Source organism: Seonamhaeicola sp. S2-3, assembly GCF_001971785.1.
In the GTDB taxonomy this organism is placed as follows: Bacteria; Bacteroidota; Bacteroidia; order Flavobacteriales; family Flavobacteriaceae; genus Seonamhaeicola.
This window is the reverse complement of sequence record NZ_CP019389.1, coordinates 2,153,505-3,076,250: the sequence shown is the minus strand read 5'-3', so window position 1 is coordinate 3,076,250 and position 922,746 is coordinate 2,153,505. Positions and strand designations below refer to the sequence as shown.

Sequence of the window (922,746 nt, the reverse complement as noted above, 5' to 3'; positions counted from 1 at the left end):
ATTAAAGCAACCAAGAATGAAAGATAAAGAAAGTAAAATTAAGCATTTAAGTAAAGTTGAACATAAACTATCTTTTTTAAGTGATAATGATTCCGACATATTTGAATTAGGACAACTACTTCAAAACGAAATACTGAATGAAAGCAAATCGGACGACCCTTATAATTTTTATATAAGTGGACTAAAAATAGTCAAAACTAAAACCTATAAAAAACTAAATTCGAGTAAAAAGAAAAACAGAAAAAATGAACTGAAAGCATGTGTTGAAGATTTTAAGAAATATATTAAGCGATATAACAATCATATAAATCAACACAATAACTCTTCATTGAATAATGGAGAACCTATTGAGTGAGTAAGGATGAGTTTAAGAGCATCTAAACTCGTTACGTGAAAATCCTTTATATGTGTGATTTTAAATTCATCTTTTCCATGTATATATTCTAAATCTAATACTACGTGCTTAATTTCTGGAAGAGTAAGAATTTCAACATTATAAGTTTTTAAACGGTTGTGAGTATAAACTAAAAGACAATCAGACGAATAGTCAGTGTCGACCAAAGAAAAGTCATTTTCTAAAAGGTATTGTTCTATTTCGGATTTTAATTTAGACAATGAAAAAAAATAAATAACTGGGTACAACAACGGTAACCGTTGCACAAGCCCATAATGTATCCTAAAATTATAATTAGAAACCGTCTTTTAAAGGCGGTTTCTGTTTTTATAGACTTAAAAATTCTGGTGTTTTAAAAGGCTTTAAAAGCATGTTTATAAGGTTGTAAAAGGTATTTTTGAGACTAAAATAAAGCGTCTGTGCCCCTGCTCCGCTTTTAGTACGTTTTTCTATGAATTTCATATATTTTTTAAGGTTGTAGGCTATGGCAGAAAGTTGCATGCATTTATTGGCCTGCTCAATTCCAATGGTATTCACTTTTCTTAGGCCCATAAATTGTGTGAGCGTACCAAATACAGGTTCTACGGTGCTCTGCCTTTTTCCTTTCATATAACGCCCTTGGTTGCTTTCTACCCGGGCTATGTTACGCTCATATTCCGAGCGGTAATAGGTAACGGTAAACTTCTTTTCCTGTGCCGTTTTCCCTAGGCATGCAGTGCGTACTGGACAGTCCAAACACAACGGTTTTGAGCCGCGGTATTCCTTCTTCTTGGTGTTGTTCTTTTTTTCTATAAACACTTTTTTAAAGGGGATGATTTGGCCTTGAGGACATGTATAATAATCTTCCTTTTCGTGATAGGTAAATCCATCCGGACCGCCCTTATAAGTGCCGTGGGCGGGTATAAAACTTTTTAGGCCTATTGCCTCTAGAAAGGCATAATTCTCGCCGCTGCTATAGCCCGTGTCGGCCACACAATTTTCCCAAACCAGTGCCGCTTTCCAAAGCCGTTGTTTTACCCGCTTAACGATATCTGGTAAATGCTGACTGTCTTTGCCATCGGCATGGTACGCTCTTATATCACTTATCACATGGTTTGCCGTATCTACTGTAAGTTGACTAAGGTAATTGAGTTTTCTTGCCTTTCCCGGTTTTACACTGATGCGCGCATCCGGATCGGTGGGACTGTAATGGGTCTTGTTACTGGTATAGCGACTGCCTTTAGCACCAGCTCCTGGACGTGCATCTTGATCCTTTGCCCATTTGGCATTACGCCTTTTTATGGCCTGTAATTCTTTCGTAGAAGCCGATAAGGTTTGTTGGTCTTTATCGGCCTTGTTTGCTTTAGATTGCCTTAAGGGCTTCTGTTTATCTCGATGGCTGATGTTACGAATTTCCCGAAGATGCCCTTCTAAATCCTCTTCTGGCACTTTCAGTTCTAAAGTATCCATAGAAGCATTGGCCTTTACAGGGGCGGAATCTATGGTCTGGGTATGGCCGGCAACCATACCTGCCGAGACACATAGCCCAAATATTTTTGTGAAAACAGATTCAAATACCGCTTCTGGAAATAGTTGGCGTGTACGGCTTATAGTAGAATGCCACGGTAATTCTTCGTCGATATCATAGCCTAAAAAATACAAGATATCCAAGCGCATGCTACAATGTGATATAAGCTTACGGTCGCTTGTTATATTTTCTAAATAACCAACCAAACATAGCTTAAAGAATACAACAGGGTCGATGCTTTTTTGTCCGCTTGATCCATAGAATTTCTGAGTCCTTTTGTAAAGGAAATTAAGGTCGATAGCTCCACGAAGACGTCGGTAGAAATTCTCTTCTGGTACGCGGTCGCTTAGCCTAAATTGATTGAATAGCTTTTCTTGAAATATTTTTGTGCCTTGCATTATTAAATATACGAAATTTCTGTATATTTAGCAAGTCTTGTGCAACAGGCACAACGGCTATAATTCATTGCTTTTTACAGCGTACTTGGAAAATTACAGTTTGTCATTGTTTTTCGTTGACCAAATTTTAACGGCTAGACCACGCAACGAAATCATAGCCAAAACCGTTGGCATCCATTTGAACGCCAGTAACAAAGATACAAAAAATATAAATATGAAAACAGAGGAATATTATAATCAATCTGACTTTAAAAGGTTGTCCGATTTACAAAAAGCATCTGAAAAATCTATGGATAATGAATATGTTAAACTATTTAAAGGAAAGGAGCATCAATTCTTATCTATATTAATAAAAAACATACTTGAATTAAAAGATTTTAATAGTATTAACAGAGCAATAAATGAGTATAAGGTTTCTGTAAGAGAAAGAGATTTAGATATGTTAAGAGTTTTATACAGTGGAAAACAAAAAGATTACGAAGATTTAAATGATTATTGGAAGAACGAGGTTAGTCACATGGGAAAGGCTGTATTAAAAGAAATACCTTTTAAAATAGTAATAGAGTATTCTGAAAATAATATTATTCATAAGGATTACGAATTTCATTTAAAATTGTTTCAAGAGCTTGGAATCCGATATTAATATAACCTATTGGGGCGTGTAAACTTTCATTTTCTAACAACTCTTTATTTTCTAAAATGAAATCGATATTACTTTTAATTGTTTCAATGTTTTTTTTAATTCCCGAACACCCTCTTTTCGCTATTTCGTAATCTGTTTCCTCTTTAATTGAATTTGACATATAATTTGAATAAATAACGACTGACAAAAAAACGTATGCCAACACCGTATAAAATTAATTGCTTAAACTTTTTTTACTTTGGAAAAGATTATCCTTTCTCAAAGTAGTTGCTAATTTGTTTTATTCGTGATTGCACACGCAACTAATCTTATACAATCACGTTGTGTTTCATACTGAACCAGCCACATATTTTAGCACTTTCGGTTTTTCCAACACACTATTCCAACGCTCTAAAAACCAAAAGAGCTAAAATTTCCCAACGCTGAATTCGAATGCTAACTATAGTCTGTTGCTTAAGATGAATACTAAAGTTAGCTTTGCATACTTTAGTTAGCAATGGATTCAAAACAAAAAATACTGATAAAATTTGGAGAAAGAGTTCGTGAAATTCGAAAGGAAAAAGAACTATCGCAAGAGGAATTAGCACATAAAGCTGATTTACATCGAACATATATTGGTATGATTGAAAGAGCAGAAAAAAATATTACTCTTGTCAATATAGAAAAGATTGCTAATGCTTTAGAAGTAGAAATAGCAAATCTTATAAAATAATATTATGCCAAGAAAACCATTATCAACATTTGACAATCTTAATAAAGAAGAGTTACTGGAAATAGTCCGAAATGAAGCTGGTGATAGAGTTAGTGATTCGTTAATTGTTGTTGCTAATAGAATAATTGAAATACCCGAATATTCTTGCACTATAAATATAAGAACTGGTGAAGATGTTTCTGATTTTATGAAAAAATGGACTAACAAGTTTATAAATGGTTATAACAATAGACCATCTCAAAGAACGAGTAATCCAATCGGAACACAACACGACCCAATTTTAGATGAAATTATATCAGCTCGTATACATCACACAACAGATGACCTTGAAAGTATTAAATACGGTCATCGTTTATCAATGTCAGCAGAAAATATTGCAGGTGCTTTTCTTGAAGAATATATTGCAGAAGAATTAATATCTCAAGGTTGGCATTGCTGTTGGGGAGAAACTATGAAAAGCATTGACTTTTGTAATGTTGATGGTCAATTACTTCAAGTGAAAAATAGTGATAATAGCGAAAATAGTTCTAGTAAAACAGTAAGAGATGGTACACCTATCAAACATTGGTTTAGACGGTTTTCAAGAACTGGAGGAACAAATTGGAATGCACTAAACGAATTAGTAGGGATTGACAACGAAGAAGATAATTTGAATGAAGAATCTTTCAAAGCATTTGTTAGAGAATCAGTAAGTAACAATCCTGGTTCAATATTTTTAGAAGAAGAAAGCCCTTTTTATGGTAATGAAGAAGATTCAAATAATGAGAGTTGATTTCTCTCATTCTCCTCTATTAATTTTTTAGCTCTTTTTTCGAAATCTAAAATAAAAGATTCATTTGATGTATTCAAGTAACGAGAATATTTGAAATTTGGAATATTTTCTACTTTTTCATTTTTCGATAAAGAAATTATAAGTTGACCAATTGCCTTACCAACACTTACTGGAACTGCATTACCAATTTGCTTATACTTATTAATCAAACTGCCTTTGATTTCCCATTTGTCTGGAAATTCTTGAATTCTCTTGTACTCTAATACACTCAATGGTCTATCTTCTTCTGGATGACCTAAATCAGTTGCAGGCATTGCAGGATGCGTAACAAGTGTTGGCGATGGCTTATCCCAAGAAAGTCTTCTAAAGAAACCTGTTTTTCCACCACCTAAATAGTAAGATTTTCCAAGTGCTTCTTTTTGTAACTCTTCTGTTAGATTACGCCAATTTTGACCAGCTTTTAATAAGCGATAATATTTTAAGCGTTTTTCTGGAAATTTGATGAATTCATTATTATTACCATTCAAACCTTTCAAAGCAGTCTTTAAAACTTTCCATTTTTTTAAACCAAATTCACCATCTTTTGAATGAGTTGGCTTTAAATAAGGCACATAATCGTTCACTCTTGAACAGACTATAATAACTCTTTCTCTACTTTGTGGAGTTCCATAATTGGCAGAGTTGTATAAATTAAAAGACAGTTCATATCCTGCTTCACGTAATCTATTATAGATATAATACATTGTCGCACCTTTAAGCTCTTTCAACTCAGGTGGTAAGAAAATCTCTTCTTCTTCTTTCAAATCAATGGAGTAAGTTGCAGACAACAAACCTCTTACATTTTCTATTACAGCAAATTTTGGTTTAATGTTTTCTATTACCTCAATAAATTTTAGAAATACATTTCCTCTCTCATCAGCTAATCCCATTCTTTTTCCTGCCGAACTAAAAGCTTGGCAAGGTGGTCCACCAACTATTAAATCAACTTCTTCTCTACTTTCTAATCCTGCATATTCTAAAATCTCATCGGTAGAATAATTTCGAATATCGCCAATAAGTCCAATTTTAGGATTGTTTGCTACAATGGTTTCACGACTTGATTTATCAATCTCACAAGCTAATAAAGTTTTAAAGCCAACTTTGTGTAATCCAATATCCAAACCCATTGCACCACTAAAGAAACTTAATAGTTTTAGGTCTTTTTTATTCGAGTTTTTAACTTGTGATTTTCTGTCGTCCATTACGCTAATTATAGTATGCAAATATATGTATATAAATTGGAATTGCCAAACGCATAAAGCCATACACATTTACAATTCGCTACAGCCACCACACAACCCAAAAATAGTAAAAGAGTATGTCTTTGCCAACGCTATCAGCAGAACGAAAAAAGTACGAAAACACAACAACGTGTATAAAACATAGCTATTACAGGCTTTCCGAAAGGTTTTTGTATATTTACAAAGTACGCTAAATTTTTTATTTGGTTATATTTATAAAAGAAAATTAAACATAAAAATAAAAAATTCGGCTCGTGCTAAATCCGAAAAGTTAGCGTTTATTTATACGCTACGTTTCATACACAAGACCGTTGTACGCAAGCTATGCCAACGCTAACAGGCACATTTGTTTTTTTGATGAAAGTCAATATAATAACAAGAAAAATTGAAGCAAAAAAAACAAAAGAGCCTGTTCCAACCGCCAAAAAGAGAGTTATGAATAAAAAACTTAGAACATTACGACTGCAAAAAGGCTTATCACAAGAAAATATTGCATTTGAATTAGGTATTTCTCAAAAAGCCTATTCTAAAATAGAAAACGGTGAATCTTCATTAAGCCATGACAAAATGATTAAAATTGCTGAAATATTAGGAACTACCCCAAAAGAAATCTGCCCTATTAATAAAGAATGTTCTCAAAATAATTCGAATTATCATAAGCTTTTAAATTATCTAAAAGAAAAGGGTATAAAAATACCAGACTTAAAATAATAATAATAATCTTAGTACTAAAAGGTATATTTTAGTACCTAAAGTTCTTGACTACCAGCGCTTTCATCCTTTATCTTAGCGCAAATAAAGAAATATCTCACCTAAGAGTAGTAATAAATGGCGGAAATCGAAAAGCCAGCAATGAGTAGGTATAACTTAAATCTTGTATGATGCAAAAACTTGAATTATTTGAACTAATGAAAGTTCGAGGAGGAGTAAAAGAACTAGAAATAGCAGATGGTGGTTGTAAAAAGAAATGCTGTAAAAGAAAATGCTGTAAAACAAATGCTTAACTATTTTTAGAAATGTTTACTATATCATTGACTGATTAAAAAAAATCGGTCAATGATATTTTTAACTTATTATTATAAAAAATACCACCGAAATGAATTTTAATTTAGATAAAACATATTCAATAAACCCTGATTACTTATTAAGACATGATATTCATAGGACATTTATTGTTTCAAGGGAGAGAGCTAAACATGAAAGCTCGTTTAGCTGGAAATCAATGATACATCCCATTCAAGCACAAATATTTTCATTTTTTACACACGGAGAAACTCTAGAAAAATCAATAAAAAACTTGAGTAAACATTTAGGTATAAGTATTGAAAACTCGCTAAACTTAATAAGCTCGTATATAGAAAATGAGGATGAATTTAAAACAGAACTTGAAGATGTAGAATTTTATATCCCTAAAAACTTCATTATAGAAGGAAAAGAAACATACAAGCCATATAATGTTAATGACTTTTCATACGAATCCTTAGATTTTTATGGAAAAAGGATGTATTCTGGTCCAATGGATGTAACATTAATGGTTACTAATGATTGTGCAACCGATTGTATTTATTGCTATGCTGATGTTAAACATAAAGTAGTTAATCATTTGTCGCTTGAAAACATAAGAAAAATTATAAAAAACGCATACGATTTAAACGTAAATGACTTTGGTTTGCTTGGTGGAGAAATCTTCTTTTACCGAAACTGGAAAGAAATATATATAGAGTTAAAGAAACATGATTTTTTCCCTGAAATTCTATCAACAAAATACCCTTTAAATGAAGAACAAATTCTCTTTTTTAAAGATTATGGTGTAAATAAAATTCAAATTTCTTTAGACAGTATCAATAAGCAAACTTTATTAAAGTTATTAAACACTAGAAAGTCATACATACCAAAAATTTTCAACACTATAGCACTTCTTGACAAACATAATTTCGATATTCAAATAGCTATAACATTAACAAAGCATAATGGTTCAATTTATCAAATTACCGAAGTTTTAGACTTTCTTTCAACTTATAAAAATATCGACCAAATAGATATTGGTCCTGCATTTTATTCTTTATACCTCGAAAATAATTTTGACGAATGGGGTATCTCCAAAGATAATTTTGATTCGCTCGTAAATCATTTTATGAATGAAAATCAGAAGGAATACAATTTTGACATCAATTTTGATACATCATATACTGAAAGAGGGTTTTACAGTTGCTATAAAGGAAGTAGTCATTTCCCTGGTGGTGCTTGTACTGCTAATAGAACTCATTTGTTTATTTTACCAGACGGAAAGGTAACGATTTGTGAGCAATTGTATTGGAATGAAGATTTTATTATAGGAGATCTAACAAAGCAAAGTCTGGAAGAAGTATGGAATTCTCCTAAACCCTTAAAATTAGCTAATTTAGAAAAAGGTGATTTTTCAGATTTGAGTCCATGTAAAACATGTAATAATTTTACTTCATGTCACACAGATGTTAACAAATGTTGGGTTGATATCATTAAAGCTTTTGGAAAAGAAAATTGGGATTATCCAGATCCTAGATGTGCGTATGCCCCTAAAATGGTTAATAACATTCAATTTTAGTAATTGACCTATAGATAATATATATGAGGAATCATTTGCAAACTTCTTGTTTAGCCTTCTCTATAAAAAAAACAATTACATACATTTTCTTATTATCAATAAATTGTTTTAGTTATGGACAAACTTACACAGGAATTGTTTTAGACTCAGAAAAGCAACCTATAGCTTTTGCTAATGTCATTGTACAGAATAATGAAGGAACTTTAATTACAGGGACTACAACGGATGAAAAAGGTAAATTTGAGGTTTTAATTAAAGAAGTGAATTACCCACTTACTTTAGAAATCAGTTTCATTGGGTATCAAAACTGGAAGAAGGAATTTATTTCAACAGCAAATTATGACCTAGGTATAATTACACTTTTAGAAGATATAAATGAATTAGAAACTGTTACGCTTTCAGTAAAAAAGCCAACGATTAAGCGAAAAGTAGACCGATTAATTTTTAATGTAAAAAATAGCACCATTTCGTCTGGAGGTGATGCATTTGATATCCTAAAAAAAACTCCAGGGATAAGAGTCAATAATGATGAAATAAAATTGATAGGAAAAAGTAATTTAAGAGTTCTTATTAACGGTAGACTATCTCCTCTAACAGGCAATGATTTAAACAATTTCTTACATTCAATCAGTTCTGATGAGATATCAACAATTGAGGTAATTACTAATCCTCCTGCCAAATATGAAGCCGCTGGTAATAGTGGTTTAATCAATATTGTTTTGAAAAAAGCTAAGAGTAATTATTTCGGTGGAAACATTAGGACTACATACCAACAAGCCACATTTCCAACTGGATTTATCAATGGTAGCATGACATATCAAAAAGATAAATGGTCAGTTTTTGTAAACACTAACATGGGTAATGGCTCAGTGGAGGTAGATGAAGATAACAATATTTTCTATCCAACCCAAACATGGGACACAGACTCTAAAATCAGATACTACTCTGATTTTTTAACAGTGAGAACAGGAGTTGACTATGATTTTAACAACAAAACATCTATTGGTGTACAATATTTAGGAACAGATAGCAATCCTAATAATACAGAAAGGACATTAACAGCATTATTTGATAACTCCAATACTATAGATTCCCTATTAATTACAAACGCCAACACAAAAGCAAATACAGTATTTCACTCTTTTAATACACATTTTAAAACTGAGTTAGACACTTTAGGAAAATCAATGGCTATTGATTTAGACTATTTTACTTATGATAATTATTCTGATAGATTGAATGATACTGATTCGTTTCTATCAAATGGAGATTTAATAGCAAACTCTAATGAATTATTTAATAACACTTCCAATCAAGATATTACAACTTTTAGTTCTCGCATAGACTTTGAATGGCCTACAAATTTTGCGGAAATTGAATTTGGAGGAAAACTTTCATTTATAAAAAATTATAGTGATGTAACAGCCTTTATTTTTGATGGACAAGATTTTATTTATGATGAAAGCCAATCAAATGAATTTGAGTATAATGAAAACATACAAGCAATATATACTAGTGCGAATAAAACTATAGGCAAATGGGATTTTAAGTTAGGGTTTCGGCTAGAACTCACACAAACAGAAGGAAATTCACTAACGCTAAATCAAGTAAATAAAAATAAATACAACAATATTTTTCCAACTGCATACATTTCATACAGTCCTAACGACAACCATTTCTGGTCGTTGAATTATGGAAGGCGGATAAATCGCCCTACTTACTCACATCTAAATCCGTTTCGATGGTACTCAAATCCTTTTTCTTATACAGAAGGGAATCCATTTTTACAGCCTTCATTTATAAATAATTTTGAATTTTCAAACCTTTATAAAGATAACTTTAATACTTCTGTTTATTTAACAACCATAACAAATGGTTCTGATCAAATTACTTTAGTTGAGCCTGATTCCAACATCCAAGCAACAATCCGTAAAAATTTTTTAGATCAAATTAGTTTTGGTTTAACCCAATCTTATACATTTGATAAAATAAATTGGCTTGAAAGTTATCTTCAATATGACTTAAATTTTTCAAAAATTAAATCAAGTAGCATAAATACAATTAAAGAGCAAGATGGTTTTAATTTCTATTGCTCAGTAGATAATTCTATCATTTTTAACTCTAAAAAAACATTTTTTGGAGAGGTTAATTTTTGGTATGCTGCACCAGGTATTGATGGTGTAGACTATTTGGCTACAACTTATAATTTTGATGTAGGATTAAAAAGTTTGCTTCTAGAAAAGAAACTTGAAGTTAGTGTTACTCTAAATGATATTTTTAGAACACAAGTAGATAGAATAACAAGCATAACAAATAATATTACACAAGAATATAGAAATTACTATGATAATAAACGCTTACGCGTTTCTTTAAAATATCAGTTTGGGAACAAAAAATTAAGAAGTAAGAGAAGAAAATTTAGTAATGAAGAAGAAAGAAAAAGATTAAACTAAATTATAATCAGATCCTAAAAAATGAAAAAAATAACTTTGTCAATTCAATACGACACTATGGATTGTGGTCCTACTTGTATAAAAATGATTGCAAGTTATTTTGGCAGAAACTATTCGCTACAGTTTTTACGCAATCTTAGTTATATTTCTCGTGAGGGTGTTTCTTTATTGGGTATTAGTCAGGCTTTAGAAAAAATAGGTTTTGAAGTTACAGGAAGTAAATTAAATTTAAAAGAGCTAACAGATGAATTTAAGCTTCCTTGCATACTACATTGGAACCAAAACCACTTTGTTGTATTACAAAAAATATCAACTTCTCTTTTTTCAAGCAAACACTATTACCATATTGCAGATCCTGCTCACGGTTTTATTAAACTTAATGAAGAAAGTTTTAAAAAATCATGGCTTCAAGAAAATGATAGTGGAATTTCTCTTTTTATAAACCCTACCGAAGAATTTTATAAACAAACACCCGAAAATGAAAACACATTAAATATAAAATACCTTTTTAAGTATCTCAAACCTTATAAAAAACAGTTGGCTTTTATGTTCCTGTTTTTATTAATAGGCAGTGGACTAACACTCATATTTCCATTTCTTACCGAAGCACTAATAGATAAAGGTGTAAACCAAAAAAACCTAAGTGTTATCTCTATAGTTCTAATGGCACAATTAGCCGTTTTTTTTGGCACGATTGTTATTGATATTGTTAGAAATTGGCTAACACTCTACGTAGGAACTCATATAAGTATTACTATTATTTCAGATTTTTTAAAAAAAACACTGCAACTGCCTATTAAGTTTTTCGATACAAAATTAATGGGAGATTTTAGGCAACGGATTCAAGACAATGACAGAATAGAGGAATTTTTAACCTCTCAAAGTTTAATTACGTTCTTTTCTATTATTACGTTTTCAGTGTTTTTTTGTGTACTATGGTACTATGACTTTAAAATTCTATTGATTTATGTAGCTCTTACCACATTAGCGATTTTATGGTCACTCTTTTGGTTGAAAAAAAGAAAGATTCTCGATTATTACCGTTTCCAACAACGAAGTGAAAACCAAGAATCAATTTACGAAATGCTAAATGGAGTCACAGAAATAAAACTCAATCAATTTGAAAATTTTAAACGTAATCAGTGGGAACATATCCAACAAAAACTCTTCAAACTTAATACAAGAATCTTAAAGTTAGATCAAATACAACTTTCAGGCTTTGAGTTTTTTAACCAACTAAAAAACATTATCGTTACTTTTTTGGCAGCGACTTATGTAGTGCAAGGTAGTATGACTTTAGGGATGCTACTTGCCATTTCCTACATCATAGGACAAATGAATTCTCCAGTTAATCAATTAGTAAGTTTCTTTCGTTCCTTACAAGATGCCAAGCTTAGTTTAGAGAGATTAAATGAAGTTCAAAATCACCCTATTGAAGAGATAAACACCGTAACAAATAAAAATATCAAGCCATTATCTGTAAATAAATTGAATACGGCTCAAGATGGAATTAATATTCAAAATCTTAGCTTTCAATACGAGGGTCCAAAATCTCCTTTTGTCTTAAAAGATATTAATTTTTTAATTCCGCAAGGAAAAATTACAGCAATAGTTGGTGCAAGTGGAAGCGGAAAAACTACCTTAATAAAATTATTACTACGCTTTTACAATCCAACGGCAGGAAATATATATTTCAACAGCGAAAATATAATTGAGCTATCTCCCAAAAGTATTCGTGAAAACTGCGGTATTGTAATGCAAGATGGATATATCTTTTCTGAAACTATAGAAAGAAATATAGTCATAGGGGACGAAAACATTAATCAAGAAAAATTAAAAAAAGCCTTAAGAATAGCTAATATAGAAGATTTTATAGAGTCCTTACCTCTAAAGTTACAAACAAAAATTGGTGTAGCAGGGAATGGTATTTCTGGTGGTCAAAAACAAAGAATTTTAATCGCTCGCGCTGTTTATAAAAATCCACAGTATATCATATTTGATGAAGCAACAAGTGCTTTGGATGCTGAAAATGAGAAAATAATTCATGATAACTTACAAGGTTTTTTCAAGGGTAAAACTGTTGTTGTTGTAGCTCACAGGTTATCAACAGTAAAAAACGCCAATAAAATTATTGTATTGAACAAAGGAAAAGTTGTTGAGCAAGGAAATCACATTACTTTAGTAAAAAACAAATCATACTATTTCAATTTAATTAAAAATCAGCTAGAATTAGGTAATTAAAATTTTAAATTCTTTAAAAAACATCATTATGAAAAACTTAATTTCTTTTTTAGTAATCGCTTCTATATTATTAATGACTTGTTACGGTTGCAAAAACTCTAATGATCAATCAGTCATTGGAGTTTGGAAATATTCAAGAAGTTTTGAAAATGGGATTGAATATGAATTAGACAGTTGTGAAAAACAAGATCAGTTTGAATTTCTAGTAGACGGTACGTTTACAGAGAAATATTATTATCTTGACGAATCTAACAAGTGTGCTTTGGACGGAAAAAACACTGGTTCTTGGCGTAAAAAAGAAAAAGACACCTTTTTGATTGATTATGATGGAGAGGTCTTTAAAATTGTTTTACAAAAGAAAACCTTTTACTTAAAATATGAAGATGAAGTTATTAAGAAAGAAATTTACACAAAACAATAAGTAATTTATCTCATGTAATAATTACCAACATTTCTCGTTATTATTTATAATAAAAAATTAAATCATGAGCAAACAATATGAAACCGGACACGCCAAAAACGTAGCCAATCTACAGAAGCTAATTGAGCAAGTAACCGTCTATAACAACTACAACCCACCTGTAGAAAACCTAACAATAGCTAATTTACAAACTTTATACACTACCTAACTGGCAAAATTAGACGAAGTAGAAGAAAAACGAACTGCAAACAAATCTGCTATTCACAATCGTCAAGTAGCTTTCGAAAATTTAAAACCTCTTTGCACACGTATTGTAAACCACTTAGAAATTCTTGGTCTTTCAGAAGGAACACTTGACCAAGCAAAATCTCTAAACAGACTAATACAAGGAGGTAAGAAAAGTACAACAACCTCACCTGAAGAAAACGAAGAAGATAATAATACGGTTTCCACCTCTCGACAATCATATACCCAACAAGCTGATAACTTTGGAATTTTGTTACAGTTATTATCTACCATTACTAATTACAATCCCAATTTGGAAGAACTAAAACTAACAAACCTAACTACCTATCACGCATCCTTAATGACTGCCACCCAAGCCGTAGACCAAACCGAAGCTGAACTAAACGCAAAACTCATAGAACGAAACAATATGCTATATGCCGAAGGAACAGGCTTATACTCTATTGCCCAAAACGTTAAAAAATACGTAAAGAGTATTTACGGAGCCACCTCAGAAGAATATTCTAAAGTATCAAAGATTAAATTCAACAGCCGTAAAGTATAATATTCTATTGTAGAAAAATATTTGAGCACTATAAATGAATATTTTGCTAATGTTGAATTATAATCTGTCAATGCAAAACTATATTCTCTAAATGTTGAACTATATTTTAATAATGTAAAGAATAATTATAGTGATGTAAAGAATAATTATAATGATGTAAAATATATATCTACTGAGTTAAATTATAAATGAAGTAAGTTAAAAGATAAATATAATGAGTCGAGAAATAAATCCCACGCTTGCACAGCACATTGCAATCCTCGTACCTGCGGTTGCAAAGAGCTGTACCCCCAAACTGACAAACTGAACGGAAAAATAGCCTGCGTACAACATTGGTAACCGTTGCACAAGCCCATAATGTATCCTAAAATTATAATTAGAAACCGTCTTTTAAAGGCGGTTTCTGTTTTTATACACTTAAAAACTCTGGTGTTTTAAAAGGCTTTAAAAGCATGTTTATAACCTTGTAAAAGGTGTTTTTGGCACTAAAATAAAGCGTCTGTGCCCCTGCTCCGCTTTTAGTACGTTTTTCTATAAATTTCATATATTTTTTAAGGTTGTAGGCTATGGCAGAAAGTTGCATGCATTTATTGGCCTGCTCAATTCCAATGGTATTCACTTTTCTTAGGCCCATAAATTGTGTGAGCGTACCAAATACAGGTTCTACGGTGCTCTGCCTTTTTCCTTTCATATAACGCCCTTGGTTGCTTTCTACCCGGGCTATGTTACGCTCATATTCCGAGCGGTAATAGGTAACGGTAAACTTCTTTTCCTGTGCCGTTTTCCCTAGGCATGCAGTGCGTACTGGACAGTCCAAACACAACGGTTTTGAGCCGCGGTATTCCTTCTTCTTGGTGTTGTTCTTTTTTTCTATAAACACTTTTTTAAAGGGGATGATTTTGCCTTGAGAACATGTATAATAATCTTCCTTTTCGTGATAGGTAAATCCTTCTGGACCGCCCTTATAAGTGCCGTGAGCGGGTATAAAACTTTTTAGGCCTATTGCCTCTAGAAAGGCATAATTCTCGCCGCTGCTATAGCCCGTGTCGGCCACACAATTTTCCCAAACCAGTGCCGCTTTCCAAAGCCGTTGTTTTACCCGCTTAACGATATCTGGTAAATGCTGACTGTCTTTGCCATCGGCATGGTACGCTCTTATATCACTTATCACATGGTTTGCCGTATCTACTGTAAGTTGACTAAGGTAATTGAGTTTTCTTGCCTTTCCCGGTTTTACACTGATGCGCGCATCCGGATCGGTGGGACTGTAATGGGTCTTGTTACTGGTATAGCGACTGCCTTTAGCACCAGCTCCTGGACGTGCATCTTGATCCTTTGCCCATTTGGCATTACGCCTTTTTATGGCCTGTAATTCTTTCGTAGAAGCCGATAAGGTTTGTTGGTCTTTATCGGCCTTGTTTGCTTTAGATTGCCTTAAGGGCTTCTGTTTATCTCGATGGCTGATGTTACGAATTTCCCGAAGATGCCCTTCTAAATCCTCTTCTGGCACTTTCAGTTCTAAAGTATCCATAGAAGCATTGGCCTTTACAGGGGCGGAATCTATGGTCTGGGTATGGCCGGCAACCATACCTGCCGAGACACATAGCCCAAATATTTTTGTGAAAACAGATTCAAATACCGCTTCTGGAAATAGTTGGCGTGTACGGCTTATAGTAGAATGCCACGGTAATTCTTCGTCGATATCATAGCCTAAAAAATACAAGATATCCAAGCGCATGCTACAATGTGATATAAGCTTACGGTCGCTTGTTATATTTTCTAAATAACCAACCAAACATAGCTTAAAGAATACAACAGGGTCGATGCTTTTTTGTCCGCTTGATCCATAGAATTTCTGAGTCCTTTTGTAAAGGAAATTAAGGTCGATAGCTCCACGAAGACGTCGGTAGAAATTCTCTTCTGGTACGCGGTCGCTTAGCCTAAATTGATTGAATAGCTTTTCTTGAAATATTTTTGTGCCTTGCATTATTAAATATACGAAATTTCTGTATATTTAGCAAGTCTTGTGCAACAGGCACACCGTACAAAATTAATTGCTTGCTTCTAGCCTACTTACGAAAATCCTCTCGGATTTTCTTTGTCAGTAATTATTTAGTAAATTTAGTGCTTAAACCACGCAACTAACCTTGTACAAACACGTTGTGCGTCATGCGAAAAAACCAATGAAGAAAGAATGGATTGACATAATGAAACAAACAAAACGACTGAAACTAAGTCGTTGGCAGACTCTTGACCACTTTTTCATTGTGTTGTTCATTCTGTTTATTCCAGGCCTGACTCTTTTCAGTTTATTTGAAATCTATGTAACTGAGACTTATGACGGAGTGAGAACTGCAAACGAACTCATTTCGACAACTTGGCCATGGATAATTCCTGCAATTGCGTTTTACTTCATTCAGAAAAGACGACTAAGATTTAGAGAAGTAAAAGTTGAGTACACTGACCATGAATTTCAAGAAGCAATCGAAAGGACAGCAAAAGAGTATGAATGGCAAATCGAATTTAACAACGACCAAATATTCCGAGCATATCGACCTTGGAATTGGACAGGTAGTTGGGGTGAGATGATTACAATCATAAAAGACAAAGACCGACTTCTATTGAACAGTATTTGCGACCCGAACAAATGGAGTTCAGTAGCTTCATTTGGTTGGAACAGGAGAAATATTGACACTTTTCTCAAAAACCTTGTTGACGTAAAGAAAGGTATTCCTATTCAAGAAAAAATCGAGAAACCTGAAAAAGAGTGGACTTTTAAAAAGGTCATAATTCGACTTTTTGCTTATCCATTTTGTTTGTTTCTAATTGGTATTGGGTTTTATGCAATTTTCAATCCGGTCAATTGGAAAACACCATTGGCAGGAATTGGAGCAATGACTATAGCTGCAATTTACTTGTACACGGACTTAAAAATGATAATAAAAAATAAAAGCACGAACGCACAACATCGGCTATAGCAAATGCGGGCTGAATGCTCAAATATGAAGACATTACAAATAAATAAATTTACGGTAGGCGGACAAGTAAACGGTTTCAAAATCCCGCACTTGCCATAGCCAGGGCCGTTGCCACCAATTTGAATGAACATCAGAAATCCAATATATTCGTTTAGTATTATAGTCTTTCTTTTCGGAATTTTCATATTCTTTATTATGGGATTTTGGGGAATTGGAGCTATACTTTGGTTGTTTGGAATTTATTCAATTTTAGTATTAACAAGTTTTTTACTTAAAAAATTAAAAGTCAAATACCGACAAATTATTGAATGGACTTTAATATTTGTTTATGTTCTATCCCATACTTTGTACCATTTAAATTGGGACGTTGGAAGTGAAATTTATTTCACGAATGAAAATGAACCTTTTGTTGGAAAAAATCAGAGTTTTATAATAGTTTTCGGAATAGAAAACCAACCAAAACTTGAAAGTAATTATTTTACAAATAATAAAATCCTCATTCCCGAAAATGGAATTTTATTAACTTCTTCAAAAAAGGAAACATTTAAGCATAGATATAGTTTTCCTGTAGTTGGTAGTGGAGAAAAGTTTTCAGCCACTTACTTTGAGCAATATAATTGTTACGGAGAAAAAAATTACAAATTTAATTACGTTGTTGGAACAATAAGCGACTTGGGAGAAGTTGATTATAGATACAGAGATTCAATCGGAGATTTAATTTGCGAAAAACTCAAAAATGAAGAATTTAAAAACAATCTAAAAGTAGGTTATGAAAACGGAAATTATCTTGACCAAAAAGAGGTTTTAATAAATTATCAGAATTTGACTAAACTTCCAAACGGACTTTTAAAGTTGAGAAATCTTGAGTATTTAAATGTGCATTCTAATAAACTGAAAGTATTCCCTAAAAGTGTTTTAGAGTTTCCGAAACTTAAAAGACTGACAATTGGATATAATGAAATCAAAACAATTCCTGAATGGATTGGCGGAATTAAAAATTTAGAAAGTCTTGCAGTAAATGGAAATGATTTGACGTCAATTCCTGATACATTATTGACTTTGCCTAAACTGAATTATTTGTTAATAAGAGAAAATGATTTTAACGAATTGGAAATAAAAGAAACAATTAAAAAATTTGAACAAAAAGGAGTGAAAGTTCAATATGAATAAAAAAAACTGGTGGCAACACCGGTAACCGTTGCACAAGCCCATAATGAATCCTAAAATTATAATTAGAAACCGTCTTTAAAGGCGGTTTCTGTTTTTATAGACTTAAAAATCCTGGTGTTTTAAAAGGCTTTAAAAGCATGTTTATAAGGTTGTAAAAGGTATTTTTGAGACTAAAATAAAGCGCCTGTGCCCCTGCTCCGCTTTTAGTACGTTTTTCTATAAATTTCATATATTTTTTAAGGTTGTAGGCTATGGCAGAAAGTTGCATGCATTTATTGGCCTGCTCAATTCCAATGGTATTCACTTTTCTTAGGCCCATAAATTGTGTGAGCGTACCAAATACAGGTTCTACGGTGCTCTGCCGTTTTCCTTTCATATAACGCCCTTGGCTGCTTTCTACCCGGGCTATGTTACGCTCATATTCCGAGCGGTAATAGGTAACGGTAAACTTCTTTTCCTGTGCCGTTTTCCCTAGGCATGCAGTGCGTACTGGACAGTCCAAACACAACGGTTTTGAGCCGCGGTATTCCTTCTTCTTGGTGTTGTTCTTTTTTTCTATAAACACTTTTTTAAAGGGGATGATTTGGCCTTGAGGACATGTATAATAATCTTCCTTTTCGTGATAGGTAAATCCATCCGGACCGCCCTTATAAGTGCCGTGGGCGGGTATAAAACTTTTTAGGCCTATTGCCTCTAGAAAGGCATAATTCTCGCCGCTGCTATAGCCCGTGTCAGCCACACAATTTTCCCAAACCAGTGCCGTTTTCCAAAGCCGTTGTTTTACCCGCTTAACGATATCTGGTAAATGCTGACTGTCTTTGCCATCGGCATGGTACGCTTTTATATCGCTTATCACATGGTTTGCCGTATCTACTGTAAGCTGGCTAAGGTAATTGAGTTTTCTTGCCTTTCCCGGTTTTACACTGATGCGCGCATCCGGATCGGTGGGACTGTAATGGGTCTTGTTACTGGTATAGCGACTGCCTTTGGCACCAGCTCCTGGACGGGCATCTTGATCCTTTGCCCATTTGGCATTACGGCTTTTTATGGCTTGTAATTCTTTCGTAGAAGCCGATAAGGTTTGCTGTGCTTTATCGGCCTTGTTTGCTTTAGATTGCCTTAAGGGCTTCTGTTTATCTCGATGGCTGATGTTACGAATTTCCCGAAGATGCCCTTCTAAATCCTCTTCTGGTACTTTCAGTTCTAAAGTATCCATAGAAGCATTGGCCTTTACAGGTGCGGAATCTATGGTCTGGGTATGGCCGGCAACCATACCTGCCGAGACACATAGCTCAAATATTTTTGTGAAAACAGATTCAAATACCGCTTCTGGAAATAGTTGGCGTGTACGGCTTATAGTAGAATGCCACGGTAGTTCTTCGTCGATATCATAGCCTAAAAAATACAGGATATCCAAGCGCATGCTACAATGTGGTATGAGCTTGCGGTCGCTTGTTATATTTTCTAAATAACCAACTAGGCACAGCTTAAAGAATACAACAGGGTCGATGCTTTTTTGTCCGCTATCCCCATAATATGGGCGCGTGAGCTTATATAGAAATTCTAGGTCTAGAACCTCTTTTAATCGTCTGTAGAAATTGTGCTCTGGTACGCGTTCGCTTAGCCTAAATTGATTGAATAGCTTTTCTTGAAATATTTTTGTGCCTTGCATTATTAAATATACGAAATTTCTGTATATTTAGCAAGTCTTGTGCAACAGGCACACCGTATATAATTTATTGCTAGTTCTAGCCTATTTACGAAAATCCTCGCGGATTTTCTATTCGGTTTTTATTTGCTAAATTAGGTGCTTAAAACACGCAACAAACCATATACAAACACGTTATGGGCAAGTTAAAGAAACGACACAACGGGATGACACAGACAAGAGAATCACCACTTATTGGGTTTTTAAAAAATCGGAGATAAAAAAAATGTGGAGACAGTGACCACACGAAAAAACGGGACTAAAACGAAAAGTCTGAATATCAAAAATTTAAATTTAAACAAAATGAAAAAATTACTACTAGTACTATTATCTTTCTTAGCGTTTAATTTAAGCTATGGACAAACTGACTCAAAGGAAAAAGAACTGAGCAATGCGGAAAAATTTTCTTCAAAATCAGGAACATTAATTGAAAAAGAATTTCTTGATGTTGGGACTTTGAAAAAAGCCGAAATTAAAGTAATTCATTACACTGACCTAATTTCAAATGAATCCGTTAGTGCCTTACGGTTTGAATACGAAGTAGCAAGTAGCTACTCGTCTGACACTAAAGTTGCTTCTCTAGATGCGGATGAAATTGATGGATTGATAAAGTCAATTAAAATGATGCAAGAAAAGGTTTTCACATCTTCACCGACAAATTATACTGAAGTTACGTATAAAAGTCGTGGTGGATTTGAAGCAGGATGCTATTGGAGCAAAGGCGATTGGGGAACATATTTGAAGCTAGAAAAATATGACGGTAAATCTTATGTTTTTCTGAAAAAGGATGATTTTCCAGAACTTTTGACTCTTTTAGAAAAAGCAAAAACGTTGATGAAATAAAACCAGCCCATAACAGCACCTAAGAAAACATGGGGCGGACAGTAGTTTCCGCAAGGTTCGTTCTTCTTGGCAAGCTTTATCACGAGCGGACAGGAAAGTGCTTCGAAAGCCCCACGTTTCTTAGCTGCAAACCGTTAGCGGTCATTGTAGGATGACGTTTCAAATAGACAAAAAACAATTAAAATGAAAACATTCACAGAAACAGTAAAAGAGTTTAACTCTCTTGTTCAGCAGTATAAATTTATTGAAGCTGTTGATAAGTTCTATGACCAAGACATTATTTCAACAGACAACAGTAATGAACCAACCAAAGGAATGGAAAATTTCCGAAAGGCGGTTGAAAATTTTGTTTTGAATTCAGAAATAGAAAAACTCGAATTACTTTCGTCAATTGTCGAAGAAAATTTATCAGTTGCTCATTGGCACTACATTTTTACACATAAAAAGTTTGGTAGACTTGACTACAAACAAATATCGGTTCAGCAATGGAAGAATAGCAAAATTATTCAAGAAAATCACTTTTATAATTTAGGATAATGAAAGTTCACACTACAAATTATTTTGACACTTTTATTGAAGTGGCAGAAGACACCAAAGCAGATTGTGGGACGAAACCACCAGCAAAAGCAAAGAAGAGTATTGCCGAAATGCAATATGAACTGATTATGAGAAATCCATACAAATATACTTCTGACGATATATTATTTCAGGTATTTGCAGACAAAAATGATTTGACCAAAGCAGAATACAAACAAGCAAGAGAGCAATTTTTCTCAAAGGGACAACCTTGTTTAAGGGCATCGGCTTTAACAAAAACATACGGCTTTGGTGTTCATTGTGACAGTAACGGAAAAATTGCAATCTATGGAGTGGAAACGCCAGAATACGAAGAGTTTATTAACGATAGAAATTTGAAAAAAGTGAAAGCAATGCGTTCGAAAAGGTAATATGAAAACAACGAACCGCCAACAACGGCTATACGTAATGCAGGTTTTGGTACTAAATTGAAAGTGAATGAATATTAACAAACATAACGGCAGACTGAAAGGAAAGTGCTTATTAATCCCGCACTACGCATAGCCAAACCGTTGGGCACAATTAAAAAAAACAGGATTCAATGAAAAATAGAATAATATTAATAAGTATTTTAATCGGACTTATCTCATTTGTAAAAGTTTATTCTCAAGATGAAAATCTGACAAAAACTGAATATAAAACTATCGCAGAAGGAACTGACTCGCCAATTCCTGACTTACAAATTGTTTGTTTTAATAAGTATTTTAACAAAGACTATTTACCCGCTGATTTTAGAAAAAAATATAATCTCGACGACAAAACCCTTTATAAAAAGAAAATGTTGGTCGAGATTTTCCAATCTGACAAAAACAAAAAGGGATTTGACAAAATTGAACTCATCGGAATTAAGGAAAATGACAAAAAACTTGTTGTCGAATATAATCTTGTGAATTCAAATACAGAAAATGACAATAAGGAATTATCACCTTTTTTAATTGTTCAAGTTCCGAAATCAAAAAAGGAAATAAAGTTTATAGTCAACGGTACTGAATTAGGAAAAGCAACTGAACTTTATGTAGATTAAAATAACTGTGCCCAACACAGGTAACCGTTGCACAAGCCCATAATGAATCCTAAAATTATAATTAGAAACCGTCTTTAAAGGCGGTTTCTGTTTTTATAGACTTAAAAATCCTGGTGTTTTAAAAGGCTTTAAAAGCATGTTTATAAGGTTGTAAAAGGTATTTTTGAGACTAAAATAAAGCGCCTGTGCCCCTGCTCCGCTTTTAGTACGTTTTTCTATAAATTTCATATATTTTTTAAGGTTGTAGGCTATGGCAGAAAGTTGCATGCATTTATTGGCCTGCTCAATTCCAATGGTATTCACTTTTCTTAGGCCCATAAATTGTGTGAGCGTACCAAATACAGGTTCTACGGTGCTCTGCCGTTTTCCTTTCATATAACGCCCTTGGCTGCTTTCTACCCGGGCTATGTTACGCTCATATTCCGAGCGGTAATAGGTAACGGTAAACTTCTTTTCCTGTGCCGTTTTCCCTAGGCATGCAGTGCGTACTGGACAGTCCAAACACAACGGTTTTGAGCCGCGGTATTCCTTCTTCTTGGTGTTGTTCTTTTTTTCTATAAACACTTTTTTAAAGGGGATGATTTGGCCTTGAGGACATGTATAATAATCTTCCTTTTCGTGATAGGTAAATCCATCCGGACCGCCCTTATAAGTGCCGTGGGCGGGTATAAAACTTTTTAGGCCTATTGCCTCTAGAAAGGCATAATTCTCGCCGCTGCTATAGCCCGTGTCAGCCACACAATTTTCCCAAACCAGTGCCGTTTTCCAAAGCCGTTGTTTTACCCGCTTAACGATATCTGGTAAATGCTGACTGTCTTTGCCATCGGCATGGTACGCTTTTATATCGCTTATCACATGGTTTGCCGTATCTACTGTAAGCTGGCTAAGGTAATTGAGTTTTCTTGCCTTTCCCGGTTTTACACTGATGCGCGCATCCGGATCGGTGGGACTGTAATGGGTCTTGTTACTGGTATAGCGACTGCCTTTGGCACCAGCTCCTGGACGGGCATCTTGATCCTTTGCCCATTTGGCATTACGGCTTTTTATGGCTTGTAATTCTTTCGTAGAAGCCGATAAGGTTTGCTGTGCTTTATCGGCCTTGTTTGCTTTAGATTGCCTTAAGGGCTTCTGTTTATCTCGATGGCTGATGTTACGAATTTCCCGAAGATGCCCTTCTAAATCCTCTTCTGGTACTTTCAGTTCTAAAGTATCCATAGAAGCATTGGCCTTTACAGGTGCGGAATCTATGGTCTGGGTATGGCCGGCAACCATACCTGCCGAGACACATAGCTCAAATATTTTTGTGAAAACAGATTCAAATACCGCTTCTGGAAATAGTTGGCGTGTACGGCTTATAGTAGAATGCCACGGTAGTTCTTCGTCGATATCATAGCCTAAAAAATACAGGATATCCAAGCGCATGCTACAATGTGGTATGAGCTTGCGGTCGCTTGTTATATTTTCTAAATAACCAACTAGGCACAGCTTAAAGAATACAACAGGGTCGATGCTTTTTTGTCCGCTATCCCCATAATATGGGCGCGTGAGCTTATATAGAAATTCTAGGTCTAGAACCTCTTTTAATCGTCTGTAGAAATTGTGCTCTGGTACGCGTTCGCTTAGCCTAAATTGATTGAATAGCTTTTCTTGAAATATTTTTGTGCCTTGCATTATTAAATATACGAAATTTCTGTATATTTAGCAAGTCTTGTGCAACAGGCACAATGGCTATAAGTAATTGCTTGTTCTCGCCTACTTCTGAAAATCCTTGCGGATTTTCAGTTTGGTGTGTACTTACAAAGTTTCGTGCTAATCCACGCAACTACTCATAGCCGAGACCGTTAGGTGCAAGCAGAACAAAAAACCGTCAAAAATGGGACACATAAGAGAATACTATGAAAGAATCGTAAAGCTACAAGAATCGGAATGGGAATTTATAGCTTCACATTTTGACAGAAAAGTGTTTGCCAAAAACCAAATCATCACACGGCAGGGCGAAACGGAAAATTACCTTTCATTCGTTGAAACGGGCATCGTTCGGTTCTACATTCCCGATGATGAAAACGAACTGACTTTTAATTTCAGTTTCGACAAAGAATTTACCTGTGCTTACGACTCTTTTCTCACGCAAACACCGTCCGAATACGAATTACAGGCATTGACGGAAACCGTTGTTTGGCAAATTTCCTTTGACGATTTGCAAAAAGTGTATGCCCAGACCAAAGTTGGGAATTATTTAGGACGCTTCGCTTCCGAAAAATTGTTTTTGGCTAAAAGCAAACGTGAATTGTCCTTGCTTAAATACAATGCGAAAGAGCGTTATTTAAGACTGTTCAGCGAACAGCCCGACATTTTAAAATTCATTCCGCTAAAATACGTGGCTTCCTACATCGGAATAACGCCACAGGGCTTGAGCCGTATTCGCAGACAGATTACTTAACATAGGTTCATTGCCAACCTTGTTCATTCTTTGGAACTTTGCGATAAAAAGCAAAGGAATGAAACGACCTATTTTAGCATACGGACACAGCATTTTAAAACAAAAGTGCAACGACATCGAAAAGAATTATCCCGAGTTGAACAAGCTAATAGCCGATATGTGGGAAACAATGAAAAACGCCAATGGTTGCGGATTGGCTTCGCCACAAATCGGACTTCCGATAAGACTTTTTGTAGTGGACAGTAAAACAACTTTTGAAAATCTTGACGAAGCGGACAGGGAAATCTATTTTGACAAAGACGACAAAGGAATAATGGAAACTTTTATCAACGCAAAAATCATTGAACGTTCCGCAGAGCTTTGGGAAGACGAAGAAGGCTGTTTAAGTATCCCAAATTTATCGCAAAAAGTAAAAAGACCTTGGACGATTAGCATAGAATATTACAACAAAGATTTTGACTTTCAAACAAAGACATTTAGCGGAACGACCGCAAGAATGATACAGCACGAATACGACCACACAGAAGGAATTTTGTATCTTGACTATCTAAAACCATTGACCAGAAGGCTGATGGAATCCAAACTTAAAAAGATTGCAAAAGGACAGATAAAGACGAAATATCCAATGAAATTCGTGTAAAAATGCCAGCACCTAACAATGGTAACCGTTGCACAAGCCCATAATGTATCCTAAAATTATAATTAGAAACCGTCTTTTAAAGGCGGTTTCTGTTTTTATACACTTAAAAACTCTGGTGTTTTAAAAGGCTTTAAAAGCATGTTTATAACCTTGTAAAAGGTGTTTTTGGCACTAAAATAAAGCGTCTGTGCCCCTGCTCCGCTTTTAGTACGTTTTTCTATAAATTTCATATATTTTTTAAGGTTGTAGGCTATGGCAGAAAGTTGCATGCATTTATTGGCCTGCTCAATTCCAATGGTATTCACTTTTCTTAGGCCCATAAATTGTGTGAGCGTACCAAATACAGGTTCTACGGTGCTCTGCCTTTTTCCTTTCATATAACGCCCTTGGTTGCTTTCTACCCGGGCTATGTTACGCTCATATTCCGAGCGGTAATAGGTAACGGTAAACTTCTTTTCCTGTGCCGTTTTCCCTAGGCATGCAGTGCGTACTGGACAGTCCAAACACAACGGTTTTGAGCCGCGGTATTCCTTCTTCTTGGTGTTGTTCTTTTTTTCTATAAACACTTTTTTAAAGGGGATGATTTTGCCTTGAGAACATGTATAATAATCTTCCTTTTCGTGATAGGTAAATCCTTCTGGACCGCCCTTATAAGTGCCGTGAGCGGGTATAAAACTTTTTAGGCCTATTGCCTCTAGAAAGGCATAATTCTCGCCGCTGCTATAGCCCGTGTCGGCCACACAATTTTCCCAAACCAGTGCCGCTTTCCAAAGCCGTTGTTTTACCCGCTTAACGATATCTGGTAAATGCTGACTGTCTTTGCCATCGGCATGGTACGCTCTTATATCACTTATCACATGGTTTGCCGTATCTACTGTAAGTTGACTAAGGTAATTGAGTTTTCTTGCCTTTCCCGGTTTTACACTGATGCGCGCATCCGGATCGGTGGGACTGTAATGGGTCTTGTTACTGGTATAGCGACTGCCTTTAGCACCAGCTCCTGGACGTGCATCTTGATCCTTTGCCCATTTGGCATTACGCCTTTTTATGGCCTGTAATTCTTTCGTAGAAGCCGATAAGGTTTGTTGGTCTTTATCGGCCTTGTTTGCTTTAGATTGCCTTAAGGGCTTCTGTTTATCTCGATGGCTGATGTTACGAATTTCCCGAAGATGCCCTTCTAAATCCTCTTCTGGCACTTTCAGTTCTAAAGTATCCATAGAAGCATTGGCCTTTACAGGGGCGGAATCTATGGTCTGGGTATGGCCGGCAACCATACCTGCCGAGACACATAGCCCAAATATTTTTGTGAAAACAGATTCAAATACCGCTTCTGGAAATAGTTGGCGTGTACGGCTTATAGTAGAATGCCACGGTAATTCTTCGTCGATATCATAGCCTAAAAAATACAAGATATCCAAGCGCATGCTACAATGTGATATAAGCTTACGGTCGCTTGTTATATTTTCTAAATAACCAACCAAACATAGCTTAAAGAATACAACAGGGTCGATGCTTTTTTGTCCGCTTGATCCATAGAATTTCTGAGTCCTTTTGTAAAGGAAATTAAGGTCGATAGCTCCACGAAGACGTCGGTAGAAATTCTCTTCTGGTACGCGGTCGCTTAGCCTAAATTGATTGAATAGCTTTTCTTGAAATATTTTTGTGCCTTGCATTATTAAATATACGAAATTTCTGTATATTTAGCAAGTCTTGTGCAACAGGCACAATGTGTATAAGCAATAGCGGGGAAAGTGCCAAAACCAAAGTTTCTGCTTTTTAGCTATCTTTGTGCTAAACCGAACAGTTAGTGCATAAAACCCGCCACTGCTCATACACTTGACCGTTGGCGTGCATTTAAAGAGAATAGTTTAACAGTAAACGATCAGAGACCATTTCAGACTCTAAAGTTTGACCTTCCATTTGGAATCTTCTCAACATAGAACGACCGACAGAAACGAACATTTCTTCCTCAAAAAGACCTTTGGGAATTGGCAAATCACACAAATAATTTCCTGACTTTTTGTTTCCGTCAATGCTAAGAGCGACACGAACACCTTTTGATTTAGCATAATCTATTGATTCCAAAAGTTCTTCAAGTTTGAATGCTTGTGCTCCGTACAAAATACTCTGACTATGACTATATGGTGGGTCACAATAAATCAAATCTCCGGGTTGAGCCATTTCAAAAATCTCCTTGTAGTCAACATTCAAGAAATTAACGTTTTTCATTCTTATAGACCAATCTTTTACTCTTTTCCGAAATGTTTCAACGGGAATTGGTGTGTGTGCCCCACAAGGCGTACTCATATATCCGTCTGCTTTTCTAAACCGTACAATTCCACCATAGCACGAACGGGTTAAGTAAAGAAAATCTGCCCCATTGTGTTTAGAATTAAAAGATGCCAAAACACTATTATAAACGACTTTTTTGTCCTCGGTATCAAGTCTATTGCGTCTTTCAGCATACCAATCTACTAATTCATTCGGGTCGTCTTTTAACTTCTGCCAAATCTCGACTAAGGGAGCAAAAATATCAGAACCAACCCCTGATGTTGGTGCAACAGTTGCCATTACTGCCCCACTTCCTAAGAATGGTTCATAGAAAGTACCAAAGTCAGCAGGAAAACACTTAGTGATTTCACCAGCGAATTTCTGCTTATTCCCAACCCATTTTAGCAATTGTGATTTGGGTGGTGTGTATGTAGCGAACTTGGAATCAAGAGACAGTTGCATAGAGTTTAATTTTTGTCAAATCTAAGAAGAATTGTGCTAATATCCTATTTTGGGTTATCCTAAAATAGGATATAATTTGGCGGTGTGAAAAAGACTATTCATAGCAAAGAATACAGAGTTTTACTTGAAACCCTCTACAGTCTTAGGGTTGGCAATAATTTACTTCAATCTCAACTAGCTCAGAAGTTAGAAGTGCCCCAGTCATTTATTAGCAAAATAGAAAGTGGCGAAAGACGAATTGACCTAGTTGAGTTAAAGGAAATAGTAGAAGCTATGAATTCCACTTTGCTTGACTTCATTAAAGAATACTTAAAAAGATTAGATGCTACCGAATAACAAATACAAAGACCTTGACCTAGAGTTTTGGGCAAATATCAAGTTGCTTAATCAAAGATTGGGTTATGCAGAAAGAAAATCAAAAAAGAATCCTAATCCAGGCTTTGTTGTTCCTACTGTTGAACAAATTCTCAAAGTATTCAAAGACGAAGGATTGAACCCTGAAAGACTTGTAAAGGATAATAAACTGACCGAGTTTGGCCTACTTCTCCAAGAGTATATGCAATACAGGGGTAATGTTTTGACCAACGAGATTGAACCGAACCTGATGAATAAGGATCAAGCCAAAACTCTATTTGAGACCAAGAGAACAGAATTGAAACCAACGTGTCCACTCCCAATGAATAAGCAAAAGGGTGAAAAGCGGGATCACGCTTTTTTGACAGGTTTAGTGAATATGTTGGTTGAAGCAAACAAAGGAAAATTTGATTGTGACTATGACCCAAGGGAATTAACCGCATTGACAATTGACAAATTTCCTGTTAGAACTCTATCCAGACGAGTTGACGGAGCATTCCCAAATATTGTGGATCCAAAAGCAATATGGGAAATAAAGGAATACTACTATACAACAACATTCGGAAGCAGGGTTGCAGACGGAGTTTATGAAACACAATTGGACGGATGGGAACTTTGGGAAGCAAAGACAAATCTTGGAAGAGAAGTCAAACACTATTTAATAGTTGACGATTATTACACTTGGTGGACTTGTGGTCGCTCTTATCTCTGTCGACTTATAGATTCAATGCACATGGGATTAGTCACAGAAGTGATTTTCGGAAAAGAAGTAATAGATAGAATTCCTGCTCTAGTTAAAGAATGGACAGAATATGAAAATGGTCAAACTGAATTACCATTAGCTGCTGAACCATAAAAAAGAAAAAAACGACACGCCAACAAGGTATATAGTGCATAGCCGCCCTGCGGGACGGCAACGCACCATATACAGACCGTTGTAAAACATTTGAGAGAAACATTGGGTAACGAAAATCAACATAGAGAATTAAATGGAATTGAAGGAGAAATTTATCTTTCTTCTTGGAATGAATTTGAAAACAAAAAAAGTGATTTTCTTTTTGAATATTCAATAGGTGGAGATTCTATTTTAGAAACTGAAGAAATAAAAACCTATCAACACAAAGCGAATGAATATCTTATAAAAAACGAAGAGGGAATCAAAAACGAAATTCTCAATGCTTTAGTAATTAAATATCCTGAAATTCAAGACATATACGATTTTGAACCTGATGAAAAAAAAGAACTAATGCCTGATGTTATTGACCCAAATGATTTCAAAAAACTTATTGAATTAATCCGAATACACTTTTTGAATATTAAAAAAGATGATATTGGATATATTGGTTTTGAATTCGATTGCAAATGGGATATTGAACACGGATTAGGAATAATGATACATAAAAACAGAATTATTAAAATTGGTGGAGCTGACACGTCTTTTATGGAATGGATTGCTGAAGAAGACTTATTAAACGAGGAATGAAACAAAAAACGTTTTACAACAACGGTAACCGTTGCACAAGCCCATAATGTATCCTAAAATTATAATTAGAAACCGTCTTTTAAAGGCGGTTTCTGTTTTTATACACTTAAAAACTCTGGTGTTTTAAAAGGCTTTAAAAGCATGTTTATAACCTTGTAAAAGGTGTTTTTGGCACTAAAATAAAGCGTCTGTGCCCCTGCTCCGCTTTTAGTACGTTTTTCTATAAATTTCATATATTTTTTAAGGTTGTAGGCTATGGCAGAAAGTTGCATGCATTTATTGGCCTGCTCAATTCCAATGGTATTCACTTTTCTTAGGCCCATAAATTGTGTGAGCGTACCAAATACAGGTTCTACGGTGCTCTGCCTTTTTCCTTTCATATAACGCCCTTGGTTGCTTTCTACCCGGGCTATGTTACGCTCATATTCCGAGCGGTAATAGGTAACGGTAAACTTCTTTTCCTGTGCCGTTTTCCCTAGGCATGCAGTGCGTACTGGACAGTCCAAACACAACGGTTTTGAGCCGCGGTATTCCTTCTTCTTGGTGTTGTTCTTTTTTTCTATAAACACTTTTTTAAAGGGGATGATTTTGCCTTGAGAACATGTATAATAATCTTCCTTTTCGTGATAGGTAAATCCTTCTGGACCGCCCTTATAAGTGCCGTGAGCGGGTATAAAACTTTTTAGGCCTATTGCCTCTAGAAAGGCATAATTCTCGCCGCTGCTATAGCCCGTGTCGGCCACACAATTTTCCCAAACCAGTGCCGCTTTCCAAAGCCGTTGTTTTACCCGCTTAACGATATCTGGTAAATGCTGACTGTCTTTGCCATCGGCATGGTACGCTCTTATATCACTTATCACATGGTTTGCCGTATCTACTGTAAGTTGACTAAGGTAATTGAGTTTTCTTGCCTTTCCCGGTTTTACACTGATGCGCGCATCCGGATCGGTGGGACTGTAATGGGTCTTGTTACTGGTATAGCGACTGCCTTTAGCACCAGCTCCTGGACGTGCATCTTGATCCTTTGCCCATTTGGCATTACGCCTTTTTATGGCCTGTAATTCTTTCGTAGAAGCCGATAAGGTTTGTTGGTCTTTATCGGCCTTGTTTGCTTTAGATTGCCTTAAGGGCTTCTGTTTATCTCGATGGCTGATGTTACGAATTTCCCGAAGATGCCCTTCTAAATCCTCTTCTGGCACTTTCAGTTCTAAAGTATCCATAGAAGCATTGGCCTTTACAGGGGCGGAATCTATGGTCTGGGTATGGCCGGCAACCATACCTGCCGAGACACATAGCCCAAATATTTTTGTGAAAACAGATTCAAATACCGCTTCTGGAAATAGTTGGCGTGTACGGCTTATAGTAGAATGCCACGGTAATTCTTCGTCGATATCATAGCCTAAAAAATACAAGATATCCAAGCGCATGCTACAATGTGATATAAGCTTACGGTCGCTTGTTATATTTTCTAAATAACCAACCAAACATAGCTTAAAGAATACAACAGGGTCGATGCTTTTTTGTCCGCTTGATCCATAGAATTTCTGAGTCCTTTTGTAAAGGAAATTAAGGTCGATAGCTCCACGAAGACGTCGGTAGAAATTCTCTTCTGGTACGCGGTCGCTTAGCCTAAATTGATTGAATAGCTTTTCTTGAAATATTTTTGTGCCTTGCATTATTAAATATACGAAATTTCTGTATATTTAGCAAGTCTTGTGCAACAGGCACACCGTGTATAATTAATTGCTTTGGCAAGTGCTTATTTGGAAAATTCCTTCGGAATTTTCTCGCGTTCGTTTTTGTTTACTAAATTAGTTGCTTAAACACGCAACTAACCATACACAAAACCGTTGCCAACAATACAACTGAACCAAGTATTTACTATACTGACTTACTGAAATCTCTTTATTTTTTCCGACGCTTTTTTTAGCTTGTTTGCTTATATAAATATACGATTTTATTAGGTTAATTCGTTATATATCTGTAACTTAAAGAATAATTAAACGACTAATTTGTCATAGTTAAAAACTATAATTAGTAAATACATTATAAATACATAGTATATACAGTATATACTTATTTTGGAATACTTATTGTAGTTTTGTATTAAATAAAAACGATTTTTAATTAAATCATGGGAACAGTAAACAAATATAAAGAACATTTCAAGAATACCTTTAAGTCTTACAAATCTAAAAATGTAAGAAGTAAAGGAGAGCGTCTTGGTTGGTTATCTTTCGAGGATTCTGAATCAGTTGATTTAAGAAAAGTTTTAACTAACGGAGAAGTTGTTAAATTAAGTAAAGACAACAGACCTATGTTAGTTCCTTAAATGAAGTTAACTTCTTCAGGTTATCCTTTAAAATTTATTCAAACCCACCCTTCTTGCAGTTGGCACGAAAAACGATATGTATATAAGTTTTTTTCAATAAAAACAAAATTGCATTACATCGTTTATGCGGATTATCATGAACATGATTTTATTGCGGTTAAATTTTACGCAAAAAAGGATAGAAAGAGTAATAGAAAATACTCTAATGTTATTAACAAAGGCGATGTAGCTAATATTTTAATCACTTGTGCAAAGTGCATACCTGAATTATTAAAAATCCACCCTACAGCGTCTTTTGGGTTTATTGGAGCGAGAACAATCGATGTTAAATCTGATAAAGTTGAAGGATATAAAACAAACCAGCGTTTCAGGTTGTATAAATATCATATACCTCAATTAATTGGAGGTAAAACTTTTTTACATAAATCTTTTCCAAACGCTAGTTCTTATATCTTACTTAATCGAAAAAATATTGATTTAACAAAAACCGAAAAGCAAATAAAAACCATGGTTTGCAATACATATCCTGATTTATTAAATATTCAATTTTAATTTTTTTTGCTTCCAACTGTCAGCAATCTGCCTACCCTCGAAAAAAAATAAAGCATTCAGTATGTCAATGAACGTATGAACTAATTTAAAAGTACAGTTGGCAACAACGTATATAAAAAATAACTAGGTAAGTTCACAGCCTAAAATTTGTGAGCACTAAAAAACACAACGTAAACCCGAAAAATAACGTATTTTTACACGTTACTTTTCATATACACAAACGTTGTAAGTAATTTTGACCCGTCCTGAATAAAGGCTACATAATTTTAAACATTATGTACAAAAATGACAAAGTAATCAGACGGTATTCAGAACCCTTTAAACTAAAAATTCTAGATGAACTTAGTAAAGGTAAACACACAAAGAGCGAACTTTGTAAACTCTACTCTATTGCTCCTACAACAGTCAATGAGTGGATTAAAAAGTATAATCGTAAAGATTTAATGAACACCAGAGTAAAAGTGGAAACCAAAGACGAAATATCACGAATTAAAGCACTCCAAAAAGAAATAGAACAGCTTAAAAAACTGTTGCTTAAAAAAGATCTCGATGCCTTGGTATTAGATTCTTACCTAGAAGTAGCAGCTGAGGATCTAGGCTATAAATCTGTGGCTGAACTAAAAAAAAAGTTAAGCATAAAGCCTTAATCATAGCTAAAGAAAAATCTAAGGGATTTGCCTCTTTAACAACTATAAGCCATTGTTTTGGTCTTAAACGTGATGCGTATTATAAATACAAATCTAGAGCTGATAAGCGTTTAAAACTAGAACAACAGATTATTAACATAGTCAGTAAAAAACGTAAATCCCTTCCTAGAGAAGGTGTACGGAAACTCATAAAATCTTTAGATGATGAGTTTACTAAAGCCAATCTTAAAGTCGGGAGAGACACCTTATTTAACGTCCTTAGAAAACACAATATGCTTACTCTTAGAAAGAAAACTAGTGCCAGAACAACCAATTCTTATCATCGCTTTTATAAATATAACAACCTGATAAAGAACATAGATGTTACCAGACCAAACCAAGTTTGGGTTAGTGACATAACTTATATTAGAACCATAAAAGGTTTTTGCTACTTGGCTTTAATAACAGATATGTACTCTCGCAAAATTGTTGGATATGATCTTAGTGATAGTCTGGAATTAAAAGGTTGTGTAAGAGCGTTAAATAAAGCTATTTATCAAGCTAAAGACATTAAACAACTTATTCATCATTCAGATAGAGGAATACAGTATTGTAGCAATGTTTACACGCAAATACTTAAGAGAAAAAAGATAGATATTAGTATGACAGAAGAAAATCATTGTTATGAAAATGCCATGGCAGAACGTGTAAACGGTATCTTAAAAGATGAATTTTATCTAGACCAAACCTTTGATAATGTGGCTCATGCTAAGAGAGCTGCAAAAAATGCAATTAATTTATACAACGAAGTAAGATTACACTTATCTTTAGACTGCAAAACACCGAATATGGTATATCAATTATCAGCGTAAATTCTATTTTAACCTGTAGCCATATTTCAGGACAAGACATATTGACCCGTGAACTTTCCTGAAATAGGTTGACTAAAAATTAAACCATTAATTATAGTCACTTATGAAAACACAAAATGAGCACTGGCGAAAAAAAAGTTACCAAAAAGCCACTTTAGAAACCAAACTTTTAGTCGTTGACCAAATCCTAAACGGTCAACTATCCAACAACCAAGCTTCTAAAAAATACGACGTCCCCAGAACAACCATTTCCTATTGGTTAAGAAAATACAGTACCTTAGTACAACAAAATACAGGTATGAGTAAAAACGATGAAATTAAAAAGTTAAAGGAAAAGATTGAAGAACTTGAGTTTCAAAAAGACTTCCAACAAGACATTATCGCGGATATGGAACTTATTACAGGCGTTGATATGTCAAAAAAGTCATTGCCCAAAACATTAGCAAAAGAGATAGAGCTAAAGAAAAAACAGCGTATAAAAGAAAATGGCTCTATGGATGTTTTGGGATATCTAAACAAGCCTTTTACAAAAGACTCAAAACCCAACAAAAACAAGAAGTAGACCATCAGAAGCTAATGAAAATGGTCAAGGACTACCGTAAAAAAGTAGGCTCTAAAACTGGTGGAATTAAGCTACATAAAGAACTAAAACAGGACTTTATAAACGCTGATATTAAAATTGGTAGAGACAAGTTCTATCGCTTCCTTAGGCTAAATAATCTTTTGATTCCTAAAACTAAAAATTACATCACAACTACAAACTCAAACCATATGTACAAAAAATATAAGAACCTGGTAAAAGACCACGTTCCTACTCGACCAGAACAACTTTGGGTTAGCGATATAACATACATTAAAACAGAAAATGGGCACAACTATCTAGCTTTAGTCACAGACGCCTATTCTAAGCAAATTATGGGCTATAAACTCGATAATCATATGAGAACATCGCTTTGTACAGAGGCGCTTGCTATGGCTATTAAAAATAGAAAATATCCTAAACAAAAGCTTATTCATCACTCAGATAGAGGGTTTCAATACTGCAATCCTAAATATACCGAGTTTGCCGAAAGCAACGGAATAACAATGAGTATGGCTGAACAATACGACCCTTATGAAAACGCTGTTGCTGAACGTATTAATAGAACACTTAAATACGAATACGGCTTAAAACAAACTATTAAAAACACCGATTTAGCTCAAAAAATGACGGAGCAAGCTGTATATATTTATAACAATTTGAGAACCCATTTTAGTCTGGACCTAAGAAAACCTGCTGAAGTACATTTAAATCCAAACATCAAATACAAATCCTATAGAAAAAATAATGTAAATTTACCTGAACTTACAATTTAAGAACAAACCTAGTTCAAACTATTTTTTTGCCTTCTAAACGGCTAAAAAAAATCTTTTGAACAGCTAAATATGAACCAAAAAAAGTCAACCTATTTCAGTATAATACACTTCCTACAAAAAAGTAGGTTTCGATTTAAAACTTTTGATAATCGATCAGATCCAAAATGGACAGATATCCGTGAACCATGTTTCAGAAAAATATCAAATCTCTAGATCTTCTATTGATTACTGGTTAAAAAAATATAGTACCTTAGAACAAAAGAAACTTGGTATGAGCAAGAAAGACGAAATCAAAAAACTCAAGGAACGTATCGAAGAACTAGAATTCGTAAAGGACTTCCAACAAGACATCATCGCTGATATGGAACTAATTACAGGTGTCGATATGTCAAAAAAGTCATTGCCCAAAACATTAGCAGACGAGATCGAAAAAAAGAAACAAGACCGTTTAAAAGAAAATGGTTGATCCAATGTTTTGGGATTAGTAAACAAGCTTTCTACAAACGCTTGAAATCACATAAAACTAAAGTAAACAATGACCAAATCGTGATTCAAATGATTAAAGATTATAGAAATGAAGTCGGTCAAAGAACTGGTGGCATTAAGCTCCATGACAACCTCAAATCTAAAATGGAATCTAGTGGTATAAAAATGGGAAGAGACAAATTCTATGCGCTCTTAAGAGCTTATAATCTCTTAGTTCCAAAAACTAAAAGATATTTTATAACAACCAATTCTAAACATCATTTTTATAAATATGAAAACCTGGTAAAGGACAAAGCTCCTACTCGAGCTGAACAACTTTGGGTTAGTGATATTACCTATATTAAAACACAAAACAAGCACTGCTATCTCGCGCTTGTTACAGATGCTTATTCTAAGAAGATTATGGGTTATAAATTCGCCTCACATATGAAAACATCGCTTTGCATAGATGCGCTCGCTATGGCCATTAAAAATCGTAAATATCCTAATGAAAAACTTATACATCATTCAGACCGTGGAATTCAATACTGTAACCCAGCATATACCCGATTTGCTGAACAAAATAACATCACGCTATCAATGACACAACAGTACGACCCTTATGAAAATGCAGTAGCAGAACGTATCAACAGAACATTAAAATACGAGTACGGACTTAAACAAACTATAAAAAATAGTACCTTAGCTAACAAGATGATTAAAAAAGCTGTCGATATTTATAACAATAAAAGATCACATTTTAGCTTGAAATTAAAGACTCCTGCTTTTGTTCATCTTAACCAAAATGTAGAATATCATTCCTACAAAAAGAACAAACAAAATTTAGAATTATTGACCTTTTAATTAACGAATAATGAACCCGAAAAAGGTCAACCTATTTCAGTATAATACAAAAATGAAAAAAGTATTTTTAGTAATAGTTTCCTTCATCATTTTCATGATATTTTGCTTGACTTTGAATTCTTTAAAATTAAAAAAAACGTACTCTGATTTTAAAGAAGATATTAGTTTTGAAAAAAACTCTAAGTTTAACTTAAATGGAATTTTAAAATTAGACTCTACTACTGTCAATCCTAAAATTCTTTCAAATAAAACAACACTTATCCAATTTTCGTTCAAGGGTTGTGGCCCTTGCCAAAAAGCGAAAAAACGTTTCCCAAAACTTCTAAATCAAACAGATGAAAACTTTCAGATAATTACTATTTCAATCGATAAATTTGATTTTTGGAAATCTCTTGAAGAGAATATAAGTGAAAGAAGATGGACAAAGCTGAATATAGGAGGTTCGAATTTGATTAATTCTTTAAAAGTAATTGGGTATCCAACTTATTTTATTGTTAATAAAAAGGGAAATATTGTATCCAGACCTTCTCATTTTGACGGAATAAAAGCAATTAGAAGTTATTATAAAATTAAACCGAACATACTGGATTTACTGAATGAACATAGTAGTAATTTACTTGATACTAATAGATTTTCAAATTTTATTTATGTATATTCAATTTTATATCTATTTCTGTTTGGAATTGTAATCTTAATCAGATTTTTGATAAAAAAAACATTGGGTAACACTGGTTGCACAAGCCCATAATGTATCCAAAATTATAATTAGAAACCGTCTTTTAAAGGCGGTTTCTGTTTTTATACACTTAAAAACTCTGGTGTTTTAAAAGGCTTTAAAAGCATGTTTATAACCTTGTAAAAGGTGTTTTTGGCACTAAAATAAAGCGTATGTGCCCCTGCTCCGCTTTTAGTACGTTTTTCTATAAATTTCATATATTTTTTAAGGTTGTAGGCTATGGCAGAAAGTTGCATGCATTTATTGGCCTGCTTGATTCCAATGGTATTCACTTTTCTTAGGCCCATAAATTGTGTAAGCGTACCAAATACAGGTTCTACGGTGCTCTGCCGTTTTCCTTTCATATAACGCCCTTGGTTGCTTTCTACCCGGGCTATGTTACGCTCATATTCCGAGCGGTAATAGGTAACGGTAAACTTCTTTTCCTGTGCCGTTTTCCCTAGGCATGCAGTGCGTACTGGACAGTCCAAACACAACGGTTTTGAGCCGCGGTATTCCTTCTTCTTGGTGTTGTTCTTTTTTTCTATAAACACTTTTTTAAAGGGGATGATTTGGCCTTGAGGACATGTATAATAATCTTCCTTTTCGTGATAGGTAAATCCATCCGGACCGCCCTTATAAGTGCCGTGGGCGGGTATAAAACTTTTTAGGCCTATTGCCTCTAGAAAGGCATAATTCTCGCCGCTGCTATAGCCCGTGTCGGCCACACAATTTTCCCAAACCAGTGCCGCTTTCCAAAGCCGTTGTTTTACCCGCTTAACGATATCTGGTAAATGCTGGCTGTCTTTGCCATCGGCATGGTACGCTTTTATATCACTTATCACATGGTTTGCCGTATCTACTGTAAGTTGACTAAGGTAATTGAGTTTTCTTGCCTTTCCCGGTTTTACACTGATGCGCGCATCCGGATCGGTGGGACTGTAATGGGTCTTGTTACTGGTATAGCGACTGCCTTTAGCACCAGCTCCTGGACGTGCATCTTGATCCTTTGCCCATTTGGCATTACGCCTTTTTATGGCCTGTAATTCTTTCGTAGAAGCCGATAAGGTCTGTTGGTCTTTATCGGCCTTGTTTGCTTTAGATTGCCTTAAGGGCTTCTGTTTATCTCGATGGCTGATGTTACGAATTTCCCGAAGATGCCCTTCTAAATCCTCTTCTGGCACTTTCAGTTCTAAAGTATCCATAGAAGCATTGGCCTTTACAGGGGCGGAATCTATGGTCTGGGTATGGCCGGCAACCATACCTGCCGAGACACATAGCTCAAATATTTTTGTAAAAACAGATTCAAATACCGCTTCTGGAAATAGTTGGCGTGTACGGCTTATAGTAGAATGCCACGGTAATTCTTCGTCGATATCATAGCCTAAAAAATACAAGATATCCAAGCGCATGCTACAATGTGATATAAGCTTACGGTCGCTCGTTATATTTTCTAAATAACCAACTAGACACAGCTTAAAGAATACAACAGGGTCGATGCTTTTTTGTCCGCTATCCCCATAATATGGGCACGTGAGCTTATATAGAAATTCTAGGTCTAGAACCTCTTTCAATCGTCTGTAGAAATTGTGCTCTGGTACGCGTTCGCTTAACTGAAACTGTAAAAACAGCTTTTCTTGAAATATTTTTGTGCCTTGCATTATTAAATATACGAAATTTCTGTATATTTAGCAAGTCTTGTGCAACAGGCACACCGTATAAAAAAAATTGCTAGTTTTACCTAAACTAATGTTAGTTGCTCGTTTGCTAGCTTCTGATTTTCCTTCGGAAAATCCTCGCACACAAACACGCAACTTTCCTTATACAACAACGTTATGCGGCAGCTTAAAAAACGACACTAACAACAATAAATGAAACGAGTATATGGACTTTTAACATTGGTGATTTTGACATTTTCAGCTTGTAATAACAATACTGACAAATCGGATAACCAACAAAATCAGGAAAATAAAATGGAACAAAGAATTAGCGTATTGACAATTGGGGCGGATGACTTGAACGCAATGAAAAACTTCTATGGACAAGTTTTAGGTTGGACAACAGTTGCCGAGAATAAAGACATAGCCTTTTATAAACTCAATGGATTTTTATTGAGCATTTGCGATAGAAAAATGCTTGCAGACTTTATCGGTGTTGACCATAAAGGACAAGGTTTTCGTTCTGTGACAATTGGCTACAATGTTGACAGCAAAGAAGAAGTGTTAGAACTTTATGACCAACTGAAAGACAAAGTGAAAATTTTGAAAGAGCCGACAGAACCACCATTTGGCGGACTTTTCTTTTATTTCACAGATATTGAAGGAAACATAATTGAAGTTGCACAAAACTCATTTATAACGCTTGACAAAGACAAAAATGCAATCAACCACAAACCAATTGACCATTTGTAAAATGACACAAAGAATAAACGAAAAAAAAGAAAGCCGACCGCATAACATGCGGTATAAAACATTGGGGTTTATGAGGTTAGTTTAGCGTTCTGTCACGCATCAGCTTTTGTGTTGGTGGACAGGAATGATCCCCGCAATCCCCAACGTTTCATACCGCCACCGTTACCTGCAAGCTGAAAACAACGAACAATGGAGAATAAAATGGAACATATAAATCCAGATGGACTAATAAAAAATTCTGCGTTTTCTCAAATCATAACGACTGAAGGAAATGGAAAGACAATTTATATCGGTGGACAAAATGCAGTAAATGGAATCGGAAAAATTGTTGGAAAAAATGATATTTTAAAGCAAACTGAGCAAGTAATGAAAAACCTAGAAATTGCTCTTAAATCTTGTGGAGTAAATTTTGAAAGTTTAGTGAAATTAGGCATTCATATTGTCCAAGGGCAGAATGCTTATGGTGCATTTCAAGTTTCGCAGAAATTTTTAGGTCAGAACCCAAACCCACCGATTATTACAGTTTTGTACGTTACAGGACTAATAAATCCAGAATTTTTAATAGAAATTGACGCGATAGCATTTAAACCTGAAAAATAAGAAAATGGAAAATCAAGTCGGAAAAACCAAAGATGTAGGATTTCAATTTGGAATAAGGAAAACCTTTTCTGTTTCGAGTGAAAAGGTTTGGGACTTTTTATTTTCCGAGAATGGACTAAAGATTTGGTTAGGCAATTTGAAAAATGAACTTGAAATTAAAAAAGAATACGAAACTGAAAATGGCATAACAGGACTTGTCCGTGTTTTTAAAGCAAATTCTCATATTCGACTGAATTGGAAACCGAAAAATTGGGAAAATATGTCAACAATTCAAATTAGAGTAATTGGAAATCAGACTAAGGCAACCATAGCCATCCATCAAGAGAAATTATTGAATACCGAACAGCGAAATGAAATGAAAGCATATTGGACTGAGATAATAAAGAAAATTGGTGATGAACTATTGACATAGTGTCATTTACAAATTATTTATGGCCCAATTCTGAATTTCTTTGATGACCGGCTGATAAGAATTTGAAAAAAGTAAAAGCTGTACGTTCAAAAAGATAAAACGAATAAAGCCAAAACTGAAAACAACGAACTCTCAACCAATAACAATCATAAAATGATAAGAAGAAAGATCGAATATTATTTTTTTTTAATATGCAAGCACAAGACAAAATAATAGTGTGGAAAAGCACTTATGTAAACACAACCGAATTTACCACCATTAATTTTAAAGACACGATTGAAGTTAAGGGACACATCACAGGTCAAGGATTGGGGAAATTATTGAATGTTAACTACCTGCTTGAAATCAATGAAAAATGGGAAATTCAGTCAGTAAACATCAATTTTCAATCAGACAGTTCGTTTAGCATATATCTTCATAAGAATAAGGATAAAAAATGGGTAAACGAAAATGGGGAAATCATTTCTAAACTAAACAATTGTACAGATATAGATATAACCTTGACCCCATTTACAAATACTTTACCAATAAACAGACTTAACTTGGCTATTGGTGAATCAAAAGAAATTGAAGTTGTTTATTTCGATTTACCGACTCGTAATTTTAATCCTTCTAAACAGCGATATACGAATTTAGGAAATGGAGTTTACAAGTATGAAAATCTTGCTTCCGGATTTACTGCAAACTTAAAAGTTGACAGAGAAGGGTTTGTTTTAGATTACCCAGGTATTTGGCATAGAGTGTTTTCAGAGCAAGAAGCTACTGCAAGACAGAAAGAAGGTTTTGCTTCTTCCCTGATTTCAGATAATGCAAGTGACGAAATTGCTAGAAATAATATTTACGATTGGCTTATAGGAAGTTGGAATGTAGAAGCTGTTGATTATTTAGAAAATAATGAAATAATAAAATCACAAGGTGAATGGCATTTTGCCTATGTACTTGAAGGCAGAGCTGTACAGGATGTTTGGATTGCCCCAAAGCGTTCATTAAGGACGCCAAATCTAAAACAGCCAAGAATTCGTTATGGTTCAAGCATACGTTATTTTGACGCAGAATCAAAAAAATGGTGTGTTTATTGGTTCAATCCCGTTAGTAGTACAGTAAGTAAACTTTATGGTTGGGAAGACACAGGTAATATTGTACAGGAAGGAACCGATGAAGATGGAAATATAATGCGGTGGACATTTCAGAACATAACCAACAAGTCATTTCATTGGAAAGGAGAAATTAGTACCGATAACGGAGAGACTTTTACTTTACAAGCAGAGTTCTTTGGAACACGAAAATATTAAACACTAAAACGAAAGTATTTTCTACAACCATAGAGGTACTTCGATCCATTGGACAACCTGACCCCGACAACCGTATATTTTGGATTGGATCAAAGGAAATTCAAAAACATCAACTAATAAAGTAAAAATGTAGCTCAAAAGAATGAAAGAGCACCAAATTCAAGAGTTATAACTATTAACATATAAAACAACGAAGAATCCATTGCTCATTTTTATGGCTATATATTGTGCTGACCTCTATTCACAGGTCTTGTTTTTAAAGCAAATTCACACATTCGCTTGAATTGGAAACCGAAAAATTGGGAAAATATGTCAACAATTCAAATTAGAGTCATTGGAAATCAAGAAAAATCAACAGTTGCAATTCACCAAGAGAAATTATTGAACGCTGAACAGAGAGCAGAAATGAAAGAACATTGGAACGAAATAATGAACAAAATAGGAACTGAAATAAAAAAAGCCAGCAGGTAACAATGTATATAAAAAATAGGTAATTTAGTGCTGAATTCGAGGAGTTTAGCTCGTATCAAAGTTTGTGCTTAGCCGAAAGTTTAGTGCTTCGTATCCGCCTACTTTTCATATACTAACCGTTAGCGGCAAGCTGAAAAAAGGGTCTTCTCAACCAAATTGTTAATAACTCCAGAAAAATATTTTTAATAATTTTATTAACTATCAGGAATATTTTACTATATTTGCATCATAGTTCTTTGAAAAAGTGTTTTTGATGTTTAACTATTCCGAATGGAGTTCATTTGATAGCCATAATAGGCAACCCGTTTGGGTTCAATAACGGCACAATTCATCTCCCTTGTTGTCCTTATGATAACATTGATTTTGATGTATTACTTCTGTTATAATGTGTCTTAGCTTATATAAGTATGACGCAGGAATTTTTTAAGCGAGTGCAATGAGAACATTGTTTACGCATTCGGAATTTTAAGCTTTAATATACCATTTGATAAACTCACTATTGGAGTGACGCAGGACAATAGTGTCTGTTTAATTTTTAAATTTTTATCATATGAGTAGATTAAAACAAAGTCGAAACATTGATAGTTTGATTAACAATGTACAAGCTATCATCAAGAGCCAGTGTTCTCTTTCGGAACAGGATGTGAAAATCCTAAATGAAGCATTGAGTAAACTTCAAAATCTGAAAAAGAAAAAAGGTAGAACGAACGAGCAAGTTCTTATGGAAATTGTTAAAGTCGTTGAGTTACTAACCAAATTTTTCTTGTAAAATTCAGAATTATGAAAACAAAATGTGAAATTAAAATCCGAACACTCCTTAAAATATTTTCAAAAAATTAAAAAAATGGATTTAGGTAGCATTATTAAAAATATTAGAAAGCAAAAAGGACAAACTCAAAATGAGTTTGCTTCTCTTTGTGGAATAACTCAAACTTATCTTTCACAAATTGAGAGTAATTCAAAAGAGCCTAATCTTTCGACATTGAAAACGATTAGCAATAACTTGAACATTCCTTTACCTATACTTTTCTTTTTATCAATGACTGAAGAAGATGTTCAGCCTAACAAGAGAGAAGCATTTGGTATAGTTAGTCCTTCTGTAAAATCTCTCGTCAATGAATTCTTTGCAGTTTAAAAAATATCAGTTTAAACTGTTTTGTTCTGAAATTGGTTTTTCTCCCGAACGAGTTCAATTCATAGTTGATAATATAGACCACTATTATAATGAATGGTTTGAGAAAAAACCAGATAAGAAAAATGGTGGATTTAAAAAATATCAAGATGGCACATTAAAACAACGTGCAATCAGACCATCACTAAAAGAGTTGAAAGTAATTCACAAAAGAATTAAAGAAAGAATTTTAACTCCAATTTCCTTGCCTTCACATATTCACGGTGGAGTTAAGAAGCGTAGTAATGTTTCGAATGCTAAACCACATCAAGGGAAAAAATATCAATTTACAACAGATTTGATGGAGTTTTATCCAAGTGTAAAACATACCAAAGTGTATGATACATTTCTCAAGCTTGGATTTTCAAACCATTATAGCCATTGGTTGACAAAAATAACGACTTGGAAATATGAACTTCCACAAGGCACTCCTACAAGTACACATATTTCAAACCTTGTGTTCTTGGAAACCGACTATAAATTAATCGAATTATGTAATGAGAATAATATTACTTATACGAGATATGTTGATGACTTGACCTTTTCTTCACCTATTTGCTTTAAACATCATTTAAATACAATTTTAGAAATAATAACAGAAAGTGGTTTTAAAATAAGTTATCGAAAAACTAAATATCAAGGAAATCAAAACATAACAGGAATAGAAGTTAGAAATAATTTCATTGATGCACCAGAAAAAATTCTAATAAAATCAAAAGACGAAATAGAAAGCAAAAAGGAGTTTAAACCATACACAAACTATTTGAAAAATATAAGAAAGACTAATAAAAGAAAGCCAGCCGCTAACAATGGTAACCGTTGCACAAGCCCATAATGTATCCAAAATTATAATAAGAAACCGTTTTTTAAAGGCGGTTTCTGTTTTTATACACTTAAAAACTCTGGTGTTTTAAAAGGCTTTAAAAGCATGTTTATAACCTTGTAAAAGGTGTTTTTGGCACTAAAATAAAGCGTATGTGCCCCTGCTCCGCTTTTAGTACGTTTTTCTATAAATTTCATATATTTTTTAAGGTTGTAGGCTATGGCTGAAAGCTGCATGCATTTATTGGCCTGCTCAATTCCAATGGTATTCACTTTTCTTAGGCCCATAAATTGTGTGAGCGTACCAAATACAGGTTCTACGGTGCTCTGCCTTTTTCCTTTCATATAACGCCCTTGGTTGCTTTCTACCCGGGCTATGTTACGCTCATATTCCGAGCGGTAATAGGTAACGGTAAACTTCTTTTCCTGTGCCGTTTTCCCTAGGCATGCAGTGCGTACTGGACAGTCCAAACACAACGGTTTTGAGCCGCGGTATTCCTTCTTCTTGGTGTTGTTCTTTTTTTCTATAAACACTTTTTTAAAGGGGATGATTTGGCCTTGAGGACATGTATAATAATCTTCCTTTTCGTGATAGGTAAATCCATCCGGACTGCCCTTATAAGTGCCGTGGGCGGGTATAAAACTTTTTAGGCCTATTGCCTCTAGAAAGGCATAATTCTCGCCGCTGCTATAGCCCGTGTCGGCCACACAATTTTCCCAAACCAGTGCCGCTTTCCAAAGCCGTTGTTTTACCCGCTTAACGATATCTGGTAAATGCTGACTGTCTTTGCCATCGGCATGGTACGCTCTTATATCACTTATCACATGGTTTGCCGTATCTACTGTAAGTTGACTAAGGTAATTGAGTTTTCTTGCCTTTCCCGGTTTTACACTGATGCGCGCATCCGGATCGGTGGGACTGTAATGGGTCTTGTTACTGGTATAGCGACTGCCTTTAGCACCAGCTCCTGGACGTGCATCTTGATCCTTTGCCCATTTGGCATTACGCCTTTTTATGGCCTGTAATTCTTTCGTAGAAGCCGATAAGGTTTGTTGGTCTTTATCGGCCTTGTTTGCTTTAGATTGCCTTAAGGGCTTCTGTTTATCTCGATGGCTGATGTTACGAATTTCCCGAAGATGCCCTTCTAAATCCTCTTCTGGCACTTTCAGTTCTAAAGTATCCATAGAAGCATTGGCCTTTACAGGGGCGGAATCTATGGTCTGGGTATGGCCGGCAACCATACCTGCCGAGACACATAGCTCAAATATTTTTGTGAAAACAGATTCAAATACCGCTTCTGGAAATAGTTGGCGTGTACGGCTCATAGTAGAATGCCACGGTAGTTCTTCGTCGATATCATAGCCTAAAAAATACAGGATATCCAAGCGCATGCTACAATGTGGTATGAGCTTGCGGTCGCTTGTTATATTTTCTAAATAACCAACTAGGCACAGCTTAAAGAATACAACAGGGTCGATGCTTTTTTGTCCGCTATCCCCATAATATGGGCGCATGAGCTTATATAGAAATTCTAGGTCTAGAACCTCTTTTAATCGTCTGTAGAAATTGTGCTCTGGTACGCGTTCGCTTAACTGAAACTGTGGGAACAGTTTTTCTTGAAATATTTTTGTGCCTTGCATTATTAAATATACGAAATTTCTGTATATTTAGCAAGTCTTGTGCAACAGGCACACCATATAAAAAAAATTGCTCGTTACGTTTTTACTTAAAAAAACCGCTTTCCAAACGTAATTTTGTAACTGTTAAAGTACGTTCTTAACCAACGCAACTAACTTTATACGAACCGTTGCAAACAATTTTAACAAAACATGGTCTAATTTTAAACAACGGTAAATTATGAGAACGAAAATTTTACTTTTAACAATTTTAATTGGAATTATTTCAATTAACAAACTCAACGCACAACAATGTGGTACACCACAGACTACAAACTATCCTGAAAGTGAAAGGACAGTTACAAATTCATCATATAATGATAGTTTCGAACCAATTTGTTTCAATGTATATTTTCACATTGTACGAGAAAGTAACAGTTCAGGTGGATTTAATAGCTCTTTATTAAATGAAGTCACAGAGAAACTAAATGATGCCTTTAATCCTCATTTATTGTATGTAAATAATTTAGGGTTTGATTATATTAATAATTCAACTTATTACAATATTGATGATACAGGAAATAATAATTCAGAATTTAATGCTCTGGTTCAAATAAATAACAGACCAGATGCTATTAATATTTACATAGTTAATAATGCAGTAAGTTATGCAGGTAGGGCAAACGGGATTTTAAGTCAAGCACTAGTTATTGAATCTTCTTGGGTTAATACACAGGTGGTTTCTCACGAGGTAGGTCATTGTCTTGATTTATGGCATACTTTTCAAGGAACTGCTACAAACACAAGTGGATGTGCTGAAGCTATTAATGGTTCAAATTGTACTACTTGTGGTGATTATGTTTGTGACACTCCAGCAGATGCAAATATAGGGAATTCTGGTGGCTACACCCCTGACATGGATAATATAATGTCCTATTATTATCCTTTTAATCACTTCTCCGATGGACAAATAGTAAGGTCAAGAAATGCTTTTGCATCATCTTCTCTCCTACAGCAAGTGATTGGAACAACATGTCTCGTGCCTGAAATAAGTGGGTCTGAAACAATCTGCAACAATTCGGCAACAACTTATGTATTATCAAATGGTGGTAATTCTGTAAGTTGGCATGTTTCCTCGAATTTGACCGTCCAATCTCAAAACTCAAATTCAATTACAGTAAAACCAACATCTACTTCAACCAATGGGACAGGATTTGTAGAAGCTGTATTGCCAACTCAAACTATAAGAAAAGATATTTGGATTGGTAAACCTTTAATAACAGTAGAATTAGAGCCTATGGGAACAAATTATGTTGCCGTTCATATGGTTGGATTAAACAATACGAATATTAATGACCAAAGTATTACTTCAACTACATGGCAAAAAATTTCAAGTAGTGGTGGCTGTTATGCTAGTTTTGGAGGCAGTGGTTTTGAAGGTTTAGGTCATGGAAATTGTAATAGTTGGAGCGTGTATGCTAAAATAACGGCAACTAATCCCTGTGGCACAACAACCATATATAGAACAATCACTCCTCCAGCACCAGACCCATGTGATGATTATTACAGGATTTCAAACACTTCTAAAAACACTTATGAAGTTATGAGAATTATAGACCCTTGTGCTAGAACTTCAGGAAATCAAAAATTGACATCACTTTCTATAAAAGACAAAACTCTAATTCAAGTTTTTGACTTATACGGAAACTCGATGATAGAGACCAATCAAAAAAATATTAACATTAATAATCTAAAAAATGGTTTATATATCATACGAGCAAGTATCAATGACAAAATATTAACATCTAAAATAATAAAACAATGAAACCAATAATTTTAATTTTAAGTATGTTATTATCATTTACAAGTTGTAGTGATGATGATACAAAATCACAAGAGGAAAGTTTTTTAGGCACTTGGAAATTAATCGAAACATACGGAAGCGATGGGGGAAGTAACCCGCAATGGACAATTGTAGATAACGGTTATACATACACTTTTAGTAATGATGGAACATTCTCATCAACAAGATTTACCGAGTGCACGACAGGTACCTATGATGTATCAAATAATACAATTACTTTAGATTACAGTTGTGTCGGTTTTGACACAGGCGTAGAAAATCCTCCTGGAACATTTGTTGAAAATTATAATTTTGAAAATGGGAATATTATTCTCACTCCTACATATATGAATTGTATAGAGGGTTGTGGCTATAAATTTGAAAAAATAGAATAATAAACTGTTTGCAACACGGGTAAGCGTTGCACAACTCGTCATCAGGAATAAATTGATAGTTTTTGAATTATTAGAAATAATTAAAAGCCCCATATATCAATTAGTTATGTTTTACAAAAAATAGCATAACAATTACGTATAGATGGAATTCATGGTTGTGCAACAGGCACAACGTATATAAAAAATAGCGGTTTAAGTGCTTAAACAAAAGAAAATTAATAAATTAGAGGTCTATTATAATTCGAAAAGTTAGTGCTTAAAATCCGCTACTTTTTATATACAAGACCGTTGTACACAATGTAAATGAATGAACTTTCCTGAAATAGGTTGACTAAAAATTAAACCATTAATTATAGTTACTTATGAAAACACAAAATGAGCACTGGCGAAAAAAAAGTTACCAAAAAGCCACTTTAGAAACCAAACTTTTAGTCGTTGACCAAATCCTAAACGGTCAACTATCCAACAACCAAGCTTCTAAAAAATACGACGTCCCCAGAACAACCATTTCCTATTGGTTAAGAAAATACAGTACCTTAGTACAACAAAATACTGGTATGAGTAAAAACGATGAAATTAAAAAGTTAAAGGAAAAGATTGAAGAACTTGAGTTTCAAAAAGACTTTCAACAAGACATTATCGCGGATATGGAACTTATTACAGGCGTTGATATGTCAAAAAAGTCATTACCCAAAACATTAGCAAAAGAGATAGAGCTAAAGAAAAAACAGCGTATAAAAGAAAATGGCTCTATGGATGTTTTACTCACTTAATTTCTATTGTTTTTATTAGTGTTCGTGCATCCGCTTCGCTCAAGTGGGATATCTAAACAAGCCTTTTACAAAAGACTCAAAACCCAACAAAAACAAGAAGTAGACCATCAAAAATTAATCAAAATGGTTAAGGACTACCGTAAAAAAGTAGGCTCTAAAACGGGTGGAATTAAGCTACATAAAGAACTAAAACAGGACTTTATAAACGCTGATATTAAAATTGGTAGAGACAAGTTCTATCGATTCCTCAGACTTAATAATCTTTTGATTCCTAAAACTAAAAATTACATCACAACTACAAACTCAAACCATATGTACAAAAAATATAAGAACCTTGTAAAAGACCACGTTCCTACTCGACCAGAACAACTTTGGGTTAGCGATATCACTTATATTAAAACAGAAAATGGGCACAACTATCTAGCTTTAGTCACAGACGCCTATTCTAAGCAAATTATGGGCTATAAACTCGATAATCATATGAGAACATCGCTTTGTACAGAGGCGCTTGCTATGGCTATTAAAAATAGAAAATATCCTAAACAAAAGCTTATTCATCACTCAGATAGAGGGTTTCAATACTGCAATCCTAAATATACCGAGTTTGCCGAAAGCAACGGAATAACAATGAGTATGACTGAACAATACGACCCTTATGAAAACGCTGTTGCTGAACGTATTAATAGAACACTTAAATACGAATACGGCTTAAAACAAACTATTAAAAACACCGATTTAGCTCAAAAAATGACGGAGCAAGCTGTATATATTTATAACAATTTGAGAACCCATTTTAGTCTGGACCTAAGAAAACCTGCTGAAGTACATTTAAATCCAAACATCAAATACAAATCCTATAGAAAAAATAATGTAAATTTACCTGAACTAACGATTTAAAAATGAACCTAGTTCAAACTATTTTTTTGCCTCCTAAACGGCTGAAAAAAATCTTTTGAACGTCTAAATTTGAACCAAAAAGAGTCAACCTATTTCAGTATAATACAAAAAAAATAATTATGAAAAAAAATCTACTGATTTTATTGATATTTCAGATTTCTTATTCACAATCAAATTTAAATTTACCGATTTCAGATTATGAAATAAACTTTAAATCTTTAACTCCTATTTCAAACATATATGTCTATAAAAATGGAGATGTTTATTTAGAAAAAGAGAAGACTAGAATTTCAGATTTAGGAATGACACTATTTGAAACTAAAAATGAATTTCCAATTCAAAATCAAAGGTTTATTCAAGTTCATCTTTTAGCAGATAAATCTACAGATTTTGAGATTATTGATTCTATAAAGACTCAAATAAGTAGTGCAAGACTTCATTTATATTATAGAACAAATCATATGGAGGATGTAACAAAAGGAATTAATTGGAGAAATCATAGTTCTTTAGAGTATTTTGAAATTAAAGAAAAAGAATCTGAAAGTAGCAGTGAATCAGACTTAATCGAAATAGTGGCAATTAAAAATCCTATTCAACTTCAAATCAATGAAGAGTTATACAATCTAAATTTGAATAAAGCTAAAGAATTGATTAATAAAATAAAATATGCGAATATTAGATTTATTAATAAAAATAAGATTAAAATTAATAACACTAAAGTTAAACTTAACGATTCACGAGAAATATTTGATATAATTTCAAATTATGATATTCTTTTTATTCGATTTAAAAATAAGATGACTTATAACGATTATATCACACTAATTACATCAATTAAGGATGTATATAAAATCTTAAGAAAAGAATCTAAAGAAATTCCAATTTTTGAAATATCATTTGAGCTAGAAAATGAATTAAAGAAAAATGATTTTAAATTATAAAAATATAAACTACAACACGGGTAAGCGTTGCACAACTCGTCATCAGGAATAAATTGATAGTTTTTGAATTATTAGAAATAATTAAAAGCCCCATATATCAATTAGTTATGTTTTACAAAAAATAGCATAACAATTACGTATAGATGGAATTCATGGTTGTGCAACAGGCACAATGTATAACCAAAATTGTTGTATTTAGTAAAACAGAATGTTTCTTAACTCTAATTTTATTAGTTTTATAAAACGAAAAATTGCAAAACCAATACACAACTTTGGTTATACTAGACCGTCAGACTGTCTCAAAACTTAATAAGTTTGTGAATAACCTATCCCTTAATTGAGAAGTAGTACCTTGATATTCTTTATCTTGTATTATGGAATACTTACAAGGTAAAGATCGTACCCAGCTAACTTTATACAGCACATGTTTGGACGACATGGTACCGTCAAACAATACTGTCCGTTTAATCGATTTATTTGTAAACTCATTGAATTTTGAACAATTGGGGTTTGAGTCACTATCACCCCAAGGTAGACCGCCCTACAACTCTTCCGATTTATTGAAATTATGCATTTATGGATATATGAACCGTATGCGCTCCTCTAGACAGTTAGAAAAGGAATGCCAACGCAATCTCGAAGTAATATGGTTGTTGAAAAGCCTAAAACCAGACCATAACACGATAGCTAGATTTAGAAAAGCCAACTATAGTGCTATTAAAAAAGTATTCAGATATAGTGTAGAAATAGCCAGAAATTTCAATCTTATTGGAGGTGAACTTATAGCAGGTGACTCCACTAAGCTTAGAGCTCAGAATAGCAAAAAGAACAATTACAATCGCAAAAAGATACAACGTCACTTAGACTATATCGACAAAAAACTAGAAGAACACAATCAAGCATTAGTTCAAGCAGATGGCGATGAAAAAGTTCTGCTAGAAGAAAATATCAACCAACGCAAAAAACAACGCAAAAGATACAAATGCATAGCCAAGGAACTAGACAAAAACACAGCTACCGAAAACCCGCAACTATCTACTTCCGATTCCGATAGCAGACACCAGATTGTAAGAGGGACGATTACTGAAGTATGCTATACTGCACAAACAACAGTAGATGCCAAACATAAACTGCTAATCGACTATAAGCTCACCAACAAAAACGACAAAAAGGCCATGGGTATGATGCTCAGGCGCGCTAAGTCTATATTGAGGACCAACCGATTTACAGCTCTTTACGATAAAGGATACCATACGGGAAGCGAATTGCATATTGCCGATCAATTAGGTATTGAAACCCTAGTGGCCATACCTGGCATTGGACGATCAAGCCAGGCTCCAAACACTGCCTATAATGCAGAGTACTTCGCTTACGATAAAAAAACCGATAGCTACAAGTGTCCGCAAGGACATAGCCTAAGGTCAAACCAAACCAGATATAAAGCTAGAAATTATACCTTCAAGCAATACAAGACCAAAGCCTGTAAGGGCTGTCCCGTCAGGAATGAATGCACTACGGCTAAAGTGAACGGAAAAGTCATTCAACGAAGTGAGTTTACAGAGAGCACAACATAATACCAAACGGGTCCATGCCAATCAGCCTCTATATAAGAAACGACAAGCTTTGGTAGAGCATCCCTTTGGAACCATAAAACGCCAATGGAGATTTGACCACATCATGACCAAGAAAGGCATGCAAGCGGTTTCGGCTGACTTAGGCTTGATTGCTATTGCTTATAACCTGAGAAGGCTGTTCAACTTAAAAATAGACCTGAAACCTATATCCAAAAGGCTCAAAGGGTATATCACTGCATTAAAAATGCATATATTGACATGGTTGGACATCTTTTAAGCACAAATTAAAACTATACGATAATTCTTTGACAATATTCACTTTTTAATCTATTTTTAAACTTTAATTGGTAGTTTTGAGACAGACTGACGTTAGGCAATATTAAAATAACAAAATGAAATTAGACGAATTTATCTTTGAATCGATAAAACAAGTTATTGACGGGGTTGAAAAAGCCCAAGACTATGCCAAATCAAAGGGTGCAAAAGTAACTGGAGAAAACCTCGGCTTTGTTGGGGCTAAAAATGGTACAGAAATTGTTTACTATGATAATTCTTCTGGAGAGGTTGTTGAAAAAATGGACTTTGATGTTGCTATAACTACAAAAGAAGGAGATAAAACAAAAGCTGGAGCTGGACTATTTGTAGGTCCATTTAACTTCGGAGCTAGTGGAGAAACTGGTAACGAGAATGGGTCAATAAGTATTTTCAGTACCTCTTCATTTACCTAAACAGAAATAGATGACAGCAGCAGGAAGTAATGAAGCTGAATTCAAGGAAATTATTGAATCAAAATTTGGAGAGATTTTAAATGGAAAAAGAATTTGGAGAGACAATGAAAGTCAAGTAGAAATTTCAGTAGACCAAACAATCGAAACAGACGATTATAATCTGCTAATTGAAATTGACTCAGGAAACTATGCTAAACTAATTGTTGGACAGTACACACTTTTGAATGAACTTCACGATTGCCCAGACAAAAAGCCGGTCTTTATTGTTGTTCATTTTTATAATAGATACACAGACACACCATATAACCCTGAACGGACGATTAGAAATTTGAATTTTATTAATCAAAAAGTGCTTTCTGAAAACGGAATACCATTTCTAGTATTTAATCTAAATACGTTTAATGATTTCCTGACCCAAATCAATTCGTTGAAAGAATTGAACGAAAAAATAAAAGAAAACATTGCCCAACAAAGTACTGTGGTAAAAAACAAGTAAAAATCTATTAATTTTTCGCTAAAGTACTTTTATAAGTATCATCATATATCAATCCTGATTTTGCTATTGCAAAAGCCTGTTTTAATAGCTTATTAGCTTATTTCAATTCTATTTTTCTTAATTTATTTCGAGTTAAAAATTATTAGCAACTGATCTTGATGAAACGCTTCCATCTTATGGATATTTAATAATTAATATAGGTTTTATAAAGGTTTAATATAGAGTAAATACGCTATACATACACTATACCTATTGCTAATTATGCTAATATGTAGTATTTTAGATTTGTTATGGCAAGACAAAAGGGACTGTTTAAAATTAGAGGTACCTTAGGAGAGGTTAATTATTATGTTATTAACGGGGTAGGTTATGCTCGTAAAGCTGGTGGTGGTTTTAATAGTAAGGCCATACGTAGCCAACCCAATATGCAGCGTGTACGTGAGAATGCTAGTGAATTTGGACATTGTAGCCGGGTAAAAAAAGCATTACGTTTAGCATTCGTCCCTTTTTTGCAAGGATATAAAGATACTAGTTTACATGGTAGGATGATGACTTTGCTTACGAGTATTAAGGCACTTGATAAGGTTTCGGAGCGTGGGCAACGTTGTGTTGGTGAAGGTCTTAAGACTGCTAAAGGTAGGCATTTGTTAACTCATTTTGCTTTTACACCTCAGCACAAGTCTCTAGAGGCTCTTGTGGCACATACTCTTTATGATTGGCATACACAACTTTTAACCGTAACCTCGTTTAGCCCAAAAACGTATAAAGCACCAAAAGAAGCAACACATATTGGGATTAGTTTAGGTGTATTGGACTTTGATTTTGATAGTTTAAATTATAATTTGGTGGTTTCTCCTACTCATTTTATGGAGGTTGAAGCTAGTGCTGCGTCTTTTACCTTGACACCAGATACCGTGGTTACACCCAAACATACTGGGATTGCAGTACTAGGACTACGATATTATGAGGTTATTGAGCAGGAGGTTTATAGGTTAGACCAAAATACTGGATTTAGGATTATAAGTATTTACATTTGAATTAGATAATTAGGTTTTTAAGAGCTTATTACTAATAGTTTAGTCATCTATTAACCGACGACATTCGCTTCATAGTATCAAAAAATGCTCTATAAAATGCATCGTCTTTTGCATACAACTTATAGAGTTCTAATTCTTGTTTGCGTTGTTTGCGCATCACCTCATCTAGTATTTTCTTAAAGGCTAAATCACTGTTTTGTTGATCGGTATTGTTCACCACTTTTTCTTCAAAATCGGGATGGGCTTGTACAGACTTGGTTAAACTGATGAATTTAACACGTTGGTCTTCTGGAGTGACTTCCCTTTCTTGAAATCTGATTAACAAGTTTGAGTAATCCCTACTTTTTGAGATTTATATTTAGATAGCTTAAAAAATTGTATTATCATCTAATTTCCCAGACAAAGAGTTTTCACTTCTCCCAAATAATTCACAAAGAGTTTCCATATCAAACTTATCCTTGCATTTGTCTAACAATTCATATTCTCTTTCACTCCATGGTTCGTAAGCTCTTGGGTTTTCTTGTCTAGCTCTATAGATATGATGATCTAAATAACCTGTATACTCTAATGGAATTGCCTGAATCTCTTTTTTTATCTCATTAAACAAATTAGAATTGTTAAAAACTTCTTCATTCCCAATCTTTTTACCACATTCAGGGCAATACTTAAAATGCTCTTCTATTTTAGATTCACATTTTGAACAGATAGATATTTTATTCTCTATTAATGTTTCCTGAAATTCTTCTGAAAGGATTAATTCTTTTGGAATATCTTTGACAAATTCTGAAATACTACCTTTTTGAGACATTAAATATAAATGACTTTTCGCACGTGTTAATGCCACATAAAACAATCTCCTTTCTTCTTCTAAAAGCGTATCGTATTCTGTCTTTTTTATAACATGATAAATTTTATCTTGCATCCATGGATCTGGAAATCCTCCGGCCTCCTTATTCAATCCTAAAACAAATACAACTTTAGCCTCTAAACCTTTTGCACCGTGAATAGTTTTAAACTGAACTTTGATACCGCTATTTTTTAATGCTTGTTCAACATTTTCTTTCATTGCAGACCTACGGTAAAGTATTAAAATTTCTTCTGGATGTACGCCATTTTGTATATGCTGTTGTACCTTTTTCCAAATAAAACTTTCGGTTTCACCTTCTACTTCAGCTAAATGCACTTCAATTTTAGCTCCTCCTTTTTTAACTGCCTTAATATTCTTTTCAACTTGAAACTTATTCTTTTTAATTATTTGATTTGATGCCTTTACAATTTGATCTGTGCTTCTATAATTCAGGTTAAGTGTTATTATTTCAGGGTTTTCAAAATGCTCTTTAAAGTTTACTATATAATCTATTTCAGAGCCTCTAAATCCATAAATACTTTGCCAATCATCTCCAACACAAAACAATTGAGATTCGTGGCTAATTAAATGTTTTAAAAATTCCACCTGTTTGTTATTAACATCTTGAAATTCATCTACCATTACGTATTTAAACAAGTATTGATACCTTTCTTTAATTTTTGGATACTCTTTAAAAAGTTTTAATGCATACTCGATTAAACCGTCAAAATCCAGATAGGATTCATTAATACAATACGCATCGTATGCTTTTATTATTGGTATTGCAACTTCATAGAATGAACGTACACGCTTATGCTTGCTTTTGGCTGCTGATTTAGCAATTACATCAATGCTTTTATTTGTGTTTTTTATTTGAGCTCTAACATCTAATACCAATCGGTAAAACTTTTTAAGTTCGGTTCTAAATTTTGCGAATTCTTCATTGTAGTGTAAAACCGTTCCTGAAGACATATCGGAAGAGATTCTACCTCTTATCACTCTATCTAAAACATGATTAAAAACCGCAGAATTATGTGTTGCTTTATCAAAAGTTTTTACACATGAAATTCCTGCCTTTTTATATTCCATTTCTTTATAAAATGTTCCGCAGCTTAAATTACTTACATGCTCTAAATATAAGTTTGCTTGAGGAATAAAAAAATCGGGATGGAAATCTTTATTCTTAATTCTAACAACATGCTCGTACTTATATTCTATACTATTTCTAAATAACCAGTCTGCAATAAACTGTTCTGATTTAGAGCGTACTTTATCCCCTTTTAAAGTGGTAAAAAATTTACCTTTTGGCCTAAATTCATCCTTTTCTTCATCTTCTCCTATGTAGTCAACAAAATAATCTAAAACATATCGTTTTAATTTTATTAAAAACGCTTTATTTTTTGATAATTTAATGGTGACTTTTTGAATTATTTCAGACTCCGTTTCTGGTGCGCTATTACCTATAACCTCTCCTGAATTGTTTTTGGATTTATTAATAATTTTAAACTGGTTATCAAATACATTTACACCATCAGTACGCATAATTTGATAGCACAAACCATGAAATGTCTTCATTGTTATTTGGTTTAACCATGGATACTTTTGAAGCATTTTCTTTCGTTCTTCACTAATTTCTTTTTGTGTGACACCTTTTGATTCTAAAAACTCCTTGTAAAACCCTGATTTATCTACCGATAAGATCATACGATCTATCATCTCATTAGCCGCATTTTTTGTAAATGTAATAGCAAGAATACTATTAGAATCTGCTTGTTCATCATTTATTAAATAATTTATTTTTTGAAGTAGTGTGTTGGTTTTACCAGAACCAGCTCCTGCTAAAACTAAAACTCGTTTTTCTTTTGAAAGTACTGCTTTTCTTTGTTGGTCATTTAATGCGCTTAAATTAGTACGTGTGGTTAATTGGTTCATTTGTTTTGTTTAGGTTAATTATGTTTTGGGGTGAGGTTATATAAAATTAAACAAGTTTTATAAAATAAATTATAAATTTTTGGTGTACTTTACCATAAACTTAGCCTTATAATTTGTACGGTAGAAATTATACTCAAAATAATAATTTTTACTGGATTTTATATTTCTTTTCTTTAGATTCTTTATTACTGATTTGGTCGTAGGTTAAACCATCTGGCGCTAAGGCCTTGTTGGCGTGTAAAGTCATTTTTTAAATTAGATGTTTGTAAAAAATAAAGCCTAGTATATTGTCTCTAAAATCATTGTCATCCATAGTACCACGTAGGTCATTGGCAATGTTCCAGAGTGTTTGATGTAGTTGTAGTTGGTTTTCGGACATTGATTTAAGTTTATTTTACAAAGAAAGCGCCTTGGTATGAGCCGCTATTTATTATAAAGAACTTTAAAAGTAAAAAAAATGAGGAAAACACCTACTTTGTTTTCCTCATTTTTAAATTAGTGATTAATCTCCCTCAAAAAAGAACTCGTGTATATCGATAATATCACCACGACCTATTTGTACTAAATCCATTGTTTCTTTTAAATATATGCCTAACGAGCGTTCATTATACAATAGTTTAAGCCTAGGCGAATAATCGGTCACTACATACATATCGCCTGTTAGTTTAAAAAATGGCACTATTAATTTGCTTTTTATTTTAACGCCTTTGTTTACAACTTTTCCTTTTGCTAAGGTTTCTTTTAAACTGGCTTCATTTTTTTCATTGGATGATACTTTAACGTAGGCAACCATCATGTTCATCCACTCGGTTTCATCTACTAAAAACCACTGTACTTTTTCAAAATCAATACCATATTCTGAAATCCAACCATGACTTGTAAAGCCAAAAAGCACTTGTTTTTTCCCATCTAATACGGGGTCGTTAGTAGGTGTAAACTCTTGAATTTTATAGGTAATTACAGATGCTGCTGATATGTCTTTTAACTTTTTACCATTAAAAGCTAGTGTTTTAAGTGAAAAGCTAGTTAATTCTGGATGGTTAGATAAAATCCATTGAGTAGCTGTTAATTCTGCCTGTTCTTCCATTTGTTTAACTGCTGCTATTCCTGCCCCAATAGCTACTAACCCACCTGCTACTGCAGCTACTGCTGCCCCATCATTTTGAGTTTGGGCTTGTTTGGGCAATAATGTAAGACCGATAATAATGAATAGTAATAATTTTTTCATGTTTGTTTGTGTTAAAATGTTGAAATAATATAGATAGAAAATATACCTTTTAATAAAAAACACGCCCCGGTTAAAGGGCGTGGAAATCCTAATCATTATTATGATAGAGAATTATTAATAGCATGACAATATTATGGTTTAAATTAGATAAAACTTTACGGCTTTCCGTATTTAGGATGGTTTTTTAGAGAAGTCCTAAATCTTTTACAATACTTACCAAATGTATGGTGTTATTGGCCTTAAAAATATCTTTTAGTTTATTAATGCGTTTTTCTATAGAACTTAAACTAGATGGTGCTATATTTTGAGTTTTAAATAGGGTACTAATTTCGGCTTGAGAGAGGCCTAAGGAGAGGTTTTTAATTAATTCTATATCATAGTCATCAATTTCTAAATCGTTTTTTTTGTTTAATGCATTTTGAACTTGTGGAGAGAGGTATAATTTATTTTTAGCTACCTGAGCAAGGGCTATAGAAAGTTCAAAAGTACCTTTTCTGCCTTTACACACATAAGCGTTTACACCGTATGTATTAATTAAAGTACGTACTTTTTGCAAGCGTTCTTCCATAGAATATATGATTACTTTAAGGGCAGGATATTCTGGTTTAATAGCAGCAACCAAGTCTTCGCCGCTTTTTAATTTATTTTCTTTGTAGTCTTCTTTAAAAGACAAATCGGAAATCAACAAATCAAACGGTTGGTTATTTAATGATGCCTTTTTTATTTTTAAAAAAGCTTCATCACAGTATTGTGCTTTTACAACGTTATTTATGTTGTTAGATTTAAGCACCTTTAACACGCCTTCGTTCACAACGTCGTGGTCATCAACCACTAATACTTTTTTAAACATAGCTAAATGGTTATTTTTGACTTAAAGCCTTTATTGGTTTCTGATTCAAAAATAATGGTTCCGTTAATTGAATTTATACGGTTTTCCATATTGCGCAATCCAGATCCTTTTTTAATAACACATCCTTTTCCGTTATCGGCATATGAAATACTGATTTTTTTGTTGATTTTCTTAAAAGATATAACAGCACTTGTGCAAAAGCTATGTTTTTTCATATTTACCAAAAGCTCTTGTAAAACCCTATAAAGGGTAATTTTTTTAATATCGTCTAAAGTGCTCCAATCAATGGTACTTAGACCTTTTGTGATAACGTTTACAGATTGGGTATTGTAACTTGCAAATAGGTCTTTAAGTAGATCATCAAAATTATAATTGACATTAATAGGGCTATTGGCTTTTGAAATATCTCTGGTTTTAGAATAGATAAGCTCTAAATCATCTAGCATATCTTCCCTTATGTTAGAGTTGCTTTGAAGTTTGGTCATTACCTGATAAATATCATTAGCTAACTCATCATGTACTTTTTTAGATATGCGAGCCTCTGTATTATAGGCTATTTTAATTTTGTCTTTTTTATGTCTTGCTTGTATAATTAAAAAAGTAAACATTGACGATATAAAAATCAAGCCTCCTAATGCTTGGTACATTATTTTATCTGCACGTTCTTGCTCTTGTTTTAGTTTGTTTTCATTAGCAATTTTCTCTTGCTTACTATAATTAAATTTTATTAGAGCGTATTTGTTTTCTGCAATTTGTTTTGCTTTATCTAAACTATCTTTTAGTTTTTGATACTCTAAAACCATTGGGTCTGGGCTTAAGGAAATTAAAGAGGCAAGCGCATTCTCTAAAAACGAAGGACTATTTAAGGTTTTAGCTATTTCATAAGCCTTTTTGGCGTACAATCTAGCTTTTTTAATAGCTCCATTTTCATTATAAAATATTGAAAGGTTTTTATAGCTTGAATAAAGCCCTATGGCATCTTTAATTTCTAATCTTAATTCTAATGCTTTTTTTAAGTTGTTTAAGGCCTCTGGTTTTTTAAGTTTTAATTGTGTAAAGCCTAAATTGTTTAATGCTCTTGCTGTTTGGTATTTATCGTTAAGTGGTAGGCTATTTTGGTAAATATTTAAAAACGCTGCTTCTGCTTTTTGATACTCTAACTTATCTATATAAATGAGTCCTATATTGTTTTTTATAATATTAATATAGTTTTGATTTTTGGTGTACTTTAATGCCTTTTTATAATATTTTATGGCTTCATCATATTCTAACAAATTATAGTAAACCCTACCTAATTGATTGTATATACCTACTTTACTTTCGGATGAAAAGTTTTTATCATTAATTTTTTCTAAGAATTCTAGTGCATGTACGTTATTGGTTTCGCTACCGTAATAATCGCCCAAACTAAATTGAATGATAGCTAATTGCCTAAGATTATTTATTGCTGATATGGTATCTTTTAAGCCTATATTTTTTATGAACTCCTTTTTAAAAAAGACGTAAGACCTTACTAAACTTTCATTGTTTTTAGGGTTATTAGCTAAATTTGAATAGTAACTTACACTATCAACTTGTTGTTTAACCTCTTTATTTTTGGCGTAAACACCTAAATTTAAAACACAAAAAAAGAGGCATGATATTGATAATTGTTTCATTCCTCTAAAATAATAACTAATGATGAATTATACACCCATATTTAGTTTTGATTGGCTCAACCGTATTAAGGGAAACTAAATATTTTTTTGACAGCCTCCATTTACACTATTACAGTAAAGTTTTAATTAAACAATCTTGGAGTATCTAAAAGCAGTTCTATTTTTTTAATTATTATGGTAACCTGATCCATTTGAGATTCAATATTTCTAAAATAAATACTTATATCTCTATTCACCCAACTTTCTGATATAACTCTAGCTCCTAAACTAATTCTTAAAACAGCACTTTGATTATTATGATATTTTGCATTAACTGCTTGACCAATATGACATTTTTGAGCTGCAAGTCTAACCGTTTCTATGGGCGCTCCTTCAAATTCATTTGATAAATCTGAATTTAGCAATACATACAATTTTTTTACCTGCTCTAAAGAAAGTACTTCATTGTTTTTTAAGATGAAAAATGGGAAAATGGTTCTTATATTTCTAAGTCCGAACTCTTCCTTATTATACATGTTAATTTTAGCTTCATTTCCAAAAAGCGGCTGTAAAAAAGGCGCATCATTAATAGAAGCTTTCACGAAATTACAGAACATTTCTATACCTAAATTTCTGTATAAAATAGGTGTTTTATAATACCTATCCATTTCAACAATAGCGGCATTCCAACGCATGTATGAACCGTAGTTAAACCCATCTGATAAATCTTTAGAGCAAAACCAAGGTTGTGGCCAATCAATACTATTGTAATAATTATTAAGTCCTTCTGGTAATTTCTTTTCTACAGACTCTACAACTTCACTAACACTTTTAGGAATAATAAGTGCCCCTGCATACGGAGGACCTGTAAAAAACTTACTACCTGTTATTGTTACAATGTATCCTTTATTCAAGTAATTTTGAACATCTTTAGGATCTAATCTAAGCTGAGAGCCATCAACGATAACTTGAAGCGATACATTATCTATGGTTTTTAAATTTTCAAGCAACGTAGTAGTTGGTGATTGACATCCTAATTTTGATTGATCCATAACATGCAATACAGCATGCCTACCTAATGCATTGGTTTTAGTAACCGCATTAAAAACTTCATTATCTAATTGATTATCTGATTTGAGGTCTCCATGTTCATCTTTAAGAGGAATTTTAATGACATCAACTTCTCTAAATCCTTCAATGGTATCGCCTTTTTTAACTGGATAATTTAAAGCGGTAGTATTTTCAAAATGACATCCTTTTAAAGCCGCAGGTACGCCACTACCCGTTTCATCTGAAGCTACTAAAATATGTGTGATATCTTGTTTTGTAACAATTTGCGTTATTGCTGCTATTTGAAGTGCAGAATCTGTTCCTGAAGGTGAGAAAATTATCTGTGTTTCTTCATTAATTTTAAGAGCTTTTCTAAGGTTGCTTTTTAGAAGTTCTGTAAATTCAATAGAAGACTTTTCAAATCCGTTTTTTAAACTTTTTTGTATTAAAATGGTTCTTGCTTTATCTGTTCTATCATAAGCAAAATTTGAAATACTTGTGGCTGTAGATGAAGCAAAAGTGAATGCTTCGGGTCTAGGAAATGGACGGCAACCGTATTTATTTAAAAGTTCTTTTTCATCTACATTTAATCTAAGATCACCACCAGACATTAAAAGATACTCTGTTGGAACTGCTAAATTTTCTAGAATAGATTGCCAATCATCTTTTACCGTTTTATTTTTAGTGGCTATTCCATGAAAAAATTGAAATTCACTGTATTTTGATAAAAATTCTACATTAAAATCTGTATTGTGCTTTATTATGTTTATTAAAAAGTAATTGCAATTTTTTAATTTTTCTTTATCTCTTTTTTGCAATAAATTATAGAATATTTGGGTAACTTTTAATGCCGCTAAATCACACAGAATGCTGTTGTTTTTATCTTTACCTAAAGCTTTGTACCATATTTGCCATTCTATACCATACCTTAAATAAATTAATGCTAAAACGGGTTGCTCTAAAAACAACTCGCCTATTTTTATAGCTTTTCCTGGTATAATTTTAAACAAACTAGGCTCTTTGCTTGATGCTATAATATTTATACTATTTATTTTAGGTACTGTATTAAATCGTTTTAAAACTCTTACCAAATAGTTTACATTCTCTTTTTCAAATAAACTTGTTCTTTTATATTGATCTTCAATAAGTACGTTTTTACTCATAATTAAAATAATACGTTTTCTTAATATTTAAGTTAGCGCAAAAGTTTTACTTTTAACTTTCTCTCGCAAGGGCTTTTAAAATAGTTTTTAAGTTTGTTTTCAACAAAATCTGGAATGTTAATAGGTAAACGCGTTTTACTGTTAACAAACACTACCGTTGATTTAGCTGTTGATAATACTATGTTTTGTTCGTTTTTAATTTCAAACTCAAAATTAAAACGAACTTTAGGTAACTCTTTTATGGTGGTTTTTATACTAATAAGTTCATCATAATATGCTGGTTTTTTGTAAAATATCTCAAAAGAAATTACGGGTAGCATAATATTTTTAGTCTCTAACTCATAATCATTTACACCTAACTTTCTCATTAATTCTGTACGTGCTTGGTGGCAATACGTAACATAATTGGCATGATATACATAACCCATTTGATCTACTTCTCCGTATCTGGGTCTTATTTTATAAGTATCGGTTATCATTTTAATTTACTATAAATCTGTTTAATTATCATTGTCTTGTTTAGACTCAGAGCAATTACACTTATGCAATTTTTTATGGTCACAGCAGTAATTTTCATTTAATGCTATTGTGTCTTTTCTACATTTTCCTTGTTTTCTTTCTGTATTTGAATATAAATTTGCTACTGTTTTGTTGTTTAAATTATCTAAGCCATCTTCTCTGTAATCTTTACAAGATCCGCAAAACTCTTTGTTTATAGGGTTTTCAAATAAATTAAAACATTGCCTGCACCGATACCATATTTTATCTAATTTATAATTACCACCTTCAAATTCTATGGCTTTTCCTTCTATAAATGCTTTGGCTATGCTTTTTAGGGCTTTATTGTAAATGCGTGTTAAGGTAGGTCTTGATATATTCATTTGTTCAGCAGCTTGTTCTTGCTGAAGATTATTGTAAAGCACTAACCGAATACTTTCATATTCTTCAAAAGTTAAATTAATTTTTTCAATTTCAGACATTGGTATTCCAAAAGGCTTATAACCTTTCATGAGAGGAGGCTGATGAATTTTTCTACTTTTCTCTGGCCTTGGCATTATTTATAATTCACTTTTAAAATGATTTGACAAATATAATGAACCTACGTTCATAATAAAATTATTTTAAGGTGTATTTATATAAAATTTCATATTAAAGTGAAGTAGAAACAAACTCTTAAAATTAGGTTTCAAAATTAATTTTTAATTAAGAACAGAGACCAAATAAAGTTAAAATCATACTCTTTTACTTACAAAAAACTAAATTAATCTACATTTAATCGATTATATTTGCTTTTTACAGACAACCAACACTAAATTATTGTACTTTAGCTACATAATTCATTAACCCCAAATCTAATGAAAAAAAATACCCTCACTTGTGTAATCTTGTTTTTGGTTACACATTTATCAGTCGCCCATACAGATATAGGTAGTAGCACAATGCTGGAATTAAATAATATTCTATTTAAATCAGATTGCTATACATTACGTTTGTTAGAAAAACACAACAATCCCCATAAAGAAAGTAATTACATCTTTAATATTCATAAAGGAAGAAACTCAGCTCTTTCAAATAAAAATAGGTTTAAGAAAGGTAGTGTAAACGGTAACATTACAGGCGTAGTTTCACACCCAACAACAAAAAACAATTCTAAGAATACAGATACAAAAAACGTAATTGAATCTTACCTAGCCATAAAAAATGGCATTACCTTAGAGCCAGACTCTAACGGCACAACAAAAGACTATATAAATTCTGACGACATCGTGATTTGGGATCAATCGGCTAATGTTGGTTATAACCATGATATTGCTGGTATTGGTAAAGACGATGCTTATGAATTAAACCAAAAACAATCAAGCAGTGCTAATGATGCTATTGATGACCGTGGTTTAATTGAGGGGTTACTAACTATTGGTTTAAATGAAATTTACGATACTAATAACAACAATATATCATCTAACTCAACAACATTAGATGATAAAACATTTTTAATGTGGGGTAATAATGGCGCCAACTTAAACCTTGCCGCATCTACCATAAATGTTGACCTAAGTTCTGGTATTTCTGATTTATCAACCCCAGTGAGTTTTATTGGCATGCAACGCATTTGGAAATTAGTAGAAACTGGTGGTAACATTCCTTCTTGTAAAATAAGAATACCTCAAAACGCCATACGAAACATTTCATCTTCTGGGAATTATTACATGTTTGTATCTAATACTGGAGATTTTGATTCTACATCAGACTATAGATTGTTAACTCCTGACGGTAATGGAAATCTAGAAACAGATTACGATTTTAACGGCACTAAATACATAACGTTTGGTTATGCGCCTCGAGTAGTTGTAGAACGCTCAATTCATTTTGATGGTGAACAAGCCTATATAGATATGGCAAACAAGCTAGATTTAAATAGCACAAACTTTACTATTTCTGCTTGGATAAAAAGAGATACAGGAACAGTAAATGCTTCTATAGTTTCAAAAAGAGATGCCGCATTTACAGAAGGTTATGACTTTAAAATTAATAGTTTAGGTAAATTAGCTTTTTCTTTAAATGGAGGCGCTGCTACCCTAAGTTCATCAGTTATTATTCCAGAAAATAAATGGCATCATGTGGCTGTTATTTATAATAACCAACATGCTACTCTGTATATTGATGGTGTTGCTGATACTTCTGCTTCATCTTTGCCATTACCAACAGCAAGTTCTCAAAAATTCTTAATAGCAGCTGCAGATGGTAACGATACAAATACTACTAATTATTTTGCTGGAAATATTGATGAAGTTAGAATATGGAAAACAGCATTATCTGTTAACCAATTAAGATACATCATGAATCAAGAAATAATAAATGATTGTAATTTAGCTCTTGAATACGGAAATGTTATACCATCTTCTATAACTAAAAACGACATTAGTACTATTCCATGGACAGATTTAGCTGCCTATTACCCTATGTCTGCATATACTTATACCAATATAGCTGATATGTCTGGAAACAATATAGAAGGCACTCTAAAAAATTTAAATACAGTAGATTTTCAAACAGCTCCTTTACCATATAAAACTCAAAATTCGGGTTCTTGGGATGCTGAAGCCACTTGGTTGAATAATGCTATTATAGACCTTCCTAACTCATTATCAATTATAGACAGCACTACTCCCATAGATTGGAATATAGTTGAAATTGGCCATAACACCTACTTAGGAGCTACTTCTACTGCCAAAAGAACTAGAGATTGCAAAGTACAAGCTTTAATTGTTAACCCTGATGCAAATTTACAAGTAAATGGAGATATTTCTACTAACGAAGGTATAAGACTAACTATCACACACTATTTAAAACTTGATGGCTCAATAGATTTAGAAGGCGATTCTCAACTTGTACAAGACTTAAATAGCGAGTTAGATGTTACTAGTAAAGGTTATTTAGAACGCGACCAACATGGAACATCAGATACTTATACCTATAATTATTGGTCTTCTCCAGTAGGACCTATAAATAATAGTTATAACAATAATAATTATATGGTTGCTAATATTTTCTCTAATATTAACTTCTTAACTTCTGGATACAACGGAACAACAACACCACTAGCAGTTGCAGATTACTGGATATGGAAATTTAGTAACTTACCAAATAAAGATTATGCCTCATGGCAACATGTAAGAAGTACTGGTTCTCTAAAGGTTGGTGAAGGGTTTACAATGAAAGGCCCTGGAACAGGCTCTATCTCTACCCCTCAAAATTATGTATTTAAGGGAAAACCTAATAATGGTACCATTAACATCCCTATTATTGATGGCAATGACTATCTTGTTGGCAACCCATACCCATCTACTCTTGATGCAAAACAATTTATTTTAGATAATAGTGCTTCTATTGCTGGTGCTGGCACTACTACAGGTACTCTTTACTTTAGGAAACATTGGAGCGGTGGTTCTCATAAATTAGGTGACTACGAAGGTGGTTACGCTACTTATTCACTTGCTGGTGGCACTCCTGCTGCTTCCGTTGATATATTTGACCCAAATATTGTTTCTGATAGCTATCATAACGCTATACCTGGAAGATATATACCTGTGGGTCAAGGCTTCTTTATTACCGCTAAAAGCACAGGTAACTTAGAATTTAATAATGGGCAAAGAGTTTTTGAATTAGAAGATGAAACAAGTTCAGCTTTTACTAAATCTAACAATTCAAAAAGTAAATCAAATGAAACTAACGATTTAAGACCCAAATTAAGAATAGGCTTAAACTCTGTAAATACTGTACACAGACAATTATTAGTTACTGTTGATAACCATACAAGTACTGGTTATGATTGGGGTTATGATGCTCCTCATAATGATAATCAAATAGATGATATGTATTGGGTGATTGATAATGAAAAGTACACTATTCAAGGTATTAACCATATTGACAAACTAACCCAATTACCATTAGGAATTCATACTCAAAACGATGGTTACAATGATATAAGTATAGAAACGTTAGAGAACATTACAGATGCTACAGAAATATATTTACACGATAAAAATCTAAACATCTATCATAATTTAAAGGAAAGTCATTATCATGTTTATTTAAATGCTGGCGAATACCTAAACCGCTTTGAAATAACTTTTAGTAACTCACAATCTCTAAATGTTAGTGAGTTAAACAAAAATAATGTTGATGTATCCTATTCTAACGAAAGCGACAATATCATTATCCACAATCCTAATCTTAAACATATTAATTCTGTTGAATTGTATAATATTTTAGGACAGGCAGTAAAAAGATTTAATACAAATTCAAATGACAATTATATAGAACATAACATTAAATCTGTTAAAACAGCAGGCATCTATATAATTAAAACATATTTTAACAACGATACAATAAGTAAAAAAATTATTATAAAGTAGTTCTTTGTTTTATTGATATTAAAATTCTAAAACATCATAATTAAATAAATTATGGTGTTTTTTATTACAACAACGTTAAATAACACAAAACTCTACATACTTACAAAGCACTCTCACAATTCTAATAACAAACACGGCAAATTTATATTGCAGCTAGATTATCAAAAAACAACTCCAAAGCCAATAATAAATAAGAATTGTAAAATAAAATATTTACATCATTTTTATTAAAAAAATTGCTTTTAATCGATTTTTTAAGCATTTTATCGGATATATTAATAATTTTCCTATATTTGCTTCGCTATTAATCAATTAAAACATAACAGTCGCTCCAAATTCACCAACCATGAAAACGAAACTACTTGTTATCACTATACTAATATATTTACCAATTATAGCCCAAACACCAGTAACAGATGGCGCTAATTGGTCTGTTATTAACTTAACCGCCGATAATGAACTTGATTACCCTAACACAATCATTTACGGACCAGACGATTATTTATGGATAACAGAGCGGAAAGGAAAAAAAGTTGTAAAAATAAATCCTGCAGGAAGTATTCCTGTTAGTAAAATAGAAATGTTAGATTTAACAAGTATAGTTCACCAAGACGCTGGACAAGATGGGCTTATGGGAATAGCAATTCACCCAGACCTTTATTCTAACTTAAATACTTCTAATAATTTTGTATTTATAGCTTATACTTATGATGATGACCCAGGTAGCGGTGTAACAAGAAAACTCAGAATAGAACGCTATACCTATAATTCTGGAACAGGTGTTTTAAACGGCGGAAGCGCCACTACAATTATAGATGGGTTAGACGCTAGTAATGATCATAATTCAGGAAAACTTCAAATTGGACCAGACTTAAAACTATATTACACCATAGGAGACCAAGGAGCCAACCAATTTGGAAATGCATGTAACGAAATACAAGCTCAAGACTTACCAACATCTACAACAGATTACGATGCTTACAAAGGAAAAATTTTAAGATTAAATTTAGACGGTTCAATACCTTCAGATAATCCAACCATAGCAGGTGTTAAAAGTCATGTATATAGCTATGGGCATAGAAATCCTCAAGGTATTGTCTTTGGTTCTAACGGAATATTATACTCCTCTGAGCATGGACCGAAAGTTGATGACGAAATCAATATTATTGAAGCTGGAAAAAACTATGGTTGGCCAGAAATTGCTGGTTATTATGATAACTTAGGCTATAGTTATTGTAATTGGTCTAGCACCCCTGGAGGTTGTACAACTAGTGGTTTTAGTGATCATAATTGCCCTTCGGGTGTCACCCCTATAACAGAATTCACATCTGGAATGCCTACAGGTTTTAAAGAACCCATTGGAACATATAACAGTACTACAGCCACAGAACCTAGTGGAGACTGGCTAACATGGCCAACCGTTGGCCCTTCTAGCATACATATTTATGAAACTGGCTTAATTCCTAACTGGGGGACATCACTTCTAATACCAACTTTAAAACGTGGCACTATATACAGAGTTAAATTAAACACTGCTGGTGATGGTTTAGAATCTCAAACCTATGAAGAATTTCATTCTTCTAATGATAGATATAGAGATGTTGCTTTAGATCCTGATGGTATAACCTTATACGCTATAACAGATAACAGCGGCGGAACATCTGGTCCATCTGGAACATCAAACGTAAGTATTGAAAATCCGGGAGTTGTAATGAAACTACAATATATTGGACCTACTTTAAATACTAATAATTTAAGTAGAACTAATGAATTTACACTAGCGCCAAACCCAACTAAAAACAGCACTAAAATTAGCTTTAACCTAAACACAAAAGCATTTTTAGACTTAATAGTATCTGACATACACGGAAGAACCATTAAACATATAAAAGAAATTAACAACAATTATAATTTACAAACCTCTAACCTATCAAACGGCATGTATTTTGTTAGGTTAATAAATAAAAATAAAGAAATAGCAACTAAAAAATTAATAATTCAATAACGCCCCGTTAGCAGTGTGCTGTTAACTATTAGTTAAGATTAATTGTCTCTGTAGAATTACTTAGCATTTAAACTTAAACCAAAGAAATATTATAAAAAACTTTAAACACTTATTTAGCCCCAAACTAAATAAATCTACTTATGAAAACATCTACTCTCACAAACCTATTATTTACACTGTTTTGTTGTGTAGCTACACCATTGTGTGTTGCTTCTCAAACGCTAATTAGTTCAGAAAATTTTGAATCAGGATGGGGAATTTGGAATGATGGAGGAACAGATTGTCTCTTAGATACAAGTTCTAAACTTTCTGGATCAAACAGTATCCACTTAAAAAACAACTATGGCGCTAATTCTTCCATGTTTACTAATAACATCGACCTAATTAGCTATGGTCATGTAATTATAAATTTCGATTTTTACCCAGATAATTTTTGGGGAGGTTCAGATTTTTTTATAGAATTTTCAGATGATGGAGGTATTACATGGGACTCAACTCCAATTGCAAGATATCAACAAGGCGTAGACTTCAACCCAGGTAATATCTACACTGACGAATCAATAAAAATAATTAACTCCTCTTACGGTGGTACTCACTCCTTTTCTACAAATTCAAAATTTAGATTTAGATGTAACGCAGATGCTAACTGGAAACACCTATACATAGACAACGTAACAATAACCGGCTACCCACCTGCTCCTGAAATAAATGTACAAGGAAACAGTGTTTCTATTACAAACGGAGATACAACACCTACACCTATAGACCATACAAACTTTACAATAGCCAATGCCGGCATACAAATTACAAGAACATTTACCATTCAAAATATTGGAACAGCTAATTTAAATATTAGTTCTATAAATTTATCTAATAGCACAGACTTTTCTGTTATCACCCCATATACATCGCCAGTTCCTTATGGCTCAAGCACAACATTTACTATACAATATAACGCTCTTACATTAGGCACCAAAACCTGTACCGTAACCATAAATAATAATGATTCAGATGAAGGTACCTATCAATTTGATATTCAGGCGCGTACCGAACAAAATTTTTATGATAGTGATGGTGATGGGGTATTTGACAACGTTGATATTGATGATGATAACGATGGTATTTTAGACTCTGAAGAAGAACTCGCTTGCCAAACATCCAGTACCTCTACTGTAATGAATTACAAATTCCTTAATGAAACTTTTGGAACCGGAAACACAAGAACAACCATAAATACTACCTATGATGCCATTACCACCTATTGCTATGAAGACGGCGCTGGTTCTGGATGCGTAAATAGCAATAATTTAGGAGATGGCGAATATACTGTATACGATAGAATAGCCGATGGTGATGGAAACAATGACACACCTAATGATGATATTGGTTCTTGGGCTGATGAATACTGGTACACAGGAGAAGACCATACTCCTGGAGACACCAATGGCAGAATGGCTATATTTAATGCCTCTTTTGATCCTGGTGTGTTTTATACCGCCACAATAACCGGTGCCTTACCTGGTGTGCCTATTACCTACAGTTTTTGGGTATTAAATTTAGATACTACAGATGCTCCTAATATAGGCACTCGTTTAAGACCAGATATTTTGGTAGAATTTAGAGATGTTAACAACAATGTTTTAGCTTCAATATCTACTGGAGATATTCCCCCTTCTATTAATGGAGACCCAGAAAATAGCTGGCATAACTTTACAGCAAATTTAACATTAAATGTTAGTGAATTTTATGTGTATTTTATTAATAATGAAACTGGTGGACAAGGAAATGATTTAGCTATTGATGATATTGTTATTTCTCAAACATTATGTGATACCGATGGTGACCAAGTTGCAGATGTATTCGATTTAGACTCTGATAACGATGGTATCCCAGATGTTGTTGAAGCTGGTTTAGGAACTTATAGCGAAGGAAAAGCTACACTAACAGGCGTAACCTATTGGTCAGACGCCAATGCTAATGGTATGCACGATGATGCCGAAGGAAACATACCCCTTGATTCTGATTTTGATAATGTTCCTAACTATCTTGATTTAGATAGTGATAATGACACTATTTTTGATGTTGACGAATCTGGCGCTGGTAATACAGCCGACTCACTCTATCAAAATGGCGATGGTGACATTACAGGGGATGGCGTTGGAGACGGTCCTGACACAGATGCTGTTAGAGAAACCGATATAGATTCTGATGGAACACTAGAATACTTTACCGATGGTATTTTAGATATCTATGATTTTTTTGAAGGTAGCTCTATGGCTACTGGCTACGGAAACTCAAACCAAGGATTAGGAAACACATATTATGTATTAGATAGCGATGGAGATGACATTCCTGATTATATGGATACAACATCTGATGGAGGTACTTTTGATATATCGCACACCTTATATGCCAACTTAGATGCTGATAATGATGGCATAATAGACGATGGTAGCGACGCCGATGGTGATGGCATTATGGATTTGTTTGACACCGATGATGCTGCCTTTGGTTCACCTAGAGATTTAAACCAAAAATTTCAATTGTATTTTGATGGAAGAAATGATTATGCCGATGAACCTACTATTATAGATAATACTTGGGATGAAGCTACCTTAATGAGTTGGATAAAAATTGATCCATCATCAACTGGAGATCAAATCATTCTAGGTCAAGATGAATTTTACATTCAACTAAACGCCGATAAAACCCTTACCGTTTATGCAGATGGAAACACCTTAAACTACAACACACCATTAACCACAAACCAATGGATTCACGTTGCTGCAACCTTTGAAAGCGACCATTTAGACCCTGGTTTTAACCTCTATGTAAATGGCATTTCAGTAGCAAGTGCTATCCCCAGTTCTGGTAGTTTCAACGCAGACACCTCTAGTTTTACAATTGGAAGACAACCCGATACAAATAGTAAATATTTCCACGGATCTATTGACGAAGTTAGAGTTTTTAATAAGGCCTTAACTGAAAATGAAATTCAAAAAATAGTCTATCAAGAAATTGAAGATAATAGTGGTGTTATTAGAGGAAGCTTCTTACCAAAAGATATAACCGATTTTGATTATGCAACCGAAACTTCAACCCCATTAAACTGGGCCAATTTAGTACGCTATTACAAACTAGACACTTATAAAGATGATATTATTGACGATTTAACAACAGCAAGCATTGATGTTGGTAGTGGCGCAAAAATTTACAATACAAAAATAATTGAACCACAAACTACACCATTACCATTTATTACCAAAACTGGATGTAGTGGAGATTGGACAGATTCTAACAATTGGCTACATGGCGATGTTTGGGATATTGATAATACACATTCAGATTGTGCTATTGTTCATATAAAAGGAGACTTAGAAACCAACATAGACCACAAAACCGTTGGTTTAATAATAGACTCTGGTAGCAATTTAGATATTTTAAACAATTCTGAACTAAACGTTAGCTGGTATTTAGAATTAGATGGTAAAATTGATTTAGAAGGCGACTCTCAATTAGTACAAGGCGCAGAAAGCACCTTAGAAGCCACTAGTGCAGGAACCCTTGAAAAAGATCAACAAGGAACTGCCGATACTTACACTTACAATTATTGGTCTTCTCCTGTTGGCGTACCTAATAACACAACAAACAATAACTCGTATAATGTAACTCAAGTTTTTAAGAATGTAACGTTTGCTACATCAGGATATAACGGAACTCCTTCTCCATTAACTATTGCAGATTATTGGATTTGGAAATTTAATAATTTACCAAGTGGTGATTATTCTTCATGGCAACATGTAAGAAGCACGGGCACACTTTTAATAGGTGAAGGCTTCACTATGAAAGGTCCTGGAAGCGGTCCTATTTCTGCAGAACAAAATTATGTATTAGAAGGTAAACCAAACAATGGCGACATAAACTTAACCATTAATGCTGGTAACGATTATTTAGTAGGTAACCCATACCCCTCTGCCATTGATGCTGAAAAATTTATTTTAGATAACGGCAATACCGTTGCGGGCACTGGCTCTACAACAGGTACTTTATATTTTTGGGAACATTGGGGCGGAGGCACTCATAACTTAGGAGATTATCAAGGCGGTTATGCTACTTACTCACTTTCTGGTGGTGTCCCTGCTGCTGCTATAGGAACTAATCACCCAGACGTTGGTACCGGCGGTACGCCCACTAAAATCCCTGGTAAATATATACCCGTAGGACAAGGATTTTTTGTAACTGCTGAAAATAGTGGCACTATAAAATTTAAAAATAGTCAGCGTGTTTTTCAAGTTGAAGATGGCTCTAATTCGCTTTTTATGAAATCTGAAAAAGCGAAGCTTTCAACTACATCTGAAACCAAACAAAATAGTGACGACAGATTAAAACTTAGACTTGGTTTTTACTCTGTAAACACCATTCGCAGACAACTTTTAACAACTGTTGACAAAAACAGTAGTATTGAATATGATTGGGGGTATGATGCCCTGTACAATGACACCCAAATAGATGATATGTACTGGATGATTAATGATGAAAAATATGTAATTCAAGGTATAGATACCATTACACAAAGCACTGTTTTACCTTTAGGAATTCATACTAAAAATGATGGTATAAACACTATTACAATTGATGATATTGAAAACGCTCCAGATAATTTAGAAGTGTATTTACATGATAAAGAACTAGAAGTTTATCACGATTTAAAAACGAGTGATTATGACATTTTCTTAAATGCCGGAACGTATTTAAATAGGTTTGAAATTACATTTTCAAGTTCTCAAACACTTAATAATAAAGAAGTTAAACACACGCCTTTACAAACCTATTTTTCAAACGAAACAAACAGTATTATAGTTGTAAATCCTGAATCTAAAAATATAAAGTCTATAGAGGTATTAAATATGTTAGGACAGTCTCTATTTAAATTTAATACCAACACAACATCAAATTTTATAAAGTATAAAGCAAACCAATTTGCAACAGGCTATTATATTTTAAATATAGAAACAGAATTCTCTAAAATATCAAAGAAAGTTTTAGTAAAGAGATAATTTATTTGTTTAGTTTATTAGTTAGTTGAATTTAGTTAGTGTAGAAACCCCAAATCTACCATAATCTTTACTATGACGTTAGAGCCCTAAATTAGGGCTCTTTTTTATTTTATTGCAGCAATTAAATCTTCTAATGAAAGTTTAGATTGCTCACCAGACACCATATTTTTTAAAGTATAGGTGTTTGAATTTATTTCCTCATCACCAACCAATACTACAAACGGAATATGACGTCTGTTAGCATGGGTCATTTGTTTTTTCATTTTTGCAGCATCTGGATATAATTCGGCATTCACCCCTTGTTTACGCAAGGTTTTAATAGCTTTTAAGCAAAATAGCGCTTCTTTCTCTCCAAAGTTAATAAAGAGCACCTCAACATTTTTATTTACCGTTTCTGGGAATAAATTCAATTCTTCTAAAACTAAATAAATGCGGTCTAAACCAAAACTAATACCAACGCCACTAACATTTTTCATTCCAAAAATGCCAGTTAAATCGTCATATCTACCGCCGCCGCCAATAGACCCCATTTTAACTTCTTTAGGTGCTGATACTTCAAAAATAGCTCCGGTGTAATAATTTAGTCCACGTGCTAAAGTAACATCTAATTGTAAAGAGGCTGTGGTTAGGCCTAACTCTGAAATAGCATTATTAATAAAAGTTAATTCTTCAATACCTTTTAGGCCTTCTTCAGAAGTTGATAAAATAGCTTTTAAACTATCTATTTGAGATTCAAAACTACCAGACAAAGTAAATAAGGGCTGTAATTTGTTAATACCTTCTTGAGAAATTCCTTTTGAAAGCATTTCTTCCTTTACCTTCTCCTCGCCTATTTTATCAAGTTTATCAAGAGCTACTGTAAAATCTATTAACTTATTAGAAGCTCCAATAACCTCGGCAATACCAGATAGTATTTTTCTGTTATTTATTTTAATGGTTACACCTTGTAATTTTAACTTTGAAAAAACGGTGTCATACAATTGAATAAACTCTACCTCTTGCCATAAACTTTTGCTACCAACCACATCGGCATCACATTGATAAAACTCTCTAAAACGTCCTTTTTGAGGTCTATCGGCGCGCCATACAGGTTGAATTTGGTAGCGTTTAAACGGAAACTCAATCTCGTTTTGGTGTTGTACTACGTAGCGTGCAAAAGGTACGGTTAAATCGTAGCGAAGGGCTTTTTCGGAGATTTTTTCTGAAAGTAATTTGGAACTGAAAGTTACTTTAAATATTACTTTGTAAAGTTCTGCTAAAAAGACCTTATCAACACTATATATGTAGGCTACTTCATCAGACTGCAATTCATCACTCTTCTTTTTATTAAGAATAGCCGACAAAACATGACTTATAATTTCCTCCTCGAATCCTTTAAAAGCCAACAATATTCTTAAAGCAGAATTATTATCCAATCTATCAGTCAATATTTCTCCAAAACGCGAAATATTTGATTTATAAATATTTCTAATTGTTGCATAATTTTTAAATCTGTTTACTAATTTCAGTTTATCTTCTGAAGAACTTCTTTCTATCTCACCCCCGAAAACTTTGTCAATTTCAACACATAAAGTTTTCATTACATCACTAACTGAATTAATAAACAAACTATATTCATCAATCTCATTTCTGATATTTTTCACATAATCCCCAGAATTTAAAATCTTAAAAATTAATCTATCGCCTTCATCGCCATATTTCCCCATTAAAGTGCTAGAGTTTTCAAAACTAGGTGTTTCAATAGGTTGAAATCCAAATGTTTCAAACGCACTACGAATGGTATTAAAAATATAATTACGCTTTGCTACTTGTTCTGGGTTAAAATCTCTGGTACCTTTTGGTATGCTTGGTTTTTGAGCCATATTTAATTACCTGCAAACAGGTGGTCTTTAAATTTTAAAATATCCTCCTAATAGTATTACATCTGTGATGTTGGTATGAGGAATAACAAAAATAATATAATTGATTATGTGATGGTATGCTTTTTAATATAAAAAAGCACATCTATTTAGTTTATTAACTTATCAAAATAGCGGTACAACTCGCCTTTAGTAATGGATGCGCCTTGTTCTATCATTTTAAATTTATCAAGGTTTTTATCTTCAGAGTAGTCTTTATCTGCTTGTAAAAACTCAACTCTATCATCCATTAAATTTTCGCGTAGCCAATTATAACCTTCTTTTGTTGTAATATCTACATCTTCATTTTTAACATTAACAACAATGGCATGCATTTTATCTTCTTTTAAATGAAATAAATACATGTGTTGCGGTGCAAAATGCTCTAAATATTCGGCTTTGTTTAAAACACCTTCCCAAATTAAATCACTAAAAACATCAAGTTCGGTTTCTGCTAATTCTGGTTTATTTTGTTTTAAATTGTCCCACTCATCAGCTGTAATTTGTTGTGTTGCCAAAAAATTTATGAATTCTTGGTGTAACTCTTCAAATTGCTCTTTTGTAAGTCTTGCGTATTTCATTCCTTCATACATTATAACAAAAAAACCGCTTAGAAGTATCTAAACGGTTTTTATATATTAAAAAATTGAAATTATTTTGCTTGTGGAATAACTTCAAATGGTAATTCTACAGATACTTCTCTATGTAAACGAATAATGGCAGTATACTTACCTAAACGTTTTACATTACCACCAATTACATTGATGAATTTTTTATCTATATTATGACCTTCTTTTTCTAAAGCAGCTGCAACATCAATGTTGTTTACAGAACCAAATAATTTATCGCCTGCTCCTACTTTAGATGCAATTTTAATTTCTAATGCTTTTAATGCTTCAGCAATTTTATTAGCATCATCAACTATTTTCTTTTCTTTAAAAGCTCTTTGCTTTAAGTTTTCTGCTAATACTTTTTTAGCAGATACAGTAGCTAAAATAGCTTTCCCTGTTGGGATTAAAAAATTTCTACCGTAACCGTTCTTAACTGTTACAACATCGTCTTTAAATCCTAAATTCTCAACGTCTTGTTTTAATATAAGTTCCATTGTTATCGGTATTTTACTTTAATAAATCTGCTACGTATGGCATTAAAGCTAAGTGGCGAGCTCTTTTTATAGCTACAGACACTTTTCTTTGGTACTTTAATGATGTTCCTGTTAAACGACGTGGTAAAATTTTACCTTGCTCGTTTACAAACTTTAATAAGAAATCTGGATCTTTATAATCTACGTATTTAATACCAGACTTTTTAAAACGACAGTATTTCTTTTGTTTGCTAGTTTCAATATTAAGCGGAGTTAAATATCTAATTTCTCCGTCTTTTTTACCTTTTGATTGTTGCTCTAAAGTTGCCATAATTAAGCTTTTTGTTTAAGTTTTTCTCTTCTTCTTTCTGCCCAAGCTACTGCGTGTTTATCTAACTTTACAGTTAAATAACGCATAAAACGCTCATCACGTCTAAACTCTAACTCAAGGCTGTTAATTACTTCACCAGCAACGGTGTACTCAAATAAGTGATAAAAACCACTTTTTTTGTTTTGAATTGGGTAAGCTAATTTTTTAAGCCCCCAATCTTCTTTAGATATCATCTTAGCGCCGTTAGAAACAAGAAAATCTTCGTATTTCTTTACTGTTTCCTTTATCTGATCTTCAGATAAAACGGGATTTAAGATGAAAACAGTTTCATAATGATTCATAAAAATCTATTTAATTGTTAAAAATTGGCTGCAAAAATAGTTAATATATACATATAAAACAACAAAATATTTATTATATTGTTTGCGGTAACCATGCCGTTAAAATTTTGTTAAAAATGGTTGTTTATCGATGTTTTTTGGTTTTTGGCGGAATTTTTTGTACTATTGTCGATATCTTAACCGAAATAATACAAATGTTATGACTTTAAACTGTGTAGTAGTAGACGATTCAGCAATACAACGTCTCTCTATTGTTAAGTTAGTAGAGAATCATCCTTCACTTAACTTAATAGCAGAGTACAGTAGTGCTTTAGAAACTAAAAATGGTTTAAATACGCATCAAGTTGACCTTATCTTTTTAGATATTGAAATGCCCGTTTTAAACGGATTTGAACTTTTGGACGTATTAAACAAAAAACCTCAAATTATTTTTGTAACCGGTAAAACCGAATATGCTTTTAAAGCATTTAATTACGACGCTACCGATTATTTACACAAACCCATTACCCGAGAACGCTTTAACGCTTCTGTTGAAAAAGCTTTAGAACAACATAGATTGTTAATGAACCAAAACGAAGAAGAAGGTGAACATATCTTTGTTAAAAGTAATCTTAAAAAACGTAAGGTTTATATTAAAGATATTAAATGGATTGAAGCTCTTGGTGATTACGTAAAATTAGTTACAGAAGAAACAAGCTTAGTAGTGTTATCTACAATGAAAGCTTTTGAAGCCGAATTACCAGAAGGTAAATTTTTAAGGATTCATAAATCATATATTGTAAATCTTGATAAGATTGACAGATTTAACAGTAAAAATGTTGAAGTTGGTGCTTATGAAATTCCTTTAAGTAGAAATAAAAAGACACAATTGGTTGATGCTTTAAATAATATTTAAAACATTTTACTAAAAGTTATCTACATTTAATATTACCCTAACCGACCGATAATCTTTTATACTCAAGAAGCTATTATTTATTTTAATGATAGCTTCTTTAGTTTTTGATAGCGATTGTTTTTTAGGAATTTTTACCAATATATTTTTATGAAACTGATTTCTAATTCTAGGAATTGGTGGCGATTCTGGTCCTAAAACAGCTGCTCCAAAAAACTGTCTCAGTGATTTTGCATACCAAATAGAAGCGCCTTCTACCCTATTATAATCTTTGTGTTTTAAAGTAATTTTTATCTGTTTATAAACGGGCGGATATTTAAAATTAAACCTATCATTCATTTGCTCATTATACATTTCTGTATAATTATTGGTAGATACTTGCTGCAAAATATTATGATAAGGATTATAGGTTTGAATAAGCACTTTACCTCTTTCTTGTGTTCTACCAGCTCTACCAGATACCTGAACCATAAGTTGAAAACTACGTTCATGCGCTCTAAAGTCTGGAAAATTTAGCATGTTATCGGCATTCATAATACCAACTAATTTTACATGCCTAAAATCTAATCCTTTAGTAAGCATTTGTGTACCTACTAATATATCTATTTCTTGCTGTTCTAAGGCTGTTATTATTTTTTCATAGCCATATTTCCCTCTGGTGGTATCTAAATCCATTCTAGCTACCTTAGCTTCAGGAAATAAGGTTTTAGCCTCTTCTTCAATCTGTTCTGTTCCAAAACCTTTACTGTTTAAATCTGGACTTCCGCAAGCCATACAACTATGTGGCATAGCTATATTATATCCGCAATAATGACAACGCAACTGGTTTCTGTATTGATGGTATGTTAAACTCACATCACAATTAGGACATTGTGGAGAGTGTCCGCAAGTATTACACTCTACAATTGGTGAAAACCCACGCCTATTTTGAAATAAAATAATTTGATTTCCTTCATCTAAAACTTCGGTTATTTCTTCAATAAGCCTATCGCTAAAATGCCCTTTCATACGCTTGCGCTTATGCTTATCTTTTATATCTACCAACTCAATATCTGGCATTAGCACATTATTATACCTATGCGTTAATTCTACCAAGGCATATTTATTTTGTTTGGCGTTATAATAACTTTCTAAACTAGGTGTTGCAGAACCTAACAAGCTTTTTGCTTTATGAAATGCTGCTAAAACTACAGCCGTATCTCTAGCATGGTAACGTGGTGCGGGATCAAATTGCTTAAAAGATTGTTCATGCTCTTCATCTACAATAATAAGTCCTAAGTTATTAAACGGTAAAAATATAGATGAACGTGCACCTAATACTATTTTCGCTTTGGCGGAATTATCTAACACCTTATTCCAAACCTCAACGCGCTCATGTACAGAATATTTAGAATGAAAAATAGCAACCTGATCTCCAAAATAATTTTGTAATCTATTAACCAACTGTGTTGTTAAAGCTATTTCTGGTAATAAATACAATACTTGTTTACCGCTTTCTATAACGTCTTCAATAAGTTTTACATATATTTCTGTTTTACCTGATGATGTAACTCCATGAAGTAATGTTACGTTATTTGTTTTAAAAGATTCTTGAACCTCTTTTAATGCGGTTTCTTGATATTCATTTAAATGTTTTGATGCTTCGTTATCATCACCATCATATTGTACCCTATCTATCTGTATATGATATTCTTCTAGAATTTCTTTATCGATTAAAGTTTTAATAATTTGAGAAGACCCACCGCTTTCCTTAATTAAATCAGAAACCTTTACAGGTTTTTTGGTTGTTGCCGAAATTGAAAACAGCGTCATTATAACTTCGCGCTGCTTTGGTGCTCTACTCATTTTTTCTAACAACCCTTGCAATGCTTTTTCTGAAGAAAAATTGGTATGCAATTTTACATATCTTACTAATTTGGGTTTATATTTTTCATAAACCTCTTCTTCTACAGAAATAGCTCCTTTTTCAATAAGTCTTTTTATAACTGGAAGCACATTTTTTTTATCTAGAATATTAGATATGTCATGAATTTTTAATGAAGACTGGTGATGCAATGCTTCATAAATTAAAAATTCATCATCTTTTAAAACAGACTCGTCTACTTCTTTAATCTTGCTTTTAGTAACTACCGTTTCACTTTCTAAAATAAAGGCACTTGGTAAAGCTGCTCGCATAACATCGCCCATAGTACACATGTAGTATTTAGAAATCCACTCCCATAAATTTAACTGAATACTATTTACAATAGGCGTTTCATCTAGAATTTGATGAATCTCTTTAGCTTCATAAACGGTTGGCGCATTATTATGAATATTATAAACCAACCCTGTATAGATTTTAGATTTTCCGAAAGGCACTGCTACACGCATTCCTTTTTTTAAAAAACTGGCTTCTGCTGAAGTTATGCTATACGTGAATAACTTTTGGAGCGGAATTGGTAGGATAACATCAATAAAATAGTGCATAAGCTAAAATCTTTTACGCAACTTGTTTAAAGATGCATTTAACTCATAGCCCAAAAGTAAAATATTGGCATTTAACCAAAGGTAAAACATTAGAATTAACAATGCACCTATGGAGCCATATAGCTTATTGTATTGTCCAAAATTTTCAATATAAATACCAAATAAATAAGATGATAATATAATAAGTAGTGTTGTAAAAAGTGCTCCTATTGAAAAGAATTTTGAGTGCTTTCCTTCTTGAGTTCCATAATAATATAAAGTAGCCGTTGCCAAATAAACCATTATTATAAAAAACACATATTGCGCTAAATTAGCCCAAAACACATTTTGAGAATCTACCGCAAAAGCATTAAGCAATCCCTGTACTACATATATTTGAAAATACCCCAAAAAGGCAATAGTTAAAATAATTAAAAAGGCGAGAATTAAGGCAATGCCTAAGGCATACAAATATTGCTTAAAAATATTTCGAGTTAATTGTTCATGATAAGAATATTCAAAGCCTGAAAAAACTGCATTTACCCCATTTGCCATTAAAGCAATAGATAAAATAAAAACTGAAGATAGCAATCCGCCTCTTTGAGATTGATCTATGTTTTCAAAAATATTATGTAAAAAAAAGTCTGATGTATTAGGTGGTAAAAACGATTCTAAAAAAACTAAAAAATCTGTTTTAAAACCTTCAATAGGAATGTATGGTATTAGTATTAAAACGAATAACAAAAAAGGAAAGAGTGCCATAAAAAAGCTAAATGCAATAGCACTAGCCCTAGTAGTTAAAGCGCCTTTAGCTATACCAATAATGTATAGTTCTAATAAATCGTATAAAGATAACCCTTCTAAACCTGGGAGCTTAATTTTTTTTAAAAACCGCACCAAGACATTTATAACAGGAATTTTAACTAGTTTGTCTTCAATGGGTTTGGTCATAAATAACTTATCTTAATAGGTTAAGCTAACACAAAGTTATTAAATTATGACTGTAGAATAACTATTTAAAAAAAACTATTTTATGGCTTTTAAACTTAAATCCATATTGTGAACAGAATGTGTAAGTGCTCCACAAGATATATAATCAACACCACACTCAGCATAATGCCTAATAGTTTCTTCATTTATATTTCCTGAAGATTCTGTTAAGCATTTATCGCCAATCATTTCAACAGCTTTTCGAGTATCTTCGTAATCAAAATTATCTAATAAAATTCTAAAAACACCATCGTTTCTTAAAATTTCTTCCACTTCACTTAAATTTCTGGCTTCAACCATAATATCTAAGTTTTTACCAGTTTCTTTTAAATATAATTTAGACGTTTCTATGGCTTTAGTGATACCTCCTGCAAAATCTATATGATTATCTTTTAGCATAATCATGTCATATAATGCAAATCTGTGGTTTTCTCCGCCACCAATTTTCACGGCCCATTTTTCTAAAACTCTAATTCCTGGAGTAGTTTTTCTGGTATCTAAAATTTTAGTCTTTGTACCTTTAACCAAGTTTACAAAATGCCTGGTTTTAGTAGCAATTGCACTCATGCGTTGCATAGCATTAAGTACGGTACGCTCTGCTTTAAGAATAGATTGCGATGGCCCTTCAACATACATAACTACATCTCCATAGGTTACTTCTGTACCATCTTCAATACGTACATCTAATTTTAAATTCTTGTCTACGTATGCAAAAATTTTCTTTGCGAAGTTAACGCCTCCTATAACGCCTTTATCTTTAACTAAAAGTTTAGCTTTACCTCTAGCGTTTTCTGGAATACAAGCTAATGAACTATGATCGCCATCTCCAACATCTTCTCGTATTGCGTTTGCAATTATAGCTCTTACTTCACTATCAAACTGCTCCTGTGTAATCATATTTTTTGTTGGTTTGCAACAAAAATAATAAATAGATTTACTTTTTTAAATTTTAGATTTACGAAATTGCTATTTATTTCCATTTTAAATTAATATTTCGTAAACTGAAACCAGATTTTTTAATATTATGACTATTAAGCTAATTACCATTGGAAAAACAGATAACCGTGAATTACAGACACTTACAGATAATTACATAAAACGTTTAGGCTTTTATATTAGGTTTTCTTTTGAAATTATTCCAGATATAAAAAATTCTAAAAATTTAAGTGAAGAACAGCAAAAACAAAAAGAAGGTGAACTGATTTTAAGTAAATTAGCCAATTCTGACACTTTAGTGCTCTTAGATGAAAAGGGAAAACAACAATCTTCTGTTGAGTTTTCTAAATATTTACAAAAACATATGAATTCTGGTATAAAACAACTTGTTTTTGTTATTGGTGGTCCTTACGGATTTTCTGAAGCTGTTTATAAAAAAGCAAATGGAAAAATATCATTATCTAAAATGACGTTTTCGCATCAAATGGTTAGGTTATTTTTTGTTGAGCAACTTTATAGAGGCTTTACAATTTTACGAAATGAACCTTACCACCATAGGTAATTTGTTCTCAGTTACAGCATCAGTTTTCGGTTTTACTCAGGCAACTTTATAGTTTTATTACAGCGCTTTAATAATGCAAAAAAAATGATTAAAACTAAGTTTTAGTCATTTTTTTACTATCATATTGGTCGCCTACCTTTAGACTTCCGTCAATTTTAATATGTCTTAAAAACTTCTTTTCGTTTTTTAAGTTGACGCTCTAAATCACTTATGGTTTCTCTTACTGCTACTTCAAAGTTTCGTTCATTAGAAGTTGCAAAAATTCTTGGTCCGGGTAAACTCAATTCTATATTACAAATTTTACCCTCTTCGTGTTGATTTTCATCTAGTTTAAAATATACTGTGGCGCTTATTAAGAATTCGTATTTATTGAATAATTTGCTTAATTTTTCTTTGGTGAAAGCTGAAAGTGTTTCACTTACATCTACTCCTACATACTGAATGTTTACTGTCATAATCGTTCTCTTTTAAAGGTTTCTAACTGTAGACTAATATAATTGATTTTAAAACAATTTATAGTAACAAAAATCATAAAATAGTTATAAAATATAATCTAAAAAAGTTCCTTTATACAGCTTAATAAGGCAATTTACTCTCTTAACACCCTTAGTTATTTAAGATTAGCTTTTTTTTCTATAGAATCCATAATAGACTTTAATTCTCCCGGTTTTATTGGTTTGATAATATAATCAGAAACATCACTAATGCTTTTTGCTTTTTCTATATCAACTGGGTCAACCGAAGAGGACACCATGTATATTGTTATTATCTTACCTACTTTGGGTTTTATTTTTACATATTCTTCCATAAACTGGAAACCATCCATAATAGGCATATTAATATCTAGCAATACAACATCTGGAAGTTCTGCTGATTTATTTAAGTTCTCTATAAAAAAATTCAAGGCCTCTTCTCCGTCTGAAAAACCAATAATCTTTTGGGCCAAATTAAGAGACTCTAATGTTTTAATTACAGTAAATTGATATATATCATCATCATCTATAATGCAGATATTGAAAGGGTTGTCCATAGACGCAGTTTTAGTTGTTAATTAAAAATTTATATAAAAAGTAGTACCTTCATTAACTTTACTTGTTGCTGAAATGGATCCCCCCATTGCTTCAACTTGCATTTTTGTAATAAATAATCCCACTCCTTTAGCTTCAGGATGTCTATGAAAGACTTTGTTTAATCCAAATAATTTATGGCCATGTCTTTCTAAGTCAATTCCTAGTCCATTATCTTTAAATTTTAGTTTTATTTTTTCATTCTCTATTTCAGATTCAATAAAAAGTTCTGGTGCTCGGTTCTCATCTCTGTACTTAATGGCATTACCCACTAAGTTAAGAAAAATACTTTCCAAATAAACTTTATTACAAGATATACTATTTATTTTAGAGAAATTACTTATAATTTTAATGTCTGTTTTTAAAATTTCACCAACTAGTATTTCTTTTGTTTTATTTAAAACATCGTTAAACATAATAATCTCTAAATTTTCTGATGTTTCATTTTTAATCTTTATGGCATTAACCAAAGTATCTAACGTTAAAGTAAGATGATGAATAACTTTTTCAAATTTCTTAAATAAACTAACTTTATCTTCTTCATTTTCTGAAGTGTTATAAAAGTCTAGAAGCGAATTAAGGTTACTTACCGGAGCGCGTAAATTATGAGAGGTAATATGTGCAAAATCTGCTAGTTGTGTGTTTTGTGCTGTTAATTTATTTGCTAACACTTCTAAATTTTCTTTTGCTTTAATTATTTTATTTTCTGCTAATTTTTGCTCGGTAATGTTACGTATAGCCGCAGACACTAATAGCCCCTCTTCTGTTTGTAATGGACTAAGACTTATTTGTATAGGAATTTCTAACCCGTTTTTATTAACCCCATATAGCTCTTTTCCTTGCCCCATACTTCTTGTTTTGGGACTAGTAAAGAAGGTGTCACGATAGCCCTGATGCATTCCTGTAAAACGCTTTGGAATGAGTATCTCTACTGGTTTTTCTAATAATTCTTCTGCGGCATATCCAAATAATTTTTCAGCTTGTTTATTAATAAGCTGTATTATTCCTTTTTCATTAACTATTACCATGGCATCTGGAGCTGATTCTAACAATCCTCTAAACTTCTTTTCGGCCATTTTTTGCTCTGTAACGTCTTGACATGTACCTATCATTTCTGTAACATTACCAAATTTATCTGTAATTATTTCAGCTAAGAGTTGTATGGTTTTTACTGTTCCTTTTGTTAATTTAATTCGGTGTATTAAATCAACAAATTTTTTATTTTCAATTGACTTCTCTACATGGTTAGTTACTTTTACTTTATCATCTGGGTGAACAAAACCAAAATAAGTATCGTAATTCAATTTTATATTTTTTTCAACTCCAAAAATTCGATAAAGGTTAGAAGACCATTTTACTGAGTTAGTAGTAAGATTCCATTGCCAATTCCCCATCATTGTTATTTTTTCAGCAAAATTTAATAACTGATTTTTTCTTAAGAGTTCATTTTCGGCTTTCTTTCTTTTTGATATATCTGAAGAGACAGCTAAGAAACCTATTTTTTCACCTTCCTCATTTTTTAGTGCCGTTAAAGTTAATTGAACAGGGATTGTTGTACCATCTTTTCTTACATAAGTCCACTCACGAGCATCGTAAGCATTTTGTTTTGATAATTCTAACAGAGGGTTAAATCCTATTGGATTTTTACCGTATAACTTGGCAATATCATTTCTAAACTTGTCTAATTCATCTTTAACATGATAAACTTCTGGTTTTTGCAACCCTATCATTTCAGATGCAGAATATCCTGTTAAAATTTCTGCCCCTTTGTTAAAATGATTAATAATACCATTATTATTTGTAGTTACAATTGCTATTGGTTTAGCATTAAATATAGCTTGCAATTCTCTATGTGCTTTGTTTAAAGCTAATTCTGATATTTTTTTATCGTTTATATCTTGAAAAACCCCAAAAATACGTACACATTTACCATCTACAATTTCTGCTTGCCCAATGGTACGTGTCCATATTACATTATTTTTTTCTGTTACAAGCTGCACCTCTTCATCATAAGATGTACCATGCTCTATAGCTTCTTTAACTACCCTTTCAATGGTATCTCTACTTTTTCCTTCTTTAAAAAATTTAATCGCTGTTTCTAAATCTGGTTTATAGTTTTTAGGTACCTCATGTATCTCACGCACCATTCTACTCCAGAAGATTTCATCTTTTACTAAATCAACATCCCAGGTTCCTATTCTAGCAATTTCATTTGTACTATCTAATATATTTTCAATTCTAATCCGTTCTTCATCTTTTTCTTTTATATGAGTAACATCTCCCGTATACATTATTAAACCACCAACATTACCATTTGACATATACCATGGACGTACATCCCAAAATATCCATTGAACTGTTCCATCAAGTCTAACAAAAGGAGATTCATCGCAAACATCTATAGCTCCATTAAGGCATTGTTGATGTTTTGCCTTCCAATCCTCTCCTATTTCTGGGAAAACATCATAATGAGAACGCCCTATAATTTTTTCTCCCTCCATTTTATAGTCTTCTATCCAGCGTTTAGATACGGCAATGTATTTCATATCTGCATCTAGCATAGCAATAGATGTTGGGGCTTGCTCAATAAAAGCTTTATTGTACCTTTCTTTTATCTCTAAATCTGTTTTGAGTTTTTTTAACTCTAACATATTTGCTTTTATCTTATTTTCTGAAATAACCAAATCATTATTGGCTTTTAATAGCTGATCATTTTTCTTAAACAATTGATTTAATATAGGTTTTAAAACAAATATGAATTCGGCAATTAATACTAAAGCAGCTATTAATACAAGAAAATAAATAGTATTTATTAGGTTTTGAAGTTTGCTTTCTGCTGCTTTTTGATATTCGTTAATTACAGCATCCATAGCTGATAAATAAAAAGGTTCTGCTAATGTAATGTTACCTACATTTTGCTTAATTAACTTGGGGTTGGAATACTCAACAATATTTCTGCTTGAAGAAGATATTTTTTTTAGATATAATTCACTGATTTTTAGTAAAGAATCTACTTTAATGTTTTTCTTATCAAAATTATTCTCTAAATAGAGATAATTATGTGCATTTTCAAATTCTTCTGTAAGGTTTTTTAATGAATTTAACGCGTTCAATTCTAAAATCTCATCTGTATTTTTATCAATAAAATATGCTGTTTTAGTAATGCTTTCAATAAGCATACGTTGTTTTCCAGATATATTAATTAGTGAAAAATCGTTTTTTTGATTATTAACACTCTTTTGGATAATAACCAAAACCACTATAGTTATTAGTAAAATGGTAGATATAAATAATACATATCTGTTTTTAATTGACTTCTCTAGGTTATTCATTAATAGTTTTTTACCAACTAATTAAAACTGATTTATTTTTAATAAAATGTAATTCTTATTTTGATTATTATCATAAATCATTATGACACAAACAACAGAGTTAAGTCACATATTTTCAATGAAATACGACCAAAATAAATGAATGAGAGAATGAGAGAGTTTGAATATAAATTATTCTTTAGGACAAAAAATATTTATAAGCGTCTGCAAAATATAAAAATTAAAATAATTATGAGTGTTTTTTTTCACTAACATAAACTTATTGTTACTTTGTAATATCAAAAAATCTTGTTTTTAAATGCAACTTGTTTTCGCCACCAATAACCTTAATAAAATTAATGAAGTTCAAATTTTAATGCCAAAACACATTAAACTTTTAAGTTTAAAAGATATTGGTTGCTTAGAAGATATTCCAGAAACCCAAAACACTATTGAAGGCAATGCCATACAAAAAGCAGAATATATTAAAACCCATTATGGCTATAATTGTTTTGCAGATGATACTGGTTTAGAAGTTGAAGCTTTAAACGGTGCGCCAGGGGTTTACTCTGCAAGATATGCTGGTAACCAACGAAATGGTGATGACAACATGAACAAATTACTAAATGAGCTAAATAATAAAGAAAATAGAAATGCCCAGTTTAAAACCGTTATAGCACTTCACTTAAATAACAAAATTCACACCTTTACGGGTATTTGCAAAGGCATTATTACCAATACTAAACAAGGCCAAAAAGGATTTGGTTACGACCCTATATTTAAACCACAAGGCTATAAAGAAACCTTTGCTCAAATGGATTTAAGCCTAAAAAACAGTATTGGACACCGCGGAAAAGCCATTAAACAATTAATTAATTTTTTAAACTCTTAAAACTTTACAAAAAATTGTCATCTAGTTGGCTGTTAATATTCTTTATATTACTTTTAATCTATGATGACAGAAGAAGCTATTGAAATAGAAAATGCAGCCATAACAAAAGCCTACAAAGAACTTTTAAAGGTAAGCTACACTACGCTTTCTGATGACGATAAAAAACTAATAAGAAGCGCCTTTGAAGTAGCTCTAGATGGACACAAAAACCAGCGCAGAAAATCTGGCGAAGCTTATATTTTTCATCCGCTAGCTGTAGCTAAAATTGTGGCACAAGAAATTGGTTTAGATGGTACATCTATTGCTGCCGCGTTATTGCATGATGTTGTTGAAGATAGTCCAGATTATACCATTAAAGACATTGAAAAACTATTTGGTAAAACCGTAGCAACTATAGTTGATGGGCTTACTAAAATATCATCTTTAAGTAAAGAAAAAGACATGGATGTGTCTTTACAAGCAGAAAATTTTAGAAAAATGCTGCTAACACTTAATGATGATGTTAGAGTTATCATTATTAAAATTGCAGATAGGCTTCACAATATGCAAACTATGGACTCTATGCGTCCTGATAAGCAAGAAAAAATAGCCTCAGAAACCCTTTATATTTATGCACCACTAGCCCACAGAATTGGACTTTACAACATAAAAACCGAACTTGAAGACTTAGGTTTAAAATATACTGAACCAGATGTTTACAATGACATTCTTGGTAAAATAAAAGAAAGCAAAGAAGAACAAGACGAGTATATTAATCAATTTAGTAGTGTTATTAAAAAATCTTTAGATAAAGAAAATTTTCAATACACTATTAAAGGTCGCCCAAAATCCATTTTTTCTATACGAAAAAAAATGCAAAAACAAGGGGTGACATTTGATGAGGTTTACGATAAATTCGCCATTAGAATTATATATAAAAGCGATTTAGAAAACGAAAAGTTTTTTGCCTGGAAAATATACTCCATTGTAACAGACCATTTTAGACCAAACCCCATACGATTAAGAGACTGGATTTCATCGCCTAAATCTACAGGTTACGAGGCGCTTCACATTACCGTTATGGGGCCCAAAGGGCGCTGGGTTGAAGTTCAAATTAGAAGTGAACGCATGAACGAAATAGCCGAAAAAGGCTATGCTGCTCATTACAAATACAAACAATCAAACGAAAAAGAAGACAGTTTAGATACTTGGATAAACAGGCTACAAGAAGCTCTTGAAAATCCCGAAACCAATGCCGTAGATTTTGTTGAGCAATTTAAACTCAATTTATACTCAAAAGAAATTTTTGTTTTTACACCTAAAGGCGATTTAAAATCGCTACCAAAAGGTGCCACCGCCCTAGACTTTGCTTTTAGTATTCATACTGAAGTTGGTATGAAAACCAGAGGCGCAAAAGTAAATGGTAAATTAGTACCTCTAAGTCATGAATTAGTAAGCGGAGACCAAGTTGATATTTTAACATCAGAAAGTGCTAAACCTAATTCAAACTGGTTAGACTACGCAACTACCGCAAGAGCCAGAGGTAAAATTAAATCGGCTTTAAGAGAAGACAAAAAACGCATTGGTGAAGAAGGAAAAGAAATTCTTAGAAGAAAACTAAAACAGCTTAAAATAAACTTAAACGAATCATCTATTAATGAGCTTGTAAACTTCTTTAAGCTTAAAACAAGTTTAGATTTATTTTATAGAGTTGGCATTGGTACTATTGATAATACTATGCTCAAAAACTTTGCTTCATCTAGAAGCAATGCGTTAATGAGCTTTATTAAAAATAAAATTACTAGAAAATCTACCATTAAAAAGGAAGATTTAGAAAAAGAAGAAATAACAAGTAATTATGATTCTTTAGTTTTTGGTAAAGAACAAGAAAAACTAGATTATAAACTATCTAATTGTTGCAACCCCATACCCGGAGACCCTGTTTTTGGTTTTTTAACTGTTTCTGATGGGATTAAGGTTCATAAAAAAAACTGTCCTAATGCCGTAAGTTTACAATCTAATTATGCTTATAGAATCTTACCTGCTAAATGGGTAGATTCTACACACCAAGTATTTGTAGCTAAAATTGTTATATCTGGAATTGATAATATTGGTCTGGTAAATGAAATTACACAAATAGTATCTTCAAATATGAGCGTAAACATGAAAAGTCTGAATTTTGAAAGTAATGACGGGCTTTTCTCTGGAAAAATAAACATAGAAGTAAAGAACAATACCATTATAAAAAAGCTAATTGAAAAACTAAAAAAAATTAATGGTATAGATAAGGTTACTAGAGTGTAAAAAAAGTGTAAATTTGCCATGGAATTATGACCGCAAAAGCAGACAATAAAAATCAAGAAATAGTAAAAAGTGTTTTTACCGGCTTTTTAGAAAGTAACGGACACAGAAAAACGCCAGAGCGTTACGCTATACTACAAGAAATCTATAATAGTGATGAGCATTTTGATATAGAATCTCTATATCTTAATATGAAAAACAAAAAATATAGAGTATCTCGTGCTACACTTTACAACACCATAGAATTACTTTTAGAGTGTGGTTTGGTAAGAAAACACCAGTTTGGGCAAAACCAAGCACATTACGAAAAATCATATTTTGATAAGCAACATGACCACGTAATTCTTACCGATACTGGTGAAGTTATAGAATTTTGCGATCCAAGAATTCAATCTATTAAAAAAACTATAGAAGAGGTTTTCGATATTGAAATTAATAATCACTCACTTTATTTTTACGGAAATAGAAAATCAAACAAATAACTAATTTTTTACAATGGCAGTAGATTTACTACTAGGACTACAATGGGGAGACGAAGGCAAAGGGAAAATTGTTGACGTACTAACAAAAGATTATAATATTATAGCACGTTTTCAAGGTGGTCCAAATGCAGGACACACCTTAGTTTTTAACGGAAAAAAACATGTGCTACACACAATTCCATCAGGGATTTTTCATGATGGCGCTATGAATTTAGTAGGAAATGGCGTTGTTATAGACCCCGTAATTTTTAAAAGTGAATTAGACAAATTAGCCGAACAAAACATAGACTATAAAAAGTCACTTCTTATTTCTCGTAAGGCACACATAATTTTACCTACTCATAGACTTTTAGATGCCGCAAGCGAAGCCTCTAAAGGAAAAGCCAAAATTGGTTCAACCCTAAAAGGTATTGGACCAACTTATATGGATAAAACCGGAAGAAACGGTATAAGAGTTGGAGATTTAGAATTAGCCGACTGGAAAGAACGCTACAGAGCTTTAGCAGACAAGCACGAGTCTATGATAGACTTTTACAATGTAGATATTGAATATAACCTAAAAGAATTAGAAGAAGAATTCTTTAAGGCCATTGATGTTTTAAAATCATTAACCTTCATTGATTCTGAAGAGTACGTTTATCAAGCTCAAAAAACAGGAAAAACCATTTTAGCTGAAGGTGCTCAAGGCTCTCTTTTAGATATAGATTTTGGTACCTATCCTTTTGTAACATCAAGTAATACTACAGCTGCAGGAGCATGTACTGGTTTAGGTGTAGCTCCTAACCAAATTGGAGAAGTTTTTGGAATTTTTAAAGCTTATACAACGCGCGTTGGTTCTGGTCCCTTCCCTTCTGAATTATTTGATGAAGATGGTGAAACCATGGGGCGTGTAGGTAATGAATTTGGTGCTACCACTGGACGTAGAAGACGCTGTGGATGGCTAGATTTAGTAGCCTTAAAATATGCTTGTCAAGTAAATGGTGTTACCCAATTAAATATGATGAAAGGCGATGTGCTTTCTGGTTTTAAAACTTTAAAAGTATGTACTGCTTATAAGTATAAGGGTGAAATTATTAAGCATTTACCCTACAATATTGAGCCAGAAAATGTAGAGCCTGTTTATACAAAACTAAAAGGTTGGGAAGCAGATTTAACAGGAATGACAGATGTATCTCAGTTCCCTAAAGAACTAAATGATTATATAAACTTCTTAGAAAAAGAACTTGAAATCCCTATTACTATAGTTTCTGTAGGCCCAGATAGAAAACAGACTATTTTTAGAAAATAATTTCTTAATTAGAAAATAAAAAACGCTCCAAAAATATTTTGGGGCGTTTTTCGTTTCAAAAGAATCAAACATCATAATTATCATTATTTTTGCTTCAAATATTTTTATTTTGAATAAAACAAAGCTTATATATTTTTTCTGTTCCATTTGTTTTTTCTCGGTAATAAACGGATACGCACAAGAGAAAAAAGAAGTTGAAATAAAATATTCTGGATTTTTAACCACAGATGAAGAAAACTATCCAGGAGCAAGAATTTTAACTAGAGATGAGTCTCAACAAGTACACATTGCCCATGAGAGTATAGACTTGTGGTGCGATAGAGCAATTCACTACGGAAAAGAAAATTTTATTGAAGCCTATGGTAATGTAAAAATGAAACAGGCCGATACCGTAAGTATGACTTCAAAATATATTGAATATAGCGGTATCACCCAATTGGCCTTAGCACGAGGCGAAGTAGTTTTAAAAGATCCACAAACCACCGTTTCATCTGATACTATTTATTTTGACAGACTGAAACAAGAAGCATTTTACAGAAGTGGTGGCACCGTAGTAAAAGACACCACTGTTACTATTACAAGTAAAATAGGACGGCATTATATGCAAGAAAACAAATTTAAATTTGTTGAAAATGTTGTTTTGGTAAATGATAGTTCTACAATTAAATCTAATTATTTTGATTATTATTCAGATACAGGTCACGCCTATTTATTTGGTCCCTCAACCATAACCACTCCAGAAAGTAAAACCTATTGTGAAAAGGGTTTTTATGACACTGAAAACGAAATTGGCTATGCACTAAAAAATGCTAGAATAGAATATAACAACAGAATAATTGAAGGCGATAGCCTTTATATGGATAATAACAAAAATTTTGCTTCTGCCTCTAACAATATAAAAGTTACAGACACTTTAAATCATAGTATAATAAAAGGACATTATGCCGAGGTTTATAAAGGCGAAGAAAAAGACTCTGTGTTCATAACAAAAAGAGCCCTAGCTATAACCGTTCAGGAAAATGATTCTATATACATGCACGCCGATAAAATTATGGTTACCGGAAAACCAGAAAATAGAATTATTAGAGCCTATTATAACGCTAGAATTTACAAATCAGACTTAAGCGGAAAAGCAGATTCTATACACTCTAATCAAAAAACAGGATTAACAAAATTAATCAACTTAAATAAATTCAGTTCTTCAGACAAATTTGCTGTAACTAGAAAACCCATTCTTTGGAATTTAGAAAACCAAATGACTGGTGACACCATTCACTTAATTTCCAATCCAGATTCAGAAAAAATTGATTCTCTTTTAGTTTTTGAAAATGCCTTTATTATCAGTAAAGATACCATAAGTAAAACTGGTTTTAATCAAATTTATGGCATGCGCTTAAAAGGCCTATTTAATGACCAAAATAAACTAAGACAAGTTGATATTACTCAAAATGCCGAATCTATTTTTTATGCCAGAAATGACAAACAAGAACTAATAGGTATTGACAAAGCTAAATCTGGAAGTATTTCAATTCTTTTTGACGAAGAAGGCATTGAAGAATACACAAGATTAAATCAAATTGATGGAACGCTCACCCCAGAATCTCAATTTCAAGAAAAAGATAAACTCTTAAGAGGCTTTGATTGGCGTGAAGAAGAACGTTTAAATAGTGTTGAAGATTTGTTTAAAGACGACCCTCCGCTTAAATTACCAATAATAAAAGGACTTGAAGATTATGTCCCGCAAGATGCCTTTTTTGATGAAGACATGTTAGAACGCATTGAATCTGCAGGACAAATATCGCCTAGTTTAATAAATGAATCTATTATTGCAAGTAAACAAAGTAATTTACTTAAATTTCCTGATGATTTTAAATCTAACGTTTGGCACAAGAAAGGTATTTTCGTGTCATCTACTAATGAAACTGCTCCAAACGGAGATCTAATAAAACAAAAAATTAAATCTAATAACGACAATAGTTCCTATCGTTGTATTATCCAAACTATAAATAAAACCAATGGTAAATTTGAATTCTCTGTATGGTTAAAAGGAAAAGGCGACCTTGTATTAAAATTACAAGAAGAAGGGGGTGATTACACTAACTATAAGAATAAAAAAATTACTTTAACCAAAGTTTGGAAAAAATACTCTTTAATATCAGAAAAAGAACATGATAAAAACAAACTAAGAGCTGTAATTATTGGTATTGATAAAACCGATGACTTTGTTATTTGGAATCCAACATTAATTCATTTAATAGATTAAATTGACCACAGACTTCCTTAAATACCAAGCGCAAACAAGCACCCATCCCTTAGCCATGGAAATCTCCCATGCAAAAGGCTCCTATATATATGACACAAACAAAAAAGCTTATTTAGATTTTGTTGCAGGTGTTTCGGCTTGTCCGTTAGGACATAATCATCCCCTTGTTGTAAATGCCATAAAAGAGCAACTAGACAAGTACATGCACGTTATGGTTTATGGTGAGTATGTTCAAGAACCAGCTGTAGAACTCACTAAATTACTAGCCAATAATTTACCCAATCCTTTAAAAAAAACATACCTAACCAATTCTGGTACCGAAGCCATAGAAGGTGCCTTAAAACTTGCAAAACGAGCAACCGGAAGAAGTGAAATAATAGCAGCAAATAAGGCTTATCACGGAAACACAATGGGTTCTATGAGTGTTATGGGCTATGAAGAACGCAAACAAGCTTTCAGGCCATTACTCCCTAATGTTAGATTTATAAATTTCAATTCTAAAAAAGATTTAGAAAAAATCACAACCAAAACAGCCTGTGTAATTTTAGAAACCATTCAAGGAGGAGCTGGTTTTATTGAACCTGCAAACAACTATTTGGCAAACGTTAGAAAAAAATGTAATGATGTTGGAGCTTTATTAATCCTAGATGAAATTCAACCAGGGATAGGAAGAACAGGTAAGCTTTTTGGATTTGAAAACTACAATTGCATCCCCGATATTTTAGTCACCGGAAAAGCTTTGGGCGGAGGTATGCCTATTGGAGCTTTTACTGCCTCAAGTAAATTAATGGATTTGCTTATGGACAACCCTAAACAAGGACACATAACTACCTTTGGGGGGCACCCAGTAATTGCTGCATCTGCTTTAGCTACACTAAAGGAAATTACTCAAAGTAATTTAATGGATTTAGCTCTAAAAAAAGAGAACCTTTTTAGAAAACTATTAGTCCACCCTCTAATAAAAGAAGTAAGAGGTAAAGGTTTAATGCTTGCTATTATAACAGACTCTGCAGAAACAACAAACTCATTAATATTAAAATCTCAAGACAAAGGATTAATACTTTTTTGGCTTTTATTTGAACAAAAAGCAGTTAGAATTACCCCTCCTTTAACTATTACTGAAGAAGAAATCACCAAAGGATGCTCTATAATTATCAGTATTTTAGATGAAATCAAACAACAGAAACATCATTCAAACGATTGAAAATCAAAATAATAAAAACAAAAAAAGCAAAGTTACGTCATACCTGTTCATTACTTTGTTAAAAACATTTACAAAATCCAGTAAAACAAAACAAATAGAAACTTAAATTTATTCTAGTGGAACCTTACAAATGTGCTTATGGAGTTTAGTCATAACGACAACAACAATTTACCTCTCACTAAGTTTGAATCGATGTTAAAAACAAATCATATTTTGTTCTTCGATTCTGAAGAATTCGAAAACATCATCCATTATTATCTTAATCAAGGAAAAATTGCACTCGCCAAAAAAGCCATTAAACTGGGGCTAGATCAACATCCCTCCTCTATTAACTTAAAACTTTTTAAAGTGGAAGTTTTTGTTTTTGAAGACAAACTAATAGAGGCTGATAATTTACTTAATGAACTTTATAGTCTAGATCCCAAAAACGAAGAAATCTACATTCAAAAAGCCAATGTGCTATCTAAAAGAGATGAACATCAACAAGCTATTGATGTACTAAAAAGAGCCTTAGAATTAACCGATGATGTAGTTGATTTGTACTCTTTAATAGGAATGGAATATCTTTTTCTTGATGAATATGAAAATGCCAAAAATTATTTCATGAAATGTTTAGAAGCAGATCTTCAAGATTATTCTGCACTTTATAATGTTATTTACTGCTTTGAGTTTTTAAACCAAAATGAAGAGGCTATTTCATACTTAAATGCATTCTTAGATAAAAACCCTTATTGTGAAGTTGCATGGCATCAATTAGGAAAACAATACATGCTTTTAAAAAATTATCAAAAAGCCCTTGCTGCATTTGATTTTGCCATTATATCCGATGACACTTTTGTAGGCGCCTACCTAGAAAAAGGAAAAGTTTTAGAAGCTTTAAAACGATATGAAGATGCTATTGAAAGCTATAGCATTTCTTTAAAATTAGATGACCCAACGTCATTTGCCCTATTACGAATTGGCGCCTGTTATGAAAAATTAAACAACAAAGAACTAGCCGTACAATACTATTACAAAACAGTACATGAAGACCCACTTTTAGACAAAGGCTGGATTGCCATTACTAAATTTTACAACAAAAATAGAAATTACCAAAAGGCATTATACTACATTAATAAAGCTATAAATATTGATTCTGAAAACGTAAATTACTGGAAACTATATGCCCAAATAAACCAAAGGCTAAACTTATATGAAGAGGCCGAAAGAGGTTTTAAAAAAGCTTTAGATCTTGGTAATTACGAATTAAATACTTGGCTATCAAGAGGCGATTTACTTATTAAATTAGGAGAACCAGAGGCTGCCATTAAAAATTTTGAACAAGCCATTGAATTTTATCCAGAAAATGCCGAATTAGAATTTAGATTGGCTGGTTTATTTTTTCTAAAAAATGAAATAAGAAAAGGAGAATTTCACCTAAAAAATGCTATCAGTCATAACGGTGAGTTTTCTTTTATTTTAGAAGAGTTATTCCCTTCAATTTCTAATAAAATACTTGTAAAAAACCTGCTAAAACAAAACTTATAGTTTAAAACGTTGACTTAAATTGCATACCTTTGATTTTTGTGCAAAAAGATTAAACTATGCAAAGACGTTTTATTGATTATTTTGTAATATCTCTAAAAGGATTAGCCATGGGAGCTGCCGATGTGGTACCTGGTGTATCTGGCGGAACTATAGCTTTTATTTCTGGCATTTATGAAGAACTAATAACTTCACTTAACAACATTAGCTTCTCTTTATTTAAAACCCTAAAAAATGATGGATTAAAATCTACTTGGAACCAATTAAATGGCAATTTCTTATTAGCCCTTTTTATAGGTATTGGTATTAGTGTTTTATCTCTTGCTAAAGGTTTAGAGTGGGCTATACATAACCACCCAATATTAATTTGGTCTTTCTTTTTTGGTCTGGTTTTAGCTAGTATTATTTTTATTGGAAAACAAATAAAAAAATGGCGACTCATCACAATAATAGGTTTAATTGTTGGAGCATTTGTAGCTTATTATATCACATCTATTCCTTCGTTAAGCGCATCTAGTTCTGGTTACTGGTTTATGTTTTTAGCGGGCGCTTTAGCTATTTGTGCTATGATTTTACCCGGCATATCTGGAGCTTTTATCTTGGTTTTATTAGGAGCATACCAACCTGTTTTAGAAGCCCTAAACAACAAAGATTACAAAACAATTTTAATTGTTGGCATTGGTGCTGTAGTTGGGTTGCTTTCTTTTTCTAAACTTTTAAAATGGTTGTTTAAAAACTATCATAATCTTACATTAGCTATTTTAACTGGCTTTATTATTGGTTCATTAAACAAAATTTGGCCTTGGAAAGAAACCTTATCGTTTAGAACCAATTCAAAAGGAGAACAAATTGCTTTCTTAGAAAAAAGTATTTCTCCATTTTCTTTTGAAGGAAATAACCAATTAGCCTTAGCCATAGTTTTAATGATTATAGGATTTGCAACTATTTTTATTCTTGAAAAACTTGGATCTAAAAAACAGTAATGCAAGGTACTAGAACATTTACAGATAAAATTTTTCTAGTTTTAAAAGGACTAGGTATGGGAGCTGCTAATAAAGTTCCAGGTGTATCCGGAGGTGTAGTAGCTTTTGTTGCAGGTTTTTATGAAGAATTTATTTATTCGCTCCAAAAATTTAATGGCAAAGCTTTTAAACTTTTAATAAACGGACGCTTTAAAAGCTTTTTTCGGTACATAAATGGAGTGTTTATTAGTCTTTTGTTTTCTGGAATGATTATTAGCTACTTTAGTGTTTCTAAATTATTAGACTACCTCATACTTCATTATGAGTTATATGTTTGGAGCGTGTTCTTCGGGATGATAATTGGATCTATTTATTACATAAGTAAAGATTTTGAAGGATGGTGTACTAAAGCATATATTGCGCTTGCAATAGGCATTATTATAGGAGTTAGCATTAGTTTTTTAGCCCCAGCAAAAGAGAATGACAATCTCCTTTTTGTTTTTTTCTGCGGAATGATAAGCGTTTCTGGTATGACTCTACCTGGTTTTTCCGGCTCATTTATCTTAATCTTAATGGGAAATTATGTATTACTTTTGGTAGACTCTGTTAATGCATTATACGATACTATTTTTGACGTGATATCTGGCGATTTTTCATTTATTGATAACGCAGAAAGAATTAGAATGCTAAAGGTTTTAGCCGTATTTACTTTAGGCTCTGTAACTGGTTTAGTAACATTTTCTCATATATTAAATTATGTTTTAAAACACTTTAGAAACATTACACTTTCACTGTTAACTGGTTTTATTATAGGCTCTTTAGGGGTAGTATGGCCTTGGAAAAGAACTGTTTTTCAAACTAACTCAGACGGTTCTTTTGTTTTTGATTCTAGTGGTGAAAAAATTGTAGAAAACTACCAAAGATTTCTACCCAAATTAGAAGGCGATACTTTTTTAGCTATAGGCTTTATTTTAATAGGTATATTTATTGTACTGGCATTAGAATGGTACGGACAAAAAACAAGAAAAATTAAACAATGAATAAATTAGGACTTTTAGGAAAAAACATTGCTTATTCATTTTCAAGAACTTACTTTAAATCTAAGTTTGAAAAAGAACAAATAACCAATACAACTTATGAGAATTTTGATATTGAATCTATAGATTTGTTTCCTTCAATTATAAAAAACACTAAAAATTTAAAAGGCATGAATGTAACTATTCCTTATAAAGAAGTAGTTATACCTTTTCTAGATAAAATAAATAAAAAAGCTGCCAAAATAGGTGCTGTAAACACAATTAAAGTAACAAAAAAGGGAAAATTAGTTGGCTATAACACAGATTATTATGGATTTAAAAAATCTATTGAGCCTCACCTGAAATCGCATCATAAAAAAGCCTTAATTTTAGGAACAGGAGGTGCTAGTAAAGCCATTGCTTACAGCTTAAAAAAGCTAGGAATAAGTTTTCAGTATGTATCAAGAAAACAATCTCAAGGTGTTGGTTTTACCTATCAAACACTAACAACAGAGGATATTAAAAATAATACAGTAATAATAAATTGCACTCCTTTAGGTACTTTTCCTAATATTGAAGAATGCCCTAACATTCCGTACAACGGAATAACTAACAAACACATTTTATTTGATTTGATTTACAACCCAGAAGAATCTACTTTTTTAAAACATGGTAAAGAAAAAGGTGCTACCACTATTAATGGTTTAAAAATGTTAGAATTACAAGCCGAAAAAGCTTGGGCTATCTGGAATTTAAAATAAAATATACGTTTTAATTATGCCCAAATAATTCAAATATTTTAGCTTAAAACGCAACAATAAAAACAAAAAATTATTCACAAACATTAAATCGGCATTCTAAACTTTGTAAATCAATTTAGTTGTTAGTATCTTTAGAAACTTAACAATTTTTTTTGAACCTTAACATTTTTATAAAATGTCTGATGATAATAACAAACTGCAGAACACAGAAAACACTGATAAAAGTAATTTAAACGTAAACGCTAGTGATTTAGATACTAATAAATCGTTAGAATCTTCTGAAGCACAAACAGATGAAAAACCAACCCCTGAAGCTGACGTTTCAGATAATCAAGTGGTTGATAAAACTAATATTGAGTCTGATAAAGAAGAAAAAAGTTTCGAATCTACAGATAAATCAGACGATGAAGTTATCAATGAAATAGAAGAATCTAATGCAGAAGACGCTGAAGATGAAGGCAACAAAGAGCGCCATACCATTGAAGTAAAAGACTATGATTCTATGTCTTTAGAAGCTTTAGCTATAGAGTTAGAAAAACTTCTAAAAAATGAAAAAGTTCAAGCCATTAAATCACACGTCGATAAAATTAATGGTGTTTTTAAAACTAAATTTCAAGCTTTAGTAGATGAAAAGAAAGAGGAATTTATAAATAATGGGGGCCATGAAATAGACTTTTACTACGCATCTCCCGTTCAAAAAAGATACAAAGAAGCTTATAGAAATTATCGTAAAAAACTTAACGAACATTATCAAAATATAGAAAAAACTCTCAAAGATAATTTAGCCAAAAAACTTAAAATTATTGAAGAGTTAAAAGGTTTAATTAACGTTGAAGAAAATATAAATACCACCTACAAGCATTTTAAAGAACTTCAAGAAGAATGGCGTAACACAGGACCTATTCCTAGAGATAAATACAACAATGCTTGGAATAGTTATCACCATCATGTAGAACGTTTTTATGATTTTCTGCATTTAAACAGAGATTTACGCGATCTAGATTTTAAACATAACCTTGACAAGAAACTAAAAATTATTGAGCGAGCCGAAGAATTGGCAAAAGACGACAATGTATTGCGTGCCTTTAGAGAACTTCAGGAGTTACACAAAATGTGGAAAGAAGAGCTTGGTCCGGTTGCAAAAGAACACAGAGAAGTTATCTGGGAAAAATTTAAAGCGGCCACCAAAATAATTAATGATAAGCGTCAAGCATACTTTAAAGAACTTGATAAAGTTTACGAAAAAAACCTTGAAAAAAAGCTTGAAATTATTGCTAAAATTGAAGCAATAACCAACCAAGAAGATGCTAATACTCACAATGCTTGGCAAAAGAAAATTAAAGAAGTTGAAAGCTTAAGAAATGATTTCTTTAACGCAGGCAAAGTACCCATTAAAGTTAATGAAAGTACTTGGGCTAAATTCAAAGAATCTGTTAGAAAATTTAATAGAAAAAAGAATGCCTTTTATAAAAATTTAAAGAAAGAACAATATACCAATCTTCAGAAAAAACTCGATTTAATTAAGGTAGCTGAAGATAATAAAGATAGTGACGATTTTGAAACCATAACCCCTTTGATGAAAAAAATTCAAAGCGATTGGAAAAAAATTGGTCATGTACCTAGAAAAGATAGCGACAAAATTTGGAAACAATTTAAAAATGCCTGCAATCATTATTTTGATAGATTACACGCTACCAGAAATGCCGCCAATAAAGAAAACATTGAAGCTTTTAATAAAAAGAGCGAACTTCTTAACAATTTAAAAACAATAAAACTTAAAGGCGATAAAGAGGAAAATATTAAAACCATAAAAGACCAAATTAACCAATGGAAATCTTTAGGTAGAGTACCTAATGATAAACGCTACATTGAAGGTAAATTTGAAAAAACCATTGATACATTACTTTCTGGTTTAGATATGGATAAAAATGAAATAGAAATGATTAAGTTTGAAAACAAACTTGACACTCTTAACAATCCTGAAGATACCAGAAACTTAGACAATGAACGTGCTTTTATTAGAAAAAAGATAGACGAAGTTAAAGGCGAAATAAATCAACTTGAAAATAATTTACAGTTTTTTACTAATGTTGATGATGATAACCCTTTAGTAAAAGAAGTACGTAACAATATAAAAGCTCACAAAGAATCTTTAAAACTTTGGAAAATTAAACTACAAAAAATTAAAGAGCTTTATTAAAAGCTCTTTAATTTTTGTGGTATTATCTCACCAAGTGTGTTAGGTTTAAAAAGACACTTTAGTTCCTACAGATTTACCTTCAATAATATCTATTATAGTATTTTCTTCTTTTCCATTTGCTATAAAAGTAGGGATGTTATTTGCTGCCGTTTGTTGTGCATAATCTAATTTAGAGCCCATACCTCCTCTACCTTCGCCTTCAGCTTTATTACTTTCTTTAATGTATTTATCTAAATCTTCATTTGGTTCAACATTCTTTATTAAATTACTATCTTCTTCTTCTGGATGACCAGTGTAAACACCGTCTATATCAGTTAAAATAATAAGTTTATCAGCATTTATAAGTTGCGCTATTAAACTAGCTAATTCATCGTTATCTGAAAACATAGACATAGTTACAGAAACAGCATCATCTTCATTAGCAATAGGAATAACACCTTCTGCTAGTAAACCTTCGCAACAATTAATCATATTTTGTCTATGAATTCCGGGGCTAAAATCTCTTTTTGTTGGTAAAACTTGGGCACATTTCATTCCATAATCATGAAAAATATTATAATAAAGTCGCATCATTCGGGGTTGACCAATAGCTGAATAAACCTGACGTCTTTGTGTTTTATCTTCTATTTTAGATTTTCCTAAAACTTCTTTACCTGCTATAACAGAACCCGAAGACACTAAAATTGTCATAATATCACGTTCATAAAGTGCTGCTATTTGCCTAACTAAACCATTTAAAACAGGTCTAACAATTCGGTTGTCTTTGTTGGTCATTACATTAGTACCAACTTTAATAACTATTTTTTCTTTATACATTTTAATATTCTTTTCCTAATTCAATTGCACGATTAAATGCAGCAAAAGCAGCTTCTTTTATTAATTCATTTAGGTTATTATCGTCCATAGAATCTAATGCCGCCCGTGTTGTACCACCTTTTGATGCCACACGCTCCATCCAAGAATTTGGTGATAAATTAGACTGATTAAATAGTTCTACAGCACCTGTAAAAGTTTGACTTACTAAAACAGTAGAATCGTTTTTTGAAAATCCCATTTGTAGTGCCGCCTCCATCATGCTTTGCATAAAATAAAACACATAAGCTGGTCCGCTACCAGAAATACCTGTTGATGCATCTATTAGCTCCTCATTAGATACTTTTATAGACTTTCCTGTGGTATCTAAGAGGCTTTCTACTGTTAGTAGTTCTATTCGAGACACATCATTAGACGCTACATAAGAGGTTAACCCCTTGCCTATTTTTGCTGGTAAATTTGGCATTGCTCTAACAATTTTTTTTAAGCCAGTTATCTCGTTAATTCTTGAAATAGATACTCCTGCCATAATTGAAATAATAATTTGCTGTGGTTTTACTAACCCTTTAATGGCTTTAAATACCTCTTCGGCATGATAAGGTTTTACTGCTATAAATATTATATCAGCTTCGGGTACGCAGTCTTCTAAAGCATCAAATGCATCAAAATGTGCAATTTTGTTTAATACTTCTAGTTTTTCTTCAGACTTATCTAAAACCATTATATTTTTCTTTTTTAAAAGTTTTGATTTAGACATTCCTTCTGCATAGGTAAGTCCCATATTACCTGCGCCAATTACTAGTACTTTCATGTGTTTTATTTAGTTTGATTTATATTTAGATGAATAGCATGATATCATTACAATCTTTAACTTCTCCATAGTATGTTTCTCTGTATTTATGTAATGTTTTTATGGGTAAACCCAAAAAGTACTTTTTTATGTAGGTAACCTTTGTAGTTAATTCTCCCATTTTTACTGTGTATCTTTTTTCGTAAGTTGTTTTTCTTTTTACTTTTAAAATTTTCATGTTGTTTAATTTGATTATCGCTCTAATCGCATTTCTATATTTCTTGCTTTAAAACCTTGATTTTCAAATAAGCCTATTACAGGATTGTCTTTATTAATATGTATTGCTATATCTCCTTTACAATACTTTATGGTATGTTTAATTAGTTTTTTGGCAATTCCTTTTTTTCTAAAACCTTTTTTTACAGCTAAATACACTAATATGTTTTCTGAGAGGTATTCATTCATACCGGTTCTGTTTACTACAACAGCTCCTAGAATTTCATTTCTATCTTCCATAACAAACACGTAACCGCCTAAACCAGGTAGTTCTTTAGCTGCATACTTAATAGACTTTAGTATGGCACTTTTAGAATCTTTAAATGTTCCAGAATTATCGTATATAAAGTTTGTGATACTATTAATATCAATTATTGATAGCCTTGAAAAGGCATCAAAGGTTTTTATAATCATTATATAAATAGGATTATGATTAAGTCTATAAAACGAATAGACCCAATAGAAAGGTTTACAAAACTAAATGGTATGATTTTGCTTAATATCTTAAGCAAATAAAAGTTACGTTAGTATAAATGAATATTGCAATTTATAATGCAGGAGGAATGAATTTATCTGACTGATTTCTAAAAACTAGAAAATTAAAGTTGAAGATTCTGTTATTTCGATTTTCATTAATTCCTTTTACCATGCTGCAAAACTACAAAAACAAGCCTCTAATAGCAAATTAGTAATGTTAAGATGGTTTTAAATTAATTTTTTGGGTATTAGGCACCCTTATTATGTGTGTTTAACTAGCATTAAAGTTTCTTGGCTTCTTCCCAAAACACATCCATTTCAGCAAGCGTCATATCTTTTAATGGCTTGTTTAAAGATTTGGCTTTTTCTTCTAAATATTGAAAGCGTTTAGAGAATTTTTTGTTAGTACGCTCTAACGCGTTTTCTGGGTTTATATTTAAAAATCGGGCATAATTAACCATAGAGAACATAACATCTCCAAATTCACTTTCCATAGCGTCTTTATTTCCTAACTTAATTTCGTGCTGAAATTCTTGTAATTCTTCCTGAACTTTTTCCCAAACTTGTTCTGGTTTTTCCCAATCAAAACCTACACCTGCTACTTTTTCTTGAATACGGTTAGCTTTAACCAAAGCTGGTAAACTTTTAGGTACTCCTTGAAGTACACTTTTATTTCCTTCTTTTAATTTTAAATTTTCCCAGTTGCGTTTTACATCGTCTTCATTTTCAACATCAACATTGCCATAAATATGCGGATGCCTACTTATAAGTTTTTCACAAATTTGATTGCAAACATCGGCTATATCAAAATCATTAGTTTCACTACCAATTTTAGAATAAAATACTATGTGCAGTAACACATCTCCTAATTCTTTCTTTACCTCTTCTAAATTATTATCTAAAATAGCGTCTCCAAGCTCATAAGTCTCTTCTATGGTAAGATGCCTTAGTGTTTCCATGGTTTGTTTTTTATCCCACGGACATTGCACTCGTAATTCATCCATTATAGTTAACAATCTATCAAAAGCTTGTAATTGGTCTTGTCTGCTGTTCATGCTATTAGTTTTTTGTAAAAGTAGCATTTTTGATGGGTTTGATTAAAGAAATATATGGTTAAAACATAATAAAATACTTAACTACAATTTCTTAATTTAACCAAAACATCACTACTTAGTTTAATGTTAAAACCAAACTTAAAAATGAAATAAAAAAATCCAACAACACTAAGAAAACTGTGTTGTTGGATTATATATATTAAACTGAATTTTACTATTATTCGTTTACAACAAGCCTAAAACCTTCACCATGAATGTTAAGTATTTCTACTTTTTCGTCAAGTTTTAGGTACTTACGTAATTTGGCAATGTATACATCCATACTACGCGATGTGAAATAATTATCGTCTCTCCAAATTTTTGTTAATGCTAATTCTCGTGGCATTAAGTCGTTTTCATGTAATGCTAACAAACGTAACAATTCATTTTCTTTAGGCGATAATTTAACGGGTTCGCCACCATTAAAACGTAAGAAACGTAGTTTAGAGTTTAAATGAAATTTACCTATTTTAAACTCAAATTGTTTACTATCAGAAATGGTTTCTGTGGCTTTACGTTGTATGATTGCTTTTATTTTCATTAAAAGTACTTCGCTATCAAAAGGCTTGTTTAAATAGTCATCTGCACCTACTTTATACCCTTTTAAAACATCTTCTTTCATTGTCTTAGCGGTTAAAAATATTATAGGTACATCGGTATTTTTCTCTCTAATTTCTTTAGCCAATGTAAAACCATCTTTATAGGGCATCATTACATCTAGAATACACAAATCGAAATCGTCTTTTTTAAATTTCTCAAAACCTTCCATTCCGTTCTTTGCATGAGTTACCTCATAGTCATTCATCATTAAATAGTCTTTAAGAACGGTTCCGAAGTTAGGGTCGTCTTCTACTAATAAAATTCGTTTTTTTTGTTCTTCCATTTTTATGATATTAAGGGAAGCTTAATTATAAAAGTGCTTCCTTTTCCTTTTTCACTTTCTACTGAAACATAACCTTGATGATCATCTACAATACGTTTAACGTAAGCTAAACCTAATCCATGACCTTTTACGTTATGTATATTTCCGGTGTGTTCTCTGTAAAATTTTTCGAACACACGTTTGGCAGCTGCTTTACTCATACCGCTACCATGATCTTTTATTTTTAGTAAAATGTTGGTACCAACATTTTCTGTATATACTTCTATTTTTGGTGCATCTGGAGAATACTTAATAGCATTATCCAGTATGTTAACTATAACATTGGTAAAGTGGGTTTCATTTGCTAAGACTGATGATTTACTAGCATCTAAAAAGGTTTTTATATAACCTTGTCTGTCTTCTACAATAAGTTGTACATGCGTAATAGCATCTTCTATTAAATCATGTAACCTTACCCTGTCTTTACTAATATTTAGTTCATTTTTTTCTAGTTTAGATATTCTTAAAACGTTTTCAACTTGAGCGTGCATACGCTTGTTTTCTTCTTTAATCATTAAAAGATAACGTTTTACTTTGTCTTTATCATCAATTATTGCAGGATTTCTTATAGCATCTAAAGCCAAATTAATGGTGGCTATAGGTGTTTTAAACTCATGTGTCATATTATTAATGAAATCTGTTTTTATTTCAGATATCTTACGCTGTTTTATAAGCTGGTACAATGCACTTGAGTATGCTATTACTATAATTGACGTAAACACTATTGATAGCAAAATCATGCCAATAATAGATGATAAAATAAAACTTTTATCATTAGGGAAATTTACTAAAAGTTTATATTGACTTTGATTGTTTTCATCATAAAACACAGGTACTTTAAATGTAGACTCTTCATTATTTTCAAAGTTTTCACTCTGTACTTTGGTTGCTAAACCGTTTCCGTAAATGGCAAATTCAAAGTCTAAATCAATGTTATCTTCTTTTAGTTTTTTAGACAACATGTCTTCTATAACTTCTTTTGAAACCCTTTTATGAATAGGAATGGTTTTTGCCCAAGCTTTAAAATTCTTTTCAAAGTAATTTTTTTCAGCTTCTTTAATCCTACCACTATTCATAATGTTTATAATAGGATTTTTACTTTTACTTAAATCTTTATCACTTATCAAGTCATCTCCTTTATAAACTTCTAAATTTGATGTTCCCGTAATTCTTTGAATTGCAACACTATCTAAACCGATGTCAAAGAGCGACGAAGTTAATTTATAGTTTTCTTCTAAAACTCCACTTCTATAAATAAGCGCTTCTTTTGTATTATTGTTTTCTTGATAAATAAATAATTGCGAAACTGCCGTTGAATCAACTTCATTTTCTTGAGAAATTAATTTTTGGTAAGTTTCAAATTTTTCATCAAGCTCATTAGTTTCTATGGTATTAGAAACATAATAAAGCGCATTATTTACATTAAAATTAAAACGTTCTTTTTCATTTTTAACAGAATCGTTTATAAAATACGCTTGAACGAAAATTATCCCTATTAAAGATAGACTCATTAAAATTACCAATAGGATAAATTTTCTTTTACTCATCAATCAAAATTAACATTTTAACATTTAGCTTACCTATGTTTTAACCTTACCTTAACAAAAATGTTAAAATCTTAAGTTAGGCAATTTTTTTTAAAAGTTTTTTATGAATACTATCCGCTTGATTTAGTGCGTTTTGTAGTTTAATGTTTTCTACAACAAAATCTGATAGTTTTATTTTTTCTGCATCAGTCCATTGATTTTTCATGATGGCTTCTATTTTTTCTTTAGTAGTATTGTCTCTTTTTAAAAGCCTTTTTACTCTTATTTCTTTTGGGGCTGTTACGGTTATAACAAAATCACATTGTTTATGCCCTCCGTTCTCAAACAAGATAGCTACTTCTTTAATTACATATGGTGCTTCTTGTTTTAAAGTCCACTTTTCAAAATGTCTAGCAACTCTAGGGTGCACAATGGCATTCATTTTTTGTAAATACAACTTATCATTAAAAATAATATTAGCAATAAAAGGCTTATTGAGTTTACCATTAATGTAAGCTTGCGCTCCAAAAAGCTGAATAAGTTTTCGTTTAATAACTTTAGACTTGTTCATTAGCTTTTTAGCTTCTTCATCGGCAATATAAACTGGAACTCCTAAACTTTTAAAATGTTTAGCAATTGTAGTTTTACCGCTTCCTATGCCTCCTGTTAACCCTACAATAATCATTTTGTAATTATAAATTCTATTTGATGCTGATTGATTTTGGCATTTTTAACTATGCTTGGATATGAAACTAATTCTGGAACCAAAACCGATTGGTTACTTGTTATTTTTGCATAATCACAAACCACATTAAAGTCATTAACCTTTATAGTACTAAAGTTATTTAGGCTCACATAATATGATACGTTAACCTCTTTAGGAAAATATTTTAACTTAACACCCTTTGGAATATTAATAATCTTAACAGGTATTTTTAAAGTACCTTCTGTGAATTTTTCTACTGTTGCTTTTAAGTTTACAGAGGTATTAGAAAATTTTAAATCTAAACTGTTGTCTGGCAGTTGTATTGGCACTTTCTCATTTAAATTAGTTCTAATATCATTTAATACAATTTCTTTAGTTTCTAAATATTCTATTTTAGAAACCAAAACATGCGGACCTATTACGGTAATAGAGTCTGGTTCTAACAAAATTGGATTATTAGTATTATAACCTGCACTAAATTTTATATTACCTTTTAACTTAACAGGAACTTTTTTTACCATATTAACATCATATCTAAAAATTAGTGTGTCTGGAGATATGCTTAATATTTCAACTTGTTTGTCAAATTGGGTATTATTTAAATAAGCTTTAGATTTATTGTATATGTATCTTGAGTCCTTTTTGGTTACATCTTTAGAAAAATCAATAGTTACTTTAGGTTTTTTAAAATAATAATTAAGCCATTTAAAACCATGTGTTTTAAGTGTTATATCTAACGTTGCAGAATCATTTAAAATAACTTGTTCTTTAGGAACATTTACTTTATCTATTTTAAATGCAATTGTATTGGTATAATCTTTTGATAACTTAGAAAAAATTAAAATTACAAACGAAAACAACAAGAATAATAGAAAAACATTTATTCTTTTATTCTTAATGGATGCTGATATTTCTGATTTTATTTTTTTTATCATTACCGTTTAAAAAACAATTTAGGGAAATACGTTTCTGGATCTTTATTTAATACACCAACAGCCCAAGTAGATTTTAAAAACCCATACCCATACCCTACAAATTGAATGCAAATTGCCACTATAGCCTGTACAGAAACTATTAAACTTTTTGTATTTATTAAAGCCAATACAAAAGCTAATACAAAGTACAATAAATATAAATAAAAGCCCCCTTTAAAATTGAACAAAAAGAGCACTAAAGCCAACACAAAACCAATACAAAACATAGTTGGAAACCAATATGTTATTTTTTTAGTTGAAGGATGCCATTTGTTTAAAATGGGTCTTACTAGTCCAAATTTATTAACTTGAGTATAAAATTTAGACCATGAAATTCTGCGTTTATGATACACTTTAGCCTCTGGAATGAGTTTGGTTTTAAAACCTAAATTCCAAAGTCTAATAGACAAATCGGGATCTTCACCGGGGTGAATGTACCCAAAACCTTTTGAAGCATTAAACGCCTTTTTTGAAATACCCATATTAAAACTTCTAGGTTGAAAGGTATTTACACTATTTTTGTTTCCTCTTATACCACCAGTAGTGATAAATGAAGTCATAGAGAAGTTTATAGCTTTTTGAAGATTGGAAAAAGATTCATGAGCTGCGTCCGGTCCGCCAAAGCAATCTACATAGTTTTCTGACAAACTTTTTTCTACCGCTGTAAGGTAGTTTTTGGGTAAAATAACATCGCTATCTAGTATAATAAAGTAATTGCCCTTTGCTTTTTGCATACCGTAATTACGTGAATCTCCCGGACCTGAATTTTCTTTAAAATAATATGAAATGTTAAGTTGTTCATTAAATAGCTCTACCACTTTTTTTGAAGTAATTGATGAGCCATCTTCTACAATAACAATTTCAAAAGGTGTATTGGTTTTAAGTTCCTTAAAGCTTTGTAGAAGTTCTTTAATTTCGTCAGGTCTGTTATATACCGGAATTATAAATGAATACTGTAATTGCATGTAACGTTTAAGTTGTGTCTTTGCGTTAGGGATTGCAGCAAGTTACCATGTAACGCGGAAAGCCCGACCTGAAAGGTAACGCCCAAAAATATTTTAATTTATAATAGATTGAGTCGGCCTAAAAATAGGTTGACAGTTTTAATAAAATTTAATTTAACTAGAGAAGTTTCTTTCTCTGTTTTTTGTGTATAAAGTTAGGGGTTTTCTAGTTAAGACTCAAATGAAGTCTTTTGTTATTATGGGCTTCTATAAATTGTTTTGTTAATTGATTGCGCCGTTTGCAGTTATAACGTTTGTAAATTAAAAATTCTTGTTATTTTTATCTTTGTAATTGGTTGATTATCTATCAATTTGTTTTAGAAGGTATCAATATACAATTTCAAACCTTTACCTGAGTAATGATTTTTTTTTTGCAATAAATTGTTAAGGTTACAAAGTTTTAACGTCTTAAATAAAAAAAATTATGAAAACCTTAATAGCCCTTTTAGTTATCACTTTATGTTTTAATTGCAAAAACAATGCACAAACAAATCAAAAGCAAGAAAGCGTTATTAAGGCTAAACCTGTTGAAGTTCCTATACAAAACGGAAAAGCCAGAGCTTATTTTGCTAGTGGCTGCTTTTGGTGTGTAGAGGCTATTTATGAAAGTGTTAAAGGTGTAGATGAATCAATATCTGGTTACGCAGGCGGACATACAGATTACCCTACCTATGAAGCCAGCAATACAGGGCGCACAGGGCATGCAGAAACTGTTGAAATTATTTACGACCCCAATATTGTAAGTTTTGAAACTTTAGTTGATGTTTATTTTGCATCACAAAACCCAACACAGGTAAATGGTCAAGGTCCAGATCATGGTTCTCAATACCGTTCTATTATTTTTTACCAAAACGAAGCACAAAAACAAATTATTTTAAAAAAGAAAGCGGCTTTAGCTAAAAAATTAAATGCTAAAATAGCTGCTGAAGTATATCCGTTTCAAAAGTTTTGGGTAGCCGAAGATTACCATCAAAATTTTGAACGCTTACACCCTAACCACCCTTATATTCAAGGCACATCAATACCACGTTTAAATAAGTTTAAGTCTAAATTCCCTAAAGAATTACTTAAAGAAGCTCATTAAATTTATTTTTTTTGTAGGATTTTCGCTATATTAGCTTGACAATGGATTTGAGTTGTTGAAACGACACATATTCTTAAAATTATTCCCAATCTAAAAAATGAAAAATCCGAATTCCATATTTGAAAAAAAATTGAGCGAAACTTACAAGCTTTTAGTGGAATTGGAAATATTAAAAAGTGATATTCAACATTTATCAAATACAGAAAAAGAATATTTTAAAATTGCTGTAGATAAATCAAAATTTCTTTATAGAACATATTTTAATTCAGTAAAACTTTTAGTCTTGGACATTCATAAGATATTGAATCCAAAGGAGCATTTTAGCTTAAAAAAGACTATAAATTTTGCAAAATCCAATATCAATAAAATTGAATGGAAAAAACAAATGACTCAAGCTGATTTGAGCCAAATAGAGTTTCAAATAGATGATTTAATTGAACGTAATCTTAAAAAGGTAAAAACCTTAAGAAATAATCGATATGCTCATTTAGATAAAAATAAAGATACAATTGAATACGATTTACGGTTAATCAATGTGTATGAAACTATTGAAAAATCTGAGATAATTTATAAAAAACTTTTATCTCATTTTAAAGGATCTGATGTGATTTTCAATATATGGAGAGAACCACCAAATGAAATAATTAGTTTATACAAATATCATAAGATAAGAAAACTGTTATTAAATAAATTTTTGAAAAATGAATGGAGTGATGATTTTGACCAAATTTGGAAAATATTAAATGAAAAGCTAACGTAGAGCAACGTATATAGTAAATAGTAGAGCTTGTGCATAAACCCAAATTTTGATATTTAGCTTGTTTTATGGTAAAAATTAATCTTTATTTTGCCTGCTAATTGCCGTATTTAACACGTTAAACAAATCACCTAAATCATACATCTCACTTTTGGCGTGTACTTTAACTTTTTCATTCCAAGTAGCCTTGTTAGTTTTAAAATAATGTTCGGTATTACTCATGTTAATTATATATTTACAGAAATTCTAAATTATGAAAAACTTATGTTTTGCTTTTATATTATTGCTTTTAGGCTTTTCTTGTCAAAAGGAACCAACCGTTACTCAAAAAATTGCCAATGCCCATGGGTTTGAAAATTGGGATAAGGTTACCAATATTTCATTCACTTTTGGTGAAAAAAGAAGTTGGAAATGGTCTGTAAAAACCAATGACATCATTTTAACTACAAAAGAAGACACTATAAGCTATAACCAATCAGCATTAGATAGCACATCTTTAAAAGCAGACCGCGCCTTTATAAATGATAAATTCTGGCTTTTAATTCCGTTTCAACTAGTATGGGACAAAACGGCTTCGGTATCTGAAATGGCAAAAGAAACAGCCCCCATAAGCAAAACATTAATGAACAAAATAACAATAACCTACCCTAACAATGGTGGCTACACCCCTGGTGATGCATACGATATTTTTTTTGATGATGATTATATTATTAAAGAATGGATTTTTAGAAGAGGAAACACTAAAGAACCTTCATTAATTAACTCTTTTGAAAATTACCAAAACTTTAATGGTATTAAAATTGCACAAAACCATAAAACCCCTGACGGTAAGCAAGTTGCTAAACTTACACATATTAAAATTAATTTAAAATAATTTTACTTTTAGCTGTAAGGTTAACATCTAAATACCGACTAATCACGTATATAAAGTATAACATAATTTTTCCGCATTAGCGTCTATATATATCAAAGCGTATCAATCAATGGTTGATGCGCTTTTTCATTTGTATTTTGTACTGTTTCTTTCTAAATTTATATTGCTTATTTTTGTTAGAAACCGAAAACTAAAAAACCTTGTCTACTTATAAATTAGGTCTTGATTATGCTTTAAAACTAGACCAAAATGATTCCTTAGCGCATTTTAGAAATAAATTTTATCTTCCAAAAGACAAAGAAGGAAATGAATTTATTTACATGACAGGCAACTCTTTAGGGCTTCAACCCAAACAAACTAAAGCCTATGTAAATCAAGAGCTTGAAGATTGGGCTAATTTAGGTGTTGAAGGGCATTTTGAAGCTAAAAATCCGTGGCTATCATACCATGAGTTTTTAACCAAAAGTATGGCTAAAGTGGTTGGAGCAAAACCCATTGAAGTGGTGGTAATGAATACCCTTACTGCCAACCTTCATTTTATGATGGTCTCATTTTACAAACCCACAAAAACACGTTACAAAATTCTTATTGAAAGTGATGCGTTTCCTTCTGATAAATACGCCGTAGAGTCACAATTACGCCATCACGGGTTTGATGATAAAGAAGGACTTATTTTATGGAAACCTAGAAAAAATGAAGAACTTCTTCGCTATGAAGATTTAGAAAACATTTTAAACCAACATGGTAACGAAATAGCCCTAATAATGATTGGTGGTGTTAATTATTATACTGGTCAGTTTTTCAATTTAAAACGCATTACAGAACTTGGGCATAAACATGGTTGTATGGTAGGGTTTGATTGTGCTCATGGTGCTGGCAACGTTAAACTTAACTTACATGATTCTGGAGCAGATTTTGCCGTTTGGTGTACCTATAAATATTTAAATGCGGGCCCCGGAAGTTTAGCCGGATGCTTTGTACATGAAAAACATGCTTATAAAAAAGATTTAAACCGTTTTACAGGTTGGTGGAGCCATAACAAAAACACACGTTTTAATATGCGAGATGAATTTGACCAACTTCCAGGTGCCGAAGGTTGGCAATTAAGCAACCCTCCTATTTTATCAATGGCAGCCATAAAAGCATCGTTAGATTTATTTGATGAAGTAGGGTTTGATAAACTTGTGGAAAAATCTAAAAAATTAACAGGATACTTAGAATTTTTACTAAAAAATTTGGGTGAAGATGTTATAAAAATTATAACACCAAAAAACCCCAATGAACGCGGTTGCCAATTATCTATTCAGGTTAAAAAAGCCGATAAAACATTACACAACAAATTAACCAAAGCTGGTGTAATAAGTGATTGGCGAGAACCCGATGTCATCCGTTGTGCTCCAGTTCCTTTATATAATTCTTTTAAAGATGTTTATTATTTAGTTGAACGATTGAAAGCTATTTTAAATGCATAAAAAACAAAACATACTCATTATAGGCGCTGGTTTATGTGGCTCCTTATTAGCCTTACGTTTAGGGCAACGTGGTTTTAATGTTACCGTTTTTGAAAAACGTCCAGACCTTAGAAAAGTTGATATTTCTGCAGGTAGATCTATAAATTTAGCATTTTCTAACCGTGGTAATAAAGCCATGAAGCTTGTTGGTTTAGAAAGCAAAGTAAAACAACTTTGTATCCCCATGGATGGGCGGATGATTCACGATATTCATGGCAACACCTTTCAATCAAATTACAGCGGTAGAGATCATGAATACATCAACTCCATTTCTAGAAGCGATTTAAACGCGCTCCTTTTAAATGAAGCCGAAAAACATGAAAATGTAAACATTTATTTCAATAAAAAGTGTAAATCGGTAAACTTTGAAAAAACAACAGCTCTTTTTAAAGATTATCAAACAAAAAATGAGTTTATTGAAGATGCCGATGTAATTATTGCCACAGACGGTGCGGGTTCTGTAATGCGTAAAAGTTACTATTTGGGTAAAAAATTCTTGTTTAGTTTTTCTCAAAACTATTTAACACATGGATACAAAGAACTCAGTATTTTACCTAAGTTAAATGGCGGATATAAAATTCATAAAAACGCACTTCATATTTGGCCTCGTGGTAGTTTTATGCTCATTGCTCTGCCAAATTTAGATGGTAGTTTTACGGTTACCTTATTTTTAAGTTATGATGAAGGTGAATATAATTTTAGCAATCTAACAACTGAAGCTAAGGTTTTAGAGTTTTTTCAAAAAGAGTTTCCAGATGCATTAGCGGTAATGCCCAATTTGTTAGATGATTTTTTCACCAATCCAACAGCGCCTTTGGGTACCATAAAATGTTCGCCTTGGCACTACAAAGGCAATACCCTTTTAATGGGTGATGCAGCCCACGCCATTGTGCCTTTTTATGGTCAAGGCATGAATGCTGCCTTTGAAGATGTGGTTGTGTTAGATACAATTTTAGATCAACATAAAAACAATTGGGAAACTATTTTTAAAGCCTACGAAAGCGCCAGAAAAAAAGACACCGATGCCATTGCAGATTTAGCTATAGACAATTTTCATGAAATGAAAGATCATGTTGCTAATCCTATATTTCAAGAAAAACGCAAAATAGAAATGGCTTTAGAAAAGGAATTTCCAAAAGATTACGCATCAAAATATAGTTTAGTAACTTTTAATGAAAACACAGGTTATAGAGAGGCAATGCTAAAAGGACGTGCACAAGATAAAGCCATTTTAAACATGTTAGCTGATAATAGTATTTCTATAAAAGACGACATAAACATTATTTTAGAAAAAGTAAAAAAAGAAACCGAAGCCATTCTTGAAGACGACAGAATAGCTGGACTTAAATAAAATACTATGAATTTAAACTTAAATAACAAAAATGCCCTAGTATGTGGTAGCACACAAGGTATTGGTAAAGCTACTGCTATTGCATTAGCTCAAGAAGGTGTTAATGTAACTCTTGTTGCTAGAAATAGAGAAAAATTAAAAGCTGTTTTAGCTGAATTACCGCAACACAGAAATCATAGTTATATAGTTGCTGATTTTTCTAAACCTAGAGAATTACAGGAACAGGTTATAAAGTTTATTGATAAAAACTACGGATTTCATATTGTTGTAAACAACACAGGCGGCCCAAGAAGTGGCGATATTTTAAATGCTAGTTTAGATGAGTTTGAAAACGCCTTTACTATGCACATTAAATGCAATCATGTATTAGCACAAGCTACCATTCCTTTTATGAAAAAAGAACAGTTTGGTAGAATTATTAATATTATTTCTACCTCTGTTAAAGAACCCATTCCTATGCTAGGAGTTAGCAATACCATTAGAGGTGCCGTGGGTAATTGGAGTAAAACCTTATCTATTGAAGTAGCACCCTTTGGCATAACAGTAAATAATGTTTTACCTGGCTTTACAGAAACTGAAAGACTCCATGAAATTATTAAAATTAAAGCCACTATTGAAGAAAAAACACCTGATGAAATGGCTGAAATAATGAAAAATTACACCCCAGCAAAGCGGTTTGCTAAACCAGAAGAAGTAGCCAATGCTGTAGTGTTTTTAGCTAGTGATTGCGCTGGCTATATTAACGGAATTAACATACCTGTTGATGGTGGACGAACAAAAAGTTTGTAACTTTAAACATAGTAAATATTTGCGTGAAGGATTGAGGTATTGTTGAAGCTCTTTTTGTTTTAGAACAAAAAAGCGACTACCGAAAGCCTGACCTGAAAGGGCACGCCCAAAACACATAAAAATTATGAGTAAAAGTAAATTAGTTTCTCCTATAAATTTTAAAGCTTGGATTGATGAAAACCGCCACTTATTAAAACCGCCAGTAGGTAACAAATGTGTGTGGAAAGACGGCGAATATATTGTTATGGTAGTTGGTGGCCCCAATAATAGAAAAGATTACCATTATAATGAAACTCCAGAATTTTTCTATCAAATAGAAGGTAATATGGTGCTAAAAATAATGAACAACGGTAAACCCGAAGATGTTCATATTAAAGAAGGTGATATTTATTTGCTACCTGCCAAAGTACCTCATTCGCCACAACGTAGTGCCAATACCGTTGGATTAGTAATAGAATATCCGAGGTCTAAAAAAATGAAAGATGCCTTAGAGTGGTATTGCGAAAACTGTGACAATTTATTATACCGTAAGAAATTTAAATTAGACGATATAGAAACCGATATGCCCGTGATTTTTGATAAATTTTACAGCAGCGAAAAAAAACGAACTTGCAAAAAATGTGGTACTATAATGGCGCCTCCTAAGAAAGTTTAGAATAGTTTAATGAAAAAAAAACTTAGAATAAACGGTCATTCGCATTTGCTTCCTTACCCAGAGGAAATACCCGATTATATGCGTGAAAAAGGAATTTTTTGGGTTGATAAAGACAGAAAATATATGCTTCAAAAAGATTGGAGCAGACCTGTAACAGATTCATCATTCTTTTTACACGAAAAACTAGAATGGATGGAGCGTAATAAAATAGACCATGCTGTAGTACTTAATCTTTCGCAACTTTACGGTAATGGTTTACGCGTTGAAGAAATGAAAAAAGCCTTACGCTTTCAAAACGACTTTAATGCGAAAATACAGCATAATTACCCCAGTAAATTTACTTGTGGTTTTGTGGTCCATCCTGGTTTTGTAAGAAGTGCTTGTTGGGAAATTGAACGCTGTGTAGAAGAACATGGTTTACAACTATTATGCTTACCAACACATTATATGGACACCATTGGAACATGGCGTTGTATTTATGATGAAGAAAATGAACCGCTTTTTGAATTGGCTAACAAGTATAATTTAGCAGTAGAAATTCACCCCTATGATGGTGAAAAATTTATTAAGCTAGAAAATACTGCGTGGCGATTTCATTTAATTTGGATGTTAGCGCAATGTGCTGATGCCTATCATTTTTTAACATTAAACGGCTATCAAGAAAAATACCCTAATATGCGCACTTGTTTTGCTCATGGCGGACAACTAGCACAAATTAACTTAGGAAGACGCATTCAAGGGTTTGATGGCAGACCCGATTTATTTGAAGGCAAACACCATCCAAGAAAAGCTGTTGGGCATAAAAATATTTTCTTTGACACCTTAGTACATGATACAGGTGGGTTAGAATTATTAATAAAAAACCATGGCGCTAAACAGGTACTTATGGGACTAGATGACCCCTACCCTTTAGGCGAAATGGAAAGTGACAAACAATCATCTTACCCTGGGAAAATTTTAGATTTGGCAATGAAAAGAAATATTTTAAACCAAGAAGAATATGACGCTATTTGGGAAGATAATGTAATACAATGGCTTTGTGGAGAGAATGAAACCGCTAAAGAAAAACTAATAAATAGAATTTTATCTTAATGCATTTTTTACCTGAAGAATTAGACGCTTATGTTGTAGCTCACTCTGAAAACGAACCAGAGTTATTACAACAATTAACCCGAGAAACGTACCAAAAAATTTTGCAACCACGTATGTTAAGTGGTCATTATCAAGGGCGTTTGTTAAGCATGATTTCTAAATTGGTTAATCCTAAAAATATTTTAGAAATTGGCACTTACACAGGGTATTCTGCTTTGTGTTTAGCTGAAGGCATGCAAAAAAACGGGGTTTTACATACTATTGATGTGAATGAAGAATTGGTTGATTTTCAAAGAAAATATTTTGATAAATCTGATTATGGAAATCAAATTATTCAGCATTTAGGAAATGCTTTAGATATTATACCCAAGCTTGATAAAACATTTGATTTAATTTTTATTGATGCTGATAAAGATAATTACCCCAATTATTATAATATTATTATTGATAAACTAAACCTTGGAGGCATTATTTTATCTGACAATGTGCTTTGGAGCGGCAAAGTAATTGAAGAGCTAAAACCCAATGATACAGCTACTAAAGCTTTACTTGAATATAATAAATTACTAAAGGAAGACTCTAGGTTAGAGACTGTAATTTTACCTATTAGAGATGGTTTAACTATTAGTAGAAAACTGTGATTTAAGAAACATTTTCTAATACATTATTATATTTTTTACTATTTTGAATACTTGCCTGAATCATTTGAAAAAGTTCATTATTATCAAATGGTTTGGTTAATATTCCCGTAAACCCTATGTTATTATAATTCTCTTTAACATAATCAATATCTGCGGCAGTAAGTGCAATTACGGGTATGTTATCATCCTTTTCTCTAATAATTTTTGTTGCTTCAACACCATTCATAATAGGCATATTAATATCCATCAAAATCAAATCAAAATTTTCATTTTCAATAACTTTTATGGCTTCTAACCCATTTTCAACCACTTTACATACGTAATTTTGTTTAATCAATAAGTTTTTAGTTACTATTTGGTTTATTTTATTGTCTTCGGCAATTAAAATCTTATGCTTTTGTTTTAGATTAACTAATTTACCAACCACTTCTTCTGCATCTTCTTCTGACTTTTTCTCATTATCAATTTCTAAATTTAAATCAAAACTAATGGTGGTTCCAACACCTACTTCACTTTGTAGTACAATTTCGCTACCAAAAAGTTCAATTATTTTTTTAGTTATGGAAAGCCCTAAACCAGTTCCTTTGTAATTAGTATTACTCTCTTCATCTAATTGTTGAAATTCTTCAAAAATAGTATTGAATTTATCTTTAGGAATTCCTTTACCTTCATCTTGAATTTCAAAATGTAACCTTACGCTATCATTACTTAAATTTAAAGTCTTAACACGTACGTAAATATAGCTGCTTTCTGTAAATTTAATACTGTTACCTATTAAGTTAATTAATACTTGAGATAGCCTAACACCATCACACTTAATATATTTAGGTACATTATCATCAATGGTAGTAACTATTTTATTATTTGTTTCTTGCAACTTATAATTAAAGGAATTAACATTATTTTTTATTAACTCTCTTAAGTTAATGGTTACATTTTTTAACTCTAATTTTTTAGATTCTATTTTGCCAAATTGTAAAACTTCATTTATTAAATTTAAAAGATAGTCTCCAGAGTATTTTAAAGATTCTAACATTTTATTGTCACTGGCACTTAAATTGTTGTTTTTAAGTAATAGTGAGGTAATACCAACTACACCATAAAGAGGTGTTCTTAGCTCATGTGTAACATTAGATATAAAATTAGATTTTAATTCAGATGATTTTATTGCTTCGTTTTTAGCATATTCTAAAATATTATTTTGCTCTCCTAAAACTTTATTTAGTTTTCTTTTTGCTCTATAAGCTCTTATTAATAAAATTACTGTAATAGCTAATAATATTAGCACCATTGTTATTACAAAATTTGTAGATTGAATTTTATCTGCTTTTTGTACAAGAAGGGCTTTTTCTTTTTCTGCTAATTGTACGTTATTCTTGTAATCTTCTATAAGAAATTTAGATTTAGTAATAGCTTCGTAACTAATTCTTTTATCATTAATGAATTTATTGTTGTATTTATTATGTTCTAACAAAGCTAAATAAGCCTCTTCATTCTTTCCAGATTTGGCATAAGCCTCTGCTAATTTATCATAAACCTTAACAAATTGTTGGTTTATTTTTTCGTGATTTTTCGATTTTATTTTCTTTAAAATTTTAAGTGCTTCTTTAAATTTATTTTGAGCATTATTGTAAAGTTCCTTTTCCAAAAAATAAACACCATATAGATAATTAAATTCACTTAAATATGAGGTTTTTAATTTTTTATTAGTATCAATTATTTTACCTAATTTTAATAAGTTCATTAAAGCTTTATCTAATTCTGATTTATTAAGATATAATTCACAAAGGTTAATTCTAGATTTTAATAAAATAGATTCAAATTGTATTTTATCATATTCATTCATTCCTAGATAATTACTAGTTGAAATATATGCCAAGGCTTTTTCTAAATGATGTAATGCTGTTTCTGAAGCGCCTACTTCTTTTTCAAACTCACCTAGACTTAAGTAAGCTTTGGCAATTAAACTCATATCTTTAGAGTTTTTTGCTGCCTCTAACATTTCTAAATAGCTAGTTTTAGCATTGGTAAATTCATGCATGAGACAATATATATTACCTAAACTATAACTAGAAATAGCTTTACCATAATCATGGATCAATCTCAAAAGTTGGGTCTAAAGAGAAAAATAATTTTCTTTGTACTTTAAATTATATTGATGAATAAAGACACTGAGTTATCCTTGTTAAGTTTAATATTACCAGAAGGAATATTAGAGTATTTTGATATTGTTGGATTCGATAAGAAGCCTATAAAGCATGTTTTATATGAGAACCGTCTAACGATATATTTGGAGGAGAAAAAACAAATACCATCTAAGTACAAGGATTGCAAGTATAAAGCCAGTGGCTTCATGGAGCCTCGAATAATCGAGGATTATCCCGTTCGAGACAATCTACTATCATTAAATCTTAAACGAAGGCGTTGGGACGTTCTACTTGATAAAAAGAGGATTAAAGTAAGTCGTGAATGGGATGAATTTATTGCACAGGGAACTCGAATATCAAAAGAGTTTGCTGCTTTTTTAAAAGAAATCGACTGATAATACTGCTCTGAGCAGCCAACAACTTGGGCACCAGTATGGTATGTCCGGAAAAAGGCTTCAAAGACATTATAAGGATCACTTAAGTGATTTTAAGCAATGGGAGCATAAGAGTCATGCTAAACAGTGGCTTGTTTTCCCTGAAAACTTAGGTTCTTATTTATCCATTGATGAGACAGCGCTGTCCAAGGGAGAGCTCTATACCATCATTACCAATAAGAAGGCCAAAGGAAAGAAAGGGGCTTTAGTTGGGATATTCCACGGAACTAAAGTGGAGCCTATTATCGAACAACTCTTGAAGATCCCAGCAAAGAAGCGTGCTAAAGTGAAAGAGATTACCTTAGACATGGCTAACTCTATGAAAACAATCTCCACTAAATGTTTCCCGAAAGCCATCCAAGTAACAGACAGGTTCCATGTACAGAAGCTGGCAATAGAGGCGCTCCAAGATCTTCGTATCAAATACCGATGGGAAGCTTTGGATCAAGAAAATGAACAGATAAAGCTATCTAGAGCTGCCGACAAAGAATTTAAACCTGTAACTTTTTCTAATGGTGATAGCTCAAAACAACTCCTGGCCAGGAGTAGATATCTACTGTATAAATCCCCAGATAAATGGACTCCAAATCAGAAAGAGAGGGGACAGATATTGTTTAATGAATACCCAGAATTAAAGAAAGCTTATGGACTTGTTCAAGGCTTGAGGAATATTTTTAACCAAGCCATAGATATTAAAGTAGCTTACACCAAACTAGCCCACTGGTACAAAGATGTAGAGGAGTCAGGATTTAAGAGCTTCCAAACGGTAGCCAATAGTATTACTTTAAATTACCGCTCTGTACTCAACTATTTTATAAACAGAAGTACTAATGCTTCAGCTGAATCCTTTAATGCCAAAGTAAAGGCTTTTAGATCTCAATTTAGGGGAGTCAGGAATACGGAATACTTCTTATATCGCTTGATTAAATTATATTCTTAAAATGGTAAAAACCCAGATTTTGGACTTGATCCATAATCATCATCAATGGAGTCTGATAATTTTTTAGCTTTATTAAACTCTTTAAAAGAATCTAGTATTTGTTGATTGGAATAGTGTGAAATAGCTTTTGAATTAATACTGTCAATTCTTTTGACAATATCTCTTTCACTTTGACCAAAGGCCATAACAGTGCATGCAAGAAAACATGCTAATATCTTCGGTTTCATTAGGCTAAGTATTTAAGATTTGGTAATTATAAATTTATATGCCTCGAACCTGTTGAAAGAAAATAATCGTTTATAGGTCTTAAAATTCGCTAAAATACATGCAAACCTGACAAAGCGTATGACTTACTGTATGAAAAGTAGGCGTGTTATAATTTACGCTTTACAGAACCGGTAAAATCTTCTAAATCGTCTTTTACCTTATCTAATTCTTTTTTTACATCATTAGTTATACTGGTATCTATACCGTGGTTTTCTGCAGTTTTAGTAATCTCATGCTTTATGTCGTTTGTAGCATCTTTAAGCACGCGCATACCTTTACCTAAACCACGAGCAATTTCTGGTAATTTATCTGCGCCAAAAACCATAATAACTATAAAGAGTATAAAAGTTATTTCTGCGCCGCTTATAAATAAAAATGTAGGTCGATATATCACAGTACAAATATAGTGAGTTGTTTATAGAATAAAAAAGCCTACTTAAAAAAGTAGACTTTTATTATGTTATTGTTTTACTTTACTTTTAAATTTATCAAATTCACTTTGTTGTTCTTTTCTTGGCCAGTAGTTGTTGCTGGTATCAATATCGGCAGTTTGTAAATTTGGGTCTATAACAATACTAACTATTTCTTTTTCGGATGCAATAGCTTTTGAAACCTCTCTATCATTTTTTCTCCATATTTGAGCTGGATATTTTTCGGTTTTTTTGGTGCCATCTGCATAGGTATATTCAACAATAATTGGCATTACTAAACCTCCTGGTTTTTCAAAAGTAATATTATAAAAGAATTTAGGTGTTTTAATTTGCCTTTGTTCTGCTGGTGTAAAGTTATCCATAATATACTCTTTGAGAGGTATTGAATTTTCTAACAACGATTTAGTTTTCATGTTTTCTGAATAATCTTCACTTCCTTCTTCAACAAAATATACTAATGGAGGTAAATCATTAATATTTCCGCCTCTTTGGTTTACTAAATCTTTAATAAAGCTATTTGGTTTAGATGATACGTATAATTTCTTTACGTCTTTTACACCTATATCTACCCAATCTGTAGTGTAAAACCAACCTCTCCAGAACCAATCTAAATCTACTGCCGAGGCATCTTCCATTGTTCTAAAGAAATCTTCTGGTGTTGGGTGCTTAAACATCCATCTATTAGCATATTCTTTAAAAGCATAATCAAATAATTCATGCCCCATAACTACTTCGCGTAAAATATTTAAAGCAGTTGCTGGTTTTCCGTAGGCATTATTCCCAAATTGGTATGTGTTTAAACCTTTGGTCATTATAGGAGCCATATAATCTTGATTTCCTCTCATATAAGGTACAATTAAATGAGCTGGACCTCTATCTGATGGAAATTTATCATGCTGTGGTGATAATGCTTCGGGATATTTTTCTCCAAAATCTTGTTGAGCTAAATATTCTAAGAATGTATTTAAACCTTCATCCATCCATGTCCATTGACGTTCATCGCTATTCACAATCATTGGGAAAAAGTTATGTCCTACTTCATGAATAATAACGCCCATCATACCGTATTTTACGCGGTCACTGTATGTACCATCTTCTTTTGGCCTACCATAATTCCAACAAATCATTGGGTACTCCATACCTTGTTGTTTTGCGTGTACAGAAACTGCTTTATGGTATGGATAGTCAAAGGTCATTCTAGAATAAGTTTGTAAAGTACTAGCAACAGCTTTTGTAGACCATTCTTCCCAAAGCGGATTTCCTTCTTTAGGGTAAAGAGATACAGCCATGACATCTTTATCTCCAATTTTAACCGCCATCATATCCCAAATAAATTTACGTGAGGTAGCAAAACCAAAGTCTCTAACATTTTCTGCTTTAAATTTCCAAGTTTTTGTTTGTTTAGAAAATCCTTTTTCTGCAGCTTCTGCTTCTTCTTGGGTTACAATAAAAACTGGTTTTCTATATGATTTTTTTGCAGCTTCATAGCGTTTCATCATTTCTTTAGTGAAAACTTCTTTTCTATTTATAAGTTTTCCTGTGGCTTCCATAACATGATCTGCAGGAACGGTAATATCAACTTCATAATCTCCAAATGGCAATGCAAATTCATCACGCCCCAGAATTGAGAGTTTTGCCAACCTTCTACATCATTATATACTGCCATTCTTGGGAAAAACTGGGCTATTACATAGGCTCTATTTCCATCTTTTGGAAAATACTCATAACCAGAACGTCCGTTTTCTTTTACATGATCATTTATATTATACCACCACCTAATTGAAAAAGTAAATTTATCACCTGTTTCAAGTGGGCTTGGTAACTCAACCCGCATCATGGTTCTGTTTATTGTATATGGTAGGGGCTTATCGTTAGCATCTACTACCTTTTGTATGTTAAAACCTCTTTCTAAAGGTTTTTTCATGAACTTAGAGGCAAATTCATTTGGTCTCATTACAGGCCTCACATTACTTTCTTCTATTGAGGGTGATTTAGAATCTTTAGCCCTTACATTTTGATCTAATTGCACCCAAAGGTATTTTAATTGGTCTGGAGAGTTATTAGTATAAGTAATAGTTTCATAACCAGCAATTCTAGCATTTTTATCGTCTAAAACAATATCCATTTTGTAATCTGCTTGTTGTTGATAATAGGCGCTACCTGGAGCTCCTGATGCAGATCTATACATATTCGGTGTTGCAAACTCATCATACAACTGCTTAAATTTGTTATTGTTGGTATGCCCTGTTTTAACTTGTTCTTTTTCCTGAGCCTGGGCAAAAACAGCTGTAGACAGAAAAACTACAGACAATAAATAATACTTTAGTCTTTTCATTACTGAATTTTATGTTTTTTACTAGAAAAAGGTTACTATTTAAAACAATAAACCTTTTCTTTATTTAAAAAGTGAACGAAATTAAGGATTTTAAGTAAAGTTTAACGCGTTTTTAATTAAAATTTAACACCACCGTATCGTTCTGAGACACTAAAATGAAACTCTTTTGTTTAGAGTTTATATTAGTTTTTATAATGTTTTGTTGGTCATCAAACATATCAAACAAAACTTTGTTGCTTATTTCAAAAGAGGTTATGTTTTCTATATTTTTAATTTCAAGATAACATTTTACTATATCTAAATTGTACTCTTTACCAACAAAATTAAAATTAGTTTCCGCTCCGTTAACCTTTATTTTTATTTTATTTCTCAAGTATTTTTCAATATACTTATTGGTTTCTTTAACGTATTGAGGGTCATCAATAATTATAGAATCATTGTACCTTTTACGTAGTACATTTTCTAAATCATCAATAAAAATTCTTGAGATGATTTGTATTGATTTTTCTTCTTTTACATACTCTATTTGAGTAACACTAATGTAATATTTATGAATATTTGTAAATGCAATTAAAGGAATTATTAAAAAGAAAAGAAATGGTTTAAAACGCTGCATTTATTAATTTTTTGCTAATGTAAACAGATTTTCAAAAAGTGTTCCAAAAAAAAGATTAATCATCAGTAGATTGAAGGTTTTTCTTGTATTGATGTAATTTTTCTTTTAAATATTGAAATACTTCTAAATCTGATTTCCCTTTGCATCGGTTAGTAAAATTTGGATCTTCTTGACAGAAATAGAAAAAATCTGCTCTTAATGTTTCTCCTAAAGGGTAATTAATAAAAAAATCTTCTGGTATTTGTGATTTCACTTTTCTTAACAAATCTTCTTGTGCTTCTAACTCTACCCTTTGTTTAAGTTTTTTTGTTCTACCTGTAATGGCATTAATTATTGGTAATATTGAAACCGAACCAGCAAAACCAACTGATGGGTTAAAACTTGATGCTTCGTCTAACCGCCTTTCACTTTGTGTTGCGGGTTTACCAGTATAACCAGGAATGCCAACATCATAAAAATTGATAGGTGTGTCTGTTTCTGCATTTTCTATATCAGATAATAAATCGCCTGTAAGCACTTTACCTACTACTACTTCATCTAGTTCATTTACCTGTTCATCTAATTGAATTAACATAGTTTTTGAGACAATTACCCCTTTTGAAACAACTACGTTTTTAATTCCCTGTTGAATAGATGAAAATTGAAGTGTATCATTAACTTTTGCTGTTATTTTAAAACTTCCGCCTTTGTTTGTTATAGTAAAGGTTTGGGCTGTTTTATTAATTACATGAATATTTTCTACATCTGTTTTGCTAATAACCTTTCCTTCAATTTCAACAGATTGGGAAAATGTTACATTGAAAACAAACAGACAAAAGAAAAGTAAAAAACAATTACTCTTTTGCATCCTTATCTTTTAAAAACTGCTGACTTTTTTCATATAAGAACTGCAAGCACTTAATTTCATTTCCTTTTTTTAGAAGTTCTTTATCAAGATCATGCCCCTCTACATAAGCTACAAATTTTTCTACATCTTCTAAAGGAATTTCAAACACCTTACTTATATATTCATGCGAATAAATATCAACCAATTCAATGGGTTTCTCAAACGTAAAACTTTCAGGATTTTTATATTTTTTATCTTTTGCTCCAAATATTAATTTAGAAATTTTCTTTAAATCAAATCCGTTGTATAATTCACCTTTACTTATTCTAGACTTTAAATCGGCTTCAACCACTTTAGCATCATATTTTTTATCATCATAATATTCAAAATCTACATTCATACTTCCCATATCTAACAAAATAGGTTTTAAATAATTAACGTTAGCAATATCTGTAGCAATATTTCCAGAAAGCCCCGAAGAGATTAAAACAGCATCTAATTTGTTAATATGTTCAACTAAATGAATTTTTAGTTTCTTTGAGTTTATTACATCTTCAGTAATAGTAATAGAAATAGCTTTAAATTGAAGTGCCGATATTTGAATGATATCATTAAGAGCTACTTCCATAGTAAACTCTCCTTTTTTATCTGTAATAGTTCCTATAGCCGTAGAAGTATTAAAAACGGTTACACCTTCTACATCATTAGCTTTGGCATAAATTTTTCCTTGAACTTCTACTCTATTTATATCTTGTGCTTCAACAAAAAAAGTGATTAACAATAAACTGGATAAAAAAATTACTGTCTTCATAAGGTTTGGTTTGAATTATAAAGTTCGGTTTATTATCTTAATTATATTTAAAAATGGTTCTAAACTTTTGTTAAATCATAGAAATAGCTAGTTTTACTAAACACTTAATTTTATAAAACAAATGAAAAACATTCTTATTGCTAGTACCTCAACCATTCACGGCAGTAGTTACTTAGAATATATTTTAGATGAACTAGCCATTTTCTTTAAAGATACTGAAGAAATTTTATTTATCCCATATGCAAGACCAAGTGGTATTTCTCATGATGATTACACAAAAACAGCTCAAAATGCCTTTCAAAAAATAAACAAGGAAGTAAAAGGTATTCACACATATGATAACCCCGCTGAAGCTGTAAAACAAGCTAAAGGTATTTTTGTAGGTGGCGGCAATACCTTTGTTTTAACTAATAAGCTTTATAAAAATAATTTAATTAATGCTTTACAAAAGGCTGTAAATAATGGCACACCTTATTTAGGCACTAGTGCGGGCAGTAATATTTGTGGATTAACTATTAAAACAACTAACGATATGCCTATTGTATATCCGCCAAGTTTTGATGCTTTAAAATTAGTTCCTTTTAATATTAACCCACATTATTTAGACCCAGATAGCAATAGTAAACACATGGGAGAAACTCGAGAAACTAGGATAAAAGAGTTTCATTATTTTAACACTCCTCCTGTTGTTGGCTTAAGAGAAGGTAGTTGGTTACATGTAAAAAACGATTCTATTGTTTTAAAAGGAAAACTAACAGCAAGAATTTTTAAGGTAAACGAACCTCCTTATGAAATTGAACCTGGCACAGAACTAAATAACTTTGAATTGTCCTAAAATAAATTGTAATAGTTAAGATTTAATCTGACAATTTTAAATAAATTAGTAATATTAAAATTAGTTAAAATGAATCAAGAAGAAAAGATTTTAAAGCCAATGCTTAGAGTTGGTTATTTTTGTGTAACTCTTCTTTGATTTAACAAATAAGGATGCTGAGCGTAAATAATCAAATAGGACATCTCTACCTATTATGTGACTTGTGATTGAAAGTCTTCTTTTAATAAAAAATATATCTTTCGTGTACCTATTACAAGCGTCTCCTATTTATAACGAAAAAAAGCAAAGAAGAAGGTTAAAAATCTTACTATAGAAATACTCTCTTTAAATGTAACAAAATTAGATTCAATAAAATCAGTCGTTAAGACAATTATAGAAAAATATGGAAAAATAGATGTATTAGTCAATAACGCTGGAGCCGGATTTGGAAAAACTATGTAGAATTCCCCTTTTTAGGATACCTTAAAGATACAGTCTTAGAATCATTTTCAGTAGTATCTTCAACTTTCACTTCAAACTGAAAAGTGTACTGCATTGCATTGGGTATATTATTTATTTTTTAATGCGTCATCCCAATTTCTAATTTTTGGTTTACCCAATTTCCCTACAGATTTAGCCACTAACATAGACACCGTGGCATCCCCAGTTACATTAACTACAGTACGACACATATCTAACGGACGATCTACGGCAAAAATTAAAGCTAAACCAATAGCTAATTTATCCGAAGGAAAACCTATAGCTTCCAAAACAATTACCAGCATCACCATACCAGCACCAGGAACAGCAGCAGAGCCTATAGACGCTAATAAAGCAGTAAACACAATGGTTAATTGATCTGCAAATGTTAAATCAAAACCCAATGCCTGTGAAATAAATACAGCGGCTACACCTTGATATAAACTTGTACCGTCCATGTTAACCGTAGCACCAACAGGTAAAACAAAACTTGAAACCTCGGCATCTACTCCAATATGTTCTTCAACTCGCTCCATAGTTACTGGAAGCGTTGCTGCACTAGAACTTGTTGAAAAAGCTAATAACTGTGCTGGGCTTAACTTTGATAAAAATTTTACCGGACTATAACCTGTAAATAAAGATATCATAATACAATAAAAAACAATCATTAATGAAAGCCCTAAGAAAACCACACCCGCGTATTTTAACAGCGCTATCAACAAATCTGGATCGCTAGACGACACAACAACATTTGCAAGTAACGCAAATACCGCTATTGGGGCTGTTAGCATAATTAAATCGACCATTTTTAAAACGGCTTCATTTAAAGAATCGAAAAAGTTTTTTAAAGGTTTTCCTTTTTCCTCCCCTATAAGTAAAATGGAGATTCCTAAGAAAATAGTAAAAAAGATAACCTGTAACATTAAGCCATTATCACTCATAGCAAAAATAGCATTATCTGGCACAATGTCTTCTAAAAAATGTAATGGTCCTCTTTCTTTCTGCATAGAGGCCTCTGCTAATTTGGAGGTTACACCGCTATCACTAGAATATGCTTCTATTAGTTTATCTATAGTTTCTTTCGGAATTCCCTTTCCAGGCTGCGCTATATTTACTATTAACAAGCCAATGCTAATTGCTACCAATGTAGTTATGGTATAAATTATTATGGTACGAAGTCCAATACTTTTAAACTTAGAGATATCTTTTAAATCGGAAACACCTTTTACTAAGGACGCCAATATGAGAGGAATGGCTATTAATTTTAAAAGTTTCACAAAAATATTCCCAATAGGCTGTATCCAGTCTAAAACAAATTCTTGCCCCCACGCCACTTGAGTCATCCCGAAACCGAATAGGATTCCAGCAATCATCCCAATTAATATTTGCCAATGCAATTCTAGTTTTTTCATATGATACGTAGTATGGATTTGTTTTTAAAGCAGGTCTTTTTTTACTTTTGATAAAGACGTAATAACACCATAAAAACGCTCTATTTTTTTATTTCTATTAAGTTATTGGTGGTATTAACATCTGGAAATGAATCTGAAATTAACTCTACAGAAATCAAACCTTCCACATTTACAATCTCTATAAATACGCTAGACTTTCCTGATGACCAAATTTCTGGTGTTTTATTAATGATAGCGGTTTTATTATTGGCATAAGTTAATTTTAAAGACACGGGTACAGGCAAGCCGCCTACATTTTCTAATACAACTTTTGAACCTTCTATTTTTTTTAACCCCAAATCGGCATAACCATATTCAAAAACCCACTTTTTCCAAAACCAATTTAAATTTTCACCACTTACATCATTAAAAGTGAACATAAAATCAAAAGGCGTTGGGTGTTTTTCTTTCCATCTGTTTAAATAGGTTTTAAAACACCTTTTAAAACGCTCCTCTCCCAATAGATGTTCTAAAGCTAAATACATAAAAGCAGGTTTACGATACGATTGCTGAAAGTGCATATTTCTAACCACCATATAATTTGACGGACTAAACAAAGGGGGTTCCCATTGCTTGCCCGCACTTCTTTTATAACTTTTTATGGCGCGTTGTAATTCATAATTTTCAAATGCGGTATCCTTATAAAAGTTTTGGCAAAATTTAAAAGTTAAAAAAGTAGCCCAACCTTCTTCCATCCAAGAATATTTTACCTCGTTTATCCCTACCCAATGTGGTAAATAAGTATGTGCTAATTCATGAAACGTCATCAGGTTATTACTTATTTCTCTTTTTGAGAATCCGTTATTTGCCATCATTGGAAATTCCATACCATCAAATTCTGGCACCCCTATAAATGATGTAAAGCTTTGGTATGGGTAAGGAACACCCGGTAATTCATTAGATAAATATTCAATACTTTTTTGTTGAGTATTTAAAAGATCTCTAAGGTTTTTTTCGTCTTTATAACTATAAACAATATTGGAAGACACCTTTTTATCTTCAATTAATGTGGTATTTGCTAGCCAATTAAAATTGTTAGACACTCCAAACCCAAAATCTCTAACTTGTTTTGCTTTAAAATGCCATGTAGATTTTGAATTTCCAATTTCATCTTTAGTATTAGCATTTAAAATACGGGTACTATCTGGGCTGGTTTTTGATAAAATATAGGCTTCATATTCTTGCGGACTCAATACCGCTTCCGCATTTAATAATTCTCCAGTTGCAAATACATAATTTCCTTTTGGCACTTTAATTTTTACATTAAAATTGCCAAAATCGGTATAACATTCTTGGGCGCCTGTATATTCATTTTTATCCCAACCATCAATATCATCATAAACTGCTATTTGAGGGTACCAATAGCCCATAAAAGCGCTTTCTTTATCATAAGCTCCTATTTTATTCACATAAATTAAAGGCATTTCTGTTTCCCAATCCATAGACAATTTTGTAGTAGAATTTGGAGGTATGGGTTTATTATTAAATTCTAATGTTAAAAAGGTGGAATTATAACTCACAGATATATTGCTACTTGGATTCTTTTTTTTGGTAGCGTGAGCCAAATTACTTACCGATGCGTCTATACCTAAATTAACCACCTCATCATTAACCTTTAAGTTTGAAATAACCATGCCATTGGTTAAATTTTCAAGAGGAATTTTATTAGCGCGTACGCCTCCTTTTTTATAATGATTAGGGTACATTTTAATAACAATTTCAGACAAACTATCTGGACTATTATTTGTGTATGATATGGTTTGTTTTCCGTAAATTTTCCAGGTACCGGGAACTATTTCTGCTTCTATAACATAAACACTAGAGTTTTGCCAATAGTTCTCTCCTACATCTCCATTAAACACTCGTGTTTTGTTTTTGTAGGCTTCTTGAAATTCTCGTGGCATATATAATGGCTTAGCCTCTTGACTGTAAACACATAGAGCTAAAAAGAAAAAAATTATATTACTAAATAATATTCTCATTGAGATATTGATAAGATGTAGAGTTGTTAAAATTAAATTTATTAGTTAGATTTTTTTAAACACTATTCTTCTTTTGTTATTAAATACGCCCTTTCATTATTTAATACTGAAATCATTTTTTCTATTTGTCCTGGGCTAAAATGTCTTCTGCATAAACCAGCAGCATCTGCTCTGGTTCTCCCCGATGACGTCATAAAGTTAAACGTATCTGGATGGTATTTTTCACCAATAGGGTCTGTTTCTGTTCCAATATAAACACAATCTTTCATGTTAGACTCCTTAAGGCCTGGCGAAGCAGGTGTGTCACAAATTTTATCACCTGCTTCTGCACAATTAGACCCGTTGACTAACTCAATTCTTCCTTGGCTATCTTTAAAATCATCATCTATATGATAAAGTCCTAAATAATGCCCTATTTCGTGTGTTGCTGTTGCCGTATTTTCAATTTCTACAGAAGTAGCACTTAATTTTATGTTATTACCTTGATTTGGGAATAATGCTGTTGCCCCCAACTCTCCAATAATTTCACCATGGCGTCTATTTAATAATTTGATAAAATAAAATATATTTAACGCATTTTCATCTTCAAATGAAGCTAAAACTTTACTTTCAGTAAAATCATCTTGCTTTACAAATTGGGTATTCCATGGTGTACTATCAATAAATTTAATGGCTTTAGTAAAAAATTGAATTTTTCCTGATTTATAATTTTTATTTATATCTCCCATTATTTTTTTTATACGTTGTTCTGAAACAGCCGCATTATTACCATTATTATCTCTAGATATATGATGCACAACGGGTATTCTTAAGGTATCATTTGAGAGAACTCTAATAGTGTTATTAGAAATTTCATTTTCTGCCTTTAAATCTTGTTGAACTGTAACCCCGTCTTTTTTTTCTCCGCTAGAAATTAGCGAGAAAAAAAACACAAGTGCATGTATAGCTTTTGTTATTCCCATGTTTTAAACTTTTTACATTTTTTTATACCACCGAAATTAATAGCAAACTCTACACTCTTTATTTTAATCTTCAAAAAATGTCTCTAAAAATTCATACCGATTAGGTATATTCTCTTTTACCCAATTTTCAATATTTTGAGATAATCGTCCTGGATATTTAACCATGGTGTATACAAATATGGCGGTTTCAGGTATGTCTTCTACGTTTGGATTATCCTCTGCATATTTGGTTACAAAAATACCATCTGTATTTTGGGCATTTTTCCAGGTTGTACTTGTTCCATACCTTTTTTCAAAATAAACATGTGTTGTTTCATGAAAAACCGTTTCTTCGAGTTGATTATCCGCTAGTCTTTCATCTATTCTCTTATCAGAGATAAAGAAAAATTTACCATCGGGTTCAGCAGAAGCTCTACTTGCGCCAGAAAACACAGCTACATGGCTTAATTCATCTCTCATAAAAACAGGTAACTTACCTAATTTATCTGTTAATTTATTAGCATACTCAGTGGCGCGTTGCAGAGTTTCAAAATTACTACGACACCAAATACCAATTTTTTTACCATCAGTAAACGACGCTTCAAAAACATAAGCGTTAGAGTCTAGTGTGGGTTCTACTCCTGGTATTTCTTTAGCAAACTGTCCTAAATACTCAATACCTAAAAATGTGTCTGGATCTGTAGACTTAATATAATCGATACCAGTACCAGATACCGAAAACTCAAATAAAGGTGTATTATCTCCCTCATTGGTATTCTCGTCATCACTACCATTTTCTTGATCTTTAAGATCTTCTCTAATAAATGGTTTTTTGTCTGAGGTGCAATTAGTAAATACCAACAACATCAACAGAAAAAAAACTCTAGCTATACTTTTTAATTTCATAATTTAATTTTTTTATTCTGTTTTTCTAAAAGAACTTTTCTAAAAATTCATATCTGTTAGGAATATTAGTTTTCACCCATTGTTCTATTTCCTTTGATAATCTATTTGGATATGTTTTCATGGTGTAGACAAATAATGCCGTTTCCGCAATGTCTTCTTGATTAGGTTTGCTTTTGGCATATTCTGTTATAAATGATTTATCGGCTGCTTGAATTGCTTTCCACCCTTTACTTTTTGCGTATTTCAAATCAAATGTGACATGGCATGTTTCATGAAAAACGGTTTCTTCTAGATCATTATTGCGTATTCTGGTATCCATATTATCGGAATACAGCACAAAAAAACCACCCTCATCTTCTGCAAAAGCTGTATGATTGCCAGTATGAATTACGACATGGTTTAAAGTATTACGCATAAATGATGGTAATTTACCCAGTCTGCTTGTTAATTTATCGGCGTATGCTTTGGCTTTTTCCTTATTGCCAAAGCTACTGTGTAACCAAATTTCAACAGATTTATCATCGGAAAAAAGCGCTTTAAACACATAGGTGCCATTATCCATTAAACCTTCATCTGAAAGTCCCCCTGGCATTTCTTTTGTTTGTTGACCAATGTACTTAAGATTTAGAAAGGCATCATTATCGGTTTCTTTAATAAAATCAATTTCTGTTGCCGTAATCGAGGTTCTAAATAAAGGTTTTATTTCGTCCTTTATTCTTTGAGCAACTTTAGACCTATCATTTTGCAACGAATTGTCTGGTTGAACATTTCTACAACTCGATACAAGCAGCAATAAAGAGATCATGACAACATATCTTTCCATTCTTTCAATACTTTATTAATTATTTTTTTATTTATAAAGCTTCAAAAAATATAGTACCATTCTTTTCGGTACCATCTGAAGTTTTTAATGTAAATTCTGATAATTCTATAAAACCTTCTGAATTAGAATAACTTCCAAAGCCTCTAAAGGTATATTCAACGGTTCCACTATCCGATTCGCAGGTAAAGGTTTTTTCGGCTATAATAACTTCAGAGCCTCCTGCTTCTTCGCCAAAGAATACTCCTAATTCAAAATCATTATTACAACCTAAGTTTAAGAAGTCTCCAGAAAGGATATATTCATAACAATTTTCTGGATTTTGGGTAAATATACCAACCCCAAAGCTCTCGTTTCCATCAATATTTACAATACTATTATACTCGCCTTCAAAACTACATCTATCCCGTTCGTTTCCGCCACCATTTGAAATTTGATCTATAAATAAATTTCCTGAAATGGTTTCTCCATCTCCGGTTAGGGTATAGCCAAAAAATTCCATAAACCCATCATTACCACTAAAAAAACCTGAAGCATTAAATGTATATTCTATGGTATCACCTGCTTCATTAACACAATTAAAAGTAGCATTTTCGATAAGGGCATTCCCTTCATTTCCGCCTTCTACAAAAGGATCTAAGAACACTATAAACTCAATATTTTCATTGGTACAACCTAAATTTAAAAAGTCTCCGCTTATTAATATTTCGTTACAACTATCTAATAAAGAAGCTACTATAATATTATCTCCATTATTAGAGTCTCGAGCTTGTAGTTCGCCTTCAAAATTACTAAAATCGAAATCTAAATTACAGCCTTTGTATGGGTCTGTTCCATTCATATACTCATCTATATTAGAGACACCATCGTCGTCACAATCTGAGTTAGACCATATTTCATTATCAGAATCAAAACCAATATAACCTTCATCTTGCTCAGGCATGCAAGGGTTTTGTGGTGCTTCATCTAAAAAATCTGGCACGCCATCGCCATCGGTATCGGTATCCTCGTTTACGTAGGGGTTGCGAGTTTTATCTTCAAACTCATCTGCATTTGAGACCCCATCACCATCACAATCTGCATTTTGCCAAACCGCATTAAAAACATTGAAATCAGTATATGTACCATCTTTAACGGGTAAACACGGATCATCAGGGAATTCGTCTAAACTGTTAAGCACGCCATCGCCATCAGTATCCATTGCTTCGCTAATAAATTCTTCATTATTTTCGACGCATGAATAATTAAAAACCAATGTAAAAACTACTAACAAAAGTGACCATTTTATATTTATTTTATATTTCATAATTCTTGCTTTATTATGTTGATATTGTGTAAAATCTGTTAATTTCACTGCTATAACGGCCTGATAATTAGTGTTCCGGTAGTTACTCTTTCATCATCAGGGATATCATCATCTAGTTGTGTGATGATATATGTTAACTCTACGGTTCTAGAAGCACCTGCATAGGTTCCTAAACCTTCTACCGTAAAGTTTCTACTAGACATTCTGTCTTCTGATAAACATGAATACTCTGTGAGTTCTACAAACACTCTACCATTAGATGATGTTTGATCTGAAGGTTCAAAATAGAAAGGTATACGTACATCATCATTAAAACAGCCTTGGTTAAAGATACCTCCTCCGGTAAAGAATATAGTACCACATTGTTCTCCAACAACCCCAATAGTAACGCCTTCTCCGTTGTTAGAATCTACTGTTCTTAACTCTCTAGCGTAATTTTCTAACTCGAAGTTAAATATGTCATTACAAGGTATATCTGGAAAAGGATAAGGCGATCTTCCAGCGGCAACTTCATCTCCATTAGAAATACCATTACCATTACAATCTGCTGCTGCCCAAATGTCGTTCTCGGCATCGAAGTCTTGATACCCAATAAATTGTTCTGGTAAGCAAGGGTTATTTGGATCTGAATCTACATCATCCTTAAGTCCATCACCATCGGTATCTCCTATGGACGATTCATCAAAATACGGATTAGTACCATTAGTTAATTCATCTATATTAGAAATACCATCTTGGTCGCAATCGGCCTCACGCCAAATACTATTGTAAGAATTGTACCCAGTATAATTTACATCTTGTACAGGTAAGCAAGGGCTATTGGGATCACTATCCATACTACTTTCAACACCATCGCCGTCTGGATCGTTTAAATTTCTTCGAATGGTTACGTTGGATATTTTTGTTTCTTGTTGTTTTTTAACTTCAATAACTAGATTAACTTCGTCTGTAATATCTGAATTAAAAAACTCTGGACTTTCAACTATTATTTCTCCATACCTTAACCCCAGTACAACACTATTTTCTGGTGTTTGAGAAATTAAAGAGAAGGTAACCTCGCCTTTATTAGAGCTTCCTTTTAAAAAGCCTAGGGTATCTCGTTTTTTTACAACAATTGGTGCTTCAATTGTAAAATCTTCAGTATTTATTAATATCCCAGAGACATTATCTTTAGACTCATCACAAGAAAAGCTAATTAATAAGAGAAATACACCTATTATAGATTTAAAAATTGTTTTCATAATTATATTTTTTACATTTGAGACTACTGTCTTGGATTTTGTTCTATTTCTGGATTTGCAAGAATGTAATTGTTTGCAATGGGTAATGCCCAATTGAGACTATTTGGTGTTATAGAAACTGTTTCTCCATTAAAACTATGAGTAACAGTTATGTTGTCGTTATCAAAACGATTATAACGTTTAATATCAAAAATTCTTAAGGTACTCATGGCTTTCTCTCTTCTAATTTCATCTTTTACAAAGGCGATTAAATCGTCTTGATCTGTTATGTTAACAGGAACATAGGTTCCAGTTTTAAAACGATTTACCCTTAGTGTGTTTAAATCGTTATTCGCTAGTTCTATATTACCCAATCTGGCATAACATTCTGCACGCATTAGATACAAATCTGCAGTTGTTAAAGACACATTGGTGTTATTATTAGCTCTATGGGCAACAAGTACAGGGTTGTCTATCTCTGCAAAGAAATAGGTTCTGGCATCGGCAAACCATTTTTTTCTTTGGTCGTTATCATCATATAAACCATAAAATTCTGGTGTGGTTACTAAAGTAAATCCTCCGGAATCTTTAAACCAAATTAATTGCTCGTCTTGAACGGCCAAAGGATATGCTAACACATTGGCATCTCTTGGATCTGCTGGGTCATTATTAATATCTCTCAAACTATTTTTTAAAGCTAAGCCTTTATTAGCAGCTTCAAGAGCTTCTTCATATTTAGCTTGGTAAATTAAAACACGAGCTAAAAACGCATAAGCTCCAGCTTTAGAGGGTCTAAAACTTAAATTTGCTGGTTGTAAATCTGGCAGAGCCTCTATATTATTATTAATATCGTTAAGAATAAGGTTATACACTTCGGCAACTGAGGCTCTTGTAAAATCTGCACCTTCCAATTCTATTCCATCTCTAATAGGCACCCCTAAATCAGTATCTGCGGTTTCAGGATTGTAATGCACACTATAAATGTTTACCAAATTAAAATAAGCAAAAGCGCGTTGTAATGATGCGTCTGCTCTTACTTCGGCTATAGCTTCTGGCGTGCCATTTTCAACCGTTTTTAATCCTTCTAGAACCACATTGGCAACGTAAATTTGATTGTAATATCTAATCCAGTTATTATCGTCTCCATTTTCTGTAGAAATTTGTTCTTTAAATAAATACAGATTAATTTCTTCTGGACTAATACCAAAACTGGCTCGTGCTTGTTCTGTTAATAAATAATTATCGCTTGCTATAATGGTAAAATCATGATGTGTACCAAACCCCTGTGTAAAGTTTACGTTTGGATCTGGTTCTACTTGATCTAATAGCGCTCTAAATTCTTCTATTTTAGACGGTATAACTTTTCCTTTGGGTTGAAAATCCAAGAAATTGTCTCTAGTACACCCGGTTAATACGAACGTTACTAATATAATAATGATATATTTTGTAGTTTTCATAAGTCTGGATATTAAAATGTTGTCGTTAAGTTAAGTGTAAAGGTTGGAGGAATGGGTATGGTTCGACTTACAGGATCGACATCCCATTTATTAAAATTCCAAACTTTAAGATTATCTGCTTGCAAGCTTACCGTAAAACTATTCATAGATAATTTCTTAGTTAGAGTTTCAGGAAACTGGTAGGATAAATTAACTTGAGATAAACGAATGTATGAAGCATCATCGGTATTTCTATCTGATTCGTTTAGATACAAATAAAGAGGTGTTTGCGTTTCATTTGGCGATGTAAGTCTAGGCACATCGGTAAGTAATTCGTCTCCAGGTTGTTGCCATCTGCTTACATAATCGCTATACACATTGTTTTGAAAAAATCTAGGGTCGTAATTTCTTTCAAATCGAAATCTATTTCCACCAGAATACACTGTAAGCACTCGTAATGATAAATTTTTATAAGTAAATGTGTTGGTTAATGAGCCAGTACGTGTAGGCGATCTAGAACCTTCACTTTTTAAAGCCTCTATAGCACCAATATCTCCACCCACTTCTATAATATCATTATCTTCATTAAAGAAAGATGGATTCCCTTGTTCATCTAAACCTGCATATCTAAAGCTATAAAAATTATCAACCGGGTCTCCAACTACAAAAGAGTTAGCGTCATATTGTGTAAAAAGGAATATTTCACCAGGATTACTTTCGTCTATACTAGTTATTTCATTTTTATTTTGACTGTAAAGTATTCTTGTATCAAATTTAAAATCTTTGGTATCTATAATTCTTAAACCTAAATCTATATCTATACCTCTGTTGTATAGTTCGGCAACATTTAAGAATGAAGAAGATAAACCATAGGTTGGACTTATATTGCGTCTTGCCAATAAATCTTCACTGTTTCTATTATAAAATTCTACACTTCCATAAATTCTACTGTTTGCCATAGAAAAATCTAATCCTAAATTAAGGGTCTTTGTTTTCTCTAGACGTAATGTTGGGTTAGGAGGGTTTGAAATAGTTAGGTAGTTGTTTAAAAAACTTCCCTGATCTCGACCTTGTCTGGCTACTAAAAATGGCGATGTATTTCTATCTACATTTCCACCAGAACCAAAGGTTGCTCTTAAATTAAGATTATTAAAAAATGTAGAATTAAAGAAATTTTCTTTAGTGATATTCCATTTTAAACCTACTGAAAATAAAGGTATGTTTCTAAATTCTTCGGATGCACCAAATAGATTGGTATCATCTAACCTCATACTCCCCGAAATGGTATAACGCTTATCAAAATTATAAGCACCGTTAACGTAGTACGATAAAAACCTATTTTCGGTATATGTTAATCTCGAATTTGAACTAATTAATCGTTGTCCGCCAAAAATGGGACTAGAATAAAGGGTGTTAAAATTAGGTTGTGTAAAAATTAGGGATTGGTCATTGTATCCAAATTTACGATCTCTATTAAACTCTGATATTTGTTTACGCACCTCGTACCCAGCTATGGCATCAATATTATGAAGTCCATCCTTAAAACTAGTTGAATAATTTAATTGCCCTCTAAAAGTGTTATCTGTAGTACTTCTTGTGGAGGTATCTAACAAAGAACCTACGGGAACTGGAGTTTCTATGACTTGGCCAGTTTCATCTACTTGAGCAAAGTAGTTTACTAAGTTTCTGGTTGTGAATCTATTTTCGTTTAGTAAGTTACGACCAAAATACGACGACCATAAATATTGGTAACTTAAATCGATTTTTAAACCTTTTAAAATTTCGTAATTTAATCCTGTTTGAATACGAATATCTGTTGTTGTTGAAGTATTATCCATATTGTCTGACTCTTGCTTAAGATTAAAAGTCCAAGGATAAGGATAACCTTGTCTTTGCGCTAGTTGAGAACTTTCAATATTTACACCACCACGCATAGGTAGGTAATTACCATTGTCATCCACAATACGCTCAAACACAGGATAGTTTATTAAGTAATCTACAGGCCCTGTACTAATACCAAATTCACTTTTGGTTTGCGATATATTACTGGAAAATCGAGCTTGTAATTTATCGGTAAACTTATAATTACCTACGACGTTTAAAATAAATTGATCTGACTTATCTTTTACAATTTCTCCTTTATTTTGATTGTATACCAGTGAGGAATTAAAATTATATTTTTCGCTACCACTAGACACACTTAAATTGTATTGATTCCACAACTTTTGTCTTAAAAAGAGTCTAGAATATTCTTCTCTACCATCATTATTTCTAAGAGCCTCTATTCTACCGTCGGCCGTGGCAATATCAATATCTCCCCTTTGAAGCCTTAGCAAAGTTTCTCTAACGGCGTTGGTTTGATATAGTGAAAATTCATTTAAGCTGCCATCAAATAGATTTCTTTGTTGCGAATACTGCTCGAAATTAAACAAACCTATTTGATAATCTACTTGTGTGCTAGGATCGGCATAGGGTGCTTCAAAAATATCCTGTTTTAAAGTTACTGAGGAATTTACAGAAAGATTTACCGCCAATTTACTGTTATTTTCACCTTTTTTAGTGGTAATTACAATAACACCATTAGCAGCCCGAATTCCCCAAATAGATGTTGCCGCCGCATCTTTTAAAATAGTAATAGTTTCCACGTCGTTAGGATTTATAGTACCAAAACCTCCTGGTATAGCAAATCCATCAACAACAACTAAGGGCTCTGTAGTAGCATTAATAGAACTTCTACCACGAATTACAAGTCCGATATTATTTTTTTCTTGAATAAACGGATCAAACTGTACACCTGGAGCTTCCCCTGCAATTTTACCAATAATACTCTGATCTATTTTTCGCTCTAAAACCTTAGTATTAATTTTTGCAAAAGATCCAGTTGCACGTTCTTCACTAATCTTTTGATATCCTGTAGAAAATATTTCTACTCCATCTAGTTCTTCAGCCGAGGGACTCATTTTCACATCATAAAATATTCTACTATCTACTGTTAACTCTACATCTCCATAACCTAAATACGAAAATAATAGCACGTCTCCTTCCTTTGTGTTTAATCTAAATTTACCGTCAAAATCGGTAGTTGTTCCTTTACTTGTTCCTTTTATAATGACGGTAACTCCTATTAAAGGTGCATTACTTTGATCTGTAACTTTACCCTCTATACTTTTTTGAGGAAGTTTTAAGTTTGATTTTTTCCATTTTACTTCAAAAAAATCAATGTTCTTGTTTATAGCTCCTATGCCATACTTAAGACCATAACTTTGAAAAAATGTTAAAAACAAACTTGTAACTAATAATGTTTTCTTTAAAACATGATGAAGTTTGGTTTTCATAGATGATTGTTTTTTTGATGACTCGAATAAAAAACTTATAATTACAAATAATTCAATGTTTTTTTATTTATAATGTTTTTAATTCAGTACAATTGTTATTGTTTAGATAATTATATACCATAAAGGTAATTTTATTAATAATTATTTAAAAGTTGATTTTTAGGATAAATCGACTTTTTTTCATTGAAACAACTTTTTTAAACATTAACAAAAAGGATTCAATGGTTTTCTTAACGATTTATTAATTTTATTTTAAAATTAAATGTAAGTCAGTAAAAAAGCTATAGTTATAACGAAATACCCACTTCTTAATTAACACTACAAACTAATGTTATTTCTACAGGTGCATTAGATGGTAAAGATAACACACCTATTGCTGCACGACTTCCTATACATAGAATTCCTAAATTATTTATAATAATTTCTGATGCAAAATCTGCTATTTTAGAATGCATTGTAAAATCTGTTTCTGTATTTAAAAAAACACTCATTTGCAATACCCTAGAAATTTTTTCGTCAGCCTCTAAACAGTTAACAGCTGCATTAATAGCATTTAATGTTGCTATTTCAACAGCTTCTTTATATGTTTCAACAGGTGCCGTAGCTTTTATTTTCCCCGAATAAACTAGTTTACCATCTTTTCTAGGTGTCATGCCCGATGTATAAATAACATTAGCATGCCTTACAGCTGGAATATACTTACCCTGTGGTATTGGATTTTTATTTACTGTTTTCATAAGGCATATATTTCAACCATTTTTACAATTCGTTTTGCAGCCTCTATTGCAGCATCATGGTCTTGCGAAAAATTAAGCCTAATACTATCTTTTAAATGAGGTGCAAATTCTGATGCTGGCGTAACTGTTACATGTGCTTGATATCTTAATAACCTAACAAACGTATTTAAATCTACACTTAATGCTGGTAATTTAGGAAACAAGTAACTTCCCGCTTGAGGAGTTGCTGTTTGAAGGTTTGCATTTCTAAAAATTTTAAGTAACTCGTCGCGTATAGCTTCATGCTGATTAATTCTATTTTCCAACCATCCGTCGGGTTCGTTAAACCAAGTTTCAAAAACAGCTTGATTATAACCTGCCGCTCTTAAAGAAACAATTGCCTGTAAACGTTCCATCCTATCTATTATGCTAGGCGTCCCAAAAGCTACTCCTAAACGATAACCACTCAAAGATTCTGTTTTAGAAGGCCCCATTATTGTAATAAGGTTTTCTGGCTGCACTTGGCATGAACGTAAGTGTGTATAAACCTCACCACTATAAAGCATTCTAGAATATAATTGATCTACAATTACGGTTACATTATAAGTGTTTGCTAAAACAGCAATATCTGTTATCATTTTTTGTGAATACACTAACCCTGTAGGGTTGTTAGGTGTTGAGAAAACTAAAACTGTGGTACCTTGTTTAAATGCCGTTTCAAGCTCATTAAGATCGAGACCATTATTAGAATTAGACTCTAAATAACGCAACGTAATAGGCATGACTTGACCTCCAAAAAATTTAACTAGTTTTCTATTAGCAAAGTAATCTGGTTCTACAACCGCTACTTTAGTTCCTGTAGCTACAGTTGCCCCTAAAGCCAAAAACAATGCACCTTGAGTTCCTGGTGTTAAAATTAATTCACTATCTGCCAAGACAGGCTTTTTTGTAAAATCCCCAAGACGTTTTGCTAAAGTTTTTCTTATATCCAAAGCACCTCGGTATTCAGTATAAGCCTGTGAAGCTCCTCGACTAAACCCCTCTTCCCAATACTTTTCTGAATTTGGAGTAGGAGGAAATGCGTCAATATCTCCATGAGAAAAATCAACAGACACTCCTTCTAACTTCCTACCTTTCATTATATTATCAAGTTGACTTAAGTCCTGTCTTACTTCTTGACCTGGAGCATTCTCTGCTTCAAGCGCCTTAAACTTTTCATCTAATGTTTTTTTTATCAAATTCTTAATCATTTATTTGTATTTAGCTTACAATTCATATCACTAAACCTAATTTATTGCGTATTTTCAACAATTAAATAGATTATATTATTAATAATTCAAAAATACAACCACAAACAAACGTTTTAAAATTGATTAAATGTTATTTTTAATATATTTACCGTTAATAAAACAAAAAAATAACAAAAAAATAACGATTCAATGGTTGACAACACAGATAAAAAATTATTAGATATTTTAAAAGAAAATTCCCGTTTATCATTTGCAGATCTTGGAAGAAAAATAAATTTATCTCCATCTTCAGTGAGAGAACGTGTACAAAAATTAGAAGAAGAAGGTGTTATTAAAAAATATGATATACAAATAAATAATAAATTAATAGGGTATGATTTAGAAGCCTTTATTTTACTAAAAGTTTTTCCTGGAAAATTGAAATATGTTATTAATAAAGTTCATGAATTTCCTGAAATTACAGTAGCGCATCGTATTACAGGAAATCAAAATATTCATTTAAAAGTTGTTGTAAAAAATCAATTATGCTTACAAAAGTTACTAGACAAATTAATGCAATTTGGTGATACTAATACTTTTTTGATTTTATCAGAAATATCAAAATAAGCAACTATTTTAATATATTTATCTACACGTAACCTCTAACAAATCCATACAAAATACAATATTTTCTTTATTTTTCTTTGAATGTTTTCTCAAACTTAAAAAGCTTTTTTTTAAACTACTTTTGAAGATTCCACTTAATATCGATGTCATAGCACACTATATTTGCAAGAAAAAATTACTTACGTTTATGTTTTTAGACTATTTAGTATTGCAAAATATCCCCTTTTAAGAAAATACAGTTTAAAACACATAACAAACTACTGCCAAATACCTTTCATTTCCCTTTTGTTTCTAGAACTAATCTGTTAGTTACGATAATAATTGATATAACGAAGAAAGTAAAAATAGGTAAGTGAAGACAAAAGTCAAATCGCTTCTAAATAGTCCTCTAAAATTATGAAAATTCAGATTAAAAAGTGTTCAAAGATTTGTTCACTTTTTTAATGGTTTTAAATGCCTTTATTTGGAAATAAACAAAACACCTAAAAACAAAAAAACACTGATAATCATACGATTAACAGTGTTTTGATTTTTCCTATTACTAGGTTTGTCGGGGTGGCAGGATTAAATCTATACTCTGCCATGTATTATAAACACTAGAAAATTAACAGGAATTATTTCATATGTTAACCTAATTGTACACTAAATCACAAAAGAACTATTAAAAGATAAAATTTGTTTGTCTTTATTATTATAAGGATACAAATCATATTTTAATCTAACTAGTTACTACAATTTACACTTTTTTAAATATGAGTTAAGTTAGGGCTCTATTAGAACCAAATGTTTTCTAGATTATCTAGCTAAATTGCTACAAACTTTCCTGTTTTAACTTCGTGCCCTCAAATATGTCCAAGTATCTATCTTGGCTAAATATTATTTTTCCTCAAAAATCATTGTGTTACTTAAATTAAAATAATTCAATTGCATAGATCTAAAATAAAGCATTAAAAACTCACCTATAAATCAAGTGTGCCTACTACATTATTTTAGACAAAAGGGAGTTTTATGTATTGCTGTGGCTTTTTAACACTAATTATTTGCAAAAACAGGATAGTGCAGGATGTGATTTGTAAGTAAAAATCTTTTTTTTGGGTAAAGCCTTTACCACAAAAGGCATCTCTCGACAATTAAGGAAAATAATATATTAAACACTTATGTCTAGAGGTAAAATTGTATCAAATTTTCTTGACTTTGAATCAAAAAAGTTTTTAAATATTCTCTTTGTTATAGTTTTATTAGTATGTATTCCTCAAATAAATATAACAAGCTATCCTCAATCAACAATTACTAGTAAGTTTATCGTATTTGTCTATTTCTGTGCAGTTTTGTTAGGAATAAGCTCTTTCTGGATTTTAAAATCGAAAGTAACTAACCTCTCATTATCTCGTTTGGATATTGTTTTAGTAGCTCTGCTTATTTATATAGTAACAAATAGATATTTATTTCAAACAAATTATAGTTTTTCTATTAGATTTATTGAATTATTAGGGATTGGATTCCTTTATCTGATTTTTAGGATCCTAGATATTAAGACGTTTTACTGGTTGTTATTGGCTATTGTAATCTCTGGCATTATTCAAGCCATTTATGGCAACCTCCAATTATTAGGATATTATCCATCTAATCATTCAGGGTTTAAATTAACAGGAAGTTATTTCAATCCTGGGCCTTATGCGGGGTTTCTAGCCTCTGTTTTTCCAATTGCTTTAGGTTTGTATCTATTTAGAGAAAAAGTGATTAGCAGCCTAGTTTTGTTTAATGCAAGCACGAAAAGGGATTTAATTCTCAATACTATAACAAAACTTTCATTTGAGTATGTTCCCTTACTCGGTATAATAAGTATTGTTCTAATCATTCCCGCTACACAATCTAGAGCCGCATGGTTAGCTGTTTTAATAATTAGTCTGCTTTTGTTTGAGCTGCGTTATCAAATTTTAAAGACACTTTTTAAGCAACTAACTAATTTAAAAAAAGCTATTTTAATCGCTGGTTCTGTATTGATTATAGGGATAAGTCTATTTGGTATTTATCATCTTAAAAAGGGCTCTTCAGACGGGCGTTTATTTATTTGGAAAACCGCTACCGAAATTATCAAGGATAACCCATTTTTTGGTGTAGGTTTTGATCGCTTTAAGGCTTACTATATGAACTATCAAGCTCATTACTTTTCAGAGCATGGAGAAACTCCAGAAGCTTTGGTGGCGGACAATTCGTATTATGCCTTTAATGAGTTTATTCAATTTATAACCGAACAGGGAGTCTTTGGTTTTATCATATTGATACTAATTTTATATTTCATTATAAAAACATCTGCCAGAAAAGAAAACAAGGAGTTAAGTATCATTTTAAAAATAAGTTTAGTGTCCATTGGGGTCTTTGCGTTTTTTTCATATCCCATGGAAATCCTTCCTATTAAACTTATTATGCTTGTTTTGTTGGCTGGTTTAGCCTTGTTAGACCAAAGCAAAACAAAGCGATTTCAAAGTTTAAAAATTAATTCTTCTATTAAACTTGCTTTAAAAACTTCAATACTAGTAAGTCTTCTATTAATAAGTGTCTTTAGTTTTAATTATGTAAATAGATTAGATGCCAGCTTTAAAAATTGGAAACTGGCTCAAAGCAGTTATCAATATGGTGATTATGAAAGTGCTATAGCAGAATACCAAGCAGCTTACCCCAAATTAAAGAATAATGGTGAATTTTTAATGAATTACGGTAAAGCACTTTCTATTTACAAACAGGATAAAAAAGCCATACAAATTTTAGAACGCTCAAAAACACATTTAAACACCACTATTATTGAAACCGCTTTAGGGGATACTTATAAAAACATGAAACAGTACAAACAAGCAGAAGCTGCTTATAAACATGCTGCTAATATGATTCCGTCACGGTTTTACCCACCTTATTTATTAGCGAAATTGTATGATGAGAGCGGACAGAATGGAAAAGCATTAGCTATGGCGAAAACTATATTAAGTAAAGATGTTAAAATACCATCAACCGCTATAAAAGAAATACGGCAAGAAATGAAACATATAATCACAAAAACAAATTGTTTAACTAAAAACCAATGCCAATGATATAAAGTGTTTTTTTACAATAAGGGAATCTTTAAAAAAGATTTTAGTAGTCTAATGTATTAGTCTATTACATATTCTAAAAGTAGTATGCCTTATAAAACTTAAAATATTAATAAGTATAAATTTAAAATTTAATAAAATGAAAAAAACGATAAAAGCAATTGGATTTCTAGCGGCATTTGTGCTGGCTATGTTTTTAAACACAAATGCAGTGGAAAGTAGAAAATTTAATTTAGCTGATGCTATATCTATGAATACTGCCAATGCAGAATGTCCGTGGTGGAATTCTGATTGTGATGAAGAGCCTTATGCTGATGAACCAGTGAGTTATCAGAGAAAGTGTACCTCATGGATTTATCACGATGACGGTAGAGTTGAAGAAAGCTATTATTGGGTACCTGGTGGGATAGATTGTGTGCCAGAATTTGGTCCTTGGGCGAATTGTACTCCTTTCGATCCTTCTTGCTAATTTAACAACGGGTGGGTTAAAAATCTACCCTTTAAAAAAAATAAATATAAAAATGAAGAGTATTATAAGTTTAAAAGTATCAATAATTTTATTAATTTCTTTGTTTTACAGTTGTAGACATACATCTAATAACGAAACAATTTTAAATAGTATTGGTGCAAAGGGGCATAAAGAGCAAATTGAAATTAACAAGGATGATATCAAATTATTTGATATATATAATAATGGGGCCGAAAAAGTAGTGATTCCAAAAAATGTACTAGGTTCTTTAAAGATTAATTTGGCAGATCTGATTTCTAGTATAGAAATTATACCTTTAGAGACCTCACCAAATAGCATTATAGGAAAAGTCCATAACATCTTATTCTGTTCAAACTATTATTTTATTCATGATAAAAGAAATAATAAATTATTGCGCTTTAATCATAATGGTGAATTTTTAAACAATATAGGAACAATAGGGAAAGGTCCCGGAGAGTTACTTAGCATTAGTGATATTGCCATTAATGATAAAAAGAAGTTTATTTCAATTCTAGATACTAAACTTAGAAAAATATTTAGGTATAAGTTTTCAGGAGAAATTATAGACTCAAGGCCGTTGTATTATATGATTTGGCAGCATGAGTATGGAGAACACAACTCAATTTTTACTGCCAGCAAAGTGCAAAAAAACCTTCGAACTCCTTCAATAGCCTCGTATAGTCTTATTTTAGCAGATAGTAATTCAGTTCCATTGGGACTAGGTTTTAAAAACCCAGACAATCCTAATTCATTAGTCTCTAGAAAGCCTCTGCGAAAGTTTGGTGATAAGATATATTATCATCACCCATATTCTGACGGTATTTGGAGAGTTGATGATAGTGGATTGGTACCTGAAATCAAATTTGAGTATGATGAAAAAGGTTTGCCAAGTGATGCTTGGGAAAGAAATCTGAATAGTGATGAATTTAGACAGCTACTTTCTAATCACTTATACTTTTCAGGTGATTATTTAATAGCAGGTAAATTTTGTTTTTTTGAAGTTTTTGGAAATGAAAGGGGAGCATTTTTGTTTTATAATAAGGAATCTAAATCTTTGATGTACGGTAATGGCTTTAAGTTTAATAAAGAAAAACCTCTAACTATACTGGTAACCCCCCCTCTTGCATGTAAAAATGATGGCACTTTTATTGGTATACGAGAATCTAATGATATATACGGATTAAAGAATCATATTTGGGCGAATGAAAAAATTAAAAAGTATGTAAAAGAGAGTGATTGGGAAAAAATAAGTAAAATAAAACAAATGGATAACCCAGTTATAATAACTTACAAATTAAAGGACTTTTGATGAATAAAAACTGGCTATATATTGGTGTATTATTATTTATGTTCTTTTTTTTAGGTTCATTTTATATTTACTCATTAGAAGAATATAAAAATGTATCGCAAAAACAAAATGATGAAATAGTAGAGTTAAAATCTAGGGTTTTATTACAATCAAAGTATTCAGGGTTTTTTAAATTTCCAGATAATTATGTGTTACAATCTATTGAAGGCAATTCAAAACTTGTTGAAGATGTTTTTTATGATTTAACTATTGTATTATATATAAGTTCTCGTTTTTGTGATTCATGTATTGAAGACTCTCTTGCAAAAATAAAAAATAGTGGTAAGAAATATATAATTGTTTCTAATGGTTTTTCTTTAAGGGAATTGAAGTTAATAAAAAAAGAAAAGGAAATAAGCGCCCCTATGTATTCAATAATGAACAACAATATTTCTTTTTACAGAAATATGGAAAACGCATCTTATCCATATTATTTTACAATAGACGAGGATTTAGAGGTTTCAAATGTCTTTTTCCCTATAAAATCTTCAACAAATTTAGAGGATAGATATTTTAAGCAAATAAACAATATTGATTGAAGTGTCAAAAACACAAATATTAACAAGTATTAATATAGAGAATGAGTAAAAAACGTCAAAATTTAACACGCTGTATTTTTTTAATGATTTGTTTTAGCATTTTATTGAACTGCAACAAACCCAAAGAAAATAAAGAAAAATCCATTAACAAAAAACAATATCTCCCCGAAAAAAACGAGGTAGATATTTTGGTTTTAGATAAAGGGGCATTCAAGAAAGAACTCGTCAGTAACGGTAGGCTTGTAGCTTTAGAAAAAAGCGAATTAAAATTCAATGTAAGCGAAAAACTCAATAACATTTACGTTAAAAATGGAGATTATGTTACAAAAGGGCAGCTATTGGCTAGTTTAGATGCTTTTACTTACCATCAAAAAGTAAATAAAGCAGAAATAGATTTAAAACAAGCCACTTTAGAGTTTAACGATTTACAAATTCGACGCGGTTTTAATGCCGATAATAAAGATGCCATTCCCAAAGAAGAATATGAGATGATGGCTATTAAGTCTGGTTATAAAAATGCCCTTCATCAATTAGAAAATGCGCAATTCGATTTAAAATCCACCAAACTTATAGCGCCTTTTAGTGGTAAAATAGCCAATATAGATAGTAAAAAACACGATCAGATCAATTCGGGCAAAGCATTTATTACGTTAATAAATGATGCTGTCTTTGAGGTGGAATTTTATGTGATAGAATCTGAACTTAAAGATATTAAATCAAAAGATAAAATATCAATTGAACCTTTTGCAACAAGTAAATCTTACGAAGGCGCCATAACCACCATAAATCCACAGGTTGAAAAAGATGGCACTATTTTAATAAAAGCCCAAGTGAAAAATGATGGTCATTTATTAGAAGGCATGAATGTTAAGGTCTTTATTAAAAAGGACATTCCAGATCAATTTGTCGTGCCTAAATCGGCAGTCGTTTTAAGAGATAATCAAGAGGTGTTATTTACGGTTAAAAACGGTAAAGCCTATTGGACTTATATCCTGAAAACACTTGAAAACAGTAAAGCCTATGCTGTGATACCCCATCCAGATAAAAGTAGTGCATCTTTAACTGTAGGAGATACTATTATTATCTCCAACAACTTAAATTTAGCTCATGATAGTGAGGTAAGTGTTAAAAATAGTCATTAATAAATATTTATGGTAAAATTTTTAATACATAAACCCATCGCTGTTTTAATGACGGCTTTAGGTATTCTTATTTTAGGCGTATATGCTTTTGGGTTTATCCCTGTTTCCTTAATGCCTGATATAGATGTGCCAGAGATTACTGTTCAGGTACAAGCAGATAACATGTCGGCAAGACAATTAGAAGATGCTATTGTAAAACCTTTACGATACCGTTTAATGCAAGTGAGTCATTTAAAGGATATAAAAAGTGAAACGAGTAAAGCATCTGGAGTTATACGATTAAGTTTTACGCACGGCACCAATATAGACTACGCGTTTATAGAAGTCAATGAAAAGATAGACCGTATTATGGGTGGGTTGCCAAAAACTGTAAAACGACCTAAAGTTATAAAGGCTAGTGCTACAGATATTCCTGTTTTTTATTTAAGCATGTCAATTAATGAGGCTAAGGGTAATATTAAAAATGGGAAAAATGAAACGAGCAGTTTATACCCTGTATCTCAGAAATTTGTAGATTTTAATCGTTTTACCAATCAAGTTATTCGAAAGCGCATAGAGCAGGTTAACGAGGTTGCTATGGTAGATATTAGTGGATTGGTGTCTTCTGAAATTATTATTATACCAAATCAAAATAAATTAGATGCTCTGGGGATTAGCTTAGAAAATTTAGAATCTAGTATAAAGAAAAATGACTTAGATATAGGGAGTTTATTAATAAAAGACAATCAGTACCAATACGATGTGCGCTTAGGCACTTCATTAAATACCATAAAAGATATTGAGTCCGTTTATATCAATCACCAAAATCGCGTATTTCAGTTAAAAGAACTAGCCGAAGTTATTGAACATCCGCAAAAGAGGACAGGATTGGTTTTGTCTCAGGGTGATGAAGCCTTAACCATGGCTATTATAAAACAAAGTGATGCTAAAATGAACGATTTAAAAGCATCACTAAATAAACTAATAAAAGCGTTAAAAAAGGACTATCCGCATATTAATTTTTCAATAACTAGAGATCAAACTAAACTATTAGATTATGCTATAAACAATTTATTTCAAAGTTTATTATGGGGTATGTTATTGGCTTTTATAGTCATGTTTTTTTTCTTAAAAAATATAACATCTCCTTTATTAATAGGGATTACTATACCAACCTCTATTATTATTTGTTTATTGTTTTTTCATTTGTTAAATATTTCAATAAATATTATATCGCTTTCTGGTTTGGTGTTGGGTATTGGGCTTATGATAGATAATTCTATTATTGTTATAGATAATATAACCCAATATAGAGAGCGTGGTTATAATTTATCTAAGGCTTGTGTTACGGGAACTACAGAGGTTATAAAACCTTTGTTAAGTTCAGCCTTAACCACCTGTGCGGTGTTTATTCCTTTAGTGTTTTTAAGTGGTGTTAGTGGGGCTTTGTTTTACGATCAAGCCATGGCTATAAGCATAGGTTTATTTATTTCCTTTTTTGTTTCTATTACATTATTACCTGTATTGTACCGTTTGTTTCATTTAAGAAAAACGAAAACATCACATAAAATAAATCGTTTTCTAACTGAAATAAACACAGTAAACTACGCTGATGTTTATGAAAAAGGATTCCGTTGGGTAATGCGAAAACAGCAAATATCTTGGGGTATAAGTCTTTTGCTTTTGGTTGCCGCAATGGCATTATTTACTGTATTACCAAAATCTCAAATGCCTCAATTTTCTAGCTCAGAAACCATACTGAAAATAGATTGGAACGCGCCTATTAATGTTGACGAAAACAAACGCAGAGTTCTAGAGTTATTAAAACCTGTAACCAAAGATTTAATTAATCAAACGGCACTCGTAGGTACGCAACAATTTCTATTAGATAAAAATGCGGACGCTAAAACTTCTGAAACTACTATTTACATTAAAACCAAATCGCAAACAGCATTATTTAAAATAATTGATACTTTGAGCGATGCTCTTAAGTTAGCTTACCCTAATGCGAATTATAATTTTCAAGATGTAGATAATATTTTTAGTTTAATATTTTCTAATAAAGACGCGCCTTTAGTTGCTCGTTTAAGGCATGTAGAAAATTTAGGAAGTCAACAAAACGAACAGTTAAAAACTCTTTGGTATCAAATACAAAGCCACCTAAATGATATCACATTAAAACCTATAGCATGGGAAGATCATATTACACTTATAGCCGACCAAGAAAAGTTAATAACCTATAATGTGGCTTCTAGCACATTATTTAACACCTTAAAAAGCGCTTTTAACGAACGTGAAATTTTGTCTATAACTGATAATCAAAATTTTGTTCCTGTTATACTAGGAAATCAAACTAAGCATCTTAACGCTATTTTAAATGAAACTACGGTAAAGGCGAAAGATAGTGCTGTTTTTCAAATAAAAAACTTTATAAAAACAGTAAAGGCTAAAGATTTAAAAACCATAACAGGAGGTACAGAGGGAGAATATTTTCCTGTTCAATTTAATGTTAATGATAATCAGGTTGAATCTACTATAAATAAGGTAAAGGAGGTAGTAAGTCATAATTCGTGGTTTGATGTTAGTTTTTCAGGGAGCTTTTTTTCAAACAAAGAACTCATGGGAGAGCTTAAAATTGTTTTATTAATTTCTTTAGTACTGCTTTACTTTATTCTAGCCTCGCAATTTGAGTCTTTTGTTTTGCCGCTCATCATATTACTAGAAGTGCCTATAGATTTAGCAGGCGCATTTTTGTTCTTAAAATTGTTTGGCATGAGTATTAACCTTATGTCTATGATAGGCCTCGTGGTTATGGCCGGTATTATTATAAACGATTCTATTTTAAAAATAGATACTATAATTCAATTACAACACCAAGGCTTTTCCTTGGTCAAAGCCTTGTTCGTAGCAGGACAAAGACGTTTAAAACCAATATTAATGACAAGTTTAACAACCATTCTAGCCCTAGTGCCTTTATTGTTTTCTAGTGGATTAGGCGCAGAGTTACAAGCGCCTTTAGCGGTGGCTTTAATTGGTGGGATGCTACTTGGGACTTTAGTAAGTCTGTACTTTATTCCACTTTGTTATTATCATTTTACTAAGAAAATATGAAGGTAAATAAGCATATATTACAAATAGGACTAGGAATAAGCATCTTTTTAAATTGTGCTTCTATCATAGCACAACAGCAAGGAGTGCTAAAGGATTATCAAAAAGGTGTAACGCTTAATGATATTTTAAAACTGGCCAGTAAAAACTCCTTAGATGTATTTAAGGCGAAACGAAAATATGGCGTTAATTATTGGCAGTTTCGATCTTTTAAATCGAGTTTACTCCCTAAAATTGATTTTGAAACGAGACCCTTTACATTTAATAGGGCGTTGATTGAACGTTATGATTCCGAACAAAATATAGATGTATTTAGGCAGCAACAAACTATAAATAGTTTCGCTAATTTGTCGCTGAGTCAAAACATAGCAGCAACAGGTACACGTTTATTTATAAATTCTAGTTTTAATAGGCTTGAGAATTTTGGCGATTTACAAACCGAAAGTTATAATGCAACCCCTGTACGAATTGGTTTGTCGCAACCCATAATGGCTTTTAACCCCTTTAAATGGCAACAAAAAACAGCGCCTTTAGAATTTCAAAAAGCGAAACAAGATTTTTTATACGAGTTACAAACCATTAATTTAAAATCGGTTGACTTATTTTTTAAATGGGCATTAGCCAGTAAAAAAGTTGAAATGGCCAAAGAGAATAAAACGACAGCAGAAAAACTTTTTAAAATTGGCAAACAACGCTACGATTTAATAGCAATAGAACGCGATGAACTTTTAAAGTTAGAATTAGATGTTTATAACGCTAATACTAATTTAACCGAAAACTTGCAAAACTTACAAAAGACAGAAGCAGAATTACAACTGTTTTTAAGAGACCAGTTACCCCAAGATGCCCTTCCAGAGCTCCCTGAATTAATAACAGATTTAAGTATAGACTTAAATAAGGCTATTGATTTGGCTTATCAAAACAACCCAGACATACTCGACTTAAAACTTAGAAAAATTGAGGCCTTAAGGGATTTAGATAAAGCCATAAAAGATAATCGTTTTGATTTATCATTAAACGCTAGCTATGGTTTAAACCAACAAGCTAACACGTTTGTAGATGCTTATGGCAGATTTTTAGACCAGCAAATGGTTTCTGTACAATTAACTGTACCTATATTAGATTGGGGAGAACGTAAAGGGAAAATAAAAACAGCAAAAATGAATAAAGATGTTGTGGATATTGAACTACAACAAAACGAGGAAAACTACAAGCAAGATGTTACCCTAAATGTATTAGATTTTAATCTGCAAAAAGAATTGGTAGATGGTGCATTAAGAACTAGAGATATAGCCAAGGAATCTTATAACCTAACAGAAAAACGGTTTTTATCTGGAAGTGTCGATTTTTTAAACTTAACGGCATCGCGAAAAGCATGGCAACAAGCTAACGAGAATTACATTAGAACTTTACAAAACTATTGGGCTATTTACTATAAAGTACAACAGCTAACACTATATAACTTTATTGATGATAAACCATTGATACAAGATTTTGAAAACATACTGGAAAATTAATATTAGATATTATGACTTACCTAGAACGAAAAGAAAAAGAAAAACACTTATTGTATTTAATTGAACAGAAACGATTAAATTCATTGGAAAAGGTAGCGAATAACTACGGCTGTAGTATCAGAACGATAAAAAGAATGCTAGAAAACCTAAGAAACGAAGGCAAATCCATAGTGTATTGCAGAAAAAGTAATACATATTTTTTAGAAAAATAGCAAAGTGTCAGAATTTGTACCTATGGGGCTTTAAATTTGTAATAATCTAATAAAAAAACCTCTGAGCATTGAGTTAAAAAATATAATCACAAATTGTTTAACTAAAAATTCATGCCAATGACATAAATATAAATAATACCCAGAGGAGGTTTTTATATAAAACCAAACAAGTTATTTGGATAATAGGTTGTTTAACATTCTACAAAAGTAGTGTTTCCTTTAAAACTTTTGAAAAATTAAATTTTTATTTAAAATTAAAATTTCACAAAATGAAAAAAATAACAGGAATATTAGGTGTCATAATGATTGTGGCAGTTGCTTTTTTAAATGTATCGTCCATTCTTCAAACTGATAGAGATATTAATTTAGCTTCGTTAAATATAATTCAAAGTGCTAATGCAGAAGGGGTATACGGTCCAGGAAACAAAATTAAAGTGGGCTTTCCGGCCTATACTACAGAAAGAATAGTTTATTATAATACTGGCACGCCTGAGGCATATTCGTGTGTTAAAACTTGTCATTATTCAGCTTCCACAGCTTGTTGGCCAGGAGGTTCATCAGCTTGTTCCCCAACATCACCAATAGTTACTTGTATCGAAATTTGTTAACAAATTAGTTTATGCTTTTGTGATTAATAAATTTAATTTACAAAGGCTTAAATGTTTTTTCATAAAACTTTTAATTAAATGAATAAAATATATTTTACTTTAAACATAATACTACTATTACTTTTTAATGCTTGTAGTAAAAGTGAGAAGTTAGAAAATTCTACAACAATACAGGTAAATGTTGAAGATAATTATGGTGAAGGCAGTTTTGAAGAATATTTTTCTTCATCTTCTATTGTTCCCTTAGAAACAAATGAGGTTTCTATTTTAAGTGGCATTGACAGAATAAGTATGCAAGATGATAAAATTTTTATTTTAGACAGAAAGCTAAGAGGTGTTTTTATTTTTGATAACACTGGTAAGTTTTTAAATAAGATACAGAAAATTGGAAAAGGGCCAGGTGAATATAGTTTCCTACAAGATTTTACGATTGATTATGAAAAAAAACAACTTATTTTATATTCTAAGGCTCCTAACAAGTTGACAACGTTTAATTTCGAAGGTCAATTTATAGAAGAAGAAAAAATGACGGATTACTATTTTAATATCGGATATCATGATAATAAACTCTTGTTTCTGTACAAAAACCTTGAAAAAAATAAATTGTTTCAGGAATATGATTTAACAACACTCAAGACAAAAAATGAAATTAACATGGATAAGTATGATCATTTTTTTTACTCACTTGGGTGGCGTACTCCCAATATTACAAAAAGTAAAAATATTAATTTAAGTTTAGGATATTCTAAAATTATATATGAATACCATAACAATATTTTTTCACCAAAATATATTGTAGATTTTGGAGAGCATAACACACCAAAAAATATCATCAATCAAATAGATGATGACTTCAAAGGACTTTATCAATACACTACAAAGAATAAATTAGGTTTTGGAATCTCAAATTTTAGAGAAAATGACAACTATATTACTTTTAATTTTTGGGGTAACATGATAGTTATTTACTCTAAAATTTCGAAAAAAGCGAAAACCTTCGACTTATTCCGAGGGCCAAAAGATAAACTTCCATTTCAAAATTATTTCGCCCATGATGGTGACAATAATAAAATATTATCAATATATGAAGCTGAATATTTCAAAAAACAATTAAATATCTATAAAGAGGAGATAAAGCCTTGGGAAAAATTACCTAAATATATTAAGGATATAGATAAAAAAGTATCAAGTAACGATAACCCATTGTTAATTATTTATTCATTTAAAAAATAAGTCGCTTTTTTATTAATCTAATATGACAAATAGAAAATACGTTATTATAATTTCGCTTATTGTTTTAAATGGTTTCTTAATAATTAAACTTAACAATTATTCCAAAGTTATTAAGGATATTAGCACTGTTTTAAAAAATAAGAAAAAAGAACTTCTAGAATTAGAACAAAATATTATTGAAGTAGGTAAAAGTGAAAATATTAAATTGAATGAAAACATTAAGTTAATAGATGCAAACGGAAATATTATTTTAACCAAAGATATATTTAAAAAAAACACTCTTGTTTTTCGTTATTCGGAATCTAACTGCACAGATTGTATAAAAGCAGAATTTATTGCAATATTGAAAAATAATGCACTAATTGCAAATGATATTTGTTTAATAGTACATTATAGAAATCCAAGAGATTTACATGTTTTTTCAAAAGTTTTACAGAATAGAGGTCTTAAAAATTTTAAAATGTATTTGCTTCCTGATAAAGGTTTAAATACTCCCGCTGATAAACTTAATATGCCCTATTATTTCTGTATTGATTCAACTTTAAGAACATCCAATTTTTTTATACCTCATAAAGATAAGTCACAATTATCAGAAAGTTATTTGATTAACGTCTCTAAAAATTTTCTTAGCAATAATACAGTTCGATAACTCGCCAATTTCATGAAAAAACGGGTGATTTTTTTGCTAATTACTGTTTTGGTTTTGACAATAACAGGTCTGTTTTGGTTAGTATTAGGTATTTTGGTATTCTCTATACTGTGTTTTATCTCATTTTTGTTGCTTTCCCAAATTAGACAATCCATAGTAAAGAAAGCAATAAAAAGTATTTTAATTTTTACCGGGGTACTAATTGTGGTAATAAGCATAAAACTGTTTGCTTTTAACATTTTTAGAATTCCCAGTTCCTCCATGAAAAATGCTTTGTTTCCTAATGATGTCATTATAATTAACAAACTAAAATACGGCCCACGGTTACCACGCTCTCCTTTTGATATTCCCTTGGTAAACATAGGATACTATTTCAATGAAAATGCAAAAAAACGTTTTAAAGAGTATTGGTGGCCTTATCGAAGATTTTCAGGAACGGCCTCAATAGAACAAGGAGATGTTATCGTTTTTAACTCCCCTTGGGAAAAAGACTTTATTTTAGTAAAACGCTGTGTGGCCATCTCTGGTGACACGTTGCATATAGAAAATGGCATAGTTTATACTAACGGTAAAGTTTTTAAAGTTAACACTGAAAAACATAAATATAAGTTTGAAATAATAACCGAGAAAAAGGCCTTTCGTAAAACATTAAATGGACAAGGTTTGAGTCATGTTAACTTTATGAAAAGTAGTAGTGAGCATGTTTTAAAATCTAAATTATCTCAGAATGAAGTAGATATCATTAAAAACACAGAAAGTGTTAAGAATTTTCAGTTGATATTAGATACTTTTAATCTTGACAGAAAGTTGCTAGCAAAATTACCCAACAAAAACTGGACTTATGATAACATGGGGCCATTTATAATACCAAAAATAGGGTTACAAATTGATTTAAACCAAGATAATTTTTTATTGTATAACCAAACCATTAACAAATTTGAAAACGCGAATTTAAAATATGTTGACGGTAAGGTTTATGTTGACGGCAAAATAGCTTCAACTTATACTTTTAAGAAGAACTATTATTTTATGATGGGTGATAATAGAAAAGCAACTGCAGATTCTAGAGCATGGGGTTTTTTACCTGAGGAAAACATTATTGGTAAGGTACAATGCGTGTTATTTTCGAATTTTAAAAATAAATTTCAATGGAATCGTTTATTAAAAAGTGTAGATTAGTATTAAATAATATTGGTACGTAATATGAAACTCAAGTTTTCTTCCTTTACTATACTTACTGTCTTTATATGTCTGTCAATAATTGGTGCAAGTTTAATACCACTATTAAGCATTCAATTAACACCATCAAAAACCAAAACTACTATCAATGTAAATTATAGGTGGCAAGATGCTTCTGCAAAAGCTATAGAGCAAGAAGTTACTTCTAAACTAGAAGGTGTTTTTAATACTATTAAGGGTGTAAAAAGTATAAGTTCTACCTCTGATAAAGGTCGCGCAAACATATCAATTACATTTAAAAAAAACACCAATTTAGATGCTGTTAGGTTTGAACTAGCTAACCTAATTAGGCAATCGCATTCTGAACTCCCAGATGGAGTAAGTTATCCAAACCTTTCTTTAAGTGCACCAAATGAAAATAAATCGCCTATTTTATCTTATAGCATCAATGCTAACGAAAGTCCATATTATATTAAAAAATATGCGGAGCAGCATATACTCCCTAAGCTATCCACAATTAAGGGTGTAAATAAAGTAAATGTTAATGGTGCAGCCCCTTTTGAATGGGTTATTGTATATGACACCAAAGTGCTTTATCAACTAAAACTTTCTGTAAATGATATCCAAAGTGCCATCAATACCTATCTTAACACAAAAGAATTAGGGAATGCTGTTTTTAAAAGACCGAATAATTCCGTTGACAATGAACTATCATTAAACCTAGCTTACAAACCAGAAACTGAAATAAACTGGAATACCATTCCTATAAAAAAGATATCAAATAGAGTTATTTACTTAGAGAATATTGCAAAAGTGACTTACAAGGAAGCTGATGTAAATAGTTATTATAGAATAAATGGTTTAAATACTATTAATATGACCATTTATGCAGAACAAGATGTTAACACTATTGATTTAGCAAATGTTGTAAAAACTAAAGTTACTGATTTAATTAAAGAATTAGATACAGGTTATACCATTAAGCTAACTCATGACACAACAGAATATGTGGTTGAGGAATTGCAGAAAATTCAAAAACGCACTTTGTTTTCGTTTCTTATTTTATTAATCTTAATTCTTATTATTAATAGAAGCTTTAAATATTTAGCTGTTTTATTTCTAAGCATTATAACAAACCTTCTTATTGCCATTATTTTTTATTATCTATTCCATGTAGAACTCCAACTATATTCTTTTGCAGGTATTACCATTTCTTTCGGGATTATTATAGATAATAGTATCATCATGATAGATCATATAAGACACAAAGGTAATAAAAAAGCGTTTTTAGCTATTTTAGCGGCAACATTAACGACTATAGGCGCACTAATGATTATCTTTTTATTAGAAGAAAGTCAACAAGCCGATTTGTTGGATTTCGCTTTGGTTATTGCTATAAATATTGGTGTGTCTTTATTAGTATCGCTGTATTATGTGCCAGCGCTTTTAGAGAAAATGAAGGTGTCTAATAAACGTGTTAAATTTTCAAGGAAACGCAAAAGAAGAATTATAAGGTTTACAAATTTTTATTCACGAATTATTTTTTGGATGAAAAGACCACGCTATAAATGGGCGTTTATCTTAATTTTTATATTAGGTTTCGGTATTCCTTTTCATTTATTACCAAAAGAACTAGATGGTGATGATTTTTACATAAATATTTATAATAAAAGTATAGGAACAGAATGGTTTGCTAATGATGTAAGACCCACTTTAGAAAAAATAATTGGAGGTGCTTTAAGGTTGTTTACTGAAGATGTTTTTGAAAATTCTCATTATTCTGAACCTGAAAGAACCACATTACGAGTTACGGGTAAAATGCCTGATGGATGTACTATTCAACAACTTAATGAAGCCATCAATAAAATGGAATCTTATTTAAGTCGATTTGATGAAATTGAATTGTTTGAAACACGTATATCGAGTTATAGAAATTCTAATATTTCCATTTACTTTAAAGAGGATCATGAGTTTAGTGGCTTCCCATACACTTTAAAAAGTTTACTGGAATCTAAAGCCATTAGTCTTGGCGGATTAGATTGGGCAGTTACTGGTGTTGGTAGAGGATTTTCAAATGCCTTAGGGACGGGCTCCAAACAAAATAGGATTATTTTAGAAGGTTATAATTATGATAAATTGTATGGGTATGCAGAACAATTGCAACAGCAATTAATTGATGGTTCAAATTCACGTGTTAAAGATGTAGAAATAACTAGCGGGAGTTGGCGAGATAATGCTTTGTATGAGTATTATTTAGACTTTGATACCAATAAACTGGCACTTGCTAATGTGTCTCAAAATCAATTATATGGCTACTTAAAAAGTCAAGTCCATTCTGGACGTCTCGCACCGATAACCAATAATAATGAATTACAACATGTAAAGTTAGTTTCAGATAAATACAAAAAGTTTAATGTTTGGGACTTAAAAAATACACCAATAACTATTCAGAATAAGCAATATAAGTTAAACCAATTAGCGTCCATAGAAAAAAAGAAAACCGGAAATACTATTAAAAAGAACAATCAGCAATACAGTTTGACTGTTGCTTACGATTTTTTAGGAACAACACAGCTAGCTCAAAGAGTCAGAGAAAGCGCCATTGAAAACTTTGAACCTAAGCTACCACTTGGTTATAAAGTTTTTGAACAAAAGTATAGACGTTGGAATAAAAAAGAAAAAACACAATATTATTATTTATTTATAGTCATCGCTATTATATTTTTTATTTGTGCCATTCTTTTAGAATCATTAAAACAGCCCTTTGCAATAATTAGTATGATTCCTATTTCATTCATTGGCGTGTTTTTAACGTTCTATCTATTCGATTTTAATTTTGATCAGGGAGGTTATGCGTCCTTTATTTTGCTTTGTGGTATAAGTGTAAATTCAGCATTATACATTATTAATGATTTTAATAATTTAAAAAAGGATTACCCAAATAGAAACAATAGCTCCCTATACTTCAAGGCATTTAATTATAAAATAATTCCTGTAGTGTTAACTATAGTATCTACGATTGTAGGATTAATACCTTTTGTATGGCATGGACAAAACGAAGCCTTTTGGTTTTCATTCGCTGTAGGTTCTATTGGAGGTTTAATTTTTTCTTTGATGGGGATATTTTTCTATTTGCCTTTATTCTTAAGGACAAGTAAGAGAGTTTGAAATGGGAGTATTATACCTAATATTAAAATTTATAAAATAAATATAATGATAAATAAAAAGTTGCTGATAGTATTTGTTTTAGGTTTAGTTTTCTTTTCATGTAGTAAAAATAAAAAGCCAAAAGAGTGGAGACTATTAAAACCTCTAAAGTAGAACATGAATTTTAGTATACCTTGAAAAAGACATGGGTATTACGGAAAAACCACAATACATCTTTAAGAAAGTAGTAAATATCTTCTAAAAAAAATAGCAAAGTGACAGAATTTGTCCCTGTGAGGTTTTAATTTTGGGAAATCAACAAAAATTATAAAACCTCTGAGCATATTAGGTTAAAAAATATAATCACAAATTGTTTAACTAAAAATTCATGCCAATGACATAAATAACAATAACACCCAGAGGAAGTCTTTAATTTTATTGACTAAATCGTTTATGAAGTCATAAAACGATTTAATATTCTGCAAAAGTAGTATTTCCTTCAAGACTTTTGAAAAATGTTAAATAAAAATCAATATAAAAATTTTAAAAATGAAAAAAATAATTTATTTAGCATTTATTGCAATGCTTATGGTATTTAATTCTTGCTCAGATAAACAAGAATTTGAAGACATATATTATAATGGAGTTAAACCAAATTTTAGTAAATCTGATATTGAGCTAGGTAACCTTTTTGCTGAAAGTTTGAGCAAAACAACAAAGAAGATAAAGAAAGACAACATTGATTTAAAAAACTACTCGACTGTACAAAAACTTTCTTCTGAAGCAACTTCAGAGGTAATTGGTAAGCGGTATGCTATTCCAAAAGAAGAGATGCTGATGTTGGAAGAAAAGAATGTTTCTTTTAAGCAAAATAATAAAAAGGCTAATCAGCAGACACTAACTACCATGCAACAGCGTGCTCTTAACGCAATTGAACATGCGCGTACCCACAGTAAATCGGCACTTGCATTTATGGACAAGCTTGCCGCTATTAACCAAAGAGTTGACGAATTAGTTCCAGAAGGAGAACGACAGGTGTTACATCAAATGATTGCAATTAATTACTATGGGATTAAAGAAATGAATAAGCTGGTAAGAACTGGTTATTTACCAGGAAAAGCTGAGTATAGACCAAAAAAAATAAAAACAGGAACCACAATGGCCTTTAATAATACTAGCCTTTTAGATTTAACAAAAATGGCGCATGCTGATGGTGAAGTAGAGGTGCTTCCCGAAGTGGTTATAATAGTTCCTTCTTCTAATATAGGTGATGGGATTTCATGGTCAGACTGGTATCAACTTCAAGATGCCTATGGAAATGGTTACAGAGATGGCTACGGAGATGGTTCTGATACTGATTATGCATCTGAGGATGATGAAGAGAGTTGGTGGAGTTCATGGGGCAAATGTACAGCAGCCACCCTAGGAGGAGCTGGTACTGGTGCATTAGCGGGGTGGTTTCTTCCTGCTGCAACTTGTACCGTAGTTATTCCTGGAATAGGAACAGTTGCTTGTGGAGCGGTTGGAGCAATTGTTGGTGGTATATCTGGGGCATTAACAGCATTAGGTACTGCTGATGCGTGTTAAAAAACGAATTATGAAAAAAAATGAAAATAGACGGGTAAGGATTATGTTTATAATTATAGGAATTCTATTTTTTAGAAGTTTATTTCTATTTATAGAAAAAGGAGTTCCGAATGGTTTTGATAATTGGAAATTTTATGTATCCCTATTAGGAACTGCTGGCTTTTTAGGTCTTTTTATTTTTTCTATTAAACAAATCATTAATAAATAATGACTTTCTAAAAAACTAGAGTATAAAAAATAGCAGCTAAGGGCTAAACTAAAACGTTTGTTCTTTTCTGCTATTTTTTTAGCTAAAAACTATAGAATTTCTATTCAATAACATCATGAATTTCAGACTTAAAGATGTCAATAACCAACTTACTATCCATTAATATATCAAGTTTGAAGACAATTAGCTTTTCTAACATAAAGAACAAACACTATCTAATTTTGTTTTTTTTGCTATTCATTTTGATAACAGGAAAACTCTGGTTTTTTATGTTTTTAGTAGTATTATGTTTAGTTTACATTATAACTAGCAAGTGGTTATCTCTAATTAAAAATAGTTATTTAAAAAAAGTACTTAAAATCATTTTAAGTTTATTTTTTTTAATGTTAGTTCTATCAAGTTTCAAAACATTCGTTTTCGGAATATTTAGAATACCTAGTCCATCTATGGAAAACACTTTATTTCCTAAAGACGTTATTATAGTAAACAAACTAAAATATGGCCCACGACTACCACGTTCACCTTTTGATATTCTTTTTATAAACATAGCTTACTACTATAACGAAAATGCAAGAAAACGGTTTAAAGAATATTGGTGGCCTTATAAAAGATTTTCTGGTACAGACACTATTAAAAAAGGCGATGTTATCGTGTTTAACTCTCTTTTCAGAAAAGACTTTATTTTAGTAAAACGATGTGTTGCTGTTGCTGGCGATACTTTACAGATAAAAAACGGAATAGTTTATAACAATAGTAAAGTTTTTAAAGTTGAAGCAGTAAAATATAGGTATAAATTTAAGGTAAAGCATAAAACGGCTTTTGATAACGCAATTGACTCTTTAAATTTGGGACATATTAAATTTAGTATCATTCGTCATAATAACTACTTGAAAGCCATATTGTCAGAGGAAGAGGTAGAAAAGATTAAAAACTTAGAAAGCATTGAGAATTTCCAAATAAGTTTAGACCCTTTTAGACCCAAAAGGAAGTTTTTAGCAAAATTACCCAACAAAAACTGGACCTTCGATTCTATGGGGCCATTTGTAATCCCTAAAAAAGGAATGCAAATTGATTTAAACTACGAAAATTATTTGTTGTATGAGAAAACCATTGACAAATTTGAAAAAGTAAACATAAAACATGATGAAGGTAAATTTTATGTTAACGGTAAAATAGCAACAACCTATACCTTTAAAAAAAACTATTATTTTATGATGGGTGATAATAGAAAAGCAAGTTCAGATTCTAGAGTATGGGGATTTTTGCCAGAAGAAAACATTATTGGCAAAGTACATTGTGTATTATTCTCGAATTATAAAAACAAATTTCAATGGAATCGTCTATTAAAAAGTATAGACTAAAAAACACGACCAAAAATGATATTTAAAAGATTAGGTATAGTATTTATTTTTAGTTTAACTTTTTGCTCTTGCAGTAAAGGAAACCTTCCAAAAGAAGTAAAACAAGCACTTTCATTAGCAGGAGAAAATAAAAGCGAGCTTTTAAAAGTGATAAATAAATACAACAAGAAACCTAATGATAGTTTAAAGCTTAAATCTGCTTATTATTTGATAGAAAATATGCCCTATCATTCTTTTAAAAAAGGAAATAAAATTTTTGATGAAGCATTTGTATTAGCTGGTAAAGAACGTGAAAGACAGATAAGAGTAAACCCCCGTGAGAAAAATCCAAAAGACTCCACGTATGCTAAGCTTGGGGTGTTGCTAGATTCAATAACAAAAAACAACAGAACAATAGATACTTCGCCAATTTTACATTATGATTTGAAATATATAGATTCACAATTTTTGATCGATAATATTGAATTAGCGTTTATGGCTCATAAAAAGATGCCATTAGAACTATGCCAAAATTTTGATGATTTTTTATATTATATATTACCTTATAGAGTTGGTCAAGAACCTATTGAAGTTAATAAAAGAAAAGAATTATATGAAGAATATTCATGGGTATATGATTCGTTAAAAACGAATTCTTTGGATGATGTGGTAGCGAAAATATATGACATCAATAGATTTCGAGTGATATCAAAGCGCCATCCTACTTATAATTACCCATATTCATTTTCTCAAATAAACCATATTAAGATTGGAGATTGTACTGATATAACTAATTATATTGTATATATTCTTAGGGCTTTAGGTATTCCAGCAGGTGTTGATTATACTACCAAGTTAGGAAATACAAATAGAAGTGGAGGAGCTCATACATGGGTTTTTTATTTGAATAATGGCAGTCAAAGAGCCTTGAATAGTGGCCCCGTGTATTTTGATTTAGAAAAAACGTTTAAGTTTAGTAGTATTCCTAAAGTTTACAGGCAGCATTATCATAAAAAACAAGAACCTCCCTATGAAGTAACTCATTTATATAGAGATGTTTTTGACGTCGATATTCCTGCTATTTGGAACGTTAATAAACTAACTAATAGTAATACCTTTTTAGGAATTTACGATTCTAATAAAGATCTTTTTAAGATTGCAACAGCTGAAAAGATTAAGAATAATAGTGTCTTTTTTAAAAATATGGGAAACAATATTATATACTTCCCTTATGTTAATGACCCAGATACACCTATTAACTATCCTTTTGAACTTACTAAAGAAGGAAAAGTTATTTTTTTTAATGATACCATTACTTTGCTAGGAAAAGCAAAATTGTTGAGGAAATATCCGCCTTTTAGAATCAAATCAAAAAAACAAAAATATAGAAGAATTGAGGATTTAAATGGAGCAATAATTCAAGGAGCAAATATTGATTCTGATGAACATTATATCAATTTAGATACAATTTCAAAATTCAAGAGTACGCAAAGTATTAAGTTTTATTTCGACACTCCGAAAAAGTATAAGTTTTTTAGGTTTAAAGCCAAGAAATATGGTAGAAAAGTTAGTATTGCTAGTTTTAAATTATTAGATAATAAAAATGGCGAGGTTTTAAAAGATTGGAATAAGTTACTCATAAACAATGAAGAAGAACCTGATGATTATTCCAATATCATTGATGACAATCAGTTATCATATGTAGAAAGAAAATTTTTATCAATAACCTATGCTTTTAGTCAACCCAAGGAAATTTTTGGTTTTGAAATTCAAGCTAGAAATGATCAAAATCATATCAATATAGGAGATGAATATGAGTTACATTATTGGGATAAAAAATGGGTTTCTTTAGGGAAAAAGAAGGCTAATGATACTGTCTTATATTATAATTCAATACCAAAAAACCTATTGTATTTACTAAAAAATAATTCAAGAGGTAAAGAAGAATTTGTTTTTAAATTTGATGACGATGGAAATCAGTTTTGGGTAGGATGCTCAGAATATGAAAATGATAAGTCTTTTTATAATTTGTAGTTAGTCTTAAATATGCTCTCGAATACTCACTAGTACACAGCAATACACTAAAACAATTACAGAATTAAAACACCCTACAAATGCGTACACAGATACAAATAGTTATATGGGAATTTAAAACAACAAGCTACTGGAGGAACCACAAGCACTTTTTTGAAATACCTTTTATTTTTTCTTCTATTTTTTAAGAGTTTTCCCCAATAGAAAGTTAACAATTACAGCAACTAACTAACATATAAATAACCCCTAAATAAAGCATGTTTGTAAAACTAAGAAGAAAAAGCAAGAGGGTAACACGCTCCGCGATGTTACTAATTTTTAATTTACTAATTTTCAATTACTTAATATTAAAAAATTCATTGCTATTTTGATTTTTTGCGTTAATTTTAATTCCACGCCAGTAAAATCAATGTTTCATTGTAACAATCTCATAAAATATGGATGATTTTAATACGATTCGGTTAAAGAAGAAAACCATTGTTAAATTTAAGAAATATTCAAAAAAGATTAGCCCCAGTTATTCTGAAACTTTGGATTATATGATAGCCTTTTTTCAGGATAACGACCTTTCCCCATATGATACTTTGGGAACAACCTGGACATCTGTACAAAACGTTTTAAACAAACGTATGGATGCTGTTGTATCGATCTTGAGACAAGTTGAAGAAAAACAATTAAAACCAACAAAGAAAATGTTGGAATCCCTGTTTGAAGAAACGGAAGGCAATAATTCATTAACTCTGGAAAAATTTCTGGCTTAAGAATTTATACAAATATTTCTCTATAGTTTAATAGTTCTTCATTGTACCAAACTTTAAAACACTGGTCATGTTTGAGTTATGGTATGAAACGAGTTCCTTAAGGATTTTATGATTATCATCCTCGCCAAGGTATCTTGATTTTATGGACTGTGCCGTAACAATTTTGCCTTCTTGCAATAATTGTTTTTGACAATCTAATAACTGATTATAAGATTGGTGTAAATATTGGTTTAAAACCCTTGTTCTATTGGAGTAACCACGCCCCCTACTTTTGGCTCTGTCCCAGTCTTTTGATAGTACACTACGTTTTAGGCTGATTTCCGAACGTTTTCCGTTGACAGTAATACGGGCATAAATAGATAATTTACCTACATGACTCCTTGATTTTCTGGTAAAGAAAATGATTGAAAATGTCTTGCTTGTCTGCATTTTTAATGTCTTTAGTTAATAAATGATCTTAGTAAAGACAAAAGTCAATCGCTTCTAAAAGCCCTTTAAAATTACGACAATTCCGTGAAGATAGTGTACACCTAATTGCACACCTTTTAATTGATTTTAAATGATATCAAACAACATCATTAAAACAAAAAAAACACTGATAATCATACAATTAACAGTGTTTTAATGTTTCCTATTACTAGGTTTGTCGGGGTGGCAGGATTCGAACCTGCGACCTCCGCGTCCCAAACGCGGCGCGATAACCGGGCTACGCTACACCCCGAGTAAATATAAAAATGCGGAGAGACCGGGATTCGAACCCGGGCAACACTTACGCGTTGACAGATTAGCAATCTGCTCCATTACCACTCTGGCACCTCTCCTATTATTTTTTTTAAGAACCTTTGCAATTAAAAATTGCGGTTGCAAATGTAATTCATCCTTTGAAAGAACGCAACTATTTTATTTATTTTTTTATAAAATTTATTCTGGATACTCTATACGTAAATGATAAATGTTTGCTAACTTGTGTTTTAGCACTTTTTTTATAGATTGAATTTCTTTAAAAGTAATATTTGCATTTAAAAACTGGCCTTCTTCAACTTGTTTATTAATAATATTTTCAACAAAAGCCTCTATTTTAGTTGATGTTGGTTCTTTTAAACTTTTTGAAGCCGCTTCTATACTATCACACATCATTAAAATAGCGGTTTCTTTACTAAACGGTTTAGGTCCAGGATAACTAAAATCTAATTTATCTACATCTTCAAAATCTTCCTTTTCTTTCATATAAAAATAATACACCACACTAGTTCCGTGATGCGTTCTTATAAAATCTATTACCCTGTCTGGTAAATTATTTTTTCTTGCAATTTCAATTCCGTCTATTACATGATTAACAATTATTCTGGCACTTTCTTTTGAAGATAATTCATCATGTGGATTGATTCCTGTTGATTGATTTTCTGTAAAATAAGTAGGATTCTTCATTTTACCTATATCATGATACAATGCTCCTACCCTAACCAACATAGCATTAGCTCCTATTTCATTTGCCGATGATTCTGCTAAATTTGCTACATTTAAAGAATGATGAAAAGTACCTGGAGCTTTATCTGATAATTCCTTTAATAATTTTGAATTGGTGTCTGATAATTCTAAGAGAGATACATCAGAAACTAAACCAAATAGTTTTTCATAGGCATAAATTAATGGTTGTACAAAAAGGGTTGCTAAACCACATAAAATAAACCAAATGAAGGTTTCCCACTCTAAGGTTTTTACACTTCCTTCATGAATTACAAAAAACGCAAAATAGGCAACAATATAAATAAGTGTTATTTGCCCTACTGATATAAATAAATTAGCACGTTTATACAACTCAGAAACTGTTAATATAGTAACAATACCTGCTATTATTTGTAAAAACATGTACTCGTAACTATTAGGAACTACAAACCCTAAAAGTAAAACGGTTAAAACATGCGTAAACAAACCTAAACGCGCATCAAAAAAAGCTTTTAAAACCAATGGTAAAATACAAATAGGTACAATATATATATATTTTGAATTGTAGTTTACAACCATAGTTGTAATAAAAACCATTAATAAAATATTGAAGAAGATAAAAGTTACTTTGGTGTTATTTTCATAAACCTCATTTCTATATTTTCTTAAAAACAACAGTAACATTAACATGGCTAAAGCCACTAATAATGCGTATGCAATTAAAACCCATGTGTAGTTAGACTTACTCCAAACTTGAGATTCATATTCTGATTGCAGTGATTTTAAAATTTGATATTTATCTCCTTCAACCACTTCACCTTTAGAAACTATTAAAGTTCCCTTAGCTACACTACCTCTTGTATATGAAATCTTATCGAGTTCTTCTTGAATAACCTTTTCTGTAAATGATTTATCAAAAGTTAAATTTGGCTCTACCAAATCGAAAAAAAGTGATGTAAACTCTCCTTTATACCTTAGCAAACTTTCTTTACTCAATACGCTTTCTATAATTGAAGAAACTTGATTTTGTTCTACTAAATTTGAAAAGAAAGCGTCTTGTTTTTTGGTTCTATTTTCAAGAATAGCTACTTTTTTGTTTTCTGAAAAATCATAATCTTCATTTAAAATACCGTAGGCATATAATTCTTCTAAAACTGTCCTCCCCGAAGTTTTTAACTTTCTAAGTAGTTTATTTTGTAGAGAGTCTGAGAATGTGTTTTTAAACTGCAGTTCATAATTTGATTTAACTTTTGGGTAAACCGTATTATCAAGATTAAAATAAAGAACCGCATTGTCATTTATTTCTTGTTTTGCAATATTAATCTCTTCTTCTGTCTTTTTTATTGCAAAATCAAAAGGAGCTAATAAATTTTCAGATTGCCATGGTTTCCCTTTTTCAAAATTATATTTAAACTTACCACTTTTAGGAAAAAGATATACTATTAAAAACGTGGTAGTTATAAATAATAGGGCTTTATAAATTAGGGAATGGTTTCTATATAATTTATTTATAAAGTCTTTCATCTAAATAAGTTAATGTTTTCAAATGTAGTAAATTCTTAGGTTTTTACTTTTTTATAATAACAGAATCGTTCTAAAATGTATTAAAAATTGATTATTTTCGTTGCAAGTATTTCAAAGATTTAAAAAATGAGTAAAGAAGTGGTAATTGTTTCTGCTGTAAGAACACCTATTGGTAGTTTTTTAGGCAATCTATCTACTATTCCTGCTCCTAAATTAGGCGCTACAGCCATTAAAGCGGCATTAAGTAGAATTAACTTAAAACCAGAGCTAGTAGAAGAAGTTTTAATGGGCAACGTAGTACAAGCTGGAACAGGTCAGGCACCTGCAAGACAAGCTGCCATATATGCTGGAATACCAAATACCGTTCCTTGCACAACCATTAATAAAGTTTGTGCTTCTGGTATGAAAACTGTTATGCAAGCAGCTCAAGCTATAACATGCGGAGATGCTAATATAATAGTTGCTGGAGGAATGGAAAACATGAGTTTAATACCACACTACTTATATTCTAGAACAGCTACTAAATTTGGATCAACAACTTTAATTGATGGTATGCAAAAAGATGGTTTGGTAGATGCTTACGACCAAAATGCTATGGGAGTGTGTGCCGATGCTTGTGCCGTTGAATATGGCTTTTCTAGAGAAGACCAAGATGCTTTTGCAATTCAATCATACAAACGATCTGCTGAAGCTTGGGAGACCGGTAAATTTGATAACGAAGTTATTCCTGTAGAAGTTCCTCAAAGAAGAGGAGAACCTGTTATAGTGAATCAAGACGAAGAGTTTAAAAATGTAAAAATAGATAAACTCCCTCATCTACGCCCTGCTTTTACAAAAGATGGCACCGTTACAGCTGCCAATGCTTCAACCATAAATGATGGTGCCGCAGCAATGGTGTTAATGAGTAAAGAAAAAGCTAATGAGTTAGATTTAAAACCTTTAGCCACCATTAAAAGTTATGCAGATGCTGCTCATGAACCAGAATGGTTTACAACCGCTCCAGCAAAAGCACTTCCAAAAGCCTTAAATAAAGCTGGTATTGATATTAAAGATGTAGATTTCTTTGAATTTAACGAAGCTTTCTCTGTAGTTGGTTTAACTAACATGAAAATTTTAGGGTTAAATGATTCTAAAGTAAATGTTCATGGTGGTGCTGTTTCATTAGGACATCCTTTAGGTTGTTCTGGAGCTAGAATTATAGTTACACTTTTAAATATTTTAGAGCAAAACAATGGAAAAATTGGTGCTGCTGCTATTTGTAATGGCGGTGGTGGCGCATCAGCAATTGTTTTAGAACGAAATTAAATCTATTTAATGCAGTACGGAATTTGTAGTTTAAGTGTAGTTCCTTTAAGAAATGAACCTGCCGATATTAGTGAACTTGTTACACAGGTTTTATATGGCGAGTTTTTTAAAGTACTAGAGCAACGCAAAAATTGGAGTAGAATTCGTTTAGCTTTTGATGGCTATGAAGGATGGATAGACAATAAGCAGTATATTGAAATTCCTGAAGAAAACTACCAATTATTAAATAATGAACCCCCTAAACTTGCCGTAGATATGGTAGAATTTGTTCAAGATTCTGCTAATCAATTACACCCAATTTTAATTGGTTCTACTTTAAATGGTTTAAGTCTTTTAAACCATTCTCATGATGGTAACAGCGTTGAAGAAAAAACAGATAAAAAGAATATAGTACAAACGGCTTTTCTGTATTTAGGGGCACCTTATTTATGGGGAGGTAAAACGCCTTTTGGCATTGATTGTTCTGGATTTACACAAATGGTTTATAAACTGAATGGCTATAAACTTTTAAGAGATGCCTCGCAACAAGCAACACAGGGAGAAGCCTTAAGTTTTATTGAAGAAAGTGAACCTGGTGATTTGGCTTTTTTTGATAATACCGAAGGCATCATTACACATGTAGGTATTATTATGAAAGATAACTACATTATTCATGCCCACGGAAAAGTTAGAATTGATAGGCTAGACCATTCTGGTATTTATAATGTTGATAAAAAAATACACACTCATAAATTAAGAGTTATTAAAAAGATTATATAAAAAAAACCGCTATTTTTTTATAGCGGTTTTTTTATTAAAGTATTTTAATTCTAATTACCTGCAGCTTCAATAGATTCAACTATTTCTTTAGTTTCCTTATACTTATCAGTTTCTCCTAAAACACTATAAATATTCATTAATGTTTTGGCGGCACTTAGACTTTCAGGATTAATTTCAAGTGCTTTTGTTAAAAATGGCACAGCTTCTTTATAAAGTTCTTGTCTTTGTACTCTTAATTCTTCATAACGTCTGTCATCAGCCGCTGAAGCTCCTAACCCATTCATTTCTTCTATAATTGACTCCTCTTTACTTAAAATTAATGCAGATAAGTTTATGTAAGCATTAACGTAATCAGGGTTTAATTCAATAGCTTTTTCATAATGGGCTTTAGCTTCTTCAGGTTGATTAGATTCTGCAGCTATTACCCCTAAATTATACTGTAATTCTGGGTTTGTTGGATCCATCTGAGTTGCTTGTTCTAAAAGATTTTTAAACTCTTCAGTATTACCCATTTTATAATGCAAATTAGCTTCTGTTAAAACTAAATTAACATCATCTGGACTTTCTGCTCTTGCTTCTTTCATTGCTGCAATAGCCTTTTCGCTATCATCATTACTTACGTAAATAAGCGCAATGTTTTTAACAATTTCTGGTTTTTTAGATTCTGTCTTTTTTTCAAATGGTTTAATATGAGTACCTGCTTTTACACTAATATCACGCATTTCTTTACTTTGAAAAGACTCCTCTTTTTGAGTTTCTTTGTTAATAGCAAGGTACTGCGTAGTAATACCTGTATATCCTAAATCTTTTAATTTTTCATATAAAGATAAAGCTCTATCATATTCTTGTACATTTACTGCTGTTGCTGCTGCATAATAAAGAAAAACTGTGTCTTGCTTTTTTAAATCATATACTTTTTCAAAATATTTTGATGCAGACGAATAATCTTTTCCTTCGTATGAAGCATTACCTTTTTTTATTAAACTATTAGCAATATCTTGCTTTAGATTACCAATTTCACCTGCATAAGCAGATTTTACTTTATCAAAATTTTCTATAGCCTTATCATAATCTGCCATAGAACCTGCTCCATTTGCATATAAAGCTTTTCCTTTTAAAAAATAAAACTTGTCTTTTAATTTATCATCCATTGAAGATAATAAAGATTCTGCTTGAGTAATTGCCGCTTTGGCCTCGGCATAATTACCACTTTTAATAGCCTTTTCAACAGCTTTTAGTTCTTTTTTTTGAGCAAATGAAAAGCTAGATATCGCTAATGATAAAGCTATAATAATTTGTTTCTTCATTTTTAATACTATTAAATTAATTATCTGTGTTGTATGTGTTTATTTGTCATCAAGAGTTGTGCCATCATCTGAATTGCTAGTGTTTTCAGCACTTTCAGCTTCGTTAGCTTTTTCAACATCATCTTCATCTTTCATAACTTTTGCAACCGCTGCTATAGAATCTGAATTTTTAAGATTGATTAATTTAACACCTTGAGTTGCTCTACCCATAGTTCTTAAATTCTCAATACTTAACCTAATGGCAATTCCTGATTTATTAATAATCATTAAATCGTCATTATCGGTAACACTTTTAATTGCAACAAGACTTCCTGTTTTTTCTGTAATAGAGATAGTTTTAACACCTTTACCACCTCTATTAGTTATTCTATATACGGGTTCTCCATCTTCTGGATCATCAATATAAGTACGTTTACCATAACCATTTTCTGAAACTACCAACACAGTTTCTTCTTGCGGTTTGTTAATGGTTACCATACCTATTACTTCATCATCTGGTCCTGCTAATGTAATACCGCGTACACCAGAAGCACCACGACCCATTGGTCTTGTTTTGGCCTCTTCAAAACGAATGGCTTTACCAGATTTAAGCGCTAGCATTACTTGGCTATCACCAGTGGTTAACTTAGCTTCTAATAGCTCATCACCCTCTTTAATGGTAATGGCATTAATACCGTTAGTTCTAGGACGAGAATACTGCTCTAAAGCAGTTTTTTTAACTTGTCCATTTTTAGTTGCCATAATTACATAATGGCTATTAATATAATCTGAATCTTTTAAATCTTGAGTACAAATGAATGCTTTTACCTTATCATCTTGCTCAATATTTATTAGATTTTGGATAGCTCTTCCTTTGGATGTTTTGCTTCCTTCTGGAATTTCATAAACACGCATCCAGAAACATTTTCCTTTTTGAGTAAAGAATAACATATATTGGTGATTAGTACCCACAAATAAATGTTCTAAGAAATCTTCATTTCTAGTGGTTGATGCTTTTTGACCAACGCCTCCTCTGTTTTGTGTTTTGTATTCTGTTAAAGAAGTACGTTTAATATAACCCGCATGAGAAATGGTGATAACCACTTTTTCATTAGGAATCATATCTTCAATACTTAAATCTCCACCAGCATATTCTATAGTAGAACGACGCTCATCACCATATTTATCTTTTACTACAGCAAGTTCTTCTTTAATGATATCCATTCTGCGTTCTTTTTTATCTAGGATATCTTTTAAATCTTCTATAGTTTTTATTAAATCTTCATATTCTGCACGCAACTTATCTTGCTCTAATCCAGTTAATTGACGCAACCTCATTTCAACTATTGCTTTAGATTGAATTTCGGTTAATTTAAAGCGTTCCATTAACTTTTCTCTAGCTTCATCTGCATTAGATGATGCTCTAATTAAAGCTATAACTTCGTCTATATTATCTGAAGCAATTATTAATCCTTCTAAAATATGTGCGCGCTCTTCGGCTTTTCTTAATTCGTATTTTGTTCTTCTAACAACAACTTCGTGTCTGTGTTCTACAAAATGGTGAATTAAATCTTTTAAGTTTAAAAGCTGAGGACGACCATCTACCAATGCAATATTATTAACACTAAAAGATGATTGTAATGCGGTATACTTATATAATTTATTTAGTATAATATTTGGTATGGCATCACGTTTTAAAACGTACACTATGCGCATCCCATTTCTATCAGATTCATCTCTAATAGTAGAAATACCATCTAATTTTTTATCGTTAATCAAGTCTGCTGTCTTTTTAATCATATCAGCTTTATTGACTTGATAAGGAATTTCAGTTACAACAATACTTTCTCTTCCCTGTACTTCTTCAACATTGGCTTTTCCTCTAATAACTATTCTACCGCGCCCCGTTTGGAACGCTTCTTTTACACCATCATATCCGTAAATAGTACCTCCAGTTGGAAAATCTGGAGCTTTTACATGTTTAATTAGCTCATCTATTTCAATATCATTGTTTTCAATGTAAGCTATAGTTCCATCAACAACTTCACTTAAGTTATGAGGCGGCATATTGGTTGCCATACCTACAGCAATACCTGATGCTCCATTAACCAAAAGATTTGGAATTCTGGTAGGTAACACCGTTGGTTCTTGTAGCGTATCATCAAAATTTAATTTATGATCTACAGTTTCTTTATCAATATCTGCTAACATGTCTTCAGATATTTTTTGCATACGCGCTTCTGTATAACGCATTGCTGCAGGACTATCGCCATCTATAGATCCAAAGTTTCCTTGTCCATCAACTAATAAATAACGAAGACTCCATTCTTGAGCCATACGCACCATAGTATCATAAACAGATGTATCTCCGTGAGGGTGATATTTACCTAAAACTTCTCCTACTATTCTAGCAGATTTTTTGTGTGCCGAATTTGCTCTAACTCCTAGTTCATGCATTCCGTATAAAACACGTCTATGTACTGGTTTTAAACCATCTCTTACATCTGGTAACGCACGTGACACAATGACCGACATTGAATAATCAATGTAGGCTGATTTCATTTCATCTTCAATGTTAATAGGTATCAATTTTTCTCCTTCTGCCATAAATTATCTATTAAATTTTTAAGAATTTTTCAAAACATGCTAATATACGCATTTCGTTAGTGACAATAACTGATTTGAGTTAGTTTTTTAACGTATTTTATTAACAATTTTAACGTGTTTTTTAGTTAATAAGTATGTACCCAAATATTTTGATTTTATAAAGTTTTTTTCGTCAATTAGCATTTCTCAGTTAATTTAAGGTACAGTTTTTGCCTTTAGTTAAATGTTTTATTACTTTTAAAGCAGAAAGGAACTTAATTATGGATGATAATTTTTCACCAAGAGTAAAAGATGTAATTGCTTATAGCAAAGAAGAAGCGTTGCGTTTAGGTCATGATTTTATTGGCACTGAACACTTAATGCTTGGGCTTTTGCGCGATGGTAATGGTAAAGCTATTAATATATTAAACGCTTTAGATATTGACTTAAATCATTTAAGGCGAAAAGTAGAAATATTAAGTCCTGCAAACCCCAATATATCTATAGCTTCTAACCAAAAAAAGAACCTACACTTAACAAGGCAGGCAGAACGCGCTTTAAAAACCACGTTTTTAGAAGCTAAATTATTTCAAAGCTCATCAATTAACACAGCGCACTTGCTATTGTGTATTCTTAGAAACGAAAACGACCCCACTACCAAGCTTTTAAATAAGCTAAAAGTAGACTACGATAATGTTAAAGAACAATTTAAATTTATGATTACAAACGACAACGATTATATAGAACCAAAATCAGAATCTTTTCAAGATGACAATCCAAATCCCGAAGATTCATCTTCAAAAGATATTTTTAACCCCACATCTGGTAAATCTAACAAAAAGTCTAAAACACCTGTTCTAGATAATTTTGGTCGTGATTTAACAGCGCTTGCCGAAGAAGGCAAGTTAGACCCTGTTGTTGGTAGAGAAAAAGAAATACAACGTGTCTCACAGATTTTAAGCAGAAGAAAGAAAAACAATCCGCTTTTAATTGGAGAACCTGGAGTTGGTAAATCTGCTATTGCTGAAGGATTAGCCCTTAGAATTGTAAAACGAAAAGTCTCTAGAATACTTTTTAACAAACGTGTAGTTACATTAGATCTAGCAAGTTTAGTTGCAGGAACTAAATACCGTGGACAGTTTGAAGAACGCATGAAAGCAGTGATGAATGAACTTGAAAAGAATGATGATGTTATTCTTTTTATTGATGAAATTCACACCATTGTTGGTGCTGGTGGCGCCACTGGAAGTTTAGACGCTTCTAACATGTTTAAGCCCGCTTTAGCAAGAGGTGAAATTCAATGTATTGGAGCTACCACACTTGATGAATACAGACAATATATAGAAAAAGACGGTGCTTTAGAACGTCGTTTTCAAAAAGTAATTGTAGAACCAACTAGTGTAGAAGAAACCATTGAAATTTTAAATAATATTAAAGGTAAATACGAAGAACATCATAATGTAGATTACACACCTGAAGCTATTGAAGCTTGTGTAAAATTAACCAATAGATATATGACAGAGCGTTTCCTTCCAGATAAAGCTATTGATGCTTTAGACGAAGCAGGCTCTCGTGTTCACATCACAAATATTGATGTTCCTAAGCAAATAATTGAGCTTGAAAAACAGCTTGAAGATATTAAGGAAACTAAAAATGCCGTAGTACGTAAACAAAAATACGAAGAGGCCGCAAAATTAAGAGATGATGAAAAGCGCCTTGAAAAAGAATTAGCTATAGCCCAAGAAAAATGGGAAGAAGACACCAAACAGCATCGTGAAATTGTAACAGAAGACAATGTTGCCGATGTTATTTCTATGATGACTGGTGTTCCTGTAAATCGTATTGCACAAACCGAAATAAATAAATTGGCAGAATTACCAAACTTAATAAAAGGTAAAGTAATTGGTCAAGATGAAGCGGTTAGCAAAGTAGTTAAAGCCATTCAGCGTAATCGTGCTGGATTAAAAGACCCTAACAAACCCATTGGCTCATTTATATTTTTAGGTCAAACAGGGGTTGGTAAAACACAGTTAGCCAAAGTTTTATCAAGAGAGTTATTTGATAGCGAAGATGCGCTTGTTAGAATTGATATGAGTGAATACATGGAGAAATTCGCAATTTCTAGATTAATTGGTGCACCTCCAGGATATGTTGGTTATGAAGAAGGCGGACAGTTAACAGAGAAAGTAAGACGCAAGCCTTATGCTGTTATATTATTAGATGAAATTGAAAAAGCGCATCCTGATGTATTCAATATGCTTCTTCAAGTACTAGATGATGGGTATTTAACTGATAGTTTAGGTAGAAAAATAGATTTCAGAAATACCATTATTATCATGACATCTAATATTGGAGCCAGAAGGCTTAAAGATTTTGGCACTGGGGTTGGTTTTGGTACAGCTGCCCAAAAAGCACAAGAAGATGCCAATGCTAGAAGCGTAATAGAAAATGCTTTGAAGAAATCTTTTGCTCCAGAATTTTTAAATAGAATTGATGATGTTATTGTTTTCAATCCGCTAGAAAAAGAAGACATTAATAAAATTATTGATATTGAATTAGAAAAACTATTAGCACGTATTAAAGGCTTAGGTTATGTTTTAAAATTAACCAATAGCGCTAAAGATTATATTGCCGAAAAAGGTTTTGATAAACAATACGGAGCTAGACCTTTAAAAAGAGCTATTCAAAAATATATTGAAGATGCTTTGGCTGAAGAAATTGTTGCTTCTAACATTCAAGACGGTGATAAAATTAAAATAGATTTAGATAAAAAGGCTGATGAACTTAAAATTTCAATTGAAAAAGCAGAAAAACCTGCAGAATCATAATTCTAAATCTAATAAACCACTAAAAAGAGCTAACCTTTAAAGTTAGCTCTTTTTGGTTTTATTAAATTGGTACAGCATAATCGTGCTTTATCTCTCCCATTACAAACGTACTATGTGCGCTACCTATGTTTTTTATACTTCCTAAGTGATCTAAAACAAAATTTTGATATTCCTTCATATCACGCACCATAATTTTCAGTAAAAAATCATAATCACCTGAAATATTATAACATTCTACAACTTCTTTTAGAGCTATTATATCTTTAACAAACTGTCTTCCTATACTGCGGGTGTGCTCTTTTAAAGTAACATTACAAAATACAACTAAACCTTTATTTAATTTTTCAGCATTTAAAATTGCAGCATACTTTTTAATAAATCCATTTTTTTCTAATTTTTTAATACGCTCAAAAACAGGCGTTGCCGATAAGTTTACTCTAGCTCCAAGCTCTTTAACTGTTAAATTTGAGTTGTGTTGCAACAACTTCAAAAGTCTTAAATCAATATCATCAAGACGTGGTGTAGAATTATTTTCCATAAAAATACTTTTAAATAGCAAATAAAAGAATTTTATTCTTTAATTAAAACCTTAAAAAGTTATTTAAACCAATATTACATATTTATTGTTAATTTTTATTCTGAAAATATAATTTTGAGCAGCAATAAAAACCATTTATAAAAATCATGAAAACTACTATTTTAGGGCACCCAAGAATTGGTAAAAACAGAGAACTTAAAAAAGCTTGTGAGCAATATTGGGCTGGAAAAACTACTGAAACAGACTTAACAAACACAGCTTCAAAAATTAAAAAAGAAAACTGGTTAAACCAACAAAAAATTGGTATAGACAGCATACCTTCAAACGATTTCTCGTTTTATGACCAAGTTTTAGACACCTGTTTAACATTAGGTTGCATACCTGATAGATTTAAAAAAATAGACAAAAAAAATTTATTAAACCTATATTTTGCCATGGCACGCGGTCTACAAAATGAGCATATTGATGTTACTGCCATGGAAATGACAAAATGGTTTGACACTAACTACCATTACATAGTTCCTGAATTTGAAAAAAACCAGAGTTTTAGCTTTTTCTCAAAAAAAATAATTAATGAATATAAAGAAGCTCTTAGCCATGGCGTAAAAACAAAACCTGTAATTATTGCCCCCGTAACCTTTTTACTGTTAGGAAAAGAAAAAGAAACTGGTTTTGATAAACTAGATTTGCTTGAAAATTTACTCCCTGTATATTTTGAAATTTTAGATGAGTTATCAAAACTTGGTGTTGAATACATACAGTTTGATGAACCTTGTTTAGCTTTAGATTTAAGCACAAAAGCACAAGAAGCCATTACATTTACCTACAAAGCTATCAGCGAAAAATTTCCAAATTTAAAACTGTTTTTAGCCAATTATTTTGATTGTTACAGCAGTAATTTAAACCTAGCACTAAGTTTACCTGTACATACTTTACATTTAGATTTGGTGAGATGCCCTCTTCAAATTGATGATATTTTACAATCTGAAAATTACAATCCAAAAACACATTTATCATTAGGCTTAGTTGATGGTAGAAATATTTGGATTAACAGTTTTGAAGATTCACTAAAAATTATTGATAAAATAAAAACTAAAATACCTGCTGATAAATTATGGATTGCTACATCTTGCTCTCTTTTACACGTGCCGTATGATTTAAACTCAGAAAAAAACATGCAACCTGATATTAAACAATGGCTTGCCTTTGCACAACAAAAACTTGAAGAAGTTGTTGCTATAAAACATTTAACATCTGCTGAGAATAATGATTTTGCTTATTTATTTGAAGAAAATAAACTGGCAAATATTAACAAATCAAAATCTAAAATTATACACAACCCAAGTGTAAAAAACCGTGTAAGTGACCTATCTGATTCTGACAGTGAAAGAAACAGCCCCTTTAAAATTAGACAAGCAAAACAAAAAAGCAGCTTAAACTTACCGCTTTTCCCAACAACAACTATTGGGTCTTTTCCGCAAACAAAAGAAGTTAGAAGTTGGCGTTTGCAACATAAAAATGGGCAACTTTCAACAGAAAGTTATAATAAAAAAATTGCTAAAGAAATTGAAGATTCCATTCGCTTTCAAGAAAATATTGGTTTAGATGTATTAGTTCACGGTGAGTTTGAACGTAATGATATGGTTGAATATTTTGGTGAACGCCTAAACGGTTTTGTATTTAGTGATTTTGGTTGGGTACAAAGTTATGGCTCTAGATGTGTTAAGCCTCCTATTTTGTTTGGCGATGTCTCTAGAAAAGAACCACTAACCGTTGCCTGGTCTACTTACGCACAATCTTTAACCTCATTACCCGTAAAAGGCATGCTAACAGGTCCTGTAACTATTTTACAATGGTCTTTTGTTAGAAATGATCAACCACGTGCAACAACATGTAATCAAATAGCTTTAGCAATTAGAGATGAAGTAGCCGATTTAGAAACGAACGGTATTAAAATAATTCAAATTGACGAACCCGCAATTAGAGAAGGCTTACCGTTAAGAAAACATGAATGGAAACATTATCTTAATTGGGCTATAAATGCTTTTAAAATTTCGGCAAGCGTAGCAAAAGACGAAACCCAAATACATACCCACATGTGCTACTCTGAATTTAATGATATTATTGAAGACATTGCTAAAATGGATGCCGATGTGATAACCATTGAAACCTCGCGCTCTGAAATGGAATTGCTTGACGCTTTTGTTAATTTTAAATACCCTAATGAAATTGGTCCTGGCGTGTATGACATACATTCACCTAGAGTACCTACTGTAAAAGAAATTGAAAAACTATTAAATAAAGCTAAAGATGTTTTACCAAAAGAACATATTTGGGTAAACCCAGACTGCGGATTAAAAACTCGTCATTGGCCAGAAACCAAAAGCGCTTTAAAAAACTTAGTTTTTGTTGCTAAAAAACTTAGAGAAGAAGCACTGCAACCAGTATAAACACCTTTGTAACCTTAACAAAAAGCATTTATATTTTTCTACATAAATGCTTTTTTTATTACCATCAAGCTTCTTCGGGTACTTTAAATAATAACACAATACCCACTAAAAAAAACACAAATAAGAATAATATAGCTGAACGCATACTTTCTATTTGATCTACAATAGCAAAAATTGTCATACCAATTACAATACCTATTTTTTCGGCAACATCATAAAAGCTAAAATACGACGTAGTATCATCTGTTTCTGGTAAAAACTTTGAATACGTAGATCTTGCTAAAGACTGCACACCTCCCATTACAAAACCAACTATTACTGCGGCTATGTAAAATTGCATAGGTGTTTTCATAAAAAAGGCATAAAAACAAAGCGCCATCCAAATTACATTTATAACAATAAGTGTTTTTATGTTTCCGTACTTTTCAGACATTCTAGATGTAATAATAGCACCGCCTACAGCCACCAATTGTATAACCAAAATACTAACTATTAAACCCTGTGTTTTTTCATCGTTATTAGTCCAAGCTATTTCTTTTTCTCCAAAATAAACAGCCATTAGCATTATGGTTTGTACAGCCATACTAAACACAAAAAAAGCATTTAAGTAACGTTTTAATCTTTTATTTGTTTTTAATTGTTGCCAAACTAATTGTAGCTCTTTAAAACCGTTAAAAACCACATCTTTAGTTACCTTATGCCCTTTTGAGCTTCCTTTAGGTAAAAAATAAAAAGTGTATTGACTAAATAAAATCCACCAAACACCCACAGTTACGAATGAGTATTTCATCATTTGCATTTTTCCAGCACCATCTGTTTGGCTCATAACCATAGCTAAATTCACTATAAGTAAAATAACGCTACCTACATAACCCCAAGAAAAACCTTTGGCACTGATACTGTCTTGCTGCTCAGGAAAAGCTATATCTGGTAAATACGAGTTATAAAAAACTAAGCTTCCCCAATAACCTAATAATCCCATGAAATAAAAAAGCACACTTGTATGTATACAATTTAGGTTGAAAAAATATAAGCCAATGCATCCTAACCCTCCCATGTAACAGAAAAATTTCATAAAATTCTTTTTATTACCAACATAATCTGCAATGCCAGATAATATAGGAGAAAGAAAGGCTACTACTAAAAACGTAAATGCTGTAACTATAGATATTAAAACAGTTTGTTTCATTTCAAAACCAAAAGCAGATACCAATTGGTCTTTGGTTTCAAACAAACTAGAATAAAATATTGGAAATAGTGATGAAGCAATTGTAAGTGTGTAAACTGAGTTTGCCCAATCATAAAACGCCCAAGCGTGAAGTAATTTTTTACTACCCTTTTCTAATACTGCCATAAATAAAAACTGCTCTTTTATGAGCAGCTTCTAAAGTAAACAAAATATTTTTATCACTAGAAATCTCCTAGTGGTCTAAAACTTGTAACCCCATATTTTTTAGCTTCTTCTTTTGCTTTAGGCGCTAATGCTTTAAGGTTTTCTATACGAGAATCGTTTGATGGGTGAGTACTTAAAAACTCAGGAGTAGATTGACCGCCGCTATTGGCTTTCATACGCTCCCATAAGTTTGCAGCCTCATCTGGGTTATAACCAGCAATAGCCATTAAATAAACACCTATTTTATCTGCTTCGGTTTCATGACTTCTACTAAAAGGTAACATTCCTGCAACATTAGAAACCACACCAAAAGATTGGTTAAAAATACCCAATGCTTGCTGGTCCTTAGATAATGCCACATTACCAGCTACAGCTAATCCTTGTTGTAAATAAGCAGCACTCATACGTTGTTGTCCGTGGTTTGCCAAAGCATGAGCTACTTCATGCCCCATTATAGCTGCAATACCAGTTTCATTATCTGCAATTGGTAATATACCTGTATAAAAAGCAATTTTTCCTCCTGGCATACACCATGCATTTATTTGTTCAGATTCTATAAGAGAATATTCCCATTTGTAATCTTTCAAATAGCCTTCAAAACCATTAGCATTAAGATAGCGTTCTGCAGCAACTGCAATACGCTGTCCTACTCTTTTAATCATTTCTGCATCTGCTGTACCTTTTATCACTTTATTTTCAGTTAGTACCTCGTTATATTGAGCAAAAGCTGTTGGAAACAACTGATTATTGGAAACAAATGCCATTGTTTTTTTTCCTGTAAAAGGATTTGTTGCACATGCTAAACAAAATACCACAAAAGCTATTAATATAAATGCGTTTTTCAGTTTCATCTTAAGTATTTATTTTTTATTTATAAAAATACAAAAATTGTACCTTCATGTGTTTATGACACTCAGTTTTTTTATTAGTCACTTTAATTTTAAAATTCTTAGGTAAGTTTTATAAGTAATACCGACCTACTTATTAATAAAAAATATATATTATGAAAAAATTAATAGTGCCACTTTTGTGTTTGTTTGCTTTTAGTTGCAACACTGCTGCTCAAAAAAACAATGATACCAAACAATCTTTTGAGGTATCAAAAACGGAAGCGCAATGGAAAGCGCAATTAACAGATTTAGAATATTATGTACTTAGAAAATCTGGAACTGAACAACGTTTTTCTAGTCCGTTAAACAAAAACTATAAAGATGGTATTTATCTTTGTAAAGCATGCGAAACACCTTTATTTAAAAGTGAACATAAGTATGATTCTGGTAGTGGGTGGCCAAGTTTTGATAGAGAAATAAAGGGTAATGTTGCCTTCTCTACAGATTATAATTTGGGCTATGCTAGAACCGAAGAACACTGCGCAACATGTGGCGGGCATTTAGGACATGTTTTTAACGATGGCCCCAAAGAAACCACCGGCAAAAGACATTGTATTAATGGAGTAGCTTTAAAATTTATCCCAAATAAATAATTTATATTTACTCTATGGAAAGTTATTTACCCAGTATTATAAAACAATTTGAATACTACAAAAGTTTAGGAGATAAAACTTTTAACCAACTAGAGTTTGATGAAATGCTTTGGCAAAGTAATGAAGATGCCAATAGCATAGCCATAATTGTAAAACACTTAGTTGGTAACATGCTAAGTAGATGGACCAATTTTTTAACTGAAGATGGGGAAAAACCTTGGAGAAACCGTGATGATGAATTTGTAAGTTCTTTTAACACAAAAGAAGAACTTATAGCAGCTTGGGAAAGTGGTTGGTTATGCCTTTTTAAAGCTATAAAACCGCTCAATGAAAATAATTTAGAACATATTGTTTATATTAGAAATGGCGGACATACCGTAATTGAAGCCATTAACAGGCAGTTGGCTCATTACTCTTATCATATAGGGCAAATTGTGTTTTTAGGAAAACTTTTAAAAGGTAATGATTGGCAATCTTTATCTATACCTAAAGGAAATTCTACCAAATACAATAAAGAAAAATTTAGTAAAGAAAAAAGTAAACGCCACTTTACAGACGATTTATAAATTACACATTATTTTTTCGTTTAAAAGGACGAATAATTAATCGTGCTTCTCTATCAAACCTAATATAATTATATACCCAATTTATAAAAACCACCATACGGTTTCTAAAACCAATAAGAAAAAATAGATGTACAAACATCCAAACATACCAAGCAAAAACCCCTTGAAATTTCCAATTTTTTAAATCAACTACGGCTTTATTTCTTCCAATAGTAGCCATAGCACCTTTATCTTTATATTCAAAAGGTTTCATAGGCTTATCTTCTATTAATTTCAATAAATTATCACCTAATTGTTCACCTTGTTGAATAGCAGGTTGTGCCATCATAGGTAAACCATACGGGAAAGTTTCTGTTTCCATACAAGCCACATCACCAATAGCAAAAATATGGTTAAACCCTTTTACTTGGTTAAATTCATTTACAAGAATCCTATTTCCTTTAGTTACAAAGTTTTCACCATCTAAACCGTTAATAGTTGCTCCTTTTACTCCTGCCGCCCAAATTAGTGTAGCTGTCTCAAAAGTTAAATCTGTGTTTGTTGTTGCCGTTTTACCATCATAATTGGTAACACGTACATTTTTCCAGATATTTACTCCTAACTTTTCAAGAAAATCTTCGGCTTTTTGAGACGCCTTATCACTCATTCCTTTTAAAATACAATCACCAGATTGTACAATATGTATTTGTGCCAAACGCGTATCTAAATCTGGGTAATCCTTTGGTAAAATACCCTTTTTAATTTCGGCTAAAGCCCCTGCTAGTTCTACACCTGTCGGTCCGCCACCAACTATAACAAAATTCATTAGGGCGTTGCGTTCATTTAAGTCTGAAGTCAATAATGCATCTTCAAAATTTTCAAGAATTAAACTACGGAGATTAAGCGATTGCGGTATGGTTTTCATAGCCATACTATGCTTTTCTATTTGTGTATTTCCAAAATAATTTGTGGTAGACCCCGAAGCAATAACCAAATAATCAAATTTTAAATTGCCTATGCTAGTCTTTACTTTATTCTTTTCAGCATTTATTTCTTCAACATTGGCTAACCTAAAATAAAAATTAGGAAAATCTTTTAATATTTTTCTAATTGGGTAAGCAATAGAATCTGGTTCTAAACCACCTGTAGAAACTTGATATAGTAAAGGTTGAAAGGTATGATAATTATGCTTATCTAATAAAACAACCTGAACTTCTTGCTTAGATAATTTTTTAGCTAAAGCTACACCTGCAAAACCGCCGCCAATAATAATAACTCTGGGGTAACTTGTCCTTGGAATATTCATATACTGCAAATGTAGTAAAAGATATAAATTTATGGTACTCTAAATTCTTTATTCAAAAAGCATTTTGTAAATTCGTAGCCTAAATTTTAACACATGAGTAAATACGATATAATAGTTCTTGGAAGTGGCCCAGGCGGATATGTAACAGCCATTAGAGCCTCTCAATTAGGTTTTAAAACAGCTATAGTAGAAAAAGAAAGCTTAGGCGGTGTGTGCTTAAATTGGGGGTGCATCCCTACTAAAGCTTTATTAAAATCTGCACAGGTTTTTGAATACCTAAAACATGCTGAAGATTACGGTTTAAATGTCAAAGAAGCTTCGCACAATTTTGACGCTGTTGTTAAGCGCAGTCGTGGGGTTGCAGATGGTATGAGCAAAGGTGTTCAGTTTTTAATGAAAAAAAACAAAATAGACGTTATTAATGGTTACGGTAAAATTAAACCAGGAAAAAAGATTGATGTAGACGGAACAGAATATACTGCAGACCATATTATAATAGCAACTGGTGCGCGCTCTAGAGAATTACCAAGTTTACCACAAGACGGTAAAAAAGTAATTGGCTACCGTGAGGCTATGAGCTTACCAAAACAACCAAAAAAAATGATAGTTGTTGGTTCTGGTGCTATTGGTGTTGAGTTTGCTTATTTCTACAATTCTATGGGTACTGAAGTTACTATTGTAGAATATTTACCAAATATTGTTCCTGTTGAAGATGAAGATGTGTCAAAACAAGTAGAGCGTTCATTTAAAAAGAACGGTGTTAAAATTATGACCTCTGCCGAAGTAACAAGTGTTGATACTTCTGGAAAAGGTGTAAAAGCAACTGTAAAAACTAAAAAAGGAGAAGAAATTCTAGAAGCCGATATTATTTTAAGTGCTGTTGGTATTAAAACTAACATTGAAAATATAGGTTTAGAAGATGTTGGAATTGTTGTAGATAGAGACAAGATTTTGGTTAACGATTTTTACCAAACCAATATACCCGGTTACTACGCAATAGGAGATGTTACTCCTGGTCAAGCATTAGCCCACGTAGCTTCTGCAGAAGGTATTATTTGTGTTGAAAAAATAGCAAATATGCATGTAGAACCGCTAGACTATGGTAATATTCCTGGATGTACCTATTGTACGCCTGAAATTGCCAGTGTTGGTTTAACAGAAAAAGCGGCTAAAGAAAAAGGCTTAGATATTAAAGTTGGAAAATTTCCATTCTCTGCTTCTGGTAAAGCTAGTGCTGGTGGAAATAAAGAAGGCTTTGTTAAAGTTATTTTTGATGCTAAATATGGCGAATGGTTAGGATGCCACATGGTTGGAGCTGCTGTAACCGATATGATTGCTGAAGCTGTTGTAGCTAGAAAATTAGAAACAACAGGACATGAAATTTTAAAAGCGGTTCACCCACACCCAACTATGAGTGAAGCGGTGATGGAAGCTGTTGCTGATGCATATGATGAATGCATACATATTTAAGCAAATTAGAAAGTTAAACTACTTAGTTTTTTAAATATAAAAAGTTCCGATTTCTCGGAACTTTTTTTGTTTATAATAGTTTTAATTTAATAATTACTTACAGAAAACTTTCTAAAGCCAATTCATAACTCTGCAAGCCAAAGCCAAGAATGACACCTTTGGCATTTGGAGAAATATAAGATTGATGCCTAAACGCTTCTCTACCAAAAGTATTAGATATGTGTACTTCAACAACAGGTGTTTCTATGCCTTTTATAGCATCACCAATACCAATAGACGTGTGCGTGTAAGCTCCTGCATTTAAAATTACACCATCATAACTAAAACCAACTTCGTGCAATTTATCAATCAATTCACCTTCTATGTTAGATTGGTAATAACTTAAGTTTACGTTGGGGTATTTACTTTTAAGTTCTTCAAAAAATTCAGTAAACGTTAAACTACCATAAATATTAGGCTCTCTTTTGCCTAATAAATTTAAATTAGGTCCGTTAATGATAATGATTTTTTTCATAAAGTAAATATATTTAAAATTTGAGCATAAAAAAACCGAAGCAATACATTATTACTTCGGTTTAAATTTATTTTAAATTAAATTTAGAATTTAAATAAAACTCCAAAATTAGCAGTACCACCAAATGGGTTGTTTACACTACCTGCTCCTAAATTAAAATCAGTTTCAGCTTTTGCTCCACTAGTATCATACTTAGAAGAAGAAAAACTTAAAAGATTGTCTAATCCAAAAGTAAGAGCAATGTTTTCTTTTACAAAATAGTTAAGACCTAATGTTAATCCGGCACCAATAGTGTTCTCTTTTAAATCAGCTATTTTGTCATCATCTATATTGTACCCAACACCTAACTCTGTATAAGTTTTAAAACGCTCTCCTAAGTCTAAAAAGTAGTAACGTCCAAAAACACCAAATCCAAATCCAGAAGTCTTATCTGTATCAGTACCTGCTACTTCTCTTTTGTAAGAATTAAAATCTAACATACCTCCAATAGCCAAATCATCATTCAAAAAATAACCTACTTTTGGGCTAATACCAAATGCATTGGTTTTTGTATCAGAATTTTTGTCATTAGTACTATTGAAATTTACATTTCCCTCAACAATAACATCTCCTTCAGAAAAACCAAAATAAAGAGTTTCATCCTGAGCATTTACTTGTGAAAATGCTAAAACTGCAATTGCAGCACTCATTAATAATTTTTTCATAATTTTTAAGTTTGAAATTTGTTTAATTGACAACAAAAGACGAACATATTTTTGGTAAAAGCAAATAAATTCCTCTAAAAAAAATGCATTTTATCCGATTTATCTGCATTTCAAAGAGTTACCTATTATAATAAATTATATTATTTTTACCCAACATGAAGTGGGAGCAATTACTTAAAGATTATAAATTATACCTAAAAATAGAACGTGGATTATCTGATAATTCTATAGATAATTATGCTCGTGATGTAATAAAACTTATTAGATATCTTGAAACAAATGAGATTAACGCCTCTCCTATTTCAATTGCATCTGAAACCATTAAACAATTTATTTATGAGGTGGCTAAAAACGTTAATGCACGTTCACAATCTAGAATTATTTCGGGCTTACGAAGTTTTTTTTCTTATTTAGTGTTTGAAGATTACAGAAAAGAAAACCCTTTAGAGCTTATTGAGTCGCCCAAAATTGGCAGAAAACTTCCTGATACCTTATCTGAAGAAGAAATTGATAAAATAATTGCTGCCATAAATTTAAGCAAACCTGAAGGAGAACGCAACCGCGCAATGCTTGAAACCCTTTATGGTTGCGGCTTGCGTGTAAGCGAACTTGTTAATTTAAAAATATCTGATTTATTTTTTGATGAAGGGTTTATTAAAGTTACTGGTAAAGGAGACAAACAACGTTTTGTGCCCATTGTAGAGTCTACCCAAAAGTATATCAACATTTATAAAAACCAAATTAGACCCCATTTAAACATCCAACAAGGGTTTGAAGATACTCTTTTTTTAAACCGAAGAGGTAAACAACTTACCAGAGCCATGGTTTTTACTATTGTAAAACAACTAGCCGAAGAAATAGGATTAAAAAAGCGCATATCACCCCATACGTTTAGGCATTCTTTTGCTACACATTTATTACAAAATGATGCCGATTTACGCTCCATTCAACTTATGCTAGGGCATGAAAGCATTACTACTACCGAAATTTATGTACATGTAGACAAAAGTCACTTAACTAAAGTGGTTGAAAAGTATCATCCTAGAAAATAATGCATTTAACCGATGTTTTTTGTCTTTTAATCGATATTTAAGTATATTTGATTTTAATTACCTACTTATAATGAATGAAAATTTAAAAACAAACTACACTATTAGAAATATTGTAGACGTAAATATAAATTTAAATTACGATAAACTCACCTCAAAATTCGCCCTAGAAAACTCTAATATTGGAGTTTGGGACTTCCATTTAACAACAAATACTGTTCATTATTCTAAAGAAGCTAAAAGAATTTTATGCCTTGATGAAAAACATGAAACTACATTTGACTGGAAAAAAATAATACACCCTGAAGATTTAGATAAACTAATATCTACTCTAAAAAAACATTATGATGGAGAAATTCCAAATTATATAAGTGAACACAGAGTTTTATGCAGCAAAGGAAAATATAAATGGGTAAAAGACAGTGGACGCGTAGTAGAAAGAGACAAATTAGGAACCCCCTTGCGTATTATTGGAACTGTATGTGATATTTCAGAAAGAAAAGAAAAAGAAGTAGAAACAGTACAGAACTTAAATATTATAACCAATCAAAATAAAAGGCTCCAAAATTTTGCACACATTGTTACTCATAATTTAAAAGAATACACTGGTAACTTTGAAAGTTTACTTGAGTTTTATGATGCCGCCGATACCGATGAGGAAAAAGAAGAGTTAATAAAGCACTTAAAAACTGTATCAAATTCTTTGAGTAAAACCATTGTTAATTTAAATGAAATTGTTAGTAAGCAATCTACCAAAAAAATTGAACGTGAAAAGCTAAACATTTATCAATGTATGGAAGACACATTCAAAATTATGGATATTGAAATTGCTAATAAAAAAGCACTCATTATTAACAATGTAAATCCTGAAATTTATATTTATGCCAACCGTTCTTATATGGAGAGTATTATTCAAAACTTAACTTCTAATGCTTTAAAATACTCACATCCAGACAGAAAACCTATTATAAATATTGATTCTGAATTATCTGAAGACGGCATTTTAACCATTACGGTTACCGATAATGGTATTGGTATTGACTTAGATAAATATGGTAATGATATTTTTGGGTTATACCGTACATTTCATGGAAATAAAAATGCTGAAGGCGTGGGCTTATATTTAACAAAAAGTCAAGTAGAAACCCTTGGAGGAACTATTGAAATTAGTAGTCAAGTTAATGTAGGTACTACTTTTACTATTACTATGAATATCAAAAAAAATCCAGATTAAATCTGGATTTTTATATCTTGTATATTCAAAACTTCTACTATTTATACTACTTACTTAGCTATATTAACAGCTCTGGTTTCTCTAATAACCGTTACTTTAACCTGACCTGGATAGGTCATGTCTGTTTGAATTTTTTGCGAAATATTAAATGATAAATCTGCTGCTTTATCATCATTTACTTTTTCACTTTCAACAATAACACGAAGTTCTCTACCTGCTTGAATGGCATAGGCTTTTTTAACGCCATTAAACCCAAAAGCAATATCTTCAAGGTCTTTTAAACGTTGAATATAACTATCTAATACCTGGCGGCGCGCTCCCGGACGTGCTCCAGAAATAGCATCACACACCTGTATAATTGGTGCTAATAAAGATTTCATTTCAATTTCATCGTGGTGCGCACCAATAGCATTACAAACATCTACTTTTTCTCCAAATTTTTCTGCCCATTGCATCCCCAAAATAGCATGTGGTGTTTCCATATCTGCTTCAGCATCTGGCACTTTTCCTATATCATGCAGTAAACCAGCACGTTTAGCTAATTTAGGATTCAATCCTAATTCTGCTGCCATAACACCACAAAGCTTAGCTACTTCACGTGAGTGCTGTAACAAGTTTTGACCATAAGAAGAACGGTATTTCATACGCCCTACCATTTTAATTAGCTCTGGGTTTAGGTTGTGAATACCTAAATCTATAACGGTGCGTTTACCTACTTCAATAATTTCTTGTTCTATTTGTTTTTTTGTTTTCTTAACAACTTCTTCTATACGTGCAGGGTGAATTCTACCATCGGTTACCAACTTATGTAAAGATAAACGGGCTATTTCTCTTCTTACAGAATCAAAACAAGATAATATGATTGCTTCTGGCGTATCATCAACAATTATTTCAACACCTGTAGCCGCTTCTATAGCACGAATATTACGTCCTTCACGCCCAATAATTCTACCTTTAACATCATCAGATTCTATATTAAAAACAGATACGCAATTATCAACTGCTTCTTCTGTTCCTATGCGTTGGATGGTATTAATTATAACTTTTTTAGCTTCTTGTTCTGCTGTTAATTTAGCTTCTTCTAAAGTGCTTTGAATAAATGCCATGGCATCATTTTTAGCCTCTCCCTTTAAAGACTCTACAAGTTGTTCTTTAGCTTCTTCGGCCGATAAACTAGAAATAACTTCTAGTTGTTGTACTTGGCTTTTATGCAGTTTATCAAGCTCTTCTTGTTTCTTTTCTAATACATCAAGCCTGTAATTGTAATCTTTTATTTTACTTTCAAGGCTCTGATTTAATTTTTTTCCTTTAGAAAGTTCACTAGAAATTTGAGATTCCTTATCTCTTGTTCTTTTTTCGGCTTCAGCCATTTTTTTATCTCTAGACAAAATCACTTTTTCATGTTCTGCCTTGAGTTCTATAAACTTCTCCTTAGCTTGAAGAATCTTATCTTTTTTAATATTTTCTCCTTCACTCCTTGCCTCTTTTAATATTAAAGTGGCATTTTTTTTAGCTTCTTTAATTAATTTAGAAGCTTTACTTTTCTCTAACACTTTGGCTATTACAAATCCTATTATTAAGCCTAAAATTGCGCCTCCTACGGCTATTATGATTGGGTTATCCATTCTTAAATTTAGTTGTATTATATATATAAAAAAAGCCTACACTAGTATAAAGTTTTGTATAAACTCCTTAAAAACAAGTTTAGGGCTAACAAGCTGATCAAGGATCCACTACAAGGTGGCTTGCTTTTACAACTTAAACTCACCCTTTTTAAAGAATTAACGTTGAGTTTATCAAAAAAAATAACTAATGCAGGCAGTAACTTTAGTTTATTTTAAAGAACGTTTAAGAGTTTAAATGTGAATTTAATAATTGGTTAAGCTCTTTAAGCTTTACCTCTACATGGTTATTCACATTCTCTTTATCAATAGATTTCTGTTCTACTTGAGATGCAAATTGTAAAGCACACATTGCTAATACATCTTGTTTATCTCTAACAGAATAACTTTGCTCAAACTGTTTAATCATATAATCAATGTTTTTAGCAGCTTTACGTAATCCTTCTTCCTGACTTGCTTCAATGGTTAAAGGATATACTCTATTAGCTATTGATAGCTTTATTTTAAGCTTTTCTGACATTGAATTTATGTTACATTAATCTGAGAGTTGCGCAATACAATAATCAATTTCTCTGATTAACGCGTTTATTTTAAGCTTAGTTTCTCTTTTATTATCGTCACTACCAAGTATTGTATTTGCTACTTTGAGAGCTTCATACTTTTCTTCCCACTGAGCATTAAGCTTCTTTTGGTTCTGAATTTCTTGTTTTGAAGCTTCCAATTCTTTAGATAATTTTGAATTAGCTAGCTTTAAAAGCTCTAGTTTGTGTAATACCTTGCTAATTTTGTTTTCTAAAGAATCTACAATATCTTCAATATTACTCATTTACAAAATTCAATACTTATCTCACAAAGTTAACATACCTAAACTTAAATAACAATTGTTTTTATAAAATTTTTAAAAGTATAGTAAATGGGCTTTCACAAAAAACAATGGCTTGATTTTTGTTTTCTCTTTGCTTATTCATGTCAAATTAATATTTTAGCCATTAAACTTTTCTATGAGATTAATCTTATTACTTACTTTTGTTTTCCCTTTTTTAATTGGTGCTCAAAATAAATATCCACAAGATTATTTTAGCAATCCTTTAGACATTCCTTTAATCTTATCTGGCACCTTTGCAGAGTTACGTTCAAATCACTTTCATGCTGGCTTAGATATTAAAACACAACAACGTGTTGGATTAAAAGTAAAAGCCGCAGCTGATGGTTATGTTAGTAGAATTAAAGTGTCTCATTACGGATACGGAAAAGCACTTTACATAACCCACCCAAATGGTTACACTACGGTTTATGCGCATTTACAAAAATTTGCTCCAGCTATTGAAGCTTATGTAAAAAAACAGCAGTATAAGAAAGAATCTTATGAAGTTCAAATGTTTCCCAGTGCTGAAACCTTACCAGTAAAAAAAGGTAGTTTAATAGCTTACAGTGGCAATTCTGGTGGTTCTGGTGGTCCTCATTTACATTTTGAAATTAGAGATAATGCAGAACGCCCAATAAACCCTATGCTTTTTGGAATTGATATTGCTGATTCTAAAGAACCATACGTAAAATCTATTTATGCGTATCCTTTAGATGAAAACTCCTTTGTTAACAACTCTAATGAAAAACAAAAACTACGTTTAATTCCGTTAAAAAATGGAGATTATGTAGTTGAGAATATTGAAGCCTTTGGAAATATTGGTTTTGGAATTGAAACTAATGATAGGCAAAATCTTGCTGCTAATTCTAATGGTGTTTATAATATTAGAACGTTTTTTAATGGCAACAATAATTTTGAGCTAGACTTTAAACGTTTTTCTTTTGCTGAAACCAAACATATTAATCAGTTAATTGATTATGAACACTATGTTACTAAAAAGCAGCGCATTCAAAAATTATTCAAAATAAACAACCCGCTTAGTATTTATAAAGAAGTTTTAAATAATGGCATTTTAAATATTGAAGACAGTACTCATTCTGTCTACAAAATTAGAGTTGCAGATTATAAAAACAATGAAACTTGGGTAACTTTAAATATAAAAGGTACTAAAAACAAAACGGTAACTCCTTTAAAACCAAAAACAACGCCTTATTTCATAAAAGCAGACCAAGCTATTAATTTAAAGCAAGACAAAGTAACTGTTGATTTTTATAAAGACACATTTTACGAAGACTTTTATATAGACTTTGAAGTTAATAACGATACCCTAAAACTTCATAAAAACGTCATACCAACCAAAAAGAGTTTTAAAATAACCTATGATATTAGTAACTATAAAGACCAAGATAAAAATAAACTATACATTGCTAGATTATTAGGTTACAACAAATATCCGGCATATACATCAACAAAAAGAAAAGGTGATTTATTAATAGCAACTACAAAATACCTTGGCACTTATGCCCTAGCAACAGATACCATAAAACCTACCATTTCTCCTTTAAATTTTAAAAACGGACAATGGCTAAGTAAATACAGATATTTAAAAGTTAAAATTAACGATAAACTCTCTGGTGTGTCTAATTACAGAGCTACAGTAAATGGAAAATGGATTTTAATGGAGTATGATTATAAAACAAAAACCTTAACACATGATTTTAACGATGGTGTTGTTACCGATACAAAGAATAATTTAAAAGTAATTGTTACTGATAATGTTGGAAATAATTCTACTTTTGAAGCGTTGTTTTACAGAAAATAAACTTTAACCACCTTTGAGAACAAAATTTTCACTCGGTAATCGAGATTTAATCACCTCTAAGTTTTTATTAAAATTAAAAACTATTTCTTGTGAGTCCCTTCTTTACAATTCCCACAAAAGTTTTTGGTTTGCTTTATTTTTTATAATCACATTAACAGGTTTTTCGCAAACTGCTACTATTAGAGGTGTTATTTTAAATGAAAATAATTTACCTATAGAAGATGTAAATATTAATGCCAATGGCATGGGTACTAAAACCAACGCTAATGGCTTTTATATATTAGAAATCCCTTCTAACCTAGATGTTTCAATAGAATTCACTCATCTTTCTTATAAAAAAATTGTAAGCACTTTTAATTTAAAAAATGGTGAAGCGTTTGAGTTTAATCCGGTTATGAAAACATCGTTAGAGCAAATTTCAACGGTAATCATCAATTCTACCAGAAGAAAAGAAGTAGAAGGTATTGTAACGCTTCAACCAGAAGTTATTAGAAAAATACCTGGAGCCAATGCGGGTGTTGAAAATTTACTTTTAACACTTCCTGGTGTTAGTAACAATAATGAATTAAGTACGCAATACTCTGTTAGAGGCGGTAATTATGACGAAAACCTAGTATATGTAAATGATATTGAAGTTTACAGACCATTTCTAATTCGCTCTGGGCAACAAGAAGGATTGAGTTTTGTTAATACCGATTTGGTTCAAAATGTCGATTTTTCGGCAGGAGGCTTTCAAGCTAAATATGGCGATAAATTATCATCTGTTTTAGATATAACTTACAAAACACCTTATCAATTTGAAGTAAATGCAGATTTAAGTCTCTTAGGTGGTAGTGTTTCTTTAGAAAACATTAGTAAAGACTCAAAATTTACAAGCATTATAGGTGCTCGTTATCGTGATAACAGTCTACTTGTAAATGCAAAAGAAACCGAAACCAATTTTAACCCCACATTTGCAGATATTCAGGCTTACCTAACCTATAAATTCACAAATAAATTTCATTTAAGCTTTTTAGGAAATGCTTCCATAAACAAATATAATTACGAACCACAAACGCGACAAACTAATTTTGGTACACTAACAGATCCTATTGCGCTTTTAGTGTTTTACGAAGGACAAGAAAAAGACCAGTACCAAACCTATTTTGGAGCATTTAAAGGCACTTATTTTGCTAATGACAACCTAACCCTAAAGCTTATAACCTCAACCTATCACACTACAGAGGAAGAATATTTTGATATTTTAGCACAATACAGTTTAGGTGAAGTAAATACTGATATTGGTGATGAAGATATTGGTGAAGTAGAGTTTAGCGAAGGTATAGGAAGCCAACTAAATCATGGTAGAAATGATTTAGACGCACTTATTACTAATATTGAACATAAAGGTGATTTTAAAATTGATGACAACCGCATTGAATGGTCTGTAAAATACACCCATGAAGATATTAGAGACCGCTTGGTTGAATGGGAAGTTATTGACTCTGCAGGTTTTTCTATAAGGCCTCCAAAAACGGAACCAACTAACCAACAACCTTACGCACCTTATAGTGGTCCGTTAGAGCCTTATCAAAATATAAGAGCAACAAATAACACACAAATTAACAGAATACAAGCTTATGCCCAGTGGAGTAAACGTTCTACATTAGGAAATAATGATGTTTGGTACAATGCAGGTGTTAGAGTGCATAATTGGTCTGTTAAAGGCAATGATATTTCATCATCTAACCAAACAGTTTTTAGCCCAAGAGCTCAATTTGCAATTAAACCAAATTGGGAAAAAGATATGCTTTTTAGAATTGCTACTGGTTTATACTATCAACCTCCATTTTACAGAGAATTACGTGATGCAACCGGAACCGTGCAACCCAACGTAAAAGCACAAAAATCGTTTCATTTGGTTTTAGGAAATGATTATAGTTTTAAAATGTGGGACAGACCTTTTAAACTAACCTCTGAAATTTATTACAAAAATTTAACCGATGTAAATCCGTATACTATTGAAAATGTTCGTATCCGCTACAGTGCTAACAACAATGCCAAAGCTTATGCTTACGGATTAGATATGCGTTTAAATGGAGAGTTTGTTCCTGGTACCGAATCTTGGTTTAGTTTTGGTTATTTAAAAACAGAAGAGAATATTGATAATCAAGGCTACATAGCAAGACCAACAGACCAACGTTTAAAATTTGCTGCTTTATTTCAAGATTATGTACCCAACGTACCCAATCTAAAAATGTACTTAAATTTGGTTTATAATACTGGAGTGCCTGGTGGTTCTCCAAGTTATGCAAATCCTTATGTGTACCAAAACCGTTTACCCGATTATAAAAGAGCCGATTTTGGTTTACAATGGGTTTTGGTTGATGATAAAAAGCAATTTAACCACGGATGGAAAAAGCCTTTTAAAGAACTTTCATTTGGCTTTGAAATTTTTAACATGTTTGATGTACAAAACTCTATCACAAACACTTGGGTAAGAGATGTGTATAGCAAGCAACAATACGCTATTCCTAATTATTTAACACCTCGTGTTTTTAACGTGAGAACTACTATGAAATTCTAATTATTTTATACTTACGTTTTCTGAAAATACGATTAAATTATCATTACCTCCACCGGTTAAACGCTGTGCATAGACTTCAATATAGTCTCCATTAGCTAAGTTGGTATTGGTATTTATAGCTACATTTTGGATTTGATTATCATTATCTATGTAAACTACAGCATTAGATTCAGTAATTACAGATCCATTTTTTGCTATGTAGAACGCGTAAAAATTAGTTGCTGCTCCATTTACTCTAACAGATAACGATGCGTTTACTTGAAATTGTCGTTCTTTTACACCATCATAAACAAGCCTATTATTACCTCCTGCGCTAGTAAACCTAAACAAATTATTAGTAACAAAAGTTCCACTTCCTTGAACTTCATCGGCAATTCCGTTACTTATGGTTTGAGAAAAACCTGAAGTTACATCACCGTTGTAATAGAAATTTCCTGCTGCAGCACCATCGGTTTCAACAGGTAATCCTGGACAATTCACATCCCAGTCTCTGGTAAAATTATAACCACTATATGGCGATGTTCCGTTAATGTAATTTCCTCCACCGTAAAAAGCTACATCTGCAAAGGTAGCTCCTCCGGTAATAGAGGTAACACCTGTAACATCAAAACCTACATTAGTTCCAGTAACCTTAGTAAAACCACCTTGTTTAGCAATAACTTCAAAATCACCAATCATAGTTTGGTATGTGCCTGCGTTTGTACCATCCCATCCTTCAGAATTCAATAATAACTGATGAATATTTGTATAGGTTATACCTGCAGCATTATTCACAAACTGCAAAATGCTATTAAATACAAGATTAAAACCTGAAATAATACCAACACTACCTGAATTTACAATAAAGCCATCTCTTAATATTAAATTTTCTACTCCTGTACCTGTTAAGCTAAAAACAGTGCCACCGGGTGCAGTAAGCGTTAAACTTCGTATTGAACCACCTGTATTTCCCTGAAACAAAGTACCTGTACCTACAAGCACATCTTCATTGGTATCTCTACCTGTTAAGTAAGCATCATTCAAATTAATTGGTACAGCCAAAGTTATAGTACCATTTATTTCATAAAGTGTATTAGCTGTTAACAAATACTCGGTACCACCACCAACAGTAAGCTCATCAGCTAAATCTGCGGCGCTTTTTACTAATTTATAATTATCTCTCTGTTGGGTTGAAAGCGGCAACCATACAGATCCGCTGTAGTAATAAAACAAGTTTTCATCAGTATCAAACACTAAAAGCCCTTCTGCAGGCGTAGCTATAGCGTTTTTTTGTGCAGTTGTCATTCGTGGTGTTAACATCCCTTGTGTGGTAGATTCAACATCTAGAATTGAAGAGGGTTTTGGCGTAGCTGTACCAATACCAACTTGAGCAAATAAATTTAACTGAAATACTAGAACTAATAAAGAAAAGTAAATTTTGTAGGCTCTCATGATAATAATTTTAAATTTGGGTAAACTAATGTGAGAGACTAATGGAATAAATTTACGAAAATAAACTAGAGATAAAAACAAATAAACAATATATTATTTAATAGCAAAAGCTTTTTAGAGTTTCAACTACATAATCAATTTCTTCTGTAGTATTATAAATACTAAAAGAAAAACGTAATGATGGTTTTTTAATAGCATCATCAGATAAAATTTCTGTTAACACATGAGATACTTGTGCACTTCCGCTTTGGCAAGCACTACCTCTAGAGCATGCTATTCCTTTTAAATCTAACTGAAATTGCAACATACTTGCGCTACCCAAGGTTGTAGGTAAGCAAATATTCACTAAAGTATAAGCGCTTTTATCCATATCATTAGAAAGTCCATTAAAAACTACTTCTGGTATGGTTTTAGTTATTTTATTTACAAAATACTGCTTTAAGTTTTTAATATACAGAGCTTCTTTTTCTAAATTACCATAAGCATATTTTAAAGCCGTTTCCATACCCACAATGTTATGCACACTTTCGGTTCCTGCTCTAAGACCGCGTTCTTGCTCACCTCCAAAAATAAGCGGTTTTAAACCTGTATTTTTTCTAACAACAGCAAACCCTACCCCTTTAGGACCATGAAATTTATGTGCCGATGCCGCTAAAAAATCTATTTTAACTTCTTGTAAATCTAAATGATAATGCCCTACAGATTGTACCGCATCGGTATGAAACAAAGCATCATGTGCTTTACACATTTCTGCCACTGTTTTCACATCTAAAATATTACCTATTTCGTTATTAATTTGCATTAAGCTAACCAATTGTTTCTTGGTTGTATTCTGCAGTAAACTTTCTAAATGAAGTAAATCTATACTTCCATTTAAATCTAATTTCACGTATTTAACGGTAACATTATATTCTTCAACAAGAGCATCAATAGTGTGCAAAACGGCATGATGTTCAATTTTTGAAGTAATTATTTCTTCCACCCCCAAATCTCTAACAGCACTTCTTAATACCAAATTATCGGCTTCTGTACCTCCCGAAGTAAAAATAATTTCACTAGCCAATACATTAAAAAAACTGGCTATAGTTTTTCTAGATTGTTCCACCAAAGCCTTTGAAGCTCTTCCAAAACTGTGCGAAGACGAAGGGTTTCCGTAATTATTTTCCATAACACTACGCATAGAAGTAATTACTTCTTCTCGTATTTGTGTGGTAGCAGCATTATCAAAATAAACAGGCTTCATTATAAGTAAATTTAAGGATTTGATCCTTTTAGAGCTCAAAAATACTTGAAATAAAATTATTTTCAATATGATACGTTATAAATAACAATTCTATTATTTTTGCTTTAAAATATATACTCAATGCGCAAGTTAATTTTTGTTTTATTTTCTATTTTCTTAATCTGCATCTATTCATGTGATGATGGCGATATTATTGAATTTAATCTTGATTTTGATGATGAATTTTATGCTTGCGAAGGTGTATCAGATTTGGTAATTTATAAAACTAAAAATGATCCTTCAGAATCATTATCAATCCTTATTCCTAACTTCACCTTAGAAGACCTCATTAATGTTGGAGATAACGATACCCTTGAGATTACAGATAAATCGGTTACTTTTTATTACAGAACTTATAGTGATGAAAATATCTCTAATTTATTTTGCGAAGATATTCCAGATGTAGTTAACATAACCCGCAATGAAGTGAGTTATGATAGTACAATAGATATACTTACTGTATTAACAGAAGATGACGGTGATGGCATTGATAGTGCATTAGAAGACATTAACGGAAATGGTGATTTAACAGATGATGATACTGATAATGACGGCATACCAAACTATAAAGATGCTGATGACGATGGTGATAATGTGCTAACTAAAGATGAAAACCCAGACCCAGACGGTGATGGCGATTTAAGTGATGCTCAAGATACTGACAATGATGGTATCCCAGATTATTTAGATGCTGATGATGATGGCGATGGGGTTAACACCCGTGATGAGGAAACTTCTAGCCAAGATAAAAATCCTACTAATGATGTTACTAATGAAGATGTTGGACCAGATTACCTAAACCCTGATGTTTCAAATAATATTCCTGCTACCGAATATAGAACACATACTGTATCTAAATCTTATTTAGTAACTGTAACTGTAAAGAATATTTCTATTAACGAAGCAGTAATAGAAAGTTTATATTTTGGTACTTTAAGCGATAGTAATACCAGTGAAACTGAAACCCTATCTCCTGTTTTTAATTAGGCTTTACATTTTGATAGATATAAACCTCTGTAGCACCTAAACCATATTTTTGGTAATTGGCATCGTAGTACTTTATATTGTTATAACGCCCAAATAAATATTCTAGTTCTAATTTTAAAACGCCTTCGCCTACACCGTGAATAAACACTACTTTTTGAATACGTTTTTTTATTGCAAATTCTAATTGCCGTTTAGCAGTGTCTAGCTGTAATGTTAACATGTCATGGCTAGTCATGCCTCTAGTAGATTTCACTAACTGATTTATATGTAAATCTACCTCTAAAGTAGGTTGAAAACGCTCTTTTGCTTTTACCTTTGGTTGCTTTCGTTTTTTGCTTTGCTCCTTTTCATAAACAACCGTATTTAAATTTGAATGCGAGAAAATATCATTTTTAAAAGAACCTGTTTTGGCTTTTACCAAAGCTTCTGCTTTAAAATCTAGTAAAAACCCATCTTCAGTTTCTATAGAAACTGTATCACCGCTAAGATTTTTTACAATTCCAGATAAATCTTCATCTAAAACAAAAACAGTATCTCCTTTTTTAAAATTCACTTTAATCTTCTGTATTATTAAATTCGTCTTTATCCTTTTTACTTGGTATTGTTTTAGATATTCTGTAAATACCTACCATAAGCAAAACAATACCCAATATAAGTACTAATACATTTTGAGCTTTACTACTGTTTGCATATAAAGCAACAATGGCTCCCAAAAGAATGAGTATATAGTTTAAATATTTCATTTTAAATTTTAAACAAAATTATAATGAATAAGTGTAAAACTGTTAATATTTTCTAGCAATTTTAAATACCATAAAAAATATTGTATTTTAGCAACGTTCATTAAGCCCCAAATCATGAAACATATCGTCTTAGTTTTAAGCGTATTAACTTTCTGTTTAAATACCTATTCTCAAGATTTATACGTTGGAAACAATACCGAATTATACGCACTAGATGTGCCTGTTTTTGTAACTAATGACATTAGGTTAGAATCTCCCACATCAAACTTTTACTTAAGAGGCGATGCTCAATTATTGCAAGATGCCAATATAAAAAATTCTGATGAGGGTGAAATATCTGTTTACCAAAATCAAACCACTAATGTATATGAATACAACTTTTGGTGTTCGCCAGTTGGAGTTAGTGATAATACTTCAAACCAAAACGTAGATTTTAACGGTACCAATATACACGACCCTGATGATGACACTGATGTTAGCAATGTTACATCTGTTCCTTACGGGTACACAACAAGCTATGAAGGTACAGCCACTGAACTTTCAAATTACTGGATTTACAGTTTGCGCGATGGCAAAGGCTACTACAGTTGGAAACAAGAGTTTGATACCGGCAATATTAAAACAGGTTATGGTTTTACCTTAAAAGGAAGCCCAAATACTGATAATGTATTAGATTTTAGAGGTCGCCCAAATAATGGAACCATTTTAGTAAGTTGTAGATTTTATGGTGTTGATGATCAACCATCAGGAATACCTAACAGTGCACAAACGTTAACAGGTAACCCATACCCTTCTGCACTAGATTTAAAATTGTTTTTTGCACAATCAGTAACCAATCAAGCTATACTTTTAAATGAAATTTATTTCTGGGAACAAAAACCAAAAAACTCGCATTTTTTAGCTGATTATGAAGGTGGTTATGGTGTATATACACCTGGTGATTTAGCTGATTTCACAGATAATGGCACCTACACCTTTGCGCCTTTTGAAAACTATAATGGCGACGGTACAACAAATGGTACTACTACTGGAAACACAACTGATTTTAGCGGTAACAACCAAAGGCGTTTTGCTGCCGTTGGACAAGGTTTTATAATAGCAAGTGATCCTATTGGTATTGGTGGTGATGCTGAATTTACCAACGCTATGCGTGTTTATTTTAAAGAAGATTCAACACCCGGTGGTAATGGTTCTATTTTTGCAAAAAACAGTAAAAAAACAGGTAAAAACACACAAACAAAAAACTACCCAATGTCTCACAACGGTGTAGATTATAAAAAGATTATTGATAACCCAACAATAATACCTGAAATAAGAATACATACGCACGTTAATAATGCTTTTTACAAAGAGAATGTTATTGCTTTTAGAGAAGGCACACCCAATAACAATACCTACAATAAAGGTTTTGATGGCTCAAATGTAAACACCTTAAGTAGTGATGCGTATTTAATTTCTGAAGATAAAAATTTATCTATTAAATCTATTAACTATTCTGAAAGCACCAGATTAAAATTTGGTTTTAAAACCAACCAAGACAATACGCTTTTTAGCGTTACCGTAAATCAACTTAACAACATACCTAATGATGTGGATGTATATATGTTTGATAATGAAACCAACACATATACCAATATTAAAGACGGAAGTTTTAACACCGTTTTAAATAAAGGTGTTTATAATGACAGGTTTGAAATTACGTTTGCTAAAAACACCTTAAACACTACTGAAGAGACTTTTAGTAACTTTAAAATATACCAAAATAACACACAAGCACAAGTTGTTATTAACAACCCCAATAGTTTAAAACTAAAGGAAATAATACTATTTGATGTTAGTGGAAAACGTGTTTTATTTGAAACCATAAATTCAAGTAATAACACGCTGTCATTTTCAACAAAAAACCTAAGTACAGGTGTATATGTTGCTAAAGTAACAACAGATAACGATGCTGCTAAAACTCAAAAAATTGTAATTAACAACCAAAAGTAATAGAGATATAATTTATTACATTAGCATAAATTTTAAATATTTATCATTAGTATGGAAGGATATATGCTACCATGTTTAAACAAACAACTTTTTGGAGTTGAATGTTTAGGTTGTGGTATACAAAGGTCTATTGCTTTAATTTTTAAAGGAGAATTTGTAGAGGCATTTTATATGTACCCTGCCATTTACAATATTTTTATATTACTGATTTTTCTTATATTTAATCTGTTTATAAAATTTAAACACGACTATAAAATTAAAATGGGATTAATATTCCTAACGGTTTTAATAGTTGTGGTTAGTTACTTAATAAAAATAACACACTAAAACCAATCAAATGGAACAACAAAAATTACCAAATTCAACGCTTATTCTAGTTTTCGGAATCTTATCAATAGCAACTTGCTGCTGCTATGGTATTATCGGTTTAATTCTAGGTATTATTGCAATAGTATTAGCTAATAAAGCTACAAAGGTATACGCTGAAAACCCTGAAGCCTATACAGGATATTCTAACGTGAAAACTGGAAAAATACTAGCTATAATAGGTGTAATACTTAGTGCTATTTATATAGCCTATGTAATATTTATGTTTGTTACAGTTGGTTACTCTGGAATAATGGAACAATACCAAGAAGCCTTAAAACAAATGGGACAACAATAATCATGCTATTAAGCATAAAAAAAGCGACCTAAATGGTCGCTTTTTTTATGCTTCAAACTGTTTAAAGGTTTTAGTTATTATACTAACACAATCTAATAGTTGTTCTTTATTCATCACTAAAGGTGGCGCAAACCTAATAATATTACCATGTGTTGGTTTTGCTATTAAGCCATTGTCACGTAAGGCTAAACAAATATTCCAAGCGGTATCACTATCTTCAGTATCATTAATTACTACTGCATTAAGCAAACCTTTTCCTCTTACTAAAGTAGCAATATTACTAGTTTCAATATACTTGTTTAACTCTGCTCTAAATATTTCGCCTAAAGCAGCAGCGTTTTCGGCTAAATTTTCTTCTTTAACAACCTCTAAAGCAGCTATAGCAATAGTAGCTGCTAAAGGATTCCCTCCAAATGTACTTCCGTGAGTTCCAGGTGTCATAACATCCATAATTGGGTTATCTGCCAAAACTGCACTTATTGGATAAGCTCCTCCACTTAAAGCCTTTCCTAAAATTAAAATATCTGGTCTTACATTTTCATGATGCACCGCCAATAACTTACCTGTTCTAGCAATACCTGTTTGTATTTCATCGGCTATAAACAAAACATTATGTGCTTCACAAAGTGCTTTTGCTTTTGCTAAATAACCTTCGGAAGGCACATACACACCTGCTTCTCCTTGAATAGGTTCTACTAAAAACCCTCCTATATTTGGATTATTTTTTAAAGCCAACTCTAATTGTTCTAAATTATCATAATCAATACTTATAAAACCATCAGAATAAGGTCCAAAGTTTTTATTAGAGGTACTATCACTAGAAAATGATACTATAGTTGTAGTACGCCCATGAAAATTACTATTGCATACTATTATTTTAGCTTGATTTTCTGGAATACCTTTCACCTCATAAGACCATTTACGGCACACTTTAATAGCTGCCTCTACCGCTTCGGCTCCAGAATTCATGGGTAATAATTTATCAAACCCAAAATATTCACAAGCATACTTTTCGTATAGCCCTAATTTGTCATTAAAAAATGCTCTTGAAGTTAGCGTTAATGTTTTGGCTTGTTCAACCATAGCATTAATAATTTTAGGATGACAATGCCCTTGGTTAACCGCAGAATATGCCGAAAGAAAATCGTAATAACGCTTTCCGTCTACATCCCAAACATACACACCTTCTCCTTTACTTAAAACTACAGGTAGCGGATGATACGTGTTGGATCCATACGTTGTTTCTAATTCAATTGCTTGCTGTGATGTTAATTTTTCTAAAACAGCCATTTTAAAAAGTTTTTAATTAATAAAATAACCATTCCTGCTCTACCTTTATCCTTTCAGAAAGTTCCGAAAATTCAGCGTGGGAGAGAAATCATCCCTGGATAGGTTTGCAAGGTAACAAATATTCTTCATAAAAATCTATTTTCACAGTTTTCTAGAAAACGAATCATTTGCGTTTTTCAACATAAAATCCAAAATCATTTAAAGTTAACAGAAATAAAACAACATTTATTTGCGGCTATTATTATTTTTGCACAATGTCTAGAAAAAAAAGAAAACAAGTTTTTACAAACATTGAAGTTATAGATGCTGGAGCTAAAGGTAAAACAGTTGCCAAAACACCCGATGGCAAAGTTATTTTTTTATCTAATGCCGTTCCTGGCGATGTAGTAGATATTCAAACTTTTAAAAAGAGAAAAGCTTACTACGAAGGTAAAGCAACCGTATTTCATAAACTATCAAATAAAAGAACACAACCAGTTTGCGAACATTTTGGTACCTGTGGAGGTTGTAAATGGCAACACATGGATTACAAGTACCAATTAGAGTATAAACAAAACGAGGTTACAAATAATTTAACTAGAATAGGCCATATTGAACTACCAGAAGTTACGCCTATTTTAGGGTCTGAAAAACAATACTTTTACCGTAATAAAATGGAATTTTCTTTTAGTGATAGCCGTTGGTTAACACTAGAGGAAATAAAAAGTGATGAAGATTTAGGCGATAAAAACGCACTAGGCTTTCATATACCTGGCATGTGGGATAAAATATTAGATGTAAAAAAATGCCATTTGCAAGCAGACCCATCTAACGCCATTCGTAATGCTGTAAAACAATTTGCAATAGATAATAGTTTAGAGTTTTTTAATACCAGAAATCAAACAGGTTTGTTGCGTACCATGATGATTAGAACATCTACAACTGGTGATATTATGGTGCTTATTCAGTTTTTTAAAAATGATAAAGTTAAACGCGAATTGTTGTTAGATTTCCTATCGGAAACCTTTCCTGAAATAACATCTTTGTTATACGTTATCAACCAAAAGGCTAATGACACTATTTACGATCAGGAAATTGTTTGCTACAAAGGCACCGACCATATTTTTGAAGAAATGGAAGGACTTCGTTTTAAAATAAATGCTAAGTCTTTCTACCAAACCAACTCAGAACAAGCCTACGAGCTTTATAAAATAACACGAGATTTTGCTGAATTATCTGGTAATGAATTGGTTTACGATTTATATACAGGCACAGGTACCATTGCTCAATTTGTTTCAAAAAAAGCCAAAAAAGTGGTAGGCGTAGAATCGGTTCCAGATGCTATTGCTGCTGCCAAAGAAAATGCACAATTAAATAATATAAATAACGTTGAATTCTTTGTAGGTGATATGAAACAAGTTTTTAACGCTGCGTTTATTGAAACCCATGGGCAACCAGATGTAATTATAACAGATCCTCCGCGTGACGGTATGCATAAAGATGTAGTACAACAAATACTAAACATTAGCCCAAAAAAAGTAGTTTATGTAAGCTGCAATAGCGCAACACAAGCTAGAGATTTGGCTCTTATGGATGCCGTTTATAAGGTTACCAAAACGCAAGCGGTAGATATGTTTCCGCAAACGCATCATGTAGAAAATGTTGTACTTTTGGAAAAAAGATAAGTAACTATAAAAAAGTTGAATTCTGTAAGTAAAACAGAATCTATTTTATAAAAGAATGAAAAACATAAAATTAATTATTGTTCCAATTATACTGCTTATAGTTGGTATTAGTATAAGTTGCGAACGCGATGATATTTGTCCCGAAAGCACCTCTACCACTCCAAATTTAATAATTGACTTATACGATAGTAATAACCCTGAAAGCTCAAAAAATGCTTTTAACATGGTAGTATATGGCGAAGATAATGACGAAATTTTATCGGGTTATGAATCTGTTACTACCAATCAATTAGTACTGCCTCTTAAAACAGATGCCAACTCAACCACTTACATTCTTCACAAAGATTATAGTTATGATGATAATGACACCCCCGATGATACCAGCGATGATATTATTGGCGGAAACCCAGATACTATTACCATAAATTACCTAACAGAAGAGGTTTACGTTTCTCGTGCCTGTGGGTATAAAACTATTTATAAGAGCGTAGAAATAACTGTTGAAGACGATGGTGATAATTGGATAATTTCAACAGAAAACTTAACCGATAACGAACCTATAGAAGATGACTATGACACGCATTTTTACATTTTTCATTAGTACTACAATGATGTTATTTTGTGTGTCTGTTAATGCACAAAATGATAGTATCCCTAAAGCGGTTAATGACTCCTTAGTTATAAAGCATAAATACGGACTTAGAGTTGCTGGCGATATTGGTAAACTAGCACGCTCGTTTCTTGATGATGAATACACAGGGTTTGAAATAGCAGCAGATTTTAGATTAAAAAAAGACTTATACATTGCTGGCGAACTAGGTTTTGAAGAAAAAAGTACCGTTAACGATTATTTAGATATTAACACAACAGGCTCTTATTTAAAAGCAGGCATAGACCTAAATATGTATGACAATTGGTTAGACATGGACAATATGGTTTATGCCGGATTTAGAGTGGGTGCCAGTACCTTTAGTCATGATTTAAACAGTTTTACTATTTACCATACCAATCAATATTGGGAACCTCAATATTCATCAGATGAAGTACAAGAATTTAGTGGCTTAACCGCTTTTTGGGGCGAACTCATTTTAGGAATGAAGGTAGAACTCTTTAACAACCTTTACATGGGGTTAAACGTGCAACTTAAAACCTTAGTTTCTGAAAACGAACCAGATAACTTCCAGAATGTATATGTACCTGGTTTTGGCAAAACCTATGATAGTAGTAGCATAGGCACTAGCTACAGCTATACCCTAGCCTACAGAATACCGCTTTATAAAAAAGCTAAATAAATCTGTTAAGCGCTTTTTTGGTTTATAAATTATTAACAAGTAGCTATGAGTAGAGTACGCCTTGATTTTTTATTATAAAAATTCTAACTTCGTCTACAGATGCATATAAACTATTGATAGGTACATATATACTCGACTTTATCAAAAATTTAAGATATTAGCTGTAACGTATATTACTTATAAAAGCATAGTTCTAAAAATAGGCGCGATTTTAAAATAAAAAAAAATGAAAAAAGCATTATTATTCATAGCAATAGTGAGTCTCTTTATAAATTTCAAAGGTAATGCAATAGGTTTGAGATCTGTAAAAGAACAAAATTTCAATATAGAAAAAGATTTGTTGTTAGTACAATTTGATTGTAAAACAGATGTAGATGACCTACATACTATAGCCGCTATGGCAACCTTGATACTAAATGCAAAATTTTCTAAAATTCAATATCATGCAGTTGCCGGCACATATGGTACTCAAAAAGGTTTATATGTGCCACCTAATGATTTATTAAAACTCTGCTTTGGAAATAACTGGACAGATGCCAATGAAAATTTCAACGAAGCAATTAAGAAAGTTAAAACAATCGTCCTAAAAACACTTGTAAAACAGGGCGATATATGGATTGCAGAAGCTGGACAATCTGATTTTACGGCCAAATTAATAAAAGCTATTCAAATAGACTTACCTAAAATAGATGTTACAAAGCGTATTCATGTGGTGCAACATAGTGACTGGAATGAAAAACATACTTCTGCAGAGCATCTTAAATTTATAAAAGAAAATTCTGATTATAAGAAAATTCCTGACGGAAATGTTGTAGGAAATGGAACTCCTGGATTTTGTGACCCTAAATACACTTATTGGAAAGATAAAATCACAAATCCAAAGTTGTTTGAAATATGGAAACTTGCCACAAATTTATCAAACAAATACAATGGAAAAGAGGGCCGCTATAACAATAAGGCAATTTCAGCTGGCGGAATGGACTTTTCAGACTTTTCTGAAGTTTGTTGGATTTTAGGATTAAAAAACATTAATGATATAGAACAATTTTTTAATACTTATTCGCTTTAAAATATCCTAAACTTTATATAGGATTAAAAAAATGAAAAAAGTAACAAAGCTGATTTTAATAGTAATTGGATAATAATAGTTCCAACTAAAGGATTTTGGCTTACAAAAGCCACAAGCAACGAATTAAAAGTAAGCAATGTTATATTCGTTTCGAGAGATTACAATTTTTTCAAGTTCTGTATAGAGTTGAGCTTTTGCTATTGTAAAATTGAGTAAGAGTATAAAAAGTGTAATTATTCTTTTCATGACTAAAGTTTTTAATTTATTTAATTTTTAATTTAATGTCCATACATCATTCAAAAAGGCATCCAATTCATCAACTCCCCCTATTATCCATATATTATCATCTTTAACTACTGCTGTGTGTCCTTCTCTTTTTGAAAATTGGTCTGGGGTGGTTTGGTACCAGTCCTCTCCATTGTCGCTATACCAAATATCATTATAAACCGTACCAAATCTTTGGCTTCCAATCAACCACATTTTGTCCATGTAGGTTACAACGGTATGAAGAGTTCTTCCTGTAAAAGCAGCATTGTCTGTTGCCAACTCCCAGTTGCTACCATCTTCGCTATACCAAACATCGTTAGATATGCTTCCATCATAACCAGAGACAACCCACATTTTGTCATTAAAAACCAGCGCTTTATGTCCAAATCTTGCCGTAAATGTATTGGTTTGCGCTAACTCCTGCCAATTGACACCATCTTCACTATACCAAACATCGTTTAACCTAGACCCACCGTCTATGACCCACATTTTATCATCAAAAACCACCATAGCATGTTGTTGTCTAGGCTGAAATATTGTAGTAGGGTTTGTTTGTTGCCAATTAACGCCATCTGTACTGTACCACACATCGTTTAGATTATTAGAGCCATCATAGCTACCTAATATCCACATTTTATCATCAAATACTGTCGTGGTGAAATATTTCCGTGGAGGAAAAGCTGCATTTCCGGTAACTAGCGTCCAGGACAGGCCATCGTCGCTATACCAAACATCGTTTTTGTAACTGCCATCTTCTCCTTCTCCACCAATAACCCAAAATTTATCATTATAAACGAGTATGTTATGAAATGCTCTTGGAGAGAAATCAGTATTTTGAACCAAAAGATAATCGTTTATATTCCTGGTTGTAAATGAAAAAATATCACTTTCGGTTTTGGCACTTTTATCGTCCTCTGCCTCTACTTTCCAATAATATGTTTTTTCCATATCCAAAGGAGTGACTATACCATATAAAATACCGGTAATTCCAGATGAAACCAAATTCACCGGATTTTGAACTGTATCCAAGTAAAGGCTGTAAGTTACCGGATCTCCATCGGGATCTGTAGCTTCTGTCCACAAAAACAGTGGTGTAAGGTCAACATTTTCCTCATTATCACTTATACCTGCAAGCGAAAAACTATTTGGTGCACTGTTTTGGATTATTGATTCTGGTTGTGTATTGTCGTCATCACTTGAACAACTTGACAAAAACAATAGCATCAGTAAAAATTTAAAACTTGTTCTCATCTGTTACTCTTTATTGTTTTTATTCTTAAAATGTATTGGGCAAAAAATCATATTGGTTGGTTTGTAATTTTTTGTTGATGGACATTCCACCATTGAATTTTTAATCTTTAAAATAGGTAAACACTATATTTTTGGGAAATTCAGGGCAAGTACTATAGGAAATATTCTTTGCATAGGTTTTGCCTGAAGAGCTTTTATACACTTCTTCTATTTTATATTTCACGATATTCCACCCTTTTTTAAAGTTGAGATTGTAATCTGTTTTTTTCTCAAAATTTTCATCATTATTACCGGTGTATTTTACCGTAAGACAAGTACCTTTCACCATAGCTGGCTCACTAACATAGTAATAATCAACTACAAAGCCTTGTTTGGCATTTTTTTGCCCAAAAGAAGCGTAAGCCTCTGCAAATGTTTTGGAACTTGCCGCTAAGAAAAAGCCATATTTCTTTTTTTCTTTCATATTGACCAGATCAAAAACACTCATAGTACCCAATGTAGTAAGATACTGGTCACCATTGGTTACTTGCAGGGAATCACCATAACAGTTAAAGACCTGTTTTACAGTAAGCAGCGATGAGTTCCAGTTTTCAGAATTACTATTTTCCTCTTCAATTTTTTTTTGCTTGGCTTCTAAATAATTTTCTGGCAAGGAAATATTGAAATTTCCATTTTCATCAATCGTTCCAATAACCTTAGGCTTCATCAACCCGGTTACAACTTCAGCTTTTTTTTGTTCCCATTTGTCTAAGGTTCCGGTAAATATCTGTGCCGAACAGGAGGTTAAACTTAGAATAATAATTAGTGTAAAAATATATTTCATTATCATGTTAATGGTATTTTTGTGATGTTAAAATAATTTGATAATCAAGGTCTGCTGGCATTTTGTCAATAGTCCTGTAATGGGTTACCTTAGGTTGCGCTACCCCAGATTTAGTGGTGTAAACTTCTTCAATTTCATGCGATACCAAATTCCAACCTGGTTTAAAATTAAGATTAAAGTTTTTGACAATTCTCACAAAGCCTTCATTAGTTTTCCTTTGGCGTTCACAAACCCCTTGAATTACAGCGGGCTTAGCCACATAGTAAAAGTTTATACTAGAGCCTGGAACTGCATTTATTCTACCCCTGTTGATAATAAATTTGGCAAAGGCTATAGAACTTGATGGCACCATATTGGCTATATTAAATTTATCATCTCGTGTTTTTTTAATCCCAAAGGCACCCGAAAGGGATAAAACCCCTACTGGTTGATCCGTATTTTCTTTTTGCAATTGACCTCCACGACAAGAAAAGAAAAAGGATAGATTTGGCACTCCCATTAAACCATTTTCGAGATAGGGATTTTCTTTTTCACGACTAGCTTTTAACTGTTCTAAATATCCTTCTTTAAGTGTAATATTGAAGGTTCCATCATTATGGATTTCGCCCACCTGAACCTTGTTATCGCCCATTAATAGTGCAGAACCGTCCTTCCAGCCCGATATTGTATTGTTTATGGCTGCAATTTGTGAATAGCCTGCAAAATTTAAAAAAGTAGATAACAGTATAGAGAATAGTACTTTCATAGCTTATTTTGTTAAAGTCATTAGCCTGTTAAGTTTTATTTTTTCAACGGCATCCCAGGTTTCTTCAGGGGTCATGCTGTTAGCCCTGACCTCAACATAAAACCGATTCTCGTACAAAAAATTCAACCGGGTGTTATTTTGTTGTTTCATATAAGTCTGGCGTGCCTCGATTCCGTTTTCGGTTACTTTTTTAATGTGCTTGCGTTCGTCTTCCTCCTCCATACCCATTTGATAAGTGGTACCTGCCATAAGTACTACGCCCGCCATGACACCTGCGCCATCGGTCACTTCTATATGAAATTCTTTATTACCTTCTTTAAAGGTACCTCTAATGGATGGCGCATTTGCAAAATTGACACTTCCAGACTTGTACCCTGTGCGTTTCATACCGTTTAAGGTTTCGGGGAGCCACTCTTTTAAGGCCTTGTTGGATAAAGGTTCTTCTTTAGAGAGGGCTTCTATTTTTTCTTGGGTAGTGTTCACATTTTTTAAAATAGTGGTAGCCGCTTTTGTTTCCTTTTTTAAATTTTTAATTTTTTTAGTGGTTTCATTTTTGCAGGATAGCAACACCAACATAACCAGCAAGATTGATGTGCTGTACAGTATGTGTTTTTTTAGTTTTATGTATGTCATGTTCTTAGATTTTAAGTGTTATCAATTATTCTTTTAGATGCTTACTTCTTATAGTTCGCATTCTTCATATTCTATGGTATATTGTATTACTCAAGAATCGAAAATGTTTAATTTGTATTTTCAGTATATATTTGGTGTTTACCCGTCTTAAAATCTTTAAACAGGTTTACCGCATAAGGATCTTCCTTTTTTATGATTGATTTGAAAGAACCATTGATTGTAATATTTCCTTTTATATCTTGAGTATGAGAGGAAAAGACAAAGCTAAAAATAACAATTGTTGCTAAAATTGAGTTTTTCATTTTCATAATTTTTGTTTTATAGTTTAACTAGTTTATACACATTTAATACATTTTGAAATCAGCAAGCTCATAACCATTTTTTCAAACTTATCATGTATATTAATAAAGCTTTAAAAACATAATATTTTGAATATCATATACTTATTAAATCAGATTGAATATCATTTTCTTTTCTATTTTTTCAAATGCCTCAGTAGATAAGTTTCTATGCAAAGCATATCGTTTATTCCTCTTTTTAAATAATCCAGCCCATTTTCGTTTCCCATTTATAGTATATGTTTCGAGGTGAAAAAGTCGATATCCCTGAGTTGTCATTTGTTTAAACTTACTTTCAAAGTCTCTATAACTAAAGATTCATCATATGATTTGTATTCTTTAAGAGATCTACCAATAATATTACACGACATAGAATCTTTATGCTTGTTTATACGAATACATCTGTATGTGCCTTTATTGTTTAATATTATAGCTTTGATAAGTTGGTCTATGCACCCTTTTGAATAAAGCATCAAACTCTATGGTAAAAACATCGGGCAGATAGTTTTTTTATCCATCAAAGGCGTAATCTTAGCCTCATCATGTTTCATATTAAGGATCTTTTCATTACTTCTAACCATACTATTTTGAAACAAACCTTCCTTTATCGATAATTGCCTGAAACAGATTTGGTTTTGACTAAAAGAAGCCACACAGGTAAAAACTAAAAAAAGCAGTATTCGATACTTTTGCATTAATTTCAAAAATTTAGTATTTTAAGTCTTTTATTTTTACAATATTATGAGTAACTGAAAACATGTTATTGTAAAAATCGGACATACCGTTTCCTAATCTTTTAAAGATGTTAAAATCATATGCTAATCCTATAGACTACAAAATTCCAGAGAGATTAAAGTTTTTAATAAAAGCGATTATTTTAGGTGAGTCTGAAAATAAAGTTAATACCCGTGTTCCTATACATCCTACCTGCTTCCCGCTATTTGTTTATGTATATGATGACACACCTGCTTTTTATATTGATGGGGAAAAAATTATTCCTGAATCCAAATTGAATATTGCTGGATTACTATATAATGTTACTATGGAAAGTGAACTTAAGGGTAAAATTGGTCAACTTGGTTTTTTATTGTCCCCAGCAGCACCATATTATCTTTTCCATAAAAAAGGGGCGTATTTTTTAAATCATTGGAAACCTCTAGAAAAAATTGCTCCTATTGATACTTCCATTTTAAAGATGAACTTGTTAAAATGTAGTACTAACCATGAAAGAATTGAAGTTATATTCAATTTAATGGACCAATTGGTAACCCAGAGTACACCTAAGATATTATGGTTAGAACAGGCAATAGATATTATTATTAACAAAGGTGGTGTAATTAGTCAGAAGGAATTATCAAATCAACTTCAAATTAGTGAACGTCATTTCAGAAGAAAATTTAAAGAAGTTGTTGGTGTACCACCAAAATATTTCTGTAAAGTGGTACAATTAAATTCTTTATTTGATCTCATAAATAGAAATGAAAATGAGAAACTAATAGGCTATGCGTTGGATTGTGGTTATTATGATCAGGCTCATTTTATCAATGATTTTAAAAAACTAATAGGAAGTTGCCCAGAAGATTTTTTAAATGGAAGGTATGCCTATGTAAAGACCTATTTAGGGAAACGATAATTTTAATCACTATTTTTTTAGTTACTTATGATTCATTTCTACATAAAAGTCTTACGTTTTAATTTAATGTAATTATAAAATTAAATCTATATATTTGCCCCAAAAGGAAGTACTTTGATATAACTAAATAATCATAAGGTTGGCAAATCGTCAACAAGATATATAAATCTAGGCAAGATACAGATTATTACAGGCTTTAGGTCATTAGGTTCAGAACCTTGCCTAGTCACTCAAAAAAAGTTAAGCATATGCTCAACTTTTTTATTTTAGCTTATTAGTAAAGCACACGTGGCGGAATTGGTAGACGCGCTGCCTTGAGGGGGCAGTGTTCTTAAGGACGTGGAGGTTCGAATCCTCTCGTGTGCACAAAACAATAAAAAGGGTAGACTTTATCTACCCTTTTTTCTTTCATTTTAATAAATTTTATGCAGAAATTTATTCTTCACCTTATACAGGTTCTGTTTGAATATTCGCTTCTATATTATCATCGTCAGTATCGTTATCTACCTCAAAATCTTCCATAGCCTGGACAAGACGCTTGCCTACTTTTACTAGGTATACAGTATCTTCTGTTTTTATTTCTATAGCTTCAATAACTTCATTTTTAGCATTTCTAAAGGTTATAACATCTGAATCTTCATAACCATCGGGAAATTTCTCAACAAGTAAGGCTAAAATATCTTCGTTTAACTTTTGATAATCTACAATTTTACGCAACATATTTTTTATAATTACATACCTAATAAATAGGCAAAAATTAATGGAGCAACAATAGTTGCATCACTTTCAATAATAAATTTAGGTGTATTAATATCTAATTTACCCCACGTAATTTTTTCGTTTGGTACTGCCCCAGAGTATGAGCCGTAGCTGGTTGTTGAATCTGAAATTTGACAGAAGTAGCTCCAAAAAGGCGTATCTGTTCTTTCTAGATCTTGATAAAGCATTGGCACTACACATATAGGAAAATCGCCAGCAATACCACCACCTATTTGGAAAAACCCGATACCATTTTCAGAATTATTAGTATACCAATCTGCCAAAAAGGTCATGTACTCAATGCCCGATTTCATGGTACTAGCTTTAAGTTCTCCTTTTAACACATAGCTTGCAAATATGTTACCCATAGTGCTGTCTTCCCAACCTGGGCAAACTATTGGTAAATTTTTCTGAGCCGCAGCGTACATCCAAGAGTCTTTTAAATCTATTTCGTAATACTCTTCTAACACCCCCGATAACAGCATTTTGTACATAAACTCATGCGGTAAATAGCGTTCTCCTTTATCATCGGCTTCTTTCCAAATGGTATAAATGTGTTTTTGTAATCTTCTAAAGGCTTCTTCTTCTGGGATACACGTGTCTGTAACCCTGTTTAAGCCTTTTTCTAACAAATTCCACTCTTGCTGTGGTGTTAAATCTCTGTAATTAGGGACACGTTTATAATGTGAATGAGCTACTAAATTCATGATATCTTCTTCAAGATTTGCACCAGTACATGAAATTATATGCACTTTATCTTGCCTAATCATTTCTGCAAAAATTTTACCTAACTCTGCAGTACTCATAGCTCCAGCAAGAGACACTAACATTTTAGCGCCACTGTTTAATTGGTCTTCATATGCTTTAGCGGCATCAACTACCGATGCTGCATTAAAGTGCAGATAGTATTTTTCTATAAAATTTGAAATAGCGCCTTTAGTATTCATTGTCTTTGTTAAATTTTGAAAGATTATTTACTTTATTATTGTTTTTAAAATGATTGTTATAATCATCTTCAATGTCTTTACTTTGAAACTTATAGCTTAACATTTTGTAATATAATTTTGCTGCTAAAAAGTCTGAAGATTTATCAATATCATTTGGACAAAGTTCTACTATATCAAACCCAACCACGTTTTTTTCTTCAAACACCTGTTTTAAGAAATCTAAGGTTTCATACCATAATAACCCACCTGGTTCTGGCGTACCTGTGCTTGGTAATATTGAAGGATCAAAAGCATCAAGATCAAAAGTAATGAACACGTTATCTGTCATTTGTTCAATAGCTGCGTCCATCCAGGTGTCATCTATAGCCATTTCATGCGCAAAGTATGTTTTATCTATATCCATTACAGATTTTTCTTTAACATCCATTGAGCGAATACCCACTTGAATTAAGTTGGTATTTTGGCTAGCTTCATACACCGCACAAGCGTGGTTACATGCCGTACCTTCGTAGGTTTTTCTTAAATCGGCATGTGCATCAATGTGTAAAACCGTTAAATTTTGATATACTTCATTAAATGCTCTAATAGTACCTATTGATATAGAATGTTCGCCGCCAAAAATGGTTACAAACTTATTTTTTTTAATATAGTTTTTAGTTGCTTGATGCACTGCTTTAACCATACTTTCTGGCGATGTGTTTTCTGTAACAGCATCAGCTAAATAGATACCTTCTTTATAAACCTCGGTATCTGTTTCAATATCATAAAGCTCCATGTTTTCTGAAGCTTCTAAAAAAGCATCGGGTCCTTTATCGGCTCCTTTTTGCCATGTACTGGTTCCGTCATAAGGAACTGGAATTAGGACTATTTTTGCTCGTTCTAATTTTGCATACGCTTCTGGTATGCCTGCATAAGTTTTGGTTTTCATTTTATTTATCTGCTAATTGCAAATTGTTTACTGTTTTTAAAATTTGAATATCTTTTTCTACCATTGATTCTTTTTTATAACCTAATATTTGAAGTAAATCTTCGCTTTTTTGTTCTTCTTTGAAAAGTGAGGTAATAATATTTCCTTGGGCATCTTTATCTATAAGAATGTGTTTTGGTGCTGGTATTAAACAATGTTGTAACCCACCATAACCACCTATTGTTTCTTGGTAAGCACCAGTATTAAAAAAGCCCACATACAAAGGTTTATCTTTATCGTATTTTGGTAAATAAATAGCATTTATGTGTTGCTCACTGTTGTAATAATCATCACTATCACAAGTTAAACCACCTAGTAAAACACGCTCATATGTGCTGTTCCACCTGTTTATTGGCAGCATTATAAATCTTTTGCTTATAGCCCAAGTATCTGGTAATGTTGTTATAAATGATGAGTTAATCATGTTCCATTTTTCTCTATCATTTTGTTGTTTTTGATAAAGCACTTCATAAATGGCACCACCACTTTCACCTACAGTAAAGCTGCCAAATTCTGTAAAAATATTTGGTACATCTACATCTTCTTCTTTACACGTTAGGTTTATTTGATTGATAATTTCATCAATCATATATTCATAATCAAAATCAAAAGCTAATGAGTTTTTTATTGGGAAACCGCCTCCTATGTTTAAACTATCTAACGTTGGGCAAATCTTTTTTAAACTTATGTAAACTTTTAAGCATTTTAAAAGTTCGTTCCAATAGTAAGCTGTATCTCTAATGCCTGTATTTATGAAAAAATGGAGCATTTTAAGCTCAACTTTAGGGTTGTTTTTTATTTGCTTGTTATAAAACGGTACAATGCTTTTGTAGCCAATGCCTAACCTAGAGGTATAAAATTCAAATTTTGGTTCTTCTTCAGAAGCTATTCTTATACCAATATTAAAGGTGTTGTTAATTTCATTACTTAGTAAATCAATTTCTTCATAATTATCAATAATTGGTATACAGTTTTTATGACCATTATTTACTAGTCTAGCAATATTGGTTATGTATTGTGCTCTTTTAAAACCGTTACTAATAATATACGTATTGTCTTTAATTTTACCAGTTGCTTTTAGGCTTTCAACAATATCAATATCAAAGGCAGAGGATGTTTCAATATGTATATCATTTTTTAAAGCTTCATCTAAAACATGTTTAAAATGAGAGCTTTTAGTACAATAACAATAATTATAAGTGCCTTTGTAGTTATATTTATTTATAGCCGAATCAAACCAAGATTTAGCTCTTTGAATGTTATTGGATATTTGAGGTAAATAGGTAAACTTTAAGGGAGCACCATATTGTTCTACCAATTTATTTAAGTCTATATCATGAAAAAATAATTTGTCTTTTTTTAAGGCAAATTCAGGTTGTGGAAAATCAAAAGTTTGATTGATTAAATCAACATATTTGGTATTCATTATGTAATAATAAAAAGTGATTAAAATTTTAGAACAAGACACAAGCGTGCCAATACATGGATATTTTTAATTACTTTTTATCAAATCATGATTTGATATTGTGCCTTAGGAACAAAGCACAATTTATACTGCGAAGCAATAACTTTAACTACGGAAGTTAGCTTTAAATTTCGGTTACTTACACCATAAGCAGCTTTTGAATTTGACTTCCTAATTTTCAAAAGCCCGAACATAAAAACAGGTTTCAATTTGTTCAGCTAAAAGTTCTATACTCAAACTTTAGGAATACAAATGAAAAACAAAAAATTAAATAAAAAAAATATTTTTAAAAATTTAATCCCAACTAGCCAAACGGTTAAAAATCAACATTTTAACACACTTAATATCTAGATTATTTTTTAATTTATTACTGAAGTTTAATAAAAACATCCGCTTTACATTACAAGATGTGATTGTATAACGCAGGTCTAAAAGAGTTTTTACAAAAATTATAACTGATTGAACATTGCTCTATACTGCTGATTATTTGGATATAACTGCACCAATTGTTGCGCAATATTTTTTGCCTTTGTTACATTGCCATTTTTTTGATATAAGTAAGCTAAAACATATAGCAAATCGCCATTTTGTGGTGCTATTTTTAAGCCTTTAACAAGTGTTTCTTCAGCCTTTTTAAAATTGTTAACTTTATCATATAACAAGCTTAAATTGTAATAAAACCGAACGTTTTGTGGCATATACTTAATTGCAAATTGCATTTGGGTTATAGCTTCTTCGGTTCTGTTAAGTTCACCTAACAATAATGCGTAAGAATAGTATGTTTGACCGTATTCTGGTTCTTGACTAATTATTGTTTTGAAGGCTTCTTCGGCCTCTTTAAACTGTCCGTTACGGTAATACAAGTTTGCCAAATTGGTTCTAACAATATTATTTAAATTATCTATTTCTAATGCACTTTCAAAAGCTTTTATAGCATTTGGCAAATCACCTTTCTTTAAATAATATCTTCCGCGTTTAGCTCTACCTCCAGAAAAATCTGAAGTAACATTTAAATGAGTTTCAAATTCTTTTCTTACTTTTTTGTAAGCATCCTTATATTCCTCTGGTATTTGTAATTCATCTAATGAGGCTAACTCGAAAAAAGCTTTAACCCTAACTGTTCTTTTAGGATCTTTTAAAAGCGGTATAAAGTATTTAGCATAATCTTCATTAGCCATTTCACTAAGAGCATCAATAGTAGCTCCTCTTACAAAAGGTGATTCATCATTTAAAAATTGAAGCATATTATCTATAACTTCATTACTGTAATATTTAGTCATATTACTAACTGCTGAAGCTCTTGCTATTTCTGGATAAATAGTATCTTTTGCTAAGGTTAGCAGTTTATGATATCCATCATCTTCACCAATAAAACCTGGTGCTAATAAATCTGAAAAGTGAGTATAATCTGGTTCTCCGTAATGTTTTTTAAATTCTTCCCATGCCCAGGTATCATCTTTATCGGTATGACATCTGGTACAGGCATTAGGTGTACCGTATTTTAAACTTTGATCTGGTCTTGGAATTCTAAAGCTATGGTCTCGTCTGTAGTCATTTCCCATATAAATTTTCCCATCCATATGGCAATTTATACATTGAGCTCCTTCAGAATTAACCTCATGAAAATGGTGCTTTGGTGTATCATATGTTGGTTTAGCATGACATTGTAAACACAAAGCATTGCCTTCAAATTTTAATTTAAGCGAATGTGGATTGTGGCAATTGGTACAAGTTACATTGTTATTGTACATTTTACTTTGAAGGAATGAACCATACACATATACCTCATCTAATATTTGTCCGTCTGGGTAATATAAGCCATTAGTAAGAACTTGCGGAAAGTAATGATCCATCATGGTACCTTCAAAATTAAAATAGCTAGAATATTGTTCTCTACGCATATGGCATCTAGCACACTGATCTACCAACTCCTTTGGTTGGGTTTCGCTTGTCATCCACATACCATCTGTAGCGACATATTTATCACCTTGCTTTTTGGCTTGCTCTACATGTGTTTTTCCAGGTCCGTGGCAGGCTTCGCAACTTACATTTATTAGGGCATATTTGGTATTGTAACTATGGTCTTCTTGCTTGTAATTTTTTCTAACATTGGTAGAGTGACAATCGGCACACATATTATTCCAGTTCAATCCGCCTCTAGACCAATGTAACCATTCTGAATGTACCACTTTAAAATCTGGGTATAAATCAAACCACTTATTTTTTTCTGTATCCCAAGCAGTTCTTAAACATTGGTAATGTCCGTTAGGAAACTTAACTATATATTGCTGTAAAGGTGTAATTCCAAAAGTGTATTCAATTTTATAATCATAATATTTACCATCAGGCCCTTCTGTATTAACAAAATAATTTCCCTCTTTTTTAAAAAAACGAGACTTAACACCTTGACTTGTAAAAGTTATATTATCAAAATTTGCTAGTATTGTTGAGTCTGTTGCAATTTGCATGGCTTTATCATGGTGAGAACCTGTCCAATCTTTTACCTCATCGGCATGACACTCTGCACATGCTTTATCGCCTAAAAAATGACTATCTGGAATTAATTCTGAAGAAACAAAAATGCTATCTTTTTTAGCTTCAACATATTTTGGTTCCTTTTTATTGCACGAAACAAATAAAAAAATTACAGAGATAAAAAGTAAGGTGTTTATTTTTTTTAATTTAAGTGTAGGCTTGTGTTTCAACATAATAAAGTTAAGTGCAAAGTATGTAAATTATCTCATCAAAAATAGAGTTTACTTATGGGTTTACAAAGAAATTAAATATTAAAAAAACATCATAAATAACTCCTCATTGCATTTAAAAAGTGAAACTTAATTTATTTTATTTTAGATAATCTCAATGCAATTCCATACTTTTGTTTAACTTAAATTGATTTTTAATGAACAATATTCGAGTTAATTTTAGTATTAAAGATTTAGAAAACCTTACAGGAATTAAAGCACACACCATAAGAATATGGGAAAAGCGCTATAATTTACTACAACCCAATAGAACAGATACAAACATTAGAAATTACAGTATTGCTAGCCTTCAAAAGCTTTTAAATATTTCTTATTTAAACAATAATGGGTATAAAATATCTAAAATAGCAGATTTAAACGAAGATGAAATCCCTATAAAGGTTAGAGAAATTGCATCTCGTGCTAATGTTGAAGACCATGCTATTAATGCTCTAAAAATGGCCATGGTTAATTTTGACCAAGTACTATTTTATAACACATACAATAACCTAATTGAGAATAAAACTTTTAGCGAAATATTTTACACTGTGTTTTTACCTCTGTTAAAAGATATTGGCATTTTATGGCAAACAAAAACCATAACACCTGCGCATGAGCATTTTATTTCGGTTCATATAAAACAAAAAATTCTTTTAAATATTGAAAGACTACAAAGTTTAGAACCTAAACCTACATCTAAAACTCATATTTTATTTCTTCCTGAAAACGAAATACATGATATTGGCCTATTATTTATTAACTATCAACTTAGAAGTAAAGGCTATCATACCATTTTTTTAGGAGAAAGTGTACCTGTAGAAAGCCTAACAAGTGTTTTAGAATTCTTTGAAGAGATTACTTTTATATCTTATTTTACAGTATACCCAGAAATAGATAAAATACCCAGTTATATTAAACAATTTGATGATTTACTTCTTAAAAACAAAAAAAATAATCTGCTATTACTAGGGGCAAAACTTAATAATATTGATGATTATATGCCTCCTAAAAATGTAACCATTTACCAAAGTATAGAAAACTTAATTGAAAATTTATAGCTTTAAATTTCATATTGTTTAACTTTTTATTATATTTGTTGAACAACATGAAAAAAAAAGTTATAATAATCGGATCTGGTTTTTCTTCTTTAGCTGCCTCTTGCTATTTAGCTAAAGCGGGATATAATGTAACCATACTAGAAAAAAATAGTACTGTTGGTGGTAGAGCCAGACAATATAAAAATGAAGGGTTTACATTTGATATTGGCCCAACTTGGTATTGGATGCCAGATGTATTTGAGCGTTTCTTTGCAGATTTCAACACAAAACCTTCTAACTTTTACACTTTAGAAAAGCTTAATCCTGCTTACAGTGTTTATTTTGACAAAAACGACTACATAACAATTGAAGATTCCTTAGAAAAAATTTGCAATACTTTTGAAACCGTTGAAAAAGGAAGTTCTGTACAACTAAAAAAATTTATTAATAAAGCTAAAGATAATTATAATATTGCTATTAAAGATTTAGTTTATAACCCAGGTGTTTCCCCTCTAGAGTTAGTTTCTTTAACTACACTTAAAAGATTAAATCAGTTCTTTAGTAGCGTTAAAAATGATGTTAGAAAAGCTTTTAAAAATGATAGGTTAATTAAAATACTTGAATTTCCTGTGTTATTTCTTGGTGCCAAACCTAGTAATACACCTTCATTTTATAATTTTATGAATTATGCCGATTTTGGCTTAGGCACCTTTCATCCTAAAAAAGGAATGTACCAAGTAATTTTAGCTATTGAATCTCTTGCTAAAGACCTTGGAGTTACTATAAAAACTAATGCTGCTGTACAGAAAATAAACGTTGAAAACAACTATGCCACCCAAATAACTACTAATAATGAGAGCTTTAAAGCAGACATTGTTCTTAGTGGAGCAGATTATTGGCACACAGAAACACTTCTAGATAAAACTTACAGACAATACTCTGAAAATTACTGGAATAAAAAAACATTTGCTCCTTCTGCCCTACTTTTTTACGTAGGTTTTGATAAAAAAATTAAAAATGTAAATCATCATACATTATTCTTTGATGTAGATTTTGATGTACATGCCACAACTATATATGATGACCCAAAATGGCCAGAAAAACCATTGTTTTACGCTAGTTTCCCGAGCGTAACAGACAGCAGTACTGCACCAGAAAATCATGAAGCTGGCATTTTTTTAATTCCACTTGCTCCGGGTTTAAATGACACTAAAGAGCTAAGAGAAAGGTATTTTAAAAAAATAATTAGTAGATTAGAAGACCTTACCAATCAAAAGGTATCTAATAATATTGTTTTTAAAAGGTCTTATTGTGTTAATGATTTTATAAAAGATTACAACTCTTATAAAGGTAATGCCTACGGTATGGCAAACACGCTAACACAAACAGCTTTTTTAAGACCAAAATTAAAAAGTAAAAAAGTTAAAAACTTATATTTTACCGGGCAATTAACTGTACCAGGACCAGGTGTTCCACCATCGTTAATATCAGGTAAGCTAGTATCAGAATTAATAACCAAACACCATTAACTATGAAACAATTATTTGATACCGTGTCCTACAGTTGCAGTAAAATTGTTACCAAAACCTACAGCACATCTTTCTCTTTAGCTACAAAAATGCTATCAAACTCAATAAGAAGTGATATTTACAACATCTATGGTTTTGTTAGGTTAGCTGATGAAATTGTTGATTCTTTTCATGATTTCAATAAAGAAGAGTTATTCAAGGAATTGACTAATGATTTAGAATCTAGTCTTAATGAAAAAATAAGTTTAAATCCAATTCTTAATGCATTTCAACACACTTATTATAAATACAATATAGATAAGCATTTAGTTGATGCCTTTATGAAAAGTATGCGAATGGATTTACACAAAAAGAACTATTTAACAACCGAAGAATTTAAAGAATACATTTATGGATCTGCTGATGTTGTAGGTTTAATGTGCTTAAAAGTTTTTGTTAAAGGTGATAATTATAAATATGAAAGTTTAAAAAATTCTGCAATGGCATTAGGCTCTGCTTTTCAAAAAGTTAACTTCTTAAGAGATTTAAAAGCAGATCATGATCAATTGAACAGAAGCTACTTTCCAAACACAGATCTTAATAATTTAAACGAAGCTTCTAAACAAGAAATCATTAATGATATTGAAGCTGATTTTAGCAAAGGATTAAATGGTATTAAAAAATTACCATTAGAAGCTAAATTTGGCGTTTTTATGGCTTATAGATACTACAGGCAGTTGCTAAAAAAATTAAAAAACACACCTGCATTGCACATTAAAAACACAAGAATTAGAGTTTCTAACCCTAAAAAAATAGAGCTCTTAATGCGTAGTTATGTAAAATATCAGTTAAATTTATTGTAACTTAAGGGTTATGAAAATTGTACTTTGGATATTAGTTTTTTTAAGCACTTTTTGCTTTATGGAATTTATGGCGTGGTTTACCCATAAATATGTTATGCATGGTTTTTTATGGAGCTTACACAAAGACCATCATAATAAAGACCACGATAGCTGGTTTGAACGCAACGACTTCTTTTTTATATTTTATGCTGTAGTTAGCATTGGTTTCTTTTTGCTTTGGAAATATAATATTCTGTGGATTGGATTACCTATTGGCATTGGTATATTTGCTTACGGTTTAGCTTATTTTATTGTGCATGACATCTTTATTCATCAACGCTTTAAATTATTTAGAAATGCTAATAACTGGTATGCTAAAGGTGTTAGAAGAGCACACAAAATGCATCATAAACATCTAGGAAAAGAAGATGGTGAGTGTTTTGGCATGCTCATGGTTCCTTTTAAATATTTTAAAAAATATAAATGAATTACTTATACCTACTTTTAAATTTAGGGTCTTTAAGTATTCCATTTTTATTTAGTTTTCACCCTAAACTAAAATTCTATAAACTTTGGAAACCCCTCTTTATAAGCATTTTTTTATCTATGCTCATTTTTATTCCTTGGGATATTATTTTTACTTCGGAAGGTTTTTGGGGATTTAACAACACCTATTTTTTAGGTATTAAACTTTTTAACCTCCCAATTGAAGAATGGCTATTTTTTATTTGTATTCCTTATGCTTGTGTATTTACTCATTATGCCCTTTTATATTATTTTCCTAATGTAAAACTCCCCATTGCTGCAACTAAAACTATTAGCTATTTTTTAATAGCATGCTTTTTAATTATTGCCATTTTTAATTATAGTAAATGGTATACTTTAATAAACTTTTTAGTTGCCTCTGTTCTAATTTATATTTCAATAAAAAAGCAACTTAACCTTTTAAGTACGTTTTATTTAACCTTTTTAGTAATGCTAATTCCCTTTTTTATTGTGAATGGCATTCTTACCGGAAGTTTTATAGAAAACGAAGTAGTTTGGTATAATAATGCCGAAAACTTAAACTTAAGACTATTTACAATTCCTATTGAAGATAGTGTTTATGCTTTTTCTCTTATCTTATTAAATTTAGTTTTAACACAAAGCTTTAATAAATTGAAATCTTAATTACTAACTATGTTAGCAGGATTACCTCTTAAGTAAGCTTCTAAATTATTAATTGTAATATTCATTAACCTTGTTCTAGCCTCTTTTGGAGCCCAAGCAATATGTGGAGTAATAATACAATTTTTAGCTTTTAACAATGGATTATCTTTTGACATAGGTTCTGCCGAAACAACATCTAATGCAGCCCCTGAAACTTTACCTGAATGAAGTGCTTTTACCAAATCTTTTTCTACAACTAGTCCTCCCCTAGCTGTATTAATGATTTTAACACCATCTTTCATTTTTTCAATATTGTTTGAATTAATGATGCCTTTGGTGCTTTCAAAAAGCGGACAGTGTAAACTAATTATATCTGAATTTTTAAAAAGCGCATCTACATCAACAAACTTTAAAGTATCACTTTCAAATTCTGGTTTTACAGTTCTTGAGTTTACTAAAATTTTCAGTCCAAAAGCTTGCGCTACTTTGGCTACCGCTTGTCCTATTTGTCCAAAACCAATAATTCCTAAAGTTTTTCCTTCTAATTCAATTAATGGTGAGTTCCAAAAACAAAAATCTTTAGACTTTACCCAATCTCCATTTTGTACCGCTGCATTGTGGTTTCCTATATTATGACACATCTCTAACAGTAAAGCCATAGTAAATTGTGCTACAGATTGTGTGCTATATGCAGGTACATTAGTAACCAAAATACCTTTAGATTTTGCTACTTCAACATCAACCACATTATAACCTGTTGCTAAAACACCTATAAATTTAACATTTGGCACATGTTCTAGAACTTCTTTTGGTAATGGGGTTTTATTAGTGTAAACAATTTCTGCTTCGCCTATAGCTTGTATAATAGCCTTATTGTTATATGGGGTTCTATCATATACGGTTAAACTACCGTGTTTAGCTATATCATCCCAATTTAAATCTCCTGGGTTTAATGTGTACCCATCTAAAACTACTATTTTCAATGTTTTGTTTTTTTATTGTTGAATTAATTCATCTATTGTCTTTCTAATAGCATCACTATTCCAATTAGCTGCACCTGTTTCGTCTATAATAATTTTTCCGTTTTTATCTATTAAAAATGTTCTAGGAATGCTATTTACCTTAAAAATTCCATTATTAGAAGCTGGTCTATAAACTTTAAAAGTATAATTGTGTTTTTCTAAAAAAGCGTTTGTTTCTTTAAACCAATCGTCTGTAACAAACAGAAACTCAATTTTATCATTATAGTCGTTATACAATTTTTGTAAACTAGGCATTTCTGCAATACAAGGTGGGCACCAAGTAGCCCAAAAATTTATTAAAACTACTTTTCCTTTAGTTTCATTAAAATTGAATGTATTACCTTGATTATCTTTTAATTGCCAATTATAAGATGTGATTTCTTTTTGCTTCTCTTCTGCTAAAACCGAAGGACTTATAAGTGCTAATCCTTTATTTAAAAAAACTTGAATAGGCTTTCTTGTTTGCGGTATTATTAAAATAGCTAGAACCACTAAAAAAATGATGTCTTTAAACTTTATTTTTCTGAATTTCATAATGATTAGATTTCTGTTTATAAAATTATAAAGCTTAAGGTTATTTATACAACCTTTTTAGAATTTATTTAATAAAAAAGCATGGTTTTAACACCATGCTTCAAATCTACAAAACAATTTATCATTCTAGATAGCAACTTGCATTATCTGCTAACCATTCCTGATAAACTTTTTACGGGACCATCTTCCATCATAATAGCTGTATGGTTCATAGCATCTGCAGGTACCATATGGGCTAAAGGCTTTAAAGTAAATGGTGCTGTACTATTATCTGGGTCTGGTTCAACAGAAATAACTACTGTTTTTCCTTTTAAATCTGTTGGAAACGTTAAACCTGCAGGAGGATTTTGTAAAAAATCTTCTCCTGGATAAGCGGGTCCGTTACCTGCATCTCCTTTAAACATTGATGTTGCTGCATTATCATCAGCTGTATTAACTGCTGTAAAGGTTCCTGTTGTAATTGGTGTTCCATCAAAAACAACCCACCCTTCATATTTCCAACCATCTGTAAGTGTTGGTAAATTTAAACCTGCAACTGCAGAACCACTAGAGTTATCTAAAAACCAAACACCACTTTCTTCGTTTGTGTCGTCTGTATCTGTTGGTGTTGCCAAAATATATTTTCCTGAGGAAGCAGTAAAATCTCCTACAATTCCGTTAGAAGTAACATTAGCTTCATCTCCATTAAAATCGCCAGCTAAAATCTTTGTTGCTGCTGGAGCTGGATCTGAATCTACTGCGGGTTCAATTGAAAGCACAAATGTTGTTGCCTCATTTAACTGAGATTTATCTACATTAAATGTTTGCGGAAAATCAACCGAAGAAAATGTTCCTGTAGATACAGGATTACCATCAACAATTATCCATCCCTCATAAACAAAATCTGCTCCTAAAGCTTCTAATCCTTCAAGGTTTAGGGTTAACCTAGATGTTTTCATTGGGTTATCATCATCACTACAAGAAACAATTAAAATACCAATACTTAAAACTGCTAAAATTACTTTTCTGATCATCACATTTTTTTTAAAGTTATTAATACTTCAAAGTTAAATTGTGATGTTCTAAAAAAATGTTAGCTACCTAACATTAAGCTATTTTTTTATGAATTCTTATTTCTTTACGGCCAAATTGAATCATATTTTCTTCTTTAAGTTGATTTAAAAGAATGTTTAATGTTGGCCTTGAAGTGCCTATTAATGAGGCTATGTCTCTTTGTGTGTATGGGTGGAGTATGACTTTGTCTCCTGTTTTTTCGCAATCGTATCCGTATTCTGAACACAATTCATCTAAAAATTCTAGCAATCTGGTTTTGGCATCTTTAAACAAAAGTATTTGTAATCTTCTTTCTAATTTTTTTAGTTTAAAACCTATGAGTTTATAAATTTTTAGACTAAAGGTTTGATTGTCTCTCATTAAGTCATACATAGTTTCAACTCCTATTGGACATATGCTAGTAGAGTTATCTACAGATTGTGCAAATTCTTCTCTTTTATCCTCACCCAAAATGGCGGTTTCACCAAATAAATCGCCACGTGTTAAAATTGATTTTACAACTTCATTCCCATCTTCATTGTAGTAACCTATTTTTACTTTACCTTTCTCTATAAGATACACTTTGTTAGCAGAATCTTCTTCAAAATAAATGTAATCTTTCTTTTTATATGAGTCAAAATCATGTACCGTTTTATAAGCTTTAAACTTATGTGGACACAGTACTTTAAATAGGTTTACATCATCAAAAAACCAAAGTGATTTCATTAGGGTAGTCTTTATTAATTTATCTGTTAAGAGTCGATAAACCTTAGTAATACTTACTAAAAAAATATAAAAAAACCTCCTAAATTAGGAGGTTTTTAATTTTATTCTTCTTCGTCTGATTTTGTTTTATCATCGTCATCATCATCTAAAAACCCTAGCATATCATGTTGCTGAAGTAAATTGTACCATTGCAGTACCTTTTTAATATCGCTAGCATACACTCTATCTTCATCATAATCTGGTAAAACATCAAAGAAATACTCTTCTAGTTTATCTTTACTATCTTTAGGTTTTACAGAAGTTTGCTCACCGTTTTCTTTTTCTTTTATTTTACTAAACACCTCTTTTAGTGGCACTTCTTCAGTAAGTGTATAAATAGCTATTTCACTTAAAATACTTACGTTATTTTGAATACCAACAGAAATACGTTTTTTATCTATTAATGATTCTGCTACAAAGCCCCCACGGGTTTGAGCTATTAATTTGTATAAACCTGGTTTACCTGAAATTGAAAGTACTTTATCTAAACTCATATTATTTTTTTGAAAAGCGCAAATATCAATTGTTTGTTACTGTATTGCAAATATTATCGTTTCTTTTTTTCGTTTGGAAAACGCATTTTATAATCTACATTTATTTTTCCTTTTGAAATATTATTGAGTTTTCCTTTTATTAATCTTTTTTTAAAGCTAGAAAGTTTATCTGTAAATAAAATGCCTTCAATATGGTCGTATTCATGCTGAACTACTCTAGCCATTAGACCATCAAATTTTTCTGTGTGTTTGTTAAAATTTTCATCAAAATACTCAATAGTAATTGTGGGTTGCCTAAACACATCTTCTCTAACATCAGGGATACTTAAACAGCCTTCATTAAAAGCCCATTCATCTCCTTCTTCCTCTAAAATAGTGGCATTAATAAAAACACGCTTAAAATCTTTTAGCTTGTTTTGTTCTTCTTCTGATAAATCTTCATCTTCTGAAAAAGGTGATGTATCAACTATAAACAACCTAATAGGCAAGCCTATTTGTGGTGCTGCTAAGCCTACACCGTATGCATTATACATGGTTTCGAACATATTTTCAATAAGATTATCTAAGTTTGGATAATCTTTTGAAATATCTTTTGCTTTCTTTTTTAAAACTGCGTCGCCGTACGCAACTATTGGTAAAATCATAAGTACTGAACTATTAAGTTGCAAAAATACAATACTATAATTTATTGTCTATATTTATTTTGAATATAAATAGCTTTGAAGAATAAGTGTAGCACTAATTTCATCAATAAGTGCTTTATTTTTTCTTTGATTTTTTTTTAATCCGCTATCTATCATGGTTTGAAACGCCATTTTAGAAGTAAACCGTTCATCTACACGTTGTATTGGTATATTAGGAAATTCTTTCTGCAAAGTATCAATAAACTTTTTGATATACACCTCACTTTCAGAAGCTGTATTATCCATTTGCTTTGGTTCTCCTATTAAAAAAAGTTCAACTTGCTCGTTACTTGTATATTCTTTTAAAAAATCTATTAACTCTTTTGTGTTAACTGTAGTAAGTCCAGATGCAATTATTTGTAGCTCATCGGTTACTGCTAAACCTGTTCTTTTAGTACCATAATCAATTGCTAGAATTCTTGCCATGAATTTGTTTTTTGCAAAAGTAACTTATTAAAATAAAAAAGGCTGCCTTTTTACAGACAGCCTTTTAAGTTTAACCTACTTATTAATATACTATAAATATTAAGCTTTTTTAGCTTTATTCATTTTAGGAAATAATAATTTAATATTGTCAACATTTCTCATTTTATTGAAATACGTTCTAATATCACTAGCAGTACGTGCAATTGATTCTCTTAACTCATCTTCGCTAATTAATAATACGCCTTCTTTTGTAGTGTTTAAAGTATCATTAACTACAACCTCATCATTATTATCTTGAGAAACAGATACTGTTTTAATAGTTTCAACACTTACTTCTGTTGTATTTTGAGCTTCTGTAAAAGAAAAACTTAAAACTAAAACTAATAATATGTAAAATCTTGTTTTCATTAACTTGAGTTGTTTTGATAGCTCAAATATATACCTAGACTGTAGGTAGGGCGCAAAAAATTAGTTGTAGAACATGGAATTTTCGTTTATTAGAGCACCGTATTAAAAACATCGATAAACCGTTTAAATACGCTTTTTAACCGATTAAATACACTTAAAATGCTATTTATCGATATTGTTTTTTACTTCAAAGGATTCTACACATTACACACTCCTTAAAAAGCTCTTAATTTTCGATTAAAAACACCCCTATTTTTCGTGTTATATTCTTATCCTTTAAAGGAGTTTTTTAATAGATACTATTATATTTGTCAAAAAATTAAATTACAAATGACAGAATTACAGCAAACAATTGAAGCAGCTTGGGATAATAGAGAACTATTAAAAGAAGAAAAAACAACTACTGCTATAAGAACCGTAATAGATTTACTAGATAAAGGCGAATTAAGAGTAGCTGAGCCAGTTGAAGGTGGTTGGCAAGTTAATGAATGGGTTAAAAAAGGTGTTGTTCTTTATTTCCCTATTCAAAAAATGGAAACCATTGAAGCTGGTCCTTTAGAGTTTCATGATAAAATACCTTTAAAAACAGGTTATAAAGAAAAAGGTATAAGAGTGGTACCACATGCCGTTGCAAGACATGGTGCTTACATATCTCCGGGTACTATTTTAATGCCTAGTTATGTTAATATTGGTGCTTATGTTGACGAAGGTACTATGGTAGATACTTGGGCAACTGTTGGTAGTTGTGCTCAAATTGGTAAAAATGTACACTTATCTGGTGGTGTTGGTATTGGTGGTGTTTTAGAGCCTTTACAAGCAGCTCCAGTAATTATTGAAGACAATGTTTTTGTAGGCTCTAGATGTATTGTTGTTGAAGGTGTTCATGTTGAAAAAGAAGCCGTTTTAGGTGCTGGTGTAGTTTTAACTATGAGTACTAAAATTATTGATGTTACTGGCGACAAACCTGTTGAATTAAGAGGAAAAGTACCAGCCCGTTCTGTGGTTATTCCTGGCAGTTATGCAAAAGAATTTGCTGCAGGAACCTATAATGTACCTTGTGCTTTAATTATTGGTAAACGTAAAGAAAGTACAAACAAAAAAACATCGTTAAACGATGCTTTACGTGAGCATGATGTGGCTGTTTAATGAAAATACTTGTTATACAACAAAAAATGATTGGCGATGTGCTTACAAGCAGCATACTGTTTGAAGCACTTCGCCATAGATATAATGATGCTCAACTCTACTATTTAATTAATGAGCATACGTATCCTGTTGTAAAAAATAATCCTTTTATAGATTGTTTTATTTTTTTTACCAAAGATGCAGAAACTAGTAAAAAAGAACTTTTTAAACTAGTGAAAACGGTTAGAAAACATAATTACGATATTGTTATTGATGTTTATTCAAAAATATCAAGCAACATCATCACACTTTTTTCTGGTGCAAAAACCAAAATATCCTACCATAAATTTTACACCTCTTTTTTATACAACCACAACATAAAAAGAAAGCGTACAACCGATGACCTTAAAGACTTAGCTATTGAAAACAGACTACAACTGCTAAAACCTTTAGGCATCGAATCTTTAAATATTAAACCCAAAATTCACCTAACCAATACCGAAATTGAAGAAAGCAAACACTTTTTACAATCTAGAGGTTTAGATTTAAGCACTCCCATATTCATGATTAGCGTTTTAGGTAGCAGTAGCAACAAAACCTATCCTTCTCCTTACATGGCTAATGTCATCGATACCATTGTAGAACAAACAAATGGTCAAGTTTTATTTAACTACATACCCAAACAAAAGCAGCTTGCTTTAGAAATATTCAACTACTGCAACAAAAAAACAAAACCGGCCATTTTTTTTGATGTTTTTGGCAAAAGCTTACGAGAGTTTCTAGCCATAAGTTACCATTGCAAAGCTTTAATTGGAAATGAGGGCGGCGCTATTAATATGGCCAAAGCGCTTAACTTAAATACATTTGCCATCTTTTCTCCTTGGATAGATAAGGCTACATGGAGTTTATTTGAAAGCAAAAATAACGTAAGTGTTCACTTAAAAGACTTTAAGCCAGAAATATTTACAAAACCTGAAAAAAAATACAAAAAGGAAGCCGACAGATTATATAAACTTTTTGAGCCAATTTTGTTTGAAGAAAAATTAATTGAATTTTTAAAACAATAATTTACTTTTTTATGCCATAAAGCGAATAAATACTTCGCTCTCTTCTGGTTTTCCGCCTAATGGCTTTATTGACCTCCATAGCTTTTGTATTTTTATAAGGCCGCTCGTGGTACAAATGTAAACAAATAACACTATACCTAACCTGTTTAAACTTAACGCCTAAATTCATTAAACGCTCTCCAAGTTCGCGGTCTTCCCCTCCATATTCCATACGCTCGTCAAAACCATTAACGGTTAGAATGTCTTTTTTCCAACCAGAAACGTTCATACCATCAAAAGTGGCCTTGGTTGGGGTAAATGTATTTAAAAACCAAGCTTTTCTCCCTTTTGCAGTGAGTTTATTGGTTTTAAACGTTTTTTTTAATTGGCGGTCCAAAAGCCATTTCAATTCAAAACAGTGTTGCTTTTCTATATCATCTTTTGTAATGCTTTTTGAAATAGCTTCGGGCAATTTAAAATAACCGCCCGAAAGAAAACAACTGTCCTTTTTTAACCGTAAATGGGTTTCTACAAAATCGTTGCGGGGAATGCAATCGCCATCTGTAAAGATCAAATATTCTGCAGAAGTCTTTAAAATAGCTTTGTTAAGGATCTGGGTTTTTCTAAATCCTTTATCTTCCTGCCAAACATGAACTATTGGGACTGCTGATTCTTTTCTAAAATCATCTATAACCTGTTTGGTAGCTTCGTCCGACCCATCATCGGCTATAATAATCTCAAAGTTTTTTTCGGTCTGTACGCCATAGCCCCATAGCACTTTTTGCAACCATTGAGGTTGATTATAAGTACAGATAATTACAGACGCTTTTAATATATCCATTGAGAACAAAAATAACTATTTTTGTCTAACTAATTTTATTGTATGGTCAAACTATCTGGGGTAATAATTACTTATAACGAAGAGCGGAATATCGAAAAGTGCCTGCAATCGCTAATTCCGGTAGTTGATGAAATTGTAGTGGTCGATTCATTTTCTACAGACCGCACTAAGGCCATTTGCCAAAAACACAATGTAACGTTTATTGAACAGGCATTCTTGGGCTATACAGAACAGAAAAACTTTGCCATAAACCAAGCCAAATACGATTATATTGTCTCCCTCGATGGCGACGAAGCCTTGTCTGAACAACTTCAAAAATCGATTTTAGAGTTAAAAATCAATTGGGTTTTTGATGGTTATTACGCCAATAGATTCAACAATTTTTGTGGGCAATGGATCAAACATTCTGATTGGTACCCCAATAAAAAACTACGGATTTTTAACAGGCAGAAAGCCAAATGGGTTGGCAACAAAGTGCATGAGGTTGTGGCTCTGACCAACAAAAATAGCCCCGTTGGCCACCTTAAAGGCGACATACTCCATTACACCTACCAAAGCTATTCGGAGTTTAACCTTAAAACCGAGCAGTTTTCGAGCCTATCTGCCCAAGCTTATTTCAAGCTTGGAAAAAAAGCCCCTATTTGGAAAATAATTTTAAACCCTACTTGGGCTTTTTTTAAATCGTACATTTTAAGATTAGGGTTTTTAGACGGGCTAAACGGTTTTATAATATGCGTGCAAACAGCCAATATTACTTTTTTAAAATACACAAAGCTAAGAGAGCTTTATAGTAAAACCCCTAACAATTAACTCTCTATTTTTATTATATCAACTTAAAAACAGTTCATCAATTGTTTTTGCACAATTTTCCCAAGTATAGGGCATTACTGTTTCCCGAATATTTGCCTTTAACTGAAATGCTTTTTCTATCAATGGCAGCACCTCTTCGTAGCTAGAATCAACATCAAAAAGAAACCCATTTTCACCATGATTTATCAAGTCTGTACAGTACCCTGTTTTTGATGCCACGGGCACACAATTAGACATCATAGCTTCAAGCACTGGTACTGGTCCACCTTCTAATAGAGAAGGCGATAAGAAAACATCGATTTTACTGTACATTTCAGGAAACCTCTCGTACGGAATTTCTTTATGATATATAAAATTCGGCAGATTATTTATATCCTGAAAACCACTATAATTCTCCCAATTTTGACCTATAAGATGAAACGTCCGTTCTGGCATATGCTTTACAATTTCATATACAAGTTTTGGATTCTTTCTTTCATGATAATTCGAACACAAACCAACATCTCCGTTGCCTCTTTCGTGTCTATAAAAGAATTTTGAACTGGTTCCTATGTGCAATACTTTTAACAGTTGGGGTTTTACCCCTATTTCTGTTAAATATGTTTTAATCTTAGAATTTAAGCATATTACATAATCCGCCTTATTTAAACACCAAACCACATGGGTTTTTGAATATTTTCTCCCCCAATTAGGGTGAGTAAACATTACAATATTTTTCTTTTTTAAAATACTGGGTTTGCTTCTAATACAACGGCAAAAATAATTTTGATATATGTAAAAGTAGCCATCTGCATCAGGCATCCCCCGTAATTTATCATGATAATATGCCTGAGATATTAACGATGAAAAACGGGACAACCGGCGGACCTTGGCTCCAAAAATCCATTCTTTATCTTTTTCTCTTGCTACAAAAACTACACTATTAACTCCGTTTGAAGAAGCTTGTTTAAATTTAGAAATGAAGATAGCCCACAAATATTTCCATTTATGAGGCACTAAAAAAAACAACTGTTCTTTTAAATTTCTTTTCTCCAATTAATCTTTTTTTACTGAATGGAAGACCTTGTTTGTCTTGATTTATACTTCTTTTTCCAAAAAAATATACGTTTTTTTATTCTTATTTTTCTGTAATAACGATCTTGAAAATCCACCGTACTTTTCCACATTAATTTAAAAATAGCCTGTTCTTCTTCCCCGAACATTTTGCATATTCGTTGCTCATAATCTCTATTATCGATTTATGGATAGTAAGCTTTGCAAAATTTTTAATTCGAGTTTCAAAATCCATTGGAGCAAACTCCATACGGTTAAGGTCTACCAAAAAAAACTCATAACCTGAGTTCGTACGCTTTATCAAGGTATTTCCAGGAGAGTGATCTAAAAAGTTTATTCCATTTTCGTGCAACTTATAAGTAAACCTGGTAAATGCCCGTATTATAGCCTCATGATCATGTATCTTAAAATCTGTAGTTAGTTCTCGGTAGGTTAAATCACTTTCAACCAATTCACTTACATAAAAACTTTTTCCGAATAAAAAAGTCGATATATTAATCTGATAAGCAACGGGCTCTGGCGTTTTAATACCCAAATCCAATAATTTGTTTGCGTATTCAAAAGAACGCTGTGCTTTAGATTTTCTAAAAAACCGGTATACTACTTGGTTAATCAAATTAGGGTGTTTAAAAGACTTTATGGTAAACCTTTTACCTTCAAGCTCTGCTACTTTGATAACATTACGCTCGGCTGCTCCTAAAACTTCTTTATAATCATCAAAATTTCCGATTATTGTTTTTATAGCGTCTTTTTTCGTTTTATACTTTAAGGATACTACTAACTTATTCCCCACTTGATCTTTCTCTTTATTAATTACAATAATAACTTTTTTGCAATTAATCATGTATTAAACACAAAGATATCCAAATAAAAAACAAACTAAAACAAAAGCCTTACTTTTCATTTGTTTTATCAACTATCAACCTGTATTTTTGACAGCAAACCTAACTATTCTTATGAAAGATATTTCAGCTATAATTATAAATTACAACTCTTCTACTTATACTATAAACTGCGTTAAATCTATTATTGAACAAACTTCTAAATCACTTTCTTTTGAAATTATTATAGTTGACAATGCCTCTGAAAACGAAGATTTTGAAAGTCTAAAAAATGCCTTAGAAGCCTTAAAACACCCACATATAAAACTTGTTAAAAGCCGATACAACACTGGATTTGGGGGAGGCAACATGTACGGTATACAGTTTGCTAACGGAAAACATTATGCTTTTATTAACAATGACACCATTTTACAAAACGACTGTTTAACTCTTATGTTTCAATTCCTTGAGAATAATGAAAAAGCAGCTATTTGTTGTCCCCAACAATACGACGAAAAAGGAGAAGTTAAAAAATCGTTCGATCACTTTTTAAGTTTGAAAAGAGAATTATTTGGCAGAAAAATTTTAGAAAAGATTAATCCTAAAAAATATCCCAAAAGACAAAAAATATACACACAGCCTTTAAGAGTACAAAGTGTTCCAGGTTCATTTTTTGTTGTAAAAGCTCAAGAATTTCATGAAGTTGGTGGCTTCGACACTAATATCTTTCTTTACTATGAAGAAACCGATTTATGTTATCGAATTGCAACAAACACAAAAAATGGCTACAGTTATTTAGTTCCCGAAGGCAAATACACTCATTTTAAAGGCAAAAGCACCAATGAAAACTTAGAAATAAAAAAAGAACTTAAAATTTCGTTATTATATGTTTTACAAAAAAATTCGGGATATGTACCTTACCTAATTTTAAGATGGTGGTTAACAATAAAGTCTTTCTTCAAAATGTTAATTAAGCCAAAAAAAATCGTTCTTTTTAAGCTATTTTTAAAAGGAGCGCCTTTAAGCGATTCGTTAAAACTAAAACAAACTATTACAAACTAAAAGCATGAACATTTTACATTTATCGGCTGTTTCTAACTGGGGAGGTGGCGAAAATCACATTGAAAACCTCTGCACAGAATTAGCCATTACTAATCCCGAAATCAATAATATTGTATTTTGTGTAAAAAACGGACCTTTCCATGAAAGGCTAAAGCAAACCAATATTAAACATATAGCCTCTGCTCTTTCTATTAAAATAGATTTGCGATTTGCTTTTAATATTGGAAAAGCATGCAAAACCCACCAAATAGACCTTATTCACATACACGACACTACTGCTATACAACTAGCTATTATAGCCGATAAAATATACAACCTACCGCCCTTTATTTTTAGCAAAAAAACATCATTTGAAATAAAACAACGAAAAAAAACATTATACAAATACAACTACCCAAAAATAAAGAAAATCCTTTGTGTGTCTGAAGAAACAATGCGTATTTCAAAAAAGGCCATTACAGACCACAACAAATTAATAACCATTTACCATGGTACCAATTTAAAAAACAAAAGCAGCAAAACTCCTTTTAAATTACGCGATAAATATTCTATAAAAAACAACACTATAATAATTGGCAATATAGCCAACCATATTAGGGCAAAACATTTAGATACTTGGGTTAACGTTGCCAATAGAATTATTAATGAAGAACAAAAAACAAACTTCTTTTTTGTTCAAATAGGCACATTTACCGAACGCACACAACCTCTTTTAAATCGCGTTAAAGAACTCAACTTAAACAATCATATGATATTTTTAGGTTACACATCTAACGCTTCAAATTTCATCCCACAATTTGACATTTCTTTAATGACTTCACAAAGCGAAGGCATACCTCAGTTCATTTACGAGTCTATGTACCATAAAGTCCCTGTAGTAAGCACCAATGTTGGTGGAATCCCAGAAATTATTACCCATCAAAAGAACGGGTTGCTTGCTCCTATGCATGATGACAAAGCGCTTTCAGAATTAATTTTACAACTCGTCGACAATCCTAAAATGGCAGAAAACTTTATTAACCTATCGCACAAAAAGGTAACCGAAAATTTCTCTACTAGCCAAATGGCTCAAAACACAATTAAAATTTACAAACACGTTTTAAATAATGTCTAACCAACATACCGAAATAAAAAACGCCATTGCTGCACTAAAAAACGGCGGACTTATACTCTACCCTACTGATACCGTTTGGGGTATTGGCTGTGATGCTTCTAACAAAGATGCTGTTGAAAAAGTTTACGCCTTAAAACAACGCGAAGATAGTAAAGCGCTTATCTGTTTAGTGGCCGATGACAGAATGCTTAAAAGATATGTAAAACAAATCCCCCCTGCTGCCCAAAATATTATTGATATTACCAATAAACCTACGACTATAATATATGACCAAGCTCAAAATTTAGCCCCCAACTTAATTGCTAAAGACGGTACTATTGCCATTAGAATTCCTGATGATGATTTTTGTTATTGGCTATCTAGAAAATTTAATGGTGCTATTGTTTCTACTTCTGCCAATATTAGTGAACAACCAACACCAAAATCTTTTAAAGAAATAGCGCCAGAGGTTTTAAAAGGAGTAGACTATGTTGTAAATTTGCACCGCGAAAAAATTTGCGCTAAACCATCTTCAATTATTAAATTGAGTAATAATGGGGTAGTTAAAATTATTAGAAAGTAAAAACAATCCTATAAATTCTTTTGAATTTGGATTTATAACATGAATTACAAAGAAGCATTACAACACCCTATATTTAAAATCATTTCAAAATCGGTTGATGAACTTCAAGTTGAAGCTTATGTAATTGGTGGCTTTGTGCGCGATTTTATTTTAAAACGCGGTAATGCCAAAGATATTGATGTAGTAGCCATAGGTAGCGGTATTGATTTGGCTAAACAAGTTGCTAAAAACCTACCTACAAAACCTAAGGTTCAGGTTTTTAAAACCTATGGAACGGCTATGTTGCGCTATAATGATATAGAAATTGAATTTGTTGGCGCTAGAAAAGAGTCTTATTCTGAAAACAGCAGAAATCCTGTAGTTGAAAACGGCTCTTTGCAAGATGATCAAAACCGACGTGATTTTACCATTAATGCCCTTGCTTTAAGTTTAAACAAAACCACTTTCGGTAATTTATTAGACCCCTTTAATGGTGTTAATGATTTAGAAGCTAAAATTATAAAAACACCTTTAAACCCTGATATTACTTACAGTGATGATCCTTTAAGAATGCTAAGAGCCATTAGGTTTGCAACGCAATTAAATTTTACTATAGAAGAAAATAGCCTAAAGGCCATTACTAAAAACGCTTCTAGAATTAAAATAATTACTAAAGAGCGCATTGTTGTTGAACTCAATAAAATTTTAGAAAGTAATAAACCTTCCATTGGTTTTTTACTTTTAGAAAAAACTGGCTTATTACAATTAATTTTACCAGAACTTACAGCACTAAAAGGTATTGATGAAATTGAAGGACAACGCCATAAAGACAATTTTTATCATACCCTAGAAGTGGTTGATAACATTTCTAGAAACACAGACAACCTTTGGTTACGGTGGGCAGCATTACTACACGATATAGGAAAAGCTCCAACAAAAAAATTTCAAAAAAAAATAGGTTGGACATTTCATGGGCATGAATTTGAAGGCTCTAAAATGGTATTTCATTTATTTAAACGCTTAAAAATGCCATTAAATGACAAAATGAAGTTTGTACAAAAAATGGTACTTATGAGTTCGCGTCCCATTGTATTAGCACAAGATATTGTAACAGATTCTGCCGTAAGACGCTTGGTTTTTGATGCTGGTGATTATGTTGATGACTTAATGACCCTTTGTGAAGCAGACATTACCACTAAAAACCCAAAGAAATTCAAAAAATACCACAACAACTTTAAAATTGTAAGAGAAAAAATTATTGAAGTTGAAGAGCGCGACCATGTACGTAATTTTCAACCACCAATTTCTGGTGAAGAAATAATGAAAACCTTCAATTTAAAACCCTCTCGTGAAATTGGGGTTATAAAAGAATATATTAAGGAAGCTATTCTAGAAGGCGATATACCTAATGAATACGAACCTGCTTATAAGTTGATGATTGAAAAAGGTAAAAAACTAGGCTTAAAAGTAAAAGAATAAATTTAGTACTAATGGCTAAAACAAAAGACAATAAAAAAGTAATTTACTGGTTATTAACTGGATGTTTTCTCATATTTGTAATGGTTGTTGTTGGCGGTATAACTAGATTAACGCATTCTGGTTTATCAATTTCAAATTACAAATTAATATCAGGTACCATTCCGCCAATGAATGAAGCAGAGTGGCATGAAGCTTTTGATTTGTACAAACAATACCCAGAATACCAAAAACTCAACAACCATTTTACACTTCAAGACTTTAAAGATATTTATTTCTGGGAATGGTTGCACCGCGTAATTGGCAGATTTATAGGTCTTGTATTTTTCATTCCGTTCTTGTACTTTTTAATTACAAAACAACTTACAAAACCTACTATTAAAAAATCAATTATTCTTTTAGGGCTTGGGGCTTTTCAAGGTTTTTTAGGTTGGTATATGGTTAAAAGTGGACTTGTAGATAATCCAGATGTAAGCCATTATAGGCTAGCCGCACACCTTACTACTGCTTTTATAACCTTTGCTTACACCTATTGGGTAGCACTAGATATATCTTTTCCTAACAGAAAACCAGTAAATATTAAGTTTAGAAATTTTGTTAGACTAAGTCTTGCTATTTTATTACTACAAATAATTTATGGGGCTTTTGTTGCTGGTTTAGATGCAGGCTTTATACATAACCATTGGCCCATGATGAGCGAGGGTAAATTTATGCACCCAACCGTTTATTTAGAACATGAACCTCTGTATAAAAATTTTATTGAAGGTAAAAGCGGGGTACAGTTTGTTCATAGAATGCTTGCTTATCTTGTGGTAGTATTTATATTTTTAATTTGGAAAAAATCTAGAAAACTCAAATTAACGGTATTACAAACCAAGGGTATTAATGCCTTATTAGTAATGGTTGCTATACAATTTGTTTTAGGTGTTTTAACTATTATTTTACAAGTACCCGTTTGGTTAGGTGTTACACATCAAGTTGGGGCATTTTTCTTATTAACTGCCATGACATTTACGCTGCATCGCTTTAGCAAATAATCTAAATAGTTTAACTTTGCCACATAATTTTTCATCATGATTTATAGATTTAGAGTAATACTTGATAATGACACAGAAGAAGATGTTTTCCGTGATTTAGAGATTAGAGAAAGTGATTCATTAGAAGATTTACACAACATTATCACCCAATCTTTTGGGTTTGATGGTACCGAAATGGCTTCGTTTTACATTAGCGATGAGCAATGGAATCAAGGTGAAGAAATATCTCTTTTTGATTTAAGTGATGATGGTTCTGCACGTTTAATGAATGAAACCAAACTCAATGATGTGGTTCATGAAGCTCAACCAAAACTTATATATATTTATGACTTTTTAAGTATGTGGACGTTTTATGTGGAACTTGCTGAAATTGTTGAAGAAGCTGAAAGTACAGACTACCCTAACTTAATGTATGTTCACGGACAAATTCCAGATACCGCTCCAGAACGCTCTTTTGAAGCAGAAGGAGGTGATGATATGTTCAATGAATTTGAAGACGATTTAGATGTGAATGATTACGACAACCTAGATTTTGACGAAAACTGGAATTAACCTAACCTATTTTTAACGGGTTAACATTCTCATAATTAGTAGTTAAAAACTCTAATCCGCATTTTAGTATTTCACCCATAGTATTACATTTTAAAAACTTTTCGTCTTTAGAATACTTAAAAATATCACTCCTAAGCATTTCTATATGTTGTTTGGTAGAAATAGTATCATCCTTCATGCTTGCTAACAGTAGAGTAATTCTATCATTATAACTTTTTAAACGTTTCACCAAAATAGAACGCTCTTCTGTTTTATATTGCGCAATAGACAACTTTTGAAATGTTTTAGAAACCAAAGTAACCATTTCTATATTCTCTTTAAAAAATTGGGGCCTGTAAATATTAAACTTTCCTTCGTAAGATTGTTGATCAAAATCTATAGCTCTAATCTTGTAAACCACATGATCAAAATCGTGGGTTGGCACTATAACGTAGTTGTAAGAACGCATATCTCCTAAAAGTCTTATCATACAACGTTCATTAAATTTAACAAACTCTTTTGCTATTTGTGATTTTTCTTGCCTAGTACAACTTGGTAACATATCTTTTATAAAAACATCACCTGGTATTCCTGCAATATGCTCTTCTATTAAAGTAGTATTGCTAATTAAAAAGTTTAAGTTATATGGAGATAGCATATGCTCTAACTCTAAACCATAAATTCTAGAAGCATCGGCTACTTTTACATAAAAATAAGAGAAATTATCATTTAAAATATTTCTAACCTTAATTCTAAAAGGTTTAGAGTTTCCAAACGTACAATAATCAATAGCATCTACACTTAAAAATGGAAAAATATCTTCATTACCATCAGAATGTAAAATGGCATATACTTTCTTTAAAGATAAATCTATTTCTTGTTTATCAAATTCACTGTAATACACTCTAATCCAAAGGGTGTCATTATCATCATCATCATAAACTTCTATAGCCCCTTGAAAACGTAACAAATCATCATAAAAAATTGGCATTTCTACATGTCTGTTATACTCTTCAAGATATTTATGTAATTTTTCAGAGATTGGGTATGAAGGCTTTCTTTTGGATATTTTCAAATCTTTCATACTGTAAAATTAGTCAATTTTAAAGGTTTTATTGCTATACTGTAACAAAATATAAAGAGGTTCGTCTTACCCATATAGCTAACCAATGTCAAATGTATTTTTGGCACCAAAATCGTTACAATTTGGAATCAATTTTAACAATTAACAACCTTACCAAAAAATTTGGGCGTTTAACTGCTGTAAAAGATCTATCATTTACTATAAACAAAGGAAATGTTTATGGTATTTTAGGACCTAACGGAAGTGGTAAATCTACTACCTTAGGTATCGTACTAAATGTTGTTAACAAAACATCAGGAGATTTTCATTGGTTTGATGGAAATATATCTACACACAATGCCTTAAAAAAAGTGGGAGCCATTATTGAGCGTCCTAATTTTTACCCTTACATGACGGGTTACCAAAACTTAAAGCTTGTTTGTAAAATTAAAGGGGTTAATTACAATAAAATTGAGGAAAAACTAGAAATAGTTGGTCTTTTAGATCGTAAAGACAGTAAATTCCGCACCTTTTCATTAGGTATGAAGCAACGTTTAGCTATTGCTTCTGCCCTTTTAAACGATCCTGAAATTTTAATTTTAGATGAACCTACAAACGGTTTAGATCCTCAAGGTATTCATCAAATTAGAGAAATTATTAAACAAATTGCTGCCAAAGGAACAACCATTTTATTAGCATCTCATTTATTGGATGAAGTTGAAAAAGTGTGCTCTCATGTAGTGGTATTACGCAAAGGCGAAAAACTATATTCTGGTAGAGTTGACGAAATGATTTCTAGCCATGGCTTTTTTGAATTAAAATGTAATAATAACAACAAGCTAAAAACTCTGTTAGAAAACCATAAATCTTTTGGGAAAATTAAAATTGAAGATGATGTAATTACTGCCTTTTTAACAGAGCCTATGAAATCTGAAGACTTTAACAAACACCTTTTTGAAAACGGTATTATTCTTACCCACCTAGTACAACGAAAAGAAAGTTTAGAAGAACAATTTTTGCAACTAACCGATAACCAAACCAACCAAATTTAATATCATGCTAAGACTTTTAAATTTAGAATTACAAAAACTTTTACTAAACAGAACAAGTAAAATACTCATTTTTGTATCGTTTATTCTACCATTCTTTGTTATACTATTATCGTCTTTAAAAATTAATGTTTTTGGTTTTTTTACACTTGAATTAGGTGAACTTGGAATCTTTAACTTTCCTATTATATGGCATTTAACAACGTTTTTCGCCTCTCAATTTAAATTCTTTTTTGCCATTGTTGTAGTAAGCATGATAGGTAATGAGTATAGTAATAAAACCTTAAAACAAAACCTGATAGATGGTTTAAGTAAAAAAGAATTCATCCTTTCTAAATTTTACACCATAGTTTTCTTTTCTTTGGTTTCTACCATATTAATATTCTTAATTTCATTGTGTATTGGGTTATATTACTCAAGTTACAATGAGGCTTCAATAATATTTAGAGAAGCTGAATTTTTAATGGCATATTTTATAAAACTAATAGGCTTTTTTAGCTTATGTTTATTCTTTGGTATGCTAGTAAAACGATCTGCTTTTGCATTAGCTTTTTTATTCATTTTATACATTGTTGAATGGATTATATTTGGTTTAATAACTTGGAAATTTAATGCTGCTATTGCAGAAAAAATTCAGAATTTCTTTCCATTAAAATCTATGTATAAGTTAATTGACCAACCATTCCAAAGAATTGCAATGACAAAATTTCCTGATAAAGTAGATTTAACTTATGATTACGGAGCACATGGCTATGAAATGCTTATAGTTTTAGCTTGGACAGCCTTATTTATCTTTTTATCGTTTAGATTATTAAAAAAGCGCGATTTATAATACCTTTGATAGCCTTTAGCTATTGAGGAAGAATGAAAAAAATAATTTTACTTTTCTTGTTGTGCGCCTTTAGTTGGGGTGCCTCTTCACAAAGACAAGCATCTAACTGGTATTTTGGTTATGGAGCTGGTATAGCATTTGATCTAGACAGCAATTCTATAAATACGCTTAATAACGGACAATTATCTACAAACGAAGGTTGCTCATCAATTTCTGATGATGCTGGAAACCTACTATTTTATACCGATGGAACCATTGTTTGGAACAAAAACCACAGTATAATGATGAATGGTTCTGGACTTTATGGCGATAATTCAAGCACACAATCTGCTATAATTGTTCCCAAACCAGATGATGAAAACATCTATTATATTTTTACAGTAGATACCTCTGTTTATGAAAACGACCCAAATAATGGTTTCAATTATTCGGTGGTAGACATGACACTAGATGGTGGTCTTGGTGGCGTTACTCAAAAAAATACTAATCTACTACAACTTTGCTCAGAAAAACTAACAGCAGTACTAAAAGATTGTATTACAAAATCTATATGGGTGATTACCTTGGCTTCAGAAAATGGAACTTCAGATATCTATAACACATTTCATGCTTTTGAAGTTAGTAACTTAGGGGTTAGCACAACACCTGTAAAATCTTACTTTCCTTCTTTATCAATCATAGACAGAAGAGGTTACCTAAAGGTTTCTCCTGATGGAACTAAAATGGCTAGTGCTAGTATTGGTAACGGTCTTCAACTTTTCGATTTTGATCCGCTTACCGGACAAGCAACTAATATGCTTGAATTAACTATTGATAGCTCTGAAAGTCCATTTCCATATGGGATTGAATTTTCGCCAAATAGCCAATTACTTTACGTACATGCCTATAACGACTTTAATGATTTTAATAATAATCAAAGTAATAACAATCCTGCTAATCATAAATCTGTTTTAGCGCAATTTAATTTAACAGCTCCTAACATTCAAAACTCACAAGTAATTATTGATGACAGATCACTTTACAGAGGTGGCTTACAATTAGGACCTAACGGAAAAATTTACAGAGCTTTAAGTGCTACTTATACTGCTGGTTTACCTTACCTTGGTGTTATTAATAACCCAAACAATATTGGTACAACATGTAACTATCAACACAATGCTATAAGTTTAAGTCCTTATACCTCATCACAAGGCTTACCTCCTTTTATAGCTTCTTTCTTTAATGAACAAATTGATATAATAAATAACGGAGAAAGTAGCACAAATTTAGATTTATGTGATGGTGAATCTTACACGCTTTCTGCTCCTAATTTATCAGGAGCATCTTATACCTGGAGTTTAGATGGAACCGTTTTATCTGAAGCCGATTATGATTTAGACGTTACTCAAAGTGGTTATTATGAAGTTTACATAGACCCCAATAATGGAGATTGTGCTATTGAAGGAAAAGCCTTTGTTTTATACAATCCTAACCCCACACCTATTAACCACTCCATACTTCAATGTGATGAAGATGGTACAAAAGACGGTCTTACTCTTTTTAATTTAAACGAAGCAAATATTAGTTTAACAGGAGGCGACCAAAATTTATCAACCAAATTCTATACAGATACTGCTAGAACTCAAGAAGTAAATGGTAGTTCTTTTACAAACACCACCAACCCACAAACCATTTATGTTGAAGTAATTAATGATAATACCAGTTGTTCCTCTTATTCTGAACTCACATTAGAAGTAAGTGTAACAGATTCTAATGATACTGTAATTGAAGTTTGCGATGATGATGGCATTGAAGATGGTTTTTACACTTTCAATTTAACAGATTTTGACACAGATATAGTTAACGGACTACCCTCTAACTTAGAAGTATCGTATTATGAAACTTATGATGATACTCTTTTAGAAACTAACCAACTTCAACAAACATACACAAATACAACTCCTTATAATCAAACCATTTACGCCAGAGTTGAAAACGCAAATAACTGTTACGGCATTAGTGAAGTAACCTTAACTGTTTTTGAACTTCCTGATATTAACACAGAAGAAATCAAGCAATATTGTCTCAACTTCTTCCCTTCAACCATTACATTAAATGCTGGCTTAGTAAACGATAATCCTGCAAATTACACCTATAATTGGTCTACCGGAGAAAACACCTATACTATAGAAATTAACGAAGCAAAAGAGTATGTAGTTACAGTTACAAACGCTAACAAGTGCTCTAAAACTAGAACCATATTAGTTGAACCATCTAATATAGCTACTATAGATGGCTTTGAGATTGAAGATGCTTCACAGAATAATACGGTAACAGTATTTGCCTCTGGAGAAGGAACATATCAATATAGGTTACTAGATGAAAATAATATAGTTTATAGAGATTATCAAGACAGTAATGTATTTGAAAATGTTTTCCCTGGATTTTATACTGTTTCAATAAAAGACACTGAAAATAATTGTGGTACCGTTAATAAGACCATATCTGTTATTGGTTTCCCTAAATTCTTTACACCAAACAACGACGGAAAACATGATACATGGCAACTCTATGGGGTTTCTAGTATGTTTTATCCCAACACAAAAATTAAAATATTTAATAGGTACGGAAAACTTGTTAAAGAGTTAAGCCCTTTAAGCGAAGGATGGGACGGCTTATTTAATGGTAAAAAATTACCATCTGATGACTATTGGTTTTATGTTAAGTTAGAAGATGGCAGAATTTTTAAAAACCATTTTACATTAAAAAATTAACCAAATATCTAAAAAACTAATAAAACCGCATTTACCCGATTTATTTTGCGTTTCATCTGAAAAAAATATATTTTTCCGCGAAATATTACTGACTGAAAATCAGAAATATAAGCCTAAAAAAATCGGAGCAAAAAACCTACAGCTATGAGATTTGTATATCTATTCTTAATTGCCATTTTCTGCAGTAGCAGTATGGTGTTCTCGCAACAAATTTCTGTAGATAGTTCTGTAGGCGTAGAAGAACTTATTGAAAACAACTTAGTTAATGGTTGTGTTGAAATTTCTAATATAACCTCTTCTGTTAACGGAAACTCCATTGGTTTTCCTAGTTATGCTTATTTTGAAAGAGGTAGCTCTAATTTCCCTTTTGAAAATGGTATCATGTTATCTACAGGTAGCGCTAATTCTGGTGGTAATGGTGTTAGAACCCCCACACTTAGTGAAGGCTCTACAGTTTGGGGAACAGATCCCGATATAGAGGCTGCTCTTGGAATTTCAAACACGCTAAACGCCACATCTATTGAGTTTGATTTTGTGTCCAGCTCCAGTCAGTTTCAATTTAACTACCTATTTGCATCCGAAGAATATTTTGACATTTTACCCTGTCAAAACGTTACAGACCACTTTGTTTTTCTTATAAAAGAAGCAGGCACTAGTAACCCCTACAGAAATATTGCACTAATACCAGGTACTAACTTACCCGTAAATTCTGTTAATATTCATAATGAAATTTTTGGAGTTTGTAGCGCTCAAAACAATCAATATTTTGATGCTTATAATGTAGGAGACACAAATTACAATGGTAGAACAACTGTATTAACCGCTTCTGAAACCATTCAACCTTATGTTCAATATCATGTTAAATTAATTATTGCAGACCAAAGAGACGGCACCTATGATTCTGCCGTTTTTATTGAAGGTAATAGTTTTGAAATTTTAGACTTAGGAGAAGATATTGAAACTTGTGCTGGCTCTGTAGTTATAGATGCAGACATACAAAATCCGCAAGCTTCATATGCTTGGTATTTAAATAACGCTTTACTACCTACAGAAGTTAGCCCTACACTAAATGCGGTTCAAAATGGAACCTATAGAGTTGAAGTTACAGTTCCTTTAAGTGCAAACAGTTGTGTTGAAGAAGACGAAATTAACGTAACTCTTAATACCGAAGAATATATTGAACCCATAACAGATTATGAATTATGTGATGCCCCTAGTAACGATGGTATTGAAACTTTTGATCTTTCAACAAAAACCCCAGAGTTAGTAGCCAATATTCCTTTTACCAACTATACATTTAGCTATCATTATTCTGATGCTGATGCAAGAAGTAATACGGGTGCTATTAACGCCCCTATTTCTAATACTTCAAATCCGCAACCCATTTATGTTAGAATTCAAGATCAAGACAGTAATTGTTTTGCTTACACCGTTTTCAATTTAATTGTTAATCCAGCACCTGATGCTACCCCGCCTTCGCCTCTAGAAGCTTGTGATAGCGATGATACTCCTGATGGTTTCACAGTTATAGATCTTACAGAAAAAGACGATGAAATAACTGGAGGCGCCCCAAATTTAGCAGTAAGCTATCATTATAACGCACTAGATGCATCAACAGGTGATAATGCCATACCAGATTCATATTTTAACACCAATACTCCTACAGATACCGTTTATGTTAGAATTTTAAATACAGATACAGGTTGCGTAAACACCACTACTTTAACTGTTAATGTTACCATTAGCCCTATTGTAAATAGAGACACCCAATTTTTAGATGCCTGTGATCAAGATCAAGATGGAAATGCTTCTTTTGATTTAACCCAAGTTATAAATGACATTTTAAATGGTTTAACAGGTGTTACCGTTACCTTTCATGAAAGTACTGATGACGCTCAAACTGGAAGTAACCCTGTAGGAGACCCCACAAATTACGAATACACAAACCCCGCTGCAGAACCCGGTTCAAGAAACCTAGTAGTTAGAATTGAAAATGATGTAACGGGTTGTGCTACTTTAGTACCTTTAGAAGTTCATACCAACCTTTTACTAACAGGAACAGATACTGGAGATTATGCCCTTTGCGATGTTAATGATGATGAAAATGACACCCTTAATTTCAACTTATATACCGTTGAATCTTATATTGCTAATGATTTACCAAACCCCATAGAAGTTACCTTTTACGAAACTCAAGACGATATTGATAATGACGTAAATGCTATTGATAAAACAGTACCCTATCCTGCTGAAAGTCCTACAGTACTTTACATTAGAATGGAAGATACAGTAACTAATTGTATTGAAGAATCTGAAATTACACTATTAGTAAACCCTATTTTATTATTTGAATCTGTTGACCCAATTCCTTATTGCGATACAGATGATGATGGTAATATTAGTATAGATTTACACGCTTTAGACGATACAATTACAGGTGGAAACCCTAATTTTACAGTAACTTATTATAGTGATGAAAATGACGCAGAAAATAATTATAATGCACTACCAGCATTTTACGCTACCACTTACACTAACTCAAACTCAATTGAGACCCTTTATGCTAGAATACAGAATGAAGACTCAGGCTGCTCTACTGTAAACCCTTTTGAGATTGAAATTATTACAGCTCCTGGCACTACTACACCAACACCTATAATAATTTGTGACGATAACCAAGATGGATTTTACACCATCAATCTTGAAGATAAAATTCCTGAAATGATTACCAATACAACTGGTGTAAATATTAATTTCTTCACTTCTGAAGACGATGCTAATACAAACACAAACCCCATAATAAATCCTGATAGTTTTAATGCAGAAACTCAAACCATTTATGTAAGGTTTGAAAGTGCTGTATCTGGGTGTTATAACATAAATACTATTGATGTCACTGTAAATACATTACCTATAATTCCATCAGATTTAGAATATCAAATTTGTGAAGCTACAGGTACTACAGTAACAGATTTTTTATTAGCAGAAATGGATGATGATATTTTAGGAACCCAAACAGGTAAAGAAGTTTATTACTTTGAAAATGAAACCGATGCCACATCTGGTAACTTAGCTAACGCTATAGACAAAAACAATGTGTTCCAAAATACATCTAGCCCACAAACCATTTATGTGCGGGTTGAAAATATAACCGCAGAATCAGGCACATGTTATGCAACATCATCAATAACATTACAAGTATCTCCAGAACCTGTTTACAACCCCACAGAAGGTTTCTTAGAATGTGATGACGCCTCTAATGATGGTGTGCATACCTTCGATTTAAACGCCAAAAGAACCGAAATATCACAAGGCTCAACAGATAATTTAAATATATCATTTCATGAAACCTATGATGATGCCGAAGCTAACATTAACCCTTTAGCAGACCAATATACCAACATTAATAACCCACAAACCATTTATGTAAGAATTGAAAGTTCAGATTCTTTGTGTCATGTAGTAGAATCTTTAGGTATAATTATTATAGAAGCCCCAGATATTACAGAAGTTTCTGCGCCTTTAATTGCTTGTGATGATGATTACGATGGCTTTACAACATTTAATTTAGAAGATGCCGATTTTCAATTTTTAGACAGAATTACAGATGATCTTGAGGTTAATTATTTTGAAAATTTTGATGATATTAATCAAGATGATGGGCTTGACAACAGTTTAGCCATTGCAGATCCCACAAATTTTAACTCAAACACTCAAACCGTTTACATTAAGGTTTGGAATAATTTAACAGGCTGCTTTAGTGTTATAGATTTAGATCTTATTGTGAATTTACCACCTCAAACAAACAACCTAGGTACCATTCAAATTTGTGATAATGATACCAATACCTACGATTTATCTCAAATTAATGACATGATTGTTGATGATTCAAGTACAGTAAACATATCATATCACAATTCATTTACAGATGCCACAAATAATACTGGAGCTTTAGCAAATACATTCAATTATTCGGCAAGTACGCACGATATTTTTGTAAGAGTTACAGATATTACTACAGGTTGTCCAATAGTAACTTCGTTCACTCTTCAAATAAATCAAAATCCAGTAGCCAATACACCACCACCTTTAATTGCTTGTGATGATGATTACGACGGTTTTTTTGAATTCACCCTAACAACAAATACAAATACCATAATAGGCTCTCAAAATCCTAACCAACACACGGTTACTTACTACAGTGAATTAACCGATGCTGAAAATGCAACCAACCCATTGGGCGATTTACATGCAGCATCTAACGGAGATGTAATTTATGCCAGAATTGAAAATACTAGCACAACATGTTATGATATAACTAGTTTTACAACCATAGTAAATCCGCTTCCTGTAGTTCCTATCAATGATGTAATACCGCTTTGCCTCGATGATTTACCTTTAGTAATTGATGCTTATACAGGCAACCCTAATGACACTTACGAATGGTCTACTGGCGCAACAACGCCACAAATAATTCTTAATGATCCATCTGAAATTGGAAATTACTGGGTAACCGTTACAACACCTAATACTATTGGAAGTGATTGTGAATACACTCATAATTTTTCGGTAATTGAATCTGAAGAAGCAGAAATAAACTTTACCACAACCGTAGATTTTTCAGACCCAAATAGTATTACTGTAGATGTAAGCGGTATTGGAGATTATGTATATATTTTAGATGACGGTGAACCTCAAACTTCTAATGTTTTTGAAAACGTATATTTAGGTCCGCATACCGTAACTATTAGAGATTTAAATGGCTGTACAGACGTTTCAGAAACTGTAATTGTTATAGATGCTCCTAAGTTTTTTACTCCTAATAACGATGGCTATTTTGATACGTGGCACATCATAGGTATTGAAGAATTACCTGGTACTATAGTTTACATTTACAACAGATTTGGCAAATTACTTAAAACATTACCAGATACATCTACAGGGTGGGACGGAACTTTTAATGGTAAAAAAATGCCTTCTGACGATTATTGGTTTGTAGCAAAAGTTATTCAAGAAGGAGAAGCCTTTGAGGTAAAAGGTCATTTTGCTTTAAAACGTTAAGAAGCGTTTTATTTTACTAATAAAGCTTATTTTTGTTCATTTTCTATCAAAATACATGAAATACTATATTTACTTTATTCTATTAGCCTTTAGCTTTAAAAATTTTGCTCAAAATATTCAAGTAGATAGTCAATCCTATACACCTCAACAACTTATTGAAGATATTTTAATTAATAGCAATTGTATAGAAAATGTTACTGTAACCAATGTAATAGGTGGAAATTTTAGCGGAACAGACCAAAGTTATGGTTATTTTGATGCTACCGGAACTTCGTTTCCTTTTCAAAATGGTATTGTTTTAAGTACTGGTAAACTTAGTAATGTAGAGGGACCCAATAACAATTTAAGTGATGATGATGCACCTAACTGGAATGGCGATAATGACTTAGAAAACATTCTTAATGAGAGTAACACTCACAATGCTACTATTATTGAATTTGAATTTACTTCTACCGCAAATTTTGTAAGTTTTAGATATATTTTTGCTTCAGAAGAATACCGAAAAAACAATACTAATACTTGCAAATATTCAGATTTATTTGGATTTCTAATTAGAAATGTTAATGACACACAATATACCAATATTGCGCTTATACCAAATACACAAACACCTGTAAAAGTTACAACCGTACACCCAGAAATACCAAACGGATGTGCTGCACAAAACCCAACCTATTTTGGTAGTTGGAATGACCCAACAGCACCCATAAACTTTAACGGACAAACGGCTGTTTTAACGGCAACAGCTAATACCATTCCTAATGAAACATACCATGTTAAGTTGGTTATTGCAGATGAGCAAAACTATCGTTACGACTCTGCTGTATTTTTAGAAGCAAACAGTTTTGAATTAAGTACAGATTTAGGTCCAGATAGGTTAATTTCTACCAACAACCCCTTGTGTGAAAACGAAACTTTAACACTAAATGCTTCTCAATCTGGAAACAACACATACAAATGGTTTAAAGATGGAAACGAAATTTTAAACGAAACTAATGCTACTTATTTAGTTAATGAAGCAGGAACTTATACTGTAGAAGTTACCTTAGAAAATAATTGTATTGCCTACGGAGAAATTATTGTTGAATATACACAAGCCCCTACAACATCAAACACTACTTTAACTCAATGTGATGCTGATCAAGATGGATTTACAACCTACAATTTATTAGATGCTCAACAAAGTATTTCCAACGGAAGTAATAATGTAAATATAAGCTTCTACACCTCATATCCTAATGCTGAAAATGCTGTAAACCCCATTCAAAATCCTGAATCTTTTCAAAACACATCACCTCAACAAATAATTTATGTTAGAGTTGAAAATTCTTTTGGATGCTTTTCAATAGCAGAATTAACTTTAGATATTTCAAATGAAACTATTAATATTCCTCCATTTGAAGCTTGTGATGATGAAGTTATTGATGGCTTTACAGAATTTAACGTTTCAGATTTAATAAATCATGTAGAACAAAACATTAACAGTAACCTTAACCTATCGGTTCAACTTTATAAAACAGAACAAGACGCTTTAAATAACCTAAATACCATTACGGGTACTTATGTAAATACAATAGATTATAATGAAACCCTTTTTGTAAAAACAGAAACCAATAACGGGTCTTGTTATGCCATTGGTACTTTAGAATTACAAGTTTTAGAACCGCCTATTTTTGATGAAACTACTACTAATAATATATACTGCTTAAACCAGTACCCTAATACAATAACAATAAACGCTGGCTTATTAAACGGAACAAATAACAACCCTACTTTTGAGTGGTATTTTAACAATGTGTTTCTTCCTGAAAGTACATCAAGTATTGAAATTAATGAAATTGGCACATATACTGTAAACGTATCATTTTCAAATGGGTGTTCTGCTTCAACAAATATCTTAGTTAATGCTTCTAACATTGCTACTATTGATAATATAGAAATTGAGCAAACCTCAAAAAACAATTCTGTTACAATTCATGTTACTGGAGAAGGCGATTATCAATACGCACTAGATTCGCAAATTTTTAATGACAATAATGTATTTACTAATATTTCTTCTGGTTTTCACACCATTTTTGTTTTAGATAAAAACGGTTGTGGTATTATTGAAGAAGAAATTGCTGTTCTTGGTTTTCCTAAATTTTTCACTCCAAATAATGATGGTTATAATGACACATGGAAACCTTTAGGTGTTAATGAAACTTTCAATTCTAATATTAAAATTCAAATTTTTAATCGTTTCGGAAAACTCCTTAAAACCATTAATCCCATAGAATCTGGTTGGGATGGCACCTTTGCAGGAAAACTTTTAGCATCAGACGACTATTGGTATGTAGCCCTATTACCTAACGGAGCATCTTTTAATGGGCATTTTACACTCAAACGGTAATAATTATAACATATTTCTGGTTTTCAATACTTTTCGTCTAAAACATTTAAACCTTTAAAGTTATATATGGTCTAAAGTAAATTATTTAATTTATTTTAGACCTTGGTTTAATTTTTAACCAACATTTTAATAGCAACCAAAGTACAGAACTTGTAATGCAAACTAGCTCCCTATTAAAAAACATACTATTTATTTTAATAGTATTATTATCTAGTTACAGTTATTCTCAACTAAGTAAAAAACATTACATACCACCACTAACTAGTTCTGCCTCTGGAAATGCAAACCCAGAAGATCAGTATATATACATATCAACACCAAACAATTCATTGGTGCCATATACTATAATTCCTGTTGGGCAACCAACAACTAGCTATATTACAGGTAACGTATCAAATACATCTCCACAAGTACAATATATAGGTACAGGTAATAGTCAATTATTTGTTTCTTCAAATTCAACAAGTACAGTTACTAATAATAAAGGTTACATAATTGAAGCCGAAGCACCCATATACGTATCAATAAGATTAAATGCAGGTGGAGGCTCCCAAGCCGGAGCCTTAGTTAGCAAAGGACTTTCTGCTTTAGATACCTCGTTTAGAATAGGCTCTTTTACAAGTGATAACCCTCAAGACAACTATTTAAGTTTTGTTTCGGTAATGGCTACTGAAGATGATACTCAAGTAACTTTTAATGACCTTCCTACGGGTTTAATTATTAAAAATTACACAGGTACCAAACCAATAACCGTTACCTTAAATGAAGGAGAAAGTTATATTGTTGCCATAAATGCTTTAGAAAACGGGCCAACTGTAAATAATTTAATGGATGGTTTAATTGGATGTTTAGTAACCTCAAACAAACCTATAGTTACCAACTGTGGTTCTGCTAATGGCAGTTTTTATAACGGAAATGGTAGAGACTACGGAATAGACCAAATTGCAGGTCTTTCTAAAATAGGTAACGAATATATTTTTGTAAAAGGTGCTGGCAGCAACAACTGGGAAAATGTGTTACTAGTAGCACACACCAATAACACTTTAATTAGTATTAATGGCAAGCCTGTTAGTACAATAAACGCAGGAGAATACTATTTAATAGAAGGAAATAATTACAATGCCAATGGTAACATGTATGTTGAAACTAGCGAAGACGTTTTTGCATACCAAGGTCTTGGTGCTAGCTCTGAGGCCAACCAAGGGATGTTTTTTGTACCTCCTTTAAGTTGCGAAACCAGAGGAAATATAGATAATATACCTTTTATTGATGTTATTGGTAGTACCGATTATTCTGAAGAAAGTGGAGTTTCTATTGTTACCAAAGTTGGGGCCTCTATTACTGTAACCTCTTCTGTAACTGGATCTGTTTTTACAGGAACCCCTAGTACGGTAACGGGCAATCCAGATTATGTAACCTATAAAATAACTGGATTGTTAGGAAACATTTCTGTTCAAGGTGATGATGAGCTATACGTGGCGTATTTTAATGTAAATGGGGCCGCTACATCTGGTAGTTTCTATTCCGGGTTTCCTTCAAATCCTGAAATTAATTTTGATGTGCAATTTGCTACCTTAGGCAACTGTATACCTAATATAACCTTAGAAGCTGCTAATGCTCAAAACTTTGATAGTTACGAATGGTACTATGATGATGGTTCAGGTTTTCAACTACACGCCTCTAATGTTACCTCTATAACACCAACATTACCTGGTAAATACAAATTAATTGGAATAATAACTTGTACTGGTGAAACATTAGAATCTGTTGAAGTTCCTGTAAGTATCTGTCCTGATGATGTTGATAATGACGGTATTATAGATAACCTAGATATTGATAATGACAATGATGGAATTTTAAATTGCACAGAATCTAGAGGCGATGTCACATTAGACATAACCAATTTAAACAAGCCTATATTAAATTTCCAAGACGCTTCAACAAATAATACAATAGCTACAGGTAATTATTCGCAAACCAATAGTTCTGGAAATACTAATACATTTTCTGGAGATAATCAAGGTAATTTTACTAGTGTAGTAGGTAATGCTACAAATGCCCAAAATAATTATAACATCACATTTACAGAACCTGTTAATATAAAGTTATCTGAAGACGCATCTTACACTCACAATTCTGTTGACGGAGAATACTTTATTGTTAAAATTTTGCCAGCAAATAAAAATATTACTCTAGTAGACCCCGATGATAGGTTAATTATAGACTCAAATTTTGATGGTCTTTTTGAAACAGGAATTACACAAATATCTGGTTCTGAAATTCATTTTAAGTATAACCCCTCTCCTAACGGAAATACACCTTTCAACTTCTTTGCAAATCAGGTTGATGAATTCCAATTAGTCCATAACTTAAGTAATTTAACAGACACCTCTAATTTTCAAGCAAATATTTCTTTAACCTGTTTTAAAAATGATAATGATAATGACGGTATTAAAGATGAATTAGATTTAGATAGTGATAACGATGGTATTCCTGATATTATAGAACGCTCTGGAACTATTGTAACACTTTCTGGAATTGACACTAATTTTGATGGTTTAGATGATGTTTTCAATAACTTTTCTGCTCCCATAGATACTGATAATGATGGCGTAGTTGATTTTTACGATTTAGATTCTGATAATGATGGTATCTATGATTTAATTGAAACTGGTCAATTAGGTACACTCTCTGACACCAATTTTGATGGTATTGAAGATGGTCCCAATTATGGCATAAATGGTTGGGCAGATGCTGCCGAAACAGCACCCGACAGTAACTCTATAGGCTATACACTCAACGATTTTGACACTGATTCTATATTCTCATACATTGATGCTGATAGTGATGGAGATACTTGTAGTGATGTAATTGAAGCTGGTTTTTCTGACGGCAATAATGATGATTATTTAGGCGATGTTGCTGTAACTGTTAATGCTAACGGATTAGTAACAAATGCATCAGATGGATATACATTACCAAATACAGATTACTTAGATTTTGCCCCCATAACCATAGATAATCTTTTATCGGCCGCAGTTATTTGTGAAAATTCAAACTTTACAATCCCGTTAGTTTCAGCTGATGCCGAAACCATTCAGTGGGAGTTTTCAATAGATAATGGTACCACATGGGCAACCTTAAATGATGATGCAACCTTTTCTGGCACAAATACCTTCAACTTAAATATAAGCAATGCTCCTTTAAGTCTTAATAATTACACTTTTAGAGCTTTTTTAAACAGAACTGGTAATAGTTGTGGTCTTTACTCAACCAATGTTAACATTACTGTACATGAACTTCCTGTAGCCAATACTGCTCCTAATATGTTATTATGCGATGATGACAATAACGGTACAATGCCTTTTGATTTATCCTCACAAAACAGTCATATTAGTAGTAATCCAAACGTTACCATTACATATCATAAGTCTCAAATAGATGCAGAAAATAACACGAACCCAATTACAAGTCCGTTTGAAAGTGGCAATACAACCATATATGCACGTGTTGAAAATAATGCTAATACCTCATGTTATGACGTGTCTACTTTTAATTTAGAAGTTTATGAAAGCCCTGTTCCTTCATTATCTGTTACACCACTTCAAGAATGTGACGACACTACCTTTGGTACAGATACAGATGGTTTTAAAACCTTCGATTTAACACAAAAAGAAACCGAAATTTTAAACGGTCAAAGTGCTACAGATTTTACTGTAACCTATTTTATTGATGCCGCTCATATTGTTGAAATTGCAAGTCCAAGTAGTTATATTAATAGGACTCCTTACAACCAAACCATTTATGTTAGGGTAACAAATAATGCCAATACAGCGTGTTTTACTGATACTAAGTTTGATATTGAAGTTTACAAATTACCAACTGCCAATACACCAAACACCTACACGCAATGTGATGACGCTTCAAATGATGGTCAAGCATATTTTAATTTAACACTAGATTTAATAAAAGAAGAGATAAACCCTAATTACCTTTCAGAAGATTTAACCTTTAGTTATTATTATAATCAAAGTGATGCTCAAAGCAGAACTAACCCAATCCCCAATCCAAATAATTACCAAGATGCCTTGGGCTTTACTCCAGAAACAGTTTGGATTAGAGTTGAAAACCCCAATGGCTGCTACAGAGAAGTACCTTTAACACTTAACGTAAGTCCTTCAAGTGCTGTTCTAAATGCGTACAATCCTGCTTCTATTTATCAATGTGATGATGGTATTGATGTTAGAGATGGTGTTTCAACTTTCGATTTTTCTCATATTAAAGACTATATTGATAATACCATTTTTTCAGCTTTAAACGTTACGGTGCATTTTTATGAAAGCCTAATGGATGCAGAATTAGAAACCAATGAAATTACAAATATTTCTAATCACCAAAATACCAACTCACCCAATAAACAAACCATTTGGGTACGCGTAAAAAGTGATTTAGGTAATAATTGTTTGGGACTTAAAGAACTAACCAATCTTTTAATTGTGAATCCATTACCAGAATTCTACATAGATGCTGAGCATATTGTATGTACATCAGACCCAACTTTTACGGTTGAATTAGATCCTGTTGAAACTACTTCTGAAACCTTTACCTATGAGTGGCGTTGGACAAGTTTAGATGGTAGTACAACAAATCAACTATTACCAGAAACAACACCTACAATTTGGGTTTCTACACCTGGAACATACCATGTTACTTTAACAAAAGCTGATGGTACCGGTTGTTCAAAAACCAGAGATATTTTTGTAAACGCATCAGAAATTGCCTCCATTACAACAGATGATGTAACCATTGTTGATTTTACCGAAAATAATAACACCGTAACCATTAACACTGCAAACCTTGGTCAAGGTAATTATGAATATGCTTTAGTAGAACAAAACTCAAACTTTATTTCGTACCAAGATGAACCCGAATTTACCAACGTAAAACCAGGTTTTTATACTATTCATATAAATGACAAAGATGGTTGTGGCGTTTCTACTTTAGATATTTCTGTTTTAGGATACATGAAATTTTTCACGCCTAATAATGATGGCTACAATGACTATTGGCAAATTATTGGCGTAAATGCTGCTTTTCAACCTAATAGCAAAGTTTTAATTTTTGACCGCTACGGAAAACTTTTAAAGCAACTTTCAACCCTACAAGATGGTTGGGATGGCACCTCTAGAGGAGCCAAAATGCCTACAGATGATTACTGGTTTAAAGTGTTTTTAGAAGATGGTAGAATTTACACAGGGCATTTTACTCTTAAACGCTAACAGGAAATTTTCTAAACTTAAACGCAATATCCCATCAACTTTAAGTAATTTAGACACTTTAAATACATTTGGCATTTAAAGTAATATGCGTTTTAAAATAGAATCAGAATTTAGTCCTACAGGAGATCAACCCCAAGCTATAAAACAGTTAGCAGAAGGCATACGCTCCAATGAAAAATATCAAACTCTTTTAGGTGTAACAGGCTCTGGTAAAACCTTTACCGTTGCAAATGTTATTGAAGAAGTACAGCGCCCTACCCTAGTTTTAGCACACAACAAAACTTTAGCTGCCCAATTATATTCAGAGTTTAAACAATTTTTTCCAAACAACGCGGTAGAATACTTTGTTTCATACTATGATTACTACCAACCAGAAGCCTACATTCCTGTTTCTGGCGTTTATATAGAAAAAGATTTATCTATAAACGAAGAAATTGAAAAAATGCGCTTAAGCACTACATCTTCTCTACTTTCAGGCAGAAGAGATGTTTTAGTTGTAGCCTCAGTTTCCTGTTTGTACGGTATTGGAAACCCTGTTGAATTTCAAAAAAATGTGGTAACACTAGAAAGAGATCAAGAAATTTCTAGAACCAAATTACTACATCAGCTAGTTCAAAGTTTATATTCAAGAACCGAAGCTGAATTCAATCATGGCAATTTTAGAATAAAAGGTGATACTGTTGATATTTTTCCTAGTTATGCTGATAATGCTTTTCGTATCCATTTTTTCGGAGATGAAATTGAAGAAATAGAATCATTTGATATTCAAACCAATCAAGTTATTGAAAAATATGACAGATTAAATATATATCCTGCCAATATGTTTGTAACCTCTCCCGATGTGTTGCAAAATGCCATAAAAGATATTCAGGACGATTTAGTAAAACAATACAATTATTTTAAAGATATTGGAAAACATTTAGAAGCTAAACGTTTAAAAGAGCGCACTGAATTTGATCTTGAAATGATTCGTGAACTTGGTTATTGCTCTGGTATAGAAAACTATTCTAGATACCTTGACGGAAGACAACCAGGTACGCGCCCCTTTTGTTTATTAGATTATTTTCCTGATGACTTTTTAATGGTAGTTGATGAAAGCCATGTAACCATATCACAAGTACATGCCATGTATGGCGGTGATAGAAGCCGAAAAGAAAACTTAGTAGAATACGGGTTTAGGCTTCCTGCTGCTTTAGATAACAGACCTTTAAAATTTGAAGAATTTGAAGCCTTACAAAACCAAGTTATTTACGTAAGTGCTACGCCTGCAGATTACGAATTGCAAAAAACAGATGGCGTTTATGTAGAACAAGTAATTAGACCAACAGGTTTATTAGATCCTGAAATTGAAGTACGCCCCAGTTTAAACCAAATAGATGATTTAATTGAAGAAATTCAACAACGTGTTGAAAAAGACGAACGCACTTTAGTAACTACCCTTACCAAAAGAATGGCAGAAGAATTGACTAAATATTTAGATAGAATTCAAATTAGATGCCGCTACATACACAGTGATGTAGATACTTTAGAGCGCGTTGAAATAATGCAAGATTTACGCAAAGGGTTATTTGACGTTTTAGTTGGTGTAAATTTATTAAGAGAAGGTCTAGATTTACCAGAAGTGTCTTTAGTTGCTATTTTAGATGCTGATAAAGAAGGTTTTTTACGTTCTGCACGCTCTTTAACACAAACTGTTGGTAGAGCTGCTAGAAATATTAATGGAAAAGCTATTATGTACGCTGATAAAATAACCAAAAGCATGCAAAAAACTATTGACGAAACTAATTACAGACGTAAAAAACAAATAGACTACAATACTAAAAACAACATTAAACCAAAAGCATTAAATAAAAGTTTAGATAATGCTTTAGCCAAAAACTCGGTTAGTACTTATAAATACGAATTAGATGCTAAAAAAGCCGCAGAACCTGAAAGTGACTATTTAACTAAACCTGAATTAGAGAAAAAGATAAAAGAAAAACGGAAACAAATGGAAGCAGCTGCCAAAGCCTTAGATTTTATTGTGGCTGCTAAATTAAGAGATGAAATAAAAGCCTACCAAGAAAAAATAAAAAAGCTAAAAGTTTAAACTTTTAGCTTTTTTAACACCCTAAGGTTAACACAACACTATCATAAAACTTAGCAGATAATTATTAATTATATTGTGTTTTAAAAATATCTATTAATACATCTGGTGGTACTATTTTATTAGGAAAACTTTCCATTAAATACAACACCTTAGTTATAGACTCATGGCTTAAACCCATGCGTAAACCAAAATTATAAAGCTTTGTAACTCCTGTAGTTTTGCTTTCTCCTCTATATTCTTGCTCTATATTCATAAGTAATACTAACCTATGAAATTGAACAATACGCTCACTATGAGATTTTAAATGTGTATAATTAACAGGATGTTCTATTAAATACTCAAAATCTTCACGAGAGATATCAAGCTGTTTTGCTACGCCTAATAAAAAATTATATTCTATTTCCTTTATATCTTTATCATACTTTGCAAAAGCAATCATTTCTGACAAAAGACTTAATTTTTCTACTCTATTAATCATTTTCTGAGGATTAATTAATTAATAACATAAAGTTACGCAGAAGTATCTTTTAATAATCGTAGATATAATGTAGGTTATCGAAAAATCAACCGTTTTTTATCGTAAATTTTACTTATTTCATCTCAAATTTTTATCAAACAAAAGATTTTCATCAATTGTTTAACGCTATATTTTCTTAAAAATAAACAAAAAACAATAATACAAAACACTAAAAAACAAGTGTTTACATGTTTTTTCAATAAATTTAATTAAATGCATCATATCATTTACTATTAAGTATCTTTACAAAAAATGTAAAAACGCTAAAATTGAAAAGTCCTTAATACATTTTCGATAAACGGTAAGCTTTATTTAAAACCAAAACATACAAATGACCAACAATGACATTTTTAAAAAGTTAAGAGTAGCTTTAAAATTAAGAGATGATGATATTGTAAAAATTTTAGAACTGGTAGACTTTAGAATATCTAAAAGTGAATTGGGTGCTTTTTTTAGACGTGAAGACCACCCAAAATATGTGGAATGTGGCGACCAAATATTACGCAATTTTTTAAACGGTTTAGTAATTCACCTTAGAGGTCCAATGCCTGAAAAACAAAAAAATAAAACAAAAAAAAAGAGCAGCTCATAGAGTTGCTCTTTTTTTGTGTTTTTTAACAATTTTTACACGTGTAATGCTCTATCATCAGTAGCTGCTAAAGCCGCTTCTTTAATAGCCTCTGTAAATGTTGGGTGTGCATGAGACATTCTTGAAATATCCTCTGCACTAGCTCTGTATTCCATTGCAACAACAGCTTCTGCAATCATATCGGCAGCACGAGCACCAACCATATGAACACCTAAAATTTCATCGGTATTTTTATCGGCTAAAACTTTTACAAAACCATCTATATCCATACTTGCTCTAGCTCTACCTAAAGCTCTCATTGGAAATTGACCAACTTTATAATCTATACCAGCTTCTTTTAATTGCTCTTCGGTTTTACCAACTGCTGCAACTTCTGGCCATGTGTAAACCACACCTGGTATTAAATTATAGTCTATATGTGGTTTTTGTCCTGCCAATGTTTCAGCAACAAACACACCTTCTTCTTCTGCTTTATGTGCTAACATAGCTCCTTTTACAACATCTCCAATAGCGTAAATGTTTGAAACACTAGTTTGTAAATGGTCGTTTACCTCTACTTTACCTCTATCGTCTAACTTAACGCCAGCAGCTTCGGCATTTAAACCATCGGTATATGGACGACGACCAACAGATACTAAACAATAATCGCCTTTAAATTCTACTTCTTCACCTTTTTTATTATCGGCTTTCACAATAACTTCATCACCAACACGCTCAACAGATTTTACTTTGTGAGAGGCATTAATTTTGAATTTTTGTTTCTTTAAAACTTTATTTAATTCTTTTGAAACACCAGCATCCATAGTTGGTACAATTCTATCGGCATACTCAACAACAGAAACCTCTGCGCCCAAACGCTTGTATACTTGACCAAGCTCTAAACCTATTACACCTCCACCAATAACAATTAAATGTTTTGGTACTTCTTTAAGCTTTAAAGCTTCGGTTGATGTAATGATACGTTCTTTATCAATATTTATAAATGGTAAACTAGAGGGTTTACTGCCGGTTGCAATAATGGTGTTTTTTGCTTCAATTTCGGTAGTTTCTTCGCCAGTAATGGTAATATGGGTTGCATCTTTAAAGCTTCCTAAACCTTGATATACATCAATTTTGTTTTTCTTCATTAAAAAATCAATACCTCCAGTTGTTTGATCTACAACCGCTTGTTTACGGGCAATCATTTTTTCAAGATTCACTTTAACTTCTCCAGGAATTTCAATTCCGTGTTCTTCAAAATGTTTTATAGCATCTTCATAATGGTGAGAAGAATCTAAAAGTGCTTTACTTGGTATACAACCTACGTTTAAACAGGTGCCTCCTAAAGTTGCATATTTTTCTATTATGGCGGTTTTCATTCCTAATTGCGCGCATCTAATAGCAGCAACATATCCACCAGGACCAGAACCTATAACGGCTACATCATATGAATTCATAAACTAATTTTTCTATTTAAAAATTGGTATATCAAAAGTACAAATGTTTTATGGTAAGGCAATGAAAATTTCATATTATAGAAGATTATTGTGTTTCCTTTAATTCTATTTATAAAAATTATTAAAATTTAAGCGTATTTATTGTTTTAACAGAATTATTCTAAAATATTAGAATTTCTCTATATCTTTTAAAATCCAATTTAATTGAGGGTCTGAATGTGACTGAAAATCTTTAACCGTTGGCAGAATTTCTACATCTGGTTTAACCCCGTAACCATCGGGTGTTTGTTTTTGGGGTGCTTCAATTTGCATTAACCCCATTCTTACTTTTAATTTAGATGTTGGCAACCTGTATAACTTATAAATGCCAGCAACCGTTCCGTTATAAGCTCCTCCTGTTTCTTCTCCTACAAAAACAGCTCTCTTTGTTGCTTTTAAATGAGTTGAAAGTAATGATGATGCCGAAAAAGAATTACCATTTATAAGCACGTACATTTTACCTTTGTAGTTTAACGGATTTGGTTTTTTAATTTTAGATTCGCCAAATTTGTAATATAATTTACCATCTTTCTTTTTTGTATGTAATAAGTTATGTACTAATATTATGGGAGATAAAAGGCCTGTAGCAACTTTTAAACCGTTTGGTGTAGTATTACTCATTAAGTATTTAAAAAACGGCGTTCTGTTAGTTACTTCGCTTTCTAAAATAAATTGATATTCTCTATCGGTTAAATATGAATATAGTTTTTCAATTTCTGCAATGCGTCCACCACCATTATCACGTAAATCTAAAATAAAATATTTTGTTTTTAATGAATCCATTTTTTTAAAGCTTTCTTTATAAAACTTTTTATAGTTACCATTAGTGAAACTTCTAATTTTCATGTAGGCCACAGAACTATCTTTTCCTATAAAATTAAAATTCCTAGTATATTGCTTCCTTTTACTTATGTAACCATATTTTCTATTATCTTTTTTACGTTTTTTGGCAAGACGTCTTTTTTCTTTTTTTTCTTCTTTTGATGGTTTTGGAGGTTTAATATTTTTTAAAGAATCGGCTAGTTTTTCATGGGTCTTTTCTTTTTTCAGAATTCGTTTTAAAATCTTAGTAAATAAAGAATCTTTGTTTTTAAAAGTAACCTTTAAACTATCTAAATAACCTTTGTCTTTATAGTAATAATAAGCAAACCCTTTGCTAACATACCGGTTATATAAAGTGGTATTATAACCATCTGATGAAAAACGTGTTTTATAAGTTTCTACAAGTTTTTTTGCAGGTTCATCATTAATACTAACTACTTCACTACCTACCAATAAAGAGTCTTTTCCTCTGTTAGCTTTTACCCAAAGCTTGCCTTCTAAATATTCAAAATCTAAATCGTAAAACTCAAATTTCTTTTTCTTTAATTCTTTTCGTTCTTGTTTGTTAAATTGTTTAGAAGCAGAACTAACAGCTATATGCCCTTGCCTAACATTAGCAACTACAGGTGCTAATTTTTTATAAAATACTCTAGAGTCCATAGGAGTTTTTATAGATTTTTTTAAACTATCAAATTTAAAATCTAGAGTTTCCTTTGGTGTGTATTGGTATAATCTGGGATGATTTTTTTTAAGTTGATTATATAGTTTATCTACATCTTTTTGTAAATCTTCAACAGGGTGTAAATTTGTAATTTGTTCATTATACCTCTTTACACTTACGCATGACGTTGTAAGTATTAAAAAAGAAATACACAGAAGTAAGTTTTTCATACTAATTTATTTGAAGCTTTGCTAAAATAATTGTATTTCTATTTATTTAAACTATTATTTTGAGTTTATTTGACATTAAAGGATAATGAAACTAAACACTAATAAATAATAAATTTATGTAGTTTTGTGCTCCATGCAAAAAAACATTAACATATTAAATAAAAAGGCACGCTTTCAATACGAAATATTAGATAAATATACGGCTGGTATAGTGTTAACCGGAACCGAAATAAAGTCTATTAGAAGTGGTAAAGCATCTATTGCTGAAAGTTTTTGCGAGTTTAATGACCGTAGTGAACTTTTTGTGGTTAATATGACTATTGAAGAATACAGCCATGGTACCTACTACAACCACAAACCAAAAGCTACACGTAAATTACTTTTAAACAAAAGAGAACTTAAAAAATTACAAAAAGAGGTTCAAAATACGGGGCTTACCATTATTCCTCTTAAGTTATTTATAAATGAAAAAGGCTACGCTAAACTTAATATTGCACTAGCAAGAGGTAAAAAATTATACGATAAAAGAGAAACCATTAAAGACCGCGATAATAAACGTAACCTTGATAGGATTAAAAAGAACTTTAAATAATTAAGAAACACTTAACGTTTTTAGTTTGTTAAAATTCTTATTTTGTGATAGCAATTAATTTAATATGAAAAACATTTTTATAGCATTATTTTTAGCACTTACCACACTAACTGTTCAAGCTCAAAAAAAAGAAAAAAAAGGTGATAAGGAGGAACAAAAAGTATTTGGAATAGATAGTACCAAAGTAACTACCTTAGATAAAACTATAAAAACGCTATACAATACAATTTCTGGTGAAAAAGGCGAAAAACGTAATTGGGGACAATTCAAATTTCTTTTTCATAAAGATGCTAAACTCATCCCATCTGGTAAAAATAAAAACAAAGTTCATATAGCCAAATATATGTCGCCTAGTGATTATGTAAAAACCTCTGGCACATGGTTAATTGAAAATGGTTTTTTTGAAAAAGAAATACACCGTGAAGTTCAAAAATTTGGAAATATAGCCCAAGTATTTAGTACCTACGAAGCATTTTATAGCAATTCTGATGAACAACCTTTTATGCGTGGTATAAATAGTATTCAATTAATGAATGATGGTGAGCGCTGGTGGATACTAAACGTTTTCTGGACACAAGAAACTGAAGACAATCCAATACCAGAAAAATACTTACCAAAAAAATAATTTATGTCTGATTTTTTCTCAGAAGTTACTCCAGAATTAAAATTATTTATCGAAAACCAAAAAATATTCTTTGTAGCTACTGCTGCCAAAGAAGGCAGAATAAACTTATCGCCAAAAGGACAAGATAGTTTTAGAGTTGTAAATAAAAACAAAGTTGTTTGGTTAAACTTAACAGGAAGTGGTAATGAAACCGCTGCTCATTTATTAAAAAATGACCGAATGACGATTATGTTCTGCGCTTTTGAAGGAAAACCACTTATCCTTAGACTTTATGGTAGTGCAAAAGCGTACCATGAGAGAGACTCTAAATTTAATGAATATAAAAATTTATTTCCTAGAATACCTGGTACCAGACAAATAGTTGAAATGCAAGTTGAATCTGTTCAAACATCATGTGGTTATGCTGTTCCTTTTATGGATTTTAAAGAAGAACGTAATCAATTAAACGCATGGGCAGAAAAACAAGGAGAAGAACGCCTAAACAACTACCGCAAAGAAAAAAACTCTAAAAGTATTGACGGGTTTGATACGGGGCTTTTAGATAGTGAGTAGTGAATAGTGAATGAGTAGTGAATATATAAAACTCTAGCTACTAACAACTAAAACCCAGCAAACCTAATTCTTATCCTCTAACAAAGGTACAAACCTAAACTCACCATATTCATGCTGCTCAAACTCTTTAGGTCCTTTTCTAACAAACAACGTCATTATTTGAACATCATCACCCACAGGAATTACTAACCTACCTCCTATTTTTAATTGGCTTAATAAAGGTTTTGGTACAAATGGCGCACCAGCGGTAACAATAATACCATCAAAAGGAGCTTCTTCTGGCAAGCCTTTATAACCATCACCAAAAATTAATTTTTTAGCTCTGTAACCAAGTTTTGGTAAAAACTTACTTGTAATTTTAAACAACTCATTTTGCCTTTCAATACTATAAACTTTGGCTCCTAACTCACATAACACCGCCGTTTGGTATCCGCAACCAGTACCAATTTCTAAAATTTTATCACCATTTTTAACGTTTAGCAATTCGGTTTGAAAAGCCACAGTATATGGTTGCGATATAGTTTGGCTAGCAGCTATTGGAAATGCTTTATCTTGATAAGCATGGTCTATAAAACCAGAATCCATAAACAAATGTCTAGGCACATTACCAATGGCTTTTAAAACCTTTTCATCTGCTATCCCTTTGGCTTTAATAGTGTTAACTAATTGTTGTCTTAATCCTTTATGCTTAAATGTATCTTTCAAATTTCAAGAAGTTTGGCTTGCTAAAATTAGTCAAACATTTTAAAGCTTAAAATAATTTATTAAGAATTTATTTTGAGGGAAAATTTACCTGTAAATCGTTATATTCATCTACTAAATATCTTATTTTTGTTAAAAACCTAAATATTATGCTAAACGCTGGTGTACTTGGTGCTGGCCACCTCGGAAAAATTCACTTAAGACTATTAAATCAATCTAACAAATATAACCTAGTAGGTTTTTATGATGCCGATATAGAAAATGCTAAAAAAGTAGAAGCCGAATTTGGGTATAAATTTTTCGACTCTATTGATGCCCTTATTGATGCTGTTGATATGGTTGACATTGTTACCCCTACGCTCTCTCATTACGATTGTGCAAAAAAAGCTATTGATAAAGGCAAACATATTTTTATTGAAAAACCTATTACCAACACAGTTGAAGAGGCAGAACATATAAGAGAACTACTTGCTAAACATAGCTTAAGAGGTCAAGTAGGACATGTGGAGCGTTTTAATCCTGCTTTTTTAGCCGTTAAAAACCATATTAATTCGCCTATGTTTATTGAAACACATAGACTGGCAGAATTTAACCCTAGAGGTACCGATGTACCTGTTGTTTTAGATTTAATGATTCATGATATTGATATTATTTTAAGTATTGTAAAATCTAAAGTAAAACATGTTTCGGCTAGCGGAGTAGCTGTTATTAGCGATACTCCAGATATCGCTAACGCCCGCTTAGAGTTTGAAAATGGTTGTGTTGCCAACTTAACTGCTAGTAGAATTTCTCTTAAAAAAATGCGTAAAGCACGTTTCTTTCAAAAAGATGCTTATATCTCTGTTGACTTTTTAGAGAAAAAATGCGAAGTAGTTAAAATGAAGGATGCTCCAGAAAATCCAGGAGATTTTGATATGGTACTTCAAAATGCCGAAGGTGTAAAAAAGCAAATCTATTTTGATAACCCAAAAATAGCAGATAACAATGCTATTTTAGATGAATTAGAAACCTTTGCAGATGCTATAAACACAAACTCTACTCCAGTGGTAACACTTCATGACGGTACAGAAGCCCTACGTGTTGCAAACCAAATAATTAATAGTTTTTAGTATGAAAAATATTGCAGTAATTGGTGCAGGAACCATGGGTAACGGTATTGCTCATACCTTTGCTCAATGTGGTTTCACCGTTAAATTAATTGATATTAATGAAGCTTCTTTAAAAAAAGGACTAGACACTATTAGCAAGAATTTAGACCGAATGCTTGCTAAAGAAAAAATTACTGAAGAAGATAAAACTACAACACTAGCAAATATTACTTGCTTTACAGATTTAAAAAAAGGTGTTAAAAATGCAGATTTAGTGGTTGAAGCTGCTACTGAAAATATTGATTTAAAACTTAATATTTTTAAACAACTTGATGAGATTTGCTCTAAAGAAACCATTTTAGCAACTAACACCTCATCAATATCTATTACAAAAATAGCTGGCGTTACAAACAACCCCAATAAAGTTATTGGTATGCATTTTATGAATCCTGTACCTATAATGAAATTGGTTGAAGTAATTCGTGGTTACAACACCAGTGATGAAGTTACCAAAACAATCATGGAACTTTCTAAAACTTTAAACAAAATTCCTGTAGAAGTTAATGATTATCCTGGGTTTGTAGCCAACCGTATTTTAATGCCTATGCTAAACGAATCTATTGAAACGCTATACAATAATGTTGCTGGTGTTAAAGAAATTGACACCGTAATGAAATTAGGAATGGCACACCCCATGGGTCCGTTACAATTAGCAGATTTTATTGGGTTAGATGTTTGCCTTTCCATTTTAAACGTTATGTATGATGGTTTTAAAAACCCTAAATATGCCCCTTGCCCGTTATTAGTAAATATGGTTAGTGCCGGAAAATTAGGCGTGAAATCTGGCGAGGGTTTTTATGATTACACAGAAAATAAAAAAGCCGAAAAAGTAGCTGCTCAATTTTTAAAATAATGCAAATAAAAGACAATCTTAAAAACATAAAATCTACCCTACCCCAACACGTTACATTAGTTGCCGTTTCAAAAACCAAACCTATTTCTGATATTTTAGAAGCTTATAATGCCGGACAACGCATTTTTGGTGAAAATAAAATACAAGAAATGGCAGAAAAACACAATGCTTTACCCAAAGATATTGAATGGCATATGATTGGGCATGTTCAACGAAATAAGGTGAAATATATGGCCAGTTTTGTAAGTTTAATTCATGGTGTAGACAATTTTAAACTACTTACCGAAATTGATAAACAAGCAAAAAAACACAACCGAATTATTGACTGTTTGCTTCAAATAAAAATAGCATCGGAAGATTCAAAATTTGGCATGCACCCTTCTGAAGCTTCAGAGATAATTCAATCTGAAGCATTTTCAGGTTTAAAAAACATTAAAGTAACAGGACTCATGGGAATGGCAACTTTTACTGATAAAAAAGAGCAGGTTGAAAAAGAATTTAATCTTTTAAAAACAACATTTGAAAGTTTGAAAAAACTGAAAACTAAAAACTGCGAATTAAAAACTATATCTATGGGTATGAGTGGTGATTACAAACTTGCCATTGCATGTGGCAGTAATATGGTAAGAATTGGTAGTAGTATATTTGGAGCTCGTAATTATAGTGAGTAGTGAGTGGTGAGTGGTGAGTGGTGAGTGGTAGATAAAAAAACCTTTAACTTTTAACTTTTAACTTTTAACTTTTAACTTTTAACTTTTAACAAATTTACGCAATACTAGACATAGAAACCACAGGTGGTAAGTATAATGAAGAAGGCATTACAGAAATTGCTATTTATAAATATGATGGTCATAAGATAGTAGATCAGTTTATAAGTTTAGTAAATCCAGAAAAAGATATTCAACCCTTTGTAGTTAATCTTACCGGAATAAACAACAATATGCTGCGCAATGCTCCTAAATTTTACGAGATAGCAAAACGTATTGTTGAAATTACTGAAGACTGCATTATTGTGGCCCATAATGCACAGTTTGACTACCGGATTTTATGTACAGAATTTAGGCGTTTAGGTTTTGAATATGAACGTAAATCGCTTTGTACGGTAGAGCTATCTAAAAATTTAATTCCGGGACAACCATCATATAGTTTAGGTAAATTAGTACGCTCTTTAGGTATTCCCGTTTCAGATAGACATCGTGCTTCGGGAGATGCTCTAGCTACAGTGAAACTATTTAAAATGTTGTTAGATAAAGATACTTCTAAAAACATCATTAAAAATTCTGTAAGAGCCAACCCTAAACATCAATTAGACCCCAGACATATTGATATTATTGCAGATTTACCAGCCATAACAGGTGTGTATTACATTCATAAAGCCGATGGTGAAATTATCTATATTGGTAAAAGTAAAAACATAAAAAAACGCATAAACCAACACTTTACCAATACCAACCCAAAATCAAAAAAAATTCAAGCCCTTGTTAGGTCTGTAACCTATGAAGCTACAGGTAGCGAATTAGTGGCTCTTTTAAAAGAAAGCGAAGAAATAAAACGCATTAAACCTATATTTAACAGAGCTTTACGCAGAACAACCTTTACTCATGCTTTATATAGTTTTGTTGATGAAAATAATTACATTAACTTAAAAATTGATGTTGCAGATGGTAGAAAACACCCCATTACAACTTTTAGTAACCGACAAAGTGGTAAAAGTTTTATTTTAAATGCAATTGAAAAATATCAATTATGCCAAAAACTTACAGGCATTTATAAAACAAAAACAAGCTGTTTTAATTATGATATAAAAGCTTGTAATGGTGCCTGCATAAATAAAGAACCCTTTGAAGTTTACAACAAACGCGTAGAATTACTCATATCTAAAAACAGTTATTCTAATAAAAATATGGTGATTATAGACAAAGGTCGTGATGTAGATGAGCGTAGCGCTATTTTAATTGAAAACGGCATTTTTAAAGGTGTTGGTTTTTTCAATCTAAATTATCAAATAAACAATATAGATATTTTAAAATCTATTATAACACCAATGAATAACAATAGAGATACGCAACATATTATTCAAAGTTATTTAAGAAAGAATAAAAGAGTTAAAATTATTCAATTTGATAAATAAACAATCTTATTGAACAATGTTTCTTATTTTTGAACATGGCAAACTCCACAAAAACACCTTGGAAATCTAAACTTCATGAAATTATTTATGAAGCCGACACTAAAGAAGGTAAGCTATTTGACGTTATACTACTATTTGTAATTATAGCTAGTATAATACTTGTAATGCTAGAAAGTGTTGAAAGTTTTGATGATAAATACCATGTATTTTTAAATATTTCAGAGTGGATTATAACCATACTATTTACTATAGAGTATATTCTTAGAATAGTAACTGTTAACAAACCTTTTAAGTATATTTTTAGCTTTTATGGTATTATAGATTTATTATCAACCATACCAAAATACATTTCGCTTTTAATAGGTGGTGTTCATGCCTTAGCAGCTTTAAGAGCATTACGTTTATTAAGGGTTTTTAGAATATTAAAACTAGCCCGATATTTAGGCGCTTCAAACAAACTAGTTAACGCCATAAAAGCTAGTAGAGCTAAAATATCTGTATTCCTTTTTGCGGTTTTAATTGTAGCTATTATATTGGGTACTATTATGTATTTAGTAGAAGGTGAAGAAAATGGGTTTACCAACATTCCTAAAAGTGTGTATTGGTGTATTGTAACCCTTACTACAGTTGGTTTTGGTGATATTGCTCCCCAAACAGCTTTTGGACAACTTTTGGCTTCTCTAGTTATGATTTTAGGGTACGGAATAATTGCGGTTCCTACAGGCATTGTTTCTGCAGAATACACCAATCTAAGTAACACAAACAAGCCAAATAAAAACACTGAGACTAATAAACCTAATGTTCCTACTAATTCTCAATGTTGTTCTAATTGCCTAAACCAATCGCATAAAGACGACGCGAAGTTTTGCTATAAATGTGGTTATAAATTACATCATGACTAATTACTTAATTTCTGTAATAGGCCCTACAGCTATTGGTAAAACCTCTTTAAGTATTAAACTGGCACAACACTTTAATACAGAAATAATATCTGCAGATTCACGACAGTTTTTTAAAGAAATGCAAATAGGTACTGCGGCTCCAAATGATGATGAATTGGCTGCAGCTAAACATCATTTCATTCACCATAAATCCATTCATGAAAACTACAATGTTGGTGCTTTTGAAAGAGATGCCATAGAAAAATTAGATACGCTTTTTAAAAAACGCCCAGTTATAATTATGGTAGGTGGCTCTGGCTTGTATGTTAATGCCGTTACAAAAGGCTTAGATAATTTCCCTGATGTTGATGGTTCTATAAGAGAGCATTTAAATGAAAAACTAAAAAATGGAGGTCTAGAAACACTTCAAAATCAATTAAAAAATTTAGATGAAGCTTCTTATAACTCCATTGCAATTGATAATCCGCATAGGGTAATTCGCGCTTTAGAAATTTGCATTGGCACTGGTAAACCCTATTCATCATTTTTAAATAAAGCCAAAGTAAAACGACATTTTAAAACTATTACTATTGGACTTACAGCCGATAGAGACATTATTTATAACAGAATTAACCAACGTGTAGATATTATGATGGAAATGGGCTTATTAAAAGAAGTGGAAACCCTTATTCCTTATAAAAACTTAAACGCCTTAAATACCGTTGGCTACAAAGAACTTTTTAAATATTTTGATGGCGAATGGACTTTAGATTTTGCAATTTCTGAAATTAAAAAAAATACCCGTAGGTTTGCCAAACGGCAACTTACTTGGTTTAAAAAGAATAAAGAGACCTTGTGGTTTGATTACCAATCTCCTATTAAAAATATTATTGAAGAATTAAATATTTTGTTGAAATAATGTCATATCCTGAAGCTCCTTTAGATAATCCCGTTTGGTCCGCATTATCTGACACACATTTTAATGAATGTATTAACTACGGAAATGTAAAATTTTACCACCCAGATTTCACTCCATTTGGAGCTTTTATAAACAATGAATACACGGAAGATGCTATTGAAAAGCACGCCCTTTTACTAGATGATTTTTTTATAGTTGGTGATAAACCTAAACTACCAAACACATTTAGCCTTAAGAAATATGTAGGTTTACAAATGATTATTTATAATGAAATTAATATACCTATTACAGAAAATATTGTTGAGCTAAATGAAACCCATTATAAAGATTTGATGAATTTAGTAGGTTTAGTATATCCACACTTTTTTAAAAAGAAAACTAATTCATTGGGACGTTATTACGGAATTTACAAACAAAACAAACTAGTTGCAGTTGCCGGCGAACGCTTTAAAACAAAACATTTTACCGAAATTAGTGCAGTAATTACCCACCCCAATTATACTGGCAATGGATATGCTAAACAACTAATAACTCATGCTTGTAAAAACATAATTAAAGAAAATAAAACACCCTTTTTACACGTAGATGAAACCAACTTAGGGCCAATAAATTTGTATAAAAAACTAGGTTTTAAATTAAGAAGAAAAATGTTTTTTTGGCAAATAAGTAAATCCTTAAGAAACATTTAAATTTTGGCAATATCTCATCAAGTGTGTAAAGTTAAAAATATCGAGGGTTGCAACCCTCGATATTTTTTTGATTAATTTTAAATTTTACAAATCCCTCAACGCTATTAATCAAAACTTTTAATTTCTCCTTTTACGCCTCTTACTATTTGCTTTTGATTCATAAAAAACTTTTAATTCTTCTACATCAAGTTCTTTATCATCATTAGTATCTATTGCTTCAAAATTTTCTACTAATTCCTCTTGTTGTTTTGCAGCAACTTCTAACTCGTTTAAAGTACCATCACCATTATCATCAACCTGTTCTATAAGTTTTTCCGGTGACATCATTTTTGGCCCTTTTTTATTGCTTAAAGATACTTCTAATTCTTCTAAATTTATAAAACCATCATCGTCGGTGTCAATTTCATCGAAATCTTCAGCTATTTTACCTCTTTTATCTTCTGTTGCTTCATCTTTATCAATAACATCATCGTTATTAGTATCTAACATTGATAAAATTTTTGAAGCGTCTGGTCTTCCTCCTCTTTGTTGATTACCTCCCTGCATTCCACCTCTTCCACCACCTGGAGGTCCTTGAGCAAAAAGTGTTACACAAATAAGCATTGAAAAAATTGTTGTTAAGGTTTTAATGTAATTCATTGTATTATTTTTTATTTTGTTATTATTAATTTAAATAGTTGCTTACTGCCGTATTACGAGATACAACATGAGAGTTTAAAGTACTTACAGCTGAGTAAAAATCTGAACTGCTATTTAAAAAGGTATAACCTCTTATTTCTGAAGTTGCATAAGATTCAATTAACGCAGAGTAGGTTGCGTATTGTGCTTGAATATTGCTTACGCTAAAGGCATCATTTACTATCTCTTGAACATAGGCATCATATTGTGCTTTGTAAACATCATCTGCGTACAAATAACCAATTAAAGGCCAACTACTGCTACTTAATCCCGAAAAATTTAAAGGTAATGATCCACCCATATTTCCTGTTTGTAAGGCTTCATTATTATCCCAAGGAATCCATGTTAATTTATTTGTGTTTGGATTGTTGTATAGATAATAATTATGTGTCATTCTGCCGTATGTATCCCAGTTTTGGATGACGGTGTTTGCAGCTAAATATTTTAAAAACACATCGGTATCAAAAACGGCATCTAAATTTGCTCTCCAAGTTTCAGGATCTGTGGTTCTAGTATTATCATGTAAAACTGATAATAGATTTTGTACATCTGAAAAATCATTATCATCTTCATTGTTCTTTTTTACATATTCATCTTCATCATAAGTTCCGTAAGCAAAACTTGCTGCATCACCATCGGGTTTGTATAAATTTCCATCATTATCGCCAAAATAATCATCTAAAAGGGTATCTTCTACATCTTCAACTAAAGTATAAACACCAAAATATGTTGGGCCATCACCATAATCTACATACAATGTATAAAATGCTGTACGTGAAGCAGCTAAACCTGCGTTTCTAAATACATCGCCAGCTACTTTCTCTCTCATCATAGACTCATCATTATAATTATTTTTAAGATGAAGTTTTTTAAATCCGTAAAAACGTTGATTTTTTATTTGTGGGTAATCATCTTCAAATTCATCAAAATCTAACTTGAATGATAATTTTAAATTACCACTTTGCCATGTAGATTGTAAGCTAGAATTTCCTTTAAATCTTACTCCTACTCTGTACCATTCTATACCGTTATAAAAAACTTCAGCAGGCACAAAAACAGGGTCTTCATCTGTATCAGTATCGGTTAATCCCACTCCACCTGGACCTCCACCTGGACCTCCACCACCAGGACCAAATGACGTACCTCCAAAGGTACCGTAAGTTTCTGTCATATCATCTAGCATAGTTTCCCAACGTTCTTCTGTTATAACAATATCTATTCGTTTTACGGATTCGTCTTCAAATACTTCATCATAGTTTGGATCTGCATCTTTACTATGTGTTTCTGTAGTCCAGTCTGTAGCTTCAAAATCGGTATCATCTATTACAACTACATCATCATCGTCATCGTCGACATCATCGTTATCTGAAATAATTTCTGAAGTATTTTCATCAGAGCCACAAGAGTAATAGGTTGCTATTGTAGCACCAAATATTAATGCCACAAAAAGTAATTTGATTTGTTTTATATTTTTTTTCATAGTACTGGTTAAATAAAAATTTATATCTAGTTTACGGTTATTTTCATGATTATTTCTAATTCAAATATCTGTAAAAACTTAACGTTATATTTATGTTTTCTGTGAACACGCTTAAGTTTTCAGTAAACTAGCTAATCTGTTCTATTTCCTTATTTTTTAATGCCGTTGCCCAAGTGTTAAATGGTTGTTTTTCTAGCTTCATTTTACCATCTTCACCTTTAAAAATATTAATCCATGCTTGCCAGTTTTCATTATCAATTTCTGGGTAATCTAACCTATAATGACTGCATCTACTTTCGGTTCTCATTAATGATGCTCTTAATTTCATTTCGGCACTTATTACCATGTTTTTTGTTTCGTGAGCTAAACGTAATTCGTGTAAGTTTGAAGCTCTTAAATATGGTACGTGTTGATCTCTTAACTCTTCAATATAGGCCAAAGCAGCTCTCATTAAATTTTCCTTTTTTATATAAATAATGAAATTAGGTATCATAATACTTTGCAAAGTTTGTGTTACCCATGCAGGACTATAACCGGCTCCTCGTTTTAAGGGCGCTAAAATTTCTTCTTCTATACTTTCTATTTTTGAAGTAGATATGGTATAACTTTTTATCTTTTTACAATACTTAGCTGCTGTTTCGCCAGCAATAGCCCCTTGTACAGCAGACCCTGACAAAGATGACCCTATTTGGGTATAAATACCTCCTGCCATATAAGATCCTAGAGCATCACCTGCTGCATATAAACCAGGAATTGTAGATTCGCATTTATCATTAATAGGTACTAATCCTTCAGCCTTATGAATAGCCATACCTGCACTTGAACCTCCAACAACACCACCTCCCATTCCTGGAGGAGCTGCTTCGCCATCTTTTCTTGGTGGACGCTTTCTATCATCATCTCCCGGAAGTCCTTTTCTTTCTTCTCCATCCTTTGGCGGACCACCAGGACCTCCTTGATCTGAAAATTCTTCTGGTCTATATGGCCCCCCAGAGACCTTATTACTACCACTATCCATTCCTGGTCGACCCATTTGTGCTGCACCTCCATTTACGTATGCCATATAATTCATATCTACACCCAAATCATGCCTAATTTCAATGCTTGTTGTACTAGGTTTTTGTTCAAACATATCACCCCAGCCATCATAACATGCAGCAGGATTTTCTGATCTTGCAGGGTGGCCATCATTCCATTCTTTACCTGTTACTTTTGCACCAATATTGTATGCCATTACGGTGCCATCATGGGTTAAATCGCCTATGGGAAATCCGTTTGGTTTAAAACCTCCTGCTCCTGTACATAGAATTACACTTTTAGCTTCATAAAAGAGTACTTTTTGTTCATCTATACTAAAACCTGCAGCCCCTACTACTCTATTGTCTTCCTTAATTAAATGCGTTATGGTAACCCGTTCTTGAACCGGAATGTTTCGTTCTTCTATAGGTTTACTGAAACTTTTATTATACAAAGACGATTCAAAAAAACCCCATTCCTTCAACTCATTTACCCTTGCCAAAGAGTGTTCTGCTAATTGTTTGGTGTAGGCTTTATTATTTGTTCCAAGTGCAGACCTTGATACCTTTGCTACAAATTCATCAATGCTTAATGCTTCTTTATCCTTATCATACGCAAAAATACCTTTAGCAAAAGGGGTTTGACCAGAAGCCCCTAACCTTCCTTTAGAAACCATTAAAACTTTGGCTCCCGCATCATGTGCTTTTACTGCTGCAAATAACCCTGCCATTCCGCTTCCTACTACTAAAATATCTGTAGTTACCTTATTATTATCTAATGTTTTGGCATCAATTTCTGGGTTGTTTAAAGCCCAATCCGTATTCATTCCAAATCCCCCCATAGCAGCAAACCCCGCTGCTCCTCCTGTTAAGGTGATAAATTTTCGTCTAGACATATTTGAATGTTTTGTTTTCATTTTTTTACGGTTTTTGTTAAATAGGTTCGCATTAAATAAAACACGCCAATTACTACCATAAGCACATAGTACACTGTAAATGAAGTATTGCTATGCCTACCAATGTTAACTACATGCCATGTAGCTACAGAAACAAATAATAAGGTTAAATACCCATGTAGTTTTCTCCAAGTTTTATATTTAAGGTGAAGTTTAAATCTAAAAAATGCCGTTATCATTAGCACTAGCATTGTGGTATAGGCAATTAAACCAAGTATAACACCTGTACTACTAAACGTTGTGATTAAACGTACAAAAGCATCTATTGGAGTAACTCCATTATCAAAAAACTTTGGTATGATGATAAAAAATGGATGCAATAAGATTACCGAAATGAAAGTGTATCCTATAAACCTATGAATGGCTACAACATTAACCATTCTTATTTGCTTCATTAATTTATAATTCAATCTTGTAGTAAAAAACTGAGATAACAGTAGCGAAAAAGACAGAATGGTTAATATGGAAAAAGTTTCCATCAAAGTGCTTCTTCTTGGAAAATTTCCTGTGAAATAAAAGATTAATGGCACTATTACAAATGTGAAAATAAGCACCAGAAGTTTTACTATATAGCTTTTTGTTTTCATGATAACATTAATTTTACCCCCATGAAACTATTACAGGAATAGATTTATCTGGCGTAATGGTGATGGCATCAACCGGACAATACATTCTGCATAAATGACAAATTTGACAGTCTTCGGCATAAACAATTTCTGCCTTTTTAGAATCGGGATTTAGTCGAATAACATCTGTTGGACAGCTTTTTATGCACTCTTCACAACCTATACAACCATTTATACTTTTTATTGGCATGGTGTTACGTATTTTAGCATTAGAGAATAAATTTCGTGGAATTTTTAAAGCCAAATGAGCCTTTTCTGTGAATGGCAATAGCTTTTAAGTGTATGGCTATTTTTAATATGAATTTGGTTTTTATAAAAAAAAGAAAGCTTCGCAATTTCTCACGAAGCTTTCTGCTATTAACCAAACACTCCAAAAAAAATGTGCTTTTATAATTTAACTTTATTTTTTATCCTCAGTTGATTTAAATTTTAAAACCACTCCAACGGCTATTGCAATAATGATGACAATTAAAACAGTATAAATAATAGTTGAAAAACTAGATAAATCATCCTGAGAATTCAGTAGATTAGACTGTTCATTATCTAATACTAATGGTATCATAAAGTTATTTTAAATTTTGTTTCATCTTTTACTTTTAATCTAACTTACAGCATTAAGCATCACACAGATTAAGTTGCAACAAAACACATATAAATTAATATTTAGGTCTTTTATCTTCTGGTTTTGGAGCATTTTTTATCTCTTCTTTAGAAAGATATCCATCTTCATCACTATCTATTTTAGAAAACATATCTTTAAGAGGTCCTTTAACTTCTTTTTTTGAAAGTTTTCCGTCTTCATTGGCATCCATTTCCTTAAAAATTTCATCTACAGAAGGAGGTTCTTGGTTTCTTTCACGATTACCAGACTCTTGTGCATATGATGTAAAAGTTATTAAACCACTTGCAATTATTCCAAATAAAATTGATTTTGTTTTCATTATTAAAATTTTAAATTAATTTTTTATACAAAGGTGGTGGTTACTTTAACACCAATGTTAGGTTTTCTGTAAATAGCTTTATCTTTTCTGTAAATACTCACTTTAAATCTGTAACCCACATAAATACCACCTTATTTTAAAGCTTTTTAAAATATTCATAGATTTTTTTTTGCTTTACTTTGCAGTATGAATAAAACTATAAGACTCATTATACAAGCCGGTTTGTGGTTGGTAATAGGCAATATAATTTGGCTAAATCAAGACGCCGATGTTGAAATACTAAAAGAAAACTTAGTTGTTTTAATATTTCAAATACTACTTATTAGTGCACTTATTTACTTTGCTGCTCCTAAATTATTATTTAAAAAGAAACATTTACTATTTGCTGTTTTTTCAATTTTATTAATTGGGGTTTCTGTTTGGTTTTTAACTAACACATTTGGTATGCCTTTAGAAGAAGTGCAACCTAAAATAAGACCAGAAATGAGACCTCATCGTGCACCAGAAATGAGACCTCCACCTCTAGAAATGAAAAAACCTCCAACACAATATTTGCTTTATTCATTAATACTATCAATTACTTATGTTTTGGCTTTATCTGTAGAGGTTTATAGCTATTTAAAACAAAAAGAAAAAGAGACTATAAATGCTTTAAATATTAATTTACAGAATGAGCTTAAGCTATTAAAATCTCAAATAAACCCTCATTTTCTATTCAACGCATTAAACAATATTTACACCTTAGCGGGAATAGATTCTGGAAAAACACAAAAAAGCATTATTCATTTATCTGATATGTTGCGATACGTATTGTATGAATGTGATCAAGAAACCGTTCCGTTAAAAAAAGAGATTGAGTATATTGAAAACTACCTAAAATTATTTGCATTAAAAAGTAGCAAAACGTACCCTATATCAATAAAACTTAATATAACTAATCATGCTGCTACCATTGCTCCTATGCTACTTATACCGTTTATAGAAAACGCCTTAAAACACAGTAATATAGATGATATTAACAATGCTTTTATTAAAATTACCATTAAAGCTAATGAAAAAACACTAGATTTTGAAGTTGAAAATAGTAAACCTCAAAAAGTAATAATAAAAGATAAAGTTGGCGGTATTGGTTTAGAAAATGTAAAGAAAAGATTAGCTATATTGTATCCTAAAAAACACCAACTAGCAGTAAGTAATAATGAAACTATTTTTAAAGTTAAGCTCCATTTACAATTAGCATGAATAAAGTAAAATGTATTATTATTGATGATGAGGAATTAGCAAGAACCCTTATAAAATCTTACATTGATAAAATTGATTTTTTAGAAGTAGTTGATTCTTTTGAAAACCCCTTAAATGCAATGCCGCTTCTAAAAAAAGTGGATATTGATATTATTTTTCTAGACATTCAAATGCCCGAATTAAAAGGTACTGATTTTGCTAAATTAATTAATTCTAAAACAAAAATTATTTTTACTACAGCATATTCTGAATACGCTTTAGAAGGTTATGATTTAAATGCATTAGATTATTTATTAAAGCCAATAACTTTTGAGCGTTTTTTACAAGCTGTAAACAAGTTTAAAAAAGAAGAAACCACAACTGCTGTAATTGAAGACTCCATTACTGTTAAATCTGGGTATGACTTGCACAAATTAAAGTATAACGATATTCTTTATGTTGAAAGTGATAACGAATACGTTGTTTTCTATACAAATGAAAAGAAAATAATGAGCCATCAAACCCTAAAATCGCTCGAAGAGAAATTACCTGCGTCTTTATTTTTAAGAGTGCATCGTTCATACATTGTAAATAAACAAAAAGTATCTGCTTTAAAAGGAAGAGACTTACTAATTTCTGAAGTTAAAATTCCTGTAAGCGATAGTTATTACGATACAGTTAAAACCAAATTATTTTAAAACAAAAACCAGAGAAGTTAACTCCTCTGGTTTTGACTAATTTTATAAAAACTGTCATCTTATCATTAGTAAGACAGCTTAATATATAGTTTTTTTATTTTGCTGGTGCATTTAACTTAGTGCTCATTTCCATAGAAATTGCAGAACGTTCAAATTTTAACTTTCCAGACAAAGTTTCTATAACACATGTACTATCTTTGTCATTTAGCTCTAAAATTTTACCGTGTAAACCACTTTTGGTAATTACTCTATCGCCTTTTTTAAGTTCTGCAGCAAATTTCTTTTCTTTTTTTGCTTTTTTCATTTGAGGTGCAATCATAAAGAAATACACTACTACAAACATTAAAATAAATGGCATAAATGCCCCAATTCCTTCTCCCATTTTATAAATTATTTTACTGGTTTATCAGCTTATTTAGCATTTGGATCTTTTACAAATGCTGTTATTTTCACTATTTCTTTTCCTTTTTCTGTATTGGCTGTTACAGTAACAGTTTTTGTAATTTTATTAGCACCACTACCATTAAAAGTAACTGTAAATTTACCAGATTCTCCTGGTGCTAATGGTTTTCTGCTCCAATCTTGAGGTACTGTACAACCACAAGAACTTTTTATATCTGTAATAACTAAAGGAGCATCTCCTGTGTTTTTATAATTAAAAACGGTTGATACTTTTTTCCCTTTTTCTATTTCTCCAAAGTCATGTTCAGTTTTATCAAACTCAATAACTGGAAATTTAGAAGCTTGTGCATCTCTTTCTGCTGCTGCTGCAATATTTTTTTCATCAATTTTTTTTGCTGCATTTTCTTTACAAGATGTAAAGGCTACCATGCATAAAACACTAATACCTAAAAATATTTGTTTCATTTTAATTTATTTTTTCTATTAATCTGCTGTAAAAGTAATAATTATTTAAGCGATTAAAAACTTTTAAAAAAACAACTTAACAAGAATTTATAACAAACCTCTTCCTACCTTTTTTAAAGTTTTAGAATCGGTATATTCTTTTACTAATTTATCTAATATTCCATTAATAAATATGCTACTTTTTGGGGTAGAGTATTCTTTAGCAATTTCTAAATATTCATTAATGGTTACTTTTACTGGTATTGATGGAAAGTTTTGCAACTCACATATTGCCATTTGTAGCAAAATATAATCAACATTCGCTATTCTATCAGAATCCCAATTTTTGGTTTTCTTCTCTATTTCTGTATTTAAAGCAGATTTATTTAATAATGTTTTCTTAAACAAATCAATTGCAAACTGTTTGTCATCTTCTTCTTTATACAATTTAGGTACAAAATGAGAATCGTTAGAAGTTGGTTTGGCTTTTCTTAAAAGCTTTAAAATAGTGGTATTTACTGTAGGCAAATCATCTAACCAAGTTAAATTTTTATCTTCTATATATTCATAAAGCTTGTCATTTGGTGCCAATATTTCTTTAAACAAATCTATAACAAATTGTTTATCTTCTTTAAAATCAGAAACTCTAGTCTGCATATAATCTTTATACAAATCGCTAGACCTTATTGCTTTAAAAATAATATCAACATACTCATCATCAAATTCCCAATTATTTATTTTATGGTTTTCTAATTGGTCTTTAAGCTTTATATTATTACTTAAAAGTTGAAGTAATTGATTATTAATAAATTTTCTGTTAGGATCTTTGTCTTCTGGAGTTGCAAGATACTTTTGTTGCTTTTTAAGTAAATCTTTCTCTGCTCGTTTTCTAACCTCTGGTAGTAAAGAAATTAATAATAAGTATAAATTATACATATTATCTATACTAAACAGTAAGAATTTTTGATCTTTACTAAAATCATCACTTTCGCCTCCTTTATAGGCATATAAAGTTTGCATTACTTTTATACGGATATGTCTTCTGTTTAGCATAATTACAAAGAACTTAAAATTTAAATAACGTAAAACATTTACTTTTTTTACGCTGCAAAAATAATATTATTTTAAAAAGTAACTCTATTTTCAATCTTATATTATTGTGATTATAACTTTATGCTATTTTTAACAATTACTAAATACCTAACAAAGGTAATTATAGTTTATATGCCCTATCTTTGCTTTTCTTGTTGATTTATTTTTAATGAAAGAATTACAGCATTTAAATAAGTATTTTTTAAAATACAAAACACATATTCTGCTAGGTAGCGTTATCACTGTAGCTGCTAGAATATTTTTACTCTATACACCTAGGTACGTAAAAGAGATTTTTGCTACTGTTGAAAGGTATTTAGATAACTCTATTACTAAAGAAGTATTTAAATCTGAGTTAGTAGAAGCTATTCTCTGGATAATTGGAGCCGCTTTAATTGCTGGAGTACTTACCTTTTTTATGAGGCAGACTATTATTAATGTATCTAGATATGTAGAATTTGACTTAAAAAATGAAGTTTATGAGCACTACCAAAAGTTATCTTTAAACTTTTATAAAAAGAATAGAACAGGTGATTTAATGAACCGTATTACAGAAGATGTAAGTAGAGTTCGTATGTATGCAGGACCCGCCATTATGTATAGCATCAATACCGTTGCTCTGTTTGTTGTAGCACTTATTTACATGTTTAATGAAGCGCCCAAATTAACATTGTACACTATATTACCACTACCTATACTTTCTATAATTATTTATAAACTTAGTAGAGAAATTCATAATAGAAGTACTATTGTACAAGAATATTTATCAAAACTATCAACCTTTACTCAAGAATCATTCAGCGGTATTACCGTTATAAAAGCCTATGGTATAGAACCACAAACATCATCAAATTTCACATCATTGGCTAATGAAAGTAAAGAAAAACAAGTAAATCTGGCTAAAATACAAGCTTGGTTTTTCCCTATGATGATATTACTTATTGGTACCAGTAACCTTTTAGTTATTTACATAGGTGGTATGCAATATATTAATGGAGAGATTGAAAGCTTAGGTACCATTGCAGAGTTTATTATTTACGTAAATATGCTCACATGGCCTGTTGCTACTGTTGGTTGGGTAACCTCTATTGTGCAACAAGCAGAAGCCTCTCAAAAACGAATAAATGAATTTTTAAAAATTGAACCTGAAATTAAAAATACCGTTACTGAAACAACCAAAATTACAGGTGATATTGAGTTTAAAAACGTTTTCTTTACTTATAACGACACTAATATTGAAGCATTAAAAGGCATTAATTTTAGTGTAAAAGAAGGAGAAACACTTGCTATTTTAGGCAAAACAGGGTCTGGCAAATCAACTATTTTAGACTTAATAGGCAGACTGTACGATATAGATAAAGGCGCTATTTTGGTTAACAACACAAATATTAAAAACCTTAATCTATACAACTTAAGAGACAGTATTGGCCATGTACCCCAAGACGCATTTTTATTTTCAGACACCATAAAAAACAACATAAAATTTGGTAAAGAAGATGCTACTGATGATGAAGTAATACAAGCTGCTAAAAACGCTCAAGTGCATAAAAACATTATCAAATTTAACAACGGGTACGAAACAGTTTTAGGTGAAAGAGGTATTACATTATCTGGTGGGCAAAAACAACGAATTTCCATTGCTAGGGCTATTATAAAATCGCCTAAAATATTATTGTTTGATGATTGTTTATCGGCAGTAGATACTGAAACTGAAGAAAAAATACTAAAAAACCTAGAAAAAATAACCAAAGGTAAAACATCAATTATTGTAGGCCATAGGGTATCTTCTGCCAAAAACGCAGATAAAATTATTGTTTTAGAAGATGGGAAAATTGTTCAAGAAGGCACGCATAAATCTCTAATAAAAGAAGAAGGCTATTACAAACATTTATACCTTAAACAAAAAAGCGATACAAACACTAAATAAACATCAAATCAATATTTTAACCCTCAATTTTGTTAAAATAAATTCAATAAAAATGAATATTTAAAAAAGAAACTTTAGAATTTGTTGGTTAGTATCGGTTTTTTTTAGATTTTTGATACGCAAACGATAAATTCAAATAAATATTTATTTAACTATGAATAATAATGATATGATGGAGAGAGAAGAGATATTTTCTAAAGTTTTAAGAGCAGGAAGACGCACGTATTTTTTTGACGTTAGAGCTACTAAAGCAGATGACTATTACTTAACAATTACTGAAAGTAAAAAATTCACTAATGATGATGGCTCATTCCACTACAAAAAACATAAAATTTATATATACAAAGAAGACTTTGCTGAGTTTAAAGATATTCTAGCTGAAATGACAGATTTCATTATTGAGCAAAGAGGTGATGAAGTTATTAGTGAACGCCATCAAAAAGATTTTAAAAAAGAATACAATAATAATTCTGAGTCTAAATCTGAAGATACCATTAAAACCCCTGAGAGTTTTACAGATGTAGATTTTGATGATATATAAAAATATAAATTAAAAGAAGAAAGGCTTAAATCTAAACTAAGATTTGAGCCTTTTTTTATTTCAATAAACTTTTTAACCTAAAACTATAGTTTGAAATAACTGCTCCCCGCTGAACTTTTAACCTTATTAGCTTTCCTGATTTGCCATAAAACATAAGCATAATTTGTTGTAATGTTAAATTATCAGAAGCCTTTCCATTAATTGATAATATTATATCGCCTTTTAGCAAACCTGCTTGTGCGGCTGGTGAATTTTCTCTAAGTTCTACAATAGAATAAGTGGGTTTTAATACCATTTTAGACTTTATATCAAATAAAATGCGTACCTCTTTATTATTGGGGGTTTGTGCATTTTTATCAAACTTATAATTTTCATTTTCATATTCTCTAACAAACCTAACACCATCATGAGCTAATTCTATTCCGCTTTTATTATAGCTAAAACTTTCTCTAAAATTACTGTTTTTCTTTAATGTAATTAACTTGTTTCTGTAATCCATAATAATATTAAAGCGCTTTAAAATATTACCTGCTATACTGCCATTTCTGTTTTCTACTTTTTTTGCAAAAAATATTGATGTTGAATCTGGAAATGCTACGTTAGCTTCTTTTAGTTTAAAACTTTTTAAAAAGAACGTATCTGCTCTTCCACGTTTACCATAAACACTTCCACTTAAGCCATGCCCCAGAAAATCTCTAAAATAATTATCACCAGATGTTATACCTAATGAATCATCTTCAAATAGCCACAAACTATCACTCCCTCCCGAATCAATTAATAGCTTTAAAGGAATTCTTTTATTATTAAGGCTTACTTCGGCATTTAAATAAGGTTTGTTATTGTAAAACTCAAGGTTAAATTGCTCGCATTTAGTACACTTTTTATATTTATAAGTATCAGGATTAAAAAGCTTGATATTTTTATGAATATAATTTATTTCAACAACAAAATCTCTAAAAACATCTAAACCAATAATACCATGAATTGGCACCCCTAATCTTGAAGCAAAATTTATATTTAAACCAAAAATAGCATACAAATCTTGCCTTAAACTAACCGCATCACCAATTTTAAATATATTATCTCTAGACTTTAATGCCTCTATAGGTTCTCCTTCTCCTAACCCGCGTAAAAAAATCTTTTCTGTATTTTTAATTTTTAATGTATCGGTACCATGTAAAAGGTTAAAAATTATAGGTTTACTAACACCCGTATCTAAAATAAAAGACAACTCTACCCCATTAACTTCAACAGGGACAATTATTAAATTATTAATTAATTTGAACTTTATTTTGTCCGTTTCATTCTTATTTTGAATAATGAACCTGTTGTTCTGAGCAACCAAAATAGCTACACAACCACAAAAAAAATATAAAAAAATTACAAGTCTTTTCATTAACTATCAGGTATCATTTAACTAATCAATTTACAAATCTTTTAGTTAGACTTAAGTATTTAAGACCATTTTTTAAAAAAACTTTAAGATAATTTTCTCAAATTTGCACACTAAATTAAAAATTAGATGCCAACAATATCTAAAAAGGGACAATTAATGCCCGAGTCTCCCATACGTAAATTAGTACCATTTGCAGAAGATGCTATTAAAAAAGGTAAACATATATACCATCTTAATATCGGTCAACCAGATATTAAAACCCAGAAGTAGCGTTACAAGCCGTAAGAGATAACTCTGTTGAAATTTTATCTTATTCACGTTCTGAAGGCTCAGAAACTTACAGAAAGAAACTTGCCAATTACTATAGCGGTCATAATATAAACGTGTCTCATAAAGACATTGTTGTAACAACTGGAGCTAGTGAAGCCATTGCTTTTATATTTGGAAGCATTATGGATGTTGATGACGAAGTTATTATTTGCGAGCCTTTTTACGCCAATTATATAGCTTTTGCTACTGCTGCGAGCATAAAAGTAGTTCCTATTGTTTCTAAAATTGAAGACAATTTTGCTTTACCCGCTATTGAAGAATTTGAAAAACTAATCACGCCTAAAACAAAGGCAATTATGATTTGTAATCCGGGAAACCCAACCGGATGTCTTTATTCTGAAAAAGAAATAAAACAATTAGCAGATATTGTAAAACGTAACGATTTATTTTTAATTTCAGATGAAGTATACCGTGAGTTTACTTATGATGGCTCCTCACATTATTCTATTTTAGAATTAGAAGGCTTAGATGAACACACCATTATGATAGATTCTGTTTCTAAACGTTACAGTATGTGCGGTGCAAGAGTTGGTTGCTTAGTAACTAGAAACGAAATAATTAGACACACTGTATTAAAATTTGCACAAGCTAGATTGAGCCCTCCCACTTACGCGCAAATTGCAAGCGAAGCTGCATTACAAACGCCTTTTAGTTATTTTGAAGAAGTAAAAAACAAGTATCTTAACAGAAGAAATACTTTAATTACAGAATTAAATAAAATTGATGATGTAAAAGTAGCCACTCCAATGGGGGCTTTTTATTGTATTGTTGAACTCCCTGTAAAAGATGCAGACCACTTTGCTCAATGGCTCTTAGAGTCTTTTGATATTGATAATGAAACCGTAATGGTTGCCCCTGCTAGTGGATTTTATTCTACTCCAGACATAGGAAAAAACCAAATAAGGATTGCATACGTACTTAACAGAAGAAGTTTAGTTAAAGCCGTAAATATTATAAAGGAAGCCTTAAAAGTTTATAAAAACTAGTGCATATTAAACAAAACATATCATTAAAAGCCTATAATACTTTTGGCATTGATGTAAACGCTAAACATTTTGTTTCAGTTTCTAGTATTGACGAGCTAAACAAAGTCATAACACTAGAAAACTATCCAAAAAAATTAATACTTGGTGGTGGTAGCAATATGTTACTTACCAGTGATTTTGACGGACTTGTAATTCATATAAACTTAAAAGGAATTGAAATCATTTCTAAAGACCAGGAATCTGTAATAATTAAAGCTAATGCCGGCGAAAATTGGCATAACTTTGTTCTTTGGTGTTTAAAACATGACTTTGGTGGTATTGAAAACCTATCCCTTATTCCTGGTAATGTAGGTACCGCTCCTATACAAAATATTGGTGCTTATGGCGTAGAGTTAAAAGATACATTTGTGTCTTGTGAAGCTATATCTTTAGAAACTAAAACCCTAAAAACATTCAATAAAGAAGCTTGTAATTTTGGATATAGAAACTCCATTTTTAAAAATGACGCAAAAGGGAAACATATTATTACCAGTGTAACTTTTAAACTAAGTACACAAAATCATAAATTAAATATTAATTACGGAGCAATAACTTCTGAATTAGAAAATATGGGGATAAAAAACCCAACCATACAAAACGTTTCAGACGCTATTATCACTATTAGAAAAAGTAAATTACCAGACCCAAAAAAAATAGGCAATAGTGGTAGTTTCTTTAAAAACCCAATAATTCCTAAAGAAGTATATAATGAGTTACGTGAAAATTTTAATGATATTCCTAGTTATCCAGTTTCAGAAACTCATGTAAAAGTTCCTGCGGGTTGGCTTATTGAAAAAGCTGGTTTTAAAGGCAAGCGTTTTGGTAATTATGGTGTTCATAAAAATCAAGCCTTAGTACTCGTTAATTATGGTGATGCTAAAGGAAAAGATATATTACAACTCTCAAAACTAATTCAGAAAACTGTCAAGAGAATATTCAACATTTCTATTGAAGCAGAAGTAAATATCTTATAATCTCAAAGAAATTTCTATTTTTGGCATATTAATATTTAAACTAAACTTACTTTGATAACTCCTATTGAAAAAGAAATAGTAAATCTCCTAGAATCTGGCGATAAAAAAGCTATTTCTCTGTTATACGAAAATTATGCAGATGCTCTTTATGGAGTTATTAGAAAGGTAATTACAGACGAAGAAACAGCCCAAGATGTACTTCAAGAAAGCTTTGTAAAAATTTGGAGGTACGCAAAAAAATATGATTCTAGTAAAGCCAAATTATTTACTTGGCTCTACAGAATTGCTTATAATACGGCTATTGATAAAGTAAGGTCTTTAAAAAACAAAAGCGGTAAAGAAGTCCAAATAGAAACTTCTGTCGTATATAAATTTACAGCAGATAGTATTAATCAAGACGTTTTAGATATAAAAAAGCATCTAAACACCCTTGATGAAAAATATCAAATAGTAATTAATGCGCTCTTTTTTGAGGGTATGACACAGCAAGAAGCTAGTGATGAATTAAATATTCCGCTAGGTACTATAAAGTCGAGATTAAAAATTGGATTGCGTGAATTGAAAAAAATCTACAATCCTTAATTAATAAAGTCATGAATGAGAAAATAACTACTTTTTTAAATTCTGGCCTTTTAGAAAAATATCTAATAGGTGAAACTACTTCTGCCGAAACAGAAATGGTTGAATCTTATATTTCGAAATTCCCAGAAGTACAGAATACGTACGACACCTTACAGCAAAACTTAGAGATTGTAGCTAAAAGTAATGCTGTTGAAGCTCCTAAACATATTTTAAATAATATTTTAGAAGAACTTGATGAAGCCCCTGTGGTGAAAATGAACACAACTAGAAGCAGAAAAACTTGGTATAAATACTCTATAGCCGCTAGTGTTGCTGCCGTTGTTTTTGCTTGTACATCATATTTCTTGTATAATCAAAATCAAAAACTAGCAGAGGAAAATCAGGTTGTTGTTGATGAAATTTTTGATTTACGTAGTGATATTGAACAAAACAATAAAATGTTAGACAATGTTATGCGTCAATTATTAAAGCTTAACAACCCAGAAACAGAGAAATATATCATTAACGGTAATGAAAGAGCTAAAGAATTAAAAACGGTAGCCTACATAAACCCTAAAGAAAAAACATCTATGATTGATGTAGTTTCTTTACCAGAATTACCAGAAGAACAATGCTATCAAATTTGGGCAGACATTCAAGGTAAAATGGTAAGCTTGGGTATTTTAAATGAAACCGATAGAAAGCTCATGAATATTCCTTATGCCGAAGACGCCTTAGCTTTAAATATAACTATTGAACCTAAAGGAGGTAATAAAATAGCTTCATTAGATAAAAAAGTAGCAGAAATTAGTTTGCACTAAGCAAATATTAAATACTTCAAAATAAAATAGCCTCGTTTTAATTAAGACGAGGCTTTTATTTTCAAATACATTATAAACTACTCTTTATCAAATAAGGTTTTATGTATAAATCCAGCAACAATAGCACCAGCAATAGGCGCAACCCAAAATAACCAAAGTTGTGCTGTATATTCTCCACCTGCAAATAACGCTTGACTAGTTGAACGAGCAGGATTAACCGATGTATTAGTAATTGGAATACTAATTAAATGTATTAAAGTAAGTGCTAAACCAATAGCTATAGGAGCAACCCCTTTAGGTGCTCTTTTATTTGTGCTTCCTAAAATAATTAATAAGAAAAAAGGGATCAAGTCCAAAATCTGGGTTTTTACCATTTTAAGAATATAATTTAATCAAGCGATATAAGAAGTATTCCGTATTCCTGACTCCCCTAAATTGAGATCTAAAAGCCTTTACTTTGGCATTAAAGGATTCAGCTGAAGCATTAGTACTTCTGTTTATAAAATAGTTGAGTACAGAGCGGTAATTTAAAGTAATACTATTGGCTACCGTTTGGAAGCTCTTAAATCCTGACTCCTCTACATCTTTGTACCAGTGGGCTAGTTTGGTGTAAGCTACTTTAATATCTATGGCTTGGTTAAAAATATTCCTCAAGCCTTGAACAAGTCCATAAGCTTTCTTTAATTCTGGGTATTCATTAAACAATATCTGTCCCCTCTCTTTCTGATTTGGAGTCCATTTATCTGGGGATTTATACAGTAGATATCTACTCCTGGCCAGGAGTTGTTTTGAGCTATCACCATTAGAAAAAGTTACAGGTTTAAATTCTTTGTCGGCAGCTCTAGATAGCTTTATCTGTTCATTTTCTTGATCCAAAGCTTCCCATCGGTATTTGATACGAAGATCTTGGAGCGCCTCTATTGCCAGCTTCTGTACATGGAACCTGTCTGTTACTTGGATGGCTTTCGGGAAACATTTAGTGGAGATTGTTTTCATAGAGTTAGCCATGTCTAAGGTAATCTCTTTCACTTTAGCACGCTTTTTTGCTGGGATCTTCAAGAGTTGTTCGATAATAGGCTCCACTTTAGTTCCGTGGAATATCCCAACTAAAGCCCCTTTCTTTCCTTTGGCCTTCTTATTGGTAATGATGGTATAGAGCTCTCCCTTGGACAGCGCTGTCTCATCAATGGATAAATAAGAACCTAAGTTTTCAGGGAAAACAAGCCACTGTTTAGCATGACTCTTATGCTCCCATTGCTTAAAATCACTTAAGTGATCCTTATAATGTCTTTGAAGCCTTTTTCCGGACATACCATACTGGCGCCCAAGTTGTTGGCTGCTCAGAGCAGTATTATCAGTCGATTTCTTTTAAAAAAGCAGCAAACTCTTTTGATATTCGAGTTCCCTGTGCAATAAATTCATCCCATTCACGACTTACTTTAATCCTCTTTTTATCAAGTAGAACGTCCCAACGCCTTCGTTTAAGATTTAATGATAGTAGATTGTCTCGAACGGGATAATCCTCGATTATTCGAGGCTCCATGAAGCCACTGGCTTTATACTTGCAATCCTTGTACTTAGATGGTATTTGTTTTTTCTCCTCCAAATATATCGTTAGACGGTTCTCATATAAAACATGCTTTATAGGCTTCTTATCGAATCCAACAATATCAAAATACTCTAATATTCCTTCTGGTAATATTAAACTTAACAAGGATAACTCAGTGTCTTTATTCATCAATATAATTTAAAGTACAAAGAAAATTATTTTTCTCTTTAGACCCAACTTTTGAGATTGATCCGAAAAAAGCTGTTAGCAAAAATTCTGCTATTAAAGCAGCTGTCATAGAATAACCATCTGGAGAAAGCGCACCATAACCATTAGCTGCAAACCCTCCAATAGAATCAAAACCTGCTTTATTAGTTATTATTAAATATAAACATCCAGCAGCGGCCAACCCACCAATTAATTGGGCAATAATATAGCCCACTAAATTTTTAGCTTCAAACTTACCTCCTGCCCATAAACCAAAAGATACTGCTGGATTAAAATGACCTCCAGAAATATGCCCAACGGCAAATGCCATAGTTAAAACAGTTAAACCAAATGCTAATGCAACACCTGCAAAACCAATACCCAATTCTGGAAAAGCGGCTGCAAATATAGCACTACCACAACCACCAAAAACAAGCCAAAATGTTCCGAAAAACTCTGCGAATAATTTTTTCATAATTCAAATTTAATTAGTTAGTATTTGTTAATAAATTATATATATGACACTAAAACAGGCAATTAGTCACATAGTTAATGTTTATCATATTCAGCACAAATAATTGATAAAAATGTTACCTTTGCATAAAATATTTTCCAATGAAACTTTTTTTAATCACCGTAGCAATATTAGGGTTAGCCATAGCAGGAATTGCCATTAAAATTTGGGCAAAAAAAGACGGTAAATTTTCAGGAACATGTGCTAGCCAAAACCCCATGTTAAACAAAAATGGAGAAGCCTGTGGCTTTTGTGGTAAAACACCAGATCAATTTGCCGATTGTAATGAACCTCAACACTCATAAATCTATATGAGTTTACTTGATTTTATTTACTATACATTTATTAGTGTAGTTTGTATTCAAGTTATTATTTACTTTTTTTTATTCGGTAAATTTTCATTCTCTAAGCAAAAAAAAGAATCTGTAAAAAAGATTCCTATTTCAGTTATAATTTGTGCTAAAAATGAAGCTGAAAATTTAAAAAACTTTTTACCTTTTGTAATCAATCAAGATTATCCAAATTTTGAAATAGTTCTCATTAATGATGCTTCAACAGATGATACTCTAGAAGTAATGAAGACTTTCAAAAAACAGAGCAACAATATTAAAATTGTTGACGTAAAAAATGTAGAAGCCTTTTGGGGTAATAAAAAGTACGCTTTAACACTTGGTATAAAAGCCTCGACTAACGAGTTTCTTTTATTTACAGATGCCGATTGTAAACCCATTTCAAAATACTGGATTAGTGAAATGGCGTCACATTTTAATAATAAGAGCATTGTTTTAGGGTATGGCGCTTATTCAAAAATAAAAAAATCTTTACTAAATAAACTGGTTAGGTTTGAAACATTGGTTACTGCAATTCAATATTTTTCATTTGCAAAACTAGGTATAGCTTATATGGGAGTTGGTAGAAATTTAGCCTACACTAAAAAAGAATTTTTTAAGGCTAATGGCTTTATAAATCACATTCAAATAAAATCTGGTGATGATGATTTGTTTGTAAATCAAATTGCTACAAAAAATAATACTGCCACTTGTTATTCAGAACCAAGTTTTACTATCTCTAATCCTAAAACCACTCTAAAAGATTGGTATAAACAAAAAAGAAGACACATTTCTACAGCAAATCATTACAAACTAAAACATAAAGCTTTATTAACACTTATTTACTGTACACAATTTTTATTTTGGCTTTTAGCGTTTATACTAATTGCAACACTTTATAATTGGCAAATAGTACTAACCCTATTTATTTTAAAAATAACCGTACAATATGTAATTTACGGATTATCAGCTAAAAAACTAAACGAAAAAGATGTGCTTTGGCTACTCCCTTTTCTAGAAGTTTTTTTAATTATTACACAATTAACTATATTTATAAACAATCTTATTTCAAAACCTAACCATTGGAAATAAATAATGCTATTAAACGCGCAAAAGAAAATGACCAAAAAGCGTTTAATTACCTACTAGATACCTTTTGGGATGATGTTTACGGCTTTCAATTAAAACGTGTGGAAAACGAAAGTGATGCCGAGGATATTACAATTCAAACTTTTTCTAGAGCTTTTGATAGAATTGAAACTTTTGATAATAAATATAAATTTAAAACGTGGCTAATAACCATTTCTAAAAACATTCATATTGATTTATTACGAAAAGAAAAAAAATCTATTTCTCAAGTAGTTTCAAATGAAGAAGACTCTATTCTTCAAATTTTAGATGAATCGCCTTCTATTGAAGATAAATTAATTACAGAACAACATTTAGCCAAATTACTTAGAGATATAAAAAAATTAAAACCACATTATCAAAAAGTAATTCATCTGCGTTATTTTCAAGAGTTAAGTTATAAAGAAATATCAAATGAATTAAATGAACCTATTAACAATGTTAAGGTTAAATTACTAAGAGCTAAAAAGTTATTGGCAGAAATTATTCAAAAATCTTAGTCCTAGAATAATCTCTTCGTTTAAACTAATTTGTTTTAGGTTTTTAAAGGCATTTAGCCTACGGCTATTTACCAAATTTTAAAAGAATACTTTGTATCTTTGCATCTCATTTTTTTAGCAATGCAAAAAGAAACAACATCTAATATATTACCAGAAAAAAAACCAAAACCAAAATGGCTTCGTGTAAAACTTCCTACCGGAAAAAAATACACAGAGTTAAGAGGTTTGGTAGATAAGTATAAATTAAATACCATTTGTACTTCAGGAAGTTGCCCTAACATGGGTGAATGCTGGGGCGAAGGTACCGCTACCTTTATGATTTTAGGTAATATATGCACGCGCTCTTGTGGTTTTTGCGGTGTTAAAACCGGTAGACCAGAGTCTGTAGACTGGGACGAACCCGAAAAAGTAGCTCGATCTATAAAGTTAATGAATATCAAACACGCCGTTTTAACCAGTGTTGATAGAGACGATTTAAAAGATATGGGTAGCATTATGTGGGCAGAAACTGTTAAAGCTGTACGCAGAATGAACCCCGACACAACTTTAGAAACCTTAATTCCAGATTTTCAAGGTGTTGAACAACATATTGACAGAATTGTTGATGTAGCTCCTGAAGTAGTATCTCATAATATTGAAACTGTAAGACGTTTAACTAGATCTGTTAGAATACAAGCTCAATATGATAGAAGTTTAGGCGTACTTAAATACTTAAAACAACAAGGACAAAGACGTACAAAATCTGGTATTATGCTTGGTTTAGGAGAAACCAGAGAAGAAGTTATTGAAACACTTCATGATTTAAAAGCTCATGATGTAGATGTTGTAACTATTGGTCAATATCTTCAACCAAGTAAAAAACATTTACCAGTACAAAAATTTATTAATCCAGACCAATTTAAAGAATACGAAGAAATTGGTTTAGAACTAGGTTTCCGTCATGTAGAAAGTAGCGCCTTAGTACGTTCATCATACAGAGCTCAAAAACACATCAATTAAAAATGATTACTGTTGCTATAAACGGTTTTGGAAGAATAGGCAGACGCGTTTTTAAATTACTTCAAGATTATAAAAACATAAAAGTGGTGGCTATTAATGATTTAGCAGACGCCAAAACTTTAAGCCACCTTCTTAAATATGATAGTGTTCACGGACTTTTTAACGGTACTATTTCTTCAAATGAAAATAATGTTATTGTAAATGAAGAAACAATTCCGTTATTAAACAAAAAACACCCAAAAGACATTGACTGGACTCCGTATAATGTTGATTTTGTAATTGAATCTACTGGAAAATTTAAAACTACTTCAGACTTAGAATATCATTTAAAAAATGGTGCTAAACAAGTAATTTTAAGTGTGCCGCCTCTTGATGATGATATTAAAACAATTGTTTTAGGTGTAAACGATCACATTTTAGACGGTACAGAGCGTATTGTTTCTAACGCATCATGTACCACCAACAATGCAGCACCTATGTTTGATGTTATTAATAAATTTTGTGGTATAAATGAAGCCTACATAACAACGGTTCATTCATATACTACAGATCAAAGTTTACATGATCAACCACATAGAGATTTACGTCGTTCTAGAGCTGCAGGACAATCTATAGTTCCAACAACAACAGGTGCAGCAAAAGCATTAACAAAAATTTTCCCAGAACTATCAAGTGTAATTGGTGGTTGTGGTATTAGGGTTCCTGTTATAAATGGTTCTTTAACAGATATTACTTTTAATGTAAAAGATTCTGTTACCATTGCAGATATTAATAATGCTTTTAAAAGTGCTTCAGAAAATAGTTATAAAGGTATTTTAGAATATACAGAAGACCCTATTGTTTCAATAGATATTATTGGGAATAAACATTCTTGCATATTTGATTCTCAAATGACATCTGTTATTGGTAACATGGTTAAAATCATTGGCTGGTATGATAATGAAACTGGGTATTCTACACGAATAATTGACTTATTATGCAATTTATCGGAAAAAAGATGTATTTTGTCGATAAAATAATTATATTTGTCGGTAATATTGAAATAATATGTCCCAAATTAAGCAATATATATTCGGTTTAACAATGTTATTTAGCGTTGTTGTTTGGTCTCAAAAGACCATTAATGACGACCCTGAAATTCAACAAAACAACATTAACCATCGTATTGAGCAAGCTCAAATTAAGTTGGAAAATTTCAACTATTTTGATGCCCAAAGAAATCTTGATGAAGCTCTTAAACTAGCTGAAGAGGCAGATAACAAAAAAAGTATTGGAATTATTTATGCTATAAAAGGAAAAATTCAACTTATCATTAAAGAAAATGATAATGCACTTCAATCATTAAATAAAGCTATTAAAATTCAGCGTGAAAATAAAGACGATGCAAATTTAGCCAACTCTTATAAAATTTTAGGTGAAGTTTATGTAAGCAAAGGAGATTATTACCAAGCTTCAGATTATTTTAAATCTGCTAAAAACCTTTTTGAACAAGAGGGCTTAGAAGAAGGTATTGCCAAAACATTACTTTTAGAGGGTAAAACCTTTATGTTATTAAAAAACTACAAAAAAGCAAGGGCCGTTTTAGAACAAGCAACAGCTCAAGCTAAAAAAACAGGCTTATTAAAAACCCTAAGTAAAGGACTTCTAAACCACGCTTTAGTTTATGACAAACTAGGAGATAACCAAAAAGCTATTGAACTTGCTAACGAAGGCTTACAAATTGCAAAAGACAACAATTTTACTGCTATTTTAAATGATGCCTATATTATTACTAGTGATTTATATAACAATATAGGTAACTATAAACTTTCTAGAGACTACCTAAGCAATTACATAAAATTATCAGATTCTATAAGAAACTTAACAAGAGTAAGCTCTACCAAAGAGCAAGAAACCCAATACTTGTTAAACGAAAGTAATGATAGAATTAAAGAATTAGAAGCTCAGGCTAAAGAAGAAAAAGAAGATGATGGTGTAAGAACTTTAATATCTATTTTAAGTGTTGCTCTTATTACTATTTTATCGCTTTTAACCTTATCATTATACAAAAACAATAACATAAGGTTAAAAACCAATAATATGCTTCATAAAAAAAATGCAGAACTTATTATTGCAAAAGAAAAAGCAGAATTAGCCTCTAAAACTAAAGCAAACTTCCTTTCTACAGTAACACATGAGCTACGTACACCGCTTTATGCTGTTACTGGTTTAAGTAATATGCTATTAGAAGAAGATCCCAAACCATCTCAAATTCAACATTTAAAATCATTAAAATTCTCTGGAGATTATTTATTAACTTTTATAAATGACATTCTTCAAATAAATAAAATTGAAGCCAATAAAGTTGATTTAGAACCAGAACCTTTCAACCTTAAGAAAAAGATAGACAATATTATTCTTGCATTAAATAATTCTGCAGAAGACAATAATGTTAATATTCATTTTGAATATGATAAAAACCTACCAGAAAACTTTATTGCAGACCAAATAAAGATATCTCAAATTCTTATAAACCTTATAGGCAACTCTATAAAATTTACCAAAAATGGTGATATATGGATTAGAGTGTATCAAATGGAAATAAAGGACAAAATGTACACGCTCAGGTTTGAAGTTGAAGATAATGGTATTGGTATTAGCCAAGAAAAACAAGATAAAATGTTTGAGAGTTTCTCTCAAGGCTCAATTCAAATTAACCGAAAATATGGTGGTACAGGTTTAGGACTTTCTATTGTAAAAGGCTTAATTGATATTTTAAAAGGAGAAATTCATGTTAAAAGTGAATTAGGAAAAGGAACCACATTTTTCTTTGATATTCCTTTAGAATTTACTGCTATTAAAGAAGAAGAAGCTAACGAAACTAAACCTTCTTATTTTGATAAAGATAATGATGCACTAGATTTAACTAATGTTAAAATTTTAGTGGTTGAAGACAACAAAATAAACCAAATGATAACTAAAAAGATTCTTACCAAAATGAATCTTAAATGTGATATCATTGATAATGGTACAGATGCAGTAGATATGATTAAAAACAACAATTACAATGTTATTTTAATGGATATCCACATGCCAGGAATTAGCGGTATTGAAGCTACTAAAATTGTAAGAACTTTTGATAAAGAATTAACCATTTTTGCTTTAACTGCCGTTACTATTGAAGATAAAATGCATGAGTTTGAAGAAGCCGGATTTACAGACATAATTCCAAAACCATTTAAACAAGAAGAGTTTGAGAAAAAACTTTATAATGCCTTAATATCAAAAGAAGATCAATCTGCTACTGCTTAGTTTTTACAAAATCTTTTATTAAATTATTAAACACCTCTTCATTTTCAATGGTTGTTTTTATTGGTAAGTAATACACTTTATCTTGTAAAGATGGATATTCTTTTAATCGCATAAAATCTTTTTCGGTAGTAATAATAAGCGCTTCCTTAGTTAAATCATCTACTTCATTTTGAGTAAAATTATGATGATCACTAAAATTTAAATGCTTAAAATTTAAACCTCTATCTTTTAAATAATTTACTAAAGGATTTGCATTTGCAATACCAGTAAGCAAAGTAAATTGTTTTAAACTGCTCAAATCAATTGAGTTACTTTCAGAAAAAACCTTATCAGAATAGCTAATAGAGCTAAAAAACACCTGTTGATGTTTCTTTGGCTTAATCTTATTTAAAACATCTTGTTTTTTGGTTTCACTTAAAGTATCAGGACATTTTGTTACTACAATTATATTGGCTCTTTCTGCCCCACTTCTAGGTTCGCGTAAATTACCAGTTGGTAAAACAAAATCATTAAAATATGGGTTATTATAGGTAGTAAGTAAAATATTTAAACCAGCTTTTACTTTTCTATGCTGAAATGCATCATCTAACAAAATTATTTCAGGAGTAACTTCGGCAGAAATTAAATTTGTAATACCATTATTTCTATCGGTATCAACAGCAACAAGAATGTCATCTTTAAATTTATAATAAAACTGAAAAGGTTCATCGCCAATAGTATCGGCATTAGCATTTTTATCTGCCAATTGAAATCCATCAGTCTTTCTTTTATAACCCCTACTTAATGTAGCAACCTTGTAATCAGATTTTAATAAATTAATTAAATATTCAATCATTGGCGTTTTACCAGTACCCCCAACACTTAAGTTTCCTACACAAATTACTGGAAATGTATAAGAAACAGATTTTTTAATACCCCTATCATATAGTTTATTCCTTAAACTAGTTACGGCGTAATAAATAGGCACAATAGGAAAAAAGATGTATCTAATAATTTTCATTACAGCAAAGTAAATATTTTATATTTGTTTAATAATCAAATCATGAAAATATTATGATTATTCAAGATGTAATTAACCATTTAGAAGAATTAGCTCCTTTAGCTTACGCTGAAGATTTTGATAATGTAGGCCTTTTAGTGGGTGATAAAAATAAAAAATTAACGGGCATTTTAGTTACTTTAGACACTTTAGAAACCGTTGTTGATGAAGCTATTGAAAAAAACTGCAATCTCATTGTAAGCTTCCACCCTATTATTTTTAAAGGTTTAAAAAAAATAACAGGAAAAACCTATGTAGAACGTGTTGTTTTAAAAGCCATAAAACACAATATTGCTATTTATGCCATTCATACTGCTTTAGATAACGCTATGCAAGGTGTAAATGATATGATTTGTAATCAATTAGGTTTAATTAATAAAAAAATACTCATTCCGCAAGCTGCAACCATAAAAAAACTAACAACTTATGTTCCTAAAAATGAAGCAGAACAATTAAGAAACGCTTTATTTAAAGCCGGTGCAGGTCATATTGGCAATTATAGTAATTGCAGTTTTAACACCAATGGTGTAGGCACCTATAAAGGTAATGAAGACTCTAACCCTACGCTTGGTGAAAAAGGAAAAACGCATCAAGAAGAAGAAACACAAATTTCTGTAATATTTGCTAAACATTTAGAGTCTAAAATAATTAAAACCCTATTAAACACGCATAGCTATGAAGAAGTAGCTTATGAGGTGTTTACTATAGAAAATAAAAACCAAAATATTGGTATGGGTATGATGGGTGAGTTTGAAAAACCTATCTCTGAAGCTAATTTTTTAGCCTTATTAAAATCTAAAATGAAAACCGGTTGCATTAGGCACTCGTCGTTTTTAAACAAACCCATTAAAAAAGTAGCTGTTCTAGGTGGCTCAGGAAGTTTTGCTATTAATGCTGCAAAAGCTTCTGGGGCAGATACTTTTGTATCGGCAGACTTTAAGTATCATGACTTTTTTATGGCAGAAAACAGCATTCTTTTAGCAGATATTGGTCATTATGAAAGTGAACAATACACAAAAAACCTTTTAGTAACGTATCTTACAAAAAAAATTACTAATTTTGCAGTCGTTTTATCAAACACCAATACCAATCCTGTTAAGTATTTTTAAAGTATGGCTAAAAAGAAAGAAGTAACTGTAGAAGAGCGCTTAAGAGCTTTATACGATTTACAACTCATAGATTCTCGTATAGACGAAATTAGAAATGTACGTGGAGAACTTCCTTTAGAAGTTCGCGATTTAGAAGATGAAGTTGCCGGATTAAACATTAGATTAGAAAAACTTGTTGCTAGTTTAGAAGTAATTGATAACGATATCAACTCTAAGAAAAATCTAATTGAAGAATCTAAAGCTTTAATTAAAAAGTACGGTGAGCAACAAAAAAATGTTAGAAATAACAGAGAATACAACTCACTTACCAAAGAAATTGAATTTCAAGAATTAGAAATTGAATTGGCTGAAAAGCATATTAAAGAATTTAAAGTTCAAATTGAACAGAAAAAAGAAGTTATTGCTGAAACTAAAGAGCGTTTAAAAGAACGTGAAACGCATTTAAAACATAAAAAAGGTGAGTTAGATGCCATTTTAGCAGAAACCGAAAAAGAAGAACAAGCTTTAATTGAAAAGTCTGAAAGTTTCAAAGCACAAATAGAAGAACGCCTTGTTGCTGCTTATGACAGAATTAGAAATAGTGTAAAAAACGGATTAGCAGTTGTACCAATTGAAAGAGGTGCTTCTGGTGGTTCTTTCTTTACCATTCCGCCACAAGTACAAGTTGAAATTGCTTCTAGAAAAAAAGTAATTACAGATGAACATAGTGGTAGAATTTTAGTAGACCCTGTTTTAGCTGAAGAAGAAAAAGAAAAAATGGAAAAGTTATTTGCTAAACTTTAATCCATTTAATGAGTCGTCCTAAAATAGGTTGACAGTTTTTATAAATTAAATTAAACCTGAGAATTTAACTTCTCAGGTTTTTTGTTGTGTATAAAGTTAGGTGTTTTCATGTTAAGGCTCAAATGCGGTCTTTTATTGTTATAAGTTTCTATAGATTCTTTGATTAACCGTTCAAGCTCTCTTCCATTATTGCACTTATAAATTAAGAACTCTTGTTTTAAAATTCCATTAATGCGCTCTGCTAATGCGTTTTGGTAGCAATCATAACCATCTGTCATTGATGGTATTACGTTGTTTTCCCTTAAAGCCTTTTGATAGACAAAAGCACAATACTGTAGTCCACGATCAGAATGATGGATAATTTCATTATTTGTATCTCTTTTCTTTATGGCCATATTAAAAGCTTTGACTACATTTTTTGCACTCATATCATCACTTAATTGATATCCAACTATTTTTCTACTATAAGCATCTGTTACCAAAGATAAATAATGTGTTTTTTCTCTGCTTTTTATGTAGGTAATATCACTTACAAACACATGTTCTGGCCTATTAGGTTGGATGTCTTTTAGTAGGTTAGGGTGCTTTTTAAGCCAATGTTTTGAGTTTGTGGTTTTGGTATAGTTTTTCTTTGGTGTTATTAATAAATGTTCTGTTTTTAAATAAGCAAATAAGGCATCTCTCCCTATTTTTATTTGATGTTTATCAAACTCTGGCTTTAGCAAGTAGTAGAGTTTACGTGTACCCAGTCTTGGCATATCTCTACGAATAACAAGTACTAAGGATTTTATCTTTGAGAGTTCTTTGATACGTGCTTCTTTACGTTTTTGAGCTTGATAAACAGCTTGTCTACTTATCCCTAACAATCTACATGAGTGCGCAATGGCTACTTGCTTGTCTTGTTTGATGATTTGGATTGTTGGGATAAAAGCTTTTTTCTAATAGAAGTACCAAATTGTTTGTCTGATACATCTATCATTGTATTGAGCAATAAGTTCTTTAATCGCTCATCTTCTAGTTCTCGTTCTAAACGCTTTATCCTTTGGGCTGGTGTTTCTTTTTCTTTAGGCAAATTATTAAAGTTTGGTTTACTCCAATCTAAAGTACCATATTTTCTTAACCATACCAAAACGGTACTCCTTCCTTGGATACCATAAGCTTTTTGAATCTGTTTGTATGTGTAGTTGCCTTTTTCTACTTCGGACACCAAGGCTAATTTAAAGCCTAAATTGTAATCTCGTTGTGTGCGCTTAAATCGCTTGTGTTCTTTATTTTTCATAATAAGTCGATTTTGTGTCAACTTATTTTAGGACGGGACATAATCATAAAATTTTAAGCCTTCACTTAGTGGAGGCTTTTTTTGTGATTTTTTTTTTAAAATTACCGACTAACTATTAATAAATACATCTTAAATAAAAAATAGTGCTAACTTTATTACGTAATAAATGGCATATTATTTGATGCAATAGAGCTTATGAAAAAACAATTACTTATCATATTAATAACGCTACTCCCAGTCCTTTCTTTTGGTCAAGCTAACAAATTTTATAGAAAAGCTCTTAGAACCTCAGACTTAAACGAAAAGATAAAATTGCTTGATCAAGCTATAAGTGAAGACCCTAACCATTTAGATGCTTATTTTCTAAGAGCACTAACAAAAAATGATTTAGGTGATTTTAGTGGTGCAATTGTAGATTATTCTAAAATAATTTTAAAAAAACCCGATGCCGACAGTTACTTTAATAGAGGGAATTCTAGATATAGTTTAAAAGATTTAGTTGGTGCTAAAAATGATTATGCAAAAGCGTATGAACTAAACCCTAACTTTATTGATGCTCTTTACAGTTTAGCTTGCGTAAAATACGACTTAGAAGATTTTAAAGGAGCTATTCAAGATTTTGATAAAATATTAAAAGCTAACCCCAATTTTTTAAATGCGTATTTACTTAGAGCTTCATCATACAAAGCACTTGAAAACCACAAAAAAGCACTTGCCGATTATACTTTAGCCATCATGATTAGTCCAGATGCCAACACCTACTATAATCGCGGAGTATTTTTTATGGACATAAATTATTATGATAGAGCTAATGAAGACTTAACAAAATCTTTACGCTATAATAACAACAACACCTTTGCTCATTTTTACAGAGGCGCTTCCTTTTTACTTTTAGGAAAATTTCAAAAGGCTATTAATGATTTTTCTAATGCTTTAAAATTAGACCCATTAGATTTTGATGCACATTTAGGATTAGCTTTAACCTATTATAAAATGGGAGATTTAGCCAATTCTAAAGTTCATTTTATAAAAGCTAATGGAATTTTAAACCCAGAAAACAAAATAGCTTTTCCATATTTATATGAAAACACCTACTGGTATCAAAGCCATTATTATTACTTTATAAACAATATTAAAGAACTAGAAAAATTGTTACAAAATTAGATTTTAAATTTTTGCGGAAGATGCACTAACTTTTTGGTTTCAAAGAAATCTTCTGAGTAAAAATCTGATAAATCATAAATAGTTGCCGTTGTATAATTTTTTAACTCCTCACTTAAATCACCGCCTTTTAAATACAGAATACCATTTTTTAAATCATTGCTTTGCTTTTTGGCAATTTTACCCTTTACCCAATGTACAAAAGTTGGCATTGCAGCTACAGCCCTACTTACAATAAAATCATAAGTATCATTAATAGCCTCTACTCTACTATGAGTTGTTTTCACATTGGTTAACCCCAAACCATCTACAACCTCATTAACAACTTTCAATTTTTTTGCAATACTATCAACCAAATGAAATGAACACTCAGGAAACATAATAGCCAAAGGAATTCCAGGAAAACCTCCACCAGTACCTACATCCATTATTTTAGTACCTGGTTTAAAAGTTATTAGCTTTGAGATGGCTAAAGAATGTAATACATGACGCATATAAAGTTCATCAATATCTTTTCTAGACACCACGTTTATTTTTAAGTTCCAATCTTGATAAAGGTCTTCTAACTTTTCAAATTTTAAAATTTGGTCATCTGTAAGATTTGGAAAATATTTTAATATGAGTTCCATTCTGTTAAATTTTCAACAAAAATATGTTTTTTATATGCATATTTTTACAAAAAAACGTTATAGTTTATATTGGTTTATACCTATCTTTGCGCGTTGTAAAGTTTAAACCATAAATAAAAGAAATTTTACAAAAACTAAATTAATAGTATGACAAAACAAGCACTTTCTTTTTCTAGAACAGATTCTGCAAATTTTTTTAGAACCCTAAATAAAAGAGTTAACAATTACTTTAAAGAGAACAATATTAAAAGAACTGGTAACTGGAAATTATACACTAAAGCAATTTTTATGTTTGCTTTATTTATTGCTCCAGTTGTTATAATTTTAACTGTTAGAGACTTACCTGGTTGGTCTCAAGCATTATTAATGGTTGTAGTTGGTATTGGAATGGCTGGTGTTGGTATGAACGTTATGCACGATGCTAACCACGGCTCATTTTCTAGTAAAAAATGGGTTAACAAATTAATGGGTAGTAGTATTTACATTTTAGCTGGAAATGATTACAACTGGAAAGTTCAACATAATGTTTTACACCATACATATACTAATATTCAAGGACATGATGAAGATATTGACGCTGGTAGAATTATTAGATTTTCAAAACATGCTAAATGGTTTAAAATTCATAAATATCAAAGATATTATGCTTTCTTTTTATATGGCTTATTAACTGTTAATTGGGCTATTACAACAGACTTTACCCAAACTTATGATTACCTAAAAAGAAAGTTAGCCTATGGTAAATTTCCAAATCCAGCCACACAATGGACCAAATTAATTATAGGAAAAATTGTGTATTATACAGTATGGATTGTTTTACCTCTTGCATTAGGTTTCCCTTGGTGGAAAGTGTTAATTGGTTTCCTAATTATGCACTATACTGCAGGTATTATTTTAAGCGTTATTTTTCAATTAGCACACGTTATGCCTAATACAGATATGCCGCTTCCTGATGAAAATGGAAACATGAAAAATACATGGGCAATTCACCAATTATTTACCACATCTAATTTTTCACCTAAAAGTTGGTTAGTAGGATTTTATACTGGAGGATTAAACAGGCAAGTAGAACACCATTTATTTGCAAATATTAGTCATATTCATTACAAAAAAATAGCAAAAATTGTTAAAGAAACTGCTCAAGAATTTAGCTTACCATATAACGAATACAAAACGTTTTGGAAAGCTGTTGCAGAACATTACAATCAATTAAAAGAGTTAGGAAAAAAACCTAGTTTAGCCTAAAAACATATAATTTACCTTATAAACAATTAATTAAAATGAGCTTACTATCTGACAGAATTTTAAACATGTCAACATCTGCAACTTTAGCCATGGCTGCTAAAGCTAGAGAACTTAGAGGAGAAGGAAAAGATATTATTGGTTTAAGTCTTGGAGAACCAGACTTTAATATACCAGATTTCATTAAAGATGCTGCTATAAAGGCTATTAATGATAATTACAACTCATATACACCTGTTGATGGTTACGCAGATTTAAAAGAAGCTATCATTACTAAATTTAAACGCGATAATAACCTAACGTACAAACCATCTCAAATTGTAGTATCTACTGGTGCTAAACAAGCTTTATTTAACGTAGCTGGTGTTATGCTTAATGATGGTGACGAGGTTATTTTACCATGTCCGTATTGGGTAAGCTATTCAGATATTGTTAAATTATTTGGGGGTGTTCCTGTAGAAGTTAAAACGTCTATTGAAACAGACTTTAAAATGACTGCTGAACAATTAGAAGCTGCTATTACACCAAAAACAAAAATGATGTGGTTTAGTTCTCCTTGTAACCCAAGTGGTTCTGTTTATAGCAAAGAAGAATTACAAGCTTTGGTTGATGTTTTGGCAAAACACCCAGATATTTACGTGGTTTCTGATGAGATTTATGAACACATTAACTACGGAAAAGGACACACAAGTATTGCTGAATTTGAAGAAATGTATGACCGAACCATTACTGTAAATGGTGTTTCTAAAGCATTTGCCATGACCGGATGGCGTATTGGTTATATTGGTGCGCCAGAAAAAATAGCGCGTGCATGTAATAAGTTACAAGGGCAAGCTACTAGTGGTGCTAACTGTATTGCCCAACGTGCAGTAATTACGGCTTGTAACGAATCGCCTGAACGTGTGCAATATATGGTGAATGAATTTAAAGAACGTAGAGATTTAATTTTAGATTTATTAAATGATATTGAAGGATTTAAGTCTAATACTCCAGATGGTGCCTTTTACGTATTTCCTGATGTAACTTATTTCTTTGGTAAAACCTTACGTGGTAAAAAAATAAATAACGCAACAGATTTTTCTTTATACTTATTAGAAGAAGCTCTTGTAGCAACCGTAACTGGTGAAGCCTTTGGTAATCCTGATTGTATTAGAATTTCTTATGCGGCTTCTACCGAACAAATTACTGAAGCTATTAAACGTATTAAGGAAGCTGTAAGCTAAAACAGTACAAACATATTTATTAAAAGCCACTTTTTTTGAAGTGGCTTTTTTAATTATAGACACTGTAACCTATTAGTATTACAATAATTAGTACTACAAAAACAAAGATTTGCTTTCTCCTTAAAAGCTTATTTTCTAGCTGTATTTTTTCCCGAATGGCTATAATTTGACTTTCTGTTGCTTTGGGAAATTCTTTTATTTGTGCATGAGCGTAGCTTCCTTTTAGAACAGATTTATCTGCTCTTTTAGTTAACATACTCTGGTTGTTTTTTAACGAAGCAGTTGCTGCCATAGCGGAACCTTCACCTCCCATAATTTTTAAATTCAAATAAGTATAAAATATTAGTAGCAAACCAATCCAAAATGTTACATTTTGAAAACGCCCATAGCAAGTACTTGCGTTAGGGATTGTAGTGGCATCCTTTTTTGAGGTACGAGAAAAAGATATAACGGAAAGCCCGACCTGTTTTAATTAAAAACAGGGAACGCCCAAAATAAAATCTTAAAAGTTGTTTAACGATTTCTCCAAAAGAATGGCGTAAATAAAATGAGTACGGTAAAGAGTTCTAAACGTCCAATAAGCATTAAAAAGGAAGCCCACCATTTTGCTAAATCTGGTAGTGCCGCATAATTATTTACTGGACCAAAATCTCCTAAAGCAGGTCCTACATTACCCAAAGTTGAAGCAGATAAACCTACCGAGGATTCAAAGTCTATACCAAACATTGAAAACACCAAACTACCTGTGATAAAAAATAGCATATATAGAATGAAAAATGCCAGAATATTAAATACAATAAACCTGTTTATAGCCTTTTTATTATACCTAACCGGTACTATGGCATTGGGATGTAAGGTGCGTTTAAATTCTAAAAAACCATTTTTTATAAGAATTAAATGACGTACTACTTTTACCCCTCCAGAAGTACTTCCTGCAGACCCGCCTAAAAACATAATTCCGAAAAAGAAGACTACTAAAAAGGGAGTCCAAAGGGTATAATCTGCGGTAACAAAACCAGTTGTTGTAATAATGGCTAATACCTGAAAGAGTGCGTGCCTAAAAGCACTTTCGCCTTCTCCTAAAACCATAGGATGCTCTATTGAAGAGGTGCTTAAATCTGCTCTAAAATAGATAATAACAGCTGCTATAATGGTAAAAACAGCAATAAACTTAAAATAGAGTTTAAACTCTTCGTCCTGAATTATTTTTTGCACTTTACCTTTAAACGCAAAATAGCTTAATACAAAATTGGTACCTGCTAAAAACATAAACACTATAATAATGTACTGAATAACTGGTTGATCATTCCAATAAGCTACACTAGCGTTTTTAGTAGAGAACCCTCCTGTTGAAAGTGTACATAGGGCGTGATTAATAGCATCAAAAAATGACATACCAGCTACTTTTAACAGAATAGTTTCGGCAGCGGTATACCCAAAATAAATGAGCCATAAACGTTTTGCGGTATCGGTAATTCTAGGATGCAATTTATCGCCACTGGGTCCAGGTGCTTCGGCTGCAAAGAGTTCCATGCCGCCAATGCCTAATAATGGTAAAATAGCTATGGCTAAAACAATAATTCCCATACCACCAATCCAATGGGTCATGCTTCTCCAAAACAATACGCCCTCAGGAACTGCTTCAATATCATTTAAAATAGAAGCTCCTGTTGTGGTGTAACCAGACATGGTTTCAAAAAAAGCACTAGAAAACTCATGAATACTTTGTGTAAAAATATAGGGTAAAGTACCTGTTAAAGACATAACAATCCACCCGAAAGTTACTACTATATAGCCCTCTCTTTTATTTATCTCTTTTTTGTGGTTTTTAGTAAACAACATACTAATAGCCCCTATTAGCAATGTTAAAATACCTGCCAAAAATATTTGTAGCGTAACACCATCTTTATAAATTAAGCTTATTAATGAAGACAATAGCATAAAACCTCCATTGAACAGCATTAACAGACCTAAAAAATGAAAAATGATTTTGTAGTTAAGTTTCATTAGATGTGTCTAAAGGAATAATTTTTCAACCCGCTTAATAGATTTTAATAAACAGCACACTACTACCCTATCTCCTTCTTGAATTACAAAGCTTCCTAAGGCTATCATACCTACTCCGTTTCTTATTACCCCTCCAATAATAGCTGTTCTAGGAAAATCAATAGATTTAATAGCTTTATTGCAAACTGCCGATGTTTTTTTAACCTCAAACTCTAATAATTCTGCATTAAGGTTACTTAATTTGGTCATGGCAACCACTTCTCCTCTGCGGATATACCTAAAAATATTATTTGCTGCTAATAATTTTTTATTAATAAGCGTATCTATACCAATGGAGTGTGAAAGATCAAAATAATCCATATTTTCTACCAAAGCTATGGTTTTTTTAACCTCCTTAGATTTGGCTACCAAGCAAGACATGATGTTGGTTTCTGAGTTTGGACCTACCGCTATAAAGGCATCCATATCGCTAATATTTTCTTCATCAAGCATATCTACATTACGTCCATCACTGTTTATTACTAAAACTTTAGTGAGTTCTTCAGCAACATCAAAAGCTCTATCTCTATTACCTTCAAAAAGTTTTACATTAATACCTTTTTCGCTTAAATCTCTTGCTGTTTTAAATGCTATTTTGGTACCGCCAAGAATCATAACATTCTTAATTTCCCTATTGTGTTTTCCTGTGAGCCTACAAAGTTCATCGGCACCACCTTCAGAAGTAATAAAAACTACGTTATCACCACGTTTAAACTCTGTATCGCCTCTAGGTATTATAGTATATTGTGTACCAAAACGTTGAATGGCTATAGGTACAAAGTGAATTTCTGGAAAAATTTCAGCAGCTTCTTTTACTGTTTTCCCAACAAAAGATGCTGTTCTAGAAAGCGTTAAACCTGCCATAGTTAGAGCCCCTTTTTCGAACTCGTAATTCTCATTAAAAGAAGATTGCTTTAATGACAGTTCAATTTCTGCCGCAGCTAAAGCTTCTGGAGAAATAAGCTCATCTATTCCAAATTTAGTAAAACCAACTTCATCTTTAAGATGAATAAACTCTGTATTAGCAATTCTAGCAATGGTTTTTCCTGCCCCAAGCTGTTTAGCTAAAACACAAGCTGTAATGTTTGTTGTTTCACTAGAGGTTACTGCAATAAATAAATCGGCATTATCAATACGTGCTTCTTTTAAAATAGCTATAGAAGTTGCGTCTCCTTTTACTACTCTAATATCTAAATGAGCATCAGCGTATGCTAAACTTTTTTTATTGGTATCAATTAAAGTAATTTCTTGAGATTCGTATGACAACAATTTTGCCAAATGAAATCCAACTTCACCAGCTCCAGCAATTATTATTTTCATTTCTGATTAATCATAAAAAGTACAACAAAGATAGTATAATTACTATGTCCGTTTAAAATTAATTCGATAAAATCAACATATGTTCTAGTTTATGCTATACTTATATGATTTTTTAATAATAATTGTATATTTTTTATTATGCTTCATTAAATCACACTAGAATAAATCTTATAAAAGATTATCTTTGGCCAAAAATAATTGGTTTGTCAAAAATAAAACCCTACAAAAACAGCAATTTAGGCAAGAAAGAACAAGTAACTAAAATGTTTGATAACATTTCTGGTGATTACGATGGTTTAAACCGTGTAATTTCTTTTGGAATAGACATTAAATGGCGCAAAAAAGTTGTTAATCTTATTAAAGCAACAAACCCAGAGTCTATACTTGATATTGCTACTGGTACTGGTGATTTAGCTATTAATTTAGCCGAAACTAATGCTTCTAAGATTGTTGGATTAGACATTAGTAGTGGCATGCTAGAAATTGGTAAAGAAAAAGTTAATAAAAAAGGGCTTGCTAACAAAATAGAAATGGTTTTGGGAGATAGCGAAAATATGCCTTTTGAAGACAATACGTTTGATGCTATAACCGTAGCTTTTGGCGTTAGAAATTTTGAAAATCTAGAAAACGGTTTAAAAGAAATTCTGCGAGTATTAAAACCAAACGGTACTTTTGTTATTTTAGAAACTTCGGTTCCTACAAAAACACCTTATAAACAAGGTTATAACTTATATTCCAAAAATATTTTACCGCTAATAGGAAAAATATTTTCTAAAGACCGAAATGCTTATAAATATTTAAGTGAATCTGCCTCTGTTTTTCCTTATGGTGAAGCTTTAAACAATATTTTACGTAATATTGGGTTTATAAATGTTGAAGATTTTCCGCAAACCTTTGGTGTTGCAACAATTTATAAATCGTCTAAGCAATAAATATGAAGCAGTTTTTTGCATTAACACTACTTATATTTGCATTACAAACCACTAATGCTCAGTTATTTAAAAAAGAAAAAGTAACCTATGATGCCAATCAAGGTAGAGGCTCTACAGACAATAATTTATTACGCTGGGGTTATTTTTTAGGGTTTAGTCAATATGATTTCAACTTTGATTATAACGAAGATTTACGTGATATTTATGTAAAAAGAAACCCTGGATTTAACGTAGGCCTAATTGGAAATTTACGCATTAATAGCTTTTTAGATTTGCGCTTAGAACCTGGTTTATTTATTACTAGCAGAGAATTATATTATGCCCAAAGTCATTTTACTACCACAACACCTTCTGCAAATGATTTAACTAGAGAAATAAAATCTACATACATTCATATACCGCTGCTTTTAAAGGTTTCAACTAAGCGTATTAATAACTTTAAACCTTTTATTGTTGGTGGATTTTCAACAGCTTTAAACCTTTCTAGTAACGAAGATAATCCTGAAGATAATAGTAACGGGCAATTTAGAACTACAAAAAATTCATTTTTCTATGAACTAGGTTTTGGTATAGATTTATACTTGTATAATTTTAAATTTACACCTTCAATACGAGGCGTATTTGGAATTAACGACGAACTTGTTAAAGACGAAGACCCCAATAGCCCTTGGACCAGTAATATTAACAGCATGAAAACCAGAGGGGTATTTGTTAATTTTACTTTTCAGTAGTGTTTATCCTAACAAAGTTATTACGTTAAATTTAAGTTTTACTAAGTTCTTCTTTTAAACTCACTCAATAAAACAGCTGTAGCAGTAGCCACATTTAGGCTTTCTGTTTCTTGAATGTCTCCAAATTTAGGTATAGAAATTTTCTTTTCTACAACACTTTTAATAGCTTCAGATATTCCATTTGCCTCATTACCCATTATTAAAATACCACTATCTGGCAGTTGCGTGTTATAAACATTATCTCCATCCATAAAAGTCCCAAATGAAGTTAGTTTAGATTCATTTAAAAAATCAATCAAATTAACGTAATTTAAGTTCACTCTAGTAATAGACCCCATAGTGGCTTGTATTACCTTTGGGTTAAAACAATCTACCGTTTCATTACTACAAACTAAATCTTTAACACCAAACCAATCACACAATCTAATAATTGTCCCCAAATTACCAGGGTCTCTAACATCATCTAGAGCAACAATTAACTGGCTTTCATCTATGGGTTTTGGTTTAGGAATTTTAAAAACTGCCAATGCTTTATTGGGGCTTTTTAAAAAACTAATTTTTTTTAATTCTATTTCTGTTATTAAAATTTCATTTTTGGCATCAATATTGAATGTTTCTGTCGTATATAAAGCATGAAGTTTTAAATTAGATTGCAGTAGTTCATTTATTGTTTTCACCCCTTCAACAACAAATAAACCATGCTGCTGTCTGTATTTTTTTTGCTTTAAGCTCGTTATTAATTTTATCTGATTTTTAGATAGCATATAACCTTAAAATAGTTTGGTTTTATTTTATAAAGAAAAGAAAATATATGTTACGGATTATCTAAGAATTAAAATATTTTAATAGAACAAAAAAGATTGTGAATTACTGAATGTATTCATTTTTTTTTTGAAAATTCAGAAATCAAAAAATTTTAAACAAACGAAATAGTGTATTTTTGAGCCGGTATTACAGTATTTCTATTAATTATTAAAATCGCAACATAAATAATTGCAATTGGATTTGAAAAAGTTTCTTTCTAAAATATTAGTTTTTTTATTAATTGTAGATTGTTTTATGGGCTGTGAAGCTACCAAAAGAGTAGCAGAAAATGAACACCTACTAACAGATAATACAGTAATAATTAATGGCAAAAAAGAGAATACCGAAACTATAAATAACTTAATTGCTCAACACCCAAACAGAAAAATTTTAGGCGTTCCGTTAAGGCTTCATATTTACAATTTAGCTAGAGAAAATAGAGATTCTTTGTTTGAAGTTTGGTTAGATAAAAAACCAAATCGCAGAGAACGTTTAACCAAAAAACTTTCTAAAAAACAGATTGATAATTTAAAAGAATCCTCTATTGGATTTAATAATTGGCTAAAAAAAACAGGAGAAGCTCCAGTTATTTTAAATGACGAAAAAATAAAGAAGTCTGTTAAACATTTTCAAGATTACCACATAAACAATGGCTGGTTTAATGTAAACACCTCTTACAACGTAAAAAAGAATGATAACAAAAAAGCACAAGTAGAGTATAACATTGATACAGGGAAGCCATTTATAATAGATTCTATTAAATATGAAGTTAAATCTAAACTTATTGACTCTATCTATCAAACCTTCAAAAAAAACAGTTTAATACAATCTAACCAACAATATAAAACCGTAAACTTTGAACAAGAACGAGAACGAATTTCTAATGAATTAAGAAATACAGGTTTCTATCATTTTAACCAAGATTATGTAACTTTTGAAATTGACACTATAGGCACTAATAAAAAGGTTAATGTTGGAATAAAAATTCAAAATAGAGCCATTACAACACAAGATTCTATAAAAAGAGTACCTTTCAATATTTACGATATTAGAGAAGTAAATATTATTACAGATTACTCCTTTGAAAAGCGTAATCAACCTTTTAAAGACTCTATAAGGTTTGGGGGATATAATCTATATAGCTACGGAAAAATGCGTTATAAACCCAGAGCTTTAACTGACGCTATTTTTATAACTCCAGGAGATATTTTTAGAGACAGAGACCGCACATTAACCTACAGGCATTTAAATCTTTTACGCACCTTTAAATACCCAAATATTGAATACTCTGAAAATTTAGACAATTCACTTTCTAGCACCATTAAACTATCGCCTTTAAAAAAGTTCAGCTTAAGTTTAGGTACCGATGTTTCTACTAGTAACATCCAAACAGTTGGATTTTCAGTGAACCCAAGCTTACTAATTAGAAATATTTTTAGAGGTGCAGAAACCTTACAAGTTTCGGCTATTGGATCTATTGGTGCTTCTAAAGAAAAAAATAATCCAGACGACCCATTTTTCGATATTAACGAAATAGGGGTTGATGTTAAACTTACCATCCCTAGGTTGCTATCTCCTTTTTACACAGAGCGCATTATACCCAAACACATGTCTCCCAATACCAAAATTAGTTTAGCAACCACAGGACAAACCAATATAGGTTTAGACAAACAAACATTTAGTGGCACCATTAATTACAATTGGCTTCCTAATAGCAAAAAAACCAATAGCTTAGACTTATTCAACGCACAATATGTTAGAAACCTTAACATTGATAATTATTTTGATGTTTATTCTACTTCATACAGTTCTTTAAATGAGATAGCCCAAGATGTTAATTATACCACCGAAGACTTATCTAAACCAGATGGGGCTAATGCCTTTATTGATTATGCGCTCTCAGATCCTACCCCAGATGAATTTTCAGAAGACCAATTAAGCACCATAAACAGTATTGATGAAAGAAAAGAACGCCTAACAGAAGATAACCTTATTTTATCTTCTAGCTTTAGTTTCACCAACGATGGAAGAACGAATTTGTTTGATGAAAACTTTTCAATTTTTAGGTTTAAAATAGAATTTGCTGGCAATCTTCTGGCAAACACCTCTAAACTTTTAGGACTTAAAAAAGATGACAATGACCGCTATGAAATATTCAATGTAGCCTTCTCTCAATATGCAAAAACCGAGTTAGAATACACTAGACACTGGGATTTAGGAGACAAAAATGTACTTGCAATAAGAAGTTTTTTTGGTATTGCCATTCCTTACGGAAACTCTACAAACATACCTTTTTCTAAAAGTTTCTTTGCTGGTGGACCTAATGATAACAGAGCGTGGACTGCCTACCGCTTAGGCCCGGGTAGCTTAGAATCTTCTAACGAGTTTAACGAAGCTAACTTAAAACTTGCTTTTAATGTAGAACAACGTTTTAATATTTTTGAAAACTTAAATGGAGCCATATTTGTTGATGCCGGAAACATTTGGAATGTTCTAGACGATGTTGAAGATGAAAAAGCAACTTTCACAAAACTAAGTTCTTTAAAAGACATTGCTGTAGGTTCTGGTTTTGGACTTAGATATGACTTTAGCTTTTTTGTTTTTCGTTTTGATATAGGTTTTAAAACCTATAACCCTGTTTACGAAGAAAGCAACCGTTGGTTTAAAGATTACAACTTCTCTAATGCGGTGTACAACATAGGTATAAACTACCCTTTTTAGTCTTTTTGCTTAACACTATTACTAAAACGTTTTAGTGCTATTTTCACTTTAACATTATAAAAAACAAAGCATTATTACATAAAATTTAATTACTTTTGAAACTACAAATACTAATTTAATTTAAAACAATATGGCACACAATATAAAACCAGGAGTTGCTACAGGATATGAGGTACAAGAAATCTTTAAACTAGCAAAAGAAAAAGGATTTGCTTTACCCGCAGTAAATGTAATAGGCTCAAACACCATTAATGGTGTATTAGAAACAGCAGCAGAATTAAATGCGCCTGTAATTATTCAATTTTCAAATGGTGGCGCACAATTTAATGCAGGAAAAGGATTAAGTAATGATGGGCAAAAAGCTGCAATTCATGGGGCTATAGCAGGTGCTAAACATGTACATACTTTAGCTGAAGCTTACGGTGTTCCTGTAATTTTACATACAGACCACTGTGCTAAAAAATTATTACCTTGGATAGATGGTTTATTAGACGCAAGTGAAAAACATTTTGCAGAAACAGGCAAACCACTTTTCAGTTCACACATGATTGACCTTTCTGAAGAACCTATTGGAGAAAATATAAAAATTTGTAAAACATACCTAGAGCGTATGAGCAAAATGGGTATGACTTTAGAAATAGAACTTGGTATTACAGGTGGTGAAGAAGACGGTGTAGACAATACAGATGTAGACGATTCTAAACTATACACCCAACCAGAAGAAGTTGCTTATGCTTATGAAGAATTAAGTAAAGTAAGTGACCAATTTACAATTGCCGCAGCATTTGGTAATGTACACGGTGTTTACAAACCAGGTAATGTAAAATTAACACCAAAAATCTTAAAGAATTCACAAGAATATATATCAAAAAAATATGGTGTAGGTCATAACCACATAGATTTTGTATTCCATGGCGGTTCTGGTTCTTCGGTTGAAGAAATTAGAGAAGGTATTAGCTACGGTGTAATTAAAATGAACATTGATACAGATTTACAGTATGCATTCATGACGGGTATTAGAGATTATATGAGTAACAAATCAGACTACTTACAATCTCAAATTGGAAATCCAGAAGGTAGTGATGTTCCTAACAAAAAATTCTACGACCCACGTGTTTGGGTTCGTGAGGGTGAAAAAACTTTTGTAGAGCGTTTAAAGAAAGCTTTTGAAGATCTTAACAACGTAAACACCCTATAACATAAAATATAGATAAATACTTAAAGGTTCTGTTTATTTAATACAGAGCCTTTTTTATTACCTAAATATTTTAATTAAACACATACGGTGTGCCTGTTGCACAAGACTTGCTAAATATACAGAAATTTCGTATATTTAATAATGCAAGGCACAAAAATATTTCAAGAAAAGCTATTCAATCAATTTAGGCTAAGCGACCGCGTACCAGAAGAGAATTTCTACCGACGTCTTCGTGGAGCTATCGACCTTAATTTCCTTTACAAAAGGACTCAGAAATTCTATGGATCAAGCGGACAAAAAAGCATCGACCCTGTTGTATTCTTTAAGCTATGTTTGGTTGGTTATTTAGAAAATATAACAAGCGACCGTAAGCTTATATCACATTGTAGCATGCGCTTGGATATCTTGTATTTTTTAGGCTATGATATCGACGAAGAATTACCGTGGCATTCTACTATAAGCCGTACACGCCAACTATTTCCAGAAGCGGTATTTGAATCTGTTTTCACAAAAATATTTGGGCTATGTGTCTCGGCAGGTATGGTTGCCGGCCATACCCAGACCATAGATTCCGCCCCTGTAAAGGCCAATGCTTCTATGGATACTTTAGAACTGAAAGTGCCAGAAGAGGATTTAGAAGGGCATCTTCGGGAAATTCGTAACATCAGCCATCGAGATAAACAGAAGCCCTTAAGGCAATCTAAAGCAAACAAGGCCGATAAAGACCAACAAACCTTATCGGCTTCTACGAAAGAATTACAGGCCATAAAAAGGCGTAATGCCAAATGGGCAAAGGATCAAGATGCACGTCCAGGAGCTGGTGCTAAAGGCAGTCGCTATACCAGTAACAAGACCCATTACAGTCCCACCGATCCGGATGCGCGCATCAGTGTAAAACCGGGAAAGGCAAGAAAACTCAATTACCTTAGTCAACTTACAGTAGATACGGCAAACCATGTGATAAGTGATATAAGAGCGTACCATGCCGATGGCAAAGACAGTCAGCATTTACCAGATATCGTTAAGCGGGTAAAACAACGGCTTTGGAAAGCGGCACTGGTTTGGGAAAATTGTGTGGCCGACACGGGCTATAGCAGCGGCGAGAATTATGCCTTTCTAGAGGCAATAGGCCTAAAAAGTTTTATACCCGCCCACGGCACTTATAAGGGCGGTCCGGATGGATTTACCTATCACGAAAAGGAAGATTATTATACATGTCCTCAAGGCCAAATCATCCCCTTTAAAAAAGTGTTTATAGAAAAAAAGAACAACACCAAGAAGAAGGAATACCGCGGCTCAAAACCGTTGTGTTTGGACTGTCCAGTACGCACTGCATGCCTAGGGAAAACGGCACAGGAAAAGAAGTTTACCGTTACCTATTACCGCTCGGAATATGAGCGTAACATAGCCCGGGTAGAAAGCAACCAAGGGCGTTATATGAAAGGAAAAAGGCAGAGCACCGTAGAACCTGTATTTGGTACGCTCACACAATTTATGGGCCTAAGAAAAGTGAATACCATTGGAATTGAGCAGGCCAATAAATGCATGCAACTTTCTGCCATAGCCTACAACCTTAAAAAATATATGAAATTCATAGAAAAACGTACTAAAAGCGGAGCAGGGGCACAGACGCTTTATTTTAGTCTCAAAAATACCTTTTACAACCTTATAAACATGCTTTTAAAGCCTTTTAAAACACCAGAATTTTTAAGTCTATAAAAACAGAAACCGCCTTTAAAAGACGGTTTCTAATTATAATTTTAGGATACATTATGGGCTTGTGCAACGGTTACCGGTGTTGCCCCAAAATTAAAAAAAGGCTTAATTTTGTGGTTAGGCTTTTGGTAGTTGCTTTTATAAAAAATAGAAAAGTTTCTATAAAAGCTTAAATACTGTGTATTAAACATTTGGTTGCATATACTGTTAAAATACATAAGTAACCTTAACACAAACAGTGATAAAATCATTATTTCTTTTTATCATTGTAAAACTAAAATTATACAAGTATGTCATCTTGGTTTAAAAGAAAAGCAAAAGGAATCACCACATCTACAGAGGAGAAGAAAGACACTCCTAAAGGGCTTTGGTATAAAACCCCAACCGGTAAAATTGTAGATACAGAAGAATTAGAACAAAACTTTTACGTAAGTCCAGAAGACGGATATCACGTTCGTATTGGTAGTAAAGAATATTTTCAAATACTTTTTGATGATAATAAGTTTAAAGAATTAGATCCAAATTTAGAATCTAAAGACCCTTTAAAATTTCAAGACACTAAAAAATACCCAGACCGTTTAAAAGCAGCTCAAGAAAAAACAAAATTAAAAGATGCCGTTAGAACAGCTGTTGGAAAATCTAAAGGAAAAGATTTAGTAGTTGCCTGTATGGATTTTAGCTTTATTGGTGGCTCTATGGGTAGTGTTGTTGGCGAAAAAATTGCTAGAGCAGCAGACTACTCTTTAAAAAAGAACATTCCTTTAATGATAATCTCAAAATCTGGCGGTGCAAGAATGATGGAAGCAGCCTTATCATTAATGCAATTAGCAAAAACATCGGTTAAATTAGCACAACTAGCTGATGCTAAAATACCTTACATTTCATTGTGTACAGATCCAACAACTGGGGGCACAACAGCTTCTTTTGCCATGCTAGGAGATATTAATATTAGTGAACCTGGAGCATTAATTGGATTTGCAGGACCGCGTGTTGTTAAAGACACTACCGGACAAGATTTGCCTGAAGGCTTTCAAACCTCAGAATTTTTACTAGAACATGGTTTTCTAGACTTTATAACTTTACGCAAAGACTTAAAAGATAAAGTAAATCAATATTTAGATTTAATATTAAATCAGCCTTTAAGAGCATAAAAAAGTGACCATTTTTGGTTGCTTTTTTATGCTCTTTTAAAATAAATTGTAAATTTAGAACCAACACCTACCTCACTACTAACTGCTACCCTACCTCCTATAGATTCTATTTGATTCTTTGTAATAAATAATCCCAATCCAATTGAATCACTATTAGTGTGAAAAGTTTTATACAATTGAAAAAGCTTATCACCATACTTTTTCAAATCAATACCCAAACCATTATCGGCTATTTTTAATTTTAAAAAATCACCGTCTTGTTCAGTTGTCAATTCTATTTTAGATGGTCTATCCTCTGCTCTGTATTTTATTCCATTAGTTAAAAAGTTGAGTATTATACTATCTAAATAAGCAGGCACACCTTTAATATTAACGTCCTCATCTACTTCATTAATTATACTTGTATTCGTATTTTTAGCAACACCCATTACATTATAAATTGCTTTTTCAACATAATCATATAAATTTAAAGATGTTAGCTGGTTGTTTTCTATTGGTTTAATTTTTGCAACCTCTGTAAGGTGCTCCACTGTTTCCTCTAAATTTTCTATAGCTACAGATAACAAATTAAAATTTTCATTGTCTTTTAGCCAACCAAACTCCTCTTCTAAAAAATCTTTAATGGTTGATAGATTTCCAGAATGCGAACGTAAATTATGCGTTATTATATCGGCAAAAGAAGATAATCTTTCGTTTTGATCTCTAACAACCCTAAGCATGAGTTTAAGTTTATCTTGATTTAATTTACGGCTAGTAATATCAGAAAACTGCCATATCATTTGGGTTGGCTTACCATTTAAAGCTGTAATTAAAGACACCGATATTAAAAACCAAACAATAGACCCATCTTTACAAAAATAACGCTGCATAACCCGGTACCTATCAATTTTACCCTGCATTAAACGGTTGTATTTTGTAGCATGCGCTCCCAAATCATCTCTAAAAATAATAGTCTCTATATCCATGTTATAGAGCTCGTTTTTAGAGTACCCCAACATTTGGCAAATGCTATTATTAACCCTTATCCAATCGCCATCTAAAGATAAAATGGCAATACCATTATAAGTGTTATTAAAAATTTTTTCGAGAGAATCATAAGAGTCTGGAAAAATTTCTTTACGGAAAAGTGATTTCATAAAATTTCAACAATAAATTAATTAATTTTTATTGCTCTAAATTTGCCATCAGGGAGAATAACAAGAATAAATCACAATAAAAGTTACGCAAAAAAACTTTTAAACCCAAAAAAGTTACTATATTTGCAGCTTGAAAGAAAGACTTTCATAGTACATAAAAATCATTTACAATAATATTAGCATGTATTTAACAAAAGAAAAGAAAGAAGAGATTTTTGCAAAATACGGTAAAGGAAAAAACGATAGCGGTACTGCAGAAGCTCAAATTGCGTTGTTTACGTACAGAATTAACCACTTAACAGAACACTTAAAAAATAACAAAAAAGATTTTAATACAGAGCGTTCTTTAGTGAAATTAGTAGGAAAGCGTAGAGCACTACTAGATTATTTAACTAAAAAAGATATTTTAAGATATCGTGCCATAGTTAAAGAATTAGGATTAAGAAAATAACAAAAAGAGGCTTTTATAGCCTCTTTTTTGATTAAATATAACTCTAAACGAAAGAGTATAAATATCGTTAAATAAGAAGCTAATTATAGTTTTTCATTGGTCAAGACAGCTCATGTCATTTTACAACACTACAACAACACAACGACCATTGTTTAACAAAATTCAAGCATAAGTTTGCTTGAATTAGAAGAAAAAATTTATGATTCCAAAAACATTTAAAGAGGTCATAGACCTTGGCGACGGTAGAGAAATTTCTATCGAAACCGGAAAATTAGCAAAACAAGCGCATGGTAGCGTTGTTGTGCAATCAGGAAAATGTATGCTTTTGTGTACTGTTGTTTCCAATTACAAATCTGCCGATGTAGATTTTTTACCACTTACAGTAGATTACCGTGAAAAATTTGCTGCTGCAGGAAGATACCCAGGAGGTTTCTTTAAAAGAGAAGCAAGACCGAGTGATGGTGAGGTACTAACAATGCGTTTAGTAGACCGTGTTTTACGTCCGTTATTCCCAAAAGATTACCATTCTGAAACTCAGGTAATGATTCAATTAATGTCTCATGATGAAAATGTAATGCCAGATGCTATGGCTGGTTTAGCTGCATCTGCTGCAATTCAATTATCAGATTTCCCTTTTGAATGCCCAATTTCTGAAGTAAGAGTTGGTAGAGTTAATGGTGAATTTATAATCAATCCTTCATTTGCTCAATTAGAAGAAAGTGATATTGATATGGTTATTGGTGCTTCTGCCGATTCTGTTATGATGGTAGAAGGTGAAATGGATGAGATTTCTGAAGAAGAAATGACTGAAGCTATTAAGTTTGCGCACGAAGCTATTAAAGTGCAATGTGAAGCACAAGTTAAATTAGCCGAAGCCTTTGGTAAAAAAGAAACTCGTGAGTACGAACCAGAAAGAGAAGACGAAGAATTAGCTAAAAAAATTCACGATATGGCGTACGATAAAGTGTATGCTGTAGCAAAAGCAGGCTCATCTAAACACGAACGTAGTGCTGCATTTGCAGAAATTAAAGAAGAAATTATCGCTTCTTTTTCTGAAGAAGAAATTGAAGATTTTGGCGATTTAATTTCTAAATACTACTCTAAAGCTGAAAAAGCCGCTGTAAGAGATTTAACTTTAAACGAAGGATTACGTTTAGACGGACGTAAAACAACTGAAATAAGACCAATTTGGTGTGAGGTAGATTATTTACCATCAACACACGGTTCTTCTATATTTACACGTGGTGAAACACAAGCATTAGCCACAGTAACTTTAGGAACTTCACGTGAAGCTAACCAAATTGATATGCCTTCTTACGAAGGTGAAGAGCGTTTCTATTTACACTACAACTTCCCTCCTTTTTCAACAGGTGAAGCTAGACCAATTCGAGGAACTTCACGTCGTGAGGTAGGTCATGGTAACTTAGCGCAGCGTGCTTTAAAAGGTATGGTTCCTGAAGATTGTCCATATACAGTTCGTGTAGTTTCAGAGATTTTAGAATCTAACGGTTCTTCATCTATGGCAACCGTTTGTGCCGGTACAATGGCTATGATGGATGCTGGTGTTCAATTAAAAAAACCAGTTTCTGGTATTGCAATGGGATTAATTACCGATACAGAAAGTGGTAAATACGCCGTTTTATCTGATATTTTAGGTGATGAAGATCATTTAGGTGATATGGACTTTAAAGTAACCGGTACTGCAGATGGTATTACCGCTTGCCAAATGGATATTAAAGTGAAAGGTTTAAGTTACGAGATTTTAGTTAATGCTTTAATGCAAGCTAAAGAAGGTCGTTTACATATTTTAAACAAAATAACCGAAACCATTTCAGAACCTAATCCAACTGTTAAAGCACATGCTCCTAAAATGGTGACTACTACTTTACCAAACGATTTAATTGGCGCCTTTATTGGTCCTGGTGGAAAAGTAATTCAAGAACTACAAAAAGAAACAGGAACTACCATTGTTATTAATGAAGACCCTGTTACTGAAGAAGGTGTTGTTGAAATTTTAGGTACAGACCAAGAAGGTATTGATAAAGTATTAGCGTCTATAGATTCTTTAATGTTTAAACCAGAAGTTGGTAGCATTTATGAAGTTAAAGTTATTAAAATGCTTGATTTTGGCGCTGTAGTTGAATATACCGAAGCTCCAGGAAATGAAGTATTACTACACGTAAGTGAATTGGCTTGGGAACGTACAGAAAATGTATCCGATGTAGTTAAATTAGGTGATGTATTTGATGTAAAATACTTTGGCATTGACCCTAGAACTCGTAAAGAAAAAGTTTCTAGAAAAGCTATTTTACCAAAACCAGAAGGTTGGGTAGATAGACCAAAACGAGACAATAATAATCGTGGTAGAGACAACAGAGGTAGGGATAATCGTGGACGTGATAATCGTAATAGAGATAATCGTAGAAACGATAAAAAAGACGACTAATTCTTTTTAAGAATACAATATAAAATCCTCAATTAAAATGGTTTAATTGAGGATTTTTTTTTACATCCAATGTTAAATAATCATTAAAGAAAATCTAAAACCAATAGTATAGCGTACATCTAATTAAAGAAAAAACTCAATCAACGCTATGCTACCAAACTATCGCTTAACAAACAACAAAATCAAAAACTCTTCAAATTTAATTGTTCTTATCAGTACATTTTTACTAATAGGTTTAGGTATTCTATTTTTTTATGTATTTCATGCAGACTTTAAAGAATTTAATGAACAAAGACAGGGCTCAACATTTGGATATTTATTTATGCTAATTGCACTAGGTTTATTTATATACAAAGTATTCTTTTTCTTATTCATGTTTTATAAATATTTTAAGTATAAACCTATTGAAACAGTAAGTAATAAAGAGCTACCAAAAATTACTGTAATTGTTCCTGCTTACAATGAAAGTCAACAGGTTTTTGATACTTTAATGAGCTTAAATAAAAGTGACTACCCTAAAGATAAAATTCAATTAATTTCGGTTGATGATGGCAGTAAAGATGATACTTGGCTATGGATGCAAAAAGCTAAAACTATTTTAGGTGATAATTTAGAGTTACACAAACAACCTAAAAATATGGGTAAGCGGCATGCTCTATATTATGGCTTTAAAAATGGAACAGGCGATGTTTTTGTAACTGTTGACAGTGATTCTATAGTAACCAAAAACACATTAAAAAACTTAGTTAGCCCTTTTACAAAAGATAAAAACTGCGGTGCAGTTGCTGGTAATATTCGTGTACTAAATAACTCAAAAGAGTTATTACCAAAAATGTTAGATGTAAGTTTTGTTTTAAGTTTTGAATTTGTACGCTCTGCAGAAAGCACCTTAAAATCTGTATTTTGTACCCCAGGAGCCTTAGCCGCATACAAAAAAGAAAATGTACTAAATTGCTTAAACGACTGGATTAACCAAACCTTTATGGGAAAACCGTCAGATATTGGCGAAGATCGTGCATTAACCAATATGATTTTAAAACAAGGCAAACATGTATTATTTCAAAGAAACGCTGTAGCTTTTACTAATGTTCCCGATGAATATACTGGACTTTACAAAATGTTTATTAGATGGGGACGAAGTAATGTAAGAGAATCTATAGAAATGTCTAAATTTATCTTTAAAAACTTTAGAAAAGGTAGTAAAATAGGAAGTAGGTTACTATTTATAAGTCATATAACAGAATTAATTATGAGTTTTCCATTTTTAATATTTATGTTATTTTTTGTAGCAGTACATCCATTGTTATTTCTAGGCTCAACATTGGTAACTATTTTAATATATTCTACATTTCCTGTTATATTCTATGCCTACAGATATGAAATAAAAGAAGCTTTTTGGGCCTATACCTATAGCATATTATATACCTTTGGTTTATTCTGGGTTACACCATATGCCATTGTTACTGCAAACCGTAGAGGGTGGTTAACCAGAGGATTAGCCGAAAAAAAATAAGTTATAAATTAATTTTAACAGAAAAAACAATTTAACACTTAATGCAATTTATTGTTCTACTTGTAATGTGACCTAAACACATATTTTGTATCTAAAAGTTATAGAAAAAAATATTATGATAATTTTTGTAACAAAAAGTATCAATTATACGTATAACTATTGAAAGCCCTATTAATTCACAATTAAATTACAGGAGAACATTAAATGAGACAACTTAAAATTACGAAGCAGGTTACTAATAGAGAAACCGCTTCTTTAGACAAATATTTACAGGAAATTGGTAAAGTAGATTTAATTACAGCCGATGAAGAAGTAGAATTAGCACAACGTATAAAAGCTGGAGATCAAGTAGCTTTAGAAAAGCTTACCAAAGCTAATTTACGTTTTGTAGTATCGGTAGCAAAGCAATACCAAAACCAAGGTTTAACATTACCAGATTTAATTAATGAAGGCAATTTGGGTTTAATTAAAGCGGCTCAACGTTTTGATGAAACTCGTGGTTTTAAATTCATTTCTTATGCTGTATGGTGGATTCGTCAATCTATTCTTCAAGCGCTAGCTGAACAATCTAGAATTGTACGTTTACCATTAAACAAAATTGGTTCTATTAATAAAATTAATAAAACATTTGCCTTCTTAGAGCAAAGTCATGAGCGTCCACCTTCTGCCGAAGAAATTGCGAAAGAATTGGATATGACTATTAATGATGTTAAAGAGTCTATGAAAAACTCTGGTCGTCATGTAAGTATGGATGCTCCATTAGTGGAAGGTGAAGATTCTAACTTATACGATGTATTAAATAGTGGTGAGTCTCCAAACCCAGATAAAGAGTTGTTACATGAATCTTTACGTACAGAAATTGAACGTGCTTTAGAAACCTTAACACCACGTGAAGCCGATGTTATTCGTTTGTACTTTGGATTAGGAAATCAACACCCAATGACACTTGAAGAAATTGGAGAAACTTTTGATTTAACTCGTGAGCGTGTAAGACAAATTAAAGAAAAAGCTATTCGTAGATTAAAACATACGTCTAGAAGTAAAATATTAAAAACTTATTTAGGATAATATTTAAATTACTCCTAAATTACAGCAACAGCAGTTACACACATAACTGTTCGTTTTTTGATTGATGAAAGAACCCCCGGCTGATTACCGGGGGTTTATTTTTTAAAACGGTGCAAAATTATTTGTGAATTTTTATTACCTTAGAAGTAACTAACCAAATTTCTCCCATGATTAAAACCATATGCTATATAAGTGATTCTGTTGAACATAAATCTATAGAAAAATTAAAAAAGCTTTATCAAAAAGCTCAAAAAAACAACCATAAACTCAATATTACTGGCGTATTAATCTATAAAAACAAAAACTTCCTACAAGTTTTAGAAGGAGACATTAGTTCTGTAAATACAACCTTTGAAAAAATAAAATTTGACAAAAGGCATAGAAATATTTTTGAAGTAATAAATACTACAACTGACGTTCGAATTTTTCAGGATTATAATTTTGGTTTTACAATTATAGATAATCAAGAAAGCATTAAAAATCTATATGAATATTTAGAATGGCTAAAAGTTGCTGAAAATCAATTAGCTAATGAAGTTATTACAATGGTTGAAAATTTTCTTGACAAGTTATAAGAAACTCAATAACAAAACCTCTATTTTTGCCGTAAATAAAATGCAACAACATGAGTTCTAAATTAATTGCTCCTTCAATTTTAGCTGCAGATTTTGCAAATCTTCAACGTGATATAGAAATGGTTAATGCAAGTGATGCAGATTGGTTCCATATTGATATTATGGATGGTGTATTTGTTCCTAATATTTCTTTTGGAATGCCTGTTTTAGAAGCCATTAATAAACATGCTAAAAAAACAATAGATGTACACTTAATGATAGTAGACCCTGATAGGTACATTAAAACATTTGCCAATTTAGGAAGTCATGTTTTAACCGTACACTATGAAGCTTGCACGCATTTACACCGTACGCTTCAAGCTATAAAAGCTGAAGGAATGAAAGCTGGTGTTGCTCTAAATCCGCATACCAATGTTAGTTTATTAGAAGACATTATTAATGATATTGATTTGGTATGCTTAATGAGTGTAAACCCTGGTTTTGGCGGTCAAAGTTTTATTGAAAACACCTACAACAAAATTGTTCAGTTAAAAGAAATAATAACACGTAAAGGTGCTTCTACACTTATTGAAATTGATGGTGGTGTTACTAACAAAAATGCAAAACAACTAGTTGATGCCGGAGCCGATGTTTTGGTTGCTGGTAGCTATGTTTTTAAAAGCGATAATCAAACCAATACTATTAAAGACTTAAAAGCTTTGGCAAACTCTTAAACCGTTTTATAAAGTAACTAATAAATCTGTTTTAGTTATAATTCTAGCAAAGGTATTATCTACAAGAGAGTACATGACATTTCTTTATAGGTTACTGATGTAACTACATTTACCTTATCTATTCTTTTATTAAAATTGCTTTAAAAGGTATTTAATTAAATCGGTAGTTGTTACAATGCCTACTAACTGATTATTGTCTGCCACTGGTAATGCATGAAATTCTTTTTCGGCAAAAATTTCTGCAACTTCCTTTATTGAATTTGAAGGAGTAACACTCTGCACCTTTTTTTTCATGACTTGGTTAATAGTAAACATATTGTAAACCATAGCATCGGCATCACTATTATCTTCATTAGTTATATCAGAAAAACTTAAACGAAGTAAATCTGTATAACTTAGCATTCCTATTACGGTTTTACCCTCTACAACAGGAATATGTCTTATATGGTGTTGTTTAAATAGTCTTTCGGCTTTTTCTAAATCGTCTGTTTTTTTTAATGTTATGACATGCTCGGTCATTATCATTGAAATCGGTGCTTTTCGTATCATGACATTTATTATTTAGTTTAGTTACCTCTAAATTTATTAAAGATAAGCCTTATAAATTATGATAAAAATCATGTACAACTCTAATAACCAGCAAAATTAAAGTTCAACATTTGCTTAACTACTTTATATATTTTAGGAAACTGACTTTTAAATTCTTTTGGCGTTTCAATAAAACTCTCTATTGCCACTGCTAAAAATTCAAATCTATTAGTAAAAGCATATTTTCTAAGGTAGTTTGATGTAATTAGTTCATTTCTCAATGATTCATCGTTAGATAAAGTTTCTGATAATTCATTAAAAGAATCGCTAAAAATTGTAGAGCTAATATCTCGTTCTTTTAGACTATTTAAATGAATGGCATGAGTAAATTCATGGATTCCTAAATTAATATTATCATGATTGTCTTCAAAACCTTTTTTAAAATCTTCCCAAGACAATACTAAAGCTTTTAATTTAGGATTAAATTCACCTTTATGATACGTATTATTTGTTTGTCAGTAAAACTCATTAGGATAAATAACAATCTTAGATATAAGACTAATATAAAAATCTCTGAATCCAAAAGTTAGCATAACTGCAGTGGCAGATATTAAAACTTTCATTTCTTCAGAAACCGTAACCCCCTGCCTACCTATAAAATCTTTATCTTTAATAAAAGAGGCTAATCTGTGCTCAAAATATGATTTATGAGTTTTAGAAAGTTTGTTATAAAATGAAAATTCTTTTTTTAATATTGATTTTTGAGAGGCATTAAGCTTTCTTTTTAACAAATAATAATGCGTATATAGAGGTTTTTTATATTTGATAACATATAACAACTCTAATAACTTAAAAAGATAACGCAGAACAATATAAAATAAAACAGCAAAAATTATTGCTAAAATTATCTTGCTACCTGTAGAGTACGTTTCTAACACTAAACTAATTTATATATAAATATAAAATTATACAAAACTAATTAAGTGAGTCGTCCTAAAATAGGTTGACAGTTTTTATAAATTAAATTAAACCTGAGAATTTAACTTCTCAGGTTTTTTGTTGTGTATAAAGTTAGGTGTTTTCATGTTAAGGCTCAAATGCGGTCTTTTATTGTTATAAGTTTCTATAGATTCTTTGATTAACCGTTCAAGCTCTCTTCCATTATTGCACTTATAAATTAAGAACTCTTGTTTTAAAATTCCATTAATGCGCTCTGCTAATGCGTTTTGGTAGCAATCATAACCATCTGTCATTGATGGTATTACGTTGTTTTCCCTTAAAGCCTTTTGATAGACAAAAGCACAATACTGTAGTCCACGATCAGAATGATGGATAATTTCATTATTTGTATCTCTTTTCTTTATGGCCATATTAAAAGCTTTGACTACATTTTTTGCACTCATATCATCACTTAATTGATATCCAACTATTTTTCTACTATAAGCATCTGTTACCAAAGATAAATAATGTGTTTTTTCTCTGCTTTTTATGTAGGTAATATCACTTACAAACACATGTTCTGGCCTATTAGGTTGGATGTCTTTTAGTAGGTTAGGGTGCTTTTTAAGCCAATGTTTTGAGTTTGTGGTTTTGGTATAGTTTTTCTTTGGTGTTATTAATAAATGTTCTGTTTTTAAATAAGCAAATAAGGCATCTCTCCCTATTTTTATTTGATGTTTATCAAACTCTGGCTTTAGCAAGTAGTAGAGTTTACGTGTACCCAGTCTTGGCATATCTCTACGAATAACAAGTACTAAGGATTTTATCTTTGAGAGTTCTTTGATACGTGCTTCTTTACGTTTTTGAGCTTGATAAACAGCTTGTCTACTTATCCCTAACAATCTACATGAGTGCGCAATGGCTACTTGCTTGTCTTGTTTGATGATTTGGATTGTTGGGATAAAAGCTTTTTTCTAATAGAAGTACCAAATTGTTTGTCTGATACATCTATCATTGTATTGAGCAATAAGTTCTTTAATCGCTCATCTTCTAGTTCTCGTTCTAAACGCTTTATCCTTTGGGCTGGTGTTTCTTTTTCTTTAGGCAAATTATTAAAGTTTGGTTTACTCCAATCTAAAGTACCATATTTTCTTAACCATACCAAAACGGTACTCCTGCCTTGGATACCATAAGCTTTTTGAATCTGTTTGTATGTGTAGTTGCCTTTTTCTACTTCGGACACCAAGGCTAATTTAAAGCCTAAATTGTAATCTCGTTGTGTGCGCTTAAATCGCTTGTGTTCTTTATTTTTCATAATAAGTCGATTTTGTGTCAACTTATTTTAGGACGGGACAAAGCTTTAAACAAAAAAGCAAGTCTAAATAAACTTGCTTTTTTATTAGAGTCTCCTAAAAAATTCAAAATTGTTGTGTGAGAGAAAATAATTTGAATAAAAATTTAGAGCTATTTCCTCCTGTTGTTATCTATTATATACTTAAATTAGGATATAATAGACAATAAACTTATTAAATTCCAAAACCTTGACCACCACCTACTTGGATAGTTTATACAGTTAAAAATGCAGCGTCATCGCTAACTAAGAATGAAATAACTGAAGCTACTTCTTCTGGTTGCCCTAACCTACCTAATAAAATGTTGTTTTTCTTCTTTTGTCTATTGAAGTTTGTTTTTGCTATTATTTTTTCAGACACGTAACCTCCAGCAATACTACCTATTACAGCTCCTACATATGGCTCCCACAAAAACATACCAACTTCTTTTACATTGAATCCATAAACATCAATTAGATAAATTGGCATCCAACCTACAAACAACCACCAAATTGGTTCTAAAAAGAATCGCCCAATAACTACAGCCCAAGATTCTTTGAATGAAAGAATTTTACCTAAGCTTTTTCCTTTTGTATCTTCTGTAGCATTTTGATCGGCTTCACTTTGTCCTTCTAAGATAAATTTTTGTTCTTCTTCTGTAATCCAAGTATGCTTTTTTGATCCTGCTTTATTAATTAATTCTATATATTTTATTGAACATTATAGCAGTATTGGTACAGTGCTTTAAAATGAACTTTCATTTTTTCTTTAGCTAAGGCAGGTTTTTGGGTTTCAATAGCTTCATATATATCTTTATGTTCTTGAATACCAATAAAGGCTTGGTTTTTATCGCAAACGTGATATTTATTAAAATTGACTATAATTTTTGGTGTTATACTTAACATCAATGCATTTATAGAACTATTTCCACTTGCTTTTGCAATAGCTAGATGAAATAATAAATCTTCTTGAACAGCATCTTTACCTGATAACACTTTAGTTTCATAAGCATCTAAAGATTCTTTAATTTTTTTTAAATCTTTATCTGTTCTTCTTAATGAAGCTAAACGTACTGTTTTAAGCTCTAACAAAATTCTGGTTTCTACCAACGATTTAAAATCTGGTTCTTCTAAATCTAAGATATACTCAATCATACCATTTAAGGCAATAACCCCAATGTTCTCAACAAAAGTTCCGCTTTGTGGAATAGATTTTAAAAGTCCATAAAACTCTAATTTTTGTATTGCATCACGTACATTACTTCTTGTAACCCCAAATTTTTCGGCTAACATCCTTTCAGATGGCAATTTATCACCTGGCTCAAGGTTTTTATAATTTATTAAATCTCTAATATTGGCGATTATTTGGTTTTGTATTTCTTTATTATCACCTAAAGAAATTGCTTCTATTTTCATATTTTAAAATTTATACAAGAGACTGTTTAAACAGATGCTATTCCCTAACAACTATACCTTTGGTTATTAACTAAATATTTAATATTTAACATCAATTAAAGTGTTAAAAAACATTAGTAAATGTACAAAATTGGTTAAATGGTAAAATCATATGTTTAACAGAGTTTTACTAATACTATTAACAAAATTTAAAAACATTCTCTTTAATTTCATTAACACTTTAATTACTAACTTTTAACTTATAAAACCTAACCTTAGAGTAAGCACCTTCATCTCTAGATTGAAAATAATTTCCGGCTTTAAAATAATTTTCAAAAATACCCCACTTACGCATATGGATACTTTCGTAAACCTTATACTCATTACTTATTATAAGTACCTGCTGCAGCATATGTGTGTGATGGATTAACCTCTGTTGAAATGTTGCTATCTCCAAAATCCCACAAATACGATACGGCATCGGTAGAATAACTTCTAAATACTACTGTTAAATTATCATCTGCACTAGTACTTGTTGTAAATAACGTATTAGGCTGAATATTGTTTACATTTCCTGTTGGAGGAACGAACTCTTCGTAACCACTATCATAACATGATATAAGTCATAAAAACATAAACAATAGTGCTAAAATTCCGCTATTGAATTTCTTATTTAGTTTATTATCCATAATATTAAAATTTAGATATTTATTATTGTTTTACTGAGATATCGAAAGCATCTAATCTACATTCAACACCCGAGTTAGTAGCAAAAATTATAACACTTTCATACTCTCCTGCTTCAAATGTAATTGCATGTTTTTTGAATACATTATCTACATTACTTCTCCTGTGTCATCATCTGTTTCACCACCAATAGTTAATCTTGGACCTCCAGTAAAAATAACACCACCAGGTGTTTCTGCTCTAAAAGTAACTGGATTTTCAGCTGTACCAGAACCTAGAAACCGCATACGTTCATCGGTATCATAAGTACCGTTTTTTAGTATGATAACATCTCCTGGTTGGTAGATTACATCCCGTAATTTTTCAGGATCATCAATGTTATAAGTAATGTTTTGAGAAAAGACATTTGAGGTAATAAACAATAAGAATAACCCACATATTACCTGTGAGGGTATAGTAATTTTTTTCATTTTTAGTTTAGTTTAAAAGTTGGTTAACCAAACTGGTTAACTAAATTGGTCAACCAAAAATAAAAATAATTTTTACATTACCAAAAAAAAAATTTATTAAAGCTATTTAATGGAAGGGTATTAAAAACAAAAAAGCTATCAAAATTTGATAGCCTTTTTGTTCTCTATACTACTACTTTTTTTTATCTAGAATAATTTGGAGACTCTTTAGTAATGGTAACATCATGCGGATGACTTTCATTAATACCACTTGCAGTAATTTTAACAAATTGGCCGTTTTCTTTTAAAGTCTCAATATCTTTAGCGCCACAGTATCCCATACCAGCTCTTAATCCACCAATAAATTGATGAATACTTTCATACAAATCACCTTTGTAAGGCACACGCCCTACAATACCTTCTGGAACTAATTTTTTAATATCATCTTCAACATCTTGAAAATAGCGGTCTTTACTACCTTGTTTCATGGCTTCTACAGACCCCATTCCTCTATAAGATTTAAATTTTCTCCCTTCATAAATTATGGTTTCTCCTGGAGATTCTTTAGTTCCTGCTAAAAGCGAACCAAGCATTACAGAATCTGCACCAGCAGCAATAGCTTTAGGAATATCGCCCGTATAACGAATACCTCCGTCTGCAATTACTGGAACACCAGAGCCTTTAATGGCTGCAGCAACTTCTAAAACAGCCGAAAACTGTGGGAACCCAACTCCCGCTACTACACGCGTAGTACAAATAGAACCTGGACCAATACCTACTTTTACGGCATCTGCTCCAGCTTCAACCAAATATTTTGCTGCTGCACCTGTGGCAATATTTCCAACAACAACGTCAAGTTGTGGAAATTTTTGTTTTATTTCTTTTAACACAGCTACCACCCCTTTGGTATGCCCATGAGCAGTATCTATTACAACTGCATCAACACCTGCTTCAACTAAAGCTTCGGCACGTTCTACAGCATCAGCAGTAACACCTAAAGCTGCCGCTACACGTAAACGCCCATATCCATCTTTGTTAGCAATGGGTTTCTGAGTTACTTTGGTAATATCTCTAAAGGTAATTAATCCGGATAGTTTATAATTATCATCTACTATAAGTAGTTTTTCAATTTTATGCTCTTGAAGAATAATTTCTGCATCGGATAATGATGTACCAATAGGAGCTGTAATTAGGTTTTCGCCTGTCATTACCTCTACAATTGGTTTTTCATTTTTATGCTCAAAACGTAAATCTCGATTGGTAACTATACCTTTTAAAGTACCGTCTTTAGCAACAATAGGAATACCTCCAATACTGTGTTCTGCCATAGCACGTTTAGCGTCTGCTACAACAGCATTAAGCGGCAATGTAACAGGATCTATTATCATACCACTTTCGGCACGTTTAACACGTCTTACCTTAGTGGCTTGAGCCTCAATAGTCATATTTTTATGAAGTACCCCAATACCACCTTCTTGGGCCATGGCAATAGCCATTTTACTTTCGGTAACAGTATCCATAGCTGCCGAAATAATAGGCACATTAATGGTGATGTTACGAGTGAATTTGGTTTGAATATTGACTTCGCGTGGAAGAACTTCAGAAAATGCTGGAACTAAAAGGACGTCATCGTAGGTTAAGCCTTCTCCTACTATCTTGTTTTGATGTGCAGTCATGATGCAATTACATTAATAATTGCGTGCAAATATACAACTATTATCTAAGATATAACACCTCTTTTAAACTTAACTCTTATTTAACATTTAATTATAAAATTAAAAGAAGCAAATGTAATTATCTACCACGACCAGAACGCCCTCCATAACCTCCTCTACGGCTGCCTCTATCGCTTCTTATGTTCATGTTTTGACCTGCAATTCTACCAAACTTGTAAACAAAAGTTGCCATGAAATATTGCTTTAAAATTTTGTTTTCAATGTCTTGAATATAGGTTTCTGTAACAGATCTACTAAAGCCATTATTCATATCTAAAATATCATACCCAACAAGAGTTAATGTAGCTTTATTATTCCATAGTTGTACTCCTAAACCTGCATTCCAAAATACGGCATCTCCATCAAATTCATCACCAACCCTACTGTTATAGTTATAGGCTACTTTATTTGAGAAAAATGCATTTTTTAAGAAAAATACCGAGGCTTCAAATCTTAAATTTTGAACAAAATAATCTGTATCGCTAAAGGCATCTGTATCAAAAATTGTGTGGTTTGTAGAATAGCTATAAGTGGCTGTTAAATCTAATTTACTATCATAGGCATATCTAAAAGAAAACGATGGTTTTAAAGTGGTATTTTTAGCTGTAAATTTTACTCCATTTTGTAAAGAGATGTTGTTTTTATAGCTAGCAGAAAATCTGAAATTTAAATTGAGGTTTGTTTTTTTACTGTAATAAGATTTAGAAATTGCTGTATTTCCAGATAAAGAATAATCGCCATCAATATTGGTATAAGTAGTGTACTTTATTAAATCTTCATTAGTTAATGTAGAATTAATTATTTTATCATTAACAAAATCTGCTTTGGCACTACCAGTTATATTAATGTTATTATACGCTAAATTATTTTGGTACTCAAATCTTAAAGAATGATTTACTTCTGGGTTTAACAAAGGATTCCCAACTTTAATGTGGGTAATATTACTAACATCTTCAACGGGTTGCAGTTGGGATGAAGATGGTAAATCTACACTTTGTCCATACCTTAAATCTATTCTTTTATACCCATTTTTATCTCTATAACGTATTCTTCCTGAATAGGTGAAAAAATCAAAATCTGCATTGAAATTACGTTCATTAATTAACTCATCAGTAAATTTTCTGTATGTATTGGTGTAAGCCCCTTCTACCTCAAAGCGTATATCTTTGTATTCATACCTTAGCCTTAAAGCTGGTTTTAAAGTTGTTGTAATGTATTTACTTTCAAAACTTTGCACATCATTAAAACTAGTATAATCGGCATCATCTTCATCAAAATCATAAACGTATTTTTCGTTTTTATTATGGTTTACCGTAGCGTTATACTTTGGCATTATCCTGAAATTAGGAAATAATTCTTTTACCCAAATAGCATTTAAATTTATATTAGAGTTAAGATTGTCTGTATCTTGAATTTGATCTTGTGTAATGGTTTCATCTTTTTCATACAGAACATTTTCTGAAAAGTTATTAGCTTCAGAATTAGAGTTATTAAATGTTGTGTTTAATGCAACACTAAAAAAATCAATTCCTTTACCTGAGCTTGAAGTAACTCTAAAACTATTTTTAAATTGGTTGTTTGTAGATGTTGATGTACTATTTGAAAAGTAATCGCTTATTAAATCATCATCAACAGATTTTGAAGTTGTACTAGATTGCGAAAAATTATCAGATGTACTACTATTAAACTCAAAATCATTTGACAATCGTACTCTAGCTCTTGATAGTTTATTTTTTGATGGAATTATTAGTTGTACATCCATTCTTCCGTTATGGCTATCGGTATCACTACTACTGTTACTTTCTGTTTCTGTTATATAATTTAAATCGGGTAAAAAGTTTTCTCTATACCTTCTGCTTTCATGGTCTTCATTATTAGCATTAAAGTTATAATTACCGTTTACTCTGGTTTCATTCCATTTACCTTTAGAGTAATTGGCACCTAAAAAATCTGATTCTATATAGCCTTTGCTAGAACGTGCATTTGGTAAGGCATTAAAGCCTCTTTTCATATTAATATTATTAGTGCCTGAAATTAAACCTATTTGTTTACCTGAAATTAACTGAAATAAATTTGCGTTGGCTTGGTATTTTTCATCGGTTCCATAACCAAGATTAACATCACCAAAAAAAGCAGTATTCTTACCTTTTTTAATTTTTAAATTAATTTCTTTAGTTCCAGAATCAGATTCTTCGCCAGTAAATTTTTGCCTATCGGTTTTATAATCGGTTACCTGTACTTTACTAATCACATTACTTGGTAAGTTTTTTAAGGCTATATCTCCACTTTTTTCACCAAAAAAGCGCATACCATCTACATTAACAGCCTCTACTTCAATACCATTAACGGTTATATTACCATCTGTATCAATTTCTACTCCTGGTAATTTTTTTAATAAATCTTCTGCTCTATCATTAGGTAAAGTTTTAAAACTATCGGCATTATATTCTATGGTATCTTTTTTTATAACTACAGGAGGCGTTCTTGCTATAATTGAAATGGAATTTAGTTGTTCTATTTCTTCTTCTAGAATAATAAATCCAACATCTAATATATCTGTTTTAGGAACTTGTATTTCTTTAGAGTATGGTTTATAGCCTAAATACCCAATATTAAATAAAATTGAAGAAGATGTTTCGGCATTTACTCTTATAGAAAATTTACCATCTTTATTGGTAATTCCGTAGGCTACAACAACACTATCTTTAACGTCTTGTAAATAAACTGTTGCGGCTTCTAAAGTAATGTCATTTTTATCTTTTACAATACCTTCTAGGGTAAATCTTTGAGCAAATATTGATACTGAAAATAATAGAAACAGTAGTGGTAGTAATGTTTTCAATCTAAATATAGTTTAAGTTAGTTGCAATATTAGACTAAAACAGATATTGATGGTTTAATAGATTTTAAACTTTAGGTTTTATTTAACAATTGCCTTTAAATGATTATTAATAAAAACTAGAAAACACGTGTTTTTAAAGCTTAATAACATAACTATACACCTCTATTTTTACTTTATACATATGAAACACACCTAAAACTAGAAGTAAATATTAAAAATCTTAGAAGCCTCGTTATAAGCACTTTCAAAACTAAGTGCATTTAAGGAATTAAGGTGTTTAGCTGTAAAATAAGAAAGCAACTTTTCTGTTGGCATATTACCTGTAAGTTCATCTTTAGCCATAGGGCATCCGCCAAAGCCCTGTATGGCACCATCAAAACGTTTACATCCTGCATTAAAAGCAGCATCAACCTTTTCGTGCCATGTACTTGGTGTAGTATGCAAATGAGCACCAAATTCTATATTTGTGTATTTTGGAATTAAATTTGAAAACAAATAGGTTATACTTTCTGGAGTTGAAGTGCCAATAGTATCACTTAATGATAGAATTTTAACTCCCATTTTGTTTAGTTTTTCGGTCCACTCTCCTACTATATCAACATTCCAAGGGTCGCCGTAAGGATTTCCAAACCCCATAGAAATATAAACAACAACTTCTTTGTTAGATTTATAGGCCAACTCCAAAATGTTATTTAATATATCAACAGATTGTGCAATGGTTTTATGAGTATTACGCATTTGAAAATTTTCTGAAATAGAAAACGGATATCCTAAATAATTTATTTCAGAATGCTTACAAGCATTTTCAGCGCCTCTAACATTGGCTACTATAGCTAGTAATTTGCTAGTGGTTTTACTTAAATCTAATTGCGATAAAACCTCTGCCGTATCTACCATTTGCGGAATAGCCTTGGGCGAAACAAAACTGCCAAAATCTATGGTATCAAAGCCAACACGTAATAATGCCTGAATGAATTGTACTTTTTTAGCTGTTGGAATAAACTGTTTTATTCCTTGCATAGCATCACGAGGGCATTCTATTATTTTAATCTGTTCTGGCATTGGTTAATTAAATTTCAAGGTTAAAAATACTACTAATTTTTTGTAAGGCAATTATAATTATAGAGACTTTAATATGAGCAAATGAACAATAAATGTCATGAAAAAAATTACTTTGGTTCTAATATTTTCCGCTTTAAGTTTCAATTTTTTGTTCAGCCAAAGTGTTGCTTCATATGATATTGTTTTTGAAAGTATTTGGGATTCTGTAACAAACGACCCAATACATGGATGTAGTACCATTAATTTACCCAATAATGCCCATTGGTCTACTTTAGTAGGTGCTACACATGCTACCAATAATACCTTTTTAGAAATTGGACAAATAGCTACTGCCGGAGTAGAATCTGTTGCCGAAACCGGAGATTATACATCTTTTGAAACTGAAGTTACATTAAACCCAAATGCAGACCAATTTATTAATGGTGGTGATTTAAATGCTGCTAAAGGCACTGTAACCATTAATAATTTACAAGTAAATGAAAATTACCCTTTGCTTACACTTATTTCTATGATAGCTCCAACTCCAGATTGGTTTATTACACTTAATAGCTTTGATTTAAGAAATGGTGGTACATGGGTTACTTCTGCTTCAATAGATTTATTTCCGTATGATGCGGGTACTGAAGAGGGTTCTGGATATTCTACTACCAATCCTGATACCACCCCAAAAAATGTTATCACTGGCTTAATAAACACAACGCCTTTTAATAATAAAAAAATAGGCTCCATTACAATAACCTTAAAATCAGTTTTAAATAATGTGGAATTTAATTTAAACGATGCTGAAATTTACCCAAATCCTGCACAGGATAATATTACGGTAACTACTCCAAAACATATTAAATTGAAGACTATAGAAATTTACAACGTAATTGGAAATCTTAATAAAAACATCATAATTAAAGAAAGCCAACACCCTTTAAAAATTAACGTATCAAATTTAAATACAGGCTTTTACTTAGTAAAACTAAACACAAAAGACAATAAAAGTTTAACCAAAAAACTGATTATTAATTAACCTAAATTTAATATATCCATAAAATCTTACGCTTAAACGGTTTTATTAGTTATCTTTTTTTATAAGGTATACATTTGAGTAAATATTTCGCCCCAATGAAATTATTTGCCTACAAGAATGTTTATTTTCCCGTGTTGATATTTTTATTATCAACAGGTATTTTATCTTCTCAAAATAACACCACTTACTGCGGTAATGAGTTTTCATTAGAAGAAATAGCTTTATTAAATACTATTAAACCTCAATTAGTTCCTTTTGAACAAAAATTTTTATCAAATAAAACTAATAAGTCTAGTATTAAAATAGTTAATTCCATTCCAATAAAAGCACACGTTATTAGACATTCTAATGGCTCGGGCGGAATTTGTGAATCAGACTTAAATAGAGCCATAAGTAACCTTAATGAACAATTTGCAGATGCCTATTTAAACTTTTTTCTTTGTAATGACATTAACTACATTAATAGCGATACGTTATGCCATTATATGACCCGTCCTGAATAAAGGCTACATAATTTTAAACATTATGTACAAAAATGACAAAGTAATCAGACGGTATTCAGAACCCTTTAAACTAAAAATTCTAGATGAACTTAGTAAAGGTAAACACACAAAGAGCGAACTTTGTAAACTCTACTCTATTGCTCCTACAACAGTCAATGAGTGGATTAAAAAGTATAATCGTAAAGATTTAATGAACACCAGAGTAAAAGTGGAAACCAAAGACGAAATATCACGAATTAAAGCACTCCAAAAAGAAATAGAACAGCTTAAAAAACTGTTGCTTAAAAAAGATCTCGATGCCTTGGTATTAGATTCTTACCTAGAAGTAGCAGCTGAGGATCTAGGCTATAAATCTGTGGCTGAACTAAAAAAAAAGTTAAGCATAAAGCCTTAATCATAGCTAAAGAAAAATCTAAGGGATTTGCCTCTTTAACAACTATAAGCCATTGTTTTGGTCTTAAACGTGATGCGTATTATAAATACAAATCTAGAGCTGATAAGCGTTTAAAACTAGAACAACAGATTATTAACATAGTCAGTAAAAAACGTAAATCCCTTCCTAGAGAAGGTGTACGGAAACTCATAAAATCTTTAGATGATGAGTTTACTAAAGCCAATCTTAAAGTCGGGAGAGACACCTTATTTAACGTCCTTAGAAAACACAATATGCTTACTCTTAGAAAGAAAACTAGTGCCAGAACAACCAATTCTTATCATCGCTTTTATAAATATAACAACCTGATAAAGAACATAGATGTTACCAGACCAAACCAAGTTTGGGTTAGTGACATAACTTATATTAGAACCATAAAAGGTTTTTGCTACTTGGCTTTAATAACAGATATGTACTCTCGCAAAATTGTTGGATATGATCTTAGTGATAGTCTGGAATTAAAAGGTTGTGTAAGAGCGTTAAATAAAGCTATTTATCAAGCTAAAGACATTAAACAACTTATTCATCATTCAGATAGAGGAATACAGTATTGTAGCAATGTTTACACGCAAATACTTAAGAGAAAAAAGATAGATATTAGTATGACAGAAGAAAATCATTGTTATGAAAATGCCATGGCAGAACGTGTAAACGGTATCTTAAAAGATGAATTTTATCTAGACCAAACCTTTGATAATGTGGCTCATGCTAAGAGAGCTGCAAAAAATGCAATTAATTTATACAACGAAGTAAGATTACACTTATCTTTAGACTGCAAAACACCGAATATGGTATATCAATTATCAGCGTAAATTCTATTTTAACCTGTAGCCATATTTCAGGACAAGACAATAAAAAAGGAAATGAAGGTGATTTAATAGATGAAATCAATGTTCCTAATGTAATAAACATTTACTTTACAGAATATTTAGAAAACACTGACGACGAAGAAATTTGCGGCTACAGTAATAATAAAAGAAATAAGGATTTTATTGTAATTAAAAATAGTTGTGCTACAAACCCTTCTTCTCTTGCTCATGAAATGGGTCATTTTTTCTCATTAATACACACACACGGCCCTGATAATAATACCCTTACCACAGAGTTAGTTGATGGTAGTAATTGTGATACCGATGGTGACGGCATATGTGATACACCAGCAGACCCAAAACTTACTTGTGAAAATGTAAATAACTTTTGCCAATATATTGGCACTGAAACCGATGCTAATGGACAAGCCTTTACCCCAGATACGGGCAACATTATGTCTTACGCCTATAAAGCTTGTAGAACGCATTTTTCTGAACAACAACTGGCACGTATGTATGCGTTTTATATCACACAAAAAAATTATTTGGCATGTCCTTCTTTTAATGCCAATTTTAGTGTGGATGTTAGTCAAACCTGTAATGATAATTTACTTGTAAAATTTAATAGCACCTGCAATAACATCACTAAATGGGAATGGGATATAAACTCTGATGGTGTTATAGATTACACTACCCAAAACCCAACGCATAACTTTAGCTCTGGCATTTATGATGTTACATTAACCGTTTCTAACAAATCTAATTCTATAAGTAAAACATACACTAACCTTATTAAAGTTGGAGTGACAACAGAACCTTTATTTGATGAAAATTTTGATGAATTTGATGTTGCTAATAACAATGGTTGGACAAATAACGATGTATCTAATACTGGCTTTAATTGGTTAATTAATCATGGAGAAACCTCATCAGAAGAAACAGGTCCTACCCATGACAATACTAATAATAGTATTTTAGGAAATTATATTTACACCGAAGCTTCTAACGGAAACCTAGGAGATGTTGCAGAATTTATTTCACCTTGTATAGATGTGATTTATGAAAACTCTGAAATTGAATTTGCCTACCACATGTTTGGAAAAAATATTGGTGAACTACACGTAGATATAAAAACCAGTAATGGTTATATTAATGATGTTATTGCACCTTTAATTGGGCAACAACAAACAAACCAAACTGATGCTTTTCTAACTAAAAACATCAACTTATCATCATATTTAGGAGAAACCATAAATATTAGATTTAGAGCCATTAGAGGCAACGGTTGGAAAGGAGATATTGCTATTGATGATATTTTCTTAAAAACAATAATTACACCCATTTCTGACAATTCTGTTAAACTATACCCTAACCCAGTACAAAATAATATATTATTTGTAAAAACTAATAACGATAAACAAGAAAACTTAGTTTATGAAATATCAAATATGATGGGACAAAGATTTGCTTCGGGTGTAGTTACAAATGAACCTATTAATGTTAGTAACCTATCAAGCGGAACTTACCTATTAACCGTTTTGGGCAAAAATTCTAAAGTAGCAAAGCGTTTTATTAAGTAGTTTTAAGTATGGCTTTATTGATGGCTTTTATTAAGCTAGGACCTTCATAAATAAACCCTGTGTAAACTTGAACCAAATCGGCTCCAGCTTCAATTTTTTCAATGGCATCTTTTGCAGAATGAATCCCCCCAACTCCAATTATCGGGAAAGCTTTATTACTGTTTTCTGCCAAATATTTAATGACTTTGGTGCTTTTCTCTTTTATGGGTTGTCCGCTTAAACCGCCATTACCAATGGCTTCCAATGTTTCTTTAGAAGCTTTTAAACCTGTTCTATCAACCGATGTATTACTAGCTATAACCCCATCTAAATCTGTATTTTTTACCAGTTCTATAATTTCATCTAACTGGCCATTATTTAAATCTGGAGCTATTTTTAATAGAATTGGCTTTTCTGTTTTAAAAGCAGTATTAGCCTTTTTAACTTCGTTTATTAATTCTTCTAAATAATCTTTATCATTAAGTTTTGCATGACTTCCTACGTTAGGGCAACTTACATTTAAAACAAAATAATCAACAAAAGGATGTAAAGCGTTAAAACAAGCTAAATAATCAGCAGTATAGTCTTCTGGTTTGGTAGCTGTATTTTTGCCAATATTCCCCCCAATAATAAGTTTTCCTTTATTTTTCTTAAGTTGTTCAATAGCAGCTTTAAGTCCTTCGTTATTAAAGCCCATTCGGTTAATAATTCCTTGGTCGTCTTTAAGTCTAAACAGGCGTTTTTTGGGGTTTCCGGGTTGCCCTTTGGGGGTTACAGTCCCTATTTCAATAAACCCAAATCCAAAATTTGCTAATTCATTATATAAAACCGCATTTTTATCAAACCCTGCGGCCAAACCTACCGGATTTTTAAAGGTTAAACCAAATACGTGTCGTTCTAGCCGTTTATCTTCAATGGTATATAAACTTTTAAATAATGCCGAAAAACCAGGTATTTTAGAAGTTAGCTTTATTAAAGAAAATGTAAAATGATGTATTTTTTCAGGATCAAATAAAAAGAAAATTGGGCGAAGCAGTAGTTTGTACATCTGTTTTATTTATGCAAAAATACTCCTAAATAATCTAAATAAAAAATTAATAATTGTACTTTTGAAATACCTTTCTTAGGTAACATTTATCTTTTTTATTTACACAAAATTTATCCTAAAAAATGATATCAAAAGAACACATAATAAAACGCTTTGTAAGCTATGTAACTATTGACACAGAATCTGATCCAAACTCTCAAACAACACCTAGTACAGAGAAACAATGGGATTTAGCAAATAAACTTGCTGAAGAATTGAAAACCATTGGTATGGAAGATGTTTCTATTGATGATAACGCCTACATTATGGCAACCCTACCTAGTAATGTAAATTTTGAAGTGCCAACTATTGGTTTTATTGCTCATTTTGACACATCGCCAGATTTTACAGGTGCTAATATTAAGCCTCAAATTCATGAAAATTATTTAGGTGGCGATATTTTACTTAACAAAGAACAGGGAATTGTACTATCTCCAAACTATTTTGAAGACCTAAAACTTTATATAGGGCAAACGCTTATTACTACTGATGGTACTACCCTTTTGGGAGCCGATGATAAAGCAGGAATTTGCGAGATTGTAAGTGCTATGGAATACTTAATTAATCATCCAGAAATTAAGCACGGAAAAATTAGAGTTGGTTTTACCCCCGATGAAGAAATAGGTAGAGGAGCCCATAAATTTGATGTTGAAAAATTTGGAGCAGATTGGGCATATACTATGGATGGTAGTCAAATTGGCGAATTAGAATACGAAAACTTTAATGCAGCCTCTGCAGTTGTTAAAATTAAAGGTAAAATAGTGCACCCAGGATACGCTAAAGGTAAAATGATAAACTCAATGTATATCGCTACAGAATTTATAAACTCTTTACCTAAAATGGAAACCCCAGAACATACTGATGGCTACCAAGGCTTTTTCCATTTACATAACATGAATGGTAGTGTAGATGAAACCGTTTTAGAGTATATCATAAGAGATCATGACCGTCAACACTTCGATGCTAGAAAAGAAGTCTTATTAAAACTAACCAATGAGTTAAACGCGCAATATGGAAGTGACACTATTAAAACCGAAATTAAAGATCAGTATTTCAACATGCGTGAAAAAATTGAACCTGTAATGCATATTGTTGATATTGCTGAAGAAGCTATGAAACAAGTAGGTATAGAGCCTTTAATAAAAGCTATCCGTGGAGGAACCGATGGGTCTCAACTAAGTTATATGGGCTTACCTTGCCCAAATATTTTTGCTGGCGGACATAACTTTCATGGTAGATACGAATACGCACCTGTAGAAAGTATGATAAAAGCTACAGAGGTAATTTGTAAAATTGCAGAATTGACAGCTTTAAAAAAATAATAATTTTTAAATGCAAAGTGTTTAAAGAAAATTACACTATCGGTGAAACACATTATAAACCCGACTTAATTCAAAAAAAAACAAACAACCTATTTTTTTTAACCAAAAAAAACTGTTTCATCGAAAAAATGATGAGTCTATATACAATTTACTTATTTATACAGAGCTATTAATAACTAATAATCAATAAAACAATGAAGAGTAACATTTTTTTAAAACATTAAAAACAGTGGCAGTTATATTTGTATTTGTATTGTCTACAAGTGCTAGTGCTACAAATAGCATATCAACAACTGCTATTAACAATACTTCTTTAACTATGTTGTCATCAACTAACACTTATGCTCTGACTTGGGGTTGGTGGTGGAATTGAGGTAATTGGATTGGTTCTGGTGGACATGGACACTGACATGGTGGACACGGTAAGAGTGTTCCATTAGATGGAGGTTTAGGTATATTACTTTTAGGAGCTACTGTTTTTGGGGTAAGAAAATTAAGAAAGAAATAATATATATCTTTTAAAAACAAAAAAAAGGTGTTTCAGAAAAGAAACACCTTTTTTTTGTTTTTTAATTATTTGATTATTAAGATTAAACATAATCATTCATTCTCTGCAATGCTTTTATGGGATCATGACCAAAAGTTGCGTTTTAAGCAAAAATTGTAGTTAATCTAAAGAGAAAGAATTCTACATTTTTCACACTCCTAAATTGACTTCTGAAAGCTTTAAAACCTGAATTTTCTACTTGGTTGTACCATTGCGCCAATTTTGTGTAGGCTATTTCTATTGATTTAGCTTGGTTGAATATATTTCTGAGGTGTTGATTTTGAGTCCAATCAGAAGGAGCTTTGTAAAGTAGGTATCTACTTCTGGCAAGTAATTGTTTTCTAGTATCACCATTATCAAATATTTCAGGAGAAAATTCATGTTGTTTTTCTTTAGCTAGTTTTATCGAGTTGTTTTCTTGATCAATAGCTTCCCATCTATGTTTGATTCTAATATCTTGTAAAGCTTCAAGAGCCAGTTTTTGTACATGGAACCTATCGGCTACTTGTGTTGCTTTTGGAAAACAAACTCTGGCAATTGTTTTCATAGAGTTTGCCATATCTAGTGTTATTTCCTTGACTTTATTTCTGGTTTTAGAAGGGATTTTAAGTAGTTGTTCAATAATAGGTTCTATTTTAGTTCCTGCACATATGGCTACAATAGCGCCTTTTTTACCTTTAGCTTTTTTGTTGGTAATAATGGTGTATAGTTCTCCTTTGGAAAGTGCTGTTTCATCAATAGAAAGATATTTACCTATGTTTTGGGGATAGATGAGATATTGCTTAGCATGAGACTTCTGTTTCCATTGTTTGAATTCACTTAAATAGTCTCTATATTGCCTTTGTAGTTTTTTGCCATTAAGATTGTAGAATTCTGCTATGGTATGACAATTATTAGCCTTGGTATCTATTAATTTCTTTTAAAAAAGCAGCGAATTCGGTAGTCATACGAGTTCCCTTAGCTACTAGATTCCAGTCTCTTTGTACAATTTGTTGGTTGTTTTTATTGAGCCATCTTCTACGTTTTATATGTAGGTATACTGTATTTCCTCTAATGGGAAAATCTTGTACTGTTATTTCTTTGTGAAAACCATGAGCAATGACTATTTGCTTATCAAACTCATTGGGAATGGTTTTTTCTCTTGAAAATACAAATGAAGAATTTCGTTAGTTTTAGTGTGTTTCACTAAATCGAAGTTGTCAATTAAGAATTCAGGTAAAAACAGTTTTAATAGGTCTAAGCTAAGTTCCAATGCAATAATTTTAAAACTTCAAAACTAAAACTATCTTTATTCACACACAACTTTTGGGGTTGATCCAACTTTATGTCGAAGTCTTTTGATGGAAGTATTTTACGGGTTTAACTTGCGGGGTACTGTGTGACAAGACTTACCTCCATGTTTTACGCACTCTAATTATAATATAAATGATGGCTTTTTCATCGACCGTAGATATGTTTTAGTTAACAATCTTAACCTGTGAAAAAACATGACACCTCACAACTAAACCAAATAGGTTTGCTAAACATCTTTTGAATATAATTCGTCCACTTTTAAAGTATTTTAATATTCGTAAAAAAAATCTATCTATCCGCACCAATAACTTTAACAGGTTTATCCTCTTCTCCGTTGACCCTCGCTTTCTGCTCTATAAAATAAGGCTGAAAAGTATAACTTGATTTTTCATCCCATTTTACATTTACTTTTGGCAGTAAAGCCTTCATCTGCTCTATTTGCGATCTGTATTTAGGATTTTTAGCTTCATTTTTCCATTCATTAGGATCATTACTATGGTCGTAGAACTCTTCCGTTCCATCTTCATACTGAATGTACCGATAGCCATCTACTTTTACGGTATGGTTGTTCATACCAAAAGTTGTTATAGCCTTAGCCTCTTTAATACTTTCTCCTTTCTGTATCATAGACACCAAACTCTTTCCTTCATTTCTATCGTAGGCAGGAAGGTTTGCTAGTTCTAATAAAGTTGGATATATAGATAACATTTCAACAGGTGCATCAATTTGCTTTCCTTTCGGTAAATTAGGCCCTGCAAACATAAGGGGTGCCGAAGTAGCTGTTTCCCAAAGCGCATGCTTTGCAAAAGTACCTTTTTCACCTAATCGATATCCGTGGTCAGACCATAATACAACAATGGTGTTATCTGCGTATTTGCTACTTTCTAAAGCGTCTAAAACACGTCCCAATTCGTAATCTACATAGCTAATGCAGGCCAAATAAGCTTGAACTATTTTTTTCCATTCACCGCTTTCTATGGCCCATTCTGTGGACGGCATCATTGGGAGGTCGTTAATTTTCATTCCCACAGGCGGAATATCATTTAAATCATCAGATTTATAAGGTGGTGTTTTTATACTTTCCAAAGGATATAAATCGAACCATTTTTGTGGTACATATAAGGGCACATGAACACGCAGAAACCCTAGGCCTATAAAAAATGGTTTATCATAATTTCTATTTAAACGCTCTACTACCCAATTGACCGATTCGTGGTCTGGCATTAGGGTATCATTTTCTGGGAAAGCTCCCCAGTCAGTACTGGTTCGCCCGTGTTTACCTTTTATACCCTTACCGAAACCATCCCAAACAAAGCGCTCTTCGGGATAAGGTCCGAAGCCTTTTACACGACCACCTGATTCATTAAATACGTTGTTTGGAGCATGAATATGAAACAACTTCCCTATGCCAATAGTGTGGTAGTCATTATTTTTAAAGTACTCTGGCAAAAACGTAATATCCTTAGTGGCTTCGTTACCTGGTCTACGAATGGAATCATCGGGTGTCATGCCGTAGATACCTGTTGTTGAAGGGCGTAAACCCGTCATAATAGAAGCTCTTGACGGCCCGCATAAGGGTGCTTGCACATGGGCATCCGTAAAGGTAACCCCCATGTCAGCGAGTCTATCAAAGTTTGGAGTTTTTATATTAGAAAAATTATCAATCGGACTTATCATATTGTTCAAGTCATCAACCGCAATAAATAAGACATTGGGTTTAGAGTCCTTCTCCACGACTTTTGATTTTTCATTTTTACATGAAAAAAAGGTCAATAAGACTAAAAATAATAACTGAGTGTACTTCATAATGTTCTATTCTTTTCTAAAGGCTTTAATTTTTTGTTTTAATTCTTTTACAACTTCGGGATGCGAGGCTGCAATATTGTTTTTCTCAAATGGATCTTCATCGATATTAAATAATTGCACCACTTCATTTTTCTTTCTTACAGGGTCTGGAACAATTATTTTATAAGACGGGAAAATGTCCATTGGGCATAAACCTCACCAAACACACCATCGCGTTGGGTCAGTTTTTCTTCATCCAACACGCTGATTCCCGGTAAATTTTCTGGCTTCTCCATGTTTAGCACATCTAAGACCGTTGGTACCATATCAATGCTACTTACAATAGTTTCCGTATCCACTTTAGGTTTTATTTTTCCGGCCCATTTGTACATGATAGGTGTTCGGATGCCCATATCGTAAGGCGCACGTTTCGAGTTTTTTAAATAGTCACTTTTTTCTGGGTCTTGCGCCCATCCGTTATCGCATAAATAAACGAATAAAGTGTTCCCTGTCAACCCTTTTTCATCAAACATATCGAATAATTCCCCACAAGTTTCATCGAACCACTCGCACATGGCCCAATATTTTGCCAAATGTTCTGAATCGGTTTTCTTTAAGTATTTATTCGATAAACGTTTTGGCGGGTTTTGAGGTCTGTGCGGTAAAAATGGGGCATACCATAAAAAGAAGGGCTTGTTTTCTTTCAAAGCTAAATTTAAATAGTTGTTTATGCTATCGAGACCTTTTCTACCAATCTCTAAACCGTAATCGCCATGTCGTCCGCCACGCTTAGGATCGCCATGCGTCATGCCATAATCGAAACCGCCAACTTTATGGTTACCATGCCACCATTTTCCGGTTTGAAAAGACAAATAACCTTTTTCTTCAAGCATTTCCGGCAAAGTTGTTCTTTGCTCAAATTGCTTTATAATTGACCTGTAACTTTCTTTTCTATTTTTTCTTGATTCTTTTCTATCTTCCATCCTTTCATAAACTTTATCATTTCCAAGAATACCGTGGTCTTTTGGATTAAGCCCTGTTATTATTGATGCCAGTGATGGCGAACATAAGGGCGTAGGCACGTAACCGTGGGTAAACGTTAAACTTTCAGAAGCAAACTGATCCAATCGTGGGGTTTCTATATTCTCATCGCCCATAAAACCATAATCGGTCCAAGATTGGTCATCTGACAGGATGAATACGATGTTTGGTTGTTCTGACTCTGTTTCTGCTAGAGTTTCTTTTGGTTTCTCTTTGCTGCTTACAACTATTGTGCTTGCAATAAATAATAATTGTAATATGCTTTTTGCAGTGTTCAGCATCACCTGTATTTAAATTTAGTTATAATTTATTTGAAATTTATAAGTACCCGGATTAGCTATTATTTTAACTAATTCAGCATCTGAATTTTCTATTTTTAAGTTTGCACTTTCCTCAAACAGTCTGCCATTAACCGATAAATTATCGATTTTACCATAAGGAATAACAACTTCGGCTGTGGTGTTTGGAGGAATAACTGTTTCTAAATAAAATATACCATTTTCAATTTTCCATGAGGATGATGCTTCTCCGTAAGGTGTATTAACACTTGCCGATGCCGCAGTTAAAAAATCGGTATTTGGTTTTGGAGCTATTCTTAATTTTTTATACCCTGGTTCTAATGCTGCTAAACCAGCAATGCGCTCATACATCCACTGACCAACAGCTCCGTAAGCATAGTGGTTTAGGCTGTTCATACTTTGTGGGTTGTACCCTTTTGCCTTACTATAACTGTTCCAGCGTTCCCACATGGTGGTGGCGCCTTGGTTGATTGAATAAAACCATGATGGGTAAGTTTCCTTAAATAAAATTTTATACATTAAATCGATTTCGCCCATATCATCCAATACCTTTGGTAATATTGGGGTTCCTAAAAACCCTGTTCCTAAGTGGTTATCGGCTTTTTTTATTTCTTCGAGTAAATGTTTTTGAGCATTTACTTTGGTTTCAGGTTTTAACAAATCGAAATATATAGCCAGTAAATAACTGGTTTGAGTTTGCTTTTTGTTTTTAAACTTTCCGTTTTCATCAAAAAACTTTTCTTCAAAAGCAGCAGCGATAGCTTTATATAAAGCATTATATTTCTTTTGGTCATCAGTTTTACCAAGCACACCAGCTATTTTGGATACTAAATGGGCTGAATGCGCAAAATAAGCTGTGTTTACAAACAGTCTTGGTGTATCACCTCTATTTCCTATTTTTCCGTCTTTCTCAGGGTATGGCTGCAACCAATCTGCAAAAGAGTGGGTGTTTGGAATATAATCTTTGGTATTAGTCTGGTAATATCCTACCCATTTTTTGGCCATTTCAAAATTCGCTTCCAATACGGTTTTGTCACCCGTGATATTATAAATATCCCATGGAATAATAACACAAGCATCTCCCCACCCAGAACTGGCTTTATTACGCTGCAATACATCTGGTACAATAAAAGGAATTAAGCCATCATCATGTTCCGTTTGTGTTTCGCGCATACTTTGTAACCAAGCGGTCCAAAAGGCGTGGGTATCATAATTAAACATGGCGGTTGGCGAAATCACTTGAGCATCTCCCGTCCATCCTAAGCGTTCATCTCGCTGCGGGCAGTCCGTTGGGATATCCAAAAGATTACCACGTAAACCCCAAGTAATGTTGCTTTGCAGTTGATTTAATTTTTTATGAGAAGAGGTAAATGTTCCATTTTTTTCAAAATCGGAATGCTGCACCAATCCTTTTATCCAATTTGAATTGGGACTTACCGAAGCATCAAACCCTGATATTTCTACAAATTGAAAGCCATGGAAGGTAAATTTTGGCGTGTATTCGATAATGCCATCTTGAGCTGCGATGTAATAATCGGTTGATTTTGCTGAACGGTAATTTTCGGTATAAAACGTACCATCAGACAACAACATTTCTGAAAAACGAATGCTAAGTGTATCGCCTTTTTTCATGGGCACCTGTACTTTTGGTACACCAACCATATTTTGTTTCATATCGAAAACTACTGAAGATTCTGTAGCCGAAACAATTTCTGCATCTTCTAAAACAGCGGTTGTTTTTACCGTTTCATGGCGTTTGGGTTCTAGTTTTACCGAATCAACAATGTTTTCAGTTTCAACAGATTTCCAACTTGAATCATCAAAAGCGTTTGTTTTCCATTTTGGCATTTCTAGATTGGCATCATACACTTCACCATCATATAGGCCTGCCAATCTTATGGGACCATTGGTTGTGCCTTTCCAAGATGCATCTGAAACTATAGTACTTTTTGTACCATCTTTAAAGGTAACTTCTAACTGACAAAGAATTTTTGGCGAGGCGAAATTTTCGTAAAGCGCCTTTCCTCTGCTTATTCTTCCTGAATGCCAACCCGATGCCAATTCTACAGCTAAGGTGTTTTGTCCGGATTCTAATAAATTAGTAACATTATATGTTAAGGTTTCTATACGATGACTATATGGCGTCCAACCTGGTGGCAATACATCGTCGCTTACACCCTGTCCGTTTAAATGTACATCAAAAACCCCCTTGGCTGTAATATAAAGCCTTGCAGATTCAACTTGATTATTTAATTCAAACTCTTTTCTTAAATATTGAGGTCTGTGCATTAAAAAGTTACGTACGCCTTTAATGCTATCCTTTGCTGTATCTAACCCTACCCAATGCGCTTTCCAGTCTGAATTTTTTAATAAACCTAATTCAAAGTGATTGATTTCACTCCATTCGGAAGGCTCATTATCTTGATTCCAATATTTAACTTGCCAATATACTTTTTGACGCGACTGTAACTCAGATCCCTGATAATTCACAAAAGTAGATTGTGAACTTTCTTGCTTTTTAGAATCCCAAATATCGGGGTTATTGGGCAATAAATCTTCTGAAGAGGCTACCACTATTTGATAGGCCGATTGAAACTTAACATGTTTTGAAGTAGGTAATTTCCATGAAAATGTTGGCTTGCTATTATAAAATCCCATTGGATTTTCAAAACCTTCTGAGATTGTTAACTGATTTGGTTTTACGACCGCATCCTGTGTACAGGATAGCATTCCAATAAAAAAAATTGAAAAAGCAAATTTTAAAACTAGAAATTTATGTTTCATTAAAATTTATTAAAAATTGAAAAAATTATGTTGATTTGTTTAATAGCTTCTGTTCAAGGAAAACCTTTTCCGTAGTTGCTTCCTGTAATAAATTAATCTACTTTAATAGAGCAAGTAATTTCTGTTGAACCCTTTGAAAACATCAAAAGTAAAGGCAGTACTTCCATGCCTGGGACTTGATTAAAGATACGTTCTTTTTCCATGTCTTTAATTTTTATAGGAACATTGGAAACCACTTTAACAACGGCACCTTTTTTATGTATCTCTAAAGTTTTCTCTGAAGATTGGACAACCTTTTCTCCAGTTTGTGAAATAAGCGGAAGCACCAATGTATCTCCATTCTCTTCTCCTGTAATTCTACTCGCTTTTATAGTTGCAGCTTTTGCATCGATTAAATAATTTAATTTAAGACTAGAGTAACTTGAAACATTTTTTTTATCTCTATTTTTTAAATTTGTATTTACCCTAAAATGAATTACATTGTCCTTATCAAAAACATCGACTTTAGCTTTTAAATCGTAAATATTTGTATACCAGACATTGTCTACAAAGCGTTCTATTCTTGGAGTTAAACAAAAATCTTCACCAGGCTGCTCTTGTTGATTGTTAGGTTCTACAAGTAAATATTCGGCCATACTCGCGGTAAAAACTGGCCCTACTTTTTCATGCCATAGAACATTTAAAGCACCTCCTGTACCAGCAACAGAATATGGTTTTTTCCAAACTTGATCGTAAGAGGACACTGTAGCTCGCCATGGCCCTTTGGCAGCTAACCATACATCCAACTCTGAAAAGTGCTTTACACCATTCTTCATCTTCCGAGGAAGAGGCTTCTCTTTATCAACAGATTTTATTTCGGTCGCATTATCGAGTACAAAAGCTAAGTTTTTAGCATGGGAAAACGTATGATGAATACAGGGTTTCACACCATGGCTTTTATAATGCAAACCACCAGCTAAAAGGCCATTTACAGTACATCGTTCTAATAACTCTGTACTTAACACTGCCGCTGTACCAAATGCAGGGTTTCTATCAGCCATTAGTGAAAAAGCTGGTTGGCAGCCGTCTGTAGTGCGACTACCCCAATACGTCCATTTGTTTTGACGTGTTCCCCAACTATTATCCCAAGCCCCATCGGGTAACATGAACTCCAAATGACTATTCATAGACTCTGTTAACAATCGCAGTAACTCTTCGTCTTTCACTAAAACAGCATATTGAACAAGGCCATTTAGAGTTTCTTCAACATTATAGCCCAAATCTATAGGATAAAATCCTTTGGCACTTTTATCGTTATCTGGTTTATCTTCTCCAAAAATCAACTTATTGGGTTCAGTTAAATACTGTGGAATTAATGTTGCAAATTCTTTACTTTTTTTTATATATTTTTCTTCATCAAAATATTTTCCTAAAAAATACAAAGCATAAATGGCGGTAAAGCGATAATTAATATGACTAAAATGCATATCAAATCTTTCGTAAACGAATTCTATGGATGCCTTTAAACGTGCATCCCATTTCTCTTTCATCTCTTTAGATAGCAAATGACCATGATGGTGCAAAGCTTCGCCTAATGCAATGGCACCAAAAACAGTAATGCCGTTCCAAGATTTAGGGTTAATATCGTTAGTCCAACTGCCATTAGGTCCATCTACATTTTTAGACCACTCCATAAGCTTTATAGCGGCATCCAAATATTTTTGCTCTCCTGTTGCATCTGCCATGTACATGAAGGGGTAAATAGCATCATTACACCGCCCATGTATATCATCGCATGCGTGACAATATAAAGCACCATGGATTACTGAATTACTTTTATCGTATACTTGATCTCGAATCATAGCATCGCACCATATCTTTAACAAATTGAATGACTGTTTTTCAAAAGCAGTCATATTGTTAAAATTTTTCATCTTTGAATGCTTACCATTACAAGCGTTAAGAGGTAACATCATACCGATACTTGCAAATGCAGTAAGACCAACGAAAGAACGTCTTTTCATTATTTTATTTATTTATTTTATAAAGAATTCAATTTTATGAAAGCCAAAGTCTCGTATTATGTTGTATGTTAATTTTTAATAAAATATATGAAACAAACATTACATTGAATTTCTATTGTACGGAAAAAAGGTCTTGTTTTAAATTTCAATTTCGTCCTTTTTTATATGAATAAGTTTATTATAATTTACAAGAGGTAAAATGTTTTCTAAAAATTTAGCCAACCTCTTGTATAAACCTTCACCTCTTTTGGACATATACTAAATATAAAAGGTTGACTTTTTAGGGTTATAATCATAAAAAATGACATTATATAGTTTAAGTTTTTAAATAAATAAGAAAAAACATTTTTCCCTTTATTCAAGGAAGAAATGTTTAAACTGAACTTCAAAACTAATTCTTGATAATTTTTTTGACAAACACCTTGTTACCGCCTTTCATTTCAACAAGATACATACCACTTGTTAAAGAACTAACATCAATAGAAAGCGATGATTGACCATTTACTTTTCTTGTTAATATTTCTTGACCAATTAAAGAAAAAACCGATACTTGCTCAACATTAGAATCAAGCCCTTTAATACTCATTTGATTATTAACTGGATTCGAAACAAAAATAGAACTAACATCAAAATCATTAGTACTTAAAACTGTTGCAGCTTCAAAAACCCATTCATCAATACCTTCACGTGCCGCATTAGCAGCTCCTTGAAAATTAAACCCTCCATAATTGGTGTCTGGCTGAACATGTCTATAAAGCTGAGTGGTATTTGTTGTTGAAGCAATAATTTTATAAGCATTCGCATTTTCTGATGGAACTACAATAAATTTTGCTAAATCATTATTGTAAGGGTATGCATTACCACGAAACCTTATTCGTTGCCCTTGCTGATCTAATTCATTCAATTCGGCAACCCCTTTACCAGGAATAGCACTTATAAAATTAAAAACTTGATAAAAGCTGCCTGATCCTTCAGGAAATTCTACATATTCACCACTAAGCGGTTTAAATTCAAAAATTTGAGTGTTTGAAGTCTCATCTAAAGGAAACATTGTCATGAAATTGACTGATTCATCATGAACTGTAGGGTAAACATACTCGTCTACGTAATTCGGAGTTTTACTTTCATTAAAATCGTCTGGAGAAGGCAAGTAAGTTCTTAATCTCCAAGTACCTTCAGGAAAAAGTTGCGCATAGGTTTGAAATGTCATGAAGCTTAACATTAAAGCAATAATGTTTTTAAAAGTAATTTTTTTCATAATAAAAAGTTTTATTTAGTTAAGTCGGATAACCATTTATATGGTTATACCCTATAAAAATACATAGTTAGAAACACTTTTACTGTCATGGTTTATCCTGATAATTAAGCTTTGTTTGGATTTAATCTAATTATCAAAAATATTACTTCCGAATACCTCAAGTTAACGTAATAAAGTGTTTGAATTGATTTCCTTTAGATAAAGCCTACCCAATTTATCAAACTGATGAATACTTTTTTTATAAAGTTAGATTCGTTTACAACTTATAAAACTAAAGTCAAGACAGTTTTATTGATTTTATTAATCAATTAAATAAAAGGCTATAGTAAAATAATATTACTGGTTTCTTAATTTTTAAAACGAACGAAAGCACTAATCAATTCTTAATAATCTTAGCATAAACGGGTTTGTTTAAATCTAGTTTTAAAAAAAATATACCATTAGGCGAATCAAATAAATTTAAATTAACTTTGCCATTTTCTACACGTTTTTTACCTGATTTAACCAATTGTCCTTGAACATTATAAACCTCAAAACCAAGGCTTGTATAAGAGCTTGGCACGTTTACATTAAAAGCGCCAGAAGTTGGGTTAGGATAAACTGCTATATTTTCATCATTAAAATCTACTTGATTATTTGAAAGTTGATAGTCTAAACTATACTCCAAATAGGCCTTACCATCAGTATCTCCAGTTATGGTTTGATCAATAAAAGTAAGCTCTTGTCCTTTCCCCAAATACAAAGACACATCTGTTGTTCCTGTTTTTACTTGTGTTCTAACTACCGCAAACCTACCAGTAAAATTTATATCTAAATCTGTTAAATTTATGGTTACATTATCGTCATCATTAGACAGGACATAATCAATTATTTCTTGACCATTAAGGTTAGACACCACTTTCACACCAACCACTTTACCTTGGTTATAAATATATTCTGTGGAACTTATAGTGCTTTGCGAGTTTCCTGAAGGCTCATAAATAGCTACAAAAGGTTCGTCCCAAGCTTCTCCATATTTTCGCATAATAAACATTTGAGTGTCTTTATTATCGTAGCCATTACTTACCTCTTGAGTTGGTGGTGCTAAAGCCGAGGTATATTCTTTATTTACGCCTCCAGGAACATTTACATGTAGATACTTATTATCAAATTGTAAATCGAATCTTGCAGATACAGCATCTGCTGTAAGCGCAGATGTTTTAGCGTCGGAATACCAACGCCAACCAGGTTGTTTTCTATCATCTCCCACATCATTTTGATAGCGGTTTGGTGTATTGGTTAATGGTAAAAGGTTGTCACCTGTTTTCATTTGCATCACATCACCTAACCCATGAAACAAATAATCATGATAGTTGTTGGTTGTATTAGAAATTGATCTAAAAATATCAACATAATACCCCGTAGTAGGGCTTGTTCTAATAATGCTATTGGTACGCTGTTGGTCTAAATTATTTTGATTATCATCTAAAAACTGTGTAGAAAAACTAAAATTATCAGCTATAGGCTCTGCATAAACAGCAGGTTCACTAGCCTCCAAAACTATAGGGTCTACAATATTTTGCCAAGTTACATTCCCATTAGTTTTAGGCCCTCTACCAGAAGTCCCATTTACAATAATTGTATTATGTGCAGCATAAGAAACGGCATATTGTTCATGCAAATCAGTTCCATAACCATTAGAAGCTCCTCCAAAATCTGGACCAATAACATATCCTGCGCCATAAAGCTCCATATCCAATCCTGTAGCATGCGCATGCACATAAGTACCTCCTCCTGTATAATACATCAATCCATTTTCTACATCATCAACACCAGAATAATTTCTTTGCATCACAACCCCAGCATGAGTCGCTTTAACTGTACCATATCGCGGTTCTCCAGCGTCACTTATTTCAGGGTCTAAATTTACGCCCCATAATAATTGTAATGGATTTTGCCACTCTAAATTATCAGTCTCAATAACGGGATTATACCCCCCCTCTCTATCATATATTCTTTTAAGTGTAGAGATTGCCCTTTCCCTTATGTCGGTATAGCCTTTTCTATCGGCAATTTTTAATACGGTTATAAAGATTTTTGCATGATCGACAAAACTTCTGCCTATATCTCCATAAGCCATAGTTAAACCGTTTGGATATAAGAAATTTTCATAAATAAAGATACTTTCTAATAAATCTTTATTATTGTCAATAATATTAAGCTCTGGCTTATACATATCCACGATATTCATCATTTGAAGAAACAAAGCATGCGTAAATTTGGCATAACCAGTAGATTCTGGCCATAAACGATCCTCTTCACTAAACCTATCCAACATCCAATTAATTCCAGGTTGTTTAGAATTTGCGGCTCCATTTAATAGTTTGTCGAAATAAGAATCTCTTACTGCGTCGTACTCCATACACATAACGCTATAAAGCGCTCCTGGTAGTTCCAAAACAGGATGGTTAGAATTATTACCACCAAGATCTATAACATTATCGGCCATAACCTCAAAAGCTTCTTGCGACATATCAAAATCAAACGGAACACGTGTATCGCTATCTATATCATAAACTGTTGTGCTTCCTTTTTTTAAGAATGGCTGTACAAAATCATATGTCATTGCAACACGAGTAAATAATTCACGTGGTGGAATTAAGTGGTTAAAATTAGACGAAGAATAAAACTCAAATGAGACATCTTGTACACTTAACATTTTAACATATTGATATAGAATATCTGCCGATAACTGTGCATATTGCTCATCTCCAGTAAGATAATATAAAAAAGAAGATTCTGCTGCTGTATTGAGGCGCCCTCTGTGTACAGTTCGATCTCCTGGTATATCTGGTATTCGGCTTATTATAAAACTTGGATTAGAAGAATGAATGCTTTTTAAGGTAGCCTGTCTATTTACTAACTGATTAAACATACTGCTAGCCCAATCATATTGTGCTATATTATCGAGGATATCCTGTTTATCCGAATCTGAAACCCATATATGTGGGTGAACGAGCGACTGTGGGCCACCTGAAACTGGATTAGATAAGAAATCTTTAAACTCAAAATTATCAAAATCCATTGTTGCCATTGGCAAAAACGAGTTGTATTGAAATTTAAAGCTCCCCAACCCTAAATCTGGATTTTTTGAAGCCACATCGTTAAATACTTTAGTTGTGCCTACCCAAATTTCCCAAGTATCATCACCAATAGATTCAGAACTTCCATCTGGGGCTAAGTAGGTTTGCATGCTACCTGAGTTGTTTACAATAAAAGTAATGGTTTGATTTCCTGAAAAATCTTCCGATTTTGTACTACCATTATCCAATATTTTCAAATAAAAATTACCCTCTGTAGTACTAATTCCTAATCCAAATCTACTGTGAACATTAGCTAAAGCCGTACCTGAAGCATCAAAATTAGGTCCAAAATAAAAAGGAATTTCTCTACGCTTTAAAGAAGCATCCAAATCATCTGTTGGATCATTATTAGTCACCTCAAAATCAAATTGCATTTGCATAAAGGTAGGTTCGGGCACTAAAGGCAGACCAGGTGTTCGATAAAAATACGATGGGTATCTTCCAGTCTTAGTAAATCTAAGAGCCCCATTTGTAATACTAGCAGTTACTAAGGAACTATTGCTTATATCACTGAGTTCGCCATCATTTGGCTTGTCGTTTATATAATCTAATATAGATGACGACGATTCAAAATCTTGGGTGAAAATTTGAGCATTCAAAGGGATTGAAATACATAATAAGATTAATGCAAAAAGTTGATTTTTCATTATTTTCGAAGTTATTTTAAAATATGATTTTCTTTATATAAATAGTATTATTACTATATTTTTCAGTTGATATTATCCTAACAGTCTTGACTCTCAAAAGTTTGTTTCTTATTAAACAATTAAAGTCTATTAGAGCTTTACGGTGTACTTAAACCTTCCAGATTTTATAATTTCAGACATACTAGGCAATTGAATTCTTGCTTCACAATTAGGGGGAATACTACCCGAATATTCATAAGTATTATCGTCTAATTTCTTCCACTCTGCCTTTATTTCGCCATGAATAGAATTATAACTTGCCTTAGCAAAATCCATAGCTTTAATAAAGTTTGGTTTTAAAATAATTTTTTGAAAACCTGGATTGGTTGTATCTGCATTAATTCCCACCATATGACGATAAAAGAAATTATCTACTGCCCCCATAAAATGATGTATATCCGAAGCTTCAAATTTATAGCCTTCCGGCAAGGTTGTAGCCCCTTCTTTTACCATCCAACCAAATGATGGCCATTCTTCATCGACGACTACTTTATGCATTAAGTCTGCATAGCCATTTTTAGGTAAATATTCGTAAGCTGAGTGCACTGTAAAGACACCTCCCCATAGATGGTAGTTTTTATCTTTTACAATATTATCAACAACGCGTTTTTCTAATTGTGCTTTATACTGTTCTGGAACAATCCCGTAATTAAGTGCTAAAATATTCACTACAGGTAAAAACTCATTAAATTCCTTTAAGCCAGCATACTCCACTTTTTCTTCATCAAAAGCCCATTTTTGAATGCCTGCATGAATGCGCTTTACTTGCTGTTCTAACTCTTTTTTATCTTTTTTCTTTCCCAATTTATCTGCCATATAAGCTAATCGCTTTAATACCAAATAAAAATTCATAGAAGCTATTACCTCATTCCCTCCGGGCTTACCGCGTCCTTTATAAGTGGCGTCGTAAGGTGGTACCCAATCGTTATAGGCTTCAGAAAACATACCATCTTTTTCTTTAGAGTTATTATGTTCCCAGGAATAATCTACCCAGAGCATCATTTTATCCCAATACTCCTCAAACAGTCTAGTATCTCCATAATAATTATACATATACCAAGGTACATGCACCCCTGCAGACGACCATAGTGTAGACCTGCCCGAACGGTATTTATTTGAGGGCGCAACAGCCGACAAAGCGCCTGCTTCTGTTTGAGTATCCCAAATATCGCGCGTAAACTTGGTCATTACAGCTGCCACATCATAATTAGCCATGCCATATTCTAAACCTGTAACCACATCTCCTAACCATCCATTCTTTTCTCGATTAGGGCAATCGGTTAAAATGCTGTGCAAGTTAAATATGAAAGACTTTCTACAAATATTATCAACTGCATTTACGGTCTCATCAGATGATGTAAAATGCCCTACTCTTGGCACATCAGAATGTACAAACTTAACCTCAACATCGTCCTTTGTAATTGTTGTTTTATAACCTTTTACCTGCACGTAACGATAGCCTTTATAAGAAAAACGACATTCTGCAAATTCTTCTTTTTCGCCCTTACCAATGTAAGCCATTTGTTGCCAACGCCCAGGTTGTCCTGCGGAAGTTGGGTCCTTATGCTCGCCATAAAAAATCGTGACTTGCTGTCCTTTTTTAAGATTTTTAAGTCTTAAGCGAATCCAACCGGAATGATTTGTTCCTGTATCTATCCATTGTCCATAATTTCCTCTAGGTTGGATATCTACGGGTTTAAACGTTTTAGTTACCCGAATAGGCTGGCACATTTGTGAGACTATTTCACCTCCTGGATGTGGTGCCGGATTAACAAATTCCCAATTTGAATCATTGTAGCTTGCCAAATTCCAGTCTTTTATTTCTTTTCTAGCATCGTAAATTTCGCCCATATGAGGTCCATCGTATATAATCGGGCCTCCCGTTACTTTCCACGATAGGTCACTAACCACATTTTCTTCTGTACCATCCTCATAAGTTACTTTTATCAGGCACATTAATTTGGGCTGCCCAATATATCCGTCTTTTTTATAAAAGCCCCAATGGTCGTAGGCTAACTGGCCGTAGTTCCCTCTGCCCAACATAACACCTACCATATTATCTCCGTTTTTTACGGCATCGGTAATATCATGTGTGGCATACAGAATTGTTTTTCTGTAATCTGTCCACCCTGGATCTAATACTTGGTCTCCAATACGCTTACCGTTTATAAATAGTTCGTAGTACCCCAAGCCACTTATATATGCTTTGGCTTGTTTGATTTTTTTGTTTACGTTAAACCTTTTTCGTAATAAAGGTGCAGCATCATAAGGATTATCATGATGAAAATAATAGCGTTCAAACATAGTCATGCTTGCTCCAAAGTAACTTGGCAATTGAAATTGCAAGGCTTTAGATTCGATATCTTTTCTTTTCCACCATTCCTTTTCCCATTGGTCTTGTGGTTTCCATGCTATCCATTGTGCATTTTTCCAATCTTCTTTTTCCAATAAACCTGTTGAAAATTGAGCCGTTTCACTCCAAGGAGATACTGTGTTGTTTTTATCCCACACTCGCACTTTCCAATAATATTCTGATGCTGGTTTTAAAGGCTCCCCATTGTATTCAATTTGTGTGGATTGATTGCTTCTTATTTTTTTTGAGTTGAAAGCATCCCCCAGATTATTATCTATTTGTTCTTTTGATGTTGCAACAATAAGCTGATAGGCTTTTTGAAATTGTCCGCTTTCATCTGATTTTAATTTCCAAAAAAATCTTGGCTTTAAAACATCTACACCTTCTGGATTTGTTCGATACTCTAATTTAAGATCATAAGGTTGGATTTGTGCTACTGCCGATAACCCGATAATAAAAAATAAATAAAAAAATATTTTCGTTTTCATAACATGAAATGTTTTAATATACTCTTCTAAGCTTAATACCGCTCAATCTGGTTTTTCCTTTTTTCACTTTAAACCCAACGGTTATTCCTTTGTCGTTTTCAACAGTAATTAAAAAGCGTTTGGCAACGCCACGATTGTCTCCGTATTCTTGTTTTAGGTTTAAATCACTCCAAATGGTTTTACCGTTTACCTCAATATTCATGATATTATCTTCCTTTGTTTCTAACTCCGCCAAGAGTAAGGTCAATTCGTAAGTACCTTTAGGAACATCAAATTTATAGGCATCAATACCAATTAACTGTGTTTGATAAATGGGGTCATTCTCAGTCCCCTTTACACTAACATCGGTACCAATGGTATTTCTTCGTTTACTAGGGTGTCTTAACAATTCTCCGCCTACATAGCCAAAACTGCCTTCCTCATAAGCTTTATCGGGCATCCATAAATAATCTATATTATCGGTTTCAATAAAATAACAGTATGAACCAACATTTATGGCTATTTCCTTAAACGGGTTGGTTTCACTTTTTAAGTTTTTAGGCTGAAGTGTAAACTCTATAATTGCAAAATCTTTTAATAGTTCTCCGTCTTTCTCTGAAACAACTTCAATTAAGTTATTTCCATCCTTCAAAGGTACATTGAAAGTGGCTGTAGAAAAATCAAATACTTTTTTACCTAGCGAAGTTCCGTTTACAAACAATTCCACATCTTTTCCATTGCCAACTACTGTTATTGGTTGTGTAGCAACGTCGCCTCCTACGGCATCTGCTATTCCAGCTCTTTTTTTCCAAGACTTAGAGGCTATTGCCAAAAATGGCGTTTTCTTTAATAATGCTTGATATAAGTAATACGCGTCTTTTTTCTTTCTATCGACAGAAACTAAACCTTTACTATTAATATGCGGTACGGCATCTTTTCGGTGTTCTACCTGAAAATCGGCATAGTTCCAAACATTTGCTCCCACAATTTCTGGCATATCTAAAATGGTTTTCATATAAGCCTTATGAAGTTCAAATTGATATTCTACACTAAAGTCGAATCGAGTAGGATTGTAAGAGCGTATTCTTGGGTCTGCGCCTCCACCATACTCACTTAAAATAAAAGGCTTATCTGGGTTTAATGCCAGAGAACGCTCTACTAAACTTCTTAGGTTTTTATCAATATCTTCTAGTTCTTCAACATACCAGCCGTAATACTTATTGTATCCCACTAAGTCGGTAACTCGAATTCCAAAACCATCTTGGTATGCCGGTTCTCTAAAAAAAACGGAATATGAATACCGTGTTTTATCTTCATCTTTAATAGTTTTAGCTAAAGCTTTATGAGTGTCTACAAAATGCTCTATATAGTCTTCTCCTAGCTTTTCGGGAGACTTCATGGTGGTTTCGTTCCCTAAATTCCAAGCCACAATTGCAGGGTTGTTATAATTAAAACGAATGGCTTCTTTTAGCATATTTATGCTGTTTTGTTTTCCGGCCTCGTTAGCAGCCGCTTTATCTACAAAAGGAATTTCGAGTGTAGCCACAAAGCCTAGTTTATTACACATTTCTAAAATAGCCGGATCTTGCGGATAATGGGCAATTCGTAAAAAATTAGACCCCATTTCTTTAAGTAACCTCATATCATTACGATGAATTTCATCACTTACTGCATTGGCTTTTCCTTGAAAATCTTGATGTCTGCAAGTACCAATTAACTTGGTTTGTTTCCCATTGATAAAGAAGCCTTTGTCTGCATCGAAACTAAACCATCTGAAACCCACAGGATTTTCCACACGGTCTAAAACCTGTGCATTTTCATCAACTATTTCAGAAACCAATTTGTATAAATAGGGGCTTTCTGGCGACCATAATTCTGGTTCTTTAATAGAAAAATCACTAAACACATCTTTACCAAATTCAGATTTTGTTTTAACTTCTTTTACTAAGTTATTATCTGCATTAAACAAAGATTGCTTTACATAATATTTTCCTTTTTTAGGTCTTACTAATTTAGACTGTACCGAGACTTTTGCAGAAGCCTGAGAAACCTCTGGTGTTCTAATAAAAACAGCATTAGCTCCTAAATTTGCTACTTCAAAATGTATTGGTTTTGTAATAATTAAATGCACGTCTCTATAAATGCCACCATAAAAAGAAAAATCTGCTGCCTGAGGCACAATTTCATCGTTGTGCGCATTGTTTACTTTTATTGCTATTTTGTTGGCTCCTTCTCTTAATGCCGAAGTAATATCTCTGGCAAATGTGGTATAGCCTCCAATATGATCTTCGCTCACCGGTTTTTCATTGACATACAGCGATGTGACTTGGTTGGCGGCTTCAAACAACAGAAACACCTTCTGGTCTTTATATACTTGTGGAATTTCCAATGTTTTTTTATACCAAGCATCTCCTCGGTAATAACCATCTTCATCATCTAAAATATCTTCTGTATTCCACGAATGTGGAAAGGTTACTTTTTCCCATTCTACAGAAATCTCATTTGAAAAAGGACTATCTAAACTTCCTTTATAAAAATGCCAAGCATCGTTAATGGTTTCTATATGCCTGACTTGTTGTGCATAAATAGAACTAGAACTAATAGACGCTACAAGCAAAAAAATAAATAATTTTCTCATTTTAATTTTATTTTTTCATTCTATTTTTCATAGTGTAAAACCCGCTAAAGGTTTTCTTCAGACACACTAAAAGTCAGACTACTAGCAACCCTAGGTGATGCTAAAAACTCCCAACCTTCCATCAAACAGAATATTTTTTCTATAATTTAGTTTTAATATTCTAAAGAAAAGCCCTCTATAGCAAACCTAGACAGAGGGCTCTTACTACTAAACTAAATTCAAATTATCTACCTAAACAGGTATTTAAACTTTGGTTTCTAAAAACCAGAACCTAACTTTTAAACTTTTAATAAGGCTTATTTCTAACTGGGTCATTTATATAATGGCCTACACCATTTTTAAACACGTAATTATGTCTTCTAACCCGCTCCCATTGTGACGTGGCTGTAGTTGGCAAAGGAGCTGGAGCTCTATTTATTTCTACTCTCCATTGCCAATCTCTATGAAATGCTATTAAGCCGTCATCTCCAGGTATTAACGTTTGAAATAAATACCTTTCATCTCTTATTTCCAATTGTGGTACCTGAGCTACGTAAGCATCTACAATATGATAATTTAAAACTGCTTTTAATCTTTCCATTTCCTCGGGTGTATCAACACGTGACATAACTTCGGCTGCTGACAACTCTCGGGTTACTTCCTCTCCGTTAATTATTTCGGTAACTGTTGTACTTGGATCTCCAGTTACAATATCTATAACATCTCCATTACCTCTAAAAGCCCCATTATTTAGCAGTAAATATGTTCTTTCAGTGGTAGCTGTTTGATTATAAATATCCTCATAACCCGCTTTTTTAATTGCTTCTACCATATAATTGAGTTTTTCATTATCGAATTCTCCCTCTTCTGTAAAAGCTGTCTGGGTTTGAATATATTCCCAAGCAGTTAAATTACCATAAGGTTCTGTTAAATCAACATCTGGTTTGAAATCGAAACTCTCCTGAACATCTAAACTGCATGAAGTAAACAGGGCACTAATACATAGTATCAATACAACTTTAAATCTTATATATGTTTTCATAATTCTACTTTTTAATAATCTTGATTTTGATCCAATAAGGGGTTCTCTATTAAATGCTCATTGTGTATAGGCCATAATAACCTAGCTTCTGAAGTAATTGGTGCAGCATCTGTTACCGTTTCTAAAATTGGATTTAGTACCTCCATAGCTTTGTTGTTTCTAACTAAATCCCACCATCTTTTACCTTCACCAAATAATTCAAACTGGCGTTCGTCTAATATAAAATCTAACCGCTCATCTTGTGTTGCCCCAAATTCTGCTTCATCCACTAGAGGTAATTGTCTGGCGGTTCGTATTTGATTTACAAGAGCCAATGCTGCTGCGCCATCAGCTTGCAGGAAGTTTTCTGCTTCAGCTAAAAGCAATATCATATCAGCGTAACGGTATAATACTATATCTGTGTCATCAGTATTACGATCAAAATTTACTTGATTCCATTTTGCTGTTCTAGCTTCACCTATTTCTACACTTCCAAAACCTTCAACTCGGCCTTGGCGCGAGAAATAATATCTCCAATCACCGTAAACAGGGACTTCTACCTCGTCAACTCCCCCCATTCCATTATCTACAAATTCAATTTTTGTTAGCGCAGGATCTGTATTAGGGTATTTAGTAACCCACTCTGTAGAGTCTATTGGAAATTTTTCACGCCACTTGTTCTCTACTGCTGGTGACATAACATAAGATGGAATCCCTCCAAAGAACAGTTCTCTAATGGCAGACCTATTATTTCTAGACCCTCCAAAATCTCTATCTTCCTCAACATCATAACGTATAGATAAAATAAGTTCTGGACCTTCTTGAATCTTACCTAAACACCCTGGGCACCTAGTAGCTTCATCTGGATTGTTATAGAACAATTCATCCCATGCTTCTGGTGTGGTAACCAAACGGTGCTCACCTAAAGCCATCATGTTTTCAATGGCTTTTTTAGCTTTTGGATAATCATTTAACCACATATAAACCTCGGCTTGCAAACAATAGATACTGGCTCTTGAAAATCTAAATTTATTAGTTCGTGTGGTCATCAACTCTTCAGCACGCAACATATCTGGAATAACCACCTCATTCATAATTATGTCACCATCAGTAACCGGTTTTAAAGCTTCTGAAAGCTGTTCTACAGATTTAGTGAATAATGGAACAGCTCCCCATACTCTTACAGCGTCAAAATACATTTTAGCTCTTAGTGCTAAAGCTTCTGCTAGGTAATTTTCGTTAACACTGGGTATGTTTGGGGCGTTATTAATAACCTCATTGGCGCGATCTATTGAGCGATACAATCTATCCCATCTTACTGCTCCATTACCTGGAGTAATGTTATTATTAACTATCTCTATTTGATCTTGATTCGCTGTACCAAAAGGCGCATGGTTATCGGATCTGAACTCACCCCAAAAAAAAGTTTTATCTCTATAAGTTCCTTGAACACCATCGTAAACTCCCATGAGTGCAGCTTCAAGATTGTCGTTATTGGTAAAAAAACTATCTGGTGATATTTCACTAATTGGTGTTTCTTCTACAAGGTCTTCACATGAATAAGCACTAACCAATACTAGCAATAGACATGCAATACCTTTTATTTGATTGAATTTACTATCTTTTAACATGTTATTTTTTTCTAAAATTTAACGCTTAATCCTAATATGATTTCTCGATCATTAGGGTATCTTAAATTATCTACATTGGGTTGCAATGCATTACCTCTGTTACCTATTTCAGGGTTATATCCGATATAGTTTGTCCAAGTTAAAACATTATTAACAGCAAGATTTATGGAAGCCTTTTTTACAAAACTTAACCTACTCAACAAATCCTTAGATAGATTACACCTGAATTTTATATATCTCCATTTAATATAACTACCATCGGTTACAAAGAAACTATTAGGTCTATTTCTATTTTGTGCAACACGATCTAAACGTGGGTAAACAGTTACATCTCCAGGGTTTCTCCAAGCGCCTTCTATACGATCAGGCCCTGGGGTTTCTCCTCCAGAGTTTAAATCGTTTCTAGTCTCATCCCAACGTCTATAAATATCTTGCCCCAAACTATAATCAAAAAGCACACTAGCAGAAAAGTTTTTATATTTTAAATCATGAGAAAACCCACCATATATGGTTGATAAACCATTACCCAATATTTCCCTGTCGTCAACAGTAATATTAAAATCACCATCAGTATCCTTCCAAATAATATCACCTCCTTCAAGAGTTCTATTACCAGCCTTTATTTGATTTACATCACCAGTATAATTAGACCCGTTAAGCGTATAATTAACAAATGCGCCTGTATCATCAAAATTGGGTGTTAATTGTACCCCCTCAGGTGTAAATGCATTAGACTCATCATATTGAAAAACACCCAAATTCACATATCCAAAGATGTTACCAACAGGTTGCCCTTCTTCTATTCTATACTGTCCGCTCTCAAACGGCACTCCTCCATCTAACTTAACCACTTCATTTTCAAGAAGCCCTATATTGAAATTACTACTCCAAGAGAAATTTTTAGTTTTAAGAATGGTTCCACTTATATTGAAGTCTATCCCCTTGTTGTTAACAGCTCCTACGTTTTTACGAATACCCGAATAACCTGACTCTTCAGGCAAGGGAACAACGGCTAAAAGGTCTTTGGTTTCTTTTTTCCAAAGGTCAATATTTATTTCCAGCCTACTCTTAAACATAGATAAATCCAAACCTAAATTCGTAGAGGTAGTTTCTTCCCAACCTAATTCTGAGTTACCTAAACGTGTTGGTGCTATACCACTAATACCGTTGTAAGTAAATCCTGTTTCTAAAGCATTATAGGCATCATAATTTGCTATACGCTCATTCCCCACAACACCATACCCTGCTCTTATCAATAAATTATTAACAGTTTTATTTCCTTTAAGGAAATTCTCGTTACTTACTCTCCACCCTAAAGTTGCAGAAGGGAAATAACCAAACTTATTATCTTTACCAAACCTTGATGATCCATCCCGGCGGATTGTAGCTCCTACTAAATATTTATCGTCAAAATCATAGTTAAAACCAGCAAATAAAGAGTATAAGTTATGTCTTTCATCAAAATTATTTGACGTTATCGTTCCTGGTGCCGCATTATTGAACGTAGAAACCAAATCATTAGTAAATTCTAGAGATCGAAAATCAGAATACTCTCTAAAATATTTTTGAATTTGCATACCGCTAATAACTTGTAAATCGTGCTTATCCCAAGTGTTTTTATAGGTTAGAATATTCTCTTGCTGGATATCGTAAGTCATATCTTGCTGCTCTCTACCATTAGGATCTCCACTCTCAAACGATCCTGATATACGTTGAGGTCGAAAATCGTTTCGCTTCAAAAGCCTCCAATTCACACCTAAGGTAGATCTTATTTTAAGCTTAGGAAGTATTTCTAACTCTGCATAATTAAATAATTGCATACGGTAATTTCTATTTTTCAGAGTTCTTAATTCTGCCTCGGCCAGAATATTTGCCCGTGCTGCTAAATTGGGTGTAAATGAACCATCTGGTTCATATAACGGGTAGTAGGGTATACGTTCTGCTAGTTGCTGCAAAACTGAGGTTTCAGATATACCATTAGCTTCATCATACGACAAGTTTATTCTAGTTCCCAACTTTAATGTTTTTGTGGCGTCAGAATCCAACCTAACTTGGGTATTAATTCTTTTATATCCAGTATTTCTAACCAGCCCTTCTTCATTAACAAACCCAGTATTCCATCGAAATCTTGTTTTTTCGCCACCACCACTTAACGCTAAATTAGTTTGATGCCTTATTGCGGGGCGCATTACCAATTTCTGTAAATCATAAGAATTTCTATTAAGTAAACTTAAGGAGTCTAGCTCTCGAGTGGTAAGTTGTGTGGGGTCGTTTGCTCTAGCCCTATCCATGGCTATTCTTTGTTTGGTATTTGAAACACGCAAATCGCCAACCAAATTATTAACACCTGTAGTAGTAGTAACCTCTAAGCTAAGGTCGCCTGATTTACCAGACTTCGTTGTGATTAATACCACACCATTAGCCGCTCGCGACCCGTAGATTGCTGCCGAGGCACCATCCTTTAAAACTTCAAAAGATGCTATATCAGCTGGATCAAGATTATCAATATCTTCAAGCTGTTGCCCATCGACAACATACAGCGGACTAGTACCACTTCCAAAAGTAGACACCCCACGAACCCTGATATCGAAACCAGAACCAGGAGCATTGTTAGTAAGAATTTGTACACCAGCTAACTTTCCTTGCACACCTTCAAAAACCTGTACAGGGGTGGCTTGTTCAATGCTCTCTGATTTAATACCCGACATTGCTCCCAAAACTTTTTTACGCTCAATCGCCGCATAACCAATAACAACTACTTCATCTAAACTTGCAACATCCTCTTCTAATGTTACATTAATAATATTTTCATTACCAACATGAACTTCCTGAGCTTTGTAACCTACATAAGAAAAAACCAATGTTTTACTGCCAGTTTTAAGGTTTATTACATATTCTCCATCAAAATCTGAGGAAACACCGTTATTAGTTCCTTTTTGTATAACATTTACACCTGGCAACGGGATTCCATTGGCATCATAAATGCTTCCTGCCACTTGTTGCTGTGTTTGAGCCTCAATAGCAATGGCACTGGACAACATGAACACAACTATCCATGTTAGCCCAGAAACACACCATCTTTTTTTGTAATTGTGTTTCATTTTTAGTTTAAGTTTTAACATATAATTTAGTTTAAATTAATTCATTTGATAGGTCAAAATCACCACCCTAATAATATCATATATACTCATGAATTCTTTAGACTACAAAATATACAAGCACCAAGGAAACAAGCACCATAATCATGATTATAGCGAATTCCCAAAAATTTATTTTCTTGTTTTTCATTAGTTTAATTGATCCTCTTTATATATCCAGAACCTAACATACATTGAGCTTAGCTAATTTTTTAACTACTCCAAAACTAAATAATAGAAGGGGGAAATAAATACAAAAAAGGGGTGTGGAAATCCATTTAAAAAGGGATTGCCAAAAAAACTATAATTTTTTTTTAGACCATACGAAAAAAACTAAGAAAAAGTTGGGTTTTAATAATCAGAAAAAGTTTTGATGTATTCGGTTGGAGTTTTTCCAAATTTTTTTTTAAAGCATTTACTGAAGTATTTTGGGTTTTTAAAACCTATGTTATAACTAATTTGGGAAATACTGAACTTTCCTTGTTCTAAATATTGCGCCCCTCTTTTCAACCGGATATGCTGAATAAAATCTTTAGGGGTAAAACCAGTCCATGCTTTTACTTTTGTAAACAAATCAGTTCTACTAACACCTAACTCTTCACAAAAAAACTGAATATCAAACTGTTCGTTACTTATGTTTTCTTCAACTATAGCAAGTGCCTTTTTATACAATTTTTCATCTAAAGAAGACAAAACAATATCACCGGGCTGTAGTATTTCATTAGAGTTTATCTTCTCCTTTAAGCGCAATATAGTACTCAAAATATTTTTTATTCGAAGCTTGAACTCTTTTACATTGAATGGTTTACTTATATAATCGTCTGCGCCACTTTCCAGTCCATCCATTTTGAAAATCAACGAAGATCTTGATGTTAACAAAATTACGGGAATATGACTAGTTCTTATATTCTCTTTTACCAAAGAGCACAACTCGGTACCCGTCATTTCTGGCATAACTACATCACTTACTATAAGCTCTACTTGCTCTGATATAGCCAGTTTATAGGCTACTTTGCCGTTTTCTGCCTCTAAAATATTGTAGTCATTTATAAGAATATCAACAATAAATTTTCTAAGCCGCTTATTATCTTCTACAATAAGTACAGTAGGCTTTTCATCAACATGTTTCCGTTCTAAAGCATCCTTTTCAAGTATCGTCTCTTGTTCCTCTAACTGACTAACGTACTGTTCCAAATCATCAGAAAACTTAAAGTCTTGAATAATTTCTTCATCTTCAAGATGCTTTCTGCCTAAAGGCAGTTCAATTGAAAAAACAGAACCCGTCCCAACTTCATTATCGAATACCTTAATTTGTCCTTTATGCAAATCAACAATATTTTTAACTATAGATAGACCTATCCCCGTTCCCTTGTTATAATCTTTGTCCGGCTTTCTGTTTATGGGCAATTCAAAGAAACGTTCGAATATTTTATCTCGATATTCTTCTGCTATCCCGACACCAGAATCTTCAACCCGAATACAAATTTTACCAGTTTCTTCTATAATTTTTAATACTATTTTCCCTCCTTTTGGCGTATATCTAAACGCATTTGAAATCAGGTTATAAAACACCCGTTCTAATTTATAACGGTCATAGTATATTTGGATGTTATCAGAAGACGTCTGAAAAGTATAATCGTAACCTCCACTCTTGGCGTATTCTGAAAAGGATAAATATATTTCTTGCATAAATTTTACCACATTGCCTTCAGCTGCCTCTAGTTTCATTAAATTATTCTCAAGCTTTCTAAAATCCATCAAACGATTAATAAGTTGAAGTAAATGGTTGGCACTACTCTCTATTACTTTCAATTTTTTGTACATGGAACTGCTTCCCCTGTAATTATCGAGCATTTGATTTAGTGGCCCAAGTATTAGCGTTAGTGGCGTTCTAAATTCATGAGATATATTGGTAAAAAACTCCAATTTTGCTTTATTGACGGACTTGGTTTGCTCTACTTCAATTTGTTCTAAGGCCAACTGGTGCTTTAACTTGGTTCTTGACTTTAAAATATTCATTAAATAATACAATACGAAAAAAACAAATATTCCGTAAAACAAAAACGCCCACCAAGATCGCCATGGGGCAGGGTTTACCCTAACATTTAAGGTTGTAGGTGCATTGTTAGCAACACCATCATTATTTATACCTTTTACCTCGAAGGTATAATTTCCAGGGTTCTGGATGGTATAAAATGCTGTGTTTTGAGATGTTTCTATCCATTCTTCTTCCAGCCCCTTTAAACGGTATAAGTATGTGTTCCTACTTGAATTGATAAAACTGGGCATAGAAAACGTAATACTAAAACTCCCTTGATCGTGAGAGAGTTCAACATTATCGGTGTAAGTTATTGTTTCGCTTAGCAAGCCCCCACCTTTGTTCACACCTACAGATTTATTTTTTATTTTAAAATCGGTAAGGAGCACTTGTGGCGCATATTCATTTTCAACTAAATTGTTTGAATCAAAATAAGACGCGCCTGCTCCTCCTCCAAATATAAAGCTTGAACCTCCAATACGTAAACTAGCATTATTGTTAAATTGATTACCTTTAAGTCCGTCTTTTTGAGTATAGTTTTTAATAATCTGATTCCTTTGAGGGCTAAAACAAATAATTCCGTTATTAGTTGTACTGAGCCATAAAAGCCCTTTTTCATCTTCAACAATACTTCTAATCCCCATTACTGTAGTATCGTCAATACTTAAATTTACCGGAACAAATTTATTATTAGATAATTTGAAAAGTCCATCAAATTCTGTACCTACCCAAATAATGCCGTTATAAGATTCAAAAACAGCAATAGTACTTATTCCTACTTTAGTTTTAGCATCATAAAAATAATTCTTTACTTTTCCGTTTACTCCAATAAAGTTCAAACCTTCTGCAGTAGTTGCCCAAACATTATTTTTAGAGTCCACATATACAGCCCTTATTATATTGTTGCTTATATTTTTATTCGTCCTACTATTTAAAATCTTAAATGACCTATTAACAGCATTATACTTTATGACACCCCTTCCCCGAGTTCCTATCCAAATATTTTTATTAACGTCTTCACTAATTGAATTTATACCAATATTATCTGTATAATCAAGTAACTTTTTAGGTAATAAATTGTTCTTTATTTTTTTTTCTACAATATCATATACTACCAGCCCGTTTTTAAATGTACCTGCCCAAATATTGTTATTTTCTGACAAGAACAAAGATTTAATATTGTCGCTTTTAAGATTTGGATAATTTTTTGTTGTTAAATACTCAAAAGATTTAGTTCTCGTGTTTAAAATAGAAATCCCTCCTCCTTCTGTTCCAAAAAACACTATGCTGTCATGATTCACGATGGAACTTACAGCATTAAAACTCAAACCTTTGCCGCCTGATTTTCGGATAATATTTATAAAATTAATATTGGATTCATCCCAAATATTGAGACCTTCATGATAGGTTCCTACCCAAATTGAGCCTTTTCTATCCTTGAACAAACTTTTTATAAAATTCCCGCTAATGGATTCATCATCATTAATACTGCTATATATTGCAAATAAATCCTTATTTTGGTTAATAACCTGTACACCATGGTATGTGCCTGCCCACAAATTTCCAGAACCATCAAACAGTAACTGCCTTACATTTTTGTTATTTCCTTTTAATGTAAATTCGTCTAAATAAGGCTTTAAGACTCCATCATCTGGATTATATTCTAAAATACTTTGTTTTTCTGTACCTAAAAGCAAGTTACCAAGCTCGGTTTCTTCTAAAGCTTGTACTACAATCCCCTCCGTTCCTACAATCGTTTGGAAACTATACCTTTCCTTTGATTTATGCAAAAGCTTCACTAGTCCCTTACTTGTACCTATAAAAACAGCTCCACTTTTAGCTTCAAAAATAGAATATACCTGACCCTGTAATGTATAATTTTTAAAGGTATCTGTTGCTTCATTGTAAACTGATAATCCTGAAGGAACACCAACCCAAATCTCTTTATTTTTTAATTCCTTAACAGTCAAAATACGGTTACTAGCAAGTGAGGTACTTTGCCTATTTTTCAGAAAAGTTTTAAAGGTTTTTTTTCTGGGGTCGTATTTATTTAAGCCCTTGTGAGTTCCAACCCAGATAAAACCATTGCTATCATTTTCTATGCAAAAAATATCATTATTACTTATGGATAAAGAGTCGTTCTTATCATGTCTATAAACCGTAAATTCACTGCCATCGTACTTATTTAAACCATCTCTGGTACCTATCCATATTTGCCCTAAACTGTCCTGATTTATAGCAATGATTGAATTTTGTGATAAGCCATCGGAGGTGGATAAGTGTTTAAACTTATAGATATTGTTTTGTGAGCCCCCAAATGCTATAAAGCCAAAAACAAAGAATATAATAAAATGCTTTCGCATATTTAAAAAATACTGATTAAGTAATGATATTTTAAAAGCTGAAAAAGTTAATTAAAATTTTTTCCTTAACCCAAAGGAAAGGCTAAAGTTCAACTTTTATTGTTTTTTTATAAAAATTTAAACTTTAAAAATAGGTCTTTTTTTTGAATATTCCTTTTATCTGTATATTGATTAGACTGAAGGTCTATCTATAAAACTAAAAGGGACTTTTACCCTATTGGTTTGTCTTTTTAAAAGCATTTGAGCAGCCATCTCCCCCATTATTTTGAAATCTGTAGATACAACAGCTATGCCCAATAGCTGTTTAAGCAGTGTATCGTTATATGAAACAACTCCTATTTCTTCTCCTATCTTAAATCTCTTTTCTCTTATCTGATTCACTAAGTCAACCAAATCTGACTCCTCCATTATTATAAACAAATCTCCTTTTTTAAATGACATACCATCGCACAGTTCATTAAGAATTTCATAATCGATTTCGTTCTCCAAACAGAACTTTCTGAAACCGTGCAAAATCCTTCTTGGAAAGGGGTAAACAGAATTTTCTGGATAAATTAAAACCATTTTTTTGTACTTTGATATTTTAGCCATACCATCATTTAAAGCTTCATATATATCTTTATCAAATTCTTGATATACTGCCGCAACGTCATTTCCCATTGAGGGCATCAAATTATCTAATATCATCAACTTATTCTTCGGAATGGCGTCTATAGCCTGAACGACCTCTTCTGTATAGCTTGCATGATGTAAGTTGTCTATTTTGAAATGGGGTACAATAATATAGAAGTCATAGCCTGATTTATTGTTCCTTAAAGTATTTAAAAAGAAAGACTCATCACAGTGATACACTACTAAGTCTATTTTTGAATTAAGACCGATCCTATCAAGAAATGAATTATAAACCTTCATTTTATAAGAACTTAATTTGTCTACTAAAAACAAAATTTTAGACTTATGGAGCGTTTCTGGTTTTGACACATAATACCCTCTTCTGGGTATTGACACAATGATATTGCGTTCTTTGAGAATACGATATGCTCTTTCAACTGTATCTCGAGACAAATAGCATCTCTTACTTATAGCATTTATTGATGGTAATTTTTCATTTAATTCAATATTTCCATTTGATATATTATTGATTATAGAATCCACAATTTGTTGGTACATTGGCACTCTAAAATTTTTATTAATATCAATATATTTTGTTTCATCAATAATTTTTTTCATAGTTCAAATAATTTAACATCGAGAAAAATTCTGATTGCAATTTATTATAAATGAAGAGTTAAAACATACAAAATAGGTACCAAAAAATACAAACATCAAAACGCGACACACCCTTCTAGTTTTTAATACATATCATGCTAAGATTCAAAAAACAATTCTTTGGAGCCTTAATTAAATGAATACATTAAAAATTGTTTCTAACTACTTATAAACACATTTCCAAGATATTATCAATTTCATCGAAGGTAATTTCCAGACCTAAATCTTTGCGATAACTGATTATTAAATAATCTTCAATATCATGAGCATTTACACATCAAGATTACGCTTCCAATCTCTAATTGTTAATGCTTCGACAATTTTTTAAATTGAAACCTTTTAAAGGTTAGCTATTTTTGATTCATACTTTTTTTAATAATATTTTCTAAACAGATTGTAGGCTTCCCCTTTTTGGAGAAGCCTACATTTTTATTAGATTCATAGTTTATTTTCTTCTAAATAATTAAAGATTTATAAACTTAGAAACCATTTTAAATTTGTTGTATAAATCAATATTCAATTAATATAAACTATTAACGATTTTTAACAACAAAACACGTTACATTAGTAAAAGCACCAAAAAATTTGTTTTACTATCAAAAAAAAGCCTTGTGTAAATTAAACTTACATAAGGCTTTTTATTCAGTATTTGCTAAAAGCTATTTTATAATTAATTTTTGAGTCCCAACGCCTTCAGTTGTATTCACTTTAATAATATAAACCCCTGATTTTAAATTATTAACATTAATATCAGTGTAAAAAGTGGTACTTTTAAAGTCTTCTTTTTTTACTGTCTTTCCAAAAACATCATAAATTACTATTCCTAATAAACTTTCATTGTTTTTAGCTTGAACAATAAACTGTTTATTTTTAGCAGGGTTTGGAAATAATTTAAAACTAGTAGTATTAAATGCTTTAGAGGTTAACGTAGTGCTTAAATCAACCCACCAAGTTTCACCCGCAACACAATCTCCTGCATTACATTGAAAAATGCCATTTTCAGAATCTGCTTCATTTACAGATGCTAAGCCACTGCCTTCATCAAAATTATACAATACCGCTGTGTTGGCGTCTACTGTATATGCAGCGTCTGTTACAGATGTTTGCAAACTTGCAATAGATTCGGCTGTATTTTTTATTCTTATTTTATCTACCTGTGCTGTTAAATATGTTCCTGTTCCTCCATACCCCACATATAAATTTGAAGCACTAGGAGCAGCATCTAATGGTAGTGCTGTTTGAGTGGTTGGGTTCCCAGAAGTATCTCCTGTTACTTCTACTCCATTAGCATATAGTTTTAAAGTATTGGCAGTTCCATCATTAATAACTACTAAATGATTCCATTCATTTATATTAATTACGTTGTATTTTGTGTTAACGTATGTATTAGCACCAGTTGTAGATGGTGCGTAATGAGTAAAGTAAAATCTTTTGTTATCATCTTGGTATAAGGTTAAAGCAAATTGATTCCACCTTTTTAAGATTACATTATTGTGTATATCTGTACTTGTTGGTTTTACCCAAACTTCTATGGTGTAATCTGTTGCACCATTTAATTTTGTATCTAAAATATCTCCTGAACTTGTCAAGTACCTTACTCTTTGTGCATTTGCTTCATCAAGTTCAAGACAATAATCTTGAGCATGAGAGACCAAAATTAAACACGTAACTGCTAAAAATGTTAGTAATTGTTGTTTCATAATTTAAGGGTTTAAGGATTAATTATTTTATCATTATTTTCTTGCTAGCAGTAAAACCATCTCCTTGTATTTGCAAAACATAGATTCCTGAATTGGCGTTTTGTATGTCTAATTGCCAAGTATTAATTCCTACTTTATTAGACTTAACACCCAATAGTCTTCCATGAATATCGAACACCTTAAATTGGATGGCATTTATATCTAATTCTTTATTGAATGCAACTTCTAAATGATTATTGGTAACTGGGTTAGGAAATACGCTTAGTGAAGTTTTAATCAACTCAAATGATTCATTTGATAATGTACTGCTGGTTTTATCAAAATTCCATTCAACATAATCTGTGTCATTTTTAACTATTACGCTTAAATTACTAGCTTTATCTTTTAGCCTAATATTATGAACATCTTGAAAAGGCAGGTATAAAACGGTATTTTCATCTACTAGATATATTTGCTCTTTTATGGGAGTAAAATTTGTGGTATATCTTGCGGTTTTTGAAATTCTAATTTGGTCTAAATCTGCTATAATTCTTCCAGAATACCCCCCATTATAACGTTCTGCAATATTTAGTGCTGAATTAGAGCTAGTTAAATTAAAATTTGTACTGGTGTCTTCATGCCTTAATACACCATCAACAAAAAGCTTGGTGTTATTTGTGGTATGACATACAGCAATGTGAACCCATTTATTATTCTCTAATTTATTACCTGTGGCACTAGAAATTAATTCTGCACCACTAGAATGAGAAATAAATTTAACTGAGTAGTCTGTAGCTGTAACATCTGTAATTTCTAAACCAAAAACAGGCTGTTGGTCTATAATAACATTACCATTACTATTACCATCTTTTAATCGTATCCAAGTTTCAAAAGTGTAATCATTAGTAAAGTTTAAATCATTATCCGGAGTTTGTCTAGCATAAGCATACTGTTTACCACCAAAATTACCATAACCATCATAACCACCACTTACAGCATAAGCCTCAATTTCAGACCACGAATCTTCATAATATAGGCCGTCAATCATAACTTTAACTCTAAACTGATAAACCTCACCTGTAGGATTATTTATTGTATAAGACTTAGACGTTATACCATTTGCAACTTCTTCCCAATTACCTTGATCTACCTTTTGTTCTAGTGTAAACTCATTCCAATTAATTCTGCTGCTTACTTCCCAATTAACAGTAAAATCATTTCCAGTTCCAGTTGCTTCAATTGATGTAATTTGCGGATTAGGCATAATATCAAAAACAGCGCCATCAACCGTATTATATCCTCCAGTTTCACTTGTCCAACCTTGAATATTGTACCAACCATTTATATTATTAACATTGTACCAACCCCAATTTAAATAATAGTAAGGTTTACCGTCTATTTCTTTATACCCATTAGCCACCACAACATGACCATCTCCTGTTCTTGTTGCGCTAATAGCAATAGGTACTGGGTATCCTGCTAAAACATTTTCTTTTAATTTATCCCAAAAAGAAGGCCAACTCACATCTTCATAATGGCAAGCATATCTAAAGAAGTTATTATAAACAAAAGGTGTTTTATTTAGATTGGAGGTAGAACCACTTGGTTCAAAATCCATTTCTAGAGCAGTAGCTGTACTGTAGAAAAGCTCTCCTATTGCCCTTTGCTCTATGTCTGTTGATGGTTTGCCATAATATTCATCGAGCATGTTAGACCAATCGTATTCAATGGTATCAAAAAATACAGCGTGACGTCTTAATTCTCCGTTATAGTTATCTGAAAAAACATGGCTACCAACGCCTATTATTGGCCATTGGTAATAATATAAAATTTGAGCCATTGAAATAGCAACACAACCAGCTGAACAATGATTTGGAGTATAATAATTTCCTGGGTAAACAGAGTTTCCATTATTATCATAACAATTTACACCTCCCCAAACATCTGTCATAAAAGGCGCTTTGGTTTGAGCAAACAAAGATGAGCTAACTAATATGCAGCACAATAGTGTCTTGATTATAACATTTTGTGATTTACTAATGAAGTTTTTCATATTTACTCTTTTAAATTTGGCAAATAGCTATCTAAGCGATTTTTACAAATCACTAAATACCAGTGTTTTACATTTATTTAATTATCTAGTCGTCTGACGGAAGCACGTAATCTTCACTTGTCCAAAAAACTGTATTTATTACTTGAATGTAATATGAATAAACGCCTTTTATTTCTACTTTATCATAGTCACTTACGGGATCAAAAGGTGTAAGGTTATTATCCAAATCCATTTGTAAAAAAGTATTATTATCAACCGTAAATCTTTCAAATTGGTCTGGTTCAAACTCGGTAGGATATCTATCTACATATGATATACGTATATTATCAAAAGAGCCTTTAAAGAAATTCATGTTGCCACCTCTATACATATAATTAAAATCTAACCAAGTATCGTTTACAGGTTGTATCCAAAGAGGATCTGAGCTAGAATCAATCAATGTACCATTTATGTAGAATTTTGCTAAACCATCTGTTGAAGATCGAGATATGGCTACATGTACCCACTCATCAAATTTAAGGTTGATTCCAGAATTTGAAGATTCCATAGTACCCAGTGGTAAATTATCATCATCTAATCTATTATATTTAATGGCATAATCGGCATTACTATCTTCAATTAAATACAATTCAAAATTTCTAGAACGTTCACTAATAGATGCACCACCTGCGGTTTGTCCGGATGGTTCATTTGGATCTCCAATTAAAGCGTCTGGATCTACTTTAATCCAAAGTTCATACGTCCAATCTGTACCAGACATAGAACTAAAGTCTGTAGAACTAGAGCCGCTGAACGCATAAAATCTATCTCCACTAGTATCAGACCCTGTAAATGTAGGGTATGTTAAGTTAGCACCTTCTACAAAGACTGTATCAATTTGTACAATGGTTCCGGGGTATACGGGCAGCGCTTCTCTTTCACAAGAAGTGAACACTAAACTGCCAAAGGTTACAAAAAAAGCTATAAATGTAAATAGTTTCATATTTTTCAAGTTTTGTTTTTAGTATAATTTATTTTTAAGGTTTAAACCAACCGTTAATAGCTACATCTTGATTAGGAACACCGTACTGAGGGTCTATTCCTCCGTAGGTATAAAACGGTTCTGATAATATTTCTAACTGTTGTGCTGGAATGGGAAAATGCAACAAAGACCCATCTTGTAATTGCCCTGTTCTACGCATATCAAAGTATTCAATTCCCATACCGGTTAATGGGAGTTCAATGGTACGCTCATATATTATTGCACTTTCAATTTCTTCTGAGTCATTAGATATTGATGGTAAATTACCCCTTGTTGTTCTAGTTCCTAAATTAATGACATCTGCAGCTTCATCAAATCTATCTAAACGCCATAAAGCTTCTGCTTTAAATAAATCTATTTCTGCTTTACGCATCATGATAACTGGAGCAAAAAAATTGGCATTTATCCAACTATCTAATCTAGAATACCTGTAGGTAGACCATCTGTAGGTGCCACGTTCTGGTCTGCTATTTGATGAATCGTATTGAAAATCTGTTTGAACTCGTTGATCATTAGAAACTATACGTCCATCATTTGGTAAATCATTTATACCGCCCTCTGGCCAATTAGCTGGGATAGATTCGTCTAACATATGAATTACTCGCATATCAACTTTACCCCAACCTGTTCTTGCCATATAATACTTGTACCAAGACATCCATTTTCTGTCTGAAGCATTGCCATCTCCTTCAACATTAAAATCTTCTGTTATTCCTTTTTCTGCGTGGTATAAAACCTCTTCCCAATCTATAGCGTTTGTTTCCTCTTCATTTCTTGCAGAATAAACCAAAAGACGAGCAATGAATGAATGTGCTAATTTTGACATTTCTTCGTTCGTAAAAGCATTGCCATTAATCCAATCGGATGGAAGTGTAAATTCATTAGTATCAAAAACCTGAATTGCTTTTTCTAACTGATTAATAGCTAGGGTTATTGATGTTTGATAATCTGTAACTTCTAGTGTAGCCAAATCTGTGTCTTCGTCTGACGGAAAAGCTTTATCAAATACCAAACCTATATAGCCATTACCTAAACCTTGCATAAAATAGGCAAAACCTTTAACCATTTCTGTTTCTTCACCATCATCCCCTATTTGCACTCCGTTATTTATACCTACAAGTACATCATTAGCTGTTGTTACAACTCTATACATATACTGCCAATAATTTCTAATGTTGGAATGGTATGCATACGAAGGCGAATTATCCATAAAAATTCTTGGTTCTTGGCTCATATCTAGCGTACCGTAATTTGCAAATGTTACGGTGCCCCAATCTGCCATAACCCACATAGCAGGACCAGGAGACCCAAAATTATGTTGCTCTTGGGTAAACCAAGTATTAAATAATCCAGAAGCTAAACTTCTTATACCATCGGATGTTGATAATACTACCTCTCTATCTGGGTCATTGTAATTTTCTACCTCTAAATCGCTACAGCTATTAAAAAGTAAGCCCGTTAATACCAATAAAAAATAGTTATATGTTTTTCTTTTCATCATATCATTAAAATTTTATTTGAACAGATATTGAGTAGTTTCTAAAGTTTGGATATCCAAAATCATCAAAAAGAAATCCGTCTGATCCTACTTGAGGGTCATAACCTGTATAGTCTGTTATTGTCCAGAGATTTCTACCAATAACACCTATTTTTATTTCCTCAATATAGTCTACGTTAAAACCTTTAGATTTTTTGTTTAATGTGTAATACAAAGAAGCTTCGTTTAACTTTACATACGTTGCATCTTCTACCCAAAAACCGTTTATAGCATCTGCATCATACAGTGCTTGATAATAGTTAACCGTTTTCTTATTTTCTGGCTTGGTGTGAATTTGATCTATAATACCAAGACGATTATCTCTTACTAAATATTGGGCTGTATGATTATACAAATCGCCTCCCTGTTTCCATTGCCACAGCATATAAGCCGAAATGTTTTTGTAACTGAACGAGGTGTTTAAACCTAAATTAAAATCTGGATTGATGTCTCCAATTTTATGAACTAGTTCCGCTCCACTTTCATCGGTAAGCACAAACGGTTTTTCATCTACAGTTCCTATATCGCTAGTTAATACTACAACACCATCTCTATTTACAGAGTAATTATTAATGTCATCTCCCTCTGGAAGTTGTTGTTCCATTTGCTCTAGGGTTCTAACAAAATCTACTCCATACATGGTTCCAAAAGTTTCTCCTTCTTTTATTCTAAAGGTATTTCTTGGACCTGTTCTATATTCTGGTATTGTTAATTTGGTAATCTTTTGTCTGGTACGATCAAAAGTAATGGCTGCATTCCAACTAAACTTTTCATTAGAAATTATTTGAGCATCTAAAACAGCTTCAAATGTTTTACTTTCTAGTTCTCCTGCATTTACATTTTGATAGGGAAATCCACCTGCATGAGACGCTAATGGTGCTAATAAATATTGGTCTGTTACCTTGGTGTTAGAGTATGTAGCTTCTAATCTTAATTTTTTAAGAAACGAAGCCTCTATACCAACTTCTAACTCTGCCGACCTTGATGGCTTTAGATTTTTATTACCTAAGGTGTTTTTAGTTGCTATTCCGTCGTTTAATGAAAAAGTTTCATCTTTATCACCAAAGCCTGGTCTTAATCCGGATGTTCCGTAGGCTCCTCTAATTTTTAGTTCTTGTACACCTGGTATTTGTAAATCTTTAGTAATACGATACGCTCCAGAAACACGGAAATAATTTTGCCATCTTTCATTTTCACCAAAAAGCGAAGAACCATCTCTTCTAAACAACCCATCTAAAATATACCTATCTTTAAATACAAAAGAGGCAATTGCAAAATAGTTTTGGGCTCTTATATCTCTGGTATAATCTGTAGCATCAATAGTTTCTGGATCAAAATTGTCAAATATTGGGAAATCATTTAAAACAAAAGAAGTACCATTTGTTGTTACGCTTTCAAAGTGACTGTCTTCGTTTAAATAGCTTAATTTTCCATTAAAATCTAGTTCTCCCCATGTTTTCTTAAAATTAATTGTAAACCTGAAACTTTCATTTAGTGCTTTATAATTTCTTTTACTCAAAGCGCCTCCTGTATATGCTACTGTTATAGGGTCTGCATAATCTACCTCTAAAGGATCTGCATTTGGGTCTATATAATTGGGCAATAAATCGCTAATTGTTGTTTTAGGAGATAAAATTTTATTATTAAAGTGTTCTAGTTCAAATGCGTAAGATGCTTTAAAACTAATAACATTATTCATTTTGTAGTTCACATCATACGAGCCTAAAAATCTACTTTTTTCTGCAGTACTTTCTTTTTTCCATAGGTCATACAAAGGATTTGCAAATTGGGTATTCCATTGGTTTGGATAGAAATTATATTCTTGTCCATCAACATTTTTTTGAAATAAATCTACATCTGGTTCTGTAGAGGCCACTTCAAAAAAGGCAGATGTTCCACCACCTAAATAATCGTTATCTGTTCTGATATAATTATTACTAGCAGATAAATTTAATTTTTTTGAAATGGCATGATCTATATTAAGTCTAAAACTTTGGCGTTGATATCCGCCTGTTTCAATAACTACACCTTCACTTTTATTGTTTTCAAAAGATGTGTATAAATTAGTTTTACCAGATTTGTGACCAACCCCAATATAGTTGGTTATATAAGTACCATCTGTAAACATTTCTTTTTGTAAATCATTGTTTACTCTGTATGGCATATCTTGATAATGATCATCTTTTTCAACTCGGTTTCCTGTAATTCTAGGATCCCAACCAGAAACATAATCATCTGGATAATTTACAAATTGGTATTTAGTATAAGTATCGGTTTCTAACCAAGTAGGGTCAAGACGATAGTGATGTGAAGTAGATAAATCTAGAAGGTTAGCAACTCTTTGAAATCCTAATTCATTTCTAATAGTTACTGTTGTTTTACCATCTTCTAAATTTTTTCCTCTTTTTGAAGTTACCACTATAACACCATTTGCTGCTTGCGACCCATAAAGCGATGATGCAGCTGCTCCTTTTACCACTTCAATACTTTCTACATCATCTACATTAATATCGGCTAGAGAGCCTCCCATTATTACACCATCTACCAAAATCATAGGACTGTTACCGCCGCTAATAGATGTAGAACCTCTTAAAACAATATTGGAACTTCCTCCTGGAGAACCACTAAATGAGTTTACAGTAACACCTGGTATTTTACTTTGAAGTGAAGAAGATACTGATGTTTGTGGAGCTTTCTCTAAAACTTCAGAATTTAATTTAGCTACCGAAACAGACATTTTTTTACGAGAAGTCCCTGAGGCAACACCAGAAATTATTACTTCATTTAGCACATTAGTATCTGGTTTTAAATTGATTTCTAAACACGTTTTATTATTAACAGGAATTGTTTCTGTTTGAAAACCCATATATGAAAACAATAATACATCTGTTGGGTAAACGTTTATAGTAAAAACCCCGTCAAAATCTGTTGTAACACCTATGTTTGAATCTTTAACAATAATGTTTACACCTGGTAATGGTGTACCTAAATCATCATAAACTACGCCTGTTACTTTTATTTTATTTTGCGATAATAAACTGGTTTCCTTTTTTCTTATTAATATATCATTACCTTTAATGGTATATTCTATACTCAAATTGTTAAATGCTATATCTAAAATTTGAGATACAGAAGCGTTTTCTATATCTATATAAACTTTCTCATTTAACTCCTCTAATTGGCTGCTATAGAAAAAATCATAACTTGTTTTACTAGAAATTAAATTAAATAGTTCTTGAATTGTTAGTTCTTGATTAACCGATAGTGATTTCATTTTGTTCTGATTCATGGCATTTACAGTAGAAACATTTACTGAAAATGCACATGCACCAATAAGACCAAAAACGAAAACTAATATTGGTTTCTTTAATCTTTTAAAATGTGTCGTTTTTAAATTGTTCTTCATAAATAAGATTATAGTTATTTAGTTACTCAAAAAATAGGGTTACTTCGTCATCATTAATTTGATAACTAATTCCTTGTGTGTATTTAAGCATTTGTAAAAAATGGGTTAAATCGTTTTGCTTTTTTAGGGTACCTGTAAACCTGTATTTTTTAATATTTTCATCATTTAGAATAAATTTCTCAGGGTACCAAACATTAAGTTTTTGAATAATGTTTTCTAAAGTTTCATTTTCAAAAATCATTCTATTAGTAGTCCAAGAAACCGCTTCTTGTACATTTACTTTTTTAACAATTAAATGTCCTTGATTGTGAAGTAGTTTTGCTTGACTACCTGGTTTTATAATTTTGCTTTCTCCTTGTTGGTTTGAAACGTTTATAGAACCATCAATTAAAGTTGTACTGGTGTAGCCATTGGCTTTATAATTAGATACATTAAATTCTGTTCCTAAAACCTGAATTTTTAAATCTGAAGATTGCACTATAAAAGGACGTTTTTCATCATGTGTTACATCAAAAAAGGCTTCTCCTTCTAAATCTATGTGTCGTTCTTTTGTGTTTACAGAGTTTGTAAAAGTTATAGTTGTATTAGAGTTTAACTCTACATTGGTACTATCAATTAGGGTAACAAGGTATTTTTTATCTTTTGGAACTATCACTCTATACTTTGCATCATCAACTGATTTTGAATTTTCAGTATACATAAAACTAATTCCTTCTGTATCAATATTTACTTTAACACCATTTTCGTCTAATAAAGATTCTGCCTTAACATTAGATATCACGTAATATTTATTATCTGGTGTTTGTAACAGTAATTCTGAAGGATTATAATTTGTTTCAACTAAATTACTGGCAAGGTTTTTATTTGACTGATTAGTAAAAAATACCAAACCTGCAATTGAAATTAAAAGAACTAATACAGCAGCATACTTTAATAAGCTGTTAAGTTTAAACACTTTTGATTTTTTAACAACAGTAGTGTTATAATCATCTATCAACTTATCATATTGTTTCTTAATAAAATCTTCTGATAGATTCGATTTATAATCGTCTATATTAAGTGTTTTTAATTTTTTTAATATGTTAACTGCTTTATTGAATACTGCTTTTTCTGATTTATTCAAGTCTGCTTCAAATGAAGACCAATACCCATCATTTGTTTTAAAATTAGACATTACCCATGCAATGAAACTATCATTATTTAGCAAATCATGAAGGGTATTTTTTTCTGAACTTGACATTGTTTTATTTCCTTTTGTTATACTTATGAGTTAATATTTGAATTTTGTACTATACTTTTTTTGTTAATTTTAAGAATTTTAACAAAAAAAAATTATTGTTTAGTCTGAAATATTAGATTATTCGCAACAAATAACGATTTTTATTTATTTTATAATACCGCCAAAAAACACAGCATTCATAAATAATTTATTAGTACCATACCAAGCTCCTCTAAAATTAGGATTATCTGCAAACATTATTACATTACCTTTTCCAATTTTACTTGTTAAAATAGAAGCTGATTTTGTAATGTAATTATCTATATTCTCTTGAGAAACAAATCCATCAATATGAGGATTTTGGGTATACTTAGCTACTGTAGAAAATCTATCTTTACTTGGTGCTATAAAAATTGTATTATTCTTATAAACTGGAATGTTTTGATCATGATATCCGTAAGCAATTGGATGTGTAATATCTAAATCAACATTAAAAATAGCGCCTCCAATTCTTTGTTTCCCAAGCGTTCCTCTCTTATCGGCATAATTTAACCTTGGAACTACAGAATCTTTTACAGTTTTAACAAAACTCTCATTAACAATTTTGTTATTAATAACCCAACTACTTGCTGTTCTAATAGTAATAAGTGTATTACCTTGAGCTACCCATTTTTTTATTCTATCATAACTAATTTTTGTGAGCGAATTATAGCTACCAGACACCAAAATCAATACGTTATACCTATTTAAATCTACTCTTCCAAACATGTTATTATTAACTTTGGTTATTGGCATTTGCATACGCTCTTCAAATAAGTGCCACACCTCTCCAGACTCATAAGCAGATACGCCAGAACCAACAAGCATCATAACTTTAGCTTGTTTTAAAGTTGCAAAATTTGAACTTCCTAAATCTATACCCGTTACACTATAACCTGAATTAACAGAATAAGCCTGAATATTATAAACCCCACATAAATCATTAAGCGTTTTAAATAGGTCTTCACTATTACAGCTTTGCAAACCAACAGGCACCAATAAAGTTCCTCTATCAAAAGACTTTACATCTGTATTAGTATTTATAGAAAATGGTTCTTGAGCTGTTTTAACAACAATATTTTTATTTTGTAATTTATTTAAAAGAGCTGGTGCATAATAATCATCCCAAGGTATTAAATAAGCATAATTACTAGGTTCTAATTTTTTAGTAGTTACAATATTACTTTGCTCTGTAATTTTATTTTTTAAAACAGGTAATTTTGTAAGTGGCTTATACTTCATGTTATAGAAATTGGCCATAGACCAAGAAGAGGCATCATAGAACACACTATCTCTATATTTTCTATGAGTTTCAAACATGGTTCTAACCATTAAATATTCTTTTTGAGCTGTTGGTACCACATAAGAATATCCTTTTTTAAAAGTTTTATCGTCTACTTTTAAATCCTTTTCTACTGGATAAACATTTATTTTGTGCTTTAACAGTAAGTCTACAAAAGCTTTATTTCTATTTTTATCATAATTATCACCAAAAACATAGGCCTTTATCTTACTCTTTTCCCCATCTGTAACTGAATTTCTAAAGAACTTGTTTTGGTATGCATACAACAACGCTTTGTTTTTTACCGCCGCTTTTATGGTGGCAATGGTGCCTACGTATTGATTTCTAATTGTGAAAGCAAAGGTTTTAGTTCCAGTATCGGTTTCTTGAACATGTCCTTTAGAGCCTCCTTGTTCAAATAGTAATGATAATGATCCCTGCAAATCACCATAGGTTGAACCGTATCCTGGATAGGTAGCATCATATTTTTCTTTAGTAAAATACAAAGAACCTATGCTATCAAAATCTGCTACATAATCTTTGGCAAATGCAGTGTTTAAAACCTCACAATTTTCAGCAGGTGTAATTGGATGTAATGACGCTGATGGCTGTTTGGGCTCAAAAAAGAACGTACTGTTTGTTCCCATTTCATGAAAATCTGTCACCACATTAGGATACCACTCATGAAACCACTTTAATCTAGCATTACTTTCTGGATGAACAGCAAGCAACAAATCTCTATTTAAATCAAATAAATAATGGTTGGTTCTGGCGTAAGGCCATTGTTCGTTATGCTGAATATCATATTTATCTGCAATTAAAGGATTACCTTTATATGAGTTTGCCCAATTAGCATATCGATCTCTACCATCTGGATTAATTGTTGGTTCTATAAATAAAACCGATTGATTAAGGTAATTTTTTATAACAGAACTTTCTGAAGCTACTAAGGTATATGCTGCCAATAAAGCGGCTTCTGTTCCTGAAGGCTCATTTCCATGAACATTATATCCTAAATTAATGAAAACTGGAAGCCCTGTAAAATCTGTAATATCCTTATTTTCATCAACTACTTGTAAGTGCTTTTCTTTTATTGAATTTAAGTTATTATGGTTCTCAACTGAAGTAATTGTTAACATTACAAGCGGCCTATTTTCGTGTGTCTTACCAAGAACTTGAAATGAAGCTCTATCTGAAAGTTCTGCAAGTTTTTTAAAATAGGCTACTACCAAATCATGCCTTGTATAGGAATCTCCTATGGCATAACCCAAAAACTCCTCTGGACTTGGAATATTTTGGTTAAATGGTTTAAAATCTTCAAAATAATAGTCTTGTGAAAAAACTACGGATTTCATTAAAAGAAATACCATAGCTGTTAATTTAGAAATTTTACTCATTTAGTACTTATTTATTTTTTTTACAAATCGGTTAAAAAATCCGTTATATATTTAAATAGAGCACCAAATCAATAAATGTACTATAAGTTAAATGTTAAAAAAGTAAATTTTATTCATTGAACAGCATAAAAAGTAATTCTATATAATTCTCTCCAAGGACACGGAGCTTCTTTATTGCGTTTGCTAAAATATTTCTAACTGTTTGATAATTAATATCAAGCAATTCTGAAATTTCAATATTATTAAAGTTTTGAAAATATTTTAGGTAAACAATCTCACGCTCACGAGGGCTTAATTCTTTTATTATTTTTTTTAATTGCTTTAAAATTAATTCTTTGTCTTGGCTATCTTCTTCATACGCAATTGTTCCTTCATTTAAATCAAATTCTAATTGTGTGTCTTTCTTAACTTTAAAAACCTGATTTCTAAAACACTTAAACAAATAAGCTTTTACATTTTTTACTTCTAAAGAAGATTCTTTGTACTTTAAAATATTTAAAAAGGTATCATGGATACAATCTTCAACTTCAGAAGCGCTTAAAAAACGTTTCCCAAAATTATACAACATTTGGTAGTAATAATTGTATATAATTTTAAAAGCTTCTTGATCGCCATTAATGTATGAAGACCATAACTTACTATGACTTTTTTGAGAAGAATTATTATGAGAGTTTAAAGATTTTTTCAATTAGCCAAATGAATTTTGAACTATCAAAAGTACAATATTTGAATAGAAATCAAAAAATCATTGCACTATTCTCATTAAAATTAAAATAACACTAAAAAAATTACATCTACAATAACATTTCACAAAAAACAACTAATTAAATTATTTATACTTAGTTTGTAAATTTCAGAAATTAAAAAGTAGTAAATAATTATAGTACTAGAGCTAATTGGTTTTCTACCTATTTCATCAAGCATAAAGCGATTTAAGTAACTTCTTAAATCGCTTTTATATGAACATTAAAACTAAATTTACTTGAGGACTATGCTTTTAAAGCATCTACATTTTTACCAGTTAAGTATTGCACATTAGCAGTAATTTTTTTAATATTCCAGTTCCACCATTGTAAACGCAATAGTTCTTCTATTTTTTCTTCTTCAAACCTTTTTCTTATTAATTTAGCTGGATTCCCTCCTACTATAGCATACGGTTCTACATTTTTTGTAACAACTGATTTTGATGCTATTATAGCACCATCACCTATTTTAACACCTGCCATTATTGTGGCATCATGCCCAATCCACACGTCATTTCCAATTATGATATCACCTTTTAACGGATAACTTTTTCCACGCATAGCACCTTCCCAATCACCTCCAAAAATAGCAAAAGGAAACGCACTAATTGACTCTGTTAAATGGTTACCACCATTCATAATAAATTGAACCCCCGAAGCAATCATACAAAACTTTCCTATTACAAGTTTATCTCCTATAAAATCAAAATGATACTTTACATTTTTTTCAAAATTATTAACATCTTCAAAATCATCATAATATGTATAATCACCCACCAAAATATTGGGGTTTTTAATGATATTTTTTAAGAAGCATAATCTGTTATAGTTTTCTAGAGGAAACAACGTGTTAGGATTTGGTACTTTCATCATATTTAATTTTTTATCTTATTAATTAATGTTGCCAAAACGGTATCTTTTCCCAACAACAAATCTGCTTCGCTTTGATTAATAAAAATATCTGGTATTAAGGCTGTATTTTGTATTTCAGATAACCTAAATAATCGTTTGGAATAGGTTACAACCAATTTAGAATTTGGTAAAGTAAACGTATCCATATCCTGATATCCGTTGGGGTTTGAACCTGTTGGCTGACCAACAATTTTTGCATTTAACAACTGTTTAAAAAGTGCCGCATTACTCGTAGCTGCGGAAAAAGTATGATTACTGGTTAGCACATAGACTCCATGTTCCCAATCTATAGAATCGGCTAAGTTTAAGGCATAAGCTAAAACGGTGCCGACGTATAAATCGCCTCCTCCATTTTCACGCATATCAATAATAACTTGTTTAATATTATGTTCTTGAATATACCCCACTAATTGTTCTCCTATACGTTGCATAACTTCAAACGTAGGATATGATTTGAAGTTTATATACAATGCATTGGTTTCTAAAATGGGGGCATACCACAAATCAGACCTCCTATCTATGGGCTTTTTTATTTGAGAAACCTGTAACACTACTTCACTTAAATTAGGCTGTTTATACCAATATTCTTTTTCTACCGTATGCAAGGGAAGAGACATCTTTTTATTGTTTTTATCTAAAAAATTAAAGTTAGCAGTCTGCAAATCATCTATAATATTTAGATTAAAAAGTAGTTCTGCTGTGGTTAAATAACTACCTGTTCGCTCTTTTAAAGAATATTTATTTTCTACAAATTGGGCTACTTCTGAAATTTGTTTTGCTACTTGCTGAATTGGGATATTGTTTATAGACTCTAAACTGGCATAAAGCAAATGCTCATATGCTTTTAGAGTTTTAACCACACGCCATTTTCCTTCAATATTTTTTATTTCAAAAGGAAATTGATGCCACGAAACATTGCTTAAGGATATTGATGTATGCCCATCATGAATACGTCTTGTTAAACGCATTAATTTTGTGATAACATCTAAATCTTCTAAGGAATTTATATTGCCATAGATTTCTTCCCACTCATTAGTAAACACTTCCTTAGCAACTGCATGATATAAATTAATATGCTTTTGCTCTAATAAAGACTTATAAATTTCTAAATCTTCTTTCCAATTAATTTTGGTATCAGACTGGGCTTTTGCTCCATATATACTCAATACCATAAAGCAAAAAGTGGCTAGTGCTATGTTTTGAAAAGTTTTCATACTAGTATTTTTTTTGAATTAAATTAAGGATTTTAAAAACCATTAATAAAGCATTTTTGTTGGCTTCTATTTGGTTTAAGGTTCCAGAGACATAAGTATCTGTTTGTGGACAATACCATAAAAAAGATGCTGTACTACCAGAATGCCCTATAACCGTTAAATTGGTGTTTTGGTTCATTAATTTTTTAAAAGATACTTTTCTTACCCCAAAACCATAATCCATTCCGTAAGTTTCTGGCTCCCAGTTTTGCATTTGCAAACGGGTATCATTTTTAACAATTTTGTTTTTATTGAATGCTTCTAAAAAACGAATTAAATCTTGAGTTGTAGCTACTAAACCTCCCCCGCTCCAATCTGCACTTAAGCTCTGTAATGATGATATTTCTGTATCACTGGCATAAAACTTCTGCATAGGTAAAGTTTCATTAATTGGAGTAGATTTTAAGTTCATATATGAATGGTACATTTTTAAAGGCTTAAAAATTTCCTGCTTAAAAAATGCTTCTAATTTTAAACCGCTAACTTTTTCAATTATTAAACCTAAAAGCACATACTCGGTGTCTGTATAATGGTAGCCTTTACCCGGAATAAAATGAGGTGTCATGTTAATTTTAGTAAACTCAATAATTGCCTCAGGTGTCCATATTTTTTCTGGTTTTATAAATAATTGTGAAATTATGTTTGGAGTACCATCTGTAGTTTGATCTTCAAAATAATCTGGTAACCCTGATGTGTGCTGCAATAAATGAGTTATGGTTATTTTTTTTGAATATTCTTCTCCATCTAAAACATGAAGCCCCCTAAGAAGTTTATTTGGTAAATATTGACTTATAGTGTCATTAAAACTTAAAAGCTTTCTATCATTTAAAATCCCAATAGCCGTTGCTGTTAGCATTTTGGTAATACTAGCCGTATAAAATGGACTGTTTACAGTTACAGAACCCTCTGTTCCAAACTCATTTTCAAACAATTGAACATTAATATCTTTAGATTTAGAATACACTTGTAGAACAGCATTAGAAATTATTTCGTTTTTTAACTCGACTTTAAACAATTCTTTAAGATCTCCATCTATGGTTTGCTGACCAAAAGAGAATATTGATGTAAAGAGTAATAAAGTTAGTACTAAATTATTTTTCATTTTACTGCTTTAGTAGTGTAAATAGTAAATCTAAAATAGTTCTTTATTTTTATAACCAACTGAAACCTAGACCTAAATTAAAGGTTACAGCATCTCTATGGGCATCTCCATCTAAAAAAGCTCTCCCCATAAATACATTAGATTGAATGTTTAATGCAAAGTTTTTCTTTTTATAAATCTCATAACCAGAACTAGCCATTACCGCACAACCAAAATTCCAATCTTCATTTCCTTCTTTAATATCATACAATGCTGGAGAATCTATAGCTAAACCTACACCGCCATGAATCCACCAACGGTCTTTTACCCAATATTGAACAGAAGGTATAAAGCCTCCAAAATGCCTTTCATAATCTGTCACGTCATATATCATTCCAGGCATTGAGACTGTAAGTGCAAGTTTATTATTTAAAAGATATCCAAATTTTAAGTCTGGAAAAGTAAAGCTCCCCTGAGAGTCATCAAAACTTTGTAAACCAGCACTATCTTCTAAACTAATAACGCCCGCGCCAAGACTAAACTCAAACATAAAACCTTGTCTGACGGTTGTATTTAAATTTTCATTTTGAGCACTTATAGTTAAACTAAAAAAGTACATTACTGCTAATACTATTAATTTTAAAATAGATAAATTAAGTGTTTTCATTACTGTTTGTTTTTTTGATTGATTTAAATTTGATGTTAAAAAGTTGCCTTGCCTATTGAAGCGAATTGTTTTGAGTGATACTTCAATACTTCAACCTCAACAACTTTACTATATGCTTTAAAATTTTATACCTATATAAAGGTTAGGTTCAAAAAGGAAATAGGATTTCCATTTGTTATCTAATGCTTTGAATTCATCTGGCGTATTTGTATCAAACACCCAGTTTTGACAATGAATTTGAGGTTCTATAAAAATGCGTTTCTTTTTACCAAAAGCAATATGATAACCAACATGGTATGATGTGTAAAGCTTAAAACCGTTTGCTATTTTTTTATCGTTTAAATCTAAATAAGTTTTGTACTGCGGTAAAACTTCTACAGATGCAAACAATCCTTTCCAAAGCATGCGTTGATACGATATTCCTATACCTGTTTCGCGTAAATATCCTGGATAAAATTCACTCTTAGAATCAATTTTATCTTTGAGTCCATCCCACCACTGAATTCCCATGGGTTGAAACAACCTCCAGGTAGCAAATTTTAACCCAACAATGTTTTTATTATCAAGCTCACGTTTAACGTGTAATTCGATGTGTTGTGTGTTAGTTCTTTTGCCTCCGTCTCCAATATTAGCTAAGATAATGGCAGGAAAACTCACTCTGTATTTATGGTTTTCGCTTTGTTTTGATGGTTTTGATATCTGTTGAGCGAAGACATTAAGAGTGAAAAGTGTTAAACAGATGATTAATAGTTTTTTCATTGTAATTGATGTTAAATTGTTCGTTTTTTGATTAATAATTTGATGATGCAAAGATGTAATAGAAGTGAAGGCCAATCGTCCTGAATTATGATTTGAAACCTTTTTTAGCTTCTTCTATATAAAAATCTTTTAAATGATGATTACCGTAGGTTGGCGCAATATTATCTTCTGCCATTAAGGTTAGAAAAAATTCAATTGGTCCATAAGTTTTAACGCTTGTAAAATTTCTAAGCCCCCAAATGGTTAACCTTCTTATAAAATCTGGTAAATGAGTTATTTTATTTGATTTATTAAAAGCGTTTAAAGCCAGTTGGCTTATTTCATTTAAACTTAACACATCTGGCCCACCAACTGTAAATTCTTTAACGTCATTATCAAGTGTTTCTATTATGGCTCTTGCTAAATCTTCTCCATGAATAGGATTAAATTTTTGATTGCCCGAACCAAATAAATACACTCTCCCCGATTTAGCCATTTGCAAAAAGTCTTTCATATCAGAGAAAAAACCGTTGGGTCTTACTATGGTATAGTTTAATCCTGAAATTTTTAAAGCATCAACAAATTTTTCTTTGGCTTCAAATATTTTTAAATGTCTGTATTTATCGCCATTAATAGCAGATACATACACGAAGTTTTTTACACCAGACTTTTTAGCTTCGTCAAGCAAATTCATATTAGCCTGATAATCTACATCCATATAGGTTACTCCATCTTTTTGTCTGGTAATACCCACAGTAGAAATTACGATATCTATACCTTTACAAATGTCTCGTAAGGTTTCAGGATTTGTTACTTCGGCTTGTTTAACTTCTAAATAGTTTTCATTACTATTTTTGAGTTTATCTGGGTTACGCACTATTGCAACTACCTGGTTTTGTTTTTCAATTAAAACCTTTAATAAAAATCTACCCAAATAGCCTGTAGCTCCTGCCAATAAAATATTAGTATGTTTCATTATTAATAAGTTTAAAAGTTATTTTAATTAAACTCATTTGTTAGTAGTTGTTCAATAATAGTATTACGTTGTGTTCCTGTATCGTCTTGTTTGTTACTTAACAGTACAATGGTAGCATTGTATTCTGGTATAAAACCAATCATACTCCAATAGCCATTAATATCGCCACCGTGCCAATACAATGTGGTGTTGCCTTCTTGTGTAGTAAACCAGCCCAAACCAAAATCTACATAACCACTAGGTACGTCTTCGGCAAATATTTCTGCTTTTTCAGCCTCTGTAAACCAATTTGTTTTTACTGCATTTACCCACGTTTCCATGTCTTTGGGAGTACTACTAAAATCACCAACACCAAAAGCAATGGTCATTGGATAAGTACTATTAATGTTACCGTTTTTATAACCTTCGGCATGTGTATTAGAGTCAATAGCATTGGTACCTTTATAGGTATTGGCTATTTCTAATGGACTAAAAATATTTTGTTGAATGTACTCATGATAAGACATTTGAGATAATTCTTGAACTAATAAAGCAGCAATAAGAAAGTTAGAATTGCTATACTGTTTATTAGAACCAGGTGTGAAATTGAGTCCGTTTTCAGAAATCATTTCAATAACGACTTCATAAATATCTTCTTCATCTAAAGTTGCTCCTTGTTCGTAGGCTTCTTCAACTATAAATTGATAATCTGGAATACCGGATTGATGCGATAATAACTGAGTTATTGTAATTTGATTACCGTTTGGAAATTCGGCATCAAATTCATCTAAAGTTTGGTTAAAACTAGTGATTAAACCATCTCGTTTTAATTGTACCATGGCTGCTGCCGTTAGTGTTTTAGTAACAGAACCTATTCTATAGGCTAGGTTATAATCTTGAGGTAATGCCGTACTTTCATTAGCTAACCCAAAACCTTGACGTACTAAATCGTTACCGTTTTTAGTTACAATGGCATAACCTTGAAAATCAATGTCGGTTAATAAATTTTCAACGGTGGTGTAGTTTATTGTTGGTGAATTTACATGATCATCACTTGAACAAGATGATACTGTAGTTATTAAGGCAACTAAAAGGGCTACTAATAGGTTGTTTGTTAAATAATTGTTGCATTGTTGAATGGATGTTTTCATAATTGTTCGTTTTTAGATTATTAATTTTGATGCAAAGATTCATCAGAAAAGCAATGCAATCGTTCTGAATTATAATCTGAAACGAACTAATTAAGATTTACTACAAATGGGCTTTCATCCAAGCTCTTGGAGTAGTGTTTTCTATTTTTTTGAAATAAGTATTGAATACACTTTTTGAATTAAAACCACTATCATATGCTAAACCAAGAATGGTTAAATGGCTGTTTTTAGGGTTTAGGGCTATTTTTTTAAAATGCTTTAAACGATAAGCGTTTACAAAATCATTAAAATTAACATTAAAGGCTTCATTAATTAGGTACGAAATTTTGTTGGTATTTAAGTCTAATACTTTAGCTACCGTGCTTAAATTTAATTGGGGGTCTAAAAACGGCGCTTCTTGTTCAAAATAAGAAATAAGATTTTGTCTTAAATTAGAAATTTGATTTGCATTTAAAATACCTGTAAGTGGCTTGTTTTTGTTATCTGGTAAACTTATATCAGACTTCAATAAATTAGACTGATGCAACTGTTTGAAGTCTTTGTAATTTCTTAACTGGTTTAAAAATGGTTCTTGCCTAAAGTTAATGACTTGTCCTCTTCTGTGATTTATTTTATCTTGTAATATATTAAAAGCTAAATCTTTATGCTTTGTATTAGCCAAAATGTATAAATCATAAGGCGTTAATAGATTTCCTTCACTTTTAAAATCACTCCATTGAGCAATTAAATCTGCAGGAACTTCAACTTCAGATTCATTTATAGCTTTAAATAACAGTATTTTTTCCTGTTGTAAAGACGTGTTTTTAATAGCTTCATTAAACTCTAATTCTTTGTTTAACCATATAAAGCAAAAGCATTGTAAGTGATGAGCCAACTCTAATTCTGGGTTTAACTGTAAAGCATATTCTATTTTTCTTAATGCCTTTTTATAATCTTTTTTATAGTAATAAATGTGGGCTAAAGTGTAATGATTATTTGCTGAAAGCGGATCTACTTCTAAGAGTTTGTGTGCATAAAGTAAAGCTTCATCAAAAAATCCAAGAGCAATGAACAATTCTGTCATAGCTTCAAGACCATCAATATGTTTTGGATTTATAGCAAGCACTTGATTAATATGAAGATAGGCATTTTTAAAATCCCATTCTTGCCAAAAAAACTTACCAACAAATGATAATGGGTATTCTGGCAATGAAGCATCAATATCTTTTGCTATTAAAAGGTTATTTATAGCAAGTTCCATAGCTTCATCAAACGACATATACCCCCACATTGCCAATAAACCATAGCACTGCAAATTGGCATAATAGGCTTTAGCATAGTTTTTATCTAAGTTAATAGCTTTATTATAATAGGTAATGGCTTCGCTTATGCTTTGGGATGTCCATTTTAATTGTAATGAGCGACCTTTTAAAAACAATTGATAAGCTTCAATATTATTAGTAGGTTGCTTAATTAAATGTTCTTGAACTTCAAAGTGCCCAAAATTGTTTCTAACCTCATCTGCAATGGCTAGACTAATTTCATCTTCTAAATCAAAAATATCTATTAATTGTCTATCAAATTTTTTAGACCAATAATGTATCCCGTTATTAACATCAATTAATTGGGCTGTTATTCTAACTTTATCTTGAGATTTTTTAATGCTTCCCTCAAGAATTGTATTTACCCCCAATTGTTTTCCAACGTCTCTTATATCAACATCTTTTCCTTTAAATGCAAATGATGAAGTTCTTGCTATAACTTTAAGTTGCTCAATCTTTGTAAGAGCATTTATAATTTCTTCTGTAATACCATCGCAGAAATATTCATTTTCTGAATCGTTGGTTCTGTTTACAAATGGTAATACAGCTATTGATTGTGCTTCTTTCATTTACTTTAAGACTAGCAACACTTTGTTTTGTTACAAACTTGTTGAGATAATTTGTATGCTATAATAATCAAAAAAATCTTAACTAAAATTTTTTACAGAAAATATTCTGTTTTGCTGCTAATTTTCATCTATGTAAAAAAGCACCTAGCAGATTGAAAATTAAAATAAACTTTTATAATAATGATTCTTGAATATAAAGATTTAAGTTAATAATACTTATTTAGTTTTCTTTAATACTTTTTCTCTATAAATCATAACAATTATTATCTAGAAACAACGTTCAATTACTTTTCTAACATAGCAAGTCTAATATTTTAATAATTGGTTGGTAACACAAGATATTTGCTATGCTAAATAGTGTACCTTGTAGGTACTTTGCATAAAGTTAATAATATTACTCATATCTTAGGCATTGAGCAATTGAATACAATTTCTAGTACCTATCTGATGAATTGGTGCTTAGGGGTAATAACAAGATTAAAACTAGACACCCTACCTCTAAGGTTTTATGGTTTATATATTCCTTTATAATAACTTTAACATAAACCAAATTAGGGCACAGTTCTAAAATTGCGTCTTCCTTGTAATAATAACATACTATTTTTACAAATTAAACTTATAATAATGAAACAAATTCTCATCTTATTTACCCTAGTATTATTAGTTAACCACGCTTCTTTTTCACAAGAATCAAATACAAAAACACCATCACCTAATTATAGGTTAGCATCTAAATTTTCACCAAAAAATATTAGCAAGATTGTACATTCTACAGAGGTTTTTCCACATTGGTTAGAAAAAGGAAATCGTTTTTGGTATCAATATAAAACAAGTGAAGGCTCTAATTACTACATTGTTGATCCAGAAAAAAAAACGCGAAACAAATTATTTGACAATGCAAAAATGGCTAAGTGGTTATCAGAAATAACTAAAGACGCTTATGATGCAAAACACTTACCACGTTTTAATTTTAAGTTTGTTAAAAACGAAACGGCTATAAGGTTTAAGATAACTTCAAAAGAAAAAGTAGAAGTAGAAGATGAGGAAAAAAACGCAAGAAAGAAAGCCCCTAGAATGCAAAACAAGGTGTATCATTTAGAATATAAGTTAGGTGGTAATGGACTAACTATTATAAACAGTAAAAAAAGCAATAAAAAATATGTTTCTTGGGCAAGTATAGCTCCAGATAGTACCATAGTGTTATTCTCTAAAAACTTCAATTTATATTGGATGGATAAAGAGAATTATTTAAAAGCATTAAAAAATGAGAATGACCCCACCATTATTGAAAACCAATGGACTAAAGATGGTGTAGAGCACTTTAGTTACGGCGGAAGTAGCGGGATAAAGAAAGACAAAAGATATCGTATCTCTGGTTACTGGTCTCACGATTCTAAAAAATTTGTATTTCAACGCACAGACAAAAGACATATTAAAGATTTATGGGTTATTAACTCTATTTCAAACAAGCGCCCAACGCTTGAAACTTATAAATATCATATGGCGGGAGAACAAGAATACCCTAAACAATATATCGATATTTTTGATACTCGCACCAAAGCTATTACTCCAGTAAAATTAGATACTACAGTACAGCAAAATATAAGCATATACCAATATATTTATCAAAAAAACGACACAATTAAACATAAACCTTCTTTACTTATTTCAAAAAAAGGAAAAATATATTTTAGTACTATAAGTCGTGATTTTAAACGATTAGATGTTCATGTTGCAGATATTAATTCCGGAGAAGTAACAACTTTAATAAAAGAACATTCTAATGTTTCTTTAGAAAATTATTGGGAACCCATTCATTTATTTAATAATGAAAATGAAATTCTCTTTTGGTCTGAAAGAGATGGTTGGGGCATTATTATTTATATGACACGCAAGGAAATTTAAAACATCAGGTTACCAATGGTGAATTTCATGTGTCTTCGTTTGAAGGTATAGATGAAAATGAGCGTATTCTTTATTTTACAGCAAATGGTGTTAATAAAGATATTGATCCGTACTATGCACATCTCTATAAAATTAACCTTAATGGAACGAGTTTAAAATGTTTAAATCCTGGTAATTTCAATACTACCACATATAAATCAGATTCGAATAAGTATATTGTTAGTAATTATTCTAGAGTAAATACTGCACCAAAATCTGAGTTAAGAAACAGTAATGGAAACCTTATAATGAAATTAGAAGAAGCCGATTTATCCCAATTAATAGCTACAGGGTATAAGTTTCCAGAACCTTTTAAAATGAAAGCAGCTGATGGTATTACAGACATTTACGGCGTAATGTATAAACCTTTTGATTTTGACGAATCTAAAAAATACCCATTAATTGAACATGTATATCCAGGTCCTCAAACTGAGTCTGTAAATAAATCTTTTTCTTTTTCAATGGATAATACAGATCGAATGGCACAAATAGGCTTTATAGTTGTTACTTTTGGTAATAGAGGAGGTCACCCAGATCGTTCAAAATGGTATCATACTTATGGCTACGGCAATTTAAGAGATTATGGTCTGGCCGATAAAAAATATGTAGCTGAACAACTTGCTGATAAATATGATTTTATAGATATTGAAAAGGTTGGAATTTTTGGTCACTCAGGAGGTGGATTTATGTCTACAGCCGCCATGCTAGTGTACCCAGATTTCTTTAAAGCTGCTGTATCGTCTGCGGGAAACCATGATAACACCATCTATAATAGTTGGTGGATCGAAAAAAGTCATGGTATAAATGAAGAAAAAAATGGAGAAGGAAATGTCAAGTATAAATTTATGGTTGATAACAACTTAGAGTTAGCTAAAAACTTAAAAGGAAAATTAATGCTTGTAACTGGAGGCATTGATGATATTGTACATCCTGCAGCAACAATTAGAATGGCAAATGCTCTAATTAATGCAAACAAGCGGTTTGATTTTATGCTTATGCCAGGGCAACGCCATTCGTTTGGCAGTATGACTGAGTATTTTTTCTGGTTAAAAGCCGACTTTTTTAGTAAACACTTTCTTGGTAAAGAAGCTACGAGTGTAGATATAATAGAAATGAATAGAGACACCCCTCTAAAACACTAATTAAAAACCACTTAACTTAAATAAAATTAAAAAATATTAGCAGTCAACGTATAATAATGGTGGTGAATTCTATTTTTTTCAAATAAACTGTGGCAATTTTTTAAATTGCCACAGTTTACCTTCTTTACAAAAATGTATCTACTTGATAGATATTTTATTTAAAAAATTTCTTAGATGAAAGTTCTGTAAAAATCAGGTAATTCGAGCGCAAAATCACTAATGCTTAATTCGTACAATGAGAAACACCTCTATTTCCTCAGTTTCTTAATTCTTGTAAATAAATGAAGTTTTAAAGCTTCATCTAAAAAATAAAATTGTGATACTCACTTTCATGCTAGGGCTCCATAACTTTTAAAACAGTCCTTTAAAATAGTGACCATTAGCTCTGATAATTCTAAATTATACAAAATAATATTTATCATATTGATCTTTAAGAAATTGCCAAACCAAATATATTAACTTATAGAATTTTACTCATCTTACTAACATAGAGTTTAGCTTTATAAAGTTTGTAAATCAATAAACGTACTGCAGTAGGTCATATGGTTTTATTGTTTCACACAATTAATGTGAATGTTCGGCTTTACCTTTTTTCATTTCAGCAATTAGGTAATAAGCATTGTTATATGCAAATTTTGTGTTTTCACCTATTTCTTCAATAAATTGAATTGACATCCAATTACCATCTTTTTCTCCTACAACCACTTCAATAGGCTTAAAACTCCAATCGTTATTTTCTTTTTCTACGGAAAACACATAATACCTATTTCCATCTTTAACAATGGCACTTTCGGGTAATACTGTTGTTAAGATACTATCTACTTGAATTTTACCCCGAATGTACATCCCTGGAATTAAGTTGCCTTTTTTGTTTTCTATTTCTGCGTGAACGTGAACTGCTTTTAGGTTATTCTCAAACGTTTTACTTATGGAATAAATATCTGCTATAAGCTCACTATCTTGAATGGATTGTACCGTAAAGTTTACTTTTTGACCTTTCTTTACTTTATGTACGTCTTTTTCAAAAACCATTAAATCGGCATGAACGTGATGCGTGTTTACAACTTCAAACAATTCTGTTTCTGGGGCTACATATTGTCCTGTTTTTACTTCAACTTTTTGCACATAACCTTCTATGGGGCTACGCAATGCTATGCGTTGTGCAATTGTGCCATTACGAACAGAAACCGTATTTACATTCAGTATCTTTAATTGAGCTTCTAAACCATTTACCTTAGCTTTGGATGCAACGTATTCTGCTTCTGCCTTTTGAAAATTAGCCCCAGAACCAACACCTGCATCGTATAATTTTTGTTGACGTTGGTAATTCTTTTGTAAAAAATTACTATTGCTGTAAGCATTTAAATAATCGGTTTGTAGTTTTATAATATTTGGGTGCGACAGATAAGCCACGACTTGACCTTTACTCACTTTATCACCTTCAATCACTTCAATTGAAACAACATTAGCACCAACTACTGCCGTAATAGCTGCTTCACTTTGAGGAGGTACTTCTAACGTTCCATTTGCTTCTACATAACCACTTATATTGCGTAATGCCAATGTATCTATTTTCAGTTGTAAAGTATTAAATTGTTGCTGAGAAAGCACAACCTCATCTTCATCATAATGCGCTTCGTTAACTTCTGTTTTTTGTTCTTCATCGTGAGAATGACCGTCTTCTTCTGAATGATTTTCTTTATTACCGCAAGCTGAAACAAACATGGTTAACACGATTACGGTAAGAATTTTATATATTTTATTTCTCATTGTCTTATTGATTAAAATATTGTAGTTGAAATGTGCTTTCTAAATAGTTCATTAATGCTGATTGAGCTTCTAATTCTAATTGAATGGCTTCTTTTATCAGCTGCGTAAATGCAGTATAATCTATTTCTCCTTCTCTGTATGCCAATAAAGCACCTGTTTTTTGCTCTTTTGTTAATGGTAAAACTTGTTCTTTGTAAAACTCCCAAGACGTTTTCCATTTAACGTAATTTTCTTTAGCCTGAACAAACCTTGATTGTACTTCCTGCTTTTTGAACGCTACATTGGTTTCCGCTATGTCTTTATCTATTTTGGCATTTCTAATTTGAGCTTTGTTAGTACCTGATAAAAACGGAATGGAAATTCCTGCTTGATAGGTATAAAATCCTAAATTGCCATTGACTTTTTGTAAACCACCTTGAAGATTGAACTTTGGTAAATTATCTGCTTTTGCTGCTTTGTATTTCGCTTCCGCTTCATCTACTATATTTTGGGACATACTGTACAATGGATGACTTTCAATACTGAACGTTTCCATATCTATATCCATAGCTACATCAAATTCATTTGAAACCGTAAAAATTTCATCTGAAACCAACCACAAATTGAATTGCTGTAAAGCAATAAGATAATCACTATAGGCTTGTGTTTTTTTATTCTGAATTTGTAACGCTTGATTCTTAGCTGCCGAATACTCTAACTTGGAAATAGCTTCAACTTCATAATTTAAAACTACTGCTTGTTCGAATTTGGAATAAATGGAATCTAGTTCCTTATACAAATCATAGTTTCGTTTCTTTTGATAGCATTTTGACCATGCTTTTTTAACTTCCAACTCCAGTTCCAATTCGGATAATTCAAAGGCTTTTTGTGCCATTAGAATGCGTTGTTCTTGCAACTTCTTTTTAGAGCCAATGCCAAATACTTCAATATTAGATTGCCCCATACCAATGATTGTATAGATGCCATTACCATTACCATTATCAATCTCTCCTCCTCCTGTGAAAATTTGAGTCGTTCCAAAATCATAAACAGTTGCCTTTAATTGTTCTTGTTTTGTAATTTCTAACTGCTTTTGCTTCAATAATGGATAATTACTTTTTGCGAGTTCAACAGCTTCCTGTAATGAAATTTTGGGAATTATATTATTTAACTCTTGTGCATTACTTTGTGATGAAAAGCCAAGTAGTAATAACACCAATGCTGTTGTTGTTACTAACTTTTTGTTTGGCTTAAACGTAAAAGATTTGTTTTCAACCCAATGGTATAAAATAGGCAACACAAATAGTGTTAGCAGTGTTGAAGTTAATAGTCCACCAATAACTACAGTTGCCAAAGGACGTTGTACTTCTGCCCCTGCTGCTGATGAAATAGCCATTGGTAGAAAGCCTAATACATCTGTAAAGGCAGTTAACATAATAGGTCTAATTCTTCGTTTAGTACCTTCAACTATTCTATCCTTTAGATTGATTACTCCTTCTTCTTTTAATTCGTTGAGTCCGCTTATCATTACCAAACCATTTAAAACTGCCACACCAAACAACACAATAAAACCAACACCTGCTGAAATACTAAATGGCATATCGCGTAACCATAAAGCTACAACACCACCAATGGTTGCCATAGGGATAGCTATGTAAATCATTAAGGTTTGTGGTAAAGATTTTAATGCAAAGTATATTAGTATAAATATGAGTAACAATGCTATAGGCACAACGGTTTGTAATCGGTTGCTGGCACGTTCTAAATTTTCAAATGCACCTCCATAACGAATAAAATAACCTGATGGTAATTCCAGCTGTGCATCTAATTTTGATTTAATTTCAGTTACTAACGATTTTACATCACGTCCTCTAACATTAACACCTACATAGGTTCTTCTATTGGTGTTATCTCTACTGATTTGCATTGGTCCTGCTTTGTAGCTTACGTCTGCAATTTCACGCAACGGAATTTGAGCACCCGAAGGCAAACTAATAAATAGATTTTGAACATCTGTAATATCCTTTCGGTTTTGAGCACTTAAACGCACTACTAAATCAAATCGTTTTTCTCCTTCAAAAATAACACCTGCTGTACCACCTGCAAATGCAGATTGTACAGTTTGATTGAGCGTATTTATTTGAAGTCCGTATTGTGCCAATTTGTTCCTATTGTAATTGATGGTTATTTGCGGCAAACCAGTTATGGCTTCCGCTTTCATATCACCAATACCTTCAGTACCAGCAATAATTTTAGATATTTCTTCGGCTTTTTGAGATAGGATGTCAATGTCTTCGCCATAAAGTTTTATAGCAATATCCTCACGAATACCTTCAAGCAACTCATTAAAACGCATTTCGATAGGTTGAGTAAACTCATAATTAACACCAGGAACCATTTCAACTGCTTCTTTTATTGCCACAATCAATTCATTTTTTGATTCAGCTGTTGTCCATTCGCTTTTAGGTTTCAGGATAACAAAAACATCGGCAATATCCATTGGCATTGGGTCTGTTGGAATTTCGGCAACACCAATACGACTCACAATTTTATTGACTTCTGGAAATTTTGCTTTTACTATTTGTTCTATTTTAGTTGTGGTTTCAATAGTTTCTGTAAGCGAACTACCTGGTTTTAAAATAGCGTGAAAAGCAATATCACCTTCATCGAGTTGTGGTATGAACTCGCCACCCATTCTTGAAAACATAAAAACTGTAATTCCGAACAAAACAACAGCAATACCAATTACCCATTTCCCTTTTCGTAATGCGTTTACCAATAATGGCTGATATTTATCTTCAACCCAATGCACAAATATATCTCCATAGGATTTTTTATCATTTTTTGGTGTTCTTATTATTAAAGCTGACACCATTGGCACATACGTTAAACACAGTACCATTGCACCAATCATAGCGAATATAAATGTCAATGCCATTGGTTTAAACATTTTTCCTTCAATACCTTGTAAGGCTAAAATGGGTAGAAAAACGATAAGGATAATCAACTGACCAAAGAACGCAGCATTCATCATCTTTTTTGAAGCATTTGACGCCACTTTATCTCGTTCTTTGGATGTAAGCTGTTTCTTTTTCAGGACTTGTGATGCAATTAGAAATACTGTACTTTCTACAATAATTACAGCGCCATCTACAATAATTCCGAAATCTATTGCTCCCAAACTCATTAGGTTTACCCAAACATCGAACACGTTCATTAAAATAAAGGCGAATAATAAGGATAATGGTATGGTTGAAGCAACGATTAAACCACCTCGCCAATTTCCTAATAAAAAGACCAACACAAAAATGACGATTAATGCACCTTCAATAAGATTAGTTGTTACTGTAGAAGTTGTTTCACCTATTAATTTACTTCTATCTAATAAAGGTTCAATAATAACCCCTTCAGGTAATGACTTTTCTATTTGTGCCATTCGCTCTTTTACATTGGTGATAACATCATTAGAATTAGCTCCTTTTAACATCATTACCAAACCACCTACGACTTCTCCTTCACCATCTTGGGTTAGTGCACCATAACGTATTGCAGAGCCAAATTGTACTGTAGCAATATCACCAATTGTCACAGGTATGTTATTAATATTCTTGACTGTGATTTTTTTAATATCTTCTAAACTTCGTACTAATCCTGCTCCGCGAATAAAATTAGCTTGATGGTTCTTTTCAATATATGCACCTCCTGTATTTTGATTATTGGCTTCAAGTGCATTAAACACATCAGTAATTGTTAGACCAATAGCGTTTAACTCGTTTGGATTAACCGCTACTTCGTATTGTTTAATTTTACCACCAATAGCGTTTACTTCTACCACACCAGGAACCATAGCCATTTGACGCTGTACAATCCAATCTTGCATTGAGCGTAAATCTGTGATGGTATATTTGTCTTTGTACTCTGGTGCTACTTTTAAAGTGTATTGGTAAATCTCTCCTAAACCTGTTGAAATAGGACCCATTGTGGGTTCGCCAAATCCAGCAGGAATTTGCTCTTTGACTTCGCTTAGTTTTTCGGTAACTAATTGCCTAGGCAGGTAAGTTCCCATATCATCATCGAATACGATGGTAACCACTGATAAGCCAAAACGGGAAATTGACCTTATTTCCTGAACATCGGGGAGATTGCTCATTGCCACTTCAATTGGATATGTTATAATCTGTTCAATATCTTCCGTACCTAAATTGGGAGCTTGTGTAATAACCTGTACTTGGTTATTGGTAATGTCTGGAACAGCATCTATTGGCACTTTGGTCATACTCCAAATACCTGCTCCGATTATGGTAAGCGTAAGCAAACCAATAATGAATTTGTTATTGATTGAAAAATCAATGATTTTATTAATCATAGAAAATGTATTAATTCAGTTAAACTATTCGATACAATTCTGATATAAGACATAGAATTACACGAAATGAAATGAACCCTTTAGGCTCAAAATTGGATATAGCTATCCATTTAAAAACTGAATTAAACTTGTGGCGGTTGCCAAATACCAAAATAAAAATCGAATCGATAATTCGACTGATAGGTCGTTATTAATTGAGTTGGAACTCTGGAAAAATAAAATAATACTAATGTAGTTAAAGACGTAAACGTAATAGACGCACCACAACAATTACAAATACAGGTAACTGGACAACAGTCTCCACTTTCTTCTTGATGATTATGAGCAGCATGCATTTCCTCATACTGTTGGTTTTTTAAGTTTTGACCGTCAGAACAAGGAATTGCAGATAATGCCAACATTGTTATAGCTAATAAGCATGCTAAAAATTTCATTAAAGAAAGGGTATAAAATTAACTATTCAATGGTTGTAAAAAAACAATTTATTAAACGTATTTATGTTAATATTTTTACTATCTATAAAAAAGTAAGCTGTATTTTGTACTTATCTAAAACCCACGTTTTATTTGATAACTATGCTTCATTTTTGTTAACTCTATACTATTATAATTTAACCAAGATTATTAGAGATCGTTGTTATTGTTATTTCTGCATTTAAGCTTTACTGGTCTCCTTAATATCTTGAACACATATACAATTTAAACAACTAAAAAAAAATCATAAAATAGATATGTTCCATTCCTCTATTTTTAGCTAATAGTTATAGTTATTATTGTATTAGCTCTTTTAAGGTTTTCTCTAAATCTTCCCCTCTTAACCCTTCATTTAATTTTACTATTCTGCCTTCTGGATTAACTAGAACCGTCCAAGGAATACCTAGGTATTGGTATAGATCTTTTGTTATTAATTTTTCATCCCATAGTTTTATATATGGTAAATTTTCTTCTTCTAATGATTCTAACCACTCTTCCTTTGTACTATCAAGAGATACAGATACTATTTTTAAACCTTTGTCTTTAAATTTTTCATGAGCTTGTTTTAAATAAGGGATTTCCCTTTTACATGGTCCACACCAACTTGCCCAAAAATCAATAAGTACATAAGCGCCTTTAAAGTCTGAAAGTTTTATGTTTTTGTTTACATGATTTGCCAATTCAAAATCTGGAGCCATTGCACCAATAGAGGAATTTTCTTTTAATTCTATTTGTTTATTTAAAAGAGAAATATAATGAGAATCTTTAATGCTTGGAGAGAACTTATTTACCAAATTTTTAAGAAACTCAGGCGATTTTCTTTTAAATCTATTGTAAGCAATATAAGAAAGGGCTATACTTTCTGAATTAGTATTTATAGCATCTACTATATTTTGTCCTTTTACCACATTTAACGAATCTAATATATGACTATAATAATTTAAGTTTTTTAAATTTTCTTCACTTTGTTCTATATCATTGTAAAGTTTAAACGCTTTCTTATATAATTCTGCATACTTTTCCATTTCAATACTAGCAGGAAAATTGGCTTCTAGATGTTTATACGCTTTTGTAATTGGAGATCCGGTAACTTTTACATTTAATAAGTTGTCATCTAAAATCTCTCCTTTAATATTAATATTTTTACTGTCAATAAAAAAATACGCTTTATTTCGTTTACCTTTCAAATCACCAGGTTTATTAGCTAATTGTGGTAAATATATACCTTGCATTTTAGGGTTATTTATATCAAGTTTATGTTCAAAAACAAAGCTGTTATTGGTTGCTTGCACAGTATCTAAAGGAAAAAATTTGTCATCCATTAAAACAACAGGGTTATTTTCTAAACCGGATATTGTTCCTTTAATAATTTGCTTATCTTTTTCTTCAGTGTTATTACAAGAACTTACTGTAATTAATGTAAATATTAATAGGGTTATTATAGTGAATGAATTTTTCATCTTTTTAAAATTTAGTACGAGCTATTAGTTTTAATAAATTGTTTCTAGAAGTTCTTCTAATTCGGTATGGGTTAAATATTGATCAACTACTTTACCTTCAGGATCTATAACATAAGTACTGGGTAATCTTTCAACATTATAAAGTTCCTTTATTTCAGATTTATTAAATCCTTTTAAATCTGAAAGTTGTATCCAAGGAATTTGATCATCTTTAATAGCTTTTACCCATTTTTCTTTATCATCATCAAAGGAAATAGAAACTATTTTAAAACCTTTTTCTTTGTATTTATTATATAGTGGGATAATTTTTTTATTAGTCACTCTACACGGTGCACACCAACTTGCCCAAAAATCGATAAGTGTATAGTGGCCTTTAAAATCATTAAGCGTAAACACCTTATTGTTAGGGTTTTTTAAATAAAACTCAGGAACTTTCTGACCTATAATACGGTTTTCAGCTTTGCTTTTTAATTTATTTTCTATGAAGCTTAGCATTGTTTTACCTTTATTTTCCTCATTATTAACTATTTTATAAAAGGCATTAAGTTCATGATAACTTAGTACATCAAAGTAGCGAACTATATGTTTAAGTAAGTATAAAGAAATATAAGATTTTGGGTGTTTTTTTATATAATCTTTTTGAATGTCCAAAAGGTTTTCAAAATATTTTGATGATAACCTATTAAGGTCTTTTTTACTTAGAGTCGTATCTTTTGATACCTCAGTTAACTTTTGGTTTAAAGGGGTTAGCTTTTTTAATAACTTATTATATTCAGCTTGTAGAGAGTTATTTGGAGCTACAATTGACATATTATTACCATTAATAATGAATTTATAGTTCAATTCAGGCTCATAAAAGAAAACAAGTCTAGGTAACTTATAATCATTTGTTTGAACTTCTAAAACTTTAACATTTTTAAAAGAAAGATTATGGTTAAACGTTTTATTTATTATGTTAATAGAATCTAGAATTGTTTTATTCTCACTCTCTAAATCAAAAAGTTCAATTTGTTCTATTTTCTTGTTATCTACTATTTCACCAATAATAGTTGGAGGTGTATTTTGGCTACAACTAGTAAATAAGATACATGTAATAGATAATAAAATAATGATATTTTTCATGGTTTTTCTTTTTTATAAATAATTCCAGACTTAATAGTAGTGTGTATATCTTTTAAGTTTTCTATATGGTCTAAAGGGTTTTTGTTTACTATAATAATATCAGCTTTTTTACCTTTTTCTATAGTACCTCTATCTGCTAACCCTATACTTTCGGCTCCTACTTTTGTAGCACTATATAATGCTTCTGCATTGGTAAAACCACATTTATCTACAAGAAGTTTTAATTCTTTAAAAAAGGGGATTTCTGGTTCATACAAATAAGGCCAATCAGTTCCCACAGCTACCTTCACTCCTAATTCATGAGCGCGCTTTGGAATTTCTACACCATTCATATTGTTATTTTCTGCTATATAGTTTGTTGGATCTAAAATAACTTTGTTCTTTTTCATTAACAGTAATATTCTATCCAACCTGTTAAAATCAATTTTATTTGATAAACTTTCTCGGGTAATTTCACCATCCTCTTTTAAACCGTACATAATATCCCAAGCATGAGACATCGTGTTTACTTTTGCATTTGCTATTTGCATAGGCGATGCGGGGAACACAGCAGAATGACTCCAAGCTTGTAGCCCTTGATTATTTGCTTCCTCTACAATGTTTTTAACTAAATGAGCACTTAAATCTGAATAAATTTTAATTCCAGTAGCACCAGATCCTTTTGCTCTTGCCACTGCTAAGGCTATATTTGTTGAATCGGTTATGGTTTGCGCCCAAGGCTTATCACTTTTATCTTCGGGATTGTTTGAATGTCTTCTTGTCATATTAAAATATTTTGGACCTGCAAACTGTGAAGCATAAAAAATTGAAGGAGCAGGAATTTGATTTAAGCGACTTGCTCGTGCATAATCTGAAAGTATAATAGCATTTCCAGCCATATCTCTTACCGTGGTAATTCCAGAGTTAATCATTTTTAGTAGTACCGCTTCTACCTCCTTTTGGTTTTCTTTTCGGCTTTTTTTAGGTACTGTTGCTAAATGTACATGTGCATCTATTAAGCCAGGTAATATATATTTACCCTTTAAATCTATAACTTTAGCGTTAGCATATTCTTTTGTGTTTTCTGTAAAAAAGACTTCTTCAATTTTATCTGCTTTAATTATAATTGTTCCTGTTTTTACAGAACCCTCTTGTGATGTTAAGCTTATTATTGAACCATTTTTTAAAACTAATAACGAATCAGTATCGGTTGTATATCCTTGATATTGACAGTAGCAGTTATTTATTCCAATAATTAAAAGGATAAATAAATATATTTTTATTGTTTTTTTCATCTAATCTATTATTCATTGTGTTTAAATGAAGGCTGTGCATATATAACACAACCTTCATCAATTTAATTTAGGGTTACTGAAATAGGCCTACCTACAAATTCGGTTATAATCAAGTAGTACAGTGTTAAAACAGTTATTGTTTAATAAAAAAAGGGGATTATTTATATGGGTCATTTTGAGTTAAACCAGACCTGTCAATTTCTAATTGAGGAATTGGTAACGCAAAGCGGCCATCTTTTGGTGCCAAAGAACTTCCATCTGCTCTTGTAAAACCTTGTCCTTTCCTTTTTAAATCTGTAAACCTAAAGCCTTCAAATGCAAGTTCACGTCTGCGTTCATCTAAAATTTCATTAGATAAATCACTTCCTGAATAGTCTCCAATACCTCTGGCATTTCTTAAAATATTTAAATTTTTCAGAGCCATTTCAGGATTACCTGTATGGTCATAAGCTTCAGCAAGAATTAAGTACAATTCAGGAACACGTATCAGTTTAATATCTGTTACTCCTGGGCTAGATGACGTAGCCGTTCTTTCACTTATATGCTTTTTAGGGTAGAAGGCGCCAGAACCAAATGGTTCAAGTTCAAAATAGGCATTAAACCTAATATCATTTGCTTGGTCGTAAAGATTTATTAAATCATCAGACACATAATATGGAAAACTAAAATAAACTGGTACAGACAGTAGCGCCGCATTGCTACCATCGTCTGAATTTCCAAATCGAATTCTAAAAATTATTTCATTAGAATCGTCTTGTCTCCATTGGTTTTCAAATGCCATTTCTTCGGTATCAAGCGTATATCTACTATCGGTTAATGCTTTTTCTGCATAAATAATGGCATTTTCAAAATCGTTTGTTTCATGGTAAACTCTAGCCAACAAAGCTTCTATACCAGTTTTAGACAATCTATATGAGTTTACATCGTTAGTTGCTAAACTTACAGCTTCTAACAAATCTGTTATTACAAAATCAATAACCTCTTGGTTTGTATTTCTAGGATTTATGTCTAAAAGTTCATCGGTTTCAAATCTATAGGGCACCGCAAGCGCACTGCTGTCTGTATTAAAGGCTGGAGCAAAGAAACGATACAAATTATAGTGCAACAAGGCTCTTAATCCAAGAGCTTCGGCCAAAAAGGCATCTTTATTAGGAAGATTACTTGTTCTAGCTGCTTTTATTAGTGTATTGGCATTATTTATAGCCTCATAAGAAATTTCCCAAAATCCTTCAGATTGAAACGAATCAGCATTATAACTAAGTGTATAAAAATCGTTATGAGTGTTGTCAAAGGTAAAACCAGAAGGAGACCCTAAGATTATATCATCACTTAACGCTTCAGGTATAGAATAAATACAAAAATTATAGCCTAAAAAATCTAGTTTCATAATGGCATAAACGCCATCTAAAGCACTTCTAAAACCACCTTCTGTTTGAAGTAATGTTTCTGGCGATACTTCATCTAAAGGTTCTTTATCTAAAATGTTATCTGAACAGCTTGAAAGTCCAAAAACAATGATACATATATATATAAATTTTGTAAATGTTTTCATAAGTTTTAAATTAAAAGTTAGCATTAATACCAAAAGAAAATCCTCTATTAATAGATGAACTCAGGCCTATGCCCCCAATTCCATTGGCAAACTCTGGATCTATATAGTCAACATCTGTAAAAGTGAATAAGTTTTGTCCTTGGGCAAAAATTCTTAAACGCTCTATGCCTATTTTTTTCGAAATATTATTGTTTAGGGTATAACCAATTACAAAGTTTTTAAGTTTTACGTAACTAGCGTCTTGTAAGAATTGTGTGGATGCTTCAAAGTCTGAATTTAATGAAAATCTAGGATTAAAAGGATTTAGTGCTCTAACAGCTACATTGGTTTGATCTCCTGGGTTTTTCCATGCGTTTAATACATTAACGTGCTGGTTTAAAGCCACATTATTATACAAATCATGTACACCATTATTAAGAACATAATTTCCTCCTGAAAATGAAACTAAAAATGATGCATCAAAATTTTTATAAGTAAATGTATTGGTAATACCTCCATGATATTTTGGGATAGAACTTTTATTTGTTACTGCTTTAAGACCTGTAATTTCATTACGATTTCCAGTACTAATATTCGTATCATAATCAATAAGATTTCCATCAGCATCTCTATATTGATTAAAACCAGTATCAGGGTTTACTCCCGCCCAGTCTACAATATACAGTGCATTAATAGGACTGCCTTCCTTATAAGCAATATTACCGCGTAAAATAAGTTCTCTATCTTCAGTTAATGAAATTACAGTGCCTTTATTGTTTGAAAAAGTAAACTCTGTTGCCCAGCTAAAATCTTTATTTTGTACATTAATTGTATGCAACGCTATTTCAAAACCTTTATTTTCAAAATCACCAATGTTAGATGTTAAATTATCAAAACCAGAGGTTAATGGAATAGGGACATCGTTTAATAAATCTTTTGTAATTCTAATATAATAATCAAAAGATCCTGAAATTCTATTGTTAATCAGTCCAAAATCCAATCCAAAATTGGTATTGTTATTTTTTTCCCAAGTTAAATTTGGGTTATTTCCTCTTGATAAGCTTGGTACCCTAATATCATTGTAGCTATATCTATATTCATACAGTGATTTAGAAGCAAAATCTCCAATAAAATCATTTCCTGAAGTTCCTGTACTAAATCGCAATTTCAAATTGCTAATTTGTTTGCTTTCTTTAAAAAAATCTTTATGGATGTTCCAAGATGTCCCTATAGCCCAAAAATTGGCATATTTATTATTATCACCAAATTTTGACGACCCATCTCTTCTGTAGGATAGTGAAAGGTTATAGACACTATTAAAAGAATAATTCAATCTTGAAAAGTAAGAAATGGAGCCCGCATGTGACTTACCCTCATTAATGGTTGGAGGGTTGGTAGAGGCGCTTAAAATTTGAACAGCATCTGACTCGTATCCCGTTGCTCTTCCTGAAAAACTATAAGAATCATTTTCATTGTATTCATTACCGATTACTAAGTTGAAATTATGCCTGTTAAAGGATTTATTGGCAGTGGCAGTAAAGGTTGCCGTATAATTACTATCGTTTCCATTACTAGAACTTAATTCGCCTCCATCAACAATTACATTTTCATAGTTAGTGCTATTAAATGTATTATAGTTTGCTCCTAAAATTCCGTTTAAAGTTAACCAATTAAGAGGATTAAAAGTTAAGTTTGCACTACCACCAATATTTTTTCTTACCGATTCAATATTAGTATTCTCTCTAACAAAAAGCGGATTTAAAGGTTGCCCTCCAAAAGCACTCAATACGGATATGGTTCTATTTGGGTTTCCAAATTCATCAAATACCTGCTCAAAAGGGTTTAATAAAAAGGCGTTGGAAAAAGGATTTCCCACACCACGTCTGTCTTGGTTATTAACATTTCCAAAATTACCAGATAACGCCAATTTTAGTTTTCTATGCAAATCAAAATCGGCTTTCATGTTAATTGTATAGCGCTCGTATTCACTACCATATGTATTATCGACCTTACTATAAGAAATAGATGAATAATAACTGGACTTACTACCGCCTCCTGAAATAGCAATATCATGGTTTTGACTAATTTCATTATCAATTAACAAATCTGCCCAATTAATATTATTACCAGAATTTCTTCGTTCTTCCAATAATTCTGGTTCGTCATCATAAAACCCTAAAGCTGCTTCATAATCGAGCTTTTGAGAAGCATTCATAAGATCATTGGTAAATGATTTATCTGGATTTTTAAACCCTAATCTTGTATTTAGACTAACTTGTAACTTACTATTTTTTTGACCTCTTTTAGTTGAAACTAAAATAACACCATTTGATCCTCTTGATCCGTATATAGAAGTTGCTGCAGCATCTTTTAAAACACTTATATTTTTAATGTCGTTGCCGTTAATAGCCGAAGCATTAAATCCTCCAGGCATTTGTACACCATCTACCACAATTAAAGGCTCTGTATCAGCATTTATAGACCCAACACCTCGCAATAGAATAGATGGCGGTGTATCTGGGTTTGAGAAACTTTCTTGTACTAGCATACCTGGTATAATACCAATTAAAGCATCTGCAAAAGATACATTTTGGGTAGTTTGTAGTACTTTAGTATCTATTTTAGTAACCGCACCTGTTAGTTGCTGTTTAGCAACCTCACCATACCCTAAAATAACAACCTCATCTAGTTTGGTTGCATCTTCCTTTAACACAATATTAAGTATGGTTTGATCTTTTAAAATTATATCATCTTGAGGAACAAAACCTAAATAACTAAAGGTTATAAGATCCCCAGTATTAACAGCTATTTCATATTTTCCATCAAAATTAGTGGTTGTACCTTTAAAGTTTACTTTATTTCTGTTAACCAACACACTTACTCCCAACAAAGGCACTCCATTTTCATCGGTTACTACACCCGAAATTGTTCGCTCTTGTTTAACAGCTAATTTTTCTTTCAGAAGAATGGTTTTGTCTTCTGTTAATTCATATTGGTAATTACTAAAAGACAAACTTTTTGATAATAACTCATGAGCTGTAACAATACCTTTTTTTAATTTAATTTTAGGGATATTTTCAAAAGCTTCCGTACTATAAATAAATTTATAATCCGTTTCTTTTTTTATCAACTCAAAAATATCTATTGCAGATATTTCTTGATCTTTATCAATGTATATTTTGGTATTCTGAGAAAACCCCGTTTTGGAATTAAAACCAAAAGTTAGTGTACAACATAAAAAAATAAATAATCTCATAAGCCTAAATAAAAGCCTTTCCCTTAAATAAATAAGAGCTCTACTAAAATAATTTTTCATAAATTTGAGCGTTTTGGTTAGTTATTGTTAATAATTAATCGATCATGTTGAGAGACAGAGCTTGGTCGGTCGAAGGTCTAAACTCTGCTCTCTTTTTTATTTTACGGTAATTGTTTTACCTGATATTTCAAAGCTAATTTTATTGGTGTTTTCAAACATCATCAATATATCCTCAATACGTTGATCTTTAGAAAACACACCCCCAAATGTTTTTTTCTTTAAAGATTCATTTTCAAAATAAACTTCAAAGTCATACCATCTTGAAAGTACATTCATAATATCTTTAATAGGTTTTCCTTTAAAACTGAAAGTGCCTCTTTTCCAAGAAACTTCATTATATACATCTGTTTTTGATACTTTTATTGCTTTATCTATTTTATTATATTTTGATTGTTCGCCAGGTATTAATTGCTTATGTAATATTCCAGAGTTTACACTTACTTTTCCTTCTACTAATGTGGTGTAAATTTCACTTTCATCTTTATAGGCATTAATATTAAATTCTGTTCCTAAAACTTCAATTTCATGGTCTCCAGTAAAAACTTTAAACTTAGAGTTTCTATGCTCGGCACTAGGAGAGACATCAAAATAAGCTTCGCCATACAATAACTCTACAACTCTGGTTTCTCCATCAACAAATTGAACGGGATATTTAAGCTTAGAATCTGAGTTTAACCATACTTGTGTACCATCAGATAGTTTAACAAAGTATTGCCCTCCTCTGGGTATAGTTAAATAATTATAGCCAATATTTTTTGTGTTATGTAATCTGTTTTCATATATAATTTCTTTTCCATTACCAGAAATATTTTCTGAAACATAAGCTTGTCCTTTTTCTAAAATAACATTAGAACCATCTTCAAGTGTTAAAATGGCTTTATCTGTACCTATTCTAATTTGATTGTTTGCTGTAGTAGATATAATATCTTCAACTTGAGTATCTTTTGTTAGGTAGAAGTAACCCGCAGCAATGAATACTAAAATAGCTGCTGCATATTTAAATATACTACGCTTATATAAAGGCTCTACTTTAGCGTTATTTAAGCCTCTTTTGGTAATCTCTAACTCTATTTTAGAATAAAGTTTCTCTTTATACTTTCTTTTTCCTTCAATTTCAAAAGGCCATTCATTAGACTCTTGATGGCTAATAAAAAAATTGCTAAGTTTTTTTACTTCAGCATTAGAGATGTTTCCTTTAAACAATTTATCAATTAATAACAGTAGGTGATCTTTATCTTTTTGGCTCATTTTCCTTTTACAAAATATACTGTGATACAATTAAGTCGATAAAAAAAGACGTAACCCTAACGGGAAAATCATTTTTTTTTAATTTAAACATGTTTTCTACAAAATTTTAAGCCTGGGAACGCAAGACGAAACGCTAAGAAACTATATCAATAAACAAGAACGTTATTAATTCTAATGTTGCAATATTACTTATTGAAGCTTTTAAAATTCTTAAAGATTTTGTCATATGTGCTTCAACGGTTTTAATAGAAATATTAAGTTGCTGAGCAATTTCTTTATTACTTAAATGTCTTTCGCGTTTTAATTTAAAGACCTCTTTATTTCTTTCTGGAAGATTTTCAATGGCTGTATTAAGATGTGCCATTAATTCGTTATAAATCATTTTAGATTCAGGGGTAGTCGTTTCTACTCTTTTACTAAAATCTGAAGTAAAATCTTCTGTATAAACACTTTTGTTCTTTCTAAAATAATCATAAGTTTTATACAAAACACAAGAATATAGATACCCTTTTAAAGATGTTTTTATTTCTATATTTCCTCGTTTTACCCAAAGATTAACAAATATGTCCTGAAGAATGTCTTCAGCAGCACCTTTTTTCTTTACAATATTAAAAGCTGAAACCAATAGTGGCTCCCAATATAGGTCATAAAGCACTTTAAACGCTTTCTCGTCTCCTGCATTAAAACGCCTAATCAACTCTTTATCAATAACTTTTTGTGAATCAGCCAATTTTATTTGTTAATAATATGAGCTAAAATAAATAATTAAAAAGTATTTTTTTTTAATTATTACAAATTGAAACAGAAACTTTCACATTATTTATAGTATCAACAAGGTTTTTTGGGATCAATCTCAAAAGTTGGGTCTAAAGAGAAAAATAATTTTCTTTGTACTTTAAATTATATTGATGAATAAAGACACTGAGTTATCCTTGTTAAGTTTAATATTACCAGAAGGAATATTAGAGTATTTTGATATTGTTGGATTCGATAAGAAGCCTATAAAGCATGTTTTATATGAGAACCGTCTAACGATATATTTGGAGGAGAAAAAACAAATACCATCTAAGTACAAGGATTGCAAGTATAAAGCCAGTGGCTTCATGGAGCCTCGAATAATCGAGGATTATCCCGTTCGAGACAATCTACTATCATTAAATCTTAAACGAAGGCGTTGGGACGTTCTACTTGATAAAAAGAGGATTAAAGTAAGTCGTGAATGGGATGAATTTATTGCACAGGGAACTCGAATATCAAAAGAGTTTGCTGCTTTTTTAAAAGAAATCGACTGATAATACTGCTCTGAGCAGCCAACAACTTGGGCACCAGTATGGTATGTCCGGAAAAAGGCTTCAAAGACATTATAAGGATCACTTAAGTGATTTTAAGCAATGGGAGCATAAGAGTCATGCTAAACAGTGGCTTGTTTTCCCTGAAAACTTAGGTTCTTATTTATCCATTGATGAGACAGCGCTGTCCAGGGGAGAGCTCTATACCATCATTACCAATAAGAAGGCCAAAGGAAAGAAAGGGGCTTTAGTTGGGATATTCCACGGAACTAAAGTGGAGCCTATTATCGAACAACTCTTGAAGATCCCAGCAAAGAAGCGTGCTAAAGTGAAAGAGATTACCTTAGACATGGCAAACTCTATGAAAACAATCTCCACTAAATGTTTCCCGAAAGCCATCCAAGTAACAGACAGGTTCCATGTACAGAAGCTGGCAATAGAGGCGCTCCAAGATCTTCGTATCAAATACCGATGGGAAGCTTTGGATCAAGAAAATGAACAGATAAAGCTATCTAGAGCTGCCGACAAAGAATTTAAACCTGTAACTTTTTCTAATGGTGATAGCTCAAAACAACTCCTGGCCAGGAGTAGATATCTACTGTATAAATCCCCAGATAAATGGACTCCAAATCAGAAAGAGAGGGGACAGATATTGTTTAATGAATACCCAGAATTAAAGAAAGCTTATGGACTTGTTCAAGGCTTGAGGAATATTTTTAACCAAGCCATAGATATTAAAGTAGCTTACACCAAACTAGCCCACTGGTACAAAGATGTAGAGGAGTCAGGATTTAAGAGCTTCCAAACGGTAGCCAATAGTATTACTTTAAATTACCGCTCTGTACTCAACTATTTTATAAACAGAAGTACTAATGCTTCAGCTGAATCCTTTAATGCCAAAGTAAAGGCTTTTAGATCTCAATTTAGGGGAGTCAGGAATACGGAATACTTCTTATATCGCTTGATTAAATTATATTCTTAAAATGGTAAAAACCCAGATTTTGGACTTGATCCGTTTTTTGATACAAAAAATAAAAACGGGACAATCTTAATATTAAGAATTTGTCCCGTTTAGTGACCACGGCAGGATTCAAACCTGCAACCTTCTGAGCCGTAATCAGATGCGCTATTCAGTTGCGCCACGTGGCCATTTTGTGGGTGCAAATATACTATTTATTAAAACTCTACCAAACTATTTATTTCAAATTTATAAATCCGTATTTTTGAAGTATGGATAAAGAAATACTGTACCAAAAATTTAACTACATCTTAGATAAGAATCTTATTGATGAAATATCAGAAGTTGGCATATTTAAATCATTTTCTAAAGATGATATCATTATTGATATTAACCAACCCATGCTACACATCCCGCTATTATTAAGTGGAAACATTAAAATTTTAAGAGAAGATGATGAAGGAAATGATTTGCTCATTTACTTTTTAGAAGCTGGCGAAACTTGTACCATGTCTTTAACCTGCTGCATGGGAACATCAAAAAGTAAAATTAGAGCGGTGGCAGAACAAGACTCTACGCTTATAATGATTCCTGTTCAAAAAATGCAAGAATGGTTTCATATTAATGAAAGTTGGCGGAATTTTATTTTAGAAAGCTACCAAACAAGATTTGATGAAATGCTAGATGCTATTGATAGTATTGCGTTTCTTAAAATGGATGAGCGTTTATATAAATACTTAGTAAACAAAGCAATGCTTAATGACTCTGATACTATTTTAATAAAACACCAAGATATTGCCGAAGACTTACATTCATCTCGTGTGGTAATATCGCGTCTTTTAAAACAGTTAGAAAATGAGAAAAAAATACAACTTGGTAGAAACAAAATTAAAATTCTCCCTACTTAAGTAACATTTGTTACATAGCTCATTATACAACATCATACTTTTACACTAAAAAAAAGAAAAATGGAAATTATTTTAAACCCGTGGCCTTGGTATATATCAGGACCACTAATTGCATTTGTAATGGCTTTATTGCTCTACTTTGGCAAAACATTTGGTATGTCTTCTAACCTCAGAACCATGTGTACCGTTTTAGGAGCTAATAAATTTTCAGACTTTTTTAAATTTAATTGGAAGGATCATAAATGGAATCTTATTGTAGTTTTAGGTGCTATAATTGGAGGTTTTATTGCTACGCAATTTCTTTCAAATGAAACACCTACAAATTTAAATCCAATCACAATTGCAGAACTACAAGATTTAGGTTTAGAAAATCCAGGAGCAACACTTTTACCTAACGAAATGTTTTCTATTGAAGCCTTAACCTCAATAAAGTCATTAATTTTATTAATAATTGGAGGCTTGTTAGTGGGCTTTGGAACCAGATACGCTAGCGGATGCACTTCGGGTCATGCCATTACCGGACTTAGTAGTTTACAAAAACAATCTCTAATAGCTGTTATTGGATTCTTTATTGGAGGCTTAATAATGACCAATTTTATTTTACCCCTAATATTTTAACATATGAAGTATTTAAAATTTTTATTGATTGGTATTTTCTTCGGAATTGTTTTAGTAAAGTCTGAAGCTGTTTCATGGTTTCGCATATACGAAATGTTCAGATTTCAATCTTTTCATATGTATGGAATTATTGGTACAGCCATAGCTACAGGTGTTATTTTTTTACAAATTTCAAAACGAAAACAATTAAAAAACACAGAAGGATTACAAATTGATGCTCCTAAAAAAGAAAAAGGATTTACCAGATATATATTAGGAGGCATCATTTTTGGATTAGGTTGGGCTTTAATAGGTGCCTGCCCTGGCCCTATGTATATTTTATTAGGCACTGGCGTATATAGCATGATAATTGTAATAGCCGCTGCTTTAGTTGGCACTTTTATTTACGGTGTTATAAAAGATAAATTACCTCACTAAATGGATAACACCTTAATATTAGGATATATTGGCGCTTTAGTTGTTGGCTTAGTTTTAGGTCTTATTGGTGGAGGTGGTTCTATTTTAACGGTTCCTTTATTAGTGTATCTTTTGGGGTACAACCCAATTATTGCAACAGCGTATTCTTTGTTTGTGGTTGGCACAACATCGTTAGTAGGAACCTTTCAAAAGTATAGAAAAGGGCTAGTTGATATAAAAACAGGATTAGCATTTTCATTCCCTTCTTTTCTTGCCGTATATCTATCAAGACGCTTTTTAGTACCTAATATACCTGATACACTGTTATCTTTAGGAAATAATTTAACACTAACCAAAGAAATGGGAATCATGATATTCTTTTCTATTATCATGCTAATTTCTTCCATTTCAATGATTAAAAATAAAAGAAGCAATAAAACTTCAAAAGAAAAACAAGCCTATTATAAAACATTTATTCAAGGATTAATAATAGGAACTATCACAGGAATTATTGGTGCTGGCGGAGGTTTTTTATACGTTCCTGCTTTGGTTCTTTGGGCCAATATTCCTATGAAAAAAGCAGTTGGAACATCACTTATTATAGTTTCAATTAATTCCTTAATTGGTTTTATAGGTGATGTTCAAACTTTAGAAATAGAGTGGACATTCCTAATTTTATTCACCTTAACATCCGTTTTAGGTATTTTAATTGGCGTATTTTTATCTAAATATATAAGCGGTAAAAAGCTAAAAAAGAGCTTTGGTTTTTTTACTTTAATTATGGCTATTTATATTATTTACAGAGAAACAAACTAACGCTAATGTGACAAAAGTCACAGAATTAACATTAACTATTTTGTAATTTTGCAAAACTTTTTAAGACTAAACTTAACAATGAAAATAGAACAAATATATACAGGGTGTTTAGCGCAAGGGGCTTACTATATTGAGTCTAACGGCGAAGTAGCAATTATTGACCCACTACGCGAAACACAACAATATGTAGATAAAGCCAATAGTGAAAATGCTAAAATTAAATATATATTTGAAACTCATTTTCATGCAGATTTTGTATCGGGTCATTTAGATTTAGCAAAAAAAACTGGGGCTACTATAATTTTTGGTCCAAAAGCCCAAACAAATTATGAGGCCTATGTAGCTAAAGACAATGAAACTTTTAAATTAGGGAATGTTACTATAAAAGTTCTACATACACCAGGACATACTTTAGAATCTTCTACCTTTCTACTAATTGATGAACACGGAAAAAACCATGCTATTTTTTCTGGAGACACCTTATTTTTAGGCGATGTTGGAAGACCAGATTTGGCTATTAAATCTGATTTAACTAAAGAAGATTTAGCGGGTATGTTATATGATTCGTTACGAAACAAAATAATGCCCTTAGAAGACAACATTATTGTTTATCCTGCTCATGGTGCAGGTTCTGCTTGCGGAAAAAACTTAAGCAAAGAAACCGTTGGCGTTTTAGGTGAGCAGAAAAAAACCAATTACGCTCTTAGAGCAGACATGACAAAAGAAGAATTTATTAAAGAAGTTCTTGATGGTATTTTGCCTCCTCCTCAATATTTTGCTAAAAATGCCATGATGAATAAGTCTGGTTACACAGATTTTGATACCGTACTAAAAAAAGGCGATGTTGCTTTAAACCCCGATGAGTTTGAAACAGTAGCAAATCAAGAAGGTGCTTTAATTCTTGATGTTAGAACTGAGCAACAGTTTGTAAAAGGACATATTCCTAATTCTATTTTTATTGGAATTAATGGTGCCTTTGCACCATGGGTAGGTGCTTTAATTACAGATTTACAACAACCCATTTTGTTGATTGTTCCTGAAGGAAAAGAAAAAGAAACCGTAACTCGATTATCGCGTGTTGGCTATGACAATACTTTGGGGTATTTAAAAGGAGGGTTTGAATCTTGGAAAGTTGCCAAAAAAGATATTGAAACTATGGAGTCTATATCTGCCGAAGAGTTAGCTAAAAGAAATGAAGAAAACAATATAAAAATTTTAGATGTAAGAAAAGAGGGAGAATACAAATCTGAACGTATAGAAGGTGACAATGTATTTCATTTCCCGCTAGACTACATAAACGATAACATGAATTTAATTGACCAAAAAACCACATACTACTTGCATTGTGCAGGTGGTTACAGGTCAGTCATTGCTGCGTCTATTTTAAAAGCTAGAGGCTTTAATGTAATTGACGTTGCAGGTGGTTTTACTGATATTAAAAATACCAATTTACCAAAAACTAATTACGTTTGTCCTTCAACTTTATAAATTAAACAATGGAAATAACTTTAGAAATACAAAACTTAAAATGTGGTGGTTGTGCTAATACAATTACCTCTAAACTATCAGGGTTAGATTTAATTAACAATGTACAAGTTAACCCAGAAAAAAATACAGTATCTTTTTCTTATGAAAATGACACCGTGTTAGACGAAGCCAAAACACTATTGGCTAAAATTGGTTACCCGGTTTTAGGTGATAAAAATGCACTAACTACAAAAGCAAAATCTTTTGTAAGTTGCGCTATTGGAAGAATGAAGTAACTTAAACTATTTCGGCACTTAAGCCTGCATTTAATAACATAGTGCAGCGTGGTTCTAAATCTTCATACTCACCCGTTTTAACGGTACATTTACCTTTGTAGTGAACAATAATAGAGCATTGTTCTGCTTGTTCTGGGGTGTGTTCGCACGCATGAATAAGTGTTTCTATAACATGATCAAAGGTGTTTACCTCATCGTTATACAACACAATTTCGTTTAAATTAGCTTCGTCTTCTAAAACGTCTAATTCTTCTTGTATTTTCTCTTTAGTATTCATCATAGCTTACACCAAATTTAAAAAAAAATCTTAAATATACTTTACGGCTACCCAATTATTACGTTCAATAACTTGGTCTATTTTTAAATTATATTTTGAAACTTCGGCATCAATTACAGGTATGTCATCATTATAAAAACCGCTTAAAAGTAACGTACCTCCTTTATTCAAGCTTGTAGTATAAGCGTGCATATCTTTAAGCAAAATATTTCGGTTAATGTTAGCTATTATAACATCATAGGTTTTTCCTTTTATTAGCGAAGCATCACCTTCAAAAACACTAATTTGTTTACAATTATTTCTTTCTACATTTTCTAAACTATTCAAATAACACCAATTATCAATATCTATAGCGTCTATAGATTTTGCTCCTTTTAACTCTGCTAAAATGGCTAAAACACCTGTACCACAGCCCATATCTAAAACGGTTTTACCTTTAACATCAGACTTTAAAATATGTTGCATCATCATGTGTGTAGTTTCATGATGCCCTGTGCCAAAACTCATTTTAGGCTCTATAACTATATCATACTCTGTATTAAACTTTTCATGAAAAGGTGCCCTAACCGCACAAATATCATCAACTACAATAGGGTTAAAATTCTTTTCCCATTCTGCATTCCAATTGGTTTGCTCTATTTCTGAATATGTATAGGTAATTTCAAACTCATTGGAGTTTAGTATTTGAATATGGTCTAAAATATTCTCATGCCACTCCTCTTTTTGAATATATGCTGTAACACCTGTTTCTGTTTCTACAAAACTTTCAAAACCGGCGTACCCTAATTCAGCAATAAGTATTTCTACTGCAGGTTGTAGTGGTTGAACTTCAAATTCGTAACTTATATATATAATGTTTGACATACTCATTTTAAATTAAAAACCTCACGAATATAATAATTCGCGAGGTTATTTTGAAGTTATTATTGAAATGCTGAAAATAAGTTCAGCAAGACATTTTATTCTAATTAAAATGCATTTACTATTGCAAAGAAATCTTCTGCTTTTAATGATGCGCCACCAATTAATCCTCCATCTACATCTGGTTTAGAAAAAATTTCGTTGGCATTTGCTGGTTTTACACTACCTCCATAAAGAATAGAAACACTATCTGCTACATCAGCTCCGTATTTATCGGCTAATGTTTTTCTTATAAATGCATGCATATCTTGTGCTTGTTCTGGACTTGCTGTTTCTCCTGTACCAATAGCCCAAACAGGCTCATATGCTAGTATAATATTTTTAAACGCTTCAGCTTCTAAATGAAATAAAGCATTTTTTATTTGGTTACCAACAACTGTTTCTTCATTACCGGCTTTTCTATCGGCTAATTCTTCACCAAAACAGAAAATTATACGCATATTGTTAGCTAAGGCTGCATCAACTTTTTTAGCTAACATGTCATCTGTTTCATTAAAGTATTCTCTGCGCTCACTATGGCCTAAAATAACAGTTTTTACGCCAACACTTTTTAACATACTTGCGCTTATTTCTCCTGTATAAGCTCCATTTTCTGCAAAGTGCATATTTTGAGCTACAACCTCAATATCTGTAGTTCTTAATACTTGATAAGCTTGATAAAGATTAGTAAAAGTTGGTGCTACCATAACCTCTGCATTTGAGGTTTTTGTTTGATTTGTTAAGTCTGCTAATAACGCTTCGGTTTGAGATAAATCGTTATTCATTTTCCAGTTACCGGCAACAATATTTTTTCTCATTAGATGATGTATTTATGATTATATGAGTTATAAAACTGATGCTAAAATACTTATTTTTTTAGAGCTTCAATAAGTTTTTCGTCATTAGCTTCAATAACTTTAAATACAACGATTTCGCCAGCTTCATTTACCATCATATACCTAGGAATCCAATCTAATTTTATAAAACTTCCAAAAGAACCTTTCCAACCAGATTTCATAAAATAATGGTCTCCTACTACATCATATTTTTTTATACCTTTTTTCCATGCATCTTGTGTTTTATCTAACGATAAAAATACATACACAACATCTTTATGAGCAGCTTGTAACTCTTTTACTTTGGGCATGCCTTTTAAACAATCGCCACACCAAGAGGCCCAAACATCAATAACAATAGTTTTGCCTTTGTGTTTTTCTAAAATTGATTTAAACGAAACCTCATTACCCTCTATGGTTATAAAAGTATCATTTAAAGCAGCTTCACTAAATTGTGTGGGTGTTTCTGTATTACAGCTGAACAAGCTAACTAATAGTATTAAAAGATAATTCATATGCTTCATTTTTATTGTTTTAATAATGAGATTTCCACTTTTGTGGAGATAAAATTTAATTAAGTTTTACTTTAGGATCTAACCAAGCATAAATTAAGTCGACAAAAATATTAATCATTACAAACATGGTTGCAATTACCAAAACAGCCCCCATAATAACGGGTAAATCTAGAGTATTTAATGCGTTTACAATTTCCTTTCCTAAGCCATTCCACCCAAAAATATACTCTACAAACACAGCGCCTGCTAACATTGATGCAAACCAACCCGAAATAGCTGTAACCACCGGATTCATAGCATTTTTAATGGCATGTTTTTTTATAATTTGAAATTCGCTTAAGCCCTTAGCTCTGGCGGTTCTTATATAATCTTGGTTAAAAACTTCTAAAAGTGAATTTCGCATTAATTGAATAACTACTGCTAACGGACGAATACCTAGAACTACCGCAGGAAGGATTAAATTTTTCAACTTTATATGCATAGCTTCACCAAAATCATCTAATTCATAAAGGCTTCCTGTCATTTCTAAATTAGTGTATTTATGCAATACAAAACCAAACAACCACGCAAACAAAATGGCACTAAAAAATGATGGCACACTCATACCTAAAGTACTAACTAATTGAATTAATTTATCTAGCCAAGTATCTTTATAAAGTGCTGAAATAATGCCTAAAACAACACCTAAAAATATAGCAATTAATATTGCCGAAACTGCCAAAACAAAGGTATTTGGTAAGGTTTCACCCAAAACTTCGGTAACTCGTTTTCCTTGTTTGGTAAACGATTCTCTTAAGTATGGAAACTTTATAACTGTTGTTGTATTACCAATTGTGAATAATTTAGAAGCAGCGTATTTTCTACTTTCTAAAGATGTATAATCTTCTTTTGAATTGGAATGGAATGATATAGGCGACAAATCATTTAAATAATATAGATACTGAGTAGAGATAGGTTTATCAAACCCATACTTTTGTTTTACTAATGCTAGTTGTTCTGTGTCTTCATTTTGCCCCAACATCATTTGAGCAGGATCTCCCGGAAGCACATTAAATAAAAAGAAAATAACAGTTACTACACCAAATAATGTAAGTGTAGCGTAAATAATTTTATTTAATAAGTAGCTAATCAATAATGTTGATTTTTTTTTACTCCTTTAGCTTAACATCAATAATCCCTGTATAAGAAGTATTATTTTGAGAATTCAATTGGTTTAATTGAACAGAGTCTTTAATTACATTAATACTTTCAATTATAGAAGAGTCTATTGCTTCTACTTTTTCTTTGGTAGAAATACTATCATTAACTCTATATAGTAATATTTCTTTTTTTTGCTCAACAGGCACTTTTCTTTCAACTTTAGGCAATTTAAAATCTTCTAAGTCATTCCAATGTACTTTTTGCTTCACGGTGCCATTATCTAATTCTAAAACACCAGGATTTGAGCGCACAATTGTTTTAAGGACTTTTTCATCGCATAAATACCAATTAAAACTTAAACCGTAGTCTTTATTAATTTTCTGTTTAGTTTCTTCGCTAGAAGCTGTTAAACCAATAACTTGATAGCCATTTTCAATGGCTTTTTCTGTAAAAGATTTTAGTTTACTTGCGCCTCCTTTTTCAATCTTTTCTAAACTATAAGATACTACAACAATTACATTTTCTTCATTTAAAAAATGTTCTGTTAAATCTTCATCATCACTTCCAATAGAAAAATCTTTTATTGGAGGATCATATCCTTCATCTATAATTTTAGTTTCAACTCCTATCCATTCTCCATCTACTGTAGGGTAAGTTCCGTTAGTTTTTATTATTTCTTCTTTTCCGTTTACATTAAACTTCCAAGAATATTCTACTACAGGCTTTGGAGCATCCTCTGGAATAGTCATACCTTCTGTTATATTTTTACCAATAGCATAACCTCTAAAATCTATGACTGGTAAATGCATTAACACGTGATAACCAAACCATAAACTTACTATAAAACTTAACAATGCTAGTACTGTTGTTGGTAATTTACTAAATAAGGGTTTTACGTGTTTTTGACCAGTAAATAACACTAAAATAAAAACTAGTAAGACTACATCTTTGGTAAAACTACCCCAAGGAGATAATTTTAAAGCATCGCCAAAGCAACCGCAGTCTTTTACCTTATCAAAATAAGCTGAATAAAAGGTTAAAAAGGTAAAGAACACTATCATTAAAAGCAGACTCCACAGCGTAAATTTTGGTTTATAACCTATAAGTAAAAACACCCCTAAAACAACTTCAAAAACCACCACAAATATTGAAAAACCAAGTGCGTAAGGTTCTAAAAAAGGAAGATTTAACACATCTGGACTAAAATATTCTTGAAGTTTATATGAAAACCCAAGGGGGTCGTTCAATTTTATAAATCCTGAAATAATAAATAGTACTCCAACAAATACTCTTGAAATGTTTACTAATAGTTTCATAAATTTTTTAAATTACAAATAACAAAAAATAAATCCCAAAATGTTACTCTGCTTGATATAACTCAACTAACCGTCTAACTTATTGATAATTGTAGAAAGTATTTTTCTAATTTCAGCAGCTTCAATTATTAATTTCTCAATATCATTTGAATGACTAGGGTTCTGTGATTTCAACAATTTTAACCAATATTCACTTTCTTTGGCTTCCTTTCTTGAAATTTTAATTCTATATTTTAAATCTTTTTCTCCTGGCTTCTCATTTCCCTCTATATAATTTGCGCCAACAGAACCAGATGCCCTAACCAATTGCTTAGCATCCTCAATATTTGAAATTGTCTTTGACAAATTTTTGATTAAAAAATGACAATCTCTTGCAAATTCAAACGTTCTATCTTCTAAATTAAATGGCTTTTGATTACTCAATATTTTGGGTTTTTACTTTTAAAATTTGATTATTGCTTTAATTCTCCCAAATGAATTAAAGCAAAAACCGCATAATTAATCATGTCTTGATAATTAGCATCAATACCTTCACTAACTAGAGTTTTACCCGCGTTATCTTCAATTTGTTTAACTCTTAGCAGTTTTTGCAAAATTAAATCGGTTAAACTGCTCACTCTCATATCACGCCAGGCTTCACCATAATCATGGTTTTTATCTTCCATTAATTTTTTAGTTATGGCTATGTGTTTTTCATATAACTCTACAGCTTCTTCTGTTGATAAATCTGGTTGCTCTACCACACCTTTTTCAATTTGAATAAGTGCCATAACGCAGTAATTTATAATTCCTATAAATTCACTTTCTTGTCCTTCATCTACCTTCTGAACATCATTTTGTTGCAAGCCTCTAATACGTTGTGCTTTAATAAAAATTTGATCGGTTAAAGAAGGTAAACGCAGTATTCTCCAAGCACTTCCGTAATCTGTCATTTTCTTAATAAATAAACTTTTGCACGTATCAATTACCGCGTTGTATTGTTTTGAAGTATCTTGCATGAATAAATATGAATTTTGTGTAAATTTCGCATAAAAAAGTTTAATCATCAAGGTTTATGCTTTAAATTTTAAACCAAGTACAAACACCACACAAAACGGTATAAATGACCATTAATTGCAAAGGAAAACTTATTGATTTATCATCACCAAAAGTGATGGGCATTTTAAACATTACACCAGATTCATTTTATGATGGCGGTAAGTTTAACAATAAAAAAGACATTATTAAACAGGTTGAAAAAATGCTACACGAAGGCGCCACTTTTATTGATATTGGCGCTTATAGCTCTCGTCCTGGAGCAGATTTTGTTAGTGAAACAGAGGAACTAAAACGTATTCTTCCCATTGTAAAATTAGTTCTTAAACATTTCCCAAACACTTTAATTTCTATAGATACCTTTAGAAGTGAAGTGGCAAAACAATGTATTAAATCTGGAGCTGCTTTAATTAATGATATTTCTGGAGGAAAATTAGATAAAAACATGCTACAAACGGTTGCTAAATTACAAGTACCGTACATTATGATGCACATGCGCGGAACTCCTAAAACCATGCAAGAACAAACAGATTATAATGATTTAACTAAAGAGGTTCTCCTTTATTTTTCTAAGCGTATTGCATTAGCAAAATCATTAGGTTTAATAGATATTATTATTGACCCTGGATTTGGATTTGCAAAAACTTTAGAGCAAAACTATGAGCTTTTGAATAATTTAGAATTATTTAAAATGATTGAAAAACCAATACTGGTTGGAGTTTCTAGAAAATCTATGATTTATAAACTTTTAAATAACACAGCAAAAGATGCTTTAAATGGCTCCACTGTTTTAAACACCATTGCTTTACAAAAAGGCGCTTCTATTTTAAGAGTGCATGACGTAAAAGAAGCTATGGAATGTATTAAATTGAATTCTATGTTAAGTTAATATGAAAAAAATCACCTTATTATTTGCTCTTGTTTTCATCTTTTCGTGCAATAAAAAAGTAGTTGAATTGCCAAAAATTAACCATTCTAACATTACAGAAATTGAAGACGTTTCGGCTGCCTATTTATTTTATAACGAAACCCAACCCGATAGCGTTGAGTTAAACCGAAAAAATCTTATTAGTACCACCAATTGGTTGGTAAACGTTGATAAACGTCTGTCTTTAAAACAAGTAATTCCTCACATTAAATTTTTACAAGAAAAAAAGGCTAAAGCAGGACATAAAAACGAAAAAGCTAAAAACTATTTTACATGCCATGATACTAGTATAAATAATTTAGGGTTTGTGGAGTTTACAGATATTGTTTACTCTAATAAAAATATAGCTAATTTAATAACAGACAACTTATCTGTAGCTAGTAAAAATGTTATAGTTGATTTTAATACAATTGATAGTATTAAGATATATACTTATAAAGAAAAAATGAATATAAATCATTCAAATATTAAAGAATTCACAAACCATTTAAATACAATAAAAGATGAAGCTACACCTGATACTAATATTATTGTAGCCTTTAACAAAAACCTTTCTTTTCAAGATTACATTACAATAAAATCTAAACTATTAGAATTAGATTTAAAAAACATAACCATATTAAAAGAGGAATTTATTTATTAACTCTAATTTCTTAAATTTACCAAAAACCTATTTCTATTGGACATCTTTAAAGACATTTTAAACCTACGTTTTATAGATTATCTAGATGTTGTTCTGGTAGCACTACTGCTCTACTACCTTTATAAATTGGTAAAAGGCACCGTAGCCATTAACATATTTTTTGGCATTATTATCATTTATGTTGCTTGGAGATTAACTGAGTTTTTAAACATGAATCTTTTAAATGGTCTTTTAAAAGGTTTTATTGATGTTGGAATTATAGCCTTAATTGTAGTATTTCAACCAGAGATTAGAAAATTTTTACTTATGGTTGGGTCTACTAATTTTGGTAGACACGTAAAGTTTTTTCAGCGCTTTAAATTTTTAAAAACCGAAGCTTCTAACAGTACAGATGTAGATGCCATTGTTTCTGCATGCAGCAAAATGGCTATGTCTAAAACTGGTGCTTTAATTGTTTTTGAACGTAATAACAACCTTGATTTTTTATTAACATCGGGTGATGAAATGAATATTAAAGTAACCCAACCTATTATAGAAAGTATTTTTTTCAAGAATAGTCCGCTACATGATGGTGCCATTATTATAAGTAATAATATTGTTAAAGCAACCAGAGTTATTCTTCCTGTTAATAATGAAAAAAACATTCCTAAACGATTTGGTTTGCGTCATAGAGCTGCCATTGGAGTTTCAGAAAAAACGGATGCTGTAGCTTTAGTTGTTAGTGAAGAAACTGGACATATTTCTTATTTTAAAGATGGTGAGTTTGTTGCTTTTGAAGACACTAATCACCTAATAACTATGATAAAAAATGATCTGGTTTAATAATGAACTGTAAAAATTGTAATAAAGCGTTAAAAACAGATTATAGTTTTTGTCCAGATTGTGGTGCCAAAATAATACGAAATAGAATTTCTGCTAAAAGTTTATTTTTTGATTTCTTTGAGCGCTATTTTAATTTAGACAACACCTTATTAAAAACTCTTTGGCAGATGATTATTAATCCACAAGAAGTTTGTGGAGGCTATATATCTGGGTTACGCAAAAAATATTTAAACCCAGTTAGCATGTTAGCCATTTCGTTAACAGTATCTGGTTTCATTCTTTTTTTAACCAAAAAATTAGCTTGGGATAGCATTGATTTTTCTAAAATAGGGTATGTACAAACAAGTAGTGGAGGTTCTGGTTCTGAAAAAATAATGGCAGCCTCCTTAGAATACAGTTCATTGCTTTATTTCTTATACATTCCAATTATAGCATTTGCTAGTTATTTAATTTTTAACAAAAAAAATTACAACTATGCAGAGCATGTTGTAATTTCAATATATTCAATTACTAGTTTTAGTATTATTTCTACCACTTATGCTGTTATTTTACTTTTAGTAAATCCGCAATTTTATTTTAACTCTGCACTAACGTATTCTTTAATAATGATTTTGTTTTGTATATATGTGAGTTATAAAAATTCTCAATATAAATTATCATCATTACTTTGGCGTATTCCCTCGTTTATTCTTGTTTTCTTTGTTGGATATATGGGAATTTCAATAGCAACCATTATCATGCTATTTTTAACAGGAGCCATTTCTGTTCAAGATTTTGCTCCTCCAAAATAAACTAAACAGCCGTTGCTTCTTGTAAAAACTGAACTTCGTAAAGATTTTTATAATACCCATTCTCTTTTTTAAGTAACTCTGTATGGGTACCTTGTTCTACAATTTCACCAGCATCCATTACAATAATTTTATCGGCTTTTTTAATTGTTGCTAACCTATGAGCAATAACAATAGAAGTTCTTCCTTTAGTAATTTTATCGGTAGCCTTTTGTATGAGCTGTTCTGAATATGAATCAACCGATGAGGTTGCTTCATCTAACACCAAAATACTTGGGTTGGTTACATAAGCTCTTAAAAAGGATATAAGCTGTCGCTGACCAGATGATAGCATAACACCACGCTCTTTTACATTGTAATTATAACCATTAGGCAAGCTCATAATAAATTCATGAATACCAATATCTTTAGCTGCTTGTTGAACTTGTTCTTCTGTAATTTCTGGATGATTTAAGGTAATGTTACTTAAAATAGTATCGGCAAATAAAAATACATCTTGTAACACAATAGCAATTTGAGTTCTTAATGATGCCAAAGTAACATCTCTAATATCGGTTTCATCAACTAAAATAGCACCTTCGTTTATTTCGTAAAACCTATTTAATAAATTAATAATAGTAGATTTTCCAGCACCAGTAGCACCAACAATAGCAACTGTTTCTCCTGCATTTACGGTAAATGAAACACCTTTTAAAACCTCTTCGTCTTCAACATAACTAAAGCTAACATTATTAAACTTTATATTTCCTTTAAAATGATTTGCAACCTTAGTGCCTTTGTCATCAATTTGCGAAGTGGTATCTAAAACATTAAAAACCCTGTTAGCTGCTACCATTCCCATTTGTAATGTATTAAATTTATCGGCTATTTGACGCAATGGCCTAAACATCATAGGTATATACATTATAAATGCTATTAAAACTCCTTGTGTTACAGTACCTTCTATAACGTTAAGACCACCGTACCAAGCCACTAAACCTATGGTTACAGACGATGCTAAATCTGCTATAGGAAAGAAAATAGAATTGTACCACACAGTTTTTAACCATGCTTTTTTATGACGCTCATTTATTTCTCTAAAGTTTTTATGTTCTGTTTTTTCTCGTGTAAAGAGCTGTAAAATTTTCATTCCTGTTAATCGTTCTTGAACAAACGAGTTTAGGTTAGACACCTCATTTCTAACTTCCTCAAAAGCTTTTTTCATGTACTTTTGAAATAACCGTGTTGCGTACAGCAAAATAGGAAGCATTACAAAAACAATTAAACTAAGTCTCCAGTCTGTAAACACCATAACACCAAAAACAACAGCCATGGTTAAAACGTCTCTAAAAATCATAAACAACCCCTGACCAAAAATATCTGCAATACGCTCCATATCGGTTACAGAACGAGTAATTAAAACCCCAACCGATGAATTATCATAATACTTCATTTTAAACCGAAGTAAATGATTAAATAACTTTATTCTAACATCCTTCACTAAGTTTTGGCCCAACCAGGCTGCATAATATATAAAGGTAAGCTGAAATATGGTTTGTAGTATTAAAGCCGCAAACATTAAAACTACAAAAAACAAAAAGGTGCTAGATTTATTTACACTAATACCTTTATCAATAGCTTCTTTTGTTAAAAACGGTGTAGCGGCACTTAAACCCGCTAGTAAGATTACCAAAATAAACAACCCAATAAAAATACCCTTATAAGGTTTTATATACAGAAACAAACGTTTAAATAGTACAAAGTCAAATATATTTTCTTTCTTTTTAGTCATCTATTTTTATGCTGTCTGGGTATTCTACATGAGTTAAATATAAGGCATGTGCAGGTACAGAATAGCCTGCTTTACTGCGGTTTTTAGATTTTATAATGGTATGCAAATCTTCAACATTAAATTTCTCTAAACCTATGTTAATCATGGTACCAACAATGGCTCTAACCATGTTGCGTAAAAATCTATCGGCTTTTATTATAAAATGAAGTTCATCATCTTTAAAAAACCAATCGGCTTTCATTATAGTACAATTATACGTTTTTACATCGGTATTACTTTTTGAAAAGCATTGAAAATCTTTATACTCAAATAAAATTTTTGAGGCTTCTTTCATTTTATCAACATCCAAACCCTGCTTCATATAAAGCGTATTGTTAAATGTAAATACGTTTTTCTTTAAGGTAATTCTGTATAAATACGTTCTACTTAAAGCATCAAAGCGGGCATGAGCATTTCCTTTTACCTTAAAAATATCTTGAATAGCAATGTCCTTTGGTAAAAACGAATTAAGTTTATAAACCAAATGTTTTTCTTCAAAATGAACATTAGTATCAAAATGAGCAAACATTTGCGAAGCATGCACACCAGTATCGGTTCTTCCTGCGCCAACAATAGCTATAGTTTCTTTTAAAAGTGTAGAAAGAGCTTTTTCTATAACCTCTTGTACTGTTATGGCTGTAGGCTGATTTTGCCAACCATGGTAAGCACTACCGCTATAAGAAAGTTCTATAAAATACCTCAAACTACTTTTAAACTTTTAAAATAACAAAGATAGATAGTTTTACTTTTAAACCGAAGGTAGAAGTCTTAATTAAATATTAAAACGTATAATGAATTCATTAAGTATTACTAACTTATTTCAAACTGAATCAAAAAGTGGGCGTTTCCTTTCAGGTCGGGCTTTCGGTAGTCGCTCCCTCCTACGTCGGGGAGCTTCAACAAATACCTCAATCCCTAACGCAAATATTTACTAGCTTATTTACTTTTTTTCAATTTTATTATTGTTCCTACTCTTTATCAGCTACCCTTAATATAGTTTCTATTTTTGTCTTTATGTATCCCCAAATAACAAACAGCATATTCAAACAATAATCTATACTTTTACAACAGTTTTTACAATTGTATATTAATGACTAAAATTCTCTTACTTTCAGACACCCACGGATATATTGATAATGATATTCTCAAGTATGTAAAACAAGCCGATGAAGTATGGCATGCTGGAGACATTGGTAATTTAAAAGTAACCGATGCTATAAAAAATTTAAAACCCTTAAAAGGGGTTTATGGCAATATTGACGATGCTAAAGTTAGAAATGAATTCCCTGAACACAACCGATTTATGTGTGAAGATGTTGATGTTTGGATTACCCATATTGGTGGCTACCCCCTAAATACAACACTCGTGTTGTAGAAACCTTAAAACAAAACCCTCCAAAGCTTTTTATTTGTGGGCACTCGCATATTTTAAAAGTCATGCCAGATAAAAAATTAAACCTTATTCATATGAATCCAGGGGCTGTTGGTAAACATGGTTTTCATAAACAACGCACCATGTTACGCTTTACAATAGATGGCAAAAAAATAGACAATTTAGAAGTCATAGAATTCGCCGTAAGACACCCTAAAAAATAAAGCGCAGAATTAACAAGTATTTATAACTAAAAGCTGTAGTTTTTGTTTGTTAATACGTACTTTTGTAGCTATTTAAAAAATATAATTATGAGTCAAGTTAAAGAAAATGATACCGTAAGAGTACATTACACAGGAAAATTAAGTAACGGTCAAGTTTTTGACAGTTCTTTAGAAAGAGAACCATTAGAAGTTACTTTAGGTCAAGGAATGCTTATTCCTGGTTTTGAAAAAGGTATTATTGACATGAAATTAAACGAGAAAAAAACCATAAATATTCCAGTTAACGAAGCCTACGGCGAAGTGCAAAAAGAATTATTTTACGAAGTAAAAAAAGAACAATTACCTCCAGAAATGACTCCAGAGGTTGGCATGGGATTAGCTTCAAAAGGACCAGATGGTAGAGAAGTACAATTTAGAGTAGCCGAAGTAAATGAAGATCATATTATTGTTGATGCTAATCACCCATTAGCAGGACAAGAATTAATATTTGATTTAGAGCTTATTGAAATAAAATAAGAAGTCGCTATAGTACAAAACTTTAAAAGCCTAGAATTAAATTTAATTCTAGGCTTTTTTGTTCAAATAATTTATGTAGCAACAAAAAAGCCCAAGATCTTCATCTTGGGCCTACGCACTAATACTACTAAGATATTAGGTTTTATCGTAATCGATCTACAGATTTTACAAGATCTTCATCCTTTTTAATGGCTTTATTGGCCAAAGCCAAAAATACGATAGAAAAAATAGGAATGAACATCCCAATACCTTTCTCAGAAACGTTAGTTTCTCCAGATAAATTTAGAGATTGATATACAAGAAATCCTAGTAAAATAAAGTTTAATATGATATTAAGACGCCCCAACATAAATTGAGACTTCCTGTTTTTGTATCTAAAAATTGCTACAACAGAGAAAAAAGCAGACGTTAAAAAAGCTGCAAACACATAATTAATATCTTGCGCAAACATCTTAACACCATCTTCTAGTGTCCATAATTCAAAAAGGAAAATTAAACCTCCCGAAACACCAGCTGCAAGCAAAAGATAAACTGTTTGTATTCTTTGTAACATGTATGTTTTTTAAAATTGGAAGACAAAAATAATGGTTTCTTTAAAAAATAAGACTAAAAATTAAAATAAAGTTGTATAATTGCAGTAATAATTCTCAACAATCGCTTATATAAGCGGTTAATTCTCCAGAATAAATCAAATTTTTTCTTAGAATTACTACAAAAATTACATTCAAAAAATATATTCAATTAAACATCAATGTTTGAAATTTCACAACTAAAAGAAAAGAAACTCTCTGAATTACAAGAGATTGCAAAAAAATTAAGTATTCCTAAATACCGTTCTTTAAAAAAATTAGATCTAGTTTATCAAATACTAGATCACCAAGCGGCTAACCCTAAGGCTGTATCAGAATCTTCAGAAAAGCCCGAAAAGTCCGAAAAGAAAGATTCTACACAAGAAACCAAGCCAAAAACAAGAAGGCCAAGGCAACGTGTACAAAAACCTGCTCAAAAACCTCAAGCCGAAGAAAAAGCGGTACCTCAAAAGAAAGAGGAAACTAAACCAGCAGAAAAAAACGTAACCGTTGAAAAATCTGAAGCTCCTGCACCAGCAAAAAAAGGTAGTCAAGAGAAAAAACAAGACAATACCAAGGCTCAGAACAACCAACAAAGAAATCAACAAAATAAAAATCAACAAAGAAATCAGCAAAATAAAAAAGGTAATGTTGATAACGGAAATAAAGATAACAGAAACCGCTATCGTGAGCCTGATTATGAGTTTGATGCTATTATTGAGAGCGAAGGCGTTTTAGATATTATGCAGGACGGCTACGGATTTTTACGTTCATCAGATTACAACTATTTGTCATCTCCTGATGATATTTATGTATCACAATCGCAAATACGATTATTTGGACTTAAAAAGGGCGATACTGTTTTAGGTAATGTTAGACCTCCTAAAGAAGGTGAAAAATATTTCCCTTTAATTAAGGTTACTAAAATAAATGGACAGAAACCAGAAGTGGTTAGAGACCGTGTTTCTTTTGAGCATTTAACCCCTTTATTCCCACAAGAAAAATTCAATATTGCAGAAAAGCAAAGTACCATTTCTACTAGAATAATGGATTTGTTTGCTCCTATTGGTAAAGGGCAACGTGGTATGATAGTATCGCAACCAAAAACTGGTAAAACCATGTTACTTAAAGATGTGGCCAATGCAATTGCTGCCAATCATCCAGAGGTTTACTTAATGATTTTATTAATTGATGAACGCCCCGAAGAAGTAACAGACATGCAACGCAATGTAAGAGGTGAAGTTATTTCTTCTACCTTTGATAAAGAAGCTCATGAACATGTTAAAATAGCCGACATTGTTTTAGAAAAAGCAAAACGATTGGTAGAATGTGGTCATGATGTGGTAATTCTTTTAGATTCTATCACGCGTTTAGCAAGAGCATACAATACCGTACAACCAGCTTCTGGTAAAATATTAAGTGGTGGTGTAGATGCCAACGCATTACATAAACCTAAACGTTTCTTTGGTGCCGCTAGAAATATTGAAAACGGCGGGTCTTTAACCATAATAGCCACAGCTCTTACAGAAACTGGTTCTAAAATGGACGAGGTTATTTTTGAAGAATTTAAAGGAACTGGTAATATGGAACTACAATTAGATAGAAAAATATCTAACCGTAGAATTTTCCCTGCTATAGACCTTACATCATCAAGCACACGTAGAGATGATTTACTACTTGATGAAAATACCATTCAGCGCATGTGGGTATTACGTAAATACCTTGCAGACATGAATCCGGTAGAAGCTATGGAGTTTACAAACGATCGTTTTAAACAAACTAGAAATAACGAAGAATTCTTAATATCCATGAATGGATAACTTTACTAACTAAACTAAACCAGAAAAAGCCTTAACAACACCGTTAAGGCTTTTTTAATATAAATTAGTGTTTCTTAAAATCTGAAGGACTAAGCCCCACATGCTTCTTAAAAAACCTTGAGAAACTACTTATAGAATCAAACCCTAATTTAAAAGCTAATTCCTTAGCTGTCATTTCACTTTTAACAAGTATACGTTTAGCTTCTGTAATCTGCCGTTGGTTAATGATTTGTTTGGCCGTAAGATTTAATTTCTCTTTTAAAATTTGATTTAACCGTTTTACACTAATCCCTATAGTATTGGCATAAAATTCAGCACTCGTTTCATTTAAAAAATGGGTTTCCATTAACTCTAAAAATTTAAATACGCGCTTTTGATGTAAATCCTGCTCTAAAAAATTATTATTTTGATGCCTTATTAAATGTAACAACAAAACCTTCAATAAAGTTTTAAGCATAATATATGATGCCTCTTCATTACAAAATTCAGTTTTTAACAAATGAATTACTTGTTGAACCTTAGCAATCTCCCCTCCTTCTGTTAAAACAAATTGGGGATATTTATTAAATAACGACATTACATCTAGCGCATATTCAATATCATCTTCATCAATTAAATCTCGTTCAAAATTCACCAAAACCCCACTATCAGTTTTGAATACTTCTTCAGAAAACACTTCATTTAAGGGTTTAAAATGAATAATCATTTTATGAATTCCTTCAAATTGAAAATAAATACCCATTGAATTACCAGAAAGCAATGCTAAATCTCTTTCAAAATTTTCATCAATTTGTATTTTATTTCTCCAATTTGCCACACTCTTTTACTTCAGAAGTATATCTCAAAAGTAAGAAGAAATTAATTAATTTTGGCTGTAAGAAAGATTTTGAAACATCACATACATTACACATGTAATAACAAGAGCTAAAGTCGTAGCTACTCCATATATAACTATATGATTATTTGAAACATATTCTATAAAAGTGGAAAGAAACTGCCCTCCAAAAACCCCCATAGAGAAAAGCCCTAAATTTTTACCCTGATTTTGCGGTGTACTAGCTTCAACCATCATATGATTTAATAGAGGAATAGTAAACCCAAATCCAATACCAATAAAAATCACTATAAATACTAAAAAAACGGCATTATTTGTTATAGCTAAAACTAAATAGCCTAACATAAAAAACATAAAACCAAGTACCACCGTTTTACCATCACCCAAAAACTTTATCATTTTAGGCATTTGGCTAGCTGTTATAATAGCAACCACAGAAATTAATGCCATTAAATAACCCGTTTGAGATTCATTAAACCTAAAAGTTTTTGGCAAATACAATGGCAAGGTTACAAAACTTACAAAAAACAACATCATAGCTAATAATGAGGCGATAAAAATAAGTTGTACTTTAGGATTATTTTTATTTTTTTGTCTCAATATTTTTGTTTGGTCTTTAGTGTTAAACTCAGGTTTTGGCAATGTTTTAGCCACTAGTAATAAGCACAACAAAGCTATAAGATATATGTAAAACGGAAATTCCCAGTTAATTTCACCTAAAACCCCACCAATAGCGAGAAAAACAACACCCCCAAGTTCAATACTCATGCCTTGCCAAGCAATAATTTTCATCCTTTTTTCTCCTGAGAAACAATTAGCAATGTAAGCTGTAGCAGCAACCTGAACCGCCACCGTTGCTCCTCCTAAAAGGACTCTATCTATAATTAGCAAATAATCATTTGAAATGAAGGCTCCCAAAAACCCTAAAATAGCATACGGAATTAGGCCTAAACACAACATTTTTAAAACACCTAATTTTGGTAACAACCTACCTATTAGAGGGGCAAATAAAACTACTCCTAACGATGGTAAGGTAATTAACCAACCTGGTGAAAAACCAAAATTTACATTATGTACAATAGCTGATAATGAAGGGGCTATAACTGAGCCAACCATAATAGTTAAACTACTAACTAATAGTATGGTAAAAACGCCTAAGTTTGATATCTTTTTCATTCTGCAAAATTGTCACTAATATGGCAGAAAAAGTTTTGGATCAATCTCAAAAGTTGGGTCTAAAGAGAAAAATAATTTTCTTTGTACTTTAAATTATATTGATGAATAAAGACACTGAGTTATCCTTGTTAAGTTTAATATTACCAGAAGGAATATTAGAGTATTTTGATATTGTTGGATTCGATAAGAAGCCTATAAAGCATGTTTTATATGAGAACCGTCTAACGATATATTTGGAGGAGAAAAAACAAATACCATCTAAGTACAAGGATTGCAAGTATAAAGCCAGTGGCTTCATGGAGCCTCGAATAATCGAGGATTATCCCGTTCGAGACAATCTACTATCATTAAATCTTAAACGAAGGCGTTGGGACGTTCTACTTGATAAAAAGAGGATTAAAGTAAGTCGTGAATGGGATGAATTTATTGCACAGGGAACTCGAATATCAAAAGAGTTTGCTGCTTTTTTAAAAGAAATCGACTGATAATACTGCTCTGAGCAGCCAACAACTTGGGCACCAGTATGGTATGTCCGGAAAAAGGCTTCAAAGACATTATAAGGATCACTTAAGTGATTTTAAGCAATGGGAGCATAAGAGTCATGCTAAACAGTGGCTTGTTTTCCCTGAAAACTTAGGTTCTTATTTATCCATTGATGAGACAGCGCTGTCCAAGGGAGAGCTCTATACCATCATTACCAATAAGAAGGCCAAAGGAAAGAAAGGGGCTTTAGTTGGGATATTCCACGGAACTAAAGTGGAGCCTATTATCGAACAACTCTTGAAGATCCCAGCAAAGAAGCGTGCTAAAGTGAAAGAGATCACCTTAGACATGGCTAACTCTATGAAAACGATCTCCACTAAATGTTTCCCGAAAGCCATCCAAGTAACAGACAGGTTCCATGTACAGAAGCTGGCAATAGAGGCGCTCCAAGATCTTCGTATCAAATACCGATGGGAAGCTTTGGATCAAGAAAATGAACAGATAAAGCTATCTAGAGCTGCCGACAAAGAATTTAAACCTGTAACTTTTTCTAATGGTGATAGCTCAAAACAACTCCTGGCCAGGAGTAGATATCTACTGTATAAATCCCCAGATAAATGGACTCCAAATCAGAAAGAGAGGGGACAGATATTGTTTAATGAATACCCAGAATTAAAGAAAGCTTATGGACTTGTTCAAGGCTTGAGGAATATTTTTAACCAAGCCATAGATATTAAAGTAGCTTACACCAAACTAGCCCACTGGTACAAAGATGTAGAGGAGTCAGGATTTAAGAGCTTCCAAACGGTAGCCAATAGTATTACTTTAAATTACCGCTCTGTACTCAACTATTTTATAAACAGAAGTACTAATGCTTCAGCTGAATCCTTTAATGCCAAAGTAAAGGCTTTTAGATCTCAATTTAGGGGAGTCAGGAATACGGAATACTTCTTATATCGCTTGATTAAATTATATTCTTAAAATGGTAAAAACCCAGATTTTGGACTTGATCCTTTAAAATTATTATAATCTGTAACAACTTGTTATAGGTGACTAATACTTAAATAAAATCAACACATAAAAAAAGCCTTTCTTTTCAGAAAGGCTCTTATAATATTCTTTTTTGGCTTGTTCTACAAAGCAGCTACATGCTTAGCTAAACCAGATTTTAGGTTCGCTGCTTTATTAGCATGAATAACATTTTTCTTAGCTAATTTATCTAACATAGAAACAACTTGAGGATATAAAGCCTCTGCTTCTTTTTTATCTGTTAACTCACGTAACTTTTTAATAGCGCTACGTGTAGTTTTGTGTTGATATCTATTTAAAACACGTTTAGCTTCGTTACTTCTTATTCTTTTTAATGCTGACTTATGATTTGCCATTTGCTTTTTTTATTAAAAAATTGTAGCCCGTAGGGGAATCGAACCCCTCTTACCAGGATGAAAACCTGGCGTCCTAGCCGATAGACGAACGGGCCATTTGGTTATCTCATTTATTTAATGAACTTGCAATTCGTGATTGCGGATGCAAAAATACAACTATTTTTAAATGTTGCAATACTTATTCAATTTTTTTTAAAAAAAATTTAAACTAGTACGCTTTTGCAAATAAAACCCTACGTTTTGAAGGCTTGCCAGAATACACACAAACACCGTCTTCTGCTTCCATATCTAATGGAATACATCTAATTGTTGCTTTTGTTAGCTCTTTTATTTTTTCTTCGGTTTCACTAGTTCCATCCCAATGTGCCGATATAAAGCCTCCTTTACTATCTAATACCTTTTTAAACTCTTCAAAAGTATCTACCTTAGTTATATGGTTATTTCTAAACTCTAATGCTTTATTAAATAGGTTTTTTTGAATTTCTTCTAGTAAGTCTTCTACAACAACACTTATTCTATCTAAAATTACGGTTTGTTTAGTTAAGGTATCTCTTCTGGCTACTTCAACGGTTTCATCTTCTAAATCTTTTGGCCCTATTGCTATACGTAAAGGTACTCCTTGTAATTCATGTTGTGCAAATTTTGCTCCTGGACGCAAAGTATCTCGTTTATCAAACTTAACAGAAATATTTCTTTCTCTTAAATCACTTATAATATCTTCTGCTACTTTACTTATAGCTTCAAATTGCTCTTCATTTCTGTAAATAGGCACAATAACTACTTGATAAGGTGCTAGGTTTGGTGGTAATACTAATCCGTTATCATCACTATGGGTCATAATAAGAGCGCCCATTAATCTTGTAGAAACTCCCCAAGATGTTGCCCAAACATAATCTTGTTTTCCTTCTTTGTTGGCAAACTTAACATCAAAAGCTTTAGCAAAATTCTGCCCTAAAAAGTGTGATGTACCTGCTTGTAATGCTTTTCCATCTTGCATTAAAGCTTCAATACAATAGGTATCTTCTGCTCCTGCAAAACGTTCGCTTTCAGTTTTTACACCTTGTATAACTGGTATAGCCATAAAGTTCTCTACAAAAGTAGCATAAACGTTATTCATTTGTTTGGTTTCCGCTATTGCCTCTGCCTTAGTTTCATGTGCTGTGTGGCCTTCTTGCCATAAAAACTCTGCTGTACGTAAAAATAAACGTGTACGCATTTCCCAACGCACTACGTTTGCCCATTGGTTTACTAATATTGGTAAATCTCTGTAAGATTGAATCCAATTTCTATAGGTATTCCAAATAATAGCTTCACTGGTTGGTCTTACTACAAGCTCTTCTTCTAATTTGGCCTCTGGATCTACTCTTAATTTACCTGGTTTATCTGGATCATTTTGCAACCTATAATGTGTTACAACAGCACATTCTTTTGCAAATCCTTCGGCATTTTTTTCTTCTGCTTCAAACAAACTTTTGGGTACAAAAAGCGGAAAATATGCATTTTGATGCCCCGTTTCTTTAAACATTCTATCTAATTCTGCTTGCATTTTTTCCCAAATAGCATAACCATAAGGTTTAATTACCATACAACCTCTAACTGCCGAATTCTCCGCTAAGTCTGCTTTTACAACTAATTCGTTATACCATTTAGAATAATCTTCTGCTCTACTAGTAAGTTTTTTACTCATATAAAAGTTTTGGCACAAATATTGTGACTATGTTAAATAAAAAAATAGTTCAACAAAACTAACTATTTTTGTTATGTCCAACAATAAAATCTTATAGATATGCGCTTAAATAACTACTCAAATAAAAAAGTGTCATTCATAGCCTTAATAGGTTTAATGTTTGGCCTAGTATCATGTGGTTCTTATCAATACGTTGGTGTAGATGATGATGGTATTTATGGCGATTCTCAAATAGTGGTAACTAATACACCTACAGAAACAGTTGTTGAAGTGCCTAATCAATCTAACAGTAATTACTACAAAAACTACTTTAGAAATAAATCTTTACAGTCTGAATTATTAATGGAAGACGAATCTATTTTTACTGACATAGATTCTTATGAATCTGACAATTATGCTACTAATGACACCATATATAATGACTATCAAGGTTATGCTGGTTGGGGTCAAAACAGTAATTCTGTAACCATAAACATCCACTCTGATTGGGGTTGGAACAACTGGGGATGGGGATGGCATAGACCTTACTCTAGATGGGGATGGGGATGGAGTAATTACGATTGGTATTTTGGGTGGAATAGCTGGAATAGTTGGGGTTACTATGACCCATGGTACTCGCCATTTTACGGTGGATACTACGGAGGTTGGGCTTACAACCCATGGAGATATAGATACCCTTATAGCTACTATGGTGGTTATTACGGAAATAGATACTACAATAATCGTGGTTTAGCTTACAACTCAAGCAGAAGAGGCAGTTATTATTCTGGTGCTTCTAGCAGAAACACTTATACATCCTCTAGAAGAAGCTCTATATCTAATACAAATAGTGCAACCTCAAAATATAATACAGCACGTAGAAGTAGTGTATCTAGTACATCTAGTAGAGGCATAACTAGTAACACCTCTCGCATTAGTACTGTAAATAGAAATTCTACCAATAGTTACAGTACCAGAAGATCTACAGGATCTAGTACTGTAAGTAGATACAGTAGCTCACAAGGAAGAACATCAACAGTATCTAGAACACCGTCGTCTAATTCAACTAGTAGATCAGCATCTAAAACTAGAAGTTATAGTACTTATAAAAAACCTACATATAATCGTTCGTCAAGAAGATCTTATTCAACACCTTCATCTTCGTCATCTAGTAGATCTTACAGTTCTTCTAGTAGTAGAAGTTCTAGTTCTGGTGTATCTAGGTCTTCAAGCAGCAGTAGAAGCTCATCTGGTAGCAGAAGTTCTTCTAGTGGTAGACGTCGATAATCTAAAAACAAAAAAATTACACATGAAAAAGATAAATTTACTAGTCATAGGTTTATTGTCTATGTCTTCAATTTACGCACAAGATTTAACAGATGCCCTACGATATTCTCAAGATAACATTCAAGGTACAGCTCGTTTTAGAGCGTTAAGTGGTGCTTTTGGCGCCTTGGGTGGAGACATGAGTGCCGTTAGTTTAAACCCTGCAAGTTCTGCAGTTTTTATTAGAAGTCATGCCTCTATATCTGGCACAAATGTTCATTCTAAGAATAATTCTAACTACTTTGGAGGTTCTGGTAGTACCAATGAGTCTAATTTCGATATAAACCAAGCAGGAGCTGCTTTTGTTTTTGCTTCTAATACAAATTCACCATGGAGAAAATTTTCATTGGCAGTAGCTTATGAAAGAACCAATAACCATGACGACAACTGGTATGCTTTTGGAACAAACAATACAAACGATCCTAATTTTAGCAACTCTATTGCTAGCTATTTTTACGATTATGCTGATGGTAAAAGGTTAGACGAAATTTCAGCTTTCCCAGGCGAATCTCCAAGCGATGCTTACCGAGATATAGGAAATACTTATGGTTTTGCACATCAACAAGCTTTTTTAGGTTTTGAATCTTTTATTCTAGAACCAGATGATATTGATAATGATGCTAACACTATTTACACTTCTAATATTGATCCAGGAACTTTTATGCACGATTACTCATATATAGCAACTGGTTACAATGGTAAAGTATCTTTTAATATTGCAACCCAATATGAAGACAATTTATATTTAGGATTAAACTTAAACTCGCACTTTATAGACTATCAACGTTCAACATTATTATTTGAAGAAAACAACAACACGGGATCAACAGTTAATTATGTAGAGTTTGAAAACGCCTTAAACACTACTGGTAATGGTTTTTCTTTTCAACTTGGTGGTATCATGAAACTAACCCCAGAGTTTAGAATTGGTATAACTTATGACTCTCCTACTTGGTATACTATTGAAGAAGAAACATCACAATATTTAGCCACTGATGGCGATAATGGTTTTGTAGAAATTTATCCGCAAATTACAAACGTATACCCTCAATACAAACTACAAACACCTGCTCAAATTACAGGAAGTTTAGCATACGTTTTTGGTAAACAAGGCTTAATAAGTTTTGATTATTCTAGAAAAGATTATGGTAGCACCAAATTTAAACCAGAAAATGATGCTTATTACCAAGACCTAAACGCTAATATTAGTAATACATTTACAGATGCCTCTACGTATAGACTTGGTGGAGAATACAAACACAAACAATTTAGTTTTAGAGGAGGCTACCGTTTTGAAGAAAGCCCTTATACCGATGGCATTACTGTTGGAGACCTTAACGGATATTCTTTTGGTTTAGGTTATAACTTTGGAAACACCAAACTAGATTTTACCTATGATTATGCCGAAAGATCTTTTATTAATAAACTGTATCATTTAGATTTTGGTGATGCACCACAAGCTACGGTAGATAGAAAAAACTCTAACATTACAGTAACATTAAGCTTTAATATTTAACAATACACATAAATAAAACTTAAAAGGCTTGAGTAATTTTTTATTCAAGCTTTTATTTTTTTGTGTAATTATTATAATACAATATAGACTAATGTACAAATGCTAATTATTTGCTAAGTTAAAGCATTACAAAAGTATAATGCTTATCTTTGCCAATTATATATTTCAATCATATAGTTCATATGAAATTTGATAAAGATTTAGAAGATTTTGATGCTCTGGGAGATGAGCACATAAGCACCTCACAAGACACACCTATGCGTAGTGATGCTTTTAAACTAACCAATGAAGAAAAGATGGATATCATCAAAGATGATATACGCCATATTATGGAAACCCTTGGTTTAGATTTAAATGACGATAGTTTAAAAGGTACTCCTAACCGCGTTGCAAAGATGTTTGTAAAAGAAATTTTTAGTGGTTTAGACCCTCAAAAAAAACCAAGCGCCTCTACTTTTGACAATAAATACAAATACGGCGAAATGCTTGTTGAAAAAAACATCACAGTGTATTCAACTTGCGAACACCATTTACTGCCTATTGTTGGTAGAGCTCATATAGCTTACATATCTAACGGTACGGTAGTTGGTTTATCTAAAATGAACCGTATAGTAGATTATTTTGCAAAACGTCCACAAGTACAAGAGCGGTTAACTATTCAAATTGTAAAAGAATTACAAGAAGTTTTAGGAACAAAAGATGTAGCTTGTGTTATAGATGCCAAACACCTTTGCGTGAATTCTAGAGGTATTAGAGATATTGAAAGTAGTACCGTTACTTCAGAATTTGGAGGTCGTTTTAAAGATAAAGCTACCCGTAGAGAATTTTTAGATTACATCAAACTAGAAACAAAATTTTAAGTTAAATATTTCTAACAGATTTCCCAATTACCAACCATGCAACTTTATAATCATCAAGAGCTAAAAATATACAACTCACTTAGCGGAAAAAAAGAAACATTTAAACCCATTAATGAAGGACACGTAGGCATGTATGTTTGCGGACCAACCGTGTATAGCAATGTGCACTTAGGTAATGTAAGAACCTTCATGTCTTTTGATGTTATTTTTAGATATTTAAAACACTTAGGTTATAAAGTACGCTATGTTAGAAATATTACCGATGCTGGTCATTTAGAAAATGATGCCGACGCTGGCGAAGATAGAATTGCCAAAAAAGCACGTTTAGAACAAATAGAACCTATGGAAGTTGTGCAACGCTATACTGTTGATTTCCATAACATTTTAAACGCTTTTAACTTTCTACCTCCTAGCATTGAACCTACCGCTACAGGTCATATTATTGAGCAAATTGAATTAATAAAAAACATTATTGATAACGGATTTGCTTATGAAGTAAATGGCTCTGTGTATTTTGATGTTCATAAGTTTAACGAAACTAGTCAATACGGAAAATTAAGTAAACGTAAACTTGATGATTTAATTCACAATACACGTGAGTTAGACGGACAAAGCGATAAAAAGAATCCACAAGATTTTGCACTTTGGAAAAAAGCCGAACCACAACACATTATGCGCTGGCCATCACCATGGAGTGATGGATTCCCTGGTTGGCACTTAGAATGTACCGCAATGAGCACCAAATACTTAGGTGAACATTTTGATATTCACGGTGGTGGAATGGATTTAAAATTTCCGCATCATGAATGTGAAATTGCACAAAATGAAGCTGCCAAAGGGCAATCGCCTGTAAATTATTGGATGCATGCCAACATGCTTATAATGAATGGTAAAAAAATGGCAAAATCTACTGGCAACTACATTTTACCTGGTGAAATTTTTACTGGCGAAAACCCTAATATAACTAAGGCTTTTGCTCCGGGAGTAGCGCGCTTTTTTATGTTACAAGCACACTATAGAAGCATTTTAGATTTTACCAACGAAGGTTTATTAGCCGGTGAAAAAGGCTTTAATAAACTTATGGACGCTATAGGTATGTTAGAGAAATTAAACACCTCTAAAACATCATCAATAGCTATTGATGCTTGGAAACAGAAATGTTATGATGCCATGAATGATGATTTTAACACACCTGTGTTAATTGCTAATTTGTTTGAAGGCGTTAAATATATCAACCAAATTAAAGAAGGTTCTCAAACTGTAACTACTGAAGATTTAAACACTTTAAAAGATACAATAAAGGCTTTCACTTTTGATATTTTAGGTTTAGAAAATAGTACACTCAGTAATTCTGATGATGATAAATTATCTGGAGCTGTTGATGTTCTTATTAAACTAAGGCAAGAAGCTAGAGCCAACAAAGATTTTGCATTATCTGATAAAATACGCGATAAATTAGCCGAAGTTGGAATTATTTTAAAAGATGGAAAAGACGGCACTACCTTTTCTGTAAATTAAAATGCCACATAAATTCTGAAATAATTCAGAATAACAAAGCATGAAAAAACTACTCATAGCACCGTTTTTATTTTTGATAAAAGTATACCAAGTACTTATATCGCCTTTAACGCCTGCTAGCTGTAGATATACCCCAACCTGCTCACAATACAGTAAAGAAGCCTTACAAAAACACGGACTTATAAAAGGTGGATGGTTAGCCATAAAACGGATTTTTTCTTGCCACCCCTGGGGTGGTTCTGGATATGACCCTGTACCATAATATAAATTGATTTTAAAAAAATTCAACTACCTTCGCGCTTGCTTTAAAATATGTAGCTACATAAAATATTTAATAAGGCTTAAATAAAAATTACCTTCACTAAACTAAGTGTAATTAACAATTTAAAATAAGCTATAAATGTTTAGACACCAAGGTAAAACCAGAACACTAAAACATAATTTACAGATTGCAACAATTTTATCTTTTGTAGCTGGAATTGTAAATGTAACTGGTTTTTTATTTTTTGGTCAATTAACCACAAATGTTACAGGTCATTTTGCTCTGTTTATCAATGATATAGCTAATTTTAATTTTTGGAAGGGAACCATTTATTTTGCTTATATATTCTCATTTTTTCTTGGTTCATTCGCGTCAAGCTTCCTTATTGAAACGTTTAAGGAAAGTAAAAAAATGAATGTTTTTGTATTACCAACCATAATAGAAAGCTTAATATTATTTAGCATAGGCATTCTAAGTAATATTATTGATATAAAGCTCCCTCATGCAATTGTTTGTTTTCTTCTTTTTGCAATGGGACTTCAAAACTCATTTGTAACAAAAATTTCAAATGCAGTGGTAAGAACAACACACTTAACTGGACTTTTTACCGACTTAGGAATAGAAATTTCTCAATTATTCTTTCCAACATCACATCCAAACACAAAAAAATTAAAAGCAACCATAAAACTTAGAATATATATTATTCTTTCATTTTTCTCTGGAGGTTTAATTGGTGGGTATTTTTATTCTGAAGCTCAATTGCAATTAAACACCTTAATAATTGGAGGTGTTATTTTGGTTTTAAGCTTATTTTATGATGATGTTAGATTTACTTTAATTAAAACCAAAAGAAAGTATCAACAAAAAAATCACTACACGCAACAATACCATAAGTAATACACTGTTGTATTTACGCCTTTAAAGCACTAAATATCAAGTACGTATTTAAAAAATCCAATATTTTTCAATGATGAAATTTAAATACATATACCTACTAACATGTTGAATCTTTATTATTAATGCACTTTTTATAAAGTGATGCAAAAGTATTTCCCTAACTATTTTTCGGTGAGTTCTAGGCGTACCCCATACCTTAACAAACTTGATTTTGTAAATATTTTCAACTACTTTCGTTTCTTGTAGGATATAATTCATTTAAATGATGTATATCCTTAAAGTTAGCCACAAGCAAAAATGAAAAACGTAAAGATGATATTTTATGTAATTATTGGAATTATCTTATTGACTTTATTTGTTGGGTTAATACTACCGAACGAACGAAAAGCAGAAAGAACTGCTATTTTTTCTACTTCACCTGAAAGTATTTTCAATTTAATAACTGATAACAGAAACTGGAAATGGAGAAGTAATCTAAAAGAGGTACAAATTCTTGAATCGGCTGGTGACAATGAAATTTTTAAGGAAATACAAAAAAAAGGACAAGCAATTACATTCAAAGTAAAAAGTAAAATTCCATATTCAAGATATGAAATCGAAATAATCGAAGCAAATGGATTTACAGGATATTGGACAGGAACATTAGAAGAAACTGATAATGGAGGAACAGAATTAACATTTACAGAATATGCAACAATAAAAAATCCGTTTATAAAAGTACTTTCCTATTTGTTCTTTGATTTGGGGTCAACTATAGATCAGTACCTTGGAGACATCGCAAAAGCAATAGGAGAAGAATATAATAAGCACGCCAGTGACCAACAAAAATGAGAAATCATAAAAAAATATTGGTATTATTGATTGGAGTTTTGATTATATCCTTTAATCAATATAAAAAGGATAAAACTAAGTGAAAACTTATCAATACCTACAAATCCCTAAAACATTATACCTCTGGAATATGTTTTAAAATCTCCAGTACAAACTTCCAATATTTTTGAGTTGAAAGCATTTAAGTACTTTTCCCCACCAATATGCTGAATCTTTTTTATTATCGGCTTGTTTATAGAGTAGTGAAAAAGTATTTTCCTTTATTTATAATTGAGTGGTTATGGCTATACCCCACACCTTAACAAACTTGATTATGTAAAATTATCAACTATGTTCGTTTATTGTTAGGATATGTGCAATTAAAAATGACGTATATCCATAAAGTTGGCAATAATTTGCTAACAACTCGTTTTTGGTGTAAATTTACACCAAATAATAAAATTATGCCAAGACAAAGTATATCTCTTACAAAACCGAATGACGAATGGTTAAAAGCCCAAGTTGATAACAAAGAGTATTCTAGCAAAAGTGAATTAGTTAATGACTTGATTAGACAAGCTAGAAAACAGCAAGTTGAAATTGATTGGATTAGAGCTAAACTGGAAAAATCTGAAAATAGCGGATTTACAAACGACAGTAAAGAAAGCATTTTATCCCAATCAAAGTCCTTACTAAATGGCTAAATACAAATTGACAAATGAAGCAAAAAACGACTTAATTCGGATTCACCACTACGGAGTTAAAAAATTTGGAATGACTCAAGCGGACAAATATTTCGAAACTTTTTTTGAATATTTTGACATTATTGCAGAACGTCCTTTTTCATTCGAATCAGTGGATTATATTAAAAAAGGATATAGACGTTGTGTATGTGGAGTTGATAGTATTTACTATAAAATTAATGAAAATATTGTTGAAATAATAGCTATCATCGGAAGACAAGATTTTAATGAAAAACTATAACTGAATTAAAAAAACTCATACCAATAATGTATAACTCAATTTTCAAAACATTATACCTCTGGAATATGCTTTAAAATCTCCAATACAAACTTCCAATATTTTTGCACTGATGAAATTTGAGCACGTTCATCTGGCGAATGAGCACCTTTAATATTGGGACCAAAACTAATCATGTCCATATCTGGATAATTAGTTCCTAAAATACCACATTCTAAACCTGCATGACAAGCTGCTACATGTGGCTTTTCGCCATTTAAATCTTCATAAAGTTTTGTCATTACTTTTAAAATAGCCGAATCCATATTAGGAGTCCACCCAGGGTAATCTCCAGAGAACTCAACTTCACAACCTGTTAACTCAAAAGTTGCTCTTAACGTGTTAGCTAAATCGGTTTTAGCACTTTCAACTGAAGAGCGTGTTAAACACAAAATTTTAATTTCACCATCCTTAATAAGCACTCTTGCTAAATTATTAGATGTTTCAACCAAATCAGGAATATCAGCACTCATTCTATACACCCCATTTTGAGCTGCATAAAGCGCTCTAGTTACACCTTCTTGAACTCCTAAATCCATGATTTTTTTTGGTGTATCACATTTTGAAATAACAACATCTAAATCGGGCTCAGTGGTTTTAAACTCTTTTTTAATTGCATTAGAAATTAAAGACATTTCTAGTAAAAAGGCATCTTCATGAATAGCATCTATAGCCACTATAGCTTTACTTTCTCTGGGAATAGCATTACGTAATCCGCCACCATCTATTTCAGAAATACGCAATCCAAAATTTTCAAAACCATCAAAAAGTAGGCGGTTCATAATTTTATTGGCATTTCCTAATCCTTCGTGAATTTGCATACCAGAATGCCCGCCTTGTAAACCTTTTACCTCAATGGTAAATCCTATTTTAAATTCGGGTGTTTCTTCTTCGTTATAAGTTCTGGTAGCAGTAACATCAATACCTCCGGCGCACCCCACGCCTATTTCATTATCTTCTTCGGTATCTAAATTTAAAAGAATACCACCAGTTAAAAGTCCGCCTTTTAAGCCCATAGCACCTGTCATACCAGTTTCTTCATCAATAGTAAATAAGGCTTCAATAGCAGGGTGTGGAATATTGGTACTTTCTAAAATAGCCATAATGGTTGCCACTCCTAAACCGTTATCGGCTCCCAAAGTAGTACCCTTAGCTTTTACCCAGTCTCCCTCTACATACATATCTATACCTTGGGTATCAAAATCAAAATTGGTATCATTATTTTTTTGATGTACCATATCTAAATGCGACTGCATGACCACAGTGGTTTTGTTTTCCATTCCGGCAGTGGCTGGTTTTTTAATAATTACATTACCAACCTCATCAACTAGGGTTTCTAATCCTAGATTTTCACCAAAAGCTTTCATAAAAGCAATAACGCGTTCTTCTTTTTTTGAGGCTCTTGGTACAGCATTCAAATCGGCAAATTTATTCCAAAGTTGGGTTGGTTGTAATTGTCTTATTTCTGAGTTCATATTTTTATTTATAAAGATTTTCAAAGATAGCAAATACTCATTGAAATTGGCAGCTACTCCTGATTGAAGTGGTATCCTTTTTTGAGGTACGAAAAAAAGATTTAACGGAAAGCAGGAAGAAACCTTAATTAGCACACAACTAAGCTGCGGTACTTTTTTTTATTATTTTTGAATTTATGTTTAAAAACAAAAAACTTGTTATAGCCCTAAGCTTATTTCCGCAATATTTACTGATTTTGTGGTTATCTAAAAACCCAGAATTTGTGGAGGCTTATTACAGTAACGGACTTTACGTTTACATTTCTAAAGTTTTTAGATACATGTTGGGCTGGATGCCGTTTTCTTTTGGCGATTTGGTTTATACCTTAGGCACAGTTTACGTATTACGCTGGCTCTATAAAAATAGAAAACGCATTCTTAAAGATACTAGAAGATGGATTATTGATGTTGCTAGTGCGCTTGCTGTTTTATACTTTGCTTTTCATTTGTTTTGGGGCTACAATTATTACCGTTTGCCTTTACACAAAAACTTAAATTTAGAAGCAGATTATACTACTGAGCAATTGGTTTCTGTTACAAAAAAATTAATTGAGAAATCTAATGCTTTACATTTAGAGATTACTAAAAACGATACTTTAAAGGTTACTTTACCATATACTAAACAAGCTATTTTTAAAAAAACACCTGAGGGGTATGATAACTTAAAATCTGATTTTTCTCAACTAGAGTATAACCCTAAAAGCATAAAAAAATCGTTGTTTAGTTACCCTTTAACTTATATGGGTTTTAGTGGCTATTTAAACCCTTTAACTAACGAAGCGCAGGTAGATGGATTAATTCCAACCTTTAAATTTCCTACTACATCGGCACATGAAATGGCACATCAATTGGGGTATGCTGCCGAAAATGAAGCTAATTTTATTGGGTTTTTGGCTTCTATTCATAATGATGATATTTACTTTAAATACTGCGGATACACCTTTGGCTTACGCTATTGCTTAAACGAAATTTACAGACGCGATGAAGCCCTTTTTGAAGCTCTAGGAAAGACTGTAAATAAAGGCATTTTGAAAAACTACGAAGAAGTTAGATTATTTTGGGAAACACACGAAAACCCTATAGAGCCCTTTTTTAAAATATTTTACAGCAATTTTTTAAAAGCAAATAATCAACCAAAAGGGATGGAAAGCTACAGTTATGTAGTGGCCCTTTTGGTTAATTATTTTGATACTAAAACAATATAAACTTACTCTACAATTTTAGCACTTTCAGGTTTAATAAAAATATCTTGATTTGGTTTTTCTTTAGAAATTTTAATATTGCTAAAAAGATTTTCGCTATGTACCGTTGTTGGTAAATTATTAGCATAGTTATACCTAACAATTGATTTTGGCAATAACAAACCACCTACTTCTTGCCAATTATTATAACGTCTAAAATGTAATTCTTTACTTTTTTCATTGGTAAAAAACGTAACAGTATAACCCAACCATTCCATTCTATAAGTATCAGGGTTATAATAAAGTACGTATTCATCTTCTGAAGACTCTCCTACGCCATCATGGTAAGAAATGCTAATTCCTGGATAGGTTTTGCCTTCAAATTCTAAGGGTTTTGCTTCACCGTAAATAATACCATCATCGGCCAAAATAAAAGGCATTGCATAAAAATAAAACATAAGGTTGTAGTAAAACTTAGGGTTTGCTCCTTTAAATTCAGAGTCGTCTTTACTGTTTAACCAAACATTTTCACCATCAAAACCAATGGTATGATTTGGCATTTCTATTAAGGCTTTCCTGTTTTTTAAATCGGTTTTAGTTATTTCATTACCATCAGGTTTTTCCATTGTAAATTCTAAAAACTGAAATTGTCTCCAAGCATCAATACCACCATGAGCATCAAATACTTTGGTTAAGTTTTCTGGATAAATACTGGTAGTAACATCTAGAGTTTCTGTTTTATAATCTGTGATTTCAACGGGTGCTTTTTCAGAATTTTTTTTACAAGAAACAAAGGCTAAAGCAAGAACAATAATTAATTTGATAAACTTCATATAATAAATTTTTTATGGTTTGACGAAGTTATTTCAAAATACTTACTTTTACCTTCATTTTATGAAAGAAATAACAAGTACACAAAACGCTTTTGTAAAGCAGTTGGTTCAATTAAAAGAAAAATCGCGTGAGCGAAGAAAAACAGGAACATTTTTAATTGAAGGACAACGCGAAATTTCTCTAGCTATAAAAGGTGGTTATGAGTTAGAAACTCTGTTGTTTTATCCAGAACTGTTTTCTGAAGAATCATTACATAGCTTAACCAAGCACCCCATAAACCTTATAGAGATTTCAAAAGAAGTCTATCAAAAATTAGCATACCGAGAAACTACTGAAGGAGTTTTAGCGGTTGCTAAATCTAAAATAAACAGCTTAGAGCAATTAAAATTCACTACTAAAGCTCCTTTAATTTTGGTTGCCGAAGCCCCAGAAAAACCTGGAAATATTGGAGCACTTTTAAGAACTGCCGATGCCGCCCATGTTGATGCTGTAATTATTGCCAACCCTAAAACAGATTTATATAACCCAAACATTATAAGGTCTAGTGTGGGCTGTGTATTTACAAATCAAATAGCTACGGGCTCTACCGCAGAAATTATTGAGTTTTTAAAACAAAAAAATATTAATATTTACGCTGCAATTTTACAAGAATCTGTTGCATATCACACTCAAGATTTCACAAAACCAACTGCTATTATTGTAGGAACAGAAGCAACGGGCTTAAGTGAAGAATGGCGAATACATGCTACACAAAATATTATAATACCCATGCAGGGAGAAATAGATTCTATGAATGTGTCTGTTGCTGCTGGAATTCTTATTTTTGAAGCCAAAAGACAACGAAATTTTCAATAATTTTGTCATAGAACACTTGTTTCTGTATTACTTTATTAATACGAATTCAGGGTTGACAGCAAAATATACTTTACAAACATGACAGCAACTACACTTTTCTATACTATAATTGCCATAATCATCATTAGTTTTATAGTAGATAAAGTTTTAGATGCTTTAAACGCTAAACATTTTAATGATGCTTTGCCACCAGAATTACAAGATGTTTATGATGAAACCGAATATAAAAAGTCGCAAAGCTACAAGGCTACCAAGTATAAATTTGGTTTATTAACCTCTACATTTTCAATAGTTTTAACACTTGGTTTTTTATTACTAGATGGTTTTGAATTTGTTGATAATATAGCAAGGAACTACAGTACAAACCCTATTATTATTGCTTTAATTTTCTTCGGAATTATTATGATTGCTAGCGATATTTTAACAACCCCTTTTTCATACTACAGCACCTTTGTAATTGAAGAAAAATTTGGGTTTAATAAAACCACAATAAAAACCTTCTTTTTAGATAAACTAAAAGGTTGGCTTATGATGGTTATCTTGGGCGGTGGTATTTTAGCCTTAATTATTTGGTTTTACCAAGTTACAGGCAAACACTTTTGGTTGTATGCTTGGGGGCTAATTACTGTTTTTACAGTTTTTATGAATATGTTTTACTCTAAACTAATTGTGCCTTTATTTAATAAACAAACCCCTTTAGAGGCTGGCGATTTACGAGATAAAATTTCGGCCTATGCTAAAACAGTTGGCTTTAAGTTAGATAAAATTTTTGTTATTGATGGCTCTAAACGCAGCACCAAAGCCAACGCCTATTTTTCTGGTTTTGGTAGCGAAAAACGTGTAACGCTTTTTGATACGTTAATAAACGATTTAGAGGATGAAGAAATTGTTGCTGTTTTAGCCCACGAAGTTGGACATTACAAAAAGAAACACATTATTTTTAATTTGGTGGCTTCTATTTTACTAACGGGTTTAACACTTTATATTTTATCGTTGTTTATTTCAAATCCGTTATTATCTAATGCTTTAGGTGTTGAAAAAGCTAGTTTTCATGTAGGGCTTATTGCTTTTATGTTACTCTACTCGCCTATTTCTGAAATTACTGGATTAATAATGAACATATTCTCTAGAAAATTTGAATATCAAGCCGATGATTATGCTAAAAACACTTACAAAGGTGAACCTCTAATTACCAGCCTTAAAAAACTTTCTAAAAATAGTTTGAGTAACTTAACACCTCACCCAGCTTATGTGTTTATGCATTACTCCCACCCTACACTATTACAGCGTATTAAGAATTTGAGAAAGTAATTTTATACTTCAATTTAGATTTGAACTACGTTTGATTTTGTACGAAAAATTTTCTACTTTCGTTTAACATTTGTTGTAAACAATTTACGAAAACCGAGAAACTGAAATATAAAATGGCAAAATTTTTAAACACTACAGGTGTTTCTTATCATTTAGAAGAACTAATTAGAACAACAAAAGACAGACTAATTTTAATAAGTCCATATCTGCAATTTCACAAAAGAGTAAAAGACCATTTGGAAAATCTAAACATTCAAAAAAGAGATATTCGAATAATTTACAGAGAGAATAAGTTACAAGTCGAGGAAAGTAATTGGTTGGAAAAGCAAATCGGAATTAGAACAAGTCTTTGTAATTCTCTTCACGCAAAATGTTATCTAAACGAAAACGAGGCAATCGTAACTTCAATGAATTTATATTCTTTTTCACAACAGAATAATGACGAGATGGGAATTCACGTTACGAAAGAAAAAGACGCTGATTTATACAATGACATTTATAACGAAGTTCAAAGATTATTAACGATTAGCGAAGAAATACGTGTTTCTGTAAAAAAAATTGATAAGGAAATTGAAAAGAAAACTGAAAGTACAATAAAGAAAGTTCAAGAGAATAAAGACTATTCAAAATCTAAATTATTGAGCACCAAAGAATTGTCAAAACTGACTGGGTTAAGCAGCCGGAAAGTTAATAAATGGTTTACCGACAATAAACTAATGTATAAGAAAGAGGACGATTGGATAACAACAAAGCGTGGAAAAGAAACTGGCGGAATTGAAAAAAATGGACAATATGGACAGTTTGTCGTTTGGCCAGAAGATATAGCAAAACATATAACTGAATAAAAACTGTTTACAAAAATGGTAACCATTACACAACTCAACAAGTAGCCCAAACCCTTATTTTTTGAAATTTAAACTATCATAAAATACTGATTTTTAAAAATATACAAAATTTATCAAGTATAAAAATTGAGTTGTTTATTTTGAATTTTGACCTGCGCAACAGGCACATTGACTATAAGTAGTTGCTTATTCTTCCCTACTTCTGAAAGTCCTTACGGATTTTCAGTTTAGTCTATACTTTATAAAATCAGTGCTAAACCACGCATCAAAACCATAGCCGAAACTGTTGTGCATAATTAATAACATTTTAATATTATAACATGAGTAATATAACCTTAAAATTATTATTGAGTAGTTTTTTAATAATTAGTTCTACATTTAAATCCTATACTCAAGAAAATTTAAATTCTATAAATAAGGTTAAGTATACTATCTTAGATTCAGACTCTAAGAGTTTTAGACCATTTTTTGGAACTGACTTCCGTGAAATCACGTTTAAACTAATTGAATTAAAGAATCTAGAAACAGATTCAACTATATACGGTGTCGAAGTGAATATAAATACCCGTGAAATTATACAAGCTGGCACATCAATCGCATTTGCAAATGTTAGTAATTTGTGGGGAGTATCTACAAGTACTACTTATAATAATATTGAAAAAAGTGGATATATCTTTCTAGATAAAAATGATATGAATAATATTTTAAATTTCCTTAATGAAATTATTAGGTTTTCAAATCAACCACAGGAGAAATTCACTCTTTACAAAATTTCAGTTAGAGACAAATTTCAAATTGGGATGGTATATGACCCTGAGACTAACAATAATAATAAATGGGAGTTTGTTTTCGAAGCAAATGATGCTGCATACAGAATGAAATATGATAAAGGATTTTCTCTGTTATTAAGTTTGTCAAAATTCAATAAGTTTTTAAATGAAAATTAAAAATATTAAAAACACCCAACTCCAGTTAAATTAATGTGAATTCTGTGCTTTCTCAAAGTTTTGTGTATATATTTATAAGTCTCCAAAAAAAGAAACAAAACCAAACTAAAAACTAAGACTTAGAATTTTGGCGATTTTATTCCCAAACTAAATCTAGCCAAACACATTAACCCAACCTCCCAAAAACAACACAAACACCTATTTAAAAACAAATACCAGCAAACAAGCCTGCGTTAGGGATTGCGGCATTTGTTGGAGCTCCTCCTAGAGAGCGACTGCCAAAAGCCCGACCCCTTGTGGGTAACGCCCAAAAAATTAAAAATGGTAAATATCAATTATTAATGTATCTTTGCACCCTAAAATGCCTCAGCGTGAGGCTGTGTTACTAGAAGTTTAAGGTTTAAGTATGTCGATTCGCTTCTTTATGTAACACCACATAACATAATCGAATACTTACTTAAAGTAATGAACACATTCCAAGATTTAGGTTTGCAAGACAACCTACTACAAGCTATTAACGATTTAGGTTTTACAAAACCTAGTGAAGTACAAGACAAAGCCATACCAATTTTATTAAATTCTGAAACCGATTTGGTTGCATTAGCACAAACAGGTACTGGAAAAACAGCAGCATTTGGTTTCCCTATGTTGCAAAAAATTGATGTTAATAGCCGCACTACGCAGGGTTTAATTTTATCGCCTACCAGAGAGCTTTGTTTACAAATAACCAATGAAATGAAACTTTATGGTAAATACTGTAAAGGACTAAATGTAGTGGCTATTTATGGTGGCGCAAGCATTACAGAACAGGCTAGAGAGGTAAAACGAGGCGCACAAATAATTGTAGCTACGCCAGGGCGTATGAAAGATATGATTAGTAGACGTTTGGTTGATATTTCTAAAATAGAATACAGCGTTTTAGATGAAGCCGATGAAATGCTAAACATGGGCTTTTATGAAGATATTACCAGTATTTTATCTCACACTCCAGATGATAAAAACACTTGGTTATTTTCTGCTACAATGCCCAAAGAGGTAGCTACTATTGCCAAAAAATTTATGTACAACCCACAAGAAATTACTGTGGGACATAAAAATGAAGGCAGTAAAAACGTATCGCATGAGTATTACATGGTAAACTCTAGAGACCGCTATCAGGCTCTAAAACGTTTAGCCGATGCTAATCCAGATATTTTCTCGGTAGTTTTTTGTAGAACCAAGCGAGACACCCAAAAAGTAGCCGAAAAGTTAATAGAAGATGGCTACAACGCTGGTGCTTTACACGGCGATTTAAGTCAGAACCAACGCGATTTGGTAATGAAATCGTTTAGAAATAAACAAATTCAAATGCTAGTTGCTACCGATGTTGCTGCGCGCGGTATTGATGTAGATGATATAACTCACGTAATAAACTACCAATTACCTGATGAAATTGAAACCTACACACACCGTTCTGGTAGAACAGGACGCGCCGGAAAAACCGGAGTTTCTATGGTAATTATTTCTAAAAGTGAGGTTAGAAAAATTAAAAGTATTGAACGTATTATTAAAAAGGAATTTGTAAAAAAAGATATTCCTGATGGTGCTGTAATTTGCGAAATACAATTAATGTCTCTTGCAAATAAAATTCATAATACACAGGTTAATCATGAAATTGATAAACACTTAGAAAGTATTAATGAATTATTTGAAGACACTAGTAAAGAAGAGTTAATAAAGAAATTTTTCTCTGTTGAGTTTACCCGTTTTTACAATTACTACAAAAAAGCTCAAGACCTTAATGTTTCTGCTAGTGGCAGAGAAGCAAGTGATTCAACCTCTACCCGCTACTTTATAAACGTTGGTAGAAAAGATGGCTTTGACTGGATGAGCTTAAAAGACTTTTTAAAAGAAGTTTTAGAGCTAGGAAAAGATGATGTATTTAAAGTAGAAGTTAAAGACAGTTTTTCATTTTTTAATACCGAAAATGAGCAACAACAAAAAGTTTTAGACTTTTTTACCGACTTTAAACACAACGGGCGCTTTGTAAATGTTGAAATCTCTGAAAACAGAAGCCGTAGTAGAAAACGTGATGGAAGAAGAAGCGGAGGAAGACGTGACGACAAACGTAATGGTTCTAAACGAAATGACTCTAGGCGTTCTTCTGATAAAAAATCTAAACGCTCTAACTCTGGAAACTTTGCCGCATCAAGACCCAGACGCTCTAGACGCTAATAGTTTTTAAATATATTATCTGTTTTTTTACCTAGGTTAAATTATAATTTAAATAAATTTAAGATATTTAACTTTAAAAAAGTACTGTTTAACGATACAGTTTTGTTAATTTTAAGTCAAATAATGCCACAAAACGTATCGTTACTTTTTAGTTTAGTACTTTTACATTAAAATTTAGAATTATATTTAATATTATGAAAGGTTACCTGTTAGTTATTTGTTTACTGTTTACATCTGCTATAGTTATGGCACAAGATGGTGAAATAGCTATTGGTGTTGTTTTAAATTCGGCTAACGACAAACCTTTAGAGAGTGTAAATATTGTTAACCTAAATTCTGTTAAAGGAACCACCACAAACAGTAAAGGTGAATTTAAAATTCCAGCAAAGGTTAATGATACCTTGCATTTTTCTTATTTAGGATTTAAATCTATAAAAGTACGTGTTACTAACGACTGGTTAAAGTTTGGAAGTTCTGAAATTAAATTAACTGAGTTAGCCCTTGCTTTAGAAGAAGTAGTTGTAAACCAACTTAGGCTTACTGGTTATTTAGAGGTAGATATTATGCAAGTACCAGAACCTAACAATAATTACCGTTATCAAATTTCTGGGTTACCTAGCAGTGGTTATGAAGCATCAAAACCAACTACCATTAATAAAATAATTGGATCTATTTTTAACCCTGCCGATTTCTTACACCGTATGTTTGGTAAAAAACCAAACGAGTTACGAAAACTAAAAAAGATGAAACAAGATGATGAGATTAGAAATCTTTTGGCATCTCGTTTTGACAGAGAAATGCTTACGGCGCTTTTAAAAGTTGAGAAGGTTGATTTAGACGAAATTGTAAGTCAGTGTAACTACTCTAAAGGGTTTATACAAACTGCTAACGATTTACAAATTCTTGATGCCATTAGTGAATGTTACGAAGAATACAAATTACTTAGTAGAAACAGAAAAAGACTTTAAAAATAACGCTACACGCTTCTTAATTCATCATTCTAGCTTTTTTATTTAATAATTACATTTGCTTATAAAACCGCTCAACAATTTCATCATAACTTTTAATTGTTTTAGCAATCCAGTCTAGCTTTTTTTCATGTATTTCGGTTTCACTAAGTTGCCAATTTATATTAGTTTGTCTTAACTTGGTTGTTACATGTTGCAATATAATAGCTGCTGAAACCGATATATTTAAACTCTCTGTAAAACCAAACATAGGTATTTTTAAAAAGCAGTCTGCAGATTGTAAAACTTCTTCAGATAAACCTTCGGTTTCTCTTCCAAAGAAAAAACAAGATTTTTTAGTAACATCAAAATCATGCAATTCACAATCGTTTGTATGCGGTGTAGTTGCTACTATTTGATACCCTTCTTTTTTTAAATCTGTTATACAATCTTTAACCGAATGATATCTGTTTAAATCTACCCATTTTTGAGCGCCCATGGCAATTTCTCTATCAATTCGTTTAGTATTTTGCTCTTCAACAATATTAACCTCCTGTATTCCAAATACATCACAACTTCTTATAACCGCACTAGTATTATGTAGTTGATATACATCTTCTGTAGCAACCGTGAAATGTTTGGTACGTTGAGACAATACCTTGTTAAAACGGGTTCTTCTATTTTCGGTTAAATAGCTTTCTAAATACTCTACTAATTTTATGTCAATCATTAAAATAAAATTATATTTATAGTATAAATATACAAATACATGAACAGTCTCAAATTAACCATATTTTTTGTAATTAGCCTACCCTATTTATTAGTTTCAACAGCATTTTCTCAAAACAAATACAACACCCAAAGTGCCAAACTTTCTAATAACACAATTTCTAAAATTGCTAACTCTGAAGCCAATGATGAAAAAGTACTAGCTCTGGGTAACGAGCTTCAAAATGCCATTTTTGAAAACAGTGTAGAAACCTATTTAAATCTGCTAGATTATGAATCTTTTGGAAACTTAATTACTAAAGATCTTGAAGAAGATAAAGACATAAAAGAATTTAAAACCGGATTTCTTAAAGGCTTAAAACAAGGCATGAAATCTATTCCCAATAAAATTATGGAAGAGGTAAATGGTGCTGGATACTATGATTTTGTTAATTACAGGTATGATGAAACCAACCAAACTTACTATATGCTTTTTAGACTTTATTCTTCTTTAACAGGAATAAATTACCATGATTACAGAGTATCTCGCTTAAATGGTAAGTTTATGTTTAATGATATTTACATTTACTTATCTGGTGAAGAATTAAGCAAAACTTTTAGAAGATTTTTTATATATAACCTCCCTAAAACAAGCTTATTTGATTTATTTGGCAAAGACAACACAGAGGAGTTTATAAAAATGGCCAATGCTATTAACTATCATAACCAAGGACAGTTTGAAAAAGCGCTTAATATGTTTAATAAAATAGAAGGAGATTTGCAATATGATAAGTTTCTCTTAGTTATTAAAGCTGTTTGTGCATCAAATGTTAACGAAGAAGCTTATAAAAAAGCTATGAAAACCATTGCCGACAAATATCCTGATGATTCCTCGCTGTATTTAAGCCAAATAGATTATCATTTAATGAACAAAAATTACGAAACTGCTTTATCTTTAATAACTAGGTTAGAAACAGATACTGGAGATGATTTCTTAAACCTTTTAAAAGGAAACTTAGAATTTGATAGAGCTAATTACAAAAAATCTCTAGAATATTTTAAGTATATATCTGATAACTACCCCGATTTTTTTGAAGGGCATTCATCTTATTTAACCGTTTTATCTATTGTTGGAGATTACACTAAATGTGTTAATTTTTTATCATCTCTAACAGCAGATGGTTATAGTAAAACAGACCTTATTGAATTTGTTGAAGAAACCGATGAAAACGGAGAAAACAACCTTTTAGATTTAGTGAATTCAGAAGCATATAATAAATGGAAAAAGATTTAATGAAACATATAGTAGTACTTACAGGAGCGGGTGTGAGTGCCGAAAGTGGTGTTAAAACCTTTAGAGATCATGACGGTTTATGGGAAGGACATGATGTTATGCAGGTTGCATCACCACAAGGATTTTTAGAAAATCCAGAATTGGTTTTAGATTTTTACAATAAAAGACGGCGCCAACTACTTGAAGTTGAACCTAACAGCGCTCATATTGATTTAGCTAAATTAGAAAACAAATATAAAGTATCTATAATCACCCAAAACGTAGATGACTTACATGAACGTGCTGGCAGTACTAACGTATTGCACTTACATGGCGAATTATTAAAGGTTAGAAGTACTGTTGATGAAACCGATATAAAAGAATGGAAAACCGATTTGGTTTTAGGTGATTTATGTAGCAAAGGCTACCAATTACGTCCGCATATAGTTTGGTTTGGAGAAGATGTACCCATGATTAATAAAGCCATTGAAATATGCGAAACAGCAGATATTTTAATAATAATTGGTACCTCAATGCAAGTGTATCCGGCAGCAGGTTTAATACATTATGTAACTCAAGACACCCCTATTTTTTATATAGACCCTAAACCTGCGTTGTCAAATAATCAAAATGTAACGGTTATTCCTGAAGTTGCTACAGTTGGAATAAAGCAAGTTATTAATAATTTCTTATAATACTTATTGGGTGCTATTTTTTTCTTCAATCCATTTACTCATAAATTTCACGCTATTAAGTGTATGATGCTGAAGCATTTGTCCAGTAAAGTTGTTTAACCTTCGGGCGTTTAATTCTTGGCTTATTATTTCTACTTGTTTAATAAGTTCTTTTTCAAAATAATTTTTATTAAATCTGTTATTTATAGTTTTAAATCCATTTTGCTGCTTTTCTTTCCAAAGCGTTTCATTTTGATATAATTGAACAGCTTTTTTTGCAAACGCTTCAAGATTATCTTCTATAAATCCGTTTGGTTCTATATTTCCAAACATCCCCTCTGCTCCAACCGAAGTTGTTACACAAGGCGTACCGTTTTGCATAGCATCTACCAATTTACCTTTTAAACCAGCCCCAAACCTAATAGGTGCTAAACACACTTTAGCACATTGCATAACTTGGTTAACATCATCTGCAAAACCTTTAATTAAAAAACCTTGTTTCTCATTATTTAATTGGCTTATTTTATTTGAGCAGTAAGCACCATAAATATGTAATTCTGCCTTTGGAAGTTTCTTTTTAATTAAAGGCCAAATAGTTTCTTTTAAATATAAAACTGCATTATAATTTGGTTTATGCAAAAAATTACCTATGGTTATAAAATGCTTCCGTTTATTAAACTTTGCTAAACTTTTTATTGTTTCAACAGAAATTTCACTCAACATAAATGGTAAATACATTAAAATTGATTTATCTACTTTAAAATCATTTTTAAGAATTTCCATTTCAACTTCTGAAATAATTAAACTTAAATCACATCTATAAATACTGGCTATTTCTCGCTTTGCCGTATCATTAAACAGATATTTTTTTTCAAACGAAAATTTATCTTTATAAGCTTGTTCTCTACCACGCCTTAAACAATGTAAATCTTCGGTATCTAAAATTCTAATGGCATTGGGGCATTGTTCTGCAACGCGCCACCCAAATTGTTCTTCGGTCATAAACCTATCAAACAAAACTACTTCTGGATTTAAAGCTTTAACAAAATCATCAAAACTAGAACTATTTAATTCAATAGAAACTTGCGAAACTCCAATGCTTTCAAGATTAAAAGCGTTGTCTGATTTTGCACAGGCTGAGGCAAAAGTTATTTGATATTTAGCCCGTAGGAATGCTTCAATTAATTGCATCATTCTGCTACCAGCAGCAGAACTTTTAGGCTCTGGCCATACAAAACCAATAATCAATAAGTTTTTTTGCATAGCGCTTAACCTATTCTGGTTTAGGTTTCATACTGTACATTAAGCGTACATTTTTTGCCCAATCTACCACCGATTGAATTTGAGCTTCTGTTAATTTAGCGTTGGTATGCGTCCATGTATAAGACTTTAATGGCATTTCTTTTCCTTCAACCTCTTCTATTAATTCTTCAAATTTGTGGTCTTTTCGTTTTATAGAATTACCTTCCCAATTTGAGACATTAAAATGTTTTTTTCCATCCTTAATATGATCTGCTAACCAATAATTTACTGGTGTAATATTGCTATACCATGGATACCTTGTTACATCACTATGGCAATCTAAACAAGCCTCTTTCAATATTAAACTCACCTCTTGAGGTGGTTTTGTTTCTGCTAAAAACGGTTCAATACTTGTTATATCTCCGTTATTTTTTTCTGGGCCAAAAAATTGAGCAATCACAAAAACAATTAACAATGCTAACAAGATTTTCTTTGAGGTTTTCATTCTAAAATATTTCTTATAAATTTACTTTTTAAAAGTAATAAAATTCCGTTTGACTACCACCGAACTTTACAACGAATTAAACTACGTAAATCACTCGCGTGAAAAAAGAACTTACTACGCTAATTTAGTAATAAATAACCCCACGTTAGTTTCTAAATTATTAGAAATACTTTTTAAAGTAGACGACAAAATATCACCGCGTGCCGCTTGGGTTTTTGAGTTTATGTGTTCTGATGATATTGAAGCCATTATTCCGCATTTAGATTTCTTTACCAAAAATATTCATAAAGTTCATTTAGATTCTGCCGTAAGGCCTATTGCTAAAATTTGCGAGCTTATTGCTAATGCTTATACCTGTAATGATGACAATAAAATTAAGACAGCATTAAGTACAACCCATAAAGAACGCATTATTGAAACCTGCTTTGACTATATGATTAATGATGAAAAAGTAGCTCCTAAAGCTTATAGCATGTCTACACTTTTTCTTTTTGGAAAAGAATATGACTGGATTTACCCAGAATTAATTACCATTCTAGAACGAGATTTTTCTAATCAAACCGCAGCATTTAAAGCAAGAGCAAGACATATTCTTAAAAAAATTAAAAAAGCCTAATAAAGAAGTTACCAATATTAAAAAACTTAGGGGAACAAACTTCTAGCTTCCATCTAAAAATTATATCTTTGCAACTTCTTAAAATTCACATTAAATATGTCATTATCTGTATTAAATGCCATCTCTCCAATAGATGGACGTTATAGAAGTAAAGCAGACGCTTTAGCTCCTTTTTTTTCTGAAGAAGCCTTAATAAAATATCGTGTTTTAGTTGAAATTGAATACTTTATTGCGCTTTGTGAAATACCTTTACCACAACTAGCAGATGTTGACCATGTTCTTTTTGATGAATTAAGAACTATTTATAAAGATTTTTCTTCGGAAGATGCTTTAGCTATTAAAAAAATTGAAAGTGTTACCAACCATGATGTTAAAGCGGTTGAATACTTTATAAAAGAAAAATTTGACGCCTTAGGGTTATCTCAATACAAAGAATTTATCCATTTTGGATTAACCTCACAAGACATCAACAATACGGCCATTCCTTTAAGTATTAAGGAAGCAATGAACAATGTTTATGTTCCAGAATATTTCACCGTTTTAGAAAAACTAAAGGAATTAACCAAAGAATGGGCAGAGGTTCCTATGCTAGCAAGAACACACGGTCAGCCAGCATCGCCAACCCGTTTAGGTAAAGAAATTGCGGTTTTTGTAACCCGTTTAGAAGAACAATTTAATTTATTAAACGATATACCTAGTGCTGCAAAATTTGGTGGTGCTACAGGAAATTTTAATGCTCATCATGTAGCTTACCCAGATATTGATTGGAAAGCTTTTGGAGACTCTTTTGTACAAGAAAAATTAGGGTTACACCACTCGTTTCCAACAACACAAATTGAGCATTATGACCATATGGCGGCGTTATTTGATTGTTTAAAACGTATTAACACCATCCTTATTGATTTAGATAGAGATGTGTGGACCTACGTGTCAATGGATTACTTTAAACAAAAAATAAAAAAGGGCGAAGTAGGAAGTTCTGCAATGCCACATAAAGTAAACCCTATTGATTTTGAAAACAGTGAAGGAAACTTAGGAATTGCCAACGCTATTTTTGAACACTTGTCTGCTAAACTACCTATTTCTAGATTACAACGCGATTTAACTGATAGTACCGTTTTACGTAACGTAGGTGTTCCTTTTGGACATACAATTATAGGCTTTAAATCTACTTTAAAAGGTTTAAACAAATTATTATTAAACAAAAGTAAATTTGCTGCAGACCTTGAAAATAATTGGGCTGTAGTTGCAGAGGCTATTCAAACCATTTTACGTAGAGAAGGATATCCAAACCCTTACGAGGCATTAAAAGGATTAACAAGAACAAACGAAAAAATTAATCAAGATTCTATTTCAAATTTTATTGATACTTTAGAGGTGTCTGATACAATAAAAGAGGAATTAAAACGTATTACTCCTAGTAACTATACTGGTATTTAAAAATTAATTATGTTAACCGATAAACAATCTTTATTATTCTGTGGCCTTTGGGTTGGGGGCATGTTTGTTTCTGGCATGTTAGATATTTTAGATAATTTCTTGGTATTAACTATTCTTACTATTATTTTTTTAGCCATTATTATTAACCTTATTACGGTGAAATCTTTTAAAGTTAAAGAAGAAGAAAAAAGCGAAGAAATTATAGTAGAGGAATAAAAAAAGGCTTGTCTATAATTATAGCCAAGCCTTTTTTATTAACATTTAAAATATAAAATCTACTTAAAGAAATTCATAATATCTTGCACTTGACTTTCATTAACATTTGCGTTTTGTAAACTATGCAACAAAACACCCATTTTTTCTGGACTCATGTTATTTCCTAATATTCTAACAATAGCAAACCCCATTTCTTTAGCGCTCCCAAAAACTACAATTTCATCGGCTTCTTCATCATCGCCAATATATTTTACAACTATTTTTCTACCTCTATCACTAAACTCCATTAAGTCTTGATACTTATCATCATTCAAAATGGTTTTAACCGTTGCTAACTCTTTGTTATAAGTTTCAATATTTGTATCAGATGCTTTATATCCTAAAAAATTTAGTCGTTTTACAGAGTTATAGGCTTCATGTTGCGCTTCAGTAAAATTTGTTTTATCTAGTTCTACCATAGAAATTGGTATATCTTGAGTGATAAAATTTTCAGTTTCTTGGTTATCTACGTAATAGCGCTGTAAACTAACACCATCACCGCAGCTTACTAAAAAAACTGCGGTTAAAATGGTGCTTAATAAATATTTAACTGTTCGTTGCATGATTGATGATTAGTTGTTTATTTTTTTTCTAAATGTTGTCCTGCTGGAATATTCATTTTTTCTGTTAATTTAGATATTTCATTTAAATCAATATCGCCAGTAAATGATACTACTACGGTTTCTATTTTTCGTTCTTTACCATTAATTTCAATTTTGTCATCCATTACGTTATCTATTCCATTTACAAAAATTAGAAGTTCTTTTACGTGGTCTGCATCTTTTCCTTCTTTTACATAAAATTTTACTTCACTGCCATCATCTCTAACTTCCATTAATTCTTCTAAAGAATTAGAACGAGATTTTACCCATTTAGAGATATCTGTTGAAATTGTTTTATTATCTGTGACTATGGTTTTAAAACTGGTAATACTTTTTACCATATCTATAAATGCTTTTGCTTCAGGATCACTAGTATCTACACCTACCTTAGCTATCATTTGAAACATTTTTGGTTTTATATTTACATAGGTAACATTGGGGTTATCACTATATTTTTCAAAAATGTTCTTTTGTGCCATTCCTGTTAATGGCACTAACATAATGGTCATTATAAACATTATCAATCTGTTGTTCATCTTTATTTTATTTGAATTTGTCTTCATTTTATTAATCTTTAATTGTTCTTAATTGTTAAAATGTAATTCGCATGGTATTCTTCTGTATTTAACTTGTGAAGCTTTCTACAATGCTCATTTCATTTTGTTCTTTTTTAACTGTTATTTTTTAAAAATAATACTGGTAGTATTTTCAATCTCATTTAAGTAACCTAAAGCGGCTGTTCCTTTGTCTACTTCTTTTAAATACCCAACTGCTTGCGTACCTTTGTTGAAGTGATTAGAAATCATAGCCAATTGTTTTGTTACTTCTTCTAGAGCTTGTTCTGGTTCACAATAAGTTCCTAATTCATTACAATCATCTGTAATTATTGAACTATTAAAGTAAAACCCTAACATAAGAACTGCTACAGCTGCGACAGAAATCCATTTGTAATTAAATATGCGCTTAGTTTTTAATGGAACGTCTTTGGTAAACTGCTCTTGTTTATTTGCTAAAAAATAGTTGAACATAGGCTTATACATTTCTAAATGTGGCGCTACAGTTTCTTGAGAAAAATAGTTTTTTAACTGTTGCTCTTCTTTTAGAGTGGTTTCACCGTTCTCGTATTTTTTTAGTAATTTTTCTATATTATTTAATACCATAATTATGCGTATTAGTTAATTTTTCTCTTATTGTTTTTCTTGCTCTTGATAAGGCTACACGTACTGCGGTGTTTTTCATATCAAGCATTTTTGCTATTTCATCTAAATCGTACTCCTCAATATCTCGTAATTGAATTATCATACGTTGCTGTTCTGGTAAATCTTCTATAATTTTTCCTACCCAACTTACACTATCATTTAACTCAACTTGTTTTTGTAGTGGTGTGTTTTTTTCTTCATAATTGCTATGAACAATTTTTAAGTTTTGAGCTTGTTTAGATTTTAATTTATCAAAACAAAAATTCTTAGTCATAGTCATAGAAAACGCCTCTACATTTTTATACTCTTTAATTTTGGCTTTGTTATTCCATAATTTTAACAGAACTTCTTGAGTTGCATCTTCAGCCTCTTCAGTAGATACAAGCAAACGTTTTGCTAAACGAAATACTTTATCTTTAAAAGGCATTACAATATTTAAAAACTCTGTTTGAGTCATTTTGGGTTTGGTTTGGTTGAGTTAATAGCTTTTCTGCTATTTGTTATTACGACGAACCAGAATTTATTTTGTTACAACTATATTAAAAAAAAATAATTTGGGCGTAACCCTCCCAAGTCGGGTCGGGCTTTCGGCAGTCGCTCCCTCGTGCCTCAGGGAGCTTCAACAAATGCCTCAATCCCTTACGCAGGATAATCTATTAATGTCATTCATCTATCATAAAAACTATTAACTTATACTTCTAGACTAGAATTCAACATTTAATTTTTTATTAAACAATAATGTACGTAATTTTAGGTTTTTATATCACAATAATAGCATATTTTAAAATATGAAAGATAATTCTCCCAACTTCCTTTTACTCAGTTTTTTCCTAAGTTTTTCCATAATTCTTTTTAACTGTAGTTCTACCGACAACAATGATGATATTAATGACGACGATGAAATTGAAGAACCCATTACACTAGACAATGAAGTAAACGACTTTGTTTGGTTAGGTTTAAATGAAATTTATTTATGGCAAAGTGAAGTTCCTAATTTACGGGACAATAAATTCATAGATAATGATGCATACTATACATTTTTAAATAGCTATAGCACACCAGAAAGTTTATTTGATGATTTACTTTATCAAAAGGATGTAGTTGATAAATTTAGTTTTATTGTAGATGATTATGTTGAATTAGAAAACTCTTTTAGTGGTATCTCTAAAAGCAACGGATTAGATTTTCAGCTATTAAAACTTTCTTCTTCTGATGATATTTTAGGTTATGTTAGGTATGTTGCAAATAATTCCGATGCAGCAACAAAAGATATTTCCAGAGGAGATTTTTTTCTAACCGTTGATGGAGAACAATTAACCGTAAATAACTATTATGATTTATTGTTTGGAACCAATGATACCTATACTCTAGGTATGGCAGATATAACCGATAGTTCGGTTTATTTAAACGGAAAAACTGTTTCACTTACCAAAACAGAATTTACAGAAAACCCCATTTTAATAAATAAAGTAATAGAAACAGATGGTTATAAAATTGGTTATTTAATGTACAACCAATTTATTGCCGATTTTGACGAAGAACTTAATACTGTTTTTACAAATTTTAAAGCAGAAGGTGTTACAGAACTAGTCTTAGACTTAAGATATAACCCTGGCGGTTATGTAAGTTCTGCTATTAATTTAGCTAGCATGATTACTGGACAATTTACAAACCAAGTTTTTTCTAAAGAAATTTGGAATAATAAATACCAAGCTTATTTTGAAACTTACAGTCCAGAAAGTCTTATAAATAATTTTACCGATACGTTATCAGATGAAACAAGCCCAATTTCATCATTAAACCTAAATAAAGTGTACATTTTAGCTACAAGCAGTTCTGCTTCTGCAAGTGAGCTAATAATTAATGGTTTAAGCCCTTATATAGATGTAACACATATAGGTACAACTACAACTGGAAAATACACTGCTTCTGTTACCCTATATGATTCTAGTAATTTTAGTAAGGAGAATGCTAACCCTAACCACAAATATGCTATACAACCATTAGTATACAAATCAGCTAATGCAAATGATGAATCTGACTATTATGACGGACTTACACCCGATTATACCATTACTTATGAAACCAGTTCTGGCAGTGTCTATGAAGGTGAAAATATTAATAATTTAGGTGTACTAGGTGATGTTTCAGAACCTTTTTTAGCTAAAGCCATAGAACTTATTACAGGTGCAACATCTAAATCATCTAAAAAAGATATTAAGGGAATTGACGCAAAAATATTAGCAGATTCAAAAGACTTTACTTTATTAGGAAAAAACATGTATAAAGATTTTCCTGTAAAATAACCAAAACGCTAAATGAAAATATTAAAATATAGTATACCTCTTTTTTGTTACTTATTACTTTTTACATCTTGTTTTGAAGACAATGATGATAGCGAAATTTCTGCCAGTGAAATAAATGATTTTGTATGGAAAGGCATGAATGTTTTTTATCTATACAAAGATGAAGTTCCAGATTTAGCTAACAATCGTTTTTCAAGTAATGAAGAATATACAGAGTATTTAAACGCTTATACTTCACCTGAAGAATTGTTTGAAAGTTTAATTTATGAGCGCGAAACTATTGATAGGTTTAGCTGGATTACAGATAATTACTTTGAAAATGAAGCGCTTTTAAACGGAACAACTCTTACTAATGGTATGCAGTTCACCACAATTAAACGGTCTAACACAGACCCTGTTAGATATGGTATTGTTCTGTACGTATTACCTGGTAGTAACGCAGATTTACAAGGTTTAAAAAGAGGTGATATTTTTTATGCAGTTAATGGAACCCAATTATATTACAACTCATCAATAGATAATAATTATTCGTTATTCAATGCCAATAGTTACAGTATAGATTTAGGCACCTATAACACCAACGGCACTACAGAAACAGATGATGATACGGTAACGCCTTTAGGTACAAGCATAACACTTACAAAAGAAGAATTTACAGAAAACCCCATTCATACCAGTAAAGTTTTAAATGTTGATGGACAAAAAATTGGGTATTTAATGTATACGGGGTTTAACGGAAGTTCTTCTGAACTCAACGATGTATTTTCAACTTTTAAAAGCGAAGGCATTACCAATTTAGTACTAGATTTAAGATACAACTCTGGAGGTTACAACTCTAAAGCTATTTTAATGACTAGCCTAATTACAGGACAATTTACAGGAGAAATTCTTAATAAAAGATTTTACAACAACGAATTACATACACTGTTTGAAAATGATGACCCCGAATATTTATTAGATAGATTTATTGACAATGAAGACGGTATGTCTCTAAACAGTTTAAATCTAAACAATCTATATGTTTTAACAACCTCTTGGACTGCCTCTGCTAGCGAGTTAGTCATTAACTCTTTAAGCCCCTATATTAATGTTGTTCAAATTGGCACCAATACAAGAGGTAAATACCAAGGGTCTACCACATTATATGATTCATCAGATTTTGGTAAAGAAGGCGCCAACCCAAACCACACTTACGCATTGCAACCTTTAATTTTTAAATACGCCAATGTTGATGATAATACCGATTTTTTTGATGGCTTAGAACCAAACACCTACCTAAACGAAACTAGAACCAATTTAGGTGTTTTAGGTGATGAAAACGAACCCCTTTTAGCAGAAGCCATTAGTCAAATAACAGGAAATGGCAAGCTAAGCACAAAAAGTAAAAGCCTTATACAAATTGATGATATAGAACCTATAAATTCTATTAAAGGCAAGCTTATAAATGATAAACCATTACCAAAAAACATAATAAACCAACTCATTTTTGAATAAACATAAAACTTACTTTAACTGGAGTTCTGGTAAAGACTCTGCACTTGCATTATACCACCTATTACAAAATGAAAATTATACGGTAGATGAATTAATTACTACAGTTAATAGTCATTACAATAGGGTATCTATGCACGGACTTAGAAATGAATTGTTACTAGCGCAAACAAATGCTATTGGTATTAAATCTAACTTTATAAAATTACCTGAAATGCCAGATATGGTAACCTATGAAACTATTATGAATAAAACAGTTTCTAGGTTAAAAAGTGATGGCTTTACACATACTGCCTTTGGTGATATTTTTTTAGAAGATTTAAGAACTTACCGTGAAAACCAATTAACAAAACAAGGTCTTAAAGCTGTCTTCCCTATTTGGAAACGCAATACAAAAGAACTTTTAAATGAATTTCTTAATTTAGGCTTTAAAACCATTGTAGTTTGTGCCAATTCTAAATATTTTAATGAAGATTTTGTTGGCACTGTTATCAACAAAGATTTTATTAATAACCTACCAGAAGATGTTGATCCTTGTGGTGAAAATGGCGAGTTTCATACCTTTTGCTTTGATGGCCCTATATTTAAAAACCCTATCAGTTTTGAAATAGGAGATAAAGTTTACCGTGAATACGCTAATCCTAAAACTAACAATTCTGTTTGCGAATCTGACACCTATGGCGTTTGGTATTGTGATTTAATACCAAAATAAAAGTCGCTATAACTTAAATTATAACGACTTTTAATGTTTTGTCATTCTGAATTTGTTTCAGAACCTTAATAAAATTTTAAGATTATAAATTCAAGTTTAACCCTAAACTTACATTTCTTCCTTTTGTGGTATAACCTAAAATTTCAAAATAATCTTCATTAAACAAGTTTGTTATACTTGCAAAAAGTTTCACTTTATTCTTTACTAATTTTTGACTGAAATATAAATCTATTAAAGAGAAATTATCTAAATCTACATTTTGATACGTTGAAAAATCAGTATCTGTTCGCTCTCCCACAAACTGATAATTCACAGAAGCAAATGTATTTTCACTAAAATCATAACCTAATCCTGCATTAATTTTTTGCTTTGGTATTCTTAATCGCACACCATCTTTTACTTCAGTAAAGGTATAATTTGCGTTTAACGATAAATTTTCAATTAACGCTATTTGAGTTTCAACCTCTACACCATGTACTGTAGCATCTGTTGTAGCATTTTCATAACCAGTTGTATAAATAATGGTATTGTCTTCTTTTCTATTAAAATAAAGTGCATTAACCTGTAATCCCTTTTTATTATTAAACTCTAAACCTCCTTCAATAGTAATATTTTCCTCTGGCTCTAAATCTGGATTAGCGCCATAAAACCCAAACAACTGAGATAAATTTGGTGCTATAAAAGAAGTAGCATAAGATCCAAATAACTTAGCATAACCATCATTAACATCTATTTTATATGATGGATTTAAACTGTATACAAAATGGGAACCATATTCACTATGGTTATTTAAACGTGCTCCAGCATTTAAATTAAATCCGTAATCAGACACGTAAACCACATTTATATATGGGTCTGTTGTTGTGTAATTTTTGTCTTCAGCAAAAAAACTAGTGTAATCACCATAATTTAAACCAAGAATAGTATAAAATTTATTATTGAAATTATACTTATTAAAAGCATCAACAACAAAACTTTCAGCTTCATAGGTACTACTATAATTTGAAATAGTTTCTCTATCAATTGTAGTAAAAGCAGCATTTACATTAATACTCCCATTCTCATAAGTGTATTTAGGAGACACCCCTACCCTTGTTTGTTTTGAAATATATTTATCATCTGTATCTGCAAAAGTATAGGTAGGAGCAGGATACCCATCAATATCGGTTTTAAATTTATCATGACTAGCAAAAGCCGTAACTTCAAAATTATCACTTATTTCATAGCCTAATTTTAAATTTGTATTATACCTAGAAAACACATCTTCTTCTGGGTTATCAGATTTCGCTGCCGATAAGCCATCGGCATAATTATTACCAAAACCAGCAATGTATGTAAACTTGTTTAACCTTCCGTTTACTGTAACATTATTAGTAAAATTAGAAGCATTGTAATTTTGATTGTCTTGAGTTTGATTAGTACCAACTACCGTTAAAAAACTTCCAGAAATTGTATTATCTGAGGCTTTTTTAGTAGTAATATTAATTACTGCTGTGGCTGCGGCATTTCCGTATAAAACACTTGCTGCTCCCTTAATAATTTCTATAGATTCTATAGAATTTAAGTCTAAAAATCTTAAATCAAAATCATTTGAAACTGCTGATGGATCATTAACCTGAACCCCATCAATTAATACTAAAACTTGCCTGTTACTTCCTCCTCTTATGTAACTTCCTATGTTTTGTCCAGCTGCACTTCTAGATCCGTTAATCTCAATACCACTTTTTGTATTAATTAATTCTGCAACTGTTTTGCCTTGGTTATTTTCAATTTCTTTTTTTGAAATTTTAACAACCGTTTTACCAGAGTTTTCACGTTTAAGTGCAAATCGTGAATCGGTAATAACAACTTCATCTAATTGCTCTACTTTTGCCGAATTAGCTTGTTTTTCTTGTGCTAATCCAAACATTGATATACCTAAACACAGTATACCAAAAACATTTGTTTTTTTCATTTAAAAAAATAATTTAATCGAGAATCGCATGGAAATATCATACGCAAACTTTTATCCCGAAAGTTTAACTTAATTGTTTTGAAAATGGCAGGTCTCCTGACTTGTTTTATGTTATCTTACCTTCCCAGTGTTAACCAGTGGTTTTGTAGATGATAACATCCTTTTTTTATTAAGGAGCTGAATAAATCAGCACAAACTTACAGTTGCGGGAACAGTTCTGGATTTGCACCAGATTCCCTTTTAATCTGCTTAGAAAAACTAAGCTGAACCAAATTTCGCTGCAAAAATACTTCTTTTAATTATTTCAGTGATTATAAAAATTACTTTTTCTTATTCATTTTATAAATAAGGTAAATAAAACCCACAAGAAAATGAGCTATTATAACTCCAGCTACTATATATATTGTTAAATTTGAACCGTCTCGCATGGTTTATTTTTTCCAAAAGTAGCTATCTTTAAATTGAAAAAACGTGACAATTGTCACATAACACAAATGAAATACAAACTACACATTTTACTACTTTACATTGTTTTTTTAGGCTGTAAAAGCGAGCCTAAAAAACAAACAACAGCATCTATTACCGGTACCTCTTTAAACTTAAAATATGCTACAGGTTTTTCTTGTAAAGACTATTACACTTATAAAATTATTAAAGTAAAAAAACCTTGGCCTAATTCTAAAAACACGTTTCAATATGCCTTATTAAAACCAAATTTTAACGCTGATTTTTGGAAGTTAGAAAAGTCTAAATTTAATGATATAATAAAACTTCCAATTGAAAACATTGTTGTTACTTCTACAACACATATTCCGGCTTTAGAATTATTAAATATTGAAGAATCTTTAATGGGCTTCCCTGAAACAAATTTTATTTCTTCTGAAAAAATAAGAAAACGAATTGATGAAGGTTTCATTAAAGAAATAGGTAAAAATGAAAGTTTAAATACAGAAATATTAATAGAACTTCAGCCAGATGTTATAGTTGGTTTTGGTGTTGATGGAACTAACCGCGCATTTGAGATTTTAAAAAAATCGGGGATTCCTATAATATATAATGGCGATTGGGTAGAAAGTTCGCCATTAGCAAAAGCCGAATGGATAAAATTTTTCGGGGTACTGTTTGATAAAGAAAAGGAAGCCGATTCTATTTTTAATCAAATTGAAAAAAACTACTTAAACGCTAAATCAATTGCAAAAAAAACACAAACCAAACCCACCGTTCTTAGCGGCGCTATGCATAACGATATATGGTATTTACCCAACGGAGCAAGCACAGAAGCACAATTACTAAAAGATGCCAATGTAAATTATCTTTGGGCAGATTCTAACGGTAACGGCAGCTTAAAACTTAATTTTGAATCGGTTTTTGATAGAGCTAAAAATGCAGATATTTGGTTAAGTCCTTCAAATTATAGTAGTTTGCAAGCACTTAAAAATGCAAATACGCATCATAGCATGTTTAAAGCTTATCAAAATAAATCTATCTATTCTTTTACCAATACTACAGGTAGCACTGGTGGAGTTACGTATTATGAATTAGGTTACGCAAGACCAGATTGGGTATTAAAAGACATTATTAAAATTTGTCACCCCAATGTATTAAAAGATTACAAACCACATTTTTATAAACCCTTACCTTAATTGCCAAACAGAAAAACACATAATATTTTATTTCTTGGATTAACCATTATCCTAATTATTGGGTTCTTTACCAATGTAAGTTTGGGTTCTGTTTCTATACCTACAAAAGATGTGTTTAATAGTCTTATTGGTGGTGCCACAGAACGCGAAACTTGGCAACATATCATTCTAAATTACAGACTACCTAAGGCTATTACAGCTATTTTAGTAGGTTCTGGCTTGGGTATTTCTGGTTTATTAATGCAAACCCTTTTTAGAAACCCCTTAGCTGGTCCTTTTGTTTTAGGTATTAGTTCTGGTGCTAGTCTTGGTGTAGCGTTAATTATTTTAGGCGCTGGACTCTTTGGTGGTATTTGGGCATCAGTAATCACATCAAAATGGAGTATTGTAATTGCAGCCAGTTTAGGAAGTTTTTTAGTGCTTTTAGCTGTTATGGTGGTATCTTTAAAAGTAAGAGATACCATGGCAATTTTAATTATTGGTTTAATGTTTTCTAGCATTACTGCTGCTATTGTAAGCATACTATCGTATTTTGGTTCTGCAGACCAATTACAACAATATATTTTTTGGGGCTTTGGTAGTTTAGGCAATTTAACTTGGAACGAAATTTTAATTTTCGTTATAATTTATACCATTGGCTCATACCTAAGTGTATTGGCAATAAAACCTTTAAATAGTTTACTTTTAGGTGAAAACTATGCTAAAAGTTTGGGGTTAAATATTAAAACAAACAGGCTAACCATAATTATTGCTACCAGTTTATTAGCAGGAACCATAACGGCTTTTGCTGGTCCTATTGCCTTTATTGGGTTAGCTATACCGCATATGGCAAGACAAATTTTTAATACATCAAACCATAAAATTTTGTTGCCAGCAGTATTTCTTTTTGGAGCCATTGTTATGTTAATTTGCGATAGTATAGCTCAATTACCAAGTACAGAATTCACCTTACCTATTAATGCAATTACCTCATTAGTTGGAGCTCCGGTTGTTATTTGGCTTTTAGTAAAAAAACGAAAAATGATGTTTTAATGCAAAACAAAAACCAACATATGGTTCTTAAAACTGAAAATCTTTCGGTTGGTTATGCTACAAAAAATGGGCAAACTATTGTAGCGTCTCACATTAATTTTGAATTGCACAAAGGTGAATTGGTGGGATTAATTGGTGCTAATGGTATTGGTAAATCTACGTTACTTAGAACCCTAACCCAAGTACAACCCAAATTAACCGGAAGCATTGCCATAAATGGGAAACGGTTACAAAGCTATTCTAATTTAGAATTAGCAAAAGTGCTTAGTATAGTGCTTACAGAACCTTTGGCTTCAAAAAATTTAACAGTTTTTGAACTTGTTGCTTTGGGTAGACAACCTTATACTAATTGGGTTGGGAATTTATCCACTAAAGATATTTCCATAATTGAAAACGCCTTAGAACAAACCAATATCTCTAACCTAAAAAACAAAAAGTGCTTTGAACTAAGCGATGGCCAATTGCAAAAAGTAATGATAACCCGTGCCTTGGCTCAAGATACAGACATCATTATTTTAGATGAACCTACCACGCATTTAGATATGTATCATAAAGCTTATGTTTTAAAGCTTTTACAAAGATTAGTTAAAAAAACTAACAAAACCATTTTATTTTCATCTCACGAAATAGATTTAGCTATTCAACTGTGTAATAAGTTGGTAGTAATGACTGAAAGTGAAGTTGTTTGCGACCAACCCTGTAACCTCATTTCAAAAGGTACATTTAACAGTTTATTTCCTGAAGATTTAATTGCATTCGATAAAAACACAGGTAGTTTTAGGGTGAAAAAATAATGTGGAAAACTTCCAGAATCCTACTTTCATCATCTGCCTAAAAAAATTATCTTTGGTTAAACTAGTATTTTAAAATGAACAACAATCTAACGCTTATTTTAGTTATTATTATTTCTGGTGGTATTGGCGCCTACTTAGGGATGCTATTTACAAAATTAAAAAGTAAAACCGATAAAAGCACACTAGAAGAACGTAACAACAATTTACAGCAACAAATAGCAGAGCTTAAAACATTTCACAATTCTGAAAACGAAAAACAGAATGAACTATTTAACCGCCAAATAAACGAGTTAAAAGAAGCAATTACTAAAATTGAAAATGAACGTGAAGAAATTAGAAGAGAAAAAGAGCTTTTAAATGCAGAATTAACTAAAAAGAATACAGAGTTTGAAAACCTTCAGCATAAAAATAATGAGCAAAAAGAAGAGGTTGAAAAACTACAAGAAAAATTCACTAAAGAATTTGAAAACTTAGCCAATAAAATACTAGAAGAAAAATCTAATAAATTCACAGAGCAGAATAAAGAAAACATCAAAAACATTTTAAATCCGCTTCAAGAAAAAATTCAAGGTTTTGAGAAAAAGGTAGAAGAAACACAGTTTAAAAGTGTAAAAATGCACTCTGCTCTAGAAGAACAATTAAAAGGTTTAAAAGACCTTAACCAACAAATGACCAAGGAAGCCACTAACTTAACCCGTGCCTTAAAAGGCGATAGCAAAATGCAAGGTAATTGGGGCGAATTAGTGTTAGAGCGCGTGTTAGAAAAATCGGGCTTAGAAAAAGACCGTGAATATTTTGTTCAACAAAGTTTTACCCGCGATGATAATTCTCGTGTAATGCCCGATGTGGTATTACATTTACCCGACGGTAAAAAAATGATTATCGACTCAAAAGTATCTCTTACCGATTACGAACGTTTAGTAAATGCCGATGAAGACGATAAACCACAATTTTTAAAGGCACATGTTAACTCCGTAAAAAGACATGTAGAGCAACTTTCAAGTAAAAACTACCAAGATTTATATGACATTGAATCGCCTGATTTTGTTTTAATGTTTATACCTATTGAACCCGCTTTTGCTGTGGTTGTAAATGAAGATAACAGTATTTACAATAAAGCTTTTGAAATGAATATTGTTATTGTTACACCTTCTACCCTTTTGGCCACACTACGTACCATTGACACCATGTGGAACAATGAAAAGCAACAACGTAATGCTATTGAAATTGCAAGACAAGCAGGTGCTTTATACGATAAATTTGAAGGCTTAGTTAAAGACCTCACTGGCGTTGGAAAAAAAATAGATGCGGCTAAATCAGACTATTCTGCCGCCATGAATAAGCTGGTTGACGGACGTGGAAACCTTATCATCAGTGTAGAAAAACTTAAAAAAATGGGTGCCAAAGCCAAAAAATCACTCCCCGAAGCTATTATAAAACGTGCTGAAGAAGATTTATAATATTGTTCTTTGATGTGATATTTACACTTATCACATAAAAACATGATACTCTTGCTTATCACGTAAATATATGATATATTTGATTATTCCCTTTTAAAGGAATATATATATTTATTCCTTATTTAAAGCATATACACAAATATTCTTTAGATAAGGAATATTAAAATTAATTAAATTTATCATGACAAGTGTAATTACAGGTGATATTATAAAATCTAGAGAAGAACATCCAGAAAAATGGATGACTACGCTTAAAAACACGCTATCAATACTTAGCCCAGATTCATCTAATTGGGAAATATATCGTGGAGATAGTTTTCAAATTGAAATAGAAGATATAGCGCAAAGTTTTTTAGCAGCCGTATATATTAAGGCTTGCATAAAAATGATTAAAGGCTTAGATGTTAGATTAGCCATTGGTATTGGAAACAAAACCTATCAAGGTAAAGATGTTACAGAATCAAACGGAGAAGCTTTCATATTTTCAGGTGAAACTCTAGAAACTTTGAAGAAAGAAAAACAAAACCTACGTATAAAAACATCCAACAAAAAACTCAACCAAGAACTTAATCTATATTTTAAATTAGCCCTTGTAAATATGGATAATTGGACTGTAAATTCAGCAGAAGTAGTAAAGTTAAGTATTGAAAATCCTTCAGCATTACAGCAAGAATTAGCTGAAAAAATAGGTACCAAACAAGATGCTATTAGCAAACGCCAAAAACGTGCTGGTTTAGAAAATATATTAGAGTTAAATACCATGTTTCAACAAAAAATAAGCACGTTATGATGTTATTATTAAAACTATTCTTAGCACACCTCATTGGCGATTTCTTTCTGCAACCCAATAAATGGGTTAAAGAAAAAGAAAAGAAAAAGCTTAAATCACCAAAACTCTATATTCATGTATTCATTCATGTAGCACTTACAGCAGTATTACTTTGGAATCTTTCACTTTGGCCAATTATTTTAACTATTGGGTTATCTCACTTTATAATTGATGCTATTAAACTGCTTGTTCAGAATAAAAAAACAAAACGTATATTATTCTTTTTAGACCAACTGTGTCATGTTTTAGTAATTATTGCCTGTTACTTTCTCTTTACAAACGAAACCGCTTCACTTCAATTTAAAATTACCAAACCCATACTTTTACTAGTAACTTGTTTGCTTTTTTTAACCGTTCCAGTGTCAATTATTATGAAAACTATATTCTTAAAGTGGAATATTTCAGAACTCACTAAAAATAATCAATCACTTAAGGATGCTGGTAAATATATTGGTATTTTAGAGCGCATTTTAGTGTTTATTTTTATTATTGCAGACCATTGGGAAGCTGTAGGCTTTTTAATAACTGCAAAATCGGTGTTTCGTTTTGGAGATCTAAAAGAATCGAAGTCAAGACAACTAACCGAGTACATTTTAATAGGCACTTTAATTAGTTTTGGCATAGCTATAATTACCGCTATAACATATACCTTATTAAAATAATACACATGTTTAAACACCCAAAAGAATCGCAAGTAACCATTACTCAACTTATGCTGCCAGCAAATTCTAACTTTAGTGGAAAAATTCATGGTGGTTATATCTTAAATTTAATGGATCAAATTGCTTTTGCTTGTGCATCTAAACACTCTAGACATTATTGTGTTACGGCTTCGGTTAATCGTGTTGATTTTTTAAACCCAATTGAAGTTGGTGAATTAGTAACACTTAAAGCATCGGTTAACTATACTGGTAGAACATCAATGGTTATTGGTGTTAGGGTTGAAGCTGAAAATGTACAAACAGGAGAAAAAAAACATTGCAACTCATCTTATTTTACAATGGTTGCTAAAGACGAAGATGGAAATAACGTACCTGTACCTGGATTAATTTTAGATAGCAAACAGAGTATTCGTAGATTTTCTAGAAGTATAGCCAGACAAGAACAAGCTAGAACTAGAACAACCAAGTTTAAACCTGAAGAATTTAAAATACAGGATTATTTAGAACTTTTAAAAACTCACAACGCTAAAATAGCGTTACAATAAACTCAAAATCATAAACAAAAAAGCCGCTAATTAGCGGCTTTTTTATTCTATTTACTCAAGTACATTTTTCGTCTTGAATATAAATCGTAAAACTGATCATCTTTTAAACTATCTATAAATAAGATACTTTCTCCAGTACTCTTCATTTCTGGGCCTAAAGTTTTATCTACATTAGGAAACTTATTAAATGAGAACACAGGTTGTTTAATAGCATAACCTTTTAATTTAGGCTCAAATTTAAAATCTTTAATTTTCTTTTCACCTAGCATTAATTTGGTTGCATAATTTACATATGGTTCACCATAAGCTTTTGCAATAAAAGGTACTGTTCTAGAAGCTCTTGGGTTGGCCTCAATAATGTAAACCATATCATCTTTTACTGCAAATTGAATATTAATTAATCCAACCGTATTTAAAGCCAATGCTATTTTTTTAGTATGATCTTTAATTTGTTGCATTACAAATTCGCCTAAATTAAATGGCGGCAATGTAGAATTACTATCACCAGAGTGAATTCCACAAGGTTCAATATGCTCCATAATTCCTATAATGTACACCTCTTCACCATCGCAAATAGCATCTGCTTCAGCTTCAATAGCACCTTCTAAATAATGGTCTAACAATAATTTGTTATTTGGAATTTTGTTAAGAAGACTAACCACATGTTCTTCCAATTCTTTTTCATTAATTACAATTTTCATTCCCTGTCCACCAAGTACATACGATGGTCTTACTAAAATTGGGAAATCTAATTCTTTTGCTACCTCTAAAGCTTCATCGGCTGTTTCGGCTGTATCAAATTTAGGATAAGGAATATTATTTTCTTTTAACAAGGTTGAAAAGCTTCCTCTATCTTCGGCTAAATCTAATGCTTTATAACTAGTACCAATAATTTTAATACCGTATCTATCTAATTTTTCAGCAAGTTTTAAAGCGGTTTGTCCTCCTAATTGCACAATAACACCTTCTGGTTTTTCGTGTTTTATAATATCATATATGTGTTCCCAAAAAACAGGTTCAAAGTATAATTTATCGGCTGTATCAAAATCGGTTGATACTGTTTCTGGGTTACAGTTTATCATAATGGTTTCATAACCACACTCTTTAGCGGCATAAACTCCATGCACACAACAGTAATCAAACTCAATACCCTGACCTATTCTGTTTGGACCAGAACCTAAAACAATTATTTTCTTTTTATCTGTAACAACACTTTCGTTATCTGAATATCGTTCACCATTGGCAGTTTGCATATCACTTTCAAAAGTAGAATAGTAATATGGCGTTTTGGCTTCAAACTCTGCTGCACAGGTATCTACCAGTTTGTAAACACGATTTATTCCTAATTCTTCACGTTTGTTGTACACCTGACTTTCTAAACACCCAAGCATATGTGCAATTTGTCTATCACCATAGCCTTTTTGCTTTGCCTCTAATAAAAGTGGCTTTTCAATAGTATCTATATTGAAAGTAGATATTTCTTTTTCAAGGAAATAAAGCTCTTCATATTGCTTTAAGAACCACATATCAATTTTAGTAATATCGTGAATTCTACTTAACGGAATGCCCATTTTTATGGCATCATAAATGATGAATACACGATCCCAAGAAGCAAACTTTAACTTTTCAATTACCTGATCGTAATTGGTATTTTCTTTACCGTCTGCTCCTAAACCATTACGTTTAATTTCTAAAGATTGTGTAGCTTTATGTAGTGCCTCTTGGAACGAACGCCCAATACCCATTACTTCTCCTACAGCTTTCATTTGAAGTCCTAGTGTTCTATCAGAACCTTCAAACTTATCAAAGTTCCAGCGCGGTATTTTAACTATTACATAATCTAAGGTTGGCTCAAATAAAGCGGAGGTAGATTTTGTAATTTGGTTGTTTAATTCATCTAAATGATAGCCTAAAGCTAATTTAGTAGCAATTTTTGCAATAGGATACCCAGTTGCTTTACTTGCTAATGCCGAAGAACGAGATACACGCGGATTAATTTCAATGGCAATAATATCTTCATTTTCATCTGGACTCACTGCAAACTGTACGTTACACCCTCCGGCAAAATCTCCAATACTACGCATCATATGAATTGCCATATCTCGCATTTTTTGAAAAGTTCTATCACTTAAAGTCATAGCAGGTGCTACTGTTATAGAATCTCCGGTGTGGATTCCCATAGGATCCATATTTTCAATAGAACAGATAATTACAACATTATCATTAGAATCTCTCAATAACTCTAACTCATATTCTTTCCATCCTAAAAGTGCTTTATCTATCATAACCTCATGGATTGGGGAAATCTCTAATCCACGACGCATTAATTTATCAAAGTCCTCTTCGTCATAAACAATAGCAGCACCTGCCCCTCCAAGAGTAAACGAAGAACGAATACATAAAGGAAATCCAAATTCTTGTGCAATTTCTTTTCCTTTTAAGAAGGATGTTGCCGTAGCTTGAGGTGCCATAGGAACCCCAATTTTGGCCATTAATTCTCTAAATTGTTCTCTGTCTTCTGTAATATTAATAGCATCAATATCTACACCAATAATTTCAACACCAAAGTCTTTCCAAATACCTTTTTCATCGGCTTCTATACAAAGGTTTAAGGCGGTTTGCCCTCCCATTGTTGGTAAAACGGCATCTATTTGAGGGTGTTCTTTTAAAATCTGAAGAATAGATTTAGTATTCAAAGGCAATAAATAGACATGATCTGCCATAGAAGGGTCTGTCATGATAGTTGCCGGATTTGAATTAATTAAAATTGTCTCAATTCCATCTTCTCTTAACGAACGTAATGCTTGCGACCCGGAATAATCAAACTCACATGCTTGCCCAATAATTATAGGCCCTGAACCAATAATTAGTATAGATTTTAATTTAGGATTTTTTGGCATTTTAAAAAGTATTCTAGTGTAAATAAATTAGTTGCAAAATTAGTAATTACAAAACATAAAAAAAGGCGTTACAGTCAAGCAACACCTTTAATTTATAAACAATTGTTAATCATTATTTCTTATGTCTAGCTTCAGATGATACAGACAATTTCTTTCTTCCCTTAGCTCTTCTACGAGCTAAGACTTTCCTTCCATTAGCAGAAGCCATTCTTTCTCTGAAACCATGTTTGTTTCTTCTCTTTCTCTTTGATGGTTGAAATGTTCTTTTACTCATCGTCTTGTATCTTTAAATATCTGAAATCTATTATTTAATTTTTGTTTTGACCCTTACTCAAAACTGAGCGCAAATATACAACAGTTTTTTATTTCACAAACCTATTTTAAAAATATTTTTTATAGAAAAATTTAGTTTCTTTGCATTTTAAAACAAAATTATTGAAAAAGAGGCTACATTGCTTCTAAATAATATTCAAAATATAGATATGTACAATAAAATTATTAAACTTATTATTGCTGCCGGAATTATTGCCTATGCAATTTATCAGTTTACAGAAGGTTATATAGGAAATGGAATTGCTTTAATTTTATTAGCGGGTGTTTTTGTTTTTCTATATTTTAAAAATGAATTTATTCTGCTGGCCTTTTTACGATTAAGAAAACAAGATTTTGTTGGCGCTAAAAAATGGCTAGATAAAATTAAGAACCCAGAAGGTGCTTTAGTTAAAAAACAACAAGGTTATTACAATTATTTACATGGTTTAATGACTATGCAAGACAATATGAACGAATCTGAAAAGTATTTTAAAAAGGCTATTTCATTAGGGCTTTCTATGAAACATGATTTAGCAATGGCTAAATTAAACCTTGCTGGTATTGCTTTTTCTAAACGCAGAAAACAAGAAGCTCAAAAATTATTAACTGAAGCACAGCAATTAGATAAACATGGTATGCTTACAGACCAAATAAAAATGATGAAGCAAAACATGAAACGTGCTGTTGGTCCTAACCAACATTATGGCGCAGGAGGCTCTTTAAGAGCTCAAAAAAGAAGAAGCAGATAAAATAAATCTCACATATAAAGTATAAAAAAGTAAAGCTTAATGCTTTACTTTTTTATTTGTAATTAAATGAAACTGAAATTTCTAAAACAATTATTTATAATTAGTCTAAATAAATTTTGATGATATATTTTTAAAATATAGATTTGCCTAAAATAATTAACTCAAGATTAAAGTGCTCTTTTTAGTATGAAAAAAAACACATATACATTTAGAAAACTTATTAATGATATTCACCTGTGGCTAGGTATTGGAAGTGGTATTATTATTTTTTTAGTATGCTTTAGTGGCACTATTTTAGCCTTTGAACATGAAATAAAAGATCTGTTTTCAAATAAATTACAGATTGAAAAAACTGAAAACAAAAAAAGCGTTACAGAGTTAATTAAAATAGTAAAAAAAAACAACGAAGGTTTTGTTACTGGCTTAATTATACCAAATAACAATGACGAGGCTTATACATTTTCAATTAAAAAAAACCTTAAAGAAAGACGTGGTAGTTCGGTATTAGTAAACCCTTATTCTGGTGAAATGCAAACGGTTGAAAAAACAAGTGCAGACGCCTTTTTGTTTAGTATGTTTAAATTACACCGGTGGCTATTACTTGATACTAAAATAGGCAGGCCCATTGTAGGAGTTGCTACAATTATATTTTTAATACTATCAATTTCAGGAATTATTTTGTGGTTTCCTAGAAAGCTAAAATGGAAAAATTTTAAACATGGATTTAAAATAAAAACCAATGCTAACTGGAAACGTATTAACCATGATTTACATAACACACTTGGCTTTTACGCTTGTATTTTTATTGTTATTATGGGTGTTACTGGCTTATGTTGGTCTTTTGAAGGTTACAGAAACGGATTAAGCAGTTTAATTGGCTCTAAAATTTTCAATAGGTCTTCGCCTAAATTAGCAATATCTAATTCTAATAAAAACATTATTTCTTTAGATGAAGCTATAAAAACTGCTAACAACACACTTAATTACAATGGTAAACTAAGTGTATCTTTACCAAGCAAAAGAAATAATTACTACGCCTTTAGAAAAACCAACGAAAATAATTGGTCTCCCGTAACTACCGATAAGGTTTATATAGACCAAACAGGTGCCGTATTAGCTGTAGATATTTTTAAAGAAAAACCTTTGAATGTTAAAATAGCTTCTCTAATAAAACCTTTACATACTGGTGAAATTTACGGTACTGTATCAAAAATATTATATTTCTTAGCTTGCTTAATAGCTACAAGTTTACCCATTACCGGCACTATTATTTGGATTAATAAACTGAAGAAGAAAAAGAAAAATAATTAAATTAAAGGCGACCACAATCTACAATAAGACTCCTTGAGTTTTTCAAATTTTGAGCGGTTGGCGTAAGTGTTATAATCTACCTCATGGCTATATTTTAAATCTTCTAAAAAATGCGCTTTTAATTGTTTACTTTTTTCAACATTATAAATTACTGAATTGATTTCAAAATTAATATTGAAACTTCTGTAATCCATATTAGAGGTACCTACCATGGCAAAAATATCATCAACTACAATGGTTTTAGCATGCACAAAGCCTTTATAATACTTATACACTTTAACATTAGCTTTAAACAAAGCTTCTAAAAAGGAATTTGACGCATGTTTTACCATCCAAGAATCTGATTTTTCAGGAATAATTAAACGCACATCTACCCCACTTTTAGCTGCAATTTGAATGGCAGATATCATTTCATCATTAGGAACAAAATACGGTGTTGTTATATAAACATAACTTTTTGCTGTTATAATTGCTGTTATGGATAATTCCATAATATTAGCCCAATCGGTATCTGGGCCACTACCCGCAATTTGTAATCCTATTTTAGTATTTAAAGTCTTTAATTTGGGGAAAAATGGTTTAAATTGAGTTATGGTTTCATTTGAAACAAATTTCCATGTTGACAAAAAGTGAATTTGCAACGATTTTACAGCATCTCCAACAATTCTTAAATGCGTATCGCGCCAATATTTGGTTCCATTATCATTTACATATAAATCACTAACATTTATACCTCCTACATAGCCTATTCTCCCATCAATAACTACTATTTTTCTATGATTTCTGTAATTCATTTTCCCGGTAAGCGTTGAGAAAAATACAGGCATAAAGGGGTAATGATGAACACCAGAATTAGTTAGTTTTTGCTTTACTTTTTTTGAAATTTTGCTACCTACATCATCATAACTCAACCTAACAGTAATACCTTCTTTTGCTCTATCACAAAGTAAATTAAGTAATTGACTCCCTACAGTATCATCTTTAATAATATAATACTCTAAGTGTACATGGTGTTTTGCTTGCTTAATATCGGTTAGTAACTTTTCAAACTTATCATTACCATTAATTATAATATCTACGTCATTATTTAATGTTAAGAGTTCATTTTCATTACTATGTAAAAGCCTTACTAACTTAACTTTTTCATCTAAATAATTATATACGTCATTGAGCTCATTACTGCTCAATTCTAATTCTTTATGAATGGTTTTTACAACAGTTTTATTAAGTAAACTTTTTTTACTAAATATTTTGTTTTTACGGTATTCTTGACCAAATAAATAATAAACAATAAGCCCAAAAAAAGGAAAAAACACTAAAACTACAATGTAGGATAGTGTTTTTGTTGGGTTTAAATTTTTAAGTATTATAGTAATAACAGCAGACGCCGCAATTAAGTAATTAAAAACAATTAATATACTCCACCAGTTATCTTTTACATACGCTAGCATTTTATTGATAATACCCCTCTTTGGGTATTTCTATCTGGTAAAGTTTTCTTGATTTATTATTAAGATGAGGTTCTCTTAACCAAGGATTATGCAGTTTTAGTATTTTATAATTAATACCAAATTTTTGTGCAAAACTCGAAAAATCGGTTACAGCGGTATCAACTTCAACCTTATAAGTTGGGATATTGGTATATAAATCTTTATCTCTAAAATTGAAGCCATATTTATTTGGGTGAGATAAAATTTCTTTAAAGGCTACAATTCTAAATATGTAGCGTCCTGTTTCTTCCCCTAATAATAAATCGTAATAATTTGAAACCTTTTGTTCTTTTAATCTACGTGCTATTCCCGCTTGTCCTGCATTATATGCAGCTGCTGCCAGTGTCCAAGACCCTAATTTCTCTTTGGCTTTTAACAAATATTTACAAGCAACTTCTGTAGCTTTTTCTAAATGATAACGCTCATCTACATTACTATTAACCTCTAAGCCATTTTCTTTACCAGTGGCTTTCATAATTTGCCACACACCCCTTGCTCCAGCTGGAGATACAGCATTGGTTAAACCACTTTCTATAACTGCTAAATATTTAAAATCATCTGGAACGCCGTATTTTGCTAAAATAGGCTCTATAATAGGAAAGTATTTTTTAGAACGTTTAAACATTAATAATCCGTTAGATTGCCAATAAGTATTTACCAATAGCTCTCTATCCATTCGTTCTAAAATATCAGGATTATTTAAAGGCACTGGTTCTCCTGCAAAATCTAAATTTTCAGGAACTTGAAGCGCATAAACATTGTAATCGTTTATAAGTTTTTTTTCAAAATTTTCATCGGTAGGTGCGTCTTGAAGGGCATAAATAAACAGAAAACATAAACTTAACAATCCCACGCACGCTAAAAGGCGTTCTACTATCTTCATCATAAAAAGTTTTGTCTAAAATTACTAAATGTGAATTAATTTTCAAGTATAATATCGGCTAAATGTTGATTAAACCACTTATATTTATTAATAATCATAATGTGCGTTCCCTTTGGTATTGTAATACAATCTGTTATATTACTAATTGAAAAAACAGCATCATCTTCTCCGTGAATATGAATAATACCCGTTGGTGGTTCTGCTTGATTCCAATTAACCATTTGTTTTATTGCCCAACTTAAGTATTGGTTATCATTAACAGAAAGGTATTTTTTATACAATTTTAGGCGTTTGGTAAAATTCTTCCCAAAGGCATATTTTTCTAAGACATCAATCTTACTTGCTAATTGAGTTGGCAACAATTTATATACTCCTGTAGCTGCGGCAAGCTGCATGTGCTTTGGTATTTCTTTTTTAGATTTTACACTAGAAACAATTATTAACTTTCTAACATTAATATGTTTACTCATTTCTTGAACCAAAACCCCTCCAAAAGACACTCCTAATAAAACTACATTATCATTTTTAATAAATTTTGTCATACGCAATGCGTAATTAGTAAGCGATTCATTTTCAAAAGGGATGATCCATTCTAAATGATGTACCTTGAATTTATCTTCGGGAAATTTTATATTTTCAAAAATTAATGGGCTTGCTGCCATACCTGGCATTAAATACACATGGATTAGTTCTTGACTCATAGGGCATTAACTTAACTTTTTCTTTATATTCAGGTTTTTTTTTAGTAATTTTGCACAGAAAACTAAGACAAACATAGTTTGCTTGTTTTAATTCTCCGCTTAAATTAAAAAATTTATACAAATGGTTGATGTTGCTGAACTAGTAGATAATGATTTTTTACGCCAATTTGAAATTAAAGTTGATGATCATTTAGCAAAAATTGAATATTCACTTCAAGAGCGTAAAATCTTTTTAACGAAGCTTATCATTCCAGAGGAAATTAAAGACGAAAATTTTAGCAAAGAGTTTATTTCAGCTGTTTTTGAACAAATTAGAGAACGTAATTTAAGTGTGGTACCTACAAGTCCCGAAATTGCAAAATTTGTTAGAAGCAACAGAAAGTACAAACGTATGCTACCTGTTGGAGTGAGAATTTAAGTTTTATTTAATTGTAAAACATAAAAAAGCCAGAGCATAACACATGTTTTGGCTTTTTTATTTAATAGTTATCTACTACATCTGAAATTTTATTGTAGAGTAAGTTTTGTTGCTCATCATTTAAAACCAATTGAGAGTTTGCCGTAATTGCATAAACCCATTGGGTCTCACCATCACTAACCGTTATTAAGTTACCATCAACACTCCAATTATATATAGATGCATTTGAGGTTATTGCTCCTGATAACTCTTCTACTTTGAGAATACTCTTAACTGTTTTATTTGAAGCAAATGTTAAGCTGTGTGTTGTTGTGTTTGTACTGTTTGAAACTTCTAAGTTCTCCCAAACACCTATTACATTATTATATTCATCAACCTGTTCTGTAGAACAAGATAGAAAGAGAGCAGAAAAAAGTAATAATATTAATAGTGGGCTGTAGGTTTTCATTGGTTAGGTTATTTGGGTGAAAATTAATTTCGCAACTAACATACTACCAACTACCCTTTTATATCAAAAAAAATCGTTTAACCTTAATAAAACCAGATTAAAGCAACTATTTATCTAAAGCTAAAGTATTTATAAACTCAAAACGTACTAATCCGTCGTCATCAATTTTAGTTAATTCAACTTCATGAAGGGTATTAACTAACTCTGGATTCCAAGGCGCTTTTACCTTAACGTAATTTTCAGTAAATCCGTGAATGTAACCTTCCTTGTTTTCACTTTCAAACAATACGGTTCTTTTGCTTCCTATTTGACTTTCATAAAATGCACGACGTTTTTTAACCGACAAGCCTCTCAACATTTTACTACGTTTACTACGTACATTACTTGGTACTACGCCATCCATTTTAGCAGCCTCGGTATTATCTCTTTCTGAATAAGTGAACACATGTAAATATGAAATATCTAGCGCATTCAGAAAGTTGTATGTTTCTAAAAAATGCTCATCAGTTTCACCAGGAAAACCAACAATAACATCTACACCAATACAGGCGTGTGGCATAACTTCTTTTATTTTAGCAACCCTATCTACATACAATTCACGCATGTATCTGCGCTTCATTTTTTTAAGAATTTCATTGCTTCCGCTTTGTAATGGCACATGAAAATGCGGTACAAATGCTCTAGACTTAGATACTAAGTCTATGGTTTCATTTTTTAGTAAATTGGGTTCTATAGAAGAAATTCTAAGGCGCTCTATACCTTCAACCTTATCTAACTCTGTTACTAAATCTAAAAAGGTATGTTCGTGCTTTTTATTTCCAAATTCACCTTTACCATAATCGCCAATATTAACGCCTGTTAGCACAATTTCTTTAATATTTTTTGATGAAATTTCCCTGGCGTTTTTTAGCACGTTTTCCATGGTATCACTCCTAGAGATACCTCGCGCTAACGGAATGGTACAATAGGTACACTTATAATCACAACCATCTTGCACTTTTAAAAAAGCACGGGTTCTGTCTCCTATTGAGTAAGACCCAACATAAAAATCGGCTTCTTCAATTTCACATGAATGTACCTCCCCAAAATCGTTTTTAGTAAGATCATTTAAATAATCTGTTATCTTAAATTTTTCGGTTGCACCTAAAACCAAATCTACACCATTAACATCTGCTAACTCTTTTGGTTTTAATTGTGCGTAACACCCAACCGCTGCAATAAAAGCTTTATCATTAGCTTTTTGTGCTTGCTTTACAATGGTTTTAAATCGTTTATCGGCATTCTCAGTTACCGAGCATGTGTTAATTACATATATATCGGCTTTTTCAGAAAAATCTACCCTATCAAAACCTTCGTTTACAAAACTTCTGGCAATGGTAGAGGTTTCAGAAAAATTCAACTTACAGCCTAAAGTATAAAATGCTACCTTTTTGTTATTCACTTTAAATGAGCCCAAACTTGTTTCAGGGACTTTTTAAATTTATATTTACAGCTAAAAGATTGCAAATTTACAACTAATAAGTTACATGATAAAACGTATTACAAACCTATTAACAAACTACTTATCAATTAGTTGCACAGTAATCTTTTTTGTTTCTTGCAGAAATAACAACAACATTAGTAGAGACCATTTAGTTTTTAGGTATAATGAATACGCTAACATTAATACTTTAGACCCTGCTTTTTCAAGAACACTGCAAGACAACTCTATAAACAACCAACTATACAATGGTTTAGTGCAATTAGACGATGCTTTGAACATAAAGCCTTGTATTGCAAAATCTTGGTCTATTTCTGATGATGCTACTACTTACACCTTTATTTTACGTAACGATGTTTATTTTCACAAGCACCCACTTTTTGGTAAAGACTCTACTAGAACCGTTATTGCAAAAGATTTTGAATATAGTTTAAACCGGTTAAGAGATAAAAAAATAGCAGCTCCAGGAAGTTGGGTTTTAAACAAAGTAAAAGGCTTTAAAGCTATAAACGATACTATTTTTAAAATTGAATTAAAACAACCTTTTCCTGCTTTTATTGGTTTACTTACTATGAAATATTGCTCTGTAGTACCCAAAGAAATTGTTGAGCATTACGGCATTGATTTTAGAGCAAACCCAATTGGCACAGGGCCTTTTAAATTTAAAAGATGGGAAGAAAACATTAAACTAGTTCTTAGAAAAAATGAGCTTTATTTTGAAAAAGATTCATTAGGAAACCAATTACCTTATTTAGAAGCCATTGCCCTAACTTTTCTACCTGACAAACAGAGTGAATTTTTACAATTTGCACAAGGTAATATAGATTTTATTTCTGGTTTAGATGCTTCTTATAAAGACGAACTTTTAACAGCTGATGGGAAACTTAGAGATAAATATGCTAATAGTGTAAATATGATTAGAGGTCCTTACTTAAACACCGAATATCTTGGGTTTTACTTAGATTCAAAAACTCCCGAAATACAATCTAAGCTTATTAGAAAAGCCATTAATTACGGTTTTAACCGAAAAAAAATGATGCTTTATTTAAACAATGGTGTTGGTAATCCTGCTAATGGAGGATTTATTCCTATTGGGTTAGCGGGCTACAACCCCTCTAACGGCTATACTTACAACCCAAAAAAAGCAAAACAACTTATTGACCAATTTAAAGAAGAAAGTGGCATAAAAAACCCAGAAATCACATTGGTAACCACTAGTAATTATTTAAGTTTTTGTGAGTTTATACAAAGAGAATTAGAAAAAGCAGGATTAACCATTAATGTTGATGTGATGCCCGAAGCTTCTTTACGAAGTGCCCGCTCTAACGGAAAAGTTGATATGTTTAGAAGTTCTTGGATTGCCGATTATTTAGATGCCGAAAACTACCTTTCTATTTTTTACAGCAAAAATTTTGCTCCTAATGGTTCTAATTACTTTCATTTTAACAATAAAACGGTTGATAGCTTATATAACAAAGCCTTTACTATTACTAATATTGATGAGCGTAAACAGCTATACAAAACTATAGATTCTATAGCCATGGACCACGCTATTATGGTGCCTTTATACTATGACGAAGTAATACGTTTTACCAGAAAAAACATAAAAGGTTTAGGTATAAACCCTATTAATTTATTGGATTTAAGACGGGTTAGCAAACATTAATCTTCTTCTACTTTTTTGCCAATATCTTGAATTTCATCTTTAACAATTACAACAGATTTTTTCCATTTGGTTTCTAGTATTGTGTAAAAACCCCAAACGGCTAGTAACCCCGCAGGAATACCTAATAAACTCCAACCAAAACTATTATCCCAGTCAATACCCCAATCAAACAAAGTATCTAAAATTCCTAATACAAACCCTAAAACTAAAGCGGTTACATAATACACTACTACACTTAAAATAGCATATAACCATTTTTTTTGGTTGTACTCTGTTGCTAAATCATAAAATCTTTTTCCAATAAAATAGATAAGTAATAACCCTAACATAAACTTTAATCCTTTATAATAATTAACAGACGTTTTATTGCGTTAGGGATTGCAGCAAGTTACCGTGTAACGCGGAAAGCCCGACCCGATAGGGTAACGCCCAAAAAACTAATCTCTTCGGTATTTTTTTGTTTCTTGAAAAACGTGTTCTAATATTTGTTTGTCTTGTTCTGTAAATTCTTCATTACGTCTTGCCATTACCACTTTGGCTACTTCAAATACTTTTTTTGTTAAATATGTTGTAAAACCAGCACTACCGCCCCAACTAAAACTTGGAATAAAATTTCTTGGGAAACCGCTACCAAACACATTGGCACTAACACCAACCACCGTACCAGTGTTAAACATAGTGTTGATACCTGCTTTACTATGATCTCCCATTAATAGGCCACAGAATTGTTTACCGGTTTTCATAAAACTTTCTGTTTGGTAGTCCCACAATCTAACTTCGGCATAATTATTTTTTAAATTAGATGTATTGGTATCTGCCCCTAAATTGCACCATTCTCCTAAAACGGAATTTCCTAAAAACCCGTCATGTCCTTTACTGGAGTAACCAAAAATAACTGCATTATCTACCTCACCTCCAATTTTACTATGCGGACCAATGGTTGTAGAACCGTAAATTTTTGCTCCCATTTTTACAATAGCATTTTCACACAAAGCAAAAGGGCCTCTTATCATGGCACCTTCCATAATCTCTGTATTTTTTCCTATATAAATTGGTCCTTTTTCGGCATTTAAAGAACACAATGGTAGTTTAGCCCCAGGTTCTATAAAAATATTTTCTGAATGAAAGGCTACTGTAGTTTCTGGTATGGGTTGAGACGTTCTGTCTTTAGTAATTAAATTAAAATCTTCTTGAATGGCTTCGCTATTTTTAGAAAAAATGTCCCAAGTATTTTCAATCTTTAAACAATCATCTTCAAATTCTAATGCTTGGTAGGTATCAAAATTGATAGCTTCTTCACCTTCTTTTGCATAAAAAGCTATAACATCTTCTCCTTTAAAAATAGCTTGATTTTCTTTTAAACCCTTCACCATTTCAACTAATTCTAGATTAGGAAGGTATGATGCATTTATCATTATATTAGTTTCCATTTCAACCATTGGAAATTTATCTGATAAATAATCTTCTGTTATTGTGGTTGTGGTGGTGTCTAGATAAGTTTCCCATTTTTCTCTAATGGTTAAAATACCTATTCTAATATCGGCTACAGGTCTTGTATAAGTAAATGGTAATAAATTATTCCGATAGGGGCCATCAAAAAGGATATAATTCATAGCAATTTAAAAGTTAAAGGTTAGGTTAAAAGCATAATACTTTATTATAGCTTAATTGCTGTTTCGTAGCCAAATGTATGTTAAAAGCATAAAATAAAAAAGCCTTTCTGTAATAGAAAGGCTCAATGGTATAATATATTCGTTAAGTTTACTTTTTAAACTTAGCGTATTTGTTTTTAAACTTATCAATACGTCCTGCCGTATCAACTAATTTAGATTTACCAGTATAGTATGGGTGCGATGTTCTTGAAATCTCCATTTTTACAAGTGGATACTCAACACCATCAACTTCAATAGTCTCATTTGTATCTGCGGTAGACTTTGTTAAAAACACATCATCGTTAGACATATCTTTAAACGCTACTATTCTATAATTTTCTGGATGTATACCTTTTTTCATCGCTTTACGCTTTAAATCTTTAATTTTTCGAGGTGCAAATTTAAGTATTCTTTACAAATAAACAATACTTTTTTGTTAATTTTTATTTCTGTTTTTTGTGTAACTATTTGGTATCTTTGAATACTAACTGTACAACTAACATTTTAAACAAAAATACATAATGGAAAAATCTTTTAAATCTATAGCTAAAGAATATGGATTATATTTAGGAGCGGCTTTAACTCTATGGACTGTGATTGCTTATGTCATAAACCTAGAATTATTGGTTAATTTCTGGATGAATCTGTTAATTATTCCTGTAGCAATTATTGCTTTTGGAGTGGTATCAACAGCTAAGTCAAAAGGAATCTTAGGAGGTTACATGAGTTTTAAAGAGGCTTTTACTTCTTATTTTATTACGGTAGCTATAGGAATTGTAATCAGTTTTGTGGTAAGTTTCATACTATTCAATGTTATAGACCCAGAGGCAGCCAATACCTTAAAAGAAATTACGACTGAAAAAACCATATCTATGATGGAAAATTTTGGTGCACCAGCTGAAAAAATAGCAGAACAAGTTGAAGCTATAGAAAATCAGAACATATTTTCATTAAAAACTCAATTATTACAAATTGCTCAGAGCTTAGTCTTTTTCACAATAATTGGCTTAATAGTTGCTCTAATAATGAAGAAAAATAAACCCGAGACAGAATAAATTCTGTATTTTTGGAGCTATCAATTTTTTTGAAATATCTTAAATGAACATATCTGTAGTTATACCACTACTTAACGAACAAGAGTCTTTAAAAGAATTACATGATTGGATTGCCAATGTTATGCAATCCAATCATTTTTCTTATGAAATTATTTTTATAGATGATGGTAGTACGGATAATTCTTGGCAAACTATTAAAAAACTTGCTTCTGAAAACAAAGCTGTAAAAGGGATTAGATTTTTAAAAAACTTTGGAAAATCTCAAGCTTTACATGCTGGTTTTGATAAAGCTGTAGGTAATGTTGTTATTACTATGGATGCCGATTTGCAGGATAGCCCCGAAGAAATTCCAGAACTATATAATATGATTGTTAATGATGATTATGATTTAGTTTCTGGATGGAAAAAAAAGCGATACGACTCTGTAATTACAAAAAACTTACCCTCTAAATTATTTAACTGGGCTGCAAGAAAAACCTCTGGTGTTAAACTACATGATTTTAACTGTGGTTTAAAAGCATATAAACTTGATGTTGTAAAAAACATTGATGTTAATGGTGAAATGCACCGTTACATTCCTGTACTTTCAAAAAATGCTGGATTCACAAAAATTGGTGAAAAAGTTGTTCAGCATCAAGCTAGAAAATATGGTGTTACCAAATTTGGTATGGATCGCTTTATTCATGGTTTTTTAGATTTAATAACCATTTGGTTCTTATCGCGTTTTGGTAAACGCCCCATGCATCTATTTGGTGCTTTAGGTGTTATTATGTTTATAATTGGTTTTGGTTTTGCCTTTTATTTAGGCATAGACAAATTATTTTTAAACCCAACAGGAAGACTCATAACCCAGCGTCCGCAATTTTTTATTGCCCTAACCACAATGATTATTGGTACACAGTTTTTTGTTGCTGGCTTTTTAGGCGAAATTATTTTACGCTCCAAACAAGGCAAAAAACGATATACTGTTAAAGATAATTTGAATTTATAGATTTTTTAAAACCACCTTTTAGGTATAGCTTTATAACATTTTTAAACATAATTTTCAATCTATTTAATTACTTTTGTACTATAATTTTATAACTAAGCTATGATTCACATTGAGCCAAAAATTTTAGACAGAATAAACACTTGGTTAACCCCAACTTTTGATGAAGACACACAACAAATCATAAAAGAAAGTATAGCCAACAACCCTAAAGACATTCAAGAAAGTTTTTATAAAGACCTAGAATTTGGAACAGGTGGTATGCGTGGTATAATGGGCGTAGGCACCAACAGAATTAACAAATACACCTTAGGAAAAAGCACACAAGGTTTAAGTAATTATTTAAAAGAATCTTTCCCTGGTGAAAAACTTAAAACTGTTATTGCTTATGATTGCAGACACAACAGTAAAACATTAGCTAAAGTTGTTGCCGATGTTTTTTCTGCTAACGGTATTGAAGTGTATTTATTTGAAGATTTACGTCCTACCCCAGAGTTATCATTTGCTGTAAGACATTTAAATTGCCATTGTGGAATAGTGTTAACAGCTTCTCACAATCCACCAGAATATAATGGTTATAAAGTTTATTGGCAAGATGGCGGACAATTAGTTCCTCCTCATGATGCCGCAGTTATTGATACTATTAACAAATTAGATTATGCCGATATTAAATTTAAGGCTAACGATAGTTTAATTAACTATGTAAGTGACACAATAGATAACGTATTTATAGAGGCCTCTGTTAAAAACGGAAGCTTAGGCTTATCTCAAGAAGCAAAAGACAATTTAACTATTGTATTTACCTCGCTTCACGGAACTTCTATTACAGCAGTTCCAGAAACTTTAAAACGTGCTGGCTATAAAAATGTTCATATTGTAAAAGAGCAAGAAGTACCTAATGGCGATTTCCCTACCGTAGCTTCTCCAAACCCAGAAGAACCTGCAGCATTAAAAATGGCTTTAGAATTAGCCGATATAGTTAATGCCGACATTGTTATTGGAACAGACCCAGACTGCGACAGATTGGGAGTAGCGGTTAGAAATCGTAAAAACGAACTTGTACTTTTAAACGGTAATCAAACCATGGTTATGATGACCGATATTCTTTTAAAATTATGGAAAAATGAAGGCAAAATTACAGGTAAAGAATTTATAGCATCAACCATTGTATCTACCCCAATGTTAAGCAAAATGGCGAAAGCCTACGGTGTAGAAAGCAAAATAGTTTTAACAGGCTTTAAATGGATAGCTAAGTTAATTAAAGATTACCCAGAATTAAACTTTATTGGTGGTGGCGAAGAAAGCTTTGGATTTATGGTTGGCGATTTTGTTAGAGACAAAGATGCCGTAACCTCTACCCTTTTAGCCATAGAAATTGCTGCCAACGCAAAAGCCAACGGAAGCTCTGTCTATGAAGAACTTATAAAACTTTATGTAGAACATGGTTTCTACAAAGAAAAATTAGTATCATTAACTAAAAAAGGAATTGAAGGTGCCCAGGAAATTAAACAAATGATGATTGATGCTAGAAAAAATCCTTTAACCCAAGTTAACGGATCTAAAGTTGTAAAAGTTGAAGACTATCAATTATCAATTGCTAAAAATATGATTACTGGCGAAGAAACAGCAATAGATATTCCAAAATCTAACGTATTAATTTATTACACAGAAGATGGAAGCAAAATAGCGCTTAGACCTAGTGGAACAGAGCCAAAAATAAAATTTTATGTTAGTGCAAATACCAAACTAAATTCAGTTTCTGATTTTGAAGTAACCGAAAAAGCACTGGACTCTAAAATTGATTCCATACTTAAAGACATGAATCTCATTTAATGAATAACTTTTTTAATATATTAAGGTACGCCAAACCTTATAAACGTTTTGCAATAGGACACATTATTTCTAATGTGTTTTTTGCTTTATTTGGTACCCTTTCGTTTGTAGCACTAAAGCCTATGCTTGATGTTATTTTCGAAAAAAACATAGATCCTTGCACCGGAGAACCTATCATTTCTAATCCAACAAAACCTATTTACACAGGTATATGGGAAATAGGAGACTTTTTTGGAGACTTAATAGCCTACGAAATGCATGTTTTTACCGGAGGAGATAAATCTAAAGCATTAATTTTTGTTATATTCTTAATTGTAATAGCCTTTTTACTCAAAAATATTTCTGGTTATTTAGCCAACTATTTTATGGTGTTTTTAAGAAATGGTGTCATAAGAGATATAAGAAACACTGTTTACAAAAAGATATTAGATTTACCCTTATCATATTTTTCTGAAAAAAGAAAAGGCGATATTATGTCTCGTGTAACTGGCGATGTTAATGACCTACAATATTCAATGCTACCCGTTCTTGAACTTATTGTTAGAGAACCTTTAACCATAATTTTCTCTTTAGTAGCTATGCTAATTATAAGTACAAAACTTACTTTGTTTGTATTTATTTTTATCCCTATTGTAGGATTTACTATTTCAAAAATTGGTAAAAGTTTAAAACGAAAATCAGATCGTGTTCAAAAAGAGCAAGGTCTTTTCTTATCTACTTTAGAAGAAACCTTAGGTGGCCTAAGAATCATTAAAGGATTTAATGTTGAAAAAATTTTTAACAACAAATTTAAAGACTCAACTCAACGATTTTATAATTTTTCTAATAAACTTTTAATTCGTCAAAGTTTAGCTTCTCCAACAAGCGAGTTTTTGGGTATTTGCATGATTGCAGTCATTTTGTGGTACGGTGGTAATCTTATTTTAAGTGACGATTCTGACTCTTTTTTAACAGGAAGTAAATTTCTGGTTTATATTGGTTTAGCATATAACATACTTACACCAGCTAAAGCATTTTCAAGAGGGTTAGTTAATGTTAAAAAAGGAGGATCTGCTGCAGAACGTATTCAAGAAATTCTTGACGGAGATACTCCTTTAAAAGACAAACCTAATGCCATAACAAAAACAGATTTTAACTCTCAAATTGAGTTTAAAAATATATCGTTTAAATACGATGATGAATATGTTTTAAAAGATTTTTCTTTAACTATTCCTAAAGGAAAAACTGTAGCATTAGTAGGACAATCGGGAAGCGGAAAATCTACATTAGCAAACTTAATAACAAGGTTTTACGATGTAAATAAAGGCAGCATTTTAATTGATGGCGAAGACATTAAAAACCTAACTATGGCTTCATTACGGAAACAGTTAGGTATTGTTACACAAGATGCTATTTTGTTTAACGACAGTATAAAAAACAACCTAAAATTAGGAAAAGAAGATGCTACCGATGAAGAAATAATTAATGCTCTTAAAGTAGCTAACGCCTGGGAGTTTGTAAAAGAGTTACCAAATACTATTGAAACAAATATTGGCGACTCTGGCAACAAATTATCTGGAGGTCAAAAACAAAGACTAAGCATTGCGCGAGCTGTACTTAAAAGTCCTCCTATCATGGTTTTAGACGAGGCTACTTCTGCCCTAGACACAGAAAGTGAACGCTTAGTTCAGGTAGCACTAGAAAACATGATGAAAAATAGAACATCTATTGTTATTGCACACCGCCTATCAACTATTCAAAATGCCGATGAAATTGTTGTTTTAAACAAAGGTGAAATAGTAGAACAAGGAAAACATAACCAACTAATTGCCAAAAATGGTACCTATAAAAAACTAGTTGACATGCAAAGCTTAGATTAAGTAAATACACATTATAAAAATAAAAAAGGATAGAGATTTGGGCTTCTATCCTTTTTTTTATTCATTGATAGACTTGGGGACGACTATCAACACAAGTAGGTTTCTGATACAAACATATAACAAATAGAAATACACCGCAAGAAAAAAATGTATTTTGTCGTTTTTTAATGCATTTCATCGATTATTTTATGTGCAATAAATTGATTATCAATTATTTAAAATTTAAGAAAAATTAAAACAATTATAGCTTAAACTTTTACTATATTTAGTAGTCTAAAGTTTAAATTTTGTTTGTGCAAAACGAAGAAGAATTATTAAAACAACTACAATCTAGCACCCATAAAGAACAAGCTTTTAGAGCGTTAATAACGCAGTATAAAGAGCGTCTTTATTGGCATATCCGTAATATTGTTAAGTCTCATGATGATACTGACGATGTATTACAAAACACCTTTATTAAAGTTTATAAAAATATTAATAACTTTAAGGGAGATAGCAAGTTATACTCTTGGATGTACAGAATAGCAACTAACGAGTCTATTACATTTATTAATAAAAATGCTAAAAGATTACAAATTAGTAATGAGGAGGCTCAACAACTAGCAATAAATAATTTAAAATCAGATACTTATTTTGAAGGTGATGAGATTCAATTAAAATTGCAAGAAGCCATAGCCACACTACCAGAAAAGCAGCAATTAGTTTTTAATATGAAATATTTTCAAGACTTAAAATACAAGGAAATATCAGAGATTTTAGAAACTTCCGAAGGCGCTTTAAAAGCATCTTATCACATTGCAGTAAAAAAAATTGAAACCTATTTAACTAAAGATTAAACCTTTATAAAGTTTATTAGTCTTACATATAAGATGAAAAAGAATAAAATACATAATATAAAAGAAAACGGTTTTAAAACTCCTGAAGGGTATTTTAATTCACTTGAAAATAATATTATGAGTGGGTTAAAATTAAAAGAACTTGCAACCAAGCCAGGTTTTAATACTCCAAACAATTATTTTGACGCCCTAGAAAACAACATTCTAGATAAAGTATCAGAAGAAAAAGCTCCTAAAGTAATTCAATTATTTAGCAGAAAAAATATTATTTACGCATCTAGTATTGCCGCTGCAATTTTATTGCTGTTTAATCTTTCAATTTTTGAAAACAAGCCTTCTTTTGATAACTTAGACAATGAAACAGTAGAAAATTATATTTTAAACGAAAATATTGAAACCTATGAAATAGCCTCTTTATTGTCTGATGATGAATTAACAGAAGAGAATTTTTTAGAGTTTAATTTTGAAGAAGAAACTGTAGAAAACTACATTCTAGACAATATAGAATTAGAAGATTTATATTAACAGAAAAAGAATTAAAATGAAAAAGTATATACTCCCAATCTTAATCTTTTTATTTTCATTAAATGTTACCGCACAAAAAGACCGCAATAAAATACATGCGCTTAAAGTATCATTTATAACAGAACAATTAGACTTAACAGAACAAGAAGCTCAAAAATTTTGGCCAGTTTATAATGACCACAATAAAAAAATGTCCAATCTTAAATACCAAGAAATGAGAGCTTTAAGAAAAGAATTAAAAAGCAATATTGAAACTTTAACCGAAGAGAAAGCGTTAGAATTTCTTAAAAAAATAAATAGTATAGAATTAAAGGAACATAAATACAAACAAGAATACGCAGCAAAATTAAAAACAATATTATCTGCAAAAAAAATAATTAAACTTAGAGTTGCTGAAGAAGATTTTAAAAGAAAAATGCTAGAACGATGGAAATATCACAAAAACAACCATAGACAATAAATAAAAAGCAAGTCGTCTAAGAAGTAATTACTTATATTTACATAATCAAAAGGTCTGTTATGTTAATACCCAATCTAATATAATAAGTTCACCTTATTATTTAGAACAAATAAAATACAAGTAGTAAACACCTTTTGCTCATAAAGCTCAATTAATTTACTATACGCAAATTTCTTACCATCCTTTAATTCTTGTATAAATTTTTCTTCTTCCAAAAAAAGCAAGTTTAAACCGCTAAAATAGTTAAAATTAATACACTAATTAACCTTACCTTTGCCCCAGATTAGGTAAAAAAAATGAGATTACACAGAAATTTATGCTTTGCAGTTATTGATGGTTTAACTTCTATTTTTAACGAAGGAAATTATGCCGATAAAGTTATTCAACAACTTTTAAAAAGAGATAAACGCTGGGGAAGCAGAGACCGCGCTTTTGTTGCAGAAACCACATATGACATAGTACGTTGGAAACGATTATATGCTGAAATTGCTGAAGTTAAAGAACCTTTTGATAGAGATAATCTTTGGCGCATGTTTGCCGTTTGGGCAACCCTGAAAGGTATAAAACTACCCGATTGGAAATATTTTGAAAACACCCCAACAAGAAAAATCAAAGGACGTTTTGATGAACTTTCTAAAATAAGAGTTTTTAGAGAATCTATCCCAGATTGGATGGATGCCATTGGTTTTGAAGAGTTAGGTGAAGAAAAATGGTCCAAAGAAATTGCTGCTCAAAATCAACAAGCCAATGTTATTTTAAGAGTAAATACGCTTAAAACTACTAAAGAACAATTACAAAACGAATTGTTTAACCAAAACATTGAAACCGAATTTATTAAAGGCTACCCTTCTGCTTTAAAGTTAAAAGAACGCGCTAATGTTTTTGTAACCGATGCTTTTAAAAAGGGATTTTTTGAAGTACAAGATGCCTCATCGCAATTAGTTGCTGAAATGCTTGATGTAAAACCCGGTATGAAAGTAGTAGACACCTGTGCTGGCGCTGGCGGTAAAACCTTGCACTTAGCTTCTTTAATGGAAAATAAAGGACAAATTATTGCCATGGATATTTACGAAAGTAAACTCAAAAAATTAAAAATTAGAGCCAGACGTAACGGTGTACATAACATAGATTTAAAAGTTCTAGACTCAACTAAACCCATTAAAAAACTTTACAATAAAGCAGACCGTGTTTTAATAGATGCTCCTTGTTCTGGCTTAGGCGTTTTAAGAAGAAATCCCGATGCCAAATGGAAATTAGAACCAGAATTTATTGATAGAATTAGAGGGGTACAGCAGGAGGTTTTACAAAAATATTCTAAAATGGTTAAACCTGGCGGAAAACTGGTTTACGCTACCTGCTCTGTTTTGCCTTCTGAAAACGAAAAACAAGTTAACACCTTTTTAACCACAGATTTAGGAAAAGAGTTTAACTTTGTAAAAGACAAAAAAGTGCTAGCTCACCAATCTGGTTATGATGGCTTTTATATGGCTTTATTAGAAAAAAAATAATTTATGAAACACCTTTACCTTTTTTCTTTACTACTTTCTTTTTTCAGTTTTTCGCAAATACCATCAAATTACTATGATAGTGCAGATGGTTTATCTGGTTACGCGCTTAAAACAGAATTAAAAAACATTGTTACCAATGGACACACATGGGATTCTAATGCTAGTACAGCCTATGACAATTTATATACAGCATATTTAACAACCCATACAGATAATTATTATGAGAATGATGGAACTGTACTAGATTTTTATTCTGAAAACCCTACCGCTAGTGCTACAAATAATGACTCTTATAATTATACTCATGGAGATAGACAATGTGGTTCCTATAATTCTGAAAATGATTGTTATAATAGAGAGCATTTATTCCCTCAAGGCTTTTTTGATGAACAACTTCCTATGATAGCAGATGTGCATCATGTAATTCCTACCGATGGTTATGTAAACAATAGAAGAAGTAACTATCCTTTTGGTGAGGTAAGTAACGCAACGTGGACGTCCAATAATGGTTCAAAAGTAGGCCCAAATACTTTTGGAAGTTATTCAGGAACTGTTTTTGAGCCTATAGATGAATTTAAAGGCGATATTGCAAGAGCTTTATTATATTTTGCCGTTAGATACGAAGATAACTGGGACGATTCGGGATGGAGTGATCCTGAAACCACAAACAATCCTCTTAATGGAACAAGCAATCAATTCTATGAAGATTGGTACATAGACCTCCTCCTAGATTGGCATGCAAATGACCCCGTGGTACAAGCTGAAATTGATAGAAATAACGCTGCCTATAACTTTCAGGGAAATGCCAATCCTTTTGTAGATTATCCTGAATTTGCAGAAATGATTTGGAACTCAGCGGCAGATAATGAGGCTCCTTCAGCTCCTACTAATTTGGTAGCTTCAAATCCAACAGATAATAGCATAGACTTAAGTTGGAATGCTTCTAGTGACAATATTGGTGTTACCTCATATGATATCTATATAGATGGTTTAAATTCATTTAATACCTCTAACACCTATTTTACCATAACAGGACTAACTTCAAATACTAATTATTGTTTTACAATAAAAGCAAAAGATGCTGCTAATAATGTATCTAATTTTAGCAATCAAGATTGTGAAACAACTACTAACAATGGCTCTAGTGGAGGTACAGATTGCCTTACCGAATCTTTTGCTAATATCACTACTGGTTCTAGCTCTTATTCAATTAGAAATTGGACAGGAGATGATGGTGGTTCTTGGTCTGCAACCGATGCAAGAACAGATCAATCTATAAATGGTAGCGAAGCTATAACCATTAGAAACGGTTCTCTTTCAACACCAACTGTTAGCGGAGGAATAGGTAATCTAACTGTAACTACATTAAGAGTTTTTAGTGGTAGCAGTGGTACATTTAATCTTAAAGTAAATGGTAATATAGTTGGCACAATTGCGTATAGTGATACTGAACAAACTATTACCATACCAAATATTAATGTATCAGGTGATGTCTCGATTATTATAGATGGTAATTCTGTTAGCAGCAACCGTGTAATTTTTGATGACTTATCTTGGACTTGTTACACCTCTTTAAGTACAGAATCCAATGAGTTAATCAGCCTTAAGATGCATCCTAATCCTATAAAAGGGAATAGACTATATTTTGAAACAAACAAGGATTTAGATATTAAAATCTATGATATTCTTGGAAAACTCATAATTGACAAATCTGTGATTTCTAATAATAACTTTATAGATGTATCTAATATAAAAAAAGGAATATATTTAGTTAGAATATCAAACAATAATCAAAGTATCACTAAAAAGTTAATTAAACAGTAAAAGTTCAATATTTTCTATATAATTTCTATAAAAAGACCATTTTAAAAATGGTCTTTTTTATTTTTACAATATGCTAAGTCAAGATTTCAAAACACATATTGAAGACCAAATTTCAGAAAAAATACAAACTATAAAACCAGTTTCGGGTGGCGATATTTCTGAAGCTTATGTTATCACAACCAAAAGCCAAAACTACTTTATAAAAATCAATACTTCTGATAAACTTTCTATGTTTAAAGAAGAAGTCAATGGACTTAAAGCCATTGCTAATACCAAAACTATTGCTACCCCAAAAATTTATCAATACGGAACTTTTAACAATAAATCGTTTGTATTAATGGCGTGGATTGATACCAAAACACCCACAAGTAAAGATTTAAAAACTTTAGGAACACAACTGGCTAACCTTCACAAATCAACGGCTACTCATTTTGGTTTTAAAAATGACAATTTTATAGGAAGCCTCCCGCAATCAAACAAAAAGCATCAAAATTGGACTAATTTTTATGTTGAAGAACGCCTGCAACCTCAACTTAAATTAGCAAAAAGTAAACAATTATTAAATCCAGCAGAAATCCCATCTACTAATCAATTAAAAAACATCTTAAAACCACTTTTTACAGACGTTAAACCATCACTTTTACATGGCGATTTATGGAGTGGTAATTATATTATTGCCTCTAACGGAACGCCATATTTAATAGATCCTGCCGTTTATTACGGACATAACGAAGTTGACATAGCCATGACCAAACTTTTTGGTGGCTTTTCTAATGATTTTTACAATGCGTATTTTAAAATATTTCCTGCAAATTCAAACACAAATCAAAGAATTGAAATCTATCAACTTTACTATTTATTGGTTCATTTAAATCTATTTGGCAGTAGTTATTACGGTTCTGTAAAAAGCATTCTTAAAAAACACTTTTAACCAATGTTAAAATAGTTGTTAATAACGCTAAAGGTTTTCTAAATAATTAAGCTTCAAATTGCTTTAAAAAAATGTATTTTTGCTCTTTCTTTTAAACGTACAAATAAATTACAATGATTCATTTCTTTGGAAACACAAATAGCAAAGTTTTTGCTGTTCAAACTACAGAAGAATTATCTACTGAAACCATTTCAAAATTAACATGGTTATTTGGCAACCAGCCTAAAATAGAGCAAGCATCAATCGATGCTTTTTTTGTTGGTCCACGTGCTGCCATGATAACACCATGGAGTACCAATGCTGTTGAAATTACCCAAAACATGGGGATTGAAGGTATTATTAGAATTGAGGAATTCCATGCCGTTTCAGAAGATTTTAAAGATTACGATCCTATGATTTCAGAGAAATTTAACGGATTAAATCAAGAATCATTCACTATAAACATTCAACCCAAACCCATTTTAAATATTGAAGACATAGCGGCTTATAACCAGCAGGAAGGCTTATCGTTAAGCGATGAAGAAGTGGCGTATTTAGAAGGCGTTTCAAAGAAAATTGGGCGTCCGCTTACAGATTCTGAAGTATTTGGTTTTTCACAAGTGAATAGTGAACATTGTCGCCATAAAATTTTCAATGGAACATTTATCATTGATGGCAAAGAAAAACCAACCTCATTATTCAAACTAATTAAAAAAACATCCGAAGCAAATCCAAACGATATTGTTTCGGCTTATAAAGATAATGTAGCGTTTATTAAAGGCCCTGTGGTAGAACAGTTTGCTCCCAAACGAGCTGACATTCCTGATTTTTATACAACTAAAGAATTCGAATCGGTTATATCATTAAAAGCAGAAACACACAATTTCCCAACAACTGTAGAGCCTTTTAATGGTGCTGCAACAGGTTCTGGTGGTGAAATTAGAGATAGACTTGCCGGCGGAAAAGGTTCTATTCCTTTAGCAGGAACTGCGGTGTATATGACCTCTTATTCTAGATTAGAAGAAAATCGCCCTTGGGAAAAAGCCTTCCCAGAACGCAATTGGCTATACCAAACGCCAATGGATATTTTAATAAAAGCATCAAATGGTGCTTCTGACTTCGGAAATAAATTTGGGCAACCACTTATCTGTGGCTCGGTTTTAACGTTTGAGCATGACGAGAATAATGACGTCATTGCGAACGAAGTGAAGCAATCTGCTTCTTCAAACAACGAGGTTACTTCGTCGCAAGCGCCTCGTAATAACCTGAGAAAACTAGGTTTCGACAAAGTTATCATGCTTGCTGGAGGTATTGGTTACGGCAAAAAAGACCAAGCTTTAAAAGACACGCCAAAAACAGGTGATAAAATTGTAATTCTAGGTGGCGAAAATTACCGTATTGGTATGGGTGGTGCCGCCGTTTCTAGTGCCGATACTGGCGAGTTTGCTTCTGGTATTGAGTTAAATGCGGTACAACGTTCAAACCCCGAAATGCAAAAACGTGCTGCCAACGCGGTTCGTGGCATGGTTGAAAGTGAAGAAAACCACATTGTTTCTATTCACGACCATGGTGCTGGAGGGCATTTAAATTGCCTTTCGGAATTAGTTGAAGATACTGGTGGAAAAATTGATTTAGATGCGCTTCCTGTTGGAGACCCTACCCTTTCTGATAAAGAGATTATTGGTAATGAATCTCAAGAGCGTATGGGATTGGTTATTTCTGATAAGCATATTGATATACTACATAAAATAGCCGACAGAGAACGTTCGCCAATGTACACTGTTGGTGATGTTACAGGTGATGACAGGTTTACATTTCAATCTAAAACCAAAGGTAATACACCAATGGATTTAGCCATGGAAGATATGTTTGGAAGCTCTCCTAAAACGATTATGACCGATAAAACCGTTGAGAGAAACTACGCCGATGTTAGTTATAATTCTGATGAATTTTACACTTACTTAGACCAAGTTTTACAACTAGAAGCCGTGGCTTGTAAAGATTGGTTAACAAATAAAGTAGACCGTTGTGTTGGTGGAAAAGTAGCGAAACAACAATGTGTTGGTCCGTTACAAATTCCTTTAAATAACGTTGGTGTTATGGCACTAGATTATAAAGGAAAAGAAGGCATTGCTACTTCTATTGGGCACTCTCCTGTTTCTGCATTAATAGACCCTGTGGCCGGTAGTAGAAACTCGATTACCGAAGCCTTAACCAACATAATTTGGGCTCCTTTAAAAGACGGATTAAAAAACATTTCATTGTCTGCCAACTGGATGTGGCCTTGTAAAAATGAAGGTGAAGATGCTCGTTTATATGAAGCAGTTGAAGCTGTATCAGAATTTTCAATAGATTTAGGCATCAACGTTCCTACCGGAAAGGATTCGCTTTCAATGAAACAAAAATACCCTGATGGTGATGTAATATCTCCAGGAACCGTGATTATTTCTGCTGGTGCTAATTGTAATGATATCAATAAAGTTGTAGAACCCGTTTTAAAGAAAAATGGTGGTAACATTTATTACATCAATATTTCACAAGATGCGTTTAAATTAGGAGGAAGTTCGTTTGCTCAAATTGTAAACAAAATTGGAAATGAAGCGCCTACAGTAAAATCTGCAAACTATGTTAAAACGGTTTTCAATACCATTCAAGATTTAATTAGAAATGAACAAATTGTTGCAGGACATGATGTGGCTTCTGGTGGTTTAATTACTACGTTATTAGAAATGTGTTTTGCAGATAATAATTTAGGTGCAGAATTAGATGTAACCGCCTTAAATGAAAAAGATTCATTAAAATTATTATTTGCTGAAAATGCTGGTATTGTTATTCAAGCCAAAGACAAGTCTATTGAAACAGTATTAAACAACGCAGGTATTTCATTTTACAATATTGGAAAAGTAACCAACAGCGACACTTTAAGTGTTATTAATGGTTCCGAAGTATTCACTATGACTATTTCTAGATTAAGAGATGTATGGTACAAGACCTCTTATTTATTAGATCAAAAACAAACCGCAAACAATTTGGCTGAAGCACGCTTTAATAATTATAAAAATCAGCCACTTCAATATAAATTTCCTAAACATTTTACAGGAAAATTACCTGAGTCAGGACAAAAAAGACCAAAAGCCGCTATTTTACGAGAAAAAGGAAGCAACTCAGAACGCGAAATGGCAAATGCAATGTATTTAGCTGGCTTTGATGTGAAAGATGTACATATGACCGATTTAATTTCGGGCAGAGAAACTCTTGAAGACATTCAGTTTTTAGGTGCTGTAGGTGGCTTTAGTAATTCAGATGTTTTAGGTTCTGCAAAAGGTTGGGCAGGAGCCATAAAATATAATGAAAAGGCTAACAAAGCCATTCAAAATTTCTTTAAAAGAGAAGATACACTTTCTGTTGGAATTTGTAACGGTTGTCAGTTATTTATGGAATTGGAAGAGATAAATCCAGACCATGAAATTCACGGTAAAATGCATCATAACGACTCTCAAAAACACGAAAGTTCTTTTACTTCTGTGAAAATTCAAGAAAACAACTCAGTGATGCTATCTACATTAGCTGGTAGCACCTTAGGTGTTTGGATTTCTCATGGAGAAGGTAAATTTAGCTTACCGTATTCTGAAGATAAATATCATATAGTAGCTAAATATGGGTATGCTGAATATCCGCATAACCCCAATGGTTCAGACTTTAATACGGCCATGATGTGTGACAAAACAGGGCGTCATTTAGTTACTATGCCACATATTGAACGTTCTACTTTCCAATGGAATTGGGCATATTACCCAGACGGACGTAAAGACGAAGTATCTCCTTGGCTAGAAGCTTTTGTGAATGCTAGAAAGTGGATTGAGAATAAATAGTTATTTATTTTAAGTAAATTAGTAGAGAAAATTACCCCAAATGAAACAATTTTCACTCGTATTTTATCTACTATTTTTTTCATTTGTAAATGCACAAGAGACCAATTTACAAACGCTAGTAAATGAATTAAAAACCCAAATACATTCAGAAGGCAATCAGGCTAAAAAGTTAGTACTTCTAGACAGTTTAACAGCGGTTATTAGAGATAAACCCAATTTGAGTTATGACTCTATAGCGCGCACTACTATAGACTTTGCAATAAAGCTAGACTCTTTTAATCTGGCAGCTTACAACACTACAAATCTAATTAACTATCACAATAATATTTTAGGAAAACCAAAAATAGGTCTTGATATTTATAATACGTATTTTAAAACTCTAAAAAATAATATAACCAATAGAAACTTAGCAAGTTTGTATATAGATTCTGGCGATAGTTTTTACTTTACCAAACAAGTAGATTCGGCTATGGCTCATTACAACAAAGCCATTACTTATGCCGAAAAAGCCAAGAACCATCGTATTAAAGGATTTGCTGTTTTGTATAAAGGCTATGCCTACTCCGACGAAGGAAAATTTGCGCTCGCATCGCAAACCTTAAAACAAGCCTCAGAAATTTTTATTCAGGTAAAGGACACCTTTAATATTATTGCTGCCAAAAACGCATTGGCCATACTGTATAGCTCCAATGGTTTTATAGATGAAGCACAACAAGAACGCAAAGAAACTATCAAATTAGCTACCAAAACCAACAGTTACGGGCAGCTTATTTCGTTGTATGTTAACGAAGCCAATGATTTAAAAAAGCAAGGCTTAGAAATGCAACGTATTGAAAATCTTCACAAAGCTGTTGCTGTAAATAAAAAATCGAATTTTTTCAATTATTTTAACCCTATTCTATTAAGTGAATTAACTATTGCTTATGCCGAAAACGATAGTTTAGAAAAAGCCAAATCCTATTTAAAAGAAGTTGAAAAAGACAAGCAAAACACAGAAGGTATTCATAAAGCTATATATTATAAAGCTATAAAAAAAGTAGCCTTTGCTGAGCAAGATTACAATAAAGCAAAGAGACTTGGTATTGAACATTTAAACATTATTTCTGAAAGCAACGATATTGAAGGCAAAATATTAGCTCAAAAATTCTTAGCTGAAGTTTATGAAAAGTTAAATAAACCCAATAAGGCGCTTAGCTTTTACAAAACCTCAAAAAAGATTGAAGATTCTATACAATCAGTACAAAAAACAAAAGCACTGGCCTATTACCAAACACTTTATGAAACCGCCAAACGCGATAAAAAGATAGAAGAACAAAACAGTAAAATTGCACTTCTTGACGAGCAAAACAAACGAAAAAGACAAACGTTATGGTTTGGTGGTTTGGCGCTATTGGCATTATTTAGCATTATCTTTTTATGGAATTCGCGACGGTTTTCCCAAAAAAAAGCACAACTACAAGAAGTATTTTCGCAAGATTTAATTAGAAACATAGAAACCGAGCGCAAGCGTATTTCAAGCGAATTGCACGATAGTGTTGGCCAGAGTTTACTACTTATAAAAAACAAAGTGTTGCTAAACGACATGCAAAGCCAAGACACAAAAATTATAGACGACACCATTAATGAAGTAAGAAATATATCACAAAGTCTTCATCCTTTTCAGTTTGAAAAATTAGGCTTGTTGGCTTCAATCAAAAATACAATTAAAAATTTCCAGAAGCATTCCGATATTTTCTATTCTGAAACTATAAACGTTGAAAACATAGAAATTTCAAAAGACAAAGAAATTTTTGTTTTTAGAATGTTGCAAGAATGTTTAAACAATGTTGAAAAACACTCGCAAGCAAAAGCCTGTAATATTACAATTGAAGACAGTAACACTTCTGTTTTATTTCAAGTAAAAGATAACGGAATTGGTTTTGATGTTTCAGAAAGTAGTGAAATTTTAAATAGTTTAGGCTTAAAAACACTTAAAGAACGTGCCCAAATTATTGGTGCTCAATTAAGCATAGATTCTACAAAAGGAAAAGGCACAACTGTACAAATAAAGGTTTTAAAACACTAAAAACAATGCCCACAACTATTATACTTGCAGACGACCATCCGCTTATACTTAATGGCACAAAAGCGTTTTTAGAAAAAAAATGGTTTAAAATTTTAGACACCGCTACCGATGGCAATACCGCTTATAACAAAATTTTAAAGCACCAACCAGATATAGCTATTTTAGATTTTGATATGCCTATTCTTAACGGATTGGAAGTGGCGCAAGAACTAAAACGCAACCTTATTCCTATACGAGTTGTTCTTTTAACCCTTCATAAGCAAGAAACCTTACTAAACGAGGTTGGTCACACTATACATGGTTATTTAACTAAAGACAGTGCTTTAGAAGAACTAGAAGATTGCTTAAATCACATCACTAAAAACAACACTTATATTGGCAAAAAATTAAAAAACAACATTCATTTTAATAGCGATACCAATACAGCAATAGATGTCTTAACAGCTACAGAACTAAAAATACTTAAATATTTAAACAAAAACCTTAGTAGTACACAAATTGCCGAAGCTCTATTTATCTCTAAACGTACGGTAGAAAAGCACAGAAGTAACATTATAAAAAAGCTAAAAATAGATTCTTCCAACCAAAATGCTCTTTTTATTTGGCTTAAGCAACACCCTAATCTTTTTAATACGTAAACCTACGTATTGCTTTTCATAACAAGGTATTATAGTTTTAAAACATTAAAACTACAGCTAACTATTATCTCAAAACACAAATACTATTTACCTATTAATTATTGGGTTGTTGATGTCTTTTATATAAGCCTAAGCAATAATGACCATTATCAATTACAACCCGATGGGTTTAGCTATATTTTATATTCTGAAGAAAACAAAATAGCCTACCACAAACCGTTTGTTAGTCCTTTAGAATTAAAATCCTCCCAATTTGTAGTTAAATGCAGACCAACATACATAAGCTATTTACAACAAAATAATATAGATATAAAAGCGAATAACCATAATGAATTTTTAACTCAATTTAATACACCCAAACTTAAAAACTTTGAACCTTCAGTATTAGATTATATTATTTTTCATCTGCACTTTTTAAATGAAAAAAACTCGCTAAACCAACTCTGTAAACGCTATCAATGTAATTCCCTAAAAATTGAAAAACAATTTAAATGCATCATTGGACTTTCTTTTATTCAATATCAAAACACACTTATTAAATTACGTAGACCTACGTATAGTTCATATCCGTTAGCTTTAATAATTTTATTTTTTTTAAAAACTTAACCTTTATATTATGTTCAACTTATTAATTAAGAATGATTATTACTATTCCTTTTTATTGTACTATGGCGCAGATGGTAATATGCATGATCGCATTATTAATCGTCATGATAAAAATACTATATCTGGATTAACAAATGCGTATATGAATATACCAGGTATTGGTGCTGTAAACTTTACTTATTTAGGTGAAGACAGACTGCCTGGTTGCGAAACTTTTCCTATAGAAAAATATGGCGTTCTAATTCGTGTCCATACTTCAGAAGTTTGTTATCGTTTTGATAACCAAGGTGATTTAGAGCTTACTGTAAGCAAATATGGAGGTTGTTCTTTGCAAAGTAAAAATGGTACTCTTGTTCAAGTAGACCTAAGTGAATTAATTATTAACCCTTCTTAAAATATTACAATTATGGAACCCTTTATAGGACAAATTCAGGCATTTGCATTTCATTTTGCTCCAAGAGGTTGGGCAGAATGTAATGGACAATTACTTTCTATTACAGATAACCCAGCTTTATTTTCTTTGTTAGGCAATACTTATGGTGGCGATGGTCAAACTACCTTTGCATTACCAGATTTAAGAAATCGCTCTTTAGTAGGTGTAAGTGCTAATATAGCGCAAGGAAATTATGGAGGACAAGAAAGTATCAAGCTTAAAGTAGAAAATTTACCTTCTCATAGTCACAAATCAACATTAAAAGTAAATTCTAAAAATGCTACTTTAGAAAAAGCAGAAGTAGATGCCTCAATAGCTACTGTTGGGACTGGAGGTGCCAGAGATTTTTCAGCTGTTAAAAGTTATAACATTGATACTCCAGATATTTCTTTAAATTCTGAATCTATTGAAATAAATAATACGGGAGACGGAGTTGCCTTTAATAATAGAAACCCTTATTTAGGAATTAAATACTGCATTGCCTTACAAGGTATTTACCCTTCTAGAAACTAACCCCAACTATTAAAAAAAATTAAATTATGAAATTAACACTACAAATTCTATCTGTATTACTAACACTGTTTAATGTTTTTTCTTCTCATTCTCAAAGCACAGAAACTTTTGAAGATGAAGTTGTTGAATCAAATACATTTACAGATAACGGCTTAACCTTTAATATATCAAGCAATAATAATGATGAAACCTATGATATATACAATTGCAGTGATTGTGGTTGGAATGGAAGCACTGTAGATGATCAGTTTATAGACAATACAGGCGGTCTTAATGGTCCAGGAAACGGAACAAATCTTATTGTAAAAACCAATGATGGTACAGATATTAAAGTGTCTAGTTTTTATGTGTTTTGTTCTAATGTATCATTACAAAACTTTAGCTCTGGATATTTAACCATTGAAGGTAAAAAAGATAATAATACTGTTTTTACAATCACCAAAAACTCAGGGTTCTCTAATGTAGATATTTTTTCTCCTAACAATGGATTTACATTTATAGATCTTTCTACAGAAGGTGGCGTAGATTATTCTAATACTCCCATTGATGAGTTGGTGTTTACAGGTACCCAACAATTAGATTATATTAGTTTAGATGCTTTCGTATGGGACTATGCTACTCCTCCTTTATCATCTGATAATATAACCAATTTAAACAATAGTTTTAAAGTTTATCAAGATGCCAACCATGACATCTTAAATATTAAAACAGAAATAAAAGAGTATAGTTATGTTTTATATAATATACAAGGACAAGTTTTGCTCAAAAACAAAAACAATACATCAAATACTATTAATGTATCTAAACTGTCGCCAGGAACATATATATTAAAAATATTAAGCGAGAACAAATCTCATACTGTAAAAATTGCTATAAAATAGTTTATATTTTTAGAAGTTAAAATAAATATTTTGACCTCTTTTTTTGTCGTTACAATTAGCTTAGACACCTAAAAATTCAAATTATTTCATGATGAAAAAAACACTACTTTTTACATTCCTATTATTATCTATAGGACTTACAGCTCAAACTACAATTTATGTAAACATCAATGTTTCTGGAGGTAACCACGATGGTACGTCTTGGGCAGATGCTTTTAGCAACCTTCAAGATGCCTTAACAAATTCAAATTCTGGAGATGAAATCTGGGTAGCACAAGGCACCTACACGCCTGGAACATTAGAAACCGATAGTTTTGTTATCCCCGAGGGTACCACTATTCTAGGAGGCTTCAACGGCACCGAAACCACAGCCGATGCGCGTAATTGGGCTGAAAACCCTACCATTTTAAGTGGGGACTTAAATAATTCCTTAACCGAAAACCCTGGAGATAGCCATACCATTGTAACCATGGTTGGTAACAACGCTGAAATTAATGGGTTTTATATACAGTGGGGCTATGCCGATGATCTCACAGAAAATTCCCCAACTTATATTGGACGTACTGGTGCAGGAGTCTATAACAATGGAAATAACAAAATATTCAACTGTAGCATTAGAAGTAATGTTGCTGTTGTAGGCGCAGGCTTGGTTTCATATGGAGGAACTTTAGAAATAATTAATACGCTTTTCAATTCCAATTCAGCCAACAATAATGGAGGCGCTATGTCTGCCGAAAGTGGCACCATAAACATTACCAATTGTACCATTGCAAACAACAACTCCAATAATGGTGGTGGTGGTATACATTTTTATAACGGTAGCATCAATGCAACAAATACCATTTTTACCAATAATAGTGGTGCCAATGGTAATATTAATGACGATGGTCCGGGTACGGGAACTGCAAATTATTGTTTGTTTTATAACGGAACAAGTGGTAACAATGGAAACTTACCACCTAACATAACAGGAAGTAACAATATAGAAAACACAGACCCTTTATACACAAATGGTTATCAATTAAATAACAACTCTCCTGCCATAGATGCTGGTAGCAATACAGCATACACGAATGCTGGTGGTAATTTAAATAACGACTTAGATTTGGTAGGAAATCCAAGGATAAATAACTCAACTATTGATATTGGAGCTAATGAATTTCAAAATTATTGTATCAATTTAAGTTCTGATTCCATTATTTATGTAGATGCAAACGCTACAGGTACTAATGATGGTCGCAGTTGGACAAATGCGTTTACCGATATAGAAACTGCACTGGCTATACAAGACTGTGGTTTTACAGGCGAAATACGTGTAGCTGGAGGACAAACCTTTAAACCATCAACTTCTCGTTTATGCACTGGTGGTTGCACCAGCCCTAGAGATTATTATTTTTTAATTCAAAATGATATTCAACTAAAAGGAAGCTATGATGTAAGTAATGACACCCAAGACTATAGTAACCCAACCATTTTGAGTGGTGATGTAGGTGTACTAGACAACAACAGCGATAATACCTTAAGAGTTGTGATTACTACAAACCTTACCAATGCTGCTTTATTAGACGGCTTTACCATAACCCAAGGAAATGCAAATGGTATTGGGCAAGCAATTGTTAATGGTCAATCCATTAATAATTTTAATGGAGGAGGTATGCAAAACCATGGAAATCCTACCATCAGTAACTTTAGATTCGTAAACAATTCTACCACTGGAAAAGGTGGCGGTATGAGTAACGTTAGTGCTTCACCTTCTATTATTAATACCATATTTGTTGGAAATTCAGCAAAATATGGTGGCGGACTATATAATATAGGGGCTTCTCCTACCATTATTAATACTGTATTTGTTGAAAATTCGGCAGAAGCAGGTGGTGGTATACATAACTTTTCGAGTTCCCCTAGCATAATTAACACAACTTTTTATGGTAATACAACTACAGAAAACAGGGGTGGTGGCATGATAAATTCACCAAGCTCTGAAGTTACCTTACACAACTCTGTATTTTATGCAAACGGTAATGATATTCATAACAGCAGTGTTTATCCTGCAGCTATTATTAACTCAAATAGCATTAATAATTTTAGTGAGACCTCTTATCTTTTAGGTAATTCAGGGGTTAGTTTTACCCAACTTACTTCAGATCCTTTTATAAATAGTAGTAATCCTATTGGTAATGATGGTATTTGGGGTACCCAAGATGACGGTTTGTACCCAACTAATGTCGGTATACTTGTAAATGCAGGTGACAATAGTTTTAATACAGAAAGTACAGATATTACTGGTAATCTTCGTATTTCAAACGTAACTATAGATATAGGTGCTTACGAAAGTCAAAGCGCATTAAATACAGAAACAATTAGTGCCAAGTCATTTAACGTTTATCCCAACCCAGTGAACAATGTATTAAACATTGAAACATCTGTTAATTATTTTAATTATCAATTATACAACTTACATGGGCAAAAAATAATAGAAGCTAATAATCAAACATCAAATTCCATTGATGTTTCTAAACTGCCTTCGGGAGTATATATCTTAAAAATGACAAACAATAACAAATCGCAAAATTTTAAAATCATTAAAGAATAATAAAAGTCCTATTAATGGTATTCTCAAGTCTAAGCATTAGATAAATTTTCTAGATTTATAAAAAGATTAATTAATCTAATACATCAGAAAAAATCTATTTAATTTATTTATGGTATCATGACAAAATTATAAGTCATGATACCATATTTTTTTTAGAAACTAATTTCTGGAAATGCTACATATGTTGCGTGTTCAACTTAAAAAAACGCTTCATCATTATCATTTTTAAAATGAATTTCTTACTTCATTATATTGTTTGTTTTTTATTTTTTTGACTAACACTTTCAACATGCAACGATTTCTTTCCACCTGGAAATTCCCAATCAATAACATCATGTTGTGCATACCCAATAACAGCAAGCCCCATAGGAGTTAATATTGAAATTTTATTAGTTTGATAATCACTTTCTTCAGGAAGCACTAACTCAAAAGAATTTTCCCATCCATCTGTTGTTGTTACCGTTACAACAGAATTAAGTCTTATAACATCTTTAGGAATATCTGCTTCATCTACAATAATAGCTTGATTTAGTTCATTTTTCAATCTATCAACAGAGTATTTTCTAGGATGTTTTTTATAACTCTCTGATAAATTAAGCAACCTTTTTAAGGTTATATATTCTGTTTTTTCTAAAATAATACTTCCGTATTTCATAGCTTAAAATTTAATTAAGGAAAAATACCTCGTTGTACATACGCATTTTCAATTCGTTTTATGGCTAAAACATAAGCAGCAGAACGCATATCAATTTTTTTAGATTTCGAGGTTTCTAATACTTTTCTAAATACGTCTTTAATCTTTTTATCTAGTTTTGTTAATATATCATCTAACTGCCATAATTCGCCATTTCTATTTTGTAGCCACTCAAAATAACTACCTATAACACCTCCTGAATTACATAAAATATCAGGAATTATTTCTACCCCCTTTTCCAATAAAATTTGTTCTGCTTCTACTGTAGTAGGACCGTTTGCCCCTTCTGCAATTAAAAAGGCCTTAATTGCTGGAGCATTATCAACAGTAATTTGATTTCCTAAGGCAGCAGGAATTAAAATATCACAACTTAATCCAAAAAAAGCATCTTTATCAATAGATGTTGCGTTTGGATATCCTTCAATACTACCTTGATTCGTTTTGGTGTATTCTAATAACTGTGAAACATTAATTCCATCTTCATAAGTTATACTAGCATAAGCATCTTGAGCACCAACCATTTTCGCTCCTTCTTGCTCTAAAAAATAAGCAGCCCAATAGCCTACATTTCCAAAACCTTGTACAATAAAGGTTTTTCCTTTTAAATTAACATTTTTATGTTTTGCCCAATATTTAATTGTTAAAAACACGCCATATCCTGTAGCTCTATCTCTACCTTCTAACCCTCCTGAACCTATAGGTTTTCCTGTAACAACATGTTGGTTTTTAGAACGCTCTGAAGGAGATTTTGTAGACATATAGGTATCTGCTATCCAAGCCATAGTTTGTGCATTGGTATTTACATCTGGGGCAGGAATATCATGTTCTGGACCAATGTTTTCACCTAGTGCATATGTAAAGCGTCTTGTGATACGTTCTAACTCGGCAGTAGAATATTTACTGGTATCCATTTGTATTCCTCCTTTTGCTCCTCCATATGGCAAACCTGCTAAAGAGGTTTTCCAAGTCATCCACATTGCTAGTGCTTTTACAGAATCTATATCTATAGTTGGATGATAACGTAACCCACCTTTGTAAGGTCCTAATGCATTATTGTGTTGAACACGATAGCCTTTAAATATTTCTATAGTTCCATTATCCATACGTACCGGAAAATAAATAATAAGCTCGTTATTAGTTACTTCTAATATTTTTTTGATATTAGGGTTTAAATTAACCAACTTTGATGCTGCCTCAAATTGTGCCATTACATTTTTTAGCATACCTTGTTTTGGTGGCTTACTGCTTTTTATTGCCTTTACTAATGCCATTTGCTTTTATAATTTTAAAGTTGAATTACTATAACGTGTATAAAACCCGTGTCTTTGATTGAGATTTTTTGTGTTGTTTTGAGTTTCTCTCATATTCTGTACATGACCAAATAAATGACTTATCTGTAGTTAAACTACAGTTTGAAATAAACCTACAGCTATAACATAAACTCTTTTTATTAAATTGATTCATAAATTATGTCTTTATTATACCGTAATGGCAATAGGCATACCATTATTTTTGACACAAACCAAAAAACAACTAAAGAGCTTGTAATCAGTAAGTTTCACCTAAAACAAGATATTATAAAGAAAGTAATAGTTGAGGAAAAAACACTCTATTGAGGAAAAATTACCCAATAAAAATTAAACGTTTATTTAATTTTTTCGCTTAAAGTTTTCCTGTCTATTTGAAGAATTTTTGCGGCTTTGGTTTTATTATTATTGGTAGCTTTTAATACTTTTAAGATGTATTGTTTTTCAATAGTTTTTAATGGCAACAACTCTGTTTGGTCTTCTGAAAAAGTAATGGTATATTTTAAATGATTTGGTAGATCTGAAACAGTTATTTGTTTATCGCACATAATTACTGCTCGTTGTATAACATTTTCTAACTCTCTAATATTCCCGGGCCACCTGTAACGCTCTAATATACTTAATGCTTCTGGAGATATGGTTACTAACCTGTCTTTATATTCTACACCATACTTGAATAAAAATTTATCTATTAAAAGTTTTAAATCCTCAATCCTATGACGCAATGCTGGTACAGGTATTTCTACTACAGTTAGCCTATAATACAAATCTTCTCGAAACTTAGATTTACTAATTAAATCTTTTAAATCTATATTTGTTGCAGCAATAACACGTACATCTATAGGTTCTGCTTTTTGAGCCCCAACTCTAGTTACTTCTTTTTCTTGTAACACCCGCAATAATCGTAATTGTGTAGCCATAGAGGCATTACCAATTTCATCTAAAAAAATAGTCCCTTTATTTGCGGCTTGAAAATAACCTCTTCTACTCTCATTTGCTCCTGTAAAGGCTCCTTTGACATATCCAAATAATTCTGATTCTAAAAGATTTTCTGGTATAGCACCACAATTAACCGCTATAAAGGGAGCTGTTGCATACTTGCCCATATAGTGTATGGCACGCGCTACTAATTCTTTTCCCGTTCCGCTTTCGCCAGATATAAAAACAGTGGCTTTATTATTCTTAACTCTATCTATAACTTCTGTAACTTTCTTTATTGCATTAGATTGCCCAATAATGTCTCCATAACTATTATTACTATTTGTTTTAGGTGTATTTCTATTAGGTTTTTGAGAAAATGCTTTACTAACGGCTCCTTTTAAAGCTTCTTTTGTAAATGGTTTAGTAAGGTAATCTATAGCACCCGTTTTCATTACTTCTAGGGCGCCATCAACAGATGGGTAACCTGTAACTACTAATTTTGGAATATCAGGAAAATGTTCTGTGGTATATTTTATTAACTCTAAACCATCTACACCAGGCATGTTTAAGTCTGTTATTAATAAATCTATATCACTTCCTTGTAAAATATTTAAGGCTTCTTTTACAGAAATTGCTTTATAAACATGGTAATTAAGCGATTGTAAATGGCGCTGGATGAGTTCTAAAATATGAATATCATCATCTACAATTAAAATATTTTCACTGTTTAAGCTCATATTATAAGTTACTGTTTAGGAAAATGTACTGTAAAAACAGTACCTTTTGGTGAGTTTGGTTGATGCTTTATTTCCCCTTTATGGCTTTTTACAATACCATGAACAACACTTAAGCCCAAACCAGAACCTTCTCCTAATGGTTTGGTAGTATAAAACGGATTAAATATAGAATTGCTTTGGCTTTTTTGTATACCTGGACCTTCATCTCGTATCTCTATTACTACATCGTTGTTTTTTTCGTAAACACAAACCCATATTTGTCCTTTTACTGGAGAAAAATATATGGCATTAATAACCAAATTAAATAGTACTTGGGTAAGTTGTATGCTATCAACACGCATACAAATGCTCTCTTTTTCAATTTCTAAATGACACTGTATTTGCTTTTTTGTGAAATTAGGCTTTAATAAGCTTATGGCGTTTTTTACTATTGGGGTAATATTTGTAACGGCCATTTGCTGTGGCATTTCGCAAGAAAAAAACATTAATTTTTTAACAACTTCGCTAGAGAATTCTGCGTTGGTAATAATTTTATTTAAATCATTAATTGCTTTATTATTATTGGTAAATTGTTCTTTTAATAATTCTGAATACCCTAAAATATTTGCTAATGGTGTGTTTAATTCATGTGCTATTCCTGCAGTAATTTCACCTAAAATGGACAATCTATCTGCACGTTCTATTTGACGTCTTGTTAAAGCTTCCTTTTCTAGTATTTCTTTACGCTCAAACAGGCCTCCTATTTCAAGAGCTATTTTTTTTAGTAATTGCTCTTCTTCATTTAAAAAGCTTTTAGATGTATAATGCTTTTTTAAATACCCTACTTTTATGGCGCCTATATTTTTGTTAAACGATTTTATGGCGCAAATCATGTAAACAACATCCTTTTTAATGGATTCATCTGATACGGTAAAGTTGTTTGCTGTAATAGAAACGGTGGCATCTTTTGGAAACTGTATTGCTTTTTTTAAGCTTTTGGCTATAGCTACTAGAGTAGGTTTAATATAATTTAAATCACAATTAGAAATGTATGAACTTACCTCATACAAACAAGTGAGTTCCTTAATTCGCTCTTTTAATTTTTTCTCTGTAGAAACTGAAAATGACACCGGGTTTTCTTTAAATTAAAATACAAAGCTACTCTTTATATTATTGTTTTAATAAAATTTGTTAATTGAAACAGTTATTCTATATCTATAGAATAAGAAAATTAAATAAAACTTTTCCTGAAACATCATAATACTCTATTGTTATAATTTAGACTCCTTAATTATACTTACTTCTTTTACTTTATTTGTGTAACCCCAAATGATGAATTTAAAAACATACATTATAATAATGCTAAATCATCTCACAAGAAAAGATCATTTTTTGCCATAAAATAACCCACTTATTATTCAGCTTATTTTAAATAAAAACTAGATGCTAAAACAAGTTCAGCATAACAAATAGAAATAAAAAACCCTCAAAGCCACATATGCCTTGAGGGTTTCAATCAAAAAAAGAAAAACGGAAAACACTATAAAGTTGTCTTTATGGCTGCTTGAGCCGATACTAGTCTAGCTATAGGTACTCTATAAGGAGAACAACTTACGTAGTCTAATCCTGTATTATAGCAAAACTCTATAGAGCTAGGTTCTCCACCGTGCTCACCACAAATTCCAACTTTTAAGTTCGGTTTAGTACTTCTACCACGCTCGGTTCCAATTTTAATTAATTGGCCTACACCTTCTTGGTCTAGTACTTCAAAGGGATCTACTTTTAAAATACCTTTTTTAATATATATTGGTAAAAATTTACTGGCATCATCACGAGAATACCCAAAGGTCATTTGGGTTAAATCATTGGTTCCAAATGAGAAGAAATCGGCTTTTTCGGCTATTAAATCGGCTATTAAAGTCGCTCTAGGAATTTCAATCATGGTACCAACTAAATATTCTAAAGAATCATTTCGCTCTTCAAAAATGGTACTGGCTGTACTTCTAATAATTTGCTCTTGCGCTTCAAACTCTTTAACAGTTCCTACCAATGGCACCATGATTTCTGGTTTACAAATGATTCCTCTTTCTTTAAGATTTAAAGCCGCTTCAATAATGGCTCGTGTTTGCATTTCTGTAATCTCTGGATAAGTGTTACCCAATCTACAACCACGATGTCCTAGCATAGGGTTAAATTCTTCCAATTCAGCCACTTTATTTTTTACTGCTTGCAATGTAATGTGCATGTCTTCTGCCAATTCTTTTTGAGTAGCTAATTGATGTGGCACAAACTCATGCAATGGCGGGTCTAAAAGACGAATAGTAACTGCCGAACCTCCCATAGCTTCAAATAACCCTTCAAAATCGGCACGCTGCATTGGCAATAACTCTTCTAAAGCATGCTTTCTTCCTTTAACGGTATCTGCAAGAATCATTTCACGCATAGCCTTAATTCTATCTACTTCAAAGAACATATGCTCTGTTCTAGCTAAACCAATACCTTGTGCTCCAAAATTGCGAGCTACTTTGGCATCTTTTGGTGTATCTGCATTTGTTCTCACTTTTATTTTTCCGTACTTATCAGCTAATTTCATAACCTCAGCAAACTCTCCGCTTAACTCGGGTTCCATAGTAGCCACTTTACCTTCAATAATATTGCCGGTAGAGCCGTTTAAAGAAATCCAATCACCTTCGTGATACTCATGCCCATCAACCGTTAAGGTTCTTTTCTTATAATTAATGTTTAAAGCTCCTGCTCCAGAGACACAGCATTTTCCCATACCTCTAGCAACCACTGCTGCATGTGAAGTCATACCACCACGAGCTGTTAAAATTCCTTTAGCAATGTTCATCCCTTCTAAATCTTCAGGCGAGGTTTCTATACGTACCAAAATGCTACTTTTGTATTTATCTGCCTCATCTGCAAAAAAGACAATTTTACCCGTAGCAGCTCCAGGAGAAGCTGGCAAGCCCTGAGCAATAACGTGTGCTCTTTTTAATGCTTGTGGATCAAAAACAGGATGCAACAACTCATCTAGTTTATTGGGTTCTATTTGTAATAGAGCTTCTTTTTCATTTATTAAACCTTCTTTTAATAAATCCATAGCTATTTTAACCATGGCGGCACCTGTACGTTTACCATTTCTTGTTTGAAGTATCCAGAGTTTGCCGTCTTGAATGGTAAACTCCATATCTTGCATATCACGATAGTGTTTTTCTAAAATATCTTGATATTCATTTAATTCTTTAAAAATTGAAGGCATTAACTCTTCTAAAGAAGGATACAAATCTTTTCGTTCTGCCTCTTCTACTTGTGCTAATTCTGCCCAACGTTGAGACCCAATTTTTGTTATTTGTTGTGGCGTTCTAACCCCTGCTACTACATCTTCTCCTTGTGCATTAATTAAATACTCGCCATTAAATATATTTTCACCTGTTCCTGCATCTCTTGTAAAACAAACACCTGTACCAGAATTATCGCCCATATTACCGTACACCATAGCTTGCACATTAACAGCTGTTCCCCAATCTGAAGGATATCCGTTCATGCTCCTATAGTAAATAGCTCGGTCTCCATTCCAACTATCAAACACAGCTATTATGGCTCCCCATAATTGATCCCACGGATTGGTTGGAAAACTATGTCCCGTAGTTTTTTTAATTATATCTTTAAAATCGTATACTAAATCTTTTAAATCTTGAACTGTAAATTCGGTATCTAACTTAATACCTCTTTTTTCTTTTAGGTGTTCTATAATTTCTTCAAAAGGATCTATATCTTCTTTTGATTGTGGCTTCATACCTAGAACAACCCCTCCATACATTTGAATAAAACGACGGTAGGAATCCCAAGCAAACTGCTCATTATTGGTTTTTTTTGCTAAACCTAAAACAACCTCATCATTAATGCCTAAATTAAGCACAGTATCCATCATTCCTGGCATAGAAACTCTGGCGCCTGAACGTACTGAAACTAGTAATGGGTTTTCTTTGTTTCCAAATTCTGTTCCCATTAAATTTTCAATATTAGCAATAGATGCTTCTACTTCATCTTTAATTAAATCTAAAACCGCTTCTTTTCCTAAAGTATTATATGCTGTACAAACTTCTGTTGTTATAGTAAAACCTGGAGGTACTGGTATGCCAATGGAACTCATTTCTGCCAAATTTGCCCCTTTCCCCCCAAGTAAATTCTTCATCTCACGATTACCGTCGGCTTTTTTATCACCGAATTTATAGACGTGTGGCTTCACATTTTCTAGTAATTCCATGACTTATTAATTTAAGTTGATACTTTTCTTGCAATTCCCATAAAAATACATCTATTCTTACTCACATTTTATGATATAAATCATATAATAATCTTAAACCATTAATGGGTCAGGTTCAAAAGTTGTGCGTAGATTGTATAATGTGTAAATTGTATAAATAGTAAAATTATTCTCTTAAAACAGACAACATATTAAAGCTTGCACTAGACCCACTAAAGTTTGTGTTGCTTAATGGTATTAGATTATATTTAATAATCTATATAGCTATTTTAGGACGGGTCACTCGTAATACCAACCCTATAGATACCCTATGGATATCCTATGCTTTACCTATGAATAAAATTTTAGAATTTTCACTGGTAAACTTCCCTTTTTTTTAACACAATCCTTGTGAGTTTACAAACAAATTAATTTTAATCTAAAAAATTACGAACAAAAAATCCCGGGGTAATTATAGTTTACCGCGGGATTCTTCAATAAAAAAGAAAAAAGGAAATTATTAAAATTTACATTAACGCAAATTTTATTTTTTTAAGTATGATTTATTTTAAAATCATGTATATAATTTAAGTTTAAAAAATAATTTCTTCTATATAGCTAAATAAAAGGATGAATTCCATAGTCTCCTTTAAGCATTCCTACCGTTAGTATTGCAGAAACGCAAATAATTAAAATACTTAGTGGAATAACAAGTTTATCAATTAACGATAAACTCTTAGCTCTATCTTTATCACCTATTAACCCGTTATTATCTAAAAACATAGCTAATGCCCATGCTAAAACAGGATTTGTTACCATGGCGGTAAACACACAAATTCCTGCTGCTTGTGCACAAGCACTTCTTTTAACCATTTGTACTCCTGCTTCAATCATTGGTAAAAACACCCCAACAAGCAATGCTATACATCTTACAGGTGGCCAAACAGCAATATCCATTGGCGTTCCCAAAATAGCAACAGCCATAACCATTAACCCTAAAAGAATAGCGCCCCCAGGAATTGGCCTTTTGGCAATAGCTGCGGGTATCATATAAGTTCCCCAAGATGAAGTAATATTACCGCCTCCTACTGCTGTACCTACCATTTGCCTGAAAGAGCACATAGTCATAGTATCATCTACATCCATTAAAACTTTTTCTGTTTTCTTTGGATAATTCATTTCTTGAAATATTCTGTGACCTAAAAAATCTGGAGACCACATAGCAACAGCTAAAATGGCAAAAGGTAAAGACGCTATAAAATGCTGCATATTAGGTAAACCTAACATCCAACCTTCTTCTGTACTACCCCACCAATGTACGGGATTAAGATTTGGTAAGCCCATTTGGGTTGTAAATTGAAGATCAAAACTTGCGCCTCCAATTAGTGCTATTAGTAATGCCGCAATAGCACAAGCGGGTATTGCTAACCAACGTTTATCTATTCTGGCTAAATAACTATACAAAATTACGGTTACAGCTAAAATTATTAACCCTAGAAATCCCATAGACCCTGCTTGAACGGTTGAGGATTCTAACCCCATACCCCATGATTGTATGGTTTTAATTTGGCTTAACGCACCTGTAAACCCAAGAAATATTAACAATCCTCCGGCTACACCTTTACTGGTTAGATTTACAAGACGAGAACCACCTTTAAATATACTTAGCAAAAGTCCTAAAACACCTATTAAAATAGCTAAAGCCAATGGATGTGCTCCAGCAAGAGCAATACTTGCGATAAGTGGAATCATAGGTCCATGGTTACCTGCCAAATTTGCTCTAGGGTTAATAAAACCTGAGGCTAAAATAACAAACAAAAATGCAGGAATTATCATTTCTACCCGTGACACTTCTATTGCAAATTCTTTTCCTAGTGTAATATGATCCCATGCTTCTGTTAGGCCATTTGCCCATGCCATCATTACCGATGAATACATAGCAACAATACCTAGAGTACCTGCTAAGGCTGGTACTAAATCTTCAAATTCAAACCTAAAATCTCTTCCTGGAAGATTTAATTTATACCGCTTAGGTTTCATTATTTGTAACTCATAATCTAAATAATCTGACCTAGTCTCAAATTCTGATGCTGGTTTATGTAGTTCTTTATAAGTTTTCATGCTAATTATTAATATTTGAAACGTTTAATTGGCTATCATGAAAACTTACTTTAGAAGCTTTTAGGGTACTAATTAATAGTAGCTCTAAATGTATTTTCTATATTTATTTACGCCAATAAAACTATGATTTTTTAATTATGCTATTACTATTAGTTTACTTTTACTTCTTTGAAATAACGTTCTAAAATTGCTACAGCTTCATCAATTTCTTCTTGGGTATTTTCTCTAGCATCTTTTAATTGGTATTCCCAACCTAAAGCTTCCCATTTATGAACTCCTAGTTTATGATAAGGCTGAATTTCAATTTTTTCAATGGTTTTGTAATCTTTAAAATAATTACCCATTTCATGTAATAAATCTGGTGTGTTTGTAATTCCAGGAATTAATACATAACGCAACCACATAGGTTTACCAGAGGCTTCCCTGTGTTTAGCAAAATTGAATGTGGTTTCTTTATTTTTCTTACCAGTAAGCATTTGGTAGCCATCTTCATGCATGTGCTTTATATCAAGCATTACCAAATCTGCGTAATTATCTAGCAGTTCTGTTGTAAAATGATTTAGCACTCTTCCGTTAGTATCAATGTTAGTATGGATACCTTCTTCTTTTAGTCTTTGAAAAAAATGAACTAATTCTTTTGATTGTAACAAGGGTTCTCCTCCAGAAACAGTAACACCTCCAAACTTACCAAAATAAGATTTCATATTAACAGCCCTTTTTACCAAGCTTTCAATAGGATACTCTTCACCACCGTGCGTGTTTATTGTATCGGGGTTATGACAATACAAACATTTTAGTTTGCACCCCTGTAAAAACACCACCATTCTTATTCCTGGACCATCATGTGTTCCAAAGGATTCAACGGAGTGTACTCTTAATGTATTATCTGAAGTTTTGATAAGGCAAGTATTTAAATTAGAACTTCCGAAAATAATAATTTTTCGGAAGTTCTGATTTGACTATATATAGTTACATTGAATCGTGAAATGATCTTGTTATAACTTCCATTTGCTGTTCTTTAGTTAACCTAATAAAGTTAACAGCATATCCAGAAACCCTAATAGTTAACTGTGGGTATTCTTCTGGATTTTCCATGGCATCTAATAATGTTTCTTTGTTTAAAACATTTACATTTAAATGCTGTGCATTTCTAGAGAAATAGCCATCTAAAGTAGCAGCTAAGTTTACTATTCTATCTTCTTCGGTTGAACCTAAAGATTTAGGTACAATTGAAAATGTATTAGAAATACCATCTTTAGAATCTTGGTAGTCTATTTTAGCTACAGAGTTTAAAGAAGCTATAGCACCATGAGTATCTCGCCCGTGCATGGGGTTTGCTCCTGGAGCAAAAGGTACTCCTTTAGCTCTACCATCTGGAGTAGCGCCTGTTTTTTTACCGTAAACTACGTTTGAAGTAATAGTAAGCACAGACATTGTTGGTTCTGCATTTTTATATACTGGTAAGGCTTTTAATTCATTATTAAAATCTTTAACAGCATCTCTTGCAAATACATCTACTCTATCATCATCATTTCCATATTTAGGGAAATCTCCTTCAATTTTAAAATCTACCGTTAAACCTTCTTCATTTCTTATTGGTTTAACTTTGGCATATTTGATTGCCGAAAGTGAATCTGCTACAATTGATAAACCAGCTACACCGTAAGCTATGTTTATATCTGGATTAGTATCAATTAATGCCATTTGTGCTTTTTCATAGTAATACTTGTCATGCATATAGTGAATAATGTTCATGGAATCATTATATACACGTGCTACTTCTTTCATGGCTTTCTTAAAGTTAGCCATTACTTTATCAAAATCTAAATATTCATCTTCTAATGTTTCAATACCTTCAACCATTTGAGTTCCGGTATTTTCACAACGACCACCGTTAATAGCTAATAATAAAGTTTTAGCTAAATTGGTTCTTGCTCCAAAGAATTGAATTTGTTTACCTACCGCTTGGTAAGACACACAACATGCAATACCATAATCATCAGACCCTCTTGTTTCACGCATCATATCATCATTTTCAAATTGAATTGAAGAGGTATCAATTGCTACTTTAGAACAATAGTTTTTAAAGTTTTGAGGCAAGCTAGTTGACCAAAGAATTGTAATATTTGGCTCTGGTGATGGCCCTAAGTTATATAATGTGTTTAAGAAACGGAATGATGTTTTGGTAACTTTAGTTCTTCCGTCTGCAAACATACCACCAATGGCTTCTGTAACCCAAGTTGGGTCTCCTGCAAAAATTTCATCATAAGCACTCATTCTTAAGTGACGTACCATTCGTAATTTCATTACAAATTGGTCTATATATTCTTGTGCTTCAACTTCGGTAATCAAGCCTTTTTGTAAATCGTTTTCAATATAAATATCTAAGAAAGAAGATACATTACCTAAAGACATTGCTGCACCATCTTGCTCTTTTACTGCTGCTAAATACCCCATGTAGGTCCATTGTACTGCCTCTTGAGCGTTTTCTGCAGGACGAGATAAATCTAGGTTGTACTTTTTACCCATTTCTATCATATCATATAACGCTTTAATTTGCTCTGATACTTCTTCGCGTAGGCGAATAACAGCATCAGTCATTGGGCCAGTTATATTTTTATGGTCTTGTTTTTTAGCTTCAATTAATTTATTTATTCCATATAAAGCTATACGACGGTAATCACCAATAATTCTACCACGAGCATAATTATCTGGCAAGCCTGTTAAAAGTCCTAGAGAACGGAATCTTCTAATTTCTTCGTTATAAGCAGAAAACACACCATCATTATGAGATTTCACATATTTAGAAAACAACTCTGTAACCGTATTACTAGGCAGCAACCCTCGCTCACTTAACGCTTTTTGTACTACTTTAAAACCTCCAAAAGGTTTCATAGCACGTTTTAGTAATTCATCTGTTTGTAAGCCTACTATTACTTCATTTTCTTTGTCAATATATCCCGCTTCAAAGTTATTTATACCAGAAATAGTTTCTGTATCTACAGAACGCACACCATTGTTTTGACGCTCTTCTTTCATAGCCTCAACACAAACATTCCATAGTTTTTTAGTTTTTTCGCTTGGTCCTACTAAAAACTCATCATTTCCGTAATATGGTGTTATATTATTATATACGAAATTTCTAACATCAACCCTTTCTGTCCAGATGCCTTTTTTAAACTCTTTTACTTCCATTTTTTGCTTTTTTTATTTGACAAATTTTATGCTGCAAATCTACATCTGGACACTAACTATAAACCTGACTTTTATCATAAAACCCAGATATAGCAAGGTTTTACAATTACTTAGCACACGAAAACGTTTGAATATATTCGCTTATACAAACAATCTTTAAACCTTTTACTCTCAACCTTATCAAATACATGAAATTAACATTACTTTAAGTAATTATTGTTAATTTTTTGGGTTAAAATTTGTTATTTTCATAAAAATCACGAAAATTGTCGTTAGATTTAAAAAAAATATAAAAAGGAGTTTTGAAACAAATGATTTACAGATAATTAAATATGGTTGTTAATTTTTACCCTGTTTATCTAATTTTAAAATCATTTTAATTTCATACTTTGCAACACCGCATTAAAAATAAATGAGAAAGATTAGTAGGATTTTTGATTTCCCTTATTACCAACTAGAGAAATTCAATTTAAAAAAAGCATTTACATCAAAATATAATGGAGAGTGGATTAGTATTTCTACTCAAGAGTATATTAATCAATCTAATAAAGTAAGTAGAGGTTTATTAAGGCTAGGTATAAAACCCAATGATAAAATAGCCGTAATTTCGTCTAATAACCGTACAGAATGGAATGTATTAGACACTGCAATTTTACAAATTGGTGCCCAAAATGTACCCATTTACCCAACCATTTCTAAAGAAGAATATGAGTATGTTTTAAATCATTCTGAGTCTATATATTGTTTTGTTTCAGATGATTCTGTTTTAGAAAAACTTAACCAAATAAAAGGAAACACCAAGCTTAAAGAGGTCTATACTTTTGATGAAGTTAAAGGAGAAAAAAACTGGAAAAAAATATTAGAGTTAGGTGAAGACGAATCTAACCAAAACAAAGTAGAAGAACGAAAAAACAATGTGAAACCAGAAGATTTAGCTACTCTTATCTATACCTCTGGTACAACAGGAACACCAAAAGGCGTTATGCTTTCTCACAAAAACTTAGTCTCTAATGTTATTGATAGTTCGCCACGAGTTCCTATGGAACACGGCAAATCAAAATCTTTAAGTTTTTTACCCGTTTGCCATGTATTTGAACGTATGATTCTTTATTTATACATGTATTGCGGTATTGAAGTTTATTTTGCAGAAAGTATTGAAACTATAAGTGAAGACCTTAAAGAAATTAAACCTCATGTAATGACTGCTGTTCCTAGACTTTATGAAAAGGTTTACGACAGAATTATAGCCAAAGGCGCAGAACTTAACGGTATTAAAAAAATGCTGTTCTTTTGGGCTGTAAACTTAGGTTTAAAATACGAACCTTATGGAAAAAACGGTTGGTGGTATGAATTTAAATTAAAAATTGCCAGAAAACTTATTTTTAGTAAATGGAAAGAAGGTTTAGGCGGCAACTTAAACACATTAGTTTCTGGTAGTGCTGCCTTACAACCAAGACTTATTAGAATATTTTCTGCTGCCGAAATGCCAATTTTAGAAGGTTACGGACTAACAGAAACATCGCCTGTAATTTCTGTTAATTGCCCATTTGATATGGGAATAAAAATAGGAACCGTAGGTAGAATTATAAACAACGTTGATGTTAAAATAGCTGAAGATGGCGAAATTTTGGTAAAAGGCCCCAATGTAATGATGGGCTATTATAAAGACCCTGAAAGAACTGCTAAAGTAATGACAGGAGACTATTTTCATACAGGAGACATTGGCGAAGTAAGTGATGATAATTTCTTAAAAATTACAGATCGTAAAAAAGATATGTTTAAAACCTCTGGCGGTAAATACGTTATACCAGCACTTTTAGAAAATGAGTTTAAACAATCGCGCTTTATAGAACAAATAATGGTTATTGGCGAAGGCGAAAAAATGCCTGCAGCGTTAATACAAATTAATTTTGAGTTTGTTAAAGAATGGGCAAGAAGACATGATTTGGTTTTTAAAGACAATGAAGCAATAATTAAAAGCGAAAAACTTCATGAACGTATACAAGCAGAAATAGACGAAGCCAATACCAACTTTGGAAGATGGGAACAAATCAAAAAATTTGAAATTACACCTGATGTTTGGACTATTGATGATGGTCATCTTACCCCTACCATGAAAATAAAACGAAAGGTCATTAAAGAAAAATACAAAGACCTAATTGAAAAAATTTACAGAAACCAATAACCCCTATTAGTTAATTAATAGCATATCAATCAATTAACAAAAATTCAAATATTCTTTAAAATGCTTTATAATTTTGTAAAGCATTTTTTATTTTACACTATTATTTCAAAAAAATATTATGCATGCATAATAAATTTTTATATATTTGAGAACATTAACAATTATATATGAAGGATCAAACAATTGATTATGTGCTAAGAACCACATGGCTTGCGGTTCAAAAAATGTACAATGAAGAGGCTGCTAAGTTTGATAGTACAATGGCTACCGGTTTTACACTTTTAAGTATAGACCCTGAAAATGGAACTCCATCAACAGCCTTAGGTCCTAAAATGGGAATGGAAGCTACAAGCTTATCAAGAATCTTAAAAACTATGGAAAAAAGAGGTTTAATAGAAAGGCATCCAAATCCTAATGATGGTAGAGGCGTTATTATTCATTTAACTGATTTTGGAAAAGAAAAAAGAGACTATTCTAAAGAAAGAGTACTAACATTTAATGACACCATTAGAAAACACATTCCTGAAGAAAAAATAAACCATTTCTATGAGGTTGCAGAAATTATTACAGAATTAGTATGTAACAAAAAAATTTACACAAAAAAGTAATTAGACTAAACAAGAATGAGTAAACGAATTATTAAAAAAGTTGCAGTCATTGGCTCTGGAATTATGGGCAGCGGTATTGCATGCCATTTTGCCAATATTGGTTTAGAAGTTTTGCTTCTAGATATTGTACCAAGAGAACTAAATGATGCAGAAAAAGCTAAAGGTCTAACTTTAGAAGACAAACAGGTAAGAAATCGATTAGTTAATGATTCTCTAAAAAAAGCCTTAAAATCAAAACCCGCACCTATTTATCATCAAAAATTTGCTAGCAGAATTACAACAGGTAATTTAGAAGATGATATAGCAAAAATTAAAGATGTAGATTGGATTATTGAGGTTGTTGTTGAAAGATTAGACATTAAAAAACAGGTTTTTGAAAACCTAGAAAAATACCGTACCCCAGGCACCTTAATAACATCAAACACTTCTGGTATTCCAATAAAATTTATGAGCGAAGGCAGAAGCGAAGATTTCCAAAAGCATTTCTGCGGCACACACTTTTTTAATCCAGCCAGATATTTAAAACTTTTTGAAATTATTCCTGGTCCAAACACCTCTCAAGAAGTTTTAGAATTTTTAAATAATTATGGTGAACAGTATTTAGGAAAAACATCGGTTGTAGCCAAAGACACCCCTGCTTTTATAGGTAACCGTATTGGTATTTTCGGTATTCAATCCTTATTCCACCAAGTTAAAGAATTAGGACTAACTATTGAAGAGGTTGATAAACTTACTGGTCCCGTAATTGGCAGACCTAAATCGGCCACTTTTAGAACCGTTGATGTTGTTGGCTTAGATACGCTTGTACATGTAGCAAACGGCATTTATGATAACTGCCCTAATGATGAAGCTCATGCGTTGTTTAAACTACCAGATTTCATAAACACCATGATGGAAAACAAATGGTTAGGTAGTAAAACAGGTCAAGGATTCTACAAAAAAATTAAAGGAGAAAATGGTAAAAGCGAAATTTTATCATTAGACCTAAATACTTTAGAATATCGTTCTAAAAAAAGAGCAAAATTTTCAACATTAGAACTTACGAAATCGATTGAGAAAGTAATTGATAGATTTAAAATATTAGTCTCTGGTAAAGATAAAGCTGGTGAATTTTACCGAAAAAACTTCGCGGCTATGTTTGCCTATGTTTCTAACAGAATACCAGAAATATCAAATGAACTCTACAAAATTGATGATGCTATGAAAGCTGGTTTTGGATGGGAACATGGCCCGTTCCAAATCTGGGATGCTATTGGTGTTGAAAAAGGTATTGAAATTATGAAAGCCGAAGGTTTCCAACCTGCTAATTGGGTAAACAATATGCTTGCAGCTGGTAGTACTTCATTCTACTCTGTAAAAAATGGTGCTACATATTTTTACGATATTTCTAGTAAAACGCATACTAAAAAACCAGGACAAGACGCCTTTATTATTTTAGATAACATTAGAAAAAGTAATGAAGTATTTAAAAACTCTGGAGTTGTTATTGAAGATTTAGGCGATGGTATTTTAAACTGCGAATTTCAAAGCAAAATGAATACCATTGGTGGCGATGTTTTAGCAGGGTTAAATAAAGCTATTGATTTAGCCGAAAAAGATTTTGAAGGATTAGTTATTGGCAATCAAGCCGCTAATTTTTCAGTTGGTGCCAATATTGGTATGATTTTCATGATGGCTGTAGAACAAGAATATGAAGAATTAAACGCGGCCATTAAATATTTCCAAGACACCATGATGCGTATGCGCTACTCTTCTATTCCAACAGTTGCTGCTCCACACGGTATGACACTTGGTGGTGGTTGTGAATTATCACTTCATGCTGACAAAGTTGTGGCTGCCGCCGAAACCTATATTGGTTTAGTTGAATTTGGAGTTGGCGTCATCCCTGGTGGTGGCGGCTCTAAAGAAATGGCGCTTAGAGCATCAGATTCCTTTAGAAAAGGTGATGTTGAGTTAAATGTACTACAAGAGTATTTCTTAACTATTGGAATGGCAAAAGTATCAACCTCTGCATATGAAGCCTTTGATTTAGGTTTACTTCAAAAAGGGAAAGACGTTGTAATTGTTAATAAAGACCGCCAAATTGCAACTGCTAAAGTACATGCTAAATTATTAGCTGATGCTGGTTATTCGCAACCCATAAAACGTAAAGATGTAAAAGTACTTGGTAAACAAGCCTTGGGTATGTTTTTGGTAGGAACAGATGCAATGGAAGCTTCAAATTACATTAGTGAACACGACCAAAAAATAGCTAATAAACTAGCTTATGTAATGGCTGGTGGTGATTTATCTGAACCAACATTAGTTACAGAACAATACTTACTAGATCTAGAAAGAGAAGCCTTCTTAAGTTTATGTACAGAGCGTAAAACACTTGAACGTATTCAACATATGCTTAAAACAGGAAAACCACTACGTAATTAGAAAACAGAACCAAGATACTTTTATTCTTGATTCCAAAAATCACAAAACTAAAATGAAAACAGCATATATAGTAAAAGCGTACAGAACTGCCGTAGGAAAAGCTCCTAAAGGTTTGTTTAGGTTTAAACGAACTGATGAATTGGCGGCCGAAACCATACAGCACATGATTAAAGAGCTACCTCAATTAGATAAATCAAGAATTGATGATGTAATTGTTGGTAATGCTATGCCCGAAGGTTCACAAGGATTAAATATGGCGCGCTTAATTTCTTTAATGGGATTAAATAGTGTTGATGTTCCTGGTGTTACAGTTAACAGATTTTGCTCTTCTGGTGTTGAAACTATTGCTATTGCAACTGCCAAAATTCAATCTGGAATGGCAGAATGTATCATAGCAGGTGGAGCAGAAAGCATGAGTGCTGTACCCATGACAGGTTTTAAACCAGAACTTAACTATGATATTGTTAATGCAGGTCATGAAGATTATTACTGGGGTATGGGTAATACAGCCGAAGCAGTTGCTAATCAATTTAAAGTTTCAAGAGAAGACCAAGATGAGTTTGCATATAATTCTCATATGAAAGCGCTAAAAGCTCAGGCTGAAGACAGATTCCAAGATCAAATTGTTCCTATTAAAGTTGAACAAACTTATATTGATGAAAATGGTAAAAAAGCAACAAAGAGTTACACCGTTACAAAAGATGAAGGTCCTAGAAAAGGCACTAGTCTTGAAGCATTAGCTAAACTACGTCCTGTGTTTGCACAAGGTGGTAGCGTAACTGCTGGCAACTCATCTCAAATGAGCGATGGTGCCGCATTTGTTATGGTTATGAGTGAAGCTATGGTAAAAGAATTAAACCTTGAACCTATTGCTAGATTAGTAAATTATGCTGCTGCTGGTGTAGAACCACGTATTATGGGTATTGGGCCAGTTAAAGCCATCCCAAAAGCTTTAAAACTAGCCGGTTTAAAACAAACTGATCTAGAACTTATAGAATTAAATGAAGCCTTTGCTTCACAATCTTTAGCAGTAATAAGAGAATTAAACCTCAACCCAGATATTATAAATGTTAATGGTGGCGCCATTGCGCTAGGGCATCCTTTAGGTTGTACTGGTGCTAAACTTTCCGTTCAACTTTTTGATGAAATGAGAAAACGAAACATGAAAGCAAAATATGGTGCTGTAACCATGTGCGTTGGAACAGGTCAAGGCGCATGCGGAATTTTTGAATTTTTAAACTAAAAAACTAAAACTAAATAAAATGGCAGAAACTGAAAAAGACATTTTACGTGGTGGTCAATTCTTGGTAAAAGAAACCAACTGTGAAGATATTTTTACACCAGAAGATTTTAATGAAGACCAGCTTATGATGAAAGAAGCTGTTACCGAATTTGTTGATCGAGAAATTTGGGCTAAAAAAGCACAATTTGAAAAGAAAGATTACGCCTTAACCGAAGCTTGTATGCGTAAAGCAGGAGAACTTGGTTTTTTAAGCGTTGCAGTGCCTACGGAATATGGAGGCATGGGCATGGGCTTTGTTGATACTATGTTGGTATGCGATTATATTTCTGGTGCAACTGGCTCTTTCAGTACCGCATTTGGGGCACATACAGGTATTGGTACAATGCCAATTACATTGTACGGAACCGAAGAACAAAAGAAAAAATACGTACCTAAACTAGCTAGCGGTGAGTGGTTTGGCTCTTATTGTTTAACAGAACCTAGCGCTGGTAGCGATGCCAATTCTGGAAAAACTAAAGCTGTACTTTCTGAAGATGGAAAAAGCTATAAAATTACGGGACAGAAAATGTGGATTTCAAATGCTGGCTTCTGTAATCTTATGATTGTTTTTGCTAGAATTGAAGACGACAAATACATTACTGGATTTATTGTTGAATACGATCCAGAAAACCCAAACGGTATTACTTTAGGCGAAGAAGAACATAAATTAGGTATCCGTGCTTCTTCTACGCGTCAAGTATTCTTTAATGATACCGTTGTACCGGTAGAAAACATGCTATCGGTAAGAGGTAATGGTTTTAAAATAGCTATGAATGCTCTAAATGTTGGTCGTATAAAATTAGCCGTAGCCTGTTTAGATGCACAACGTAGAACTATTACAGAGTCCATTAAATATGCCAATGAGCGTATTCAATTTAAAACCCCTATTTCTAGTTTTGGTGCCATTCGTCAAAAAATTGCTGAAATGGCTACAAACTGTTGGGTAGGTGAAGCTGCTTGTTACAGAGCCGCAAAAAATATTCAAGATAGAATTGAACTTAGACAAAAAAATGGTAAAGACACACATCAAGAAGCGGAACTTAAAGGTGTTGAAGAATATGCCATAGAATGCTCTTTATTAAAAGTTGCTGTTTCAGAATTTGTTCAAAGATGTACAGATGAAGGTATTCAAATTTTAGGTGGTATGGGATTCTCTGAAGAAACCCCAATGGAATCTGCTTGGAGAGACGCCCGTATTTCTAGAATTTATGAAGGCACCAATGAAATCAATCGTATGTTAAGTATTGGTATGCTTATTAAAAAAGCTATGAAAGGACACGTTGATGTATTAACACCTGCCATGGCTGTTAAAGACGAATTAATGGGAATTCCATCATTTGATACACCTGATTTTTCCGAACTATTTTCTGAAGAAAAAAGTATTATTAAAAACCTTAAGAAATTATTTTTAATGGTTGCTGGCGCCGCTTTAGAGAAGTATGGCGAAAAAATTGAAGAACAACAGCAACTCATGCTAGCATCATCAGATATCTTAATTCAAATTTATTTAGCTGAATCTGCCATTTTAAGAGCTGAAAAACTAGCCAAAAAAGAAGGTGAAGAAAATGTAAAAGAACAAATAGCCATGGCTAAACTAAATCTTTTTCATGCCATTGATGTTATTGAAACGGCAGGAAAACACTCTATTATTTCATTCTCTAGTGGCGATGAACAGCGCATGATGTTAATGGGGTTAAAGCGTTACATTAAATATGTAAACATGCCAAACATTATTGAACTAAGAAACATTATTGCCAACAAAGTAACTAAAGAAAATAAATATTGCTTTTAAATTAAGTAGGTGACTAATTCAATTGTTTAAACGCTTCAATTAACTTTTTTGAAGCGTTTATTTTTTTCAGTACTTTAGAAAAAAATTTACATGAATTACAAATTAACCTTCGTCATACTTACGCTTCTTTCTGTAAATATTACTCAATGTCAACTACTTAAAGAAAAAGACACTTTCACTAGACAGGATACACTTCGTGGAAGTATAACACCCCAACGCGCATGGTGGGATTTAACCTATTACCATCTAGATATTAAAGTGAATCCCGAAGAAAAGTTTATTTCTGGAAAAAACACAATTCAGTATAAAGTTTTAAGCAAAAACAACGTTATGCAAATTGATTTGCAAACTCCTTTAAAACTTCTTAAAGCAACTCAAAATGGTAAAGAGTTAAAAATAAAACATGAAGGTAATGCCCATTTTATTACTCTAACTGAACCACAAGAAATAGGAAATATAAATTCTATAGATGTTTATTACGAAGGAAACCCAAGAGAAGCTGTAAATGCCCCTTGGGATGGCGGAATTTCTTGGGAAAAAGATAAAAACGGTAATCATTTTATAGCATCGTCTTGTCAAGGTTTAGGAGCTAGTGTTTGGTGGCCATGTAAAGACCATATGTATGATGAAGTAGATAGCATGCTCATTAGTGTAAACGTTCCTGATAATTTAACAAACGTCTCTAACGGAAGATTGAGAAGTGTTGAGCAATACGGCGACACCAAAACCTACCGATGGATTGTTAAAAGCCCAATAAACAACTATGGTGTAAATATTAATATAGGTGACTATGTTAACTTTTCAGAAGTCTACAATGGTATGGCAGGCCCCCTAGATATGAATTATTACGTTTTAAGTTATAACCTTGAAAAAGCCAAAGAACAATTTAAACAAGCTCCAAAAATGATGGAAGCTTTTGAACACTGGTTTGGGCAATACCCCTTTTACAGAGATAGCTATAAACTGGTTGAAGCACCCTATTTAGGAATGGAACATCAAAGCTCTGTTACCTATGGAAATGGTTATAAAAATGGGTATTTAGGTAGTGATCTTTCTGGAACAGGATGGGGTTTAAAATTCGACTTTATTATTATTCACGAATCTGGTCATGAATGGTTTGCAAATAATATTACAAATAAAGACATAGCCGATATGTGGATTCATGAAAGTTTTACGGCTTATTCTGAAAGTTTGTATTTAGATTACCATTTTGGTAAACAAGCCGCAGCTGAATATGTAATTGGCACCCGTAGATCCATAGTTAATGATAGGCCAATAATTGGTAAATATCATGTAAACAAAGAAGGTTCTGGAGACATGTATTACAAGGGAGCTAATATGCTTCATACACTGCGCCAACTTATAGAAGACGATGAAAAGTGGCGTAAAATTCTCATTGGTTTAAACACCACTTTTTATCATCAAACAGTAACTACTCAACAAATAGAAAACTATCTGAGTGAACAAACAGGTATAGATTTAACCGAATTTTTCAACCAGTATTTAAGAACTACAAAAATTCCAACGCTAGAATATCAAATTAAAGACAAAACTTTAAAATACCGCTGGACAAACATTGTAGATAATTTTGATATGCCTATTCAAATTAAAATAAACAACAAAGAACAATGGCTATTTCCAAAATCAGAATGGAACACTCTTTCTGTTGAAAACACTATTAAATTGTTTGAAATTGACCCTGATTTTTATGTAAAATCTAAAAAGGTTTAACGTTTGAAAGATTTACCCGAACTTTATTTTGAACGTGATACCGATTGGTACGATTGGCTACTAAATAACCACCATAAAGAAAAAGGCGTTTATTTAATTTTTTACAAATTAGAATTAAAAATACCCACCATGCGATGGGAAGAAGCTGTAAAAGTTGCTCTTTGTTTTGGTTGGATAGACTCTACTGTAAAAAGTTTGGGCAACGGAAAACGCCGACAATACTTTAGCAAACGAAATCCGAAAAGTACATGGAGCGCCTTAAACAAAAAATATATTGAAGAATTAAAAGCCTCAGGATTAATTCAAGAAGCAGGTTACAAATCAATAAACGTAGCTAAAAAAAATGGCGCTTGGTCTGCCATGGATAATATTGAAAATGGTATCATTCCTAATGACTTACAAAAAGCGTTTAACCAAAACCCTAAAGCTTTTAAAAACTATAAAAACTTTGCAAAAGGTTATCAAAAAAGTTACCTATCTTGGTTAAATAGTGCCAAAAGAGCTGAAACAAAACAAAAGCGAATTTTAGAAATTATAAAATATTGCGAAGCCAATATAAAATCTAGAAACAATTATTAAGGGTTAGCAAAATTTTCAATTTCACTTAACGTAAATTTAGGATTAGCACCTTCGCTTTGCGCCACCATAGCTCCTACTGCACAGGCAAAATTAATAGCTTGCTGAGGCGCAACACCTTTTAACAACTGACTTATAAGAGATGCTAAAAAAGAATCGCCTGCTCCTACAGTATCTGCAACCTTTATTTGGTAACCACTGTTATAATACAAAATATCATTGTGCAATAAAACAGCGCCATGCTCCCCTTTGGTTACACATATATATTTAGCCTTAGTTTTTTGAGCCATTAATTTTAAATTTTGCTCTAAACCATTATACTTAGAATTAAAATAACCTGCCACTTCATACAGTTCTTCATCATTAAACTTTATAAAATCGGCTAGTTTCATTAGTTTAATTAATATTTCTGGTGAATAATGTGGTGGTCGTAAATTCAAATCGAAAACCTTATAAGGCGCTAAATCAATGAGTTTTAATAGTGTTTGCCTTGAAACTTCATCTCTGGCTATTAGACTACCAAAAACAAGCGCATCACAAGATTTAACTTTATTTACATTATCAGTAGTAATTTCAATTTTATCCCAAGCTCTTGGATGCATTATTTCATAAGTAGCAACCCCTTTTTTATTAAGAGAAACTTGAACTTCTCCTGTTGTATAATCCTTTTTTTTCTGAATATCACTGGTACTTAAACCATTTTCATCTAAATAATCAGATAACAAGGTTCCATTAATATCATTACCAATAGCACTTATCATAGTTACCTCATGGTTAAAAGCATGCAAGCGTAATGCTACGTTTAGTGGCGCGCCCCCAATTTTTTTTTCGCCATTTGGAAATATATCCCATAAAACTTCACCAAAACATACAATCTTAGACATTATTTTATCTTTTAATAAACGTTAGTTTCCATGGTTTGTTGATTAATAGAACTTCTAAATACTTGTAACATACGTTTTGCTATTCCTGTCCAACCAAAATTACGACGTGCAAAACGAGCGCCTTCAACAGATAATTCGTTACGCATTTTAGGATATAAAAGTGGCATTGCCATCATAGCACCAAATTCTAAAGGTCTATGTGGATCTGCAAATAATGCTTGATTACCAAAATCAATTAAATCACATAACCCACCGTGAACAGTTACAATACTAGGAGTACCACAAGCCATAGCTTCTATAGCTACCATACCAAAAGGCTCATATCTTGAAGGCATTGCAAAAATATTAGCAGATCTATATACATTGGCTAAATCTTCATCGGCTATATAACTTTTCCAGTGTATTTTATCTGCAACGCCTAGTTCTGTAGCTAATTTTTTTAGTTTAGATACCCCTCGTCATCTTGATTAGAGCCATCGCTACCAATAGCAGCTACTAATCTTGCTTCTGGACAAAGTTGAAAAACAGTTGGTAGTGATTTTATTAAAAGATCGTACCCCTTATTATGAGCCATTCTACCTAATGTTAAAATATCTGTGGGGTGAATATCATATTTTGCTCTTATTTTGTCATTTTCTTTTGAAGGCACGGGGAAGAAACGATTTTCATCAATTCCCGGAGGAATCATAGTACAATTTTTAGGAAGCACATCGTATTGTTTGGTTAACAAATCTACTTGTGGAATGGTGGTAGCAATAATGTGGTTACACATTTGATAAACGAAATATTCTTTTCTTATACGTTCTTTAAAGCGGTATGTTTTTTCCATTTCTTTTTCATCCATATCGCTACCCATTGTATGTTGTTTCCACCAACCTACAGAATGTGGTGTATGCACATGAGATACCCCTAGCTCTTCTGCTATTTTTTGTCCTGCCCAACCTGCATCCCAATAGTGAGAGTATACAATATCATACTTTTTGCCTTCTTTTTTAATTGCTGCTAAAGTGTTAGTAACAAATTTTTTAAGGTGGTCATGCATGTCTTCTTTTCTGATGAATTTTTTACCTCCAAAAGGAATTCGCCACACGCTATAATTTTCATCTACGTGATCGTATTCTGGTTGGTCTTCAAATTGACGCGTAACTAAATCCACCTTTTTTCCAAGTCGGCTAAATCGTTCTGCTAGTTCCAAAACATATACAACTTGACCTCCAGTATCGGGTTTACCAAGTTCTGGGTTTGCTGCTACATATCCGTGTAAAGAGATCATTAAGATAGATTTCATAATTTTTAATTTTATAGTTTATTTATCAATAATTTTTAATTCGTGACAAGCCGATATGTACTGAGCAGCAGACCATGCTTGGTATGCTTTACCCATAGGTTTACCTGTTGTACCGTGTGCCCATTCTGTAAACTCCCATTCGTTATTTATTCCTTCTTTATTCATTTGGGCTAACTTGTATAATTCGGCTACAGCCATTTCTTTAAAGCCTAGTTTATTTACGAATTTCACCCAAAATCCACCTACAAAAGGCCAAATACCTCCATTATGGTAGTGGTTTGGTAAATTAAGCAAGTTAACGGTGTAATAAGGTCTCCAATCTGGGTCACCAGGACTTACTACTGGGTAAACATTGGCTACTGGATAAGGATCATTAACCCCTACACCTAACATAAACCTAAATGTTTGTTTTGCTTTTTCTACATCTAACGCGCCATGTAAAAAGGCCAAAACATTACCTAAAACATCACATCTCCAACTAAAATCAAATGGTGTTGTTTGAGCTATAAGATACGACGTATCTCCTAAAGTAAATTGTTTTTCTGCAAAAGAAACCGATTGAAATAACTGTTGCTGTGTTGTTGGCCAAAAGTTTTGTAGTATTTCTTTTTTTACTACTTGAGACCACCTAATGTACTCTCCTGCTTCTTCATGATCTCCTAACATTTCTAACATTCTTCCGTAGCAAACATTAGCTCTGTACCAAAGAATTTCATCATAAAGAATATTGTAGCTTCTACCAAAAAGATCGGTCCAATCTCCTGCTTCGGGTATTTCTAAAAGTGCATCATTATTACTATCATGTGCCCCAAGCCATCGCATGGTTTCTTTTATCTCTTTTATATGTTTTCTTAAAAACTTAATGTCTTTAGTAACATTTACGTATTCATAGAATGCAATAACCACCCAAATACCACTATCTATAGAGCAAATGCCGCCTACACCTGAATAATCTGGTACGTTATCTTTAATTCTAACATTTGAAGGTATTTGTCCGTTACGTGAAATATGTTCAAATAATGTTTCTAATGTTTTACGTTGGCATTCGTGAATTTCTTTATCATGAACCAGAGGTAAAGACCCTATTAGGGTAATTGCACCATCTCTAGCCCAAACGCTATAATAATTCTCGTCTGTACCGTTAGCTTCATTATCTTTAATAGAACATGCCGAAAATCCTAAAGGTGTAATATTTTTTTTAAGAGCTTCTATAGCTTTTTTATAACCTTCTTTTATAAAGTTAATTTTTTCGTTTTCATCTTCATCTTCTAAAGCTATTTGGTCTAGCTCTTGTTTTACAAAGAAGTCTTCTTCACTTTGGTCTATATTTGTAGCGTCTAAAGCTACCTGTGGTAATACCGAATAGTAAACTAATCCTTCTACAACCCCATCGCCTTGAGCTTTCTCTGAGTGATAAACTTGCCTGTGCTTTGTATATTGATAAAGCTCTTCGTGTGCATTAGAAACTACAATACCTTTTATTTCTTTTAAATCAAACATAGCAGAATCATTGCCGCTATCTCCTGCTACCAATGTTTCTTCTGTTTTAATGTTTAACTTTTTAAGCAACCATTGTAAAGCATTTTTTTTATTGGCATATTTTGGTAGAATATCTAAAAATTTTTCTCCAGAATATACCACGCTAACGTCCATGTTTGCATTGTTAAAATTTTCTTCTATTTCAAGTATATGATCTGGACTGGCATCATGAAAAAAGTAGCTCCGTTTATATGCATGCTGAAATTTTGTGGGTTGCTCACTAATGGGATGATTTATTTTATTAATTATAGATTCTACAGTTTTTAAATCCCAACCATCATCAAGCACATTATTAAATTCTTTTACTATCCTTTTTTCTTTATAATTATATATGTGTGTACCTACCCCAGAAATGATATAATCTGGTTCTGGAATAATGTCTTTTTTAATTAAATCTAAAACATCATCTATAAGCCTTCCTGTGTTATAAGAAAGTTGTACATCTGCAGGTTTATATTTTCTCCATATTTTATTAAAATTGCTTTTAAAAGTGTGGAAATCTATTAGTGTGTTATCAATATCAAACGAAAGGAATTTTATATTGCTTTGAGAGCTATTTTTAGCATCGTTCATGTGTTATAATAGTATTTGGTTCTTAATTAGAATTTCAATTAATTTCATCAAAATCTAAGGTTTTAAATGATAAATTCCAAGAAAAGAAACGTTTATATCTAGATATTTAGCAAGTACTAAATTAACTATAACACCTTTAAGAAATTCTGAATTTTATCAGTTCAATATTATAAATCTTGTAATTGATTTTATTTAATCTTACAAGCATTTTTAAAAGCAGAATATTAGCTATTTAGGTAGGTTTCTTTCAAAAACAACCGTTACCGTGATGTAATACAGATATAACTTAATAGAAACTAAAAAGTCAAGCCCCTTACAATAAAACGTAGAAGTTAAATAAACAGAACTACTCTACTCGTTTTAAGCCCTCTAAATCCTCAATTTTTATCCGTTTACCAACGGTAGAAATTAAGTCTTCTTTTTTAAATTGAGATAGTACCCTAATGGCAGATTCTGTAGCGGTACCAACAATATTGGCATAGTCTTCTCTAGAAAGTAAGACACTAAGAGTTCCGTCTGGGTTTACTCCAAAACTATTATGTATATAAATTAAGGTTTCGGCTAAACGTTGCCTTACAGATTTTTGGGCCATATTTACAATAACATCGTCTGATTCTTTTAAATCTTTGGCCATATCTTTTAAAACATTAAAAGTGAAATTTGGGTTTTTTTGTAAATCCATTAATATTTCACTTTTAGGTATAAAGCAAACCTCCATATCATTTAAAGCAGTAGCTTGTAAGTTAGACCTTTCTTCGCTTATAATAGAACGCTGACCAAGTAAATCTCCCTTCACCACCATTTTTACTATTTGGTCTTTGCCATTTTCACTTAGCTTAGTTAGCTTACAAATACCATCTTTTACACAATAAACACCATTAAGCATCTCGCCTTCTTCAAAAATAACTTCTCCTTTTTTTATTGTTTTTGATGTTTTACAAGCCGAAATTCTAACTAACTCATCTTTTGTAAGTGCTTTAAGAGAATTAAACTGCTTAATAATACACTGTTCACATTTACCCATACCGTAATAATTCTAGATTTGTAAAAATAAACAAATCATGACAAATATCATATTTTAATTTTCACTAACTTTCCACATTTGCAACAGGTAAAATTGAGCAAATGTTATGGAGCATAAAACGTGTTTCCACTGCGGGTTAGATATAAAATCTTCCGAAGAAATTGTTTATGACAATAAATCATTTTGTTGTAATGGTTGTAAAACTGTTTACGAGATTTTCTCTGAAAACGATTTAACTTGTTATTACGATTTACAAGAGGCTCCGGGAGCTACGCCTAAAGAGGTTGCTGGCAAGTATAATTTTCTTGAAAATGACAAAATTGTTGAACAACTTTTAGAGTTTAACAGTGATGATACTCAAATTATAAATTTATACATTCCGCATATTCATTGTAGTTCTTGTATATGGATTTTAGAAAACTTAAATAAATTAAATCCTGCTGTAAGTTCTTCAATAGTTAATTTTGGTAAAAAAACCGTTAGAGTAACTTTTAATGCTAAAAAAATTACACTTAAAGAGCTTGTTATTTTACTAAGCAACATTGGTTATGAGCCCTATATAAGTTTAGAAGATTACAGTGTTGGCAAAAAGAAAACAGATAGATCTTTAATTTACAAATTAGGTGTAGCAGGATTTGCGTTTGGTAACGTAATGTTTTTATCGTTTCCAGAATATTTTGAAGTTGGCGAATTTTGGCTAGAACAATACAAACACCTTTTTAGGTGGCTTATGTTTGCCTATAGTTTACCCGTTGTATTTTACTCTGCTCAAGACTATTTTATATCTGCCTACAAAGGTTTAAGGTCTAAAATTTTAAATATTGATGTTCCCATTGCTTTAGGTGCTTCTGTTTTATTTATTAGAAGTTCTGCTGAAATTATACTAGATACTGGTTCTGGATTTTTTGATAGTTTAACAGGGTTTATTTTCTTTTTACTTGTTGGTAAATTTTTTCAGCAAAAAACCTATTCATTTTTATCGTTTGAAAGAGACTATAAATCTTATTTCCCAATAGGAATCACTAAAATAACAAAGGAAGGAAAAGAAACCGCCATACAAGTTTACGATATTAAAAAGGGAGACAGATTATTAATAAGAAACGAAGAACTTATTCCTGTTGATTGTATTTTAATTAAAGGAAAAGCCCGAATTGATTACAGTTTTGTTACTGGCGAATCTAAAACCGTTACCAAACAATCTGGTGATAAACTTTTCGCAGGCGGTAAACAAGTTGAAGGCAATATTGAAGTAGATGTTTTAAAATCTGTTGAACAAAGTTACCTTACACAACTTTGGAGTAATGATGTGTTTAAAAAAGACAAAGAATCATCATTTACTACCCTTACAAACAGCATTAGTAAAAACTTTACTATCATTATTTTATTAATTGCTACAGTAGCTACTACGTTTTGGTTGTTAACAGATTCTAGTAAGGCTTTAAATGTGTTTACTTCTGTGCTAATAATTGCATGCCCGTGTGCTATAGCTTTGTCTGCTCCTTTTACTTTTGGAAATATTTTACGTATATTAGGTAAGAAAAAATTCTACTTAAAAAACGCCAACGTTATAGAACAACTAGCTAAAATAAACACCATTATTTTTGATAAAACGGGTACAATTACATCTAACCAAGAAGCCTCTATAGGTTATGATGGCGAAACACTTTCACCTCAAGAAGAGGCATTGTTAAAAAGTACCTTAAGAGGTTCTAACCACCCGTTAAGCAGGTCTTTATATGAACTTTTAAATGAAAATGATATTCACACTTTAGATAGCTACGAAGAGTATATAGGTAAAGGTATTGAGGCTCAATATAATGATGAGCATATTAAAATAGGATCTGCTCCTTTTGTTGGTTATACAGAGGAAAAAGCAACCTTAAACACTACGGTTCACGTTAGTACAAATAATAAATACAAAGGAAAATTTACGTTTTATAATGCCTATAGAAAAGGCTTATCGCAATTATTTAATACGCTAAAAAAAGACTACGATTTGGCTATTTTATCTGGTGATAATGAAGGTGAAAAAGAAAACCTAACTAAATTATTACCATCAAAAACCAAACTGCTATTTAATCAGAAACCAAAAGACAAGTTAGAGTATATAGAATACCACCAAAGCGAAGGAGCTAATGTATTAATGATTGGTGATGGTTTAAATGATGCTGGTGCCTTGGCTCAGAGTAATGTTGGCATTGCTATTTCAGAGAATGTAAACGTGTTCTCCCCTGCTTGTGATGCTATTTTAGATGCTTCTAAGTTTAATGAACTAGCAAACTATTTAAAGATATCAAAATCCGCCATAAAAATCATAAAATGGAGTTTTATACTCTCATTTATCTATAATATAATAGGGTTGTATTTTGCTGTAACAGGGCAATTAGCGCCTGTGGTTGCTGCAATTTTAATGCCTTTAAGTTCTATAAGCATTGTTGTGTTTACAACTATTTGCACCAATATTGTTGGCAGAAAATTAAAATAGCTATAGAACTGGTTTTGGCAGGATAGTGCGTTAGGGATTGAAGCAAGTTACCGTGTAACGCGGAAAGCCCGACCCGATAGGGTAACGCCCAAATTATTAAAACAAATATGACAATTATCATGTTTTGAAAAAAGATATGAAAGTATTTTTGAACCGTAACTTCAGGTAGGTATGAGTGTTATATATATTTTACTAGCTATAAGCGTAATTGTAGCTGTTGGTTTTTTTATAGCCTTTATTTTGGCCGTTAAGAGCGGGCAATATGATGATAGCTATACACCTTCAGTTAGGATGCTTTTTGAGGATGAATTAATAAAAGAGAAATCAGATAAATCAATACTAACCAAAAAAAAAGATTAACAACTAATTATGGAGATGCAACAATTTCATTACGATAATAAAATCGTTACAAAGTTCATTTATGCCACAATAATTTTTGGGGTTGTAGGTATGCTGGTGGGGTTACTACTAGCATTTATGTTTTTGTTCCCTAACCTTACTGATGGTATTTCGTGGCTTAGTTTTGGACGTTTAAGACCACTACATACTAACGCTGTTATTTTTGCCTTTGTTGGTAATGCCATGTTTGCAGGTATTTACTATTCGTTACAACGATTACTAAAAACCCGTATGGCAAGTGACCTTTTAAGTAATATAAACTTTTGGGGTTGGCAATTAATTATTGTTGCTGCTGCAATATCATTACCCTTAGGTTATACCACATCAAAAGAATATGCCGAACTAGAATGGCCTATAGATATTGCTATTGCAGTAATTTGGGTTGTTTTTGGTATAAATATGATTTGGACGATTTTAAAACGAAGACAACGTCATTTATACGTTGCTATTTGGTTTTATATTGCCACTTTTGTTACGGTTGCAGTACTTCATATTTTTAATAGTTTAGAATTACCAATAGCGTTTACAAGTATGAAAAGTTATTCTGTTTATGCTGGTGTTCAAGATGCTTTAGTACAATGGTGGTATGGGCATAATGCTGTAGCATTTTTCCTTACTACACCGTTTTTAGGTTTAATGTACTACTATGTACCTAAAGCTGCTAACAGACCTGTATATTCTTACAGGCTTTCTATTGTACACTTTTGGTCATTAATTTTTATATACATTTGGGCAGGACCACACCACTTATTATACACCGCTTTACCAGAGTGGGCTCAAAACTTAGGTGTAACATTCTCTATAATGTTATTAATGCCTTCTTGGGGTGGTATGATAAATGGATTATTAACCTTACGTGGTGCTTGGGATAAGGTGCGTACAGACCCTGTTTTAAAATTTATGGTAGTAGCTATCACAGGATACGGTATGGCTACTTTTGAAGGTCCAACCTTATCTCTTAAAAATGTAAACGCTATTGCTCACTTTACCGACTGGATTATTGCTCACGTACACGTAGGTGCCTTAGCTTGGAATGGCTTTTTAGCCTTTGGTATGATATACTATTTAGTTCCTAGACTTTTTAAAACTAAACTACACTCTACTCCTTTAGCAAACTTACATTTCTGGTTAGGTACTTTAGGTATTATTATGTACGCTTTACCTATGTATGTTGCTGGATTTACACAAGCTAGTATGTGGAAACAGTTTAACCCAGACGGAACATTAGTTTATGGTAACTTTTTAGAAACGGTTACCGAAATTATACCTATGTACTTAATGCGTGCTATTGGAGGTAGTTTATATGTTATTGGCTTATTAATTTTAGTATATAATATTATTGTTACTATTAAAAAAGGTAGCAAAGTAACCGATGAATTAGCCGAAGCTCCAGCTCTAGAACGTGTAACCAAAAAACGTACTGCAGGAGAAGGTTTCCATACTTGGTTAGAGCGCAGACCTGTACAATTAACTATTTTAGCTACAATTGCTATTTTAATTGGTGGTATTGTTCAAATTGTGCCAACCATTATGGTTGAATCTAATATTCCAACTATAGCTAGTGTAAAACCATACACACCTTTAGAGTTAGAAGGTAGAGACATATATATACGCGAAGGTTGTGTGAGTTGCCACTCACAAATGATTCGTCCGTTTAGAAGTGAAGTAGAACGCTACGGAGAATATAGTAAAGCCGGAGAATATGTTTATGATCATCCATTCCTTTGGGGAAGTAAACGTACCGGACCAGATTTACACCGTGTAGGTGGAAAATACTCCGATAACTGGCACTTTAACCACATGTACGACCCACAAAGTACATCATCTGGCTCCATAATGCCTCGTTACCCATGGTTAATTACTGGTCCATCAAGTACGCTTGACAAATCTCAAACCGAAGCCAAAATGCGTACTATGGTATCACTAGGTGTTCCTTATTCTGAAGAAGATATTGCCAACGCACAACAAAGTATGTTAGAACAAGGAACTCAAATTGAAGAAAACCTTTATACAGATCCAGACTTTGCTAAAAATTACGAAGCAGACAAAAAATATGCTGCTGAAAATGGTGAAGAATTTGTTGAAATGAAAAACAGAGAAATTGTTGCCTTAATTGCTTATTTACAACGCTTAGGTACCGATATTAAAGTTGAAACAGCACAACAATAACCCACAAAAAAAGTAGAAACTATGTTGAAATTTGTAAAAAATCATATGGAGACCATAAGCGGGGTAGAAATTTTCCCAATTATCTCCTTACTTATCTTTTTTATCTTTTTTGTAGCACTGTTTTGGTGGGTTATTACCGCAAAAAAAGACTACATAAAAACTGTTAGCAATATACCTTTAGACAACCAAAACGACGACACATTATGAGAAAATTAGTTCCATCTTGGGTAAGAGTACCCGTAGTATTCTTCATCATCTTCGGAATTGTAGAATTTTTTATAGACTCAGGCGAAAAACCAGCCTTCATAGAATATCCCGCAGTACTTTTATTTCTCTTATTAGTATTGTTAATACTTATTGCTATTGAAGCTATTATAGGAGCTCTTGAAAATGTAATGCTTCATAAACTAGATGAAGAAGCTAAAGCGCGCTTTTTAGCTGAAAAAGAAAAAGCATATCAGTTCACTTGGTTTAAAGAAACTTACAAAAAGCTTTTAGGACAAAAACCTATTGAAGAAGAAAGCGAAATTATTTTAGACCACAACTATGATGGTATAAAAGAATTAGACAATAACTTACCGCCATGGTGGTTATATGGCTTTTATTTTAGTATAATTTTTGCCGCAGTTTACCTAATAAGATTTCATATTTTTGATGGTCCAGGACAAATTGATGAATTAGAAACAGAATTAGCAGATGCTAGAATAGCCATTGAAGAATACAAAAAAACTGCTAAAGATTTAGTTGATATAAATACCGTAACACTTTTAACCGATGATGCAGATTTAAAAGCTGGTAAAGATATATTCAACACCAACTGTGTGGCTTGTCATATGGCTGATGGTGGTGGTGGTATTGGACCAAACTTAACTGATAACCACTGGATACTAGGTGGTGGCATTAAGAATGTTTTTAATACAGTTTCAGAAGGTGGACGTTCTGGTAAGGGTATGATTGCTTGGAAAGCACAATTAAAACCATCTCAAATAGCGCAGGTTGCTAGTTATGTATTAAGCTTACAAGGAACCACCCCTGCAAACCCTAAAGCTCCAGAAGGTGATATTTGGGTAGAAGAAGGAGAAAGTGCCGAAGCTGTAACAGAAACTGTAGTAGACTCAACATTAACAACAAACTAAAATTAAGATCAGGTTTCCTTTACTTTTAAAGTGAAGGAAACTATAAAATCAAATTAAATTGGAAACCCCAGAAAACGAAAACTTTAGAGATTCAATTGGTACTGTTACCGAAGAAGGTAAACGTGCTTGGGTATATCCTAAAAAACCAAGTGGTAAATACTATGATAGAAGAAAACTTGTTAGTTATTTTCTATTAATTTTTTTATTGGTTTCTCCATTTATTAAAATAAATGGCAACCAATTTTTAATGTTTAACGTACTAGAAAGGCGTTTTAATATTTTTGGGTTTCCGTTTTGGCCACAAGATTTTCATTTATTTGTAATATCTATGATAATTGGTGTGGTTTTTATCACACTATTTACAGTGGCTTTTGGTAGAATTTTCTGTGGATGGATTTGTCCGCAAACCATTTTTATGGAAATGGTTTTTAGACGCATAGAATATTGGATTGAAGGCGATAGAAATAAACAGCGCAAACTAGCAAGACAAAAATGGGACGCCGAAAAAATTAGAAAAAAAGGGTTAAAACTCACCATATTTCTAATTATTTCATTCCTAATTGCTAATGTGTTTTTAGCTTATTTAATTGGTGGTGATAGACTTATTCAATATATAAAAGATGGTCCGTTTAGCCATATGGGCACACTAATTCCGTTAATCATTTTTACAGCGGTTTTCTATTTTATTTTTGCCTGGTTTAGAGAACAGGTTTGTGTAATTGCTTGTCCTTACGGAAGATTACAAGGGGTTCTTTTAGACACCAAATCTGTTGTTGTTGCTTATGATTATAAACGTGGTGAAGGGACAAATGGCAGAAAGAAATTTAGAAAAAATGAAGATAGAGAAGCCCTAGGACATGGAGATTGTATAGATTGTTTACAATGTGTACATGTTTGTCCAACAGGGATTGATATTAGAAACGGTACACAATTAGAATGTGTAAACTGTACGGCTTGTATTGATGAGTGTGACCACATAATGGAAAGCATTAATTTACCTAAAGGATTAATACGTTATGCCAGTGAAGAAAACATTAAAAACAAAGTGCCTTTTAAGTTAACTGCCAGAATGAAAGGCTACATAGCCGTATTAACAATTTTAATTGGTATGTTAACTGGTATGTTGTTTTTAAGAAATGAAGTAGAAGCTAATGTTTTAAGACTACCTGGACAGTTATATGAACATAAAGAAAACAATATTATTAGCAATGTATTTACTTATAAACTTGTAAATAAAACTACTAAAGATATTGAAAATGTGACCTTAAAATTATTGTCGCATAAAGGGACTTTAAAACTGGTTTCTACAAGCAACACCTTTGTTGTACCAAGTCAAGGAATTGCTGAAGGCACCCTGTTTATTGAAATAAACAATTCTGCATTAACTGGCGATAGAAATAAAATTAAAATAGGCGTTTATGCCAATGATAAATTAATTGAAACCTGTACTGCTAACTTTTTAGGACCTAGAAGTTACAAGTAAAGTATGTGTTTTGAATAAAAAATTTTAAAACCAGATAAGTGCATTAAGGATTGAGGTATTGTTGGAGCTCCTTGAAAAGAGCGACTACCGAAAGCCTGACCCGAGTTTAAGCGAGGGTAATGCCATAAAAAACAAAAAGCTATGAAGATAAATTGGGGAACAGGAATTGTACTTGCTTTTATAGGCTTTATTGCCTTTATAATGTACTTTATTATTACCATGAATGTTAATGATAAATATGACCACGATTTGGTTACTGAAGATTATTATGCTGAAGAATTAGCTTACCAAAAAGATATAGATAAATTAAAAAATGCTAAGAATTTAAGCCAAAATATTACATATAAAAAAACCGAAGAGGGGTTAATAATTATGTTTCCTAGTAATATAGATTACAAAAAAATAACAGGAAAAATGTTCCTATATAGGCCATCTAACAAACAACTAGATTTTGAAACTACAATTTCATTATCTAATCCACATTTGCTCATACCTGACTCTCGTTTGGTAGATGGCCGTTGGAACATTAAGATCGATTGGCAATATAATGGAAATTCTTATTTATTTAAAGAATCTATAGATTATTAATTATGTTAGCCTCTGCCTTTGTTTTGGGTTTATTAGGTAGTTTTCACTGTATTGGCATGTGTGGACCCATAGCTTTTATGCTACCTGTAGACAGAACAAATGCGGTTAAAAAAGCATCTCAAATTACAATTTACCATATTGGTAGGTTACTTGCTTATAGCCTTATTGGTTTAGTTTTTGGTTTAATTGGCAAGAGCCTTTATTTGTTTGGCTTTCAACAACAATTATCAATTATTATAGGAGTTTTAATGATTGTACTTGTTTTAATTCCTCAAAACAAACTGAATAAATACAATATATTTAAACCTATTTATAAATTAATTTCTAAAGTTAAATCTGCTTTAGGCTCTGCCTTAAAAAGAAAAACAGCCGATACTTTTTTAACCATTGGATTTTTAAATGGTTTTTTACCTTGCGGACTTGTTTATATGGCTGTTTTTGGTGCTATTTCTCAGGCTAACGCGCTTCAAGGTAGTTTATACATGGCTTTGTTTGGTTTAGGTACGGTTCCGTTAATGACTACTGTTATTTATGCTAGCCACCTTTTAAAAGGTACTGCCAGACAAAAAATACAGAAAGCTATTCCTGTTTTTGTAATTATTATAGGTGCTTTATTTATTCTTAGAGGTTTAGGGCTTGGTATTCCTTACCTATCTCCTGCTCCTGTTTATGATGTTGTTAATAGTTCTATAGACTGCCATTAGTTTCTAATAAAAGAAAAGCGCCAAATCTAAAAAATTAGACCTGACGCCTTTCCTGAAATTAATTAACCAAATTTTAAATATTATTATATTTTATATGTCATAACTGGTAATGTAGCGTGGTTTGCTACATCTTCTCCTACACTACCTTGAAAGAAATGGGCTAAGCCTTTTCTACCATGAGTAGGCACTACAATTAAATCGGCTCCACATTTATTAGCTGCATTTAAAATACCATCTTCAACGGTATAGTCTGATACATATTTAACATCACTCATTTTATCTAAATTCGCTTCGGCTTTAGTAAAAAAGTTAACTACTTCTTTTTCTATTTCATCAGAACTTTTAAATCTATCGTTAGGCAAATTAACATTCACCAAGTACATTTTAGAGTTCATACTATTAAACATTTTAGATGCTTTTAGGTACGCTTCAATAGTATCTTCTTCAAAATCGCAGGCAAATACAACTATTTCAAATTTTACTTTAGCAATATCATTTTTAACTACTAACACAGGTATTTCTGCATTACGTACTACGCGCTCGGTGTTAGATCCTATAAAAAATTCTTTAGCACCACTTACCCCATGAGAGCCCATAACTATTAATTCGGCACCATGCTCTTTAGCTATTTCATTCACCTCACTAAACACTTTAAAATGTTTAACAATTGGCGTTATTTTTATTCCACTTAAATAATCTTTCTTTAAAAATTCATCAAAACGTTGTTCTGCTAATTTTAAAAAGTAAATTATCTTTTGTGGTTCTTCTCCTGCTCCTGTTAACATAATGTCTGACATTTCTAACATGTGCAGAACAAGTAATTCAGAATTATTTTGTTTAGCTAGTTTAGCTGCTACTTTTAAAGCGTATTCTGAGTATTCTGAGAAATCAATTGGTACAATAATTTTTTTCATGGTATATAACATTAATAGGTTAAACGGTCATTGAAAACAACTGTGTATTAGGTTGTTTTCTTTGCAATAATAAATCAAAAGCCATACAAATGTTTCTAACAAATGGCTGTCCTTTTTTAGTTACTTCAATACTATTTGTATTTATATTGAGTAACCCATCTGCTTCCATTTCCTTTAATTGCATTAAAGTTTCTGGAAGTTCATTAAAATAAAGATAATCTTTATTCCACATAGTTTTAAAATTGCACATCAAATTAAGAATATGTCTTCTAATAATCAAATCTTCTTCATTTAAAATATGCCCCCTATAAACTGGTATTGTATTTTGGCCTAAAAGTTTATAATAATCTTCAATACGTTTTTCGTTTTGAGAAAAGCCATACCAACTATCGCTAATAGAAGACACTCCTAACCCAATCATAGCTTGGGTTTTTGATGCTGTATAGCCCATAAAATTTCTGTGCAATTTACCTATTTGCATAGATTTGTAAAGCGAATCTGTTTTTAAAGCAAAATGATCCATGCCAATTTCGTGGTAACCTACTTCTGCTAATAGTTCTTTTCCTAATTCATATTGTGCTCGTTTTAATTCTGCCGATGGCAAATCTGCATCACTAAACCCACGTTGACCATTACCTTTTATCCATGGTACATGGGCGTAACTATAAAATGCCAACCTATCTGGTAATAATGTTTTTGTTTTTAAAATAGTTTCTTTAACATGTTCTAAATTTTGAAATGGTAATCCAAAAATAATATCATGACCAACAGATGTATACCCTATGTCTCTTGCATTTTCAGTAGCTTGTTTAACATTTTCAAAGGGTTGTATTCTGTGTATTGCTTTTTGAACAGTTTCATTATAATCTTGCACCCCGTAACTAACACGCCTAAAGCCTAAATTATATAAAGTTTGTAAATGTGCTTTGGTGGTATTATTTGGGTGACCTTCAAAACTAAACTCATAATGTTCGGCAAGTTCAGCATGTTTAAGAATGCCATTAATTAATAGCTCTAAATTTTCTGGACTAAAAAATGTGGGAGTACCCCCGCCTAAATGCATTTCTTTAATAATGGGCTTTTCATTAAACAACTCTAAATATAAACGCCATTCTTTTAAAACTGCTTTAATATAAGGAGACTCCACACTATGTTGCTTAGTAATACGCTTATTACAACCGCAAAAAGTGCATAAACTTTCGCAAAAAGGAAGGTGAATATATAAACTTATACCTTCCGTAGAATTGCTTTCGTTAAAAGACTTTATTAACGAATCCTTCCAATTATCTAAAGAAAACGTGTCCAAATTCCAATAAGGAACCGTTGGATAACTAGTATAGCGCGGACCCGCTATATTATATTTATTAACTAACGCTCTTGACATACCTAACATTTACACAACAAAATTATAATTAATACTCTGTTAAAAATATGATATATATCATACCATTATTTGTATTTATGTTATTATTGATTAACTTTCCAATTATTAAAAAACAATCGGAAAACAACCCTTTTTGGGCATTTAACAAACGGTTATAATTGCGTTTTTTTTAAAAAAAATTACAATAGTTATAACTTTTTAAAATTTAAATCTATGAAAAAAATTAGTCTTATTTTATTCGCTTTAACCTTAAGTATTATTGCTTGTAAAAACAAAGAAAAAGACACAAAAACTACTGAAACAAAAGCTGTTGAAACCGAAAAATTTGTAATTAAACCAGAGGCTACATCAGTAAAATGGACTGCCTATAAAACAACTGATAAAGTTGGTGTTGGTGGTGAATTTACAACGGTGAAGTTTGAAAGTAAAACAGGAGCATCTCCTCAAGAAGCACTTAACGGTTTAAACTTTTCAATTCCTGTTAGTAGTTTATTTACTAATGATGCCACTAATACCCGTGATGCAAAAATAAAAGCCTCGTTTTTTGGGGTTATGTTAGATACCGATTTCTTAAAAGGTAGCATAAGCTATGTTAACGATGCCTGTGTAGCCTCTCTTACAATGAATGGTGTTACGCATGACATTCCGCTTGACGTTAAAATTGAAGAAGACAGACGCGTTACTTTAACCGGCGTTATGAATTTAAAAGATTGGAATGCTTTAGATGCTTTAGCGTCTTTAAACAAAGCTTGTTTTGATTTACATAAGGGTGCCGATGGCGTTAGTAAAACTTGGGAAGATGTAGCTATTGAAGTTAGTACTTACCTAAGAAAAAATTAATCATTAATTACATGACGGTTAATTCCATACTGGAAAAATTAGTTTCATTTCCTGTTTTAGGTGGTGAAAGTAATTTAGAAATCATCCATTGGATTAAAAATTATATTGAAGGCTTTGGTGTTAAAACTACATTAGTTCCTAATGAGGATAATACCAAAGCCTCTTTGCATTGCCGTATAGGGCCCGCTGTTGATGGCGGCGTTATTCTTTCTGGTCATACCGATGTAGTTCCTGTTAAAGGGCAACCTTGGAACACCAATCCTTTTCAACTTATTGATAAAGGTGATGGTAATTTATACGCCAGAGGTAGTTGTGACATGAAAGGTTTTTTAGCCTGCTGTTTAGCAGCCCTCCCAGATATGGTTAATGCCCAATTAAAACTACCTATTTATTTTGCCTTTTCATACGATGAAGAAATTGGTTGTTTAGCGGCATCTACTCTAGCCACACATATTAAAAAAACATATTCTGAAACGCCTAGATATGCCATTATTGGCGAAGCATCTATGTTACAACCAGTTATTGGACATAAAAGTATTCATATTATAGATATTACAATTCATGGATCTCAAGGTCATAGCAGCAGAATAAAACAAGAGGTTAGTGCAGTTCATGAAGCCGCTAGAATTGTTATGTGGGCAGAACAAAAAATGAATGATTTAATTACCTCTGGTAGTGTTGATGAGCGCTTTAATCCACCACATTCGTCACTCCATACAGGCATGATTAATGGGGGCATTGCACCCAATATTATTGCCAATAAAGCTACCCTTTCATTAGATATTAGATGCATTCCTAAAAACAATGCAAGCCAATTATACCAAGAATTAAAAGATTATTGTAAATCTAGGGAACAGGAACAACGTGCTATTTTTTCAGATTTTAAAATTGAAGTAGTAGAAAATCATCCTATTGTCCCCCCTTTAAATACTAGCGAAGATTCTGATGCTATTAACCTCATAGGAAAAATTACAGGCAATTATAATTGGGATACGGTTGCCTACGCCTCAGAAGCTGGCCACTTTTCAAATGCTGGTTTTGAAAGTATTATCTGTGGTCCTGGTTCTATTAAACAAGCACATAGAGCCAATGAATTTATTTCTAAAGACCAACTAAACAAAGGCGCTAAAATGATTAAAAACTTGGTTAAACTTTTAGAAACCGCTATTTAATACAACTTCTTTTTGGTATTTGTAAATAAGGTGTAAATTTATCGCAAACATTGTACTATGAACCCATCGGCACAAGGTTGGATAAAAAAACTACTTTTACACGTTTCTAAAAACAGGGCTTTTTTAGACTTAAAAGAGACCAATTTTTACGCAGCACTACGTGCTTCTGGGTTTATTTATGGGAGCAATTTAAAATTGGTAATAGATTTAGATATTAACAATGTGCTTTCTGAAGAAGAATTATCTAAAACCAATTTACTTTTAGCGCTTTTATTTACGCACCATAAATCTAAATCTGAAGTTGACTTTATTGACAGCGTTATTAATTTTTACACTGAAATTAACGAACTAAAAACATCTTTTTTTCAAGAACTTTTAGGTGGTAAAAAATCTAGTGAACAGTTAGAAAAAATTATACACAAGCGCATACAAATTGATGCCAATGTACTCACCAAAAACTTCAAATATTTTATTATAAATGCCCTTTTGTATATTGATGTTTTAGCCTATCAGGAATACCTTAAAAAGCAATCTATTTCTATAGAATATTTAAAAAACTTAGAAGCCTCTATAGAATCTATTATTTTAAATGTATTAAATTCTAAAGCCAAAATAAACACCTATGACAGTAGTTTAATTAAGCTTTTAGAATCGTCTTTTCGTTATCATAACAGCAATCCGTTAGAGTACGCTAATGCTATTAAAAACATAAAATCTAACCTTGAAAAAAGTTACCTTTTAGATTTAGCTTGTATGGCCACTTGGACCGATAAAAAAATTGATAAAAGCGAACAACGTTTTTTAATTAAACTAGGTACCGATTTAGAGATTGCAAAAGACAGAATAAAAGAATCTATAAGTTCTATCAACCTATTTTACTCATTAAACAAAAACAATATTGCACTATTGAGCTCTAAAAACATTGTACAGAGTTTTTATAACAACTCTAGTAAAATGGTAACAAAGCTTATAAAAAGAAACAGCAAACGCCTATACCAAGAGTTAAAAGATAGCAAAGAACTCATGGTATTATTAACACAATCTACCGTAAGAGATTTAAATGAAGAGGAGCAAAAAAAAGTACAAGACCAATTGCTAGATATTTTTAAATCTATACCAAGTTTAGCTATTTTTATGCTACCTGGTGGCGCTTTGTTATTGCCTTTAGTTGTAAAGTTTATACCTAAATTACTACCCTCTGCTTTTGATGAAAACCGAATTGATGATTAGTATTTGCTAACTTGATTTTGTACGAAAAATTAGCTGCTTTCGTTTAACGTTGGATATAAGTTATTAAAACGACGTATATTCCTAAGTTGTGCTGCATTTGAATTACTCGTCATCTACAACCTCTGAGTATGTTGTTGGTTCGTTTCCACCAGAAGATTTTTTTCCTCTGTTTAAACCGACAAAATAACCGCCAATTGCAGACGGTAGAACATAAGTCATTACTTTCAGTACAGAAACAATTATCGCAATATTATCTGTATAAATACAGCCACCTACAAAGGCAGCCATTAGTATCAAAATGACAATAGTTAACCAAAAACCATATTTCATAAAAAGAGTCATTTGCTCTCTTTGTTCTTTACGGTCTTCCTTTTGAGCTTCTAAAGCCTTACAACCATAAGCAAAAGCATTTTGCTCATTTAGCTTCTTTAACTCAATTTCTTGAGTTGCATTATCGAGTTCTTTGCTTTGGTTTTCTAAAAACTGGGTTACTAAATCTAATGGAGGCTTTGAATTATTACCATTATTGCGGTTGGAGGCTTGATTTTTTGCCATATTTTATTTGCGCTTTACTGTAACTTCAACTGAACCAAAATTATTTGAACCAATTCTTGGAGGGTTGATTTTAACGGATTTAATAGATTTTTTATTTCTCTTAAAAAAGCTAACAAACGAATCAAATTCATAAAAAATCCTTTTAGAAGAATCAAACTGAACAGGATATTTCATGTTTTTAACAGCATTCATATTTTGAAAGTTTTTGCAAATGTATGTAATAAATATATAAAATTAACTGAATTAATAAAAACGCAACTCAACAATGTATATAAAAACAGCTAATTTTATGCCAAACGTATGTTAAGTCATATATTTTAACGCTATTTTAGTCGGAAAAGTATGTGTTTATTTACACGCTACTTTTCATATACAAGTCACGCTAAACAAAATTCCACCCTACTCCAACCACGCTTTAAAATCTTTTACCCGTTCTCTGGCTACAATAACATCTTGTTCTTTATATGAATTTAGTTTTATTTGTAAACGCGAGTTGGTATAACTTACCATATCTTTAATGGCATTAATGTTTACATAAAACTTTCGGTTTATACGGAAAAAGGTTTGAGGTTCTAACTCGTCATCTAACTGGTCTAGAGTTTTGTCTAGCAAATAGTTTCGACCTTCGGTAGTATATAAATAGGTGCCTTTGTTTTCGCTATAAACACACTCTATATCATCTACATTAATAAGTTTTAAATGCTGCCCTACTTTTACTGAAAAACGTTTTTTATACTCTCTTTCTAAAGGATTTATTAGTAGCTTTTTTATGTCGGAAAAATCTAAAGTTACAGCTTCTACTTTTGGAGTACGTTCTTGGTATTTTTTTACAGCAATTTCTAGTTCTTCTTTATCAATAGGTTTTAACAAATAATCTATACTGTTTAGCTTAAAGGCTTGTAATGCATATTCATCATAGGCTGTTGTAAAAATTATAGCCGACTTAATATCTATGGTTTCAAATATTTCAAACGATAAACCATCACTTAATTGAATATCTAAAAATATTAAATCTGGGTGTTCATTGTTTTGAAACCAAGCAATAGATTCTTCAACAGAATGCAACATGGTTTTTGCTTCAATTCCTAAATTACCTAGCATACGTTGTAGGCGTCTTGCTGATGGTTTTTCGTCTTCAATTATTAGTACTTTCATCATCTTAATTTACTCCCAAATAGTTGTTTCTTCGTCGGTTTCGTTTTCTAAAAATTCTTTCATTTTTTTGTCTTCCCAATCTTTTTTAAAGATGGTTTTTCCTTTTAATGCATACCTACCATGTAGTATTATAAAAATGGTCCAAGCACCTATGATTATAGAATTAAACCAAGTAAAAAAATCGGCATATGGGTTATTTACATCTAAAATATATATGTTATACAAAAGTAGCGCTACTAAAATAATGTACCCTACTAAATGGTAATAGAAAATTTTAATGTTCCTTACCCTTTCTTTGGCTTTAAGGTACTGATCTTTTTTGTTTTTTTGTGAACTCATTGTTATTCGTATTTATCGGTGAACTCTTCTTTTTCCATGAACTCTCTAATTTTTCTATCTTCCCAAGACTTACTAAAAATTAGGTTTTTCCCAAAAACTGAAAGCGCATGAAAACCTAAACCTATACCCCAAAAAAGAGGTGTTGCTAGTGTACCGAAGTGAAAAATATTATCTTCTGTGTTAGATACTATCATGATAAGAATAAAAACATTTACCACAATATACCAGAAGGTATGCCAATAAAAGCCTTTAAGTTCTTTAAGACGTTTTTGAGCTCTTAAATAAGCTTCTTCCTTTTTATAATCTAGTTGTTTCATAAGGCTATTTTTTTTTAGTTCCAACGGTTACTTTTTTCTTCCTCTCTCATAAATTCTTCTATTTTGCGTTTTTCCCAATTTCTGCCAAAAGCACCATTATTTACAAAAACTCTAAAAGCTTGAATACCTAAACCTATTCCCCACCCAAACATAGGAAACCAAAACCATTGAAATCCCCAGTAAGTTTTATAATTAATAAATATTAAAAATGGTATTACAAAAATGTATGCTACTAGGCTGTAATAAAACCCTTTAAGCTCTTCTACATGATTACGAGCTCTTAAGTAACTGTCGTCTATATTGTTTGATGTTGTTGTTCTTTTCATGACTGATATTTGTTTTGTAAGCATTGGTATAGCTACTAAAAACTTTGATGTTTCTTTTACTATATCTACTTTTCTCTCTGTTAATAAATTATAGCGCTGTACAATGTTGGCTAAACCTACTCCACTACTCTTTTTTACTATTTGCTTGGGTTGTAAATTGTTTTCTACAACCAAATAACCATTGTCTTCATAAATTTTAATATGAAGCGGTTTACTAGAGGTTACCATATTGTGTTTTACAGCGTTTTCTAAAAGCAATTGTAATGATAATGGTACTACTTTACTTTCTGGATTATTGGCTTTTTCTGGAAGCGTAAAAACAATACTATCTTCAAAGCGCATTTTAAGTAAAGACATGTATGTTTTTGCAAATTTTAACTCTTCATCAACAGATACTAATTCTTTATTTTTTTGTTCTAAAACGTAACGATATACTTTTGAAAGCGATGTTGTAAAATCTTGTGCCTTATCTGGATTTTCCTCTATTAAACTTGTTAAAACATTTAAACTGTTAAACAAAAAATGGGGGTCTAACTGGTTTTTTAAAGCATCAAACTTTGCACTAGCTGTACCTGCAATTACCTTTTGTTCTTTAATTCTATTTTGCTGGTACTTATTGTAGAAATAAATAACATGAAAAATAACCACAATAGTTAGTGTTACCCATAATCCAAACTTGTAATTATTAAAAGATTGATTTGCTAAAAACTCTTGAAATGTTATACCTCTTAGTGTTATTGAAATTATTAAATCTAGTACAAACAAACATAATAAGGTAATAATTGTGGCGCCTAAAATGCCAAGAATAACACGCTTTACAGCATTCTTTCGTTTCCATTGCCTACTTTCCATATACTGAAAAAAGTACATGTTAGAAAAGCCAATTATAAAAGCATAGAGTTGATAAATTACAAAGCTTAACAGAAAATCTTCAGTACTTTCATAATAAAATCCGTTAGAAAGAAAACTTCCTACTATAAATATCATAATACCAATTATGAAAGAAGTGATTATATTTTTAACGAGATTTTTCATTGTTAAGCTTCTTATTAACTAAATTATTTTTGGCAAGATTTTAATAACATTTCAGCACGCTCTTTTCCCCAATTAGGATGAAATGCAGTTTCTGGTTTAAAATTAGCAAAAAGTTCTAAGGCCTTTTCTAAATCTTTACAAAATACCGATGTGTCTTGACCAAAAAAGCGCGCTCCACCAATATTCCATTCGGCTTCACAATAAATCACCCTTGGATTATTGGGGTCTATAGCCTTTGCCTTTGCGTATTGCTCTACAACTTTAGGAGACATGGTCATACCGTAATTAGCACCATCAAAAGCTACCCAAGCGGTATATAGCAAAGCTTGCATTACCATAATTTCTGGATTGTTTTTTGAAATAGCTGTAGCATCATTAATAAAATCTTGAGCCTTTTTAAGTTGCGCCGTTATTTTTTCTTTATCCTTTTCACCAAAACTACTTAAAATATTTACTTGAGCAGCATAATAAGGTGGTAACCAATTATCGGCTTCTGCTGTAGCTATACGTTCAAATAAATTAGAAGCTTCGGTAGGGTTACCACTACTCCAAATTTCAAAGGCTTTGTTCATACCTTTTTCATAGTTAGTTTGAGATTGTACAAATCCTGAAACTAAAATTGTAGCAATAATAATTAAATGTTTCATGTGTTTAAAGTTTTAAATTGTTAACTGTTCGTTTTTTAATTGTGGTTCAAATATCCTACTTAAACCAAGGGTTTTAAAAAGTGAATGACCGAACTGTTATTTTATTAAGACGAACTGTAAACACACCTACTAAAACAAAAAACCAAGAAATATAATTAAATACCTCTTGGTTCCCCACATTGATATAAAGAAATCTATTTACAGTCCCTCATATTTGAAAAATATAGGTACAGCATAAGATACTTTAACTGGTTTGCCTCTTTGTTTACCAGGTTGCATTTGTGGTAACAATCCTATAATACGTTCTGCTTCTTTTTCTAATAGTTTATCTGGACCTCTAGAACGTATTCCGGTTACATAACCTTTAGAATCTATCATAAAAATTACAGATACTCTTCCTTGTATACCTAACTCTAATGCAGCTTCTGGGTAAGTAAAATGTTTTACAACATGTTCTTGAATTTTCTTTTGAAAACATGCTTTTGTTTTTGCTTTAGATAAACCCTCGCAGCCTGGAAATACTGGTACATCTTCAATTACAGCAAAGGCTACTTGTACATCTTCTTCAACTTCTTCAACTTCAACATCACTTACATCTACTACTACATCAGCAATAGCATCTTCTTGAGTAATTTCTGTACTCTCTATAATGGTTTCTTCAACCTCTACAGCATCTTCTACAATTTGCAAATTTTCTTGTATTGAAACTGGAGGTGGTGGAGGTGGTGGCGGTGCAATTTGATTTACAATTGGAATTTCTTCTTCAAATTCACTTTCTACCTCTACTACATCGATAGATACAACCTCTTTATCGTAGGTCTTGAACTCTAACATTCGCCACGAAAGAAGTAACATCAAATTAAGACCAATAGCAAAATACAAGCTGCTATTACGGCCTATCTCTACGTTTGGATTCTTTTTTGGTTTCATGACTCTAATATTTATACCTTGAAGTTATGATTTTAAACCATAAAAAACTATGATAAATATCATGTTAATTAGAGACTAACCATATAAAATTCACTCAAGCAAAAACCACATAAACACTTGATTTTAAACCTATAAACCCAATTATTATTTTTTTGTATTATCGCTGCAACCTTCCAGAAATATTGCCTTCTAATATAGCCGTAACATCTTTTACAGAGGCTAAATTAACATCGCCTTCATAAGTGTGTTTTAAGGCACATGCAGCACTGGCAAACTCCATAGCTTTATAGTCATCGTAATTTTGTAGCCCGTAAATTAAACCTCCTGCAAACGCATCGCCTGTACCTATGCGGTCTACAACATGTGTAATATCTAAATCTTCAGTTTCTCTAAACTCAACACCATTCCACATTCTTGCACGTATTTTATGCCATGATGAATTTACAGAAGTTCTAATTTTATCAAACACTTTTTCTATAGAAGGAAACGTTTGCATTAACTCTTTAGAGGCTTTAATAAAATCTTCATTTGAATAAGAATAATTAGTACCTAGCACTTCATTAATTTCATTAATTCCTCCAATAAAAATTGTTGAAAGTTGTAACAGTTCTGTTAATGCTTCTTTAGGGTTTTTACCGTATTTCCACAATCCACTTCTGTATGTAGGGTCTGCAGAAACGGTCATTCCGCGTTCTCTAGCAAGTGTTAAGCCTTCTTTTAAAATATCAAAAGCAGCTTGAGATAATGCCGGTGTAATTCCTGTCCAATGAAACCACTCACCTTTTCTTAAAGCTTTTTCCCAATTAACCATATCTGGTTTTATTTCAGAAAAAGCAGAATGCGACCGATTGTATGAAATTGCACTGGGGCGCATTACAGCACCTATTTCTAAAAAATACACACCTAATGGCCGTTTAGATAACGCTATTGATGACGTACTTACTCCAAATTTATTAATATATGCTATAGCGGTTTCGCCTATAAAATCATCAGAAACAACACTTATGTGTTTTACTTTCCCTCCAAAATTGGCTATAGAAATACCAACGTTTAATTCTGTTCCGCCAAAAAAGAATTCAATAACGTTAGACTGCATAAACTTCTTTTTACCCCTAGGTGAAATACGCATTAAAACCTCACCAAATGTTATTACTTGACCCATTAAAAATTATTTTTAGTTTTTGTTTTGCAAGATACTAAGGACAACTAAAAAAAGTACAGAAATATCTAAAAATTGGTTAACCAATTTGTTAATTATATTACAATTCAGAAATATAATAGCTAATCTGCCCCAAAATTAGTTAATAACTCCTAATAACTCTGCTATGTTAAAAATACCGAAATTCATATTTTGCGTTGTTAAAAATGAAGGAACATAAATGAAAGTTTGTATTGCTGAAAAACCAAGTGTAGCTAGAGAAATTGCTTCTGTTTTAGGTGCTAAGACCAAACACGATGGTTATTTTGAAGGCAACGGGTATGCCGTAACCTACACTTTTGGGCATTTATGCACCCTTAAAGAACCGGTAGATTACAAACCCTATTGGAAAAGTTGGGATTTAAACAACCTACCCATGCTACCCGAAAAATTTGAAGTAAAAGTAGTCTCTAATTCGGGCATAAAAAAACAATTTAATATTGTTAAAAGTTTATTTGAAAAAGCCGATGTTGTTATAAACTGCGGTGATGCCGGACAAGAAGGAGAACTCATTCAACGCTGGGTAATGAATGAAGCCAATTATAAAGGTGAAGTAAAGCGTTTATGGATTTCATCTCTTACCACCGAAGCTATTAAAGAAGGGTTTGAAAATTTAAAACCCGCCTCTGATTACGATAATTTATATTACGCTGGTTTTTCTCGCGCTATTGGCGATTGGTTATTAGGCATTAACGCCACAAGATTATACACAGTAAAACACGGTGGTTATAAGCAAGTCTTATCGGTTGGTAGAGTACAAACTCCAACCCTAGCCATGGTAGTTAACCGGTTTAAAGAAATTGAAAACTTTAAACCTGTACCCTATTGGGAACTACAAACTAAATACAGAGATACGCTTTTTAGCTATGAAGAAGGTAGGTTTTTTAAAAAAGAAGACGGGCAAATTTTAGCCGATAAAGTTAAAGAGAGTGATTTTGAAATTGTATCTATAACCAAAAAGAAAGGTAAAGAATACGCCCCAAAACTATTTGATTTAACAGGATTACAAGTATATTGCAATACCAAATTTGGCTTATCTGCAGATGATACACTTAAAATTGTTCAAGGTTTATATGAACAAAAAGTTGTAACCTACCCCAGAGTTGATACCACTTTTTTACCAAATGATATTTACCCAAAAGTTGAAGGTATTTTAAAAAAACTAACCAGTTACTCGCATTTAACACAACCACTACTTGGTAAAAAAATAAAAAAATCTGCTAAGGTTTTTAACGATAAAAAAGTAACAGATCACCACGCCATAATTCCAACAGGAATACAAACAAGGTTGCAAGCAAATCAGCAACAAGTTTATGATATTATTGTAAGGCGTTTTATTGCCGTTTTTTATGATGATTGTTCTGTTGCCAACACCAACGTAATTGGTAAAGCAGCCAATGTTTCTTTTAAAACCACTGGTAAAGAAATTTTAGATAAAGGGTGGCGCGTGGTATTTGAATCTCCTAACATTAAAGACAAAGAACCTAATATTTTACCTACGTTTGAAAAAGGCGAAAAAGGTCCGCATGAACCTTCGTTTTTAGAAAAACAAACCAAACCACCCAATCAGTTTACAGAAGCTTCATTGTTACGCGCTATGGAAACAGCAGGAAAGCAAGTTGATGATGAAGAAATGCGCGATTTAATGAAAGAGAATGGTATTGGAAGACCTTCTACCAGAGCCAATATTATAGAAACGCTTTTTAAAAGAAAATATATAAAGCGAAATAAAAAACAAGTATTACCCACAGAAACAGGTATACAACTAATTGATACCATTCAAAATGACTTATTAAAATCTGCTGAATTAACAGGACGTTGGGAAAAACAATTAAAAGATATTGAAAAAGGCAAGTTTAGTGCAGGCGCTTTTATAAAAAACATGAAACGCATGGTAGATGCTTTAGTATATGAAGTACGTAGTGAAACCAAACGTGCCAACATATCGTACGAAGCTAATGCCAAAAAAAATAAAGCTAAACCTAAAAAAAACACTGGTATTACAAATGAAACTTGCCCTAAATGTAAAACTGGCAAGCTACTAAAAGGCAAAACAGCCTATGGTTGTAGCAATTACAAAAACGGGTGTAATTTTACACTGCCTTTTAAAGTTCACGACAAAAAAATATCAGAAAAACAGTTTATACGATTGCTTCAAAAAGGAAGTACAGTTAATTTAAAAGGCTTTAAAACAGAAGCAGGAACTGTTGAAGGTTTATTACGTTTTGATGATAATTTTCAATTAAAACTTGAACCTAAAAAAACATCTGCTAAAGCAAAAACCAAAGAAAACACATGTCCTAAATGCAAAAAAGGAACCATTGTAAAAGGAAAAACTGCCTATGGTTGTAGTAACTATAAATCAGGGTGTGATTTTAAAGTAACTTTTGATGTGGTTAGAAGTAAAATTAACGGACAAAAAGCCACCAAAGAATTGGTTTACAAAATTTTAAATGACAACTACTAGCAACCACAAACACTATATTATTTATAAACCTTACGGGTATTTAAGCCAGTTTAAAAGTCACGATTCTAAACAACAACGTAAACGTTTTTTAGGAGAATTATATGATTTTCCTGAAGGTATTATGGCTATTGGTAGGCTAGATGAAAAATCTGAAGGTTTATTGCTACTTACTACTGATGGAAAAATGAGCGACTTTATTAATAGTCAAAAAGTTGAAAAAGAATACTACGCACTAGTTGATGGTGATATAACTTTAAATGCTATTGAAAAATTACAATCTGGTGTAAAAATTGGTTTTAATGGTAAAAAGTACCTCACTAAACCCTGTAAAGCTTTTAAACTTAATGAAAGTCCGCAATTACCTGTTCGATCTAAAAAAATAAGAGATGCCAGACATGGACCAACAAGTTGGATTTCTATAACCTTAAAAGAAGGTAAGTTTAGGCAGGTACGCAAAATGACATCGGCAGTTGGGTTTCCTACCCTACGTTTAGTGCGCGTAAGAGTTGGCAATATTTACTTAAAAAACATGCAGGTTGGTGATGTTATAGAGGTAGCTGACTTTTGCGTTAGGGATTGAAGCAAACTACCGTGTAGTGCGGAAAGCCCGACCCGATAGGGGAACGCCCAAATAATTATACTTCTAATTTTTTTAGTTCTTTATAATTTTTGTTTAAACGCTTTAAAAGTAGCCCGTAAATAAGCCTATAAAACAACCATATTACCAGAATTAAAATTCCTGTAAAAACTGCGGTTACGGCTATTAAAATCATCATACCTTTATCGCCTGTATTTTCTAGAAATTCTATAGCATTAGGGTCTGTATGAAAGGAATAATATACCCCAATAATCATAGAAATACCAACCATAATTAAGTTATACAAAACGTAGTATTTTATAATTTTTCTGGTTCTTATAATGCTTTTCATTAAGCGTTTGGCATTATCTGTAACCGAAATGGATTTGTATGATTTATACAACAAGTAAATAAATAGAAGAATTACGGCATAACCAAATATGGTTAGCCCTACCATAAGCGTATCTGAGTACACGGTATCTAATCTTGCTTTGTAGGTATCTGATACAAAGTAAGGTATAGAGTTTACCAAAATCCAAAAGAATAGTTCTGCTACACTTATATAGAACAATAGTTTTACTATTGATGATGATTTTTTATGTAACATAGGCAAGATATCTTTAGCCGATAGCTTACTAGACACTTCTTGCTTATTCCAATCTTTCTTTAATAAATCTAATCCATCCATATATCTTAAGGATTTAAAATGGTTCTTAGTTTCTTTTTAATTCTGTTCATTTTCACGCGGGCATTTACTTCACTAATTCCCATAGTTTCACTTATTTCCCTATAATCTTTGTCTTCTAGATACAAGAAAACAAGTGCTTTCTCAATATCATTTAATTGGTGTACTGCTTTGTATAGTATTTTAAGTTGTTGTTCTTCGGTATCATCATAATCTTCAGATTTCATTTTAAAAGCTACTCCATCAAAATCTTGAGTACTTATAGTTCTTTTAGATTTTCTGTATAATGTAATAGCCGTATTAAGCGCTACTCTATACATCCAGGTACTAAATTTAGAATCACCACGAAACTTAGGGTATGCTTTCCAAAGTTGAATGGTTATTTCTTGAAACAAATCGTTATGTGCATCGTAGTTATTAGTATACAACCTGCAAACTTTGTGCACAATATTCTGATGCTTTTCAAGTAATTCTACAAAATTTTGTTCTGTTTCGCTTTTCAATGTGATGGTTTGGTTACTACTGTTAGTAGTTATATTTTTTAAAATGTTACAAGGCTATGAAAATAATATTAAAATTTCAATTCATCCATAAGATTTTACAATTGGGTAGGTTTCAATTTTTAATTAAGCGGTTCTGTTTCACTTTTGTGGCATCAATTAAAAAACAACAGATTAACAAACCACATTATGAAACAACTAACCATTATTTTAATTAGTTTAATTAGCTTTCAATTTCAGGCGCAAACCGAAATAAACGGAAAAGTTTACAATGCCAAAAAACAACCTATTACGGGAGCAAATATTTATATTGAAGGCACTTATGACGGAAGCACCTCTGATGAATCTGGTAGCTTTTCTTTTAAAACTACAGAAACTGGCACTAAAACGTTAGTTGTTTCATACGTATCTTATGAAACTTACAGAATGGTTGGAGATGTGTCTTACATGAAAGATTTAACTATTACACTAAGAGAAGATGTAAACACCTTAGATGCCGTTGTATTATCTGCAGGTACGTTTGCCGCAGGCGATAATAGTAAAGTAAATGTTTTAAAACCGCTAGATGTAGTTACTACCGCTAGTGCCATGGGCGATTTTGTTGGAGCACTACAAACCTTACCAGGAACCTCAACAGTATCAGAAGACGGACGCTTATTTGTGCGTGGTGGCGATGCTAATGAAACTCAAATTTTTATTGATGGTATTCGTGTTTTTACACCCTATACTCCAACCACTAATAACACACCTACACGCGGACGTTACTCGCCTTTTTTATTTGATGGTATAACCTTTTCTACCGGAGGATATTCTGCCGAATTTGGGCAGGCACTCTCAAGCGTATTATTACTTAACACTATTGATGAACCAGACCAAGAAAAAACAGACATTGGTATTATGAGTGTTGGAGCCACTTTAGGAAACACCCAAAAATGGAAAAAAAGTTCTTTAAGTGTTAATGCTTCATACATTAATTTAGCGCCGTATATGGCTCTGTTTCCTGATAGAAACGATTGGAAAAAACCTTTTGAAACCGTTTCTGGCGAAGCCGTATTTAGACAGAAAACCGATAACGGACTATTTAAATTATACGGTGCTTTTGATGCTTCTAATTTTGAATTAACTCAAGATGATATTAATTATGATGATGGCATACATTTTAAACTAAATAATAATAACATTTATATTAATGGGTCTTACAATGGAAAGTTAAATAGTACTTGGAGCTTTTTTAGCGGTTTAAGTTATACCCGTGCCAACAACAGTTCTAGTTTTGATGTGAATGATGTGGATAACACCGAAAATTCATTACACACTAAAATGAAGTTTAAAAACCGTATTAGCAACCGCTTTAAACTCTATTTTGGAGCCGAATATTTTGCTACAGATTTTGAAGAAACTTTTAAAAACACATCGGTTGATATAGAAAACTACGGATACAACAATAACATTGCTGCTGCTTTTGCAGAAGCTGATATTTTTATTTCAAAACAATTAGCCTTTAAAACAGGGTTAAGAGCAGAATACAGTGAGGTTTTTAAAGATTTAACTGTAGCACCTAGATTGTCGTTAGCCTACAAAACCTCTGGTAAGAGTCAGTTATCATTAGCTTATGGAAACTTTTACCAAAACCCATCAAGTGAGATTTTAAAATTTGAACAAAACCTAAGCCCTCAAAATACTTCGCATTATATTTTAAACTACCAATACAATGCTGATAATAGAATTTTTAGAGCTGAAGCCTACTATAAAAAATATGATAATTTAGTAAAGTATGATACCGATTTTGCCAGTTTAGACAGTAATTTTAATAATAATGGCGATGGTTTTGCAAAAGGTATTGATTTCTTTTGGAGAGACAGCAACACTATTAAAAATTTCGATTATTGGGTGAGCTATTCATTTCTAGACACTAAACGAAATTATAATAACTACACTATAGAGGCACAACCTAATTTTGCCAACAAGCACAACCTATCTGTTGTTGGGAAATATTGGGTAAATAAATGGCGCAGTCAAATAGGTTTTAGTTATGGGCACGCTTCTGGTAGAACTTATACTAACCCCAATAAATCTGGGTTTTTAAACGAAAAAACCAAAGCTTTTAATAGTTTAAGTTTAAATTGGGCTTATTTAATTTCGCCTCAAAAAATATTGTACGCCTCTGTAAACAATGCGTTAGGGTTTAAAAACATTAATGGATATCAATATGCCAATACCCCAGACACAAGCGGTCATTTTAGCAGACGCGCCCTAAAACCAGCAGCAGACCAATTCTTTTTTATTGGCTTCTTTTGGACTATTAGTGAAGACAAGAAAAGTAATCAATTAGACAATTTGTAAACCGAAATAACTAGCGTTTAATAGCTCCAGAAGTATCACCTTCCATAAGGCTAAGAACATTATCTAAAGATACCAAATTCACATCACCAGGAACCGTATGTTTAAGGGCACATGCAGCTGTTGCAAAACTAATAGCCTGATCATCATTATCATAATGCAACAACCCGTAAATTAAACCAGAGGCAAAGGCATCTCCTGTTCCAACCCTATCAATTATATGGGTAATATTAAGCATATCAGATTTTATATAATCTTTACCATTCCAAATTTTACCTTGAATTTGGTGGTGTGATGCACTTATGGTTCTACGGGTTTTTCTTACTACCTTTTTTATTTTTGGGTAATGTTCCATTAATTCTTTAGCCGATTTTTGAAACTTCTTACCTGGTTCGCCAAAACCAAACATTTCTTGTATACCTCTACTACTAGTAATAACTACATCACAATTTTGAGCTAATTCTGGAATTACTTCCTGCATAGTTTTACCGTAATTCCACATGTTTTTACGTGAATTAATGTCGCCCGATACAGGAATTCCCATTTTGTTGGCAGTTTTAATAGCATCAAGGCAAGATTGGGCTGCTCCTTCAGAAATGGCAGGTGTAATCCCCGTCCAATGAAACCAATCGGCATCTTTTAACACATGCTCCCAATTAATCATTTCTGGTTTAATTAATGAAAAGGCAGAGCCTTCTCTTTCATAAATAACTTCACTAGGTCTATGTACTGCTCCTTTTTCTAAAAAGTATTTACCCATCATTTTATCACCATAAAAAACATGTTCTGTACTTAACCAATGTTTACGTAAAAATTGGGTAGCCGCTTTACCAAGAGCATTATCTGGAAAGCGAGTAACATGAGCTGCTTTCATACCAAGATAAGCACATGAAATAGCTACATTGGCTTCTCCACCACCATATACTAATTCAAAAGATGAGGCTTGAGAAAATTTAGAATATCCAGGGGGTGATAAACGCATCATAACTTCACCAAATGTTACAAGTTTTTTGGGCATAATCTATGTATATTAATTAGTTAGATTCTCTATTTTTTGTGCTTTAAATTTAATAATTTATGAGTCATATTCTACTTATAAGTATCCACCCATAATACATGGCTAATAAGGACAAAAAGAAAATACCTATATATGTTAACCACTGCATGGGTTTACTTGGTTTATATTGGGAAGGCACATCAAAACTTATAACGTTTTTAAGATTCATATAACCAACAATGGGTGCTAATACAAATGAAACTGCTGTGGCTACACCAATAATTAATCCCATATTAGCTCTAAGCGCATAAAGCATAATAAAATTAATAAAAGCTAAAAGAATAACACCTATAGCATAGTACTTTCTACCATTAAACTTTTTATGTTCTGGCATTAGCTTTTCAACAATATCAATACCAACCCGTGCAATAGCATCGTGAGCCGTTAAACAGGTACTAAACATGGTTGCAAAAGCAGCTACAGTAATAAAAACATAAGACCAACTACCTATATGTGTTGTAAACAGTTGTATAACTTGGTCTGCAAAGGTTACGGCATTACCACTTAATTCTGTTCCCGAACCAAAAAGTGTCATACAACCAATTATGAGAAAGAAAATAGCAAGTAATGTTGTTATTAAATAACCAGAATTAAATTCCTGAAGCGCTTCTTTTAGTGAAGGTTTTTCATTATTAATTCTATACTTTTCGGCACTCCAAAGACTTATCCAACTGCTTGCTTCTACAGCAGTGGGCATCCATCCAATTAAAGTAACAAGGAAAAGCACTCCCAATTCATCAAAAATTTGTGGTGGTTTAAAATTTGAAACAGGATTTATTGGTCCTTCATTAATAACCAACACTGTAGTAATTAATAAAGCTACAAACAAAATAGGCGTTATATACTTTAAGGTAGTTTCTAATAGTTTATACTTTCCAATAATTAAAATCACACTATTAAAAACAAATAATAAAAGGGTTACTGTAATAATTGAAAGGCTTTCAACACCTAAAAGATTAGTTATAAGACCAGCTGTAATTAAGCAAAGTGCTGCTGGTGTTGCTATTGATGTAGCTAATGTAATAAATGCGTATAACCATAAATACCCTTTACCTCTATTTTTATAACCTTCAATGATACTTTTTCCTGTGGTATTGGTGTACCGTATTCCAAATTCAAAAAAGGGATATTTAAAAAAGTTGGCTAAAATGATAGGAATTATCATAAGCCAGCCATATTTAGCGCCAGCTTTAGTTGAAAGTACTAAATGTGATGTACCAATAGCCATACTTGCAAACAACAGCCCTGGTCCCAGGTTTTTAAGCAGGCTTTTAAATTTAGACATTGTGGTTGGTTTAGTCTGTTGGTATTTTCTAATTTCAGTTTTTTAATTGTTTTAATAAACAAATACGAAAAGTAAAAAAGGACAAAAAATAAAGTTCCCCTACCTTACTTAATTACCAAACAATTAAAACTAAGTAATATACCTAAAATTAAAAATTTAAGCGATTATAACAAAATAAAACAAAAAAGGAGCAAACCTTCCTATTACCACTCTCTAAGTTTATTAAGTTCTTCTTGTTCTTTAATTTGTTCTGGAGTAAGTACTTTTAAAAAAGAAGGGTGCTGCTCTATAGCATATTCTATTTTTTTTACAATTTCTTCAGTTGTCTCATTATCGTAATCAATCTGTAATGGTTCTTTAATTTCCATAGATTGAAGAATGTTTTTCTTTTTTATTCGGAGTCCTTTTTTATCGAAAGACCTTCTAAATCCATCTATAACAATGGGTACTACTACGGGTTTATAACGTTTTATAATGTGTGCAGTACCTTTTCTAATGGGTTTAAAAGGGGTTGTGGTTCCTTGCGGAAAAGTAATTACCCAACCATCATCAAGCGCCTTTCCTATGTTAGAAATATCACTCATTTTAACCTGACGAGTAACATCCTGTCCTGCAGCTCTCCATGTACGTTCTATACTTACAGAACCAGCATATGCTAAAAGTTTTGGTAAAAAACCAGCTTTCATAGTTTCTTTAGCGGCTACATAATAAATATTTAATTTGGGATTCCACAAATACCCAACATTTTTTATAGAATCTACTCTACCGCTTAAGCTTGCATTAAACACATGAAACATGGCAACAACATCTGCAAAATACGTTTGATGATTAGAAATAAACAATACGTTTTTATCTGGAAGCGAATTTATAATATCAGAGCCCTCAATCTGTAACTCATTAAATCCGCGAAAGCGTCTATGAGTAATAGCTCCCATGATTCTGATGAGCCATTTTTTTAAAAAGAGTATATGCCCAAAAGGGTTTCGTTTAAATAATCCCATGCAAATTAACGTCAAGTTGGTTAGTGCCTACAAATGTAATAAATCTGCATAACTCCTAAAGCTGATTTATAATGTCTTTAACTTCACTAAGCATCATGGCGGTAGCCCCCCAAACTATATGCCCGTTTAATTTAAACGCAGGCACCTCAACATCAACACTATAAGATGTAGTTACCCTATTTGTAACTACACTTTTACTATCTAAAAAATGAAGCAAATCTACCTCAATAATAGCCTCTACTTCATTCTCTTGCTTTTTAAACTTAGGCGTTTCTTCTGTAATACCCATAAACGGTTGCACATAAAAATTACTTGGTGGTATATAAACTTCGGTTAATTGTTTTACTACTTTTATGTTGTTTTTTGGTACTCCAATTTCTTCAAAAGTTTCTCTAACTGCCGTATGTTTTAAGGTTTTATCTTGTTTCTCTAATTTTCCACCAGGAAAACTTATTTGTGCAGAATGTACTCCCTTATAAGTTTTTCTTAATATTAAAACCAGTTTAGTTTTTAAATTGTTATCTGGATAAAACAAAGCTAAAACTCCTGCTTTTTTAGCCTGTTTCATAGCGTTTTTTTGGTGTTTCATCAATTCGTGACGATAAGGTGGCACCATTTTAAACTGCGATGTTTCGGCTGGAAGTGGTATATTTTCTATTTTTGAAACTAATTTCAAGAATTTATAATAATCCATATAGTATGCGCTACGTATTGTTTTTTAGCCTTTGTATGCTTTTACTTAATTGTGAAGATAAAAAAACTAAAAAGAAAAACATTGAAAAACTAACTGAAACAGAAACCGTAAAAAACAAAATTGCAAAAGATTCTATAAATAAGCCAGAACGTGAGTTCCCCAAGCTTAACACTAAAAATGCAATGGAGTTTTTCTTAAACTACAATGAAATACATAAAGAGGATAAAGTACGTATTTTTACAGATTTTGGAAATATTGATATTTTGTTGTTTAAAGAAACAAGATTTCATCGTTCTAACTTCATCTTTTTAACCAAACAAAAATATTTTGACGGCACCCAATTTTACCGTGTAGTTCCAAACTTTATTATTCAAGGTGGCAATGGAGATGATAAGTTAACCCCTAAAAAACGCGCGTATATTGGCAAATATTTATTACCACCAGATACAAAAAGAGGTTTTAAGCACCATAGAGGAGTAGTTTCTATGCCTAGTAGTGAAATTAAAAATCCTCACAAATTAGCATCTCCTTATGAGTTTTTTATTGTACAACAAAAAGGTGGTGCTTACCATTTAGATGGCGATTATACGGTTTTTGGAAAAGTAATAAAAGGTATGGATGTAGTTGATAAAATTGCTGCAGTTGATACTGATGATGGTGAATGGCCTATGAAAAATGTATACATAAGAAAAGTAGAGATTATTGAGTAATTAATCTTTATAAATATTAGGTAACATAATTTCAAACTTTACCGCCAACAACCTAATAGCTATTACTACAGAACCCGCTATTAAAAACACTATATTTTCTTGAATAGGAAATTGGTTTAATAAAAAGTAAATAATACCTCCAGCAATACATGCAGTTGCATAAATTTCTTTACGGAAAATAACAGGAATTTCATTGCATAAAATATCGCGAATAACACCTCCAAAACTAGCAGTCATAGTCCCTAAAGCTATACAAATTATGGGGTGTAAATCTGCTTGTATACCTTTTTCTATACCCACAACCGTATATAAACCAATCCCAATAGTATCAAACAAAAACAACGATGTTCTTAAATAATTTATTTTACTCCTGAAAATAATAGCAAAAACTGCCGATGTTATAATTACATAGGTGTAAGTCATATCATTCATCCAACCTACAGGTGTGTTACCAATAAGCAAATCTCTTAGAGTGCCTCCGCCAACTGCCGTAACAAAGGCTATAATTAGCACCCCAAACAAATCCATTTTCTTATTAAAAGCTACCAAAACACCAGAAATAGCAAAAGCAATGGTACCTAATATATCTATAGTGTAAAACATTACATATTTTGTGTATAGTAGTTGTAATCTTTTAAAATAACATCAATAAACTCAACATCTGTTTTTTGCTGAACTTCTTTAATTTCAACCACTTCTATTATTTTTTTTCTAAGTTTAATTAATGTTGGATAATCTTTTGAAGCTTTTGCTCTTATAAAAGTATCTTTTATAATACGTGCATCGTTATCAGATAACTTAATAACATTAGGATATGTTGGCACGTAATCTTCTTTTAAATCTTCTAAAATAGTATGACTTATATTCACTTTATTTTTTAGTGATATAACCGACGTTCCCGCTGTCATATCACCTAAACGTTGGTTTTTATCGCTCATAATAATAGCTATAAGTGCTACCACTCCACTCATTATATTTAAATCTACAATTCTAAAAAACCACCTAATTACAAAATCTGCTAATGAAGCTTGATACCCATCAATTTTCACCACCTGAATTTTTAAGATACGCTTGCCAAGTGTTTGTCCGTCTAAAATACTTTCAAAAATTAAGGTGTAAAAGATTACAGGCAAATAAAAAGACACATAAATAGCTGCTTGAGACCAATTATCCATGCCTCTAACCAATTCATCAACCTTAAACCAATTAAAAATAAGTTGATAGGTTACAATGATGTAGGCTATTTTAATAATCCAATCTATTACATAAGCCAAAATACGTTCGCCCACACTGGCAGCTGTAAAATTAATATTTACATTTTGGGTTGTATTTATTTGTAATTCTACCATATATGTGGCTGCTTTTCTTATTACAAATCTATTGTAAATTATTGTAAGATATAAAGCACTTTTAATAAAAATTTGTTTAGTTTTGGTTTTGCATGAGAGAAGTAGCCTTTATTAAACAGAATAAAGAAAAATGGCTAAACTTTGAAAAAGCCATTTTTGGAAAAACTTTAAAAAACCCAGACGAACTAGCCTCACTTTACATTCATTTAGTAAATGATCTTTCCTATGCACAAACTTACTACCCTAAAAGTAAAACCGTTCTTTATTTGAACAATTTGGCGGCTAAAGCCTTTCAAAAAATTTATAAAACTAAACGGCAAGACACTAACCGGTTTGTTCATTTCTGGAAAATTGAAGTACCACTAATTGTGTACCAATACAGACGTTACGTGCTCTATGCCTTTCTTATTTTTTTAAGTTTTGTTGCCATTGGAGCGCTTTCGGCAGCATTTGATGATTCTTTTGTTAGACTTATTCTAGGAGATCATTATGTAAATATGACTTTAGAAAATATTGAAAAAGGAGATCCTGTTGCAGTTTATAAAAGTGGGAGTAATTGGGGAAGCGCATTTGGTATTACTTTAAACAATCTTTATGTTGGTATTAGCTCTTTTATTTTTGGCGTTTTTGGTGGCTTAGGAACTGGTTATTATGTTTTAAACAACGGTATTATGCTAGGGGCTTTTCAGTATATGTTTTATAAACATGGAGTGCTTTGGGAAAGTGTTCGTGGTATTTGGATTCATGGTGCTATGGAAATTTTTGCTATAATTATTGAAGCTGCTGCTGGTTTTATGTTAGGTGCCAGTATTTTATTCCCTAAAACATATTCTAGAATGACATCTTTTAAAATGGGTGTTAAAGATGGGGTTAAAATACTTATTAGCACCTTTCCATTTACTATTGCTGCTGGCATTTTAGAAGGTTATGTTACTCGTTACTCTAACATAATGCCCAATTGGTTATCGGTTGGTATTATTTTAATAACCCTTAGTATTATTTCATTTTACTATTTAATATACCCATTTATTTTACATAAAAAATTAAAAAACAAACATGCAATTATATAAGTCTAGAGGTTTTAGTGAATTTTTTCAAGACACCTTTGCTTTTCTAAAACAAAGTGGTAAACATTTTTTTAAGCACTACTTCATCGTCAATGGTATTTTCTTATTAATACTTATTGTTATGGGGTATTTTTTCACCAAGTTCTATACAGATGTTGTTTTTGGTGGTTTAATAGGCGGACAAAGTACTACGGCAATAGATGATTACATGAATGACAACTTAGGGCTATTCATTTTATTTTTATTAGTTTTTGTAATTGTAGCCTTAGTATCGGGTATTGTTTCTTATGCTTACGTGCCCATTTACCTAAAACTTTACGAAGAAAAAGGCGAAAAAAACTTTAGCACAAATGATATTGTTACGCTATATAAAAATAATATTGGTAAACTATTTACCTATTTAGTTTGCTGTTTGGTTATAGCTATTCCTATGGCAATCTTATTTTTAATAGGCGCTTTTGCTTTAATGATAACTATAATTGGTTTTCTAGCATTACCATTGTTAGTTGGTGGTTTTATGCTGTTTTTTGCAATGGTTTTAATGGAATATTTAGAAGACAAAAAAGGCATTTGGGATTGTTTTGGTTACTCTTGGGGTTTAATTACTTCAAAATTTTGGGCTGCCATTGGTAGTGTGGGGCTTTTTTACTTAATGAGTTATATAGCTCAAAATGTGGTGTCATTAATTCCGTATTTTTTTGGTATGGCTAGCTTTTTAACCACTATAGAACAGGGAGGGCCAACCGATGAGGAATTAGGCTCTACCATGATGATTGTTATGATGCTTGTGTTCTTTTTATCATTCCTTATAAGTGCTGTTTTAGGTATTATAGTACAACTTAATCAAGGTATTGTTTTTTATAGTTTAAAAGAAGACAAAGAAAATATTAACACAAAAGATATTATAGACCAAATAGGATCTGGTGAATAAAACACTCTGGCTACATATTATTTTTCTATCTATTGGCTTTTTAGGCTACCCTAAAACCTACAATCCTGTTTTTGTAGTAAGTGATAGCTTAAAAGTTGATACCTCAACACAAATATCGCCTCGTAATTTTGATGATTTAAATGAAGTTTACACTGGCGAAGACTATGTTTATGAGCGTACTATTGAAAGTTCTGGCTGGTGGACTCGTTTTAAACAATGGCTAAGCGATTTTTTTAAAGACCTCTTTAGCATCACAAATGAAGGACAAGCATCAAAAGCTACTGATATTGCTATAAAAATTGCTGGAGTTATCATTTTTCTACTGGTAATTTATTTCATTTTTAAAGCCGTAATAAATAAAGAAGGTACTTGGGTATTTGGTAAATCTTCAGACAAAAACATTATCCCAGTAACCGATATTGAAAACAATATTCACGCCACAGATTTTAAAAAACTTATTGAAAATGCCGAAAAAGAAAACAATTACCGTTTAGCCATTCGGTATTATTATTTGTGGCTTTTAAAACAATTAACCCAAGCCGAAATTATTGAATATGATGTTGAAAAAACCAATAGCGATTATCAAAACGAAATCACTCAAAATCAAATAAAAAAAGAGTTTGCATACACCTCATATTTATACAATTACATTTGGTATGGCGAGTTTAATGTAAGCCCTACAGAATTTGACCAAGCCAAACATGCATTTACTAAATTTTTAAAATCTGTAAAAGCATGAACAAAACATTAAAAATATACGTTGGTTTACTTATACTACTTTTTGTGGTAGTTATTATTATTGATTTTTCTAGACCAAAGCCTATTAATTGGACTCCCACTTACAATGAGTTACACAAAAGACCTTATGGCACATATATTTTGTATGACCAACTAAAAAACTTATTCCCTAATAGCGAGGTAAAAAACATAAAAGTAACTCCTTACGAGTATTTTGATGGTTTTTATAGTTGGGAAGATAGCCTTTACAACACGAATGGCACCTACATGCTTATTGATAATTATGCAGACGTAGATGATGTTTCGGCACAAGAAATATTAGACTTTGCATCACACGGAAATGATATTTTTATTTCATCTAATTATCCTCCATCAAAAATTTTAGATTCGCTTTCTATAGATATTAAAAACCAATATAATTTTAAAGGAAAAGCCGAACTAAGCTTTACAAACCCCATACTTAAAAAAGATTCTATTACAATAGAGAAAGGTTTAAGCAACTACTATATTTCAAAATTAGATTCATCTGCAACCACAGTTTTAGGATATCAAAAATTTGATACCATTAACAGAATTAATTACATAAAAGTACAACACGGTTTAGGCAATGTGTTTTTACACTTACAGCCCGTAGTTTTTACAAATTACCATTTATTAAAAAAGAATAATAAAAAATATGCTGCGGCAGTACTATCGTATTTAAATGATGAAACCATTCATTTTGATTCTCCTAATAAAGTTGATGCTAATTTAAGTAGATCTCCTTTACGCTTTATACTAAGTAAACCAGCCTTAAGAAATGCATGGTGGCTTGCCCTAGCAACCTTAGTGTTATTTATGGTTTTTAATGCCAAACGTAGGCAACGTATTGTAAAAATTATTAAGCCACTTGAAAATTCAACAGTGGCTTTTACTAAAACCATTGGTAATTTATATTACGAAACCAAAGACCATAATACAATTATTGAGAAAAAAATAACGTACTTTTTAGAACATTTAAGACGAACATTTTTTGTTGACACAGAACTATTAGACGATAAATTTGTAAAAAACCTGAGTTTAAAAGCAAATAAAAACAAGAAAGACATACAGCTTTTAATAACGCTTATTTTAAATTTAAAAGCCAAAAGTAACTGCACCGAAGCAGATTTACTTAAACTAAACAAAGCAATTGAAGATTTTTATACCAAATAAATTATGGAGCATTTAGAGAACCCAAATAATGACGCTTTAGAGCCTAAAAACGAGCAAGAAAAATTGGAACAAACACATTCTGAAAATGAAACCAATGAAGAAGCTAATTTAGATTTCAAAACTCGGATAGATTTAACCGAATTACAAGAAGGCATTACACTTATTAAAAACGAAATAAGCAAAGTAATTGTTGGTCAAAAAAGTATGATTGATTTACTCATAGCTTCTATTTTGGCTAACGGTCATTCGCTAATTGAAGGCGTTCCAGGTGTTGCAAAAACCATTTCAGCTAAATTATTGGCTAAATCTTTAGATATTGATTTTAGTAGAATTCAGTTTACGCCAGATTTAATGCCTAGTGATATTTTAGGAACATCGGTATTCAATATAAAATCTTCAGAATTTGAATTTAAACAAGGGCCTATCTTCTCTAACATGATTCTTATTGACGAGATAAACAGAGCACCTGCCAAAACACAAGCTGCCCTTTTTGAAGTTATGGAAGAACGCCAAATAACTATAGATGGTAATAAATACACCATGGATTTACCTTTTATAGTTTTAGCCACCCAAAACCCTGTAGAACAAGAAGGTACTTACCGCTTACCAGAAGCACAATTAGACAGATTCTTATTTAAAATTGATATAGATTATCCTAATTTAGATGAAGAAATTGAAATTATAAATAGAGAGCAGTCATTAAAAGGAGATACAAAAACCAATAAAATAACCGCACATTTATCAAAAGAACAAATTGGTAAATTTCAAGATTTAGTAAATGAAGTCATTATAGAATCGCATTTAGTAAAATATATTGCAGATATTATTGTGAACACCAGAAACAACCCTTTTTTATACCTTGGCGCCTCACCAAGAGCCTCCATTGCCATTTTAAAAGCAAGCAAAGCATTTGCCGCTATGAATGGTAGAGATTTTGTTACACCAGAAGACATTAAACAAGCTGCTATTCCCGTATTGCAACATAGAGTAATAGTTACTCCAGAACGCGAAATGGAAGGTGTTACAACCAAACAAATTATAAAACAAATTATTGAAGCTGTTGAAATTCCAAGATAAACTTTTAACTTTTAACTTTTAACTTTTAACTTTTAACAAGATTAGTGAAACGCCTTAAACCATTTTACATACAAAACCGTTTCTTTTATGCCTGTATAGGTATCATGATTTTATTTATCATCAGTTTTGTATTTCCTGTATGGTTTAATACCGTGCGGTTATTGCTATTAGTTTTAGTTGCTTTAACATTTCTAGACACATTAATTCTTTTTGCTACAAAACGAGGAATTAAAGGTGTTAGAACTTTACCAGAAAAATTATCAAACGGAGACCAAAATCCTATTCATTTAAGCATTGAAAACTTTTACACGTTTCCTATTTACATTAGAGTTATTGATGAAATACCCGTACAATTTCAAGTTAGAAATTTTAAAATAGACCGAAAACTTGCCCCTTCTAGTATTACCAAATTAGAATATGAATTAAGACCTACTGAACGTGGCGAATATCATTTTGGAAAACTAAACATTTATGTATCATCAGTTTTTGGACTAGTAGCTCGTAGATTTAGTTTTAATGATGGCGAAATGGTACCAACCTACCCCAGTTTTATTCAATTAAGAAAATACAATTTGTTAGCTATAAGCAACAACCTAAACCAATACGGCATAAAAAAAGTGCGCAAATTGGGACACACTATGGAGTTTGAACAAATTAAAGAATATGTTTTAGGCGATGATTTACGAACCATAAACTGGAAAGCTACTGCTAAGAAAAACCAGTTGATGGTAAACCAATATCAAGATGAAAAATCACAACCTATTTATTCGGTTATAGATAAAGGAAGGGTTATGAAAATGCCTTTTGATGGTTTATCGCTTTTAGATTATGCTATAAATGCCGCTTTGGTAATATCAAACGTAGCCTTAAAAAAACAAGATAAAGCAGGTATTTTTTCGTTCTCAAAAAAAGTTGAAAACAGAGTGGTTGCAGAACGTAGATCTTCTCAAATGAATTTAATTTTAGAAGGACTTTACAATGTGAATACCGATTTTTTTGAAAGTGATTTTGGCAGATTATATGCCGATATAAAACGAAATATCACCCAGCGAAGTTTAATTTTACTTTATACAAATTTTGAAACTTTAGATGGTTTGCACCGCCAACTCCCCTATTTAAAAGGTATAGCTAAAAGTCATTTATTAGTGGTTATTTTCTTTAAAAATACAGAACTAAATAACCTAATACACAATAAAGCCGAAACAGTTCAACAAGTTTATGACAAAGTAATTGCCGAAAAATTTGCTTTTGAAAAACGCCTAATTGTAAATGAGCTTAAAAAATATGGTATCTACTCTATTCTTACTACACCAGAAAACTTAACCATTGATACTATTAATAAGTATTTAGAAATAAAAGCCAGAGGACTTCTTTAATATGTTACTGGTACTTTCTTTTATTAAACCAGTTGCCTATAAAGCTTAAATTTAAAGTGATTTTATGATAATTTTCTTGTACCAAATTATCTTGAATAGTTCCTTCTCTTCCATAAGAATAAGCCACATTTAACCTTGCTCTGTTAGATAAAGGTAAGCCTAAACCAACTGATGCAAAATAACTATCAATTTTTTGGTCTGATATGCTTAAAAACCCTGTATTATAATTTAAACCTAATCTATATTTAACATTTCCTAAGTAGCTATTTTTATTTAATGGTGAAAATTCGGCACCAAAGGCATAAATATCTTGGTTTGTATAACGTTCGTTATTTTGTAATTGGTCAGTATCATCCCAAAACAATTTTTTATAATCAAAACTTGTTGTTAATGATGCGTTTAGCTTTGTTGTTAAGCCCAAACCAAAAGACAAAGGAAGTTCAAAATCATCAAGATCATTATCAACTTCACTATCAAAAATAGTTGATGTACCGCTAGCAGAAGTTTTATAAGAACTTCTTTCTTGGCTACCTGTTAAATTAGTTGGTAATTCTACAACAGCGCCTACGGTAACTTCTTTGTTTTCAGATTTAAACACATCATACTGTAAACCTGCTTTTAGCTTCATTCCTCTGTAATAATTTTCATCTGTTATATTAACATAATAGTCATAATATACATTAGTTTCTTGATTAATTGAGCCAAAAAGGTAAGACAAGTCTACTCCTAAAGAAAGTTTATCAAATAAAGTATACCCACCAGCTACGTAAACTTTATTTAAACCTCCAGAACCTGTAATTCTAGTTAAATATGCTTCATTAGAACCTTCTGCTGTACCGTCTATATCAATATCATAACCTACTTTTGTATAAGGCAACAGACCAAAACTCATCCCTAAATTTTTCTTTAAAGGAAAAGCCATTACCACATGAGATACGTTATAATCATAAGTGTTTTCACTTACATCATGGGTTTTTATTGTAGAGTACATACCATTTAAACCAAATTCATATAAGAAAGTTTTTAGTTTTATATTACCTAAACTAGCAGGATTATATAAGTTTATTTCGCCTTCATTATTTTGTGCTATTCCAGTATTACCTAATCCTGTTAAGCCTCCTGTAGCTGTTTTGTTTTCTATACCCAAACCAAACAAAGAATAAGGTGTGCTTGTATCATTTTGTGAAAAACATGATACGGTTGTAATAAAGAATAGAAAAAATTGTATTTTCTTCATTTAAAATTATTTAATATTCTAAGTATGTAACACTCAGTTTTATATTATTATCATCTTCGTTAAGGTCATCAATTATAACACTATCAACAGTTTTATTGTAGTCTATAAATTGAATCATTATAGCATAGTTTAAATCTGTTTCAGAATTAAAAATAGTTTCTACAAAACCACTCATATCTATACTGTAATAAGTACTTTCATTAAACTCATCACTATCTTGATTTAATATAGCATAACTTGTATTGGCATCAGCATCTGTAAGTTGACTTACAATTCTATTTTTATTATCAACAATATAAACCGCTAGAGAGTCTTGTAATGGTCTTGTTTCATCATAACTATTTAAAAGAGGCGCAAAGGTTAATTCTGCGCTCAAGCTAGTACTTTCATCAGATAAAGTTTTTAAATATTTTAAAGTAGGCATTTCTATTCTAGCTGAAACACCTATACCGCCTTGAGCAAAAATTAATTGATCTGTATCATAACTATCAATAGTAGTTTCTTGATCATCAAGGTTTTCAATAACAGTACCGCTTAAATTATTTTTTATGGTATTAAACTGTTTATCTGATGATGGTATATAGAAGTTTATTACATGATCATTATCCTCGTTAGTATCGTCATTATCTTCTGTATAAAATATTCTCATACCAGAATTATTTTCTATATCTGAACTAGATGTATAAGTAAACCCTAATACGTTGCTATCTACAAGTGTATCTGGTATTACTGTTAAACCATAGAAATACTGAATAAAATCATCAGTACTGTTAATATCGTTATCTCTTATTTTATTAAATATTTCTTCACCTAAATCTTTATCTATAGGTATATATATTGAATCTGAAGTACTAGTAGGTCTAGGACTAAATGTAAACTCTCCTAAAGGCTCTTCATCATACTCAAGTTTAGACACATTATAAAAAGCATCATCATCTTCTGGTGGTTCAAAGTATTCTAGCAACCTATGTACCTTATAGGTTTGTACTCGGGTAGTATCGCCGTAATAGTAATTATCATAATTTAAAACTAAGCCAATAGAATCATAAACAGCATCTGAGCTTATAGAAAAATCAGAATTCACTACTTGAAAATACGATTGTGCGGTTAAGTTGCCAAAATAGTCATCTTTTACGCTTCCTAATAAAATACGACTTGTACTTGATGTAATTAAAGAATCTAACTTAAAGGTACCTGCGTTAATGGTAAATGTATCTAGCACTTTTAAGTTAACATCGTTGTCTATAAAATCACTACCTACAGGATAGCTTTTTATGTCATCACTGCATGAAAACATAAAAAACATAATTATAGTACCAATAAAAAATATCTTCATTTCACTTTTTTAAAAAGCAAAACTATTGGTAGATAAAACAATTACCTGCTCAAAATAGACTAACTATTGTTTTTTATAGACGAGTATGTAAAATTTTTGTTAAAATTCTAATATTCAATTAATTAAGACTTTCGTAGATTCAAACAAGTATAATATAGACAAAAACTACTCATTGGTCTATTTTGTAATGTTTTTAAAACTAGTAGCTTCTAAATTTGCCTAATATTTAGCAAAGAAATTATTAAAAAATAAACAAAACCATATGAATTTATTAAAAAAGAATACCATTTTATGCTTAACAGTCCTATCAATATTTTCTGTTGGATGTAGTTCTGACGACGATGGTGATGAATACGGAAACTGGGTAGAGAGCTCTACTTTTGATGGAGATTCTAGAGGAAATGCTGTTAGTTTTACAATAGGAACTAAAGGATATTTAATAACTGGTTATGATGGGGATGATTACTTATCAGATACTTGGGAGTATAATTCAGAAGAAGATTATTGGGTTAGAAAAGCAGATTTTCCTGGTGTAGCTCGTAGTGGAGCCGTTGGTTTTGCTTTAAACGGAAAAGGATATATAGGTACTGGTTATGACGGTAGCGATGAACTTAATGACTTTTGGGAATATGACCCAGACACAAATGAATGGACACAAAAAGCAGATTTCATAGGTACTGCAAGGTATGGTGCTATTGGATTTGCTGTTAACGGTTATGGATACATTGGTACTGGTTATGATGGCAGTGAACAAAAAGATTTTTATAAATATGATGCTACTACAGACACATGGGAACAAATAGTAGGTTTTGGAGGCGAAAAACGCCAAAATGCTTCAGTATTTGTTATAAATGATGTTGCCTACATAGGAACTGGTTCTAATGATGGGGCTGCAGAATACGACTTCTACTCGTTTGATGGCACTACTTGGACACAGTTAACAGATTTAGATGATGATGATTTAGACGAAACAATAACCTTTAGCAACAGTGTTGGCTTTTCTTTAAATGGTAAAGGTTATTTTGCAACTGGCTTAAGTGGTGCCTTAACTACTGCTTGTTGGGAATATGACCCTACAGATGATTCATGGGATGAAGTACCTGATTTTGAAGGTACTGCTAGACAAGATGCTTCTGCTTTCACTTTCGACTCTAAAGTGTTTGTTTTAATGGGAAGAAGTAGTAGCTACTATTTTGATGATGTTTGGGAATTTAGACCAGATGAGTTAGAAGACGAAGATGATTAATTATTTGATTAATAGATAGTTTGGTTTGTTTAATAAAATAAGGTTGAATTAAAGTGTTTCTTTTTAAATAGCTTTATTCAGCCTTATTTTCTCAAAAAAATAACTACTATTGAATACATTTTAATAATGATTTACTATATTTTTGAATAAATTTTAACATTGAAAACTAATAAAAAAATACCACCTGTAATTATCCATATTCTAGTATGGATATTTTTTTTGGTAACAAGTGCTTCCCAAATTTATTTAAAAATTGGTCATATCCCATCAGATTTCATTGTACGCTCATTATTATTAATAACTGCTTTCTACTTAAACTATAGTCTTTTTGTTCCGCACTTACTATTAAACAAAAAGGTGCCTCTCTTTTTTTTAGTAATAATTGCTTTTAGCCTTTTCTTTTTATTCATAATGCAAGAAACATTACCTAGACCTAATTTTAAACCTCCAGGTGATTTTGGCATGCAAGAAAATGAAATGCCTCCAAAAAAACCACATCCTTTTTTACTAAATTTTAGAGTTTTTTTTCCTTCTGGCGGATTATTACTTTTAGTTTTTGCAATAAGTACTAGTGTGAAATTAGGTATAGAGTGGTTTAAATCTGAAAAAAAACGGGTATTAATAGAATCTGAAAAAGTAAATTCTGAACTCTCATTTTTAAAAGCACAGCTCAACCCTCACTTTTTATTTAATTCTCTTAACAGTATTTATTCTTTAGCCCATAAACAATCTAAAGACACTACAAATGCCATTGTTATTTTATCAGACTTAATGCGCTATATGATTTATGAAGCTAATAAAGAATTGGTTCCGTTAGAAAAAGAAATTGAATACATAAAAAATTATATTTCACTTCAACTCCTGCGTTTAAAAGATTCTAGCAATGTAAAAGTAAATATTCATGGTAATTTAAACTACGGCATAGAACCTTTACTTCTAATATCTTTTATAGAAAATGCTTTTAAATACGGAACAGACTTTAAAGGCAAAACCAATATCATAATTAAAATTCATGTTGAAGATGAACTTTTAAAACTTTATGTTTACAACTCTGTATCGCACCAACAACCAAAAAATGAAAATTCTGGTATAGGTTTGGAAAATATTAAAAATAGACTAAAATTACTATACCCAAACCAGCATACTATTAATATAAAAAATGAAAAAAATAGTTATGAGGTTAATTTAATGCTAAAACTAAAAAAGCTATGATAACATGTATTATAATTGATGATGAGCCTTTAGCATTAGAATTATTAGAAGATTTTATTTCTAAAATATCTTTTTTAGAATTAATAGCTTCCTGCTCTAATGGGTTTGAAGCCACAAATATTTTACACCAACAAAAGATTGATTTGATTTTTACAGATATTGAAATGCCCAATTTTTCTGGCATTGACATAATTAAATCACTTGAATATAAACCACACTTTATTTTTACAACGGCATATTCTCATTATGCTGTAGAAGGTTTTAACCTTAACGCTATTGATTATCTTGTTAAACCCATTCCTTTTCATAGATTTTTAAAAGCCGCAACTAGAGCTTTAAATGTAATTACAGAAAAACCTGAAACAACCATAACTGTTGAAAAACCTAGTACAGAACCTGAGTTTATTTTTGTTAAATCTGAATACGAGAATTTAAAAGTTAATGTTAATGAGATAAAATACATTGAAGGGCTAAAAGACTATGTTAAAATTTACACAGGCAATAAAAAACCTATTTTAACACTAAACAGTTTAAAAAAGTTTGAAGAAAAGCTTGGTCAAAAAAATTTTATTAGGGTGCATAAATCTTTTATAGTATCTATTAACCATATTCATTCTGTACAACGCAACAGAATAATTATTGATGACAAACGCATACCTATTGGGGTTAGTTATAAAAACGACTTTATTAAAAAAATAGATTACTAATTTTTTATTTATAAAAATAAAAAGCCCCTTTAACAAATAACTCATTAAAGGGGCTTTTTACTACTAATAAACCTAACTAAACCTCTTCACTTAACCACGCTTTCATCATCCAAACAGTTTTTTCTTGTTCTGTAATAAAATCGCTCATCATACTATTAGTACCCTCATCATTAACATCTCCTGCTTTTTCAAGTATAGCTCTTTCTATTTTAAGTAATTCTACTAAAGAATTAACAATTAATCTTACTGCTTTTACATCTTCAGAAATATTTTTTCCTACAGGTACTTTTGCTGCAGCAGAATAATCTTCAAAAGTATGTAATGGCGTTTCACCTAAGGTTAAAATACGCTCTGCTATTTCATCAACTTTCACATTAGCATCTGTGTAAAGTTCTTCAAACTTTTCATGTAAATTAAAAAAACTTTTCCCTTTTATATTCCAATGAATACCTCTAAGGTTTTGATAATAAATTTGAAAATTGGCTAACAATTGATTTAAATCATTGGCTAAATCCTTTGTTTCTGCACTGTCTAATCCTATACTATTTAATGTCATGTCTTATAATTTTTATTTATTACAAATTTAACTTATTATTACATGTTTTTATCATAATTTTTATTGATTGTTTTTATATTTTTATAACCTAAATTGATGAGTATGACAATTACGCAACTATATTATGTTTTGGCTGTAGCTGAACATCAAAACTTTACAAAAGCAGCCGAAAAATGTTATGTAACACAGCCTACATTAAGTATGCAAATTCAAAAGTTAGAAGACCAACTTAATGTTCAGATTTTTGACCGCAGCAAAAAACCTATAGAACTAACTGAAGTTGGTAAAAAAATAGTTACTCAAGCTAGAAATATTGTTAATGAATCTTATAGAATACAAGATATTGTAGACCAACAAAAAGGGTTTATTGGTGGCGAGTTTAAGTTAGGAATTATTCCAACTATAATGCCAACACTGTTACCTATGTTTTTAAAAACGTTTATTAAAAAACACCCAAAAGTTAAGCTAAAAATTGAAGAATTAACTACCGAGGATATTATTGCTAGAATTAAAGACGGACATTTAGATGCAGCTATTGCTGCCACCCCCTTAGAAGATGAAAACATTAAAGAACGGGTAATTTATTTTGAACCTTTTGTAGGCTATATTCCTAAAAACCACAGGTTGTATGGAAAACAAAAAATAGACAGTAGTGATTTAGAAGTTGATGATATGCTTTTACTTGAAGATGGACACTGTTTTAGAGATGGTGTTATTAATTTATGTAAGGCTTTTAAAAAAAATACAGATGATAAATTTCAATTAGAAAGTGGTAGTATTGAAACCCTTATTAAACTTTCTGATGAAGGTTTAGGTATGACCCTACTTCCTTATCTACATACTTTAGATATTAAAGAAAAAGACCATTTGCATTACTTTAATGAGCCTTCTCCAGCTAGAGAAGTAAGCATAATTTATCATAAAAGTGAACTAAAATTGCAAATAATAGAAGCACTACAAGATGTAATTGCTGGAATAGTAAGGGGGGCTATAGCATTTCAGGATGTAAAAATAATTAGCCCTCTACCTAAATAAAAAAATAACTGCTTAACACCTTAAATTTTAGTTGTTAAGCAGTCCTTTTTTATAGACTATAATTTAAATATAAGGTTAATCTGTTTTTAGACTTTACATTTCCTCCAAATAAATCTTGGTGTATTGGTTTTGTGAAATTAACCCCCAAAACAAAGGTTTTAATATTTACTTCTGTTCCTAATGAAGCGTTAATTACATTACCATCAGTATCATTTAATGTTTCACCATATTGTGTTATTTTGTTGTATGCATCTCCCGAAACTCCCACAAATGGCATAAAATTCACTTTATTAGTATTAAAAACTGTATAAGCATTAGCAGAAAAACTAATTTGATCTCCAAACTTATATTCGTTTTTATTTTCACCTTTTAGGTAATATGATAGTAGAGTATTAACTCCTATTTTTTTGCCTGCATAACTATAACCAGCAGATAAAATACCATCAAAACTCCCAGTCCCCACCTGAAATCCTGGATTAACATTATCGGCTAAAAGTTCTTCAAACTTACCTGTTGGCAATTTTACTCCTAAACCAAATAACAATGAATGTCCTGTAGTTTCACTTGTAGTATTATAATCTACGGTTCCACCACTTTCTTTCTTTTTTAAAAGTGGTAATTTATACCATGCAATTATATTAGCATCTCCAATACCATTAATATTCTCTGTTGTTTGATTTAATGTTCGGTTTAAATCTTGATACGGTAAATTAACGCTGAAATAAAAATTATTTTTTACAGGAATTTGCCCCCAAAGTTGGTAGGTGTTAAAGGTTTCTTTGCTTTTTGGTGAATTTTGAAAAATACCATTTTGAGACTCGAATGTTTGATAGATGTAACGAAACCCAACAAAATTAGCATTGTTTAATGTACCAAAGCCCATGCTACCACTACTAGTAGAGCAACTACATAAATCACACAAAACCCCAAAATTTGTTTGTGGTTCATGTAGCCTTGGTTGATGTTCGCAAGCATTAGATTTAACTAAAACTAACACAAATAACATTGTTATTAAGCCTTTTTTATTAATACTCAGAAAATCTTTCATCATTTAAAAATTCGTTATCTGTTAATGTTTTTAAAAAAGCAATAAGGCTTTCTTTTTCACTTGTTGAAAGTGTTATACCAAAAGAACCATCCTCTCGCTTTAATGATGGGTCTACATTACCATTATCAACCATTCCTGAATCGTAAAAATCTAAAACGGCCTCTAGTGTAAAAAATCTTCCGTCGTGCATATAAGGTGCTGTTACTTCAATATTTCTTAAACTAGGCACTTTAAACTTGTACAAATCGTCTAGATTTTCAAAAATCACGTAACGTCCTTTATCATTCAGTTTTGGGTTTATTGGCAAACCTGTATTTCTATAAGATTGATCTGAAAAAAAATCGGTAGCATGACAAGAAGCGCATTTATTTTTAAAAATTTCTAAACCATTTAATTCTTCTTGAGTTAGTGTTACACCATCTTCATTTCTAACATATTTATCGTACTTAGAATTACCTGAAACCATAGTAATCATAAACTGAGACAGTGCTTTAAGCATATTTGATGAATTTATTTCACCATTTTCAAATGCTTTACTAAATTGTTGTTTATAATAAGAGTCTGCTTGTAATTTATTAATAACGTTTGATAATGTTTCTCCCATTTCTATGTCGCTTGTAAGAGGTATTATGGGTTGAAGATCTAAATGAGTAGCTGCGCCATCCCACATAAACTCTTTTTGAAATGCCATATTTTGAATAGGAGGTGTATTACGAAATCCTATCCCCCCATTTACACCATGACTTAATGTATGACCATGATGCGTAAAAGCAAATGCCTGTTCATGACAAAAAGCACAGGGTATAGCATTATTTGCAGACAGTTTTCCTTCATAAAATAAAGCTTTTCCTAAAGCAACGCCTTCTTCTGTTAAAGGATTATTTTCTAAATCATATACGATTTCTGGAAAATTTGACGGTATTTCTAAACTTAAAGGTTTGGGTTCATAACCACCTTCTTCTTTAGAACAAGACACCAATAAGACCTGAATAAAAACAACTATTATAAGTATTTTTCTCATTTTTTTACGGAATAATTAGGAAGTGATTAAACATCACTTCCTAATCTTAACCCAACAAATTTTAGTCATTATGTACATGATGTACAGAGAAAATACCTTTTACGTTATTTGCAATAACTGGTGTTGTTTCTGCACTAGTATGAACTTGGTTATACCCATCAGAGAAGTTTACTGAAGTTTCACCATCAAAAACCTTTGCTATATCAGCTTTTATATGTATTTGCGGACTAGCATCTTCACGAACTAATACCGTATTTGGCAATGTTAATGTAACTTCTTTGTAATTATCTAAAGTAGTTCCAACACTACCCATATGAATTGCTAAACCTTCATCTGTAACAGTATCACTAGAATAGGTTCCATCTAAACGTATAAACCTATAGCCTGTAGCCCAAGCCCATAACATACCTGCATCTTGTGCTTCTTCTAAAAAATCTCCTTGTCCTTCGGCTCCTAATTGGTATCTTTCTTGGTCTACGCCAATTCCAAACGTAATTTCAGTATAATTAGCTGCATCAACATCTTCTAATGTTACATATATTTCTCCTGCATTATTTCCATTGGCTTCATCTACAATGAAAATATTTTTTTCTGTTGGATAAGTATATGAATTACCTTCTGCATCTTTTAAGCTAACGTTACTTATTATATACTTTAAGGTTTCTAGTTTATATGATTCGTTATTAGACTTGTTGTAGGTAGTTCCAAAGGTAAAATCATTACCTCCTACCCCGTTATCAAATTTTAATATTAAAGTTCCTGTTTGACCTGTTAAATCTTCTACATCGTCATCATTTGATGAACATGACGATATAACTGCGCATAATAAAAGCGCAAATGTAAATTTTATAATTTTCATTTTTAGTTTTTTATATAGTACAGCATTACCATAGTATATGCTTACTACAGTTTTTCTTTATTTGATTAAATAGTAATTTTAAGTTGGTAAAGTAGTATGTACTTACCTTATTGCTTATAGAGAATTAAGCAACAAACCGAGGTGGTTTAAATTGAAATGATTGAAAATTATATTTATACAGTATTTTGTAACTATTTGGGATATCTTCATTTATGAATTCTGAAGCATTTGGAAGGTTAAAATTGTCTGTAGCTTGATAAAAAACTACCAAAAACACATCTAATAATGATAATACTGCTTTTCCTTCTTTTGTAGTATTTTCGGTTGCTTGTAGTTGTTTTGCTAAATGACATTTACCATTACAAGCCATTTCTACTTTGTCTTTATTAACACAAAACACCTCTGTTATATAATCTACGTTTATTTCATAATATACCAAATAACATAAATTATACACAGGCTTTACTAAAAAAGCAACTAGTAATATGAAAAGAAATAGCTTTTTCAAAATCTAGCTGCAAATATAAATAACTTTACAAGTGTATTACAAAGAAATTACTTAAATAAAAAAAGCAACCTGTTGGTTGCTTTTTTTTTATGGTTTTAAATAAATTAAACATTGATTCAATTCTGGGTTTTGCTGTACAAGAGAATGAATAAAAATTTTAAGCTCTTCAATCTCAGAAGGCAGTAATCTTGTTACTGCTTTTTGTACTTCTTTGCAAAACAACGTAGCGTCAAAACTAACTTTTTTAAGTATAGTTTTAGTATACTCTAACATTGCTCTCGCCATAGTTATTTTAGGGTTTTAGGTTTTTAAATTAGTAAATGTAGATTTGTTTTATAGGCTTTTAAATTTTACTTTGTTGTGGTATAAATTTAATAAAAATTTGTATTTAAAATTTAATTTAGCCTAAATTTAACATTTAAAACCTATTATCTCCATCTAGTAAATCTCCAAGTCCTCCAAGTATACTTCCTTCTCCTTTATCCTTTCCTCCGCTTCTTGGTGCAGACGCTAAAACTCTTCCTGCCAACCTACTAAAAGGCAATGATTGTACGTAAACTGTTCCTGGACCTTTAAGTGTTGCAAAAAATAAACCTTCGCCCCCAAAAATGGTGTTTTTAATTCCTCCTACAAACTCAATATCATAATCTACAGTTTGATCAAAACCTACTATACACCCCGTATCAACTTTTAAAGTTTCTCCTGCTAATAATTCTTTTTTAGCCATGGTACCACCCGCATGCACAAACGCCATACCATCTCCTTCTAATTTTTGCATGATAAACCCTTCCCCTCCAAAAAGGCCACGACCTAATTTTTTTGAAAATTCTATACCTACACTCACCCCTTTAGCGGCACATAAAAAGGCATCTTTTTGGCATACAAATTTTCCTCCAAAAAGGGTTAAATCTATTGGGATAATTTTCCCAGGATAAGGCGATGCAAATGAGACTTTGCGTTTGCCAATAATTTCATTGTAAAAAGCAGTCATAAACAGGCTTTCTCCTGTTAAAATTCGTTTACCTGCCCCTAGTATTTTTCCTAAAAATCCAGAATCTTTTTGAGAACCATCTCCAAAAATAGTTTCCATTTTAATACCCTCATCCATCATCATAAAGCTACCTGCTTCTGCAATAACGGCTTCTTGTGGGTCTAGTTCTATTTCTACGTATTGCATTTCTTCGCCGTAGATTTGATAATCAATTTCGTGTGCTGTCATTTTTTAATTGATGTTTAAATGTTGATTTGCTTATTTGTTGATGTGTTTTGGATTTTGTTACAACTTAAATATTAATGTTTAGCAAAAACCTAATTATTTAATAATGAAAACGGTTTCCTGAGAGCCAAATACAACTCACTGTTTTACTTTTACACTCCACTGAAATCTAAAGCTTGAAACTTCAATTCCTTCTTCATTTAAACCTACAGATTCTAACCAAATGGTTTGCCCTTCTCCTGTTTTAATAGCTTTAGTTAGGGTTTCGTTTATAAGCTCTCCTTGATTACAGGTAAAATTTATTCTTCCGGTTGCTTTCTTTGTATATGTTGCTTCGTTAGAAATTACTAACATGGAAATTTTTTTTCCTGTTTCTTGAATTTTACCAATCATTATAGCGGCAGTTGAAAGTTCTGCAGCCATACCTTGTACTGCCCAAAACATAGATCTAAAAGGATTTTGATTAATCCAACGATGTTTTACCGAAACCATACATTTTTTTTCATCTAAATGTTTTACTCTTACTCCACATATATAAGCTGCGGGTAATTTAAACATACTGAAAGTATTTAGTTTCCTGGGTGTTAATGTCATTTTTAGTTATTTATTTTTTACTAAGTTATGAATTTAAACACAGATTTAAAATGTTAAATTTATGTTAATTTTTAGTACTATGCTTAACAAAGTACCTGTTTTTAGACATATATTTGCATAAGAAACTATTATATGTTTTATCAATCTATAAAAAATCATGTTAACTAATCATCAAAAAAACATTGCAACGTTTATACATTTATCTACCTTTAGTAGGTTTATAATTCCGTTAGGAAATTTTATTGGTCCTATTATACTTTGGGTGCTTAATAAAGACAAATCTGATTTTATTGACAAGCATGGTAAACAGGCCATAAACTTTCAAATGAGTATTTTGTTATATGCCATTATTATTGGTACGTTAACTATTCCGTTTTTTATTTTCAAACTATTTAGTGGAATAGATTTTATTGATTTTCATGGGTTTCATGATTTTCATATAAATATTGGCAAGCCTTCTCCTTTACTTTATATAGGTGGTTTTTTGGGCGCTTTTGCCATATTAGCATTTATACTTGAACTAGTATTTATTGTTATTGCTAGTTTAAAAGCCAGAGATGGTGCGTATTACAATTACCCATTTACTATAAATTTTTTAAAGTAATGAGTGCGTGCGTTAGGGATTGAAGCAAGTTACCGTGTAACGCGGAAAGCCCGACCCGATAGGGTAACGCCCAAAAAAGAAAAACAATTTCATCAAAATAATCAATCAAATCAATCAAAAAATGAACAGTTTTAAAATATTAAACGAATGATACTATGAAGATAGAAAACACCAAAGCACAAATGCGTAAAGGGGTATTAGAATTCTGCATACTTTCTGTATTGAAAGATAATGATGCGTATGTAGCAGAAATTTTAGACACCTTAAAAGACGCTAAGTTGCTGGTAGTTGAAGGAACTATTTATCCGCTACTAACACGACTAAAGAATGCTGGCCTTTTGAGTTATAGATGGGAAGAATCTACATCTGGCCCACCAAGAAAGTACTATGGTTTAACAGAAACCGGAAAATTATTTTTAAAGGAATTAGATACTACTTGGAATGAATTAAGTAATGCCGTAAATATTGTAACAAGCCAAAAAAACACCTAAAAAATGAATAAAACAGTCAACATAAATTTAGCTGGTATCTTTTTTCATATTGATGAAGATGCCTACCTGAAATTGCAACGTTATCTTGAGGCCATAAAACGTTCATTTACAGATTCTCAAGGTAGATCTGAAATAATAGCTGATATTGAAGCTAGAATTGCCGAACTTTTTAATGAACGTGTACAAAACCATAAAGAGGTTATAAGAATTAAAGAAGTAGATGAAGTTATTGCCATTATGGGGCAACCCGAAGATTATTTGGTTGATGACGAGATTTTTGAAGATGAGCCTCAAAGTACTTACACTAAAAAAACAAGTGCTTCTAAAAAACTATTTAGAGATACCGATAATGCTTATATAGGTGGTGTTTCATCTGGGTTAGCGCATTACTTTGGTGTAGATGCTTTATGGGTGCGTTTAGCTTGGATAATACTATTTTTTGGTTTAGGTACTGGTATATTGCTTTATATTATACTGTGGATTTTAGTTCCTGAAGCTAAAACTACTGCCGAAAAAATAATGATGACAGGAGAACCTGTTAACATTAGTAATATTGAAAAAAAAATTAAAGACGGTTTTGAAAATGTAACAGAAACGGTAAGTGATGTTGCTAAAAATGTTTCTGATAGTGTTTCTGGGGCTGCTAAAAATGTAAGCAATGCTGCTAAAAATGTAGATATAAAAAAACAAACTAATAAAGTAAAGTCTTCATCAAGTGCTTTTTTTGATACCATAGGAGAAATATTTATGTTCTTCTTTAAAGTATTTGCAAAATTTATTGGTATTCTGTTAATAATAATTGGTGCTTTAACTCTTATTTCTTTAATAATTGCGCTTTTTTCTGTAGGTGTTTTAAATGCTATTCCTGGTGATTTTGCAAGTATTATTAGTGCCAGTAATACGCCTATTTGGCTAGTGTCTTTATTAACGCTTTTTGCAGTGGGTATTCCGTTTTTCTTCTTGTTTTATTTGGGTTTAAAAATTTTAATAAACAATTTAAAATCTATAGGCAATGTGGCTAAATTTACCCTATTAGGCGTTTGGTTTATAGCTGTTATTTCGTTAGTTATTGTGGGTATTAGAGAAGCTAGCGAACATGCTTTTGATGAAACTTACACAGAAAAAAGCACCTTAAATATTAGGGCTAATGATACCCTAAAAGTAAAAATGGTTACTAATGATATAATGAATAGTTTTCATCGTAATAACCAACCTTTTAAAATTGCAAAAAATGAAAACGGAGAAAAAACTATTTACAATTCTGACCTTAGAATTATTGTAAAATCTACTACAGATTCATTAGCATCTATACACCTTAAAAAAACAGCTGATGGTAGCAGTTACGACAAAGCTATTGAGCGTGCTAAAAACATAAACTATAATTATAGCTTAAAAAATAACACACTTTTATTAGATGCCTTTTTATCTACTAATTCTAACAATAAATTTAGCGATCAAGAAGTCACTATAATCTTAAATTTACCAGAACAAACCACTGTAAAGTTTAATAAAAATACTAAGTCTTTTTTAAGCTATTATAAGAGTAGTAACAATCTAGTTTCTGTTGAAAACATTAACCATTTACTTAAAATTATTGAAGATGATATTGAATGTTTAGATTGCCCTGAAGAAAAAAATATAGAAGATAAAAACAAACATGAAGACGATGCATCTGATATAGAAATAAATAACGAAAGTATTAAAATTAAAGCTGAAGATGTAAGCATAAAAGTTGATAAAAAAGGGGTTGAAATAAAATCTAAAGACGAGTAACAATTCAGCAACAAAAAAATACAATTCAGTAACTTAAATTATAAATCTAACACATTAAAAGAGATATTTGACACACCAATAACAAATCACAATCAAAAAACAAATAATCATGACAACATTAATTAAAATCATTGTAGCTGCTGTATTAAGCCTAATGCTTTCATCGTGCAATTTTGATATGAACTTTGGCTCTGGAGTTAAAGGAAATGGAAACGTTATTACTAAAGAAAGAACAGTATCAGAATCTTTCTCTACAATTAAAGCTAGCGAAGGTTTAGATGTTTATTTAACCCAAAGCAATCAAGAAGGTATAACTGTTGAAGCCGATGAAAATTTACATGAGCTTATTTTAACTGATATTGAAGATGGTGTTTTAAAAATACACACCAAACAAAATGTTGGTAAAGCTTCGGCTAAAAAAATTCATGTAAGTTTTAAAAACATTTCTGCTATTAGTGCTACTAGTGGTAGTGATGTTAATTCTACAAACACAATTTCTTCTGAAGAATTAGAATTAAAAACTACAAGCGGAAGTGATATGAATTTAAATGTTATTACAACTGTTTTAAACTGTAAATCTACCAGCGGAAGTGATTTGCGTTTATCTGGTAAAACCCAAAAACTTATTGCTGAAGCTACAAGTGGTAGTGATATTAACGCAAGAGATTTAGAAGCAAAATCTAGCCATGTTGAAGTAACTAGTGGCGCAGATATTACCGTTAATACTTCAAAAGAACTTACAGCAAATGCAACTAGTGGTGGAGATATAAAATATTACGGAAACCCTGAAACAGTAAACAAAAACAACAGTACATCTGGAAGCATTAGAGAGCAATAACAACCAATATACTAACTCAATCAACTAAAGATACTATCTCACCAAGTGTGTAAAGTTTAAATATCGAGGGTTGCAACCTTCGATATTTATGTGTAGTACATCAAATAAAAAATGCTATTAGAAATGCGCCTACTAAGAGGTTGCCAAAGCTGCTTTAAACGACTTTACGAAGACATGAAACCCCAAGTATTCATATACTATTAAAAACTAACGGGATAATTGGAAGAAACTAACAACCTTTTATGAGTTCCCTTTAGACATCAGGAAATTTATTTACTCCACAAACCTTATTGAAAATCTCAAAGGAAAAGATTAGAAAATATACCAGAAACAAACTGTAGTTCACAACAGATAATGTTGTAGAAAATCTACTTTTAAACATTAAGTGAGACTATAAAAAAATGGTCTATGCCAATTCATAATTGAGGCATTATTTTAAACCAGTTTTTAACTATATCTGAAAAAAAAGGGGGATTATAGAAAAGTTAAACCCTCTATAAATTTTGTTTACACACTTTAAGGGATAGTGTCGGTTTTATATACACACTTTGCTAGATAATGCTTAAAAAATCATAAATACTAGATAAGAACTACTCCTTTAAATACAAAAATACTTTATTTATTGAACATAAATAGTTATTCGTCGAAATAATTAAAGTCACCCCCTATTATTTAATAATTTTAATTATTCAATTAATTAAGGTTATATATTTATAAAATAATAAGTAATCCTTAAATTAATTTTATCTTAAAAACACATGGCAAAATCACAAACCTCCCCTAACACCAACCTAGTTCCCATAGCAATCATTGCAAGTTTATTTTTTATATTCGGTTTTGTAACCTGGATTAACGGCGCACTCATACCCTTTATGAAAACCATCAATGAGTTAACCGATGCGCAATCCTATTTAGTAGCCTCCGCATCATACATATCCTTTGTGGTTATGGCCTTACCCGCTTCTTACATTTTAAACAAAATAGGCTACAGAAAAGGTATGTCTTTAGGTTTAATCATTATGGCCATAGGCGCCTTAGTTTTTATACCAGCAGCCGAAGCTAGAACCTATTGGATTTTTCTAATAGGTATATTTATTCAAGGCACCGGAATGACCTTACTCCAAACAGCCTCAAACCCCTACATTACCATTTTAGGACCTATAGAGAGTGGTGCCAAACGTATAGCCATTATGGGGATAGCTAATAAAATTGCAGGAGCTTTAGGGTCCTTTATTTTTGGAGCCTTATTACTATCGGGCATAGACAAAGTAAAAGAACAACTAGAAACCGCTTCAGCAGAAGAAAAAGGTGTGCTTTTAGATACCATGGCAGACAGTGTTTTTATGCCCTATCTTATTATGGCCATCGTACTTATAGTACTTGGCGTTTTAATAAGAAAAGCACCTTTACCACATGTTGAAGCCGAAGAAACCGAAGCCGAAGATACTACCAATACTACTGCTAAAACCAGTATTTTTCAGTTCCCACACCTATGGCTAGGGGTTTTAACACTTTTTGTTTATGTAGGTGCCGAAGTGATTGCGGGAGATACCATTATAGCCTATGGAATATCCTTAGGATTTCCTGCAGCCGATGCTAAATTCTTTACCACTTTAACGCTATTGGCCATGGTGTTTACCTATGCCTTAGGCGTGTTTTTAATACCAAAATATTTAAAACAAGGCACCGCTCTTAGAATTAGTGCTGCTTTAGGAATTATTTTTAGCATATGCATACTACTTACCACAGGCTTTACATCCGTTTTATTTGTAGCCGCCTTAGGTATTTCTAACGCTTTAGTGTGGCCAGCAGTATGGCCACTAACATTAGATGGTTTAGGGAAATTCACAAAAACAGCTTCGGCTTTATTAATAATGGCTATATCTGGAGGTGCCATCATCCCGCCTTTATACGGAAGGATTGTAGATTTAAATAAGCATGAACTAATAGCTAACGGAACACAGAAGGCTGAAGCTATTGCCACTGCATCAACCAGTAGTTACTGGATTTTAATCCCATGTTATGCTTTCATTCTATTTTTTGCCATTTGGGGTCATAAGTACAAAAGTTGGTCAAAAAAATAAAAACAAAAAGAAATAAAAATAAAAATCAATCATGTTAAAGAGTAGCATAGACAAAGCCACAGGTTTTGAAAAAAGATTTGAAAATGTAGGCACCATTGTTTTTGAAAACTCAACCGAAGCCTCAAAAGCAGTAGCCCAAGAAATAGCCGATTTAATTAGAGTAAAGCAAGCACAAAAGCAACCCTGTATATTAGGATTAGCCACAGGCTCTACCCCAAAGGGCTTTATTCAGAATTGGTAAGACTACATAAAGAAGAAGGCCTAAGCTTTAAAAATGTAGTATCCTTTAATCTAGATGAATACTACCCCATGGAACCCGATTCTATAAACAGTTATGTACGTTTTATGAAAGAATTACTGTTTGACCATGTAGACATATTGCCAGAGAACATTAATATTCCAGACGGCACCCTATCCAAAGAAGCCATTTCAGATTACTGCCGTCAATACGAATCAAAAATAGAAGCCTTAGGCGGCATAGATTTACAAATACTGGGCATAGGAGGTAATGGTCATATAGGTTTTAACGAGTCAGGTTCTTTAAAAAACTCAAAAACCAGATTAGTAGCTTTAGACCATATAACCAGAGTAGCCGCTAGTGGCGATTTTGGAGGCTTACAAAAAACCCCAAGAACCGCCATCACCTTAGGAATAAAGAAAATTATGGAAGCTAAAAGAGTTATACTTATGGCTTGGGGCGAAGGAAAATCAAACATTATTAAAGCCTCCGTAGAAGGAACCGTAACCAACCAAGTACCCGCTTCCTATTTACAAGAGCACAACAACACTATCTTTGTACTAGATCAAGCCGCTTCCTCAAAGCTAACAAGAATCAACACGCCATGGTTAGTAGAAAAAGTAACGTGGACAGATAAACTCATCAGAAAAGCCGTTTTAGGATTAGCATTAAACCTAAAGAAACCCATTTTAATGCTCACCGATGCCGATTATATAGAAAACGGCATGAGTGATCTCTTAACCGACTCAGGTCCAGCATATGATATCAACATAAAAATATTCAATCAACTACAAAACACCATTACAGGATGGCCCGGAGGTAAACCCAATGCCGATGATAGTAAACGACCAGAACGCGCAGAACCCGCCAAAAAACGCGTACTCATCTTTAGTCCACACCCCGATGATGATATTATTAGTATGGGCGGCACCTTTAAAAGATTGGTAGAGCAAGGTCATGAGGTTCATGTAGGTTACCAGACTTCAGGTAATATAGCAGTAGCAGATGATGAAGCATTAAGATTTGCCAGTTTTGTATGCGATTACAATGACAAGTTTGGAATAGAAAGTAAAGCAGCCGAAAACATATTTAAAAAAGCATCCAAATTCCTTAAAAACAAAAAAGCCAGTGAAATAGATATTCCAGAGGTAAGGTACATAAAAGGGCTTATAAGAAAAGGAGAAGCACAGGCCACTTGTTATTATGTAGGCATAACAGATGCACAAATTCATTTTATGGAATTACCATTTTATGAAACTGGAAGAATAGAGAAAAACCCCATTGGTGAAGAAGATATACAAATCACTATGGATTTGATAGAGAAAGTAAAACCCCATCAAATCTATGCAGCGGGAGATTTAGCAGACCCACATGGCACCCATAAAGTTTGTTTAGATGCTATTTTTGAAGCGGTAAAACGCTTAAAACCCAAGAAATTCATGGACGACTGCTGGCTTTGGTTATATAGAGGCGCATGGCAAGAATGGGGAATTGATGAAATAGAAATGGCAGTACCAATGGGTCCAGACCAAGTATTGGAAAAACGTCAGGCCATATTTAAGCACCAATCGCAAAAGGATGGTGTTGTGTTTCAAGGAACCGATAGTAGAGAGTTTTGGCAACGCGCCGAAGACCGTAATAGTGAAACAGCCCATATATACCACCAATTAGGTTTAGCGCATTACGCTGCTATGGAGGCTTTTGTGAGATGGCATTATTAAAACCCTATAGAATTTTGATTAATAGCTAACTTATTAATCCTGCCTAAATTTATATTTATGGCAGGGTTATTTTATTTTAAAAGCAAAGAGAACACAACCAATAATCTTACAAATCATTGATATTTGTAAACCTTACTTCAATTTTTACTTTATTTTTAAATAAGTGCCTTTAAAACTCTGATTTAACACCATAACTTGTAGAGGAGTTCCTTTTTTATCTCTTTTTACTTCTATAGAAGCTTTACCATTGGCCATTTCTATAATCTCACTACCTGTAGGAGTACCCTGGCTTACAATAGCTTCGCCTCCACTTAAACATTGAAAATATACTCTGTTTTCATAATCGAGACATCTAAGTCCATTTTTATCAATAGCTGTTGCTGTAATTAAATAGTTTCCATTATCTAACTTTTCATAACTGAGTTCTAAAGCCCTTGCTTTACCATTTTTTTTATACCTATAATTTATCTTTAATTCGTCTTGTACAAAAGTACCATCAATGTTTTCTCCTTTTGAAACAAGTGTATTTATCCCTTCTTTAAAATAAACCTCCCAATTTAATCCTGAAGCAGGAAACTGTTTTGTATCTCGTTTTTTAACCCCTAAACTTTTTCCGTTTAAAAACAGTTCTACTTCTGGACAATTACTATAAACACTAATATTTCGTGGTTTGCCCTTAGGTCCTTGACGCTCTTTCCAGGTATGGGATTCTATATAAGTAAATGGTTCTCTGCTCCAATAACTTTTAAACACATAAAAAGCATCTTTAGGGTTGCCTGCTCTATCTACCAGTCCTTTTTGATTCATGTACGGGATAGCATTTTCTGGTCGTAAGGGTGTGCCAAAGTCTTTAAATGCCCATTGTACATTACCTACAAAAGTGGAATCGTTTTCTGAAATTCGAAGGTGCCAATCGAACAAATCAACTATATAATTTTCACTCCAATCTCCTATTTGTGCAATATTGGCTACATCGGTTTGTACTATGGCTTCTTCCCAACCGTCGGATTTTATTTTACCTTCACCAGTAATAGGATTCTCTGTATGCCTACCTAAATGGCTAGAGCCACCGTATTCAGCATGTAAAAAATGAGGATACTGCTTTTTGTAAGTATTAATTGCTTTTTGGTAGCTTTTATAACTTCCTGAATACCACCCAGACCATATAGATGGCGAAAACACATCAACAATATCAGCGCCTTCGTAATATTTTCTAATGGCTGTTTTTCTTGAAGGGTCTAGTTTATGAGCATAATCATTCAACTCCTTTAAGTACTTATTAATCTGCTCTCTATCATCGCCATTTTCAAAATCTGGCAACCAATAAATTTCGTTTCCTAAAGACCAAATAATAATACTGGGGTGGTTATAATTTTGGTTTATTATTTCTCCTAGCATATTTTTGGTGTTTGCTCTCCAAGTGTCATTTCCTACTCCACCTCTACACCATGGTAATTCATCCCAAACCAATAAGCCTAATTCATCACAAGCTTTATAAACTTCGGGGTCTTGCGGATAATGGGCTAACCTTACAAAATTGGCTCCCATATCTTTTATAAGTTCCATATCAGCTCTGTGTTGTTCATTACTCATAGCTGCTCCTACTCCCGCATGTTCTTCATGACGATGGGTACCTCTTAACAACAAGCGCTTACCGTTTAAATAAAACGCTCCGTAATCTTTAAATTCAAACCACCTAAAACCTACACGTTCTTCTATTTCGTCTTTTATTATCTGGTCTTGAATTAGCTGAAGTTTTAATGTATATAAATTTGGAGTATCTGGGTGCCAAAGTTTAGGGTTTGGAATGTTTTTAAAATTAATTTTAGATGTACCTTCAGATATTTCTACAAGTGATGAAACCACTGAGTTTCCGTCACTATCCAATAACGATGCTTTTACCTGTAAATTTGTGTCATTATTAGGATTATTAACTTGAACTGTTGCCAATAATTCTGCATTTTCATTTGAGACTTGTGGGGTGGTTATTTTTAAATTATATAAATGTTCTTTTGGAAGCGTTTCTAACCAAACATCTCTTGTTATACCTCCAAAAATAAAAAAATCACTTTTTTGTGAAGGAATTACTTCGGGATTATAACTATTATCTACCCTAACTAAAATTTCATTTTCGCCTTCTTGAATAACATTGGTAATATCAAAAGAAAAACCTATATAGCCCCCTAAATGACCTCCTACTTTTTTTCCGTTAACATAAACTTCACTTTCTATATTAACACCTTCAAAGTTCAGTTTATAAATTTGATTTTCAACTTTAGGTATTAATAAGTTTTTTTTATACCAACTAGCATTACGCCTGTATCCTGGAGTTACATCTGTTGCATCTAATGCATTCCAAGTATGGGGTAAATCTATTTTTTCCCAGTTATTGCGTTGTAATGCTTCTTCTATTTCTTCTGTATTGTTTTCTAGATACAACCAATTTGAGTTTATATTGTTTTTTGTTCTCTCAAGAAGCTCTTTATTAGATGTTGTACATGATGTTATAGTAATAAAAATCATGCATACACTAACCATTTTAAATATTGAAACTTTAAATCTCATATAATATTTGTGCTAAAAAATTAACTCTATAAAGTAATTATAGAGTTAATGAAACTAATATAAAAATACAATTTACTGTATTCTACGCGTTAATTTATGATTCTAAATCTCTTAATCTTAATAAAGTTTGTAAAAAATAATAATCACCATAAACAATAGGTTCATCCATTTCATGTTTTTTAGACCAATCTCCAAAACTATGATCCAGAATAAATGGAGCCTCTACTTCTTCTGAAAGAATATAATCTACTGTTTTTAAAGTATTAACAACTTTCTTACTATAGTCTAAATATGATTGATTTTTGGTATATTTATAAAGTTCTACTAATGCTGATGCTACTATTGCTCCAGCTGAAGCATCTCTAAAAACATTTGGTATATCTGGGTCATCAAAATCCCAATATGGTATTCCATCATCTGGCATATTTTCATGATTTATGAAGTAATTAGCTGTAGCAATTGCTCTATTTAAATACTTTTCATCTTTTGTATATCTATAGACCGTAGTAAAACCATTAATAGCCCAACTTTGACCACGTGCCCAGGCAGAGTTATCATCAATACCTTGATGCGTTACGCGTGCTCTTACCAGACCTGATATAGTATCATAATCTAATACGTGCCATGTACTGCCATCTGGCCTAAAATGATTTTTTAATGTTGTATTGGCATGTTTAACTGCTATTTTGTAAAAAGTACTATCTCCTGAGATTTTAGTTGCTTCAAAAAGTAACTCCAAATTCATCATGTTATCAATGATAACTGGGAACTGCCATTTTTCTTTGTTAAAATCCCAAGAACGAATACTGCCTATTTTTTCATTAAAGCGTGTGCTTAAAGTTTTTGCACTCTCTACAATTATATCTTCATATTTTTTGTTATTTTCTACTTTTAAACCATTACCAAAACTACAAAATACCTTGAACCCCATATCATGGGTTTTATTGTTGTACTTTTCTTTTTCTATAAAAGCTGTCCATTCTTTTGCTTTTGTTTTATATACCTCATTATTAGTTAGCATATAAATTTGCCAGAAATTACCAGCAAAAAAACCACTGGTCCAATCTTTTGAAGGTACTTTTTTTATTGTTTTTGTTTTAGGGTTATAGCTTCTAGCAAAAGCCGTAGAATCTAATTTATAATCTAGAAGCTTACTATATCTTACTTTTAATAAGGCCTCTATACTTTCTTTACTATTTACTGTTTGATTTTTATCCTTGAATTTACATGATACACATGCAAATCCAAGGATAATTAATAAAAAACTAACTCTAAACATTTAAATAAAAAGGTTTTAGTATCCAGTATTTTGTGGTTCTAGATTTGGGTTACGCTGCAATTCATCATTTGGCAGTGGATACAAATAATCTCGTGAAGGTCTAAAATTTGGTCGTTCTTCAAAACCGCCTGTACCAAATGCCGCTGTACCTAATTCTCGTCTTTTAATATCATACCATCTTTTAAATTCAAAAGCTAATTCCCATCTACGCTCTTCTAGAACCATTTTTCTAAAATCATCTTGAGACATTCCTGGTGTTACATCTGCTGGATAATTAGAACCATTACCATTGCGAGCACGGGCTCTTACTCTATTAACATAACCATCTGCTTCCGTAGTGCCTGGATTGATTTCATTTAAAGCTTCGGCAGCAATTAAAAGTACTTCTGCGTATCTCATTTGCGCGTAATTATGCTCTGACCCTCGACCATTACCATTTGCTGTTTGTCCAGTAAATCTGGTGTATTTTGCTATATATGCACTTGCAATATTTCTAGCATCATAGGTTGGAAAATTCATAAAAGTATCTACAACACCATTAAAAACACCTGTAGTATCCAAACTAACCGCTTTTCTGTAATCTCTACCATCCCAACGGTTATAAACTTCAATACTTGGTACGGCAACAGACCAACCACCGCCGTTACCATCTTCGTTGGCTCTTATACCTGTAAGAGCTGGCATATAATCTTGCCCGTAATCACCATCTCTAAAGCCATTATAATCTATAGTAAACAAGGCCTCTTTTAAGCTTCCTTGTTTGGCAGGATTAAATAAATCTTGGAAATCTGCTGCTAATTCTAATTCAAAATTGGCTTCGTTATCAATTACAAACTTAGCTTCACTATAGGCTTCAGGGAAGTTGTTTTGCGTTAAATGTACTAATGCTAAATATGCCGCTGCTGAGGCTTTTGATGGTAATGCTGATGATGGTTGTATTTTTGGTAACCATTGTTTAGCAAATTCTAAATCTTCTATAATTTTAGTATATACATCAGCCGATGATGTTTTAGAAATTTGCGATGCTGATGCTATATTTTGAACTGGCGTATCGAGATATGGAATATCTCCAAATAACCTTACTAAGTGGAAATACATGTAAGCTCTAACAAAATGTGCCTGAGCCACTACTGGATTCAAGCTTTCTTCAGGCAAGCCCAATGAATTGCCTCCTACTATAGCCTCATTTGCTCCAGCAATGATTTGATAGGCTCTTGGCCAAAACGCAGTAATCATACCATTATCATCAGATACTGTAAAATTATCATGATCTTTACGGCGTCCTGCTGTACCTTGATCTCCAATACCTACCATATCGCTTCTTAGCATTAATGGTAAAGAAAATTTTCGGCCCCAAAATGCTTCTTCAGACAAGTTTCCGTAAGCACCATTAATTGCTGTTTGTACATCTTGTATGGAATTAAAAAACCCATCTGGCGAAAGAACAGACACTGGCTCTTCCTCTAAATCTGAACATCCTAAAATAGGCAATACCATTAAAAGGAATATATATTTTAAATTTTTCATTTTTTATATTTTTTATTTTAAAACTTAAGATTTATACTAAAAGTTATGGATTCTATATTAGGATAATTCCCATAATCGAAACCTTGATTTACATTGGCATTTTGAGAGCCAGAAGCTTTATAACTCACTTCAGGATCGGTACCTGGATAATCAGTAATGGTTAATAAATTTTGGCCACTAAGTGAAAACCTAACTTTATTCATTCCTAATTTTTCTGTAATATTTTCTGGTAAATTATAACCAAACACTAAATTCTTTAAGCGAACATAAGTGCCATCAAAAACAAATCTAGAATTCATACGTTTCTCTCTAGTATTAGGAGAGGGTACATCTGTATCGGTATTACTAGGCGTCCATGCTTTTAAAGCTTCTGTTGTAGCATTAGAGCCTCCAGATGCAAGCTCAGACAAGGTAAAACTATAAATATCACCTCCTACTGCACCTTGGAAGAATATACCTAAATCAAAATTTTTATATTTAAATGTATTGTTAAATCCAAAGGTCCAGTCTTGGTTGGGGTCTCCTATAATTTTTCTATCAGAAGAACTTATCTCTCCGTTACCATCAACATCTGTAAACAATTCATCTCCCGCAACTGCGCCGCTAAATGTTGCGGTTCCCTCAGGTAAAGCTCCACCTTGATAAACACCTCGGTATTCATAACCAAAAAACTGACCAAGCGCTTCTCCTTCTCTAAGAATATGTGTTTCATCTTGTAAAAAATGTCCTGGAGCTGCAGACGGTAAAAAGAAATCTACATCACTACCAAATAGTTTTTCTACCGTATTTTTGTTTTTAGACCAGTTTATATCTGTTGACCATGAGAAATTATCGTTTCTAATATTTCGTGTTGAAAGTGTTATTTCAACACCTTTATTATTTATCTCACCAATATTATCTAAGAAATTAGGATTTAAAAAGCCTGTATACTCTGGTGTATTACTATTACCTACTATTAAATCTTTTGTGTCTATATTATAGACATCAACACTTAATGAGGCTTTGTTTTGCCAAAGTCCTAAATCTATACCAAAGTTGGTTTGATAAGATGATTCCCATTTTAAATTAGGGTTTGCTGGTCTACCAGATACCACAGCATTTACTGTTTGGTCTCCAGTTACAGCGTAAATAGACTGTAAGGTAGCAAGAGATTGGTATGGTGCAATAGACGGATTTCCTGTAACACCATAACTGGCTCGTAATTTAAGGTTTGATATGATTTCATTATCTTTTAAAAAATTCTCATTAGACACCTTCCATCCTAAAGCTCCTGAAGGGAAAAAAGCGTATTTGTTATTCTTAGCAAAATTTGATGCACCATCACGACGTGCTGTGAATGTTATAAGATACTTATCATCATAATCATAATTAACACGACCATACTGTGATTGAATTTCAAACTCATTTAAAAAAGAATCTGGAAACAACGGTGTTGATGCTGTATTCAATGCAAAATAAGACACACTATTTGTTACAAAACCTTCTGCTCCTGAAGAATTTGTTACTGTCCTGTCTTTTTGATATGAATATCCCGCTAAAAGAGTTAAACTCCCTTTACCTAATGCTTTTGTATAAGTAAGATAATTTTCACTTAATAAATTGGTATTTTTTAAATTGGATATTCCTGCTATACCTCCTTGATCTCCTGCAGAGGTTATTAATGTTGAAGGTATAAACTGACCTCGTGTTTGGTTTCTAGAGCTAAAACCGAAAGTAGACTTAAACGTTAGCCCTTCAATAATTTCATATTCACCATAAAAGTTTGCTCTGTAAATATCTTCTAAAGTTTCATCTACACGCTCTGTTGCTACGGCAAAAGGATTATCAATATTGTCTCCCACAGAGTTAAATGTATTATTTCCGTTTTCATCTAAAATGCCCAAATCTGGTGCAAATCTATACGCTATAGAAATAACATCTCCACTTCCTCGACCTCCAGTACTTGCTTGTGTTGAAACCCCATCTTTAGTACTTCTGCTTCCAAAGGCATTAAATCCTAATTTTAGTTTGTCACTAATTTGAGCATCAATGTTACTTAAAAATGAAAAACGCTCAAAACCAGAATTGATTACCACTCCTTTTTGATCAAAATAATTTCCTGACACATAAAAGTTAACATTATCTGATCCTCCAGAAAATGATAACTGATGATTTGTGGTATGCCCCGTGGTGTAGATTAAATCTTGCCAATCTGTATTGGCAGTACCCTGAGTATATGAAGGATTAATTGCTCTGGTATAATCTGCGAATTGATTAGCATTTAATAAATCTAGCCTATTAGAAGTAGTTTGTACTGCATAATTAGTGTTAAATTCTATGGTCATTTTGCCTTTTTTACCTTTTTTGGTGGTTACCAATATTACACCGTTAGCTCCTCTAGAACCATAAATAGCAGTTGCTGATGCATCTTTTAAGACCTCTACAGATTGAATATCACTAGGCTGCGGATAGGTAGCCCCAACAAAACCATCAACCACCACCAAAGCTGCACTACTTGCATTAATAGACGTATTACCTCTAATTGTTACATTTATAGGTGTACCTGGCTCACCTCCATTATTAGATTGTACCGCTACACCTGCTGCACGCCCTTGTAATGCTTGTTGTGCATCTAGCACAGGAAATGCAGTAACCTCTTCTGATTTTACAGAAGATACTGAGCCTGTAATATCGCTCTTTTTCCTAGCTCCATAACCAACTACCACAACCTCATCTAAACTTGCTGCATCTTCTACTAATGCAACATTAATTACAGATTGAGATCCTACTATAACTTCATTTGTTACGTAACCAATGTAACTAAATACAAGAATTGCGTTTTCATTTGACACATTTATTGAATAGTTACCATCAAAATCTGTTGCAGCTCCTGTTGTGGTGCCTTTAACTACAACATTTACTCCTGGTAGTGCCATACCATCTGAACTGGATGTTACTTTTCCTGTAATTATTTTTTGTTGGGCTGTAGAACCTAACATAAAACAAATACTGAAAACTAGAAAAAGTGTTCCTTTTAATTGTTTAGTTTTTTTCATTTTTAAATTAGTTTTAGCATGTATTTAAGTTTAGATAAAATAAATAACAATTAAACTACAGGCTAGGATTATTAATACTAGAACAATCTCTAAATAGCTGTATTTTGATTTGTTATTTTTCATTGCTTAAAACTAAATGAAATTATAAAAACCAAAATACAAAACAAGGTATAAAATAATACAACAACCTAAAAAACAACTACTTACAACACAACTATTTACCGATTCGAAAATTTACTTGCGTATTGCGTAGGTGTTTTTCCAAAGGTTTTCTGAAAGGTTTTACTGAAATACTTGGGGTTTTTGAAGCCGACTTTATATGATATTTGGGAAATATTTAATTTTCCTTGCTCTAAATACTGAGTTGCTCGTTTCATTCTAAAATGCAAAATAAATTCATTGGGGGTAAAATTAGACCATGCCTTAATTTTTGTAAACAACATAGTTCTACTTACTCCCAATTCACTACAAAACATGGCTATATCAAATTGCTCATTGCCTATATTTTCTTTTACTATTTTAAGTGCTTTTTTATATAATGTTTCATCACAAGAGGAGACAAGGACTTCTTCTGGCAATAATCCTTGGCTAGAAACAAACTTGTTTTTTAATTTGTCTCTGGTTTGTAGAAGATTTTTTATTCGGAGTTTAAATTCTTTAACGTTAAATGGTTTACTTATATAGTCATCTGCTCCTCTTTCTAACCCATCTAACTTATAAATTAATGAGCTTCTTGACGTTAAAAGTATTACAGGTATATGACTAGTTTTTAATTCACTTTTAATAGCAGAACATAACTCAACCCCCGTCATTTCTGGCATAATTACATCAGTAACAATAAGGTCTGGTAATTCTCTAATGGCTTTATTAAAAGCTACCTTTCCATTTTCTGCTTCAATTATACGGTATTCTTCCTTTAAAACACTTTTAATAAATTTTCTTAGTGGTTTATTGTCTTCTACTAATAGAATAGTTGAATTATTAGTGTTTGTATTTGACTCTAAATCATCTTCAAAAACTACATTAGTATCTTCTAATTGATTAATATATTGTGATAGGTCATCACTAAATTTATAATTTTTATATATTTCTGTTTCACTTAAATGATTATTACCTAATTTTAAAGTAACAGAAAAAATAGACCCTACTCCTTCTTTATTACTGGTTACTGCTATTGTTCCTTTATGTAGTTCTACAATATTTTTAGCTATTGAAAGTCCTATCCCAGTTCCTTTATTGTAGTTATTGTCTGGTTTGTTATTTACCGCTATTTCAAAAAACCGTTCAAATATTTTGTCTTGATATTCTTTTGCTATTCCTACCCCTGTATCTTCTACTTTTATTACAACATCACGCTCGTTCTTTTCTACTCTTACTGTTATTGTGCCTCCTTTTGGTGTATACCTAAAGGCATTTGATATAAGGTTGTAGAACACTCGCTCTAATTTATTTCTATCATAATAAACCAGTATTTCTTCTTCACTACATTCAAAATAAAAATGATAATTATCTTTTTTTGCATGTTCTGTAAAAGATAAATAGATTTCTTTTAAAAATTTAACTATGTTTCCTTCGGCTGCTTCAAGGTTAAACAGTTTGTTTTCAAACTTTCTAAAATCCATTAACCTATTAATTAGCTGTAATAGGTGGTTTGCGCTATTCTCTATAACTAAAAGCTTTTTATATAGCTTACTACTCCCACGATATTCTTCAATAACCTGATTAAGAGGTCCTAAAATCAAAGCTAAAGGTGTTCTAAATTCATGTGATATATTAGTAAAAAATTCTAATTTAGTTTTATTTATTTCCTTGGTTCTTTCATTTTCTAGGTGTTCTAGTTCTAATTCATGCTTTAACCTAGTTTTTGATTTTAATATGCTTAACAGAAAATAAAGTGAACTTAAAATTAATAAACCATAAATTACAAATGCCCACCATGTTCTCCATGGAGCTGGTGCTACATAAATTTTTAGTGTAGTTGCTTTTTTATTCCACACATTATCATTATTAGCTCCTAAAACCTCAAAAACATAATTTCCAGGTTTTTGAATAGTGTATGATGCTGTGTTGTTTGATGTTAAATTCCATTCTTTTTCTAAACCCGTTAACCTGTATTTATATTTATTATTATTTGCATTTATAAAACTTGGTATTGAAAACGAGATATTGAAATTTCCTTGTGTATGCGATAAGTTAACTACTTTTGTGTAAGCTAGGGTGTTTTTAGTAATTTTATTTGAAGTGCCATTTTCTTTAACATCTAAACCTGTTAAAATTACTTGGGGAGAATATTTGTTTGTGGTTATTTTAGTAGTATTAATATATGTAACACCCGCTGGTCCCCCAAAAAAAAATTGAGATTGCCCTACTTTTAAACAGGCATTATCATTAAACTCGTTACTTATTACTCCATCAGATTGGTTGTATACTACAATAGCATTTGTATTTAAATCAAATTTAATTATGCCTTGGTTTGTTGCAATCCATAAATATTCATTTGACTCAAGCATACTTCTAACAGCAGAGACTTTTGCTTTATCTGCTACTAAGGGTACTGCTTCAAAGGTTTTTTCTTTTAGCTTAAACAATCCTCTTGACTTTGTTCCTACCCAAATATTGTGTCTTGAATCTTGATAAACTGACAAAATATCATCACCATATTGTAAGCTTTTGTCGAAAAAATAGTTTTTTATTTCTCCTTTTGGGGTTATTTTATTTAGACCTTTTTCGGTACCTACCCAAACATTATTTTTGGTATCAACATAAATTGTTCTTATCAAGTTATTACATAAAGAGCCTCCATTTTCAAAATCTTGAAAATGTTTATAATCACCTGTCTTAAAACTATATTTAAAGAGCCCTCTACCAAAAGTACCTATCCAAAGGTTTTTATTTTTATCTAGACTTATAGCATACACCCCTACATTTTTTAAGGTTTCTTCAAACTGTTTTGAAAATATGCTATTAATAAACTTTTGTTTTTCTAAATCATATACCTGAAGCCCATTTTTAAAAGTTCCAACAAACAACTTATCATTATTTATAAGTTTGAGCTCTTTAATGTTATTATCTTTTAAAAGTGAATTGCTTTTTGTTTTATATTTATATGAATTAGTTTTTTTATTCCAAATATTAAGCCCACCTCCCTCTGTTCCAAAAAACATAAAATCTTGGTAAGAAGCTATGGAGCTTACCACGGTATAGTTTAATCCAAATCCGACTTGGTTTTGTGTTATGTTTTGAAAATTAACGTTTGATGGATCCCAAATACTTACCCCTCCGTAATAAGCTCCTATCCAAACAGATCCTTTTTTGTCTTTAAACAAGCATTTTATTGAGTTTTTTCTTAAACTCATGTTATTATTTAACTCATGTTTTAACAGTGTTATATAATTGTTTTTTGTAACAACAATTAAACCTTCATAAGTACCAATCCAAAGTGTATTATCATTGTCATAAACTAACCTTCTTATGTTTTTAATTTTATTATACTCTGCATTCTTTATAAAAAAATTATTAAACTTTTCTTTAGTAATGTTATATGTTACAAGCCCTTGGCTTTGCGTAGCTATTAACAAATTATTATCTTCGGTTTCTACTAAATCTTGTACATAAAAATTCTCACTTCCTTTTATTAAATTAAACACTAGATCTTGTTTATTTCTTTCTACCTGAAAAATGCCAGCTCCTGTTCCAACGTATACCTGTCCTTTTTTAGTTTCTAAAATGGCCATTACACGTTGTCTTGCAGGTTTGGTATGTTCTGTTAAATAGTTTTTAAATCTGTCTGTTTGCTGATTATAAATAGAAAGTCCTCCTGCTGTACCAACCCAAACTTTTCCAGACGTCATTTTTTTTATAGACCAAACGGTGTTATTTAACAAAGAGTTTTTAGCTTCTTTATGAAAATATCTTTTAAATTTACCTGTTTTTGGGTTGTATCTATTTAGCCCATTATAGGTCCCTATCCATAAATAATGGCTATCGTCTTCTTGAATGGCTAGTATATCATTATTACTTATTGAAGTAGAATCTTTATTCTCATTTCTATAAACAGTAAATTTAGTACCATCGTATTTGTTTAACCCATCTCTGGTACCTATCCACATTTGCCCTAAATAATCTTGATGAATGGCTATAACCGTACTTTGAGAGAGTCCTTGCTTTGTAGAAATTGTTTTAAACTTATAGTTAACATCTTGAGCATAAACACTTGTAACTATAAACAAAGTTAAAATATTTAAGGTCAATAGAATTTTGAAGTCTACAACTAAAACAAATCTTTTTTTACTACATCTCATTTTTACTAATAAAGCAGACACGTTATTAACATAGTTATTTAATCATATTTATTATAGGCAAAATATAATAGTTATATTTTTTATAGCAAATTAAACAAACAGAACTCTATGGTTAAGCTTTAACAAAATAATATATTTAGCTTTTACTGCTTATTTTTAGATAATATAATTAAATGATCCCCTTTCTTCTATTGCAAAATTGAAGTGGGTAAATTGTGAACGTTAAACAATCTTTTCTTTAAAAAATCTCATAACCACGCCTTACTAACTTAAGAAATTTTAATTTTTTATCTCAATACTTTTAAATTTATTTCAATAGCTGTTATAGTTTTAGCAAACCATAAAATCTGTCGTCTCTAGCTATATAAAATTAAAAAAAGAAGCATTTCATCATGCATAATGTTAACGTTTTTTCTCTATTTGAGAATGGCTAATTTTTGAAAATTCAATAAAACTATTTTTTTAGTCGCTCTTAAACAACTATGATTTCACCCCTGTTCATCTTCAGTAAAAACTAATGATAACAACTAGAGTTTTTAGTTTTCTTTTATTTAGCAACTTTTTAAATTATATAAGCTGTATAATTAATGCTATAAAAAGTAAAAGTTACTTTTGAAAAAACTTACTAAATAATAAAAACAACACGCCACACAACAACCAAGCAGGAAGTGTTACAAAAGATAGAAATACATTGAATTGAACAGATATAAAATAAAAAATACCGAAACTAATCGCCCAAGCCCAAAATACAGACTTGTTAAATGAAAGATTTTCTTGTTCAGCATAGTTCTTAACAATTCCCACTTTTTTGTAGAAGAAGTGTTCAAATACAATAATAGCTCCAAAAGGTGCTAAAATGAAACCATAAAGAGCAACAAAGCCAAGAAGTTTCATAGCAAATGCAGGGAACAATCCTGCAATTGTAGCAATTGTACCCGCTAAAATAGTAACTTTAGCTGTTGAAAGTTTAGGTAATATAGCTTGAAATGCTAATCCTGCTCTATAAATTGTAGGATTAGCCGTTGTCCAACCTGCTAATACTACTGCAATAATACCCAAAACACCAATTGCATTATTTGCTAACGGTCCTGGAGCTACAGGAGGTGCATCACCATTACTTAAAAATGCTTGAGCTTCTGGAGATTTTAGATATACCGCATACAATAAAGCTGCTGCTATCCAAGCCATATAATGACCAACATACATTCCTGCTGCAGTAGCCCAACCTGCTTTAGGTTCTTTAGCAAATCTAAACACCGACAAATCAGACATACCAATATGCATTGCAGCATTGGCAAACCATGACCAAATAACTACATGCCAAAACGTGAATTTTGTTTGACCAGGAAATGGATCAGAACCTTCACCCCAAATATTCCAAAAATCAGAAAAGCTTGTAACATTTAATTGAGTTAAAGCCACTATACCTGCTGCTACAAAAGCTAAAACAATAACAGGAGACATCCAGTTAGCTGCTTTTGTTACAGTATCATAACCTCTTGCTGCTATAATAGAAATTACAGCTCCAATCAATATAACTATGATAACCCAAGTCATACCATTAGGCATAGTATCTGTTAACTTTGGCATTGGCATATCAAAAGGAATACCTACTGCTGTAGCTGAAACTGTTATCATTGCTCCTGCTAAAAAACAGAATAGAACACCATTAGCTAAATTATAACCTGTAACTAGTTTTTTTCCGCATATTTTCTCTAATTGGTAATATAATGTCAACCTATTTTTAACGGCTATTTCGGCTGTTAAAAATCTCCAACTTAAAACAGCTAGCAAGTTCCCTAATAACAAGCCTATTATTAAGTCAAAAGCACTAACCCCTGCTGTTAAAAACAATGGCCCAATCATAAACTCTGTGCCTGCTGCATGCTCTCCTGCATACATACCAATAAAACTTTTCCAGCCTTTTAATCTTGAGTTTGGTACAGGTGTTCTTTCAAATTCCCCTCCAGCTAATTCTTCTATATCTTCTTCAATGTTGTTTTGACTCATATTTGTCTTATTTTGTTTAGTTATATTAGTGTGTTAAAACCGTTACTGAATTTTATTGGCAAAAACGAAAATAAAATGTACATATTTTTTTTCTATCCTGTACTGTGCCGCTTTTATAAAAATACTAAAACAAAATTCTTTTTATTAAAACAATTATCACAATCTTTACAATTAGACTTATTATTATTTAAAAAGTTTGTATAGAACACTCCTTTTATTAACACATATTATATTAATTCATTATTTGATGTAAATAAAAAACTCTGCTAAAAGTAATTTTAGCAGAGTTTTTTACTCTATTAAATTTATTTCTTATTTAATAGTATTTTGCATATACTACTTTAGTATGTAGATATTCTTCCATACCATATTTCCCATCGGCACCACCTACTCCAGATTTTTTCCAACCAGCATGAAACCCTTGAATAGCTTCAAAATGTTCTCTGTTTACATAAGTTTCACCAAAATGTAAACCGTTGGTTGCTTTCATTATATTGTTAAAATTTTCTGAGAAAATGGAAGAAGTTAAGCCAAATTCAGTATCATTAGATAAAGCAATAGCCTCATCAAGCGTATTAAACTTCATTACTGGCAATACTGGTCCAAATACTTCTTCTTGAATTATTTGACTATCTTGTTTACAATTAGTTAATACTGTTGGTTGATAAAAATACCCCTTATCAAACTTATCGGGACGCCCGCCTCCAACCAAAACTTCGGCACCTTCTTTTTTAGCAAACTCAACCATTTCGGTTATTTTATCTAATTGTGATTTAGATACTAGGCTACTCATGTCTGCATTTACACCTGTTAATGCATCTTCAATAGTAACCTCGCTCATTTTTTTTGTTAATTTATCAACAAACTCGTCATAAATACTATCTTCAACATATACTCTTTCTGCACAGTTACAAACCTGCCCGCTAAAAATAACCTTAGAGGCTACAATAGAATTTAAAGCTAACTCTAAATTAGCATCTGCACAGACAATGGCTGGAGCTTTTCCTCCTAGCTCTAAAGAAACTTTTGTAATATTCTCTGCAGCAGCACTGATAACTTGTTGTCCTGCAGACACACTTCCTGTTAAGCTAATAATACCAGTAATAGGATTTTTTGACAGTGCATTACCAACAGTTCTACCAGATCCACAAACAAAGTTTAAAACACCAGCAGGTAAATCAATTTTTTGAATTAATTCTGCAAATTCCATTATAGTGTTTGGAGCTTCAGAACTAGGTTTAATTACACAAGTATTTCCTGTAATTAAAGAGGCGGCTACTTTACGAGCCATTACAAAAAATGGAAAATTCCACGGGCAAATCCCAACAGCTACACCTATTGGTACTTTATGTAAATAAATATGTTCTTTTTCTCTATCACTTTGTATTATTTCACCTTCTATTCTTCTCGCCCAACCTGCATTATAATCAAAATAATCTGCAGTAACATCAATTTCAACTTGAGCCAAACCAATAACTTTTGCCTGTTCTCTTGACAAAGTTTCGGCTAGAAAAACACGGTTTTCTCTAATAACATCTGCCATTTTATGTAAAAATGCAGCTCTTTGTATTGCTGGTAAAGCTTCCCAAGCTGGTTGCGCTGCTTGAGCAGCTTCTAAAGCATTATTTGCATCTTCTACAGTACCACTAGATATGGTACTTATAACTTCTTCTGTACATGGATTTAATATTTCAATTACAGACGTCGCTTTTGATTCTATAAATTGACCATTAATATATTGCTTGTAATGTTTCATTATATATTGGTTTCTTGTTTTTATGACAAAAATTTCTTTCTTAAATCTTCTACTTGATCATCATTTATGGGTACCATTTCACCTAAAGAATTCCCTAAAACTATTGATTTTGCACTAAATTCTGCTACTTCTAAATAATCAAATGTTTGTAATAATTTGTCTCCTGTTATAATTACAGAATCATTTTCTATAATTAAAGCTGTAGCACAGTTATCAACTATATCTGGATTAATATTTTTTCTAAAATGAGAACCATATTTAATAGCTTTAATGTCTTGTAAAAATATCCAACTCTCAGGAATGGTTCTTACATTAAGGTATTCTCCTGTTACACCAAAAGCCATCAAATATGGAGACTGGGTCATGATTATAGAGTTTACATTAGGATTTCTTTTGTATATTTCTTGATGTATCCAAGTTGCTCTACTTGGTGTTTTCCCTGCTTCTCTTTTACCATCTTTTATTTGAACAATATCCTCCAGACTTATGTCCCAACGGTTAACCCCTGTTGGGGTAATTAAAAAGTTATCATCTTGCCATCTCATTGATACGGTACCATAAGAACTAATCATTAACCCTTGTTCACAAGAGCGCTGTACAATTTTACAAATTTCTAATCGTTTTTCTACTTCATCTGATGAATACTCAGTATTATCCATTTCAGGAAGCACACCTGTTGCCTGATTTTCAAACTCTTCAATTTGTTTATCAGTTAAATAATTGGGAGTTCCTATTTGTGAACCGTATAAAATAGTACGAGCACAAAACTCTAAAGCTTCAAACCGTTCATAAGCGTCAGTTAAATCACTACCTCCTAATACGGTTCCATGATTTTCCATTATAATGGCTTTGTAACCTTTTTTAAATTCATCTGCAATAACAGTTCCTAAATCGTCACTACCTGGCAATCTGTATTTAGCATAACCTATAGGACCACAAATATGTTTGGCTTGAGATATAATGTTTGTATTGGGTATTTTACGCACAATACTAAAAGACACCAATGCAGGTGGGTGCGCATGAATTACTGATTTTATGTCTGGTCTTGTTTCATAAATTGCTTTATGAAAAGGAAACTCTGAAGAAGGTTTGTGTTTACCTATTATAGTACCATCTTTTTTAACACACACAATATCAGAAGCCCTTAAAGATCCTTTATCAACGGCTGATGGTGTTACCCATATATCTCCATTATCATCAATAATTGAAATATTACCTCCAGAGGTAGTAGTCATACCTCTTTTATAAATTCTGCTAATTACCTCTGTAATTTGATTTCTTGGATGAATAAATTTAATATTTTTTGACATTTTATTTTATTATTTTGGTAATAGGACAGCTTTTAAAAGTATGCTTACCGATTATCTGATTATTTCTTGTTTTAAATACTACTCTAACCATTAATGATAAATGGTACGTGTTTTTTAAGTGCATAGTTCTTCTTTAAAAATTTTGAGTTAAGCTTAGTATCTGAAATTGATATTGCTGCCCCAAGTGCAGAACCCAAAGATGCGTTTGTAGTTCTTAATTTCTTATCTCTAAATTTATGAGTTAATAGTTTTATAAATAAATCATTATCACTAAAACCACCATCTACATACAACCCTGAAATCTCATCATCTCCAATTGCTTTCTTTATACATTTTATTTGTAGTAAAACTAATTCAATCATTAGTTGATGATAAGCATGTTCGTAGTTATCATAATTATACACTGTTTTAATTGGCATTTCAGAGTCTGTAATACTTTCCCATTTAAAACAGTGTTTAAAGTGCTTCATGATTCTGGAATAAGTATCATAATTAAACTTAACGTTACGATGGTAATCATCATCAACCCCAAACATTTTATTCAATTTTTCTACTTGAATTTTGTACTCATTTCCTAAAAATAAACGAGCTGCTTTTACAGGTTTACCATTAATGCGCATATAATTAATAACATTACTCTCATCTACTTCTGATGCAATTGGGTGCTCTGTAAATGGGTTAAATGTTATACTCCAAGTTCCCGTAGATATTAAAACAAACTTTTTTTTAATACTTCTTACATAAGGTAACAAGGCAGAAGAACTATCATGGATACCAACTCCTATTTTTATACGGTGACCATTGTAGTTCATATTAATACTGGTTTCTGTTGAAACTATGGGGGGTAATATTTTATCTAAACCTTCTTTATAAACCCAGAAATGATAATCTTTTTTACCATAATCCCATAAAGCGGTATGACAACCTATACTTGTATATTCACTTAATGGTATACCTGTAAAAATATAGCTTAAGTACTGTGGTAGATGAAGTGAATACTTAATTTTATTAAAAACTTCTGGTTTGGATTGTTTTAACCAATACAACTGAAGTCCAGAATTAAGCATACTTAAATCTGCACATCCAGTAGCTTTTAAAAATTCTTCTTTGGGACCATATTTGGCAAAAAATGAATCTACAATACTTTTAGGTAAAGGTTTTGTATAATTATAAAGAGGTGTTAAAGGATCTCCATTTTCGTCTATATGTACAAGGCTAGCACCATAAGTTGAAAAATTAATAGCTTTAACGTTAAACTCTTTTTTTTCTAAAATTCTATCAAAAACGTTTTTTAACCATTTTTGAAGCGCAGGAAGGTTTTCTGTTGGGTGCCCGTCTTCATCTTTTATTTCATCAAACGAAATATATTCTTTATGAACCTCTTTAAAATCCTTATCAAATAGAAAAAACTTTTTATTTGTTTTTCCTATATCAAAAACCGCAGTTACTTTTTGTTTCATTATTTGATTATAAACCAGTGGCTACTGTATGTTTACCTCTTTCTTTAATTAAGTTACTTCTTACATCTAACCCACGATATGCATTGATTGGGTTCAAGGCTCCTCCTGTATTTAAGCGTGCTTTTTCTAATAGCGCTCTTACATCTGTTCTATAGGCTCCCTGCAAAATTTCTTGACATTTCACTACATCATGATCTAACTGTGCTTCTTTTAAAGCCTCTTGATCTATTAACAATGCTTTAGCATAAGCCTCTTGAATAGCTTCTAAGGATTGAATTAAGTCTTCTAAAGGGTCTTTAACGTTATGACTTGCATCTATCATCCAAGCTAATTCTGGGTTTTGTGGGTTATTCTCCATACCATAAACCAATTCGTTAAAAATTAAAAATAAAGCATATGGCTTAATACTACCAACTGTTAAATCATCATCTCCATATTTACTATCATTAAAGTGAAAACCTCCTAATTTTCCTTTTAATTGTAAAATAGAAACAATTTGTTCAATATTAGAATTTGGTAAATGATGTCCTAAATCAACTAAAGTATAAGCTTTATCACCACAACCATTTGCTAGCATTAAGGATGTTCCCCAGTCTTGAATAACAGTACTGTAAAAATTTGGTTCATAAGGTTTATACTCAACCAACATTTTCCAATCATCTGGTAAGCCTTTATAAATATCTATTAGGCTATTTTGAGTGTTTTGAAATGCTGTTTGAAAATTATTTTGTCCAGGAAAACAAGATCCATCTGCCAACCATACCGTTAAAGCTTTAGAACCTAACTTTTCACCAATATTAATAACGTCTAAATTATGCTGAATAGCCTGCTCTCTTACAGATTTACTTGTGTTGCTTAAAGAACCATACTTGTATGTTTCTGCTGCATCTTTTTGATCTTGAAAGGTGTTAGAATTTACAGCATCAAACTTAATATTTAAAGCATTTGCTTTTTCTTTAATAGCATTATAATCTGATGGAATATCCCAAGGAATGTGCAAAGATACAGCTCCTGCTGTTTGAGTTAAGCTGTGAATTACACCAATATCTTCTATTTTTTGTTCTAAACTAGCAGGCTCTCCGTAAAATGAAAATCTACCAAAGCGTGTACCACCAGCTCCTAAAGCCCAACTTGGTATAGCTACTTGAAATTTTGCTAATTTTGACACTATGGATTCTACATCATATCCTTGTTTACTCAATTTACTTGCTAAAAAATCAAAACTTTCTTCGTGGTTTTTTAGGCTTTTCTGGTTTAAATCTGAGATTTGGTCTTTTATGATTTTCATATTACTCAATTTTCTTATTAGAAAAGACCCTTCCATAAACACTTACTAAAATGTTTATGGAAGTTTTCTTTTCAACTAAACTAAACTAATTTTAAATTTATAACTAACTAATTATTTTATCATCTAACAAAGGCATTTGCCATACCCCCATCAACATTAATAATATTACCTGTTGACTTATCTAAAATTGCCACTAATGAAAATACACCTTTAGCAATATCATCTGGGGTAATTATTTTGTTTAATAGATTTCTTTTAGCATAAAATTCTGGCAACTCTTCTACAGTTATACCGTTGGCTTTTGCGCGTCCTTCTGCCCAAGCACCTTCCCATATTTTACTTCCTACAATTACGCCATCTGGATTAACTGTATTTACTCTAACTTTATCTTTTGCCAATTCTGCTGCCATTAAGCGCACCATATGTTGTTGAGCGGCTTTAGCTGTACCATAAGCAACATTATTTGGACCCGCCACTAATCCGTTTTTACTAGCTATGGCAATGTAATCTCCACCTAAACCTTGTTTACGAACAATGCCTACAAATTGTTTAGCCAAATCAAACTGCCCTTTAACTAAAATATTTTGTAAAATATTCCAATCTTTATCAGTTGTATCTACTAATGGTTTAGATATTGCTAAACCGGCACTGTGAACAACAATATCTACACCTCCAAACTCAACACAGGCTTTTTTATAAGCTGATGCTATTGAATCTGTATTTGTAACATCACATACAGCATACGTAGCTACATCTCTTGCATAAGTAGCATTTGCCTCAACAAGAGCCTCCTCATTAATATCTGTTAACACAACATTAGCGCCTTCTTCTGCTAATTTATCTGCAATTGCCTTACCAATTCCGCCACCAGCTCCTGTTACTAAAGCAACCTTACGAGATAAGGGTTTTTCTTTTGGCATACGCTGTAACTTTGCTTCTTCTAACAACCAATACTCTATATCAAAAGCTTCTTGCCTTGGTAAAGAGGTATATTCAGTAATAGCTTCTGCTCCGCGCATTACGTTAATAGCATTAATGTAAAACTCACTAGCAACACGTGTAGTTTGTTTGTTTTTTGCAAAACTAAACATACCAACGCCTGGGTAAATAATTATTACCGGATTTGCATCACGTATTGCAGGGCTATTATCTTTTTTACACGTATTATAGTAATCTATATATTCTTGACGATACGCCTCAAATGCAGGTTCTAATTTCTTTAAAACAGCTTCAGAATTTGTAAGATCTTCATTTTTATCTAAATCTAAAACCAAAGGTTGAATTTTAGTTCTTAAGAAATGATCTGGACAAGAAGTTCCCATTGGAGCTAATCTTTCTAAATCATTACTATTTATATATTCCATCACCACATCGGTGTCAGAGAAATGCCCAATCATTCTGTTTTCTGAAGAACACAACCCTCTTAAAAGCGGCATTATTTGAGCTGCTTTTTCGTAGCGCTCTTCTTTTGGTAGGCTTTCTATTTTTTGTCCTCCAAAAACACTTCCTTTTTCTTTTACTTTTCTTTCTATGTATTCTGAAGCCATTTCAATAACTTCTAAACTATTCATATAACATTCATATGAAGTATCTCCCCAAGTAAACAAACCATGACTTCCTAAAACAATTCCTCTAATTCCAGGATTATCATTTAAACATTTTTCTAATTGCAATCCTAAATCAAAACCTGGTCTTTGCCAAGGCACCCAACCCATAGTATCTCCCCAAATTTCTTTGGTAACTTTTTCACTATCTTTTGCTGCCGCAACGGCTATTAATGCATCTGGATGTAAATGGTCTATATGTGCAAATGGTAATAAACCGTGCAAAGGCGTATCAATAGAAGGTGCTTTACTATTTAAATCGTAAATACAATGATTAAATAAACCAACCATTCGATCTTCATCATGAAGACCCTGATATACATTTTTTAAATCTCGAAGTCTTCCTGTATATAATCCTGCAATACCAGAACGTGTTAACGTACCTATATCTCCTCCAGAACCTTTTACCCACATTACTTCAACCTCTTCATTTGTTAAAGGGTCTTTTTCAATGGTTTTACAACTTGTATTACCTCCACCGTAATTGGTTATTCTTAAATCTGCTCCTAGAATATTAGATCTATACAAAAACAAATCAACTTGATTATCACCAAATGAGGCTGCTTTTTCATCATCCCACAGATAATCTACGTATTTAAAATTTTTCACTATTTCCTTCATATTAATGGTTAATTTAATTTCACCATCAAAAATAAATTTGAAAACTATCTTTTCTATCCTGTACTATCCCGTAATATTTTAGTAATTTAGCATTATTAAAACACAAAAAAACTAATAATTAGAACGCAAAAAACACCTAAAAGACAGGACATTATCAGACTATAGTTTTGTATTTTGAAATTAATTTAGATATTTCAATCTACATAACAGATTGCATGCAATATACGTACAGTAAAAAAGTTAAAAATCTCATAGTAATTAACAATTAAAAGATTAATTACTTTTATAGGTTCATTCTTCTAAAATGAGCTTTCTAAAACAACAAACTTAACTAAAAGAAGGAGATTATTTTTTGTGATATTTTTATAAATTGCACTAAATATTTAGATGTATTTTTGTAGCGTTTGAAAGTTTTTCTTTAATAATTAACTAAACTATTAAAAAAAATCATTTTTATGGAAATGATGAAACTAATAAAAATTGATGAAAACTCAAGGGTACCTAAATATCAACAAATAATAGATTCTATTATTCACAACATTTCAGAGGGAAACTTAACTATGGATCAAAAAATCCCTTCTATAAACATGTTTAGTGAAGAATTTTATTTATCAAGAGATACTGTTGAAAAAGCGTACAGTATTTTAAAGGAAAGAAACATAATAACTTCTATTAGAGGTAAAGGGTTTTATATTTCTAGAACAAAGTTAATTTCTAAAGTGAACATATTGTTCTTAACAAACAAACTTAGCAACTACAAATTAAAAATATACAACCATTTTATAAATAAAATTGGCCCTAATTCTTTTACAGATTTACATGTTTATCATTGTGACGAAACACTTTTTTTAAATCTATTAGATAAAAACAAAGCTGCTTATGACTATTTTGTGATTATGCCGCACTTTAAAACAGAAGATTTAAAACATATTACCCTTACAGAAAAAGTAATAAAAGCCATTAAGAAACTTCCAGAAGAAAAATTAATTATATTAGATAACGTTAAACCTAATTTTGAAGGCAACAATCATATTGAAATTTATCAAGATTTTGAAAATGACATTTATAATGCCTTAAAAGAAGGCTTAGAAAAAATTAAAAAATATAAAAAAATAATTCTTGTATACCCAAAAGAAGCAGTATATCCTTACCCTAAAAGGATTTTACACGGATTTAGAAAATTTTGTGTAGAATACAAATTAGATTTTGAAATACTTGATAAAGTCTATGAAGATATGATTTTAAAAAAGGGAGACCTTTTTATTACCATTGAAGAAGGTGATTTGGTAAATTTAGTAAAACAAGCTAGAGAAGATGAATTTATCATTGGAGAAGAAGTTGGTATTATTTCATATAATGACACTCCTCTAAAAGAACTTTTAGGAATTACAGTTATGTCTACAGATTTTAAAATTATGGGAGAAACTGCAGCCAACATGATACTACACAAAACCAAAGGAAAATTAAAAGTTCCCTTTAATTTTATTGATAGAGAATCTCTCTAACATAGTTTGTATTGTTTTTTTAAAGAAATGTTTATCCCTATAATTTTTATTTTCATAGTTAGTAAACTATATTATAACATTACTAGACTTACAACAAAAAATAGAATATTTAGTTGAATTGTTGTAGTGTTAACTTATTATACATATTTATTAATTAAAATTCTTTAATTCTTTCGTTAGTATCACATTACTACACAACTGAAATACAAGTGGTTACAATTAAAATATTAGTTTACAATAGTATTTACATACTCTTCTTATGTTTTATTTTCAAGTACCTGATTGTTCTCTCTTGCTTAAACCAAAATAAACCTTTTCAAACCTTATTCTTAACCTTAAATACTTAAAATAATAACGACCTCGCAAAACACTAACATACAATTTAACCTCATTTCAATTATTTTACGATAGCTATAAATGATTTACTATTTAAAAAAATCATTCCCCCATTTCTCTCTTAATTCTACAGCAAGCGATTTAACTAATTCTTTATATTCTGGTTTTTCAGCCAAATTATCTAGTTCTAAAGGATCGATTTTATGGTCGAATAACATACGAGCATAAGCAACTCCTTGGTCATCTGTCCATTCGGTATAAAATAAATCACCTTTAATTAAGGTTACGGCATCTTTAAATTTACTCACAGCCCAGTCTTTTTGAAAAGCCTTTCCATTAATGATTGGCACAAAACTAGTACCTTCAACCGTAGCAGGCGTTTCTAAACCAACTAACTCTGTTAAAGTTGGGTAAATATCTATAAACTCTATAATGGCATTTGTAGATTCTCCCCTTGTTTTTCCGGGAACCTTAATGATTAAAGGCGCTCTTAATGCGGTTTCAAAGGTTACGTGTTTACACCATAATTTATGGTCGCCTAAATTCCACCCGTGGTCTCCCCATAAAATTACAATGGTATCATCATCTAATTCTAGCCGTTTTAATTCATCTAACACCAATCCAATTTGAGCATCCACATAACTTACACAAGCATAATACCCATGAATAAGTTCTTTGGCTAAACTATCAGGAATTTTTCCTTTTCTAGGAATGTTTCCATAATTACGCAATTCGCCAAAATTATTAAACGCCTCTGCTGGTGTGGATTCTGGTTGCATATAAGATTCAGGAAGTTCTATTTCATTTCTATTATATAAATCCCAATACCTTTTGGGCGCGTTAAAAGGCAAATGCGGTTTCATAAACCCCATAGCTAGAAAAAAAGGTTTGTTTTTGTTCTTTAATTTACGCAAATCGGCTATTCCTTTTTGGGCTATTTGTCCATCAAAATATGCTGTATCATCAACATCGGCTTTTTCAAAAGCGCTAGCACCTCCCATAGCCAAATTTGCATTACCATTTTCTATAATGTTTTTTTCCAACTGATAGTTTCGAATATTTCCCTTTGGAAACCACCTTTTATCCCAAGCTAAACTATCGTCGTCATTATGATGAAAAATCTTACCGTTAGAAATAGTTGTATAACCGTTTTGCTTTAATAATTTTGGTAAAGATATGGCATGAGGTACATCAGTATCGGCTCGTGTATTATAATCTATAAACCGATGCCTTGTGGGTCTTGTTCCTGTAAGCAAACTTGCCCTAGAAGCTCCGCAAACAGGAATATTGCAATAAGCTCTATTGAATACTAAACTCTCTTGAGATAATTGATCTAGATTTGGCGATTTAATATGGTTTGCACCGTAAAAGTTTAGTTCGGGTCTTAAATCGTCAACCGCTATAAACAAAATGTTTTTTGGTGTTTTAGACGGGCTGTTTTCAGAGGTTTCATTCTTGTCTTTACAGGACGTAAAAACCAGTACCAAACTTAACAGATATAAAAATATTTTATTCATTTTGAAATGATTTTTACCAATGCTCAATAACTATATAATCACCTTTTGTCAAGGTATTTTTAACAGCATCTGGAATGGTTCGGGTTGGTGTATCTTGGTCTAATTTAAACCCTTTATTACCTTTAGGTGTTATGATAGGCATATTTCCTATAGTTTCATTTAAAATATCGCCTTGAGATTTCATCCAGCTAAACATGGCTTTTTTTAAGTTTTCCTTTATAGAATTAAGCTCCGGGTTTTTAGCTAAATTGTTTTGCTCAAATGGGTCATTTTGCAAATCGTACAATTCTTCTAAAGGCTCATTTTTATGTGCATTTGCTCCTCTTTTAATAAAGTAATCTACATTAGCTTTTCCTGTTAAATTTTGATTAACAACCTCTATTGAATTAAAATTTCTGATGTATTTATAGCGCTTATCGCGAATCATTCGAGAAGGAAACACTTCAGAATTTAAAATATTCTGGTTGGTTCTTACCCCGTACACATATTTGTTTACTTCAACATCTTCACCTTGTAACAGTGGTAAAAAACTGTTCCCATCTATATCGTTAGGTGCTTGTCTGCCGGCAATGGCCATAAAAGTTGGCAAAACATCGGTATAATGAATGAGTTGATTGGAAGTAGACCCTGGCTTAATTACCTTTGGCCAGCGTGCTACAAATGGTACTTTTAAACCTATATCTTTAACCGTAAATTTTCCTGAAACCCCATGATCTGCGCTGTAAATAAATAAGGTATTATCATCTAAATACGTATCAACTAAATCTAAAACCTTTTCTATTTGTGTGTTATCTTCTTCGATGCTTCTGTAGTAACCTGCCTTAGCTTTTACATAAGCTTTATCGTTTTTTTTGTGTTCATTGAAAGGATAAAACTTAATATCATTGGCATTTGGGTTTTCAACATCAAAATACTTCCCATGTGGGTATTTTGAGGTAATAAACATACAAAATGGCTTTTTGGATGTTTTAAAATATGCCTCAATACTATCTAAAGGAATATAATCTCTAGGCACATCCTTTTTAGGAACGGGTTCCCATTCTTTATCCCATTGGTAGACACTTTCTGGTTTTACATGGCTTTTACCTGCTAAAACCACTTCGTATCCTAAATCTTTCATGTGGGACGTAACACTCTTAACATCGGGTTTTGTGGCGGTATGATTTGCAAAACAACCATTTTTAAGCGGATATTTTCCCGTGAATAGCTGCGACCGGCTTGGTGCGCAAATGGCTTGCCCTGTAAAGGCATTAGTAAATAGCATACCTTCATTTGCTAACCTATCCACAGCAGCAGTATTGACTTTATCATTGCCATAACAACCGTAATCGTAGACATCTTGGTCATCGGCTAAGTAGAAAATAATATTGGGGCTTGGGTTGGTTTGTGTTTCACTTTCAACCTTAGCTAAATCCTTATGTTCTCTGCCTTTATTACCTATACAGGATGTTAAGACTAAAACCGAAAACCCCAATACCAATAGTACCTGTTGTTTTTTATTCATTTCTTTTTGTTATTAATTTTTGTATTTATTAATGCCATCTTTTAAAGGATACGGCACTTTTTCTCCATGTTTTGTCCAAGTTCCGGTTGGGGCATTGTTTTTTATGAGCCATTCTCGCAACTTATTATTCATTATTAACGCTACATCAAGTATCTCTTGATTTGGATTTCCACTTAAAAGATTAGTGGTTTCGCTTATGTCATTACTAAGATTATAAAGCTCATAAGACTCGTCTTCGTAACGATAAAATAATTTATAATGTTGATTGTTGGAATGCCTGTAATGAATAACTGATTGAGGCATATTGCGCACATCCATATAGCCTGGAAAATGCCAAAACAACTCATTTTTATCATCAAGAGCGTCGGTTTCTTCTTTTAAAACAGGCATTACCGATTTACCATTTATCTCGTGTATTTTAGGATTTGGTAATTTAGCTCCTGCGATTTCTGCTAGTGTAGGGTAAAAATCGATTGCATGAACTTCTTGAGTTTTATTTACTGTATTTGGATGTATTACTCCTGGATATCTAAAGATTAAAGGGACACGAACACCACCCTCATAAAAGGTTCCTTTTCTTAAACGTAATGGTCTATTATCTGTAGGCCCCATGAAACCACCATTATCCGAGTAAAAAATGACCAAGGTATTTTTGGCAATTCCGTCTTTTGTATCACCATCTCCATTTGGGTCTTCTAGCGCGTTTAGTATACGTCCTACTGTTTGATCTAAAAGTTCTACAAAAGCAGCGTAATCCGCTCGATTATGCCTTGGATCCTGAGGTATTTTAGATTTGTATTTAGCCTCTAAATCTGGACGCGGAAGTATGCTAACGTGTACAGCATGAAAAGGAATATATGCAAAAAATGGAGCGTCTTTTATTGATCTATCTTTTATATAATCTATAACCGCATCTCCCAATGCATCGGTAAGATGTTTTGGAGTACCTTCCAATTGCCAAGGATCATTTCCGTTTTTTAGAGGTTCTAATACATTGTGTATGTATGCTGAATCGTATGGCTGTGCATAAGGTTTTAACAGGTCGTGATTAAAAATCCAACCTTTATTATCATCGTTCTGTGCGAAAAACTCATGTTTTACTTTCACACCATTTACAGTAGCATTTGTTTCTTTTCGAAGTGCTAAGTTATAATCAACACCAAGATATGTGGATGCATGCTCTTCGGTTTTAATAGCATGAAGCTTTCCAAACCATGCCGTGTGATACCCCACATTTTTTAAGGTTTCAAAAATGGAAATACAATCCTCTTTCAAATAATTATTTTGAGTATGAGGGGTGATAGCTGTTACAACTCCTTTTGAAGCTCTTTTTAGACTACCTACATTATACACTCCATTTTGATTACCTGTAGCATATTGCCCAGTAATAAGCGCCGCACGGGTAGGTTGACAGTTTTGTTGAGCGTAGGCATAAGCAAATGACTTCCCTTGCTCTGCTAATTTATCTATGTTAGGAGTTTCATAGTACTTAGAGCCATTACTCAAACTTGTATTAGGTGAACTTAAATCTGTCCAACCTAAATCATCTGCCATAATAAAAATGATATTAGGTTTTTGGTTTGATTCTTTTTTTGCTTGAGAGCAAGCCACAGAAGGCGCAGTTAACAAACTTAATATTGCTATTTTTATAACTAAAAAATATTTAAGTTTCATTTTATTCCTTTCCTGTTTTGAATTACATTACTTATCAGCTCCAATAACTTTAACAGGTCTAACGCTTTCTCCGTTTACACGAGCTTTTTGCTCTACAAAATAGGGTTGAAAGGTATAGTTGGATTCTGAATCCCATTTTGAATTCTCTTTTGGCAAGTATCCTTTTAACTCTTCCATTTTTTCTTTGTACTTAGGATTGTTGGCTTCGTTATACCATTCATTTGGGTCGGTTGTATGGTCATAAAATTCTTCAGTACCATCTTCATATTGAATGTATCTGTATTGGTTTGTTCTAACCGCATGGTTATTCATTCCGTAAGTTGTAAGTGCGTAAGTATCTTCTATTCCTTCATCATTCTTCATCATACCCACCAAACTTTTACCTTCGTTTCTTTCGTAAGCAGGAAGATTAGCTAACTCTAATAAAGTAGGGTATATAGACAACATTTCAACTGGCGCATCAATTTTCTTTCCTTTAGGTAAATGAGGTCCTGCAAACATCAATGGTGCTTTTGTAGCCGTTTCCCATAAGGCATGTTTTGCAAACGTTCCTTTTTCTCCTAAACGATAACCATGGTCTGACCATAAAACAATTACAGTATTATTAGCATATTTGCTACTTTCTAATGCATCTAGAACCCGACCTAATTCGTAATCTACATAACTCATACAGGCTAAATAAGCTTGCACAATTTTTTTCCACTCACCACTTTCAATAGCCCATTCTGTAGACGGCATCATGGGTAAATCATTAATTTGTAATCCTACAGGTGGAATATCTTTTAAATCATCAGCTAAATACGGAGGTGTTTCTATACTATCCAAAGGATGCATATCAAACCATTTTTGTGGTACATATAATGGTACATGAACTCTTAAAAAACCTAGCCCTAAAAAGAAAGGTGTATCATAATCTCTCTGTAAACGCTTAATAGCCCAATTTGCAGAATCGTGATCAGGCATTAAAGTATCGTTTTCTGGAAAAGCGCCCCAATCTGTATTTGTTTTTCCGTGAACACCTTTAATTCCTTTACCTCTTCCATCCCAAACAAATCGTTTTTTGGGATAAGGACCAAATCCTTTTACTCGCCCTCCTGATTCATTGAACATGCTATCTGGTGCATGGATATGGAATAATTTCCCTATACCCATGGTATGATAGCCATTTTGTTCAAAATACTCTGGCAAAAAGGTAATATCCTTAGTAGCATCATTACCAGGTCTGCGAATTGAATTATCGGGTGTCATGCCGTAAATACCTGTGGTTGATGGCCGTAAACCTGTCATTATTGAAGCTCTTGATGGCCCACATAAAGGCGCTTGTACATGTGCATTTGTAAAAGTAACTCCCATATCTGCAAGCCTATCAAAATTTGGGGTTTTTACATTTGTAAAATTATCGATAGGTCCAATCATATTATTTAAATCATCAACAGCAATAAATAATACATTGGGTTTAGCAGCTTCTTCATTTACGACTTCAGTTTTTTCATTTTTACATGAAAAAAAAGCCAATGAAACTAAAAATAACAACTTTGTGCATTTCATAATTTTCTATTTAGCTCTAAAAGCCTTAATTTTTTGTTTTAATTCTTTTACTATTTCAGGATGTGAAGTCGCCAAATTATGCTCCTCAAATGGGTCTTCATCTATATTAAATAATTGCACTACTTCATCTTTCTTTCTTACGGGATCTGGAACAATAATTTTATATGGAGGAAAAATGGCCATATTGTAATACATGCTATTTTCAATGGTATCAAAATCATGTGCATATACTTCTCCGAAAATACCCTCGCGATTTTCTAGTTCGTTTTCTTTTAAAACGCTAATTCCAGGTAAATTTTCAGGTTTTTCCATATTTAACACATCTAAAACTGTGGGTACCATATCAATACTACTTACTACTGTTGTAGAATCCATTTTTGGTTTTATTTTACCTGCCCATTTATACATTATTGGTGTTCGGATTCCCATATCAAAAGGTGCTCTTTTTGAGTGCTTAAGGTAACCGCTTTTTTCTGGGTCTTGTGCCCAACCATTATCGCAAACATAAACAAACAACGTGTTTTCTGTTAATCCTTTATCTTCAAACAAATCGAACAATTCACCACAAGTTTCATCAAACCACTCGCACATGGCCCAATATTTTGCTAAGTGTTCTGAGTCTGTTTTCTTTTTATATTTTTCATATAATCTAGCTGGAGGATTGTGCGGTCTATGAGGTAAAAATGGTGCATACCATAAAAAGAAAGGCTTCTTTTTTTTAAGAGCTAAATCCACATAACTATTTAGAGTATCTAAGCCTTTTCTACCAATTTCTAATCCGTAATCGCCATGACGACCACCACGTTTAGGATCTCCATGTGTCATACCATAATCAAAACCGCCTACTTTATGATTTCCGTGCCACCATTTTCCGGTTTGAAAGGATAAATAGCCCTTTTCTTTTAATAAATCTGGCAGTGTGGTTTGCTTTTCAAAAGCAGTAATTACTGGTTTGTAAGCTTCAGCTCTATTTTTCTTTCTTTGTTTTATATCCTTGACGCGCTCATAAACTTTGTCATTTCCTAAAATACCGTGATCTTTTGGATAAAGTCCTGTAATGATTGAGGCAAGTGATGGTGAACATAAAGGTGTTGGCACATACCCGCGGGTAAAGGTTAAACTCTCTGAAGCAAACTTATCCAAACGCGGTGTTTCTATATTCTCATTGCCCATAAAACCATAATCGGTCCAAGATTGATCATCTGATAAAATGAATACAATATTTGGTGTTTGAGCATTTTCTTTTGGTTCTTTTTCGTTGTTTTTAGTTACTTCACTCTTCGATTTATTTCCACAGGAAAACAATATACAAAGTGTTAAAAGAACAAAACTAGCTTTTCTTATTACTTTCATTTTTAGTTAATTTAGTTTATTATTCTTATCATTTAAAACTGATGCTTCTTTACCATCTCTTTTAATGGGTCCATTATCACCTAACAAATACATTTTCCTAAAATCTGTTCCGTCTTCTTTTTCTCCTACAATTATTCTAGCATCTGGGTGTGGATTATCAATAAGAGCTGATATCACAAAACCAGCATTTTCTCGACTTAAAAACACCTGTTCTTTTGTAAATGTTTTTCCTCCATTAGAGCTATCCCACCTGCTTACTTCGGCACTATGTTCTTCGGTTTGATTTTCCATGTAAACACTAATTTTTTCAGCTGATGTTACTTCTACATCGCCATTACCAATAGGCAATCCAGAATTTTTACTTTGCAACCATTTTTTGCCATCCCACCTGAAATGTTGTAATCGTTTTGGTCCGCTACGTTTTTCACCTATATCTGGACCAACTAGGATACAAACATGCGGATTTCCATTTGGATCTAGGTCGGCTATCGACTGAAATGTCCAATCTGTTCCCGTATTTGTTACCAAGGTTTTTTCATCTGCCATTTCTTTAGTTAAAGGCATTTCTAAAAGTTCGTTTTTAACATTTTTCCATTGTCCTGTCTTGGTATTAAAAACCATATAATACAAATTATGTCTTTCAGGAATATGCCCTCTTTTATCTTGAGCGTTTTTATTATCTCTGCAAATATGGTAATCGAATGCTATAATGATATCATCTCCATTCCCACGACTAACCCAAGGATACCAAGAATCTTCCGCTTCAATATGTTGTAGCCGTTTATGCTTTAAAAATGAAACAGGTTCGGCAAAAGTCAAACCATTGTCGGTTGATTTTTGATACACCCAGTCGCTTCTATGCGCACCATGACGATAAAACAAATAGATATCTCCATTATCCATTTTTACAAACTGATTGTAAGTGCCAAAAGGCGGAATATTATCAAGTGTTTCCCAGCTTGAAATATCTAAAGGTTTTTTAGAAATAGCATGTTGATTTTTTCCACCATGATAATTTCCTAATCTGTTTTTTCCATGCTTAGGCATACCACCATGCCCTCCAAATGCAATATGAATATAACCCGCATCATCAATAAGAATTGCTGGCTTACCGTGATTGTCTATTTTCTTTTTACGATTCGGGTCTTTTCCCAACTCACTCACGCCTGCTTTAAATGGTCCTTTCCATTCTTTGGTATTATGATTATAAGACACTACATAAGGATCTTCTAAAGGGCCTTGGTAAGCCACATATGTGATTCCTTTGTGATAGACTCCAGAAGGATGTTGTACAATAGCAACAGCATTTCCATAACCATTATCGGCAAAATAGTCTACCATTTGCGCTTCTATAGTATCGATGGGTAATTCTTGCTTATTAGATTTACAACCAATAATTATAAAACACAGAAATATCTTAATTATAAATTGTTTTATATTCATTATTATTTTTTAAACCTTTAATTTTATTTAACTATTAGTTTTTGGGTATATTGCTCACCTTGCTGGTCACGAATCACTACAAAATACAATCCGCTCTTAATATTGTTTTCTTTAACGCTAACATTTAATGTATTCTGAACCGCATTATTTGCATACACTTCTACTCCTAAAGCATTATAAATACGTAGCTTATTCCAAACTGCATTTTTTAATTTTATGGTAAATGAATTAGTGGTTGGGTTTGGATATACTAATAGTTTAGATTGGTCTTTTACGATGTCGTCAGATAAAGACAAACTGTTTAACTTAAATTCAAAGGAATCTAAGTCAAATCCATAATCTAATAAACTAAACCTTAATACATGGGTTCCTGCTTCTAAATCAACACTCCCTATAGTCTCGGTTAAATAATTACCAGAGCCTGTGTTTGTTAAAATAATATCACTTAAAAGCGTAATATTTTCATCGGGAAAAGACACTGTAAGTTGTTTAAATGCCGGACTTCTTCTTGTTTGATGTGTTACTTCTAAATCATAATTACCAGCTTGTGCAACATGAATAGTAAATTCTAGCCATTCTCCCGATTTAATATCTCTAACAATTTTGCCATTCGAACTAATATCAACCATCTCATCGGGTCTAAATGTTGAACTATTTTGGTTTTTCTTATCCCAATAAGCAATATCAATACCTCCATTGTCGTAATGTTCAAATTCTATTTTTCCAGGAATAGCATGTGGTTTATTATCTGGAGTGTATGCCCATTGTTTTGGCGTTAATAGGGTAAGTGTTCGTTCTTCTACAACATCCGATGCGTCTTTTGCTTCAATTTTAATTAAATAAGAAAGGTCGGTCATGTTTGTTAATTCTGGTATTGAAGACCATACATAAGGTGCCTCTGTTAAAGTACCTACATTTACATTGTTTACATATAATGTGGCTTCTGTAAAATCGGTTCCAACAATACCTTCAACCGTTAAATTGGTTCCTTTTGGTATTTCTTGATTATTCTCTAAATTTTTAAAGCCTAAAACCCGACTTAAATCGGCTTCAACCTCAATAACCTTTTGTCCTTTATTACTTGCATCTGCAGTAAGTGAATGCGAGCCATAAGTAAGACTTGTTCCTTCTCCAATATATAAAGTAATATACGCCTTGTCTATACTTTGCTCATATCGAACTACGGCAAAATGCCCTGTAAACTCAATTCCAACATCAGGCAAACTCAATACTTTAGATGCATCTTCTTGACAAATTACATAATCGGTAACTACTTTATCACCTATTTGGCTTTCTACTTTTGCCCCAACAATAACCTCGCCTCTATACAAATGCTCTACAGATTTTACACTTGTATTTGTAGATTTTGAAGGTTCAAAAATATGTACATAAGGTTTGTTCCAGGCTTCACCTTGTTGCCTGATAGCCACAATTTGCGTTTTTTTATTAATATAACCTCCTTTTGCTTCTCGGGTTGCTGGACCAAGTGCTTTGGTATATTCTCTAACTACTCCAGAAGGCGCAAACATATTCATATAGGTATTGGTTTCATTCAAATCGAAACGCACTTGAATAGCTGCATCTGTTGCTGCTGTTACGTTTGTATCTTCAAAAAAGCGCCACCCTGGAGATTTCTGTAGGTCACCAATATCGTTTTGATATCTGGTAGTTGGAGTAACCGCTAGCTCTGTGCCATCCATAGTCATAATATTGGTAGCATCTCCTAAATTATGATATATATAATCGTGAAAATTATTTGCCCCTAAAGATTTTGAGCGGAACATATCAAAATAATACCCCGTAGTTTCACTGGTTCTAATGGTACTAAGTGTTCTCTTTTGTTGATCATTATTTACAGTATCATCTAAAAACTGCGTAGCAAAACTAAAATTTGGATTTATAGGATCTTCTAAATGTTTTGGTTCTGCCGCTTCATTTACTGTTGTATCCATCCACAAATACGAATCTGAATTCCAGGAGCCTGGTTGTATCCCATGAGTTGTGCCATTTACAATCATGGTATTATTTCCGGCATGTCTCCAAAAGTAGTTTTCATGTTCTGGTTGGCTTCTTTCTGCAAGTGTTTTTGGTAATCCTGCATTCGCAGCCATAATATATCCTGCGCCGTATAACTCCATAGTGATACCTGTACAATGCGAATGCACATAGTGTGCTCCTCCAATAATACCGCACAGTCCATAATCTTCATTATTATCTTCTACATAATTACGTTGTAGCGCAACCCCTGCATGTTTAATAACCACCGTGGGCTTTTGAAAATTAATTTCGCCTTCTATAGTTTCAGGAATATTTATTCCCCAAAATAATTGTTCGAAAGCGTAGAAATTTCCAAAAGTAGATATAGGAACGGGAGGATTATATCCCCCATTAGCATCATATGATTGTTTTAATGCAACTTTAGCTTTTTGCTCATAGGAATCAAAGCCTTTTCTAGAAGCCAAATTTAATGTATATCTATACAATTGTGCAGTACCATCATTATCTCTATGCGAATCTCCATAACGCACAAAACGCCTATTTGGCATTCTTAAGTTATCAAACAAAAAGTTCCCATCTAGAATATGCATATTATTATCCATTACATTTAATTCTGGTTTAATGCGGTCAACAAGATTTAACACCAATGTAACATTCTGCATAAAGCTATAACTTAATGCTTCTGGCCATATACCTTGCTCACCAAACATAGGTAATATGGTTTTTGTAAATGAATTTTGCTCTTTTGTACCAACATTCCAAAACACATTAAACATACGTTCTCGTTCGGTATCATCTTCCACACAAAGAATGCTAAATAGCACCCCTGGTGCTCTTAATATAGGGTGATTACTTACGGTTTTTCCATATTTGGTATCTGCTCCACCATGTTCATGTAAGGCATTCATAGCAATATTATAAACCGCTTTTTGCGCTTTTGTGTTATCAAATGCAATCTTAGTACCTGTAGATTTCTGATACACTTGTGTACTTGGTAACTTTAAGTAATTTACCATAAAATCATAAGCTATTGCAAATTGCGCATAGCCAGACCTGGGGTCATAAAAATCACTTCCACTCATTGCCGTATTACTAGGTGTTCTTGGAGCAAGTTCCTCTATATAATACCAAAGAATATCTGCTGCAAACTGAGCGTACTTTTCCTCACCTGTTATATAATAAATCATAGCAGCGTATGATGCATAATTAAGTACTTTTGAATGTGCTGCATTTGTAGTGGCCTGAGCTTCGGATAAGTTATCATCGGCCGCTAATGCTGGTATGGTGTTTAGAATTGCTAAAGGATTTGTAATGTGGGTTGAAACTTTATCATCTACAGCAGCTTTTGCTTTTGTTACAATACTACTTGCCCAATTGTAATCTTCAATCTTTGCTAAAACTTCAGGTTTCTCTGCTGGAGTAGTCCAAATAACGGGATGTTGTAAGGACTGCCCTGATAGAAACAACACTTGTAGCAATGCTATTCCTAATATTAGTTTATTCATCATTTTTATTTTGGTTTTTAGTTTAGTTGATGTGCTTTTTAATTTTATTTATAATTTCTGATAATGAAAAACATGAATCTTAACAGGGCCTAACAAACCGGAGGTTAATAATTCATCATCTTTACTCCAATGTTTCCAAGACGGAAACGTGGTTCGTTTACTGGGTCGTTTGGTATCATTTAATAACCAGTCTGGTAGTTTTTTTATTTTATCTCCTTTACGTTCATAATCTAAAGGCAAATTTTCATCGCCAATTAATTTGTTTGGCCATAAATTGGTCACTTTAACCTCTAAGATATTTTTGCCTTTTTTTACAAAACCATCAATATTGGTTCTAAAAGGTGGTTTCCATAAAGTACTTACTTTTTTTCCATTGATGCTTACTTCTGCAATTACGGCAACACTTCCTAAATCGAGTTCTAAACCTTTATCATTATTTTGAAGTAAATCATCAGACAATTCAAATGCTTTTGTATAAGTTGCTGTTCCTGAAAAGTGTTGAATACGTTCGTCTTTATGATTTGACCAAGATATTAACGCATTAAACGTTTCATTTATATTTTTTTCTGAAGCTACGGAAAATTCAACTTCCCATAAATTTGATAAATCAATAGGAGTTGGTATTGAAGTTACTTTAGCTGTTTTTGTTTCTCCAGAAGCATCTTCAAAAGTTATTTTACCTGGATATGGAGTTACCCAATTGATATCATTCCCTTTATAAACGAACTTAGATTTTGGTGTGTCTTTTGATAGTTTTAAAATTTGACCTTGAGGAATGAACATCGTGCGTTCTTCACCATCTGTTTTGTATGTAATTTTTAAGGCTGTTTTATCACCTTCTGGAATTTTATTATCTATCAATTCATTAGAAACTAAAATCTCAAACGTATTGTTTGAAACTAAATCTTTAATTTTATCAGTAACCTCAAAGGTTTTATAATTTTGAGGAATGCCTTTGGTTTCTGCTTTAAATTTTCCGAAGACAGCCTTTAACACTTTTAGCTTTTTATTTCCGGCATCAACAGCAATATGCTCTCGCTCTTCAGCATAAATTTGATGTTTGGTATCACCAATTTGATATTCCATTCTAAACTCTTTTTTGTAGCCCATGGCAGGATCGCAATCGCAAAACGCACGAGACATTTTAAAGTCTAGTTTTCCACCTTTTATGGCATTATTTACTTGGTCTGTAAGATCGATTAAACCTTCTTGCAGAAATGTTCCGTATTCGGCTTTTACAATTTCTAAATTCGAAAGCGGTTCTGGTTCTAAAGGTTCTAATTCTACTGAAGCCGAAACGATATGATTAGAATTTGAATCCTTCTGAAAGACAATGAAAACCGATTCTTCCATGCCTAATTGCAAAGGAACTGTTGTTGTTCCATCTAAATTTTCACTAAAGACCACCAAATCCTTTATGGTTCCTTTTTCTGCGTTCCAGAGTTCTGGTTGTTTTCCTGAAACTCGAAAACGTGCTGTAATTTCTCTGGCTTCCTTTCTAGCATTGGCGATAAAATAAATATCGGCATCATTTGTTTTTCTATGGATGAAACTTAAATCTGTTTTATCGCTACTTTCTATTTTAAAATCTGGTGTTTGCTCACTTAAAACAGCTTCAATAGAAATGTCTTTTATCAAACCTGTTTCCCATAATTCATCAACATAGGTTTTAACCTCATTATCGCAATTTGGATAATCGGTTAAACTTGGCGATTGCGAAGGCTTCTTTCCAATTACTTTTGCACCACCAGCAACCAATTCTTTTACTTTTTTTAAGGTTTCTGGTTTTATGAAATGAGATTCTGGCAATACCAACACTTTATAAGTATTTCCAACTGAAGAGTAAATTGTTCCATCTTTAACAGTTAGATCTTTCAATTTATTAGCCCCAATCAAATCATAATCAAAACCCATGTGTTTAATTTCTGGCTTTAAAAATGCGGTATTTGGTGATGATTCTCCAGTAAATACTAAAACATCAGCTACATTTTTTCCCTGTTGCAACAAATATTGCGAGCGAGCTATATAATCCATATAGGCTTTTCCCTGCGACCACCAGGTATTTAATCGGTTAAAATCTGTACCGTGATAACTCAATTCTAAACCGGGAGCCACATCCCAAGGTTGATGCACATAGGTATGGAAAATAAATCTTGTAATGCCCTCTGCCCAAGCTCTATCGCCTATCGATTTTAGTTGTGCAGGATGCTCGTCCCAACCACCAATTCCTGTAAAAGATTCTGCACCAACAATAGCACTACCATTTAAATGCGCTATAGAAGACACGAATTTAGAAGAATCAAAAAACGGATAGCCCCCACTCCAAAACTCACACATCACAATATCACCAGTGGCGCCGACTTGCATATTATCAAAAGGTCCCCAATACGGTTCTACAGAAAATTTCAAGTTGTTTTTATGGCATAACTCTGCGAAATGTGCGTAATAATTCTCTGCGATTAAATCGCCAATAGTTCTTCTAAAATCCCACAAAAAACGCTCTGATATTTCGCCACTATCCACATAATACCCCGCTAAGGTTGGTAAATATGACGTTAAATTGTAGCCTCTTAAATTCTCGAATTGCTTTTCAAAACCAGCTGTCCAATTGGTTGTTTCTACTTCGTAACTATCAATTAAGCAATTATTTACAGTAGTTCCGATTAAATCTCCTAACTTATCAATAATAGGTTGCACTCCACCGTTCCAATAGGCATCAACTGCGGTTTTACTCATTTTATCAACTTCCAACCCTTTACCTTCTGCAGGAGCAGGCCGGTTTGTTGTTCCAATTGGCGTGTGACCAAATCGTAAAACAATCCAATCTCCTTTTGGGGCATTCCAATTTAAAACCCCATCATTAGAAACTTTTTCTGATAAATTGATTACCGCTTCTTTTGAAATAACAGCATTCTCGGAAATATTTTTAGTGTCTGGTAATAAATGATTTCGAATACGTTCTGATAATATTTTATAATCTAAGCCATCAATTTTTTGAGTTTCTTTTGGTTTTGGAAAAGCCAAAACAGCTATGTCTTTATAATAGTTAAATTTCGTTTTTGGCTGTGGTAATTTACCCTTAAAATTTTGATTGCCTTTAACTTCAATTTTACTAAAAACCACCGTTTGCATTGCGTTTTCGGGAGTAACCCAAGGCCCTCCACTAGACGACCAACCCGCACTATTATGAAATGACAATTCTAACCCTAAACGTTTGGCTTCTTCTGCCGAAAATTTGAATAAATCTAGCCACTCCTCGCTTAAATATTTTACAGGTCCTTTTGGAAATCCTAAATGCACATTAAACAATTGTGCTTCTTGAATGCCCACTTGTTTCATGGCTTCTAAATCTTTGGTTATGCCAGATTTAGAAACGTTACCACTTATCCAATGCCACCAGGTTCTTGCTTTAGCTTGGTTTGGTGGATTTTGGAATCCGGATTCTAATGTTACACCTTCTTCTTTTTCAGTGCAATTAGTAAAACAAAAACAAAATGCTATTAAAAAGAGGCATGTTATATTTTTCATGACACTGTAATTACTTTTTTATAATTTTTGATGTAGAAATCGTTACAGGCCCTAGTAATCCAGAGGGTAACAGTTCATCAGTTGCTTTTTGAAAGGAATAGGCACTGAATGTTTTACGAGGCCCTTCTGGAAGTGGTTGATTATTCCTATACCAATCTGGCATTTTTTTAATTTTTCCATTTTCATCTCTAGCATTATAACTTGGGCTACCACGTCTGACCTCGTATCCTGTTTGGTTGGGTAATTTTTCATCACCAATTAAACGGTTAGTCCATTGATTGGTGACTTGAATTTCTAAAATATTTTCACCCTCTTTTAGAGCTGTCGTTATATTTAAAGAATGTGGTGATATCCAACTTACACCAACTTCTTTTCCATTTAAAATAACTTTTGCAATAACATTTACTTTTCCTAAATTGAGTTGAAATTGTCTATCGGATTGCAACATTCCTTTTTCTATGTTGAAGGTTGTTTTGTAAATGGCTGTTCCAGAATAATGTTTTATTTGTTCTGTTTTATGGGTGGTCCAATCAAACAATTTGTCTGTTTGTATCGTGGCCTTGTAAAAGTCTTGTTCTCTAAAATTGATTTCCCAATTGCCTTTAATTTGGATAGGATTTGGAATATCGTTTACCTCTATAGTCCAATTTTCTAAATCATTTATTTTTGCAGTGTAGTTTCCATTTGCATAAACTTCGGCCTGTAAATTATTGTCACTGTCTAAACTGAACGTAGGTTTTGGCAAATCATTAGATTCTGTATAAGTAACTTTAGGTTGTTTTTCTTTCGGGTCTTTAAAGACTACAAAAACCGATTCTTGAGGGTGTAATGGAATGGAAATATCAGTTCTTCCATTTTTATTGGTGTACTCTACTAACCTTGTAATTTCTCCAGTTTCTGCATTCCAAAGTTCGGGTACTTTTCCTTCTACTAAAAAGCTACAATTTAGTGTATCAGCTTCTGTTAAATTATGATTGTAAACAAAATAAATATCTTCATTATCAGTACGTCTGTGGTAAAAATTAAAATCGGGTTGCCCTTCTACAATTAAATCTTTGTGAATGTTGTTTGCTTTAAAAATTCCCTCCCAATCTACATTACTATAAGTTCTTTCGTTAGACCAAATATCTTTTACTAAAGCATCAAATTCAGCTTCCATTTCTTTGGAAATGTTATACCCACCTAATTTTTTGGGTTTCTTACCAACAATTAATGCGCCTTGTTGTGATAGTTTATGAATACCTCTTAAAGTTTCTAGGTTGATGATATCATGTCGCTGCAAAGCCAAAGCATTATACGTAATGCCATTAGGTAATTTTAATTTTCCGTTTTCTACTGTTAGTCTATTTACAATTACATCAGAATTTACACAATCGTATTTATAAGCCGCTGGAAGTTTTGGCCGCATTTGGTTGGCGTGAATAACGTGACTTGGTGCTCTATCACCCACAAAAACCAACACATCTAGTACTGGATTTCCTTGACGTAACATAAACGAACCTCTTGCTAAATAATTGAACCACTCTGGGCCTGCGTTATCCCACCAGGTTTGTGTTCTATCAATATGAGACCCCACAAAACTCATACTCATTCCTGGTTTTACGTGGGTATTGGATTGATGCGCAAAACGATGAAACATATATTCATTGATTCCATTTGTCCATTCGTAATCTCCTTTTTGTTTGGCTAAAGCCGGATGAAAGCCCCAGTTTAATTTGGTACTTGTAAAGGCTTCTGCAGAAATTACGTTTTTTCCATAAATATGACCCGAAGATACTGCTGCTCGTTTATGATTGTTAGGTTTCCCTAACCAAAACTCACCCATAGGAATATCGGCATTTCTACCAGCATCTAAACTATTAAAAGGCCCCACAAATCCATAAGGCTCTATGTAAGATATTAATCCGTCTTGATGACATAATTCTGTGAAATAATCGAAATAATTGGTTACCATTAAATCGCTTACCAATTGTTTCATATCCCAAAAAACAGCTTCAACAGTTTCTTTATTTTCAACGCTTTTACCTGCATACATTAATAAAAAAGGAGTGAAATCGTAACCAAAACGTTCTTGGAATAGTTTCTCCATGTCGTCTGTCCAGTTTTGTGGTCCAACTTCATAACTATCTATTTCTACATATTGCAAGGCATTTGGCGCATCAACTTTTGCTTGTTCTACCAATTTCCCTACAAAGGCATCGTAATGTACTTTCAACGCTTTTTTACTGAATTTATCTACTTCAAGACCTTTACCTTCATCTGAAGACGGTTCGTTAGTGGCTCCAGAAGCCGTAAAACCAAAACGTATAATGGTCCAATTTCCTTTTGGCAATGTTGTTTTTAAAACACCATTGGCATCCATTTTATCTGTTAAAATGATAATATCTTCTTTTTTAATGAATGCTTTTGCATCGATATTTCCAATTGGGCGTCTATTTTTTCTATAAGACGTGTACTCCATTATATTTCCTAAAACAGGACTTGCGGAAAGTTGCATCTCATAAATACCTGCATCCATTTCGGTTTGTATTCTAAAATAACGGGCTGTAACTGGTTTAAAGCTTTCGTAGAAATAACATTCATCTTTACCAATACGTTCTTCTCTTGGCTTATGAGCTACTGTAAAATGAACACCATCATCAGATTTTAACAAAGTTAATCGTCCTTTACGTTTATTGATAAATACATTCATTGATTGGATGGTGTGTGCTTTTCCGTAATCGAATTGCACCCAACCTTTTGCTTTTAAATCTGCGTGTGTATTGGTTTGTTTGTCCGTGGCTAAGGCTACTTTAAAACTTTTATCTGAAGAGGTGATTATAGGATTTACATTCTCATCAATCAATTCGGTTTCTAACGATGGATATGCCAAAACAGCAATATCTTTGTAATAGTTATGTCTTGCTGGTGGTTGTGGCAATTTTACGTTAATTGCTTTACCTCCTTTAACAATCACCTGACTATTTACCACAACTTTCATGGCGTTTTCTGGGGTCACCCAAGGCCCACCACTAGAGGTCCAGCCATCACAGTTATGTACTCCAAAACTCAATCCTAATTTCTCACATTCTTTGGCTGCGTGGGTTAAAATATCACGATGTTCTTGTGAGTTGTATTTTACATCGCCTTCTGGTAATCCCATAGATACATTAAACACCAAAACACCACCAATACCAGCTTCTTTTATGGCTTTTAAATCTTTGGTAAAGCCTTCTTTAGAAGCATTTCCGCTATTGATGTGATACCACGTTCTGGGTTTTGATGCTTGTGGCGGATTTTTAAAACCTTCTTCTAAAGTTAAAAGTTGACGCTCCTTTTTCTTTTCAGTGCAATTACTGAAACAAAAACATAATGCTATTAAAAAGAGGCATGTTATATTTTTCATTTATTTTTGATTCAATTGTTCTAATACTTCATCAAAAGCATCTTCTTTAAATAGTTTACGTGCTTTATTTAAATCGGCTATAAATTTTTCTCTAGAATGCTTTATATCTTTTATCTGTTTGTATTCCCATTTTTTTTCGTTGGTTACATAAGGCAACATATATTGATATCCTTTTTTTATGCTTCTACCGTCTTCTGAAGTTGCATTCCAAAGATTCACCCCTACTTTTTGCCCCAAACGTGCCAATTCTAAAAAGGCATGTAAATTCATAACCGAATAAGAAAATGATTTGGTTCTTGCTAATTCTAAGGGTTGGCTTCCATCGGGTTCAATCTGACTAAAAATTCTGGATTTGGTTGTGGTTGACAAATATGCTTTGACCTCTTCAACCCTATTTAAATACAATAAAATGCTTAGCAGTTGCACATCATAATTGGTTCCATGGTTGTTCTTTCGGGTGGCTTCTTCCTTACCTAGCTTACTGTTTTTTAACCAATTACTATAATCGGTAAACCAGTTAACCATGCCTTCTTCTGTCTTTTTGTCTAGTATGTTTCTATCTTTTGCTAGCTCTAAAAATTTCAGCACATTGGTAATGTCTCCAAATTCAATGATACCAAAGCATCTTCCTTCTGATTTCCCTGGAACGTACTGCCCATAATTAACATTAGGGTTCATTTTGGTATCCGCATCTAAGAACCATGTTTGTATTAATTCTAAATTTTTATCGGCATATTTATTTTCATTGGTATAATAATAAGCTTTCGTTAAGGTATTTACAGCTGAAAGAAAATTTGCATTTGCTGTAAAATTATTTCGAGTTTCGGGATTTATTTCACCATCTTTTCTAATATAAGGCAAACCATTTTGGGTTTCTGGATTTGGCCACCAATACGGACCAATACTCATATAATCGTGTTTGTTACCACTAGGCGGAACTCCTTCTTTATTAACTACAGAAAACCCTTCAATATTTAATAATTTATTGGCTTGTTTGATTAAGTTATTGTAACTTTCAACAGCTTTTTCTTCGCCTGCTTTAATTAGTAATTGCTGCGCTTCTAATACTTCATATTCTATAATGTAAACGTTTTTACTACTCTGTTGTGCATTAATAAAATTGTATGCGCTTATAAAAAACACAACTACTACTTTTGTGTAAAAAACTAACATATTCTTCATAAATACTTAATAATAAAGTTGATTTACTTGCCATCTTTATTAGTGCTAAACTTAAATAGTAAAATGTTCACCACCAATAAAACCACAATAACGTAAACAACCGTCATGATTTATTTATAAGATTAATCTATAAACATTTCATCAATATAGGGACCACTTTCTCCTGTAGTTTCTATCTTAATGTTATTCGCACCAGCCTTTAAATTGATAATAGTAGGCACGAACCGCCACTCTTTTTCCCAACCACCAGTTGGCTTAAATTCTAAGGTTCTGATGTATTCGTCATTCACATATAATTTCATAGGGTGTAATTCCCCTTCATTATTGTGCATGTATCTAAAACGGATGCTATAATCTCCAGCTTCACCGTCATTTTCTTGATAGAAGGTAACTGCGCCTTCCTTTCCATCGAATCTTACAAAACCGCTTCCTTTATACCTGCGTGCATCATCACTTATCTTTGCTCCACCTTCAAGGATACCATCTTCAGCAGCAATGTTAACACCTCTACCAATCCACATGTCGGCAGAATGTTCATCTCCCCAAAACAAACCTTCGTTTTTCCCGAAACGCTCTTCCATAGTAAGTACAGTTTTACCAAGTTGTTTCACCACAACTTTTACAGTTGTGCCGTCTGAAACTTTAAACGGTTTTGAATAAACCAATCCGTTACTTTCTGGGTCGCTTCCATCAACAGTATATTTAATTTCGAAATTTGAAGTTTTAGGGTTTCCTAAAACAGGAATTTGTTCAACATTAATAGTAATCTTATTGGAAATATATAAGGCTTTATCACCTAAAATAGCTCCTGTAATTATTGAAGCGTTTTTAGCATTTTCTTGTTCTTCTAAAAACAATCTGGATTTACCAAAAAACAGACTTCTAAAATTGGTTTTTGTTCTGCTTGTAGGGTCTATGGGGTTACCGTTTTCAATGGATACTTTTTTTAAATCGCCTTGTATGTTGTAATACACTTTATTTTCTCCATAAGGATAGAAATTATTATGTTTATCTACACTTTCAGATGTTAAAATATAGCTTGCTGCAAATCCATCTTCGGCTTTTAATTTCTTTAAAGTAGTGTTTAATTTTGAAGGTTGCTTACTCGTGGTAAATGAGGTTTGTTTTACTTCCTTTCCATCTTTATAAGCTATAGCTTTAAGGGTTCCCTCTTTATAAGGCACCATCCATTCGCATTGCATTTCATTCCAGATAGTACCTGGTTTATCTTTTCCTAGTGATTTTCCGTTTAAAAATAGTTCTACTTCATCGGCATTGGAATATACCCAAACAGGAATTAGGGTTCGCTTTTTCATCCTTGGATGCGTCCAATGCGGTAACATATGAATCATAGGTTCATGGGTCCACTGACTTTGATAGAAATAGTATAAATCTTTTTTAAATCCAGCAACGTCTATGGCACCCCCCATAAATAAATTAAACGGTAAACCTCCATGTACTAAACCTGCTTCTCCATAATAATCAAAACCAGTCCAACGGAAGTGCCCACTATGCCATGGATTATCACGTACGACCTCCCAATATTTTCTTGCAGAAACTCTAACTGTAGCATTATCGTAAGACGAGTTAAAACGTTGCTTTCTATTTTTCCAATCTTTTGGGTTTAAGCCTTCATAAAAGAAAATTTCTTTATCGGTTAGATTAGGTAACTCATAAGTTCCTGGCAACTCATTATCTCGCCACCAAGTTTGTGTTCTGTAATAACCACGCGTTTGCCAAGTGTGGGGTGCTTCAGTAGAAATAAATGGTTTATCAAAGATTCTGTTTTCTATAAAAGATTTTGTTTCCGAACCACCATTGATACCAATAATATCCATATCTTCTGGATTGCCTGCTCCTGAAGTAAATAATCTCATTGGGTCTAAACTTTTACCAAATTTCACCAATTCTGGAGCGATATCGCTGTGGGTTTCATTCCCTAAACTCCAAACGAAAATACTAGGATGATTTCGGTCTCTGGTAATCCACTCTTTTACATCACGTTGCCACCATTCATCAAAGGCTTGTTTGCCATAATCTTGAGGTGCTTTTTTGTGCCAACCATCAAAAATTTCGTCCATGACCAGCAAACCTATTTCATCGCAGATATCGTAAAACATGGGTGGTGTTGGGTTGTGTGACGGACGAATGGCATTGATGCCCATATCTTTTAAAGATTGTAATTTCCAACGTAACATGGGTTTAGTCCATGCCCCACCAACAGGTCCGCCTTCCCAATGTTCGCAAACACCTTTTAGCTTTATATTTTCTCCATTTAACCAAAAACCAGTTGCTGTGTCCCATTTTACTGTTTTAAAACCAAAAGTAGTTTCTACTTCATCAACAACGTTTTTACTATCTATAATTCTAGTTACCGCTTTATATAAAATTGGTGTTTCTGGACTCCATAAATTAGGGTTATCTACTGTTAATTCTATACTTGTTTTATTTGAATTTATCTTCTCTATTTTTGAGTTTAACAGTTTGCCTTCTGCAGTAAATAAACTCACCTCGTAATTTAATTCTGTTTTACGCCCATTAATTTCTGCATTGATGATTACTGTGGCTTTATCTTCTGAAACGGAAGGTGTTGTTATAAAAATAGAATTGGGTTTAAAATGAACTGGATTTACCAAGATTAACCGAACGGGCGCATAAATACCACATGGGTGATACCAACGTGCTGAAGGTTCTAAACTATTATCAACTCTTACGGCAACTGTATTTTTTCCTTCTTTTAGGAACTTTGAAATATCATATCTAAAACTGATATAACCGTAAGGCCTTTTACCTAAATAATTACCATTTACCCAGACTTCACTATTCATATAAACCCCATCAAAATTAATATAAGTGGTTTTAGAAAGATTATTTTTTTCTACATTAAACTGTTTACGGTACCAACCAATTCCACCATCATGATACCCACCGCCTTGACCTTGATCGCCACCTTTACGAACACCTTTCTCGAAAGACCAATCATGCGGAACATTTAAAGTTTTCCATGACGAATCATCTAGATTTTCTTTTGAAAATGATGGGTCATCCTCTAGGATAAATCGCCAGTTATTATTGAAGTTAATTTCTGTACGTTGTGCATAGCCGAAAGCTATATAGATAACAAATAGAAGTATAGTTAGGCTATTTTTCATTGGTTTGTTTTGTAATAGAAAGAATCATAACAAACATAACTTATACGAGCGATAAATTAATCCTGTAGTATCCTGCACTACCATGTGTTTTATAAAAAAATACTATACAATTATTAATTGTGATTTTAAAATAATTATTATTGAGCTCTGGCTATATATTTTAATACAATTCTTTTATTTTTTTCTCGGGATATCGTTTTGCAAAAAAGGTTTTGCGTTTCTAGGAAATTGGGGTTCCAAAAGTGTTTTCATCCGTTTTTCTACTGAAGCATATTTTGGATTTCCATATAGGTTTTCTAAAGACAACAAACTGTTTTTATGCTGATATAGTTCGCCAGCTAGAATTTCATGGGTATTAGCATCTCTCCATTCAGTATAACGCCAATTGCCATCTGTGGCTGTACACCCCATAATTTTATTTCCTCTTGGATAGACACTTGTAGCGACGTCATCCCATTTTTTAGTTGGATTATCAATAACAGGAAGTATACTTTTTCCATCTGATTTAGGTGCTTCTATACCACATAAATCAACTAATGTTGGAAAAATATCAACGTTCTCAACCAAAGCATTTGATGTTTTTCCTGCTACTCTATTTTTATAATCTGTTTCTCTACTTACAATTAGAGGTACTCTAACATCAATTTCCATGTTAGAGTGCTTACACCAGGCGCCATATTCACCTATTTTATAACCATGATCACTCATAAAAATAACCATGGTGTTTTTTCGCAAATCTAAATCTTCTAATGCATGCATTACTTTACCTACTTGAGCATCTATATAACTTACACAAGCATGGTAGCCATGAATTAAAGTTTGTGTTAAATCATTATTTAAATCTCCATCTTTTGGTATGCCGTAATACCCTTTAAGTTCACCCCATTTACTTAGTGCTAGTCTATACATTCCTTCAGGCTTTTCTCTAGAAGGCACCTTGAAATCATCTTTATTGTATAAATCCCAATATTTTTTGGGTGCATTAAAAGGTAAGTGTGGTTTGCTTAATCCTACAATCATTAAAAATTTATCATCCTTAATTTGGTTAAGAGTTTGAATAGCATATGTTGCTGCTCGCCCATCTTTGTATGCTTCGTCTGCTACATCTGCATCTTCAAAGGCTGGTCCTTTTAATGGTTTAACACCCTCTGCTTTTAGGCGTTCCATTAATGCTATATTTTCTGGCTTAACATAACTATTTGGTTCTTTAGGAAAATGATGTGTCCAACTGGTTTTATCATCTATAGAATGATGATATACTTTACCAATACTTACTGTTTTGTACCCATTATCTTTAAAAAGTTGTGGCATGGTTACCACATCTTTATGTACTTTACGCAGTGGTGTAAAAATACTGTAAATTCCCAATGTTTCTGGTCGTAAACCCGTTAATGTACTCATTCGTGAAGGCGCGCAAATGGCCTGTTGAGTATATGCTTTGTTGAACATAACACCTTCTGAAGCCAATTTATCAATATTTGGTGTTATTGCTGTTTTACTTCCATAGCAACCTAGTTCTGCTCTTAAATCGTCGACATAAAAAATGAGGATGTTTGGTTTTTCACTTTGTGCGGAAATATTTAAAACTCCACAAATAACGCAAATTATAAGAATTAGTTTTTTCATTTAAAACTGTTTTAGTGTACTGACTATTGTATTGTTAGCGTTTAAAACATGCTTTGGCAGACTGAGACCGCGTTAGGGATTGAGGCATTTGTTGAAGCTCCTCGCAGAGAGCGACTGCCGAAAGCCCGACCCTTGTGGTAACGCCAAAAACTTATTTAATTAATAATTGGTTTGGGCGACTGTACTACGCCTTTACCTTTATTAAAACTCCACCAATCTATGGCTTTTCTATCCATACTTAATTTATAATTCCATTTTTTTAAATAGTAATCTCTTGGTCTTATTTGGTCGCCTATTATTTTAAGTTTGGCATGTAGCTTAGTATCTAAATCTTGTTGAAGTTTGGCATATTCTGGTTTTCCCAAAAGGTTATTTTGTTGGTATGGGTCTTTTACATTATCATACAACATACATGGTCCATCTGGTGTTATTGCATAAGTGTATTGTTTGGTTCTAATACCTCGATATGGAGGGTCGTTATAATTGGCTCCAAAAGGCGCAACGTTCATAACTAAGGCTGCACGATCGGCTTCTGAGTTTGGATTTTTAATTAACTTAGCTAGATTTTCACCTTCTATGGTTTCTGGAATCTCAATATTTGATAAACTTAAAAGGGATGGTAAAATATCTGGAGTTGTTAATGGTGCGTTGACTGTTTTACCTTTATGCTCTCCAATTGAAGGATAACTGATTAGGAATGGTACACGTATAGATTCGTCCCAAGCCAATTGTTTGGTAAAAGCTTTAACGCCATGTGCGCCCATCATTTCGCCATGATCTGACGAAAAGACTATAATTGTATTTTTGGTAAGTTCTAGTTCTTTAATTTTATTTAATATGCGCCCAATAGCTTCGTCGGTAGCTGTAATATGCGCATAATATCCTTGTAATTCTTTTCTGCTTCTTTCCTCTTGGTCTTTAGTTACATTTGGGTTCAATATTAATTCTTCTGGCGGATACATATCCTTGTATTTTTTTGGAGCACTATTGTGAGGATAATGTGGTGTTGCTATTGAAATGAACGCTAAAAAGGGCGTTTTATCTTTAGCATGGATTTCTAAATATTTATTGGCATCTTTTGCTATGGCGAAAGGTGAATACTCTTCCCAATATTTTAATTCTGAGTCATCATTATCATAATAAGGCATTTTAGTGTAGTTATGAGAGCATTCTAAGGCTCTCCAGAATTCAAACCCTTGTCGTCTTTCTTTAGGTATAAAAGTAGATCTACCATGACCATCTAAATGCCATTTACCCCAATAAGCAGTATTGTAGCCTGCTTCTTTATAAATTTCTGCCATAGTTAATTCTTCCGCAGGCATATATAAGTCATTTAAGAACATACCTGTAGTAGTAGGAAACCTTCCTGTAAGTAAAGCTGCTCTATGTGGTGTACAAACTGGGGTAACCGAAACGGCATTTTTAAAATTTACAGATTCTTTAGCAAAGGCATCTAAATTTGGTGTTTTTACATCTGGGTTTCCGGCATACCCCAAAGCAGAACCTCGCCATTGGTCTGTAAGAATATATACAATGTTTGGTTTTTTAGATTCTGAATTCTCTGAAGCCGTCTCAATGGTTGTTTTTACTTCATTTTTACAACCAGAAAGCGCTAACGAAGCAACTAATAATATAGTTGAAAACAATTTAACTTTCATTATTTCTATATTTCTCTTTGGATTATTATTTAATTTTTGTTGTGAAAATGTATGTACCTGGATGCGCCAATACTATATAGGCATTTTCTGTTTTGTTTATTAATTTTAAGTTTTCATTTTCTTCAAAAACAGCATTGTTTACATTCAATACTTTAGATGTATCTGCAGGAATTTCTATTTCTGATGAAGTATTTGGGGGAATAACTACTTCTAATTTAAATTCGTCATCTTCAATTTTCCATGAAGATGACACTTTTCCGTAGGGAGTATTTAAACTAGCTGCTGCAGATGTTAATGGGCCACCTGGAATTGGCGCAATTCTAATTGTTTTATAACCTGCTTCTTTTGGCGCTATTGCTCCAATACGCTCATACATCCACTCACCGATAGCTCCATAAGCATAGTGATTTAAACTATTCATGTTTTGAGGGTTGAAACCTTCGGTTTTACTGTAACTATTCCAGCGTTCCCAAATGGTGGTTGCCCCTTGGTTAATAGAATAAAACCAAGATGGATAGGTTTCGTTAAACAGTAACTTATACATCAAATCAATTTCAACCATCTCATCTAAAACTTGAGATAATAATGGCGTACCCAAAAACCCTGTTCGCAAATGATTGTTGGCCTCTTTAAGTTTTCTAAGTAAATTAGCTTGTGCATTTTTAATTTTAGGTTCTGGTAATAAATCGAATGCCAAAGCCAATAAGTATGAGGTTTGTGTTTCGGCAACACCTTTCACTTTACCTGTTTCATCAAAATACTTTTCATCAAACGCTTTAGCAACCTCTTTGTAAAGTGCTTCATATTTTGCCTGCTCTTCTGTTTTCCCAAGAACTTCTGCTGTTTTTGCCGTTAATTGTGCTGAATGTGCAAAAAATGCAGTTCCGATTAAAGAAAGATTTGTATCTCCTCGATTATCACCATTTTCAGGATGTGGTTGCAGCCAATCCCCAAAAAACCCCATCTTGGAAATATAGTTTCTAGATTTCATCTCATGGTGTGCCACCCAAGATTTCATCATTTCAAAATTATCTTCTAAAAAACCAATATCTCCGGTACGCATATATATTTTCCACGGAATAATGGTACACACATCTCCCCAGCCAGAACTTGCAATTTTATTACCTCTAGCATCTGGAACGGTCCATGGTATAGCTCCGTTCTCTAGTTGCGCTTCACGAACGCTTTGCAACCAACTGGCCCAAAATTTATAAACATCGGCATTAAACATAGATGTAGGACCGAATACTTGAGCATCACCAGTCCAACCTAAACGTTCATCACGCTGCGGGCAGTCTGTTGGAATGTCAAGAAAGTTTCCGCGCAAACCCCAAACGATATTACTCTGCAATTGATTTAGTTTTTCATGAGAAGTAGTAAACGTACCATTATCATCAAAATCGGAATAAAGAACAATACCTTTTACCCAATCTTTTGAGGGCTCTTTTGAAGTGTCAAAACCACTTAATTCTACATAACTAAAACCATGAAAAGTAAATTTGGGTTTATATACTATTTCTCCATCTTTGGCTGCTATATAGTAATCTGTTGAATGTGCGCTACGGTAATTTTTAGTGTAAAACGTTCCATCTGGCGACAACATTTCAGCAAATCTAATTTTAAGGGTATCTCCTTTTTTCATTGGCACCTTCACTAATGGTACACCTACCATATTCTGTTGCATATTAAAAATTACCGTGCCTTCTTTTTTTATAATTTCTTTAGGTTGTAATTCTATTTTGCCTTTTACTGGGTCATGACGTTTAGGTTCTAATTTCACGTTATTGTCAAGAGCAGCAACTTCAACCTGTTTCCAGTTTTTATCATCAAAATGATTGGTTGTCCAGTTTGGTAGTTCTAGATTTGCATCATAAATTTCACCGTCATAAATTTCTGCAAATTGAAGCGGTCCATTAGTTGTACCTTTCCAACTCTCATTAGATACAATAATTTGTTTTGAACCATCTTTCATTTCTAATTCTAATTGACATAACACTTTTGGAGACACCGTATTATCCCAAGGCGTAATCCCCCAAAGCAACCTCCCTGAATACCATCCAGAAGCCAGTTCTACACCAATTGTATTTTGTCCAGATTCAATTAAATCAGTCACATCGTAGGTCAAGGTTTCAATACGTTTATCATAAGTTGTAAAGCCTGGAGACATAGCATCATCACTTACGTCTTCTCCATTTATAGACACATCAAAAACACCTTTTGCGGTAATGTATAGTCTTGCCTTAGCCACATCGTTTGATAATTCAAAATCTTTTCTTAGATATTGGGGTTTATGGATTAAAACTTTTCCTCTTCCTCTTATACTATCTTTTGCCGTATCTAATCCAATCCATTTGGCTTTCCAATCAGAATTATCGAGTAGGCCCAGTTCAAAATAATTTATATCACTCCAAGCTGATGCTTCTTCGTCTTGATTCCAATATTTAACTTGCCAATATACTTTTTGGCGCGATTGCAGAGGCTTACCGTTGTATTTTACCCAAGTAGATTGGTCTGTTTCTTGTTTTTTAGAGTCCCACAAATCTGGTGTATTAGGTAATAAATCTGGACTGCTAGCTACTACAATATGATAAGCAGACTGTCTTTTATTTTTTTCTGTAACTGGTAATTTCCATGAAAAAGTAGGTTTATCGTCATAAAATCCTATAGGATTTTTAAAACCTTCTGAAACGGTTAAGTTTTCAGCTGATTTTAAATTTTCTTTTTCAGTACATGATATTAAACTGAAAAATACAACGCAAATAAAGATTTGAAAAACGTGTTTAAAATTGAATTTGTAAAACATTTAATTAAAAGTTTAGTTGAAATTTATAAGTACCCGGATTAGCTATTATTTTAACTAATTCAGCATCTGAATTTTCTATTTTTAAGTTTGCACTTTCCTCAAACAGTCTGCCATTAACCGATAAATTATCGATTTTACCATAAGGAATAATAACTTCGGCTGTGGTGTTTGGAGGAATAATTGTTTCTAAATAAAATATACCATTTTCAATTTTCCATGAGGATGATGCTGCTCCGTAAGGTGTATTAACACTTGCCGATGCCGCAGTTAAAAAATCGGTATTTGGTTTTGGAGCTATTCTTAATTTTTTATACCCTGGTTCTAATGCTGCTAAACCAGCAATGCGCTCATACATCCACTGGCCAACAGCTCCGTAGGCATAGTGGTTTAGGCTGTTCATACTTTGTGGGTTGTACCCTTTTGCTTTACTATAGCTGTTCCAACGTTCCCACATGGTGGTGGCGCCTTGATTGATTGAATAAAACCACGATGGATAGGTTTCTTTAAATAAGATTTTATACATTAAATCAATCTCACCCATATCATCCAATACCTTTGGTAATATTGGAGTTCCTAAAAAGCCAGTACCTAAATGGTTATCGGCTTTTTTTATTTCTTCAAGCAAATGTTTTTGTGCTTTTTCTTTGGTTTCAGGTTTTAATAAATCGAAATATATAGCCAGTAAATAACTGGTTTGAGTTTGTTTTTTGTTTTTAAACTTTCCGTTTTCATCAAAAAACTTTTCTTCAAAAGCAGTAGCGATAGCTTTATATAAAGCATTATATTTCTTTTGGTCATCAGTTTTACCAAGCACACCAGCTATTTTGGATACTAAATGGGCTGAATGCGCAAAATACGCTGTGTTTACAAATAGTCTTGGCGTATCGCCTCTATTGCCCGTTTTTCTGTTTTTATCGGGATAAGGCTGTAACCAATCTCCAAAAGAATGAATATTTGGAATATAATCTTTGGCTTTAGATTGGTAGTAACCCACCCATTTTTTGGCCATTTCAAAATTCGCTTCCAATACGGTTTTGTCTCCCGTGATGTTATAAATATCCCATGGAATAATAACACAAGCATCTCCCCACCCAGAACTAGCACTGTTATTTTGAAGCACATCTGGAATAATAAATGGCACTAAACCATTATCGTGTTCGTTTTGTGTTTCGCGCATACTTTGTAACCAAGCGGTCCAAAAGGCGTGGGTATCATAATTAAACATGGCGGTTGGCGAAATCACTTGAGCATCTCCCGTCCATCCTAAGCGTTCATCTCGCTGCGGGCAGTCCGTTGGGATATCCAAAAGATTATCACGTAAACCCCAAGTGATGTTGCTTTGCAGTTGGTTTAATTTTTTTTGAGAAGAGGTAAATGTTCCATTTTTTTCAAAATCGGAATGCTGCACCAATCCTTTTATCCAATTTGAATTGGGACTTACCGAAGCATCAAACCCTGATATTTCTACAAATTGAAAGCCATGGAAGGTAAATTTTGGCGTGTATTCGATAATGCCATCTTGAGCTGCGATGTAATAATCGGTTGATTTTGCTGAACGGTAATTTTCGGTATAAAACGTACCATCAGACAACAACATTTCTGAAAAACGAATGCTAAGTGTATCGCCTTTTTTCATGGGCACCTGTACTTTTGGTACACCAACCATATTTTGTTTCATATCGAAAACTACTGAAGATTCTGTAGTCGAAACAATTTCTGCATCTTCTAAAACAGCGGTTGTTTTTACCGTTTCATGGCGTTTGGGTTCTAGTTTTACCGAATCAACAATGTTTTCAGTTTCAACAGATTTCCAACTTGAATCATCAAAAGCGTTTGTTTTCCATTTTGGCATTTCTAGATTGGCATCATACACTTCACCATCATATAGGCCTGCCAATCTTATGGGACCATTGGTTGTGCCTTTCCAAGATGCATCTGAAACTATAGTACTTTTTGTACCATCTTTAAAGGTAACTTCTAACTGACAAAGAATTTTTGGCGAGGCGAAATTTTCGTAAAGCGCCTTTCCTCTGCTTATTCTTCCTGAATGCCAACCCGATGCCAATTCTACAGCTAAGGTGTTTTGTCCAGATTCTAATAAATTAGTAACATTATATGTTAAGGTTTCTATACGATGACTATATGGCGTCCAACCTGGTGGCAATACATCGTCGCTTACATCCTGTCCGTTTAAATGTACATCAAAAACCCCCTTGGCTGTAATATAAAGTCTTGCAGATTCAACTTGATTATTTAATTCAAACTCTTTTCTTAAATATTGAGGTCTGTGCATTAAAAAGTTACGTACGCCTTTAATGCTATCCTTTGCTGTATCTAACCCTACCCAATGCGCTTTCCAGTCTGAATTTTTTAATAAACCTAATTCAAAGTGATTGATTTCACTCCATTCGGAAGGCTCATTATCTTGATTCCAATATTTTACTTGCCAATATACTTTTTGACGCGACTGTAACTCAGATCCCTGATAATTCACAAAAGTAGATTGTGAACTTTCTTGCTTTTTAGAATCCCAAATATCGGGGTTATTGGGCAATAAATCTTCTGAAGAGGCTACCACTATTTGATAGGCCGATTGAAACTTAACATGTTTTGAAGTAGGTAATTTCCATGAAAATGTTGGCTTGCTATTATAAAATCCCATTGGATTTTCAAAACCTTCTGAGATTGATAACAGTACAGGTTTCTCTATTAATTTATTTGTACAGGATAGCAATCCTAAAAGTACAATTAACAAACTAACTTTAAAAAAAAGCAGTTTACTACTCATTTTACAAGGCCTCAATATTAAAGAATAAATTCAATAAAGCAATGTCGTGATTTTTTAATGTAAAACTATCCTGCCCTATCTCGATTTACACCCATTTAACAATTTTTGAATCATGTTTTATAATACTTTAATAAAAATAATTATTAAAAAACGCATGTAAACACAAGTACATGGTAAGTTTAGCTATATTTAAATTCCATAGTATTTAACATAATTTTTTTCTTTTTCATAAAGAAAGAACACTCCTTATATACATACAGTATCCTGTATACTGCATAACACAACAATTATTCTAGATAAAACACTTCTTCTAAAGGAATAGATACTGGAGAATTATCTGGGTTAACCTCCATAATATCTGCCATAAAGTCCCACCATTTTTTTACAATCTCATTATTAGCTAAATCTTGTGAACCTCCTTTTCCAGATACTTTTTGAAATGCAAATAATGTATTTGTTTCTTCATCTAAAAAAATTGAATACTCGCTTACCCCACTATCTTTAAGTAGTTGCTTTAATTCTGGCCATATTTGATTGTGTCTTTTTTTATAAGCTTCTTTTTGACCTTTGTTTAATTTCATTTTAAATGCTAGTCTTTGCATATTGTAAAAAACTTTTTATTTTTAGTTTCAATCCTATTGAAAATTGATTAATTTTTTTGTACAAAAAAAACATTCTACCTGTTGTTTAGATAGAATGTTTTTAAAAAACTTATGTTAAATACAGTTTTATTTTACTGTTTTACAATTTTTTTGGTATAAGAACCACTATCTCCTTGCATTTTAACAAGATAAACACCACTTGTTAAAGCACTTGTATCTATAGTAAGAGATGATTGTTCATCTACTTTTCTACTTAACACTTCTTGCCCAAGTAAAGAATATACAGATACTTGCTTAACATTAGCAGTAAGTCCTTTAATACTTAATGCGTTGTTTACAGGATTTGAAACAAATATAGAACTTGTATCAAAGTCTGCAGTACTTAATGACTCTACTAAATGGAATTGAAGCACGTCAATTCCTCCTCCATCAAACTGAACAGGGTCACCTACTGCAGATGGAATTACACCATATCTTGAATTAGTACCTTGTGTATTTCTTAAAAACAATGCATTGTTTCCATTTGCTGGGTTAGATCCATTAGAATCAGCAAGTCCATTTTCATCAACTTTGGTTTTTCTTCTTTGAAACTGATCTAGCCCCGAATAATCTTCTGAATTTTCTACTACAGTTTTCGGGTTACCTGGTTTAACAGTAAGGGTTAGAGCAGGATGAGCTGAATCATCAGCTGTACACAAGGTAAGGTCTATACCATTAACGTTTGCAGTAATTTCCATTAAACCTGGAGAAGCTGGGGTTCTATGATCTGTTATAGTAAAAAGTTGTTTTTCATCATCACCTGGTAATTCTTCTTGCCATTCTACAAAAGGATCCCCTTCGGCAGCTTCTAGATTAATTGTCATATAAAGATTCGGGCTCAAACCTGATGTTGAAATTTTATAGACACCGTTCTCAGTCCATAATGCTTGCCCCTGTACCTGAAATGCTAACATGGCAAATAATAAAAATGTGCTAATTTTTAATGTAATTTTTTTCATAATATATTGTTTTAATCAATTAATGCTGTAATTTATAACTATTAATTAGTTTTAGCATCCTGCACTTACCTGCTACTAACATCTATTTAAAGACCTGTGTGTCTTAAAAAAATCCCATCATAGTCTCATACTTTTATTCCTTTTTTATGTTATGAAATTCCCATTTCTAATAACTTATTTCACACTAAGTATTACTTTTTGTAAATCTTTTTCTAAAGAAGATGTGCCCACAGAAATAGTAAAAGTACCTGGTTCTACAACTTTTTTCATATCTTGATTCAGTATATTCAGTTCATCAAACCCTAAATTAAAACTAACTGTTTTAGTTTCTCCTGGCTTTAATGTAATACGCTCAAAACCTTTTAATAGTTTTAAATATCTACCAACTGATGCATAATCATCACGCACATACATTTGCACCACCTCATCACCCGCTCTATCTCCAGTATTGGTAACCTCTACAGAAACAGTAGTGGAACCATCTACTGAAATGGTTTCGTTTTCAAGCTTTGGGGTACCATATTCAAAAGTTGTATAACTTAAACCGTAGCCAAATGGAAATAACGGTGATTTATCGCTAAATCGATACTTTCCTTTTCCAGATCCAATAAAATCCGGACGCTCCAAATAAGTTACTGGAACCTGCCCTACGGAACGCGGAAAAGACATTGTTAGCTTACCACCTGGATTTACATCTCCAAATATTACATTGGCAACAGCATCACCTGCTCGCATACCACCATACCACGTTTCAAGTACAGACGGTATATTTTCGGCTATATAGTTAATACTCAATGGACGACCATTAATTAAAACCACAATTACAGGTTTTCCTGTTTTATGAATGGCTTCTACTAACTCATTTTGAACGCCATACAAATCAAGGTCTGAACGATCACCTCCTTCACCACATGTTTTGTGAGAACTCCCCACAACTAAAACAATAGCATCTGATTTTTTTGCTGCAGAAATAGCTTCAGGAAATCCATCTTTTGAAAAACTATCAATATCACAACCTTTAGCGTAGTTTATTTTTACGCTATCTCCCACTTTATTCTTTAAACCATCTAAAACCGAGACATAATATGGTGGTAATCCAGAATATCCTCCCAGTAGTTTGTAGGTTCCCTTTTTTGGTCGTTCTTCATGAGCATTAGGACCAATTACGGCTAAAGATTTTATTTTTGATACATCAAGCGGTAAGAGATTATTATCATTTTTAAGCATGATAATAGATTTTTCGGCAATCTCTAATGCAAACTCACGATGTTCATCGGTGCCAGCTTCTACAGTTTCTGGGTTAATTTCTTTTGGTTCTGTATCAAATAGGCCTAATTTATATTTTGCCGTTAAAATGCGAGATGTGGCTTTATCGATATACTTCATTAAGGAAGAATTCTTCTTTACCGTATCCTTCAAAACATTGGCATGATACGTTGCGAGATCAACGTTTTTCCCAATTACCAAATCCATATCAACACCGGCTTTTAATCCTAAAATAGCGGCTTCAGTCCTATTTTCAGCAATAAAATGCATAGTTTCTAGTCTTCCAACATCATTATTATCAGAAACAATAAAGCCATTAAAACCGAGCTCATCTCTTAAGATATCGTTTAACAGCCATGTATTCATATGACAAGGCACCCCGTTAAAATCTTGGTGTCCTGGCATAACACAAGCTACCCCAGCTTCTTTTACTGCTGCCTCGAATGGTGGAAGGTAAACCTCACGCAAACGACGTTCGGACATATCGCTAAAACCTCCATTTATACCTCGCCTATTTTCGGGATATCCAACAAAATGTTTAGCAGTTGCCATGACATGATTTTCATCGAATTGCTCATCACCTGTGCCTTGTAAACCTTCAATAAATGCTACCCCCATTCGCGACACCAAATAAGGATCTTCACCATAAGATTCTTCAACACGTCCATAGCGCGCATCGCCAGCATAAACATCTAAATTTGGTGAATAGCAATGTGTAACCCCTAAGGCACGAGCCTCTCGTGCTGTTTGAGATGCCATTTTCTTTATTAGTTCAGGTTCCCAAGTTGAGGCACAAGCTACCGCTTGCGGATAAACCGTTGTATTGCCATAATAATCGAGAACAAGCCATAATCCATGTAATGCTTCTCCGTATTTCATAGCAGGAATACCCAATCTTTCATTTGCTGGTGCATCTTGAGTCATTTCTGCTATCTTTTCATCTAATGTCATTTCATCTACTAATTGCTTTACTTTTTGAGCAATTTCTGAGTCTTTTTTACTGTTAGAATTTAGATTTGATTCTTCTGTTTTACATCCCATAAAAAAGACAGCAGTTACAGTGATAAAGAGTATTTTTTTCATGAATTAGTTTGGTTTTTATATAGAAATCGTACTAATATCCAAAAATAATATAGCTTGCTCTCTTTTCTGTCCTGCTCTATACTGTATTGTTTTTTTCTTGAGTTTAAACTAAAAAAAAGACCGAACTGTAAACAATTCGGCCTTTAAAATTAAAATTTAAAAAAATTAATTACTTAGTTTTAATTTCTGTACCCATTATTAGATGGATCTGATTCCAGTAAATTGGGGTTATTTTGTAATTCTTGTAGAGGTATAGGAAGTTTAACGTGCCACGACCTTATATTTCCTGCAGGATTCCAAAATCTATATTCTAAATTCTGAACTACATCTAATAATATACCCCAACGAATTAAATCGTAGCGTCTCATACATTCTCCGGCCAATTCCCATTTGCGTTCATCATAAATAGCCTCTCTAAATTCTTTCTGACTTAAGCCTTTTATAGCCTCTGCTTCGGCTACTGTTTCATACGCACGTTCTCTAATTTCTTTTATATAACCATAAGCTACCGTAGGATCTCCTCCAGGACGCTCGTTTTCACATTCTGCAGCCATTAGATGCACATCTGCCAAACGAAATACCAACCTGTTATCTTTATGGTTAAAACGTGGCGAATCTGTGGTGCTCAAGTTCCAAAACTTAGCCATGTACGGAAAGTTTAAATCGTACCCCAAATAGTTATCTACAATGTTTAAAGATCTCCTTAAATCGTTAGTTGGAAATTTTTCAGCAAAGTCTTTAGAAGCTACCTGTAAACCAGTACCGTTAAAGGCTTCACCTTGTGCCTCAAGCGCATCAGCTAAAGCTTCTCTTTCGCCTGAATTTTTAGGTTCGTCTCTTAAACGAGGAGCAAACATACTTGGCCTCCAGTTACCGTTACCAAAAACACTAGGAAAACTACCATCTGGCCTTAGCGTACCCTCTTCAAACTGCCCTCTTATGTCTTTTGCAAAATCTAAAGACCATATAATTTCGGAGTTATACTCATTATCTGGATCAAAAACATCGGCATAATTAGGTAATAAACTATGCGGAGATTGGTTTATGATTTCCAAACACTTATCAAGCCCCTGCTGCCATTGTTTTTGTTGCATATATATTTTTGCTTCAATAATAGCTGCTGCCCATTTTGAGGCTCTACCGCTATCATCACCAATATAAGCATCATTTAAATTGGCTTGGGCAAATTGTAAATCATCAATAATACCATCAATAATAACACTCTCATCAGTTCTACCCAACACTTTAATCTCATCAATTCCCAGAGCATCGGTATAATATGGTGCATCGCCCCAAAGGTTAGTAATATGCCAATAAGATAATGCTCTTAAAAAGCGACTTTCTGCTATAATTTCTGTTTGAGCATCAGCCGTTATAGCATCATTATCTGCTACTCTAGAAATTATAATGTTTGCATTGTTTATTACGCGGTACAAATCTTTCCAGGTATCTGAGACACTCATCCTTTGAACAGAAACATCAGCTATAGCCTCATTTACAGAATAATTACCTATAGGCTCAAATATATTAGCCGAACGGTTGGGCTCTATAATATCTGCTCCATTATCATAAAAAACATCTAGACCAACTTGACCATAAATAGAATTATTTTTTAAAATAGCATAAACACCATTAATAGCTTGACGAGCATCGTTTTCAGATGCAAAAAAAGTTTCTGGTGCAATAAGTGAGCGTGGTTCTTCTTCTAAAAATTCCTCACAACTAAAACATGAGAATATTATAGAGATGTATAAAATTATATATTTAGTTTTCATCTGTGTATATTTTTTAAAAAGTTACATTTAAACCAAGGGTTAAAACTCGTGGATTAGGGTACGACCCATCGTTATAACCTTGTGCTATATTACCTAAACCATCGCGACCAAATCTACTTGATTCTGGATCTATCAATCTAAAATCAGAAATTAAGAGCAAATTACTTCCTGAGAAGTATATAGTAGCATTTTTTAAACTATTAAGCCCCATTTTTTCAACTGGAAGGTTATATGCTATCCTTGCCGTTTTTAACCTTAAATGAGAACCATCTTCAACGTATTCTGAGTTTGGGGAGGTGCTAGTAACAGAGTCTGCACCAGCTCTTGGAATGTTAGAATTTGGGTTATCTGGTGTCCAACGGTCTGCAAGTTCTGCAAACTTGGTAGTTTCTCCTCTATTGAAATAGTGATTTCGGGTTCTTAAATTATACACTTCGTTCCCTATTGTTCCTTGGAAGTAAAATGAAAAATCCCAGTTTTTGTATGAAAATGAATTTTCTAACCCAAAGATTAAATCGGGTAAAGGACTTCCTAACACTACTGCGTCTTCAACTGAAATAATACCATCTCCATTTACATCATCAAACCTAGAGCCACCAACAACCTGTTTATTTTTTTCCTCAGAAGTTAAACTTGAAGCATCAATTTCTTCTTGGCTTTTCCAAGTCCCTAAAAATGGTACTCCAGTAAAAACAGGAACTGACTCTCCTACTATTAAACGTGTATTTCCTGAGCCTAAAATAGCATCAACAGTAACATCGATAAAATCTACATCCCCAAGTTCTAAAATTTTATTTTGATTAGAAGATAGCGTTAATGTTGAATTCCAGTTAAAGTTTGCGTTACTTATATTAGTTGTATTTAACATAAACTCCCAACCTTTGTTCTCTAAAGAACCTACATTTTGTAATTGGGTGTCAAAACCTGTTTGCCTTGGGATGGTAACATCTAAAAGTAAATCGTTAGTTTTTTTATAGTAATAGTTTAATTCAGTAAACACTTTACCTCCAAAAAGAGATGCTTCTAAAGCAATATCTAAAGAATTAGTTGTTTCCCATTGTAAGTTAGGATTTGAAGGTCTTCCTAGTGTTAAACCTGGTTGTTCTACTCCATTAACAGTAGTGTTAGCTTCTACCAAAACCCCTTTTGTCCTGTAAGGTTCTATAGCTTGGTTACCTGATTTACCGTAACTAGCTCTTAATTTTAAATCTTGAAATACTGATTGGTTTTGCATAAAAGGCTCTTCAGTTACTTTCCAAGCTCCTGCTATAGATGGATAAAATTCATATTGATTTCCTGGCGCAAAAACCGAACTTCCATCTGTTCGCCCTACTAAAGTTAGTAAGTATTTGTCTTTATATGAATAATTAAGTCTTCCAAAAAACGATGCTATCTGGAAACTATTGTAATCACTACTTACTTTAGACCTTATTGGATCTGAAAAACCTAAGTTATTAAATCCAGCGGCATCACTAGTAATTCCGAAAGCTTCAGCCTCTGTAATTTCAGTAGACACCTTTTGAAAAGAAGCACCTGCTAAAGCGGTGATAGTGTGGTTTCCTCCAAAATCTGATTGGTATTGAACTGTGTTTTCATTGTTCCATCCACTACTAGCAACAGTTCTTACACTTGCATTACCTCCTTCTCCTAAATATAATAAATTGGGGCTTTGACTAGACGTAAACTTGTTTTGTTTAGTGTTGTTAAATTCTGGACTAAAGGTTGAACGAATCACCCATTTTGGAGAAGGCTTATACTCTAAGTACATTGACCCCAGAAGATTATTAGAAAACGTCTCGTTGGTATTTAAAGCAATATTAGCTATTGGGTTAGACCATGGTGCACTCACTACTTCATCAAACCCATTAAAAGTACCATCTTCATTATAAATAGGCTGGGTTCTTAAAGTGGCAAAGGCATTACCAAAACTAGCATTCCCGTTATCTTGCTCTATTCTAGAATAGTTAATTCTAAAACCTGCTTTTAGTTTATCGCTTAATTTAATATCTAAATTACTTCTAAAAATATATTTTTCTATCCCAGTACTCTCTACAATACCTTCTTGGTTAAAGTAATTTAAAGACGTATAATAATTAACGTTATCTGTTGCTCCAGATATAGATACATCGGTATTAAAAATTGGTGCTGTACCTAATAATAAATCAAACCAATCATTATCTGGGTAGGTAGATGGATCATTAGGAAACGGTAATGCTGCCGATCTGAATTCTGCACTTTCATTTGTAAATGCAATTTGTTCCTCCTGAGACAACATATCTGGTAATTCTGGCACTAACTGCATACTTGTATATAAGTTTACACTAACCTCTGGTTTTCCTGCACCTGCTCCAGAACCATTTTTAGTAGTTACCAAAACAACACCATTTGCCCCTCTAGAACCGTAAATAGCAATAGATGAAGCATCTTTTAATATTTCAATAGACTTAATATCATTACTGTTAATATTGTTAAGATTAAAGTTTGTGCCTACTACAATACCATCTATAACCCAAAGTGGTTCGTTACTTCCTGTTATGGAGTTCCCCCCCTAACTCGAATAACCGTACCTGCACCAGGTGCTCCACTGGTTTGGGTTACCTGTACGCCAGAGGCTCTACCCTGCAATGCTTGATCTACCCTAGAGACTGGTGCTGCAGTTAAATCCTCAGAACTCACCGACGACACAGAACCTGTTAAATCAGACTTTCGCTGAGTACCATAACCAATCACCACAATCTCATCGAGTTCGTTGTCTGCCTCCAGAGTGACATTGATATTAGTCTGGTTACCCACTGTCACTTCTTTTGTAGAATACCCTACATAGGAAATAGACAATACCGATTGCGGTTCTGCTTCAATTGTGAAATTACCATCAAAATCAGTAGATGTTCCCTTTGATGTTCCTTTAATGATAACTGTTGCTCCTGGCAACGGTTGCCCATCTGCAACAACTGTTCCTGTAACGGTTTGTGCTTTTGCCATGGCTATACACGACAGTACCAAAACCGCACTCATCCAAGTTTTAACATAACTTGAAAGAGGTTTTAGTTTAGCTTTTAAATTCATAGATATTTAGTTAATTTATTGATAGATTAGCAAAATATTTTATATTTATCTGAGGATCATCCTGTACTTTCTGTTATGACCTGTGCTGCTATAAAAAAAATAAAATTAGCAGGATACCACAGGGTAAGATTTTATTAATACCATTTTAATTTTAAAGTTTTAAAATTAAAATGGTATTAATACTACTGATATATACAATTTATTTCACTGTTTAAACTCTAAAAAATGACAAGAATAATTAAGCTATTTCTATTTACCTTCTTTATATGTTTTAATTACATTTTTGGGCAAAATATTAATCCGCCAAATGGTAGAATTGCTATCATTGCCGATGGCAATTCTCCAGATCCCGATGATTTAGGAGGCACAGCAGTTACATTAGCCTTATTGAGAGCTACAGGTTTAGAAAACCGATTAGTACATTATTCTCATAGTTGCGATTTGGTTAGAGATGACCGAATTTCTAAAAAGGCTGAAAAAGAGCGCCACCATTTAATGCAAATTGCCTGTGATATGACCGCCAGACGTTGGGGTGGTTTTGACCATTTAACTTTTTATGATGCCATTTGGCAAAAAGAAGAAACCATAAATGATTTATGCTGGGCAATAAATGCCTCTACAGCCAACGACCCTTTATGGATTATTGAAGCTGGTGAACCTGATATTATAGGCATGGCTTTACAAAAAACTCCTAAAGAAAAACATAAATTTGTTAAAGTAGTAACTCATCATCCTGCTAATGATAACGCTGGTGATTTTTATACTTGGCAGCAAATTTTAAATTTTGGTATAGAAGAAGTACGTATTCCCGACCAAAACATTAATTTAAAATTAGATTTAGAAAAATGGGATTGGGCAAAAAATCATACCGACCCAAGAATACGACTAATATGGACTTTAGGAAATATTGCAGAATTAGACAATGTTGTTAAATTTCAAAAAGGAAAATGGGATTGCTCTGATGCTGGAATGGTGTTATATTGGATTACTGGGGCAAATGTAAATAATGGTTTAGAAGCTGGAGACATACACGTAGTAAGAACTCTTCTAGAAGAATTTATAAATAATAACCAAAAATAAAACCTAGGTCATTAACAAAACAAGAATAAAAACGTTTAAAAAAGGATGGTAAAGTGCTTACCATCCTTTTTTTAACACTTTAAGAATTGTTGAGTGTTTTAATAAATACTTAAACCTATTTTATTTTCAAAATTTGTTTCTTTTAAACAAAAAAAACAATGCCTAAAAACCCACAAAGAGCAACGTCTAAATAATTATTACTGTGTTTTTTAATACTTTTTACCAACTACTGTATACATTCTACACGTGTCTGGAGCATCGTCATCACTATTACCCGCCATAATAATACTTTCTCCGGCTTTGGCTATACGATGATAAATAGACATGACAACTTCACCAACTTTAATATTATCTCCAGTATCTTTGTAATCTTCTATTAAAAATTCAGGGCGCTTTACTCTATCATCATGCAATACATAAATGTGCATTTTTTGGCCAGCAACAAACTGTAATTGGTCTCTTGCCCAGTATTTACTATCGCTGTTTGGGGTTCTTATATATTCTGCACCTCTTAGATACTTCGGAATTACTGTATAATTTTCTTCCATATCTGTATAAGCTTTTTTGCCCCAATGCATATTAGTACGCAACATAGCTTTACCATCTCCAGTATAACTAAATTTAGTAAACAACTTACTCTTATTTGTTTTACCTGGTATGTATTCTGGGATTTCTGGTGTATGTATAGGTAAAGGTTCTTTAGTTAAAACATTATTAAATACCTGTGGCAACTCTACGGTTAGTCCGTTTTTAATATCTACTGGCTTAGTTGTTAAGGTTATGCTTGCTACGGGCAACCCTTTTTTTGTAGCAGAAACAACAACCTCCCCTGCCTCTAAAGTAGAACGTAACGCTACGCGGTTAATTCCTGCTTCAACATCTAAATATAGGTTGTTAGTAGAATTTTCTTTACCACTATTGTACCCCCCTCTCCAAATAGTTGGTCCTGAAACAGTAAAATCTACTCGACCTTTTTCTAGCGGACATCTTCTTCCTTTGGCATCAACTACTTCTACATCTATTAATGCAATATCAGAACCATCGGCTCTCCACCCTTTAGGGCCCGTAATTGGTGTTAATTTTAAAGCGGCAGGAACTCCAGCGGTTTCTTTTATTTGTGTTACTTTTACTTTACCATCAATAATACCTTCAGCTTTAATTTCTCCAGCTTCCCACGACACATTTTTAAATTGATACACATAACCATCTTTTGGTGTGCTATTTTCTCCTATTATGTTTCCGTTAACATATAGTTTTACGGCAGCTGTGTTTGAAACAACAAAGATATCTTTTGTGGTTCCTTCCTTATAATTCCAATGCCCTACAATATGTATTTGTGGTTCTGACCTCCACATAGCTTTTGTAGTGTAAAAAGCTTCTTTAGGTAAGCGTACAGCATCTACCTCTCCACTAGCTCTAGTTACTTCAGTTTGTCCTCTACCACCATGAGGGCCATCTGAAAAAATCCAATTAGCACCACCCGAATGGTAGGCTTTTCTGCCCATTTTATCCCACCAATGTTCTACTTGCCTTACAGCATATTGTTCTGAAGTTATTTTATATGTATTTTTATTAATATTAGGATGACTGAAAAAATTATCATCTGGAGAATACTTATCCCAAACACGTCTTGGGGCTTCTTCGCGCATGTATTCACTTTCTACAATGGGTAAATCTGGATATTCGCGTTCCCAACCTTCAGTTCCTATTTCAATAGAAATGTAACCCTCAGAATCGTTTTTAACATCGGCTCTTCTGTTCCCCATAAGGCGTTTTCCTTTGGGATCAAATGTATTTATAACGTCTAAAATTTCTTGATAATGTGCTTTGGTTTCTGCCCAATTACCGCCTTCCCAAATGAAAATGGATGGATGATTTCGGTAATACACAATCATATCTTTAAATGCTTTTATACGAATATCCCAAGTTTCACCCTCGTCTTGAGATTCGCCACTTACACCTGGCATTAGTGTTACAAAACCATATTTATCGCCCATATCTACTTCTGCTGGTGATCCTGCACAATGCCCCCATCTTATAAAGTTCCCTCCTGCTTCATCCATTAATTGAAATGTATAATCCCGTAACCAATCTGGTAAGGCAGCCCCTAAACCTGCCCAAGAGTTTGTTGGTTTTTGCCCCCAACCGTGAAGTTTTGCATACTCCCCATTGTTAAAGAATCCTTTATCTTTATCAAAATTAAAGGATCTTATTCCTAAAGGTGTATTATAAGAATCTACAGCGCTTCCGTCTACATTTAAAACACTTTCAACAGTGTACATATACGGATGACGTGTATACCAAAGCTGAGGGTTTTTTAACTGTATTTGTGTTGAAAATGTAAACTTTTCGCCTGCTTTTAATTCTTTTTCTGTTTCAGAGACACCAACAAGCTCACCTTCGTTATTAAATATCTTTGCTTTAAATGTTACATTTTGAGCGCTTTGGTATTCGTTTTGAACTTCGGCATTTACATGAATATCAGCACTGGTTTTTGAGATGTTTTCAGCATAGACATAAGTTCCCACAGTTTCTAAATTATCATACAATGGTAAGGTAATGTGAAGCGCATCCATAACATGTAGAAATACATTACGGTAAATACCTCCATGAGTTGGGTGCCAATGCTCATGATTCCATACTAAAGGAAAATTATCTCTAAAATGATCTCCTCTATCATTATTAACTCTTACAGCAATAACATTGTCTTCATTAACTTTAATATAAGGTGTTAAATCGTACCCAAAAGGAATAAACCCAGTTTGGTTTTGTCCTAGATGTACACCATTAATATATACATCGGCTATTTGGCGTACAGATTCAAACTCAATAAATACTTTTTTGCTTGAATCTAATTTTGGCAGTTTAAAATGCTTACGGTACCAAACTGTTCCACGCCATTGATTTTCTTCGCCATTATGATGCCCAAGACTATAATCATCAAAGGTGTCAATATCATTAAATGTATGCGGACAACTTACTGTGGTCCAATCCGAATCATCAAATTTAATATTTTGTGCATTCTTTGGATTATCTTTTATAAACTTCCAATCTGGATTAAAGTTGTATTTAACCCTTGTTTTTTCAAAGGTATTGGTTGTGTTTTGGGCATTACTTTGGCACGATATACAACTTGATATAAATAAAAGAAAAAGAGCGCAGTAGCTACTTATTAAAAGCTTATTCATTATCTAAAATATTAATTTTTTTGTTAATACTGCTTAAAAATTACGAATTCCTGGAACCACCTGTAAACTTATATTCCCACTAAGTTTTGGCCATTTTAAAACAATGAGTTTCTGTGTTTTCTCATCCCAAATAAAATTAGAGACATCAACATCATTTGGAGCTTTAAACACTTCTAAACCAATGTTTTTTATTGGGTTGTGATACAACACAATGTCATCATTAATAATTACCGAAAATCCATCAGGATAATGCCTGTTGGCTCCAATGAAAATTTTTGAAACTCCTAGTTCATTATTGGGTTTAAAATTAACATCTAAAGTTCTGGTGGCGTGGTTGAAAAAGAAAGCTTGTATATTGCCTGCTATGGTTTGCGGAAATGGTCTGGAAATAACATCGGTGATATATTTTCGCTCCACCGTTCCTGCATCTGTACTATCGCTAAAAATAGCCCATGTTGAGGGACCTCCTGGAAGAAAATGCTGCATACTCCTGTTACCCAAAAACCAAGCTTTTATAGACCCCACTCCCATGCGGTCAAACACTTCGGCTGTTTTAATGTAAAGTTCTTTGTATTCTAATTGCCCAAGTTTTCCACTTATTAGCGTATCGGTTTTAGCAAAGGTAGGAAACCCCCATTCTCCTATTAATATTGGCGCATTAAGTAACTCTGACTCTTTATCAAAACGATTCATTACTGGTTTTATAAAATCGATTTTATTTTGATAAATATGGGGTGCAAAAATAACATTCTTACGGTTTATAGGAGCAGTAATTTCTGCATATTGATTATTATCAATAGCTTCGCCTTTATTCATAAATACAGACTGAATTAGTATTTTTTTATCTGGATTTATTTTTTGGCTCTCATCTATGATTTTCTGATATAGCGGAATAAGATACTTTTTAGTTAATTTTTTATAAGAAATATCCATTGAGAGTTTTCTTGGTTCATTAACCACATCATACCCTACAACCGCTTGATTATTAGCATAACGATTCCAAATAACTTTCCAAGCATTAATATACTTTTCGTGTTCATTATTAGTGTTAAGCCAAAATTGTTCCCACTCAAATTTTTTAACACCATAAACTGTCATTTTAAAAATAGTTTTGATGTCGTGGTTTTTTCCTAGATTAACTAATGTATCAAGTTTTTTTAAGTAATTGGATTGTAATTTACTTCCAGAAAATTCACTTAATTTTCCTAATTCTAAACGTATAACTTGATAATTTGCTCCCATTCTAACCATACGAACATAATCATCGTTATTAAAGTAAACTTCGCCTATGTGGTCGTTTGTATTTACAACAAAACCTCTTGGAATAACATGTTTACCCCATTCATCTCTAAGACCGTGTTTAATTTGAGAAAATGCTATTAGAGAAAGGATACTAAAAAACAGAGTGATACCAACTTTTTTCATTTAATTTTATTTCAAAATTCTTATAATATTCTTTTATTATTGTGGTGTAAGCTCAATTAATTTTACGCTATGAGGTTCTAATTCAACCTTTAAAGTTAATTTTCCATCAATTTTTTTAACTATGGAATCTGTAATAGTTTTTGGAAGTTCGGCCAGTTGTGTGTACTTGGTTAAGTTGGTATTAAACACATCTTTCCATCCATCTTCAAAACGATCTGAAGGTCTATTTCCATAAATTCGTCCGTTGGTTTTTTCTCCTACTCCTGCCTCCCTTACATCTTTATAAAGTTCATGCATCATGATGCCATGATTTTTATCTACAGTCCACTCGTTCATTTTCCAACTATTACCCCCTGCTATTTGCCCTCCTTCTAAAACAGGAAATAATGTTCTTGAAGCAGAACTACTGCGCGTTGTATTATGATTATATACCAACAGGTAAATAACATCTCCTTTTACTACAGGTATAATACCTGCATGACCACTAATATTATCAATAGTTTCTACTCTATTACCGCCTTCCATTTTTAAGAACATTTCGGTTACATTACGTCTACCTTGTGGCAAGTTACCAACCTCTATTTCCTGTCCCCAATCGTATATTTCGGTTATTCTATAATCATAGGCTAAATCGGCAATTCTAGCATACCAACTTGCTCCAAATTCGGTTGCATCTGATAAACTTAGCCCTCTATTAGCATTTTCATCTCTTAATATTCCAAATTCCTGAATATCAAAAGGAATATCTCTAAACTGTGGATAACTATCTAATTTAGCTCTGTATTCTTGAACTGTATTGGGTAGTTTTATAGTGTTTTGATCTATTTTTTCATAATAAGAAATACAGAAAAAATCCATTTTTGTACCTGTTTCTCCTGTAGCGTAGTTTGTACCTGTAGCACAATGATCTATAATTTCGGTAGTAAAAGTTGCTGCACCTTCTGTTAAATTATTTCCGGGCCCAATAATAGCATCTGGAATAACTTTTAGAACTTCGTCTACAGTTATGTCGTAATGTTTAAAATATTCTTCTTTAGTACCATTCCAATGATGCGGTGTATAATTAGGTTCGGTAGCTACTCTAAAGCGCCAAGTTTTTACTTCGTTCATACCAAATTCATCAACCAATGTTTGTAAAAAAGCATTTATGTATTGCCTCCAAACACCATAGTCATCTGGTGGATTGGTATTACCATAGGTATTCTCTTCTTTTACGGCATTCATTTCCCAAGGCACATTATCTAATACAATACGTGGTTTAAAACCTGTTTGCATAAAATTGCGCATATCGGTTAACAAACCACTAAAATCTGTTATGATGTTTCCTGAGCCATCTACACCTTTATAAAAATTATTTTTATTATCTGTTCTACCTCCAAGGACACGTACCAAGTTGTAGCTTTTAACGTAAGGCTTTATAGTATTTAGTCCCGATGTAAAACCAGAACTGCTAAACCGAGTTTGGTTTATCATAGGTCTTGTTGACCAAAAGTTATACATTTCTCCTACTACTGCGCCTGTATTAATAGTAACTACTTTATCTGGATCAACAACTATAGGTATATCTGGCTCTTGTGGTTCTTCTGGTTCAGGGTTTTCAATAACCTCTTCTTCTACATCTTCAGATTTTGAACATGTAAAAAAAACGGTAACTACCGAAAGAAAAAATATTAGGCTAAAAAGTTTGTTTAAATAATGTTTTTTCATAATTCCATTTTATTAACCAAAACTAATAAGATGAAGCCCCAAAAGCATCCTGCCCTGTCATGTCATGTCATGTCTAATATATCTAACACATTAAATAAGTCATATTTAACGATACCTATCATCAATCGAGAGTTAACTTACTTTTCCACCAATTTCTATTCGGTTGAAAGTCTTCCGAAAGCACTTCTAATCTATTTTTTTCTAGAGAAGGCCACTTTTTATTAATTATATCAAAATGTCTTTTTTCTGCCTTGTTTATATTGTATTCAAGGTCTTTTTCTGGATATTTTGCCCCTACTTCGTTTAGCCAATTCATCAATTTTTTGCTCATTTTTTGCGCAATTTCTGGATAGTTAGATATAACATTCAACTCATCTATCTCTGTAGAGGGTAATTTATATAATTCTTCATGGCCATCTTCCCAATAATGAATTAATTTCCAAGTATTTTCTTGAATAATTGATGCGGGATCGCCCCCTTGATTTCCATAGTGTGGATAATGCCAGTACAAAGGTCTTTTTACTTTTAAGTACTCCCCTTTTAACAGGGGTTTTAAACTAATTCCATCTATGTGTTGTTCGGGCAAAAGCGGTACATTAGCCAAATCTAACAACGTAGGATAGAAATCTGTGCTTATCACAGGAAATTCTGTTTTAACACCTTCTTGTTTTAACCATGGCACTTTAATAAAATAAGGTTCTTTAATACCTCCTTCCCATTGATAGCCTTTACCCCCTCTTAAAGGTAAATTACTAGTAGAATAATTATCACCAGATGCTACACCGCCATTATCTGATGTAAAAACCACAATAGTATTTTCGTCTACTCCATTATCCTTTAATGCTTTTAAAACCACACCTACTGCATCATCTACAGTTTCTACTAACCCACCGTATATAGGATTATCTTGCACTTGCCTAATAGGTAAAATGCGCTCCATTTTATAACCAGAAGGCATTATACCCAAGCTATCTGCCTTGTTGCGATATTTACGCCATTTACGTTCGGTAGTTTGTATTGGCGCATGTACGGCATAAAAAGATAAAAATGCAAAAAATGTAGAATCTTTATTTTGTTTGATAAATTCTACTGTTTCTTGGGCTAAACGCATCGTTAAATTTTCACCGTCCTTCCTATTTTTTAATTTAGGGTTATTCCATGGTGAAAAGAACCCTCCTCTTGGAGATCCTGCTTCTATGCCGCCAATATTAATATCAAACCCATGGTCTTCTGGGTATGAGCTCTTACCTCCTAAATGCCATTTTCCTGCAAAAAAGGTTTTGTATCCATTCTGCTTAAAGGCTTCTGCTATAGTTATATCGGTTTTAGGTAACTCGCGCACATAATCGGCAGGCAATAATTTGTCATGACGGTTTCTAGTGCGCCATTCTTCTCCTGCCTTAGCTCCAATCCAGTCTGTTATACCATGACGTGCCGTAAATTTCCCTGTCATTATACTCGCTCTGGAAGGGCTACACACTCTACTTGCTGCATAACCATTGGTAAACATAACACCTTCATTTGCTAGCCTATCAATATTTGGTGTTTCGTAAAATACACTTCCTGTTACCCCTAAATCGTGATAGCCCAAATCATCAACTAAAATAAACAGTATATTAGGTTTAATTTGTTTACTTATATCCTCCTTTTTACAATTAAAAAAAAGAATTACATTTAATACTAGTAAACTTTTTAGAATCTTAATCAACTTAATTTTGGAATGTTATATTTTAATAATTTTTTTTACGAAATAATTATTTTTATCAGAATTAGATATAAAATAGAGACCACTTTCTAAATCACTAATATCAATAATTTCCGCGGATTTTTTTGTATTTATTGTTCTAATAATAGCTCCAGAAATATTAGAAATATTCAAAATAGAATTAATAGGAATATTGCTAATTTCTATTTTCCCCATTGTTGGGTTCGGGTAAATTTTTGTTTCACGTCTATTTACATCATTTATTGATAAAGCGTTATAGCAGGAAGATTCTGGATTATTTAAATTCTGAGCAGCAGTATCGGAAACATTACTTCTTCTTAACACCATTTTATCAATAAATAAATAGTTTGATCTAGCATCTAGAGTAATGGTATATACTTTAGCCTCATTAAAGGTAACCCAAACTCTGTGTGAATCACCATCATTTGTGTTGGTTACAAAACCCCAATCTAATCTGTTTCCGAAGGCTTTTATGAAGTTTTGAGTTGAGCTTCCTGCTGCACAAGTTAAAGCTGGATCTGAGTTGCACAAAGGTTTAGGATATACTTTAGCTCCATTTTTAATACCGTAAAAATCTTCGCCATCAACTTTTAACCAAGCATCGTTATGCTCTCCTGCAGCCGTTCCCGTGCCAACGCGCATTCGCCATGCAAATCTGTAAGTACCTGGAGTATTAATTTTAATGTTATAAACAATTGGAGCCCCAGTAAGTGCGTTGAAAGATTCTGGCCCCGTCCAGTATAAATAGGTAATTTCTTCTCCATCTACAGTTTCTGTACCAATTTGCCATCGGTTGTCGTTTATAATACCAGATTCCATCTCTATGGTTAACAATCCATTTTGTTCTTCAAAAGGTAAAGTTCCATCACATGGTGCTGTTTGAGCTATAGTATTCACTGTACCCATAAAAAGAATGAGAAATGCGATTGTAGTTTTAGTAATCATAGTTGTATCTTATTACCTACAATGATAATTATATAGCTAAAGAAAAGTGTCCTGTACTATACCGTATTTATTAAGTAGAACATATATTAAAGAGGTGTTCCCTAGTTCTGAAAATCATGTGTTTTAATTAGGACGTATGAATCAATATTTGTTTTATTTGAATCTTATTTTAAAGCTTTCAAATATTCAACTTCATACTGTCCTGAACCTAAAATCACATGATTATCATCTGTTATAATCTCATTATTTTCTTTAAATATATCTATGGATTCTCCATTAATTTTCAAGGTCTCTAATTCAGAAGACGTTAAAACAATTTTTGCTTTAGTATTAAACGGCACCGCTAAATTCATTAATAATATACCATCTTTAGCTGTCCAATCATTCTTTATATCCCCGTATGGTGTTGGCACAGAAACACTGGTACTAGTAATCTGATTTGGGAATTCAGGATTAACCATAAATTCTTTAAATCCAGGATGTTCTTCTGAAGATTTGATACCTCCTAAAGATTCATAAAAATAGGCTGCAAAACCACTATGCATTGGATGGTTTAATGAATTTGTAGGTCCTTCCATTTTCTCCCATTCAAATTGGCGTTCTGGCCATGTGGTGAAGCCCGAATTCATCACGTAGGTTTGACTTGGGAATTCTGGTGTTGTTAAAATTTGATGTGCTACATCTGCTTTTCCGTATTTAGTTAATACCGTATAAATATATCTGTTACCATGAATTCCGGTTGAATGGTGCCCGCCTTTAACTTCTAAAATATCATAGACTAAGCCATTTACTACATTTTCTACATCTTCTTCTGGAACGATACCGAATTGTAGAGCCTGAACCGTTGCGGTTTGACTTTGATACCATTTGTATTTTGTATTTGGAATGTCTACTAAAAACTCTTTATTGAACGCAGCTTTTAAGGCTTCTTTTTCTAATTTCATTTTTGATTGATACTCCGCATCATTATTTATTTTTGCAAAAGTTTCCATAATGCCTAAAACATTGTAAAAATAGGCGTTAGCTGAAATAACCGGGTCGCATTCCATGGCGCTAGGATTTTTTCTCCTGTCCCATCGTGGTGGACACCAATCGCCCATACCATCTTGCATTATGCCATTCTCGTCTTTAAAATTAAGATAGAAATTAGTTAAACCTTTCATAGATTCATAATATTCTCTAACAATTGTGTCATCACCGTAGTATAAATAATTATACCAAGGTAAGTACATGGTGGCTACTCCCCAATCTATTTTAGCATAGGTAGAGGTTCGTTTACCAGGAGCTATCATTGTAGGCACTTGGAATTTGACATCTGGGTTGTTGTGTCCTTTTGTAGGACGCATTTGAGTACGTATGTCTTCCATATATTTTTTATAAAAATCATACATATCATAATTATACAAGGCATATTCACAAAAGGCATGCGCATCACCTAACCAACCACATTTTTCACGATGCGGACAATCTTCTGGTATTCCATGAACATTATCAACAATAGTCCATTTACTAATACTGTGCATTTTATTTAGTAATGTATCTGAAGATATAAAACTTCCTGTTTCTTCAATATCTGTTGCTACCAATACTGCTTTTATCATATCTGCATTTGGCTTAGAAGAAACACCTTTTATTTTTGCATATCTAAAGCCATGATAACTAAATTTTGGTTCCCATGACTCAACTTTATTTCCTTTACAGATGTATTCATATAGTTGTGGCATACCATTGGCACCACCTCCTGTAGATCCTTTAAAAATATCCTTTCCGTTGGTTAATAAAGCTTCAGTTGTAATAACTTCTATAAGTTGTCCTTCTTTTTCTTTTACATTCAACTTAACCCAACCTGCTATATTTTGACCAAAATCTACAATCCATTCACCATCTACTCCTTTAAATACGTTTTTCGGCTCCAACTCTTTTAATTTTCTAATTGGTGGCATTTGTTGTGCGTTAATCTTTTTAATTTTTGGTAAAGTTTCTTTAGCTAACCCCCAATTAGCATCATTATACCCTAGAGTTGTCCAATCTCCCAATTCAAATCTAGCGTCATAAGTATCCCCCCCATAAACGTTATTAAATACAATAGGCCCTGTAGATTCTTTCCATGTTTCATCGGTATAAAAATCGGTTTCGGTACCATCTTCATATTTAAATTTCACTAAAAGTTTTACTGTTGGTGGTCCATATGCTAAATCTCTGTCTGATTCAGGATCTCGCTTCCAAGAAATATTTTGTCCGTAAAAACCATTTCCTAAAATAATTCCAAAAGCATTCTGTCCTGAATTTACTTGCTCTGTAATATCATAATTTACATAGTAGGCTTGTTTATTGTAATTTGAAGGTGCTGGGTCTAACACATGGTTACCCACCTTTTCTCCGTTTAAGTATAGTTCATAATAACCTAAACCGCAGATATAGGCTTGAGCATTTTTTATGGTTTTATTGACATTAACTTCTTTTCTAAAGTAACTTGCTGCAAACCCTTCAACAGGTTCTGCTTTTTTCATTTTACCCGTTTTGTAATCTCTAAAGCGATAGGGTGATGTTCTGGTATCTTCATTAAGCGTAATCCATTTTGATTCTCCCCAGTTTTCCTGATTCATTAACCCCATTTCAAAGATCTGAGTGTCTGACCAATTTAAAACATCTCCGTTTTCATCCCAAATCTTTACTTTCCAGTAGTAAGTTTTCATTGCTTGTAAAGGAGCTCCTTGGTATTTTACGAATGTAGATTTTTCACTTTCTACTTTTTGTGAATTCCACATATCTGCATCAGCCTCATTCAATTTATCTTTTGATGACGCTACCAAAATATGATATGCTGATTGTGATTTATTAAATCCTTCAGCATTCACAATCCAAGAAAAAAGTGGTTGCTCACTCTCTAAGGCCATTGGTGTTTCTTTAAAATCAACGGTTAATTTTTTAAAAGTCATTGATGTTAGTGAAGTAGAAACTTGATGGCAGGACACAAAAAACATGGCCAAAAATACTAGCGGAAACAGTGCTTGTTTATTTATCATTATAATACTATTAATTAATTGAATGTTGATTTTATGATATCTTAAGTGAAAGGTATTAGAATTACATATATCTATTATCCTGTACCATCATGTTATGAATGCTTTAATACTTTATTAATTTTACAGGACCTTGTACCCCAGTAGACACTTTGTCTTTATACACTCTTGTCCAACGGATAGTTAGGGGATTATTTAACGATTTACAATAATTGGCCAGAACTGTTGTATAACGAATTTCTATGCTATTAGCCCCTTGTTTCAGGCAACTTTTTATTGGATATATAGCCTTACCATACCAACGTTTGCCTACTTTTTTACCGTTCACATAAAGTTCTGTAACACCTTCATTTACATCGCCTAAATCTATATGAGTAAAATCTTCCGCCTTATCTATGGTTGTTTTATAGATAATTTCTCCTGCAAATGAAGTTTGTGTGGTATCTGTTGACTGACTGAAGTCTATGAGCTCTGTCATATCCCATGTATAGGTTTTATTGTCTACACGATGCCCAATTACCGTCCAATCTTCGTCTATTTTCTTTGAACTTTTAACTTGACAATCTTTTTTTTCTGCTTTTTTTGTTGGCTTATTATTTTGAAAAACAATCAACAAGGATTCTAATGGGTTTAAGTTAATCTCTAACTCATTAGAATTAGAGGCATAATAATATGGTTTTCGTTCTCCTGTTTCTGGATTCCATACATATGGATATTTTCCTTCCACAGGAAATTTTGCATTAAAAGATGCTTTTTCAAACCTATGAATATTGGTGAAAAAATAAATATCTTTATCCTGAGTATATTGATGAATTTGAAAGACTTGATTTGATGGATTACTTATAATTACGTCTGGGTTAACACCCGATTGCTCTATAAATTGTTTCGCCCACATAAATAACTCTTTTGTAGATTTTGGCTGATTGGTTTTTATAAATGAATCAGGATGATTGGCTAATAAAAGTTCCATTGTCTGTTTTACTTGCTCATCCTTTTTATGAAAATCGGTAAAGTGTAAAGCTTTTTTGGGAAGTCCATCAATAACTACAATTTTTCCGCCTGATTCTACAAATTTCTTTAACACTAAGGCTATTTCTGGATGAATAGACTTCAAACTGGCCAATACCAACAATTTATAAGTCATATTTCCGTATGAAATCGTACCGTCATTTATTTCAGCTTTAGCTAATACATTTTGATTAATATACTCGCAAGAATATCCTAACTGACTGATAGGTTCCCAAAGTTTGTACAAATACGCTGGTTCCATATGAAAGGGGGTTCTAGCTAAACCTTTGTCTCCCCAAATATCGGATGTTGGACCTATAATAGCAATAGATTTATCGGGTTGAGAATTTTGAAACACAGCTGATAATCTGGCATTATAATCAACCCAAAGATGTAAGTGTTTCCACCAGGTATTGTTTTCACTAAAATAGGCGCCATAACGTATCCATCCAGGAAATGGTGCTTCTTTTGGGGAGTAATTATAACCGTGTAATACAGAATGATTAATTCCTGTTATAAAATTCATATCATCATGTTGTTTCATTTCTTCTAGAGTCATTTTAAAAACACCACGCGTATTGGTCATACTTTCACAGCTCGTAATTTTTTTTCCTGTTAAATGTGCGCCTGCAGAGGCATACATATTCCAAGTCATATAACCGTGAGATTGATTCCATTGCCATAAGGAATCTTTCATTTCTGCTGAATAAATCCAGTTGTTGCTTTCTGGAATATCAGGTATCATGTAACCGTCTAACATACCCATTAAAAAAGGTGTGCCATAGGCTTGGTACCTACAAAGCACGCCATTTTCTTCGCAAAACGCTTTATAGGTTTTAGTAAAGTTTTCCAGAAACACCTCTACTAAAAGCTTATTGTAGTCATACCTAACCCGCTTTAATTTGTCTTTAAATTCTGATGAAAAGTTTTCGGAATATAGCTCATTTGAATAATTACCATGTGCTGAATAAAACACAAAAGGCATCCACTTTTCTAACTTGTAACCATAGGTGTGATAAAACATAGTTTCAAAACCATCGGTCCAATTTGCTCCAGATACTTCTATACTATCACAAAAAATTGCTCTTATTAATTTATTTAAAGGAATACCTGAACGCTCTGAAATTTTCTTTAACCTATTTAAATATGCCAAAGTCATTTCTTTTTTATAATGATTCATTACAGGACCTGCACCTCCAGGAGCTCCCAGGGTAACATCTCTAAAATTTTGTTGAATTAGTGTATAGTTTAAATAATACTGACCGGGTTTTTCTATTTTATATATAAGATTTTTATTTTCATCTAAAAACTCAGTGAGGTTAATAATCTCTCGTTCATCATTACAATTCTTAGGCACTAAAGCTAAGTTAGCAAGCCTGTAAGTTGTTCTTTTACTTAGATGTTTTTGAGCCCGTAACTTATTATATTTTTCTTTGAAAAGATTGATTAAATAGTCTTCATCTACTTTAATAATGGCTTTAGAATCATAAGAGATATTATCAGAGACCATTCGCTGGCAGGTTTCTTCATCTTTTAAAAATTCACCCCCAAATGGCCAACCTGTACCCGCAATTATATCGGTAATCATACCTAAATCTTTGGCTTTTTTGGCAGCATGAACCACCATATCAATCCATTCATTACTCATCCAATCTAAAGATTGCGCAGTGTTATCAAAAGCCATAGGCATCGCTATAGGATTAATTTCAACACCACCAAAACCTACATTTTTAAGAGATTCGAGCTGTCTGTCCAACTCTTCTTTTTTCACTTTGTTTCCATTCCACCACCAACGTACAAAAGGACATGCCTCTGCTGGAGGGTTTTGGAATTTTGCGTACAAATCTTCATTATCAATAATTATACTCTTATCATTACAAGAGAACATTAGGAGAAGAAAAAATGTTACTGATAAAAAAGAATACTTCATTTCATCTTGATAAGATTATAAATAATAGTTACTCAAAGTAAGACTTTTAAAATACGAAGGTATCCTGTAATTTCGTAAAAATCTATTTAACCTAAATAGAATTCCCTATACCTACCAAAACAACAGATAAAACAATAACCACAATACCTGAAGTTATGGTCCACTTAGTTTTAGCGGCAACACCTTTCCATTCTTTACGGTAAATACCCCAAAGATTAGCTGTTAAAATAATGGTAGACATATGCAAAATCCACGAACTAGCTCCATTTCCTAATTTACTTTCGCCCATACCGTAGAAAAAGAACTGTAAAAACCATATTGTACCTGCTAAAGCCGAAAACATGATATTTTTTGAAATGGGAGTTGTCTTATTGGTAAGGTCGTTATAGGATTTATTTTTTATGCTTAAAAAAGTGGTCCAAACAAAATTAGTTGCTAAACCGCCCCAAAGTATGACCACAAAGGTTACATTATTAGCATATAAATGGTCATAACCAGCTGCCACTGCAGCATCAGCTAATGGTTTACCGCCTTCAATTCCAAAACTAAAAAATGAACTTAAAATACCAGATAAAATAGCAACCACTAGTCCTTTTACCAGATTAAATTCTGAAACACTTTTCTTTTTTTCCTCATCAGAAAGTTCATTTTCTTTTAACATACCGGCCTTACCACAAATTGCAATTCCTAATAAACATACCAACACACCAAAAAGCACCAATTGTCCACCGGACGAAGCTAACATATCAGAGAACGTTTCTTTGCCTTCCATTGGTTTCAAATTGTAATAAATTGGAGGTACTAAAGCTCCGAATGCTGAGCAAAACCCCAATACTACAGAATTACCTAAAGACATGCCTAAATACCGAATACCAAGACCGTAAGTTAACCCACCTACCCCCCATAGTAAGCCCATTAAAAACACAAAGCTTAGAATGGTGTTGGAACTAGCAACTATAATATCTAGAAAGCCAGGTACAGTTAACCAAGCAGCTATTGGCGGCACGATTAGCCATGATACTAAACCTCCAACCATCCAGTACGTTTCCCAAGCCCAACCTTTTACTTTATTATATGGCATGTAAAAACTACCTGCTGCGACTCCGCCCAATGAATGAAATAATACGCCTAAAATTGCTTGCATGATTTTTACTTTAAATTATATGAAGCATAAAACTAAATCAAGTAGGGTTAAATATTATCCTGTAGTATCGGGATGTAAAAAATTTTATTTGCAAAACTAAAAAACATAACACCTAAGTACGCTGTTTTTTAAATTTCATTCAGTGGGTTTTCATACCAGATTACCCCCAAGCCTTCACTATCCGCACCATAATTTTCCTCACAAGTAAGGACGTCCAAATCGCCATCGCCATCTAAATCTACCAATTCAATCTTGTCGTATTTTATGCCTTTTGGTCCGCTAATTGTATGCCATTCCCAAACAGAATCTGTTGGTTTATTTTTATAAGACAACCAATAAATCCCTTCCTTTTTTCCGTTTGCTTTTTCAAAAGAATGTACAAGGTCTGGTTTTCCATCGTTATCAAGATCTCCAACAACTACTGATTTAGGTTTAGTGGCATATTCTGGAATTGCAATTGGAAATGGTTTCCAATTCAATCCCGTTTTATCCATTCGTTTTAAGAACCAAATTTTTCGAGTAGTTGCTTCTGTAACAATTACATCTTCTAAACCATCCCCATCCAAATCTTTCAAATCCATAAACATAACCTCTAATCCTTGGCATCCTATAAAATGATTCTTCCATGTTTTTTTTTGCTTTCTGATTTTCCTTGGGTTTTCTAACCAGCGAACACCTTGAGTCGGTCCCGGTTTACGGTCGGATACCACAATATCCAAATCCCCATCACCATCCATATCCTTACTAAACATAGACATTACCCAGGTTGCAGGACTTATAGAAAACCATTTCCATTTAGAAAGCTTTCTTGAATTTTTGGGGGATTGAAACCATCCTATTTCTGCATTTTTATTTTTAGATCCTACTACTAAATCGATACCATTTTTCCCATCAATATCCATTGGTACACAATACATCCACTGTACATTTTTATCTGAGGCAGGAAGCACTTGAGACTTCCACTCTTCAGCATTCAGATAGTCATCTAGGTTACTTGGAGCCCAATTAAAATATATTTTATTGTGATGTCCTTCTGTGCTGCTTACCACGTCCAATGCACCATTGTTATCTAAATCTGCAAATACAGCGTCTTCAACATTTGGGGTTTTTCCAACGATTACTGAAGGCCAATTTTGCTTTACCAAATTGAAACCTGGATGTAAATAAACTTTGGTATAACCTCCCTCTTCCCAACCTGTGGTAATATCGGGTAAACCATCATTATTTACATCGGTAATTTTAACGCCATCGGCACCACTAAGAGAAGCATCAATGGTATGCCTTTTCCAAATAGTATTTTGGGCACTAAGTTTACTTACTAACAAAACAAGAATTAACCATGTTGTTAAGAATCTATTTATCATTCTCATGCTATTTTAGTTATTCCAACTCAAAATCTACTCTTTTTGCTTTTACTGTGGGTTTATTCCAATTAATAAACATAGACACAGAACCTTTTACTTGCCCATCAATTACGCTAGGTTGTGCATCAGGACCAAATTCCGTTGCTTTCTTCCACTTTGAACCAACCGCAGAGATATAGTCAAAAAAGAAAAAACCTTCTTTATTTGGGTAGCTCCAATTGGCATATTTATGACCTTTACCGTTTACAGGATTCAGGACACCCAATACGACCTCTGTTTGATTTTTAAAAGCTACATTTACATAATCGTTAAGATAAAACACAGCCCAGTTCCATGGTGCAAAACAGCCTTCAAAAGCCGGTGGATTGTAAACTAATCCTGGTATATTTACTTGTTTTTCGTTAAAATACACATCCAACACACCACCTTCGAGACGGTTCTTCCAGATACGCTCAGGTCCCTCACCCAACCAACGCTTACGTAGTACATCATCTGCATCTACTTCAATTCCAATACCTGCGTAGTTGTATTTTCCCGTTGCTAGAGTATATGCGTAGTCCAATAAAATTTCACCATTGGGTTTCAAGTTCCATTTTATGTAATCAAAACCGTTGGTGCCTTTTGCTTCAATAAACCAAGTATCACCTACTTTTGAACAACTTATCGTAGTTGTTTGTTTTAGCTCATTTTGAAGTGTTTTATTTACCGATTCGTAGGTTAAGAAAGGAAAGTTAGATAGGCTCGTCTTTTTGCCTTTGTCTTTTACCGATAGTAATACACCCGTGGTAGGGTCAAAACTCAAAGTAAGTCCATGACGTTTAAAACTATAAGCATCCTCTTCTGCCCTTACAAAAGGAACATGTTCTGCTGCTCTAAACATTGGGCGCTTTGAGCTCTTAATTGGTAAACGTTTATCGTAAACCAAAACACCCTTGGTATCGTAAACTTGAATAGCTAGCGCATCTGTATCCTTATAAGTTTCAGGTAAATCTAGAGCAATCTTTCCTTTTTCTCCCGCTTTAATGTTTGCATTTACGGTTCCTGAGGCTACTGTCCTGTGACCATTACTAGTGCCGTCTGGGTTTGAAAAATTGATAAGTTTCCATTCAATTTTGCATTGATTAAGATTGGTAAATAAAAACTTATTATGAACCCTTAATGCTCCTGAAAAATTTGAATCTACTAAAGTATCTTCAATAACAACTGGAGACCAAATTTCTCGAATAGCGTAGAAACTACCATCTTTTTCGCCATGTGGCCCAACAATACCATCGGAAGCTTTACTATATTGATTATCCACTGTATACCCCTTATCAGTGCGTAACAAGCCTTCGTCATAAAGCGCCCAAATTGTAATACCTCCACCTACTTTAGATTTTTCAAACAAATCCCAATAAGTTTTCAGGTTGGCCCCACCGCCACCATCGTATAATGCGTGGAGTGTTTCATTAGGTAGGTAAATGTCATTCTTATCAAATAAGCGTTCTTTGACATCTTTATAGCTAGGATAGTAAGTAGTATTCACGCTATTCTCTGCTGGGTTAAAGGCATTTTTAATATGACCTGCCTTTTTAGGTGAATTTTTTAAAACTTCCCTTTTTTGAATATCCCATTTTTTGAACACTGCATTCAAATTAGGATTATGAGCATTATGGTTACCATTACTCCATAACACAATTGATGGATGATTTACATCCCTCTCAATAATCTCTTTTACTATTTTTGTTCCTACTGGCGTATCTAGAGGTTTCACCCATCCGGTAGATTCGTCCATGGCTAACATCCCTAGCGAATCACACAACTCAAAGAAGTACGCATCTGGCGGATAATGACATGGTCGTACCGTGTTAAAATTCATATCCTGCATAAGCTTGAAGGTTTCAAGCATATCTTCTTTTGAAAGTGTTCTTCCTGTTTCAGGACGAAAACTATGCATATTGGCCGCCTTTAGTAATAGGCGCTTTCCGTTTAAATAAAAACCATCATGTGGACGTACTTCAAATGTTCTGAAACCAAACTTTTGTTGATACGTGTGTAATACCTTTTTTTTATCAAGCAATTGAATAACTACAGAGTATAGGTTTGGAAACTCGTGTGACCAAAGAGCAATATCGTCTAACTGCGTTTGCACTTGAATGCTGTCTCCTTTAATATTGGCTTTAATTGCTTTACCAACTTTATTATGGTTGGCATCATATATTTGAGCCGTTATTTTACGTCCTTTTTCAACGCCATTTGCATAAACATCCATTTTAAAAGCACCTGTCATTTGAGCATCAATAGCCACGCGTTCTATAAACTCTACCGGTTCTTCTTTAATAAAAACGGGACGAAAAATGCCACTAAACATCCAAAAATCGGCGTAACGTTCTGCTGCGACAATAGATTCATTAGAAGATGAACTATTAACCTCAACTTCCAGAATATTATCCCCATCTTTCAAGTGTGAAGTCACTTCAAATTTAAACTGGGTAAACCCGCCTTGATGAAAGCCTACCTCCTTACCATTTAAGCGCACTTTGGTATCAGTCATAGAGCCCTGAAAAACGATAAAATAGCGCTTAGCATTTAGTTTTTTATATTTAAAATTATAACGGTAGTTCCCTACTGGCGGGATGCGTTTCTCCATTTTATCCATACCATACATATAATAACCAAAACCTTCAGTCTCCCAATTAGATGGTACAGGAATGGTTGTCCAAAACCCACTATTTCTACCATCGGATATTTTAAACTCCCAATCGATTGCTGTTTTTGGTCCCTGACCAGATAGATAAACCTTGCTTTGCGCCATCATAAAACACGATTGCAAGCAAAGTACTAACACTAATAAAGTTGTAATAAAATATTTCTTTTGAAGCATATTAAAATGAAATAACTTGATAATTTTATAAAATTTCTTGTATATGTTTTCTCTTTATTGAAAGCTTTATACGTGAGCTTGCTAAGATTAAACTCACCAACAACGCATAAGACATTTCCAATAAACTGTTTTTTTTAATTTCTTATTAACAAAAATAAATGATTTAAACATGTTTATTATCCTGTGGTGTTTGAGCATCCTTTTAAACAATTAATTATTCTACTTCTACATCTACACGCTTAATACCTTCTTCCATTCTATTCCAATCGATAAACATAGATACCGAACCTTTAATTTGTTTATCAATATGCACAGGTTGCGCATCGGGACCAAACACTTTAGCTGGCTTCCATTTAGACCCTACTGGAGAAATAACATCAAAAAAGTAAAAGCCTTCTTGCTCTGGGTAGTGCCAACTGGCATATTTTGGCATAAAACCATTCACTGGATTTAATACTCCTAAAGTCACATCGGTCTTATTTTCAAAACCAAGATTGAGTCGATTATTCAAATAAAACACTACCCAATTCCATGGTGCAAAATTGCCTTCAAATTCTGGACCGTTATAGACCTGCCCTGGAATATTTACTTTTTTGTCTACAGCATAGACATCAAGAACACCACCTTGGGTACGGTTTTGCCATATACGCCAAGGCCCTTCACCTAACCACCTTTTGCGTAAAACGTTTTTTGAATTTACTTCTATACCTATCCCCGCATAGTGATATTTTCCGCTTGCTAAGGTATAGGCATAATCCAATGCTATTTCCCCGTTAGATTTTAATGTCCATTTTAAGTAATCGAAACCTTTAGAATGGTTAGCTTCTATGATAAATGCATCACCTGTTTTTGTAATTTTCGCCTTGGAGGCTACTTCTGTATTATTCTTTGTTGCAACAGTATCTGCTTTAAAAGTTAAAAAAGGAAAATTCCTCAAACTGGTAGGTTTTTGCTTTTTAAAGACACGAGATAACACACCACTATTTTCATCGAAACGCAAGGTGATTTTTCCATTATGAAATGTAAAGGCATCTTTAGCGTCTTGTACAAAAGGTTTATGAGACGCTACTCTAAAACTATTTTTAGGTTGTGTAATAGGCATGCGTTTATCATACACCAAACGCCCTTGCATATCGTAAACTTCAATCGCCAATGCATCGTTATCAATAAAAGATTCTGGGAGGTCTTCTATTTGTAAGATTCCCTTTTCACCTGCTTTAATATCAGCATTAATTTCCCCTTTGGCTATGGTTCTATGTCCGTTTGAACCTGCATCTGGGTTTGCAAAATCAATCAGTTTCCAAACGATTTTACATTGGTTAAGATTGGCAAATGTGAATTTATTGTGCACACTCAAGGAGCCATTAAAATCGGCATTTAATTTATCATTGGCTATTACTACTGGCGACCAAATTTCTCGCACCGCATCACTACTCCCTTTTTTCTCTCCGCTAGGTCCCGCAATACCGTCAGGAGCTTTATTTCCTTGAGTATCTACGGTATACTCCATATCGTTACGCATAAAGCCTTCATCATATAATGCCCATATGGTAATACCACCTCCTACTTTAGATTTTTCAAACATATCCCAATAGGTTTTAAGGTTGGCTGCACCGCCACCATCATAAAGAGCATGTAGGGTTTCGTTAGGTAGATAAATATGATTCTCTTCAAATAAATTCTTTTTTACCGTTGCATAGTCTGGGTAATATGTGGTGTTCACGATGTCCCATTCTGGATTATAATTAGCAAATATATCATTCGATTTTGCTTCGTTTTTTAATGGTCTTCTTTTTTGAATATCCCACTTGGCAAATAAAGAATCAAACTCTGGTGTATGCGCCATATGGTTTCCATTTCCCCAAAGGATAACACTTGGGTGGTTGACATCGCGTACCACCAACTCTTTCAGAATCTTGGGTCCTACTTTTTTGTCCAAAGGTCTCCACCAACCTGGTAATTCATCTAACACCAGCAGCCCAAGGGAATCACATAACTCAAAAAAATACTCATCTGCAGGATAGCAAACAGAACGTACAAAATTGAAATTTAGGTCTTTCATAAAATGCACGTTTTCTTCCATATCGGTTTTGGAGAGTGCGCGACCTGTTTCAGGGCGTATACTGTGCATACTTGCCCCTTTTAGTAAAAGGCGTTTTCCGTTAAGATAAAACCCATCGTGATCTCTCACCTCAAAGGTTCTAAATCCAAATTTCTGAGTGTAGCTGTGTAAAACTTGTTTTTCGTTTTTCAATTCAACTTCAACCGTATACAAATTTGGAAACTCGTGAGACCATGGTTTAATTCCATCAATATGAGCTTTAAGCTCTGTAAAATCAGCACCAATCTTTGCTCCAAAAGCCTTTCCAACTTTTTCATGATTAGCATTATAGATTTGCGCACGTACTGTTTTTGCGCTTTCTATACCTGCTGTAAAAACATGCATTTTAAAGTCTCCGTTCATTTGCGCATCTATAGCAACACGCTCAATATATTCATTGGGTACCTCTTCAATATATACTGGACGATAAATACCACTGAACATCCAATAATCGGCATAGCGTTCGGCTTCTACAATGGAGGCATTTGATGAAGAATTATTGACATTGACTTCTAAAACATTATTGCCTTGTTGAAGCTGTTCTGTGATTTCAAATTTAAACTGGGTATGCCCACCTTGATGCAAGCCTACTTCTTTTTTGTTTAGTACCACCTTTGTATCCGTCATTGAACCTTGAAAAACTATAAAATATCGTTTCCCCGATTTCTTATCAAAACTAAACTCATGACGATAATCTGCAATATCGGAGGTAGAATTTCGCTTTTCCATCTTATCTAATCCATAAAGGTAGTACCCAAATCCTTCGGCCTCCCAGTTAGAAGGTACCGGGATGGTGGTCCAAAACCCACTATTGCGTCCGTTATTTATTTTAAACTCCCAGTTTACCGCTGTGGACGCATCTTCTCCTGAGAGATATGTTTTTTGTTGCGCGCTAATATTTAATGATAGCGCAACTACGAATAAAAATAACTTAATTCTTATTAAACTCCGTTTAACCATAACACCGTTTATTTTCTTATTTTTCAATTAATGTATTTTATATATGTCATTATTTAGTTTATGTAGCTTTAAAAAAATAAAATTATATCATTTCGTTATTTTCAAGTACAACTATAAGTTCATTTAAACACCTACTTATTGATGACTGCTATTTATTATTTCAGTTGTCGTTATTGTACTTAATAGATTAAACGATACATGTTTCATGCTCTAAGTAAACTATATGCATAAAATTTAAAAGCCCTCAATTTATTTAAATAGAATTTTGGGCTTTTAACGACAAACTACTAACTCAAATTATGTTAAACTTTATTGTTCCCATCCAGGATTTTGTCCTAATTCAGGATTTTGCCCTAGTGCACTTAGTGGTATAGGCCATAAATAATGTTTGCTTTCATCAAACACTGGGTTGGCCCATGGTGTTCCTTTGTATACATCAATATATGGTTTTCCATTTATCATTTCAGTTTGCACATTTGCTCCAGGAAATCTTGCTATAGCTGCATTATCCCAAAGCATACCGTAACTTTTCTTTTCTAATTTTTTTCCTTGTTTCCAACGTCTTAAATCGTCATAACGGAAGCCTTCGCTAAACAACTCAATACGACGCTCTCTTCTTATTTCAACTATTAAAGACGAAACACCATCGGCTGCATATTTAGGATCCATTGGAGGATTTAGTGTAAGATGTGGCATGTTTACTCTATCTCGTAATTTATTAATGGTCAGGTCTAAATCTGCCTGAGTAATCGTTCCTAATTCGGCCATTGCTTCTGCATAATTCAAATAAATTTCACCCAACCTAAAAACAATAGCAGGTGTTTCGTGGTTATTATAACCTAAAGCATGATCGATAGCGTTATAAAACTTAATAATATGATAGCCTGTAGTCGATCCTTCTTCAAAACCAGACATACCAATCAATCTTGGAAAAGAGACTTGATTACCTTGATCGTACTCGTAAACATCTCTATCTTGAGGGTGCAATACCGTTTGCCTTAAACGTGGATCACGATTAACAAAAACATCCTCTATTTGTGTGTTCTCAAGATCACGATTAGAAAGCGCTAGAGGTAATCCATCATCACACAGATAATCATCAATAGCATCTTTTGTCATACCTCCTGAGTAATATAAATAATATTGTACAACGTTATTGGTTCTTACTCCGGCTTCATATTTTACCCAATGGATAATTTCTGGATTTCCAGATAAATCATTCAACTGGCGGTGTGAGGCATTATAATCCATAAGCGGATTGTTACTAGTATAAAGGGAATATCCTCCATTTTCAATAAGGTTTTTTGAGGCACTTGCGGCTTCCTGAAGCCACATGTTGGCATCGGTACCGCCATGATATTTTCTCCAAGTACCTTCAAACAAACAAAGTCTTGACTTTAAGGCGAGTGCATCCCAATGATCTAAACGACCTGGTGCAGCACCATCCCCCCAACTTGTGGGTAGGTTATCTACCGCAAAATTGATATCTTCCAATACTTTCTCCATAACAAACTCTCTAGAATCTCTAGTGCCGTATAATATATCATCTTCATTGGTTTTGACTTCATGGTCTACCCATTGAACATCGCCAAACTTAGATACTTTATCATAATAGAACCATGCTCGAAACATTCTGGCTTCGGCAATATATTTATCTTTTACTTCTTGTTCAACTGGAGAGGTAGCCATATTATCAAGCCCAACATTAATGGCTCTTAATAAGTCCCATCCTTTGTATCCATATGTTTGAACACCTTCGGGTATATGAATTCCGGCACGAACATCTTTATAACGATTAAGTCTTCCTCTAGCATTAGCAGGAGCTATATTATCTGTAAAACAATCTACATATTGATAGCTTGTAGATACACTAGGAAATTTAGTAGCATGACCGAATAAAACAGTTGAATTTCGGTCGTCTTTAGTTAAATCGTAAATACTATTGTTATATACGGCTAAATCATTTTCTGTTTTCCAGAACGTTTCATTACTCAATTCATCCAAAGGGTAACGTTCTAAAAATTCATCATTACAATTGAAAAGAGTTAAAGTCAATATTAGTAATACTGCAATTATATTATTTTTATTTTCCATTGTTTTTTTAATTAAAAAGTTACTCTTAAACCTAAACTTAATGCACGTTCAAAATAATATTGTTGCGTTAATCCGTTTGAATTATTATTTTGATCGGCATCAATATCGCTATTAATCTGCTCTGGATCTAGTGTATTACGTAAATTAGTAATAGTTCCTAAGTTTTCACCAGACAAGTAAATAGCTGCATTTTTTATCCCCCAATTATTAACTAAATCTTGAGGTAGATTATAATTTAACGTTACATTTTTTAACCTAACATAAGCCGCATTTTGAAGATAGCGCGTTTGAGGTTGTATATTTTTAACGTTTTGTAATCTAGGTCTAGCAAAATAAGCATTGGTATTGTTAGGAGACCATGAATTTTCAAGATGGTCTTTAGTGACTAAATCGCCATTATATGGCCAAAACGGAGCATGTGTTCCTGTATCTGGATAATAATCTCTTTTTAAAACACCTTGAAAAAACATACTCATAGACAGTCCTTTATATTCTATTCGAGGTGTAAAACCAACACTATACCTAGGCGAAGTATTACCTATAACTTTAAGGTCTCCTGTATCATACTCGCCTGTTTCTGTATTTAAAGTTTGAGTACCTCTATCAATTTTACCATCGCCATTAAGATCGGCATACTGTATATCACCTGCCTGCCATAAACCGCCGTCAATTGCAGCCTGACTGGGCGCATCTGCTGCAGCGGCATCCGATTCAAACAATCCTACACTTTCGAAGCCCCAAATTTCACCAATATTTTTTCCTTCATAAAAACCATTAACATTTGGGTTTTCACCAGCATATTTGGTTATTTTAGTTTGATTATCGGCTAAATTAAACCCAAGACTATAGTTCCAATTTTCGTCTATTTTGTCTCTCCAGTTTACTGAAATTTCCCAGCCATTTGTTTTTAAATCGGCTCCGTTTTCCAAAGGTTCTGCTGCTCCTAAAATATCTGGTAAATTTACTCTTAATAGCATATCTGTTGTTTCGCGAACAAATATATCGGCAGTCAATGCTAGTTTATTATTAAATAAGGAAGCATCTACTCCTATATTTCTGGTATTTACAGACTCCCAAGTTAATGTAGGGCTCACCAAACCTGCCGCTGTAACAATAGGAATTAATCCTTGTCCAAAATTAAAATCTGAGGTACCTGAATTTAAAGATGGTACATATGGGTAGTAGTTTTGATTTCCATTTTGGGTATAAATTTGATTTCCCAACTCCCCGTAAGAAGCTCTCAACTTCAAATTACTTAACCAATGAGACGTACTAGACATAAAGGATTCTTCTGATATTCTCCATCCTGCTGAAAATGATGGAAAAAAACCAAACCTATCTGCTTTTGGAAAACGGCTGGTACCATCATAACGTCCATTTACTTCTAAAAGATATTTCCCTTTATAATCGTAGTTGAATCTAAAAAAAGCCCCTCTTAATGCAGAATGGATTCTACCACCTTGAACCTCTTGTGTTCCTGTTGTGGCATTCAAATCTGTAATTCCTGGAGTAATTAATGAAAAAGCACTTCCTAGTAACCTTCTCGTTCTTAATTCTTCTTGGTTAAAACCCGCCAGTACTTTAAAAGTATGATCTTCTAATTTATCATAGGTATATTCTCCAAAAATATTAAAAACAAAATATTGATTATATTGGGTTCTATTAATTATTTGATCATTAGCACTAAGACCTTCACCAAAAGCTAAATTGGTTAAATTTATACCATTAATTCTAGTAATCTCTCCTGTATTAATAAGAGATATTTTACTCGCTACATTTTCGGTAGATTGAAAAAACGTGTTATATGAGAAGTCACTTTTCAAGACAAAGCCGTCAAACGGGGTTAGCGTCAATCCTTGCTTAAGCCAAATATCATGTTTGTTCCATTTATCACGAGAACCTTGTTCAATATAAGGTAAGGTATTTAAATTATTAAAAGCTTTACCAATATATGATTCAAAATCGGCACGATCTCCTGGGGTGTTATAAAATTCTAGATCTGGAAACTCTAGTGGCTCTATAGGAACCATTCTATTTACAGAATTAATAGATACGTTAAAACCATAATTATGAGGTACATTATTACTGGTATTAGTGTATATAACCTTGGAGTCTAAACTAAACCAATCATTAATTTTAAAATCTGCTCTTAGCAAGGCATTGAAACGCTCAAATTTTTGATTTTTAGCATCATTAGCCAAATATCCTTTTTTTCCAAGGTACCCAAAAGAAGCATAATATGACGCATCTTCACTAGCTCCTGAAACCGATAAGTCGTACTTTTTTTGAAAAGATTGGTCTGTAATCACTTTGTCCTGATAATCATTAAATCCATTATAGAATAGCGTATTATCTCTAACCGACCATTCATTTTCTAACGTTGGATTTTGGGAATAAGCCAACGCATCTGCCAACCTTATTTCATTATACGGCAACCCTTGTCCGTTTAGAGCAGCAATGTCGTTCTGGTTCTTCATATAAGTATACGGATTGGTTATAGGGTCTACTAAAAAAATAGGAGATGTTACTGTTTGCTCTGTACTTAATGTAATTTTCACTTTTCCAATTTTCCCTTTTTTGGTGGTTACCAAAATAACTCCAAATGCAGCACGAGCACCATAAATAGCAGACGCAGAAGCATCCTTTAACACAGAAATACTTTCTATATCATTCGGGTTAATTTGATTTAAATCCATAGGTACATTATCAACTAAAATTAAAGGAGAGCCTCCGTTAATAGATTCAAAACCTCTAATATTAAAATCGGCTCCAGATGTAGGATCGCCATTTTGAGGTGTTATATTTAAACCTGGAATAACCCCTTGAAGCCCTTGCCCTACAGATGAAATTGGTCTATTTTCAAGCACTTCGCCTTTGGCAACACCAATGGCTCCCGTTAAATTTACTTTTTTAGTAGTACCATAACCAACAACTACTACCTCATCTAAAGCAGCGGTATTTTCTTCTAATACAACCGATATATTTGTTTTATTCTGAACATTAATTTCCTGTGTTTCATATCCTATATAAGAAACTATAATTACGGCATTTGAACTCGAAACTTTAATAGTAAAGTTACCATCAAAATCTGTTTGGCTACCATTTGATGTTCCTTTTTCTATAATATTTGCTCCAGGCAAAGGTACTCCTGAAGCGTCTTTTACTGTACCAGAAATAACCCCATCTTGAAATGACATAACATCATTTTTTTTAAGAGTTGTAAGTTCTAGCTTATTTACTATTATCGATGTATTAAGCGGTAAACTAAATACAGTGGTGGATAATAAAAATATTAAAATTCTTAATATCGAAATCAATCTCAACTTTCTTTTACTGAAAGGAGCTTCATTACAATTAATTTTCATAAATTTAATTAGTTTTAGTTAGACATTAGTTTAATTATTACAATACATTGGAGTGAAGTTCATTTACCGCAAAATATTTGGCTTCGCTCCTTTTTTTCTTTCACTAAATTCAATAAGCACCTTCTCTTATCTCATAATAGATTTTTAAAAATTAAAATATTCCTTAGCGTTATGGTAAGATATATCTTCTACAATTTTACCAAGCCATTTTTCATCGGCAGGTAGTTCTCCATTTAGAACATCATTACCAATTAAATTACAAAGTACCCTTCTAAAGTATTCATGCCTTGGAAACGACATAAAGCTTCTGGAGTCTGTAAGCATTCCTACAAAACAACTTAGTAACCCCATATTTGATAAGGCATTCATTTGTTTTTCCATGCCATCTTTTTGATCTAAAAACCACCATCCTGAACCAAACTGGATTTTTCCTTTTACACTACCATCATTGAAATTACCAATCATGGTTGCCATAACTTCATTATCGGCAGGATTTAGGTTATACAATATTGTTTTTGTTAATTGGTCGGTACTGTCCAAGTAGTCTAAAAATTGGCCCAATGATTTGGCTTGCTCAAAATCTCCTATAGAATCCCAACCGGAATCTCTTCCTCTTAGTTTCAACATTCTAGAATTTACACTTCTTAAAGCCCCTAAATGAAATTGTTGTACCCAGCCCTTTTTGTGGTAAGTTTTACAAAGGTGTTTTAATATTTCACATTTATAATATTGCACCTCATCTTGAGAAAGTAACTTGTGGTTTTTTATTTTATTAAATATGGTTTGAATGTCATAAACACCGGTTTGGTAATAAGGTAAAAATTCTAGACCGTGATCTGCCAAACGGCAACCGTTATCATGAAAATAGGTTATTCTATCATCGAGAACCGCCATTAAATCATCAACATTTAAAATGGTTTTTCCTGAAACCGTTTCGAGCGTTTCTAAATACTCCAAATAAGATTGGGTGTCTTCTATTGCCATTGACTTATCGGGCCTAAAAGCTGTAGACATTTTTAAGGTAACATCTTGTTTTTTCAAATCTTTATGATGTCTTAAATCATCAATAGGATCTTCGGTTGTACAAATAACCTCAACATTTTGAAGAGCTAACAGACCCCTTGTACTATGGGTGTTTTGTTGTAATTGCTTTTGAGTTTCTTGATAAATATCAGCGGCATTATCACCTGTTAGAAGTTCTTGTATACCAAAATAACGTTGTAACTCTAAATGGCTCCAATGGTATAAAGGATTTCGCAAAGTATAAGGTACTGTTTCACCCCATTTTTGAAACTTATCAAAATCTGATGCTTTTCCTGTGATATAATCTTCGTTTATCCCCAAGGCACGCATGGCTCTCCACTTGTAATGATCGCCAGCCAACCATACCTGCGAACAATTATCGAATTGATGATTGTTGGCAACTAATTCTGGAGGTAAATGATTGTGATAATCTATAATTGGAAGTTCCTTAGCATAATCATGATATAAACGCGCAGCCATTTCTGAGTGCAACAAAAAATTATCTTTAATTAGTCCGTCATTTTTTTTGTATGCTTGCATTTTGATCCAATAATATATTGATGTATTTTATGTTAATACAATATTACATTATAGAGATTTTTTAGCTTAGCCTATTTATTACATTTTAACGCCATATTGTGCATAAACCATCTTTTATTGCTACATTTACAAAATATAGCATCAAATTATGATTATTTAATGAAAAAAGTATTTGTTCAATTAGAATCTGGCCGTGGCTTTGGAAGGGATATATTAAAAGGGATATACAATTACAACAATCAATTTTCTAAATGGGAAATTATATTTGAACCTTCTTATTATTTAAAAACATCAAAAAACGATAATCTTATAAAACTCATATCTGAAATAAAACCAGATGGATGTATTATTGAAAATCTAAAAGGTGCAAAAAAAATTACCGAATTAGGGATTCCTATGGTATTAACAAGTTCTATAAATAAGACAAACAATACACCTTTTCTTAAAGGGAATTATGATGCAGATGGAAAAATAGCACTAGAATACTTTTCATCTAAAGGGTTTAAAAACACCGCTTTTTTTGGTATAAATAATGTTAAATGGTCGGACGGGCGACTTAAGAGTTTTGAAAAACATGCACAAAAGCTAAACATTAATGTTTACAACTATACTCCAAAAAAAAAGAAAGATATTAATCATAATTTAAAGCACATTGTTTCTTGGCTTCAATTACTACCCAAACCTATTGGTATATTTTGCTGTAATGATGATTTAGGTATTATATTAATAAATGCCTGTTCTATGGCTAAATTAAGAATACCGTATGAGGTTGCCATTTTAGGAGTAGACAATGACGAATTATTATGCAGTGTAGTACACCCCCAATTATCAAGTATTGCAAGAAATCATTCTGCTGCAGCCTTTAACGCTTGCAAAGTTTTAAACAATATGATGAATCACTTAAATGTAGATAACTATATAATCCCAACAGAACCACTAAGTGTTATTGAGCGAGGCTCAACGGATACTATTGCCAGTAACGACAAGGAGGTTATTAAAGCTCTTAACTTTATAAGAACCAATACCCATAGAAATTTAACTGTAGAAAATGTTGTAGCCGAAACAAATATAAGTAGAAGAAGTTTATACACCAGATTTAAAAAAACTACAAATCGAACTATTTTAGAAGAAATTCAATTTCAGAAAATAAAAAAGTTTAAAACCTTATTAACCAATCAAAAGTTATCTGTTAAAGAAATTGCATTTCATCTTGGTTTTGAAGATGTAAGCCATGTAAGTAGGTGGTTTTCTTCTATTGAAGGCACACCCCCCCTTAAATGGAGAAAACAGAATATTTAAGTATTATAGCAGTATCACATTTCACAGTTTTTTTTACCATAATGAAAATACTTATACCCCAAACTAAATTCTTGATGACCTAGTTGCTCTGACTTTGTTTTCTTACCTTGTATTACCTTTTTTATTAATGCTATTATTTCAGCACCAAGCGCTTCTAAAGAAGCTCCGTTTGAAATTATTTTACCAGAATTAATATCCATATCTCCTGATAGATTTTCAAATGTTTTAGGATTTCCACACACCTTAATTACCGGAGACACTGCAGATCCAACAACAGAGCCACGTCCAGTAGAGAATAGAATAATATGGCATCCGCTTGCTATCATTTCAACTATTTCAGAATTATCGTTTATATTAGGAAACCCCCATAAAGCCTCGCCATCTGGAACTACATCCATAAAATATAAACCAGATTCTTCTGGTATTTCCCCGGGTTTTATTAGCGCTTTTATAGGCAAACTTCCACTTTTTGAGTATGCGCCTAATGATTTTTCTTCGATAGTGGTTAATCCACCTACAGCATTTCCTGCTGAAAAACTATCATGCCCCATGGCTTTATAGTAGTTATTCGCTTTTTTAATACAATCAACCAACTGCACACCAACCTGTTTATTTTCAGCTCTTTGAGCCATTAAATGTTCACACCCCAAAAGTTCTCCTGGTTCTTCAAATATGCAAGTAGCACCTTCTGCTACCAAGGTGTCAAATGCTTTTCCTATGGAAGGGTTAGCGGTAAATCCGCTAGTAGCGTCTGAACCACCACAAATAGTACCAACCATAAGGTCTGATATTTTAAAATCTACTCGCTCTACAGTTTTTAATTGAGATTTGAATGTCTCTAAAATAGACTTTCCTTTTTCAACAGAACTCAACGTACCTCCATGGTCTTGAATCACTAATTTTTCAACAAACCTTCCACTTGTTAAAATGTGTTTTGATAGTTTATTCCTATTAAAGTTCTCACATCCTAGAGAAACTAAAAGTACCGCCCCTACGTTGGGATGTGTACAAATGTTTTCCATCATTTTTTGGACATAATCATTTGGAGCACAACCGCTAAAACCTATTAAATGCACATCTTCTCCTGAAAAATCTGTAACAATTTGTCTGGCTACATGATGTGCGCATTCTACCAAATATGCTACTACAATAACATTTCTAATTCCTTTTCTTCCGTCCTTTCTTAAAAACCCTTTCATTTATCTATACTGTTGTTTTTCATTAACTATTCTTCTGTCGAATACGATAACCCAATAATAGTTATCTAGCGATATATTTAACCTTTACTTGAAACCGTTTTTTGCTTATAGTAATGTTTTTAATTCAATTAAAAGTAGTATGAATGCTATTGCTATTTTCCTTTACTCAAAACATAATCCGTTTTCAAATTATGACTATGTACATGTTCCCCTAGAAGAATATCTTTGGTGGCGCTACCTATTGATAATCCATATTTTATTATTTTATTTCCTTTTGCCATTGGTTTTATTGCTATTTTATGCCCAAATTCTATGGTTTCTTTTACTATTATCTTAGTGTCTCCAATGGTAATAACATCACCAGCGTTAAAAGTTTGTAACGCAACAACTATAGTATCGTCTTTATGTAGCTGTATAAAATTTTTCATATTATATTTCTAGAGGTTTTATTTGTGGAATCATTAGTTTTAAAATAACCCAAGCCAATAAGTACATTGTGCTGGCTATTACAAAAATAAGTGTATAACTTCCACTAATATCTAAAACCAATCCAACAAACGATGCTGCCAAAGCACCACCTATTGCCCCTGTAAAACCAGATAAACCTACCATAGTTGCAACTGTTTTTTTAGGGTAAATATCTGATACAACGGTAAAAATATTAGAGGCCCAACCTTGATGTGCCGCTGTTGCAAAACCTATAATAATAACCACAACCCAAAGGTTTTTAAAATAAGATGCAAAAATTAATGGTAAAACGAAGATGGCACAAATTAAAATAGCCGTTTTTCGTGCATAATCAATACTCTTTCCTAAATTAATAAACCTAGAAGATAATCCACCTCCAACAACACCCCCAAAACTAGCCATAGAATAAATAATAATAAGTGGCATAATAGCCGATTTAAGATCTATATCTTGGGTTTTATTCAAAAAATCGGGGGTCCAGAATAGAAAAAACCACCAAACCCAATCGGTAATAAAACGAGCTAAGCAAATAGCGTAAGTTTGCTTATATTTAAATAGTGACCGCCAAGTAACATGTGGTACAGCTGCTGATGTATCGCTTTCAAATTCATTGTCTGAAAGAATATGCTCTAATTCTGCTTCTGATACTTTTTTATGATTTTGCGGTGTTCTGTAAATTAATAGCCAAAAAAGAATCCATATAAACCCTAAAGCTCCAGTAATTACAAAGGCCCATTTCCAATTTAAAGATAATGTAATTCCAGCAACAATAATAGGTGCTACAATAGCTCCTATATTTGACCCTGAATTGAAAATACCTGTTGCCAATGCACGTTCTTTTTTAGGAAACCATTCGGCCACTGTTTTTACTGCCGCAGGAAAATTAGCTGCTTCGCCAACACCTAAAATAGACCTTACAATACCAAAGCCTAAAACAGAATGTACAAAAGCATGCAAAACAGCACCGACACTCCATATTATAATCGCGACCGTATAACCTAGTCTAGAACCTAATTTATCCAACATCCGCCCACTAATTAATAGTCCCACGGCATATGCTATTTGAAAAGCCGTAACGATGTAGCCGTAATCGGCCTCCGTCCAATGTAAATCCTTTTCTATAAAGGGTTTTAACAGCCCTATAACCTGTCTATCTATATAATTAATGGTTGTTGCAAAAAATAATAACGCAACTATAATCCACCTTATTTTAGAATCTTTGTTTTTTAAAGTTTTTCCAACAACATTAGTCATAATAAAAGTTTAGGTTATATTTAAAAGCCACCAGCAGCACCGCCATCTATAGGTAAAAAAACGCCATTTACATATTTAGAAGCATCAGAAGCTAAATACAGTGCTGCGTAACCGATATCGTCTGGCTGTCCAAAGTTTTCAGCAGGTATTCTAGCTAGAATTTTAGTTTTTCTTGGTAAATCATGATCGATAGCTTTATGAAGCATTGGTGTTTCTATCCATCCAGGTGCAATAGTGTTTACTCTAACATTATCAACAGCTAGTTCTGCTACCAAACTTCGCATTAATCCCACAACAGCTGTTTTAGCGGTTGAATAGGCTACTACTTGTTTCATTCCCATAACGGCTGTCATGGAACTAATAAGAATAATTGAGCCTTGTTTTCTTTCTATCATACGCTTGGCAAACTCTCTAGTAAGTGCAAAAACACTCATTAAATGCACATTTAAAACACTTAAAAAATCACTATCTGTGGTTTCTACGGCACTCTTTTTTAAATGTGTTCCGGCACAATTCACCAAGACATCCAAAGCACCCCAATTGGTTTCTAAATTGTCAACAAAATCTGGTATTTCATCTAAATTAGAAACATCAAAAGAGATGTACGTACACTTTTCGCCTAATTCAGCTTTAGCGTCTTTAAGTTTGTCTTCATTTCTTCCAACGATTAAAACTTCTGCACCAGCCTTAATAAATATTTTGGCAATACCAAATCCGATGCCACTGCCTCCACCCGTTACTAATGTCTTTTTTCCTTGTAAACTAAAAATGTTCATTGCTATAATTATTTTTATAAATGCTATTTACTATTACATGATTCCATACTTCTCAAAAGCATCTACCGTACTCATGCCATTTTGAAGTGCTTTAAGCACAGTTTTCTCACCTCTTGCCTTTTCTAAAGCTTTTATAAAAACTTCATCTTGAATTTCCTTTGGTACAACAACAACTCCATCTAAATCTCCATACAAAATATCTCCAGGATTAATTCTTACCTTTCCTATTTCAATAGGTACCCTATAATCAACCACCTTGCCTCTTGGCCCTTGGTCCTGTGCATAGGTTCCCATGCTAAAAACAGGGAATCCTAATCTTAATACTTCATTGGTATCTCTAGAATATCCATGTAAAATTGCTCCAGAAGCTTTCAATTTCATGGCTCTAGTACTCATTAAACCGCCCCACAACGCATAACGCAATGAAGCCCCTGTACAGATATACACTTCATCTTCTTTTAGACTATCTAGCGCCTCGAACATAATTCCAAATGGCTTATTGATATAGCTATTTGATGACTTTTCTAACTGTTCTCCAAAAAAATCTGCTTCTAGTACTGGCATTGCCTTACCAAATACAACCAATTTTGAATCTATAGGTTTTATACTTGCTGGTAAGAATTGGTGCAAATACCCCATTTTATCTAAAACATCACCTACCAAAGCAGGAAACAACTCTTTATGTGCAATGGCTTTTAGTTCTTTAAAACTCTTGTAATACAACATTAATTCTATTAAATTTAGCTTAAATTAAAAAACAAAAATAAAGACATAAACTCTCAATATATAGCCTAATTTTGCTATTAGACCTCCATATTGTGCATCTATTAAAATCTAAAAAAATAAACGATAATAACACTTCTGCTTATTACCAATACATTTTCGCTTTTATGTAGTGTTTATAGTTTGCTTAACAAGCGCGTATGACATTAAAAAAAGCTATTGGAAATATTTTATTATTTCATTAGCGATTAACTCATGCCCCTTTTCATTGGGATGATTGCCCTGTGCCATATAACTTTTTAATGTTTCTATGTCATCATACAAAAACTCAAAAGCCTTGTAACTGTCTACTAAACCAATATTGTATGTTTTGGACAGTAATTTGATTTGGTTTGTGTGTTTTTTTAGTATGTTTTTCGGATTTGTATAATCTACAGTATAATCTGGAGAGGGTGTTAACAGAATAACTGGAATATTTTGTTTTAAGGCTAATTCTATCATGTATTTCCAAGCCTGTTTTGCTTTATCTAAGCTTACTCTTCTATCATTTAATCCATAGTCTATAAACAGTACATCGGGCTTATGGTTTAAAACCTCGTCTTTAAATCTTTTCGCTCCTTCAACCGAATTTTCGCCACCAATACTGGTTGTAATCGAATTAATAACGGCATATGGATATTTAGCTTTTAACTTTTTTAAAACCAACTGAGGGTATGCAGATAAGGTATTAACGTTGGGTGTTTTAAAATATCCTGAAGGCACACTATGTCCGTGAAAAACAAGATTTATAGTCTTATTCTCCGGCCATTTTTTTTGAAGCTCTAATTTTACAGCATTCAAATAAATATCTTCATGTAAACTATCAACCGTAGTTTCTTGAGAAAACATATTTAAGCTAAATAATATTAATCCAATACAACTTAACATCATTTTAAATAAATGTTTTTTCTCTTTTAATTTTTTTAATCTCATGAGATTAACAGATTTTTCACTAAAAAACTAACTGCGTACTTATAAACTTCTTCAGTTTCAATTTTAAAACACCTTAACCTATTTTAAGCAAGTCTATAAACCTTAATTCTTATGAAGGTACATGCTTTCGCCAATCACAGTTTTTTGAACTTTAGCTTCGTTTGATTTCACTAATACAGAATTATTATTCATGTAAATATCCACTTTTTTATCTTTTATTTTCAGTCCTTTCAGTTCAAATTCCGTAAACAAATCTGTTTTATTTGGTTTTATAAGCACCTCTCCTCTTGCTGTATATTCTAATCCCAATAAACCAAAAAGAATGGATTGTGTTGAAGTAATTCCGGCTATTATATTAGCACGTCCGTTTCGACGATAATCAATATCATCTGCAATGATGGCCTGAGGGTAATAAGGAAAATGCTTCCCCCACCACAATATCCTGCTTAATACATTTTCGGCCATATCTGGATGACCCGATAAATATAAATCCTCAACTAATTCAGGAGCATCACCTGCATAAACTCCCGGTCCGCCCCAATCAGCATCATTAAGATCGTAAGCTGGATCGAGCTTTGATAAACTATGCACGCCAAACTGCTATAAGAACTCCTTTTCGTTAAGATGACTAAGAATTTTTTGCTCTTGATCTTTAGATAATACATTACACCTTAACATATCGAATATTTGAACAGAGGGGAAAAATTGACGTTGACCTGACGTATCAAGCGTTAAAAACCATTGTTCCTCGTCCGACCATAATTTTTCTGTTAATAGCTTTGATAACGCATTGGCACGCGAAGATAGATTGAGAGAAGGTACTTTTGCCCAATCACAAAGTTCATCAACAGCCCTGTACGACCAACATCGTTCGGCATTAGGACTGGGAACGAAATGTTGATAACGGTCTGTTTTTTTGAGTTCTAACAAATTATGATTTGAACCATAATCAACAAGTCCAACATGCTTAGTAATATCATCTTTAAATAGAGCCTGATCAATACAATAATCTATTACTGTTTTATTGTTAATCTTTTCAGAAAGGAAGGCACGGTCACCAGAAATAAGAACATAATCGTAAATTGTACGAATAGCAGAATATTGATTATATGAATACCATGGACCAATACCTTCTCCGGTTATTGGAGTAAAAGCATAGTGACTTTTGGCATCTGTTTTAATACCTTGAATAATTTGATTTTTCCATGCCTGACGGTTATAAATTGGCATAATCTTCGAAATATATGCATATCCCCACAAATATGAGCACATTGCTCCTCCGTCAATACCCGATTCTGCAAAATAAGGCTGAAGTAATAATTCATCTTTGTTCCACTCAACGCTAAGCAAACTTAGAATTCCGCGTTTATAAAATAAATCGAATTCTGGATTCGAAGATTTTATATGCCCCAAATTATCATAGGCTTGAGTTAATCTCGCATTCCAACGCTCTCTAGCTTCCCGAATATCATCACGAACCTGCATGTTGGATTCGTTTAATTGATTTTTACCTGTATATGAAACCACTACTGTAAATTGTTTATTTGCCCCAGACTTTACAGTTACATTACTTTCAATACTATTGTTGATTTTTTGAACATCGATATTATCAGTCGAAATTTTTATTTTACCATCATCAGATTTAAATAACAATTCATTCTCTAAAGACGTGGGGGCTAAAACAGCTTTACTTTTGGCATCACGAGGCGCCCATATCCAAAGGCTATCATAATTTGACAGGTAGGGCTCAGCACTTATCTTAATTGGTACTGCAATATCTTCCTCTTGTGGGTTTGAAAGCTCGTAAACCAAGACGGTTTTTGTTGAATTCGTAGGAACGAGGAGACATTTTATTTTAATCCCATTTATTTCTGAATATTGTATGATCTCTCCTGGTTTCCAATTATAGTATTCTGTTTTAATTTTTTTTCCGAAAAATTTCACACCCATTTGAAATGGCGATAAATTTAAAGGGGGACTATAAATTTTGGTTATTCCACCTATACCTTCAAAATCAGGATTTATGGTCTGAATTTCGTTTGACACCCATAAATGTCGTTTTTCTAGAATGCAATTGTCCGAATTAATGGAAAGTTCTTCAATCTGTGGAAAGGGATTTTCAAAAATACTAACTTCTTCTTTTTCTTGACAAGAACTAAAAGCAAGAAATATAAAGCTGAAGATATAAATTTGACATTTCGATTTTGAATAATTATTAAGGAATTTTAGGGTCTTCATATAGTTTTAGTTGCTAGTTTTTTCTAAAAATTAATAATGTATTTAAATGGTCACTAATTTTTATAACCATTTAACTTAAACATGTTTTTCAACGCTATAATTAATAAAACACAAAACTAATTACATGAGCAACGTTATTAGCAACCCTTTTTTGCTATTAAACCACCATTTTGAGCAAAAAAGCTTAACGCATTATACTAGAACATGAGTTAAGCCTTTTTTTAAATGTTTATTTTTAATCTTAGATTAAATTAACAAATACGAACTACCCGTAAATTTAAAATATTACCTAATTTTTCAATTTTATTAGCAATATGCCCCACACCAATAGCACAGTGATGAGATGGCCCTTGTTTAGACCATTCATTCATAAATGCTCTGGCACCAATTGAAAAACGGTAACGGCTATTGGTATTCCCTATTTGTAATATTGGACCTTCTACAGATTCGCCTTCTGCCACTAATAAAAACACATCATCTTTTCCTTCTACAACCGATAATAAAGTTACAGGACCATGTTTTACTGTCATTTGGATAGACAAGCCTTTGCCTGGTTTTCCATGGTAAACTGGTAAAGGCACCAATTGTACATTCCCTTCTGCAATAGCAAAATGTGCAGGCCCATCGTGTCCTAACATCACGATATCATCATTAAAATCCATGGCATAAAACTCAGAAAAGGAACCACCAACTCCAAAAGCATCCATAATTTTCATGGCTTGGGCGTTCTTTACTTCGTACTCTCCTGCAACTGGTACATTTTTACCCGTTAATAAAGTGTTTCCTGCAATGACAGAGGTTACAATATTCTCGTATTCATTAGCAGTTTCACCTTCATAATAATATGCCATTGACCCTAAGTTATGATTTTTCACCAATTTATCTAAGGCTATGGATGTTTTTGCGGCACGAATCAATTCGGCTTCCTCGCATGCGTCTACCACTTCAAAAGTCGATTTAAACTCTTCTATTTTTTCTTCTATTTCAGCTGAAGTAACCGCATCGCGATATTTTTTCACTTCGCACATTTCAACTATTTCTATGTGCGTACCAAAAGCTGAAGATTGTTTGGTTAAATCGGAGTACACATCTAACATACCAGCATAATAATGTCCTAAAACCCCCAGGCGATTATTGTTCATTACCGAGGCTACTCGAGTGGCATCTATCCAATCTTGAATTTCATCCCAAACAGCTTGTTCATCGAGATACCCTGTTACAAACTCATAATCAATACCAGAGCGATTAAATACATTTGCCAACTCTGGAACGGAACAAGCCTGACAATGTGCTAACCATTCGCCTGTCATTTTACCTCTATCACCTAATGCATTGAAACTCTCGTAATCTATGGCTGCGAAAGGTTGTATGTTTAATATCACTATAGGACATTTTACTTTTTGTACCACAGGTAAAACCGTGGATGATAAAGCGTAAGTTGAGACATATAAAAAAAGAATATCGACATCTTCCGTTTTTAACACTTGTGCCTTTTCTCTAGCTACAATTGGCGAATCCACCAAACCAACATTTACAACCTCAGCACCAAAACCCTCCATTTTATCGGCTATTTGTTGTTGATACCCTTCTAAACGTTCTAACAAGCCTTCAAATTGTGGCCAATAGGTATCTAAACCTATTCCAAATAATCCTACTTTTATCATTTTAATTTGTCTTTCAATTTCTATATTTCAACGTATAATTTACTTACCTTTTTTAATCGGTTGACATCTATTTCTAAACCAAAGCCCGGTACTGGTTTAAAGGAATAATATCCATTAGACTCCTTTTTTGTAGCTGCGCTTTGCAAACATTCTAAATAGGTTTTAGAATCTTCTTTTTTCTCAATCGCTTCTACCCAAGTGGCTCCAACACCTATCGCTATTTGTTGCCAAGCAGAACAAGCTGGACCAACCAAACTATCATCACCAATCATTACTTTTGCACCTATTTCCTTTACTTTATGCGCTAATTTTGCTGTGTGGGTTAAACTTCCCATCGTAGAGGGATGCAAATTATAAATGTGTCCCATGCCTTTTTGCATGGTGTTGATCCCTTTCCAAGCGGGACGCATCGGCGCATCTGGAATTAGAGTTAAATCTCCCACCATTTCTTGCAATTGTATCCATTGTTCTGTTTTCAAATGTGCAGGGTCTTCAATAGCATTTAATCCATTAGCTTTAAAACGATTTAAAATGGATTTTAATTCATCTAAAGATTTCCACTTTTTATAGCCTTTATTTACATCTGAAATTACTACAGCTTCATCTCCTAAAACATCTCTAATGGTTTTGAGAAGTTTCAGGTCCACTTTTTCATCGCCATACATTTTGAATTTTAGATGATGCCCTAAGTTCTGCTCAATGCTTTTTTCGGCTTCTTTTCTTACCTTATTTTCGTCTTTATCTAATATGCAGTACAAGCCAGGAACGGGATTTGTTCCTTTTAATCTTAATAGTTCTACAGCAGATTTATTTTGAAGTCTTCCTGATAAATCCAAAAGTGCCATATCTAAAGATTCTAGCATTTTTAAAGATCGTTTAGATCCTAAAACTTGTTCTGACGCTAATCGTTTTTGGGCTTCACCCAAGGTTAAACCTTTAAATTTTTCTAGATATTTAACCCATTCTGTAGGCTGATAATTGGGATTATTTTTTGATGCGGGCGTTTCTGTCCAACCATAAAAATCTCCCGCCGATATTTTTATGAATAAATGCTGACGGTTATGCCATGTACCCCAAGAAAAATAGCGAGGTATATTAATATCATATCGAAATATTTCAATTTTAGTAATTTTTTCGTTTAAATATTCTGAACTATTTTTTCCTGAACAAGCAGATAATAATGGATATGTTGCACCCAATATCCCGAATGCGGACATACTTTTTATAAAATTTCGCCGATTTGTTTTCATTGCTTATCCATAAAAATTTTCAGTTCTGAAATCGATGGTGCTTGTTTTGCATCAACAATAAAAACCCTAAATTTTGTAGATTCAATAGTATCAAATTGATGCGTTTTGTTTGCGCCACATGCAGTTCCTTTTACAATATCCTTCCATACGCCATTTTTCCAATATTGTAGTTTATAAGAAGTGATATTATTCTCATATTCATCAACAACAACCTGATTAAACGTTTGAGGTTTCACCCATTCTACCTCCAAATATTGATTTTTGGTTTCTGTAGCTAACCAGCGTGTTTCATCATCTTCATCATTGACTCTAAAAGCTTCAAAAACGGGTAGTTTTTCTGATTGAATAAACATTGATGATGCGTTCATCCTACCTAATTTTGCCAGATTTTCTATGTTGTTTAACGGCTCTGGAAATTGAGTTTTCGGCAATTCATCTACTTTAAAATCATACACTCCTGAAGTAACATTATAAATCACATAATTACCAACAGCTTTACTTTTTTCTGTGCCCACAAAAGATATATTTTCTGCATTTTCTGCTAAAGCTCCACTTTCTTGTATGCCATCTCTTGCTTTGGCGGGTAAATACACTGTAGCCATTGTATTTAAAGGTACCTCAATATGAAATGTTGCTCCTTTGCCTTCTTTTTTCCAGTTAACGACTACATTACCATACATGGATTGATATTCGGTATTTACAAAACTTAAATCGCCAACTGGCGCTGGCTTAATAAGCATGTTTTGCATCCCTGGTTGTTCTGGATTTGAACGAATACCTCCAAAACCTTTGATAAAATATCCACCAATTCCTGTATAACAGGTATGAATTTGACTGTTTCCTACAGCCGACCAACGCTCAGGCCATACTGTTTTACCCTGTTCTAAAAAGTATCCGTAACTAGGGTGGTGCTTGTCTCTTAGTAGTTCGTAAATTAAATCCATACGCTCTCCAGACTCAATAAAATAACGCGTATAAAGTGCCTGACCAGAACTACCGGTATCGTAATATGGAAATTTATACAAAACATTATCTTCTAAAACGGCTTCTACTTTTTCTTTTTCTGAAGCTGGCGTTACACCCGACAATAAAGCAAAAGCTTGATCTACCTGATACCCTTTTACGTATTTACCCGTTTCTGGATTATACGATAATTTATGGGTAGCTTCACGTTGTACTTTTAGTCGATTTTTATAGATGTTAGCATCTTTAGTGTTACCTAAAACTTCGGCAATTCGCATTGCATTTTCTAACATAAACGCATACAAACAATTGTTAAAATGAACCGCTTCAGGTGAGTTACTACTAGTCCAAAAGTTACCTCGTGGCGTACACCAATCGCCCAAACCTGGAAATTCTCTTAAACCTTGCGTTCCTGTTTTTAAAGCCCCTCCTGTTGAGTAATTAGAATGTTCATAAAGCCAAGTCATCCATTTTTGCATAGATTCATAATTATCCTCCAACACTTTTTTATCGCCCAACATCCGGTAGGTTTCCCAAACCGTTAATGGGTTATTGGCTTTCCACATTAAAAACGGACGGTCTTCTTCATTAACTACTGCACGTATTTTTCCGTCTGGAAATTGTGCATCTCTAGTATATTGTAAATACTGATCCATATATGCACCACTTTCAAAATTTGGTAAAGCATCGCCATACATAGCGGCTACTGTAACTTCTCCCCAACCACGGCGTTCGCGGTGTGGACAATCGACCAAAATACCATCCATAGTATTGGCTAAGTAGGTGTTTAGATTGATTTTATAAATTTTATTCAGTTGTTCACTTGATGATTCAAATTTGCTAATTTGCTTACGGTTATTGGTAACAACATAACCTTTAATATCTTTTAATTCTGGTTGGTAATTTAGTCCGTAAACGGTAATCCAACGGCCACCAGCAACATTAAAGCGGTTAGTAAACTTGCCTTTACCAGACTTCCCGTAAATGTATTTACTCTTTTGGTTCCAGTTCATGACCACAGCGGTTTGGTCGCTAATCTCAAACAAAATAGAATCGCCTGCTTTACCGTTGTATAAATTCATTTCGAAGAATCCCGTATAATTCTCTCCCATATCAATACGATAGGTACCATCTTCATTTTTCTTAATACCTTTAGGTTTTACCTCCTTAAATTTTACTTGAGGCTCAACCATTTGAGCACTTAGTTTAGCAGTTATTGGAGCATATAAAGCCCTAACCTCTCTATTTTTATTACTATTAAGCGCAAAACTGATGTTGTTTCCTTCTGGTATTTTAGCATTTAGTTCTTTATGATTGTAAACACTGGCATTCATCCAATTACTATCATCATATTCAGCAGTATTCCAATCGTCCTCTCTTTTTCTATCGTCAATAGTTTCGCCACCAAAACGCAGGATATCCCAATCACCATAATATTCGCTGTGGCTTTTTTTAGTTTTCCAAGTAGTGTCTGATTTTAAAGTTATCTGCTCTCCTCCCGCTACTATTTCAGCTTGCGCTTTAAAAACAAAAGGAATTAATCGATACTCCCGAATTCGTCTCCAACGCGACCAGCCCGCCGCATGCCAAATAGCGATAACGTTATCGCCTTTTTTTAATTTATCTGAAATATCGTAAGTTAAATATGGAATGCGTTTTTTCATGTAAGAAGACACCGGATTCATTACATTATCCGTAATTTTTTCGCCATTTACATACAGTTCGTGATAGCCAAAAGAGCCCACAAATACAAATGCTGATTCAGGAGTTTCTTTTAATTCGAAATTTTTTCTATACCAATTGTGGTCTGTTTTTTTCTGATCAGGTTTAAGAATCCAATCGCCTTTCCAATCGGATGGTTTGAGTAATCCCATTGAAAACTTAGCGGGTTCACTCCATTTTGAAGCATTACCATCTTTATCCCAAATTTTTACTTTCCAGAAATATTGTTTTGCAGATTGTAATGCATTACCCTGATAAGTGTTATTTACAGATTGATTAGAGGTTACTTTTCCTGAATCCCAAACATCGCCATTGTTGTTTTTAAGTTTCTCTAAACTACTTGATACTAGTATTTGATAAGCCGTTTGTTTTTGTCCTCTCTCCAGGTTTTCTTGTTTCAATTTCCAACTTAATCGAGGCGCTGTATTGTCTATTCCTAAAGGGTTAATTTTATATTCACACCTTAGGTCAAAAACTTCAATTGTTGTCTCATCAGAACAACTTAAAGCGATAAACGCCATTAAAACAAGAATTAGCTTTCTGTATATATTTAAATTTTCTTTCACAAGTACAAGGTTCTTATTCAACGTTATATATTTTAATTTCAGAAATCATTGGTTTTGTCTTTGCTTCTGATATCAACAATCTACATTTTGATGTCGTAATGGCTGTAAAATCATGATTCTTATTAGCTCCACAAACAGAGCCACTTGCAATAGTTTTCCAGTTACCATTTTCTAAATATTGAATGGTATAATTAGTAATATTATTTCCAACCTCATCAACAATCACTTTGTTAAAGGTTTGCGGTTTAAACCACTCTATTTCTATCCATTCATTTGATGCAGAACTTGCTTTCCAATGTGTTTCTTGATTTTCATCGTTAGCACGAAAAGCTTCAAAAACAGGTAATTTTTCAGATTGAATAGTCATGGAAGAAGCATTCATTCTTCCTATAGTTGCTAAATTATCGGATTCCATAATCGGGTCTGGATAAGTTACTTTTGGTAATTCTGACACTTTGAAATCATAAACCCCAGAGCCCACTTTATAGATAATATAATTACCCACAGCATCACTTTTTTCAGTCCCAATATATACAATGCCTTCTGAGGATTCTGCTACGCTTTCGCCTTCAAAAACGACTTCTTTTTTAGTTGCCGGAATATATATTTTTGCTGATGTATTAACTGGAACTTCAATATGAAATGTGGCACTTTCTGATGTTTTTTCCCAATTAGAAATAATTTTACCATACATAGATTTATACTCTGTATTGACAAAAGTTAAATCTCCAACAGGTGCTGGTTTAACCATAAAGTGTTGCATGCCTTGTTTATCATTATCTGGACGAATACCTGCAAATCCTTTTATAAAATAGCCACCAATACCCGTATAGCAAGTATGTATTTGGCTATTCCCAATGGCCGACCAACGCTCTGGCCACACCGTTTTACCTTGCTCTATAAAATATCCATAACTTGGGTGGCGTTTGTCTTTCAACAATTCATAAATCAAATCCATACGTTCACCGTATTCTGTAAAATAGCGCGTGTATAATGCCTGTCCAGAACTACCGGTATCGTAATACGGAAACTTATACAGCACTTGGTCTATCAAATTATTATACACTTTTTCTTTTTCGGAATTTGGAGTAACGCCAGAGATTAAGGCAAAAGCTTGATTTACCTGATGACCGAGACCATACTTACCGGTTTCTGAATTATAAATATTTGCATGGGTTGCTTTACGTTGTACTGCTAATCGTTTTTTATAAATTTCTGCATCTTCTTGTTTATTTAAAGCTTCTGCTATGTGTAATGCATTTTCTAGCATAAAGGCATACACACAATTGTTAAAGTGTGCCGATTCTGGCGAATTACTTGAGGTCCAAAAATTACCTCTTGGCGTACACCAGTCGCCTAAACCTGGAAATTCTAAGGAACCTCGTGTACCGATTTTAAGTCCTCCTCCTGCATCGTAATCCGAGTGTTCATAGAGCCATTGCATCCATTTTTGTAGGGTTGGATAATGATTTTCTAGCAGTTTTTTATCACCTAGCATTCGGTAAGTTTCCCAAATGGTTATTGGGCTATTTGCCATCCACATTAAAAACTCAAAATCATCACCATTAATTACCGCCCGCATTTTACCATCATCAGCTTGGGCGTCTTGCATAAATTGGGCGTATTGCGCCATATAAGCGCCACTTTCAAAATTTGGTAAAGCATCGCCATACATGGCAGCTACAGTAACTTCTCCCCAACCACGGCGTTCGCGATGCGGACAATCTACTAAAATACCATCAATAGTATTAGCGATATAGGTATTTAAATTAACTTGGTAGATTTGATTTAGTAGTTTGCTTGAACTTTTGAATTTACTAATTTGTTTTCGGTTATTAGTAATCACATAGCCTTTAATATCTTTTAAATCTGGTTTGTAATTAATCCCTTCAATAGTTACCCAACGTCCTCCTGCCAAGTTAAAACGATTGGTAAAATGTCCTGTTCCTGTTTTATCAAAAACATATTTGCTACGTTGATTCCAAGATGATTTTACAACTTTTCTATCTGCAATTTTAAACGTCACGGTATCGCCTTCTTTACCATTAAAAAGATTCATTTCAAAAAAACCCGTGTAGTTTTCTCCCATATCAACCACATAATTTCCTTCCTCATCTTTTTGAACACCAATGGGTTTTACTTCTTTATACTTTACTTGTGGCTCAACCATTTGAGCACTTAAAGTTGCCGTAATTTTACTTGTTGGTGGGTTTGCATCTGTACTCGGAACAACAATAGCGCCCTTTGGCCCTAAATTAATATTGGCAATACCAACTTCTTTAGCTTTACTATTATCAAAAACCACTGCGTTTTGCCAGTTAGAGTCGTTATAGCCAACCGTATTCCAATCATCTTCACGTAAACGTTCGTCTATAATCTCACCACCAAAATCTTTAATATCCCAGCGTCCAACATAAGCACTGTAACTCTTTTTACATTTCCAAGATGCATCTGTGTTAAGTACTACATTTTTATTCCCAAGGTTAATATCGGCTTGGGCTTTAAACACAAAGGGCGCATCGTAATAAGCTTTTACTCTTCCCCAACGCGACCATCCAGCCGCATGCCAAATACCAATAACATTATCGCCTTTTTTAAGATGGTTTTTAATATCATAGGTTAAATAAGGTAAGCGCTTTTTTACGAATGAATACACAGGATTCATAACCGCATTACTTACTTTTTGTCCATTGACGTATACTTCGTGATACCCAAAAGATGCGACATAAATAAATGCTGATTGCGGATTTTCTTCTAGCTTAAAGTTTTTTCTATACCAATTATGATCTTTTTTATTTTGATCTTTTTTGTAAATCCACTCGGCTTTCCAATCATCTTGATGTAATAACCCCATTGAAAAGCGAGCCACTTTGCTCCAATTAGAAACATTATTTGAAACATCCCATACTCTTACTTTCCAAAAATATTGCTTTGCAGACTCCAAACTATTACCATTAAATTTCACATTAACAGATTGATTAGAGCTTATTTTTCCAGAGTCCCAGACATCTCCAATATTATTATCTAAATGCTTTAGGTTACTGGCTACCAAAATTTGATATGCCGTTTGTTTTTGTCCTCTGGTTTGGTTTTTATCAACAAGATTCCAACTAAACCTTGGCGCAGTGTTATCTATTCCTAATGGGTTTGTTCTGTACTCTAATTTTAAATCTGCCAATTCCAGAGTTGAAACTGATTTACAGGCTAAAAAACTAGCGCATAGTGCCATTGTAAAAAAAGCAAAAAGATACTTTAGTGATGTGGTGTAGTTTAGTTGAATTTTCATTTTTAAATAGAAATAGTTGTTTTTATACTAATAAAAAACACATGTTAGTTTTTAAAAGTGCCCCAATACATTATTAAATCGTTTTAAAGATATTTATAGAGTCTTAATTTATTATCCTGTAATATCATGTATTGGATAAAGAAAATTTTTGACATAAAATTTCAACTCATAAATTTCGTAATTATTAATGCATTTATCTATTAACATTTTGATATATTAGTTGCACAAAATGACATGAAAAATAAATACCGAAAATACCTAATTACCTCTGAAAAAGATAAATCATGGGGTTTTTACATAAATAACTTAGGACGAAATGTTATAAAAAAATATGCCAAATACCCATCCATGGATCATCCTGACCAGTATATTTTTACTTGGGAAAAAGGACGTGTTTTAAATGAATTCCACATTGTTTTAATAACTAAGGGAACGGGGATTTTTGAAAGCCACGCTACTGGAAAAATAAAAGTGTCTGATGGTGATATTTTTTTATTATTTCCGGGTGTTTGGCATCGCTACAAACCCCAAAAAAGTACAGGTTGGACAGAACGTTGGGTTGGGTTTTCTGGTGCCATTGCCAATCAATTTTTATCCAATGGTTTTTTTAATGCTGATGAACCTATTGTTTCTAAATGCAATACACCTGCAGTATTACATCATTTTAACACACTATTCAAATTATTTGATGAAGCTACTTATGGCTATCAACATGTGGCTTCTGGAGTTTGTATTCAGTTGATGGCAGAATTGCATAATATTAAAAGCGGTGGTAGTAACTTGGACGATTTAAATTCTATGATATCTCGTGCAAAAAGCATCATGTATAAAAACATAAACAGTTCTATTAATCTTATTGAAATAGCTTCGGATTTGGGCGTAAGTTATTCTAAATTCCGAATAGATTTTAAGAAACAAACGGGAGTTTCTCCTCTACAATATCATTTACTATTAAAAATTGAAAAATCTAAAGAGTTACTATTAAACTCTAATAAATCTCAAAAAGAAATTGCTTTCGAATTGGGTTTTGAATCACATCACTACTTCAATAGATTATTTAAGAAAAAAACAAACTTAACACCTAAGCAATTCCGTCTTAAGGAAAAATAAAAATAAAACCCCCTCTGTTTTCAGGATACTACAGGTTACTTTCATTCATAATGTTTAATATTTTTGATTAACTTTACCTTAATAATATACTTTTTTCATTAAACCAAAAACTATATGAAACCCTTCAAATTATTTATTATTTCAATTTTAACCACTTCAATATTTTGCTCATGTGGTAAACAAGAACAAGAAATTCCATGGGTAAATTTAATCCCAAACAACTCCTTAGATGGTTGGAACATTAAAAACGGCAACGCAACCTACAAAAATGAAAATGGCACTATTATTGGGACTACAGTAGATAACTCTCCAAACACATTTCTATGTACAAATACCTTTTATGACGATTTTATTTTTGAAATAGATTTTAAAGTAGACCCATCTATGAACTCAGGAATTCAAATAAGAAGTAATACACTCCCATATTATAAAGATGGTATTGTTCATGGATATCAAGTTGAAATAGACCCATCAAAACGTGCTTGGAGTGGCGGCATTTATGATGAAAAAAGAAGAAAATGGCTAAATCCTTTAGTAAACAACCCCAAAGCACAAGCAGCCTTTAAACAAAATGAATGGAACCACTTTAGGGTTGAAGCTATTGGAGATACCATAAAAACTTGGATAAACAACGTACCTGCAGCTTATTTAATTGATGACAAGACAGCTTCGGGATTTATAGGTTTACAAGTTCATGGTATTGGGAAACATAAAGAAAAAATAGGCAAACAAATTTTGTGGAAAAATGCCAAAATTCTTACTACAGATTTGGATAAATATTCTACCCAAAGCCCGCTTAAACCAGTAATTACTAAAAACAACCTAACCTACCAAGAAAAAAGAGATGGCTGGAAAATGCTTTGGGACGGTAAAACCACCAAAGGATGGCGAGGTGCCAAATTAGACAAATTTCCAGATAAAGGCTGGTCTATAGAAAATGGCGAACTCATTGTAGCTGATACTGGTGGAAAAGAATCTGCAGCAGGAGGAGATATAGTAACTATAAAAGACTATAGTAATTTTGAACTAAAAGTAGACTTTAAATTAACTCCTGGAGCAAACAGCGGAATTAAATACTATGTTGACACCGAAATTAACAAAGGTCCTGGTTCATCTATTGGATTAGAATATCAAATTTTAGATGATGAATTACATCCCGACGCAAAACTAGGATCTCACGAAGGCAGTAGAACGGTATGCTCTTTATACGATTTAATTAAGGCAGATCCTAAAAAACCTATTAAACCTATTGGTGAATGGAATACGGCCTACATTAAATCTATAAATAACCATGTAGAACACTGGATAAATGATGTGAAAGTTTTAGAATATGAGCGTGGTAGTGATGAATTTTTAAAATTAGTTTCTGAAAGCAAATATGCAAAGTGGCCTGATTTTGGTTTATTGGAAAAAGGACAAATTTTATTGCAAGACCACGGAGATAAAGTATCTTTTAGAAATATAAAAATTCGTGTACCTAAACAAAAGAAAAAATAAAGATGAAAACCAATAGAAGAAGTTTTATCAAAAAGACTGCTACAGCAGCAATAGGTGTTAGTTTAGTGGGTACAGCAAATGCCATGTCTGCTAAAAGCTATAATAATATTATAGGCTCAAATGACCGACTTAATATAGCTATCCAAGGACTTGGGCGTCGTTATTTTTCCTTTATTGAAGCAATAGCAGCCAAAGAAAACAATGTTCGCCTCAAATATCTATGTGATGTTATGCCTAGTCAGATAGAAAAAGCAAAATCTAAAGTTGGTGAAAAAATTGATTATAAAATTGCCTCCGAAATGGACATTAGAAACATAATCAATGATAAAAACATAGACGCTATATTTATGGCTACACCAGACCATTGGCACACACCTGGAGCCATCATGGCTATGCAGGAAGGCAAACACGTTTACCTAGAAAAACCTTGTAGCCATAATCCTCATGAAAATGAACTTATAGTAGCGGCTCAAAAAAAGTATAATAAAATTGTACAAATGGGCAACCAACAACGTTCCTCTTTAGAAAGCCAAGAGATTATTAAAGAAATACACAATGGAATCATTGGAAATGTATACAGAGCTATAGCCTTTTACACAAACAGAAGAGGAAAAGTACCTAACCCTGTAAAAGCAGATCCTCCAAAAGGATTAAACTGGGATTTATTTCAAGGACCATCTCCAAGAAAAGATTATACTCATGACACATGGAACTACAATTGGCATTGGTATGGATGGGATTTTGGAACCGCTGAAATGGGAAATAATGCAACTCATGAACTTGACATTGCTCGTTGGGCTTTAGATGTAAAATACCCAGAATATGTTGATGTAATTGCTGATAAAAGACAATTTAAGGATGACGGCTGGGAAATGTATGACCAAATGGAAGCTACCTTTACATTTTCTAACAATAGAGTTATTCAATGGGATGGAGATAGCAGAAATGCTTATAAAAAATATGGAAGAGGAAGAGGTACTATTATTTATGGTTCTAAAGGTTTAGTTATGGTAGACAGAGATGGTTATGAATTATATGACCTAAAAGGAAACCTCTTAAAAGAAAATAAATCTGGTGGTACTGAAAGCGGTTTAGCGCTTGGTGGTGGTGGCAACCTAACCACTCGTCATGTTACCAATTTTTTTAATGCAATTAGAGGAAAAGAAAAATTAACCTCATCTATTGAAGTTGGTGCCATTTCTCAAATGTTAACACATTATGCCAATATTTCTTACCGAATTAACAAAGGTTTTAACGTTGATGAAAATTCTGGTAAGATATTTGACAGAGAAGCCATGAAACTTTGGTCTAGAACATATGAACCAGGTTGGGAACCAAAATTATAAGATATGAAAAGGCGTACTTTTATAAAAAATACAGGTATTGCTTCTGCTGGAATTATCACCTCTAGTTCATTATTTGGAATCACTTCAAAAACGAGTAGTAATTCTAACAGTATTGTTAATATAGGGGTTATAGGAACAGGTCAAAGAGGTACAGGTTTAACATCAATAATTAATAATATTGATGGGGTTAGAGTTGTAGCTTCTTCTGACATTATTCCTTTTAGATTAGAAAATGGTTTAGCTAAAGCTAATACAAAACCTAAAGGCTATAAAAACTATAAAGATCTTTTAGATAACAAAGATGTTGATGCTGTAATTATAGCCACACCATTTAGCTCACATGCCAAAATAGCAATTGATGCAATAGCAGCAGGTAAACATGTGTATTGTGAAAAGACATTAGCAAAAGGATATGATGATATTAAACACTTGGTAAATAAAACAAAGCAATCTAAAACCATCTTTCAAACAGGACATCAGTACCACAGTTCTAGACTATACACTCATGTAGTAGATTTAATTCACTCTGGAAAAGTTGGAAATATTATTGCCTTTGAATGTCAATGGAATAGACATGGTAATTGGAGAAGAAAAGTACCAGACCCAAGCTTAGAAAAAGCCATTAACTGGAGAATGTATAAAGAATTCTCGGGAGGTTTAACGGCCGAATTATGTTCTCATCAAATTGATTTTGTGAATTGGGTTTTAGGAGAAACCCCCAATCAAGTTATGGGAGTTGGCGGTATAGACTATTGGAAAGATGGCAGAGAAACTTATGACAACGTACATCTTATATATTCCTATCCTAATGGCATTAAAGCTAAATTCACTTGTCTTACTAGTAACGCTAAAGATGGTTATCAAATAAAAATTTTAGGAGATAAAGGCTCCATAATAATTGATGCTCAAAATGCATGGTTTTACCCTGAGGGCAATAAAAATAAAGTTATGGGAGAAGTTGACGGAGTTAGTGGAGCTACTGCTTTGTGGAACAAAACAAAAGGATATAATATTAATATTGAACACCTAAACCCAAGCAAGCAAGCCTTATTAGATTTTAAATCTGCCATTATTAATAACAAAACACCGCTATCTGATATAACTTCTGGATCCAAAACAGCAATATGTGTTCAAATGGGGTTAGATGCTATGTACAACAACAAAATTGTGTCTTGGAATAATGATATATTACTTTGATTATACGCTTTTTAAATTAAATAGAATGCTTTACAGTTAATAGTGTTTAGTGAGGTTTACCTTATTAAAAACAATACACCAACTATAAACCTCTTACTTTACTGTTTCAAAATGTATTTTAAAAAGAATTACCTGAAAGATTTTTTTGAATGAATTTCAAAGCATCATTGTAGCTTCTTGTAACACACTCATTACTGTGCTTTCCATCAAGAACTCTATATTCATGTTCTACTTTTTTATTCCGAAATACAATGTGAAGTTCTGCATTTGGACCAGAATGATAATCATTATCACAGCATTGAATATACCATTTAACACTATTTAGGGCTTCTGCACTTAATTCTTTAGCCATATATAGGGGTTGATTTTTATAAAAAAAATCATTAACATATGCATCTCTTGTATCTTTTTTACCATAAATATGTTGATGAAACTTTTGGTAATCAGATTCTGGCATGTTCTTAAATTGATAATCTGTATCAATTGCAGATTGAAAACCTAAACATATTCCAAAAATATTTGGATATAACATTGAAAAACGAAGTGCCCCAAATCCACCCATAGAATTTCCTGCAATCATGGTTTGTTTTGGGCTATTTGTAACAGCGTATTTTTCTTTAATAAACGGAATAAATTCACTAATAAACATAGTACTATACTTTATAGTTCCTTCGATATTATCCATATACCACGTTTTATCAGTCTTAGGTGATACAATTATTAATTTTGGAAAGTTATGTTTGCTTATTAACGAATCTACAATTTTTATAAACTTTGATGATGAAAAGTGATTCCCTCCAAAACCATGTAAATAATACAGTACAGGCAGGTCTTTGGCTTGGTTATACCCTGAAGGTAAGTAGATGTTATACTTAACATCTTTTGACAAGGTTTTGCTTTTAAAAATTTGATTTTCATGAATTTTTCCGTTTTGTGAAAAACACAAAACACTTATGAATAACAAAACTATGGTATGAGCTATCTTCTTTTTCATTTTTTGTAACCTTACACCTTTTATTCATATAGTTTTTAATATCAAAATGTTTATGAGCAGATACCCAAATTAGATATACGGTTTGTTTCATGCTTGCGTTAGGGATTGCAGTGAAAAGCCCACAGCCCGACGTAGGAGGTGCGAGGACTTGCAACGTAAAGCCCGACCCCTTGCGGGTAACGCCCAAATTAAAGTTAATCTAACTTACAAATATATCAATACTCAACTCACCTTGCCCTTCTTCAAAAAACACTTCTAAAGGTAACGCTTCAACACCTGGTACCATATTAAAGGTTCGCTTTCCTGCTAATTCTTTGGTTTTAATTGGAGCGGTTGCTTTAATTGTTACTAAACCTTCTGGTTTTTGAATGGTTATTTCATTTTCACTAATATTTATTACCTCTTCTTTTGAAGGGGAAATAATTGGCAACACAAAAGCAGTTTGCTCTTTAATTTCTTGTTTGGTACTAACCTTAATTTCTGTTTTATTGGCAGAACACTTGTAAGCAATATCAAATGCTGAAGCCGTACCTTCAACTACATCTCTATCTACATTTTTCAATTTAACATCTGCCAGTAGTTTAATTATTCCACTTTCATCTTTTGAAGATACAGTAGCAGGCAAATCATATAAATTTGTGTACCAAACACCGTTTTTAAAGGTCTCTATACGTGGTGTTAAGCAAATATCTTTACCTGGTTGTGGTTGTTGATTATTTTTTTCAACTAAATGATACTTTGCCATACTTGCAGCACATAACAAGCCTACTTTGTTATGATACAATACCCCTAAAGCTCCACCTGATGCTTGTCGGTAATCGTATTTATAATGGTATTCTGCATCATAAGCACTTACAGTTCCTCTCCAATCACCTCTTGCAAAAAGGTAAACATCTAAATCTTTAAAGTGTTTAATACCATCTGCTGTAGTTCTTGGTAAACTAGAATTTTTATTGATTTCGGGTAAATGTTCCCAATGATCTAATAGTGAAGCTAAGGGTTTAGCATGTGTAAAGGTATGGTGTACACAGGGTGGAACTCCTGCTTCAACAAAATGTGGGCCTCCATGAATTAAACCATCTGAGGTACACGCTTTTAATAATTCTGTATTTTTAACCGCAGCTGTACCAAATGCTGAATTTATATGTGCCATCATTGCAAATGCGGGTTGGCTACCATCACAAGTTCTACTACCCCAATAACTCCATTTGTACATACGGTTACCCCAACTGTTATCCCATGCGCCATCTGGTAACATAAATTCTAAATGACTATTTAACGATTTTGTAACGATTTGTAGCAACTCTTCATCTTTTTCTTTAAGCGCATACATTACTAAACTGTTCAAGGTTTCTTCTACATTGTAACCTAAATCAACACCATGCAATCCTTTTTCACTTAACTTACTAGAGCTCTTTTTACATTCGCCAAACAACAAACCTTCATTGGGTGTAAAATAGGCTTTAACTTCAGAAGCTAGGGTTTTGCTCTTTGCTTTAAAGTCTTCTCTATTTAGAACATCACCTATTAAATTCAATCCATAAACTGCTGTTCCTGGATAGTTAATGTTTGTAAAGTCTATAGTAAACGTATCGTAAATATATTGTCCTGCTTTTTCAAGACGCTTGGTCCACGCCAAACGGGTTTCTTTGTCTAAAACATGACCGTGGTAATGTAAGGCTTCTGCCAATGCAATGGCTCCAAAAACTGTAATACCTTTCCATGATTTTGGGTTTCTAATTACAGTCCATGCACCATTCTCTTGCGAGACGTTATTCTCAGCCCAAGTCATTACTAATTTAGCACCTTCTAAATATTTTTCTTCTCCAGTTTTATCTGCCATATATAAAAACGGATAGACTGCATCCATACATCTCCCATGAATATGATCACATGATGGACAATCTAAAGCTCCATGTTCTTCTAAATTAGACGGATTGTTAATTTGAACTTTAAGCATCCCATCGCACCAATCTTTTAACAGACTAGAAATTAAGTTTTTAAATTCTAGTGAATGTTCTGAATGATTTGAACACGCGTTTAATAATCCGGCTATAGGTAGAGACATACCTACTCCTGCTAGGGTTGATAGTTGAATAAAATTACGTCTTTTCATTTAGAAATTGGTGTTAATTGTATGTGTAAAAGTAAGCTAAGTGTGAATTATAACTATCCTGATTTATCCTGTAATTCTAAACATATCTTCTAGATTTCTTAAAAGACAAACACAATCTATGGATAATATATCATCTATAAAAGCTCTCGTACTAATGAACAAGTTTAAGAACCACGGAACCAATTAAACCAGAATCTTCTAATTCAGTTTCATCCTTTTTAGGAGGGCTCGTAGTCCATGTTTTTTTATTATCTTTTGCTCTTAAATTATCAAAAATAAGCTGGTTACGCCACGTATTGGTTATCTTTATTTCTAAAGTATTTTTGCCTTTTTGAATTGCTTTTGTAATATCAAACACAAAAGGTGGGGCCCATTTTACGCCTATTTTTTTACCATTACACCATACTTCTGCAATGTTAGCCACCTCCCCTAAATCTAAAATTGTATGTTTAACTATTTCTTCTAGTTGAAATGATTTTGAATACGTCATGGTTCCTGAATAATGCTGAATAGCTTTATTCTCTAAACTTGTTAAAGATTTTAATTCTGGAAGTTGAATCGCTTCAGGCGTATCCCAGCCTTTTTCAAACTGTAAGTTCCAATCCTTTTGAAGTGTTATGTCTTCAACAGAAATCGTTTTAGTTATTTTGTTTCCATTTTGATGAAAGACATAATCTCCCGAAACGGAAGCTACAAACACATTTCCCTTTCTTGATAATTTTGGAAAATCAGCAACATCATGAATCTTAAACCAACCTGTCTTTGAATTTAAAATAACCTGTTCATTTAGTGTTACTTTTGAAGCTAAAGCCGTTTTATCTTCTTTTGAAAACACCACAATTGCACTACCGCTTTCTGGTAATGATAAAGTTACATTTGTTCTATTATTTTCCCGACTCCAAACCATGGCGTCCTTCTGTTCTCCTGTAAACGCATCCCAAATTTCTGGACTTAGGTTATTCACCCTAAAACTTACCGCAACATCTATTGGTTTTTTGTGTTTTGAAGCTACAAAATAAATATGCGCATCGGCAGTTTCTCTATGTATCCAATTGATGTCTAAATCTTTTGGAACAATAACATCAGGAGCGATATGCTCTTCTTTAAATACCTCTTCCAATGTTTTACCCCAATATACTTTTCCTTTACCTACTTGTTTTACTCCGCTTTCCGTATTATCCCATAACTCATCGGCAATAGCTCTAAGTGTTATTAAATCGTTTTCATCATCCATCAAACTAGGTGAATCTACAGGTTTGTCTCCCAAAATTACGGCACCTGCTTCTACCAAAGTTTTTAACTTTTTTATGGTAGAAAGTAACATTTGCCTAGAATCTCTTAATGTAATAATTTGGTAATCACCAGCACCCTTAACATGTATCCTTCCATTTTTTACACTTACTTTATCATGTAAAATTTCTGCATTTAAATAATCAAATCTGTAGCCTTTAGGAAAATAATCTAAATCGAATGGCGGACGCTCATAATGATCGCCATAATACCTAAGCACATCGGCCACATACTCACCTTGTTGCAATACATATTGATTTCTGGTTAAATAATCGGTCCAGTTAGACATGTATTTCCACCAAGTTTGCTCTCGTACTAAGGGAAACCCTATATTCCCTCCAAAACTAGACCCTGGTTGCACATTGGTTTGTGGTGTATGCGAAAACGTGTGAAACACCAAATGGTTTACTCCTTTTGCAAAATTATAGTCTATTAAATATTTTACAGAAAATGGATGTTCGTCCCATTTTACTCCTACTTGGGTACAAGCCTCTGCAGCAAGTATTGGTTTATTATATAAATGTGTTGCTGATGCTGCATTGTAAATAGGTTTAGCATATTCATTTTGTGCTGATGGTGCACTTGGGTACCAAAACTCGGTCATTGGGTTGTCGCTAACGCCATAATACCGCATAGGATCTATTGGCAACACTTCGCCTCCTGCGCCTTCGGTATAAACTTCAACCCCCATATCGTGAGCTACGGTTGCAAAATGTTTAAAGAAATTATCTATAAATAGGTCATCCATGGTGTGCCGTAAATCTCTTAAAAATTTAGCAGTTACTTTTGGACTTTCAATAATATAGCCCATAGTGGCTGGCAAGTATTTTTTCATACTATAGCCTCTACGGTTTTCAAATTCTTTGAACATATCTTCAGAATGCATGGTCCATGTAGGCACGTGACTTTCCCAACTATCAATTAATAGCCCTTGCAATTTACCATCTCCAATAGGGCCACCTTCTTTAATTAAATTACCTATCATCCCTTTTCGTAAATGATTTTCTATAGCAACTTTATCAAGTTTACTTGATTCCCAACCAGTGGCTTCAGGAACGGCAGGTTTATTGGTTAATCGCATATTGATATGCCCGAACCGAACCACCGTCCAACGGCCTTCGGGAACTTCCCAATTTAGTTTACCTTCCGAATTCATTTTATCCGTTAAATTTACTATATCATTGAGATTTATAAAGGTTTTTTCATTGTACGCATACTGCACATCCTTTTCAAGACGGCGCAGTACTTTTGCGGCCTTAGCTTCATGGTTATGAAGTTTGGGTTTTGCACTTAGCCGGATAACTTCTGGTGCTATAGTATGTGTGCCTTTAAAAGTAAACACAAATTTGTTTGAAGTGGTTTCTGGAATAGCTAAAGTTAAATGTTTTCGCCTATCGTTCCAGTTAGCATCGGGGATATTTACTGTTGTTATTTCTGTTAGTTTATTATCAATAAGGGCTTCAACTTTAATAGCTACATCTACTTGCGGATATTGGGTACCCATAATAATATGCCTTAATTGCGGAAGCTGTATAGTACGTAATGTAATAGGACTATCAAATGTTGTCTTAACCCAAGAATCTTGATTATTTACTTTTGAAATACCTTGTTTTCTGTATGTATTTAAGGGTTGATCTAAACGCGTAGTTTTTCGAGTTACAATTATTTTAGCATCTGGATTAAAAATGTCCTTCCATGGTACAGCTGTGTTATTAGTTTCTATTAAAGTAGGTTTGAAAGGAGGCGTATCATCCCCTTCTGGGGTTGGAAAAGCTAATACTTGAATGTCTTGATAATTGTAATCTGGTGTATGATACAATGAATCTATCTCAAGTATATCATTAAAAATTTGTTTACCAGAAACGTAATAAACCGTTTCAACCACTTCGCGTTGTGCTTCTTCAACGGGCACCCAAGGACCACCAGTCATAGACCAACCTGGACAATTTTGCATGGTAAATTTTAAACCTAACCGTTTACATTCATTGGCTGCATGCCTAATCATATCTTCCCATTCGGGAGATAAAATCTCTATAGGTTTTACGTTTGGATAAGGCCTTCCTGCTTTATTAAATAGGTGTACGCCTTGTAACCCTGCTTCTTTTATAGCTTCTAAATCTAATGTTAAACCTTCTTTACTAATGTTGTTTCCATTTAGATGAAACCAAGTTTCAGGACGGTATTTATTAGCGGGTGACTTAAAGTTCTCTGACAATTCATTGAAAGCTATTTCAGGTTCTTTAACTAATTTTTCTCTGTGTTTTGACTGGCAACTTAAAATTAGAAATACTAGAAAAATGTTTAAAATCTTATCCATTGGTAGTTGATAATTTTAGCAATTAAAATAATTACTTTTATAATTTGAAAGCATCCTGCTGTATCATGTAATTGATGTTGAAAACCCAATTCTATTTTTAAAAATTATTATTAAAAAAACATAAGACTTTTAATTCTTTTCAGCTTTAAACAGGACAGTACAGGATGAAAGTATTTTATCCATAAAATAATTTTACGATTAAATATTGCCATATATCATGAAAAAATCAACATTTATTTACAAACTAGTATCAATTACCACATTAATGGCTTTTGTAGCCTTTTTTTCTTGTACAGAAGATGGACTTGGGTATTCTGAAGACACAATAATTTATGAGACCCCAGAACCTGAACCAGAACCTGTAGAGATAGCACCAGATGAAGACACAGGTCCTTACACAACATGCAACCCTGAGGGAGAAAATGCTACCAGAACATCGAACGATTTGCCAAACCCTGTTAATGTTGGAACTATTGATGATAGGAGTTGTTATGCTAATTACAAAGAAAGTACCATCGATGGTATTACATGGGGGATATACAATATAACAGATGGTTCAAATAATCAAGATGCACCAAACACTTTACAACCCCGAATAGAACGCTCATTAAGCAGATCTAGCAGTACAGTAGTAGGAAGTTATGCAAAATTTACTGGAATCTTTAGAATTCTTGAAGTAGGTGATGCTGGTTCTGATAGTCAGAATGGTACTTACATTGCACAAGCCAAAGGAAAACACACTGGCGGCGGAGGCTCTAATGACCCTGCTATTTGTTTGTATTTAGCTAAGCCTGTATATGGGACTGGTATCAATGCTGATAAGCAAGTAGCTTTCGATATCTATGCAGAGCGTATCCTAGAACGTGGTGGAGAAGGAAGCGGTAGAGAAGTTGTTTTCCTAAAACAAGTAAATAAAAATGAAATAGTTGACTTTGAACTAGAGGTAGGTTTTAAAGAAGACCCAAACGATTCTACAAAAAAAATCCATTATTGCAATGCAATAATAGGAGGAGAAACATTTAACTGGAATATTCCTGAACCAGATAGAGGTCTAGAATCAGGTATTAGATATGGTGCCTATAGAGTTAAAGGTGGTAGAGCTCAAATTAGATGGGCAAATACTGAGTATGAAAAAGTTGAAAAATAAGTCACCTATTATTTTTAGAGAAAAATATTTAACATCGATAGTCAATTAAAAATACTGCATAAACATATGTAGAATTATAAGGTAGTATCTCACCAAGTGTGTAAAGTTTAAAATATCGAGGGTTGCAACCCTCGATATTTTTTTTTGATTAATTTTAAATTTTATCCCCTTATGAAGAAAAAAGATTTATTAAACGATGAATTTTTGAAACAATTCAAAACAGACAAAGAGCTGACTTTATTTTTAAAATCCATTCAAAATCGAGGTATAGAAATGTACTTCCTAAATCAACTACCCAAATATGCGTAGTGCACCAAATCAGGAATGCTAACAGCAGATATGTGGTGTGAAAAGATAAAAAGGTCTTCTCTAAGGGTATGAAAAAACATACAATGCTCTTACCAAACAAACGGCTAAAGCTGCTTTAAATGACTTTGCAAAAACCAGGGAGACCAAATACTTATATGCCGTTAAAAGCTGGAGGGATAACTAGGACGAACTTACCGTATTTTATGAGTCCCTGTGGAGATTAGAAGTAACTAATTTACTCTTCTTAATTTTATACCGCTAAGTCTTGTCTTTCCTTTTTTAGCATTAAAGCTTACTGTTAGACCTTTATCATTTTCAACCGTAATTAAAAAACGTTTCATTACACCGCGGTCGTCTCCATATTGCTTTTTAAGGTTTATATCGCTCCAAACAGGCTTCTCATTTACCACAATATCCATGATATTATCTTCCTTGGTTTTTAATTCTGCTAAAAGTATAGACAATTCATAGGTTCCTTTAGGAACATCAAATTTATAGGCCTCAATACCAATACGCTGCGTTTGGTAAATAGGGTCGTTCTCTGTTCCTTTAACACTTACGTTAGTTCCAATATTATTTCTTCGTTTACTTTTAAATCTTAAAAAATCACCACCTACATAACCATAACCGCCTTTTTCATAAGCTTTATCGGGCATCCATAAATAATCTATATTATCGGTTTCAATAAAATAACAGTATGAACCAACATTTATGGCTATTTCCTTAAACGGATTGGTTTCACTTTTTAAGTTCTTAGGCTGAAGTGTAAACTCTATAATTGCAAAATCTTTTAATAGTTCTCCTTCTTTCTCAGAAACAACTTCAATTAAGTTATTTCCATGCTTTAAAGGCACATTGAAAGTAGCTGTAGAAAAATCAAATACTTTTTTACCTAGCGAAGTTCCGTTTACAAACAATTCCACATCTTTTCCATTGCCAACCACTGTTATTGGTTGTGTAGCAACGTCGCCTCCTACGGCATCTGCTATTCCAGCTCTTTTTTTCCAAGACTTAGAGGCTATTGCCAAAAATGGCGTTTTCTTTAATAATGCTTGATATAAGTAATACGCATCTTTTTTCTTTCTATCGGCAGAAACTAAACCTTTACTATTAATATGCGGTACGGCATCTTTTCGGTGTTCTACCTGAAAATCGGCATAATTCCAAACATTTGCTCCCACAATTTCTGGCATATCTAAAATGGTTTTCATATAAGCCTTATGAAGTTCAAATTGATATTCTACACTAAAGTCGAATCGAGTAGGATTGTAAGAGCGTATTCTAGGGTCTGCTCCACCGCCATACTCACTTAAAATAAAAGGTTTATCGGGATTTAATGCCAAAGAACGTTCTACTAAACTTCTTAGGTTTTTATCAATATCTTTTAATTCTTCAACATACCAGCCGTAATACTTATTGTATCCTACCAAATCGGTTAATCTTATTCCTAGTTTATCTTGGTATGCTGGTTCTCTAAAAAACACACAGTAAGAGTACCGGGTGTCATCTTCATCTTTTATGGTTTTTCCTAAAACTTTGTGCGTTTCTACAAAGTGTTTGGTGTACGCCTCTCCTAGTTTATCAGGAGCTTTCATTGTAGTTTCGTTCCCTAAATTCCAAGCCACAATAGCAGGGTTGTTGTAATTAAAACGAATGGCTTCCTTGAGCATTTTTATGCTATTTTGCTTTCCGGTTTCGTTGGCTGCAGCTTTATCTACAAAAGGAATTTCGAGAGTAGCAACTAGCCCTAATTTATTGCACATTTCTAAAATAGCTGGATCTTGCGGATAATGGGCAATTCGTAAAAAATTAGACCCCATTTCTTTAAGTAACCTCATATCATTTCTATGAATTTCATCACTAACTGCATTGGCTTTTCCTAGAAAATCTTGATGTCTGCACGTTCCAATAAGTTTGGTTTGTTTTCCATTGATAAAGAAGCCTTTTTTTGCATCGAAACGAAACCATCTAAATCCTACAAGGTTTTCAATTCTATCGTATACATTACCTTTTTTATCTATTATTTCTGAAACCAATTTATATAAATATGGACTTTCTGGAGACCATAAATTTGGATTAGAGATAGAAAAATCACTAAACACCTCGTTTCCATAAGACGCTTTCGACTTCATTGTTTTTACTAAGTTGTTTTGGGCGTCATATAAGGTTTGTTTTACATAGTACGTGCCTTTTTTAGGCCTTACAACTTTAGATTGTACTGAAATTTTAGCCGAAGATTCTGAAACTTCTGGAGTTCTAATAAAAATAGCATTTGCTCCTAAATTAGCCACTTCAAAATGAACAGGTTTGGTAATGATTAAATGCACATCTCTGTAAATACCACCATAAAATGAAAAATCGGCTGCTTGTGGTATAATTTCGTCATTATGTGCATTGTTTACTTTAATAGCTATTTCGTTTGTTCCTTCTTTTAATGCTGAGGTAATATCTCTGGCAAATGTAGTATAGCCTCCAATATGATCTTCACCTACTGCCTTACCATTTACATATAACGACGTTACTTGATTGGCCGCCTCAAATAACAAAAACACTTGTTGATTGTGGTAAATCTTAGGAATTATAGCCGTTTTTTTATACCAACCATCTCCACGATAATAACCATCTTCATCATCTAAAATATCTTTAGTATTCCAAGAATGGGGGAGGGTTACTTTTTCCCAATTAATATCAAGTGCTTCACTAAAGGGGTTTTCTAAACTTCCTTTATAGAAACTCCAAGCATCATTATAAGTTTCAATGTGTCTTACCTGTTGTGCATAAACAATACTAATAAAAGTAAAAGCTGTGATTAAAAATGAAAATAATTTCTTCATTTTATTTTATGCCATTTAAATTAATTAAATTCTACTGTTTTACTTGGCTTAAACCCTATACGATGTGCTTGAACCATTAGTTTTGTACCTTTAGGTAACTCAATAGGGTTCTGATAAATTGCCCATGACTGCGGTGTTTTACCGTCCTTAATTACTTTATACCCAATTGAAGCCCCTGTAGTTTCACAACTTATTTTTAGCTTTCCATTGTTTACAGTGATCGTAGGTTCGGATGTTTTAGGCTGACTATCATTCCCGCCCCACAAACGCTTTACTAATTTTCCTTCATCAAGATTTGGAGTATCTCCAATTTCGGTTAACCACCTATCCATTTCTGAGCTTAATTCATCAAGTTTCTCTTTGTAATTTGGGTCTTCGGCTAAATTGTTTAGCTCATAAGGGTCGTTTTTACAATCGAATAACTCTTCAACTGGTTTTTTCTCTCTAAACCATTGCATTTGAATATCATTTAATTTCCCTTCTTCTTTAAGTCTTAACAACTCCTGCATAGCTGGAATTTTTTCTCTGTATGCTACTGGTAAATAATATCCCTGCTCAGGTCTATAATTTCTAATGTACTTATACTGACTATCTCTTACGGCACGAATAGCATCGGTAAATCCATCAAATCTATCGGCCGCAGCATGAATGTATTGTCGTTCTTTAGCTTTGTATTTTCCTAAAAATGCTTGCCCCTGCATATAAGGCTTTGGTTCCTCTCCTATTAAAGATAATAATGTAGGTGCAAAATCAACAAAACTTATAAGTTGATTGTCTTTTGTTCCTGCGTGCATTTTTTTTGGAAAACGTATAATCATTGGTGTGTTTAATCCAGAATCGTAAATTAATCGTTTTTCTCTTGGTAAAGGTCCGCCATGGTCGCCATAAAAGAAAATAATGGTATTTTCAAGCAATCCGTCTGCCTCCAATTGTTTTAAAACAGCTCCAATTTGGTGATCCATTTCAGCTATATTGTTATAAGCCTTCCACATGTCTCGACGTGTTACTTTAGTATCTGCTAAATATGGTGGAATATTAAAGTCTGTATCTTTTGAAAGGTGCACAGGCGTATCTTCTTCTGCCATCCTATTTTTGGCATGCGAAGCTCCAAAATTTTTCCATTTATAGTTTCGGTCTCCCGAGTGGTAATGTCTTGTTTCTATTTCTCTAAATCCGTAAGGCTCAAACAATCCCGACTCATGGGTTTCTGTAAAATTAAATACTGAAAAAAATGGCTGATTTGCCGCTCTATTTCTCCAATGTGCGTAAGGACTACTTTCATCCCATGCTGTTTTTGGTGCTTTAAATTGATAATCTTCTTTATAATTATTAGAGCAATAGTAACCTTGCTTACGTAGCAACTCACTAATCATTTTAACATCTGTAGGTGGTACAGCTTCATATTTTGGCACACCTATTTCATCATTATAAGAATTGGTGCGCATATGGTTAGCACCAATACTAGATGGATACATACCTGTAGCGATGGCAGCTCTACTTGGAGCACAAACACCAGAAGTGGAATATAAATTTGGATAGATTACGCCTTCGTTAGCTAATTTACTTAAGTTTGGAGTTACTACGGTAGAATCTCCAAATGGTGGGATGTATGCTCCCATATCTTCGGTTACTAACCAAAGTATATTTGGGCGTTCGGGAAGTTCAGAATTAATTGCTACGTTTTTTTTTGTTTCCTTGTTTTTTGTTTGGCAACTTGTAATACTTAAACAAAGTATTACTATTAATTTAAAGAATTTCATTTGTGTGGGTTTAATTGAATTATACCTGTAATTTTTATATAATAAAAGTGGGTTGCAAACTAGCCTGCGTTAGGGATTGCAGAGGAAAGCCCACAGCCTGACGAAGGAAGTGCGAGGACTTGAAACGTAAAGCCCGACCCCGCCCTAAAGCGGGGTAACGCCCATATAATATTTTATTTTAATTTTAAAACCTCACTACCAGCCATTAAAAAGGCTCCGGTACCAAAATTTTGCCAACTATCTGCTGTAGCTGGTTCTGGAAATGCTCCTATATTTTGCACCCAACCTACGCGACCATCATCATGCTGGCATTTAGCTAATGCATGCCAAGCTTTTTTTACAGCTGGCGTATGTTTCTTGTCGATTAAGCCATTATTAATTCCCCAAGCAAGTGCAAAGGTGTAAAACCCGCTGCCACTAACCTCGCCGTGGTTGTAGCTTTCTGGACATAATAAACTTGTTCTCCATAGACCGTCTTCTGGTTGAAGTTCTAAAATTCTATCGGCCATATCTTTAAATAGCTTTTCATAAAATGGGCGGTGTTTATAGTCTTTTGGCATATCGTCTAAAATTAATGCTAAACCAGAAATAACCCAACCATTTCCACGGGACCAAAATATTTTTTTACCATTTGGTTCTTTTTCATCTTTATCGGAACCGGTCCAAACAAAGCGCATATCTCTTGCAAACAATCGTTCTTCTTTATCGTATAATTGATTATAAGTTTGCATATAAAATTTATGCATCTCATCTAAATACTTTGGTTGGTTGGTGTGTTTTGCATATAAATTAAGGACAGGCGGAGCCATAAATAGGGCATCGCACCACCACCATAAAATTGTACGACCGTATTTACTTTTATCTGTTCCTGCTTTCCAGTTATCATCTTCATACAAATGTGCGTCTAAGAATTTTTTTGTTGGTTCTAAGTCTACAAAATTCTTTCGTCCTCCTACCATATCAATATACAAATAGCTGTATGAAATAGCCACGTCATCGGCATGATGTAAACGTTTATAAGTTTGCCAGTTATTCCAATAGCCTTGATTTTTTAAGGCCGCCATATACATCATATCTTTAGTTGCCTTGTGAGCTCTTGCTACCCCTGTATAATAGGCTCCAGCAGTCCAATCGGTTGGGGCAATTGCAAAAATTGGGTGTGCTTCTTGCCATTCTAATGCTTTTATCATAGAAGCTTTAACCTGTGCTTTATCAATAGGTTTAGTTTCTGTTACTTTTTGTGCTGTGGAACAATTAAAAAGTAATACAACTGCAAAAAGTGTTAAAATTGTTTTATTCATATAATCTTATTTTTTTAGTTTAAATTTTGTTTCTAAATAGTCTTGTGATGATGTGCCTACCATGACTGTGTAGTCTCCTGCTTCTAAGACTTTCTCCATTTTAAGTCCTGTAAATTCTAGCATTTTAGGCGTTATTTTAAATGATACTGTTTTAGTTTCTCCTGGATTTAATTCTATTTTCTCAAAACCCTTTAACTCTTTATCAGGTCGTGTAACTGAACCTATTTCATCTTTTATATACATTTGCACCACTTCTTTAGCTTTCATATTGCCCTTGTTGGTTACTTTTACGCTAACTTGGAGTTCTGTATTTGGGGTTAATTCTTTGTTAGAAATAGATATATCAGAATATTCAAAATCAACATAACTTAAACCATGACCGAATGGGTAAAGTGGGCCTTTGCCTAAAAACAAATATTCTTTTTTATAGTTAATCTCCTTCATACTGTAGTGAAATGGAATTTGCCCTATAGACCTTGGAATTGTTACTGGTGATTTTCCTGATGGTGAGACTTCTCCAAAAATTATCCTAGCAGTAGATTCATCTCCAAACTCACTTAAATCCCAAGTATCTAAAATAGCATCGGCTTGTTCTGCAATCACGTTAATTGACAACGTTCTTCTATGTTTTAAAACCACAATTACTGGTTTTCCTAAGGCTTTAATTTTTTCTACCAATTCGTCTTGTGGACCAACAGGATCGATGGTAGCACGGTCTCCTAAAGTACTGTTACTAAAATACGCTTCTTTTGAAGTGTACTCATCACCACCTAAAAATAATATTGATACATCTGCAGACCTTGCTTTGTTAACTAAACTTGCTATAGCTTTTGGATCTCTTTCTAAAAGTTCTGGAGCACCTCCTTTTTGGTTTGTTAATTGAAACCCTTTTTGAGCAATGAATTTCACATTTGAACCAGCAACAGACTCAAACATCTCTTTTGTATTCTCCTTTAATAGTGGGCCTAACAATGCTACTTTTAAAGTTTTGTCTTTTGAAAGCGGTAAAGTCTTATCCTCATTTTTCAATAAAATGATAGATTCTAAATCTGATTCTTTAGCAAGCTCTAAAGACGATTGGGCTCTAACACCTTTCTTTACTTCTTCAATATCGATATATGGGTTATCAAAAAGGCCTAAAATAAATTTTGTTCTTAATACACGACGTACAGATCTATCAATTAACTTTTCTAACTCTGGGTTTTTCTTCACCATTTCTGGAAGATAAGCATAAGAATCTTCGGCATATAAATCGATATCAATACCTGCCTCTAAGCCCATGCGTGCTGCATCTTCTGGTGTTTCGGCCACATGCATAAAATAATGTAAACGTGCAATATCGTTAGAATCTGAAACTACATAACCTTTAAACCCCCATTGATCTCGTAAAACCCCTGTTAATAATTCTGGATTTCCATGGCTTGCAATACCGTTAATATCGCCATGTGATGCCATAATACCTAAGGTTTTTGCTTCTTTTACAGCTGCTTCAAATGGTGGATAAATTTCATCTATTAAAGTTCTTGGTGAAATTTCTATAGCCGCAAAGTTAGAACCTCCTAGAACTTGTCCGTACCCCGCAAAATGTTTGGCTACTGCACCAATATGCGTACCATTTCCTAATCCTTCGTAATTTCCTTGAACTCCAATAATAGCGTTTTTAACCATTTGTGTTGTTAAATAGGTATCTTCTCCAAAAGCTTCACTCATACGACCAAAACGTGGGTCACGAACAATATCTGCTTCAGGTGAGTGGCACATATGCATACCTCTTAAACGCGCTTCTTTACCCACTACATCCCATTGCCTGCGCACTAAGTCTGGATTAAATGATGCTGCAGATGTCATAGGGCGACCAAACTTAGTACACCCTTCTGCATCTACACCATTGTAAGATTCTGTTACAAACAAGGCTGGAATTCCCCAACGATTGTTTTCTATAATATATTTTTGAAGTTCATTATTAAGTTTAGCTGCAGCTACTGCATCAATATGTTCGCCTGGGTTTTTAATTCCAGCAATACCTAATTTTAATTTTTTAATAACCCTATCGGAAAGTTGTAATTTTCCGTCCTTATCATGCTTAACCCCTATATTGGCATGAAAAATTCGCATTTGCGCTACCTTTTCTTCTAAAGACATTAAAGGTAACAAAGCATCGACACGCTCGTCTATTGACAAAGAAGCGTCTTTGTAATCTTTTGATGTTGTACTTTTATTTCCACAGGCATTATATAATATACCTAGCGCTACTAGTATTAAATAAAATAGTTTCTTCATTGATTTTTAAATATTTGTAGAATTTTAACTTTTAAATTTAAATCTATTTAACCTTAAAGGTGTTTTATCATTGGTTTTAAATACTAAACAAATGGATTTAACACCTTCTATGTTTTTTATATTGAATTGTCTTTTTTGAAATGCATAAATATCGTTTTTAGGTAAAATACAAGTTGCTAGAAGCTTTCCTTTGGAATTAGCTTCTCTTAATTCAATTTTAGCAGTTTTATTAACCAACACTTCTAACTCTATAGTTGTTTTATTATTTAATTTTTTAATATTTGGAAAAATAATATATCCGTTTTTTTTCAGGAACTCTACGGAAAATCCTCCTTTAGTATTTTCTACTTTGCTTACACCTTCTGCCTTAAAATATTCTTCTGCTTCAATACTAAAATTAGCATTATAGTTTGCTACTCCTAGGCTGTCAACTCTTATTGTTGCCATTTCACCATTATCCTTGTAATGCAAATAACTTATAAAGCTATCTCTAAAATATCGATTCCCAGTTTGGCTAATATCGCAATACGCATAGTACCATTGGTTATGCCATGTAAAAAAAGACCCATGACGTCCTTGTAAAAAGCCATTTGGCCACGTTGGGGCATCATAACCTTTAGCAAAACTTTCTTCTTTTATAATGGTGTCTTTGTATTCATATGGTCCATAAAGATTATCTGCCATTGCATAAAAACATCCCCAAGACAAATAATATTTTCCATTATATTTATGTACAAAAGGCTTATCGTCTGTTGGCATTTTTTTGTTTTCACCATCAAGATTATAAGGACCTCTGGGATTGTTTATAGTAATTTTTTTTGGTGTTTCGGCTAAACTTATCATATTCTCATGGAGTTTAGCAATGTAATAGTCCCAAACACCAAAAATTATAAAATGCTCTCCATTTTCTTCAAAAATACTTATATCGTATTCGTGTGTAGGTGTTAAAGATGAATTTAACAAGGGTTTCCCTAATACATCTTTCCATGGCCCCACAGGAGAGTTTCCTACCACAACGCCTGTTTGTTTGTTTCCTTCTGAAAAATACCAATAGTATTTACCGTTTTTATATGCTACATCTGTGGCCCAACAATTTACATAATCTTTTCTTATATAGGTATCTTTAGGACTTAACTCGCTTCGTTTAGTCCAATTAACCAAATCTGGTGATGACCAAACCCACCAATTTTCCATAATAAATTTATCATTATTTATGGACTTATCGTGTGATGCATAAACGTAAGCCGTATCATTAAAAATATGAATGTGTGGATCATTTAATCCAACATTAGCTACAATGGGATTTTGTGAAAATGCAGAGGTTACAATTAATAACATTGCTACTAACATTTCTTTCAATATTTTAAATGCTGTTTTCATATGCCTTAACTATTCTATTCCGCAAAATTCATCCATAATTTGAGTAACTACTGTAGCTTCTTCAACTGAGCAAGGGTTTTGATTTTCTTCTAAAAAATAACCTACTGTTTTCTCAATCATGGGCTGTTGTACATGAATGGGGCTTTTAAAGCTATATTGTTCTGATTTTTCATTAACATTTAATGTTATTTTATTACCGTAAAATGAAAATATAATTGAACCGTTGTCTCCCTTAATAATGCAGCTATCATTATCTTTTACCGCATCAAAATTCCAACTTCCTTTAAATTGGACTTTATTTTTAAACATTACCTCCCCTCTTACAACATCATTGGTAAACTCATTGGCTTTAATAAAACCTCTTTTTATTTTAGCAATATCTCCAAAATAGTAGTACATTAAATCTAATTGATGTGGAGCTATATCATGAAAGTAGCCTCCACCAGACACTTTTGGATTAATTCTCCAATTCACATCTGTTTTAGCTATAAGGCTTGTACGTTTTGATTGAGCAATGCTAATTTCGGCTGAAGACACCTTACCTAATATATTAGATTCTAATAACTGCTTAACCTTAACAAACAATGGTAAACACCTACGATAATGAGCTACTGTAACTTTAGAAGTGCTATTTTTTAAAGCTTTTGAAAGTTGATTAGCTTCTTTAGTATTTAGTACCATAGGTTTTTCTAAATACACATTTTTCCCTGCTTGAATAGCTTGTAAGGCATATTGTAAATGCGAAGAAGGCGGTGTTGCTATATAAATTGCATTAACGCTTTTATCGTTAATCAATTCTGAGGCATTAGTTGTAAAATTAGGTACATGATGTCTTTTAGCAAAATCTTTTAATTTTTCTTCATTTCTACGCATTACAAACAACAAAGCAGACCTTTTTGCTTTTTGAAAAGCTGGTCCACTTTTTACTTCGGCAACATCACCACAACCAATAATTCCCCAATTAACGCTATTTGAATTCATTATCTATTAAACTTCACTTACAAGTTATCTTACTTAATTTTGCATTTTGTGCTTGTGTTAATGTTTTATCTGTTCTAAACAAAACAAACTGATCTATAGCATGTGATTTTGACCTACCTGAAATTTCAACATCATAAATACCAGGTTTTTCAAAGTTTACAAAAATGTTATAAGGATCTTTATCATTAGTGTGAGATTTCCATGTCCATTCTCCTAATTTATTCATATATATTTTCAACCATCCGTTTTTACTGGCACCTTCGGGGTTCGGGTTTTTCCAGAACCTTTAGGATAAACACGTTGACCGGTACTTGACTTTTCGCCATAAAAGGAGTCTGCACTAATTCTAAGCCATGAATCGTTATGTTCTGTATTACTATCACCTTCTCCAATTCTAGATTTCCAAACAAATTGATATGTTCCTGAGTGTTTTATTTTTATTGTATAAACCAAACGCCCATTTCCTGGGGTATTAAAATTGTCTGCTCCTCTCCAAATTAAATAATCGGAACCTGTATACCCATCTAAAATATTTTGCGAAGACCACTCATTATTTGAAGCGCCTGAATTTTTAAGATCTACTCTAACTATACCATTCTTTTCAATATAAACAGTTTCTTTTTTGCAATTATTTGCAGAATTTTCCTTATAGATACCTTTGGAATACGATGCGTTTAGTGTGTTACAACACGAAAAAATAAAACATGTAACTACTACAACTAAACTATTTAAATTCTTGACCATGGTTAATATTCCGTTTGCAGGATAAAGATAAAACAGGAATTGCTGAGACCTGTCCTGTACTGTTATGGTAAGTATACTTATATGTAAAGTAACACTATATACTAACTAATTTAAATGCTAGTGATTGATGTAATTTAAGAATTATATAATATATAAACCTTGAAAAACTATTTCTTTTGAACTAAAACAACCCAATCATTTTTGTAATTAAATGGAGGTTTTCCTAGATTAACTTTTTTTAATCCTTGTACCTTAACTAAAGAGCCTTTTTTAAGTGTTCCTCCATTTCGTGGGTCGTACCATTTAATTAAAAATTCACCTTCAACACTACGTAAATCTAGCGTTATATTATCTGTACAAGATTCTGTATAAACAACATAAACCTCTCCTTTTTTCGCCAAACAATAAGATACATCTTTAGAAATTACTAAATTATCACTAGGTTCCATCTCCCAAAACGGAATGTAGGTATTAAAAAATTTTAATGCATACCTATTTTGATCCCAAAACAAATCTCGACTTCTAAAATCTTGACAAGTTAAATCGGAATTAGGACTGGCATAACCAAAGTACCACTCTACACCATAACCTCCAGCCATAAGTGTTCCCCACATGGCTCTACCCCTAGCATAATTATGTTCAGAATCTTCATCATCTGGTAATAAGGCTATGTTGGCTTTTCCAGGTTCATCTACAGCTAAAGCCCATTTTCTGCCAGTAGCATTCGATTTCTCACGCCATTTTAAAACTCTAGGATGTACATCAATAAACTCGGGGTGACTTAATTGTAACGAAGCTCCTGTTAAAGGTGATTGGTCTCCAATCAATTCAGCATATCTATCATCTTTATTGGGGAATGTATGAACTACCAAATGGCTATTATACGCATCTAATTTAGATAAGTATTCGGCAGCTTTAATAACTTCTTTTATGGGTTGATTATTTTCTTCTCCAAGATTCCAATTCATTGATAAATGATGTCCAAATCTTGCAATAAGTTCTCGGTAATAAAGCTTGCTCTCTATACCAAAAACACCATTATCCATTAGATGGTCGGTTTCGGTTTCGTGGGTTTTAAAGTGCAAAAACATGCCTTTAGTTTCTGCATATTCAAAAATGCGTTCCCATTGGTCTAATTTTGATACATCAAAACGGGTTTTATAAAACATGGTTTCCCATGCTTCCTTATTCTTCTTAATGCTAGCGTAATTTTCGTACTCTTTAATGGGCACTTTTAAAAGATGAGGAAAAACGTTTCTATCATCGCCATCTACATTAAATGTTAAAAATGAAAATACGTTTAACTCTTCACTAGCTAAATAGTTTATAGCACCTAAAAGGTTTTTACCTTTTGATTTTTGCCATAAAAAGGATTCTGCTTTAGAATCAAAATCTTTAGCATGCGGTTCCCATGATTTTTGAAACCCCAAGGCATTTGTTGACTCATCAAAATCTGTATATGCCAATAAATTCTCAGGCGCATCAACTCCTAGTTTTATAAAATATTTACCTATTTGAGCAAACTTTAAATAATTTTCACCCACATACTGTAGTCTACCTTTTGCTCTATTATCAATTCCAGTTTTATCAGATGCCGAGATTAAAAATGTTCCTGACTGTCCGTCCATATACCCAGCACTAGAAGCTTGAGAAACATCATCGCTTATTGCAATGTTTTTCCCCGTTTTAAAAGATACCGAATACGTCCACTCTCCTATTTCATCGGGTGTAAATCTTGCTTGCCAAATATTTCCAGACGTACAACTAGTTTCTGCTGCATTACCATCAGCAGCATAAAATCCTGGAATTATATAAGTTTTGTCTTTATTTTTAAATGTAACATCTAAGCGGTAATCTAAAAACGGATTATTGACATCCGTTTCACTGGTTTCTGGTCCTTCAAAATTTAAAGTTATCTTGTGCCACTTTTTTAATTCGCCACCTATTTTTACATCTTTATACTCTTTACAAGAGTTTAAGCTAACCATAGACAGCAGTGACAAAACCAGTATCTTCATTACCTTCAAATGGGGTATTTAGTAGATTTTTAAAATGAATTTATCTTAAGTTGTATAATATGTTTTCCTGGAGAAAGTCTTATTGACTCAAACGCCGAAGGCACCTTTTCTCCATTGTGAATTAGATCTTTTCCTTCTAAATCGTTTAAAGAAAACTCTGCTACCATATTGCCAGGTATTTCAATGGTATAAGTTTGCAATCTAGCTCCATTATACTTGTATTCTGCTTTTATGGTTCCCTTTACTGTTGGTACTTCAATAGAACTACTTTTTAACTTACTCATTTGAGGCTTAATAGTTGCAATGCCATAACCCGGTGTTTTAGGCTTTATACCCCATAATCCACGAGGAATTACATTAGCAGGAACAGCTCCCCAAGCATGGTTCCAGTCTAAATTTACTTTATACTCGTAATCCCAAGCCTCTAAAGTTATTGTAGAACCTACTCTAATCATGTTATACCAACTTCTTTTGGCTTTACTTGTTAATAACTCTAAAGCGTAATCTGCTTCACCAGCATTATATAATCCATCCATTAAAAACTGGACGCCATAAACGCTACAAGCCATACCTCGAGATTTTACATATTCTACAACAGAGCTAATATGCTCTTCTGGTACTAATCCAAATGCTAATGGCATCATATTAGCATGCAAAGATGCGTGATCTGTTCCTATACCATCTACGTAAATACCACGTTCTTTATCAAACATTTGTTCGTTAACCGCTTTTTTTGCTTTTGCTGCTCTGTATTCAAAATCTAAAGCATCTTCTGTTTTGCCTAAAATTTTAGAAAACTCAGCCATAATTTTCATATTCTCGTAAAAGAATGAATTAATTACAGTACTGTATGGCTTAAATACAAATCCGTCGCGTTCACCTTTGGTTTTACTTCCTGCAAAGTTTTTTCCTGGCCAATCAACTATATCTGTTAATGGTTTCTTATAGCCTTCGGGGAAACCTAGTTTTTTCATAAATGCTGCATCTACTTTTGTAGATGTTATTAAACCATCTTCGTTTGAAAGTTCATAAAGTGATTTATGCTTTAGTGCTTCATAATAACGCTCTATTAATTCTGTATTACCAGTATACATATAATCTGCATAAATCAATAAAGGGACATGTTGCTGCCATTCTGTAGGCCATGTTGGGTGTTTCATGAAATATTCTATGGTACGTCTTGCCATTGCATATTCCCTATCTGTAGTATAATGACTTAATTGATTTAAGTAAGCGTCTGCCTCATAAGGTATACGTTCTCTGTCTCCATCTACATAAAGTCCGTTAAATGTTGTAGCTTTTATAGAGTATTTACATAAATCCCAAACTTGATTTAAGATATTATTATTACTATTAAAGCTACTTGCCTCTTCATCCCAATAGGTATGAAATGCGAGCTGTGTAAAATTGTTGGCTTCAAGTTCTCCTTCAAAACCTTCAATTTCGGCATACCTAAATGGCACTAAAGGGGGAAAGCCTTCTGGTAGAGGAATAGCCTTATTTGGTCTTGTATTTCTCTCGTCTGTATGAACTTTAATTTGATATTCTGTTTGCCCAGGTTTGACATCAACTTTAAGCTCTTGATATCTTATATTACTCTTGGTTGGAGGGGTTCTATTTACATTACCTTTATCATCTAACATTTCACCTACTCTCACAGTAAGTGTGTGAGGTGTTTTTGCTTTATATGTAAAATTCATGGTAGCAAATGCTGCTTTTCCAAAATCTATAAAGTAAAAATCACCACGTTTTTCAAAATTCACAGGCTTTATACTATCAATTTGAAATTTATTTTCTGTTGAAATGATATAGCTATCACTTTTACCGATTGTGAATTTTTGAACTTTAGAATAGTCTACTAATCTATTTTCTTGATCCCAAATTCTAACTTTCCAGAAATAAGTTTTTCCAATTTCAAGAGGTTTTCCTTTATATTCTACATTGGTTGACTGACTAGAAGCTACTCTATTACTATCCCAAACATCGCCATTATTAGCATTGATTTTAGACTCACTTGAAGCCACCAAAATTTGATAAGCATTTTGAAATTTGGATTCAATAGGTACCGTCCAACCAAACTCTGGTTTTAAATCGAATATTTCAACTTCGGTTTCTGGCTCTCTAATTAACTCTACTGTTAAATCTGTTGGTCCTTTTCTGTATTTATCGCTATTTTTTGCAATTAATTCATCTAATTTTGCCCTTAACTTTTTAGCTACTTCTTGGTATTTTTTCTTTCCTATTAAATTTTTAGTTTCTAGTGGATCTTTCTTTAAATTATAAAGTTCTTCAATAGATTTATCATTAACGTATCTAAAGTATTTCCATTCTTGAGTACGTACACCTTCACTTGGTGGTATTTCACTAAAGTCCCAAATATGCTCTATTAAAATAGTATCTCTACCAATAGTATTAGTTTCTTGATTTACAATTGGCAACAAGCTTTTACCTTGCCAAGTTTTTGGTGCTTCAATTCCTGCAATATCTGCAATTGTTGATGGTATATCTACATTTAGCACCATATCTTTTACATCTTGATGGTTATTTGCTCTGGGATCATAAATAATTAAAGGAACTCGTATAGAATTATCATACATTAGCCATTTGCCAGCAAGTTGACGTTCTCCTAAAAAATAACCGTTATCTCCCATTAGAATTATAACTGTATTTTTATCTACGCCTTTTTCTTTTAGCTTGTTTCTAATCTTTTTAATTTCTAAATCTATTCCAGAAATCATTCGGTAGTAACCTTTTAAACTGTGCTGATATTTTTCTGGGGTATCATACCGCCATGTCCAACGTAATCTATTAAAACCATCTCTAACAATTTTTGGTTGCGCTAAAAAATACTTTTCATCTGCTAATTCTGGTTCAGGAATGGTTGTATCTTCCAACAAATTATCTGTTGTATTTTGCCAAAAATATTGTTCTGGGGCACCATCATGAGCATGAGGCGCACTAAAGCTTAACGATAAACAAAAAGGCTTTTTATTGGTTGCATTTTTTTCAATAAAATCTAATGCTTGTTGGCCTGTATATCTTGTTAAATGTACTGTATCTTTATCTATGGTTTTGTAATAATAACCTCTTCTATCTTTATAACGATTATTTCGGTCATAAGACTCGTATTCATCAAATTGTTTCTCTAGACCATTATAACGTACACCATACTTTCCAAAAAAACCTGTATAATATCCATTATTCCTTAAAAGTGTTGGGTAGGAGTTTGCCATATATTCCTCTCGTATATTTCCTGTTTGGAAATTGTAATTATGTGAGCGTTCATACAAACCTGTCCAAAGAGTAGCTCTACTAGCGGCACAAATTGGGGTAGTTGCAATAGCTGTATGGAAATAAGTTCCAGAATTTGCTAAATTATCCATTTCTGGAGTTTCAACAAATTTATTTCCAGCATAACCAATAGCGTCAAAACGTTGATCATCTGTTAAAATAAAAATGATATTTGGCTTCGACTCGTTCTGCCTATCAGATTTATTTTGAGAGATTGTTATATTAAAACTTAAAATTGATAGTATGAGACCGAATAAAAACTTGATTTTATACATTTAATAATAATTAATTGTTGAAGATTTTTAAATACTATTATGCCTTAAACACAAAAAAGCTTAAAGTCATATTAAGCCATAAAGTTAAATTAATTATTAACTTACATTATCCTGCACTGTCCTGAATTTCACAAAAAAAATCTCCTTTATAAAGGAGATTTTTTTTACTAACCTAAATAACTCTAAACTAACTTTTACTTTTATTACATAAAAATAAAGTATAACATAAGAAACCCTATCCTGCTCTATCCTGAAAACAAAGGTTTTACAAAACGTTAATTTTATAAAAAACAAACATTTGATGAATAAAATTAACCTGTTTACAAAAAACAATTTTACACTAAAATTTATATTTGTATAATTAAAAATAGCGGACATATAGCCCGCTATTTTTAATATAGTTTAAAAACTTATATATTATTTAATTATTCTGTTTTCAATTCAACAGCAAATTCTTCAAATTTAACATCTCTGTCTCTAATCACTAAAGTATCTTTAACTGTGTGTAACAAATCAATTGTTGATGTTGTTGTTGAGACTAATGAACCAAAAAAACGTTTCTCAGTAACTTCAACTTCTTGTTCATGGTATTGATAATCTAAGTAGATTACGTCTCGACTTTCTCCTCCCCATTCATCGCCATCTTCTACAAATTTTCCTGATCCAGTTACGGTAACAGTACTACTTGGATCTGCATTAGAAACCGTAATTTCTTCATTATCGTTGAATGTTAAAAGTAAAGACAATGTATTATTAGTTGCACTGCCTGGTCTTCTAACATTAATAGTAGCAGTTACTTTATTCCTTCCTGCAGTTGATAATGGAAGTAATTCATCATCTACAACAAATTCTGATCTATAAACTGTAGAACCATCAATATCCTCTGTTGTTGTTTCTGTTGGATCTCCATTTTCGTAAACTGTAACTGATTCATTAGACCCTACAGCTTCATCTTCTCCACGTCTTAGATAGATACCTTGATATTTATTCATATACTTGATACCAAAAAGCGTATAGTCTTTAGGTTGTATTTGCCAATCTTCTGTTTTAATCTTAATAGGATTTGTAACACCTTCAGCTGGCACTCCTGTTAAAAGCGAATCTAATTCTTCATAATCTGTAATTCTTAATGGAATAACGTAATGTACTTCTCCATATTCTGCAAAAGAAAGAGGGTCTTCAAAAAACGCATCAGTTAATTGCACAGGAATACGCCCTTTAATTGAACCTGCTGGTATTGTTACAGGGCTTTCCTGCTCAATAGTGTAATACGAAGAAGGTAATACCTTCACATTAACTGAGTCAACTCCTAATTCAACAGGGTCAATCAACTCTGGTTCCAATTCAAAGTATACTTTTCTATCTTTATTATTTTCATAGACTCCAGTCATGGTCACACCAATTTCGAATCGACCGTTATTATCATTCTCATTAAAACCCAAATCATACTTACCCTGAATTAGAGTTCTAACAGGTGTTTGAAATGGAAAATATACCGAAGTTGAACCAAAATCGTCAAATTCATTTTCTTGATTTTCGCAAGCCATTAAAACTAAGGCGATAGCACATATAATTACATATTTTATTTTCATGTTTAATATTTTTTATTCTTTTAAATTACACAATTACCCTACCAGCCATTATTTTGCTCAAGTTCAGAAAATTTAACAGTCTCTGAATTAGGAATTGGCATATAAGTTGCAAATGGTTGGAAATTTCTAATTTCAACAGAAGGCAACTCTACATAATTATTTCCGTTAAAAAAGTAGCCTTTAGCAGATTCATTTAAAGGTAATCCCCATCTTCTAAGATCCCAAAACCTATGTCCCTCAAAACTTAGTTCTATACGACGCTCATTTCTAATAAGTTCACGCATATCTTCTTTACTTGTAATAGATGCTAAGTAACTATCTGGTTGTGCAATTCCTGCTCTATTACGTATTGCTGCTATTACATCACGGGCACTAATACCGTTAACCTGATAGTCAGGACCTCCAATTTCATTAGCTGATTCTGCTAATATTAAAAACAATTCTGTATATCTAAAATACACATTGGCATGTCTCTTACCTGAAGCAGTACCATCATTATTAATTCTAACGTCTGGATGTAATAATTTTTTTAGATAATACCCAGTAGTTGTTGATTGCCCAGGGATAGAATCTAGCCTGTCATTTCCTCCTCCAACACCAGTATTAATTGTACCACCTCCAAAAGAAGCGCCATTAACAACAACATATTTTTCTAGCCTAGGGTCTCTATTAGCATAAGGGTTTTGAGGATCAAAACCATTAGCTTCTGTTGCAGGGTAACCGTCTTGCATTGGGAATGCCATTACAAAGTTATGTGTTGGGTTAATCTCCCCATTTCCATTGACTGAAGGTGGAAACATTCTTTTTTCATAGTTAAAAGAATTATTTCCAATAGATCCACGCCAAAGCATTTCACTACCCAATATGTTATCATCTGATTTATAAAACTCATTACCATTTGGATCTAAACCAGAAACACCTCCAATTGTATTTAAAATTTCAGCGGCATTATTTGCTGCTATTTCATAATAATCTTGGCTATCTAAAAACGATGGGCTTGCTGCAAAAAGTGCCAAACGTGCTTTTAGGGCTTTTACTATCCTTCCTGAAATACGTAAATCAAAAAAGTTATCATTTACTAATTGATATTTATCATAATCAAAATTTTCTAAATCTGCGTACCATGGGTCTACTTCTGCTGCGCCTAATCCATAATCTGTTGGTAATAAATTAAGTGCCTCATCAAAATCTGCCATAATAGCCTGAACCGAGGCTTCAAATGATAGACGAGGTATGTTAAAGTTACCATCAGGTTCTATAAACTCGGTAAAGTATGGAATACCTAGCAAATCTCCAGATGTACCTATACCAGCATGTGCTTGAAGCACATAAAAATGGTGCAATCCTCTTAAGGCTAACGCTTCTCCCTTCATACGCATCTGAAACATTTCATTAGTTAATGGATCTGTACTCCATTGTGTTTCTCCTACTTCAATGATTTCTAGAAATTGGTTTACCCAAAATACACGTTCGAAACTATTCCAACGGGAGGCAGGGTTAAATTGTGCATTTAACTCGCCAAGCGCCATTCGCTTATAGTTGTTATTCAAAATATTACTAACAGCATCATCAGTAGCTGCTTCAGAAAATGAATATTGATTAACTAAGCCTGTATACCCATTTAATAATACACCTTCTGCTGCATTTGGATCCGTGGTAATATAATCAAAACCTAACCTATTTTCATCAATAGGTTCCAAGGTATCACAAGCTATCATGCTAGCAAAGACCAACACAATTACTATATATTTTATTAAATTTTTCATTTTATTTATCTTAATTTTCTAATTATATTAAAATGACATTCTCAAACCAAGCGTATAAGCTCTAGTTAAAGGTGTTGTTCCTATTTTTAACTGTCGTACATCTTTATTTTTTCCTATTTCAAACAAACTAGTTCCAGAAATATTTACACTTAAATCCTCAATACCTAATTGATTACAAAAAGCTTCCTGAAATTCATATGTTAACTGCGCACGGTTAATTCTAAAGAAACTCGTGTCAAACAACCAAAACGTAGAAGTTCTAAAATTATTTTGATTTGTTTGCGATGATAATCTAGGGAATGTTGCAGTATCTGCCGTTTCTGGTGTCCAGCGTCCTAAGACAACTTCAGAATATTTATCATTACCGTCAACTGAATAATATTCATTATAGCTACTGCTTAACTTATTACCGTCGGCTCCTGTTTGGCCTGCCCCCAATACAAAAAAGTTGAAATTTTTGTATTTTAAATTAAGATTAACTGCATAAGTCCAAGGGCTACTAGATTGCCCAATAGCAACTCTGTCATTATTATCAATAATATTGTCTCCGTTTTGATCTTTATATTTAATATCTCCTGGTTGAACACTACCAAATTGTGGCACAGGCAAACCTGCATTTAAATTACCATTTGTATCAAAATCAGATTCCGCATAAAAACCTTGGTCTACTAGTCCAAAAATTGTTGAAAGCTCTCTTCCTACAGTGTCTTGATAATCAAATTCAAATAACTGAGATCGTTTAACCGCTTCCGTTTTACTGTATAAAACATTAGCGCCAATACCTACAGATAAATCATTAAAAGTTTTGTTGAAATTCATCCCTAGTTCAAAACCAGTATATAAGTTCTTATCATAATTATTATATGGTCTGAAGTCATCATAATAAGAAGGATATAGATTATTCAAAAATCCTACTTGCTTATCAAGTTCAGACTTAAAATAATTAAACTCGAGCCATAGAGAATTCTTTAAATAGGCTTCGAAACCAATGTTTAAATCAATACGCTCTTCAAATGTTAAATCAAGATTTTCTCCTTGTGTAATATCTATCCTGCGATTAGAATTACCATCAGCCCAAGTAAAATTTGAACCATTTGAATAGTTTACATCATATAAATAGTAACCATCAATTCCTCGATCAGACTTTATAATACCAGCTGAAGCTTTTAACTTAAGGAAGTTAATAAATTTACTATTCTTTAAAAAAGATTCTTCGCTTAAAATGTAAGCTATACCAGAAGTTGGTGAAAACCCACCTCTATTTCCTTCTGGTAGTTTTATAGAATTAGTATAGGTTCCTGTAAAGTCAACAAACAGTTTTTTCTTAAAATCATAAGTCATTTGAAATCCTAAGTGAGCATCAACATCTGTTTGTTTAACATCATTTGCTCTTTGCGAATTGTAATAACCTAATAAAGTGGTGTTTATAGAATGTTTCTTAGCAAAAGTGGTATCGTAATTTAGAAGTCCATAAAAACCAAATCGAGAGACAAAACCATTAGTACTAACATTTTCAGTTTGATCTTGTAAGTCTTCGCCAAAAACACCAAGACTTGTTATGCTATCACCCTCCCAAGTTGGTTCGTAAGTTTTAAATTGATTATTTATAGATAAATTGTAAGAATCATAAAAATCAAAACTTATATAGGTTTTAGCTGATAAGCCATTTGTTACCCTATCTAAATCAAAATTTATGGTATTGTTAAACTGTGTAGAACGAAACACTGTATTTTTATATCCACCAGCAATAGCTAGAGCTATAGGTGCATCTGCCCCAAACTGTTGTGTTGACCCTAAAAGCATCCCATTAAACGTGTTTGCTGCTTGTAATTGTCCTGCAACTGTAGGATCGCTTGTGTCTATAGCATCTACAGGTAAAAATGGCGAATAGGCATTAGGTCTTAACGTAGTTGCAGCGCTTAACAAATTAGCTCTAGACGATTTATCAGTACTTATAATAGCAATACCATCTAGACTACTAGTAATCCAATCATTTACTCTAAAATCTATGTTACCTCTTACATTAAAACGGTTTGTTCCAGCATTAATATCATCATTAATATTAACCCAATCCTCGTTACGATTCCACCCCACATTAACATAATACTGATTTTTATCATTTCCTCCAGAAAACTCTGTGATAATACTTGTAGAGCTAATAAAGGGTTGTACATATTCACTTGAATATAAATCTACATCTGGGTATTTATATTTGTTAGAACTTGTTCTAAATTCTTGAATAAGTGAAGGGCTATAAAAATTATCTAACCCATCATTTTTTCTCGCTTCATTAAAAAGCTGCATATATGCCGCTGAACTCAAATAGTTAGGTAAAGAAATAGGAACTTGAATACCAGAACGAATATTAACATTAATTTCTTTTTTATTAGCTTTTCCGCGTTTGGTATTAATAACAATAACGCCATTTCTTCCTTGGCTTCCATATAAAGCAACAGCATTTGCATCTTTAAGTACTGTTATCTGCTCAACCTCTTCCATATTTAGGATATTAGGATCACGACCTATTACACCATCAATAACAAAAACAGCGCTTCCTAAACCTCTAACATTATCTGAGCCTTTTACACCTAACATGAGCCCGTTAATATAATCTCTAACCCATTGGGTATTGTCATAAGTTAATCGCTCTTTCGTATTAATTGACGATACTGCACCAATAATATTGCGTCTATCTTTGGTGGCTACTCCCATCTTTATCTCGTCATCTTCTGAAGCGAGGAAAGGCGATTTCACCATAGTAATATTATCGATTAAATCTGACATAGCAATAATTACAGATTCATAGCCTTTTTTCTCAAGTACTACAGAACCTTCATCTAATAGTTTAATTTGAAACTGTCCGTTAACATCCGAAGATGTCTTATCTCCTTTAGGGCTAAAAACATCAACACCGCTTAGGGGGTTACCTTGTTCATCAACCACAGTTGCTGTTACCTCTGTATCATTTGTTTGAGCCATTGTAACATTACAAAAGCAAAATAACATTAAACTAACTAGAGTAAACAACTTATATAATTTATTTATCTTCATTTTTTTCTTTATATTAATTAAAACGAATTTGTACAAGACTACCATCCTGGATTTTGAGGAAAGCCTTCGTAGATTTGTGTTTGCTCAACTGGAAATGGTAACCAATAGTGCTTAGGGAACTCACAAATTCTTTCTACAAGAAGTGTTTCTGTAAAACTACTTCTGTTTTGTGGAAAATCTAAAGCTAATTTTCTTCTGTATTTAGCTAAATGGGCTACTCCCCATCGTCTAATATCTACCCATCTATGTGCCTCATAACTTAACTCAACAGATCTTTCTCTTCTTAATTCATCCATAAACTTGTTGTTATCTGCTACTATACTAGGGTGCACATGAGGAATACCTGCTCGGTCACGCAATAAATTTATTGCAGCTTCCGCAGTTAAACTGTAAGAAGCAGGTGCTGTGGTTGCTCCCTTAGATGCATGCAGTGCCTCTGCATACATTAAATATACATCTGTAAGCCTCATATGCATACGTACGCCAACGTATTGGCTTATAATAGGGTTCCATCTGGTATGGTACTTACCGTCAACTTTAGGGTAAAATTTAGTCCACATATACCCAGTATTATTTAATACTTTGATGTTTTCTGCACCAGTACTACGGTGAACTCCTTTGTTAGTAGAAGATTCAAACCAAAGTTGGGCTGTTTTATGAGGATCGTCAGCCCCAGGATCTATAACATCTCCATCTATAATATGCCATCTATAAAAACGAGGGTCACGGTTTTCAAAAGGTTTAGTAGGATCATACAATGTTGGTCCGTAAAGACCACTAAGGTCATCTTCTATAGATAGCCCATTAGCCATTCCAAAATTGTTATGGATAAAGTTATGTGTAGGACTAATAACCTCATATCCAGCAGAATTGGTGTGAATAGCTTTGTTTACTCCAGATGTCATAAATCTTCGAGGTTGTATGGCGTTACCACCAGTTGCAGCAAATATAAACTCTGTGCCTCCTGGCCATGCACCAGGTGTTGGTGATTTCCAAAATACTTCGTCGTAATTTTCCCATGAAGCTAATGCATAACGCCCTTGGTCTGCTAATTTAAGAATACCTGAAAAAGCCTCAACTGCCATATCGCATAACTCGGTATCATAGTCATATGTATCTATAGTTACATTGTTACCTTTCATTAATGGGCTTGCTGCTAAAAGTAAGTTTTTACCTTGAAAAGCATATGCCGTACCTTTAGTAAGCCTACCCTTGTTTTCGCCTAGTGTTAATTGCCCGTAAGGTTCGTTATCCCAATCTACAGGTAATAATTCAGCGGCTTTTTTATAATCTTCGTTAGCTAATAAAGCTACTTCTCTATAAGTCTCTGGACGTGGTATTCTAAAATCATCAATTAATACTTTGTCTATATATGGATAACGCCCCCAAAATTTCATAATCTCGTTATGAAAAAATGCTCTAAAAAAGTAGGCTTGACCAAGAATAACATCTTTTTCTGCTTGGGTTGCATTTACCATTAAATCTAACCCTCCATTTTCAACACTTTCAACATTTCTAATTACAATATTTGCTTTACGAATGCCTCTTAAACTACCTTCATATAAACCAGGTCTTTGTTTATTAAAAGCATTTGGATTTTCAACATTGGCTGAATTGTTTCCTGTTGATCCGTAATCAGCTTTATAATGGTTATTTAGGTAACAAAAATTATCTTTTATAACATCGGTAAATCTTCCTGCATCAATATCTCCACTTGCTTTTGTAGGTCTATCAACAAATCCATCATCTCCTAAAAGAAAATCTTGGAAGGTATGTGCTTGCTGTTCATAAGACACTACTAGAGCGTACATTTCTTCAACAAATCCTTGCGCATTTTTAAAGGTAGAAAAAACATCTTCTTCCTCTATGAGTGCCTCTGGTGCCACATCTAAATAGTCTTCGCATGAAAACGAGAATACGAGTCCTAAGATTATTAATATTTTTATTTTATAGTTTTTCATTAGTTCTTTTTTTTAAAAATTCATATTAAAACCAAAGTTAAATCGCTTTAAGGTAGGATAATCTCCTCTTGACTGTGCCGTTCCAGAAGTGTTAAATTCTCTATCATCTGGCATATCAGACCATAAGAATAGGTTATTTCCATTTGCAAAAACTTGAAGTTTTTTTAGCCCTAGTTTTTCACAGGTCTTTTTTGGTATATCATAAGATAACGTAACTGCCTTAAGTCTTGTTAATGACCCATCTAACCAATTATCTCTAGGATTGGTTGCTCCTAGAACTCCAAATGATGGTTGTGTATCTGTATTATTTGGCGTATCTACTGTCCAATAATCTAAATCTTGCTTAAAGATTAAAGGTGTAGAATTACTAAACGTTTGGTTACTATACAATCTAGACGCATTTTGAGTACCATACAACTGTGCTGAAATACTAAAACCTTTGTATCGAGCACCTAGAGTAGCACTCCAAGTTCTTTGCGGTTGTTCAGGATAACCGAAAGGTGCATTATCAAATTCAGAATTATAAATACCGTCTCCATCAAAATCTACAACATCATAATATCCTACACGTGTTAAATCTTGATTTTCATTTTGTGGTGTTGACATGTAAACATCATCCCAACTTGTTAATATACCTGCAGGAATAGCTGTTCTTCTTTGTCCAATATTAAAACCTGCATCATTTTTATAAGCAGGCTCCAGAAATGGATCATCTCTTCTTATTACTTTATCTATTGCTTGTGTAAAATTAAAATCACCAAATATATTGATACCATTATCAAAGGTATAACTAGAACCAAGAACAATCTCATACCCTCTAATTTCAACGACTCCTTGATTAATATCTGGTGGCGTTGCTCCATAGAAATCTGGCAAAGTCTGGATTTGATTACCAATAACTACAATATTATCACGATCTTCTGCGAAATAATCTACCTCTCCAGTTAATAAGCCATTAAACACCGAGAACTCTGCTCCTATGTTATACTTAGTAGCCGACTCCCACTGAAGATTTGGGTTTCCTACTACATCTTCTCTATAAAACGTATAAGGCGATTTTCCTGTATACGAACCTGGAACCAAATATGCAGCCCCACCAGACTCCCATTGAGATGCATATTTCCATCTACCACTAAAATTATCATCTCCAACTACACCATAAGACCCTCTAATTTTAAGTCTGTCTAACCAATCAGCGTTCTCTAAAAAAGTTTCGTTTGAAGGGGTCCAACCTAGTGCTATAGAAGGGAATAAGTCGAAACGATATCCTGGACCAAATTTTTCAGAACCATTGTAAGCGCCATTAATATCTAAAAAGTATCTAGAATCATAGTTATACGTCACCCTTCCTACCCAATCTTCACGATATCTTGGAAAAACACTTCCTTTTGCAGACTCTTGTCTTCTAACTAAAAATAACGCTGTTAAGTTATGCTTATCTGCAAAAGTTTTGTTGTAATTAAATGAAAAGTCATAAACCAATCTACGTTCACGTTGATTGTTCTCTACTTCTGAAGTACCTAAAGACCAAGGGCTTTGAACATAATCGAATCGAGTAGTTACATCTGGAGTAAGAATACTCTCTACATCGCCATCATAAACTCTATAAACCACACCGCCATCATTTAAAGATTGCTCACTTCTTTGGCTATTATCTAAAGAAAACCGTGCTTGAAAAGACAAGCCTTCAGTTATAAAATCTAATTTTTGTTTTAATATAAAATCTGTATTGACTTGAAAGGTTCTATATTTATCATAACCCAAAGCCGATAAAGTAACTACAGGGTTTACGTATACGTTAAAATAACTAAACGGCTGTCCATACAAGCCATCTGGATATACAGGCGTGTAAAGACTTGGCGCTACTAAGTATAGCCCATTAGTTACATTAGCTAAGTTACCAGGCTTCTCTCTAACACCTAAAAAACCTGCTAGATTAACAGACAACTCTGTAGTATTTGTAATACTAAAATCGATATTACTTCTAAAATTAAATCTATCATATCTATACTCACCTAAATACCCTCTTCCATTATCATACTTACCTCCATCAAAAATATCACTAACAGTTTGATAAGCCAAACTACCAAAATATTTAGCTGTTTTATTACCTCCTCGTACAGATAAATTAATTCTGTAATCTTGTGCAAAATCTTTCAACAACTCATCTTCCCAATCAACATTAGGATAAATATAACTTTCTTCTAAACTAGAAGGGTTACGGTATTTTTCCACAATAGCTAATGGCGTGTAATTATTCCATGTATTAGGTGCTTGAGCTATCCCTCTTAAAATAGCACTATTTGCTTCTAACAAACCATCATAAGCATCTAATTTTTCTGGTAATTGAGAAACTGTTTTAATGGTTGTATTAACACTTAGCGACAGTTGTGCTTTTCCTTCCTTACCTCTCTTAGTAGTAATTAACACTACTCCATTAGCTCCTTCAACACCAAAAACTGCCGTGGCAGAAGCATCTTTAAGCACCGATATGTTTTCAATATCGTTCATATCTATATCACTCATAGACCTTTTAATACCATCTACAAGCACAAGCGGGTCGCCATTACCATTCCATGAGCTTCGTCCACGAATAAAGATCCTCATATTATCTTCCCCAGGAACTCCACTACCTTGTATAGCGGTTACACCAGGCAAATTTCCCTGCAATGCTTCTTCAACATTAGAGATACCTGCCGTCCTTTCCATTAAATCCTCTCCTTTAACTTGAGTAATAGCAGCTACTACACTTTCTTTCTTTTGCCTACCATAACCAACAACCACAACTTCATCTAGAGTAGCAATATCTTCCTCTAAAGTTACATTAATAGTTGTTTGTCCTTTTACTGGAATTTCTAAAGTTTTGTAACCTATGTATGAAAATTGTAGTATTTTTTCACCAGAGGTTAGTTCAAGAGAATACTCTCCATCAAAATCTGTTGATGCGCCTCGAGTGGTTCCTTTTTGAATAACACTCACACCAGGTATAGGCACCCCAGCAACATCTTTTACCACACCAGAAATCCTTTCCTGAGCTTGTAATTTATTGGCTGAGAAACTGGTAAAAACCAGAACAACAAATAAGACTAACACAGAAACAGGAAATTGATCCTTAAATTTTTGTTTCATTTTGAATTTTAGTTTTAACATATTTTTAGTTTATTTAGTAAGCATAACCGTTAAAATTTTAACAATAAATGGTTATAATAACATGAAACAATTTTACAATTAAAGTAACTCAATTGTATCCTGCCCTATCCTGTTATAATGGTTTTTTCTAAAAAAAATAACTTTTTCAAGACTACAAACCAGAAAAGCCCATCTTATTATTTATTAACAAAACAATAACAGTTCTCAATTAAAAGTTTGTGAATTTTTAAGTTATTTACCATTTTATTAATAGGATAGATTAAGAAATAATTACTTACATTTTTGAATAGTGTAAAAACTCAATACATAAACTTATCTTCTTTGATTTAAGCTATAAAACTACATACTAAACTTTATAAAGAATCTCTTAAGATAAGCTTAGTTGTTAAATATAATTGTAAAGGAACATCTGAAGAAATAAACTTAGCTACCTTGGCTCCAAAATCTTTAAAATCTATAGAAACTACCGATATACCTTTATAAGTAAACTGCTTTAAAGGAGTATCATTATAAGACAAAATTCCTACTTCTTTTCCCACTTCTAAGCCTAATACTCTACTTTGTTTTAACAATTGGTATAAAATACGGTCATTAACGCAAATGTAAGCAACCGTTTTTTCTACCTTTAATTCTTTTGAATTACCACAAATAGCGTAAGGAAATTTATTTTTTTTACAAAATTTTTCAAAAAATTCAACACTTTCATAAGGATGGTATGTATATTCTGGATACACAAAAACTAATTTTGAATATTTTTTAAAAACCTGTTTAGCTTCATTTAAACACTTATAAAAAGATTTTCCAAAATCTTGAAAAACATAATTATCAAACAAGTTTAAATTTGCATTCCAATCTATTAACAATAATTTATTTTTATTTATTTTAGAAAGTGCTATTTTAACTTCTTCATGATCAAACCCCATTACTATATACTTATAATACTTTCCGTTGTCTACATTTAACATAGACTTGAAATTTTTAATATTATAGTGATGAAATTGTAAATCAACTATAACATTATTTGGTAAACAACTCATGAAAGAATGATAAAATACTTCTTTATAGGCCTTAAATGTGCTTATTAATAGTAACACTCTTTTCCTACTTTGTGTAATGTAGTAACCTTTATTTGGTGTAGAATCTATATACCCTTCTTTTTTTAACAGTACATAGGCTTTGTATACAGTATCTCTAGAAACTTTATATTCCTTACTAAAAGTATTAATTGAAGGTATTCTATCTCCTTCTTTAAGTTTATTTATATTAATAGACTCCTTTATTCCATTAACTATTTTAATGTATTTAGGATTATCATTATCGTCTAAATTCTTTAATATAATTTTATTTTGAACCATTTATAAAAACACTATAGAAGATTATTATGAAGCACAAAAAACTACTTTTTTAGAAAAACTTCATTATAACTTTTATCAAAAAAAAAGAAATATCCCATTAAATCTATCCTGTACTGTCCTTAATGAAAGTTATTTAAAAAAAATGTTCTTGGTTTACAAACAGCCTTTTAAACAATCCAGTAGAGTCGCTTTCCACAAAAACATCGGGGTGCTGCGATGAGTTTAGGATGAACTTATGCCCTGTAGAATCTTGGTAGGCTCTAACAATTAAGCTTTCTATGGAATCGCCTTGAATTGTTAACTGATAATCTGCCTTAGGTTTTGGAACAAACCCATCAACAAACTGCGAGCTGCTCTGGTAGCGTAGCCTATTAAGGTACTGAGCCACTTTGGTAGAATCGGGAGATTTCCCTTCCATATCCCAATCGGTTCCCTTCTTAGAAAGCAAAAAGCCCTTATTATCTTTAGATTCTAACTTCAATTGGGTAATCTGTTCTCTATCTACCTTTAAAAACTCGGTATTACGCCATGCATTGAATTTCCTTTTAAAAATACTGGTTATCCCACTTTTTAAAGCATATGTCTGGGGGTCGTTGTTTACCCTGAAATAAGTAACACCATTAACAGCAGTCCTTCTGCCATATGTTGTACTTCCAGATTCTTTATAAACCGTTTTACCTAAATAAACTTTTGTTGGCTCCTGTTTTCCCTGCTCCTGTATTTCAATGCATTGAGCCAAGGAATCTACCAATCCGTAAGAGCCCCATTTGTCTTTTGTTTTAGCAACCAACTGTTGGGTTTCTATTGCTTCCAGTTGGTCTAATGTATTTTTCACAGACAACTGGTTGGCCTGGGTTTTTACCTGGCCCTGCTCTACATGCCACATTTGGTTATCCTTTGAAAGCACAATGGCCTCTTCATTAGTTGTTGATGGAGGCCGAATAGTGATTTTACTAATTTGGGAAGCATCTAGCCGAACAACCTCGGCCTTAAAATTTACCTTACTCGTTTTTTTAAAATAATTTGTAGCTACAAACAGCAAAACCAGACCAACGAGTATTGCTATTAATATCTTGTTTTTTTTCATCTGTTTAATGCTTTTATTTCGTTAGTTTCTATTCGTAATTTTCTTCTATCCTCCTACTGCGCTTATTCTTATTTATTTGCATTCTTATCACACCATAAACAATTACCAATACTATGGGCATTAAAAAGTTAAGGTATTTTAACGTTGTTTTAGTACCATCCTCAAGGGTCTCTATTGGGCGATAACTAATGCCTTTATTCCGGAGGTCTATCAATCCAGTATCGTCACTTAGCCAGTCTATGGCATTAACCATGAGGTTTACATTGCCTTGCTGTACTTGCTGCTGACCTTTGTTAACCGGAAAATCGCCATCTGCAACCACACAAATGCGCGAACGGTTACCGTTACTATGGGTTTGCTCTAATACACCAGCCAATATTTGGTTGGGAGCGTTAAAGTCGTTTTGAGTCCATTGTTTTTGGATATCAAAAAATTGAGGAGCCCGTAACGTTGCAGAATTTTCTGAAGAAAAAGCCAAAGGCGTAAATGTAGAAAGAGAGTCTTTGGCTGAAAACGCCATAGAACTGGCAAACTGCATAACCACAGCATCCAGTCCTTTGGTTATTGGGTGGTCTGCAAACTTGCTTATAATAGGAATATATGGGAAAGATACATTTGTTGTAAAATTAAAGAAGCCCTGTTGCTGTTGTACACCCACACTTGCACATTGAGCATCTACAACAAAATCTTCATGAACCTGTAGCCCTTTGTCTTCAAGCCAACGTTCGAGTCCTGTAGAAAAAGCACTCCCATAAGAAGTATTTAAATTGCCGTTTACCCGGTTTAGAGCAATAAACAAGTTGCCTCCATTTTCCAGAAACTTATCCAACTGGGCGAGGCTAGCTTCGTTAATTGTATCAGTAGGGCTAACAATGGCCAATGTCTTAACACTTTCAGGAACAGGCGTACTATCGTTTACTTTTACAGGTTTAAAATCGTACAGAACATCCAGAGCTGTTTTTACTTGGGCGAGTTCAGTAATCGAAGCTTGTCCGTTACCTTCCATCAAGCCTACTTCCGGTTTGTGGTCAATCGTCATTTTCTTTATAGACGACGACAGCAAATATTCCAAAGGAGCTCCAGGCTGCAAGAACGGAATCACCTCTTTTTGCTCTTCGAACTCTAAAACCGCTCCTAAAAAGGCCTTTTGCTGCTTCATTTGGTCTTTCTCACGCACATTAATCATTACCGGGTTTATGCCCGCTTCAATAGCTTTGCGCTCGGTCGCTTCATTTTCGTTGGGATTAATAAAAGTATATACCAAATTATTGTTGGATTTTCTAGCGTATTCTATTAGATACTCTTCAAAATCGCTCCTGGTCTTCACAATGTTAGGCGGTAAGTTTTCAGAAAAATAAGCTTTAACCGTAATGGGGCTTTCCAAAGACTTCATGATATTCTTTGTGGCCTCACTTAAAGTATATTGCTTGTCTTCGGTTAGATCGACCCTAAAAAAATACTGTTCGGACACTAAGTTTGCAAAAACGAGAATTCCAAGAACTAATAATATCGTTATGTATGTTTTTTTCATAAGTCATTGTATTGATTAAGCAAAATGTCTTTTAGATAAGGACCACTCGCCAAGATAGAGCCCTAAAACGGTTATAGAAAGAAAATAAACCAAGTCTTTTGAGTCTATAACGCCTCTGGATATAGATTCAAAATGCGACTGCAGGCTTAAGGACTGAAATAGCTGACCTAGACTTCCCGTAAAGTTTTGAGCCAATACCCCAAAAATTATATGGAAAAACAGGCCTATCAAAAGGGCTGTCATAAACGCCACGATTTGGTTAGTGGTTATGCTACTAGCAAAAATACCTATAGCGGTATATGCTGTACTCATTAACAGAAGCCCCAAATAGCCGCAAATAGTTCCTCCATTGTCTAAGTCACCTATATTAGAAACAGTTATAACATAGGGCAAGGTGGCCAATAAAGCGATGCACACCAACAAAACTGAACCTAAAAATTTACCAAGTATCAATTGGCGGTCGGTTATAGATTTTGTTAACAAAAGCTCTAAGGTTCCTGTTTTTCTTTCTTCTGCCAGCATTTTCATGGTAATGGCCGGGATAAAAAAGAAAAGACTCCAAGAGGCCACATTAAAGAACACACGGAGAGTGGCCTGCCCTACCAAAAATATGTCATTTCCGTAAAGCCAGGTAAAAAACCCACTGAACCCTAAAAAAAGCCCTAGGATGATATAGGCTATAAGCGAATCGAAAAAAGTTGCCAATTCCCGTTTGGCTATAATCCAGATTGTTTTCATAATTAGTTTACCGTTAAGTTTCTAAAAATATCTTCCAGTTTGGTTTCCATTGGGGTCAATTCGGTAAGCACCCACTTTTTTTGAACACAGAGGTTAAAAATATGTCGTTTGGAGCTCTGTTCGGATAAGCTTTGTACCTCAAACATATTGGAATACCCCTGTACCTGCTCTACGGCTTGAACAGTATCGAGTGCTTGTAAAGCCTGTAAAATAGCTTCGGAACTGCCGTCTTCTATACGCAGCTTAAGCACCTCATTGCCCTGAGCTTGCTTTCTTAATGTTTCCGGAGTACCATTTGCCACGATTTTTCCTTTGTTGATGATGAGAATACGATCGCAGGTAGCCTCTACTTCGGGCAGGATATGGGTACTGAGGATAACGGTTTTTTCTTTTCCCAAATCGCGGATGAGTTTCCTGATTTCAATAATTTGATTGGGATCCAGACCCGTGGTGGGTTCGTCTAAAATCAAAATTTCAGGATCGTGTATCATGGCCTGAGCCAACCCCACACGCTGACGGTAGCCCTTAGACAACTCGCCTATTTTTTTGTGCTTTTCTCTATTTAAGCCACAAATCCGAACCATTTCTCGAACCCTTGTATTGATATCAATCTGGTTTATGCCCTGAAGAGCAGCACAGAATTCCAGATAGTCTATAATGGGCATATCGAGGTACAGCGGGTTGTTTTCTGGAAGGTAGCCAATGTGTTTTTTTAAATCGTTGGCAGGATCTGCAGCACTTTTACCTCCTATATAGATATTACCCTCTTCTATGCCTATATAGCCAGTAATCATTTTCATTGTGGTTGATTTTCCTGCCCCATTGGGCCCTAAAAAACCCAGTACTTCTCCTGTCTTGACCTCAAAGCTAATATCATTTACAGCGGTTTGTGGCCCATAGGTTTTGGTTAGTTTTTCAATTTGAATATCCATAGTTGATATATCGCATAATGTATATTTGGTTAAACAATAATTTCAACTTTATTGATGGTTTCGTATTTATGATTAGTAAATATTCTTCTAAAAAAGTAAGACAGACAATGAAATCCTTTGGATGGTAAATTGGGATACTTATCTGTAAAATTTAAATTCGAAAAGTTTAGTCTTCAACAGAAGAAAGAAGGAAATTAAACCAAACTGTTTTTTTACAAACTGTAAATCAGCTCTCTTTGCCACGTTATTTAACAACACGTTTATTAGTTTTTCAATTGACCAAACAGAAAATGCGGGCAAAAAGCTGTTTTCTTGTCCAATAAATTGCATGTTGTAATTCTTTCAAATTCTCGCTAAAGTTAAAAAATCTAAAAAAAAACGAAAGTTAAAAAACGTTAAAGTGTCTTTACTTAAAGGCGCTTCATCACTCTGTTATTATTTAAAAGATTTTTATTTTGTAACGAAGTCTTTTTTTGCAAATATTGTTCTAAATCTATAATGAAATTATATTGAGATGCTTCAAAAAAATATCATTCGTCTACTTCTTTTGCACGAAGAAGCGTTTTATATAACTTTCCGTAGTATAGTAGTTCTTCAAAGTGCCAGGTTTAAGAACTCCTGCGTATTTTCATTGTGGTATTTTATCAAATCAAGAAGCGTTTTATATTTCTCATCTTGCTCGACGAACCTTGCTTAATTGAATTTAAACTAACATACTAAAAATCAGAAGACAACTATTTATAACATTCTAAAAGCTTAGCATACACTTGATATAAATAAGTATTTATTGGCTTATCTTCTGGTGTCTTGGCTGCAGTTGTTTAGATTTAGTATCCCAATAGGTAATCGATGTTTGTCTTTTCAAACTGATTTCTTCACGTTTCCAACAACAGTAACCCGCACATAAACGGGAACTAAATTGCTTTTTTCTTGGCAAAATTTAATACATGAAACAACAAAATTAAATTCTATCTAAAGCTCTCGCTTAATATCGATATCATAGGTAAAATAATCGGTATGGTAATATACTTTATTAAACTCAACGGGTCTATCTCCAACATCCAAGACCAAACGTTCCCGTTCTAATACGGCATGATTGTCGCATATTCCTAATGCTTCAGAAATTTTATGACTTGCTGTTATCGCTTTTAATCTTTCTTTAGATGTTGAAACAATAATATCGTGTTCGGTCTCCAATAATTCATAAAGTGGCTTTTTAAAATTCTCACGACCTGTAATCCCAACTCTAGGATGAAAATACGAAACAGAATACAGAAACTTACCTTTTTTTGATCCTCTAATCTTCTCTAGTTTCCATATATCTTTACCTTTTGCAACTCCTAAGGCTTGGTAAACCTCATCAGTTGCTTTAGTCAATTCAATAGCCATATAGTAATCTACAACTTCTATTCCCTTACTACGCATTTCGTTGGTAAAACTTATCCAATTATCAAGTCGAGTAGATATTTTTTTAGTAACCACCTTTGTTCCCACTCCTTTTTTACGCTCTACCAACCCTTCATTTACCAATTGGTTAATCGCTTGACGTATGGTATTCCGTGATACTCCTAATTTTTTCGATAAAGCAACCTCTTTAGGTAAAAGTTTATCGCCTTTAGCATACTCCTCTTCTTGCATTAAGCTTCTTAAATATGCTTCAATTTGTGCATATAAAGGTATAGGACTAGACTGGTCTAGTTTGAATTCCATAATTATCTTGTTTTAATAACATCAAATATATAACAAAAACACTACACCACTGATATAATTAATCAAGCAATATGGTTGTACTCTACCTATTTTTTATGCTTAATTGCAGGCTTAGGCATGTTTTCTACGCCCCATTTTTTATTAGGTTCTGGCCCCATTTCTAATTCTAACTTCCCTCCATCTAAGAGTGCTTTACTAGAAAACCAAAAGTTATTTAACTTTTTACCATTGAGGGTTGCACTTTGTACATATTTGTTGTTATACGATGCGTTTTTTGCTTCAATTACAAAAGATTTTCCTCTTCCATATCGTCTTCCCAAATCGATCTCTACCTTTTCAAAAATTGGGCTTCCTATTTCATAAATAGGATCTACTCGAACTCCTCCATCGGTTTGAAAAAGCCCTAGAGAAGCCATGATAAACCATGCACTCATTTGTCCTTGATCCTCGTCGCCTAAATAAGCGTTAGACACTCCGAAACCGTAATACCGATCAATAATATCTCTGCTCCATTTTTGCGTTAACCAAGGTTTTTTAACCCAATTAAACAGGAATGAAAAATGCATAGATTGTTGATTTCCTTGTGTAACTGGAAAATCCCAATACAACTCATTAGGTGCATTGTACCGCCAAGGACTGCTTATATTAAACCCATCATCCAAACGTTTTGCAAATTCGTCCTCACCAATAATGGCCGCTAGTGCGGGAACATCTTGTGGAACAAAAAAGGTTAACTGCCACGCATTTCCTTCAACAAATTGAAAATTACCTGCTGTTTTAATGGGGTCGAAATCTGGAAACCATTCGCCATTGGAATGCCTTAAATGCGCATATCCGGTGTTTGGGTTAATGGCATTTTTCCACCAATACCCCCTTTGTATAAATTCGTCATATTCTTTATCTTTTCCTAATGATTTTGCTAGTTGTGCTACCGAAAAATCATCAAACGAATACTCTAGTGTATTTGAAAAACGCCCTTTATTATATGGTACATAATGGTATTTTAAATAAGGCTCTAAATCTCTATTCCCCGCATAACCATTACCAACTTTTTGCCCCAAGGTTGTCTGCATTTTATAAACAGCTTCAAAAGCTTTTTCAGCATCTATATTACCAACTCCCATGTGGTAAGCACTTACTATAAGTGGAATTTCATGTTCTGCAACCATAACTGGTATATATTCCATTCCTGCTGGACCTTTAGCTAACCAGCCATTAGCATCATACATTCCTAATTGAGAATTCACCCATTTGGATGACCAATCTGGTGTGACTAGATTCCAAAATTGATTTAAATTCCAAAAGGTATTCCAAAAAGCATCACAGCCTAAAGCTACACCGTTTGTGTCTTTAATTTTTTGAACCTGCTCTTCAGCATCTACCCAGCTACCATCAATATCACTAAATATATTTCTACTTACTAAAGCACGATACATGTTTGAATAAAACCTTGTTTTTTCTAACCGGTCATTTTCTGTAATCAAGACTCTCTCAAACAAATCGTTCCAAATATTTTCTTGATTTGCACGTACTTTTTCAAAACTCCATCCAAAGGGCTTTGCTATTTCCTGTTCTAAATTAAGAGCGGCATTTTCAATACTTACATATGATATAGCGGTTCTTGATTGTACCACTTGGTTTTCCTCGGTATTAAATTCAATATAAGCTCCAATACCCTTAGGATTTTCAACTTTTAACTCTTCGGTATTTGTAATAGTTACCCCCTTGTTTTCTTCTTTATTTCCATCTACCCAAATGCCAAACCCCTTAATTGGTCTATCAAATTCCATTACAAAATGCACGGTGTACTCTTGTGCTATATCATCCCATTCTTTGGGCTCGTCTCCCCCTTCTATATAGTGCTTTCTATAATGACCTTCCCCCCAAACCGAAGGCGATATTTGCTTACTATAGCCAACTATTTTATAATCGTTTATTTTTTTAAAATACGCTTCTTCAATTTGATATGTATATTCTGAAGGTATTTGAAGATCTACTAGAATCCTAGAGTTTGGTTTATCTTTGGGGTAGGTATAACGCTGAAAACTAGCACGCGTAGTAGCTGTTAGTTCTGCCTTAATATTATAATCACTAAGCAAAACAGAATAATAGCCTAAAGGAGCCTGCTCCGACTTTTTATCTATGCGAGAACGGTAACCAGAATCTGGTTCTCCTGGATTCCCTATTTCTGTAATTAAGGGGCCATTTGTTGGAAAAGTTCCTAAACCAGCCATGGTCCATTCGTGTATATGACTAAAAGTACCCACACTTTCAAATGAAGGTTGGTATCCTGCTTGCCAGCCACTTTTTTGATTATCTGGACTTATTTTAACCATTCCGAAGGGCATCCACGGTCCAGGAGCAATCATCCATCTGGAATGCCCCGTTCCTATTTTTGTATCCACATAGTCCGAAAGAGCATTTAATTTTTGCGACCCTCTTTTCATGTTTCCTTCTTCAATAATTTTACCATCTAATAAGACAGTATAACTACTGGTTTTTATTGTATTTACTGCTGGCATGGGTGCTTCATAAATACTTCTACCGTGCTCTACAGTTTCTTCGAATATAATTTTATTATCTACCTTTACTTGAAGCAATGGACTTTTTGAAAGGTGCTGAACATCCAACAACAATGGCTGAATTTCTTTTCCATTTACCTTTAATTCGTAATCTGCCGTTGAAACATCTCTTAAAAAAGCCTTTTCTGGTTTTATCAACTCTATATTTTCTGGACCTTCTAATCGAACCTGATCAAAAACTAACCAACTGCCTTCTAAAGTTGTTAATTGTATTCTATTTCCTCCATTTTTTATAAACTCTTCAGAAATAGGAATACTCAATATTTGTTCTTTTGTACCGCTATTTTCTCCTTTTAAGGCTTCGGCGTTCTGCCCGTTCTCTAACTTAAACTTCCATGATTCACCATTAACACTTACTTTAAATAATGGAGGTTTCTCAGGATTACAATCCAAAATATCAACAACCAATCTCCAAGAGCTGTTTTTAGGTTTTTCATTAATTCCGAATAGAATATTTATTTCATGCGGACGTATGCCTGCTAATACCGAAGTACCGCCCCAATAATCCGTTACACCGGGTAACACAAAAGGGAAGTCTTTTCTTTCGTTAGAAAACCCAATTAAATAAAAGCGGTCTTCCCAACCAAAATCATACTCTAAAAACTTAGTATACTCAGAATTTGCCAAAGCAAATTCTGAGCTATTATTATCAGCTTTTCCTATTTGCCAAACTGTTGATTCTTGTCCCTGTAAAGAGGTAAACCATACCAGTGCAGCTATTGAAATGTAAATTTCAAGGCTATTTAAATGTTTAAATTTTAACATGCGTCTTCTTTAACAAAAGTAACAACTACTTTTGCCTTACTATTTCCTTTATTTTTTAATTTATACTTTTGGGTTGCTGCAGGTACAGCAAAAGTTTCTGCGTAATAAAATGTTTGTTGCTGGGTAGATACACTTAATTCTACTGCTGTACCTTCTACAAGCATAAGAATATGACATTGGTTGTTTGTTTCTATAACCACCTCATCTTCAAATTCGTACCTATAAATATCGTAAAAATGATCTGGATGTGTTGGTAAATGAATTTTTTGCCAACCTTCTCCTTGCGCTTCAACCGTGGGTTTAGATATTAATGTATCTTGCACAACCGTTCCTTTACGGTTAAAGTTTAAGTTTTGAAAAGCTCTTTCTATATTTAAAGGTCTTGGATTTCCTTCTAAATCTAAACGTTGCCAATCATACATTTTAAAAGTATATATATAAGGGGTTGCGCTTATTTCTAGCACCATATTATTAATTCCAGAGCAATGTACAGTACCATGAGGTATTAAAAACAAATCGTGCTTTTTTGCGGGCATTTTTTGCACATATTTTTCAACATCTAACTCTGCTTTAGTTTGGTAACTATTATCTAGAGCAGCTTTAAATTCTTCTGGATTAATATCTTCTTGAAAACCAAGGTATACCTGGGCATCGCTTTCTGCATCTAAAATATAATAGGTTTCATCTTGGGTAAAATTTTCTCCAAATTCAGCTTTTATATATTCTGGTTTTGGATGACATTGTACAGAAAGATTACCACCATCATAAGTATCTAAAAAATCATAACGAATTGGAAATTCATATTTAAAACGATTAGCAGCATTTCCTAATACATTTTTATATTCTAGAAACATTAACATATCAAAAGATACTTCTAACCACCCATTTTGATCTCCAAATATTAATCCGTTTTCAGGCACAATCATTTCAAAAGACCATGCGTAATTAGGTACATTAGGGTTTAACCCCTCAATATGTTCTTTTATCCAATTACCTCCCCATACCCCAGGTTCGAACCAAGGTCTTACTCTAAAAAAGTTTTGAGATATATTGGTTAAACTTTTTCTTAAAGCTTTACCTTCTGTCCAAGTTGGTTGCTCTGGACGTTGTTGGTCTATGATGATATCAAATTTTGGAAGTAATTTCTTTTTTTCTTCATTTAGAACAACCCAATCTACAAAATAGAAGTGCTTGTACATTTGTTTGTGCGGTTTAGCTTGAGAAAATCCTAGATTTGTTATCTCATTTGCACGCATTCTATATTGTAATTCATTTTTGGGTAAATCTACGTACACTAAACAGCCTTTAATCTTAGATAATGCCGCACCAGTACCAAAAACAATTTGTACATCTGTACGGTTATCTAGTTGTATATTGGCTAACTTTTTTTGGTTAAAATAATCAAGAAGTTTTAAATCTGTTTTTTTACCAAAAACAGGATCGTCACCATTTAAATATGGTGCAACTATATTATTTAACTCATTTTCAGGTTTTAAACAATCCTGTATATTATAGGTACTTACTGTAAATCCATTGCTTTTTAAAATCGCTGTTAAATTGTTTACTATTTCAATCCAATCTACACCTACATAGCCATCTATAATAATTGTTTTTTCGGTTTTTAATCTATTTGCTAAACTGTTATAACCAACTGCTATTTCTCCATCAACTAGCTTATGTATTGGGTTAATATTATAGGTGTTTTTATTTGGTTCATTACTAACTACAGGCAGTAAGTTTTGACTAGTTTCTCTATTCATTTTTAATATTTTAGGTTAACTTCTTTCCTCTTGAAGTTCTTTTCTATTGATTATTTATATTGACTGGAGGCGGTGTTTGCAAGCCCCATTTTTTATTTGGTGTATTTCCTAGCCATATTTCCAGTTCTCCACCTGCTGCGAAATCATCGTGATAAAACCAAAAATTATTTAGCTCTTTTCCGTTTAATTTTGCTTTTTGTATATAGCAATTTTCAGCAGAATTATTGTATGTTTTAATAACAAACTCTTTTCCTTTATAATACTTATTATCAAGTTTTATTGTTACTTTATCAAAAACAGGAGCCGTAATTTCATAAAAAGGTTTTTGAGATTCAGTCCCTATGATATTAAATAATCCTATAGACATTAATGCACTAACGCCTCCCATCTGCCCTTGATCTTCGTCATGGCCTCCCCAACCTAAATCGGGTGTGATACCTCCATAAGCTTTTTCATTTACTTGTCTTACCCAATATTGAGTAAGCCACGGCGCATTGGCGTAGCTAAATACATGGGCATTTGAACATCCAGGTTGGTTGGCATAACTCACATATCCTTTGCTGTAACTATAAACAAAATCGCTATCTTTTCCTTTATTGAAGGCAAAGTTTAATTTATCGCATAACACTTCATCTCCGCCCATTAATTGAGCTAATCCAGGAATATCGTGAGAGACTCCCCAAGTTGCTTGCCACGCATTGGCTTCAACATAGCCCCAACCTCTTAATGGATCATTATGCGTGAAGTTTCCTTTATGATCTACAGGGAACAATAATTTATGCTCTTCATTAAAACATTTTTTCCAAGAGTCCGATCTTTTAATAAAGTAGTTATAATCATCAGTTCTACCTAACTTATAAGCCATTTGAGCTGCTCCCCAATCTTGAAATGCTGCTTCAATGTTAATACCTGCATTATTGGGCCACCAACCGTTTTCTGCATAAAATTCTAGGTCGTGTTTAAAGAACTCTCCGCCACCCATCATACCACCTGGCATATGGTTTTTCTTAATTTGCTCAAAAGCATTTTCGGGGTCGGTTTTAGTAAGTATATCTTTCATGTAAGCACTTACTATAAGATTTGTTGATGGGCACCCCGTCATTATAAAAGAATATCCTCCTCCCGAAGGACCTCGTGGTAATAGACCGCCATTATTAGAATAAGCAACCATTGATGCCGCCATATCATCTTGTATTTCTGGCCATGCCAAGCCCCACAGCACATTTAAATTCCATTGGGTTAACCAAAAAGCATCGGAGTTATACATGTTATGTTTTACCTTCCCGTTGGCATCTAAACCTGGGTTTTTTACTTTAAAATTAGCATCGGTAATAAAACCATCAGTTAAGTTTCCGGTATTCTCTTTTTTACCAGTAGTACGATCTGGATAATCACCGTTTACATCATTTATTCGGTGACGCCCAAGCAATACGTGCCACAGATCTGTATAAAATTTAATACGTTGCGCTACGGTACCACCTTCAACCTTTATATTACTCATCCAATCGTTCCATTGGTTTCTACTATCTTGCGCAACTGTATCAAAATTCCAAGTGGTACATTCTGTTTTTAAATTATTTCGTGCATTCTCAATGCTGGTATATGAAATGGCTATTTTTAACTGCACCTCATCTCCTGCTTTAGATTTGTATTTCATGGATACACCTCCATTATCGCCTTTTAAAGATGAAATATCTGTAAAGTTTTTGTCTTCATTCCAACCATCAAGAGATTGCCATTTTTCATCAACTTGAACAACAAAATATATTTTAACGTCTTTTGGCCCCACATTATAGGCTCTGTCAACAGAACTTATAGACCCTTCAAATTCTTTATTATTAATTTTAGTAACATCTGCATTGGTCATTGTGCTATTACCTAATAAGCCTCCAAGAGAAAGCAATAATTGCGACTCAACATCTTCCGTCCATTTAAAACGGTAAAAACTAACACGATCGGTAGAGGTTTGTTCTACCCATACTTTACTATCTGGAAGGAACACACGGTGATATCCAGGTTGCACAATTTCATCATCATGTTTAAAAGAAGATTTCCAGGCATCTTCCCCTTTTGTTGGGTTTACGCTAGCCAAGGTTGGCATTAGGTTAAGCCCAGAGAGTGTCCATGCATGAATTTGCGGAAACCCTAAAATACTATCTGAACTATGGGCGTAACCACCTCCACTATTGTTCCAATTGATAGTCATTGGTGCCGCACTAACCACGCCATAAGGGCGCGAACCTGTTGCAAATAAAAAGAAACGCCCTCTATTAGTTTCTATATAAGGATCTACCCATTCTACAGGAGTGGTGTACTGATTAGGTGATGCATATACTTCAATTTCTGAAAGCCCCATTTTATTACCATTCGATTGTTCTGCTACAAAGCGTACAGTTTTGGTGTTTTTTTCTTCAAATTCTATAGCCTTGGCACTGCCGTCTTGAGGTAAAACAATTTCTATTGAGCTACCATCACTAAAAATCAATTTACCTTTTAAAATTCTAGAGTTTGGTTCTGGATGATTAAAAATTACTACTTTATTTATTAATTGAGATGTATCCCAGTTAAGTTCAATCCAGGCATTTTTGGATTTAGCCAACCAGTTTCCTTGGTTTTTCACTGCGATAATTCCATCATTAATTTTTGAGCTATTGTTCTTTTTGTTTAAAGACGAGGAAGCAGTGACTTTTGCTTTTGAAGCAATACTTAAAGACCTCGCATAAAGAGATTGACAACTCCATAGCATTAATACAAAAAACAAGACACTAAACTTGAAATTTTTCATTTTTTTTAATAGAAATTAAATGTTAAATATTTTTATCTGTAGCACATATGACCTCGTATTTAATAACAATGCAAATCATTATGTATATACATATAGACAAATATATAAATTATTTTGAAATACAATACCTATTTAGTGCTTTTTAACCCTTTTTTAATAAATTTAAAAAATACGACTAGGTGTCTTTTATCTAAAAAAAATTATTGTTTACACATGGAAACTAGACTAGTATCCTGTTTTTTTCAATGAAAACTAATGCTTTGTTATTTTAAATAATCAAGTTAGGTAGATTTACTGTTTAATTTGATTTTTTGTGGGTTCAACCATTTCAAAAATTAACTCGCCTCCGTTAATAATGTCTTTATGGGTAATGTAATTTCTATTTAATTTATCACCATTTAAAGTTACCGATTTTACCACTAAATTTTCATCACTTAAATTATTGGCTTTAATTGTAAAGGTGTTGCTATTCGGCAGTTTTATTGTAGCTTCTTTAATCTGGGGCGCCCCTAAAATATATTCTCCTCCGGTAGGATTTACGGGATAAAATCCTAATACCGAAAACATATACCATGCCGACATTTGCCCGCAATCATCGTTACCCATGAGTCCGTCGGGTTTTGTATCGTAATAATCATCTACAAGGGTTTTAATTATTTTATCTGTTTTTTCTGGTGTGTTGGTATATTTATATAAGTAGGGTATATGATGACAGGGTTCATTTCCGTGCCAATATTGCCCATAAGTACCATGTATATTCCATACTAAGGTTTTAACTTCTGGTTTAGATTCTGAAAAAAACATATCATCCAGTTTTTGAGCAAATGCGTCCTTACCTCCCATGGTTTCAACTAAACCGGGAATATCATGAAGCACATGAAATTGATAATGAAACGCATTCCCTTCTGTAAAATCTGAACCTTCTAACCACTCTCCAACAACTTCAGTAACATCTACATGTTCTTTAAATACACCTTCAGCATTTTTACCGCGCATAAACCCACTTTCTTTATCATAAATATTCTTGTAATACCTTGCTCGCTTATAAAGAAAATCGGCTTCGTCACTTTTGCCTAATTTTTCAGCAAACCTTGCCGCCGCATAATCATCATATATACCTTCTAAAAGTCTGGATACGGTTTCCCTTCCATCGTCAATTGAAGATAGTTTAACATCATAAGGAATGTAACCAAAGGAATCTATTAATTGTACATGATTACGGTAATGTGGTTTTGTTACAGTGGTCCATACGGCATCAAAAATATCATCATCGGTATACTGCTTGGGTTTTATTCCTTTTAAATACGCATCAACAATTACTGGTACAGCGTGATTACCTACCATGGTATGGGTTTCTTTTCCCCATAACTGCCATCTTGGTAAATATTTATTGGCTTCTTTTGGATTAAGAGAATCTGTCACCATGTGTGTATAACTATCTAACATTGATGTGTTAATATCACTAACCAATTCTGGACTTAAAATTGTGTACATAGGGTTTGCCGCTCTAAATGTATCCCATAAGGATAATGTAGAGTAATATTTACCACTAGACGCCTTTTGAATTCCTGAGTTGGCACTTCGATACTGCCCATCTACATCGGCAATATTATTAGGTTGAATATATAAATGATACAGAGACGTGTAAAAGGCTTCTTTTTTCTTTTTATCTCCTTGTATAGAAATAGTGTTTAAAATAGCATTCCATTTTTGGTTGGTGTTTTTTCTAACACTATCAAACGTATTCCATGAAGCAACTTCTGCTTCTAAATTCTTTTTTGCTTCTTTAATACCAACAGTTGATACCCCTATCAAAATTTCTAGTTCCTGATGGCCTTCCATATTAAAATCCAATACATATCGAGGTGCTTTCTCTGTATTATCTTTTGGAGCTGGTAATTGGCGCTTGGTTACTACTGGTTTACTAAATTTAATTACATAATATAAATCTCTAGCGGCCCATTCTTTTGCTTTTCTATAGCCTGATAATACATACTCACTCTCAAATTGCTGGGAGGCTTCCAATATATTCGAGGATATGGTGTTGATATCCCAAGATACGCCATATTGCAAATCTATGAGTAGTCGTGCTTCTTCTGGGTTATCAAAAGTATATTTATGATAAGCGACATGCTCGGTAGCAGTAAGTTCTGCCTTTACTTTAAAATCGTCTAAAAAGACTTTATAATATCCTGGTTTTGCTATTTCTGTTTCTTTTCTATAAGTTGATTTAAAATTAAACCGAGATTCACTATTGATGGTATCCGTATTAATTGGAAGCAATAAAATATCTGACATTGATGGGCAGCCAACCCCATTTAGATGTGTTTGGGTAAAACCTATCAACCAAGGGTCATTATATTGATAGCCCGCAACATGATCCATTTCATAACCTTTATAATAGGTGTTGTAAGATTCTGGACTTGGTTGCACCATTCCATGTGGGGTTGTTGCGCCAGGAAACGTATGGCCTTCATTTTGGGTACCAATAAAAGGGTTTACGTATTGGGTATAATCTGTGCCGTTAATTTCATTTTGACACGAAAACAATCCTATGGCAAACAAAATAAACAAGCTTTTTTTCAAGATAAAACATAAGAAAGTGTTATTTTTAAAACACTTATACCACAAATACTTAACTACTTTTATCATGATATTTTTACTCTTTTATATAGTATTTACTCTCTATTAAGATTACTAAGAGCTGCTTTCATATAGCCCATTGCATAAGCCATACCCGCATACCAAGGGCCATCGCAACTCATCTGTGGCGTATGGTCTGGTATTAAAACACCTTCAAATTTATTTTGTTTTAAAATTTCTAAAATCTTAAACATATCAATATCGCCCTCGTCTACAAATACCTCTTTATAATTAGGCACTTTACCAACAACATTTCTAAAATGGATATAGGCTATCTTGTTTTGCTTGCTGTATTGGTCTGTGGCTTCATACACATTGCCTTCGGTCATTTCAGAAATGGTTCCTAAACAGAATTCTAAATTATTATTATCACTTGGTTTGATATCTATAAGACGCTGATACATATCTGGTTGATACACCAATCTTGGTGTGTTTCTTACATAAGGCATTGGTGGGTCGTCTGGGTGGGCTGCCATTTTAACTCCGGCTTCTTCAGCTACTGGTATTATGTGGTCTAAAAAGTATTGTAGGCGTTCCCAAAGTATAGCGTGCGACACTCTTTCTACGGTGCCCTTTGGGGCATTGTCGTCATAGACCATATTCCATACCATGCCGTTTGGTATAGGTGTTTCATCTACCAAACCTTCCATTCCTACTGAAACCGCACCACCGCGGGCAAAAGGTTTTTCAACTCTACTGGAAACTCCTGCCAATGAAAAATTGTAACCAAAAACAGGAATACCTGCTTGTCCTACAATTTTAATTTGCTCTTTTACCAACGCTATTTGTTCCTCTTTTTTTGGCCCATCTAAAAGAATATCATGCCAAATAGAAGGGTCGAAATTTTCAATAGCGTACCACTCTAAACCATGACTATTAATATCGGCTTTAATTTTTAGAAGCTCTTCTAAAATCCATAGCTCACCATTTCCTGCCTTACCCCAACCTCTATCGCCTCCAATGGGTTGGTTGGCGTTTGATTTATTATTATCTGTATTACCAAAATAATCTACCATGTGCACTACTAAATGCGTAGCACCACATTGTTTAGCAAATTTATAATGCTGTTCGTTAAGCATGTGACGGTATAATCCGAATCCTAATTTCATTTTATTATTTTTTATGTTTTGTTTAAAAATGATTGGACCTCCTTATCGGAATATCCACAGTATTGTTTTAATATCTCTTCGGCATGTTGATTTAATAGAGGTGCTGGTCTATCAATATTTTGCGGTGTATCACTAAATTTTACAGGAAATCCTGTTGTTTTAACCTTGCCTACTTTTGGGTGGTTATACTCCAATATCATCTCGTTGTGTTTTATTTGGGGGTCGGTAACCATTTCCTTAAATGTATTAACTTGAGAACACCAAATATCTTGTGCTAAAAGTTCTTCTAACCAAACTTTAGTTGTTTTAGTTTTTAAAACCGCTTCAATATCCAACTTGATAACATCACGATTTTCAATAATGTTATTAGAGTTAAATGTTTCAGAATTATATTTTTCAAGACCAATAGTTTGTGCTATTTTCTGCACAGAACACATCCCTATTGAGATATAACTATCTTTAGTACGATATATACCATAAGGAGCCCCAATCCATGGATTTGGAATACCACTTTCACTTCGTTCAGGGTTACTTCCTCGGTGTAAAAAAGCAGTAATTTCCTGTATATGAAACCCAACCGCTGAATTGAGTAGGTTAGCTTCTATTTTTTGTCCTTTCCCCGTTTTTTCTCTGGAGTAAATAGCAGCTAAAACAGATTGATTGATAAATAAACTTGTTAACAAATCTGCTTGTCCTACAGCGGTTACCACTGGAATCTGCCCTTTAAAACCATTTAAAGCGGGCCCTCCACTTATAGACTGCGCCAATAAATCTTGACCAGGTCTGTGTAAATAAGGTCCCGAAGCTCCATAACCTGAGCTTGAACAATACACTAAACCCTCGTTTAATTTTCGCATATCTTGATAACCTAACCCCAACCGTTCCATGACTCCAGGACGAAAATTTTCTACTAAAACATCTGCCTTTTTAATAATATCAATTGCTATTTTTTTATCAGTAGCATCTTTTAAGTTTAAAGCAATACTTCTTTTATTTCTATTGAAACTAACAAAAGAGATACTCTCACCTTCTGGAAACATATTGCCATAAGCATAGTGTCGCATCCAATCGCCTTTAGGTGGTTCTATTTTAATAATTTCTGCACCCATATCTCCCAACATTTGGGTAGCCCAAGGGCCTTGCGCCAATTGCGAAAAATCGGCTACTATTAAACCTTTTAGTGGTCCGTGCTGCTCCATAATTTATTGGTCAGATTTTTTTATGAATTTTTGAATAGCCGCTTGTGCTTCCTCTTGTAAATACAATTTCTTAACCGTCTGCGCTTCGTTATCTATGCGTTCTTCAAAAGGTGTGGCGGTTAAACTTAAATTTACCAACCGCTTTAATTCTGCAATAGATTGTTGAGGTCTTCTGGATAATTTACCCGCATAATCCATAGCTTCAGACAGAAAATTATCATTTGGAAATACAGCATTTACAATACCCCAATCTTTTAAGGTTTTAGCATGGTACTGCCCTCCTAAAAACAACATTTCTTTCACTCTGTTAACGCCTATTTTTTGAATTAACCTTTGCGTACCACCGCCACCAGGAATTAAACTTAGAAACACTTCTGGTAGTCCCATTTTTGCATCTTCGGAAGCAACTATCAAATCGCAAGACAGTGCTATTTCAAAACCACCACCTAAGGCAAAACCATTTACAGCTGCAATCCAAGGTTTTGATGCATTTTCAATAGCATCATATAATTGTTTACCTTTTTCCTGAAAGGCATCAAATTCTTCTGCCGTTTGATTGCCATATTCTTTAATATCAGCTCCTGCCATAAACGCTCTTCCTTCTCCAGTTATTACAGCGACATTTACGTCATCATTTGAATTAATCCATCGGATACCTTCAACAATTTCATCCATCATTTGGCGGTTCATGGCATTTAATTGGCTTGAGCGATTAAATTTTAATACCGCTATTTTACCTTCAATTTTAAGTTCTATGGTTTTAAATGAATTCATGGGCTCTAATTGATTTATAAAGTTGGTTCAATTGCTTTATAATAGTTTCCGCACTAATGTCTTTTAAAATACCTTCGTGAATAATATCTGCACCTTGTTCTTGAAACCCGTTCCATCCTGGATGTTGCGGACGTATATAAGCGTTTTCAATGGTCCATTTGGTATCCTTAAAAAAGTTATTACACAAGGTATTATTTACTTCATTATACCAGGCATTTTTACTTGCTGGTTGCCCTCCGTTATGTGTAAATATGCCCTCTTGAACCTCTGTGCTAGCAACATAACTCGCATATTTTGAAGCCATTTCAGGATGTTTTGTTAGAGCAGACACAGCTAAACCTACACCTCCCATAATGGTTGAAACATCTTGTTGTGCACCAACTGGACTGTTGGTAAAATGCACAATGTTTTTAGTATAGTTTTTTCTGGAATAATTGGTGTATCCAAAGAGATAAGGGGAATAAACTATTCCATCCTCATTCCCCATATTATTTAAGATTTGGATAGGGTTCCAGTTTATAGATTGCGGATGAGATTGTTCTATATGAAATTTTATGTCATTTAAAACTTTAATACCAACTTTTGAATTGATTTCATTGTCTACAATAAATCCCGAACCAAAATTTTGAGCGCAAAGTGTTAAGAATGTACACCAAATATCTGTAGGACATAATGCCCAAGCCACTGAAAACCCAGCAGGTAACTTTTTATAAAATGCTTTTAGTTCCTCCTGATTTATGGGTAAACTCAATCCTAAACTATCTATAACATCTTTTCTATATGATGCCACTAAAGCAGCCGCATCAATGGGAGTTGCATAAAAGTGATTCTGGTAAGTATAAATATCAAAGCATTTACCTAAAGCCTGTTGTTTCAAGGCCTTTAATTCTTCGGTTTTTATATAGTCTTCTAACTTAAGTAACAAACCATTTTTATGGGCTTGCCCCATGTATGGGTGATCTATAGTTATGATATCGAAGTTTTCAATTAAATCCTCAATTGGCGTATCTCCAAATTCTTTTAAAGAGCGTACTTTCCAAGTAATCCTAACATTTGGATTGGATTTTTGAAATGTCTTTGATGTAGCTATGAGTGGTTCATACCCTCTTGGATGGTCCCACGCTATACCTTTTAGTTCAATCATTATAACTTGTATTTATTAACGCTGGTTTATAGCCAGTTTATGTTAACTGGCGTATTTACTTTTAATGTTGATTTTTTTTGAAGTGTGCCATCGTTGGTATTTATTTCGAACACTACTAAACTATTACTGTCCTGATTGGCAGCAATAAGCCATTTGCCTTCGGGATGGATATTAAAATCCCGTGGGGTTTTACCATAGGTGGATTGATGCCTCACAAGTGATAACTGTTTTGATTGGGTATCAATTTTAAAAACAGCAATGGTGTCGGAACCGCGATTAGATGCATACAAAAATTTTCCGTTAGGATGCATTCGTATGGCCGCCCCACCAATTGCCCCATCATGATTTTCAGGAATAAAACTTATCTTTTGAACAATGCTAGGTTCTCCCTCGGTTAAATCTGCAACAAAAATCTCACCTGTTAATTCTCCTAGTATGTAGGCAAACTTTTGATTGGTATCCATTACCATGTGGCGTGCACCACTACCGGGGTTAATTGATATATCTAAACTAGGAGTAGCCTCCCATTTTTGTTCTTTTTCTTTCCATTGATACGCTTTAGCTGTATCTAAAGTTAAATCTACTGCATACATTTGATTGTTAGCAAAAGGGTATATCATATGTGCATGTGCCGCTTCTTGTCTGTCTTTATTGGGACCAACACCTTTGTGCTTAATTTCTTGAGAATAAGGTTCAATACTTCCATCCTTATTGATGGGATAGGATAATAGATTTCCAGACATATAGCTAGCTAACACCAAGTTGTTATCTATTATTGCTAGATGACAGGCGTAATCGCCCTGTATAGGCTGTGAATTTATAGTACTTAATGTACCATTTTCACCAACCTTATAAGCATATAGCCTTGGTTGTAAATTTTGGTTAGTTTCCTCTACAGCATACAGGTATTTTTTATCTTCAGAAATTACCATGTAACTCGGATTTCGTTGTTCTATATAGTCTATATTATGAATTTCACCTGTTTTTAAATTAAATTCAAAACAACCTATCCCTTCTCCTTTTGGATTTTCTGCTGGGGTACCTTGCCCCGTATAGCTTCCTGTGAAAAAAACTCCCATACTTTGTAATGCTATAGTTATTAAAATTAGTTTCATCTATTTATTTGGTTTTCTTTGAGGGCGTGGATCATATTGTATGGTGTGGTTCATGTAAGCTCCATCAATATACAAATCTGCCCCGTTTATATAATCTGCCATATCACTTGCCAAAAAGGCTACGGTATTGGCAACTTCTTCTACATTTCCTATTCTACCAGATGGTATCCAATTATGAAACTTCTCTCGTCCAAATTTGTTAATTTCCACTCGATTCATATTGGTTTCTATAGCTCCCGGCGCAACTGATACCACTCTAATATTATCTTCTGCTAATTCTAAAGACAAACATTTGGATAACATTTTTAATCCAGATTTTGCTGAACAGTAATGAATTAATCCTTTTCTTGGCACAGTATCATGAATTGAAGAAATATTTATAATAACTCCACCTCCATTCTTTTCCATACGTCTTCCTGCTTCTTTGGCACATAGAAAAGGGCCTTTTAAGTTGATGTCCATAACCCTATCCCATTCGTCTTCTTCTAAATCTAAAACATGGTGTACACTCTCGCTACCTGCATTATTTACAAGGATATCAATAGCGCCTATTTTAGTGTCCATTTTGCCGAACATTGCTTTAACTTCTGAGGCATTTGCTACATTGGCTTTTCCTATACTTGCGTTAACCTTGTATTCAGCTTTTATATGGTTAGCCACCGCTTGCGCTTTCTCTTTGTTATTAAAGTAATTGATAAATACATCTGCCCCACAGGCAGCCAATGCTTTACAAATTCCGGCACCAATACCTTGACTTCCTCCTGTTACTAGAGCTTTTTTCCCTTTTAAATTAATTTTTGTCATTAGGTTTTACTTTTGTTGGTTATTAAAACAAGCTGCTACCTTCTGTTTCAGTTCAGTTATTTGTGCTTTATTTAATTGAAAAAACTCAAAGTCTGAGATGTGTGTGTTTGATTTTTCAACGATAATAATCTCGCTTCCTTCTTTCATAGCAATATTATGCCACGTATTGGCAGGAATATTATAGGTAATGTTTGTTTTTAAAAGTTCGGTTTCAAAAACCACATTACCATCTTCTATTTTTGCACCAATTAAAACAGCTTCTCCTTTTAAAAGGATAAACACCTCATCGGTTAAAAAATGAACATCTAGCTTTTTTATATTATCTATGTGCTGCTCTGGCATATAGTTTAGCTGTGCTACTTGCCAGCCTTCTCGTATTAAAAACGGGTGATAACCATTACCTTCTACTTTGTACTGTTCAATAACATTTTTATCCATAAAGTTTCAATCTTTTGTTTTGTCTTGTTTCCAAGACATTTCTATTTCTTCTAATGTTTTGCCTTTGGTTTCTGGCACAAACTTCCATATAAACCAAATAGCAGGCAGTGTTAATGCGCCATAAAGGAAAAAGGTTCCCGATGGTTTTATGGTTTCAATAAACACTGGGTTAGTTAATGTGATAAAAAAACCTGTAACCATTAAAGATAAACTACCAATACTAACTGCCAAACCTCTAATTTTAGTGGGGAATATTTCACTAATAATAACCCAAACAATAGGGCCATAAGAAAAAGCAAAACATGCTACGTAAAGTAATAATGGAATAATAACTAAACTAGAACCTATAGCAAATAAGGTAGCCACGCCAAATAAAGATATGGCTGCACCCACTACACCAATTAGAAGCAGTTTTCTTCTCCCGTAACGCTCAATATTTATGATGGCTACAAATGTAAAAATGGAATTTACCAATCCTACTAAAACCGCGCCTAAAAATGAACTTTCTACACTTTTAATGGATTCATTTAAAATATTGGGCGCAAAATACATAATGGCCGCAATACCACTTAAATGTGAAAACATGGGTAGTAAAATCCCTATTAAAAACGGACGCCTTAAATAAGGTTTTAGTAAGTCTTTAAAACCTTGGGATTCAGTTTTTACTACAGATTGAATTTCGTTCATTTGAGATTTCGCCATAAACTCTCCCATAGTTTTCACCATTATGTCGTATGCTTTATTTTCTTTGCCGTTTACTGCCAACCATCTTGGGCTTTCAGGCACCATAAACAACAGTAGTAAGAACAATAAAGCTATGGGGATTTCTGTACCAAACATACCACGCCAAATTTCTTGAACAAACAGCCAATTCCAAAAACCACCACTTTCTTGTGTAATAACACCGGCTGATTTTCCTGCGTTATTTAACACCATCCAATCTACTAAAAAGGCCAATAGAATGCCTAGGGTAATGGATAGTTGGTAAAGTGATACCATTCTACCTCGTTTTTGAGGCAATGTTAATTCTGAAATATAAATGGGTGCTACAACAGAAGTTATACCTACGCCTATACCCCCAATAATTCTAACTACCACCAAAAATATAAATGAATTGTTAGCCGATGCCGATACCCAATAGGCATTATTTAAATTGCCTAAAAATTGCGGTGGTAACATAGAACCTAAAGCTGAAATCAATAAACATATGGCCGCCACTATCAAAGCTTTTTTTCTACCAAATTTATCTGTTATACTTCCTGATATAATACATCCTAATATGGTACCTAATAAAGCCGATGACACCACCCAACCTAACATACTTGCTGACAAGTTGTATTGACTTTCTAAAAATGTATTACATCCGGAAATTATGGCCGTATCATATCCAAAAAGGAAGCCTCCAATAGTAGATACGAAACTGATTCCGTAAACATAAAATGATGTGCTGGTTTTCATAATTTGTATTTAGTTTAGTGCTGGTTTGTTTTTTCTTCTACATAATTCCAAATTTGTTATAAGCATCTACGGTACTCATGCCTTCCTCTAGAGCTTTTTTTACGAGTTGCTCTCCTCTGGCCTTTTCTATGGCTCCATTAAACACTTTTACTTCAACTTCTTTTGGTATAACAACTACGCCATCTCTATCACCATAAATGATATCTCCTGGGTTAATACGCGTGCCTTCAATTTCTATTGGTACACGATAATCTATAACCTTTCCTCTAGGGCCTTGGTCTTGGGCATATCCTCCGTATGAAAATGTTGGAAAATTAAGGTTTAAAACTTCATTGGTATCTCGTGAATAGCCATGAAGCACAGCACCTGCAGCCTTTAGTTTCATAGCTCGGGTACTCATTAATCCTCCCCAAAGTGCATATCTGGGCGAAGAACCTGAACAGATATAAACTTCATCCTCTTTTAAATCGTCTAAGGCTTCAAACATAATCCCAAAAGGCTTTTTCATCATGGGGTTTTTTGTCTCTTTGGCGGATTCTTCAAAAACATCGGTCTCTAAAACTGGCATAGCCCTACCTATAACCACAAAATCTGTGCTTAAAGGTTTTATGTTTGGCGGTAAAAATTGATGTTGGTACCCCAACGTGTCTAAAATATCACCTACTAGGGCTACAAATAATTCAGATTTTGCTATGGCAAATAACTCCTTATCGTTTTGCCACAATGCTTTTTTACTGGTCATAATTTAGTTTTTATTTTTAAATTTAAGTTTGTAAGTATCTATGGCATTGTGCCCTATATCTATTTTCAGAATATTTCCTGAAGCTTCCAGTTGAGCTTCTTCCTCTTCAATTAAATTGGTTTTAATTAATGTGTGTATTGGTTGTGAGAACTCTATGGTTGGCTTTTTATTTTCTCCTTCCATTTCTACCAGCCTTAAAATAACATCATTACCCTTTTCACTCTTTTTTATGGTGCTAACACGAACCATAGAATCTGATACGTTTACAAAACTGCCACTTTCAGGCAACTTAGCCAGTTTATTCCTACTCTTCTTTACTACGGATCTAAGAGGGTGGTTTGAAGCGGTACCAAATTTATAAGCAAAAGATGAATTTGGTTTACTCGTGCCTAAAGAGAACTTAAAATGGTGATCACCTGTTTGATGGTACCAATTACCTTCTCCATGACAACTCTTGTGCGATGCTAATAAAAGCCCTTGCAGCACGGTGTACGGAACAGCTTCTCTAGTAGGGTCTATCCAGTCTGCAACAGCAACATCGGTTGACATGGCTACTAATAAATCATCATTTTCTGCCGATATAAAGTTAAGTACCTCACGTGGGTGTACAGTGTCTGGTTTACTATCATAAGTTCCACCCCATGCCCAACCGCCTGGAGCATTTTTCATTTCAGAAGCACCAACCTCTGCAATTGCCAATGGTTGTTCTAGTTTTATTTTAGAGTTATTCATATTTAAGGGAATAGCAAACCTAAACTCCCTATTGTGCGTGCCGTCCCAATTAACTAGGTCTATTAAAAAATCTATTTTCTTTTCTTGATGAAACACCCTAACTTTTTGAACAACTTCTGTATGTTTAAATTTAGTTTTAGCCATATATTCTGTAAATACTGCACCATCTTCTGTTATCTGCCATAGCATGTTATGGTTACTGGTTTTATTGTATCCATCCATGTTTGGTTTGGTCATTTGGGTAAATTCTCCCGCACCATTTCCTTTGTAACCTAATGTTAGAATATCTCCTCCAGAAAACTTTGTTGTTTTGAGAATTTCTTTTTTCAAAACATTATCGTATAGATACGTTATACCACCATTACCTAGGTGGAGGTTATAAAAGTTATTTGACAATACATTTGGCAAGACCGTTTTATTTACTTTTAAATTCTTTTTACCTTTTTTAAGATAAAAAGTTTTGTAACCTAATGAAGGAACATTTGAAACGTGAATATGTAAACTATTTTTATTTGCAGCGCTTACTTGCGAGGGTACAACTTTGTTGTTTTCATCTACCACATAGTATAAACTTGCATTATCTAAATTGATGCTAACCAAGCCGTTTCTTTCCCATGACAAATCATTAAATACGATAACGGCATCATCTCTATCTGTTTTTATTTTTTTTGATAATGATTTTAATGAATTTTCTAGCAAGCTATTGGCTTCACTAGCCGCAAACTCTAGTTTGCTTTTAAAAATACTATCGGTTATATGTCCGTTTTTACCACCCCAACCGTGGTCTGGATAAATAGATTCTTCAAAGGCTTTAGATAAACGTTCTGCTGGATAGTTTTCAAAACTATTGTTAATCATAGCGTCTATAGTGTTAAAAATTTCGGCAGAGGGGAGAATCCTTCCCGCTTCTCTTGATGCAGATATTGCTTTATGGTGCCCTGGGCCATGAATATAAGCCCAAATGTTTGGTCTGTCTCCTTCCAAATATTCAAACTTGGCTCCTGGCTGTTTCATTTCAGACAGAAAACCAGTAACCGTAGAGTGTTTTATGGTTGGTATTTTAACATCTGCCATTTCTACAATCTTATTCCATTCTGTAATAATTGGACCGACATGTGATGGCCCTGAGGCATCATTACTTAAAACTACAGCAAAATGAGGTGGTAAATTGTGTTCTTTATAATATTCTCCCCACATTTTCACTCTTGTTTGCAATTTTCGAAGTGCCTCAATAGCATCTTCTTCAAAAAATTTGTAGAACATGATAGCCCAACCGTAATTCCCTGGAGAATAAGTGGCCACTGCAGAGCCATCTGGCGAATGCCAGTTATAAAAACCTTCTCTCATTCTAGATACAAAAAGATTTTCTACACCAGACTTAGCGAGTATTTGTGGAAATTGTAGAGTCCTTCCAGGAACATCTGTATTATAGGCTGTTTTTTCGTCTACATTATCAAAATTATCTTTAATCCATAGTTTACCAAAATACATTTCCCTAACCAGTTGTTCTCCCATTTGCATGCCTTCGTAGGGTTGATTGTAAGTTGCGCCCCATGTAAAACGCCCCTCTTTATAACGCTGTAAAACTTCTGGTTTACGCTCTGGTTTTTCTTCAATAAACTCTTTTAGGTTTAGCGTTTGTTCCATACCAAAATAGTAAGCCTTATCGGTCTTCATGATATCTAAAGCAGGCGCAATAATTTCATTGATACGTTCATGTCTGCATACATCAGGCGTATCCATCCATGCAATATCTTGATGAGAAGAAGATATTACATGAAATGTTCCTTCTGAGAAATACCCCCAATCAGGCATTACAAGTGGTGTGAACAATTGCTTTTGATTTTTGGACGGTTTGGAACTTATAAACTCAATGGTTTCTGGATATCCAAAAATGGGCAACCAAGCATTGGCGTTATGAGCATCATGGTGAATATTTATGGTACGTCCATTTTCAAAACGTATCTTTTTTAAAGAAGATTTTACATTTCCTTCTATATGGGCTTTAACCACAAACTCTCCTTCAACTTGCTTATATTCATATGGCTTTGGGTAAGCAATATTAATGATTGATTTACTTTGGCAAAACCCGTGATAAAACACAAAAAGCGCCAAAATACTGAAAGCTTTCATTTTAAATTTTCTATTTTTTTCCATTGTTTTAATGCTTAATTTATTTAGTTGGTTGCTAAACCGGTTTAGTTAGTGTTGAAATAAAAATTCCTAATCTTTTATTCCACACGATTTTCTTACTTCTAGTTTTAAATCTAAAATTATGTTTTCATAGTTTAATTTATTTGTAGTTTTTCTATTTTCAATTTTTTTTAATAAAATTTCTAATGCTAAACTTCCAATGTCATTAATAGGCTGTATTACGGCTGTAATTGGAGGGCTTATTAAATCAAAAGCTTGGGTTTCGTCAAAACTTACAATAGCTACCTCTTCTGGAACTTTAACGTTTATACTTTTTAGTATCCTTAAACCTTCCATAGTGAGATAATGCGTTCCAAAAACAAGACTATCAACATTTTCATTTTCTACTAGCTGTTTAATAGCATTTGGCATTTCATCCGCAAAATAGCCCTGGTTTAATGTCTTTACCCGTTTTTCATCTAGTTCTATTCCACAATCATTTAGTGCCGCCTTGAACCCATTATACCTTTGATTTAAAGCATCTAAAGGTGTATTAAGCGATATAAAGCCCAATTTACGTCTTCCCAAATTCAAAATATGCTCTGTGGCAATCTTCATTCCTTTAAAGTTATTTACAACTACATAATCTGTTTCTTTATCGGGATAATGCCTATCTATAAGTACAAAAGGAACCCTTTCATGCTTAAGCATTTGTATATCATCTGCATTATTTTGCGTTGAAGCAATTATAAGTCCATCAATTTGCCTATTGAGCATTGATCGTATAAGTTTGTTTTCTTCAACTGAATCTTCATAGGTACTACTATACACGACATTATAGCCTAATTTTTTTGCCTTTTTTTCTATTATACCTGCTATTTTAGCATAAAACTGATCTGAAATATCAGGCACAATTAAACCAATAGCCTCACTTTTACCTCTACTTAATCCTCTTGCTAGTTGATTGGGCGCATATCCATTTTTTTTTGCATATGCCTTTATTCGCTTTTGAGTTTCTTGACTAATTTTATTCTCATTTCCCTTATCATTAAGCACTAATGATACCGTTGTTTTTGATACATTTAAGTCTTCAGCTATATCTTTTAACGAATATTTTTTTGTTTTACCCAAGCTAAACCGATTTAGTCGGGCTAAAATATTAATTATTATTAAATATTTCTAATCTTTTTTTAGTTTGTTCTGGTTTATAATACATTTTTACCCTCCAAATCAATTCTTCTACATTTACTATTTTAAAGTTATCGTTTAATTTGCTAGCGTTTAATTTAGCTATTCCCGGACCTATTATTGGACCTAAAACATTTTCTGCCAGTTCATCTTTTGAATTACCCGTATCTGAAAACCTACTCCATGCATGAATGGATATCAAATTAAAAGGATTACTGTCAGATTCTGAATTTAACTTATTGGCGATGTATGTTGGCGTACCTTCGCGTTCATGATTTTTGTTTCCAAAATTCCACAACGAATATTTAACGGTTATTATTGGAATATCATACCCATCACTATTGGTTTCCCAATAAATGTCACCTTTACCACCGGCATAGGGCGAATATTGTACGGCCAATATACCCTCTAATTGATTGTTGGCTTGTATGTAGGCTCGGTAGGCTTCTTTTGCTTCATTTGAACTCACATTTTTTGCCATTAACGACAAAACTTTAATGCGGTGTTGGCGCATATGTGCAGCTGTGGCATTAGCGATTTGCTTTAAACTTTCTGCTCTGTTTCCTTTTATTCCAAAAAGATCGGCATAGTTATAACCGCCCCCAAAAGTCTGTACGATTGAGGTATTTTCACCTTGTTTATCGAACAGTAACTGCATAACATCTGGAGCCATCATAGATAAATTATCAACCGGGAGACCAAAGGCTATTTTCATGTTATCGGCTTCGGGGTGTGTAAAATAATACTCTCCATCAAAGCCATTCATCATCCATTGCACGTTATCGCCATCAGATAAATGATAGGATACGTATTTTTTGCCTTTTTCAGAAAAATCTATCGACTTTGGATCCAGAACCGTTGCTAACCCACTTTGACGTTTTTTATAAAGTAGAGACGTTAAATTTAAATTGTACATCCAGTCTGCAGGAACCATGATATTTCCAGTTTCTGATACTTTGTTTACAAATAAATCTTCGCCTACGCCATGTTCCCATCCGTAAATGGGTGAACCAGGTTTTAACCACTGCAATACCTCATTAAACAAAGCCGTGTTTTGTCCTGCCGAGGCATCGTTATATTTTTTGTTTAAATTAATTACAAATAAATTGTTTTTGATAGCAAACTCTCTTTGTTCTCCTGTTTGAAGCGGCATAACCACCAAAGCATTATTTTTGCATTTATCTTTAAACTCGTTCCATGCATCTTGAGTGTTTTTTTTTGACGCATCATACACCATTTTATAACCTAATGAATCAAAATAGTCTTTATCTCTAACATCTACTATAATAGCATTATACACATGCGAAGCCACGGTGGCTACCGTATTACTTTCTGGATTATTTTCAACATCTGTTAACACGTAACCATTAAATAAATCTTTCACTTGTACTTTTACACCGTTAACCTCAGTATAAGCTTTCGTTACAAGCTCTATTCCTGTTGTTTCACCGTGTTCTTCAACACCTATTTGTGCTAATCCTTGTTTTGCTAACTTATAGGATTCTTTGCCACTATGGTCATGCAACCATATGCCAATATCGCTTTTTCCTAGATCTACAGCCCTGTTTACCAAACCAGAAATAGATTGGCATAACAAATGGTATTGCATACCTTTTGTTAATTCTTTATGGCCCAATTCATTTTTATGAAGTTTGGGTATTAAACCTGTAATACTCCAGTATTTTTTGGGCTTTACTTGCATTTCTAAGTGCCAATATTGCCCTTTATCTTCAAAAGAATCGTACTGATCATTATAAACTTTAGCATCTTTCTTATGCTCTGTATCTGTATTTTCTTTTTTTAAATTACTATTACAAGAATTTAATGATAAAGCGAAACCTAGTAATACAATTACTATTTTATTCATAATTATTTTGATTCTAGTTTTTTATACTTAATGAATAAGGAACCGATTCGTCTGTATTTGCCCAATTTTTATTAGGAGTGGCGCTCATTTCAAATTTTAAGGTTCCGCCTGCCATCACATCATTATAATCTAAATACGATTTATTGTAATCCTTACCATTTAAAGTTGCAGATTGGATATACACATTTTCCTTAGTGTTTTGTGGTGCTGAAATTTCGAAAGTGTTTCCATTTTCTAAATGAATAGTTGCCTTTTTAAACAATGGACTCCCTATAACGTATTGATCTACACCTGGTGTTACCGGATAAAATCCTAACGAACTAAACACATACCAAGCAGAAGTTTGACCGTTATCTTCATCGCCACAATACCCATCGGGTGTAGGTGCATATAATTTAGTTAATACTTCTCTTATTTTTTCTTGCGCTTTATACGATGCATTGGCGTAATTGTATAAATATATCATGTGCTGAATGGGTTGATTACCATGCGCGTAATTACCCATGTTCATGATTTGCATTTCACGAATTTCGTGTATGGTAAATCCGTAGTATGAATGATCGAAAACTGGAGGCATTTCAAACACTTCATCCAATTTGCTTTCAAAAGCATTTTTACCACCCATTAATTCCATTAGCCCATTTACATCGTGAAAAACAGACCATGTATAGTGAATGCTATTCCCTTCAGTAAAGGCATCGCCCCATTTAAGTGGGTTGAATGGTTTCTGAAATGTACCATCTTCATTTTTACCACGCATCCATTTGGTTTCTGGATCGAATAGGTTTTTGTAGTTTAAAGATTGTTTGTAGAAACGTTCTGCAACATCTTTCTTCCCTAATTTATCTGCCATTTGAGCCATGGTAAAGTCGGCATAGGCGTACTCTAATGTTCTTGCTGCATTTTCGTTGATACCAACATTATAGGGTACATAACCTAATTTATTGTAATATTCTACGCCTTCTCTCCCTACAGATTTTAGGGTATTCCCGCCTTTAGAAAGTGGTCTTCCTTTGGAAGTCGTTGCATTTTTTAACATGGCTTCAAATAGCACCTCTTGGTCTTTTATGTGAACGCCTTTTAAAAAAGCATCGGCTATAATGGGTGCTGAGTTAGACCCTACCATGCAATCTCTATGGCCTGGACTAGCCCACTCTGGCAACCAACCCGATTCTTTATAGGTATTAGCAAGACCTTCCATAATTTTTGAATTTAACTTTGGATACATCATGTTGAAAAATGGAAACACAGCTCTAAAGGTATCCCAAAAACCATTATCGGTAAACATATATCCTGGTAAAACTTCTCCGTTGTACGGACTATAATGTACAATAGCATTGTTTTTATCAATTTCGTGAAATTGTCTTGGAAATAACAATACACGATACAAACAAGAATAAAAGGTTCTTAAATTATCAATATTATCATCTTCAATCACTATTCTACCTAATTCTTTCTCCCATGAAGCTTTTGCCTTTGTTAAAGTGGTTTTAAAATTATCATCTCCTATTTCTCTATTTAGGTTAAGTTGTGCTTGCTCTGGACTTATAAAAGAAGAGGCTACTTTTACGTGTACTTCTTCACCTTTTTTGGTTTTAAAACCTATTATTGCTCCAACGTGTTCACCCTCATTTTCGGTACTGTTTTCTACTAAGGTCCAATTATCGCCCCATGTATGGGTTAACTCAAAATCTTTATCAAATTCTGCAACAAAATAGTTGTGAAAATTCTCTGGAACACCACCGCTATTGTTTCTGCAATAACCAATAATTTTACGTTCTTCAGGAATAATTTTAACCATGGACCCTTTAAAAAAACCGTCTAGTAGAATATAAGATTGATTTTCGGGAAATGTAAATTTAAAATGTGCGGCTCGTTCTGTTGGGGTCACTTCTGCAACCACATCATAATCGGCTAAATAAGTTTTATAATAATGTGGTTTTACGGTTTCGGCCTTATGCGAAAACCACGATGCGCGCTCGTCTTCTTTATATTTTAAGTCTCCTGTTACTGCCATTAATGAAAAAGCGGCATAATCATTAATCCAAGGGCTTGGTTGATGGGTTTGCTTAATGCCTCGAATTTTATTTTCATCATATTTATAGGTCCATCCATCTCCCATTTTAGAGGTCATGGGAGTCCAGAAATTCATACCCCATGGTGTTGCTATGGCGGGATATGTGTTTCCGTTTGATAGTTCAAAAGAAGAGTCTGTTCCCATTAAGGGGTTTACAAAATCTACAAAACTTTCGTCTTTTATTGTTGTGTTGGTTTCTCCATGTCCGTCTTCTGTATTAACACAAGAGACAACGAATAATGATAATATTAAATAAAATAACTTCTTCATAAATAATGTTTTATTAATAATAAACCTCTAAAAGTTTAGCTTTTGTAGCTTTTAAATGTAGTTGATTTAAACTTGCAGGAATTAATAATGTTTCTCCCTGTTTTAACTGATAATTTTCGCCATTACTGGTAACAATAACCTCGCCATCTACACAGATATAAATAACGAATGAGTCTATTGTAGAATAATCTTTTTTTACCTCTTGATTTAAATCTAGTATATTGGTTTTAAAATAAGGAGAATGTACTAGAGTGTTTGATACATTTTTATCATGATTATAATGTGTTTTATAAGTATTATGTACGTTATAATCTATAACATCTATGGCCAAATTGTTATGTAATTCTCTTTTCGCTCCAGTTTTAGCGTCTACCCTATCGTAATCGTAAATTCTATAAGTTATATCGGAGGTTTGTTGAATTTCTGCCAGTAAAACACCTGCGCCTATAGCATGCACACGACCAGTTGGAATATAAAACGTATCACCCGATTTTACAGTTTCATGGTGCATAACATCTAAAATGGTATTGTTGTCTAGGTGTTTTTTATATTCGCTCTGCGATATTTCCTTATCGAAACCAACAATTAATTCTGCATCATCATCGGCTTGCATAACATACCACATTTCATTTTTTCCAAAGGAATTATGACGCTCTTTTGCTATTTCATTACTTGGATGTACTTGAATTGAAAGCGGTGTTTTAGCATCTATAAATTTAATTAGTAGAGGAAAAGTGTTTCCAAATTTTTGATACACTACTTCCCCTACTAAATTTTGTTTATAATTTGCTATTAATTCTTTTAGTGTTTTATTTTTTAATGTACCTTGAGCTACCAAAGTTTCATCATTTTCAACACCTGAAATCTCCCTAGACTCTCCTATATTTTCTTCTATATAATTTTTATGTAAAACCGTTTTTAATTTTTCACCACCCCATATTCTATACTTATAAAGTGGTTCAAATTTTAATGGGTATAGTTTCATTTTTACTTTTATCTGGTATTTTTATACTGTTGTTTGCTCTTTACAAAACAACTTAATTTATTCTTTATCGACCTAGAATTTGTGTGCATTTTAATGGAAAAAACCTTAAATGTTCTTGTTGTAAATAAACATAAACTATTAAGGTTTAATACCATACTAGGTTTGCACTTAGATGAAGTGAAACGTTTAATCTTGTAATTTCACAGCCACAGTGAAGTCGCCCCACAGGTTACTTCTATCTAGGTTATCAATATGTAGCCTTACGCTAATAATACCATCGCAGTAAGAAATAAAATTATCATCACTTTCAATGCTTTCAGCAGTCATATACCACGGTGCACCAAAATCTCCTATTTCTTGTAAATCTACCGATGTCTTTAATGTTACGGGGTCTACATTTATTATCATTGGAACAGCATTTCCTGCATCGGTTGATAATATATAAGAATATTGATAGTCACTTATTTTAGTAACCTCTCGCTTATGGCCTTTATTAGGCATCCACCCATGAGGTGTATTATGTTCTGAAATCACCTCGTATTCACCTGTTTTTAATTCAATAGTTTTTATGGTTTCCGTTTTAAATGCGGTATAAAACGTATCAATTGACTTAGTATCTGGAACATGAAGGGTTCTGAACTTAAATGGTGTTCCTTCTTTTATCCCCTCTAAAGTTGTTGCTTGGTCTTGGTTGGTAACCATAATTATTTGTTCTTCATCTAAATCATTTATATAATTGACTTCTACCCCAATCATTGATGACACAGGAGGCACCCAATTTATAATACCGCAAGTGGCAGACTCAATTTGTCTATTAAAAATAGAGTTTTGAAACGTATCACCGAAAACGGTTCCTGAAACATTCTTTACTACAGATTGGTTTCCAAATGTATCAAACGTATAAAGTTGAAAGTTATATACGCCTTCTTGTAAATTTTCTATCAGTAAATCTATAGTATCATTGACCTTGGTTCTAGAAAACATGACCTCTGTAGAATCTTGTCTGTTTTTCCAAAAAGCCTTGATTTTATTGACTGTAGGATCGCTACCTAGTACCATTGCTAAATGTATTCTGTTTTTTCCTGGATAAACTATTACAGAATCTACCTTGGCTGGGTATACAATATCTCCACCTTCTTTATATTTATTATATTCATCTATAGGCGAGCAGGAAGCTAAAACCAGCAACCCTAGAATTAAGCATATAACGCTTATATGTTTTATTATAGTTTTCATTTTTTTTATATTTAAAGTGAACGTATACTTAGTCTATTGGTTGTCCCCACAGGGATATCTCATTAAAATTAACATACGTTCCGTTTGACCAATTACGTAATGTTTTAAATCTAATATACCTATACCCCTTTGTATCTAGAGGAAACACAATTGTTTCCCCTGCTTCAGCAGCAGCAAGATCATCGTTAGATAATTGTCCATTAGGTAAACCTGATGGTTTTATTTGTTCATATTCAATTATCAAATCCCAAGACTCCCAACTACCATCAGGAGCAGGATCATTAGACCCCCAAATTTCAATGTTTCTAGGGTTATGCAAGCTATAAAGCCAACGCGTACCATCAGATCTCATCCACCAAGTCAACCTACTTAATTTCACTTTTTCTCCAAGATCAAAAGAAAACCACTGAGGCATCCTTGCTTGGTCTCCACTAGAATAAAATCCACCGCCTTCGGTAATATCATCATTGAACAAGGCTGGTATATTACCACCATAACCTAATATAGCATCATTAGGTAAAGTTAAAGGTGTAATTTGATTTTTATCAATCTCCGTTTCAAAATATGGAGTCAAACGAACTGTGGTAGTATCAGAAATATTCCCCCAGCGGTCTCGAATATAAACGCCAAAGTTTGTCTCTACAGATTCAAATCCTCTAGTAGAAAAACGTCCTTCTATTTTCTGTGTGTAGTAAGTGTTATATGGAATAAAATTACCTAGCGAATCGTTAGCCAGTACAACAATAGCCAGATTATCTTCTGTTGGGTTTTCAAAATCAACAAAAATTCCTCCAAAGTCTGGTCCAATATTTAAACTTTCACTAACATTTTGGTATGGTGCCTTTTCTGGATTTACGGTTACTGTGATTGGTTTTGAAACATTTTCGCCTCTATCTACAGCATAAAGTTGCACCTCATAAGGCTTGTTTTTCCCAAATCCAGTTAATGTCATTTCATTTGTATAATATGACGCCTTAGCTTCTCTAACAACATTTCGTTCTGTAGTATAAACGGCCTTAGCATAAAACACGTCTGGATCGTCTGGAAGTGTATATCTTAATATAACACTACCAGAGAGGTTTTCAATCTGTACATCTGAAATAGAACCTGGCGGCGTGCCATCATTTTCTGTTGGCTTTAACAAATCTGTTGTACAGCCCACAGAAAATACCGTTATTAATATAGCAACAATTAGATGATATATAAATTTTTTCATGGTTTAAAGTTTTATTTTTTTAGTTTGGATTACCACCCAGGATTTTGAATTAAATTAGGGTTAGTTGTGAGCACATTATCGGACAGAGGCCAAAAATAATCTCGGGGTACATTAAACTTTTGATTAAACAATAACGTTTTTCGGTTATAGGTTTCATAATCTTCTTGTCCAATATCCCAACCATAAATTGGTGCGTTTAATAGAGTTCCAGATTTTTTCCAACGCTTTAAATCCCAAAAACGTTTTCCTTCTAAAGCCAATTCTATTAACCGTTCTTGATGTATTATTTCTCTTAAGCCTTCTTGTGTAGTGTATTTTCCTGGATTATTAGAAAAGTTACTCCACGATGTTTCTACCGTTTCTAAACCAGCTCTTTCTCGTACTTTATTAATATAATTTAAAGCTAAAGCATTATTACCAGTTTCATTTAATGCTTCAGCATACAGTAAATATAAATCTGCTAATCGCATCACGGGCCAAGGGTAAAATTCTAAACTCACTCCACCTCCTTGCGATATTACCATATTCCAGTTAACCAGTTTTTTAGCATAATATCCTGTTATAGAATACAAAACACTCTGTTTTTTACCTGCATGCTGTCCTGTTTTGGTTTTTAAATCCCAGGTATTATTACGCATAAACCATGTGGCGCCATCAAAACCTAAATTTGCATAAAATCTTGGTTCTCTATTAAAATGTAGACCTACTGTTTTGTAGCCCTCTTGCATGCCTTCATCACTAGCTTCAACGGTACGCAAATTATATCTATCTTGGTAACTCCATGTTTTATCTTCATCAATAGGCACTCCATTTTCGGTATAAAATAATTCTGCTATACGTAAGGTTGGAGCAAAATGTGCTTTTAGATTTAAACTAGTAATATTGGGGTCTAAATTAGGGCTAGCGGTTAACTGTACCGCCCATGAAGGCACATCGGATCCTACGTTACCCCAAATAAGCTCAGAATTCCACTTATCGCAAACTGCATTTCTAATGCTCATTTCAGTTTTAATTCTATCTGTAACTCCTTGGGCATTTTCATCAAACTCATACAAACTAATTCCTGCGGCCTCACATGCTTCAACAGCTTCTTCACAAGCTTTTAATGCTTTGTTCCATTTCTCAATTTCGAAATTAGTGTTAAATAATGGGGTACCATCATTGGCTAAAAAGTTATCGTAATCTTTATTACCATTAAATAACGGACTTGCCGCAGTTACTAAAATACGAGCTTTTATAGATAGAGCTATTGGTTTTGTAATTCTACCAAGTTCTGTGGTTTTATTATCAATTCTATCGGGTAAACCGCCGTTTGTTCCTTCTTCTGTAACAGAATCTATTAAACTTACTATATAATCTACCACTTCATCTACTGGTCTTCTTTCTACTCTAACTTCATCGGAATTTGCCGATATAGGTAAGTTCTTATCTACAATAGGTATTGGGCCATACAATTTCATTAAATACCAATGATAATATGCTTTAAGAAATTTAACTTCTGCAATCCATCTGCTTTTAAGAAACGGTTCTAAATCAATTACCTTTTCAATATTTTCTAGAAAAATATTACAAGACCGAACCCCTTGCCATAGTGGGGGAACCCGACCGCCTCCTTCCCAAAAATTCATTAGAGGGCTTACTCTATTTTGTAAACCACGAGCAATTTGGTAAGGATCTAACGAGGTTGCATAACCATCAGGAATTGGCCAAAAAATCCAATACTCATCGCCTGCATAAAATTCAGGATTCCCCTCTGGATCATCAAACCGAGGTAAATAAGAGTAGCAAGTAAAAAGGTACTTTTCTGCTTGTGTTTTATCAACAAAAGCATTGTCTATGGTAGCAACGTTATCTGGAACAACGTCTAGATAATCACTACAAGAACTGATTATTCCAAAAAAAGTTAAAACAAGCAGTATATTTATTTTTTTTATTGTTTTCATGTTTTTTTGTTTAAAAATTAAAGGTCATTCCAAAGTTAAGTACACGTTGAATTGGGTAACCTAAACCATTACCTCCCATTTCTATATCCCATAAATCGAAACCGCTAATACTTAATAAGTTTATACCACTAAAATATAAGCGAGCATTTGACAAGTGCAGATTTTTAATGACGGCATCGGGCAAACTAAAACCTAACTCTACAGATTTTAGTCTTAAAAACGCTCCGTTTCTCATAAACCAGGTACTTGTTTGTGTGTTATTTGTATTTAATGTACTGCTCAACCTAGGCCAAAGCGCATAAGAATCTCGGTTGGACTCAGACCAGTGATTGTCTGCATAAACCTGTAATAGTGCATTTTGAGATCCTGCTCCTAAATCGGGATTTGCAACAAAGGGAGCTGTTCTTACGGGGTCTATCCAAAAAGAAGACCGAGCAGAACCTTGCAGAAAAAACGAGAAATCGAAATTTTTATACCCAAAAGACAATCCGCCTCCATATATAATCTCAGGAACCGTAGGATGCCCTATGGGAACTCTATCTAAATTAGTAATTTCTCCATCTCCATTAACATCTCTATATTTTATATCTCCAGCAAGGTATTCTCCAAAATTTTGTTTTGGTGAGTTTGCTACATCATACTCATCTACAAATAAACGCTCTGCAATAAGCCCCCATTGTTGTGATAATGGCTGTCCTTTATGGAATAAATGACTATTTTCTTCAGAGTATTGCGGTTCTTCAAAGAAAAGAAACTCACTATGGGCATAGGTAAAGTTAGCTCTTCCTTGTACCCAAAAACCACTGGTAAAGGATTTGTTGTAATCGAAAGAAATTTCAAATCCATTTGATTTGGCCTTTCCTACATTTGCTCTAATTGGTGCAGATAGCCCCATTGTAGCAGGAATAAAAGCTCTATCCATTAAAATATTACTTCTATTCTCGGTAAAATAATCGGCTTGAATCTCTAAATTGTTAAACAAATTAAGCTCTAAACCAAGATTCATTTTCTTTGCAGTTTCCCAGCTTATATCTTCATTGGAATAACGATTTACATTTACCCCAGGTCTTGCATATTGAAAATTGGTACCAAACCATGCGGCTCTACCTCCTGCATTTAAGTCAACTTCTGAAAGATAAAAAAACCTATCTTCTGCACTACCAATGGCATCGTTTCCAACTAAACCATAGGTTGCTCGTAATTTCAGTTTAGTTATGGTGGATTTTAAACCTTTCCAAAATGGTTCGTTAGAAACAAACCAACCAATACCTGCTGACGGGAAAAACCCATACCGATGAGATTTATGAAAACGTTCTGAGCCATTGTAACCAAAATTAAATTCGGCCATATATCTTGAATCATACCCGTAAGTTAATCGCCCCGAAACACCTTGATTTCTATAGGGCAAGGATTTTTGCAAACTACCCTGATTAGCAAATAATTGGTTTCTTCTTGTGCCAACCAATAAACCAGTAACCTCATGTTTTTCAGAAAATGTATTACTGTAATTTATTGCAACCTCTGTATAAGTTGCCGAATTTATATCTCTTAGACCTTCGTTATAGCTTAAATAATCTGTTGCCGATAATTCATTAAGTAAATTCAACTTATAAGAATCGTTAGATTTATCATAGCCATAAGCCGAATAAAAATGTGGGTTATAAAACCTAGAAACATCAAAAAACGAGTAGCGTTCTGTATTAAATAACATTCTTGCAGATAAGCCAGGGGTTAAAAAAGATAAATCTTGTTTTAGTTCAAATTGAGCAGACATATTAGACCTTGTGTAATCCTTGTACCCTTTAACCATATCTGCATAGGGGTTAATAAAACTAGGTTCGTTACCGCTAGACGCATTACTACTATTACCAAATAAAATGTGTTTAGCAAAAGGTTTAACTTCTGACGGGTAATAAGCAGGAAACATTACTGGATTAGATCCCAATATTTTAGAAAACATACGTGAACCGCCATCAATAGGTCCCGTATAATCATCAAAAGAACCTGCTAGTCTTACTATAGCTTCTGTAGTTTCTGTTAAGTCAATATTTATATTAGATCTAAGCTGATAATTTTTAAGGTTAATATTACTATTGAAGTTATTTCGATCATCTACTTTTAAAATCCCATTATCTTTACTAAAAACCCCCGCTATGTAATACCTTGCCACTTTACCGCCACCACTAACATTTAAGTTAAGTCTATTGTTAACTGTAAAATCTTTTAACAATTGCTCCATCCAATTATTTGCTGGATACACATACTCATTTAAACCCGCTGCGGTATTATCTATTTTATTTTGCGAATACGGCAAAAACCCAATAGGGTTTCGTGTAAGTACCGCTTCATTTTCTAATTCCATGTATGTTATAGGATCTGCCAGTTTTAATTGCTTTGTGTTACTTGAAAAGGAAGTTTCGTAACGTACAAATACTTTTGCTTTTCCTTCTTTTCCTTCTTTAGTAGCTATTAATATAACACCATTTGCACCTCTTGCACCATATAGAGAGGTTGCGGTAGCATCTTTCATAATTGAAAATGAGCTAATATCATCTGGCGACAATTGTGCCAATTCTGTAGTTGAAGATTCTACCCCATCTATTAAAATTAAAGGATCTACCTTATAGCCAAAACTAGTGACCCCTCTTATAAAAAAAGAAGCATTATCTTGTCCTGGCTCACCACTTCTTTGGTAAGAGATAACTCCTGGTATTCTTCCTGCTAAAGCTGTTGTTAAATTACTTGATGGTATTTTTAATTCACTAGGTTTAACAGTAGACATGGAACCAATAACACTGGACTTTTTCTGTTTTGAAAATGCTACAATAGTAACTTCATCTAATTCATCTTGACTTGGCACTAACTGAACATTCAAGTTCTCTTTACTTCCTACTATTATTTTTTTTGTAGTATATCCTATATAAGAAAACACTAATACACTTTTTTGATTAGTGACACTTATAGTGTACTCGCCATCAAAATTGGTAGCTGTTCCATTTTGCGTGCCTTGTTCTAGAACCGTCACGCCTGGCAGTGGCACACCTTTTTCATCAGTTACAATCCCTGATATTGTCTGCTGTATATAACTATGGTTAGTTCTATCTAACACATCTTTTAGAGCAGACTCCACTTTTGTTAAATAAACATGAGATACCTTTGTTAAGGCAAATGAACAGTGAAAAAAGGAAAGAACTATTACAAACAATAAATGTTTAAAATGTTCCTGCCTAAAAATTAAAAATTTACATTTCATAATAATTAGTTTGATTGGTTTAATTGGTTTAATTGGTTTATGAAAAACCCTTAAGATAAATTGAATAATAAATTTTATTCATTGTAAAACTAAGTACAATAGGAATGCGATTATGATATTAAAGTCACTAAAAATGAGTCAATATTAACATTAAGTATCAATTGATTTTTTAAGATTATATTTTGCTTCAGAATTAACTTTCAAAGATTGACTTAGAGTGAGCCCTTTATTAAAAGCTTTAAATTTTTATTGAAGTGCTGAATGGTAGGAAACCTAGAATGTAGAGCTATGGTATTTATAAATTCTTTTTTTGAGTCTAATAAAAGTCGCTTTGTATAGTTAATACAATATTCATTTAAGAAATCAAAAAAATGTTTTTCCTTTTTTTTGTTTGAATAAACGGCAAAAAGAAGGCTTGGTTAAACATGCTAAATCCGCCATTTCCTGTAAGGTAATTTTATAAAAAGTTTGTTAAAAAAAGAAGTTAGCAACCATTGACAGGCTATAATATGTGGATTTATTCGCTCTAAACAGAAGAAAAAATTTAATAAAACTATTAATTACTATTTCTTCCAGCTTTCTTCTATTTCTTCTAGGGTTTTGCCGCTAGTTTCTGGTAATTTTATATATATGAACCCTAATAAGAAAATAGCATTTACCATAAATATCCAGAATGTAAATGCTCCTCCAAAATTTTCAAGCATAACAGGCGTAAACTGTGTTATGGCAACCACGCCAATCCAAACCATAAAAGTAGCACAAGACATGGCTAAACCTCTTGTTTTTGTAGGGAAAATTTCTGATATAATCACCCATGGAATTGGACCTAAAGACGAAGCAAAACAGGCAATAAAACCAAGTATAAAAATCAATGTTAATATACTAGCACTTTGTTCTGTATAAAACACAAAACCAACACTACACAAACAAATTATCATTCCTGTTAACCCCCATAGTAAAAGTTTTCTGCGTCCCACTTTATCTATAAAACCAATAGCCACAAATGTAAATATAGTATTTACTACTCCAATAATAACCGTTTGAAATAAAGATGATTCGGCATCGAAACCAATATTTTTAAAAATTTCTGGTGCATAATAAATAATAGCATTAATACCCGTTATTTGTGAAAAAAGGGCTAAAACCATACCTATAAGTAAAGCTGGACGGAGACTTTTGGAAAACAGTTCTTTTACCGTACCCTTTTCTGTTTTAAGTGTTTCTTTTATTTCATTTAACACTTTTTCTCCTTGTATGTTACCATTAACTTTATTAAGTATTTTAGAAGCTTCTTCTGTTCTATTTTTTGAAGCTAACCATCTTGGACTTTCAGGAACTAACAAAAGCATAACAAAAAACAATGCGGCAGGTATAATTTCAGAGCCCAACATATAACGCCATCCCATCTCAACGTTCCAAGTTTCTGTACCTGAACTAGCTATTTTTAAATTGATAAAATACACAATATTGATACCTAAAACTATAGCTAGTTGATATAAGGTTACCAACATGCCTCTTTTTTTTGCTGGAGCAATTTCAGATATATATAATGGAGATAGCATTGAAGCTGCACCTACGCCTACCCCACCAACAAACCTTGCTATTACAAATTGTGTTAATGTATTTGGCATTGCTGAACCTAAAGCAGAAATGGAAAAAAGAACAGCTGTTACAAACAACACTTTTTTTCGTCCGTACTTATCACTAAAATAACCAGCAACCATAGCACCTAAAACACACCCCCAAATAGCACTTGATGCCGCCCAACCTGTCATGGCTGCAGATAATTCAAACTTTGTTTGCAAAAATCCTATAGCGCCAGCTATTACAGCTGTATCATACCCAAATAACAAGCCTCCTAAAGCTGCTGTGATGGTTAATAAATAAACATAGAGCATGTTTGTTTTTTGATTTGTATTGTTCATTCTTAGAAATTATTTAGTTTAGTTTTTAGCTTGTTGGTAATTTAGTTATAAACTTGGTTCCAAAAATTAGGGTCAAACAGTTTGGCACTGCCAATAATAGCTGCTTCTTCCATAAGTTTTGACATTTCAAATTTTATTTAAATTTAATTTTGTCCATATGTATAGACAATTAAAGATTACGCAATATACTAATATTTTAAAAAAATATAACATTTTTAATTTAGGAATAAAAATAATTACTGTTCTTCCTAAGAATGATGCTTGCCCACTAGCCTCTAAAAGACATATATAAATTATTCGTTTCTTATATTTTGAGACGGCTTTACCTATTATTATCTAATTCTAAAACTAGATTACTATGAACTGGCAATCCGAAGGTTTATTTTGCAGACTAAAACCATGCCTCTTGAAATTCAAGAAACATCACTAAGTAATTTGTGCATTCGGGCTTAAAAAATTTTAGAAGCTAAAGCTGGATGTACTAAAAAGCAATAGCTTTAGCTTCATCTGAGAATATTAAAACTTGTAGCTTAAGTTTTAAAAGTATGTTAGATCTATTTCCAAGTTAATTTAAAAAATTTATTTTCTAAAGCTTTAATATTTAATTCTGAGGTTTCTTTAATTTCTTCTCCAACAACATTAACTTCAAAAAGTTTTACAGGTTTATCTGAAAAAAGTTTTGGTATAAAAGCACTATCCAAACCTCCTACTTCTCTTAAGTGTAAAATTATTGCACTCTCATTCTCTAAAGGTGTTGCGTTAATTATAAGTACATTATCTGGAATGTTTGAAAGTATAGATAACGAATTGGTTGCCTGTTTCTCTATTGGACTGGCAGGAATAACTCGTGCCAAAAAAGGCACTCTGTTTTCCCAACCAAACTTTGTAGCTGTTTTTGCACTATTATCATTTGTACTGGTAAGATTATAAGTCCAGGTATACATACCACGTTGATCTGCATTAAAATTTGTAGTCCAATAATTGTTCATTGGCCAACTAAACAAGTTATTACTTTTTGGTACAGCTCCATACTCAAAACGCCCTGTGTTAATATCTCCAAATTGCATAATAGGAGCTTCTGGAGACACCAATATTATTTGTTCTTTGTCATTTTTAATTTGCACAAAGTTTTGAACTGTGTTCCAATCGTTTGCCGATCCTGGCACTTGTTCTACACCTGCTTCCATAGGCCCTCCCGAGATTTCAAAATGAATGTTTGCATCATCTAATTCAAAAGGGAAAGCGATATAAAAACTTTCAGGGTCAGTAATAGGTTTTTTCTTTAGTTCAAAAGCAAAATCTATTCTTTTTGTAGTATTAAAAAGCCTAATTTCAAATGAAAATGCATCTGCTTCATCATAAGCTGTTTCAGTTTTACCTCTGAATTTAATAGTATTCCAAATTTCACCTTCACGTATTTCTGATAACCAAACGCTATCCAATGATTGCCTTGTATAGTCTGTTAACGGACCGTTGCTCTCTCCATTTATGGTTCTATTTGTAAACAATTGCTCCCTCCCTTTTAACTTTTCTAAAATAAATTCTCCTAAGTTGTATTCTGATTTCTCATCAATTATATTTTTAGCAATGTCTTTATCATATATTTGATCTATACTCCCTTTTTCCTTATCTATTTTAATTGAATACCAAGGGTTATCTAATTGAATAAAATTGTCTCTTTCTTTATAATTGAAATTAGTATTATGGCTATGTACTTCACCATCACCATGCGAAAGCGAATGCGAATGTTCTTCTTCATATACTTCTATATTAAATTTTTTATAACCAAAAGATGGTATGTTTTTTACCCAAACTGTCCAATATGTACCACCATGCCAGGGTTTTAAAATTTGAGCAGGATAAATGACTCCATTATCATCTACTAAGCGTATTTTTTTTCCAGGAGGAACTTGCTGATGATCTATAAATACTTTCACCAAACCTTCTCTTTGCCAATTTAAAGTATTAAAAACTGCTAAAGAAGGTGTTTTGGTTTTCCCCATATATTCGCTTAATAAACCTTTTGCTTCTTCAACAATCATATTAGAACGTCTTGAAGCTTCCCAAGCATATGATTCTTTAATTTCGCGTTGCTCCATTGTGGCTTTACCATAAGGATCTCCAACACTTCCTTGTGCTCCAAATGTATGCTCTCCATAAAACAAGAGTGCCTTATTTGTTTCAAATATGCGGTTCGATATACCTTTTGGCATTTTAGCCCCCAATAATTTAGCCATAGACAAACCACCTTGTCCAGCAATAAGATCTGCATGAGCATTTCGAGTGGCTGCTACTTCTCTGGCTCCAGAAGCAAAACCATCGGTCCACCAATCTGGCCAGTGCCCTTTTACTTCTATTAATTCATCTCCGTATTCTTTCTCAAAATCTTCGAAAAAATCTTTTGCTACAGCTGTTTTTATTTTTGGCCATTCATATTTTTCATTCCATTGTTTAATCAAATGGCTAGATTTCATAGATGGTGGTGAGTTATCGGTCATAAAACCAGAATGCTGCAATGCCGTTTTATCATAGGGATAACCTCTTTCCTCAAGCTTAACTAAATACTCAAGTAGTCGTTTTTCAAAATCTTCAAAATCATCAGTATGCACACCTATAGCGTTACCTGCCATATAATGCTCTGCCCTAAAGGTTAGCATCTTTTTTCCTGAAGGAGATACCCACCAAAATGCTAAAGGAGTATCAAAAGATATAAGTGCTTTATGCCCATGGGTACCCATGGTTAAATATTTAATATTTAAAGAATTAAAATAATCGTTCATACACCACGCAATACCGTTAACATCGTTTTGCATTGCTGAAGTTATTTTTATTCCTTTCTCTGAAATATTTTTAATTGGTGCTAAAGAAGCAGCTAATGATTGCTCATCAGGTAGTTCGTTAAAATTAAAATACATTCCTGTTACTTCAATTCTCCCCTCTTTAACACGTTGCTTTAATCTATCAATTTGGGTTTGAGACCTACTATTTAAAAACTCATCTACCGCCCAAGATGCTTCACAAGTCCATCTAAATTTTGAGGTTTCAGGAAAATCGTCAGTAGCATCACAATAATCTAAAGCATAATCTATATAACGTGGGTGTTCAGCTAAAATTTCGGTTTGAGACCTTGTATATCCAATATCTGTGTGAGAATGCTGTACAAAGTTTACATGCCACTTTTTTATGGGTTTCAATTTTACTTTTGTAACTATTTCGTCATCACCTAAGTCTAACTTTAGAGTTACTATTTTCTCTTTTTTCACCTCAGGGTAAAGTATTTTAATAGTTTGTGCTCCTGGTTTTAAATTAATTTCTCTATCAAATTTCCCATCAATAAAAAGTTTTCCTTTTGCTGGTTTTTTTATAAAAACAATTTCTGTTGATAACGTTTGTACTTTACCATTTTTTGTGTTAATGAGCGCTGGTAAAGGGGTTACATTTATAGCTTCTGTTAAGTTCTTTTTAAATATTTTGAAATAGGTATTTGATTTTTCATTTACTCCTTCAATACTTAATTTTAAAGTTGTTCCTTTTTTTATGCTTTTAGCAGGCACGGTATAATACAAAAAACCGAAACATCCGTAATTATCATCTAAATAATGACGTTCAAAACTTAGTGTTTCATTATTCTCAAGAGGTAAAGTCCACCTAGTTTGTTTAGCAGTAGCTGTAGCTATTTGCCCTCTTTTCTTTCCGTTTACAAAGAAATTAAATTTAGTCCCGGGGCGGTCTCCATAATATCCTGCATAATGTACAAAAGTTACTTCTCCACTTTTTTTATTTACAGAAACGGGAGCTGTTTCCCACTCTATTTTTTGATTCCCTACGTTAGCTCTAGAAACCAACGTTTGATTTAGCCCTTCTACTTCTTTTGAGCGGTGTTCAATTTCATTTCCAGATATTTTTTCTTGATACCCAGATATAAATATTTCATTTGGTCTTTGATTTCTTTGAGCTAACATTATTGTACTATTAAATACTAATAGCACTATTATGTTAAATACTGATGTTTTGTTCCATTTCATGGTAATTCTTATTTAGTGTTTTAATTGCAAATTCCTTATTTTACTCTATGCATTATTTACTGTTAAAATTTCTTTTTTTAATTTTCCTAACTCAATATCTGGATTAAACAAAATAGGAAAACATTTGTCATTTAATATATCTCCGTCTACTCCCATAGGCGGAAAATCCTTTAAATCCTCTTGTCTCTCGAAACTGGATATATTAGATTTTGTGTTGGTATCCATCACATTAACAACAACTGCTCTTCGAGAACGTTCCGAATTATTTGTGTAAGACCCATGCATCATTAGTGGATGATGAAAACTGGCATATCCTTTAGGAAGCACGTTTGCTTTTTTATTGTTAAAATCTTTTAATTGCTCTGAATTTAACACTTCTTTTACAGCATCCATATCTCCAGTAAGCCCTGTAATTGGCAACAACCCCCAGTTATGACTGTTTGGTATATAGTATAGGCAGCCATTTTCTGTATTGGCATCATCAAGTCCCATCCAACATGTTAAGTGATTCATTGGTTTGGTAAATGTCCAGTAAGAAAAGTCTTGATGCCACGCCACTACACCACCGTGTTTAGCTGGCTTGCAAAATAGCTGGTCATGAAATAACCTATATGAATTTCCCATTAATTGATAAGCTGCCATTCTAAAAGCTGGTGCCCATAATAAATCATGAAAACCTAACATAACACGCCACCCGCCTATAGCATGAAAAAGTACTTTGTTTGGGTCTTCTGATTCATTACTTTTATAATGATAAAACAACTTTTTTTGTTCCTCATTCACTTTCTGTAATTTCTCCAGCTCTTCATTTAAAATATCTACTTGTGCTTCTGTCATTATTTTAACTCCAGATAGATATCCGCTCTTTTTATAAAATGCTATTTGCTCCTCGGTTAATGCGTATTGCATCCATTCTTCAGGTGTTTCTGGCTGTTTGAATAGATTAGATAAAGGACTATTATATTCTGATAAATCGTTTGATTTTAAATATCCCATGATTCTATAAAATTTAAATATTATTAAAAAAGTTTAGTGTGTTGAAAATATGTACTTCCCAATATTTCCAATTATGAGCTCCCGGATACTCATTATAGATATGTGGTATATTTTCCTGCTCAAGTGCTTCATGTAACTTTCTGTTTTCATTAATTAAACCATCATCAGTACCACAATCAAACCGAAAGGGAGAAAGAGTTTGTTTGTATTTTATTAATGTTTCTAAAACAGATTCTTCTTGTTTATTTTCTTGTTGAAGTTGATATATATTTTCCTCTATAAATAACTTCATTTGATTTAAATGCGTTATGGACGATAAACCGGTAAATGCTTTAAATTTATTACTGTACTTTGCTCCTAAACGTAAAGCTGCAAAACCTCCCATAGACAGCCCTGTGAGGAATAAATCTGACTGTGTACTAACTTGTGGAACACATTCAATAACAGCATCTACAGTATCCTCTGTTATCCATTTTTCAAAGTTGTTATTGGAATGCGGTATATAGCCACTACCATCACCCCATAATCCATCGGAAGGCATAACCAAAACCATTGGTTTTAGTTTATCTTCTGCAATCCATTTATTCATTTTAAAATGAATTCCTGCATAATGTATCCAGGAATTATGACTACCATAAACTCCGTGTAACAATATAACCATTGGTAGATTTTTATAGTTACTTCCCTGTGGAACATATACCGAAATGTCTCCCCTTCCTTTTAAGTGATTACTTTTTACAGTAATCTGTCTTACATTATTAGATTCATACTCTGGTTTTGATATTGTTATTGTTCTAAATTTTGATGCCATAATTTAATCTTCAAAAAGTATTACACCCTTTGCATTTTTACCTGCTAACATATCATTAAAAGCGTTTGGCAACTCATTAAATTTATAAGTATTAGTTACCATTTCATCCAAGAGTAAATCTCCCTTTTCATATAAATCCAACAGAATAGGAAAGTCTATTTCTGGTCTACACTTTCCATATAAAGGATTTATATAGGTTTTATCCCATTGAAAAAGATTCATATCTATGGTTATTTCATCTTCAATGCCACTTACCTGTACTGCAGTTCCTGCATTATGAATCATGGCTAATGGTGCTGCTCCTAAGGATGGTATTGCTGTACACTCAAAAGCATAGGTTGCACCACGACCTTGTGTTAGTGCTTTTACTTTTTCGGCGGCATTTAGCAAGTTAACATCATCTTTATCTGCCTGTATTGTGTGTGTTGCTCCAAATTTAACAGCCATTTTTAAACGTTTTGGATTAATATCTATGGCTATAATTTTGGAGGCTCCAGATATCTTAGCGCCTTGAATAACGCTTAAACCTACGCCACCCGTGCCCAACACCACAACAGACGAACCTGCTTTTACTTGAGCAGAATTAACTACAGAGCCATAACCTGTCATGACTCCACAACTTAAAATTGATGCCGAACCAAAAGGGATTGGCATATCATATTTTACTAATGCTTGTTCTTTTACTATAGTATGTGTACTTAAAGTCCCTATATTAAATGAACGCTGTATTCCTTTGCCTTTAAATTTTGTACCACTTAATCTTGCATGACCTTTAGAGATAGCTCCTCCACTTGTTTGATTTCCAACGGTTACAGGCGAATTATTTTCACAAATATTTTGATTCATTTGATCGCATTGAAAACATCTACCACAGGGAATAGCCCAATTTAATATAACCTTATCTCCCACCTTTACTTTAGTAATTTCACTACCTATAGCTTCTACTATACCAGCTCCTTCATGTCCTAAAATTAAAGGAGTATTCCAATTCAAAGAATCATAATCTGTATGACAAATACTTGCCGCTTTCATTTTAACCAATACTTCATCTCTTTTTGGAAGAAACATTTCTACTGTTTCAATGGTATAATCTCCTCTTCCATTAGTTATAGCTGCTTTTGCTATCATAAATTTCATTTTAAGAATTTGCAATTTATTGAATAAGCGAGTTGTCTTTTTCACGATTCTTAGCATAAAATGAATGAATATTAACTTTTTATACTTAAAAAATAAATTAATACATTTATATTAATGTAATATTGTAAAGATTGGATACCATAAATTTTATGAAAGCATCACTTATTAAGATAACATTTGATTATGCAAATACTTTTCATTGCGAATATTTAGAATTGCCATACTTTAACCACCCTTGGCATTTTCATCCAGAAATAGAGCTAACCTTAATACTAGAAGGTAACGGTACTAGATATGTAGGGAACAACATATCTAGATTTACTAATGGAGATTTGGTTTTATTAGGTTCTGGATTACCTCATTTATGGGAAAGTGATAGAACTGATTTTAAAAGTAATCAAAAAGGAGCTAAAGCTGTAGTACTTCAGTTTTCCAAGGATTTAACAGATACTAATTTTAAAAACTCAGCAGAATTACATGCGTTATCTATACTATTAAAAAAAGCAGATAGAGGACTTTTATTTTCAAAAAAATTCAGTGCCCAAGTTACGCCCAAACTTATTGAAATTAGTAAAACATCTGGGTTGAGAAAATGGACTCTTGTTTTTGAATTATTTTGTTTGCTTACGGAAACAAAAGATTACATTCCGCTTACAAATCTCCATTATGAGCCTAACTTAAAAAGTAGAGATAGCACAGTAATAAATAATATTTTTGAATATGTACGCCTGAACTTTAAAAACAAAATAACACTTGATGACATTGCAGGAATAGCTCACTTATCAAAACCCGCTTTTTGTAGATATTTCAAAAAGAAAACTTCAAAATCTTTTATTGACTTCCTTAATGCATACAGAATAGGACATGCAAAAAACCTACTAAGAGATAAACCTCATATGACTATAGGGAATATTGCTTTTGAATCGGGTTTTCCTAGTATTCAACATTTTAATTCTAAATTTAAAAAATATGAAAATTTAACTCCGAAGGCTTATAGAAAAAAGTGGGCACAAAGCAGTTAAATTTCACTCCCCATGACATTATACCTTCTATTTTTTATTTAAATATTTTTTCTGATTTCTTTAATTTGTACAAGTGTTTTTTCTTGGTTTCTGGTAGTTTTTATAAATAAAACCTAAAAAGTAACTGCGTTACCTAAACTCTCTAGCAGAACCTTAAATTATGTAATTAGTTAGAATGTTTATTTACAGAAGCCCCATACCACATAATATATATAAAGCAGAATAAAGGAAGTATAAAGGAAAAATTTACTTCAGACACCCCTAAAATTTGCGTATCTGTAACGCCATTGCCACCTAAATCTATTATCATACCCTGTAATTTAGGCATTAAGGCACCACCAACAATAGCCATAACCAAACCTGCAGACCCTATTTTAGATTGCTCCTCTGTTAAGTCTCCTAAAGCAATACCGTAAATCGTTGGAAACATTAAAGACATACAAAAGGATACTCCCACAAGTGTATATAAGCCAAAACTTCCTTGAATAAAAATAGTTCCTAACACCAAAGAAATGGCTAACAATGCGAAAAACATTAATAATTTTCCAGAACCAATAAACCTCAACATGTAAGTGCCCACAGCTCTTCCCACAGTAAATAATATAAACGCTACCATTTGGTAGTAGCCTGCTGTAACGCTATCTACACCAATACCTTCGGCATATTGATATATGTATGTCCAACACATAATTTGCGCCCCCACGTATAAAATTTGCGCTAAAACCCCTAGGGTATAGTTTTTATTTTTAGCTAAAGTTTTAAACGTTTCTTTAATACTTGGTAGGCTTCCCTCTTCTTTAGATTGTGGCATTTTGCTTACCAAAAACAGCACGAAAACGCCAATAAGTACTAAACCTAAAATAACATACGGATTTCTAATTACAAGTAAATCTGAAGTTTTAATTAATATTTTAGAAGCTGCGTCAAGTGAAGAGAAATTTTCAATATCATCAGACTGTAAATTTTTAAGCACAAACTGTTGAGCTACAAATAAGCCTAGTATTAACCCCACAGGATTAAATGCTTGAGCTAAATTTAAACGCTGTGTGGCAGTTTCTTTTGGTCCCATTGCCAAAGCATATGGGTTTGCGGCTGTTTCTAAAAACGCTAAACCAAAAGTTAAAATATATAAACCAAGACAAAAGAACCAAAATTCCTCTGTGGTGGCCGCTGGATAAAACAAAAGAGCTCCAACAGCATACAATGCCAAACCAATTAAGATACCGGTTTTATAAGAATATTTACGCATAAATATTGAAGCCGGTAATGCCATACAAAAATACCCTCCATAAAATGCCATTTGAACCCAAGCAGCTTGTGAGTTTGAAAGCTCTAGAACTTTTTTAAAAGCCTGTACCATGGGGTCGGTTACAGCATTAGCGAAACCCCAAAGTGCAAAAAGAGAGGTCACTAAAATAAATGGCAACAACATTTTAGCTGGCACCACAGAAATATTTGATTTCATATTTAGTTTTTTTAAAAAAATTTTATTGTGCAAAATCTTATACTTTTATGAAATTTAACTGTAAAATCTAGTCAAAAACATGTAATTATTCATTAGTATTAGTTATTCAAGCCTCCAACTAATACATTTAAAACAATTTAAATGTACAACTAATAAATAAGTGGATGCTATTAACTGTGTAATTATTTTATCATTTTAAGCACTCATATATCATTTTTCAAACTATTAATTTTAGTGGCAAATTACAATACCTAATATTATTACTTTTTAGAGTAAAATCTTCTTAAAATTTTATTTAATGATATTTTAGTATACTTTTGTAATCGATTACATTATAAGACAAAATTACATCTTACTATTTCCAATTTAAATAATACTATAGTTTAATGTAATAACAAAACCAAATTAGTTTTTATTGTTTTAAACATTTAAAGTAACACGATTTGTGTCGCCTTATTTAATATTATAAATAACTCTTTTTAAATATCTTCAATAATCCTTATTAAATGAATTCAAAATTTATACATGATAATTTCTTATTAGAAAATGAATACGCTGAAGAGTTGTATCATAATTATTCTAAAAATTCACCTATTATAGATTACCACAACCATTTACCTCCTCAACATATAGCAGAAAACAAGATCTTTGAAAATTTAACACAGGTTTGGATAAATGGCGACCACTATAAATGGCGCGCTATGCGCACACTGGGTATTGACGAAACTTTTATTACAGGCAACGCCTCAGATAAGAATAAATTTTTAAGTTGGGCTAAAACAGTACCCTATACTATACGTAACCCCTTATACCATTGGACGCATTTAGAATTAGCCAGATATTTTGATATTTATGATTTACTAAATGAAAAATCGGCTGAAAAAATATGGAACATCACACAAGAAAAACTAAACTCTAGCAACTACAGTTGTAAAGAGTTATTAAAAAAAGTTAATGCTGAATATATATGTACTACTGAAGACCCCACTGATAGTTTAAAATATCACAAACAATTGGCTAAAGATAACTTTAAAATAAAGGTAAGCACCGCATTTAGGCCAGATAAATCTATATATATTAATGCAGATGAGTATAATGACTACCTGGTATTATTATCTCAGGCATCAAACGTTGAGATTAATACATTTTCAACATTATGTGAAGCCCTAAGAAACCGCATACAATATTTTCATAATAACGGATGTAGATTGAGCGACCATGGTTTAGAACAAATCTACTTTGAAAATTTTACAGAACCAGAAGTCAACGCTATACTTCAAAAAAAACTGTCCAATAAAAACATTTCAAAAAAAGAAATAGTTAAATTTCAGAGTGCCTTATTGCTATTTTTATGCGAAACATATCATGAATTTGGTTGGGTACAGCAATTTCATTTAGGTGCATTACGTAACAATAATATGCGTATGTACCAAATTTTAGGTCCAGATACTGGATGGGATTCTATTGGTGATTTCCCCCAAGCCCTTAAATTATCTAAATTCTTAAATGCACTAGACCATAATAATAAATTAACAAAAACCATACTCTACAATCTCAACCCCGCAGATAATGAAGTTATGGCAACCATGATAGGCAACTTTAATGATGGCAGTACAAAAGGTAAAATTCAATGGGGCTCTGGGTGGTGGTTCTTAGATCAAAAAGATGGTATGGAAAAACAAATAAACACCCTTTCAAATATGGGACTAATTAGCTGTTTTATAGGAATGTTAACCGATTCTAGAAGCTTTCTGTCATTTCCTAGACACGAATATTTCCGTAGAATTCTTTGTAATTTAATAGGAAAAGAAGTACAAAAAGGCGAGCTACCCAAAGAAGAAATGAAATGGTTAGGAAAAATTGTAGCCGACATTAGTTACTATAATGCCAAAAATTATTTTGACATATAACCATATAAAGATACTATTTCAAAAAAAAATTAGATAATAATGAACAAAAAAATAAACCAAAAAGCTCTCCTAACAAGACAAAATATGGGATTAAAAAAAAAGTATCCCATTAAAATAGTGCAATTTGGTGAAGGTAACTTTTTAAGAGCCTTCATTGGATATGCCATACAAGCACTAAATAAAAAAGCAAATTTTAATGCTGGTATAGCTGTGGTTCAACCAATTGATAAGGGGTTAGTTCAGATGTTAAATAATCAAGATGGATTGTATACCTTGTTTATGAAAGGTGTGAAAAAAGGTGAAGAAATTCAAGAAAAAGAACTAATAACTAATATTGTAAAAGGAGTAAATCCTTATACAGATTTCAAAAGTTATTTAAGTGTAGCTAGAGAAGAAGCATTAGAGTTTGTAATTTCAAATACCACAGAGGCAGGTATTGCTTATGTTGCTAGTGATACCCCTAAAATGGAACCCCCAAGTTCGTTTCCTGCTAAATTAACTATTTTACTTTATGAACGGTTTAAGCATTTTAATGGTGATGCCAAAAAAGGTTTAACCATTATCCCTTGCGAACTTATTAACCACAATTCTGAAGCGTTAAAAGAAATTATCTTAAAGTATATTTCAGACTGGAACTTAGGTAATGAATTCAAAAACTGGATTTTAAAGCACAATTCATTTCATAGCACTTTAGTAGATAGAATTGTACCTGGTTACCCAAAAGATGAAATTGAAACTTATAATGCTCAATTAGATTATCAGGATAATTTAATAGTTGCTGCTGAAGTATTCTTGTTGTGGGTTATTGAAGGAGGCGACGAGTTGAAATCTAAATTGCCATTTCATAAAACAGATTTGGATGTTAAGATTGTTGACGATATGCAGCCTTACCGAACTAGAAAGGTTAGAATTTTAAATGGAGCACATACTGCAATGGTTCCTTTCTCTTACCTCTACGGAAACAGAACGGTAAAACAATCTGTAGATAACCATTTTACTGGCAACTTTATTAAAAAGGCCGTTTTTAATGAAATTATAGATACTCTTGATATGGATCGAAATGAACTTAATAATTTTGCTGAAGAAATTTTTGACCGCTTCAGGAATCCTTTCATTATTCATAATTTGTCAAGTATAGCCTTAAATTCCATTTCAAAATTTAAGGTTAGGGTATTACCCAGTTTATTAGGCTATGTGAAAATTCACAGCAAAGTACCAACAAATTTAACTTATGCATTTGCAAGTTTAATTCGTTTTTATAAAGGTACTTGGAATGGTGAAAAATTACCCGTACAAGATAGTGACGATATTATTAGAAATTTTGCACAAATATGGACGTCTAACAATTATCAGCAAATAGCCAAAGAGGTACTTTCTAATAAAAACTATTGGGATGAAGATTTAACAAAAGTAGATGGGCTATCAAAAGCCATAGCTTTAGCTCTTGAAGAAATTGATACTAACGGGATTGAAGTTGGCTTTGCTAATTACACTAAACAGTACTAAATTTTTAAATTACTACTATCACAAATATTAAAATGCAAAAAAAAATTATTAAAGTTAACGTAACTGATAATATAGCTGTTGCGTTAGTAGATTTAAGAGCTGGAGAAATTATTTCTTTTGAAGGAGAAGATATTAAGGTGCTCACAGATATTAAGTCAAAGCATAAATTAGCTTTGCAAAATTTTAGTACCGGTGATAGAATTATTATGTACGGTGTTCTAGTAGGATCAGCTAATAGAAACATTAAAAAAGGAGAAGTTTTAACCACTAAAAATGTAAAACACCAAAGTGAAAAGGTAACTGGTAGAACTGATGTTTTTAAATGGAAAGCTCCCAATATCGATAAATGGAAAGGAAGGACATTTATGGGCTATCATAGAGAAGACGGACAAGTGGGAACTGAAAATGTTTGGCTGTTCTTTCCTTTAGTGTTTTGTGAAAATAGAAATATAGAAATTTTAAAAAATATTTTTGAGAAAGAACTTACAAAACAAAAAGTAGACCCACACCAATTATTGTTACGTTCGTTAGTAAGTGGTAATAATAAAACTTCATCCATAGAACAATCCACCGATGTGTTTGATAATATTGATGTGAAGTTTATTACACATGCAGGAGGGTGTGGAGGTATAAGACAAGATTCTCAAAGTTTAGCCAAATTATTGGCAGGTTATATAAATAACCCTAATGTGGCAGGAGCCACAGTATTGAGCTTAGGTTGCCAAAACTTACAAATAAGTATTTTTAAGGATGCTCTAAACCATATAAATCCCAACCTAAATAAACCCATTCTTATTTATGAGCAACAACAGATAGGAACGGTTGACGAAATGTTATCTACTATTATTAAAGATACTTTTGAAGCCCTTAAAAAAGCTAATAAAATTAAACGCAAACCAGCTCCTTTATCCAAATTAAGGGTAGGGCTGGAGTGTGGAGGTTCTGATGGGTTTTCTGGTATTTCTGCTAATCCAACATTAGGAGCTGTATCCGATTTATTGGTAGCTTTGGGTGGCACAGCAATATTGGCTGAATTTCCAGAGTTATGCGGTGTAGAGCAGGAACTCGTAAATCGATGCGTTAATGATGCAGATGGTGATAAGTTTTTAAAGCTTATGAAAGCTTATGAAAAATCTGTTGTTGATGCCGGCTCAGGTTTTGACATGAACCCATCTCCTGGCAATATTAAAGATGGACTTATAACAGACGCAATGAAATCTGCTGGTGCAGCTAAAAAAGCAGGAACATCTCCAATAGAAGCCGTTTTAGATTATGGTGAATATATAAATAAACCAGGTTTAAATTTATTATGTACGCCTGGAAATGATGTAGAAAGTACTACGGGGTTAGTAGGCTCTGGAGCAAATGTTGTTTTATTTACCACTGGTTTAGGAACACCCACAGGAAATCCTATAGCACCAATAATCAAGGTATCGTCAAATACAGAACTAAAAAAGAAGATGCCTGATATTATAGATATTGAAACAGGTGCAGTGATACGTGGTGAGAAAACCATAGAAGAAATGGCTGATGACATGTTAGAGTTTATTATTAAGGTTGCCAGTGGTGAAATTCAAACTAAGGCTAAAATATTAAATCAAAATGATTTTATTCCTTGGAAAAGAGGCGTTTCTTTATAAAGAGATACAAATAATCAAGTTTACTTAGATATTGGAGTTTTTAAGGAAGACTTTCTTATTATTAATTCAGGGGTTAAAACAACATGTTTTTCAGACTTTATTTTATCTCCGTTGCTTACCTCTTCTAAAAACACTTGGGCAGTTATTTTTCCCATTTCAATAGGAGACTGGTCTACTGTTGAAATAGAAAGTTCCATAAAGCGAGTAAAAGGCTCGTTACTAAAACCTACAATACTAATATCTTCTGGTATTTTAAGACCATGTTCTCGTATTACTTGAATAGCACCCAGTGCAGAAAAATCACTTGATGAAAAAATGGCATCTGGACGGGTTTCCATAGCTAACCATTGTTTCATTGTCCTTCTACCTTCTTCAACTCTACTTCTAGATTCTATTACGAAATTTTCATTAAACTCAAGACCGTGATCAATTAATGCTTGTTTGTATCCTAAGAAACGATTTTTGAAAATTTCTAATTCTCTGTCGTTCGAAATATGGGCAATGCATTTACAACCTTGATTTATTAAGTGCTTTGTCGCCTCGTAAGCTCCATTAAAATCATCTATAGTTACGGAGCTAACACCAGGAATTTGTTTTCTCCTATCAAAAAATATTAACGGTACATTTTTTTTGGCTAAACTATCAAATACTTTGTCTTTGCTTTTTGCGTTGGTAATAGACATTAAAATACCATCAACTTGAGCATTTAACAAGGAATTTATATTTTCAATTTCTAATTTTTCTTCATCATGTGTTTGGCATACTATTACATGGTATCCTTTAGAATGTAATTCTTCTTCTATACCTCTAATGACTGAAGCAAAAAAGTTACTATCCATACGCGGAACAATAACTCCTACATTAAAACTCTTACCGCTTTTTAGTGCTTTAGCAAGGGTGTTTATCTCATAGTTCATTTCAATTGCAGTGTCTTGCACTAGTTTTCTTGTCTTTTCACTTATCTTGAGGTTATTGTTTAAAGCTCTAGAAACTGTTGCTGCTGTTAGGTTTAATTTTTCTGCTATATCATATATTGTTGTCTTTTTTTTCATGAACTATACAACTATTTATATTTAGCAAAAGTACTTTTTTAAATGCATAATAAGGCATATATAGACTAAATGTGCAGTAAAACAGTAGAATGATTTACTTTAAAAGTTTACTAGGACTATAACCAAATTGTTTCTTAAATACTTTACTAAAATAAAAGGGGTCATTAAAACCTATCATATCTGAAACCTCTGAAACATTATATCGTTTGGTTTTTAATAATTGTGCCGACTTTTTTAATTGAATAGTTCTAATAAATTCATAAGGTGTTAAATCGGTAAGTTGTTTAATTTTTCTATATAATTTTGAAGTACTCATACCTACTTCTTCAGCAATAAAATTTGGTGATAGTTTGGAAGAACTCATATTATTTTCAATAATTTCTTTTATTTTAGAAACTAAATCTATATCTAATTGAGAGTGTGCTAATGTTAATATATCGCCTTCTACTTCCCCTGAAAAACGTTGCTTTAGATCAAAGTGTAATTTTATAATATTATCAATACGTGTTTTTAACAAAGCTGGGTCAAACGGCTTTGTTAAATAACCATCTACTCCTATAGCATAACCTTTTATTCTGTTTTCGTTTTCGGCTAAAGCTGTTAAAAGTATTACAGCAATATGGCTAATATCTTCGTTAGATTTTAAGGCTTCAACAAATTCAAATCCATCCATTACAGGCATCATAACATCAACCACACACAAAACAGGTTTTTCTTTATTACAAATCTCAAGACCTTCCTGCCCATTTTTAGCCTCTAAAACCTTATAATAAGTAGATAAATATTGCACAACATAATCTCTAAGTTCTGTATTATCTTCAATAACAAGAATCTTTTGTTTTACATGAAGGTTTGGCAAAGGCTTTTCTCCTATTTGATAAGATTCAGTAATTTTTTGCTGTTTAATAGTGGTATGTTCGTTTACTGTTTGTACTATTTTTTTAGTTTCTACAGCATTAAATAGTTCATCATGGTTATATGCTTTTTTACTTACTGGTAATTCTACTGTAAAAACACTACCTTTTCCTGGTAAGCTTTTAACTTTAATTTCGCCTTTATGTATATCTACCAGTGCTTTAACTAAAGAGAGCCCTATTCCGGTTCCCGTGGTACTTTCTCTACTATTTCTGGCTTGATAAAACCTATCGAATATTTTTTCCAGACTCTCTTCTGGTATGCCAATACCATTATCACTAACTTCCAATATTAGTTTTTTAGAATCATTATCTTTTAGACCTAAAAACAAATCTATATTTCCGTTCGAATCGGTAAATTTTATAGCATTTGAAAGTAGATTGTATAAAATTTTACTAAACTTATCGATATCTACCCAACAAATAAGCGACGCTTCGTTTTCAATATTCAGGTTTAAACTTATGCTTTTTTCTAGCGCCAGTTCTGTAAAGGAATTGCATATACTTTTTACATGTTCACTAACATCTGTTTTTGCTACTTTAAGGTTTAGTTCGCCTGTTTCTGCTCTTCTAAAATCTAAAATTTGATTTACCAACCTTAACAGACGATTGGCATTTTGATATACCAAATTAGCCCGACTTAAAGTATAACCATCTTTTTGATTGTTTATTAGCTGTTTTGCTGGTCCTAAAATAAGGGTAAGTGGTGTTCGTAATTCATGTGATATATTGGTAAAAAATCGGAGTTTTTCATTATTCAACTTTTCATCACGTTCTCGTTTTACTCTTTCAAAAAGCAATTCCTCCTTTAATAGTCTTCGGTTTTTTAACTGATTGTTTAAAAAATATGCGGCAATAATAATTAGTATTAAAATAAATATAAAAAAGAGAGGAGTGAGCCAAAAAGGCGGTAGTACTTTAATACTGTAGCTTGACACTTTACTTTCATACCCGTTATTATTGGTTGCTTTAAGTTTTAAATTATAGTTACCAGGAGGTAGGTTTGCATACTGTATAGCACGAGAACCGCTGCCCGTTTTATTCCATTGCTTATCTAAACCTTCTAGTTTATAATAAAAGGTATTTTGTCGTTGATTAACATAAGACGGTATAGAGAATTTTACTGTAAAATTTCTATTATTATAACTTAATTGAGCTTGTTTGGAAAAATTTATATCTGTATTTATAACGACAACTTCTCCATGTTTTTCTCCGGGGTTAATGTTGTTATTACTAACTTTAAATTCGGATATTACAGGAATTGGAGCGTTTTTGTTTTCTTTTATATTTAGAGGATCGAATAGTATGATTTCTTTATTGCCTCCGATATATATTTTTCTATTGTTAAAATGTAAAAAACCACGTTTATTAAATAAATTTGAACGTACCCCGTTATTAACATAAAATGTTTTGTAGTCGTTATTCTTAGGATTGTATTTACTTATTTTATTATAATTTAAGTTTAACCACATAACACCTAAACTATCTGTGGTTATGTCTGTAATCCAATCGTCTGCCAATTCCTTGGGTACGGTTTGGTGTACAAAGTTATTGGTTGAAGGGTCATAATAATTTAGCCCCTCTCTAGTTCCTGCCCATAAACGTCCTTCTTTATCAAAAAACAAATCTTTTACTTTGTTGTTTGATAGCCCCTTTTTATGGTCTCTACATACATATTGTTCTATGGTATTTGCTTGCATGTTATAACTAAAAACGCCTTCTTCTGTGGCTATCCAAAATAAGTTTTGCGTTTCTGAATACACTATTTTATTAATATCCTTAAATTTAGGGTTATTGTTTTTCACAAACTGCTTCGCTCCTGTTTTTAAATTAAACTTTACAAGCCCTTCACCTTGTGAGCCTACTAAAATCTCATGGTTTGATATTTTATAAAAAGCAAACACTGGCGAATTAACAAAACCTACATTTAGTTTTCTTTGTTTATTATTTTTATAATTATATTCTACAACGCCACCATCCCACAACCCAATATAAAACACCATATTGTCTTTTGTGTAAATACTGCTTACATGAGTATAGTTATCGAGTACTTTTTCAAAACTGTCGTTTTTATTCAAGAACAAACCTTTGGCATGGGTACCAATTAAAAGGTTATTGTTATATGTTTTTGCAAAAGAACTTATAATTGGGATTTGATTGTTTCCTGTAAAATTTAGTCCTAAAGCTTTAAACTGATTTTCAAATGGGTTTAAGCTTTCCAGTCCATTTTCTGTACCAATCCAAAGCACACCAGAATAATCAAAATACAAGGATATAATGTAATTATTTACAAGTGAATTGGGGTTGTTTAAATCGGTAGTATGCTGCTTAAACTTTCCTTTAATAAAGTCTTCTATTGAAGCGCATTGAATAATTCCGTTAGACGTACCAAACCAATAGCTCCCATTTGGTCCTTTGGTAAAACATCTAAAATAACTACTAAGTGTATTTGCTTTTATAAGCTTAAACTTATTATTAATTTTATCTAGCTTAAACAGTCCTTCTCTAGTTCCTACAAAAATATTATATGCTTTATCTTCAAACACAAAATAAGCATTGGAATTCTTTTCTGTAATACTATTTGGAAATAAGGTATAATTTTGTAAATCTGCTACTTTACCAAAATCATCTAAAAAAAAACTATACACTCCATTTGTAAAACTAGTTACCCAAATTCTTCCGTCATGTGTTTGGGTTATCCCTCTTATATTATCTATTTCTCCTAAATCTACCCTATGAAATTTATTGGTAGTAGTATCTAGATAACATAACCCGTTATTTAAAGTTCCTACCCAAATTCTTTGGGATTCATCAATATATATAGATCTTACTCTATTGTCTACTAAAGCATATTTATCTTGAGGGTTTGCATGAAAAGTTTTAAAAGTAGATGTTGGTATATTGTATTTCGTTAAGCCATTGTCTGTTGCAATCCATAAATTAGATTTATCATCGGATATTATTTGTAATATATCATCACTATTAAGATGGTTTGAAGTTTCTTCCTTGGCTGTAAACACTTTAAAATCATAACCATCAAAACGGTTTACGCCTCCAAATGTGCCTAGCCATAAAAAACCTTTTTCATCTTGTACTATACTTCTAACCGAATTATGAGACAAGCCTTGGGTTTCATTATAATGCTCAAAATGAAGATCCTGTGCAAAACCTTTAAAACAAAGCAATAAAACTATAGTGTATAATAATTTAGTTTTGAACATGATAACTGCTGTAATTGATTTATTTTTAATTTTACCGTTACTTAAACTAATGCTTGACGTTCTTTTAAATACCTTTTGTAAGTTAAGCGAATTCCGCACTTTCTTTATTCCTTTCTAAATTTATACTAATTACCTTGATTTGGATTAAAAAAAATAAACAATTATATTGACTCTTGACCTTGTTTATTCTAAACTAAGAAACATGATAACTGCGTTTTGGTAGCTCTACCTTAATCCTTTTACCCCTATAATTGACAAAACTACACTTAAAAACTTCTATCGATAGTGATATGATATGTTTTTTTAACCATCGTTTTGTTACAACTGAATTAATCATTTGTTAAAACCTCTTTTTCTGTCCCTACAGACTTCACCCATCTCCTTAGTTCATAATCCTTCTGGCCCGTCAGAGACTTTTCCACTCGTCATGATGGCACCACTAACAGCCTGCTCCAACAAATCTTGTCTTAGGCGGGACATGTAAGAGCCATCGGCACCCCAACCACTGACAGAAAAGTAAATGATTTTAGGATTTATTTTTTTTTTAATCGTCATAGCCATAGCCCAACCGTTTCATGACACCGAAACAGAAGTTTTCTACAACAACATCTGTTTCCTTTTCAAGTTTATAAATTATCGCTTTTCCCTATTCAGATTTAATATCAATGGTCAACGAGCGTTTATTCCTGTTCCATGCCATAAAACAAGGCAACTCATTGCCTGCAATCCATTTGTTGAAAAAGGTCATTCCTCTGTAAATATCTCCAGTCCCGTTACATTCCTCTTTAATGACATCAGCACTTAAATCCCCCAACATTTGGGTGGCATAAGGGTCTTGTAGTAATTGAGAAAAGTCTAAAACTTTTACGCCTTTTAAAGCTTTTTGCATTTTATAAGTGTTTAATTTTCAAAATTTCGAGGAAAAGTCGTTAAGCTTCCATCTATAATTATATCTTTTCCTGTTATAAATCGTGCCTCATCGGATGCTAGGAAAACGGTTGTAATCACCACTTCTTAGGGTTGTACCAACCTTAACAGCTTTTTTTATACAAAAGGGTCTCCTATGAAGGATACCTATTGAATTATAGGTTCATAAACTTAACAAATAACAGTCAATTTAAATGATTTTTTTGATATATTTGAAAACTAAACCGATTTAGTGCAATGCAAACTTAAAAAAATAATACTAAACTATGCGGTTAATTATCATTATTTGTCTTAGTCTAACAATTAGCGCTAATGCTAATCACCTTGACAAAAATCCTTCTCTTTATTTCCACGAAGGTAATAGTAATAGTCATATTCAAGAGCTTAACACCAACTATAAGCTTTATAATGTTTGTAAAAATGATTTCGAAGGCTATACCAAACCTTTAAGTGGTAGAGAGTTTGGAAATTATGGTTGTATTAGAGAAGGCTTGTATGCATCACTCTTTACACGCTCTAACAGTAACGACGATCCCATTGCATTTCTTACCGGTAAAGTTCCTGTAGATTACAATGAGGATACCGTAACGTTTTTCATGATAAGTAACCTATCTTTAAAACATAGAGACCATTTTAATATCCACGTTAATGGCAATTTTTTACTTACGTTTAAACCTAACAAAGAAGGGGTCTTAGAAATAACAGACCCAGTTTTCAAAAGTGATGTTGAATTCATTTTGGTAAAACGTGATGGTAATGGCGACGGTTACGGTGCCATGAGATTAACAGTACCCACTTCTTTTTTAAAGAAGGGTAAATCAGCAAAAGTTACGATAGAAGGTCATAGAAAAAACGACAATGCTTGGGCAATGATTTTTATGGCGAATGACGCCGTTGAATACACTACGAAGTTAGCCCTTAATGGCGTGTCCTTTGACTTAAAAGAAAAAAACGGTATTCTTTACGTTGACGCCCCAACACATTTTGCTGGTAAAAAAGTGTTTGTAACCAGTGATGGTGTTAAAAGCTCAACCAAGACATTTGAAATTGTTGGAGAACTAGCAAAGGCTTCTTTTAAAATTCAAGCACCTAAAACCAGTTTTTCCATTAGTTATGGTAATGAAACCATGACCATACTTTTTGAAAATAATGATGGTACCATCACAACAACTGATATCCAAGGGCCATACCTCTTACATCACAATTGCAAATATAAAGATGAATGGCGTGCTACCTTAACAAAACTTTATCGGCCTGAATTCTATGATACTTATGATGCCTTTTTTGACAAAACATACGAAAATGGTCAAGTGTCCATCATGAACTCTAGCCACCAAGATATTGCCTGGGTTAATAGACCTGAAGTATGTATTATTCTCAGAGATACCATGCTATTAAAACCTGTTATTAGAGATGCATTTATTAGGGATGATTATGGGTTTGATATAGAAGATGGGCTGATGTTAAGGGAATATTTGAACCGTAATCCCGATTCAAAAGAAAAAATAACCACGCTTTTAAATAAGCAACTTATATCGGTTGGAGCCTCATACAACTGTCCCTACGAAGATATGTACGATGCGGAAGACCAAGTACGCCAATTGTATCTAGGTAAAAAATGGGTAAAGAAGACATTTGGCGGATACGATTCTAAAGTGTATTGGAATGTTGATGTGCCAGGGAAAACCTTACAATTGCCGCAAATATTGAAAAAGGCTGGCGTAGATTATATGGTCATCAGTCGTCATGCACGTGGCATGTTTCATTGGGCTAGTCCTGATGGTAGTTCTGTTTTTGCCTATTCTCCCGGACATTATGGTGTTGATGAAACCATGTTAAGACGCGGAGAAATGAAAGACAAAATAAAATACGGTGCAGAACAAATTATGTTTTGGGAAAAGAACTTTGATACTGACAAAATACAAACACCACTACTCTCTAGCCAAGATATGTTACCTGCTATCGATTATTCTGACTATATCGAGGCTTGGAATTCATTTGAATCGATAAAAACCGAAGATGGCGAAACTCAAAACATCCATTTACCTCCAATGGAATTAATGACGGTTGATGAGTACATGCCTCTTGCAGAGAAACACGCTACAAAAGTAGATACCATTATTGGCGAACGCCCAAATGTGTGGGTATATATCCATGGCGCAGGTCATCACGAAGCTTTAACCGCTAGTAGAGAAGGTTCAAAATTATTACCAGGCGCAGAAAAATTCTTAGCCATTGCCAATAAATTAGACCCTGCTAAAATACCTTATCCTTTCGAGGAATTTGATGAAGCGTGGCAAGCCAAAATATATCCAGACCACGGTTGGGGTGGTCATGATGGCGACGTCACCGACAATCTGTTTAAGGCTAATTTGGTAAAATCTAGAGTTATGGGGCAAAAACTTTTAGATAGGGGTATCAACTTTATCTCGTCCAAAATTAAGAAAAACGATAAGTTAGGCATGCCTTTGGTTTTATTCAATAGTTTATCATGGGATAGGATTGACCCCGTTACGACTAAGGTTCAATTCTCGAAAGGTTCCTTTTTTAATGTTAGTGTAGTCACTTCAAAAAAAGAGCAAATTCGTTCTCAAATCAGTAACCCAGAATATTATTCAGATGGCAGTCTTAAAAGTGCAGTCATCACTTTTATAGCCAATGTCCCCTCGATAGGATATGCTACATATTACCTTCAGAATAAGGCTAATTCAAAAAGCAATACAAAAACCAATGGCAATACAAACCAATACGAAAACCCCTATTACAAAATTGATTTTGAAGACGGTGGTATTGCACAGGTTTATGATAAAGTTTTGAAGAAGAACTTATTTAAGAATGACACTTTTAAAGTAGGCGAAATATTTACTATGGAATCTGTAGGAACCGGAGCTGGCGAGTTTTCAGATGTGCAACAACCCACCATGAAAGATTTCGACCATGTGAGTAAACACAACCCAAAATGGGAAATTATAGAACATGGTTCCGTCTACACAAAATACATGCTGGAACAACCCATTTTACACACCATAGTAAGACAAGATATTACTGTTTACCACGATTTAAAACGTATATATTTTAATAACAGTTTAAGAAATTGGGATGGCAAGTTATATCGAGAATTTAGAACTGCATTTCCCATAAATATGGATAACCCCGAGGTAGCTTACGAGGTGCCTTTTGGAAATGTAAAGGTTGGGAAAGACGAAATTGAAACTGCTGGGGACTTTTATACGCCTCTTTGTAAAAACGTTCGCCCTAGAGGTATTATAGACTGGATTTCGGCTACTGATGACGATATGACCGTAACCTTAAGCTCCTCTGTCTCGACTGCCGATTGGAAAGACCCAACAGAACAAACGGATACCACAATTTTACAGAATTTATTGTTGGCAAGTAGAAGGTCTTGCCATTGGGAGGGCAACGAATATTCTCAAGGTGGTGACCATTTTTATCATAACGTATTAACTTCCACAAAAAAAGGTAGCGTTGAAGGCAAAAAAATAGCCAAACAGGAAAATGAGCCCATTCAAGTGGTTGTAAACCCTATTACAACAGCAAAACCTTATTTACCGCAAAATTTAAGTTTCTTCTCTATTGATGCGGACAATATTATCATAACTACTATTAAAAAAGCAGAAGATTCTGTAGATTTTATTACAAGGATGTATAATGTAGAGGGTAGTACGGAAACAGTGAATCTATCCTCTTATTTTGATATTAAATCTTATCATCATACCAACATTATTGAAGAAAACCCTGTACCAGTTTCACCTCAATTGGAAATTGGTAAATATGCCATAGAAACCTATAGTTTAAAAGTTGATTAATAGCAGTTATATTTTCTTAAGAGAAAGCCAGCATCACTTTAAAGATAGCCGGCTTTATTATTTATTAACAGCTTTTATCACGAATTAATTGGTAATTACAGGAGCATCAATTGGAGTTTTACTTTTTACCACAATATAGGTAGAAATGGCATAGAAAGCTCCTGTTTGTCCAGATTGCGTACCCCCGTCAGACTGGACTTGCAACAAAAAGTCGGACATTTTTTTTAAGACCTATGCCACATTTTTAAATTGATAAAATTCTTGTTCTACTTCGTAAGGAGTTTTGTATCCCAAATACGAGTGTAATCGTTTCCCGTTGTACCATATTTCGATGTATTCAAAAATAGCAGTCTTAGCCTGCTCTATAGTTTTAAAATCATCATCATAAATAAGTTCAACCTTTAATGTTTTAAAGAAGGATTCAGGAACTGAATTATCCCAACAATTTCCCTTTCTACTCATAAATTGAGTCACCAACGGGTTGGATTTAATAAATGTTCTAAATGTTTTTGAGGCGTATTGTATCCCTCGGTCTGAGTGAAATATTAAATTCATGTTTATATTGAGCTTGCTTACAGCCATTCTCCATGCAGGAACAATTGTTTGATTGGTGTGTAAACTTGTACTCAATGACCAAGCTATTACCTGCCTGTCAAACAGATCAATAATGGTGGTCAGGTACAGCCAGCCTTGATTGGTATGGATGTAAGTGATATCGCTGACCCAAGCTTCATTTAACCTACTGGGATTAAAGTTTCTGTTCAATAAATTTCTGCAAACCAGATATTTGTGATTGAAATCAGTGGTAGCCTTAAACTTCCTTTTGTGCTTGCTCACCCAATTGTTCGCCCTCATAATTTTAGCCACTCTGCACCTAGATATATAGTGGCCTTTACGTTTTAGTTGCTCAGCTATTCTCGTGGAGCCATAACGCCTTTGGCTCAGGAGAAATTCCTTTTTTATCAAATCCGTAAACAGGCTATGTTCCAGTGTTCGTTTTGACGGGCCGGCACTGTACTACCTATAAAAACTGCTCCTACTTACTTTAAAAACCTTGCACATCCTCTCGATTAGATATAAATGTTTATAGCTGGCTATAAATCCATAGACTTCCCTTCGCTCTTGGAGAAGATGTGCACGGCCTTTTTTAATATCTCAAGTTCAAGCTCCTTTTCCTTTAGAGCTTTTCGAAGTCTTTTAAGCTCTAAAGTATCATCGGGGATTGGTTTTTCAGGCTTAGGCAATGTAGCTGTTTTAGCTGCCTTGCGCCATTTATAGATTCTAAGGACCTCTATGTCCAGTTCGTCTGCTAGTTCTTTTATGTTATCTCGTTGGTAACTTAACCAAATTTAATTCGGGGCTGTAATATCGTTTTTTCATGTTTCTAAGATATTTGTTTTGTAACAAACGGTCTTAAATTTTATGTCCGAGTAAAGTTAACAACTCCACTCTCAAAACAACTCTTATTAAGTAGTTCATGGTGTGTTTATACTTTCAACTAATCTTTTTGTATTCCTTGGCGACTTATAATACATATATGTTTCATTATTACTAACCTATGCTGTGGAACCAATAATATTTACCTGTATATTTTTTCGCTAATTTAGTGTTTTTTTATCGTTATGAGTATTCCGAATCTTCAAACATTTCTTATTTATAAAATTTTCATTTCATATTATTAAAAACTAAAATTTAAACATTAGCTACTCCTTTTAAGAATAATTTTTAATAGGAATACCTAAAAACTTCTTTTTCGACAAACAACTTAGCAAATAAGCCAAACAACTTATATCGGGTCTCCAATAACTTTAATTGGAAAAACAATAATCTTATCACTAAATTTAAAGTTTAAAATAGTATTAATTTATGTTATTTTTTTCAATATATTTGAGACACTAAATCGTTTTAGTTTTTTATTTACCTAACAACTAAACCGATTTAGTTGTTCATAAACTACCTAATCTAGTAAACTTTATAAAAATAGAGGAACTTATATTTTTACTTATAACATGTAGTATGGACACTATTTGTTTATAAATAGTTACCTAGCATAATATTTACATTATGAGGAAACTATATATACAAAAATGCATTTATAAAAAAACACCTTTTGTCTAAACTAAAAAAAGAAAAAAATGACGTTTAAGATTAACAAAGTAATCCAACATCTTTTTTTAATATTAAGTATTCTATTAGCAACATGCACCTCCTTTGCTAATATGTTACCTAACTTACTGTATCATGGTGGAGGAACTAATGTAAGTCACATTCAAGAATTAAACACAAATTACAAATTACATCAAATATGCAAAGATGATATAGAAGGCTACAAAAAAATGCTTTCAGGCTCAGAGTTTTTTTTATACCCATCACTTCGTGAAGACCTTAATATTTCAATGATTGCAAGAGCTACCACAGGTAAAAAAGGCTTTGAGTTTTTAACAGGAGAAGTGCCTAAAAACTACAGTAAAGATATGGTTAACTTCTTTTTTTTAAGCGATATTGATTTTAATTTAAGGGAGTCATTCGACATTTTTGTAAACGACCAACACCTGCTAACTTTTAATTCTAACAAAGATGGTTCTTTGTCTATCACCGAAAATCCTGGTAATGGTAATGCTCAATACTTTTTGGTAAGGCGCGATGCCAATGGCGATGGTCTGGGAGCTTTCAGGCTATCGGTACCTACCCCAAAAATTATAAAAGGCAAAAGTGCTAAAATTAAAGTGGTAGGACGCAAAAAAAATTCCAACTGCTGGTTTATGATTTTTAAGGGCACTGATGTTGTTGAGCGTATTAACAAATCGGTTACAGAAGAAATGGCCTTCAGTATCAAGCAGAAAGATAATGTACTGTATGTAGATGCCCCTGCTCATTTTGCTGGCAACCCCATTCAATTAATTTCCGACGGAAAAAAGAGCAAACCAAAAACTTTTAAGAGCCAAGGCGAATTAGCTAAAGTGTCTTTCGAAATTAGCCCCCCTAAACATAGTTTTAAGGTTATTTATAACAATGAAACTATAACAGTAACTTTTGAAAAAGGCGATGGCTCTGGCATGAAAACAGACATTGTTGGTTCATTTTTATACCATCATATTACCAATTACAATCCCTACTGGACTGCTTCTTTAGCCAAACTTTATAAACCTGAATTCTTTGATACTTATGATAATTTCTTCGATAAGAAATACGATAAAGGTTTAGTTTCAATAATGAATTCCAGTCACCAAGATATTGCTTGGGTAGATAGACCTTCGGTTTGTATTATTTTAAGAGACACGTTGTTATTGGCACCCGTTTTAAAGGATGCTTTTATACGCGATGACTATGGTTTTGACATTGAAGATGGTTTAATGTTACGTGAATACATAGACCGCCACCCAGGTTCTGAGGCACAAATTACAGAATTATTAAATAGAAAATTAGTTTCTGTTGGAGCCACTTACAACTGCCCTTACGAAGACATGTATGATGCCGAAGACCAAGTACGCCAATTATATTTAGGTAAAAAATGGGTAAAAAAGACCTTTGGTGGATACGACTCTAAAGTATATTGGAATGTTGATGTACCTGGTAAAACCCTTCAATATCCGCAAATACTAAAAAAAGCAGGTGTAGATTATATGGTTATTAGTAGGCATGCAAAGGGAATGTTTCATTGGGCGAGTCCAGATGGTAGTTCTGTGTTTACTTACTCCCCTGGGCATTATGGAAACGATTTATTATACCTAACCAGAGACATGAACAGCAAAATGAAATACGGAGCAGAACAAATACTTTGGTGGGAAAACAGTTTTGAAGATGGCAAAATACACACCCCCCTATTGTCCAGCCAAGACATGTTGCCTGCCATTGATTATTCTGACTATATTGATACTTGGAATACCTTCGATAAAGTAAAGGATAGCAACAGAAAAGAAGTTGAAGTGAATTTACCGAAAATGGAACTTATGACGGTTGATGAATACCTACCGCTAGCAGAACAACATGCCACCAAAGTAGATACCATCATGGGAGAACGCCCCAATGTATGGGTATACATTCATGGGCCAGGGCATCATGATGCTCTTACTGCTAGTAGAGAGGGTTCTAAATTACTACCGGCCGCAGAAAAATTTCTATCCATTGCCAATAAATTAGACCCTGTTAAAACACCTTATCCGTTTGAAACTTTTGATGAAGCGTGGCAAGCCAAAATTTATCCAGACCACGGCTGGGGCGGTCATGATGGCGATGTTACCGATAATCTATTTAAAGAAAATCTGATAAAATCGAGAACCATGGGGCAAAACCTTTTAAATGAAGGTTTAAATATCATTGCATCTAAAATTAAAAAAAATGAAAAAATAGGAATACCTATTGTGCTTTTTAATAGTTTGTCTTGGGAAAGAACAGACCCTGTAACCACTACACTACAATTTCCAAAAGGTTACAAAAATGGCATCACCATAGTTAATAAAGACAAAAAAATAATCCCATCACAAATTACAAATGCCAAATATCATGACGATGGAAGTCTAAAAAGTGCTGATGTTACTTTTATTGCTAAAAATATTCCATCTATAGGATATGCAACCTACTATGTTAAAAACAAAAAAACAACCTTTGCCAACAATACCAATGTTTCAAAAAGTGTTTATGAAAACCCTTATTATCGCATCAATTTTGAAAAAGGTGGTATGACTTCAGTTTTCGATAAAGAATTGAACAAAGAATTGTTTGATAATAGCGTATTTAAAACAGGCGACGTTTTCACCATGCAATCTGTTGGTAATGGCGCTGGAGAGTTTGGAGATATACAGCAACCTACTATGGTAGACTATGACCAAGTAAGCTTGCACAATACCGATTGGGAAGTTTTAGAAAATGGTCCTGTGTACACTAAATATAGAGTGGAACAACAAATAAAACATGCTATAGTTAGACAAGACATTACCTTGTACCACGACTTAAAACGTGTGTATTTTAACACCAGTTTACGAAATTGGTCTGGAGAACTTTATAGAGAATTTAGAACAGCATTCCCAGTAAACATGGAAAACCCTGAAATAGCCCATGAAGTACCTTTTGGTACTGTAAGAGTAGGCAAGGACGAAATTGAAACTGCTGGAGAACGCTACACACCACTATGTAAAGACGTACACCCAAGAGCTATTATAGATTGGATTTCGGCAACCGATAACGAAGTTTCTATAACACTAAGTTCATCAGTAGCAGCCGCAGATTGGATAGACCCAACAGGTAAAACCGATAGCAATATATTACAGCATTTGCTATTGGCCAGTAGAACCTCGTGCCATTGGGAAGGTAACGAATATTCGCAGGGTGGAAATCACGATTTTCATAATGTGCTCACCTCAACCAAAGCAGGTAGTGTATCAGGTCAAAAGATAGCGAAACAAAAAAATGAGCCGATTCATGTGGTAGTTAATCCCATTACCGCTTCAAAACCTTATTTACCGCAAAATTTAAGTTTCTTCTCTATTGATGCGGACAATATTATCATAACTACTATTAAAAAAGCAGAAGATTCTGAAGATTTTATTACAAGGATGTATAATGTAGAGGGTAGTACGGAAACAGTGAATGTATCCTCTTATTTTGATATTAAATCTTATCATCATACCAACATTATTGAAGAAAACCCTGTACCAGTTTCACCTCAATTGGAAATTGGTAAATATGCCATAGAAACCTATAGTTTAAAAGTTGATTAATAGCAGTTATATTTTCTTAAGAGAAAGCCGGCATCACTTTAAAGATAGCCGGCTTTATTATTTATTAACAGCTTTTATCACGAATTAATTGGTAATTACAGGAGCATCAATTGGAGTTTTACTTTTTACCACAACATAGGTAGAAATGGCATAGAAAGCTCCTGTTTGTCCAGATTGCGTACCCCCATCAGACACCCAATCTTCAAAATCGTATTCAAAATTAAATGTTACATTAGAATTTGATTTATCAAACTCATCAATCCTAACTGGCACTGCCATTCCTGGGCACCAACCGGCTCTATCTGATGCCCAATTACCTCGTTGCGAGTTTATTTTATTACTACCACACCCTATTGGTTTAAGCTCGTGCGTAAACTTAGTTTCATTATCAATTTTAATTTGATGCGTTCTAAAACACCACTCAGCACAACCTCTACCATCGCTATCGGCTGGAGTTGCATGTCCCCAACCACTTATTATAGTTCTTAAATGTGTACTAAATGCATTACTAGGAACAGTAATTGTTTTGGATAAATCAAAGCCTGCGGAACTACTACCGTATGGAACTCCTCCTAAAGAAGAACTGTTATAAGCAAGAACTTCTGAGACGGCGTAATAGGGAAAATCTGGAATGCCTTCTTCAAAATCAAAATCAACCGATAAATTCCAACCGTCATCTCCCCAAGTCTCTATAAATGCACGAAGTTCTACTTGACCTTCTAGAAGAGATTTAAAATCGGTAACATCTATTTCAATACCTCGTGTTAATTGTGAGGTGTCTACTCCATAAGGTGTAATGTATCTCCCCAACTCAAACCACTTTTTAGTTTTTTTATCCTTGACACTGATATTGGCATAAACATCCCAAATATTGCACCCTGCATTGGGGCAATCTAACTGTATAAACATTTTCACAGCCTTAACATTAGTATTATCTTCATTTAAAGTAAAAGTTGCTATTTTACTTTGGCTAAGACCTGCTCCAAATGCTATTCTGGTTTTACTAAACGTTTTATAATTTAAGGTTTTGAAATCTTGTAGAGGATTCTTAGGTTTCTCAGAGGTATTTGTACCATCTGCAGTATTGCCACTACAACAAAAACTAAATACTAATATAAACTGTAAATAAACTGAAATTTTTAATGCTCTTTTTAATAATTCTGTATTAATGACTTTATTCTTCTTTATCATTTTTTATTAAATATTACATAAATAGGCGTTTCTTAATAGAATAAGTAATACTAACAGTAAATTTATATTTAATCTTTTGAACCAAATAATAAATTATATTACTATTAGCATGTAAAATTCATTTGTAGTTTGAATATAAAAACCTTTATCACATTCCATATAAAAGAAAAAGAAGCACCTTATACAAGGTACTTCTTTTTACAAAAACCAAACTAATTAAAACGAAATATGTTTTAATTATTCCAAACTATACCGCGCATTTCTCCGCTATAGTTTCCTGTTTCATCACTAAATTGAATACCTTTAACTCTGTTAAGTGGAAAATACATTTGAAGATTTGGCTCTGAGCCATCGATATCGGCATCAAACTGATTAACAGAACGTACTTGATCCCAAATCCTAAAGTCTTTAATGGATCCATTCATTTTTGCTCCCCAAGAATTTCCAAGCCAAGTTTCACCCCATCCAGAAACGTTTGGTACACCAATATCTGTTGATTGCCCAACCATTTCACCATCAACATAGATAGATGTGGTCATTGCCGTATTATCATGAACTATAGCAACGTGCTGCCATACTTGTGATTTTACTGATAGAGCAGGAGCTTCAGGCCCTCCCCAACCACCAACATCGGTGAAGTTCCATAAACCTCCTGAAGCAAGAATTTCTTCTTCTGTTGGCTCTGTAAATCCATACACCCTTAAACCATAAGTACCATTACCAAATATTTCGCCTGACCCGCCCATTTGTAATGTTTTTAGCTTAAGATCAAACTCTACTGTGTAATCTCCTTGCGGCGTATAATTTGGTGTAATTCTTAAACCAACAGCACTAGGGTCATCTCTATCAATATAAATACCATCTGCAGAACCAACTAAATTTGAATTAATTAAATCTATTGCGCTTGCTATTGCATCAGCTGCATCATCTAAAGCAGATTGTCTTGTTTCATTAGCTACAACATCATTCGCATTAGCAAGTATACTATCAATATAGTCTAAAGTTCCTACAGGATAGTCACCATCCATATCGCCTTCGGTAATCGTTGCCCTAAAATCGGTAATTTCCTGAATAGCAGCATTTAAATTTGTATAGTCTAAAACTATTACAGGTGGTTCTGAAACCCATTCTACAGTTCCATTAATTGTTGCGTTAAAATTGCCTGTTACATCTGAGAAACTATCTCCTAAATTAGACCCAAATGGAAAATAACATGATAAACCCGCTTCTGTTCCTTCTACAGAAGTACCAATATTTGCTTGTATTGTTGATTGATCCAATGCCGAATCCCAAACTTTAAATTCTCTAAATAAGGCATTACACACGCGGTCGGTCCATGTTGGTCCATTACCTATTATAAAAGGACCATCAGATGCTCCTATGGTTTCATTGTGTGTAGCAACCAACTGTCCTTCTATATAGAGCGATTGTGCAGAACCTGTATTAGTATAGGCTACATTAACCCATTGACCGCTTTTCAATGTTTCTTCAGGAGCAGATGTTACGGGCCAACCAGCCCCTGTGCCAGTAACGATTTCAATAAGTCCATTTCCAAAATAACGAACTGTATTACCATTTGATGGTTCACTTTCCATTGAAAAAAGATTGTTTGAATACCCTGCTTGGTTTAAATCAACAACATATACTTGTAACTCTATTGTAGAGGGTCCCAATAATATTGGTTTAATATTATCAGAGATTTGTATCCCAGCCCCAGCAGATTGTTTTACCCAAGGAAAAGCTTCAGATACTACACTAACCAAAAACTTATCTATAGCCGCATTTAGTTTAATAACAGCATCATCAATATCTGCTTGAGATTCCGAACTTTCTATTCTCTTATAAATCCAGTTAACTACATCTTGAAGTGCCTTTTTAGAGCCTGGTTGATAATCTCCTGCATTAATACCTTCAACACTTGTGGCTATTAAGTCTTCAGCCTCAGCTATTCTCTCTTCTAGCTGAGCAATATTAAAATTCTGTGTAGTTGAATCATCGTCATTATCACAGGATACCGTAAAGAACAGTACTACCAGCGGTAATGCAAATGCTACTTTTTTTAAATTGTTTAATATCTTCATCTTATTTTTTTGTTAAAAATTACTATTCATCAAACCATTAGATTTTGTTTTTGTGTCTGCAACATCCCACCATAACTTGTTATCCATACGGTTTGTATCAATTGTATTTTGGTCTGGTGGTAACATATCTGATTCTGTGTTAAATGCATTATCTGGATATCTAATACGTTTCACATAAGTTCCTTGTGCTACTGTAGAAGCACTACTTACACCATCTATAGGTAAAGTAAGATCTGGGTAATCTGTACGTCTAAAATCTACCCAAGCTTCTCTTCCATTAGGGAAGTTAGCTATGTATTTCTGGGTTATCAGTTGCTTTAATTGTTCTTCATTTGAACCAGACAATACTGGCACTTCATTTATGTATGCAGTTGCCGCAGCAGGATCTACACCTACAAACTCCATAGAGGCTCTCACTCCTTCTTGCATTAAAGTTGTAGGGTCTTCTCCTATCCACCCTCTTAATGCGGCTTCAGCTTTTAAAAATACCACTTCAGCATATAGCATTACGGGTTGATAATGATCTATTTCAGCATCGTTTCCTGTAAAACCAATATATGTGGTATTCTCATTCATTGTTGCAAAATCATTAGCATCTGCAGGTAAGATATTATATCCATTTTCAACACCTTCAAGACGTTCACTGCCAAACATTGGTGAGCTTTCTTTGTAACCAAACCAAATTCTTGCCCTAGGATCTTCCATAGATGTTTGAGAGTACATCAAATCAATAAATGTTTTAGAACACCTAATATTATCCCATAAAATAGCCATATTACGTAAATAATCATAAAAGCCATTTACCCAAGCTGGTATATGTGCTACATCATCATTACTTTGCATTACTCCACCATTAATAGCAGCTACTGCTTCAGTTTGTGCTTTCCCTGGATCTACATTAGAAATTCTCATAGCTAATCGTAATCGCATAGAATTTCCAAAACGTTTCCACTTATCTAAATCCCAACCATATATTAAATCACTAGCACTTGGCATTATATACTGGTTTGTATCACTAGCATCTATAGCATTTACTGCATTATTTAATCTATCAAACAAATCGTAATAAATATCACGTTCAGTGTTGTAAGGCACTTTTGACCCAAAGCCAATGTCGAAGTATGGTAAATCACCATAGTAGGCTAACATTCTGGCCCATTCTGAAACTTCCCAAATTTCTAAAACTTGCATTAAATTGTTATAAAATGGATCATCACCATATATGCTTTGAAGTGATTTGATGTTAGCCAAACCATCTACAAAAAATGCATTCCATCCCGTAAAAGCCCATCCATCTACATACTCGTACCTACCAGACTCAAAACCAGATACCGTATTAGCCCAGTATTGTGCATAAAAATCTGCATATAAATTTACGTTACGTTGATAATCAAAAACTGGCGTAGTAACAATTCTGTTAAATAATAGTTCTGGTTGAGGGGCAGTAACCGCGTTGGGATTCGTGTTAATTTCCTCAAAATTCTCTGTACAACTGACTGCTATAAAAAACACGCCAGTTAATAGCATTAATATTTTTTTCATAATTCTTTTTTTAAAATTTAACATTCAAAGAAAAGCCATAGGTTCTTTCTACTGGCACAGGAGAAAAGTCAAAAGCTTGACCTCCAACTGATGAGTTAAACGAACTTGCATCAGGTACTGTGCCCGGTGTATTTCTATATAGGTAAAACAGATTCCTTCCTATTAAAGATAGTTTAACACTATTAATTACTCCTTTACCTAAAGACTCAATTATAGATTTAGGGAAAGAATACCCAAGAGATAATTCTCCTAATTTCATGAACGAAGCGTCATATATAAATTCTTCGGATATACCAGATACGGTTTGCCAATAAGATTGAGGACTAACTATTGTAGTGTTTGAGCTACCATCAGCTAGAATACCATTAGGTGTAAAAAAAGGCTCTCTTCCTAAAGACAAGGTTCTTAATGAGTTACCTGTACTTGTAGCAGCCGCTTCAGTTAACGAGTATATATCACCGCCTTGTTGCATAGTAAATAAGGCGTTTAAGGAAACTCCTTTGTAAGCTGCATTAATACCAATTGAACCTGTAAAATCTGCTTGAATATTACCAATTTTCTCTTTTTCAGTAGTATTTGCCGGTAAACCATCTGCTCCTACTATAAGATTTCCGTCAGCATCTCTTTGGTATTTAAATCCATAAATATCACCATAACGCTCACCAACATAACCACGTACTTCTTCTATGATAGTATTACTTTTAAAGTATGTGAAAAAATCAGCTCCAAAATCGGGCAACTCCTCTATTACACCTTTATTAGTTGCAAAATTAAGAGTTAGGCCTAGATTAAAATCTTCAGTTTTAACAGGTATTACAGTTGTATACACCTCAATACCCTTATTAGAAATCTCACCTACATTAGTAAGTAAACCTGAATAAAGACTTGTTGAATTTGGAAGTATCGAAGCGATTTGATTTCTAGTGCGCTCATCATACAAAGCAATATCAAAATTTAAACGATTATTGAACAACCTAAACTCTACACCAAGTTCTGTGGTGGTTGAAATTTCTGGTTGCAAAAAAGGATCTACCCCTGTGGGTGGTGTGTTTGTTTGCAATATATTGAAATTACTATTAAAGACATTAAATGTTGGTTTTGTCTCTTGAGGTTCAGAGGCTTTACCTACTTCTGCCCAAGTACCTCTTACTTTTAAATAATTCATCCAGTCTGGCATCTCAACCATTTCTGAAATTAATGCACTTAACCCCACTGATGAATATAAAAAAGAGTTGTTTGCTATGGGTAAAGTAGAAGACCAATCGTTCCTTACCGTAGCGTTCAAAAACAAATAATCTTTATAAGATACATCTGCAAAACCGTATAAGGAGTGAATTTCCTCATCAATAAATTGCTCATTAGCTTGTATATTGGAACCTGCATTTAAGAACAATGTACTTTCAAAATCCAACTTACCAGATGATGCATTTAGAGACTCGATACCCCTTCGCATTTGATTACCACCAACACTAATTCCTAAATTAAAGTCTTCGTTTAAATCTTTGTTATAACTCAATAAAAACTCGGCATTCTCTTCTTTAAAAAATGATTCTGAAGTATTAATAGACGGTGTATTATTAAAAAATATTTGATCTTCAAAGCGCGCACCAAACACTTGCTCGTAGCGATAAATATCTAAACCATATTTAACTTTTAATCTCAGTGCCTCTGAAAACTTAACATTTGTGGCTAAATAACCAAATGATCTATTACGTTGATCTCTGTTAAAATTTTGGTTTTGTAAAAAGTACGGGTTTCTGTTATTGGCATTAGCGTTTTCTGTTAAAACTGCACTCGGTCCAAATAATATTTCTTTTGTCTTGTTATCTTCAATAACAAAACCAGGAGACAAATCTTGAGTTCTTATATTAGCCGGCATTGTGTTAAAAAACGACACAAAACTATATCTACCAATGGTTGGTCTTTGAAATCCTTGCGTATTAATGTAAGACACTTTTGCGTCAACATTTAACCAAGGATTTATATCGTAATTAGCTTTAAAATCAAAATTTAAACGCTCTAAAGCTTGTCCTTCATAAATACCTTGTGTATCATCTTTACTTACCAAAACCTTAAAGTTTCCGTCCTCGCTTCCTTTAGTAAAAGTTATGGCGTGTCTTGTGCTTACGCCTGTTCTTGTAAAATCTTCTAATAAATTAGATTCAGATTGATAAGGCAATAACTCACCCGTCCAAGCCTCTCTTTCTACACCATCAAACCGAGGTCCCCAAGACACCCTTGAGCTAGGATCGTAAACACCATCAATACCTTGGCCATACTCCCTTTGGGTATCCAGAAAAAAGCTAGCTTCAGAAAATGTAGTAGAGCCTGTGTATGATATACCTAAACCTTGAGAACGTTTACCGCTTTTAGTTGTTATCAGCACGACTCCATTACCACCACGCGCACCGTACAATGCAGCTGCGGGACCTCCTTTTAAAACTGAAATGGTTTCTATGTCATCTGGGTTAATATCCAAAAATCCTCCACCGTTAGAGTTACCACCAAATAAATCTTCTGCATCTGATGTAAAGTCTTGTGTAGAAAAGGGTACTCCATCTATTACCCATAGTAGTTGATCATTTCCGCTTAAGGAACTTGCTCCGCGAATATCTATTCTTGGCTTACCTGTAATACCTCCAGAATTGGTAATATTAACCCCCGCAGCTTTACCTTGCAAAGCAGATGTAGCGCTTGGGTTTGCAGCAGCTGTAATAGTTTCAGAATCCACCTCTTGAACCGCATAAGCCAGAGCTTTCTTCTCTTTTTTAATACCAAGAGCTGTTACTACAACTTCATCTAAAGCCTCTAGGCTTTCTTGCAATGTTACATTAATTACTGTTCGAGAATTAACAACCTCCTCTTTTGTCACATAACCAACAAAGGTAAATACCAAGGTTGCTGTAGGACTAACATCTATAGAATAGTTACCATCAAAATCAGTCGAAGTACCGTTACTAGTACCTTTTACCATTATATTAACCCCTGGAAGTGGCACTCCATTAGGATCTAGTACTGTTCCATTTACAATACCATTTTGCGCTTTTATTATGTTTGTAGACAACAAAAACACAAAAACTAAAAAGAATAATAATTTTTTCTTCATACTAGTTTTAATTTAATTAGTTTAGAAATAGTTAAAATTTATGTTTAAGTAAATGTTACAAAAAAGTTAAGAATCCAAAAGGTTTTTCGACCAACAACATGCTATAAAAGCTAAAGGTGAAAAAAATTGAAGGTGAAAACCTAAATTAATTATTTTTAATTCATTAAAACGTAACAACTTATAAAATAAGCTTTAAACCAATAGGTTTCGCTACTTGTTTACAATCTACAGCGTTTTATTTAATAACTTAAATATGCTTTAGAGTTGTTACGTGCACTCGAACATAAAATACAAGACCTAGAGCATCAACAAGAATAGTAGTACTATTAAAAGTATATCTAGGCTCAGGGTTTCTAAAATCATGAAAGATAATAATTGGGAAAGTAAACATAAAAGAAAGTTTAAGATCTCTATAGATTCCAATTATAAATGTTCAGTTTGTAGAAATCTGTTAGATAAAAACTTTAACCCTAGCAGATTAAATGAAGTTTGGGTATATTATATTACATATATTAAAACTCAAAAAGGTTGAATGTACCTGACTACCTTTATTGATTTATACGACAGACAAGTGATTGTTTAATCATTAAGTACAATCCTCCATATAAATCAAACCTTTACTCCTGCATAGAAAATGGCTATATCCAAAAGATAAATAACCCTATCTTTACTTTTACATACAGACAAAGGTATCCAATATGCCTCAAGGGAATTTAGAAAAATATTAAAATCTAATATTTTTATTGTACAATACGTGAGTAGAAAAGCAAATTGTTAGGATAATGCTGTAGAGAAATCCTTCTTTAAAACTCTAAAAAGTAGAACTAGATTTATGATAGTAAATTTCAAACCATAAAACAAGTTTCTTTGAATATATAAAATATGGTATAATAACAAGCGTAAACATTCCTATTTTTAGGATATAGGACACCTTTTTTATCAAAGTAAAAATGTGGCATAGGTCTTTAAAAATTTGTCCTACTTTTTGTTGCAAGCCCAAGTAAATTCTGAGTAAGAGCTTAATACAGAAACCATATTAACCACAAAAAATGTAATAATTTAGGTCTAGCTGATTAAGAATAATAGAAACTTTTAAAAGGTACTAATTTAATCTAATTTATAAAAACTGTCAACCTATTTTAGGACGACTCATTGGTTTAATATTTTGCTCTTAACCTCCTCAAGGTAAGACCTACCTATAACATACCTTAAACCTTCTATTTCAACACTATTACCTTCAACAACATCAATTTTATCTATAGCTATAGTGTAAGACCTATGAATGCGTATAAAATTATGCTTAGGAAGTAATGCTGTAAAATCAGACAAAGTACTATGAATGATATATTTTCCTGTGGTGGTGTTTATTCTTAGATAATCCTTTAAAGATTCAACAGTTAATATTTCATCCAAATAAATCTTTTTCATTTTCTTTTTATCAATTTTAATAAAAAGATGTTTTCTAATATTATTATTTTGATTCATTGTAGTTGTCTTCCTAAGTTTATGTTCCACTTTATTAATAGCTTTAATAAATCTTGGAAACTCTATAGGCTTAACGAGATAATCAAGCACATTAAGCTCATAGGTTTCAACCGCAAACTCTGTATAGGCTGTGGTAACAATAATCAAAGGAGGGTCATTCAGTGCTTTTACAAAACTCAACCCATCAAACAAAGGCATATTAATATCCAAAAACATTACATCTATTTGTTCACTTTTTAAAAAGTCTAATACCTCTAAAGCGTTACTAAAGGTTTTTGTTACCTCAAAACCTTTTATTTGCTGTAGATAATTCTTGATAACGTTTATTGCCAAGGGTTCATCATCAATTATTATACATTTGGTACTCATGCTACTCGTATTTTTAGTTTTGCTATAAAAATATTATCTACTTCATCAAATTCTAAGTTATAATCATTTTCAGAATAACCTAGCGAAAGCCGTTTTCTAACATTTTTAAGCCCTATCCCTCCCGAATAATTATTACTTAAATTTTGATTTATAATTGAAGGCATTGGATTTAATACACTAAAATATAGAAAATCTTCTTCAATCTTGAATGAAATTAATATTTTAATATTACCTATATTTTTATTCACCCCATGTTTAAAGGCATTTTCAACTAAAGATAACAGAATAATGGGGGCTATTTTTTTGCCTTGTATATCTCCAGTTATAGAAACCTCAACCTCTAAAGACTTACTATGCCTTATTCGTTCTAAATCTAGATAATTTTGCACACACAAAATTTCCTTTTCTAATGTTTGTCTCCGTTGTCGTGTTTCATATAACAGGTACCGCATGAGCTCAGATAATTTTAAAATAACCTTAGAGGTTTTTTTTGATTTTTCTAAAGCTAGCGAATGAATGTTATTTAATGTATTAAAGAAGAAATGAGGTGATATTTGGGCTTTTAAAAACATGAGTTCGGTTTCTAAATTTGCCTTTTCAAGTTCAGCCACTCTTCTGTGTTCCTGTAAATAATCTAGTGTTATTTTTATGGCTGTTACAAATGTTATCACATATAATTCACCAATCATCATATCGATAACATAGTTAAGGGATAGTGAATTAAGCGTTTCTGGACCTTCAGGCCAAACGTTATGACCTATTAAAAGATAGGTAAGATTAAACTTAACCAAAACCATGAGAAATATAGAGATTAACACCGCCATTACATACAAGATGTATTTTCTCTGGTACACCAAAAACGGCATTAAAACAAAAATATTTAAATAACACAAAACCATGTGGATAGGAAAACCTAGTAGATTAGTCTTTAGTGAATATACATAATCGCCAAAATAGCTCCCCCACCTAAATGTATTGAAAGAAAAATAAATCAACCAAAAGATTACATGAAATTTAAAGGGTAGTTTATAATATTCCTTAGAATTCAAAATTTTAACCATGGTTTCTTTACTATATTTTTTCTGGTGTTTAACTTAGATTAGACGTTGTCCGTCTAAATTTATTTGGGAGGACGATAAAATTATGAATTTTTACATTAATCCAAATTATATGAAGCATATATTATCATATTTATTATTAACTGTTTTGCTTTTGGCTTGCAACAAGCAAAGTAAAAATTCTTTGGCAAACAACACTAAACCAAAATTAATACATCTTGTAAATACTTTTATAGGAACTGGAGGACATGGGCATACGTATCCAGGAGCTACAGTGCCTTTTGGTATGTTACAAGTAAGCCCTGTAAATGGCATATCAGATTGGGATTGGTGTTCAGGTTACCACTATACAGATTCGATAGCCATAGGTTTTAGCCATTTAGCACTAAGCGGTACAGGTATTGGAGATTTAGCCGATATATTGCTCATGCCAATTAACAGAGAGATAGATTTATCCCCTACACCTAAAGGAAGAGATAGCCTAAACTATAAATCGAAATATTCTCATAAAAACGAGAGCGCTTCTCCTGGGTATTATCAAGTTTACTTAGAAGACCATAATATTAATGTTGAGTTAACTACATCGCAAAGAACCGCCTATCATAAATATACCTTTAGAGATGGCGATAAACAATCGGTGGTTTTAGATTTAGGCTATGCAATAAACTGGGATAAGCCTAGAGAAACCGCCATACATATTGAAGACGCACAAACCGTATCTGGTTATAGATTTAGCACAGGTTGGGCAAAAAACCAAAAGGTGTTTTTTGTTGCTAAATTTTCAAAACCCATAAAAAACTCTAAACTATATAACGAAGGTGATTTAACAAAAAACAATACTGTTAAAGGTAAAAAAACAGCTACGCAATTAGTTTTTGATAATCAAAACACAAACCAACTTTTTGTTAAAGTGGCATTATCTTCAGTAAGTATAGAAAACGCAAAAAAAAATTTAGACTCTGGTAATTTTGATTTTGAAGCTATTAGGCAAAATGCAGAAAATATTTGGGAAACTTCACTACAAAATATAAAGATTGAAACCCCAGTAGATTCCCTAAAAACAATGTTCTATACTGCACTTTACCATAGTCAATTAGCACCAGTGACATTTAGCGACAAAAACGGAGCATTTAGAAAGGAAAATGACAGTATTGTAATAGCTCAAGATTACACAGCCTATTCTACATTTTCACTCTGGGATACTTTTAGGGCAGAACACCCATTACTTACTTTAGTCGCCAAAGACAAGGTAGCCCATTTTATAAATTCCATGTTAGCATACTACCAAACCAATAAAATTTTACCAGTTTGGACATTATACGGTAACGAAACCAATACCATGACGGGTTATCATTCTATACCAGTCATCGTAGAAGCTTACCTTAAAGGCATTCGCGGATTTGATGCTGAAAAAGCTTTTGAAGCAATGAAGAACACGATGATGCAAGATGAAAGAGGCTTAGAGCATTATAAGACCTTTGGCTATATACCTTATGAATTGTTAGATGAATCGGTTACCATAACTCTAGAATATGCCTATAATGATTGGTGTGTAGCACAAATGGCTAAAGCACTAGGAAAAGAAGAAGATTTTAATTTATTCATGCAACGTTCAAAAGCATATCAGTATTTATTTGATAAAGATACTGGCTTCATGCGTGGCAAATCTAAAGATGGTAAGTCGTGGAACACACCTTTTGACCCTAAATATTCAAACCACAGGAAACATACAGATTATACCGAAGGTAACGCATGGCAACATAGTTGGTTTGTACCTCATGCCGTTGAAGATTTTATTGCTATGCACGGCGGTAACGAAAACTTTACATCTAGATTAGAACATCTATTCACAGAAAGCTCAGATATTACAGGAGACAATGTTTCTGTTGATATTTCAGGACTTATCGGCCAGTATGCCCACGGTAATGAACCTAGTCATCACATTGCCTATATGTTTAACAAGGCCAATAAACCTTGGCGCACGCAATATTGGGTAAATCATATCTTAAACACACAATACAATACTACTCCAAATGGCTTAAGTGGTAATGAAGACTGCGGACAAATGAGTGCTTGGTACGTATTTAGTGCCATGGGGTTCTATCCCATGAATCCAGCTTCAGGCAACTATGAAATAGGAAGTCCTATTTTCGAGAAAACAACTATCAAATTAAATAACAATAAAGCATTTGTTATTGAAGCTGAAAATGTATCAAATAAAAATATCTATATACAATCAGCAACCTTAAATGATAAAGATTTTAATAGCACAATTATCTCTCACAAACAAATTATAAACGGAGGCTCTTTAAAATTTAAAATGGGTCCAGAACCCAATAAAACCTGGGGTGTAAAAAATTAATTTATGAACGCTATTGATGTTACAATAATTGGAGTATATATAGCACTAACCTTAGGTGTTGGTATTTGGATTTCCAAAAGAGCTTCCAAAGGTTTGGATTCTTATTTCCTAGGAGGAAAAAGCATTAAATGGTACTATTTAGGACTTAGTAATGGCTCTGGGATGTTTGATGTCTCTGGTACAGCTTGGATGGTTGGTATCCTATTTTTATATGGTGTTAAAAGTTTTATGTTTATGTGGATGTGGCCCATTTTTAACCAGATATTTGTTATGGTTTTTCTGGCCGCATGGATAAGGCGCTCTAATATTATGACAGGTTCTGAGTGGATTTTAACACGCTTTGGAGATGATAAAGCTGGCAGAGCATCACATCTAATAGTCGCCATATTTGCCATTATTGCTTCGATAGGTTTTATAGCTTATTTTTTTGAAGGCGTTGGTAAATTCTTAACCATCATATTGCCGTGGGATTTAACACTAATATTTAATGATTCTGTGTTGTTATCATCGGACCAAAGTTATGCTTTAATAATAATATTCCTAACAACCATTTATACTATAAAGGGCGGTATGTTCTCTGTTGTAGCTACAGAAGTTTTACAATATGGCATTATGGTATTAGCAGGTATTTTAATTGCAAGCTACACTTTTATTTCAGTGTCAGATATACAATTAGAGACTGTTATTTCAAAAGAATGGAGTACCGTCTTTTTTGGTTGGGAGCTCGATGGATTCTGGGATGGTAAATACCAAGCCTTTAACGATTTAATTGATACGCAAGGTTATAAAATGTTTGGAGCATTTATTGGCATGTCCTTGTTCAAGGGGTTCTTTGCCAGTATCGCTGGACCTACCCCAAGCTATGATATGCAACGTATACTCTCTACACGCTCCGTAAAAGAGGCGGCCTATATGAGTGGATTTACTAATTTGGTTTTATTCATTCCTAGATATTTGCTTATAGCAGGAATTGTTATTTTAGGTTTAGTATTTATTGCTCCAGACATGGCTGTATCAAATACACTATCTACAAATGATTTAGAAATAATTTTACCTAAAGTTATAAATCATCATGTTCCTGTTGGTATTAAAGGGATACTTTTAGCAGGGCTTTTAGCAGCATTTATGTCTACATTTTCAGCGTTTGTAAATTCAGGACCCGCTTATATTGTAAATGATATTTATAAAAAATATTTTAAACCAGAAGCTACTCAAAAACATTATATAAGAGCAAGCCATCTTGCTTCTTTTGGTATTGTAATTTTGGGTGTTATCATGGGCTTTTTTGCTGAATCTATAAACTCAATTACATTGTGGATAACAAGTGCACTATATGGAGGCTATGTTGCAGCTAACCTTTTGAAATGGATTTGGTGGCGTTTTAATGGATGGGGCTACTTTTGGGGAATGGCAGCAGGACTTGTAGTAGCAACCCTGCAATTTGTTTTGGAACAAAACCAGAATAACTTTATAGTGGGCTCAATTATGTATGAAGCCGCAACTTTACCTGCTATTTATGCTTTTCCAGTGATACTTATACTCTCATTAGTTGGGGCATTTTTGGGTACTTTTTTAACCCCTCCTACAAATATAAATACCCTTAAAAACTTCTACACTAATGTAAGGCCTTGGGGTTGGTGGAATCCTGTTTTTAAGTCTATTAAAGATACCAATCCTGTTTTTAAGAAAAATAACGATTTTCCAATCGATATGTTTAACTGTGTTATTGGAATTGTTTGGCAATCCAGTATGATATTGTTGCCTATTTACTTTATGATTAGAGATTACACAAATATGTTTTGCGTTTTGATACTATTTGCAGTAACTTCTGTAATTTTAAAATTTACTTGGTTAGATAAAGTAAGGAAGTATAAAAATTAATTAAAAAAATGAAGCTAATTCCTTGGGAAGAAAGACCTAAAGAGTCAAAAGATGTAGTATGGCGTTATAGCCAAAACCCCATTATTAATCGTGATGCCATTCCTACATCCAACAGCGTTTTTAATAGTGCCGTAGTGCCATATAAAGATGGTTTTGCAGGTGTATTTAGGTGCGATAATAAAGCAGTGCAAATGAATATTTTTGCAGGTTTTAGTGACAATGGCATAGATTGGAGCATCAACGAGACCCCTATTAAATTTAAAGCTCACGATAAAAATCAAGTTCTTGGCGATTATAAATACGACCCCAGAGTGGTGTTTTTAGAAGACCGCTACTGGATTACCTGGTGTGAAGGCCATAATGGCCCTACTATTGGTATTGGTTATACCTTCGATTTTAAAGAGTTCTTTCAATGTGAAAGTGCCTTTTTACCTTTCAATAGAAACGGGGTATTATTACCACAAAAAATTGATGGAAAATATGCTATGATGAGTCGCCCAAGCGATAACGGCCACACGCCTTTTGGAGATATCTATATGAGTTACAGTCCCGATATGAAATACTGGGGAGAGCACCGGCACATGATGTCTCCTACATCTTTCAAAGATAGTGCGTGGCAGTGCACAAAAATTGGAGCTGGCTCTGTGCCCTTTTTAACCAATGAAGGATGGCTTATGTTTTATCATGGGGTTATAAATACCTGTAACGGATTTAGATATGCCATGGGTTCCGCGATTTTAGATACAGACCAACCTCATATTGTAAAGTACAGAACACAGCCCTACTTGCTAACACCTTCAGAAATATATGAACAGGTAGGCGATGTCCCCAATGTAATTTTCCCTTGTGCGGCGTTACAAGATGTAGAAAACGATAAAGCAACCATTTACTATGGAGGCGCAGATACCGTGGTAGCCCTAGCCTTTTGCTATATTAGTGAAATACTAGAATTCACAAAAACAAACAGCATATAATAGACATGAGATTAATAGCACCAATACATCCTCTTTTAAAAAAAGGCTTATGGAACATAGTTTTTTTTTCCCTAGGGTTATATAGCTATGCTCAACAAACAATACCTTCTACACCTAAAACCTATATAGCAAACTACACCAATGAAGCTATAAAAATTGACGGTTTAGAAAATGAAACTTCTTGGAAAAATGCACAATATTCAGATACATTCATTGACATAGAAGGTGTTAAAACTCCCAAGTACAAAACCCAAGTAAAAATGTTGTGGGATAGACATCATATTTATTTTTTTGCTCAACTAGAAGAACCACATGTATGGGGAACATTAAAAAAAAGGGACACAATAATTTATCATAATAACGATTTTGAAATTTTTATCGACCCAGATGGCGATGCACATAATTATTATGAATTTGAATTTAATGCCTTAAACACACTATGGGACTTATTCATTACAAGACCCTATCGCAATGGTGCATTAGCACTTAACGATTGGGAAGCTAAAGGCATAAAATCTGCAATTCATGTTGATGGCACCCTAAATAATCCCAATGATATTGATAAAAGTTGGAGTATCGAGGTAGCTATTCCATTAAAAGTATTTAACACATCATACTATCAAACTATAGATTTGAAAGATAAATATTGGAGGGTTAATTTTTCTAGAGTACATTGGGATTTTCAACTAGAAGATGGAGTTTACCAAAGAAAAAAAGATGCTAAAGGCAAACACCTTCCAGAATACAACTGGGTATGGTCGCCTCAAAATGTTGTAGCAATGCATCAACCCGAAACATGGGGCTATGTATATTTTTCTAAAGAAGGTGGTAATTTTACCATTCCAAAAGACGAACATATAAAATGGTATTTGTTTGAACTTCACAATGCTTTAAAAAGTAAAAGCATCGAAGTAAAAAACATAAACAATCCGAAACAAATTCTAAATAAAACTATAACCCCTAAATATGAAGTCCATAAAACAGGGTACAATATCTGGGTAGAAAGTCCTTTTTCCAACAAAACCATCATCATAAATCAACATGGTAAAATCATCGTAAAATAGTACTCAATATGAAATCGATATATCAATTACTTACTATTATTTTCATTGTAACAGTATCTTGTTCAAAAGAAAAAAAAGGCATCAATACTGCGCAAACCGAAAGCACACCACCACCTTTTAAATATTGGGTTTGGTATGGTGCTGGAGCTAATGTTGCAGATAGTATTCATATTAAACAATTCAAAAAATATGCGAGCTCAGGTATAAATGCTGTGCTTATTGATACAAGGGCAGATGCCAATTATTTATCTAAAGTAGCGCCATTAGCCATCAAAGAAGGTTTAGAGGTTCATGCGTGGATGTTTACCATGAACAGACCGGGAGACACTACGGCGCTAAAACATCCCGATTGGTATATGGTAAGCCGTAGCGGAAAATCGTGTTTTGAGGACCGCCCTTATGTAGATTATTATCAATGGCTTTCTCCCAGTCATCCAGAAGCCCGTAAACATATTTGGACTCTTGTGGAAGGTTTAGCAAAGGTTGAAGGCATTAAAAGCGTACATTTAGATTATATTCGATATCCAGATATTTTTCTTCCTGTGGGCTTGTTACCAAAATATAATTTGGTGCAAAACGAAGAATTACCAGACTTTGATTTTGATTATTCTATGGCTTCCGTAGATAAGTTTAAAAAACTATTTGGAAAAGATATAACCCAAGCCGAAGTCCCCGCCATAGATATTGAATGGAAACAATTTAGACTCAACGAAATTAAATCTGTAGTAGATGGCGCTTATGATATTGCCCATAAACACGGTAAAGATCTTACCGCTGCGGTATTTCCCTATCCCGAAATGGCAGATCACATGGTGCGCCAACGTTGGGACAAATGGAATATTGATGCAGTAATGCCGATGATTTACAATAATTTTTATAACGAAGGGTTAGATTGGATAGAATTCGCCACAAAGCAAGGGCTTACCGATTTAAAAGCAAAACAAACCAAATTACATACAGGCCTATATTTACCTGAAATGACCGATAATGAATTGGCAAAGGCCATTGATATTGTTAAACAATCAGGAGCCTCAGGAGTCGCTTTTTTTGATATTCAAGACTCCCATTTTGAGGTAATAAAAGCTTCTCATTAATAAGTGTTTATGAATAAGGTTTGTATTTACATATTATTAATAAATCTTGCGTTTTCTTGTAAAACGAATACAGATAAAAAGGAAAACACCAAACCTTTGGTTGATTATGTGAATCCGTTTATTGGTACCGATGGCCCAGGAAATACGTATCCCGGTGTAAGCGAACCCTTTGGCATGGTACAGTTAAGCCCAGACATAGGTATTTCTGGTTGGGATAGAATCGCTGGGTATTTTTACCAAGATTCCATTATTACTGGGTTTTCTCACACGCATTTATCGGGTACTGGAGCAGGTGATTTATACGATATTCTGGTTATGCCAACCAATAGCAGATTCAATAAGCGTATAGAAGCCAATAACTTCAAACCCTATTCATCGTACAGTCATGAAAAAGAAAAAGCATTCCCTGGATATTATGCAGTCGATTTGTTGGATTATGGCATAAAAGCAGAATTAACGGCCACAAAACGAGTAGGCATTCATCGGTACACCTTTCCTAAAGATGGCAATAGCCAAATACATATTGATTTAGGCTATGCTTTTAATTGGGATAAACCCACAGAAACGTATATTGAAAAAGTAAATGATACCACCATACAAGGCTACCGTATGTCCACAGGTTGGGCAAGAAACCAAAAAGTGTATTTTCAAATGCAGTTTTCAAAACCTTTTGATACGCACCACTACTATAAAAACGATACGCTAAAAATTTACCCAATAAAAGGCAATACCAAAATGGTATTAAAATATCAAACCCTAGAAAATGACCAAATCATCATCAAAACAGGATTGTCTTCTACAAGTTGTGAGGCTGCAGCCTATGCTATAAAAATGGAAACTACTGGCTTTGATTTTGATTATCAACAGGAAAAAACCACATTAGTCTGGGAAAATGAATTAAAAAAAATAGTTATAGAAACACCCGATGAAGACAAAAAGAGCATATTCTACACTATGATGTACCAAAATATGCTTACCCCAAATTTGTTTAGCGACTATGGAGGAACTTACAAAACCGCTAATAATGAAAATGGACAGTTAAAACCAGGTATCAACCCCATTTCTAAAGCTGAAGGGTTTAATAGATACGATACGTTTTCCTTATGGGACACTTTTAGAGGAGCACATCCATTGCATACCATTTTACAACCAAAATTGGTACCGTATTTTATAAAATCGTTATTGGCACATTATAAAGAAACAGGAGAATTGCCCGTATGGTCTATGCAAGGTAGTGAAACCAATATGATGATTGGTTATCACGCAGTTCCTGTAATTGTCGATGCCTATTTTAAAGGATTTGATTTTGACGCACAACTCGCTTACCAAGCCTGTAAAGAAAGTGCTATGGCAAACGATAGGCAAATAGATGTTTACAGGAAGAAAGGCTATATACCAGTTGATAAACACCATGAAAACTGGTCGGTTTCTAAAACTATGGAATATGCTTACGACGATTGGTGTATTGCCATGTTCGCACAATCATTAGGTAAACTTGAAGATTACAACTATTTCTTAGAACGTTCTAAAAATTGGCAAAATCTACATAACGCAACCAACTCTTGGATGCAACCTAAAGATGAAAAGGGCAATTTTATCACACCTTTTGTTCCCAAGGAATACAGTCCCTACTTTTGCGAAAGCAATGCGTGGCATTATTACTGGTTTGTACCCCATGATGTAGAAACTTTAATTGCAAAAACAGGTGGCAAAGAACGTTTTGAACAAAAACTAGACTCTATGTTCACTTATCATCCCAAACCGACCGATAAATTACCTCTGTTCAGTACGGGAATGATAGGTCAATATGCACATGGCAACGAACCCAGTCATCATGTAGCCTATTTGTATAATTTTATAGATAAGCCCTCCAAAGCGCAGAAATATATACGTCAAATTTTAGAAACGCAATACAAAAATGAACCGAATGGACATTGTGGCAATGAAGATTGCGGACAAATGTCGGCATGGTATATCTTCAACGCTTTAGGATTTTATCCCGTTAATCCAGCTCAAAATGCTTATGCCTTGGGGGCGCCACTTTTTAATTCGGCAACCATTACGCTATCAGATAATAAACAGTTTAAGGTTGTTGTAAAAAACAATTCAAAAGATAATGTTTATGTTAAATCGGTTTGGCTTAATGGAGAAATTCTAAACAGAGATTACATTACCCATAAGGAGATTTTGGCAGGCGGTACACTTAAATTTGAAATGAGCAATACTCCTAATTTAAATAAAATCACAAATAAGCTAAATTCAGCCAAAGTTTATGGCAATTTCCCTTGATAATGCATTAAAATCTCATGTACCAAAAAATACCTTATAAGTATTTTTTACTAAATAAAAATTAAACATGCAATTTTTAAAAAAAACACTAATTATTAGCACGATTTTTAGCTCTATAGGGTGTCAAAACTCTAGTTCTAAAGAAACGGTTAAACATGAAATAATAAAACCTGTTGTTATCTCTACATGGAACCACGGCTTGGTAGCAAACGAAGCTACATGGGCACTATTGGTAAATGGCGAAAATGCTCTAGATGCTGTTGAAGCTGGCGTAAAAACAGCAGAAGCAAACCCAGAAGTTCAAACTGTGGGTTTAGGAGGTTTTCCTGATAGAGAAGGAAACGTAACTCTAGATGCCTGTATTATGGACCATAATAATAATTGTGGTTCTGTAGCATTTCTTCAGCATATAAAACATCCCATCTCTGTGGCGAGAATGGTAATGGAAAAAACACCTCATGTTATGTTGGTTGGAGAAGGTGCGCTACAATTTGCTTTAGAACAAGGATTTAAAAAAGAAAATTTATTAACAGAAAAATCTAAGAAAGCTTATGAAGCATGGTTAGAAAATTCTCAATACAAACCCACAATTAATATAGAAAATCATGACACTATTAGTATGCTGGCATTGGATGAAAATGGCAACCTTTCAGGAGCTTGTACAACAAGTGGTGCAGCTTGGAAAATGCACGGACGCGTAGGAGATTCTCCAATAATTGGAGCTGGTCTATTTTTAGATAACGAAGTGGGTGCTGCCGCTGCTACAGGTATGGGAGAAGCTATGATGAAAACTGCCGGAAGTGCTATGGTAGTAGAATTAATGCGTCATGGAAAATCGCCAGAAGACGCCTGTAAAGAAGTTGTAAAACGCATATATAAAATCTATCAAAACGCTCCAGATTTAGAATGGTTGCAAGTAGGGTTTATAGCTTTAAATAAAAATGGAGAATATGGCTCGTATTGTTTAAGACCCGGTTTTAATTACGCTGTACAAACCAAATCAATTAAAAATCAATTAATAAACGGTAAATACTTTTTACCTTAGAGTTAAAAAAATAAAGAAATATGTTACGGTTTAAATTACTTAAAAATCTTATACTAGTACTATTTATAACTTTAACTGCTTGTAAAAATGATCCAAAAAAAGATGTAGAGCAAAAGACTGAAAATACATCAAAAGATTTTACTCAATTTGTCAACCCATTTATTGGGACTTCAAACTTTGGTACAACTAACCCTGGTTCCGTTGCAGTGAGAGGAATGGCAAACGTATCACCTTTTAATGTGGCTGGTCCGCAAAATTTGCCATTAGAAAAAGACAGCCGTTGGTTATCCACACCTTATGTACACGAAAATACCTTTTTAACAGGGTTTAGCCATGTCAATCTCAGTGGTGTGGGTTGTCCAGATTTGGGTGTTATTTTAGCAATGCCAACCACAGGAAATTTAGAAACCAATCACTTAAATTATGGGTCTACATATTCAAAAGAGTCGGCCTCAGTCGGGTATTATACCAATACACTAGACAAATACAATATTAAGGTTGAAACTACTGCAACCACACGAGTTGGTGTGAGCAAATATCACTTTCCCGCAGGAAATGCCAATATCCTTTTAAATTTAGGTTTAGGCTTAACTAACGAAGAAGGTGCCATGGTAAAAGTAGTTTCTCCTTATGAAATTGAGGGTATGCGCTCTGTGGGTAGTTTTTGTTATTACAAACCCGAAGAAGCATATCCCATTTACTTTGTGGCACGTTTTTCAAAACCAGCAGATACTTTTGGTGTATGGAAAACCCCTAGAAGTTATGATGGCGTAGAAGGCAAATGGATGGGGTATAACGGAAAGAATCGTTTAAAAGAAAATTATACCAAAGAAGTCGTTGGCGATAGTATTGGGGCATATATGCGTTACAATTTTAAAACTCCTACAGTGGTAGAAATGAAAGTTGGTGTGTCTTATGTCAGTATCGAAAACGCCAGAGAAAATCTAGAGAAAGAAACAGCAAATAAAACGTTTGATGCTGTTTTAGCTAACACCAAAAATGATTGGAATCAACATTTATCCAGAATTGAAATTGAAGGCGGTACTAAGGATGACAAAACTATTTTTTATACTGCTTTGTATCATACATTAATTCATCCTAATACTTTAAATGACAGTAATGGCGAATACCCCAAAATGAGAACAAGAGAAACTTTAAAAACCGATGGCACACGCTATACTACCTTTTCTTTTTGGGATACCTATAGGAATCTACACCAGTTAATGAGTTTGGTATATCCCGAACAGCAATCCAACATGATAAAAAGCATGTTGCAGATTTACGATGAATCAGGATGGTTACCTAAATGGGAACTTAATGCTACCGAAACCACCACCATGGTTGGCGACCCCGCAGGAATTATAATTGCTGATACGTACCTAAAAGGCATTACCGATTTTAATATTGAAAAAGCATACGAAGCTATGAAAAAGAGTGCTACTCAAATTGAAAATAATGCTTTAAGGCCTGGACTAAAAGATTATATTGAAAAAGGGTATTTAACAACTAATACTACACATAGTGGCTCTGTTTCTACTACTCAAGAATATAATATTTCAGATTTTGCCATTGCACAATTAGCTAAAGCCCTAGGTAAACAAGAAGATTACAAGTTATTTTCTAAAAGAGCCTTATCTTACAGAAAGCTATATAACGACGAGTTTAAATTGTTAAGACCAAAAAATGAAGATGGCAGCTGGTTAACACCCTATAACCCAGAACATGGAGCTAATTTTGTTGAAAACGTTGGTTTTATAGAAGGTAATGCATGGCAATATACCTTTATGGTATCGCATGACACAAAGGGTTTAATTAACCTCATGGGAGGCGAACATAAGTTTGCAACCCAGCTGGAAAATGTATTTACAAAAAAACACTTTGATATGGCCAATGAGCCCGATATAGGGTATCCATATCTATTCAAATACATTAAAGGACAAGAGTACAAAACAGATGCATTGGTACAAGAACTTCTAAATACATATTTTAAAAACACACCAGATGGATTACCAGGAAATGATGATACAGGTACCATGAGTGCATGGGCAGTATTTTCTATGATGGGAATTTACCCCGTAACTCCCAGTGAACCTAGCTATGTTATTTTCCCTTCAACATTTGATAAGGTTACCATTCATTTAAACAACATGTATTATCAGAATTCTAAACTTATTCTATCAAAAGAACAATCTAGAGGTAGAAATCAAGTATTTGTAAATGGCAATACATACAATCATCATTTTATTTCACATGACAAATTAACGAAATCTAACTAATTATAAAACATAAACCCCAAAATCTATAATTGGGGTATATTTTTCTTCGTACACATCTGTATAGCTCTAAGCACTGTTTTATTCTATAGGTTTATTGTTTGCATAATTTTCTAGCATTTGTATTGCTTTGTAAAGCACACCTGCAGAACCACGGAATGTCCCAGACCCTTCAGGTGTATTTTTTATAGTATACCATTCGTAAAAGCCAGCATTGTCTTTAACCCGTTTTACCATAGGTTGTAATTGCTGATAAGCTTCTTCTATATATCCATTTTTAATAAGTTGCTGAATCATACGGGCACCAAACCAAGTCCAATCTCCGCCGTTTTGGTAACTGTAAGGAAACATACCTTTATTTTCGAAAGAGCCCTCGGGATAAGCCGGATATAATGTTAAACCAATAGACCCAGCTCCCAATGCGTTCACATTGGTTATCATTTTATCTAGAGATACTTTTATTTGCTCTTTTGAAAGCAATTTTGCTTCTATGGCTATGGCTGTTCCTCCGTGATAGTAAATGTTATTTTCATTGAAATCCTCTGAAAAAGGCGAACCATCTAAATATACATGCGGTATAAACTTTTGGTTTTTATCATCCCATAAATATTTCATGGTATTTTGTGCGATATCCTGCCTTATAGGTTGCCACTTTTGTTTTAAATGTGGCGCCAAAGCCATCATATTATCTAGTGCAACAAGCATCATAGCGTTATCGTAAATATCTATAGCGTATTTGGTGTCGTCGGTAATGTAAACGCCCCAAGGATGGCAGTGCTGCACATCGCCCCAATCTGCCGTAGTAGCACCCCAAATTAGTCCGTATTTATCACTCCAACGGTGGTTTAATAAAAACTCCATAGCCCATTCCATACGCTGTATTATGGTTTTACCGCCTATGGTTTCATTTAAAAATGCAGTATCGCCTGTTTTCTTTACATACTTATAAACAGCTTGAACTAGAGAGGATTCATGGTCGGTTTCAACATCATTTTTTTGACCTGCATAATTGGACTCTAAATCTGTAAAAATATAGGTGTAACCATCTTTGGTTTGTACGGCTTTTTCTTTTGGTATAAATCCATCAACGATGTTGCCATCTTCTCTTTGAAGCCTAAAAAATACACGTAAATTTTCCTTTAGGGCTTCTTTAGGGAATACTTCGGCCGATAGTTCTATAAATGTATTATAATCGCGTATCCAAACCTCGCCATAACTATCTCCAGCATTAAATCCAGTTTTAACTACTTTAAGCGCTTTTTCTTTAGTATAGGCAAAGTATTCATTTGTTTTAATTTGTTCTTTTAGTACTGTGTTTTCTTTTTTAGTATTTGCACAATTACAAATAAGTACAGATAATACTATTAACTTTAAATATTTCATATATCATTAAATTTATTTTAGTATTGAATTTAGTAACTACATTTTTTGTAAAACAGGAAGTATAGTGTTATACAGTTGGTCATCTATTAATACGGCACTCCCCATGAATGCCGATTTTTCCTTTAAATCTGACACTACAATTTCTACACTTATACCCTCACCTTTAAAGTAAGACTGCATAGTCTCTCCAAATAAAAAGTAAGCTCTAGAAATATTACCTCCTAAAACTATTATATCAATATTTGATTTTTTTATCCATGGAGTTAGGAAAACCCCCATTTTAGTACCAAAATCAATAAACAGTTCTTTGGCGTAAGGGTTTGTTGTGCACAACCCTACAATCTCTTTTACACCAACACATTTATGCCCTGTTTTTTGTTTAAATCTGTTAATTAAACCACGAGTAGAAAAATAATCGTCTGCCAATTCATTTTCAAATGGCACATGCCATAAGCATCCATCTTGCGGTACCTCTTCTCCTTCTGAAACAGGCACTCCGTTTTTTATAAAAGCAGAGCCAAAACCTGTGCCTAAGGTTACAGACAACATAGATTTGTAGGTTTTAGCCTTACCAAATTTAGCTTCTCCAAGAGCGAATGCTGTGGCATCATTTATAAACCTAATTTCAATTGGATGGGATAGATTCAAAAATTCCAATAGTCGTTCCCTAACATTCATACCGTAAGTATGTTCATATTTGCCATTTTGCCCCGTAAAGCAAGAAATGCCGTTTACATAATCAAAAGGCCCAGGCATTGCAAAACCAATACCTGCTACATATTTTGAACCAATTTTATCAATAGATTTTTTAATAACATTGCCCCATGATTTGATAACTTCATTTATAGAACCATGGCTATTCACATGACTTTCTGCATAACTATCTAACAGTAATTGCCTACTTTCTAAATTGAATCCCATACAACTTATATGACTTCCTCCAACGTCAACTCCTATTGCTATATTTTTCATTCTAACTTTATTATAATATCTTTAAAAAAAATGTTTTAAGCGCTTATTTTTTATTTTGTCTTTAAAAGAATAAATCGTGTTTCAAAATGTTCCACTAAAAAAGGTGCGGTTAATTTCTTAATTATTTCTCCTAAACTGTTTACTAGGTAAACCTCGTTTATTCCTGGGTTTTCAAGAATTTTATTGATATCTAAAATAGCGTGATCTCCTTCTGTTTCACGTAAATGTAAAATAACGCCATCATTTTCTTCTGTTGGTCTAGAATGCACTAATAATAAATTATCTACCAGTTCAAGGTTTATTAACGATGCTGTAACCTGCTGGTGTTTAGATTTTTGTCTTCCGCTATTTGCTTTGGTAACAAAAGGTACGCGGTTGCCCCAGCCAAATTTAGTTGCAAACGTGTTCGATTTATCTTTAGAAGATGTTATGTGGTATTTCCAGTTTAATTCTCCAAACTGACTAGCCCTAAAGTTAGTTACCCAATAATTGTTAAGTACCCAAGAGTAAATATGACCTTTATTTTTTACTGGATTTTTATAATAGTACCTACCCGTATTAATACCGCCAAACTGCACCAAGGGTGTGTCTTCACTGCAAAATACTACTTGCGAATTGTTTGATTTTACAGAAGCATAATTTTGAATAGTATTCCAGTCTGAAGATGAGCCGGCCAATTGGTCTATACCAGGGCGAACTGGCCCTCCTTGGGCTTCAAAAACCAATTGCGCATTTTCATTTGCAAACGGAAACGCAACATATAAACCTTCTGGTTCAATGATATCAAGTTTTTTCATGTTGTACAGAAACTCAATCTCTTTTTTATGATGGTGCAGTCGAATTTCTAAAGTGATGCCGGAGGATTCTTCGGCACATTCTGGAAGTTGTGCTTTGCATATAATAGATTTCCAGATGTTACCATCTGTGATTTTTTCAATTTTGAAGCTCGAAAACTTGTAGTGTTTTTCATTTAGCGGTTTAAAAACAGTGTCTCTTCTTGTGGCTGTTAATCGCTCTAGGTCTCTTCTATTTTTAATTCTTTCGTAAACCATAGAACCAAAAGTGTGTTTGCTTTGCGTATCGAGGAGTTCTTTATGTAAGGCCTTATCATAAATGCTAATAATGCCTTTTTTAACTTCGTCAATTTGAATCTTATAAAAAGAATTTTCAACGGTGGTTGTTACAGGTAATTTTAAATCTTTTGAAGTTGCTTTTTCATCAGCTACTTGAATTGTATATGTAGCATATCCCAATGGAGGCACATCTTTAACCCAAAGTGCCCAGTATGTACCTTCTGAACGCTGCCCAATAATCTGTGTGGGTATTTCGTTGCCTTTACTGTCAATAATGCTTGTTTTCTTATCTAGTGGTAAGATGTCGTAATCTATAAAGACTTCGGCTATACCACTTCTAGACCAATTTAAGGTATTGAAAACTGTTACTGATGGTGCTTTGGGGATTTTTACATGGGGTTGAATTAACCCAATAGCTTTTTCTCTTAATAAATTTGATTGTTGATTGGCAGACCATATATAAGAGGATTTTTGGCTCCATTGGTCCATCGTGTTTTTATTATAAGGGTCTCTAATGCTCTCTGCTGCCCCGAAGGTATGCTCACTATAAAGTAATAAGTTATCATAACAGTTTTTTACCTCATCATGTATTTGTTTAGGAATATCCCCTCCTGCAGCTTGTACCATTGATAACAGCCCCATAGTTGCTAGCATTTGTGAATAGCTATTACGTAGCACTTTGGTTTCTTTCATGGCAGAACCAAAACCATCGGTCCACCAATCTGGCCATGATACCTTCTTTGTTTCTATATCATCGGGATGGTTTTTCTCGATGTGCACCATAAATTCACTAGCTAATGCAGATTTTAGCTTTGGCCATTCATAAGTGTCGTTCCACTTTTTAATGATATCGCAGGCTTTTGTTGAAGGTGGAGAATTATCTGTAGTATAACCAGAAAATTGAAAGGCTACTCTATCAAAAGGATAATTTTTTTCTTCAAGTCCATCTAAATATTTAGAGAGGTTATTTCCAAAAACATCCATTTCTCCAGAAACAAGCGCTAGAGCATTTCCGTGCATATAATGTTCACTTCTGTAGGCTAAGAGTCTTTTTCCAGAAGGCGATTCCCACCAAAAGGATGTAGGTTTACTGAAAGGTAATCTAGCCCGATGAGCATGAACCCCCATAGTTAGGTATTTTACTCCCGTATCTTCATACATATCTGGCATACACCAACCAATACCATTTACATCATTTTGCATTGCTGTTGTTACGTCTATACCTTTAGCTTTAAATTTTTTAAGGGCTTGTAGTTGAATAGCCAAAGCGGTTTCGTCTATAGTTTCAGAGTAATTTAAAAACATCCCTGTAACCTCTATTCTTCCTTCTTTTACACGTTGTATAAGGCGTTCTACTTGTTCTTTTGGCCTACTATTAATGTATTCTCTCACGGCCCAAGCTACTTCACAAGTCCAACGAAATTGTGCTTCTTTTGGATAATGGTCTGTTTGGTCACAATAATCCAAGGCGTCATCAATATATCTAAGATGTTCTGCTAAAATTTCAGATTGTTGACGGGTGTAACCAATGTCGGTATGACTGTGTTGTACCAAATAAATTGTCCATTCTTTAATTGGGTTCAATGCAACAGAAATTTGTTCTTTGCTATTTCCATATTCAATTTCTGCCTCAATCGTTTTTGGTTTTTCAACTTTTGGAATTAAAAAATCTATTTCATTTAAACCTGTGTTTAGTTTTACTTTTTTCAATTCACCTTCAACCAAAACGTTGGCATTAATAGGTTTTCCTAAATGCACCAAACTAAAGCGAATGACACTAAAAAGCTTATCAGCTTCCTTTTTTATAACCTTCAATTGATGTGCATTAAAGTTATTTTTAGGTGAAATTTTATACGTCATATACCAAGCGTTGCTATTGTTGGGTACACCTCCAATTTTCAATTTTACAGGAGCTCCTAGAGTTACTATTGATGTCGGCATTGTAAGTACGGCATAGCCCATTTCATCTCTATTTGAATCTACCATAGATTGAATGAAGTTGAGTGACACACCGTTATCACCATGAATGGTTCTGTTCTTTTCCTCTGTGGTACCAGGATTTTTAAAGGTTAATACTTTTTTATCGTTTATTGATAAATCGAAAGCTTCGGGGTTATGAGTAACATCCATTCCATATACCCAAATAAAGGATACAGTCTTGTTTTTGTATGATTTAGGAACAGCTACCGTTTCCCATTCCATGGAACCTACATCTTTGGTTGCCCTTGTTAAATAACAGGGATCATTGTACGAATGAGGGGATGGATATGCAAAGTTAACTCCAGAAATACCTTTAGCATAGCCATTTAGATACTTAGATTGTGCCGAAATATTTAAACTGACGCTTGCCAGTAATATAGCGGATAGAAATTTTAATAGTTTCATAACGTTGTATTGGTATATTGATTAGTTAACCGGTTAAGCAATTTTGAAATAAAAATTAAATGCTTCCACAAGATTGCTTAATATCCAGTTTGGTTTTCATTATTATATTTTTGGTTTCTACAACGTGGTTTTCAATGGCGTCTAATAATAAGTCTACAGCGGTATCTCCCATTTCTATTATAGGAAAATCAACCGATGTTAGTGGAGGGTCGAACAAATCGAATCCTCTATCTTTTCCAAAACTTACTACGGCTACTTCTTTGGGAACATTTATGTTATTTTGCTTTAATAAGCGTAAACCTTCTTCGGCCAAATAGTGTGTAGCAAATACAATACCTTCTACTTTTTCTTTATGTACCAATTCGTATATTGCCACTTTGAGGCTGGCTTCAATATTATCGTAAGTTACATGTTTAACAAGATTCGGGTTATAGTCAATACTTTTATTTTCATGTGCTTGTTTATACCCTTTTAAGCGGTCTTTTATTGAATGGAGTTCTAAAGAAATTGATATATAACCAATACGTGTTTTACCATTATCCATGAGTAGCTCTACGGCTGAAATCACACCATCCTTATCTTCTAATGCTACAACATTGGTTTCTATATCGGTGTATGTTCTACCCACAATCACAAAGGGAAAGTTCCTTTTTTTTAATTTTAAAATATCGTCGTGGTTTTTTTCACTCGATACGATTATAAGACCATCTACCTGCCTATCTAACATAGACTGTATAATTTTCGATTCTCTTTCAGGAGACTCACCTGTGCTACTAAACACCACATTATAGCCCATTTTTTCTGCTTTTTTTTCAATGCGTCGTGCAATTTGGGCAAAAAAGCTGTCTGATATATTGGGCACAATTAAGCCTATCATGTTACTTTTTCCTAAGCTTAGACTTCTTGCTAATTGATTGGGTTTGTAGTTGTGCGCTTGGGCATACTGTTTTATTCTATCTTGTGTTTCCTTGCTAACCCTTTTTTCATCGCCTCTATCGTTCATTACATAAGACACTGTTGTCTTAGACAGATTTAATGCAATTGCGATATCTTTGAGAGAAATACTTTTCAAGTGAATATATTAGTTTAACCGGTTAAGCAAATATATATACTTTTTTATAATAATTGAATTTTTAAGAGGATAAAACTAATTTTAAACGCATTATAACTCTAAAAACCACGACTATAATCATCATGTACCAAAATAGTTAAAACATGTAAAAGTTTAATTTTTTTTTATCAATTCTACCCTATTATTAATGTAGGCTACTAATAGATATTTTAAATTTTATTGAAACCAGGAAGTATTAGTGTTTTTCTTTTATCATCCTAGGTTTATTCTCTATAAATTCAATACGATAATAGTTGTTCTTGTAAAATACGTGGTGTAAGATGCCGTTACCATTAATTGGCCAAGTATCGTAATTTAGAAGCGATGCTTTATGTATTTCTGGATAGAAGCCAAAGAAATTTTTCAGCATGACCTGAGATATCCCTATGCCTGATGAACTTTCTCGGTTATTCCATCCGCGGTCTGCTATACGTACTCTTGCGGTTTTATTTAATTTGTCATCGCCCCACAGTTCTCTTGCTTGTGCCCAACAGCCTTCATAAGTAACGGGTTCTATAGCTCTGTAAAATGATAATGCATCAGTAGTGTAGTCCATATTACTCATGGCATCCATAACTTCTGGAATCCAACCATCAAAACTACCTAAAGGCCCATGGTCTGGCCTGTCTGAATCTTTGGCCGCTATATCTTTTAAAGACTGTGCTCGCATCCATGAATCTGTTCTTAATTCTGTATTAAGAAACCCCATCATTTCATTTCGAATATCCAAACTCACATCGTTAGCTAGATATTTTCCGAAGTAAATAAAATCTAGTACATGACGTACTTCTACTGTTTTATTGTTAGGATATAAGCTATTCCAAACACCTTTTCCTGCGTATAATTTAAGAATACTTTGCGTCATAGCTTTTGCCTGTTTCTCTAGTGTTTTGGCTTTAGCAACATTGTTCTTTTGATAATGTAGCTTTGCGGTTTCTCGCATCATCCATACATAGCCAATATTAAACGATGGTACGATATGTACATAGGTTGGTACGCATTCTAACAAATTTGCTGGGTTAGCACCAAAATCGGCAAGATTGTACAATTCGCTTTCATACCCTTTTTTACCATAATTTGATAGGTTTTGCCAGTTTAGAGCATAAGATTCCAAATGCTCCATAACTGTTTTTGTTCCTATTTTTTCATCTAAAAACTTGTAATCTCCCGTGGTCACTATATACGCACGTATAATTCTGAACAAACACCAATAATTAGCAGAATAGCCATTACCTACGCCTTTGCCTCCAAAATTGTCTTTTCCATAATGCAAATTAGGATTTATTTCTATCCAAGACTTAATGTGCTCTTTCATCATTTCTGGATCTACCACTGCCCAAAGTTCAGACCAAATGGCAATGTCCCAAAAGAAAGTTGTTGTCGCTCCCCATCTAGGGCCTCCTGTTAAATACACACGTTTGTGTTCTGGTAGGTTGGTGTTTAATAAATAAAGAAGCGTTATAGCTCCTGTGTAATAAACTCTTTTTACCTTTTCATCATTGGTTTCTAAAACAGGAAAGCACCCAGAGACAAGACTATTGTTTGGTTTAAATAAATTTTGCCATTTATCTTCCCATTTCGTTTTTACTGATGCAAATGCAGTATCAAAGGTGTTTTGCCAGTTTTGTGTTTGGGTTTTGAGGGTTTCTAAGTTATTATTGTAGGATAAAAAATATTTGATGGTTTTTGATTTTCCTGAGGCTAGTGTTACATTCCATTTGGCTTTCCCTCCACAATTTCTAACGGATAGACTATCGGGTTTGGTAACCAAAGAAAATGCAGAAATTGCTGGAGTGTTTTTATCTTGTATATAAATATTTTGCGCTTCTTTATGTGTACTAAAATGTGGGGAGTTAAGAATAGCGTTGTCCTTAGGCCAATTTGTTTCTTGTTCTGTGTGATTTAAAGTTATGTGCTTTCGCATATCTTCTATGGCTTGGTTACGATGCTCAGACCTTTTTCCGTCCCAGTCTGGGTATGGGTACCACCAATTCCAGTTACCATCTTCATATTGGCTTATATAACCTATCATATCTAAATCTATCTGGACACTTTTCTGCTCGTTGCTTTTGTTTGTGATGTCTATCTCCCACATTATGGCATTATCCTCCACTAGCATTCGTGTGGAGCTGTGTATTTCAAGGCCATTTACAGTAGCTTTTCTTAACGCTTGATAGGGTTGCCAACGAAAGTGTGATGCTTCAGGTGTTATACCGTTAATTTTTAGCGTACCTGTGTGGTGTCCGCCAGAAAATGGAGCAGACACAAACCAACTTATCGATGTTAAGTCTCGATTAAGTAGTGCTTGCCCTCTAAAATTGCGTATAGAAGGCTCTATTGCCATAGTATCTGATGCTATCCATTTCCCTGAAATCTCATCAATTGTTGGAATGTTAGTTGCAACAGATACATTGCTTCTTGCCTGTGTTTCACATGAGATTAAACTCATATTTAAACCTATTAAAATAATTAAAACTACTATAGTTTTTAGGTAGTATTTCATAATTTTCTAGCTAAGTAATTTAGGGTATTTTTCAAGTAGAATTAATATCATCTCCCCAAAATACGTGTTTACCCATGAAAACCAAGGACGAGTAAAATCTTCGGGGTGGTCTGGTAAATACGATTCATGAATAAAACCTGTACCTGCGTTACTTCGTTTTATTTGTTCTACACAGAACATTATTTCTTCTTTGTCATCTGTTGTTAATGCTCTAGAAATTGTACTTAATGGCCAAATACGTTTTGGTGGCTCAAAGTAGTGTGTACTGCCAATGCCCTCGGTAAATTTACCTTTTACAAATTTAGGATTCCACTCACTAAGCAACCATTTTCTGGTATTTTGGTACACGGGGTCGTTTATATCGCAAGCGTCTATGTAAGGTAAAGACATTAAATTTGGTATTGTGGACTCTTCCAACAGTAATTGGCTTCCAAAGCCATCTACTTCAAAAGCATACATTTTGCCAAAAACCTTGTGTTCTATTATGGCATATTCCTTAATGGCGCTGTCTATTTGGTCTGCCATTTTTAAGCAACGCTCTGCATAGGTGGTATTATTTAAAATGGTCTTGAACATTTCGGCTAGGTGCTTTAATTCTACCACGGCCATTAAATTATCTGGCACATAAAATGGGAATACGCAGGCATCGTCTTGACGGTGTGTGGCATGTATCATTCCAATTTTTCTGGTAGGCCTTCCGTAACCATTATTTGCAATAACCTCATTGGCTTGTGTGGTTTCTCGCATAAAGGTGTAAGGCCCAAGATTATCAAAACGTTGTTGTTCTAATAGTGTTTGGTAGATAAGTTTCATGGCGTTTTCCCAATTGGCATCAAAAGGCGCAGTATCTCCTGTGGTTTTCCAATATTTGTAAGCCAACCTGATAACGAAAAGAAGCGAATTGATTTCCCATTTGCGTTCATGCAGTTCGTCCTTCATGTCGGTTAGGTCGTCCTTCCATTGACTAACCTCACTTTTATCTTTTTTAAACGCATTGGCATAAGGGTCTACCAAAACACAGTCTGCCTGCCAGTTTATTAGCCCCACAATCATCTTACGCAATTTTTCATCTTTATTGGCAAAAGGGACGTACGGCCATACTTGGCAGGTAGAATCTCTTAACCACATGGCATTTATATCTCCTGTAATGATATGGCTTAATGGCCTGCCTATTTCTTCTTTATAAAATACAGTAGTATCTAGGGTATTTGGGAAACAATTCTCGAACAACCATGCCAACTCTGGGTCTTTAAGTTGTTTTTTTACTTTTTTTATAACCTCTTCAATAGCTTTACTGGTAAACAGTCTCTCTTTTTTTGGCGGTCTTTTCGATACAAAATCTTTATAGGTTGTTTGCGAAAGAGTAAATTGCGGAGTTAATGCCAGCCCCATGGAGCCCAATGCAGTTTGTTTTGCAAACACCCTTCTATTCATTGTTTTTTTTAATTTTTAAAGCTTCAGCTTTCATTAAATTAATAGCCTTACCCAAAGCGCCTGCGGCACCAAGAAAGGTGTTAGAGCCATGAGGCTGGTGGTCTATTACCGAATACCATTCATAGAACCCTTCGTTTTTGATGACGCGGTCTAAAAATGGATTGATTTCTTGATAGGCCAATTCTAAATGCCCTGTCTTAATCATAGTTTCAATGGTTCTTCCGCCCCACCATGTCCAGTCTGCGGCATTAACATATATATAAGGTTTTGTGTCTTTATTAGCAAAACTCTTGTAAGGGTATGGTGGATAATTAATTATAGCCACGGTCATAGCGCCAGACAAATCTTTTATAGCTAACATTTTTTTGTAGCAGCTTTCTATCTCTTCTTCAGTTAAAAAACCTGCTTGAATTCCGTAAACCGTTCCGCCTAAATAATAGATTTCATCTTCATCAAATCCCGAAAAAGGCGAATCTTCTATATATTTATGAGGAAAGAATTTTTGACGTTTTTCATCCCACAAGTGTTTTCTAACGTTTTTTGTAATAAACTCCTTTTCATTTGTCCAAAATTTATGTTTTTCTTGGTCTTCCTTAATCCATTTTAAATATTCGTTTATGGCTAGCACATAAATGGCATTATCATAGACATCTACACACCAATGTGTATCTTCTGTTGTAAAAACACCCCAAATGGTTTCGGGTTGTACATCGGTCCAATCTATAGTAGTAGCACCTTTTATAAGTCCAAATTTTTCGGAGTACATATTTTCTTTAAGAAAGTTCAAAGCCATTTCACATCTTTCTAAAATGGTTTTCCCATTTTTGTTTAGCTGAAGAATGTCTTTATCGCCTGTAACTTTTATGTATCTTGCTAGTGCCAAAATTAACGACGCTTCTTGGTCGGTTTCTACTGTATTTTTGTGGCCTTTATAATTTGGTGCAGTCTTGGAGTATCTATACTCATAACCTCCATCGTTTTTTAACTCGGTATAACCATCAATGATATTTCCGTCTTCCCCTTGAAAATCAAAAAATAACAACAACCGCTCTTTGATAACTTCTTGAGGATTGACTTCTAAGGCAACTTCAATGAATGTAGCAAAATCTCTCACCCATGTTTCTGCATAATTGCTGCCTGCCTGAAATCGCCCGTCTTTTGGTTTTAAGGTTTTTTTTGCCTTTAACAGAACAGAATCTAAGCGTGTATCGGCTAAAATAGTTTCGGCTAATTCCAATTCTGGGTTGTCTTGTGCTTTATTATTAGTAGAGGTATTGCAAGATGATACAATTAGTAATAACGTGATTAGTACTGAAAATTTAAGCATGTTTAAAAATTTAGTTTTTATCTATTTTATTCAAAGTATCTAGGTAAAGTGGATAATCCACCATCTATTTTAATATCATCTCCATTGATGAAAGCTGCCTCATCAGAGGCTAGGAATACTGCCGTCATTGCTACTTCTTCGGGTTTGCCACAACGTAGCATTGAAGCTTGGTTTATGGAAGCTTTTAAAAATTCTTCGCCTTCGGTTTTAACTCTTTCTGCAAGCATAGGTGTTAAAATAGTGCCTGGGGAAATACTGTTAAACCGAATGTTTTTGTTTCCAAATTGACCTGCCAGTTGGTTCGTCATAGAGAGTAAACCTCCTTTAGCCGCGGCATAGGCCGTCCAATCATCCCAACTTCTATGTGCTTGGGTAGATGATATGTTAATAACACTACCGCATTTGGCGGAAATCATGTGAGGTAAACAGGCCCGAATACTACGAAATGCTCCTTTTAGGTTGATGTTCATTAGGGTATCCCAATCATCATCTGTCATTTTAGTAACTTCTCCTGGTATTGCTACTGCGGCATTGTTTACCAGTATATCTATTTTGCCAAAGGTATTGATACAGGTTTCGGCTAAGGATTGCACAGCCTTGGTGTCGCCTATGTCGCAATGCATATATATTACTGTGCTGTTACCGTTTGCTAGCCGTTCTGCCTCTTTTTTACATTTTTCCTCGTTTATATCTGCCATTAAAATATGGGCACCTTCTTTAACGAAAGCCTCACTAATAGCGAGTCCTATGCCATCTGCGGCACCTGTTATAATAGCTACTTTATCTTTTAATCTGGACATTTTTATTTTTTATTAAGCCAAAATTTTTCTATTGCCTTTAAGGATTTTCCTTTGGTCTCGGGTAAAATTTTAATAACTATCCATACCGACGGGATGGTACATAGGGCGAAAAGCCAAAATGTGCCATAGGGCTTTAAATTTTCCAGCAACCAAGGTACCAATTGACCTATTACTGTTGCGCCAATCCATAAAGCAAAGGTGGCTATAGACATAGCAAATCCCCTAATATTGGTTGGATAAATCTCTGATAATAATACCCAAACCACAGGACCGAATGAAAACGCAAAACACGCTACAAATGCTAGTATAAAACCAATGAGTAGATACGGACTATTTACATCTAAATAAAACAAAATACCTATAGCGATGAGTGAAATTAAAATTCCAGAAATGCCAAAGAGTAATAGTTTTTTACGCCCAAACTGATCTATTTTCCATATAGCAATTAGTGTAAAAAGTACGTTTACTATACCTATAATTACTTGTCCTCCTAATGCATCTCCCAGTTGCAATCCAGCTTCTTCTAACAGTCTAGGTCCGTAATATATGACTGCATTTATACCGCAGAGTTGCGTGGATAACGCTAAAATCACCCCAACTATCAAAGCTGTTTTAAAACCTCCTTCAAATATTGAGCTTATTTTAACTGTGGTTTTATTGGTGTTGTTAAATAACTGCAGTTCGTTTTTTGTTTCATTTTTGCCTACTATTTTAACTAGTATGCTTTCGGCTTTATCTACTTTACCCTTACTTAAGAACCAACGCGGACTTTTTGGTATAAAAAACAAAAGCACTAAAAATAAAAAAGCTGGAATGGTTTCGCTACCTAACATGATACGCCAGACTTCTGAAACAAACACTTTTTGTACACCTTCAGAGGCGTCTGCAAGTCCATTGGATTCACTAATATCTAAAAACCATGCATTGGTAAAATAGGCTACCAAAATTCCCAGAGTAATGGCAAATTGGTATAAGGACACCAAACTCCCTCTAATTTTTGCTGGTGCAATCTCTGAAATGTATAATGGAGATAGGATAGATGCTAAACCAACGCCGATACCACCTACTAATCGATAGGCGATAAGCATTTGAAAACCTTGAGATATCATACAGCCAAATGCCGATATGCCAAATAAAATTGCTGATGTTATTAGCATTTCTTTTCTACCGTATTTATCACTTGAAACACCAGCTATTAGGGTACCAGTAATGGTACCTACCAGAGCACTACTAACATACCACCCTTGTAGAACTGCATCCAATTGAAACTGCTTAGTCACTAAACTAATGGTACCAGAAATAACTGCGGTATCAAAACCAAATAGAAAGCCTCCTAAGGATGCTATAAATGCTAATTTATAAACAATGGCTTTATTCATTCAAAAAACTTCTATTTCAACTTAATTAAACAAGAACAACTTTTTTTTTCAAACATCCGTGTTTTTTTAGACGAATAACCTTTATACGTTCGCTAACAACAGTAATAAATGGCTTTTCTTTCTAAAACACTTGTTCTATTGATTTAAGGTAGCAATAATACCTTTTATGTAACCAATAGTAAAAGCTCTACCACGTTCTTCCCAAGACACATCGCCAATCATTTTTGGCACGTGTCCCGGCATAATCATTCCTTTATAGCCAACTTCTTTAAGCTTTTTCAGCATCTTAACAGGGTCATAATACCCAGGCATATCCACAAACACTTCATTTAATTTGGTATCATTTACCAATGAGTTAGATACCGTTTGAAAGTGCACGTAAATTAGCTTATCCTGTTTAGCAAAATACTCGGTAACCTCATCTATGTTTGCTCCCATGGCAGAAAAATTACCTAGGCAATATTGTAATCCGTGATTTTCACTTTCTACCATAGACATGGCTTTTTTATAGGCTTCAAAACTTCTAAAAAGTTGTGGTACGCCTGCCAAACTTGGCACGGGTGGGTCGTTGGGATGAAGCGCCAGAGTTACCCCTGCTTCTTCGGCCACTGGTAAAACTCCCTCAAGAAAGTACTGGTAGTAGTCCCACATTTCTTCTTCTGAAAATACGCGTCCGTGAGACAGTGGCGCTCTTTTAAAATCATCAAGGTCTATGCTCATAGATTGAGCTCCACCACGAATTGGAAAGGTTGTTGATGAGCGCCAAACCCCTGTTGGAGTCCATCCATAACCTAGAACGGGAATGCCTGCAGCACCCATATTTGCTATGGTTTCTTGTACATGCTTTAGCTGTTCTTCCCTACCAGGTTGCCCCATCATTATTTTGTCGTAGAAGGAAAACGGCATGTTTTCCAGAGCCAAAAATCGGATACCTGCATTTTCAACTGTTTTGCGAAGCATCAAGAGGTCTTTATATTCCCATTGGTGGTCTCCTGGAAGTGGCAGACTGTCAAAATTGGTATCGATAAGATTGTTCCTGTACATATTCAGGATAATTTCATCTACCCCTAATTGCTTAATTAAAGTTAGTTTTTCTTCGGTTGGGTGCATAAAGGACCCGAATCCTGGGCGCATTGGCAAATCCTTCCACTGCCCCGTTTTTAAAAGTCGTTCCATATTAATTTAACGCTACACGTATTATTTTTTTATTGAATAAGTTTCGCCATAAAACTTTGTAGTTTCCAGTTGACCATTTTTATAAATAGAAAATGTTTTTTGTTCTAGCTGAATGCTATAGCTATTGTTGTTCCATTGCACATTTTCTAACAAAGCTTCACCAATATCCTCGTGGTTATAGGGTTTTATGGATAAACTGTTTTCCTGAATGTTTACGCCAAAAGTCCCAAAAATAATAGCCTCCATTCCAGCTCCAGCCGCAATTTGTAATGGCATTGATGAACGGTCTGCCTCTGGAGCATCAATACGTGGATTTTGCGGGAGGTATGGAAAATGATCTATGTATCGCATGTTGCGTTTTAAAACATCCCATCCTTTACCTGCAAATCCTTTTTGGTATAGATTTCGTGAAATACGCCCTGGCATGCCTGCATATTGGCCACCGCCTCCCCAGTCTGAATCGATTAAATCCCAGTGTACGCTATCACGACGAGCTATAGAATACACTCCATATTTCCCTAAAAATTCACCTTCTTGTAAATGACTAACTAACTTGTAAGCCTGATGATCTGGTAAATAATCGGTGCCTAATAAATCGAAAAGGTGGTAAGTCCAAATGGTGCCTTTGGTGCCATCTGGATAATAATTATCAAACCACCCCAATTCTTCATTCCACATATACTCATCAACCAAAGCTTTTAATTTTTCAGCGTCTTTAAAGAATCTCTTTTCTAATTTACTTTCATTTCTTTTCTTCGCCCAATCGGCCATGGTGTATAACAAATCGATAGTTAGTGTATTGGTAATAGGCACTGCATGATTATAACCATCGGTACGGATTTCAATAATTTTTTCGGTATTATAACCAACATCAATCAATCCTAAGTCATTGGTATAGTTGGTCTGTAATTCATCTACCCAAGCTTGCATCCATTGCCAAACGGTTTTACCAGCAGCTTTTTCATCAAAAATGCTAAAATCATTAGTATGCCTTAAATAGGCTTCAATCATAATTTGAAGTGCAAAAGGCTCCTGAATGTAGAGTATTTCCCAATGTGCTCCATTCCAACCTACATAGGTTTTTTTGAGTTGTACTTGCTCAAAATCTGTGATGATGGCGCCTTTTAAACTTTCGGGGTCTAACATGGCAAGAACATCAGAGGAATATGAATTATCCCAGCTAATGGTATATGGCCAAGTACCTACTGCCCAAAATACATCAGTTATATAATTTGGGTTTTCGTAACGACTCATCATTACAGATAGTAAACAACGGTAATAATACTCTTGTAGTTGTTTGTTAGAACTCGTTAAAACTGGCATTTGTTTGTAAGCCCAAGCTAGCATATCGCGGGTCTTTTTATCTGCCTTTTCCATACGCTCCTTAATGTCAGCTTGATACACTTTGGGAGCGCCATTTTGCGGTTCGTAAAACTTAACCGCAAAATAATAGGTAGCTGTTTCACCAGGAGCAATACTAATTTCAAATCCTTTTTCACTAGTTTCCTTTATGGAAGAAGAAACACGGGCATGGGCCATATCACTGCCTATGGTATAGGTATCAATTTGCTTCGATTTTGTATCACCCTGTTTAAAGTGACATACCATATGTTCTGCTACCTGATTGGGTATAATGGTCATGTTTAAATCTTTGGAATTTCGATTGGTTAATTTTAGTTTAATAAAAACCTCATCGTCTTCAAAAGACACACTGGTCCAGCTTTTTGCAGAAAAACTCACCCATTTTTGGTTATACTCTTTATGAAAAGTACCTGTTCGCATATATTGATTGGGTTGCCATTTTTCATCTTGCGTTACCATTATTGATGGTGAATTAGGGCGAAAATTACACCCAAGAGGATCAGGTGCGGCTCCATCATCAATCCATGATTTCCATTGAATCGGCACATCATCATTAATTATTCTATCTGTGCCTTTGTCATAGAAATTCAGATTAAAATTGTAGCGTGTAGATTCTATTGGTAAAAACCATACATTGGTAAACTGAGTAATACTGTACTGTCGTGGTGATACAAAACCACGGTAATTGACTAGCAGCACTTGCTCATCGTCAAAAGTCATATCTTCCCTGTCCATGGCATAGTATTCTGGATTGGCAGGGGTTAATTTTTTTTGACCCCAAGCGTTCTGGTATAAAACGCTCAGTAACACAACTATTAAAATTTTTAAGTGCTTCATATTAATTATTATTTCACTGTTACTAATTACATTCCTAATATATCAGACCGAAGAATTGACTCTCCTTTTTGATCTAATATCAATAATTCATTTATCCTAACTAGTCCTGCTTGATTTTCTCTTCCACCTTTAACAGGCAATTTATCTTTATCAAAGTAAATCATCACACCATCAACCAATAACGGTTCATCAAATGTTACATGAAATTTGTTTCGGATTTTCTTGTCGGGTGTATTGGTAAATTTCACTTCTTTTACATTCTCTCCATTACGCACAAATACACGGAATTGGTCGTGAATTGGGAAAATATCACCATTATCGGAAATAACGGTCAATCCACCAACAGTTTTTAACTCTCCCAAGTTAACACCCAGCCAAACATCTTTTGGTTCTTCTTTAGTATTACCAAATTGTTTTGAAACCCAACCACTGTAATAACTGCCATCGGTTGCTTTTAGTGAATTAAAATGACCATTATAATCAGACTGACTAATATTTTGATTCACGTTCACGAAACGACGGTATCGATAAGCCAATTCTTTGGTGTTTGCCTTATAAACCTCTACATTAATTACACTAGCTTCTGTAATTTCGAATGGGCCAGAATACTTTTTAGCTTTGCTTGTATTTGTTCTGGTTTCAGTAGAATAATACATATCGTATCCTGGTTCACTGCATTCAATGGACACTTTAGCTTTTGGTCTGAAAGTTTTGAATTCTTTCGTTGCTATGTATTCATGCTTAATTTCTACAGGTATTTTTTCCATATAAGCATATGCCGCATCAGAATATTCGCCCACATTTCCACTATTATCAACTGCAGCCACTTTGTAGTAATAAGCTGTATTTACTTTAGCCGTTTTATCCTCGAACATCTGTCGGTTTAATTCAGAATTACTGTAGGTATAATGAAAACTGAATGTACCTTCCGAAGGAATAAGAGTGTTAATCAGGTTACTTTTATTGGGAACAAAATCGGCAGATTCACCTCTGTGAATAAGGTATTTGTCTACGTCTTTTTCAAAATTGGAATAAAACCAAAGATTAATAAAATCTTCGGGAGCTAATGGCGAAACATGTACTGTATAAACACCTTGTACTTTATTTGGTTTGGCATCGGCCTCCTCTGTTTTTAGCGTAGTACATTTAATTGTTTGTGAAGCAATACCTCGGTTATTAAATTCATCAACAGGTTCAACTTTGTAGTAATAGGTTGTATTAGGCTCTACTCTTTTATGTCTTCCTCCAGCATAGTCTAATACAGTTTTATCTAAATACGAAGTTCCTTCTGAATAACCTAAATAATTAAGCGCATTCAACTTAAAATCAGGGCTTTTGCTGCGATAAATATTGTAAAAACTAGAATTATCACCCTCCCAACTAAGCTTTACTTCTTCATTTGAAACAGCCAAGGCAGTTACATTACTTACAATAGGTTTTTGAGATGGCTCACTTAATAAACGAATGTTTTTTATACCATGTCCGTTTATATTAAATTCTACTTCGTTATTTGAAACTGATATTTCTTCTTCATCATTTTCCAACAGGTTTAAAACAACTGCTTTATTAATGTCCTTATTTAAATTGAGTTTCATTTTAACTTTTGAATCTTTACCTGCCAGTTCAAAAAGACGAACAACCAATCCATCGCCGTTGGCTTCTGCCTTTTTAAGGGTACTAATCACAACATTATCTTTATCGGTAGATAAGAATGATTTTTTAGACGGAAGTTTACCCTCTTTATTTTTTTCAATGTACTGCGAAATAATTGGGTTTGAAGTTTCCCAAGCAAACTGGTATGCCTTTCCTCCTTTCCAGTCGCCAGAATGACTGCGAATAGAAAAGGTATAATTTTTAATACCTGGCTGATCTACCTTTACGTTGGTTTGGAAGAAATTATTCATCAAGTACAAAAACATGTTGCTGTTTTTTGGTTTAACAATCTCTTCTTTAGGACGACGCCCGTCGTTGTTCCAATATACTGGACGAGGATAACCATAGTTGATACAGTTGGTTTCGATGGTAGAAAGGGTTACACCAAAGTTATCGTTAGAAGCATCTGCAAAATGTTGAATAGCATAGAAAGCAGACTCCGAAGCTTCAAATTGCAAATCTTTGTTACCAGGCTGAGTAACTGCTCCAGACAATTCATGGTGGTGTTGATAGTCTGGCACCGAAACAGGTATTGCACAAAAAGCAGCCTCTTTCATGTAACGGTTCCAACCACCAGTAAGCTCTTCTCCATTCGATAATTTATCTACCTCTAGAGCAAAATCAATTTTCTTTATTTTATGGTGAATGTAAACCACTAACTCAACTTTACCTGTTAAATAAGCATCTTGACTAATATGAATCTCATCCAACACTGCTCCTTTGTAGTACTTTATGCCAGTAAATTTCGTCTTCTTCCATTCTCCACTAAAGTGGTCGTAGTGAATGTATTCTCCAAGGGCATATGGAGAGGTTTTATCAATAATGTTTTTATCTAACTGTTTATCAATTACATCAGAAATAATATTTTTTGTTCTATCAATCGAAATTTGATAAAAATCATTTTCTATAGAATTTGCCTCACTTATTGATGAACTACTGTACCCCGCTTTTTTAGTTTCCTTAATAGTGTAAGATTTATATCCCATTGAAGGAATATTTTCGGCATAAAAAGCAAATCTACCATCTTTTAATTTTTGTACCTGTATTGGCTTTTTTGTATCGGCATCGATAATCTGAAAATGTTCAAACGGCAGCTTACTAGCTTTAAAATACACCAACTCATCACGTTTCCAGTTTAGAGGATTGTAAACTACCAATGCACTTTTTTTCGATTGAATTTGCGACCCAAGTTTTTGGAGAGAAACACTTAATGCCTGCTCGTTTATATCAATGGCTTCGTCTACCAATTTTTCGTGCATTACATTTTCGGTTTCGTAATATTTATGATTTCCCCCGTCAATAGCACCATTGGTGTGCTCGTGATACATTATAATACGGTTATAAGCTTGAAATAATTCCTTTTCTGGATATTCCCCACCCAATGTCATAGCTATACTGGCCAGTTTTTCGGTGGTAGGAATTTCAGAACTAGCTTTACGCGCTCTTGCCAACAGGTTGGCATCAATAATTTCCTGATCGTTCCAACTATCGGGCGCATCTTTAGCTGTTTCCTGAATCATGCCTGGTTTCAACTGCTGAGCAATATCATCGAAATAGGAGCTTATTACTGAACATCTAAATTTAGGATATTCGTATTTTGAATTCCACTCTTTAATATTATTGGCATTCTGCATTGATGGAATGGCAAAGTCGTGACTATCGTAAGCCAGAATGCAATCAAACTTCCAGTCTAAATCTACATGGCGGTTAATTAAATACGAAACACCATCTAAATCCCATTTGGCAATTTTATTAGGAGAGTAGTATGAATCGGCTTTACATAATGGGGCTTTCTCATTGTCTCCATCGGTGCTCAACCATCTAAAAACAGGTTGATCTATCATATCCTGCAAGTTGTTAGGGTGGTTACTACCATGCATAAAATAAGGGATATCTGCTTCTTTAAGATATAAAGGCCATGTACGGCTAACACCTGTGACATCATTTATTAAAGCAACTTTAGCGGGGTCAATATCCAGCATGTCTTGCACGTAGCGGTTAGGAGTGTAAAAACTACGTGCCATCATTTCGTACCCCACCATTTGCGTAGAGATGGTGTTATGGTTGGCAATAATTTCAATACGTCCTTCCTGTATTCTACGTTCAAATTCTTTAATCTTTTCTGGTGTTTGCTTAGCCATCCAGCGAATGAGTGCTTCACTAGTTTCTACATTCCATCTAAACTGGCTGTTTTCATCCCAACCATCAGTTTTGCGGCAATAAACAAGAGCTGTGTCTATTTCACTTTCACGAACCGCTTTTCTTAGGTTTTGATAGTAGGTGATAAAGCCTAAATCATGATGTGAAACAGCAGCATAATAAACTTTCCACTTTTTTTGTGGCTTCCAAATAAGTGTTTTTTGTGCTACAATTTTACCTCTGCTATTTAACAGTTCTAAGTTAACTTTAGTTGCCTTATTTATATCAGCAATCATAATATCATGCACCGAACTACCTTTTTCCAGAGTGCCTAAATCTTGGTAATAAGCCTCTAAGCCTTCTACCTCAATTTTTAGTTTTATTGGAGTTTTGTTTGTTTTATTCTCAATACTAAGTTTAACTAACTGTTTTAGAGCTTCTCCTTTTTCTACTTTAGGAAAAAATGGTGTTGGTTTTACACCTATTATTTCAATTTTAGAGTTTTGAGCACTTAATGAAAGGTTTAAAATTAGAACAACTAAGATGAAAAGATTTCTCATAATTTTCTTTTAAAATTTATACTTATATAGATTAATTTTAAAAACCAGACAAAAATATCTCAGTTTAATAATGCATTTGAATTAGCTAGCGCACCAATCCTATAGCACTATATGAAAGGAATAAATAGTTTAGTGGTTTTTAATAGACTGAATAATAAATTTTATTCTCTGTAAAATTAAGCACAATAAGAATACAATTATGATATTAAAATCACTAATAATGAGCCAATATTAACATTAGAGTTTAGCCGGTTTTTTGGGGTTCTATTTTACCTAAGCATTAACTTTTAAAAATTGACTTGGAGTAAGCCCATTATTCAGAGCTTTAAACTTTTTATTGAAATGCTGAATGGTAGGAAAGCCAGAGTGTAGTGCTATAGTATTTATAGATTCTTTATTAGAATCTAATAAAAGTCGTTTTGCATAATTAATACGATATTCATTTAAGAAATCAAAAAACGTTTTTCCTGTTTTTTGTTTAAACAAACGACAAAAGGAGGGTTTGGTTAAGCATGCTAAATCTGCCATTTCTTGTAGGGTTATTTTATCTTTAAAATGTGTTTCAATGTAGTTAAACACCTTATTTACTAATCCGTGGTCTTTCCTTGTTAACTGTGGTAAATATCCTGGGCTAGCTAATAATTTATAACCTTCAGCTTCTGTTAATTTAAATAATAAGTTAAATACAGATATCCATCTTCTGAGTCCTGTTTTATCATTAATTTCCAGAAATAGAGGTTTAATTTCTTTACTTGTTTTTTGAGAAAATGATATACCTCTTTGTGCTAGTGCAAAAAGCCTAATTAAGGGTTGTAACTCTTGAGCTTTTTTAAACATATTATCTATCATATCTGGAGGAAATTGAAGTGTAATACGTATACTTCTATTAAATTTTTTATTTTTAGCAGAAGTCTCTGTGCTATTATTTACCCACATATGAGGCAAATTTGAACCTACCAAAACTAAATCTCCAGCTTTATATCTAGATGTATGATCTCCTATATATCTTATCCCCTCACTTTCTAATATTAATGTTAATTCTAACTCAGGGTGGAAATGCCACGGCATATCAAAATTAGGTTTATCCAAATATGTACACCGAAAAGGAGTTTCTTCATCGAAAAGAATTTTGTAAAATGATGCTTTCATTCTTGAGTATTAACGTATTTTAAAACTTATCTAAAATTAAATATAATTATGCTATTATTGACACATTTTTAAAACATTCAACTAATTAAACTTATTAAGTTTTAATTAAAAAATATTTATCATTAAGGCTCCATAGCATAATATTCATAATAGCTAATTTAAATAATACATCTTTAAAATGAGCAAGTTAGTATTATAGCAACGAGTTTTCTAGATTGAACTTATTTTAACATTAAGTCTATTAGATTAAAAGTTAAATGAATTGAAAAGAATCTAATTTGAATAAAATTTACTATCACTCGGTATAATTTTACTTTTACTTTTACTTAAATCAACACTAAAATTAGTACTTGGAGCTCCATTTAAAAACCTTTTGAAGATTATACAGAATTGTAAAAAGTCATTTTCTATTTCTGAAGGCTCATTAACCTCTTTAAAATGAATTAAGTAAGAATTTATAATGCTTCTATAGTTTTCAATATTTTTTTCTCCAATATCATCAAATGCCAAGACATCTGCAGAACGTAAGCGGTACAAATCGAACAACATATCAAAACTTGTCCAGTCATCAAAATCTTTTAAAGCTGTTTCTTCAATTGACACAAACTCAGCAACACTTTTTTTATTTAGGCCTAGTAAAAATTGGGTAAACGGCATGTTCCATTCGTTTTCTAAAAACCTATTATTAATTAGTCCTTTTAAATGGTTTTGGGTATAATCCTTATAGTTTTTCGCCTCTAAAATAGTAGAATCCCATAATGCTTTCTCATCATTATTTTTTAAAAAGGCATATTCTTGTTTGTAAAGTGGGAATAGTTCCTTAAATCTAGGAACGGAATCTATTACTATAGTTTTAATTTCAATCTCGTTAGATGAAAATGTTGCAATTTTATACGCAGGGATATAAGCGGCTAACGAAGGTATTTGCACATTTACCAAAGTACCTAATTCAAAGGCTGCAACACCAGTATCATTTATGTGCATATGACCTCCAAAATGTACCTTAACACCCGCTTCTATAAATGCCTTGGCCACTTCGTTTTGAGGAACACGATGGAGTTGCATTTTATCTTCTCCCAATAGCATTCGTATATGTTCTGAGGCTCCGTCGTTAAATTCTACCGTTGGGTAATGACTGAATACAACTAGCTTTTTATTAAGTCTTTTTGCGCGTTTAGTAATGGTTTTTATCCACTTAAAAAGATGTTTTTTATGCGTTAACACATTATTATAGCCAATACTTGCGCTAGAAAAAGTGTTTTCATCTTTGGGGACATACACGTTAGCATCAATAGCTAAAAACCAAATGCCTTCTGCTGGTTCTACCAAATAACTTACATCTGGAATTTCAGATCCATTGGGTTCCATTTTATACTTTCTATTATCTAATTCTGCTTGTTTTGCAGCGTCTTTAAAAGTATAATCTGAATAATTATAGTTTGAAAAAGGACTTTCCCAGTACACATCAGTTTTCTTTGGAAAAAAACCAAAGTCCCTTAATTCTGAAAGAATTTCGGTATATCCTAATTTGGCGATATCTTTTGTGAACACCGGTTTTAATTTAGAATTGTCTTTTGAATTGAATGCTTTTTTCGAACTAAAAATAGCTTTTTGTTGGCCTCCTTCTCCAAGAAAATCTTCTTTACCAGATTCTTGATAAAATGGACGTACAGGATCGTGATTGCCCGTGGTTAGAATAAATTTAATGCCATGATTTTTTGTGTAACTATCTAGTATACTTTTTAAACCTTTAATATTGAGCATTTGGCCATCATCACTAAAATCTCCTGGCAATACCACATATTTTATATTCCGAGAGACTACATTATCTAAAGCGGCCAAAAATGCAAAATAATTTTCGTTAAATAGTCTTGTAGATTGCAATTGAGATTGCATTGTTCTGGCTAAGGTATATTTGCCTGTTTGCGGATTTAAAACACCTTTATAATTATTATCTGAAAAGCTTCCGTAAATATCTTGTAAGTGCACATCGGCCATAAAGGCTACTTGAAAACTTTTATTGTCTTTCTTTTCTAAACAAGAAAATACAGATAGTACAAAAAGTACGAATACAATAAGTTTACGCATATAATATTACATTTTGGTTTCTGGTGGAAATGCATACGAAGTTTTCCAACCTCCTAAATCTATTAAAATTTGGTCTAACATTACTCCAGGATCTACCATCCAGATCTTTAATTTGTGCTTTCCTGACGTGTTTACTATTTGCTTAACGGATTTAACCGATGCATTTTTTAACACATTTTGTTTCCAAGTTTCACTTCTGCCAAAGGTTTGAAAATCGACTATTACAGGTTCTGCATTGTCTATAGCCACTGCACAACGCACACCTGAATTATTATTAAAAGCATGTGTAGGAACAGCCTGCAAAAACACATCTACCTCCCCAAAATTAAAGGTATAAAAATCATACTCCAAAACAGGGCTATTTTGTTTTATAGCCTCAACACGAGTTTCAGAAGTTGCGCTTCGCGGAAGAGCTACGCTAACATTTCCTGTATAGCCTAAACCACTAAAGGTAGTCCATTCAGCTTCTTTTCCTTTAGTTTTTCTAGTATAATTTTCAGCGTTTATTGATACAAAACCTTTGTCTTCAACAAAACCTTTATAATCTTCTAAATTCTTAAATTTTGGGTTGAAGACTGAAACACCAAGCGTTGTAGTTTTGTTTTTTGTTATTACATCTATGGCCGAATTCACTTTGTAGCTTGGTGGTATTAGCTGGTAATCATGCCCTAACGGAGCTTCCTTTTTATTTTCGCCTTGTGGTACTTTATCCCAATCTATAGTAACCCAAATACGCTCTTCTAATTGGTTTTTATCTAATTTCCCGGAGGTTTTAGAAAGTATAATCCAATCGGCTTTAGGTTGTAATTCCCACTCCAATTCGCCTTGTCCCTTTAAGAACACATCCATATAGTACTTATTTTTAGTATAAGCATTAAACACAGGAAAAACATCGGCATAAGAGTTTATAATCTCATTATTTACCTCCATTTGATACCCCTCTATGGCTATACCCAAAGTGTTATGTTTTTCTGTTAAAGGAATGGACGCTGTAGGTTCTGCAAACACAGGTAAGTGCCTAGGCGACATGCTCATGATGTGCTTCCATTTACCGTTTTGAAGTGTGTTGTTAAAATAGTCGGTTTCTTTTTTAATAGTTTTGTAAGCCTCTAAAGATTTCGATGCAAAATCCTTAGCACTCTCTCGTCCTTGTGAAGCCACAAACTCATTTTTATAACTGTAAAGCCATTTTAAATTTAAGTTTGATGCGCCAACAATTGGGTAATAAACTAGCTGATAAAATGCATCTGCTCTGTAACTGGGAATAGTTTGCTTTAACTGTTTTACTTGGTCTATCAGGTTTTCGTGCGCTTCAATTCTCTTAAAAACCTCATCACAATAATGATACTGAGTTAACTCGGTTTTACCCGATTTAGTAACGGGTTCTACTTGACTCCAAGCCATAAATTCTGGTCGGCGCTGAAATGCTAATTGGTTATAATCAAACATTAAATTAGTAATAGCTTCTGCATTACTATTCCCAAATTCTCTTGCGCTCCAATTTATATGATGTTTTTTAACAGCATCGTTATTTTTAAAAGCATCAATATGCCAAGCCATATCCAAAAACAATTCTATATTGTACTCATGAGGTTTGATATCACCACAATTTAAAATCCAGATATTTTGCGAACCAAACTCATATGCTTTAGTCATTTCTTCCCACATTAAAACGGGGTTTGTAGAGTTCAACCATAAATAGTCATGAGGTCTTCCCCAATACGATGTATGGTAATAAACACCAGCACCACCACTACGTTTTTGCTCTTTGGCATTACTTAACTGGCGCATGTAACCGTAGTTATCGTCGGTCCAAACCAAACTAACATCTTCTGGTAAATTCAATCCACTTTGGTAGTAATGCAACACCTCTTTGTACGGCACAAAAGCCTGAGGTTTTATAACACCTTTTTTAGAATTTGTTTTTAGAATCTTGCGTTGATCTGTTATAACCTGTTCTAATAGTTTTACTTGCGATTGGGTATCATCTTCCCCAACAATCATAGGAGAATCGTGTTCTCCACGCATACCAAGGGTATAAATACCTTCAAAATTTGCAGTTTCTTTAGCACGCTTTTTGAATAACGTTTTTATAGATTCTGAATTGGTATCATATCTATAATCGCCCATAATATCATGATTCCATTCTGCATTAATGTTACATAACATAGGCTCTGCATGTGATGTACCGATAACTATGGCATAATCGTCTGCCACTATTTTATTCTGCGGATAATGGTAAAATGCTTTGGTACATTTATGCATTGCAGGCCAAATGGTATTGGCACGCAAACGCAGTAAAAGTTCAAATACTTTAGCATAAGTTTTTGAACCAATATCGCCTGTTTCTGGTTCATAATTTAATGCCGACCACCGTTGCAATCCCCAATCTTCGTCATTTAAAAAGATGCCACGGTATTTTACTGATGGTTCTCCATAAATTTTATTTTCTATATGAAGCACTATATTTTCCTGCTTTGTTGGGGTAACATCGGCCCACCATTCCCACGGGGAAACACCTATCATTCTAGAAATTTCTAATAATCCATAAGCTGTTCCTCTTCGGTCTGAACCAATAATAACTAAAGCTTTCTCGACATTTTGTGAAGGTTTTTTTATAACTTGAATACTATAAGTTTCCCATTTGTTTTTAATTTGAGAAACATCCATATTGTTTTTTGAAACAATTTGATTAATGTATTTGCTTTTTCCTAATGTTCCTGCTATAATTTGATATTTCGCTTTTTTTTTATTGATTACCATATTTTTTCCTGAAACTTGTTTAACATCGTTTGATAAGAATTTAGAAGCTAAAGCAACAACTTTAGCATCTTTTTCATCAATGGTAATTGATGCCATGGTTCCGTTTTCAACTATTGGGAACTTGATAGTTTGCTGACTCCAAGAACTTATACAAAAAATCAAAAACAGCGCAGTCAAATATGTATATTTCATTTAAATGGTTTTTAAGAGTTCTGGCTTCTCGTTATATAATTTTAAAATTAACTCGCCAAATAGTGTATTTGCCCAAGCAAACCATGATCTAGAAAATTTAGAAGCGTCATCTTTATGAAACGTTTCGTGTATAAAGCCTGTACCATCATGGGTATTCATCAGTTGCTTAATACACCAAACAATTTCGTCATCGCTATCGCTAGTCATCGCCCTTAAAATAATACCCATGGGCCATATGGTATCTAATCCTGCATGTGGACCACCTTGCCCTTCTCCTGCTTTTCCTTTAAAGTAGTAAGGGTTATCATCACTTAAGAGATAAGCCCTTGTATTTTTATATACCTCTAAATCGTAATACCGCTCGTTCATTAAATATTTCATTGCTATTAATGAAGGAATGTTTGGATCATCAATAAATACTTGATTTCCAAAGCCATCTACTTCATAAGCATACACTTTTCCGTAATTTAAATGTTCTGAAATGGCATACGTATTTACAGCCTGTAATACTTCTTCTGAAAATGATTTACATTCATTTGAAAATGAATAATTTTTTAAAACATTGTTATAAATTTCACTTAATTGCGCTAATGATTCTACGGCAAATAAATTAGACGGAATCAAAAATGGATACATGGTGCCATCATCTGAAGGTCTAAAAGCAGAACATATTAACCCTACTGGTTTTATTGGCCTGCCTTTTCCGCTAAATGGTGCTGTAACATTTTTATTTCGTCTAACACGCTCAAAATAATAAGGCGTTTCTCCTTGTTTTCGCTGCTCTGTTCTTAAGGTATTTACAGCTAATCTCATGGCTTTGTCCCAATCTTCATCAAAAATTGAGGTATCTCCAGTTTCTTTATAATATCCGTAAGATAAACGAATAGCGTAGCACAAAGAGTCTATCTCCCACTTACGCTCATGAACTCCTGGCTTGGGTGTTGGCTTATCATCTTTCCATTTGGTCTCTCTCGCAACATCTTTATAAAATGCATTGGCATAAGGGTCTAGCAAAATGCATTTGGTTTGCCTGTTGATTAAACCTTTGAAAAGGTTTTTTAGTTTTTTATCATTGTTAACCAAAGGTAAGTAAGGCCATACTTGAGCTGTAGAATCGCGCAACCACATGGCATCAATATCGCCCGTAATAATAAAGGTATCTGGTTTATTATTTATAAACTCGAAATCTACGGTAGTATCCAAAGTATTTGGAAAGCAATTTTCGAACATCCACGCTAACTCTTCGCTACGTATTCCTTTTTTTACTTTTTTTATAACCTTCTCAACTTCATTACTTACAAAAGTTCGGTTGTTTAAACTTGGTCTGTTTGACACGTACTTTTTACTTTGAACCGCCCATTGCATAGCTGAAGCCGAACCTATAACCAAACTAGTAACTGTTAATGTGCCTTGTTTTAAAAATTTACGTCTAGTACTCATTATATGATTTTTTAAGACTAATTTACACCCCATAATTTGTTAGGTGTTGCACCTAAAACTAACTCTAAAGTACCTCCTTTAGCTATTTCAGAATAATCTATCCACGATCTATTTATCTCCTTTCCATTTAACTTAGCAGATTGTATATAAATATTCTCTTTTGAGAAATTTTTTGTAAATATCTGAAATGTTTCAACCGTTGTATTCTTATTTGTTAAATTGATAGATACCTCCTTAAAAATAGGCGTACTAATTTGATATTTTGTATCTCCTGGGCATATTTGATATAAACCAATTGCGCCAAGATTATACCATGCAGACATACAACCAAAATCGCCATCCATTTCTTCTAAAAATCCATCGGGTGTATCTTTATAGATATAATCTGTTATGGGTGTTTCAAAATACCCGTGAGTGCCGTATAGTTGGGTGTTGGGTTTTGTTAACAATCTATTCATCCACTTTTGAGTCAGCCATGGGGCTCCTGCTCTATTAAACAATAAAGGGGCATGCAAATCTATTTGGTTACCTGCAGTGTATAAATTGTTTTCGAAAAAATAATTGAGTGAATCTATGAACGAATTTTTCCCTCCCATGGCTTCAACCATACCATCTACATCGTGTAATGCATTCCACCTCCATTGCCATTTAGTACCTTCGTATGTGTACTTTTCACGATTTTCTCGTGGGTCTTTTGGGAAATCTAACCAATTTCCATCTTTATCTTTTGCTCTAAAAAATTTGATATTATAATCCCACGTATTTTTCCAATAATTTGAACGTTTATTAAAATAAGTAAAATCTTGATCTTCACCCAAATGTTTTGCTAATTTAGCTAAACACCAACTATCCCAACAATATTCTCCTGTTTGGTCTGGTCTTTTGGGAATATAGCCAATATCATCATAGCTTTCAGGCATTTGCAATAAAGCCTCATGTTTTAAATGTGGGTAAACTTTCTTTATATCTAAGACATCATGATACAACCCTTTGAAATAAGCATCGGTCATAACCATAAGCATATGTTCATGTCTTACAGTACTAAAATTACCATAACCATTTTTACCATTAGCTCTAAATAAAGGAGAGTTATGTGGTTTGTGATTACTATTAGGAAATGGATCCCAATTATCCGCTTGCTTATAAGTATCATAAATAGAACTCACTATATCCGAATACACGTCTGGGGCAAACAAACTATAAAGAGGATACTTGGTTCTGAAAGAATCCCAAAAAGCAAAACCATTATAATATTTATAACCTTTAGCCTTATGTAATTCTAGGTCAAAACCTTTATAAGTTCCATCAAAATCAGATTGTACAATTGGTAAAAAACATGTTCGATACAAAGCGGTATAAAATATTCTTTTATCTCTATTATTTTCGCCTTTTACATTAATTGAAGACAATTGTTTTTCCCATGAATTGGCTACTTCATCTTTCACCTCTTTAAAATCCCAGCCTTTACAGGTTGCTTCTAAATTTTTTCGAGCACCATCAATTCCGGTAAAAGAAAGACCTACTTTTACCATTAAAGGGGTATTTAAATTTCCAAAAGAACAGATAATAGCTCCTGTAGATTGTGATTCTAATGCAACAACCTCATCAGAAAGCTTTTTTACTTCCATTAATGGATGACTAAATTTTGCAACGAAGTATATTCCTCCTTGAACATCCAACTCACCCTCCAAGGTTGTTTCATCTATTTGTTTGAAAGTTATGATTTGATTAAAATCTATTTTTCCAGCTGAAAAAAGAATTTTAGCTGGACTATTTTCCTTAAAAGAATACTTATGGAAGCCCACGTAGGGTGTTGCTGAAAGCTCTACTCTTATACTATCATTGGTAAATAACACACTATAATAACCAGGACTAGCTTGTTCTGTTTTTTTATCTATAGCTTCAATAGGCGATGCTAGCCAACTACTATCTTTAACCAAGGAGAATGGCATTAACGACACAAGCCCTGCACGATCATAAATATGTCCGCCTCCCGAACTTCCTGTTCTTAAATGACTAAAACCACGAACACTAGTATCGGCGTAATTATAGCCTGAATGAGCCCAATCTCCATCCCCTGTTAAACTACTAGGGTATGTATCTGGACCTAATTTAACCATTCCAAAAGGCGATAATGCCGACGGATGCCAATGCCCATGATCACCCTCCGTACTTATAAACGGATCAACATAGTGTAATACATTAGGTTCCTGCACTTCTTTTTTCGTACAACTATAAAAAACTATTGTAATAAGTACAATTTTAAGATATTTCATAAAATATCATGTATTTTATTTTTCCATAAATAGCTCTAAAACACCACCATTTACTAACTCTTTATGAGATATTGTAAACATTTCAATTTCCTTGTTATTAAATATCGCTTTATTAACTCCTGAATTAGAAGCCCTATTATTTGTCATTTTAATTTGCAAAGTTTCACCCGTATAATAGTCTGAGTGTAGTTGAATAGTTACTTTATCAAAAATAGGGCTACCAATTTGATACTCTGGATTTCCCTCTGTACCACCATTTACTTGAAACAGCCCAATTTTCATTAATACAGCAAGGCTTCCCATTAGTCCTTGGTCTTCATCGCCATTATATCCTGTTGAAGGAGATAAACCGCCAAAAACTTTAGAAGTAACTTTTCTTGACCAATATTGGGTTAAATCTGGTCGACCTAATTTATTGAAAATAAAGGCTGTTTGAATAGATGGTTGGTTACCATAATTTATGGGGATTTTACGATATTCTGGATGTAATTCTGAAGCATGAGATGTCCCAGATGTAAAGTTTAATTGCTCTGCTTCTTTAAATTGAGTATTTAATTTTTCAACAGCCTCTTTTTTGCCTCCCATAAGTTCAGCAAGTCCTTCATAATCGTGTGGCACAAACCACGTAGATTGTGCACCGTTTGATTCTATAAAACCTTCTTCATAATTATATGGGCTATACTCTTTTTGCCACTGCCCTTTTATGTTTTTGGGTTGCATCCAGCCTTCTTCATTTAAAAGCGTCGCATAATTTTTAGAGCGCTTCATGAAGTAGTTATAGTCTTCAGTCTTATTTAGTTTTAAGGCTAATTGAGCTAGTGTCCAGTCTTGATAGGCATATTCTAAAGTTAAACCTGCACCATCTTGATGCCCGCCAAACTTTCCTTTCGGGTTAGGATGTGGCACAAAGCCTTTTTCCATGTAAAAGTCGAGTCCGCCACCTATATTGGTTTTATGCTCGTAACCCGCTTTTTCCATGATACCACCTTCTAAATGATTTTTCTTCAAAGCATCATAAATATCTTCTAGATTTTCCTTCAAAATACCTTTTTGAATCGCGCTAACAAAAAACGGTGTGGCTGGTGCGCCTGTCATAACGTAGGTGTAATTTCCACCTGATGGTCCTCTGGGAACCAAGCCGCCGTCTTTATAATATTGAAGAAAAGACATGGCAAACTCCTCATAAATATCGGGGTATGCTAATCCCCAAAGGGTATTTAATGTCCATTGCGCTCCCCAAAGTGCATCAGAATTATAATGATTAAATTTTGGTTTTCCTGAAGCATCCAATGGCAATTGCCCAATCTTAAATTCAGCACCTGTATTATCTGGATATGCACCATTGACATCACTAATAATACGTCTGCCTTGAAGCGCATGCCATAAATCTGTATAAAAACGTCTGTGTTGTTTTTCGGTATTGCCTTCAACCTTTATTCTACTTAATAACGAATTCCAATGGTCTTTAGAATCTTGAACAACGGTTTCAAAATCCCAATGAGGTAGTTCTGTTTTTAAATTTAACTGAGCATTCTCTTCTGAAGTATATGAAATAGCCACTTTCATTAGCAAAGGCTCTTTTAAATTGTTAAAATGCATTAAATAGTTCCCCGTTTCTTCATCTTTTTGTAAAGTATTTACAGATGCATTGAGTTCTATTTTAAAAAATATCTTTAGTGCTTTTGGTCTTCTGTGGGTTGGTGTTGCCACTACCGAACCTACAAATTCTTTCTTATTAATTTGGCGCAGTTTTCCTTGGGCATTATCTGATGGACCGAGCACAGTATTTAAATTAAAAAGAACCGCATTTTTGGTGTTTTCTGGAAATGTATATTTGTGAAAACCTACGCGTGTAGTACTTGTTAATTCTGTTTTGATATGGTAACGTTCTAGTTCTAAACTATGATAACCAGGAGTTACGACTTCGTTATCATGACTGAATTTTGAATAAAAGTCTTTAAAAACACTATCGGTATTCGCATCAGAAAGCGTTACAGGCATAACCGACACCCCCGATATTTGCCATCCATGTATATGGCTAAAGCCTTTTATAGTATCGGTTTTATAACGGTAACCACTGCCCCAAGCGCCATCTATTTCATTATCTGGACTTAGATTTACCATACCAAAAGGACGGCTTGCTGATGAAAAAAAGAACCACCTTGAATTTTCAGTATCTAAAGTAGGATACACTAAACTAGTATAATCTACGAGTTTATTTTCTTTAATAACAGATGTTTCTTTCTTGTTCTTTTCACAAGAAAAAAACATTAATAACACCGTGGTTACTGCGACTATATAATTTTTCATACGTTTATTTAATAATAAGACTATTTTCTTTTATGTTATCACTAAACACGACATTTTTGTGCTCCTTAAAAACAAATTGTTTTTGTGTTGCTTTTGGTACATTAACAGCATTTAAGTGTGCTCCTTTTACATTATGAAAGACAAAAGCGGGTCTAAAATCGGGATTTTCTAATTGTAATTTTACATTTTTAAAAGTGATATTGTTGGTGTGTTTTACATAAAATGCCCACGCTGGCAATTCGCCAAACATTGAAAATTCTGGATAGTCTTTTATTTTTTCGGGAACCTGTTCTAATCGGCTTAACGGCACATAGGCCATCCCTTTTGTAGCTCTTCCCGGATAAGTAATCTCTACATTTTCAATAGACACATTTTCAATACTATGCCCTGGTATACCAACAATGGAAGAAGGAAAAGGATTGTGAAAGAAATCTACCTCTGGCCCTCTTAAATCATAATCAATATCGGGTCTTCCAAAAGGCACTTCAACCTTGATGTCTGTTAAATAAATATTTTTAACACTTCCGGGGGCTTTTCCGCCTCTATGCCCAAGACGAATAAAAATAGCATTCCCGGTGTTTTTAGCTATAATGTTAGATACTTTAATATTCTCAATATCACCCCCATCAACACTTTCAATAGCTATGGCAGATCTAAAGGTATCAAAAACCTCAATATTTTCAATAGTTACATTTTTAAAACCACCATATGATGCTGTGCCAAATTTTATGGCGCTTGCACTACTTTTTATTGTGCAATTAGCTATGTAAATACTGTCATTATAAAAATTAGGAAAATAAGATTTAAGGCAAATACCATCATCGGCTGAATTTACATCGCAATTGGTAATTTGCACATTTCTGCAATCGGTAATATCCATACCGTCATTATTCCAATAAGCTCTGTTAACTATTTTTAAGTTATCTAATTTTAATTTTTCACATAACTCGAATGACAATCCCCAACAGGATCCATTTTGAAGGTTTAAGTCTAATATACCTACATTTTTACACATAGAAAATCTTAACAACTTAGGTCTTGCCGTTTCGTTGGGACGCATGCGCCTGTAGTTATATTTTGGATCTATGCGTTCTCCTGAATGATGCAAACTATCTACCGCCAGTGCTAATTTTCTGCCTTGACCATCAATTTTACCTTCGCCATAAATTTTAAAATTATTGGCTTTATAAGCTACTAAAAATGCCATATTAGAGTAATCATCTCTTTTTGGCGATTGGGGTCTGTCTGGCATTGGCACATCTTTATAATGGTAAGGATTGGTACTCCCTAGCAAAACAGCATCTTCTTTTAAATAGAAACTTACGTTAGATTTCATTACCAAACTTCCAGAAAGATATTGTCCTTTAGGAAATACTAGGGTACCGCCTTTATTTTCATGAACCCGATTTATTAGTGTCTGTATGGCTATTGTATTTAAAGTTATACCATCTCCAACCACATCAAAATCTGTTACCAAGTATTCCTTGTTATTTGTTTTCTTTTGGTATGTTTTTTTTACTTCAGCATCTACTGGTTTTGTTTTGGCAACATCTTTACAAGCTCCAAAAAGAAACATCATTACAAAAATGCAAAAAACCGAAGTATGACAACTTAATCTATATTTCATAATTTAATTTTGTTTTCCCCATTGTTTATTGGGCTTATCACCTAATTCAAAATGCAAAACACCTCCTTTAGAAATAGTATTGAAATCTATAATACTAGAATTAACTATTTTGTTGTTCCATGTTACTTTTTGAATGTATATATTGTTTAAACCTTTTTTTGACGTGGTAATTTCTAAAGGTTTACTATTAGTTTTAATTGTTATTTTATTAAACTGTGGTGCCGTTAAAGCCACCTCTGTACTACCTGGAAATATAGGATACATGCCCATTGACGACCAAAGAAACCAAGACGACATGGTACCGGCATCATCATCCATTTCTTTAATAAAACCATCTGGTGTTGCCGTAAAAATCTTTTTTACAATTGGTGTTTTAAATTTTTCATGGGTGCCGTACCAATTGTTAGTTTTCTCGTTTAATAATTTATGAATTAAGGCTTGAGTTTTCCATGGTGAATTGGTGTAATTGTATAAATATGGTACTTGAATATCGGGCTGATTGCCTATATTAAACAACTCATTATTAAAAAAATAATCCAACTGCTTTTCAAATTCATCTTTTCCTCCCATCATCGTTTGAATGCCTTGAATATCAAAGGGAACAAACCACCTGTACTGCCACAAAGTCCCTTCGTATAAACCATCGCCATGCATGATATCAGAATTATCATCCATCACTAAGAATTTATCTTTCCAAAGTGTTTTATACTCAAAAGCTTTATTTTTATAAAACTGAGCATCCTCATCTTTACCAAGTATTTGTGCTATTTTAGAAAGCGCCCATAAATCATAGCTTGACTCTAATACATTATCAGGAGATTTAAAAGGCAAATGTTTTGCTTCTTCTTTCATTTCATTATATACATCGGCTAACGAATAAGGTAAAATTCCTTTTTGATGCGCATCTAATAAAACGGGAATAGTATGTTCTGTTCTTATAGTTAAAAAAGGCTCCGTTTTGGTTGCCCAATCGGGTTTACCTTGTTTATATAATGCTTTTAAAGACCATAACATGTCTTTATATTGGTTTGGATACAATAGAGAGAACAAGGGTAACTTGGTTCTAAAAGTATCCCAAACAGACCACCCATGATAATAGGGTGTATCTACTTTATATTTTTCGCCATTACTTCCTCTAATCATTCCGTTTTCATCATTTATAATGAAAGGCGATTGTGTGGTATGATATAGGTGTGTGTAAAATAATTCCTTTAAAGTATCATTTTCTGTTTCAACATCAATTGTGCTTAAAAAGTTGTTCCATGACTGGAAAGCTTGTGTTTTAACCTGAGAAAAACTTAACGTCTTTGTATTTTTAAGGTTATTAATAGCACTATTTTCATCAACAACCGATAAGGCGCAACGCAATAGGACATCTTGATTTTTGGCAGTTGAAAATTTAACTATTAGTTTAGAACCTTCTTTAGTTATTTCTGAAGTTTCCTTATTAAAAGCAATTGCAAAATAAAATGTATAAGCTCCCTTTTTGCAAACATTCACGCTTGTAATTTCTCCACTAACAACACCATTATTTATATTGAAGTTATCTGATATATGCCCTACATAAGAGCTTTCTAAATCTATTGTAAAACCAGATTTTTCTGACTTAGGAAATGTATATTGATGAAAGGCTACTTGTCTGGTTGCTGTAAGTTGGGTTTTTATACCATTGTTAAGGGTTACGGAATAATATCCAGCTTGGGCAACTTCATTTTCTTTTGAGTAGGTTACCGAATTTGGAATTGAATCTTTACCTGAAATAACAAAAGGCAACACTCTTAAATTACCGCCTACGCCTCTACACCCAACGCCCGAGAATCTCGTATTTGAAAACCCTATTATTTCATTGGCCGCATAATCATAACCAGAATGTGCCATTGGACTAGTGTCTGGAGCTGGTTTTACCATACCAAAAGGCACCGCTGCGGCTACATCTGTTTGTCCGTGATCATCTGCGGTACAAATAAATGGGTTAATGTAACTTGCCTTATTGGTAGCTACAAATTCAACAGGCTTTTTATGCTGCTTGTTACAACCAAGAAACAATAATGTTAAACTAAAAGATATAGTTAAAGAAAAAAACTTCCACATAAACAAGTAATTAAAAGCAAAGGCAGGAGACTATGCCGCCTGCCTTCTAAACTAAAACAACTAAACTAACTCAAAAAATGCTTTTGAATTAAACTAATACTTAGGGTTTTGCTCTAAACTTCCATCTGACAGTTCTATTTCCTGCGAAGGAATTGGTCGAACTGTATGTTTAGCTGGATCAAACGAACCATGATCTATAAAATGTGGATTGTACATGGCAACACGCTCCTGTAATTTACCTGTACGTTTTAAAACATTCCATCTATTAGACTCACCTGCTAACTCTAATGCACGCTCGTTTAAAATATCATCAATAGTTAAACTATTGTAGTAGTTTGCCACTCCGGTTGCACGTTCTCTTACTCTATTTATGTGAGGTAAGGCCGCAGTAACATTACTCGCCCCCAAATAAGCCTCTGCAGCAATTAAATGAGTTTCTGCAACACGAAATACAAAAACATCTCTGTACCCATTTCCATCTTGTGCGCGTTCATCAAATTTTGCAAAAATTGGAAAGTTTACATTATTTAAATTATTTGAATATTGGTATAACGCTCCTGGAACATCCTCAGCCACATCAAAACCATAATCTGATGGTTGGAATACCCAGTAACGGTTTAAACGATCTTTTAACTCTGCTTCTGGTAAAGTTGTTTTAGGATAGTATACTACAGTATCACCTACGGCAATATTTTCTACGCCGTTTTCAGAAGCGGGTGAATTTACAGTTGCGTATAACACTCTATGCAACGTTACATCATCTCTAGAATCATTATCTTCAAACAAACTATAGAAAAAATCAGTTGGCATAGCCGAAAAAGACTGTTCACCATAAGGGTTATTTGTTCGTGAAATTCCAGCGTAATTATGAGCAATATTCATAAATATGCCATTTTTATTATTACTTCTGTTATTTACACCTTCAGCACCGTATTGTATAGAAAATAGTATTTCTGGATTCAATTGATTATCAAAATCGAATACCTGAGCATACGTTTGGCTTCTTATATCATAACTTCCAATAGCTGCTTCTGCAAGTTGCGCTGCTGTTTCAAAATCTTGAGTTGTACCAAAATCTTTGTAACCTTTTGTTAAATAAACCTCAGCTAATAAATGTTGTGCTGCACGTTTAGAAAAACGACCAAATTCGGCTGGAGCAGTTTCTAAAACCGGTATGGCTTCCTCTAAATCTTTTATAATTTGTTTAAAAGTATCTTCTTCAGAAGAACGAGCGTAATCGTATCTGATTTCTGAAACCTCATCTAAATAAACCACAACTCCACCATATTGTTGCACTAAATTAAAATACGCTAAGGCTCTTAGTGCTTTGGCTTGCGCTATTCCTAAATCTCTTTGCCCAATTAATGCAGACTCCCATGAAATTTGATTTTCATATCTATTGATGGCGATATTCGCGGCACTTATTACCGAATAATTGCCATACCATGGTCCTGCTCCATCTCCAGATGCCATGTTGCTGTACTCATTTAGATTATTTATACTAAAAAGTTGACCATTTTGAGTAAATA

General features: G+C 32.6%; 709 protein-coding genes, 5 tRNA genes, 1 other RNA gene, 12 pseudogenes and 1 riboswitch (1 of these 728 cut by a window edge). Of the genes and pseudogenes, 321 read left to right on the top strand and 406 right to left on the bottom strand.

Annotation, left to right across the window (positions count from 1 at the left end; translation table 11 throughout):
* Nucleotides 1–16 precede the first annotated feature (16 nt).
* Entirely contained in the window at nt 17–355 is a 339-nt protein-coding gene (locus tag BWZ22_RS13405; protein ID WP_076700778.1) for a hypothetical protein, read from the top strand.
* A 366-nt stretch (nt 356–721) separates the two neighbouring features.
* On the opposite strand, the gene BWZ22_RS13400 is transcribed toward BWZ22_RS13405, so the two are convergent.
* Nucleotides 722–2,299, bottom strand: a complete 1,578-nt coding sequence (locus BWZ22_RS13400) for an IS1182 family transposase (RefSeq protein WP_076697790.1) — start codon at nt 2,297–2,299, stop codon at nt 722–724.
* Nucleotides 2,300–2,513: 214 nt separating this feature from the next.
* Between BWZ22_RS13400 and BWZ22_RS13395 the strand changes: the two genes are divergently transcribed.
* From BWZ22_RS13395 to BWZ22_RS13385, 3 genes are all read left to right on the top strand, one after another.
* Nucleotides 2,514–2,942 (top strand): hypothetical protein, encoded by a 429-nt coding sequence (locus BWZ22_RS13395; protein WP_157607973.1) that lies wholly within the window; start codon nt 2,514–2,516, stop codon nt 2,940–2,942.
* 496 nt (nt 2,943–3,438) lie between these two features.
* Nucleotides 3,439–3,654: a helix-turn-helix domain-containing protein gene (locus BWZ22_RS13390; RefSeq protein WP_076700773.1), complete on the top strand. Its 216-nt coding sequence runs from the start codon at nt 3,439–3,441 to the stop codon at nt 3,652–3,654.
* A gap of 4 nt (nt 3,655–3,658) precedes the next feature.
* Nucleotides 3,659–4,426, top strand: a complete 768-nt coding sequence (locus tag BWZ22_RS13385) for a SinI family restriction endonuclease (RefSeq protein ID WP_076700770.1) — start codon at nt 3,659–3,661, stop codon at nt 4,424–4,426.
* Here the strand turns inward: BWZ22_RS13385 and BWZ22_RS13380 are convergent.
* Nucleotides 4,390–5,667: a DNA cytosine methyltransferase gene (locus tag BWZ22_RS13380; protein WP_083692356.1), complete on the bottom strand. Its 1,278-nt coding sequence runs from the start codon at nt 5,665–5,667 to the stop codon at nt 4,390–4,392. The genes BWZ22_RS13385 and BWZ22_RS13380 overlap by 37 nt on opposite strands.
* Before the next feature lie 363 nt (nt 5,668–6,030).
* Between BWZ22_RS13380 and BWZ22_RS13375 the strand changes: the two genes are divergently transcribed.
* The 8 genes from BWZ22_RS13375 (at nt 6,031) to BWZ22_RS16930 (ending at nt 14,195) form a co-directional block, all read left to right on the top strand.
* Complete coding sequence (locus BWZ22_RS13375; protein ID WP_083692355.1) at nt 6,031–6,417, top strand: helix-turn-helix domain-containing protein; 387 nt, start codon at nt 6,031–6,033, stop codon at nt 6,415–6,417.
* A gap of 170 nt (nt 6,418–6,587) precedes the next feature.
* A complete protein-coding gene (locus tag BWZ22_RS17005) occupies nt 6,588–6,710 on the top strand; it encodes a hypothetical protein (RefSeq protein WP_256371282.1) in 123 nt (40 codons plus the stop codon).
* Between the two features lie 92 nt (nt 6,711–6,802).
* Nucleotides 6,803–8,290 carry a radical SAM/SPASM domain-containing protein gene (locus BWZ22_RS13370; protein WP_076700765.1) on the top strand — a complete coding sequence of 496 codons (1,488 nt, stop codon included), beginning with the start codon at nt 6,803–6,805 and terminating at the stop codon, nt 8,288–8,290.
* Between the two features lie 23 nt (nt 8,291–8,313).
* The gene (locus tag BWZ22_RS13365; RefSeq protein ID WP_076700763.1) at nt 8,314–10,743 is read left to right on the top strand and encodes an outer membrane beta-barrel family protein; all 2,430 of its coding nucleotides are present in this window, start codon (nt 8,314–8,316) and stop codon (nt 10,741–10,743) included.
* A gap of 21 nt (nt 10,744–10,764) precedes the next feature.
* Complete coding sequence (locus tag BWZ22_RS13360; protein WP_076700760.1) at nt 10,765–12,984, top strand: peptidase domain-containing ABC transporter; 2,220 nt, start codon at nt 10,765–10,767, stop codon at nt 12,982–12,984.
* A 28-nt stretch (nt 12,985–13,012) separates the two neighbouring features.
* On the top strand, nt 13,013–13,405 hold the full coding sequence (locus BWZ22_RS13355) for a lipocalin family protein (protein ID WP_076700758.1): 393 nt from the start codon (nt 13,013–13,015) through the stop codon (nt 13,403–13,405).
* Between the two features lie 64 nt (nt 13,406–13,469).
* Complete coding sequence (locus tag BWZ22_RS16935; RefSeq protein ID WP_232225176.1) at nt 13,470–13,613, top strand: hypothetical protein; 144 nt, start codon at nt 13,470–13,472, stop codon at nt 13,611–13,613.
* 288 nt (nt 13,614–13,901) lie between these two features.
* Nucleotides 13,902–14,195: a hypothetical protein gene (locus tag BWZ22_RS16930; protein ID WP_232225175.1), complete on the top strand. Its 294-nt coding sequence runs from the start codon at nt 13,902–13,904 to the stop codon at nt 14,193–14,195.
* A gap of 409 nt (nt 14,196–14,604) precedes the next feature.
* On the opposite strand, the gene BWZ22_RS13345 is transcribed toward BWZ22_RS16930, so the two are convergent.
* Nucleotides 14,605–16,182 (bottom strand): IS1182 family transposase, encoded by a 1,578-nt coding sequence (locus BWZ22_RS13345; RefSeq protein ID WP_076697781.1) that lies wholly within the window; start codon nt 16,180–16,182, stop codon nt 14,605–14,607.
* A gap of 196 nt (nt 16,183–16,378) precedes the next feature.
* Between BWZ22_RS13345 and BWZ22_RS13340 the strand changes: the two genes are divergently transcribed.
* A complete protein-coding gene (locus BWZ22_RS13340; protein WP_232225173.1) occupies nt 16,379–17,173 on the top strand; it encodes a hypothetical protein in 795 nt (264 codons plus the stop codon).
* A gap of 195 nt (nt 17,174–17,368) precedes the next feature.
* Entirely contained in the window at nt 17,369–18,343 is a 975-nt protein-coding gene (locus tag BWZ22_RS13335) for a leucine-rich repeat domain-containing protein (RefSeq protein ID WP_076700755.1), read from the top strand.
* 94 nt (nt 18,344–18,437) lie between these two features.
* On the opposite strand, the gene BWZ22_RS13330 is transcribed toward BWZ22_RS13335, so the two are convergent.
* Nucleotides 18,438–20,015: an IS1182 family transposase gene (locus BWZ22_RS13330; protein WP_076700743.1), complete on the bottom strand. Its 1,578-nt coding sequence runs from the start codon at nt 20,013–20,015 to the stop codon at nt 18,438–18,440.
* A 339-nt stretch (nt 20,016–20,354) separates the two neighbouring features.
* Between BWZ22_RS13330 and BWZ22_RS13325 the strand changes: the two genes are divergently transcribed.
* From BWZ22_RS13325 to BWZ22_RS13310, 4 genes are all read left to right on the top strand, one after another.
* Nucleotides 20,355–20,894 (top strand): hypothetical protein, encoded by a 540-nt coding sequence (locus BWZ22_RS13325; RefSeq protein ID WP_157607972.1) that lies wholly within the window; start codon nt 20,355–20,357, stop codon nt 20,892–20,894.
* Nucleotides 20,895–21,077: 183 nt separating this feature from the next.
* A complete protein-coding gene (locus BWZ22_RS13320; RefSeq protein ID WP_076700750.1) occupies nt 21,078–21,431 on the top strand; it encodes a SnoaL-like domain-containing protein in 354 nt (117 codons plus the stop codon).
* On the top strand, nt 21,431–21,841 hold the full coding sequence (locus tag BWZ22_RS13315; RefSeq protein WP_076700748.1) for a DUF6157 family protein: 411 nt from the start codon (nt 21,431–21,433) through the stop codon (nt 21,839–21,841). The genes BWZ22_RS13320 and BWZ22_RS13315 overlap by 1 nt, the downstream gene beginning before the upstream one ends.
* A 170-nt stretch (nt 21,842–22,011) precedes the next feature.
* On the top strand, nt 22,012–22,494 hold the full coding sequence (locus BWZ22_RS13310; RefSeq protein ID WP_076700745.1) for a hypothetical protein: 483 nt from the start codon (nt 22,012–22,014) through the stop codon (nt 22,492–22,494).
* Nucleotides 22,495–22,587: 93 nt separating this feature from the next.
* Here the strand turns inward: BWZ22_RS13310 and BWZ22_RS13305 are convergent, their stop codons facing one another.
* A complete protein-coding gene (locus BWZ22_RS13305; protein WP_076700743.1) occupies nt 22,588–24,165 on the bottom strand; it encodes an IS1182 family transposase in 1,578 nt (525 codons plus the stop codon).
* Nucleotides 24,166–24,367: 202 nt separating this feature from the next.
* On the opposite strand from BWZ22_RS13305, the gene BWZ22_RS13295 reads away from it, so the two are divergent.
* Together BWZ22_RS13295 and def (BWZ22_RS13290) are read left to right on the top strand one after the other, a co-directional pair.
* Nucleotides 24,368–24,934: a Crp/Fnr family transcriptional regulator gene (locus BWZ22_RS13295; RefSeq protein ID WP_073583490.1), complete on the top strand. Its 567-nt coding sequence runs from the start codon at nt 24,368–24,370 to the stop codon at nt 24,932–24,934.
* Nucleotides 24,935–24,992: 58 nt separating this feature from the next.
* Entirely contained in the window at nt 24,993–25,574 is a 582-nt protein-coding gene (def, locus tag BWZ22_RS13290; protein WP_076700739.1) for a peptide deformylase, read from the top strand.
* A gap of 95 nt (nt 25,575–25,669) precedes the next feature.
* On the opposite strand, the gene BWZ22_RS13285 is transcribed toward def (BWZ22_RS13290), so the two are convergent.
* A complete protein-coding gene (locus BWZ22_RS13285) occupies nt 25,670–27,247 on the bottom strand; it encodes an IS1182 family transposase (RefSeq protein WP_076697781.1) in 1,578 nt (525 codons plus the stop codon).
* Nucleotides 27,248–27,428: 181 nt separating this feature from the next.
* On the bottom strand, nt 27,429–28,307 hold the full coding sequence (locus BWZ22_RS13280; RefSeq protein WP_076700737.1) for a DNA adenine methylase: 879 nt from the start codon (nt 28,305–28,307) through the stop codon (nt 27,429–27,431).
* Between the two features lie 84 nt (nt 28,308–28,391).
* Here BWZ22_RS13280 and BWZ22_RS13275 point away from each other — a divergent pair, with 84 nt between their 5' ends.
* From BWZ22_RS13275 to BWZ22_RS16810, 3 genes are all read left to right on the top strand, one after another.
* Nucleotides 28,392–28,643, top strand: a complete 252-nt coding sequence (locus BWZ22_RS13275) for a helix-turn-helix domain-containing protein (protein ID WP_076700735.1) — start codon at nt 28,392–28,394, stop codon at nt 28,641–28,643.
* Nucleotides 28,630–29,517, top strand: a complete 888-nt coding sequence (locus BWZ22_RS13270; protein ID WP_083692351.1) for a hypothetical protein — start codon at nt 28,630–28,632, stop codon at nt 29,515–29,517. The genes BWZ22_RS13275 and BWZ22_RS13270 overlap by 14 nt, the downstream gene beginning before the upstream one ends.
* Before the next feature lie 90 nt (nt 29,518–29,607).
* Nucleotides 29,608–30,144 carry a hypothetical protein gene (locus tag BWZ22_RS16810; protein WP_198027621.1) on the top strand — a complete coding sequence of 179 codons (537 nt, stop codon included), beginning with the start codon at nt 29,608–29,610 and terminating at the stop codon, nt 30,142–30,144.
* Between the two features lie 98 nt (nt 30,145–30,242).
* Here the strand turns inward: BWZ22_RS16810 and BWZ22_RS13260 are convergent, their stop codons facing one another.
* On the bottom strand, nt 30,243–31,820 hold the full coding sequence (locus BWZ22_RS13260) for an IS1182 family transposase (protein ID WP_076697781.1): 1,578 nt from the start codon (nt 31,818–31,820) through the stop codon (nt 30,243–30,245).
* 458 nt (nt 31,821–32,278) lie between these two features.
* Here BWZ22_RS13260 and BWZ22_RS13255 point away from each other — a divergent pair, with 458 nt between their 5' ends.
* The 9 genes from BWZ22_RS13255 to BWZ22_RS13215 all read left to right on the top strand — a co-directional run bounded on the left by BWZ22_RS13255 (nt 32,279) and on the right by BWZ22_RS13215 (nt 37,959).
* Nucleotides 32,279–32,476: a hypothetical protein gene (locus BWZ22_RS13255; RefSeq protein ID WP_076700732.1), complete on the top strand. Its 198-nt coding sequence runs from the start codon at nt 32,279–32,281 to the stop codon at nt 32,474–32,476.
* The gene (locus BWZ22_RS13250) at nt 32,477–33,028 is read left to right on the top strand and encodes a hypothetical protein (RefSeq protein WP_076700730.1); all 552 of its coding nucleotides are present in this window, start codon (nt 32,477–32,479) and stop codon (nt 33,026–33,028) included. It begins immediately after the preceding gene.
* A gap of 275 nt (nt 33,029–33,303) precedes the next feature.
* Entirely contained in the window at nt 33,304–33,675 is a 372-nt protein-coding gene (locus BWZ22_RS13245) for a transposase (protein WP_076697791.1), read from the top strand.
* Nucleotides 33,675–34,526 carry an IS3 family transposase gene (locus BWZ22_RS13240; RefSeq protein ID WP_076697792.1) on the top strand — a complete coding sequence of 284 codons (852 nt, stop codon included), beginning with the start codon at nt 33,675–33,677 and terminating at the stop codon, nt 34,524–34,526. Before BWZ22_RS13245 ends, BWZ22_RS13240 begins: the two co-directional genes overlap by 1 nt.
* A 103-nt stretch (nt 34,527–34,629) precedes the next feature.
* Nucleotides 34,630–35,088 (top strand): helix-turn-helix domain-containing protein, encoded by a 459-nt coding sequence (locus BWZ22_RS13235; RefSeq protein WP_076697894.1) that lies wholly within the window; start codon nt 34,630–34,632, stop codon nt 35,086–35,088.
* Entirely contained in the window at nt 35,034–35,882 is an 849-nt protein-coding gene (locus tag BWZ22_RS13230; RefSeq protein WP_232225262.1) for an IS3 family transposase, read from the top strand. The genes BWZ22_RS13235 and BWZ22_RS13230 overlap by 55 nt, the downstream gene beginning before the upstream one ends.
* Nucleotides 35,883–36,153: 271 nt before the next feature.
* Complete coding sequence (locus BWZ22_RS16920) at nt 36,154–36,348, top strand: hypothetical protein (RefSeq protein WP_232225281.1); 195 nt, start codon at nt 36,154–36,156, stop codon at nt 36,346–36,348.
* Nucleotides 36,345–37,211, top strand: a complete 867-nt coding sequence (locus BWZ22_RS13220; RefSeq protein WP_198027620.1) for an IS3 family transposase — start codon at nt 36,345–36,347, stop codon at nt 37,209–37,211. The genes BWZ22_RS16920 and BWZ22_RS13220 overlap by 4 nt, the downstream gene beginning before the upstream one ends.
* 52 nt (nt 37,212–37,263) lie before the next feature.
* Nucleotides 37,264–37,959 (top strand): thioredoxin-like domain-containing protein, encoded by a 696-nt coding sequence (locus BWZ22_RS13215; RefSeq protein ID WP_198027619.1) that lies wholly within the window; start codon nt 37,264–37,266, stop codon nt 37,957–37,959.
* Between the two features lie 50 nt (nt 37,960–38,009).
* Here BWZ22_RS13215 and BWZ22_RS13210 read toward each other — a convergent pair whose 3' ends face one another.
* The gene (locus BWZ22_RS13210; protein ID WP_076700726.1) at nt 38,010–39,587 is read right to left on the bottom strand and encodes an IS1182 family transposase; all 1,578 of its coding nucleotides are present in this window, start codon (nt 39,585–39,587) and stop codon (nt 38,010–38,012) included.
* Between the two features lie 210 nt (nt 39,588–39,797).
* Between BWZ22_RS13210 and BWZ22_RS13205 the strand changes: the two genes are divergently transcribed.
* The 8 genes from BWZ22_RS13205 to BWZ22_RS13170 all read left to right on the top strand — a co-directional run bounded on the left by BWZ22_RS13205 (nt 39,798) and on the right by BWZ22_RS13170 (nt 45,118).
* On the top strand, nt 39,798–40,337 hold the full coding sequence (locus BWZ22_RS13205; protein WP_083692348.1) for a VOC family protein: 540 nt from the start codon (nt 39,798–39,800) through the stop codon (nt 40,335–40,337).
* Between the two features lie 189 nt (nt 40,338–40,526).
* Nucleotides 40,527–40,937 (top strand): RidA family protein, encoded by a 411-nt coding sequence (locus BWZ22_RS13200; RefSeq protein ID WP_076700723.1) that lies wholly within the window; start codon nt 40,527–40,529, stop codon nt 40,935–40,937.
* 4 nt (nt 40,938–40,941) lie between these two features.
* Nucleotides 40,942–41,349, top strand: a complete 408-nt coding sequence (locus BWZ22_RS13195; RefSeq protein ID WP_076700721.1) for an SRPBCC domain-containing protein — start codon at nt 40,942–40,944, stop codon at nt 41,347–41,349.
* 191 nt (nt 41,350–41,540) lie between these two features.
* The gene (locus BWZ22_RS13190; RefSeq protein WP_076700718.1) at nt 41,541–42,641 is read left to right on the top strand and encodes a putative glycolipid-binding domain-containing protein; all 1,101 of its coding nucleotides are present in this window, start codon (nt 41,541–41,543) and stop codon (nt 42,639–42,641) included.
* A 309-nt stretch (nt 42,642–42,950) separates the two neighbouring features.
* The gene (locus tag BWZ22_RS13185) at nt 42,951–43,112 is read left to right on the top strand and encodes a hypothetical protein (RefSeq protein ID WP_198027618.1); all 162 of its coding nucleotides are present in this window, start codon (nt 42,951–42,953) and stop codon (nt 43,110–43,112) included.
* 550 nt (nt 43,113–43,662) lie between these two features.
* The gene (locus BWZ22_RS13180) at nt 43,663–43,881 is read left to right on the top strand and encodes a hypothetical protein (RefSeq protein WP_076700716.1); all 219 of its coding nucleotides are present in this window, start codon (nt 43,663–43,665) and stop codon (nt 43,879–43,881) included.
* Between the two features lie 75 nt (nt 43,882–43,956).
* The gene (locus tag BWZ22_RS13175; protein WP_157607969.1) at nt 43,957–44,247 is read left to right on the top strand and encodes a helix-turn-helix domain-containing protein; all 291 of its coding nucleotides are present in this window, start codon (nt 43,957–43,959) and stop codon (nt 44,245–44,247) included.
* Nucleotides 44,228–45,118, top strand: coding sequence for a reverse transcriptase family protein (locus tag BWZ22_RS13170; RefSeq protein ID WP_076700711.1), 891 nt, complete (start codon nt 44,228–44,230; stop codon nt 45,116–45,118). Before BWZ22_RS13175 ends, BWZ22_RS13170 begins: the two co-directional genes overlap by 20 nt.
* 50 nt (nt 45,119–45,168) lie before the next feature.
* On the opposite strand, the gene BWZ22_RS13165 is transcribed toward BWZ22_RS13170, so the two are convergent.
* Complete coding sequence (locus tag BWZ22_RS13165; RefSeq protein ID WP_076700708.1) at nt 45,169–46,746, bottom strand: IS1182 family transposase; 1,578 nt, start codon at nt 46,744–46,746, stop codon at nt 45,169–45,171.
* Nucleotides 46,747–46,963: 217 nt separating this feature from the next.
* Here BWZ22_RS13165 and BWZ22_RS13160 point away from each other — a divergent pair, with 217 nt between their 5' ends.
* The 9 genes and pseudogenes from BWZ22_RS13160 (at nt 46,964) to BWZ22_RS13115 (ending at nt 55,406) form a co-directional block, all read left to right on the top strand.
* Nucleotides 46,964–48,547: a zinc-dependent metalloprotease gene (locus BWZ22_RS13160; protein ID WP_076700705.1), complete on the top strand. Its 1,584-nt coding sequence runs from the start codon at nt 46,964–46,966 to the stop codon at nt 48,545–48,547.
* Entirely contained in the window at nt 48,544–48,960 is a 417-nt protein-coding gene (locus tag BWZ22_RS13155) for a hypothetical protein (RefSeq protein ID WP_076700703.1), read from the top strand. Before BWZ22_RS13160 ends, BWZ22_RS13155 begins: the two co-directional genes overlap by 4 nt.
* A gap of 362 nt (nt 48,961–49,322) precedes the next feature.
* Nucleotides 49,323–49,733, top strand: a complete 411-nt coding sequence (locus BWZ22_RS13150) for a helix-turn-helix domain-containing protein (RefSeq protein WP_076700700.1) — start codon at nt 49,323–49,325, stop codon at nt 49,731–49,733.
* 18 nt (nt 49,734–49,751) lie between these two features.
* The gene (locus tag BWZ22_RS13145) at nt 49,752–50,630 is read left to right on the top strand and encodes an IS3 family transposase (protein WP_371326830.1); all 879 of its coding nucleotides are present in this window, start codon (nt 49,752–49,754) and stop codon (nt 50,628–50,630) included.
* A 119-nt stretch (nt 50,631–50,749) separates the two neighbouring features.
* Nucleotides 50,750–51,571 carry a hypothetical protein gene (locus BWZ22_RS13140; RefSeq protein WP_076700698.1) on the top strand — a complete coding sequence of 274 codons (822 nt, stop codon included), beginning with the start codon at nt 50,750–50,752 and terminating at the stop codon, nt 51,569–51,571.
* 374 nt (nt 51,572–51,945) lie between these two features.
* Nucleotides 51,946–53,422 (top strand): annotated as a pseudogene (locus BWZ22_RS13135) (IS1182 family transposase).
* Between the two features lie 115 nt (nt 53,423–53,537).
* Nucleotides 53,538–53,873, top strand: a complete 336-nt coding sequence (locus tag BWZ22_RS13125; RefSeq protein WP_076700692.1) for a hypothetical protein — start codon at nt 53,538–53,540, stop codon at nt 53,871–53,873.
* A gap of 10 nt (nt 53,874–53,883) precedes the next feature.
* Nucleotides 53,884–54,369: a hypothetical protein gene (locus tag BWZ22_RS13120; RefSeq protein ID WP_076700690.1), complete on the top strand. Its 486-nt coding sequence runs from the start codon at nt 53,884–53,886 to the stop codon at nt 54,367–54,369.
* A gap of 290 nt (nt 54,370–54,659) precedes the next feature.
* Nucleotides 54,660–55,406 (top strand): hypothetical protein, encoded by a 747-nt coding sequence (locus BWZ22_RS13115; protein ID WP_076700688.1) that lies wholly within the window; start codon nt 54,660–54,662, stop codon nt 55,404–55,406.
* 43 nt (nt 55,407–55,449) lie between these two features.
* Here the strand turns inward: BWZ22_RS13115 and BWZ22_RS13110 are convergent, their stop codons facing one another.
* The 9 genes from BWZ22_RS13110 to BWZ22_RS13070 form a co-directional block, all read right to left on the bottom strand.
* Nucleotides 55,450–55,731 carry a hypothetical protein gene (locus BWZ22_RS13110; protein ID WP_232225171.1) on the bottom strand — a complete coding sequence of 94 codons (282 nt, stop codon included), beginning with the start codon at nt 55,729–55,731 and terminating at the stop codon, nt 55,450–55,452.
* Between the two features lie 42 nt (nt 55,732–55,773).
* Complete coding sequence (locus BWZ22_RS13105; RefSeq protein WP_076700686.1) at nt 55,774–58,185, bottom strand: UvrD-helicase domain-containing protein; 2,412 nt, start codon at nt 58,183–58,185, stop codon at nt 55,774–55,776.
* Between the two features lie 250 nt (nt 58,186–58,435).
* Nucleotides 58,436–58,564: a type I restriction-modification system subunit M N-terminal domain-containing protein gene (locus BWZ22_RS13100; RefSeq protein ID WP_083692344.1), complete on the bottom strand. Its 129-nt coding sequence runs from the start codon at nt 58,562–58,564 to the stop codon at nt 58,436–58,438.
* A gap of 123 nt (nt 58,565–58,687) precedes the next feature.
* Complete coding sequence (locus BWZ22_RS13095; RefSeq protein WP_076700684.1) at nt 58,688–59,413, bottom strand: hypothetical protein; 726 nt, start codon at nt 59,411–59,413, stop codon at nt 58,688–58,690.
* A 184-nt stretch (nt 59,414–59,597) separates the two neighbouring features.
* Nucleotides 59,598–60,263, bottom strand: coding sequence for a response regulator (locus tag BWZ22_RS13090; RefSeq protein WP_076700682.1), 666 nt, complete (start codon nt 60,261–60,263; stop codon nt 59,598–59,600).
* A 2-nt stretch (nt 60,264–60,265) separates the two neighbouring features.
* Nucleotides 60,266–61,921 carry a tetratricopeptide repeat-containing sensor histidine kinase gene (locus BWZ22_RS13085; protein WP_076700679.1) on the bottom strand — a complete coding sequence of 552 codons (1,656 nt, stop codon included), beginning with the start codon at nt 61,919–61,921 and terminating at the stop codon, nt 60,266–60,268.
* Between the two features lie 122 nt (nt 61,922–62,043).
* A complete protein-coding gene (locus tag BWZ22_RS13080; RefSeq protein WP_076700677.1) occupies nt 62,044–64,113 on the bottom strand; it encodes a hypothetical protein in 2,070 nt (689 codons plus the stop codon).
* A gap of 32 nt (nt 64,114–64,145) precedes the next feature.
* A complete protein-coding gene (locus BWZ22_RS13075; protein WP_076700675.1) occupies nt 64,146–64,592 on the bottom strand; it encodes a thioesterase family protein in 447 nt (148 codons plus the stop codon).
* Between the two features lie 21 nt (nt 64,593–64,613).
* Nucleotides 64,614–65,123: a DUF134 domain-containing protein gene (locus BWZ22_RS13070; RefSeq protein ID WP_198027617.1), complete on the bottom strand. Its 510-nt coding sequence runs from the start codon at nt 65,121–65,123 to the stop codon at nt 64,614–64,616.
* A 345-nt stretch (nt 65,124–65,468) separates the two neighbouring features.
* Between BWZ22_RS13070 and BWZ22_RS13065 the strand changes: the two genes are divergently transcribed.
* The 3 genes from BWZ22_RS13065 to BWZ22_RS13055 all read left to right on the top strand — a co-directional run bounded on the left by BWZ22_RS13065 (nt 65,469) and on the right by BWZ22_RS13055 (nt 76,091).
* The gene (locus BWZ22_RS13065) at nt 65,469–69,029 is read left to right on the top strand and encodes a LamG-like jellyroll fold domain-containing protein (protein WP_083692342.1); all 3,561 of its coding nucleotides are present in this window, start codon (nt 65,469–65,471) and stop codon (nt 69,027–69,029) included.
* A 346-nt stretch (nt 69,030–69,375) separates the two neighbouring features.
* Entirely contained in the window at nt 69,376–71,034 is a 1,659-nt protein-coding gene (locus tag BWZ22_RS13060; protein ID WP_076700667.1) for a PQQ-dependent sugar dehydrogenase, read from the top strand.
* A 140-nt stretch (nt 71,035–71,174) separates the two neighbouring features.
* Nucleotides 71,175–76,091, top strand: coding sequence for a LamG-like jellyroll fold domain-containing protein (locus tag BWZ22_RS13055; RefSeq protein ID WP_076700664.1), 4,917 nt, complete (start codon nt 71,175–71,177; stop codon nt 76,089–76,091).
* Between the two features lie 104 nt (nt 76,092–76,195).
* Here BWZ22_RS13055 and hisS read toward each other — a convergent pair whose 3' ends face one another.
* From hisS to rpsF, 5 genes are all read right to left on the bottom strand, one after another.
* On the bottom strand, nt 76,196–77,953 hold the full coding sequence (gene hisS, locus BWZ22_RS13050; RefSeq protein WP_076700662.1) for a histidine--tRNA ligase: 1,758 nt from the start codon (nt 77,951–77,953) through the stop codon (nt 76,196–76,198).
* Between the two features lie 146 nt (nt 77,954–78,099).
* On the bottom strand, nt 78,100–78,570 hold the full coding sequence (locus tag BWZ22_RS13045; protein ID WP_076702500.1) for a DUF6495 family protein: 471 nt from the start codon (nt 78,568–78,570) through the stop codon (nt 78,100–78,102).
* 71 nt (nt 78,571–78,641) lie between these two features.
* Entirely contained in the window at nt 78,642–79,094 is a 453-nt protein-coding gene (gene rplI / locus BWZ22_RS13040) for a 50S ribosomal protein L9 (protein WP_076700659.1), read from the bottom strand.
* A gap of 13 nt (nt 79,095–79,107) precedes the next feature.
* The gene (gene rpsR, locus BWZ22_RS13035; protein WP_076700658.1) at nt 79,108–79,404 is read right to left on the bottom strand and encodes a 30S ribosomal protein S18; all 297 of its coding nucleotides are present in this window, start codon (nt 79,402–79,404) and stop codon (nt 79,108–79,110) included.
* A 2-nt stretch (nt 79,405–79,406) separates the two neighbouring features.
* Nucleotides 79,407–79,745 (bottom strand): 30S ribosomal protein S6, encoded by a 339-nt coding sequence (gene rpsF / locus BWZ22_RS13030; RefSeq protein ID WP_076700656.1) that lies wholly within the window; start codon nt 79,743–79,745, stop codon nt 79,407–79,409.
* A gap of 199 nt (nt 79,746–79,944) precedes the next feature.
* On the opposite strand from rpsF, the gene BWZ22_RS13025 reads away from it, so the two are divergent.
* On the top strand, nt 79,945–80,640 hold the full coding sequence (locus BWZ22_RS13025; protein WP_076700653.1) for a LytTR family DNA-binding domain-containing protein: 696 nt from the start codon (nt 79,945–79,947) through the stop codon (nt 80,638–80,640).
* Nucleotides 80,641–80,649: 9 nt separating this feature from the next.
* Here the strand turns inward: BWZ22_RS13025 and priA are convergent, their stop codons facing one another.
* The 3 genes from priA to nadC all read right to left on the bottom strand — a co-directional run bounded on the left by priA (nt 80,650) and on the right by nadC (nt 84,969).
* Nucleotides 80,650–83,103, bottom strand: coding sequence for a primosomal protein N' (gene priA / locus BWZ22_RS13020; protein WP_076700651.1), 2,454 nt, complete (start codon nt 83,101–83,103; stop codon nt 80,650–80,652).
* Between the two features lie 3 nt (nt 83,104–83,106).
* Nucleotides 83,107–84,033 carry a YihY/virulence factor BrkB family protein gene (locus BWZ22_RS13015; RefSeq protein WP_076700648.1) on the bottom strand — a complete coding sequence of 309 codons (927 nt, stop codon included), beginning with the start codon at nt 84,031–84,033 and terminating at the stop codon, nt 83,107–83,109.
* A gap of 75 nt (nt 84,034–84,108) precedes the next feature.
* Nucleotides 84,109–84,969 (bottom strand): carboxylating nicotinate-nucleotide diphosphorylase, encoded by an 861-nt coding sequence (nadC, locus tag BWZ22_RS13010; RefSeq protein WP_076700646.1) that lies wholly within the window; start codon nt 84,967–84,969, stop codon nt 84,109–84,111.
* Between the two features lie 127 nt (nt 84,970–85,096).
* Here nadC and rlmH point away from each other — a divergent pair, with 127 nt between their 5' ends.
* Complete coding sequence (gene rlmH / locus BWZ22_RS13005) at nt 85,097–85,570, top strand: 23S rRNA (pseudouridine(1915)-N(3))-methyltransferase RlmH (protein WP_076700643.1); 474 nt, start codon at nt 85,097–85,099, stop codon at nt 85,568–85,570.
* A 155-nt stretch (nt 85,571–85,725) separates the two neighbouring features.
* Here the strand turns inward: rlmH and hpf are convergent, their stop codons facing one another.
* The 3 genes from hpf to BWZ22_RS12990 form a co-directional block, all read right to left on the bottom strand.
* Nucleotides 85,726–86,025: a ribosome hibernation-promoting factor, HPF/YfiA family gene (gene hpf, locus BWZ22_RS13000; protein ID WP_076700642.1), complete on the bottom strand. Its 300-nt coding sequence runs from the start codon at nt 86,023–86,025 to the stop codon at nt 85,726–85,728.
* 155 nt (nt 86,026–86,180) lie between these two features.
* Nucleotides 86,181–86,600, bottom strand: a complete 420-nt coding sequence (locus BWZ22_RS12995; protein WP_076700639.1) for a response regulator — start codon at nt 86,598–86,600, stop codon at nt 86,181–86,183.
* A gap of 21 nt (nt 86,601–86,621) precedes the next feature.
* A complete protein-coding gene (locus BWZ22_RS12990) occupies nt 86,622–89,969 on the bottom strand; it encodes a PAS domain S-box protein (protein ID WP_076700638.1) in 3,348 nt (1,115 codons plus the stop codon).
* Between the two features lie 298 nt (nt 89,970–90,267).
* On the opposite strand from BWZ22_RS12990, the gene BWZ22_RS12985 reads away from it, so the two are divergent.
* The 11 genes from BWZ22_RS12985 (at nt 90,268) to BWZ22_RS12935 (ending at nt 104,820) form a co-directional block, all read left to right on the top strand.
* Nucleotides 90,268–90,840 carry a non-canonical purine NTP diphosphatase gene (locus tag BWZ22_RS12985; protein ID WP_076700636.1) on the top strand — a complete coding sequence of 191 codons (573 nt, stop codon included), beginning with the start codon at nt 90,268–90,270 and terminating at the stop codon, nt 90,838–90,840.
* 63 nt (nt 90,841–90,903) lie between these two features.
* The gene (locus tag BWZ22_RS12980; RefSeq protein WP_076700635.1) at nt 90,904–93,123 is read left to right on the top strand and encodes a bifunctional (p)ppGpp synthetase/guanosine-3',5'-bis(diphosphate) 3'-pyrophosphohydrolase; all 2,220 of its coding nucleotides are present in this window, start codon (nt 90,904–90,906) and stop codon (nt 93,121–93,123) included.
* 26 nt (nt 93,124–93,149) lie between these two features.
* Nucleotides 93,150–93,602, top strand: coding sequence for a Fur family transcriptional regulator (locus tag BWZ22_RS12975; RefSeq protein WP_076700633.1), 453 nt, complete (start codon nt 93,150–93,152; stop codon nt 93,600–93,602).
* Nucleotides 93,603–93,615: 13 nt separating this feature from the next.
* Nucleotides 93,616–94,890, top strand: coding sequence for an adenylosuccinate synthase (locus BWZ22_RS12970; RefSeq protein ID WP_076700631.1), 1,275 nt, complete (start codon nt 93,616–93,618; stop codon nt 94,888–94,890).
* A gap of 109 nt (nt 94,891–94,999) precedes the next feature.
* Nucleotides 95,000–97,153 (top strand): OstA-like protein, encoded by a 2,154-nt coding sequence (locus tag BWZ22_RS12965; RefSeq protein ID WP_076700628.1) that lies wholly within the window; start codon nt 95,000–95,002, stop codon nt 97,151–97,153.
* 1 nt (nt 97,154) lies between these two features.
* On the top strand, nt 97,155–98,357 hold the full coding sequence (locus BWZ22_RS12960; RefSeq protein ID WP_076700626.1) for an aspartate aminotransferase family protein: 1,203 nt from the start codon (nt 97,155–97,157) through the stop codon (nt 98,355–98,357).
* Between the two features lie 138 nt (nt 98,358–98,495).
* Nucleotides 98,496–99,884 (top strand): lipopolysaccharide assembly protein LapB, encoded by a 1,389-nt coding sequence (locus BWZ22_RS12955; RefSeq protein WP_076700623.1) that lies wholly within the window; start codon nt 98,496–98,498, stop codon nt 99,882–99,884.
* Between the two features lie 56 nt (nt 99,885–99,940).
* Nucleotides 99,941–100,864, top strand: a complete 924-nt coding sequence (locus BWZ22_RS12950; protein WP_076700621.1) for a DUF368 domain-containing protein — start codon at nt 99,941–99,943, stop codon at nt 100,862–100,864.
* The gene (locus BWZ22_RS12945; protein WP_076700619.1) at nt 100,864–101,883 is read left to right on the top strand and encodes a DUF368 domain-containing protein; all 1,020 of its coding nucleotides are present in this window, start codon (nt 100,864–100,866) and stop codon (nt 101,881–101,883) included. The genes BWZ22_RS12950 and BWZ22_RS12945 overlap by 1 nt, the downstream gene beginning before the upstream one ends.
* Complete coding sequence (locus BWZ22_RS12940; RefSeq protein WP_076700617.1) at nt 101,880–102,620, top strand: shikimate dehydrogenase; 741 nt, start codon at nt 101,880–101,882, stop codon at nt 102,618–102,620. Before BWZ22_RS12945 ends, BWZ22_RS12940 begins: the two co-directional genes overlap by 4 nt.
* 175 nt (nt 102,621–102,795) lie before the next feature.
* Nucleotides 102,796–104,820, top strand: coding sequence for a DUF349 domain-containing protein (locus BWZ22_RS12935; RefSeq protein WP_076700614.1), 2,025 nt, complete (start codon nt 102,796–102,798; stop codon nt 104,818–104,820).
* 45 nt (nt 104,821–104,865) lie between these two features.
* Here BWZ22_RS12935 and proB read toward each other — a convergent pair whose 3' ends face one another.
* From proB to BWZ22_RS12885, 10 genes are all read right to left on the bottom strand, one after another.
* The gene (gene proB / locus BWZ22_RS12930) at nt 104,866–105,636 is read right to left on the bottom strand and encodes a glutamate 5-kinase (protein ID WP_076700613.1); all 771 of its coding nucleotides are present in this window, start codon (nt 105,634–105,636) and stop codon (nt 104,866–104,868) included.
* 1 nt (nt 105,637) lies between these two features.
* On the bottom strand, nt 105,638–106,444 hold the full coding sequence (gene proC, locus BWZ22_RS12925; RefSeq protein WP_076700610.1) for a pyrroline-5-carboxylate reductase: 807 nt from the start codon (nt 106,442–106,444) through the stop codon (nt 105,638–105,640).
* Nucleotides 106,445–106,469: 25 nt separating this feature from the next.
* A complete protein-coding gene (locus tag BWZ22_RS12920) occupies nt 106,470–106,661 on the bottom strand; it encodes a hypothetical protein (protein ID WP_076700608.1) in 192 nt (63 codons plus the stop codon).
* A 14-nt stretch (nt 106,662–106,675) separates the two neighbouring features.
* Nucleotides 106,676–107,113, bottom strand: coding sequence for a GNAT family N-acetyltransferase (locus BWZ22_RS12915; protein WP_076700606.1), 438 nt, complete (start codon nt 107,111–107,113; stop codon nt 106,676–106,678).
* 344 nt (nt 107,114–107,457) lie between these two features.
* The gene (gene mazG, locus BWZ22_RS12910; protein ID WP_076700604.1) at nt 107,458–108,231 is read right to left on the bottom strand and encodes a nucleoside triphosphate pyrophosphohydrolase; all 774 of its coding nucleotides are present in this window, start codon (nt 108,229–108,231) and stop codon (nt 107,458–107,460) included.
* Nucleotides 108,232–108,448: 217 nt separating this feature from the next.
* Nucleotides 108,449–109,153, bottom strand: a complete 705-nt coding sequence (locus BWZ22_RS12905; RefSeq protein WP_076700602.1) for a response regulator transcription factor — start codon at nt 109,151–109,153, stop codon at nt 108,449–108,451.
* Nucleotides 109,154–109,155: 2 nt separating this feature from the next.
* Nucleotides 109,156–110,739, bottom strand: coding sequence for a sensor histidine kinase KdpD (locus tag BWZ22_RS12900; RefSeq protein WP_076700600.1), 1,584 nt, complete (start codon nt 110,737–110,739; stop codon nt 109,156–109,158).
* Nucleotides 110,740–110,815: 76 nt separating this feature from the next.
* Nucleotides 110,816–111,403 carry a dephospho-CoA kinase gene (coaE, locus tag BWZ22_RS12895; RefSeq protein ID WP_076700597.1) on the bottom strand — a complete coding sequence of 196 codons (588 nt, stop codon included), beginning with the start codon at nt 111,401–111,403 and terminating at the stop codon, nt 110,816–110,818.
* Nucleotides 111,400–112,359 (bottom strand): CdaR family protein, encoded by a 960-nt coding sequence (locus BWZ22_RS12890; protein WP_232225169.1) that lies wholly within the window; start codon nt 112,357–112,359, stop codon nt 111,400–111,402. Before BWZ22_RS12890 ends, coaE begins: the two co-directional genes overlap by 4 nt.
* Nucleotides 112,359–113,363 carry a glycosyltransferase family 2 protein gene (locus BWZ22_RS12885; RefSeq protein WP_076700596.1) on the bottom strand — a complete coding sequence of 335 codons (1,005 nt, stop codon included), beginning with the start codon at nt 113,361–113,363 and terminating at the stop codon, nt 112,359–112,361. Before BWZ22_RS12885 ends, BWZ22_RS12890 begins: the two co-directional genes overlap by 1 nt.
* 463 nt (nt 113,364–113,826) lie before the next feature.
* Between BWZ22_RS12885 and msrA the strand changes: the two genes are divergently transcribed.
* Nucleotides 113,827–114,486 carry a peptide-methionine (S)-S-oxide reductase MsrA gene (gene msrA / locus BWZ22_RS12880; protein ID WP_076700593.1) on the top strand — a complete coding sequence of 220 codons (660 nt, stop codon included), beginning with the start codon at nt 113,827–113,829 and terminating at the stop codon, nt 114,484–114,486.
* A 97-nt stretch (nt 114,487–114,583) separates the two neighbouring features.
* Nucleotides 114,584–115,246 (top strand): hypothetical protein, encoded by a 663-nt coding sequence (locus BWZ22_RS12875; protein WP_076700591.1) that lies wholly within the window; start codon nt 114,584–114,586, stop codon nt 115,244–115,246.
* A 75-nt stretch (nt 115,247–115,321) separates the two neighbouring features.
* On the opposite strand, the gene BWZ22_RS16805 is transcribed toward BWZ22_RS12875, so the two are convergent.
* Entirely contained in the window at nt 115,322–115,465 is a 144-nt protein-coding gene (locus BWZ22_RS16805; protein ID WP_198027616.1) for a hypothetical protein, read from the bottom strand.
* A 31-nt stretch (nt 115,466–115,496) separates the two neighbouring features.
* Here BWZ22_RS16805 and BWZ22_RS12870 point away from each other — a divergent pair, with 31 nt between their 5' ends.
* The 7 genes from BWZ22_RS12870 (at nt 115,497) to BWZ22_RS12840 (ending at nt 122,156) form a co-directional block, all read left to right on the top strand.
* Nucleotides 115,497–116,117, top strand: coding sequence for a hypothetical protein (locus BWZ22_RS12870; protein ID WP_076700589.1), 621 nt, complete (start codon nt 115,497–115,499; stop codon nt 116,115–116,117).
* A 200-nt stretch (nt 116,118–116,317) separates the two neighbouring features.
* Nucleotides 116,318–117,589: a kynureninase gene (gene kynU / locus BWZ22_RS12865; RefSeq protein ID WP_076700587.1), complete on the top strand. Its 1,272-nt coding sequence runs from the start codon at nt 116,318–116,320 to the stop codon at nt 117,587–117,589.
* Entirely contained in the window at nt 117,582–118,979 is a 1,398-nt protein-coding gene (locus BWZ22_RS12860) for an NAD(P)/FAD-dependent oxidoreductase (RefSeq protein WP_076700584.1), read from the top strand. The genes kynU and BWZ22_RS12860 overlap by 8 nt, the downstream gene beginning before the upstream one ends.
* A 6-nt stretch (nt 118,980–118,985) precedes the next feature.
* Nucleotides 118,986–119,768: an SDR family oxidoreductase gene (locus BWZ22_RS12855; RefSeq protein ID WP_076700581.1), complete on the top strand. Its 783-nt coding sequence runs from the start codon at nt 118,986–118,988 to the stop codon at nt 119,766–119,768.
* A gap of 124 nt (nt 119,769–119,892) precedes the next feature.
* The gene (locus BWZ22_RS12850; RefSeq protein ID WP_076700579.1) at nt 119,893–120,423 is read left to right on the top strand and encodes a 3-hydroxyanthranilate 3,4-dioxygenase; all 531 of its coding nucleotides are present in this window, start codon (nt 119,893–119,895) and stop codon (nt 120,421–120,423) included.
* 9 nt (nt 120,424–120,432) lie between these two features.
* Nucleotides 120,433–121,515 carry an amidohydrolase family protein gene (locus tag BWZ22_RS12845; protein ID WP_076700576.1) on the top strand — a complete coding sequence of 361 codons (1,083 nt, stop codon included), beginning with the start codon at nt 120,433–120,435 and terminating at the stop codon, nt 121,513–121,515.
* The gene (locus BWZ22_RS12840) at nt 121,515–122,156 is read left to right on the top strand and encodes an O-methyltransferase (protein ID WP_076700575.1); all 642 of its coding nucleotides are present in this window, start codon (nt 121,515–121,517) and stop codon (nt 122,154–122,156) included. The genes BWZ22_RS12845 and BWZ22_RS12840 overlap by 1 nt, the downstream gene beginning before the upstream one ends.
* A gap of 1 nt (nt 122,157) precedes the next feature.
* Here BWZ22_RS12840 and BWZ22_RS12835 read toward each other — a convergent pair whose 3' ends face one another.
* A complete protein-coding gene (locus BWZ22_RS12835; protein WP_157607967.1) occupies nt 122,158–124,263 on the bottom strand; it encodes a response regulator in 2,106 nt (701 codons plus the stop codon).
* A gap of 51 nt (nt 124,264–124,314) precedes the next feature.
* Between BWZ22_RS12835 and BWZ22_RS12830 the strand changes: the two genes are divergently transcribed.
* Nucleotides 124,315–124,698, top strand: coding sequence for a hypothetical protein (locus BWZ22_RS12830; protein WP_076697215.1), 384 nt, complete (start codon nt 124,315–124,317; stop codon nt 124,696–124,698).
* A 43-nt stretch (nt 124,699–124,741) separates the two neighbouring features.
* Nucleotides 124,742–125,677 (top strand): transposase, encoded by a 936-nt coding sequence (locus tag BWZ22_RS12825; protein WP_076697213.1) that lies wholly within the window; start codon nt 124,742–124,744, stop codon nt 125,675–125,677.
* On the opposite strand, the gene BWZ22_RS12820 is transcribed toward BWZ22_RS12825, so the two are convergent.
* From BWZ22_RS12820 to BWZ22_RS12795, 6 genes and pseudogenes are all read right to left on the bottom strand, one after another.
* Nucleotides 125,674–125,904, bottom strand: coding sequence for a hypothetical protein (locus BWZ22_RS12820; protein WP_157607966.1), 231 nt, complete (start codon nt 125,902–125,904; stop codon nt 125,674–125,676). The two genes, BWZ22_RS12825 and BWZ22_RS12820, sit on opposite strands and share 4 nt — an antisense overlap.
* 146 nt (nt 125,905–126,050) lie before the next feature.
* Nucleotides 126,051–126,338 (bottom strand): twin-arginine translocase TatA/TatE family subunit, encoded by a 288-nt coding sequence (locus tag BWZ22_RS12815; protein ID WP_076700567.1) that lies wholly within the window; start codon nt 126,336–126,338, stop codon nt 126,051–126,053.
* Between the two features lie 66 nt (nt 126,339–126,404).
* Nucleotides 126,405–128,710: pseudogene (locus BWZ22_RS12810) on the bottom strand (M1 family metallopeptidase).
* Between the two features lie 112 nt (nt 128,711–128,822).
* Nucleotides 128,823–129,326, bottom strand: coding sequence for a DUF6702 family protein (locus BWZ22_RS12805; RefSeq protein ID WP_076700565.1), 504 nt, complete (start codon nt 129,324–129,326; stop codon nt 128,823–128,825).
* A 55-nt stretch (nt 129,327–129,381) separates the two neighbouring features.
* On the bottom strand, nt 129,382–130,173 hold the full coding sequence (locus BWZ22_RS12800; RefSeq protein WP_076700563.1) for a hypothetical protein: 792 nt from the start codon (nt 130,171–130,173) through the stop codon (nt 129,382–129,384).
* Nucleotides 130,160–130,963 (bottom strand): carboxypeptidase-like regulatory domain-containing protein, encoded by an 804-nt coding sequence (locus tag BWZ22_RS12795; protein ID WP_076700561.1) that lies wholly within the window; start codon nt 130,961–130,963, stop codon nt 130,160–130,162. The genes BWZ22_RS12800 and BWZ22_RS12795 overlap by 14 nt, the downstream gene beginning before the upstream one ends.
* Before the next feature lie 121 nt (nt 130,964–131,084).
* Between BWZ22_RS12795 and pepE the strand changes: the two genes are divergently transcribed.
* Both pepE and BWZ22_RS12785 read left to right on the top strand, forming a co-directional pair.
* Nucleotides 131,085–131,798: a dipeptidase PepE gene (gene pepE / locus BWZ22_RS12790; protein WP_076700558.1), complete on the top strand. Its 714-nt coding sequence runs from the start codon at nt 131,085–131,087 to the stop codon at nt 131,796–131,798.
* 309 nt (nt 131,799–132,107) lie between these two features.
* Nucleotides 132,108–132,239 carry an SDR family NAD(P)-dependent oxidoreductase gene (locus BWZ22_RS12785; RefSeq protein WP_083692471.1) on the top strand — a complete coding sequence of 44 codons (132 nt, stop codon included), beginning with the start codon at nt 132,108–132,110 and terminating at the stop codon, nt 132,237–132,239.
* A 107-nt stretch (nt 132,240–132,346) separates the two neighbouring features.
* On the opposite strand, the gene BWZ22_RS12780 is transcribed toward BWZ22_RS12785, so the two are convergent.
* The 11 genes from BWZ22_RS12780 to BWZ22_RS12730 all read right to left on the bottom strand — a co-directional run bounded on the left by BWZ22_RS12780 (nt 132,347) and on the right by BWZ22_RS12730 (nt 147,620).
* Nucleotides 132,347–133,669, bottom strand: coding sequence for a dicarboxylate/amino acid:cation symporter (locus BWZ22_RS12780; protein WP_076700557.1), 1,323 nt, complete (start codon nt 133,667–133,669; stop codon nt 132,347–132,349).
* An 80-nt stretch (nt 133,670–133,749) separates the two neighbouring features.
* The gene (locus BWZ22_RS12775) at nt 133,750–135,612 is read right to left on the bottom strand and encodes a M1 family metallopeptidase (protein WP_198027615.1); all 1,863 of its coding nucleotides are present in this window, start codon (nt 135,610–135,612) and stop codon (nt 133,750–133,752) included.
* Between the two features lie 140 nt (nt 135,613–135,752).
* Nucleotides 135,753–136,652 (bottom strand): M43 family zinc metalloprotease, encoded by a 900-nt coding sequence (locus BWZ22_RS12770; protein WP_076700552.1) that lies wholly within the window; start codon nt 136,650–136,652, stop codon nt 135,753–135,755.
* 63 nt (nt 136,653–136,715) lie between these two features.
* Nucleotides 136,716–137,537, bottom strand: a complete 822-nt coding sequence (locus tag BWZ22_RS12765) for a hypothetical protein (RefSeq protein ID WP_076700550.1) — start codon at nt 137,535–137,537, stop codon at nt 136,716–136,718.
* A 25-nt stretch (nt 137,538–137,562) separates the two neighbouring features.
* On the bottom strand, nt 137,563–138,360 hold the full coding sequence (locus BWZ22_RS12760; protein WP_157607965.1) for a hypothetical protein: 798 nt from the start codon (nt 138,358–138,360) through the stop codon (nt 137,563–137,565).
* 31 nt (nt 138,361–138,391) lie between these two features.
* Nucleotides 138,392–139,663 carry a hypothetical protein gene (locus BWZ22_RS12755; RefSeq protein ID WP_076700545.1) on the bottom strand — a complete coding sequence of 424 codons (1,272 nt, stop codon included), beginning with the start codon at nt 139,661–139,663 and terminating at the stop codon, nt 138,392–138,394.
* A gap of 50 nt (nt 139,664–139,713) precedes the next feature.
* Nucleotides 139,714–140,904 (bottom strand): hypothetical protein, encoded by a 1,191-nt coding sequence (locus tag BWZ22_RS12750; RefSeq protein ID WP_076700543.1) that lies wholly within the window; start codon nt 140,902–140,904, stop codon nt 139,714–139,716.
* 23 nt (nt 140,905–140,927) lie between these two features.
* On the bottom strand, nt 140,928–142,340 hold the full coding sequence (locus BWZ22_RS12745) for a RagB/SusD family nutrient uptake outer membrane protein (protein WP_083692340.1): 1,413 nt from the start codon (nt 142,338–142,340) through the stop codon (nt 140,928–140,930).
* A gap of 11 nt (nt 142,341–142,351) precedes the next feature.
* Complete coding sequence (locus BWZ22_RS12740) at nt 142,352–145,654, bottom strand: SusC/RagA family TonB-linked outer membrane protein (RefSeq protein WP_076700538.1); 3,303 nt, start codon at nt 145,652–145,654, stop codon at nt 142,352–142,354.
* A 308-nt stretch (nt 145,655–145,962) separates the two neighbouring features.
* Nucleotides 145,963–146,391: a RidA family protein gene (locus BWZ22_RS12735; protein ID WP_076700535.1), complete on the bottom strand. Its 429-nt coding sequence runs from the start codon at nt 146,389–146,391 to the stop codon at nt 145,963–145,965.
* Entirely contained in the window at nt 146,388–147,620 is a 1,233-nt protein-coding gene (locus BWZ22_RS12730) for a pyridoxal phosphate-dependent aminotransferase (RefSeq protein WP_076700533.1), read from the bottom strand. The genes BWZ22_RS12735 and BWZ22_RS12730 overlap by 4 nt, the downstream gene beginning before the upstream one ends.
* A 189-nt stretch (nt 147,621–147,809) precedes the next feature.
* On the opposite strand from BWZ22_RS12730, the gene BWZ22_RS12725 reads away from it, so the two are divergent.
* The 18 genes from BWZ22_RS12725 to BWZ22_RS12640 all read left to right on the top strand — a co-directional run bounded on the left by BWZ22_RS12725 (nt 147,810) and on the right by BWZ22_RS12640 (nt 172,393).
* Nucleotides 147,810–148,226, top strand: a complete 417-nt coding sequence (locus tag BWZ22_RS12725) for an Lrp/AsnC family transcriptional regulator (protein ID WP_076700530.1) — start codon at nt 147,810–147,812, stop codon at nt 148,224–148,226.
* Between the two features lie 1,553 nt (nt 148,227–149,779).
* Nucleotides 149,780–151,312 (top strand): O-antigen ligase family protein, encoded by a 1,533-nt coding sequence (locus BWZ22_RS12720; RefSeq protein WP_198027614.1) that lies wholly within the window; start codon nt 149,780–149,782, stop codon nt 151,310–151,312.
* Nucleotides 151,313–151,523: 211 nt separating this feature from the next.
* Nucleotides 151,524–151,781, top strand: a complete 258-nt coding sequence (locus BWZ22_RS12715) for a hypothetical protein (protein ID WP_157607964.1) — start codon at nt 151,524–151,526, stop codon at nt 151,779–151,781.
* 52 nt (nt 151,782–151,833) lie between these two features.
* On the top strand, nt 151,834–153,111 hold the full coding sequence (locus tag BWZ22_RS12710) for a 6-bladed beta-propeller (protein WP_076700523.1): 1,278 nt from the start codon (nt 151,834–151,836) through the stop codon (nt 153,109–153,111).
* On the top strand, nt 153,111–153,689 hold the full coding sequence (locus BWZ22_RS12705) for a hypothetical protein (protein WP_076700522.1): 579 nt from the start codon (nt 153,111–153,113) through the stop codon (nt 153,687–153,689). Before BWZ22_RS12710 ends, BWZ22_RS12705 begins: the two co-directional genes overlap by 1 nt.
* 41 nt (nt 153,690–153,730) lie before the next feature.
* On the top strand, nt 153,731–154,831 hold the full coding sequence (locus BWZ22_RS12700; protein WP_076700519.1) for an efflux RND transporter periplasmic adaptor subunit: 1,101 nt from the start codon (nt 153,731–153,733) through the stop codon (nt 154,829–154,831).
* A 9-nt stretch (nt 154,832–154,840) separates the two neighbouring features.
* On the top strand, nt 154,841–157,921 hold the full coding sequence (locus tag BWZ22_RS12695; protein ID WP_076700517.1) for an efflux RND transporter permease subunit: 3,081 nt from the start codon (nt 154,841–154,843) through the stop codon (nt 157,919–157,921).
* Complete coding sequence (locus tag BWZ22_RS12690; protein ID WP_076700514.1) at nt 157,918–159,435, top strand: TolC family protein; 1,518 nt, start codon at nt 157,918–157,920, stop codon at nt 159,433–159,435. The genes BWZ22_RS12695 and BWZ22_RS12690 overlap by 4 nt, the downstream gene beginning before the upstream one ends.
* 481 nt (nt 159,436–159,916) lie before the next feature.
* Nucleotides 159,917–160,255, top strand: a complete 339-nt coding sequence (locus BWZ22_RS12685) for a hypothetical protein (protein ID WP_076700512.1) — start codon at nt 159,917–159,919, stop codon at nt 160,253–160,255.
* Nucleotides 160,256–160,333: 78 nt separating this feature from the next.
* A complete protein-coding gene (locus BWZ22_RS12680; protein ID WP_076700510.1) occupies nt 160,334–161,488 on the top strand; it encodes a 6-bladed beta-propeller in 1,155 nt (384 codons plus the stop codon).
* Nucleotides 161,489–161,510: 22 nt separating this feature from the next.
* Nucleotides 161,511–162,137, top strand: coding sequence for a hypothetical protein (locus tag BWZ22_RS12675; protein ID WP_076700508.1), 627 nt, complete (start codon nt 161,511–161,513; stop codon nt 162,135–162,137).
* A gap of 12 nt (nt 162,138–162,149) precedes the next feature.
* Complete coding sequence (gene lepB / locus BWZ22_RS12670) at nt 162,150–163,316, top strand: signal peptidase I (RefSeq protein ID WP_076700506.1); 1,167 nt, start codon at nt 162,150–162,152, stop codon at nt 163,314–163,316.
* Between the two features lie 24 nt (nt 163,317–163,340).
* The gene (locus tag BWZ22_RS12665) at nt 163,341–166,484 is read left to right on the top strand and encodes an efflux RND transporter permease subunit (RefSeq protein WP_076700504.1); all 3,144 of its coding nucleotides are present in this window, start codon (nt 163,341–163,343) and stop codon (nt 166,482–166,484) included.
* 567 nt (nt 166,485–167,051) lie between these two features.
* Complete coding sequence (locus tag BWZ22_RS16800; RefSeq protein ID WP_198027612.1) at nt 167,052–168,050, top strand: hypothetical protein; 999 nt, start codon at nt 167,052–167,054, stop codon at nt 168,048–168,050.
* A gap of 10 nt (nt 168,051–168,060) precedes the next feature.
* Entirely contained in the window at nt 168,061–168,258 is a 198-nt protein-coding gene (locus BWZ22_RS12655) for a hypothetical protein (protein ID WP_157607963.1), read from the top strand.
* Between the two features lie 134 nt (nt 168,259–168,392).
* Nucleotides 168,393–169,619 carry a signal peptidase I gene (lepB, locus tag BWZ22_RS12650; RefSeq protein ID WP_083692337.1) on the top strand — a complete coding sequence of 409 codons (1,227 nt, stop codon included), beginning with the start codon at nt 168,393–168,395 and terminating at the stop codon, nt 169,617–169,619.
* A gap of 15 nt (nt 169,620–169,634) precedes the next feature.
* Nucleotides 169,635–171,632, top strand: a complete 1,998-nt coding sequence (locus BWZ22_RS12645; RefSeq protein WP_076700498.1) for a transglutaminase-like domain-containing protein — start codon at nt 169,635–169,637, stop codon at nt 171,630–171,632.
* 437 nt (nt 171,633–172,069) lie between these two features.
* Nucleotides 172,070–172,393 (top strand): BfmA/BtgA family mobilization protein, encoded by a 324-nt coding sequence (locus BWZ22_RS12640; RefSeq protein WP_076700496.1) that lies wholly within the window; start codon nt 172,070–172,072, stop codon nt 172,391–172,393.
* 27 nt (nt 172,394–172,420) lie between these two features.
* Here BWZ22_RS12640 and BWZ22_RS12635 read toward each other — a convergent pair whose 3' ends face one another.
* The 4 genes from BWZ22_RS12635 to BWZ22_RS12620 all read right to left on the bottom strand — a co-directional run bounded on the left by BWZ22_RS12635 (nt 172,421) and on the right by BWZ22_RS12620 (nt 175,363).
* Nucleotides 172,421–172,822, bottom strand: coding sequence for an Arm DNA-binding domain-containing protein (locus BWZ22_RS12635; protein WP_076700494.1), 402 nt, complete (start codon nt 172,820–172,822; stop codon nt 172,421–172,423).
* 217 nt (nt 172,823–173,039) lie between these two features.
* A tRNA-Pro gene (locus BWZ22_RS12630) sits at nt 173,040–173,114 on the bottom strand.
* A gap of 16 nt (nt 173,115–173,130) precedes the next feature.
* Nucleotides 173,131–173,214, bottom strand: a tRNA-Ser gene (locus BWZ22_RS12625).
* Nucleotides 173,215–173,314: 100 nt separating this feature from the next.
* Nucleotides 173,315–175,363: an HD family phosphohydrolase gene (locus BWZ22_RS12620; RefSeq protein ID WP_076700492.1), complete on the bottom strand. Its 2,049-nt coding sequence runs from the start codon at nt 175,361–175,363 to the stop codon at nt 173,315–173,317.
* 126 nt (nt 175,364–175,489) lie between these two features.
* Between BWZ22_RS12620 and BWZ22_RS12615 the strand changes: the two genes are divergently transcribed.
* Both BWZ22_RS12615 and BWZ22_RS12610 read left to right on the top strand, forming a co-directional pair.
* Complete coding sequence (locus BWZ22_RS12615; protein ID WP_076700489.1) at nt 175,490–176,668, top strand: acetyl-CoA C-acyltransferase; 1,179 nt, start codon at nt 175,490–175,492, stop codon at nt 176,666–176,668.
* A gap of 9 nt (nt 176,669–176,677) precedes the next feature.
* Nucleotides 176,678–177,427 (top strand): C40 family peptidase, encoded by a 750-nt coding sequence (locus BWZ22_RS12610; RefSeq protein ID WP_076700488.1) that lies wholly within the window; start codon nt 176,678–176,680, stop codon nt 177,425–177,427.
* Between the two features lie 50 nt (nt 177,428–177,477).
* Here the strand turns inward: BWZ22_RS12610 and BWZ22_RS12605 are convergent, their stop codons facing one another.
* Nucleotides 177,478–178,734 (bottom strand): tetratricopeptide repeat protein, encoded by a 1,257-nt coding sequence (locus tag BWZ22_RS12605; protein WP_076700485.1) that lies wholly within the window; start codon nt 178,732–178,734, stop codon nt 177,478–177,480.
* A gap of 39 nt (nt 178,735–178,773) precedes the next feature.
* A complete protein-coding gene (gene gyrA, locus BWZ22_RS12600; RefSeq protein ID WP_076700484.1) occupies nt 178,774–181,320 on the bottom strand; it encodes a DNA gyrase subunit A in 2,547 nt (848 codons plus the stop codon).
* Nucleotides 181,321–181,580: 260 nt separating this feature from the next.
* Between gyrA and BWZ22_RS12595 the strand changes: the two genes are divergently transcribed.
* Nucleotides 181,581–184,127 (top strand): ATP-dependent Clp protease ATP-binding subunit, encoded by a 2,547-nt coding sequence (locus tag BWZ22_RS12595; protein ID WP_076700481.1) that lies wholly within the window; start codon nt 181,581–181,583, stop codon nt 184,125–184,127.
* 61 nt (nt 184,128–184,188) lie between these two features.
* Here BWZ22_RS12595 and BWZ22_RS12590 read toward each other — a convergent pair whose 3' ends face one another.
* Nucleotides 184,189–184,665, bottom strand: a complete 477-nt coding sequence (locus BWZ22_RS12590) for an Lrp/AsnC family transcriptional regulator (RefSeq protein WP_076700480.1) — start codon at nt 184,663–184,665, stop codon at nt 184,189–184,191.
* A 146-nt stretch (nt 184,666–184,811) separates the two neighbouring features.
* On the opposite strand from BWZ22_RS12590, the gene metE reads away from it, so the two are divergent.
* The gene (gene metE, locus BWZ22_RS12585) at nt 184,812–187,115 is read left to right on the top strand and encodes a 5-methyltetrahydropteroyltriglutamate--homocysteine S-methyltransferase (RefSeq protein WP_076700477.1); all 2,304 of its coding nucleotides are present in this window, start codon (nt 184,812–184,814) and stop codon (nt 187,113–187,115) included.
* Nucleotides 187,116–187,179: 64 nt separating this feature from the next.
* On the opposite strand, the gene BWZ22_RS12580 is transcribed toward metE, so the two are convergent.
* On the bottom strand, nt 187,180–188,469 hold the full coding sequence (locus tag BWZ22_RS12580; RefSeq protein ID WP_076700476.1) for an MFS transporter: 1,290 nt from the start codon (nt 188,467–188,469) through the stop codon (nt 187,180–187,182).
* A 56-nt stretch (nt 188,470–188,525) separates the two neighbouring features.
* A complete protein-coding gene (locus BWZ22_RS12575) occupies nt 188,526–189,359 on the bottom strand; it encodes a M48 family metallopeptidase (protein WP_076700473.1) in 834 nt (277 codons plus the stop codon).
* Nucleotides 189,360–189,511: 152 nt separating this feature from the next.
* Between BWZ22_RS12575 and msrB the strand changes: the two genes are divergently transcribed.
* Both msrB and BWZ22_RS12565 read left to right on the top strand, forming a co-directional pair.
* Entirely contained in the window at nt 189,512–189,991 is a 480-nt protein-coding gene (gene msrB / locus BWZ22_RS12570; protein WP_076700471.1) for a peptide-methionine (R)-S-oxide reductase MsrB, read from the top strand.
* Between the two features lie 14 nt (nt 189,992–190,005).
* A complete protein-coding gene (locus BWZ22_RS12565; protein ID WP_076700469.1) occupies nt 190,006–190,557 on the top strand; it encodes a DUF1572 family protein in 552 nt (183 codons plus the stop codon).
* A gap of 1 nt (nt 190,558) precedes the next feature.
* Here BWZ22_RS12565 and BWZ22_RS12560 read toward each other — a convergent pair whose 3' ends face one another.
* Entirely contained in the window at nt 190,559–191,842 is a 1,284-nt protein-coding gene (locus BWZ22_RS12560; RefSeq protein ID WP_076700467.1) for an NAD(P)/FAD-dependent oxidoreductase, read from the bottom strand.
* Nucleotides 191,843–191,935: 93 nt separating this feature from the next.
* Here BWZ22_RS12560 and lpdA (BWZ22_RS12555) point away from each other — a divergent pair, with 93 nt between their 5' ends.
* Complete coding sequence (gene lpdA / locus BWZ22_RS12555; protein ID WP_076700465.1) at nt 191,936–193,312, top strand: dihydrolipoyl dehydrogenase; 1,377 nt, start codon at nt 191,936–191,938, stop codon at nt 193,310–193,312.
* Nucleotides 193,313–193,409: 97 nt separating this feature from the next.
* Here the strand turns inward: lpdA (BWZ22_RS12555) and aroQ are convergent, their stop codons facing one another.
* Both aroQ and BWZ22_RS12545 read right to left on the bottom strand, forming a co-directional pair.
* Nucleotides 193,410–193,826: a type II 3-dehydroquinate dehydratase gene (aroQ, locus tag BWZ22_RS12550; RefSeq protein ID WP_076700463.1), complete on the bottom strand. Its 417-nt coding sequence runs from the start codon at nt 193,824–193,826 to the stop codon at nt 193,410–193,412.
* 83 nt (nt 193,827–193,909) lie between these two features.
* Nucleotides 193,910–194,530 carry an outer membrane beta-barrel protein gene (locus BWZ22_RS12545; RefSeq protein WP_076700461.1) on the bottom strand — a complete coding sequence of 207 codons (621 nt, stop codon included), beginning with the start codon at nt 194,528–194,530 and terminating at the stop codon, nt 193,910–193,912.
* A gap of 155 nt (nt 194,531–194,685) precedes the next feature.
* Between BWZ22_RS12545 and xerD the strand changes: the two genes are divergently transcribed.
* Nucleotides 194,686–195,582 carry a site-specific tyrosine recombinase XerD gene (gene xerD, locus BWZ22_RS12540; protein WP_076700459.1) on the top strand — a complete coding sequence of 299 codons (897 nt, stop codon included), beginning with the start codon at nt 194,686–194,688 and terminating at the stop codon, nt 195,580–195,582.
* A gap of 70 nt (nt 195,583–195,652) precedes the next feature.
* Complete coding sequence (locus BWZ22_RS12535) at nt 195,653–196,813, top strand: PAS domain-containing sensor histidine kinase (RefSeq protein ID WP_083692335.1); 1,161 nt, start codon at nt 195,653–195,655, stop codon at nt 196,811–196,813.
* A gap of 50 nt (nt 196,814–196,863) precedes the next feature.
* Here the strand turns inward: BWZ22_RS12535 and rny are convergent, their stop codons facing one another.
* From rny to BWZ22_RS12515, 4 genes are all read right to left on the bottom strand, one after another.
* A complete protein-coding gene (gene rny, locus BWZ22_RS12530) occupies nt 196,864–198,438 on the bottom strand; it encodes a ribonuclease Y (RefSeq protein WP_076700457.1) in 1,575 nt (524 codons plus the stop codon).
* A 60-nt stretch (nt 198,439–198,498) separates the two neighbouring features.
* A non-coding RNA gene (ssrS, locus tag BWZ22_RS12525) (6S RNA) lies at nt 198,499–198,606 on the bottom strand.
* Between the two features lie 55 nt (nt 198,607–198,661).
* Entirely contained in the window at nt 198,662–198,955 is a 294-nt protein-coding gene (locus tag BWZ22_RS12520; protein WP_076700455.1) for a cell division protein ZapA, read from the bottom strand.
* A 15-nt stretch (nt 198,956–198,970) separates the two neighbouring features.
* On the bottom strand, nt 198,971–199,261 hold the full coding sequence (locus BWZ22_RS12515) for a hypothetical protein (protein ID WP_076700453.1): 291 nt from the start codon (nt 199,259–199,261) through the stop codon (nt 198,971–198,973).
* A 175-nt stretch (nt 199,262–199,436) separates the two neighbouring features.
* Here BWZ22_RS12515 and BWZ22_RS12510 point away from each other — a divergent pair, with 175 nt between their 5' ends.
* Together BWZ22_RS12510 and BWZ22_RS12505 are read left to right on the top strand one after the other, a co-directional pair.
* A complete protein-coding gene (locus tag BWZ22_RS12510; RefSeq protein WP_076700451.1) occupies nt 199,437–201,122 on the top strand; it encodes a M23 family metallopeptidase in 1,686 nt (561 codons plus the stop codon).
* Between the two features lie 145 nt (nt 201,123–201,267).
* On the top strand, nt 201,268–203,688 hold the full coding sequence (locus BWZ22_RS12505) for a TonB-dependent receptor plug domain-containing protein (protein WP_076702493.1): 2,421 nt from the start codon (nt 201,268–201,270) through the stop codon (nt 203,686–203,688).
* Here the strand turns inward: BWZ22_RS12505 and BWZ22_RS12500 are convergent, their stop codons facing one another.
* Nucleotides 203,689–205,119, bottom strand: a complete 1,431-nt coding sequence (locus tag BWZ22_RS12500) for a hypothetical protein (RefSeq protein ID WP_076700448.1) — start codon at nt 205,117–205,119, stop codon at nt 203,689–203,691.
* 97 nt (nt 205,120–205,216) lie between these two features.
* Complete coding sequence (locus BWZ22_RS12495) at nt 205,217–206,362, bottom strand: cysteine desulfurase family protein (protein ID WP_076700446.1); 1,146 nt, start codon at nt 206,360–206,362, stop codon at nt 205,217–205,219.
* 120 nt (nt 206,363–206,482) lie between these two features.
* Here BWZ22_RS12495 and BWZ22_RS12490 point away from each other — a divergent pair, with 120 nt between their 5' ends.
* On the top strand, nt 206,483–207,388 hold the full coding sequence (locus tag BWZ22_RS12490) for a hypothetical protein (protein WP_076700444.1): 906 nt from the start codon (nt 206,483–206,485) through the stop codon (nt 207,386–207,388).
* Here BWZ22_RS12490 and BWZ22_RS12485 read toward each other — a convergent pair.
* Nucleotides 207,381–207,941 (bottom strand): Smr/MutS family protein, encoded by a 561-nt coding sequence (locus BWZ22_RS12485; RefSeq protein ID WP_076700442.1) that lies wholly within the window; start codon nt 207,939–207,941, stop codon nt 207,381–207,383. The genes BWZ22_RS12490 and BWZ22_RS12485 overlap by 8 nt on opposite strands.
* A gap of 1 nt (nt 207,942) precedes the next feature.
* Nucleotides 207,943–208,131, bottom strand: coding sequence for a hypothetical protein (locus BWZ22_RS12480; protein WP_076700439.1), 189 nt, complete (start codon nt 208,129–208,131; stop codon nt 207,943–207,945).
* A gap of 114 nt (nt 208,132–208,245) precedes the next feature.
* Here BWZ22_RS12480 and BWZ22_RS12475 point away from each other — a divergent pair, with 114 nt between their 5' ends.
* From BWZ22_RS12475 to BWZ22_RS12465, 3 genes are read left to right on the top strand one after another with little or no spacing between them, the layout of a single operon-like run.
* Entirely contained in the window at nt 208,246–210,123 is a 1,878-nt protein-coding gene (locus tag BWZ22_RS12475; protein ID WP_076700438.1) for a T9SS type A sorting domain-containing protein, read from the top strand.
* A gap of 51 nt (nt 210,124–210,174) precedes the next feature.
* The gene (locus tag BWZ22_RS12470) at nt 210,175–210,450 is read left to right on the top strand and encodes a DUF2752 domain-containing protein (protein ID WP_076700435.1); all 276 of its coding nucleotides are present in this window, start codon (nt 210,175–210,177) and stop codon (nt 210,448–210,450) included.
* A gap of 10 nt (nt 210,451–210,460) precedes the next feature.
* Nucleotides 210,461–210,787, top strand: coding sequence for a CCC motif membrane protein (locus BWZ22_RS12465; protein ID WP_076700434.1), 327 nt, complete (start codon nt 210,461–210,463; stop codon nt 210,785–210,787).
* Nucleotides 210,788–210,832: 45 nt separating this feature from the next.
* On the opposite strand, the gene rocD is transcribed toward BWZ22_RS12465, so the two are convergent.
* Complete coding sequence (rocD, locus tag BWZ22_RS12460; protein WP_076700431.1) at nt 210,833–212,077, bottom strand: ornithine--oxo-acid transaminase; 1,245 nt, start codon at nt 212,075–212,077, stop codon at nt 210,833–210,835.
* Between the two features lie 254 nt (nt 212,078–212,331).
* Between rocD and rlmD the strand changes: the two genes are divergently transcribed.
* The 4 genes from rlmD to BWZ22_RS12440 all read left to right on the top strand — a co-directional run bounded on the left by rlmD (nt 212,332) and on the right by BWZ22_RS12440 (nt 216,102).
* Nucleotides 212,332–213,741 (top strand): 23S rRNA (uracil(1939)-C(5))-methyltransferase RlmD, encoded by a 1,410-nt coding sequence (gene rlmD, locus BWZ22_RS12455; protein WP_076700429.1) that lies wholly within the window; start codon nt 212,332–212,334, stop codon nt 213,739–213,741.
* A gap of 55 nt (nt 213,742–213,796) precedes the next feature.
* On the top strand, nt 213,797–214,342 hold the full coding sequence (locus tag BWZ22_RS12450; protein WP_076700427.1) for a DUF6452 family protein: 546 nt from the start codon (nt 213,797–213,799) through the stop codon (nt 214,340–214,342).
* Entirely contained in the window at nt 214,314–215,033 is a 720-nt protein-coding gene (locus BWZ22_RS12445; RefSeq protein ID WP_232225166.1) for a DUF6048 family protein, read from the top strand. Before BWZ22_RS12450 ends, BWZ22_RS12445 begins: the two co-directional genes overlap by 29 nt.
* Nucleotides 215,034–215,259: 226 nt before the next feature.
* Nucleotides 215,260–216,102 carry a hypothetical protein gene (locus BWZ22_RS12440; RefSeq protein WP_076700423.1) on the top strand — a complete coding sequence of 281 codons (843 nt, stop codon included), beginning with the start codon at nt 215,260–215,262 and terminating at the stop codon, nt 216,100–216,102.
* 123 nt (nt 216,103–216,225) lie between these two features.
* Here the strand turns inward: BWZ22_RS12440 and BWZ22_RS17000 are convergent, their stop codons facing one another.
* The 8 genes from BWZ22_RS17000 to BWZ22_RS16790 form a co-directional block, all read right to left on the bottom strand.
* The gene (locus tag BWZ22_RS17000) at nt 216,226–216,348 is read right to left on the bottom strand and encodes a hypothetical protein (RefSeq protein ID WP_256371281.1); all 123 of its coding nucleotides are present in this window, start codon (nt 216,346–216,348) and stop codon (nt 216,226–216,228) included.
* A gap of 27 nt (nt 216,349–216,375) precedes the next feature.
* On the bottom strand, nt 216,376–217,593 hold the full coding sequence (locus tag BWZ22_RS12435; protein WP_076700421.1) for a hypothetical protein: 1,218 nt from the start codon (nt 217,591–217,593) through the stop codon (nt 216,376–216,378).
* Between the two features lie 127 nt (nt 217,594–217,720).
* Nucleotides 217,721–218,443, bottom strand: a complete 723-nt coding sequence (locus BWZ22_RS12430) for a hypothetical protein (protein ID WP_157607961.1) — start codon at nt 218,441–218,443, stop codon at nt 217,721–217,723.
* Between the two features lie 7 nt (nt 218,444–218,450).
* Nucleotides 218,451–219,188 (bottom strand): hypothetical protein, encoded by a 738-nt coding sequence (locus tag BWZ22_RS12425; protein WP_076700417.1) that lies wholly within the window; start codon nt 219,186–219,188, stop codon nt 218,451–218,453.
* Between the two features lie 3 nt (nt 219,189–219,191).
* Nucleotides 219,192–219,821 carry a hypothetical protein gene (locus BWZ22_RS12420; protein ID WP_157607960.1) on the bottom strand — a complete coding sequence of 210 codons (630 nt, stop codon included), beginning with the start codon at nt 219,819–219,821 and terminating at the stop codon, nt 219,192–219,194.
* Between the two features lie 107 nt (nt 219,822–219,928).
* On the bottom strand, nt 219,929–220,123 hold the full coding sequence (locus BWZ22_RS12415; RefSeq protein ID WP_157607959.1) for a hypothetical protein: 195 nt from the start codon (nt 220,121–220,123) through the stop codon (nt 219,929–219,931).
* 144 nt (nt 220,124–220,267) lie between these two features.
* Nucleotides 220,268–220,438, bottom strand: a complete 171-nt coding sequence (locus tag BWZ22_RS17105) for a hypothetical protein (RefSeq protein ID WP_198027610.1) — start codon at nt 220,436–220,438, stop codon at nt 220,268–220,270.
* Nucleotides 220,435–220,632 (bottom strand): hypothetical protein, encoded by a 198-nt coding sequence (locus BWZ22_RS16790; protein ID WP_076700411.1) that lies wholly within the window; start codon nt 220,630–220,632, stop codon nt 220,435–220,437. Before BWZ22_RS16790 ends, BWZ22_RS17105 begins: the two co-directional genes overlap by 4 nt.
* A gap of 329 nt (nt 220,633–220,961) precedes the next feature.
* On the opposite strand from BWZ22_RS16790, the gene BWZ22_RS12400 reads away from it, so the two are divergent.
* Nucleotides 220,962–221,792 carry an AraC family transcriptional regulator gene (locus BWZ22_RS12400; protein WP_076700407.1) on the top strand — a complete coding sequence of 277 codons (831 nt, stop codon included), beginning with the start codon at nt 220,962–220,964 and terminating at the stop codon, nt 221,790–221,792.
* A 282-nt stretch (nt 221,793–222,074) separates the two neighbouring features.
* Nucleotides 222,075–222,158: transfer RNA gene (locus BWZ22_RS12395), tRNA-Leu, on the top strand.
* Nucleotides 222,159–222,239: 81 nt separating this feature from the next.
* Here the strand turns inward: BWZ22_RS12395 and BWZ22_RS12390 are convergent.
* From BWZ22_RS12390 to BWZ22_RS12370, 5 genes are all read right to left on the bottom strand, one after another.
* Entirely contained in the window at nt 222,240–222,512 is a 273-nt protein-coding gene (locus BWZ22_RS12390; RefSeq protein ID WP_076700405.1) for a hypothetical protein, read from the bottom strand.
* Between the two features lie 11 nt (nt 222,513–222,523).
* Nucleotides 222,524–223,498 carry a deoxyhypusine synthase family protein gene (locus tag BWZ22_RS12385; protein WP_076700403.1) on the bottom strand — a complete coding sequence of 325 codons (975 nt, stop codon included), beginning with the start codon at nt 223,496–223,498 and terminating at the stop codon, nt 222,524–222,526.
* Nucleotides 223,488–224,426: an agmatinase gene (speB, locus tag BWZ22_RS12380; protein ID WP_076700401.1), complete on the bottom strand. Its 939-nt coding sequence runs from the start codon at nt 224,424–224,426 to the stop codon at nt 223,488–223,490. Before speB ends, BWZ22_RS12385 begins: the two co-directional genes overlap by 11 nt.
* Before the next feature lies 1 nt (nt 224,427).
* Nucleotides 224,428–225,891, bottom strand: a complete 1,464-nt coding sequence (locus BWZ22_RS12375; RefSeq protein ID WP_076700399.1) for an arginine decarboxylase — start codon at nt 225,889–225,891, stop codon at nt 224,428–224,430.
* 488 nt (nt 225,892–226,379) lie between these two features.
* On the bottom strand, nt 226,380–228,638 hold the full coding sequence (locus BWZ22_RS12370; RefSeq protein WP_076700397.1) for a tetratricopeptide repeat protein: 2,259 nt from the start codon (nt 228,636–228,638) through the stop codon (nt 226,380–226,382).
* Between the two features lie 194 nt (nt 228,639–228,832).
* On the opposite strand from BWZ22_RS12370, the gene BWZ22_RS12365 reads away from it, so the two are divergent.
* Genes BWZ22_RS12365 through BWZ22_RS12345 form a run of 5 tightly spaced genes read left to right on the top strand, consistent with a single transcriptional unit; the run spans nt 228,833 to nt 233,231 of the window.
* Complete coding sequence (locus BWZ22_RS12365; protein ID WP_076700395.1) at nt 228,833–229,732, top strand: MerR family transcriptional regulator; 900 nt, start codon at nt 228,833–228,835, stop codon at nt 229,730–229,732.
* Nucleotides 229,733–229,779: 47 nt separating this feature from the next.
* Nucleotides 229,780–231,240 (top strand): NAD(P)/FAD-dependent oxidoreductase, encoded by a 1,461-nt coding sequence (locus BWZ22_RS12360; protein ID WP_076700393.1) that lies wholly within the window; start codon nt 229,780–229,782, stop codon nt 231,238–231,240.
* A gap of 2 nt (nt 231,241–231,242) precedes the next feature.
* On the top strand, nt 231,243–232,082 hold the full coding sequence (locus BWZ22_RS12355) for a phytoene/squalene synthase family protein (protein ID WP_076700391.1): 840 nt from the start codon (nt 231,243–231,245) through the stop codon (nt 232,080–232,082).
* Nucleotides 232,083–232,092: 10 nt separating this feature from the next.
* Nucleotides 232,093–232,548, top strand: coding sequence for a sterol desaturase family protein (locus BWZ22_RS12350; RefSeq protein WP_076700389.1), 456 nt, complete (start codon nt 232,093–232,095; stop codon nt 232,546–232,548).
* Nucleotides 232,545–233,231 (top strand): lycopene cyclase domain-containing protein, encoded by a 687-nt coding sequence (locus BWZ22_RS12345; protein ID WP_076700387.1) that lies wholly within the window; start codon nt 232,545–232,547, stop codon nt 233,229–233,231. The genes BWZ22_RS12350 and BWZ22_RS12345 overlap by 4 nt, the downstream gene beginning before the upstream one ends.
* Here the strand turns inward: BWZ22_RS12345 and BWZ22_RS12340 are convergent.
* The 8 genes from BWZ22_RS12340 to BWZ22_RS12305 all read right to left on the bottom strand — a co-directional run bounded on the left by BWZ22_RS12340 (nt 233,228) and on the right by BWZ22_RS12305 (nt 238,574).
* Entirely contained in the window at nt 233,228–234,193 is a 966-nt protein-coding gene (locus BWZ22_RS12340) for a D-2-hydroxyacid dehydrogenase (protein WP_076700385.1), read from the bottom strand. The two genes, BWZ22_RS12345 and BWZ22_RS12340, sit on opposite strands and share 4 nt — an antisense overlap.
* Nucleotides 234,194–234,205: 12 nt before the next feature.
* Nucleotides 234,206–234,766 carry a TlpA disulfide reductase family protein gene (locus BWZ22_RS12335; protein WP_076700383.1) on the bottom strand — a complete coding sequence of 187 codons (561 nt, stop codon included), beginning with the start codon at nt 234,764–234,766 and terminating at the stop codon, nt 234,206–234,208.
* 143 nt (nt 234,767–234,909) lie between these two features.
* Complete coding sequence (locus BWZ22_RS12330) at nt 234,910–235,779, bottom strand: anti-sigma factor (protein ID WP_083692333.1); 870 nt, start codon at nt 235,777–235,779, stop codon at nt 234,910–234,912.
* Between the two features lie 73 nt (nt 235,780–235,852).
* On the bottom strand, nt 235,853–236,524 hold the full coding sequence (locus tag BWZ22_RS12325; protein WP_076700379.1) for a Crp/Fnr family transcriptional regulator: 672 nt from the start codon (nt 236,522–236,524) through the stop codon (nt 235,853–235,855).
* A 101-nt stretch (nt 236,525–236,625) separates the two neighbouring features.
* A complete protein-coding gene (locus BWZ22_RS12320) occupies nt 236,626–237,057 on the bottom strand; it encodes a DUF5606 domain-containing protein (RefSeq protein ID WP_076700377.1) in 432 nt (143 codons plus the stop codon).
* A gap of 53 nt (nt 237,058–237,110) precedes the next feature.
* Nucleotides 237,111–237,701 (bottom strand): peptide deformylase, encoded by a 591-nt coding sequence (def, locus tag BWZ22_RS12315; protein WP_076700375.1) that lies wholly within the window; start codon nt 237,699–237,701, stop codon nt 237,111–237,113.
* A 54-nt stretch (nt 237,702–237,755) separates the two neighbouring features.
* On the bottom strand, nt 237,756–238,166 hold the full coding sequence (gene ruvX / locus BWZ22_RS12310) for a Holliday junction resolvase RuvX (protein WP_076700373.1): 411 nt from the start codon (nt 238,164–238,166) through the stop codon (nt 237,756–237,758).
* A 99-nt stretch (nt 238,167–238,265) separates the two neighbouring features.
* The gene (locus BWZ22_RS12305) at nt 238,266–238,574 is read right to left on the bottom strand and encodes a hypothetical protein (RefSeq protein WP_076700371.1); all 309 of its coding nucleotides are present in this window, start codon (nt 238,572–238,574) and stop codon (nt 238,266–238,268) included.
* Between the two features lie 330 nt (nt 238,575–238,904).
* On the opposite strand from BWZ22_RS12305, the gene BWZ22_RS12300 reads away from it, so the two are divergent.
* Together BWZ22_RS12300 and BWZ22_RS12295 are read left to right on the top strand one after the other, a co-directional pair.
* Nucleotides 238,905–239,720, top strand: a complete 816-nt coding sequence (locus BWZ22_RS12300) for a 2,3,4,5-tetrahydropyridine-2,6-dicarboxylate N-succinyltransferase (RefSeq protein ID WP_076700369.1) — start codon at nt 238,905–238,907, stop codon at nt 239,718–239,720.
* The gene (locus BWZ22_RS12295; protein ID WP_076700367.1) at nt 239,720–240,766 is read left to right on the top strand and encodes a glycosyltransferase family 9 protein; all 1,047 of its coding nucleotides are present in this window, start codon (nt 239,720–239,722) and stop codon (nt 240,764–240,766) included. Before BWZ22_RS12300 ends, BWZ22_RS12295 begins: the two co-directional genes overlap by 1 nt.
* 1 nt (nt 240,767) lies before the next feature.
* Here BWZ22_RS12295 and BWZ22_RS12290 read toward each other — a convergent pair whose 3' ends face one another.
* Nucleotides 240,768–241,586: a glycosyltransferase family 2 protein gene (locus tag BWZ22_RS12290; RefSeq protein ID WP_076700365.1), complete on the bottom strand. Its 819-nt coding sequence runs from the start codon at nt 241,584–241,586 to the stop codon at nt 240,768–240,770.
* A gap of 42 nt (nt 241,587–241,628) precedes the next feature.
* Between BWZ22_RS12290 and BWZ22_RS12285 the strand changes: the two genes are divergently transcribed.
* Nucleotides 241,629–242,396, top strand: coding sequence for a glycosyltransferase family 2 protein (locus BWZ22_RS12285; RefSeq protein WP_076700364.1), 768 nt, complete (start codon nt 241,629–241,631; stop codon nt 242,394–242,396).
* A gap of 18 nt (nt 242,397–242,414) precedes the next feature.
* Here BWZ22_RS12285 and BWZ22_RS12280 read toward each other — a convergent pair whose 3' ends face one another.
* Together BWZ22_RS12280 and BWZ22_RS12275 are read right to left on the bottom strand one after the other, a co-directional pair.
* A complete protein-coding gene (locus BWZ22_RS12280; RefSeq protein WP_157607958.1) occupies nt 242,415–243,431 on the bottom strand; it encodes a glycosyltransferase family 4 protein in 1,017 nt (338 codons plus the stop codon).
* Nucleotides 243,432–243,561: 130 nt separating this feature from the next.
* Nucleotides 243,562–244,293 (bottom strand): lipopolysaccharide kinase InaA family protein, encoded by a 732-nt coding sequence (locus tag BWZ22_RS12275; protein WP_232225164.1) that lies wholly within the window; start codon nt 244,291–244,293, stop codon nt 243,562–243,564.
* Nucleotides 244,294–244,405: 112 nt separating this feature from the next.
* Here BWZ22_RS12275 and BWZ22_RS12270 point away from each other — a divergent pair, with 112 nt between their 5' ends.
* The 6 genes from BWZ22_RS12270 to BWZ22_RS12245 are packed head-to-tail and all read left to right on the top strand — an operon-like array spanning nt 244,406 to nt 250,052.
* Entirely contained in the window at nt 244,406–245,332 is a 927-nt protein-coding gene (locus BWZ22_RS12270) for a glycosyltransferase family 2 protein (RefSeq protein ID WP_076700359.1), read from the top strand.
* A 4-nt stretch (nt 245,333–245,336) separates the two neighbouring features.
* Complete coding sequence (locus BWZ22_RS12265) at nt 245,337–246,446, top strand: glycosyltransferase family 4 protein (RefSeq protein ID WP_076700357.1); 1,110 nt, start codon at nt 245,337–245,339, stop codon at nt 246,444–246,446.
* Entirely contained in the window at nt 246,439–247,008 is a 570-nt protein-coding gene (locus tag BWZ22_RS12260) for an L-threonylcarbamoyladenylate synthase (RefSeq protein WP_076700355.1), read from the top strand. The genes BWZ22_RS12265 and BWZ22_RS12260 overlap by 8 nt, the downstream gene beginning before the upstream one ends.
* Nucleotides 247,009–247,047: 39 nt before the next feature.
* Nucleotides 247,048–248,466: a CCA tRNA nucleotidyltransferase gene (locus BWZ22_RS12255; protein WP_076700353.1), complete on the top strand. Its 1,419-nt coding sequence runs from the start codon at nt 247,048–247,050 to the stop codon at nt 248,464–248,466.
* Nucleotides 248,467–248,477: 11 nt separating this feature from the next.
* The gene (locus BWZ22_RS12250) at nt 248,478–249,500 is read left to right on the top strand and encodes a COX15/CtaA family protein (protein WP_076700351.1); all 1,023 of its coding nucleotides are present in this window, start codon (nt 248,478–248,480) and stop codon (nt 249,498–249,500) included.
* Between the two features lie 36 nt (nt 249,501–249,536).
* Nucleotides 249,537–250,052, top strand: coding sequence for a hypothetical protein (locus tag BWZ22_RS12245; protein WP_076700349.1), 516 nt, complete (start codon nt 249,537–249,539; stop codon nt 250,050–250,052).
* A gap of 1 nt (nt 250,053) precedes the next feature.
* On the opposite strand, the gene BWZ22_RS12240 is transcribed toward BWZ22_RS12245, so the two are convergent.
* Entirely contained in the window at nt 250,054–251,115 is a 1,062-nt protein-coding gene (locus BWZ22_RS12240) for a hypothetical protein (RefSeq protein WP_076700347.1), read from the bottom strand.
* Between the two features lie 122 nt (nt 251,116–251,237).
* On the opposite strand from BWZ22_RS12240, the gene BWZ22_RS12235 reads away from it, so the two are divergent.
* The 7 genes from BWZ22_RS12235 to uvrB all read left to right on the top strand — a co-directional run bounded on the left by BWZ22_RS12235 (nt 251,238) and on the right by uvrB (nt 270,546).
* A complete protein-coding gene (locus BWZ22_RS12235; RefSeq protein WP_076702491.1) occupies nt 251,238–252,146 on the top strand; it encodes an ABC transporter ATP-binding protein in 909 nt (302 codons plus the stop codon).
* A gap of 4 nt (nt 252,147–252,150) precedes the next feature.
* Nucleotides 252,151–252,975: an ABC transporter permease gene (locus BWZ22_RS12230; protein ID WP_076700345.1), complete on the top strand. Its 825-nt coding sequence runs from the start codon at nt 252,151–252,153 to the stop codon at nt 252,973–252,975.
* A 32-nt stretch (nt 252,976–253,007) separates the two neighbouring features.
* Entirely contained in the window at nt 253,008–255,728 is a 2,721-nt protein-coding gene (locus BWZ22_RS12225) for a T9SS type B sorting domain-containing protein (protein ID WP_076700343.1), read from the top strand.
* 144 nt (nt 255,729–255,872) lie between these two features.
* Nucleotides 255,873–260,789: a T9SS type B sorting domain-containing protein gene (locus BWZ22_RS12220; RefSeq protein ID WP_076700341.1), complete on the top strand. Its 4,917-nt coding sequence runs from the start codon at nt 255,873–255,875 to the stop codon at nt 260,787–260,789.
* Between the two features lie 55 nt (nt 260,790–260,844).
* Nucleotides 260,845–263,178: a choice-of-anchor L domain-containing protein gene (locus BWZ22_RS12215; RefSeq protein WP_076700339.1), complete on the top strand. Its 2,334-nt coding sequence runs from the start codon at nt 260,845–260,847 to the stop codon at nt 263,176–263,178.
* A gap of 155 nt (nt 263,179–263,333) precedes the next feature.
* Nucleotides 263,334–268,457, top strand: coding sequence for a T9SS type B sorting domain-containing protein (locus BWZ22_RS12210; RefSeq protein ID WP_076700337.1), 5,124 nt, complete (start codon nt 263,334–263,336; stop codon nt 268,455–268,457).
* A gap of 85 nt (nt 268,458–268,542) precedes the next feature.
* Nucleotides 268,543–270,546 carry an excinuclease ABC subunit UvrB gene (uvrB, locus tag BWZ22_RS12205; RefSeq protein ID WP_076700335.1) on the top strand — a complete coding sequence of 668 codons (2,004 nt, stop codon included), beginning with the start codon at nt 268,543–268,545 and terminating at the stop codon, nt 270,544–270,546.
* Nucleotides 270,547–270,610: 64 nt separating this feature from the next.
* Here the strand turns inward: uvrB and BWZ22_RS12200 are convergent, their stop codons facing one another.
* On the bottom strand, nt 270,611–271,024 hold the full coding sequence (locus BWZ22_RS12200; protein WP_076700333.1) for a hypothetical protein: 414 nt from the start codon (nt 271,022–271,024) through the stop codon (nt 270,611–270,613).
* Nucleotides 271,025–271,394: 370 nt separating this feature from the next.
* On the opposite strand from BWZ22_RS12200, the gene BWZ22_RS12195 reads away from it, so the two are divergent.
* Entirely contained in the window at nt 271,395–271,655 is a 261-nt protein-coding gene (locus BWZ22_RS12195) for a DUF1456 family protein (protein WP_076700331.1), read from the top strand.
* A 32-nt stretch (nt 271,656–271,687) separates the two neighbouring features.
* Here the strand turns inward: BWZ22_RS12195 and lpdA (BWZ22_RS12190) are convergent, their stop codons facing one another.
* Nucleotides 271,688–273,088 carry a dihydrolipoyl dehydrogenase gene (lpdA, locus tag BWZ22_RS12190; RefSeq protein ID WP_076700329.1) on the bottom strand — a complete coding sequence of 467 codons (1,401 nt, stop codon included), beginning with the start codon at nt 273,086–273,088 and terminating at the stop codon, nt 271,688–271,690.
* Nucleotides 273,089–273,256: 168 nt separating this feature from the next.
* The gene (locus tag BWZ22_RS12185) at nt 273,257–274,840 is read right to left on the bottom strand and encodes a S41 family peptidase (protein WP_076700327.1); all 1,584 of its coding nucleotides are present in this window, start codon (nt 274,838–274,840) and stop codon (nt 273,257–273,259) included.
* Nucleotides 274,841–274,973: 133 nt separating this feature from the next.
* On the opposite strand from BWZ22_RS12185, the gene smpB reads away from it, so the two are divergent.
* The 3 genes from smpB (at nt 274,974) to BWZ22_RS12170 (ending at nt 276,609) form a co-directional block, all read left to right on the top strand.
* On the top strand, nt 274,974–275,432 hold the full coding sequence (gene smpB, locus BWZ22_RS12180) for an SsrA-binding protein SmpB (protein WP_076700325.1): 459 nt from the start codon (nt 274,974–274,976) through the stop codon (nt 275,430–275,432).
* A gap of 64 nt (nt 275,433–275,496) precedes the next feature.
* Nucleotides 275,497–276,057 (top strand): hypothetical protein, encoded by a 561-nt coding sequence (locus BWZ22_RS12175; RefSeq protein ID WP_076700323.1) that lies wholly within the window; start codon nt 275,497–275,499, stop codon nt 276,055–276,057.
* A 3-nt stretch (nt 276,058–276,060) separates the two neighbouring features.
* Complete coding sequence (locus BWZ22_RS12170) at nt 276,061–276,609, top strand: pyridoxamine 5'-phosphate oxidase family protein (RefSeq protein WP_076700321.1); 549 nt, start codon at nt 276,061–276,063, stop codon at nt 276,607–276,609.
* 63 nt (nt 276,610–276,672) lie between these two features.
* On the opposite strand, the gene BWZ22_RS12165 is transcribed toward BWZ22_RS12170, so the two are convergent.
* Nucleotides 276,673–277,314, bottom strand: a complete 642-nt coding sequence (locus tag BWZ22_RS12165) for a protein-L-isoaspartate(D-aspartate) O-methyltransferase (protein WP_076700319.1) — start codon at nt 277,312–277,314, stop codon at nt 276,673–276,675.
* 146 nt (nt 277,315–277,460) lie between these two features.
* Between BWZ22_RS12165 and BWZ22_RS12160 the strand changes: the two genes are divergently transcribed.
* From BWZ22_RS12160 to BWZ22_RS12130, 7 genes are all read left to right on the top strand, one after another.
* On the top strand, nt 277,461–278,420 hold the full coding sequence (locus BWZ22_RS12160; protein WP_076700317.1) for a Gfo/Idh/MocA family protein: 960 nt from the start codon (nt 277,461–277,463) through the stop codon (nt 278,418–278,420).
* Between the two features lies 1 nt (nt 278,421).
* Nucleotides 278,422–279,312 carry a 3-hydroxyacyl-CoA dehydrogenase family protein gene (locus tag BWZ22_RS12155; RefSeq protein ID WP_076700314.1) on the top strand — a complete coding sequence of 297 codons (891 nt, stop codon included), beginning with the start codon at nt 278,422–278,424 and terminating at the stop codon, nt 279,310–279,312.
* Nucleotides 279,312–279,983, top strand: a complete 672-nt coding sequence (locus BWZ22_RS12150; RefSeq protein ID WP_076700313.1) for a YggS family pyridoxal phosphate-dependent enzyme — start codon at nt 279,312–279,314, stop codon at nt 279,981–279,983. The genes BWZ22_RS12155 and BWZ22_RS12150 overlap by 1 nt, the downstream gene beginning before the upstream one ends.
* 92 nt (nt 279,984–280,075) lie before the next feature.
* Nucleotides 280,076–281,443 carry an exonuclease domain-containing protein gene (locus BWZ22_RS12145; protein WP_076700310.1) on the top strand — a complete coding sequence of 456 codons (1,368 nt, stop codon included), beginning with the start codon at nt 280,076–280,078 and terminating at the stop codon, nt 281,441–281,443.
* A gap of 35 nt (nt 281,444–281,478) precedes the next feature.
* A complete protein-coding gene (locus BWZ22_RS12140) occupies nt 281,479–282,345 on the top strand; it encodes an ion transporter (RefSeq protein ID WP_076700309.1) in 867 nt (288 codons plus the stop codon).
* Entirely contained in the window at nt 282,338–283,243 is a 906-nt protein-coding gene (miaA, locus tag BWZ22_RS12135) for a tRNA (adenosine(37)-N6)-dimethylallyltransferase MiaA (RefSeq protein ID WP_076700306.1), read from the top strand. The genes BWZ22_RS12140 and miaA overlap by 8 nt, the downstream gene beginning before the upstream one ends.
* On the top strand, nt 283,243–283,932 hold the full coding sequence (locus tag BWZ22_RS12130; protein WP_076700305.1) for a GNAT family N-acetyltransferase: 690 nt from the start codon (nt 283,243–283,245) through the stop codon (nt 283,930–283,932). The genes miaA and BWZ22_RS12130 overlap by 1 nt, the downstream gene beginning before the upstream one ends.
* A gap of 117 nt (nt 283,933–284,049) precedes the next feature.
* Here the strand turns inward: BWZ22_RS12130 and BWZ22_RS12125 are convergent, their stop codons facing one another.
* The 7 genes from BWZ22_RS12125 to BWZ22_RS12100 all read right to left on the bottom strand — a co-directional run bounded on the left by BWZ22_RS12125 (nt 284,050) and on the right by BWZ22_RS12100 (nt 289,629).
* Complete coding sequence (locus BWZ22_RS12125) at nt 284,050–284,571, bottom strand: EF-hand domain-containing protein (protein WP_076700302.1); 522 nt, start codon at nt 284,569–284,571, stop codon at nt 284,050–284,052.
* Nucleotides 284,572–284,596: 25 nt separating this feature from the next.
* Complete coding sequence (locus BWZ22_RS12120) at nt 284,597–286,090, bottom strand: CotH kinase family protein (protein ID WP_076700301.1); 1,494 nt, start codon at nt 286,088–286,090, stop codon at nt 284,597–284,599.
* A 127-nt stretch (nt 286,091–286,217) separates the two neighbouring features.
* The gene (locus BWZ22_RS12115) at nt 286,218–288,023 is read right to left on the bottom strand and encodes an FAD-binding protein (protein ID WP_076700298.1); all 1,806 of its coding nucleotides are present in this window, start codon (nt 288,021–288,023) and stop codon (nt 286,218–286,220) included.
* The gene (locus tag BWZ22_RS12110) at nt 288,020–288,457 is read right to left on the bottom strand and encodes a ferric reductase-like transmembrane domain-containing protein (protein WP_232225162.1); all 438 of its coding nucleotides are present in this window, start codon (nt 288,455–288,457) and stop codon (nt 288,020–288,022) included. The genes BWZ22_RS12115 and BWZ22_RS12110 overlap by 4 nt, the downstream gene beginning before the upstream one ends.
* A 205-nt stretch (nt 288,458–288,662) precedes the next feature.
* The gene (locus BWZ22_RS12105) at nt 288,663–288,956 is read right to left on the bottom strand and encodes a ferredoxin family protein (RefSeq protein WP_198027609.1); all 294 of its coding nucleotides are present in this window, start codon (nt 288,954–288,956) and stop codon (nt 288,663–288,665) included.
* A 132-nt stretch (nt 288,957–289,088) separates the two neighbouring features.
* Complete coding sequence (locus tag BWZ22_RS16660) at nt 289,089–289,250, bottom strand: hypothetical protein (RefSeq protein ID WP_157607957.1); 162 nt, start codon at nt 289,248–289,250, stop codon at nt 289,089–289,091.
* A 94-nt stretch (nt 289,251–289,344) separates the two neighbouring features.
* A complete protein-coding gene (locus tag BWZ22_RS12100; protein WP_076700294.1) occupies nt 289,345–289,629 on the bottom strand; it encodes an EF-hand domain-containing protein in 285 nt (94 codons plus the stop codon).
* 186 nt (nt 289,630–289,815) lie between these two features.
* Between BWZ22_RS12100 and BWZ22_RS12095 the strand changes: the two genes are divergently transcribed.
* On the top strand, nt 289,816–290,871 hold the full coding sequence (locus BWZ22_RS12095; protein ID WP_076700293.1) for a sensor histidine kinase: 1,056 nt from the start codon (nt 289,816–289,818) through the stop codon (nt 290,869–290,871).
* Entirely contained in the window at nt 290,868–291,548 is a 681-nt protein-coding gene (locus BWZ22_RS12090; RefSeq protein WP_076700290.1) for a LytTR family DNA-binding domain-containing protein, read from the top strand. Before BWZ22_RS12095 ends, BWZ22_RS12090 begins: the two co-directional genes overlap by 4 nt.
* 94 nt (nt 291,549–291,642) lie before the next feature.
* Here BWZ22_RS12090 and yajC read toward each other — a convergent pair whose 3' ends face one another.
* From yajC to nusB, 3 genes are all read right to left on the bottom strand, one after another.
* Entirely contained in the window at nt 291,643–291,930 is a 288-nt protein-coding gene (gene yajC, locus BWZ22_RS12085) for a preprotein translocase subunit YajC (protein WP_076700289.1), read from the bottom strand.
* A gap of 29 nt (nt 291,931–291,959) precedes the next feature.
* Nucleotides 291,960–292,415: a DUF1573 domain-containing protein gene (locus tag BWZ22_RS12080; RefSeq protein ID WP_076700286.1), complete on the bottom strand. Its 456-nt coding sequence runs from the start codon at nt 292,413–292,415 to the stop codon at nt 291,960–291,962.
* A gap of 87 nt (nt 292,416–292,502) precedes the next feature.
* Entirely contained in the window at nt 292,503–293,414 is a 912-nt protein-coding gene (gene nusB / locus BWZ22_RS12075) for a transcription antitermination factor NusB (protein WP_076702486.1), read from the bottom strand.
* A gap of 241 nt (nt 293,415–293,655) precedes the next feature.
* Here nusB and BWZ22_RS12070 point away from each other — a divergent pair, with 241 nt between their 5' ends.
* Both BWZ22_RS12070 and BWZ22_RS12065 read left to right on the top strand, forming a co-directional pair.
* Complete coding sequence (locus BWZ22_RS12070; protein WP_076700285.1) at nt 293,656–295,413, top strand: ABC transporter ATP-binding protein; 1,758 nt, start codon at nt 293,656–293,658, stop codon at nt 295,411–295,413.
* A gap of 154 nt (nt 295,414–295,567) precedes the next feature.
* Entirely contained in the window at nt 295,568–295,954 is a 387-nt protein-coding gene (locus BWZ22_RS12065; RefSeq protein WP_076700283.1) for a PUR family DNA/RNA-binding protein, read from the top strand.
* A 55-nt stretch (nt 295,955–296,009) separates the two neighbouring features.
* Here BWZ22_RS12065 and BWZ22_RS12060 read toward each other — a convergent pair whose 3' ends face one another.
* The gene (locus tag BWZ22_RS12060) at nt 296,010–297,350 is read right to left on the bottom strand and encodes an aspartyl protease family protein (protein ID WP_076700281.1); all 1,341 of its coding nucleotides are present in this window, start codon (nt 297,348–297,350) and stop codon (nt 296,010–296,012) included.
* A 126-nt stretch (nt 297,351–297,476) separates the two neighbouring features.
* On the opposite strand from BWZ22_RS12060, the pseudogene BWZ22_RS12055 reads away from it, so the two are divergent.
* The 4 genes and pseudogenes from BWZ22_RS12055 (at nt 297,477) to BWZ22_RS12040 (ending at nt 301,061) form a co-directional block, all read left to right on the top strand.
* A pseudogene (locus tag BWZ22_RS12055) lies at nt 297,477–298,666 on the top strand (pyridoxal phosphate-dependent aminotransferase).
* Nucleotides 298,666–299,679, top strand: coding sequence for a UDP-N-acetylmuramate dehydrogenase (gene murB, locus BWZ22_RS12050; RefSeq protein WP_076700279.1), 1,014 nt, complete (start codon nt 298,666–298,668; stop codon nt 299,677–299,679). Before BWZ22_RS12055 ends, murB begins: the two are co-directional and overlap by 1 nt.
* 51 nt (nt 299,680–299,730) lie before the next feature.
* The gene (locus tag BWZ22_RS12045) at nt 299,731–300,261 is read left to right on the top strand and encodes an RNA polymerase sigma factor (protein ID WP_076700277.1); all 531 of its coding nucleotides are present in this window, start codon (nt 299,731–299,733) and stop codon (nt 300,259–300,261) included.
* Nucleotides 300,262–300,272: 11 nt separating this feature from the next.
* Entirely contained in the window at nt 300,273–301,061 is a 789-nt protein-coding gene (locus BWZ22_RS12040) for an anti-sigma factor (protein ID WP_076700275.1), read from the top strand.
* Between the two features lie 77 nt (nt 301,062–301,138).
* Here the strand turns inward: BWZ22_RS12040 and BWZ22_RS12035 are convergent.
* The 4 genes and pseudogenes from BWZ22_RS12035 to BWZ22_RS12020 form a co-directional block, all read right to left on the bottom strand.
* Nucleotides 301,139–301,402: pseudogene (locus BWZ22_RS12035) on the bottom strand (aquaporin); the annotation flags it as partial.
* A gap of 34 nt (nt 301,403–301,436) precedes the next feature.
* A complete protein-coding gene (locus BWZ22_RS12030) occupies nt 301,437–302,372 on the bottom strand; it encodes a transposase (protein WP_076697213.1) in 936 nt (311 codons plus the stop codon).
* Between the two features lie 43 nt (nt 302,373–302,415).
* Nucleotides 302,416–302,799 (bottom strand): hypothetical protein, encoded by a 384-nt coding sequence (locus tag BWZ22_RS12025; protein ID WP_076697215.1) that lies wholly within the window; start codon nt 302,797–302,799, stop codon nt 302,416–302,418.
* 64 nt (nt 302,800–302,863) lie between these two features.
* Nucleotides 302,864–303,292, bottom strand: a pseudogene (locus BWZ22_RS12020) (aquaporin); the annotation flags it as partial.
* 140 nt (nt 303,293–303,432) lie between these two features.
* Here BWZ22_RS12020 and BWZ22_RS12015 point away from each other — a divergent pair.
* From BWZ22_RS12015 to BWZ22_RS11990, 6 genes are all read left to right on the top strand, one after another.
* A complete protein-coding gene (locus tag BWZ22_RS12015) occupies nt 303,433–303,636 on the top strand; it encodes a membrane or secreted protein (protein WP_076700272.1) in 204 nt (67 codons plus the stop codon).
* Between the two features lie 6 nt (nt 303,637–303,642).
* On the top strand, nt 303,643–304,752 hold the full coding sequence (locus BWZ22_RS12010) for a glycosyltransferase (RefSeq protein ID WP_076700271.1): 1,110 nt from the start codon (nt 303,643–303,645) through the stop codon (nt 304,750–304,752).
* Nucleotides 304,743–305,288 (top strand): RNA polymerase sigma factor, encoded by a 546-nt coding sequence (locus tag BWZ22_RS12005; protein WP_076700268.1) that lies wholly within the window; start codon nt 304,743–304,745, stop codon nt 305,286–305,288. Before BWZ22_RS12010 ends, BWZ22_RS12005 begins: the two co-directional genes overlap by 10 nt.
* Nucleotides 305,289–305,408: 120 nt before the next feature.
* Nucleotides 305,409–306,287, top strand: coding sequence for a lipoyl synthase (gene lipA, locus BWZ22_RS12000; RefSeq protein WP_076700267.1), 879 nt, complete (start codon nt 305,409–305,411; stop codon nt 306,285–306,287).
* 2 nt (nt 306,288–306,289) lie between these two features.
* Nucleotides 306,290–307,306: a type I glyceraldehyde-3-phosphate dehydrogenase gene (gene gap, locus BWZ22_RS11995; RefSeq protein ID WP_076700264.1), complete on the top strand. Its 1,017-nt coding sequence runs from the start codon at nt 306,290–306,292 to the stop codon at nt 307,304–307,306.
* Nucleotides 307,307–307,370: 64 nt separating this feature from the next.
* Nucleotides 307,371–309,578 carry an ATP-binding protein gene (locus BWZ22_RS11990; protein ID WP_232225160.1) on the top strand — a complete coding sequence of 736 codons (2,208 nt, stop codon included), beginning with the start codon at nt 307,371–307,373 and terminating at the stop codon, nt 309,576–309,578.
* Here BWZ22_RS11990 and lpxK read toward each other — a convergent pair.
* Nucleotides 309,568–310,578, bottom strand: coding sequence for a tetraacyldisaccharide 4'-kinase (gene lpxK / locus BWZ22_RS11985; RefSeq protein ID WP_076700260.1), 1,011 nt, complete (start codon nt 310,576–310,578; stop codon nt 309,568–309,570). The genes BWZ22_RS11990 and lpxK overlap by 11 nt on opposite strands.
* A gap of 53 nt (nt 310,579–310,631) precedes the next feature.
* Here lpxK and BWZ22_RS11980 point away from each other — a divergent pair, with 53 nt between their 5' ends.
* Nucleotides 310,632–311,726, top strand: coding sequence for a Nif3-like dinuclear metal center hexameric protein (locus BWZ22_RS11980; RefSeq protein WP_076700259.1), 1,095 nt, complete (start codon nt 310,632–310,634; stop codon nt 311,724–311,726).
* 3 nt (nt 311,727–311,729) lie between these two features.
* Nucleotides 311,730–312,509 carry a zinc ribbon domain-containing protein gene (locus BWZ22_RS11975; protein WP_076700256.1) on the top strand — a complete coding sequence of 260 codons (780 nt, stop codon included), beginning with the start codon at nt 311,730–311,732 and terminating at the stop codon, nt 312,507–312,509.
* Nucleotides 312,510–312,559: 50 nt separating this feature from the next.
* Here the strand turns inward: BWZ22_RS11975 and BWZ22_RS11970 are convergent.
* A protein-coding gene (locus tag BWZ22_RS11970; protein ID WP_371326805.1) for an IS3 family transposase occupies nt 312,560–313,788 on the bottom strand; the annotation gives its coding sequence in 2 pieces (ribosomal slippage) (nt 312,560–313,428 and nt 313,428–313,788; 1,230 coding nt in all).
* Nucleotides 313,789–313,983: 195 nt separating this feature from the next.
* Between BWZ22_RS11970 and BWZ22_RS11960 the strand changes: the two genes are divergently transcribed.
* A complete protein-coding gene (locus BWZ22_RS11960; protein WP_076700255.1) occupies nt 313,984–314,952 on the top strand; it encodes a tetratricopeptide repeat protein in 969 nt (322 codons plus the stop codon).
* Here the strand turns inward: BWZ22_RS11960 and rsmG are convergent.
* Nucleotides 314,949–315,578 (bottom strand): 16S rRNA (guanine(527)-N(7))-methyltransferase RsmG, encoded by a 630-nt coding sequence (rsmG, locus tag BWZ22_RS11955; protein ID WP_076700252.1) that lies wholly within the window; start codon nt 315,576–315,578, stop codon nt 314,949–314,951. The two genes, BWZ22_RS11960 and rsmG, sit on opposite strands and share 4 nt — an antisense overlap.
* A gap of 147 nt (nt 315,579–315,725) precedes the next feature.
* On the opposite strand from rsmG, the gene BWZ22_RS11950 reads away from it, so the two are divergent.
* Nucleotides 315,726–316,823 carry an acyl-CoA desaturase gene (locus BWZ22_RS11950; protein ID WP_076700251.1) on the top strand — a complete coding sequence of 366 codons (1,098 nt, stop codon included), beginning with the start codon at nt 315,726–315,728 and terminating at the stop codon, nt 316,821–316,823.
* A 35-nt stretch (nt 316,824–316,858) separates the two neighbouring features.
* Nucleotides 316,859–318,043: a pyridoxal phosphate-dependent aminotransferase gene (locus BWZ22_RS11945; RefSeq protein WP_076700248.1), complete on the top strand. Its 1,185-nt coding sequence runs from the start codon at nt 316,859–316,861 to the stop codon at nt 318,041–318,043.
* Nucleotides 318,044–318,092: 49 nt separating this feature from the next.
* On the opposite strand, the gene BWZ22_RS11940 is transcribed toward BWZ22_RS11945, so the two are convergent.
* From BWZ22_RS11940 to trkA, 3 genes are all read right to left on the bottom strand, one after another.
* Complete coding sequence (locus BWZ22_RS11940; RefSeq protein WP_157607956.1) at nt 318,093–318,371, bottom strand: hypothetical protein; 279 nt, start codon at nt 318,369–318,371, stop codon at nt 318,093–318,095.
* A gap of 185 nt (nt 318,372–318,556) precedes the next feature.
* The gene (locus BWZ22_RS11935; protein WP_076700245.1) at nt 318,557–320,050 is read right to left on the bottom strand and encodes a TrkH family potassium uptake protein; all 1,494 of its coding nucleotides are present in this window, start codon (nt 320,048–320,050) and stop codon (nt 318,557–318,559) included.
* 9 nt (nt 320,051–320,059) lie between these two features.
* Nucleotides 320,060–321,409 carry a Trk system potassium transporter TrkA gene (gene trkA / locus BWZ22_RS11930; RefSeq protein WP_076700243.1) on the bottom strand — a complete coding sequence of 450 codons (1,350 nt, stop codon included), beginning with the start codon at nt 321,407–321,409 and terminating at the stop codon, nt 320,060–320,062.
* Nucleotides 321,410–321,612: 203 nt separating this feature from the next.
* On the opposite strand from trkA, the gene ubiE reads away from it, so the two are divergent.
* Together ubiE and BWZ22_RS11920 are read left to right on the top strand one after the other, a co-directional pair.
* On the top strand, nt 321,613–322,341 hold the full coding sequence (ubiE, locus tag BWZ22_RS11925; RefSeq protein ID WP_076702483.1) for a bifunctional demethylmenaquinone methyltransferase/2-methoxy-6-polyprenyl-1,4-benzoquinol methylase UbiE: 729 nt from the start codon (nt 321,613–321,615) through the stop codon (nt 322,339–322,341).
* A 2-nt stretch (nt 322,342–322,343) separates the two neighbouring features.
* Entirely contained in the window at nt 322,344–323,072 is a 729-nt protein-coding gene (locus BWZ22_RS11920) for a porin family protein (protein ID WP_076700241.1), read from the top strand.
* A 41-nt stretch (nt 323,073–323,113) separates the two neighbouring features.
* Here BWZ22_RS11920 and BWZ22_RS11915 read toward each other — a convergent pair whose 3' ends face one another.
* On the bottom strand, nt 323,114–323,836 hold the full coding sequence (locus BWZ22_RS11915; protein ID WP_076700239.1) for an RNA methyltransferase: 723 nt from the start codon (nt 323,834–323,836) through the stop codon (nt 323,114–323,116).
* Between the two features lie 241 nt (nt 323,837–324,077).
* On the opposite strand from BWZ22_RS11915, the gene BWZ22_RS11910 reads away from it, so the two are divergent.
* The 4 genes from BWZ22_RS11910 to accD all read left to right on the top strand — a co-directional run bounded on the left by BWZ22_RS11910 (nt 324,078) and on the right by accD (nt 330,662).
* Complete coding sequence (locus BWZ22_RS11910; protein WP_076702481.1) at nt 324,078–326,597, top strand: BamA/TamA family outer membrane protein; 2,520 nt, start codon at nt 324,078–324,080, stop codon at nt 326,595–326,597.
* 130 nt (nt 326,598–326,727) lie between these two features.
* Nucleotides 326,728–327,795, top strand: coding sequence for a class II fructose-bisphosphate aldolase (gene fbaA / locus BWZ22_RS11905; protein ID WP_076700237.1), 1,068 nt, complete (start codon nt 326,728–326,730; stop codon nt 327,793–327,795).
* Between the two features lie 141 nt (nt 327,796–327,936).
* Nucleotides 327,937–329,514: an IS1182 family transposase gene (locus BWZ22_RS11900; RefSeq protein WP_076697790.1), complete on the top strand. Its 1,578-nt coding sequence runs from the start codon at nt 327,937–327,939 to the stop codon at nt 329,512–329,514.
* 287 nt (nt 329,515–329,801) lie between these two features.
* Nucleotides 329,802–330,662 (top strand): acetyl-CoA carboxylase, carboxyltransferase subunit beta, encoded by an 861-nt coding sequence (gene accD / locus BWZ22_RS11890; protein ID WP_076700233.1) that lies wholly within the window; start codon nt 329,802–329,804, stop codon nt 330,660–330,662.
* Nucleotides 330,663–330,688: 26 nt separating this feature from the next.
* Here the strand turns inward: accD and BWZ22_RS11885 are convergent, their stop codons facing one another.
* A complete protein-coding gene (locus BWZ22_RS11885; RefSeq protein WP_076700231.1) occupies nt 330,689–331,798 on the bottom strand; it encodes a HAMP domain-containing sensor histidine kinase in 1,110 nt (369 codons plus the stop codon).
* 181 nt (nt 331,799–331,979) lie between these two features.
* Between BWZ22_RS11885 and rpsO the strand changes: the two genes are divergently transcribed.
* The 6 genes from rpsO to rpe all read left to right on the top strand — a co-directional run bounded on the left by rpsO (nt 331,980) and on the right by rpe (nt 338,564).
* Nucleotides 331,980–332,249 (top strand): 30S ribosomal protein S15, encoded by a 270-nt coding sequence (gene rpsO, locus BWZ22_RS11880; protein WP_076700230.1) that lies wholly within the window; start codon nt 331,980–331,982, stop codon nt 332,247–332,249.
* A 199-nt stretch (nt 332,250–332,448) separates the two neighbouring features.
* Nucleotides 332,449–334,695 (top strand): polyribonucleotide nucleotidyltransferase, encoded by a 2,247-nt coding sequence (locus tag BWZ22_RS11875; RefSeq protein WP_076700228.1) that lies wholly within the window; start codon nt 332,449–332,451, stop codon nt 334,693–334,695.
* Between the two features lie 148 nt (nt 334,696–334,843).
* Nucleotides 334,844–336,208, top strand: a complete 1,365-nt coding sequence (locus BWZ22_RS11870) for a glycosyltransferase family 2 protein (RefSeq protein WP_076700227.1) — start codon at nt 334,844–334,846, stop codon at nt 336,206–336,208.
* Between the two features lie 204 nt (nt 336,209–336,412).
* Nucleotides 336,413–337,276, top strand: coding sequence for an RNA polymerase sigma factor RpoD/SigA (locus tag BWZ22_RS11865; protein WP_027137161.1), 864 nt, complete (start codon nt 336,413–336,415; stop codon nt 337,274–337,276).
* A 167-nt stretch (nt 337,277–337,443) separates the two neighbouring features.
* Nucleotides 337,444–337,851, top strand: coding sequence for a BLUF domain-containing protein (locus tag BWZ22_RS11860; RefSeq protein WP_076700225.1), 408 nt, complete (start codon nt 337,444–337,446; stop codon nt 337,849–337,851).
* A gap of 50 nt (nt 337,852–337,901) precedes the next feature.
* On the top strand, nt 337,902–338,564 hold the full coding sequence (gene rpe, locus BWZ22_RS11855) for a ribulose-phosphate 3-epimerase (RefSeq protein ID WP_076700224.1): 663 nt from the start codon (nt 337,902–337,904) through the stop codon (nt 338,562–338,564).
* Between the two features lie 129 nt (nt 338,565–338,693).
* Here the strand turns inward: rpe and BWZ22_RS11850 are convergent, their stop codons facing one another.
* The 11 genes and pseudogenes from BWZ22_RS11850 to BWZ22_RS11795 all read right to left on the bottom strand — a co-directional run bounded on the left by BWZ22_RS11850 (nt 338,694) and on the right by BWZ22_RS11795 (nt 349,511).
* A complete protein-coding gene (locus tag BWZ22_RS11850) occupies nt 338,694–339,113 on the bottom strand; it encodes a CBS domain-containing protein (protein WP_076700222.1) in 420 nt (139 codons plus the stop codon).
* Between the two features lie 80 nt (nt 339,114–339,193).
* Nucleotides 339,194–339,883, bottom strand: a pseudogene (locus BWZ22_RS11845) (zinc-dependent peptidase).
* Nucleotides 339,884–340,117: 234 nt separating this feature from the next.
* A protein-coding gene (locus tag BWZ22_RS11840) for an IS3 family transposase (protein WP_371326805.1) occupies nt 340,118–341,346 on the bottom strand; the annotation gives its coding sequence in 2 pieces (ribosomal slippage) (nt 340,118–340,986 and nt 340,986–341,346; 1,230 coding nt in all).
* 250 nt (nt 341,347–341,596) lie between these two features.
* A complete protein-coding gene (locus tag BWZ22_RS16915; protein WP_076700221.1) occupies nt 341,597–341,851 on the bottom strand; it encodes an SDR family oxidoreductase in 255 nt (84 codons plus the stop codon).
* Between the two features lie 221 nt (nt 341,852–342,072).
* The gene (locus BWZ22_RS11825) at nt 342,073–342,777 is read right to left on the bottom strand and encodes a FadR/GntR family transcriptional regulator (protein WP_076700219.1); all 705 of its coding nucleotides are present in this window, start codon (nt 342,775–342,777) and stop codon (nt 342,073–342,075) included.
* A gap of 220 nt (nt 342,778–342,997) precedes the next feature.
* A pseudogene (locus BWZ22_RS11820) lies at nt 342,998–343,144 on the bottom strand (polysaccharide lyase family 7 protein); the annotation flags it as partial.
* A complete protein-coding gene (locus BWZ22_RS17100; protein ID WP_371326829.1) occupies nt 343,140–343,316 on the bottom strand; it encodes a PKD domain-containing protein in 177 nt (58 codons plus the stop codon). The gene BWZ22_RS17100 and the pseudogene BWZ22_RS11820, both read right to left, overlap by 5 nt.
* A gap of 276 nt (nt 343,317–343,592) precedes the next feature.
* Nucleotides 343,593–343,913, bottom strand: coding sequence for a chondroitinase-B domain-containing protein (locus BWZ22_RS11810; RefSeq protein WP_232225155.1), 321 nt, complete (start codon nt 343,911–343,913; stop codon nt 343,593–343,595).
* Nucleotides 343,914–344,095: 182 nt separating this feature from the next.
* Nucleotides 344,096–345,568 (bottom strand): IMP dehydrogenase, encoded by a 1,473-nt coding sequence (gene guaB, locus BWZ22_RS11805; protein ID WP_076700218.1) that lies wholly within the window; start codon nt 345,566–345,568, stop codon nt 344,096–344,098.
* A 118-nt stretch (nt 345,569–345,686) separates the two neighbouring features.
* Nucleotides 345,687–348,449, bottom strand: a complete 2,763-nt coding sequence (locus BWZ22_RS11800; RefSeq protein ID WP_076700217.1) for an outer membrane beta-barrel protein — start codon at nt 348,447–348,449, stop codon at nt 345,687–345,689.
* Between the two features lie 198 nt (nt 348,450–348,647).
* Nucleotides 348,648–349,511, bottom strand: coding sequence for a hydroxymethylglutaryl-CoA lyase (locus BWZ22_RS11795; RefSeq protein ID WP_076700215.1), 864 nt, complete (start codon nt 349,509–349,511; stop codon nt 348,648–348,650).
* 97 nt (nt 349,512–349,608) lie between these two features.
* Between BWZ22_RS11795 and BWZ22_RS11790 the strand changes: the two genes are divergently transcribed.
* The 5 genes from BWZ22_RS11790 (at nt 349,609) to BWZ22_RS11770 (ending at nt 353,854) form a co-directional block, all read left to right on the top strand.
* Nucleotides 349,609–350,529, top strand: coding sequence for a spondin domain-containing protein (locus BWZ22_RS11790; RefSeq protein WP_076700214.1), 921 nt, complete (start codon nt 349,609–349,611; stop codon nt 350,527–350,529).
* 95 nt (nt 350,530–350,624) lie between these two features.
* Nucleotides 350,625–351,032 (top strand): hypothetical protein, encoded by a 408-nt coding sequence (locus tag BWZ22_RS11785; protein ID WP_076700212.1) that lies wholly within the window; start codon nt 350,625–350,627, stop codon nt 351,030–351,032.
* Between the two features lie 22 nt (nt 351,033–351,054).
* On the top strand, nt 351,055–351,426 hold the full coding sequence (locus tag BWZ22_RS11780) for a transposase (RefSeq protein ID WP_076697791.1): 372 nt from the start codon (nt 351,055–351,057) through the stop codon (nt 351,424–351,426).
* Nucleotides 351,426–352,277 (top strand): IS3 family transposase, encoded by an 852-nt coding sequence (locus tag BWZ22_RS11775; protein ID WP_076697792.1) that lies wholly within the window; start codon nt 351,426–351,428, stop codon nt 352,275–352,277. The genes BWZ22_RS11780 and BWZ22_RS11775 overlap by 1 nt, the downstream gene beginning before the upstream one ends.
* Nucleotides 352,278–352,507: 230 nt before the next feature.
* Complete coding sequence (locus tag BWZ22_RS11770) at nt 352,508–353,854, top strand: T9SS type A sorting domain-containing protein (protein WP_076700211.1); 1,347 nt, start codon at nt 352,508–352,510, stop codon at nt 353,852–353,854.
* Here BWZ22_RS11770 and BWZ22_RS11765 read toward each other — a convergent pair.
* Entirely contained in the window at nt 353,847–354,881 is a 1,035-nt protein-coding gene (locus tag BWZ22_RS11765) for a quinone-dependent dihydroorotate dehydrogenase (protein ID WP_076700209.1), read from the bottom strand. The two genes, BWZ22_RS11770 and BWZ22_RS11765, sit on opposite strands and share 8 nt — an antisense overlap.
* A 122-nt stretch (nt 354,882–355,003) precedes the next feature.
* Here BWZ22_RS11765 and pepT point away from each other — a divergent pair, with 122 nt between their 5' ends.
* From pepT to BWZ22_RS17095, 3 genes are all read left to right on the top strand, one after another.
* Nucleotides 355,004–356,242 (top strand): peptidase T, encoded by a 1,239-nt coding sequence (gene pepT / locus BWZ22_RS11760; protein ID WP_076700208.1) that lies wholly within the window; start codon nt 355,004–355,006, stop codon nt 356,240–356,242.
* A 229-nt stretch (nt 356,243–356,471) separates the two neighbouring features.
* On the top strand, nt 356,472–356,615 hold the full coding sequence (locus BWZ22_RS16780; RefSeq protein ID WP_198027608.1) for a hypothetical protein: 144 nt from the start codon (nt 356,472–356,474) through the stop codon (nt 356,613–356,615).
* 81 nt (nt 356,616–356,696) lie between these two features.
* A complete protein-coding gene (locus tag BWZ22_RS17095) occupies nt 356,697–356,750 on the top strand; it encodes a hypothetical protein (protein WP_371326828.1) in 54 nt (17 codons plus the stop codon).
* A 142-nt stretch (nt 356,751–356,892) separates the two neighbouring features.
* On the opposite strand, the gene BWZ22_RS11755 is transcribed toward BWZ22_RS17095, so the two are convergent.
* The 31 genes from BWZ22_RS11755 to BWZ22_RS11605 all read right to left on the bottom strand — a co-directional run bounded on the left by BWZ22_RS11755 (nt 356,893) and on the right by BWZ22_RS11605 (nt 410,959).
* The gene (locus BWZ22_RS11755) at nt 356,893–357,669 is read right to left on the bottom strand and encodes a transposase (protein WP_157607955.1); all 777 of its coding nucleotides are present in this window, start codon (nt 357,667–357,669) and stop codon (nt 356,893–356,895) included.
* Nucleotides 357,670–358,370: 701 nt separating this feature from the next.
* Nucleotides 358,371–359,816 (bottom strand): sulfatase, encoded by a 1,446-nt coding sequence (locus tag BWZ22_RS11745; protein ID WP_232225152.1) that lies wholly within the window; start codon nt 359,814–359,816, stop codon nt 358,371–358,373.
* A 78-nt stretch (nt 359,817–359,894) separates the two neighbouring features.
* Nucleotides 359,895–360,071, bottom strand: a complete 177-nt coding sequence (locus BWZ22_RS16775) for a hypothetical protein (protein ID WP_198027607.1) — start codon at nt 360,069–360,071, stop codon at nt 359,895–359,897.
* The gene (locus tag BWZ22_RS11740; protein WP_198027606.1) at nt 360,044–361,189 is read right to left on the bottom strand and encodes a sulfatase-like hydrolase/transferase; all 1,146 of its coding nucleotides are present in this window, start codon (nt 361,187–361,189) and stop codon (nt 360,044–360,046) included. Before BWZ22_RS11740 ends, BWZ22_RS16775 begins: the two co-directional genes overlap by 28 nt.
* Before the next feature lie 15 nt (nt 361,190–361,204).
* Nucleotides 361,205–363,991: an alpha-L-rhamnosidase gene (locus tag BWZ22_RS11735; RefSeq protein ID WP_076700203.1), complete on the bottom strand. Its 2,787-nt coding sequence runs from the start codon at nt 363,989–363,991 to the stop codon at nt 361,205–361,207.
* 92 nt (nt 363,992–364,083) lie between these two features.
* Nucleotides 364,084–365,946: a hypothetical protein gene (locus tag BWZ22_RS11730; RefSeq protein WP_198027605.1), complete on the bottom strand. Its 1,863-nt coding sequence runs from the start codon at nt 365,944–365,946 to the stop codon at nt 364,084–364,086.
* Between the two features lie 439 nt (nt 365,947–366,385).
* Nucleotides 366,386–367,252, bottom strand: a complete 867-nt coding sequence (locus tag BWZ22_RS11725) for a T9SS type A sorting domain-containing protein (protein WP_076700200.1) — start codon at nt 367,250–367,252, stop codon at nt 366,386–366,388.
* A 376-nt stretch (nt 367,253–367,628) separates the two neighbouring features.
* The gene (locus tag BWZ22_RS11720; RefSeq protein WP_083692324.1) at nt 367,629–371,021 is read right to left on the bottom strand and encodes a T9SS type A sorting domain-containing protein; all 3,393 of its coding nucleotides are present in this window, start codon (nt 371,019–371,021) and stop codon (nt 367,629–367,631) included.
* 129 nt (nt 371,022–371,150) lie between these two features.
* Nucleotides 371,151–373,901: a family 78 glycoside hydrolase catalytic domain gene (locus BWZ22_RS11715; RefSeq protein WP_076700197.1), complete on the bottom strand. Its 2,751-nt coding sequence runs from the start codon at nt 373,899–373,901 to the stop codon at nt 371,151–371,153.
* Between the two features lie 13 nt (nt 373,902–373,914).
* Complete coding sequence (locus BWZ22_RS11710) at nt 373,915–376,518, bottom strand: glycoside hydrolase family 2 protein (RefSeq protein ID WP_076700196.1); 2,604 nt, start codon at nt 376,516–376,518, stop codon at nt 373,915–373,917.
* Between the two features lie 286 nt (nt 376,519–376,804).
* Nucleotides 376,805–377,539 (bottom strand): hypothetical protein, encoded by a 735-nt coding sequence (locus BWZ22_RS11705; RefSeq protein ID WP_076700195.1) that lies wholly within the window; start codon nt 377,537–377,539, stop codon nt 376,805–376,807.
* 11 nt (nt 377,540–377,550) lie between these two features.
* Nucleotides 377,551–379,149 carry a RagB/SusD family nutrient uptake outer membrane protein gene (locus tag BWZ22_RS11700; protein ID WP_076700193.1) on the bottom strand — a complete coding sequence of 533 codons (1,599 nt, stop codon included), beginning with the start codon at nt 379,147–379,149 and terminating at the stop codon, nt 377,551–377,553.
* 11 nt (nt 379,150–379,160) lie between these two features.
* Nucleotides 379,161–382,271: a TonB-dependent receptor gene (locus tag BWZ22_RS11695; protein WP_076700192.1), complete on the bottom strand. Its 3,111-nt coding sequence runs from the start codon at nt 382,269–382,271 to the stop codon at nt 379,161–379,163.
* 366 nt (nt 382,272–382,637) lie between these two features.
* Nucleotides 382,638–386,687 (bottom strand): two-component regulator propeller domain-containing protein, encoded by a 4,050-nt coding sequence (locus BWZ22_RS11690; RefSeq protein ID WP_076700190.1) that lies wholly within the window; start codon nt 386,685–386,687, stop codon nt 382,638–382,640.
* A gap of 171 nt (nt 386,688–386,858) precedes the next feature.
* Nucleotides 386,859–387,917 carry a GntR family transcriptional regulator gene (locus BWZ22_RS11685; protein WP_076700189.1) on the bottom strand — a complete coding sequence of 353 codons (1,059 nt, stop codon included), beginning with the start codon at nt 387,915–387,917 and terminating at the stop codon, nt 386,859–386,861.
* Between the two features lie 698 nt (nt 387,918–388,615).
* Nucleotides 388,616–389,656, bottom strand: coding sequence for a LamG-like jellyroll fold domain-containing protein (locus tag BWZ22_RS11680; RefSeq protein WP_076700187.1), 1,041 nt, complete (start codon nt 389,654–389,656; stop codon nt 388,616–388,618).
* A gap of 22 nt (nt 389,657–389,678) precedes the next feature.
* Nucleotides 389,679–391,688 carry a C10 family peptidase gene (locus BWZ22_RS11675; protein WP_083692322.1) on the bottom strand — a complete coding sequence of 670 codons (2,010 nt, stop codon included), beginning with the start codon at nt 391,686–391,688 and terminating at the stop codon, nt 389,679–389,681.
* A gap of 85 nt (nt 391,689–391,773) precedes the next feature.
* Entirely contained in the window at nt 391,774–392,670 is an 897-nt protein-coding gene (locus tag BWZ22_RS11670) for a LamG-like jellyroll fold domain-containing protein (RefSeq protein WP_076700184.1), read from the bottom strand.
* A 34-nt stretch (nt 392,671–392,704) separates the two neighbouring features.
* Nucleotides 392,705–394,210, bottom strand: a complete 1,506-nt coding sequence (locus BWZ22_RS11665; RefSeq protein ID WP_083692321.1) for a RagB/SusD family nutrient uptake outer membrane protein — start codon at nt 394,208–394,210, stop codon at nt 392,705–392,707.
* Nucleotides 394,211–394,214: 4 nt separating this feature from the next.
* A complete protein-coding gene (locus tag BWZ22_RS11660; RefSeq protein ID WP_083692319.1) occupies nt 394,215–397,652 on the bottom strand; it encodes a SusC/RagA family TonB-linked outer membrane protein in 3,438 nt (1,145 codons plus the stop codon).
* 22 nt (nt 397,653–397,674) lie between these two features.
* Nucleotides 397,675–398,892, bottom strand: a complete 1,218-nt coding sequence (locus BWZ22_RS11655; RefSeq protein ID WP_076700180.1) for a FecR family protein — start codon at nt 398,890–398,892, stop codon at nt 397,675–397,677.
* A gap of 144 nt (nt 398,893–399,036) precedes the next feature.
* Nucleotides 399,037–401,589, bottom strand: a complete 2,553-nt coding sequence (locus BWZ22_RS11650; protein ID WP_076700178.1) for a M14 family zinc carboxypeptidase — start codon at nt 401,587–401,589, stop codon at nt 399,037–399,039.
* A gap of 109 nt (nt 401,590–401,698) precedes the next feature.
* The gene (locus BWZ22_RS11645) at nt 401,699–402,277 is read right to left on the bottom strand and encodes an RNA polymerase sigma factor (protein ID WP_076700177.1); all 579 of its coding nucleotides are present in this window, start codon (nt 402,275–402,277) and stop codon (nt 401,699–401,701) included.
* A gap of 301 nt (nt 402,278–402,578) precedes the next feature.
* On the bottom strand, nt 402,579–403,202 hold the full coding sequence (locus BWZ22_RS11640; RefSeq protein WP_076702479.1) for a CatB-related O-acetyltransferase: 624 nt from the start codon (nt 403,200–403,202) through the stop codon (nt 402,579–402,581).
* Between the two features lie 5 nt (nt 403,203–403,207).
* Entirely contained in the window at nt 403,208–404,458 is a 1,251-nt protein-coding gene (locus tag BWZ22_RS11635; protein ID WP_076700175.1) for a S41 family peptidase, read from the bottom strand.
* Nucleotide 404,459: 1 nt separating this feature from the next.
* Complete coding sequence (locus tag BWZ22_RS11630) at nt 404,460–405,599, bottom strand: serine hydrolase (protein ID WP_076700174.1); 1,140 nt, start codon at nt 405,597–405,599, stop codon at nt 404,460–404,462.
* Between the two features lie 49 nt (nt 405,600–405,648).
* Nucleotides 405,649–406,245, bottom strand: coding sequence for a hypothetical protein (locus BWZ22_RS11625; RefSeq protein ID WP_076700172.1), 597 nt, complete (start codon nt 406,243–406,245; stop codon nt 405,649–405,651).
* A 117-nt stretch (nt 406,246–406,362) separates the two neighbouring features.
* Nucleotides 406,363–407,004: a hypothetical protein gene (locus BWZ22_RS11620; RefSeq protein WP_076700171.1), complete on the bottom strand. Its 642-nt coding sequence runs from the start codon at nt 407,002–407,004 to the stop codon at nt 406,363–406,365.
* Between the two features lie 85 nt (nt 407,005–407,089).
* Entirely contained in the window at nt 407,090–407,959 is an 870-nt protein-coding gene (locus tag BWZ22_RS11615) for an SDR family oxidoreductase (protein ID WP_076700169.1), read from the bottom strand.
* 23 nt (nt 407,960–407,982) lie between these two features.
* Nucleotides 407,983–409,089 carry a serine hydrolase gene (locus tag BWZ22_RS11610; RefSeq protein ID WP_076700168.1) on the bottom strand — a complete coding sequence of 369 codons (1,107 nt, stop codon included), beginning with the start codon at nt 409,087–409,089 and terminating at the stop codon, nt 407,983–407,985.
* Between the two features lie 100 nt (nt 409,090–409,189).
* Nucleotides 409,190–410,959: a tetratricopeptide repeat protein gene (locus BWZ22_RS11605; RefSeq protein WP_076700166.1), complete on the bottom strand. Its 1,770-nt coding sequence runs from the start codon at nt 410,957–410,959 to the stop codon at nt 409,190–409,192.
* Nucleotides 410,960–411,583: 624 nt separating this feature from the next.
* On the opposite strand from BWZ22_RS11605, the pseudogene BWZ22_RS16910 reads away from it, so the two are divergent.
* Nucleotides 411,584–413,052 (top strand): annotated as a pseudogene (locus BWZ22_RS16910) (DPP IV N-terminal domain-containing protein); the annotation flags it as partial.
* Between the two features lie 99 nt (nt 413,053–413,151).
* A complete protein-coding gene (locus tag BWZ22_RS16905; protein WP_371326827.1) occupies nt 413,152–414,045 on the top strand; it encodes an alpha/beta hydrolase family protein in 894 nt (297 codons plus the stop codon).
* Nucleotides 414,046–414,609: 564 nt separating this feature from the next.
* On the opposite strand, the gene BWZ22_RS11595 is transcribed toward BWZ22_RS16905, so the two are convergent.
* The 10 genes from BWZ22_RS11595 to BWZ22_RS11550 form a co-directional block, all read right to left on the bottom strand.
* Nucleotides 414,610–415,815 carry an efflux RND transporter periplasmic adaptor subunit gene (locus tag BWZ22_RS11595; RefSeq protein ID WP_076700165.1) on the bottom strand — a complete coding sequence of 402 codons (1,206 nt, stop codon included), beginning with the start codon at nt 415,813–415,815 and terminating at the stop codon, nt 414,610–414,612.
* Nucleotides 415,816–415,819: 4 nt separating this feature from the next.
* Complete coding sequence (locus BWZ22_RS11590; RefSeq protein WP_076700163.1) at nt 415,820–420,160, bottom strand: CusA/CzcA family heavy metal efflux RND transporter; 4,341 nt, start codon at nt 420,158–420,160, stop codon at nt 415,820–415,822.
* A gap of 122 nt (nt 420,161–420,282) precedes the next feature.
* Nucleotides 420,283–420,594, bottom strand: coding sequence for a DUF6660 family protein (locus tag BWZ22_RS11585; protein WP_076700161.1), 312 nt, complete (start codon nt 420,592–420,594; stop codon nt 420,283–420,285).
* Between the two features lie 335 nt (nt 420,595–420,929).
* Nucleotides 420,930–422,093, bottom strand: a complete 1,164-nt coding sequence (locus BWZ22_RS11580; RefSeq protein ID WP_076700160.1) for a TlpA disulfide reductase family protein — start codon at nt 422,091–422,093, stop codon at nt 420,930–420,932.
* A gap of 30 nt (nt 422,094–422,123) precedes the next feature.
* Nucleotides 422,124–423,215, bottom strand: coding sequence for a TlpA disulfide reductase family protein (locus BWZ22_RS11575; protein WP_076700158.1), 1,092 nt, complete (start codon nt 423,213–423,215; stop codon nt 422,124–422,126).
* Nucleotides 423,212–424,489, bottom strand: coding sequence for an amidohydrolase family protein (locus tag BWZ22_RS11570; RefSeq protein ID WP_083692317.1), 1,278 nt, complete (start codon nt 424,487–424,489; stop codon nt 423,212–423,214). Before BWZ22_RS11570 ends, BWZ22_RS11575 begins: the two co-directional genes overlap by 4 nt.
* 157 nt (nt 424,490–424,646) lie before the next feature.
* Nucleotides 424,647–426,041: a RagB/SusD family nutrient uptake outer membrane protein gene (locus BWZ22_RS11565; RefSeq protein WP_076702474.1), complete on the bottom strand. Its 1,395-nt coding sequence runs from the start codon at nt 426,039–426,041 to the stop codon at nt 424,647–424,649.
* Nucleotides 426,042–426,051: 10 nt separating this feature from the next.
* Nucleotides 426,052–429,276: a SusC/RagA family TonB-linked outer membrane protein gene (locus BWZ22_RS11560; RefSeq protein WP_232225146.1), complete on the bottom strand. Its 3,225-nt coding sequence runs from the start codon at nt 429,274–429,276 to the stop codon at nt 426,052–426,054.
* 156 nt (nt 429,277–429,432) lie between these two features.
* On the bottom strand, nt 429,433–430,584 hold the full coding sequence (locus tag BWZ22_RS11555; protein WP_076700155.1) for a FecR family protein: 1,152 nt from the start codon (nt 430,582–430,584) through the stop codon (nt 429,433–429,435).
* A gap of 133 nt (nt 430,585–430,717) precedes the next feature.
* Complete coding sequence (locus BWZ22_RS11550; RefSeq protein WP_076700154.1) at nt 430,718–431,314, bottom strand: RNA polymerase sigma-70 factor; 597 nt, start codon at nt 431,312–431,314, stop codon at nt 430,718–430,720.
* 178 nt (nt 431,315–431,492) lie between these two features.
* On the opposite strand from BWZ22_RS11550, the gene BWZ22_RS11545 reads away from it, so the two are divergent.
* Both BWZ22_RS11545 and BWZ22_RS11540 read left to right on the top strand, forming a co-directional pair.
* Nucleotides 431,493–431,876, top strand: coding sequence for a hypothetical protein (locus BWZ22_RS11545; protein ID WP_076697215.1), 384 nt, complete (start codon nt 431,493–431,495; stop codon nt 431,874–431,876).
* A gap of 43 nt (nt 431,877–431,919) precedes the next feature.
* Complete coding sequence (locus tag BWZ22_RS11540) at nt 431,920–432,855, top strand: transposase (protein ID WP_076697218.1); 936 nt, start codon at nt 431,920–431,922, stop codon at nt 432,853–432,855.
* A gap of 93 nt (nt 432,856–432,948) precedes the next feature.
* Here the strand turns inward: BWZ22_RS11540 and BWZ22_RS11535 are convergent.
* Nucleotides 432,949–433,022: transfer RNA gene (locus BWZ22_RS11535), tRNA-Arg, on the bottom strand.
* Between the two features lie 81 nt (nt 433,023–433,103).
* Here BWZ22_RS11535 and BWZ22_RS11530 point away from each other — a divergent pair.
* From BWZ22_RS11530 to BWZ22_RS11505, 6 genes are all read left to right on the top strand, one after another.
* The gene (locus BWZ22_RS11530) at nt 433,104–433,739 is read left to right on the top strand and encodes a Crp/Fnr family transcriptional regulator (protein ID WP_076700152.1); all 636 of its coding nucleotides are present in this window, start codon (nt 433,104–433,106) and stop codon (nt 433,737–433,739) included.
* 60 nt (nt 433,740–433,799) lie between these two features.
* Nucleotides 433,800–434,357 carry a YeeE/YedE family protein gene (locus tag BWZ22_RS11525; RefSeq protein ID WP_076700151.1) on the top strand — a complete coding sequence of 186 codons (558 nt, stop codon included), beginning with the start codon at nt 433,800–433,802 and terminating at the stop codon, nt 434,355–434,357.
* Nucleotides 434,358–434,360: 3 nt separating this feature from the next.
* Nucleotides 434,361–434,774, top strand: a complete 414-nt coding sequence (locus BWZ22_RS11520; RefSeq protein ID WP_076700149.1) for a DUF6691 family protein — start codon at nt 434,361–434,363, stop codon at nt 434,772–434,774.
* Nucleotides 434,775–435,569: a sulfite exporter TauE/SafE family protein gene (locus tag BWZ22_RS11515; RefSeq protein WP_076700148.1), complete on the top strand. Its 795-nt coding sequence runs from the start codon at nt 434,775–434,777 to the stop codon at nt 435,567–435,569.
* Nucleotides 435,570–435,647: 78 nt separating this feature from the next.
* The gene (locus BWZ22_RS11510) at nt 435,648–437,057 is read left to right on the top strand and encodes a rhodanese-like domain-containing protein (protein ID WP_076700146.1); all 1,410 of its coding nucleotides are present in this window, start codon (nt 435,648–435,650) and stop codon (nt 437,055–437,057) included.
* An 8-nt stretch (nt 437,058–437,065) separates the two neighbouring features.
* Complete coding sequence (locus BWZ22_RS11505) at nt 437,066–437,332, top strand: heavy-metal-associated domain-containing protein (protein WP_076700145.1); 267 nt, start codon at nt 437,066–437,068, stop codon at nt 437,330–437,332.
* A gap of 1 nt (nt 437,333) precedes the next feature.
* On the opposite strand, the gene BWZ22_RS11500 is transcribed toward BWZ22_RS11505, so the two are convergent.
* From BWZ22_RS11500 to BWZ22_RS11465, 8 genes are all read right to left on the bottom strand, one after another.
* Complete coding sequence (locus BWZ22_RS11500) at nt 437,334–437,609, bottom strand: ATP-dependent Clp protease adaptor ClpS (RefSeq protein WP_076700143.1); 276 nt, start codon at nt 437,607–437,609, stop codon at nt 437,334–437,336.
* Nucleotides 437,610–437,639: 30 nt separating this feature from the next.
* Entirely contained in the window at nt 437,640–438,473 is an 834-nt protein-coding gene (prmA, locus tag BWZ22_RS11495; RefSeq protein WP_076700142.1) for a 50S ribosomal protein L11 methyltransferase, read from the bottom strand.
* A gap of 104 nt (nt 438,474–438,577) precedes the next feature.
* The gene (gene tpiA, locus BWZ22_RS11490; RefSeq protein WP_076700140.1) at nt 438,578–439,327 is read right to left on the bottom strand and encodes a triose-phosphate isomerase; all 750 of its coding nucleotides are present in this window, start codon (nt 439,325–439,327) and stop codon (nt 438,578–438,580) included.
* A gap of 50 nt (nt 439,328–439,377) precedes the next feature.
* Entirely contained in the window at nt 439,378–439,860 is a 483-nt protein-coding gene (locus tag BWZ22_RS11485; RefSeq protein WP_076700139.1) for a TlpA disulfide reductase family protein, read from the bottom strand.
* A gap of 55 nt (nt 439,861–439,915) precedes the next feature.
* Complete coding sequence (locus BWZ22_RS11480; RefSeq protein ID WP_076700137.1) at nt 439,916–440,992, bottom strand: ABC transporter permease; 1,077 nt, start codon at nt 440,990–440,992, stop codon at nt 439,916–439,918.
* Nucleotides 440,993–441,008: 16 nt separating this feature from the next.
* On the bottom strand, nt 441,009–442,316 hold the full coding sequence (locus BWZ22_RS11475) for a BT_3928 family protein (RefSeq protein WP_076700136.1): 1,308 nt from the start codon (nt 442,314–442,316) through the stop codon (nt 441,009–441,011).
* 66 nt (nt 442,317–442,382) lie between these two features.
* Nucleotides 442,383–442,739 carry a four helix bundle protein gene (locus BWZ22_RS11470; protein ID WP_157607954.1) on the bottom strand — a complete coding sequence of 119 codons (357 nt, stop codon included), beginning with the start codon at nt 442,737–442,739 and terminating at the stop codon, nt 442,383–442,385.
* Nucleotides 442,740–442,768: 29 nt separating this feature from the next.
* A complete protein-coding gene (locus tag BWZ22_RS11465; RefSeq protein WP_076700133.1) occupies nt 442,769–443,314 on the bottom strand; it encodes a DUF1599 domain-containing protein in 546 nt (181 codons plus the stop codon).
* Nucleotides 443,315–443,418: 104 nt separating this feature from the next.
* On the opposite strand from BWZ22_RS11465, the gene folP reads away from it, so the two are divergent.
* The 4 genes from folP to BWZ22_RS11445 are packed head-to-tail and all read left to right on the top strand — an operon-like array spanning nt 443,419 to nt 446,535.
* On the top strand, nt 443,419–444,240 hold the full coding sequence (gene folP, locus BWZ22_RS11460) for a dihydropteroate synthase (RefSeq protein WP_076700131.1): 822 nt from the start codon (nt 443,419–443,421) through the stop codon (nt 444,238–444,240).
* Nucleotide 444,241: 1 nt separating this feature from the next.
* Nucleotides 444,242–444,922, top strand: coding sequence for a hypothetical protein (locus BWZ22_RS11455; RefSeq protein WP_076700130.1), 681 nt, complete (start codon nt 444,242–444,244; stop codon nt 444,920–444,922).
* 36 nt (nt 444,923–444,958) lie between these two features.
* Nucleotides 444,959–445,744 carry a diadenylate cyclase CdaA gene (cdaA, locus tag BWZ22_RS11450; RefSeq protein ID WP_076700128.1) on the top strand — a complete coding sequence of 262 codons (786 nt, stop codon included), beginning with the start codon at nt 444,959–444,961 and terminating at the stop codon, nt 445,742–445,744.
* Nucleotides 445,745–445,746: 2 nt separating this feature from the next.
* A complete protein-coding gene (locus BWZ22_RS11445) occupies nt 445,747–446,535 on the top strand; it encodes a DUF3667 domain-containing protein (RefSeq protein ID WP_076700127.1) in 789 nt (262 codons plus the stop codon).
* A gap of 1 nt (nt 446,536) precedes the next feature.
* Here the strand turns inward: BWZ22_RS11445 and BWZ22_RS11440 are convergent, their stop codons facing one another.
* Both BWZ22_RS11440 and truA read right to left on the bottom strand, forming a co-directional pair.
* Nucleotides 446,537–448,303 (bottom strand): ABC transporter ATP-binding protein, encoded by a 1,767-nt coding sequence (locus BWZ22_RS11440; RefSeq protein WP_076700125.1) that lies wholly within the window; start codon nt 448,301–448,303, stop codon nt 446,537–446,539.
* Nucleotides 448,296–449,045, bottom strand: a complete 750-nt coding sequence (gene truA, locus BWZ22_RS11435) for a tRNA pseudouridine(38-40) synthase TruA (protein ID WP_076700124.1) — start codon at nt 449,043–449,045, stop codon at nt 448,296–448,298. Before truA ends, BWZ22_RS11440 begins: the two co-directional genes overlap by 8 nt.
* Before the next feature lie 387 nt (nt 449,046–449,432).
* Here truA and BWZ22_RS11430 point away from each other — a divergent pair.
* Nucleotides 449,433–449,938: pseudogene (locus BWZ22_RS11430) on the top strand (metallophosphoesterase).
* 87 nt (nt 449,939–450,025) lie between these two features.
* Nucleotides 450,026–450,454, top strand: coding sequence for a peptidylprolyl isomerase (locus BWZ22_RS11425; RefSeq protein WP_076700122.1), 429 nt, complete (start codon nt 450,026–450,028; stop codon nt 450,452–450,454).
* A 142-nt stretch (nt 450,455–450,596) separates the two neighbouring features.
* Here the strand turns inward: BWZ22_RS11425 and BWZ22_RS11420 are convergent, their stop codons facing one another.
* Nucleotides 450,597–451,007 carry a DUF4293 domain-containing protein gene (locus BWZ22_RS11420; RefSeq protein ID WP_076700121.1) on the bottom strand — a complete coding sequence of 137 codons (411 nt, stop codon included), beginning with the start codon at nt 451,005–451,007 and terminating at the stop codon, nt 450,597–450,599.
* Nucleotides 451,008–451,205: 198 nt separating this feature from the next.
* Here BWZ22_RS11420 and rho point away from each other — a divergent pair, with 198 nt between their 5' ends.
* The gene (rho, locus tag BWZ22_RS11415) at nt 451,206–452,843 is read left to right on the top strand and encodes a transcription termination factor Rho (protein WP_076700119.1); all 1,638 of its coding nucleotides are present in this window, start codon (nt 451,206–451,208) and stop codon (nt 452,841–452,843) included.
* A gap of 64 nt (nt 452,844–452,907) precedes the next feature.
* Here rho and BWZ22_RS11410 read toward each other — a convergent pair whose 3' ends face one another.
* Both BWZ22_RS11410 and BWZ22_RS11405 read right to left on the bottom strand, forming a co-directional pair.
* The gene (locus BWZ22_RS11410) at nt 452,908–453,660 is read right to left on the bottom strand and encodes an AraC family transcriptional regulator (RefSeq protein WP_076700118.1); all 753 of its coding nucleotides are present in this window, start codon (nt 453,658–453,660) and stop codon (nt 452,908–452,910) included.
* 45 nt (nt 453,661–453,705) lie between these two features.
* Complete coding sequence (locus BWZ22_RS11405) at nt 453,706–454,854, bottom strand: MFS transporter (protein ID WP_076700116.1); 1,149 nt, start codon at nt 454,852–454,854, stop codon at nt 453,706–453,708.
* Nucleotides 454,855–454,955: 101 nt separating this feature from the next.
* Between BWZ22_RS11405 and BWZ22_RS11400 the strand changes: the two genes are divergently transcribed.
* Together BWZ22_RS11400 and BWZ22_RS11395 are read left to right on the top strand one after the other, a co-directional pair.
* On the top strand, nt 454,956–455,339 hold the full coding sequence (locus BWZ22_RS11400; protein WP_076697215.1) for a hypothetical protein: 384 nt from the start codon (nt 454,956–454,958) through the stop codon (nt 455,337–455,339).
* 43 nt (nt 455,340–455,382) lie between these two features.
* On the top strand, nt 455,383–456,318 hold the full coding sequence (locus BWZ22_RS11395) for a transposase (RefSeq protein WP_076697213.1): 936 nt from the start codon (nt 455,383–455,385) through the stop codon (nt 456,316–456,318).
* Nucleotides 456,319–456,470: 152 nt separating this feature from the next.
* Here BWZ22_RS11395 and rpsT read toward each other — a convergent pair whose 3' ends face one another.
* From rpsT to proS, 3 genes are all read right to left on the bottom strand, one after another.
* On the bottom strand, nt 456,471–456,722 hold the full coding sequence (gene rpsT, locus BWZ22_RS11390; RefSeq protein ID WP_076700115.1) for a 30S ribosomal protein S20: 252 nt from the start codon (nt 456,720–456,722) through the stop codon (nt 456,471–456,473).
* Between the two features lie 23 nt (nt 456,723–456,745).
* Nucleotides 456,746–456,817, bottom strand: a tRNA-Glu gene (locus BWZ22_RS11385).
* Nucleotides 456,818–456,930: 113 nt separating this feature from the next.
* Complete coding sequence (proS, locus tag BWZ22_RS11380) at nt 456,931–458,409, bottom strand: proline--tRNA ligase (RefSeq protein WP_076700108.1); 1,479 nt, start codon at nt 458,407–458,409, stop codon at nt 456,931–456,933.
* Nucleotides 458,410–458,508: 99 nt separating this feature from the next.
* Between proS and BWZ22_RS11375 the strand changes: the two genes are divergently transcribed.
* The 9 genes from BWZ22_RS11375 (at nt 458,509) to BWZ22_RS11330 (ending at nt 466,561) form a co-directional block, all read left to right on the top strand.
* Nucleotides 458,509–459,675, top strand: coding sequence for a hypothetical protein (locus BWZ22_RS11375; protein WP_076700106.1), 1,167 nt, complete (start codon nt 458,509–458,511; stop codon nt 459,673–459,675).
* A gap of 22 nt (nt 459,676–459,697) precedes the next feature.
* The gene (locus BWZ22_RS11370; RefSeq protein WP_076700105.1) at nt 459,698–461,230 is read left to right on the top strand and encodes an OmpP1/FadL family transporter; all 1,533 of its coding nucleotides are present in this window, start codon (nt 459,698–459,700) and stop codon (nt 461,228–461,230) included.
* A gap of 182 nt (nt 461,231–461,412) precedes the next feature.
* On the top strand, nt 461,413–462,090 hold the full coding sequence (gene folE / locus BWZ22_RS11365; RefSeq protein WP_076700103.1) for a GTP cyclohydrolase I FolE: 678 nt from the start codon (nt 461,413–461,415) through the stop codon (nt 462,088–462,090).
* 36 nt (nt 462,091–462,126) lie between these two features.
* Nucleotides 462,127–463,608, top strand: coding sequence for a cysteine--tRNA ligase (gene cysS, locus BWZ22_RS11360; protein WP_076700102.1), 1,482 nt, complete (start codon nt 462,127–462,129; stop codon nt 463,606–463,608).
* A 40-nt stretch (nt 463,609–463,648) separates the two neighbouring features.
* Nucleotides 463,649–463,870: a membrane protein insertion efficiency factor YidD gene (yidD, locus tag BWZ22_RS11355; RefSeq protein ID WP_076700100.1), complete on the top strand. Its 222-nt coding sequence runs from the start codon at nt 463,649–463,651 to the stop codon at nt 463,868–463,870.
* Nucleotides 463,871–464,008: 138 nt separating this feature from the next.
* A complete protein-coding gene (locus tag BWZ22_RS11350) occupies nt 464,009–464,767 on the top strand; it encodes a YoaK family protein (RefSeq protein ID WP_076700099.1) in 759 nt (252 codons plus the stop codon).
* Nucleotides 464,768–465,064: 297 nt separating this feature from the next.
* Nucleotides 465,065–465,598 carry an SRPBCC family protein gene (locus tag BWZ22_RS11340; RefSeq protein WP_083692310.1) on the top strand — a complete coding sequence of 178 codons (534 nt, stop codon included), beginning with the start codon at nt 465,065–465,067 and terminating at the stop codon, nt 465,596–465,598.
* Nucleotides 465,599–466,041: 443 nt separating this feature from the next.
* Nucleotides 466,042–466,281 (top strand): type II toxin-antitoxin system ParD family antitoxin, encoded by a 240-nt coding sequence (locus tag BWZ22_RS11335; RefSeq protein ID WP_076702469.1) that lies wholly within the window; start codon nt 466,042–466,044, stop codon nt 466,279–466,281.
* A complete protein-coding gene (locus BWZ22_RS11330) occupies nt 466,274–466,561 on the top strand; it encodes a type II toxin-antitoxin system RelE/ParE family toxin (RefSeq protein ID WP_076700096.1) in 288 nt (95 codons plus the stop codon). Before BWZ22_RS11335 ends, BWZ22_RS11330 begins: the two co-directional genes overlap by 8 nt.
* A 50-nt stretch (nt 466,562–466,611) precedes the next feature.
* Here the strand turns inward: BWZ22_RS11330 and BWZ22_RS11325 are convergent, their stop codons facing one another.
* Nucleotides 466,612–468,072 (bottom strand): aminoacyl-histidine dipeptidase, encoded by a 1,461-nt coding sequence (locus BWZ22_RS11325; protein ID WP_076700095.1) that lies wholly within the window; start codon nt 468,070–468,072, stop codon nt 466,612–466,614.
* A gap of 176 nt (nt 468,073–468,248) precedes the next feature.
* Here BWZ22_RS11325 and BWZ22_RS11320 point away from each other — a divergent pair, with 176 nt between their 5' ends.
* Nucleotides 468,249–469,316 (top strand): DUF3810 domain-containing protein, encoded by a 1,068-nt coding sequence (locus BWZ22_RS11320; RefSeq protein WP_076700093.1) that lies wholly within the window; start codon nt 468,249–468,251, stop codon nt 469,314–469,316.
* Between the two features lie 2 nt (nt 469,317–469,318).
* Here BWZ22_RS11320 and BWZ22_RS11315 read toward each other — a convergent pair whose 3' ends face one another.
* Complete coding sequence (locus tag BWZ22_RS11315) at nt 469,319–470,125, bottom strand: DUF6503 family protein (protein WP_076700092.1); 807 nt, start codon at nt 470,123–470,125, stop codon at nt 469,319–469,321.
* Nucleotides 470,126–470,186: 61 nt separating this feature from the next.
* Here BWZ22_RS11315 and BWZ22_RS11310 point away from each other — a divergent pair, with 61 nt between their 5' ends.
* From BWZ22_RS11310 to BWZ22_RS11285, 6 genes are all read left to right on the top strand, one after another.
* Complete coding sequence (locus BWZ22_RS11310) at nt 470,187–470,981, top strand: RNA methyltransferase (protein ID WP_076700090.1); 795 nt, start codon at nt 470,187–470,189, stop codon at nt 470,979–470,981.
* A gap of 78 nt (nt 470,982–471,059) precedes the next feature.
* Nucleotides 471,060–472,292 carry a M48 family metallopeptidase gene (locus BWZ22_RS11305; RefSeq protein ID WP_076700089.1) on the top strand — a complete coding sequence of 411 codons (1,233 nt, stop codon included), beginning with the start codon at nt 471,060–471,062 and terminating at the stop codon, nt 472,290–472,292.
* A gap of 113 nt (nt 472,293–472,405) precedes the next feature.
* Nucleotides 472,406–473,137 (top strand): phospholipase D family protein, encoded by a 732-nt coding sequence (locus tag BWZ22_RS11300; RefSeq protein ID WP_076700087.1) that lies wholly within the window; start codon nt 472,406–472,408, stop codon nt 473,135–473,137.
* A 320-nt stretch (nt 473,138–473,457) separates the two neighbouring features.
* On the top strand, nt 473,458–474,084 hold the full coding sequence (locus BWZ22_RS11295; RefSeq protein WP_076700086.1) for a hypothetical protein: 627 nt from the start codon (nt 473,458–473,460) through the stop codon (nt 474,082–474,084).
* Nucleotides 474,085–474,549: 465 nt separating this feature from the next.
* Nucleotides 474,550–476,298, top strand: a complete 1,749-nt coding sequence (locus BWZ22_RS11290; protein ID WP_076700084.1) for a DEAD/DEAH box helicase — start codon at nt 474,550–474,552, stop codon at nt 476,296–476,298.
* 194 nt (nt 476,299–476,492) lie between these two features.
* Complete coding sequence (locus BWZ22_RS11285) at nt 476,493–477,266, top strand: carboxypeptidase-like regulatory domain-containing protein (RefSeq protein WP_076700083.1); 774 nt, start codon at nt 476,493–476,495, stop codon at nt 477,264–477,266.
* 52 nt (nt 477,267–477,318) lie between these two features.
* Here BWZ22_RS11285 and BWZ22_RS11280 read toward each other — a convergent pair whose 3' ends face one another.
* Complete coding sequence (locus tag BWZ22_RS11280; RefSeq protein WP_076700081.1) at nt 477,319–477,975, bottom strand: RNA methyltransferase; 657 nt, start codon at nt 477,973–477,975, stop codon at nt 477,319–477,321.
* 39 nt (nt 477,976–478,014) lie between these two features.
* On the opposite strand from BWZ22_RS11280, the gene BWZ22_RS11275 reads away from it, so the two are divergent.
* Nucleotides 478,015–479,247 carry a M48 family metallopeptidase gene (locus BWZ22_RS11275; RefSeq protein WP_076700080.1) on the top strand — a complete coding sequence of 411 codons (1,233 nt, stop codon included), beginning with the start codon at nt 478,015–478,017 and terminating at the stop codon, nt 479,245–479,247.
* Nucleotides 479,247–479,921, top strand: coding sequence for an NAD-dependent deacylase (locus BWZ22_RS11270; protein ID WP_076702468.1), 675 nt, complete (start codon nt 479,247–479,249; stop codon nt 479,919–479,921). The genes BWZ22_RS11275 and BWZ22_RS11270 overlap by 1 nt, the downstream gene beginning before the upstream one ends.
* Nucleotides 479,922–479,924: 3 nt before the next feature.
* Here the strand turns inward: BWZ22_RS11270 and BWZ22_RS11265 are convergent, their stop codons facing one another.
* Together BWZ22_RS11265 and BWZ22_RS11260 are read right to left on the bottom strand one after the other, a co-directional pair.
* Nucleotides 479,925–481,163, bottom strand: coding sequence for a glycosyltransferase (locus tag BWZ22_RS11265; protein ID WP_076700078.1), 1,239 nt, complete (start codon nt 481,161–481,163; stop codon nt 479,925–479,927).
* Nucleotides 481,164–481,173: 10 nt separating this feature from the next.
* Nucleotides 481,174–481,647: a heme-binding domain-containing protein gene (locus BWZ22_RS11260; protein WP_076700077.1), complete on the bottom strand. Its 474-nt coding sequence runs from the start codon at nt 481,645–481,647 to the stop codon at nt 481,174–481,176.
* A 49-nt stretch (nt 481,648–481,696) separates the two neighbouring features.
* Between BWZ22_RS11260 and BWZ22_RS11255 the strand changes: the two genes are divergently transcribed.
* The 3 genes from BWZ22_RS11255 (at nt 481,697) to BWZ22_RS11245 (ending at nt 483,919) form a co-directional block, all read left to right on the top strand.
* A complete protein-coding gene (locus tag BWZ22_RS11255) occupies nt 481,697–482,263 on the top strand; it encodes an adenylosuccinate lyase (protein WP_076700075.1) in 567 nt (188 codons plus the stop codon).
* Nucleotides 482,264–482,359: 96 nt separating this feature from the next.
* On the top strand, nt 482,360–483,703 hold the full coding sequence (gene purB / locus BWZ22_RS11250) for an adenylosuccinate lyase (protein ID WP_076700074.1): 1,344 nt from the start codon (nt 482,360–482,362) through the stop codon (nt 483,701–483,703).
* Between the two features lie 9 nt (nt 483,704–483,712).
* On the top strand, nt 483,713–483,919 hold the full coding sequence (locus BWZ22_RS11245) for a hypothetical protein (protein WP_076700072.1): 207 nt from the start codon (nt 483,713–483,715) through the stop codon (nt 483,917–483,919).
* A gap of 59 nt (nt 483,920–483,978) precedes the next feature.
* Here the strand turns inward: BWZ22_RS11245 and BWZ22_RS11240 are convergent, their stop codons facing one another.
* The 4 genes from BWZ22_RS11240 to BWZ22_RS11225 all read right to left on the bottom strand — a co-directional run bounded on the left by BWZ22_RS11240 (nt 483,979) and on the right by BWZ22_RS11225 (nt 486,216).
* The gene (locus tag BWZ22_RS11240; RefSeq protein WP_076700071.1) at nt 483,979–484,521 is read right to left on the bottom strand and encodes a DUF4252 domain-containing protein; all 543 of its coding nucleotides are present in this window, start codon (nt 484,519–484,521) and stop codon (nt 483,979–483,981) included.
* A 17-nt stretch (nt 484,522–484,538) separates the two neighbouring features.
* Entirely contained in the window at nt 484,539–485,123 is a 585-nt protein-coding gene (locus BWZ22_RS11235) for a DUF4252 domain-containing protein (RefSeq protein WP_232225144.1), read from the bottom strand.
* Nucleotides 485,124–485,237: 114 nt separating this feature from the next.
* A complete protein-coding gene (locus BWZ22_RS11230) occupies nt 485,238–485,720 on the bottom strand; it encodes a hypothetical protein (RefSeq protein WP_076700068.1) in 483 nt (160 codons plus the stop codon).
* A complete protein-coding gene (locus tag BWZ22_RS11225) occupies nt 485,707–486,216 on the bottom strand; it encodes an RNA polymerase sigma factor (protein ID WP_076700066.1) in 510 nt (169 codons plus the stop codon). The genes BWZ22_RS11230 and BWZ22_RS11225 overlap by 14 nt, the downstream gene beginning before the upstream one ends.
* A 331-nt stretch (nt 486,217–486,547) precedes the next feature.
* On the opposite strand from BWZ22_RS11225, the gene BWZ22_RS11220 reads away from it, so the two are divergent.
* From BWZ22_RS11220 to BWZ22_RS11210, 3 genes are read left to right on the top strand one after another with little or no spacing between them, the layout of a single operon-like run.
* Nucleotides 486,548–488,065 (top strand): S41 family peptidase, encoded by a 1,518-nt coding sequence (locus BWZ22_RS11220; protein ID WP_076700065.1) that lies wholly within the window; start codon nt 486,548–486,550, stop codon nt 488,063–488,065.
* A gap of 12 nt (nt 488,066–488,077) precedes the next feature.
* Complete coding sequence (locus BWZ22_RS11215; RefSeq protein WP_076700063.1) at nt 488,078–489,559, top strand: S41 family peptidase; 1,482 nt, start codon at nt 488,078–488,080, stop codon at nt 489,557–489,559.
* Nucleotides 489,552–490,268: an ATP-binding protein gene (locus tag BWZ22_RS11210; protein ID WP_076700062.1), complete on the top strand. Its 717-nt coding sequence runs from the start codon at nt 489,552–489,554 to the stop codon at nt 490,266–490,268. The genes BWZ22_RS11215 and BWZ22_RS11210 overlap by 8 nt, the downstream gene beginning before the upstream one ends.
* An 82-nt stretch (nt 490,269–490,350) precedes the next feature.
* Here the strand turns inward: BWZ22_RS11210 and BWZ22_RS11205 are convergent, their stop codons facing one another.
* On the bottom strand, nt 490,351–492,222 hold the full coding sequence (locus BWZ22_RS11205) for a TonB-dependent siderophore receptor (RefSeq protein WP_076700060.1): 1,872 nt from the start codon (nt 492,220–492,222) through the stop codon (nt 490,351–490,353).
* A 68-nt stretch (nt 492,223–492,290) separates the two neighbouring features.
* A riboswitch (cobalamin riboswitch) is annotated at nt 492,291–492,510 on the bottom strand.
* Nucleotides 492,511–492,716: 206 nt separating this feature from the next.
* On the opposite strand from BWZ22_RS11205, the gene BWZ22_RS11200 reads away from it, so the two are divergent.
* The 7 genes from BWZ22_RS11200 to BWZ22_RS11170 all read left to right on the top strand — a co-directional run bounded on the left by BWZ22_RS11200 (nt 492,717) and on the right by BWZ22_RS11170 (nt 499,187).
* A complete protein-coding gene (locus BWZ22_RS11200; protein WP_076700059.1) occupies nt 492,717–493,865 on the top strand; it encodes an ABC transporter substrate-binding protein in 1,149 nt (382 codons plus the stop codon).
* Nucleotides 493,866–494,897 (top strand): iron ABC transporter permease, encoded by a 1,032-nt coding sequence (locus BWZ22_RS11195; protein WP_076700057.1) that lies wholly within the window; start codon nt 493,866–493,868, stop codon nt 494,895–494,897.
* Nucleotides 494,897–495,691: an ABC transporter ATP-binding protein gene (locus tag BWZ22_RS11190; protein WP_076702465.1), complete on the top strand. Its 795-nt coding sequence runs from the start codon at nt 494,897–494,899 to the stop codon at nt 495,689–495,691. The genes BWZ22_RS11195 and BWZ22_RS11190 overlap by 1 nt, the downstream gene beginning before the upstream one ends.
* Before the next feature lie 74 nt (nt 495,692–495,765).
* Entirely contained in the window at nt 495,766–497,151 is a 1,386-nt protein-coding gene (gene rmuC / locus BWZ22_RS11185) for a DNA recombination protein RmuC (RefSeq protein WP_076700056.1), read from the top strand.
* Nucleotides 497,152–497,332: 181 nt separating this feature from the next.
* On the top strand, nt 497,333–497,941 hold the full coding sequence (locus BWZ22_RS11180) for a transcriptional regulator (RefSeq protein ID WP_076700054.1): 609 nt from the start codon (nt 497,333–497,335) through the stop codon (nt 497,939–497,941).
* Entirely contained in the window at nt 497,938–498,642 is a 705-nt protein-coding gene (locus BWZ22_RS11175; protein WP_076700053.1) for a DUF3307 domain-containing protein, read from the top strand. The genes BWZ22_RS11180 and BWZ22_RS11175 overlap by 4 nt, the downstream gene beginning before the upstream one ends.
* A gap of 5 nt (nt 498,643–498,647) precedes the next feature.
* On the top strand, nt 498,648–499,187 hold the full coding sequence (locus BWZ22_RS11170) for an acyl-CoA thioesterase (RefSeq protein ID WP_198027604.1): 540 nt from the start codon (nt 498,648–498,650) through the stop codon (nt 499,185–499,187).
* Nucleotides 499,188–499,234: 47 nt separating this feature from the next.
* Here the strand turns inward: BWZ22_RS11170 and carB are convergent, their stop codons facing one another.
* Nucleotides 499,235–502,087: a carbamoyl-phosphate synthase large subunit gene (gene carB, locus BWZ22_RS11165; protein ID WP_076700050.1), complete on the bottom strand. Its 2,853-nt coding sequence runs from the start codon at nt 502,085–502,087 to the stop codon at nt 499,235–499,237.
* Between the two features lie 112 nt (nt 502,088–502,199).
* Nucleotides 502,200–502,361, bottom strand: a complete 162-nt coding sequence (gene rpmH / locus BWZ22_RS11160; RefSeq protein WP_076700048.1) for a 50S ribosomal protein L34 — start codon at nt 502,359–502,361, stop codon at nt 502,200–502,202.
* A 208-nt stretch (nt 502,362–502,569) separates the two neighbouring features.
* Between rpmH and BWZ22_RS11155 the strand changes: the two genes are divergently transcribed.
* Nucleotides 502,570–503,148 (top strand): hypothetical protein, encoded by a 579-nt coding sequence (locus tag BWZ22_RS11155; RefSeq protein ID WP_076702464.1) that lies wholly within the window; start codon nt 502,570–502,572, stop codon nt 503,146–503,148.
* Between the two features lie 186 nt (nt 503,149–503,334).
* Nucleotides 503,335–504,459, top strand: coding sequence for a PepSY domain-containing protein (locus tag BWZ22_RS11150; RefSeq protein ID WP_076700047.1), 1,125 nt, complete (start codon nt 503,335–503,337; stop codon nt 504,457–504,459).
* Here BWZ22_RS11150 and cls read toward each other — a convergent pair.
* Genes cls through BWZ22_RS11135 form a run of 3 tightly spaced genes read right to left on the bottom strand, consistent with a single transcriptional unit; the run spans nt 504,456 to nt 507,533 of the window.
* Nucleotides 504,456–505,910, bottom strand: coding sequence for a cardiolipin synthase (gene cls, locus BWZ22_RS11145; RefSeq protein WP_076700045.1), 1,455 nt, complete (start codon nt 505,908–505,910; stop codon nt 504,456–504,458). The genes BWZ22_RS11150 and cls overlap by 4 nt on opposite strands.
* Nucleotide 505,911: 1 nt before the next feature.
* Nucleotides 505,912–506,832 carry a lytic transglycosylase domain-containing protein gene (locus BWZ22_RS11140; protein WP_076700044.1) on the bottom strand — a complete coding sequence of 307 codons (921 nt, stop codon included), beginning with the start codon at nt 506,830–506,832 and terminating at the stop codon, nt 505,912–505,914.
* Nucleotides 506,833–506,867: 35 nt separating this feature from the next.
* Entirely contained in the window at nt 506,868–507,533 is a 666-nt protein-coding gene (locus BWZ22_RS11135) for an alpha/beta hydrolase (protein ID WP_076700042.1), read from the bottom strand.
* 121 nt (nt 507,534–507,654) lie between these two features.
* Here BWZ22_RS11135 and BWZ22_RS11130 point away from each other — a divergent pair, with 121 nt between their 5' ends.
* The gene (locus BWZ22_RS11130) at nt 507,655–507,951 is read left to right on the top strand and encodes a GNAT family N-acetyltransferase (RefSeq protein WP_076700041.1); all 297 of its coding nucleotides are present in this window, start codon (nt 507,655–507,657) and stop codon (nt 507,949–507,951) included.
* Between the two features lie 61 nt (nt 507,952–508,012).
* Here the strand turns inward: BWZ22_RS11130 and BWZ22_RS11125 are convergent, their stop codons facing one another.
* Both BWZ22_RS11125 and mtaB read right to left on the bottom strand, forming a co-directional pair.
* On the bottom strand, nt 508,013–508,399 hold the full coding sequence (locus tag BWZ22_RS11125; RefSeq protein ID WP_076700039.1) for a hypothetical protein: 387 nt from the start codon (nt 508,397–508,399) through the stop codon (nt 508,013–508,015).
* A 106-nt stretch (nt 508,400–508,505) separates the two neighbouring features.
* A complete protein-coding gene (mtaB, locus tag BWZ22_RS11120; protein WP_076702461.1) occupies nt 508,506–509,840 on the bottom strand; it encodes a tRNA (N(6)-L-threonylcarbamoyladenosine(37)-C(2))-methylthiotransferase MtaB in 1,335 nt (444 codons plus the stop codon).
* An 85-nt stretch (nt 509,841–509,925) separates the two neighbouring features.
* Between mtaB and BWZ22_RS11115 the strand changes: the two genes are divergently transcribed.
* Nucleotides 509,926–511,545 carry an ABC transporter substrate-binding protein gene (locus BWZ22_RS11115; protein WP_076700038.1) on the top strand — a complete coding sequence of 540 codons (1,620 nt, stop codon included), beginning with the start codon at nt 509,926–509,928 and terminating at the stop codon, nt 511,543–511,545.
* On the opposite strand, the gene BWZ22_RS11110 is transcribed toward BWZ22_RS11115, so the two are convergent.
* The 3 genes from BWZ22_RS11110 to BWZ22_RS11100 form a co-directional block, all read right to left on the bottom strand.
* The gene (locus BWZ22_RS11110) at nt 511,542–511,874 is read right to left on the bottom strand and encodes a hypothetical protein (RefSeq protein WP_076700036.1); all 333 of its coding nucleotides are present in this window, start codon (nt 511,872–511,874) and stop codon (nt 511,542–511,544) included. The two genes, BWZ22_RS11115 and BWZ22_RS11110, sit on opposite strands and share 4 nt — an antisense overlap.
* 108 nt (nt 511,875–511,982) lie before the next feature.
* Nucleotides 511,983–513,158 carry a GlmU family protein gene (locus BWZ22_RS11105; RefSeq protein ID WP_076700035.1) on the bottom strand — a complete coding sequence of 392 codons (1,176 nt, stop codon included), beginning with the start codon at nt 513,156–513,158 and terminating at the stop codon, nt 511,983–511,985.
* A gap of 148 nt (nt 513,159–513,306) precedes the next feature.
* Nucleotides 513,307–513,558, bottom strand: coding sequence for a type B 50S ribosomal protein L31 (locus tag BWZ22_RS11100; RefSeq protein ID WP_076700033.1), 252 nt, complete (start codon nt 513,556–513,558; stop codon nt 513,307–513,309).
* Between the two features lie 160 nt (nt 513,559–513,718).
* On the opposite strand from BWZ22_RS11100, the gene BWZ22_RS11095 reads away from it, so the two are divergent.
* From BWZ22_RS11095 to BWZ22_RS11010, 18 genes are all read left to right on the top strand, one after another.
* Entirely contained in the window at nt 513,719–514,252 is a 534-nt protein-coding gene (locus BWZ22_RS11095) for a DUF4199 domain-containing protein (protein ID WP_076700032.1), read from the top strand.
* A gap of 43 nt (nt 514,253–514,295) precedes the next feature.
* Entirely contained in the window at nt 514,296–515,243 is a 948-nt protein-coding gene (locus BWZ22_RS11090; RefSeq protein WP_076700031.1) for a glycosyltransferase family 2 protein, read from the top strand.
* Between the two features lie 99 nt (nt 515,244–515,342).
* The gene (locus tag BWZ22_RS11085) at nt 515,343–517,073 is read left to right on the top strand and encodes a phospho-sugar mutase (protein ID WP_198027603.1); all 1,731 of its coding nucleotides are present in this window, start codon (nt 515,343–515,345) and stop codon (nt 517,071–517,073) included.
* Complete coding sequence (locus tag BWZ22_RS11080) at nt 517,073–518,932, top strand: ABC transporter ATP-binding protein (protein ID WP_076700029.1); 1,860 nt, start codon at nt 517,073–517,075, stop codon at nt 518,930–518,932. The genes BWZ22_RS11085 and BWZ22_RS11080 overlap by 1 nt, the downstream gene beginning before the upstream one ends.
* A 293-nt stretch (nt 518,933–519,225) precedes the next feature.
* Nucleotides 519,226–519,768, top strand: coding sequence for an RNA polymerase sigma factor (locus BWZ22_RS11075; RefSeq protein WP_076702456.1), 543 nt, complete (start codon nt 519,226–519,228; stop codon nt 519,766–519,768).
* Nucleotides 519,769–519,801: 33 nt separating this feature from the next.
* Nucleotides 519,802–520,293 carry a hypothetical protein gene (locus BWZ22_RS11070; RefSeq protein ID WP_076700027.1) on the top strand — a complete coding sequence of 164 codons (492 nt, stop codon included), beginning with the start codon at nt 519,802–519,804 and terminating at the stop codon, nt 520,291–520,293.
* 16 nt (nt 520,294–520,309) lie between these two features.
* Nucleotides 520,310–520,753: a hypothetical protein gene (locus BWZ22_RS11065; RefSeq protein WP_076700026.1), complete on the top strand. Its 444-nt coding sequence runs from the start codon at nt 520,310–520,312 to the stop codon at nt 520,751–520,753.
* Between the two features lie 296 nt (nt 520,754–521,049).
* Nucleotides 521,050–522,261 carry an RsmB/NOP family class I SAM-dependent RNA methyltransferase gene (locus BWZ22_RS11060; RefSeq protein WP_076700024.1) on the top strand — a complete coding sequence of 404 codons (1,212 nt, stop codon included), beginning with the start codon at nt 521,050–521,052 and terminating at the stop codon, nt 522,259–522,261.
* Nucleotides 522,262–522,264: 3 nt separating this feature from the next.
* Entirely contained in the window at nt 522,265–524,085 is a 1,821-nt protein-coding gene (locus BWZ22_RS11055) for an endonuclease (RefSeq protein ID WP_076700023.1), read from the top strand.
* 70 nt (nt 524,086–524,155) lie between these two features.
* Nucleotides 524,156–525,016, top strand: coding sequence for a fructosamine kinase family protein (locus BWZ22_RS11050; protein ID WP_076700021.1), 861 nt, complete (start codon nt 524,156–524,158; stop codon nt 525,014–525,016).
* A gap of 113 nt (nt 525,017–525,129) precedes the next feature.
* Nucleotides 525,130–528,867 (top strand): phosphoribosylformylglycinamidine synthase, encoded by a 3,738-nt coding sequence (purL, locus tag BWZ22_RS11045; protein ID WP_076700020.1) that lies wholly within the window; start codon nt 525,130–525,132, stop codon nt 528,865–528,867.
* Nucleotides 528,868–528,907: 40 nt separating this feature from the next.
* The gene (locus BWZ22_RS11040; protein WP_076700018.1) at nt 528,908–530,932 is read left to right on the top strand and encodes a sensor histidine kinase; all 2,025 of its coding nucleotides are present in this window, start codon (nt 528,908–528,910) and stop codon (nt 530,930–530,932) included.
* Between the two features lie 5 nt (nt 530,933–530,937).
* Nucleotides 530,938–531,570, top strand: a complete 633-nt coding sequence (locus tag BWZ22_RS11035; protein WP_076700017.1) for a response regulator transcription factor — start codon at nt 530,938–530,940, stop codon at nt 531,568–531,570.
* 9 nt (nt 531,571–531,579) lie between these two features.
* The gene (locus BWZ22_RS11030) at nt 531,580–532,176 is read left to right on the top strand and encodes a hypothetical protein (protein ID WP_076700015.1); all 597 of its coding nucleotides are present in this window, start codon (nt 531,580–531,582) and stop codon (nt 532,174–532,176) included.
* Between the two features lie 79 nt (nt 532,177–532,255).
* The gene (locus BWZ22_RS11025; protein ID WP_157607953.1) at nt 532,256–532,570 is read left to right on the top strand and encodes a hypothetical protein; all 315 of its coding nucleotides are present in this window, start codon (nt 532,256–532,258) and stop codon (nt 532,568–532,570) included.
* Between the two features lie 12 nt (nt 532,571–532,582).
* Nucleotides 532,583–533,122 carry a phage tail protein gene (locus BWZ22_RS11020; protein ID WP_076700012.1) on the top strand — a complete coding sequence of 180 codons (540 nt, stop codon included), beginning with the start codon at nt 532,583–532,585 and terminating at the stop codon, nt 533,120–533,122.
* Nucleotides 533,123–533,148: 26 nt separating this feature from the next.
* Nucleotides 533,149–534,003, top strand: coding sequence for a T9SS type A sorting domain-containing protein (locus tag BWZ22_RS11015; protein WP_076700011.1), 855 nt, complete (start codon nt 533,149–533,151; stop codon nt 534,001–534,003).
* Between the two features lie 91 nt (nt 534,004–534,094).
* On the top strand, nt 534,095–536,596 hold the full coding sequence (locus BWZ22_RS11010; protein ID WP_076700009.1) for a T9SS type A sorting domain-containing protein: 2,502 nt from the start codon (nt 534,095–534,097) through the stop codon (nt 536,594–536,596).
* Between the two features lie 247 nt (nt 536,597–536,843).
* Here the strand turns inward: BWZ22_RS11010 and BWZ22_RS11005 are convergent, their stop codons facing one another.
* The 8 genes from BWZ22_RS11005 to pflB all read right to left on the bottom strand — a co-directional run bounded on the left by BWZ22_RS11005 (nt 536,844) and on the right by pflB (nt 549,799).
* A complete protein-coding gene (locus BWZ22_RS11005) occupies nt 536,844–537,251 on the bottom strand; it encodes a GreA/GreB family elongation factor (protein WP_076700008.1) in 408 nt (135 codons plus the stop codon).
* A 14-nt stretch (nt 537,252–537,265) separates the two neighbouring features.
* Entirely contained in the window at nt 537,266–538,561 is a 1,296-nt protein-coding gene (locus BWZ22_RS11000; protein ID WP_076700006.1) for a Glu/Leu/Phe/Val dehydrogenase, read from the bottom strand.
* A 374-nt stretch (nt 538,562–538,935) separates the two neighbouring features.
* Nucleotides 538,936–540,255, bottom strand: coding sequence for a sigma-54 dependent transcriptional regulator (locus BWZ22_RS10995; protein WP_076700005.1), 1,320 nt, complete (start codon nt 540,253–540,255; stop codon nt 538,936–538,938).
* A gap of 8 nt (nt 540,256–540,263) precedes the next feature.
* On the bottom strand, nt 540,264–541,364 hold the full coding sequence (locus tag BWZ22_RS10990) for a sensor histidine kinase (protein ID WP_076700003.1): 1,101 nt from the start codon (nt 541,362–541,364) through the stop codon (nt 540,264–540,266).
* A gap of 410 nt (nt 541,365–541,774) precedes the next feature.
* A complete protein-coding gene (ppdK, locus tag BWZ22_RS10985) occupies nt 541,775–544,504 on the bottom strand; it encodes a pyruvate, phosphate dikinase (protein ID WP_076700002.1) in 2,730 nt (909 codons plus the stop codon).
* A gap of 597 nt (nt 544,505–545,101) precedes the next feature.
* Nucleotides 545,102–546,604: a DUF3360 family protein gene (locus BWZ22_RS10980; RefSeq protein ID WP_076700000.1), complete on the bottom strand. Its 1,503-nt coding sequence runs from the start codon at nt 546,602–546,604 to the stop codon at nt 545,102–545,104.
* 149 nt (nt 546,605–546,753) lie between these two features.
* Complete coding sequence (gene pflA, locus BWZ22_RS10975) at nt 546,754–547,428, bottom strand: pyruvate formate-lyase-activating protein (RefSeq protein ID WP_232225141.1); 675 nt, start codon at nt 547,426–547,428, stop codon at nt 546,754–546,756.
* A 145-nt stretch (nt 547,429–547,573) separates the two neighbouring features.
* Nucleotides 547,574–549,799 (bottom strand): formate C-acetyltransferase, encoded by a 2,226-nt coding sequence (gene pflB / locus BWZ22_RS10970; protein WP_076699997.1) that lies wholly within the window; start codon nt 549,797–549,799, stop codon nt 547,574–547,576.
* A gap of 412 nt (nt 549,800–550,211) precedes the next feature.
* On the opposite strand from pflB, the gene BWZ22_RS10965 reads away from it, so the two are divergent.
* The 7 genes from BWZ22_RS10965 to BWZ22_RS10935 all read left to right on the top strand — a co-directional run bounded on the left by BWZ22_RS10965 (nt 550,212) and on the right by BWZ22_RS10935 (nt 560,400).
* Nucleotides 550,212–551,984, top strand: a complete 1,773-nt coding sequence (locus BWZ22_RS10965; protein WP_076699996.1) for a long-chain fatty acid--CoA ligase — start codon at nt 550,212–550,214, stop codon at nt 551,982–551,984.
* Nucleotides 551,985–552,151: 167 nt separating this feature from the next.
* The gene (locus BWZ22_RS10960; RefSeq protein WP_076699994.1) at nt 552,152–552,592 is read left to right on the top strand and encodes a MarR family winged helix-turn-helix transcriptional regulator; all 441 of its coding nucleotides are present in this window, start codon (nt 552,152–552,154) and stop codon (nt 552,590–552,592) included.
* Nucleotides 552,593–552,607: 15 nt separating this feature from the next.
* Nucleotides 552,608–555,016 carry a 3-hydroxyacyl-CoA dehydrogenase/enoyl-CoA hydratase family protein gene (locus tag BWZ22_RS10955; RefSeq protein ID WP_076699993.1) on the top strand — a complete coding sequence of 803 codons (2,409 nt, stop codon included), beginning with the start codon at nt 552,608–552,610 and terminating at the stop codon, nt 555,014–555,016.
* Between the two features lie 52 nt (nt 555,017–555,068).
* A complete protein-coding gene (locus BWZ22_RS10950) occupies nt 555,069–556,259 on the top strand; it encodes an acetyl-CoA C-acyltransferase (protein ID WP_076699991.1) in 1,191 nt (396 codons plus the stop codon).
* A gap of 19 nt (nt 556,260–556,278) precedes the next feature.
* Nucleotides 556,279–558,090 (top strand): acyl-CoA dehydrogenase family protein, encoded by a 1,812-nt coding sequence (locus tag BWZ22_RS10945; RefSeq protein WP_076699990.1) that lies wholly within the window; start codon nt 556,279–556,281, stop codon nt 558,088–558,090.
* 90 nt (nt 558,091–558,180) lie between these two features.
* Complete coding sequence (locus BWZ22_RS10940; protein WP_076699988.1) at nt 558,181–559,821, top strand: M1 family metallopeptidase; 1,641 nt, start codon at nt 558,181–558,183, stop codon at nt 559,819–559,821.
* 3 nt (nt 559,822–559,824) lie between these two features.
* On the top strand, nt 559,825–560,400 hold the full coding sequence (locus BWZ22_RS10935) for a YdeI family protein (RefSeq protein ID WP_076699987.1): 576 nt from the start codon (nt 559,825–559,827) through the stop codon (nt 560,398–560,400).
* Here BWZ22_RS10935 and BWZ22_RS10930 read toward each other — a convergent pair.
* The 5 genes from BWZ22_RS10930 to BWZ22_RS10915 form a co-directional block, all read right to left on the bottom strand.
* The gene (locus BWZ22_RS10930; RefSeq protein ID WP_076699985.1) at nt 560,397–561,281 is read right to left on the bottom strand and encodes a carbohydrate kinase; all 885 of its coding nucleotides are present in this window, start codon (nt 561,279–561,281) and stop codon (nt 560,397–560,399) included. The two genes, BWZ22_RS10935 and BWZ22_RS10930, sit on opposite strands and share 4 nt — an antisense overlap.
* A gap of 11 nt (nt 561,282–561,292) precedes the next feature.
* The gene (locus BWZ22_RS16900) at nt 561,293–561,685 is read right to left on the bottom strand and encodes a glycosyltransferase (protein ID WP_232225270.1); all 393 of its coding nucleotides are present in this window, start codon (nt 561,683–561,685) and stop codon (nt 561,293–561,295) included.
* A gap of 35 nt (nt 561,686–561,720) precedes the next feature.
* Entirely contained in the window at nt 561,721–562,569 is an 849-nt protein-coding gene (locus BWZ22_RS10925; protein WP_232225139.1) for a glycosyltransferase, read from the bottom strand.
* 18 nt (nt 562,570–562,587) lie between these two features.
* A complete protein-coding gene (locus BWZ22_RS10920; protein WP_076699984.1) occupies nt 562,588–564,681 on the bottom strand; it encodes an HAD-IIB family hydrolase in 2,094 nt (697 codons plus the stop codon).
* Between the two features lie 346 nt (nt 564,682–565,027).
* Complete coding sequence (locus BWZ22_RS10915; RefSeq protein ID WP_076699982.1) at nt 565,028–565,705, bottom strand: Crp/Fnr family transcriptional regulator; 678 nt, start codon at nt 565,703–565,705, stop codon at nt 565,028–565,030.
* A 106-nt stretch (nt 565,706–565,811) separates the two neighbouring features.
* Here BWZ22_RS10915 and BWZ22_RS10910 point away from each other — a divergent pair, with 106 nt between their 5' ends.
* The 8 genes from BWZ22_RS10910 (at nt 565,812) to BWZ22_RS10875 (ending at nt 574,669) form a co-directional block, all read left to right on the top strand.
* Nucleotides 565,812–568,190: a heavy metal translocating P-type ATPase metal-binding domain-containing protein gene (locus tag BWZ22_RS10910; RefSeq protein WP_076699981.1), complete on the top strand. Its 2,379-nt coding sequence runs from the start codon at nt 565,812–565,814 to the stop codon at nt 568,188–568,190.
* A gap of 171 nt (nt 568,191–568,361) precedes the next feature.
* Nucleotides 568,362–568,550 carry a cbb3-type cytochrome oxidase assembly protein CcoS gene (gene ccoS, locus BWZ22_RS10905; protein WP_076699979.1) on the top strand — a complete coding sequence of 63 codons (189 nt, stop codon included), beginning with the start codon at nt 568,362–568,364 and terminating at the stop codon, nt 568,548–568,550.
* Nucleotides 568,551–568,559: 9 nt separating this feature from the next.
* Nucleotides 568,560–570,758, top strand: a complete 2,199-nt coding sequence (gene ccoN / locus BWZ22_RS10900) for a cytochrome-c oxidase, cbb3-type subunit I (RefSeq protein WP_076699978.1) — start codon at nt 568,560–568,562, stop codon at nt 570,756–570,758.
* A gap of 21 nt (nt 570,759–570,779) precedes the next feature.
* Nucleotides 570,780–570,965, top strand: a complete 186-nt coding sequence (locus BWZ22_RS16895; RefSeq protein ID WP_076699976.1) for a cytochrome C oxidase subunit IV — start codon at nt 570,780–570,782, stop codon at nt 570,963–570,965.
* Nucleotides 570,962–571,894 (top strand): cbb3-type cytochrome c oxidase N-terminal domain-containing protein, encoded by a 933-nt coding sequence (locus BWZ22_RS10890; protein ID WP_076699975.1) that lies wholly within the window; start codon nt 570,962–570,964, stop codon nt 571,892–571,894. Before BWZ22_RS16895 ends, BWZ22_RS10890 begins: the two co-directional genes overlap by 4 nt.
* A 58-nt stretch (nt 571,895–571,952) precedes the next feature.
* On the top strand, nt 571,953–573,377 hold the full coding sequence (gene ccoG / locus BWZ22_RS10885; protein WP_076699974.1) for a cytochrome c oxidase accessory protein CcoG: 1,425 nt from the start codon (nt 571,953–571,955) through the stop codon (nt 573,375–573,377).
* Between the two features lie 141 nt (nt 573,378–573,518).
* On the top strand, nt 573,519–573,965 hold the full coding sequence (locus BWZ22_RS10880; protein ID WP_076699972.1) for a FixH family protein: 447 nt from the start codon (nt 573,519–573,521) through the stop codon (nt 573,963–573,965).
* Between the two features lie 2 nt (nt 573,966–573,967).
* Nucleotides 573,968–574,669, top strand: coding sequence for a sulfite exporter TauE/SafE family protein (locus BWZ22_RS10875; RefSeq protein ID WP_076699971.1), 702 nt, complete (start codon nt 573,968–573,970; stop codon nt 574,667–574,669).
* A gap of 83 nt (nt 574,670–574,752) precedes the next feature.
* Here BWZ22_RS10875 and BWZ22_RS10870 read toward each other — a convergent pair whose 3' ends face one another.
* Together BWZ22_RS10870 and hemN are read right to left on the bottom strand one after the other, a co-directional pair.
* A complete protein-coding gene (locus BWZ22_RS10870) occupies nt 574,753–575,583 on the bottom strand; it encodes a universal stress protein (protein ID WP_076702454.1) in 831 nt (276 codons plus the stop codon).
* 19 nt (nt 575,584–575,602) lie between these two features.
* Nucleotides 575,603–576,967, bottom strand: coding sequence for an oxygen-independent coproporphyrinogen III oxidase (gene hemN / locus BWZ22_RS10865; protein ID WP_076702452.1), 1,365 nt, complete (start codon nt 576,965–576,967; stop codon nt 575,603–575,605).
* Between the two features lie 213 nt (nt 576,968–577,180).
* Here hemN and BWZ22_RS10860 point away from each other — a divergent pair, with 213 nt between their 5' ends.
* From BWZ22_RS10860 to BWZ22_RS10850, 3 genes are read left to right on the top strand one after another with little or no spacing between them, the layout of a single operon-like run.
* A complete protein-coding gene (locus tag BWZ22_RS10860) occupies nt 577,181–577,807 on the top strand; it encodes a YceI family protein (RefSeq protein ID WP_076699969.1) in 627 nt (208 codons plus the stop codon).
* Nucleotides 577,808–577,818: 11 nt separating this feature from the next.
* Nucleotides 577,819–578,979, top strand: coding sequence for an acetylornithine deacetylase (argE, locus tag BWZ22_RS10855; protein WP_076699968.1), 1,161 nt, complete (start codon nt 577,819–577,821; stop codon nt 578,977–578,979).
* A gap of 57 nt (nt 578,980–579,036) precedes the next feature.
* A complete protein-coding gene (locus tag BWZ22_RS10850) occupies nt 579,037–580,209 on the top strand; it encodes an LETM1-related biofilm-associated protein (RefSeq protein ID WP_076699966.1) in 1,173 nt (390 codons plus the stop codon).
* Between the two features lie 102 nt (nt 580,210–580,311).
* Here the strand turns inward: BWZ22_RS10850 and BWZ22_RS10845 are convergent, their stop codons facing one another.
* The 8 genes from BWZ22_RS10845 to BWZ22_RS10805 form a co-directional block, all read right to left on the bottom strand.
* Nucleotides 580,312–580,764, bottom strand: coding sequence for a hypothetical protein (locus tag BWZ22_RS10845; protein WP_076699965.1), 453 nt, complete (start codon nt 580,762–580,764; stop codon nt 580,312–580,314).
* Nucleotides 580,765–581,163: 399 nt separating this feature from the next.
* On the bottom strand, nt 581,164–581,919 hold the full coding sequence (locus BWZ22_RS10835; protein ID WP_076699962.1) for a LytTR family DNA-binding domain-containing protein: 756 nt from the start codon (nt 581,917–581,919) through the stop codon (nt 581,164–581,166).
* Between the two features lie 9 nt (nt 581,920–581,928).
* Complete coding sequence (locus tag BWZ22_RS10830; protein ID WP_076699960.1) at nt 581,929–582,258, bottom strand: 2TM domain-containing protein; 330 nt, start codon at nt 582,256–582,258, stop codon at nt 581,929–581,931.
* A gap of 2 nt (nt 582,259–582,260) precedes the next feature.
* Nucleotides 582,261–582,575 (bottom strand): 2TM domain-containing protein, encoded by a 315-nt coding sequence (locus tag BWZ22_RS10825; protein ID WP_076702449.1) that lies wholly within the window; start codon nt 582,573–582,575, stop codon nt 582,261–582,263.
* 14 nt (nt 582,576–582,589) lie between these two features.
* A complete protein-coding gene (locus BWZ22_RS10820) occupies nt 582,590–583,936 on the bottom strand; it encodes a histidine kinase (RefSeq protein ID WP_076699959.1) in 1,347 nt (448 codons plus the stop codon).
* Nucleotides 583,937–583,959: 23 nt separating this feature from the next.
* Nucleotides 583,960–584,583, bottom strand: coding sequence for a M48 family metallopeptidase (locus tag BWZ22_RS10815; RefSeq protein ID WP_076699957.1), 624 nt, complete (start codon nt 584,581–584,583; stop codon nt 583,960–583,962).
* A 198-nt stretch (nt 584,584–584,781) separates the two neighbouring features.
* The gene (locus BWZ22_RS10810; RefSeq protein WP_076699956.1) at nt 584,782–585,513 is read right to left on the bottom strand and encodes an energy transducer TonB; all 732 of its coding nucleotides are present in this window, start codon (nt 585,511–585,513) and stop codon (nt 584,782–584,784) included.
* 157 nt (nt 585,514–585,670) lie between these two features.
* Entirely contained in the window at nt 585,671–586,675 is a 1,005-nt protein-coding gene (locus BWZ22_RS10805; RefSeq protein ID WP_076699954.1) for a sugar kinase, read from the bottom strand.
* A gap of 217 nt (nt 586,676–586,892) precedes the next feature.
* Here BWZ22_RS10805 and BWZ22_RS10800 point away from each other — a divergent pair, with 217 nt between their 5' ends.
* The gene (locus BWZ22_RS10800; protein WP_076699953.1) at nt 586,893–589,178 is read left to right on the top strand and encodes a type IA DNA topoisomerase; all 2,286 of its coding nucleotides are present in this window, start codon (nt 586,893–586,895) and stop codon (nt 589,176–589,178) included.
* Nucleotides 589,165–589,758: a pseudouridine synthase gene (locus BWZ22_RS10795; RefSeq protein WP_076699951.1), complete on the top strand. Its 594-nt coding sequence runs from the start codon at nt 589,165–589,167 to the stop codon at nt 589,756–589,758. Before BWZ22_RS10800 ends, BWZ22_RS10795 begins: the two co-directional genes overlap by 14 nt.
* Nucleotides 589,759–589,813: 55 nt before the next feature.
* On the opposite strand, the gene BWZ22_RS10790 is transcribed toward BWZ22_RS10795, so the two are convergent.
* Together BWZ22_RS10790 and BWZ22_RS10785 are read right to left on the bottom strand one after the other, a co-directional pair.
* Nucleotides 589,814–590,443, bottom strand: a complete 630-nt coding sequence (locus tag BWZ22_RS10790; RefSeq protein WP_076699950.1) for a hypothetical protein — start codon at nt 590,441–590,443, stop codon at nt 589,814–589,816.
* Nucleotides 590,444–590,448: 5 nt separating this feature from the next.
* Nucleotides 590,449–590,943: an RNA polymerase sigma factor gene (locus BWZ22_RS10785; protein ID WP_076699948.1), complete on the bottom strand. Its 495-nt coding sequence runs from the start codon at nt 590,941–590,943 to the stop codon at nt 590,449–590,451.
* Nucleotides 590,944–591,129: 186 nt separating this feature from the next.
* Between BWZ22_RS10785 and BWZ22_RS10780 the strand changes: the two genes are divergently transcribed.
* The gene (locus BWZ22_RS10780) at nt 591,130–593,283 is read left to right on the top strand and encodes a TonB-dependent receptor (protein WP_076702445.1); all 2,154 of its coding nucleotides are present in this window, start codon (nt 591,130–591,132) and stop codon (nt 593,281–593,283) included.
* A gap of 10 nt (nt 593,284–593,293) precedes the next feature.
* Here the strand turns inward: BWZ22_RS10780 and BWZ22_RS10775 are convergent, their stop codons facing one another.
* The 4 genes from BWZ22_RS10775 to BWZ22_RS10760 all read right to left on the bottom strand — a co-directional run bounded on the left by BWZ22_RS10775 (nt 593,294) and on the right by BWZ22_RS10760 (nt 597,299).
* Nucleotides 593,294–594,298: a sugar kinase gene (locus BWZ22_RS10775; RefSeq protein ID WP_076699947.1), complete on the bottom strand. Its 1,005-nt coding sequence runs from the start codon at nt 594,296–594,298 to the stop codon at nt 593,294–593,296.
* Nucleotides 594,299–594,362: 64 nt separating this feature from the next.
* Nucleotides 594,363–595,622, bottom strand: a complete 1,260-nt coding sequence (locus BWZ22_RS10770; RefSeq protein ID WP_076699945.1) for an NRAMP family divalent metal transporter — start codon at nt 595,620–595,622, stop codon at nt 594,363–594,365.
* Nucleotides 595,623–595,825: 203 nt separating this feature from the next.
* Entirely contained in the window at nt 595,826–596,623 is a 798-nt protein-coding gene (locus tag BWZ22_RS10765) for a 1-acyl-sn-glycerol-3-phosphate acyltransferase (protein WP_076699944.1), read from the bottom strand.
* Between the two features lie 55 nt (nt 596,624–596,678).
* A complete protein-coding gene (locus BWZ22_RS10760; protein ID WP_371326804.1) occupies nt 596,679–597,299 on the bottom strand; it encodes a CoA pyrophosphatase in 621 nt (206 codons plus the stop codon).
* Between the two features lie 23 nt (nt 597,300–597,322).
* Between BWZ22_RS10760 and BWZ22_RS10755 the strand changes: the two genes are divergently transcribed.
* On the top strand, nt 597,323–598,027 hold the full coding sequence (locus BWZ22_RS10755; RefSeq protein WP_076702443.1) for a peptidylprolyl isomerase: 705 nt from the start codon (nt 597,323–597,325) through the stop codon (nt 598,025–598,027).
* On the opposite strand, the gene BWZ22_RS10750 is transcribed toward BWZ22_RS10755, so the two are convergent.
* Nucleotides 598,028–598,630, bottom strand: a complete 603-nt coding sequence (locus tag BWZ22_RS10750; RefSeq protein ID WP_076699941.1) for a trimeric intracellular cation channel family protein — start codon at nt 598,628–598,630, stop codon at nt 598,028–598,030.
* The gene (locus BWZ22_RS10745) at nt 598,630–599,376 is read right to left on the bottom strand and encodes an RDD family protein (RefSeq protein ID WP_076699939.1); all 747 of its coding nucleotides are present in this window, start codon (nt 599,374–599,376) and stop codon (nt 598,630–598,632) included. Before BWZ22_RS10745 ends, BWZ22_RS10750 begins: the two co-directional genes overlap by 1 nt.
* Nucleotides 599,377–599,468: 92 nt before the next feature.
* On the opposite strand from BWZ22_RS10745, the gene BWZ22_RS10740 reads away from it, so the two are divergent.
* The 6 genes from BWZ22_RS10740 to BWZ22_RS10715 are packed head-to-tail and all read left to right on the top strand — an operon-like array spanning nt 599,469 to nt 605,759.
* Nucleotides 599,469–600,446 (top strand): stage II sporulation protein M, encoded by a 978-nt coding sequence (locus BWZ22_RS10740; RefSeq protein WP_076699938.1) that lies wholly within the window; start codon nt 599,469–599,471, stop codon nt 600,444–600,446.
* Nucleotides 600,433–601,374 carry a hypothetical protein gene (locus BWZ22_RS10735; RefSeq protein ID WP_076699936.1) on the top strand — a complete coding sequence of 314 codons (942 nt, stop codon included), beginning with the start codon at nt 600,433–600,435 and terminating at the stop codon, nt 601,372–601,374. Before BWZ22_RS10740 ends, BWZ22_RS10735 begins: the two co-directional genes overlap by 14 nt.
* On the top strand, nt 601,367–602,113 hold the full coding sequence (locus BWZ22_RS10730) for a hypothetical protein (protein ID WP_076699935.1): 747 nt from the start codon (nt 601,367–601,369) through the stop codon (nt 602,111–602,113). The genes BWZ22_RS10735 and BWZ22_RS10730 overlap by 8 nt, the downstream gene beginning before the upstream one ends.
* Nucleotides 602,110–603,306, top strand: a complete 1,197-nt coding sequence (locus tag BWZ22_RS10725; protein WP_076699933.1) for a DUF4350 domain-containing protein — start codon at nt 602,110–602,112, stop codon at nt 603,304–603,306. Before BWZ22_RS10730 ends, BWZ22_RS10725 begins: the two co-directional genes overlap by 4 nt.
* Nucleotides 603,307–603,309: 3 nt before the next feature.
* Nucleotides 603,310–604,383 (top strand): MoxR family ATPase, encoded by a 1,074-nt coding sequence (locus tag BWZ22_RS10720; RefSeq protein ID WP_083692306.1) that lies wholly within the window; start codon nt 603,310–603,312, stop codon nt 604,381–604,383.
* Between the two features lie 44 nt (nt 604,384–604,427).
* Complete coding sequence (locus BWZ22_RS10715) at nt 604,428–605,759, top strand: DUF58 domain-containing protein (protein ID WP_076699932.1); 1,332 nt, start codon at nt 604,428–604,430, stop codon at nt 605,757–605,759.
* A gap of 4 nt (nt 605,760–605,763) precedes the next feature.
* On the opposite strand, the gene BWZ22_RS10710 is transcribed toward BWZ22_RS10715, so the two are convergent.
* Both BWZ22_RS10710 and BWZ22_RS10705 read right to left on the bottom strand, forming a co-directional pair.
* A complete protein-coding gene (locus BWZ22_RS10710; RefSeq protein WP_076699930.1) occupies nt 605,764–606,996 on the bottom strand; it encodes an OmpP1/FadL family transporter in 1,233 nt (410 codons plus the stop codon).
* A gap of 10 nt (nt 606,997–607,006) precedes the next feature.
* Nucleotides 607,007–608,332: a DUF4270 family protein gene (locus tag BWZ22_RS10705; protein ID WP_076699929.1), complete on the bottom strand. Its 1,326-nt coding sequence runs from the start codon at nt 608,330–608,332 to the stop codon at nt 607,007–607,009.
* A gap of 262 nt (nt 608,333–608,594) precedes the next feature.
* Between BWZ22_RS10705 and BWZ22_RS10700 the strand changes: the two genes are divergently transcribed.
* The 3 genes from BWZ22_RS10700 to BWZ22_RS10690 all read left to right on the top strand — a co-directional run bounded on the left by BWZ22_RS10700 (nt 608,595) and on the right by BWZ22_RS10690 (nt 611,497).
* On the top strand, nt 608,595–609,578 hold the full coding sequence (locus tag BWZ22_RS10700) for a kelch repeat-containing protein (protein ID WP_076699927.1): 984 nt from the start codon (nt 608,595–608,597) through the stop codon (nt 609,576–609,578).
* 411 nt (nt 609,579–609,989) lie between these two features.
* Nucleotides 609,990–610,790 (top strand): sensor histidine kinase, encoded by an 801-nt coding sequence (locus BWZ22_RS10695; RefSeq protein ID WP_157607952.1) that lies wholly within the window; start codon nt 609,990–609,992, stop codon nt 610,788–610,790.
* On the top strand, nt 610,787–611,497 hold the full coding sequence (locus BWZ22_RS10690; RefSeq protein ID WP_371326803.1) for a LytR/AlgR family response regulator transcription factor: 711 nt from the start codon (nt 610,787–610,789) through the stop codon (nt 611,495–611,497). The genes BWZ22_RS10695 and BWZ22_RS10690 overlap by 4 nt, the downstream gene beginning before the upstream one ends.
* Before the next feature lie 76 nt (nt 611,498–611,573).
* Here BWZ22_RS10690 and BWZ22_RS10685 read toward each other — a convergent pair whose 3' ends face one another.
* A complete protein-coding gene (locus tag BWZ22_RS10685) occupies nt 611,574–612,053 on the bottom strand; it encodes a Dps family protein (RefSeq protein ID WP_076699924.1) in 480 nt (159 codons plus the stop codon).
* Nucleotides 612,054–612,155: 102 nt separating this feature from the next.
* Between BWZ22_RS10685 and BWZ22_RS10680 the strand changes: the two genes are divergently transcribed.
* Complete coding sequence (locus BWZ22_RS10680; protein WP_076699923.1) at nt 612,156–613,088, top strand: LysR substrate-binding domain-containing protein; 933 nt, start codon at nt 612,156–612,158, stop codon at nt 613,086–613,088.
* Nucleotides 613,089–613,137: 49 nt separating this feature from the next.
* Here BWZ22_RS10680 and BWZ22_RS10675 read toward each other — a convergent pair whose 3' ends face one another.
* From BWZ22_RS10675 to BWZ22_RS10645, 7 genes are all read right to left on the bottom strand, one after another.
* Nucleotides 613,138–614,136: a hypothetical protein gene (locus BWZ22_RS10675; protein WP_198027602.1), complete on the bottom strand. Its 999-nt coding sequence runs from the start codon at nt 614,134–614,136 to the stop codon at nt 613,138–613,140.
* Complete coding sequence (locus tag BWZ22_RS10670; RefSeq protein WP_076699921.1) at nt 614,114–615,157, bottom strand: cytochrome-c peroxidase; 1,044 nt, start codon at nt 615,155–615,157, stop codon at nt 614,114–614,116. Before BWZ22_RS10670 ends, BWZ22_RS10675 begins: the two co-directional genes overlap by 23 nt.
* A gap of 61 nt (nt 615,158–615,218) precedes the next feature.
* Nucleotides 615,219–616,016: an MbnP family protein gene (locus BWZ22_RS10665; RefSeq protein ID WP_076699920.1), complete on the bottom strand. Its 798-nt coding sequence runs from the start codon at nt 616,014–616,016 to the stop codon at nt 615,219–615,221.
* A gap of 124 nt (nt 616,017–616,140) precedes the next feature.
* Nucleotides 616,141–616,524 carry a hypothetical protein gene (locus BWZ22_RS10660; RefSeq protein ID WP_076699918.1) on the bottom strand — a complete coding sequence of 128 codons (384 nt, stop codon included), beginning with the start codon at nt 616,522–616,524 and terminating at the stop codon, nt 616,141–616,143.
* Nucleotides 616,525–616,611: 87 nt separating this feature from the next.
* Entirely contained in the window at nt 616,612–616,809 is a 198-nt protein-coding gene (locus BWZ22_RS10655; protein WP_076699917.1) for a hypothetical protein, read from the bottom strand.
* 133 nt (nt 616,810–616,942) lie between these two features.
* The gene (locus BWZ22_RS10650) at nt 616,943–617,743 is read right to left on the bottom strand and encodes a TIGR00266 family protein (protein WP_076699915.1); all 801 of its coding nucleotides are present in this window, start codon (nt 617,741–617,743) and stop codon (nt 616,943–616,945) included.
* 135 nt (nt 617,744–617,878) lie between these two features.
* Entirely contained in the window at nt 617,879–618,334 is a 456-nt protein-coding gene (locus tag BWZ22_RS10645) for a DUF4442 domain-containing protein (protein ID WP_076699914.1), read from the bottom strand.
* A 157-nt stretch (nt 618,335–618,491) separates the two neighbouring features.
* Between BWZ22_RS10645 and BWZ22_RS10640 the strand changes: the two genes are divergently transcribed.
* From BWZ22_RS10640 to nagB, 7 genes and pseudogenes are all read left to right on the top strand, one after another.
* The gene (locus tag BWZ22_RS10640; RefSeq protein ID WP_076699912.1) at nt 618,492–618,938 is read left to right on the top strand and encodes a DUF4870 domain-containing protein; all 447 of its coding nucleotides are present in this window, start codon (nt 618,492–618,494) and stop codon (nt 618,936–618,938) included.
* 155 nt (nt 618,939–619,093) lie between these two features.
* Entirely contained in the window at nt 619,094–619,429 is a 336-nt protein-coding gene (locus tag BWZ22_RS10635) for a PadR family transcriptional regulator (protein WP_076699911.1), read from the top strand.
* Between the two features lie 3 nt (nt 619,430–619,432).
* A complete protein-coding gene (locus tag BWZ22_RS10630) occupies nt 619,433–621,202 on the top strand; it encodes a PspC domain-containing protein (RefSeq protein ID WP_076699909.1) in 1,770 nt (589 codons plus the stop codon).
* 109 nt (nt 621,203–621,311) lie between these two features.
* The gene (locus BWZ22_RS10625; protein ID WP_076699908.1) at nt 621,312–622,040 is read left to right on the top strand and encodes a head GIN domain-containing protein; all 729 of its coding nucleotides are present in this window, start codon (nt 621,312–621,314) and stop codon (nt 622,038–622,040) included.
* Nucleotides 622,041–622,296: 256 nt separating this feature from the next.
* Nucleotides 622,297–622,356: pseudogene (locus BWZ22_RS16890) on the top strand (hypothetical protein); the annotation flags it as partial.
* A 442-nt stretch (nt 622,357–622,798) separates the two neighbouring features.
* Nucleotides 622,799–624,124 carry a sugar MFS transporter gene (locus BWZ22_RS10620; RefSeq protein ID WP_076699906.1) on the top strand — a complete coding sequence of 442 codons (1,326 nt, stop codon included), beginning with the start codon at nt 622,799–622,801 and terminating at the stop codon, nt 624,122–624,124.
* Nucleotides 624,125–624,155: 31 nt separating this feature from the next.
* Nucleotides 624,156–626,083 (top strand): annotated as a pseudogene (gene nagB, locus BWZ22_RS10615) (glucosamine-6-phosphate deaminase).
* A 144-nt stretch (nt 626,084–626,227) separates the two neighbouring features.
* Here the strand turns inward: nagB and BWZ22_RS10610 are convergent.
* The 11 genes from BWZ22_RS10610 to BWZ22_RS10560 form a co-directional block, all read right to left on the bottom strand.
* Nucleotides 626,228–628,606: a glycoside hydrolase family 2 protein gene (locus BWZ22_RS10610; RefSeq protein ID WP_232225136.1), complete on the bottom strand. Its 2,379-nt coding sequence runs from the start codon at nt 628,604–628,606 to the stop codon at nt 626,228–626,230.
* Nucleotides 628,607–628,742: 136 nt separating this feature from the next.
* Nucleotides 628,743–629,927 (bottom strand): glycoside hydrolase family 88 protein, encoded by a 1,185-nt coding sequence (locus tag BWZ22_RS10605; RefSeq protein ID WP_076699903.1) that lies wholly within the window; start codon nt 629,925–629,927, stop codon nt 628,743–628,745.
* 15 nt (nt 629,928–629,942) lie between these two features.
* Nucleotides 629,943–631,454 (bottom strand): RagB/SusD family nutrient uptake outer membrane protein, encoded by a 1,512-nt coding sequence (locus tag BWZ22_RS10600; protein WP_076699902.1) that lies wholly within the window; start codon nt 631,452–631,454, stop codon nt 629,943–629,945.
* A gap of 17 nt (nt 631,455–631,471) precedes the next feature.
* Nucleotides 631,472–634,489, bottom strand: coding sequence for a TonB-dependent receptor (locus tag BWZ22_RS10595; RefSeq protein WP_083692303.1), 3,018 nt, complete (start codon nt 634,487–634,489; stop codon nt 631,472–631,474).
* 218 nt (nt 634,490–634,707) lie between these two features.
* A complete protein-coding gene (locus tag BWZ22_RS10590) occupies nt 634,708–638,718 on the bottom strand; it encodes a two-component regulator propeller domain-containing protein (RefSeq protein WP_232225135.1) in 4,011 nt (1,336 codons plus the stop codon).
* Nucleotides 638,719–639,396: 678 nt separating this feature from the next.
* Complete coding sequence (locus BWZ22_RS10585) at nt 639,397–640,800, bottom strand: cytosine permease (RefSeq protein WP_076699899.1); 1,404 nt, start codon at nt 640,798–640,800, stop codon at nt 639,397–639,399.
* Nucleotides 640,801–641,116: 316 nt separating this feature from the next.
* On the bottom strand, nt 641,117–642,556 hold the full coding sequence (aldA, locus tag BWZ22_RS10580; RefSeq protein ID WP_076699897.1) for an aldehyde dehydrogenase: 1,440 nt from the start codon (nt 642,554–642,556) through the stop codon (nt 641,117–641,119).
* A 20-nt stretch (nt 642,557–642,576) separates the two neighbouring features.
* Nucleotides 642,577–643,866: a class II aldolase/adducin family protein gene (locus BWZ22_RS10575; RefSeq protein WP_076699896.1), complete on the bottom strand. Its 1,290-nt coding sequence runs from the start codon at nt 643,864–643,866 to the stop codon at nt 642,577–642,579.
* A gap of 83 nt (nt 643,867–643,949) precedes the next feature.
* Nucleotides 643,950–645,326: an FGGY-family carbohydrate kinase gene (locus BWZ22_RS10570; protein WP_076699894.1), complete on the bottom strand. Its 1,377-nt coding sequence runs from the start codon at nt 645,324–645,326 to the stop codon at nt 643,950–643,952.
* Nucleotides 645,327–645,333: 7 nt separating this feature from the next.
* Nucleotides 645,334–646,614: a sugar isomerase gene (locus BWZ22_RS10565; RefSeq protein ID WP_076699892.1), complete on the bottom strand. Its 1,281-nt coding sequence runs from the start codon at nt 646,612–646,614 to the stop codon at nt 645,334–645,336.
* A gap of 119 nt (nt 646,615–646,733) precedes the next feature.
* A complete protein-coding gene (locus BWZ22_RS10560) occupies nt 646,734–648,839 on the bottom strand; it encodes a bifunctional aldolase/short-chain dehydrogenase (protein WP_198027601.1) in 2,106 nt (701 codons plus the stop codon).
* 461 nt (nt 648,840–649,300) lie between these two features.
* Between BWZ22_RS10560 and BWZ22_RS10555 the strand changes: the two genes are divergently transcribed.
* Nucleotides 649,301–650,344 (top strand): GntR family transcriptional regulator, encoded by a 1,044-nt coding sequence (locus BWZ22_RS10555; RefSeq protein ID WP_076702431.1) that lies wholly within the window; start codon nt 649,301–649,303, stop codon nt 650,342–650,344.
* 425 nt (nt 650,345–650,769) lie between these two features.
* Here the strand turns inward: BWZ22_RS10555 and BWZ22_RS10550 are convergent, their stop codons facing one another.
* The 21 genes from BWZ22_RS10550 to BWZ22_RS16970 all read right to left on the bottom strand — a co-directional run bounded on the left by BWZ22_RS10550 (nt 650,770) and on the right by BWZ22_RS16970 (nt 692,134).
* Nucleotides 650,770–652,197, bottom strand: coding sequence for a sulfatase (locus BWZ22_RS10550; protein ID WP_076699890.1), 1,428 nt, complete (start codon nt 652,195–652,197; stop codon nt 650,770–650,772).
* Between the two features lie 13 nt (nt 652,198–652,210).
* Nucleotides 652,211–653,701 (bottom strand): sulfatase, encoded by a 1,491-nt coding sequence (locus tag BWZ22_RS10545; protein ID WP_076699889.1) that lies wholly within the window; start codon nt 653,699–653,701, stop codon nt 652,211–652,213.
* A gap of 12 nt (nt 653,702–653,713) precedes the next feature.
* Nucleotides 653,714–655,375, bottom strand: coding sequence for a sulfatase (locus BWZ22_RS10540; protein WP_076699887.1), 1,662 nt, complete (start codon nt 655,373–655,375; stop codon nt 653,714–653,716).
* Between the two features lie 27 nt (nt 655,376–655,402).
* Entirely contained in the window at nt 655,403–656,923 is a 1,521-nt protein-coding gene (locus BWZ22_RS10535) for a sulfatase (protein ID WP_076699886.1), read from the bottom strand.
* A gap of 6 nt (nt 656,924–656,929) precedes the next feature.
* The gene (locus tag BWZ22_RS10530; protein WP_076699884.1) at nt 656,930–658,276 is read right to left on the bottom strand and encodes a sulfatase; all 1,347 of its coding nucleotides are present in this window, start codon (nt 658,274–658,276) and stop codon (nt 656,930–656,932) included.
* Between the two features lie 6 nt (nt 658,277–658,282).
* Complete coding sequence (locus BWZ22_RS10525; protein ID WP_076699883.1) at nt 658,283–659,719, bottom strand: BNR-4 repeat-containing protein; 1,437 nt, start codon at nt 659,717–659,719, stop codon at nt 658,283–658,285.
* A gap of 23 nt (nt 659,720–659,742) precedes the next feature.
* Nucleotides 659,743–663,222: a T9SS type A sorting domain-containing protein gene (locus BWZ22_RS10520; protein WP_198027600.1), complete on the bottom strand. Its 3,480-nt coding sequence runs from the start codon at nt 663,220–663,222 to the stop codon at nt 659,743–659,745.
* 48 nt (nt 663,223–663,270) lie between these two features.
* Complete coding sequence (locus BWZ22_RS10515) at nt 663,271–666,750, bottom strand: glycosyl hydrolase (protein WP_083692301.1); 3,480 nt, start codon at nt 666,748–666,750, stop codon at nt 663,271–663,273.
* Between the two features lie 10 nt (nt 666,751–666,760).
* Nucleotides 666,761–670,135 (bottom strand): glycosyl hydrolase, encoded by a 3,375-nt coding sequence (locus tag BWZ22_RS10510; RefSeq protein WP_083692300.1) that lies wholly within the window; start codon nt 670,133–670,135, stop codon nt 666,761–666,763.
* Entirely contained in the window at nt 670,136–671,317 is a 1,182-nt protein-coding gene (locus BWZ22_RS10505) for an alginate lyase family protein (protein WP_083692298.1), read from the bottom strand.
* Nucleotides 671,318–671,439: 122 nt separating this feature from the next.
* Complete coding sequence (locus BWZ22_RS10500; RefSeq protein WP_076699878.1) at nt 671,440–674,469, bottom strand: sugar-binding domain-containing protein; 3,030 nt, start codon at nt 674,467–674,469, stop codon at nt 671,440–671,442.
* 174 nt (nt 674,470–674,643) lie between these two features.
* Entirely contained in the window at nt 674,644–676,095 is a 1,452-nt protein-coding gene (locus BWZ22_RS10495) for a sulfatase (RefSeq protein ID WP_076699877.1), read from the bottom strand.
* Between the two features lie 155 nt (nt 676,096–676,250).
* Nucleotides 676,251–677,753 (bottom strand): sulfatase, encoded by a 1,503-nt coding sequence (locus tag BWZ22_RS10490; protein WP_076699875.1) that lies wholly within the window; start codon nt 677,751–677,753, stop codon nt 676,251–676,253.
* Nucleotides 677,754–677,778: 25 nt separating this feature from the next.
* Nucleotides 677,779–680,556 carry a glycoside hydrolase family 78 protein gene (locus BWZ22_RS10485; protein ID WP_076699874.1) on the bottom strand — a complete coding sequence of 926 codons (2,778 nt, stop codon included), beginning with the start codon at nt 680,554–680,556 and terminating at the stop codon, nt 677,779–677,781.
* 4 nt (nt 680,557–680,560) lie between these two features.
* Complete coding sequence (locus BWZ22_RS10480) at nt 680,561–683,344, bottom strand: alpha-L-rhamnosidase (RefSeq protein ID WP_076699872.1); 2,784 nt, start codon at nt 683,342–683,344, stop codon at nt 680,561–680,563.
* Nucleotides 683,345–683,631: 287 nt separating this feature from the next.
* Nucleotides 683,632–683,946: an L-rhamnose mutarotase gene (rhaM, locus tag BWZ22_RS10475; protein ID WP_076699870.1), complete on the bottom strand. Its 315-nt coding sequence runs from the start codon at nt 683,944–683,946 to the stop codon at nt 683,632–683,634.
* Between the two features lie 131 nt (nt 683,947–684,077).
* The gene (locus BWZ22_RS10470) at nt 684,078–684,944 is read right to left on the bottom strand and encodes a T9SS type A sorting domain-containing protein (protein ID WP_076699869.1); all 867 of its coding nucleotides are present in this window, start codon (nt 684,942–684,944) and stop codon (nt 684,078–684,080) included.
* A 174-nt stretch (nt 684,945–685,118) separates the two neighbouring features.
* On the bottom strand, nt 685,119–687,293 hold the full coding sequence (locus tag BWZ22_RS10465) for a beta-xylosidase (protein WP_076699867.1): 2,175 nt from the start codon (nt 687,291–687,293) through the stop codon (nt 685,119–685,121).
* Nucleotides 687,294–687,472: 179 nt separating this feature from the next.
* Nucleotides 687,473–689,068: a RagB/SusD family nutrient uptake outer membrane protein gene (locus BWZ22_RS10460; protein WP_076699866.1), complete on the bottom strand. Its 1,596-nt coding sequence runs from the start codon at nt 689,066–689,068 to the stop codon at nt 687,473–687,475.
* Nucleotides 689,069–689,081: 13 nt separating this feature from the next.
* Nucleotides 689,082–691,565 carry a SusC/RagA family TonB-linked outer membrane protein gene (locus tag BWZ22_RS10455; protein ID WP_254712342.1) on the bottom strand — a complete coding sequence of 828 codons (2,484 nt, stop codon included), beginning with the start codon at nt 691,563–691,565 and terminating at the stop codon, nt 689,082–689,084.
* Nucleotides 691,566–691,600: 35 nt separating this feature from the next.
* Nucleotides 691,601–692,134: a carboxypeptidase-like regulatory domain-containing protein gene (locus BWZ22_RS16970; protein WP_198027599.1), complete on the bottom strand. Its 534-nt coding sequence runs from the start codon at nt 692,132–692,134 to the stop codon at nt 691,601–691,603.
* 225 nt (nt 692,135–692,359) lie between these two features.
* Between BWZ22_RS16970 and BWZ22_RS10450 the strand changes: the two genes are divergently transcribed.
* On the top strand, nt 692,360–693,214 hold the full coding sequence (locus tag BWZ22_RS10450; protein WP_076699864.1) for a hypothetical protein: 855 nt from the start codon (nt 692,360–692,362) through the stop codon (nt 693,212–693,214).
* A gap of 209 nt (nt 693,215–693,423) precedes the next feature.
* On the opposite strand, the gene BWZ22_RS10445 is transcribed toward BWZ22_RS10450, so the two are convergent.
* The 14 genes from BWZ22_RS10445 to uxaC (BWZ22_RS10380) form a co-directional block, all read right to left on the bottom strand.
* A complete protein-coding gene (locus tag BWZ22_RS10445) occupies nt 693,424–696,402 on the bottom strand; it encodes a glycoside hydrolase family 2 protein (protein ID WP_076699863.1) in 2,979 nt (992 codons plus the stop codon).
* 33 nt (nt 696,403–696,435) lie between these two features.
* Nucleotides 696,436–697,827, bottom strand: coding sequence for a cellulase family glycosylhydrolase (locus tag BWZ22_RS10440; protein WP_076699861.1), 1,392 nt, complete (start codon nt 697,825–697,827; stop codon nt 696,436–696,438).
* Between the two features lie 36 nt (nt 697,828–697,863).
* Nucleotides 697,864–699,534 carry a hypothetical protein gene (locus BWZ22_RS10435; RefSeq protein ID WP_076699860.1) on the bottom strand — a complete coding sequence of 557 codons (1,671 nt, stop codon included), beginning with the start codon at nt 699,532–699,534 and terminating at the stop codon, nt 697,864–697,866.
* A gap of 121 nt (nt 699,535–699,655) precedes the next feature.
* On the bottom strand, nt 699,656–701,242 hold the full coding sequence (locus BWZ22_RS10430) for a sulfatase (RefSeq protein WP_232225134.1): 1,587 nt from the start codon (nt 701,240–701,242) through the stop codon (nt 699,656–699,658).
* A gap of 15 nt (nt 701,243–701,257) precedes the next feature.
* Complete coding sequence (locus BWZ22_RS10425; RefSeq protein ID WP_083692297.1) at nt 701,258–702,205, bottom strand: T9SS type A sorting domain-containing protein; 948 nt, start codon at nt 702,203–702,205, stop codon at nt 701,258–701,260.
* Between the two features lie 164 nt (nt 702,206–702,369).
* Nucleotides 702,370–705,231: an alpha-L-rhamnosidase gene (locus BWZ22_RS10420; RefSeq protein ID WP_076699855.1), complete on the bottom strand. Its 2,862-nt coding sequence runs from the start codon at nt 705,229–705,231 to the stop codon at nt 702,370–702,372.
* Nucleotides 705,232–705,334: 103 nt separating this feature from the next.
* Nucleotides 705,335–708,166 carry a glycosyl hydrolase gene (locus BWZ22_RS10415; RefSeq protein WP_083692295.1) on the bottom strand — a complete coding sequence of 944 codons (2,832 nt, stop codon included), beginning with the start codon at nt 708,164–708,166 and terminating at the stop codon, nt 705,335–705,337.
* Nucleotides 708,167–708,257: 91 nt separating this feature from the next.
* Nucleotides 708,258–709,310, bottom strand: coding sequence for an L-rhamnose/proton symporter RhaT (gene rhaT, locus BWZ22_RS10410; protein ID WP_076699852.1), 1,053 nt, complete (start codon nt 709,308–709,310; stop codon nt 708,258–708,260).
* Nucleotides 709,311–709,438: 128 nt separating this feature from the next.
* Nucleotides 709,439–710,674, bottom strand: coding sequence for a VCBS repeat-containing protein (locus BWZ22_RS10405; RefSeq protein ID WP_198027598.1), 1,236 nt, complete (start codon nt 710,672–710,674; stop codon nt 709,439–709,441).
* A 16-nt stretch (nt 710,675–710,690) separates the two neighbouring features.
* Entirely contained in the window at nt 710,691–713,471 is a 2,781-nt protein-coding gene (locus tag BWZ22_RS10400; protein WP_198027597.1) for a glycoside hydrolase family 2 TIM barrel-domain containing protein, read from the bottom strand.
* Between the two features lie 280 nt (nt 713,472–713,751).
* On the bottom strand, nt 713,752–716,625 hold the full coding sequence (locus tag BWZ22_RS10395) for a glycoside hydrolase family 2 TIM barrel-domain containing protein (protein ID WP_157607950.1): 2,874 nt from the start codon (nt 716,623–716,625) through the stop codon (nt 713,752–713,754).
* Between the two features lie 282 nt (nt 716,626–716,907).
* A complete protein-coding gene (locus BWZ22_RS10390) occupies nt 716,908–718,692 on the bottom strand; it encodes a RagB/SusD family nutrient uptake outer membrane protein (protein WP_083692292.1) in 1,785 nt (594 codons plus the stop codon).
* 11 nt (nt 718,693–718,703) lie between these two features.
* Nucleotides 718,704–721,889, bottom strand: coding sequence for a TonB-dependent receptor (locus BWZ22_RS10385; RefSeq protein WP_083692290.1), 3,186 nt, complete (start codon nt 721,887–721,889; stop codon nt 718,704–718,706).
* A 312-nt stretch (nt 721,890–722,201) separates the two neighbouring features.
* Nucleotides 722,202–723,620, bottom strand: a complete 1,419-nt coding sequence (uxaC, locus tag BWZ22_RS10380; RefSeq protein WP_076699845.1) for a glucuronate isomerase — start codon at nt 723,618–723,620, stop codon at nt 722,202–722,204.
* Nucleotides 723,621–723,737: 117 nt separating this feature from the next.
* Here uxaC (BWZ22_RS10380) and BWZ22_RS10375 point away from each other — a divergent pair, with 117 nt between their 5' ends.
* On the top strand, nt 723,738–724,919 hold the full coding sequence (locus tag BWZ22_RS10375; RefSeq protein ID WP_198027596.1) for a DNA-binding transcriptional regulator: 1,182 nt from the start codon (nt 723,738–723,740) through the stop codon (nt 724,917–724,919).
* 14 nt (nt 724,920–724,933) lie between these two features.
* On the opposite strand, the gene BWZ22_RS10370 is transcribed toward BWZ22_RS10375, so the two are convergent.
* From BWZ22_RS10370 to BWZ22_RS10315, 12 genes are all read right to left on the bottom strand, one after another.
* A complete protein-coding gene (locus tag BWZ22_RS10370; RefSeq protein ID WP_076699842.1) occupies nt 724,934–726,118 on the bottom strand; it encodes a UxaA family hydrolase in 1,185 nt (394 codons plus the stop codon).
* Between the two features lie 152 nt (nt 726,119–726,270).
* Entirely contained in the window at nt 726,271–726,546 is a 276-nt protein-coding gene (locus BWZ22_RS10365; protein WP_076699840.1) for a UxaA family hydrolase, read from the bottom strand.
* Between the two features lies 1 nt (nt 726,547).
* Entirely contained in the window at nt 726,548–727,840 is a 1,293-nt protein-coding gene (locus tag BWZ22_RS10360) for an MFS transporter (protein ID WP_076699839.1), read from the bottom strand.
* Nucleotides 727,841–727,860: 20 nt separating this feature from the next.
* A complete protein-coding gene (locus tag BWZ22_RS10355; protein ID WP_076699837.1) occupies nt 727,861–728,616 on the bottom strand; it encodes an SDR family NAD(P)-dependent oxidoreductase in 756 nt (251 codons plus the stop codon).
* Nucleotides 728,617–728,649: 33 nt separating this feature from the next.
* The gene (locus tag BWZ22_RS10350) at nt 728,650–729,342 is read right to left on the bottom strand and encodes an RraA family protein (protein ID WP_076699836.1); all 693 of its coding nucleotides are present in this window, start codon (nt 729,340–729,342) and stop codon (nt 728,650–728,652) included.
* A gap of 213 nt (nt 729,343–729,555) precedes the next feature.
* A complete protein-coding gene (locus tag BWZ22_RS10345) occupies nt 729,556–730,311 on the bottom strand; it encodes a GDSL-type esterase/lipase family protein (protein ID WP_076699834.1) in 756 nt (251 codons plus the stop codon).
* Between the two features lie 102 nt (nt 730,312–730,413).
* Nucleotides 730,414–730,902, bottom strand: a complete 489-nt coding sequence (locus BWZ22_RS10340; RefSeq protein WP_076699833.1) for a hypothetical protein — start codon at nt 730,900–730,902, stop codon at nt 730,414–730,416.
* Between the two features lie 9 nt (nt 730,903–730,911).
* On the bottom strand, nt 730,912–732,549 hold the full coding sequence (locus tag BWZ22_RS10335; RefSeq protein WP_076699831.1) for a hypothetical protein: 1,638 nt from the start codon (nt 732,547–732,549) through the stop codon (nt 730,912–730,914).
* Nucleotides 732,550–732,800: 251 nt separating this feature from the next.
* The gene (locus tag BWZ22_RS10330; RefSeq protein ID WP_076699830.1) at nt 732,801–734,213 is read right to left on the bottom strand and encodes an L-fucose/L-arabinose isomerase family protein; all 1,413 of its coding nucleotides are present in this window, start codon (nt 734,211–734,213) and stop codon (nt 732,801–732,803) included.
* Nucleotides 734,214–734,233: 20 nt separating this feature from the next.
* A complete protein-coding gene (locus BWZ22_RS10325) occupies nt 734,234–735,430 on the bottom strand; it encodes a mandelate racemase/muconate lactonizing enzyme family protein (protein WP_198027595.1) in 1,197 nt (398 codons plus the stop codon).
* 29 nt (nt 735,431–735,459) lie between these two features.
* A complete protein-coding gene (locus BWZ22_RS10320) occupies nt 735,460–738,714 on the bottom strand; it encodes a family 78 glycoside hydrolase catalytic domain (protein WP_198027594.1) in 3,255 nt (1,084 codons plus the stop codon).
* A 13-nt stretch (nt 738,715–738,727) separates the two neighbouring features.
* Complete coding sequence (locus BWZ22_RS10315) at nt 738,728–742,000, bottom strand: family 78 glycoside hydrolase catalytic domain (protein ID WP_076699826.1); 3,273 nt, start codon at nt 741,998–742,000, stop codon at nt 738,728–738,730.
* Between the two features lie 234 nt (nt 742,001–742,234).
* Between BWZ22_RS10315 and BWZ22_RS10310 the strand changes: the two genes are divergently transcribed.
* The 4 genes from BWZ22_RS10310 (at nt 742,235) to BWZ22_RS10295 (ending at nt 747,150) form a co-directional block, all read left to right on the top strand.
* Entirely contained in the window at nt 742,235–743,110 is an 876-nt protein-coding gene (locus BWZ22_RS10310; protein WP_076699824.1) for an AraC family transcriptional regulator, read from the top strand.
* Nucleotides 743,111–743,224: 114 nt separating this feature from the next.
* Complete coding sequence (locus BWZ22_RS10305) at nt 743,225–744,607, top strand: DUF1080 domain-containing protein (protein ID WP_076699823.1); 1,383 nt, start codon at nt 743,225–743,227, stop codon at nt 744,605–744,607.
* A gap of 2 nt (nt 744,608–744,609) precedes the next feature.
* Nucleotides 744,610–745,953, top strand: coding sequence for a Gfo/Idh/MocA family protein (locus BWZ22_RS10300; RefSeq protein ID WP_076699821.1), 1,344 nt, complete (start codon nt 744,610–744,612; stop codon nt 745,951–745,953).
* 3 nt (nt 745,954–745,956) lie between these two features.
* Nucleotides 745,957–747,150, top strand: a complete 1,194-nt coding sequence (locus BWZ22_RS10295; RefSeq protein ID WP_076699820.1) for a Gfo/Idh/MocA family protein — start codon at nt 745,957–745,959, stop codon at nt 747,148–747,150.
* A gap of 118 nt (nt 747,151–747,268) precedes the next feature.
* On the opposite strand, the gene BWZ22_RS10290 is transcribed toward BWZ22_RS10295, so the two are convergent.
* From BWZ22_RS10290 to BWZ22_RS10275, 3 genes are all read right to left on the bottom strand, one after another.
* Nucleotides 747,269–748,144 carry an esterase family protein gene (locus BWZ22_RS10290; RefSeq protein WP_083692286.1) on the bottom strand — a complete coding sequence of 292 codons (876 nt, stop codon included), beginning with the start codon at nt 748,142–748,144 and terminating at the stop codon, nt 747,269–747,271.
* A 199-nt stretch (nt 748,145–748,343) separates the two neighbouring features.
* A complete protein-coding gene (locus BWZ22_RS10280) occupies nt 748,344–750,260 on the bottom strand; it encodes a hypothetical protein (RefSeq protein ID WP_076699815.1) in 1,917 nt (638 codons plus the stop codon).
* Nucleotides 750,261–750,411: 151 nt separating this feature from the next.
* Nucleotides 750,412–753,867: a glycosyl hydrolase gene (locus tag BWZ22_RS10275; protein ID WP_076699814.1), complete on the bottom strand. Its 3,456-nt coding sequence runs from the start codon at nt 753,865–753,867 to the stop codon at nt 750,412–750,414.
* A 217-nt stretch (nt 753,868–754,084) separates the two neighbouring features.
* On the opposite strand from BWZ22_RS10275, the gene BWZ22_RS10270 reads away from it, so the two are divergent.
* Complete coding sequence (locus BWZ22_RS10270; protein WP_076699812.1) at nt 754,085–755,014, top strand: hypothetical protein; 930 nt, start codon at nt 754,085–754,087, stop codon at nt 755,012–755,014.
* A gap of 539 nt (nt 755,015–755,553) precedes the next feature.
* On the opposite strand, the gene BWZ22_RS10265 is transcribed toward BWZ22_RS10270, so the two are convergent.
* The 48 genes from BWZ22_RS10265 to BWZ22_RS10025 all read right to left on the bottom strand — a co-directional run bounded on the left by BWZ22_RS10265 (nt 755,554) and on the right by BWZ22_RS10025 (nt 836,163).
* The gene (locus tag BWZ22_RS10265; protein ID WP_076699811.1) at nt 755,554–758,157 is read right to left on the bottom strand and encodes a glycoside hydrolase family 2; all 2,604 of its coding nucleotides are present in this window, start codon (nt 758,155–758,157) and stop codon (nt 755,554–755,556) included.
* Between the two features lie 20 nt (nt 758,158–758,177).
* Complete coding sequence (locus BWZ22_RS10260; RefSeq protein WP_076699809.1) at nt 758,178–759,917, bottom strand: sulfatase; 1,740 nt, start codon at nt 759,915–759,917, stop codon at nt 758,178–758,180.
* Between the two features lie 173 nt (nt 759,918–760,090).
* Entirely contained in the window at nt 760,091–761,218 is a 1,128-nt protein-coding gene (locus BWZ22_RS10255; RefSeq protein ID WP_076699808.1) for a glycoside hydrolase family 105 protein, read from the bottom strand.
* 6 nt (nt 761,219–761,224) lie between these two features.
* Nucleotides 761,225–763,498, bottom strand: coding sequence for a glycoside hydrolase family 3 N-terminal domain-containing protein (locus BWZ22_RS10250; protein ID WP_076699806.1), 2,274 nt, complete (start codon nt 763,496–763,498; stop codon nt 761,225–761,227).
* Nucleotides 763,499–763,522: 24 nt separating this feature from the next.
* Nucleotides 763,523–764,878 carry a family 43 glycosylhydrolase gene (locus tag BWZ22_RS10245; protein ID WP_076699805.1) on the bottom strand — a complete coding sequence of 452 codons (1,356 nt, stop codon included), beginning with the start codon at nt 764,876–764,878 and terminating at the stop codon, nt 763,523–763,525.
* A 9-nt stretch (nt 764,879–764,887) separates the two neighbouring features.
* On the bottom strand, nt 764,888–765,859 hold the full coding sequence (locus tag BWZ22_RS10240; RefSeq protein WP_076699804.1) for a Gfo/Idh/MocA family protein: 972 nt from the start codon (nt 765,857–765,859) through the stop codon (nt 764,888–764,890).
* 13 nt (nt 765,860–765,872) lie between these two features.
* On the bottom strand, nt 765,873–766,085 hold the full coding sequence (locus tag BWZ22_RS10235) for a hypothetical protein (protein ID WP_076699802.1): 213 nt from the start codon (nt 766,083–766,085) through the stop codon (nt 765,873–765,875).
* 8 nt (nt 766,086–766,093) lie between these two features.
* Nucleotides 766,094–766,603: a hypothetical protein gene (locus BWZ22_RS10230; RefSeq protein WP_076699801.1), complete on the bottom strand. Its 510-nt coding sequence runs from the start codon at nt 766,601–766,603 to the stop codon at nt 766,094–766,096.
* A 167-nt stretch (nt 766,604–766,770) separates the two neighbouring features.
* Nucleotides 766,771–768,621 carry a DUF5060 domain-containing protein gene (locus BWZ22_RS10225; protein WP_076699799.1) on the bottom strand — a complete coding sequence of 617 codons (1,851 nt, stop codon included), beginning with the start codon at nt 768,619–768,621 and terminating at the stop codon, nt 766,771–766,773.
* 29 nt (nt 768,622–768,650) lie between these two features.
* Nucleotides 768,651–772,187 carry a family 78 glycoside hydrolase catalytic domain gene (locus BWZ22_RS10220; protein WP_076699798.1) on the bottom strand — a complete coding sequence of 1,179 codons (3,537 nt, stop codon included), beginning with the start codon at nt 772,185–772,187 and terminating at the stop codon, nt 768,651–768,653.
* Between the two features lie 425 nt (nt 772,188–772,612).
* Nucleotides 772,613–773,779: a DUF5627 domain-containing protein gene (locus BWZ22_RS10215; protein WP_076699796.1), complete on the bottom strand. Its 1,167-nt coding sequence runs from the start codon at nt 773,777–773,779 to the stop codon at nt 772,613–772,615.
* A 38-nt stretch (nt 773,780–773,817) separates the two neighbouring features.
* Entirely contained in the window at nt 773,818–775,545 is a 1,728-nt protein-coding gene (locus BWZ22_RS10210) for a RagB/SusD family nutrient uptake outer membrane protein (RefSeq protein ID WP_076699795.1), read from the bottom strand.
* A gap of 27 nt (nt 775,546–775,572) precedes the next feature.
* A complete protein-coding gene (locus tag BWZ22_RS10205) occupies nt 775,573–778,524 on the bottom strand; it encodes a SusC/RagA family TonB-linked outer membrane protein (protein WP_076699793.1) in 2,952 nt (983 codons plus the stop codon).
* A gap of 110 nt (nt 778,525–778,634) precedes the next feature.
* Entirely contained in the window at nt 778,635–780,557 is a 1,923-nt protein-coding gene (locus BWZ22_RS10200; protein ID WP_076699792.1) for a RagB/SusD family nutrient uptake outer membrane protein, read from the bottom strand.
* Between the two features lie 12 nt (nt 780,558–780,569).
* On the bottom strand, nt 780,570–783,686 hold the full coding sequence (locus BWZ22_RS10195) for a TonB-dependent receptor (RefSeq protein ID WP_076702421.1): 3,117 nt from the start codon (nt 783,684–783,686) through the stop codon (nt 780,570–780,572).
* A gap of 374 nt (nt 783,687–784,060) precedes the next feature.
* Complete coding sequence (locus tag BWZ22_RS10190) at nt 784,061–785,062, bottom strand: GntR family transcriptional regulator (RefSeq protein ID WP_076699790.1); 1,002 nt, start codon at nt 785,060–785,062, stop codon at nt 784,061–784,063.
* A gap of 133 nt (nt 785,063–785,195) precedes the next feature.
* Nucleotides 785,196–786,149 (bottom strand): DUF4340 domain-containing protein, encoded by a 954-nt coding sequence (locus BWZ22_RS10185; RefSeq protein ID WP_076699789.1) that lies wholly within the window; start codon nt 786,147–786,149, stop codon nt 785,196–785,198.
* A gap of 28 nt (nt 786,150–786,177) precedes the next feature.
* A complete protein-coding gene (locus tag BWZ22_RS10180; protein ID WP_076699787.1) occupies nt 786,178–787,680 on the bottom strand; it encodes a Gldg family protein in 1,503 nt (500 codons plus the stop codon).
* Nucleotides 787,681–787,695: 15 nt separating this feature from the next.
* Nucleotides 787,696–788,418 carry an ABC transporter permease subunit gene (locus BWZ22_RS10175; RefSeq protein ID WP_076699786.1) on the bottom strand — a complete coding sequence of 241 codons (723 nt, stop codon included), beginning with the start codon at nt 788,416–788,418 and terminating at the stop codon, nt 787,696–787,698.
* A 2-nt stretch (nt 788,419–788,420) separates the two neighbouring features.
* On the bottom strand, nt 788,421–789,350 hold the full coding sequence (locus BWZ22_RS10170; protein ID WP_076699784.1) for an ATP-binding cassette domain-containing protein: 930 nt from the start codon (nt 789,348–789,350) through the stop codon (nt 788,421–788,423).
* 972 nt (nt 789,351–790,322) lie between these two features.
* A complete protein-coding gene (locus tag BWZ22_RS10160) occupies nt 790,323–791,060 on the bottom strand; it encodes a GntR family transcriptional regulator (RefSeq protein ID WP_076699781.1) in 738 nt (245 codons plus the stop codon).
* Nucleotides 791,061–791,146: 86 nt separating this feature from the next.
* Entirely contained in the window at nt 791,147–794,407 is a 3,261-nt protein-coding gene (locus BWZ22_RS10155; RefSeq protein WP_076699780.1) for a GH92 family glycosyl hydrolase, read from the bottom strand.
* Nucleotides 794,401–796,167: a class I mannose-6-phosphate isomerase gene (locus BWZ22_RS10150; RefSeq protein ID WP_076699778.1), complete on the bottom strand. Its 1,767-nt coding sequence runs from the start codon at nt 796,165–796,167 to the stop codon at nt 794,401–794,403. Before BWZ22_RS10150 ends, BWZ22_RS10155 begins: the two co-directional genes overlap by 7 nt.
* A gap of 43 nt (nt 796,168–796,210) precedes the next feature.
* Entirely contained in the window at nt 796,211–798,952 is a 2,742-nt protein-coding gene (locus BWZ22_RS10145; RefSeq protein WP_076699777.1) for a GH92 family glycosyl hydrolase, read from the bottom strand.
* Nucleotides 798,953–799,243: 291 nt separating this feature from the next.
* A complete protein-coding gene (locus tag BWZ22_RS10140; RefSeq protein ID WP_076699775.1) occupies nt 799,244–801,538 on the bottom strand; it encodes a GH92 family glycosyl hydrolase in 2,295 nt (764 codons plus the stop codon).
* 92 nt (nt 801,539–801,630) lie between these two features.
* Nucleotides 801,631–802,704, bottom strand: a complete 1,074-nt coding sequence (locus BWZ22_RS10135; RefSeq protein WP_076699774.1) for a mannonate dehydratase — start codon at nt 802,702–802,704, stop codon at nt 801,631–801,633.
* Nucleotides 802,705–802,715: 11 nt separating this feature from the next.
* Nucleotides 802,716–803,903, bottom strand: a complete 1,188-nt coding sequence (locus BWZ22_RS10130; protein WP_076699772.1) for a CaiB/BaiF CoA-transferase family protein — start codon at nt 803,901–803,903, stop codon at nt 802,716–802,718.
* Between the two features lie 3 nt (nt 803,904–803,906).
* The gene (locus BWZ22_RS10125) at nt 803,907–804,677 is read right to left on the bottom strand and encodes an enoyl-CoA hydratase/isomerase family protein (RefSeq protein WP_076699771.1); all 771 of its coding nucleotides are present in this window, start codon (nt 804,675–804,677) and stop codon (nt 803,907–803,909) included.
* Complete coding sequence (locus tag BWZ22_RS10120; RefSeq protein ID WP_076699769.1) at nt 804,664–805,821, bottom strand: extracellular solute-binding protein; 1,158 nt, start codon at nt 805,819–805,821, stop codon at nt 804,664–804,666. Before BWZ22_RS10120 ends, BWZ22_RS10125 begins: the two co-directional genes overlap by 14 nt.
* 26 nt (nt 805,822–805,847) lie before the next feature.
* Complete coding sequence (locus BWZ22_RS10115) at nt 805,848–806,936, bottom strand: lactonase family protein (RefSeq protein ID WP_083692277.1); 1,089 nt, start codon at nt 806,934–806,936, stop codon at nt 805,848–805,850.
* Nucleotides 806,937–807,740 (bottom strand): SDR family NAD(P)-dependent oxidoreductase, encoded by an 804-nt coding sequence (locus tag BWZ22_RS10110; RefSeq protein ID WP_076699766.1) that lies wholly within the window; start codon nt 807,738–807,740, stop codon nt 806,937–806,939. It lies immediately after the preceding gene.
* Nucleotides 807,741–807,746: 6 nt separating this feature from the next.
* A complete protein-coding gene (locus tag BWZ22_RS10105; RefSeq protein WP_076699765.1) occupies nt 807,747–808,178 on the bottom strand; it encodes a hypothetical protein in 432 nt (143 codons plus the stop codon).
* 6 nt (nt 808,179–808,184) lie between these two features.
* On the bottom strand, nt 808,185–809,636 hold the full coding sequence (locus tag BWZ22_RS10100) for a sugar porter family MFS transporter (protein ID WP_076699763.1): 1,452 nt from the start codon (nt 809,634–809,636) through the stop codon (nt 808,185–808,187).
* Between the two features lie 37 nt (nt 809,637–809,673).
* Nucleotides 809,674–810,378, bottom strand: coding sequence for an RraA family protein (locus BWZ22_RS10095; RefSeq protein ID WP_076699762.1), 705 nt, complete (start codon nt 810,376–810,378; stop codon nt 809,674–809,676).
* A gap of 3 nt (nt 810,379–810,381) precedes the next feature.
* On the bottom strand, nt 810,382–813,267 hold the full coding sequence (locus BWZ22_RS10090; RefSeq protein ID WP_083692275.1) for a glycosyl hydrolase-related protein: 2,886 nt from the start codon (nt 813,265–813,267) through the stop codon (nt 810,382–810,384).
* Nucleotides 813,268–813,333: 66 nt separating this feature from the next.
* Complete coding sequence (locus BWZ22_RS10085) at nt 813,334–814,374, bottom strand: LacI family DNA-binding transcriptional regulator (RefSeq protein WP_076699761.1); 1,041 nt, start codon at nt 814,372–814,374, stop codon at nt 813,334–813,336.
* Nucleotides 814,375–814,402: 28 nt separating this feature from the next.
* The gene (locus BWZ22_RS10080; protein WP_076699759.1) at nt 814,403–816,298 is read right to left on the bottom strand and encodes a GxGYxYP domain-containing protein; all 1,896 of its coding nucleotides are present in this window, start codon (nt 816,296–816,298) and stop codon (nt 814,403–814,405) included.
* A gap of 13 nt (nt 816,299–816,311) precedes the next feature.
* Complete coding sequence (locus BWZ22_RS10075; RefSeq protein WP_076699758.1) at nt 816,312–818,645, bottom strand: GH92 family glycosyl hydrolase; 2,334 nt, start codon at nt 818,643–818,645, stop codon at nt 816,312–816,314.
* 13 nt (nt 818,646–818,658) lie between these two features.
* Complete coding sequence (locus BWZ22_RS10070; RefSeq protein WP_076699756.1) at nt 818,659–819,630, bottom strand: type I phosphomannose isomerase catalytic subunit; 972 nt, start codon at nt 819,628–819,630, stop codon at nt 818,659–818,661.
* Between the two features lie 186 nt (nt 819,631–819,816).
* On the bottom strand, nt 819,817–820,866 hold the full coding sequence (locus tag BWZ22_RS10065; protein WP_076699755.1) for a DUF4998 domain-containing protein: 1,050 nt from the start codon (nt 820,864–820,866) through the stop codon (nt 819,817–819,819).
* 28 nt (nt 820,867–820,894) lie between these two features.
* Nucleotides 820,895–822,082 (bottom strand): DUF5000 domain-containing lipoprotein, encoded by a 1,188-nt coding sequence (locus BWZ22_RS10060; RefSeq protein ID WP_076699753.1) that lies wholly within the window; start codon nt 822,080–822,082, stop codon nt 820,895–820,897.
* 29 nt (nt 822,083–822,111) lie between these two features.
* Nucleotides 822,112–824,025: a RagB/SusD family nutrient uptake outer membrane protein gene (locus BWZ22_RS10055; RefSeq protein ID WP_076699751.1), complete on the bottom strand. Its 1,914-nt coding sequence runs from the start codon at nt 824,023–824,025 to the stop codon at nt 822,112–822,114.
* Between the two features lie 10 nt (nt 824,026–824,035).
* Nucleotides 824,036–827,278, bottom strand: coding sequence for a TonB-dependent receptor (locus tag BWZ22_RS10050; protein WP_083692273.1), 3,243 nt, complete (start codon nt 827,276–827,278; stop codon nt 824,036–824,038).
* Nucleotides 827,279–827,841: 563 nt separating this feature from the next.
* Nucleotides 827,842–829,203 (bottom strand): sugar porter family MFS transporter, encoded by a 1,362-nt coding sequence (locus BWZ22_RS10045; RefSeq protein ID WP_076699750.1) that lies wholly within the window; start codon nt 829,201–829,203, stop codon nt 827,842–827,844.
* A gap of 554 nt (nt 829,204–829,757) precedes the next feature.
* Nucleotides 829,758–833,228, bottom strand: coding sequence for a glycoside hydrolase family 38 C-terminal domain-containing protein (locus tag BWZ22_RS10040; RefSeq protein ID WP_083692271.1), 3,471 nt, complete (start codon nt 833,226–833,228; stop codon nt 829,758–829,760).
* A gap of 45 nt (nt 833,229–833,273) precedes the next feature.
* Entirely contained in the window at nt 833,274–834,224 is a 951-nt protein-coding gene (locus tag BWZ22_RS10035) for a phytanoyl-CoA dioxygenase family protein (protein ID WP_076699748.1), read from the bottom strand.
* Between the two features lie 13 nt (nt 834,225–834,237).
* Nucleotides 834,238–835,035 (bottom strand): alpha/beta hydrolase family protein, encoded by a 798-nt coding sequence (locus BWZ22_RS10030; protein WP_076699747.1) that lies wholly within the window; start codon nt 835,033–835,035, stop codon nt 834,238–834,240.
* 3 nt (nt 835,036–835,038) lie between these two features.
* On the bottom strand, nt 835,039–836,163 hold the full coding sequence (locus tag BWZ22_RS10025) for a zinc-binding dehydrogenase (RefSeq protein ID WP_076702412.1): 1,125 nt from the start codon (nt 836,161–836,163) through the stop codon (nt 835,039–835,041).
* A 158-nt stretch (nt 836,164–836,321) separates the two neighbouring features.
* Between BWZ22_RS10025 and BWZ22_RS10020 the strand changes: the two genes are divergently transcribed.
* A complete protein-coding gene (locus BWZ22_RS10020) occupies nt 836,322–837,194 on the top strand; it encodes an AraC family transcriptional regulator (RefSeq protein ID WP_157607947.1) in 873 nt (290 codons plus the stop codon).
* Between the two features lie 166 nt (nt 837,195–837,360).
* Here the strand turns inward: BWZ22_RS10020 and fucP are convergent, their stop codons facing one another.
* Nucleotides 837,361–838,659, bottom strand: coding sequence for an L-fucose:H+ symporter permease (gene fucP / locus BWZ22_RS10015; RefSeq protein WP_076699744.1), 1,299 nt, complete (start codon nt 838,657–838,659; stop codon nt 837,361–837,363).
* 506 nt (nt 838,660–839,165) lie between these two features.
* Between fucP and uxaC (BWZ22_RS10010) the strand changes: the two genes are divergently transcribed.
* The 3 genes from uxaC (BWZ22_RS10010) to BWZ22_RS10000 all read left to right on the top strand — a co-directional run bounded on the left by uxaC (BWZ22_RS10010) (nt 839,166) and on the right by BWZ22_RS10000 (nt 843,715).
* A complete protein-coding gene (uxaC, locus tag BWZ22_RS10010) occupies nt 839,166–840,569 on the top strand; it encodes a glucuronate isomerase (RefSeq protein WP_076699742.1) in 1,404 nt (467 codons plus the stop codon).
* A gap of 84 nt (nt 840,570–840,653) precedes the next feature.
* Nucleotides 840,654–842,075 (top strand): tagaturonate reductase, encoded by a 1,422-nt coding sequence (locus tag BWZ22_RS10005; protein ID WP_157607946.1) that lies wholly within the window; start codon nt 840,654–840,656, stop codon nt 842,073–842,075.
* A gap of 32 nt (nt 842,076–842,107) precedes the next feature.
* On the top strand, nt 842,108–843,715 hold the full coding sequence (locus tag BWZ22_RS10000; RefSeq protein WP_076699739.1) for a UxaA family hydrolase: 1,608 nt from the start codon (nt 842,108–842,110) through the stop codon (nt 843,713–843,715).
* 20 nt (nt 843,716–843,735) lie between these two features.
* Here the strand turns inward: BWZ22_RS10000 and BWZ22_RS09995 are convergent, their stop codons facing one another.
* The 4 genes and pseudogenes from BWZ22_RS09995 to BWZ22_RS17015 form a co-directional block, all read right to left on the bottom strand.
* A complete protein-coding gene (locus tag BWZ22_RS09995) occupies nt 843,736–844,767 on the bottom strand; it encodes a LacI family DNA-binding transcriptional regulator (protein ID WP_076699738.1) in 1,032 nt (343 codons plus the stop codon).
* A gap of 94 nt (nt 844,768–844,861) precedes the next feature.
* Nucleotides 844,862–848,902 (bottom strand): two-component regulator propeller domain-containing protein, encoded by a 4,041-nt coding sequence (locus tag BWZ22_RS09990; RefSeq protein WP_076702409.1) that lies wholly within the window; start codon nt 848,900–848,902, stop codon nt 844,862–844,864.
* Nucleotides 848,903–849,289: 387 nt separating this feature from the next.
* Nucleotides 849,290–849,457, bottom strand: coding sequence for a CoA transferase (locus BWZ22_RS17090; protein ID WP_371326826.1), 168 nt, complete (start codon nt 849,455–849,457; stop codon nt 849,290–849,292).
* A pseudogene (locus BWZ22_RS17015) lies at nt 849,447–849,719 on the bottom strand (CoA transferase). Before BWZ22_RS17015 ends, BWZ22_RS17090 begins: the two are co-directional and overlap by 11 nt.
* 376 nt (nt 849,720–850,095) lie before the next feature.
* Here BWZ22_RS17015 and BWZ22_RS09975 point away from each other — a divergent pair.
* Nucleotides 850,096–853,656, top strand: a complete 3,561-nt coding sequence (locus BWZ22_RS09975; RefSeq protein WP_076699734.1) for a glycosyl hydrolase-related protein — start codon at nt 850,096–850,098, stop codon at nt 853,654–853,656.
* Nucleotides 853,657–853,740: 84 nt separating this feature from the next.
* On the opposite strand, the gene BWZ22_RS16995 is transcribed toward BWZ22_RS09975, so the two are convergent.
* Both BWZ22_RS16995 and BWZ22_RS09970 read right to left on the bottom strand, forming a co-directional pair.
* Complete coding sequence (locus BWZ22_RS16995) at nt 853,741–853,875, bottom strand: hypothetical protein (protein ID WP_256371280.1); 135 nt, start codon at nt 853,873–853,875, stop codon at nt 853,741–853,743.
* Nucleotides 853,876–853,887: 12 nt separating this feature from the next.
* Nucleotides 853,888–854,622, bottom strand: coding sequence for an IS3 family transposase (locus tag BWZ22_RS09970; RefSeq protein WP_083692269.1), 735 nt, complete (start codon nt 854,620–854,622; stop codon nt 853,888–853,890).
* 1,169 nt (nt 854,623–855,791) lie between these two features.
* Here BWZ22_RS09970 and BWZ22_RS09965 point away from each other — a divergent pair.
* Nucleotides 855,792–859,373, top strand: coding sequence for a glycosyl hydrolase-related protein (locus tag BWZ22_RS09965; RefSeq protein WP_083692266.1), 3,582 nt, complete (start codon nt 855,792–855,794; stop codon nt 859,371–859,373).
* 84 nt (nt 859,374–859,457) lie between these two features.
* Here the strand turns inward: BWZ22_RS09965 and BWZ22_RS09960 are convergent, their stop codons facing one another.
* The 6 genes from BWZ22_RS09960 to BWZ22_RS09935 all read right to left on the bottom strand — a co-directional run bounded on the left by BWZ22_RS09960 (nt 859,458) and on the right by BWZ22_RS09935 (nt 869,971).
* Nucleotides 859,458–860,564: a peptide-N-glycosidase F-related protein gene (locus tag BWZ22_RS09960; protein ID WP_076699731.1), complete on the bottom strand. Its 1,107-nt coding sequence runs from the start codon at nt 860,562–860,564 to the stop codon at nt 859,458–859,460.
* Between the two features lie 233 nt (nt 860,565–860,797).
* Entirely contained in the window at nt 860,798–862,645 is a 1,848-nt protein-coding gene (locus tag BWZ22_RS09955; protein ID WP_076699729.1) for a LamG domain-containing protein, read from the bottom strand.
* A 12-nt stretch (nt 862,646–862,657) separates the two neighbouring features.
* Nucleotides 862,658–864,187, bottom strand: a complete 1,530-nt coding sequence (locus BWZ22_RS09950) for a SusD/RagB family nutrient-binding outer membrane lipoprotein (RefSeq protein WP_198027593.1) — start codon at nt 864,185–864,187, stop codon at nt 862,658–862,660.
* A 10-nt stretch (nt 864,188–864,197) separates the two neighbouring features.
* Nucleotides 864,198–867,293, bottom strand: coding sequence for a SusC/RagA family TonB-linked outer membrane protein (locus BWZ22_RS09945; RefSeq protein WP_076699726.1), 3,096 nt, complete (start codon nt 867,291–867,293; stop codon nt 864,198–864,200).
* A 1,149-nt stretch (nt 867,294–868,442) separates the two neighbouring features.
* A complete protein-coding gene (locus BWZ22_RS09940; protein WP_076699725.1) occupies nt 868,443–869,147 on the bottom strand; it encodes a LytTR family DNA-binding domain-containing protein in 705 nt (234 codons plus the stop codon).
* The gene (locus BWZ22_RS09935; RefSeq protein ID WP_371326802.1) at nt 869,144–869,971 is read right to left on the bottom strand and encodes a sensor histidine kinase; all 828 of its coding nucleotides are present in this window, start codon (nt 869,969–869,971) and stop codon (nt 869,144–869,146) included. Before BWZ22_RS09935 ends, BWZ22_RS09940 begins: the two co-directional genes overlap by 4 nt.
* Before the next feature lie 346 nt (nt 869,972–870,317).
* Here BWZ22_RS09935 and BWZ22_RS09930 point away from each other — a divergent pair, with 346 nt between their 5' ends.
* The 8 genes from BWZ22_RS09930 (at nt 870,318) to BWZ22_RS09895 (ending at nt 883,190) form a co-directional block, all read left to right on the top strand.
* The gene (locus tag BWZ22_RS09930; RefSeq protein WP_076702406.1) at nt 870,318–872,567 is read left to right on the top strand and encodes a GH92 family glycosyl hydrolase; all 2,250 of its coding nucleotides are present in this window, start codon (nt 870,318–870,320) and stop codon (nt 872,565–872,567) included.
* Nucleotides 872,568–872,570: 3 nt separating this feature from the next.
* Entirely contained in the window at nt 872,571–874,448 is a 1,878-nt protein-coding gene (locus BWZ22_RS09925; protein ID WP_076699722.1) for a sodium:solute symporter family protein, read from the top strand.
* A gap of 8 nt (nt 874,449–874,456) precedes the next feature.
* Nucleotides 874,457–875,422, top strand: coding sequence for a glycoside hydrolase family 130 protein (locus tag BWZ22_RS09920; RefSeq protein ID WP_076699720.1), 966 nt, complete (start codon nt 874,457–874,459; stop codon nt 875,420–875,422).
* 5 nt (nt 875,423–875,427) lie between these two features.
* Nucleotides 875,428–876,486 carry a carbohydrate-binding family 9-like protein gene (locus BWZ22_RS09915; RefSeq protein ID WP_076699719.1) on the top strand — a complete coding sequence of 353 codons (1,059 nt, stop codon included), beginning with the start codon at nt 875,428–875,430 and terminating at the stop codon, nt 876,484–876,486.
* Nucleotides 876,487–876,494: 8 nt separating this feature from the next.
* Nucleotides 876,495–877,580 carry a family 10 glycosylhydrolase gene (locus tag BWZ22_RS09910; protein ID WP_076699718.1) on the top strand — a complete coding sequence of 362 codons (1,086 nt, stop codon included), beginning with the start codon at nt 876,495–876,497 and terminating at the stop codon, nt 877,578–877,580.
* A 9-nt stretch (nt 877,581–877,589) separates the two neighbouring features.
* Complete coding sequence (locus tag BWZ22_RS09905; protein WP_076699717.1) at nt 877,590–879,869, top strand: GH92 family glycosyl hydrolase; 2,280 nt, start codon at nt 877,590–877,592, stop codon at nt 879,867–879,869.
* A 67-nt stretch (nt 879,870–879,936) separates the two neighbouring features.
* Nucleotides 879,937–880,914, top strand: coding sequence for an isoaspartyl peptidase/L-asparaginase family protein (locus BWZ22_RS09900; RefSeq protein WP_076699715.1), 978 nt, complete (start codon nt 879,937–879,939; stop codon nt 880,912–880,914).
* Between the two features lie 20 nt (nt 880,915–880,934).
* A complete protein-coding gene (locus BWZ22_RS09895; RefSeq protein ID WP_076699714.1) occupies nt 880,935–883,190 on the top strand; it encodes a GH92 family glycosyl hydrolase in 2,256 nt (751 codons plus the stop codon).
* Nucleotides 883,191–883,268: 78 nt separating this feature from the next.
* Here BWZ22_RS09895 and BWZ22_RS09890 read toward each other — a convergent pair whose 3' ends face one another.
* The 21 genes from BWZ22_RS09890 to BWZ22_RS09790 all read right to left on the bottom strand — a co-directional run.
* On the bottom strand, nt 883,269–884,570 hold the full coding sequence (locus tag BWZ22_RS09890; protein ID WP_076699712.1) for a GH36-type glycosyl hydrolase domain-containing protein: 1,302 nt from the start codon (nt 884,568–884,570) through the stop codon (nt 883,269–883,271).
* 36 nt (nt 884,571–884,606) lie between these two features.
* On the bottom strand, nt 884,607–885,542 hold the full coding sequence (locus BWZ22_RS09885) for an ROK family protein (RefSeq protein ID WP_076699711.1): 936 nt from the start codon (nt 885,540–885,542) through the stop codon (nt 884,607–884,609).
* 50 nt (nt 885,543–885,592) lie between these two features.
* Entirely contained in the window at nt 885,593–889,000 is a 3,408-nt protein-coding gene (locus tag BWZ22_RS09880; RefSeq protein WP_076699709.1) for a glycoside hydrolase family 38 C-terminal domain-containing protein, read from the bottom strand.
* A gap of 55 nt (nt 889,001–889,055) precedes the next feature.
* The gene (locus tag BWZ22_RS09875; protein ID WP_076699708.1) at nt 889,056–890,072 is read right to left on the bottom strand and encodes a LacI family DNA-binding transcriptional regulator; all 1,017 of its coding nucleotides are present in this window, start codon (nt 890,070–890,072) and stop codon (nt 889,056–889,058) included.
* A 235-nt stretch (nt 890,073–890,307) separates the two neighbouring features.
* Complete coding sequence (locus BWZ22_RS09870) at nt 890,308–892,614, bottom strand: hypothetical protein (protein ID WP_076699706.1); 2,307 nt, start codon at nt 892,612–892,614, stop codon at nt 890,308–890,310.
* Between the two features lie 6 nt (nt 892,615–892,620).
* Nucleotides 892,621–894,048 (bottom strand): glycoside hydrolase family 125 protein, encoded by a 1,428-nt coding sequence (locus tag BWZ22_RS09865; protein WP_076699705.1) that lies wholly within the window; start codon nt 894,046–894,048, stop codon nt 892,621–892,623.
* A complete protein-coding gene (locus BWZ22_RS09860; RefSeq protein WP_076699703.1) occupies nt 894,041–895,375 on the bottom strand; it encodes a hypothetical protein in 1,335 nt (444 codons plus the stop codon). The genes BWZ22_RS09865 and BWZ22_RS09860 overlap by 8 nt, the downstream gene beginning before the upstream one ends.
* Nucleotides 895,376–895,401: 26 nt before the next feature.
* Complete coding sequence (locus BWZ22_RS09855) at nt 895,402–896,175, bottom strand: SDR family NAD(P)-dependent oxidoreductase (RefSeq protein WP_076699702.1); 774 nt, start codon at nt 896,173–896,175, stop codon at nt 895,402–895,404.
* Between the two features lie 2 nt (nt 896,176–896,177).
* Entirely contained in the window at nt 896,178–897,554 is a 1,377-nt protein-coding gene (locus BWZ22_RS09850) for a sugar porter family MFS transporter (protein ID WP_076699700.1), read from the bottom strand.
* Nucleotides 897,555–897,689: 135 nt separating this feature from the next.
* Nucleotides 897,690–898,730, bottom strand: coding sequence for a mannonate dehydratase (locus tag BWZ22_RS09845; protein WP_076699699.1), 1,041 nt, complete (start codon nt 898,728–898,730; stop codon nt 897,690–897,692).
* A 21-nt stretch (nt 898,731–898,751) separates the two neighbouring features.
* Nucleotides 898,752–900,929, bottom strand: a complete 2,178-nt coding sequence (locus tag BWZ22_RS09840; protein WP_076699697.1) for a hypothetical protein — start codon at nt 900,927–900,929, stop codon at nt 898,752–898,754.
* Nucleotides 900,930–900,955: 26 nt separating this feature from the next.
* Nucleotides 900,956–905,281, bottom strand: coding sequence for a glycosyl hydrolase-related protein (locus tag BWZ22_RS09835; RefSeq protein ID WP_076699696.1), 4,326 nt, complete (start codon nt 905,279–905,281; stop codon nt 900,956–900,958).
* A gap of 273 nt (nt 905,282–905,554) precedes the next feature.
* Nucleotides 905,555–906,430, bottom strand: a complete 876-nt coding sequence (locus tag BWZ22_RS09830; protein ID WP_076699694.1) for an AraC family transcriptional regulator — start codon at nt 906,428–906,430, stop codon at nt 905,555–905,557.
* Between the two features lie 273 nt (nt 906,431–906,703).
* On the bottom strand, nt 906,704–908,518 hold the full coding sequence (locus BWZ22_RS09825; protein ID WP_076699693.1) for a metallophosphoesterase: 1,815 nt from the start codon (nt 908,516–908,518) through the stop codon (nt 906,704–906,706).
* 6 nt (nt 908,519–908,524) lie between these two features.
* The gene (locus BWZ22_RS09820) at nt 908,525–911,473 is read right to left on the bottom strand and encodes a glycosyl hydrolase 115 family protein (protein WP_076699691.1); all 2,949 of its coding nucleotides are present in this window, start codon (nt 911,471–911,473) and stop codon (nt 908,525–908,527) included.
* Complete coding sequence (locus BWZ22_RS09815; protein WP_076699690.1) at nt 911,474–912,913, bottom strand: glycoside hydrolase family 125 protein; 1,440 nt, start codon at nt 912,911–912,913, stop codon at nt 911,474–911,476.
* A 17-nt stretch (nt 912,914–912,930) separates the two neighbouring features.
* Nucleotides 912,931–915,189, bottom strand: coding sequence for a GH92 family glycosyl hydrolase (locus BWZ22_RS09810; RefSeq protein WP_076699688.1), 2,259 nt, complete (start codon nt 915,187–915,189; stop codon nt 912,931–912,933).
* Nucleotides 915,190–915,204: 15 nt separating this feature from the next.
* Nucleotides 915,205–917,499 carry a GH92 family glycosyl hydrolase gene (locus BWZ22_RS09805; RefSeq protein ID WP_076699687.1) on the bottom strand — a complete coding sequence of 765 codons (2,295 nt, stop codon included), beginning with the start codon at nt 917,497–917,499 and terminating at the stop codon, nt 915,205–915,207.
* A gap of 4 nt (nt 917,500–917,503) precedes the next feature.
* Nucleotides 917,504–919,126, bottom strand: a complete 1,623-nt coding sequence (locus BWZ22_RS09800) for a glycoside hydrolase family 28 protein (protein ID WP_232225133.1) — start codon at nt 919,124–919,126, stop codon at nt 917,504–917,506.
* A gap of 3 nt (nt 919,127–919,129) precedes the next feature.
* Nucleotides 919,130–921,217 carry a GH92 family glycosyl hydrolase gene (locus BWZ22_RS09795; protein WP_083692262.1) on the bottom strand — a complete coding sequence of 696 codons (2,088 nt, stop codon included), beginning with the start codon at nt 921,215–921,217 and terminating at the stop codon, nt 919,130–919,132.
* Nucleotides 921,218–921,310: 93 nt separating this feature from the next.
* Nucleotides 921,311–922,746: the 3' portion of a RagB/SusD family nutrient uptake outer membrane protein gene (locus BWZ22_RS09790; RefSeq protein WP_076699685.1), read on the bottom strand. The gene runs 217 nt beyond the window's last position; the window shows 1,436 of its 1,653 coding nt (coding positions 218–1,653); the start codon falls outside the window, past its right edge; the stop codon is at nt 921,311–921,313.

Coding starts and splice junctions, on each gene's coding strand:
- BWZ22_RS16805 (WP_198027616.1), bottom strand. CDS start 115,465: ATGAGTAATACCGAACATTATTTTAAAACTAACAAGGCTACTTGGAAT.
- BWZ22_RS12795 (WP_076700561.1), bottom strand. CDS start 130,963: ATGAAGACAGTAATTTTTTTATCCAGTTTATTGTTAATCACTTTTTTT.
- BWZ22_RS09960 (WP_076699731.1), bottom strand. CDS start 860,564: ATGATAAAGAAGAATAAAGTCATTAATACAGAATTATTAAAAAGAGCA.
- BWZ22_RS10330 (WP_076699830.1), bottom strand. CDS start 734,213: ATGATAAAAGTAGGATTATTTGGAATAGGTTTAGATACCTATTGGCCA.
- BWZ22_RS12900 (WP_076700600.1), bottom strand. CDS start 110,739: ATGAGTAAAAGAAAATTTATCCTATTGGTAATTTTAATGAGTCTATCT.
- lpdA (WP_076700329.1), bottom strand. CDS start 273,088: ATGAATTCATATGATGTAGCCGTTATAGGTTCTGGTCCTGGTGGATAT.
- BWZ22_RS10195 (WP_076702421.1), bottom strand. CDS start 783,686: ATGAAACAAAAATTTAAGGATCAATTTCCTGTTTCTGTGTTAGTCTTA.
- BWZ22_RS11700 (WP_076700193.1), bottom strand. CDS start 379,149: ATGTTAAAAGATAGTAAATTCAATCAAATAAAAGGTATTGCATGTCTA.
- BWZ22_RS13070 (WP_198027617.1), bottom strand. CDS start 65,123: ATGAAAGGTTATAAGCCTTTTGGAATACCAATGTCTGAAATTGAAAAA.
- BWZ22_RS12245 (WP_076700349.1), top strand. CDS start 249,537: ATGATTTATAGATTTAGAGTAATACTTGATAATGACACAGAAGAAGAT.
- BWZ22_RS11735 (WP_076700203.1), bottom strand. CDS start 363,991: ATGAAACATAAATTTCTAGTTTTAAAATTTGCTTTTTCAATTTTTTTT.
- BWZ22_RS11875 (WP_076700228.1), top strand. CDS start 332,449: ATGATTCCAAAAACATTTAAAGAGGTCATAGACCTTGGCGACGGTAGA.
- gyrA (WP_076700484.1), bottom strand. CDS start 181,320: ATGGCAGAAGGAGAAAAATTGATACCTATTAACATTGAAGATGAAATG.
- BWZ22_RS10385 (WP_083692290.1), bottom strand. CDS start 721,889: ATGTCATTTCAAGATGGGGTTATTTCTGGTACAGTAAAAGACGCTTCA.
- BWZ22_RS10780 (WP_076702445.1), top strand. CDS start 591,130: ATGAAACAACTAACCATTATTTTAATTAGTTTAATTAGCTTTCAATTT.
- BWZ22_RS10530 (WP_076699884.1), bottom strand. CDS start 658,276: ATGAAAGTAATAAGAAAAGCTAGTTTTGTTCTTTTAACACTTTGTATA.
- argE (WP_076699968.1), top strand. CDS start 577,819: ATGACGGTTAATTCCATACTGGAAAAATTAGTTTCATTTCCTGTTTTA.
- BWZ22_RS13160 (WP_076700705.1), top strand. CDS start 46,964: ATGAGAACGAAAATTTTACTTTTAACAATTTTAATTGGAATTATTTCA.
- BWZ22_RS10120 (WP_076699769.1), bottom strand. CDS start 805,821: ATGATTGAACTAAAAGGTATAGCGTGGGACCATCCAAGAGGGTATGAA.
- BWZ22_RS10705 (WP_076699929.1), bottom strand. CDS start 608,332: ATGAAGATATTTTTTATTGGTACTATAATTATGTTTTTTATGTTTTCA.
- BWZ22_RS10695 (WP_157607952.1), top strand. CDS start 609,990: ATGCAAGAAACATTACCTAGACCTAATTTTAAACCTCCAGGTGATTTT.
- BWZ22_RS11730 (WP_198027605.1), bottom strand. CDS start 365,946: ATGATGTTACCTCTTAACGCTTGTAATGGTAAGCATTCAAAGATGAAA.
- BWZ22_RS11010 (WP_076700009.1), top strand. CDS start 534,095: ATGAAAAAAACACTACTTTTTACATTCCTATTATTATCTATAGGACTT.
- BWZ22_RS12265 (WP_076700357.1), top strand. CDS start 245,337: ATGAACATTTTACATTTATCGGCTGTTTCTAACTGGGGAGGTGGCGAA.
- BWZ22_RS10945 (WP_076699990.1), top strand. CDS start 556,279: ATGGCAGAAACTGAAAAAGACATTTTACGTGGTGGTCAATTCTTGGTA.
- BWZ22_RS12390 (WP_076700405.1), bottom strand. CDS start 222,512: ATGTTGCGTAAAATTGTAGATTATCAAAAGTTAAACGAAGATATTTTA.
- BWZ22_RS11475 (WP_076700136.1), bottom strand. CDS start 442,316: ATGAAACTATTAGTAAACATTTCAAGAGTATTTGTTGGAGTACTATTT.
- BWZ22_RS10415 (WP_083692295.1), bottom strand. CDS start 708,166: ATGAAGTATTCTTTTTTATCAGTAACATTTTTTCTTCTCCTAATGTTC.
- BWZ22_RS13055 (WP_076700664.1), top strand. CDS start 71,175: ATGAAAACATCTACTCTCACAAACCTATTATTTACACTGTTTTGTTGT.
- BWZ22_RS12010 (WP_076700271.1), top strand. CDS start 303,643: ATGAGTTTACTTGATTTTATTTACTATACATTTATTAGTGTAGTTTGT.
- BWZ22_RS10870 (WP_076702454.1), bottom strand. CDS start 575,583: ATGAAAAAAATTATTGTACCAATTGATTTCTCAGAATACTCAGAATAC.
- uxaC (WP_076699742.1), top strand. CDS start 839,166: ATGAATTCAAAATTTATACATGATAATTTCTTATTAGAAAATGAATAC.
- BWZ22_RS13315 (WP_076700748.1), top strand. CDS start 21,431: ATGAAAGTTCACACTACAAATTATTTTGACACTTTTATTGAAGTGGCA.
- BWZ22_RS11695 (WP_076700192.1), bottom strand. CDS start 382,271: ATGTTAAAACTTAAACTAAAAATGAAACACAATTACAAAAAAAGATGG.
- BWZ22_RS12285 (WP_076700364.1), top strand. CDS start 241,629: ATGGTCAAACTATCTGGGGTAATAATTACTTATAACGAAGAGCGGAAT.
- BWZ22_RS12780 (WP_076700557.1), bottom strand. CDS start 133,669: ATGAAAAAACTAGAATTGCATTGGCAAATATTAATTGGGATGATTGCT.
- BWZ22_RS10560 (WP_198027601.1), bottom strand. CDS start 648,839: ATGAAGGAAATAGTGAAAAATTTTAAATACGTAGATTATCTGTGGGAT.
- BWZ22_RS09995 (WP_076699738.1), bottom strand. CDS start 844,767: ATGAAAAAAAAGACAACAATATATGATATAGCAGAAAAATTAAACCTA.
- BWZ22_RS09910 (WP_076699718.1), top strand. CDS start 876,495: ATGAAATCGATATATCAATTACTTACTATTATTTTCATTGTAACAGTA.
- BWZ22_RS09940 (WP_076699725.1), bottom strand. CDS start 869,147: ATGAGTACCAAATGTATAATAATTGATGATGAACCCTTGGCAATAAAC.
- BWZ22_RS12290 (WP_076700365.1), bottom strand. CDS start 241,586: ATGGATATATTAAAAGCGTCTGTAATTATCTGTACTTATAATCAACCT.
- BWZ22_RS10815 (WP_076699957.1), bottom strand. CDS start 584,583: ATGAAACATTTAATTATTATTGCTACAATTTTAGTTTCAGGATTTGTA.
- BWZ22_RS12755 (WP_076700545.1), bottom strand. CDS start 139,663: ATGAAATATAAAATAAATATAAAATGGTCACTTTTGTTAGTAGTTTTT.
- BWZ22_RS10655 (WP_076699917.1), bottom strand. CDS start 616,809: ATGGCGAGAGCAATGTTAGAGTATACTAAAACTATACTTAAAAAAGTT.
- msrA (WP_076700593.1), top strand. CDS start 113,827: ATGAAAACCTTAATAGCCCTTTTAGTTATCACTTTATGTTTTAATTGC.
- BWZ22_RS09950 (WP_198027593.1), bottom strand. CDS start 864,187: ATGAAAAAAATATTAATGCTATTAACTGGCGTGTTTTTTATAGCAGTC.
- BWZ22_RS11220 (WP_076700065.1), top strand. CDS start 486,548: ATGAAAGATAATTCTCCCAACTTCCTTTTACTCAGTTTTTTCCTAAGT.
- BWZ22_RS11650 (WP_076700178.1), bottom strand. CDS start 401,589: ATGAGTAAAATTTCTAAATTAACAGCTATGGTATTTCTTTTAATGAAA.
- BWZ22_RS12015 (WP_076700272.1), top strand. CDS start 303,433: ATGAAACTTTTTTTAATCACCGTAGCAATATTAGGGTTAGCCATAGCA.
- BWZ22_RS11975 (WP_076700256.1), top strand. CDS start 311,730: ATGGCTAAAAAGAAAGAAGTAACTGTAGAAGAGCGCTTAAGAGCTTTA.
- BWZ22_RS12825 (WP_076697213.1), top strand. CDS start 124,742: ATGTCCGGAAAAAGGCTTCAAAGACATTATAAGGATCACTTAAGTGAT.
- BWZ22_RS12710 (WP_076700523.1), top strand. CDS start 151,834: ATGAAGAGTATTATAAGTTTAAAAGTATCAATAATTTTATTAATTTCT.
- BWZ22_RS11595 (WP_076700165.1), bottom strand. CDS start 415,815: ATGAGAAATAAAATATATAAAATTCTTACCGTAATCGTGTTAACCATG.
- BWZ22_RS16935 (WP_232225176.1), top strand. CDS start 13,470: ATGAGCAAACAATATGAAACCGGACACGCCAAAAACGTAGCCAATCTA.
- BWZ22_RS12595 (WP_076700481.1), top strand. CDS start 181,581: ATGGATGATAATTTTTCACCAAGAGTAAAAGATGTAATTGCTTATAGC.
- BWZ22_RS13180 (WP_076700716.1), top strand. CDS start 43,663: ATGAGTAGATTAAAACAAAGTCGAAACATTGATAGTTTGATTAACAAT.
- BWZ22_RS13075 (WP_076700675.1), bottom strand. CDS start 64,592: ATGATAACCGATACTTATAAAATAAGACCCAGATACGGAGAAGTAGAT.
- BWZ22_RS12800 (WP_076700563.1), bottom strand. CDS start 130,173: ATGCAAAAGAGTAATTGTTTTTTACTTTTCTTTTGTCTGTTTGTTTTC.
- BWZ22_RS10805 (WP_076699954.1), bottom strand. CDS start 586,675: ATGGGTCAAGTAATAACATTTGGTGAGGTTTTAATGCGTATTTCACCT.
- BWZ22_RS10685 (WP_076699924.1), bottom strand. CDS start 612,053: ATGACATTAAATAGTATAGGATTAGACAGTGCAGAAACAAAGGATTTA.
- BWZ22_RS10405 (WP_198027598.1), bottom strand. CDS start 710,674: ATGATAAATAGATTCTTAACAACATGGTTAATTCTTGTTTTGTTAGTA.
- BWZ22_RS10620 (WP_076699906.1), top strand. CDS start 622,799: ATGGCAAAATCACAAACCTCCCCTAACACCAACCTAGTTCCCATAGCA.
- BWZ22_RS10445 (WP_076699863.1), bottom strand. CDS start 696,402: ATGAATAAGCTTTTAATAAGTAGCTACTGCGCTCTTTTTCTTTTATTT.
- BWZ22_RS10060 (WP_076699753.1), bottom strand. CDS start 822,082: ATGAAAAAATTTATATATCATCTAATTGTTGCTATATTAATAACGGTA.
- BWZ22_RS09855 (WP_076699702.1), bottom strand. CDS start 896,175: ATGTCCAGATTAAAAGATAAAGTAGCTATTATAACAGGTGCCGCAGAT.
- BWZ22_RS13115 (WP_076700688.1), top strand. CDS start 54,660: ATGGCAAGACAAAAGGGACTGTTTAAAATTAGAGGTACCTTAGGAGAG.
- BWZ22_RS11935 (WP_076700245.1), bottom strand. CDS start 320,050: ATGAAACTTAACTACAAAATCATTTTTCATTTTTTAGGTCTGTTAATG.
- BWZ22_RS10185 (WP_076699789.1), bottom strand. CDS start 786,149: ATGAAAAAAAACAAGATATTAATAGCAATACTCGTTGGTCTGGTTTTG.
- BWZ22_RS12130 (WP_076700305.1), top strand. CDS start 283,243: ATGTCATATCCTGAAGCTCCTTTAGATAATCCCGTTTGGTCCGCATTA.
- BWZ22_RS12605 (WP_076700485.1), bottom strand. CDS start 178,734: ATGAAGAAACAAATTATTATAGCTTTATCATTAGCGATATCTAGCTTT.
- BWZ22_RS10710 (WP_076699930.1), bottom strand. CDS start 606,996: ATGAAGAAAATACAATTTTTTCTATTCTTTATTACAACCGTATCATGT.
- BWZ22_RS13295 (WP_073583490.1), top strand. CDS start 24,368: ATGGGACACATAAGAGAATACTATGAAAGAATCGTAAAGCTACAAGAA.
- BWZ22_RS10565 (WP_076699892.1), bottom strand. CDS start 646,614: ATGAAAATCATAAAAGACCAAATCTCAGATTTAAACCAGAAAAGCCTA.
- BWZ22_RS12095 (WP_076700293.1), top strand. CDS start 289,816: ATGAATAAAACTATAAGACTCATTATACAAGCCGGTTTGTGGTTGGTA.
- BWZ22_RS11015 (WP_076700011.1), top strand. CDS start 533,149: ATGAAATTAACACTACAAATTCTATCTGTATTACTAACACTGTTTAAT.
- BWZ22_RS13320 (WP_076700750.1), top strand. CDS start 21,078: ATGAAAACATTCACAGAAACAGTAAAAGAGTTTAACTCTCTTGTTCAG.
- BWZ22_RS12615 (WP_076700489.1), top strand. CDS start 175,490: ATGAGTAAAGAAGTGGTAATTGTTTCTGCTGTAAGAACACCTATTGGT.
- BWZ22_RS13235 (WP_076697894.1), top strand. CDS start 34,630: ATGAAAACACAAAATGAGCACTGGCGAAAAAAAAGTTACCAAAAAGCC.
- BWZ22_RS13155 (WP_076700703.1), top strand. CDS start 48,544: ATGAAACCAATAATTTTAATTTTAAGTATGTTATTATCATTTACAAGT.
- proS (WP_076700108.1), bottom strand. CDS start 458,409: ATGAGTAAAAAACTTACTAGTAGAGCAGAAGATTATTCTAAATGGTAT.
- BWZ22_RS10910 (WP_076699981.1), top strand. CDS start 565,812: ATGGAGCATAAAACGTGTTTCCACTGCGGGTTAGATATAAAATCTTCC.
- BWZ22_RS10640 (WP_076699912.1), top strand. CDS start 618,492: ATGTTAACTAATCATCAAAAAAACATTGCAACGTTTATACATTTATCT.
- fbaA (WP_076700237.1), top strand. CDS start 326,728: ATGGCACACAATATAAAACCAGGAGTTGCTACAGGATATGAGGTACAA.
- BWZ22_RS17000 (WP_256371281.1), bottom strand. CDS start 216,348: ATGAAAAGAATAATTACACTTTTTATACTCTTACTCAATTTTACAATA.
- BWZ22_RS12040 (WP_076700275.1), top strand. CDS start 300,273: ATGAATGAGAAAATAACTACTTTTTTAAATTCTGGCCTTTTAGAAAAA.
- BWZ22_RS09915 (WP_076699719.1), top strand. CDS start 875,428: ATGAGATTAATAGCACCAATACATCCTCTTTTAAAAAAAGGCTTATGG.
- BWZ22_RS12510 (WP_076700451.1), top strand. CDS start 199,437: ATGAGATTAATCTTATTACTTACTTTTGTTTTCCCTTTTTTAATTGGT.
- BWZ22_RS10190 (WP_076699790.1), bottom strand. CDS start 785,062: ATGGTTCAAAATAAAATTATATTAAAGAATTTAGACGATAATGATAAT.
- BWZ22_RS16970 (WP_198027599.1), bottom strand. CDS start 692,134: ATGAATTTAAAAGCTAAACTAAAACCTCTTTCAAGTTATGTTAAAACT.
- BWZ22_RS12845 (WP_076700576.1), top strand. CDS start 120,433: ATGAAAAAAAAACTTAGAATAAACGGTCATTCGCATTTGCTTCCTTAC.
- BWZ22_RS11105 (WP_076700035.1), bottom strand. CDS start 513,158: ATGAATTATATCCTTTTTGATGGCCCCTATCGGAATAATTTATTACCA.
- BWZ22_RS10795 (WP_076699951.1), top strand. CDS start 589,165: ATGACAACTACTAGCAACCACAAACACTATATTATTTATAAACCTTAC.
- BWZ22_RS09990 (WP_076702409.1), bottom strand. CDS start 848,902: ATGTTCAAAACTAAATTATTATACACTATAGTTTTATTGCTTTGTTTT.
- BWZ22_RS10860 (WP_076699969.1), top strand. CDS start 577,181: ATGAAAAAAATTAGTCTTATTTTATTCGCTTTAACCTTAAGTATTATT.
- BWZ22_RS10425 (WP_083692297.1), bottom strand. CDS start 702,205: ATGATTACTAAAACTACAATCGCATTTCTCATTCTTTTTATGGGTACA.
- BWZ22_RS10645 (WP_076699914.1), bottom strand. CDS start 618,334: ATGACATTAACACCCAGGAAACTAAATACTTTCAGTATGTTTAAATTA.
- BWZ22_RS10965 (WP_076699996.1), top strand. CDS start 550,212: ATGAGAAAGATTAGTAGGATTTTTGATTTCCCTTATTACCAACTAGAG.
- BWZ22_RS11615 (WP_076700169.1), bottom strand. CDS start 407,959: ATGAAACATACTAATATTTTATTGGCAGGAGCTACAGGCTATTTGGGT.
- BWZ22_RS12475 (WP_076700438.1), top strand. CDS start 208,246: ATGAAACATATCGTCTTAGTTTTAAGCGTATTAACTTTCTGTTTAAAT.
- speB (WP_076700401.1), bottom strand. CDS start 224,426: ATGAAAACCAAAACTTATGCAGGCATACCAGAAGCGTATGCAAAATTA.
- BWZ22_RS10150 (WP_076699778.1), bottom strand. CDS start 796,167: ATGAATAGAGAAACTAGTCAAAACTTACTGCCTGTAGTTAGTAATGAA.
- BWZ22_RS10555 (WP_076702431.1), top strand. CDS start 649,301: ATGATGAAACTAATAAAAATTGATGAAAACTCAAGGGTACCTAAATAT.
- BWZ22_RS10125 (WP_076699771.1), bottom strand. CDS start 804,677: ATGAATTCATTTAAAACCATAGAACTTAAAATTGAAGGTAAAATAGCG.
- BWZ22_RS09820 (WP_076699691.1), bottom strand. CDS start 911,473: ATGAAATATACATATTTGACTGCGCTGTTTTTGATTTTTTGTATAAGT.
- BWZ22_RS10250 (WP_076699806.1), bottom strand. CDS start 763,498: ATGAAGAAACTATTTTATTTAATACTAGTAGCGCTAGGTATATTATAT.
- BWZ22_RS09800 (WP_232225133.1), bottom strand. CDS start 919,126: ATGAAATATAGATTAAGTTGTCATACTTCGGTTTTTTGCATTTTTGTA.
- BWZ22_RS09830 (WP_076699694.1), bottom strand. CDS start 906,430: ATGAAAGCATCATTTTACAAAATTCTTTTCGATGAAGAAACTCCTTTT.
- BWZ22_RS12225 (WP_076700343.1), top strand. CDS start 253,008: ATGAAAAAAATAATTTTACTTTTCTTGTTGTGCGCCTTTAGTTGGGGT.
- BWZ22_RS12725 (WP_076700530.1), top strand. CDS start 147,810: ATGGTTGACAACACAGATAAAAAATTATTAGATATTTTAAAAGAAAAT.
- BWZ22_RS12520 (WP_076700455.1), bottom strand. CDS start 198,955: ATGTCAGAAAAGCTTAAAATAAAGCTATCAATAGCTAATAGAGTATAT.
- BWZ22_RS09905 (WP_076699717.1), top strand. CDS start 877,590: ATGAATAAGGTTTGTATTTACATATTATTAATAAATCTTGCGTTTTCT.
- BWZ22_RS11065 (WP_076700026.1), top strand. CDS start 520,310: ATGAAAAAGTATATACTCCCAATCTTAATCTTTTTATTTTCATTAAAT.
- rny (WP_076700457.1), bottom strand. CDS start 198,438: ATGGATAACCCAATCATAATAGCCGTAGGAGGCGCAATTTTAGGCTTA.
- BWZ22_RS13325 (WP_157607972.1), top strand. CDS start 20,355: ATGAAAAAATTACTACTAGTACTATTATCTTTCTTAGCGTTTAATTTA.
- BWZ22_RS12535 (WP_083692335.1), top strand. CDS start 195,653: ATGAATGAAAATTTAAAAACAAACTACACTATTAGAAATATTGTAGAC.
- BWZ22_RS11440 (WP_076700125.1), bottom strand. CDS start 448,303: ATGACTAAAAAGAAAGAAAATATATTTGACTTTGTACTATTTAAACGT.
- BWZ22_RS11455 (WP_076700130.1), top strand. CDS start 444,242: ATGAAAAAAATCACCTTATTATTTGCTCTTGTTTTCATCTTTTCGTGC.
- BWZ22_RS11350 (WP_076700099.1), top strand. CDS start 464,009: ATGTTTAGACACCAAGGTAAAACCAGAACACTAAAACATAATTTACAG.
- BWZ22_RS13090 (WP_076700682.1), bottom strand. CDS start 60,263: ATGTTTAAAAAAGTATTAGTGGTTGATGACCACGACGTTGTGAACGAA.
- BWZ22_RS11780 (WP_076697791.1), top strand. CDS start 351,055: ATGTACAAAAATGACAAAGTAATCAGACGGTATTCAGAACCCTTTAAA.
- BWZ22_RS11990 (WP_232225160.1), top strand. CDS start 307,371: ATGTTATTTAGCGTTGTTGTTTGGTCTCAAAAGACCATTAATGACGAC.
- proB (WP_076700613.1), bottom strand. CDS start 105,636: ATGTATAAAGAAAAAATAGTTATTAAAGTTGGTACTAATGTAATGACC.
- BWZ22_RS12685 (WP_076700512.1), top strand. CDS start 159,917: ATGAAAAAAATAACAGGAATATTAGGTGTCATAATGATTGTGGCAGTT.
- pflB (WP_076699997.1), bottom strand. CDS start 549,799: ATGGAAGTAAAAGAGTTTAAAAAAGGCATCTGGACAGAAAGGGTTGAT.
- BWZ22_RS10355 (WP_076699837.1), bottom strand. CDS start 728,616: ATGAACATTTTTAGTTTACAAGGAAAAAAGACATTAGTAACGGGTGGA.
- BWZ22_RS12170 (WP_076700321.1), top strand. CDS start 276,061: ATGTCTGATTTTTTCTCAGAAGTTACTCCAGAATTAAAATTATTTATC.
- BWZ22_RS12675 (WP_076700508.1), top strand. CDS start 161,511: ATGACAAATAGAAAATACGTTATTATAATTTCGCTTATTGTTTTAAAT.
- BWZ22_RS12070 (WP_076700285.1), top strand. CDS start 293,656: ATGAAAGAATTACAGCATTTAAATAAGTATTTTTTAAAATACAAAACA.
- BWZ22_RS11060 (WP_076700024.1), top strand. CDS start 521,050: ATGAGATTACACAGAAATTTATGCTTTGCAGTTATTGATGGTTTAACT.
- BWZ22_RS10440 (WP_076699861.1), bottom strand. CDS start 697,827: ATGAAAAAAGTTGGTATCACTCTGTTTTTTAGTATCCTTTCTCTAATA.
- BWZ22_RS10940 (WP_076699988.1), top strand. CDS start 558,181: ATGAATTACAAATTAACCTTCGTCATACTTACGCTTCTTTCTGTAAAT.
- BWZ22_RS09920 (WP_076699720.1), top strand. CDS start 874,457: ATGAAGCTAATTCCTTGGGAAGAAAGACCTAAAGAGTCAAAAGATGTA.
- BWZ22_RS12855 (WP_076700581.1), top strand. CDS start 118,986: ATGAATTTAAACTTAAATAACAAAAATGCCCTAGTATGTGGTAGCACA.
- aroQ (WP_076700463.1), bottom strand. CDS start 193,826: ATGAAAAAAATCATTATCATTAACGGACCTAATTTAAATTTATTAGGC.
- BWZ22_RS10095 (WP_076699762.1), bottom strand. CDS start 810,378: ATGACCAGTAAAAAAGCATTGTGGCAAAACGATAAGGAGTTATTTGCC.
- BWZ22_RS10215 (WP_076699796.1), bottom strand. CDS start 773,779: ATGAAAATAAAATATGTAATTATATGTGCTATCGCCTTAGTTTTAATG.
- BWZ22_RS10875 (WP_076699971.1), top strand. CDS start 573,968: ATGTTAGCCTCTGCCTTTGTTTTGGGTTTATTAGGTAGTTTTCACTGT.
- def (WP_076700375.1), bottom strand. CDS start 237,701: ATGATTTTACCAATAGTTGCGTACGGCGACGCAGTTTTAAAAAAGAAA.
- BWZ22_RS16905 (WP_371326827.1), top strand. CDS start 413,152: ATGAAATTAGAAGAAGCCGATTTATCCCAATTAATAGCTACAGGGTAT.
- BWZ22_RS09900 (WP_076699715.1), top strand. CDS start 879,937: ATGCAATTTTTAAAAAAAACACTAATTATTAGCACGATTTTTAGCTCT.
- yidD (WP_076700100.1), top strand. CDS start 463,649: ATGAAAAAACTACTCATAGCACCGTTTTTATTTTTGATAAAAGTATAC.
- BWZ22_RS10260 (WP_076699809.1), bottom strand. CDS start 759,917: ATGAAATTCTTTAAATTAATAGTAATACTTTGTTTAAGTATTACAAGT.
- BWZ22_RS09885 (WP_076699711.1), bottom strand. CDS start 885,542: ATGAAAAATATAGCAATAGGAGTTGACGTTGGAGGAAGTCATATAAGT.
- BWZ22_RS10370 (WP_076699842.1), bottom strand. CDS start 726,118: ATGAAAGGGTTTTTAAGAAAGGACGGAAGAAAAGGAATTAGAAATGTT.
- BWZ22_RS10090 (WP_083692275.1), bottom strand. CDS start 813,267: ATGGAAAAAAATAGAAAATTTAAAATGAAAGCTTTCAGTATTTTGGCG.
- BWZ22_RS13025 (WP_076700653.1), top strand. CDS start 79,945: ATGACTTTAAACTGTGTAGTAGTAGACGATTCAGCAATACAACGTCTC.
- BWZ22_RS12355 (WP_076700391.1), top strand. CDS start 231,243: ATGAAACAATTATTTGATACCGTGTCCTACAGTTGCAGTAAAATTGTT.
- BWZ22_RS10300 (WP_076699821.1), top strand. CDS start 744,610: ATGAAAACCAATAGAAGAAGTTTTATCAAAAAGACTGCTACAGCAGCA.
- BWZ22_RS11000 (WP_076700006.1), bottom strand. CDS start 538,561: ATGGCATTAGTAAAGGCAATAAAAAGCAGTAAGCCACCAAAACAAGGT.
- BWZ22_RS11795 (WP_076700215.1), bottom strand. CDS start 349,511: ATGCCAGAACAGATTAAAATAATAGAATGCCCTCGTGATGCTATGCAA.
- BWZ22_RS09850 (WP_076699700.1), bottom strand. CDS start 897,554: ATGAATAAAGCCATTGTTTATAAATTAGCATTTATAGCATCCTTAGGA.
- BWZ22_RS12350 (WP_076700389.1), top strand. CDS start 232,093: ATGAAAATTGTACTTTGGATATTAGTTTTTTTAAGCACTTTTTGCTTT.
- BWZ22_RS13395 (WP_157607973.1), top strand. CDS start 2,514: ATGAAAACAGAGGAATATTATAATCAATCTGACTTTAAAAGGTTGTCC.
- rmuC (WP_076700056.1), top strand. CDS start 495,766: ATGAACAACAATCTAACGCTTATTTTAGTTATTATTATTTCTGGTGGT.
- BWZ22_RS13165 (WP_076700708.1), bottom strand. CDS start 46,746: ATGCAAGGCACAAAAATATTTCAAGAAAAACTGTTCCCACAGTTTCAG.
- BWZ22_RS11170 (WP_198027604.1), top strand. CDS start 498,648: ATGTTTAAACACCCAAAAGAATCGCAAGTAACCATTACTCAACTTATG.
- pflA (WP_232225141.1), bottom strand. CDS start 547,428: ATGGTGGTGTTTTTACAGGGGTGCAAACTAAAATGTTTGTATTGTCAT.
- BWZ22_RS10310 (WP_076699824.1), top strand. CDS start 742,235: ATGAAAAATAAATACCGAAAATACCTAATTACCTCTGAAAAAGATAAA.
- BWZ22_RS13095 (WP_076700684.1), bottom strand. CDS start 59,413: ATGAAAAAATTATTACTATTCATTATTATCGGTCTTACATTATTGCCC.
- BWZ22_RS12730 (WP_076700533.1), bottom strand. CDS start 147,620: ATGATTAAGAATTTGATAAAAAAAACATTAGATGAAAAGTTTAAGGCG.
- BWZ22_RS10595 (WP_083692303.1), bottom strand. CDS start 634,489: ATGAAAAAAACTAAACAATTAAAAGGAACACTTTTTCTAGTTTTCAGT.
- BWZ22_RS10220 (WP_076699798.1), bottom strand. CDS start 772,187: ATGTATAAAATCAAGTTTTTATTCGGTCTCATACTATCAATTTTAAGT.
- BWZ22_RS09945 (WP_076699726.1), bottom strand. CDS start 867,293: ATGAAGAAAAAATTATTATTCTTTTTAGTTTTTGTGTTTTTGTTGTCT.
- BWZ22_RS10545 (WP_076699889.1), bottom strand. CDS start 653,701: ATGAATAAAAAACAACAGGTACTATTGGTATTGGGGTTTTCGGTTTTA.
- BWZ22_RS13365 (WP_076700763.1), top strand. CDS start 8,314: ATGAGGAATCATTTGCAAACTTCTTGTTTAGCCTTCTCTATAAAAAAA.
- BWZ22_RS10720 (WP_083692306.1), top strand. CDS start 603,310: ATGGAGCATTTAGAGAACCCAAATAATGACGCTTTAGAGCCTAAAAAC.
- BWZ22_RS10680 (WP_076699923.1), top strand. CDS start 612,156: ATGACAATTACGCAACTATATTATGTTTTGGCTGTAGCTGAACATCAA.
- BWZ22_RS12745 (WP_083692340.1), bottom strand. CDS start 142,340: ATGAAAACTACAAAATATATCATTATTATATTAGTAACGTTCGTATTA.
- BWZ22_RS11300 (WP_076700087.1), top strand. CDS start 472,406: ATGGCAAAATTTTTAAACACTACAGGTGTTTCTTATCATTTAGAAGAA.
- carB (WP_076700050.1), bottom strand. CDS start 502,087: ATGCCAAAAAATCCTAAATTAAAATCTATACTAATTATTGGTTCAGGG.
- BWZ22_RS11035 (WP_076700017.1), top strand. CDS start 530,938: ATGCCCACAACTATTATACTTGCAGACGACCATCCGCTTATACTTAAT.
- BWZ22_RS09860 (WP_076699703.1), bottom strand. CDS start 895,375: ATGCTTAAATTTTCAGTACTAATCACGTTATTACTAATTGTATCATCT.
- BWZ22_RS10960 (WP_076699994.1), top strand. CDS start 552,152: ATGAAGGATCAAACAATTGATTATGTGCTAAGAACCACATGGCTTGCG.
- BWZ22_RS11090 (WP_076700031.1), top strand. CDS start 514,296: ATGAACATATCTGTAGTTATACCACTACTTAACGAACAAGAGTCTTTA.
- BWZ22_RS13285 (WP_076697781.1), bottom strand. CDS start 27,247: ATGCAAGGCACAAAAATATTTCAAGAAAAGCTATTCAATCAATTTAGG.
- BWZ22_RS11240 (WP_076700071.1), bottom strand. CDS start 484,521: ATGCAACGAACAGTTAAATATTTATTAAGCACCATTTTAACCGCAGTT.
- BWZ22_RS10950 (WP_076699991.1), top strand. CDS start 555,069: ATGAAAACAGCATATATAGTAAAAGCGTACAGAACTGCCGTAGGAAAA.
- BWZ22_RS12840 (WP_076700575.1), top strand. CDS start 121,515: ATGCATTTTTTACCTGAAGAATTAGACGCTTATGTTGTAGCTCACTCT.
- lepB (WP_076700506.1), top strand. CDS start 162,150: ATGAAAAAACGGGTGATTTTTTTGCTAATTACTGTTTTGGTTTTGACA.
- BWZ22_RS11215 (WP_076700063.1), top strand. CDS start 488,078: ATGAAAATATTAAAATATAGTATACCTCTTTTTTGTTACTTATTACTT.
- BWZ22_RS12765 (WP_076700550.1), bottom strand. CDS start 137,537: ATGAAATTAAAAAGTATAGCTAGAGTTTTTTTTCTGTTGATGTTGTTG.
- rpsF (WP_076700656.1), bottom strand. CDS start 79,745: ATGAATCATTATGAAACTGTTTTCATCTTAAATCCCGTTTTATCTGAA.
- BWZ22_RS11130 (WP_076700041.1), top strand. CDS start 507,655: ATGGTTGATGTTGCTGAACTAGTAGATAATGATTTTTTACGCCAATTT.
- BWZ22_RS13340 (WP_232225173.1), top strand. CDS start 16,379: ATGAAGAAAGAATGGATTGACATAATGAAACAAACAAAACGACTGAAA.
- BWZ22_RS13215 (WP_198027619.1), top strand. CDS start 37,264: ATGAAAAAAGTATTTTTAGTAATAGTTTCCTTCATCATTTTCATGATA.
- BWZ22_RS10205 (WP_076699793.1), bottom strand. CDS start 778,524: ATGGCTCAAACAAATGATACAGAGGTAACAGCAACTGTGGTTGATGAA.
- BWZ22_RS11205 (WP_076700060.1), bottom strand. CDS start 492,222: ATGAAAAAAACAAATGTTTTTGGTATACTGTGTTTAGGTATATCAATG.
- BWZ22_RS11025 (WP_157607953.1), top strand. CDS start 532,256: ATGCATGATCGCATTATTAATCGTCATGATAAAAATACTATATCTGGA.
- BWZ22_RS12365 (WP_076700395.1), top strand. CDS start 228,833: ATGAACAATATTCGAGTTAATTTTAGTATTAAAGATTTAGAAAACCTT.
- BWZ22_RS09835 (WP_076699696.1), bottom strand. CDS start 905,281: ATGAGAAATCTTTTCATCTTAGTTGTTCTAATTTTAAACCTTTCATTA.
- rlmH (WP_076700643.1), top strand. CDS start 85,097: ATGACTATTAAGCTAATTACCATTGGAAAAACAGATAACCGTGAATTA.
- BWZ22_RS13045 (WP_076702500.1), bottom strand. CDS start 78,570: ATGAAATACGCAAGACTTACAAAAGAGCAATTTGAAGAGTTACACCAA.
- BWZ22_RS10495 (WP_076699877.1), bottom strand. CDS start 676,095: ATGAAAAAACTAATTCTTATAATTTGCGTTATTTGTGGAGTTTTAAAT.
- BWZ22_RS09840 (WP_076699697.1), bottom strand. CDS start 900,929: ATGAAGCACTTAAAAATTTTAATAGTTGTGTTACTGAGCGTTTTATAC.
- BWZ22_RS10925 (WP_232225139.1), bottom strand. CDS start 562,569: ATGAAATCTATCTTAATGATCTCTTTACACGGATATGTAGCAGCAAAC.
- BWZ22_RS11575 (WP_076700158.1), bottom strand. CDS start 423,215: ATGAAAAATATCATTATTTTATTATCTATTACATGTATCTTATTTACT.
- BWZ22_RS10155 (WP_076699780.1), bottom strand. CDS start 794,407: ATGTTAAAATTTAAACATTTAAATAGCCTTGAAATTTACATTTCAATA.
- BWZ22_RS12885 (WP_076700596.1), bottom strand. CDS start 113,363: ATGCAATTACAGTATTCATTTATAATTCCGGTATATAACAGACCTGAC.
- BWZ22_RS13405 (WP_076700778.1), top strand. CDS start 17: ATGAAAGATAAAGAAAGTAAAATTAAGCATTTAAGTAAAGTTGAACAT.
- BWZ22_RS09975 (WP_076699734.1), top strand. CDS start 850,096: ATGCGGTTAATTATCATTATTTGTCTTAGTCTAACAATTAGCGCTAAT.
- BWZ22_RS12915 (WP_076700606.1), bottom strand. CDS start 107,113: ATGATTATAAAAACCTTTGATGCCTTTTCAAGGCTATCAATAATTGAT.
- BWZ22_RS12260 (WP_076700355.1), top strand. CDS start 246,439: ATGTCTAACCAACATACCGAAATAAAAAACGCCATTGCTGCACTAAAA.
- BWZ22_RS10460 (WP_076699866.1), bottom strand. CDS start 689,068: ATGAAAACTAAATATATAATTTTATACATCTCTATAATATTCTCATGT.
- BWZ22_RS10290 (WP_083692286.1), bottom strand. CDS start 748,144: ATGAAAAAGAAGATAGCTCATACCATAGTTTTGTTATTCATAAGTGTT.
- BWZ22_RS11190 (WP_076702465.1), top strand. CDS start 494,897: ATGCAAAACAAAAACCAACATATGGTTCTTAAAACTGAAAATCTTTCG.
- BWZ22_RS11275 (WP_076700080.1), top strand. CDS start 478,015: ATGAACAGTCTCAAATTAACCATATTTTTTGTAATTAGCCTACCCTAT.
- folP (WP_076700131.1), top strand. CDS start 443,419: ATGACCATTAATTGCAAAGGAAAACTTATTGATTTATCATCACCAAAA.
- BWZ22_RS12175 (WP_076700323.1), top strand. CDS start 275,497: ATGAAAAACATTTTTATAGCATTATTTTTAGCACTTACCACACTAACT.
- BWZ22_RS11625 (WP_076700172.1), bottom strand. CDS start 406,245: ATGAAAACACTTAATTTATCTATTTTAAAATTAATAGTATTAGCAGTA.
- BWZ22_RS10065 (WP_076699755.1), bottom strand. CDS start 820,866: ATGAAAACTATAATAAAACATATAAGCGTTATATGCTTAATTCTAGGG.
- BWZ22_RS10500 (WP_076699878.1), bottom strand. CDS start 674,469: ATGAAAAATAGCCTAACTATACTTCTATTTGTTATCTATATAGCTTTC.
- BWZ22_RS12140 (WP_076700309.1), top strand. CDS start 281,479: ATGGCAAACTCCACAAAAACACCTTGGAAATCTAAACTTCATGAAATT.
- BWZ22_RS10690 (WP_371326803.1), top strand. CDS start 610,787: ATGATAACATGTATTATAATTGATGATGAGCCTTTAGCATTAGAATTA.
- BWZ22_RS10650 (WP_076699915.1), bottom strand. CDS start 617,743: ATGACAGCACACGAAATTGATTATCAAATCTACGGCGAAGAAATGCAA.
- rhaT (WP_076699852.1), bottom strand. CDS start 709,310: ATGCAAGCAATTTTAGGCGTATTATTTCATTCATTGGGCGGAGTCGCA.
- BWZ22_RS11150 (WP_076700047.1), top strand. CDS start 503,335: ATGAAAAAAAACACATATACATTTAGAAAACTTATTAATGATATTCAC.
- BWZ22_RS10145 (WP_076699777.1), bottom strand. CDS start 798,952: ATGAAAAATTTCAAGTTTAGTGTCTTGTTTTTTGTATTAATGCTATGG.
- BWZ22_RS12295 (WP_076700367.1), top strand. CDS start 239,720: ATGAAAATACTTGTTATACAACAAAAAATGATTGGCGATGTGCTTACA.
- BWZ22_RS10315 (WP_076699826.1), bottom strand. CDS start 742,000: ATGAAAATTCAACTAAACTACACCACATCACTAAAGTATCTTTTTGCT.
- BWZ22_RS13015 (WP_076700648.1), bottom strand. CDS start 84,033: ATGACCAAACCCATTGAAGACAAACTAGTTAAAATTCCTGTTATAAAT.
- BWZ22_RS11225 (WP_076700066.1), bottom strand. CDS start 486,216: ATGACTCAAACAGAGTTTTTAAATATTGTAATGCCTTTTAAAGATAAA.
- BWZ22_RS12945 (WP_076700619.1), top strand. CDS start 100,864: ATGCAAGGTACTAGAACATTTACAGATAAAATTTTTCTAGTTTTAAAA.
- BWZ22_RS11330 (WP_076700096.1), top strand. CDS start 466,274: ATGGCTAAATACAAATTGACAAATGAAGCAAAAAACGACTTAATTCGG.
- BWZ22_RS11790 (WP_076700214.1), top strand. CDS start 349,609: ATGAAAAAAATTACTTTGGTTCTAATATTTTCCGCTTTAAGTTTCAAT.
- BWZ22_RS11610 (WP_076700168.1), bottom strand. CDS start 409,089: ATGAAAACATCCATTCAACAATGCAACAATTATTTAACAAACAACCTA.
- BWZ22_RS12240 (WP_076700347.1), bottom strand. CDS start 251,115: ATGAAAGATTTGAAAATATCCAAAAGAAAGCCTTCATACCCAATCTCT.
- BWZ22_RS12645 (WP_076700498.1), top strand. CDS start 169,635: ATGATATTTAAAAGATTAGGTATAGTATTTATTTTTAGTTTAACTTTT.
- rpmH (WP_076700048.1), bottom strand. CDS start 502,361: ATGAGTAAAAGAACATTTCAACCATCAAAGAGAAAGAGAAGAAACAAA.
- tpiA (WP_076700140.1), bottom strand. CDS start 439,327: ATGAGAAAAAATATTGTTGCCGGTAACTGGAAAATGAATAACGATTTA.
- BWZ22_RS11555 (WP_076700155.1), bottom strand. CDS start 430,584: ATGAGCCAAAAAGATAAAGATCACCTACTGTTATTAATTGATAAATTG.
- BWZ22_RS10280 (WP_076699815.1), bottom strand. CDS start 750,260: ATGAAAAGACGTAATTTTATTCAACTATCAACCCTAGCAGGAGTAGGT.
- BWZ22_RS12635 (WP_076700494.1), bottom strand. CDS start 172,822: ATGCAGACAAGCAAGACATTTTCAATCATTTTCTTTACCAGAAAATCA.
- BWZ22_RS10350 (WP_076699836.1), bottom strand. CDS start 729,342: ATGTTGTATTACAAGAGTTTTAAAGAACTAAAAGCCATTGCACATAAA.
- BWZ22_RS12740 (WP_076700538.1), bottom strand. CDS start 145,654: ATGAAAACCAAACTTCATCATGTTTTAAAGAAAACATTATTAGTTACA.
- BWZ22_RS10700 (WP_076699927.1), top strand. CDS start 608,595: ATGAATTTATTAAAAAAGAATACCATTTTATGCTTAACAGTCCTATCA.
- BWZ22_RS11860 (WP_076700225.1), top strand. CDS start 337,444: ATGATTAAAACCATATGCTATATAAGTGATTCTGTTGAACATAAATCT.
- BWZ22_RS09815 (WP_076699690.1), bottom strand. CDS start 912,913: ATGAGTACTAGACGTAAATTTTTAAAACAAGGCACATTAACAGTTACT.
- priA (WP_076700651.1), bottom strand. CDS start 83,103: ATGCACTATTTTATTGATGTTATCCTACCAATTCCGCTCCAAAAGTTA.
- BWZ22_RS10360 (WP_076699839.1), bottom strand. CDS start 727,840: ATGACTAATGTTGTTGGAAAAACTTTAAAAAACAAAGATTCTAAAATA.
- BWZ22_RS10830 (WP_076699960.1), bottom strand. CDS start 582,258: ATGAGTTCACAAAAAAACAAAAAAGATCAGTACCTTAAAGCCAAAGAA.
- BWZ22_RS12940 (WP_076700617.1), top strand. CDS start 101,880: ATGAATAAATTAGGACTTTTAGGAAAAAACATTGCTTATTCATTTTCA.
- BWZ22_RS13060 (WP_076700667.1), top strand. CDS start 69,376: ATGAAAACGAAACTACTTGTTATCACTATACTAATATATTTACCAATT.
- BWZ22_RS11100 (WP_076700033.1), bottom strand. CDS start 513,558: ATGAAAAAAGGTATACATCCAGAAAATTATAGAATAGTAGCGTTTAAA.
- BWZ22_RS12905 (WP_076700602.1), bottom strand. CDS start 109,153: ATGGAAGAACAAAAAAAACGAATTTTATTAGTAGAAGACGACCCTAAC.
- BWZ22_RS13205 (WP_083692348.1), top strand. CDS start 39,798: ATGAAACGAGTATATGGACTTTTAACATTGGTGATTTTGACATTTTCA.
- folE (WP_076700103.1), top strand. CDS start 461,413: ATGAAATTTGATAAAGATTTAGAAGATTTTGATGCTCTGGGAGATGAG.
- BWZ22_RS12760 (WP_157607965.1), bottom strand. CDS start 138,360: ATGGAAAGATATGTTGTCATGATCTCTTTATTGCTGCTTGTATCGAGT.
- BWZ22_RS10450 (WP_076699864.1), top strand. CDS start 692,360: ATGACAAGAATAATTAAGCTATTTCTATTTACCTTCTTTATATGTTTT.
- ccoS (WP_076699979.1), top strand. CDS start 568,362: ATGAGTGTTATATATATTTTACTAGCTATAAGCGTAATTGTAGCTGTT.
- BWZ22_RS12030 (WP_076697213.1), bottom strand. CDS start 302,372: ATGTCCGGAAAAAGGCTTCAAAGACATTATAAGGATCACTTAAGTGAT.
- miaA (WP_076700306.1), top strand. CDS start 282,338: ATGACTAATTACTTAATTTCTGTAATAGGCCCTACAGCTATTGGTAAA.
- smpB (WP_076700325.1), top strand. CDS start 274,974: ATGCAAAAAAACATTAACATATTAAATAAAAAGGCACGCTTTCAATAC.
- BWZ22_RS12690 (WP_076700514.1), top strand. CDS start 157,918: ATGAAGGTAAATAAGCATATATTACAAATAGGACTAGGAATAAGCATC.
- BWZ22_RS11960 (WP_076700255.1), top strand. CDS start 313,984: ATGAAAAAACAATTACTTATCATATTAATAACGCTACTCCCAGTCCTT.
- BWZ22_RS12515 (WP_076700453.1), bottom strand. CDS start 199,261: ATGAGTAATATTGAAGATATTGTAGATTCTTTAGAAAACAAAATTAGC.
- BWZ22_RS12195 (WP_076700331.1), top strand. CDS start 271,395: ATGACCAACAATGACATTTTTAAAAAGTTAAGAGTAGCTTTAAAATTA.
- rpe (WP_076700224.1), top strand. CDS start 337,902: ATGAGTTCTAAATTAATTGCTCCTTCAATTTTAGCTGCAGATTTTGCA.
- BWZ22_RS13255 (WP_076700732.1), top strand. CDS start 32,279: ATGGGAACAGTAAACAAATATAAAGAACATTTCAAGAATACCTTTAAG.
- uxaC (WP_076699845.1), bottom strand. CDS start 723,620: ATGCAAGCATACAAAAAAAATGACGGACTAATTAAAGATAATTTTTTG.
- BWZ22_RS11810 (WP_232225155.1), bottom strand. CDS start 343,913: ATGAAAAAAATTACTATACCCTCACAGGTAATATGTGGGTTATTCTTA.
- BWZ22_RS10800 (WP_076699953.1), top strand. CDS start 586,893: ATGAAAGTTTGTATTGCTGAAAAACCAAGTGTAGCTAGAGAAATTGCT.
- purB (WP_076700074.1), top strand. CDS start 482,360: ATGTCATTATCTGTATTAAATGCCATCTCTCCAATAGATGGACGTTAT.
- BWZ22_RS11095 (WP_076700032.1), top strand. CDS start 513,719: ATGGAAAAATCTTTTAAATCTATAGCTAAAGAATATGGATTATATTTA.
- BWZ22_RS10490 (WP_076699875.1), bottom strand. CDS start 677,753: ATGAAAGTTAAATTGTTTTCAACTATATTATTAGTTGCTTCGTTAGCG.
- BWZ22_RS10275 (WP_076699814.1), bottom strand. CDS start 753,867: ATGGATAAGATTTTAAACATTTTTCTAGTATTTCTAATTTTAAGTTGC.
- BWZ22_RS11635 (WP_076700175.1), bottom strand. CDS start 404,458: ATGAAAACTTTTCAAAACATAGCACTAGCCACTTTTTGCTTTATGGTA.
- BWZ22_RS09925 (WP_076699722.1), top strand. CDS start 872,571: ATGAACGCTATTGATGTTACAATAATTGGAGTATATATAGCACTAACC.
- BWZ22_RS09845 (WP_076699699.1), bottom strand. CDS start 898,730: ATGGAACGACTTTTAAAAACGGGGCAGTGGAAGGATTTGCCAATGCGC.
- BWZ22_RS11525 (WP_076700151.1), top strand. CDS start 433,800: ATGGAAATTATTTTAAACCCGTGGCCTTGGTATATATCAGGACCACTA.
- BWZ22_RS11020 (WP_076700012.1), top strand. CDS start 532,583: ATGGAACCCTTTATAGGACAAATTCAGGCATTTGCATTTCATTTTGCT.
- rplI (WP_076700659.1), bottom strand. CDS start 79,094: ATGGAACTTATATTAAAACAAGACGTTGAGAATTTAGGATTTAAAGAC.
- BWZ22_RS10345 (WP_076699834.1), bottom strand. CDS start 730,311: ATGAGATTAAAAAAATTAAAAGAGAAAAAACATTTATTTAAAATGATG.
- BWZ22_RS10670 (WP_076699921.1), bottom strand. CDS start 615,157: ATGAGAAAAATACTTATAATAGTTGTTTTTATTCAGGTCTTATTGGTG.
- BWZ22_RS13370 (WP_076700765.1), top strand. CDS start 6,803: ATGAATTTTAATTTAGATAAAACATATTCAATAAACCCTGATTACTTA.
- BWZ22_RS16790 (WP_076700411.1), bottom strand. CDS start 220,632: ATGCTTTATTCAAAAGGGTGCATAGACCAACTTATCAAAGCTATAATA.
- BWZ22_RS12435 (WP_076700421.1), bottom strand. CDS start 217,593: ATGCTATTGTTTTTGTCAAGTTGTTCAAGTGATGACGACAATACACAA.
- BWZ22_RS12385 (WP_076700403.1), bottom strand. CDS start 223,498: ATGAATACTAAAGGCGCTATTTCAAATTTTATAGAAAAATACTATCTG.
- BWZ22_RS13375 (WP_083692355.1), top strand. CDS start 6,031: ATGCCAACGCTAACAGGCACATTTGTTTTTTTGATGAAAGTCAATATA.
- BWZ22_RS11325 (WP_076700095.1), bottom strand. CDS start 468,072: ATGAACTCAGAAATAAGACAATTACAACCAACCCAACTTTGGAATAAA.
- lipA (WP_076700267.1), top strand. CDS start 305,409: ATGCAAAAAGAAACAACATCTAATATATTACCAGAAAAAAAACCAAAA.
- BWZ22_RS11245 (WP_076700072.1), top strand. CDS start 483,713: ATGTTAACCGATAAACAATCTTTATTATTCTGTGGCCTTTGGGTTGGG.
- BWZ22_RS11265 (WP_076700078.1), bottom strand. CDS start 481,163: ATGCAAAAAAACTTATTGATTATTGGTTTTGTATGGCCAGAGCCTAAA.
- BWZ22_RS10575 (WP_076699896.1), bottom strand. CDS start 643,866: ATGTCAAAAAATATTAAATTTATTCATCCAAGAAATCAAATTACAGAG.
- BWZ22_RS11605 (WP_076700166.1), bottom strand. CDS start 410,959: ATGAAAGAAGCACAATCAATAGCTGTATTACCATTTGTAAACAGAACC.
- BWZ22_RS10525 (WP_076699883.1), bottom strand. CDS start 659,719: ATGAATATAAAACAATTTATAATTAAGATATTTCTGTGTTTTATAATT.
- BWZ22_RS11710 (WP_076700196.1), bottom strand. CDS start 376,518: ATGAGAAAATTATTTATTTTTTTGCTTGTAGCGTCTATTAGTTCTAGT.
- BWZ22_RS10485 (WP_076699874.1), bottom strand. CDS start 680,556: ATGTTTTACAAATTCAATTTTAAACACGTTTTTCAAATCTTTATTTGC.
- BWZ22_RS10770 (WP_076699945.1), bottom strand. CDS start 595,622: ATGTCTAAATTTAAAAGCCTGCTTAAAAACCTGGGACCAGGGCTGTTG.
- hpf (WP_076700642.1), bottom strand. CDS start 86,025: ATGACAGTAAACATTCAGTATGTAGGAGTAGATGTAAGTGAAACACTT.
- BWZ22_RS11570 (WP_083692317.1), bottom strand. CDS start 424,489: ATGAAAAAAACAATAAAAATATATTTATTTATCCTTTTAATTATTGGA.
- BWZ22_RS11285 (WP_076700083.1), top strand. CDS start 476,493: ATGAAAGGTTACCTGTTAGTTATTTGTTTACTGTTTACATCTGCTATA.
- BWZ22_RS12870 (WP_076700589.1), top strand. CDS start 115,497: ATGAAAAACTTATGTTTTGCTTTTATATTATTGCTTTTAGGCTTTTCT.
- BWZ22_RS12770 (WP_076700552.1), bottom strand. CDS start 136,652: ATGGGAATAACAAAAGCTATACATGCACTTGTGTTTTTTTTCTCGCTA.
- BWZ22_RS11690 (WP_076700190.1), bottom strand. CDS start 386,687: ATGCGAAAGCATTTTATTATATTCTTTGTTTTTGGCTTTATAGCATTT.
- BWZ22_RS11290 (WP_076700084.1), top strand. CDS start 474,550: ATGAACACATTCCAAGATTTAGGTTTGCAAGACAACCTACTACAAGCT.
- BWZ22_RS10035 (WP_076699748.1), bottom strand. CDS start 834,224: ATGGGATATTTAAAATCAAACGATTTATCAGAATATAATAGTCCTTTA.
- BWZ22_RS11500 (WP_076700143.1), bottom strand. CDS start 437,609: ATGAATACTAAAGAGAAAATACAAGAAGAATTAGACGTTTTAGAAGAC.
- BWZ22_RS09865 (WP_076699705.1), bottom strand. CDS start 894,048: ATGAATAGAAGGGTGTTTGCAAAACAAACTGCATTGGGCTCCATGGGG.
- BWZ22_RS10105 (WP_076699765.1), bottom strand. CDS start 808,178: ATGGATAAAAATGTTATTGAACAGTACAAAGTAGAAGGTAATGGTTAT.
- BWZ22_RS10240 (WP_076699804.1), bottom strand. CDS start 765,859: ATGAATTCAAATAGCGTTAATTGGGGAATTATTGGTTGTGGTGATGTT.
- BWZ22_RS12415 (WP_157607959.1), bottom strand. CDS start 220,123: ATGAAAAACTCAATTTTAGCAACAATTGTTATTTTTAGCTTTGTCTTT.
- BWZ22_RS11280 (WP_076700081.1), bottom strand. CDS start 477,975: ATGATTGACATAAAATTAGTAGAGTATTTAGAAAGCTATTTAACCGAA.
- BWZ22_RS11465 (WP_076700133.1), bottom strand. CDS start 443,314: ATGCAAGATACTTCAAAACAATACAACGCGGTAATTGATACGTGCAAA.
- BWZ22_RS10835 (WP_076699962.1), bottom strand. CDS start 581,919: ATGAAAGTACTAATAATTGAAGACGAAAAACCATCAGCAAGACGCCTA.
- BWZ22_RS13170 (WP_076700711.1), top strand. CDS start 44,228: ATGAATTCTTTGCAGTTTAAAAAATATCAGTTTAAACTGTTTTGTTCT.
- BWZ22_RS11115 (WP_076700038.1), top strand. CDS start 509,926: ATGATAAAACGTATTACAAACCTATTAACAAACTACTTATCAATTAGT.
- BWZ22_RS11630 (WP_076700174.1), bottom strand. CDS start 405,599: ATGAAAAATAATTTAGTACTAACTTTATTACTCTTTACATCAATATTC.
- BWZ22_RS11585 (WP_076700161.1), bottom strand. CDS start 420,594: ATGAAATTTTTAGCATGCTTATTAGCTATAACAATGTTGGCATTATCT.
- BWZ22_RS16995 (WP_256371280.1), bottom strand. CDS start 853,875: ATGTCCGACTTTTTGTTGCAAGTCCAGTCTGACGGGGGTACGCAATCT.
- BWZ22_RS10210 (WP_076699795.1), bottom strand. CDS start 775,545: ATGAAAAATTTAATAAAATATATAGTAATTGTGTTGGTCTTTGCTAGC.
- BWZ22_RS10390 (WP_083692292.1), bottom strand. CDS start 718,692: ATGGAAAATAAAAATAATATAATTGCAGTATTACTAATATTGACTTTA.
- BWZ22_RS10630 (WP_076699909.1), top strand. CDS start 619,433: ATGAATAAAACAGTCAACATAAATTTAGCTGGTATCTTTTTTCATATT.
- BWZ22_RS11520 (WP_076700149.1), top strand. CDS start 434,361: ATGAAGTATTTAAAATTTTTATTGATTGGTATTTTCTTCGGAATTGTT.
- BWZ22_RS09810 (WP_076699688.1), bottom strand. CDS start 915,189: ATGAAATATCTTAAAATTGTACTTATTACAATAGTTTTTTATAGTTGT.
- BWZ22_RS11870 (WP_076700227.1), top strand. CDS start 334,844: ATGCTACCAAACTATCGCTTAACAAACAACAAAATCAAAAACTCTTCA.
- BWZ22_RS10515 (WP_083692301.1), bottom strand. CDS start 666,750: ATGAAAAATATAACATGCCTCTTTTTAATAGCATTTTGTTTTTGTTTT.
- BWZ22_RS12445 (WP_232225166.1), top strand. CDS start 214,314: ATGACACGCATTTTTACATTTTTCATTAGTACTACAATGATGTTATTT.
- BWZ22_RS12300 (WP_076700369.1), top strand. CDS start 238,905: ATGACAGAATTACAGCAAACAATTGAAGCAGCTTGGGATAATAGAGAA.
- BWZ22_RS12065 (WP_076700283.1), top strand. CDS start 295,568: ATGAATAATAATGATATGATGGAGAGAGAAGAGATATTTTCTAAAGTT.
- BWZ22_RS12155 (WP_076700314.1), top strand. CDS start 278,422: ATGAAAAATATTGCAGTAATTGGTGCAGGAACCATGGGTAACGGTATT.
- guaB (WP_076700218.1), bottom strand. CDS start 345,568: ATGACTGCACATCAAAACAAGATAGTAGGAGAAGGCTTAACCTACGAT.
- BWZ22_RS10880 (WP_076699972.1), top strand. CDS start 573,519: ATGAAGATAAATTGGGGAACAGGAATTGTACTTGCTTTTATAGGCTTT.
- BWZ22_RS10745 (WP_076699939.1), bottom strand. CDS start 599,376: ATGGTAGAATTACAAATAAATACAACCCAAAATGTAAATATTAATTTT.
- BWZ22_RS12565 (WP_076700469.1), top strand. CDS start 190,006: ATGGAAAGTTATTTACCCAGTATTATAAAACAATTTGAATACTACAAA.
- BWZ22_RS11740 (WP_198027606.1), bottom strand. CDS start 361,189: ATGCTGAACACTGCAAAAAGCATATTACAATTATTATTTATTGCAAGC.
- BWZ22_RS12830 (WP_076697215.1), top strand. CDS start 124,315: ATGAATAAAGACACTGAGTTATCCTTGTTAAGTTTAATATTACCAGAA.
- BWZ22_RS10915 (WP_076699982.1), bottom strand. CDS start 565,705: ATGGGTAAATGTGAACAGTGTATTATTAAGCAGTTTAATTCTCTTAAA.
- BWZ22_RS11155 (WP_076702464.1), top strand. CDS start 502,570: ATGTACAATAAAATTATTAAACTTATTATTGCTGCCGGAATTATTGCC.
- BWZ22_RS12305 (WP_076700371.1), bottom strand. CDS start 238,574: ATGAAAACAAGATTTTACATATTATTAGTTTTAGTTTTAAGTTTTTCT.
- BWZ22_RS13400 (WP_076697790.1), bottom strand. CDS start 2,299: ATGCAAGGCACAAAAATATTTCAAGAAAAGCTATTCAATCAATTTAGG.
- BWZ22_RS10735 (WP_076699936.1), top strand. CDS start 600,433: ATGCAATTATATAAGTCTAGAGGTTTTAGTGAATTTTTTCAAGACACC.
- BWZ22_RS11080 (WP_076700029.1), top strand. CDS start 517,073: ATGAATAACTTTTTTAATATATTAAGGTACGCCAAACCTTATAAACGT.
- BWZ22_RS12270 (WP_076700359.1), top strand. CDS start 244,406: ATGAAAGATATTTCAGCTATAATTATAAATTACAACTCTTCTACTTAT.
- BWZ22_RS11055 (WP_076700023.1), top strand. CDS start 522,265: ATGAAACACCTTTACCTTTTTTCTTTACTACTTTCTTTTTTCAGTTTT.
- BWZ22_RS12970 (WP_076700631.1), top strand. CDS start 93,616: ATGGCAGTAGATTTACTACTAGGACTACAATGGGGAGACGAAGGCAAA.
- BWZ22_RS12545 (WP_076700461.1), bottom strand. CDS start 194,530: ATGAAAAAATTATTAATGAGTGCTGCAATTGCAGTTTTAGCATTTTCA.
- BWZ22_RS13245 (WP_076697791.1), top strand. CDS start 33,304: ATGTACAAAAATGACAAAGTAATCAGACGGTATTCAGAACCCTTTAAA.
- BWZ22_RS12250 (WP_076700351.1), top strand. CDS start 248,478: ATGGCTAAAACAAAAGACAATAAAAAAGTAATTTACTGGTTATTAACT.
- BWZ22_RS13105 (WP_076700686.1), bottom strand. CDS start 58,185: ATGAACCAATTAACCACACGTACTAATTTAAGCGCATTAAATGACCAA.
- lepB (WP_083692337.1), top strand. CDS start 168,393: ATGTCAATAACCAACTTACTATCCATTAATATATCAAGTTTGAAGACA.
- BWZ22_RS10740 (WP_076699938.1), top strand. CDS start 599,469: ATGAGAGAAGTAGCCTTTATTAAACAGAATAAAGAAAAATGGCTAAAC.
- BWZ22_RS10790 (WP_076699950.1), bottom strand. CDS start 590,443: ATGGATGGATTAGATTTATTAAAGAAAGATTGGAATAAGCAAGAAGTG.
- BWZ22_RS12220 (WP_076700341.1), top strand. CDS start 255,873: ATGAGATTTGTATATCTATTCTTAATTGCCATTTTCTGCAGTAGCAGT.
- BWZ22_RS13355 (WP_076700758.1), top strand. CDS start 13,013: ATGAAAAACTTAATTTCTTTTTTAGTAATCGCTTCTATATTATTAATG.
- BWZ22_RS13280 (WP_076700737.1), bottom strand. CDS start 28,307: ATGCAACTGTCTCTTGATTCCAAGTTCGCTACATACACACCACCCAAA.
- BWZ22_RS11315 (WP_076700092.1), bottom strand. CDS start 470,125: ATGAAGTTTATCAAATTAATTATTGTTCTTGCTTTAGCCTTTGTTTCT.
- BWZ22_RS11950 (WP_076700251.1), top strand. CDS start 315,726: ATGACAAAACAAGCACTTTCTTTTTCTAGAACAGATTCTGCAAATTTT.
- BWZ22_RS11825 (WP_076700219.1), bottom strand. CDS start 342,777: ATGAAAATAGAAGCAATTTCTTTAGGTGATAATAAAGAAATACAAAAC.
- BWZ22_RS12025 (WP_076697215.1), bottom strand. CDS start 302,799: ATGAATAAAGACACTGAGTTATCCTTGTTAAGTTTAATATTACCAGAA.
- BWZ22_RS12060 (WP_076700281.1), bottom strand. CDS start 297,350: ATGAAAAGACTTGTAATTTTTTTATATTTTTTTTGTGGTTGTGTAGCT.
- nadC (WP_076700646.1), bottom strand. CDS start 84,969: ATGATTACACAGGAGCAGTTTGATAGTGAAGTAAGAGCTATAATTGCA.
- BWZ22_RS11085 (WP_198027603.1), top strand. CDS start 515,343: ATGATTCACATTGAGCCAAAAATTTTAGACAGAATAAACACTTGGTTA.
- BWZ22_RS17105 (WP_198027610.1), bottom strand. CDS start 220,438: ATGACAACTCAGGGATATCGACTTTTTCACCTCGAAACATATACTATA.
- BWZ22_RS12990 (WP_076700638.1), bottom strand. CDS start 89,969: ATGAATAACCTAGAGAAGTCAATTAAAAACAGATATGTATTATTTATA.
- BWZ22_RS12950 (WP_076700621.1), top strand. CDS start 99,941: ATGCAAAGACGTTTTATTGATTATTTTGTAATATCTCTAAAAGGATTA.
- BWZ22_RS13335 (WP_076700755.1), top strand. CDS start 17,369: ATGGGATTTTGGGGAATTGGAGCTATACTTTGGTTGTTTGGAATTTAT.
- BWZ22_RS10245 (WP_076699805.1), bottom strand. CDS start 764,878: ATGAAAACAGCATTTAAAATATTGAAAGAAATGTTAGTAGCAATGTTA.
- BWZ22_RS12425 (WP_076700417.1), bottom strand. CDS start 219,188: ATGAAAGTACTATTCTCTATACTGTTATCTACTTTTTTAAATTTTGCA.
- BWZ22_RS12655 (WP_157607963.1), top strand. CDS start 168,061: ATGAAAAAAAATGAAAATAGACGGGTAAGGATTATGTTTATAATTATA.
- BWZ22_RS11565 (WP_076702474.1), bottom strand. CDS start 426,041: ATGAAAACATTTACAAAATTTATATATATATGTATCATTGTTTTTGGA.
- BWZ22_RS10135 (WP_076699774.1), bottom strand. CDS start 802,704: ATGAAATTAGGATTCGGATTATACCGTCACATGCTTAACGAACAGCAT.
- BWZ22_RS10420 (WP_076699855.1), bottom strand. CDS start 705,231: ATGATAAATAAACAAGCACTGTTTCCGCTAGTATTTTTGGCCATGTTT.
- BWZ22_RS13140 (WP_076700698.1), top strand. CDS start 50,750: ATGAAAAAAAATCTACTGATTTTATTGATATTTCAGATTTCTTATTCA.
- BWZ22_RS09935 (WP_371326802.1), bottom strand. CDS start 869,971: ATGGCGGTGTTAATCTCTATATTTCTCATGGTTTTGGTTAAGTTTAAT.
- BWZ22_RS10295 (WP_076699820.1), top strand. CDS start 745,957: ATGAAAAGGCGTACTTTTATAAAAAATACAGGTATTGCTTCTGCTGGA.
- BWZ22_RS10170 (WP_076699784.1), bottom strand. CDS start 789,350: ATGGATATTCAAATTGAAAAACTAACCAAAACCTATGGGCCACAAACC.
- rlmD (WP_076700429.1), top strand. CDS start 212,332: ATGTCTAGAAAAAAAAGAAAACAAGTTTTTACAAACATTGAAGTTATA.
- rpsT (WP_076700115.1), bottom strand. CDS start 456,722: ATGGCAAATCATAAGTCAGCATTAAAAAGAATAAGAAGTAACGAAGCT.
- BWZ22_RS12400 (WP_076700407.1), top strand. CDS start 220,962: ATGTTAAAATCATATGCTAATCCTATAGACTACAAAATTCCAGAGAGA.
- BWZ22_RS12275 (WP_232225164.1), bottom strand. CDS start 244,293: ATGATTAATTGCAAAAAAGTTATTATTGTAATTAATAAAGAGAAAGAT.
- BWZ22_RS12215 (WP_076700339.1), top strand. CDS start 260,845: ATGAAATACTATATTTACTTTATTCTATTAGCCTTTAGCTTTAAAAAT.
- BWZ22_RS12920 (WP_076700608.1), bottom strand. CDS start 106,661: ATGAAAATTTTAAAAGTAAAAAGAAAAACAACTTACGAAAAAAGATAC.
- BWZ22_RS13185 (WP_198027618.1), top strand. CDS start 42,951: ATGTCAACAATTCAAATTAGAGTCATTGGAAATCAAGAAAAATCAACA.
- BWZ22_RS10055 (WP_076699751.1), bottom strand. CDS start 824,025: ATGAAAACAATAAAAAAAATAAATATACTGCTTGTTTTAACTTTTTTT.
- BWZ22_RS12640 (WP_076700496.1), top strand. CDS start 172,070: ATGGATGATTTTAATACGATTCGGTTAAAGAAGAAAACCATTGTTAAA.
- BWZ22_RS10080 (WP_076699759.1), bottom strand. CDS start 816,298: ATGAATAAAATAGTAATTGTATTACTAGGTTTCGCTTTATCATTAAAT.
- BWZ22_RS12735 (WP_076700535.1), bottom strand. CDS start 146,391: ATGAAAACAGTAAATAAAAATCCAATACCACAGGGTAAGTATATTCCA.
- BWZ22_RS11720 (WP_083692324.1), bottom strand. CDS start 371,021: ATGAAAAATCAACTTTTTGCATTAATCTTATTATGTATTTCAATCCCT.
- lpdA (WP_076700465.1), top strand. CDS start 191,936: ATGAGTAAATACGATATAATAGTTCTTGGAAGTGGCCCAGGCGGATAT.
- BWZ22_RS16660 (WP_157607957.1), bottom strand. CDS start 289,250: ATGATACCATTAGTATTAGATAATGAACAGTCTAATCTACTGAATTCT.
- BWZ22_RS17090 (WP_371326826.1), bottom strand. CDS start 849,457: ATGACGATTAAAAAAAAAATAAATCCTAAAATCATTTACTTTTCTGTC.
- BWZ22_RS12150 (WP_076700313.1), top strand. CDS start 279,312: ATGCAAATAAAAGACAATCTTAAAAACATAAAATCTACCCTACCCCAA.
- BWZ22_RS10050 (WP_083692273.1), bottom strand. CDS start 827,278: ATGAAATGTAAATTTTTAATTTTTAGGCAGGAACATTTTAAACATTTA.
- BWZ22_RS12695 (WP_076700517.1), top strand. CDS start 154,841: ATGGTAAAATTTTTAATACATAAACCCATCGCTGTTTTAATGACGGCT.
- BWZ22_RS11770 (WP_076700211.1), top strand. CDS start 352,508: ATGGGTCATTTTTTCTCATTAATACACACACACGGCCCTGATAATAAT.
- BWZ22_RS10750 (WP_076699941.1), bottom strand. CDS start 598,630: ATGTTTTACACTATAGATATATTAGGTACCATTGCTTTTGCTATTTCT.
- BWZ22_RS12985 (WP_076700636.1), top strand. CDS start 90,268: ATGCAACTTGTTTTCGCCACCAATAACCTTAATAAAATTAATGAAGTT.
- BWZ22_RS12230 (WP_076700345.1), top strand. CDS start 252,151: ATGCTAAGACTTTTAAATTTAGAATTACAAAAACTTTTACTAAACAGA.
- BWZ22_RS13080 (WP_076700677.1), bottom strand. CDS start 64,113: ATGAGTAAAAACGTACTTATTGAAGATCAATATAAAAGAACAAGTTTA.
- BWZ22_RS10510 (WP_083692300.1), bottom strand. CDS start 670,135: ATGAAAAATATAACATGCCTCTTTTTAATAGCATTATGTTTTTGTTTC.
- BWZ22_RS11685 (WP_076700189.1), bottom strand. CDS start 387,917: ATGAAAAAAATTATTGATGAAACAAAATATATTGATATTAATAAAAAT.
- BWZ22_RS12325 (WP_076700379.1), bottom strand. CDS start 236,524: ATGAAATCACTTTGGTTTTTTGATGATGTAAACCTATTTAAAGTACTG.
- BWZ22_RS11375 (WP_076700106.1), top strand. CDS start 458,509: ATGCGCTTAAATAACTACTCAAATAAAAAAGTGTCATTCATAGCCTTA.
- coaE (WP_076700597.1), bottom strand. CDS start 111,403: ATGATTATTGTAGGGTTAACAGGAGGCATAGGAAGCGGTAAAACTACA.
- yajC (WP_076700289.1), bottom strand. CDS start 291,930: ATGGGAGAAGGAATTGGGGCATTTATGCCATTTATTTTAATGTTTGTA.
- BWZ22_RS12370 (WP_076700397.1), bottom strand. CDS start 228,638: ATGTTGAAACACAAGCCTACACTTAAATTAAAAAAAATAAACACCTTA.
- uvrB (WP_076700335.1), top strand. CDS start 268,543: ATGCGTTTTAAAATAGAATCAGAATTTAGTCCTACAGGAGATCAACCC.
- BWZ22_RS12860 (WP_076700584.1), top strand. CDS start 117,582: ATGCATAAAAAACAAAACATACTCATTATAGGCGCTGGTTTATGTGGC.
- BWZ22_RS12160 (WP_076700317.1), top strand. CDS start 277,461: ATGCTAAACGCTGGTGTACTTGGTGCTGGCCACCTCGGAAAAATTCAC.
- BWZ22_RS11510 (WP_076700146.1), top strand. CDS start 435,648: ATGAAAATAGAACAAATATATACAGGGTGTTTAGCGCAAGGGGCTTAC.
- BWZ22_RS12490 (WP_076700444.1), top strand. CDS start 206,483: ATGCGCAAGTTAATTTTTGTTTTATTTTCTATTTTCTTAATCTGCATC.
- BWZ22_RS13330 (WP_076700743.1), bottom strand. CDS start 20,015: ATGCAAGGCACAAAAATATTTCAAGAAAAGCTATTCAATCAATTTAGG.
- BWZ22_RS10625 (WP_076699908.1), top strand. CDS start 621,312: ATGACAACATTAATTAAAATCATTGTAGCTGCTGTATTAAGCCTAATG.
- aldA (WP_076699897.1), bottom strand. CDS start 642,556: ATGAAACATTACAAGCAATATATTAATGGTCAATTTATAGAATCAAAA.
- BWZ22_RS12420 (WP_157607960.1), bottom strand. CDS start 219,821: ATGACATACATAAAACTAAAAAAACACATACTGTACAGCACATCAATC.
- BWZ22_RS11405 (WP_076700116.1), bottom strand. CDS start 454,854: ATGAAAAAGATATCAAACTTAGGCGTTTTTACCATACTATTAGTTAGT.
- BWZ22_RS11560 (WP_232225146.1), bottom strand. CDS start 429,276: ATGAGATTATTTATTTTTTTATGTTGTACACTAACTTTTGGTTTTAAT.
- BWZ22_RS11530 (WP_076700152.1), top strand. CDS start 433,104: ATGGATAAAGAAATACTGTACCAAAAATTTAACTACATCTTAGATAAG.
- BWZ22_RS12470 (WP_076700435.1), top strand. CDS start 210,175: ATGGAAGGATATATGCTACCATGTTTAAACAAACAACTTTTTGGAGTT.
- BWZ22_RS11715 (WP_076700197.1), bottom strand. CDS start 373,901: ATGAAAACGAAAATATTTTTTTATTTATTTTTTATTATCGGGTTATCG.
- BWZ22_RS09895 (WP_076699714.1), top strand. CDS start 880,935: ATGTTACGGTTTAAATTACTTAAAAATCTTATACTAGTACTATTTATA.
- BWZ22_RS13120 (WP_076700690.1), top strand. CDS start 53,884: ATGACAGCAGCAGGAAGTAATGAAGCTGAATTCAAGGAAATTATTGAA.
- BWZ22_RS12330 (WP_083692333.1), bottom strand. CDS start 235,779: ATGATCAGAAAAGTAATTTTAGCAGTTTTAAGTATTGGTATTTTAATT.
- BWZ22_RS12680 (WP_076700510.1), top strand. CDS start 160,334: ATGAATAAAATATATTTTACTTTAAACATAATACTACTATTACTTTTT.
- BWZ22_RS12850 (WP_076700579.1), top strand. CDS start 119,893: ATGAGTAAAAGTAAATTAGTTTCTCCTATAAATTTTAAAGCTTGGATT.
- BWZ22_RS12975 (WP_076700633.1), top strand. CDS start 93,150: ATGACCGCAAAAGCAGACAATAAAAATCAAGAAATAGTAAAAAGTGTT.
- BWZ22_RS13085 (WP_076700679.1), bottom strand. CDS start 61,921: ATGAAACAATTATCAATATCATGCCTCTTTTTTTGTGTTTTAAATTTA.
- BWZ22_RS10365 (WP_076699840.1), bottom strand. CDS start 726,546: ATGAAAAATTTTATACAGCTACATAAAGACGATACTATAGTTGTTGCG.
- BWZ22_RS12120 (WP_076700301.1), bottom strand. CDS start 286,090: ATGAAAAAAAATATAAAACAAATCAAATTACTTTTTGTGGCATTAATA.
- BWZ22_RS10005 (WP_157607946.1), top strand. CDS start 840,654: ATGGGATTAAAAAAAAAGTATCCCATTAAAATAGTGCAATTTGGTGAA.
- BWZ22_RS11675 (WP_083692322.1), bottom strand. CDS start 391,688: ATGAAAAACTTCATTAGTAAATCACAAAATGTTATAATCAAGACACTA.
- BWZ22_RS10075 (WP_076699758.1), bottom strand. CDS start 818,645: ATGAAGAAGTTATTTTATTTAATATTATCATTATTCGTTGTCTCTTGT.
- BWZ22_RS11320 (WP_076700093.1), top strand. CDS start 468,249: ATGTTTAAAAACAAAAAACTTGTTATAGCCCTAAGCTTATTTCCGCAA.
- BWZ22_RS11915 (WP_076700239.1), bottom strand. CDS start 323,836: ATGCTATCTAAAAATCAGATAAAATTAATAACGAGCTTAAAGCAAAAA.
- BWZ22_RS11260 (WP_076700077.1), bottom strand. CDS start 481,647: ATGAAAACCTCAAAGAAAATCTTGTTAGCATTGTTAATTGTTTTTGTG.
- BWZ22_RS13360 (WP_076700760.1), top strand. CDS start 10,765: ATGAAAAAAATAACTTTGTCAATTCAATACGACACTATGGATTGTGGT.
- BWZ22_RS10175 (WP_076699786.1), bottom strand. CDS start 788,418: ATGAAAACAATCTGGATTATAGCCAAACGGGAATTGGCAACTTTTTTC.
- BWZ22_RS10130 (WP_076699772.1), bottom strand. CDS start 803,903: ATGGAGCAGCACGGACCACTAAAAGGTTTAATAGTAGCCGATTTTTCG.
- BWZ22_RS10570 (WP_076699894.1), bottom strand. CDS start 645,326: ATGAAACAAAAAGTAACTGCGGTTTTTGATATAGGAAAAACAAATAAA.
- BWZ22_RS09890 (WP_076699712.1), bottom strand. CDS start 884,570: ATGAAATATTTAAAGTTAATAGTATTATCTGTACTTATTTGTAATTGT.
- BWZ22_RS12560 (WP_076700467.1), bottom strand. CDS start 191,842: ATGAATATTCCAAGGACAAGTTACCCCAGAGTTATTATTATTGGCGGC.
- BWZ22_RS10725 (WP_076699933.1), top strand. CDS start 602,110: ATGAACAAAACATTAAAAATATACGTTGGTTTACTTATACTACTTTTT.
- BWZ22_RS11140 (WP_076700044.1), bottom strand. CDS start 506,832: ATGAAGATAGTAGAACGCCTTTTAGCGTGCGTGGGATTGTTAAGTTTA.
- purL (WP_076700020.1), top strand. CDS start 525,130: ATGATTCATTTCTTTGGAAACACAAATAGCAAAGTTTTTGCTGTTCAA.
- BWZ22_RS09880 (WP_076699709.1), bottom strand. CDS start 889,000: ATGAAACTATTAAAATTTCTATCCGCTATATTACTGGCAAGCGTCAGT.
- BWZ22_RS09965 (WP_083692266.1), top strand. CDS start 855,792: ATGACGTTTAAGATTAACAAAGTAATCCAACATCTTTTTTTAATATTA.
- BWZ22_RS09795 (WP_083692262.1), bottom strand. CDS start 921,217: ATGTGGAAGTTTTTTTCTTTAACTATATCTTTTAGTTTAACATTATTG.
- BWZ22_RS12890 (WP_232225169.1), bottom strand. CDS start 112,359: ATGATAAAAAAAATAAAATCAGAAATATCAGCATCCATTAAGAATAAA.
- def (WP_076700739.1), top strand. CDS start 24,993: ATGAAACGACCTATTTTAGCATACGGACACAGCATTTTAAAACAAAAG.
- BWZ22_RS11485 (WP_076700139.1), bottom strand. CDS start 439,860: ATGAATTATCTTTTAATACTATTAGTTAGCTTGTTCAGCTGTAATACA.
- BWZ22_RS17005 (WP_256371282.1), top strand. CDS start 6,588: ATGCAAAAACTTGAATTATTTGAACTAATGAAAGTTCGAGGAGGAGTA.
- BWZ22_RS11640 (WP_076702479.1), bottom strand. CDS start 403,202: ATGAAAGTACCAAATCCTAACACGTTGTTTCCTCTAGAAAACTATAAC.
- BWZ22_RS12995 (WP_076700639.1), bottom strand. CDS start 86,600: ATGGACAACCCTTTCAATATCTGCATTATAGATGATGATGATATATAT.
- trkA (WP_076700243.1), bottom strand. CDS start 321,409: ATGAAAATAATAATTGCTGGAGCTGGTGAAGTTGGATTTCATTTGGCA.
- BWZ22_RS10020 (WP_157607947.1), top strand. CDS start 836,322: ATGAAAGCATCACTTATTAAGATAACATTTGATTATGCAAATACTTTT.
- cysS (WP_076700102.1), top strand. CDS start 462,127: ATGCAACTTTATAATCATCAAGAGCTAAAAATATACAACTCACTTAGC.
- BWZ22_RS10305 (WP_076699823.1), top strand. CDS start 743,225: ATGAAACCCTTCAAATTATTTATTATTTCAATTTTAACCACTTCAATA.
- BWZ22_RS10505 (WP_083692298.1), bottom strand. CDS start 671,317: ATGAAGAATATGTTAGTTTTTTACACAAAAGTAGTAGTTGTGTTTTTT.
- BWZ22_RS10100 (WP_076699763.1), bottom strand. CDS start 809,636: ATGAAAACCAGCACATCATTTTATGTTTACGGAATCAGTTTCGTATCT.
- BWZ22_RS12375 (WP_076700399.1), bottom strand. CDS start 225,891: ATGAATACCAAATATGTTGATTTAATCAATCAAACTTTTGATTTTCCA.
- BWZ22_RS12620 (WP_076700492.1), bottom strand. CDS start 175,363: ATGAAAGACTTTATAAATAAATTATATAGAAACCATTCCCTAATTTAT.
- BWZ22_RS11765 (WP_076700209.1), bottom strand. CDS start 354,881: ATGTACAAACTACTGCTTCGCCCAATTTTCTTTTTATTTGATCCTGAA.
- BWZ22_RS12875 (WP_076700591.1), top strand. CDS start 114,584: ATGAAAAATCCGAATTCCATATTTGAAAAAAAATTGAGCGAAACTTAC.
- BWZ22_RS10115 (WP_083692277.1), bottom strand. CDS start 806,936: ATGAAACTAATTTTAATAACTATAGCATTACAAAGTATGGGAGTTTTT.
- BWZ22_RS11135 (WP_076700042.1), bottom strand. CDS start 507,533: ATGAGTCAAGAACTAATCCATGTGTATTTAATGCCAGGTATGGCAGCA.
- BWZ22_RS12345 (WP_076700387.1), top strand. CDS start 232,545: ATGAATTACTTATACCTACTTTTAAATTTAGGGTCTTTAAGTATTCCA.
- BWZ22_RS10200 (WP_076699792.1), bottom strand. CDS start 780,557: ATGAAAAACTATAAAATAAAAATATTAATAATCTTAGGACTCGTATTC.
- BWZ22_RS12700 (WP_076700519.1), top strand. CDS start 153,731: ATGAGTAAAAAACGTCAAAATTTAACACGCTGTATTTTTTTAATGATT.
- BWZ22_RS13210 (WP_076700726.1), bottom strand. CDS start 39,587: ATGCAAGGCACAAAAATATTTCAAGAAAAGCTGTTTTTACAGTTTCAG.
- BWZ22_RS10225 (WP_076699799.1), bottom strand. CDS start 768,621: ATGAAGATACTGGTTTTGTCACTGCTGTCTATGGTTAGCTTAAACTCT.
- BWZ22_RS10675 (WP_198027602.1), bottom strand. CDS start 614,136: ATGAAAGATTTTCTGAGTATTAATAAAAAAGGCTTAATAACAATGTTA.
- mazG (WP_076700604.1), bottom strand. CDS start 108,231: ATGAACAGCAGACAAGACCAATTACAAGCTTTTGATAGATTGTTAACT.
- BWZ22_RS12210 (WP_076700337.1), top strand. CDS start 263,334: ATGCAAACTAGCTCCCTATTAAAAAACATACTATTTATTTTAATAGTA.
- BWZ22_RS09955 (WP_076699729.1), bottom strand. CDS start 862,645: ATGAAGATATTAAACAATTTAAAAAAAGTAGCATTTGCATTACCGCTG.
- BWZ22_RS11505 (WP_076700145.1), top strand. CDS start 437,066: ATGGAAATAACTTTAGAAATACAAAACTTAAAATGTGGTGGTTGTGCT.
- ppdK (WP_076700002.1), bottom strand. CDS start 544,504: ATGGAATTACTAGAAAATGTGAAGCCACACGTCTATAAATTCGGTGAT.
- BWZ22_RS11305 (WP_076700089.1), top strand. CDS start 471,060: ATGACAGCAACTACACTTTTCTATACTATAATTGCCATAATCATCATT.
- BWZ22_RS11885 (WP_076700231.1), bottom strand. CDS start 331,798: ATGAAATCACTTTTCCGTAAAGAAATTTTTCCAGACTCTTATGATTCT.
- BWZ22_RS11680 (WP_076700187.1), bottom strand. CDS start 389,656: ATGAAACAACAATTACTAACATTTTTAGCAGTTACGTGTTTAATTTTG.
- BWZ22_RS10335 (WP_076699831.1), bottom strand. CDS start 732,549: ATGAAGACCCTAAAATTCCTTAATAATTATTCAAAATCGAAATGTCAA.
- BWZ22_RS12820 (WP_157607966.1), bottom strand. CDS start 125,904: ATGAAACCGAAGATATTAGCATGTTTTCTTGCATGCACTGTTATGGCC.
- BWZ22_RS12480 (WP_076700439.1), bottom strand. CDS start 208,131: ATGAAATATTTAAACTATATACTCATTCTTTTGGGAGCCATTGTTGCT.
- BWZ22_RS11850 (WP_076700222.1), bottom strand. CDS start 339,113: ATGATACGAAAAGCACCGATTTCAATGATAATGACCGAGCATGTCATA.
- BWZ22_RS10025 (WP_076702412.1), bottom strand. CDS start 836,163: ATGATAGCAAAAGCAGCTATAACTAATGGAAGAGGAGATTATACCATT.
- BWZ22_RS12980 (WP_076700635.1), top strand. CDS start 90,904: ATGACAGAAGAAGCTATTGAAATAGAAAATGCAGCCATAACAAAAGCC.
- BWZ22_RS11660 (WP_083692319.1), bottom strand. CDS start 397,652: ATGAAGAACAATTTAAAAACGACACATTTTAAAAGATTAAAGAAACCA.
- BWZ22_RS11370 (WP_076700105.1), top strand. CDS start 459,698: ATGAAAAAGATAAATTTACTAGTCATAGGTTTATTGTCTATGTCTTCA.
- BWZ22_RS10520 (WP_198027600.1), bottom strand. CDS start 663,222: ATGAATAAACTAATATTAGGAATAGCATTGCTACAAGTGTTGTTTCTA.
- BWZ22_RS11920 (WP_076700241.1), top strand. CDS start 322,344: ATGAAGCAGTTTTTTGCATTAACACTACTTATATTTGCATTACAAACC.
- BWZ22_RS10235 (WP_076699802.1), bottom strand. CDS start 766,085: ATGAATAAATTAGGAGAATGGACATGGAAATCTCACACTAATGATAAA.
- BWZ22_RS10995 (WP_076700005.1), bottom strand. CDS start 540,255: ATGAGCTTAAACAGTGAAAATATTTTAATTGTAGATGATGATATTCAT.
- BWZ22_RS12805 (WP_076700565.1), bottom strand. CDS start 129,326: ATGCAGCGTTTTAAACCATTTCTTTTCTTTTTAATAATTCCTTTAATT.
- BWZ22_RS12335 (WP_076700383.1), bottom strand. CDS start 234,766: ATGAAATTCAGAAAAATAAAGTTTAAAGACATCATTTTTTTAGTGGTT.
- BWZ22_RS16800 (WP_198027612.1), top strand. CDS start 167,052: ATGGTATTTAATTCTTGCTCAGATAAACAAGAATTTGAAGACATATAT.
- BWZ22_RS16920 (WP_232225281.1), top strand. CDS start 36,154: ATGAGCAAGAAAGACGAAATCAAAAAACTCAAGGAACGTATCGAAGAA.
- BWZ22_RS16895 (WP_076699976.1), top strand. CDS start 570,780: ATGTTGAAATTTGTAAAAAATCATATGGAGACCATAAGCGGGGTAGAA.
- BWZ22_RS12465 (WP_076700434.1), top strand. CDS start 210,461: ATGGAACAACAAAAATTACCAAATTCAACGCTTATTCTAGTTTTCGGA.
- BWZ22_RS13190 (WP_076700718.1), top strand. CDS start 41,541: ATGCAAGCACAAGACAAAATAATAGTGTGGAAAAGCACTTATGTAAAC.
- BWZ22_RS10610 (WP_232225136.1), bottom strand. CDS start 628,606: ATGATTTTTATTACTATAACATCATGTACAACATCTAATAAAGAGCTT.
- BWZ22_RS12360 (WP_076700393.1), top strand. CDS start 229,780: ATGAAAAAAAAAGTTATAATAATCGGATCTGGTTTTTCTTCTTTAGCT.
- BWZ22_RS12450 (WP_076700427.1), top strand. CDS start 213,797: ATGAAAAACATAAAATTAATTATTGTTCCAATTATACTGCTTATAGTT.
- BWZ22_RS11665 (WP_083692321.1), bottom strand. CDS start 394,210: ATGATGAAAAGAAAAACATATAACTATTTTTTATTGGTATTAACGGGC.
- BWZ22_RS12665 (WP_076700504.1), top strand. CDS start 163,341: ATGAAACTCAAGTTTTCTTCCTTTACTATACTTACTGTCTTTATATGT.
- BWZ22_RS13345 (WP_076697781.1), bottom strand. CDS start 16,182: ATGCAAGGCACAAAAATATTTCAAGAAAAGCTATTCAATCAATTTAGG.
- BWZ22_RS12320 (WP_076700377.1), bottom strand. CDS start 237,057: ATGAGTTTAGATAAAGTACTTTCAATTTCAGGTAAACCAGGTTTATAC.
- BWZ22_RS10635 (WP_076699911.1), top strand. CDS start 619,094: ATGAAGATAGAAAACACCAAAGCACAAATGCGTAAAGGGGTATTAGAA.
- BWZ22_RS11110 (WP_076700036.1), bottom strand. CDS start 511,874: ATGTTAGGGTTATTACTTATCTATTTTATTGGAAAAAGATTTTATGAT.
- BWZ22_RS11590 (WP_076700163.1), bottom strand. CDS start 420,160: ATGATTAATAAAATCATTGATTTTTCAATCAATAACAAATTCATTATT.
- BWZ22_RS11900 (WP_076697790.1), top strand. CDS start 327,937: ATGCAAGGCACAAAAATATTTCAAGAAAAGCTATTCAATCAATTTAGG.
- BWZ22_RS10765 (WP_076699944.1), bottom strand. CDS start 596,623: ATGGGATTATTTAAACGAAACCCTTTTGGGCATATACTCTTTTTAAAA.
- BWZ22_RS11335 (WP_076702469.1), top strand. CDS start 466,042: ATGCCAAGACAAAGTATATCTCTTACAAAACCGAATGACGAATGGTTA.
- BWZ22_RS10600 (WP_076699902.1), bottom strand. CDS start 631,454: ATGAAAAATTTAAAATATATATTCCTTTTAATGGTATTGCCTATTTTA.
- BWZ22_RS10850 (WP_076699966.1), top strand. CDS start 579,037: ATGAACCCATCGGCACAAGGTTGGATAAAAAAACTACTTTTACACGTT.
- BWZ22_RS12575 (WP_076700473.1), bottom strand. CDS start 189,359: ATGAAACTGAAAAACGCATTTATATTAATAGCTTTTGTGGTATTTTGT.
- BWZ22_RS10810 (WP_076699956.1), bottom strand. CDS start 585,513: ATGAAACCAAAAAAGAATCCAAACGTAGAGATAGGCCGTAATAGCAGC.
- fucP (WP_076699744.1), bottom strand. CDS start 838,659: ATGAAATCAAATATTTCTGTGGTGCCAGCTAAAATGTTGTTGCCATTT.
- BWZ22_RS11200 (WP_076700059.1), top strand. CDS start 492,717: ATGAAATACAAACTACACATTTTACTACTTTACATTGTTTTTTTAGGC.
- rpsO (WP_076700230.1), top strand. CDS start 331,980: ATGTATTTAACAAAAGAAAAGAAAGAAGAGATTTTTGCAAAATACGGT.
- BWZ22_RS13065 (WP_083692342.1), top strand. CDS start 65,469: ATGAAAAAAAATACCCTCACTTGTGTAATCTTGTTTTTGGTTACACAT.
- BWZ22_RS13385 (WP_076700770.1), top strand. CDS start 3,659: ATGCCAAGAAAACCATTATCAACATTTGACAATCTTAATAAAGAAGAG.
- BWZ22_RS12100 (WP_076700294.1), bottom strand. CDS start 289,629: ATGAAAACAAAATCAATTTTATTTGGAATAATTGCAAGTGGTTTAATA.
- ruvX (WP_076700373.1), bottom strand. CDS start 238,166: ATGGCAAGAATTCTAGCAATTGATTATGGTACTAAAAGAACAGGTTTA.
- BWZ22_RS10480 (WP_076699872.1), bottom strand. CDS start 683,344: ATGAGTAGTAAACTGCTTTTTTTTAAAGTTAGTTTGTTAATTGTACTT.
- prmA (WP_076700142.1), bottom strand. CDS start 438,473: ATGTCAAACATTATATATATAAGTTACGAATTTGAAGTTCAACCACTA.
- BWZ22_RS11005 (WP_076700008.1), bottom strand. CDS start 537,251: ATGAAATACGGAAGTATTATTTTAGAAAAAACAGAATATATAACCTTA.
- BWZ22_RS12185 (WP_076700327.1), bottom strand. CDS start 274,840: ATGAAAAACTTACTTCTGTGTATTTCTTTTTTAATACTTACAACGTCA.
- BWZ22_RS10920 (WP_076699984.1), bottom strand. CDS start 564,681: ATGAACGATGCTAAAAATAGCTCTCAAAGCAATATAAAATTCCTTTCG.
- BWZ22_RS10470 (WP_076699869.1), bottom strand. CDS start 684,944: ATGAAAAAAATTACATTAAAAATTAGCACATTTTTATTATTTGCCATG.
- BWZ22_RS11295 (WP_076700086.1), top strand. CDS start 473,458: ATGAGTAATATAACCTTAAAATTATTATTGAGTAGTTTTTTAATAATT.
- BWZ22_RS11395 (WP_076697213.1), top strand. CDS start 455,383: ATGTCCGGAAAAAGGCTTCAAAGACATTATAAGGATCACTTAAGTGAT.
- BWZ22_RS16775 (WP_198027607.1), bottom strand. CDS start 360,071: ATGGACATTTTCCCGTCTTATAAAATAATTGTTCCAGACCCTGTAAGA.
- rsmG (WP_076700252.1), bottom strand. CDS start 315,578: ATGGAACTCATATTAAAATATTTTCCAAATCTTACAGATGACCAAATT.
- BWZ22_RS10930 (WP_076699985.1), bottom strand. CDS start 561,281: ATGTCTAAGATTGTATGTTTTGGTGAAGTTTTATGGGATATATTTCCA.
- BWZ22_RS12610 (WP_076700488.1), top strand. CDS start 176,678: ATGCAGTACGGAATTTGTAGTTTAAGTGTAGTTCCTTTAAGAAATGAA.
- BWZ22_RS10550 (WP_076699890.1), bottom strand. CDS start 652,197: ATGAATAAAATATTTTTATATCTGTTAAGTTTGGTACTGGTTTTTACG.
- BWZ22_RS10030 (WP_076699747.1), bottom strand. CDS start 835,035: ATGGCATCAAAATTTAGAACAATAACAATATCAAAACCAGAGTATGAA.
- BWZ22_RS12495 (WP_076700446.1), bottom strand. CDS start 206,362: ATGAAGCCTGTTTATTTTGATAATGCTGCTACCACACAAATACGAGAA.
- BWZ22_RS11865 (WP_027137161.1), top strand. CDS start 336,413: ATGAGACAACTTAAAATTACGAAGCAGGTTACTAATAGAGAAACCGCT.
- BWZ22_RS11040 (WP_076700018.1), top strand. CDS start 528,908: ATGAAACAATTTTCACTCGTATTTTATCTACTATTTTTTTCATTTGTA.
- BWZ22_RS12440 (WP_076700423.1), top strand. CDS start 215,260: ATGAAAAAAGCATTATTATTCATAGCAATAGTGAGTCTCTTTATAAAT.
- proC (WP_076700610.1), bottom strand. CDS start 106,444: ATGAAAGTACTAGTAATTGGCGCAGGTAATATGGGACTTACCTATGCA.
- BWZ22_RS12125 (WP_076700302.1), bottom strand. CDS start 284,571: ATGAATTACATTAAAACCTTAACAACAATTTTTTCAATGCTTATTTGT.
- BWZ22_RS12110 (WP_232225162.1), bottom strand. CDS start 288,457: ATGAAGCAAATAAGAATGGTTAATGTTGTAGCCATTCATAGGTTTATA.
- BWZ22_RS13310 (WP_076700745.1), top strand. CDS start 22,012: ATGAAAAATAGAATAATATTAATAAGTATTTTAATCGGACTTATCTCA.
- BWZ22_RS13175 (WP_157607969.1), top strand. CDS start 43,957: ATGGATTTAGGTAGCATTATTAAAAATATTAGAAAGCAAAAAGGACAA.
- BWZ22_RS10270 (WP_076699812.1), top strand. CDS start 754,085: ATGAAAAAATCAACATTTATTTACAAACTAGTATCAATTACCACATTA.
- BWZ22_RS10160 (WP_076699781.1), bottom strand. CDS start 791,060: ATGGAATTCAAACTAGACCAGTCTAGTCCTATACCTTTATATGCACAA.
- pepE (WP_076700558.1), top strand. CDS start 131,085: ATGAAAAACATTCTTATTGCTAGTACCTCAACCATTCACGGCAGTAGT.
- BWZ22_RS11445 (WP_076700127.1), top strand. CDS start 445,747: ATGAACTGTAAAAATTGTAATAAAGCGTTAAAAACAGATTATAGTTTT.
- BWZ22_RS10435 (WP_076699860.1), bottom strand. CDS start 699,534: ATGAAAAAACATTATTTAAACAAACTTTTTAGCCTAATATTTTTTCTT.
- BWZ22_RS11400 (WP_076697215.1), top strand. CDS start 454,956: ATGAATAAAGACACTGAGTTATCCTTGTTAAGTTTAATATTACCAGAA.
- BWZ22_RS11545 (WP_076697215.1), top strand. CDS start 431,493: ATGAATAAAGACACTGAGTTATCCTTGTTAAGTTTAATATTACCAGAA.
- BWZ22_RS13100 (WP_083692344.1), bottom strand. CDS start 58,564: ATGTCCGAAAACCAACTACAACTACATCAAACACTCTGGAACATTGCC.
- BWZ22_RS13380 (WP_083692356.1), bottom strand. CDS start 5,667: ATGGACGACAGAAAATCACAAGTTAAAAACTCGAATAAAAAAGACCTA.
- BWZ22_RS12080 (WP_076700286.1), bottom strand. CDS start 292,415: ATGAAACAAATATTTTTAGGTATTAGTGTTTTATGCATGGTAGCCTTT.
- lpxK (WP_076700260.1), bottom strand. CDS start 310,578: ATGAAAATTATTAGATACATCTTTTTTCCTATTGTGCCTATTTATTAC.
- BWZ22_RS13305 (WP_076700743.1), bottom strand. CDS start 24,165: ATGCAAGGCACAAAAATATTTCAAGAAAAGCTATTCAATCAATTTAGG.
- BWZ22_RS10775 (WP_076699947.1), bottom strand. CDS start 594,298: ATGCCCAAAAAACTTGTAACATTTGGTGAAGTTATGATGCGTTTATCA.
- BWZ22_RS11070 (WP_076700027.1), top strand. CDS start 519,802: ATGAAAAAGAATAAAATACATAATATAAAAGAAAACGGTTTTAAAACT.
- BWZ22_RS11705 (WP_076700195.1), bottom strand. CDS start 377,539: ATGAAAACATATATAAGATTTAAAGTTGTATTGATACTATGTATTAGT.
- pepT (WP_076700208.1), top strand. CDS start 355,004: ATGATATCAAAAGAACACATAATAAAACGCTTTGTAAGCTATGTAACT.
- BWZ22_RS10040 (WP_083692271.1), bottom strand. CDS start 833,228: ATGAAATGGAACAAAACATCAGTATTTAACATAATAGTGCTATTAGTA.
- BWZ22_RS11420 (WP_076700121.1), bottom strand. CDS start 451,007: ATGTTACAAAGAATACAAACAGTTTATCTTTTGCTTGCAGCTGGTGTT.
- BWZ22_RS12255 (WP_076700353.1), top strand. CDS start 247,048: ATGAATTACAAAGAAGCATTACAACACCCTATATTTAAAATCATTTCA.
- BWZ22_RS11785 (WP_076700212.1), top strand. CDS start 350,625: ATGAAATTATTTGCCTACAAGAATGTTTATTTTCCCGTGTTGATATTT.
- BWZ22_RS11515 (WP_076700148.1), top strand. CDS start 434,775: ATGGATAACACCTTAATATTAGGATATATTGGCGCTTTAGTTGTTGGC.
- metE (WP_076700477.1), top strand. CDS start 184,812: ATGAAAACTACTATTTTAGGGCACCCAAGAATTGGTAAAAACAGAGAA.
- BWZ22_RS11180 (WP_076700054.1), top strand. CDS start 497,333: ATGACAAGTGTAATTACAGGTGATATTATAAAATCTAGAGAAGAACAT.
- BWZ22_RS16915 (WP_076700221.1), bottom strand. CDS start 341,851: ATGCCAATTTATCTAATTGATGTTTATGGATTCAATGTAAAAGAAGTT.
- rho (WP_076700119.1), top strand. CDS start 451,206: ATGTTTGAAATTTCACAACTAAAAGAAAAGAAACTCTCTGAATTACAA.
- BWZ22_RS12200 (WP_076700333.1), bottom strand. CDS start 271,024: ATGATTAATAGAGTAGAAAAATTAAGTCTTTTGTCAGAAATGATTGCT.
- BWZ22_RS13390 (WP_076700773.1), top strand. CDS start 3,439: ATGGATTCAAAACAAAAAATACTGATAAAATTTGGAGAAAGAGTTCGT.
- BWZ22_RS10000 (WP_076699739.1), top strand. CDS start 842,108: ATGCAAAAAAAAATTATTAAAGTTAACGTAACTGATAATATAGCTGTT.
- BWZ22_RS09825 (WP_076699693.1), bottom strand. CDS start 908,518: ATGCGTAAACTTATTGTATTCGTACTTTTTGTACTATCTGTATTTTCT.
- BWZ22_RS13260 (WP_076697781.1), bottom strand. CDS start 31,820: ATGCAAGGCACAAAAATATTTCAAGAAAAGCTATTCAATCAATTTAGG.
- BWZ22_RS10955 (WP_076699993.1), top strand. CDS start 552,608: ATGAGTAAACGAATTATTAAAAAAGTTGCAGTCATTGGCTCTGGAATT.
- BWZ22_RS11620 (WP_076700171.1), bottom strand. CDS start 407,004: ATGAAAAAACTATTAATCATCTGTTTAACACTTTTCACTCTTAATGTC.
- BWZ22_RS12705 (WP_076700522.1), top strand. CDS start 153,111: ATGAATAAAAACTGGCTATATATTGGTGTATTATTATTTATGTTCTTT.
- BWZ22_RS11945 (WP_076700248.1), top strand. CDS start 316,859: ATGAGCTTACTATCTGACAGAATTTTAAACATGTCAACATCTGCAACT.
- BWZ22_RS12590 (WP_076700480.1), bottom strand. CDS start 184,665: ATGGAAAATAATTCTACACCACGTCTTGATGATATTGATTTAAGACTT.
- msrB (WP_076700471.1), top strand. CDS start 189,512: ATGAAAAAATTAATAGTGCCACTTTTGTGTTTGTTTGCTTTTAGTTGC.
- BWZ22_RS10605 (WP_076699903.1), bottom strand. CDS start 629,927: ATGTTTAGAGTTAGTTTTTTATTAATTATCCTTGGATTTGCATGTGTA.
- BWZ22_RS10400 (WP_198027597.1), bottom strand. CDS start 713,471: ATGATGGCGCAAAGCAAGGTTTATCTATCTGGTCAGGGACCAAAAACA.
- BWZ22_RS12750 (WP_076700543.1), bottom strand. CDS start 140,904: ATGAAAACAATTTTTAAATCTATAATAGGTGTATTTCTCTTATTAATT.
- BWZ22_RS13200 (WP_076700723.1), top strand. CDS start 40,527: ATGGAGAATAAAATGGAACATATAAATCCAGATGGACTAATAAAAAAT.
- BWZ22_RS10825 (WP_076702449.1), bottom strand. CDS start 582,575: ATGAAACAACTAGATTATAAAAAGGAAGAAGCTTATTTAAGAGCTCAA.
- accD (WP_076700233.1), top strand. CDS start 329,802: ATGTCATCTTGGTTTAAAAGAAAAGCAAAAGGAATCACCACATCTACA.
- xerD (WP_076700459.1), top strand. CDS start 194,686: ATGAAGTGGGAGCAATTACTTAAAGATTATAAATTATACCTAAAAATA.
- BWZ22_RS10980 (WP_076700000.1), bottom strand. CDS start 546,604: ATGAAAACTTATAAAGAACTACATAAACCAGCATCAGAATTTGAGACT.
- ccoN (WP_076699978.1), top strand. CDS start 568,560: ATGGAGATGCAACAATTTCATTACGATAATAAAATCGTTACAAAGTTC.
- BWZ22_RS09870 (WP_076699706.1), bottom strand. CDS start 892,614: ATGAAATACTACCTAAAAACTATAGTAGTTTTAATTATTTTAATAGGT.
- BWZ22_RS10110 (WP_076699766.1), bottom strand. CDS start 807,740: ATGACAAAAATTAATTTAAAAGGGAAAAAAGCTCTAGTAACAGGAGGA.
- hisS (WP_076700662.1), bottom strand. CDS start 77,953: ATGGCTCAAAAACCAAGCATACCAAAAGGTACCAGAGATTTTAACCCA.
- BWZ22_RS10585 (WP_076699899.1), bottom strand. CDS start 640,800: ATGAGTCAAAACAACATTGAAGAAGATATAGAAGAATTAGCTGGAGGG.
- BWZ22_RS11270 (WP_076702468.1), top strand. CDS start 479,247: ATGAAACATATAGTAGTACTTACAGGAGCGGGTGTGAGTGCCGAAAGT.
- nusB (WP_076702486.1), bottom strand. CDS start 293,414: ATGCAAACTTTATATGCCTATAAAGGAGGCGAAAGTGATGATTTTAGT.
- BWZ22_RS10665 (WP_076699920.1), bottom strand. CDS start 616,016: ATGAAAATTATAAAATTTACATTTGCGCTTTTATTATGCGCAGTTATA.
- BWZ22_RS10230 (WP_076699801.1), bottom strand. CDS start 766,603: ATGGTCAAGAATTTAAATAGTTTAGTTGTAGTAGTTACATGTTTTATT.
- BWZ22_RS10045 (WP_076699750.1), bottom strand. CDS start 829,203: ATGAACAATACAAATCAAAAAACAAACATGCTCTATGTTTATTTATTA.
- BWZ22_RS10465 (WP_076699867.1), bottom strand. CDS start 687,293: ATGAAAAAAATACTCTTTATCACTGTAACTGCTGTCTTTTTTATGGGA.
- BWZ22_RS11050 (WP_076700021.1), top strand. CDS start 524,156: ATGCTAAGTCAAGATTTCAAAACACATATTGAAGACCAAATTTCAGAA.
- BWZ22_RS10070 (WP_076699756.1), bottom strand. CDS start 819,630: ATGAAACTATACCCATTAAAATTTGAACCACTTTATAAGTATAGAATA.
- BWZ22_RS10540 (WP_076699887.1), bottom strand. CDS start 655,375: ATGAAACTTAAATATTTTTTAGTTATAAAAATAGCAATATTAAGTTTG.
- BWZ22_RS09805 (WP_076699687.1), bottom strand. CDS start 917,499: ATGAAAAATTATATAGTCGCAGTAACCACGGTGTTATTAATGTTTTTT.
- BWZ22_RS11725 (WP_076700200.1), bottom strand. CDS start 367,252: ATGAAAAAAATTACTTTTAAAAACATTATTGCTTTAATGTTAAGCTTC.
- BWZ22_RS12955 (WP_076700623.1), top strand. CDS start 98,496: ATGGAGTTTAGTCATAACGACAACAACAATTTACCTCTCACTAAGTTT.
- BWZ22_RS11175 (WP_076700053.1), top strand. CDS start 497,938: ATGATGTTATTATTAAAACTATTCTTAGCACACCTCATTGGCGATTTC.
- BWZ22_RS11310 (WP_076700090.1), top strand. CDS start 470,187: ATGAAAGAAATAACAAGTACACAAAACGCTTTTGTAAAGCAGTTGGTT.
- BWZ22_RS12115 (WP_076700298.1), bottom strand. CDS start 288,023: ATGAAAACAAAACATTCAAATATGTCTAGACGAAAATTTATCACCTTA.
- BWZ22_RS13125 (WP_076700692.1), top strand. CDS start 53,538: ATGAAATTAGACGAATTTATCTTTGAATCGATAAAACAAGTTATTGAC.
- BWZ22_RS10820 (WP_076699959.1), bottom strand. CDS start 583,936: ATGAAAAATCTCGTTAAAAATATAATCACTTCTTTCATAATTGGTATT.
- BWZ22_RS12775 (WP_198027615.1), bottom strand. CDS start 135,612: ATGCCACGAGAATTTCAAGAAGCCTACAAAAACAAAACACGAGTGTTT.
- BWZ22_RS11980 (WP_076700259.1), top strand. CDS start 310,632: ATGATTATTCAAGATGTAATTAACCATTTAGAAGAATTAGCTCCTTTA.
- BWZ22_RS11340 (WP_083692310.1), top strand. CDS start 465,065: ATGAAAAACGTAAAGATGATATTTTATGTAATTATTGGAATTATCTTA.
- BWZ22_RS13270 (WP_083692351.1), top strand. CDS start 28,630: ATGCTACCGAATAACAAATACAAAGACCTTGACCTAGAGTTTTGGGCA.
- BWZ22_RS13250 (WP_076700730.1), top strand. CDS start 32,477: ATGAAGTTAACTTCTTCAGGTTATCCTTTAAAATTTATTCAAACCCAC.
- BWZ22_RS12580 (WP_076700476.1), bottom strand. CDS start 188,469: ATGGCAGTATTAGAAAAGGGTAGTAAAAAATTACTTCACGCTTGGGCG.
- BWZ22_RS12090 (WP_076700290.1), top strand. CDS start 290,868: ATGAATAAAGTAAAATGTATTATTATTGATGATGAGGAATTAGCAAGA.
- BWZ22_RS10535 (WP_076699886.1), bottom strand. CDS start 656,923: ATGAAATGCACAAAGTTGTTATTTTTAGTTTCATTGGCTTTTTTTTCA.
- BWZ22_RS10180 (WP_076699787.1), bottom strand. CDS start 787,680: ATGAAAAAAACATACATAACGATATTATTAGTTCTTGGAATTCTCGTT.
- BWZ22_RS13150 (WP_076700700.1), top strand. CDS start 49,323: ATGAAAACACAAAATGAGCACTGGCGAAAAAAAAGTTACCAAAAAGCC.
- BWZ22_RS11670 (WP_076700184.1), bottom strand. CDS start 392,670: ATGAAACTATTTACATTTATAGCTTTTTTTGTAACCTTTGGCAGTTTA.
- BWZ22_RS11540 (WP_076697218.1), top strand. CDS start 431,920: ATGTCCGGAAAAAGGCTTCAAAGACATTATAAGGATCACTTAAGTGAT.
- BWZ22_RS10890 (WP_076699975.1), top strand. CDS start 570,962: ATGAGAAAATTAGTTCCATCTTGGGTAAGAGTACCCGTAGTATTCTTC.
- hemN (WP_076702452.1), bottom strand. CDS start 576,967: ATGTCAAGAGCGTTAGTTAATAAATATAATATAGCGGGTCCGCGCTAT.
- BWZ22_RS12500 (WP_076700448.1), bottom strand. CDS start 205,119: ATGAGAGCCTACAAAATTTACTTTTCTTTATTAGTTCTAGTATTTCAG.
- BWZ22_RS11230 (WP_076700068.1), bottom strand. CDS start 485,720: ATGGTATTAAATAATATAGAAAAATTACTAAAAAAATACGAGAACGGT.
- BWZ22_RS10325 (WP_198027595.1), bottom strand. CDS start 735,430: ATGTCCGCATTCGGGATATTGGGTGCAACATATCCATTATTATCTGCT.
- BWZ22_RS10255 (WP_076699808.1), bottom strand. CDS start 761,218: ATGAATAAAACAATTTTAACACTTTTTGCAGTTGTATTACTTTTTAAT.
- rhaM (WP_076699870.1), bottom strand. CDS start 683,946: ATGCAAAGACTAGCATTTAAAATGAAATTAAACAAAGGTCAAAAAGAA.
- gap (WP_076700264.1), top strand. CDS start 306,290: ATGATTACTGTTGCTATAAACGGTTTTGGAAGAATAGGCAGACGCGTT.
- BWZ22_RS12935 (WP_076700614.1), top strand. CDS start 102,796: ATGTCTGATGATAATAACAAACTGCAGAACACAGAAAACACTGATAAA.
- cls (WP_076700045.1), bottom strand. CDS start 505,910: ATGCTAGCGTATGTAAAAGATAACTGGTGGAGTATATTAATTGTTTTT.
- BWZ22_RS11125 (WP_076700039.1), bottom strand. CDS start 508,399: ATGAAAACCTACAGCCCACTATTAATATTATTACTTTTTTCTGCTCTC.
- BWZ22_RS09930 (WP_076702406.1), top strand. CDS start 870,318: ATGAAGCATATATTATCATATTTATTATTAACTGTTTTGCTTTTGGCT.
- BWZ22_RS11655 (WP_076700180.1), bottom strand. CDS start 398,892: ATGTCAAGTTCAGAAAAAAATACCCTTCATGATTTGCTAAATAATGAT.
- BWZ22_RS12430 (WP_157607961.1), bottom strand. CDS start 218,443: ATGAAATATATTTTTACACTAATTATTATTCTAAGTTTAACCTCCTGT.
- BWZ22_RS13195 (WP_076700721.1), top strand. CDS start 40,942: ATGGAAAATCAAGTCGGAAAAACCAAAGATGTAGGATTTCAATTTGGA.
- BWZ22_RS10755 (WP_076702443.1), top strand. CDS start 597,323: ATGCGCTACGTATTGTTTTTTAGCCTTTGTATGCTTTTACTTAATTGT.
- BWZ22_RS11580 (WP_076700160.1), bottom strand. CDS start 422,093: ATGAAAAATTCATTCACTATAATAACCCTATTAATATTTACATTAATT.
- rpsR (WP_076700658.1), bottom strand. CDS start 79,404: ATGGCAACTTTAGAGCAACAATCAAAAGGTAAAAAAGACGGAGAAATT.
- BWZ22_RS11425 (WP_076700122.1), top strand. CDS start 450,026: ATGAGTCAAGTTAAAGAAAATGATACCGTAAGAGTACATTACACAGGA.
- BWZ22_RS11235 (WP_232225144.1), bottom strand. CDS start 485,123: ATGAAGACAAATTCAAATAAAATAAAGATGAACAACAGATTGATAATG.
- BWZ22_RS10845 (WP_076699965.1), bottom strand. CDS start 580,764: ATGGCAAAAAATCAAGCCTCCAACCGCAATAATGGTAATAATTCAAAG.
- BWZ22_RS10265 (WP_076699811.1), bottom strand. CDS start 758,157: ATGAAGAAATTATTTTCATTTTTAATCACAGCTTTTACTTTTATTAGT.
- rocD (WP_076700431.1), bottom strand. CDS start 212,077: ATGGCTGTTTTAGAAAAATTAACATCACAGCAAGCAATTGAATTAGAA.